Source organism: Sulfitobacter geojensis (assembly GCF_000622325.1).
In the GTDB taxonomy this organism is placed as follows: Bacteria; Pseudomonadota; Alphaproteobacteria; order Rhodobacterales; family Rhodobacteraceae; genus Sulfitobacter; species Sulfitobacter geojensis.
The window spans coordinates 1,254,368-2,177,113 of sequence record NZ_JASE01000005.1 but is presented as its reverse complement, the minus strand read 5'-3'; the positions used below and the strand labels follow the sequence as shown (position 1 = coordinate 2,177,113).

Below are 922,746 nucleotides of genomic sequence, written 5' to 3'. Positions count from 1 at the left end.
GGCGGCCCTTGAAGAGCAGCGCACCCAGTCTGATGCAAGCTATAGCCTGATCCGTCATCTGGATGTCCTGATCGCTATGGTCGCGGAGGCCCGGATCCTGCGCCGCGCGCAGGCCCCCGCGCAACCGCAGGCGCCCGCTGTCTTAGGTGTTGTTACATAAAGCTGTCAGGCTCGGCGCTCTTTTTCTGTGCGACAAAAGCGTCAAGCTTTTCGCGGATCGCGGGGTCAAGGGCCGGGGCCTGATAGTCCGCCAACATCTTTTCGACCCGCAGCGTTGCAAGCGCCTGCGTGTCCCGAGCCCCTTCATCTTCCCAGGTTTCAAAGGGCTTGTAGTCCAGCAAATCAGATTTCCAGAAGGCGGATTTGAAGTTATTCTGGGTATGTTCGCAGCCCAGATAGTGACCGCCCGGTCCAACCTCGCGGATCGCCCCCATGGCTTGGGCGTTTTCGTCAATTTCGACACCCCGCGCCAGATGGTGCAACGTGCCCAATTGATCCGCATCCATTACGAATTTTTCAAAACTGCTGACCAAACCGCCCTCAAGCCAGCCACAGGCGTGCAGCATAAAGTTTACACCGGACAATAGCCCCATGTTCAAACTGTTTGCGGTTTCGTAAGCCGCCTGCGCATCGGGCAGTTTCGATCCGCAGAATGATCCGGCCGACCGGTAGGGCAAGCCCAGGCGGCGGGCCAACTGCCCTGCCCCATATGTGATATGCGCAGCCTCCGGGGTGCCGAACGTCGGCGCCCCCGAATTCATGTCAATCGACGTCACGAACGCCCCCATGATCACCGGCGCACCAGGACGGATCAGCTGGGAATAGGCGATTCCAGCAAGGGTTTCCGCCAAGACTTGTGTTAACGTGCCCGCAACCGATACCGGTGCCATCGCCCCGCCGACGATGAAGGGCGAAATGATGCAGGCCTGATTGTTCTGCGCATAAACCTCCAGCGCGCCCATCATCACATCGTCAAATGTCATGGGCGAGTTGATGTTGATCAGCGACGTCATCACCGTGTTGTCGCGCACAAACTCCTCACCAAAGAGGATCTTGCACATATCAACCGAATCCTGCGCGCGGTTTGGCTCGGTCACCGAGCCCATAAACGGCTTATCGCTCAGCGTCATGTGGGCGTACAACATATCCAGATGGCGCTTGTTCACCGGAACATCTGTCGGTTCGCAGACGGTGCCGCCCGAATGGTGCAGCCATTTGGACATATAACCCAGTTTCACGAATTTGTTGAAATCATCCATCGTGGCATAGCGGCGCCCGCCCACAGCATCGCGCACAAACGGCGGGCCATAAACCGGTGCCAGCACCAGATTGTTACCCCCGACCACAACGTTGCGCGCGGGGTTGCGGGCATGTTGGGTATATTGTGACGGGGCGGTTGCACAAAGCTTGCGCACCAATCCACGCGGGATGCGCACCCGTTCGCCATCAATCTCGGCCCCCGCGTCGCGCCAACGCTGGATCGCTGCCGGATTATCAAGAAAGTTGACGCCCACCTCTTCCAACACGATCTCAGCGTTGGTTTCGATGATCTGCAAGGCTTCCTCGGTCAGGATCTCGAAATTCGGTATGTTGCGCTCGATATACTTGGCCGTCTCGAAAGACACCGCGCTGCGCTCCGCCCGCCGCGCGGCACCGCCGCCCCCACGTCCACGTCGTGCTGATTCCGCCATGTGATCACCTTCTCGCCCAATTTTTTCCTTCTGCTACCCTATTCAGGATCGCCGCCTTTCGCAGATACCGTCCTGTGCGGGTGAAAAGCGACATTGCCGGTTTCACATCTCGTTTTGGCACGAAATACTGCGGGGGTTTGGGGGCTGGCCCCCATTCGGGGACTTGCCAGCCGCGCAATCCCTCAATACTCAAGCGACATGAGCAAAACAGACGCCCCCACCGCCCCTAGCCCGCTGGACCATGACCGCCTGCTGATCATTGATTTCGGCTCTCAGGTCACCCAACTGATTGCCCGTCGCCTGCGCGAACTGCATGTGTTCTGCGAAATTCATCCGTTCAATACGGTGGACGATGCGTTTCTTGCGGATTTCGATCCCAAGGCGGTGATCCTGTCCGGCGGCCCTGCGTCGGTCTTTTCCGAAGGGGCACCGCGCCCGCCGGCAAAGGTTTTCGAACTGGACGTGCCGATCTTGGGCATCTGTTACGGCCAGCAAGTGATGATGGAAATGCTGGGCGGCAAGGTCGAGCGCGGCCATAACACTGCTGAATTCGGCCGCGCCTTCGTCACGCCAGAGGCTGAAAAGCTGGATTTGCTGCAAGGCTGGTTTACCACCGACAAAGAACAGGTCTGGATGAGCCACGGCGACCACGTCAGCAAAATCGCCCCCGGTTTCAAGGTCTTCGGCACCTCGCCCAACGCGCCTTTTGCGATCACCGCCGACACGACACGCAACTTCTATGCGGTTCAGTTCCATCCCGAAGTGCACCACACGCCCAATGGCGCGAAGCTTTACGAAAACTTCGTGCGTCTGGCGGGGTTCAAGGGCGACTGGACGATGAGCGCCTATCGCGAAGAGGCAATTGCTGCGATCCGTGCTCAGGTTGGCGATGAAAAGGTGATCTGTGGTTTGTCGGGGGGCGTTGATTCCTCTGTGGCGGCTGTCCTTATCCATGAGGCCATCGGCGATCAGCTGACTTGCGTCTTTGTCGACCACGGTCTGTTGCGCAAAGGCGAGGCTGAAGAGGTCGTGACCATGTTCCGCGACCATTACAACATGCCATTGATTCATGCGGACGAACAGGAATTGTTCCTTGGCGCGCTCGACGGTCAGGACGATCCGGAAACCAAGCGCAAGATTATCGGCAAACTCTTCATCGACGTGTTCCAGAAACACGCCAAAGAAGTCGGCGATGCAAAGTTCCTCGCCCAAGGCACGCTGTACCCTGATGTGATCGAATCGGTCAGCTTTTCCGGTGGCCCCTCGGTCACCATCAAAAGCCACCACAACGTGGGTGGCCTGCCCGAAAAGATGGGCCTGAAACTGGTCGAACCGTTGCGCGAACTGTTCAAGGATGAGGTCCGCGCATTGGGCGTTGAACTTGGCCTGCCGAAATCCTTTATCGGGCGCCACCCCTTCCCCGGTCCGGGTCTTGCGATCCGCTGCCCCGGTGAAATCACCCGCCCCAAGCTGGAGATCCTGCGCGAAGCGGATGCCGTCTATATCGACCAGATCCGCAAACACGGTCTCTATGATGAAATCTGGCAGGCCTTTGTCGCGATCCTGCCTGTGCGTACGGTCGGCGTGATGGGCGACGGGCGCACCTATGACTTTGCCTGCGCCTTGCGTGCGGTCACATCCGTCGACGGGATGACGGCGGATTACTATCCATTCACCCATGAATTCCTTGGTGAAACCGCGACCCGCATCATCAACGAGGTGCCGGGCATCAACCGTGTCACCTATGACATTACGTCCAAACCTCCGGGCACCATAGAATGGGAGTGACGCTTACGGGATATTTGCGCTGTGCGGATGAAACAGAAGCGGCCCGTGTGCGCGCGGCCTTGGACGATCATATTCGTCTGACGCGCGCCGAGGCCGGCTGCATCTCGTTTCATGTCACAGCGACCGGCGATCCTTTGGTCTGGCAGGTCTCGGAAGAGTTCACCACACCAGCGGCCTTTGAAGCACATCAGACGCGGGCCGCCGCGTCGGATTGGGCCCGCGAAACAAAGGGCATCGCGCGGGAATACGAGATCAAGGGCATGCCATGAACACCACGGTGCAAGCTGCGCTTTGGATGACGGGCGCGGTTGTCAGCTTTACCGCTATGGCCATTTCGGGGCGTGAGTTGAGCAGCGGCTTCGACACATTCGAGATCATGATGTACCGCTCGGCCTTCGGCTTTCTGGTCGTGTTGATCCTTGCCTTTGCCACGGGGAGCATCCGTCAGGTCGGCACCGGTGCGCTTCGGACCCATTTGATCCGCAATGTGTTTCATTTCACGGGCCAGAACCTTTGGTTCTTTGCCGTCATTTCGGTGCCCCTTGCGCAGGTTTTTGCGTTGGAGTTTACCTCCCCCCTTTGGGTAATTGTGCTTTCATTTCTGTTGCTTGGCGAACGGTTGACCAAAATTCGCGCCTTGGCAGGGGTCATGGGATTTATCGGTATTCTGATCGTCGCCCGCCCCAGTGTCGACGGCATGAGCGCAGGCATCCTTGCCGCCGCTTCCTGCGCCATTTTCTTTGCCCTTACCTATGTGTTTACCAAACGCCTGACCCGCACCGAAAGCATTACCGCGATCATGTTTTATCTTACCCTGATCCAGCTGGTTTTCGGGATTATTACTGCGGGTTACGATGGCGACATCGCTCTGCCGACCGCTGCTGCCTTGCCTTGGTTAATCCTTGTGGCCTGCTGCGGGTTGCTTGCGCATTTTTGCATCACCAAGGCGCTGACCATCGCCCCCGCTACCGTCGTGGCCCCCATCGACTTTGCGCGCCTGCCCTTGGTCGCCGTTGCTGCGATGCTGCTGTATAACGAAACCATTGATATCTGGGTCTTTGTCGGGGCGGTGATCATATTCGCGGGAAATTATCTAAACATCTGGTTCGAAACCCGCAATTCCGCATGAAACGGGTCGTGCCTGCCTGTGCCCCGCATTAGATCCTAGGCATGAGCACACAAAAATCGATATCATCGCGCGCATGGGCTGAAATGTTGTTACTGGCGGCGATCTGGGGCGCGTCCTTCTTGTCGATCCGCATCGCGCTGGACGAAGTCGGCCCGCTGACCGCCGTCGCGCATCGTGTCGGCTGGGCTGCATTGGCGCTTTGGGGGGTGGTCTGGCTGTTGCGCCTGCCGGGGCCGCGTGATCCGAAAATCTGGCTCGGTTTTCTCGGCATGGGCGTGCTGAACAATGTCATCCCCTTTGCCTTGATGTCTTGGGGGCAGCTTCACATCGAAACCGGTTTGACCTCCATCCTCAACGCAGCGACTGCAATCTTCGGCGTTATCATGGCCGCGCTGTTTTTCGCAGATGAACGCATCACCGCGCGCAAGGCCATTGGTGTTGGCCTCGGCTTTGCCGGTGTGGCCATGGCAATCGGTCTTGAAAACCTGCGCAGTTTTAATCTGCGTTCGCTGGCGCAACTGGCGGTGATTGGCGGCACGATCTCTTATGCGCTGGCCTCGGTCTGGGCGCGAAAACGGCTGGCCGGCCAACCGCCGCAGGTGGCCGCCGCCGGCATGGTGACCGGTTCGACCCTGATCATGCTGCCCTTGGCGTGGATGGTCGAGGGGCCGCTGACCCTAAACCTGCAAACCGACACGATGGTGGCCATCGGGTATTACGCGTTGATCGGGACGGCGTTGGCCTATCTGCTGTATTATCGCGTGTTAGCCATGGCGGGCAGCGGCAACCTGATGCTGGTTACCCTTCTGATCCCGCCATTCGCTATGGTGCTGGGCGGGCTGGTATTGCACGAAACCTTGCGCGCCTCTGCCTATGGCGGATTTGCACTTCTTGCGCTTGGACTTCTGGTGCTGGACGGGCGCGTCTGGCGTCTGTTGCCTGCGCGGGCTAGATAAAGGCAACGCCCTTAACCAACGGACCCCGCCAGATGCTTTACAACACCGCTCAAGAATGGCGCGACGCCCCGCGCCGCAAAGTTTTGGTCTTTGGCATGTCGGGTTTGGGCAAAACGCACCTGTCGGGCCTGCTCCGCGGATCCGGCGACTGGTTTCACTACTCCATCGATTACCGCATCGGGACGCGCTATCTGGGCGAAACCATACTCGACAATGCCAAAGCCGAAGCGATGAAAGTGCCGTTCCTGCGCGATCTGCTGCTGTCCGACAGCATCTATATCGCGTCTAACATCACTTTTGAAAACCTGTCGCCCGTTGCTACATGGCTGGGCAAACCGGGTGATCCGGCCAAAGGCGGATTGCCGATGGCCGAATATGCGCAACGGCAGGAGGCGTTCAAACAGGGCGAGATTGCCGCGCTGCTGGATACCGCCCATTTCGCGGATCGGGCGAAGACACTTTATGGCTATGAACATTTCATCTGTGACACAGGTGGATCGATCTGCGAATGGGTTAATGCGGATGATCCCGCGGATCCCCTGCTCAGCGCGCTGGCCGAAGAATGCCTGCTGGTCTGGATCAAAGGTGACGCGGCCCATACCCAAGAACTGGTGAAACGCTTTGACCGCGCGCCCAAACCGATGGCCTATCAACCCGAATTCCTGACCCGTGTGTGGCAGGAATACCTGGATGAAAACGACTGCGCGGAAGGTGATGTTGATCCAGATGCCTTTGTGCGCTGGACCTATGCGCAGGCCCTGTCGCATCGCCAGCCCCGTTATGAGGCCATGGCGAAATGGGGGGTGACCATCACCCCCGATCAAATCGGCACTCTGCAAACCGAAAGCGATTTTGTTGACCTCATCGCAAGCACTCTGGATGCATAACCCCCTCGCCAGATCGTGAGCACTGCTCCCTTGGCAGCACGGCAACGGCGCACTATCTAACCCCTTCACAAGACCGGACCTGATCCCATGCCTATCAAACTGCCCTCCACCCTGCCTGCCTTTGACGTGCTGACGCGCGAAGGCGTAATGGTACTGGACGAAGAGCTGGCGGCCTCGCAGGACATCCGCCCGTTACGTATTGCTTTGCTTAACCTGATGCCGAAAAAGATCCAGACGGAAAACCAGTTTGCACGGCTGATCGGGGCCACGCCCTTGCAAATCGAACTGACCCTTTTGCGCATGTCGGATCACCAGACCCGAAACACCGCTGCCGAACATATGGAAAGTTTTTATCGTCCTGTTTCAGAAGTCATGGACGAAAAATTTGACGGGCTGATTATCACGGGTGCGCCGATCGAACATATGGATTTCACGGATGTCGGGTATTGGGACGAGTTGACCCGTGTGATGGACTGGACCCAGACCCATGTGCATTCCACCTTTGGCGTGTGCTGGGGCGGCATGGCGATGATCAACTATTTTCACGGCGTCAAGAAACACATCCTTGAGCACAAGGCGTTCGGCTGTTTCAGACACCGCAACCTGCTGCCTGCTTCGCCCTATTTGCGCGGGTTTTCCGATGAATGTGTGATGCCCGTGTCGCGCTGGACCGAAATGCGCCAAGCCGAAGTCGATGCGCATGACGGCCTTATCACACTATTGGGCAGCGACGAAGTTGGCCCCTGTCTGGTCGAAGATCCCGCGCACCGGGCGCTTTATGTATTCAACCACTTTGAATACGACAGTGACACGCTAAAGCAGGAATATGACCGCGACGTAGCCGAGGGCACGCCGATCAATGTGCCGTGCAATTATTACCCCGACGATGATCCGTCACGCCCGCCGACCAACCGCTGGCGCAGCCATGCGCATTTGCTGTATGGCAACTGGATCAACGAGATATACCAATCCACGCCGTTTGATATGGCGGCCATCGGAAACCGGTGAAATGAGGCGCGGCGTGATAGTTCTAACGATCCTGATTGCCGCGTCGATTGTTGTGGTGCAATGGCGTGCCGGCGCACGTGAAGCACAGGCAGAAACCACTTCGCCGCCTGTCGGGCAGGTTTTGGATGTGGACGGTGTGCCGGTGCACGCGCTTGTCATGGGACAAGGGCCGGATCTGGTCATGTTGCACGGTGCCAGCGGAAACCTGAAGGATTTTACAATGGGGTTCGCGGACCGGTTGACCGACCGCTACCGCGTGATCCTGCTGGACCGCCCCGGTCTGGGCTGGACCGGCCGTCCCAAAGGCCATGGCGGCGCGTGGAACAACAACGAAGAATCACCGCGAGAACAGGCAGCCCTTTTGCAAAAAGCCGCCGATCAGCTTGGCGTGCAAAATCCTATTGTTCTGGGCCATTCCTTCGGCGGCATCGTCGCGCTTGCTTGGGGACTTGGCCGTCCTGATGACACGGCGGCGCTTGTGCTGGTCTCAGCCGTGTCGGAACCTTGGCCAGGTGAGCTGGGCTGGACCTATGGTGTTTTCGGCTCAAAACTTGGCGGGGCCTTGGTCGTGCCGCTGATCACCGCCTTTGTGCCGCAACGTTTTGTGTCGGACAGCATCACTTCCATCTTCGCCCCGCAAGAGGCACCGGCAGGCTACGCGGATCATATCAGCACAGGTCTGACGCTGCGCCGTGAAAGCACCCGGGCCAACGCCCAACAGGTCAACGCCTCGCGCCCGCATGTTGTTGAAATGCAAAAGAATTATGGCTCTCTGCGCATGCCCATCGAAGCGGTACATGGGGATGCTGACACGATTGTTCCGCTAAGCGTTCATGCTGAGGTGTTGATGGGCGACGTCCCAAACGGCAAGCTGACCGTGCTGGCAGGCGAAGGGCATATGCCCCAACACACCGCCCCTGACGCTGTTGAGGCCGCAATTGATCGCGCAGCGGCCCGTGCGGGTTTGCGTTAAGCCGATTAACATCCCATATAGAGTGTAACATTCTCTTCTGGAGGCCCCATGGACCTGCCCTTTGACGGCGCGATCAGCGCCTATTTCAACAATGACGCGCCCGACGACATCCGCGCAGCCATCAAACGTGCCGACAAGGGCGACATTTTGGCGCCCGATTACCCCCATTCCGAACGGATGGCGCGTAAGGTGTATGAGCGCGAAATGGCGCAGCTTCAGATCGAACTGGTCAAGTTGCAGGCTTGGGCGCAGGACACGGGCACCCGCATCGCTTGCGTCTTTGAGGGGCGCGATGCGGCCGGCAAAGGCGGCACGATCTCACGGTTTCGGGGCAATCTGAACCCGCGCTCCGCCCATGTGATTGCGCTTTCCAAACCGACCGAAACAGAAGCCGCCGAATGGTATTTCCAGCGTTATATCAAACACCTGCCCTCTGCCGGTGAAATGGTTTTCTTTGATCGGTCATGGTACAATCGCGGCGTTGTCGAACATGTTTTCGGATTTTGCACGCCCGAGCAACGCGAACATTTCTTTGCTCAAGTGACCCCGTTTGAGCAAATGCTAGTGGATGATGGCATCCACCTGTTCAAATTCTGGCTCAATGTCAGTCGCGGCGAACAATTGCGCCGTATGCTTGCGCGTGAAAGTGACCCGTTGAAACAGTGGAAACTTAGCGGCATCGACGTCAAAGGCCTGAGTAAATGGGACGCCTATTCTGATGCCATTCAGGAAACCCTGACGCGCAGCCATTCTGCACATGCGCCGTGGACTGTGGTGCGCTCCGATGACAAACGCCGCGCCCGTTTGAATGCCATCCGCACTGTGCTGCACACCTTTGATTATAAACGCAAAGACAAGAAATCCATCGGTCAGATCGATCACGGCGTCTGTGGTGGACCGGACATCTGGGATGGCTAAAAAGGGCTATCATCACGGCAATCTACGTCAGGCTTTGGTCGACGCTGCACTTGAATTAATCGAAGTGCGCGGGCCGATGGGTTTCACCCTGTCGGAAGCGGCCAAACAGGCAGGGGTCACACCGGCGGCGGTCTATCGCCATTTTGACGGGCGCGAGGCGCTGATTGCCGAAGCGGCTGAGCAGGGATATGCGATTTTCTCCGATCTGATGGATTATGCCTATCAGTCCGGCCAACCCTCTGCGCTTAAAGCGTTCGAGGCGACGGGCCGTGCTTATCTGGCCTTTGCCCGCAAGTATCCCGGCCATTACATCGCTATGTTTGAAAGCGGTATTTCGATCAACCGCACACCTGAACTGGCACAGGTCGCCAATCGCGCCAACGGGGTACTGGAGAAAGCCGCCACCGACCTCAGCCAGCACATACCCGAGGACAAACGCCCGCCCGCATCCATGTTCTCCGCCCATATCTGGGCGATGAGCCATGGCGTGGTCGAACTGTTCGCGCGCAACTCACCGGGCCGCGCCTCGCCCTTCCCACCCGAGGATCTGCTGGAAACCGGGATCGGCATTTATTTGCGTGGCTTGGGGTTGGTACAGCCGGACGATTAAACGGGCGCAGGTTCCAAATCAGGCATGATCTCTGCTGCGATCTGCAAGGATTTTTTGCGCGCGGCATGATCATGTATCTGGCTCGTCAAAATCACCTCATCCGGTTGATAACGCGTGATTAATTCGCGCAACTCTCCCCGTACTTTCTCGCGGCTTCCGGTTGCCGAAACCGACATCATCTGATCCACGGACCGGCGCACGCCCGCCCCAATCACCGCGTCGATGTCTTCAACGGGGCGCGGTAATTTCCCCCGTGTGCCGGTGCGCATCCGCGCAAACGCCTGTTGCATCGACGTGCGGAGATAGGCACCTTCTTCGTCAGTGTCTGCGGCAAAAACATTGGCCGCCAGCATGAAATGCGGTTTCGCCAAATGCACGGAGGGCCGAAATGTCCGACGATAAATCTCCGTCGCCTGCTCCAGAGCGTCGGGCGCAAAATGCGAAGCAAAGGCATAGGGCAAACCATAATGCGCCGCCAGCTTTGCCCCGTAAAGCGAGGACCCCAAGATCCAGACCGGCACATGGCTGCCTTCACCGGGTAAGGCCCGCACCGGTGCGCCCTCACGCGGATCGCCGAGATATCCAATCAATTCAGCAACATCACCGGGGAAATCATCACTGCCGGCACGGCGCAGCGCGTGATAGACCGCCTGATCGCCACCGGGTGCACGCCCCAACCCCAAATCAATACGATCTCCATGCAAGGCTGCCAAAGTCCCGAACTGTTCCGCAATCGTTAACGGCGCATGGTTGGGCAACATCACACCGCCAGCTCCGACACGGATCGATTTGGTATGGGCCGCGACATGCCCGATTAAAACGGCGGTCGCCGCGCTTGCGATCCCCGGCATGTTGTGGTGTTCGGCCAACCAGAACCGGTGATACCCCAACGTCTCGCAATGCTGCGCCAGATCGGTTGTGTTTTTCAACGCCTGCGCCACGTCGATACCTTCAGGCACCGGGGCCAGATCAAGAACAGAATACTGCATTAATTCACCTCGTCATTTTTCAATAACCTAAGCATTGGTTGGGGCAATCAAAACCCGCTGGCCCCGCTTTATCTTCATCTTGCCGAAAAACGCTGGCTGTTCGGGGGCGGCCACCGGCGCACGGCGAAATGCAGAGTTTGAAAAAGGGCACAAAATGCAAAAAGGGCCGCACCCAACGGTACGGCCCTCTTCGAAAAAATTTGGTGTAAAGCTTAACGTTTTGAGAACTGGAAGCTCTTACGCGCTTTGGCCTTACCGTATTTCTTACGTTCCACAACGCGGCTGTCGCGTGTCAGGAAGCCCGCGGCCTTCAAGGCACCGCGCAAAGAGGGATCATAAAGCTGGAGCGCTTTGGAAACACCGTGCTTTACCGCGCCGGCCTGACCAGACAAACCGCCACCTTTAACCGTGGCGAATACGTCAAACTGACCTTCTGTGCCAGTGATGCCGAATGGCTGGGCAAGGATCATCTGCAAAACGGGACGGGCAAAATATTCATTCTGCGGCTTGCCGTTTACGACAACTTTACCGGAACCGGGTTTGATCCAGACGCGGGCAACCGCATCTTTACGCTTACCAGTGGCATAAGAACGGCCCAGTTCGTCACGGACGGGCTCGCGTGGGGTCAATTCGACTTCGGGTGTCGCCGCAACGCCGGCAACCTGTGCGAGGTCTTCGAGTGTGTTGATTTCGTCGGACATGTTCATGCACTCCGCGTGTTTTTGGGGTTCATGGCCTTAACGTCCAGAACTTCGGGGTTTTGCGCCTCGTGACCATGCTCTGTGCCTGCATAAACGCGCAGGTTTGTCATGATCTGACGGCTCAAGCGGTTGCCGGGCAACATGCGCTTAACGGCAAGGGTCACAACACGCTCTGGGTGTGCGCCTTCAAGGATCTGCGCTTTTGTGCGCTCTTTGATCCCGCCGGGGTGGCCAGTGTGCCAGTAGAATTTTTCATCGCGCTTCTTGCCGGTCATCTGGACCTTTTCCGCATTGATGATGATGACGTTGTCACCACAATCCATGTGGGGCGTGAAAGAAGGCTTGTGCTTGCCGCGCAAGCGCATGGCAACGATTGACGCGAGACGACCCAGCACGACGCCTTCGGCGTCAATGATGATCCATTTCTTGTCAATGTCAGCCGGTGTTGCTGAGAAGGTTTTCATCGGACATTCCTAAATGTTGTGTGGCAAAAGGACCAAAGCCCGATGCCCAGTAGTGATGGGCGGGTTATAAACCTAAGATACGCACGGTCAAGCGCGGCACCGCTAAATTAACGACACAAAAACAATGGGTTACCAATTAGGTAATATAATACCCCACATCAAGATGCAAATTTTGCCCGCTGGTCAGGATTGCGGCCGATTTCAAAGCGCCTGCTATACCCCGATTTCCTCTGGCGGGTTATCAAGCAGACAGCGCAGCCGTTCCATCGCGGCTTCGAAGCTTTGCAAGGACACCCCCCCGTTCACGGCCATCCGCACTGCATGTGGGCTTTGCGCGTCACGGCCTGCGAATTCTTCGGCGGCCCGGATCTGCACACCTTCTTTTTCGGCGGCCTGACAAAAGGCGGAGGCGCGCCAGCCTTGCGGCAATTTCAGCCACACGAACGGCACATCCTGCCGCCAGCGCAAATCGAACCCGCCCAGTGTATTCACGGCAATCTTGACATAGCGCTCAACGCCAAGCCGTGACGCCTCCATGATATCCGGCAGTTGCGGATGACTTAACAAGGCGGCTGTGAGATCCAGCATCGGTGTTGCCAACCCGAAAAAGCCGTGTTCGGCAGAGCGGTGAAGCGCGCCTGACATGCCCTTGGGCCCGATCGCACAACCAATCCGCAAGGATGGTGTCACGGATTTTGACAGCGAACTGACGTACCAACCGCGTTCAGGGGCCAGTTGGCGATACCCCTCGCCTTCGGCACGGCCCATCCGGTAACAGTCATCCTCCAGTATCTGCAAATCAGCCTTACGGGCCACATCGACAAGCGCCAGACGGCGCTCCATCGGGGTAAAGCCGCAGGTGGGACTGTGTACTTCGGGTGATGTACATAAAACCTGTGCTTCGGGGTGGCGTTCGGCGGCGGCGGCCAAAGCGGCGGGAATGATGCCGTCTTTGTCACATTTGATTGGTACAATATCAGCGCGCAATAATTCTGCAGCGCGGCGAAAGCCCGGATAAGCCAGTTCTTCAACAAAAACCACAGGCCGCCTGCCCCGCAAAATGGTCTGAAACACTAGCAAAATTGCGTTCTGTCCCCCGTGTGACAGGACAATATCGTCCGGATCAATTTGTCCAATCGGTGCCCCGTGCAGCCATTTCGCCATCGCTTCCCGAGCTGGTCTCGCGCTGCGCCTTGAAGGGTAATGCATGATGCCTGACGGTGGATCTTGCGCGATTTCGCCAAGCAGACGGCGGATCAGCTTGGCCTGCCCCCCATTGGGCAAATGCGGGGAGAACAGGTTTACCGTGTTGATGTCGCCCCCAGAATTGTGGTGGACCACATCGATCTCAATCAGGTTCAACGGGAGTTCGCCGGCTTCTTTGTCGATAGTCGTACTCGGGTCGCTCACAAACGTGCCGCGCCCGACCTCGGCATGCAACACGCCGCTGTCGGTCAACACCGTATAAGCACGCGCGACCGTCCCCGGTGTAATCTGAAGTTGCCACGCCAATTCGCGCACCGGTGGCAGCTTTTCACCGACCGTCAGACCGCCAGACGCGATTTGGTCACGGATCATCGCCACAACAGCTTTGTACTTGGGTTTCGACTCTTGCAGTGTCTCCTTTGACCAAATTGTATCCATTACAATGTTTCCCTAGCGGCTTTGTATCAAAATTTGTATCACAACACTGTAGCAATTCGCTATATTGTGTCAATACAATTCAATTAAGGAGTTTCCCATGACACTCGCCAGACCGATACCGACCGATGCGTTCAGCACGCTTTCCCAGCACGGCACGCCGATTGCGGCGCGCGTTGCGGTCCGTTTTGCGGTTGTGGTGACGAAATGGGCCGCACGCCGGCGCACGCGCCTTGCGCTTTCACAGCTTGAACCGTGGCAGCTGAGTGATGTGGGACTAACACCTGACGACGTTCAAGGCGAGCTGCGTCGCGTGTTCTGGCGGGTGTAACATCCCCGTGACAACCGCCAGATCTCTTCCAACTGGGCCGGATTTCTCCGGCCCATTTTTCACGTAGTTTCGTTCTAACCCATTGATTTGGGGGGGATCGCATAGGTCAGACTGGCCCGCGCCACAGGTTTGTCCATCCCTTCCGAGAACAGCAGAACGTCAGAAACCGACAGCTGTTTGCCAAGTTTCAACAGCCGCGCCTTGGCAATCAACGGCACGCCCGCCTTGGGTTTGTGCATGAAATCAATGGAACAATTCGTCGTGACCGCCAGGGCTTTGGGTCCAATATGGGCCAACGTAACCACATAGGCCGCCACATCCGCCAAACCGAACATCGCAGGTCCTGAAATCGTGCCGCCCGGGCGCAGGTGTTTGTCCGACGTCAGCAAACGCATGGTGACGTTATCGCCGTCGACCTCATCCACGTGGAAATCATCTGCGACCTGTTCGAATACCTGTTCCAGAAATTCATTCAGTTGCTGCGCTGTCATAACCGCGGCCATGCTTGTTCTCCCCTCGCTATTGCCCCTAGAGTTGGCGCAGAAAAAGCGAGGGTGACAAGATGGCAATTCTGCAAGTGACGCAACGTGGTGCCGTGGCCAAGTTGGTTATGAACGCACCGGAGCGGCTGAACGCCCTGTCGGACGAAATGCTGGCGGCGTTGCAAACGACGTTGGATCGGTTGGCGGATGATCCGAAAACCCGCGTGATTACGCTTGCCGGCAGCGGCAAGGCGTTTTGCGCAGGCCATGATCTGCGCCAGATGACAGCGATGCGACAAGCCCCGGATGGTGGCGCTGCGGCGTTCAAGGATCTGTTTGACCGCTGCGCCACTGTCATGGCGCGAATCCAGTCGATGCCCCAGCCGGTGATCGCACAGGTTCACGGCATCGCCACTGCAGCCGGATGCCAGCTGGTTGCGACCTGCGACATGGCGGTTGCGGCACAGGGTACGCGGTTCGGCGTCAACGGTGTAAACATCGGTCTGTTCTGCTCGACACCGATGGTGGCCCTGTCGCGCAACATCCCGCGCAAACAGGCATTCGAGATGTTAACGACTGGTGCTTTCATCGACGCCGAACGCGCAGAAACGCTGGGGCTGGTCAACCGTGTGGTCGCGCCCGACGCCCTTGAGGCGGAAACCACACAACTGGCTGAACTTGTCGCTTCCAAACTGGGCGCGGCCGTCAAAATCGGAAAAGGCGCATTTTATGCGCAGATGGCGATGACCACCGCGGACGCCTATGCCTATACTGGCGAGGTCATGGTTCAAAACATGCTGCGTGAAGACACCGCCGAAGGCATCGACGCCTTCCTTGAAAAGCGCGATCCCGACTGGAACCAGTGACTGTTTCCAAAGCCGATTACAATTGTTGCGAAAACAGGGCTATCAATTGGGGCGCAATTGGGGCATGATTGTGACAGAGCGCAGATGCGCCTGACTATTTTGGGTCGCCGCCTTGCAGAAGGTCCCTCCAGATCAGCCTCTCACTGATCGACCATCCCTGCGGCGGCGACCCCAAAATCAGCCCCCTCCGAAAATCATCCCCTTACCGAAACGACTCAACGCAATGTTTTGGTGTGCCGCGCGGCATGCATTTAACGGCTGCGTCGCGTGAAGCTCTGAATGTTGTGCCTGACAGCCCATTGCACCTGTGCAGCCCCTGCCCTAAATCCACCTGATGGATAATACATTGCATATCATCGGCGGCGGAATGGCCGGATCAGAGGCTGCTTGGCAGGCTGCAAACGCAGGCATTCAGGTTGTCATCCACGAAATGCGCCCGCATGTCGGCACGTTTGCCCACCAAACCGGACTGCTGGGCGAAATGGTTTGTTCCAACTCCTTTCGCTCGGACGATTCGGAGCAGAACGCCGTCGGGCTACTGCATTGGGAAATGCGCGCGGCCAATGGCCTGATCATGGCCACGGCGGACAAGCACAAGCTGCCCGCAGGTGGCGCGCTGGCTGTGGACCGTGAACCCTTTGCCCAATCGGTAACCGACGCCTTGCTCGCACATCCGAATGTGACTGTTGAATATGGCGAAATCACAGAATTGCCGGATGAAGGGCAATGGATCATCGCGACCGGCCCCCTGACGTCCGGCGCTTTGGCCGAGGCGATAGCAGCAGAAACAGGCGCCGAGGCCCTTGCCTTTTTCGACGCCATCGCGCCGATCATCTATTTCGACAGCATCAACATGGACCGTGCATGGATGCAGTCCCGTTACGACAAGGGCGATACCGAAGAGGAGCGCACAGCCTACCTCAACTGTCCGATGTCGAAAGAACAATACGAAGCCTTTATCGACGCCCTGTTGGCGGCGGATAAGACCGAGTTTCGCGAAGGTGAAACCGCCGGTTATTTCGATGGTTGCTTGCCAATCGAGGTCATGGCCGAACGCGGTCGCGAGACCCTGCGCTTTGGGCCGATGAAACCTGTGGGCCTGACCAATGAACACCAACCCGACGTCAAAGCCTATGCCGTTGTGCAACTGCGCCGCGACAATAAACTGGGCACGCTTTATAATATGGTCGGCTTCCAGACCAAGATGAAGCACGGCGCGCAAGTTGATGTTTTCAAAATGATTCCCGGTCTTGAGGATGCGTCTTTTGCCCGGCTTGGCGGCATTCACCGCAATTCGTTTATCAATTCGCCAACCTTGCTGGACGATCAGATGCGCCTACGCTCTCGTCCCAATATCCGGTTTGCCGGACAGATCACGGGCGTCGAAGGTTACGTCGAAAGCGCGGCAATGGGGCTGCTTGCCGGTCGGATGGCCGCGGCTGAGCTGCGAGGGGGCGATGCGCCGACGCCGCCGAATACCACGGCGATGGGCGCGCTGATCACCCATATCACCGGCGGTGCCGAGGCGAAAACATTCCAGCCGATGAACGTAAACTTTGGGCTATTCCCCCCTGTTGAAGGGCTGAAATCAGGCCGTCGCGGGCGCAAGGATCGCTATAGAGCCTATACAGATCGCGCCAAGACCGACTGGCAGGCATGGCTGGACAGAAACGAAACGCCCGCCTAAACTGCTGGTATGACAGAAGTTTTTCTGAACAAGATCTACAGCGCTAACGGGACGGACGAGACCCGTGAAATTTACGACGCTTGGGCTAAGAGTTACGAAACCGAGCTTGGCGATAACGGGTACGCCACACCGGCCCGATGCGCCGCAGCGCTGGCGGGTGTCACCAAAGATCTGAACGCGCCTCTTCTTGATTTCGGCTGCGGCACAGGTCTGTCGGGTTTGGCGTTTAAAAATGCAGGGTTCACCACGATAGATGGCGTTGATGTATCAGCAAAAATGCTAGCGCAGGCCACGACCAAGGGCATCTACCGCACCACGGAACATATTGATGAAACAACGGCGATCAATGCCAATGTATATGCGAATATTGCTGCGATCGGGGTTATCGGCACAGGCGCGGCACCTATTTCTGTGCTCGACATGTTGATGAAGGCCCTGCCGCGCGAAGGGCGTTTCGTGTTCTCGTTCAATGATCACACGCTGGAGGATCCGGTGCATGAAGCGCGGATTAACGAATGGACAGACTGTGGGGCCGCACGGTTGCTATTTCGTGAACGCGGAGCGCATCTTCCGGGCATAAAAATGCAATCCACTGTATACATCCTTGAAAAAGCGTGACTTTTAGAACCCGCTTTGCCCCGTCGCCGACGGGTCCCTTGCATTTGGGCCACGCCTATTCTGCGATGCTGGCCCATGACATGGCCGTCGCACAGGGCGGGGAGTTCCTTTTACGGATTGAAGATATCGACCAAAGTCGCGCGCGCACCGTATGGGAGGCGCAAATCTATGACGACCTGAAATGGTTGGGTCTCACGTGGCCAGAACCTGTAATGCGCCAGTCAGACAGGCTTGGCACTTACGGCGCGACGCTCGATAGATTGTGGGAAAACAACCAGATATACACTTGTCGTTGTAGCAGAGCAGATATTAACGCGGCACTTTCCGCGCCGCAGGAGGGCGTCCCGACCCACGGACCCGACGGTCTGATCTACCCGGGAACCTGCAGGCCGAGGGCGATGCGCCCCACGACAGAACGCCCACAAGGCAACGTCGTTTTGCGCCTGAACATCGCGGCCGCCGTGCAAGATTCTGACAGGATGTTTCAATTCCACGAAACGGGTTCCGGACCACACGGCGAAACAGGATTGATTTCTTTCACGGGTCAGGACGTTGTCACAGAGGTCGGCGATATCGTCATCGCGCGGCGCGACATGGGCACGTCCTATCACCTTGCTGTGGTGTTGGACGATGCCGCGCAAGGGATCAGCCACGTGGTGCGCGGGGCGGATTTATTCGAGGCAACCAAAATCCATGTGGTCTTGCAAAACCTGCTCGGGCTGCCAGTACCGACCTATCATCATCACAGGCTGATCCGCGATGAAGCGGGCAAAAGACTGGCAAAGCGCGACGATGCCAAGGCACTTTCCCTCCTTCGAGTAAGTGGATTAACAGCCGAAGATATTCGTTCTTTATTATTACCTTAAGGATTAAAGCTGATGTTTTGGATCAACCGTCACAGGGCTAGATTCTCGATCACTTCGCCGTCCTTCACCGTTCTGTAGAAACAGTGTCGCCGGCCTGTGTGACAAGCCGCCCCCGTTTGGTTAACCAGAACCAGCAGGCAGTCCTGATCACAATCAAAGCGGAATTCGACCAGTTCTTGCGTGTGCCCGCTGGTCTCACCTTTAATCCAGAACGACTGCCGCGAACGGCTCCAATAGGTCACGCGCCCCGTCTTCAGCGTCTGTGCAATGCTTTCGGCATTCATCCACGCAAGCATCAAAACCTCACGGGTCTCGGCATCCTGTGCGATCGCAGGAATCAGCCCGGCATCGTTGTAAGTAAGATCGGCGGGATCAAATGGCATGCTGAGCCTTTCAAAAATTTTTGCATCTTCGGACGAGAGGGTTATGTAGGCATTAACGGACGAAGGAAATAGCCATGTCAGGCGAGACAGATCTAATCAAACTCTACTCGGGCCGCATATTGGCGTTGGCCGCGGACATTCCGCATCTGGGCCGATTGGACACACCGGACGCCACGGTAAAACGCCGCTCGCCCCTGTGCGGATCTGCCGTGACGGTTGATGTACAGGTGCATGACGGCAAGCTAAGCGCGCTTGGGCAGGACGTAAAAGCCTGCGCGTTGGGACAGGCCGCAGCTGCGGTCGCGGGTGGCGCAGCGCTGGGGGCGACCCTTGATGTGATTACCAAAGGGCGCGATCAGTTGCGCGCAATGCTCAAAGAAAACGGTCCCGTTCCTGACGCCCCCTTTGACGGTTTCGACGTACTTGCCCCCGCAGTGGATTATAAGAACCGCCACGCCTCGATCATGTTAAGCATGGAGGCGATTGCCGAGGCGATGGAAAACGCCGCAGCGACAGCCGACTAAGTCGCTCCAATCAAAAAAAACGCCGCACATCCAAAGGGATGGCGGCGCAAGGAAAGCGTTTCTTACGGGGACCCGATTTACCGTGGGGTGAGACCCCGCGCCGGTTAAGGACAGGCAGTACCAACCGGCAGCATCAATTTGGGACGGATGCAAAGGGGTAAATCGGCATAAGATCGCAGGCAGAAATCAAACAAAAACAGGCAGGTAAAGACCACCAACGAGCATCACAACAAGTGCTGCGGCACCAACCGCATCCTGCACGATCGTATCTTGAGACCGTGCGGCGATGGATTTGAGCGTTTTTAGCGTTGTCATCAGAACCTCCGTCTTTGTTGCCCCTTTGTTCTCATTTCCTTAACGCCTTGTAAAGAACTTTTTGAGAACATTTGCGAACAAAGTGCTATATAGGAGGTCAACCTACTGAAATTAAACGGATCGCATCATCCTGACGCATCAGCCATAGAAGCATCCGCGCCGCTTTACCCCGTGGAGTTGTTAGTTTGGGATCATCGGACAGCAGTTTACGTGCGTCTGACTGCGCGATTGCCATCAACCCCGCCTGCCGCTCGAGATCCGCAACCTTGAAACGCGGCACGCCTGATTGGGCGGTACCGATCAAATCACCGGTGCCCCGCATTTTCAGGTCGGTCTCAGCGATGACAAACCCGTCTTCGGTTTCGCGTAACACTTCAAGGCGTTGCCGACCGGTTTCGCCAAGCGGGTTCTGGTACATCAACAAACACGTTGACGCGCCCTTGCCCCGCCCGACACGACCACGAAGCTGGTGCAACTGGGCCAAGCCAAAGGTTTCGGCCCGCTCGATCACAATGATGGTGGCATTGGGCACGTCCACACCAACTTCGATCACGGTCGTCGCGACCAGCACCTGTGTTTCACCTTGCTGGAACGCACGCATCGCGGCATCCTTGTCGCTGGCCGGCATCTGGCCATGTACCAAGCCGACAACGCCCTCGCCAAGCACTGCACGCAAGCGTTTGAACCGCTCTTCAGCTGCGATCAGATCACTGACTTCGCTCTCTTCCACCAAGGGACAGACCCAGTAACATTGCCGCCCTTCCGCAACAGCGGCGCTTAAACGCGCCACCACTTGATCGAGCTTTTCGGTACTGATGAGGGCTGTGGTAATGGGCTGGCGACCGGGCGGTTTTTCGTCAAGCACCGAAACATCCATATCGCCATATTGCGCCAGCGCCAGCGAGCGCGGGATCGGTGTGGCCGTCATCACCAGAACGTCAGCGCGGTCGCCCTTTTCGCCCAATTCCAGACGCTGGCGCACCCCGAACCTGTGCTGCTCATCCACGACCGCTAACCGCAAATCCGCAAAACTCACATCAGCCTGAAATACCGCGTGGGTTCCAACAAGTACCTGAATCTTTCCCCCCGCCAAAGCCGCAAGCTTCGCCTGTCTCTCTGCGCCCTTGTCACGCCCCGTCAGGATTTCAAGCACCACGCCGGCATCTTCAGCCAAAGGACGCAGCCCTTGCAAATGTTGACGCGCGAGGATTTCCGTAGGTGCCATCAACACCCCCTGCCCGCCGGCTTCGACTGCAGCCAGCAAGGCCATAAAGGCCACCAGCGTTTTGCCAGCGCCCACATCCCCTTGCAACAGCCGGTTCATCCGCTGGGGCTGTGCCATGTCTGCGGTAATTTCGGAAATGGCCCGTGTTTGCGCCCGCGTCGGCGCATAGGGCAATCCCGCCATCACCCGCGCTTGCAAACCTCCGTCGCCCTTGCTCACGCGCCCCTTTTTGCGTCGCTCGTTCTGACGCGCCAAGGCCAAGGTGATTTGATGTGCGAAAAGCTCATCATAGGCCAGACGCTCTCGCGCTGGTGCGGTCGCCGACAAATCCGCCATGTTCTTGGGATCATGCGCCGCCCGCACCGCAGCATCAAAATCGGGCCAGGACGATTGGCTTTTCTGTTCTAAATCAACCCATTCCGCCATTTCTGGAAGCCGTTCCAGCGCACCGCGTGTGGCTTTGTACATCAGCTTTTGCGTCACACCGTGGGTCAGCGGGTAGACCGGTTCGAACGTGGGTATGGTCTGCGCCTCATCCTCTCGCACAGCAAAATCGGGGTGGACCATCTGGGCGACACCATCAAACAGCTCGACCCTGCCGGACACGATCACGCGGCTGCCCTCTGGCAACTGGCGGGCCAGATAATCACCGCGGGCATGAAAATACACCAGTTGGAAATCCGTTTGCGCGTCCTGAACGTGAATGCGATACGCGCCCCCCTTATTGCGCGCAGGCCGATGGGTGCCAATGGTGACAGCCACCGTCAGCGTCGCCGGTAAAATCGCATCTTTGACACTGTCACGCAGAGCACGGTCAATTCCAGAATAAGGCAGTGTAAACAAGAGGTCACGCGGCGCGAGCACCCCAAGTTGCACAAAATTCTGCGCAGTCTTGGGGCCGATGCCATCAAGAGTCTCAAGTCCGGCAAATAGCGGGAAAAGGGGTTCGGGCCGCTGGCTCATAATGCAGCGATCAGGCGCAACCACGTGTCCTCGTCCATGGTTTGAATGCCGAGTTCTGCCGCCTTTTTCGCTTTGGACCCGGCACCGGGACCGGCGATAAGAATATCGGTCTTAGCACTGACAGAACCGGAAACCTTGGCACCCAACCGCTCAGCGCGTGCCTTGGCTTCGGCGCGGGTCATCTTTTCAAGCGTTCCGGTGAAGACCACTGTTTTTCCCGTGACGGGACTGCCCGATGTGTCGGCGCGTTTGACCGGTTGCACGTCAAGCTGCGCGATCAATCGGTCGATCGATTCCCGCTCGCGGGTTTGCGCGAATGTGCTGACCAGCGATCCAGCCATAACGCTGCCCACGCCATCAACGCCAATCAGATCCTCCCAAACCGGACCCTCTTGCGACGCGGCCTTATCCATCGCAGCCTCAAACGCAGACCAATCACCATAATGCAAAGCGATCAGGTTCGACGCAGCTTCGCCAAGATGCCTGATCCCCAATGCAAAAAGCACGCGGTTCAGGGGGATTTTTCTTTTATCCTCGATCGCCTGAAACAGATTGTTGGCCGATTTCTCGCCCCACCCTTCTCGGTTTTTAAGTTGCTGCATCCCCTCGCCAAAGCGTTCCCGAAGGGTGAAGATGTCCGCAGGTTCCGCGATCCATCCGTCGGTATAGAATTGCTCAACCTGCTTTGCCCCTAGACCTTCAATATCGAAACCGCCGCGGGCGACAAAGTGCTTTAGCTTTTCAACGGCCTGCGCTGGACAAATCAATCCGCCAAGACATCTGCGCACGGCATCACCTGTTTCTCGCAGAGCTTCTGAACCACATTCAGGGCAAACGGACGGAAAAACAAAGGGATGTGAGTCCGGCGGTCGTTTCGTCAGGTCCACATCCGCAACTTTGGGAATAACGTCACCGGCGCGATAAACCTGTACCCAATCGCCAACACGAATATCTTTACCTCCGCGGATTTCGCCGCCTTTGCTGTCCAACCCCTTGATGTAATCCTCGTTATGCAGGGTCGCGTTTGACACAACGACGCCGCCGACAGTCACCGGTTGTAGCCGGGCGACAGGTGACAATGCGCCGGTCCGCCCCACTTGAATGTCAATTGCGGTCAGCCATGTCCATGCAAGTTCGGCGGCAAATTTATGGGCAATCGCCCAACGCGGCGTGGTCGAGCGAAAGCCAAGACGGTCTTGCAAGCCAAGATCGTTCACCTTGTACACAACACCGTCGATGTCATAGCCGAGGGTCGCGCGCTGTCTTTCGATTTCATTGTAGTGTGTTACCAATTCGCTCGGGCCGGAACAGAGGGCCGTCAGCGGATTTGTTACAAAGCCAAGCGAACTCAATCTGTCGATGGCACCCTGCTGTGTCGCCGCCAGGGGCGCGGACAGTTCACCCCAAGCATATGCGAAAAACTTCAACGGGCGGGATTTGGTGATCTCGCTATCAAGCTGGCGCAAGGAACCGGCAGCCGCATTGCGCGGATTTGCAAACGGTTTTCCTCCGGCCGCCTCTTGACGTGCATTCAAAGCCTCGAAATCCGCGTGGCTCATGTATACTTCGCCCCGCACCTCAAGAATGGCAGGCGCACCCGACAGTGTTTGAGGAATATCCGCAATCGTTCGGGCATTCGCCGTGACGTTTTCCCCTACCGATCCATCGCCGCGCGTCGCCGCTTGCGTTAGCACCCCATCGACATAGCGCAGCGACAGGGACAACCCGTCAATCTTTGGTTCCGCTGTATACTCAATCCGTTCTTCGGCCTTGATCCCAAGGTACTTACGGATGCGACCATCAAATTCCTGAACGTCTTCGGCATCAAACGCATTTGACAGCGACAACATCGAAACCGCATGGGTAATCTTTGAAAACCCTTCGCCAACAGGGGCACCAACCTGCTCGGACGGGCTGTCAGCACGTTTAAGTGTGGGAAACCGCGCTTCAATCTCGGCATTACGCAGTTTCAGTTGGTCATATGTTCCATCATCAAGCTTTGGATCATCCGCAGTGTGATAGTCCTGATTGGCACGCAGCAGGATATCCGCCAGGCGCGCCAATTCCTCAGCCGCCTGATCCTGCGTCAACTCATCTACCGCAATCTGTGCTGTCATCGCCCCGCTTTGCCCTTCCTACTGGCATCTTTGCCAAACAGATAGGTCGGGAGGTGAAGCAGGTCTAGCGCGATTTCACCTTAGGGCGTCAGGCCGATGCGGCCATATCCATCTGTGCAGGTTCGGGATCACGCAAGACATAACCGCGCCCCCAAACCGTTTCGATATAATTTTCGCCACCCGTGACCGTGCTCAATTTCTTGCGCAGCTTACAGATAAACACATCAATAATCTTGAGTTCAGGTTCGTCCATACCGCCGTAAAGATGGTTCAGGAACATTTCCTTGGTCAGCGTCGTGCCCTTACGCAAGGACAGCAGTTCAAGCATCTGATATTCTTTACCTGTCAGATGCACGGTTTGATTGTCCACGGCCACTGTTTTTGCGTCCAGGTTCACCGCTATTTGACCGGTTTCGATCACCGATTGCGAATGCCCTTTTGAGCGGCGGATAATGGCATGGATCCGCGCCACCAGTTCTTCGCGATGAAAGGGTTTGGTCAGATAATCATCTGCTCCGAAACCGAAGCCCTTGATCTTGTTTTCAGTATCATCGGAACCGGACAGGATCAGGATCGGTGTCTCGATCCGGCTCATCCGCAATTGGCGCAGGACCTCGTGACCGTTCATGTCTGGCAGATCGAGGTCCAGAAGGATCAGGTCATAATCATATAGCTTGGCCAGATCGATCCCCTCTTCACCCAGATCCGTTGCATAGACGTTCAGGTTGGCATGGGTCAGCATCAATTCGATGCTACGTGATGTGGTGGGATCGTCTTCGACAAGCAGTACACGCATTCAAGTTCTCCGTTTGGACGTATTCGCCGTTGGATTGGGCCCTTTGGTAGAAACTGAACAAAAAAGGTTAACCACCCGTTACCGATGAGTGGAAAATACATAATCAACCTAAAGTTGTCTATACTTTTGTAACGATGTCGCCTTCAATGCAGCCTCGCCATGTTCTGTGACGGCGCGCACCCATTCCAGAAACTCCTCTTCGCTGATCTGATAGCGATCCAGCGCTTCTGCCTGACTGAGCAAGCCATAAACCACCCCGCGTACCACCGCCGCCTTGCGCGACGCGACCCATCGGCGGGTATTGGCACTTGGCAAATCCGCCTGGCTCATCACACTGCCGTCTGCCAGCGTCACCGACCGCGGACCATCGACTTTTTTAAGGTACATCAGGACTATCCATTCATTCGCAACAGATGGACAATGGCCGCAACGCCCTTAACGCTGCATGAAGTCCCCCCCTTGTGAGTAGTTAGGATTTTCCTATATTCCACCCTAACACCTTCCGGAGAACACCATGCCGCTTGATCAGAACCCGCCGCTGAATTCTTTGGGCTTTGCCAAAGCCCCTGCCGATACCCGTGTCGTGGTCGCCATGTCGGGCGGTGTCGACAGCTCTGTTGTGGCCGCGATGCTCGCCGAAGAAGGCTATGATGTGGTCGGTGTCACATTGCAGCTCTATGATCACGGGGCCGCACTGGCGAAAAAAGGGGCCTGTTGCGCAGGCATCGACATTCACGATGCCCGCCGCGTGGCCGAGGACATGGGTTTTCCGCATTACGTGCTGGATTATGAAAACGTGTTTCAAGACGCGGTCATCGACGAATTCGCCGACAGCTATCTGGGCGGGGCCACCCCTGTGCCCTGCATCCGCTGCAATGAACGTGTGAAATTCAAGGACCTTCTGGAAACCGCTAAGGACCTCGAGGCGGACTGTATGGCTACCGGTCACTACATCCAGCGCAAAATGGGTGCAGACGGGGCCGAACTGCACAGCGCGGCGGACGCAAGCCGTGACCAAAGCTACTTCCTGTTCTCCACCACGCCCGAACAGCTGGATTATCTGCGTTTTCCTTTGGGCCATTTGCCGTCCAAGGATGATACCCGCGCATTGGCCGCGAAATACGGGCTTAGCGTGGCGATGAAACCCGACAGTCAGGACATCTGCTTTGTCCCCAACGGCGATTACGCCTCCGTGATCCTGAAATTACGCCCCGAAGCGGCGGATCCCGGCAATATCGTGGATACAGAGGGCACCGTTCTTGCCCGCCACGAAGGCATCATCAACTACACCGTCGGCCAACGGCGCGGCCTCGGCATCGGCGGGCTCGCTGATCCGCTTTATGTGGTGAAACTGGATGCAGACCGCAAAGAAGTGGTCGTCGGTCCGAAATCCATGTTGGCGACCCGTACCATCCCTGTGCGCGAAATCAACTGGCTGGGCGCGGCACCTCTGATGTCACGCACCGAATGGCCCATCGCGGTCAAGGTTCGCTCGACGCGCCCGCCGACCGACGCCATCCTGCGCCCGCTCAGCGATACCACAGCCGAGGTTGAACTGCTAACCCCCGAACAAGGGGTCTCCCCGGGTCAGGCCTGCGTCTTTTACGATCCCGACAGCTCGCGGATCTTTGGCGGTGGATGGATCCACGCCGGCTAAACCTCGGGGCTATGTTTTCGCGTTAGGCCCTGCGACAAACCGCTGTCCCTGCGTGCCCATTCCCTTCTCTTTTTGGCCTTAAATGCTGCGGGAGTTTGAGGGCAGAGCCCTCATCCAAAATAATCATGTCGCGCCTCGGCGCGTCAATTCCGCGTTATGCCATCAAGCACCGCCTTCGCGGCGCGCAACCCCGGTGCCTCCCCCCCTTGCCCCAAACGCTGCATGGCCAAAGCCATTGCCGCCTCCTGCGCCTCAGGCGTTTCCAGTACCTTTACCACCGCTTGCGCAATCGGGCCGGGCCGACAGTTCGCACCGATATACTCAGGTACAGCTCGCGTTTCGGACACCAGATTGACCAGCGTCACCGTATCCACCTTGACCATCCGGCCGATGACCTGCCGGCTGACCCAGTTCATGTCATAGGCGATTACCATTGGCGTCTCGCTTGCCGCCAACTCCAGCGAAACCGTCCCCGAGGCCGCCAAGGCCACATCCGCCGCGCGAAACGCGGCGCGTTTTTCTGCCAGCGGATCCGCCACATCGCTATCAAGCGGGTTCAAAACCACTGGTGGCACGCTCCAGTTCTGCACCAAACGCCTGACAGCGCCCACAACAGGCGCCGCTGCGGGGATAACCACCCTTAGCTCCGGTTTATCACGCACAAGACGTTCCACCACCTGCTGGAACACCGGCCCCAGACGCGCGACCTCGCTTTGACGCGATCCCGGCAGCACGAGAAGAAGCGGCGCTTCACCGAGGCTGTGACGCGCGCGAAACGCCAGCGCCTCGGCCTGCGTCGCCACAGGCTCCGCGACAACCGGATGGCCGACAAAGTCACAGCGCATGCCGGCAGCTTCCATATAGGGCGGCTCAAACGGCAAAAGCGCCAGCACCTGATCAATGAACCGCGCCATCTTTTCCGCGCGACCGGGGCGCCAGGCCCAAACCGTTGGAGCCACGTAATGTACACATCTGACGTTGCTTTTCGCCTTCACCTGCCGGGCAACGCGCAGCGAAAAATCGGGGCTGTCAATGGTGATCAAAACATCGGGCTGCATCTCGACCACTGCGGCAGCGGTCTGGTTGATCCGGGCTTTCAACGCGCGATACTTCGGCAATATCTCGGCCAGCCCCATGACGCTCAACTCTGACATATCAAAGCGGCTTTCCAGCCCCTCATCTGCCATCATCGGGCCGCCGATCCCCTCAAAGGTAACATCCGGGTTCAGCGCCTTCAGGCCCGCCATCAAAGCCCCGCCCAGCTTGTCCCCCGAAGGTTCGCCGGCAAGGATAAAGACTCTCACTCCGCCCCCCCGCGGCGCGCCCAAAGCACCAGACCGTATTTATCAGCCAGCTCCGTACACCGCGCGGCGTCAAGAATGATCACATCGCCTTCATCCACCACAACACCTGCCAGGCCCGCCTTATGCGCGGCCTCAATCGTGGCTGGTCCGATTGTGGGCAGGTCAATCTCTCTGATCTGGCCGATCTTCGGCCCCTTGCACAAGATTGCCCGCATGCCCGCAGTTTTTGCCGGCAAGGTCGCCAAAAGGTGGTCAGTGCCTCCCATGGTTTCAACGCCCAGCACCTGCTCTGCGCCGATCACACAGGCCTGCCCGATATCCAAGGGGGCAAGCCCCGCCAGCACGGTTTCGCCACGTGCTGCGTCGCGGCGCATCTGCGCGTCGGGCCATGCCTCTGACAACATGCCCTGTTCGGCGACCAGATCAGGTAACAGCGTATCGGCACCCACCACCGCGAAACCGGTTTGCTCGAATATCTGTTTCAGCACTTGCAGCGCACCGTTGTCGCCCGCCGCCAGTGCTTTTTGAAACAGCGGAACAAGCGGCATCGTTTCACTGTCCAACCGAGCGGGATCAAGATCTGGCCGATCAATTGCGCCGCAGAAACATACCCGCGTCACGCCGCGTTCGCCAAGGGCAACCAAGAGCGTGCCCAGCGTTTCAAGCCGGAACGTCAGATCGACCGCCAAAGCATCCGGTGCCATGCCCTCATAGGCGCAGACCAGCGGCGGGATATCCTGTGCCCCTGCCACCTCAGCAGGCAAACGCCCGCGCCCTGTGATCAACGCCAGCGTCATTTCGGCGTCAGGAAATGGCGGCCGGTGTCTGCCGTGACAAATTCGACGATCTCGCGCACATAATCGCTTTCGGTTTCCTCGCCCATCCGCAAGGCGCGGTCGTGAAACGTACCCTCGCCCTGTGCCAGCATCTGGAACGCCGCCCGCAACGCTGTGATGTCGCTGCGCGCGACACCGCGCCGTTTCAATCCGACAAGGTTCAGCCCGTCCAGATCGCCGCGCGGTCCTTGCACCAGCCCATAAGGGATCACATCATTGGTGACCATGGTCACCGCGCCAATGATCGCGCCCTTGCCGATGCGCACGAATTGGTGGATTCCAGACAGTCCGCCAATGATAACGTCGTCTTCGATGATGCAATGCCCCGCCACAGCGACCGAGTTCACCACGATCACGCGATCCCCAAGAATGGCGTCATGCGCAATGTGACAGCCTGCCATAAACAGGCAGTCATCGCCGACCTGCGTCACGCCGCCCCCGCCTTCGGTCCCACAATTCATGGTAACGTGTTCGCGGATGCGATTGCGCTTGCCAATCACCAACCGGCTGGCTTCGCCCTTGAATTTCAAATCCTGCGGAATCTCGCCGATCACGGCGAAAGAGAATATGACCGTGCCTTCCCCCACTTCGGTATGGCCGGTCACAACCACATGGCTTTTCAGTTCGACACCGGCATGTAGCACCACATCGGCACCGACCACACAAAACGGGCCAACCTTGGCAGAGGCGTCAATTTGCGCGCCCGCTTCAATGACCGCCGAAGCGTGGATATTGCTCATTTCGGCAGATCCAGCATCGCCATGAACTCGGCTTCTGCGGCCATTTCGCCCTCTACGGTGGCCACGCCCGAGAATTTCCAGATCTTGCCCCCCGGTTTGCCGCGCACCGTCTTAAGGTCCATGCGCAAAACGTCACCCGGCACGACTTTGCGGCGGAATTTACAGTTGTCGATGGACATGAAGTAAATCAACATTTCCTTGTCCATCTGCTCAAGTGCAACCCCGACCATCACACCGGCCGTCTGCGCCATGGCTTCGACAATCGTCACCCCGGGCATAATCGGCGTGCCGGGGAAATGCCCCTGAAAATGCGGCTCGTTCATGGTAACATTCTTATAGCCAACCGAGGATTGCGTGCCGTTGATCTCTTCGACCTTGTCAACCAGAAGGAACGGATAGCGGTGCGGCAGGATGCGTTGGATCATCTGGATGTCAGCGCGCAAAAGGGTGTCGCTTGTGGTCTCGCTCATGTCATGTCCTTTGGTGTCGTGAGGCATTTTCTAGAGCTATCAACTTCGCCCCAGTCGGGCAAGCAGTGGCTCACTGCGCACCGCTGCCCAATGTTTCATTCAGCAACGATATGGCATCATCGGTGATCTCGATCGCCGAAGCGCTGACAAACACCGCGCGCAGATCAAGGATCACCGCCGCATCTGCGCTGCGCATCAAACGTTCCAATACCGGCGCTGCGGCGCGTTCAAAAACTTCGCGTTCCTGATCAAGCAGCGCGTTCAGCGCACGCCCCTTGGTGGCCTGAACCTGTCGGGTCTGTTGAACCTTCTCGTCGAATTCATTGGCGAGGGTACGGAATTCTTCCGGCGACATGGTCGCTCGCACTGTTGTCAGGCGTTTCTCTTCGGCTTCAAGATCCGCTTCGATCTTGCGGTTTTCAGTGGCCAGAACAGCGCCCTTCGCTTCGACCTCGGCGACAACGCGCTTGCCGAAATCACTGTCCAGAAACAGACGGTCGGAATCGATTGTCAGCACCGCACTGACGATACTGCCCCGATCCAGCCCAGTGTCACCGCCGGCCCGTTGGGCCTGCACCGCCTGCCCTGACACGATCTGCGCCGGCCCGATCAGAGCCAGCGCAAAAGCCACACTTCGCGCAAAGCGCCGCATCCTTTAGAACTGGGTGCGCAGCGTGATCTCGAAAGATTGCTCTTCGTCAAAATCTTCGCTTTGAAGCGCTTTGGAGAAGTTGAACTGCAACGGCCCGACCGGCGTGGTCCAGAAAAGGGACACACCGACAACGTGGCGGAAGGATCCGGCCTCGCCCTGGATATTGCCGCCGTTCAGGTTCACATCATCCAGATCCCATAGGTTGGCAACGTCATAAAACACGCCGCCTGAAATGCCGTATTCTTCCGGCAGACCCAGCGGGAATTCCGCCTCAAAGCGGGCCGCGACATAAAGGTTACCACCCAACGGGTCATTCGACGTGCCGCTCGTGTCACGCGGACCAATACCGCCCGGTTCAAAGCCGCGAATGATGGACGGGCCCAACAGGAAACGGTCAACCACACGGTTGGTGCCATCCTGCCACGCCAACGCGCCCCCTTCGAGGGTCGCGCGCAGCGTCACGTCTTCGTTAAAGACGCGCTTTTCACCGGTAACCTTGGCAACCGTTTTGATGTATTTGCTGTCGCCGCCCAGACCGGCAAAGTCCTGACTGAACTGGAACAGCACGCCTGACGTCGGATCCAGCCCGCTGCGCCGGGTGTCATAGGTATATTCGTACCCGATGGAGGATGAAATCTGCGGGTCCGCCGCAATATCACCGGCAATGGTCAGACCGTTTTCAATCGGATCACGTTCCAACAGATCAATCTGCTCTGCCGTGTAACGCAGCGACAAGCGGCCGTTTTCACTGACCGGGAAGGTCAAGGACGGCTGGATGATCAACCGTTCAGTGTCATAGCTGGCATAGCTGGAATTGGTTTCCGCATAATCAATGTTCAGGCCAAAGGCCAGATCACGCCCCAGAAGCGCAGGTTCGACAAAGTTGATGCCGTAGCGTGTCGCGTCTTCGGCGGTGGAGATGGAAAGCGACAGTTTCTGCCCCCGTCCAAGGAAGTTTTCCTCGGCGAAGCTGACCGCGACACCGATGCCGTCATTGTTCGAAAACGAGCCACCAAAGTTCAACGCGCCCGTTGGCTTTTCCACCACATCCACGTCGACAACGACTTGCTCGCCGCTTGATCCCTCGCGGGCGTTCACTTCCGCCGTTTCAAAATAGTTCAACGCGCGGATGCGCTCGGCCGCCTGACGGATTTCGCGCGGATTGAACGGATCCCCTTCGACACTGTCGAACTGGCGGCGGATGACACGGTCCAGCGTTGTTGTGTTACCTTCGATGTCAATCCGCTCGACAAAAACACGCTGTCCGCGGCTGATGACATAGGACACATCAAGCGTCAGATCACGATCATTACGGGTGACCTGCGGTTCAACCCGCATGAAATCAACCCCATCGCGGATCGCCTGCCGTTCCAAGCGGGCGATGTCGGCTTCGACCAAGGTCGGCGAATAGATGACACCGGGGCGGATTTTAACAATCTTACGGTAGGCTTCGGCGTCGACACCGGGCATTTCCGATACCACCGAGACCTCACCGAACTTGAACTGCTGCCCTTCGGTGATGTTGTAAGAGACAAAGAAACCGTCGCGTTCCTCGGTCAATTCGCCGTTCACCGCGGAGGTGCGCATGTCGACATAACCGCGCGAGAGGTAAAAATCGCGCAACAATTGCTTGTCCACGTCGACCTGCCCCTCGCGGAAGGTGTCACGCTTGACCAGACGGCGGAAAAAACCGGCCTGTTTGGTACCAAGGACACGGCGCAGACGGCGGTCGGAGTATTTGCGGTTGCCGACAAAGCTCAACCGTTCGATTTCGACGTTATCCCCTTCGAAAATCTCAAACACCAGATCGACGCGGTTCTGGTCGCGTCGGATGATGCGCGGCTGAACGCGGGCCGCGATCCGCCCTTCGGAATTATAGGCTTCGGCAATGGCAGCGGCATCCGCTTCGGCTTGCGAGGGATTGAACACCCGCCGCTCCGTGGATCCGATCAATTGCTCAAGCGCTTCATCCTTGATCCGCTTGTTGCCCTCAAAGCGCACGCGGTTCAATGTCGGCAGCTCGACAACGGAAATCACCAGCGTGCCGCCGCGTGGCTCGATCTCTACGCTTTCGAACAGGCCCGAGTTCTGTAATTTCTGATAGGCGTCATTCAGCTGACCGCCGGAGATCGTCTGCCCGCGACTGATTCCTGCACTGCGCAGGATGGCCGCGTCGCCGATCCGGTCGTTGCCATTAATCTGGACTGAATTGAACTGGTATTGCTGGGCCTGCGCCGGCACCGATGATGCAACCCAAGCCACTGATAACAATGCGCAAACCGAAGCACTGCGTGCCAGCTTGCCAAGTGTCGATGTTTTTACCTGATAGAAAGGCACTGCGCCCCACGTGCTCAGTCTCATGGTTTCAACCCAATCTTTAGACTTCATTAGGCTTCTGACTACGTCAGGATGGCCGGTTTGTCAAAACCCGCAAAGCCGAAAAGGCACTACATCAAGCAGTGCCAATCAAAGCCGAAACATCATGCAGTGGGTCGTGGAAAGCCTAAAGCGTTCCCAGAAAGGCACCTGCTGCCAAGGCAACACAGATCGTGCCAACATAGAGCACACGATCCCAGTTGAGATCCATCAAAAGGCTAAGGCCGCGATAAGAGCTTTGAATGGTTTGCATGGCGAAAATCCTTTAAGTTGGATTTTTCCTAGCAAAGGATTTGGGCACGATTTTGACGAAATGTGGCGAAACTGTGGCCAATTGAAATAAATAGAAATCAATTGGCCACAGCAAATAGTTTTGGCCCTGCCCTTACGGACAGAAAAGATCATTCCCGAGGGCAAAGACCATCAGCGACAGCACCATCGTCAGGCCGATCGTCATCAGGACTCTCAGTGCCTTGTCGCTGGGCGGCTTGCCGGTCACGGCCTCGTAGGCGAAAAACACCAGATGTCCGCCATCCAGCGCGGGGATCGGGAACAGGTTCAACAGGCCCACCGCCGTGCTGAGCACCGCAATGAAGTAGATGAACGATTGTGCTCCCTGACTGGCCATCGCCCCCGAGGTCTGGGCAATGCCAACCGGCCCGCTCAGATTACAGGTGCTTATGTTGCCGACGATCATTTCGCGCAGACCGGACAGGGATCCCGTGATGATGCGCCATGTGTTCTGCACGCCGCCGGACAAGGCTTCGCCGACGCCTGGTGTGTCTGTGGCCGCTTCAAACGCCATGCCGCCGGCAATGCCGATGCGCAACGCCCGCTGGAATGATCCGTCCGCTTGCGGTTCGTCCACCACCTTTGGTGTCAGTGTGACGTCCAGCGTGTCACCATCGCGCCAAACCTTCAGGGCAAGCGGCGCACCATCCGAACTTTCTACGGCATCTTTTAACTGGCTGAAGGCGCTGACCGGTGCATCGTCAATACCGGTGATCACATCGCCCGATTGCAACCCGGCGGCAATGGCCGCTGACTGCGGCATCACCTGCAAGACCACGGGCGGCAACAAATATGGCCCGTCCACAGATATGTCGCGGCCGTCGCGGCGCACATCGTATGTCAAGGTCGGCGTTTTAGGCAAAGCATCGACAAAGTTGCTATATGCGGGGTCTTCTTTCGGGATTGCGCCGCCCTCTACGGCGACGATCTCGTCCCCTACCTGCAATTCCCCTGCGCCCTGTGGCAAAGCGCGGATGTCCCCGACTGTCAGTGGATCCCGTGCAACACCCGTGCTGAAAGCAACTGCGAAAAAGATCAGGATCGACATCGCAAAGTTGAACACCGGACCTGCGGCAACCGTCAGCGTGCGTGCCCACAAGGGGGCACCGTGCATCGTGTGACGGGCCGCTTTGGGATCGTCGGCCACTGCTGCCATCGCCGCATCATCCTTACCGGACGCCGCATTGGCATCGCCCGCGAACTTGACATAACCGCCAAACGGCAACGCAGCGATCTGCCAGATCGTGCCATGTTTGTCCGTGCCCGACCATAGCACCGGACCAAAGCCCAGCGAAAACACATCTGCCTTGATCCCGCACCAACGGCCCACGATATAGTGGCCGTATTCGTGGATGGCGACAATCACAGACAAGGCAACCACAAACGCCAACAACGTCCAGATCAACCCGCCAAATTGCGGTATCAGCCCAACAATATCCAATTCTCTACCCTGCTCTTTTGTGAATGGCGTCCCATGCCGCCTTGCGTGCGAGATGGTCTATTTGCAGCACGTTATCAAGGGTCATGGTGGCATCAATATGGCCGCTCGACGCATCGAAGGCGGTTAAGGTATCCTCGACCACTTCGGCCATTTGCACAAAATTGATCTGTCCCGCGATGAACCCGTCCAGCGCGGCTTCCTTGGCTGCGTTGAACACCGCGCCCATCATGCCCCCCGCGCGCATGGTGTCACGCGCAAGGCGCAGCGCCGGCCAGCGGGTCTCGTCCGGTTTGTGAAACTCGAAGGTGCCGATCGCCGCAAGATCAAGGCGTTCCACCGGCAGTTTGCGCCGCTGCGGATGATGGAGCGCAAACCCGATGGCGTGGCGCATATCGGGCGGGCCCACATGAGCCATTAGCGCACCATCGTTGAACCCAACCAACGCGTGAACCATAGATTGAGGGTGCACAAGAACTTCGATTTGGTCCGGTGGAAACGAAAAATATTCATGCGTTTCAATCACTTCCATCGCCTTATTAAACATCGACGCGGAATCGATGGTAATCCGCTGACCCATGGCCCAGTTCGGATGTTGCGAGGCTTGTTCCAGCGTCGCCTCTGCCAGCTTTTCAATCGGCCAGTCGCGAAACGCACCCCCACTTGCCGTGATGATGATCCGTTCAACCGCACCAATATCTTCGCCGATCATCGCCTGAAAAATGGCTGAATGCTCCGAGTCGACAGGCATGATATGTGCACCATGATCGCGCGCGGTGTTCAGCACCAACGCGCCAGCGCAAACCAGCGATTCCTTGTTGGCCAGCGCCAGATTGGTGCCTTGTTGCAGCGCCGCAAGGCCAGGTGCCAGCCCCGCAGCACCGACAATCGCGGACATGACCCAATCGGCCGGACGGCTCGCGGCTTCGGTGATCGCCGCAGCGCCCGCCGCGGCCTTTACATTCGACCCGCGCAGGGCATCGCGCAGATCACCCAGCAGGTGATCATGTGCAGTGACCGCGATTTCAGCGTCCAGCGCAATGGCATCCTTGGCCAATCTTGCAATATTGCCAGCACCGGTCAGCGCAACCACATCATACGCACCGGGGTCGCGCAAAATCAGATCAATCGTATTCTGCCCGATCGAGCCTGTGGCCCCTAAAATACTGACACGCCGCATAGATCAGTTCAGGCCCGCGGGAAAACCGACAAACGGGCTAAGCACCAGCAGGAACAGCGCGGCCCCCAACATCCCGTCAAACCGGTCCATCAGACCACCATGACCCGGGATCAGGGTTGAGCTGTCCTTCACCCCCATTTTGCGTTTCAGCGCAGACTCCGCGATATCACCCATCTGCGACGCAAGCGCGATGAGCATGGAAACAATCACCAGCTGGAACCCCACGCCGGTGTTGATTGAAAATACCAGACCAACAAGGGCCGCGCCAATCCAGCCCGCCACCGTGCCAGACCATGTCTTTTTGGGGCTGATCGCCGGCCAGAATTTCGGCCCCCCGAACATACGCCCCGCAAAATATCCTGCGATATCCGTAACAACCACAACCAGCACCAGCCAGATTTCCCAGCCGAAACCGTAAAAGTCGCGCAAATGCATCAAGGACATTCCCGCCAAAAGGATCATTCCTGCAAAGGCCGCGAATAACCGCCGGTTGATGCGAAACTGGCTGATACCAAATGCGACAAAAGCCATGAAAATCAGTAAAGCCAGCCAAACAGGCAAATAGGGCGCAATGAATACCGCCGCCCCTGCCAGCACACCCAGCTGCAGCTGAAGATGCAAAACGCCGGGGCGGATCATGCCGACAAGTTCCCAAACCATCAATCCGCAGATCACGCCGACGAGCAGGTGAAACAAATGCCCCCCGAATGCGATGCCGACCAATCCGATCACAACCATGGCGATTCCCGCCCCGACGCGGGCTTTCAGATCAGTCCAGTTTTTCACAGATTTATCCATTCTTGCCGCTCATGTCTTAACCGCGCCAAAGCGGCGGTCGCGTCCGCCATATGACGCACAGAGTGCGCCGAATTCTTCGCGACTGAAATCAGGCCACAGCGTGTCGATGAATTCATACTCCGCATAAGCCGATTGCCAGAGCAGAAAGTTCGATATCCGCGCCTCGCCGCTCGTGCGGATCACAAGGTCCGGGTCCGGTAAAACACAAGTATCCAAATACCTTGGCAGCGTTTCTTCATCCACATCAGCAGGGTCAAGCCGCCCCTCAGCCACGTCTTGGGCCAGACGTTGTGTGGCGCGGGCGACCTCGTCGCGCCCGCCGTAGTTGATGGCGATGGTCAGGTTGACCTTTTCATTCCCTGCCGTTGCGTCTTCCAGCTCATTCATCAGCCGGATCAGCTTGTCATCCAGCCGCAGCCGGTCGCCGATGAACCGCACACGCACCCCTTGTTCACTCAGATGACGGGTCTCTTTGGTGATATAGCGGCGAAACAGGCTCATCAGGCCGGCAACTTCGACCTGCGTGCGCTTCCAGTTCTCTGTCGAGAACGCAAACACTGTCAGATACTTGACGCCGAAATCGGGACAAGCCTGCACGATCTCACGCACCCGTTTCGCACCGGCGTGATGCCCGAACAGACGCGGACGCCCGCGCTGGGTGGCCCAGCGACCGTTGCCATCCATAATAATCGCCACGTGGCGCGGGCAGCCGTCAACCGTTTCGGGCGAAGTATACGCGGTAGGTTCGGTATCCGTCGAAGGGTCGGAGGCAGAGTGCGCCATTGGCGGTTGTTCCTTTGTGTCCATCCGGGGCTCCGCCCATTAACCAAGCAAAACCTTCCGCTGGACGGTTTTCAAGATGCTGGCTTAGACCTGCATGATCTCGGCTTGTTTGGTCTCAAGCTGTTCATCTACCATCTTGGTAAATTTATTGGTCATTTCTTGCATCTCGGCTTCCCAGATTTTCTGGTCATCCTCGGACATTCCGTCGGCCTTGGCTTTCTTGATCTGGTCCATGCCATCACGCCGGATGTTGCGCATGGAAACGCGCGCATTTTCAGCATAGGTGCCGGCGACTTTCGTCAGCTGCGTGCGGCGTTCTTCGTTCAACTCGGGGATCGGCAGCATGATGATCGTGCCGTTCAGCTGCGGGTTGATGCCCAGACCGCTTTCGCGAATGGCTTTTTCAACCTTACCAACCAGACCCTTGTCCCACACATTGATTGTCACCATCCGTGGTTCTGGAACGTTCACGGTCCCGACCTGATTGATCGGCGTCATCGTGCCGTAGGCGTCTACCATTACCGGCTCAAGCATCGAGGCCGACGCCCGCCCTGTGCGCAATGACGCAAATTCTGTTCTGAGTGACGCGATGGCCCCGTTCATCCGGCGCTCAAGGTCGTCGGTATCCAGCATAAAATCTTCTGACATGTATATTGCCCGTCTTGTTGGTTCGCCCTGTTGCTTTCTAGCCCCCACAGCCGCGTTCCACAACTGTCGATAGGTTTGGCGCCTTGCGTTACGCCAAACCCGATCCGCAGATGCTGTGGCACATGGACCGCGGGCATATTCCAGAACGGCAAAAGTGCGCAGATTAAAGGAGAAGTCGCCCTGCAGTGCAAGGACGACCGATGCGCTATATGTTTAGCCCTGAACCCGTGTATACGTCCCCTCGCCCGCAAGGATGCCGCGGAAACCGCCCGGTTCGTCCAGGGAAAATACGATAATCGGCAGGTTGTTGTCCCGCGCCAGCGCAATGGCCGAGGCATCCATGACCCCCAGACGCTTTTGCAACACATCGTCATAGCTGACCGTGTCATAGCGTTTGGCGTCATCGAATTTCGCCGGATCCTTGTCGTAGACACCGTCGACTTTGGTGCCTTTGAAAATCGCGCTGCACGACATTTCGTTGGCACGCAGGGTCGCGGCGGTATCCGTGGTGAAATAGGGGTTGCCGGTGCCGGCAGCAAAAATGCAAACGCGCTTTTTCTCAAGATGGCGCACAGCGCGGCGGCGGATATAGGGTTCTGCGACTTCGTTCATGGTGATCGCGGAAATCACGCGGGTGTGGATGCCCAGCCCTTCCAACGATGACTGCATGGCCAAGGCGTTCATCACGGTGGCGAGCATGCCCATATAGTCGGCTGTCGTCCGCTCCATCCCTTGCGCACTGCCTTGCAAGCCGCGAAAGATATTGCCGCCGCCGATAACCATACAGATTTCAACACCTAGCTCATGTACGCTTTGCACTTCGCGTGCGATGCGTTCAACCGTCGGCGGATGCAGGCCAAAGCCCTGATCTCCCATCAGCGCCTCCCCTGAGATTTTTAGCATCACACGGTCAAAGCTCGCTTCGGAGGGGGCTGCGGTCATGGGGCGGGCGCCTTTCGGGAAGGGGTGTTTCAATTTCGGGCAAACTGTCTCAAATAGGAGGCAGATTCAATGCGCACTGACAGGGGTTGGATAAGAAATGCAAGTACCCGCCGATCTTTCTAACCCATTACGCGATATTTCACCAGAAAAACACGTCTTGATTGCAGGGCCAACGGCCAGCGGCAAATCGGCATTGGCTTTGGAAATCGCCGCCGCCCAAGGCGGGGTAATCGTGAATGCCGACGCGTCGCAGGTCTATGATTGTTGGCGCATCATCACGGCCCGCCCCAGTCCGGCGGAAGAAGCCCAAGCGCCCCATCTGCTATATGGTCATATTGGCGCACACGACACATATTCTACGGGGCATTGGCTGCGCGAAGTGACGGCACTTCTCGGATCGGGCCAGCGCTTGATCATCACGGGCGGTACGGGTCTGTATTTCGCCGCTTTGACACAAGGCCTGGCCGAAATTCCGCAAACGCCATCAGAAATCCGCGCCAAAGGCGACGACATGCCCTTGTCTGCATTGCTGGCTGCGCTGGACGGGGAAACACTGGCGCGGATCGACACGCAAAACCGTGCAAGGGCGCAACGCGCATGGGAAGTGCAGACCGCCACCGGCAAAGGTCTGGCTTCGTGGCAGGATGCGACTGGCCCTGCGGCCCTGCCCTTGGCAGCCTGTCACCCCATCGTTTTTGATGTGGACAAGGATTGGTTGAACGCACGGATCGCCAAACGGTTTGACATGATGATCGACCAAGGAGCGCTGGCCGAGGCGGAGGCCGTGCGTCCTCACTATGCGCCGAACCTGCCCGCCCATCGCGCCATCGGTGTACCCGAATTGATGGCCTATCTTGACGGGCAGATCACGCTGGAAGAGGCCAAAGAGCAAGCGGTCATCGCCACCCGTCGTTTTGCCAAAAGGCAACGCACATGGATGCGCAACAAAATGGCGGACTGGCAAAAACTATCACCCTGATCGCTTGCCTTTTATCAACCCAAATCGTCACAAATTTGCAGTTTACCCCATCGCAAATTGTGGTTATGCAATATTTTCATGATAACCACTTCTTCAGACATCCAGTTTCAGACCCTTGCGCATTTCAGTCAGGGCGGCGATTGGCGCAGGCAGTTGGTGCATGATCAAGACGCGCATGTGCTGGTCTGGATCACGCGCGGACAAGGGCGCGGATTGCTGGACGGCATCCGGCGTGGCATTGGCGCGCATAACGCCCTGTTCGTGCCTGCCGGATCAACGTTTGCGTTGGATCTTGGACGCCAAAGCATCGGGCATGTAGTGATGTTACCCGCGGATTGCGATCTGCGTTTGCCCGAGATGCCCCGTCATCTGCGCATCCGCGAAGTGCAGGTGCAATCGGAACTAACAAGCCTGATTGAAGCGGGGCTACGCGAAGATCAAGGCACGCGGCCTCTACGCAATGATGCGCTTGAAGGACATGCCGCGCTGATTTCGGTCTGGTTGCGCCGCCAGACGATGGAGGAGGCCCATGCCCCCGCCCGCCGGACAGCAGCGCAGCGGTTGAGCGCGCGGTTCTGCGCGTTGCTCGCGCAGCGCTTTCGTACCGGCGCGCCGATGTCGGATTATGCCGCCGCCCTTGACGTAACGCCAACCCACCTGACCCGCGCAGTCAAGGCGGCGACAGGTAAAACCGCCGCAGATTTGCTCACCGAACGTGTAGTGCATGAAGCGCGCATGCTGTTGGCGCAAACACCTTACCCCGCGCGACAGATTGCAGGCTCCCTCGGTTTCGGCTCAGCTGCCTATTTTACCCGCTTTATTCAACAACATACCGGACTTCCCCCGAGCAAGCTGCGCAACCACTCTTGACCCGACGATCGCAATGGGCACAGCAAAAAGTGTCGTTTTTAACATCCCAAGATGTCGCAAAAAACCTTTGAACGGGCGGTGGTGGACATTGACCTTCCCCGCAAACCTGTGCCTCATGCCCACAGGGGATCGAAGATGCTGCGCATACTGGCCGGACCAAACGGCACGGCGGCGTCTGGAAATTGGGGGAACGTCCAAAACCGGCTTTGATCCTGCCGCTAGGGTCTTTCGACCTTTGCAAACAATAATAGGCCGACCGGCCAAACAATAATACGGACGGGGACAACCCTGTCTGGCCACCAACAGGGGCACCACATGGGAATATTCATCTTGCGCAGGCTGGGCGTGATGTTGCTGACGGCGCTCTGCCTGACGTTCATCGTGTTCTGGCTGACCAATCTATATCCGAACCTCGAAAAACTCGCGAAGACCCAAGGCAACTTTCGGATGTCCGACGAGGCGGTAACCTCATATCTCGGCGACCGTGGGTATCTACAGCCCCTGCCCGTCAAATTCGGCCAGTGGCTGGGCGTGATGCCCGGTTGGGTAACTGAAAAAGAGGATGGCAAGACATTCGGCCGCTGTTTTGACGCGGAAACACCCGAAGCCGAACGCGCCACACGATGCGGTGTAATTCAGGGGGATTGGGGGTTCTCGACCGTCTTTAAAGAAGAGGTCGGATCGACAGTCGCAACAAGACTGGCACTGACGGGCAAATTGATGCTGTGTGTTTTGTTGCTGATGGTGCCCTCGGCACTGATCGTCGGCGTGTTGGCCGGGATGCGCGAGGGATCAAAGCTGGACCGGTCGCTATCGACCTTTTCGATCGCGACGACAGCCACGCCTGAATATGTATCCGGTGTGATTTTCATTGCGTTGCTGGCCTCCTCCAAATTCGGCCTTTCGCCGATACTGGCAGACTGGGGCTGGATCGACGGCAAAACCCTGTTTCTCGGCTCAGCCACATCGGCCATGAAGGACGCGACCTTCTGGAATTTCTTTCTACCGGTGTTGACGATCTCGCTTTACGGCATGGGGTATATCGCGCGCATGACCCGCGCCTCTATGGCCGAGGTCATGACAGCGCAATACATCCGTACGGCGCGCCTTAAGGGGGTCAAGTTTTCAGATATTGTTCTGAAACACGCGCTGCGCAATGCGCTGATCGCCCCATTTACGGTAATCATGTTGCAAATTCCGTGGTTGCTGAACGGCGTGGTCATTGTCGAAACCCTGTTTAACTACAAAGGTTTCGGATGGCTGTTGGTACAGGCAGCAGGCAACAACGATATCGAACTGCTGCTGGCGGTTTCGGTTGTTTCGGTCGCGGTCGTTCTGGTGACACAGCTGATTTCCGATATCGGCTATGTTTACCTTAACCCGCGCATTCGTATCTCTTAAAGGAGGGCACAGACATGGAACCTTTGACATGGACGGGCTCCCTTTCAGGGCTCAACTTCATTTTCTACGGCGTGGTCGGATTACTGATCCTGTCTATCGCAATTTCAACACTTGGCAGTCTGGTGCCTACCTCGGGCAGCCGCGCAGTCAGTGCGGATGGCAGTCTGGCCGCCGATAAAGGCGCATCCGGGTTCATCAATATGATCACCGGTTACCTGTTCCTGGCCACTGTTGCACTGGTACTGGTTTATCTGGTCGGGGGCGTGATCATGGGCACAGGAGCCGGCATTTTTGGCGGGATGTCGCGTCAGTTTTTGCCGGTCTGGATCGCGCTGATCGTCACATTTGTGGTTTCCATCACCTACAAACGCAAGCTTGGCCTTTATGGCAAGCTGTTTGACAGCACTGTCGGGATGATCGGGTTCGGCATCGTCATGTTCTGGGTGTTCACCGGCATTATGGGCGGTCTGTTTGATATGTTGATCACCCATGACAGCCTAAGTCAGGTGTCTGGCATGAAAAACAAATTGCCCGGCACACCGCTGCGCGGCGCCGAAGAAGGCGATTACCAGTGGTTCTTGCTGGGTGGTGACAATCTGGCACGCGATGTGTTCAGCCGCTTGATCAAAGGGTCATGGGTGGTCGTTCAGATTGCGCCAATGGCCACGATCTTTGCCTTTATGGTCGGGATCACGCTGGGGCTACCCGCGGGCTATTACGGCGGCAAACTGGACACGGTCCTGTCCTTTCTCGCCAACCTGATCCTCGCCTTTCCGGTTATCTTGTTGTTCTATCTGCTGGTCACGCCGGAAATCGTGCTGACAGGCATCCCCAACTATATGGCGATATTCCTGTTTGTCTTTCCCCTGATCTTTGTGGCGATCCTGCTGAATTCGCGGTTTTACACGCAACCCTCGTTCCGCACGCCCTTGTTGATCGTCGTGCTGGGCATTTTGGGCTGGCTCTATCTGTCGCTGATCTCAACTGATGGCTATGCGGTGCCGGATAAAATCTGGGGTCTGCCTGCGTTTCTCGACGGGTTTGACATCGACGACGGTGTTCTAGTGGTGTTCGTCGCGGTGGTCTTTGTGAACTCGCCTACGGTGTTTCGCATTGTGCGCGGCCTCGCGCTGGACATCAAAACGCGCGACTATGTTGCTGCGGCGCAAACCCGTGGTGAGGGACCGTGGTACATCATGTTGTGGGAAATCCTGCCCAACGCCCGTGGCCCGCTGATCGTCGATTTCTGTTTGCGCATCGGCTACACCACAATCCTTTTGGGGACGCTCGGTTTCTTCGGATTGGGACTGGAAAGTGAAAGCCCGGACTGGGGCAGCACGATCAACGCAGGACGGCGTTTGCTGGCCTTGTACCCCCATGCGGCAATCGCGCCGGCCCTGTCCTTGTTGAGCCTCGTTTTGGGTCTGAACCTGCTGGCGGACGGTCTTCGCGAGGAGTCACTGCGCGACTGATGTCGGAACAGTTCGGGGCCCCGCCCCGGACCCCGAAATTTATAGGCAAGATGAACCGCACCCAGTTGCGACCTTGCCGAAAGGGAGTAGACGATGGTTAAAGAAGCATATGACGGACCGATCCTTGAGATCGACAAACTGTCCATTTCATTTTTCACACGGTTGCGCGAAATCCCCGCGGTGATGGATTTCTCGGCCTCGGTGATGCCGGGCGAAGCCTTGGGGTTGGTAGGTGAATCGGGCTGCGGCAAATCAACGGTTGCGCTGGGCGTGATGCAGGATCTGGGCAAGAACGGGCGCATCGTGGGCGGCTCGATCAAGTTCAAGGGACGCGATCTGGGCGAGATGTCGGATGACGAATTGCGCGATATTCGTGGCTCTGAAATTGCGATGATCTATCAGGAACCCATGGCATCGCTGAACCCTGCCATGAAGATCGGCAAGCAGTTGATGGAAGTGCCGATGATCCATGCCGGCATGTCCGAAAAGGACGCTTATGACCGCGCCCTGATGGTGGTGACGGATGTGAAACTGCCGGACCCCAAGCGCATTCTGAACTCCTTTCCACACCAGCTTTCGGGCGGGCAACAACAGCGCATTGTGATTGCCATGGCATTGATGTCAGAGCCGTCGCTGTTGATTTTGGACGAGCCGACAACGGCACTGGATGTGACCGTGGAAGCGGCCGTGGTCGAGCTGGTCAAAGACCTTGGCAAGAAATACGGCACCTCGATGCTGTTTATTTCGCATAACCTTGGGCTGGTCTTGGAAACCTGCGACCGGATTTGTGTGATGTATTCGGGTGAAGCGGTGGAGCGCGGGTCGATCGAAGATGTGTTTGACGAGATGCAGCATCCTTATACACAGGCCCTATTCCGGTCGATCCCGCTGCCCGGTGCCGACAAGAACGCGCGCCCGTTGATCGCCATTCCCGGTAATTTCCCCCTGCCCCACGAACGTCCGCCGGGTTGTAACTTTGGCCCGCGGTGTGACTATTTCGAAGCGGGACGTTGCGATCAGGCGGCCATTCCGATGGAATCGATCAAGGGCAACGACCGTCATCACACGCGCTGTTTGAAGTTTGACGAAATTGACTGGAATGCACCGCCGGAACTGGCCGAGGTCAAAACCAAGGGCGCGGTTGGTGACGTTGTTCTCAAGATCGACAAGCTGAAAAAATACTACGAGGTTGCGGCGAACGCGATGTTCGGCGGGGGCAGCACCAAAGTGGTCAAGGCCAACGAAGAGTTGAGTTTTGAAGCACGCGAAAGCGAAACATTGGCGATTGTGGGGGAATCCGGCTGCGGTAAATCCACCTTTGCCAAAGTTTTGATGGGGCTCGAAACCGCGACCGAGGGGCAGGTATTGCTCGATGGTCAGGACATCGGCGATGTTGCAATCGAGGATCGCAGCACCCAGAACGTCGCCGATGTGCAGATGGTTTTTCAAAACCCCTTTGACACATTGAACCCGTCGATGACGGTGGGGCGCCAGATTGTGCGCGCGCTTGAAATCTTCAAAATCGGCAAAAATGAAAAAGAACGCTGGCAGCGCATGCTGGAACTTTTGGATCTGGTGAAACTGCCGCGTGAATTTGCCAATCGCATGCCGCGCCAGCTGTCCGGCGGGCAGAAACAGCGTGTCGGCATTGCCCGCGCCTTTGCCGGTGATGCCCGTATTGTGGTGGCGGATGAACCGGTTTCCGCGTTGGATGTGTCAGTGCAGGCCGCGGTGACCGATCTGTTGATGGAAATCCAACGCGAACAGAAAACCACGCTGTTGTTCATTTCGCATGACCTGTCGATCGTGCGCTACCTCAGTGACCGCGTGATGGTGATGTATCTGGGGCATGTGGTCGAATTGGGAACAACGGATCAGGTCTTCAGCCCGCCCTATCACCCCTACACCGAAGCGCTGCTATCAGCCGTGCCGATTGCCGACACCAGCGTCAAGAAAAAGCACATCGTGCTGGAAGGCGACATACCGTCAGCGATGAACCCGCCGACCGGTTGCCCGTTCCAGACCCGTTGCCGGTGGAAATCGGAAGTCCCCGGCGGCCTGTGCGAAAAAGAAGTGCCCCCCATCCGCATGATTGCCGAGGGGCATCAGGTGAAATGCCACCTCTCGGAGGACAAGCTCGCCGAGATGGAGCCGGTGATCGAAGTTGCCGTCGCAGCAGAATAAAAAACGCGGCCCCCATCAGGGGACCGCGTATCATCGTTAATAGTAGTACTGGTTAATTAGAAATTTTGCCGCCAGCTTCGTTGACGGTGCCGTATTGCTCGGCCACGTTCAGGGCGAAACCTTCGACCATCGCGTTGTAAAAATCCTCGGTTGAGGGCGCGATGCCGATATACCCTTCAGGCACGGCATTCAGGTCCGTCGCGGCCAAAATATTGACCTTGAAGCTTTGACCGCCTTCACCGGTGTTGGTGTCAATCGCTACGACACCTTCAAGCTGGTTGAATTCGGCGGAGTCAGGCAGCATCGTATCACCGTCAAGCGCGACTTTGCGCAGGTCGACGCGAATGATCGGATCGGCGGCATTGTTGCTACTCGGGATCAGTTTCGCGATGGCTACCTGTACGTCGGTTGCGATTTCGGGGAAATGCTCGGCTGCGTTGGAATCTTGTGCTGCATCATAAGATGTCGAAACACGGATTTCCGAAACGCCGTCCATGTCGGCGGCAAGGGCAGCACCCGTCAGGGCCATTACGCTTACTGTGGTCGCGAGGGTCAGCTTTTTCATCGTTACAAACATTTTGTCGTCCTTACTCATTTTCTTCCGGCGGTGCAGATGTTCTGCGGTGCGGTATGACGGAGTAACGGACAGCTAGCCCTAAAGGTTCCGAAAATTATCGGAGCCCGTTTCGAGGACATTCAATTTGTATGGGCCAGCGGGTCAGTTGCCGCCAATAATCCGCACGTAATTGCGGGTTTCTTTATACGGTGGGACGCCACCATATTTTTTGACCGCGCCGGGGCCCGCGTTATAAGCGGCCAGCGCCAGTTTCCATGACCCGAAGGTCTTGTACTGCTGTTTGAGATAACGCGCGCCACCCTCAAGGTTTTGTTTGGGGTCTGACGGGTCGACCCGCAACAGGCGTGCGGTGCCCGGCATCAATTGCGCCAACCCGATTGCTCCTGCATGGCTGACGGCGGCCGCGTTCCAGTTGCTTTCCTGCTGGACCAGCCGCAAGAACAGATCAACCGGCACCCCGTGACGGGATGCGGCGGATTTGGCCATGTTCAGAAACTGGCCTTTGTATTTGCCACGGTATTTCGGCACTGCCGCGACGTCCCATTTGGTCGGCGTGGTTACCGTTGGCGGCTTAAGCCGGACCGAGGCGGAGTATTGTTTGGATGCACGGTTGTCGAGCAGTTTGGATTGCGACTTGAAGATCGACGTGCGGTTCTTGGAAGACAGGACTTCGGCCTGCACAGCACCGCCTGCCAGCGCGATAGAAAGCGATGCGATCATCGCCAAAACACCCGAAAGTCGCATTGCAAAGATACCCGTACCCGTTTCCTCGCGCTGCTTATACCAGATATAGCTTTTGCCGCCAGTGTTAGATTGCCGCTGCCGTGGCAGCAACCTGCGCTAATCTGCATAAACCGATGGTCCGGCGCCGGTAGGGCGGATATAACACCCCGACACCTGACAGCTTGGCGGATTCGCAAAGCTTTACTTACAGACGGACGAGGGAAAACATGGCTGGCTCAGTAAACAAAGTGATCTTGATCGGCAATCTGGGGCGCGATCCCGAGGTGCGGTCGTTCCAGAATGGCGGCAAGGTCTGCAACCTGCGGATTGCCACCTCGGAAACGTGGAAAGACCGCAACACCGGTGAACGCCGCGAAAAGACCGAATGGCATTCAGTGGCGATCTTTCAGGAAGGTCTGGTGCGGATCGCAGAGCAATACCTGAAAAAGGGCTCGAAAGTTTACATTGAGGGCCAGTTGCAAACGCGCAAATGGCAGGACCAATCGGGCGCTGACAAATATTCGACCGAAGTGGTGTTGCAAGGGTTTGGCGGCACACTGACTATGCTTGACGGTCGCGACGGCGGCGGTGGTGGTGGCGGCGGTTATGGCGGCGGCCAAAGCGGCGGCGGCGGTGATTACGGCGGCGGTGGCGGCGGTTACGGTGGCGGCCAAGGCGGCGGTGGCGGTTATGACAGCGGCCCCTCTCAAGGTGGCGGCGGCGGTGGCTCCCGCGATCTGGACGACGAAATCCCGTTCTGATGGAAAACAGGGCTTTCCGGCGATTGACTCCTTCGGATGCGGATCAGGCCCTGATCCTTTACAATGAACTTACAGTAGGCCCGCCGGCGCAAAGCACGGCGGGTTTTTCCGTTGTGCTGGACCATCCCGGCACGCAGGTTTTCGGGGTGTTCGACGGGCGGGAGCTGGCGGCAATGGTGACACTGCACCTGCTGCCCAATGTTTTATGGGACGGGCGTCCCTACGGGTTGATCGAAAATGTGGTGACCCGCGCCAGCCACCAACGGCGCGGTTATGGCCGGTTGGTCATGCAGGGTGCCATTGATGCGGCTTGGGACGCTGACGCTTATAAGCTGATGCTGATGACGGGCACGGGGCGCGGCGCGACAGGGTTTTACGAAGCCCTTGGATTTTCATCAAAAGACAAATTCGCGATGGTGATGCGGCGCGACTGATGCGCGACGGCCGGCGGTTGCTTGCCTAGCGGTCTTTCAGCGCATCCTGCAATACGCCCAGAACCACATCGCGCGGCACATCGGAGGTGACAAAGGCCTGCCCGATTCCGCGCGCCAGAATAAAGCGCAACTGACCATCCACGACCTTTTTATCCTGTGACATCAAGGCCAGCAGCCCCTCGGAATCAGGCAGATCGCCGGCAATATCGGCAATGTCTGTTTTCATGCCCATGGTGCGCAGATGCGCGCGCACGCGGCTCGGCGTTTCCTGCGCACAAAGCCCCAACCGCGACGACAGTTCAAACGCCAGCGCACAGCCGATCGCCACACCTTCACCGTGCAACAAGCGATCCGAATAGCCCGTCGCCGTCTCAAGCGCGTGGCAGAATGTATGACCAAGGTTCAACAGGGCGCGGTCCCCCTGCTCCGTTTCGTCACGCACCACAATTTCGGCTTTCATTTCAACCGAGCGGCGCACGGCCTTGATCCGTGCGTCCATGTCACCGGCAGCCATCGCCGGGGCGTTCTTCTCAAGCCATTCGAAAAAAACCGCATCCCCGAGCATGCCGTATTTCACGACCTCGCCGTAACCGGCCAGAAAATCCCGCGCCGTAAGCGTGCCCAGCACAGCCGTATCCGCCAACACCAGACTGGGCTGGTGGAACGCGCCGATCAGGTTTTTGCCCTGCGTCGCATTGATCCCCGTTTTGCCCCCCACCGAACTGTCGACCTGCGCCAGCAACGACGTGGGGATCTGCACAAACCGCACCCCACGGCGCAGGATGGCCGCGGCAAATCCGACAAGATCACCAATCACGCCGCCGCCAAATGCAATCACCACATCGCTGCGCTCGACCTGTTGGGTCAGCAACCAATCGACACAATGCTCAAGCTGGGACCAGTTCTTGGTGGCTTCACCGGGCGGCAGACTAAGCGATTGCATCGCAATACCAGATCTCGCCAAGCCCGCCTTGAGGGTTTCGAGATGAAGCGCGCCAACATGATCATCAGTGATCACAGTCACCTTGGGCCGATGCAAGATCGGCCCGACATAGACATCGGCCTGCGCCAACAAATCAGGGCCAATGACAACATCATAGGCGCGGCCCGGCAAATCCACACGAACGGTTTCAACCATCAATACGCTCCAATACATCGGGCCGGTCGGCCAAAGCTTCGATCACGCGCAGGGCCATCGCGTCAATGCTAAGCGCCGGATCACAGGTCACGGCAATATCGGCTTGGCTGTAAAGTGGGACGCGCGCTTCGTACAACGCTCTCAGCGTCGCCTTCGGATCACGGGTCCGCAGCAAGGGGCGCGTGTCCTTGTGCCGTACGCGGTTCCACAACAGATCAAGTTCGGCGTTCAGCCAGACCGATACACCCCGCTTGGAAATCACCTCGCGGTTGCCCTGCGCCAGAAACGCACCGCCCCCTGTCGACAGGATGCAGCGCGCCGTGTCCAGCAGTCGCGCGATCACTTCGGATTCGCGTTTGCGAAAAAACGCCTCGCCGTCGCGGGTGAATATTTCAGGCACGCTCAGGTTCGCCGCCGCCTCGATCTCGGCGTCGCTGTCCAGAAACGGTGCCCCCAGTTTGGCAGCCACCGCACGGCCTACCGCCGTCTTGCCAGCCCCCATCATCCCCACCAAGACAATCGTCTTTTTCAGGATGAAACGGGCGGGTGCCCCACCGTCATCGGCTATGGTTTGCTCAATTCCGCTCATTTTTATCTGAATGACGTGATCTTGCCGAAAAGGCCATATATAGATTGCATAACTCAGGTTTAAAAAAACAGGCACTCAACATGGGCAAACTAATTAAGCTGCTGATTTTCCTTATCGTTGTGGGGTTTGCAGCACTTGTCGGCTTTGCCTATCTGGGACCGTTTTTCGGGGCGGAATTTGCTCCCGCACAGGTGGAAATCCGCCAACCCGTGACTCTGGGGGCTGATTAAGTGGCACCGACCGGCGCAGCGCAGTGGCGCACCCGGTTCACTTTTGGCGCCCTTGTCGCGCTGTTGGCATCGCCGCTCGCCGCACAGGCGCAAGGCCCATTGTCAGTCATTGACTGGCTGGGCACCCAAGCGCCCCCTGAACAAGCCCGCCCTGCCGCCAAGCCGGAAATCGATGAACCGGCCGTGGCGAAAAACGCACTTGCGCCCAGCGTCGCCGTGCAGCCCCTAACCCTTGGTGGCGCGCGTGAAATCGGGCTGGTCCCCACGCGGATCACCGGTTTGCCTGCGAACCTGTGGTCGGGCAGCGACATTGCCAAACTGCAAAGTAAAATCGACAAACTGCCTGACCTCAACCTGCCTGCCGCCCAAGCACTGCTTTATACTGTTTTGCTGAGCGAAGCGCAGGCACCGGGCAACAATCCAACGGCCGGTGACACGCTGGCGCTAGCGCGGGCGCAAAAGCTGATGCAGCGCGGCGCGCTGGATCCGGCTTTGTCCCTGATCGAACAGGCGGGCGTAACGACATCGCCGGCGCATTTTGATTTGTGGATGCAAATCAGCCTGTTAACGGGCACCGAAGACCGCGCGTGTGACCGGCTTGCCGCCGCGCCGCATCTGACACAAAATTACGGCACACGCATTTTCTGTGATGCGCGCGCGCGCCGATGGGATAACGCGGCGCTGACCCTTGGCACGGCCAAAGCGCTCAAGCTCCTGCCGGATGACCAGCTGGCCCTGCTGGAGCGGTTTCTGGACCCTGAAGGGTTTGAAGATATGCCGCCGCCCGTCTTGCCCCGCCAAATGGACCCGCTTACTTTCCGCCTTTTCGAAACCATCGGTGAACCCGTCAATACGGCCAACTTGCCCCGCGCCTACGCGGTGGCTGATCTGCGCGATGTCGCCGGTTGGAAAGCCCAGCTGGAAGCTGCCGAACGCCTGACCCGCGCCGGTGCTCTGCCTGACAACCGCTTGCTGGGGCTTTACTCGGAACGCAAGGCCGCCGCGTCAGGGGGGGTGTGGGACCGGGTCCTTGCCCTGCAGCGGTTTGAAACCGCTTTGTCCTCCGGTAGTGTGGATGCCGTCACTAAAACCCTGCCCACTGTCTGGCGCGCCATGCACGGTGCCGGCCTGGCGGTTGCTTTTAGCGAACTTTTTGCCGAACAGCTTTCGCGGTTTGCGCTTGACGGCAAGGCCGCGCGCATGGCCCGCGAGGTTATGTTACTGTCTCCAGCCTATGAAGCCACTGCCGCACAGGGGGATGGCGCTGATCTGGCCGCTCAAATTGCCATGGGCGAGGTGAAACCGGGCCGGCCTGCCGATATTATCCAAGGCGCGGTCTATGATGCCTTTGCCGGTGCAGCCCCGCGCGCCGATCTGTTGGCCATGGTGAAACAGGGACGTTTAGGCGAAAGCATCCTTGAAGTGCTGAGCCTGCTGCACACCGGCACCCGCGGCAATGACAAGGCGTTGCGCGACGCGCTCGCCACCTTGCGCGCGCTGGGCCTCGAAGACACCGCGCGACGTGCGGCGCTCCAGACCTTGCTGTTGGAGCAATAACAGATGCAAAGCGCGACATTTCACTGGATTTCCACCTTTCTTGAAGCGCAGGCAGCCGAATTGGGCGCCGCGACCAACACGCAGCTGGCCTATGGCCGCGACCTAAAGGATTTCGATACCTTTCTGGCTCGTAAATCGCTGGACTTTGCCAGTGCAAGCCGCGACGACGTGGAAAGCTATCTGGTTTTTTGCGACGCACAGGGGCTTGCCAAATCCACCCGCGCGCGGCGCTTGTCAGCGATCAAACAGCTTTATCGCTTTGCTTTTGAGGAAGGTTTACGCAGCGAAAACCCCGCCATCCAGATTTCCGGTCCCGGTCAGGACAAACGCCTGCCCAAAATTCTGACGGAGGAAGAGGTTGACCGCCTGCTGGACGCCGCCCGTGCGTCAGGGCGCAGCCCACGGGACCGCTTGCGCAACACCTGTCTGATGGAACTGCTTTACGCCACCGGTATGCGGGTGACCGAACTGGTCGGCCTGCCGATTTCGGCCACACGCGGCGATCCGCGCCTGTTGTTGATCATGGGCAAAGGCGGCAAGGAACGGATGGTGCCGCTGTCCCCCCCTGCCCGCATGGCCCTTGCCGCATGGCTGGTGGATCGTGATGTGCAGGACGAGGAGGACCGGCTGAAACGCAAACCCGCCTCGCGGTTCCTGTTTCCGTCACGGGGCAAGTCCGGTTACCTTACCCGCCACCGGTTTTATCTGTTGATCAAGGAATTTGCGGTTGCCGCCGGCGTCGATCCGGCCAAGGTCACGCCCCATACCCTGCGCCACGCATTTGCCACGCATCTGCTGGCCAACGGGGCCGATCTTCGGGCGATCCAGACAATGCTGGGCCACGCCGATATCGCCACCACCGAGATTTATACCCATGTGCTTGAGGAACGCCTGTCAGAACTGGTGCTGGAACGTCATCCTCTGGCCGAGGGCGGCACACGCAAATCTTCAGGCAACACGTCTTCGGACGGCCAATAGCCGCTGAGCAGACCGTCGCGATACCCCTGCGGCAGACCGGCCTGCGCCATATCGTCTGCGGCCCCTTGCGCGTCATAAGCTAGGTTTTCGATCCGAACCTCACCGCCTTGAAGCACTGCAAACCGTGTGTCCTGCTGCCCGTCATGGGGCGGCATCCCTATTACGCCGGCGTTGATCCAGCGCCCTTGTGGCGTGGGCGTGACAAAGGGCACACCGGCATGACCTGCAATGATGTGATCCACCGGTCCAATCGCCTGTTCGACGGCAGCCCATTCCTGCGCAAAAACCTCCGCCCCGCTTGTCGGCCAGATAAACCGCGCCACATCGGTCAAACCGCCGTGGATCACCGCATATCGCGCACCCTGATGTTGGAAACTGATCACATCCGGCAGGTCCGCCATCCACGCCTTATCTGCCACGTTCAAGACACCCGATGCAAACCCGTACCACCCCACGCTTAATAGATCGCAGGCGCTGCCATCTTCGAAACCGCAGCCGCAGTCCGCTGCGCCGGTGCCCAGCTGGATTTCACAATTGCCCGCCACGACCGCACAGCCCAAGGCACGCATCTGCGCCACGCTGCGCGCTGGCGCGCCGCAATAGGCCACCACATCACCGGTACAGATCATCTGGCCGCTTTGTACCCCGATATCCTGCGCTGCTCTGATCAATGCGGCCAAAGCTTGCGCATTGGAATAGGGCCCGCCGAACAGCACCAAAGGGCCGTCGAGAACACCCAAATCCAAATGTCTGATCCCCGCCATGATATGCCTCCGGTAAATGGCGCTCTTGAACGCAGCGCCCTGCGGCCCCATAACAGCCAAAGACCTTATCACATGGACATCATCACGAATGGAACCCTCTTCCGCGCTCCTTGAAACCACGCTGATTGACGGCGCATTCTGGTTCAGCGCCGGCGTCATCTTTTTGCTGTTGATCCTGTCTGGCTTTTTCTCGGGTTCCGAAACAGCGCTAACTGCCGCGTCGCGCGGCAAATTGCGCACACAGGCCGACAAGGGATCAAGAGGTGCCGAACGCGCCCTAAGGATCACAGAAGACAACGAACGCCTGATCGGGTCGGTGTTGTTGGGCAACAACCTTGTGAACATCCTTGCGACATCGCTGGCAACCACATTGTTCCTGCGCCTGTTCGGGGAAAGCGGCGTGGCCTATGCGACCCTTGCGATGACCCTTCTTGTGCTGGTCTTTGCCGAAGTCCTGCCGAAAACCTATGCGATTACCAATTCCGAACGGGCCGCTGCGCTGGTGTCTGGGCCGATTTCTATCGTGGTGCGCATCTTTTCCCCCATCGTGACCGCTGTGCGCCTTTTGGTGCGCGGTATTCTCAGCATCATGGGGGTTACGGTGGACCCTGACAGCAACATTCTGGCCGTACGCGAGGAAATCGTCGGGGCCTTGCAACTGGGCCACTCCGAAGGGGTGGTGGAAAAGGAAGACCGCGACCGCATCCTTGGCGCGCTTGATCTGGCGGAACGCGCGGTCGAAGAAATCATGCTGCACCGTTCCGGCATCGAGATGATCGACGCGGATGCCGATCCTTCCGATATTCTGGATCAATGCCTGCAATCCAACCACACCCGTCTGCCGGTGTTTCGCGACGACCCAGAAAACATCATCGGGGTGATCCATGCCAAAGACCTGTTGCGCGCCATGTATAAACTTATTGGCGGGCCGGACGGCGACGCCTCTGCGCTCAAGAAGTTCGATGTTTCTTCTGTGGCGATGAAACCCTATTTCGTGCCGGATACATCGACCCTGGATGAACAGATGCGCCAGTTCCTGCGCCGGCGCACGCATTTTGCGCTGGTGGTGGATGAATACGGATCGCTTCAGGGATTGATTACGCTTGAAGACATCCTTGAAGAAATTGTCGGCGAGATCACCGATGAGTTCGATCCCGACGCTGACCAGCAACTGTCGCCCGGCGAAGACGGTCATTATTACGTGGACGGTGCCATGACGATCCGCGATTTGAACCGTGCGACGGATTGGTCCCTGCCCGATGAAGAAGCCAACACCTTAGCAGGCCTTGTCATTCACGAAGCCCAAATGATCCCGACAGCCGGCCAGGTCTTTAGCTTTCATGGCTTCCGTTTCGAGGTCACTGCGCGCGATGGCAACCGGATCACACAGCTGAAAATCCGTCCGCTTTAAACTGCGCCGTCGCGTCAGGGGCACCATCCGTAACCCACCGTTAAGGTTCATCAAGCATACCTGCCTAAAGCCGCATTTTCGACGGTCCCAAGGTGTGTATGTGCAGGTTTCGAACCTTAACAGCTGTATGTTTGCTCTGGCTCTGCTCCGGTATTGCCGCTCTCGCTGATTGTGATCGCCTCTTGTCTGTGGTGGAGCTTGTGCAACACGGCTTTGCCAATGGCACGCAGGCAGACAAACCCACCCTTATTCAGATTAATAACTTGATCAGTGAACTGGATAACGATGCGCTGCTTGCCGTGTTGCGCCAGTCCGGTCAGGGCAATAAATTTGGGTCGTTGCGGCATTTCCTGACTGTGATGAAGTTCATTACGCACCGTCCTGAAATGCCCGGCACTCTTCCGCTGACATTCTCTGATGATCTCGCACAAGCCTCCAGCATCGTTTCAAAAGTTTGCAGCGACAGGTCTTCATTGGCAGTGATTGGTGGCGGACAACAGGGGGGCGGGCAATCGACGCTCGGCACCCGGTCAGGATCTTGGCAGCAGCGCTCAGGCTGGATCAGGGACATCAACGCAGAAATTGAAAGACACCGTGATCAGTTGCGGGTGTTAGGCTATGTTGTGATCTGGCTTGTTCTCGCGCTGTTATTCGCCGTCGCGGGGCATTACACGGTGATGGCACTGCGGATCGTGTATCGCGGGCGGTCGGTCTGTGACGTTCCCGTGACGCTGGATGTCATGGGAGATCGGTTTGACGGGCGCATCACAGTCATTGGCAAACTCGGGTGTCAGGTGTTCCTCAGCCCCATTTATGACGCTCAGGATTTACCGGACATCTCGCGCGGCACCTATCTGAATGTCGTGATCGACGGCCAGACCCAGAACGCGAAAACACTCATGGAATCCACCGATGTTTACCGCCTGTTGTTTTCAACCCCGCTCACGCGCAAAAAGCTGAAACAGATACTGGCAACCTCGATTGGACCGGTCCGATATGATCTGAAGTTGTTGAACCTGAAGATGCTGGATGGCTATTATGTCGGGACCGGTTAGGTGCCAAATCCGTGAGCGCGGTTAACCACGCAATTTGATACCTTCTGGGTCGAACGGCGGTTCAGCAAGAACGGTTGCCCGATGGGCCCGTCCCAACAGCATAACATCCACGCTATCCCCCGCCTGCACATTTTTAACAAAAGCCAGGGCCAGCGACTGCCCCACCGCATATCCGTAAGCCCCTGAAGTCACACGCCCAATGCCGGCACCATCTTTGAAAACCGGTTCTCCGCCTGAGGCATCCGCGTTGCTGGCATCGGTTTGTGCCGCGTCCAACGCCAACACCACAAGATGCTCCCGCGCAGGTTTCGCCAGCGTTTCCGCAACGGCTGCCTTGTTGAGGAAATCCTTGTCCATCTTGCACAACCGGTCCAACCCGACCTCTTGCGGCCAGTATTCGGGCGAATATTCACGGCTCCATGAACCGTACCCTTTTTCGATCCGCAGCGACATCAGTGCGCGCGATCCGACGGGTCCAGCACCGAAAGGCCCAGCTTGCGCGATAAGTGCTGAAAAAAGCTGCGCCTGATCTTCGACCGCACAGTGTAATTCCCACCCAAGATCGCCAGTGAAACTGACCCGTAAGGCCAGACACCGCACGCCTGCCAACTCGATCCAGCCAGATCGCATAAAGCCAAAGTCAGCAGTCGCCAGCGAGGTATTTGTCATCCGTTGCAACAACTCGCGCGATTTTGGTCCCGCAACGTTAAACCCGCACATCGTCTCGGTCCGGCTTTCAAAAAGGGTTCCCTCAGGCAACGGCACTTGGCTAAAAAACCGCTGGTGATAACGCTCTGCCATGCCGGAGCCAATGACCCAGAATTCTTCTTCGCCGGTACGCGTGACCGTGAAATCCCCGGCAATCCCGCCGCGCGTGCCGATTAACGGCGTCAAACACGACCGGCCAACAACTTTCGGCATTCTGTTGGCAAACACTGCGTTTAGCCACCCTTCGGCACCCGCCCCCGCACAGCGGTATTTTGCAAAGTTGGAGATGTCGATAATCCCTGCGTGTTCGCGCAACATGCGACATTCGCGGCCCACCTGATCCCACCACCCTTGGCGGGTGAATCCTTCGGTAACATCTTGCGAACCGGGGGGTTGGCCGTAATACAGTGGATGTTCCCAGCCGTAGTTCAGGCCGAAAACCGCGCCCAGATCGCGCTGGGCGTCATAGGCCGGGCGTTTGCGCATCGGCCTGCCTGCGCTGCGTTCTTCGTTCGGAAAATGGATCTTGAACCGGTTGGCATATTGATCGCCCACCCGCGCCTTGGTGAACGCCGCATCCGCCCAATCCCCGAACCGCGCCACGTCCCATGCAAACATATCATAGCGGCTTTCGCCGGTCACAATCCAGTCCGCAGCAAGCAACCCCATACCGCCAGATTGCGAGAATCCCGGAATAATACCGTTACAACAGAAGTAATTGGACAGCTCCGGCAGCGGACCAAACAACACGTTACTGTCAGGGGACCAAATCATCGGCCCGTTGATCACCCGCTTGATCCCAGCTGTCCCAACCGCCGGCACACGTTCGATGGCGCGCATCATGTTATCTTCGATCCGCTCCAGATCATCCGCGAACAATTCATGTCCAAACCCCTGCGGCGTGCCGCCTTCGGCCCAGAACCGCATGTCTTTTTCATAGGCTCCGACGAGCAATCCCTTGCCTTCCTGACGCAGGTAATATTCGCCATCCCGATCCGCCACCGAGGGCAACCGCCGGTCCAACCCGTCAATTTCCGCAATGGTTTCGGTCACAAAATACTGATGTTCTGTCGGCTGTAGCGGCAGGGTCACCCCTGCCAGTGCCGCCACTTCGCGCCCCCACAGACCGGCAGCATTCACGATCCACTGGGTCGCGATATCCCCTTTTTGGGTGCGCACGATCCAGCTGCCATCGGCCTGTTGTTCGGTCCCTGTCACCGGACAGAACCGGATGATCTCTGCCCCGTTCTGGCGTGCGCCCGCTGCATAGGCATTGGTCACACCAGAGGGGTCAACATTGCCGCCGTTCTCTTCAAACATGATGCACCGGATGCCGTCATAGTTGACCAACGGGTGCAGCGCCTCTGCCTCTTCACGCGATACTTCACGAAACGGCATGTCGTAATATTTCGCCTTTGCGGCCTGCAATCGCAGTTGGTGTTCGCGCGCCTCGGTCTGGGCCAGATACAGGCTGCCGGGCTGGAACACGCCGCAGGACTGGCCTGTCTCGGCCTCAAGCCTATTATACAAATCCATCGTGTAATTCTGGATGCGGGTGATGTTGTTATTGTCATGCAGCCCGTGAATATTGGCCGCCGCATGCCAGGTTGACCCGCTGGTCAACTCGTCGCGCTCCAGCAGGACCACATCGCGCCAGCCCAATTTGGTAAGGTGGTACAGGATCGAACAGCCGATCACGCCGCCTCCGATCACGACAGCTTGGGCATGGGTGCGCATGGTGCAGGGTCCTGACATTTCGATTGCTTGCCCCACCATTTGACCCCAGCCATTTTCATCCGATTGCCGGTTCACGACATCTTCTGTCGGAAAACTACATGCGACCGTCTTCGCCAGCTTTCACGCTTGGTCCGAACAACATCGGAGTCCCGACATGCAAACATCCACCCGCGTTCTGATCATTGGCGGCGGCGTCGTCGGCGCTTCGGTTTTGTATCACCTGACCAAACTGGGCTGGTCGGATGTGATGTTGGTTGAACGTTCCGAGTTGACTTCGGGGTCGACATGGCATGCGGCGGGCGGGTTTCACACCTTGAACGGCGACACCAATATGGCGGCACTTCAGGGCTATACCATTCGTCTTTACAAGGAGTTAGAAGAAATCACCGGCATGTCCTGCGGGTTGCATCACGTAGGCGGTGTAACCTTGGCTGATAATCAGGACCGGTTCGACATGCTACTGGCGGAACGTGCCAAACACCGGTTTATGGGGTTGGACACGGAAATTGTCAGCCCCGAAGAGATCAGGAAAATCGCCCCCGTCACAAACATCGACGGCATCATCGGCGGGCTTTATGATCCGCTTGACGGGCATCTTGATCCCTCCGGCACCACCCATGCCTATGCCCGCGCGGCCAAAATGGGCGGCGCGACCATCGAAACCCACTGCATGGTGCAAGAGACGAACCAGCGCGCGGATGGCACGTGGGATGTGATCACCGACAAGGGCAATATCCACGCGGAACATATCGTAAATGCCGGTGGCTTGTGGGCGCGTGAAGTTGGCGCGATGGCCGGCGTTTATTTCCCGCTACATCCGATGGAACATCAGTATCTGGTAACCGAAGACGTGCCGATGATCGTCGAGATGATGAAAGACGGCATCGAGCATCCCCATGTGATGGACCCTGCGGGGGAATCCTACCTGCGCCAGGAGGGCAAGGGGCTATGTATCGGTTTTTACGAACAAACCTGTCGCCCTTGGGCGGTTGATGGCACGTCCTGGTCCTTTGGTCAGGACCTTCTGCAAGATGATTTTGACAAGATCGAGGACAGCATCGCCTTTGCCTACAAACGCTTTCCCGATCTGGAACGCGCGGGGGTAAAAAATGTGATCCACGGGCCATTCACCTTTGCACCCGATGGCAATCCGCTTGTTGGTCCTGTGCCGGGCATGCGCAATTATTGGTCCGCGTGCGGCGTGATGGCCGGTTTCTCCCAAGGCGGCGGCGTCGGCCTGACCCTTGCGCAATGGATGATCGAGGGCGAACCGGAGCGCGACGTTATGGCGATGGATGTGGCGCGTTTCGGTGATTGGATCACACCGGGGTATACGCTGCCAAAGGTGATCGAGAATTACCAAAAACGGTTTTCAGTCTCCTACCCTAACGAAGAACTGCCCGCTGCGCGGCCCCATCGCACAACGCCGATGTACGATATTTTCACGGATCTCGGTGCGGTTTGGGGCCAGCAATTCGGCCTTGAAGTTGCGAATTACTTTGCCACGGGGGACGAGCCCACATTTGAAACGCCATCGTTCCGGCGCTCGGATGCCTTTGACGCGACCGACCGCGAGGTCAAAGCGGTGCGCAATGGCGTCGGCATCAACGAAGTGCAGAACTTTGGCAAATTTCTGGTGAAGGGCCCCAATGCCCGCAGCTGGCTCGACCGGATCATGGCAGGGCGTGTGCCCGCAAAGGGGCGGCTGTCGCTGACGCCGATGCTGTCTGAAATGGGCAAGCTGATTGGTGATTTCACCATATCCTGTCTGGCCGAGGACCTGTTCCAGTTGACCGCATCCTATGGATCGCAGTCCTATCATTTCCGCTGGTTTCTCAGCCACTTGGAAGAGGGTGTTGAAGTCGAAAACATCTCTGACCGGCGGACGGGATTTCAAATTGCGGGGCCCAAAGCCCGCGACGTCCTACAAGCCTGCACCCGCACAGACGTCACCGACATGAAGTTCCTTGATGTTTGGGAAATGACGGTTGGTCAAAGCAGCTGCATCGTGCAACGCGTCAGCTATACGGGCGATCTGGGGTTTGAGATTTATTGCGATCCGATGGACCAGCGCAGCCTTTGGGGTCACCTTTGGGCTGCGGGACAGCCCCACGGGATCACCCCTTTCGGGATGCGCGCGATGATGTCGTTGCGGCTCGACAAGTTCTTTGGGTCGTGGATGGCCGAATTTTCACCGGATTATACCGCGGCGGAAACGGGATTGGACCGGTTTATCAGCTTCAAGAAAAATACCGCGTTCATCGGACGCGCAGCCGCTGAAGCCGAACGCGCGACGCCGCCCGAACGGCAGTTGGTATCCTTCAAGGTCGCAGCGCAGGATGCTGATGTGCAAGGCTACGAACCGATCTGGCTGGAGGGAGCCGTGGTCGGGTTTTGCACCTCGGGCGGGTATTCGCACTTCTCGGGCACCTCGGTGGCGCTGGGGTTTGTGCCCCGCGGGCGGGCAGTCGAGGGGCTGGAAGTCGAGATCGAGATCCTCGGCCAGATGCGCCCTGCAACGTTGATCACGACACCCCTGTTTGACCCTGAGGGAACAGCGATGCGCGGCTGAAAATGATCCGTTTCACGGTATTACCTTCGGCACGCGCAGCGCCTAGACTGTCCGCATGACTTGCCATCACCTGCCCATCATCATCCTTGCCGCCGGTGCGTCCAGCCGGATGCGCGGGCGTGACAAACTGCTGGAAATTGTGGAAGGCGCGCCGTTGCTGCGACAACAGGCGTTAAAGGCGCGTGCTGCCACGACGGGTCCGGTACTGATCGCCCTGCCCGACTTTCCGCATCCCAGATATCAGGCGCTGGATGGTTTGGAAGTGCTGCTATTTGCAGTGCCCGATGCGGATGAGGGCATGAACGCCAGCCTGCGCCGCGCCTTTGCGGCCCTGCCAGCGGAAGCACCTTGTGCCATGGTATTGCTGGGCGATTTACCAGATGTGACAGCCGATGATCTGGCGAAAGTGGCCGGTGCCGTCGATCTTGACAGCGACCAGTTGATCTGGCGCGGGGCTACGCAAGACGGTGCACCGGGCCACCCGATCGTCTTTCACGCCGCGCTGTTTGACGCTTTTGCAACGCTCATCGGAGATAGCGGCGGACGCGAAGTGGTCACGCAAGCCAAGGGACGTGTGACCTTGGTACCTTTGCAAGGATCGCGCGCGCGCCGTGATTTAGATACGCCGGAAGAGTGGGCCGAATGGCGCAAGGAGCAGATGAGCTCCCCCTCCTAGCGCCCTGATTAGTTTGGCTTTTCCAGCATCAGCAAATGCGCCTCATGTGCCTTCAGCAAACGGCGCGCAGCTTCGTAGTTCCGCAATCCCCGCATGTCGACCAACTCGGGGAAGAGATCCAGAATTTCCTGCTTCTGGTCGCTTTTGATCCCTGCCATGGCCTGCTGACCGGGCAAAAAGCTTTCGGCCCACGTGCCATCGGCCAAAACCACCTCATGCGCGTCGAACATCATATGGATGTAGCTGACCTTGCTGACGGGCGCAGTTTCCACACCGTCAAGGCTGACCAGATGCTTCGCGGCCACCAGTACTTCGCTTTCGCCGAACATCACTTCGGCCAGTTCCGATGTGATCAACATCCGGTGGTTCGGGCTGACCATCATATCGCGTTGCGGCACCCCATCGCCCAAGGCACCAGCGCGGATCAGGATCGGGAAATACTGCGGCATCTGGTTGAGTTCGTGGCGATTCAGATTGCGCCGGCCAATCCAGCGCAATTCTTGCGGGCCATTGTCGCGGGTAAAGACCCGATCGCCAACCTTGAGTTGCTGCACAGGCTTTTCGCCGCGCTTCGTCGCAATCAAGGTACCGGGTGTGAAGCAGATGATGACCTCTTCGATTTCGGCATAGTTTGTGCGGCCAATGACATTGCCACCGCCGTCCAGAAATTCGATCCGGCCCTCTTCGGGCAGCCCCCGGATCAACCGGTAGGTCGAGCGGTCAATGCCCGTCAGATCAATGCGATCCACGTCCAAACCATCGGCATCTTCACCACCCAGAATTTGATGGTTACCGGCCCCATCGAATGTGAACAAATCGCTGTCATTGCCGCCGCGCACTTGATCGCCGCCAAGACCGGACACGATGGTGTCCTCGCCATCGCCCCCCAAAAGCGTGTCGTCGCCTGCGCCACCGTTCATCACATCATTGCCGGCACCGCCAAGCAGGGCATCCTGCCCCTGTCCCCCCAAAAGCGTATCGTCGCCTTCGCCGCCTTCGATGCTGTCATCCCCGTCTTCGCCAAGTAGGCTGTCGTCCCCGCCCTGACCAAAGATCACGTCCTGACCGGAGCCACCGAGAATGGTGTCATTGCCCGCTTCGATCGGGGTCACAACGGCGTCGTCGATCAAATCACCGGACAGGGTAAAACCCGACGGTGTAGATCGGGTTTCAAGCTCAAATTCGATGAATTCGCGGTTCTCGAATTGGGCAGAGAACCAGGCATCCTGATCGGCAGGCGAATTGCCTTCGGTGCCAGCTGCATTCGCCACGCCGCCGCCCTGTGTAACGTTCAATGACGTGTCTGCCGATGTGGCAAACGCGGTAAAGCTATCGGCATCCACGGTGACGGATTCCTGATCACCGACGCTGTTACGGTCCAGATCGTTGAAAGTAGCGGTGGAATTCAGGGCAACAGGATCACCGGTGACAGGGTCGAAAAACTCTAACCGGAAACGCGCGGTTTCGCCGACATAGCTGCGCGAGGCCCCGCGCCCGCTGTTCATCAGGATCTCAAAACCGTCGCCGCCGGTCAGATCAATCGGCATGTTTTCATCCGAAGTACTCACCAGTACCAGACGTCCCCAAACCGACGTGCCGTCCTCCAGCATTGCAACGTCACGGTAGACTGCGGAATCGCCGGGGTCTGCGCTGTTGCCTGTGTTGGCCTGACGGCTGTCATAGTCCAGTGTCACCGCGGAGGCGTCATTGCCCGGTGCCGTCCCAACGCCGGCATCGCCATAAAGCGTATCGTCGCCGCCCCCGCCCGAGACAAGATCATCGCCGCCTTCACCCGAAACAAGATCCTGACCACCGCCCGCGGTAATCTGGTCATCCTCAAAGGTGCCTTGCAGCGTGTCGTTATTTGACGTCCCGTTGATAATGGCCATGGCAGTAGCCCCCTTTTTCAGACGTGAGATTGCTCAGCTGCCAAAGCGGTCAGCGAAACAATTAACCAAGTTTTAGCCATGATTTCGTCAGAGTTTAAGGGGGAAATCCGTTTTGAAAGTCGCATTCGACGGATACTTAGACACAGAAATGTGAAACGCCGCGAAATTGTGCGCGCCTTAGAAACAGTGATCAGGCGCGGGGAAATTTTGGTTTTGTAAACGCAAATGAGCGGGGCAGTTTCCCGCCCCGCTCTGGTTGCTTGTCTAGGGTGATACGTCCCGGACAAAGCTGCTGCATATTCCTGACGCGCGATAGGCCCGCACGCCGTTATGTAATATCAGGGGGCCCCCGCCCCGTGCCAAATCTGTTTAGTCGGTGATCAGCTTGGCTTCGTGTTTTTTCAGCGCGCGGCGGGCAGATGCATAGCCCTCGACACCGGCTTTGGTTGCCAATTCCGGGAAGAGTTCCAGAATTTCCTGACGCTGCGCATTGCCGATTCCAGCCAGTGACATGTCACCGGGCTGGAAGCTTTCGGTCCACGCACCGTCCGACAGGATCACCTCGTGCTGGTCAAACATGACATGAATATACGTTGTGTGCGACACATCCACGATGTCCACGCCTTCCAGACCGGTCAGGTGTTTGGCCGCGACCAGAACCTCACGCTCTTCAAAATAAAGCGCGGTTTTGTCGTTGGCCACCAAGACGCGGTGGTTGGGTGACACCATCATGTCACGCTCGGGCAGATCGTTGCCCAAAGCCCCCTGACGGATCAGAACCGGTTTTAGATGTGCCGATTTATCCAGTTCGGCACCGGACATATCACGGGCCCCCACCCATCGGATGTCCTGAATGCCGTTGTCACGGGTGATCACACGGTCGCCAACTTCCAGTTCCTCGACCAGACGCTCGCCTTTCGGCGTGGCGATCTTGGTGCCCGGTGTGAAACAAGGGATAACAGTTTCGATTTCCTCAAACACCAAGCGGCCTGCGTCTGCGCCGTCGACGTCAAAGAAGTTGACCACCCCGTCTTCACGATCGTCAGAGGTATAGGTCACCTCAAGACGACCACCGTCAGGCGCGGATCCGCGTAGGTCCAGCGTGTCGTTATCAATAGGGCCGGAACCACCGTCAACGTTGTCACCTGCGCTTAAGTCTTCAAAGACGTCCTGACCGGCACCACCGTCCAAGATGTCATCACCGGTGCCACCGCGCAGGGTATCGTCACCCTGACCGCCTTGCAGGTTGTCGTCGCCGTCGCCGCCGTCCATCACGTCGTTCTCGCCGCCGCCGTCCAGCACATCGTCGCCGGTGCCGCCCATCAGCACATCATCATTGCGGTTGCCGCGCAGGGTGTCATCGCCGATGCCGCCTTCAAGCGTGTCTTCACCGGTGCCACTGTCAATCGTGTCATTGCCCTGACCGCCCAACAGTGAGTCATCGCCCGACTCGCCGCGGATGGTGTCGTCGTCGATCTGACCATCGATGGTGTCATTACCTGACCCACCGGACAGGCTGTCACCGTCATCAGCCCCAAAGATCACATCGTCGCCCGCGCCGCCATTAACCACGTCGCGGCCGTTGTCGGGGTTGCGATCCGGTGAGAAACCACCGGTGTCTTCATCCGTTATGTCCAGCAAATCGCCAACACCATCGGGATCGTTTCCGGCATAGATGGTATCATCGCCGCCGCCGCCAAATATGGTGTCGTTGCCTTCACCACCAACGATACGGTCGTCATCAAGTCCACTGTCCACAAAGTCGTCGTCGATGCCTGCGTCGATCACATCCTCGCCGATGCCACCTATGATGGTGTCACGGTCGTCGCCCGTTGTGATGGTGTCGTTGCCCGCACCGCCGATCACGGAATCGCGGTCGTTTTCCGGATCATCATCCCCGTCAAAGCCCAACGCATCTGTTGGCGCATCGGGATACCCCCGATCAGGGGCCAGATCGGGACCGGAGGTGTTGATCACATCGTCGCCTTCACCGCCGACAACGGTATCGTTGCCGTCTTCGCCAAGGATGCTGTCGTCGCCCGTTCCACCGTCGATATAGTCATCGCCGAGCCCGGCTTCGACTGTGTCACTGCCGTCGCCCGCGCGGATAATGTCATCGTTGGGTTCCTGACCCGGGATGATTGCATCTTCGTTGTCGACAAGGTCGCCGTCAGGATCGCCCAGATAATCAGGATCAATGAGGTCATCCCCAGTCGTACCATCAACGATACCGTCACGACCGCCCGGGGCGGCCACATTCACGATCAGCGTGCCTTCGTCGGTCAGCGCTTCGGGGTCGCCTTCGGGGCGGTCCGAAATCGTATAAGTGATTTCGGCCGGTCCGGTGAACCCGTCGGTTGGCGTGAAGGTCAGCGTGCCATCATCATTGATGATGACATCGCCGTCAGGCGTGGTCGCGGTGACAACACGCAGCGGATCTTCGTCCACATCCGTGTCATTGGCCAGAACCAGAATATCCTCGATCGGCGTGTTGTACGGCGTGCCTATCACATCGTCGCCCGCAACCGGTGCATCGTTCACTGGCGTGACGTCGATCACATGCTCTGCACTATCCGCACCGCCATTGCCATCGGAAATCGAATAGCTGATCGTCGCAGGACCTGTGAAATCGGTGGCGGGTGTGAAGGTGACCGTGCCGTCGCCATTGTCCAGCAGCGTACCTTGATCAGCAGGCACCGATGCCCCGACAACCGTTAACGTGTCGCCATCCACGTCACTGTCGTTATCAAGCAGATCGACCGTGATCGGTGTTTCCTCGGCCGTTGTGTCGGTGTCATCGTTTGCCACGGGCGCGTCGTTGACCGGCGTCACATCAACGACATGAACGGCGGTTGCTTCCGCGCCATCGGGGTCCGCAATTGTGTAGGTCACTGTCGCTTCGCCGTTGAAATCAAGCGCTGGCGTAAAGGTTGCAGTGCCGTCGTCGTTATTCACCACAGTGCCCTGTTCCGCAGGCACAGAAACGGCCGTCACCGTCAATAGGACGCCATCCGGATCACTGTCGTTGTCGACAAGATCCAGCACAACGGCTGTGTCTTCGTCGGTTGTGGCTGCGTCGTCGACGGCGATCGGTGCATTGTTCGCGGGGGTTCCTGAAACGGTGACGGTATGTTCAGCGCTGTCCTGCAAACCTTCTTCGTCTTCAATGGTGTAGCTGACTGTCGCCACGCCGGTAAAACCATCCGCAGGGGTAAATGTGACAACACCATCAACCGGCGCGCTCACAGTGCCCTGATCAACCGGCACAGTTGCGCTGACCACTGTCAGCGCATCGCCATCCACATCGCTGTCATTGGCCAGCAGGTCCACATCTATCGCTGTATTCAGGTCGGTTTCATCGCTGTCGTCTACAGCATCCGGTGCATCGTTGACCGGGTTCACGGTAACCGTCACCGTGCCGGGTGTTTCGGCGCCGGATGGGTCAGCAGCGGTATAGGTGATCGTAGTTTCACCGTTGAAATCAGGATTCGGCGTAAAAATCAGTTCGTTGTCAGCGGTGATTTCAACCGTGCCGTCCGGGCTGGTCGCTTCGGTCACTTGCAGCGTATCACCATCAGGATCGCTGTCGTTGTCCAACACGTCGATGGGATCAGACGCGGTGTCCTCATCGGTTTCCGCTGTATCGGGGGCCGTGACCGGCGCGCTGTTGCCCGCGTCATCAGCGACCGTCACAACATGTTCAGCACTGTCAGACAGTCCGGCGGCGTCTTCGATGGTGTAGCTGATGGTCGCATCCCCCGTGAATCCATCCGCAGGGGTGATCAGCGCAGTGCCGTCACCATTGTTCAAAACCGTGCCTTGGTCGACCGGAACAGAAACCGACGTGACCGTCAGAATATCACCTTCGGGCAGATCAACATCGGTATCGTTCGCCAGCAGATCAACAGTGACCGGCGTGTTGAAATCGGTGGTATCCACATCGTCAACCGCGTCAGGCGCATCATTGACGGGGTTTACAAGCACGGTCACTTCGCCGGTGTCGGAATTGCCGGCAGGGTCCGTCACGGAATAGGTAAACGTCGTCTCGCCATTGAAGTCCGGGTTCGGCAAGAAGGAAACCGTACCGTCCCCCAAATCCGTGACAGTGCCATCCGCGCTGACAAAGTCGCCGATCACCAGATCGTCGCGCAGGTCGTTCGGGTCGGTGTCATTACCCCGCAAGTCGATGATTACTGCGCTGTCCTCGTCTGTTTCGCCGCTGTCGTCCACCGCTGTCGGGCCTTCGTCAACAGGCAGTTTGTCATCAAAAACAAGGTTGTCCACTGCGCCGGATCCTTCAAAGCGGACCTCCAGACGCGATACGTCGTCAACGCCTAAACCAACGGTGCGTTCGCCGCCATCTTCGGTCGGCTGTACGAAATGTTCGTCGATGACCCCGCCGTCCGCGTCGTAAAAGATCATCGAGGTACCGTCGCCGCTGGTCTCTTCGATGTCCTTGAACGTCAGAGACTTGATAAATGACGGTTCGTTAAAATCGAAAAAGAGGCTGCCACCGGCGTCATTGTCGTCTGGGTCACTGCTGTCGCCGTCTTCGGAAATGATCAGCACGCCGTCTAATGTGTCAGAGGCCAGATCCGTATCATCCCCCGTCGGGTTGTTGGTGTCGAACAACATCGCCTGCCCCGAACCGCCCGTCGCGGAAACGGTCACGCCCTGCGTGGTCGCATATTCGTCGTCAATAACTGTACCGGCTGCGAAAGCGTTGAAATCAAGTGTACGGATCATTGAGGGGTCTCCTGGGCGTTGTTGCGCGCGGCGCGCAACGCGGCCGATCTGGAAGTTGGTGCGGAAAGGTTCGGTGCGATGATGGAGGAACGCGACCGAATGACGGTCACTTTGGTGCTCGATTGTCTTGGCACAAGGATCATTTTCACTCCATTCAAACTCAAAATCGCTTGAGGACACTGCGCACAGGTTCAGGCAACACACACAAAACACGCCAAACTATTGGCACACCAAACTACACGGGGAGTACTGCATAAGGCAGCGCACAGCCGGACACAGGATGTCCGGCAGCTACATTAATACGAACGCGCAAAGCGCGGCGTACACATGTCTCCCGCATCAGCAGCGATGCGTGATCGTGTGGCCGCCCCAGACCTAAAAACAATGCCCCCCAGTTGGGCAAGACCATAGTTACCTGTCTCAAATGGTCCAACAAAGGGAAAAATGTCGGGAAAATGTCAGGGACGTGAATTGTCGCCCCAAATGTCCACTGTGTTAACGCATTTGGTGAAGGCCGCGAAGCAAGCGATTGTTTCCAAATTGAATTTAACGAAATTGAGGATTACCCATATAAATAGGTATCTTGGTTACTCTACTACCGAAACAATTAAATTAAAAAATGGTTAACTGTTCAGAAAACCGGAACAATGGGACGGATCAATGAGGCGAAATATCCCCGCCCTATTAACGCCATGATTGTGGGCGGTCTGTTGCGCTATAGGAACCAATCCGCCTAAATCCGTCAGACTGATGCCGGTATGCCTGAGCAAAAGTCGAAATTAAATCGAATCGCCCTGAAGTTGTTTACCGTCTGAATTCGCGAATTTGCGGCCTTCCCAAAGCGGCATTTTGGGGTCGGCAACACCGCCGCGCCGATGCCCTCCATCACGACAATCATCTACCCGCCGGTAGGGTTACGGCCTGAAAGTCATAACAAACAAAATATCAGCAAAAACACAGCGCCTTGAAAAACGAGTACCGCAACGATCTACCAAGGGTGCGTAAAAACTGGCGTTTCAAAAATCGGTGTCTGGTTTTTTGAACCAGTTGGTACCCGTGGCCGGACTTGAACCGGCACGCATTGCTGCATCAGATTTTGAATCTGACGTGTCTACCATTCCACCACACGGGCACTGTTCGGACCTGCTACAAAGGGTTGCGCGATTCGACAAGGGCTAACGTAGATCACGGTGAGTTAAGTGGATTTCACGGGTCTTGGCCGCAGCAGGGTTAGCAGCCTTGTGATGCCTGCCCGCGTGCGAGTTCTTCTTTGTCGACATAGAGTGCGCCGGGTACTTTAGGTTGCCGATGGGTGCGGATGATCGCGGATTTATTGGCAAAGCACCTGCAGTTCACGGCGTCAGGCTGTTTGCGACAGAACGCCAGCTCCTCGCTTAAGGCGGCGTTGAATTCTGCCTCGTTCAGGCCAGACGACCCGCTGTTCCCGCCGGATGTGAGCGGCGGCAACTGAAAAACACCAAACACCACGACTGCGCCCGCAATGATCATGAAAAACAGAATACGAAAGTTATATTGCATCCAAGTTGCCCTTTGTTGGGCGAGCCATAACAGGCAAGTATTAAGGTGCTATTGAGCGCCGCAATTGCGATCGGCCCTGCTGATACGCGCGCAGCGTTGCGCATTTACCGCAGGCCCTGCCCCGGCTGCCTGAACACGCACACTTGACCCCGCTGGTCCGGTATGGTGTTGCAGGACAACTTGAGTGAGCAGCACAGATGTTAAAACGCCTCTACGACTGGACCCTTGGCCTTGCGCAACACCCCCACGCCCTTTGGGCGTTGGCGATTGTCGCGTTTGTGGAAAGTTCGTTCTTTCCGATCCCGCCTGACATCATCATGATCCCGATGATCATCGCGCGGCCTAACCGCGCCTTTGTGATCGCCGGTGTGGCGCTGGTGGCATCTGTGCTGGGCGGCTTGCTTGGCTATGCGATCGGGGCCTTTGCCTATGAAACGATCGGTCAACCGATGCTGGCCTCCCTGGGTAAGGCCGACGCAATGGAAGCATTCGCTGCGCGTTTTAATGGCGTGGGCTTTTGGGCGGTGCTGGCGGCGGGTGTGACGCCCTTTCCCTACAAGGTCATCACCATCATGTCGGGCTGGACGGCAATGCCACTGGGCACCTTTATCGTGACGTCGATCCTTGCGCGGGGGTTACGGTTCTTTATCGTCGCCTTGTTGTTGTGGAAATTTGGCGCACCAATCCGTGATTTCATCGAAAAGCGTCTGGGCCTGATGTTCACCCTGTTTGTACTTCTGCTGATTGCAGGGTTTGCTGTGGTAAAACTGATATGACTCGCAAAACATTGATATTGCTCGCGACCTTTGGGTCCGCCGCCCTGCTTTTGGGGGCATTCGGTTTCCAACACATCGGCGGGCTGGCACCCTGCAAGATGTGCCTGTGGCAACGCTGGCCGCATGCGGCGGCGATCCTGATCGGGGGGGCGGCCCTCATGGGCGGGCCGCGTATGCTGGCGTGGTTGGGGGCCTTGGCCACGGCAACAACCGGCGCAATCGGGGTGTATCATGCCGGCGTCGAATGGGGCTGGTGGCCTGGTCCGACGTCTTGCAGTGGCGGCGGTGCCGACCTTGGTGCGATGGACGGCGGTGCGCTGCTGGCGCTCGACACGCCGACCGGCGTTGTCATGTGTGATGAAATCGTCTGGCAGCTGTTGGGCCTGTCGATGGCGGGCTGGAACGCCGTTATCGCCTTCGGGCTTACGGCCCTTTGGATCATGGCGGCGCGGCGCGGCTAAACCGCCTTTCGGGTCTTGAGCAGCAGGTTGGTTTCGCTGGCCACGATCCCGTCAAGTCGCCGGATGCGCGTCAACACCTCGTCAAATGCCTCGAGTGTCGCTGTGCCGATCTCGACGATGACATCCCAACGACCGTTGGTCGAATGCACCGCCCGCACCTCTGCGAAACCACTTAACTGACGGGTGATACGTTCCGTCCCGCGCCCTTCAATCCCGATCATCATCAATCCGCGGACCGGATCACGCATCACATCGGCGCGGGTCAATACCGTAAACCCGACAATTTCGCCCCGCTCCTGAAGCCGCGCAATCCGCGCGCGCAAGGTCGTGCGCGAGGTATCGAGCACATGGGCCAGATCCGAAAGCGGCATGCGCGCGTCATGACGCAAGGCGGCAATAATGCGGTTATCCAAATCGTCCAAAATATACTCCAATACGATCAATTTACCCCCAATACGGCCAAATCACCCGATTGTCGATTGTCATTACCGCCAGTTAAACCAAATCAACCATAGATAAAGGAATCTTCCCATGTCCCAATCCCCCTGCATTCTGATCGGCTGCCCCATGGACAGCGGCAAGCGCCGGCAAGGGTGTTTGATGGGTCCTGACGCCTATCGCACAGCGGGTCTTGTGCAGGCGCTACGCGATCTGGGCCATCCGGTTGAGGACCGCGGCAACGTCACACCCGCGCCTTTCACCGCAAAGGATCACCCGAAAATCGTAGCGCTTGAAGAAACCATCGCCTGGACAACGGCCCTTGCCGAAGCATCGCAGATGGCCATGCCCGACGGCGTCCCGATCTTTATGGGTGGGGATCACGCGCTGTCGCTCGGTACCGTTCTGGGCGTCGCGCGTCATGCCAAATCCGTAGACCGCCCGCTGTTTGTTCTGTGGCTGGATGCGCACACAGATTTTCATACGCCACAAACCACCGACAGCGGCAATTTGCACGGCACACCGCTGGGTTATGTCACCGGGCGCGACGGGTTTGACGGGTTTCCTGTCGTCGACACCCCCGTTCCGCAGGAAAACATCGCCATCATCGGATTGCGTTCGGTCGACGCTGCCGAACGCGCGGCGCTGCAAGACACGGATGTCACCTATGTCGACATGCGCGAGATCGACGAAAGCGGCATTGCAAAACCCTTGTCTGCGTTCCTTGCCAAGGTCGCGGCGGCCAACGGGTTGCTGCATGTTTCACTGGATGTGGATTTCCTTGACCCTTCCGTTGCGCCCGCCGTCGGGACCACTGTGCCGGGCGGGGCCACCGTCCGCGAGGGGCATCTGGTGATGGAAATGCTGCACGATTCAGGTCTCATGACCTCCCTTGATCTGGTCGAGCTTAATCCGTTTCTGGATGAACGTGGCCGCACTGCAACCCTGATGGTCGACCTGACTGCATCGGCCTTTGGCCGCCGCGTTTTCGATCGCCCAACCCGCGCATACTAAAGGATATTCTTATGACAAACCTCAAACCGTCGTCCAAGGCGCTGGTGCCTTTTGTCTCTGTCGATCACATGATGAAACTGGTGCATCACGTTGGAATCGAAGAGATGTTGCGCGGCATCGCTGACTATATCGAAACCGATTTCAAACGCTGGGAACTGTTTGACAAGACACCGCGCGTGGCCAGTCATTCCGAGAGCGGCGTGATCGAATTGATGCCGACCTCGGACGGCGATGTTTACGGGTTCAAATATGTGAACGGCCATCCTTCCAACACGGCGGACGGCCTGCAAACGGTCACGGCCTTTGGCCTGCTGGCGGATGTGGCGTCCGGCTATCCTGTCCTGTTGAGTGAAATGACCCTGCTGACGGCGCTGCGCACGGCGGCGACATCTGCCTTGGTTGCGCGGGTGCTTGCCCCGAAAAACGCCAAGGTCATGGCGATGATCGGCAATGGCACGCAGTCGGAATTTCAAAGTCTCGCCATGAAAACCATCGTCGGCATCGAGGAAGTGCGTCTTTATGACATCGACCCTGCGGCAACTGCGAAATGCGCCGCGAACCTTGCAGGGCTAGGTCTGCGCGTGACCTCCTGCGAAAGCGCACAAGACGCGATGGAAGGCGCGCAGATCATCACCACCTGCACCGCGGACAAGCAGTATGCCACCATCCTGACCGACAATATGGTCGGCGCAGGCGTGCACATCAATGCCATCGGCGGGGATTGCCCCGGCAAGACGGAACTGGCACCTGCGATCCTGCGCCGCGCTGAAATCTTTGTGGAATACCCTGAACAGACGCGGATAGAGGGCGAGATCCAGCAGATGGATGCCGATCACCCCGTCACGGAATTCTGGGAAGTGCTGACCGGTGCCGCCAAGGGGCGCACGGACGACAAACAGATCACCTTGTTTGACAGTGTCGGCTTTGCAATCGAGGATTTTTCGGCGCTGCGCTATGTGCGCGACCGCATTGCCGATACGGGGCTGTTTCACCCGCTTGATCTGCTGGCTGATCCCGACGATCCGCGCGATCTGTTCGGCATGGTGCAGCGGGCAAAACCCTAGGGTTTACGGGGGCGTGTGACGTCATGGCCATAGAGCCAGTTGAACGCCCCCAACATCTTTGACGGCGCAAGGCGACTGCCGAGTTTGAGACCGAGATGGGCAAGGCTTCGCATCGGTCCGGCACGCATGTGATAGCGCTGCGCGTTCTTTTCCGCCGCGCCGATCACCCGCCGGACCCGCGCCTCGCGGCGCTGTTGATAGCCGGCTAGCCAGTCACCCTGCCCGTGCATGGCCTGATCCGCGAGGACCCACGCATCTTCCAAGGCCATATTCGCCCCTTGGGCCAAAAACGGAAGTGTCGGATGGGCGGCGTCCCCCAGCAAAGCCACGCCTTGCTGCTGCCAGACGGACGCCACCGGATGCAAATGCAACCCCCAAAGCGTCACATGCTTAACGGCATTGATCATCCGCGCCGCATCGCCGCCAAAACCCGAAAAGGCGTTTTTTACATTGGACGGATCATCCGCATGGTGCCAACCTTCGGCCGCCCAACCGTCGCGTTCTTCTACCGCCACCAGATTAATCAACCGGCCTCCCCGCAAGGGATAGCTGACCAGATGCCGGCCCGCGCCCATATGCACCTGCGCCGCGGGCGGATGGTTGATTTCATTGGGCACCACAGCGCGCCACGCCACCTGACCGGAAAACACCGCCCTATCGGGTCCATTCAATGCGGGCCGCGCCACTGAATGAATCCCATCCGCGGCCACCACAAGTTCGGCGCGGCGTGTGCTGCCATCGGTCATCTGGACCTGCGGCACCTTACCGGGGCGAATGCTGGCAACCTGCGCGCCCATTTCAAAGGTCACGTTGGCCCGTTTCGCGGCCCCCGCCAGAAGGTCAATCAAATCAGTCCGATGCACAAAATAGTAGCGTTGTGTCTTTGGCAACCGGTCCAACGGCAACCGTGCCACCTCTGCGCCATTTGCAAAATCACGCAACACCACGGCCTGCCCCTGCACGGCCTCTTTGGTGCGCAGCCCGGCTTCCAGTCCAAGGGCCCGCAGAACCGCAAGGCCATTCGGGCTGACCTGCAACCCTGCCCCCACTTCGCGCAGGGCGTTGGCCTGTTCCAACACGGTGACGGCAACCCCGCCGCGCGCCAATGCCGCCGCGACCGCCAGCCCACCGATCCCGCCGCCCACGACAACTGCGTTTGAAATATTCATGCAAGCCCCTTCACACAGAAACGCCGGAGACGAAGCTCCGGCGTTTTCTTATTCGACACATCAGGAAAGTGATCAATCGTCGCGATGCACCTTTTCGCGCCGCTCGTGTTTTTCCTGCGCTTCAAGGCTCATTGTCGCAATCGGACGGGCGTCCAGACGCTTGAGCGAAATCGGATCCCCTGTCACAGAGCAATAGCCGAACTCACCTTCGTCGATGCGGCGCAACGCAGCGTCGATCTTGGACACCAGTTTGCGCGCCCGGTCGCGGGTCCGCAATTCCAGCGCGCGGTCGGTTTCTTCTGAAGAACGGTCGATCACGTCAGGAATATTGCGGGTACCATCCTGCAAAGATTCGATAGTGTCGCGACTGCCCTCCATTAATTCGGTCTTCCAGTTCATCAATTTACGTCTGAAATATTCAAGCTGACGGTCGTTCATGAAAGGTTCATCTTCGGCCGGTGAATAATTATCAGGCAGGAAAACTTCCTGTTTCATATCATACCCCTCAACTGTTTTCGTTTCTGGCATACGAGACCTCTCTCCCCGAGATCGCCCCCAATGACGCTGCGTCTATCTTAGCCTCTTAGAATTGTCACTACACAATCACTTTGATTTTTGGTTAAAGGCATTTGTCCACGTCCATAATCAGAAGGTTGAAAAGTAACATGAAATTCCAAGGCACCGCTGATTATGTCGCAACCGACGATCTGACAATTGCTGTGAACGCCGCTGTCACGCTGGAACGCCCGCTGCTGGTCAAGGGCGAGCCCGGCACCGGCAAGACCGAACTGGCCAAGCAGGTTTCCGCAGCCTTGGGTTTGCGGATGATCGAGTGGAACATCAAATCCACGACCCGCGCGCAGCAGGGTCTTTATGAATATGATGCCGTCAGCCGGTTGCGCGACAGCCAGCTGGGTGAAGAGCGGGTGCACGACGTGGCCAACTATATCCGCAAGGGCAAGCTTTGGGAGGCTTTCGAGGCCGATGAAAAGGTTGTTCTGCTGATTGATGAAATCGACAAGGCAGATATCGAGTTCCCTAACGATCTTCTTCAAGAGCTTGATAAGATGGAGTTTTTCGTCTACGAAACAGGCGAGATGGTCAAGGCCGCAAACCGCCCGATCGTGATCATCACCTCCAACAATGAAAAAGAATTGCCCGACGCCTTTTTGCGCCGCTGCTTTTTCCACTACATCCAGTTCCCCGATATGGACACGCTGAAAAAGATCGTCGAGGTGCATCACCCGAAGATCAAAGAAAGCCTGCTGACCACGGCATTGACGCAGTTTTACGAAATCCGCGACCAACAAGGTCTTAAGAAAAAACCGTCAACCTCCGAAGTATTGGATTGGCTTAAACTGTTGTTGGCCGAAGATATGGATGCCGCTGATCTAAAGAAAGACGGCGCTTCGGCCCTGCCGAAACTGCACGGTGCCCTGCTGAAAAACGAGCAGGACGTGCATTTGTTCGAGCGGCTGGCCTTCATGGCCCGTGGCGGGCGCTGATCCGTCAAAAGCAACGCAGTATCGACAATGAGATGCAAAACACCGCCATCTGTGGGGTGTTTGCAACTCACCCGCGCGCTATCGGGTTTGGCGTTCAGCTCTGAATACCGCCTAACCATCTAGAATTGCGGCGTTATTTTGACACCGCCCGAAATTCTCGTTTAAATTGAATTCACGCTGCCCTATTTCGCCCTATTTGCCCCAAATTTGCCTTAATTGCTCCCTACTAAGGTCCTGATGGAAGGCGAAAAGACTGGAAATCCAAACGTCCAAAAAGGACAGGCAGGCAGTTATGATGATCAGTTCGGCACCTTGCGTGCGCTATAATGGTGTGCGTTCTGCACGTCGCTTTCCGGTAAAACCCTCTGTTGTCGGTTTTTTTCTGTGAGAGCGCGCACAGTACTGCCGCTGGTCCTGCTGTTGAATGCCTGTGTGCCCGCCTCGCAGCATGACGTTGCTACCCGCGCAAATTTCGCCGACAGCTCGCTGCCTCCGATGAAAAGCTTTGCCTCAAGCGTGCCGAGTGCACCTGTGCGTTCAAACAACGATCTGGCGCTGGATTTCATCGAACTGTCTTTCCAGATGGAAAGCGGTCGCAGATTGCCCGTTCTGACGCGATTTGAAACGCCGATCACCGTGCGCGTCACTGGCAACCCGACATCGACCCTCGGGCCTGATTTGAGCCGCCTGATCTCGCGACTGCGCAGTGAGGCGCGGATTGATATTAGCCAGACAACTGCACCTGATGCCAACATCACCATTCAGGCCGTCAGCCGCGCTGAAATCCGCAACGTGCTCCCGCAGGCCGCCTGTTTTGTCGCGCCCAACGTGTCGTCACTTGCCGAATACAGCAAAGCCCGCCGCAAGCCGCAAACCAACTGGACCCTGCTGCAAAAACGCGAACGCCTGTCGATTTTCCTGCCCAATGATTCAAGCCCGCAAGAAGTCCGCGATTGTTTGCACGAAGAACTGGCGCAGGCGCTTGGCCCGCTGAATGACCTTTATCGCTTGCCCGACAGTGTGTTCAATGATGACAACGTGCATACCGTTCTGACCGGTTTCGATATGCTGATCCTGCGCACCTATTACGATCCGGCACTGCGCTCGGGCATGTCCCGTGGACAGGTTGCCGCCGCCCTGCCCGGCATTCTGGCGCGCACCAACCCGCGCGGCGTGAACAAGCCCGCCCGGTACGCCACGCGCACCCCGCGTGAATGGAGCAAAGCGGTACAAACCGCCCTTGGCCGGTCGATTTCTTTTGAAGGGCGCACCGCCTCCGCAAATGAGGCCATTCGGATCGCCACGGCTATGGGCTGGCAGGACCACCGTCGCGCATTTGCGCATTACGCCATGGGCCGTGTCATGCAAACCACCGATCCAGCGCTGGCGCATCGCCACTATATCGAGGCCGAGCGCTATTACGCCAACACCCCCGGCACCACATTGCACCGTGCCTATGTCGCCACACAGCTGTCAGCCTATGCGATTACGCGCGGCGATGGCGGCACAGCCCTGCGGCTGATCGCCCCACATATCAACACCGCAAAAGCCAGTGAAAACGCGGCCTTGCTCTCTACCTTGCTGTTGTTGCGCTCCGAAGCGCTGGAACTGGAAAACCGCCACGCAGAAGCGCGTAGCGTCAGACTGGACAGCATCGGCTGGGCGCGATACGGCTTTGGTCCAGACTGGGCAGTGCGGGCCAAGCTGCGCGAGATTGCATCGCTGAACCCGCTTAAAGGATAAGCTGCCCGAAGGGCAAAGCGGGGTCACGCATGATCGTCATCATTCTAGGTATCATCGGCGCAGTTCTGGGCGGTTTCACTGCCCGCAAACGCGGCGGCAATCGCAAGGATATCGCGCAATATGCTGCCGGTTACGCCATGGCGTTCATGATCGTCGGCATGGTGTTGACGGTTGTTGTGGACCGCTTTTTGTTGGCCGCCTGATGTTTTTACCCTTCTTCGATCAGCTGCGTGCACACAAAGTTCCCGTTTCCATGCGCGAATTTCTGGCGTTTCTTGACGGTATGGCGGCGGGCATCGCAACCTATGACGTCGAGGCGTTCTATTACCTTGCCCGCGTTGCGATGGTCAAAGACGAACGCAACATCGACAAGTTTGATCAGGCTTTTGCTGCCGCCTTTAAAGGCTTGGAAAACATCAGCTTGGACGACGTTCTTGAAGCGGTTGAAATCCCGAAAGACTGGCTTGAAAAGATGGCTGAAAAGCATCTTTCGCCCGAAGAGAAGGCCGAGATAGAGGCCGCTGGCGGTTTTGACAAGCTGATGGAGACGCTGAAGAAACGGCTAGAAGAACAAAAGGGCCGTCATCAGGGCGGCAACAAATGGGTCGGCACAGCCGGCACATCGCCGTTCGGTGCCTACGGTTACAACCCCGAAGGGGTTCGGATCGGTCAGGATGAATCGCGCCACCAGCGGGCCGTGAAGGTCTGGGACAAGCGTGAATTCAAGAACTTGGACGACACCGTTGAACTGGGCACGCGCAACATCAAGGTCGCCCTGAAACGTTTGCGCCGTTGGGCGCGTGACGGGGCGGATGAAGAGCTGGACCTAGGCGGCACCATTCGCGCAACGGCCGAACATGGCTATCTTGACGTGAAAACCCGCCCTGAGCGGCGCAATGCCGTTAAGGTGTTGTTGTTTCTTGATATTGGCGGGTCAATGGACCCGCATGTGAAGGTCGTCGAAGAACTGTTTTCGGCTGCTAAATCCGAATTCAAACACATGGAACACTTCTATTTTCACAACTGCCTTTACGAAGGTGTGTGGAAAGACAACCGCCGCCGCTGGGACCAGCAGATGGAAACCCATGAGGTGCTGCGCACCTACGGCCCAGATTACAAATGTATTTTTGTGGGGGATGCGTCGATGTCCCCTTACGAGGTGGCCTACCCCGGTGGCGCGAACGAACATTGGAACGCCGAAGCGGGATCCACGTGGTTGGCCCGTGCACGCGATCAATGGACAAGCAACCTGTGGATCAATCCGGTTCCCGAGAAATATTGGCCCTACACCCAATCCATCGCAATGATCCAAGAGATATTCGGCCCTCAAGCGATGGTGCCAATGACCCTTGAAGGGCTGTCGCGTGGGATCAAAGAGCTGACGCGCTGAGCGGCGTGTATCTTGTGGGGGCATATATCACGGCGCTTGCCTATCGCGCGACCGTGCCCATATTGATCTTATGATCCGTATTCTGCCTATCCTGCTTGCCCTTGCGTATGGCCTTGCGATGTATCGCTTTTCCGCGTGGCGCACCGCGCGTGAACTCGATGCACGTTCGACCGTTCTGGCCGATCCGGCACTGAAAGACATGAGCGACAGATTGGCCCGTGCGCTGGACCTTCCCAGGATCAAGGTTCACATCTATGAAATCGAACCCGTGAACGGGTTGGCGGCACCAGACGGGCGCATTTTCATCACCCGCGGGTTTTATAACAAGTTTCACAAGGGCGAAGTCAGCGCCGAAGAACTGGCCAGCGTGATCGCGCATGAGCTGGGGCATGTCGCCTTGGGCCATTCCCGCCGCCGGATGATTGATTTTTCAGGTCAAAACGCGATCCGCACTGTGTTGGCGATGGTGCTGGGCCGTTTCATTCCTTTCGCTGGCGTGTGGATTGCAAATATGCTCACCACGCTGCTGGCTGCGCGTCTGTCACGCGGTGACGAATACGAGGCGGACGCCTATGCTGCTGCGCTGTTGACCAAGGCCGGTATTGGCGTGGCCCCCCAGATTTCCCTGTTCAAAAAACTGGAGGCGCTGACCCAGTCCAACTCAGGCAGCGCGCCTGCATGGTTGCTGAGCCATCCTAAAACGGAAGAACGCGTCAAAGCATTGCAAATGCTCCAGAAACGTTGGAACAGCTAGGCCGGTAGGTCAGGATTGACGCGGTGGGGACAACGCCTTGGCCAAGCGCGGCAGACGCGCCTTTTTAAGCAAGGCGCGCAATTCCCAATGCTTGCCGGACAGGGTGCGGGCCGTTTCCAATACATCATTTGCTGCTTGCGCAATCACCTGCGGGTGGTCCTGCCAAAGCTGGTGCAGATAGCTGTCGGGATCGACACGGATCAAATCCTGTTCGGCCAGAATATCGCGGGGAAAATCCTTGGCGTTCAAGGTCATGATCATGTCGGCACTGGCATCCACTGCCACCGCCAGCACATGTATATCGTTCTCATCAGGCAGCCATAAACGTTGTCCGATTTGCGGCGCGGCGGGGCGTTCAGCATCGGGCCACGCCGCGCGCAGCATGGCGATTTCGCTGCGCGCCTGCATTTCGCCCATCGGGCCAAGCTTGATCGCCGCGCGCGCCCATTCTTCCAGTATCCGTTCGGACCAGACCGGCCGGAACAGCCCTGCTTTGGCCGCCCCCATCACCACTTCGCGCATCACTGTCGGATACAATACGCAAGCGTCGATCAGGATGCGCGGCCCCATCAAAGGCGGAAGAACAGCGATTTGAGATAGCCGCTTTCGGCCAGTTGCGGCAGCTGCGGATGGTCGGCGCCTGCAAAGCCCGTGTGCAGCAGAATACCGCGCCGCCCTGCCCGTCCGATGCCGCGCACGGATGCAGTGCGAAACGCCGTCAGATCGGCCGCATGGGAACAGGAACACAGACCCAAAATCCCGTTTTCAGCCACCAAAGGTGCGGCCAAGCGTGCAATGCGTTCATAGGCACGCAATCCGGCTTCGAGCGCTTTTTTGGACGGCGCAAAGGAAGGTGGATCGCAAATCACCACATCGAACTCCGCACCTTCGCTGCGCAGAGCAGCCAATGTGTCAAAGGCATCGCCGTGCCGCACACTGAACTTGTCCTGCATCGACATGGCGGCTGCCCCTTGGGCGGCGAGGTCCAGCGCCGGTGCAGAACCGTCGACGGCCATAGCGCTTTGCGCCCCCGCGGCCAATGCCGCCAGAGAAAACCCGCCAACATGGGAAAACACATCCAGTACACGCAAGCCGCGCGTCATATTCGCGGCAAAGGCATGGTTGGGGCGTTGATCGTAAAACAGACCGGTTTTCTGGCCGCCTGTAAGGTCCGCCATATAGGTCGCGCCATTCATCGGCACAGGCAACGGGCCGTCAGGCACGGCACCGGCCGTCACGCCTGAAACATCGTCCAGACCTTCAAGGGTGCGCGTGCGCCCGCCTGCGTTTTTCAACACGTTGGCGACGCCAGTCACCGCGACAAGCGCCGCACTCAACATCTCCATCCGCGCATCAGCCCATGCTGCATTGGGTTGCACCACACAGGTATCCCCGAAACGGTCGATGATCACACCGGGCAGACCATCCGCTTCGGCGTGGATCAGGCGGTAATACGGGGCGTCAAAAAGCTGCGAACGCAGGGCAAGCGCGCGGGAGATCTTGTCTTCGAACCATGCCTGATCAATCACGGTTTCGGGATCCGCGTCCAGCATCCGGCCAATGATCTTGGAGTTGGGGTTCATCGCAACCAACCCCAAGGGCTGGCGTTCTGCATCTTCCAGACGGGCCAGCGTACCGGGGGCAAGGTTCTTGGTGCGCCGGTCCACGACCATCTCGTTGGCATAGACCCAAGGCGCGCCGAAGCGGATGGCACGGGCGTTGGCCTTGGGCATCATCCGAACGGTCGGCAGGGCGGCAGGTGCCGTGGCAGTTGCGGGATCGTCGTTTGCGGGTGGGGTGTGGGGCGCTGTCATAGCGCCCCTTTAGTCGGTAAAACGCCTTTGGGAAAGCGTTGATTCCGTCAAACTGCGCTTAGGCCGAGACAAACCGCGCCAATTCATGGCGGATCGCTTGGGACAAATAGCCGGTGACCCGCACTTTCTGGGTTTGGCCGTTGCGGTCCGCTTCGATTGCGGCGCGTCCGCCCAAGGCGGGCAGGTTCGCCTCTACCAGACGGGTTGGCGCAAGGGCTGCCCCCGTCGACGCACGGCGCACTGTCAGCTTGAACACCATATTATGCACCCCGCCCACGGAATAGCGGGTCTTTTCGGTGACGGAATGGAAACGCACAACTTCAACGTCCAAAATCACGCCTGTCGCGCCGGACATATCGGCAGTACCGGCGTGAAAGGCCGTGTCGAAGATCTGTGCAACCTGCGCGTGGCGGTCGCCAATCGGATCGCCCCGCCAAACGATATCGCCGTTGGGGTAATATGTATTTGCTTCCGATACCGACAGGGCGCGCGGCACAGTGACGTTGATTGCGGTGACTGTCATCGGCAGTTGCGCCGCAGCGGCGGTCGCGGGCTGATCCTGTGCAACAGTGGCGGGCGTCAGCACACTGGCGGGCGCAACGGACTCGAACGGGGCATTGCGGCTGGCGAGATCGGGCATGTTGCTACAGGCGGCAAGCGTGCTGCCAAGCATCAGAGCGGCGGCAATTTTACCGCAGCGTTGTGCATCGAAATTCAAAGTCACCATGTCTACCTCGCTTGGGGATGCTTTTGCGATCCCGCTTTATCTGCGCATAAGGTGCAGGTAAATTGAGGCCGTTTTACGGCTATTTTCGATGGATTTCAGGGGTTTTAACAGGCATCGCACGGTATTATCCGCGTGAACGACAGGGCTGGTACTGCGGATCGCACCCTAGTTGCGGGTGCGCTTGCGCCAACCGCCGCGACGGCGCGGGGCGGCCATGGAGTGCAGCCCCTCGTTTAGCACCTCGGTCATGGGGTGATCCGGTTGATCGGGCTGGTATTGCGCAAGCAGCTTTCCAATGGTGGTACTTGTGTTTTGCTCCAGCGGCAGACTAAGCGCCCAATCCAGAAAGATCGTGCGGCATTCCGGTTTGGTGATGCCCTCGATCCGATAGCTTTCAAAGATCAGCCCCTTGGGGTCTTGTGCGTCACCTTTTTTCATTCTGCCGTTCCTTGAGGGGCTGCCAATGCAGCGCCGATTACACCCGCGGCAGCCTGACATTTCTGTTCCATATGCGCCTCTACTTCGGCCAAAGTGTCGCATCCAAGTGCACGCGCAAGAAATGCCGCCCCCGCTTGCCCCAATGCCCTGGTATCAAGCGCGTCCGGCGACAAAAGCTTGCCCGCGCATTGCAACTGCCAACAGGCATCATAGGCCGCGCGCAGGGTTTGCATGCCGTGATCGTCAATCAGCCCCCCGGCCTTGGCCGCGGTGATGCCATCGGCAATCCGGTGCGCCTCACGGCCCGCAATCAAGGCACCTGATTGTGCAAAGAGCTCGATGTCCTGCAACCGGCCGGGGCCAATCTTGGCGTCCCATGGTCCGCCCACCGCTTTGCTGGCCGCGATCCGCACGCGCATCTGCGCGACTTCGGCAACCACCTGTTCGGGCGGGCTGGGCAACGCCAGCACTTGCGCGCACATCCGGTCGACATCGTCCCCCAATGCGCGCGGCCCTGCAACAACACTTGCACGGGTCAAGGCCAGATGCTCCCAAACCCAGGCTTGGGTTTTCTGATAGCTTTCAAAGCTCGCCAGACTGGTCGCCACCGGCCCCTGATTGCCCGATGGACGCAACCGCATGTCGATTTCATAAAGCTTGCCCTGCGACATGGGAGCCGTCATCGCAGTGATCATGGCCTGCGTCAGCCGCGCATAATAAGTGCGCGAGGGCAGCGACCGTTTGCCGTCCGATGCGTCTTGATCCAGCGGATCGTAAATCACCAGAAGGTCCAGATCAGAGGTCGCGTTCAACCGCCCTGCCCCAAGCGAGCCCATGCCCAATAACACAGCACCTCGTCCCGGTGGCGGCCCGTAGCGGGTGGCAAATTCATCCGCCACCACCGGCCAAAGCGCCCCAAGGACCGCGCGGGCCAGATCGGCATATTGCAGCCCGGCCGTTTCCGCATTGGTCAAGCCGCGCAGCAAATGCACCCCGATGCGGAAATGCCATTCACGCGCCCACCGACGGGTGCCGTCAAGCTGGGCCTCATAACTGGGTTCGCGGGCTAATACGGTGCTTAACGCGTCGCGCAGTTCCGCTTCGCCGGGCCAGTCGCTAAAGAAATCACCACCAATCACCGCATCAAACACTGCGGCATTGCGCGACAGGTGTTTCGCCAGCGCCGGCGAGGTGCTGACCACGTCGATCAACAGATCCGCCAGTTGCGGATTGGCATTGAGAAGCGAGAATAACTGTACCCCTGCGGGCAAGCGTTCGAGGAACCCGTCAAAGGCCAGCAAGGCTTCGTCCGGTTTGGCCGCGCGGGCAAGTCGTGCCAGAAGATCGGGCTTGAGCCGCTCGAAAATCTCGGCCCCGCGTTCGGAACGGAACGCAGGGTAGCTGTGCCAGCGGTCCAACACCTGCGCGTCGAACCGGTGCGTTTCGTGAACTTCTGTCTCTTGTACCGGCGTCCCTTTGGCCTGTGTGCCCGCAAAAAACCCTTCGGTGGTTTCATGGACTTCCGATAAACGGCGGTGCAGGTCTGCCTCGAGATCGGGCACTTCCATATCCATCATTGCGGCCAGCCGGGCAAAACCGGTGTCGGACTGTGGCAAATCATGCGTCTGTGCGTCACGGACCATTTGCAACCGGTGTTCGACGGTGCGGTGCGCGCGGTAATGATCTGTCAGGGTTTCGGCAACGTCGGTCGGGACCCAGTTTTTCTGTGCGAGTTTGGCAAGGTTTTCGCATGTGCCCCGCCCGCGCAGTTCGGGATCACGCCCGCCCGCGATCAACTGACGTGTCTGGGTGAAAAATTCGATTTCGCGAATGCCACCACGCCCTAGTTTCATATTGTGACCGGGCAAGGTGATCGGCCCGCCCAGCCCTTTGTGTTCGCGGATCGCAAGGCGCATATCATGGGCGTCCTGGATCGCGGCGAAATCCAGATGGCGCCGCCAGATGAACGGACGCAGTGTTTTGATGAACCGCCCGCCAGCGTCCAGATCGCCCGCACAAGGCCGCGCCTTGATATAGGCCGCACGTTCCCATGTGCGCCCCAAGCTTTCGTAATAGCGCTCTGCCGCCTCCATCGCCATGCAGACCGGCGTCACACCGGGGTCGGGGCGCAGGCGCAAGTCGGTGCGAAACACATACCCCTCGCCGGTGAGATCGCTGAGTGTGGCGCTCATTGATCGGGTGGCCCGTACGAACGCCGTGCGGGCGTTATGGAAATCGCCGCTGTCAAAGCGCGTTTCGTCAAACAGACAAATCAGGTCGATGTCGGACGAATAGTTCAGCTCGTGCGCGCCCATCTTGCCCATGGCCAACACCACCATGCCGCCGGCATCCGCCAGATCGTCCGCAGTCATGCCGGGCAGTTTCCCGCGCTCGATCTGCGGGGCCAGACCGGCACGCAATGCCGCTGCACATGCGGCGTCGGCATAGTTGGTCAATGCGCCCGTCACCTGTTCAAGCGCCCATGCACCGCCCAGATCACAAAGCGCCGTCATCAATGCAACGCGCCGTTTACCGGCACGTAACCCGTCGCTGACCTGCGCATACGGAAGGGTCGCGGCGCTGTCGATCACGGCTTGCACCGCCGCCTGCGGATTGGTGACAGCCTGCACCAGCCATGCCGTTTCCTTTTCCAGCAAACCAAGGAGATAGGGCGCACAGGACGCCGCCCCCGCCACCAGTTCACGCACCTCTGGCGGGGCGTCGTCGATCAAGGCCAAAGCGTCGCGGGCGCGGTCTTGATGAAAGATGCGCGGCGTGCGGGTGATCTGTGAGGCGAGCGTGGTTGTCATGCTTCGATCTTTGCGCCAGACTGCGACCATGAGCAAGAGCCTGAAACGTGTGCGCGCCCTGTTGGACAGCCATACCGCCCCCACCGAGATCAAGGAAACCGCCCTCGCGCGCACAGCACTCGACGCCGCATTGGCGCTTGATTGCGAGGTCGACCAGATTGCCAAGTCAATCGTGCTGCGCGGCGAAACCACTGGTGAGGCGGTGTTGTTCATCACCGCAGGCGGACAGCAGGTCGATCTTGAACGCGCCTCTGCCCTTGCGGGCGAACCGTTGGGAAAGGCAGACGCCGCGCTGATCCGCGCCCAGACCGGTTTTGCAATTGGCGGTGTGTCACCGGTGGCCCATCTCAATCCCTGCCGCAAATGGTTCGACACGACGCTGCTTGGTTTTGACAAAATCTGGGCTGCTGCCGGCACCCCACACCATGTTTTCGGTATGATCCCACAGCAGATGATGGAAATATCCGATGCGCAACCCGCTGAATTCATTCAGAATTCAAAATAAATGTAAATAACATTCACATTTTCACTTGCAAGCTGCGCAACAATCCCCATTTTGAGTAATGTAAAAGGCATTCACATAAGACCTTTTAAGAAGCTAGGCCGCAGTCAGGCCTACATATTCGAAAGGCCCGACCATGAACACACTCGCATCCGAGCAGACCTACACACCGCGTCCCAACTGGTTTGCACGCACTGAAAACTGGCTTGATGAAAAAGGCAAAGGCGCGTGGATCGCGGCAATGGTCCTTGGCTTCATCTTTTTCTGGCCTGTCGGCCTCGCCCTTCTTGCATATATGATCTGGAGTAAACGTATGTTTTCTGGCAAATCCTGCGCCAACCGCCGCAACCGCAGCGTCATGTCCACCCGCAGCACCGGCAATGCGGCATTTGATGCCTATAAAGCCGACACATTGCGCCGTCTGGAAGAAGAGCAAGGCCATTTTGAAGCCTTCCTTGAACGACTGCGCGAAGCCAAAGACAAGGCGGAATTCGACCAGTTCATGGACGATCGCGCCAAACGTGAAGATGCAGGCAGCAACGCCTGATCACCCCGCCCTCCGGCACTGACCGGAGGGCAACATCCCTTTAACGAACGAGACACCGATGACCCCTGATCCCGATACCCAACCACAGTTTTATGATGCCGTGCCAACCAAACGGCTTGTGGCATGGATCCTTGATATGATCCTGATTGCGGTGCTTTGCCTGATCATTGTGCCCTTCACAGCGTTCACCGGTTTGTTCTTCTTCCCCTTTCTGATGCTGGTTGTCGGTTTCCTCTATCGCGTCGCAACCCTGGCCGGCGGGTCGGCCACGTGGGGGATGCGCCTGATGTCGCTGGAAATCCGCCGGGGCGACGACCGCCCGCTTGATGGCACCACAGCGTTTCTGCACACGCTTGGTTATTCCGTGTCCTTCGCCATCCCTGTGTTGCAGCTGATATCGATCGTGTTGATGCTGACCTCCGCACGTCGTCAGGGGCTGACGGATATGGTGCTGGGCACCGTCGCATTGAATAAACGCAGGTAAAAGCGTCACCTGAAAGCGCTAGTTACAGCGTATTTTAGTAAAAACACCGCTTGGCGGCGTGCTGGCACAAGGCTACACTTCTTCCGACAGAGATCGGAACCTATGCGCCATACACTACCACTGACACCGCAATTCTATGTAACCGCACCACAGCCCTGCCCCTATCTTGAGGGGCGGATGGAGCGGAAATTGTTCACGGCCCTGCAAGGTGAAAATGCAGGCGCATTGAATGACAGCCTTTCCGCGCAAGGCTTTCGCCGATCGCAGAATGTGCTTTACCGCCCGTCCTGCGCCGATTGCGCCTCCTGCTTATCCGCGCGCATTGATGTCGCCGCCTTTACGGCCAGCCGCAGCCAGCGCCGCACCATCGCTCGCAACACTGGTCTGGAACGTCGCGCGACTTCGCCTTGGGCAACAGAAGATCAATACGAATTGTTCCGCCGCTATCTGGACAGCCGCCATGCGGATGGTGGCATGGCGGATATGGACGTCTTTGAGTTTGCTGCCATGGTCGAGGAAACCCCGATCCGCAGCCGTGTGATCGAATACGTCGACACCGAAAGCCGCGATCTGGTGGGCGTGTGCCTGACAGATGTGCTCGGCGACGGGCTTAGCATGGTGTACTCGTTTTACACCCCCGACCGGCCCAAGGACGGGTTGGGCAACTATATCATCCTTGATCACATTGAAATCGCCCGCAATGCTGGCCTGCCCTATGTGTATCTGGGCTATTGGGTGCCGGGCAGCCAGAAAATGGGCTATAAGGCAAAGTTCTCGGGGTTGGAAATCTACATGGGCGGTCAGTGGCAAAAGCTGCAAGATCCCGACCAGTTCGAACCGGCGCAACACCCGCTTAGCAATGATCCCATCGCGGAACAGGTCGCCAATATTGCCCTGCCCGATATGGCGCATAAACGCCGCTGAACCGCCCCTCCTCTTTTTGGCCTTAAATACTGCTGCGCACCGGTCAAACAGGGGCGACGCCTGTTTTGCACGTGCGCCTTGCACCATATACCAAACCCCAAAACGGAATGAGGCCGCCTTTTTCAGGCGGCCTCTCCTTTGAATCAAGCGTGGGATGAACCCTTAGGGGATCAGATCCGGTACAATGGTCACAATCGCCGGGAAGAACCACAAGATTGCCAGCCCCGCCACCTGAATAAGCACAAAGGGCACAATACCGCGATAGATATGGCGCGTCGTCACGCTCGCCGGTGCCACCCCGCGCAGGTAGAACAGCGCAAAGCCGAACGGCGGTGTCAGGAAGGATGTTTGCAGGTTCACTGCAATCATGATCGTCACCCATTTGGGATCAAACGTGCCGCCGTAAATCACGGGCCCGACAATCGGCACAACGATGTAAATGATCTCAAGGAAATCAAGTACAAAGCCCAGTACGAACAGCACCAACATCACCAGCAAGAAGACCGTGAGTTCGTTATCAAACGACTTGAGAAACTGCTGAATGTAGTGTTCGCCGCCAAAGCTGATCACCACAAGGTTCAGCAACTGCGAGCCGATAAGGATGGTAAAGACCATCGAGGTGACCTTGGCCGTTTCGCGCACAACAGGTGTCAGAACCCCGTGCGTGAAAAGGATGTAGCAGGAAAACAGCAAACCGAAGACCGCATAAAGGTAGGCACCATAGGCGACAAAGAAGGCGACCCAGCTTTCAAAAGAAACGCCTTCCTGATTGATCCGCAGGTCAAAGTTAACACCAACCAGAATGCACAGGATGATCGCCAGCGTGGACCAGATGATCACCTTTGGCGAACGGTCTTCATCGCGCAGTTTGCGGTAGGCGGCCAACATGATCGCCCCCCCTGCCCCAAGCGCTGCAGCCGGTGTCGGGTTGGTGATACCACCCAGGATCGACCCCAGAACCGCGACGATCAGCATCAGCGGTGGAAAGACCACGCGGATCAATTCGTTCGCTGCGCAAAGCTTGGTCGCGTAAACCACACCGTAAAAGATCAACGCAAAGGGGATTGCCATCAGCACAACCGTCGCCCCGGAGGAGGTGGTTGGCCCCAACAGCAGGATATCCACCAGCACGGCCAGCACCACACCAACCCCGCCAATGATCAGCGGTCGGGTTTCGGAAGACGGCGACACGCCACGCCCTGTGGTCAGGAACAGTGACAACAGCACCAGCAGGATCGCAATGCCGGTCCCGATGGGCGCCGCATCGGCAATCTTCGCCGCTTGCTTGGCCGCAAAGTCCTCGTCGCTCAGCTTTTCGGATTGGGCAAGCCCACCGGCCTCCTCAATCACCTGCTGTTCGGCAAGGGCCTTGTCCCAAGCTTCCTGACCGTGCAATTCGATCATCGACGCCTGGCACTCCTCACCCACATTCGTGCGCAAGCTGGCCGCGTCGCCAATGTCGGAGAAGCTTGAAACGGTCACAGACTGGCTGCCGACAACCCCAACGTTGCCAAGGAAAATCGTCCCCACAATCAGCAAGACCGGTGCGCCAAGGAACCATGTGAAGGCTTCGTTCTTGGTGATCACCTCGGAATTGGTGGACCCCATGGTAACCGCAGGTGCCTTGTCGGGATTAAGCAGCGCATAGCCGAAGGCATAGAGCGCATAGAGCAATGCCAGCATGATGCCGGGCAACAGGGCCGCCTGAAACAGCGTGCCGACAGACACAACCGCTGGCTCACCCAAGAAGGTCAGCGCATCGGTACAACCTGCAACCTGCGCACGGGCCTCTTGGGCTGCGGAATAAAGATCCCCCGCCAAGGTGCCCAACAGAACGATCACGATCGAGGGCGGAATGATCTGCCCCAACGTACCCGACGCCGCGATCACGCCCGTTGCGATTTCGGGCGAATAATTGTTGCGCAGCATGGTCGGCAAGGCGAGCAGACCCATGGTCACAACCGTCGCCCCAACGATGCCGGTAGAAGCCGCCAGAAACGCGCCAACAACCACAACAGATACGGCCAGACCACCGGGCAACGGTCCGAAAACCTTGGCCATCGTGGTCAGCAGATCGTCCGCAATCTTGGAGCGTTCCAATGTGATGCCCATCAGGACAAACATCAAAACCGCCAGCAGCGTCTCGATAGACTGACCCGCGAGAACACGTTCGTTCATCCGGTTGACGATAAAGGACACGTTGCGATCCAGCGCGGTTTCCCAACCCTGCGGGAAAACCGACACTGCCACCCGCGGCAGGTCCGGATATCGGAAGAGCGATACCGTATCCTCCTTGATGCCGGAATTGACCAAAGCGCGGTAAGCATCCGATGAGGTATCAATCGCCTGATGGATCAGCAAACCTGCCGAATCCAGCGCCGCGATGATGGCAAAGGAGATGATGCCCGCACCACCGATGGCAAAGGCCACCGGAAAACCGGACAGAATGCCGCCGAACAGGCAGAAAAATACGATAATCAGGCCGACTTCGACCCCGTCGAGACCAAAAAACATCAGTGTGTTCCCTCATATGCTTCTTCGCCTTCGCCAAGGGTATCCTTGTCGAGATATTTACCCTCTGAGGCGGGGCCTTCCTTGAATTCACACCAGCTGCGGTAGAACACGGCGATGGCTTGCAAAATCACCATGGCGCAGAACAGGCAGAGCAGAATTTTGAAGATAAAGTAGCCGTTAAATCCGTTGGGCGAGAAACCGATGGTTTCCACGTTCCATTTCAGCACCCGCGCTTTGCGCAACAGCAATTCCAGTGAATCCGATGCTGACGGGTTCGGCGTAACCAGATGGCGCCACAGGAAGAACCAGCCGTAAAGCCAGGTCACCACGGCAAAAGGGATCATAAAGAACAGGGCCCCGAACATGTCGACGATTTTCTTCGTGCGGAATTTTGCGCCGGCGTAAAACAGATCGACGCGAACGTGGCCGCCCTGCACAAAGGTGTAGGACACACAAAGACAGACCACCAAGGCATTGAAAAGTTTCAATTCTTCCGCGAACCACGAGATGTCGAATTGCAACGGGATGCCGAAACCGATGGAGATATCGGGGCGGGTAAAGATCCGCTGCATGAAAACAATGATGATTTGTTGCACCACCATAATCAGGCCTGCCCATGCGAACAGACGGCCCACGCTGTTGCCCAGCCATTCCAGCCCGCGCACCATAGACCACATCACCTCGCGACGGCGCATGCCAATGGCAGTGATGATCAACAGCCCCAGAACCAGAACAAAGAACAGCTCGGTCGACGCACCATAGTAAATGAACCGCATCATTGCTTGCGGGTCAGTCCAATTCAACCAGAGCGCCGGTTGGAACAGTGCCGCAAAAAGGTTGTAGGGTGCCTCGACAAAATTGCCCAGAATGTACTGGAGCGTGCCTGAATCTTGGAATTTATCAAGACAGCTGAGCTTTGCGCCCTCAGCTGCTCGGAAAAATCCCGAACATACCACATCATCGGCCATAGATGTCCCCTCCCCGGAGCGCACATCGGGGTTCACCCCGTTTCATGCGTATCGGACGTTTGCGCCCGTCGTTTAAATTGCATCAAGGGCCGCAGCGAATTGCGCGGCCCTTAAGTGTTTTACGAAAAAGGCTTAGCCCTTGTTACGTACGCGCTCACGCTGCTCGACGTAGAAGGCGTCGGACTTGGACAGCCATTCCGCAGAAGAGGTCAGCGAGGCTTCAAAGCTTTCGCGTGTACGTGCGAACAGTTCGTCACCCATGTTTTCGTCCATGACTTCGGAAGACGCTGCACCGAATGCATCCCAGACATCGTCGGAGAACTGCATGGTTTTTACACCCTGCTGCTGCAAACGCGCGAGTGCGGCACCGTTGTTTGCCAGCGTTTCGGCCAGCTGCAGGTGCGTTGTCGCCATTGTTGCGTAGGTGATGATCTTCTGGTGGGCCGGTGACAGCTCGTTAAAGACATCGAGGTTCACAGCGGCTGACAGACCGGAGCCTGGCTCGTGGAAGCCCGCAGTGTAGTACACTTTCGCAACTTCCTGGAAGCCGGCGCGTTCGTCCGCGAACGGGCCAACCCACTCAAGACCGTCAAGAGCACCGGAAGACAGCGCCTGATACAGTTCACCACCCGGGATGTTCTGAACAGATGCGCCCAGTTTACCGAGAACCTTGCCACCAAGGCCCGGCATACGGAACTTCAAACCGTTGAAGTCTGCGGCAGAACCGATTTCCTTGCGGAACCAGCCACCGGACTGTGAACCGGAGTTACCCGCCTGGAAGGACTTCAGGTTGAAGATCTCGCCCAGTTCGTTGTGCAGGTCGTGGCCGCCACCGTGGTAGTACCAGTTTGTCAGCTCTTGCGCTGTGCCGCCAAATGGAACGGCTGTGTAATACGCATATGCAGGGTGCTGGCCGATGAAATAGTAATCAGCGGAGTGGTACATGTCGGCCTGACCGGAAGAAACCGCGTCAAACACTTCGAAGGCACCAACCAGTTCGCCGGGGGCTTTTTTGTCGATGGTCAGTGTGCCGTCAGACATCTCGTTGACCATGTTGTTCAGATAGGATGCCGCATCGTCCAACACGGCGAAACCGCGCGGCCATGATGTGACCATTGTCAGTGTCTTTTTGCCTTGTGCGTAAACCGGCGCGGCAAGTGTTGTTGCGGCGGCGGCGGTACCACCGAGGGCAGATGTCTTCAGAAATGAACGACGATCCATAGGGTTACTCCTCCCGAGTAGAATGCCCGCGTCGCGCAGTGTCGCACGCGCAGGTCGTTTCAAGTGCGCATACCCTAACGACGGATGCGCGAAGGGGAATACCTAGTTCTACGTAGGCAGGTCCGTATTTTGGGTGAAATCGCTGTTTTTCCTATGCATTTCGCAAGGAACGCACAGTCGATAGGCGAAAGTTTTTGCCATTCGGCCCGCCTGCCCTTTGATTCGCCCCCGATTCGGCGTATCGAATCATCTATGCGCAGGCTCCTTCCCCCCTTCGTTTTCAGCTACGCCCAAAAGCTCACGCTTCTGGCGGCGATCCCCTTGATCGTGGCAGTTGCCGCAATTGCAATGATTGTGGCGTTGCAAGCGCGGGCATTGGCCGAACGCGAGATTTTCACGCTGGAGGCGCAGTTGATCGAGGCCAAAAAGGCCGAGCTGCGCAATTACGTGACGCAGGCGCGCAACGGGTTCTACTTCATCTACGGCAATGCGGCCCCCGATGATGATGTTGCCAAGCGGCGCGTCGCCCAGATCCTGTCCGCCATGATCTACGGGGATGAGGGCCAGTTCTTTGTTTATGATTACGAAGGCAATCAGCTGGTCAGTCCACGACAGACAGAACGGATCAACCTGAACTGGAGCGGCCAGACCGATAGCGAAGGCACGGAAATTGTAGACGAAATCATCAGCATCGCGCGCAAAGGGGCCGGGTTTCACAGCTATCTCTGGCCGAAACCCAGCACCGGCAAAGAGGCGCGGATGATCACCTATGTGACCTCTTTCCCGTCATGGCAGTGGGCCGTGGGGACCGGTGTGTTTATTGATGATGTGCTGGCCTCTGTGGCCACGGCACGGGCAGATGTCGAAGCGCGGGTGCAGCGCACCTTTATCTATATCGGGGGGATCACGGCGGCCGCATTGTTTGTGGTGTTTGCCACGGGCATGGGCGTAAACCTGCACGAACGCCGGCTTGCGGATGCCAAGTTGAAGAAACTGACCGAACGGGTTTTTGACGCGCAGGAAGAGGAACGCGGCCGCGTGGCGCGCGAGTTGCATGACGGGATCAGCCAGCTGTTGGTCGGGGTGCGCTATGCGCTGGATAACGCCCGCCGCCGGTTGGAACGCGGAGATGCCAAAGCCGCTGAACCTTTGGCAAAGGGCATCGACAGTCTGGCCGAGGCGATCATCGAGGTGCGCCGCATCAGCCGCGACTTGCGCCCCGGTGTGCTGGACGATTTGGGTCTTGGCCCCGCAATCAAGACGTTGGTGGAGGATTTCGAGGCCCGTACCGGTATCACCAGCCAGTTTGAAACGGTCGTCTTTCGCAACCGTCTGGACGACGAGGCCAAGATCGCGCTTTACCGCATCGCCCAAGAGGCGCTGACCAATGTGGAACGCCACGCGGGTGCAGCGCAGATCAACGTCAGCCTGCGCGGGCATCGCCACGGCGCCACCCTTCTTATTCAGGACAACGGGCGCGGGCTTGTGACCAACCGCTCATCTGCCGCCTCGGGATTGGGGTTGCGCAATATGCAAGAACGCATGGAGCAATTGGGCGGCACTTTGGTTGTGCGCAACGGCAAGGCCGGCGGGACGAGTATTGAAGCCACCGTGCCGTTAAGTCATATGCTACCGCCGCAGGACTCAGAACACCCTAAGGTTGCCGCAGAATGACAAACCAAGTGCGCGTTGTAATTGTTGACGATCATCCAATGGTCGCCGAGGGCATCCAGTCTATTCTCGAAAGCTATGACGACATCAGCGTGATTGCGACCCTCAGCAACGGGCGTGCGGTGATCGACGAGCTGGACCAGCTTGATCCCGATGTCATCCTGATGGACCTGAACATGCCTGACATCGGCGGGCTGACCGCCACCGAAATCGTGCTGGAACGACGCCCCGAAACCCGCGTTGTCATCCTGACCATGCACGACAACCCCGAATACATCGCCAGCGCCCTAAGCCATGGCGCAAAGGGTTATCTGCTGAAAGATGTGCCCACCGACGAAATCAAACAGGCCATTGATGTGGTGATGAAAGGCGAGCGGTATCTTTGTACGGGCGCGCAAGGATCCATTGCGCCCAAAGATGACGGCCGGCGCGAGGCGCTGACAGAACGCGAACAGACAATCCTGTTGCAACTGGCGTCGGGCAAGTCGAACAAGGAAGTTGCTGGCGTGCTTGATATCTCGGTGCGCACCGTCGAAACGCACCGCAAGAACATCAAGCGCAAGCTGGGCATTTCCAGCACGGCGGGGCTGACGCGCTATGCGATGGAACACGGCGTGTTACAGGGCACTGGTGTACGCTTGTGACTGTTACGCGGATGGGATGACCGGCTGCGCCTAACCACCGGATCCACGGCCCATAGGTTTAAATCCGCCCGCTGTGGGAAACCGCGCAAAGGGTTGGCGGCAGTGTTTACGTCAAAACCAGTCAAAACCGCAAATTGGTTGTCTATGCTGAAGGGTCGGGATGCGAGAGCCGGTTTCTGCCCGATCCAGCGCGCCACCAGCACCCTTAAGCGATAGCTTTTGCGACGCGCAGGCGCTGATTTACCTGTCTTTGGCACAGTCGACGCCTCAAACGGCGGTCGTCCACCGTGTTTCAGGCCCCACCCGTCGCCGATTTCACCACCTAATCGCGCCCGAGACAACACATATTTGCGTTATCTTTCTTTCCCAATCCACTTTGCGAAACATAATTGCGAAAAATTCACCCGCGCGGACATATTTTTCGCATCATTGCCGGTTGACGCCCCGTGAAACCCCTCATAATGTCCCCAAACGCAATAAGGAGCCTTTGGGCATGACCGATCTAGTCGTCATTCTAGGACACACGCGCATGGGCCGGTAACGGTAAACCATATTCGACCCCATGCGCCCCCGACATCCTCGGGGGCTTTTTTATGCGACACAGAAAATAAACGCCTCACGGAGCAAGACCATGACACGCAAAATGACCGGAGCCAAAATGATCGTCCAAGCCTTGATTGATCAAGGTGTGGACACTGTATTCGGATATCCCGGCGGCGCTGTCCTACCTATCTATGACGAGGTGTTTCAGCAAAACTCGATCAAGCATATTCTGGTGCGTCACGAACAAGGTGCTGTGCATGCCGCCGAAGGATATGCGCGCTCCACCGGCAAGCCCGGTGTGGTTCTGGTAACATCGGGACCGGGTGCGACGAACGCCGTGACCGGGTTGACCGATGCGCTGCTGGATTCAATTCCGCTGATCGTTTTGACGGGTCAGGTGCCCACCTTCATGATTGGCTCTGACGCCTTTCAGGAGGCCGATACCGTTGGCATCACCCGCCCCTGCACGAAACACAACTGGTTGGTGAAAGAGACCGACAAACTGTCTGGTGTTCTGCACGAGGCCTTTCATGTTGCCACCTCGGGCCGTCCGGGTCCGGTTCTGGTAGACATTCCCAAGGATGTCCAATTTGCAACCGGCACCTATACGCCCAAGGCTCCGTCGGTGTCCCACTACCAACCGAAACTCAAGGGCGATCTGGAAGAGATCACCGAACTGGTTGCCGCCATCGAAAAAGCCAAACGTCCGGTGTTTTACACCGGCGGCGGGGTCATCAATTCCGGCCCGGCGGCGTCGCAGTTGTTGCGCGAACTGGTTGAGGCGACAGGTTTTCCGATCACCTCGACCTTGATGGGGCTGGGATGCTATCCGGCCTCCGGTGACAAATGGCTGGGCATGCTGGGGATGCACGGGCTTTATGAAGCCAACATGGCGATGCATGACTGCGATCTGATGATCAACATCGGCGCACGGTTTGACGACCGGATCACCGGTGTGGTCGATCTGTTCAGCCCGAAATCCAAAAAGGCGCATATCGACATTGACGCCTCTTCGATCAACAAGGTCATCCGCGTGGACATTCCGATTTTGGGCGATGTCGGTCACGTTTTGGAAGACCTGTTGAAGATCTGGAAATCCCGCGGACGCAAGACCAATTCCGAAGCTGTCGCCAAGTGGTGGAAACAGATCGAGGAATGGCGTGCGGTTGATTGCCTGAAGTTCGAACAGAAGGGCAAGGTCATCAAACCGCAATACGCCCTGTCCCGCCTTGAAGCGCTGACCAAAGACCACGACCGCTATATCACGACCGAAGTCGGCCAGCACCAGATGTGGGCCGCCCAATACCTTGACTTTGAAGATCCGAACCGCTGGATGACGTCCGGTGGATTGGGCACGATGGGCTATGGTTTTCCAGCTTCGATTGGTGTGCAGATGGCCCATCCCGACAGCCTTGTTGTGAATGTCGCAGGCGAGGCATCATGGCTCATGAATATGCAGGAAATGGGTACGGCGATGCAATATAATCTGCCGGTCAAGCAGTTCATCCTGAACAACGAACGCCTTGGCATGGTGCGCCAGTGGCAAGAGTTGCTGCACGGCGAACGCTATTCGCAAAGCTGGTCGGAATCCCTGCCCGATTTTGTGAAACTGGCAGAGGCATTTGGGGCCAAGGGTATTTTGTGCTCGGATCCTGACGATCTGGACGACGCGATCATGGAAATGATCAACCATGACGGGCCGGTGATTTTTGACTGTCTGGTTGAAAAGCATGAGAATTGTTTCCCGATGATCCCGTCGGGCAAGGCCCATAACGAAATGCTGATGGGTGATGCGGATACGCAGAATGCAATTGACGCAAAAGGATCGGTTCTCGTCTGAGACGTTTTCTTTGAAAGAAAACGGTCGGAAACTTCGAAAGTTTCCGGCACCTCCAATTGAAGGAAACGGAATATGTCAGCTCTAAAAATCAAAAAAGGTGCCACGTCGCACTCTGCCTACAACCTACGCCCCAATTTTTCTGACGTGGTCGAGCGTCACACCTTGGCCGTCTTGGTCGAAAACGAACCCGGCGTGCTGGCCCGTGTCATCGGGCTGTTTTCCGGACGCGGCTATAACATCGACAGCCTGACCGTGGCCGAAGTGGATCACACAGGTCACCTGAGCCGCATCACCATCGTCACCTCAGGTACGCCGCAAGTTATTGAACAGATCAAAGCACAACTGGGGCGGATCGTCTCCGTTCATGACGTGCATGATCTGACCGTCGAAGGCCAAAGCGTCGAACGCGAATTGGCGATGTTCAAAGTGACCGGCAAGGGCGAACACCGTGTCGAAGCCCTGCGTCTGGCCGATATTTTCCGCGCCAATGTTGTGGACAGCACGCTGGAAAGCTTTGTGTTCGAAATCACCGGCGCGCCGGAAAAGATCGACGCGTTTGCGGATTTGATGCGCCCCCTTGGTCTGACAGAAGTGGCCAGAACCGGCGTGGCGGCCTTGGCGCGCGGCGATTAAATCCTGACTTCCGAAAAACCGCAGTCTCTGGTAGCTAAAGGCCAGCCAGAGACTGCGGTGTAGCCATTCAATTCGCGTTCAGCCGGTGTCGCGCGTTCCAAAATTTTCGCTTCGGTCTGCATTTCGTCGAAATGCAATGACCTTGCCCGATGACCCATAGGGTGCCGCGCCGGTGTCGTTCTTTTCGGCACAACTGCGCAACCCTTCCATTAACCCGTTGCAAACATTGCTTTGCACAATCTGCGGATTGTGGGCACGTCTTGTTTTGCGTTCGATAGAGACATCGAATTGCACCATGTCCCCCGGTTGAAATACGTCGTCCCTACCCCTTAAACCAGTTGCCGCATCATAATAAGCAAGATCACCGTGGTCTTCGCACCAAAACACAGCTTTCTCGTCACTTACATCACTCCAAAGTACAACGCCTATCATGTATTCGCTCTGCCCTCTCGTTTCTGCCATCAAAAAACCTTCTATTAATACTATAGATCTAAGCAGGTTCAGAGCACGGAGCCATTTGTGTCTAAATCTGGCCGGCTTGCATCAAAACAGCGTCACCATTGTTGCTAATTAGCGTCAAATGGGTTATGGTCTTACCAAGCTGCCCGTTTGGTTTCCTCTTTCGACCCTCCCTGCAAGGAGATGTTCTGATGCCTTCGCTAAAGCAATCTCCCGCAGAGCTGCGCAACATGTTTGGCGAAAATCTGCGCCAACTTTCCAGCTCTTATGCGTCCATATCGGATCTTTCGCGCCAGCTGGGGATAAACCGGACGCAGTTTAACCGATACCTGTCCGGCGAAAGCTTTCCGCGCCCTGATGTGCTTGCGCGTATCTGTAGCTTTTTCAAAGTGGACGCCCGCGTATTGCTGGAACCGGTGAACGAGATCGGTGCGGGGCAAGATCCAATTCTGAACACCTACATGCGTGATTTCGTTGGCGTTGGCGCTTCGAACATACCTAACGACATTTTTCCCAGCGGTTTTTACCGGTTTTCCCGCCGCACCTATCACGACAAGGAGATCTTTATCGTTGGATTGGTATTTGTACGCCGCGAGGGGACGAACACCTTTATGCGCGGATACGAAACCAAGGACGCGATGGTATTGCAGGGGTTGCCCACAAACGCACGTGCCCGCGAATTTCGCGGGCTGGTTATGCAGCAGGAAGACGGAATTGGCGTGCTGGTTTCGCGGCGCAATTCAATGACGTCGTCGTTTAACTACCTGTATCGGGTGGCTTCGTTCGAAAACAATTACTGGGTCGGCTATATCACCCGCACAGTGCCCGAAGAAGTCGGCAAACCACGTGCTGTGCGCATGGTGTATGAATATCTGGGGACCAAGGTGGCCAATGCCCTGCCCGTGGCACGCAAGACCGGTTTTCACACCATCAACGAACTGCCCCCCTTTCACCGTCGTCTACTGCGGCCGGACACGCCTCTCTCCTGACCGGCCCACTGCCGTTGTGTCGCCCCTGATAAAATCACGTCGCAGACAGCAAGGCCGCCCGCCTGCCCTGATCTATAGTTTCAGGGAGCAACAGGAGAGCGCAGATGTCCCCATTCCATTCCGATCTGAGCAACGTCCGCAACCCTATCGCACAGGCGAACGGTTTGCCCAACGCCCATTACACTGACCCCGCCGTTTTCACCGAAGAGCGTCAGGCCGTGTTATTCGACAATTGGGCTGGTCTGGGCGTCGGTGCGGATGTCCCCGAAATTGGCGATGCTGTGCCTCTGACCTTCATGGGGATGCCGCTGCTGATGCTGCGTGACAAACAGGGCGAGGTGCGGGTATTCCAGAACATCTGCCGCCACCGTGGGATGATCCTTGTCGATGCCCCCTGCAAGATCGAAGGGGCAATCCGCTGCCCCTATCACAGCTGGTGTTACGCCACTGATGGACGTCTTGTCAGCACGCCGCATGTGGGCGGACCGGGGCAGAACACGCATGAGGGGATCGACCGTGATCTCCTTGGCCTGATTGAAGTGCGCAGCCACATCTGGATGGATGTCGTTTTTATCAACATCTCCGGTTCGGCCGCCCCGTTCAAGGAAGCCCACGCGGATCTGATCACCCGTTGGGCCGAATTCGACAAACCCCTGTTTCATGGCGGTGCCGACAGCCGCTTTACACTTGAAGTCGCGTGCAACTGGAAGCTCGCGGTCGAAAACTACTGCGAAAGCTACCACCTGCCTTGGGTGCATCCCGCGCTGAACACCTATTCCAAGCTGGAGGATCACTATCACATCGAAGCTGCGGGCAAATTCTCGGGCCAGGGCACGTGGGTTTACCGCCAGCTTACGGACGATGATGGCACGGTGTTTCCCGATTTTGACGCTTTGGATTCCAAATGGGACACGGCGGCAGAATACATCACCGTCTATCCCAACGTCTTGCTGGGCGTGCACCGCGATCACACTTTCGCAATTGTGCTGGTGCCACATGGATTGGATCGCACCGTTGAACATATCCATCTTTATTACGCCGCAAAAGAAACGCCAGACGGCCTGCGCTTGCGCAATACGTTGCAATGGAAAGAGGTCTTTGCCGAAGATGTCTTTGTCGTCGAGGGCATGCAGCGCGGGCGTCATGCAACCGGTTTTGACGGGGGCCGCTTTTCACCGGTGATGGACGGACCGACACATATGTTCCATGACTGGGTCGCCGCGCAGATGGAGCGTCATCGCTGCGCTCCCGCCCCTCTCACACCGGCACAGGCGGCAGAATGAGCCGCATTGACGCAGCACTCCTCGCGGCACATGCGACGGGGGATGGCACGACAATGATGCGGCTCTATACACAGGCCGCCGCGCAGGCAAAGTCACCAGAGGCCACGGCCTTTTATCTCACCCATGCATATGTATTTGCTTTGGAAACGGGCCATGCGAATGCCGCCGCCCTGCACCAACGTTTGATTGATGCCGGATGCGAACATCCCGCAGGCCCGCCGCGACCGCCGAAACGCTGATCAGACAGCCATCGCACGGGCGCGCGGCCAATCTGTCGCCTGATGCCACTGCTGTGCGAGTTGTAGCAAAGCGGCGTCGCTGCCATGCCGCCCGATCAATTGCAGCCCGCCGGGCAAGCCATTTTCGCCAAATCCCGCAGGAATATTCACAACGGGCAAACCGATCAAACTCGCCGGGATCACAACCTGCATCCAGCGGTGGTAAGTATCCATCGCGACACCGGCGATCTCTGTCGGGTATACGGTATCCACCTCGAATGGCCAACATTGTGCCGACGGCAGAACCAGAACATCCACCTGCTCGAACAGGGCATTTACCGCCCGCAACCAGTCGGAACGCGCCATGCTGGCGTGATTTACGTCCATCGCCGACAGGGACAGCCCGCGCTCGATTTCCCAAACGGCCTCTGGCTTCAACAACTTGCGTTGCTCGGGATCAGTATAAAGCGCGTGGTTGGCGCCGGAAACCGCGAAGGATCGCAGTGTGATCCAGCTCTCCCACATGCGATCTGCGTCAAAGGGTGCGGCAATGTCGGACACCTTGTGTCCAAGGCCCGCCATCTGTTCCAGCGCGTCGCTGATCAGCTGGGAAATACCGCTTTCATAAGGAAACGCCCCGCCCCAATCGCCCAGATACCCGATGCGCTGCACGCCGAGGGGCGTGGACAGAAACGGCAAGGTCGGATCGGGGGATTTGCTGTGCGGCTGGCCTGAATCCGCGCCGGTCAGTGTGTCGAGCAAAGCCGCCAGATCAGCGGGACAGCGCGCCATCGGCCCCAAGGTCGACAGCTGGTGCAAATACACATCCCCCGCAGGTTCACCCGGCACTGTTCCCCATGTCGGGCGCATGCCATAGACGTTATTCCATCCCGCCGGATTGCGCAGCGACCCCATCATGTCGGACCCGTCGGCGACCGTCAGCATCCGCGCCGCCAATGCCGCCGCCGCCCCGCCTGACGATCCCCCGACACTGCGCCCCCGATCATAAGGATTACGGGTCGCCCCGTGAACGGGATTGAACGTATGGCTGCCCAGCCCGAATTCGGGTGTATTTGTCTTACCGATGATCAGTGCGCCAGCCGCGCGCAGGCGGGCCACAACCAGATCGTCCATTTCCGCGATCACCCCGTCATAGAGAGGCGATCCCATTGATGTGGGCAGATCTTTGGCGTTGGACAGATCCTTGATCGCGATCGGAATGCCGTGCAGCCAGCCCTTGCGCGGCGCAGCATCGGCGGCACGCGCCTCTGCCAGCAGGGCATCGCCGTCACGCAGCGAAACAATCGCGTTTATGTCTGCGTTAACGGCCGCAATGCGATCCAGCGTCGCCTGCATTACATCAACGGCGCTGACCTCCCCGCTTTCAAGGGAGGCAGACAGGTTCAAGGCGGTTTGGTGCAGAATACTCATTGTCGGACCTAAGCAACCAAACAGGGAAGGTTCAAGGCCCCATTGGCGGGACCGGCGTTAACCGCCCTGCGCTTCCGCACGGCTTTTGCCGCTGACCGCAAGGGCCAGTGTGGCCCCCATCAACCCGTCCAGATCGCCGTCCAACACCCCCTTGGTATCGGAGGTTTCAAAGTTGGTGCGCAAATCCTTAACCATTTGATAGGGTTGCAAGACATACGACCGGATCTGGTTGCCCCAGCCCGCATCGCCCGCACTTTCATGCACCTCGTTGACCAGTGCCGAACGCTTGTCCAACTCCATCTGGTACAGCCGGCTTTTCAAGGCTTTCATCGCAATATCGCGGTTCTGGTGCTGGGATTTCTCGGAAGAGGTCACAACAATGCCGGTCGGATGGTGGGTGATACGCACAGCGGAATCAGTGGTGTTTACGTGCTGCCCGCCTGCCCCGCTGGAGCGATAGGTATCGATGCGAATATCGCTGGGGTTTACTTCGATCTCGATGTTGTCATCGACCACCGGATAGACTTTGACGGAGGTAAAAGAGGTGTGGCGCTTGGCGGCGGAATCAAACGGGCTGATGCGCACCAGCCGGTGCACGCCGCTTTCCGATTTCAGCCAACCATAGGCATTGTGACCCGCGATCTTATAGGTCGCGGATTTAATCCCCGCCTCTTCGCCAGCGCTTTCGGCCTGCAATTCAACCTTATAGCCCTTTTTCTCGGCCCAGCGGACGTACATCCGCGCCAGCATGCTGGCCCAATCGCAGCTTTCTGTACCGCCCGCGCCTGAGTTAATCTCAAGAAAGCTGTCGTTGCCGTCGGCCTCCCCGTCCAGCAGGGCTTCCAGCTCTTTTTGCGCGGCAGTCACGGCCAGCGTTTTCAACGCGGCCTCGGCTTCGGAAATGACTTCTTCGTCCTCTTCCATCTCGCCCATTTCGATCAGGTCGACGTTATCGGCCAACTCCTGTTTGATGCCTTCATAGGTGGCGATTGAATCGACCAAAGCCTGCCGGTCGCGCATCAGTTTTTGCGCCGCATCCGCATCATCCCACAAGTTCGGATCTTCGACGCGGGCGTTAAATTCCTCAAGCCGGTGTTGGGCTGTCTCAACCCCAAGCCGTTGTCCCAGCAATTCCAATGACTTGGAAATCTGTTCTGCGGTATTTTGTGCCTCTGCGCGCATCGGGTTCAAGCCTTTTTTCTATGCTCTATCGACATAGACCAGCGCATCCGCACCTTCAAGCCGTAGGGCGGGGTTAACCCCGCCCCTGATTAGTACAAACCGCCCGAAGACAAGGTGCCAAAGCTGGCCTTTGGTCCGACAATCGCTTTTTTGCCGGTCGAGGTTGTGACCTGTTTGGCGACGCGGTCGACTTCTTCCACCAGTGGCAGGTCCGAGCCCATCGCGAAGCCGCCATCAAAGGTGATGCCAAAGATCGGCTCTTCGCCGGTGCGGAAACATTCTGACACGACATTCGGGCCAGAAGCGCCGGAACTCAGCCGCGCACCAGAAAAGCGGTCGATCTTGATGAACTCGCAGGCTTCGGGCACGCTGAAATCACCGCCGCCATATTTCTTGACCGCTTCGCGCATGAACCGCTGGAACACAGGGCCACACATGCCCCCGCCCGTAGCACCACGCCCCATCGCTCTGGGCTGGTCATAACCGATATAACAACCGGCAACGATATTGCTGGTAAAGCCGACAAACCACACGTCTTTTGCATCATTGGTGGTACCCGTTTTACCGGCTGTCGGCACACCAAGGTTCACCGCCTTGCGCGCTGTACCGCGTTCGACAACGCCGCGCATCATCGACGTGAGCTGATAGGCTGTCACCGGATCCATGACCCGATCGCGGTTGGAAATCACACGCGGCGCAAGACCGGGTTCAAGGCTTGCCAACTGGCAGTCATTACAGATGCGTTCGTCGTGTTTATAAACGGTTTTACCGTAGCGGTCCTGCACACGGTCCACGAGCGTCGGCTGTACCCGTTCGCCCCCGTTTGCAAACATCGCATAGGCGCTGACCATCTTGAACAGCGTGGTTTCCTGCGAGCCAAGCGCGTTCGCCAGAACAGGGGCCAGATTGTCATAAACACCAAAGCGTTCGGCGTAGCTGCCGACAACGCTCATGCCGACCTCTTGTGCCAGACGGATCGTCATCAGGTTACGCGATTGTTCAATACCCGTACGCAGCGGCGTCGGTCCGTAAAACCGGTTTGACGAGTTTTTGGGACGCCAGACCCCTTGCGGCGTGTTGATTTCGATCGGGGCATCCACAACGATGGTGGCGGGGGAATAGCCGCTGTCGAGTGCGGAGGCATAGACGAATGGCTTAAAGCTGGAGCCCGGCTGGCGTTGCGCCTGTGTGGCACGGTTGAATACTGACGCCTGATAGGAAAAACCGCCCTGCATCGCGATCACGCGCCCGGTGTCGACGTCCATAGCGACAAATGCACCCTGCACTTCAGGCACCTGGCGCAAGGTCCAGCGGATGAAACTGCCGTCACTATCCGCTGTCATCCGGCGTACCAGCACCACGTCGCCAACCTCCAAAAGATCACCGGCGACCCGCGCCTTGCGGCCCAATTTGCCGTCTTCCAGAAGTTTACGGGCCCATTGGACGTCTTTGGCAGGGACGAAATGACCATCCGCATCTTCGTCCACGCCTTCAATACCGATGCGGGCATCTGTTTCGCCAATACTCAGCACAACCGCCGGGTACCACTGGTTTTCCAGATCAATGTCGCGCGGCACGCGCAATTCGGCCAAAGCGCTGCGCCAGCTTTCTTCGGTTTCCAACAGCGCGACCGGTATTTTCTGCCCCGTCCCGCGCCAGACACCACGGCCACGGTCGTATTGTTCCAACTGCAGGCGCAGGGAATTTGCCGCTATCGGCTGCATTTCATTGTCGATGGTGGCCCGCACCGTCAGACCACCGGTAAAAAACTCGCCCTCGCCAAAGTTTTCAGACAGCTGCCGGCGGATTTCGTCGGTAAAGTAGTCGCGCGGCGGCAGATCTTTCTTGAAGCTGTCGAAATCACCGTTCTGCACCGAGCGCAGCGGTTGTGCGCGTTCGGTCGCATAGACCTCATCGGAGATATAGCCGTTCTCGTTCATCTCACGCAGCACGAAATTGCGCCGCTGAAGCAGGCGTTCCTTGCGGCGCACCGGATGATAATCCGACGGCGCTTTGGGCAGGGAGGCAAGGAAAGCTGCCTCATGCGGGGCCAGTTCAGCCAGTGTTTTGTTAAAATACGTCTGCGAAGCGGCAGCCACACCATAGGAATTCTGGCCCAGAAAAATCTCGTTCAGGTAGAGTTCCAGAATTTTCTCTTTGTCCAACGCCTCTTCAACGCGGGCGGCAAGGATGATTTCCTTGATCTTGCGCTCCGCACGCCGGTCACCAGATAGCAAAAAGTTCTTCATCACCTGCTGGGTGATCGTCGAGGCCCCGCGCACATCGCGCCCGCGTGTGCGCACCGCATCAAACGCCGCGGCCCCGATCCCGCGCAGATCATAGCCGTCGTGTTCGTAAAAATTCTTGTCCTCAGCCGAAATAAACGCCTGTTTGATCATCGGCGGGATAGTATCGGCCGGCGCAAACAACCGGCGTTCTTTCGCGAATTCGTCGATCAGACGGCCCTGCCCCGAATAAATCCGGCTGATCGTCGGCGGGGTGTATTGCGCAAGACTTTCGTGGCTGGGCAGGTCGCGCCCGTACATCCAAAAGATCGCACCAATGGTCAAGGCCACCATGCCGATGCTCATTGTGACGGTCGTAAAGATACCGCCCAGAAAAGAAAGGATAAATCGGAACACCTGTGCAGACCCTTAAAAATGGCTGTCGTTGCATTTGCTTATAGGGGAACGGCGCGGGATCGTCAAAACCCGGACATGGCGGCAATCGGCTGTTTTTAGCGCAAATTCTTGATTATTGCCGCACCAGCGGCGCGCGGGCTGCGTCATTGTCACGCCAGGTTAGAATCGCCTGTGCGATGCCGTTCACCATCGTGTTGCGCCAGACCGGATCACGCAGGTTCTTCAAATCACGATCCGAGCTCAGAAATCCGACTTCGACCAGTACCGATGGAATGTCTGCGGATTTAAGAACCGAGAACCCCGCTTTGCGCAACGGGCGGCGGTTCATTGGCCCGCCCGCCTGCGCCATGCCGTCGGCCAGCACTCTGGCAAGGGCAAGCGAACGTGGTTCGGTTTCCTGCCGCGCCAGGTCCAGCAAGATACCAGCAACCTGATCATCAGATCCGGTCAAATCCGCCCCCGCGATTATGTCCGATCTGTCATGGCGCGCCGCCAGATGGGCGGTCGCCGCATCGCTCGCCTCTTGGGAGAGCGTATAAACGGTCGCCCCTTTTGCCCCGCCTTGGCGCAAACTGTCCGCGTGCAGGGAAATAAAGATGTCGGCGCGCGCTTGATGGGCGATGGCAACACGCGTTTCAAGCGCGACGAATACGTCTTCGTCACGGATCATCACCACATCCACGTCGTTGCGCAACAGCACCTCGCGCAGGGTGCGGGCAAAGGACAACATCAGGTCTTTTTCAAGCACATCGCCCCGCTCTGCACCGGGGTCGATGCCCCCGTGGCCCGCATCAAGCGCAACAGTAAATCGTTTTTCTTTAAGGCCTTGCGTCTCTGGCGCTTTGGTCAAGGCCTCGGGCCATGCGGGATCAACCGGCGCGCCTGCCTGTGCAGTAAATTCCTCAGGGCTGGCGGTTTTTAGTGCTATTTCCAGCACCGCCTGCCCGCTTGCCGCATCCACCGGCATCCCGACTTCGACGGGCACCATAGGTTCGGACAGGTCAGCCACCAACCGCGACCAGCCCGGACGAAAGGCACCGAAACGCACCGCAGAAATCCGCCCTGCTTGCGGCAGGATCATATCGGGGCGCACCGTGGCCCAGTCCGCTTCCTTGAAATCGACCACCAGCCGCGCGGGGTTCTCCAGCAAAAACACCCGGAACGGCACCCCCTGACTGAGACCGATCTTGATCTCGGTCTTACCGAACCAACCGTCAGATACGCTGGATTTCGCTGGGTCAACACGGGCCAGCGCGCTCAGGTCTTGGGCGGTTGCGGCACTTGCCCACACTCCCAGAAACATTGCCAGATAGAAGAATGCCCGCATCTTTCACCGCTTTGGCTTGTGCCATTTCGCCACCCTTAACACGCCAGATCAGGCCCGCCCAGTCTTTGCATTCCTCCAGATGCCGCGATCCTTCGGTTTTCACAAAAAGGTGCGAAGGTCACAGAAACCGCCCGTTGCGGCCGCATTCCTAACGTCTTTGTCTGAAAAGGTGGCGCAAGGCAGGCACCGAAGAAAGGGCGCTTCGCGTGAACACTTTGACAAAAATTTCCCGTCTGGGGCGTGCGCTACAGTGGTTCACCCCGTTTTGGGTCGCACAATTGCTGCTTTGGGCGGCCTATGTCTGGCTGTTCAACTTCGCCGAGGCGGATGGGCAATCTTTCACCGCGATCTTTTTGTATTTGCTGAAATCATACGGCTGGATCCCCTTTGCTGCGGGGCTTTGCCTGCGTGCTCTGTGCGCCCCCTGGATCGAAACCGCAGGGGGACGAAGCAACGAACCACAACCGGGCGGCACATATTAATCAGCGTGTTCTCGCGGCCATAAAGGTCTTGAGCCGCGCAAGACCTTCGGCGATGTCGGCCGTGCTGCGGGCATAGGAAAACCGCAATGTGGTGGCCCCCCGCTGCGGGTCGAAATCCAAACCCGGTGTTACGGAAACCTGTGCTTTCTCAAGTATTTCTGCAGCAAAGCTCAAGCTGTCCGACGTATGTTCACTGACGTCCGCATAGACATAGAACGCACCGTCAGGTGGTGCGAAACTGGTGAATCCCGCCTCTTTCAACCCGCTTAACATCAAGGCGCGATTGGCACGGTACACATCCATATTGGCCTGAAGTTCGTCGTCACAATCCATCGCCGCAAGGGCAGCGACCTGACTGGCGTGGGGCGCGCAGATGAACATGTTCTGGGCAATCCGTTCCACCACTCGCACGTGATCTTCGGGCACGACCATCCAGCCCACCCGCCAGCCTGTCATCGAAAAATATTTGGAAAACGAATTGATGACATAGCAGTCGTCGGTGACCTCCAGCGCGGTCACGGCTTTTTGATCGTACTCCACGCCGTGATAGATTTCGTCGGAAATGAAGGACGCGCCCTGCGCGGCACAGGCGTCGATCAAGGCCTTCATGGCCGCGTGATCCAACATCGTGCCGGTGGGATTGGCCGGCGAGGCGACCATCAAACCGGCCAGGTCCATATCGGCAAAATCCGCAGGCACCGGTTGCAAACGGTTCTCTAGCGACGTTTGCAAATCGACGGGTGTCAGCGCAAGCGCCCTGAGAATCTGGCGATAACTGGGATAGCCCGGTGCGCCGATACCAACCCGATCGCCGGTGTCGAAAAGTGATGTAAAAGCAAGGATAAAGCCCCCCGAAGACCCCGATGTGACCACCACACGGTTGGGGTCCAGATCGACGTTGTACCATTCGCCATACATCCGCGCGATGCGCGCACGCAGGGCGGGCAGCCCCAAGGCTACGGTATAGCCCAAGGCCCCGTCATCCATCGCGTATTTCAACGCGTCCACCGCGCCCTTCGGGGCGCCTGTTCCCGGTTGGCCGACTTCCATATGGATGATGTGCTGGCCTTCGGCTTCGGCCTTGGCCGCCGCTTGCATCACATCCATCACGATAAAGGGATCAACGGCGGACCGGGTTGAGTTGCGCATGGTCTTGCTCCTGTGTCTGGCCCGTGTTTACTGTGCCTGTGTTTCACTGTGAATGCGTCAAACGTCAAGTTGACGCCGCACTTGCTTAGAAAGGTATCGTGTCATGATGCTTCGTTTTGCCGCCCCGATCGTTGCGGCAGCCCTCGCCCTGCCTGCCACTGCTATGGATTTGACGGAACTGTCAGACGCAGAACGCGCCCAGTTCCGCGCCGAGGTGCGGGCCTATCTGATGGAAAATCCCGAAGTGATCATGGAAGCCGTAGATGCGCTGCGCGAAAAAGAAGCCAACGCACAGGCGCAGGCTGATGTGGATCTGGTCAGCGTCAATGCAGATGCGATTTTCGACGATGGGTATTCTTGGGTCGGTGGCAATCCTGACGGTGACATCACCTTGGTCGAATTTCTGGATTACCGCTGTGGCTATTGCAAAAAGGCCCATGACGAAGTGGCCAAACTGCTGGAGAAAGACGGCAACATCCGCCTGATCGTCAAGGAATTCCCGATATTGGGGGATCAATCCGTGCTGGCATCGCGCTTTGCTGTGGCGGTGAAGCAGGTGGCGGGCGATGATAGCTATAAGGCGATGAACGATGCGCTGATGGCGTTTCGCGGTGACGTAACCCTTGCCTCTCTGCGCCGTATGGCCAGCACATTCGGGCTGGACATGGACGCCATCGAAGCGGTGATGGACAGCGATGCCGTCACGCAGGAAATCGCCGAAACCCGTGCCTTGGCCCAGCGGTTGCAGATTACGGGCACCCCGACTTTTGTCATGAAAGACGAGCTGCTGCGCGGCTATTTGCCTTACGACCAGATGCAAGCCTTGCTGGACGAAAAGCGCGGCTAAGCCGTTTTAAAGAAACGTTTTATGATATTTCACGAGGCGCTGGAAATGCGCCTCGAGCGAGCGTTTCAGGTGGGCGGCATCCTTGACGGTCAGGATGTAATCCACCAGCAGGTTATACTGCTGGATCTGGCGTGGCAGACGTTGTGCGGGATCTAGGCGCAGCTTGCGGTCCGCTTCCTCGATCACCTGAACCTGCTGTTTCTCTGGCCAGACAATGTTTTCGGCCGACCCGCTCAGGCTTTTGCCATTCATCAACCGCTGTTCAGCATCGAAATGCTGAAACACCGCGTCTTCCAACGGTTGCACCTGCGTCACATCCGCTACCGGCCATGCCCAGACATAGGCGATTTCCCAGACATCAATCTGCCGGTTCGCAATCACATCGGAGCGGGCCGAGGTTAAATGGCGACGCACGCGGGTGCGAATGCCATCCACCGATTGCCCGACATAAATCGGCTGCCCGTCCAGATCGCACAGGGCATAAACGCCGATTTCGTTGGTCAAAGCCCCCAGCGCTTTGGAGCGGTATGCCTGCGCGGTGCTCACGCGACATCGCGGCGCAAGGCGGCGTTCAGCAAAGGCTGAAACAGGCTGCGATCAAGATAGCTGACGATGGGCACGGCCACCCCGTCCCCCGCCACCTGATAGGCCTGATTATAGCGTTCGGGCATCTTGAAACGGTCGCTTAACCCCATCAGCCGCGCGACTTCCTTGCTGGACAGCAAGCGTGCGCGGGTTTCATTGCCCTTGATAAACATGATCGTCTGACGCGATGACCCACCCGCAGGGGTGCGCAGACAGCCCGCCAGCCCGTCAAACCGCACCTCGGCGCGTTGCCGGTTCATCCCGCTGACATCAGGGCGGCCGCGTTTATAGAGCATCCCGATTTCGGTCTTGCCAGTGGCGCGCGCTTTCAACACACGCGCCTGACTGGGCTCTGACATCATCGCCAACAGCCGCGAGACCTCTGTTTCCGCCAGCCAAGCGGTATTGGGCGTTTCATCCACGATCTTGCGCAACGACGTGCGGCGCGGCGCGGGCGCATCATGGTGCCACCACACCCAATGCTGGGCAATTTTCTTGGGCAGTTTCGCCACGAAGGACGTCACCTTGTCCGTGTGGAAAACACCACTGGCGGACTTGGTCGTCAGCCCGTCGATCAACACGTCCTGACGCACGCCGATGATAAACAATCGCGGCCTGCTTTGCGGCAGGAATTTTGCCGCATCAATCTCAAGCGCGCCCACGCGATAACCCAACGAAATCAGCATTTCGAGAACCGCGCGCAGGTCGCGCCCGCCATTGCGTGTCATCAATCCGGTAACGTTTTCAAAGGCAATGATACGCGGTGCAAATCCCCGCGCGCCCGCCTGCCCGATCAGCCGTGCCCACTCCATGAACATGCCCGAGCGCGCCCCGTTCAACCCGCGCCCCTTACCCGCAAGCGAGAAGTCCTGACACGGGCTGGAGGCCCAGTAAAGATCAATAAGTTGGGCAAGCGGTTCGACATCAAGCGCAGCAATATCGCCTTCTATCAGATGCTTGGCACCCCAGTTTTGCGCATATGTCGCGCATTTCATCGCGTCGATGTCATTGGCAAGCGCACAGTCCCACGCCTTGCCCAGCCCCGCACGGACCATGCCTGCACCGCAGAAAAACTCGGCATACTTGGGGGGATTTTCGACAGAACCTACCATATCTATGTCTAAACCCGCCCCCTTTGGGTGTCGACTGAAAAACGGCCGGTTTACTCTGCGGCTTGCGCCTTCTGCGCGTCAATTTCTGCTGCGCGCTTTTCGACTTGATCGACGATATGTTCGATCATGTCGGCGTTGTCCTGTTTATGGCTTTGCTTACCTGCCAGATAGACCATTCCCGAACCGGCCCCGCCGCCGGTAAAGCCAACATCGGTCATCAAGGCTTCGCCCGGACCATTCACCACACAGCCGATGATGCTGAGGCTCATCGGGGTTTTGATATGCTCCAGCCGCTGCTCCAGAACTTCGACGGTTTTAATAACGTCAAAGCCCTGACGCGCACAGGAAGGGCAGGAAATAATATTAACGCCGCGATGACGCAGGCCCAGAGATTTCAGGATCTCGAACCCCATCTTCACCTCTTCCACCGGATCGGCGGAAAGGGAGACGCGGATCGTGTCGCCAATGCCCATCCACAACAGGTTGCCCATACCGATGGCCGATTTTACGGTACCGCTGATCAGCCCGCCGGCTTCGGTGATGCCAAGGTGGATCGGCGCATCCGTCGCCTCAGCCAGTTGCTGATAGGCCGCCGCAGCCATAAAGACATCGGAGGCTTTGCAGCTGATCTTGAATTCGTGAAAATCATTGTCTTGCAGGATCTTGATGTGATCCAGACCGCTTTCCACCATCGCATCGGGGCAAGGTTCGCCGTATTTATCCAGCAAGTGCTTTTCAAGGCTGCCGGCATTCACGCCAATACGGATGGAACAATTGTTGTCCCGCGCGGCCTTGATCACTTCTTTAACGCGCTTTTCGTCGCCGATATTGCCGGGATTGATCCGCAAGCAGGCCGCCCCTGCCTCTGCCGCCTCTATCCCGCGTTTGTAGTGGAAATGGATGTCGGCGACGATGGGCACCGACACTTCTGGCACAATCAGTTTCAGCGCCTTGGAGGATGCTTCGTCCGGTACAGAAATCCGCACAATATCTGCACCGGCATCTGCTGCGGCCTGCACCTGTGCAATTGTACCTTTGACGTCTGTAGTCAAAGTGTTGGTCATGGTCTGCACGGTGATCGGCGCATCGCCCCCCACCGGTACATTACCCACCATGATCTGGCGCGATTTTCGACGGTAGATGTTGCGCCACGGACGGATGGAATTAAGCGACATGAAAGCAGCCTTTTAGCAAAGAGCGTTGCTTAGCATCTATCTATTCAAGGGTGTTTTCGCAATGGAGGTCGAGCGCAAAGACTAGTTTGTCTGGCAGGGAATTGCCGCAAGGGTTGCCGGATCAAGGTCGGACTTTGCAAGATCTGCAAACATCCGCGTCAGGGAGGTGTCCACATTGGGGTCAACCGGTTCGTACAATGCAACAAGTGCCTGATTGTCCAAGGGCAGGTTTGACGTGATGCTGCCGCGCGCACCGACAGGTCCGTAACACCCGTCTGCCATCGCGAAATACAGCGCACCGGATTCGCCCGTGCGCAGCATTGGCGGTTCTTCGGTCGCGGGGACATCCCATGTGTCACCCTTGTCCATCACACCCTCAAAGATGACAGTGCCATCCGCCGCGCGCACACGCACCCAGGACGGAAACGCAGCAACCATACGCACCGCAGCTGCGGGACCTTCAACGACCTGCGGCACCGCCGGATTGTCGATGCCTGCTGGCAGGTTTTCGACAGTCAACGCCGCGGTTTGCGGCGCAAGTTCAGGTGCCGCGAAATTGCCCAGTGAACGCGGATCAATTGTTGCAATCGGTGCGTCACGGGCCACCATCAAAGGCACATCAAGCGCCTGAGGACGATACAACCGGTCAAGCGCTTCAACCCGCGGGGTTTCCATCGCGCTTGGCGCATCGGAGGCCACGCTGTTGTCAGGCGTTGCGGTCAATGCCCCCTGAAGCGGATCAAGGTCGGACAGCACCACAGGTGTCTGGTCAACCGGTGCAACCTGCACCCGCTGCACTTCTTGCAAAACGGTATAGCCGCCAAAGCCGATCGCACCGATCAGCGCAACCAGAACCAACATGGACCCGACGGCCCCGGGTTCAATCCGGCTGAACAGGCTGTCGCCAACGGGCGTGAAAGGGGTATTGGGACGCGCAAACAGATCAGCCTCAAGCGGACGGTTCTTGCGCCCTTGCAGATCAGGCTTTTTGATCACGGAGGCATCGGCGGACATGCCGTGCGCCACAGTAAATCCGGATTCAGCACAGAAGGTTGCAAATGCCTTGTCGGGGTTCATGTTCAGGTAGCGCGCATAAGAACGCACATAGCCCGCGATGAAACCAGGTGTGTCGAATGCGTCGGGGTCGGCGTTTTCGATGGCCGCGATATAGGAAGCTTTGATCCGCAGTTCACGTTGAACATCCAGCAACGATTTACCCATCGTCGCCCGCTCACCTCGCATCACGTCGCCGAGACGTAATTCGAAAGCATCAAACCCTTTGGGTTCAGCGAGTTCTTCGTTTTTCGCCTTAGAGGACCAACGCCCGATCATCCCATCGCCCCATCGTTAACTTGCCTGTCACCATTTGCCTGAATCATATTCTTGATTCGGGATATGGTCTGTTCTTTCGTTATCGATAGCACAGTGCAACGCGAAATACGAATTTTACACGCTTAGCCAGCAGCTTCGGCACGATTCAGCGCACAATGCGACCACAAACCGTCCATTGCGCGCACCAGCGCGTCAATTTCGCCAAACTCATGCACCGGCGACGGGGTAAAGCGCAGGCGCTCGGTGCCGCGCGGCACGGTTGGAAAGTTGATCGGCTGGACATAGATGCCGTGATCTTTCAGCAGCATGTCGCTCAACATCTGGGTATGAACCGGATTTCCGACCATTACCGGCACAATATGTGACCCGTGATCGATGATCGGCAGACCCAGCCCCTTGAGCCGGAGTTTCAGCACTTTGGCTTGTTGCTGGTGTTTTTCGCGCAGCTCTGGCGCAGTCTTAAGAAACGCCACAGAAGCCGCCGCCCCCGCCGCAACAGCGGGTGGCAAAGACGTGGTAAAGATGAAGCCCGGCGCATAGGAACGCACTGCGTCACACATCTTGGCCGAGGCGGCGATATAGCCCCCCATCACACCGTATGCTTTGGCAAGCGTGCCATTAATAATGTCGAGCCGGTCCATCAGCCCGTCACGTTCCGCAACCCCTGCCCCGCGTGGGCCGTACATGCCAACGGCATGCACTTCGTCGATATAGGTGAGCGCGCCAAATTCATCCGCCAGATCACACAATGCTTCGATCGGACCGAAATCACCGTCCATGGAATAGATCGATTCAAAGGCAATCACCTTGGGTGCTGCCGGATCGTCCGCTTCCAGCAGTTCGCGCAGATGGGCCACGTCATTATGGCGGAAAATACGTTTCGCGCCGCCGTTACGACGCACCCCTTCGATCATCGACGCATGGTTCAATGCATCGGAATAAATGATCAGACCGGGAAACAGTTTGGGCAGCGTCGAAAGGGTCGCGTCATTGGCGATATAGGCGGATGTAAACAGCAGCGCCTCTTCCTTACCGTGTAAATCGGCCAATTCGGCTTCAAGTCGTTTGTGATACACGGTTGTGCCGGAAATATTGCGGGTGCCACCGGACCCTGCGCCGGTGTTTTGCAGTGCTTCTTCCATCGCTTGCAGCACAACAGGGTTTTGCCCCATGCCAAGATAGTCGTTGCCACACCAGACAGTGATGTCCTGTTCTGAGCCATCGGGGCGCGTCCACACCGCGTGAGGGAATTGGCCGTTGCGCCGCTCGATGTCGATAAAGGTCCGGTAACGGCCCTCTTCGTGCAAGCGCGCAATCGCCTCGTCCAGTTTCGCGGTATAGTCCATGCGCATCTCCGATCAGCAGCTTTGGGCAGACGTCTTGATTGCCACAACATATTGTAAGAGACGAATATAGAAAATCCTCTCTCAGTTCAATGTCATATAGATGCACGGTTTGTCGCAGCTTTGATCTATGTCAAACGCAGGTTCCTGCAGTGACGGGCAAGGCCACTGGACACCCAAGTTTTGCCTGATACGGTCCCCCAGAAACATGAGATACAGGAGTCCCCCATGTCCCTAGACGACGTTCTGTCCCGGATCGACGACGATCTGCCCGAAGCCACCGACCGCCTGCTTGATCTGCTGCGAATCCCGTCTATTTCGACCGATCCGGCCTATAAAGCGGACTGCGATCGTGCCGCTGACTGGCTGGTGCGCGAACTGTCCGAAATGGGGGTGGACACCAGCAAACGTGCGACACCGGGCCATCCGATGGTTGTCGGTCATCTGGGCGACAGCGGTCCGCATCTCTTGTTTTACGGTCACTATGACGTGCAGCCGGTCGATCCGCTGGACCTGTGGGACAATGATCCTTTTGATCCGCAAATCGAGGACACCGCCAAAGGCAAAGTTATTCGCGGGCGCGGATCGTCCGATGACAAGGGTCAGTTGATGACCTTTATCGAAGCGTTGCGGGCATGGAAAACCGTCAAAGGCGACTGGCCCTGCCGCATCACTTTTTTCCTTGAAGGGGAAGAAGAATCCGGTTCGCCATCATTGGTGCCTTTCATGAAGGAAAACGCAGACGAGTTGAAAACCGACATCGCGCTGATCTGCGACACGGGACTGTTCGAATCAAAAACCCCTGCCATCGTCACCATGTTGCGCGGTTTACTGGGCGAAGAGCTGACCATCACTGCGCCGTCACTTGATCTGCATTCGGGCATGTATGGCGGCATTGCGATGAACCCCGTGCGCGTCCTGTCCAAAGTGATCGCCGCCTTGCACGATGACACCGGTCGCATCACCATCCCCAATTTTTATGACGGTGTGCCGGAGCTTTCCGACGATCTGGAAGCGCAGTGGCAGGGCTTGGCCTTTGACCACCAGAAATTCCTGAGCGATGTCGGGCTGTCGACGCCAGCGGGCGAACAGGACCGCACCCCGCTTGAAATGATCTGGTCGCGCCCGACTTGCGAGGTGAACGGCATCTGGGGCGGCTATACCGGCGACGGGTTCAAAACTGTGCTGCCCTCCAAAGCGAGCGCGAAGATCAGTTTCCGCCTTGTCGGCACGCAAGATCCGTTGGCGATCCGCGAGAATTTCCGTGCGATGGTGACCGACATGCTGCCGCCGGATTGCGAGGTCAGTTTCAGTGGGCATGGTGCCAGTGCTGCCTCGGGTGCGGATTTCTCCGGCCCGATGTTCGAACAGGCGCGCAAGGCCCTGACCGACGAATGGCAAGTGCCTGCGGCCTATGTCGGTTGTGGCGGGTCCATCCCGATTGCAGGTCACTTCCAGAAAATTCTGGGCACCGAACCCATGTTGATCGGCTTTGGCAAGGATGACGATGCCCTGCACTCCCCCAACGAAAAATATGACATGGAAAGCTTCCACAAGGGCATCCGGTCCTGGGCGCGGATACTTGAGGCGCTGACGTGATCCGCAACATCTGTCAGGGGAGATAGATAAGACATGCCGGTGCGACGCGCCATTCTGGCCCTGACGGCCGCGGCTGTCCTTGGTTCGGGGGCGGCACCGGTTGCACTGGCATGTGCCTTTCACGGCTATACCCCTGATCCGACGCTGGTTGATGTCCTGTTGGCCACCGAAGAGGTCGTGATTGCCCGCGTAGAACAAGGCGGGCGCGCATTCGCGCCGGCAGAGACACTTGCCGGTCCGCAAGTGACACAGATTGCCCTGCGCCCCTCCGCGCAAACCCGTATTGCTGCACAGCATAATGCGGATCTGTTGGTGCTGCTAGCGCGCGATGGCAGTTACGGGCCATGGCAGGAAGTGACACCGCTTGAAGGGGCGATGGGCGGGGTCATGCGCGCCGTCCTGTCCCGGCACGCGGCATGGCAAAGCGGGGATCTGCGCCCACGCGTCGCCTTCTTTGCGCGCCATCTCAATGCATCTGCTCCTGCTCTGCGCCGTCTTGCCCTGCGCGAAATGGACCGCGCGGATTACGCAACGCTGCGCAAATCCTCCTTGCCGCGTGTCGCAGGTCTTCGACAGGATTTGAGACAGGACGACGACGCGCTCCGCCCCATCCGCATCCTGCTGGCCGGCCTATCCGGCGACCGCAGCTTTGTGCCGCTGCTGTCTGAAGCGCTCGCCAAGGGGGTTGAAACGGGCAAACCCTATTTGGGAGCTTACGCCACAGCCTTGATTGAACTGGATGGCGCTCGCGGCGTCGAACACATCGTTGCGCGCTACCTATCCGATCCGGACCTTGCCTTTGATCAACGGGAAAAGCTGGTGCAGGCTTTGGCTCTGCAATACCGCGTCGCCCCTGCCGGCGTGCGGCGCAGCATCGCACGCGATGTCGCCCGTCTGTCCCGTCAGGATGCCGGTTTCGCGCAAAGCGCCACACGCCAGTTCGGCAGTGCGAACCGCTTTAACCCGTCTCCTGCTGTTGGCGGTGCCACCGACCGGTAAGGTCCGTTTCAGGCGGGGCGGTTCACCTTGATTCGTCCCTCGCGCAGAAAGATATAGACGCCCGACGCAATGACGATGGCAGCGCCTGCCAGTACTGTCGTTGCGGGCCATTCGCCAAAAATCGTCCAGCCCCAGAACAGAGAGAAAATCAGCAGAATATATTCGAACGGGGCCACCACCGATGCGTGGCTCAGCCTGTAGGCCTGTGTCATCAGGTACCCAACGATGGCAGAAAGCACTCCAAGGCCGAGAATCGGCAGAACATCGGCGCTTGCGGGCCAGACCCAGGCGCGCAGCAGGAACTGCACCGACGGGTTGCTGTCAGGCGTCACAAAACGCCCGTCACCCGCGACCAGATAGACCACAGCACTGACCGAGATGAATGCAAGCTGCATGTGCAGCGCCAATGCCGATGCACGGCTGGTCTGCCCCAGTTTACGCGTCAGCACCGACATCCCCGCATAGAAAGCGGCCGCGACGACCGGCAGAACGACAACCCAGCCATAGCCCCCCTCGCCCGCCATCATTTGGGGGGCCATCATGACCATGACCCCGACAAACCCCACGCCAATCGCCGCAAACCTGCGCGGTCCAACGATTTCGCCCAAAACCGGAATCGACAGAAGCGTCACAAACAGAGGCGCGACAAAGTAGATGGCCGTAGCAGTAGCCAGTGGAAGCGACGCGATTGCAGCATATAGCGCGGTATTGGCAATCAGAATGAACACTGCGCGGGTGGCATGCAGCACCCAGCGCCCCGTGTTTAAAAGCTTAAAACCGCCCTCCGCCATCAGCAAGGCCACGGTGAAACCGATCGCCACAACCGACCGCAGCATGATGAGCTGGTGCAGCGGATACCCCCCTGAAAGGGATTTCACCAACATATCGTTAACCGAAATGAAAAACATCCCGCCTAACATGCAAAAGATACCAAGGCGGGTCGGGCTGATGGAGGATATACTCATGCCCCCTCATACGCCCATGTTGCGGGCAATGTCAGGGCTGATTTCACCTTCGGAAAATGACCGGAGCTTCCGGCGCTGTAAAACGAAAAAAGGGCCCTCAAAGAGGACCCTTATTCGGCAGCGGTGGCGCGGTTGACGGGACTCGAACCCGCGACCCCCGGCGTGACAGGCCGGTACTCTAACCAACTGAGCTACAACCGCCCGCTGCGAACTTCGAAGTTACCTACGAAGCGTTTGGACGTCATATGGCCGTGCTGCGCAGCCGTCAAGAGCTTGTCCCCGCAGTAAATGAATGAAATGCAAAATTTGTGAGACTGTCGCCAGAATCTAGTGGATTACCGGAAGGCACAGCGCAGCATTTCAGTAGGCAAAGACCTGATTCGCCACGCGCCAAACCCACCGAAAGATCGGTAGGTAAGGCGCAGATTTTATTGATAAATCTAGCAGCGGTGGCGCGGTTGACGGGACTCGAACCCGCGACCCCCGGCGTGACAGGCCGGTACTCTAACCAACTGAGCTACAACCGCCCACTGCAAGCTTCGAAGTTACCCTCAAAGCGTTTGGACGTCATATGGGCGACGGTCCCAAGCGTCAAGACAGAAATACGCGCGAAGTGCGGAAAAACGAATTCCGCCCCTTTCATGTCGAGAGGTGCGCGTTATCAGCGGTCCGGCATCGGTATCTTGTAGGGCCGTTTTGATGAGTCCTAGGTGCAAATGGGATCCGTACGTCACGATGACAGTTTGCATGTCGTCGGCGGCCTAAAGGAATCACTTTGAGCGATCGCCTCCGCGTAGCGGCCCCGGTTGCGGGCCAATCTAACAGACAAAGATCACGCAGCCTCAACCCAAGAGCGAAGAATCCGGCAGCAAACACACCTCAAAAGAATATCAAAATGAGTATATCAACCCCGAGTAGATCGGACGCCATTATCCAGCGGATACCTGTTCAAAAAGGCTAGTTTGGTAAATGAAACTGCATTAAATTTCGAGCATTACACAGCGCTACAATTTCGACCTCAACTATTTTTATCAAAACCGCGGGTGCACTATGCTACGCATTTTATGTCTGTTCGGCATTCACTTCCGACAAGAAGATCGGGATTCCCCTAATATGATCTGCAAAACCTGCGGTCATAAGAAGCCGCTTTGGAACGAGGGCAGCAAACCCAAACGGACCGCCCGCTAGACCTTAGCTGCGGAATTGGTGAACCATTCGCTAATACCGGCAAAATCCCAAATCTATCCCCTACACACCACGTAGCTCATGATGGACCTATAAACGAAAATGACGCCGACAGTTTAAGCCGCCGCAACAAACTTCAAACGGGAGAATATGGTGGGTCGTGAGAGGCTCGAACTCCCGACATCTTCGGTGTAAACGAAGCGCTCTACCAACTGAGCTAACGACCCGCCGTGCGCGTCTCTTAGCCCAAGGAGCACGGGAGCTTCAAGCCCCTAAGTGAGCCTTTTTTGCTCTGCGTCGTTTAAAAAGAAAACAACGCCCTGCCCGCCTTCAATTTCACGCAATGCACCAAGGGGTCTGCCCGTTATAATCAGGCGCAACATGCGCGATGTGATGCCATGGGTGATCAAAACCGACGGCTGTTTAAGGCTTTTCAGGAATCGCAGGCAACGGGCATTCAGCGCGGCGAATCCCTCTCCCTCGGGGGCGCGTTCATAAAGGTCGAAACCGTCACGCGCACCAGATTCGGCCATAACCTCACTTCGGACCCGCCCGGCCCATGCACCAAGACCGATTTCGCTAAGTGCGGGATCGGTTGTAATCGGTGAAAGCTGTCCCGCAACCGCGATTCTAGCCGTTTCATAAGCCCTGCCCTGCGGGCTGCTGATCGCAGCAAAGCGATGCAAATCCTGCGATCTCAGAATGCGGTTCTGCGCCTGCGCTTGTTGGCGGCCCAGTTCGGTCAGCTTAGAATCAAACCGTCCCTGCAAGCGCCCTGCCGCATTCCACTCGGTTTCCCCATGACGCAGAATATATAAAGGTGGAAAGGCGCTCATTGCCGAGCGTCCAGCAAAGTTTCGTACCCGTTCTCAAGCACATAAACGCAACCCTGATCGTTGGATAGATGCCCGGCAGTTTCCATATCCAGCCCGCGCACCTGGGCCCGCATCACCTGCCCCCAAAGCCCGTGCGCCACGACGACCGTCGGCCCCGTCAGGTCATCCAGAAAAGACTGGATACGGGCCAGAAATGCAGCCAGCCCCTCGCCCCCGACGGCTTTCTCGTAGATTGCCAAAGCGCTGGGACGCTGCTGTGCCCAATCACCACTCTCCGCAAGGATGTCTTCTCGTAGCCGCCCTTGCCAATCGCCGGCGTGAATTTCCATCAACCGGTCATCATAACTGCAAGCGGCACCCGCCAAAGCGATCTGTGCCGTCTGGCGTGTTCGCCCCAGCGGTGAAACGTAAATATCAGGTTTCTGCGCCAACACAGGTGCGATTATAGCCGCCTGCCGGTGGGCATCCGCAATGCCCTGTTCGGTAAGCGGCGAATCCAACTGGCCCTGCAAGCGATAGGCCTTGTTCCATTCCGTTTGCCCGTGCCGCAGAAACCAGATTTTCGGGTAATTTGCCATCGCGACCGCTCCTGTTAGATCAACCCGCAATACCCCAACCCCATGCCCTTGGTGAAGAGCGCGCGTGCAAAATCCATTTCGCCGCCGTTCAGGTTCACCGCGGCTGACAAACCGTGCCGCGATCGGACCATTGGGGATTTACACAAGGTGGTGGGTGATAAGAGATTTGAACTCCTGACATCTTCGATGTGAACGAAGCGCTCTACCACTGAGCTAATCACCCGTTCGGCAGGGGTTAGCCGTTGGCGCAGCACCTTGCAAGGGGTGCTGCGCATTTCCGAATGTCTAAATGTCGGATTGGTCGGTGGCGTCTTGCGAGGTGGATTGTTGCGGTGGAGTCGACTGGCGGATCTTGGCCACGACAATCCGTCCGTTCGACAGTTTTTTCTCGCGCCGGATTTTCATCCGCCCCATCGGCGGCAGGTTCAATTCGCGATTATCACCAATGGCTTCGCCCAGAACGCTAAGCATCATTTCAACGACCGGTTTGACGTCTTTCTTCTTCATACCTGAGCGTTCGACAACAGTGTCGATCAGTTCTTTCTTGCGCATCATCGGCCCGACAATCACCGGCTGTGGCGCATCCACGACACGGGGTTCTGCCTGTTTTGCGGGGGCCGGTGCGGACCCGTCCAGCGCAGAGGTCGGTGCGCCAGAAGATGCCGCAGGTTTTGCAACAGAGGTTTCAGGAACTGCGGCTTCGGTTACTGCGGGTTTAGCTGTTGCGGCCTTGGTCTTGGCGGCGGCCTTTGGCGTTTTCGACGCTTTGGCGGCACTGGCCGGCTTTGCTGGTTTACTCGATGCAGTACTCACGAAAATCTCACTCTTGATTGTTTCTTGCCTGCGAACAGTCTAGCCCGTCTTGCCAGAATTATCTAGCGTTCCTTGGCGCGCGTGGCGGTTTGCGTTTGAAATCAACTGGTTGTGCCTAAGTTTACAGCCTCCCGGCCCGTTGTCCTTTTCACAACGAAAAACGCCCCGGACGAACCGGGGCGTTTTGATCTTTCCTGTCACAGAAAACCGCTTAATGCGCGGTCGGCGCTGCGCCGGCTGCGGTGCGCGCGGCAAGGGCTGCCGCTGCCGCCGCATCTTCCGCGGCCTGATCCCATTCGATGGGTTCGGGCTTGGACACAAGCGCATGTTCCAACACTTCCGACACATGCTCGACCGGGATAATCTTGAGCCCCTGCTTCACGTTGTCGGGGATATCCGCCAGATCCTTTTCGTTCTCTTTCGGGATCAAAACGGTGGTGATCCCACCGCGCAACGCTGCCAGCAGTTTCTCTTTCAAACCACCAATCGGCATCGCATTGCCGCGCAGCGACACTTCGCCCGTCATTGCGATGTCCTTGCGCACAGGGATGCGCGTCAGCACCGAAACAATCGACGTCACCATTGCCAGACCGGCTGACGGACCGTCCTTTGGCGTGGCACCATCAGGCACGTGAACGTGAATGTCCAACGTGTCAAAGCTTGGCGGTTTCACACCGATCTGAGGCGATATAGAACGCACGTAGCTAGAGGCGGCGTCGATGCTTTCTTTCATCACATCGCCCAGCTTACCTGTGGTCTTCATTCGGCCCTTGCCCGGCAGGCGCAGCGCCTCGATGTGCAGCAATTCGCCGCCGACCGACGTGTAGGCCAAACCAGTGACAACACCGATCTGGTTTTCCTCTTCGGCCAACCCATAGCGGTGTTTGCGCACCCCAAGAAAATCATCAAGGTTGTCGCCGGTTACTGTGACGCTTTCGGCCTCTTTCTTGACGATCTTGGTCAGCGATTTGCGGGTGACCTTGGCGATCTCGCGCTCAAGGTTACGCACACCGGCCTCGCGGGTGTAATAGCGGATCATGCCCTGCAACGCAGAATCCTCGATCTTGAATTCTTTCGACTTCAAGCCGTGGTTCTTGATCTGCTTGGACACCAGATGCTGTTTCGCGATCTCCAGCTTTTCATCCTCGGTGTAGCCGGACAGCGGAATAATCTCCATCCGGTCCAAAAGTGGCCCCGGCATGTTATAGCTGTTCGACGTGGTCAGGAACATCACGTTGCTAAGATCGTATTCGACCTCAAGATAGTGATCCACAAAGGTGGAGTTTTGTTCCGGATCAAGCACTTCGAGCATCGCAGATGCGGGATCCCCACGGAAATCCTGACCCATCTTGTCGATCTCGTCGAGCAGGATCAGCGGGTTCGTGGTTTTCGCCTTTTTCAGCGCTTGAATGATCTTACCGGGCATAGACCCGATATAGGTCCGGCGGTGACCGCGGATCTCGGATTCATCACGTACCCCACCCAGCGAGATGCGGATAAATTCGCGTCCCGTTGCCTTGGCCACTGATTTCCCAAGCGACGTTTTACCCACACCGGGAGGGCCGACCAAGCACATGATCGGGCCTTTCATCTTGGAGGACCGCTGCTGCACCGCAAGATACTCGACAATCCGCTCTTTGACCTTTTCCAAGCCATAGTGATCGCCGTCCAGCACCTCTTGGGCTTTGCCAAGATTCTTTTTCACGCGCGACTTTACGCCCCACGGGATCGACAACATCCAATCCAGATAATTGCGCACCACAGTTGCTTCAGCAGACATCGGGCTCATGTTCTTGAGCTTTTTGATCTCAGCATCCGCTTTTTCGCGGGCTTCCTTGCTCAGCTTGGTCGCGGCGATTTTCTCTTCAAGTTCGGCAACTTCGTTCTTGCCGTCCTCGCCGTCGCCCAACTCTTGCTGGATCGCTTTCATCTGTTCGTTCAGATAATACTCGCGCTGCGTCCGCTCCATCTGGGTTTTTACCCGCGTCTTGATCTTTTTCTCGACCTGCAACACGGACATTTCGCCCTGCATCAGACCGTAAACTTTCTCAAGCCGCTCGGAGACACTGAGGGTCTCAAGCAGGTCTTGCTTTTGTTCGACTTCGATACCCAGATGCCCCGCGACCAGATCGGCCAAACGTGCCGGTTCGGCAGTTTCGCCCACGGCCGTCAGCGCCTCGTCGGGTACGTTTTTCTTGACCTTGGCATAGCGTTCAAATTCGTCGCCCACAGAACGCAAAAGCGCTTCGGTTGTGGCGGCGTCGCCGGGCATTTCGGTCAGATATTCTGCCCGCGCTTCAAAGAAGCTGTCGTTTTCAAGATATTCGGTGATGCGCACGCGCGCCTGTCCTTCGACCAGCACTTTTACCGTGCCATCGGGCAGTTTCAGCAGCTGCAGCACATTGGCCAGCACGCCCGCTTTAAAGATGCCATCGGCCTGCGGGTCGTCTTCGCCCGGGTCGATCTGGCTGGACAGCAGGATCTGCTTGTCATCCGCCATCACCTCTTCCAAGGCGCGTACGGATTTTTCACGGCCGACAAAGAGCGGCACAATCATATGGGGAAACACCACGATATCGCGCAGTGGCAACACCGGATAAGAGGCGTTCAATGGGTCTAACATGCTCAATTCCTTATATAGCAAGACAGTTCCGGTCCCTTTAAAAGGCAACCAATGCCGTCTCCCGTTCTGGACCGATATGTAGATGCGGTCCGCTTGTTTCAATCCCCGTTACCTGGGGTTCGCTGCATAATCACCTGCAAAAGCCAGAGGTGCAACCGTGGTTTGCGCCTCAATTAAGGGAAATTAAGCCGGTGCAGCAGCTGTGCCTGCCGCTGTCACGGCAAGCCCAATTTTATCGCGATCCGAGGTCTAGCTGTCCAAGGTGGGATAATCGGTGAAGCCTTCACGTCCCCCACCATAATAGGTTTTGCTATCGCCCTCGTTCAGCGGCGCATCCTGTTTGAAACGCGCGACCAGATCGGGGTTGGCAATATACGGACGTCCGATTGCAATCATATCCGCATGCCCGCTTTGCGCCGCGTCCAGCGCCATATCGCGGTCGTAGCCGTTGTTAACCATATAGGCCCCGTCAAACAGCGCCCGCAGCGCTTGCAGGTCCTCGCCTTCGGCCAGCGTGCGCGTCCCGCCTGTCGTGCCCTCCACGAGATGCAGATAGGCCAGCCCGAACCGGTTCAGCCCTTTAATCACATATTCAAAGGTTTCTTGCGCGTTGGCATCCGTGATCCCGTTCACCGGAGAGAACGGCGACAGGCGAATGCCGGTGCGCTGTGCACCGATGGCATCGGTCACACCGGCCATCACTTCCATCAACAGACGCGCACGGTTCTCAAGGCTTCCGCCGTATGCATCCTCGCGCTTGTTCGCGCCGGTCTTCAGGAACTGGTCCAGCAAGTATCCGTTGGCGGCGTGCACTTCGACACCGTCAAACCCCGCGCGCATCGCCATCTCGGCGGCATGGGCATAATCGTAAACGATCCGCTCCATTTCAGCGACATCCAGCGCACGCGGTGTCGATGTCGCCTCAAACCCGTTGGTTGTAAAGGTTTTCACGTCTGCGTTCAGGGCCGAGGGCGCAACAGGCGCCTGCCCGTTCGGCTGCAGGGACGTGTGGCTGATCCGCCCCACATGCCACAGCTGGATTACGATCTTGCCGCCCTTTGCATGCACAGCATCCGTCACCTTGCGCCATGCAGCGACCTGGCCGTCTGTGTAGATACCCGGCGTCTGGAAGTATCCCTTGCCTTCTGCGCTGATCTGCGCGGCTTCGGTAATCAGCAAGCCGGCGCTGGCGCGTTGACTGTAATAATCAACGTGCATGTCGCTGACTTCGCCGGTGTCATTATCTGCACGGTTGCGCGTCAGCGGCGCCATGGCGATGCGGTTTGCTGCCTCAATTGCGCCCAGCGTGACCGGGGTGAACAGTTTCTCTGTCATGGTCTAGATGCTTTCTTATTCATTGCGGTTGGACCTGACCTAATCGCCTGCCCTCGCCAGACAAGCCCCAGAACCGCAGGTCTTAACATTCCGTCGCCGGTTGCAAACGATGGTTTTCAAACACATAACCCGATTTCGCCGCTGCGTTGGAACAGCCGTTCCGGTACGCGCCATGAATAGGGTCGCCGCAAACCGCAATTCGCGCCCCCTACGAGAGACAGCGTTCTTTTTTACGCCTGATACAAGTGATGACGCATCAGAGCGGATCGATGTCCCCTTGCGCGCGCCCCGCGTGAAAGTCCCGTTCCCAAGCCTCAAACGTCCCTGCCGCAATCGCTGTGCGCATACCGTCCATGATGTCCTGAAAGTAGCGCAGATTGTGCCATGTCAGCAGCATCCCCGAGATCATTTCCTGACTGCGGAACACATGGTGGAGATAGGCCCGCGAATATTTCGTGCAGGCCGGACAGGCGCAGTTTTCGTCCAAGGGGCGCGGATCATCCGCATGCCGTGCGTTCTTGATGTTCAATACACCTGCCCGCGTGAACACCTGCCCGGTACGTCCCGAACGCGATGGCAGGACGCAATCCATCATGTCGATGCCGCGTTTCACAGCCCCCACAATATCATCGGGCTTGCCCACGCCCATCAGATAGCGCGGCTTGTCCTCGGGCAGTTGGTCCGGCGCGTAATCCAGACAGCCAAACATGGCTTCCTGCCCTTCGCCCACGGCCAGACCACCCACTGCGTAGCCGTCAAAACCGATCTCACGCAGCGCTTCTGCCGATTGTCCGCGCAAATCCTGTTCTAACCCGCCCTGCTGGATGCCAAAAAGCGCGTGGCCGGGACGATCGCCAAACGCTTCTTTGGACCGCTTGGCCCACCGCATCGACAATTCCATGCTGGTGGCAATGCGATCGCGATCCGCAGGCAGCGCCGGACATTCGTCGAAACACATCACGATGTCAGAGCCCAGCAATGCCTGTATCTCCATCGACCGTTCCGGCGTGATCTCGTGCTTGGACCCGTCGATATGGCTTTTGAAGGTAACACCCCGTTCCGTCAGCTTGCGCAAATCCGCCAGCGACATCACCTGAAACCCGCCTGAATCCGTCAGGATCGGCTTGTCCCAGTTCATGAATTTATGCAGCCCGCCCAAACGCGCAATCCGTTCAGCCGTGGGCCGCAACATCAGGTGATAGGTATTGCCCAGCAGGATATCTGCCCCTGTCGCCGCAACGCTTTCGGGCATCATCGCCTTGACCGTCGCCGCTGTGCCCACGGGCATGAACGCAGGTGTGCGGATGTCGCCACGTGTGGTGTGGATCACGCCAGTGCGTGCCTTGCCGTCTTGGGCGTGTTTTTCAAAGGTGATGCGGGACATTTCGGGCTACTCCTTGTCGCTGGTGCAGGGGGTAAACCACCACAGTAAAACTTGCAATCAGCCCCGATTATCCCCACATATAGCGTAGCATTTCGTGAAAAAGGATAGTGATTGTGGATATTGAAGCGCTGATCATCGGCATTCTGGAAAACAACCTTGCGTGGCTGTTGCTGGCAGCCCTTGTTGTGATCTTGATTGTGAAATCGGTCAAGATTGTTCCGCAGTCAGAACAGCACGTTGTGGAACGCTTTGGCCGCCTGCGCGCCGTGCTTGGGCCGGGCATCAACATGATCGTGCCATTCATCGACCGCATCGCACATAAAATCTCCATCCTTGAACGCCAACTCCCCACTGCATCCCAAGACGCGATTACCCGCGACAACGTACTCACACAGGTCGATACTTCAGTGTTCTACCGCATCACCGAACCGGAAAAGACTGTTTACCGTATCCGTGACGTCGATAGCGCCATCTCGACGACCGTCGCAGGTATCGTGCGCGCCGAGATCGGCAAAATGGATCTGGATGAGGTTCAGGCGAACCGCAATTCGCTGATCGACACGATCAAGGCGACTGTGGAACAGGCGGTAGACGACTGGGGCATCGAAGTGACCCGCGCCGAAATTCTGGACGTGAACCTTGATGCCGCGACCCGCGCCGCGATGATGCAGCAGCTCAACGCGGAACGTGCGCGCCGTGCGCAGGTGACGGAGGCCGAAGGCTCCAAACGTGCGGTTGAACTGGCGGCTGACGCAGAACTTTACGCGTCCGAGCAAACCGCCAAGGCGCGCCGCGTTCTGGCCGAAGCCGAAGCTTACGCCACACAAGTGGTCGCCGTTGCCATCAACGAAAACGGGATTGAAGCGGCGCAATACCAGATTGCCCTGAAACAGGTCGAAGCCGTTGGCGCGATGAGCAGCGGTGACGGCAACCAGACGGTGATCGTTCCGGCCGAAGCGGTTGCCGCCTTTGGCGATGCCTTCAAATTGCTGAAAGGGCGCGGATGATGGCCGATTATCTCACGCTGTGGTGGGTCTGGATCTGTATCGCCCTTGCGCTTGGGGTGGTTGAACTGCTGGCCCCCGGTTTCATTTTCCTGGGCTTTGCCATTGGCGCTGTGATCATGGCGGGCATCGTCGCGTTGATCAGCCTTAGCAACATCCCGGCCCTTCTGGCCCTGTTTGCTGTGCTGTCCCTGATCGCGTGGATTGCCCTTAAGGCGGCGTTCCGCCGACAGTCCAGCGGTGCCCGCATCGTCACCCGCGATATCAACGAAAACTAACGCCGGTTAACTGTTGCATTGACCCTCCGACAGGCCAGTCTTTGGTTGAGATCATACCGGTTGGCTGTTAGGTCCGGCACTTGAACACAAAGGGTGCTGCACATGGAAAATCTCGCTTTTGGTTGGGAAGAATGGGTGGCTTTGCCAGGGCTTGGCTTGCCCGCGATCAAAGCCAAAGTGGATACAGGCGCGCGCACCTCTGCCCTGCATGCCCATGACATCGAAACCTTCGGGTCTGCCGCCCACCCCAAGGTGCGCTTTAACGTGCATCCTATTGCGGGCCGCGAAGACATCGTGATCACCTGTTCGGCCCCCCTTGTGGACCGGCGCGAGGTGACCTCTTCCAACGGCGAATCCGAACAGCGCTATGTGATTGAAACCAAGCTGGAAGTCGGCGGGCAAAGCTGGCCGATCGAGGTGACCTTGACCAACCGCGCTGGACTGACCAGCCGGATGTTGCTGGGCCGTCAGGCGCTGAACGACCACATCACGATTTCCGCGACCGAGCGGCGTTTGCAACCGGATCTGAGCTATGACGTCTACCATACGGCAGCCGTGCGCAAAACCGCCCCCAAGCGCGCGTTGCGCATCGCGGTGTTAAGCCGCGAGGATAATTATTCCACCCGCCGTCTGGTCGACGTGGGCGAAGAGCGCGGTCATACCGTCGAAGTCATCGACACAACGCGGTGCTATATGGCGATCAATGCCATGGCACCGGAAGTGCACTATGACGGCAAACGCCTGCCCCGCTATGATGCGGTGATCCCGCGCATCGGCGCGTCGATCACGCCGTATGGCACCGCCGTGATCCGCCAGTTCGAAACCATCGGCACCTACTGTGTGAACGGTTCCGCAGGCATTACCGCCAGCCGCGACAAGCTGCATGCGCATCAGGTTTTGGCGTCCAAGAAAATCGGCATGCCGACAACCGCATTTGCTGCGTCTCCCAAGGACACGTCAAACCTGATGGGGTTGGTCGGCACGGCCCCCCTGATTGTGAAACTGCTGGAATCGACGCAGGGCAAAGGTGTTGTTCTGGCCGAAACCAAAAAGGCTGCAGAATCCGTGATCGACGCCTTTCGCGGCCTAAAGGCAAACTTCCTTGTTCAGGACTTCGTCAAGGAAGCGGCCGGCGAGGACATCCGTTGTCTGGTGATCGCAGGCAAAGTGGTTGCTGCGATGAAACGTACCGGTGCGGATGGGGATTTCCGTTCAAACCTGCACCGCGGCGGGTCGGCCAAGGTGGTGCGCATATCGAAAGAGGAACGCGATACCGCTCTGCGTGCCGCCCGTGCTTTTGGTTTGGGCAAGGCGGGTGTGGATTTGCTGCGCTCGGAGTCCGGCCCCAAGGTGTTGGAAGTCAACTCCTCCCCCGGTTTTGAAGGCATCGAAAAGGCTACTGGCAAGGACATTGTCGGCAAGCTTTATGACGAAATCGAAGCGCGGGTAAAACCGCAGCCCGTTAGAAAGCGCAAGGGCGGCTAGCGCGGCCCCTCCTTTTTCGGATCCGCTTTCTTTTCGGCCGCTTCGATGTGCTTTTTCAAATCTTTGGCCCAGCTTTTTTCGAACTTATCGTTCTTCTTTTTACCATTCACGCGGGTTTGGGTCGCATATTCCACCATGCAGGCAATGACCTCCGCGTCACTGCGCTTGGGGCGGGAATCCGGCAGTTCCAGGTGATAGGCATCCCCCTCCCCATAGCCATCTTTGCCTTTATAGTTTTTGAACCCCTGCTTCTTCATTTCAGCGGCCCATTCACTTTTGAACGTTTCCCACTTCCAGACAAATTCGGGCCCGTCACCGAAACAGCTTTTGGGCTTGTCCTGATAAGACTTTTTGTCAAACCCGCCTTTATCGCCCTTTTTCGGGATCTCTGACGAAATATTAACATGGCGCGCCTTATCGGCCATGTGGTTAGAAGCACAGGTCCAGCTTTTCCCCGACAGGACCGATTTTGCCTGCTCTTTGCCGGTGCGCTTTTTCGTGACTTTGGACGTAGCCACCACAAAGTTCAGCTTGACCACACGGTCCTCCGGTTTCGTCTTGGGGATCGGCCCGCCGTCCTTCATACACATGCCGCGTTTTTCGCCTTCGGCGTTGGCTTTCTTCTTTTTCTCATCAGAGGCTTTGCAGGCAGCAACACATTTCACCCGTGCGGCCGCATAGCGTTTATTCATTCCCGCCGCAAAATCCGCGGCCTTTTTGTTAACATCAACTGTCATCCGAGGCTCCTAGCGTCTGGTTGCTGTGCAAGGGTAATTACCCTCGCCTAACCTCAACCTATGAGGGAGGGTTACCTTACGTCAAGAATGTCATGCGGCAGTGACCGACTTTACGGTCCGAGAAATACAGCGGATCGACCCGAGCCTGCCCATCCCACACCGCAAGTTTCGGACTAACCCGTCACCTCCAATGCACAACCATCCCGCCCAAGCCGCTTCTCGCCCTAGACGTTGCAGGTGACAATCCCTATATAAACACTCAAGATATAAACGAGGGCCCGATGACCGATCAAACACAACCCATGGAAGGCACGCCGCTGATTGCGCCGTCGACCACTGATCATCCAATGTACGAACAGGTCGTCGAGGCCTGCCGAAGTGTCTATGACCCTGAAATCCCGGTGAATATTTATGAACTGGGATTGATCTACACCATCGACATCGACGCGGAAAACGCGGTCGACATCAAGATGTCGCTCACCGCTCCCGGCTGTCCAGTGGCGGGCGAAATGCCCGGTTGGGTCGCCGACGCGGTCGAACCCCTGCCCGGCATCAAGCAGGTCAATGTTGAGCTGGTTTGGGAACCACCATGGGGCATGGACATGATGTCTGACGAAGCCCGCCTTGAGCTGGGTTTTATGTAACCCCACCTTGAGAACATAAGCGCCTCTGCCTATCTTTGGTGCAACAGGAGAAGAGACATGTTCGGTATCCCAGGCAAACAGGCCGTCACCATTACCCCCAAAGCGGCGGCGCAGATCACCAAGCTGATGGCGTCTGCGGGTCATGCAGGTCTGCGGATCGGCATCAAAAAAGGCGGCTGCGCGGGCATGGAATACACCATGGAATACGTGGATGCCGCTGATCCGAATGATGAGGTGGTCAATCAGGACGGTGCCTGTGTGATGATCGCCCCGATGGCGCAGATGTTTCTGTTCGGGACCGAAATCGACTATGAAACAACGCTGCTGGAATCCGGCTTCAAATTCAACAACCCCAACGTGACCGAAGCCTGCGGCTGTGGGGAGTCGATCAAGTTCGACGACGCACTCGCCGTTAAATGAGCCTCGCGGCGGCAGACATCGCCTTTGCCACCGACCTGTTCAGCGACATCCCCAATCTGACGACCCGCAAGATGTTCGGCGGCCTCGGCATATACGCCGACGGGGTGATCTTCGCACTGATGCGCTCTGACGGGCAGCTGCTGCTTAAAGCGCAGGAGCCCGAGTTTACCGCCAAGCTGGCCGCAGCGGGCAGCACCCAATGGACCTACACCCGCAAAAACGGTGCCGCCTCCTCCATGCCTTATTGGACCTTACCGGACGCCGCCCTTGATGATCCGGCATCCGCCACCACACTGGCGCGTGAGGCGCTGGCACTGCTGCGCTGAGCGGCGCGCGGCCGATTGCCTTGAAAAGGCGTAGCTGTTAGGCAAAGGCAACATTCCCAACACCATAGGACAGACATGCGCCGCAAAATCGCCGCCGGAAACTGGAAGATGAACGGGACAAGCAATGCCTTGGCCGAACTGGAACACCTTACCGCGTCCTTGCCCGCGAACGCGCCCACCGTGGTCATATGCCCGCCCTCAACACTGCTGTTTCGCGCCTGTGAAACAGCCCGCAATATCGCCATCGGCGCGCAGGACTGTCACATGCAAACCTCCGGTGCCTATACCGGCGATATCTCGGCAGAAATGATTGCCGATAGTGGCGCGCGCTATGTGATCGTCGGCCATTCCGAACGCCGCGACGCCCATGAGGAAACCAATACCATGGTCCGCGACAAAGCCGAAGCTGCGTGGGCCGCAGGTCTGACCCCGATCCTGTGTATCGGTGAAGCGCTTGAAGACCGTGAAGCCGACAATACCCTCAACATTATCGGCGGCCAGCTGGCCGGTTCGCTGCCCAGCGACGTGAGCGCGGAAAACACCGTGATCGCCTATGAACCGATCTGGGCCATTGGGACGGGCAAGGTCCCGACCCTTGAACAGATCATAGAGGTGCATGATTTCATCCGCACCCGTCTGATCGCACGCTTTGGCGATGACATCGGCAATGCCATTCCGCTGCTCTATGGCGGTTCCGTAAAACCCGACAACGCGGCCACCATTTTCAAAGCCGAAAACGTTGACGGTGCTCTCGTTGGGGGGGCCTCGCTTAAGGCCAGCGATTTTGCCCCGATTATCGCGGCCCTCGCCGCCGCCTGATCTGCAACTCGCCCACAGGCGGTCATCACCAAGCACTCTTACTTGGTGATGATCTCCGGCCCCATCATCAGCTCTGGCAGCCAGGTGCTGAGCGCGGGGATATAGGTCACCATGATCAAGAAGACGAACAGCACTGCGAGAAACGGCAGCGCGGCGCGTACGACATTCATCATCGGCATATTGGCCACGCCCGAAGTGACGAACAGGTTCAACCCTACCGGCGGGGTGATCATCCCGATTTCCATGTTCACAACCATGATAATGCCCAGATGAATCGGGTCGATCCCCAGTTCAATGGCAATCGGAAACACCAGCGGGGCCACAATTACCAGCAGGCCCGAGGGTTCCATAAACTGCCCGCCGATCAGCAGGATCACGTTCACGATGATCAAAAACACAATCGGCCCGAAACCCGCGCTTAACATCGCGGCAGATATTTGCTGCGGGATCTGCTCGTCGGTCAAAACATGTTTCAGGATCAACGCGTTCGCGATGATGAACATCAGGGTCACCGTCAGCTTGCCAGCCTCGAACAGAGTGTCACGGGTGTCGCGGTGAAAGAACACGGTGATCGCCGACCACGGCTTGCTGAGGAACGAAATATTCGCCCCCTCACCTTCCACATGCAGCGGCCCCATATCGCGGTACACAAAGGACGCGATAAAGAAGGCATAGACCGCCGCCACCGCCGCGGCCTCCGTCGGCGTAAAGATTCCGCCGTAGATGCCGCCCAGAATGATCACGATCAGAAACAGACCCCATCCCGCTTCGATGCCGGACCGGCGCACTTCGCCCCAGCCCTTCCAGTCGCCCTTGGGCAGGTTCTTCACCCGCGCCATGATGTAGATGGTCATCATCAACATCATACCGGCCAGAAGTCCGGGAATAACCCCGGCCAGAAACATCCGGCCCACAGAAACATCCGTAGCAGAGGCATAGACCACCATCACAATCGACGGCGGGATCAGGATGCCCAAGGTACCAGCGACGGCGATGACACCGGCGGCGAAGTCTTTGGTATAGCCGACCTCCCGCATGCCGACGATGACGATCGACCCGATCGCGACCACCGTAGCGGGCGATGAGCCGCTGAGCGCGGCAAAGAGCATACAGGCGAAGACACCCGCAATCGCCAAACCGCCCGGAAGATGCCCGACCAGCGCAATCGAAAACCGGATGATCCGGCGTGCCACTCCACCCGTCGACATGAACGACGATGCCAGAATGAAAAACGGGATCGCCAGCAGTGTGTAATGCCCTGCCATGGCTTGAAAAAACGTCTGGGCAATCGAAGCCATCGACGTGTCCGATAGCGCCAGCAAAAAGATGATAGAGGACAGGCCAAGCGAGACCGCAATCGGCACGCCAACCAGCATCAGGCCCACAACCATGGTGAAAAGAATGACAACTTCCATGTGCTTAGCCCTCCGCGTTCATATGTTTTACGTCTTCGACCGCATCCTCGGCTTCGTGACTGACGATCAATGATTTCTGCCGTCCAGCGACGACTTTGACGGTGGCCTGCACAAAGCGCAGCAGCAACAGCGCCGCGCCAAAGGGCAACATGGCATAGGGAATGAACCGCGGAATTTTCTCATAGGCTTCGCCCTCGTTCATGATCGGCTCGATAAAGCGCAACCATTCAGGGATCGGCGTGTCGATCACCTCGTACCATGCCTGATCGCGGCTGTTTTCAAATCCGGTGGGGAACCAGCGTCCCGTGGTGGCATCGAGCCCCGCAAAAGGTGCCCAATAATCCCATGCGCCTTTCATCAACAGACCGGCATAGATCACACAGATCACACCGGCGAGGATGGCGAGCACCTTGCGCGGCCCCTCGTCGAACAGGTTGATTACCGCGTCCACGCCCAGATGCGCCGTTACCTTAACCGCATAGGACATGCCGAACAGCACCAGCCATGCGAACAGGAATGTCACCACCTCAAGGCCCCAGATGATGCCGGTGTTGAACCCGTAGCGCAGGACCACGTTAATAAATGTGATGAGTGTCATTAAGCCGAGGATCAGCGCAATCGCCGTCTCCTCGATCTCGCTTACGATACGCGCAAGCCCGGTTTGCGTCGACGAATGGCCAGACATGCCGCACCCCCTGTCCAGAATAAACGTGCAAATGTATTGGGTTACAGCCGGCCCTGTGGAACACGGGCCGGCTGCGTTTAACGCTTAGTGCTTGGCGTTGATTGCCTGCGCTGCGTCAATATTCTCTTGGCCGACATCGCCTTTGAACTCTTCCCAGACCGGTTTCATCGTCGCAACCCATGCATCGCGCTGTGTCGCGTCCAATTCACGCACAACACCACCTGCATCCAGAATTGCCTGCTTGGCATTGGCATTCACGGTGGTTGATTCCGAATTGCGCGCTTCGGTCACTTCGCTCACGATGGTCATCAGCTGGTCACGCACATCTGCGTCCAGTGAATCAAGCCAGTCTGTGGAGGTCACCAGCAAATAGTCGATGATGCCGTGGTTGGTTTCGGTCACACCGTCCTGCACTTCAAAGAACTTTTTGCCATAGATGTTGGACCAAGTGTTTTCCTGACCGTCGACAACGCCGGTTTGCAAAGCACCGTAAACTTCGGAAAAGGCCATCGGCTGGGGTGAACCACCCATCGCCGCCATCTGCGCCTTAAGCACGTCAGAGTTCTGCACGCGGAATTTGAGGCCCGCCGCATCTGTTGGCAGGTTCAGCGGCTTGTTCGCCGACATCTGCTTCATGCCGTTGTGCCAGAACGCCAGCCCCATCAGACCACGGCGCGACATGCTCGCTTTCATCGCCTGACCGGTTTCGGACAGCTGGAATTCGTCAACCGCGTCGATGTTTTTGAACATGAAGGGCAGATCGAAAATGCGGAACTGTTTGGTGAACTGCTCGAACTTCGACAGGGATGGTGCCGCCAGTTGAACGTCGCCTTGCAGCAGGGCTTCAAGCACCTGATCATCGTTATAAAGCGTTGAGTTCGGGAAAACCTCCATACAGGCCTTGCCGTTCATCTCGTCGTTGACGCGCTGTTCCAGCAGGGACGCGGCGATGCCTTTGGGGTGTTTGTCGGTATTGGTCACGTGGCTGAATTTGATAACGACTTCGCCATCATCACAAGCAGCAGCAACAGCGCCAGCGGATACGGTCATGGCCAATGCGGCCATTGTCAAAAATTTCATGGTGGTCTCCTCCCAGAGTGCAGAATCAGTGTCTCGCAAGCTTTAACCTGCGCTGGGGATATAAGACGCCGCGTGAGGGCCACTCACAAGGATGTGTTTAGCGCGGGAGGTTGAAATGATATTATATCAATAACTCAAATACTTAAGACAAATACCTCATCCGTCGCATGAGCAATACCTCCGCAATTTGTGCGGTTATCCGCACAGCGCTACAGGGACCTGTGCGGAAATCCGCACAGGTTTAAGCCCCGCTTAGGGGCGAAAATCCTCGGCGCGAATGCTGTAGCGTGCAAGTTTGTCATAGAAGGTCTTGCGCGGCAGTTTCAGCGCCGCCGCTGCGGCTGACGCCTGACCGCCGGTGCGCCGCAAGGCCGTTTCCAGCAGCGAGCGTTCAATAATCGACATCTGTTCGACCAGTCCCAGCGTGGTGTCCGGCACCACATCCTCCGGCACCCCCATCACAAACCGCATCGCCACCGACATCAAGGACCGCGCATTCCCGGGCCAGTCCCGCGCCATCAGGCTAGCGATGACCTCGGGGGTGATTTCCGGTGCCCGCAACCCCGCTTGTTCCGAGGCTTGGGCCACATAGCGGCGAAACATTTCAGGGATATCTTCGGGGCGTTCGGCCAAGGACGGGATGCGCACGCTTAACGCCTCAAGCCGGTAATAGAGATCCGCGTTAAACCGCCCGGCCTGCATTTCCGCCGTCAGATCGCGCGTGTTGCCCGCCATCAGGCACACCCCTTGCGGGCTTTCGCTGAGCACCAGTTGCAATTGCGCGGGCAAATATGAAATTTCGTCGATGAACAGGCTGCCGCCCTCGGCCTCCTGCAAAGCTGCGCGCAGGGTGTCGGATGTCATGCCGGCGGCGGCACGTTTGACAAAGGGCGCTTTGGAGCGGGCAGAACTCAGGTGGATCACCTCTGCCACTTTCGAAATCCCCGACCCCGGCGCACCGGTGATCAACCCGTCCCCTTCAGCCTGAGCGACCAGCCGCGCCTGACAGCGCAGCGCTTCGGCCAGATCGGACGTGCCAAACAACATCCGCGCCGCAGGATCGCCGGTTTCAACCAATTGGCGCAGCCGGCGGTTGTCCAGAACCAGCGCGCGGGTGTGCAAGGCCCGTTCCAGCACCGCGATCAATTCCGCAGGGGCACAGGGTTTTTCAAGAAAGCCGAAGGCACCTTGCGCCATGGCCGCCACCGCCATGGGAATGTCCCCTTCGCCCGTCAGCAGGATCACCGGCAGGTCCGGGTCCTGCGCGCGGGCGTATTCCAGCAGGTGAAAACCGTCCCGCCCCGGCATCCGCATGTCCGACAGGATCACCCCGTCGAAACCGGCGGTCATCCGGTCTTTGGCGGCAACAAAAGAACCGGCAGTGATCGTGTTGATCTCGGCCAATTCCAACGTCTGCGCCAGCGCTTCGCGCACCGCGGCGTCGTCATCCACCAATAGAACCGTTCCCGTCATGCCGCCTGCTCCTTGGCCGCACCCGCCTCAAGTATCACCGTAAACACAGCCCCTCCGCCGTCCTGATTTGCTCCCCGTATCTGTCCTCCAAAGCTCTGCACAATGCCATAGCTGATCGACAGGCCCAGCCCCATGCCGCTGCTCTGGTCCACCGCTTTCGTGGTGTAAAACGGATCGAACACCTTGTCCGGCATTTCGATCCCCGGACCGGTGTCACGGAAAGTAACGCTCACCTGATCCCCGTCACACTGCGCATCAACCCTTAATTCGCGCATCGGGCTTTCAGCCATCGCATCCACGGCATTGGTGATAAGGTTTACAAACACCTGTCCCAACCGCACCTCGCCGCCGCGCACCTGTATGTCGCGGGGCCTGGCGTCCCAGTGCAGTGTAACACCCGCGGCTTCGCGATGGCCTGCCGTCAGGTCCAGTGCAGCGTGCAATACCTTGTGCAGATCAATGCAGTCCTGTGCGATATCTTCCTGCCGCGCAAAGGCCCGCAAGTTCTGGATGATCCGCGCCATCCGTTGGCTCATCTCGGAAATCCGTGTCAGGTTTTCGCCCGCCCGCTCGGGTTTGCCACGTTCTATGAACTGTACCGCATTTTCGGCAAAGGACCGGATCGCCATCAAGGGCTGGTTCAACTCGTGACTGATCCCCGCTGACATCTGGCCCAGGGCGCTTAGCTTGCCTGCCTGCACCAGATCGTCCTGTGCCTGACGCAAGGCCACCTGCGCCGCTTCACGAACGGACGCCTCTTCCACCAGTTTTTCGTTGGTGTCGCGCAAGGCCACGGTGCGTTTCGCCACCCGCGCTTCCAACTGGACATTCGCCGCCGCCAATGTGCGCCGCCGCTCGGATGCGAGAAACAACAGCGATCCAAAAGCCAGACACAAGGCCGCCACCGCAGCCGCCTGTGCAAAGGCCAGCGCACGGGTTTGCGTCACATCCAGCAACACTTCGCCTGTCATCCCGATCACAGGCAAGGCCTGCGTCAGATGCAGGGCTTCTCCGGGCAGATAGGGCCCCCACCCCAACTGCCAAATCTCGTGGGGGCCCACCCTTTGTGCGCTGAACGCCGGCGGCACACCCGTAGGCGGGATCAATCCAGCGGCCCCCTCCGCCCGTGTCCAGAACAACAGCTCGGTGCGGTTCGCGATGTAAACCTCGCCTGCCTTATCCGTGAAAAACGCCGCCGGATTGGTCCCGCGCCAGTTATAGTCAATGCCGTTCAAATCCGTGACGACAACCACGGCACCCTGCACCTTGCCTGCATCATTGAAAACCGGTGCCGCATGGAAAAACGCCCGTTGGGTCAACGGCTCCGCCGGTCCGTGCCCCCAGCCCAACGCACCGCGTAAGGCCCTTTTAACAAAGGGATATCCCCCCAGATCCATCGGCGCATTTCCCGAAACCGACGCCATGACCTGCCCCTGCGCTGACAATACCAATACATCCAGCGCCGCCGTTTTATCCGCAGCGCCCACGAGCACATCACGGGTGCCATCCGTCACACCATAACGCGCGGCAATGCTGATCACCGGATGATCCGCCATCAGCACCGCCAGATCGCGGTAGCGCTGCAATTGACCGACCAACCGGTCCCCCGCCAGCGCCAGATCCGCCTGCCCCCGCGCCGCCAGCTGGTCCAGCCCCTGATCATAGGCATAGCGCCACACCCCTATCGCAAGGGCCAAAACGATCCCCGAAAATGCCAGCACTGCTAGCACGCGTTGTCCAATTCCATCTCTCATAACGTCAGTTTGCACATGCCCCCTTGCAAAGACCAGTCCCCTGCGATTTGGATGCGCCATGCACACCCTCTCCCTCTCCCCGCTTAATCCCGATTTCGTCCAGGATCCCTACACCGCCTATGACCGCGCACGCGTCGCAGGTCCGGTGGTGTTCTGGAAAGAGTACGACATGTATGCCGCCTTTGACGCGGCCACCGTTCAGGCCCTGCTGCGCGACCGCCGATTGGGACGCGAAAAGCCGCCACATCTGGTGCAGCCGACGGCCGATCATCTGCGCGATTGGGACAGGGTCGAAGCAACATCAATGCTGGATATGGAGCCGCCCCGCCACACCCGCCTGCGGTCGCTGGTGTTGCGCGCCTTCACCTCGCGCCGCATCCGTGACCTGTCCCCCGATATCGAAGCCGTTAGCGCAGAATTGCTCGCCCGCCTTCCGCGGGACAGCTTTGATCTCATCCCCGCCTTTTGTACGCAGCTTCCCGTGCGCATCATTGCGCGGCTGCTGGGCGTTCCCGAAGAAATGTCGGACGACCTGCTGCGTTGGTCGAACGCGATGGTGGCGATGTATCAGGCGGGCCGTACGCGCGACATCGAAGAGGCCGCCAATCAGGCCAGCGCCGATTTCACGGACTTTCTCACCAGTTACATCAACAAACGCCGCAATGATCCGCGCGACGACCTGATCACCCAGTTGATCGCAGCCGAAGAGAACGGTGAAAAACTGTCAACGGAAGAACTGATCGGCACCTGCATCCTGCTGTTGAACGCAGGTCACGAAGCAACGGTACACAGCCTTGGCAACGCCGTGAAATGCCTGCTGGAACATAAGACTCCAACCGCTGCTCTGGCCCCCGATGCCATTGCCGCCACGGTTGAGGAACTGCTGCGCTTTGATCCGCCCCTGCATATGTTCACGCGCTTCGCCTATGAGGACATCCAGCTGGGCGGCATCACCCTGCCCAAAGATGCGCAAATCGCGCTGATTCTCGGAGCCGCAGGCCGTGACCCCGCCCTTTATGACACTCCCGACCGTTTCGATCCCGCGCGCCGCGCCAAACCGCATGCCGCCTTTGGCGGTGGGCTACACTTCTGTGTCGGTGCCCCGCTTGCACGCCTTGAACTCCAGATTGCGCTGCCCGCCCTGTTTGCACATATGCCGAACATGCAGCTGGCAGAACAACCGCTCTACGCAAACGCTTATCATTTTCACAAACTCGACCGGCTGATGATCAACCCGCGATTCTGATCGGGGTCAAGGATCGCGCAAGCGACCGCGCCTGCGCGGCTTGTCCTTGAGGCCGGTCGGAATCGTATCCACCCTCGCAACAGGTCGTTTAGGACGCATCGCGCCCTAAACACCTTCTCAGCGTATGCCAAAACCTTCCAGCATGCATGAAACCCTGCCGCGATTGACATGCCTTGCCACACGCACCCCGAACAAAGTCGCGCGTCAATGCACCGGTCAGATCACAAGGGCAGCACAACTGTCGACTTGATTTCCTCCATCGACAAAAGCGCGGTCACATTATGCACCCGCACCTCGGAAATCAGCGCCTGATAAAATACGTCATAAGCGCGTGCATTCTTCACCCGCACCTTCAGGATATAATCGATATCTCCTGCAAGACGATGCGCCTCCTGCACCTCCGGCCGGTCTTTGAGCGCTTTTAAAAAACGCGCCTGCCACTCGGCATCATGTTCCGACGTGCGGATCAATACAAAGAAACAAGCCTCAAACCCCAGCGCCTCGGCATCCAGCATCACGGTCTGTTGTCCGATCACACCCGCCTCTTTCAACTTGCGAATCCGGTTCCACACAGGCGTCTTTGATGACCCGACATTTTTGGCAATATCATCCAATGACTGGCTCGCATCGCGTTGCAGCTCTGCCAAAATCTTCCGATCCGTCTCGTCTATTCGAACGCTCATTCCGATATCCTTCCGGTTCAGGGCCAAATGTTCCTTTGCGCAGATCATTCAGAACGAACGTCCTTATCCACGCCAGTGTCTAGCGCAATATCGGGAATATTTCCTATATTGCAATGCAGAAAACAACGAACGGCAGGCACCAATGGATCACTTCCCAATCTTCCTCGCGACCACAGGCCGTCGCATTGTCCTGTCGGGCGGTGGTGACGCCGCGCTCGCCAAGTTGCGCCTGCTGATGAAATCCACAGCACGGCTGACCGTCTTTGCCCCCGCACCCGCCGCCGAAATTGTGACCTGGGCCGCGAGCGGCAAACTGACCCTGATCCGGCGGGCGTTCGATCATGGCGATACGATTTGCGCCGCGCTGTTTTACGCAGCCAACGAAGACGCCGCAGAAGACAAACGCACGGCCGCTATTGCACGCGCCGAAGGGGCGTTGGTCAATATCGTTGATAATCTTGAGGACAGCGCTTTTATCACGCCCGCCATCGTCGACCGTGATCCTGTCACAATCGCCATCGGGACCGAAGGCGCAGCACCTGTGCTGGCCCGCGCGATCAAGGCTGATCTCGAAGAACGCCTGCCCGCAAGCCTCGGCACGCTTGCCCGCATCGGCAAGGCTTTTCGCGCCGCGTCTTATGCGCTGCCGTTTGGCCGTGCGCGGCGTGATTTCTGGCGCGACTATTATTTCAACACCGGCCCAAAGGCGATGAACGAGAGTGAAGAGCAAGTTCAGCCGGCGCTTGACGCGTTGCTTGAAACCCATCTGAACAAAACCGCCCGTGCGGGGCATGTGGCTTTTGTCGGTGGGGGTCCGGGCGATCCCGAGCTGCTGACCCTGAAAGCACGCCGCGCCCTCGATGAAGCCGATGTGGTAATCTACGACCGGCTGATCTCTCCCGAGATCCTCGAACTTGCGCGGCGCGAAGCTGTGATGATCGATGTGGGCAAGGAAGGGTTCGGCCCGTCTACCTCGCAAGAGACAATCAACGATTTGCTGGTCGAACACGCGTCAACCGGTGCGCAGGTCGTTCGCCTGAAGTCCGGCGATGCCACTGTTTTCGGGCGTCTGGACGAAGAAATCGACGCAGTCGATGCCCATCAGATCGGCTGGCATATCGTGCCGGGGATCACCTCGGCCTCTGCTGCTGTCGCCTCCATCGGGCAAAGCCTGACGCGGCGCGGGCGCAATGCCTCTGTCCGGTTCCTGACGGGCCATGACATGAAGGGTTTTGCCGATCACGACTGGGCGCAGCTTGCCCGCAAGAACGAAGTCGCGGCGATCTACATGGGCAAGAAATCTGCCCGTTTCGTGCAAGGCCGCCTGCTGATGCACGGCGCGGACCGTGCCACCCCCGTCACAGTGATCGAAAACGCATCGCGCGCGGATCAGCGTATTCTGGAAACCACGCTGGATCGCATGGCGGATGACATTTCATCCGCCGCCATGTCCGGCCCCGCCCTTACCTTTTACGGCCTTGCGCCACGCGCTGCTGCCGCCGCCGCAACCGATATCAAACTTGAGGAGATGGCATAATGCCAAAGCCCTTCACCCCCAAAGTCATCACCGCCAATGCCCTGCTTGAAGGGGATGTGATCTATCTTGCCGACGATGGCTGGACCCGTCAGTTGGCGCAGGCCGAAGTCTTTACAGACGAAGCCCACGCCGACCTGCGCATGATCGAGGCCGCCGCCCAGACGGGCGATGTGGTTGGCGTCTACCTTGCGGATGTCACGCTTGAGGGCAACACGCCTGTCCCGACCCATTTTCGCGAAGATTTCCGCGCCCGTGGCCCTTCCAACTATGCCCACGGCAAACAGGAGCAATTCTGATGTACCATTACACTGATTTCGACGACGCCTTTCTCAAGGAACGCAACGCCCAGTTTCGTGCACAGGTCGAACGCCGCATTGACGGATCCCTGACCGAGGATGAATTCAAGCCCCTGCGCCTGATGAACGGTCTGTATCTGCAGCTGCATGCCTACATGCTGCGCGTCGCGATCCCCTATGGCACGCTGAACAGCCGCCAGATGGACACGCTGGCGATGATCGCGGACAAGTGGGACAAGGGCTATGGCCATTTCACCACGCGCCAGAACATCCAGTACAACTGGCCTGAGCTGCGCGATGTGCCGGATATGCTCGACGCCTTGGCGGCGGTGAACATGCATGCCATCCAGACCTCGGGCAACACCATTCGCAACGTGACGGCGGATCATTTCGCCGGTGCTGCCGCGGATGAGGTCGCAGACCCGCGCCCGGTTGCCGAACTTATTCGCCAATGGTCCACCGACCACCCCGAGTTCCAGTTCCTGCCGCGCAAGTTCAAGGTGGCCGTGACCGGTGCCGAGGCCGACCGTGCGGTGATCAAAGCCCATGACATCGGGCTTCAAATCGTCCGTCAAAACGATGAGATCGGGTATAAGGTCATTATCGGCGGCGGGCTTGGCCGCACCCCGATGATCGGCAAGGTGCTTTATGACTTCGTATCCGCCGAAGACCTTCTGCCAACGCTCGAAGCCATCGTTTCGGTCTATAACCTGTTGGGACGGCGCGATAATAAATACAAAGCGCGGATCAAGATCACCGTGCACGAGAACGGCATCGAAGACATCCGCGCCCGCGTTGACGCGCGATATGCGCTGATCCGTGCGCAGTTCACCGGCGTTGACCAGCAAATGCTGGCCCGTATCGAAAGCGACTTTGCGCTGCCGACGTTTAAGACAGCCGACACCTCCCCTTTCGACAACGCCTATCACTATGATGCGGTGTTCCGGTCCTGGGCCGATACCAATCTGGCCGATCATCGTAACCCCGATTATGCCATTGTCTCGATCTCGCTCAAGGCGCATGGCAAGACACCCGGGGATGCGACGTCACGCCAGATGCGTCTGATGGCCGCTTTGGCCAAACGCTATGGCCATGACGAGCTGCGCATCAGCCACGAACAGAACGTGATCCTGCCGCATGTGCACAAGGGTGATTTGCCGTCAGTCTATTACGCGCTGAAAGCCGAAGGGCTGGGGACTGCGAACATCGGGTTGATTTCCGACATCATCGCCTGCCCCGGCATGGATTATTGCGCCCTTGCAACGGCGCGTTCGATCCCGATCGCACAGGAAATCGCCACCCGTTTTGACGAATTGAAGCTGGAGCATGAAGTTGGCCCGCTCAAGATCAAAATCTCGGGCTGCATCAACGCCTGTGGTCACCACCATGTGGGCCACATCGGCATCCTCGGACTGGATCGCGCAGGCGTGGAAAACTACCAGATCACGCTCGGCGGTGACGGCACCGAGGACGCAACAATTGGCGAACGGGCCGGTCCGGGTTTTTCTGCGGATGAAATCATTCCAGCGGTGGAGCGCATCGTTCTGGCCTATCTCGATCTGCGCAACGACCCGGCGGAGGAGTTCCTGCAAACCTATCGACGGCTTGGCCTCGCTCCGTTCAAGGCGGCGCTTTACCCAGAGGCTCAGGTTCAGAAAGTCCGCGAAAATGCCGCTTGATGATCCCCACCACCCCCCTGCGCCGGATGCGCAGGTCGCCCGCCTGAACGTCCAGATGCGCCATCACGCGGCGCATGACGTGATGCGGGCGGCGGTGGAGTCGGTGCCCAATCTTGCGTTGGTCTCCAGCTTTGGCGCGGAATCGGTGGCGTTGCTGCATCTGGCATCGCGTGTGAAAAAGGATCTGCCGATTCTTTTCATCGACACGGAAATGCTGTTCCCCGAAACGTTGGCTTATCAGCGCGAAGTGGCGGTTAAGTTGGGGCTGACACGGATTACCGTGATCAAAGCTGACGATATTGCCACGCTTGATCCCGGCGGGCAGCTGCACAAAACCGATACCGATGCCTGCTGTGCGCTGCGCAAAACCGTTCCGCTGCAAAAGGCGCTAGATGGGTTCGATGGCTGGATCACAGGCCGCAAACGTTTCCAATCCGGCACCCGTGCCCAACTGCCGCACTTCGAAACCGAAGCAACGCAGAACGGCGCAGGTACGCGGATCAAGGTAAACCCGCTGGCCTTCTGGGCCGCCGAGGACGTGCAGCATTACATCGAAGAAAACAACCTGCCGCGTCATCCGCTGGTGGCGCAGGGCTATCCGTCTATCGGCTGTGCGCCCTGCACCTCGCCCGTGGCGGCGGGCGAAGACCCCCGCGCCGGCCGGTGGCGCGATCAATCCAAAGACGAATGCGGCATTCATTTCGTAGATGGCAAAGCCGTCCGCATAGGAGCATCCACATGACACAACTGATCAACGATACCGGCTTTGTTGCCGATGACTGGACCCACGGGTTTTGCGCAGCCGGAGCGGCCAATGATTGCCGCGCCCTTGACCTGCCATCAGATGCACAGCCCGAAGACGTGGAATTGCAGCCCAGCATCGACATGATCCGCATTGATTTTCCGTCTGCGGCGGACGGGCGCGGCTTTACCATCGCACGCGCGTTGCGTCTGCGCGGTTATACCGGCCGGCTGCGTGCCAAGGGGCATGTGATTGCCGATCAATACGCTATGGCACGCCGGTCCGGCTTTGACGAAGTCGAGGTCACCGATGAAATCGCCGCCCGCCAGCCGGCCGATCAATGGCAATTCCGCGCCAACTGGCAGGAGCACAATTATCAGTCGCGCCTGCGCGGCTGACGTGTCGCACCTGTAAACGTTGCCCCCACCCCTTTTCTGATCTAAGAGAGGAGTACACATTTTCATGTGTGTACTAATGAATATGACCGAGCATTCCCCCGTGAACACACAAACCGCCAAAGCCGTACCCACCCTGCCTGACGCGCAGACTGTCACCGCTGTCACCCATTGGACAGACCGGTTGTTCTCTTTCCGTGTCACCCGTCCCGCCTCCATGCGCTTTCGTTCCGGCGAATTCGTGATGATCGGCCTGATGGGTGATCCACACCCCGAAACCGGCAAGCAAAAGCCGCTGTTGCGGGCCTATTCCATCGCCTCCCCCGCTTGGGATGACGAGCTGGAGTTCTATTCGATCAAGGTACAGGACGGCCCGCTGACCTCGAAATTGCAGCACATTCAGGTGGGGGATGAGATCATCCTGCGCCCGAAACCTGTCGGCACGCTGGTGCACGATGCGCTGCTGCCCGGTAAACGGATCTGGTTCTTTGCCACCGGTACGGGGTTCGCGCCTTTCGCATCGCTGCTGCGTGAACCGGAAACCTATGAAAATTATGACGAGGTGATCGTCACACACACTTGCCGGGACGTGAACGAATTGGAATACGGCCGCAAGTTGATCGAAGATCTGCAAGCTGACGAGATGATGCAGGAATTGATCGGCGTCGAAAACCTTGCGAAGATCCGTTATTACCCGACTACCACACGCGAAGAGAGCCCGAAAATGGGGCGCATCACCACGCTACTGCAAGATGGCACAGTGTTCCGCGATCTGGGCATTGACCCGATCAATGTGGAAACCGACCGCGCGATGGTTTGTGGCAGCCTTGATTTCAACAAGGATATTCTGGCGATCCTCGAAGGGTTCGGCCTGGAAGAAGGGGCAAATTCAGACCCCAAGCATTTCGTGATCGAGAAAGCTTTCGTCGGATAAACATCCGATCGGAAAAGAAAAAAACCCGCGTTCGATATCTCGAACGCGGGTTTCTTTTTGCCATGTGGGGCGCGATTACATGCCCAGAGCTTCGCGGATTTTCTCCAAAGCAACCTGCAGCAATTCAGGATTGTCCTGCGCTGATTTCAGACCTTTGGTCAGCACGGTTTTCTGCAAAGCGCCCAGTTCGGACTCTTCAACCATCGCCGTTACTTTCTCCAGATCGAAACCGTCAACACTTAGCAACTGCTCCACCAGCGACGCTTCGGCAGGTGTTTCAGTGCCTTCGGCCACGGCCTGAGCAGCGTCTTCAATCTCCTGCGTCGTGGCCGCTTCAACATCCGCAGCCGCATCCGCTGTAGCGTCGGCAGTCTCTGTTGCAACCTCTGTCGCTGATTCCGCTGTTGCATCAGCAGCTTGCGCGGTGGTGTCGGCAGCATCCGTTGCCGCCTCTGCGGTCGCGTTTGCGGCATCTGTTGCAGCTTCGGTTGTGGCTGTAGCAGCATCTGTCGCTGCTTCAGCCGTTGCGTCGGCAGCATCCGTTGCAGCTTCAGCCGTCGCATCAGCAGCATCTGTCGCCGCTTCAGCCGTGGCCTCTGCGGCTTCGGTCGTCGCTTGTGCCGCTTCACTTGCAGTTTCGCCGGCGGTCGTCGCGGTCTGCTCAACTGCATCTGTGGCGGCTTCAGTCGCAGTCGCAGCGTCTTGCGTCACTGATGTCACAGCTTCGGCCGCTGCATCGCCAGATGTCTCTGCCGTGCCGGTAACGGCCTCGACCGCATCATCTGCCGCTTCGGCAATTGCCTTGCCTGCGGCATCCGCTGTTTCGCCTGCGGCCTCAACCGCACCTTCTGTCGCGTCAGCAACTGCAGCCGCCGCATCGCTCGCAGCTTCGCTCGTCGCCGCAACAGCATCACTTGCCGCTTCGCTTGTTGCTTCGGCTGCGTCTTCTGTCGCCTCAACAGCGTCAGCAACGGTTTCCTTGGCCGCGTCAGCGACTTCACCGACCGCTTCTGATGCCGCTTCCAATGCCGCAGGCGCGTTTACCGCGTCAGAGGCTTCACTCACCATCTCGGTCGGTGTTTTGCCAGAAAACAACATATAGCCAACGCCGGCGACGATGGCTGCAACGACAATCCAAACCAGATTCTTCATATTTTTATCCCCAAGTTTCAGAATGCTGCCCGCCGTCAATGGACATTGGGCCGCTTGATGGTCAAATGCGCAACTGCGCCGCGAGGCGCAAGGGGGAATAAATCGGCAAAGCCCCCCCAGATGAAATTTAGCGGCTTGAAGATACCGCCTGTCACAGCTACTTTATGGCCTCGATAGATCGTGAATAATCAAAGGACCACCACCATCGCTCGCAGACCACATAATGCGCCGCCGCAACGTGACACCGGCCCGCGCGTCAATGATAACATCCGTTCAAATGAAATTCGCCTGATTGGCGCTGATGGCGAGAATGTCGGCGTTGTTACGCCTGCGCGCGCTATGGAAATGGCCGAAGAGGCCGGGCTTGATCTGGTGGAAATTTCGCCAAACGCCAATCCGCCCGTCTGCAAGATCATGGATTTCGGCAAATTCAAATACGAAACGCAGAAACGCGAAGCCGAAGCCCGCAAGAAGCAGAAGATCATCGAGATCAAAGAGGTCAAGTTCCGTCCGAACACGGATACGAACGACTATGAAGTCAAGATGCGCAATGTATTCAAGTTTCTTGAGAACGGCGACAAGGTCAAAATCACCCTGCGTTTCCGGGGCCGCGAGATGGCGCACCAGAACTTGGGCCGCGAGCTGTTGGAACGTGTCGCCGAAGACACCAAAGACGCAGGCCGCGTGGAAAACTTCCCCAAGATGGAAGGCCGCCAGATGGTCATGCTGATCGGGCCGCTGCCGAAATAAGGCCGCACCGTTCAAAACAAGAATACCAAAAAGCCCCCGCCGGAACATTTCCGCGGGGGCTTTTCATTTGTTTCGTGAGCGCAGAGTTTAGCGCAGGAGGTTGGTAATGTTGCGCACAACAGCGCGGCGGTTCTTGACCTCGTCAGCAAGGGTCAGCACCTTTAGCGCACTTTCCCCGTAGCCTTGCGTGACCATATTTTCCGGCGGCACGTCGAAATATTCGGTCAATGCCAATGCCACCGTTTCGGCCCGACGGTCAGACAGGGCAAGGTTATAGGTCGCGCTGCCCACCGCGTCCGTGTGCCCTTCTACAAGGATCACCGTGCGTGGATCAGCTGCTACCAATTCGCTTAGCGTCCGGCCAATTTTGGCAAGGCTGCGGGCCTGTTCGGGCCGGATTGCAGCAGAACCGGTTTCAAAGCGGACCGCGTCCAACTCCAACTCCGGTGCCAAAGCACGCACCTGCTTGATGTCGCGCACCTGCCGCAGTGAAAAGCGGCGGTCCTGTCCGGCGTTCATCTCGGCCTCAAGCGCGGCGCGCAATGCGGCCTCGTCCTGTGTGCCTACTGCCGCAAAGCTTTGTTTAACCGGCGGCAATTCAGTGACCACAACCTGTTCCTCTTGGGCCAGATCGTCGAACAACACATATTCGTTGCCCTGCGCGTCAATGTTTACGCGGCGCAACACCGTGCCGTCCCGGCCCCGCACAGTGATGATTTTCGAACCGTCCGGCTTGGTCACGATGGAGCGTGACGAACCGTCATCGAATGTTTCCGTCGCGACCTGATCACCAGCCCGGCGGATCAGCGCGTCATCGTCTTTCAACACGCGCAGGTCGCCGTTGGGGTCCTCTACCACCACACGATCACCAGAGCGGCTGAGAACCTTGTCGCCGTTTTTCAGGACCGCACCGACAGCCACAGCGCCCAGCCCCAACAAAAGAGCCTTTTCGAACTTGCTAAGCCCGCTGTCATCATCACTGCCGGCCTCTGCGCCGTCGCCGGTCACGGCAGTTTCGAATTCCTCGCTGGAAGAACGCAATTGACCTTCGGCGATTTCCTCTGTCACCACCTCGCCATTGCTTTGCCCCTCGGCTGCTGCGGCGGCGGCTGCTGCGGCGGCGTCCAGTTCCGCTTGTCGTGCGGCGGCGCGTTCTTCACGCAGCGCGGCGCGGTCGGCTTCGGCCTGCGCCTGCTCTGCCGCCAAACGCTCCGCTTCCGCTTGCGCTGCGGCGTCAGCGTCGGCTTGAGCTTGCGCGGCTGCCGCCGCATCCGCATCGGCCTGTGCCTGATTTGCAGCCTCGGCGTCCGCCTCGGCCTGCGCGGCCGCATCCGCTTCGGCTCGCGCCGCTTCTATCGCTGCCGCATCCGCTTCAGCTTGCGCCTTTGCTGCAGCAACAGCCTCCGCTTGCGCTGCGGCCTCAGCTTCTGCCTCAGCTGCGGCATCAGCCTCTGCTTGCGCTGCGGCATCAGCCTCTGCTTGCGCTTGCGCTGCTGCTGCGGCCTCAGCATCTTTGCGGGCTTGTTCGTCTTGCGCGTCAACATTACCGCGTTCTACGGCCACGCTATCTTGTTGCTGTACCTGCGGCACCTCCGTCTCGGCAACGATTTTGCTCAGCTCTTCAGCACTGCGGATCACAGTGCCCTCAACCGTGCAAGGAAACAGCGGGATTTCTGCCGTTACATCACAAGTATCAAGATCTTGCGCGAAACCGGTCGCAGGCCATGCGAGGGCCAAACTCATGCCAAGGGCGGTTGTGGATCGGAATAGCTTTTTCATTGTTGTGTCCTCACTGGGAATCTATCGCCAGTTTTACTGGCCTTGGTCGGACAACCGATATCGGGGCAAGAGGTTCCGCTATTCAATATCAACAGCAAAAAGCCGCGCACCCAACGGCGCGCGGCTTTGTCTCGTCAAACGGTTTCGGGATCAGGAAATGGCGGCGACGGCCCGTTTGGTCATTACACCAACCAGATGCGCGCGATAGGCACCTGTCCCGTGCAAATCACTGATCATCTCGGACCCGTCGGCCTTCAACTCCGCGACCGCGTCGGCAGAGAAATTCGCGCTCAGTGCTTCTTCGGCTTCGGTCCAGCGGAACACGCCATTGTTGGACGCCCCTGTCACCGCAACGCGCACGCCGTCTGCGAATTTTGCCACAAAGACCGCAACCAACGGGAAGCGCGACGCGGGCTGGATCATTTTTTCGTAATGCGCGGCCGTCGGGATCGGAAAGTTCACCGCTGTTACAATCTCACCTTCTTCAAGGGCTGTTTCGAACATACCCAGAAAGTAGTCGTCCGCCGCAATCTCGCGTTGGTTGGTGACAACAGTCGCCCCGCTGCCCAACACAGCCGCCGGATAGCAGGCCGAAGGGTCATTGTTTGCAACGGACCCGCCAATGGTGCCCCGGTTACGCACCGCCGGATCGCCGATCCGCGCCGCAAGGCCAGCCAATGCGGGATAATGCGCCGCCGCCTCGCGCGCGACTGTCGCATGGGTGGTGCCGCCGCCCACGGACAGCTGACTGCCCGACATCGACACACCCTTCATTTCCTCGATCCCGCCCAGCGACACCAGAACCGACGGGGCTGCAAGCCGTGCTTTCAATGTCGGGATCAAAGTTTGCCCCCCAGACATGGGTTGCGCTTCTTCACGCCCCAGCGCACCGACCGCTTCCGCGACTGTTGCGGGCCGCTCTACATCAAAATCATACATTCTCTTCTACCTTTCCACCGGGGCGACGCTGCATGTGCCACGCACCCCCTGCTTCATCTTGCCTTTAAACTCGTCTCGCGCTTGCACGACACGAACATTCCATCAAACAGCACCGGTGCGACGACCCACGGCCCCCGCACCGTGCGCCTTACCCGTTCATCGCTGCCCAAACACGGCTGGGTGACACAGGCATATCAATGTGTTTTACATCATGCCCGCCGGACCGCATCGCGTTGATCACAGCATTCACCACGGCTGGCGGCGATCCAATCGCCCCCGCTTCACCGCAGCCCTTTACCCCCAAGGGGTTATGCGTACACGGCGTCTGGCACGAATGATCCACATCATAGAATGGCAAATCACTGGCCCGTGGCATCGCGTAATCCATGTAGGATGCACTCAACAACTGGCCGTCTTCGTCATAGGCGCAATTTTCAAGCAGCGCCTGACCGACACCCTGCGCGATCCCGCCATGTACCTGACCGGTCACAATCATCGGGTTGATGATATTGCCGAAATCATCCGCTGCCGCAAAGCTTTCGATGGTGACCTGACCCGTTTCGGGGTCCAGCTCCACCTCACAGGCATATGCGCCCGACGGATAGGTAAAGTTTGACGGGTCATAAAACGCCGTCTCTTCCAGACCCGGTTCGATGTCATCCAGCGGATAGTTATGCGGCACATATGCAGCCAGTGTCACATCGCCCCAAGCGACGGATTTATCCGTGCCCGCAACGCTGAACGCACCGTCTTTCAACTCGATATCCCCTTCGGAGGCTTCGAGCAGGTGCGACGCGATCTTCTTGGCCTTGGCGATGATTTTCTCCGTCGCGCGGACCATGGCCGATCCGCCTACGGCGATCGAACGGGAACCATAGGTCCCCATGCCCATCGGCACTTTGGAGGTATCGCCGTGCACAATATCAATCATGCTTTCGTCAATGCCGATCATCTCGGCCACCACTTGCGCAAAGGACGTCTCGTGCCCCTGCCCGTGGCTGTGCGAACCGGTCATCACGACCAAACCACCGGTCGCGTTAACGCGTACCGTAGCGGATTCGTATAGACCCGCACGCGCGCCCAGCTGACCCACAAGGTTTGACGGCGCGATGCCGCAGGCCTCGATGTAGCAATTCACACCAAAACCGCGCAGCTTGCCCTTGGCCTCTGACGCCTTGCGCCGCGCCTCAAAGCCGGACATGTCCGTCATTTCCTCAAGCTTGTCCATCGTCGCGTTGTAATCGCCGGTGTCATATTCCACCGCGACGGGCGTGGCATAAGGGAACTCGGTGATAAAGTTCTGACGGCGCAGGGCAATCGGATCGACGCCCAGCTCATGCGCGGCCATATCGACCAAGCGCTCAAGCTGATAGGTTGCTTCGGGACGGCCCGCACCGCGATACGCATCCACCGGCACCGTATTGGTAAACACTGCCTTCACGTTCACATAGATAAGCGGCGTCTTGTAGTTGCCTGCCATCAGCGTGCCATGCAGCCACGTCGGCACAGAGGGCGCGAAGGTCGACAGATACGCGCCCATGTTGGCGTAAGTATCAGTGCGTAGCGCGGTAAAGTTGTTGTCTGCATCCAGCGCCAATTCGATCTTGGTCACATGGTCGCGGCCATGGGCATCCGATACAAATGCCTCGGAACGGGTTGAGGTCCATTTGACCGGACGGTTTACGGCCTTTGCCGCAAAGGTACAGAATGCTTCTTCCTGATAATGGAAAATCTTGGTGCCAAAACCACCGCCCACATCCGGCGCAACCACACGCAGCTTGTGTTCAGGAATGCCCAACACAAACGCGCCCATCAGCAGACGGATGACATGCGGGTTCTGCGAGGTGGTATAAAGCGTGTGCTCCCCATCAGAGCGGTCGTAATCGCCCACGGCCACACGGGGTTCCATCGGGTTCGCGACCAGACGGTTGTTGGTCAACTCAAGCGTGGTGACATGGGCCGCGTTCTTGAACGCCTCGTCAACCGCGCCTTTGTTCTCTTCAACAAAACCCCAGTCATAACAAAGGTTTCCGGGCAGATCGTCGTGCACCTTGGGTGCACCATCCTTGACTGCATCTTTCATATTCACCACGGCGGGCAGTTCTGCGATGTCGACCTCAATGGCTTCCGCTGCATCACGGGCCTGCGCCAGCGTCTCGGCGACAACAGCGGCAATCGGTTCGCCGACATGGCGCACTTTGCCGTGGGCGAGCACAGGGTGTTTGGGTTCCTGCATCGGGTCGCCATGTTTGTCAGTGACCTGCCAGCCGCAGGGCATACCGCCGATTTCTGCAAAATCTTCACCGGTAAAAATCTGTACCACACCGGGCATCGCGGCTGCGGCCGACGTGTCGACTTTGGTCAGCGTGCCATGAGCCACATCAGAGCGCAGGAAATGCACATAGGCCTGCCCCCGCATGTTGATATCATCAGTATACTTGCCATTTCCGGTCAAAAACCGGACGTCTTCGCGCCGCTTGCTGCTGGCACCAACTCCGCCGTCCTTAGGCATAATATTTCCTCCCTAGATTGGTGCAGAATATGCACCTTGCGTTTGGTGGGGTCTGACATTGGCACACATCACGCACGCCCCGCGCCCCTAATTCTGATGCAAACCGAACCGCACGCCGCGCGGATCAGTGCAGGTGGCAAAGCTGCCAAAACCGGGGGCATCCGCGATCTCTCCCATCAAGGTGCCCCCCGCCCATGCTTTCCCGAGTCCAGCCCATGACGTTGTGAAAGAACGCCGCTGTGGCGTCCCTGTCGTCTGTGCCGGTCTCGATGAAATCAGGGCCCGTCACTTATTCAGCTGCTATCGCGCTGACATCCTGACCGGATGCGGCCATGATCGCCTTGACGATGTTGTGATAGCCGGTGCAACGGCAGATGTTGCCGTCAAGATAGTGGCGCACATCCGCTTCGGTGGGCTTGGGGTTCTCTTTCAGCAAGGCCGCCGCCGACATCACCATGCCCGGCGTGCAGAAACCGCATTGCAACCCGTGGTGGTCCTGAAACGCCTGCTGGATCACGTTAAGCGTGCCGTCCGCTGCTGCCTGCCCTTCGATCGTGTCAACCACAGCGCCTTCGGCCTCGACGGCCAGCATGGTGCAGGATTTGACCGCCTCGCCATTTACATGGACCACGCAGGCCCCGCACTGGCTGGTATCACACCCGATGTGTGTGCCTGTAAGCCCTTGATCATCACGCAAAAACTGCGCCAACAGCGTGCGGCCTTCGACCTCGCCAGTCGCCGTCTTGCCGTTCACGGTCATTTTGACCTGTGTCATAATATCCTCCCTTGGTGTTCGTGTTTGAGGGGAGTTAACCACGGGCAAGCGCAGTTGAGAATAACAAATTCAATAGTTTTTGCGATATGACGGAATAATCGGAAAAACCCCGCGTCCTTCCCGTCCGGTTGCCGGTCCAGACAGCACAGCCGCCGCACGCCTGTTTGCCTCCCGCTTAGGGCTTGGCCCCGCGCCGCGGTTGCGGACGGGTCGGGATTTCCTTAAGCAATCCGCCCACCCCCATGCCCGCAATATCCCGCGCGGTGACAGGCACACCGCAGACAATCCGCGATAGCACCCAATCCGCACCGTTCAGCGCCGGCGCGCGCGCGCATCCGGGCAAACCTATCACCGGGCGCCCCAAAAGGTCGCCGGTGAACAACAGGTTACCCGGATCAACCGGCATGCCAAAGCGTTCCACCTGCCCGCCTGCGGCACGCAAGGCAGACGGTCCAACGTCCTGCGGATCCGACGTGGCAGAGCCCGTTAGCACCAGAACAAGATCACTTTGCGTGGCCGATAGGGCCGCCGCCAAAGCATCGCGTTCATGCGGCACCATCACCACGGCGTCCAGCGCAACATCAAGTGCCGCCAGCCGGTCCGCAATCGCCTTGCGCCCTTTGTCTCCTGCACCGCCGGGGATCTCTGTGATAATCAATGTTGCGGTATGCAGCACCGGTCGGGCCAGCGATATCGCGCCTTTGCCAGCGGCACCAACCGCCCGCTGCAACGCGCTGCCCGAAACAGCATAAGAGATGATTTTGATCGTCGCGGCCATGCCGCCATTGGCCAACTGGCCATGCGGGGGCACTGTCGCAATTGTGATCATCGGGTCCACCGCATTCACCGCTTCAAGTGCTGCGACATCCAACTGCACCACGCCGGCCCCTTGCGCCAGAAGGTTAACGCGACCTGTAAACGCGGGTGTTACGTCCAATCCCTGCCCGCTGCCAAGCACCGCTTTCGCAAGCGTGGTGGCAGCTTCATTTTCGCCCACGTCCCCCGCCTCAAGTCGGGCGACGATTACCATGTCGATCTGCGCCTCTGCCAAAGCGGCGATGTCGGCGCGGCCAAGCACGCGGCCTTTGCGCAGGCGCCGCTGACGCACCGCGACCGAATGCGCCAGCACGGCACCTTCGGCTTCACGCAAGGGAACAGGGCCAAAGATCATGTGCGGCGCAACGTCTGGATGATCTGGGCCATGATCGACACGGCAATCTCGGCCGGTCCTGCCGCACCGATGTTCAACCCGACGGGTCCGTTGATCCGCGCAATTTGTTCCGCGTCAAACCCCGCCTCCTGCAAGCGCGTCACCCTTGCCGCGTGGGTACGCGAACTGCCCAAGGCCCCGATGTAAAACGCCGCCGATTTCAGCCCCACATGGAGCGCGGGGTCGTCGAGTTTGGGATCATGAGTGAGCAGCACCAGCGCGGTGCGGGCATCGCCGCCGATCTCGTCGAGCGCCTCGTCCGGCCAGTCATTGACGATCTTCGCGTCGGGAAAACGCGCGACCGAGCCGAAGGCTTCACGCGGATCCACAACAATTGGGTCAAATCCGGCGGCCTGTGCCATGCTCACCAGCGTTTGCGCGATATGGACCGCCCCCACGACCACCAGTCGTAACGGCGGATTGTGGATCGCGACGAAGCTTCCCCCGTCTTCGCTGACCCCCGAGCGGTCCATCCTGAACCGCGCCGCGTGGCCGTCCTCGCGCAGCGCACGTTCGGAGCCATCCAGCGCAACCTCATAGGCGATTGCCTTGCGATTGGCGCGCGCCGCCACCAGTTGTTCCAGCATTTCAACGGGCATACCGTCCGCACCTACGGGTTCGACCATGATGCGAATGTTACCGCCGCAGGCCAGCCCGACCGCAAAAGCATCGCCGTCGCTGACACCGTATTCCAACAGACGGGTACCGCCCTTTTCCAATACGTCCATGGCCTCCAACACCACGGCCCCTTCGACGCAGCCGCCGGAAACGGATCCCTCCATCTCGCCCTCGCCGGAGATCACCAACTGTGATCCCACACGGCGGGGCGCCGACCCCCAGGTTTCGATCACGGTGGCCAGAACAGCGCCCTTGCCCGCCCGCACCCAGTCCAGCGCCTGCTCCGGTGCTCTTTCGCTTTGCTGCATGTCGCCCCTCCGTCAAAATCCTGTGGCACCTTCGCAAAAACGCGCCCACCCCCAAACACCTAATGTGCCACCCTGCCGCGCTCAATGGGATAGTGCATCCCCCGATTATTACAGCCCATTCGCTTGCACAGCTCCCTTGTGACGACTACATCTGGCCCACAACGATAAACACACCAATACCCATACAGCCGGAGCCCCGACCATGCCCATGCAAGCCCAAGAGATCGAAGAGCTGATCCGCGCGTCCTTCCCCGATGCCGAGATCACTGTAGAGGGCAATGATGGCGTGCACATGGCCGCGATGGTGGTAGATGCCTCTTTCAAGGGCAAGAACCGGGTGCAGCAACAACGCGCGGTTTATGCGGCCCTAAAGGGTAAAATGGACGGGCCAAACGGTGATCTGCATGCACTGGCGCTGACCACCAAAGCGCCGGATTAACGCCATGTGGGTTTGGATGCTTGTTCTGGTTTTGCTCGGGGTCGGTATCACCGGTCTGGTGCAATACCGTGCACAGCGTTCAACCTATCGCCCGCTTGCCGGTCGCCAGCCGCCGCGCCGCGTCCGTGACGTGCCGTTGGGTATGGAAGCGACCGATCTCGACGCCGTGTCCCGCACAAACCGGCGCAACGAAAGCCTTGAGCGGGGGCAGACCAACTGGTTGTCCGCCAAAGGCGTGTTCGGACGCGCCGATGCGGATGTACCGCCGCTGGCCGACGATGAAACCTATGCTGCGCGTTACCACGACGCGTTTCACACCTCTCAATCCAATACCACGAAATCAAAGGATTAATTCCATGAGCGATGCAGCCACCCGTATCAAATCAACCATCACCGAAAACAACGTCGTCCTGTTTATGAAGGGCACCAAAGAAATGCCGCAATGCGGGTTCTCTTCCCGCGTGGCCGGTGTGCTAAACTACATGGGGATCGATTATTCCGATGTGAACGTGCTGGCGGACGAAGACATCCGCGCCGGTATCAAGGATTTTTCCGACTGGCCGACCATCCCGCAGCTTTACGTCAAAGGCGAGTTTGTCGGCGGCTGTGACATCATAACCGAAATGACCCTGTCGGGCGAACTCGACACCCTGTTCGAGGAAAACGGCGTCGCGTACGACAAGGAAGCCGCTGACAAGATCCGCGAAGCCAACGGGTAATATACACCCGCAGGTAACTCTCTACTTGCGTACGAGAAAAAAAGCGTTCCATCAGTGATGATGGAACGCTTTTTTATGTCCGACACATTCAATTACGTCAGACATTTATTTCTGTTGGTCAGCTTAGCCTAACAGACAGCCGGACAATCGGACCTAGCTTGCTTTTTCTTCTATCGCGGCGGCCAGTGCTTCTGCCTGCGCTGCGACCTCGGCCAAAGTATCGGTGACCTGCTGCGGCACAACGGGCACCTCGATGCGTTCGGGTTCAACAACCGCATTACGCAATCCGGCCAATTCGGCCTCGCGCTCGGCCAGCTCTGCGCGCACTTCCTTGATCTTGTCCTCGACGCTGGCGGTTTTATCGGCCAGCAACAGACCCGCCATCAACAGCATGCGCGCTTCGGGCATCCGGCCGACCTGATCGGACAGCACCTGTGCCTCGTCGTCCAGCATTTTGGCGGCGGAATGCAGATAGGTTTCCTCGCCCTCCTGACAGGCCACTTCGAACTGACGGCCGCCAATGGTGATTTTCGTTTCTGGCATCAGGCTGTCTCCTCGTCTGTAGCGTTCTCGAGCAAAGGCGTCAGTGCAGAGATGATGGCGCTGGTTTCAGCCACGTCAGCAGCCCGCGCCGCGCGCAGCCCTTCCAGTTCGGCCAGCATCGCCTTGTTGATCAGATGCGGGTCGCCCACCCCTTCGGCATTTGCCTGTTGCAAGGCTTCGCAGGCCTCTGACAGTTGTGCGTTGGCGCGGCGGACCCGCTGCAAATCGCTGTCCAGCTGCGCCATGCGGGCGGCACCTTCCTCGACCTTGGCACGCAATTGCGCCAGCTCGTCCTCAGAGCGCGCCTTGAGGGTGCGTACCCGCTCTGTCAGCTGGGCATTGGCGGTGCGCTCGTCTTCAAGCGCCTGCATCATTTCGGGGTCCGGTCCGGCAGGGGCGCTGCCGATCTTGTCCAGCCCGCTTGCAACCCGATCCATCGCCATAGTGATGCGGCGTTGCAGCTCGTCGATGTTACTCATGTTCCTGCGGTCCCCCGTAAGCTTTCGTTCATTCTTGTCGCCCCGTGTGCAATGTAAGGCGCGAATCGCCCTGAAACAACATTTCGTCAATCCTACCCAAAGAAATCACCAAATGCGCCCCCCCGTTTGAGATCAGCCACTTGAGCGGCGAAGTTCACCCCAACCGCGCCATGGCGCGCCTTTGGCTTGAACTTTGCGGGCGCGCTGGTATGCACGGGCGCAACTGAATTGCTCACCCATAAGGAAGCCTCCCTTGGATCTGAACGCCCTGCGCACCGCAAACCCTGACCACTGGTCCAAAGCCACCGCCATCCGCGCGCTGACACTGGACGCCGTCGCCGCTGCCAACTCCGGCCACTCCGGCATGCCGATGGGCATGGCCGACGTCGCCACGGTGCTGTTTGAAAACCACCTGAAGTTTGATGCTGCCAACCCACTGTGGCCTGACCGCGACCGTTTCATCCTGTCCGCCGGTCACGGGTCGATGTTGATCTATTCCCTGCTGCATCTGGTCGGTGATGCGCAATTCCCGATCGAAGAGATCAAGAACTTCCGCCAGATGGGCGCACGCACTGCGGGCCACCCCGAGAATTTCCTTGCCGATGCGATCGAAACCACCACCGGTCCGCTGGGTCAGGGCATTGCCAACTCCGTGGGTTTCGCCATGGCGGAAGAAATCCAGCGCGCGACTTATGGCAGCAAAGTAGTAGACCACTTCACCTATGTCATCGCCGGCGACGGCTGCCTGATGGAAGGTGTATCGCAAGAGGCGATCACATTGGCCGGCCGCCACCAACTGTCCAAGCTGATTGTGATGTGGGACAACAACAACATCACCATCGACGGTCCCGTCACCCTGTCGGACCGCACCGATCAAGTGACCCGCTTTGAAGCTGCCGGTTGGCATGTGATTGAAATCGACGGCCATAACCCTTCCGAGATTGACGCCGCTTTGACCGAAGCGCGCAAATCCGACAAACCCTCGATGATCGCCTGCAAAACCCACATCGCATTGGGCCACGCAGCACAGGACACATCAAAAGGCCACGGTGCCCTGACCGACCCCGACCAGATGGCCGCTGCCAAAGCCGCCTATGGTTGGACCACAGCGCCCTTTGAAGTACCCGCAGATGTGAAATCGGCATGGGAAGAAATCGGCAAACGCGGCGCGGCGGAACGTGCGGCATGGGAAGAACGGTTTGACAAAATGCCACGCGCCAAGCGCGAGACCTTTAACCGCGCCCTCGCTGGTGATGCGCCCAAGAAACTGAGCGCCACGATCAAAGCCTTCAAAAAGCAGATGTCGGAAACCGCGCCAAAACTTGCCACGCGTGCCTCCTCCGAAAAGACGCTTGAAGTGATCAACCCGATCATGCCCGAAACCGTTGGTGGTTCTGCGGACCTGACCGGATCGAACAACACCAAGACATCCGATCTTGGGGTTTTCGACACGGATAACCGCGCGGGCCGCTATGTGTACTGGGGCATCCGCGAACACGGCATGTCAAGCGCGATGAATGGTATGGCGCTGCACGGCGGCGTACGCCCCTATGGCGGCACATTCATGTGTTTCACCGATTACGCCCGCCCCGCCATGCGTCTGGCGGCACTGATGCAGGTGCCTAGCGTTTTCGTGATGACCCATGATTCCATCGGTCTTGGCGAAGATGGGCCGACACACCAGCCGGTCGAGCATCTGGCAATTTCGCGGTCCACGCCAAACACCTATGTCTTCCGCCCTGCCGATACCGTGGAAACGGCAGAAGCGTGGGAAATCGCGCTGACGGCCAAGAAAACGCCGTCAGTTCTGTCGTTGACCCGCCAAGGGCTGCCGACCGTGCGCCTTGAACACAAGAACAACAATCTGGTCGAAAAAGGTGCCTATGTGCTGGCGGATTCCGAAGGCAAACGTCAGGTCATCCTGATCGCCACCGGCTCCGAAGTGCATCTGGCAATGCAGGCCCGCGAGATGTTGCAGGCCGAGGGCATCGGCACCCGCGTGGTGTCCATGCCCTGCATGGAGCTGTTCGCAGCGCAGGACGAAGCCTATCGCAAACGTATCCTGCCGGGCGGCGCGGTCCGCGTTGGTGTTGAGGCTGGCGTACAGATGGGTTGGGACCGCTGGTTGTTTGGCGAGCGCGGCAAATCGAACAAGGCGGCCTTTGTTGGCATGGACCGCTTCGGTGCCTCCGCCCCTGCCGAAGAGCTGTTCGAGAAGTTTGGAATCACCGCGCAGGGTGTTGCGGACGCGGCCAAGGCATTGCTTTAAACCAAGCTTCACAACCAGAAGATTATTGAAGGCCCTGTCCGTTTTGGACGGGGCTTTTTGCATTTCGACAATGCGACAAGCGGAAATTCGCATGTATATAGCGGGATAATGCCGATATCCGCCGGAATGAGGTATTTCCTAGATCGGGAAATCAACCTAACCTATGGTTGATCGCAGAACGATTCATACTTTCTTAGGCTTCACCGCCGTACCATCGGGTGAAGCCCAACCGTCAAAAGGGGATCACATGCCTGTCGTATTTATGATCGCAGCACTTTGTGCCGGTTTGACCTGCGCCGCTGTCTGGCTTGCCTTGGGCGGTTCCGGTCTTATGGCCTTTGTCGTGTATGTTTTGAGCGGACAACTGGTTATCGCAGCGCTTCTTGGCCGCGCTGCAATTCGCGAGCTACGCTAACCCCAAGAAAGATCGCATGCGGGGTGTTTAAGTCGCGCGATGAAACACCGCCCGCCACAGTGGCGTGATGATCTTTTCGCCTAATGGGATCAACAACAGGCCCAAGCCCAATCCGAACACGCCGTCCATTGCCGCCTTGCTGAACCATTCCGTTGCACCCTCTATCGCCGGGGGCACCATGTGGCCAACTGCGTATGCCGCGTCGTGTATCCAGTGACCCAATGTGGTGAACCCCAGTTCTTCCATCCCGTGAACGATGATGGACCCGCCGACCCAAAGCATCGCGGCCGTGCCCACAACGGTCAGCGCCTTCAGGAACCCCGGCATGCCCCGAACCAATCCGCGCCCGAGACTGCGCGTGAGGCCAAGCCGGCCCTTGTTGGCCATCAGCAATCCCAGATCGTCCATTTTCACAATCACGGCCACGGCACCGTAAACCGCCACCGTAATCATCACTGCGACGGCGGCCAGTGTTGCCGCCTCCATCCAGAAATTGCTCGGCGGTATCGCGGCCAAGGCTATGGTCATGATTTCGGCGGACAGGATGAAATCGGTCTTGATGGCCCCTGCCGCTTTTTGTTCTTCCAGCGACGCGGGATCCTCAACGACCTTATCCTTGTCGGGGTAATCTTCATGGCCGTGACTAAGCCCTAGGGCGTGGGCGACTTTCTCCGCCCCCTCGAAACACAAATAAGCACCGCCCAACATCAGCAAAGGCGCAATCGCCCAGGATGCAAAAGCCGACAGCGCAAGCCCCGCCGGCAGCAGGAACAACAGCTTGTTGCGCAGACTGCCCTTTGTGATCCGCCAGATGACCGGCAATTCGCGGCTGGCCTCAAAGCCCTGAACATATTTCGGCGATACGGCAGCATCATCAATCACCGCGCCTGCGGCTTTGGTACCGGCCTTGGCCGCCTGCCCGATCACGTCATCAATCGACGAAGCTGCGACTTTGGCAATGGCTGCGACATCGTCCAACAGGGCTATCAATCCGCTCATCAGGCATCCTTTCACACGTTAAAATCAAAACTAGCGTGATCGCGCGCCGCTGCAAGCCCCCACCTTTACCGCTAACACAAAAATTTAGCGCTAACAGGCACTTATCCCCTGCCTTTAGCCCTTTCACCTTGGGTACAGGGGCAGTTATAGAGCGCGCAATCCCTCTGCCTAAAGGACGCATTTCATGACCATCAAAGTCGGTATTAACGGATTTGGCCGCATTGGCCGTTGCACGCTAAGCCACATCGCCGCTTCCGGGCGCGACGACATTCAGGTGGTCAAATTGAATGCCACCGGCCCGCTGGCCACGGCGGCCCATCTGCTGAAATACGATTCCGTGCACGGACGTTTCCCCGGTCAGGTCACAGTCGAGGATGGCTATCTGAACCTTGGGCAGAACGACATCGAAGTGATGTCGAGCTACCATCTGGAAGAACTGGACTGGACCGGCTGTGATGTCGTGCTGGAATGTACCGGCCAGTTCAACGACGGCAACAAGGCGAACGTCCACCTCGAACAAGGCGCGAAACGCGTGCTGCTATCGGCCCCGGGTAAGAACGTTGACCGCACAGTTGTGTACGGCGTGAACCACGATTCGATGGTCAAGTCGGACAAGATGATCTCAAACGGGTCCTGCACCACCAACTGCCTCGCCCCGCTTGCCAAGGTGATGCACGAAGCCATCGGCATCGAAAGCGGTTTGATGACCACGATCCACAGCTATACCGGCGACCAGCCGACATTGGACCGGCGCCATTCGGACCTGTATCGCGCCCGCGCGGCTGCCATGGCGCTGATCCCAACTTCAACCGGTGCTGCCAAGGCATTGGGCGAAGTTTACCCCGCGATGAAGGGCAAGCTCGACGGCACTGCGATGCGCGTGCCCACACCAAACGTTAGCGCCGTTGACCTGACATTTACCGCCTCGCGCGATGTGACGGTCGAAGAAGTGAACGCCGCCGCCAAAGCCGCGGCCAAGGGACCGATGAAGGGCGTGCTGGGGTATGATCCCGAGCAGAAGGTCAGCATCGACTTCAACCACACCGAAGAAAGCTGCATCTTTGCCCCGGACCAGACCATTGTGGTCGCGGGCCGCACTGTGCGCGTGCTGGCGTGGTACGACAACGAATGGGCGTTTTCCGTGCGGATGGCGGATGTTGCCGTGGCCATGGGCGAATTGGGCTAACCCTTGCGCGACCGGTCTGCCCCTGTCATATCGGGGCGGACCAGAGCGGAGCTGAGCCACGTGACCAACCCTATCGCCATCGTTTTGGGCATCCTCATCACCGTTGCTATTGTCGTCGACGTGATGTTGTTCGGCACAGATCATATGATCTTTCTCGGCAAGAAGTTTTTCGAGCTGATCGAATGGATCGCCTTTTGGCGCTAGTCCCCGCGCCGCACTTTTACGAAAATTGTATCGGTACTTGTTTCCCGCCCTGCCCCCCGTTGACATGTGGCGCGCGGTGTCGCTTTTTGGCGCAAGAATTTGATCAAAAGGTAACGCCATGACTGTAAAACTGGCCATCAACGGCTTCGGGCGGATCGGGCGCAACGTGTTGCGGGCCTTGATCGAACGCGGGATGGGCGATTTCGAAGTCGTCGCCATCAACGACCTTGCTCCGCTTGAAACCATTGCGCATCTTTTCGAATTTGACTCGGTACACGGCCGCTATGGCAAGCCCGTCACACTGGGTGACAACACAATGGATGTGGGTTTCGGCCCGATGCGCGTGACTGCGGAACGCGCACCGGACATGCTGCCCTGGGGGGACGTGGACATCGTGCTGGAATGCACAGGGTTCTTTCGCAGCCCCGACACCGCTGCGTTGCATCTGGCAAATGGATCCAAGCGCGTGCTGATCTCGGCGCCCGCCACCGGAGACCTGAAAACAGTGGTTTACGGCGTGAACCACCAGATCATCACAGCGGATGACCAGATCATCAGCAATGCATCCTGCACGACGAACTGTCTTGTCCCTGTGGCGCATGTGTTGCACGAATCCTTTGGTATCTTGCGCGGACATATGACCACCGTGCACAGCTATACCGGCACGCAACCGGTGCATGATCGTGCCCACAAAGACCTTTATCGCGCGCGCGCTGCGGCCCTGTCGATGATCCCGACAACAACGGGTGCCGCCGAGACCCTAGGCGTGGTGCTACCCCATCTTGACGGGGTGATTACCGGCACGGCAATCCGCGTGCCGACGCCAAATGTGTCCTGCTGTGATCTGGTGGTGGAGCTGTCAAAGAACGCGGATGCTGCGCAGATCAACCAAGCCATGCAGGACGCCGCCGCCGGAGCGCTGAACGGGGTGCTGGATGTGACCGACCGCAAGCTGGTCTCAACGGATTTCAACCATGATCCGGCCAGCGCAATTTTCGCCAGCGATCAGACTTCGGTACAGAAGGGAAATCTGGCCCGCGTTCTGGTCTGGTATGACAATGAATGGGCCTTTTCGAACCGGATGCTGGACACCGCCGGCGTGATGGCCCAGTTCCTTTAAACTGCGAACTTGGCCAACACGCGGGCTTCAACGCGGGGGGTGACAAACTTGCTGATGTCCCCCTCCAGCCGCGCGATTTCCTTGACCAGCTTGCTGGCAATCGCCTGATGCTGCGCTTCGGCCATCAGGAACACAGTCTCGATCGAATCATCCAACTGACGGTTCATGCCAACCATTTGATATTCATATTCGAAATCCGCAACCGCACGCAGGCCGCGCACGATCATCTGAGCCCCGACATCGCGGGCGCAATTGATCAACAGATTCTCGAACGGATGTACGACGATTTCAATGCCGGTCTGTTTGGCAAGTGCTGCACATTCCGCTTCGATCATCGACACGCGTTCTTCAAGATTGAACAAGGGCCCCTTGTCACGGTTGATCGCAACACCGATCACCAGCTTGTCCACCAAGGTGGCAGCGCGACGGATGATGTCGATATGCCCCAGCGTGATGGGGTCAAAAGTACCGGGATAAAGGCCAATGCGCATGCCGTGTCCTGACTGTCAGTTCGATTTGGATAGCTCAATTTCTCGCGCAAGCAACCACGCCACGCCGACAGGTGCAAGCAGGTTAATGCCCCATGATCATCCCTTCAAGCGCGTCCTTCTCCATCGCCAGTTCGGACAGGCGTGCCTTGACCACATCGCCAAGGCTGATCAGGCCGACCAACTTGCCCTCGTCGAGCACCGGCATGTGGCGAAACCGCCCCTCTGTCATCTTTTTCAGGATCTCGTCGGCACGGTCATCGCGCCCGCAGGTCACCAATTTGGTGGTCATCAATTTGTCTACGGTCAGGGGCAGACATTGCGCGCCCTGCCGTCCCAGTTCACGCACGATGTCGCGTTCAGATAGAATACCGTCAGGGGTTTGCCCGTCGGATGAAATCACCAAGGTCCCGATCCGCTTTTCCGACAGCAGTTTTGCAGCTTCGGAGATCAGCATCGACGGAAGGGATGTCACCACCGCATCATCCGATTTCGACTTCAGAATTTGTGAGACAAGCATGGTTGTTTCTCCTGTTTGACCACCCACGGTATCCAAAGGTCCGCCAAAAACCCCTTGCGTGTCAAGCTTTTGCCTCCAGCAAAAGCACTTCATTGCGTAAAGCACTACTCAAGATATCCCCAAAGCGGCTCAGCCTGTGGTTCTTTTGATCATCGACGTGGCGGATCAGATAAAACGCCCGCTTCAACGATACTTCTTTCGTTAGGATACGCTGCACACCGGGCAAAAACGGCAACGCAAAATCATGCACTACCCCGACGCCTCCGCCCTGCTGGATCATATGCCCCTGCACCGACACCGAATTCGACCCCAAGGCGACCTGCCCCAGCCCTAGGTCCGCCAGATAGTCCAACTCGCGGTCAAAAATCATATCCGCAATATAGCCGACGATCCTGTGCTCTTTCAGGGCCGCGACGCTTTCGATTGGTCCATGTGCGGCAAGATACGCCCCCGACGCCGCGAGATGCAGATGATAGTCGCTGATCTTCTGTACGGTCAAACGCCCCGCCTCCGGTGCACTGACTGCGATTGCCATATCCGCCTCGCGCCGCGACAGGTTGAACACCCGCGGCAAGGCAACGATCTGGATATCCAATCCCGGATGGTCACCGGCAATGCGGGCACAAACCTGTGGCAACAGAAAATTCGCGCTGCCATCCGGTGCTCCGATGCGGATCTGCCCCGTCAACTGGTCGCTTTGCCCCCCCACATCCGCAGTCGCTTTGCGCATGGCTTGCTCGGCGAGTTCAGCCCGCTCCAACAGCTGCGCACCGGCTTCGGTCAAGGCATAGCCCTGCGGCGATTTCACAAACAACACCACCTCCAAGGCCTTTTCCAACCGCGCCACGCGTCTCCCCAACGTTGCCGGATCAAGGCGCACGAGCTTGCCCGCCCCCGACAGGCTTTGTTCGCGTGCGACGGCTAAAAACAACCGCAGATCGTCCCAATTATGCGCCATACTTTACCTTCATCTTGCCCCTAAACTCATCCATCGACACCGCGCAAATCCATTTTGCAAAAATGCAAGGCCACTTTGTCAAACTGCCCCTTCCCCGAACCTTTTTGCAAGACTACAGTAACGCCAACCCAGGAGGAAATCCCATGCAAGAACTGACCCACTACATCAATGGTGCCCATGTCAAAGGCACCTCAGGCCGTTTTGCCGACGTGATGAACCCCGCGACCGGCGAAGTGCAGGCGAAATGCCCGCTCGCCTCCAAGGAAGAGCTGGAACAGGCCGTTGCCGTTGCTGCAGCTGCACAGCCTGCGTGGGCTGCCACCAACCCGCAACGCCGCGCACGGGTGCTGATGAAGCTTGTTTCTCTGTTGAACCGCGACATGGACAAACTCGCCGAAGCCTTGTCCCGCGAGCACGGCAAAACCCTGCCCGACGCCGCCGGTGACGTACAGCGCGGCCTTGAAGTTGTGGAATATTGCATCGGTGCACCACAGCTTCTGAAAGGTGAATACACCGACAGCGCCGGTCCCGGCATCGACATGTACTCCATGCGTCAGGCGCTTGGCGTTACCGCAGGCATCACGCCGTTCAACTTCCCCGCTATGATCCCGATGTGGATGTTTGCCCCCGCCATCGCGTGTGGCAACGCCTTTATTCTCAAGCCGTCCGAACGTGATCCTTCCGTGCCTTTGATGCTGGCCGAACTGGCCGAAGAAGCGGGCCTGCCCAAGGGTATTTTGCAAGTCGTTAACGGCGACAAAGAAGCGGTTGATGCGATCCTGTACAATGACACGATCCAGTCGGTCGGTTTTGTCGGTTCTACCCCCATCGCCGAATATATCTACGGCACAGGCTGTGCGCAGGGCAAACGCGTACAGTGTTTCGGTGGCGCGAAAAACCACATGATCATCATGCCCGACGCCGACATGGCGCAGGCCGCTGACGCCTTGATCGGCGCAGGTTACGGTGCTGCGGGCGAACGCTGTATGGCGATTTCGGTGGCCGTCCCTGTGGGCGATGAGACAGCTGACAAGCTGATCAAAGAGCTGGTTCCACGCATCGAAAACCTGAAAGTCGGCCCATATACCTCCGGCAATGACGTGGATTACGGCCCCGTTGTCACCGCAGCGGCCAAGGCCAATATCGAACGTCTGGTGCAAACCGGCATTGATCAAGGCGCCGAACTGGTGGTCGACGGACGTGACTTCAAACTGCAAGGCTATGAAGACGGCTATTTCATCGGGCCGCACCTGTTTGACCGCGCAACCAAGGACATGGACATCTACAAACACGAGATCTTCGGTCCCGTTTTGACCTGTGTACGTGCCCAAAGCTATGAAGAAGCGATCGGCCTTGCGATGGACCATGAATACGGCAACGGCACCGCAATCTTTACCCGTGACGGCGATGCGGCCCGTGATTTCGCCAACCGGATCAACGTGGGCATGGTCGGGATCAACGTTCCGATCCCTGTGCCGCTGGCATATCACACCTTTGGCGGTTGGAAGAAATCGGTGTTTGGCGATTTGAACCAGCACGGACCGGATTCTTTCAAGTTCTATACCCGTACCAAGACTGTGACTGCACGCTGGCCCTCGGGCATCAAAGAAGGCGGCGAATTCTCAATTCCGGTCATGGAATAAGAATCGTGGGGTGGGTTTGTCGCCCACCCTTCCTTCACCTCACCGATGTTGCAGAATGCGTAAAATGCGGGACCGGTTTTATTCGAAAGATGAAACCAAATTCGCGCAGTTCTGCCCCTCTTGCAAAACTTCTGCAAACATTGGAATTTAACACTCGTTCATTAAACCAGCGGAGCGCATCATGGATTTTGCACTGAGTGACGAACAAACCGCGATTTTTGACATGGCCTATGCTTTTGGCCAGGAAAACATCGCCCCTTTTGCCCAGCAGTGGGAAAAGGATGAAACCATTCCCAAAGATCTGTGGCCGCAGATTGCAGAACTGGGTTTCGGCGGGCTTTATGTTTCCGAAGAATCCGGCGGTTCCGATCTCAGCAGGCTTGATGCGACATTGGTGTTCGAAGCACTTTCTATGGCCTGCCCCTCCGTTGCGGCGTTTCTGTCCATTCACAACATGTGCGCCAAGATGTTGGACAGTTTCGCGGATGACGCATTGAAATCGCGCATCATGGCGGATGTCCTGTCGATGAAGACCGTGCTGAGCTATTGCCTGACCGAACCTGGTTCCGGCTCCGATGCTGCCGCATTGAAGGCAAAGGCCACGCGCACGAATGAAGGTTACACGCTCAACGGGACCAAAGCCTTTATCTCGGGGGGCGGATATTCGGACGCCTATGTCTGCATGGTGCGCACCTCGGATGACGGGGCCGCGGGTGTTTCCACAGTCTACGTCGAAGACGGCACCGAGGGTCTGTCCTTTGGTGGGTTAGAGGATAAAATGGGCTGGCGCAGTCAACCGACGGCTCAAGTGCAGTTTGACAATTGCAACATTTCGGCCGGAAATCTGGTTGGTGAAGAAGGCAAAGGTTTCAAATATGCGATGATGGGCCTTGATGGCGGGCGTTTGAACATTTCTGCCTGTTCCTTGGGGGCCGCGCAGACCGCTTTGAATAAAACACTGGAATACATGGGCGAGCGCAAGGCCTTTGGCAAACCAATTGACCAGTTTCAGGGGCTGCAGTTCCGCCTTGCGGACATGGAAATCGAACTTCAGGCGGCGCGTACATTCCTGCGCCACGCAGCGTGGAAACTGGATACCGGTGCACCGGATGCGACCAAATTCTGCGCCATGGCCAAAAAGTTCGTTACCGAAACCGGCAGCAAGGTTGTGGATCAATGCCTGCAATTGCACGGCGGCTATGGCTATCTTGCGGATTACGGCATCGAAAAACTGGTGCGTGATTTGCGGGTACATCAGATCCTCGAAGGCACCAATGAAATCATGCGCGTTATCGTGTCTCGTGACATGCTGAAAAACAGATGAGCGATATTGATATCCGCATTGAAGGGCGCGCGGGGCGGATCACCTTGAACCGCCCCAAAGCCTTGAACGCATTGACCTATGACATGTGTCTCGCCATGGAAGCGGCTTTTGATCGCTGGCGCGAGGATGATGCGGTTCATCTGATCATTTTGGACGCGATCGGCGAGCGCGCATTTTGTGCGGGCGGCGATATCGCGGACCTTTATCAACAGGGCATCGAAGGCAATTTTGCCTACGGACAGAAATTCTGGGCCGATGAATACCGGTTGAACCACAAGATTTTCACCTATCCCAAACCGGTGGTGTCATTCTTGCAAGGGTTCACCATGGGCGGCGGCGTTGGCGTGGGATGTCATGGATCGCACCGCATCGTCGGGGACAGCAGCCAGATTGCCATGCCCGAATGTGGTATCGGCCTTGTGCCCGATGTCGGCGGGTCTTTGATGCTGGCATTGGCACCGGGGCGCTTGGGCGAATACCTGGGCATAACAGCTGCGCGCATGGGGCCGGCAGACGCAATTTTCGCAGGTTTTGCAGACCATTACATGCCGGAGCTCAACTGGCCGGACATGATCGGACAACTGGCGCAAACCGGTGACCCCGATGTCATTACAAAGGCGGCACAGACGGCAAGTGGCGGCACGTTGGACAGCCAGCTTGATGAAATCAACGCGCTGTTCGCCGGTGAAAGCCTTTCTGATATCCTGATCACATTGCGCCACGCCTCCAGCACTTTTGCCAAAGAGGCGCTCAAGATGATCACGCGCACCTCGCCCCTTTCTGCGGCCTGTACTGTTGAAATGATGCACCGACTGCGCGGGTCCGCTTTGAGCATGGAAAAGGCGCTGGATCTGGAGTATCGTTTTACCTATCGCGCCTCCGAGCATGGTGATTTCCTTGAAGGAATCCGTGCCGCAATCATCGACAAAGACCGCGCGCCGAAATGGCAATATGCGGATGCGGACGTGCCCCTCGCGGCCGTCGCGAAAATGCTGCAACCCTTAGGGGCGCAGGCCCTCAAACTCTAGGAGATCCCCATGACCCCTCTTAAAATCGGATTTATCGGACTGGGCAATATGGGTGCCCCCATGGCCTGCAATCTGGCCGCAGCAGGCCACAGCGTTACCGGCTTTGACGTGGCGGGCACCACTGCCAAGGATGTCACCGTCGCCGCTGATATCTCCGGCGCTGTGCGCGATGCGGATGTTGTCATCACCATGTTGCCGAACGGGTCGATTTTACGACAAGTCGCCGCGCAGGCTTTCACCGATATGCAGGAGGGGGCACTGTTCATCGACTGCTCCACGGTGGATGTAGAAAGCGCGCGAAACACCGCAGAAGCCGCGGAAAAGGCAGGGCTTTTTGCTGTGGACGCCCCAGTCTCGGGTGGCATCGGCGGGGCATCGGGGGGCACTTTGACCTTTATGGCCGGCGGGACGGTCGACGGTTTTGCCAAGGCGTCCCCGCTGTTTGACATTATGGGCCAGAAGGCCGTCCACTGCGGCGAAGCCGGTGCCGGCCAAGCGGCAAAAATCTGCAACAACATGATCCTTGGGGCCACCATGATTGCCACCTGCGAAGCTTTCGCTCTGGCGGACAAGCTGGGCTTGGAGCGGCAGAAAATGTTTGATGTCGTCAGCACCTCGTCGGGGTATTCATGGTCCATGAACGCTTATTGCCCTGCCCCGGGTGTTGGCCCGACATCGCCTGCCGACAATAACTATACCCCGGGGTTCGCCGCGGAATTGATGCTGAAAGATCTTGGGCTGAGCCAGCAAGCCGCAGAAGCCGCCAATGCCGATACCCCGATGGGCGCGCTGGCGCTCGCGCTTTATCGACAGTTTGTGGAAGACGAAGATGGTAAGGGTCGCGACTTTTCCGCAATGTTGCCCCGCCTCGCTGCGCGCAATCGCGAAAGCTAAGCCGAAAATCACTATTTTGACGGAGGGTGGTGGGGCGGATCCGTTAGACGCACCGCCCCCTGCCAGGCGTGTTCCTGTCGGATTTGCCACACCGTTTGGCGAAGTCATCAAGCTGTGAAGGCGGATGATGATCTCTATTCATCACCCGACTTAGCCCGTCATTTCGCTGCGACTGCGTGATCAGAGCCGACCACATTCTCTGCCTTGCGGGCAAGCATTTCACCGCATGCGATTCCCCGCGACCGACTATTCGGCGGCGACTTTCGCGGCTTTTTCGAGCATCGGCTTAAGGTATCTGCCGGTATAGCTTTCGTCGACCGTGGCCACCTCTTCCGGCGTGCCCGTCGCAACAACGCGTCCCCCGCCGTCGCCGCCTTCGGGACCGATATCGATGATGTGATCTGCGGTTTTCACGACATCAAGATTATGCTCGATCACGATGACCGAATTGCCCTGATCCACCAATTCATGGAGCACTTCCAACAACTTGCGCACATCTTCGAAATGCAGACCGGTGGTCGGTTCATCCAGAATATACAAGGTGCGCCCCGTGGAGCGTTTGCTCAGCTCCTTGGACAGTTTTACCCGCTGCGCCTCACCGCCAGATAGGGTTGTCGCCTGCTGGCCGACCTTGATATACCCAAGCCCCACCCGCATCAGCGCGTCCATCTTTTCGCGGATCGACGGAACAGCGATAAAGAAGGTTTGCGCGTCCTCGACCGTCATGTCCAAGACATCGGCAATGGATTTACCTTTGAACCTGATTTCAAGGGTTTCGCGGTTGTAACGCGCACCTTTACAGGTTTCGCATTCCACATAAACATCCGGCAAAAAGTGCATTTCAATCTTGATCACACCGTCGCCCTGACAGGCCTCACAACGCCCGCCCTTGACGTTGAAACTGAACCGGCCCGGCTTGTACCCGCGCGCCTTCGCCTCGGGAAGGCCAGCAAACCAGTCGCGGATCGGCGTAAAGGCACCGGTATAGGTCGCGGGGTTCGAACGGGGCGTGCGCCCGATCGGGCGCTGGTCGATGTCGATGACCTTGTCTAGATGCTCAAGACCCTTGATCGTTTCACAAGGGGCCGGTGTCTGGCGCGCGCCGTTCAGGTTCATCGAGGCGGTCTTGAACAGCGTTTCGATGGTTAACGTCGATTTCCCGCCGCCGGAAACCCCTGTGACACAGACAAATTTGCCCAAGGGAAAATCCGCCGTCACGTTCTGCAGGTTGTTTCCTGTGGCTTTAACCACCTGAATTTTCTTCTTGTTTCCCTTGCGGCGCGTAGCAGGGATCGCAATTTCGCGCGCGCCAGTCAAATACTGACCGGTGATAGAATTCGGATCCGCCGCGATGGCGGCCGGCACCCCGTGGCTGACCACCTGGCCGCCATGAACACCCGCGCCTGGTCCGATGTCGAAAACATAATCCGCTTCGCGGATCGCTTCTTCGTCATGTTCGACCACAATCACGGTATTGCCCTGATCGCGCAGGTTCTTAAGCGTCAGCAAAAGGCGGTCATTGTCACGCTGATGCAGTCCGATGGACGGTTCATCGAGCACATACAGAACACCCGTCAAACCGGACCCGATTTGCGAGGCCAGCCTGATCCGCTGGCTTTCGCCGCCACTTAATGTACCACTTGAACGGGCCAGTGTAAGATATTCTAATCCAACGTTATTTAAAAATCCAAGGCGCTCGCGAATTTCCTTGAGAATAGCTTTGGCAATTTCGTTTTTCTGTTGCGTCAACTCGGCCGGAACACTTTCACACCACGCCAGTGCGTCGCGGATTGACATCTGCACAACCTGACCCGCATGCAGCCCCGCAATCTTGACGGCCAAGGCTTCGGGACGCAAACGGTAACCTTCGCAGGTGCCGCAAGGACGGTTGTTCTGATAGCGTTCGAATTCTTCGCGGATCCAGTTGCTGTCGGTCTCGCGATAGCGTCGTTCCATATTCGGAATGACGCCTTCGAACACGCGGCTGACTTCATAGACCCGCCCGCCCTCGTCGTAGCGGAACTGAATTTCTTCCTTGCCCGAACCGCGCAAGAAAACTTTTTGAACCTTCGGGTCCAGATCTTTCCATTTGGTGTTCTGGTTGAACCCGTAATGTTTGGCAATCGCTTCGATGGTCTGTTTGAAGTAAGGGCTTTTCCCCTTGCGCCACGGCGCCAGCGCACCATCATAAACCTTCAGGTTCTGATCCGGCACAACCAGACGTTCATCAAAAAACAGCTCTTTGCCCAAGCCGTCACAGGACGGGCATGCCCCGAAAGGCGCATTGAACGAGAACAGGCGTGGCTCGATCTCGGGAATGGTGAAACCACTGACCGGACAGGCAAATTTCTCTGAAAAGGTGGTGCGCTCGGGTTCGCCATCGGACGGTGCAGTTTCAAGAATGGCAATACCATCCGCAAGATCAAGGGCTGTGCGCAAACTGTCCGCCAGCCGCGTTTCCAGTCCCTCACGCACAACAATCCGGTCCACCACAACGTCGATGTCATGGCGAAACTTCTTGTCCAGCGTCGGCGGCTCGTCCAGCTCGTAGAATGCGCCGTTGACCTTCACCCGCTGAAAACCGGTTTTGCGCAGCTCAAGAAACTCCTTGCGGTATTCACCTTTACGGTCCCGCACAATCGGGGCCAGCAGATAGGCGCGCGTCCCCTCCTCCATCGTCATGATCCGGTCGACCATGTCTTGCACCTGCTGCGCCTCGATCGGCTTGCCGGTGGCTGGCGAATAGGGCGTGCCGACACGGGCAAACAGCAGGCGCATGTAGTCGTAAATTTCGGTAACAGTACCAACGGTAGAGCGCGGATTTTTCGAAGTGGTCTTTTGTTCGATCGAAATCGCCGGTGACAGGCCGGAAATATGGTCGACATCCGGTTTCTGCATCATGTCAAGAAATTGCCGCGCATAGGCGCTGAGCGATTCGACATAGCGACGCTGCCCTTCGGCATAGATCGTATCAAAGGCGAGCGACGATTTACCTGAGCCGGAAAGCCCTGTAATAACAACAAGTTGATCACGCGGAATGTCCACGTCTATGTTTTTCAGATTATGTTCGCGCGCGCCGCGCACTTCGATATTCTTTAGCTCAGCCATGACACACCCCTGTTAACACTCCAGACATAGGGGGCCGTGCATGATATTCCAATGGAAAAAAGAGAACTAAAGGAGAACGCGCTGTGATCGGCGCAGAAACCCGAGCAGCAGGTGGATACCAAAGCCCATGCCAAGCACAACTGCCACAAGTAGCGGTAGCGCCTGATAGCCTGCGCTGGCAATCGCCATGGCAATCACCGGCGTCCCCAGCGTATTGCCGATGTTTCCCATTTGCGCCATGGCACCGTTGGCCCGCGCTTGTGTCGCCGCGGTGCTGTTCAATTGTGGAACTGCGGCGAAACTGGCCCCCTGTACCAGCCCCAATCCCGCAGCGAGTGCGATACAGGCCAATGGCAACGCAGGCATCGCCCAAAGCCAGATCATGCACAAAGCGCTCAGGGCAAACCCGAGTTCAACAACCCGCACTGCTGGCACAACACGCAACAGGGCAACGCCAACGGTCATGGAAATCGCAATGCTGGTCAGCGGCATTGCCGTCATTACCAACGCACGGATCGCCGGATCAAGAAAAGGCGGCAGCAGCGTCAGCACTGACACAAAGCTGAAAGTGTAAAACAGCCAACCGGCAGCTGGGGCCGCGATAAAAGGCGAACGGTAAATTGTCACGTGATCGCGCAGGATTTGCGACAAGGACAACACCGGTTGTGGCCCCTCATCCGGCAAGGCACGCAGTCGTATACGCAGCAGGATCGCAAAAATCGCCATATAAACGGCATGGACCACAAACAGCGCTGGCACCCCCCAATGATGGGCCAGCGGATGACCGGCAAAGGCCAGAACCGCAAAGGCCACTCCAAAAAACGTACCCCATAAGGTCAAAGCCAGCCCGCGGTCCTGAGGTGCACAAAGCTGCGCGATCAACGTCGGGGCCGCGACAACAATGGCAAGGTGCGACGCACCCTCGACAACACGGCTTAGTAACATCCAAGGCAAAGGCGGCAGGCTCGCCTGAAATAGCGATACCGCTGCCCCGATCCAAAGCGCAGTAAGCATCGCGCGGCGATACCTGATGCGGGCAACCACCACCCCCGCGACCACCCCAAACAGAATCCCGACGCAGCCAACCAGCGACACGACCCAGCCAAGCGCCGGACCCGCGTCTGGATAGATCTGCGGCAAAAGATCAAAGATCACAGAAATCTTGCCATATTGCGCGGCTGCGCCCAGCCCCGCGCCCCACAGCAACAGGATCAACGGCCAAGAGCTGCGCTCAGCCATACTGCACAGAATGAAGCAGCTTATCACACATCAGATTTTCTGCGCCAAAGCCCATGCACAAACCGGCATGTCGGGATCATTCTTGATATCATCCGTCTCAGGATCATGCACCGGCGGCCAGATCTCCTCCAGGTTGCGCCGTGCCACATGCCGGTTGCCCCATTGCTCTGCATGAATGGCATCTTCATCGAACCCGCCCTCAACCAGCAGGTTTTTCAGCCCCCGCGCCGACCAACGCGAACAATCCTGCGGTGCAGCATGCAGCGGCGCAAAGAACGGCACAGCCACCCAAAAATATCCTCCCGGACGCAACATCGCATAAACATTGCGGGTGGCCGCATAAGGCCGGTCAAGATGCTCCCAGACCTGGTTGGCAAGGATCAAATCAAACTGAACCGGCGCGCCGGTGACCTCATCAACAAAGGGCGCGGCACAGACATCATATTTGGGATAGCGGAATTGCGCATAACTCTTGAATGCAAACCGCTGCCCCCATTTTCCAGAAATCTCTGCTACATCAAGACCTTGTGGACCAAGGGCATTGATCATTCGGCGGCTTGACGGCTGCATGACGACGCGATTGAGACTAACCATATCGCATCTATGACAGCGCTTCATCTGCCGGTCCAGCGCGTTATGCCCCCGCGATTCTGATCGGGGTCAAGGATCGCGCAGCGACCAATCTTTGATTGGCCCGTCCTTGACGCCGTTCAGACTCGCATCACCTTGGCACAGGCGCGTTCAGGGCAAACCTGCCCCTGAACCGCTTCTCAGCATTAGGATAAACCCATCGACACACCGCGACATCCGGAAATCTGCGATCTCCTTGCCGCATGGTTCCAAAAAAATAGCGTCGCGGCACAGCCGCGTCTGCCGGACCACGGTTACATATGGATCACGCGATCATAGGCATCGAGCACCGATTCATGCATCATCTCGCTCAAGGTCGGATGCGGGAAGACGGTGTTCATCAGGTCTTCTTCCGTGGTTTCCAACTGACGCCCGACAACATAGCCCTGAATGAGCTCCGTCACTTCCGCGCCGATCATATGCGCTCCCAGCAACTCGCCCGTCTTGGCGTCAAAGATCGTTTTGATCAGGCCGTTTTCTTCGCCCAAAGCGATAGCCTTGCCATTTCCGATGAAAGGAAAGCGCCCGACCTTAATCTCATAGCCAAGCTCCTTGGCCTTCGCCTCGGTATAACCGACACTCGCAACTTGCGGATGGCAATAGGTACAACCCGCAATGCTTTCGGGTTTAACCGGATGCGCATGTTTACCTGCGATCAAATCGGCAACCATCACCCCTTCGTGGCTGGCCTTATGAGCAAGCCAGGGTGCCCCTGCGATATCACCAATCGCATACAATCCATCCACGCCCGTACGGCAATATTCATCCGTGATCACATGGGTGCGGTCGATTTTCACGCCCAGCTCCTCAAGGCCGAGCCCCTCGACATTGCCAACGATCCCCACGGCGGAAATCACCGTGTCGAAATCCATGGTTTCGACCTTGCCGCCCACGTCGATATGCGCCGTCACAGTGTCGCCCTTGCGGTCCAGCTTTTTGACCATGGCCTTCTGCATGATCTTCATGCCCTGCTTCTCAAAAGATTTTTTGGCAAAGGCCGAAATCTCGGCGTCTTCAACAGGCAACACGCGGTCCATGACCTCGACGACAGTCGTATCCGCCCCCAGCGTATTGTAGAAACTGGCAAACTCGATTCCGATGGCACCGGACCCGATGACCAGCAGTTTCTTGGGCATATGTGCGGGTTGCAGTGCGTGTTTGTACGTCCAGACCAGCTTACCATCAGCTTCAAGGCCGGGCAGTTCGCGCGCACGCGCACCTGTGGCCAGCACGATGTTCTTTGCCGTCAGCTCTTCACCGCCCTTGTCCGTTTTGACCGACACCTTACCCTTGGCAGGGATAGTCGCTTCGCCCATGAACACGGTGACCTTGTTCTTTTTCATCAGATGGCCAATGCCCCCCGACAGTTGCCCCGCCACTTTGCGCGACCGTTTGACAACCGCATCAAGGTCATAGCCGATGCCGTCCGCCTTCAGGCCGAATTCCTTGGCACGGTGCATCAGGTGGAAAACTTCCGAAGAGCGCAACATCGCTTTGGTGGGGATACAGCCCCAGTTCAGGCAGATGCCCCCCAGATGTTCGCGTTCCACGATGGCGACCTTCATGCCCAATTGCGCGGCGCGGATCGCTGCAACATAGCCCCCCGGCCCCGCACCAATTACGATCAGATCAAAGGATTTCGCAGCCATGGTCGACACCTCGCAGGATGAGCGTTAACAATATAGTTTACCATTAAACTACATTCGCTCCTCCCACAACCGCGAGAATGACCACGCCCCATCTCTGGACAATCTGCGGCTAGGCGGCCTCTCGCTTGGCCTGAAGCGCGCGCACGGTGGCCCCATATCCGCCCTCGCCCACATAGGTCTGCTCGGCTGTTGTGCTGGTGCGCGACAATGCGTCATTGCGATAGGGAAAGCGGCCAAACAGGCGGATCACTTCGCGGTGGGCGCGCGCGTGCAACAGATTGCTTGCGCCCTCCTGCGGCATGCGTTCGCACATCAGCCGGACACATCGATCCTGATCACACAGGTTTTCGGAATGCATCAAAGGCAGGTAAAAAAACTGGCGCGCCGGTTCGTCAATCGACATGTCCCAGCTCCGCTCGATCGCCGATTTCGCAACTGCCAGCGACGCGCGGTCCGTCGCAAAGGCACGCCCCTGTCCGCGGAACATATTGCGCGGAAACTGGTCGGTCAGAATGATATAAGCCAAAGCCCCCGACGGGTAGGTCAACCAAAGCGAGAATTTCCCGTCGTTGGCGTCTTGCCATGCGCTCAGGAAGCGGTCGCGGATTTTTGCATCCAATGCATCGCTGGCTTCATACCAGCCCTTCGGGCCGATTTCGTCGAGCCAGAATTCAAGGATATCTTGTGGCGTTGTCATATCGCGTTCCTTTGACCTGATTGGTCCAACCTGTTCATCCTAATGGCAATTTTGCGCTACTGCCCATTCACAAATTGTATCAAACCCGACATCTTCCCCGCCATCACGGGGAATTTTCAGGTTCTTGCTCCGCTTCGATGGCAATTTCTTGCGCATATTCAACGGCAACGACCGTCGCCGAGGCGGTCAGGGCCACAAAATCACCGGTGTCTTCCACCGCGATCCCTGCCCGCTGGGTGGATCGGTAGGTCGCGTAAAACGCGAGGGCGATGAACAGCACCGCTGTGAAAAGATAGAACCCGCCTGGGCCAAGGGCCGTGCCCATCATCCAACCGGTGATCACCGGCCCCAGGATCGCGCCCAAGCCGTTGATAAACACCATTCCCCCAGATGCAGCGGCCATATCTTCATGTTCAAGAAAGTCGTTGGTATGCGCAATCAACAAGGAATACAGCGGGTTGGACATCCCCCCCACCACAAAGGCAGAGGCCAGCAGGATCGGAAAGATGTGGCCCAGAAACATGCCCACAAAAGACCCCAACGCCCCGACGACAGAAACAATCGCGATCAATGTACGCCGGTTCATCCGGTCGGAAATCCACCCGATGGGGTATTGCAGAACGACAGACCCCACAAAGAAGGTGGCCACAAACATCGAAATCTGCGCCACGCTCAGCCCCGCCTCGGCACCGTAAACCGACGCCATGCCGAATTGCGCCGAGAACACACCGCCCAACAGGAACATACCGACACAGCCCAAAGGCGAGAAATTGACCAGCTCGCGCAGGCTCATCGGTTTGGTGGTGTCAAAGGCCGGTGTCGGGCTGATCGACAAAAGGATCGGTGTAACCGCGATGCTCACCAGAACCGACGGGATCACAAACAGGATAAAGCCCGACGGGTCCGCCGTCAGCAACAGCGCTTGTGCAATCACAATGCCCAAAGTCTGTACAATCATGTAAAGCGACAGTGCCTGTCCGCGATTGGAATTGTCCGCCGCATTGTTCAGCCAGCTTTCCGCCGTCACATAAACCGCCGAGAAACAGAAACCGATCAGGATGCGGCCCAGTGACCAGATCACGATGTTGGGGAATGTCGGATAAAGGATCATCACCGCAGAAATCAGGGAGGCGAGTGCCGCAAAAACCCGAACGTGGCCCACCCGGCGGATCATACCGGGTGCCATGCGCGACCCGCCCAGAAACCCCACGAAATAACATGACATCACGATCGACATCTCAAACGTGGAAAACCCTTCGAGCGCGCCGCGAATACCCAGCAACGTGCCTTGCATGCCGTTGCCGACCATCAACAGGCCCATACCAAGTAGCAGCGCCCACGCGCTTGAGAGAACCTGTATCATGTTGAACGAACTTTCCTGTTACGAGGCCTCACTGAACGCCGAGGTCCTGCGGGGCACTTCTATCTGCGACACGAAATGCCGCAATCGCGGCTTTGCCACATTAAAGTTAAGGCTTTGGCGGTAACAAAAGCGAGGCATCGCCGTAAGAAAAGAACCTGTAGCCCTGTGTTACCGCATGGGCATAGATCGTTTTGATCTGTTCCGTGCCCATCAGTGCCGAGACCAACATCATCAATGTTGATTTCGGCAAGTGGAAATTTGTCATCAGGGCATCCGCCACATTGAAGGTGAACCCCGGCGTAATGAAAATATCGGTATCGCCCTCCCACGCTGTGATCCGGCCCGCACGTCCAGCCGTTTCAATCAGACGCAAAGCAGTGGTGCCAACCGGTATGACCCGCCCGCCCGCCGCTTTGGTTTCAGCGATCTCATCTGCTGCCGCCGCGCTCACACTGCCCCATTCGGCGTGCATTTTATGCTCGGCAATATCGTCGACCTTGACCGGCAGAAAGGTACCCGCCCCGACGTGCAACGTGACATAGGTAAAGGTAACGCCCATGTCCTGCAGCTGCGCCAAAAGCGCTTCGTCGAAATGCAAGGACGCCGTCGGCGCGGCCACCGCCCCCGCGTGTTTGGCCCAAACCGTTTGATAATCGGTCTTGTCCTGCGCATCTGCTGGCCGCTTGGCTGCGATATAGGGTGGCAGGGGCATGGCGCCGGCGGCGTTCAGGGCCGCATCGAAATCAGGGCCTGTGCAATTGAACTGCAAATGGCCCTGCCCGTCCTGTGTGTCTTGCAATGTCGCGCTTAAATCGGGGCTAAAGGTGACCACCTCACCGATTTTCAATTTGCGCAGCGGTTTGATCAACGCCGACCATGTGCCATCGCCGCGCGGCTCCAGCAGGGTCACCTCGATCTTGGCTTCAACGCGGCCCTGCGAACTGTCGCGCACGCGGACCCCGAAAAGCCGCGCAGGAATGACGCGTGTGTCATTCAACACCAACCGGTCCCCAGCCCGCAGCCATGTGGTGAGATCAGTGACCCGCTGGTCATGGATCGCGTCACCTTCTGCCACCAACAAACGCGCCGATGTGCGCGGCACCGCAGGGCGGGTCGCGATCAGCGTTTCGGGCAGGTCAAAATCAAAATCAGACAGTTTCATGGCCGCGCCTTATCGCCCTTCGAAGCGACGATCAACGGGTCTTTGTTGTGTGGGTGCGGGTGGTGGCAATGTGCTGCCTGTCCCCCCCTCAACGGCAGGTAAATCGGGTGCCGGTGCGCGAAAGATCTCGCGAAACATTGCCGGCGTCAGGGCAGACAGCGGATTCACACCGACCTTGGGGTCTTTCGCCGATCCGCTAAGCGTATAATTGAACCCGATCAGACCCTCGCCTTTGCGGGTGAACAGCGACCCGATGCCATTCAGCAAATACACTGGCGAAATCACCCCCTGCATCGCAATCTGCCCGGTATCCAACGCATATGTACCATCCATGGACAGACCCATCGACGCGCCCACGGCGCTGGCTTCGGTCAGGGTCAGGCGGTTGGGCGTCAGGCGGAAACTGCCCTCGACATCCTCAAAATAAATACCGTCACCGTTCAATTCATTGACCAACCCCACAACCGAAACGGCGTTCAGCAGCGCGGCAATCCCCGGCGCATCCTTGATGGCGACCCCGCCGATTTCCAGCTTGCCGTCAAAAGCACCGCCCGATCCCACCGGCAACAGCACCAGCGACAGGGAGCCGCCGACGACCTGTTTCAACAATCCAGCCGCGCGCAGCACCCGCCCCGCATCCGCCGAAAGCAGGCGTACCGCGCTGCGCCCCGCCTGCGGCACCAAGCGCCCTTCGACCGGCGCATCGCCGTTGAGCAAAGCCTTGAACGCACCATCCAGCCCCTTGCGCGTATCGAACCGCCCTTGCAGGCCGGTCAATGCGATGGTGTCGGTGATTTGCAACCGGTCCAACCCCACTTCCATCGGCGGGGCGGCAGGATCAGGCGGGGCGGATCCGAAGGTCGCGCGGCGCAGATCGAGCGTCCCCCCGCGCAACACCACTTGAACCGGACGTCCGGCCCCGCGCCCGACCAGATCCAGCGGGACATCCAGCCAGTTCCCCACCTTGAGCCGGTCAAACTGCACACGCTCAAGCGAGCGGTCACTGTTAAAACGCACCCCACCCGAGGCCGACAGTCCCGGCGCTGAAATCTCAAGCGTTTCCACCACCGGCACGGGGGAAAGTGTCACGGCCACGTCCAGCTTGCCCGCTTGGGACGCGGGTTTGCGCCACGACACTTGCGGCACCGCGACCCCCAGCCCCACCAGATTTGACTGCAAACGCAACTTGGGCGCGCTGCCACGCTTCAAGGTCACTTCAATCTTGCCCACACCGCGGCCGGTCACCGATCCATCCGGCAGTTTGACACCGAATGCATCCAGGGCCTTGGGCGTCAGGGCGATGTCACCGGTCAAAAGGGCCGGTGCTGCGTCCGGCCCTACCGGTTGTCTAAGCACCGCGTCAAAAGGAACCCCGTCCATCTGCCCCTTGCCCGTCAGGGAAAACCCGTCGTTCTGCGCAAAAAGCGTGAGCTTTGGTGCGGTAATCGTACGGTCCTTGACCAGAACCTGTGAGCGCATGTCGAAAAGATCGCCCTGCACGTGATAGCTGACCTTGGGTCGGGAGCCCCGTTTCAACGACAGTGCCAAAGTGCCCGTCAGCGCCGCCCGACCCTCCGCCAGCTTGACCGGCAATTTGGCTTTGTCCATCACCGACAGGGGCGGCATGTTCAGCAACGACAAGGCCGCCGTGATGCTGGAGCGCGCGTCAATCCGCACGATAGACGGGGTGCCGTCCTTGGCCAGAATATCGGGGATGATAAAGGACGATCCGGTCATGCTGATCGCCCCGCCTTCCGGCGGCATCAGCGTGCCAGCGTCCAACGACACTACGAGCCGGTTGTCTGCCAGTGTCACATGGCCGCGCCCGTCGTTGACCATGGGCAGGGTTTTAGCAAAGCGCACGGTAGCATCCGCATAATCGAACGCCAGATAGGTATGCGGCGTTGATTGCGGCGCGCGGCGCACGGCCACGTCGATATTGCTAAGCGACCCGGACCGCAGATTATCCGCCAGCCACTTGCGGGTCCCTGCCGCCGCGCGCTCGGGCCAAAGCGCCAGCAAGCGGTCCGGCTCCAACCCGTCCATGCGCGCATCCAGCGCAACCTGCCAGCCATCCTCTTGCGCAGATATGCTGCCGTCTACCAATGCCGTCTTGCCCTGATCCGTGATCTGCGCGCGGCCCAGTGTCATGCGAAACGGATCAAGCTCCAGCCGGAAATCAAGGTCAACGCCGGCCAGCGCGACCGGAGTTTCATACAGATCGCTGGGATTGGCCCGCAGGCCGCTGAGCCGGATTTGGCCCACCAGATCGTCCAACGCCCCGCTGTCACCATCAAGGTTAAGCGCAGCGGTCCCGGTGGCCTGACCGGTGATCCATTTGCTGCGCACGGATAATTCATCAAAACGCAGCAGCTTTTCGTCGGGGTTATAGCTGAAATAGCTGCGCGCGCCGTCAAAGGGGATCGGGTCGGTCCCTTCGTTGGGCTGCACCACGCCCGCCCCGATTTGCAAGGTTGCGGCCCATGGGGTGAAGCGGCCATCGGCGTTCAAACCCGCCCGCACCGATCCCGAAATCGGCGCCTTGAGCACGCCAAGCCAGGCAAGTGCGGGATCCTGAACCGCGATGTCCTGTGCGCCGACCCCGTCAAAGGCGACACCGAATTCGGCTGCGGTTTCTCCGATGCGGCTGGTATAATTCGCCTCAAGCGTGGCCACCCCGGTGCCGCCGGTCAGCACCGCGAGATCCGCGTTCAACCGCATTGTGTCACCGTCCCGTCCAAGACGCAGTCGCCCCCCGTCCATGGTCCAGACGCGCCCCGATCGCGCATCCTCGAACCGCAGGGTTAGCGCGCGCAGATCAACATCGCGGAGGTTTCTTAATGCAGGGCTCAGCAGCACGTCATCTACCTGCCCGATCAGTTCCGGCAAGGTCGCCGCCTGTCGCTCGGCCCCGAAGCCACTTAGGCCGGTCTGCACCGAAACGCGGCCGTCCTTGTCTCGGCGCAAGCGGGCGACGATACCGCTTAAAGCGATGTCTTTCGGGTAGGCCTGTCCCCTGATCAACCGGCGGGTGGAAAAGGTGGCTTTAAATTCATGAAAGCGGATCAACTCTTCGCCGGTGACCGCATAGACCGCGACGTTGCGCAACCGCACACGCGGTCGCCAGCCCTGATCCATCAGGAAGGCCATCTCCCCGAAACGCACACGGGTTTGCGGCAGGACCTCGGCGATCCGCGCCTCGATCATGGTGCGCGCCCAAACCGGCGCGGTCACCGGATTGCTTTTAAGGTACAACACCACCCCGCCCGCCGCCAGAACCACAACCGTTACGAGCCCGAGCGTCCAGTTCAACAGCCACATTACCCCGCGGCCCAACAGGCGCTTGCGGGGTTTTGCAACAAATGGGGTGGCAGGTTCGCTCATCGGTGTCCGATTTCTGGGTCGCGGGCTTGGCACTGGCGCGTATCGCACTACTATGTCAGGCCACCGAAGCGCTTCCAAGTGAAAGAGACACAGCATGCCAGATATCGCCGATACAGCCCCCGATTTTACCCTGCCCGTCACCGGCGGCGACACTGTGACGCTGAGCGCCCTGCAAGGTGCGCCGGTGGTGTTGTTCTTTTATCCGCGCGACGACACGCCGGGGTGCACCACCGAAAGCATCGGCTTTTCCCAGAGCCTTGCAGAATTCGAAGCTGCGGGCGCGAAAGTGTTCGGTATTTCGCGTGATACCATGGCCAAACATGACAAATTCACAGCCAAACACGATCTGACCGTGCCGCTGTTGTCAGATGAAGACGGCGTCGTGACAGAAGCCTATGGCGTTTGGGTCGAAAAAAACATGTACGGCAAGAAATCCATGGGCATTGAACGCGCGACTTATCTGATCGGAGCGGATGGCAAGATCGCACAGGTCTGGCGCAAGGTCAAAGTGGCCGGACATGTGGATGCGGTGCTGGACGCGGTGCGCGCCCTATGATGCCGCTGGCCCAGATGGCGGAAAGCGTTCTGCGATGTGCGGACGGGCGCGAAAAGACAGCCCTTTCGCGGCGACTGTCCGCGGAATGGAAGGCCGCGCGCGCGGCCGGCGAACGCCCCGAGATCGGCCACGCTGATCCCCCGATGCACCCTGCCCGTCCTGCCAAACCCGAACTGTTGGAACCGCGCGATGTGCCAAGCCGCAAACCCGGCACGCCCGAAGGGCGGATCGCCTTGCTGCATGCCGTCGCGCATATCGAATTGAATGCGGTGGATTTGCATTGGGACATCATTGCGCGGTTTACCGACGTTGAAATGCCGATGGGTTTCTATGACGACTGGGTCAAGTCGGCCGACGAAGAATCCAAACATTTCAACCTGATGGCCGATTGTCTTGAAGAAGCGGGCAGTTACTACGGCGCGCTGCCGGCCCATGCTGGCATGTGGCGCGCGGCCGAAGATACCGCAACCGATTTCATGGGACGTCTGGCCGTGGTGCCGATGGTGCTGGAGGCGCGCGGGCTGGATGTTACGCCGAATATGATCAAGCTGTTCAAGCAGGCCAAAGCGCAAAGTGCGGTGGAAGCGCTTGAAACCATCTATGCCGAAGAAGTCGCGCATGTGGCCTATGGCAGCAAGTGGTTTCACTTCCTGTGCGGACGTCACAACGAAGACCCTAAAGAGCGGTTTCACGCTTTGGTACGGACCTATTTCCACGGCCACCTCAAGCCGCCATTCAATGAGGAAAAGCGTGCCGAAGCAGGCATTCCACCGGACTTTTACTGGCCCCTGACAGCCTGAACCGCGCCTAGGGGTAGCGTGAACCACGCAACACAAGTCACTGGTATCGGCGGATTTTTGCCAATTCGCATCAATCCGCCGCTTTGACGCGGCGACAAATGTCAACAGACTTGCCCCATCTGCTTTCACTCCTTATTGAACCCCTAACAAAAGACGGGCCGACCCTACGGCACCGCAACTGGGATGCTGAAAGGTTACATAAAGTGCGCACACGGATCGCGATCAAAATCCATTCCATTCTGGAAGCCTATTTCCCTGAACGCCGCGTCTTTTTGAAGTCCGACAACGATACCCGATTTATCCGTTTGCGCCCCGGCACCCAGTTGGTTGCTTTTGCCGGCAGTGCGCTGTTGGTGGCTTGGGCCATCGTCGCGACCGCCGTGATCCTGATGGACAGCATCGGGTCGGGCAATTTTCGCGAACAGGCAAAACGGGATCAACGCACCTATCAGGCACGTTTGAACGATCTGTCGTCGCAGCGCGACGGGCGTGCCACCGAAGCTTTGGCCGCACAAGAGCGGTTCAACGTGGCACTGAAACAGATTTCCGTGATGCAATCCGAGCTGCTGCAATCGGAAACCCGCAGACGTGAGCTGGAAACCGGCATCGACGTGATCCAAAGCACCCTGCGCCAGACCATGCAGGACCGCGAAGCCGCGCGCGCGCAGCTGGCGCAACTTGAGGGTAGTTTGGAAGACGGCGGCACCGGCACAGTGCGCACAGCATCAAATGCCGCCCCTTTGGGATTTATGGCAGAGGCGCTTGAGCAGACGGCAAAAGAACGCGACAAGGTTGTTGCCGATGCGCAGGAGGCGTTGTTGGAAGCGGACCGCATGAGCCAGCAGATTGCCCTGATGCGCGACCAGAACGATGCTATTTTCCGCCAGCTGGAACAGGCGATGAGCGTTTCCGTCGCCCCGCTGGACAAGATGTTCCGCAGCGCGGGCATGCCCACAGACCGCATTCTGGAAACCGTGCGCCGCGGCTATTCCGGTCAGGGCGGACCAATGACGCCGTTGACCTTTTCGACCCGCGGTGAAGAACCCAGCGTTGACACATTGCGCGCCAACCGTTTGTTGAACCAGATGGACCGCTTGAACCTTTACCGGATCGCGGCAGAAAAAGCGCCCTTCGCGAATCCCGTTAAGAATGCTTTCCGTTTCACCAGCAAGTTCGGCTACCGTCGTGATCCCAAAACCGGCGGCCGTCGCATGCATTCCGGCGTTGATTTCGCCGCCAGCAGCGGCACGCCTCTTTATGCCACAGCGGACGGTGTTGTGACCCATGCCGGTTGGCAGTCAGGATATGGTAGGCTTGTCAAAATCCAGCATGAGTTTGGCATCGAAACCCGCTATGCGCACCAATCCCGCATCCGCGTAAAAGTTGGACAAAGGGTCTCGCGCGGGCAACATATCGGTGATATGGGAGCTTCTGGACGAGTAACCGGCGTTCACCTGCATTACGAAGTGCGTGTGGGTGGCAAGGCTGTAAACCCGATGATCTATATCAAGGCAGCAAACGATGTTTTCTAAAAGCAAAATCAACGATCCCGCCCCAAGCAAAGACGCCGAAGCGTCCAGTTCAGCGGCACCATCCGCACCGGCACCACAGGCCACTGCACAAAGCAAGCCAAGCGAATTCAAGGCCAGCGCCCCTAAAGCCAAGCCGCCTGCCTCGCTGTTGTCTGCGGACCTTCACGTGACCGGCAATATGAAAACAACCGGCGATATTCAGGTTGAGGGTACAGTCGAAGGCGACATTCGCGCCCATCTGTTGACCATCGGCGAAAGCGCGACGATCAAAGGCGAAGTGATTGCGGATGACGTTGTGATCAACGGCCGGATCGTGGGCCGTGTGCGCGGCCTGAAGGTCCGTTTGACATCCACTGCGCGGGTTGAGGGTGACATCATCCACAAGACGATCGCGATTGAATCCGGTGCCCATTTCGAAGGTTCCGTTCAGCGTCAGGACGACCCGCTGAACCCTGGCGCGAAATCATCGCCCGTGCCGAAAGGCAACCCGGCCGCGTAAGCCGCCACACCGTTGAATTTACAAAGGGCATCGTCAGTCTGACGGTGCCCTTTTTGTTTGTCGCGGTGAACCAACGGCTTCCCCACCTCGCCCCAACTCCATGCGAAATGTGCAACGCGCCGAGCACGAAAAAAGGGCGCCCCCTGTGGCGCGCCCTTTAACGGTCAGCATCTGTCTTTAACGCTTACTCAATAACGGTTACGGATTTCATCACATCCGGTGCGCCGACCATGGCACCATTGCCACCGGTGCCCAGTTTGATGGCGTCCACAACGTCCTGTCCTTCGGTTACGCGGCCAACGACCGTGTATTGACCGTTCAGGAAATGACCCGCGTCGAACATGATGAAGAACTGGCTGTTCGCAGAGTTCAGGTTCTGGGACCGCGCCATACCAACGACACCTTTGTCAAACGGCAGATCCGAGAATTCTGCCGCCACATTCGGCATCTCGGAACCGCCCATGCCGGCGCGACGGGTGTCACCCCCCTCTTTACCGAACTGCACATCGCCGGTCTGGGCCATGAAGCCTTCGATCACGCGGTGAAAGACAACGCCGTCGTATGCGCCGTCTGCCGCCAGTGTGGTGATCCGCTCCACATGGTTCGGGGCGACATCTTCAAGCAGATCAATGATAATCGTGCCGTTCGCCTCGCCCGCCACCTCGATCTTGATCCCCGTAGCCGACGCGGCTGTGCCGATGAAGGCTGCCAAAAGGCTGCCGGTCAGAACCGATTTAAACATCTGCCGCGACCTTGACGCTGATCATGCGGTCAGGCTGCGCCGGTGGCTCGCCGCGTGTGATGGCATCGACATGTTCCATGCCCGAAATCACCTGACCGTACACGGTGTATTGGCCGTTCAGGAAATCATTGTCGGAGAAGTTGATGAAGAACTGGCTGTTGGCCGAGTCAGGATTGGCCGAGCGCGCAGCGCCGATGGAGCCGCGTGCGTGGGGCACTTTGGAGAATTCCGCAGGCACATTGCCAAGATCAGAGCCGCCGGTGCCCGCGCTGCGCAGGTTGAATCCGTCTTCCATGTTGCCGTGCTGAACATCGCCCGTCTGGGCCATGAAACCGTCAATCACACGGTGAAAGCAGACATTGTCATATTTACCGGCGCGGGCCAGTTCTTTCATGCGCTCGACATGCTTTGGTGCCAGATTTGGCATCAGTTCGATAGTGACGGTGCCGTCCTTCAGTTCCATCAGGATGGTGTTTTCCGGGTCTTTGATCTCGGCCATTGGGCGCTCCTTTAACTCATTTACCCCTAACTAGGCATGATCTGCCCGATTGCCAAGCGAGTGCATTGACCATTCGGCCCAGAAAGGCAAAACCATAAGGTAAATATGCACAAAGGGACGAATTTGATGGGCTGGAAATCGCTGGACGATCTGGAATTGGCAGGCAAACGCGTGTTGGTGCGGGTAGATATTAACGTACCGGTTGAAGAGGGCCGCGTTACCGACGCTACGCGGATCGAACGGATTGTGCCAACGGTCCGCGACATTCTTGCCAAGGGCGGTAAGCCGATGTTGCTGGCGCATTTCGGTCGCCCCAAGGGCAAGGTCAACGCAGAAATGAGCCTTGCACAGGTATTGCCCACCTTGGAACAGGCGCTGGGGTCAAAGGTTGTTCTGCTTGAAACGCTGGAAGCGGCGGAAACACTGGGTGGTGATGCCGAAACTGCAGATGTTCTGCTGCTTGAAAATATCCGGTTTTATCCCGGCGAAGAGGCCAATGATGCCGCCTTTGCGCAGCGGCTGGCCGGTTTGGGCGATGTATTTTGCAATGATGCCTTTTCGGCGGCGCACCGTGCGCATGCTTCCACCAGCGGCATCGCGCAACATTTGCCGTCTTGTGCAGGACGCCTGATGCAAGCCGAACTGCGCGCGCTGGAGGCCGCTTTGTCTAAACCTGAACGCCCCGTCGGGGCGGTGGTGGGCGGTGCGAAAGTATCCACCAAGATCGCGCTTTTGGAAAATCTGGTGAACCGTCTGGACACGTTGATCATCGGCGGGGGCATGGCCAATACCTTCCTCGGTGCGATGGGCGCTGATATGGGAGCCTCCCTGCAAGAGCCTGATTTTTATGACACGGCCCGCGATATTCTGGCACAAGCCGAACGCGCCGGATGCCGCGTGATCCTGCCGCAGGATGGTTTGGTCGCCCGCGAATTTGCCGCCGGTGCCGCCCATGAGGTGGCGCAACTGGGCGCGGACACCAAACTTGGCAGCGACCAGATGGTGCTGGATGCCGGCCCTAAAAGCATCGAAGTTGTACGCGTAGCGTTCGAGGGGTTGAAAACACTGATCTGGAACGGTCCGCTCGGGGCGTTCGAAATTGCGCCCTTTGACACGGCCACGGTTGGTGCCGCACAGATTGCAGCCAAACAGACCAAGGACGGTACGCTGGTGTCGGTCGCGGGGGGGGGTGACACGGTTGCCGCTTTGAACAAGGCCGGTGTGGCAGATGATTTCACCTATATTTCCACGGCGGGCGGCGCATTTCTGGAATGGATGGAGGGCAAAACGCTGCCCGGCGTTGCCGCGCTTGAAGGGCGTCCCGTATAATCGCGCAAAAATGTGCCTAAACCCCCGAAAACACGGGGTTTAGGTGCAATAGGGATTCACAAAACGAATCACCTGTGGCATAGTGCTCTGACACGTCCATCAAGAGACGCATCAAGGCAGACCCGTATGAACCGCACATCCCGCCCCGCGTTTGGCACATTGTTTTTCTTTGCAATCGCCTTTGCGCTTAGTCTTTATTTCACCTTTGCCGCCGTGCAGGGTGACTTTGGCCTGTTCCGCCGGGCGGAGATCGTCGCCGAAAGCGAGGACCTGCGCCACAAGCTGACACAGGTTGAAAACGACGTGGCGCGGATGGAAAACCTGACCAAGCGGATGTCGGACGATTACCTTGATCTTGACCTGCTGGACGAACAGGCCCGCCGCGTATTGGGAATGGTGCGCAGCGACGAGATCGTGATCCGCTAAACCAGGCGGCGCGAAAACGGTCAGATTGATGCCGCAGACCGCATCGTTTTCAAAACCCTCTACCCATTCGCCGGCGAATCCGATAAGATATAGTTTAACGCTAAACTATTTTAGCGCGCGCACCTGTATTTCGGGAGGATACGCCCCATGGCGGCAAGAAAAACCACCAAGAAACCAAATGTCTCGGCTGAAGAACTCAAGGCCTATTACAAAGACATGTTGCTGATCCGACGGTTCGAGGAAAAGGCGGGCCAGTTATATGGCATGGGATTGATTGGCGGGTTTTGCCATCTCTATATCGGGCAGGAAGCTGTCGTTGTCGGGCTTGAAGCCGCCGCTGAAGAGGGTGACAAGCGCATCACGTCTTATCGCGATCACGGCCACATGCTGGCCTGCGGCATGGACCCGAACGGCGTTATGGCAGAACTGACAGGCCGCGAGGGGGGATACTCCAAGGGTAAGGGCGGATCGATGCACATGTTCTCGAAAGAGAAGCATTTTTACGGCGGTCACGGCATCGTGGCGGCGCAGGTGCCCTTGGGGGCTGGTCTGGCCTTTGCCGATAAATACAAGGACAACGGGCGCGTGACATTCACCTATTTCGGGGATGGTGCCGCGAACCAGGGACAGGTTTACGAAACCTTTAACATGGCCGCCCTTTGGGCGCTGCCGTGCATTTTTGTCATTGAGAACAACCAGTACGCTATGGGCACCTCCCAACAGCGTTCGACATCAAGCGCAGAGATCTGGGAACGCGGCAAGGCTTTTGGCATTCCGGGCGAAGCGGTGGACGGCATGGATGTGCTGGCTGTGAAAGCCGCCGGTGAAACTGCGGTGGCGCACTGCCGTTCCGGCAAAGGCCCCTATATTCTGGAAATCAAAACCTATCGCTATCGCGGCCATTCCATGTCTGATCCGGCAAAATACCGCACCCGCGAAGAAGTCCAGAAAATGCGCGACGAGCGGGATCCAATCGAAGCGGTACGCAGCCTGCTGTTGACCGGCAAACATGCCACCGAGGACGATCTGAAAGCCATCGACAAGGACATCAAAAAGATCGTCAACGAAAGCGCCGATTTCGCCAAGGAAAGCCCCGAGCCGCATCTCGACGAGCTCTGGACCGATATTTATGCAACCGAAGTTCCGCAGGAGGCTGTATAATGGCTGTTGAAATTCTGATGCCCGCCCTGAGCCCGACAATGGAAGAAGGCACATTGGCCAAATGGCTGGTCAAGGAAGGCGACACCGTGTCCTCCGGTGACATCATGGCCGAGATCGAAACCGACAAGGCGACGATGGAATTCGAGGCCGTCGACGAAGGGGTGATCGGCAAGATCCTGATCGAGGAAGGCACCGAGGGCGTGAAAGTGAACACTGCAATCGCCGTTCTGCTGGAAGACGGTGAAAGCGCGGATGACATCGACACGGCCAAACCGGAGAAGGCCAGCGCCCCCGTCCCTGCCGACAAGGCGCAATCATCCGAAGATGCCCCTGCGGCCGCGATGAGCCACCCCGAGCCAAAGGTAGACACGTCGCCCGATTGGCCCGAAGGCACCACGTTGAAACAGCAAACGGTGCGCGAAGCCTTGCGTGACGGTATGGCCGAAGAGATGCGCCGCGACGAAGATGTGTTCCTGATGGGTGAAGAGGTGGCCGAATATCAAGGTGCCTACAAGATTTCCCAAGGGATGCTGGACGAATTTGGTGCCAAGCGGGTGATCGACACCCCGATCACCGAACACGGGTTCGCCGGTATTGCCACCGGTGCAGCCTTTGGCGGATTGCGCCCGATTGTTGAATTCATGACCTTTAACTTCGCGATGCAGGCGATCGACCACATCATCAACTCTGCAGCCAAGACGCTGTATATGTCCGGTGGTCAGATGGGGGCGCCGATGGTGTTCCGCGGCCCGAACGGTGCCGCCGCCCGCGTTGGCGCGCAGCACTCGCAAGATTACGCGGCGTGGTACATGCAGATCCCCGGTCTTAAGGTTGCGATGCCCTATTCAGCGTCCGATTATAAAGGCCTGATGAAGACAGCGATCCGTGATCCCAACCCGGTGATTTTCCTTGAAAACGAAATTCTCTACGGGCGCAGTTTCGACGTGCCGGAGCTGGATGATTACACCGTCCCCTTTGGCAAGGCCCGCATCTGGCGCGAGGGAGATGACGTGACAATCGTCAGCTTCGGCATCGGGATGAGCTATGCATTGGAAGCGGCTGACAAGCTTGCCGAGGAAGGCATCAACGCCGAAGTCATCGACCTGCGTACTCTGCGCCCGATGGACACGCCCGCGATCCTGAAATCAGTCATGAAAACAAACCGACTGGTGACCGTCGAAGAAGGCTGGCCGCAAGGCTCGGTTGGCAATTATATCTCTAGCGTTGTGATGCAGGAGGCCTTTGATTACCTTGATGCGCCGGTGATCAATTGCACCGGCAAGGACGTGCCGATGCCCTATGCGGCGAACCTGGAAAAGCACGCGCTGCTGACCACCGACGAGGTCATCGCGGCGGTCAAAAAAGTCACATATAAATAAGGAGCGGACACGATGCCCATAGAAATTCTCATGCCCGCCCTGTCGCCCACGATGGAAGAAGGCACGCTGGCAAAGTGGCTGGTCAAGGAGGGCGACACCGTGTCCTCCGGCGACGTCATGTGCGAAATCGAAACCGACAAGGCCACGATGGAATTTGAAGCCGTCGACGAAGGCGTAATCGGTAAAATTCTGATAGCCGACGGCAGCGAAGGCGTGAAAGTGAATACCGCGATTGCGGTGTTGCTGGAAGACGGCGAAAGCGCGGATGATATCGGGCAAGCGCCGGCACCTGCTGCCGCGCCCAAGGAAGTGGAGGCCGAAGCCGCTACTGCGCCGGTTGAAAATAGCGCCCCTACCCCCGCAGCACCGGCTGCCGCTGACGGGTCCCGGGTTTTCGCATCCCCCCTTGCGCGGCGGATTGCAGCGGACAAAGGTCTTGATCTGGCGAGCATCAAAGGGTCCGGCCCGCGTGGCCGGATCGTTAAAGCCGATGTTGAGGGCCTTTCGAAATCGGATGCGCCAAAGCCGACAGCCGCGCCCGAGGCCGCAGGCAAACCAGCGCCAATGGCCGCTGGCCCCGACGCGGACGCTGTCCTCAAGATCTACGCCGACCGCGCGTTCGAGGAAGTCAAACTGGACGGCATGCGCAAAACCATCGCCGCGCGTCTGACCGAAGCCAAGCAAACCGTGCCGCATTTCTATCTGCGTCGCGATATCCAGCTGGATGCGTTGATGGCCTTCCGCGCGCAGTTGAACAAGCAACTTGAGCCGCGCGGCGTCAAGCTGTCAGTCAACGATTTCATCATCAAGGCCTGTGCCTTGGCGCTGCAACAGGTGCCGGATGCCAATTCTGTCTGGGCCGGTGATCGGACGCTTAAGTTAAAGCCGTCCGACGTAGCCGTGGCCGTTGCGATTGAGGGTGGGCTGTTCACACCTGTGCTGAAAGATGCCGAGATGAAATCGCTTTCTGCCCTCTCTGCTGAGATGAAAGACCTCGCCACCCGCGCGCGCGACCGCAAGCTCGCCCCGCATGAATATCAGGGCGGCAGTTTTGCAATTTCGAATCTGGGTATGATGGGGATCGACAACTTTGATGCAGTGATTAATCCGCCGCACGGTGCGATTTTGGCGGTTGGCGCGGGTGTTAAAAAGCCGGTCGTGGGTGCGGACGGCGAACTTGCCATAGCGACAGTTATGTCCGTCACCCTGTCGGTGGATCACCGTGTGATTGACGGTGCACTGGGTGCCGAGTTGTTGAATGCGATCAAAGACAACCTTGAAGCGCCGATGACGATGTTGGCCTAAGCGCCCAATTCAAACGCAAAAAGGCCGGAGAAAACTCCGGCCTTTTTTACATCTGACGCCTGTTTATTTGTCTTTCGGACCAAACATATGGTTCATTGAAATTGACGGCTGTTCACACCCCGCCTCACCGACGATCCGCGCAGGAATCCCTGCCACTGTTTTGCAAGGCGGCACCTCTTCCAACACAACCGATCCTGCGGCAATGCGGCTACAATGCCCGACCTTAATATTGCCCAGTACCTTGGCACCTGCACCAATCAGCACCCCGTCACCGATCTTTGGATGGCGATCTTCTTCCTCTTTGCCGGTCCCGCCCAATGTCACGGAATGCAGCATCGAAACATTATCCCCGACCACTGCGGTTTCGCCGATCACGATAGAATGGGCATGATCGATCATAACCCCCTTACCGATCCGTGCGCCGGGGTGGATGTCGACACCAAAGATTTCACTGACCCGCATCTGCACAAAATAGGCCAAATCAATCCGCCCTTTGGTCCACAGATGATGCCCGACGCGATACGCCTGAACCGCCTGATATCCTTTGAAATAAAGGATAGGCTGTGCCAAACGATGGCAGGCCGGATCACGTTCATAAATAGCCATCAAATCGGCTCGCGCAGATTCAATCAGTTCCGGATCTTCCGCAAATGCTTCTTCAACCATTTCGCGCACAACGACCATGGACATTTCGTTGGAGGCCAGTTTGGCCGCGATACGATACGATAGTGCCTTGTCGATGGACTTGTGGTGCAAGATGCACGCGTGAACAAACCCGCCAATCAGCGGCTCGTCCTGAACGGCCTGCTGCGCCTCGCGCGTGATTTGATCCCAAACCGGATCAAGCGCGGTGACGTGTCTTTGTGGTTCTGCCATGGGTCACATCCTTGTTGCTTCCCATGTACCTAGCGCATTCAAGGTTGAGTTTCAAAACGCAAACCTGTGATGGTGAATATTTCTGTTGTTGATATGTCAGCTGCACTTACAGTCTGTTTTTGCTGGCGCGTCATGCAATATGGAGAGAACCTGCTGGAAACAGGCGCAATATTCCGGGTCACTAAAGCTCGGTTCGCGGCACAACCGCCTGCGCCGTGCTGCCGCCTGCAAGGTGCCATTTCCCCATTTCGGATGCAACTTACCTAGCCGCCGCACAAACCTGTCGGCAAACTCCGCCCCTCGGATCATGCGCTGACAGACCTGCTCGCGAATGGCGGGCGGCGTGGCCAACATGACCCGCGCCGCTGCCGAAACATCGCAATAGCGTACTGTTCGCATCACCCTAACCTGACCTGATCGAACAACCCGGTTCCATATGTGGCAGAAACCTGTGCTACCGCCACGTAGAACGGGCCAATCACCCCATCCGCAACCTTCATGGCCGCTGTATATTGCCAGGACGGCGTGCTCACCAACGTTTCACGCACCACTGCAGCGCCTTGACCAATACGGACAAGATAGCTCTCACTTTCTTCTCCCAAGGGCACCTCCGGCGCGTCCCACCCGTCGCCATCTAGCCGCGTGCGTCTGATCCAGCTGAGCGCATAGTCGCCACTGTGCAGCTTCTCGCCGCGCAGATGGCATGGGCTGTACGGGCGCAACCCGTTCCCGTCGAAGGCCTGCACCAGGTGGCGATAGGACGGATCATCATTGCTGCGTTTTGCAGGCCCGATGCGAAAGTTCTGCGCCACACGCCGCAGATTCGGGCTCAACTCGATTTGCTCTGGTATGCCATCGAGCAATACAAATTTCGACCCTGCCGGCCAGACCCCCGGCATCAAGCCGTCCGATCCCGCCTGCCCCCGCAACCGTGTCTTCAACCAATATCTGCGCGGGCCGATCAACTCGGCTTCAGCGAATTGGAAGATCTCCCATTGATCCGAACTGCCATCGCCAATCGCCGCCATATTGGCCCCGGATAGCAACGCCTCTTCGCTTACGGATGACAAATTACCGCTGATCAATTCGACGTCCAACACCGCGCCACGATCGAAAACACCCGTGCTCGAAAAAGTCATCGGCGTATGCGTGACGCCCATCGTCGAACGTGAGCCGATGATCTTGCTTAACTGATAATTTGCGTCCGTACTGGATTGATACAGGGCCACCGGACCAGGCCAGGGTTGTGCAGTTGCCGCAATATGCGGGGCATGTGGTACCTCGTCACCGCGCAGCAGCGGTATGTCCAGAAAATGCGACACAACAGGTGTCGGTGCTACGAACTGACGGGCCTTGACCAGCTCGTCAAAGATATCTGCGACATCATAAACCTGCGGCTCGATCCGCACCCCCTCGATCAACTGGACGTCGGATTGTTCAACGCGGTCAATGCGGTACAGGGCCGGTCGCTCGTCTTTTTCGCCGGGCAGTTCAAACACGTCACCCGCCCCAAGCGCCAGTTGCGACGGCGGTAAGGCAAGGCGCACCGTGTCGCGTGATACCCGCGCTTCGGTAAGCCAACGTTCTGCAACCTGTCGCCCTTCACCACGGGTCAATGCCATGTTCACCTCTGAGCCGGCAACGGCATGTGTCGCCTCATCCGCTAGTACCGCTTCCTCTGCGATCACCTCGAAATCCGCGTCCGCCTGTAAAAACCGCAGCCTCATCCGGCCAGATACTTCCGCCTCCGCTTCTCGGACCTGTTCGGCTGTTCCGTCAAGCTCGTCACTGACGGCCAATCGCTCCGGGTCAAGCTGCACCGGCTGCAACCCATCCCGCATCCGAAACTGCAAAATCCCGTCACGTTCGATCGCATCAAATCCGTAACGGATCATTAAAGGTTGCAAGGCGGTACGCGCATCCGTCACCTGTTCAACAGCATAGCCGCGCACAAACCCATAAAGACCGTCGGTACTGAAGGCCTCTAACCCTGCCCGCTTGCAAATCTCGCTGACGACAGATGCCAGGGAACGCCCTGCAGTACGCCCGTTAATCCAATGACCGCGCGTGTAATTGTCTCCGTCACTCCACTTCTCGATGTTATTGGGGAAAAACGGATAGGGACGTGTGTCAAAAGCCCAGACATAGGCGCGGCTCATGTCCAGCATCCGGCCTTCATACTCAGTTGATTGCGGATTGTGCGCAGGATCATCCCAATAAGAAACCATCGCCCGCAGATATTGCATCTGCATCAACTCGTCGCGTGCACCGGTCGAATAATGCGGCAGTTTGCTTTCGGAACTCTTGCGGTCTAGAAATTTATTCGGCTGATTGGCCCCTTTGTTGATCGCAGCGCACCCATATTCGGTAAACCAAATCGGTTTGGACATCGGTTCCCAACCCGTCGGTGACGCTTGGCGCACGCCGTTAATCCGCTCGTGATGGAAATTCTCCCACCAGCCCCGAATGTCCTTATAACGGTACACCCAAGGCTCAAGATGGTCACCGTCCGAAATCTCGGTACGGATTTGCGCATCGCGTGCCTCGGTTGAATGATAATACCAATCAAATCCCTCCCCGCCCTCAATGTTGCTCTTGAGGTACTCGAGGTTGTAAATCGCGTCCCACGCCTGCCCGTCCAGATGATCAGGCGTGTCCCGCCAATCCGAAAGAGGCATGTAATTGTCGATGCCGATAAAATCGATATTCGGGTCGGCCCAAAGTGGATCAAGGTGAAAATACCGATCTCCTGATCCGTCCTGCGGTTGATACCCGAAATACTCGGACCAATCCGCCGCATAGCTAATCTTGGTATTTGGCCCAAGGATGAGACGTACCTCGGCCGCCAATGAAATCAGATGCTGAACTGCCACAAAAACGCCACCCGCACCGCGAATTTGCGTCAGTCCCCGCATTTCCGAGCCAATGCAAAATGCTTCTACTCCCCCGGCGAGCGAACACAGCATCGCGTTGTGCAAAATAAATCGGGAAAACGACCAACTTGCCGGATTGTCTTCGTAAGCGACCGCTTCTTCCTCACCCTCTTCACCGCCACTCTGCTCCTCACCTTCGCCACCGGTTTCTTCCTCATCTTCCTCAATAAAAACGATTTCGCCTTCAACAACGTCAAAGCTTTCGGCAGTCGCCGTTCCAAAGAATGCCGCGACCTGCTCATCTGCCAGTAACGTCCCGTCCGGGCTATCCGGCTGACCGGGGGCTTTCGACAATGTGATCCTGCCACGCCAAGGCAAATCCGGTTGGCTATCCGCATCGCTGTAAGGGTCGGGCAACCCATTATCCACGAATTGGTCCATCAAGATGAAGGGATAAAACATCACCTCAGTGCCAACCGCTTTCAATGCCTGTATCGCCTCGACAACGGAAGCATCCGTAGGCGTTCCACCATAAATCGGACGCCCGTTGTCATCTTGTACAATCACCTGCGCATTCTCGCGCGACAGGCCGGAGGAAAACCACGGCATGTTATCCGCTTCTTGCTGCGTGCTTTCGACCTTGGGGCGGATTGTACATTCACCACATCGCAGATCATCCCCGAACCAAGACACGACCAATGACGCGGCTTTCAGGTTTGGCAGTTCCTCGACCATCGCTTCTGTCGCCACGGCAAAATCCGGCTTGCCGGCGGGCGTCGAAACATTCGCACTTTTGAACGCTCCCGTCCCCGTCTCGAAATTCACCGGCGTCGTGGCAAGCGCATATTCCCCTGTGCCTGGAATAAGTGCTGCTCCCTCAATCCCGAAAGCCGGCGTATATTCCCACCCTTGCGCGTTTGGCTGTTCCGGGCGCAGCACCTCGAATGAAAATTGCGGAATACGATTGCCAAACGGTGCGAGACTGATGCTTTCCATCACAACGTACGCCGTCCCACGATACGCTGGTACTTTGCCCGCCCCTTCGATTGCTTCGATCAACGGATCAGGCAGTTGATCAGGCGCGCCGATATATACCCGCATGTTCAGATCGTCTCGCGCGACTTCTTCGCCATCCGCCCAAACCCGACCAACCCTTGTGATCTCCCCTTCACACAGCGCAATTGCGACGCTCACGGAATAACTGTACTCCGTGGTGCTGGGCTGGGACCGGCTGCCCTTACCACCGCCGGAAGTTGCCGTTGTCTCTTCGAAATCGGATGCCCAGATCACATGCCCGCCCAATCGCATTCGCCCGTACAGCTGCGCAATCGGGTCACCTTCACCCGCGCTGGTGATCCTGAAACGATCTACCTTACCCGTTTCTATTGCCTGTCCACCCTGCCCCAACAGACGCTGGTCAACGAGACGCCCCATCGTTGCGCCGACCGCGCGCCCGATTGCCACCGACGACAACCCCGCAAGGGTTCCCCCGACCGAACCACCAATAGCCGCGCCTGCGACCGAGAATAGGACCGTTGCCATCAGTTGCTCTCCTTGGGAAATTCAAATCTCGCGACAATGCGCCGCCGCCATGGTGCGCTGAGTGGGCTTTCGACAACGCCGTGGCCGGTATAAGCGTGAATGAAACTGGCCTGCACACCAACACGTGCCTGCACGCCCAGATGTTTAGCGACCCCCTGATCCCGCATGCGAAACAGGACAACGTCGCCTTCTGCTTCGTTCTTGCGTTCTTTTGCAATCAGATGTCGCGCCGCAGCTGCCCAAAGCCGCTCATCGCCCTGCGGTTCCGACCAATCCATTGAATAGGCCGGAATGCCTTCGGGCTCCGTTCCCCTCAGTTCCCGCCAGACACCGCGCAGCAGTCCCAAACAATCACACCCGGCTGCGCGCGTTGAACTCTGATGGACATAGGGGGTACCAATCCAGCCCCGTGCTGCCGTCACAACCTGTGCGCCCTTCACCGCAAGGACCCGCCCGAGTTGGTACCGCTGGATTTAGGCACAGCAATAACCCAGTCTTCGCCAGGCAAATCAGGAAACCCTTGGAAGTTTAGCGCGTTATTGAATTTCAACCGACAGGTTTCGAACTGCTTGTTGCACCCCGCAATCAGCTTGACCTGCGTACCCGCGCGTACGTCCCCTTTTATCGGCTCCCACAGATCAATGATGCGTTTTTTGCCCTTCACGCGATCATGTTTGATAAGCCCGAACAGACCCTTCGCAGGCCCGTCCACCACATCCAGACGCCCGCGAATAAAGAACTGCTCGTCAAAGCCCGGCAAACTGTCCCAGATGAACCGCCGCCCGTCTTCTTCGATATCGACCGGCAAGGTCAACGAATAGCCGGGCAACTCCAGGTCAAAGCGGCATTGTTTGTCCCCTAACACAGCCGTGCAGGGCTTTTGATAGACGCGCCCCAATGTGCGGTTCAACGCTTCGGTCAATCCGCGCAGCTCTGCGCGAAACGCACCGTCCACGCGCCGCATTTCGCCAATCGTGCCGCGAAATTGCAGCCAGCGCTGATCCACATCCGCCCAATTGACCAGCCAAGCGACGACATCGGCACTGTCAAAGCGACCTTGCTCTATCTCGTCCTCCCGAATTGACGCGTCACTTAACGCACCAATCGCTTCGGTGTTGTCGACTGACAGACCTGTGGTCTGCGCAATCGCCTTGGCTGTCAGCCCCGCATCCGCGCGAAACTCACAGCCGTCGAAACGCAATGGCAAATCATGATCCGTAAAGGCAAAGACGACCCCGTCCTTGCGTGTGATTTTCCAGGCATGACATACCGTCGTCAGCCCCCCCTCAAGATGCGCCTGCAGCGCAGGATCCAGCCCGCCGCTCATAACCGCACCTCGATCACTGGCACAGATGGCACCTGTCCTGCCTGAAAGCTCTCTACGCTGGTCAGGATACGATCCGTGTCAAACCGCACCGGCACGTCAAACTCGTATCCCGCATAGATTTCCATATTCGGATCAGGGGGATGCGCAAAAGTGATGATGCCCGTGTTGGCATTCACCTCATAACCCAGCCCCTCTTGCAGTTCGTCCTGCTCAACCCCCACCTTAACCGACCCAGCGACAGGTTTCTTGATCGGACGACGGTACATCTGTTCGCCCGATCGATAGGTCTTCATGATCTGGAAATCACGGGTTTCACCATCCCCGTAACCGATGCTCTGATCATCAAACACGGGGTCAAGCGTTGCACGGCCAGACTTATAATCCGCCCAATCCTTCCAGCGGAATGCGTGCATCTGCCCCATCCGCGCCTCGAAAAAACCAATCAACACCTGCAAGTCGTCAATCGACCGCATGCCAAGCCCGGCATCATAACTGCGCCTTGAATGCGCCCAGGGCGTGTTGCGCTCTTCAAAACCGTTGGCCAGCGTCACCACATCCGTACGCCTCTGCGGTCCCCCCAACGAGCCGAAACTCAACGTTGCGGGAAATCTTACCTCATGAAAAGCCATTGACCTGCTCCTGACATCAATTCTGTTTCGACGGGCGCGCCCGCTTCACCGGTTACGGTTGCCCGAACTCAAAGCGCGGCTCATCTGTGCCGCGATCTGGCTCTGCGAACGCTGAAAACCTGCCACGTCCGGGGTTGTGATGTGCATCACCAACGACGGACCGCCCCCACCGCCGCCGCGCACCCCCAGCTTCCCGTCCGGGCCACGTGCAAGCGGCATAATCGCTTCCGGTCCGGCCTCGCCCATCAGCCCCGTACCACCGCGCATCGGAAACGTCGTCGCACCGCTGACCACACCTCCCTGCGCGAAAGGCATCACTTTTCCCTGCGAAAACGCCGCCCCGTCAGCAAAGGGCAATATCCCCTGCACAAGCGATCCAACGCCCTGCGATATCAACCCGCCGAAATGGTCCGTCACCGGTTTCATCGCCGCGTTGTAGGTTGTGTTGGCCAACGATTGCGCCACGGTCTTCAGCGCGTCAGACATCTTCATGCCGTCAAACACCACACCGTCAAATGCACGGCGCAATCCTTTGCTCAGACCCTTCTCGAGGGTCTGAACGTCCTTGCCAGTCGCCGCAAGAGACCCACTCATCCGGCGCAACTCACCGTCAAACCCCGCCACCAGCGCACCTGTACTCGCCAAGGTCGCATTCAGATCTTCGGCATTGCTCTCAAGCCCGCCAAATTCGTCAAACTCACCCATCTTTCGCCCCCTGTTCCGTGTCGGGATAGGCGGCCATCAACGCCGCCAACCCATCATTCAGCATCGGTTTTTTCTGCTGCGATGTACCCAGCATCATCTGCAACTCCACGGGCGTCAGTGCCCAGAACACAGCAGGTGCCAACCCCAAACCATGCAGCCCGACCCCCATCAACGCCGGCCAGTCCAAGCCCTTCGTACAGCCACTCACTCCGGCACCACAAACGCCCGCGCCAATAACTCGGCCGCGGCTTTGGCCGCAGCCATCGGCCCGCCTTTGACCTGCGCCCGCGCAAGCGCCTCATCCGTGATCTCGCGGCCACCGCCCCGCAATCCTGCGCCCAGCAATGCCACCACATCGCGGCTGGTAAACCGGCTCGATTCGAACCGCTCCACCAAGCCCACAAGCGAGGTCTCGCCCAACCCCTCCTCCAGCTCGGCCAACGCGCCAAGGGTCAGCCGCGCAATGCAAGGCTCGCCGTCAACCACAAGCGCCACATCGCCTCTCCAGCGGTTCGCCACGCTCAAGCTGCCAAATCCGGTGTGAAAATCAGAATCCCCGCAGATTGCAGGCTCAGCTCATATGTTGCCTCACCGTTCAACTGCCCTGCATACTCAAGCGCGGTAACTTGAAACGGGCCCTCGACCACCCCGAAAGCAGGGATCACGATTTGAAAATCCGGAGTCAGCCCGTCAAAAAACAACTGGCGTGCACGTTCATCCGTACCCTCATCGCGAAACACGCCCGACCCGCTGATTGCAGCCGACCGCACCCCCGCGCCCGCTAGCAACTCACGCCAACCGCCTTCGCTGTCCAAGGTCGTCACGTCCACCGCCTCGGCGTTGAAACTCACCCGTGTGGCCCGCAACCCTGCAATGGTCTCAAACTGCCCGTCACTTGTCATATCCACTTTGACCAAAAGGTCTTTACCTGCCTGAACAGCCATCGCTTATCTCCTGTAAATTCAAAAACTCAGTCGTCCTGCACACGTGCCGCAAAGCGCAAATCAATCTGGCGCGTGGCAGCGGCCTCGACCCTTGACGCTTTTGCGCGCTCGAACCGCAGGCTCACAAGCCGTCCGCGGCTCAACGTGAAATTGCCGTTGTGCAATGTGTCGCTGATCGCAGCAGCGGCCTCTTTCGCCTGCGCAAACCCGGGGCTTGAGGTGATCACCGATACCGTGAACCGATGGACCGCCCCCGCGCCGCTGCCGTCGGAGGCATCCTTGACCTCTTCACTGCCAAGTCGCACGTAAATCGCGGGCAAAATTCCTGTGGGCACAGCATCATAGATCGCACTGCCCACAATCATCCCCAACACGGAATCCGCGCTCAACGCATCATAAACGGCCCTTTGCAGCGGCCCTGACATCGCAAAACTCATACCACGACCTCCTCTTCGGCAAAGCAGGTCAGATAGCGGCACGCGGCATCATAATCGGCGACGGCCTGAATGCTGAAGACCCGCGTGCCCGTACGAAATCTTTGCTGCGGTTTGGGGCGTTGGACCGACCCCAAGGGCGCACTGCGCACAATAATTTTGTACCCGACGCGGCTGACCGGCGTACCGCGACTTGCTGTTTCGCGGCCTGATCTCGCAACCAGTTGCGCCCAATGGGTGCCCAGCACGACCCAGTTTTCGGTAAAGCCACCGGCACCGTCACTGACCCTTTCAGGTGCCTCGAGTTCCAGCTGATGCATCAACCGCGGCGCGCTCATCGCATCACCCCTGCACCCATACGCAACCCCTTGTACCGTTCGATCAGGCTCGACACCCCGAACGGCATACATCCGTTGCTGAGGCCCGTATCATGTCGATATTCGTAATAATGCGCCGCCAGCATCAACACGGCCTGACGCAAGTCCGCCGGCACGCCCTCCCAATTGTCCGCAAAACCAGCAACGAAATGGACCACTGCGGACCCCGCCTGCGCAATACGCGGCAAGGCAGCACCAGCCGGGCGCAGCTTCGGACCATGACCGTCCCGTTCCAGCCAATAGGCCGCCGGATCGACATCCACCCTCACCCCCTGATGATCAACCAATTCTACGCGGCTCACCTGCCCGACCGGCGCAACCTGCAATACATGCCCATCTATGCGACGCCACGCAGTCACTGTTTGCTGGAACTCACGTTCCAGCAGCACCTTGCCCGTCCGCCCCTCAACAGCGGCAATCGCAGCCCGCAAAAATGACAGCAAAACCACGTCCTGTACGTCATCAGGACCAAAGCCACTGCCCAATCGCAGATGTGCCTTGAACGCCTCCACCGGCAAGGCCGCGTCAGGAATGGGTGTTTCTTCGATCAACATCATGGAAGTCTCCAAATTTCGGCCCCCGGCCTCTGGGTCAGTCAAACCCGGACGCGCGACCACCTGCCCTGCTCGGTCGGAGGGGAGCAGCTAGGCAAAGCAAGCATCACGATCGCGCGTCCGAACCGGGGTCAGATGCCCCGGTCCGCTCTCGGTGCGCCTTAGGCCACGCCGAATTTCAACAATTTGATCGCGGCAAAGTCGCTCACGTCCCCGCCCACACGCTTGGTCGCATAGAACAGCACATGTGGCTTCGCGCTGAACGGATCGCGCAGAATGCGTAGATCAGGCCGTTCGGCCACTGTGTAACCGGCGCGGAAATCACCAAACGCGATGGAAAAACTGTCACTTCCCGCATCCGGCATGTCCTCGGCCACAAGCACAGGATAGCCCATCAGCTGCGCAGGTTCGCCCGCCGCCAGACCGTCCGACCACAGGAAACGCCCGTCCGCATCGGTCAGCTTGCGCACGCGGCCCGCTGTTTTGGAGTTCATGACGAACGCACCATTGGCGCGGTACTGCGCCCCAAGCGAATACACCAACTCGACAATCGCATCCGGCGTGACTTCGCCATCAACTTCCGTCGGCACATACCCGAGATTGCCCCAGGTCCAGACGTCATTGTCGACAGCCGTGTGGGTCAGGAAACCTTTAGGCTTGTCCACCCCATCGCCGTTCACAAAGGCCGCCGCCTCGGCGCGCGCAAACTTGTCCGCGATCCGCCCCGCCAGCCAGCCTTCGATGTCAAAGGCCGCGTCATCCAGCAGACGCTGCGACGCTTTGGGCAACGCACTCAACTCGTGCAACCCAATCGTGATGCGATCAATCTGCGGCGTATCCGTCTCGGCCTGTGGGCCGGCCTCGGTGGCCCATCCCGCCCCCACGTCCGTGTGATCCACCAGCACGTCATACGACGTCGCTTCAACCTGCACGACACTCGCGATTGCACGGACCGACGCAGTGGCATTCAACACCGACTGCACTGTCGCACTCGTTTGCGGATCAACCAGATAGCCACCGTCCGAATTCACCGCCGTGGACAGTGATTTGCCCTCCAGCTCCAGCCCGCGCAACCCGTCATCATCGCCATTGCGCAGATAGGCATTAAAGGCCTTTTGATGTGGCGCACCGGCATCAGTCGTGCCGCCCAAAGGTGTACGCGCAGGCAGTGTCATTTTTCGATCCAGCATGGTCATCCGCTCTTCTGTTTGTTGAAGTTTTGTCTCAATTTCAGCCTGAAAGCCCTTGAAGTCAGTGACAAATCCCGTCACCGCCGCGCGCACTTCTTCAGCCGGGGACGCATGCCCCAGTTCCGTCTTGCTCATCCGTCACTCCCGAATTTGCCTCGCCTGTGACGCAGGCTACCGCCGCGCCATCTCTGCCCGCGCCCCCTCAAAGGACGCCGCCATGTCACGCAGAATGTCACCGACAGCGATCACATCGCCCTTCGCCGCCACCCGCGCACTGGGCAGCATTGGGAATGTCACCAATGACACCTCCCAAAGCTCCAGTTCCGCCAAAAGCCGCTGGCCCTTGGTGTTCTTTGTCGCCTTCACCGTGCGATAGCCGATCGAAAGCCCGTCAATTGCCCCCGCAGCAATCAACGCAGCCGCCTCGCGCCCCTTTTCCACAGAGTCCAGAATGCGCCCCTTGACGAACAACCCCTTGGCGTCCTCGCGCACCACGTCCCAAACACCAATCGGTTGCGCCGGATCGTGCTGCCAAAGCATCTTGATGTTGCGACCGGCCTTCGCCACTGCCTTCAACGAAACGCCATAAGCCCCTGCCTCGACCACATCACCGCCCTGGTCCACTGCCCCGAATAGGCTGGCATAGCCGCTGATCTCGGTCCCGCCCTCAACCTTGGCCACGTCCTGAAACGCCATAAACTTGCGTTCCAAAAGTGGCATTCCTGCAGACACATCTTTCCCGCTCTCCGGCCCAAAGCCGAAGTTTCCCACGTCATATCCCATGACAACTCCTCTTGAATTTCAGCCGCTTACGGGGTCACCGCCAGCACGCTTTGCACGGCTTGCGCCAGCATCACTGCGACCACACCGTAAACCGTCAACCACAACCGCCGCTCCATGCGCTCCATCATTTCCTCCAGACGGTCCATGCGTTTGGCCAGATTCTCCTGCTGGATTGCCGTCAACCGCTCGTGGGCCTGCAACTTCAATCCCGGCGCACAATCAAACCGCTCATACATTGCCGGATCACTCATCCGTCGCCACCGCCGGCAGGCCTAACAGGCTGCGTTTTTCCGGCTCGGTCAGAAAATCTGCCTGCGCCACGCGCGCCCATTGTGCGTCCCGCTCCGCCGCCAGGGCAGGCACCTGATCCAGATCAGGTTTCACCTCAACCGCCTCGCCGGTAAAGCCCGCCAACCAATGCGCAAGTGCCGCCGTCACCCGTGTTGCCAATGGCAAAACTGTCAGTCGGTAAAACGCCCGATGCGCTTCCTGATAGTTTGCATAGGTCGCATCCCCCTGAATGCCCAACAACATCGGCGGCACACCATACGCCAATGCAATCTCGCGCGCGGCGGCCTCCTTGGTCTTGTGAAATTCCATGTCGGAGGGCGAAAATCCCATCGGTTTCCAGTCAAGCCCGCCTTCCAACAACATCGGTCGACCCGCATTGCGTGCACCCTGATGCATGCTCTCCATCTCGGACACCAACCGCTCGTACTGCTCTGTACTCAGGTGCCCCTGTCCCTCTACCCCCTTATAAACCATCGCGCCTGATGGTCTTGCCGCGTTGTCCAACAAGGCTTTGGACCACCGCGAGGCCGAATTATGCACATCCAGCGCCATCGCGGCCGCTTGCATCGGGGCGAAGCCGTAATGATCATCCTGTGGATGAAAGCTCTTGATATGACAGACCGCTTTCACCTCGCCCGATACATCAAACCGGTGCTTGCGGCCACCAACCGCGTACTCATAGGCCACCGGCCAGCCATCTGAACCGGGCACCACCGACATCCGGTCAGACCGCAAAACATGCAGCTCTTGCGGCATTCCCTCGCCCACGGCCTCGACATAACCGTTCCCGCTTAACAACACCTGCGCATATAGTGCTTCCAGCAGCTCTGCCCGCCCCTGTGCGCCGTTCGGCTTTGCCAACAGCGCCACGACCGGGTGTGCCTCATAACGACGCTCGCTATCCTGCACCACCAAAGGCAACGCCGCCGCTGCTTCGGCAATCAATTTGACCGATCGAAACCCCACCGGATTGCCGCAAAACCCGACCTTGGTCAGCGTCACGGTATCGCGCGGCGTCCATGCCACCCTCCCCGATGTCTGATAGACCGCAACCTTACCCGTCGCCGATGCTTTCTGCGCAAACATACTTGCGGGTGCCGGGGACGTCCCGTTCACGTCCGGTACACTCGCCGCCGCCGTCCCGCGTCGCAGAAAATCAAACACCATGTCTCGCTCCTCTTGCCTATCCACCCCGATCCCTGAACCGGCGATCACCGGCCCACCCCAATCGGCTTGAAAACATTTTGACTTAAAGAACTTAATTCCACGCGACCCCACCGAACGCAGGGTCGCGCAACACTTTAAAACACCAGTCTTTAGAGGCTACGCAGCGCAGGCCGGCGCCATTTCGCTGCCGGTTCGATCATCAGCTCGTGCAGGGCCCAGACAAGTGCGTCCACGCGGTCCGGGCTGCCGCCCCCCTCAAACCCGTGCGCCGTCATCCGGCACATTTGATCCTCCAACGTATCCAGCCCCCGCACATGGCTGACCCGCCCCTGTTCATACAAGGCCGCCACCGGCTCTGCCCGCGCCACCTTGCCTCTTGACGCATGCACCGATTTCAACGGCACCAAAGGATCAATCTGGCGCAAGACCTCGCCCACCATTGCCCCCCCCTGATTGACCTCGGCGACCAATTTGTCCGCGCCGAACTGTTCCATCGCAGCAATGGCCGCCTTGGCCCAACCACTTGGCGTCGCGCCCTGTATGGTACAATCGGCCAGAACCACGGCCCGCCAATCCTGCACCGGCCCTTGGGTCACCGCCCCGACAACAACGATACCGCATTCATCCGCGCCCATCCCCGCCGATGCCGCAGGGTCCAGCCCCACCACAATGCGGTCAAACGCAGGGGCCTCTTCAATGCGCTGCTCTTCCAACGCCGCTGATGTCCACAACGCCCCCTCTGCATCGGCCAACAACACCCCGTCCAGTTCCTGACGGCCCAACCTTGTTCCCTTGTACCGCGCCTTGACTTCGTCAAGAAACGAGGACGCCAGATTGGCCGCATTTGCCTCCGTAGGTGCATGGGTCTGCACAGTCGATGGCGATGCCAACAGCCGCTTTAACACATCCACATTGCGCGGGGTGGTCGTGACACAAACCCGCGGGTCATCGCCAAGGCGCAGTGCGAATTGCAACTGGTCCCACGCCTCCTGCCCGCGCTTCCACTTGGCCAACTCGTCGACCCAAGCCGCGTCAAACTGCGGCCCGCGCAACCCTTCGGGATCATGGGCCGTATGCACTGTTGCAACCGCCCCGTTCGGCCAGACCAGCCGCTTGCGTCCCGCCTCCCAGTCTGGACGCCGATCCTCGGGCGAACAGGCAAGGATCCCGCTGTCGCCAAAAATCATCACCTCGCGCACCTGCTCGATGGTTTCGCCCACCAGCGCGACCCTGCGACATGCGCCTTCATCAAAGGGGCGCGCCCCTTCGACGACGGACCGCACCCATTCCGCGCCCGCGCGGGTTTTCCCCGCACCCCGGCCGCCCATCACAACCCATGTGCGCCACGCGCCTTCGGGGGGTAATTGGTGATCCATTGCCCAGAATTCGAACAGATAGGGCAACGCCAGCAGCTCTTCCTTTTCCAGGTCATCAAGGAACTGCTCTTGGACGACCGCATCTGCGGAGGCGATCCAGTTTGCACCCGATCTCAACCCGCGCTCTGTCAAGATCAAGGGCGTATCCTCCCTTTGCAATTCCAGCCTGTTTGCTTTTGCACTCATTGAGATAGTTCTCCGCTTTGGCACATTGCGTCACAAGTTCCCTGAGCTTCCCCAACGATTGTTTTGCTGCCGTTTCATCTATGGTGTTTTCGGACTGCCTCTGCTGGGCCAGCCCCTCGATCTCTTGCCGTAGATCGGTAATCGCATCGTGCAAGGAAGCGAGCAGTTCACTTCCCCGCGCAACGTCTTGATTTTGGTCTTGGTCTTGGGTGTCTTTTGCCATCGTCGCCCCTACCTCTCACAGATCCCCCGACCGATCAGGCATGAAAAAAGCGGCCTTCGGGATCAGTCCCGAAGCCGCTTACCCACGTCCTCTAGCATGTCAGAAGTTGTACTTCAGAGCGTTCGCAAAGTCAAGAAAAAGAGGGTTACCAAAACCCTGTAACACAGTGCGATCATTGGTAAATTTTGGATTAAGATGGCACCCTCTGCCAGCACAACTTCGCGCTGGCAGAGTTGTAAACTGCAACCTTAGTTGCCGCTGCTGCCTGATGCATCTTCGCTTGCAGCGGCTGCGCGTTCCGCTTCGATCTGGCGCCAGCGTGCGACGTTTGCGTTATGCTCGGCCAGTGTCTCGGCAAAGGCATGGCCGCCCGTGCCATCCGCCACGAAAAAGATGAAATCGCTTTCATCCGGCTGCGCCGCAGCCATCAGGCTGGCGCGTCCGGGGTTCGCAATGGGTGTGGGCGGCAAACCATTGATAACATAGGTGTTCCACGGCGTTTCGGCTCGCAACTCCGACCGGCGCAAACCACGGCCCAGAACACCCTCGCCCTTGGTGATCCCATAGATGACGGTCGGGTCGGTCTGCAAACGCATGCCCTGATTTAACCGGTTCACGAACACCGCAGCAACCTGTCGGCGCTCCGCTGCCACGCCGGTTTCCTTTTCAACAATCGACGCCAGCGTCAGCAGTTCTTCGGGGCTGTTGATTGGCAATTCGGGGTCCCGCGCTTCCCAGGCTTCGGCAATGCGCGCCTGTTGCGCCGCTTCCATCCGGTCCAGCACCGACGCGCGCCCGTCACCGGGGCGCACCTCATAGCTGTCAGGGGCCAAAGACCCCTCCGCCGGTACTTCGCCGGCATCGCCCTCCAGCACATCCATCGACTGCATCGCGTTCACGACCTGCCAGCTGGTCACCCCTTCTGCCAGCGCAATACGAAACCGTGTATCCGCCTGCGCCTTGGTTTCTGCATAAACCTCTGGCACCTCGTCCGTCCCGGGCACAAACTCCGCGCGTTCCTCAAAACGGTTGGTTGCCGGATCCAGTTCACGCACCTGTATCGAAACGCGGTTCACCCCGATGCGGTACACCACTTCGGTACCGCACGTGCTTGCGCCGCCTTTGGTGACCGTCTCGACAATGTCCGCCATCGACGTGCCCGCTTCGACCAGAAAACTCCCCGCCTTCAACTGGCTGGTTTTTTCCTCGTAATCCGCACCCATGCGGAAAATCGCGGCCGAACTGACGGCACCCTCTTTCGCCAGATCCTGCGAGACCCGCCGCATGTTGGACCCCGGCTTTACCTGCAAACAGATCGCATTCTCCAACGGGCCCTCAGCCGTATAGCTCGACTGCCCCCAGATGATGACCCCGCCCAGCAGGAAAAGGATCACGACCAGAAAACTGAACGCGTTAGAGGCAACGTTGCGCCACATGTATCAGACCTTTCCGAACAGAACGCTGGCGTTGGTGCCACCGAACCCGAAGGAATTGCTCAACGCGACATTGATCTCGCGCTTAACGGCTTTGTTCGCCGCCAGATCAATCTTGGTCTCGACCGCAGGGTTATCAAGGTTGATCGTCGGCGGTGCCACCTGATCGCGGATCGCAAGGATCGAAAAGATTGCCTCGATCGCGCCCGCAGCCCCCAAAAGGTGACCGGTGGCGGATTTGGTCGAGGACATGGTCACCTTCGACGCATGTTCCCCCAGCATTCGCTCAACGGCCCCCAATTCGATGGTATCCGCCATCGTCGATGTGCCGTGCGCGTTGATGTAATCGATATCCTTGGGCTCTTTGCCTGCGCCGCGCAATGCCGCGCGCATGGACCGCTCGCCACCTTCACCATCTTCGGAAGGGGCCGTGATGTGATAGGCATCACCTGACAGGCCATAACCGATCACTTCGGCGTAAATCTTGGCACCACGTGCCTTGGCGTGCTCATATTCTTCCAACACCACAATGCCGGCACCTTCGCCCATGACGAACCCGTCACGGTCAGCGTCATACGGGCGCGATGCCTTTTGTGGATCATCGCCCCGCTTGGTGCTCAGCGCCTTACAGGCGTTGAAACCGGCGATCCCGATTTCACAAATCGCAGCTTCCGCACCACCGGCAACCATCACATCCGCATCCCCATGCTGGATCAAACGGGACGCATCGCCAATCGCATGTGCACCGGTGGAACAGGCCGTTACCACAGAATGGTTCGGCCCGCGAAACCCGTACTTGATCGACACCTGACCGGAGATCAGGTTTATCAAGGCACCGGGCACAAAGAACGGGCTGACGCGGCGCGGGCCCTTTTCTTTCATCATCACAGCCGTATTCGCGATGGAATTCAGGCCCCCGATGCCGGAGCCGATCAAAACGCCTGTGCGCTCAAGATCTTCGCGACCTTCGGGCATCCAGCCGGAATCCTCGACCGCCTGCTGGGCGGCGGCCATGCCGAACAGAATAAAAGTATCAACCTTGCGCTGCTCTTTCGGGGCCATGTATTTATCAGCGTTGAACGTCCCGTCCGTTCCATCGCCCAATGGCACTTCGCAAGCGTATTGCGTGACCAGCGCCGACGCATCAAAACCGGTGATCGGTCCGCCGCCGGACTTCCCGTCCAGAATACGGCTCCAGCTTTCTTCGACCCCGTCGGCCAAAGGTGTTACCAGCCCCAACCCTGTTACAACTACTCTGCGCATATGACTGCCCCTTAATTCGCTTTGTTCCGGCTATACCTTGCTGGGGGGCAAGTATTCAAGACTTCTGGTGCTTTGCGCTCATTCAAACCGGCGGCCCTTTGCGCGTCATCAGACACAGGGGTTCCCCGTCACTCTCGACTTCGCGCATGAAAGCATACCCAAGGGCGTCTGCAATCCTTAACGAGGCGGTGTTTTCCGGCGTGATCATACACACCGTGCGCCCCGCAATTACCCGGTCAAACCAGTCGTGTGCAGCCTGCACCGCGTCCAGCCCCAACCCTTTGCCCTGTGCTTCTGGCGACAACACCCATCCCGCCTCGGGAAAGGGGTCAAAATCATCCCCCAGCCCGCGTGAACCAAAGAAGAAACCGCACTGTCCCGCCATCTGCGCCACACCATGTGGCTGCACCGCCCATTGACCGAAACCGCTGATCTGCCAATGTCCCGCGTTGCGCAAAAACGCGTCCCACGACTGCGGCTTGCTGCGCGGCTTACCGGAAATATGGGTGACAACTTCGGGAATGGCCCAAATCTCGGCAAAACGGGTAAAGTCCTCGGCCCGCATGGCCCTAAGTGTCACACGTGACGTGTTGATGGTGGGGATGGTTCGCGACATTGCTCAATCTGCCTTTACGCTTTCTGTGGCGTTTGACCTACTGTGCGAAGCGCATGCGAAATGAGCAACCCCCGTTGCCCGTGCTGCAAATGAAAACGGCGTCATTCCGCTTGGAACAACGCCGTTTCAAATGATTTTTGCCGATGCCGCCTAACAGGCGGCAATCCGGTCTTAGGAAGCTTCGGAGATGAATTTCACCGCGTCGCCAAACGTCTGGATGTTCTCGGCCGCGTCATCAGGGATTTCGATGCCGAATTCTTCTTCAAACGCCATCACCAACTCAACAGTGTCAAGGCTGTCAGCGCCCAGATCGTCGATGAACGACGCATTCTCGACAACTTTGTCCTCTTCAACACCAAGGTGTTCTACAACGATCTTTTTAACGCGGTCTGCGACGTCGCTCATAATAAAGTCCTCATTCTTCCGGACCAGCTGGCCCATATTATATCCGCACGCCCTGTTAGGCAGTTGGAGGATGCCCCCGAAGACCGGAGGCGGCTCTTACCCTGCTTGCACAGGACTGGGGCGACACACCGGCCTCCCCGTTTTCGATTCTGCGCCCCCTTTAGCACATGGCACGCCATGCGCAAACGGTTACAGATCCGCTTTACAACATGGCCATGCCGCCGTTGACATGCAAGGTCGCACCGGTGACATACCCTGCTTCCTCACTGGCCAGATAGACAACAGCACCTGCAATTTCCGCCGGATCGCCCATTCGTCCTGCAGGAATTTGTCCCATAATACCAGTCTTTTGATCATCCGTCAGCTTGTCCGTCATCGCCGTCGCAATGAACCCCGGTGCCACTGCATTCACCGTGATGCCACGGCTCGCCACCTCATAGGCCAGCGATTTCGACATGCCGATCATGCCCGCCTTGCTCGCCGCATAGTTCGCCTGTCCAGGATTGCCCGTGGCCCCCACAATGCTTGAGATGTTCACGATCCGGCCCCAGCGCGCTTTCATCATGCCGCGCATCACGCCTTTGCACAGCTTGAACGTAGCGGTCATGTTGACGTTGATCACCGCGTCCCATTCGTCGTCCGACATGCGCATAAACAGATTGTCGCGGGTGATCCCGGCGTTGTTCACCAGAATATCCACCGATCCCATCGCTTCGATTGCCTGTTTGGGCAGCGCCGTAACCGCGTCCATGTCACTCAGGTTGCAAGGCAGCACATGCGCGCGTTCGCCGAGTTCCGCCGCCAATGCCTCCAGCGGTTCAACCCGCGTGCCTGACAGCCCGACAACCGCGCCCTGTGCATGCAATTTGCGTGCGATATCTGCACCGATGCCGCCCGATGCGCCTGTCACCAGCGCATTTTTCCCTGTCAGATCAAACATATTCTGTTCCCTTTACTTTCATTCCGTCACCAACCCGAAATCTGCAATCTCGGCCTGCGTTAAAACATGTATCCCGTCGGACGGGGCCGCCTGCAAGGTAAACCAGTAAAACGCGTCACTGCCCAGCATCTCGCGGGTATACGCGACATTGCCCTGATGCTCACGCGCCTTGCGCGGATAGCTGCTGCCCTCGCCGAACCCGTCCGCCCAAGAATGCACACCCAATATGGCGCCCTGTTCGATCGTGCGCCGGTTGCCCGCCAGAAACAGGTTCACCGCCCCTGAATAGATCTCGCTTTGCCCTGTTAAATGTGTGTCCAACCCGCGCGTGCGGATCGCATCCCCCATCCGGTACACCGCCATTTCATCCACGGAACCGGCCATGTCGAAAGGTACGATCACCTCCACCTGCGGGTTCTCATTCAAGGCCGCGATAAAATGCGCCGGCGTCCGGCTGGTGATCTCTCCGCTCAGTACCATCCGCGGCCCATCCAGCTGCACGGTCATGCGGTCTACCGCATTATCAGCAACCGCACAGCCGACCAGCAGCGCAAGGGCCACCCAAAGGACAGCCCCCCGACGCATCACGCGTCCTTCAACGCCACCACATCATCGGGCGTGCCAATCGCGCGCATGGTGCTTTCCTTGGCAATCCGCCGGATCATGCCCGACAGCGCCTTGCCTGCACCGATCTCCCAAAATTCACCCACGCCCTGCGCCGCCATCCATTCAACCGAAGACCGCCAGCGCACCCGCCCGGTGACCTGCTCGACCAGCAAGGCCTTGATCCGTGTTGCATCGGATTCTGCATCCGCCAGAACGTTTGCCACCAAAGGCACCGCAGGGTTGTCGAACTGCACCCCTTCTAACGCTTTGGCCATTTCGTCTGCCGCCGGTTGCATCAAGGCACAGTGGAACGGCGCTGATACTGGCAAGGGCAACGCGCGCTTGGCACCGGCCTCTTTCGCCAGCACAACAGCGCGTTCAATGGCTGCCTTGCTGCCCGACAAAACATTTTGCGTGGGGTCGTTTTCATTGGCCAGCTGGCACACATCCCCTTGTGCCGCGTCTTCCGCCACCTTGGCGGCTGTTTCTGCGTCCAACCCCAGAACCGCCGCCATCGCGCCCTGACCCACGGGCACTGCCGCCTGCATCGCACGCCCGCGAATGCGCAACAAACGCGCCGTATCCGCCAGCGACACCGCCCCTGCCGCGCAAAGCGCTGAGTATTCGCCCAGCGAATGCCCCGCAACAAAACTGGCCCGCTCCAGACCGATGCCTTCGGCCTTCATCGCCGCCAGCGCCGCCATAGATGTCGCCATCAACGCGGGCTGCGCGTTTTCGGTCAGGGTCAATGTCTCGATTTCGCCAGTCCAGATGAGCTCCGACAGTTTTTCCCCCAAAGCGTCGTCGACTTCGTCGAAAACCGCGCGCGCTGCCGGATAGGCCTCGGCCAGCGCCTGCCCCATGCCGATGGTTTGGGCCCCTTGACCCGGAAAAACAAATGCGATGCTCATGAATGGCCCTTTCACTGATTTGGCTCTTGGTCTAGCCCGCCGTGATTGAGGGAACAAGAGCGCAGAGCTTCTGTGCACAAACATCAGATTGCCCCCGCGCGCCACTGCGATATCTATGCCGCAGACACAGCAGGAGCACCCTATGGCCATTTCCAACACTGAAACCCGCTACGGCGGTGTGAGCAAAAGCTTTCACTGGCTGACCGCCCTGCTGATCCTCACGCTGATCCCGCTGGGCCTCATCGCCAACTGGCTACCCTATGAAACCGATGCGCAGCTCGCCCAAAAAGCATGGCTGTTCTCGCTGCATAAGACCCTTGGTGTCACGGCCTTTTTCGTTGCTTTGCTGCGCATTCTCTGGGCCATCTCACAACCCAAACCCGGATTGTTGAATGCGGACAAACCAGCCGAAAGCTTTGCCGCTGAACTGGTGCACTGGATGCTTTACGCGGCCCTTGTCATTGTGCCCCTGTCGGGTTGGATTTCCCATGCGGCTGCCTCCGGTTTTGCGCCAATCTGGTGGCCCTTCGGTCAGAACCTGCCGTTGGTGCCAAAATCCACCGGTATCGAACATATCTTCGGATCGTTGCATTGGGTGGCCACCAAAGTGCTGGCCCTGTCAGTCCTGTTGCACATCGCAGGGGCACTTAAACATCACGTGATCGACCGCGACGCCACGCTGCGCCGCATGTTGCCGGGTGAACCGGTTATCGGCCCACTGCCCCCCCAACACCACAGCAAAACACCGGTCTTTGCCCCCGCGGCCGTCTGGGCGCTGGTGATCGCGATCGGCACGGCGATGGGATCAGGTGGTCAGACGACAGGCACAACCGACACCGCGCTGGATCAAGTCGCCTCTGACTGGATCGTGCAGGACGGCAGCATTGCAATCACCGTCGTGCAGTTCGGCAATGAAGTCTCCGGCAGCTTTGCCGACTGGACCGCTGCGATCAGCTTTGATGAGACAATCCCAAGCGGCACCGTTGGTCACGTCACCACAACGATCTCCATCCCGTCCCTCACCTTGGGATCCGTGACCCAGCAGGCCATGGGGGCCGATTTTTTCGACGCGGACACCTATGCGACTGCGGTCTATGACGCGGATATCCGCCACGGCGTCGACGGGTATGAGGCGGCAGGCACGCTGACAATCAAGGACCGCGCTGTGCCGTTGGTGATGCCGTTCAATCTGGCGCTGAACGGGGATGATGCCGAAATGCGGGCCGACCTGACGCTGGACCGGCGCGACTTTGGCATTGGCGATAATATGGGGGACGAAAGCAGCCTTGCCTTTGCGGTCAAGGTGGCGATCAAGCTGACAGCCCTGCGCGGCCCCGCACAGTAGACACGAAAAAGCCCGCCGGTTGAACGGCGGGCTTTCCCTGATCGAATGGCGGGGGCGATTACTCGGCCTTCATCGCCTCGATAGAAATATTCAGCGCAACTTCGTCACTGACTGCAGGCGCAAATGCCCCAAGACCAAAGTCCGACCGCACCAAAGTTGTCGTGGCATCGAAACCCATCCACGGCTTGCCGGCCATCGGATGATCGCCCGACTTGTTCAGTTTTGCATCCAGAACAACGGATTTCGTAACATCGTTCATCGTCAAATCACCGGTGATCTTGGCTGTGTCTTCACCCGTTACCTCGATGCCTGTTGAGGTAAAGGTGACCATGTCACCCTCGGCTGCGCCGAAGAAATCATCGGACATGAAGTGGCCGGTGCGCTGTTCCCAACCGGTCAACATCGACATCACTGGCATGCTGACGTTAACAGATGAATTTGCAGGTGCGTCAGCGTCGAACATGATCTCGCCTTCGAAACCGGAAAACATCCCGTAAGTTGTTGAAAACCCAAGGTGGCTATAGCTGAACAGAACCTGACTGTGGCTGGCGTCCAGAACATATTTATCAGCAGCGAATGCGCTGTTTGCACCTAAAGCAAGGGCGGCGGCAAGGATCAGTGATTTCATTTGGTATTCTCCGGTTGTTGGCTGTCTGTATCTCTACTTCGGTTTCAGACAGCTGTTTTACAACCCTCTACCTCTCAACAGCACTTGCGCATCAACGCACAGCACCTTGGCGAATTCGTGCCCGCAAACATAAAAACGCACTGAACCGGTTCAGTGCGCATTCCTTTAATCGGGGTATACCCCATTTTCAAACCGGATCGTTCAGGCCAGTTTGCCCACATCGCGCAGTCCGGCGACGAGGCTCGACAGGGCTTTGCGGTCTGTCAGGCTGACTTCGGCAAGAAAGATGCCCGCCTGATCCCACAAGAACACGCTGTTGCCATCCTGCTCTGCGCGGCTCAGTTTTGCAAAACCACAGCTTTGCAAAACCTGATCGTCACCGTCCCGCTGGCGGCGCACAAGGCGAACTTCGCGGCGGATGGTATCGATCTGGATTTCAGGGGCGCGCGGCGCGGTGCTTGCCCCCATCAGACCAAGACCGGCAATCACCGCCGTCAGCGACAGGATCAGCTTGAACAACATTACATCGCTTTCCCATGAGGCGCCGGGTGCCAACCACAGGCCAAGCGCCGCAAGCGTCATGGAAACGCCAAGCAAACGTTGCGCACCGCGCACAATCATACGCCCTGCGCCTGCCATACGCACAGGTTCAATCGCGTCAGGCTGCGTGTTCATAAACTCCGCTGATGCAGTCATTGTCTCGTCCCTTGGTCTTCTTTTGTTGTTGGTTAAGCTTTGCTTTGGGAAAAAGGCGCAAATGCGGCACCGGCGCGGCGGGTGCGCGTCGATCTCGGGGTTTTACCGTGCCGTTGCCTGAAAGAAGCGCGGTCAAACAGGGTTGCCTTGTAAGCCCAGAAGGCGTATCGCCTTTGCTCATGGTTCGGCCACCAGCCGCTCGCAGGTTTATCCTCGGTGAAGTGTCGATAACATTACGTCTGACCTTTGACTTATGTTTCCGCCGGTCGGCAATGCGAGCACCTCCTTACATGCGGAACATCTGAAAAGAGGTTCACGTTGCCCTACTCCAACTCCTACACCCATGGCCCGCTTGGGCCGATCTTTGCGAAAACCGCCCTGCCGATCATCTTTGTGATGGGCATGAACGGGATATTGACCGTGGTCGATGCCATTTTTCTGGGGCGCTATGTCGGACCAGAAGCCCTCAGCGCTGTCACCCTGATCTTTCCCATTTACATGCTGATTGTTGCCTTGGCGACCCTGGTATCAGGCGGCATGTCCAGCATCCTTGCCCGACAATTGGGTGCCGCCGATCTAGACGGTGCCCGTGCCACCTTCGCGGCCGCACATGGCTTTGCCCTCTTCGTCAGTGTCGGGCTTATTCTTGGCTATCTGTTGTTCGGGCGGATGCTGAGCCTTGCGCTCGCCTCCGGTTCTGAACCACTAGCGGATATGGCACAGACCTATCTGGCGATTACCGCTTTCGTCTCTCCACTGGCGTTTCTGCTGTCTGTGAATTCGGATGCCCTGCGCAACGAAGGACGCATCGGCTTCATGGCCGCGATGAGCTTGCTCGTCTCGATTTCCAACATCGGGTTCAATTATGTGCTGATCGCGCTGATGGGCCTTGGTGTCGCGGGATCGGCCTATGGCACTGCGCTGGCGCAACTGCTGGCCTTTGCGATCATCATCGCGTACCGCATGGCGGGGCGTGCCGATTTGCACCCTAACATGTTGTTGCATACCTCCCTTGTCCACGGGTGGTCACGTATCCTTGCCCTAGGGGCACCGCAAAGCCTGAATTTCATTGGCATCGCCCTTGGGTCTGCGGCCGTCATCACTGCGCTACAAATGTTCAATGTCGCGCAATACGAAGTCTCCGTATCCGCTTTCGGGATCGTAACCCGCGTGATGACATTTCTGTTCCTCCCACTGTTGGGACTGACCTTTGCCTTGCAATCTATTGTCGGCAACAACTACGGCGCAAAGGAATGGCATCGCTCGGACAAAAGTCTGCGACTGGGGATTTGGATCGCATTCATCTACTGCACGACATTCCAGATCCTGCTGATGATCTTTCCTGAAACCATCGCCGCGGCTTTTGTTGACGATCCAGCGGTGATTGCAGCCTTCGGCCATATCATGTCGCTGACCGTTGCCATGTTGTGGCTTTCCGGCCCGTTGATCATCATCGCCAGCTATTTCCAGGCCATCGGCAATGCTACGCGCGCTGCGATCCTCGGCCTTAGCAAACCCTACGTATTTGCCTTGCCACTTACGTTTGCCCTGCCCGTTCTGTTGGGCGAACCGGGTATCTGGCTTGCGGGTCCGCTGGCCGAAATACTGATGGCGGTGCTGACAATCGGCGTGCTGCATCAAACCGCGCGTGCACTGAACCTGCGGCGCGGGCTTTTCGCGGGCGCATCAAGTTAGCGGCTCGGCGGGCAGAGCCCCTTGCCCTGCCCGCCCAACCGTGTATATGGGCACTTCCTTTGCAAGACGATTGAACCGCGCAGTCTCTCGTGGTGGGGCCGCAAAGGATACTGCCCTGCCTATGAAATGCGCCTTGATATAAATAGGAGTGCACATGCCACTATACGAGCATGTTATGATTGCGCGTCAGGACCTGTCCAACACGCAAGCCGAAGGCCTTATCGAACACTTTGGTGCCGTCCTTGCCGACAATGGCGGGAAACTCGTGGATAGCGAGTATTGGGGCGTCAAAACGATGGCCTATAAGATCAACAAAAACCGCAAGGGCCACTACGCCTTCCTGCGTTCGGATGCACCTGCACCGGCCGTTCAGGAAATGGAGCGTCTGATGCGCCTGCACGACGACGTAATGCGCGTTTTGACCATCAAAATGGACGAGCACAAAGAGCTGCCATCCGTTCAGATGCAAAAGCGTGACGAGCGTCCCGAGCGCGGCGAACGCCGCGAGCGCCGTTGATCACAAGCTTGAAGAAAAGGACCTAAACCATGGCTGCAAAACCATTTTTCCGCCGTCGCAAAGTCTGCCCTTTCTCGGGCGACAATGCACCTGCGATCGATTACAAAGACACACGTCTGCTGCAACGCTACATCTCTGAGCGCGGCAAAATCGTTCCTTCCCGTATCACAGCCGTATCGGCGAAAAAGCAGCGTGAACTGGCCCGTGCCATCAAACGCGCCCGCTTCCTCGCCCTGCTGCCATACGCTGTTAAGTAAGGAGAACCATCATGCAAGTTATCCTTCTCCAACGTGTGGCCAAGCTGGGCCAGATGGGCGACGTCGTAGACGTCAAGCCGGGCTTCGCGCGCAACTTCCTGTTGCCACAGGGCAAGGCGCTGTCCGCGTCCAAAGCCAACATCGAAGCATTCGAAGGCCGCAAAGCCCAGCTTGAAGCACAGAACCTCGAGACCAAAGCAGAAGCAGAAGCAATGTCTGCCAAGCTTAACGGTCAGCAGTTCATCGTGATTCGTTCTGCGTCTGACGCCGGTGCGCTTTACGGCTCCGTCACCACGCGTGACGCGGCTGATGCGGCAACTGCCGAAGGCTTTACCGTAGATCGCAAACAGGTTGTCCTGTCCGCGCCGATCAAAGAACTGGGCCTGCACGACGTTTCCGTTGTTCTGCACCCCGAAGTCGAAGCCACCATTCAGCTGAACGTTGCACGTTCTGTTGAAGAGGCCGAGCTTCAGGCATCCGGCAAGTCCATTCAGGAACTCGCCGCTGAAGAAGAAGCCGCAGCAGACTTTGAAATTGCTGAATTGTTCGACGATATCGGCTCTGCCGCGTCCGACGACGATGATCTGGTCCCTACCCCTGAAGATGCAGCAGCATCCGACGATCAGGACGACACAGCAAACAGCTAAACCTTAGGGTTTAAGCCAAGACATCGAAACGCCGCGCAGGTTCTGCGCGGCGTTTTGCGTTCTGTCGCAAGGGTCAAAGGGCGAACCCTTAAAATCCCTGTTCCTGCCGGAAAAACATGGCCACGGCCGTTGTTATTCACCTTGCCGCTGCCCACACATGCGAAAGGCCCGCCATCTCTGGCCGGCCCCTGCTTGGATATTCAAGTGCTCGGGTGTTCGGGCCGGTAATTGGCCTGCCTCAAAAGCGCACGAACCCCGCGCGGCTTCAGCCGCCAAACAGCCGACGTAAAAACGACCGTGGCTTCTCGGGGGCATGGGGTGCATCAGCTGGCGCGATGTGTGGAAGGCTTCCAGCCTTATTCATCGTCGGATTCTCTCCAGTACCGCGCGCATGAACCGGTTGTTGAAGCGGGCTGCGAACAGATGGAACTGTCGGCTCCGTCGGTTCTGCTTGTGCCCCTTGTACTGGTTCCCGAGCGCTGCTTTTCAGCTCATCCATATTGGTGCCCTCTTCGGCGAGCAACTCGGCAATTGATTTCATCGTCAATGCAGTTTTCTCGTAACCATTTTCGCCGGAAATCGGCTTAATCCGTCCATATTCCATTCGTACTACCTCCAAAATAAGCGCCCAAGATCCCGAAATTTATGCGATCTCTTCTGGGGCCAATTAATAGCGGCAGATTGTGGTTACTTTGGGGAAAGCTTCGGGCATTTAGTCGAAACCGCCGTGTATTTCCAGTCAAAAAACACCAATAACGGGTATTTGAGGCAATAAAAAAGGCCACGTCTTGCAACGCGGCCTCTTCCTTAAACGTTAAAACGTTACCTCATTCGGCGTCTTCGAGCGCCTCAACAGCTTTCTGCAGATCTTCCTTCGAAACAGTTTTCTCGGTCACGGTCGCACCTTCGGCGATGTGATCAACAACCTTGTCTTCAAACAAAGGTGCGCGCAGCTGCTGCTGCATCTGCTGGTTCTGCTGAACGAATTCAAAGAACTGGCGTTCCTGACCCGGGTACTGACGCGCCTGGTTCATGATCGCTTGTGTCATCTCGGCGTCTGTCACTTCGACTTCGGCTTTCTGACCCAGCTCGGCCAACAACAGGCCCAAACGCACGCGGCGTGTGGCCAGTGTGGTGTGCTCGTCGGTGGTTTCGATTTCCGGGTGGTCGTGGCCCTGAACGTCAGGGTTGTCCTCGTGCCACAGCTGATGCGCGATCTGGCCCGCTTCAGCCTCAACGAGGGACGGTGGCAATTCGAAATCGACCATCTTGTCCAGTTCGTCCAACAGGCCACGCTTCATGACAGCGCGGGATGCGCCGGCATATTCTGCTTCCAGACGCTCGGCGATTTGCGTTTTCAATGCGGCCAGATCTTCGGCACCGAATTTTGTCGCCATCTCGTCATTGATTTCTGCGGCAACCGGTTCTTTGACTTCTTTGATCGTGCATTCAAAGGTCGCTTCTTTGCCCTTCAAGTGCTCGGCCTGATAATCATCAGGGAAGCTGACAGTCACCAGCTTCTCTTCTTCGGCTTTCACGCCAACCAGCTGCTCTTCGAAACCGGGGATAAAGTTGCCCGAGCCCAGAACCAGCGGGAAATCTTCGGCCGCGCCACCTTCGAAAGCTTCGCCGTCAACCTTGCCAAGGAAATCCATGACAACCTGATCGCCGTCTTTGGCTTTCGAACCCTTTTTGCGGGCTTTGAAATCCTGTGCGGTCTCGGCCAGATTGGCCAGCGCTTCTTCGATGGCCGCATCGTCTGCTTTCACGACCAGCTTTTCGAGCTTGATCTTGGACATGTCCAGCTCAGGAATTTCGGGCAGCGCCTCGTAAGTCATGTCGACGTTGACGTCGTCGCCCTCTTTCCAGTCTTCGTTGGTCATTTTGACTTCTGGCTGCATCGCAGGACGGTCGCCGGATTTTTCAAAATGCTCGGCCATGGCACCATCAATGCTTTCCTGCATTGCTTCGCCCATAACACGCTGGCCAAACTGCTTTTTCAGCAACGCCATCGGCACCTTGCCTTTGCGGAAACCCTTCATCTCGACGTCAGGCTGCGCTTCGGTCAGCTTTTCGTTAACCTTGGCTTCCAGCTCCGCGGCGGTAACCACGATGGAATATCCGCGTTTCAGACCTTCGTTCAGCGTCTCATTGACCTGCATGTGTGCTCCATAGAAATAAGCCGCGCGAGGCCCGCGCGGGGTAAAATTTGCATCCTTCTATTGGGGTGCGTGCCAAGGTGCAAGGCCCGTTTGGCACCACCCCGACCGGCTACATACCCAAGGCTTCTTTATACATCTCCATCACGGCCTCTTCTTCGGCGATGTCGTCCTTGTCGCGCTTGCGCAACGCGATCACCTTGCGCAGCACTTTGGTGTCGTAACCGCGGGACTTCGCTTCGGCCATGACCTCTTTTTGCTGCTCGGCAAGGTCCTTCTTTTCGGAATCCAACCGTTCGATCCGCTCGACAAACTGGCGCAGTTCGTTGGCGGTAACACGGTAAGTCGCATCGCCCTGCGCCTCGACAACATCGGATTGCGGGGCGGGATTGGTGGAAAAATCGCTCATTGATTGGTGTCCTGCGGTTGGGGAGGGTCAGTACTCCTTGTCTGACTACCGCCCTCACCTGCGGGCTGCAAGCCGCCCTTGCCCTGCCAAATCATTTGTCGTAGCCAAGCGCGCATGGAAACCAAAGCAACCTCTGTTTTTGATATCATCATCTGGTCTGGTGCCGGATTGTCGCTGTTAGGCCTCTTGGGTCTGGTTTGGTGCATCATCCGCGTCAGCCGCGCCAAACGCGCCAAGCTGGACGATGACGCGATGCGCGCGGTGATCCAGTCGGCCATGCCGTTGAATCTGGGCGCGCTGTGCCTGTCTGTCATCGGGTTGATGATGGTCATCATCGGCATCTTTCTGGCGTAACGCAGAGGGGCGCGCAGGCATCGCTTGGCGCAATGCGCAATAGCCGCTACCTTGTCACAAACACAAGGAGAGGTCCGCCCATGTCACTGTCCCTTCCCGTCCCTAATGTCACCGCCTTCTTTGACGACGCGACGAATACCGTCAGCTATGTTGTGCAAGATCCGCAAGGGTCGGCCTGCGCGATCGTTGATTCCGTGTTGGATTTCGACCATGCCGCAGGGCGTACCGATACACGTTCAGCAGACCGGATTGTCGCGTTCATCAGGGAAAAGTCCCTGAACCTGCAATGGATTTTGGAAAGTCATGTGCATGCGGACCACCTGTCCGCCGCCCCCTACGTTCAGGAAAAGCTCGGCGGCAAGATCGGCATCGGCAACCAGATCCGCGTCGTGCAGGACACTTTTGGCAAGGTGTTCAACGAAGGCACGGAATTCCAGCGTGACGGCAGCCAATTCGACGCGCTTTTCGACGACGGGGACAGTTTTCACATCGGCCAGATGCGGGCAGACGTCATGCACACGCCGGGCCATACGCCGGCCTGCCTGACCTATGTGATCGGCGATGCCGCCTTTGTTGGGGACACGTTGTTCATGCCGGATTTCGGCACGGCGCGCTGTGATTTTCCGGGGGGATCTGCGCATGATCTGTACCAGTCAATCCAGCGGATTCTGTCTCTGCCGGATGAAACGCGTATTTTTGTCGGGCACGATTACAAGGCACCGGGGCGCTATGAATTTGCATGGGAAACCACCGTCGCCGCGCAAAAGGCGGCCAATGTGCATGTGGGCGGCGGCACGGATGAGAACAGTTTTGTTGATCTGCGCGAAACCCGCGATGCGCAGCTGGCGATGCCCAAGCTGATTGTGCCATCTTTGCAAGTCAACATGCGTGCAGGCCACATGCCCCCTGCCGAAGAAGATGGCACTGTGATGCTGAAACTGCCGATCAACCGGCTCTGAGCGTATCGGCTCTGGACAGGTTGGACCGGCTTTCGTACATCTGCCTCATGGATATACGACAGTTGACCCCCCGCTATTTCGTGAGCCCGCAGATTGCAGCCGATGATATGGCCGCGCTGGCCGAGGCCGGCATTACACGCATTCTGTGCAACCGCCCGGATGCAGAAGTGCCGCCAAGCCATAGCGCCGCCGCCATCCGCGCAGCAGCCGAGGCCGCGGGTCTGTCGTTCAGCGAACAACCGCTGACGCATCAAACAATGGTGCCCGACGTGATTGCGAACAACCGCGCACTTGGGGTTGAAACCGGTGACGTGGTGCTGGCCTATTGCGCATCGGGCACCCGTTCAACCATCGCTTGGGCTTTGGGACAAGCGGGTGACATGGACGCCGACGAGATTGTGCAAACGGCACAGGCAGGCGGCTATGATCTGGCAGGCATGCGGCAAGCGTTGGCGCAGCGCTTCTGCTAGGCTGGCGCTAACCGACATTCAGTTCGGGCAGGTCCGGTAGATCAGGCAGGTCCGGCAGATCAAGCGGCGCGTCAATTTCAGGCAAGTCAGACATATCCGGTAGATCAGGTAGATCGGGCAAACTGTGCGCAGCGGCCATCTCTTCCTCGTTCTCAAGTCTTGGCATTTCCGACGTGTCGGGCAAGTCAGGCAGATCCGGCATGTGTCTCACTGCCGGCAAACCAAGTTGGTCGCGCCGGTCATTTCCTTCGGGAGGCTGGGCAGAAATATCGGGCAACCCCATGTGATCGCGATCCGACGCCCGTCGTTGCAGGTTCAGCGCACCCGTGTGGGTCGATTGCACTTGAACTGCTCGTGCTCCTTCAATCTGGCCAAGCGTGCCTTGGCCCACGGCTTTACCCGCAAAGGTCTGAACCCGCACCTTGGCAAAGCTTGCGGCCCCGAGATCCAGAATGTCGCCTGTCGCGAGATGACCCAAGTCACGCAGGGGCATGCGCAAACGGGCAAGGCTTATGCGCAAATCCACCGCCAGCATCATCACCGTATCCGACAGGGTCACCGGCTGGCGCGGGGCACTTTCGCCTTGCAACGCCCCGCTTGCACCATCCGGCAACGGCTCGGTGATCGTGTCATGCCCCCGCGGCATGCATAAAACGATCCGTCCCTGCCGGACGCCACCAGAAATATCCACGTCGATATGCACCAGTTGATACTCCGGTGCATCCAGCGACATGCTCAAGATCCGCGCATCCTCTACCCAAGCGCCGAAGCGGAAACCGGAAATCAGCTTTCGCTCGACCGGATCTTCGGGCACCGGCCCGGCCCGCGTAAACAAGGCATCGAGGAAAGGCGCGGCAATCGCGGCATCTGTCGGGGTCATCGGACGCTCTGCGCCCTCAAGCACGGGCAGGACCTTGCCCATGGTCTGTTGCTGGATCAACGCCCCGACCATCGCGGGATCAACCATTACCGCCGCGCGGCTTTGCCCCGGACCGTCAAAAAGCATCAATAAAGCAGCTTCTTTCAGTTCTTTTTCGATGTCATCGCCGGGACAGAACTGGCTGCGCACGCTGATCGCGGCCATGGACACCTCGAACAGATCTTCCGCCACTTTGGCAAGTGTCAGGCGCAACGCTTTGGCCAGCGACATCGCCCGCGCCTGATGCTCGGCCTGTCCCGCTTGCACCTTGCGATGCAAGGTCGTGTCCGTAGGTGCAGCGCCCTCTTGAGCGGTGCTTGCCGACCCTGCCATATCCTGTTTTGATCCCATACACTTCACCCGCGATTGCGGCTCTAGGTCAGAGATATAGCTGACGAAGTGTTACCAGAGCCTTTAGGCGGGTGGCGTAACTTTGGAAGTTGCGGCAGTTTGCCCGGCCATTGCCGCATGGGGCAGCGTCACCCGAAATGCCCCCCCGGTGCTACCTTCAAGATAGCGGACCCGTCCGCCCAAGCGTTCCATGATCTCTTGGCAAATGGCCAGCCCCAGCCCCGCACCATCGCCTTGCGATCCGCCCACGCGATAGAACTTTTCGAAAACAACAGCCTGTTCATCTCCGGCGATTCCCTTGCCGTTATCGACAAAATCTATCGCCAGCCCCGTCGGTGTCAGCTGTGGTGTGATGGTCAGTGCGGGTGCGTCGGCTTGACAATACTTCTGGGCATTGCTGATCAGATTAATGAACACCTGCACCAACCGGTCCAAGTCAGTGTTCAACACCACGTCTTCTTCCTGCGGTGCAATATGAACATGCAACCGCCCGTCGCCCCCCGAAACCACAGTGGTCACCGCACGCGCCAGAACGCTGTGCAAAGGTTCTTGTCCCAGATGCAGTGAAACCTGACCGTTTTCCAATACTGACAGGTCCAAAAGATCATCCAGCAGGCGCGTCAGGCGGATCGTTTCGGCATGGATGATCGAGGCATAACGCGTCTTGTCTTCTTCACTCAGACTGCCGGTATCGCGCAGGATTTCCGAAAACGACCGGATCGAGGTCATCGGCGTGCGCAATTCATGGCTGATCTGGCTCAGGAACCCGTCTTTTTGCAACGAGAGCTGCGTCAGCTTTTCGTTGGCTGCGCGCAACTGGGCTGCTGTTTCGGTCAATTGGCGCGATTTCTGTTCCAGCTGGCTGGAATACTCCAGCATCTGGGCGGATTCATCGGCCACCGCCAGAAGGTCCTGCACCGAAATCGCGCTGCCGCCGACAATCTGGCTGACCATCGCATGCGCCGTGGCGGCACCGACAGAAGCGGCAAGTTCCCGTTCAAGCGCGTCGATAAAGGCCGGCGTCGGTTCGGGCAGATGTCCCGACAACCCTTGCGCCTTGGTCTGTTTGTGAAAGAAAATCTGTGCCTCGGTCGCGCCCATGATACGCTGGCTCATAATCATCAGATCTTCGCTGCCTGCGACCGATGCGGTCCAGACCCGTGAAGGGCCGGAATGATCCAACACATTGACGAATTGCGCGCCCTGTAACCGCTCAATGGGTTCGGGGAAAGAAAACACCGAAACCACGGTAAAGGCCAATGTATTCAGTGACATGCTCCAGACAACGGCGTGCACGGTCGGGTCCAGCCCGTCGATGCCGAACAGCGCCTGCGGCCGCAGCCAGTTGATCCCCAAGAGCCCCTGTTCAAAGGTGTCTTTCGACAGGGCGACATCCACGCCGAAACTTGGCAGTAACATGGTAAATATCCATAACGCAAAACCGGTGCCCAAGCCGCAAAATGCCCCAGCCCGCGTGGCACCGCGCCAGAAAATTCCGCCTAACAGCGCCGGCAAAAACTGTGCCACTCCGCCAAAACTGATCGTACCGATCGCCGCCAAAGCACCGCTGCCCCCGGAGGCGCGGTAATAAAAGAACCCCAAGGCGATGATCAGCAAAATACACATCCGCCGCGCAAGGATGATGACTCCGCGCACATCGCCCGATTGCGTGGCCCCGCCCTGCCTCAGCGCCAGCCACACGGGCATGACGATGTGATTGCTGACCATTGTACTAAGCGCCAGTGTGGCCACGATGACCATCGACGTCGCGGACGAAAACCCGCCAAGGAAAGACAGGGTGGCAAGCCCGTTCTGGTTCTGGCTCAGCGGCAGGCTCAGGACAAACAGGTCGGGGTTTGATCCGGCGGGCAACAGATCAAGTCCGACAACCGCGATGGGCACCACAAACAGGCTCATCAACATCACATAGGCGGGAAAGGCCCAGGATGCGATTTGCAAATGGCGTTCATCGTCATTTTCGACAACCATCACCTGAAACATCCGCGGCAGGCACAAAAACGCCGCCGCTGACAGAAAGGTCAGCGCGGTCCAGCGGCTGCCCTGCACTTCCCACTCCCCGATATCGGAGGCGTCTATGCGCGCCAGCGTTTCGCCCAATCCACCTGCCAGCCCCCAGACCACAAAAATGCCGACCGCCAGCAGGGCCACCAGTTTGACCACCGCCTCCACCGCAACGGCGATGACGATGCCGTGGTGGCGTTCGTTGACGTTCAGGTTACGGGTCCCGAACAGCACGGTGAACAGTGCCAGCCCCGTAGCCACCCAGAAAGCCGCCGGCGTGGCGTTGAAGGCTTGCCCACCAGCGGCCTCTGCCTTTGCGAAAATCGAAAGAGACAGGACAACCGATTGTAATTGCAATGCAATATAGGGCGTCACCCCGATCACGGCCATCAATGTCACAACAATCGCCAGCGCGTTCGATTTGCCATAGCGCGACGAAATCAGGTCGGCAATCGACGTCACCCGCTGGCTGCGCCCGATGCTGACCAGTCGGCGCAAGATCCACCACCAGCCAATCATCACCAGTGAGGGTCCCAGATAGATCGTCACATACTCCAACCCCGAGCGCGCCGCGTATCCGACCGCGCCGTAGAACGTCCATGCGGTGCAATAGATCGACAAGGACAAGGTATAGATCACCGGTGATCGCAGAATCGCGCCGAACCGGCCCTGCGCCGAAGCGCGCTCTGCAAGGAAGGCCACCGCGAACAGGATCACCACATAAGCCAGACAGACAAAGACAAGCTGGTTGATGCCGACGGTCATTCAGCCGTGTCCAACCCAGGCGCATCCTGCACGCGGGTCTTGCGCCACAAAATCAGGCGCATCACCACCAGCATCAGCCAGACTCCGAACAGATACTGCAGCGCGGTGCTCATCGCGATGCCGCCACCCTCTGCCTCGGGCAAGGGCCACATCAGCGGCACCATCCACAGCGCAGCACCCAATAGCGGCAACAGGCGCACCGCATCCATCAAACGGCGCATCCGGTAGGTTTGACGTTCCAGAAATACGGGACCGTTTGGCATAGGTCTGGCCTTTACTTAGCTGGTCAGCTCGCGCACCGCGTCCAGCATGTCCGAATTCGAAAACGGCTTGGTCATAAATCTGCTAACCCCTGCTTTTTCGGCCATCTCACGGTCACGCGCCTGACCGCGGGCGGTCAGCATCAGAATTGGCAAGGCCTCGAAAACCGGATCGGCCCGCAGATCATGCAATATCTCGAACCCCGACTTGCCCGGTAACATAACGTCCAGCATCACCAAATCTGGCGCGGCTTTTCGGATTACGTCCACAGCGGTCGTGCCATTGGCCAAAGTTTCGACTCGCCAGCCCTCGTTCGATAGCAAAAAACGGATCGCTTCCGCGATGTTCAATTCGTCCTCGACCAGCACAACATGTTTACCCATGTGCGTCGCCCCCTCCCCTAATCCCGCAAGCACCCCGTCTGTCGCGGAATGTCATGCAGTAGCGACCAGCATGCACTGGACATGGGGGGCTGTCAAAAGGTGATCTGATCTGCCCTGCTGCGAACGGTCTAAATACCGCCGCTCATCACGGACGGAGCGCGCCGGGCGCGGCAGTGTTCTTGCGGGCATACCCGACAGGTCGACCCCACAGGAACCGCCGGACCGACACCCGCCTCTGCGGGCAGCAACAGCATCACGGCCTGACGCAACGGGGCCATGTTATAGCCGGTATTCGCGATATTTTCGGCCGCGGCGAAGCCGTCAAATGGTGCGTCCGCGCGCCCCGGTTGGGTGATGCGCGCATGGGTGACGCTGCCCGGTTGGCCCAATGCTGCAAACAGGGGCCATAGCGGACAGCATGCCCCGTGACGCGGCACGGTGAAGCCTTCGACCGATTTGCGAAAAATCACGGTACCCGAGCGGTCGCACACCACCAACCCTGCCCCCAATTCGGGCAACGCGGCCATCCGGCGCAACAAACACGCCAAAGGGCAGCGCAGGTGGTTGGCCAACATCAAAGGGTCCGTGCCGACCTGCGCGATCGCGATGCGCAGGTCCGGCAGCGTCAGCACCTTGGCATCATCGTCCACCTGCCGCAGCACCATTGCAGCAATGTATTTTGACGCCTGCGACGTCAGCTGTGGTGCGTCTTGTACCATGGCATCAATCAACGCCGTATTGTCGACCCCCTGTTCAAGGGCGGCGAAACTGAACTCTTGCGCAGACAGGTACAGCTCAACCTCTTCTTGTGGCGAACTGGCCGCATCAGCGGCCTGCGCATCAGCATCCAGATAGGCGACAATCGCCTCGGCGCTGTTGGAAAGGCGGCGGCTGTCCTCGTCAATATTGGCGTGAAACCGGTTGCGCCATTCGGGCTGTAGCGCCTCGTTCTCGGCAAGGATCGCGGCGGTTGACCGGATTGCCGCAGCGGTCGACAACAGCTCATGCATTGACGCGGCCAGATGCGGATCGTGGGCCAAACGGTCATTCAATGCTTCAACAGTCTGCTCAAGTGCAGTGGCGCGTTTGGCGGTGCCTGCCAGCACATCCGCCCAACCTGGAAAGCGGCCTGCAAATTCGTCGGCGCGGGTCACTTCATCACCACTCAGCCCCGCAGCATCCGCCGCTTCGCGCAGCGTGGCGATCAACGCCGCCTCCGCCCCGTCGGTCAGCGCCTGCGCCTCTACGCCCAAGGCCCCTGCGATGTTCAGCAACAACTTGCCGCCGATTCTGCGCCGGTTGTGTTCGATCAAATTCAGGTAGCTGGGCGAAATCCCCGCCAAACGCGCGAGATCGGCCTGCTTCATCCCCGCCATTACCCGTCGTTCGCGGATGCGGCTGCCGGTCAATGCTTCTCGTGCCATCACATTCAGCCTTTGATAAATGCGCCAATATCACGCAATTTCAATACGTTTCTGCGCTGCGACATTAACAAATTCTGCGCTGCAACATTATAAACTTTACAGTATTTCAATCTTCACTGCTAAGATATTTACAAAAATAACGTGATGTTCAAGGGGCTTATTGATCCGTTTTCCCACATTCGGCGATAGTGCCTTTGCACAATTGTGCCGCACTGTCCGGGAGCAAGGGACAGGCGATTTACAAATCCGGGAGGAATTCATGTCATTTTCGAACCCCACACGTCGTGGTCTGATTAAAACGGGTGCTGTCGCAAGCGCCGGTCTGGCGCTGCCCACCTATCTGCGTGCCGACGGCCATGCCGGTTTCACCAACGCGCCGCAAGGCAGCACGGTCACGCTGGGCTTTAACGTCCCACAATCCGGCCCCTACGCAGACGAGGGTGCCGACGAATTGCGCGCCTACGAGCTGGCAGTCGAGCACCTGAACGGTGGCGGCGACGGCGGCCTGATGAACACCTTCAGCTCCAAAGCGTTGCAGGGTAACGGGATCCTCGGCAAGAAGGTCGAGTACGTCACAGGCGACACGCAAACCAAATCAGACGCTGCGCGCGCTTCTGCCAAGTCGATGATCGAAAAAGACGGTGCCGTGATGGTAACCGGCGGATCCTCTTCCGGTGTGGCCGTTGCTGTTCAGGCGCTGTGCCAAGAGGCCGGCGTTATCTTTATGGCGGGTCTGACCCACTCCAACGACACCACGGGCAAAGACAAGCGGGCCAACGGTTTCCGCCACTTCTTTAACTCATACATGTCCGGTGCCGCCCTCGCGCCTGTTCTGGCCGCCAACTACGGCAAAGACCGCAAGGCATATCACCTGACCGCCGACTATAACTGGGGTTACACCACAGAAGAAGCCGTGCGTTCTTCTACCGAAGCCATGGGTTGGGAAACTGTTGCGGCTGTTAAGACACCGCTGACACAAACCGACTTCTCTGCTTATATCGCGCCTGTTCTGCAGTCCGGTGCCGACGTTCTGGTTCTGAACCACTACGGCGGGAACATGGTCAACTCGCTGACCAACGCGGTTCAGTTCGGTCTGCGCGACAAGCTTGTGAACGACAAGAACTTCGAAATCGTTGTTCCGCTTTACTCCCGCCTGATGGCGAAGGGTGCGGGTGCCAACGTTAAGGGCATCTTCGGTTCTACAAACTGGCACTGGTCCCTGACCGACGAAGGCTCCAAAGCCTTCGTTAAATCCTTCGGCACCAAATATGGCTTCCCGCCCTCACAGGCTGCGCACACATGTTATGTTCAGGCGCTGCTTTATGCAGATGCGGTTGAACGTGCTGGGTCCTTCAACCCATGTGCGGTTGTCGAAGCGCTGGAAGACTTTGAATTCGACGGCATGGGCAACGGCAAGACGCTGTACCGCGGCGACGATCACCAGTGCTTTAAGGACGTGTTGGTTGTGAAGGGTAAGGAGAACCCGACCTCCGAATTCGACCTTCTGGAAATCGTGGAAGTCACACCTGTTGAGCAGGTGACGTACGACCCCGATCACCCACAGATGGCCGGTGGTTCTTTGGGCTCCTGTAACCCGGGCGCATAAGCGACACCAAACGATCTAACTAGCTTACATTACTGAACTTTCAGGGCGAGGATATTCTTCGCCCTGACCTTGGCCCATATGGGCTGACCGCGCTTGGAGGTGGGGCACCATGGACGCAATTATCCTGCAAATTCTCAACGGTCTGGACAAAGGATCTGCCTATGCGCTGATCGCTTTGGGTCTGACGTTGATCTTCGGCACGCTGGGTGTGGTGAATTTCGCCCACGGCGCGCTGTTTATGATCGGTGCTTTCTGCGCGGTGACCTTCAGCAAAATGCTGTCGTTCAGCCATACGATTATCGACGAAACGCAAAAGGACTTTCTTGGCAATCCGCTGAAAGTCGAGGTGCCCTATATCCATGACATTTTCGGTGTAGCGACGGGGGATGCTATTATCGACTGGGCCGTGCCCTTGTCGATCCTGTTCACCATTCCCGTGATGATCGCCATTGGCTTCATCATGGAGCGCGGGTTGATCAAACACTTCTACAAACGTCCCCACGCCGACCAGATCCTTGTGACCTTCGGTCTGGCAATCGTGTTGCAGGAAGTGATCAAGTATTTCTACGGTGCCAACCCCATTCCAACGCCCGCGCCTGCGGCCTTTGCCGGATCGTTTGATTTCGGCGCGATGATGGGTTTCGACGCCAACACGATCATCTACCCCTACTGGCGCCTGGTCTATTTCGCTTTCTCGGCCGTGATCATCGGCGCAGTCTTTGCCTTTTTGCAATTCACCACCTTCGGGATGGTTGTGCGCGCCGGCATGGCGGATCGTGAAACGGTCGGGCTTTTGGGCATCAATATCGACAAGCGCTTTACCATCATGTTCGGCATTGCTGCCGCGGTGGCGGGGCTTGCCGGCGTGATGTACGCGCCGATCAATTCGCCCAACTATCACATGGGTATGGATTTTCTGGTGCTCAGCTTCGTGGTTGTGGTTGTCGGCGGCATGGGCTCCCTGCCCGGTGCGGTGCTGGCGGGTTTCCTTTTGGGCATCCTTGAAAGCTTTGCTTCGATGGCGGCGGTGCTGGAATTCATTCCGGGCATCAACCAGATCATCATCTACCTTGTCGCAATCATCATTTTGCTGACCCGGCCACGCGGCCTGATGGGGCGCAAAGGCGTGATGGAGGAATAAGAACATGTTCGGACTTAATAAAAAAGACGCAGGCCTCCTGCTGGTGGTGGCTTTCCTTGCCCTCGCCGCCCCCTTCATCCTGAACCCCTTTCCAGAAGGGTCTGCGATGGCACAGTTCAACGCGGGCTATCCCGACCTGATGCAACGCCTCGTGATTTTTGGCATCTTCGCCATCGGGTTCAACATTCTTTTCGGCCTCACCGGCTATCTCAGCTTTGGTCATGCTGCCTTTCTGGGTGTGGGATCTTATGCCGCCATCTGGATGATGAAGCTGCTGACCATGAATGTGGTGCCTGCCATCATCGTTTCGATCCTGATTGCCGGTGTTTTCTCGCTGCTGGTCGGCTGGATTTCACTGCGCCGCTCGGGCATCTACTTTTCCATTCTGACACTGGCCTTTGCGCAGATGTCCTATGCGCTGGCCTATTCGGTGCTGACCCCGATTACGGGCGGTGAAACCGGCTTGCAGCCGAAATATGACGACCCGCGTATCCTTGACGGCGCCCTGGAAGCGGGCAAATCGCCCCGTGCCAACCTGTTCGGTCTGGAAATGAACGACGGGTTCGAACTGTCCATGGGCAATTGGGTGTTCACTTTTAACGCCGGCTATTACATCGCGGCCATTGTCATGCTGATTGCCTTCTACCTGTCGATCCGCATCTTCCGTTCGCCCTTCGGCATGATGCTGCGGGCGGTTAAATCGAACCAGCAGCGGATGAACTATACCGGTCTGAACACCAAACCTTATACATTGGCGGCCTTCGTGATCTCTGGCATGTATGCCGGTCTGGCAGGTGGCTTGCTGGTGGCGATGGACACGCAGGTGGGCGCGGAACGCATGTTCTGGACTGCATCGGGCGAAGTTGTTCTGATGACCATCCTTGGCGGTGCCGGCACGTTGATCGGGCCTGTCCTTGGGGCCGGTTTCATCAAATATATGGAAAACATCGTATCCAAGATCAACAAATCGGTTCTGGAACAGTGGTTTGCCTTTATGCCCGACGGCATCGAGGATGTGATGATCGCGCTGGTCTATCCCTTTGTGGGCAAAGGCTGGCACCTGACGCTGGGCCTGTTGTTCATGCTGGTTGTGATCTTCCTGCCCGGTGGTCTGGTCGAAGGCGGCCAACGCATCGCCAAATTGTTCCGCGGCAAGAACGCCTCGGACGATACCACTGACGCCACCAAAACCCCCGCAGAATAAGGAAAGACATCATGGCTATTCTTGAAGTTAAAAATGTGGGCAAGCGGTTTGGCGGCCTTCAGGCGCTTGGCGACGTGAACCTCAACATCGCGGAAAAATCCTGCCACGCGATCATCGGGCCCAACGGCGCGGGCAAATCCACCCTGCTGAACTGTCTGGTGGGCAAGCTGATCCCCGACACCGGATCGGTGATGTTTGACGGGCAATCCGTGCTGGGACGCAAACCCTATGAGATCAACCAGATGGGCATCTCACGGGTGTTCCAGACGCCGGAAATCTTTGGCGATCTGAACGTCATGGAAAACATGATGATCCCCTGTTTCGCCAAACGCGACGGCGCGTTCCGCATGCACGCGCTGGAAAGCATCGGACAGGAACGCGACATCATCGCCAAGGCCGAAGAAATGCTGGTGGATATGAAACTGATCGACAAACGCGAGATGATGGCCTCCTCCATGTCGCGCGGTGACAAACGCCGGCTTGAAATCGCCATGTGTCTGGCACAGGACCCGCGCCTGTTGCTGTTGGATGAACCCACCGCCGGTATGGCGCGGGCCGATACCAACAACACCATCGACCTGTTGAAACAGATCAAGGAAGAACGCGACATCACCATCGCGATCATCGAACATGACATGCATGTGGTCTTTTCACTCGCCGACCGGATCACCGTTCTGGCGCAAGGCACACCGCTGGTCGAAGACACGCCGGACAAGATCAAGGGCCATCCCAAAGTACGCGAAGCCTATCTGGGCGAAGTGCAGGAAGCCGCTTAACATCTGGGGGCGTTCTGCCCTCGTTCCCCCTACCCCTCTGTGGCCCCGTAAGGTGGGCATTGCCCCACCCCGCCGTCAAAAAGGATCAAGACAATGACCACCCAAACGCGTGAGAAAAACGCCAACCATGCGGCCACGGCCCCCGCCTTTCTGTCGGTCTGGAACCTTGAGGCCTATTACGGTGAAAGCTACATCGTACAGGGCATCAGCTTTAACGTGCATGAGGGCGAGATCCTTGCACTCTTGGGGCGCAACGGGGCGGGCAAGACCTCGACCTTGCGGGCGATGGCGCGGATGTCCTCGCCCGAAGTGCACAAGGGTGAAATCTGGCTCGACCATCAGGCCCTGCACAACATGCAGTCGTTCGAGGCGTCTCAGGCAGGACTGGGATTGGTCCCCGAGGACCGTTCCATCATCCCCGGCTTGACGGTTGAGGAAAACCTGAAGCTGGCACAAATCGCCCCCCCTATCGGCTGGTCACTGGAACGCATCTACGATCTGTTCCCACGTCTGGGCGAGCGCAAATCCCAGGACGGCATCACCTTGTCGGGCGGCGAGCAGCAGATGTTGGCGATCGCCCGCGCCCTGGCGCGCGACATCAAGGTGTTGTTGCTGGACGAACCTTACGAAGGTCTGGCACCGGTCATCGTCGATGAAATCGAAAAGACGCTGGGCATCATCAAGGAACAGGGCATCACAACGATTCTGGTGGAACAGAATGCGGTGCGGGCGCTGAAACTGGCCGACCGTGCGGTGATTTTGGACACCGGCGGGATCGTCTTTGACGGCACTGCCCAAGAAGTGCTCGACGATGCCGAGCTGCGCGCGGAATACCTCGCGATCTAAGCGCAACGGTTTGGCGGGCGGGCTTGGATTTCTAAATATCTCTCAAATGCGCAACAGGTGCTTGCGGCGTTCCCCATTGGAAAGGCCGCAGCGGCCAGCTTGGCTGCTCCCCGCCGCAGGTAAATTCCGAATTCGGTTTTCCGGATAGGCAAAATCTACTGATAATCCGTCGGCCCGCTCTCTTGGCCACTCTCTACTTGCCTGTTGCGAACCAGCGTTTCTGCTACACTTGCGCTTTTGATCTGTATGATCAAAAAACCCAACTTCGCGCATGAATTACAGTATAAAACCCGCTATCAGCGACGAGCAGGGTCTAAACCCCCGCGGGAATGTGATTACTGTGAGGGGTAAATAAGGTGATGAAGCGAACGACCTTCGGGTTTGTCGATCCGAAAAAAATTCCGCGATATGCTGCGATCACATTTTTGATAAGCGGCGTTATATTGCTGGTCATCGTGTTTGCGATAAAGTCCTACCAGGCCCGCGCATTAGCCGACAGCATTGCACTTCCTGCCGAAGTTATCCGTATCGATTCCCGCACACAAGGCAAGCGCAAGAATAAAACAGTTTCGGCCCGTCGACGTCTGCAATACCGCCCCGTTTTTCGTACAACGGCCCCGTCAGGCGAAGTGGTCGTTTATGAAAGTCAAAGTTGGCGGCTTTCGCCCTTATATGATGTGGGTGACCGCGTAACCGGACTGTACCGTGCCGAAACCGGCGTCATCAGCACCGCCGAAATACGTAAAGGCCAGGCTTTCTTAAGCAATATGCTTTTCGGGATGTCAGCCATATTTATCGCCCTTGGCATCGCCATACTCAAGGCGTTTAAAACGCGGTAGTCTCCAAAGCTCTAAGGAGTTTGCCCCATTTGTCGAAAGACGACATTAAACCGCCCCCTTGACGTCAACGAAACATTTACCGCTGCGCAAGCAAATCGCGCAGTTCGGTTTTCAGAACCTTGCCGTAGTTGTTCTTGGGCAGCTCATCCAGCCTGATATACCGCTTTGGCCGTTTGAACCGCGCGATATGATCAAGACAAAGCGCATCCAGCTCCGCCTCTGCCGCGTCGCCGACGATAAACGCGACGACCTCTTCGCCCCATTCGCCCTGCGCCTGCCCCACAACCGAAACCTCGCGCAACTGTTCGTGCATCAACAAAACCTCTTCGACCTCACGCGGATAAACGTTTGAACCGCCCGTGATGATCACATCCTTGCTGCGGTCGCGCAGCGTCAGATAGCCCGCAGCGTCCAGCACGCCCACATCCCCCGTCAAAAGCCAGCCATCGTGCAGCGCCGCCGCCGTGGCAGCCGGATTGCGCCAGTACCCTGCCATCACTGTCGCCCCGCGCACCATGATTTCGCCTTCCGTGCCTGTTGGGACCGGCGCGCCGGTGGGATCACAAATCTGGACCTCCATCCCTGTTTGCGCCCGCCCGACAGAGCCCAGCCGGCTGCGCCATTCGGGGTGGTCGCGGTCCATGACATCGTCGCGCGATAATGCTGTGATCCCCATCGGGCATTCGCCCTGCCCGTAGATTTGTACGAACACGGGGCCGAACCATTCGGATGCTTCAATGATATCAGCAAGATACATCGGTCCGCCGGCATAAACGACAGTGCGCAGCCCCGTGCCCCGCGCGCCAATCTCCGTGGCCCGTTGCGTCAGGCGCTTCACCATTGTGGGTGCCGCGAACATATGCACCGATCCGAAATGCGCGGCCAACTCCAGAATCTCCTCCGGCTCGAAACCACCGGAGGCAGGGCAGACATGACGCGCGCCCGCCTGCACATGCATCACCGCATAAAGCCCGGCCCCATGGCTGAGCGGCGCTGCGTAAAGCGCCGTATCGGTCGCGCTGACCTGATCCACATCCGCCTCATAGCTCTGTGTCATCGACGCCAGCATGCCGTGTGTGATGATCACGCCCTTGGGCTGTCCTGTGGTGCCAGAGGTATAAAACAGCCACGCCATATCATCGGCCCCGCGCGACACGATACCGGTTTGTGCAGGCGCCGTCAGAACCGCGTCACGAAACACATCCGCCGCCACATCAAGCACGCGGGCCTGCGGCGCGTGGGTGCGCAGGGTCGCAGCCTGTACACCGCTCGCGAACACCAGCTTTGCGTCAGCGTCCTGCACGATAAATGCGGCCTCGCGCCCGTGCAGCTTTGCGTTGATCGGTACTGCCGCCGCCCCCGCACTCCAGATGCCATAGAGCACTACCAGAAATTCGGTCATGTTTTTCATGAAAATCGCCACGCGGTCACCGGGTGCCACCCCCTGCGCGGCCAACCATCCCGCCACTTTTTGCGCCTGATCGGCAAATCCGGCGTAATCCGCGACCATCTGCGTCCCTGTAAACAGCGCAGGCGCGGTGGGGGTGCGTTCAGCGGCGCTGATCAGCCAATGGGAAAGATTCATTCGTTTTCTCCTTGCATGCGCAACATGCATGCCAACCATTGGACACACAACTGGCGGGTTTTCACGCAGAACACATTGGCCTATAAGCTACTCTGACGTCACGGCGCGAAATGCCGCCGGACAAGGGACAAGTCGAGGATAATATGACTAAAAATACCCATGACGCGGATGTGGCTTTCATCCGGGCGCTCGCCGAGTTGTTGAATGAAAACGACCTGACCGAATTGCAGGTCAAGCGCGACTATGCCGAAGACGACAGCCTGAATGTGCGCGTGAGCCGTAAACCGCCACAGCAAATCATGGCCGCACCGCAGGTGCAGGCTGCTGCCGCGCCACAGGCTGTTACCGCTTCAGCCGCCGCGCCAGCGCTCGCGGCCCCCACGGCCGCAGAGGACGCAACAGATCCCGCCAGCCACCCCGGTGCGGTGACGTCGCCGATGGTTGGCACGGTTTATATGCAGGCCGAACCGGGCGCACCTGCCTTTATTTCTGTTGGTGCCGCGATCAGCGAAGGCGACACGCTGTTGATCGTTGAAGCCATGAAAACCATGAACCACATCCCCGCCCCCCGCTCTGGCACGGTCAAGCGGATTCTGGTCGGCGACGGCGATGCGGTTGAGTTTGGCGCACCGCTGGTCATCATCGAATAGGGTGGTCGCAAATGTTTAACAAAATCCTTATCGCCAATCGGGGTGAGATTGCCCTGCGTGTGATCCGCGCCGCCCGCGAGATGGGTATCGGGACTGTCGCGGTGCATTCCACTGCCGACAGCGACGCGATGCATGTGCGCATGGCGGATGAATCGGTATGCGTGGGCCCGCCTTCTTCGATGCAGTCCTATCTGTCGATCCCCGCGATCATCGCAGCCTGCGAAATCACCGGCGCCGAGGCGATCCACCCCGGTTATGGCTTCCTGTCCGAAAACGCGAACTTCGTTCAAATCGTGCAGGATCACGGGCTGACGTTTATCGGCCCCACCGCTGAACATATCCGTGTGATGGGCGACAAGATCACCGCCAAGGATACCATGAAAAAGCTGGGTGTGCCCTGTGTACCCGGATCTGCGGGCGGCGTCGCGACACTGGAAGAAGCCAAAGCACTGGGTGCCGAAATGGGCTATCCGGTGATCATCAAAGCCACAGCTGGCGGTGGTGGTAAGGGCATGAAAGTCGCCGAAACCGCGAATGACATGGAACGCGCGTTCCAGACGGCACGTGCCGAAGGTAAATCGAACTTCGGCAATGACGAAGTCTATATCGAAAAATACCTGACCACGCCGCGCCACATCGAAATTCAGGTGTTCGGCGATGGCAAAGGCCGCGCGGTTCATCTGGGTGAACGCGACTGTTCACTGCAACGCCGCCACCAAAAGGTGTTCGAGGAAGCCCCCGGCCCCGCGATTTCACCCGAAGAACGCGCGCGCATCGGCAAGGTTTGTGCGGATGCGATGGCCGACATCAACTATATCGGCGCAGGCACAATCGAGTTTCTTTATGAGAAAGGCGAGTTCTATTTCATCGAAATGAACACCCGTTTGCAGGTCGAACATCCGGTTACCGAAGCGATCTTTGGCGTTGATCTGGTGCGCGAGCAAATTCGTGTGGCGTCGGGCATGGACATGTCTTTCCAGCAAGAAGACCTTCAGATCAACGGTCATTCCATCGAGGTCCGCATCAACGCGGAAAAGCTGCCCAACTTCTCACCCTGTCCGGGCCGGATTACGCAGTATCATGCGCCGGGTGGTTTGGGCGTGCGGATGGATTCGGCACTCTATGACGGCTATTCGATCCCGCCTTATTACGACAGCCTCATCGGGAAACTGATTGTGCACGGCCGCGACCGCCCCGAAGCGTTGGCGCGTTTGCACCGGGCTTTGGGCGAATTGATCGTCGACGGTGTTGATACCACCGTCCCGCTGTTCCACGCGCTTTTGGCCGAACCCGATGTCCTTTCGGGGGATTACAACATCCACTGGCTGGAACACTGGCTTGAAACCAATCTCGGCAATGCCTGATCGGCAATGTCGAACCTGACGCCGGACCTGTTGTTACATGGCTATGCTGTCGGGATTTTCCCGATGGCAGAGCACCGCGACGATCCAGAGATTTTCTGGGTCGATCCCGAGCGGCGCGGTGTTTTGCCGCTTGATGGCTTTCACATCTCGCGCTCGCTGGCCCGTGCCATGCGCCGCAGTACGTTCGACGTACGGATCAACAGTGATTTCGCGGGCGTGGTTGCGGGGTGCGCCGATCGCGCAGACACTTGGATCAATTCCGAAATTTCTGGGCTTTACAGTGCGTTACACGCCAAGGGCAAAGCCCATTCTATCGAGTTATGGGAAGGTGATTCATTGGTCGGCGGGGTTTACGGTGTTACCTTGGGGGCTGCGTTTTTTGGTGAAAGCATGTTCTCGCGCCGGACCAATGCGTCAAAAATGGCCTTGGCGGCTTTGGTCGACCACCTGAACCGTGCGGGGTTCCTGTTGTTTGATACGCAATTCCTCACGCCGCACCTTGCCTCCTTGGGCGCGCAGGAAATCACGCGCCGCGCCTATCATGCGCGTCTGCAGCACGCGACTGCGCAGCAGGCAAATTTTACATCGGTGGGGGTTTCACAGCTTTACGATGTGGTGCAACGGATGACCCAAACATCATAGCGCTGATGCTCAAGCGCTGACAATGCCGGGGCGGATGCAATCATCCAGCCGGAAAACAACACACCTTCTTTACCGTTCTCGGAAATCTCCAGCGCGGCATAGGCATTGCCAGACGGATTTCCCGCAGGGTAGCGGCATTCTTTCATGACGATCTGCAAAGACCCCATGCGAAATGCCTGACCCGCACGCATTTCAAAATCGGTGGTCTGTCCAGAAGTCTTGTCCAGCGCGCGTAAAACGCCGCCCGTCGCATTACTTGCCTGTTGCGCAGCAAGCGGTGTTGCCAACGCAAGCGCGACCAATGCGGCAGATACGGAACGCATCGGCGTGATCACTCGGGGCTCCATGCCTCGTAGTCTGAGCGGTCCTTTGGCGACAGCTGACGCAACGACCCCGCCGGCGCATAGGCCTGCATGGTACCGGTCAGGTTTTCAACATGCGGCTTTTCCCATGTCTTATGCACCATCGGTTTGTCTGTAGGTGGTTCGTCCCACGTATGATGCAGCCAGCCGTGCCAATCCGGTGACACGCGGCTTGCCTCCATCTCGCCGTTGAACATGACCCAACGGCGGGTGTTATCTGCGTTACGAAAATAGGTGTTGCCCTGTTCGTCTTCGCCCACTTTTACGCCTTTGCGCCAGCTCCAAAGCTGTGTGTTCAGAGTATTGCCGTGCCACCACGTCAGTCCCCGGAAAATAGTGTTCAGAATGCCCATGATGCTCTCCGCGCTCAACTTGAACCGGTTATGCACCAGTGCGCGCGCCGCGTCCAGCAGACCTGTACAAGTGTTGCGGCAAAGACTCGTGTGAGGTGCGCAAATTTTGCATATTTCCCAAAGTCATTGGCCCTGATTGCCTGCAAAGCTATTGTTCCCAAAACGGAGACAATCGTAATGCCTGCCAAAACCGCCAAACCCGAAACAGCGCTCGCAAAAAAGGCGACTGCCAAACATGTGGCCGAATGCCACGGGGTCAAAGTGCCGGACAGCCCGATGTTGACGCCGGTGCGGATCGAACGGATCAATGCCGCGCGGTATGAGGGACAGGAAATCGCAGGTGCGCTGCAAGTGGTGCAGGCGGGCGACAAGGTGCTGGAAATGGGATCGGGCATCGGCCTTGTCGGGGCGATTGTGGCCAAGAACGGCAAACCCAGCAGAGTCGTGTCATTTGAGGCGAATCCAAACCTCATCGAACACATCACAGCCCTTTATAAGCTGAACCGGCTCTCCAAAACCATCGAGGTGCGCAACGAGGTGTTGGTCAGCGCGCCGGATGCGCCCGAAACGATGGCGTTTCACATTCGCAATTCCTACCTTGGATCATCGCTGATTGATTCCGACAGCCGTGCGACCACCCGCGTTGACGTGCCGACCGCGGATTATGCAGAGGTACACAAAGACCTCGCGCCCGATGTCCTGTTGATGGACATCGAAGGGGGCGAGCTTGAATTCCTGCGCCATGCCTCGCTTGACGGCATCCGCGCCATTGTCATCGAATTCCACCCTGATGCATACGGGCGCGAAGGGATGCGCGAATGCAAATCCATCCTCGAACACGCTGGTTTTGCCAAAGTGCCCGACCATTGCACGCGGCAGGTCTGGACCTGTGTGCGCGACGCGAAACTCCAAGGGCCATTGCCGGATGCCGCTTGGACCGCGCAAACCACCACGTTGGAAAATGCGATTCTGGTGCCCCCTTCTGAGCAGGAGTTCGTCCAAAAAGCCGGTGTGCTGACCGCCGACGGAAAATACCACGCCGAAGGGGCGCTGTGGCGCAACGGGCGGGCGTTGACCGTCGCACCTGATATGCCCGACGGCACATTGAAAACCCGCAAAGGCACGTGGCTATGGGGCGGCGTTTTATGGATGCACTTCGGCCATTTTCTGGTCGAAAGCACAGCGCGGCTTTGGGCGCTGGCCCATCTTGATGAAAAGATCGACGGTATTCTGTTTGTGCCCAAACGCCCGCGCAACGGCGATGAAGTGCTGCAATTTCAAAAGGATCTTATCGGCCTAATGGGCACGGATGTGCCAGTGATTTGCGTGCCCGAAGCAGAACAGGTCGAGCGGTTGATTGTGCCCGGACAAGGGTTTGGACTGGGCCCGATGATCACCGGCACGCAAACCTTCCGCGACGCCTTTGCCAATAATTTTGCGAATGACATTCAGGCGGACGGACCTGAAAAACTCTATGTGAGCCGCAGCAAACTACCATCCGGGCGGGGCAACCTGATTGGCGAAGCAGAGCTGGAAGAGCATCTGAGCGCTGAAGGCTACGTGATTTATCACCCTGAAAAATACGATATTCACCACCAGATCGCGACCTATAAAGCCGCCAAACAGATCATCGCGGCCGAGGGATCCACCTTGCATATGTTGGCCATGGTTGCCGACCCCGCCACAGAAATCGCGATGATCGTGCGCCGCCCCTCCGGTGCGACCCGCAATCTGGAACGTCATCTGGAGGCCTTCACCGGCCGCGCACCCGTGAGCATCACTCATTTGCTGCGCTCGTGGAAACCACGCGGGGCGGCGAAGCCGCGCATGTGGATGGGCGAATTGGACATGCCCGCGTTACAAAACACGTTAGCAGAGTCCGGTTTCATCGCCAAAGGCGGCACGCCTTGGGTGTCGCTTGATCCCAAAGACGTGCAGGAACGGCTTGGCAACCGGTACGAAGAGGTCGTTTAATCCGGCAGCACCGCGGTTAATTCTATTTCGATCCGGTATTTCGGGTCGATCAATCCGCATTCGATCATCGTTGCCGCGGGCGGGTTGGCCCCGAAAGCTTCTGATAAGACGGGCCAGCAGGGTTCAAATTCGGCCCGATCCGGCAACATGTAGGTCACGCGCACCGCATCGGCAAAGCTCGCGCCTGCTTCCTCTAGCGCCTTGCCGATCACTTCCAGCGCGTGGCGGCATTGGCTGACCACATCGTCCCCCTGCCCCACGGTGCCAGCCACATGCACAAAGCCGCCCGCGACAACCGCGCGGCAATAGCCGATCTTCGCTTCGAATTCCCCACCTGAGTGTATTCGTTTCATCATCACGTCCCTTGTGTCCTACGCTATCAAAACAGCGCCAATTTCAACGCTGCAAAACAAAAGGGCGCGTCCGAAGACACGCCCTTTCTAAAACTTACCTGCACAGTGCAGATCACGGTACCCTAGCCTGCGGTCGCCGGCTCTTTTTCGGGTTCACCGTGGATCATCAAAGGCGCGGCATCGGAATTCACCGACTCTTCGTTCACCACGACTTCGTTGACCGAATCCAGTCCCGGCAGATCGAACATCGTATCCAGCAGGATATCCTCAAGAATGGAGCGCAATCCACGTGCGCCCGTCTTGCGTTCAATGGCCCGTTTCGCGATGGCAGACAGCGCATCATCGGTAAAGTTCAGCTGGGTATCTTCCAGCTCGAACAGGCGCTGATACTGCTTGACCAAAGCGTTTTTGGGCTGCGTCAGGATCGTCACCAGCGCGTCCTCGTCCAGATCTTCCAGCGTTGCCAAAACCGGCAGACGACCGACGAATTCCGGGATCAAACCGAATTTCAACAGGTCTTCGGGCTCAAGATCGGTGAAAATCTCGCCGATGCCACGGGCGTCATTGTCGCGGACGTCCGCGCCAAAACCCATCGCCGACCCCTTGCCGCGGGCGGCAATGATCTTGTCCAGACCGGCAAAAGCCCCACCACAGATGAACAGGATGTTCGTGGTGTCGACCTGCAGGAATTCCTGCTGCGGATGTTTGCGCCCGCCCTGCGGCGGCACAGAAGCAACGGTGCCTTCCATCAACTTCAGCAAGGCCTGCTGCACGCCCTCGCCCGACACGTCGCGGGTGATTGAGGGGTTTTCGGATTTGCGCGTGATCTTGTCCACTTCGTCGATGTAGACAATGCCGCGCTGTGCGCGTTCGACGTTATATTCGGAGGCCTGCAAAAGCTTCAGAATGATGTTCTCTACATCTTCGCCCACATAACCGGCTTCGGTCAGTGTGGTCGCATCTGCCATAGTAAACGGCACATCCAGAATCCGCGCCAGCGTTTGCGCGAGCAGCGTCTTACCGCAACCGGTTGGACCGATCAGCAGAATGTTGGATTTCGCCAGTTCGATATCGCCACCCTTCTGGGCGTGATTCAGACGTTTGTAGTGGTTGTGCACCGCCACCGACAGAACCCGTTTGGCCGTTGCCTGACCGATCACATAATCGTCCAGAACCTCGCAGATGTCTTTGGGGGTGGGCACACCATCGGTGGCTTTCAGGCCGGATGCCTTGGTCTCTTCGCGGATGATATCCATACACAATTCAACGCATTCATCACAGATGAACACCGTTGGCCCCGCAATAAGCTTGCGCACCTCATGCTGGCTCTTGCCGCAGAAGCTACAGTAGAGGGTGTTTTTGCTATCACCGCTGGAATTATTCGCCATGTCAGCCCTTTCAGGTCTGTCGTGAATTTTGCGCGCCATCGCTCGACGCGCGGTCCTTGCCGCAAACACTATGCCAGTGCCTTGGGCGCTACAATCGCAAAATCGCAGCGCCTAAAGGTCTGGCTTATTTGTCGCCTTTGCCCTTCTTGGGCTTGGGTTTGGGCGCGTCGCCGTCATCTTCCTTGCCGCGGTTCGCGACGATTTCGTCGATATGGCCCCATGCCAGCGCTTCGTCCGGTGTCATCCACAGGTCGCGATCCAGCGCTTTTTGAACGGTTTCATAGTCCTGACCGGAGTGCTTCATATAGAGCTGGTACATCCGTTCGCGCGTCTGTTCGATGTGGCGTGCGGAGATCAGAATATCTGTCGCCTTACCCTGTGACCCACCGGAGGGCTGGTGCACCATCACTTCGGCATTGGGCAGTGCGAAACGCATCCCCTTTTCACCACCGATTGCAATGACCGACCCCATGGATGCCGCCATGCCACAGATCAGCGTCGATACTTTCGGGCGAATGTACTGCATCGTGTCATAGATCGACAGGCCGGCAGATACTTCGCCACCCGGTGAATTGATGTACATGCTGATTTCCTTGGACGGGTTTTCCGCCTCAAGATGCAGCAGCTGCGCCACGATCAGATGGCTCATTCCGCTGTGAATCGGGCCATTGATGAAAATGATCCGTTCTTTCAACAAACGCGAGAAAATATCGTAAGCCCGTTCGCCGCGGCTCGTCTGTTCGACGACCATCGGGACAAGGTTCATGTAGGTTTCATAGGGATCATTCATCTGTACTTGCCTGTATCTGCGTCTGAGGGACCATACCCGCAGAACCGTTGCTAACAGATTAGTCGCGGGCAGAGGGACCTTCAAGGGGGGGCACCGCGATGGGGGACCGTTACCTGCACCCTATTTGCCTTACCCGAGCTTATTTAGGAATTCGTTAACACTGCTTTCACAAAGGCGGGCGCAAGCGGCACAGGGTTTTGCGGCGGCTGACCGGTTCGCGCCCCTTTGGCGGCGCAACACATAAAATTGTTCGCAATTGCTGAAATGGGATGCAACCTGCGGGGCTTCGCCCGCTAGCGGTTAAGCCAAGCCCGCCCCGGCCGCGGGGCGGGCAAAATGCGCCCGCAAAGGCGCTGTGAATAGGAAATGATCGTGCGCGACCTTAGGGGGCGAGACAATCAGCGATGGCCCCGCCAAGCACCAACATCAAATCCGGGTAAAGGTCGGGTCCCAAAGGCAGGGAGACCCCCAAGGGATCAAGCGTCGCGAGTTTTGTGCTTTGTCCCTCAAGCACGGTTTGCAACAGCGATGTGTTCATCTGCGGCTCGGCAAAAGCGCAGACCGGCGCGGCACTTTCGATTTTTGTGCGCAACTCGGACACCCGCGCAGGCCCCGGCGTAGCGGCATCACCGGCACTGACCGCCGCGACGGCCTCAACGTCGAAACGCGCTTCGAAATAATGGAACGCGTCGTGGAACACTATAAAGGAGCGGCCCTTGGCACCTTGGAGGCGCTGCGCGATCTGTTTGCTCAAAATCTCCATCTCCGCACGCCCGTCTTGGGCGTTTTCGCGATAGATTGCCGCATTTTCGGGGTCCAAATCGGCCAACGCCTGTGCAATTGCCGAAAGAGAGGCGGCGGCATTTTCAGGGTCCAGCCAGATATGTGGGTCACGAGCCTCTGCGCCACCGCCGTGGGCGTGCCCCTCGTGGCCATCATGCTCTTCGTGATCTTCGTGTTCTGCATGATCTTCGTGATTTTCGTGCCCCTCATGATCGTCGTGATCTTCATGCCCATCGTGATCGTCGTGATCTTCATGCCCATCGTGATCTTCGTGACCCACATGATCGGCGTGATCTTCGTGGCCCTCATGGTCGCCATCATGCGCGTGACCTTCGTGACCGTCATCCTTGTGCGCGTGTTCCTCATGACCTTCTGCTGCGTGATCATGACCATCATGCGCATCATCGTCATGGTGCTCATCGTCATGGGCCGCGTGATCGTGATCATGCCCCCCTTCAAAACCGACCCCTTCGCGGAACGCCAGCAACGACACGCCTTCCGCTTCCATCAGTGCCAGCTTGCGCGCATTCGGTGCCAAAGCGTCAAGCGGTTCAGCCAGCCACGGTGTCAATCCGGCTCCTACCCAGACCACGAGATCTGCCTTGCTCAGGCTGCGCGCTTCGGAGGGGCGCATCGCGTAACCATGCGGCGACGCACCGGGGGGAATCACCAGATCAGGCGTGCCGACCCCCTGCATCACGCGGGCAATAAGGCTGTGTACCGGCGCAATATCGACAGCAACAACAGGCACTTCGGCCCGCGCCATGGCAGGCAGAAAGAGCAAGGCAAAGGGGAGTAGACGCATGGGATATCTCCATATGAAATTTGAAGGCTTGCTAGCGTGTATGTTATAACATATCAATACCCGACATCAGGAGAACGGACATGAGCACCATCGGTTTTGCCCCGCACGACCATCACAGCTGCGTCGCGGACACGTTGCAAAAGGCGGACAGCCACTGCGCCGACAAGGGCCTGCGTTTGACGCCGGTACGCCGCCGCGCGCTGGAAATCCTGTTGGCGGATCACCGCGCTTTGGGGGCCTATGATTTGCTGGCTGTGCTGGCGACCGAAGGCATGGGCACGCAACCCCCCGTCGCCTACCGCGCGCTGGACTTTTTGGTGAAGGCCGGATTTGCTCATAAAATCGAGGCGCTTAACGCCTATATTGCCTGTGCGCATTTGGGGGAATGCACAATGCCCGCCTTTCTGATTTGTCGGGCCTGCAAATCCGTGGCCGAAGCAGACACTGCCGTCGCGAAGGGCCGGCTGGATGACGCGGCCGTTGCGGCAGGGTTTCAGATCGAACGCACAGTTGTCGAAGCCGAAGGGCTTTGCCCCGCTTGTCAGGATATTGCCGCATGAGCCTGATCGAGACCCGAAACCTGACCCTTGGATATCGCGGTACGCCGGTATTGCGCGACGTAAGCTTTTCGATTGAACGGGGCGAGATTGTCACCATCGTCGGCCCCAACGGATCGGGTAAATCCAGTCTGCTGCGGGCGTTGATCGGGGCTTTGGCACCGGTGTCGGGCAGTGTCACACGGGCCCGCGGTTTGCGCATCGGCTATGTGCCGCAAAAACTGCACATCGATGCGACCCTGCCGCTGACCGTGCACAGGTTTCTGAACCTGCCCCACCGGCAAAAATCCGATGACATCATGGCCGCCCTGTCCCGCGCCGGTGTGCCGGAGTTGCGCGACGCGCAGATGGCGGCCTTGTCCGGCGGTCAGTTCCAGCGGGTTTTGCTTGCGCGCGCCTTGTTGGGCCGGCCCGATATCCTGATCCTGGACGAGGCGACACAAGGGCTGGATCAACCCGGTGCCGCCGCATTCTATCGCCAGATCGAACAGGTCCGCCGCGAGCTGAACCTTGCAGTGTTGATGGTCAGCCACGATTTGCATGTGGTGATGGCGGCGTCGGACCGTGTGCTGTGCCTGAGCGGTCATATCTGTTGCGAAGGCACCCCCGAAACCGTGGCGGACGCACCCGAATACCGCGCGTTGTTTGGCGACGGGACACAGGGCACGCTGGCGCTGTATCGTCACCAGCACGATCACGCGCATCACCACGACCACGATCATGACCACAGCCACGAGCATACACACTGATGGACGATTTTATCTTACGCGCGGCCCTTGCCGGTCTTGGTGTCGCACTTGCCGCCGCCCCTCTGGGGTGCTTTGTGATCTGGCGGCGCATGGCCTATTTCGGCGATGCCACCAGCCATGCCTCCTTGCTGGGCGTCGCGCTGGCGCTGGCAATGGATTTGCCGGTGATTGCGGGCGTGCTGGTGGTTGCCCTTGCCATGGCCCTGATCGTCAGCAGCCTGTCCGAACGTCACATCAGCACCGATGCCCTGCTTGGCGTTCTGGCCCATGCCGGACTGGCGCTTGGGCTGGTCGCGGTGTCCTTGGTGCCGGGACAACGGGTCGATCTTTCGGCTTATCTGTTCGGGGATATTCTGGCGGTGACCCAACGCGATGTCATCCTGATCTGGAGCGGTGCCATCCTTGTCGCGCTGTTGCTTTTGTGGCGTTGGCAGGCGTTGCTGACCGCCACCCTGAACCCCGACCTCGCCACGGCATCGGGGGGTAAACCACGCCGTGAACAGCTGATCCTGACGCTGGCTTTGGCACTTACCGTGGCGGTGGCGCTTAAGGTCGTCGGGGCGCTGTTAATCGCCGCCATGCTGGTGATCCCTGCGGCCGCTGCCCGCCCCTTCGCGCGCACGCCCGAAATGATGGCGCTTTGTGCGATGATGCTGGGTGCGGTTGCCGTTGGGGCGGGTCTGCTGGCGTCGTTCCGCTTTGATACGCCAACCGGTCCCAGCATTGTCACAGCCGCCGCAGTGCTGTTCGCGATCTCGACCAGCCTGTCGCCGCTGCTGCGCGCCCGCTAGGGCTCAGGTCACGCGACCACGCACCTTGTATTTGGGATCGTCCCACAGGGCGTTGGTCATCACATCCTTGATCACAGCCACGGCCGCCGTCACATCGGCCGCATCCAGATAAAGCGGTGTAAAGCCAAAGCGCATGATGTCGGGCGCGCGGAAATCGCCGATCACACCGCGATCAATCACCGCCTGCATCGCCGCATAGCCGTGTTCGAACCTGAAAGACACTTGCGAACCGCGCGCTTGCGGATCGCGCGGGCTCGCCAATTCCAGCTGTGGCACCGCCTGCTCGACTTCTTTGATAAACTGTTCTTGCAGATCAAGAGAGGCGCGGCGCACATCCGCCATATCCACCCCGTCCCAAACCTTCATCGCCTCTTCAAGGGCTGCCATCTGTAACACCGGCGGTGTGCCAACCCGCATCCGCTCGATCCCCTTGCCGGGGGTGTAATGCAGGTCAAAATCAAACGGGTTCGCATGCCCCAGCCACCCGCTTAACGCCGGTTCTGCCGTGTCGGCCAGATCAGGGCGCACATAGATAAATGCGGGCGCACCCGGGCCGCCATTAAGATATTTGTAGGTACAGCCGACGGCAAATTCGCAATTGGATGCCGCCAGATCCACCGGAATGGCCCCCGCCGAATGCGCCAGATCCCAAACCATCACCGCACCCGCGTCATGGGCCAACTTGGTCAGCGCCTTCATGTCATGCATCCGGCCCGTACGGTAATCCACTTCGGTCAACATCACCACGGCGATCTCGTCTGTGATGGACGTCGCAACATCCTCGGGTGCCACAGTGCGCAACTCGTACCCCTGCCCCAGCAACCCGACCAGACCTTCGGCCATATACAGATCGCTCGGAAAATTGCCCTTGTCGCTCAGGATCACACGGCGCTCCGGGCGCATCTTAACGCCAGCGGCAAGCGCCTGATAGACTTTGACCGACAGGGTATCGCCCATCACAACCGATCCGGCAGCTGCCCCGATCAGCCGCCCGATGGAGGTGCCCACGTTGGTCGGTTGCGCCATCCAGCCGGCCTTGTTCCAGCCGCCGATCAACATCTGCGCCCATTCGTCGTTCATCACACCCGAAAGCCGCGCAGGCACGTTTTTCGGCATCGGTCCCAAAGAGTTGCCATCCAGATAGATCACCCCTTCGGGCAAGATAAACTGTTCTTTTCTCAGCACATTCGCCACTTACAAGACTCCTCTGACTTGCCACAATTCGGGAAACAATTCGACCTCAAGCATGCTGCGCAAATAGGCCACGCCCGATGTCCCGCCCGTGCCGCGTTTAAACCCGATGATCCGCTCAACCGTCGTTACGTGATTGAAACGCCAGCGGCGGAAATAATCCTCAAGATCGACCAGTTTTTCGGCCAGTTCATACAGCTCCCAATGGGCCTTGGGGTCTTGGTAAACCTTTTGCCACATGTCCTGTACCGCTGGCACCGCCTGCCAGTCGCTGTCGCTGGGCGCACCGGCCATAGGGGTCATGCCCATCCGGTCACAGGTTACATCAATTGCCACCTGATACAGGCTCGGCTGCGCCAGTTCGTCACTCAACGCCTCAAAAGCCACAGGTTTATGCTTGTGCAACGCCATCAACGCCCCGATGCGGTTGCCCAACAAGTATTCGACCAGCCGGTATTGATGAGACTGGAACCCCGATGAATTCCCCAAAGAGGGGCGGAACGCCGTGTATTCACTGGGCGTCATCGTACGCAGCACATCCCACGCCGAATTCAATTGTTCAAAGATCCGCGCAACACGGGTCAACATCTTGAAGGCCGGTTTCAACTCCCCCGACAACATCACCCGGCGCGCTTCTTGCAATTCGTGGATCGCCAGACGCATCCATAACTCGGAAGTCTGATGCTGCACGATAAACAACATTTCGTCATGCGCATCACTTAACGGATGCTGCGCGGTCAGGATCGCATCAAGCCCCAGATAATCGCCATAGGACATGTCCTTGGCAAAATCCATCTTGGCGCCTTTGGCAGCCTTGTCAAAATCGCTCATTTAGGATCCCTCAGGGCAAAACGCTGGATTTTGCCGGTCGCTGTTTTTGGCAACGCCTCTATAAACCGGACGTCGCGGGGGTATTTAAACGGCGCGATGGTTGCCTTGACGTGGTCCTGTAACGCCTTGACCAATGCCGCATCCCCCGTAAACCCATCAACCAGAACGACATGCGCCTGCACGATGGATCCGCGCGCCTCGTCATCGGCAGCGACCACACCGCATTCACTGACTGCGGGATGGCTCAGCAATGCGGCCTCCACTTCGGGGCCTGCAATGTTATAACCCGCGCTGATGATCATGTCGTCGTTACGCGCGGCGAAATACAGGTAACCCTCTGCATCCATTGAAAAACTGTCGCCGGTAATGTTCCAGCCGTCTTGCACGTAAACGCCCTGCCGGTCATCCGCGAGGTAACGACACCCCGTAGGTCCACGCACAGCCAAGCGCCCGACCTCGCCGCGCGGCACTTCGTTTCCGTAGGCGTCAATCACCTTGGCTTCATAGCCGGTGACAGGTTTGCCGGTGCAGGCCGCTTTATGATCGTCAAACCGGTTGGAAATAAAGATGTGCAACATCTCTGTCGCGCCGATGCCATCCAGCATCGGCTTGCCGGTCTTGGCCTGCCAATCGTGATAGACCGGGGCGGGCAGAGTTTCGCCCGCACTGACCGCAGCGCGCAGGGAGGACAAATCTGCGCCTTCCTCCATCGCCTGCAACATAGCGCGATAGGCGGTGGGTGCCGTGAAACATACGGTTGCTTTGAATTTTTCGATGATCTCGATCATATTGGGCGGGCTTGCGGTTTCCAGCAGCGTCGCGGCCGCGCCAAACCGCAGTGGGAAAATCGCCAGACCGCCCAGACCGAAGGTAAAGGCCAATGGCGGTGAACCGACAAAGACATCGTCGGGCGTGACCTGCAACACCTCGCGCCCGTAACCGTCCGCAATAATTAACAAATCCCGATGAAAGTGCATCGTCGCCTTCGGACTTCCAGTGGTGCCCGAGGTGAAACCCAAAAGCGCCACATCGTCCTGCGCCGTGTCCACCGCATCAAACTGCACCGGCTTTTCCAAAGCCAGACGGTCGAGCTCCGCATCATGGTTGCTGGTCCCGTCGAAACCTACCACGGCTTTGAGGAATTTCGACGTTTTGGCGCAGCCCGTCATCTCGTCCATCAGACGCGTGTCACACAGCGCGTGGCTGATTTCGCCCTTGTCGACAATCGCGCTCAACTCGCCCGCTCGCAGCATCGGCATGGTGTTCACAACCACCGCCCCCGCCTTGGTCGCCGCCAACCAACAGGCAACCATCGCCGGGTTGTTCGCCGACCGGATCAGCACCCGATTTCCCGGTTTGATGCCAATGTTCTCGACCATCGCAGCGGCCAGTTTGTTGGTCCAGTCAGACAGTTCCTTATAGGTCCGCCGCCGGCCGTTCCCGATCAGGGCGGTACGGTCACCGAACCCTTTTTCTACCATCTTATCCGTCAGTTCGACGCCGATGTTCAATCGCTCGGGATAGGCAAATCCATCCAAAAGCAGATCAGGCCAAGCCGCCACATCCGGCAGATTGTCCCGTGCAAAGTGATCCACATGCCCCGAGCGTCCCAACATCTTAACGTCCTCCCAAAGTCTGGCGCGCAATCACCACCCGCTGCACGTCCGATGCCCCTTCGTAAATACGCAAAGCCCGAATTTCACGATACAGGCTTTCCACCATCTGGCCTTGCCGCACACCGTCACCACCATGCAATTGGACCGCTTTATCGATAACCTGCTGGGCGTGATCCGTGGCAAACAGTTTCGCCATCGCCGCCTCCCGCGTGACCCTTGGCGCGCCGGAATCCTTGGCCCAAGCCGCGCGGTAGATCAGCAAGGCCGATGCATCCACATCCACCGCCATATCCGCAATATGCCCCTGTACCATCTGCAAATCAGACAACGGCGCGCCTTGCACATGGCGTGCCGTCACGCGATCAATCGCCTCGTCCAAGGCCCTGCGCGCAAACCCCAAAGCCGCCGCAGCCACGGTCGAGCGGAACACATCCAGCACCGACATGGCGATGCCAAATCCCTTGCCCGTCTCCCCGATCAAGGCCGACCCCGGCACCTTCACCCCGTCAAAATGCAAGGTCGCCAGCGGATGCGGTGCGATCACCTCCAGCCGCTCTTCAACCTTCAAGCCGGGCGTGTCCGCAGGGACAACAAAAGCCGACAACCCCTTGGCCCCCGGTCCTTCGCCAGTGCGCGCAAATACGGTGTAGACATCTGCAATGCCGCCATTGGAAATCCACGTCTTGCGCCCGTCCAGCACAAATCCGTTGCCATCCGCGGTGGCTGTCATCGTGGAACTTGCCACATCCGACCCCGATTGCGGTTCGGTCAGGGCAAAGGCCGAAATCGCCGCCCCTTCGCGCGTCTTTGGCAACCACTCCGCCTGCTGCTCCGGCGTGCCGAACAGCGAAATTGCGCCGGTTCCAAGCCCCTGCATGGCAAAGGCAAAATCGGCCAAGCCGTCATGGCGGGCCAGCGTCTCGCGGATCAGACAAAGCGAACGTACATCCAGTTTTTCATCGCCCTGCGCACCCGAATGACGCAACCAGCCGCCTGCGCCCATCATCGACACCAAGGACCGGCAGGCCGCGTCCGTGTCGCTGTGATCGACGTCCGCCAAATTGGCCGACGCCCAAGCGTCCAGCGCATCCGCCAGCTCGCGATGGCGCTCTTCAAAAAACGGCCAAGTCAAAAAACTCCGGTCAGACATGGATCGTGCCCCCCAGCTTCATCTTGCCCCTAAACTCAATCCCGCAGTCTGCCACGCTTAATCCCCCTCAAAAACCGGACGCTCTTTTGCTACAAATGCTTTATACGCCCGCTCGAAATCACCGGTCTGCATGCAGATTGCTTGCGCCTGCGCTTCTGCTTCGATGGCCTGTTCAATCGACATCGACCATTCCTGCGCCAACATCGTTTTCGTCATCATATGGGCGAAGTTCGGTCCGGCCTGAATTTGCTTGGCCAGTTTGACAGCATCGGCGTCCAGTTCGTCTGATGAAACCAACCGGTTGAAAAAGCCCCAGCGTTCGCCCTCATCCGCCGACATCGACCGCCCCGTGTAGAGCAGTTCCGCGGCGCGGGTTTGACCAATGATGCGCGGCAGGATCGCACAGGCCCCCATGTCACAACCCGCCAATCCCACGCGGGTGAACAAAAACGCCGTCTTAGCCTCGGGTGTGGCGATGCGCAAATCCGACGCCATGGCGATGATCGCACCGGCGCCAACGCAAATCCCGTCCACGGCGGCAATCACCGGCTTGCCGCAGTTCACGATCGCCTTGACCAGATCGCCAGTCATCCGGGTAAAGCGCAGCAGTTCCTTCATGTTCATTTTGGTCAAAGGACCAATGATATCATGTACATCGCCGCCAGAGCTAAAGTTGCCCCCGTTCGATCCAAACACCACCACGTCGACGTCATCGGCGTAGACAAGGTCGCGAAACCAGTCGCGCATTTCGGCGTAGCTTTCAAAGGTTAGCGGGTTCTTGCGGTCCGGCCGGTCCAGCCGCACTGTGGCAATCCCGTCTTCGATCTCGCATAAAAAGTGTTTCACATCACTGCGCATGGTCGTCTTCCTTTTTGCTGCTCTCGGAGGCTTCGGCAAACGCCTGAAGCCGCGCGGCCATCGCGCGCGCCTCTTCGGGGCTCACCCCGCTCAGCCTTTCGTTAATCCAGTTCTCGTGGGCCTGCGCCTGGGTCTCGAATTCGCTTATCCCCGCCGCTGTCAGCCGCAAAACGATGGCGCGCCGGTCGCCCGGCACCGCCACACGTTCCACTAGCCCTTCGTCGCTCAACCGGTCCGCGATGCCCGTGACATTGCCGTTAGACACCCGCAGAACCCCGCTGAGCTGGCTCATTTTCAACCCGTCGGGGTGGCGCGACAGGGCGGACATCACGTCAAATCGCGGCAGCGTGGTGTTGTGGTCACGCCGCAGGTTTTCGCGCAGATCACTTTCGATCCCGCGCACGACTTTCAGCAGCCGAAGCCACAGCCGCACGCGGTCCTTCGCCTGTGTCATATCTCGCCGCCGGACACGACCAGATCGTGACCGTTGATCATTGACGCCTCTGGCGACGCCAGAAAACGCACCGCGGCAGTCACTTCCTCGACGTTGATCATCCGGCGCATGGGGTTGTTGGCCACCAGCATTTTTTCAGCAGAGCCTTGGTCAATCTCCATCCGCTTCATCACATTCTTGACCGCGCCTGCCGCCATTTCCGTGTCAACGAACCCCGGGCAAACCGCGTTACAGGTGATGCCGGATTTGGCGACCTCGATCGCCACCGACCGCACAAGTCCCAGAACGCCGTGCTTTGCCGCTGAATAGGCCGCCAATCCACCCCCGCCTTTCAGGCTGGCAATCGACGCCATCGCAATCAGCCGCCCGCCTGCAGGCATGTCGGCCAGCGCTTCGCGGAAGGTCATAAAAACGCCGGTCAAATTGACCGCAAGCGTGTCGGTAAACAGCTGCGTTGGCATGTCTTTGACCAACATGCCATGCCCTGCGCCCGCATTGGCAACGACAACGTCATAAGGCCGGTCGAACATGGATTTGACAGAAGCTTCATCGGTAATATCAACGGACAGGCACCGCATTTTACCGCCCGAGGTTTCTTCCAGCGCGTCCAAACGGCGCCCTGCGATTGTCACCTCGTCGCCGCGTGCCAGAAAGTCCCGTGCCACGTCGCGCCCGATGCCCGAACCACCGCCTGTTACCAATACCTGTCTCATACTTTCTCCATTTCTGCGGCCTTGTCGGCCAATCGCCACATCTGATCGCGCCCTGCCGCATAGGGCAAGGGCCATTTGCCTTGGCGGTCACCGATCTGGCTGCCTTCACGCAGCGTCCAGTAAGGGTCGGTCAGGTGCGGACGCGCCAGACACACAAGATCCGCACGCCCCGCCATCAGGATCGAATTCACGTGATCCGCTTCATAGATGTTACCCACGGCCATTGTCTTGATCCCCGCCTCGTTGCGGATGCGATCCGAAAACGGCGTCTGGAACATGCGACCATAGACCGGCTGCCCTTCGGTCGAGGTCTGGCCTGCGGAAACGTCGATGATATCGGCGCCTGCCGCCTCGAACATCTGCGCAATCTTGACCGCCTCCTGTGGGGTGACGCCGTCTTCGCCCACCCAGTCGTTTGCGGAAATGCGCACTGACATCGGCTTGCCTTCGGGCCAGACGGCGCGCATCGCGGTGAACACCTCCAGCGGATAGCGCATCCGGTTTTCAAGGCTCCCGCCATATTCATCGCTGCGTGTGTTCGACAGTGGCGAGATAAACGACGAGATGAAATATCCATGCGCCGCGTGCAGTTCGATCATGTCGAACCCTGCACGTTCAGCCATCTGCGCCGATGCGACAAAGGCGTCGCGAATTTGATCCATATCGGTGCGGGTGGCTGCAATAGGCACCACGTTTTCATCGGACCACGGGATGGCGGAGGCTGAATAAATCGGCCAGTTGCCATCGCTCAGCGGCTTGTCCATGCCCTCCCAGCCAATCCGCGTCGATCCTTTGCGGCCCGCATGACCGATCTGACAACAGATTTTCGCATCCGTTTCCTGATGCACGAAACCCGTCAACCGCTGCCACGCCGCTTCGTGTTCGGGGGCGTAAAGCCCCGGACAGCCCGGCGTGATCCGCCCATCGTCAGACACACAGGTCATTTCCGTATAAACCAGCCCTGCGCCGCCCTTGGCGCGTTCGCCGTAGTGGATGAGATGCCAATCGGTCGGGGTGCCATCAACCGCCTTGTACTGCGCCATGGGCGAAACAACGATGCGGTTTTCCAACGTCATATCGCGCAACTTGAATGGAGCGAACATCGGGGTGCGCACCGGCTCATCTGTGCTGCCACCGGCCTGCTCCATGAACCATTTCTCGGCACCGGCCAGCCATTCGGGGTCACGTTCGCGCAGGTTCTCGTGGCTGATCCGTTGCGAGCGTGTCAGCATGGAATAATTCAGCTGGACCGGATCAAGGTCGAGATACCGCTCCACATCCTCGAACCATTCAAGCGAATTGCGTGCTGCTGACTGCAGACGCAGCACTTCAAGCCGGCGTGCTGCTTCGTATTTCTCGGCGGCAATGGCAATATCGGGTTCCGCCACAACTTGATCCGCCAAGGATATTGCCGATTCCAGCGCCAGCTTTGATCCCGACCCGATGGAGAAATGCGCCGTCGCCGCCGCATCGCCCAGCAACACGACATTTTCGTGGTGCCATGTCTCGCAAAGCACCCGCGGGAACTGTATCCATGCAGAGCCGCGGATATGATTAGCGTTTGTCATCAACGCGTTACCGTCCAGATGTTCCCTGAACACCTCTTCGCAGATTGCGATGGTTTCCTGTTGGGTCAGATCGCCGAAACCGTAGTTGTCAAAGGTTTGCTGGCTGCATTCGACAATGAATGTCGCCGTGTCATCATCAAATTGATAGGCATGCACCCAAAGCCAGCCCTTGTCGGTTTCCTCGAAGATAAAGGTAAAGGCGTCGTTGAATTTCTGATGGGTGCCGAGCCAAATAAACTGGCACTTGCGCACATCAATGTCGGGCTTGAACGTGTCCTGAAATTCCAGCCGGGTTTTGGAATTCAACCCGTCACAGGCGACCACCAGATCGTAGGCGTCCTGATAGGTCGAGGCCGCCTCCACCTCGGTTTCAAATTGCAGGATCACCCCCAGTTCGCTGGCACGGGCTTGCAGGATTTGCAGAAGCTTCTTGCGCCCGATGCCACAGAACCCGTGGCCGCTGCTCACGGTTTTCTGCCCTTTATAAATCAGGGCCATGTCGTCCCAATAGGCAAAGTTCTTGCGAATCTCGGCGGCTGAAACGGGATCGTTGGCTTGCAGGTTTTCCAGCGTTTCATCGGACAGCACAACGCCCCAGCCAAAGGTGTCGTCCGGCCTGTTCCGCTCAAGCACCGTGACCTCGGCAGAGGGGTCACGCAGCTTCATGGAAATCCCGAAATATAGGCCCGCAGGCCCGCCGCCCAGACAAATCGCACGCATACCAGTCCCCTAAATCCGCTGTGTTACAGGGACGCTAGGACGAAAACGTTTATGCTTCAAGCGGAAATATTTTATATCTAAAGGAAGTGACCCGCCGCTCCGCGCCCCTACCTGATCCGCAGCTCCGTGGCTGCATCAAAGACCATCGCGCGCCGCTGTTCGAAACTGATGTCGACAATATCACCCTCGCGCGCACGCTCGTCGCCGCGTTCCTCGGCGATGATGCGCTCCTCGGTATGGGTCGCAAGGTGCAAATAGCTGACACCGCCCAGCGCTTCGGAAAGGTCCGCGCTTAGCCCCCCTTGCCCGCGCTGCACCTCGATATGTTCGGGGCGGATGCCAAGGATCACATCAGTCCCCACTGCGGGCAAACGCACGTCAACGGTCACATCGCGGCCCAGCGCAGGTACGGCAATGCCGCCGTCTGTGACAGTCCCTTTCAGAAAATTCATCGCGGGCGACCCGATGAACCCCGCGACAAAGCGGTTGTCAGGATCACGGTAAAGGTCCAGCGGCGCGCCAACCTGTTCGATATGACCCGCCCGCAGCACCACGATCTTGTCTGCCAGCGTCATCGCCTCGACCTGATCATGGGTGACGTAAATCATCGTCGCGCCGATTTCTTTGTGCAGTCGGGCGATTTCAACGCGCATCTCGAAGCGCAGCTCTGCGTCCAGGTTCGACAGGGGTTCGTCAAACAGGAACACTTCGGGTCCGCGTACAATGGCACGGCCAATTGCCACACGCTGGCGTTGCCCCCCTGACAGGTTGGCAGGTTTGCGTTTCAGATATTCATCAAGCTTCAGAATGTCGGAAGCGGATTTCACCTTTGCCGCAACTTCCGCCTTGGGCACGCCGTTCATCTTCAGGCCGAAGCCCATGTTCTGCTCGACCGTCATGTGCGGATAAAGCGCATAGGTCTGGAACACCATCGCCACGCCGCGCTCGGCGGGGTCGGCGCGGGTCACGTCGCGCGCTCCGATGCGGATCGTCCCTTCGCTGGTTTCTTCAAGCCCTGCAATCATCCGCAACAACGTGGACTTGCCACACCCCGAGGGCCCGACAAAAACGCAGAATTCGCCGTCTTCTACCTGCAGATCAATGCCATGGATAACCTGAACCTCGCCGTAGCGTTTGATCGCGCCTTGCAGTGTCACACCTGTCATGGGGTTAAGCCTTCTGTTTCTCGAGGGGTGGTGTTTGGGTCAAATGCACCGGAAAACGCCATGCCTCCGCATCCGCGGCAATGGCCGATGCGGTTGCGGTCAGGTCGGGAACCAGTGCATCCAGTTTCGTGTAATCGGTCTGGCGCGTGGCTCCGGTGATCGACAGCCCGCCCAGCACCTGCCCTCTGGAGGACAGGATCGGTACGGCGATGCAAATGATACCGGGTTCATGTTCTTCGCGATCATAGGCATGCCCGCGCGCGACGATGTTCCTCAACTCGTCGCCCAGCGCCTGCGGTGTATCCAGCGTGGTCGCGGTAAAGCGATGGAAACTCTGCTGATCCATCACACGCGCCTGTTCGACCGGCGGCAGGTGCGCCAGTATCGCCTTACCCACGCCGGTGCAATAAGCCGGCCCGATCTTGCCCGCCTCCGAAAACATCTCGACCGGCTGGGCCGCGTTGCGTTTGTCGATATACAGCACCTGCCCGTGATCAAGCTGGGCCAGATGCACGGTAAGCCCGATCTTATGGCTCAGCGCATCAAGGTGTGCCCGCGCAAGCGGTGCAAGGCTGGTCTGCCTCCACGCCGCATGGGCCAGCCGAACAAGGCGCACCCCGACGGAATAGGTCTGCAACTCCGCGTCATAGGCCAGCAGCCGCTGGTTGGTCAGCGTTTGCAGGAACCGGTAAAGCGTCGCCTTGGGAAAGGGGCTATCCTCTAGCAAGGTGCCAAAGCGGACGGGGCGGCCGAACGCGGCCACCTGATCCAGAACATCCATTGCTTTGCCAACTGTACCGTCGCCGGACATGGCTCTCCCCCCTTGTGGTCTTGTAACTGCCAGCGCCACACTGATGACCTGCATGACCACTTGACAAAGGTTGCATGGTGCGGTGTAGTTTTCAATATATAAAACTTGGTTTCAAATAATGGAACCAATTTGCGATCTCGGGAGGATCCTCATGACGTCATTCACATCCAAGGCGCTTGCGCTATTTGCAGGCACGACCATGCTGGCCGGTGCCGCCTTTGCCGACGGGCACGCGAAACTGTCCGGCGATCTGGTCATTTTCTCTGATATGTCCAACCCTGCCCCTCGGGCAGTGATGGAAGGCATGGTGGCGCGCTTTGGCGAACAGCACCCTGATCTGGACATCGCGCTGACAGTGATTGACCGCGAGGCCTATAAAACCCAGATCCGCAACTTTCTGACCGCCGATGCGCCCGATGTGGCCAACTGGTACGCCGCCAACCGCATGCGTCCTTACGTGGATGCGGGCCTGTTCGAAGATGTATCGGACGTTTGGGAAGGCACGCTGAGCGAAGAGCTGGCGTCCACCAAGGGCGCGATGACGCTGGATGGCAAGCAGTGGGGCGTGCCCTACACCTACTACCAGTGGGGCGTATACTACCGCAAAGACATCTATGAAGAGCTGGGCCTGTCCGAGCCGACAAACTGGGAAGAGTTCAAAGCCAACTGTCAGGCGGTCCTCGATTCGGGCAAAAAGTGCTTTACCCTCGGGTCCAAATTCCTGTGGACCGCTGCGGGCTGGTTTGACTACCTCAACATGCGCACCAACGGCTATCAGTTCCACGCCGATCTCACAGCGGGCAAGGTTGAATGGACCGACGAGCGTGTGAAAGCGACATTTGCCAACTGGAAAGAGCTGGTAGACATGGGCGCGTTCATTGACGACCACACCGCCTACAGCTGGCAGGAATCGCTGCCCTTCATGACCAATGGCGACGCCGCCGCGATCCTGAAAGGCAACTTTGCCGTCGCTCCCCTACGCGAAGCGGGTCTGGATGACAGCAAGCTGGACTTCCACCAGTTCCCTGCCATCAACGGCGATGTCGAATTGGCCGAAGATGCGCCAACGGACACCTTCCACATTCCCGCCAATGCCAAGAACAAGGACAACGCGCGTGCGTTCCTCAAGTTCGTGGCCTCCGCCGAGAACCAGACCCTGATCAACGCAGGTGACGCCCTTGGTCAGCTGCCAGTGAACAACAAATCCTCGGTGGATGACGACAAGTTCCTCAAGGAAGGTTTCGAGATGCTGTCAAACAACGCCACCGGCGGTGTTGCGCAGTTCTTTGACCGGGATGCCCCTGCCGAAATGGCAAAGGTCGCGATGGAAGGTTTTCAGGAATTCATGGTCAAGCCGGACGAGCTCGACCGTATCTTGAGCAAGCTTGAGCGCGCGCGCGGTCGCATCTACCGCTAACCCAACAGACGGGCGCGTCCGAACGGCGCGCCCGTCCCTTTGGTGCCTTCCCCGCAAGCACCTGCCCTGCCGTCCCCCTCGTAAGGTGCCGTTTCAAAGCACCCTGCCGCAAGGATCAACATGTCAGACCCGACCGTCCAGCGCAGTTTTTGGCACCGTAACCAGCAAACGCTGGCCCCGTGGTTGTTCCTGACCCCCGCAATCCTGTTTTTCGTCTTTTACGTGGTCTACCCCGTTTTCCAATCCTTCAACCTGTCCCTTTATGAATGGGATGGTTTGGGGGCGAAGGAATACGTGGGTCTGCGCAACTACGAAGACCTCTATTACGAATTCATCGACCGCGATGCGTTTTACACCAGCTTGAAAAACAACGTCATCTGGCTGGTGCTCTACCTTTTGGCGATCCCTGCGGGGCTGTTCATCGCGCTATTCCTGAACCAGACAGTCACCGGCATCCGGCTCTATAAGTCGCTGTTCTTTTTCCCCTTCGTGATCTCCCAAGTCGTCGTCGGCCTTGTCTTTACGTGGTTCTATGATCCCGCATTCGGCTTTCTGAACGTCTTTCTGGGCTGGTTTGGTGCAGGTCCAATCAACATGCTGGGCGATGAGAAATACGTGACCTACGGCGTGATCATCGCGGGCCTCTGGCCACAGACCGCCTATTGCATGATCCTGTACCTCACGGGCCTCAACGCCGTGAACCCCGAACAGATCGAAGCGGGCCGACTTGACGGTGCCAAGGGGTTGCGGATGCTGTGGCACGTGGTGCTGCCGCAACTGCGCCCTGCCACGTTCATCGCCTTTGTCGTCACCATTATCGGCGCGCTGCGCTCGTTCGATCTGATCTCGATCATGACCAGTGGCGGGCCCTTCGGATCATCCCGCGTGCTGGCCTATTATATGTTCGAGGTCGCGCTGTCGGAATATGGTTTCCGCATGGGCTACGGTGCGGCCATCGCCGTGGTGCTGTTCGCGATCATGCTGATTTTCATCGCCTACTTCCTGTGGTCCATGTACCGCGAGGAGAAGCGATAATGTTCCCGACCCCGCTTGAAAAACGCCCCGCCGCTGCGAAAACCATGTACCAAGCCGTGCTGCCGCTGGCGTTGATCGTCTGGCTGTTACCGCTGCTGGCTGTTGCCATCTTCTCGATCAAACCCGGCGCGGATTTCACCAATGCGAATTATTGGGGTGTGCCGTCCTCCTTTGATTTTGCGGAAAACTACGGTCAGGTGTTCTTTAACTCGGATATGCCGCGATATCTGTTGAATTCTTTCCTGATCACCCTGCCGACAGTGATCGGTGCTGTCGCACTATCGGCGATGGCAGGCTTTGCGCTGGGAATATACCGGTTCAAAGCGAACATCTGGGTGTTCTTCATGTTCGTGGCGGGCAACTTTGTGCCGTTCCAGATCCTGATGGTGCCGGTGCGCGACCTGACCCTTGATATGGGTCTTTATAACACCAAGACCGGTCTTGTGCTGTTTCACATCGCGTTTCAAACCGGATTTTGCACCCTGTTCATGCGCAATTTTATTCGCGCCCTGCCGTTCGAGTTGATCGAAGCGGCCCGTGTTGAAGGCATCTCAGAAATCCAGATCTTCTGGCATGTGGTGCTGCCTTTGATGAAACCGGCGCTTGCGGCCCTTGCGGTGCTGATCTTTACCTTCATCTGGAATGATTACTTCTGGGCCGTGGTCCTGACCCAAGGGCCGGAAAGCCAACCCGTTACCGCAGGCATCACCGCCTTCAATTCCGAGTTCCGCGCCATGTACCATCTCATGTCCGCAGGCAGCATTGTCGCGGCCCTCCCCCCCGTCGCGATGTTCTTTTTGATGCAGAAACACTTTATCGCGGGCCTCACACTGGGGGCGGTCAAGTAATGAAAACATGGCGGTTAGACGGGCCAAGCCAAACGCTGGCTTTTGGATCGATGGCGGATGGCTGTCCGGCGGTGATCTATTGGGGCGCGCCCCTTCCACAGGACGAAGATCTGGTCGCGCTTGCGGGTGCCACGCAGCTGGACGTGACCGGCGGCATGTTGGATGCCACCCCCGCGCTGTCGCTCAGCCCCGAAGCCAGCCGCAGTTTTCCGGGCCAAGCGGGCATGGTTTTGCGGGCGGCGGATGGAACGCCCGTCCTGCCCAAACTCACCTTAAGCGACGTCGAGCAGGATCAGGACCGGTTGCTTTTCACCTGTACGGACGGCGCGCAGGGTCTGACCTATATCGCGCAGGTTGCTTTGGATGTCACAACGCAGATGCTAACCTTGACGGCCAGCCTGCACTCGGAATTACCCGTCCATCTGCAATGGCTCGCCGCGCCTGTTCTGCCCGCACCGCAAGCGGCAAGCGAAATGCTAGATTTCGCCGGCCGCTGGTGTGGCGAGTTTCAACAGCAGCGCACCCCATGGTCCGCCGGCATCCGCCAGCGCGAAAGCCGCACCGGGCGCACAGGGCACGAACACTTTCCCGCGTTGGTCGTCCCCTGCACCGGCACCGCAAATACCCACGGCGACGCCTATGCATTTCACTACGGCTGGTCCGGCGGGCACCGCATGATCGCGGAAGAACTGCCCGACGGGCGTCGCCAGATCCAGTTCGGCAATGCGTCGGACACCGAAGTGGCCCCTGCCACCCGTTTCGACACCGCGCCGCTATATGCAACCTTTTCGGCCGAGGGGTTGAACGGTTGCGCTGCGGCTTTCCAACGCCACTTGCGCGACCGCATCATCACTTGGGCGAAACCCCAAACCCCGCGTCCTGTGCATTACAACTGCTGGGAAGCTGTCTATTTCGACCATGACATCCCAAAACTTCAGGACATTGCGACCCGCGCTGCCGCTCTTGGGGCGGAACGCTTTGTGCTGGATGACGGCTGGTTCGGCAAACGCGATGACGACACGACATCGTTGGGCGACTGGACGGTGGATCTGCGCAAATACCCGCAAGGGCTTGGCCCGTTGATCGACCACGTCCACGCCAGCGGCATGACCTTCGGCATCTGGTTCGAACCCGAAATGATCAATCCCGACAGCGATCTTTACCGCGCCCATCCCGGTTGGGTCTTGGGGGATAGGGATCAGATTTTGGGCCGCCAGCAAAAGGTGCTGAACATGGCGCTGCCCGCCGTGCGCGACTATCTTTTCGACGCGATTGCCGCGATCCTTGCCGCCTATGCCGTCGATTATTTCAAATGGGACCACAACCGCGTGCTGCCCACACCCGACGCGGCGCAGACACGCGGCACCTATGATTTGCTCTCCCGGCTGAGCGCAGCCTTTCCACAGGTGGAGATCGAAAGCTGTGCCTCGGGCGGCGGGCGCATCGACTTTGGCATTCTGGAACACACACAGCGGGTTTGGCTGTCCGACAGCAACGATGCGCTGGAACGGCTGAAAATCCAGCACAACGCGGCGCTGTTTTTGCCCCTCGCTGTCACCGGAAGCCATGTCGGCCCGCGCAAGTGCCACACTTCGGGTCGCACACTCGACATCGAATTGCGCGCATGGGTCGCGGCACAGCGGCACATGGGGTTCGAAATGGACCCGCGCGAGCTCGACAGCCGCGAACAGCAGGTCCTGCGCGATGTCACCACATGGTGGAAAGCCAACCGCGACTGGATGGAACGCGCCGACATCCTGCGACTGGATGCAGCGGATCCTGCGGTAATTGCCGAACAGCAACTGGCCGAAGATGGCAGCCGCTTTGTGGTCTTTGCCGGTCAAACCACACCTTCCACCCAGATCGCACCGCGCCCCTTGCGGCTGACGCGACTGGACCCGACGGCGCGTTATCAAATCAGCCTGCGCAACCGCGCTTCTGCATCCCATCTATCGCGCGCGGCGCACCTGTTGAAAGACGGCCCTGTCACCCTTAGTGGTAGCGCCCTGATGCAAAGTGGCGTGACCCTGCCGTGGCGCTTTCCCGAAACCATGTGGGTGCTGGAAGGCACCCGCCTGTGACACCAAAAGGACACCCGAGCATGACCCAGAACGCCACATTTCACGACCTCAAGGGCAAGTCGGTTTTCATCACCGGCGGCGGCTCGGGCATCGGTGCGGCCCTGACGGACGGTTTCATGGCGCAGGGCGCGCAGGTGGCCTTTATCGGGCGCTCGGATGCCAGCACCTTTGTGGCGGAAATGACCGAAAAGCACGGCACTGCCCCGCTGTTCTTGCAAGGCGACATCACTGATACCGCGCGATTGAATGAAACCATCACTCAGGCCGCAGCTGCCCATGGGCCGATTGATGTTCTGGTCAACAACGCCGCCAATGACGCGCGTCACAGCACCGCCGAGTTGACACCCGACGACTGGGACAGATTGCAGGCGATCAACCTCAAGGCATATTTCTTTGCCGCTCAGGCGGTGACACCGCAGATGCAGGCCAAGGGGGCGGGATCAATCGTGAACTTCAGCTCGATCAGCTATATGATGGGGCAAGCGGGTTATCCTGCCTATATGGCGGCAAACGGCGGCATCACCGCACTAAGCCGCGGATTGGCGCGCGAATTCGGCGTGGATGGGATACGGGTGAACGCGCTGGCACCGGGTTGGGTGCTCACCGAAAAGCAGCTTGATAAATGGGCAACCCCCGACGGGCTGGCTGCACATCTGGAAAAACAATGCCTCAAGACGCATCTGGCACCGCAGGATGTTGTCGATGCCGTACTGTTCCTTGCCTCTGACACCAGCCGCATGATGACCGGCCAGTGCATGGTCGTGGACGGTGGCGTGGTGGTGACAGGATGAGCGTGACACCGGATTGGATCGCGCTGGATTGGGGCACCAGCAACCTGCGGGCTTGGGCCATGAAGGACGGGCGCGCCGCAGCCAATGTGTCCTCCTCCGATGGCATGGGCGGGCTAGCGCGTGACGGGTTCGAACCTGCGCTCGCCGCGTTGGTTGACGTTTGGGACGTGCCGGCACAGACACCGGTCATCGCCTGCGGCATGGTCGGGTCGCGTCAGGGCTGGGTCGAGGCCCCTTATAACGTCGTGCCCTGTGCCCCCCTGGCGCAAAGTACGGTGCGCGCCCCCTCCGATCGCTTCAATGTTCAGGTGATCGCAGGTCTGCGCCAATCCACACCGTCGGACGTGATGCGCGGCGAAGAAACCCAGATTGCCGGTTTCCTTGCGCTGAACCCTGATTGGGACGGGGTGATATGCCTGCCCGGCACCCATACGAAATGGGTCCAGATTTCAGCCGGCGAGGTGATCAGTTTCCAAACCTACATGAGCGGCGAATTATTTGCGCTTCTTTCAAGACAATCGGTGCTGCGCCACTCGGTCAACGCCGAACATTGGGATCAGGCCACTTTTGATGTCACCATCGAAGACGCCCTGAGCAAACCCGAAAAACTCGCCGCCCGCCTGTTTGCGATCCGTGCCGATGATCTGCTGGAGGGTGCCACCGCCGACGTCGGACGGGCGCGGTTGTCGGGGTTGTTGATCGGGGCCGAACTGGCCGCCGCCCGCCCCTACTGGCTTGGCACGAACATCGCCATCATCGGTGCGGATGGCACCGCAACCCCCTATGCCCGCGCCCTGCAAACCCAAGGCGCGTCTGCCACCATCGCGGACGCCGAACGCATGACACTGGCGGGGCTTACCGCCGCCTATCGCCGTTGGAAGGACACCCTATGACCCTGCCCCTGATCGCCATCCTGCGCGGTGTAACCCCCGCCGAAGCGCCCGCCATTGGCGAAGCTTTGATCGACGCTGGCATCACCACGATCGAAGTGCCGCTGAACTCCCCCGACCCGTTGCAAAGCATAACGGCGCTGGCCCGCCATCTGGGCGACGCTGCCACAGTCGGCGCAGGCACGGTTTTATCGGTCGAGCACGTAAACGCGGTGGCGCAGGCCGGGGGGCAGATCATCGTGTCCCCCAATTGCAATGTCGACGTGATCCAAGCGAGCAAAGCGCGCGGTCTGCAAAGCTGGCCAGGCATTTTCACCCCGACCGAAGCTTTCGCAGCGCTTGATGCCGGGGCGGACGGGCTGAAACTTTTCCCCGGTGCGATGGCTGGCACATCCGGCCTTTCCGCGATGCGCGCAATCTTGCCTACCGGCACTTTGGTCTATGCAGTGGGCGGTGCGGGCCCCGAGAATTTCGGCGACTGGATCGCGGCATCTGCGGATGGTTTCGGCCTTGGTTCGGCGCTTTATAAACCGGGGTTCAGCGCGGCAGAAGTCGGCACGCGCGCACGCGCGATTGTCGCGGCATATCAGGACGCCACCGCATGAGTGTTTTCGATCCTCACGCGTGTACCTTGGGTGAAGGGCCGCTGTGGCATCCTGAACGCAACACGCTGTTCTGGTTTGATATTCTGGGAAAACGCCTGTTTTCACGTCAAGGTGATACGGTCAATTCGTGGGATTTCGATGCGCATTTCTCTGCGGCGGGCTGGGTGGATAAAGACACGCTGGTGTTGGCTTCGGAAACGGCGCTGTGGCGGTTTGACATTCCGTCGGGCGACAAAACCCAGATTTGCGCATTGGAAGCTGACAATCCGGTCACCCGATCCAATGACGGGCGCGCCGACCCTTGGGGCGGCTTCTGGATTGGCACCATGGGCAAAGAAGCGCAAAAGCAGGCAGGCGCGATTTACCGCTATTACCGCGGGGAACTGCGCAAGCTGGTCAGCGATATCACAATCACCAACGCCATCTGCTTTGCCCCTGATCGAAGCTGTGCCTATTACACCGATACCGTCACACAAAAGATAATGCGCCAGCCATTGAACGCCGGTGACGGCTGGCCTGTCGGTGCGCCAGAAGTGTTTATCGATCTTAGTGCCAAAGGGTTGAACCCTGACGGTGCGGTGACAGATGCCGATGGTACGCTTTGGGTTGCAATCTGGGGCAGCTCTTGCGTCATCGCCTTTGGCCACGACGGGACAGAACAGCGCCGCCTGGATGTGCCAGCCCGTCAACCCACCTGCCCTGCCTTTGGCGGCGAAGACCTGCGCGATCTTTATGTGACCTCCGCCGATGAAGGTCTGCCCCAAGATGCAGTGAACGGTGCGACATATCTTTTCGCAGATATGGCCCAAGGTCTGCCAGAGCCGAAAGTGATCCTGTGAAACGGACACTTGGCGTTTGCTATTACCCCGAACACTGGCCGCAAGAAGACTGGGCGCAGGATGCCGCGCGCATGGTCGCGGCGGGTATCACATGGGTGCGGATCGGTGAATTCGCGTGGTCGCGGCTGGAACCGCAGGCTGGCGCGTTTGATTTCGACTGGCTGGATCTTGCGATAGAAACGCTTGCGCAGGCGGGATTGAAGATCGTGCTCGGCACGCCGTCGGCCACGCCGCCGCGCTGGATGCTGGACCGCTTCCCCGATATGCTGGCGCTTGATGCCGCAGGTCAGCCTCGCAAATTCGGGTCGCGCCGGCACTACTGTCACAGCCACGCCGGATACCGGCAGGCAGCGGCGCAAATGGCGACCGTTTTGGGCAAACGCTATGGCCGCGATACACGCATTGCGGCGTGGCAAATCGACAATGAATACGGCTGTCATGATACCGTCCTCAGCTATTCTGACGCCGCGCGGCACGCATTTCGCGACTGGCTTGCCCAACACTATCAAAGCGTTGGTGCGCTTAATCGGGCGTGGGGTAATGTTTTCTGGTCGATGGAATATGATGATTTCGATCAGATCGACCTGCCCAACCTTACGGTGACCCAAGCCAACCCTGCGCATGAAATGGCGTTTCGCCGATTTGCCAGCGATCAGGTGGTCGACTGGAATGCCGCACAGGTGGCCGCGCTGCGCCCGTTGACTGACGCGCCGCTCATTCACAACTACATGGGCCGCGTTCTTGAATTCGACCATTTTGCCGTCGCGCGCGATCTGGATATCGCGTCATGGGACAGCTATCCCATCGGCTTTCTATCAGACAGGTTGGAAGGGGACGCCGCGCATAAGGCGCAGTACCTGCAACAGGGTGATCCCGACATGCAGGCCTTTCACCACGATCTGTACCGCGCGATGAACAAGGGTCGCTGGTGGGTGATGGAACAGCAACCCGGTCCGGTGAACTGGGCCCCCTATAACCCCGCCCCCCTGCCCGGCATGGTGCGCCTGTGGTCGTGGGAAGCCTTTGCACATGGGGCCGAGGTGGTCAGCTATTTCCGCTGGCGTCAGGCCCCGTTTGCGCAGGAACAGATGCACGCCGGATTGATGCGCCCCGATGACCAGCCCGCCGCGGGGCTTGGTGAAGCCGCTGCTGTGGCAGAGGAACTCAGACGGATGCCCGATGTCGCGCATGCACAGGCACCGGTTGCACTGGTGTTTGATTACGCCTCCGATTGGGCGTGGAAGGTTCTGCCGCAGGGCGCTGATTTCGATTATTTTCGTTTGGTTTTTGATGCTTACAAGGCGCTACGCCGTCAGGGCCTGTCGGTCGATATCCTGCCGCCTGATGCAACAGGCGACGATTTGGCAGGTTACAAGGCGGTTTTCGCGCCCGGATTGGCTACCTTGTCCGCCCCGCTGTTGGCGGCCCTTGCCACGACACAGATTCCCTGCCTGATCGGACCACGCAGCAATCTGATGACATCCGAACTTTCGACGGCCTTGCCGCTTGGCCCCAACCTGCCGGATCTCGACATCGCTGTTACGCGGGTCGAAAGCCTGCCGCCTGCCACAACGCGCCGCGTCGCGGGCGGCGGTGCCGTGCTGCATTGGGTGGAGACCCTTGAGGGTAGCGCACCCGCTGTGATCACTGGTGAGGATGGCGCAAAACTGCTCGTGACAAATGGCACGCTGCATTATTTGGCGGGCTGGCCCGATACGGCCCTGTGGGACAGGCTTGTGGACCTGATCTGTGCGAATATCGCACGGTCCCGCCTGCCGCACGGGTTGCGGCTGCGCGATACGGCAACGCATCGTTTTGCGTTCAACTATGCCCCCAAAGCGCAAGACTGGAACGGTCAGAAAATCCCCGCTGCCGGTGTCGCATGGTGGCCGTTAGACGCGTAAACCCGAACCGGTTAAGGGGCGATCATCCGCACCCCGTCGAGCTGCTGGACCGTCAGCATATCTTCGTCATAAAGATCGGTCAGCTCGTCCACGAGTTCATCGGTCCAGTCCGGCATGTCGAGTTCTTCCTCGATCTCGTCTTCAAGTGCGAACTTATCGAGGAAGGCCGTAATCACCCGGCGTTTCTGGATTTCGCTAATATCCTGATGCAGGTGCATATAGCTGCGTAGCCGCTCCATCCCCTCCTTGGACATGATGCTCGCCAAAAGATCAAAACCACCGGCGATCTTTTCGTGAGGTTCTAACCCGCCCAGTTCGCGAATGATTTGCGACCAGATGACCGGCGTGTCCTCGCTGCACCAAACGGTGATCGGCACATTTGGCGCCGCCTCGCGGATATCGGCGATGGTATCGGACCAGCGCAAATCCTGTGGATTGCGTCCCCCCCAAAAGGCATCATCCGATTGATCAATGGCCGTGCCATAAACGATTGGAATAAAGGTGGCCGGATTACGCATCGCCAGAAAAATTTCGACCTCGTCGTCGGGAAAAAGCGCGGCCATATGCGCCATGCGCCCTGCTGCGGCAGGATAAAGAATCCCCTCCTGAATCGCCGTGCCTGCGGTACGAAAGAAATTTGCATCCGACAGGATCAACCGCTCGGCAGGTGTTCCATCCAGCATGACATCCAGCAAAACCTCGCGGGCTTGCGGGGACGCCGGTGTTTTGCGCATGGCATTCAACGTCTCGCGCACCAACCCGCGATAGCTGTTTGGCCCCGGCACAACAATGCCCCGTTGGGCAAAAGATTCCTTGTTGCGCAAGACCGATTTGATCAGTCTTTCCTGCTCGGTAAAGTGAGCGCCTGTCTGTAAAACCAGCTGCATAAATCCAGTCTCGGTACGTGTTGGGATGGTGCTTTGGATACAGGCTCGGGGTGCTCGTGTAAAACATCTAAATCGCATTCGACGCTGCGCAAAAATCCGAATGAAAAAATGATGCATTTTTGGTGCTTAGAGTGCTTGCATCCCAAAACATGATCTACTAAAGAACGCGCACACCTTAGGCGGATGCAAGTCAGTCGGAAGGTCGAGACGTCCTCAGGACGCCTGCCCCTATAGCTCAGCTGGTAGAGCAATTGATTTGTAATCAATAGGTCCGCGGTTCGAGTCCGTGTGGGGGCACCATTAAATCCTAAATTGTTGATAATTATCAGTCGGTTAGGACCTTTGTGCTTCCCTCAAGGTACCACACAAGGTAACACACATGTCCGTTGTATTGCTTGAGGCAGGGGCGTTAATCGTTTTGGCAAAGTACATCTTCAAGAAGAAGAACAGTAAGGTCTGGTACTTTCGTAGACGGATTCCAGAAGATGTGCTGGGACACTATCCAAGCAAACAGGCTAAGGATTTGGTCTTCTCACTTCAGACCACAGACGAAGGTAAAGCTGCAGGGTTGGCCCATAAGAAGGCTACGGAACAAGATGCACTATGGCATAGCTTCAGAACGGGTGAAGTTGCCGAAGGTCCTGATCTCGTCAACGTAGCACTCGCTATACTGTCCAAGTTTGGCCTCAAACCAGACCAATCCAAAGCGTATGCGAAACATGACTTAGAGCCTGACGAATTTCTTGATGAGCTTCGATATCAAGCCGATGCAAGAGAACCCGAAGGCAACCAGAAAGATTGGGGAGCTAGGCTTCCAAGCGAATACCAACTTGCAGCTGAAATGTACTATGGGAAGAAAAAGCCGATCTTTCTCTCAGAAGCTTTGAAAGAATTTCTCGAACTGAAGGGCGAATCTCCTGACCATGGTGCTGGCAGGGACCGTAACAGGGTTGTGTCTGAGTTCATTTCGAAATTCAGCGATTTGCCGATTGATCAGTATAGCAGAGAAACAGCAAACGAGTTCGTTACACACCTGAGGAGCAAGGGCAACAAAACCGAGACCATCAAGCGTCGCATTAACTCCATTAGGCCCATCTTTAGGACGATTTCACGCGAACACGCATTGATTGATAGGGAAATATTCCAAGCTATCCAGATACCTAGCTTCGGTGATGATGCCAAAGCCCGCCTTCCCTACACATTGTCTGAACTGAATATGATTCAGAAAGAGTGTTTAGCGAAAGACGATGATATCAAATGGATCATTGCGCTCCTTTCGGACAGTGGCATACGCCTTAGCGAAGCAACGGGCCTCATGACTGAAGATGTGTATCTTGATGCCGATGTTCCCTACATAGCGGTAAGGCCAAACGAGGCTAGAGGGCTGAAAACTAAAGGCTCGAACCGGAATGTACCCCTTGTAGGGGCGTCGTTATGGGCTTTAGAAAGGGCTCTACCTCATTCCGAGTACGGCTACATCTTTCCCCGATACATTGATGCAAGCAAATCTTCTAAGGTTAACAAAGGTACTCACGCATCAAATACGTTAGCTAAGTGGCTGAGAACGCTAGACATCGAAGACAAAAGCCAAAAAGCTACCCATTCATTTCGGCATAGTGTTCAAGATAGGCTGCGAGAAGTGCAGACACCTGAAGAGGTCAGGAATGCGATCTGTGGTTGGTCCAACGCCGGAATAGGGGCCGGATATGGGAAGGGCTTCAGTTTGACAGTTCTGAGTGAGCATATGGAAAAGATCGTGTTGCGAGATTGGGGACCTCACTTATAGCTCACATAAAAAGCGATAATTTCAATCTGGAAACATAGGTTTACTGGACGATCCAAAGACCGTTAAGCCTAACCGCTGATGTTTATTGAGTAGATGTGTCTGGGTAGCCATGATCATTCTTCCCATTGTTCTCGCCGCATTAAGGTTTCCCCCAAGAACAGCGTGTAGCACTCAAAGGCTACTTACGGATGGCTCCCCAATTGATGCAAACCTAGGCTAAAACCAAAGTCTTCTTTATATATGGTGACGACGGTTTGCTAGCGAGTCCATCAAGTGTTGCCCCAAGGAATATTGCGCTATGCCTAACGGGTGTCACCAAAGTTACGTAGCTTTCAAAGACGAGTTCACCTGTTTCTGGTTCGGGCGCAATACCCTTTACGACATCAATGACTCCTGCATTCCAAAACTTTCTACAATAGCTATTTGCACATTTCACGATGTTTGGGTAGGCGCGGCATTGACGCCAGAACAAGCGCATCTGTTCGGGCCCTGCCCCAAGAATATACTTGTTGGTCAAAATTTCCCTGAGGTCACTATTTCCAGATCGGGCCTCATCGATAAGGCCCTTTATATAACCTAGCCTTTCGCTTGGCTTCATGCTGTAGAGCTTCTCAGTCATAAGCATTGTGCGATCAAACAATATTCTATTGTCGTACCTCTTTGTCGGACTACCCCATGAATTCTTCGGATTGACCGCGCGATCTCTGCGTTGATAGTTGGCTTTACGGCAATTGTCTGAGCAATATTTTTGGTTTGAACGTCTAGGTGTGAACTCGGATTTACATGTAGGGCAAATTGAATTTGTTTTTGTCACTGTTTTCTTCCTTTTCAGCATTCTGGGACCGGTTGGTTCCCTCATGTTGAGGCCGAAGAATGACCAGCCAACGTTTTTGAGCTCAAGAATATGCCTTAAGCACGGATTTCGACCAAGAAAATAGTCGATAACATACTTACCTTACAATATGTTACGCCTAATCGTGGCTGTGCTCTGAATCAGTCCAAAGGAGCGACCATAGGTGGCCACCTGTTGAGGCTAGCCGAAAACACCACTCCACCACTCATACAGCGCCCTCTTATGGAATCCCTACCTAACCTAGCCTGATCTTGCAGGAAGGATTCTGACGCCCCCTCAAGGGGCCTAGGAGGGCGTCACTGAGTTTAGCTAGGGTGGCCCCTCCACGTCACGCCCTGACCCAGTATGGGGTGGCCTTACAGCAGAATTAATTACAGGTTTTTAGGTGATACGTTGAGAGGTCTATGCAGTACCGAAGGCTACCTCAGTTTGTCTTACTCACTGCTAAATTACGTCACCCTAAGCTGGCCTAGTTGGCCTCTGAATAACTATATATGTTAAGGCCTGTCTCCAAATGCTCAGGGAATGTGTCTATTGCCTCAATGAATGCGCTTGTGCCCTTTTAATAGACGGGAAACCTTCTCCTTTAAATCACTATACTCATATGGTTTACTTAGGAGTGCGGTTGTTAGGCCATCCAGACGAATATCGGTAGCGAGTTCTGTCGGAAATCCTGTCACTATCAGTATTGGCATTGAACGAACTTTGTAATCCTCACTTTCACGCAACCAACTTATTATCTTGTCTCCATACAAATCTGGCAACTGAAGGTCGATTATACAGAAGTCATAGTCAAATATTGAAGTGGTGAATTTGCTCAAAAAACTACTGGCCTCCCCTGCGCTTTCGACACAACCACCCATTTTCTCAAGCTGCTTGGTGAGGACCGTTCTAAATTCCGCATTGTCATCGACTACGAGTACGCGAAAAACTCTATTTAAATCATAAGAGCTAATAATCTGCATTGATATCTCGGCAATCAAACACTTTTGTAGAAAGATAACACGTGAGCTTGGTTAGCGCTAACAAAACATATTCATTAAAATTGATAGCTTAAGGCCGCTCGAGGCAAACTGCGCTTGTAGCAGCAGCCGTTGAGCCGGAAGTTTGGGATAGCTTGAGACCGCCTACGGGGATCTTGGCTACGTCATTTAGCACTGCTTTTGATTCTACATCGATTAGTCGCCATCCCTTCGCTCAGACATGACAACAGGCAGTCTACCGCCCAAGAAATGGCCTGTGGATTGCCGTTCCAAAAAGTATCGATAAAGAAGGGTATATTCCAACGCAAGGTCGCCAGACATGTCACACTATACACGCCGTTTGCTCTTGGCATTCCTGTGCGCCTCTACCGTCATGGCCTGTAGCAGTTCGCCCGAACAGAAGTCTCTTCCAACTGACCCGCCGCTTTATCCAAACGAGACGCCCCAGCTGCGCGTCAAGATCAACCACTGGGCAGATTTTTACGACCTACCCCGCACGTTAGTACACAGCGTTGCAATCCGCGAAAGTACTCATAACCCGAAAGCTCGCAACGGACCGTATTACGGCTTGATGCAGATTTTGCCTTCCACGGCACGCGTTATGGGATTTAGGGGCCACAACAACGATTTATTGGATGCAGATACCAATCTGGAGTTCGCGCTCAAGTATCTTCGTGGCGCATGGCTTCTCTCGGATGGAGACCAAGCAAACGCAGTCAAGTGGTATTCAAGAGGCTACTATTACGAAGCTAAGCGACGCGGGATGTTGGTGGAAACCGGCCTTAGGCCATCCTAGGTTTGTCTTTTCTCACAGTCAATTTACGTCATCCCAAACTGACCTAGTTATCCTCGGCATAACTATATACGCTAAGCATTGGCACCTAATTTTTCTCAGATCTCGCCAGTGAGTTGAACTCCGTATTGCTTTGCTCTGAATCGGTCCAAAGGAAATGCCTAGTCCCCCTTGCATCTGTGACGTCACCCGAAATCCGAAATGCAGCATTTTAGGATTCATACAGCGCCATCTCGGGCAATACCCGACCTACCTAGCTCAATCCTACAGGAAGGACACTGACGGCCCTCTCCGTGAGTCCTAAGGCCCACAATGGGGCCGTATTGCGACTGCCCGTCGTGATCACTCCCAGACCCAGTGAAAGCTGCCCTGTCAGCGTGGTTAATTTACGATTCTAAGGTGATACATCGAGGGGTCTAGGCCATAGCTAAGGATACCTAGATTATCTTCTTTTACCGCTGTGTTTAGGTAGCCTTCATGACTATCCAGTTATCCTCTGCATAACTATATACGCTAAGGATTGGCCCCGATTGTTTGCCAAACATACAACAGGCACAACGTACCTCGGCTTTGCACTGGATCGGTCCAATGAGAGCTTTGGGTCGTCCCTGCCCCCTAAGTCAACGCACCACTGAATTTGCAAACAAGGAATCCATACAGCGTCATCGTTGCCAATGCCTGCCCAGCCCACCTCAAACCTGTAAGGTGAGCTCTAGCGGCCCTCCAGTTGGCTCCCAGCCCTACCGTAAAGAGGGCGTTGCGCTGAGCAGGCGTGGCAAGTGGTAAAGCAAGTCATGTCCTAGGAATTCTAACAGTAAGGGCGGGAAGCAAACCTTCGCTGCGGCGGGCACATCGCGTAGCTTTTAACTCGTTAGCAATCATTCGACTGAGAAACTAGCTATATAGAATGATGATGCTGAGGCTGGTGATATCCTGCAAGGTGTGCAACTGTGGATTGAACGCAATTACCCAGTCTAATTTTGAGAAATACAGATTTGAATATTGAAGAATTCGTCCCAAAGACGGGAACAAGCATCGACAACCTTGGTTTTCTGTTTGGCGCGGGTACGTCATTTGAGTCAGGGTATCCGCTAGTCACAGGACTCACAAAATCTGTAGTTAGCGCGCTAACTGGCAAGGATCGCGCCGCGATGGATGAAGTACTTTATGCCTCTGACTTGACCTATGATGGCGTAAACGGACTACCCAACATCGAAGAAATTTCAGATCTGGTGATTGCCTATCATGCGAACAACCCTCTCCAAAAATATCAGCTGCTTAAAGAGAAAATACGAGAGTTAGTCCGAGAAGTAATTCTGGGCGTAACGAAGCCTGACATTTCCAATCAAGTAGCGCTCCTGCAACGGCTGAAATCGAGGGCTTTTGAGCGCCCAACTAACGTATGGTTCTTTACGACGAACTACGACCTGTTGATAGAGGATGCCTGTTCTGAAGTTGGCTTGAAGTTGGTGAATGGTTTTGTCGGAGCGACAACACGGCATTTTTCGGAACAAGAGTTCTCAATGGTATCCGGCGAGACATCGGGCTCAACCTTCAAGCCTGAAAACAGCTTAACGATTCGTCTGATAAAGCTTCATGGATCGGTGTCTTGGTACAAACGAGGAGAAAGAATTTTCGAAGCAGCTCCAAGCGCTATCGTCGACCAAGATGCCAGATGCATGGTTCTTCCGAGGCGCACCAAAGTGATAGAGACCTTGTCGCGCCCATATGATCGCCTCTTTCATGTATCAAGCTCGATCTTAAGTAGCCGCTGTAAGTACCTTATCTCATCGGGTTTTAGCTTTGGCGACAGCCATATCAATGACAGCTTGATGACTCCCCATATTTCATCTGGAGGCATATCACTCTCCAACTTCTGCGAAGTCGAACCGCAAGGCCTTAGTGAATTACGCGCTAGGCCTAATGTACTCCACGTTTGCAAGGACAAAAAAGTGATTGGTGGGCGTGAGCATGCCGAGAGCAGTGATGCGTGGAAATTCAGTAAGTTTGTTGAACTTTTTTAGGGGATAGAATTTGAAACATCAGATCGGAAAAGTGATTGAGGTCAAAGGCGATACTATTGCCGTCGCACTAATGGATTTCGATGGTGATAATAACGTTGGTGTACCCGAAGAAATGGCCGTTGATGTCGCAACACCTGACGGTCCAGTTAATATCTTAATAGGCCAACCTGGCTCGTTTGTAGAATTGTCTTTGCCCAACGGTACTTTGCTTTGCTTGGTTACCGAAACTCGAATGAGGGAGGCCAATGTTGGAGCGGTTGAAGTGAAAGCAACAATTGCGGCAGGAGATTTTGTGGTGGATCAGGTCTTGAGGCAACTCGTAACAATCCCGATTGGAACTGTGGATACCACTGGAGCATTTGAACGAGGAACCAATGTATTACCAACGGTAAACGCGCCAGTTTTCGCGGTGCTGCCATCAACAATCAACAACATCTATACCAGTTTTGCAGAGGGCGATTTCTCATTGGGAAAGCTCTCCCTCCTTCCAGAGCAAGATGCAAAAATGAACCTTGACTCATTCCTTAGCCGTCATGCAGCAATACTTGGTCAAACCGGTGGCGGAAAATCTTGGACGGTTGCGTCGGTACTGCAAAAGATCGCAGCTTTTCCTCAATCCACAGTCCTACTCCTAGATCTACATGGTGAGTATGCTCAGGCGTTTGGTGATGAAGCCGAAGTCATTTCGGCCGCTGATATTGAAATGCCATATTGGTTGATGAACGCTGAAGAAATCCTTTCTCTAATGATAGATCGGGCTGAGTCCAGCGCTCCAAACCAGAACGCAAAGTTTAAGGAACTATTGCAGGCGGCAAAGGAAAATCATCCGGAGAATGCCGCTCTTGGATTGGAAAAGGTGACCATCGACACACCAGTGTACTTCGACCTCACGGAAATTATCGACGAATTCACACGTCTTGATATCGAGATGGTTCAAGGTTCTACTAAAAAAGTTAAAGGCCCGCTTCACGGGCAGTTTACTCGCCTTCTTATGCGGCTAGATTCACGCTTAAACGACCGACGTTACGACCTTATTTTCAAACCTCAGACATATAACACCAGCGCCTCAATGGATGACCTATTCCGCAAGCTGCTTGGTGAAGAAAGTTCAAATCGTAAGAAGATTGTCGTTCTTGATCTCAGCCCAGTGCCTTTCGACGTTAGAGGCTCTTTGATTTCATTAACATTGAGGTGCTTGTTCGATTTCTCTTACTGGCATAGTCGCCTCAAAGGTTCGCGCTTTCCGATCTCGATTTTTGCAGATGAGGCTCATATCTACTTGAGCGACTCTGCATCAAATCAAGCACCTAGAGAATCCGCTGAAAGGATTGCTAAGGAGGGGCGAAAATACGGCATTAGCCTGACGGTGATTAGCCAGCGGCCCAGAGAGATGTCGTCTACGATCTTGTCGCAGTGTGGAAGCTTTCTGTGCTTAAGGATTTCCAACCCAGATGACCAATCGTATGTTCGCAATCTGCTACCAGACTCGGTGCGAGGAATTACATCGATGTTCTCTTCCTTGAGACGTGGTGAAGCGATCCTCATTGGCGACTCTATGATTATGCCCACACGCATCAAAGTTGACAAACCTAACCCCACTCCTGACAGCGCTGATGCATCATTCACCGCCCTGTGGAGTGAAGAACCTGCAGAGCTAGATGTTGCGGGGGTGTTGACGACTTGGCGAAATCAAAAGGTCCCTAGCTAAAGTTGGAGCGTCGAGGAACGGAATTTAAGTTTTTGGTTGAGTTTTTGTGCTATTTCGGAGGGACATAGTGTTTGCATTTTTCAAAAAAATTTTAGGTGGTCACAAAGCTATTGGAGCAGTGAAAAGCGACACGCCGTCCGTGAACGTTAGCGTTGAACGCGAGCCTTTCGCTGAGGGTTTCAACCTAGAAGATATCGAGCAAGAGAGCAGAAGCAGACTAGAAGCCATGTCCGTCCAGATGCCTGGAGGCGACTACTTCTCTTTGCTTGAAAAGTTGCAAAGCGCAATCTCAGAGAAAAGGTACTCCGACGCCGCAGAAGCTGCCCACTTGAGTATCACTCCGCTCCGAGATTGGTTGAGTGACCCAAGAGGGCATGGGGAGCGCCTACACCTCCGTATTCCGGCGCTGCAACAAGGCGGTACAATGATGGCGCTGACTGGTGACACTGAAGGGCTTTCAAAGGTGATCGATCTTACACGAAAATTCGATCACCTAGAGCCATATAGGTCTGATGCTGAGAAGCATATAAAGTCTGTTGAGCTTTTTGAGCGTATTCGACAACTCGTCATGTCAAAACCTGGTGTGCTGCAAAACAAGGTCAAGGCGGAACTCGACGAGCAAGATGGTCGTCATATAGGGAACCTGATCTCCTGGCTGGTAAAAGCTGGAGAGATATCTAGAGTGCAAAGCGGAAAGACATATGCGTTAAGCATGGCCGAATTTCCATCAAATTCGGTCGAAACTGACCTTATCGAACAGGGTGCGCCTTCGCCGAGTCCCGCACTTCCTAAAAGAGATACCTCACCCGATTTGCAGAGGTTTTTGAACCAAACGTATCGATTTGTGGCCCTAGACGTCGAAACAGCAAATCGGCAACATAGCAGCATATGCCAAGTCGGATTGGCAATGGTTGCCACCAATGGTGACATCGAAACCATCAGCATCCTTGTTGACCCTGAGCAAGGCTTTGAGAGTTTTAATGTCAATCTGCACGGCATTGACGAAACAACAGTAAAGGGCGCTCCTTCATTCGAGGAAGTCCTTCAACTCTTGCGGCCGTTTTTGGAGCGACACGTACTTGTACAACACAGTAATTTTGACAAGCAGGCGTTCAACGCTGCCGGTAAATATTATGGCGTTCCAGAGCTGCGAGCGACTTGGGTAGATAGCGTTCAAATAGCACGTAAGGCCTGGCCAGAACTGAAAGGCAATGGCGGTCACGGCTTGGCTAGCTTGAAGACTCACCTAGATCTTAAGTTTGAGCATCACGACGCTGAAGAGGATGCTCGTGCTGCTGCCGAAGTTGTTCTTTTGGCGGAAACAGTAACAGGTGAAGACTTCTCAGAACTGGCAAAGCCTAGAAAGCAGAAATACCAAACTTCAGTAGCTGTTTCAGGCAATCAAAATGGTCCGCTTTACGGTCATGTTGCGTGTTTTACGGGGCAACTGGCAATGTCGCGTGTGGAAGCAGCTACTTTTGCTGCCGGAGCTGGGATCACAATCAAAACAGGCGTTTCTAAGAAGGTAACGCTGCTGATCGTCGGTGACCAAGATATCTCGACGTTAGCAGGACATGATAAAAGCAGTAAGCATCGACGTGCGGAAGAACTGCAGCGTGAGGGTCATGAAATTAGAATTTTGGGAGAAACGGAGTTTCTTATGCTGATCGCAATCGACTGAAAATCAGCTTACGAAAAGCTGCATCGCAGCGTCCTGAATGTCGGTCAACGGCAGGTATGGGCCGTTCGCTTCTTCAGCCATACACAGACCTGTTTGATCCGGTCCAAATTATGCCAATAACAATAGCAGCAATAACCCCTGTTTTTTGAAGTCACCTCCTCAGACCCCCTACCCCTTCTAGGAAAAGCTGCAAATCCTCCTTGCCTCCTCTCGACTTCAGTCTCTGCCATTAGGCCATGGTCTTATGTCAGCCCACAATGGTGGCGCTTTGTGCTGCCTTTGGAGTGGGTATCAGCTTTTGGCAGACAGTTTGCCACCACTCCTTAGACCCTAATGTCAGACAAGGAGTACATGACAATGATGATTGGATACGCAAGAACATCGACACTTGAACAGAAGGCATCCCTAGAGGCCCAGAGCGAGTCACTGAAGGCCATGGGGTGTGACAGGTTGTACGAGGAGCAAATCAGCTCTGTTGCGCCCAGAGAGGCCCTTAAGGCTGCTTTAAGCTATGCCAGAGATGGCGACACACTTGTCGTGACCAAGCTGGATAGATTGGCCAGATCCGTTAGGCACCTAGGCCAGATCGTAGAAGACCTAGAAAAGAAGGGAGTTGGCCTTAGGGTTCTCGACCTTGGCCTTGATACGTCAAATGCAACAGGTAAGCTTATGCTGAACGTCCTTGGGTCGGTGGCCCAGTTTGAACGTGAGATGATGTTGGAAAGACAGCTTGAAGGCATCGCCAAAGCCAAGGCGCTGGGCAAGTACAAGGGAAGGAAACCCAAGGCACAGCTTCAGGCAGACCAGATCCGAACTTTGGTGGCCCAAGGGCTGTCCAAAAGAGCCGTAGCTGAAGAACTGGATTTGTCTGAGAGGTCTGTGTATCGGGTGCTTGCAAACGCATGAGCATTTCTTGGAGGTTCCGCCACTTTGATAGCAGGGTATCGTGGGACCTCAATTCGCTTGCTTTAGTTAAAATTCCCCTTGGTCGTCAGTTGGAAACGAAACCGAGGTAACACAAACGGTCACACACGAATAAATCGACAGCTTGAAACCGCTCTAAAAACAAGGGTAATGTGAGTCCATAAACCGTAACCACACACCGTGTGGGGGCACCATTAAATCCTAAATTATTGATAATTATCAGTCGGTTAGTACCTTTGTGCTTCCCTCAAGGTAACACACATGTCCGTTGTATTGCTTGAGGCAGGGGCGTTAATCGTTTTGGCAAAGTACATCTTCAAGAAGAAGAACAGTAAGGTCTGGTACTTTCGTAGACGAATTCCAGAAGATGTGCTGGGACACTATCCAAGCAAACAGGCTAAGGATTTGGTCTTCTCACTTCAGACCACAGACGAAGGTAAAGCTGCAGGGTTGGCCCATAAGAAGGCTACGGAACAAGATGCACTATGGCATAGCTTCAGAACGGGTGAAGTTGCCGAAGGTCCTGATCTCGTCAACGTAGCACTCGCTACACCGTCCAAGTTTGGCCTCAAACCAGACCAATCCAAAACATGACTTATGGGCGGTCGTATTCCGATCCCGAACCTCCAGCTGTTCTTGCTTCATGCTCCTGAACAATTGCAGTTGGCCGACCGTTAACGGGTATCGATCAGCTACCGTTTTGGTTAGCTGACCGTTCTTTCGGAGCTTTCGAAATGCGAACGGGTATTAAAACTCTGCCGCATAGCAACCACCGCGTATTACAACGCGACCTCTTGGAGTGGCGTATAAAAGGTGAAGGCTGTCGTTCCATTGCTGCAACTCACGTCGATCTGACCACCGTGCGCCAGGGCGATCGACGAAGCAATGTAGAGACCAAGCCCCAAGCCCTCGCCTCGCGTATCAGCGCCACGTTTGAACGGATGGTACAAGTTTTCGCGCAAATCGTCGGGCACCGGATCGCCCTGATTTATCACAGTTATCTCGACACCTTTACCGCCAATTACGCCTTTAACCCTTATGGGCGTGCTTTCCGCCGCATGGCGCACTGCGTTAGACAATAAATTTGATACAGCCTGTGCGACGCGCGGTGCGTCGCAGTAAATGGGTTGTTCGAAGGACAGATCGAGATGAACGTCAGTATCAGGTGCCCCCGCACGTACCTCTTCAACAATTTGGGTAATCGCCTCTGCTAAGGGTGCGTCGGCTGTCCTTGAAATGCGAATACCTCCGCCCAGTCTGGCCTTGGCGTGCATCATCATATTATCAACGAGTTCATTCATACGATATACGGTGGATCGCATCATCGGCACGATCTCAGCAGCCGAGCCGGTTAACTGCTCGCTGGCCAGTAACTGGACACCGGAATTGAGCGCCGCCACCGGATTGCGTAGATCATGCCCAAGAACGGCGATAAACTCTTCCTGAGCGCGGGCCATCTCGCGCTCCTTGGCGACAAGTTGTTCTTGCGCTTCCAGTTTTTCCTCGGTTTCAAGGCCCTGCCCGATGAGATCCGCAAACATCTCTAACATCGCCACTGCGCGTGGATGCTTCACATCGCGCGGCTCTGTGTCGATGGCACAAAGCGTGCCAAAGAAACTGCCATCGCTGCGATGGATCGGTATTGAAGCATAGCTGACAATTCCGAATTTTGCCGCGATAGGGTGGTTCCCATATACTTCATCGGTAGCGACGTCGTTGAATAGGACCTTTTGCGAAGACAGGCGAACCGATTGGCAGAACGTTGACTGAATTTCAATCTCGTCGCCTTCGGCCAGGCCGAAGTTGACTTCGTCGACGGTTCGGCAGGCAACCCAGCGATCCTCCGTAACCCTGGCAACCGCCGCAAAACGCATATTCGTGGCAAGCATCACCGTTTCGAGAATTGTCGTGATCAGGGCACTGCCCGCAATCATTTGGATATCAGACTGAAAATCGTGCTTTCCAAGTAGGAAAGCCGAATGGTCTTGGATGACTGCCTGCCTGCTTGCTATTTCTGTCATGTTTGTCCCCGATGATACTGAACCAAGGTAATATCCCCGAGGGGGATCACCGATTTCATCTTCTAGGTAAATAGCGAATAGCGACACCTTTAGGCAATGCACATAAGTATGTTCGACCCGTCGCGCTTTGCTCGGACAGTCACAGTGACCTGCTCCCCATTGTGTCCCCTACTCTAGGTGCGCACGGTGCGGGTTTTGGTCTTTTTCTGTTCGCTTAGCGTATTCCCAGACGAAGGTATGAGACACGCCAGCACCCTAGCTGACCAATCGGACCGCGTGAATTCACAACGGGGTATGGCACTGCTCACCTGCCCCCTAGAACGCAAGCGCGCTGAAAGCGCCGCCGCACGAAGCGCGGATAGCGCAAGGCAAGCATGATCAGGCGCATATCAACGCAACGTTCAAGGTCATCGGAAAGCCGCAAATCCACGCAGATCAGATCGTAATGTCACGCCCTTGTGCTTCGGCCAACTCTTGCTGAAGCCGTGCTTCGTTCTGCGCCTGAGGTGTCGAAAACCGTGCGAGCAAGGCATATGCAACCGGCGTCAGGTAGAGGGTGAACAAGGTCGCCAAGCCCAGACCGCCGACAATCACCCAACCCAAGGCCTCGCGCGCTTCGGCACCTGCACCGGAGGACAGGACTAGGGGCACACCACCCAGAACCGTTGATGTCATCGTCATCATCACGGGCCGCAGGCGGATGGTGGATGCGTCGATGATCGCAGCCTGCACATCCTGTCCTTTGTCGCGCAGCTGGTTGGCAAATTCGACGATCAGAATGCCATTCTTGGCCATGATGCCGATCAGGATCACCAGTCCGATCTGGCTGTACACGTTCAGGCTTTGCCCCGACAAGAGCAGCGCAAACACCGCACAGGCCAAGCCCAGCGGCACCGTTGCCATGACAACAACCGCCGACACAAAGCTTTCGAATTGCGCCGACAGCACCAGAAACACGATCAGGATGGCAAAGCCGAAGGTCAGCAAGATGCCCGAGTTGGTCTGATCCAGCGTCGCAGCTTCGGCCAGTGGCACGATGCGGTTTTCATCGGCAAGGATCTCGTCGCCGATGGCCTGCACCTGCGCAAACGCATCCCCCAGCGAAAGCTGCGGCGTCAACCCCGCGGACAATTCGACCGACCGGTTCTGCCCTTCGCGGTCAAGCTCCGGTGCAACGGCGCGCTCTTCGAGTGTGACGAAGCTCGACATGGGCACCATCTGTCCGTTCGCGGATTGCACGAAGATGTTCTCAAGGTCGCCGGGGTCGTTAATGGGGTTCGAAGTCGACAACATTTGCACATCAAAGCTTTTGTCCTTGATGAACACCGACGCCACCTTGCGCCCGTCCAGCAATGCCTGAAGCGCCTGACCAAGGCCCGTGATGTCGATCTGAAGATCTGCGGCCAAAGCGCGGTCGATCTGCACAAACAGCTGCGGTTGGGTGCGTTCGTATTCCAGCCGGACCTGCCCCATGCCGGGGGTCTCGTTCAGCCGATCGACCATGGTTTCGGCCACTTCGGCCAGCTGGTCATAGCTGTCACCAGTGATGCCAAAGGCCAGCCCGCGCCCTGCCCCGCGAATGCCCAGCGAATTGGGCTGGATCGCAAAGGCCCGCACGCCGATCACGCCGCGCAGCTTGCCGTTGATTTCGCCGACGATTTCTTGCTGGCTGCGCGCGCGGTCCTGCCATTTCGCCAAGGTAAAGACCATAAAGCCGCGGTTATCAGCCCCGAAACCACTGATCGAGAAGATGTTGGTCACCTCCCCCGCGTCTTGCAACGGCTCAACAAGATCCTCGATCTGGCGCATTTTACCTTGTGTATATTCCAGCGAAACACCCTGCGGCGCGGTGATGCTAAGCAGCGCAAGGGCGCGGTCCTCCGGTGGGGTCAGTTCTTGGCGAATGGTGCTTGCCATCAGGATCGCCGTCACCAAAACAAACCCCGATGCAAGAACGATCACAAAAGGAACGGCCAGGGCCGCGCGCAGGGTCATGGCGTAGAATTCCTGCATCTTGTTGCCGAGCCAGATCATTGGGCCGCGCGGGTTCTCTTTGACAGGTGCCGTTAGCAAACGGCTGGCCAGCACGGGGCATAAGCTAAGGGCGACAACCGAGGACAGCAAAACCGCCATCGCCAAGGTAAAACCGAATTCCCGAAACAAGCCGCCCGCCTGCCCCGGTAAAAACGACAGCGGCACAAACACAGCCGCCAGCGTGGCGGTTGTGGTCACCACGGCGAAAAACACCTGTGCGGTTCCATTCACGGCAGCGGCGCGCGGCCCCATGCCGGCGGCGCGTTGGCGCACGATGTTTTCAAGCACCACGATTGCATCATCCACCACCATGCCCGTCGCCAGAACCAGCGCCAGCAAGGTCAGGATATTGATGGAAAACCCCGCCATGTAAATCGCCGCCAGCGTGCCGATCAGGGCCACCGGCAAGGTTAGCGTGGGGATCAGGGTCGCACGTATGTTGCGCAGGAACAGAAAGATCACGGCGACAACGATGGCGATGGCAAACCCCAGCGACTTGATCACCTCTTCGATAGAGCCGGAAATGAACGTCGCATCATCGGAGGTGACGAAGATGTTAATGTCCTCGGGCAAGGTCTCGCTCAGCTGCGCAACGACGGCACGCACGTTGGTGGAGATTTCCAGCGTATTCGATGTGGCTTGCCGGATGATGCCAATGCCCAGCCCCTGCCGCCCGTTCGCCCGCAGCGCCGTTTCGCCGTTGGCCGGCCCAAGCGTGACGCGCGCCACATCGCCGACCAATACGTCCGGCTTGATCTCAAGCGCCTCAAACGCGGCGGCGGTCGCGACGCTGGCGGTGGTGCGCACATTGATCGACTGGCGGTTGCCAGCCAGGTCACCGGCCGGCGCATCAAAGGCCACGCTGGACAAGGCGCGTTGCATGTCCCCCAAGGACAAGCCCCGGCTGGCAAGTTCAAGCTGGTTGATATCCACACGGAAAATCGGTTCGCGATCACCGTAAATTTGCAGATCCGCCACCCCCTCGACCGAAATCAACCGGTCCTCGACACGGTCCTGCACGATCTGTGTCAGCTCTTGCGGGGATCGGCTGTTTGAGGTCACAGCGATCCGCATGACCGGTTGCGCATTGGCGTCGGCCTTGACGATTTCGGGTTGATCGGCGTCTTCGGGCAATTGGTTGACGATGCGCGCAACAGCGTCGCGGATATCGGTTGCCGCAACATCAATATCAACGTTGTCGTTGAATTCGACGGTGACACGGCTGCGCCCGAAGCGTGAATTCGACGAAATGCCCCGCACGCCAGAAACGCGCCCCACCGCCCCTTCGATCCGGCCGGTCAGCTCCTGATCTACAGATTCAGGCGAGGCACCGGCAAACGGGGTGGTGATGGTCACAACCGGCCGGTCCACATTCGGCAGTTCGCGGATTTCAGCGCCAAACAGGGCGGCGATGCCCGCAAGAACGATCAGCGCATTCAAGACAAACGCAAGGATCGGGCGGCGCACAAATACGGCTGTGCCCGGTGCCGCGGGGGCGCTCACTGGCTGTCTCGCGCAACAGACGCGGATCGAACGGGCGGCGCGATTTTCACTTCGGCCCCTTCGCGCAATGTTTGCACGCCTTCGGTGACGACCTGATCGCCCGCGCTCAAGCCCTCAGCCGCCACCAGAACCTCGCCACTGTTGCGCTGCACGATGTCGACCGTCACGCGCACCACCTTATTGTCCCGCACGACCCAGACAAAGGGGCCGTCGCTAGACCACTGCACCGCCAAAGGCGCGATCGAAAGCAACGTGTCCCCGGGAAAGGTCAAATTGACCGAAAACGCCATGCCAGCGCGCAGCATATCGGCATCATTGGCAACGCGCCCCTGCACCAGCAACGTGCGGCTGGCACGATCAACAACGGAGTCAATGGCGCTGATTTCACCCGTCAGACGTTCCTCGCTGACGCCGAGGGGTGTTACCTCGAACACCTGCCCCACCTTGATGTTGCGCACCGCCCGTTCCGGCACGCGAAAATCTATCAGGATTTCGGAACGATCGGTAAGGGTCACAATGACATCCTGCGCGTTGACGCGGTCGCCTTCCTCCAGATCAATGATCCCGACCCAACCGGAAATTGGTGCCGCGATCTGGCGTTGGGACAGGTCGAACTCTGCTTGGCGCACGGCCAGTTCCGCGCTGCGCAAGGCCAGTTCCGTTTCACGCAGGCGGACTTCTGTGGTTGCCCCCGAAGCCTGCAAGCGTTTGATACGGACCTCTTCCGCGCGGGCATCCTCTAGCTGGATGCGGGCCTGTTCCAGCGCGATGGTTTCTTCCTCGTTTTGCAGCTTAACGATCACCGCGCCGCTTTCGACATAGCCACCGGCGGCCAAGGAGAGATCCGTGATCACCCCGACAGCGTTCGACCGCACTGTCACAGACCGGCGCGCGCGCCCGTCACCGATGGCTGTAATGCGATCCTCACGGACCATTTCACCCACGGTTTCGGTGATCACAACCGCCGCCCCCCGCGACGGGCGGCCCGATCTGCCCTGCCCCGCCGCGTCGTTCTGTGCGGCTTCCACGCCCAAAAGATCAAGAAGGCCGGCGCGTTCCAAAAGCGGGCGCGCCGCAGGCACATAGGTGATCCAGATATAAAGGCCGCCAGCAAGGACCGCGAGTGACAGGACGAGTTGGCGTAAAGCTTTCATGGGGCGGACTTTGTGCTGTTTGCGGATTGGGCTACCATCTAGCGGATGAGACGAAATTGCACATTAAAAGTTTGTGATAGTGGGCGACAGCACAGCATTGCGCTGCCCCTGCGTAAAATCGCCTTAAACAAGGGCGCATTTTAAAAGGTGAAAGGGCCCTGACGGGATCGTCAGGGCCCCACATCAATCTTGATGAGTTGGAATTTATCCAACCGGCGCGTTGTCATCACGTTTGATCGCGATGATGCTTGAACGCGCCAGCTTGCCCTCGCCATCGGGGAACGGGGCCTTGGGGTGCTGGATGCCGACAAACATCGTGCGGCGATCGGCGGACCACGTCAGCCCCGTCACTTCGGAACCATATGGGCCGGTCATGAAGCGTTCGATGCGCCCCGTCACCGGATCGCCTGCAAGCATCTGGTTGTTGCCCATGCCGGCAAAGTCACCTTCGTTTTTGAAATCGCCATCTGTCTGGATCCACAGCAGGCCCGTGCTGTCAAACATCATCCCGTCGGGTGAATTGAACAGGTTGCCGGAATTGATGTTTTCGGATCCTGCCTTGGCACCTTCATGCACGTCAGGATTGCCCGCCATCACATAAAGATCCCATGTGAATTCGGTGGCTGCATGATCATCGTCCGCCGGACGCCAGCGCACGATCTGGCCGTATTTGTTGGCCTCGCGCGGGTTCGGGCCACCGACCGGCGTTTCATCCCCGCCGGCGTTCGTCTTGATCCCGCGATTTTTGTTGTTGGTAAGCGCACAGTAGCATTCGACCGCAACCGGATTTACCGCAACCCATTCGGGACGATCCATCGTTGTCGCGCCGACCTTTGAACCTGCTTGACGGGTATAGATAGCGATTTCCGCAGCCGTCATGCCTGTGGCTTCCGGCGTCAAGGCGACCCAGGAACCGGTCAGATCATCATTGAATTTAGCGACATAAAGCTGGCCGTCATCCAGCAGGGTGCTTGTATCGCCGCCCGGTGTGTAAACCCCGTTCGAGACATATTTATACATGAACTCACCGCGCTCATCGTCTCCCATATAGACGACCACCTGACCGTTCGGGGCAAGCGTTGCCGCCGCGTTTTCGTGTTTGAAACGCCCCAGCGCTGTGCGTTTGACCGGTGTCGACGTCGGATCGGACGGATCAATTTCTACGATATATCCGAAACGGTTCGGCTCATTGGGGTTTTTCGCAACATCAAAACGCGCATCAAAGTTTTCGTAAGCGTACCGCCCTTTCAACCCGATCCCGTAACGCGCGTATTCTGCTGGCGTTTCAAAGCTTTGATCGGGTGAGCCGAAATAGCCGTTAAAGTTTTCTTCACAGGTCAGATACGTCCCCCAAGGCGTCTTGCCGGCCCCGCAGTTGTTCATCGTGCCCAATACGGTGCGCCCTGTCGGATCGGCTTCGGTCATCAACAGGGCATGACCCGCTGCCGGTCCGGTCAGCTCCATCGGTGTGTTCTGCGTGATGCGCCGGTTGAGCGTGCTGTCAACGACGATATCCCAGCCGTCTTCGCCTTCGGCCACTTCCATCACCGTAACGCCCTGAAGGTTTTGCAATTTTTCGACATCCTGCGCGCTGGCGGGTGTGCCGCCGTCATTTTGGGGCAGGTTCAGTTTCGGGTTCACGTATTCGTGGTTTACGGCGATGACTTGACGATGTCCCACCGAAAAGATCTCCATGCCGTCTGTATTCTCGCCAAAAACGCGGTCGGAGGACGCCAGATCCCCGCCCGTCTGGTGATCAAGCTCGGGCGCGTCGGAAAACAACGGCTGGCCCCACTTTGCAACCGGATGCCAGCTGTACCCGTCGGGCACATGGATGGTGGCATCGGTGGCGATTGGAACAGGTGTGAAACCGATACGGCTGGTGGTTTGTGCCACGGCGGCGCTTGAGTTCAGCAAACCGGTGCCCATTACGGAGGCCCCTGAACCAAACGCCACCGCACGGCCCAAAAACCCGCGACGGCTCATGGCGTTATCTACAATGCCATCGAAATCGGTGACGTCGGGACGGGGGCTTTGCAGTTCGTCCCATTCGTCCCAAGACAGATGTGAGGTATCGTTGGTCATTGTTCCGGCTCCATGCGCGCATTTCATACTAGCGTGGCAGTAGGCCAGATTTGATGCAACCAAATGAAAGTTTTGTAAGACATTTGTAACATGCCCCTGTGCAATCTTCCTGCGGGTCTGACGCCACGCACACCGCCCAAATCCACGAACCGGATCGCAAAAGCGCAGGCGAACACTGGCGTCACATGGCAACAATGCCATTAGTTGTCTAATATTGTGCCACAATTTGACCTAATTAGCAGATCATGAACACGCCAATGACAGGCGACGCAATCGGCCTGACGCGTGAAGCGCCTTTCGATGGCGGGCAAGTAAGTGGCAAGTTCAGTATGACCTATGATGTTAAAGCTAAATGGATCCAAAAGATCGTTCTGGTCTTTTGCCTGGGCTTGTCTTTCCTGTGTTTTCAAATTGTTCACAACATTGCCGAACGCCGTTCCAACGAAAGCTTTAACGTCCTTGTAGATCAAGGCAGCGCGGCGCTAAACAGACGGGGCGAAGACCTAAATCGCACGTTGGACGGGGTCGCCGGACTTATTCTTGCCTCCTACTCGGTATCTGCCGCCGAAATGGCGCGATATGCGCAGGCATTGAAAGTCGTTGAAAATGTGCCGACCCTTGATGCGATCGGCTTTGCCACGTTTGACAAGTCTGTTCCGCGCCTCGGCACCGCCAAAAATAGCGGTTGGACCATCGACGACCATAACGCCACGATCACCGTTACCGAGAGCGACCCGACCAGCGATCATCTTTCCATTCGCGTGATGGAGCCAAGCGCGCCCAACATGCGGTTCTTAGATGCAGACTTTGGCAGCAACCCGCAAATTCTGGCTGCGGCAAAAACGGCCTTTGAAACGCGTGAAACGCAGTCAACCGGCGTGCTGCCGCCCGCTTTCTCCAGTGCTGCGCATCCTCAGGCGTTTTTGCTTAAACCTGTTTTCAAACCCTCACAGAACCCGACACGAACCGATGCGCAACAGGGCGAATTCCTTGGGTTCGCTTTTGTGGTGGTCAATGTCCCGCAGGTTTTCCAAGACCTTACAGTTTCGCAGGGAAAACTGCTGGACTTAAGCATTGTCTTCGACGGCAATGAAACCGAAGTACTGGAAGCGGATCAACAAAGCGCGCCCGGTGCCACTTCGCCGGAGTACAGCGTTCTTCGGTCCGCCCACCGGTTCGGCAAATCCATTTCATTACGGTGGGACAGCAGACCGGAGTTCGAAGCCGAGCAACCCTTCCGCGCAAGGTGGTTTGTCTTGGGTCTGGGGTTCCTGGTCACAGCATTGGTCGGGGTAAACTCCAGCATCCTGATTAAACGAAATCGTACCGTTTCAGAACTGGTACGACGTAAATCGCGCGAGATTGCAACGCGCACCATGGAGAAACGTGCCATCCTTGGTAACGCGATGCTGGCAATCGTATCGGTCACGCAATCGGGGCGGATCATTCATGCCAACGAGGCTTCCAGAAAATTTCTGTCCTTGACTGCGCCGGACGCCGATTGGAATGGAACAAATCTTGCCGAGCTTTTACCGGGGTTTGACATCACATCTGCGGATGGCTGGACAAAACTTACCGTCCCTGCCCCGCATGCCAATGCTGGCCCGCTGATCCTCGAGGTTGAGAAAAAGACATGGCAAACGGCAGATGGCGAAACACGGATCACGCTGCTGTTGCGCGACATTACTGCCAACGAAAGGCTTGCGCAGGAAGTTGCTGAAACCGAACAACGTCTGAACCTTGCCCTGATCGGGGCGGAAATCGGCGTATTCGATGTAAACCTTAAGCAAAACACGTCGGTTGTTTCCGAAACGTGGTGCAAAAGCCTGCACATTGCCGCGGAACCCGCGCGCCGGAACCCTTATGTGGAACAATTCAGCCGCATGCACCCGGATGATCTTGCGGTGCTGCAAAAAGCGGAAGCCACCTGCATCGCCGGCCTGTCCGACCGCGCCGAAGCCCGCTTCCGCATCCGGGGGGAAAACGGCGAATGGCGCTGGATCAAATCCGAAGCGGTGATTGCCGAACGCGCCAAAGACGGCACAGCCTTACGTATGCTCGGTATCCAGACGGACATCACCGAAAGCTACAAGCTTGAGCAAATGAAACGTGATTTCGTCGCGACAGTCAGCCATGAATTGCGCACGCCGCTGACATCAGTCAACGGGGCGCTGGCCCTGATGCAAGCCCAACAACAAGGTAAGGAGCCCGACGGCTCTGCGCGGTTGATCGAAATCGGGATCAAGAACTGTGACCGCCTTCTGAGCCTTGTAAACGACATTCTGGACATGGAAAAAATCAACACCGGCAACATGCGCCATGACACCCAACCCGAAGATGTTGCCGATATTTTACGTCTCGCCACCGAACAGTTGGAAACCTATGCGTCGCAATGGAATGTGAATGTCGAAGTGAACGCCCCCGCTTTCGCGCAATGCATCCGCACCGACAAAAAGCGCGTTATGCAGGTTTTAACCAACCTTTTGTCCAACGCCTGCAAGTTCGCCTATAGCGGCACGACAGTCTGTCTTAGCGCGGAACACATGTCCGATTGCACAAAGATTTCTGTGCGTAATGTCGGGCCGAGCATCCCCGAAGATTTCCGCGACAAGATCTTCCAGCCGTTTTCGCAGGCCGACAACTCCAACACCCGCGAACGTGGTGGCACGGGTCTGGGGCTGAACATATCGCGGCATCTGGTCGAAGCGATGGGCGGCACCATCGGATTTGAAAGCGGTGAGAATGACGAAACCGTGTTCTGGTTTACGTGCCCAAGGGCGATGGATGCGCCCCTGCCAGAAAAACAGGATCCGCTGGTCCATGAACACCAGAACGCCGCCTAAGAGGCCGCCGTGCCGCCCCTTCAGCGCGACGGTCGCCGTGCTTACTCTTCCCGGTTTGCGGCCTGTGTTTCCAGACTGCTGATCAGGTCCTTCATCGTATCGACAAAGGCCGTGTATCGGTCGTCGCCGATGGCATCATAGAGCGCTTGCAAGTGGCCGACCGCTTTGGCTTCCATCTGCGCTTGCAGCTCGATCCCGGCTTGGGTTGCGGTGCTGAGATAAATACGCCGGTCCGCGTCCGAACGTAGCCGCGTGATGAACCCTTCGTCCTCCATCCAGCGCAACGCTTTGGTGACGCTGGATTTGTCCCGCGCAGAGGCGGCACCGATCTGGGTCTGACTGATGCGCGGATTGCGCACAATCAGGGTCAGGATCGTGAAATACCCCGGATGCAGGGCATCCCCCCCCAACCGCGCGCGGAAATCCTCATAGGCCACCTCATAGGCGCGCCGCAGGTACATGCCGATAAATTCGTGCAGGATGCCGTGATCCAGTGTCGCACTGTCCGGCGCTTGGGCGGTTTCGAAAGACAAAGCAGTGCCGGGTGTTTCGTCCTTGGGGTCGGGAAGGTTTTCATCAGCCATTATCAGCGCGCCATCAATGGCAGGACCATGACGATCCAAGGGAAGGCTATGATGATAACGATCCGGACGATATCGGCAAGAACGAAAGGTAAAATACCACGATACATGTCCCCCACTGACAGATCCTTGATTACTGATTTGATCACGAACAGGTTCAATCCGACAGGCGGGGTAATCAGGGAAAGTTCCGTCACCATAACGGCAAAGATGCCAAACCAGACCGGGTCAAACCCGAGCTGCGTCACAATGGGAAAGAAAATCGGAACGGTCAGCAGGATCATCGACAGGCTTTCCATAAACATGCCGAGAAACAGATAGATCACGAGGATCATCAGGATCACGGCTGTTGGCCCAAGCCCCTGCGCAAGGATCAGCTCGGACAAAGCTGAGGGAAGGCCGATCAGGTTCATGAAGTTGGAAAAGACCAAAGCCCCGATCAAGACCAGAAACAGGCTGGCCGTTGTCAGGACCGTTTCAACCAATGATCCTACCAGCCCTTCCCACGACAAGGCGCGCCGCCACAGCGCAAAGGCCAATGCGCCGGTGGCCCCGACACCCCCCGCTTCGGTGGGGGTGAACACGCCTTTATAAAGCCCGCCGATGATGCCGATGAACAACAGCAGGATGGGCCCAACACTGCGCAGATACCGCGCCCGTTCATGCCAGTCCGCACGCGGTGCAGCGGGCGCGCAGCTTGGGTCGATCTGGGCGGTGATGCGGATGGCAACCAGATAAAGAAGGATTGCCAAACCGCCCGGCAAAATGCCGGCGATGAACAGCGAACCAATGTCAGTGCCCGTGGCAATGCCATAGAGCACCAGAATAACGGAAGGCGGGATGAGGATACCCAAGGTACCACCCGCCGCAACCGCAGAGGCGGCAAAACCGTCGGCATAGCCATAGCGGCGCATTTCGGGCACGGCGACCTTTGCCATCGTTGCCGCCGTGGCCAGTGATGACCCGCTGAGCGCCGAAAAACCGCCGCACGCAAGGATCGTCGCCGCCGCGAGCCCACCGCGCATATGGCCCACGAAACCATGACACAGCCGGTACAGGTCTTCGGACATACGCGCGCGCGTCACGAAGACGCCCATCAGGATAAACATCGGCAGCACAGACAGTTCATATGACATCGTGGCATTGATTGGCAGTTGGCCGATCATGCCCATCGCCTTGCGCTCGGATATGTTGATCCAGATGCCGGACAGGCCAACCAACAACATCGCGATCGCAATCGGCATGCCGCCCATCATCATGACAAAGACACCGCCAAAAGCGATGGCAGAGATTTCCCAAACGCCCATCAGATGTCCCCTGCCGCTGTGGTCTTATCCGCCGGATCGCGCCTGAAGGCTTCAAGCGCACATAAAAAGAACGCCAGCGCGGCAAATACCAGCAACACGGCCATGCTTTGCGCGATCAGCCCTTTGGGCACACGCAATTCCATCGTCACCTCGTTATAGGTCAGCAGGCGTTCACCCTGAAGCCACACCCGCCATGCGATGAACCCCATCAGGGTACCGCCCACAAGATCAGACATCAAACCGGTAATCTGGCGCAGTTTCACCGGAAACCTATCGGTAAGGATCGTCACAGAGATATTGCCACGATGGCGGATCATCAGCGGCAAGGCCGTAAAGACAATCAGCCCCATGCCGATCTCGATCATTTCAAACCCGCCCATCAGCGGTTTGCGCAACCCGTATCGCATGACGACACCGGTAAAGGTGACGGCCATCACGAAAAACGCGATCAGGCCGGACAGCCATGCCAGCAGCAGGGAAATCCTGTCGAGAATGGAAATAGCGGATGTCATGGGGGCCTCGCTGGCGTTTTGACGCATATCAAGGGGAATGGCGGCACCGTCAACCGGTGCCGCCGCCGCAGTTACTTGACCACGTTCACCGATTTATCGGCGCGGTAGTTTTCGACCATGTCGCGGGCGTATTGCAGGATTGCCTCGCCATCGTATCCCCGATCGCCGGCTTGCGCCAACCACTCGGTTTCAAGCGGTTTCAGCTTTTCACGCGCTGCGGCCACGTCCGCTTCCGGCAAGGTGATGAACTCGACGCCCTGCGCGTTCAGCTTTTCCTCGCCATATGTGTCGCCATTGGTCCAGGCGAAACCGGAAAGCATCGCGATGGCCATACCGGAATGTTTCTCGACCGCGGCGCGTTCGCCGTCCGACAGCCCGTCCCAGCTGTCCTGATTGAACGCGACCCAGAAGGTATCGGTATAGAGACCACCTGGAATGCGCGTGATCGAGGAAATCACCGGCGTAATGCCGAAAAAGTCGATGGATTCCGACGGAAAGGTAATCCCGTCAGCCACGCCGCGCGACATGGCTGTTTGCGCCTCTGTCGGGGGCAGTTGCACCGGCGATGCGCCCAGTTCCGACATCATCCGACCGGTAACGTTGCCGCCAACGCGGATCGTCTTGCCCTCAAGATCGGCAAGCGTTTCGATGCGCCCTTTGGCCATGTTGATGTTGGGGTTGGAGTGGGTAAACAAGCCGACAACATGCGCGCCATCATGTTCGCCATACTCTGCCCCGAACTTTTGATAGGTCAGCCATGATGCGGCAGAACCGGCCCATGGATCGGGCGACATAAAGGGCAAATCCATCACCTGCGTCATAGTGAAACGCCCCGCATTGTGACCCGAAACGCCGTACCCAACGTCGAAAGCCTGATCCAACAACAGATCGAATTGCGCAGGGGGCGGCCCCAGTGAAGAAGTCATGATTTCGAATTTCAGCGAGCTACCGGTCTCGTTTTCAATCGCAGCGGCCCAAGGTTCGAGAATACCGGATACAATCAGATGATGTGGGGGCAACCAAGATCCCACTCTCAGCGTCTTTACCTCTTGTGCAGCAGCCGAAAATGCTGTGGCCCCAAGTGCGGCAGCCATGGCCAACGTCGTAAATATCTTCATTTCGTTATCTCCCTCTGGTTCATCGGTAAAACAGCCTGTTCGTTATCCTGCTCGGCGCGGTGACGCTTAAAGCGCACTGGCACCACTCAACTTGAAAATCTCCAAAGCATCCGCCTCGTTTCCGCCGCGTGCGCTCAACAGCCTGAACTGCTCTGCTGCCATGGCGGTAAAGGGCACCGCTGAGGTGCAGGACCGCGCAAGATCGGTGACAGAATCCAGATCCTTCAACATGGTATAAACGTGGCCCAATGGCGGTTCGTGCTGCGCGTTGACCATACGGGGCAGGAAGATTTGCAAGGGCTTGCTGTCCGCAAACCCGCCCTCCAGCGCTTCGGGCAACCTTGTGGCGTCAACGCCCGCATTGGTGGCAAGACGCGCCGCTTCCGCCAGCACCGCCATCGTGCAGCCGACGATCACCTGATTGCACAGCTTCGTTGTCTGCCCCGCACCAGACGCCCCCATAAGCGTGAACTTTGCTGCCATTTTCAAAACCACGGTTTCGACTTTTGCAAAGGCCGCAGCATCACCGCCCGCCATGATGGCAAGCGTGCCCGCTTCGGCACCGGGCACGCCACCGGACACCGGCGCGTCGATCCACGCCATGCCGGTTTCGGCGAGTAGCCGCGCAGACATTTCGCGCGTCGCTTCGGGCTGGATCGACGAGAAATCGACCAGCACCGCCCCCTTGCGCGCACCCTGTGCCACCCCGTTTTCACCAAACACGGCTTCTTGCACGGCTTTGGTGTCGGTCAGGCACATGAACACAATGTCGGATTTTGCCGCCACATCAGACGGATTGTCGCCAAGGGCAGCCCCCTTTTCGACCAGCGGCTCTGCCTTGGCCGCCGTGCGGTTCCACACAGTCAGAGCAAAACCTGCATCCAACAGGCGTGCCGACATGGGCGCACCCATCAGGCCGGTACCGATGTAGCCTAGCGTTGGGGTATCGGTCATTTATCTGTTCCTCTTGTGCGGGGTTCGGGCCATTGCGCGTTGCCGGCATGGGTGACTGCGCCCTCATGCGCCTGCCCCACGGTTGCTGCGTATTTCGACAACAACCCGGCCCGGTGGCGCGTTTCGGGCGCGGTCCAGTTTGTGCGGCGCTTGGCCAGTTCTTCATCCGGGACGTCCAGTGTAATGGTCGCCGCCTTGCCGTCGATCGTGATCACATCGCCGTTTTGCACCAATCCCATCGGCCCGCCGGTCGCGGCCTCGGGAGCCGCGTGGCCGATGCACATGCCCCGCGTCGCACCGGAAAAGCGGCCATCCGTCAGCAGGGCCACTTTTTCGCCCATGCCCTGCCCGTAGATCAACGCCGTAAGTCCCAACATTTCGCGCATGCCCGGGCCGCCGACCGGGCCTTCGTTGCGCACAATCAGAACCTCGCCTTCCTTGTAATCACGTGTATGTACCGCCTCGACGGCGTCATCCTCGCTTTCGAAAACCCGCGCTGTGCCGGTGAAGGTCAGGGATTGTAGCCCCGCCACCTTTAACAAAGCGCCGTCGGGGCAAAGGTTGCCCTTCAACACCACAACACCGCCCGACGCCATGATCGCATCGGACACCGGCCGGATGATTTCGCCATCCGGCGCGGGGGCATCAGCCACTTCTTCGGCCAGCGTGCGTCCTGTCACCGTCAACGTGTCACCATGCATAAAGCCGTTGGCGATCAACTCCTTGATCACGACATGCGCGCCACCGATTTCGTAAACATCTTTGGCGTGGTATTTGCCACCGGGGCGCAGATTGCCGATGAACGGGGTGCGCTGAAGCACCTCGGCGACGTCATCCGCGGTGAACTTGATACCCGCCTCATGGGCGATGGCCGGAATATGCAGCGCTGTATTTGTCGAGCCACCTGTCGCGGCGACAATGGCACAGGCGTTTTCCAACGCCTTGCGGGTCACGATATCGCGCGGCAAGGGACCACCGTTTTCGATCAAATCCATCACCAATGCGCCGGCGCGCTGCCCCACCCCTTTGCGTTCTGAATATACCCCGGGGATCATGGAAGAATTGGGCACCGTCAGCCCCAAAGCCTCTGACACCATCGCCATCGTGTTTGCGGTAAACTGACCCGCGCAGGCCCCAATGGTCGGCTTGCAGGCTTCTTCCAGCTGGGTCAGTTCGTCATGGCTCATGGTGCCCGCTTGCACGGCGCCGACGGCCTCGTAAGTGTCCAGAACGCTGACGTCACGTCCCTGAAAGCGACCCGGCAAGGCAGAACCGCCATAAACAAAAACCGACGGCACGTTACAGCGCACCATGCCCATGATCACACCGGGCAATGTTTTGTCACAGCCGCCATACCCAACGATTCCGTCATAGGCGTGGCCGTGGATCACCGCTTCGATGCTGTCGGCGATGATCTCGCGACTGACAAGGCTGAACTTCATGCCTTCGTGGTTCATTCCGACCCCGTCAGACACCGAAATGGTGGTGAATTCGCGCGGTGTCCCGCCCGCCATGCTGATCCCGTCCTTGGCGTATTCGACCTGCGCGTAGTGGGTCATGTTACAAGGGGTCGTTTCCCCTTTCTGGCTGACCACGCCCACCATCGGCTTGGCGATGGCAGCATCATCCAGCCCCATCGCATGCATGAACGCGCGGTGCGGGCTGCGGTCGATCCCATCGGTTGTAATACGCGAACGCAACGGCATTTTGGTCGTTTCGGCCATAAAGGCACCCCCAAAGAAAGTTTCTTAGTAGAATGTTTCTGCTTGAACCAAATCACTTTATGCCGTTTTCTGTCAACGATGAATTTGAGGGGCCGCAGATGCACTTGATCGCCAACCTGTCGATGATGTTTCAAGAAGTCCCCATGCCGCAGCGTGTGCAGGCCGCACGGGATGCCGGTTTTGCGGGTGTGGAAATTCAATTCCCCGAAACCGGCGCACTTGAAGAGATCAAGGCCGCGTCTCTGCGATGCGATATGCCCGTCACGCTGATTAACGTACCGCGCGGTACCGGCGATGCGGTCGGCTTGGCCTGCCTGCCCGATCAGGAAGACGCTTACCACGCTGCCGTAGCAATCTGCCGCGCCAATGCGCGGGCTTTGGGCGTACAAAAGATCAACGTCCTGTCGGGGCGCCCTGCCAAGGGCACGCCGCACGCGGACAGTCTTGCGACGCTGGAACGCAACTTGATCTACACCGCAGAAGTCATGGCCGACATCGACGTTCAGGTGATGCTGGAACCCGTCAACCGCGTCGACGTTCCTGGATTTTTCGTATCGGGACTGGATGAGGGTTTGGCCGTCTTGCATGCCGTGGATCATCCCAACCTCGCCTTGCAATTCGACCTATATCACATGGCTCTGACCGAACCCGATTTGCCGGCCGCGATCCGGCGTGCGGGCGCGCGCATCGGCCATGTTCAATTCGCCGACACGCGCGGGCGCCATGAACCCGGCACCGGGACAATCAACTTTGCCGCTGCTTTCGAAGCACTGCGCGACACAGGGTATGACGGTGCGGTTTCCGCGGAATATATCCCCCTCAAAACGACAGCCGAAGGCTTGGGCTGGATCAAAGATTTCAAAAGGATGCTGACATGACGAATGCTGCGGAAGTTGCCAAAAGGATCGTACAGGACTTGAAAACCGGCGCACCGTTCAACGGCTATGGCACCACGCCTGCGCGCAGCGTTGAACAAGCCTATGAAATACAGGACATCGTAACATCCGGCTTGCTCTACGCGGGCAACTTAGGCGCGGTCGGGGGCTGGAAGATCGCGGCAAACTCTGCCGCCTTGATGGAGCGGTTCAAGTTGGATGAACCCGCCACCGGCCGCGTTTTCAGTGCCCAGCGCCACAGCGACACGGCCTCCCTGCGCGCTGATGATTATATCGAATTTGCCTTCGAACCCGAAATCGCAGCGCTGATCAAGACCACACTTGATCCGGCAGATGCCCCCTTTTCGGCTGAAGTGGTGGCAAGCGCGATTGACGGCTTCGTTGCGGGGATCGAACTTTTGGACATGCGCAAAACCGACATGCCCAACACCCATATCCCGGACGCCATCGCACAGAATATTTCAAATGTTGGCGCCGTCTGCGGCACTGACGGCGTTGCGCCGGACCAGCTTGATGCCAGCACAGTGCACACGGTTGTCACGATCGACGGTGAGGTGCGCCACGATGTAACCGGCGGTGCGCCGCAAGATCCGCTGGCTGCGGTCACGTGGATCGCGAACCATCTTGCTGCGCGTGGTCTGACGCTTGCGGCTGGTCAGGTGGTGCTTTGCGGTACGCACAGCCCAATCCTGTTCAAGCAAGGTGCAGGCGAAATCGTGGTCGAAATGTCAGGCCTTGGAAAGGTAACGGTCAACCTGACCGCCTGACCCCGCGCGGTTGGCCGCAGAGCACCTGTTGCCAGCCCTCACAAATCCAGTGTATTCTTCCCAGACCTCATAGCGCTGCGTCTTAATGATTGACTACTCATAAACGGCACTCACGATGGGTAAGGTCAAAAGAAGATGGTACTGATTTGGAAATCTTGAAAAGCAAACCCCGTTGGGATCTGAAAAACGACAGGGCAATTGCGCAGGCAGTGCGCCATGCCCGCATTCCACTTTGCATTTCCGATCCGAACGTCGCTGACAATCCGATCGTATTTGCGAATGACGCATTCATGGCCCTGACCGGTTATTCCAAAGACGAGGTCATCGGCAAGAACTGTCGTTTTCTACAAGGAACCGGCACCACAGCAGAAAGCGTCAACGCCGTGCGCCGCGCCATCGATGCGCAACAGGTCGAAACCGTCGAGATCGTGAACTACCGCAAGGACGGATCCAGTTTTCTGAACGCCCTGCAAATTGGCCCGATCATGGATGATGACGGCAAGGTTATGTACTTTTTCGGCTCGCAACTGGATGTCAGCGAGAAACGCGAAGCTGAAAAGCGCGCGCGGGCGCTGGCCGATGCAGAGCTGATCCACCGGCTGCGCAATATTGTGAATGTCATGGCCGTGGTAATCGAAATGACGGCGCGTGAAGAGGATGACACGAGAACTTTAAGCGGAGTTGTGGTTGAACGGCTGCGCGCCCTAAGCGATGCGCATCTGCAAACCGTGGGCCAGCTTGACGAGATGGCGAATGTCGAGATGGCCGAGTTGGGCACCACTATTCTGGCCGCTTATGCGCCGAAGGGAAAAGCGCAATTCAGTCTTGAAGGGGAGCAGGTTGTGTTGCCCTCGCAATTGCTGTCCTGCATTGCGCTTGGCCTACACGAGCTGGCGACAAACTCGATCAAACACGGTGCTTTGGGCGTTGCGACAGGCACGGTCCAACTGACGTGGGACGTCGCACTTGACGATGAGGATCAGATGCTGCGCCTGACGTGGCAGGAAAATGACGGCCCCCCTGTCGTGGAACCGGAACGGCAAAGCGGATCAAGGATCATCAATGACCTGATCGAAGCGGTAGGCGGTGCGCTGACACTGGAATGGAACGCGGCAGGGCTTATCGCCCGCGCACATTTCCCGCTTTAACGCAAAGCAGTCGGAACATTTCGCGCCTTTGCGGGTTGAACCGTTACTTTTGGGTTTCTCATGCCTTTTTGAACGGGCCGCCCCCGCTCCTTGGCGTGCGGGTCGGGCGTATCCGTGCACGCGCTTTGATATTTAGGATCACACAATGCCGTCACCTTCTATCCCGCAGTGTCGTTTGGCCGTGATCGGGTTCGGTCCACGTGGCCTTGGTGCACTTGAGGCGCTGCTGATCGAAGCCCAACGAAAGAACGCAGACGTCACAATCGACATTTTTGATCCCTTCGAATGGCCTGCGGCCGGCCCGAATTTCGATCCAGACCAATCGCCCCATTGCATATTGAACATCCCCATCCGCGCATTGGATATCGACCCGCCGGGCATCCTTTCGGATCGGATCAAACCCTTTGATGAATGGTCGTCGACGTCCTACCAGCCCGAAGACTACCCACCGCGCTCAGACCTTGGGGCCTATCTGAATGCCCGCTTCAAAGCGCTGTGCGAGGCCGGTAAGGGAAAATTTACTATCACCACCACAGATACCTTGATCACCGGCGCAGCGCAGAGCGCGACAGGGTGGTGGCTACAAGCGGGTGACAAACGACATGGTCCCTATGACGAGGTGTTGCTTACGCAAGGGCAGCCGCAAACCGAACCAGACCCGCAACTTGCGCGTTGGACCGATTTTGCCACTGCGCAGGGGGTCGCGTTAACCTCGGCCTATCCGGCAAACCGGCTGATCGAACGCGCCGCTGACTGGGCGGGACAAACCGTGGCCATCCGCGGGCTGGGGCTTTCGACGCTTGATGTCTTGCGCATGTTGACTTGGGGGCTTGGCGGTCGGTTCGAAAACGGCAGTTATATTGCATCCGGTAAAGAACCGCACAGGATCCTGCCCTTTTCGTTGGACGGCTTCCCGCCCGCGGCCAAGCCTGCGACAGCAAAAGTGGATGCACAATACGATCCGACCCCCGAAGAAACCCGCGCGTTCACCACAGCGTTGAAAGATACGCTTGATCTTGAACCACGTGACGCACTTGCCCGGCTCTGTCAGGCGCTCATCGCGCCCGCGACGCGCATTTTGGGATCACTCGACAGCTCGGCAACACAACGCGATGTCGAGGATTGGCTGGAGGTCGAATGCGACACACCCGGTGCTCAGGAAACATCCGTGGCGCTTGATGCGCTCAGGTCTAGTGTAGAAATGGCGCAGGCCCGCGTCCCACCGTCGATTGGCTATGCAATCGGACAACTCTGGCGCAAATGGCAAAACGAACTGCGCAGGGGTGTTAACGCGGTACGTCACAAAACGCCCACGGCTGCAGCGCTGGTGGGCTTTGACGAAGGGTTAAAACGCTACAGCTATGGCCCCCCTGTGTCGGCGGCGCAGGAATTGTTGATCCTGATCGACATGGGCATGGTCAGCCTGTGCACGGTCGCGGACCCTGCCGTCCTGCTGACCTCAAAAGGCTGGCACCTGATTGAAGGCGATGACGGCATGCTGGCATCCGTGATGGTGGACGCGGTTCTTCCAAGTCCCGACCTTGCTCAGGTCAGTGACCCCTTGGTGCGTGGCTGCGTTGAGGCGGGAATGATCCACCCCATCGCCGAGGGTCTGGGTGCACATACCCTGCCGGAAGGGCAATTGCTTGATCGTGACCATGCCCCGCAGGGCGGTTTTTCAATGTTGGGCCGGCTTGCCTTGGGCAGTGTGATTGCAGCGGATTCTCTGCACGATTGTTTCGGTGCCTCCACCAACAGATGGGCCGCTGGTGTGGCAGACAGATGTTTTCGCAGCGCACCGCGCAGCCAGTAGCACCGCCCGCCCCTGCCCGGCGACCGGGCGCCCCGATGGTTTCGCAAGCGGTGCGCGCAGAAAACCGCCAATCTGTTCCGGCTAGTCCTTGGAAGTTTCTGGGTGAGAACATATAGTGAACGTATGGTTCAGAAAACTTTAAATCAAAAACTTGCGATTCTCAGTGACGCTGCAAAATATGACGCTTCCTGCGCCTCTTCGGGGTCCAGCAAACGGGACTCACGTGATGGCAAAGGGTTGGGGTCCAACGACGGATCGGGGATATGCCACGCCTATGCCCCCGACGGGCGGTGCATCAGCCTGCTGAAAATCCTGATGACCAATTTCTGCATTTACGATTGCAGCTATTGCATCAATCGGGTGTCTTCGAATGTCAGCCGTGCACGGTTCAGTGTGGACGAGGTGGTCAAGCTGACCATCGAATTCTACCGGCGCAACTACATTGAGGGGCTGTTCCTGTCGTCCGGCGTGATCCGTTCGCCCGATGACACCATGTCGGATATGGTCCAGATCGCCAGAAAGCTGCGCGAACAGGAACATTTTCGCGGCTATATCCACCTTAAAACCATCCCCGATGCCGCCCCTGAACTGATCGAACAGGCAGGACTGTTGGCGGACCGGTTGTCGATCAATGTGGAACTGCCCACAGATGCCGCTGTCCAGCAATATGCCCCTGAAAAGAAGCCGGAACAGATCCGTCGGGCAATGGCGGACGTGCGGCTGCGCAAGGAGGCGGCGAAGGACACATCATTCAGCGGCAAACGGCCCCCACGGTTTGCCCCCGCCGGCCAGTCCACGCAGATGATCATCGGGGCGGACGGGTCGAACGATGCTGCGGTGTTGGGGCAATCGACGCGGCTTTATTCCAGCTATAAACTCAAGCGGGTGTATTATTCGGCCTTCTCGCCGATCCCCGACAGTTCCTCCAAACTGCCCCTAATCCGCCCGCCGCTGGAACGCGAACACCGTTTGTATCAAGCGGACTGGTTATTGCGGTTTTATGACTTTCAGCTTGATGAAATCACATCCGTCACCACTGACGGGAACCTTGACCTTGAAGTTGATCCCAAGCTGGCATGGGCGCTTGCGAACCGCGGCCTGTTCCCGCTTGATGTTAACCGCGCCAGCAAAGAACTGTTGTTGCGCGTGCCCGGTTTCGGGGTGAAAACCGTGAACCGTATTCTATCGACGCGTCGTCACCGCGCATTGCGCTACGAAGATCTTGCGCGGATGGGCGGGTCCATGAAAAAGGCGCGCGCCTTTATCGTGGCGGGCGGATGGTCACCGGGGGTCCTCACCGACAGCGCGGACCTGCGCGCCCGTTTCACGCCCCCGCCCCAACAGCTTGCCCTGTTCTGATGCACCATGTCGTGGTGCCCGATATCAATGCCGCAATGCACTGGCGCGACAAGGCACGCGGGTTTCTGGCATCTGGCGTTCCGCCCAGCCGGATCATCTGGGGCGATACAACCCGCGAAGCGGATCTGTTCGCAACCGATGATGCGGCCTCGCAAAAAGGGACAATTACCGTTCCGCGCAGTTTTATCGCGATGGCAAACACGGTGGTCTGGCACAGCGACCCTGAACGTTTTGCCCGCCTCTACGCTTTCTTGTGGCGGTTGCGCGATGCCCCCCATCTGATGGAGGATCGCGGTGATGGCGATCTGACGCGGTTGCGGCAAATGGAAAAGAACGTGCGCCGCTGTCAGCACAAGATGAAAGCCTTTGTCCGTTTTCGCGAAATCACGGCGGCTGGCGCGAACCGGCGGTCGTTCGCCGCTTGGTTTGAACCTACACATAACACGGTGGAACCCACCGCCGATTTCTTTGTGCGCCGTTTTGCCGATATGGATTGGCGCATCCTAACACCCAAAACCAGCGCCATGTTCAAAGACGGCCAGCTTGCGATCGAAGGCGGGCAAGCCAAACCCGACCTGCCCGCGGATGCCAGCGAAGAATTATGGGTCACCTATTTTCGCAACATCTTTAACCCTGCGCGTCTAAAGGTGCAGGCCATGCAATCGGAGATGCCCAAAAAATATTGGAAAAACATGCCGGAGGCCGCAGCGATCCCCGACTTGATTGCCAACGCCCCTGCCCGCGCGCGGGCAATGGCACTTGCTGCGCCGTCATTGCCGCCACGCCATATGGCGAAAGCGCAGGCCCAACTGGCCGGTCACGCCTCTGCATGGGAGGGGTCGGAGGCTGCGCTGCCCGCCGCGATCACCGCCTGTACCCGATGCCCGCTGCACTGCAATGCGACGCAGGCGGTTCTTGGCGAGGGGCCGCTGAACGCTGACTTGATGATCGTGGGCGAACAACCGGGGGATCACGAAGACCTGCAAGGGCGACCTTTTGTCGGACCGGCAGGGCAGTTATTTGACAAGCTGGCAATCGATGCAGCGCTGGACCGTCAAAGCGCATATGTCACCAACGCCGTGAAGCATTTCAAGTTCCGCCCGAAGGGCAAACGCCGCATTCACCAACGGCCCGATATTTCGGAGATCGAACAATGTAAATGGTGGCTAGATGCCGAGCTTGCGCAGGTGAAACCCAAACTGATCCTTGCGATGGGTGCCACCGCTGCGCACGTTTTGACAGGTAAAGGCACCGCAATCATGGCGCGGCGCGGCACAGTCGAGACCAGCCCTGCCGGCCCGCCTGTATTGATTACCCTGCATCCGTCTTATGTGCTGCGCCAAACAGATCCCGAGGCCCGCTCAACTGCGCAAAACCTGCTGCGACTGGATCTGGCGGCCGCGGTTGCTTTTGTCCGGTAAGACGTTCAGCGCCTCGCCTCTTAGCAGTATCGTGCCTGTCCGGTCTGATCCGAGGATTCGTCTCGAACCGCCGTAAATTGACGCGCGCGCGAAGCGCCGCTGCTGCGCGTGGCGGCGACGTTGCAGCCCGCTAAATCCGGCCTGAAGCAACGTAATGCAATTTTTGTGGACCATTGTTCCGCTATGCGAAACTACTGACCTGTTTGGACGATATATTTTGTTGAGCTCCCTGTGAAGTCACGGCAGTGTGGTGGCACGAGAAACGGTTTCGGGAGGGGAACCTGCGAGCCGTTGGCGCATCACGAAACTGCTGCGCCGCATGATTTTCAAATGGGAGGAATACATGAGTAATTCGCACATTAACCGTCGCTCCGTACTGCGCGGTGCCGCTGTCGCTGCGGTCGCGTCACCTGCGCTTGTTGGCAAGGCTCTGGCAGCGGGCGAAGTCACCTGGCGCGTTCAGGCCCACTGGCCAAAAGCGTCCAGCTCTTTCACCGACAGCCTTCAGGTGATCGCAACCCTGCTGGAGGAAAAAACCGAAGGCGCGTTTAAACTGGAACTTCTGGGCGCGGGCGAATTCGCCAAGGGCCCTGACATTTATAACATCGTGCGCAAGGGCGTTGTACCGATGGGTACGATCAGCCCGTCCTACATCAGCGATAACGCGCAGGCCGCGACATTTGTCTACGGCATCCCCGGCACGCTGCGTCAGGCTTGGGAAATGGAACACGCGATGAAGAACCTCGGTGTCGAGGATCTGGTGAACAAAGAGTTGAACGAAGACGGCGTGCATCTGATGTGCGAAAAGGTTCTTCCCACCGAAATGACCGTATCGAAAAAGATCGAATCTGCGGCTGATTTCCAAGGGCTGAAAATCCGCTCATCGGGTGCGATGCTTGACTATCTGGCCGCTGCCGGTGCCGCCCCACAGTATATTCCGGGTTCGGAATTGTATCAGTCGCTGAGCTCTGGCGTGGTGGACGGTGCACATTGGGGTGCAGCCATCGGCGCGCAATCCATGTCGCTGTGGGAAGTGTGCAAATATCACTACAAGCCCGTGCTGGCCCAGACCACCGATGCCTTCATCATGAACATCGACGCTGTCGAAGCACTGCCCGATGATCTGCGCGGCGCACTGGAAGAAATCATCACGACACGTTTCTTCCTGCGTTCGGCAGAGTATCAGCACAAAGAAGCGATCGCGATCACCGAAGGTGTGGCCAAAGATGGCATCGAAGTCATGCAATTGCCTGACGACGTGCTGGAAATGCTGGCCGCTGCATCTGCAAAAATCCTCGAGACCGAGGGGCAGAAAGGCGAGCACGCTGCGAAAGCCGCGGATGTTTACCGCACGTTGATGAAGGATATGGGGTACGCTTGATCCCCGCCTTTAATGACGGGCGGCCGGTACCCGGTCGCCCGTCTTTTTATTCGTGACCCGAATTTTCATTCGTGAAAGGAGTTCTGCGACATGTGGCAGTTGGCCCGCGTGATCACACGCATTAATCGTTTTATCGGCCGGTGGGTGTCTCTCGCTGTTCTGGTGATCTTTGCTCTTTTGCTGGCCGATGTGGTGATGCGCTATCTGGTGGGCACGCCGACGATCTGGACCGCTGAACTGGCGACCCTGATCTTTGGCGGCTATGCCGTCATCGGGGGCGGCTATCTGCTGGCCGAGCGGGGCCATGTGAACGTTGACATCTTTTATGGCCGGATGCGCCGCAAACAGCGGTCTCTGCTGGATGTGGTGACATGGCCGCTGTTCTTGTTGTTCGTGGGCGTTCTGCTGTGGCAGGGCTGGGATATCGCGTCCGATGCCATTGCCGATTTCGAGCGCTCCAACTCCGTGTGGAAAGCGCCTCTTTGGCCGACCAAACTGTTGATCCCCGTCGCCGCGATTTTGCTTTTGTTGCAGGGTTTTGTGCGGCTTTGGGCCGACATTCGCGTGTTGCGCGGATTGCCGGTGCCCGATGACGTATTCGGCAAACCCAGTGCCCTTTCCCCCAATGAAGATGACGCAGAGGAGATGCCCCGATGAGTGTCGAAATTTTAACGGTTCTGTTTTTCGGCAGCCTTCTGGTTTTCCTGATGCTGGGCACGCCGCTCGCCTTTGTATTGGGTGGCGTTTCGGTCGTGTTCTTGTACTTCGAAATGGGCCCCATCGGGTTCTATCTGCTGGCCTCGAAAATGTGGGAAACGATGCAATCGCCCACGCTTATGGCGATCCCCTTGTTTGTGTATATGGCGATCCTGCTGGAGAAATCGGGGGTTGCGAACGACCTTTACGACATGATGCACCAGTGGTGGGGCGGCTTGCGCGGCGGGCTTGCCATTGGCACGGTGCTGATCTGCGTGATCTTTGCAGCGATGTCGGGGATTTCCGGTGCCGCTGTGGTCACGATGGGCACCATCGCCCTGCCAAAGATGCTGGAACGTGGCTATGACAAAAAGCTGGCGCTTGGCGCGATCAATGCCGGTGGTGGCTGGGGCATCCTGATCCCGCCGTCCATTTTAATGGTGCTTTATGCGCTGCTGACCGAAGTATCCGTTGGCCGTCTGTTTGCGGCGGGTGTTGGTCCGGGTCTGACCCTGTTTGTGCTGGTGTCGATCTACATCGGCGGGCGCTGCTGGTTGCAACCCGAACTGGGCCCTGCCCTGCCAATTGAAGAACGCGCCAGCTGGGGGGATAAATTTCGCTCGCTCAAGGCAGTAATCCTGCCGATCATGATCGTAACCATCGTGCTGGGCGCGATCTTTGGCGGCTTTGCCACCCCGACCGAGGCCGCCGCCATCGGCGTGTTCGGTGCCATGGTGGCAACCGGTATCAACGGTCAGCTTAGCCGCACAGTCATCCACAGCGCCGCCATCGACACGTTGAAACTGACGGCGCTTGTCATGTGGATCCTGTTCGCTGCGCACGCGTTTTCAACCGCTTACACAGCGCTCGGGGCGCAAAGCCTGATCTCCAACGTAATGACGGTCATTCCCGGCGGACGCTGGGGCGCGCTGTTCTTTATGTTGATGGTGCTGTTCTTTCTGGGGATGGTGCTTGATCCGGTTGGCATCATGCTGATCACCTTGCCGGTCTTCTTGCCGGTGGTGCGCGATGCAGGGTTTGATCCGATCTGGTTCGGCATCCTGTTCATCATCATGATGGAGGTCGGCTATATGACACCGCCGTTCGGGTTCAACCTGTTCTACCTCAAAGGGGTGGCACCACCTGATGTCACCATGGGCGACATCTATGCGTCAGTTTTCCCTTATGTGGTGGTGACGTTGATCGGTGTTATTCTGATCATCCTGTTCCCTGCCATCGCTTTGTTCCTGCCGCAGTATTTCTATGGCTAGCGGGTCAGCGCAGGGCCATCGCACGGCCTTGGTGAGACCCTGAACAAACTCAACCGCGCAGCATCCGTGAAAAGGTGCTGCGCGGTTTCTCGTTTCTATGAGATTGGTGGCAAGCCTGCATCGACAATGCAGACAGATTTGTAGTGCAAGGGCATAAAGCGCCCTGCTCTCTCTACCCCGTCAGACCGACACGATGGACAGGACGCCCTCGCGGGTGACATCGCCCTTGCGCGCATTCTCGATCACCTTGCCACGGCGCAAAACCACGATCTGATCCGCCAGTTCAAAGGCGAAATCAAAGTACTGTTCAACCAGCACAATCGCCATATCGCCACGATCGCGCAGCAGGCTGATGACCTTGCCGATATGTTGGATGATATTGGGCTGGATGCCCTCCGTCGGTTCATCTAACAACAGAAGCTTCGGCTTGGTGATCAGCGCGCGCGCAATCGCCAGCTGTTGTTGTTGTCCGCCGGAAAGATCCCCGCCGCGCCGGTGGGCCATCTCGTGCAGCACCGGAAAGAGTTCGAATATATCGTCAGGGATGAAATGCTCGGATTTGGGCAGACAGGAAAAACCGGTTTGCAGATTTTCGCGCACCGTAAGCAACGGGAAGATATCGCGCCCTTGGGGCACATAGGCCACGCCAAGCTGCGCCATCTTATGCGCGCCCGCACGTTCCACATCCTTGCCATCAAATTTTATCGCGCCGCCCGAGCGCGCATGGGTGCCGGAAATCGCCCGCAGCAGGCTGGTTTTGCCAACGCCATTGGTGCCCATCACACATGTCACCTCGCCCAGTTTGGCCTGCATCGAGATGTCATAAAGGATTTGTGAGTTGCCGTAATGCAGGGTCAGGTCTTGAACATCCAACATATCTTAACGCCCCAGATAGACGTCGATGACGTCTTGGTTTTTGGTCACATGATCCAGACTGCCTTCGGCCAGAACTGCCCCCTCGTGCAGCACCGTGACCTTACAATTCAGACGGCGCACAAACTCCATATCGTGCTCCACCACCACCACCGCGCGGGTCTTGGCCGCTTCGACAAGGATCGCCGTGGTTTTTTCCCGCTCCGCAGGCGTCATGCCCGCCGCAGGTTCGTCAACCAGCAGCAATTGCGGTTCTTGCGCCAGCAACATGCCGATCTCCAGCCATTGCTTTTGGCCGTGGCTTAACTCGCCGGACACCCGCAACAGCGCATCACTAAGGCTAATCTGTTCAGCCAGTTCTTCGACACGGGCGAAATCGGATTTTGACGGGTTAAAGAACAGCACCGCAAGCGGCGCGCGGTCCTTGCGCAGGGCCATCATCAGGTTCTCCTGCACGGTTTGTTCCTCGAAAACCGTCGGTTTCTGGAATTTACGCCCGATGCCGGCCTGGGCAATCTTAGCCTCTGACATGCCGATCAACGACAGGCTTTTGTCCCCCCACAGAATGTGGCCCGTATCCGGCCGTGTCTTGCCCGTCACGATGTCCATAAACGTCGTCTTGCCGGCGCCATTCGGCCCGATCACCGCCCGCAATTCCGCCTGCGCGATCTGGAACGACAGATTGTTGATGGCGCGAAACCCGTCAAAGCTGACCGTGACGCCCGAAACCTCGAGTAGCGTGTTCATTGATCTGCCTCCATGCGCTTGCGTTTCAACAAATCAACCAGACCGCCGATGCCGTTTGGCGCATAAAGCGTGACCATCACAAAGCTGAGCCCCAGCAAAACCAGCCACCAATCGACCCATTTCACGGTGTAAAACCCAACCGGCACATCGGGGGCCTGACCACCGGTGAACCAGCTGGACACAAGGCTGACAAAGGCCGTGCCGATCACCGCGCCGTATAGTCTGCCGCGCCCGCCAATCGCCACCCAGACCGCCAGATAGATCGACGCAATCGGTGCCACTTCGGCAGGGTTGATGATGCCGGCCTGCGGGTAATACAGCGCGCCCGCGATGCCGGAAATGCAGGCCGTCAGCGTAAAAACCGCCAGTTTGTAGGTTTCTACAGAATAGCCCAGAAACCGCACCCGCGCTTCGTTGTCACGGATGCCGCGAATGACCGAACCGAATTTGCCGGAAACGACCCAAGCAACCAGCAGATACCCAAGCGCCAGCGCCAATGCCGAGGCCCAAAAGAACCACAGCGACACAACCGATTGCGGGGCCGTGACGCCCGGCAGGTTCTGCAACCCTGACAGCCCGTTATTGCCACGCAACCCGCTGGCATTCTGGAACAGGTACAGCGACAGGCCCAGCGTCATGGCCTGGGTCAGGATCGACAGGTAAACACCGGTCACGCGGCTGCGAAAGGCCAGCCAGCCAAAGACCAGCGCAAGGATGCCGGGGATCAGGACCACAAAGGCCAGTTGCAGAACCAGACTGTCCGCAAAGGCCCAGATCAGCGGAAAATCACTGCTGCCCACAACGCCGAAAATCTGGTTGCCGATACCGGCGCTAATTTCTTCGGGGGTTGGCGGCAGCACCCCTTCGGACAGGGAGTTGACGACAATCTGGCGGGTGCGTTCATACATCAGCCACATGCCGATCATATATCCCCCCAGCCCGAAAAATGCGAAGTGGCCCAGCGACAGGATTCCCGTGTACCCCCAGATCAGATCCATCGCGATGGCGATCAGGCACAGGCACAGCGTCTTGCCCAAAACTTTGACAAAGCTGGTTGAAATCAGGCCGACGCCAAAACCTTCCGACAAGACCGTGACCACCAGCGTAAACAGGGCGAGGATCGACAGGAAGATCAGGACCGATGGATTGCGTGCAATAAATGAACGGTTCATGGTCTCAATCCCCCGCCGCGCGGCCTTTGAGGGCGATGATGCCCCTTGGCCGGAATTGAATAAAGATGATGATAAAGATGATCATATAGGTCTGCGCCGCCAAAGTGTTGGACGGGTTCAGGAATTCGACACCTTTCTGGAAACCGCCGATCATCGCCGCCCCTGCCAGCGTGCCCCAGATGTTGCCAACGCCACCGACAACCACGGTCATAAAGCTTTGCACGATGTAATCGCTGCCCATTTCGGACGTCACCTTGGCGAACAGCCCGATGGCGACACCTGCGATGCCCGCGATGCCTGAGCCAAGCCCGAAGGTCAGCATGTTCACACGATCGGGGTTGATGCCCATACTGGCCGCCATCGCAGGGTTCTGCGTGACCGCGCGGGTCTCCAGACCCAACCGCGTACGTTTCATGATGAACAGGAACAGGCCCAGAAACAGCAAGGCAAGGATAAAGATGGCAATGCGAATAAAGCTGATCGAAACCACATCATTGATGACCCACGCCCCGTCCAGCCATGCCGGCGCAGTCAACGGGCGCGCCTGCGTGCCAAAAATGTTCTTGGCCAGTTGTTGCAGGGCAATCGACACACCGAAGGTTGCCAGCAGTGTTTCAAGCGGGCGGTGATAAAGCCAGCGCACGACAAGCCGTTCCAACGCAACGCCGGCGGCAAAGGTCACGGCAAAGGCCAGCGGCACCGCGATCAGGATCGACGCGGTGTGATTGGGGACAAACTGCTGCACGACATAGCCCGTATAGGCACCCATCATGATAAATTCGCCATGCGCCATGTTGATCACGCCCATTACGCCAAAAGTGATGGCAAGGCCAATTGCCGCAAGGAAATAGATCGACGCAAGCGACAAGGCGTCGAGCCCAAGATCCGCCGCCTGACTGACCGCAACACGGGTTTGTGACGCGGCCAATGCGGCCTCCGCCGCCTGCGTGACATCGGCAGAAGGCTCCGCATAGACATCGTAGAAACGGTAGGCTTCAAGGCGCGCATCCACATCATCGACGCTCACCCGCGGCGTTGCCAAGCCTTGCGTCACCAGCCGGTCATAGGTTTCATCCCGCGCTGTTTCACTCGACAATTGTGCCACCGGCACGCCCGCCACGCGGCCCCCTTCCACATTGGCTTCCAGTGCGGCATCACGAGCGTCTTGGGAAACTTTCGCAGGTGCGTCCCCTGCTGCGACCAACAACTCATAGGCCGCCGCGCGGGTCAATTTCGCGCTGCCGGGGGTCAGCTCTTGCGCAACATTTCCATCCGGCATTTCGCCCGCTGGCATCACCACCCGCTCGGTGCTGAGGATGGGGTTCAGTGTTGCACGGAAATCGACGCTTAAATCACCCGACATATCATTAATCGCGCCAACACGTGTCGGCACATCGCTGTCATAGGCCATGCTCATCAACCGTTCGAGCCGGATCTTACGGGCTAGGATATCTGCATCCGTCTCCCCGTCGATCGATGCGCGCAGCGGCGCAAGCAAAGATGCCTCGGGATCCCTCGCAATCGAATCCAGCGCCCCTGCGCGCTTGGTCTTGTCGGGATCGGAAAGCTGGAATTGCACCAGTGCGGTCGCAATCATCGCGCGCACACCGCTGTTGGGTTTGAGCTGTTTAAGATCGCTAGAAGCAGCGGTGCCTACCTCTGCGCCCTCTTGGAAATCGAGCAACGTATAGCTGCCGTCGGCATTTTTGGTCGCAGCGAAAAACAAGCCATCCGCGCGGCGCTGCCACATCTCTTTGGCTTGCCAAACCTCAAGCACGTTCTGCATCTGCGGTAAACCGCTGGCCACCAGCACGTCAATCGCGGGGCCGATGGTGCGACGGGAACTTTTTTCAATAAGCGCCCGCTGGCTTTGCAGGACATCCTGAACGCTTGGGGTCTGTGCAACAACCCAATGGGAAAGCGACAAGGCAAAGCACACCGCCAGCAGCAAGGTTTTCATGTCAAAAATTCCGGGAAATCAGGGGTGGAGGGCAGGTCGAAACCTGCCCTCGCGGATGGGTTAGTAGTTGGACAAGGTCTGAACACAGGTTTTGGTTTCTGTGTTGTACATGCCGCAATCGAGATCCTTCCAATCCGACGTCAGCTTGGCGGATTCCGGCAGGAAATCGGTCCATGCGTCACCAGGCACCTCGGCGGTCTGGCTGATGATGTCGAACTGGCCGTCTTCGGTGATTTCACCGATCAGCACAGGCTTGGACAGGTGGTGGTTGGGCAACATGACGGCTGTACCGCCGGTCAGGTTCGGGAATTCCTGCCCGTACATCGCCGTACGTACCGCGTCGACTTCGGCGCTGCCCGCCGCTTCGACTGCGTTCACCCACATGTTAAAGCCGATGTAATGCGCTTCCATCGGGTCGTTCGTTACGCGTTCTTCACCCATGCGCTCTTTCCACGCGGCGATCCATTCGGTGTTGGCTGGCGTATCGGCTGACTGGAAATAGTTCCACGCGGCAAGGTGCCCGACAAGGTTGCTTGTATCCAGACCGGACAGTTCTTCCTCACCGACAGAAAACGCCACAACCGGGATATCATCCGCCGAAATACCTGCCGCGGACAGTTCTTTGTAGAACCCGATGTTCGCATCGCCGTTGATGGTCGAGATCACGCCGACCTTTTTGCCGTCTGCACCCAATGCCACCACATCGGCGACAATCTTGGACCAGTCGGAATGGCCGAACGGCGTGTAGTTCACAAAGATATCATCGTCGGCGATGTCTTTGGATTTCAGATAGGCTTCGAGAATGTTGTTTGTGGTACGCGGATAGACATAATCCGTGCCCAGCAGCGCAAATTTTTCGATGCCCAGCTCGTCAAGGAAGTAATCCGTCGCAGGGATCGCCTGCTGGTTGGGGGCGGCACCGGTGTAGAACACGTTTTTAGAGCTTTCTTCGCCCTCGTATTGCACTGGGTAGAACAACAAACCGTTCAACTCTTCGATCACAGGCAATACGGATTTGCGCGATACAGACGTCCAGTTGCCAAAGATCACATCGACCTCTTGCACAGTCAGCAATTCGCGCGCTTTTTCAGCAAACAGCGGCCAGTCAGAGGCCGGATCAACCACCACGGCTTCCAACTCACAGCCCAGGACGCCGCCTTTGGCGTTTTGCTGGTCGATCAGCGTCAGCATCGTGTCTTTCAATGTGGTTTCGGAAATCGCCATCGTACCGGAAAGCGAATGCAGCACACCCACCTTGATCGGGCAATCGGCAGCAAAAGCAGGCAAGGCGGTGAAGGCCGCAAGGGCGGTGGCAAGAGCAGTTGTCGTTTTCACGTGATATCTCCCTGCAGGGAGGCCAGCGGCATCTTGTTCTTACAAGACATGCGCATTAGCTACCCCCTGCAACTTAATTGTTGCAATCCGTGTGGCGGCTGGTCTGAGGTCCAATTCATCCGGTCGTCACACACCCGATCTTAAATCGTCTAGGCAAGACAATCGGGATGAGGGATCGTTGCCGCACCGCATCGGCAGGGCAATTCCCTGCGGCCGCATTTCAGACAAAACATTTGATTTGTTTAAAATTCAGGCAAATCAGCACAGCTGCGCACAATTTTTAGCCAATCGAACCACGGTGTGATGCAATTTGTGGCCAACATCTGCCATAAGCGCCCTGAATATGATCTTCAAATAAAGCACTGACGCATTTGGAGAAAGCCGATCAACCACCCTGCCCCCATAAATTTGCGCGGCGAAACCGCTGCTCAACCGCGCGCCAAGGGGGCGGCGGTCCTGTCGGTTTATGGCGATACTACGGGTGTCACGCGCCTGCGCGATCTACGCCAGTCGGGATCGCTTAAGCTGGTGTTCCCGCAGACCCACAGGAAACAAGCCGAAGCGGTTTTTGTGAACACGGCCGGTGGCATCACGGGCGGGGATCGCTTTGCGCTTGATGTCGACGTGCAGACCGGCGCAGCGCTTGCGATGACCACCCAAGCCGCGGAACGCGCGTATCGTGCGCAAACCGGTGAGATCGGGAAGGTGACGACGCGACTGACCGTGCAGAACGACGCCACCCTGCACTGGCTGCCACAGGAGTTGATCCTGTTTGATCACTGCGCGTTGAAGCGCCGCCTTGACATCCGGCTTGCTGCCCGTGCGCGATTTTTGATGGTCGAACCCGTCGTTTTTGGCCGCGCTGCCATGCCCGAGGTTCTAAGCAATGTGACCTTTCAGGACCGCATCAGCATCACCCGCGACGACCGCCCGCTTTACATCGACGGGATGGACCTGTGCGGCGATGCCACCGCGCATCTGGCCCGCCCGACGATCGCGAATGGTGCGGGGGCCATGGCCAGCGTTGTCTTGGTCGACCCTGCCGCACAACGCCACCTTAACGCGATACGGGCCCTGCTGCCGCCCACCGCCGGTGCCAGTATGATGGGCGACGATATCTTGGTGATCCGCCAGCTTGCCCGCGACAGTTTCGAACTGCGCCGCAGCTTGATCCCGGTTCTTAACCACCTGACACAGAACACTTTACCCACCGCCTGGAGGCTGTAACCCATGCAACTGACCCCCCGCGAAAAAGACAAACTGTTGATTGCCATGGCCGCCGAAGTCGCGCGCAAGCGTCTGGCGCGTGGCGTGAAACTGAACCACCCCGAGGCCATCGCGCTGATCACCGATACGGTCGTCGAAGGCGCGCGTGATGGCCGGTCCGTCGCCGATATGATGGAAGCCGGCGGCCATGTCGTCACCCGCGATCAATGCATGCAGGGCATCGCCGAAATGATCCCCGAAGTGCAGGTCGAAGCCACGTTTCCCGACGGCACCAAACTGGTCACCGTCCACAACCCCATTCGTTGAACACCGCAAGGAGATCCTGAAATGACTTATATTCTGCGCAGCCTGCCTTTGATCGTTCTGGCCACCGCATCCGGTGCGCATGAGGCCGGACATCTACACCAACATGTGACAGATCCCAACTGGATGCCGTTGATCGGTGGCTTATTGGTGATCAGCCTTGCCGCGCTCATCGCATGGAGCCGCCGATGATCCCCGGCGAAGTCATCCCCGCCGACGGCGTGTTGATCCTGAACGCCGATGCGCAGGCCGTCACGCTGATGGTGGCCAATACGGGTGACCGCCCCGTGCAGGTCGGCAGTCATTACCATTTTGCCGAAACCAACCCGGCGCTGGATTTTGACCGCGATGCCGCGCGCGGTTTACGGCTAGATATCGCCTCTGGCACGGCGGTGCGTTTTGAACCCGGCCAACGTCGCGAAGTGCAGCTGATCCCGATTGGCGGTGCGCGGCGTGTCTTTGGTTTCAACAGCCACGTGATGGGAGACCTTTAGATGCCTGTAGAAATTCCCCGCGCCCAATATGCAGCAATGTACGGTCCCACAACGGGCGACCGCTTGCGCCTTGCCGATACCGATCTGGTGATCGAGGTCGAACGCGATTTAACCACCTACGGCGAAGAAGTGAAATTCGGGGGCGGCAAAACCATACGTGACGGTATGGGACAATCCCAAGTCACCCGCGCAGGCGGTGCGGTGGATACCGTGATCACCAATGCGCTGATCGTTGATCACGCCGGCATCTACAAAGCGGATGTTGCGCTGAAAGACGGGTTGATCCACGCCATCGGCAAAGCGGGCAACCCGGATACGCAGACGGGTGTAGATATCATTGTCGGGCCGGGCACCGAAGTCATTGCTGGCGAAGGACGTATCCTTACCGCGGGCGGCATGGACAGCCACATTCACTTTATCTGCCCGCAACAGATGGAGGATTCCTTGCACTCCGGCGTCACCACCTGTTTCGGCGGCGGCACCGGTCCTGCACATGGCACGCTGGCCACAACCTGTACGCCGGGGCCCTGGCATATCGGGCGGATGTTGCAATCTTTCGATGGCATCCCGATGAACATCGGCCTGTCGGGCAAGGGCAACGCGAGCCAGCCGGACGCCTTGGTTGAAATGGTGAATGGCGGCGCTTGCGCGTTGAAACTGCATGAGGATTGGGGCACCACGCCGGCGGCAATTGATTGCTGTTTGTCCGTGGCCGATGACATGGATGTGCAGGTGATGATCCACACCGATACCCTGAACGAGAGCGGTTTTGTCGAACATACCGTCGGCGCGATGAAGGGGCGCACGATCCACGCCTTCCACACCGAAGGCGCAGGCGGCGGGCACGCACCGGACATCATCAAGATTTGCGGCGATGCGAACGTTTTGCCGTCCTCTACCAACCCCACACGCCCCTTCACGGTGAACACATTGGAAGAGCATCTGGACATGCTCATGGTCTGCCACCACCTTGATAAATCCATCCCCGAAGACATCGCCTTTGCCGAAAGCCGCATCCGGCGCGAAACCATTGCCGCCGAGGATATCCTGCATGACATGGGGGCCTTTTCGATCATTGCATCGGATTCTCAAGCCATGGGCCGCGTCGGAGAAGTTTTGATCCGTACATGGCAGACGGCGGATAAGATGAAGAAGCAGCGTGGCGCATTGCCGGAGGAAACCGGTGACAACGACAACATGCGCGTGCGCCGCTATATCGCGAAATATACCATAAACCCCGCGATTGCCCAAGGGGTGAGCCATGTCATTGGCGACATTTCGGTCGGCAAACGCGCTGATCTTGTGCTTTGGAACCCTGCGTTTTTTGGCGTGAAACCGGAAATGGTATTGATGGCGGGCACAATCGTGGTGGCGCAAATGGGTGATCCCAACGCATCAATCCCGACACCGCAACCGGTTTACACCCGTCCGATGTTCGGCGCGTTTGGGTCGGCCTTGCGCCACACCTCCGTCAGCTTTGTATCGGGCGCAGCGCAGGCCGCTGGCATTGGCGACACGCTTGGCCTCAGCAAACAGACCATTGCTGTCAAGAACACCCGCACCATCGGCAAGACCGACATGGTGCTGAATGACGCCCTGCCCCACATCGACGTGCATCCCGAAACCTACGAGGTGCGCGCGGACGGCGTTCTGCTGACCTGCCAACCCGCTGAGATACTCCCGATGGCGCAACGCTATTTCATGTTTTAAGGGACTGTTATGACTGATCTTCCCATCGCCCAGACCCTGCACCGCAAGGGGCATTGGTCCGGGCCTGCCGACCCGTGCGAACTGGATTACACCGAACGGTTCTTGCGGCGCAAAAAGCTGACCACCACCTCGGGCCAGAGTTTCATTCTTGATCTGCCCCAGACCACGTCGCTGGATCACGGCGACGCGGTGGAACTCGACACAGGTGCAATTGTCACGATCACCGCCGCGAACGAAGCGCTGTACAGGATTTCCGGCCCCGACCTTGTGCGACTGGCGTGGCATGTGGGCAACCGTCATACCCCCTGTCAGATCAACGCCGATCATTTGTTGATACAGGCCGATCCCGTTATCGGACATATGCTTGAACATCTCGGCGCGGAGGTCACGCCGGTGACCGCCCCCTTCACACCCGAGGGCGGCGCATACGGGCATGGACGCACCCATTCCCACGAACATGTGGCCACCGCGCATGAGCACTAACGCCGATGTGCTGACCCTTGCGCAATGGCTGTCGCCATCTTTTCCGGTGGGCGCTTTCGCCTATTCACACGGGGTGGAAACGGCCATCACGAACGAAACGATTGCGACGGCGGATGACCTGCAAGGCTGGCTGGCGGATGTGCTGGCACATGGCAGCGGGCGCAACGACTGCATCCTGCTGCGTGCGGCCCATGCCTGCGCGGATGATGCGGCTTTGGCCATGCTCAACGAAACCGCTGTCGCGGTCTGCGCGTGCGGCGAACGGATCCTTGAAACGCAGCTTCAGGGTGATGCCTTTGCACGAACAACCGCTGCGATCACCGGCAGCAGCGACAAAGCCCTGTGCTATCCTGTTGCGGTCGGGTCTGCCGCCGCGCAGGCGCGGCTGGACCTTGATCTGACGGCGGCACTTTATCTTCATGCTTTCGCCAGCAATCTGGTGTCTGCGGCGGTACGCGCGGTGCCGTTGGGCCAGACAGAAGGGCAAAAAGTGCTCGCCGCGTTGACCCCTTTGTGCGACCGCATTGCCCGCGATACCCGACACGATACGCTGGACGATCTTTCCAGCACCGCCTTTCTTTCCGACATCGCCGCGATGCACCATGAAACGCTTCAACCAAGGATCTTCCGCTCATGACTGACCTTAACGGCCCTTTGCGCATCGGGATCGGTGGCCCTGTGGGCGCGGGTAAAACCACCCTTACCGCCTGTCTTGCCCGCGCGTTAAGCCCCGATTTTTCGATCGGGGTGATCACCAACGACATTTACACCCAAGAAGATGCCGAAGCGCTGATGCGCATGCAGATCCTGCCGCAGGACCGCATTATCGGCGTCGAAACAGGCGGTTGCCCGCATACCGCGATCCGCGAGGATGCCTCCATCAACCTGGCGGCCATCGCCCATATGCGAGACCGTCATAGCGATCTTGATATCGTTTTGATCGAAAGCGGCGGCGACAACCTGTCCGCGACCTTCAGTCCCGAACTGGCCGATGTGACGATCTATGTGATTGATGTGGCCGCGGGCGAGGATATTCCTCGCAAAGGCGGCCCTGCCCTGACGAAATCGGATGTTCTGGTCATCAACAAACGCGATCTGGCCCCCCATGTGGGCGCGTCGCTGGACGTCATGAATGCCGATTGCGAAAAGATGCGCGGCGGGCGGCCTTACGTGTTTTGCGCGCTGCGCGAGGACGCGGGCACCCAAGACGTCCTGTCGCATATTCTGGACATCGGCGGGCTGGCCAATCCCGCCGCAAGCTAAGCCGCGGGCGCCGCAGGGCATACGGCCCTGCGCTGGCATCCGCGCAGTTTAAAACGGCTTCGCCCGCTTATCCGCTTTCACATGACCCCCAAAGGCACTAGGCGTCGTTCACCTTGCAAGCACGGGAAAAACCATGGCGCAGAAAGCCACGATCTACAAAGTTGAACTGTCCGTTTCAGACATGGACCGTCACTATTACGAAACCCACAAACTGACCGTGGCCAAACATCCCTCGGAAACCGACGAGCGGATGATGGTGCGCCTGCTTGCTTTTGCGCTGAATGCCAACGAACAGTTGGAAATGACCAAAGGCCTGTCGACGGATGACGAACCTGACATCTGGCAGAAAAGCCTGAGTGACGAGCTGGAGCTTTGGGTGGCTTTGGGTCTGCCAAGTGAAAAGATCATGCGCCAGTCCAGCGGCAAATCCGGCAAGGTCATTGTCTACTGCTATGGCGGGCGCACCGCTGAAACCTGGTGGGACAAGGTCAAGAACAGCACGACGCGGTTCGACAATCTTCAAGTGATCAACTTGCCCGAAAAAGATACCAACGCCTTGGCCGAACTGGCCAGTCGGTCGATGAAGTTGCAAGTGAACATTCAGGACGGTGAAGTCATGGTAAGTGCCGATGACAGCATGATTTATGTCACGCCGGTTGAATGGAAAGCGGCCAAGGCCTGAGCGGTTTTCGCCGCCGGTGAAACGCACGGCGGCGAAACCGTTCAACAGATTGCGACGGGCGGGATTACCTAGATAAATTCTGGGCTTGGCCTGCCTGGGTTCCGGCGTTATCACAACGATCCGCAGACTATTGGAGAGCCCCCATGGACGCCGTCGCAAACCGCATTGCCCGTCAAATCGCCACCGACATTGACGCCCGCCCCGAACAGGTAAGCGCGACAGTCGCGTTGCTGGATGGCGGGGACACCGTGCCGTTTGTCGCCCGTTATCGCAAGGAAGTCACCGGTGGTCTGGACGACACGCAACTGCGCCATCTTGCCGAACGTCTGGGTTATCTGCGCGAACTGGAAAAGCGCCGCGCCAGTATTCTGGGCGAAATCACCCAGCAAGGCAAAATGACCGACGCCCTTGCCGATGCGATTGGCAAGGCGGACACCAAAGCGGTGCTTGAGGACCTTTACAAACCGTTCAAACCCAAACGGCGCACCAAGGCGATGATTGCCCGCGAAAACGGGTTGGAGCCCCTGCTGCGCGCCATTTTGCAACAGCGCAATGCCGATCCGGCGGAACTGGCCCGCGCCTATCTGTCTGAAACGGTTGAAACGACCAAAGACGCGCTGAACGGCGCGCGCGATATTCTGGCCGAAGAACTTGGCGAGAATGCTGCATTGCTGGGCCGCTTGCGACAGATGATGCAACAAGAAGCCCATGTGATCGCCCGCGTGAACAAGGGCAAGGAAGAGGTCGGGGCCAAGTTTTCTGACTATTTCGACCATAGCGAAAAATGGGCCACCATCCCCTCTCATCGTGCGCTTGCGATCCTGCGGGCCTCGAAAGAGGAAATCGTCGCGGTTGATATCGGCCCCGCAGACGAGGACGCAGCGGCGCGCATCACCCATATTATTGAATCCGAAATCGGCATTACCGGAAACGGTGCGGGCGATAAATGGCTGCGCGATGCCGCCGGTTGGACATGGCGCATCAAGCTGAGCCTGACGATGTTCATGGATTTGCTGACCGATCTGCGCCGCCGCGCCCATGCCACCGCAATCGAGGTGTTTGCCCGCAACCTGCGCGACCTGTTGCTTGCGGCACCGGCCGGTGCGCGCACGACGCTGGGACTTGATCCGGGGATCAGAACGGGGTGCAAGATTGCGGTCGTGGACGAGACCGGCAAACTGCTTGATACCGCCACGATCTATCCGTTCCAGCCGCGCAACGATCTGCGCGGGGCCGAAGAAACCCTGCTGCATCTGATCCGCAAACATCAGGTCGGTTTGATCGCGGTGGGTAATGGTACGGCCAGCCGCGAATCCGAACGTCTGGTTAAGGACACGCTCAAGCGCTTGCCCAGCGGCGTTGCGCGCCCGACCCCTGTGATTGTCTCCGAAGCTGGCGCATCGGTTTACTCAGCGTCCGAACTGGCAGCACAGGAATTCCCCGACATCGACGTGTCGATCCGCGGCGCGGTCTCTATCGCGCGGCGGTTGCAGGATCCGCTGGCAGAACTGGTTAAGATCGAACCCCAGGCCATCGGCGTCGGGCAATATCAGCATGACGTTGATCAACGCCAGCTTGCCCAATCCCTCGCCGCCGTTGTCGAAGATGCGGTGAACGCTGTTGGTGTCGATTTGAACATGGCCTCCGCCCCGCTGCTGTCCCATATCGCGGGGCTTGGCCCGTCGCTGGCGGAAAATATCGTCGCGCACCGTGACGCGAACGGGGCGTTTGCCAGCCGCAAAGCCCTGTTGAAAGTCGCGGGTCTCGGGCCGAAAGCCTTTGAGCAATGTGCAGGGTTTTTGCGCATCAATGAGGGTACCGAACCGCTTGACGCCTCATCCGTCCACCCCGAAGCTTACGGCGTGGCGCGCAAGATTGTACAGGCCTGCGGGCGGGACGTGCGCGCGATTATGGGCGATGGCGCCGCATTGGCCGGGTTGCGGGCTGAAGAATTTGTGGATGACAGTTTTGGCCTGCCCACCGTGCGCGATATCCTGTCGGAACTTGAAAAACCCGGTCGCGATCCGCGCCCCGAATTCAAGACCGCAACATTCTCTGACGGTATCGACAGCATCACCGATTTGAAATCTGGCATGTCGCTTGAAGGCACGGTAACGAATGTCGCCGCCTTCGGCGCATTCGTCGATATCGGGGTGCATCAGGACGGGCTGGTCCACGTCAGCCAGCTTGCCGACCGCTTTGTCAAAGACCCGCATGAGGTTGTCAAAGCGGGCGATGTGGTGCGGGTGCGCGTGACGGAAGTTGACGTGGCGCGCAAACGGATCGGTCTGACCATGCGCAAGGACAATAGTGCCGAGACCGCGAAACCGGCACGCGGCTCTGCCAGTTCGAAACCAAATCACCGGTCAAAAAGTGGCGGTAAGACAATGACCAGCGCAGCACCACAATCTAGCGCGGCTGGCGACGGGGCCATGGGCTCTGCCCTCGCCGAGGCATTGAAACGCCAACTTGATCCGAAATCGTGAAGACTAGGCAAGAAAGACGTATCATTTGAACGCAGGGGGCTGCGCGGCCCCCCCGCGTTCACTCGTTCTTGTGGTGCGTAGCTGTTACTCACCCAAGCGTGCGACGATGCTTTGGGCGGTCACAACGCCCAGAACCGCATCCCCGTCCATCACCTGCAACGCCTCAGTGTCGCCGGTCAATTGCTGGATCAGGTCGGCCACGGGGGTTTCCGCCGCGACCTCATCAGCGGTTTCACCATTGGCAGGGTCCATGACATCGCGGGCGGTCAGGACGCCCAAGGGGTTCATATTGGACACGAAATCAGCCACATAGTCGGACGCAGGGTTGGAAAAGATCTCGCGCGGGGTGCCCAGTTGCACGATGCGCCCGCCCTCCATGATCGCGATGCGCCCGCCCAGTTTGAACGCTTCGTCCAGATCGTGGCTCACGAAAATGATCGTGCGTTTCAGGTCGCGTTGCAGTTCCAACAGCTCGTCTTGCAAACGGGTACGGATCAGGGGATCGAGCGCCGAAAACGGTTCGTCCATCAACAAGATCGGCGCTTCGGTGACAAACGCGCGGGCAAGGCCGACGCGCTGCTGCATCCCCCCTGAAAGGTCACCCACCTTGCGGTCGGCCCAATCGGACAACCCCACCAGCGCAAGCTGCTTTTCCGCGCGGGCGTTGCGTTCGGATTTGGCGATGTCGGAGAATTCCAGCGCCATCGCCACATTGTCGCGCACCGTGCGCCACGGCAGCAGGCCGAATTGTTGAAACACCATCGACACACATTCACGCCGCACCTTGCGCAGGTCCGCAGGCGAACATCCCTGAACATTGGCCGACCACGCGCCATCGTTGACCTCGACATGGCCGCGCACCACAGGGTTCAGCCCGTTCACAGCGCGCAACAAGGTGGACTTGCCAGAGCCCGACAGCCCCATAAGCACAAGAATTTCGCCTTCGGCCACCTCTAGCGAGCAATTGTGCACACCAAGCACCTGACCGGTCGCCGCCTCGATTTCAGGGCGGTTCTGGCCCTGATCCATTAGCTCAAGCGCTGCGTGAGGTTTCTCGCCAAATACGATGGAAACGTTATCGAATTTTACTGCCGTGTTCATTTTTGACCCACCCGCAACATCCGGTCCAGCATGATGGCAACAACCACGATGATCAGACCGCTTTCAAAACCCAATCCGGTGTTGACCGAATTCAGTGCCCGCACCACCGGCACGCCCAACCCGTCCGCACCGACAAGGGCTGCAATCACCACCATCGACAGGGACAGCATGATCGTCTGGTTCAACCCCGTCATGATCTGGGGCAGCGCATAGGGCAATTCGATTTTCCACAAGGTCTGACTTGGCGTGGCCCCAAACGCCTGCGCCGCTTCCAGCAGGGATTTGGGCGTCGAGGAGATGCCAAGCTGCGTCAGGCGGATTGGCGCTGGCAGCACAAAGATCACAGTGGCGATCAGGCCGGGCACCATGCCGATGCCGAAAAATACAATGGCTGGAATGAGATAGACAAAGGTTGGCAAAGTCTGCATCAGATCAAGCACAGGACGCATAAAGCGGTAAAGCTTGGGGCGATGGGCCGCTGCGATGCCGATGGGCACACCGACGCCCATACAGACCACACAGGCGGACAGCACCAGCGTCAGGCTTTCAGTGGTTTCTTCCCAATAATCCTGGTTGAGAATGAACAGGAAGCCGATCACGATAAAAACCACGGTTTTCCAATTGCGCTGGATGCCCCATGTCAGGGCGGCAAATGCGGCGATGACAATCAGCGGATGCGGGGTTTGCAACACCCATAGGATGACATCGATCAGCCACTCCATCACCAATGCAAGACCGTCAAAGAACCACTCGCCCTTGATCTGCAGCCAATCGAACGCCGCCTCGGCGATGTCATCAATCGGAATCTTGTTTTCTGTCAGCCAGTTCATCCTGTCCCCCAAAACACGATGCCCGCCCCAAGGATCAGGGCGGGCATCTTTTACAATATATCGCGGTTACTTGAGTGCTGCGGCCGCAGACATTGCATCACCACCGTCTTTGGTGGTCACACCGTCAAGCCATCCACCCAAAACGTCCGAATTCGCTTTGATCCACATGGCTGCCGCTTCTTCAGGGTCGTTGCCATCGTCAAGGATCGAGCCCATGATTTCGTTTTCCATGGCCAGCGTGAATTCCATATTGTTCAGCAACTTGCCGACATTTGGGCATTCATCGACATAACCGGCGCGGGTGTTGGTGTGCACCGTGGCACCGCCCAGATCAGGGCCAAAGAAATCATCGCCGCCTTCAAGGTAGGTCAGTTCAAAGTTGGCGTTCATCGGGTGCGGTTCCCACCCGAGGAAGACAATCGGATCTCCTTTGCGGCTGAGGCGTTTCACCTGAGCCAGCATGCCCTGCTCGGAGGATTCGACCACTTCGAAATCCTTAAGGTCAAAAGCATTGTCGTCGATCATCGACTGGATCAGACGGTTGCCGTCATTGCCCGGTTCAATGCCATAGATTTTGCCGTCCAGCGCATCCGCCTTGGCCGCGATGGCAGCAAAAGACGTGATGCCCATGTCAGCCGCGGCTTTGTTCACGGCAAGCGTGTATTTCGCGCCCTGCAAATTCGCACGCACGGTATCCACGGTGCCCGCCTCGCGATAAGGCGCGATATCGGCTTCCATTGTTGGCATCCAGTTGCCAAGGAAAACGTCAATGTCGCCCGCCGCCATGGAGGTATAGGTAACCGGAACGGACAGGATCTTGGTCTCTGTCTCATAGCCCAGCGCGTCAAGCACGACGGATGCGGCGGCCGTTGTCGCGGTGATGTCGGTCCAGCCCACATCGGAAAAAGTCACCTTGTCGCATCCAGCTGCGGACAATGATGTGGCAAAGCCGAGGGCAACAGCAGTGGTGGCCAAAAGATGTTTCATAAAGTACTCCCAGATTTTTTGTTGATCGTTGCGTCAATAACAAGCGATTGCGCCGGTCAATGCAACCAGTAACATGCCAAACCGGATCAACCAGCCCCTGAAATGGCCGATTTCGCGAGTGATTACGCCCTCAACCGCGGGTTCCGCCAGCCACAACATTGGTCATAACACCTGATTGAGTTTTCCATTTTGGATGATAAACTTAGCACCGAACGAACCTGAAAGACGCAGCACATGAATCTGGCCCGAACCAGCAGCAATTTTGCATCTTGTGCGGATTGCAATATCAGAAACCGCGCCGTATGCGCGACCTGTGATTCAGACGAACTGAGCCGCCTGGAAGATATCAAGTATTACCGCACCTTTGATGCCGGCCAGCAGATCATGTTTCAGGGCGACGAGATGCATTTTGTGGCCTCCGTGGTGACCGGTGCTGCCAAGTTGTCGCGCACCCTGCCCGACGGACGTATCCAGATGCTGGGCCTGCTGTTGCCATCCGATTTCATCGGGCGACCGGGGCGCGAACATGTGGCCTATGATGTTGAAGCAATTCAGGACGTTACCCTGTGCTGTTTCCGGCGCAAACCTTTCGAGGCGCTGATCGACGTGACACCCCATATTGGCCAACGCCTGCTGGTAATGTCACTTGACGAGCTGGAAGTTGCGCGCGAATGGATGATGCTGTTGGGGCGCAAGACCGCGCGTGAAAAGATCAGTTGCCTTTTGTCCCTGATCGGGCGGCGCACGGCATCGCTGCATTTGCAGCATGTGGGTGACGGCCTGTCCTTCGAGATGCCCATGTCGCGTGAAGCGATGGGGGAATATCTGGGCCTGACCATCGAAACTGTCAGCCGCCAGATGACCGCCCTGCGCAAGGACGGCGTCATCGAAATGACCGGCAGCCGCACCATTGCGATTCCCGACCTTACTATTTTAATGGCAGAAACCGGTGATGATACCGATGGCGGTGTTTTGTACTGAAACGCTGCGGTTGAAATCTGCTTTTCGCTCAATTCAGGGTCTTTGGGTAGGCAAATGATACCCGCTGCAGATGTCTTAAGGGCATGTAAACGGGACGAATGTGCTGGCCATGCCTTCGTTCATCGTCATCACCGTCAGCAAATTGGCCATCTCGAACTCGGCAGGGCTGCGGGGGCAAACGGGGGTGCGTTCGGTGCATCCTTTGGCAATGAAAACATCATTCTGTGCCAAGAATGTCTGACTGACGCCACTTTGACCCACAGATTGCAAAGCCGCGTCCCACGCCCGCTGGTATAGCACACATTTGCGTTCGGGCCATGTGAGGGTCTGCGCATCCGGTTGTTGGACCATGGCCAATACCGGTGCGATGTTCAGGACGACACACACCAATGACACTGCCGGCCAACCCATCGCAAGCACCCTTTTGATCTGCCTAAGTTGGTTCTAACCGAACCGATAGGAACGCTTCAAGGTGCCGGTGCCGACCTATGCGGTGCCGTTCGCCATTGCCCAAGACGGGGGCGCATAGGACAGTCTCACATAAGACGGGGCAGCCCCTCCCCGAAGCGCCCCGTCCCCTTTTTTCGAAAGATCTCCCGTTCTTTCGAAAACTCTTTGCCCGACCGGTTAGTGCGCCATAAACACCGGCAAGGTTGCATCTGAAAGGATGCTGCGGGTCGTGCCGCCAAAAATCGCCTGACGCAGACGAGAATGACCGTATGCGCCCATCACGATCATGCCGCAGTCCAATTCGGTTGCGCGCCGGTCCAACGTGCTCGCAATGCTACCACCGATCTGGTTGCAAACGGAAAGTTCACATTTGATCCCCTGTCGCGACAGATATTGCGCGAAGGCCCCGCCGGGGTCCGAACGGTCCGGCGCGTCTTTGGGCGGATCGACCATAACCACATGCACATAGGACGCTTTGGCCAGTAACGGCAGCGCTTGTCGCACGGCACGCAACGCGGTCGGGCTTTCGTCCCACGACAACAGAATTTTATCGGGCGGTGCCACCATTTGCATGTCTTGCGGCAACAACAGCAACGGAACGCCTGCATCGAACAGAACGGCTTCAGCCAACTGGCTGGTGCCACCATGCGTCTCGCTTCGGTGCTGCACCACCAGATCGCTGAACCGCGTATGGCGGATGATTTCCGTCGCATCGCTGGCCCCGGTGCCGACAACGGTTTCCACGTTCCAGCGGATGTCTTCGTCCTTCAGGCGCGCATTGGCCTGATCGCCCAGCGCCTTGGCCCGCGCAATGCTGTCCTCTACCCCAAGCCTGACCGGCACTGGATCAAGTGCCGCGCCCATCATCGCCATCTGATCAAACCCTGTCGCAAGGGCGAGCACATGCAAATGCGCATCCAACGCCCGCGCCGTGCCGATTGCGGCCTGTAGCTGTGATGCAGCCTGATCGCTTTCCGTGAGAATCGTGGTGACAGTCTGAATAGACATAAGGTGTCCTCCTGTTTCAACTCTAACGACAGAATACGGTGGTTTTCCAGCACCCTCCTTGACCTCGACCAAGTAAATTAAGCTGCTTGATTGACTCAGATCAAAGATTGCTCCGCGCGACTTTGGGACAAGGCCTCATAGGAATGAACGCTCTGGCTTGTGAATGTGGCCAAGGGTGAAAGAAGGGGCACAACTATGACGTCTGACTATTTCAAGCTGATCCTGCTGGCGGGGATTACGCTTTTTGCCGCAATTGCCGCCAGTTGGGGCCGCGATCTGGCTTATCAGGTGCATGCGTTCCTGATTATGGTCATTTCTGCGGGTATGTTCATCTGGGTGTTGCGTAACACTGACGAAGAACCACGCCCGCAGACCGACACCAACGGGTATATGGATGACGTGATCCGCGCCGGTGTGATCGCAACCGCCTTTTGGGGTGTTGTTGGGTTCCTTGCAGGCACGTTCATCGCGTTCCAGCTCGCCTTTCCGGCGCTGAATTTTGAGTGGGCGCAACCCTATGCGAACTTCGGACGACTTCGTCCCCTTCATACGTCAGCGGTGATTTTTGCCTTTGGTGGCAACGCGTTGATCATGTCGTCGTTTTATATTGTGCAACGCACCTGCGGGACGCGCCTTTGGGGCGGCAACCTGCGGTGGTTCGTGTTCTGGGGCTATCAGCTTTTCATCGTGCTGGCCGCAACCGGCTATGTCCTGGGGTCGACCCAGTCAAAAGAATATGCCGAACCCGAATGGTATATCGACATCTGGCTGACCATCATCTGGGTTTCCTATCTTGCGATCTATATGGGCACGCTGATCAACCGGCGCGAAAAGCATATCTATGTGGCGAACTGGTTCTTTCTGGCGTTCATCGTCACCGTTGCCATGCTGCATCTGGTGAACAACCTGTCCCTGCCGGTCTCGATCTGGGGGTCCAACTCGATCCAGCTGTTCTCCGGTGTGCAAGACGCCATGACGCAGTGGTGGTATGGTCACAACGCCGTGGGCTTCTTCCTGACTGCGGGCTTCCTTGGCATGATGTACTATTTCGTGCCAAAGCAAGCCGAGCGTCCTGTGTTCAGCTACAAACTGTCGATCATCCACTTCTGGGCGCTGATCTTTCTGTACATCTGGGCGGGTCCGCACCACTTGCACTATACCGCCCTGCCCGATTGGGCGGCGACCCTTGGCATGGTGTTCTCCATCATCCTGTGGATGCCTTCATGGGGGGGTATGATCAACGGTCTGATGACGCTGAACGGCGCATGGGACAAGCTGCGTACCGATCCGATTATCCGCATGATGGTGATCTCACTCGCGTTCTACGGCATGTCGACCTTTGAAGGTCCGATGATGTCGATCCGCGCGGTGAACTCTCTGTCACACTACACTGACTGGACCATCGGCCACGTACACTCCGGCGTCTTGGGCTGGAACGGCATGATTACCTTTGCCGCTTTGTACTTCCTGACACCTAAACTTTGGGGGCGTGCGCAAATGTACTCCATGTCTGCAATCAACTGGCACTTCTGGCTCGCGACCATCGGCATCGTACTTTATGCCGCAAGCATGTGGGTCACCGGCATCATGGAAGGTTTGATGTGGCGTGAAGTCGACAGCCAGGGCTTCCTCGTGAACTCCTTTGCCGACACCGTGGCCGCCAAATTCCCGATGTACATCGTGCGCGGCTTGGGCGGGGTCATGTATCTGTCCGGTTCGCTGATCATGGTCTGGAACCTGTGGATGACAATCCGTGGCGGAGCGCGCGTTGTCGCCCCCGTCGGTGTGCCGGCCGAGTAAGGAAAAACAAATGTCTGATACTGAAAAAACACCCCCGCAAAAGGGCTTCCTTGCAAAACACGCGATGATCGAACGTTCGGCAACCTTGCTGATGGTTCTGTCACTGGTCGTCGTCTCGATTGGCGGGATTGTGGAAATCGCGCCCCTCTTCTACCTCGAAAACACGATCGAGGACGTAGACGGGATGCGCCCCTACACCCCGCTGGAACTGACGGGTCGCGAAATCTATGTGCGCGAGGGCTGCTATGTCTGCCATTCCCAGATGATCCGTCCGATGCGCGACGAGGTTGACCGTTACGGTCACTACTCGCTGGCAGCCGAAAGCATGTATGACCACCCGCATCAGTGGGGGTCAAAACGCACCGGTCCCGACGTCGCGCGGGTTGGCGGGCGCTATTCCAACACATGGCATGTGGATCACCTGTCCGATCCGCAATCCGTAGTGCCGGAATCGATCATGCCGAAATACGCCTTTCTCGCCCGTACCAGAATCGAGGACGCACATATCGAGGATCTGGTCAAAACACACCGCGCCGTTGGTGTGCCCTACACAGACGAGATGGTCGAAAACGCCCGCGCCGATTTCAGGGCGCAGGCCGATCCCGACAGCGACTATGACGGGTTGATCGAACGCTATGGCGAAACGGCGAATGTCAGCAACTTTGACGGCCAGCCGGAACTGACCGAAATGGATGCGATGATCGCTTATCTGCAAATGCTGGGTACGCTGGTCGATTTCTCGACCTTCACACCCGACGCAAGCCGCTAGGAGGCACGGATATGGAAACCTATTCATGGATGCGCCAGTTCGCCGACAGCTGGATGTTGCTGGCAATGACCCTCTTCTTTCTAGGGGTCATCCTCTGGGCCTTTCGCCCGGGCAGCAAAGCCACCCACGCCGATACGGCCAATATTCCGTTTCGCAACGAACAATCGCCCGATAGCCTCAAGAACGGAGACCCGTCATGAGCGACCCAACCGACAAGAAACCCGTCGATGAACTGACCGGCACCGAAACCACCGGCCACGTTTGGGACGGCATCGAAGAACTGAACAACCCGCTGCCGCGCTGGTGGCTGTGGTGCCTGTACCTGACCATCATCTGGGGCATCGGCTATGTGATTGCCTATCCGGCTTGGCCAATGCTGACCAAAGCGACGCCGGGATTGCTGGGCTTTTCCACCCGTGGCGAAGTGGCCCGCGACATTGACACCTTCCGCGAGGCAAGTGCCGCGCGGGATGCGCAGCTGGCCAGCGCCGACCTGAGCACATTGGCCGACAATGTCGAGTTGAACCGCTACGCGGTTTCCTCGGGGGCGGCCGTCTTTCGCAACAATTGTTCGCAGTGCCACGGTTCCGGTGCTGCCGGTGCGAAAGGCTATCCCAACCTCTTGGATGATGACTGGCTTTGGGGCGGTGATCATGCCTCCATCGCCTATACCGTGCGCCACGGCATCCGTAACGAGGCCGACGAAGATGCACGCTATTCCGAAATGCCCGCCTTTGGCGAGCTGCTGGAAGACGGCGAAATTCCGGCACTTGTCGAATATGTCCGCCAATTGGCGGGGGAGGAACACGACGCGGCGCTCGCCGGTACAGGTGAACCGCTGTTTGCCGACAATTGTTCGGCCTGTCACGGGGACACCGGCATGGGGGACCGCGAACAGGGTGCGCCCAACCTGACCGATGCCATCTGGCTATACGGGGGCGACCGCGAGAGCCTGACACAGACCATCACCTATTCGCGCTTTGGCGTCATGCCGCCATGGGGCACCCGCCTGACGGAGGCACAGGTGCAAGCCGTCGCCGCCTATGTTTATCAACTGGGTGGTGGCGAGGCCGATACGCCCAGCAACTAGGGGTCATACCCGACGAAAACGGCAAGGGCACTTTTTGCGGTGCCCTTCGCCAAAAAAGCACTTTTGGTTGACCCAGATCAAAGCCGCTGACCGCCCCGGCCTGCATATCCGACGGGCGACCTCAAACAGGAGCCTGTGATGGCTGATACTCCCCCCTCCCTTTATGCCGCGCGCGAACCGATTTTTCCGCGCCGCGTCACCGGTTTTTTCCGCAGCTTCAAATGGTGGATTATGGGGCTGACGCTGGGCATCTATTATCTGCTGCCTTGGGTGCGCTGGGATCGCGGTCCCAATCTGCCGAACCAGGCGGTGCTCGCCGATCTTGAACACCGGCGCTTTTTCTTCTTCTGGATCGAAATCTGGCCGCACGAATTCTACTTTGTCGCAGGCCTTTTGATCATGGCGGGGCTGGGGCTGTTTCTGTTTACCTCGGCGCTGGGTCGCGTCTGGTGCGGCTATGCCTGCCCTCAAACCGTATGGACCGATTTGTTTTTGCTGGTCGAGCGCTGGGTCGAAGGCGACCGCAACGCGCAATTGCGGCTGCACAAATCCAAATGGAACCTTAAAAAATTGCGCCTTCGGGTGTCCAAATGGCTGATCTGGCTGGCCATTTCCGTCGCCACCGGCGGCGCATGGGTGTTTTATTATACCGACGCCCCCACGCTGGCGGTTAATCTGGTCAACCTGTCAGCCCCGCCTGTCGCCTATATCTCCATCGCGATCCTAACCGCGACAACCTTTATATTTGGCGGCTTCATGCGCGAACAGGTTTGCATTTACATGTGCCCTTGGCCGCGCATCCAAGCTGCAATGATGGACGAAGGCACGCTGACCGTAGGCTATCGCGAATGGCGCGGCGAACCACGCGGCAAGAACCGCAAAGGGGCCAAAGCCACCGCCGCCGCACAGGCCGCGACCGTTTATGATTACGCCAACTTGCCAGAAGCGGACCAGGGCACCGGCGATTGCATCGACTGCATGGCCTGCGTCAACGTCTGCCCGATGGGCATAGACATCCGCGACGGGCAGCAGATGGAGTGTATCACCTGCGCCCTTTGCATCGACGCCTGTGACGATATCATGGATAAAATTGGCAAACCGCGCGGTTTGATTGATTATCTTGCACTTGAGGACGTGCCACCGGCGCCGGACTCACCTGAACGCGCCACATGGAAACCCCGCCCGATCTGGCGTCATGTGCTGAAACCGCGTACGATCCTTTACACCGCGTTGTGGTCCGCTATCGGGGCCGGTCTAGTGTTCGCCCTGTTCGTCCGTTCGGATATCGAATTGACCGTATCCCCCGTGCGCAACCCGACCTATGTGATGCAAAGCGACGGGTCGATCCGCAACATCTATGACGTGCGCCTGCGCAACAAATCCGGCGATGACCGGCTGTTCCACCTGTCGCTCACCTCTGACGACACCCTGCGGATCGCGCTGGAAGGCACTGAAACACTTAGCGTTCTGGTGCCCGCCAACCAGACCCTGTTGCAACGCGTTTATGTTACTGCGCGGCGCAATGATCCGGCGGCGTCAACGGATCGAACCGATCTGCGCCTTTGGGTCGAAGACCTGAGCACCCAGACCCGCACCAGCGCGGCGACCATTTTTAACGGAAAGGAAGAGTAACATGCAACGTACCCTCACCGGCTGGCATGTCTTCGCAATATTCGTTGGCTGTTTCAGCGTGATCATCACCGTCAATCTGACGCTTGCCTTTCAGGCCGTGAATACCTTTCCCGGCTTGGTCACCAAAAACTCCTATATCGCGAGCCAGAGCTTTGACGCGGATCGCGCCGCACAGGACGGGCTGGGCTGGACGCTGGACACCGGCCTGCGGGACGGGGCGCTGACCTTGGCCATCACGGATCGCGCCGGCGTTGCTGTGCACCCCAAAGTGATCAAGGCCACGCTGGGCCGTGCCACACATGTTGCCGAAGATATGGTGCCGCAATTCACATGGAACGGAACCGCCCTGACCGCTCCTGCCCCCGTGCAAGAGGGGTATTGGACACTCTGGCTTGAGCTGGAGGCCGCTGACGGCACCCCGTTCCGCCGCCGCATTCCGTTGCACGTAGATGAGCCCGCGTCATGAGCCTTGCCGAAAACCCCGGTTTTGCGGCTTGTCCGGGGTGTGTGGCCCTGCCTGCCGCGCGCGGAGCGACCAGTTCCGATCGTGCGGGCGAAACACTGCACCTGTCCTTGCCCGCGATTCATTGCGCTGGATGTATCGCCACGGTCGAGCGCGGGCTGCTTGCGCGCGATGATGTTTACGCTGCCCGTGTGAATCTTAACCGCAAGCAAGTGGAAATCACCCATTCCCCGCTGACGCCACCGGAAGCGCTGATTGAGCTGCTGACCGATCTGGGGATCGAGGCGCGGCTGCTGGATCGTGACGCCTTGGGCGATACGCGCGATGTTCAGGGGCGTGCCTTGTTGTTGCGCATCGCGATTGCCGGTTTCGCGATGATGAACGTGATGTTGATGTCTGTGGCGATCTGGTCCGGCGCGGGCGACGCGACGCGTACCTTGTTCCACTGGCTGTCCGCGGCGATCTCCCTGCCCGCCGTTCTTTTCGCGGCGCAACCGTTTTTCCGCAACGCGTGGACGGCCCTGCGGGTCGGACGGTTGAACATGGATGTGCCGATTTCACTGGCCTTGATCCTTGCCTCCGGCATGTCACTCTTTGAAACAGCCGCCGGTGGGCATGAGGCCTATTTCGACGCGGCCTTGTCGCTGACTTTCTTCCTGCTGTGCGGCCGTTATCTGGATCACCGATGCCGCAGCACCGCGCGTTCTGCAGCCCGCGAACTGGCCGCCTTGGAAGTCCCGCGGGTGATACGCGAAACGCCGCAAGGCCGCGAGACTGTGAAATTGAGCGAGGCGCAGATCGGCGATCACATCGTCGTCCTGGCCGGTGCCCGCGCGCCCGTTGACGGTACGGTGATCGACGGGCAAAGCACGCTGGACCGCGCAATCCTGACCGGTGAAAGCCTGCCGGTCGCTGCCACACCCGGCAGTGCGGTCAACGCCGGTGAGTTAAACCTGAGCGGCCCATTGGTTCTGCGGGCCACTGCGGTAGGTGCTGACACCAGTCTGCGCCGTATGGTCACCATGATCGACGCCGCTGAATCCGCGCGCAACCGCTACACCGCGCTGGCAGATCGTGCCGCGCAGGTCTATGCGCCTGTTGTGCATCTGTTGTCTTTCGCCGCTTTTGCCGGATGGTTCTTTGCCACAGGTGATGCACGGTTTTCGCTGAACATCGCCATTGCAACACTGATCATCACCTGCCCCTGCGCTTTGGGTCTGGCTGTACCGGCGGTATCGACCGCGGCGGCGGGCAAGCTGTTTCGCGCAGGATTGCTGGTGAAAAACGGTACTGCTCTTGAACGTATTGCCGAAACCGACGTGGTGGTCTTTGATAAAACCGGCACGCTGACCGAAGGCCAGCTTGAGGTCGCCGCGCTGGAAACGCTGGATGACACGGCAAAATCTGTGGCGCTTGCCCTTGCGCAAAACTCGACCCATCCGGTCGCACAGGCGCTCGCCATCGGGTTGGACAAAGCCGCCATAACACCCGCCCCGCTCACCGACATTGTTGAAATTGCGGGCAATGGGTTACGCGCAAACTTTGGAGGTCAGGAGGTTCTGCTGGGCTCCGCGACATTCACACAAGCAACGCCGACCCAAGCCCCCGGCGCATGGCTGTGTATTGCGCAATCTGCGCCCGTCCACCTGACCCTTACCGCCAGCCTACGGGACGGCGCGGTGGAGGTGGTTGAAACGCTGCAAGCGAAAGGCACTGACATTCACCTGATTTCGGGCGACACCCCTGCTGCGACCCAAGCCGTCGCAAACGCCTTAGGGATCACACGATTTCAGGGCGAACAAAGCCCGGCAGACAAGGTCGCTTACCTTGATGCGCTGGCCGCGCAGGGGCGCAAGGTCCTGATGGTCGGCGACGGGTTGAACGACACCGGTGCCTTGGCCAGTGCCTACGCCTCTGTCGCACCTGCGGCAGCGGCAGATGCGGCGCGCGCGGCGTCTGATGTGGTGCTGCTGGGGCGCAGCCTGTCGCCCCTGCCCGATCTGATCCACACATCGCGCAGCGCCAAACGCCGGATCCTCGAAAACTTCGCCATTGCTGCGGGATATAACGCGATCGTCATTCCGCTGGCAGTTGCCGGATTTGTGACACCTTTGCTGGCCGCGATTGCGATGTCGAGTTCGTCCATCACCGTCTTGTTGAACGCGATGCGGGTTACGCGTGGAGCTAAATCATGAACATTCTCGCGATCCTCATTCCGGTGTCGCTGACCCTTGGCGGGTTGGGGTTGCTTGCCTTCTTATGGAGCCTGCGTTCGGATCAATATGACGATCTGGACGGGGCTGCATGGCGCATTCTTTTGGACGACGAAACACCACCAGTTGATGTCGATCAAAGACCGGAAACCGATCATCCCTCAGGATCGTGATATGATGAATTTTGATACCCTCAAGGCACGCGGATTGTTTGACGAACGCCTGCCCCGTTACACCAGCTACCCCCCTGCGCCCGCTTTTTCGGCCGACATCGGCCATGCGTTTCAAGCCGAAGCGCTTGCTGCGCTTGACCCGAACGCGCCAATCTCGCTGTATCTGCATATCCCGTTTTGCGAACGTCTGTGCTGGTTCTGCGCCTGTCGCACCCAGGGCGTGCGCAGCTTGACGCCGGTGCAGGCCTATCTGGAAACCTTGCGACGTGAACTGGCGTTGATCGCGACCCACCAACCGCGCAAACTGCGCGTAAAGCAGATGCATTGGGGCGGTGGCACGCCGACAATCTTGCCGCCAGCACTGATCCGCGAGGTATCCGACATGCTGGGCGAGGTCTTCGTTTTAGACACGGACACTACGTTTTCCGTCGAGATTGACCCAACCCTGGTGGACGCTGACAAGATTGCAGCCTTGAAAGACGCAGGGATGACGCGCGCCAGTATCGGGGTGCAGGATTTTGCCCCGCTTGTGCAAAAGTGTATTGGCCGGCTGCAAAGCTATGAACAAACGCTTGAGGCGGTCGAAATGCTGCGCGCTGCGCAGGTGGCCTCGCTGAACGTTGATCTGGTCTATGGCCTGCCGTTCCAATCGACCGAAGGATTTGCCCAGACATTGCATCAGGTTAACACCCTGCGGCCGGACCGTGTGGCTTTGTTCGGTTATGCCCATGTGCCCCATATGGCAAAACGCCAAAGCCTGATCCCCGAAGCGTCCCTGCCCGGTGATCGCGCCCGTTTCACCCTGTTTAACAAAGCGACTGAATTGCTATGCGCCGACGGAATGGAGGCCATCGGGATTGACCATTTCGCCCGCCCCGACGACAGCATGGCGCGCGCTGCGCGCGATGGCACGCTGCGCCGGAATTTTCAGGGGTATACCGTGGATGGCTGTGACACGTTGCTGGGGCTTGGGGCCTCCTCGATCTCGAGGTTCAAGGAAGGGTTTGTGCAGAATGCAGCACAGACCGGCGATTATACACGGCAAATCAACTCCGGCGAATTGGCGGGTGTGCGTGGCTATCGCCTGACGTCGGAAGACCGGTTAAGGGGGCGCATCATTGAGATGCTAATGTGTGATTTCGCCATTGATTTCAAAGAACTGAACATGAATGACGTAGACCGTGCGCGCATCAAGCCCGCAGTTGACGCGTTGCGACGCGAATGTGACGGGATGATCGTGGAAACACAGGACCGCCTGAGCCTGAGCCCGCAAGCGCGCCCTTTGGTACGCCGCCTGGCGCATTTCTTTGACGCCTCCAACCCAGCACATGCGGGGTATTCGCGGGTGTCATAAAGCGCCCTTTATCCGGATCCGGCTGGCGCTGTACTGCCGACGGGCGCTATGATCGGGCAAATCTGTCCTGTTCAAGAAAGCCGCCTGATGCATCTGCGTTCTAATCACGACTACCCCTCGCGCCGCTCTGCGGTATTGGCTGACAATATGGTCGTGACCTCGCACCCGCTTGCCGCGCAGGCCGGTTTGTCGATGCTGGCACAGGCTGGCAATGCGGTAGATGCCGCCTTGGCAACAGCGATCGCGCTGACGGTGTTGGAACCTACCGGCAACGGCATCGGATCGGACGCTTTCGCGATCCTGTGGGACGGGAGTGAACTTCACGGGCTGAACGCTTCCGGCCGGGCACCCGCGGCGTGGAATGCCGCACGGTTTGCAGGTCTTGACGAAATGCCGTTTCGCGGATGGGAATCGGTAACTGTGCCCGGCGCGGTATCTTCTTGGGTGGCTTTGTCAGACCGGTTTGGCAAACTTCCTTTTGAGACATTATTCGCCCCCGCGATCCGCTATGCCACCGATGGCTTTCCCGTCACCCCGATTATTGCCGCCTTGTGGCAACGCGCAGCGCTTGATCTGGGGGATCAACCCGGTTTTGCTGAAACCTTCATGCCACAAGGCCGCGCGCCGCAGGCAGGTGAGTATTTCGCCAGCCCCGGCCATGCCCGCACCCTGCGCCTGATCGCGCAGACCAAGGGGCGCGCCTTTTACGAAGGGGAGATTGCAGAAGAAATCGCAGATTTCGCCGCCAAACACGGGGCCGCGCTTAGCCTTGAGGACTTGGCGCGCCATCAACCCGACTGGTGCGGCACCATCAGCAAACAGTTCGACGGTGTGACCTTGCATGAAATTCCGCCGAACGGTCAGGGAATCGCCGCCTTGATGGGGCTTGGTATCCTTGGCCAAACCAACATTCGTGATCTGGCTGCCGATGACCCCGCCGCCCTGCACCTACAGATCGAGGCGATGAAACTTGCCTTGCGCGACGCCGAAACCTATGTCGCCGATCCCGCCGCGATGACGGGTGTCAGCGCGGACGATTTGCTTGACGACGACTATCTTGCCGCCCGTGCGCGGCTGATTGATCCGAGCAAAGCACAGGATTTCGGTGCCGGTGCGCCCAAAAACGGCGGCACGGTTTACCTAAGCGCGGCGGATGCTTCCGGCATGATGGTGTCCTTTATCCAGTCCAACTATGCCGGATTCGGTTCCGGTGTTGTGGTGCCGGGCACCGGCGTGGCGCTGCAAAATCGCGGCGCGGGGTTTTCGCTTGACCCGAAACACCAGAACATCGTCGACGGGAGCAAACGTCCGTTTCAGACAATCATTCCGGGCTTTTTGATGCAGGGCGACCAACCGCTCATGAGCTTTGGCGTAATGGGCGGCCCAATGCAGGCACAAGGGCATGTGCAAATGGTATTGCGCACGCAATTGTGGGGCCAAGATGTCCAGATGGCCGCAGATGCGCCGCGCTGGCGGGTGACCGAAGGCTTGGGCGTGGCCTGTGAGACCACCATACCGGATACAACACTCGACGTGTTGCGCCGCATGGGGCATGTAATTTCGCTTGAAGCACCGGACAACGCTTTTGGCTTTGGCGGTGCGCAACTTATTCATCGGTTGGGACCGCGCGGATATGCTGGGGGATCCGACCCGCGCAAAGACGGCGCAGCGATGGGATATTGAACGCGATAAGGTGCCCCTGAAGAAACAAAGCCTAGCCGCGCTTGCGGAAAGGTGACCAGGCGGAAGAACAGGGTTGGTCCCGCCCAGCCTGCTCTACCATCGGCACGCTATTGTCCGTGCTTTTGCACGTGGCTCACCTTTTCAGATATCACATAAGCCCATTCGGCATTCTGGTCTGCCAGCTTTTTCATCTCCTCCGCGACCACGGCAAACCCGCGCCCTGCATCACCGCTGCGGGCAGCTTCGATTCTGGCGTTGATTGACAACATGGTCAGCTGGCGGATCGAACCGGTGATCTTGCCGGTCAGGCCAATGATCTCCGAATTGGACTCGCGGCTTTGCTGAAGGATGGTTTCCAACTCCGTACGCAGTGACATTTCTTCGGTCGCGCTGACGATCAATCCCTGAAGATGGGTCAATGTACCCTTTTCAAACACCGCGGCCCCCCGTTCGCGCACCCACACATACGACCCGTCTTCATGCAACAATCTGTATGCAAGGTCCCATGGCCCGCGCTTTTCTACGGCAAGATCAACCGCTTCGAACAGGCGCTGCTTGTCTTCGGGATGGGCAAGATCGCCGAAAGCATGCAGACGGTTGCCGATCAAATCCGCAGCGTCATAGCCCAGCAATTCTTTTACCCCCCCTTCAATAACCTGAAGGGTGTGATCGCTGTCATGCAAACACCGATAACCAAACGCCTCAATGTTGGAAAAAAGACTATCCAAGACATCACTCATCACACGCCCTTTCGCCTGCCATCTTATCTGCAACGACCTAGCAAACGGATATTAACAAAGCTCTACCATCTGGAGGGCAGGATCGCTGCCTGACGAAATGTTTCGAAAACGGCACGACACGGCAGCGGCATCAATTGTAGAGGGAGCCCAAATTGCCAAGGCCAAAAAATAGTTATAAGATATAATGAGTTAATGCGAAGCGTGATGGATCCGTCGATAGTTGAGACGGTCATTGAAGCAATGCGGATGTTCCTGTCCAGCATTGGAAGAGGATATATCATGAAACGAACCGCCCACATCCCGAGGATCGGGTAACACCATGCAATATCATCTTAACGGCTTTCGCACGGGCGATCCCTCTGTCCAACCGCAGGGTTACGTTCAGGATGCGGTCGATGTTCTGATTGTCGGGTGCGGTCCTGCGGGATTGACCCTTGCGGCGCAGCTAGCCGCGTTTCCCGAAATTTCCACCCGCATCGTTGAACGTAAATCGGGGCCGCTGGAGGTTGGGCAGGCAGACGGCATCGCCTGTCGTTCGATCGAGATGTTTCAGGCCTTCGGCTTTGCTGAAAAGGTGCTGAAGGAAGCCTATTGGGTGAACGAGGTCGCTTTCTGGCGCCCCCGACCGGACGGCGACGTCCTGCACCGCGCCGAGCGCATCCAGGATGTGGAGGACGACCTGTCCGAAATGCCCCATGTGATTCTAAGCCAGGCGCGGATTCATGATTTTTATCTTGAGGTTATGCGCGACTCTCCACACCGGATGGCACCGCAATACAATCGCGAACTGATCGATTTGAACACCGTTGACGGCGACGCATATCCGGTTACTGCGACGCTTAAATGTCTGGATAAAAACGATAAAACAGAAACCGTCCGTGCCCGCTATGTCGTGGGATGTGACGGGGCCCGCAGCGGGGTGCGTCGCGCCCTCGGGCAGGAGTTGAAAGGCGAAGCCGCCCGCCAGCTTTGGGGAGTGATCGACGTTCTCGCTGTAACCGATTTCCCGGATATCAGACTGAAATGCGCGATCCAGTCCGCGCAACACGGCAGTATCCTGATCATCCCGCGCGAGGGCGGTTATCTGGTGCGCATGTACATTGAGCTGGACGCATTGCAGGGCGATGAACGCGCAGCGGACCGCGAGGTGACCTCTGACATGCTGATCGCCAAGGCCCGCGCCATTCTGGCCCCCTACACACTCGACGTGAAAGAGGTGGCGTGGTGGTCTGCCTATGAAATCGGTCAGCGGGTGTGTGACGTCTTTGACGATGTGCCCGACGATCTGCGCGATCACAAAACGCCGCGCATTTTCATTGCCGGTGACGCCTGCCACACCCACAGCCCCAAGGCCGGTCAGGGTATGAATGTGTCGATGGCCGATACCTTTAATCTGGGTTGGAAACTGGCGGCAGTGCTGCGCGGTCAGTCGTCTCCTGCGCTGTTGCACAGCTATTCGCTGGAACGTCAGGCAAAGGCGAAAGAGCTGATCGAATTCGACCGCGATATGGCGCGGCTGTTTAGCGCCAAACCCAAGAACGCCGAAGAGGCCGCACAATTCCAGAGCTATTTCAAGAAACACGGGCGGTACACGGCGGGTGTCGAAACGCGCTACGACCCCTCTGTGATTGTCGGAAAGGACACCCATCAGGCGTTAGCGACGGGGCAAAGGATCGGGATGCGGTTCCACTCCGCCCCTGTTGTGCGCTTGGGCGACGGCAAGCAAATGCAACTGGGTCACGTGCTGCGTGCGGACGGACGCTGGCGGCTGTTGGCCTTTGGTGGTGCGGGCGATACGGGGCAAACGGGGAGCGCCATCGCGCAACTCTGCGACCATCTGGCCACCGATCCCTCCAGTCCCATCCTGCGCTATACGCCGCAAGCTGCCGACGTCGACGCCGTGATCGACCTGCGCGCCGTGTTTCAAAGACCTCATCGCGACATGCGGCTGGATGAATTGCCCGATGCGTTGCTGCCGCACAAAGGGCGCTTTGGGTTGATTGACTATGAAAAAGTGTTCTGTGCCGATCCGCGCGAGGGTGCCGACATATTCGATCTGCGCGGCATTGACCGACAGCGCGGCGCGGTTCTGATCCTGCGACCGGATCAATTTGTCGCCGATGTGCGGCCGCTGTCAGATGCGCCAGGGATCGCGGAATTCTTTGACGGTTTTATGCTCCGGCGCTAGATCCAATTCTTTCTGAACGAGCGCGGCTTACCGATTTTGTTCGATTGAAGTCACCCGACAGCCTTCCAATAACTGCGATGTGCGAAGCCAAGGGGGGCGTCAAACGCCATATCGTCAATCTTATTGGGTAACCTGAACCCGACCATGCAGTTACAATCTCTGCTAACGGACTTGCCATATCACTTTCAATTAGAGGTCTTTGAAAAGCCAACATTGCAGCATCTTCTCCTCTGCAACCGCGCAGCAGTTTCGCTGCGTTGGTTCTGAGATGTTGATGCGTTGTTGTAGGACCAAAGCGAATGAGAAATATCATCTTGGCACTTGGTGCAATTGCCCTGTCATTATCCGCGACCTTTGCGATGTCACAAACCGCTGAACATCCGAACTTTCCTGTCGTGGTGCTCGATCGACAAGAGGGCATAATCGCAATTGTGGGCAGGATTGATTTTCGAACGCCGTTAGCTTTCGAGAAAACGCTCAGTGAAGTACCCAACGTCTCGGCCTTGGTTCTAGACAGCCCGGGAGGCGGGGTTCACAGCGCACTTTCAATCGCCAACAGAGTTAGGGGCTTAGGCCTCACTACTGTTATCGGAACGGACAGTCAGTGCATGTCCGCCTGCGCGTTTATTTTTCTTGCGGGAACAGCAAGATTGGCCTGGGGCGAACTCGGCGTGCATCAGATCAGCGGATCAGATGGTGACGGTAATCTGGTAGATGGCCAATTTGCATTGGCAGAAATAATCGAAGCCTTGAACGAATTTGACGCCCCTACGGAGCTGATCGGCTTGATGTTGAGAACACCACCCGAAAATATGTACACACTTTCATCCCAGGAAAAGCGCCAGTTCGGTTTTCTTGCCAATGAAAAAGAACCAGCCACAGCCCCCCAAACGCCGACACCCCGGGTCGACCTCGCAGATCCAGAGACATGGCGGGGGAAAGTTGTGACCGGTGAATTGGTATCCAGTGGCAAAAGATGGTTCGCAGCGTTGAACTTGGACGGCACAACTGTATTCGAGTTTACGAGCGGACAGCGTTCTGCCGGTCGCTACATCGTTTCTGATGGTAACGTTTGTTTTAAGCTTGATAATAATAACCATTTTGACTGTCGCAGACCTGTGTCCAGTCCAACAGGCATTCGCTGGTACGATGAAAAGGGCAACTTTCAGTCCCTTATCATTGGCGTTGAGAATAGCAAAATTGCGGTTACCGAAAAGACAATAAATGTGCCAGCCGGTGTGTCCGACTACATCCGTCCCGGTGAGTGTGCGCTGATAGTCGCGTCGAGACCAACGGTGATTGAGGCGCGCAATTACGTTTTTGCAAACGTCTCTGACCGTCGCTTTTTGAAAGCGTTCCGAAGTAAAAACGGATGGATTGCGATATCAATAGGGACCCTGAAGCCTCATGAGGTGGATACTGTCCTTACCGAATGGAAACAGGCTGGCCGGATTCCATTGGACAATTATTGCTCCACAGGAAGAGCCTATCAGGGGATTGTAAATCTTGGCATCAACTAATGGTCAAAGTGTGGACCACGCCTGACGCGATTACGTTAAGCGACTGATATATCAGGAATTAGCGTCGAAAAATTGGTGCAGTTGAGAGGACGAACCTAGAACCCGAACAGCTGCCTTCGATCCTTGAAGAATTAGAGGAATGGGGCGCGTATCTCAAGCATCAGCCAGAGGTTATCCACAAACTCCGTGAGTTTGAAAACGCGGCATCGAACAAAGAACCTCCTGAACCTGTTGAAGCACCACGCCCTGTCCGTACGCGGGGGCCATCGCTATGAATATTGCCCGCGAACACTTTCACCATGCTTCAGATCAAGACGCATCAAAGCGCTCCGAACGACCTCGACATAAAACCACCCGCGACTGCCCGCGCGTTACTTTACGGCTATCTGTGGAAGATCATGAACGCCTTATGGCCATGGCAGACGGTATGGCACTCAGCACCTTCATTCGGGCGAAGGCGCTAGGTGAGGCCCTGCCACGCCGAAAACCACGCTCGACGGCTTCCGTCGTCGACAAGCAGGCATTGGCGCAAATACTCGGGCTGCTGGGCCAATCGCGCATCGCAAACAATCTCAATCAGCTTGCCTATCACGCCAACATCGGATCGCTCGCTGTCGAGGCCCGGACTGAGGAAGAGATTACCGAAGCCTATGAGCATGTTCTTTTTCTGCGCCATACACTGCTGAAAGCGCTTGGAATGCGAGCATGATCCTGAAAGGTAACCAACGCGCTAACGGTCGTGAACTGGCACTGCATTTGCTGAATGTTGACGATAATGAACACGCTGTTGTTCACGAACTGCGTGGCTTTCTATCTGATGATCTGATCGACGCATTCAGGGAGACAGAAGCAATATCGCTTGGCACCAAATGCCAGCAATATCTGTTCTCTCTGAGCCTCAATCCGCCTACCTCGGCAACCGTTTCAATAGATGAATTTGAGCGTGCCATTGCTGAAATCGAGCGTCGACTTGGACTGACTGGCCAGCCTCGCGCCGTTGTATTTCATGAAAAGCATGGCCGTCGCCATGCTCACTGCGTCTGGTCACGTATTGATGTGGATCGGATGCGAGCAATCAACCTGCCGCATTTCAAGCGGCGTTTGATGGATATATCGCGCGAGCTCTATCTGGAACATGACTGGGATATGCCTGCGGGGCTACGCCACGCTGAAGATCGTGATCCGTCGAATTTCTCAGGCGCTGAGGCCTCGCAGGCAAAACGAACGAAACGCTCCCCCGCCGAGTTGAAGAAACTGTTTAAGACATGCTGGGAGATGTCAGATTCCCGCATCGCGTTTGCTGCGGCACTCCATGACAAAGGCTTTTGTCTCGCGCGGGGTGATCGACGCGGCTTTGTTGCCGTTGATGTCGATGGTGAAGTCTATTCACTGTCCCGGTGGTGCGAGGTAAAAGCGAAAGACCTGCGCAACCGCCTAGGCAATTGGGATGATCTGCCTGACGTTGAAACGGCTATCGACCAACTTACGGCCAAACCTTCACCCACAGATGATCAGTCAGCCAATTTTCAACGAGAACGACAAGCCCAACAAGATGCGCATGAACGAAAGCGAACCGAACTGGTGGCAGTTCAGCGTGAAGCCCGGTTGGCTCTGCAAACTTCTCAGGAACAGCGGCGGCGCGACGAAATACTGGAACGCCAAGCTTTACTGCCAACAGGTCTCAAAGCCGCATGGGCGCGTTTAAGCGGGCAGTATCATCGTCTATGCGAAGAGCTGGCCACGAAGGCCAATGGCTGCCAAGCGCGTGATCGTGCTGAAATGCAAAGCCTTATCAATCGTCATCTGGCAGAACGCCGTGATCTTGATCGGGAATGGGCATTCCGTGAAGCTCAGTTCGCAATGCAGCAAGAGCTCCATCGCGCTTTTTCAGTTGAACCTACGCGAATCTACTCCCTTGATCCGCGTCAGCCTCTGCAGCTTCCGCGTGAAGATGCATTATTCACCCGCGACCAACTCGCCGCCCGTCCTGATTTGATCCTCGCGCATATCAACGACAAAAAAGCACGTTTCAACCGCACTGATATTTTGCGTGGTTTGTCAGAGTACATCAGTGATCCGTTAGATTTGCGCCTGGCGTCTGATCAAGTTTTAGCCTCGTCAAAACTGGTCCGTGTCGATGGTGGGACAAGTGAAGAATTTACAACGCAGGATTTTCTGGAGGTAGAGCAAGGCCTTGCGATCTGCACTGCCGAGATGGCCAGATCAGGCGGGTTCCAAGTTAAGCCCTCAAATACTAAGCGCGCCATCAAGCGTGAGAACACAAAATTGCAGGCGCGCATCGGAGCAGAACTCAGCAACGAACAGATTACGGCTATCCATCATATCCTTTCGCCCAACCAACTATGTAGCATCGTCGGTCTAGCTGGCGCGGGTAAAAGCACGTTACTGTCTGTTGCCCGCGAGGCTTGGGAGCGCCAAGGTTATCGCGTCCATGGCGCTGCCCTGGCAGGAAAGGCCGCCGATAGCCTTCAATCTGCATCAGGCATTTCATCCCGCACACTGGCCTCGTTAGAGGCCAGCTGGAAGAGCGGCTATGAACCTGTGGCCTGTGGTGATGTGGTTGTGATTGACGAAGCGGGAATGGTTGGCACCCGCCAATTGGCACGTGTTGCAGAACAGTTGAGAAGCCGTGGCTGCAAACTGGTTCTTGTGGGTGATCCTGATCAGCTGCAACCTATTCAGGCAGGTACGCCGTTTCGCGACATCACTGAAAATATTGGTGCCGCCCTCCTCACTGAAATCCGCAGGCAGACATCAGAATGGCAACGCAAGGCTTCGCAAGACTTGGCGCGTGGTCAGGCGAGCGCCGCTTTGCAGACCTATGCTGATCACGGCGCGGTTCATGAGGCGCAAGATATAGATCATGCAATTACTGCACTGGTCGACAGTTATGTGGCCGATTGGCGGATAAATGGGCATGCAACATCGCGATTGGCTCTCGCTCATCGTCGCGTCGATGTCCATGCGATCAACCAAGCCATCAAAGCAGCTCGCTCAGTACAGGACGACGAAACAGCTGAAATCTTGATCAAAACCGACCATGGCCCGCGTGCATTTTCCGAAGACGACCGAATTTTGTTCACGCGCAACGACGCAACGTTGGGTGTGCGGAATGGCATGCTAGGAACCGTAAAAAAGATTGGAGATAGACAGTTAGTCGTTGATCTTGATCCTGACGAGAGTGGCCAGAGCCGTAAGCTGGCCTTCTCGCCTAGGGAGTTTCCATCCATCGACCACGGCTTTGCCGTCAGTATCCACCGTTCGCAAGGTTGTACGGTTGACCGCAGCTTCGTCCTATCCAGCACCACACTGGATAAAAACCTGACCTATGTTGCCCTGACACGGCACAAGGAAGAGACTGGGTTCTATGTTGCACCTGAGATTGCGCCAAGGCGTCAGATTGCCTTGCCAGCACCCACAAACACACGAAGAACAAGACCCCGTGGGCCGTCGATGTCGCGCTAGATTTGGCGCTTTGGAGAGCATCTAAATGACACTGAACGCGGGCAAAACAAACTGGCCGTGCAAGCGGCCAAACACAAGGCAATATTGAAGTTTCCATTTTGCGTTAAGGTATGATATTGTTAGATAAATTACACATTCTCAACCGGCCATTAAAGCGGCCAATTTAGAGGCAAAAATGACGATTAGAGATGACGGCGAGACACTTGGCCTTTTTGAGCCGTTGATGGTCTCAGAAGGAATGCCCAACCGCGCACAGTTGAACGACCTTGCATTGTCTTTGGCTGAAAAATCGGCTGCGTTTTCAGCGTCTTTGCCTCAGCCAATCGCCTTGGCGCTGTCTGATCTGGTGCGTGCGATGAACTGTTATTACAGCAACCTGATTGAAGGCCACAACACCCATCCGGTCGATATCGAGCGCGCAATGAACAACGACTATAGCGCGGACGGAAAGAAGCGCGATCTTCAACTTGAAGCCCGCGCTCATATCACCGTGCAAAAGTGGATTGATGACGGTGGGCTTGATGGTGATGCCATTGCCCCAGATGCGGTGATAGAAATTCACAAGCGGTTCTGTGATCTCCTACCTGCTGATCTTCTCTTCGTTGAAAATCCTGAGACAGGCGAGCGACTGCCAGTTGTTCCAGGCGAACTTCGTACCCGCGACGTTAAGGTAGGCGATCACGTCGCAATAAGTCCTGGCGCTGTGCCAAGGTTTCTTGAAAGGCTCCATTCCGCATACCGACCAGCTGGGCGAATTACCCGTATTTTGAGTGCCGCCTGCGGCCATCATCGCTTGCTTTGGATTCACCCGTTTTTGGATGGAAATGGGCGTGTCGCAAGACTGGTTTCATATTCAATGCTGCGCAACGCATTAGAAACTCAAGGACTTTGGTCTATCGCGCGCGGCCTTGCCCGCCGCGAGACTACCTATAAGGCCCATTTGCAAGCATGCGACGGCCCCCGCCGTGGTGATCGCGACGGGCGCGGCACTTTGAGCGAACAAGCGCTGGCGTCCTTCGCCGAATTTTTTTTGGAAGTCTGTATCGATCAAGTCGACTTCATGAGCGGTCTGATGCAACCTGACAAACTAAGGGATCGCATCTTGGTGTGGGCTGCGGAAGAAATACGCGGTGGTGTCTTGCCGCCTAAATCGGACATCGTGCTTCGCGCGGTGCTTTATCAGGGTGAATTGCCGCGTGGTGAGGTTGCCAGTTTAACTGGCCAAAGTGACCGAGCCGCGCGCCGAATTACTGCAGCTCTGGTTGAGACTGGCATTCTAACTTCAGAAAGCACACGCGCACCCTTGCGGCTGGCCTTCCCCGTAAAACTGGCAATGCGATTTTTGCCAGGTCTTTTTCCACATGACTGAGGAAACTTTTGCGCGCAGGCCCTTAAGACAAAAGATGTAAAAGGTGACTGCAAATTTTCAATGGGCATCAATTTCGGCGAAAATTCAGAATAGTCTCTAATTTTCAAACGTTGGGATTTTGTAGTTTGGATCGAGTAATCTTACATCCTCCAACATTTGGTTTGCTAAGACGGTGTTTCCTAACCCAAGACTACACTCTCGATCATTACCACTATATTCAAGCTGAGCCATGGAGGACAGGAAGTAGTAATTAAACTCACTGGCCACATGATCTTCTAATTTGGAAATCTCCATAAAGCCGAGGTAACCATCTTCTGCCTTGAAACTATCTACCCTACCCAAAATGCCATACATAATATCTGAAAATCTCAATATATTTAGTGAGTAAGGGGCTGAACTCCCATCAGTAAAAGCACATTCGCCGTAACCTCCTTGAACGAGAGTATCCAGCGTAAGTTTGGCAACACCCGCATCCAACAACACTTTCTGAAACGCTTCCCCTCTTAACTCTCCAAGAAGAGATAATACGTTCTGAGATCTTTTCTGTTCAATAAAAGCCAAAGCAAGATGCATCAGAACCCTTTTTTCCTCAACTGTTTGTAACGGCAAATTGTGAACGTCATTAGTATTTACAGAGAGATTAGGGAGAGTAATGTAGTGAGGAGCAATTTTCTGAGAATCTAAAGATGCAGAGCCAATTTCACCTAAAGATATCTTTTTCTCAAAAATCGACTGAGCTACAGGCGTTAATTCATAGTGAGCGAATCCTGAAGAGTTCATTACAAACCTTGTAACTCCAATTCTACTCAAGAATTCATGATAGTCATAGTCTTTTTGAGCCAGCCATACCGCATAATTTGTGCCAGGCTGTCGCGAGAAAACGGCATGATCCATGGCATTAGGCTGAGGAATATAGCTAATGTGATCTTCATAAAGAACTGCAATTTTCTCCAGAGACAACGATGGTCCATTAAAAAAGTCCGCAGAAACATCTCCAATTTGAGGGAACGAATATCTCTCTTGCAGTGACTCTACTTCACCAATTATTTTCTCAAACTTGCTGAAAAATATGGCCACCGCCAACGGAGACTGGGAACGCATCTTCTTAGACAACGCCTCTATGTTATCTACAACGGACTGCATATTCTGCACATGTCCAGTTTGCCCATGCAAGCCTTCTTCCAAAGGAAGAAACTCAACAGCCCGTTTATACTCCGGAATTAGCCGTCTCGTAATCAAAGATGGAGAAACAATTTTGGCAATCTTGTCACTACTAATGTTATCACTACTGAAGACAGGCAGAATGATATCGCCATTTTTGTCTCGGTGGGCCGTTGCTGCATAATGCTTCCCATGTGTAGCCACATCCTGGCCCAAGGTTCCCGGCTCGATAGATTGGTCCAGTTCAGTGGTCGCTGATAGCTGTAAGTTATACTGAGCTTCCAACCACTCAAACATGCTCTCCAACATAACACCCAGTCTATCGTCAACGTCAGTTTGAAGAGTAAAGTGATCGATTTCTGCCTTAGAAATAAAATCACCAATTCCTCTTTTATCACTGAGAAACGGCTTTAATGGCAAGTCCTCACTTACTAGATTATAGATCTGATATACATGTTCAACTATTTCCCCAATTCTTTTCATCGCATCATCTGTACAACTCGCAGTGATCTGCAGGCATTCAAGATATTCTGATCTGAGGCGCCCAGTGTGAACTGGGTGGTTAGGTAGAATGGCACCTATTATCCCGTCCAAAGGTCTGGTTGTTAGATCAATTGATAGATCCGTAAAAGACGCCCTCAGCGTCTGATTAAGTCTTTCACTATTTTTCAAAATAACTTCACGGAGCTCTTCAAACCTAGCTTGATTGCCTTCCTCCAATGCCATGACGCTCTCGATCAACTCATCAAGCTGAACGCTTTGACTTAGCTGGGTTTGCCTTAACTCCTGAAGCGAATCCTGTATTTCACCCAACATCTCCAATATTTTCTCATCAGCTGTTGGACCTGAATTTCCTAGCGTTGAAAGCATGTTCAGACCTGATACGAAAAGACCAACACCACCTGTTGTAATGCCACTAATTGCCATACCCCCAAGAGCATCATACAATTTCGTTCCTGCAGAGAAGACTTTGACTGCTTTTTGCGCTCCAGGATCATTGGGGAATAGTAGTTGACCGGTCTCTCGCAGAAGAAACTCCGTATCTTTGAGCGTAGAAACAGTATTCTTATGGTCTTGCAAATCTCGAAGCCGCTTCTGCTCCTCTAAAACCATCTTATAGGCCTCAAGCGCTTGCTTTCGTTCGTCGTCGACATCATCGCTGTCTAGTAGTACTTTTGTTCCCTCAATCACCTTATTAACGACCACGTTGTTCGTCTGGGTATAACTGAACTTAAACGTACTATTATTTTCGATGTACTGCGTGAATTTCTCTGGATTAGGGTCATTACTTTCAAGCAATGCAAGGACATCCGACGGCATAGAGGTCGTCCGAATAAGTTCCTCGCGGTTCATGGGGCCCTGCGGCAAGTCGAATCTATTTTTTCGGATATGATCGAGCATTGCCATCTCTGCTTGCTCGGCATTAGTTAACGGCCTAGTGCTGTACTCTAGCTGACTGTAACGCTCAGCAACCCTCTCCAGCTCTTCTGGGTTTCTTGCGATTTCCTGTGACAGAAGTAACTTTCGTTTTTGCTCATGCCTATTGATTTTGTAGAGTTCGTCTTCTGCGCTTTGTAATTTGGATATCTCGGCATATGTGGCCCTGAAGCCAGGTCCAGGTAATGGTGTTTCAATTTCGGAAGCCGTCTCAAGGTATTGCGTCCGAGTTCTGCGCGCAGCCTCCCTAGCCCGCTGTCGTTCCAGCTCAGAATTGATGTACATCTCCCTTCTTCTTTGAGTAGGCTCTTGGTATATACCAGTCAACGCATCGTACCCGTCTGGGTCATTTGTCATGCTTAGTATAAATCTTGCTTTCCAGACCTTGCGGTCTTCTTCTTGATTAGTGGAGGTTTGCACAGCTTGGTCTTGCTGATTATCAACAGTAATATAATCCCGACCTAAAGCGTTTGTCGAAACGCTGGCAAGGAAGGCTGTCGCGAAAATTGTTTTCTTTATCATAAATCTGGCCAATTAATAAAATATTTATGAAAATGTGTGATATTTTCTATTATATGTCAATACTTAGCTGCCTTTAGATGAAAACAGATAACCGCATTCATTCAATAATTTTGGATGAAATCTTGCTGAAGTTTCCACTTCTACTCCCTCAAATTCGTCATCGATGCTCAGTTGATTCTGTGACATGCCGTTAAGAAGCATTATTGATTTCAATCCCGCGCCATGCGGCGCGGGTCACAACATAGCGATCGGAACGTTTAACGGCAGGCGTAGACATAGCGGCCTCCTGCTACTGTTGCTTCACTAAATTCAACGCTTAGATCCCGAGCGATGGCATCAAAATCGATATAGTACTGCAGGCTTTCAGGGATTTCGCCGTAGAGACCTTCATCAACAAACTGCTCGGCCAGTTTGCGCAAAGTATCGACCGCATAGATATCAATACCTAGCTGGTCGGAGCTCTCGTCGGGATCGAAATTATACCCGCATTCCCCAACCGCGATAATAACGTTTACTTTTTCATGCGCCTCCCATGCATCGGCACATTTCAAAAAGTTGCCAAAATTTGCTTGGTTGATGCCAATGGCCTTTGCCAAATCACAGTCTATGGCTTCGCCGTCGATAAACTGAATTTCATACTCTTCGACCAGCTGGCCGTAATCGTTGCGGTTGGCTTTGGCCTTCGCGTCAAATTCTTCAACACTTTCAAAGTAAAATCCTGTGGCTGATAGGTCATAGGGTTGTGCATGTAATTGGGTCATTTTCTTCTCTCCTTAATGGGGTTGGGTTTCGCGTATGAAACCTTGCCCTTCGGCGAGAATGGGGGTGCAAACGGAGGGAAAAACCGGCGAAAGAAAATTGCCTTGTTGGGGGAAACCTTTAGGGGGAACCGACAAGGAAATTTTCTGTTCGATCTGTTTTTATCGAAGTGCGCCAGGGGCAAGGCCCCAAGTCTTACGCGAGGGATGGAAGCCGCATGGCCGAGACTTCAGGCTCGGTTCACGACAGCCCGACCCGTAGGGTGCGTTAAGAGTCTAATGTATCGAAAGAAAATAAGCTTTCTGAGTCCCTTAAGACGAAAGCAATGAACTGAGCGTCGGAATAGCTCTCAACTTTTCAACGACTTCCGCACTTGGTCGTGCCAAATCTATGGTGACGAAGCGAACACGGTGATTTTGAATAAGTGCAGTCTCATCTATTTCAACATCAATAGAGGGATAAAGCAGAATACCATCTGAACAGAGAGACATCGGATCATCAGAACGCTCCTGACTGCGAAGATACGCATAGAGCTGATAGATGTGCCCCGTTTTGAAGCGCTCGCCACCATATTGGGACTTTGTTAGGACATCGGTGAATTTCGTATCAATAATGACGCGCCGTTCTTCCTGAATATTCTCAAGAATGATGTCTGTTTCCATCGTAGGGAGGTATGAACTGATGCCAGACGAACTGGATACAACTGGCCATTTGAATTTCTTGCCGGGAAAGACACGCCATCCATCTTCGCGCTTGAGTTCTGCCGCAAAAAAGTTGGCAACTGCCTTCTCAAAGAGTTTTCGGAACTCGGTTTCGTCACGTTGGGACTTGAGCAATGTGCGCGTACCTACTTGCTCAGTCGGCAGCACGAGGTCAAATACGGCCTTTGCCAGTGATATCATCAAACGGTCGTCGCCCTCATGGCGTGCAATCTGGTCAGCAGCGATTTCAGTTCGCGAAGGCATAACGCTGCTCACACCTGCCCGACCAAGAGCATGGACGAGAGTTCGGCACCGATGGGCCAGCACAGCGTCCTCAAGACAACTGGGTAATCGCTCTAACGCCGCAAGAACCAGCCGGTTGCGCGGAGTATCCAAAGTCAGCTCGTCAAATCTGCATGCGACCTCGCCCCGCCGAAAAAGATCACGCGAAACACTCTCCAAGATATCGATACGCCCCCGCACTCGACGAAGTACGTCATGACGTCGCTGGTATCCAAAGCTCAGATTGCGTCTGAGACGCTTTTCAGTCGCATAGCAAAGAAGACGTGCAACCAGGGACTTAAAATCTGGGGACTCCTCAATTTCAGCTTCGAATCTGTCTTGAAATTGCGCAAGACCAGACGCGTACAGAAATAGTAGCCAGACATTGCGGAGAGGAATCTTGTCATAGGCAAGTTGCGCATCCAGCCCAGCAATCTGTTCTGCCTGCAAGGCTTCCATCAGTAGCCCTCTAGAAGCTTCCTAGTCGAACTTGCCGCTTTGTCGGGGTTGTCGAACCAATACTCTTCTAGAAGAGGGCCAATTTCCGTTTCGACGATCTGACGGAACCATTCAGCGGGATCACTGATTTTCTCGCCTAAAGCAGGCGTTACATAGCTGTGACCGATGCGGAATTGCGCACCAAGGGATCGGTCGGTCGCAATCTCCTCATTCAATTCATTCATCAAGTCTCGGATCTTCGTGACTGTGAGCTTTTCTAAGCCAGCCTGCTGCGCACACCAATTCATCCAGGAATCATTAAGCATTGTCTCTAACGTCACAAAGGCGAAACGTCTGCGCAACGCCAGATCGACCAACGCGAGGGAACGGTCTGCGATGTTCATAGTCCCGATGACATAGAGATTATCAGGAATATAGATGCGTTCACCGGCTTCATTGCGGTAGGCTAGTTCAATTGCCTCATCTTCGCGACGTTTGTCTTTCTCGAGAAGCGTGAGCATCTCACCGAAAATTTGTGCAGGATTGCCGCGATTGATCTCTTCGATGATGACGACAAAGGGGCGATCACGCTCTGCGCGGGCAGCCTCTACTGCTTCAAGAAAGACGCCATCTGTTAGCTTAAGCTGGCCATTCCCATCAGGTCGCCAACCGCGAACAAAATCCTCATAGGAAAGTGATGGATGAAACTGGATCACTCGCATCCGCTTGCGCGTAAGTTTTCGATCCTGGGTCCCAATCAGAGCATAGGCCAAGCGCTTCGCAAGCCAAGTTTTTCCAGTGCCAGGAGGGCCTTGCAGGATCAAATTCTTTTTTGACGAAAGCCTTGCTAACGCATCTTTTAGGTTTGCCTCAGGTAAGAAGCATCCATCCCCAATGATGTTGGCGACGTTGTAGGTTTCAAAGGTCGTTTCCTCGATATCCGCTTCGGCTTCTTCGTCGTCGATCTGCAAATCAGTGACCGTATCAGCGGCCTTTTGATATTTTTTCGCCCAGTATGGTTGGCGTAGAAAGAAATTATAGTCTTGCTTACTGTCACCGAACGCAAATTGGATTAAGCGACGAGCAAGGCTGTCAGACGCATCGGCCTCCACTAATGTGGTCCGGTAGGTGTAGAAATACCATTCCTTTGCTTCTTCGAGTCTTGTCCAGTCGACCTTGACGGTCTGTCCATCCTCTGTCGCTTCAATGATCGTTCCAATGGCTTTTATGCGCATGCAGGAAACTGGCTTATCCAGATTTTCGAATGGAAGGCCATATTTTTTCACAAATGAAGCTTTGATAGCGATGCGGTCACCAGCCTTCATTTGGGCCACGTTCTCCGCAAACTTTTCCTCATACCCGTTTTTCCAGACGCCTTCTTTTAGGAAACGCTCAGTCTGATCGCCATCATCACCCCAGGATGCGCCGACAAACCAGAAACGCCGCTCAGGATCATCGAACAACTCCGAGCTGATGTCCTGTAAGACTTCAGGTGCCGCTTCCTCATCGTCGATGGCTGAATCACGATAGCGGGCGTGAACGTCTTTGAAGAGCGCGACAGCACTTACATGGTCGAGGTAAGTTTCCCGTCCTTCCGGCGTTAAGATCCAGAAACCGCGTTTTTTGCTGTCAACCAATCCTGCCTTCGCTAGATAAAAGCGGGCCCATCCGACCTTGTTTTCGTATTTGGATTGGCCGTTCTTGTTCGTCTCTCTCAGTTCTGCTTCTGTGACATCTGCAAGCTCAACAACCTTTTCCATCACTTGGCGGGCTTCCGCTGATCCACCAAAATCACGAAGAGCGTCTAATACTGGCCCAAAGAACTGCACAAACTTTGGCCCTACGGAAGCAACTACCGTCTCTTCGTGGGTGTCGGGCAAGCCTAGGTTCTCTGGTGCGTCCGGAGCCCATTCAAACATTGCTTTTTGCTGTTTTTCGACGAAAGCCGCAGGATCATCAACCTCAAAGCCGAACTCTTTGGCCGCCGTGACAAACCCTTCTCGCGCCGTGCCATCTAACTTGCCGGTTTTCAAGTTTTTCTGATTAACGACTATAGCGCTAGGCATTGGCCAGCCACGTTTTGCCGCCAGTTGAACGAGATCACCCAAGTGTGTATTCATCTTGTAACGGACGTTCTGCCAAGCTGCGCCATTGGCCTTCGCCAAGTCGCCGTAGCTTATGAAACGGTGTTCACGTGCAGCTTCTAGGATAGCGCTATAAGTTGTCTGTAAATCTAGATTCTCTGTCATAATGCCTACAATAACGAATTCAAATGTGAGTTAGTAGTTTTCTCGAAGACTTATCAAGAAGTTATGACTGCGCTAAAAATCAAATATAATGAGACTTAAAATTCTTCCTCACGACTTCCAAAATTGGGCGTGTCAAATCATCCGCGTGAAGCAAAAAGAAGCGTTCTTTCAGCAAAATCAGTAAGCTCAGCATCATTGATCGCAGCTGTCTGCCAAGCAGGGTTGGTATCATGGTGAAACTGGTTTGCGTACGCGAGCAAAGCTCTCAGCTCAGTGATATCATTAGCGCCGAGAATTTGGCTATTCGTACCAAGTCTTTGTTCACATTTGCTGATGAATTTGCCGAGAAGCTGCCCTGGCGGGAAGTGCTCTGGACAAGCAACCCGCATGAATGCTTCCAATATATGGCGTAGGGCTGCTGCAACCTCACGCTCCCTTGCCGGATCGGCTGCGGTTAAATAGCCCCTAGCAAGTTCATGTCGCTTGTCGTTTTCTGACACGCTGTCATTCCGAACATCCCATACGGCAAGTTCAGAGCCGACCGCAGCCCTGTTCACGCGGAACGCCGTTGAGCCGTTTCTATCCGCTTGTTCCCAAAGACGGCAAAGAAAGGGTTTCGAATGCGAAAGCACGATTACCTGCTGAACGCGTTGAGATATTGCGAAAATTTCCTCGCGTGTGCGAAGAGTACGATGCTCATCAAGGCTGGTCATCGGGTCATCAATCACGACAATTTTATTAGCTAAATCAGGGTCTTGTTCCAGAGAGGTAAAAAAGAACGCGAGCGCCAACGTGTTTCGATCGCCTGCGCTGAGTGTATTCCTGAAAGATGGCCCTGTATCAGCACTAACGTTCACGTTCTGCTGATTTATCACAACGGAGTACGAGGCCGATGATCCAGAACGAGTGTTGACCGACTGTACTTCACCGAGCCGAAAAGATGCCGCGAACCGCCGAAGATAATCATTGATAGTCGCTTCGTAGGTTGGAAAAATTTGCTCGCGATAATGGTCAAGGGCTGCGCGGGCTTGCGTGCGCAGCCCCTCGGTTACGGTCTTTTCTGCCTTTTCGATCAGATAGGCATTGCAGTGTGGCACAACAGCGGGTTCGAAACGAGCCTTCTGCGCTTTGAATTTTACAAGGTCGTCAGTCAATGCTGCAAGGTCATCGGCTTGTGCCTGCTCCTTTACAATTTCGAGTTTCGCATTCGCGGATACCAAGCGTCCTGACAGCGCCACCACTTCCTCGATCCTCGCACGAAAATCGACGATCGCCTGGCGCGCTTCAGGGGTGAGCGCCATGGGCTCAAGCGGCGCTGAGGCTTTTGCGCGCAACTGTTCGAGAACGGCCTCACGGGCGGCGTTCCATTGCCGTGCAATAGCTGCTGTGTCGATGTCGACTTGGGGCAGTTCGGCAAAGTCTTTCCAGAATTCATGTACCTGAACCGCCGTGCGAATATCGCGCTCAAAGGCAGAGGAGATGTCACCACCATGGGCATCGCGCACGGATAGGCCCGTTTCCCGAATAGCAGCCTTCAGATCCTCATATGCTTGGGAGAAATAGGCGCGGTAATGCTCGATGAGTTGCGAACCGCCTAGATCTTGCGCGCAAAAAGGACAAATTTCAGCTGCCGGATCGGCGGACACTTGTTCGATGCGGGGCATGCCTTCAGATATCCAAGTCTCACCACCGCGACCAAGCTTTGCGAGGTGCGCCCGAACGCGTTCACCCGCTTCAGCTTCAAGGTTAGGCAAGCCGCGACTGAGAACAGCATCAATGGCTTCGATGTCAAAATCAGGAAGCAAAAAATCCTGAAATCCGGGTCGTTGCCGTATCGCGTCTGTAGAACGCGCGGCTGCCAGGCGTCGCTCGGCATCCTGTATCTTGGTATCGATATCTTCATCAGCTGCAAGACTGCAGAACGCATCCACATTGTACGAACCGCGAGCGTTTGCAGGTATGGCATCGCCAAGATCACGGAGTGCTGTATTGTGCTCTTCGATGCGGCGCACGTGCCCTTGTAGAGTGTTGTTGAGAGCAACGCCCTGAGCGCCAAGGATCAGCTCATGCAGCCCTTGCCGATGTGCCGATTGGACTTCGATCCCCGAGCAGACATTCGCAGAGACAAAAGCATCGTCAAAAATTGCGATATTTGTGAGGGGCTGAGTCCAAGCGCCATTCTGAAATATTGATTGTCCGGCTGTATGGCCGATGACGACATGTGGAGGGTGTTGTGAGCCAAGCCGCTGCCTTTCCTGGACTAAGGCAGGGTCACTGATCGCCAGTGATCGCAGTATGGCAGCAATAGTAGTCTTGCCGCGCCCATTCTCGCCATAGATCAGCGAAAAAGGTGTGAACGTAATCTGCTGGGGCGGGCTGACATTATCGAATTGCCCAATATTTCTTAACAGCTGTATGCGATCAATCATTGTCTAACCTTAAAAAAGGAATTTGAGAGGATGGCGTTTCGAGCAAAGTTTATGCCCCTCGCTTTGTTAGTTTTGCCCCTTGCGGATCATACCTGTAGCCTGAAATCGTGCCGTCCTTGATCCGTTCGACCGCTTCCTTGATCACAAAAAGCGGCACGAGAAACCATTCACGGGGCACGACAGGCCGTCCAAAACGATCCATGATTTCGATCTCAAGCCGTGCAGGTTCAAAGACGCGATGGATCAGGTTTTCTAGCTTGGTCCGATTGATGTTGTAGAGCTCGTAGGTCGCAACGATCTCGACATTGGCCATCAAGAACGTGGGTTGAAGTTGCGCCCCCGCGATGCGCTTTTCCACGCTCATGTTGGTCACACCAATCTTATGCACGAGCTCTCGATTATCCGCGACAAGGGGATGATCGGCCTTGCTGCGCAACACATAGATGGTGCCGCTTGCCTCGTCCCCGTCGATCGTCTGATCAGAAAATAGGGGCCCGGCGGTCGGCTCAGTGATCCGTCGCCCTGCTTCGTCCTTGTTCAAGGCGCGTTGCAACGAGCGCATCAGCATGTTGCTCTCGGTTCCATTGTCGAAGATCACTCGCAAGCGAGCGTCCGTGTGCCCTTTCTCATTAGAAAATTTTTCACCCATTTCCGCCACGTATGCTTTCTGGCCACCCACTATGAAAAACCGCCCAGGTTCAATTTCTGCTTTTAATTCGAAGCGGCGCGTTTCACGCAGGCTACTGCTCAGCTCCTTCTGCACCTGCTCGAAGAGTGGCTTGAAGGTCTCGAAGTCCTCGCATCTGTCACGGCTTGCAATTTCTTCAGCAGCCTTCTTCTCTGCCGTTGAGCGAACGTGCTTCAGCTCCGTGATCGGGGGGGCTTCGACCTCAATCCCAAGCTCGGCCAGGAGCGCATCATCATCAAGCTCTTCCGCGTCAGCCAATGGCACTTTTGCAGCACCAGTCAAAAGTCCTGTCTCATCCAAAGGCTCGACCAGCTCGCGGCATTCCTGAAGCTCACGAATGCGATCCAGCCGAACGGCGTAAAGGCGTTCGAAGATGTCACGCTCTTCGCTATGTTGCGGCTCGCGCTCGTGTTCCTCCGCAAAGCGCTTAATCTCTTCAAATCCTGCGATGATGCGTTCTTCGCGGGGTGTGCGCATGACGGCTTTCTTCGTCTCGACCTCGACGCCAAGCTCGGCCAGAAGCGCGTCATCTTCGTCAGTGAACTCTTTAACCATTGGCGGCCTCCTGCTTCATCCGCACAAGGTAAGCCACACCCTCAGCCATCTTTTTCTCCCAAGCATCAGAGGACGTAATATCTGGCAGGCGTCCGCGCTCCTGCTTGAACTTTGCAGCGCGTCGCGCCAGGTCTCGCGCCTCTTCAGGGGAGAGCTGTACTTTCTTAGCCGAAATCACGGCCGCAACCTGCTTGAGGCTTTCCTCGCTCATGGTCTTGGCCAGGATCGCATAGGCTTCACCGAAGGGATTGATCCGGTCGATCAGATCAATGTCGAGCTCTCGCACGTCCATCGCAAACTTACGCACACCGTCGATCAGCGCCGTGTTGCCGCTCACCTGGGCATCATCGGACGCAGCAAGCGCGACCTCTTTGGCTTTCTGCGTCAGGTTCAAGGCTGCGACAGCATGCTGGCGCACGGCCTCTTGATCCTCGGCATCGAGCTCGGGAAACTTCGCGCCAACGATCTTGCCCATGCGAACCTGCGTCAGCTCTTCAGGAACAAGCTCTTCATCGAACAGCCCGCGCTCGATCGTTGTCTTGTCCTGAACAAAGGCGGTGATCACCTCGTTCAAATCCTCTTGGCAAATGCGTGTGGCCTCTTTGCTCTTTGGCTCTGCCAGTCCCTTAATCTCGATCTGGAACTGGCCACTTTCTTCATTGAACCCAACGTTCTCTTTCTTGGGATCGTAACCGCCCTCGCCGTAGTCAAAGCCTTCGACCGGCCCGCTCTTGGGGCTCTTCGGTGTGAAGTTGAAACGCGGGGCAAGCACCTGTTCCATAAGCAAGCTGGCGGCGATCGCTTTCAGCGTATCGTTCACGGCCTCAGTGACCGCTGCTTCGGCTGCATCGGGCTCAGCGATTAGATTGGTGAAACGGGCGCGTGATTTGCCAATCGCATCGCGTGTCGCACGCCCAATGATCTGCACGATTTCGGTCAGGCTTGCCCGATAACCGACCGTCAACGCATGCTCGCACCAAATCCAGTCAAAGCCCTCTTTGGCCATCCCTAGGGCGATAATGATGTCCACGTGATCGCGGTTGTTCTTCTGCGCGGGGTCTTTCAGCGCGGCTGAAACCTTGTCCCGCTTGACCGCCTCATCATCCACCAGATCGGCAATCTTCAGAATTCGCCCCTCGGGCGTCTTCACAAGCTGAAAGCCGGTCTTAGGGTCTGAACCTTGCCAGTCGCCCAATGCGTCGATGATATGCTCGACCTCGCGGTGCTTGTCCTTCGTGCTTTCGCGCGAATTCACATTCGGGATGTGCAGGATCGTCTTCTCGGTCGGATCGAGCACCTTCAGGATGTCGTCGGCATAGGAGCCTGAGTAGAAGAAATACCCGATATCGAGCGTTTTCAGGTATTTATAGCCGTTCAACTGCTCGTAGTAAGTGTAGGTTATGGTGTCGAACTTGGCCTCATTCTCGGGCAACAAGATCGGGGCAGCATCACCGCGAAAATAGCTGCCGGTCATCGCAACGACATGCACGCGGTCACGAGATATGAATTCATTGAGCTGCTTGCCCAGAATATTATCATCACTAGCTGAGACGTGGTGGAACTCGTCCACGGCAATCAGCCGATCGTCGAACGCCTCGACCCCAAGCTTTTCCACGGCAAAGCGGAAGGTCGCATGGGTGCAAACAAGTATCTGATCGCCGCTCTCAAGAAATGCTGTGACTGATTTTACCTTCCCGCCGTCCGTTCCAGGCGAGTTGCAAAGGTTCCATTTTGGCGCAACCTGCCAATCATGGAAAAATCCAAACTTGCTCAGCGGTTCGTCATTGAAGCTCGCGCCAATCGACTTTTCCGGCACCACCACGATTGCCTGCTTGATCCCTTGGTTGGCCAGCTTGTCGAGCGCGATGAACATTAGCGCGCGGCTCTTACCAGAGGCAGGCGGTGACTTGATCAGAAGATACTGCTCGCCCCGCTTTTCAAACGCGCGCTCCTGCATCGCCCGCATGCCAAGCTCGTTCGATTTGGTCGAGCCGCCGTTTTGGGCGTAGGTCACGGAAACTGAGGGAACGCTTTTGATACTGGTCATCGGGCTATGCTTTCATTCTCGAATTGGTCTTGGTCAAATCCTTGGTGGTCATCTTGGTGTAGAGCTCAAAAAGCTTTTCTAGCCGCTCGGTGTCGTTGCGGAAGCGGCGACCGATATAGATGCGTTCAAGCGTCTCGTCGTTGCGGTCATGTGCGGCGCGCAGGTCGGCGGGCATCTTCTCGGGATCATAAAGATCAGCAATGGTCGCGGGAAAATGTGCTTCTCGCACCACAAGGATATCTTCAGCGCAGCGAGATAGGTCTTCCTTGTTCTTCTCGGTAAGCGGAGGCAGCGGGTATGTGTTCCATCCAAGCGTATTGGAATATGAGTAGTCTGTTCGTAACCTTCCACAAATCGTGTCTATCCAGGCCAAATGCAGCTTCGATGAAATAATGGCTAAAGCCCAAAGAGGCCCTTCGGGGATGTAAAATGCTTTATTTGTAGGAATGACGGTACGGTCGGCTAATCCGGCGGGGAAGTATTCACGGTTTTCAGAGGAAACAATCGGGACAAAAATCTTGGAGGCATCATCGCCCTTTCGCTCACGAAACTGATGCGGCTTGGCGGCGAGCTTATTAACAGCAGCGTCATTTGTTTCGAGCCTATCGCATCGAACGCTTTCAATCCGCTCTCGGACAACTGGATACTGGCTGACCTCATCAACTTCGTCATCAGATATCCAGAGACAGAAACGCTCCTTTCCGTTGATGTATTCAGTAGAGCCTAGGAAGCGCTTCACAAAACGCAAAGGAACACCGGTCTGCACGAGTAGGTCTTTATCTTCAGAATCGAGGATCAAACCCGCTGACTTTGAGTAATAGACACCATATTCCATGGGAATTTTAGTAAATAGCGGCTTCTTTTGCGCTGGCACTACGTTAATATCATGCTCAGTAAGATAGGGGTTTATGTTGGCAACTTCTCGTCTGTTGTCACCAGAATAAATCGATCTTGTTCCACCCTGTTCACGATCAACACCTGTCACCACCACGGTGACGCCAGCCTTGTTGGCAGCAAGATTTGCCCATTTGAACGAGGTATGGGCAAACCTGATCCTGAAGCCTCGCTGCTGAAGTAAGCCCCATGTGATTGGAACCTGTTGACCCTGACAAAGACTATTGGTGGAAACAAAGGCAAAAGGCGCATCACAAGCATCGTTGTACAAAGCTGCCTTCATCAACCATGCTCCAACATAGTCAACGTTTTTCCACTTGTTGGTTAATCCCGAGAACACATTTTGAAGGTCTTCCTTCTCTTGGGCTTCTTGCTTCCGAGCCCCTTTGAACGGAGGATTCCCGCAGATGTATGTTTCCCCGCCTTCATTATCAAAGTCGATCTGAGCCTGATCAAGTGGTGAAGCGAATAAATCATCAGCTTGATGTTTGACACCTGTTCCAGTGGGCGGGCAGACGCTCAGCCAATCAAGTTGCAAGGCGTTGCCGCAGGTGATCCAGTTCATTGCATCAAGCGGCAGAAACTCTGCCAAGGCTTCCTTCTGGCCGCGATAGGTCACGTCGCACTGATACTCGGCGATGATTAGCGCCAGCCGCGCGATTTCGGCAGGGAAATCGCGCAGCTCAATTCCACGAAAATTGGTGATCGGGATTTCCGTGCGCCGATCGGCTTCGTCCCTCAGTTCGTTGATTTCGGCCTCAATGGCGCGCATTTCCTTGTAGGCAATGACAAGGAAATTGCCCGATCCACAGGCCGGATCGAAAACCCTGATTTTGGCCATGCGGTTGCGCAGGTTTAGCAGCTTGCGAGGATTGTCCCCTGCCTCTTCCAGCTTCTCTCGCAGATCATCAAGAAAGAGCGGATTGAGCACCTTCAGGATGTTCGGCACGGATGTGTAGTGCATGCCAAGCGCGCCGCGCTCTTCATCATCCGCCACGGCCTGGATCATCGATCCAAAGATATCGGGGTTGATCTTTGTCCAGTCGAGGCTGCCGATATGGATCAGGTAAGACCGCGCTATCTTGGAAAAACGCGGCACGTCCGTGCTGCCCGAAAACAGCCCGCCGTTCACGTATGGAAAGACATTCGCCCAACGGGCAATACCTGCCGCCATGCGATCGTCGGCCTTGGTGTTCATGGCACGGAAAAGCTCGCTGATCACCTCATCGGTGTTCGAGCTATCCCTCTCGCTCATTCGCTCGATCGTTCCCGTGAACTGATCGGGTTCGGTGAAGATGTCAGTGTCTTCGGCAAAGAAACAGAAGATCAGCCGCGCCATGAAGTGGTTCATGTCATGGCGGCGCGCGGCCGTGCCCCATTCGGGGTTGTCCTTCAACAGCTCGACATAGAGCCGGTTGAGACGGCCGGTTGCCTTGATGTCAAAGGCGCTCTCTCGGATTTGCTTGACGGTGCTGATCCCTGCCAAGGGCAGGAAGAAGCCAAAGTAATCGGGAAAGTCAGTGTAGGCGCAAGCGATCGTCTCGCCCGTGGTCAGGTCTTCGGCCTCAAGATCGGTGCCATCGGTGGCCAGCACGAATTTCGCCTTGGCCTTTGTGGTAGCAGGGCTGGCCTTGAGCTGCGCTAGTGTCGTTGTGACTTCACCTTCAGCGCAAACCTTTAGGTGGATGTTGTTGGTCTGAAGTATGCCGCCCTGGTCGGACTTGTTAGATGATCCGCTTTGCAGGCGTTTGATTGTCGTGGCCTTGTTGCCAAATGCCAGCAGGAACGCAAAGGGGAACTCAGTTGCGTCAAATGGCTGTTCGGCAAGTGCGGAAATCGCTTCTTCGATCTCAACTGCATTCATGCTGCTCTGCGCCCCCTAACGCCTCAAATTGGTTGTCTTCTTTTTTACAACCATAACAGGCGGCCTGATGGCCTGCATCAGCAAATCTAACCATAAGCGATCTATCCACAGCCATCAGCGTATCTAGCGATGTTTGTGTTCGACCGGCCAAACGGTTGCTTCCATGGAATGGTCATAGGGTTTCAAGGGGCGGCTATACGCCCTTTCTCCAATGAGTGCAGGCAGAGTAAAATCTCCCTGTGAGGGGGTAGCTGTTGATACGGTCTGATGGTTGGGATGGGCTTAAGGTCCTGATCTGGCCACCTGCAAGAGGGATGCAACGGGAGAGCGCTAGCGTCTCCCTTGCCAAGTGGTGGGGTCTGCCCCCACACATCTTGCCTTACCTCACCTTTCCTTCGCACTAGGTTTTGGTACGCCTTTGGAAGCCACGCAATACAGTAAAAGGCGTTCGCAAGTCTTTATCTAAGGAGCCAAATTGAGCTTCCAGTCGCTGGACTGCTTTCGGATAGTCATTGGATTACTTCTTGTATTGACTGATATCTACGGCAAGATTGCTTGTTACCGCAGTCTCATGCAACTGCCGGGGAGAAAGTGTTGGATCATCAGTCAATCTTGTTAGAAAACTTCGCAAGGACGAGGCTCGGAACAAGCGTCTTTCAACCAGATGCCGATGACCCTAATACACACATTTTCCAAGTGTCTTTAGAGAGCGCCTTCGAGCAATTTAGATGGACATCAGAGGCGACCAAAGGCGCGAACGAAAGTTTCAAGATTAACGCTGGGTTCCTTGATACCTTCTCGCCCAACGCCCTCGCTGACCGCTTCGAAGAAGAGTATTTTCTCGGCATCCACGTTGCGCTCTTCGTCGCCATTAACGAATTTGCCATGTTCTGCTTTGCTCAGCAGGAATTCTTCCCCGATCTAGGTGACGCGTCTAAAGAATCGTCGCCCAAACCTTGGAACGAACAGCTTCCCGGCATCTGGTTATTGGACAACACGCTGAAGGGTGGCGGTGTTGATTATGAGCATAGCAAACATCTGATCCCAACAGACCCACAACGCTATATTTCGTCGCAACTTCTCGCCTTCTTGATGACACGGTTTGTGTGGCTGCATGAACTGGCGCATTGCTTCAATGGTCATGTCGATTTGGTGCAGAATCTCGATATTGCTTTGCGCCTTCACGAATTGCCTCAAGAACTAAGCCTAGCAGGCAAATCAAAAGATCAAGCGCGGTCGCTTACTGACGAACAGAAGCAAATCCTTCGTTGCTTGGAACTAGATGCCGACGAGTCGGCCTTTTTCGCAAGTTGCGCTGTCCAGATGCGGAACATGGAGAACATTGAGGGAATCCGCGAACTCGAACCAGATGTAGCGCTCCGCCTCACTGTTTTCGCCTCATATGCAATGGTTTGGTTGTTTGATGCGTTTCAGGACTACGCCAAGACTGCCTTGGGCGACACTCATCCTGCGCCGTCATTGCGCCTGCAAAACCTCCTGCAAACAGCCCAAAACAGGCTATTCGCCGAAAGCAACGACTTTGAGCAATTTCACGGCAAGGCGCTGCAGGAATTCGACCCGATCAAGAAGGCGATACCGGGAATGTTTGAGTTCGGGACACTACGAGAGATGGCCCATTCTGATGAATTGGCGACGGAACTTGAGCAGCTTGAACCCAAACGCGCTGAAGTGTCATCAATGCTACGCCCCTATGAGTTCAGCGTCAAACGCTGACGGGATTGATGAACTCGACGTCAAAGCGCATGACGTGAACATCAGTTTCTGGCGTTTCTTGAACGAACTGGGCCAAGAGCGATATCTCTGATCTGCTGAGCGGAACTTCATCCATCAAGGATTTGGCAAACACCGACGGAAACTGGCGGGTAGACTGAAACGCAAAAAACTGGCTTACGCCATCATCTGAGCTTTCATCAAGACTTCCAAAATCACCCGCTTCGGTCATTCCAGGCATGTGAATCAGGCCTCTGTCAGCAGACCAGTCCGCCTCGATACATCCCCATCCTTGTGGAGATTTCTGGATGCCAAGCAGATACCTCCCCTGATGCTGAGACGTGAACTCCAAGCGAAAGCTTTGCCCAAGTGGAAATTTGCAATGAGCTTTCCTGCTCGGACGGTTGGCAACAACCAACCCTAATCCAAAGATATTAACGGGAATCAGCCTGCCAGATTTCATATCCGTGCGGCCACATAGAGTTTTTCTCAATGCGCGGTGCTCTCCAAGGCGCATTGCGTCTTCGAGATCAGCGAGCGGTCCTTTCAGAAGAACCTCAATATCGCTGTTGCTTTGGTTGGGTAGTGTTTCGGCGAACAGTGACAGAAGCTTATCAATACGTTTGGGTGGAATCGTTCCTGCGTCCTGACCGGCTGTCTCCTTTGACCAAAAACGGACAGCGTCCTCTGAAATATCGAACTCACCTGCAATATCGGCCAAGTTTTCAAACCTGCCGTAGCTATTGAGTAGCTTTAGTTTCGCCAACAACTGTGGAACAATAAACGTTGACACCTGTACCAAGCTTTCTACCAGAATCCGAATTCTCTGGGAGTGAAGGTAAAGGATAAATGGGCCATCCGAGAAGGGGTTAATCCCCTTCAAAGGAAAATCCCATGTCTACAAATTCGAACTCTCCTGATCACCTGCCTGATTTGGAAAAACCTGGCTACATCCGCCATGCGATGGCGGGCATACCTTTGCTCGCCACTCTGATGCTGGCAGTCGGCCTTTATCAACTTGGCATCGCTGACGGCGGGGCTCTCGGCCTTGCCAAAATCGCCGTGATTTCCATCGCCGCATTTATCGTCAGCTATACCCTCTATCGCCTGGCAATAGAAAAAGGGGCGACGCTGTCCTCACGCGGTTACAAAGGCGCTACGGCGTTGAGCGGCATGACAACCCTGCTTGTCGGTCTCGTGTTCTTTCTCACCACGACGGTTGGTCTGATTATTCAGGCCTGCGAAGAGTTGCGCCTACAAGACCACCAGACTGAACTCGTACAATATGTCGATGACAGAAGTGCCAGTGCGGCTCAAACTACACGCGCGGTTCCAGTCGTCGCAGCAATCAAGTCAGATTTGGGTTCAAAAGCCCAATGCGAAATCCAATCGTCTTGCGTTTCGTCAAAGGGATCTGGTGGCTATGGCTCAACGGCCCGGATGCTCCAAACGCTGGAATCGCGTGCGGCGACAATCAGCGATGCCGCAGGCGAAGGTCTCACAAGTCGTGATGCAATTCTCACGGCACTGGACGACCACATCATCAAGATGGATGAGATACTGGCCGATGAAGGCACAAGCATCTGGTCCCGCCGCGTTGCTTTGCGGAAAGCTGATGGCGAACTGGGTGGTTTACTGAATGAGCTTGATGAAGCCGTTCCAGTCTCACTCATGGCTGCCTATGCTGGCGAATTGCGTTCTGGCGTTTCAATGCCCCAAAGCCCAGATGTCGGCGAAACCATCAATGGCATTCTGAGAGGCTATGCCAGCAATTTGGACGCGGTCGGACTTGATGTTCAAAAAACGTCAGCAGAACGGCCCGAATTCCCGGCCAGAACCGGTGCGTTGCAAACGTTCGGCTATGCGGCTGACTTTGCCCCTATCGTCCTGCTGGCGTTTCTCATCGACTTGGTGCTGCCCCTATCTTTGTGGGCTTATACACTGATGGGTCTGGATTGGCTGGCATTCCAGCGCAACCCTTCACGTAAGAAGGCGCAAAGGGATCGCAGTGACTTTGATGATCTAACCGAGTTGCAGGTGTTGGACGTGCCCAAGCGTGTGAACGGCCATGCTGAACCACGCTCTTCACACCGCACATCATCTACGCACCGCAAGAGCAATTGAGGAGATCATGATGTTTGACCTCAACTCCTCGGCCATTCCCGGCGGCGTGGTCGTCGCCGGGGTTTTCGTGGCGGTAGTTTTTGGCGCAGGCCTTGGGCCATTGATCGCTGACAGAACCATCGCCGCCTCTGGCTGGCCTGTGATCTGCGAAACTCGTCTACGAGAAGGTCAGGTGTCGCAATCGCACGGCACCTCGTCAGCCCCAGACATTTCCTGCGGCGACATCACGGATGCCATCGGCAACGGCAGTGAAGCCCTATGCAATCTTGGCGGTGATCTCCTGATCGATTTGATGAAACTTGGCACGAAACTTGACCCTCAAACTGCCATTCGTGAACGTGCGGCAAACCGTGCCTCGCGTATCGCTGAACTTGCCCCAACCAAGTGCGCCTGCGCCGCCAAGACCGTTGCATCCGACAGATGGGGTTGGGGTCTTTACGCAGCCACAGGTCGCCTCATGGGCGGCCCTGATGATCTCAACGCCGACCTGACACAAGCGCTGCACGGCTCAGCTTGCGCCATGAAACTGGAGGATTGAGTGATGATTATCGGCTCATATGACATTTATCCAGGCCTGCTGGAGACGCACAACGACAGCTACACGTTATCACGTGGCACGCACGTGTCGGCGCGGCGTCCGTTCGTTGCAGGTGGCGTGATGTTGTCCATCCTGTTGGGTGGTTTTGGAATGGCCTTTCATGACCTGCTTTACGTTCATGAGTGGGGTGTTCTGGCTGCGTCTATCGCTGCGTTCCTGACCGCAGGGTTGAACGTCGGGCAATTGACTTTGGTGAACCGCGAATTGCGCGGGTCTGACCTTTCGACTGCGCTCTGGGGCACATACGGCCATCTCAACCTCATCCGCCGTGAAATCGCCACTGCGATCATGGAAAGTGATGGGAGGGTGACACAATGACCCCCACAGGACCTGGCCTCCGTACCATCATCCGCATCAATCTCAATTTCTTCTTCGGAACAGTTTTGTGTGCCGTCGCCTGGCTCGCCTGGCCAGATACCAAGGAAGCTTGGCGCATGGGGCTGATCGCCATCATCTATGGCCTTGGCGGCGTCTGTATGATCCTCAAAAGCTTCATCGAAATTATCCAGTATCTGTTCCGCGACCGCGCCGTGAACAAGTTTCAGCGCCAAGGTCGCGCCCCTCAAGCGGATCGATTGGCGGACAACGACGCTCTGCGCAAATCAGGGATGATCAAATGAGTTTTCCGTTTTTCAAAGGCCTGCGCAAAGAGCATCTTGAAACTGGCCAAGGACGCCTAATCGGAGAAACCTTCGATGGCTCTCCGATCTGGGCACCCAAAGGCCATTCATTGCTTCTAAGCGCAAATGGCGGTGGCAAATCGACCTGTGGTGCTTTGCCTTGGCTCTATTCGATGATCGCTTCCAATCCGACAAAAGCCGTCGCTGTCTTTGACAGTAAGAACGGAGAAATCGCGGCACAGACGGCGAAGATGATCGCCGGATATGGGCGCAAGGTTTCCATCATCGACGACATGGGCGTTATGGGCGCGGACAATCCGTATCGCGTGTCGCTGAACCCGCTGGGCGCGGTGGTAGCGTCTTTTCAACGGCAAGAGGGCGATCTGGTTTTCTCCAGTGAGAACGCGAACGTTGCCCTAGTGCCCGAACCTGAGCGGGACGAACGCAATGCCTATTGGCGTCAGGAACCGCGCACACTGATCGAGTTTGCCACTTACGTGCTGATGAAGCGCAACCCGCGTCTTGCGATCCCCGGCGGGGTCTGGGCGCTACTTGGCAACCCAAAGATGTTGCGCAAGTTCGCTGAGATCGAGGTCAGCGAAGGCGACGAAATGCTCAAGGTGCTGGCGATGAACGTGCTCGAGATGTCCAGCCACGAACACTTTGCACAGCACCGCTCATCTGCCTTGAAATCCCTGCGCATCTTTGCCGCTGGTACGCGGTTGAATCTGGCGGGGTCAGGCGCAAGGCTGACCCATGCCGACCTGATCCAGCAAGGATATATAATCTTTATCGTGGGTCCACAGGCCTATATGAGCCGACTTGGTGCCTATTATGCGCTCCATATCTTGGCTTTCAATGAAGCGCTTTATCAAGGTGCAGGTGGTCTCTTTCAAATTCTGGACGAGTTCACAAATGCGCCTCTAAAGCCGCTGGTGGAATCTCTCACCACGCTGCGGGCGTTTGGTGCTGAATGCCACATGATCGCGCAATCGCGTTCAGAGATTGAGCGACGGTTTGGCAAACTCGAAGTCGAGACCATCGAAGAAAACGCCATCGTTAAGCAGTGGTTCGGGTTTAGCTCTTTTGCTGAGGCAGAACGCATCTCAAAAGCCATCGGCGAAGAGTTCGTTATCAATTCCAGCCTCGGCTCGGACAACAAGGACCTACGCCTGCAATTCAACTATCAGACTGGCAAGGAACGCCAACTCACGCCCAACCGCCTGATGGCGATGCCATCAGATGAACAACTCATCCATGTCAAAGGCATCGGGTTCATTCATGCCAAAAAAATCGGCCAGCAGAATATTGCGCCCTTTTGTTTTGATGTCTCCCCAAACCCGCTGGAAGGCGGGGTGCTGCCGCCTGATCCGCGCATCACGTTGACCGTTCCAAAGGCGGGTGACGCGTGACCCGCCTGTTGAGATATCTCAGTCTGTTCATCTGGCTGGGTGGGGCTTCAGCGCTCTACGGCGTCTATGCCACGAAAGGCCTCCCCCACATGATCTGGCGGTATGAATTCCGCGATAATGGCGACCGCTACAATCCTTATGCCTACCGATATTACACGTCCTGCACCTTCTGGGGGCCTTATGGGATGTTCACGCGGCAAGCGGAGAATGGCCGCTGTGGTTGGGTCCAACTCTTTAATGAGAGATCGGATCAATGAAGGGATTGCGCACCCTGAACTGCATGCGTTTCGTAAAGGCGCAGCTGCAAGTTAAAGCGCGAGCGCAGTCCGTCGTAAGCAATGTGCTTGAGACCTTTGAGGATCGTTTCCTGGCGCACTTTCCCTCCTGCAATCAGCCCATCGCAATGATCGCGATCTGCGATGCTGAAGATGTTGTAGGGCGCAATCGCTTCCCAGAACGCGATGTAATCCATCGGGTCGAGCCATTCATCCACATCCGTCAAATCTTCGAAAACTACCATCACACAAGTTTACCACAGCGCTGTTTTGTAACGCAATTTTTCTCTGAAAGGAGTTCACAGCATGACCTCTGATATCACACTCGGCATGGCTGAGATGTTCCGCGACGCGAACAGGGAAAGCGTCACCTTAGAACTGCGTACCCCCCAGGACTGGGATCGCTTCAACGAAATCAAAGATATGGCAAAACAGCACGAGCGGGAGGAAACCGAGTTTTTCCAACGCGAAAAGCCCCTGCTGCTGGCCGAGGCCCGTAAAGAGCTCATCGATAAAGCGGGTTCACTGACTCTGGAACATCCATCCCCCTTTGGAACAGACAGGTTCAACAAGGATACGATTGAACGCCAAGCGCATATGCAGGTGGGAAACGACCATCAGGCGCGATTGTTGGGAATCAAAGCGCGAGAATCCGACGGCTATGCCGAGCTCCGCGAAGACATCCAGGCCCGTGAAGGTGTGCGAGATCACGCAAGAGAGGCCTTTGCGCGTTCAACAGATCGACGCGATGGGCAAGACCGGCGCATGCCGTCACGGGATCGCTGATCTTATGCAAAACCAGTGCCCTCAGATGACCATCCCGGTGCGCCAAAACGAACAACTAAGACAGGCATTGTGACTTAAATCGAAACCAATGAAAGGAAAAGACAATGGACGATTCAAACTTAAACAAGCCCGTGACAGATGAGGCTCGCGAAAGCTTCACTGGAAAAACCCTCACAGATGCACAGTTTGACGAAAGCTGGGCCATCGCCGAAATCATGCATCGCAGCAATAAACGGTCTGGCAGTTTCAACGAAAAGCTCAAACATTACTCGGAGGCTTTCGCGAAAGCGGAAAAGTTCGATCAGATGAGAGCCGAGACGATTATCCGCGATCAGTTCAAATCCCGATACGGCGAAACGATGAACCAGATGCGTGAAGGTTTGGCCGACCGCGAGGCGGGTCTGTCCCGCGATGACCGCGATGAAGCCTTTGACTATGCTCAGATGATCGTTCCCCTGATCAGCGTTGGCGACACCATGCCCTTCTATCGCGCCTTTGACGTTGCGGGCGGTGGTTTGGCTGAAAAGCTCAACATCACTGAGGTTGGTGCCAGAAAGCTGATGAAAGAAGCGTTCCAGGAAGCTGAGGGGCGCGATCTTTATGAAGTCGGGAAAGCTGTTGAGAAAGAGCATCACCTGCCGAAACGTGACGCTGAGCGCACGACTAAGCGTGCCGCGACGAAAGATCGCTCAATGAGCATGCAACGCTAAGCAAATGGGTGCAGCCAGAAAGTGCTTAAATATCTTGCACTTATAGGAATATATGTCTATCTTGTTCTGCCTATGTTCGCATGATGCGAGCAAATGACAAGGAGACAATGCAGAAACGGAGACAGGCATGACAAAGGAAATCATCGGACAGACAGAGAGCGTGGCAACGCCCGCCAAACCCGGCCTTAAGGTCGATTGGGAGCTTTACGGGGAATACCTCGAAGCTTCCGATCTCAGCGAGGCGGAAAAGCGGGAATTCATCGAAACGCTCTGGTCCATCGTTGTCAGCTTTGTCGATCTCGGTTTTGGGCTGCATCCGACCCAACAAACTTGTGGAGAATTCATCGATCTCACCGCCTTACTAGGCGGTGACGTGGTAGGATCACAGGGTCCCAAATCCACATTCAATGCCGCAGGCGATGCCAGCCTGCCTGCAAAAGGAGGTCGCTCATGAGCGCAGAAACCCGTCCCGCTGTTATCTATTGCCGCGTCTCCTCTAAATCCCAAGAAACCGATGGTCACGGCCTTGAGTCGCAAGAAACCCGATGTCGTGAATATGCTGCGTCCAAAGGATATGAGGTCGAAGCCGTTTTTCCCGATACCTTCACAGGTGGTGGTGACTTCATGAAGCGCCCCGGAATGGTGGCGCTGCTCAGTTATCTGGATGCGATGCCGGACCAATCCTACGTTGTCATCTTCGATGATCTGAAGCGCTTTGCTCGTGACACGCGGTTCCACCTCGACTTGCGCGACGCCTTCCGCAGCCGTGATGCCCTGATCGAATGCCTGAACTTCAAGTTTGACGACACCCCTGAGGGCGAGTTCATCGAAACCATCATGGCGGCCCAAGGTGCGCTTGAGCGTAAGCAGAATGGTCGTCAGGTCTCCCAGAAAATGAAAGCCCGGATGCAAAGCGGATACTGGACACATTCCGCACCTATTGGCTTTAAATACGTGACCGTCAAAGGCCGTGGTAAAATGCTGGAGCCGAACGAACCATTAGCGTCAGTTATTCAGGAAGCCTTTGAGGGCTTCGCCTCGGGCCGTTATGAAACCCATTCCGAAGTGAAGCGACTGTTCGAAAGCAGTCTCGACTTCCCGCGCAACAGCAAAGGCAAAATCCCGTTCCAGCGCGTTACTGACATCCTGACCCACCCGATTTACGCTGGCTACATTTGCAGTGAGACCTATGGCATCCATTGGCTCAAGGGGCAGCATGAACCGCTGATCTCATTGGATACCTTCGAAAAAGTGCAGGAACGCCGCAAAGGCCCTGTCACTGCGCCAACACGACAAAACATTGGCGATGACTTCTCTCTGCGCGGCTTTGTCGCCTGTGGCGACTGCAGCGTTCCTCTGCGCAGTTGCTGGACCAAGGGCAAATACAAGCGCTACCCGTACTATCTTTGCCAGAACAAGGGCTGTGACAGCTACGGCAAGTCCATCGCCCGCGACAAGCTGGAAGGCGATGTCGGGCAACTGATCAAGACGCTACAGCCCAGTGAGACATTGTTCGCGATGGTGCGCGTCATGTTCCGCCAGGCTTGGGATATGCGCTCTGCACAAGCGCAAGAAGCGTCTGCGTCCATAAAGGCGCAACTCGCGACTGGCGAGAAAAAGGTTGAAACGCTGTTGGCCCGTATCATGGACGCGGAGAGCACGACTGTTATCCGTGCCTATGAGGGCAAGATCGCCGAAATAGAAAGAAACAAGCTCAAATTGCACGATCAAATGATCCATCGCAGCCAACCTAAAGGCAAGTTTGACGATGTACTAGAACTCTCGCTCCAATTCCTCGCAAACCCTTGGAAACTATGGGAATCAGGTCACATCACCCTGCGCAGAACCGTCCTCCGACTGGCCTTCACAGAGCGTCTGCAATACCAGCGAAAAACAGGTGCTAGAACACCCAAAACAGCCTTGGTATTCAAGGCGTTAGGGGGTCAATTGAGTAGTGAAATTGAAAGTGGTGCGGTCGGAGAGACTCGAACTCTCACGGGTGTTACCCCACAGCGACCTCAACGCTGCGCGTCTACCATTCCGCCACGACCGCAAGCCATGGTATGGGCGGGGTGTAGCGGGGAATTTGCAGGTTGTGAAGAGGAAAAAGTCACGAAAAACCCCCGCTGCTTCTTAGCAACGGGGGAAAGGGCAAAAGCCGGTCTAAAACAGGCTACTCGCTGATCGAAAATGTCGGCAATCCGGTGCTGGACGCGGCCTGCGGCTGCGGAAAGCTGGGCACTGCCGGTGCGCCGTTCATGCGTTGGGAGGCGACGCGGATCAGCTCCGTGCGTTCGGGTTGACCGGGCACGAACACCGCTGCGGCACCGGAATCAGCAGCCGCCAGCCCCGCCTGATACCAATCTACCGCCTTGTCCGCCCGTTTGGCTGTCCCGAATCCCTGGCTTAGGTGGTGGCCCATCAATTCGCCGTAAACCCCCTCGCCCATCGTGTAGAGCAACAAGGCCGAGCCGACCGCGACTTCCATGTTATCCGTGCGATAACCGACCCCCATGCAAATCCGTGCAGTACCTGCCAGCTGTGCAGGTGACATGCCTGTGGTCAGCACAAAAGACGACACATCAGCAACCACCGCATCGCGGGATTTAAGCGAAAGGGATGACACATGGTCTTTCATCGCAGGCCCGAAACCGGCGCATTGCGCGGCGACCTGATCTGGTGTGAACCCCTGAATCTGGCCGACCAGTTCTTCGGATTTGGCGATGGCATAGGTGCGCGCCAGACAGAACTGTTCGTTGATGGCGACATTCGGGTCGGACATGCTGGCCAGTGTCGTAAAGCCGCCGTTGGTATTGGTGATCAGTGAAACCGTGTTGCAATGCGAGGCCAAGGAGGCCTGCGAGGCGGCCCCCATAAAGCTGGGCAGGCTGGTCGCGGGGGCCACGGCGGCGGCAAGGCCCGACGCAATTGGCGCAGCCGCGGCAACTGTGGTTGTCGGGGCCGGTTGCGGCGCGACCTGCGGGGCCACTACAATCGTCGTCTGGCCCTGATTGCCCGCCGGTGACTGGCCGGCCATTTCCGCACGGTAGGCTTTCAACAGCCCACGGGTGCCATCCGGCGTCGCGGCAACCTGTTGCTGCACGGCGTATCCGCCAGCCTGCGCGCGGTTATAGCTTGAAACCAGCAGATTGTTTTCAAAGGCCGAAAGCTGGCCGGTGACGGGATACCCGAGATAGGCCTGATACTGCGACACCGCATTGCGGGTCTTTTGCCCCAACTGACCGTCAACCGTTCCCGCATTGAAGCCGAAGTAGTTCAGCGAGGCCTGAATATTGCGCCCTTCCTGTGTGGACGGAAGGCCGGGGCGATAAGTCTTCTTTTTGTAGGTTTTCTTTCTGTAGGTTTTTGTGCGCTGCTTTTTGGCGTTGGCTCCCACAATCCCGCCAATGATTGCGCCCGCGATGAAGTCGCCCGCATCGGCCTGGGCTGTGTCAGCGGGAATAAAGGCGACGGAGGCACCAAGGAGGGCACCGGTAAGCGTTTTGAATTTCATTTTGAATGCTCCGAAATAAATGACTCGTTTTATGGCTGAATTTCTAACACATCTGCCTTTAACGCCAAAGGTTGTTTGCCAAATTCTTTACAACCGGCGGGAGAACGCACCTTGAAACAGGTGAAAAGACCCTCAAGTTGATGTAAAATGCCAAAAGAAAGAGAGTGATATGATTGAGACACCACAAAACCCCGATGGACCTGTGGTTCAGGTCGATATCGTGTCCGACGTTATGTGCCCGTGGTGTATTGTCGGGTACAAGCAACTGGAGCAGGCATTGGGCATGGTCGGCGTCGGCGCCTATGTGCGCTGGCATCCCTTTGAGCTGAACCCCGCGATGCCACCCGAAGGGCAGAACCTGACGGAGCATATAACCGAGAAATACGGCAGCACGCCCGAGCAATCCGCGCAGAACCGCGCGCATCTGCAACAGCTCGGTCAAGATCTTGGGTTTACCTTTAACTTTGGTCCCGACAGCAAGATCGTAAACACCTTTGTCGCGCATCAGCTGCTCGGGTGGGCGCAGGAACACGGCTTGCAGCATCCGTTGAAAATGGCCCTGTTCTCTGCGCATTTCACCGATGGCAAAGATGTGTCAGACACCGATACCCTGTTGGATATCGCCGCATCAATCGGTCTGGATCGTGCCGCCGCCAAGGAGGTTCTGGACAACCAGAGCAAAGCCGAGGAAACCCGCGCGCACCAACAGTTCTGGACCGAACGGGGTGTCTCCGGCGTGCCGTCCATGATTTTTGACGGGCGTTACCTGCTGACCGGTGCGCAGGGGGCAGAAACCTATGCGCAGATGTTGCGAAAGGTTGTGAGCGAGAAAGAAGCCGCCTGAGCCAATCCGCCACCTGTATGTAGCACTACCGTTTTTACTTCACGCCCCTGTCCGTTACTTCGGACAGGGGTTTTCCATCTATGACGCCAAAGCAATTGCCCGGCTTTTGTCACAACCAGTCGCGCGGCGATCCTGTGCAATCGGTCTTTCCCAGCGACTGCCCCCTTCACGCGGAGGGCCCGATTGGATAGACCGCCCCACATGGTAGAATGGATCACAACCGACGGCTTGACCGATTACCGCGCGGCCGAAGCGTGGATGGAAGACCGTGTCGCGGCCATTGCGCAAGGACGGGCCGCGGAATGCATCTGGCTGGTCGAACACCCCCCTTTATATACTGCAGGCACCTCGGCCAAACCGGCGGACCTTGTCGATCCCGATCGCTTTCCCGTTTACGAGACCAAGCGCGGGGGGCAATACACCTATCACGGTCCAGGCCAGCGGGTGGCCTATGTGCTGCTGGATGTGGGCAAACGCGGGCGCGATGTGCGGTGTTTCGTGCGCGACCTCGAAGCTTGGGTCATCGACACGCTCGACCAGTTTAATCTGCGCGGTGAAATCCGTGACGGGCGGGTCGGCGTCTGGGTGCAGCGCCCCGAAAAGCCCCGCCAAGCAGATGGTTCCCCCGCAGAAGACAAGATCGCCGCCATCGGCATCCGCCTGCGCAAATGGATCAGTTTTCACGGCATCAGCATCAACGTGGAGCCTGATCTGGACCATTTCACCGGCATCGTGCCCTGCGGGATCAGTGATCACGGGGTTACCTCGCTGGTTGATCTCGGCTTGCCTGTCACGATGGACGATCTGGATGTTGTACTGCGGGACAGTTTTACAAAGGTTTTCGGCGATATGCCGGTCTCAGGTTCGGCGTAACGAACGCCCCCCGCCCGCCAACACAGAATCGTTGTCGCGGGGTTGAGGATCGAAAGTAATTCGCGCCCCTACACGGTCCAAGCGGCCCGTTTGATTGAACCTTTCACGAAGACTGTGAAGAGTTTTCGTAAAAATGCCCGCCGATATGGGACAAGTTGGCGCAGCAGAGCCACATTTTAGCGCAGTTTTCCTGTCCTGCGACGATCCCGCCCATTGCCCCTGTGCTGTGACAAGACTAGAACCAATCTATATATCGCTTCGCGCTAAACCAACAGGCGTGGGGCACCTAAATTCCATAGCGAGGAGGCACCGCATGGCAGACGCAGCCATCAACGGGCACGATCACGAAGACGAACGGGGCTTCTTTACCCGTTGGTTCATGTCCACAAACCACAAAGACATCGGTATTTTGTACCTGATCGTCTCCGCTCTTGTCGGGTTCATCTCCGTTCTCTTTACCGTGTACATGCGGTTGGAGCTGATGAACCCCGGCGTTCAGTACATGTGTATGGAAGGTGCGCGTTTCATCGCGGACAGCTCCACAGTATGTACGCCTAACGGTCACCTCTGGAACGTTCTGATTACCGGTCACGGTATCCTGATGATGTTCTTTGTTGTTATCCCTGCCCTTTTCGGCGGTTTTGGCAACTATTTCATGCCCTTGCAGATCGGCGCGCCCGATATGGCGTTCCCGCGGATGAACAACCTGTCGTTCTGGCTTTATGTGGCCGGTACAACATTGGCTGTCTGCTCTGTCCTTGCCCCGGGTGGTAACGGTCAGGCCGGTTCCGGCGTGGGCTGGGTGCTGTATCCACCGCTTTCCGTGAAAGAAGGCGGCATGTCGATGGACCTCGCCATCTTCGCGGTTCACGTTTCGGGTGCCTCTTCGATCCTTGGTGCGATCAACATGATCACCACCTTCCTGAACATGCGCACACCGGGGATGACCCTGTTCAAAGTGCCGCTGTTCTCATGGTCGATCTTCGTCACAAGCTGGCTGATCCTTTTGTCCCTGCCCGTTCTGGCCGGCGCGATCACGATGCTTTTGATGGATCGCAACTTTGGCTTTGCCTTCTTTGATCCGGCAGGCGGCGGTGATCCGGTTCTGTACCAGCACATCCTTTGGTTCTTCGGTCACCCGGAAGTGTACATCATCATTCTGCCCGGTTTCGGTATCATCAGCCACGTCATCGCGACATTCTCGCGCAAGCCGATCTTTGGCTACCTGCCAATGGTCTGGGCGATCATCGCAATCGGTGCATTGGGCTTCGTCGTTTGGGCGCACCACATGTACACCGTTGGGATGACACTGAACCAGCAGGCTTACTTCATGCTGGCCACAATGGTCATCGCGGTGCCAACTGGGGTCAAGGTTTTCTCCTGGATCGCGACCATGTGGGGCGGTTCGGTTGAAATGAAGACGCCAATGCTCTGGGCGTTCGGCTTCCTGTTCCTCTTCACCGTTGGTGGTGTAACAGGTATCGTTCTGTCGCAAGCTGCGGTGGACCGTTATTATCACGACACTTACTACGTTGTGGCGCACTTCCACTACGTGATGTCGCTGGGTGCAGTCTTTGCCATCTTCGCGGGGGTCTACTTCTACTTCCCCAAGATGACCGGCAAAATGTACTCTGAATGGGCGGGTAAACTGCACTTCTGGGCGATGTTCATCGGTGCAAACCTGACCTTCTTCCCACAGCACTTCCTGGGTCGTCAGGGCATGCCACGCCGCTACATCGACTATCCTGAGGCATTCGCCTACTGGAACCAGTGGTCAAGCTGGGGTGCTTTCTTGAGCTTTGCCTCCTTTGTCTTCTTCTTCGGGGTCATCGCCTATTCGCTGCTGCGCGGCGCGAAGGTGACACAGAACAACCCGTGGAACGAATATGCCGATACGCTGGAATGGACACTGCCATCCCCACCGCCAGAGCATACCTTTGAGATCCTGCCAAAGCAGGAAGAATGGGACAAACAGCCCGGCCACTAGGGACTAGTCATCACATGATCAGTAAAGGCTCCAACTTAGGTTGGGGCCTTTTTCTTTTGCGCCCCCTGATTGGTTCATCTTTTGACATTCCCGACCGTACCCTGTCCAATCAGGAACCGCCCGCAAGGGGACCGCATTTAGAAGGAAGTACAATGTCCGTCGCTATCACCCCGATCTACGCCGCCCTGACTGCATTCATTTTTCTGGCGCTCAGTTGGCGCGTTATCAGCTACCGACGCGCCAACCTGATTTCACTCGGAGATAAGGGCGACAAAAACCTCCTGAAGCGTATGCGCGCGCAGGCCAATTACGCCGAATACGCGCCGTTTGCTGTGCTTATATTGCTGCTGGTTGAACTGTCCGGTGCCCCTGCCCTTGCCACCCATCTGCTGGGGATCTCCCTTGTTGCAGGGCGCGCCCTGCATGCCTACGGCTTCGCCTCGACGCCGCAGAAGATCATCCTGCGCCAACTCGGGATGCTACTCACCCTTCTGGTGATTGCTTTGGGGGCGATTGGGGTGCTGGCTCACGCTGTGGTTTAACGCTCCGCAAAGCTACGCCAGCTCACGCCATGGGTGCCCCGCGCCTCGGGGAGCGCATGCAGTGCCAGTCGTGCGCGTTCCCCTGTAATAGCGCAAACATTTCCCTTCCCTTGCGGAAGCCGGAACAGCAGTTTCCCCCTATTTAACAGGCCAAAAACCCGTTCAACAAATAAGATCGCAAAAAAATCGCAATGGGGTGAATTTCCCTCTTGCAGCCCCCCCTCAGGATGGGTATTCGGTCCACACCAAACGGATGCGGGCGTAGCTCAGGGGTAGAGCATAACCTTGCCAAGGTTAGGGTCGGGCGTTCGAATCGCCTCGCCCGCTCCAATTGGGCCACACTACCCATGTGGCAAACAGCAAGGTCGCCTTCGGGCGGCCTTTGTTGTTTCTGGGGTATCATGGTGGTGATTGCTGGACCTTAGCTTTGCAGCACCCAATCCCATGAATAAGCAAACACGTGAAAAAGGTCCGTTGCGACAAAAACCAGGTGATCAAGCCGGTGTGATATACCGTGAATGGTTCTGTCACGGAGCGGATTGCCCGCAAATCGACGGTTGACGCCTTGCCCTAGGTTGGACCCCAACCATCGCATCGGTCAGAGGTCAGAGGTCAGAATCTGCAAGCAAAGCGCTCCGCTCTGCAAAGCCTGTTTTTCAGGGCGGGCTGGCACCTTAAGCAGCAGCCAAACCTACCCGCCCATTTTCGGAAATTTTAAAGCGACGGGTCAGTTGTTGCAATTCATCCGCGCCATTCGCCAGATTCGTGCAAGCCGCGTTTGTCTCCTCGAACATCGCTGCATTTCTCTGCGTCACCCCGCCCATCTCTGAAATGGATTTGTTGATCGTGGTAATGCGTTTGCTTTGCTCTTGCGTGCTTGACGAAATTTCACCCATTTTCGATGTGATATCAACAATCGCGACTTCCACTGCCTCAAGCGACGAAACCGTATCGGAGATCTTTTTTGATCCGTCGTTCACTTGTCCGGTCGACCTTTCGATCAAGGCGCGGATGCTTACCACGCTTTCAGAAGACCTTTGCGCCAAGGCACGCACTTCAGAGGCGACAACAGCAAACCCGCGCCCTGCGTCGCCTGCCCGTGCCGCTTCGACGCCGGCGTTCAATGCCAGCAAGTTCGTTTGAAACGAAATCCCTTCAATCAGCGTGACGATTTTTGCAATTTCTTCTGCTTCTGTCTTGATTGCCCTCATCGCGGTAGAGGCTTCGGAAACGACCACACCGCTGGTTTGCGCGCTGGACTTTGCCTGACTGGAGTTGCCATTTGCTTGATCGACATTCTTTGCATTCAGCAAGACGCTTTGCGTTAACTCATCAAGTTCTTCTGATGTGATCTGAAGATTCGCAGCCTGTGATTCAGTGCGGTGCGCCAAATCATTTGTAGCACTGGAGATGTCGCGGATTTCGCCCCCCATCTGTTCAGAATGGTAAAGAACTTCGGCAACCAAATCATCCAGCGACTGGACCGCGCTGTTAAAACCATCGGCAAGCGCCTGATATTCCTCTGGAAACGCTTGCGTAATGCGTGTCGAAAGGTCGCCTCCCTCAAGCTCGATCAGCGCAACACGCAAAGTATCGACAACGAGCATCTGCGCCTTCTGTTGTTTGTTCTCAACGTCGCGCTTCTCTTGATCCAGCTTACTCTGCCGGGCCTCTGCCTCTTCGCGGAGTGCTGTGGCTTCTTTTACTTTCGACAATGCCGCTTCCGCTTCGCGTTGTGCACTCTCGGCTTGGGCACGCGACGCTTCGGCTTCGGATTTTGACGCTATTGCGCTTTGCTTTGCTTTATCTGCATCATCAAGGCTGGATCGCAGCGTGCCTGTTTGTGCGCGCATTTTGCTGTGCATCTGGTTGAGATTGTGAACCGTCGCCAACAACGCGGATGTTTCCAAGACAACGATCACGGCATGCAGAGCGATGCGGCCGAAATTTTCGACAAGACCACCGCTGGGATAGATCAACGCAGGCATGAATGCCGCGAGCGACAGATGGTGCAATGCGATTACAATGGCACCCACCAGCAACGCGGAAAGGCTTCGCATCGAAACCAGACATGCAAGAAGTGCAAAGAACAGCATGTGGCTGTCAATTTGCCACGGGTGCCCTTCAAATGCAGCCGTCAACGCAATTGCTTGCCCGATCAAGGCGACGGCGGGACCAATTGACGCAAGTGTGGGCTGGTTCCGCGCCATCAATGCGCCCAACGCGAGGAAGCTTACCGAGATCCCAGTTGTCACGATGAAATTCGCTCCAACGAACGCGGCAACGACTGCGACAATCGGAACAAAAAGCGTGGCGAGGGCAAAGATCATCCGCTCTGGTGTTTGAGTAACGACTGCATGCATATCAAGTCTTCCTAGGTAGGGGGATTTGCGGATCTGTTTGGACCCCGCATAGGGCGGCGAGTGCGCCGACGGGGAGCAGAAGGTAACCGGCCAAGACCAGTTCTGACCTTGCCGCGGCCGACGCGTTGATCATGACCGCGAGGGGGGCATTTTGCGGGCCGACCTCGCTGACATCCGGGAATGCCAGAACCTCGTTTCGATCAATGGCCATCACGAGATACAGGTCGGCAGGATCAACAGTGTTCGTTTTCGTTGCCAAAAACGCCAAAGGTCCGGCTAAAGCCGCAAATGAAAATGTCGCTATGATCCAGAATACGTTTTCGTTCATTCAGACAGAGTAACGCAGAAAGTATGAACTGATTTCTAACAGCTATCCGTGCGCGGCCCCTATCCGCCGACAATTTTAGCTTCCTGATTGTATGACACCGGCCCTGATCGCAACCCGCCGCCTATCGCGCCCGTCCGCGTGCTGATGAAAAAGGTTCACTGCAACAGTGCACCCGCGGTCTATGGCGCACACTGCACTGACAGGAATAAACCGACTTGGAATAGGGTTTTTCCCCGCCACGACGCGTGGTCAAACCTCATAAAAGCGCGCGGTTCAATTGATCGGAAACTGGCGCAGGCAACGCGCCGCGTTTTTGCGGTAGTCATCCAATGTGTCGGGTATATTGCGCCGGTCGCGCATCACTTCCAACGCGCGCTTCTTTTGCTGCCACGTCCCGTCCACGTGCCGGTCCAGAATGCGAATTGTGATGCCAAGCATCACTTCTTTCTCTACATCGGTAATCAACCCTGCACGCGACAAGGCAACCGCCGTCAGTGCCAGCGTATTCGAACACCGCAGCGCGGCTGCTTCTTGCCCCTCATAGATGCGTTTGGCTTGTGCGTCTGATGCGAAACCTGCGGCAAGGCTCACGACCAGCCCGACCAGCAGAACGCGCATCAAAAGACTTTGAACGTCATGGTGGTCAGCGACCGTTCAATCCCGACAATATCCAGCAGGTTGTCATTGATATAAACGCCGACATCCGCGCCTTTGGGCACATAAAGTTTCATCAGCAAATCGAAATCACCGGAGGTCGAATACAGTTCGGAATGGATCTCGCGCAGGGCGATTTCTTCGGCGACACGATAGGTGGTGCCAGGTTTGCAACGGATCTGGATGAAAACGCAGGTGCTCATTTGGGGGCCTCGATGTTGGGTTGCGCCGAATCTCGCACGAAGGATCGCGCCCCGCAATGGTTGATCTTCGGCTGATCCGGTCCATCTGTTGCGATCCACCTTGGCCTGCCCGCCCTGCCTGTTATAAGGAGCCCGAGCCACCGCACCGGAGACCGCCCATGCGTACCACCAGCCTGACCCGCACCACCGCCGAAACCGATGTGAGCGTTGAGATTAATCTCGATGGCACAGGGGTTTACGACAACCAGACTGGCGTGGGGTTCTTTGACCATATGCTGGACCAACTCGCGCGGCATTCGTTGATCGACATGACCATCCGCGCCAAAGGCGATTTGCACATTGATGATCACCACACGGTCGAAGACGTGGGCATCACTTTGGGGCAGGCACTTGCAACAGCGCTAGGTGACAAACGCGGCATCCGTCGCTACGGCTCCTGTCTATTGGCAATGGACGATGCGCAGCTGCGTACCGCTCTTGATCTCTCTGCCCGTCCCTTCCTGATCTGGAACGTTGATCTGCCCACGGCCAAGATTGGCACATTCGACACAGAACTCGTGCGCGAGTTCTTTCAAGCGCTCAGCACCCATGGCGGCATCACACTGCACGTGGATCAGCTGCACGGGGTGAACAGCCACCACATCGCCGAAGCTGCGTTTAAATCCGTCGCCCGCGCCCTGCGCGAAGCGGTGGAGGTTGACCCGCGCAAGGCCGATGCGATCCCTTCTACCAAAGGCGCGCTGTAAGCCGCCAAACTTCTGGAAGAGCTGCCCATGCTGACCGCAATTATTGATTACGAATCAGGCAACCTGCATTCGGCTCACAAGGCCTTTGAACGGATGGCACGCGAGGTCGACGCGGGCGATGTAGTCGTCACCGCAGACGCTGATGTTGTGGCCAAGGCCGATCGCATAGTGCTGCCCGGGGATGGCGCATTTCCGGCCTGTATGGCCGCGCTGAAAGGTGCTGGCGGGCTTTATGATGCGATGGTCGAAGCGGTCGAGGTCAAGGCACGCCCCTTCCTTGGTATCTGTGTCGGAATGCAGCTGATGGCCAGTCTGGGGCGCGAATATGAAGACACTGCAGGATTGGGCTGGATCGACGGTGAAGTGACCAAAATCACCCCCACCGACCCTGCGTTGAAAGTGCCCCATATGGGATGGAACGATCTGGTTCTGGATCACCCGCATGCGGTGTTTGAGGGGCTGAAAACCGGCGATCACTGTTATTTCGTGCATTCCTATCACATGGCCGTTGCGCAGGATGCACAGCGCCTGGCCCATGTGGATTACGCAGGCGATGTGACTGCCATCATCGGGCGCGACACCATGCTGGGCATGCAGTTCCACCCCGAAAAAAGCCAGACCACCGGCCTGCGCCTGATCGCAAACTTTCTAACGTGGAAGCCCTAGCGAAAACCGGCAGCGCCTAGCGCGCCGGTCCTACCCCATGGCGATCTGGGTGTGCGTTTGCCCGCTTTCGTGTCCTACTGAACCAAAGTCCAAATGGTTTCGCTACAGGTGGTCTGGTCACAGGCCCGCAGGCGCAGCTTGCGCCCGAACACCTCTACCCGGCTTTGCAGAAACCGCCGTGCGCGGGCATCGCGATACTCGCCATAAAAACTGCCGTCCGGCTGCGGTCGCATCGCCCAAAAAGCTTTTTGTCCAACCGCATTCGAGGGCGCGTCATATCCCGCACGGTTTTTAGCCCGCTCCACGCGGGCACAAAGGGCCGACCCGCACCTACGGGTGCGCACCAGCAAAAGCACACCCAGAGAATCAGGTTCCGTCTGCCACAGCCCGCGCGGCACTTCGGTCTGCCCGCCCTCTTGGGCGGCCACGCCCGTCGCAAACCCCAAAAACACCAGTACAGCACAATGTCGTAAGATTTTCATTCGTTCCAGCCCGACGCCCTTATACGCGCGTCAGTCTAGAAAACCGGCAACATCTGATCAAGCCGCCGCTTATGTAAATGCGCGCATGCGGGATCGGCCTACTTCAACCGTTTCCATGTCTGCTTTGAACAGATCAAACCACCTGCCACACAGCCCGAAAGCTTCAATGATGCACCGGATACCGACATCTTGCCGATGTATATCTTGCCATTGGACGGACGCCAGACATTTCCCTTATAGCTTCCGTCGCCGGACGGCTTCATATCAATGACCAGCTTTTTGCCAAGGTTCTTTGACTTATATTCACCGTCGCTGTTGAACGTCCGCGCGATTGTACCGCAAACCGCACCACCGCAGGGGGCCATTTTGACATGGGCATATGCGCCGTCATCCACCTGCGTCTGCCAAGTCCCAACGGCAGGATCCGCGGCCCATGCCGCACCCGCCCCCATCACCCCCGCGAAAACCGCAGCCATCATCATTTTCATCTTAAATCCTCCCAAATTCGCAATCACTGTGATCACCCGCCCCCTTTGTGGCAAGCATAACCTCGGGTCGCGTTGCAAATCACCACGCTCCATGCAAAACCCTGACACAAGCAAAACCAAGGGCCCGTGACATGATCCTCTACCCCGCAATTGACCTAAAAGACGGCAATGCCGTGCGCCTCGTTCATGGTGACATGGACCGCTCGACAGTGTTCAACGACGATCCTGCCGCCCAAGCGCTTGAATTCGTGAACGCAGGGTGCACATGGCTGCATCTGGTCGATCTAAACGGTGCCTTTGCCGGCACCCCCGTCAACGCAGCCCCCGTTGAGGCGATCCTCAAAGCCTGCAAGGTGCCCGCCCAGCTGGGCGGCGGCATCCGCGATATGGCCACCATCGAACGCTGGCTCGACAAAGGTCTTGCACGGGTGATCCTCGGGACCGTTGCTGTCGAAAATCCTGATCTGGTGCGCGAAGCGGCGCGCGCCTTCCCCAATCAGGTCGCTGTTGGCATTGATGCGCGAAACGGCAAGGTCGCAACCAAAGGTTGGGCCACAGAAACCGACGTGATGGTGACAGACCTCGCCAAATCATTCGAAGACGCCGGTGTCGCGGCAATTATCTACACCGACATCCTGCGCGACGGGGCCATGGGCGGGCCCAACATTGACGCCACAGCGGCCCTCGCCCGCGCGGTCAGCATCCCCGTCATTGCTTCGGGCGGCGTCTCCTCCCTCACCGACCTCACCGCCCTCAAAGCCACCAACGTCATCGAAGGTGCAATCTCCGGTCGCGCGCTCTATGACGGTGCCATCGACCTGAAACAGGCACTCGCCGCGCTGCAAGACTGACCCCCTCTCGCGTTACCTGCACTACAGCGGCCCCACGTATAACACCGGATAGAATGCTCCTATGCTCAAAACCCGCATCATCCCCTGCCTCGACGTGGCTAACGGCCGTGTCGTCAAAGGCGTGAATTTCGTCGGCCTTCGCGACGCGGGCGATCCCGTCGACGCCGCCATCGCCTATGACGCGGCAGGTGCCGACGAACTCTGCTTTCTCGACATCCACGCCACCCATGAAAACCGTGGCACAATGTTTGATCTGGTGCGCCGCACCGCAGAACATTGCTACATCCCGCTTACGGTCGGGGGCGGTGTGCGCACATCGGCAGACGTGCGCGCGCTCCTGCTTGCAGGTGCCGACAAGGTCAGCTTTAACTCCGCCGCTGTGGCCGATCCCGATGTGATTGCCAAAGCCGCCGACCAGTTCGGCAGCCAATGCATCGTTTGCGCCATCGACGCTAAAACCGTCTCCCCGGGTAAATGGGAAATCTTTACCCATGGCGGGCGCAATCCCACCGGCATTGACGCGGTCGAATTTGCGAAAACGGTCACGGCCAAAGGGGCCGGTGAAATTCTGCTCACCTCAATGGACCGGGACGGCACCAAACAAGGGTTCAACCTCCCCCTCACCCGCGCCATTTCCGATACTGTTTCCGTCCCGGTGATCGCATCAGGCGGCGTTGGGACGCTCGATCACCTTGTTGACGGCGTCACGCAGGGCGGTGCCTCTGCCGTGCTTGCCGCGTCGATTTTCCATTTTGGTGAATTCACCATCGCACAGGCCAAATCACACATGGCCGCCGCCGGCATCCCCATGAGGCTGACATGACCCTGAACGACCTCTACGCCACCATCCTCGCGCGCAAAAACGCGGATCCCAACAGCAGCTGGACCGCGCAACTCCTCGCCAAAGGCCCTGAAAAATGCGCCGAAAAATTCGGCGAGGAAGCCGTTGAAGCCATCATTGAAGCCGTCAAGGACGACAAATCCGCCCTCACCAACGAGGCCGCGGATGTCCTCTACCACCTTCTGGTCATGCTCGCCGCCCGCGACGTGCCCTTCACCGATGTCCTTGACGTGCTGGCACAACGTCAATCGAAATCCGGCATCGCGGAAAAAGCCGGACGCTGATCCCGGCTTTCTTCTCTTTTTGGCCTTAAATCCTGCGGGAGTTTGAGGGCAGCGCCCTCATCGAATTTTCCTCTTCTGGAAAATTCAAAAACTCGAATGCGGGCTTGCCCGCTCCGTTCCGCCAGTTCCCGCAGGCCCTCACAGCTTGCTGGAAATAACCCCGGTCGCAAAGCCGCCCTTGCGCAGCTCGCCAAACAACCGCTGGTATTCGATCTTGGGACAGCGATCCTGAATGACCGTCACGCCCCGTGCCTCTGCCAAAGCCGCGGCCGCGGGGTGTTCCACACCGATCTGCATCCAGATGGTTTGCAGATCAGGAAAAACCGCCAATGCCTCTTCGACAATTTCGGGCACCGCCTCGGAACGGCGAAAGATGTCGACAATATCTATCCCCCCTTCCACATCGGACAGGCTGGCGACAATTGTTTTTCCAAACAGTACCTTACCCGCATACACGGGATTAACCGGCACCACGTCAAATCCGCGCAACCCCAGATAACGCGCTACGAAGTAACTCGCACGCACCGGATTCATCGACACGCCAACCACCGCCACACGCTTCGCTCGGGTCAGTACATCGCGCAAAAGAGCATCTGAATAATCCATACGCGACACCTACCCCAAAGACACCGCGAAAAAAAGCGCCCTCAAGACAAAGTTGAGGGCGCGAAAGTGTGGAACGAGGGACAATTAAAAGACGACCGGCGTTCCAGACCGGTGCGTCACAAGACAGAGGTATGATGCTCCCTTGCCTGTTAAAAGGGGTAGCGTGAACTTGTGAACAAGATGTTAAACATCACGGCGGAACCTTGCCGAAACCGGCCGATCCGGCGCGGATTATCCTAGTCGAAAATATCCTCGACGAAATCAAACACGTCTTCTGCGACATCCTTCAACCAGCCAATGCGCTTTTTCTTTTTACGCGCCTTGGTCTTTTTATTGGCTACCGCCTTGGGTGTTTCCGCAAAACGGCGCGCCTGCGTTTGATGACTGACCGCGGGACGCGCATCAGCCGGCACCGGCAGCGCTTTAAAATCGCGCAAAGGGGCACCGCAACTGGCGCAGGCCAGCACGTGTTGCCGCTTGTCCAGCCTAAGCGCCGCCTTGCTGCCGCAGTGACAACAGGTGGCGATTTTAACGGGATGCCCCATGCGTTTCAGACCTTATGCGTTGCGTCTTGCAGCATATAAGGCGATTGCGGCCGCGTTCGAGACGTTGAGCGATCCGAATGCGCCTTCTGCGTCAATCCGTACCAAGGCATCCACGGTTTCGCGGGTTTTCTCGCGCAGGCCCGGCCCTTCGGCGCCCAGCACCAGTGCCACGGGCCGGTCGCGTTTGCCCTCGACGGCTGTTTCAATCGACAACTCGGCTTCGCCGTCCAACCCCAACACCAGATACCCCATGTCCTGCAACGCACGAATCGCATCCGCCAGATTGCGCACCCTGAGGTAGGGCTGGCGTTCCAGCGCACCGGAGGCGGTTTTCGCCAAGGCACCTGTTTCAGGTGCCGAATGATGCCGCGTGCCAATCACCGCAGACGCCCCCAACACCTCGGCAGAGCGCAAAATTGCCCCAACGTTATGCGGGTCGGTCACACGATCCAGCAACATCACACGCGGTGCAGCGTCACCGATACAAACATCCTCAAGCCGCCCCCAGTTGAGCGGCTTGACCTCAAGCACGGCCCCCTGATGCACCGAGCCCTGATCCAACGGGGGCTTGAATTTACGCGGATCAACCACCTCGGGTGTGATTCCGGCAGCAGCAATCGCTTCTTCCAGCTTCGCCTGTGCATTAGGCGTGACCATCAACCTCAGTTTCTCGCGACCGGGGTTCATCAGCGCGTCACGCACCGCGTGTAAACCAAACAGCCAGACCGTCAGATTCGCTTCGGCTTTCTTGTCTTGTTCTTTCTGAACGACCCACTTGGGTTTCTTCATCTTTTTGTCCTCATTTGCGGTCTGTGCAAAAGGCTACGGTTTTTGCCTTGACGACCCTTAGGGCCGCTTGTAATCACGCCCTCACGTTCAGCGCAATGCGAAGGACGTAGTGGGCGACAGGCCGCAAGGTGTGGCAGGGGACTGTAACTCCCTCGCGGAGACGCACGCCTGGTTCGATTCCAGGGTCGCCCACCACTAAACAATTTCGCCGCAAGCAATTGTTTAGGGGTGGATAGTTATTCTGCGCAGCAAAATGACAATCCCTCACTCTCCACTGATCAAGCACCAAGAACAGCGCGATTGATTCCCCAGACCCATCCTGTTTGCCAAATCCCTAGAAGGGAAAACCTGCTGCGCTCAAACCACTTTACCTAAGGTTCACGGAATAAGCACATCGCCCCGCGCAAAGCTGGCAACGTCCAAGCTTAGGTCGTCATAAACGATCTGGAGGGTGATGCTTTGCACGGAACCAAGGCGCAAAGTCAGGTAAGGCGCGCCATCCTCCGGTAGAACCGCGTTGGGCGTCGCAAACTGATCGTGACATGGCGGCAGCGGCCAGTTCTGCATGGTCTCCCCGTTCACCGAGATCGCCATCGCCTTAAGCCCGCAGCGCCATGACCACAAGTGCGTTACGTAAAGCAAATCTTGTCCGTCAAATTCCCGCACAGCGACCCAATTCCCTTTGGTGGCATTGAGAATCGGTTTTACTTCGGCTGCGGTGGTGAATTTGCCGCTTGGTGTCTGCGGTTCTGCAACCAAACCCGCGGGCACCACGGCCATGTTGAACCCTTGCGCCGTGCCGGACGACGGTGCCACAGCCGGCGGCGCAGGTGTCGGGGTTGCCGCGGTCGGTGGGGCGGGAGGCGTTGCAGGGGCCGGCACACCCTGAACAACCGTGCCCTGCCCGATCACCACGCTGTTGGCCTGCGCCTGAAGCGTGGCCGTTGCCATGGCTTGTGATGACGCCTGTGGTGCCGGTGCACCGTTCATCGTCGCCGCTAACATCGCAAAGAATATCTCTAACATGGCCCGTCTCCCTTTCCGCTGCGTAATTGCTGCCTTTTGTGCAAACACATTCGCGCCTATAGTTCACAAAAAACAAGGCGCAGCAGAACTATGGCACGTGAACAGGCAAGCCCGCAAACATCCGGTCAAACCTTCAATGTGGTGATTGTCGGCCAACACGGGCGGCTGGCCTATGAGGCGTTGATCTTTGCTGCCTCGCTGCGCCATTCCTGCCCCGATTTCAAAGGCCGTTTGATTGTTGCAGAACCGCAGGCCGGCGTGTTGTGGAAAAACGATCCCTCGATCAAGAACGCAGAGGTCCGCGCAGCACTTGAAGCTTTAGGTGCCGAGATCGTTCCCTTCGAGAACAAACACTTCGGCGAAGCTTACCCCTATGGCAACAAGATCGAAATGCTCAAGGTCCTGCCCAAAGGCGAGCCGTTTGTGTTTTTCGACACCGATACGCTGATCACCGGCGATCTGATGTCGGTGCCGTTTGATTTCGACCTCCCCAGCGCGTCGATGCGGCGCGAAGGCACTTGGCCGATCCCGCAAATCTACGGGCCGGGCTACACCGGCTTGTGGAAATCGCTTTACGATAAATTCGGGCTGGATTTCGACAGCAGTCTCGATCTGAGCCAGCCGGATGAATACTGGCGGCGGTATCTCTATTTCAACGCGGGTTTTTTTTACTACCGCTGTCCGCGCGAATTCGGAGCGAAGTTCCTGCATTATGCCTTGGCCATCCGCGATACGCCCCCGGTCGAACTATGTGCCCAGACGTTTGATCCGTGGCTTGATCAGGTCGCCCTGCCCTTGGTGATCCACGCCCTTGGCGGCGGGCGCGACACCCTGCCCGAGGGGTATCTCGACGGTGAGGTCAGCTGTCACTACCGCTTTCTGCCGTTGCTTTATGCCCGTGAAACCGACCGCACGATCGAGGTCCTGGAAACCGTCACCGCCCCGAACAAGCTCAAGAAAGTGCTAAAAGGATCGAACGCGATCAAGCGCACGATCTATCAGGGTCGCGGTCATAAGGTGCGGGCCTTGTTTGATCAGGACAACATGCCAAGACGCGAACAGATGATCCGCAACCGGATCAAAAAGAACGGTTTCTGGATCAGGTGAGCGCCGCGCCCGGGCCAAACATCCGTTTCGCCAGGCAGCGGTCCAGAAGAACCCTTGTTCCTAGAACGGGCCGCTCTCTTGTGTGGGCAATGCCCATCCGCTAACCATTTGCTAAACCCCACAAGGAGATCCCCATGTCCGACCCAACATACGGCTTTGACACGCTGCAAATTCACGCGGGCGCACGCCCTGATCCGGCAACCGGTGCCCGCCAGACGCCGATCTATCAGACAACCGCGTATGTGTTTCGCGATGCGGATCACGCTGCAGCATTGTTTAACCTGCAAGAAGTCGGATACATCTATTCCCGCCTGACCAACCCCACCGTCGCGGTTTTGCAAGAACGCATCGCCACGCTTGAAGGCGGTGTTGGCGCGGTTTGCTGTTCCTCGGGTCACGCTGCACAGATCATGGCGCTGTTCCCGCTGATGGGTCCGGGCAAGAATATCATCGCCTCCACCCGCCTGTACGGCGGCACGGTCACACAGTTCAGCCACACGATCAAACGCTTCGGTTGGGAATGCAAATTTGTCGATTTCGACGATCTGGAGGCGGTAAAAGCGGCGGTTGACGACAACACGCGCGCGATTTTCGGCGAAGCCATCGCAAACCCCGGCGGCTATATCATGGATGTCCGTGCGATTGCCGACATCGCGGATGCGGCGGAAATCCCGTTGATCATCGACAACACCACAGCCACGCCCTACCTGTGCCGCCCGATTGAGCATGGCGCGACGCTGGTGGTGCACTCCACTACGAAATACCTCACCGGCAATGGTACGGTCACCGGCGGCTGTGTCGTCGATTCGGGTAAATTCGACTGGTCCGCCAATGACAAATTCCCGTCCCTCAGTGCGCCAGAACCGGCGTATCACGGGCTTAAGTTTCACGAGACTTTCGGCAACCTCGCCTTCACCTTCCACGGCATTGCCATCGGTCTGCGCGATCTGGGCATGACGATGAACCCGCAGGCCGCCCATTACACGCTAATGGGCACAGAAACCCTGTCCCTGCGCATGGAACGCCATGTAGAGAACGCGCAAAAAGTCGCAAACTGGCTGGAAAAAGACGACCGCATCGAAAAGGTCACATATGCCGGTCTGGAATCCTCGCCCTATTTCGAGCGCGCCAAAATCGTTTGCCCCAAAGGGGCCGGTGCCCTGTTCACGATTTCGGTCAAGGGCGGATATGACGCCTGTATCAAGCTGGTGAATGCGCTGGAAATTTTCAGCCATGTGGCAAACCTTGGGGACACACGCAGCCTGGTGATCCATTCGGCATCCACCACGCACCGCCAATTGTCTCCCGAGCAGCAAGAAGCCGCCGGTGCTGGCCAAAGCGTAGTGCGCATTTCGATTGGGACAGAAGACGCCAACGACCTGATTGCAGACCTTGATCAGGCACTTAGCAAAGCGTCAAGCTAGGTAAGGTGCACCCTTTCTAGGGTGCCCGTCAGACCCCGAAGGCCCGCGGTGGGCACAGACCTGCCGCTGGCCTTTTCATACGCTTCCTTACGCGCTATCCTTTTCCTAAGTTGCGGTTAACTTGATGCCGGTATCCCTTGTGTAAAAGTCAGTAGTGATGAAGCCCAATTTTGCCCTATCCCTTTCAGTCGACGGCATTCGCCTGCTGCACCGTGCAGCCGGAGGGTGGCGCAGCGTCGGGGATGTGGCGCTTGATGCCGACGATATGGCGGGCGAACTGGCCGTACTGCGCAAGACGGCCAGCGACCTTGAACCCGGTGCCCTGCACAGCAAGCTCTTGCTGCCCAACGAACAAATCAAATATCTGACCATTGATACGCCCGGTTTCGACATGGCCGCGCGCCGTGCGGCCGCTGTGTTGGCGCTGGACGGGGCCACCCCCTATGCGGTGGATGATCTGGTCTTTGATTGCAGCGTTGCGGGCGATCAAACCCATATCGCCGCCGTGGCCAAGGAAACGCTGGAAGAAGCTGAAAGCTTCGCCCGCGATCACCGTTTCAACCCCGTTAGTTTTGCGGCCATCCCGGATGATCAATCGTATGTGGGGGAGCCCTTTTTCGGCCAGACCTCGGACGCTGCCACGCTTTTGGACGCGGGCGAGGTCGTCAAGCCGGACACGACAGCCGTCAAGATCGTCGGTTCCGCCACTGTGCCCGCCGGTCCTGTGGCAAGTGCACAGAAGCCCGATGAAACTGTAGCGCAACCGGACCAGCCCGAACCGCCGCAGCCTGAAACACAAAAGCCCGCCGCTGACACCGCCGCGCCTACGGTCCCGCCCGCGCCTGCTGCTGAAACGGACGAACAGCCTGCGCCGAAAAACGAACCGGTCAAAGCACCGCAACCTGTTGCAGAACCCGCGACACCAGTGGATGCCACGCCCGCCCCTGCCAAGACACCAACACAACCCGTACTGACAGTTGAAAACGTGGCGGACGCCGCGCCCGTTGCGCAAGCACCAGCCGCGCCCGCGCCGTCAGTTGCTGTGCTAACCGCGCCGGACGTGCCGCCTGCGTCCCCCTCCATCGGATTCGCGAGCCGGCGTGCGCCCGAAGCTGCATCCGCGACACCCAAACTCGACGGCGTTCACCGTGACAGTGTTTCTGTGCCCGAAGGGGGGGTGACCGCCGGCCATATCGACATCGAACCCGAGCGCGTCGCGCCCGCAGGTATCATCGCCGCCGACGCCATTGCGCCCCCCGTGGCCGAAGCAAAAACCGGTTTCCTCAGCCGCCGGTCGCCCAAGACATCCCCCCGCAAACCCGAACCGGCCCCAACGGCGACGTCGCCTACTTCCGATACACCGGAAGCAGAGCGGATGACCGTTTTCGGCGCGCGCAAATCGCAAGTGCGCGGCAAACCACGTTTTCTGGGCCTGATCCTGACCGCAGCCTTGCTGGTATTTCTGGCGGGTGTTGCGGCGTGGGCGTCGGTTTTTCTGGATAATGGCATTGGCCTGTCGCGACTGTTTGGTGAACGTGCCAAACCGGAAGTTGCCGAAGCGGCCCCCGCAGTTGACGCCCCCGTCGCCGAGACCAACACCGGCGTCCAGCTGGCAGCACTCGAAACCGGCCTTAGCGAAGAAGACGCTGCCGTATTGGATGCGCTGCGCGAAGAGGTGCAACCCGTCGCCGAAGCCCCCCCGAGCGAGGCCGAGATTGCGGCCAATTACGCCACTTCGGGCATCTGGCCCCTTGCGCCGCAGGTGCCACCGGAACCCGCGGGATTGATCAACATTGATGATTTGTACCTCACCAGTATTGATCCGGTCAGCACCACAACGGATGCTGTTGCACTGCCCGACGTCGCCAGTTTTGGCACCGACGCTGTGCTGGCCGCGCTGTCCTCGCCTGCTGCTGCGGGCACGGCGTTTGCGCTTGATGACACGGGGTTGGTGATTGCCACCGCTGCTGGCGCGCTCAGCCCTGATGGGTATACCGTTTATCTGGGCAAGCCGCCTTTGGTGCCGCCCGTAACGCCAACGCGATTCCAATCCACCCCCGAAGATACCGCTGTGCGGAATGTTCTGGCCGCCGCGCGCCCCAAACCGCGCCCTGCTGATCTGGTTGAAAACACCGAACGTGCGCAGCTTGACGGTTTGACGCGCAGCGAACTGGCCGGTTACCGCCCTGCCCTGCGCCCCGCTTCGCTGCAACAACAAGCCGCCGCTGCGGCCGCGCCTGAAGACAAGCCAATGGTCACAGATGGCGCGGTGGCGCTGGCCCTTGCCGCGCCCAACCCCATCGAAAACGCCACACGGCTGGCCGTGCGCGCCTCCGTGCGGCCGGACGTGCGTCCACGCAATTTTTCGCGGATCGTGAAACGCGCCCAAAGGGCCAAACCACAAGAACCTGTGCGGGTTGCCAGTGCTGCAAGCATCGCGCCGCGCAGTGTTGTCCCCAAGGTCCCGTCAAGCGCCTCTGTCGCAAAACAGGCCACGGTCAAAAACGCGTTGAACCTGCGTAAAGTGAACCTGATCGGTGTATACGGCAAACCTTCCAGCCGCCGTGCATTGGTGCGGCTGGGCAACGGGCGCTACAAAAAAGTTGTGGTGGGGGACAGGATCGACGGCGGGCGGGTGTCCGCGATTGGCGAAAGCGAATTGCGCTACAAGAAAAGCGGCCGCAATCTGGTCCTGAAGATGCCGAGATAGGGCAGCAGCACGCCGCCCTATCCGTAGCTTTACCTGTCAGGAAGCGTCTTCCAACTCGCCGTTATCAATCTGCTCCTGCTCGATGCTTTCGAACAGCGCCTTGAAATTCCCCTCGCCAAAGCCGTCGTCGCCCTTGCGTTCGATGAATTCAAAGAAGATCGGCCCAATCACCGTTTTCGAGAATATTTGCAGCAGGATACGCGTTTCGCCGCCATCAATGACCCCTTCACCGTCAATCAGAATGCCGTGCTTTTGCATCCGGTCGAGTGGCTCTTCGTGGTCTTTCACGCGGTCCTTGCTCATCTGGTAATAGGTGGCCGGTGGGCCGGGCATGAATTGCACACCCTTTTGCGAAATCGCATCGGTGGCGTCATAGATGTCGCGCGCGCCCACTGCGATATGCTGGATGCCTTCCCCTTTGTATTTCTTGAGATAGGCGACAATCTGCCCCTTCTCATCGCGGTCTTCGTTGATCGGAATGCGGATGCGCCCGCAGGGCGATGTCAGCGCGCGCGAGGTCAGGCCGGTAAATTTGCCCTCGATATCAAAGAACCGGATTTCGCGGAAGTTGAACAGATCGCCGTAGAACTTGAACCAGACGTCCATGTTTCCTTTGAAAACGTTATGGGTCAGATGGTCGAGGTAGTAGAACCCGACCCCTTCGGGTTTCGATTGTGTAATCCAGTCGTATTCCCAGTTGTAAGGCGACGTGTCGTAATACTGGTCGACGAAATAAATCAGTGACCCGCCGATCCCCATGATCGCGGGCACATCCAGTACCTTACCCTCACCGGTGTATTCCTCGGCCCCTTTGGAAACCGCGTGGGCCAACGCCTTTTGCGCATCAACAACCCGCCACCCCATCGAAGGCGCGCAAGGTCCATGTTCGGCGACAAACTTGGCGGCGAAACTGTCGGCTTCGGCGTTCAGCACATAGGTGATATCGCCCTGCTGCCACAGCTCGATGGCCTTGGTCTTGTGATTGGCGACATGGGCATATCCCATCCGCGTGAACAGATCGCGCAATTCCTGCGGTTCGGCGCTTGCAAATTCAACAAATTCAAAGCCATCCGTTCCGGCAGGATTTTCCGCCGAGATGATGGATTTCGGGGCGTCATGCGGGAAAGGACCCATGTAAAGTCTCCTTGGATGGGGGAATGGCGTTACCGACTATTGTATAAGCAACGTTCCGCCAAGTTTCCGCATTATGTCGCTTTTGACTGGCCATTTACGGGCACATCACGCAGGAAGATCGAAAATCATGCGAGAAACCCGCACCATGCTGGACGACATCGACACCCGCCTTTTGGCCGCCTTGCAAAAGGATGCGCATCTGACCGCGCAAGAGCTGAGCGAGCGGCTTAATCTTTCGGCCTCGCAGGCCGGGCGGCGGCGTCAACGGCTGGAGGCCGAAGGCTATATCCAAAGCTATACCGCGCGGCTTGACCCCTTACGGCTGGGCCTGAATGTGCAAGGTTTTGTACAGGTCCACCTTAGTACCCACGGGCCGGAACATTCCCGCAGTTTTGGCCAGCTGATGGCAGCACGTGCCGAAATTGTGAGCGTCTGGACCATGACGGGGGATGCGGATTATCTGCTGCGCGTCTATTGTGCGGATCTGCCGAGCCTGAACCGGCTTATTCACGAGGTGCTGCTGCCCCATCCTGCCGTGGCGCGCGTGCATAGCCAGATTGTGATGGATCAGCTGAAACCCGACGGGCCTTTGCCGACCTAAAACCGCCCCCGCAACGGCGATATTATGCTATCTGTTCGATCAGAACACTCTATTCCTTGAAAGGACCGACATGGAAGGTTTCCTGTTCCAAGCGACCATCTACCTTGCTGCTGCTGTCATCGCCGTACCGATTGCCGCGCGGCTTGGGCTGGGATCCGTGCTTGGATATCTCGCTGCCGGCATCCTGATTGGTCCTGTGTTGGGGCTGGTCGGCTCCGAAACCAAGGATTTGCAGCACTTCGCTGAATTCGGCGTGGTGATGATGCTGTTCCTGATCGGACTGGAACTGGAACCGCGGGCACTATGGGACATGCGTCACCGGCTGCTGGGGCTTGGCGGGTTGCAAGTGGTGCTGTCGACCGCCGCGTTGATGGGCATCGCCATGGCCTATGACCAACCGTGGAATGTCGCGCTGGCGATCGGTTTGACGCTGGCCTTGTCGTCCACAGCTATTGTGCTGCAAACCCTGTCGGAAAAGAACCTGATGCAAACCGGTGGCGGGCGTTCGGTGTTTTCCGTGCTGCTGACGCAGGACATTGCGGTGATCCCGATCCTTGCCTTTCTGCCGCTGCTGGCGATTTCGACCGTGGCGGGCGTCATGCCGGACGGGTCCATTTCCATCAACGTCGAAAAGGTAGACGAAGCGCACGAAGCCGCCGAAGCCAGCCACCTTGGCCCTGCTGCCGCCGAGGCGGCATTTTCCTTTGTGCACAGCCTGCCCGGCTGGGGCGTCACCCTTGTGACCCTCGGGGCTGTTGCCTCTATCATTATTGTGGGCGTGTTTTTCACGCGTCCGGTGTTCCGCTATATCCATTCTGCCAACCTGCGCGAAATGTATACGGCCATCGCCCTGCTGATCATCACGGGGATCTCGTTTCTGATGATGCTGGTCGGGCTCTCCCCCGCTTTGGGCGCGTTTCTGGCCGGTGTGGTTCTGGCCAGTTCCGAATTCCGCCACGAGTTGGAAACCGACCTCGAACCTTTCAAAGGTTTGTTGCTGGGGCTGTTTTTCATCACTGTCGGCGCGGGCATCAACTTTGAGCTGTTGTTCGCGGATACAGTGATCATCGTCGGCATGGCGCTTTTGGTGATCATCGTCAAAGGTGTGATCCTTTATGGTCTGGGCCGGTTGTTCAAACTGCGCGGTCGCGACAAATGGCTGTTTGCGTTGGGGCTGGCGCAGGCTGGTGAATTCGGTTTCGTACTGGTCAGCTTTTCGGTTACCACCGGGGCCATGCCCAATGTCGTTGCCGAAACGCTGCTGCTGGTGATTGCCCTGTCGATGCTGATCACGCCCCTGCTGTTCATCGTCTACGACGTGATTCACAAACGGATGGAAGAGACCGGCGGCACAGTCGAACCCGATGACATCGAAGACGACGGCCCCGTTATCATCGCCGGCATCGGGCGCTTTGGCCAAATTGTGAACCGGTTGGTTCAGGCCAGCGGTTTTCAGACTGTGGTGCTGGATCACAACCCCGAAACCATTGCTGTGATGCGCCGCTTCGGCTTCAAGGCTTATCTGGGCGATCCGACCCGCCCCGACATTCTGCGCAAGGCAGGTCTTAAGGACGCGCGGGTTTTGATGGTCGCGCTGGATGACCCCAAGGCCGCGCTGGCGTTGATCGCCTATGCGCGCAAGGAACGTCCCGATCTGCACATCATCGCCCGCGCACGCGACCGCACCGAGGTGTATCGCCAGTATCAGGCAGGTGCCAATGACATCGTGCGCGAGATGTTCGACGGCTCCCTGCGTGCAGGTCGGTATGTGTTGGAAAACATGGGCCTGTCAGAATTTGAAGCCCATGAAGCAGAGCGGATGTTCTATGACCATGACCGGATGTCGGTGCGGGAACTGGCGTCATTGTGGCGTGCGGATGTCGAACCCTCGGCCAACAAGGAATATGTGGCCCGTGCCAAAGAACTGCAAAAAGATCTGGAAACCGCGTTTCTGAATCGCAGCGACGAAACCGAAAAGAAAAGCGCCTGAGCCTCGCGTCGGGTAAACGGGCTGAAACGCCCGCTTTACCCGACAGTTGCCGCTTTAGCTGTCGCTGACACCCGCTTGCGCAAAGGTTGCCATGCTCGCGTGGCAGGCCATCGCGCCCTTCAACACACCAATCGCCAATGCGGCACCTGATGCTTCGCCCAAGCGCAGGCCAAGATGCAGCAGCGGTGCTTTGCCCAACGCCTCCAGCAGACGGGCATGCCCGCCCTCGGCACTTTGGTGCCCTGCAACGGCATGATCCAGCGCGCCCTCCTGGGTTTTCGCCAGACAAAGCGCCGCCGCGCAGCAGATGAACCCGTCAAGAATGACCGGAATGCGCAGGCAGCGCGCCCGCACCATCGCGCCCGCCATCGCGGCCAGCTCACGCCCACCCAAGCGGCGCAGGGTTTCAAGCCCGTCCCCCTGCCCGCCGTGCAGCGCCACGCCCTCGGCCACGACCTGCGTTTTCACGCTTAGCCCCGCATCATCCACACCGGTCCCGCGCCCTGTCCAATCGGACGCCGCGCCCCCCAGCAGCGCACAGGCCAGCGCCGCGGCAGACGTGGTGTTGGCGATGCCCATCTCTCCAACCACCAGCAGATCGGCAGTCGCATCCACCGCCTGCCACCCCGCCTGCAAGGCCGCGACAAATTCGTCTTCGGACATTGCGGGGCCTTGGGTGAAATCTTGGGTCGGCTGGTCGAGATCAAGGGCGACAACGTCCAATGTGGCCCCGTTAACCCGCGCAATCTGGTTGATCGCCGCCCCGCCATGTTGAAAATTCATCACCATTTGCGCCGTCACTTCGGCGGGAAACGCCGACACGCCCCGTGCGGCGACACCGTGGTTTCCTGCGAAAACAATGGCTTGCGGTGCGGAAATCTCGGCGTTGTCGCCTCCGCGCCAGCTGCGATACCACAGCGCCAGATCTTCGAGCTGCCCCAAAGCGCCGGGCGGTTTGGTCAATTGCATATTGTGTTCACTGGCGGCAGCAAACATATCGGCATCAGCAAGGGCCGCCCCCGCAAGGAGCGCGCGGAAATCGGACAGGGTTGCAAATTCATTGGTCATGGGCATGCTCTGGCTTTCAGTTGCGTTCCCCCTGTCTATCCACCGCGCCGCGTCACTGAAAGAGGCCGAGAGGCAGAAAAATGACTGGAAACGACATCGCCGACTTTCGCCCCCGCCTTGCCGATCTCACCACCGCTCTGGGGTTGTTGACGCGGCTGCCCCTGCCTCTGTCCGCTTTCACCAAGGATCAGACGCGCGCACCCGCGCACGCCGCATGGGCTTATCCGCTGGTCGGTTTGGTCATTGCCAGCCTTTCCGCCCTTGCTGGCTGGCTTGCTCTGTCATTCGGCCTGCCGTCCACCGCAGCCGCACTTTTTGTGCTGCTGGCCAGCATTGCGAGCACCGGCGCCATGCACGAAGACGGGTTGGCCGATTGCGCCGACGGTTTCTGGGGCGGCTGGACGCGGGATCGCCGGCTTGAAATCATGAAAGACAGCCAGATCGGCACTTATGGCGTGGTCGCCTTGGTACTTTCACTTGGACTGCGGTTTGTTGCGCTTGCTGCGCTCATTGCCTCGGGCGGCTACCTGATGGCGCTGGTTTGTGCCGCTGTGGTGTCCCGCGCGGCGATGGTGGCGGTCATGTACGCCCTGCCCACAGCCCGCCCTGCCGGCCTGTCCGGTGCCACAGGCCGCCCGCCCAAACACGCGATGGCGTTGGCGATGCTTTTCGGGGTTGTCCTCGTCGGATGGGTGTTGCCGATGGCGCTGATCGCTGTGCTTGCCGTCACCTTTTGTGTCGCACTTGTTGCCCGGGCAAAGATTGGCGGACAAACCGGTGACGTTCTGGGCGCAACCCAACAGATCACAGAAATTACAGTACTGCTGACCGCGCTGGCAGCCTTGCAATAGAAAACGCCGCCCCGGCGAGGGAGCGGCGTTTCTGATCGTCTCGGCAACTATTTAGGCTGCGATGCGGCTTTCAAGAACGTCACCGATCTGCTTGGCGGCCGCGACTTCGTCACCGCCACCAACGGCACCGACTTCGCGGGTCAAACGTTCAAGCGCCGCTTCATAAAGCTGACGCTCGGAATAGCTTTGCTCGCGCTGATCGTCGGTACGGTGCAGGTCGCGCACGACTTCTGCGATCGCGATCAGATCACCCGAGTTGATTTTCTGTTCATATTCCTGCGCACGGCGCGACCACATGGCGCGTTTCACTTTGGCCTTGCCCTTAAGCGTCTTCATCGCATGGGCAATGACGTCGGGCGAAGACAGCGCGCGCATACCGATTTCTGTCGCCTTATGCGTGGGAACACGCAGGGTCATTTTGTCTTTTTCAAACGCAATCACGAACAGCTCCAGCGTGATGCCGGCGACTTCCTGCTCCTCAACGGATACGACCTGCCCGACGCCATGCGCAGGGTAGACGACAAACTCATTAGGGCGGAAATCAAGCTTTTTCGATTTAGACATGTAGTGGCTCCTGTGGCGCGGGCGGACCCGCAGAAAATGGTTAGGCTGTGGCAGACACGAAATAACGCATCCAACCGCGGCCAATTGGCCCGCGATGGGGTGCGTTAAAGTCGGAATTGTTGGTCAGCGGTGGCAGCAGTTTTGCAAAATAAAATGGCGCATTGATGACCGTTCGTCTGTTTGAGCTTTAAGCAACCATACCATAAAATGGGCGGTTCCGAAAGTTCGCCCGATCAGGCGCAATTTCCCTTTAAAACATGGCCGCGCAGGCAAACCCTTGCCGCGCGCGTGCGAATCAGCCGCCCTCGCCCGGTGCCTCGGAAAAGTACTTTTCCAGCTTGCCGGTCTCGCCGTCCCGCTCTTCCGCTTCGGGCAGTTGATCTTTCTTCGTGATGATCACCGGCCACAGCTCGGAGTACTTGCGGTTGAACTCCACCCATTTCTCCGCGTCCGGCTCCGTGTCGGGACGGATCGCATCGGCAGGGCATTCCGGTTCACAAACACCGCAGTCAATGCATTCATCAGGGTGAATCACCAGCATGTTTTCGCCTTCGTAAAAGCAGTCCACCGGACAGACTTCGACACAGTCGGTGTATTTGCAGGCGATGCAGGCGTCGTTCACGATGTAGGTCATGGGAGGATCTCTGTCAGGAATGCTTTGGCGTCAAGTAAATCAGGGCGCGCCATCATTCAAGGTAGCGGGCCTTAGAAAGATCAAGGGTGCGGCGATCCTTCTTACTCGGGCGCCCTTTCCCGTCAAAGCCTGGATTCTCGGGTGGTTTGTTCTGCGCCTTGGGCTCCGGTGGGGACAGATCGGTGTAAAGCGCCTGCGCCTCGGGGGCCGGACCGCGCCGAATGCCAAGGGCATCAATCTGGATCACGCGAATATGATCCCCCTGCGCAAAGGTCAGCACATCTGCCGTAGTGACAGTGCTAGCCGGTTTCTTTGTGACAGTACCGTTGATGCGGACGACACCGGACTTGACCTGCGTTGCGGCCAAGGTCCGTGTCTTGAAAAACCGCGCGTGCCACAGCCATTTATCCACGCGCAGTTTTTCAACCGTTTCCGACACTTATTTACCGTCCTTCAACCCCATCAAAGCAGCGGCGAAGGGGTTATCGGGGTCGATCGCCTTTTCCTTCTTGGGCGGACGGGCAGAGAAGTTTTGCGCCTTATTGCCCATATCCCCCTTTGCGCCGCCCTTACGGCCCTTGCCTTGGGGCGGTTTGCCTTTGCCGCGCGGCTTGTCGTTGCCACGGCGCGTGTTCTGGTTGTTGCGCCCGGGGCGACCCCAAGTGAAGGTGTAAAACACCTCCATCTCGACCGCTGCGATATCCGCATCCGGTGCCGTACCGGGCAGGATTTCCTCTGCCGGTGTTTCGGGAATTGCGGCCTCGACTTCCGGTGTCTCTACGGGAATTTCCGCGATGGGGGCAACGCCCTCATCAGCAATTTCGGCGCTTTCATCGGGGTTTGGCGATGCGATAATCCCGCCCTCCGGGGCAGCATTGGCATCCATCACAGGTGTGTCCGGTTTGACCTCGCCCGCTTCCGGCATCACCTCGGTCACAGGCTTTGCTTTAACCCGCTCTGCCTTTTCGGCGTTATAGCCCAGACCGCCCATCAGATCGGCAAACTGTTCAAGGGTCATGCCAGTGATCGACAACATATCTGCCTTGGCTTCAAACCCGCTGCGCGAATTTTCGCCGCGTAGCATATCGGCAAGCCTTTCCAGCATATCAATGCGGATCGCGCGCGTGCCCGCGTCACGATATCCTGACATATTGGCCGCACCCTCTGGCGCGCCGGCGTCGACAGGAATGGTCACAAGACCCGGAGGCGGCGCTTCGGGGAATTCTGACAAACCTTTGGAAAGCGACCACAAAACCAGACGCAGACGGGTCGGTGCGGGTTTCAGCAACAGCGGCATAAAGATCGTGAACTGGCCAAAGCGGATGCCATGTTTGCGCAATGCACCGCGGGCGTCCTGATCTAGCGATTTGACGTCTTCGGCCACCTGCGCACGGGGGATAATGCCGAAATTTTCGACCATCTGGAACGCAAATCCGCGGGCCAGCCCGTTCAAAGCCTCGTCCTTGGAAAGCGCCAGAAGCGGTTCGAAAAGTGCCGCGACCTTGCGATCAATAAAGTGCTGCAAACGGCGTTGTACCTTTTGCACAACCTCGGGTCCCGCAACATCATCAACAAAAACTTCGACCTGCGGCTCAAGCGCATCTTGTCCCGCGACCAATTTTCCGACCGCAGAAGAGCCCCACATCAGGCCGCCCTGTTCGGTAAAATCAATTTCAGTGTCGGGTGCATTGTAAAACCGGTCCGCGCGCAGATGGAACTGCGGGGCCAGCGCCTGAAGCGCTGCGGTCTTGATTGTCTTTTCCTCTGCACCGCCTGCCCCTTTGTCGGCGCGGAAACGGAAACCGTCCAGCTTGCCTACAAATTCGCCTTCGACGGTCACTTCACCGGTATCGCTTACTTCGGCCACCATGGCTTCCTTCTGTCCTAGCCGGCGCAAAAGCACGGATGTGCGCCGGTCTACAAATCTTTGTGTCAGACGCTCGTGCAGGGCGTCCGATAGGCGATCTTCTACGACACGAGTAGCCCCGCGCCAATGGCTTTCGTCTCTTGTCCAGCCCTTGCGTTGTGCCACATAGGTCCAGGTACGGATAAAAGCCAGTCGTTTGGACAAAGCATCAATGTCTCCATCCGTCCGGTCGATGCGTTTGACCTGCCTTGCGAGCCAATCTTCGGAAATCTCGCCGCGTTGGTGCAAGTCAATGAAAATGCTTTCTAAAAGGGCGGCGTGTTCGGCTGTACTGATGCCACGGAAATCAGGGATGCGGCAGACATCCCACAACAGTTTTACCGCAGGGCCATTGGTGCAACGGGCATAAATTTCGTCGACCTGACCGAGTGTTTTCAGCGCTTTCAGGTCGTCCGCCTCGCGGGAACGCACCAGTCTTTCCGCCTCGGGCTTTACCTCCAAGGTTGAAATTAGACGGTCAATCGAGCCAAATTGCAAGGCATGGTTGCGCCAGTTCAGTTTGTTTTGCGGCGTGAAATTATGGTCCATGATGGCCTGCGCAACGCCATCATCCAGCGCGGGCGCATCGCCCGTTGTCCCGAAGGTTCCGCTTTTAAAACCTCGCCCTGCCCGTCCGGCAATCTGCGCCAGCTCGTTAGGTGCCAGCGGACGCATCCGCCGTCCGTCAAATTTGCTGAGCGCGGAAAACGCCACGTGATCCACATCAAGGTTAAGCCCCATCCCGATGGCATCTGTCGCCACCAGATAGTCAACTTCGCCGTTTTGATACATCTCCACCTGTGCATTGCGCGTGCGCGGGCTTAGCGCGCCCATCACAACCGCCGCGCCGCCCTTCTGGCGGCGGATCAGCTCGGCAATGGCATATACATTCTCAACCGAAAATCCGACGATGGCACTGCGGGGCTTCATCCGGCTTATCTTTTTCTGACCTACGTAGGTCAATTCGGACATCCGCTCGCGGCTGACAAAATGCACTTCTGGCACCAACGCGGCGATGCTGCCCCGCATGGTGTTTGCGCCCAGAAACAGGGTTTCATGCAGGCCGCGATACCGTAGCAGACGATCGGTGAAAACATGGCCACGCTCGGGGTCGGCACACAGCTGGATTTCGTCGATCGCGACGCAATCCGCCCCCATGCCTTCCGGCATCGCCTCTACCGTACACACCCAATATTGCGTGCGCGGTGGCACGATGCGTTCCTCGCCCGTGACCAGTGCCACAACAGACGGGCCGCGTATCGCAACAATCCGGTCATAGACCTCGCGCGCCAGCAGACGCAACGGCAACCCGATGATGCCGGTGCGATGCCCCAGCATCCGCTCGATGGCATAGGTGGTTTTGCCCGTGTTGGTCGGGCCCAAAACGGCCACAACCTTTCCATTACCTGACACTGCTTATCCGATCAGAGTTCGCGGCCAATGCCGTCACGTTTCAACCGGCTTAATGCCTCGATAGAATTCTTGTGGCTAGGGTATATCGCCAGAACCTGACGATATAACTGCGCCGCTTTGCGCAGATCGCCAAATTCTTGCAACATCACCGCCAGACCGAACATCGCCTCATAATGCACGGGATTCAAAGCCAGCGTAGTTTCCAGATCGTCCAGCGCTGGACCGTAAAGGTTGGCACGAAAATAGGCTTCCGCACGGGCGTGAAACCCTTCTGCAAATTCTGGTGCATGATCGGTCAGCGCGGTCAGATGCTCGATCGCCAAGGAATATTCACCTTCTGACAAGGCTTCCCTGCCGCGCCGCAACAACAAATCCATCGCGGCGGAACCGGATTTCGACCATTCCAGTTCGATTTCCTTGGCTACACGCGGGGCTTCCGTCTCGGTGGCAGATTTCAACCTATCCAAGAGTTCCGGTGCCACAGGCTCCGCAAAACCTGTGCTGTACAGCAACACAAAGGCAGGGAGTGCCGCAAGGTGACGTTTGAGGTTGACGGGTAAGTTGCGCATAACAACAGTGAATGTAACAGGCTGCCGCCACAAATCCAGACGTGACCGGCACCATTTTGCCAAAAAGGGCTAACGATGAGCGATATTGTTAACGAAGCGGTCACAGTACTGAACGGAAAACTGGAAGGTGCCGATTTTGACGGCACTGCAAAGTTCGACATCGAGGGCGAAGGCGCCGTGATGATCGACGGTACCGGCGCGCGTGCGGCGGACGAAGATGCCGATGTGACGCTGAGCGCGGATGCCGACACATTCAAGGAAATCCTCGCCGGTGAAACCAACCCGACGTCGGCCTTTATGACCGGCAAGCTGAAGGTTGACGGCGACATGGGTATGGCCATGAAATTGGCGTCTGTCCTCGGCTGATGGACCTTACGCCGGCGCCCCTGTTCACCGATGTGTATCCCGGCCCCGAGGGCGGGGTTGCGCATTGGGCTGTCACGTCTGACGGCAAACGGATCAGGGTCGCCCACTGGCCGCTTACCGGTGCAAAAGGCACGGTGCTGATGTTTCCGGGGCGTACTGAATACATTGAAAAATATGGCCAAACCGCCCGCGACCTCGCCGCACGCGGATTGGCAAGCATGTGCATCGACTGGCGCGGCCAGGGTCTGGCGGACAGGTTGCTTGATGATCCGCTTGTCGGTCACGTCGACAGCTTTCCCGACTACCAGAAAGACGTCGCGACCCTGATGCGCGCGGCACGGGCCCTTGCGCTACCACGTCCTTATTTCCTGCTGGCCCATTCGATGGGCGGCTGCATAGGCCTGCGCGCCGTTATGGAAGGGATGAGCGTCCAGGCCGCCGCCTTTACCGGTCCGATGTGGGGCATCTACCTGAAACCGCATCTGCGCGGCGCTGCGCAATTCCTTGCAAATGTGATGCCACGTTTTGGCAAGGGACACCTCATGCCGCCGGGAACGACAATGGATCCCTATGTGCTGAGCGCACCGTTTGACGACAACCTGCTGACCACCGATACAGAAATGTACGACATGATGCGCGACCAGCTTGCCGCGCACCCTGAGCTGGCTTTGGGCGGTCCAAGCTACGTGTGGTTGCGCGAGGCGCTAGCCGAAACCCGCCATCTGGCCGAACGCGCCGCCCCGAACCTACCCGCCGTTACATGGCTTGGCACCAATGAGCGCATCGTCGATGTGCCGCCCATTCATCAGCGGATGGAACAATGGGTCGGGGGCCGTCTGGAACTGGTGGAGGGCGGTGAACACGAAATCCTGATGGAATTGCCCGCGATCCGCAATGCGGCGATGGACGGCATCGAAAAGCTGTTTCTCGGCACCGTCACTACCTAAAGCACCCCGTCCCTTTGCGCATTTAAGTGTCTTGAAAACCCGCCACTTGCGCTAGCTTAGGGACATGACACGCGCACCAATCCTTACCTTCACAGACAAAGGCATCTATTGCGCCGCGGGCGATTTCTATATCGATCCGTGGCGGCCGGTCGCGCGTGCCCTGATCACCCACGCCCATGCCGATCACGCGCGATCCGGCATGGGGACATATTTGGCCACTGATGGCACATTGCCAATCATTCGCCACCGGCTTGGGGATATCTCGGCCAGTTCGATCGCATATGGACAGGTGCTTCGCATCGGGGATGCCGACGTTTCGTTCCATCCTGCAGGCCATGTACCGGGTTCTGCCCAAATCAAGGTAGAGGTCGACGGCGAGGTTTGGGTGGCTTCGGGGGATTATAAAACCACCGATGACGGGCTTTCCGAACCGTTCGAGCCGGTAAAATGCCATCACTTCATCACCGAAAGCACCTTTGGCCTGCCGATATTTCGCTGGGCCGAGCAAAGCGTCGTCGCAGCAGAGATCAACACCTGGTGGGCCGCTTGCGCTGCAGCTGGAAAGACTGCGTTTCTAGGGGCTTATTCCTTGGGCAAGGCACAACGGTTGCTGTCGATGCTGGACCCGGATATTGGCCCGATCCTGACCCATACTGCTGTCGAGAATACGAACAAGGTCCTGCGCGATCAGGGATATGTTCTGCCCGACACGACCCTCGCCAACGCCGATCTGAACCCCAAAGATCACAAGGGGGCCATTGTGATCTGCCCGCCCGCCGCGATGGGCAGTGCATGGTCGCGCAAGTTCGGCCCACAGGAAACCGGTTTCGCCTCCGGCTGGATGGCCGTGCGGGGCATCAGAAGGCGGCGTGCAGGTGATCGTGGGTTTATCATATCGGATCACGCGGGCTGGAACGGACTGTTAGATGCCATCAAATTGACAGAAGCCGAAAATATATATGTAACACATGGTTACACGGATATCTTCAACCAATACCTTAATGAAAATGGATGGCGTTCCCAGGTGGTTCCGACCCGTTTCGAGGGCGAAAGTCTTGACGCGAAGGAGGAGGCATGAAGCGGTTCGCCACCTTGTTTAATGCCATCGACCAAAGCACCAAAACCACGGTCAAGGTTGCGGCCCTCGCTGACTATTTCGCCCAAGCCGATGACCTCGACAGGCTGTGGACTGTCGCGCTTTTTTCGGGGCGTCGCCCGAAACGCGCGGTGACGACCACCCGTTTGCGGGAATGGGCCGCCGAAGTCGCAGATCTGCCGCTTTGGCTGGTTGAAGAAAGCTATGCGATTGTCGGGGATCTGGCCGAAACCATTTCCTTGATCCTGCCGGCAGTGCATTCCAGCGACAATCGCCCGCTTTCCCATTGGATCAATGCGTTACGTGATCTTTCTAATGTTGATGAACCTGAACGGAAGGCTTTCGTTCTCAATGCGTGGCAACGGTTGGGCGGCACGGAAAGGTTTGTCTTTAACAAGCTGATCACCGGCGGGTTTCGCATGGGCGTCAGCCAGAAACTGATGACCCGCGCCTTGGCCAAAGCCACTGGCAAACCGGAGGCTGAGCTGGCCCATCGCCTGATGGGAAACTGGCATCCCGATACCGATACATGGCGCAGCCTGATCGAGGCGGAAGACGCCAGCGCCGATGCGTCACGCCCCTATCCCTTTTATTTGGCCTATGGTCTGGAGCAGGAGCCCGACGACTTGGGTAGCCCTGACGACTGGCGGGCGGAATGGAAATGGGACGGGATTCGCGGCCAGCTGATCTTGCGCGACGGTGCCTATTTCGTCTGGTCGCGCGGCGAAGAGCTGATGACGGACCGCTTTCCCGAACTGGCCCGTGCCATCGACCACCTGCCCGCCGGTACGGTGTTGGACGGTGAACTATTGGTCTGGCTCGGGGGCGCGGATAAACCATCATCCTTCAACACCCTACAACCACGCATCGGACGCAAGACGGTGCCGAAAAAGCTGCTGACGGATGCACCTGTGGTGCTGCACGCCTATGACCTGCTGGAGTGGCAAGGCAACGATATCCGCCACCTGCCATTTGCAGAGCGCCGTGCGCTGCTGGAAACCGCATGTGCCGACATGCCCCCCGATGCGCCGGTAAAACTGTCGCCCCAGCTAAAGTTCACTGATTGGGACACGCTGGCCGATTACCGCAGTAATGCGCGCGCGGCGCATGCCGAAGGATTGATGCTGAAGCGCGCCGACAGCCCATATCTTGCCGGTCGCAAAAAGGGCGATTGGTGGAAGTGGAAACTCGACCCGCTGACGATTGATGCCGTGATGATTTATGCGCAGTCGGGTTCTGGACGGCGGGCAAACCTGTTCACCGATTTCACCTTTGCGGTGCGCAACGGTGACGATCTTGTCCCTTTTACCAAGGCGTATTCGGGTCTGACGGACGCCGAATTTCGCCAGATCACCGCTTGGGTGCGCAAGAATACGTTGCAAAAATTTGGCCCCGTGCGGCAGGTCACGCCGCATCATGTGTTCGAAATTGCCTTTGAGGGCATTCAGCCCAGCACCCGCCACAAATCCGGCGTCGCCCTGCGCTTTCCGCGCATGAAACGCTGGCGCAAGGACAAGCCGCTGGCCGAGGCGAACACGCTGGACGATCTGAACGAAATGCTGCGCATTTATGGCTGACGCAGCGCTTGTCCCCCTGCCTTGGCGCGCTTAGGTAGGTTGAAACAGATGAGGTATCCGATGTTCCAACTCCCCTTCCCGCTTCGCGATGTAAATGCCGGTCATGGCGACAAAAATCTGGGCGACCTGCCCGAATGGGATCTGAATGATCTCTATACCGGCGAAGATGCGCCGGAATTGAAACGCGATCTCGACTGGCTGGAGCAAGCCTGCGCCAGTTTCGCAACAGATTACGAGGGGAACCTTGAAGGGCTGGACGCCGCGGGCTTGCTGGACTGCGTGCTGCGCAATGAAAAGATCAACCAGATCGCCGGTCGCATCATGTCCTTTGCCGGTTTGCGTTATTATCAACTGACCACGGACGCGGGTCGGGCGAAATTCATGTCCGACATGCAGGAAAAAATCACCAATTTCACCACGCCCTTGGTCTTTTTCACGCTTGAATTGAACAAACTGCCTGATGATCACATGGGCAAACTGCTGGCCCAAAACGCCGATCTGGCGCGCTACAAGCCTATTTTCGACCGTATCCGCGCGATGAAGCCTTACCAGCTGTCAGACGAGCTTGAAAAATTCATGCACGATCTGGGCGTCGTTGGTGATGCATGGGAGCGGATGTTCGATGAAACCATCGCCGGTCTGGAATTCGAAGTGGACGGCGAACAGCTTGGGATCGAGGGCACGTTGAACCTGCTGACCGATCCGATCCGCGAAAAACGCGAGGCCGGTGCGCGTGAATTGGCAGATGTTTTGGGGAGCAATATCAAAACCTTTGCCCGTGTGCACAATACGCAGGCCAAGGAAAAAGAGATCATCGACCGTTGGCGCGGGATGGAAACGGCGCAGACGGGTCGTCACCTCAGCAATCAAGTGGAACCCGAAGTGGTCGACGCGCTGCGCAATGCGGTTGTCGCCGCCTACCCCAAGCTGAGCCACCGCTATTACGAGTTGAAACGCAAATGGTTGGGCTTGGATAAAATGCAGGTCTGGGACCGCAATGCGCCCCTGCCGATGGAAGACCCCACTGTCGTTGATTGGGCCGCCGCCGAGAAAACCGTGATGGACGCCTATACCGCTTTTGACCCGCGCATGGGCGAATTGGCTGCCCCCTTCTTTACCAAGGGTTGGATCGATGCGGCGGTGAAACCGGGCAAGGCACCGGGTGCATTTGCGCATCCCACCGTCACAGATGTACACCCCTATGTGATGCTGAACTATCTGGGAAAACCCCGTGATGTCATGACCTTGGCGCATGAGTTGGGCCACGGCGTGCATCAGGTGCTGGCCGCCGGTCAGGGTGAGATGCTGTCTTCAACCCCGCTGACTTTGGCCGAAACGGCAAGTGTGTTCGGCGAGATGCTGACCTTCCGCAAAATGCTGGACGGGGCCAAGACGCAAGCCGAACGCAAGGTGCTGCTCGCGGGCAAGGTAGAGGACATGATCAACACCGTTGTCCGGCAAATCGCCTTTTACGACTTTGAATGCAAACTGCATGCCGCGCGGCGGGGGGGCGAGCTTACCCCTTATGACATCGACGCGCTTTGGATGTCCGTGCAGGGTGAATCGCTTGGACCAGCCTTTGAATTCATGGACGGCTACCAGCACTTCTGGGCCTACATTCCGCATTTCGTTCATTCGCCTTTCTATGTCTATGCCTATGCCTTTGGTGATGGTCTCGTGAACGCGCTTTACGCGGTCTACGCAGAGGGTGAGGAAGGCTTTGAAGAGAAATACTTCGACATGCTCAAGGCCGGTGGATCTAAGCACCACAAAGAGTTACTGGCCCCCTTCGGTCTGGACGCCAGCGATCCGGCGTTCTGGGACAAGGGCCTGTCGATGATTTCAGGCTTCATCGACGAATTAGAAGCGATGGAAGATTAATCGCGCCACGCATAGCATCCTGCGCCGTCCCTTTTCAGGGGACGGCTGAAGGGCACCGCATAATCCACCTGTGTGTTCCATTGACCAAAATCAGGGGTGCGCGGGTTGACGGTATTGAAATCAAACTGAAAATCCCCACCGGTGCCGAATTTCCACCCGTTGCAGACGGTGGTCAACTCCTGCCGCATCACCCATTTCTGCGAGGCCTCAAAGGTTTCGTAGCCCGCCAGCCCCTTGGACTGCGACAACCAGCAATATTCCACCATTCCCGATGACAGCAGGTGCTCACAGACCAGCCCGCCGCCATAGCCGCCAATCTCGTAACGGATGCCGGTCTGGTTGCCAAAATTGGTGAATATCGTCTGGATGTCCCGGAAATACGTGTCGATATAGGGCAGGATATCGCGCGGCCCGTGTTTGCCGGCCGTGCCCCCGAACAGCGTGACCGCTTCTTCGCGATAGATATCATAGAAGGCCTGATGCTTGCGGAACGATCCGGCCCCCATGCTGGATTGCAACGTCGCTTGGCGGGCTTGCGAAATCTCGTTACCGCCACTTTTGGCAAATTCATAATTCGCCGATTGTATCGCCCCGTCCACCCCATCGACCCCGAAGTAAATCGCAGAACCGCTGGGTTGCCCGTTGGCCAGCGCCAGTTCAATGGCACGTTGCGCGTCCAACGTGCCGCGCCCCGGCGTGACAAATGTCATCGGATTGTCATTGTTGTGCTGAAAAACCGCCAGCACGCTGAACCCCGCTTGCAAAATTGCGCGGGTTTCTTCGGGCACCAGTGTCTTGCAGGGCAGGGTTTCCGCGACATTGTCGTAATAACGGATGATCGTTTCCACACCCAGATCGCGGATCGCTGCCATCGCAGGTCTGCCGTCGCGCGGCATGATGTCGGTAAGGGGGTGAGAGGCATCAATAACACTAAAGCCCGGATGCGCCTTGCAGGCCGGCCCCGCCACGGACATCGTCGCCAAGCTGATGAAAACAAAAGTGGAATAGAGCAATCGGATCAGCATCTGGCCGCCTTGAAATGCAGCGTTGTGGTTCAGAGACATGCGCCGGAGCCTAGAGGGAATATCCCCTACCTTAGCATAAATCGTCGTTCTGCGCTACTTTAACTGACTGTCCTTTGATCCCCGCCGGTTGATGCCGCCACGGGTTTGAAATGCAGCGTCCCGTTCACGCACGCAATCAATACAAAGCTTCACGCCGGGCAAGGCCGCACGCCGCGCTTCGGGGATCGGCTCCTCGCATTCGGCACAATGTGTCAGGCTTTCGCCCACCGGCGCTTTGCGCGCTTTCAATCGCGCCAGTTCATCGTTGATGGAGGCTTCGATCTGCTCTGAAACCGCGCCGTCCTTTGCCCATCCTCCAGCCATATCCTGTCCTTTCCATGAAAAAACCCTACCCCGCAATGTGGGTAGGGTTTCGATTTCGTCAAGTCAGTGGGCGGTCAGGCCCGGCCTAAGCCGATGCAAGCATACCCTTTTCCTTTGCCAGTTCGCGCATCCGCTTTTGCAGCTTTTCAAAGGCCCGCACCTCAATCTGGCGGATCCGTTCACGGCTCACGTCATATTTGCTGCTCAGGTCTTCCAACGTTATCGTCTGGTCACTCAACCGGCGCTGGGACAGGATATCGCGCTCACGTTCGTTCAGCACATCCATCGCCTCCGCCAACATCTCGCGGCGCGTTTCCAGCTCGTCCCGCTCGGCATAATCACCGGCTTGGTCGGCATTATCGTCCTCCAGCCAGTCCTGCCATTGCATGGTGCCCTCACCTTCGGAACCGACCTGCGCATTCAGCGAAGCATCGCCGCCCGACATACGCCGGTTCATTGAGATCACCTCGGCCTCGGTCACGCCCAGTTGGGTCGCAATGGTTGCAACGTTTTCCGGGCGCAGATCGCCCTCTTCCAACGCACCGATCTTGTTCTTTGCCTTTCGCAGGTTAAAGAACAATTTCTTCTGACCGGAGGTCGTACCGAGCTTGACCAAGGACCACGAGCGCAGGATGTATTCCTGAATCGACGCCCTGATCCACCACATCGCATAGGTGGCCAGACGGAACCCTTTTTCGGGGTCAAAGCGTTTCACCGCCTGCATCAGACCGACATTTGCCTCCGAAATCACTTCCGCCTGCGGCAGGCCGTAGCCACGATACCCCATCGCAATCTTCGCGGCCAACCGCAGGTGCGAGGTCACCATCCGGTGCGCGGCTTCGGTATCTTCTTTCTCCACCCAGGCCTTGGCCAGCATGTATTCTTCTTCCGGCTCAAGCAGCGGGAATTTACGAATCTCCTGCATGTAGCGGTTCAAACCGCCTTCCGGTGTGGGTGCCGGCAGATTTGCATAATTGGCCATAACTGGTCCCTTTCCCTGAAGATCCCGTGTTTTAAACAGTGATGTTTACGGGCTTAACATGAATATGGGCGGTACCTTTCCTTTTACAAGGTCCGGCAGGCCGCTTTTGTTCATATTGCCATAAGAAAGGTGAACAGACAGTTATGATGTCGTCAGCTCACGCAGCTGTGCACATCATGTCAGACGGCAAGCCGCACGGATTGCAACAAATCATCCATATCCTGTGGCAGCGGCGCTTCAAACCGCATCATCTGCCCGCTGACCGGATGTTCAAACCCCAGAACCGCCGCATGCAATGCCTGACGCGGAAAGGCTTTTACCATCTCTGCAACGATCTCGGGCAAGGCCGCTTTGGGCAGTTTGCGCCGCCCGCCATAGGTTGGATCCCCGACCAGCGAATGTCCGGCATGGGCCATATGTACCCGGATCTGGTGGGTGCGCCCCGTCTCCAGCCAGCATTCCATCAATGCCAATACCGGCGGCGTGCCAAAGCTTTCGACCGTACGCGCCCGCGTCACCGCATGACGCCCGCCATTGAACAGCACCGCTTGCCGTTGCCGGTCGGTTTTGTGACGCGCCAGTTGTGTGGTCAGTTTCAAGATATTCCCCGTCTCGAACGACGCCCCTTTGATGCCGCGCAACCGCGGATCATTCGCATCGGGCACGCCGTAAACCAGCGCCATATAATACCGTTCAACTGTGTGCTTTTCGAACTGTTTTGCCAACCCGTGATGCGCTGCATCCGATTTCGCCACCACCAGCAAGCCACTGGTTTCCTTATCAATCCGATGCACAATGCCCGGCCGCTTCATGCCGCCGACACCGGACAGGTTATCGCCGCAATGCGCCATCAAGGCATTCACCAAGGTCCCCGATGGCGACCCCGGTGCCGGATGCACTACCATGCCCGCGGGCTTGTTAATGACGATCAGATCATCGTCCTCGTGGATCACCTCAAGCGGAATATCCTCGGCTTGAATATGGCTCTCTTCGGCCTCTTCGACGCCAATTTCTACCACCTGCCCTTCGGCGACGCGGGCGCGCGGGTCGCGCACGACCTCGCCCGCCACCATAACCGCCCCTTGTTCGATCAACTTGCCTAACCTTGTGCGCGACAGGTTCGCATCCTCTGGCACATCCCGCGCCAGCGCTTTATCAAGTCGGGACGGCGGGCTTGCGCGCAGGATAAATGAAATACGGCGGTGAATTGACATGGATGATCCGATTGAGCCTGCAAACCTGCGGTTCTTAAGGCGGTTGGTGACGGTGTTGACCGTGGTGATGATTGCGGGCGTCATAGTCGTGATTGGGCTGCTTGTCACGCGATTGAACCGCAAGGCCCCTGCTTTGCCTGATCAGATCACCCTGCCCGCCGGAAAAACCGCCCATGCCTTTACCCAAGGCCCCGATTGGTACGCCATCGTCACATCAGACAATGAAATCCTGATCTACGACCGCCTCACCGGTAGTTTACGACAGACCCTCCAGATCGACTAATCCCCCCTCTTTTTGGCCTTAAATCCTGCGGGGAATCGATCTTTGATCGATGGGGCAGCGCCCCAGCGACGGTTGCGGCAAGTGGTAAGTCATCCAGAATAGCAACCGAACCGCGGCTCTTCTGCGAAAAGCCTCTCGCCCGACACTTCCAACGATATAATATTTTGTTGAAAGTGGTACCGCCTCCCCGGCTCGAACGGGGGACCCCTGGTTCCACAAACCAGTGCTCTAACCAACTGAGCTAAGGCGGCACGTGGGGCCGATTTAGCGGCCCCTCACAGAGATTGCAAGACCAAAGCCCGTCCTTAAAGAAGGATTTCCCAGTGCTGTTCAATCAAGGGCTGGCCAAAGGACACCACAGGCTGTGAAGACATCAGTTGCCAGCCGTTTTTGGCATAAAGCGCCCCTGCCGCGCGGTGGGATTCATGGGTCCACAGCTTCATCTGGCGATACCCCTGAGAGCGGGCGAATCCCATGCAGTGATCCAACATCCGCTGGCCCAACCCCTTGCCGCGCGCCTTTTCAGTCAACAAAAACAGTCGCAACTTCGCTGTTTCGTCATCAATCCGCACACAAAAAATACTGCCTAATCGCTGACCTTGCTGACATGCAATCCACCCTGCTTCATGCTCGGGGTGATGATCGCGCAGGAACTCATCCAGAATACCGGCGACCAGCACGCCAAAACTGTCATCAAACCCTTCGGCCTGCGCATAGGCGTCCCGATGCTCGGCGACCAGCCAGTCACGGTCCTGCGCGCAAAATTTGCGAATCTCTATATCATCCATCGAATCACCCTTGCCCTCTCGCCCTTGCCTTTCGCGCCGACCCGCGATAGCGATGCAGCCCAATTCCCGACACATCCCGGAGACACCAATGGGCATTAACACCGAACGCGATATCGAAGCCAACCTTCAGATCGGCCCAACAGATGCCGGCATGGTGCGCCTGTTCGTTGAGGGCAACGGCATCGAGATCCCGATGGATTTCACGCCCGAAGAAGCCTATGAAATCGCAGAAGAAATCATGGCAGCAGCCAACCGGGTCAGTGGCAGCAAAGCGAACCGCTAATCTCGTTTTCGTCAATCCCTTTGCGGATGCATATCCGGGTCGCGCAACAGATGTAGCCGGCGTGCGGCATGAAACGCAAATTTCTGCACCATGACTTTGCGCCGCGCAGGGGCCAGCCTGCTTTCCGGTCCCATGCGAATAATTTCGCCGCCATAGCCATCCGCGATGATCAAACCGGTGTCGTCGGGCAACAACTCGGTCGGAAAATCACTGTCCACCGCCCAGAAAAACCGGTCCGCCCATTCCAGATAGCCCTGCCATTTGCTGTCCGATGTGTAATCCGCCCGCGATGATTTACACTCCACCACCCAGATCTCCCCTTTCGGGCCAAGCGCCATCACGTCCACCCGCAAACCACGGGTCGGCACCAGTTCCTCAACGCAGGCAAAACCGTGGCTGACCAAATGCCGCGCCACGCCGCGCGCCAACAACTGGCCAGGCTGCAGGAGAGTTGGCTGTTCAGAGGGGGCGGTATAAGACATGCAACAAACATGAACATTTAGTGAACATTTGCAAGTCTTCTCTCAAGAAATCCCGCAATAATCGGCAGTGCTCCCTGCAGGCCATACAACAGCGCGCAGGGCACCACGGGCGAAACTGCATTTCTACGCCATTGACCCTTGCGCGCAAGCTACCCGCGCCCTACCTAAAGGCTGTGGCGGGTTCTGCCCTGTTCGTGAGACGTTACATTCCAGTGGCCTTAAGCAAATCCTAGGGAGCTGGCTCTGTTCGAGCCCTGGTTCGTTTATCTGGCGCCCACCTGTACATACAGGTCCCCGGGAATACAAAACCGACCGGCAATGGTGGTCCCGTCACACTGACCCCATTTAAATTCTGAAATCAATCACTTGCGCGGCTGTGCGGCCTTTACCGGCGCGGGTGTCAACGCAACGGGCGACCCGCCTTTCGGCCCTGCGTCATCGTCGCCTTCTTCGCTCATCAGCATTATGGCCACGCCGGTTTGAACGCCGGCAAACACGATCCCGTTCAGCACCCAGAACACCACCAACGCCATCAATCCGATGTCAGAGGTGCTGATAAGGTGCCACAGGTTTGCAACGTTCAACCACAAAAGTCCCGCGATAAAAATCGCAGACAAGGCAAAACCAATCACACAATGTTTAATGTAGAATCGAAAGATAACCGGCATGACGCGACTCCTTTAGGCTAAGATAGCCCAAAAGCCGTCGCTTTCAAAATTGGTCAAAACGCCTCGGGGCGTGCCTCCCGGGCCATGTGATCCAGTACGGCGTTCACAAAGCTGGCTTCTTTCCCTTCAGGGAAAAAGGCGCGGGCAATGTCGACATATTCAGAGATCACCACCTTGGGCGGTGTGCCCGTATCGCGCAATTCGGCCCCTGCCGCGCGAAACAGCGCTCGCAATGTCGGGTCAATCCGCGCAATCGCCCATTTGGCGACCAAGCCGCGATCGGTCAGCTGGTCAATCGGGGCCTGATAATTCACAGCATCTTCTAGCACTTGCGAGAAATGCGCGATATCGCCATCCTGCAATTCGACGCCATCCAGCGTCGCACCAAAACGGTGCTCCAGAAACTCGGTGCGCACCTTTTCCACGGTCAGCGACGAATGCTCCATCTGGAACAGCGCCTGCACAGCATAAAGCCGTGCGGCGGATTTCATCTTGCGTTTCTGATTACCCGACAGGCCAGTCGTCATGCGATATTACTTCCATCTGTGTCGCCAGCCATCAGCGTATCCTCGCCCCGTGGTTTGAAGCCGATACCCTTGCTGGTGTGCGCCCACTTACGGGCCAGTGCAATCAGATGCAAGGCCGCTGCTGCAGCGCCACCGCCCTTGTTCTGCCCTTCGGGATTGGCGCGCACATCGGCCTGCGCCTTGTTCTCAACCGTCAGGATGCCGTTGCCAATGCACAGCCCTTGCAAACCCAACAATTGCAGGGCGCGGCTGCTGTCATTGCAGACAGTTTCATAATGGGTGGTTTCCCCGCGAATGACGCAGCCCAATGCAACATAGCCGTCAAAATTGCTGCGCCGGTCGCTGATGCCGATTGCCGTGGGAATTTCCAGCGCGCCGGGCATTTCCACCACTTCGAAATCCGCACCTGCAGCGGCAAGTTCGGCCTTGGCGCCGGTCAGCAACCCATGGGCAATATCACTGTAATAGGGCGACACGACGATTAATACCTTCACAGGTTTGTCGAATACGGGCCGCGCAAGGACGGTGTGTTCTTCGGAGGATGCCATGTCTTAACCTTCCGCAATCGGGCGGGTGCCCACGATTTCAATGTTGTAAGCGTCCAACCCTAAATATCGCGTTTCGGGATTGTCGGTCAGCAGGACCAGTTTGTTCAATCCCAGCGTCGACAGGATCTGCGCGCCCAGTCCGGTGTTCTTGACCGTGCGCGGGCCCTCGTCTTCGTCATCAAGGCGCAGCTTCGGGAAGGGATCGCGAAACAACACGACCGCGCCGCGGCCCTCATCGGCGATAATCTGCATCGCACGGGGCAACTCGTCGGCCGGGCTGGGACCCAGCCCCAAGATATCTTCCAACGCGTTGATCGCATGGGTGCGTACCAAAACAGGGGCATCGGTCGAAATATCGCCTTTGCTCAACACCACATGATCCGTGCCGGTGATCTGGTCGGCAAAGACCCGCATCTGCCATTCCCCGCCATAGGCCGAGGTCACCTTGCGCGTGTCACGCTCGACCAGCAGGTTGTCGTGCGCGTGGCGATAGGCAATCAAATCGCTGATCGTGCCGATTTTCAGACCGTGTGCCGCGCCAAAGGCCACCAGATCCGGCAGCCGCGCCATGGTGCCGTCCTCTTTCATGATCTCGCAAATCACGCCCGAGGGATGCAACCCCGCCAAACGGCTGATATCGACCGCCGCTTCGGTATGGCCCGCACGCACCAGCACCCCGCCATCGCGCGCGCGCAACGGGAACACATGGCCCGGCGTGGCAATATCCGCCGCACCATTCGCCTCGTCAATCGCCACAGCCACGGTCAAGGCCCGATCCGCTGCTGAAATCCCCGTGGTGACCCCTTCGCGGGCCTCGATGCTGACGGTAAACGCAGTCTCGTGGCGCGAGGAGTTATGCATCGCCATCATCGGCAGCTCCAACGTCCCGATCCGTTCTGCCGTCATCGGCAGACAGATCAAGCCACGCCCGTGGGTCGCCATAAAGTTGATCGCATCCGCGTCGGCAAACTGCGCCGGAATGACCAGATCGCCTTCGTTCTCGCGGTCCTCATGGTCCACCAGAATGAACATCCGCCCTGCCCGCGCGTCTTCGATAATTTCTTCAATAGGAGAGATGGCCGCTGACAGCCCCTCTTCCACGGGTCCGGGTGTTTCAAAGTTCATGGCATTTCCTCGCGACATTGCCCCGCTGATACCGCAGCACAACCGTCTTGACCAGAGCCGCAAGACGGGGTGGCGGCATCCACTACGCCCCCCCTGCAGGCACACGCCCGCACCGCCCTTCATCTTGCGCGTAAACGCGATTCTGCCCCGGATCACATGGGCCGCCGGCAGCGTTTAACCGGCAGCCAAACCAGCCTTCATCGCTGTGCTTTCAGGAAAATACCGCGCCGTCTCAAGATAGCCGGCCGCCTGTGCGGCCGTGCTCCAGTCGCGCTCGATCCCCGTGTCGCCAATAACCAGCACCTGATCACGGCTCAGACGTTGCCCTGTGATGACACCGCCCAGATGGTCACGCATGTCCGACCAGCTGTCGGTGAACTTGGGGGCCATCGCCACATGATCCAGCACCGGATTCGCACCGCCGACCGCATCCGCGTTCAACGGCGCGTGCACCAGCGCTAGCTTGCGCGCGCCTTGCACCGCGCTCAACACCTCGCTGCGTGCCACTGGAACCGCAGGCGCTTCGGCCCGCACAATCCGCAAGGCGTTGGAGGAAAACAGCAGCCCCATAATGTCGCGCCCTGTCGCTTTGCGTACCGCCGCATAGGTCGGGTAATCCAGCCCAAGCGCACGGGCACGCGCCACGTGCATTTTGACGACCATCAACGGCATCGCTTTGGGCATCGCCGCATCGCGGGCCTTTTGCCACTGAAACGCGCGGTACTTGCCGCCCCGCTCCATCGTGGGACCTTGGTTATGCCCGATGCCCGCGATCATGACATTTCCGCCAAGCGGGCCACGTAACGGGCCAATGTGTCGATCTCCAGATTGATCCGGTCGCCGACCTTCACATCACCCCAGGTTGTCACTTCTTTGGTGTGGGGGATGAAATTGATACCGAAATCGCAATCCTCCACTTCGTTCACGGTCAAGGAGGTGCCATTCAGCGCGACCGATCCCTTGGGCGCAATGAACCGCGCCAGATCTTTCGGCGCACGCAGGGTGACGCGGGTGCTGTCGCCCTCGTCAACCATGGCGACCACTTCGGCCACACCGTCCACATGGCCCGACACAATATGTCCGCCCAATTCGTCGCCCACCTTCAGCGCGCGCTCCAGATTAACCCGCCGCCCCTCGACCCAATCGCCAAGGCTGGTCTTGCTGACGGTTTCGGCGCTGATCTGCACCTCGTACCAATCCGGCCCCAAAGCGACGACAGTCAGGCAAACGCCGTCGCTGGCAATCGACGCGCCCATATCAATGCCCGCCGTGTCATAACCGGTGGTGATCCGCGCCCGCAGATCGCCGTCTTGATGCAACGCTGCAATTTTACCAACGTCGGTAATTATCCCCGTGAACATGGCGGCCCTTTCTTATAAATCTTCTCTTGACGTATCGCCCGTAAGCTACGCTGACAAGAGCCGCGCGGGTCGCAGATGCAGTTGCCACATTTTCGCCCCCATTTAGTGTAGAAATAGAACGAACGTGACCAAAACGAGGCATTGATGAGCGCGCCATCCCCCGACAAGCGGGTTTTCCTCTTCCTGCAAGGGCCGCACGGCCCTTTCTTTCACCGGCTCGGCAAAATGCTGCGGCTGGCGGGGGCGGACGTTTGGCGTGTGGGGTTCAATGCCGGCGATCGTGCCTTCTGGTTTCACGCCGCAAGCTACATCCCCTTTCGGGGCACCACTGGTGAATGGGGTGACACTTTCGCCGCTCTCTTGAGCGAAAAGAACGTCACCGACATCGTGCTTTATGGCGATACCCGCCCGATCCATTCCGAAGCCGTCGCCGAAGCCAAACGGCGCGGAATCACGGTCCATGTCTTTGAAGAAGGCTACATGCGCCCCTATTGGGTCAGCTATGAACGCGGTGGATCCAACGGCAATTCACGTCTGATGGATATGAGCATCGCCCAGATGCAAGCCGCGCTGGCGCAATCGGACATGGAAGCGCCCCTGCCGCCGGGGCATTGGGGCGACATGCGCCAACACATTTTTTACGGCGCGCTGTATCATTGGTTCGTGATGTTCAGGAACAGCGATTACCGCAATTTCCGCCCCCACCGCAGCCTGCCCGTCACCAAGGAATTCGCGCTTTACGTCAAGCGCTTGCTCTTGATGCCGTTTCTGGCTGCCGACCGCTTGATTGCAACCATGCGCATCCGTTTGGGCGGGTTCCCGTATCATCTGGCGCTTTTGCAATTGGAACACGACAGCTCGTTCCAGAAACATTCGCCGTTCGAAACCATGTCGGATTTTCTTGAACTGGTGATCAAAGGGTTCGCCGAAGGGTCACCGAAACATCATCACCTTGTCGTCAAGGCACACCCGCTGGAAGACGGCCGCGTGCCGGTGCGCCGTGACCTCAAACGCCTTGCCCTTGCGCATGGCGTTGCAGATCGCGTGCATTTTGTCCGTGGCGGCAAGCTGGCGCAACTGTTGAATGACGCACGCACCGCCGTCACCGTCAATTCGACCGCCGGTCAACAGGTACTGTGGCGCGGCATTCCCCTCAAGGTCTTTGGCCGCGCGGTCTATGCCCAGCCCGAATTCGTGTCAGATCAACCGCTGGCTGAATTCTTTGCCTCTGCGGCGCGCCCCGACAACAAGGCCTATAAAGATTACCGCCGCTATCTCCTTGAAACCTCGCAGGTTCCCGGCGGATTCTATTCTGCGCGGGGGCGTCGTCAATTGTTGCGTCAGGTGGTCGACATGATGTTGTCAGGCGAAGATCCCTATGACGCCCTGCAATCGGGCACCGCGGCCCCACGGCAACAGTTGCGGGTTGTCACCTGACATAACAGCCTTGTCACACTGGATTTTCAAATCTCCCTAGGGTAGCGTTCAATCAATTACGTCGAAACAATCGACGAATTTTGAGGCAGAGTTGAACAGGTCGAGGAGACCGGGCAGTGAAATCCGTATATTTACGGTGGGCGCGTCCCATCGCAACCGTCGCGGCGTTGGCCGTTATTTCGTCATGTGGTCTGCCGCAGGTTGGCCCCAACAAACGTCAAATCTATTCCGGTTCAGTTCAGAAAGACGGCGACGCATTCGTCGTGTCCGTGAACGACCGTGTGACCCGCGCCACCGCTGTGGTCCCCGCTTTGGGGTTCTCCGAAGCCTTCAAGAATGCCTCACAGCTTGGCTCTGACACGATCCGCGCTGGCGACGTGTTGGGCATTACCGTTTATGAAAACGTCGACGACCCGCTGTTAGGCGTCGAAGGATCCCCCGCAACCATCCTTGAAGAAGTGCAGGTGGACGGGGCCGGTTTCATTTTTATTCCCTACGCCGGCCGGATCAAAGCCGCAGGCAATACGCCCGACGCAATCCGCCGCATCATCACCAACAAGCTGGGCGAACAGACGCCTGATCCACAGGTCGAAGTGCGCCGCGCCGCGGGCGACGGGTCAACCGTGTCGCTGATCGGCTCCATCGGCGGTCAGGGCGTGTATCCGATTGAACGCCCGACGCGCACCCTTGGCACCATGTTGGCGCGTGCCGGTGGCGTGACGATCGAACCTGCGATTGCGCAGGTCACCGTGATCCGCGGCAAACAGCGCGGTAAAATCTGGTTCGAAGACCTGTATGACCACCCCGAGCTGGATATCGCCCTGCGCGCTGGCGATCGTATTCTGGTCGAGGAAGACACCCGTTCTTTCACCGCCCTTGGTGCAACCGGCGGGCAAGCACAGGTCCCCTTTGAATCCCAGACGCTTTCTGCGCTTGAAGGGATTGCACAGGTTGGCGGGCTGAACGCCGCAACCGCAGACCCGACAGGCGTCTTTGTCTTCCGCAACGAACCGGCCGAAGTCGCGGCACAGGTGTTGGGCCGCAACGATCTGACCGGCGCACAGCGTATGGTTTACGTCCTCGACCTCACCAAACCCAACGGCATGTTCATGGCCCGCGACTTTGTGATCCGTGACGGTGACACGCTTTATGTCACCGAAGCGCCGTTCACCCAATGGAACAAAGTCATTTCGGCGATCACCGGCACGGCAACATCTGCCGCTGGTCTGACCACCCTTTCGGGCGGCTGATCCGCGTGGCTCTCGGGCCCGAGACATATGACACACCAGCCGCCGGCCCTGCAAAGGACCGGCGGCTTTTTGTGTATAACGGCGGTTTTCTGACCCAGCGGCGGGTGCGGCGCATTCTTCAACTTTCAGGCTATGCGTTGCACCTTGGTCTGCCCCGCGACGGCGACGGCGTGGCGATCTGGGGGAACTCCCCCACCGCCCACCGTGGCCTGCGCGTGGCTGAAAAATATGCCGCTCCGATTGTGCGGGTCGAAGACGCGCTTTTACGCTCGCTCCATCCGGGCCGCGCGGGCGAACCCCCTCTGGGGTTGATGATCGACACCAAGGGCGTGCATTTTGATCCGGCGGTCCCAAGTGATCTGGAAGAATTGCTGGCCACCCATCCGCTTGATGATACTGCACTGCTGAACCGCGCCCGTGGGGCCATTGCGCGGCTGGCCGAAACGCACCTTACGAAATACACCGCATTTAACCTCGACACCCCCGCCCCTGATCCGGGGTATGTCCTTGTGATTGATCAAACTTTCGGGGACGCCTCGGTGACCGCCTGCGGTGCGGACCGTGGCCGGTTTATGGAAATGCTGGTCTTCGCTCAGGAAGAACACCCCGGCGCGCGCGTGATCATCAAGACCCATCCCGAAACGCTGGCCGGTTATCGCAAAGGGTACTTCAGCCCCGAGGATGCCAACAGCCGCATCACCCTGATGGCCGACCAGATCAGCCCATGGAAGCTGTTTGAAGGGGCCGTCGGGGTTTACACCGTGTCCTCGCAAATGGGGTTCGAAGCGATCTTTGCCGGTCACAAACCCCGCGTTTTTGGCCAGCCGTTTTACGCCGGATGGGGCCTTACTTCGGACGAATTTCCCGTTCCGCGCCGCCAACGCAGCCTGACCCGACCGCAGCTTTTTGCCGCCGCGATGATCCTTTATCCGAAATGGTACGACCCGTTTCGCGACCGCCTTGGCACTCTGGAAGACGCCATCGAAGCGTTTGCCGCACAGACCCGCAGCTGGCGCGAAGATCACGCAGGCTGGACGGCATCGGCCATGCGCATGTGGAAACGCAAACCGCTGCAAGGGTTCTTTGGCCAGTACAAACCTGTAACCTTTGAAGATGACCCCGCCAAAGCCCGTCAAACCGGCACACCGTGGATGGTCTGGGCCGGCAAAGCCCAAGTCGGCCACGCGGATGCGATATCGGTCGAAGACGGCTTTCTGCGCTCCAACGGTTTGGGCGCCGAACTGGTTCCCCCGCTGTCGCTCGTCTGCGACGATCTCGGCATCTACTATGATCCCAGCCGCCCCAGCCGACTTGAGAAATGGATCGAACAGCGCGCCACCCTGCGTCTCGATCAGCAAATCCGTGCGCGCAAACTGATCGAACGGCTGACCGAGGAAGGCCTCAGCAAATATAACCTCGCCGCCGCCGCCGTGCCGGACCTTTCCGGCTTGCCCGAAGGCCGCCGTATCCTTGTGCCCGGTCAGGTGGAGGATGACGCATCCATCCGCACCGGCACCGATCACGTGCAAACCAACCGCGCGCTGCTGGAAGCCGTGCGCGCCGCAAATCCCGATGCGTTGATCCTTTATAAACCCCACCCCGATGTCGAAGCGGGCCTGCGCACAGGCACCACCGATGCTGACGCGCTGGCCGATCTGACACTTACGCAGGTCGACCCGATTGCGCTTTTGGCCCATGTGGACGAGGTGTGGACCATGACGTCCCTTCTGGGGTTCGAGGCGCTGTTGCGCGGCCTGCCCGTTACCACGTTGGGCGCGCCCTTTTATGCGGGCTGGGGCCTAACCGCCGACAAAGGGGACGTGCCACCCCGCCGCCGCGCAGAACCCACTCTTGAAGGGCTGGTGCATGCGTCCTTGATTGATTATCCGCGCTACCGCGATCCGGTCAGCGGCTTGCCCTGCCCTGTCGAAGTTATCGTGCAACGGCTGGCCACCGGCACTGTGCCGCGCCCCGGTCCGGCGAACCGCTTGCTCTCGAAATTACAAGGTGTCTTTGCCACGCAAGCGCATCTGTGGCGCCGGTCCTAGCCGTTGATATCCTGACCGCGCGTCCAGACCTGCAACACATCCGGCCCGACCACACGGCTTTCGCGCAGCACAAAACGCGGGGCCTCGCTAAGCCGTGCCAGCCCCATTGCGCCAATCCCCGGCAGACCTTCGGCACCGATCACGACACCGGCGGTAAAGCCGACCAGATCATCCACCAGATCGCTCTCCAGCAGGGACGCGGCCAGCGCCCCGCCGCCTTCGCAGAACACACGGGTCAACCCGTGGCTGCCCAGTTGCTGCAACACATCACCGGGATCAAGCTGCGACCCCGTCGCGCGACACGCCAGCAACGTAGCCCCCAGATCGCGCCATGTCTGTACCAGCATGCTGTCCGCATCCATCCCGTGACACAGGATCAACGGCACCTCCTTGGCCGTGCGTGCCAGCTGCCCCATCAAGGGCAGATCAAGCCTGCGCGAGACGACAACACGTGCGGGTTGATGTGCGATGCCCAGATCGCGCACTGTCAGGCTGGGATCATCCTTGCGGGCCGTGCCGCCGCCCACCATCACCGCATCATGACGGCTGCGCATGGCGTGGACCTCCCGCCGTGCTTGCGCACCGGTTATCCACTGGCTTTCGCCTGTGCCGGTGGCAATACGCCCGTCGAATGAATTGGCCAGTTTCAGCGTCAGAAACGGACGCCCAAGTTCGGTACGCGCGAAAAATCCCGCGTGATCGCGCGAGGCTTCTTGCGCCCCTTCGCCCAGATCTACCGTGATCCCCGCGTCGCGCAGCATGGCAATGCCCTTGCCATCAACACGCGCGTCGCTGTCGGTGATGGCAACCACCACCCGCGCCACACCCGCCGCGATAAGCGCCTCTGCGCAGGGCGGGGTTTTGCCGTGATGTGAACAGGGCTCCAGCGTGACATAGGCCGTGGCCCCGCGCGCCGCCGCCCCCGCCTGTGCCAGCGCTTCGGTTTCGCCATGTGGCCTGCCGCCGTCCTGCGTCCAGCCGCGCCCGATAATGCGCCCCGCCTTGACGATGACACAGCCCACAGCGGGGTTGGGCCAGACACGGCCCATCCCCCGACGCCCCAAACTCAGGGCCAACCCCATGAAACGGGCGTCGCTCGTGGTGGCGTTGTTCACTCTTCTGGCGAATGATCGGGGCGCAATTCCTGAACGAACTTGTCGAAATCATCCGCCGCCTGAAAGTTTTTGTACACACTGGCAAAGCGCACATAGGCCACGGTATCAATCCGCGCCAAGGCTTCCATCACGATCTCGCCAATCTGTTTCGACCCGATGTCGGTCTCGCCCATGCTCTCCAACCGGCGCACGATGCCGCTGATCATCTGGTCGATCCGTTCCGGATCAATCGGACGTTTCTGCATGGAAATGCGGATCGAACGCTCCAGCTTGTCGCGGTCGAAATCTTCGCGTTTGCCCGAGGTCTTGATCACGATAAGATCACGCAACTGAACCCGCTCGTATGTGGTGAACCGTCCGCCACAAGCAGGACAAAACCGCCTGCGCCGGATCGACACATGATCCTCTGCCGGCCGGCTGTCTTTTACCTGAGTGTCAATGTTTCCGCAAAACGGGCAGCGCATGGGCCGTCCCCCTTCTATTCTTTTACAACCGCACTTGTGGGGAGTTTTACCCCTTTCCCTATAGGTATAGGCGAGCCGCGAGGTTTTGGGTAGGGGCGAATTGTTACGCAACATCTTGCGGTGACAGGCGAGTCTTGCGGGCAACGGTGAGCCTGTTCCCGCCCGCCTGCCTGTCTATCCGCCAGCCCGTCAATCAGGCGCGAAATGCGCCGCTACACTCCGCCCATGCGCAGCATCCCGATGTTCAAACAGGAAAATACCCTGCCAAGTGCCCAGGCGCATCTGCCCCGATGTCACAGGAATGGACAGGCTGACAGGCAACATCGCCGCTTTGATATGGGCCGGCATATCGTCGGGCCCTTCATAGGTGTGGGTCAGATAACGCATGGACGGATCAGTGGTAGGCGGCACAAGCCGCTGGAAATAAGCCAAAAGATCGGTCTGCACCTCCGGATCTGCATTTTCCTGTATCAACAGCGACGCGGAGGTGTGACGGACCATCAACGTCAGCAGCCCGTCGCCCTGCCCCCGCACCCAGCCCGCGACGTCACCGGTAAATTCATAAAGCCCCTGCCCCGAGGTCGCGATTTGAAAAGTGGTTTGCATCAAGCGGCCTATTTGGTCGAGCGGGTGAAAGCATCGCGGCAGTACCGGCGTGCCACTGCTGATTTGCGCATCACGCCCGCCTTGCGAACCGACAGGGTTAATCCGTTGCGGACCTGCGCCAGCCCCTTTGGCGCGGTGGTAAAGATTACACTTTTGCGGCCCGGCACTGTCACGCTGGGCCCAAACGGTGTCTTCACATAGATCCTTGTCGTTTCGGGCCGCCCCGACCGACGTTCGATAAAGGTTGCCGCCCCACACCAGTATTCCGCTGCACCGAAATTTGTGCCCTGAACCACTTCGAAGTCACTGTCAGAGATTGGCGTGATGACAATCCTGTCCTCTTCACCGTCAGTATTGGCGAAGCCGGCAAAGGGGACCGACGCCAGTACCAGACCCAATCCCGCCATTCTCATCGATTGATCACCCGCGCATCTGCACAAAACTGATAGGCATGATCCACCGACAGGGACGCGCCGGCCCTGCGCAACGACGCGCCAACAATGAACACCGGCGACGGGTCCAGTCCCGTGGGATCAAGGGTAAACCGCACCGGTGCCCGTTGCCCCAGCCCCGGCGTGCGCCCCTCTGCAATAAACATCCGCGCATTCCCCCGCGCCCCCAATATGGTGCGGGCGTAATCCGCGGCCGCGCACCACATACCGCGCGCGCCGTATCCACCACCATTCACCACCTCGAAACCTTCGGCGACACCGGTGACCGTCACACGGTTTTCCGCTGTGAATTCCTGCGCATAAAGCGGCGTGGAAATCCCCATCACAAAGGAGGCAACCAGCAGCTTGCAGCGCATCTTCACTGATCCGCCCTCCTCAGCAGGATGTCCTCCAGCTCGATCTGGTAGTCTTTGCAAAACTGATAGGCATGCGCCAGCGGAAGCCCCAGGCCGGCCGTTCTGACGCTGACCGAATAGGATTGTTTCGGCCCGTCCGGCAAACTGCTGGCATCCGTGGTGAACACCGCCCCTTTGCGGCCCGCCACGGTGACCGAGGGCCCGCGCGGCGATTGCACATACAGACGCGGGTTTCCCGATTGCCGCTGGCCGTTCAACACATAATCCGCGGCTGCGCACCACATGCCCCGCGCGCCCTCTCCGCGCCCTTCGATCACTTCAAAAGAGGTGGCGCTGATCGGCACAACATTCAGCCGGTTCACCGCCAGATAGGATTGCGCCAGTGCAGGCAACGGCAGGACGGCACAGATCAGGGAAAAGCATAGACGTCGCATAAGGAAACTCCTTCAGGTTCGCTGTCTAACTTAGGGCATCGTGACGAAAGGGCAAAGTCACGAGCCCGTGCGCATGGAACGAAAAAGGGCCGCCCCATCGGGCGACCCTCAATTCTGTCAAACTGCTGTTCAGCTTACTGATCCAGAAACGACCGCAGCTTGCGCGACCGGCTTGGATGCTTGAGCTTGCGCAGCGCTTTTGCCTCAATCTGGCGGATACGTTCGCGTGTCACGCTGAACTGCTGCCCCACTTCTTCAAGCGTGTGATCGGTGTTCATGCCGATGCCGAAACGCATCCGCAACACACGTTCCTCACGCGGCGTGAGCGAGGCCAGAACCCGTGTTGTCGTTTCCTTGAGGTTTTCCTGAATGGCGCTGTCCAAAGGCAGCACAGCATTCTTGTCCTCGATGAAATCGCCCAACTGGCTGTCTTCTTCGTCGCCGATTGGCGTTTCCAGTGAAATCGGTTCCTTGGCGATCTTCATCACCTTGCGGACCTTTTCCAAAGGCATCTGCAGCTTTTCGGCCAATTCTTCCGGCGTCGGCTCGCGGCCGATTTCGTGAAGCATTTGACGGCCCGTGCGCACCAGCTTGTTGATCGTTTCGATCATATGCACCGGAATACGGATCGTGCGCGCCTGATCTGCAATCGAACGGGTGATCGCCTGACGGATCCACCACGTCGCATAGGTCGAGAACTTATAACCGCGGCGGTATTCGAATTTATCGACCGCTTTCATCAGGCCGATGTTACCTTCCTGAATAAGATCAAGGAATTGCAGGCCACGGTTGGTGTACTTCTTGGCAATCGAGATCACCAAACGCAGGTTCGCTTCGACCATTTCTTTCTTGGCCTGACGGGCTTCTTTCTCGCCCTTCTGGACCTGCTGCACGATACGGCGGAATTCGGGGATATCCAGACCAACGTACTGACCAACCTGTGCCATATCGGCGCGCAATTCTTCGACCTTGTCGGTGGATTTCTCGATGAACATCTGCCAGCCGCGGCCGGGCTTTTCGGCCATCCGCTCCATCCAGTTCGGGTCCAGCTCGTAGCCGCGATAGGCGTCGACGAATTCCTTACGGTTGATGCGCGCCTGATCCGCCAGTTTCACCATCGCAGAGTCGATCTGCATGATACGGCGGTTGATGCCATACAGCTGGTCGATCAAGGCTTCGATACGGTTGTTGTGCAGGTGCAGATCATTGACCAGCAACACAATTTCCGACCGCAACTTCTGATACTTGTCTTCTTGCTTTTTCGTGAACGAATTGTCTTCGTTCAATGTCGCAGAAATCCGGCTATCCTGCATTTCGCTCAGCTTGACGTAATCGTCAGCAATGATGTCCAGCGCTTCCAGCACCTGTGGCTTCAGCGCGGCTTCCATTGCGGCCAGCGACATGTTGGCCTGTTCGTCATCATCGTCGTCGTCATCATCACTGGCGATCGGGTTGCCGTCCGCGTCAAGCTCTTGCTTTTGCTCTTCGGTCTTGGTTTCTGCCACGCCGCCGACCGCAGGAACAACCGGTGTTGTCTCCCCGTCTTCGCCCAGCTGGTCGCCAAAGGTCGCTTCAAGGTCAATCACATCGCGCAGCAAAATATCTTCGGACAAAAGTTCGTCGCGCCAGATCGTAATCGCCTGAAAGGTGAGCGGGCTTTCGCACAGCCCTGCGATCATCGTGTTGCGCCCCGCCTCAATGCGTTTGGCAATCGCGATCTCGCCTTCGCGGCTCAGCAATTCAACCGACCCCATTTCGCGCAGGTACATGCGAACCGGATCATCGGTGCGGTCCAGTTTTTCAGCCGTGCCGGAGGACAGCGTGACCTCTTTGTTGCTGTCCGTGGTGACGACATCGGTGCCGCTCTTGGCTTCTTCCTCTTCGGCGTCCTCGTCTTCGATGATATTGATGCCCATCTCGGACAACATCGACATCACGTCTTCGATTTGCTCTGATCCGACCTGATCGGGCGGCAGCACCGTGTTCAGCTGGCCATAGGTGATATAACCCTTCTCGCGCGCCTCCGAGATCATCTTTTTGACGGCGGCCTGGCTCATATCCAGGGAATGACCGTTGTCGCCCTCTTCGCGCTTGGTGTCTTCGTTGGTGTCTTTAGCGGCCATGTAAGTCCCTCCAGCGCAAACGCGCGAATCAGTGTCCGGTGATTCGTTAATGCCGAATCATGCGGGTTTCGGCGTGATTCTTAAACCCGATATCCTGCTTTTTCCTAAAGTACCTGCCAAAAGATCACGCTGCACCGTTTCGGGTCTCAACTTTGATCCTTGGATTTACTAAAAATGATCTTCTCCATCAGCGTATCCCACGCGCTACGCTCGTCTTTGTCGATGCGCGCACCATTGTCGCCCACCAGATATTCTGCCGATTCCTGCTGGCCCGACCGGGTCGCTTCATCAGCCGCACGTGCGGCCTCCGACAGACGCCATGTCACACCTTCGTCTGCCACACCGTTCAGGTCTTCAACCGCTTCGGCAATCTCCGCATCCAGCCCCCGCGCCGCTTCCAGCTTGGCCAGTTCTTCGGCCACCGTCAGGCTGGCCATTTCCGTATCACCGGGCTTTCGAATGCAGGGCGTGATCGCTACGTGGCGCTGGGACAGCAGGTTTTCAAGGGTATCCTCCCCCAGTGCGGTCGAAATTTTTTCGCGCAACACCTCGGGCCCCTCATGCGCAAACCGCAACATCACATCGCGCAAACTGCGGTGTGTGGCGTCCAGACAGGCCATGCCCTCCAGCCCGCTTTCGAACTTTTCGATGATCTCGGGCGTGGTGGCCAGGGCGGCCAGCACCACCGCCTCGCGCAGATGCTCTGTCATGCGGGCATCCGTCGCCGCCACCAGAACCGATGACTTCGCCGTGTGGCTCGCTTTATAGGGCGGCTCCTTGCCCCATTTGCCCTTGCCCGCCCATTTGCCATCGCCTGCGGCCACGGCGGCACGCCCGCCCGATTGCGGGCGAAACAGCTTCCAGCGCAGGTCTTTGATTTCCTGCCCGTAATGGCTGCGGATTGACGGGTCCTGAATAAGTTTGATCTTTTCGCGCAGCGCCTTGTCCAGCGCCGCCTTGCGTTCGGGGCTGTCAAAAACGCGGCCTTCGGTTTCCCGCTGCCACAGCAGTTGGACCATCGGCACCGCCCCGTCGATCAGTTTTTGAAACGCACCCTTACCAGCAGATTTCAACAGATCATCCGGGTCCTGCCCTTCCGGCATCATCGCAAAGCGCAGGGATTTGCCGGCCTCGATCAGCGGCAGTGCCAGATCAATCAGGCGCAGCGCCGCGCGTTGCCCGGCCGTATCTCCGTCCAGCGTGATTACCGGTTCGGGATCAATCCGCCACAGCATCGCCAACTGGTTTTCGGTGATCGCCGTACCCAAGGGGGCCACCGCCGCCTCGAATCCCGCCTGTTGCAGCGCGATCACGTCCATATACCCTTCGGCTACCAACAAGGGCTGCCCCTTGCCCGCCGCCGTGCGCGCCTCTTTCACATTATAAAGACTGCGCCCCTTGTCGAACAATTCCGTCTCTGGCGAGTTCAGGTATTTCGCATTGTCATTCGGGTCCATCGCCCGCCCGCCAAAGGCAATCGCCCGCCCCCGCGCATCGCGGATCGGGAACATGATCCGCCCGCGAAACGTGTCATAGGGCTTACCGCCCTTGCTCGACGGCTTGGCCAGCCCCGCACCAAGGATCAGCTTGTCGTCAATGTCCTTGCCCTTCAGCGCGTCCCACAGCCCTTGCCATGTGTCGGGCGCGAATCCGATTTCCCAGCGTTCCAACGCGGCATCATTCAGGCCCCGCTTGTCCAGATAAGCCCGCGCATCCGCGCCCGCATTGGTCTTGAGCTGCAACCGGAACCAGCGCACCGCCAGCTCCATCACATCGGCCAGCTCAGTGCGTTTGTCGGCCTTCTCCTGCGCCCTCGGGTCCTGTTTGGGCACCGGCATGCCGGCCTCGCGCGCCAGAATCTCGACCGCTTCCATAAACCCTACGTTTTCAGTCTCGCGGATAAAGGAAATTGCATCACCCTTGGCATGACAGCCAAAGCAATAGTAAAAACCTTTGCGGTCATCGACATGAAAACTGGCGGATTTTTCCTGATGGAACGGGCATGGGGCCCACATGTCGCCCTTGCCCTGATTGGACTTGCGGGCATCCCACATGACTTTTCGCCCGACAACCTGCGACAGGCTCGATCTCGTGCGTAACTCGTCTAAAAATCCGGGTGGAAGGCTCATGCGTCTTTATATCGGACGGCCAAGGTCGAAGTCCATATGGCGCGCCGCTTATTGCTGCAAACACAGCTCCGTCCAGGCTTCAGCCAAGTTCTGGTTACGGATGTCGCGCATCTTCATCTCGTATACCCATGGCGTCAGCAGCGGAATCGCCGTGTTGAAATTCTCGGGCCATGTGGCATTTGCCAACACATGCGCCTGCACCTTGCGTTCCTTGACGCGGTCCAGACGCGCCTGCTGGATTGCTGCGACAACCGTCGCCTGATGGCCACAGCTTTCAACCTTCGCCGCGTCCTGCGCCCAAAGGGGCTGTGCCAAAGCTGATGCCGCGACAGCGGCCAATACCAATACACGTGTCATTCCTGAAACCACCCCGTCAGATTCGAATTTGGCCAAAGGTTAACCGCGTGACGCAACCGCCGCCATAGCCTGTTTCAGATCGTGCAATAAGGTGCCGGCCATCGACCGGAACACCATAATCTGAAAAGCCTCCGCCCCGGTGCGCGTGATAGAGGCATTCATATGCCCCAGCTGGCTGCGCGCCGTATGGCCGCGCTTGAACGTCGCGGCCCGCAGGTCCAGCGGCACCAGCCGCGCCAGCACATCCACCGCGCCCGCACCGCTCACGCTCACCACCGCCCAGGCGTCCGATTGATCCACCACCGCCGCGTGATTGGCCAGCGTTTTGTCCGGTGCTGCGCCGATTAACATCACCTCGTCGCGCCCGAACCAAATGCAGCGCACACCGCCTTTGCCCGTGCTGCGCCCTGCGGCCGGCAATTTCACGCCATGCGCCAGCTCTAACGCACCCGACAGGTCCGATGCGTCGCCGAAGGCAGACAAAGAGGTCATCGACGCAGGCGCGACTTCCTCAACCGTGACAGTTCCCATGACAAGGGGCACCAGCCCCGCACAGGCACTTCGTTCCGTCAACTCAACCACGCACCCGCTCCCCCGCTTCGTCCACAAACACCGGCTTGCAAATCTCGACCTCGGTTTCGATGCCGCGCATGTGATCCACCATACGCACCACCTCGCCCAGCCTTTCCGGCCCGCGCCGCAAAAACGCAAGCCCGATCATCCGCCCGCACTCCGGCGAATATCCGACCGATGACACATGCCCCTGATGGTTCACACGCACGGCCTCTGCCCCACGATCAAACAGGAACGCGCCGCCGCTCAGCGTGCCGTCGGCCGCGACCGGCTTTACCCCCACCAACTGTGGCCGGTTCTCGTCCACCAGCCCGTCACGGGCCGCCATGACCTTGCCGACACAGTCCTTCTTGGCCGAGATCATCCGCCCCATGCCAATATCAAACGCCGTCGTGCGCCCTTCGATTTCCGCATGGGTGATGAACCCCTTTTCAATCCGCAATACATTCAGCGCTTCCATCCCGTAGGGCCCGCCGCCCAGCGCCTCTGACGCCTTAACCAGCACATCAAACAGGCTGGCCCCGAACCGCGCTGGCACCGCCAATTCATAAGCATGCTCGCCAGAAAAGGAGATCCGGAACAGCCGCCCCCGAACCCCGCCGAGGCCTACGTCACCACAGGCCATAAACGGCCAGCGCTCGCCATCGATCGGCGCATCCAATACCCCGTTCAACAGCTCTCGCGCCTTGGGACCGGCAATTGCAAACTGCGCCCATTGCTCGGTAACCGATGTAAACGCCACCTCCCATTCGGGGTGCAAACACTGTGTCACAAACTCCAGATGTCGCATGACATTGCCTGCCGCCGCCGTCGTTGTGGTCATGACAAAATGCTGTTCGCCCAAGCGCGCGCAGGTGCCGTCATCCATGACATGCCCGTCCTCACGCAGCATCAAGCCATAGCGCACCCGCCCAACCTTCAGCGTCGAAAACATATTGGTATAGACGAAATCCAACAGCCTGGCGGCATCGCGCCCCTGAATGTCGATCTTACCCAGTGTCGACACATCACAAACCCCGACCGCGCCCCGCACATATCCGACCTCGCGATCACAGGCCTCGCGCCATGTCGCCTCGCCCGCCTTCGGAAAATAGCTAGGCCTGTACCACAGACCCGCCTCGATCATCGGCGCGCCGCGCTCAACAGAGGCCAGATGCGAGGTCGTCCAGCGTTCGGGCGCAAACCCGTGCCCCTGTGCCCCTGCCCCCATCGCAGCAATGCTGACCGGCGTATAGGGCGGGCGAAAGGTAGTCGTACCCGTTTCCGGTATCCCACGCCCTGTGGCATCCGCCAGAACCGCCAAAGCCGCGACATTCGAATTCTTCCCCTGATCCGTCGCCATGCCCTGCGTCGTATACCGCTTCATATGCTCGACAGATTTAAAATTCTCGACCGCCGCCTGCTTGATATCCTTGACCGACACATCGTTCTGGAAATCAAGCCACGCGCGGCCCTTGCCCGCCACCGCCCACAGCGGTTCCATGCGATAGGCCGCATCCTCGGCCGCCGGCACCTCCACATCAACAGGCTTGCGGCCCAGCGCCTTCACTGCCGCAGCCCCCGCCGCCGCGCCGCTTTCCAGACAGCCCAGCGTCGAAAACACACCATTGCACGCCCCTGCAACAGTCATATGCGCCACCGCCCCTTCACTTGGAACAAAGGCTTGAATGTCATCGCGCCAGCGCGGCCGCCCGCCTGTGTGACAGGTCAGGTTCACCGTCGGGTTCCACCCGCCCGACATGGCCAGACAATCCACCTGCAAGGCTTCTTCCTTACCATTCGCCAAACGCACCGTCACGCTCTCCAGCGCCTTGCGTCCGCCGGAGTTACACACCTGCGCACCGCTGAACAGACGACACTTCAGCCCTTCGGGCTCCACCCCTGCGCGGCTGTCGATCAAGGCCACCACATGCACTCCGGCTTTCTCAAGATCCCGTGCCGTGCGGTGGGCATCATCGTTGTTACCGAAAACAGCCACCCGCTTGCCGGGGGCCACGCCCCAACGGTTCAGATAGGCGCGCACCGCCCCCGCTGTCATAATACCGGGGCGGTCATTGTTCTGAAACGCCACCGGCCGCTCAATCGCCCCTGCCGCCAGCACCGATTGCTTGGCCGCAATCCGCCAGAAACACTCAAGCGGTGCCCCGCCGGTGCGCTGCCCGGTATGCTGGTTCACCCGTTCAAGCGCCCCGTACATCCCCCCGTCATACACACCTGTCACCGTTGTGCGCGACATCAGGCGCACGTTCTCCATCGCGGCGAGCTCCGCCACAGCCTGCGCTGCCCATGCCGCCCCGGCCTGATGCCCCACAGCATCACTTTCCGCGTTTAACCGCCCGCCCATCAGGCTGTCTTCATCGGCAAGGATCACGTCCAGACCACTGCGCCCCGCGCTCAGCGCCGCCATCAACCCCGCAGGCCCCGCGCCAATCACCAAAAGGTCACAGAATGCAAAAGCCTTCTCGTAAGCATCCGGATTGCTCTGCCCGCTCAAGGCTCCCAATCCTGCCGCCTTGCGAATGACCGGCTCGTAAATCGCCTCCCAAAACTTCTTGGGCCACATGAAGGTCTTGTAATAAAAACCGGCACCAAGAAACGGGGCCGCCAGATCATTCACCGCCATCACGTCAAAACCCAACGCCGGCCAGGCATTCTGGCTCTTCGCCACCAAGCCCTCATAAATCTCCACCTGTGTGGCGCGCAGGTTCGGCTCGGCATTTGCCCCCTTGCCCACCGTAATCAGGGCATTGGGCTCTTCGCTGCCTGCACTCAACACGCCGCGCGGGCGGTGATACTTGAACGAACGCCCCATCAGGGTCACACCATTGGCCAACAGGGCAGAGGCCACCGTATCCCCGACAAACCCGTCAAACCCCACACCGTCAAAGGTGAAGCGCAGCTTCCGGCCGCGATCCACGACACCTTTCCCCGCAACCCTCATGATGCCACTCCCATGGCCCGCGTTACATCCGCTGCCAACTCTACCTTTGAAATCTCATGCGTACGCGTGTCACGCGCCACCACCAGCCAGCTCCCACAGCCCGCTTCATGCTGCCACAACTCTTGCGTCACGCCCGCCGGATTGTCGCGCAAATGCAAATACCCGTCCCAGTCCTCTGCTGACGCATCCGGCCCGGGGCGCGCCAACATCACCGCCGCCCCCTGATAATAAAACTCACGCCGGTCCCGATCTCCACACAACGGACATTCAATTCTCACGCGATCCCTCCAAACAAAGCACCCACTTGCCCCTCTTTTTGGCCCTATATACTGTCCGCATTCTCACCCCGCGCTAGTGCAGGTTATGCTGCGCACCCGTTGCCTCTTCATCCATCAACCCTGCACCCGTACGAAACCGGTCCAACCTGTATTTCGCGGCCGCGTCGTGCCGCTCCCCCGTCGCCATTAAATGCGCAAACGCATCACCGGACGCCGGCACCGCCTTGAACCCTCCGTAACACCAGCCGCAATTCAGGAACAAACCCTCCGTCTCGGTCTTGTCGATGATGGGCGATCCATCCGGCGTCATGTCCATGATTCCCCCCCAAGAGCGCAGCACCTTTGCCTTGCCGATCATCGGCATCAGGGTCATCCCCGCCTCCATCACATGCTCCATCATCGGCATATTGCCGCGCTGCGCATAAGACGCGTAAAAATCCAGATCCCCGCCAAAGACCAAACCGCCCTTGTCGGACTGGCTGATATAAAAATGGCCCATGCCGAAACTGATCACGTGATCAATCACCGGCTTCAGCCCCTCTGTGACAAAGGCCTGCAACACATGGCTCTCTACGGGCAAACGCATCCCCGCCATCGCCGCCACTTGGGAGGAGCGGCCAGCGACGACCACCCCCACCTTTTTCGCACGGATCGCCCCGCGCGTGGTTTGCACACCTTTGACAACACCGTTTTCAATGTCGATCCCGGTCACTTCGCATTGCTGGATCAGATCCACGCCGCGCTGGTCTGCGCCGCGCGCAAACCCCCAAGCCACCGCATCATGGCGCGCAGTACCGCCGCGCCGGTGCAGCAATCCGCCATAAATCGGGAACCGCGTGTTGTCGAAATCCAGATAGGGCAGCATATGGCGCACCGCATCAGCGCTCAGCAATTCCGCATCATCGCCCTGTGACGCCATCATATTGCCGCGCCGCGCAAAGGCATCGCGTTGCCCATCAGAATGGCACAGCATCAAAACACCGCGCTGCGACATCATCGCATTATAGTTCAGGTCCTGCTCCAGCCCTTCCCACAGTTTTAACGAATGGGAATAAAACTGCGAATTGCCCTCAAGCCCGTAATTCGCCCGCACAATCGTCGTATTGCGCCCGACGTTGCCCCCGCCAAGATACCCCTTCTCCAGCACAGCGATATTCGTCATGCCGTGGTTCTTGGCCAGATAATAGGCGGTGCTTAACCCGTGTCCGCCGCCACCGATGATCACCGCATCATATTCGGCCTTGGGTTCGGGATCACGCCAATGGGGCCCCCAGCCCTTGTTGCCGCTCAACCCCTCGCGCAAAACGCGCAATCCCGAAAACCGCATAATGAAACCCCTCTTGGCCTTTGCGCCATAAAGGCAGCACCAGCCCAAGGGTACAACGGCTTTTTTCGCCGACTAGCCCATCAGCGACATTAAACTGCCGCCGCTGCGCCAAGTGCCTTCATCATAGCCAAATAGGGGGCCGGTCCGTGACTGATCCGCGCCACCCCTGCTTGTGCCAGTGTGGCGATCGACGGGTCATCCGCCATGCGCATCACATTCACCGGCAGGTCCTGCGCCGCGCAAAACTGCGCAATTTGCCCGACATCCGTGAGCCCGGGCACAAATATCCCGTCCGCCCCCGCTTCGCCATAGGCGATGGCCCGCGCAACAGCCCGTGCCATCAACTCTGCCGTTGGCGCTGTATCGCCGCAGAAAAACACATCCGTTCGCGCATTGATGAAAAACGCAGGGCCCACCGCGGCCCTTATCGCGGCAATCCGCGCCGCCTGATCCTCAAGGGCATGCAACCCCTTACCGGCAACAATGCGATCCTCGAAATTCATACCAATTGCACCGGCCTCGCGCAGCAACACAGCATTCACCGCCACATCGGTAGGCGTAAGCGCATACCCGCCTTCGAAATCCACACTTACCGGTACATCAACCGCACCTGCCACTTCCGACGCCACCCGCAGGGAGGCGGCCATCGGCAATGCCTCGCCGTCCGCAAATCCTTGTGCAGCGGCCACCGCCCAACTGCCAGTCGCTATCGCTTTGGCTCCGGCATCCGCCACCGCCCTGGCCGATCCCGCATCCCATATGTTGTGCAACACAAGCGGTGTGCCTTTCACATGCAACGCTTTGAACGCTGCCGCTTTCTGCGTACTGTTCATCACGTCTCTGCAGACCCCTGCGCGAACCCGCGCTCCATTTCGATCAATGCCTGCTTGCGCCATAACCCGCCGCCATATCCGGTCAATGCCCCATCCGCGCCGATCACGCGGTGGCACGGGATGACAATCGCAATCGGGTTCGCCCCGTTGGCCCTTGCTACAGCCCGTGTCGCGTCGGGGCGCCCCATGGCCTTGGCCACTGCCCCGTAGGACCGCGTTTGTCCTGCCGGAATATCCCGCAGCGCGCGCCAGACCTCTTGCGTGAACGGCGTGCCTAACGGAGCCAGACGCGTTTGAAAATCCGCGCATCGCCCTTGCATGAAGGCGGCCATTTCGCGTTCAATCTGATCGGTCGGCGCGAACCGTCCAAACCCCAGCGATCCTTTGGCAAAGGCATAAAGCCGCTTTAACTCCGCCGGCAGCGCCTTGCGTTCGGCAAACTCCAACAAATGCAGCGCATGTTGATCACTGACCGCAATCATGGGGCCCAGTTTTGTTTCGATCCAATCCGCCCTTAACCGCGCGTCCTGCACAAATTTCGACGGGGGCAACCCCAGAAATTTCGCGAAAGCACTGCGAAACGCGGCGGGGCTGTCGTATGAGGCCTCCATTTGCGCATCAATCACACGGCCCCCTTCGGGCAACACAGCAGCCCCCGTGCGCAACCTTGTCAGCCGCGCCATTTCAAGGAAGGTCATATCGAAATGCCGATTGAAACTGCGCCGCACCGTCGACGGGTCCAATCCCATTGCCTGCACGTCGCGTTCCAGCCAGCGCCGCGCCGGATCATCGCGCAGGGCGGCCAGCAAACGTGCAACCGCCGGATCCCCCTCTGCCGCCGGTGCCATCGGATGGCAGCGTTTGCAGGCGCGAAACCCCGCTTCGATGCAGGCCCCCATCGTTTCAAAGAAAACGCAGTTCTCGCGTTTGGGTTTGCGGGCGGGACAGGTCAGGCGGCAAAACACACCGGTCGAAGTCACGCCGACATAAGCCCGCCCGTCGAAACCCGCATCCCGTGCCAACAAAGCCGCATAAAGCGCCGTGTCATCTGGTAAATCAAACATCATGAAACATGCTTAGCGCCCGCAGCGCAGCCTGTCCGCCCAAGATCGGGCGTCTATTCAAAAAAGGCGCGGCAGGTCAGAAAAAGCGCCGCACATCCAAAAGCGCGTAGCATAAGAAACACGGCAGGGTGTTCGTCCACCCCGCCGTGCCTTTGATCAAAGACCTTTGGCGCGGTAGCTCGCCGCCACCTTGGTGATCGACACCAGATAGGCCGCCGTGCGCAAGTCTTTGACGTCATCGCGCCCGTGCCAGACATCCGCCATCGACTGATAGGCCGTCGACATGGTGTCGTCCAATCCCGACCGCACCAGTTCCAGCTCGCCCGCTCCGCGCAGATACTTTTCCTTGAAATCAGGGCTCAGCTGCCATCCGATGCCACTGTCCGCAGACAGGCGCTCCAACTCGTCGACAACCAACTGGTGGCGCGATTCTTCTTGTCGGCGCTGCATACGGCCAAAGCGGATGTGGCTCAGGTTTTTGACCCACTCGAAGTAGGACACCGTCACACCGCCCGCGTTGGCATACATATCCGGCACAATGACACAGCCCTTGTCGCGCAGGATCTCGTCCGCGCCAGCTGTCACAGGACCATTCGCCGCCTCGATGATCAGCGCCGCCTTGATCCGGTCCGCGTTGCTTAGGTTGATCACCCCTTCCAACGCCGCCGGAATCAGGATGTCGCAGTCCAGCTCCAACAATTTGGCACCGTCCTTTTCGAGCTTGCTGTTGGGGTAACCTGTGATGGTGCCGTGTTTGCCGATCCAGTCATAGACCGCCTGAACATCCAGCCCGCCCTCATCATGCAAGGCCCCGTCCCGTTCGATGATCGCGGTGATCTTGCACCCGTCTTCCTCGCTCAGGAACTTGGCCGCGTGATAGCCCACATTGCCCAACCCCTGCACCACAATCCGCTTGTCTTTCAGCTTGCCGCTCAGTCCGGCCTTTTCCAGCCCCTGCGGATCGCGGAAAAACGCATGCAAGGCATATTGCACGCCGCGCCCTGTCGCTTCGGTGCGGCCCTGAATGCCGCCTGCATTGGTCGGCTTGCCGGTCACACAGGCCACGCCGTTGATGTCGGTCGTGTTCATGCGTTTGTACTGATCCGCAATCCACGCCATTTCGCGTTCGCCGGTGCCCATGTCGGGGGCTGGCACGTTCTGGGCGGGGTTGATCATGTCGCGTTTGATCAGCTCATAGGCAAAGCGGCGGGTGATCAACTCAAGCTCGTGATCGTCATACTCGCGCGGATCAATGCACAAGCCACCCTTGGAGCCACCAAACGGGGCCTCGACCAGCGAACACTTATAGGTCATCAGCGCGGCCAGCGCCTCCACCTCGTTCTGGTTCACGCCAAGGCTGTAGCGAATGCCGCCCTTGACCGGTTCCATATGTTCGGAATGCACCGAACGATATCCGGTAAAGGTCTGGATCTTACCGCGCAGGCGCACGCCGAAACGCACCGTATAGGTCGCGTTACAGACGCGGATCTTCTCCTCAAGCCCCGGTGGCAGGTCCATCAATGCGACGGCGCGGTTAAACATGATATCCACGCTCTCGCGAAAACTCGGCTCGTTAGATGACTGCATCGGTCTCTCCTGTCCTTAGTTCGGGGGCCTGTGCGCGGTGACGTGACGTATCAGTGCGACTCAGCGCCGCACAGGGTGCCCCGCGGCAACCCTACCCCCAGCTTTTGCAAGGTGCGACTTTATTCATCGTTAACAGGCCACCATTTTTTCGCGCGACGAATCGGCCCCTTTTCAGGTGACTGTTCACAGCTGCGAAACAGCCATGCATTAATCACCGCACAGTTGAGTAAAATGCACTTAAAATGCCTATATTCGCCAATGATTTGCCCCATTTCCGCCACGTTCGAAGACGACAAAGGTCGCAAGAAAAAGTCCGCCCATATGTTCTGGGATGCCCTCGACGGGTTTGGCTGGAAAGGTTAACAACGATGACACAAGTTGCACATAAAAAGCGCAGTGCCCTGCGCAACTCGGCTGCATTCTATCGCACATTTGCGAAAGAAGAGGACGGGGTTGCCACGATGTTCGCCATTTTCATGGTCTTCATGATGGTGCTGATCGGTGGCATCGGCGTCGATATGATGCGTCACGAAATGGAACGCACCCGCATTCAGGCGGTTGCCGACCGTGCGGTGCTGGCCGCGGCCGACCTTGACCAGACACTCGACCCCGAAGCCGTTGTGCGCGACTACTTCGCCAAATCAGGTATGGCCGATTTCGTGTCCGAGGTCACCGTGGATCAGGGGATCAACTTTCGCACTGTGACCGTTGACGCCACCACCACGATCAACACCCAATTTATGGATTTCCTCGGGCGGGATACGCTTCAGGTACCGGGCATCTCGACCGCCGAAGAAAAGGTGAACAAGGTCGAGATCTCTATGGTGCTCGACATCTCCGGTTCGATGCGGACCAACAACAAGATGGAAAACCTGCATGACGCCGCGGGGGCCTTTCTTGATGCGGTTCTCAAAGAGGAAAACGAAGACCTGATTTCGGTTTCCGTCGTTCCCTACACCGCGCAGGTGAACGCGGGCGAAGATATCTTTGATCTGATGGATGTCGATCGGACCCACCGTTACTCATACTGTATCGACTTTACCGATGCCGATTTCGACAACCGTGCAATCTATGCAGGTCATGTCGCCGGCAGCGAACCTTACGAGCATATGCAGCACTTTGATGCCAGCTACAGCTGGAACGGTGACCGTTCGGAGGATTCGATCCCGAATCCCGGCTGCCCCAAGCAACCCTATGAGGAAATCACCGCATTTTCTCAGGACAAGGAAGCGCTGAAAGCACAGATCAACCAGTTTGTTCCGCGTGCCAACACAGCCATCCATCTGGGGATGAAATGGGGTGTCGGCATGCTTGATCCCGAATGGCGCAACTTCAACGTCGCCCTTGGTGTAGACCCGGCCTTTACCGACCGTCCTGCCAATTATGCCGACCCGGACACGCCCGGTTCAAACGAAACGCTGAAAACCATCATTCTGATGACCGACGGTGAAAACGTCAGCACCCAGCGCATCGTCAAGAACTACGTCTACGCACGGGACAGCCACTGGTTGCACTGGAGTAAATATCCGCTGAACTATTACCTGAACCGGCACGTCCGCTCACGCGATCACTGGCGCTGGAAATACACCAAATACACACCCAGCTACGCAGATTCCTTGCTGAACAACATCTGCGATGCCGCCAAGGAAAAGAACATCGTGATCTGGTCGATCGGCTTTGAAGTTACCGACCATGGTGCCGACGTGATGCGCGACTGTGCCTCCTCTCCCAGCCACTTCTTCCGGGTGGAAGGCATCGAGATCACCGAAGCGTTCGAATCTATCGCCCGTCAGATTAACCAGTTGAGGCTCACACAATGATACAGCCCGTACATTCCCTCTTGCGGCGGTTCCGCCGCGACGAGGACGGCTCAGCGATGCTCATGGAATTCGCGATCTTCGTCCCTCTTCTGTTCGGTGCCTTCCTGATGGCTGTCGAAATGGGGGTCTATTCGATGCGGCAAATGTATCTGGATCGCGGGCTTGATGTTGCGGTGCGCTATATCCGCCTCAATACCCACCAGACGTTTACCCACAACGACATCAAAGAGATGATCTGTAACAATACCGGCTGGCTGGAAAACTGCGATGAAACGCTGCGCCTTGAAATGACCTCGGTAGATCCGCGCCAGTTTGCCAGTTTCGATCAGGAAGTCGACTGCGTTGACACCTCCCTGCCCGTAAAACCGGTGCGCGGTTTCACCCTCGGGAAGTCCAACGAGATGATGATGCTGCGCGCCTGCATCCGCTTCAAACCGGTCTATCCGACCAGCGGTCTGGGTCATGCATTTGAAAAAGACGGCACCGGCAGAGCCAAAATGGTTTCGATCGCCGCCTTCGTACAGGAGCCTTAAAGATGTGGATTGCACGTATCAAAACCCGTCTGCGCGACTTTGGGCGCAATGACGACGGTACCATCGCGGTCGAAGCAACAATCATCCTGCCGATGATGTTCTGGACCTTCCTGTCGGTATTCTCGATCTTCCACGCGTTCCGGACCTACAGCATCAACCACAAGGCCGCGTTTTCCATCGGTGATTCAATCTCCCGTGAAACCGCACCTCTGGATCAGGCATACATCGACGGCTCCTTGCAGCTGTTCGAATACCTGTCCAACAGCCAAAACCTGTCTTCGCTGCGGGTCACCTCGCTGTATTACGACGCCGAAAATGACCGGTTCTACCGCGACTGGTCCAAAACCAGCGGCGGCCGGCCCGAACTCAGCAACGGTGACGTCGCCGATTGGACGTCCAGACTGCCGGTGATGCCGGACAATGAACGTGTCATGCTGGTCGAAACATGGAGCACCTACGAACCGCCCTTCAGAACCGGACTTGAAGAACGCGAGATCAAGAACTTCGTCTTTACCCGTCCGCGTTTTGCACCACGGGTCTGCTGGCAGGAATGTAACTAGGGCGCAATGCCCCGCCGTGCCGGAATTTGCGCGGTCCGCCCTATGGGCGCGGGCCGCGTGTTGCCATCATCGCCGATAAAACTTCGGACATGAATTTGGTCTGGTTGCCCGGTGTCATCCCGCCGATGCCAATGCGCCGCCCCGTGCGCCACCACAATCCTGGACGCCATGCAGCCGGCGCAGGCGCGGTGGTCTTGAGCAAGAAACCGTTCGATGGTTTGAACGCAAAAACACCCCTGTCCATGGTCTGGATATCCTCGACACGTGCAATCACTGTGCCATCGCCGTCACGCAATTCGGTTGGCGTCAACTCCACACAGCTCGCGGTGGATTTGCGCATCTTGTCCGTGAACCACAGCGACGCGGCCCCCAGCACGATCAGAAAGACCTGCCATCCGATCGACGGCGGGCGCGTGAACGCGATATAAATCAGCAAGATCCCCAGCAGCCCAAGGGACGTAAGCCCCAGAATGCGTCGCCCCATCGAGGCACGCGCCACGGCGATAACTTCGTTTTCGTCTTTGAATTCCACTGCCGCTGCTCCGCGTTGATCCAAGGCTCCCTACCCCGCGCGACGGCTATGGGCAAGCAACCGCGCGCTCAGGGGCGTTTGGGCCCCTTGAACTTGCGCCGCATCAACTGTTCTTCCAGCCGGTCCGCCACCTCTTTGCGTTCCTGCGCCGACATGCCGCTGACCAGCTCCAGCCACGCCGCTTGCGCCATGCCCGACAGCTGCGCCGCCACGCCTGTCTGCTCTGCAAACAACCGCTTGATCGCATCTGCATCGAAATCTTCGGCCCGCAACACATCAATCATCTGCTGTTGCGACAACCGCCGCTCTTCGCGGTCCGGCAATCCGGCAGAACGCTCTTTCAAGGCGCGGCGCAACGCACGTTTGTCTTCCTGCGACAACGCCCGCACAAAGGGTGCACCGGAACTGCGCGACATTTCGGGTTTGCGATCCCAGCCGCGCTTGTCACCGGCGTGACGCAGGGCAGCGCCTGCGAAAATCCCCACGAAAACAAGGTTCAAGGCAAGGGACACCCCGAAAGCCCATTTCACTGCACGCCGTGTTCCGCGCTTTGGCACCTGCGTCTCTGTCATCCTAGCTTTCCTCAATGTCCCAGCCAAAGGCACTATATGTCCCGCTGCCGATATCTTCTTCATACGTGCTTTCAACACCCAGCACCGTCCCCGCCAGATCCGGTAGCCCGCTTGGCGGAGCCACGCCCAGCCAAAACCCCAGACAGCTTGCCGTGACCAAACCGCCCATGCCGGGCAATCCGCCCAAGGCCGCGATCCATGCCCGCCACCCGCCGTGCGCCGCGCGCGGTGCCGGTTGCAGCGCCTCCGCGTCCGCCAGAACCCGCGCCATCAATCCTTCCGGCATCTGCGGCGGGGTTGCACGGGCCTGTTGAAACAAGGCCTCAAGCTCGGTGTCGTTCACTCTATCATCCGTCATTGTCATACCCCAAAGCATCACGTTGCCCTGCCAACGCAAGGGCCAATGCCCGTTTTCCCCGTGCGGTCAGGCTTTCCACCGCTTCCACGCCCGTGTCCAGAATGACCGCAATCTCGGGGTTCGCCAAACCGTCGATATGGCGCAACACCACGGCCTGTCTCTGCCGGTCCGGCAGGCTGTCCAAGGCTTGCTGCAAGGCATCTGCCCGTGCTGCATCCTGCATCCTTTGCTCCACACTGGCGCTCGGGTCCGCAGGTTCGTCTATGTCGTCCAAGCCGGTACTGCGCCGCTTGCGCAACCGGTCTGTGCACAGGTTGGCCACCACACGGTACATCCATGTGCTTACCTTGGCCTCGCCACTGCGCCAGTCCGGCGCGATCTTCCACAGGCGCAACAAGGCCTCCTGCGCCACATCTTCGGCCTCGGCCGTGTCGCCCAGCACCCGCAGCGCATGCCCGTAAAGCCGCGGCGTCAGCGCCGTTGCCAGCATCCGTGCCGCCGCATCCTCCCCCGCCGCATAGCGCCGCAGCAAGGCCGCCTCGGCGTCATCGCCGGTGGTCGAAGGGGAATTGGACATATCCATCATGGCTAAGCATCCCGGGGGCGCAAATCAAGCGCCCCCGGGAAACGCATCTTAGTCTGCTTTGCGCTTGTGGTCTTTACCGTGGCCCTTGCCATGGTGCTTGCGCGCCTTCTCGAACTCTTCCGCGCTCAACGACCCGTCTTCGTTGGTGTCCAGCTTGGCAAACATCTTGGCCGGATCGCGCCGTGCGTTCAGCTCCTCAAACGACAGCTTGCCGTCGCCATTGGCATCGACCCGTTCCATCATCTTGGCGCCACGCTTGCCCTGACGACCCTCGGAAGCGGCCTCCAGCTCGGCAGCGTCCAGCTTGCCATCCTTGTTGGTGTCATGCCGCTTGAGCATCTTTTCGGCGCGTTTGCCGCCGCGTTCGCTGGCCCGCTCGGCCCGCTGGGCCTGCATTTCTTCAGGCGTCAGAAAACCGTCCTTATTTGCGTCGGCCTTGTCGAAACGGGCCTGCGCATGGGCGTTCAGTTCTGCTGCGGTAACGGCACCGTTGCCGTCTGCGTCGATCTGCTCGAACATCGCTCCGGCGTCTTTATCGCCGCTCTTGGCCTGTGCCGCGCCGCCAACTGCAATAAGTCCCGCCAGCAAGGCAATCTTCATATGTGTCGCGTTGATCATTGGGTTACTCCATTTGTGATCTTGGGGCCCGTCTTTTCGGGTCCGGTGATCATCAAACGGGCAGCGGGGCGGTTTCCGTCGCAGATTTTTCAATTTTTCCGGAAAAACTTGCGACATCGCGCCGCAACACCTGCCTCTGCCCTTTATTTCCTGTAGGATGAGGCGCAAATAAAGGTCATCAAAAGGAACCGTTATGACCGAGCACGCGCATACCGCAGACAGCCCTGCCGACCTTGCCGCATCAGAAAACGAACGCCCGCGCTGGGGTTCAATGCTGCGCGGTTGGCGCGGGAAATGCCCCAAGTGCGGCTCCGGTCCACTGTTGCACGGATACCTCAAGGTCAACGATCACTGCACCGTTTGCCGTCAGGAATTCCACCACCACCGTGCGGATGACGGGCCTGCATATCTGACGATTCTGATCGTTGGCCACCTTTTGGCACCGCTTTTGCATATCGTTTTTGTGACATGGCGCCCCGAACCTTTGACGTTGTTCAGCATTTTTGCGGTTGGATGTGTCGGATTGTCGCTCTACCTTCTGCCCAGACTGAAAGGCGCAATGATCGGCTTTCAATGGGCCAAGGGCATGGGCGGTTTCGGTGACGAAACCTGACATCCCTTGAAAAGGGACAAAGGCATGAGCATCGACAAAAGCCAAATACGCAACGCATCTACCGTGATCGTGCTGCGTGACAGATTTGAATCACCGCGTATCCTGATGGGGCAGCGCGGGGCCAAAGCCGTGTTTATGCCCAATAAATTCGTGTTTCCCGGCGGCGCTGTGGATGCCGGTGATGCGGATATCCCGCTGGCAAGCCCCCTGCCCGACCTTTGCGCTGCGCGCCTTAGCGAAGATGCCGACGCGACACTGGCCCATGCCATTGCCGTTGCTGCCGTGCGCGAACTATGGGAGGAAACCGGCCTGATCCTTGGCACCAAGGGCGACTGGGACACCCCGCCACCGCCCGACTGGGAAACCTTCGCTGCGACCGGCCATTTGCCTGCGGCCTCTGCCCTGCAATTCAGTTTTCGCGCCCTAACCCCACCGGGGCGTCCGCGCCGGTTTGATGCACGTTTCTTTCTGGTCGACGCTGATGACATCGCCTCCGATCTGGATGATTTCGATGCCGCCTGCGACGAACTCAGCCACCTGCAATGGGTGCCGCTCAGCGAAGCGCGGTCTTTCGACATGCCGTTCATCACCGAAGTTGTCATGGCCGAGGTCGAAGCCCGCGCCAAAGATCGCAGCCCGCCGCAATCCGTCCCCTTCTTCAAGAACAACGATGAAGAAAGCCTGTTCCTGCGCCTGCACGGCACACCGATGAAGGGATAGCCCGCTTTCGCCGCCGCTCTGCCGACCGGAGCAGCGGCGCGCGTGCCTTACTGAAAACTGACGCGCAAGACCGTGCCTTGCGGCACCGCTTCATATTCAAGCTGCCCGTCAAGCTGGCTGGCCGCCGATTCCATCAACATCGCGCCTAGGCCGCTGTCGGCATGCGCATGCGCGTCGGCATCGTCTTGCTTGCCAACCCCGTCGTCCTGACAGCTCAGCACCCAACCCGCCACCTCGGATTGCGTCAGCGCGATTTCAACCGTGCCATCGCGCCCATCGGGAAAGGCATGTTTGATTGAATTCGCGACAAATTCGCTGACAATCATCCCGATCGCAGACGCCTGTCGTGCGCCGACCACGGCATCCACCGCCTGCAATTCGATTTTGACATTGTCAGGAGCCACGTCTTTCAACAGCTTTACGACACGCTCCAGATAGGGCTGCGTATCGACCGACTCCTTGCCCTCGCTGCCCATCAACTCGCTGTGCAAGGACGCAACCGCCCCCAACCGCCGTTCGACAAGCTCCAGCACCTCAACCGCCTCGGGGTCCGAAATACTGCGCGCGGCGACCCGCATGACCGAAGCAATCGTCTGCAACGAATTGCGCACGCGGTGGTCCATTTCACTGCGCAGCGCCTCTTCTTCCAGCAGCCGCTTGCGCAACTCCAACTGCGTCATAACCTGACGTGCCAAAACGCCCAGCGCCTGCCGCTGGAAATCGCTCAATTCGCGCGGCTTGTCATCCAGCACGCACAAGGTGCCAATCGGCAAGCCGTTCGGCGCGACAATGTTCATGCCCGCGTAAAACTGCACTCCGTCCTCTGCGACATGCAGCGGATTATCAACCGTGCGCTCATCCGCAGACATGTCGGAAATCTCAAGGAAATCATCCTCAAGAATGGCATGCGAACAGACCGATTCAGCCAATGTGGTCTCTTCGGGGTCGAAACCGACACGCGCCTTGAACCACTGGCGGTCATGATCCACCAGACTGATCAAAGACACAGGCACATCACAGATTTGCGAGGCCAGTGCGACAATATCATCGAACTCGGATTCCGCTTCGGTATCCAGAATGTCATAGGCCGCAAGGGTCTCTAGACGCTGCGCCTGCTTTGGGTGTTCATCAGCTAGAATTGTCTCATTCCTTGATCGCTTCAAATCCAGAAACCGACCATATCAGCATGCACAACCAGCTGCTATCCACAAAACCACCTTGTCTGGCGTGTTCCCAACACAAGACCGTCATCGCCTTAGACCGCTAGAACCAGCGCTAAAATTGACACGACCAGAATGGCCATGCCCGCCCATTCCCGCGCCGATATCTTTTCGCGGAAAAACATGACAGAGGCGGCAATGCTGAAAATAATCTCGACCTGCCCCACGGCTTTGACATAGGCCGCATTCTGCAAGGCAAAGGCGATGAACCAGCACAGCGATCCCCCCATCGATGTCAGCCCGATCCAGATAGCAACCTTGCGCGCGCTCCAAACCGCGCCAATCTGTCCCGGTTCGCGCAGCCGCAGCCATACAAGCATAATGGCTGTCTGCATCGCCACCACCACCGCCAGCGTGATCCCCGCCCGCAAAAACGGATCGTCAGCGACCACCGCAAGGGTCGCCCCGCGATAGCTTACGGCAGAAAACGCGAATAAAACCCCTGACGCGATGCCCAGCGCCGACGCCCGGTTTCCCAGATCCCGCAGCTTGAAGCCCGATGCGTTGGGCACGGCTGACAACAGCAACAACCCGACGATTCCGATGGCAATTGCTACGAACCCGATGGCCGAAACCCCTTCGCCCAGTAATAACCAGCCAACCAGCACGGTCTGGATCACCTCTGTCTTGGTAAAGGTCATGCCGACCGCAAAGTTGCGCTGCTTGAACAACATCACCGCACAAACCGTGGCGATAATCTGTGAACAGGCCCCCAGCAGGCCAAAACCCCAGAACGACACCCCCACTTCCGGCAGTGGCACGCGCACGGTGACAAGATAAGCCACCAGCAGCGACACGATGAACGGCAGCGAATAAAAGAACCGCGAAAACGTGGCACCGGCCGCCGTCAAGGTCGCCGTCGCCAGATGCTTTTGCAGCATGAAACGCACGGTCTGAAACACGGCCGCCGTTAGGGAAATAATGATCCAGAGATCAGGCAGGAAAGATTTCATGCCCCCCTATAGGCTCAATCGTCTTTGGGCTGCCAGAGCGGATGTGCCACAGGGTCTTTCGCGCGCAGGAAATACTGAACAATGATTTGGGCGTAAGAGCGATAGACATAGTCCTGATTGCCCAGCAAAAACTTATCCCTGCCGCTGTGATAAAGCGCCGGCAGATGATACCACGCCACCTGCGGATGCGCATGATGAACCGCGTGAAAGTTATTGTTTAGAAACAGAAACGCCAGAATGCCGCGGTCCTCGATCACCACAGAGCGGCCCGCACTGCGTTCATGGGCGCGATGTTCCAGAAAGGTGCGGATGCGCAGCACCGACATCGCCCCGTAACAGGCCGACAGGTAAAGCCACAAAGGCACCGATGACATCGAAACCAGCCACAGCGTGATTACCACGCCGGGCAGATGTGCCAGCCAATGCAGCGTCACATCGGTCTGCCCCTTGGCGATACGGCGCAGATCACCGCGCAGGAAATCCGCCATCCCGATCACCGGCCCCACAGTGACCCGCCCCAATAACGTGTTGTTGAACCTCAACACCATGCGCGCCAGAACCGGCAACCGCTCCCAGACCCTCGGGTCCAGATAGGCGCTTTCGGGGTCATCATAGGGGTCCGTCAAATCAGCGTCCTGATGGTGTGCCAGATGCAAGGCCCGAAACCGCAGATAGGGCACGAAGAGCCCCGGTTGAAACGCCCCCAACCACCCGTTCGCCCGCGTGCTGCGAAAGAACCCGCCGTGCAATATCTCGTGGCTCAGCGAAGAATGCAAGGTCAGCGCGAACACCAGCATCCCCCATTGCACCGCCCCCCAACCAAAGGGCAGGACCAACGCCCCCCCCCATACAAGACCGGCAAGCGCAAAAGCCCCGTAGGTCGGCCAGCGCACGCCCGCCAGCTCACGGTTCAGAATGTCGATCTGCGGTTCTATCAGATGAGAGGTATGCATGGTGCTCCAAAGCTGGTGTGATCCCCTAGCCATGCTGCACAGGTTGCGTTTCGCCCATTCCGATAATGATTAACAATCTCCTGAATGGGTGATATAAATCACCACATGTCCAGAATGCCCACCAAACTGACCCGCGCACAGGAGTTCCGCCTACGGCTCGCACAGGCGCTTAAGGACTCCGGCATCACCCAAAGCGCCCTCGCCCGTGGCATCGGCGCGGATCGTTCCACCCTGTCCCAAGCCCTCAGCGACACCGGCACCCGCCTGCCCGGCGCGCATGTGATCGGGGCCTGCGCCAGCGTGCTCGGGGTTTCCTCGGATTGGCTGCTGGGCCTGTCCGACCGGCCCGAAACCGCCGCTGATCTCTTGTCCAACAGCTTTGAGGTCAGCCATGCGCCGCGGGCCCTTGTCGATGAGCAGATCTTTGAGTGGCACCGTGAAGCGGCGGGATATAAAATCCGCCACGTGCCCGCCACCCTGCCGGACATGCTTAAAACCGAAGAGATGCTAACATGGGAATACGGCCCCCATCTGGGCCGTACCGCGAAACAGGCCATCAACGCGTCACAGGACCGGCTGAACTGGATGCGAGAGGCCGGTTCGGAGTATGAAATCGCCCTACCGCTTTATGAAATCGACTGTTTCATTCGCGCCACCGGCTATTACGCGGGCCTGCCTGTCGCCATTCGCCGCGCCCAAACCGACCAGCTTATCGCCTTGACCGAACAGCTTTATCCGCGGCTGCGCATCTATCAGTTCGACGCCCGCCGCCTGTATTCTGCGCCTGTTACCATCTTTGGTCCGCTGCTTGCGGTGTTTTATACCGGCGGCCACTATATGGCCTTTCGAGACCGCCGCCGGATCGAAACCTTTACCAGCGACTTTGACACGCTGGTCCGCGAAGCACGCTACACCGCCCGCGAATTTCCCACGCTCCTCACCGAGATGCGCCAGATGATCCGCTAAAGTGATATGTCACGCGCCGTCGCCTACCGCGCAGCGCCAATCGCACGCCCCAACCCGTCGGGCCGCGCCAGTTCTGCATGGCCTTTGGCAATCCGCACCAGTGCCGCTTCAATCGCGGGTGATGGCGGGCTCGGCTTGCGGGTCTCAAGGCTCACGTGCAGCAGGAAATGCTCCCCCGTCGCCAACAATCTTTCGCCGTCGCGCATCTCGTGGAACAAGTGCATCTTCTTGCCCTCGCCCAGAATCACCTGCGTTGTAATCTCGATCACCGCCCCCGCATGCACCTCGTCCAGATGCCGGATATGTGTCTCGGCCGTGAAATAACTTCCGCCCTTGGAAATATACGCCGCGTCACAGCCGATCATTTCCATAAACCGGTCCGTTGCATCGGCAAAGGCCTGCAAATAGCGGCTTTCGGTCATGTGGCCGTTGTAGTCCGTCCAATCCAACGGCACCGTGCGGCGCGCCGTCAACACCGGCTGGTCCGCCGGCACGTCATCCGCATGTGCGCCCAGCGCCGTGCCTTCGCGCATCATCTTTTCCTGCGCGTTGATCAACGCCCCCGCGCCCCAGTTCTGCGCTTTCAGCCCGCGCATCATGGTCACCAGATTGTTGTCCCTGATCCGCTCCAGCTCGCGAATACTATGCATCCCTGATTGCGCATCCGACTGCCCCGCGATCAGATCAACCAACTCATCTGTGAACTCCGGCACATCCATCAACTTGGTCCATGGCCATTTCAACGCCGGTCCGAATTGCGCCATGAAGTGCTTCATGCCGGCCTCGCCCCCGGCTACGCGATAGGTTTCGAACAACCCCATCTGCGCCCAGCGGATGCCAAACCCGTAACGGATCGCATCGTCAATCTCTTCCGTTGTCGCGATCCCGTCCTTGACCAACCACAAGGCTTCGCGCCACACCGCCTCCAGAAAGCGGTCCGCCACATGCGCATCAATCTCTTTCTTCAAATGCAACGCATGCATCCCCAGCGAAGAAAGCACGGCCTTGGCCTGCTCGATGAGCGCCGCATCCCCTGCCTCCCCCGGCACCAACTCGATCAGCGGCAGCAGGTAAACCGGATTGAACGGATGGGCGACCATGATCTGACCGGGCCGTGCGGCACCTTCTTGCAATTCGCTCGGCTTGAAGCCCGAGGTCGACGAGCCAATCACCGCATCCTTTGAACACGCCGCCTGCACCTCGGCAAAGGTCGCATGCTTGATCTCCAACCGCTCCGGCACACTTTCCTGAATCCACTCGGCCCCCGCGACCGCCTCGGCGATCGAGCCGTGAAAACTCAATTGCCCCTCCTCGGGCAGCGCCACATCCGTCAGCCCCGGCAAGGACCGTCGCGCGTTCGCCATCACTTCGCCGATCTTGCGCTCGGCCTGTGGATCAGGGTCGAACACCCGCACATTCCAGCCGTTCAACACAAACCGCGCGGCCCAGCCGCCGCCAATCACACCACCGCCGATAATCGCTGCCGTTTTCGTCATTTCACCACCCGCAATTTGCTGACATCCCAGCCGTTAAAATCCAAAATCTCTGTTGCTGCCTTGATCCGGTCGCGCGCCGGTTCGCGGTTGCGGTTCAGGATCGCTGCCCAGCGCCCGTCCGCATCGCCAATCGCCGCTGTACGAAACCCCTCGTCGACCCACATCACCACCAGCCTGTCGTCGCCGCCCATCTCGCGCAACACACCGGGCGCGGAAATCAGAAACGGTGTTTCCACATCTCCCGTGCGGCGCAGATAGACACCTTCCGTCGCCTGCACATAGCGCTCCGATCTGACACAGCTTCCCAGACAGGCCACCGTCTCCCAGGCACCGGCAAAACGCCCGGCTGAAAAGCGGCTGGTGCCCCCAAACGCCACCGTAGGGTTGCGCAATCCGATCACCAATTCTGGTGCTGGCGGCTCCGCCGCGCAGCCCGCCAGCACAGCCGCAATCGCAAATGCTGCAATGCGGCGGTGCACAGGGGGTGCACAGGGGGCGCACGCCAGGTGCCCCCCGTTTTTCACAGTGTTTTCTGCACGTGCACTCACTTCGGAGCCTGTTTTGTCAGCCCCAGCTTTTTGCGCACATCCTCCGGTCCGATGACCCGCGCGCCCATGTTCTCGATGATGTTGCGGGCGCGTTCTACCAGTTGCCAGTTCTCGGCCAGAACCCCCTTGTCCAGCCACAGATTGTCCTCCAATCCGACCCGCACATTGCCCCCTGCCAGCACACTGGCGGCGACATAAGCCATCTGGTTGCGCCCCAACCCAAAGCCCGAAAAGGTCCAGTCGTCGGGCACGTTATTGACCATCGCCATGAAGGTATTCAGGTCATCCGGCGCGCCCCACGGCACCCCCATGCACAGCTGCACCAAGGCGGGGCTGTCCAGCACACCATCGGCAACCAGTTGTTTTGCATACCATAAATGACCGGTATCAAAGGCTTCGATCTCGGGCTTCACGCCCAGCTTGGTCATCATGCCCCCCATCGCCGTCAACATGCCCGGCGTGTTGGTCATCACGTAATCGGCTTCGGCGAAGTTCATCGTGCCGCAATCCAGCGTGCAAATTTCCGGCAGACATTCCGCGATATGGGTAACCCTTTCGCTGGCTCCCACCATGTCGGTGCCTTCGCGCGTCGGAAACGGATTTTCCACATCGCCAAATACAATGTCGCCGCCCATGCCGGCGGTCAGGTTCAACACCACATCCGTGTCACTGTCGCGAATGCGCTCGGTCACTTCACGATATAGCGCAAGATCACGGCTAGGTTTGCCGGTCTCGGGGTCACGCACATGGCAATGCACCACCGCCGCCCCCGCCTTTGCCGCTGCGATTGCACTGTCGGCAATCTGCTGCGGCGAACGGGGCACATGCGGGCTTCGGTCTTGGGTCGCGCCGGAACCTGTTACGGCACAGGTGACGAACACCTCGCGGTTCATGGTGAGTGGCATGGGGAATGCTCCTTAGGTCTGGGGTTAGGGATACGCGCCAAGACATGGCTTATGAATGGCTTTGACGCCATGCTGAATACGACAGGTCAGACCATCGGGAACGACCCACTGCAATGCGCCCGAAAATGCGCGGCTTAATAGGGCATGGGATGCGCTTTGTTGACCTCGTCGAGCGCGACCAAAACCTCGTCACTTAGCGTGACATCAGCGGCACCCAGTGCCGTTTCCAGTTGATCCATGCGCGTCGCGCCAAAGATGACAGAGCCCATGAACGGCCGCTGGCAACACCACGCCAACGCCATATGAACAGGATCCAGCCCGTGGTTTTTGGCGACCTCTAGATAGGCATCTACCGCCTCAAAAGCACGTACGCTTTTGCGTCCGCCCAGATCATCGTTCAGCGACAGGCGCGACCCTTCGGGCACTTTGCCGCCCTGATACTTGCCGGTCAAAAGCCCTGTGGCCAACGGCGAAAATGAAAACATATCAATGCGTTCGTTGATGCATGCCTCGGCCACATCAGTGTCCGCCATCCGGCACATCAGTGAATATTCGTTCTGGACGGAAATCGGTTTCGGCCCGCCCGTGCGCTTGGCTGCTTCCGCCCATTGCGCCATGCCCCAGGCGCTTTCGTTACTTAGGCCGAAGTGGCGGATCGTACCGCGCTTGACCTCTGCCTGAAGCGCGCCCAGCGTGTCCTCCATATGCGCCATTGTATCGGCGCGGTCCTGTCCTGACGGATCGTAGGTCCAGTTCTTGCGAAACATATAGCTGCCGCGATTGGGCCAGTGGAATTGATACAGATCGATCCAGTCCGTCTTGAGTCGGCGCAGCGATCCTTCGATCGTTTCCGAAATTGTTTCAGACGAAATCGGCGCACCCTCGCGGATATGCGCAACGCCGGCACCCGAATGTTTTGTCGCCAGCACCACGTCATTGCGCCGCCCGTCCCGTTCGTTCCACAGACCAATAATACGTTCGGTGCGTCCGGTCGTTTCGGCGCTGATCGGATTGACCGGATACATTTCAGCCGTGTCGATAAAATTGATACCCGCGTCCAATGCGCGGTCAATCTGCTCATGCGCTTCATCCGCCGTGTTCTGCGTGCCCCATGTCATCGAGCCCAAACACAGTTCCGATACCATCAGGCCGCTGCCACCAAGGTCATTCTTTTTCATCGCCGTTCCTCATTTTTCGCCGCCACCCTAAGCCACTGAATGATGCCTTCAAGGTCAAAACCCACCTGCGTCCTGCCACAATCATCTAAACAAATGATGGTAGGTCGGGAAACGACGTCGATTGTCGACTTTCTGCTTGGGCTAGCGGAGCAAAAATGCGTTAAAGCCGTCATGCGTTTGCTCATTTCCTTTGCCGCCCTTTTCCTGTCCGTCATTCTGCTCCAGCTTTCCTCGGGCGGTGTTGGCCCGATTGATGTGCTTTCGGGCACGGCCCTTGGTTTTTCGCGTCAGGAAATCGGCCTGTTGGGCTCCGCGCATTTTCTGGGCTTCTTTGTCGGCTGCTGGTGGTCGCCCCGCCTGATGGGATCTGTCGGGCACAGCCGCGCCTTTGCCGCCTTCACTGCCATGGGGGCCATCGGATTGATGGCACATATGTTGGTGATCGATGCCTATGCATGGGCCATCATGCGTGTCGCTTCAGGGATTTGTGTGGCAGGGTGTTATACGGTGATCGAGGCGTGGTTGCAGGCTAAGGTCACCAATGAAACACGCGGGCGCACCATGGGCATCTACCGGGTTGTCGACATGACGGGCAGCCTCGGGGCGCAGATGATTGTCGGCATCCTCGCACCCGCCTCGTATGTCTCTTACAACCTGCTCGCCATCGGGTGTTGCGCGGCACTTCTCCCGCTGACGCTGACCACGATCAAACCGCCCGAAACCCCGGCGTCGCCGCGTCTGCGTCCCCGCCTTGCCTTCACCCGCTCGCCGCTTGCCGCTGCGGGTGTGGTGGTTGCTGCCCTATCCAGCGCGTCCTTTCGCATGGTGGGGCCGATCTACGGCCAGGAAGTCGGGTTGAGTGCGGGCCAGATCGCATGGTTCCTGTCCGCCTTTGTGCTGGGCGGCGCTTTGGCGCAATTTCCGGTGGGTTGGCTCGCGGACAAATACGACCGGCGCTGGGTGCTGATCTGGCTTTCCGCTGCCGCGATCCTCAGCTGTGGCATTACCATGATGTCGAGCGGGCTGGGCACCACGGGCATCATGCTATCGGCGGGGCTGTTCGGTCTTACCACATTTCCGATCTATTCGGTCGCCGCCGCCCATGCCCACGACTTTGCCAGCGATGACGAACGCGTCGAACTCTCTGCGGCGCTGATGTTCTGGTTTGCCTCCGGCGCGATCTTTGCGCCCTATGTTGCCTCTGTGCTGATCGAAAGCTATGGCCCTGCGGCGCTTTTCACCATGATCTCCATTGGTCACGCGCTGCTGGTTATCTTTGGACTGGTGCGCATGCGCGCCCGCCCTGCCCAGATGGAGCGGACCCCCTATATCTATGCCCCGCGCACCTCTTTCACCATTGGACGTCTCCTGCGCAAGGACCGCAACAAACGATAACGATGTGCCGCAGGGTGCAGCACCGATTGATCAAAGAGACGGCGCAGTCTATGTCAGGCGGACCCGCGTAAAGGAACAGACATGGCCCGCCACCTCATCACCTCCGCCATTCCCTATATCAATGGCATCAAACATCTTGGAAATCTGGTCGGCAGCCAACTGCCTGCGGACCTTTATGCGCGGTATCTGCGTGCGCGCGGTGACGAGGTGCTGTTCCTTTGCGCAACCGACGAACATGGCACACCTGCCGAACTGGCCGCGACCAAGGCAGGCAAACCTGTGGCCGACTATTGCAAGGAAATGCATGCAGTTCAGGAACGTATCGCAAACGATTTCGGCCTGTCCTTTGATCACTTCGGCCGTTCCTCCTCGCCGCAGAACCGTGCGCTGACCCAGCATTTCGCAGGGGTTCTGGCCGATCAGGGCATGATCGAGGAAGTCACCGAAAAGCAGGTCTATTCCAACGCGGATGAACGCTTTCTGCCGGATCGCTACATCGAAGGCACCTGCCCCAACTGCGGTTTCGACTCAGCCCGCGGTGATCAATGTGACAATTGCACCAAACAACTTGATCCCGTTGACCTGATTGATCCGCGCAGCACCATTTCCGGCTCTACCGATCTGGAAATGCGCGACACCAAACATCTGTTCCTGCGTCAAAGCCAGATGAAAGACCAGCTGGACACATGGATCTCCGAGAAAACCGACTGGCCGGTCCTTACCACGTCGATTGCCAAGAAGTGGCTGCACGACGGCGACGGTCTGCGCGATCGCGGCATCACCCGCGACCTTAACTGGGGCGTGCCGGTGAAACGCGGTGACGCTGATTGGCCCGGCATGGAAGGCAAGGTGTTTTACGTCTGGTTCGATGCGCCGATTGAATACATTGCCTGCGGTGCCGAATGGGTCGAGGCGGGAAAAGGTACCGACTGGGAACGCTGGTGGCGCACCGACAAGGGGGCCGAAGATGTGCGCTATACGCAGTTCATGGGCAAGGACAACGTGCCCTTTCACACGCTGAGCTTTCCGGCCACAATCATGGGGTCTGGCGAACCTTGGAAGCTGGTCGACTACATCAAATCGTTCAACTACCTGACCTATGATGGTGGGCAGTTCTCCACCTCGCGCGGGCGCGGTGTATTCATGGATCAGGCGCTTGAAATTCTGCCCGCCGATTACTGGCGTTGGTGGCTGCTTAGCCATGCGCCGGAAACCTCGGATGCCGAATTCACATGGGAGAATTTCCAAAGCTCTGCCAACAAAGACCTGGCGGACGTTCTGGGGAACTTCATCAGCCGCATCACCAAATTCTGTCGCTCGAAGTTCGGTGAAGCTGTGCCGGAGGCCGGCAGTTACGGCGCACCGGAAAAGGCGCTGATCGCCGACATCACCGCACGTGTGGCGCGCTATCAGGAACATATGGACGCCATTGAAGTGCGCAAAGCCGCGCAGGAATTGCGGGCAATCTGGGCTGCCGGCAATGAATACCTTCAAGCCGAAGCGCCCTGGACGACCTTCAAAACAGATCCTGACAAAGCCGCCGCGCAGGTGCGTCTGGCGCTTAATCTGATCCCGCTTTACGCAACTTTGTCAGCACCGTTCATCCCGAGCGCCGCCGCGTCGATGCTGGAGGCGATGAAGGTGGAAGACGCGGGTTGGCCGGACGATGTGCCCGCCGCCTTGGCGCGTCTCGCCCCCGGGCACGCGTTTGAGGTGCCCGAAGTGTTGTTCGCCAAGATCACTGACGACAATGTCGCAGAGTGGAGCGAACGGTTTGCGGGCACACGGGATTGAGCGCCGGCAACGCTGCTTAAAACTCTTCCCAGCCTTCCGCCGCGAGGTCTGCGCTCACCTCCACGTCTAGCGCGGCGTTACCATGCGCAACCGGCCGTGCGGCCACTGGTGCTGTCGGAACTGGCTCTGCCAGCGGCACCATGCGCGGCGCTTCGCGGTTAATGCCCAGCTTGAACCGCGAGACCGCCTGAACCAATGCGTCCGCCTCTGAGGTCAAGGCGTGGCTTGCGGCGGTGGTTTCTTCGAACATCGCTGCGTTTTGCTGGGTTACGTGATCCAGCTCGTTCACCGCCGTGTTGATCTCGGCCAATCCGCTGGATTGTTCTCGGGCGGAGGCCGCAATGTTCGAAACGCGGCTTGAAATTTCAGCAACCGAGGTCACGATCGACGCCAAAGCTTTGCCCGTACTGTCGACCAGTTCGACCCCTTGCTGGACCTGATCCCCGCTAGAATTGATCAACGCGTTGATTTCCCGCGCCGCGTCGGAGGAACGTTGCGCAAGCGCGCGCACTTCGGTCGCGACCACCGCAAAACCGCGTCCTGCTTCCCCTGCCCGCGCCGCCTCGACCCCTGCGTTCAGTGCCAAAAGATTGGTCTGAAAAGCAATATCGTCAATCACGCTGGTGATCTTGGAAATCTCCTGCGAGGAGTTCTTGATCCCGTCCATCGCGGTCACCGCTTGACGCGCAACTTCCCCGCCTTGTTCAGCGTTGCGCTGTGCGTCTGTCGACATTTTGCTGGCGTGATCGGCCCCCTCCGCAGCCGAGCGTACGGAAACCGTCAACTCATCCAGTGCGGCGGCGGTTTCTTCCAAAGTTGCCGCCTGTTTTTCAGTCCGACGGGCCAGGTCATCGGCTGCCGATGTGATTTCGCTGGTTTCATTGCGGATCGAATCCGAATTGTGCATCACCGCCGAAATCGCATCCCGCAGGGATTTGACCGTTGCGTTGAAATCGCTTCTCAGCTGCAGATAAACTTCGGGTACTTCTTCCTCAATATCACACTCAAGGTCACCATCCGAAAGCTTATTCAGACCAACACCAAGGATATGAACAACCTTGCCTTGTTCCTCCGCCGCCATAAGCCGCTCGGCTTCCGCCGCCTTGATCGCGCGATCCTGATCTGTCACATCGGTGCCGATGAAGGTCACCCGATCAGATCCACCGTCCTCGTTTTTGGTCACGGCAAAGCTGCCATCGACGGTAAAGTGCTTGTCTGCGAATATGCTGTAAGCGCTAAAACGCCCCTGCTGGATCTCTTCGCTCAGGACCTTGCGGGCGAATTCCTCTCCGGTCGTATCGTCCGGCAGGTTCCCTTTGAAAATACTGGACAGACTGCACACGTCGGTATCCTTGAATTCGCCATTGATCATCGCCAAAAAGATTTTGTTCGCATCAACAACCTTACCTGCCTTGTTAAACACAATGCGGGCTTGTGCTGCATCGATCGCCTGGACCAAAGCCGCGTTTTGTGCGGCGTTGGTTCGGTCGACCCATTCGACCACGCATCCAAACAGCTGGCCTTGCGCATCATGGACGGGGTTTACGTTCAGGCGTAAAATCCGAGGGCCAGCGCGCAGGTTGACTACGCGTTCGTCCTTGGCGAGCGAGACAGCCGGGTCGGTAACCTTGACCAGCATTGTTCTAAGTTCCGCCAGTTCACCCAAATCTACACCAATCAGGTTCTGCGGCGTCATCTCAGGCCATATATCTTTGATATCCGGCAGCAAATCCTGCATCAGCTGGGCACATGCTGGATTCACAAAGGTGATTTTGAAAGACATATCAAGGATCATCATCGCAGCGGCGGAGCCTTCCAACGCGGCGCTTTTGAACAGGTTTTCGAATTCCTGTTCGCGGGCCTCCCCCAGTTTTGCCCGAAACTGATCAAGCCGGCCTGCCATAACACCAATTTCGTCGCGACGGTCGGCATATGGCACTTCTGTATCGTATTTTCCTTGCGCCACCGCCCCCATAGCCAGACCGAGTTTTCCCAATGGCCGCGATAGACGCATGCGGAGGAAAAAAATGGCAACGATCAACGAAGTCAGAAAAACACCAAGGCCGAAAATCACCGCATTTTTTTCTTCCTGAACCAGCGCCCCAACGGCGGTTTCGATTGTCCAGGCCGTGACCATAACGCCAACAACTTCGTTCTCTCCGCCAAATCGGCTGGGAACTGCGGCAACCAAACCATCGGCGGAAAAGACTTCCTTGCCCGATTCCAAGGACTGTCGGCCAAGTTCATTCATTTGCGCCGAGAGGGTTTCCGACACGACGTCCTCCGTCTGGTAAATGACCACAGCCCCCGAATCGAGCACGATCCCCCCTAAAGCATCCGCACCGGAATTCCCGAGGACCCCGCTTACAATCTGCGCCAAAGCATCAACGTTGGTAAACTTGATCGCGCCCCCCATCTGCATCGCCAGCAGCTCGGTGACTTCTTGCGCCCTGATCGCTGTTGTTTGAACCGTCTTATCGTACATGGCAGAATGGTTTTTGTATTCGATTGCCGCCACAACCAACGCAACACAAACCACCAGCATCGCGGTGGTTTGAAAGAAAAGACTTTTGAGAAAAGGGACGCGGTTTTCCGCAACGGCAGTTTCAGGCATGTTGCATTTCCTTCACACGACGAGCGGCCTACGCGGACCGGTTTCGACGTTTTAGGCAGACAAGTGTTTCCAGCGCATTAACGCCTGACTTGTGCCCGTCCTGCGCAAGATCGAACGACCTCACCGACACCGGAAAATGCTTCGGCTAATGGGTTGGATTTTCGCCAAATCATCCCGACTGTGCGCCCCGGTTGAGGGCCCGCAAAGGTCGTGCAACTGACATTCGCCGAGCGGGTTTCGACCTCCACCGCCATCTGCGGGATCATCGTTACCCCGATGCCTGCGCCGACCATTTGTACCAGCGTCGACAAGGAGCTGCCGTCCAGCCCGTCGCGCGCCGTTGCGGCTGGCGTGTTGCAAAACCCCAGTGTCTGGTCACGAAAACAATGGCCTTCTTCCAGCAATAACAATCTCATGTTGCGCAAGTCTTCGCCGCGCGGTGCCGGTTGGGCTGCATCAGAACGGGGCCGCACCAGCAGGAAACTCTCCTCGAAAAGGGCCATTTCCGCCAAAGCCGGTTCAAGAACCGGTAGCGCCACGATTGCCGTATCCAACTGGCCTTGCAGGACTTCCTGCACCAATCGCGGCGTCAGGGTTTCACGCACGTGCAAATCAAGCGCCGGATGGCTCTGGTTCAGTTTGCCAATCAGACCGGGCAGAAGATAAGGCGCGATTGTCGGAATCACCCCCAGACGAAAGCGCCCCGCCAGCTGCCCTTGTGCGGCGCGGGCGAAATCACCCAGCTCGTCGACAGACCGCAGAATCGCCGCGACCCGCGCCAGCAAAGCTTCGCCAAACGAGGTCAGTTGCACCTGACGCGCGGACCGCTCAACCAGTTGCGTCCCCAGGTTTTGCTCCAACTCCTTGATCTGTACGGATAACGCTGGTTGCGAAATCGAACAGGCCTCCGCCGCGCGGCCGAAATGGCGGTGCTGCGCGAGCGCTTCAAAATAGCGCAGCTGTCTGATTGTGAAGTTTGTCATAATTAAAAGTTATCATACCCATCAGATAATCCAACTTATAACTACCGCCCCGCTTTGGTATAGCTCGGCCAAATCATCTGAAAGGGAGAGACCGATGGACGGCAATGATTACGAAGCGGGCGGCAAGTGCCCTGTAATGCACGGCAGCACCAAGCACGTGACACATGATGCACGCACCAATAAGGACTGGTGGCCAAACCAGCTTAACCTCAAGATTTTACATCAGAATACCCCCCTCGGCGATCCGATGGGCGAAGATTTCGACTATGCCGCAGAATTCCAGAAACTGGATCTGGATGCGGTAAAAAAGGACCTCGCGGCCTTGATGACAGATTCGCAAGACTGGTGGCCTGCGGATTACGGCCACTATGGCCCGTTCTTCGTGCGCATGGCCTGGCATTCGGCGGGCACTTACCGTTCGGGCGATGGCCGCGGCGGTGCTGGTTCGGGATCACAGCGTTTTGCGCCGCTGAACTCCTGGCCCGACAACGGCAATCTGGATAAAGCCCGCCGTCTGCTCTGGCCCATCAAACAGAAATACGGGCGCCAGATTTCCTGGGCCGACCTGTTTGTCCTGACCGGCAATGTCGCCATGGAAACCATGGGCTTTGAGTGTTTCGGTTTTGCCGGTGGCCGCGTCGACATCTGGGAACCCGAAGAAGACATTTATTGGGGCACAGAAGAAGAGTGGCTGGAACCCTCGGGTGGCGAAAACAGCCGGTATTCCGGTGAGCGCGATCTTGAAAACCCGCTGGCCGCGGTGCAGATGGGCCTGATTTATGTGAACCCTGAAGGCCCGGACGGGAACCCCGATCCAAAAGCCTCCGCATTCGACATTCGCGACACCTTTGGCCGTATGGCGATGAACGACGAAGAAACTGTTGCGCTGGTGGCGGGCGGTCACACCTTTGGCAAGGCACATGGTGCCGGTGATCCGACGCTTGTGGGTGCTGAACCCGAAGCGGCCGGTATCGAGGCCATGGGTTTTGGCTGGGCGAATACATTCGAAAGCGGACTGGGTGCACATACCACCACATCCGGTATCGAAGGCGCGTGGACGCCGACGCCGATCACGTGGGACATGTCCTATTTCGACACGCTTTTGGGCAATGAATGGGAGCTGACCAAAAGCCCCGCAGGGGCGAACCAGTGGAAGCCCAAGGGCGACGCGATGGCAAACACAGTGCCAGACGCTGCGACCGGCAAACCAGCCCACCAGCCAATGATGACGACGGCGGATATGGCGCTGCGCACTGATCCTGAATATCTGCGAATTTCCAAACACTTCCACGCCAACCCCGATGTGTTTGCAGATGCATACGCCCGCGCATGGTTCAAACTGACCCACCGCGATATGGGCCCCAAAGTACGCTATCTGGGCAAGGAAGTTCCCGCAGAAGATCTGATCTGGCAGGATCCATTGCCTGCGGTTGATCACCCGTTGATCGACGATCAGGATGTTGCCGATCTCAAGAACAAGATCCTTGCGACCGGTTTGAGTGTTTCTGAACTTGTCTCGGTGGCTTGGGCCTCTGCTTCTACCTATCGCGGGTCCGATCACCGTGGGGGTGCGAATGGCGCACGCATTCGCCTTGCCCCGCAGAAGGATTGGGAAGTCAACGAACCGGCAAAGCTGGCCAAGGTTTTGGCGGCGTTGGAAGGGGTGCAAACCGCGTTCAACGACACCGCTTCGGGTGGCAAAAAAGTCTCCCTTGCCGATCTGATCGTTCTGGGCGGCAACGCCGGTGTCGAACAGGCTGCAAAAGCTGCGGGCCATGACGTGGACGTTCCGTTTGCGCCGGGTCGCACCGATGCAACCGCCGAACAGACCGACGCCGAAAGCTTTGAGCCGCTTGAGCCCAAGGCGGATGGGTTCCGCAACTATCTGGCGGTAGACTTTGCCGTGCCGACCGAAAAACTGCTGGTCGATCGCGCGCAATTGCTGACGCTGACGGCACCGGAAATGACCGTGCTGCTTGGCGGCTTGCGGGTGATCGGTGCGAACTATGCCGGTCAGGAACACGGTGTCTTTACCGACGCTCCCGGCAGCCTGAGCAACGACTTCTTCAAGACCATTCTGGATATGAATGTCACATGGCATGCTATTGAAGGTGATGAAGTATTCGAAGCGCGGGACCGCAAAACCGGCAAGGCCGTGCGCACCGGCACACGCACTGACCTGATCTTTGGGTCAAACTCGCAACTGCGCGCGTTGTCCGAAGCTTACGGCAGCGACGATGCAAACACCCGCTTTGTCGCGGATTTTGTGAAAGCGTGGAACAAGGTGATGAACGCGGACCGTTTCGATCTCGCGTAAGCCGCACGGCACTTAAATCCCTAAAATCCGGCCCTTCCGAGCAATCGGGAGGGCCTTTCGTTTGCTCCGTTAAGGGGCCACCCACGTCCCCTGCCAACCATTCTGCGCCTCGAACAGCGCGCGGCGATGGCGCGCGTCCAGATGCACCAGATCCATCTGCGTCAACTCACATTTAAGAACCGCAAACCGGCTCCGCTCGGCGGGTTTTTCGTAGGCATAGACATCAGCGATTGGTGTGCCGGGTGTTGGTTTGGTGCCATAAGACACGCGCGAACCGGCGGGTACTTTCGCCCATGCCTCATCGACTTGAGAACCGGTCAGAACCGTCACCCGCGCCGTCAGGCGGATTTGCAAATTCGCCTCGGGCAACCAGATGTGCAAGGCCGCCATTGGCATCTGCCTTAGGGCAGCGACCTTGTCTGTTTCCACATCTGTATGCACTTCAACCGATGCGGCGCCGCGGTCCGCGCCGCGCAGGGCCACCGTGCGCGCCTGTGGCACGCCGTCTTGCCCCACCGTGGCAAATGTCACAAAGCGTGCTGGCGAGGCGCTATGCGCAACGCCGCGCTCCAGATGCTCCCACGCCGCGTCCAGAAATGTGACTAGATCATTTGGATCACTCATAACCTGTCATCTCCAGATATCCTTTGCCGTTGTGGCTGCCTTGAACCGTTACCGGCCCTTCCCAATATGGGATCGACAGGGCCATCCACGCATTCCGGTTCAACGCCGAAACGGTTACATCGACCCCGCGTTCGGGCAGGCTCACCTGCCATTCAACGGGCACTTCACGCCCGGCAACCTTATGAGCCTGCAACGGTTTTGCCACAAACGCACCTGCGGGCATGGTGCGTGTCGTGCCGTCCGGCGCAATCCATGTGGACGCGCTGTAGCCCGCGCCATCAGATTGGCGCAGCTGGAACCCCATCAACTTCGCGCCGCCCTCAAATGACAATGAAAACCAGTCCCAACCGGTTTGGGTTTCGCCCAAAGGCTGCGAGGACCACTCCCGATCCAGCCACGCGGAACCGGTCACCGCCACATCGCCTTCGGGCAATTTCAGAGTGCCGGAGATGTCGAAAAACGGTTGCGAATAATAGTAACTCGCCTGCCCTTGTTGTGACTTGACGGAATAACCATCGGCCCCGTGAAACACCAATGGTCCCTGCGCGCTCAACGTCATGTCATAGGCGAAATCAGGGCCACTTGCCGTCACGGTCATTGCCTCGAAATCCGCCCCCTCAAGGGCCCATTCATCAATCCACGCCTCAAACGGCGCGACGCGCACCCCCGCCTGTCCGATCCCGCCACGGGCGAAACGTTCGGTGGCAAAATGGGCGTCGGGCGTGGTGATCGCCGCATGGGCGAACCATACCTGCGGCGAGCGCCAGCCGGCGTCCTCTCCCGGTGCAAGGGCTGTACGAAACAACGTCCATTGCAAACCATAAGGCGTGCCATCCGCGCCTTGCAGGTTGGCCGTAAGGTACCACCATTCGATGCGATACTCGGGATGCGCGCCATGATCCTCGGGAAAGGTAAAAACCGGATCCGGCTGCGGTGTGGCGAACCCGTTTACATCCGCACCAAGGCCGGAAAAACCCTGCGCCCACAGCGTAACGGGAAACAGGCAAAGAAAAATGATCACCCTAACGTTCATTGGCAAAAACCTTGAGCAAATCCGACGGCGGTTTGCGCATCAGGCGCAAAGCCGGCCAAAGGGCCGCCAGCACGGCGGCGAACAGCGCGTAACTTCCGAGCGACAGATATTCCATCGGGAACAAAAACATGGGCAGTTTCCAGCCAAAGGCATCGACGTTGATCACGCTAAGCAGAACCCAGGCAAGCGCGAGCCCAAGAGGCACGGCACAAAGGAACACCAGCGCGGCCAATGCCACCGCGCGCAGCACCTCGAGCCAGCCCAATCTGCGCCGGGTCATCCCCAAGGCCCAGACCGGTGCCAGCTGCGGCACGCGCAGATCGGCCAATGTCAGCAGGCTCATCAAAATCGCGAAACCCGCGACCAGCAACGTCAAGGCGTTCAGCGCGGCGGTGACGGTGAACGTCCGCTCAAACACCTGCATCGACAGAGCTTTAATCGCTGCTTGATCGGTGATCGCGTTGGGCACGATGCCCAGCTGCGTTGTCAGTTTCTGGCGCAGGGCAGCCGGATCCGCGCTGCGGATGCCAAACCGCAACGGCACCATCGACGGCTGCAATTTTTCAAACAGCGATTGCGTTATCACGACCTGCCCGTTCGGATTGCCATAATCCCCGACAACTGCGGCGATGGGCAGGGTCAGCTCTGCATCGATTTCGACATCATCGCCAACCCATAGCCCCGCACGACGGGCCAGTTGTTCGTTCACAACAACGCCCTGCCCCGCCTCGACCGCGTTCCATGGGCGTTCAATGGCGTCCAGAAAAACCCAATTCTCGCGGTAGGTCGGACCGACGCGCAGGCTGTAAAGCTCGGTCGGGCGACCGGTGATGCGCATTTGCACCGACATCAACGGCAAGACTTCAATGTTTTGTTGATCGAGATAGGACAGCAAGGCAGCACTTTCCTCGGCTGTTTCAAGCTGCACAAACAACTCCGGCGCAAGCCGTTGATCCAGGAAGCCTATAAAGGTCAGGCGGAAACTCGACACCATCGTCGACACGCCGATATTGGCCGACACCGCCAGCAGCAGCGCCATCAGCGCGAGGCTAAGCCCCGGCAATTGCTGGCGCGTATCGGCCCAGAACCATTGCCACAACGGGGCGCGGGCGCGGCGTTCGCAAAGGGAAAGGACCAAGGACACGACAAGTGGCAAGGCAAGGGCCGCGCCAATCAACAAGCAGGCCAGCAGAGCAAAGCCGGCAATCAACCCCGTACCAAAAAGCGCCAAGCCCAGCGCGGCGACCAGCAGCCCCGCCGCGACCTGTGTTTGCAACCGGAACCGCGCGGCAGAGGCCATGACCCAAGCACGCGGCCGCACGCTGGCCAACAGCGGCATATGGCTGATCTGCCAGATCCGTCCTGTCAATGCGGCGGCTGTCCCAAGCAGCGCGATCAACAAACCCGACAACCACCATTCAGCACGGATATTCAATGTCCCGGAAATCTCTGCGCCATAAAGCCCGCGCAAAGTGGCCGCTACATCGGGCAGTAAAAACGCCGCGATCAGATAGCCCGCGACAACCCCCAATGCCGCGCCAATGGCGGCCAGTGTCATCATTTCAAACGCGATTACTTTTACCAGCAAGCGCAACGGCACCCCCAAGGACCGCAAGGTACGGACCATCCCGCGCCGCTGTTCAAACGCGAGGCCGATGGTGCTGTGCACGATGAAAAGACCCACGGCAAAACTAAGCAAACCAAAGGCGGTCAGGTTCAAATGAAAACTGTCGGTCAGCTGCCCGATGTCCGCCCCTTGCTGCGCCGGTTGCAGGCGCAATTCGGGGGCGATGGTCGACAGGTCCGGTCTGCCAACCGGCTGATCGGGCAGGACGATCAGCCGGGACAGATCGTTGCGGCCCAGTAACTCTTGCGCCCTTGCGATATCCGCAATGCCGAGGCCGGGTGCGATGCCGGTGTCAATCGTGACAGGCAGACCATCCTGCACCTTCTGTGCGGTCTGCGGGTTCACAAACACCCTCTGTGTCGCGTCGGCACCCGGCGTCAACAACCGCTCCGGCTGCACGCCGCCAAGCCCGCCAGGCGCGGTCACGGGATCAACGCCGACAAGGCGCAGGCCATCGATCTGCCCCTCGATCACAGGCGAAACCAACCATCCCGCCCGTCTGAGCGTGATGTAAAGGTCTTGCGCGACCCTGTTGCCCTGTCGTGGCAGCAATTGGTCAAATCGCCCCTCGCCCAAAGTCGCGGCTGCATTATCATAGCTGGCGCGCGCTTCTGCGTTAATGGCCTGCACGCCGGACCAAAGGGCGGTCGCCAGCGCCAAACCTGCAAGATAGGCGAACAGCTGGATCGGGTTGCGTCGCCAATGGGACACAAGCGCCGTTAGGCAGACCCCGATCATGCAAGCAGACCGTTTTTCAAATGCAGCCGGCGTTGCATGCGCGCCGCGATGGCGGGTGAATGGGTGACCAGCATCAGCCCCGCACCAGTCTGCGTGACAAGATCCAGCATCTGTTCCAGCACCTCTTCGGCTGTGCCTTCGTCCAGATTGCCGGTGGGTTCATCCGCCAGCAAAAGCTTCGGTTTGGCCGCCAATGCGCGGGCGATGGCGACGCGTTGTTGTTGACCACCAGAAAGGGTTTCAGGGTATTTGGCCAGATAATCCGACAACCCCAAGGCCGCGCTGACAGTTGCGATATGGTCCGCGTCATCGCGCCCTGCAAGGCGCGCCTGAAACGCGATGTTCGCCGCCACGCTAAGCGAGGGGATCAAGTTAAATTGCTGGAAAACCAAAGCAATATCATTGCGGCGCAGGGCAGCGCGGGCAGCATCATCTAACTGCCCAAGCGGCTGACCCGCGACCTTGACCGTTCCACCGTCAAACCCTTCCAAACCAGCGGCCACATGCAAAAGCGTGCTTTTACCGCTACCGGATTCACCGGTAAGCGCAAGCGTTTGCCCTGTGGCCAGATCGAAACTGATGCCGCGCAAAACCGGCACAGGACCCTCACTTGTCGGAAACGATTTCTCAACCTTATCGAACTCTAGCAGCATGGTTTTCCCCTGTCCTGCCTAGACCTAGCCGATCATGCAGGAATTGACAGCATATCGGTTCAATTTGGCCAAAGTGACGCGGGGCTGCGGCGTTAGAACGTTGGCGGTGTGCAGGCGCTGATGATTTTGCACGGCGCATCGCTGATGTTGCGGAACCGGTGCGGCAAACGACTGTCAAAAAGATACCCCTCGCCTGTCTTCAACACTTTGACCTGATCTGCGACGGTGATTTCAATTTCGCCCGAAATGACGATCCCCGCCTCTTCGCCGGTATGGGACAGGGACTGCGGGCCGGTATCGGCCAGCGGCGGGTAGGTTTCATCAAGGATTTGCAAGGCATGGGTGCTGGCATTGCCAAGCTGGCGCAAAGAGACTGCGGGACCGTCCGATTGCGGCGCGATTTCGATGAATTCATCCGCTTTGTAGAAATAGGTCGGCTGTGGTTCTTCCTCCAGATTTGCGAAAAACTCGGCAATGCTCATGGGAATCGCATCCAGCAGGCTTTTCAGGGAGGCCACCGAAGGGCTCGTCTTGTTTTGCTCGATGAGCGAAATCGTGCCGTTGGTCAAACCGGCCCGCGCCGCAAGCTCGCGTTGCGACAGCCCGTGCGCCTTGCGCAGCTCCTGCAATCTTTTCCCAATGTTCACAACGCGTTCCCTCATTGGCCTTGATGTGTCGGTTCTGGCCATCCCCTAACGCATCTTGGGATTTATCAAAAGCCAAATGGGTCGCCTGACAGAAGACGCTGAAATCACAGCGCCTGCGCAACGCAGTTCGGCATTGACAGCTATAATAAACGCACTATGAGAATTTTAAACACCGCCCCCATCGGAATCATCCTTTGGGTTTATCATGTTCAGCTGCCGCAGGAGCATCGCCATGTCGAACACAGTGAAAAAGAAGACCCGCAAAACCACTGCCAAGGCTAAGGCCAAGCCGGTGATGTCCGTGGTGCCCGATGTTGCCGTGACTGCGACAACCGGCAAAACCAACGCCGAACTGGTTTCCCGCCGCGAGGCCGCCGTTGCACGCGGTGTTGCCTCTGCCGCGCCGGTCTTTGCCGATCGCGCCGAGAACGCCGAACTGTGGGACGTTGAAGGCAACCGTTATGTTGATTTCGCAGGCGGTATCGCGGTGCTGAACACCGGCCACCGTCACCCCAAAGTGATTGCCGCTGCCAAAGCGCAGGAAGATCTTTATACACACACCAGCTTTCAGGTTGTGCCCTACGAGCCCTATGTCGCGCTGGCTGAAAAGCTGAACGCGCTGGCACCGGGGGATCACCCAAAGAAATCGCTGCTGGTAACCACCGGCGCGGAAGCTGTTGAGAACGCTGTTAAAATCGCACGTGCCGCGACGGGTCGCCCCGGTGTGATCGCCTTTACCGGTGGGTATCACGGCCGCACGCTGTTGACGCTGGGTATGACCGGCAAAGTGTCGCCTTACAAAAAGGACGTCGGCCCCTTCCCGTCCGATATCTTCCGCGCGCCTTTCCCGTCACAGCGCGACGGGATCACGGTTCAGGACGCATTGACCGGCCTGCAAAACCTGTTCCTGACCGATGCACAGCCCGAGCGGATCGCCTGTATCATCATCGAGCCTGTTCTGGGCGAAGGCGGCTATACACCGGTGCCTTTCGAAATGATGCAAGCGCTGCGCGACATCTGTGACCAGCACGGTATCATGTTGATTGCAGACGAAATTCAGGCGGGCTTTGGCCGGACCGGCACGTGGTTTGCGGTTGAACATTCCGGCGTTGTGCCAGACCTGATCACAGTCGCAAAATCCATGGCCGGTGGGTATCCGATTGCTGGTGTGATCGGCCGTGCCGACGTGATGGACGCGGTCATTCCGGGCGGTTTGGGCGGCACCTATGGCGGCAACCCTGTTGCTTGTGCTGCGGCGCTGGCTGCGATCGAAGCCATCGAAGAAGAGGGTCTGCTGGCCCGTTCGACCGCTTTGGGCGAAGCATTCCGTGCCCGCTTTGCAGAAATCGGCGCGCGGGTTGCGCCCTTCCGCATGTGGGATATTCGCGGACTTGGCGCGATGCTGGCCATCGAGTTCGTGACCGACTTTGATACCGCCACACCGGATGCAGAGCTGACCAAATCGGTCGTGGCCCATGCGCTGAAACGTGGTTTGATCCTGCTGTCATGTGGCATGCACGGCAACGCCCTGCGCATCATGGTGCCGTTGACCGCATCCGATGCGATCATCGAAGAAGGGATCACAATCTTTGAAGCGGCCCTCGCTGCAGCGATTGCCGAACAAAGCGCATAAGCCAAACCATATTGGCGGTTGAAGGGGCGGGCCGATTTGGTCCGCCCTTTTTGTATGCACCTCGCTGCCCCTTCGTAACCGCGAACGCCAAGCACTGGAAAACCTTATCTATTTTCTCGCGCGCGGGCTGATTCTCGCGACAGGTGCATCTTGTTTCGCTCGATAACCCCTGTGTCTTGACCGAAATTTTCCGCAAAAACCTACGATTTGATAATAATATTAAACACTTTTGCGGAAATTTGATGTTTCCGGTTGCAAGCGCGCCGCTGAGTCGTCAGGCTTCCTAAAAGCCGCTGCTTTCTGGTGCTGGCAGCTTGACCGTCACAAAGAGGACGGATGCGTTGTTGTCAAAACACGCCCACCAGACTGTCACGCGGCAAAAGTTTGCCAATGCGGGGCGACGTCTCGCAACCATTTGTAAAGGCACGGAAACGGGGGGACAATCGCGGTGCTAGCATCACTTAAAATGAGCGGGACGCGCAGATTTCCGCACGCTTTGACTGCTGGCGATACGCGGCGCAGATCACCTGTTTCCGTTCCGGTCGTAAGGGCATAAAGGATGCGTAACGCAGAGATATTGACGGCCCCTCAGGGACGCCTCTGCTTTTACGGAGATTCTGGAAAATGACCCCTTTCGCTATTGCCGGCGTACAGATGTACGTCCACGCCCTTCACCCCAATGTTGAAGGCATGTTGCAGCGCCTAGATGTGCTGATGATGCGCTTTCCCTGGACACAGATGGTCCTGTTCAGCGAACTGGCACCATTCGGTCCGCTCGAGCAATTCAAACTGCCGCCTGAGAACGAGATCATCGACAAGTTCTGCGAAGCGGCGCGACGTCATAAAATCTGGCTGATCCCCGGTTCGATGTTTCTGACCAGCCCTGACGACGGTCTGGTGCGCAACACCTCGCTGGTGATTAATCCCGATGGTGACGTCATCCGCCGTTACGCCAAGATGTTCCCCTTCCTGCCTTATGAAGCAGGCGTAGCACCCGGCGATGATTTCTGTGTGTTCGATGTGCCGGAAGTCGGCCGTTTCGGCCTGTCGATCTGCTATGACATGTGGTTCCCCGAAACCACCCGCCAGCTGACGTCGCAGGGCGTCGAGGTGCTGTTGCACCCTGTGTTGACCGGAACCACCGACCGCGACGCCGAACTGGCAATTGCCCGCGCGACGGCGGCGCAGTTCCAGTGCTACGTCATTGATGTCAACGGCTTGGGCGCTGGCGGTGTGGGCCGGTCCTGCATCGTTGATCCCACGTCGCTGGTGCTGCACCAATCGCAGGGACAAGAAGACATGTTCCCGATTGAAATTGATCTGTCGATGGTGCGCCGCCAGCGCGAAACCGGCATGAAAGGTCTGGGTCAGGTACTCAAATCCTTCCGCGACCGCCCGGCAGATTTTTCAGTTTATGATCGAAATAGCGGTGTCGACAGCTATCTGAATACGCTGGGCCCGCTGGAAGTGCCCCAACAAGGATCGCGCGCCGGCCTACATGTGGACCTGCCTGCCACGGCAGAAGCCGACATTAATGATCGCGAACCCAAACTGGGGATCGGGATTTCGCCCGTCATGGGCAAGACAACAGGAAGCTGATCCAGAGGATTGGTAGCATAAGCTACGGACCATCTGTTTCGGCTCACAAAGGGAGTACGACAGATGGATTCCGTCAGCGACTATTATTCCGCGACACAATTGCGAGCTGACAGGTGGAGCGCGTTACGCGAAAGCGTGACGTCGCTGTGCCGCGAAACGCACGCCAAAAAGGCGGCGGCGTTGAAAGCGCGGATTGACGAGCTGTTCGCCTCGCTTGCCTTGATCGAACCCTATTGGGCGTTTCCCGGCATGACGGCCTTTGATCATATGCGCCGCCAGTTCGAGCACGGCAATTACGAGGATCTGGCTTTTACCACCAACCGCGTCAAACGGGCGTTGACCACCGGCGCTTACCGACGCCGTTCCATTCCGCTTGACCGCGAAACCTCCGATGACGAAGAACACAACGACGAGGCCATGCTGTCCCCTGAGGCCCGCGCGATGGCCCGCCCCTATTTCGAGGTGTTGATCGTCGACAATGTGAATGACCAGCAGGAACGCTGGCTCAAAAGCAATGTCGCCCGCATGCGCCGCCCCGAAGATCCCTTTCATTACGAAGCGGTTGTTGTGCCCAGCTTGGAGGACGCGCTGATCGCCGTGCTGTTCAACCACAACATCCAAGCGATTGTTGTACGCCCCGGGCTGGTGTTGAAATCTAACAACGACAACGAAATCCTGGCAAAATACATCCGCAATGCCAGTGACGGCGACGACATCAACACGATGCTGCCCGAAGACTATGGCCCCGAGTTGTGCCGCCTGATTGCCCGCGTGCGCCCCGAACTGGACGCCTATCTGGTCACCGAACGTTCAGTCGAGGATATTGCCGGTCTTGATCTGGGAATTTGCCGGCGAGTTTTCTATAATCAAGAAGACTTTATGGAGCTGCACCTCAACATCCTGCGCGGGGTGGCTGCACGCAACAAGACGCCGTTTTTTACCGCCTTGGTCGAATACTCCAAACAGCCCACCGGCGTTTTCCACGCCATGCCGATCAGCCGCGGCAAATCGATTACGCGCTCGCACTGGATTCAGGACATGGGCGCGTTTTACGGGCCGAACATCTTTCTGGCCGAAACCTCTGCCACGTCCGGCGGTTTGGACAGTCTGCTGGAACCTCAGGGGCCAATCAAAGAGGCGCAGGAACTGGCCAGCCGTGCGTTCGGATCGAAACAGACCTTTTTTGCCACCAACGGCACCTCGACCTGTAACAAGATCGTCGTTCAGGCCGTCGTGCGCCCCGGTGACATCGTTCTGGTGGACCGTGATTGTCACAAATCGCACCACTACGGCATGGTATTGGCGGGGGCCGAAGTCGTGTACCTCGACAGCTATCCGTTGAATGAATATTCGATGTACGGCGCGGTGCCGCTCAAGGAAATCAAGCACCAGCTTCTGGCGCTGAAAGCTGCCGGAAAACTGGACCGCGTGCGCATGCTGCTGCTGACCAACTGCACCTTTGACGGGCTGGTGTATAACGTCGAACGGGTGATGGAGGAATGCCTGGCGATCAAGCCGGACCTGGTTTTCCTGTGGGACGAGGCATGGTTTGCCTTTGCGCGCTTCAGCCCCACGTACCGTCAGCGCACCGGAATGCGTACCGCCAACAACCTGCGCAAACGCCTGCGGACCGAAGACCACAAACGCGACTATGAACTACAGCAGCTTGAACTCGAGGGTGCCTCGGACGAGACGCTGGTCAATACCCGCCTGATCGCCCCCCCCGACGCGCGGATCAGGGTCTATGCGACGCAATCCACCCACAAGACCCTGACATCGCTCAGGCAAGGGTCGATGATCCATGTGAACGATCAGGACTTCAAGGGCGAGGTCGAACAGTCCTTCCACGAAGCGTACATGACGCATACGTCAACCTCGCCCAACTATCAGATCATTGCATCGCTGGATGTGGGCCGCCGGCAGGTCGAACTGGAAGGGTTCGAATTTGTGCAGCGCCAGATCGAAGCGGCGATGTCGATGCGCAAGGCGATCAGCAGTCACCCGATGCTGCAAAAGTATTTCAAGGTGCTCACCGCGGGCGACATGATCCCCGAACATCACCGTCAAAGCGGGGTGTCGAGTTATTTCGACAATGACCAAGGCTGGACCGATATCTGGGATTGTTGGGAACAGGACGATTTTGTGCTCGACGCGACCCGTGTCACGCTTGCGGTTGGCGGGACCGGCTGGGACGGCGATACCTTTAAGACCCAGATTTTGATGGATAAATACGGCATCCAGATCAACAAGACCTCGCGCAATACGGTCCTGTTCATGACCAACATCGGCACCACACGGTCGTCGGTCGCCTACCTGATCGAAGTGCTGGTTGAAATCGCGAATGAACTGGACGATCTGCTGGATGATGCATCCCAAATGGAGCGGCGCTCGTTTGACCGTCGGGTCAAGAACCTCACGGAAAACTATCCGCCGCTGCCAGACTTCAGCCGCTTTCATGATGCGTTCAGACCCGACAATATTACGCCGGAAGGCGATATTCGCACCGCTTATTATCTAAGTTACAAGGAATCTAACTGCGACTACCTCGAGCTGGACGGATCCTTGCAAGAGGCGCTGGATGCCGGTGACGAAGTCGTTTCGGCAGGGTTCATCATCCCCTACCCGCCCGGCTTTCCGATCCTTGTCCCCGGACAAGTGGTCAGCAAGGAAATCTTGTCTTTCATGCGGGCATTGGATGTGAGTGAAATCCACGGCTACCGCGCCGATCTGGGGCTGCGTGTCTTTACCGCCGACGCGTTGGACAGTCTGCAAAACCCGCAAAAACTTAAACCTGCCGCCGAATAAGAAAAGGAATACACATGCCAACAGTTCTCAAAAATATCTCGGAAATCCGCCGGTTTTTTCACCGTAACGAAGATCCGGTTTACTTCATCTCGGCGACTAACTTTAACCTTTTGGGCCTCGATGAATGGGTAAAGAACTTTAAATACATCTGCTATATCGACTGTTACGGCGGCAAACACCCGAACGTGTTCTGCCCCTCTGAACAACCGCATGCGGAGTTCCAGTCCATTGAAGACATCAATAATTACCTGCTGCAGCACAAGGAAGTCATCGACTTTATCAAGCGTCGTGGCGGCAAGCCGAAGTTTGTGTTCCTGATGTTTGACGAAGAAACCGAACGCCTGTCCAAAGAGTTGGGCGCGGATGTCTGGTTCCCGAAGGCCAAACTGCGCACCAAAATGGACAACAAGATTGAAACCGTGCGCATCGGCAACAAAGCGGGCGTGCCGTCCGTGCCAAATGTGTTGGCGGAGGTGAAATCCTACGAAGACCTGCAGAAAACCTGCGAAAAGGCCGGCATCGGCCATGATCTGGTGCTGCAATCCGCCTTTGGCGATTCAGGGCACACGACGTTCTTTATCAAATCCGAAGCAGACTTCCGCCGCCACGAGCATGAAATCGTCGGCGAAGGCGAGATCAAGATCATGAAACGCATTGATTGTCGCGGTTCCGCGATCGAGGCTTGCGCGACCAAGGAAGGCACAATTGTTGGCCCGCTGATGACCGAACTTGTCGGTTTCAAGGAACTGACCCCCTATCGCGGTGGTTGGTGTGGCAATGAAATCCTGTCTACCGCCTTTCCGCCCAAGGTCCGCCAGAAGGCACGTGAACTGACCTTCAAGTTCGGGGAACAGCTGCGCAAGGAAGGGTATCGCGGGTACTTTGAACTGGACTTTCTGATCGACAAAAAGACCGGTGACATCTGGCTTGGCGAACTCAACCCCCGCATCACCGGTGCGTCGTCCATGACCAACCACGCCGCTTTTGCCCATGCGGATGCACCGTTGTTCCTGTTCCACCTGCTGGAATTCTCCAAGAAGAAGTTCCAGTTGGATGTTGATGAACTTAACGCCCGCTGGGCTGATTCAGCCAATATCGACAGCTGGTCGCAGATGGTGATCAAACATACCGATGACAGCGTGGATATTTGTACCGAAGCCCCCGAAACCGGCATCTATAAAATGCTGGAAGACGGCAGCGTTGTATTTGACCGTTTTGATTATCACCGCCGTGCTGTAGAATCCGAAAACGAGGCCTTCTTTCTACGCATCCTGCAACCGGGTGATTACCGGTATGAAGGGGCCGACATCGGCATTTTGGTGACGCGCGGGCGTTCAATGACGAAATCTTTCCAGTTGAACGAACGGGCGAAAAAGTGGATTCACGGCATCAAGAAAACCGTAGAAGGCAAACCCTTGCCTGCGGCTAATGCGGGACCGGTGCTGGCTGATCCCGCCTTCAAGATCCTGTAAGGAGGAGCCATGCACTGGCGCGCCCTCAGCGAAGATACGCCCGGTCCCAAGTGGGCCGGGCTTTTCGCCGAATACTGGCCGGACTATAAACGGTGGTGGCTGAAAGAGGGCGACTCTGCGCGTGCCAGCTATCTGGTCAGCCGGCGGGCGCTTGAAGACCACATGCCCGAAATTGTGCCGCTGTATGACAAGCTCTGCGAGCTTGCCGGTGGCGGCGATCAGGCGGCGCGGTTCCTTAGCTTTTATTGCCCTCCGCCGTATCTTGCGGGGTGCAGTCAGGCGATCTGGACCGGCGAAGAACCGGTTCTGGTGCGCAATTACGATTACAACGCCAATGCCTTTGACAGCCTTGTGCTGCGCACCAACTGGCAGGGGCGGCGCGTGGTCGGCACCTCTGACGGGTTGTGGGGGCTGGTGGACGGGATGAATGACGCAGGCCTTGCGATTTCCCTGACTTTCGGCGGGCGGCGCATTGTTGGCACCGGTTTCGGTGTGCCGCTGATCCTGCGCTATGTTTTGCAAACCTGCACCACCGCAGAGGAAGCCGGCGCAGTACTGGCCCGCGTACCGACCCACATGAGTTATAATGTGACTGTGCTGGACGCTAATCGCAACTATTTAACTGCGATGATGGCGCCGGACCGGCCTGCCATCATTACCCATGCCGCCGTTGCGACCAACCATCAGGAAAACGTGGAATGGATCAGCCATGCACGGTTTACCGCAACCGTTGAACGCGAACGGTTCCTGTTGCAGCGCCTAACCCTGCACCGCGATCCAGAGGACAAATTCATCGGTGCGTTTCTGCGCCCACCGCTTTATTCTACGGCTTTCAGCGCCGGTTTTGGTACGCTTTACACGGCTGTCTACCGGCCACGGCTCGGCGAGATGGAAGTCAGATGGCCCGGCACGGTCTGGTGCCTCGGGCTTGACGCATTTCAGGAAGGGGGCCGCCGGGTCCAAATACCGGGGGCGGCTTGACCCCTGCCCGGCCAAGCCACCACCCCGTTCGGATACGCCGCATCTACCGTCCCATCAGCCCCGGCAACCACGTGCCAAGTTCCGGTAAAACGACAATAAGGCCAAGCACAAATAGCTTGATCAACAGGAACGGCGAAACCGCCGCATAGATGTCGCGCATGCGGATGTCAGGCGGTGCTACACCGCGCATCACAAAGAGCAAAAGACCAAAGGGCGGCGTCAGCAATCCGATTTCCATCGTCAAAAGATAGACGACACCCAGGACCAACTCGTTGATCTCCATCGCTTTAGCCAAGGGCACAAACACCGGCACGGTCACCATCAGCATCGACACCTGATCAATGAAGCACCCCAGAAACAACAGGATCGCGATGATGCCCAGCAAGACGATAAGCGGCGTGGGCTCAAAACTGTTGATCATGTTGATCAGCCCGTTCGTCGCCCCTGAAAAGGACAGAACCTGCGCAAAGGTCTGACTGGCCGCGATGATAAACAGGATCATCACCGACAGTTTCAGCGTTTCCATCAGGGCAGCCCCCAGTTTGGCCCAGCTTAGCGAACGATAGGCGGCCCCGATCAGAACAGCCGTCAGGCTGCCCAAGGCCGCGCTTTCGGTGGGGGTCGCGAAGCCCAACAAAAGCGATCCGATCACCACTGCAAAAAGCGCTGACAGCGGCAGAACGTAGATTACAAAAGGCGTCCAGCGTTCCCTGAGCGTCATTTGTTCCAGTGTGTCGGGTGGCGCCACAGAGGGGTCCAGCATGCTGCGCCCAACGACATAGGCGACAAACAGGAACGCCAGCAACAGCGCGGGGATCACGCCGGCGACCAACAAACCGGCAATCGAAATGCCTGCCAGTGAACCGACCAACACTGCCAGTGCCGAGGGCGGGATTAACATCGCAATGGCACCGGATGCCATAATCGGCCCCATCGCCATGGACGGGTGATAGCCCTTTTTTAACATGCCCGGCAAAAGCGTGCTGCCCAACATTGCGGTATTCGCGATCGTCGATCCGGACAGCGCTGCGAATATCGTGCCCCCGAAAATGGTCACCACCGACATCCGGCCCGGAATGCGTGTCACCACCCGCTCAATTGCGTCGATCGCACGATGCGCTACGCCGGTCTGAAACAGGATCTCCCCCATCAGGATGAACAAAGGTATTGGCGCAAGCTGGAAATTCGCCACCGATTGCGTCGCATTGCGCGCAAGTTGCAGGATGCCCCGTTCGCCCCCCAGCACGAAATAGGCACCAACGGTGGTGACAACGATAAAGGCGAAAGCCACCGGCAGACCGATCAGCAAAAGCACGGCCAATCCGCCCAGCATGACAGTAAGAATAAGACCCCAATCCATAGCGTTATAACCCGTTCGGTGTGGCATCGGCCACGTCGGGCTGCACGATCTTGCGCAGGAAAACGATCACGCACAGGATCAGCGACGCAGGCACGAAGGACAGCATCCACCATTCAGGGATAACGAAAGAGGTACGGATCATCGATCCGCGGGCCGCAGACGCAAGGGCGGCCTGCACGCCGTACCAGCCCAACACCGCGGCCGAAGCGGCACCGATAAGGTTGGTGAGACAGCTTAATCGAGAACGCGCTACGGGCGCAAGCGATGCGGTCAGCAGATCGACTTTGACGTGACCGCCTTTGGCTAATACCCAAGGTGCGCCCATGAATGTGGCGATCATCAGCGCATATTGTATTGCATCCAGCGCGCCGTATATCACCGGCAGGCCAAGGTTTCGCAGCACCACGTTGATGGCGATGATCACCGCAATCACCCCCAGAATGCCCGCCGACAGCGCGGCAAGCATCCAGAGCGACCGGTCAAAGAATACTCCGATCATGTCCGGTTATTTGCTCAGACAGGCGCGCAGTTCCTGTGCAAGCGGCGTGTCCACGGCCTCGACCGCGGCCCAGCCTGCATCACGTGCAGTGGTCAGCCATTTTTCAGCGCCAGCCGCGTCGAACGTGATGGTTTCAATCCCCGCTTCGGCCTGTTTTGCATATTCGGCGGTGTTGATTTCGGCGTTGTTCGCGTTCAGCGCCTCCATCCATGCCGCACCTTCCTCAAGTTTGGCGCGCTGCGCATCGGTCAACCCGTTCCAGACATCGAGGTTGACCAAGAGGTTCACGTCAACATTGTAAAAGCTTGGATCAACGCGGTATTTCGTTTGCTCGTCCCAACCAAGGTCCAAAACCCCTTGCGACGGCCAACCGTAACCATCAATCGCCCCGCGCTCCAGCGCACTATAAACTTCGCCCGGTGCGGTGCGCACAAGGTTCGCGCCCAGTGCCGAAAACATCGCCTGATACACCGGCGTTGTCCGAATGGTCAGCCCGCTCAGGTCCGGCCCCTCGACAGGTTTTGTGAGATACAAATGAAACCCGATACCATCGCCTGCATGGGCCAGATATTTCACGTTCATCTGTTCTTGGTGAATCCGGTCAATCACCGCGTAACAGCCATTCTCGCGTTGTTCCTGCACGGTGTTTTCCGCAAGGTGAATGGCGTCCCCTGTTGGCACAAGGTTCGGATAGAAGGCCGCGGTGTTATTGGCCAAATCCACGACACCCGATTGCACGGCATTGCCCAACTCAAAAGGCGGTACCGCCTCGGGCCCGCCGATCAGGTCGATCTGAACTGTGCCTTTGCCGTTTTCGTTGATCCAGCCGACAAAAGCCTGAAACTCACGACTGAATGTCGTATCCAGATTAAAGGCCGAAACGGCCCGCAAGGTGACTTCTTGGGCAGATGCCTGCGAGGTGAACGCGGTAGCAACAAGTAAGCCAGCGGCCAATGTAGATTTGAATTTCAAGTTATTTCTCCCGGTTGGATCGAGACCCCGAATCTTGTGTTCAGGTGTCAATTTATATGAATACGCATATATTTATTAACGAAGTTTCGTCCGCTCGTCAATTTCTGATACCTGTGCGGGGCAGATGGCTCGGGGCGAAATGGCGCGAACTCGCAAGCCTTCGCGGGCCAATATTACAGTGGGTTTAGAAGGCGATGGCGCAAAAATGGCACCAGCCCGCGGGCAAGCCAAGACGCTTGGCCAAGCAAAAGCGCGTGTACGCTTGCTGATTATTTCTGGAATAAAAATTTGCTGGCGGAGGCTCAGGGATTCGAACCCTGGGGACGCTCTCACGCCCGTCGGTTTTCAAGACCGGTGCATTCGACCACTCTGCCAAACCTCCGCTGCCCGCTCCTCCTAATGTGCAAAAATTGATTCGGCAAACCACAATCCGCAGCGCAACATCACTGCCGTATCTGGGGAAATTCGCCGATCCGTGTCTTGCGGCCTTTTCAGGTGTGGCGTTGCAGGCTAATGTGCGCGCAAGATCCTCTGCAAGGGGGCGTGAAACTGCGCCGTTTACAACGGCAAAACGAGGTCCGAAGTGGCCCACAGGCAAGGACGATACCGAATGAGCAGGCCCATGGATACCACGCGCAAACCACGGCACGCTGCGCGATTGACCGTCACGGCTGCTGTCGCATTGTCCCTGCTTGCGGGCTGCGACGAGAACGGGCAATTCGCCCTGCCGATGCCAAATGGCAAATCCGTTGCCACCACCGCGGGCAGTACGAAATCGACAAAACTGGTCGAACGTGACGTTGAGGCACCCGAGATTTTCTCGGCGACCGATCAGGGTTTGTGGGACGGGCGGCCCTCACTCGGCGGGGTCTGGGTTGCACATCCCGATGTTACTGAGCCCGAGCGCGTGATTATCCGCAACGAGGCAAACGGCAAGTTTGTCATCGGTGCGCTGTTTCGCAAAGAACGTGACCTGCCCGGTCCCAAGCTGCAAATCTCTTCTGATGCAGCAGCCGCGCTCAGCATTCTGGCCGGTGCCCCTGCTCCGTTAAATGTGACCGCCTTGCGCCGTGAAGAAACCGAAGAGGCCGCACCAATTGACGAAAGCGCAACAAGCACTGTCGATGCACCGGCACAGGTTTCAGAAACCGCGCTTGATCCGATTGCGGCCGCTGGTGCCGCGATCGACGCCGCTGCGGCGACGCCGGTTACGCCTCCTGCCCCGAAACCCGAAACACCCCGCCAGACATCTTCGCTGGCTAAGCCATTCGTGCAACTTGGTATTTTCTCGATCGAAGGGAATGCGAACAGGGTTGCCAAACAGATGCGCGGTGCCGGTATGGTGCCGGTGATCAAACAGTCCGAAATCAATGGCAAGCCGTTCTGGCGTGTTCTTGTCGGTCCTGCGGGGTCAAAATCCGAACTTAACAACCTCATCAAGGCGATCAAAGCCGAAGGCTTTTCCGACGCCTATGCGGTCACCAATTAACGGGAGCCTGCCCACTCATGTTGCGCAATCTCACTGCCCGAATCCTTGCAACCAGCCTAACGCTCGCGCTGTCCACATCGGCGGCTTTCGCCTTTGAAACCAAAGCGACCGCGGCCTATGTGATCGACCAGACAACCGGCACTGTGCTTTTGGCGAAAGATGCCGACACGCCCCTGCCGCCGGCGTCCATGTCAAAGTTGATGACGCTTTACATGGCATTCGAAGCCGTCGCTTCAGGCCGCTTGGAGCTGGACCAGAAACTGCCGGTTTCCGCAGATGCGGCAGCTTACAGCGGGTCGACGATGTTCTTGCAAGAAGGCGAACGCGTCACGGTCGAGGACTTGTTGCGCGGCATCATCGTTCTGTCGGGCAATGATGCCTGCGTTGTCATCGCCGAAGCATTATCCGGCACCGAAAGCCGCTTTGCCCGCGACATGACCATGCGCGCGCAGCAGTTGGGCATGACCAATTCGACCTTTATGAACTCTAACGGCTGGCCCAAACCCGGCCACCGCATGTCGATGCGTGATCTGGGGCTTTTGGCGAACCGTCTGATTTCGGACTATCCGCAGTTCTATCCGATGTTTGCCGAGCGTGAATTCATGTTCGACGCGAACGAAAGCGCCAATCGCTTCAACCGCAACCCATTGTTACAACTGGATATCGGTGCTGACGGGCTTAAAACGGGTCACACCTCCGAAGCCGGATATGGTCTTGTCGGCAGCGCGAAACAGGGCGACCGGCGGGTGATCTTTGTGATCTCGGGTCTGGACAGCGCGGCGGGACGGGCGCGCGAATCTGAATCCATCGTCAACTGGGCCTTCCGCCAGTTCAGCCAGCAAACCCTTGGCACTGCCGGCACGCAACTGGCCGAGGCACCTGTCGCCATGGGCGATCAACCAACAGTTGGTCTGGAACTGGCCGAAGACCTGTCCGTGCTTACGCCGATTTCCGCAAGTGGCGGTTTGAGTGGCGAGGTCGTGTTTACCGGTCCTTTCCGCGCGCCGATCCTGAAAGGCGATGCCATCGCCGAATTGATCCTGACCCGCGAGGACCTGCCTGACGTCACCGTGCCGCTGGTCGCCGCGCAGACCGTGCAACCGGGCGGGTTCATGGTCAAAATGACGGCTGCAGCGAAACATCTTCTGGCGCGTCTTAACGCAGGGCCGCAGGACGCTTCGTGAGCGACACAGGTCTGTTTATCAGCTTTGAGGGGATCGACGGGTCTGGCAAGTCAACGCAGGCGCGTTTGCTGGCGGACCACCTGCGCGATCTTGGCCATGACGTTGTACTGACGCGCGAACCGGGCGGATCGCCGGGGGCGGAGGAAATCCGCGCCTTGGTGTTGCAGGGCGATCCCGACCGTTGGTCTGCGCGCACCGAAATCCTGTTGTTTACCGCAGCGCGGCGCGATCATCTGGAACGCACGATCCAGCCGGCGCTGGACGCGGGCAAGATTGTGATCTGCGACCGCTTTGCCGATTCCACACGAATGTATCAGGGCCTGTCGCGCGGCGATCTGCGCGGGATCGTGGATGAATTGCACCGTTTGATGATCGGGGTGGAACCGGACCTGACGGTGCTGATCGACATGGACCCGACCCAGGGTTTGTCGCGGGCTCTTGCGCGCCAGACCGTCGAGGAACGGTTCGAGGATTTTGGCGAAGAGTTGCAACGCGCCATGCGCAAAGGGTTTCTGGATCTTGCTCAGGAATATGCACAAAGGTTCGTCACCATTGATGGCGCGCGTGGCATTGACGACGTCGCCGCAGATGTCCAACAGGTTGTCGCGGCACGTTTACCGTCCTGAGCCTTCCCTCCCCCGTCAAACCTGCTAGACCCAAATCATGAGTGATGACGCCCCCCAACCCGACCGTGTAAGCGGTGCCTTGCATCCCCGCGACACGCCCCGCTTGATCGGGCAAAGCGCGGCCGAAGCGGCATTTCTGGATGCTTTCAATTCGGGCAAGCTGCATCACGCCTGGATGTTGACCGGCCCGCGTGGTGTGGGCAAGGCCACTCTGGCATGGCGCATCGCACGGTTCCTGCTGGCGACGCCCGACGATGACGGCGGCATGTTCGCAGCGCCCACACCTGACACGCTTGATGTTGATCCTGATCACCCCGTTGCGCGGCGCATTGCGGCCAGCGGCGAAGGGGCGCTACGCGCCGTCACCCGTTCGGTCAACCCCGACACCAAAAAGCTGCGCAAACAGATTGTGGTGGATGACATCCGCACGCTCAACGGATTCTTCCAGATGTCGGCCGCAGATGGCGGGCGTCGGGTTGTCATCATTGATGACGCCGACGAAATGAACCCCAATGCCGCGAATGCCCTGCTCAAGATGCTCGAAGAACCGCCCGAACGTGCGGTGCTTTTGCTGCTCAGTCATCAGCCGTCCAGCTTGCTTCCCACGATCCGCTCGCGCTGTCGCACGTTGCGGCTGGCACCGCTGGATCCTGTCGATATGGAAGCTGCTTTGGCCGCATCCGGTGTCGCATTGCAGGGCGATCCGACAGCACTTGCCGCGCTTTCGGGCGGTTCTGTTGGCGGTGCCTTGCGCCTATCACTAATGGGCGGTTTGCAGATTTATGCCGAGCTGACGGGGTTAATGGCGTCCCTGCCCCGGATGGACCGCGCCCGCGCGATCAAACTCGCCGAAGCCGCAGCGCAACGCGGGGCGGAGGAAAAATTGATCCTTCTGTTTTCATTGGTCAATCTGCTGCTGGCCCGACTGGCGCGCACCGGTGCCACCGGCATGCCGCCCCCGACCGAAGCCACACCGGGCGAGACCGAGCTGCTGCAACGTCTATCCCCCACCCCGCATCAGGGGCGCAAATGGGCCGATCTGGCGCAAGAGGTATCGGCGCGGGTGCAACACGGCATGGCAGTGAACCTTGACCCTGCCGCGCTGGTCCTAGATACCCTGCAAAAGATAAGCGACTGTGCCCCTAGGTAGAATGACGGACCGCATGACCGACAGCTCCCAAACGACCCCAATGCCGCACATCACGGACAGCCATTGCCACCTTGATTTCCCCGATTTCAAGGACCAGCTGCCCGAAGCCATTGCCCGCGCAGCTGCGGCTGGCGTGACGCGGATGGTCACAATCTGCACCAAGCTGCGTCAGGTTGATACAGTGCGCGCCATTGCCGAGGCGCACGCGCCGGTGTTCTTTGCAGCGGGCACCCATCCGATGTCCGTCGCCGCGGAACCGATGGTCAGCGTGGATGAATTGATCGCCCTCACAGCACACCCCAAGATGGTCGGAATCGGCGAAACCGGACTGGATTACCACTATACAGCGGAAAGTATGGAGGTGCAGCAGACCTCCCTGCGGATCCACATCGACGCGGCGCGCCAGACGGGTTTACCCCTGATCATCCATGCCCGTGACGCTGACGCTGACATGGCCCGCATATTGACCGAAGAATATCGCAATGGTGAATATCGCTGCGTCATGCACTGCTTTTCTTCTTCTCCGGAACTGGCCCGCGCAGCGCTTGATCTGGGGTTTTACCTAAGCATGTCAGGCATCACTGCCTTTCCCAAATCCAGCGATCTGCGCGACATTTTTGCCGCCGCCCCGCTTGACCGGATTGTTGTGGAAACCGACGCCCCCTATCTTGCGCCCCCGCCCCATCGCGGCAAACGCAACGAACCTGCATTCGTCGCACATACGGCGCAGCGGGCGGCTGAAACATTTGGCATGCCATACCCTGATTTTGCAGCGCAAACGCAACTGAATTTCGACCGGCTTTTCTCGAAGGTCGCCGCATTTGAGGCGGCGCACTGATGGCCGAGATGCGCACCACCATTCTGGGCTGCGGCTCTTCCGGCGGTGTGCCGCGCCTTGGCGGCCATTGGGGGGCTTGCGATCCAACCGAGCCGAAAAACACCCGCCGCCGCTGTTCCATCCTTGTCGAGCGTGTAACGGCAGAAGGCACCACATCCGTACTGATCGACACCTCTCCCGATATGCGCAGCCAGCTTCTGGATGCCGGTGTCGGGCGCTTGGACGGGGTGCTTTATACCCATGCGCATGCCGATCATGTCCATGGCATTGATGACCTGCGCATGATCGTGATCAATATGCGCGCCCGCCTGCCCGTTTGGGCCGACGCGCCGACCAAAGCGGCCCTGCTGGAACGGTTCGGCTATGCCTTTATCCAGCCCAAAGGGTCGATGTATCCGCCGATCCTGGATCTGAATGATATCAACGGGGATACGACCATTGACGGGCCCGGAGGCGCGCTGACGTTTACGCCGTTTCTGGTCAATCACGGCGGTATGGACGCGCTGGGTTTCCGTGTAAACGATGTCGCCTATCTGCCGGATGTCGCAAAAATCCCCGATGCGGTCTGGCCCCATCTTGAGGGGCTGACTTGTTGGATCGTCGATGCCCTGCGCCGCGATCCCCACCCCACGCATAGCCATCTTGATCAAACACTTGGCTGGATCAGGGATATGGCACCGAAACGTGCCGTGCTGACCAACATGCACAATGATCTGGACTATCAGACCATCGCCGCCGAAACCCCCGACCATATTGATCCGGCCTTTGACGGCATGGAGCTGGTTTTCCCGCTGGGCTGATACCGCCCCGCACTCCATACTCAAGGCCCGCCTGTGCAAACCCTTCTCGACGTCATCCTGCCCGTCTTTCTGGTCATCGGTTTTGGCTATGTCGCAGTCTGGCGGGGAGTGTTTCCAACGGCGGGCATCGACGGGGTGCTGCGCTTCGCCCAGAATTTCGCGGTACCCTGCCTGCTGTTTCAGGCGATTTCCAAGATCGACATCGCCGCTTCGTTCGATCCACGGCTTCTGATCAGCTTTTATACAGGTGCTGCGGCCTGTTTCGCATTGGGTATCATCGGCGCGCGCGTATTCTTCAAACGCGATTGGGAAGACTGCATTGCCATCGGGTTCTGCTGCCTGTTTTCCAATTCGGTCCTGCTGGGTCTGCCCATCGCGGAACGGGCCTATGGTCCTGATGCGCTGACCGGCAATTTCGCCATCATCGCTTTCCACTCGCCGTTTTGCTACGGGCTGGGCATCACCGTCATGGAGATCGTGCGCGGACGCGGGCAATCGGCCGTGCAATTGTTCCGCTCTGTCACCCGCGCGATGTTCCGCAACGCGTTGGTGTTGGGCATTCTGGCGGGGTTCGCCGTGAACCTGTCCGGTCTTATGCTGCCCGGTGTTGTCGATGATGCCCTGTCGCTGATTGCGCGGGCGGCATTGCCAGCGGCCCTGTTTGCGCTTGGCGGTGTGTTGATCCAATACAAACCCGAAGGCGACATGAAAGCCATCGCCATGGTCTGTGGCCTGTCCCTGCTTGTGCATCCGGCCATCGCGTGGAGCATGGGCAGCGTCCTTGCGTTGGACAAGGAACAGTTCCGCGCGGCAGTGTTGACCGGTGCGATGGCACCGGGGTTCAACGCCTATATCTTCGCCAATATGTATGGGCGCGCACGCCGTATCGCAGCCTCCGCCGTGCTGATCGCAACCGGCAGTTCGATCCTGAGTGTCTGGTTCTGGTTGTCGGTGCTGGCCTAAGGCCAAGCCGGAAAGACACGGCTATTTACATGCCCGTATTGCAATGCCTACAGTCGTTTATCGGTTCGGGGGTCGCTCTGAACCTCATAAATCGGCTCGCCGCACATTTGCGGTCAATTCCGCCGAAATAAAGGGAGAATACCATGACGTTTTCATTCAAGGGTCTGAAGTCCGCCGCCATTGGCGCGGTCTTGGTGACCGGTCTGGCAACTGCCGCCGCCGCGCAGGAGCTCAAGTTCTTTACCATCGGCACGGGCGGCACCGCCTATACCTACTATCCCGTTGGCGGCGTGATCGCCAATGCGATCTCGAAACCACCGGGCTCGCGCGAATGCGATGCAGGCGGGTCTTGCGGTGTCGAGGGGCTGATCGCCTCTGCCGTTTCATCGCGCGGGTCGGTCGACAACGTAAACGCAATCATCTCGGGCCTGCGCAACTCGGGCTTTGCCCAGTCCGACGTGGCCTATTGGGCCTATACCGGCACCGGCACGATGGAAGGCAAAGAACCAGCCAAGGATCTGCGCACCATCGCCGCCCTGTTCGAAGAGCACATCCATCTGGTGGCTTTGGCCGACAGCGGCATCAATTCGGTTGCCGACCTGAAGGGCAAGCGCGTGTCGCTGGATGAACCCGGTTCAGGCACTTATGTCGACGCAAACCTGATCCTTGAGGCCAATGGCTTGGCTGTTGAAGATGTCACAGCAGAAGCCTTGAAAGGCAACGCCGCTTCCGAAGCTTTGCGCAACGGTAAAATCGACGCGTTTTTCGTGGTGGCGGGCTATCCGACCGGATCACTTGTTGAACTCGCCTCCGCTGCGGACATCAAGCTGGTGCCGATCGACGGCGACGGTGCCGCAGCTCTGACCGAGAAATACGGCTTTTTCGCAGCCTCCGACATCCCGGAAGGCGCGTATGAGGGCGTTGCCACCACCACAACTGTGGCAGTGGGCGCGCAGTGGTTCACGTCGGCCAATGAAGATGAAGAGCTGATCTATAACATCACCAAAGCTTTGTGGAACGAACAGTCCCGCAAACTGCTGGATGTGGGCCACGCGAAGGGTAAAACCATCACGCCCGATTCCGCGTTGAACGGTGTGGGTGTGCCATTGCACGCTGGCGCGGAGCGGTTTTACAAAGAAGCCGGTTTGCTGAAGTAAGCCCGTTTTTGACTGATTTGGCCCGAACGCCCTGCGGCGTTTGGGCCTTATTTTATTTCACGATTACAGACGGATAGCATCATGGCTGCTGACAACGCACCCGAATTGACCCCCGAACAACTGGCAGAGATCGAGCGCAAATTTGATCCTGAAACCGCCTTTCGCCCGACGGGGCGCATGTTGGGGCATTTCATCGCGGCTGTTCTGGTGGCCATGTCGATCTATCACTTCTATGCCTCGGGCTTTGGGCTGATCCGCGAATTGTTGCACCGTGGGATCCATTTGTCTTTCGTGCTTGGGCTGGTATTTTTGCTGTTTGGCCTGCGCAAATCCGACCCTGCCATTGGCGTGCCAAAAGCGTGGTATCGGTTCGACGGGGTGCCGGTCATCGACATCATGCTTGCGGTGCTTGCTGTGGGCGCGGCGATGTACCTGCCGTTGCTGCCGCCCGAAATCGTATCCGAACGTGTTGGCAACCCCTCGCAGTTTGACGTTTTTATGGGCAGCGCGCTGTTGCTGCTAACGCTTGAGGCGACGCGCCGTTCCGTTGGCCCGACCCTGCCGATTATCGCGATCCTGTTCCTTGTCTTTGCCTATTTCGGACCGTGGATGCCGGGCGCATTAAAACATGGCGGGGCAAGCTGGCTGGGGATCATCAACCATCTTTATATGACGAACCAAGGCATCTATGGCATCGCCATCGGTGTCATGGCGCAATATGTGTTCCTGTTCATCCTGTTCGGCGTACTGGCCACGCGCATTGGGTTGGGGCAGTTGTTCATCGACCTCGCCATGGTCATTGCCGGGCGTTATTCCGGTGGCCCTGCCAAGGTTGCGATTTTCTCCTCCGCGTTTATGGGCACGATTTCAGGGTCTTCCATCGCCAACACGGTGACCACCGGCGCGCTGACCATTCCGGCGATGAAACGCGTGGGCTACCCCGCCCATTTCGCGGGCGCTGTCGAAGCGACGGCATCAACCGGCGGGCAGATCACGCCGCCGATCCTGGGTGCCGCGGCGTTTATTATGGTCGAATACCTTGAAATTCCCTTGCGCGACGTGCTGGCGGCGGCGTTGTTTCCGGCCTTGCTGCATTATTTCGGCATCTTCATCATGGTGCATCTGGAGGCGAAAAAGCTTGGCCTGCGCGGCTTGCGCGCCGAAGAACTGCCCAAGGTCGGTGTCGTCCTGAAGGACCACTGGCTGTCAATCATCCCGCTGGCCATTCTGGTCTATCTGATCCTGTCCGGCAAAACCCCCGATTACGCAGCGGTTTACGGCATTATCGCTTGTGTGGTCGTGGGGTTCCTGAACCCGAGACACCGGCTGACCCTGCTCGATCTGTGGAATGCGCTAGCGTCGGGTGCGAAAAACACATTGGCTGTGGGGGCCGCTGCGGCAACCGTCGGGGTTGTCGTCGGGGTTGTGACCCTGACCGGCGTCGGCTTCCGTCTGGGCTATGTTGTGGTGCAGACTGCAACGGACATCGGCGGGTTCCTGAGCACCCTGCCCCTTCTGTCCTATTTCACCGTGACGCAATGGGCGCTGTTCGTATCACTGATCCTGATCGCGATTTCCTGTATCATCATGGGCGCGGGCATCCCGACCACCGCGACCTATATCATCCTCGTCGCCGTGGCCGCACCCGCCCTTGCGCAGTTGCAGGTCGAACCGCTCGTTTCACACTTCTTTGTGTTTTATTACGGTGTGTTGGCAGACATTACGCCTCCGGTTGCACTGGCGGCCTATGCCGCGGCCGGCATTGCGGGATCAAACCCGTTCAAGACGGGCAACACCGCCTTCCGCCTTGGCATTGCCAAAGCGCTTGTACCTTTCGTGTTTGTCTATTCACCCGCGCTGTTGCTGGTGGCTGACGGGTTCACATGGTGGCTGTTCACGATCACATTATCCGGTGCGATGCTGGGTATCGCGTCCCTTGGTGTCGCCTTCAGCGGGTTCCTGTTCGCACCCTTGGCCAAATGGGAACGCTGGTGGGTCGCGCTGGTGTCTTTTCTGTTCATAGCCCCGGGGGTGCTGACGATGGTGATCGGTTTGGTCCTTATGGCACCGATTGTCATCCGGCAGGTGCTGGCACGGCGGCACGCCCACGCCGCATGATACCTGCCCCCCCAATCACGAGGGGGGCCCTTCGCGATATCCATTATACCCTTGATCGCAAATATTAGGACACCGCTATGACACTGCTACAAATTGCATCGTTGCTGATCGTCCTTGCGGGTGTGTTCGGTGCCATCAACTATCTGTTTCTGAAACTGCCTTCGGCGATTGGTATCCTTGTCGTCGCGCTGTTTGCCTCGTTGATGGTGATTGTCACCGACGCCCTGTTCCCGGCCCTTACGGTCGAGGAAAGCATCCGCGCGCAGGTACTGGAACTGGAGTTCTCCGAAGCGCTGCTTGAAGGTATGCTGGGCCTGTTGCTGTTCGCCGGTGCGCTGCATGTGAAACTTTCTGATTTGCGCAAGGCATGGTTGCTGATCCTGCTGATGGCAACGATGGGTATTGCTGTGTCGACCCTCATTGTCGGCGTGGCGTTCAGCTGGATCACCGGCATGCCTATAATGATTGCGTTGATATTCGGCGCGCTGATCTCGCCCACGGATCCGGTGGCTGTCCTGGGTGTGTTGCGCGACGCGGATTTGCCCAAATCACTGGAAACAAAGATCGCTGGCGAAAGCCTGTTCAACGACGGGGTCGGTTATGTGGTGTTTCTTGTGCTCGTGGGCCTCGCCTTTCCCAGCGGGGATGCCCATGGCGCGGGTCTTTCAGGTGCGGCAACGCTGTTTGTCCAAGAAGCCCTTGGTGGTGCGGTCCTTGGGATCGTGCTGGGCTGGCTGACGTTCAGGGTGATGCGTCTGATTGATGATTATGCGCTGGAGGTGCTGATCACATTGGGTCTTGCATTCGGCGGCTATGAGCTGGCCGTCTGGCTGCATGTTTCGGCCCCCATCATGGCGGTCTGCGCGGGGCTGTTTATCGGCGACATCGGGGCCAAACACGGCATGTCCGAAGAGACCCGCCAATATGTCGATGCGTTCTGGAAACTGGTAGACGAGATCCTGAACGCGGTGCTGTTCCTGATGATCGGATTTGAAGTCTTCGCCGTGGCATTCAAAACCGATTTTGCCCTCGCCGGTTTGATGGCCATTGTCGTTTCGCTGGTCGCGCGACTGGCGGCTGTATCGATCCCCGTACTGATGCTGCGCCCGTTCCAGTCGTTCAGCACAGGGGTCATACCGATCATGACATGGGGCGGCTTGAAAGGCGGGATTTCCGTGGCGCTGGCCCTGTCCTTGCCGGAAAACGAATGGAAACCGCTGATCCTGACCGCAACCTATATCGTTGTCATCTTTTCGATAATTGTTCAGGGGTTGACCATCACGCGGCTTGCCGATCGCGTCGGACCTACCCCCGAGCTGCCGCATGACTAAAGACCCAGCAGGCGACATTGACCGCCTCGACGTTTGCAGGTGCCCATTGGTGGTAAGATATTGGAAAAATGATGTCTGTGCCGTCACGTCGCACCGTCCACACCCCACTTAACGGTTGCTCATGAAATTAAGTTCGCATACGAATTAATTAGTTCATATGCGAATGAAGTCATGTCCAAAAGCCTCAAAGTTTTCCATCAGCTACAGATCGCGCATTCCGCGCTCTTCCGGGCTGCCGATCACCGCACCCGTCATCAGACGGGCCTGAGCACAACGCAGCTTGCTGTGCTGTTCATTCTGTCACGAAAGGACGGTCAGCCCATCAGCGAAATCTCCAAAACACTTGCGATGGGCAAGTCCAGCCTTACGGGATTGGTGGACCGGATGTGCGCAAAGGGGTTGGTGCGGCGCTCTCCCTCGCAAGCGGATGGCCGTGTCATCAACATATATCTCGAACAATTGGGACGCGACGCGCTGGAAGAAGGCGCGCGTGAGACAAAAAAGTTCAACGCGGCGCTTCTGGCACCGTTTTCCGATGCCGAACAAGACATCATCGGCCGGTTTTTGACCCATTTGGCGGAGAATGCGGATGACATTATCAACGGCCCGGCCCCATCTGCGAACGGCGGTGCCAAAAATGACTAAGGGCGTCTCAACCAAAACCATACGCATCACGGCCAGCGATGGGTGGGAGCTGGAAGCAGACATCCATACGTCGACCGAGCCGACGGTCGCCATCCTGATCTCTGCCGGCACAGGATTCCCGCGCCAGTTCTACAACAGTATTGCAACCTATCTGGCCGCACGCGGGGCCATCGTTCTGACCTACGACTACAGGGGCATTGGCGGATCAGCGGGCGATGACCTTGCCACGTCCGGTATTGAATATTCGGACTGGGGGCGCTTTGATGCGGCAGCCGCGCTTGACGCTTTGGAAGACGCCGCACCTGGTTTGCCCCTTACGCATCTGTGCCATAGTGTCGGCGGGCATTTCATTGGCCTTATGGCGAACCATTCAAAAATCACGCGCCACGCTTTTGTCTCTGTCGGCACTGGTTTTTTCGGCGGCCACCATTTGCGCAACATTCCATCCGAGCTCTATTTCTGGTGGGGGCTTGGGCCTTATTCGCTTCTGCGCTACGGCTATATCAAAGCTGTGGGCGGCTGGCAGGGAGAACCACTGCCGCCCAAACTCTTCAAGACATGGCGCCGTTGGAGCCATCGTCGCAGTTATTTCCGGCCCGATCTGGCAAGATCGCTGGCCCCGCACCAGTATGACAAAGTGACTGCACCTATCCGGTCATGGATTTTTCCCGATGACCCTATCGCCACGCCCTCGACCGCCGCTGATTTGCTGGAGTGCTACCCCGCGGCCCCGCATGAGGTGATCCTTAGAAAACCCTCGGACGTTGGAGTAAAACGCATCGGGCATGAGGGTGCATTGCGCAAAGGCCGCGAAGTTTTGTGGGCCGAGTTCTGGGAGTGGCTTTCGACCAGTCCGCAGACGGTGCCCGCCAAAAATTGACAATTCCCCCACTCAAAGCGACAGGAGCCAAAATGGCCGAAAATATCACCCTACAAACCGTTGAACGGGTCACAACCATGACCATCGCACGTCCGGCAAAACGCAATGCAATCACGCAAGATATGTATGGTGCTATGGCAGACGCCCTGGAGGACTATGCCCGCTCCGATGACAGTCGCGCGTTTGTCATCACTGGTGCCGAGGACTATTTTACTTCCGGGAATGACTTGCAGGATTTTGTGATGGGCCCGCGCGGTGACGGGGTGCCCCCTGTCATACGGTTTCTGACTGCCGTTTCCACTTGCCCCAAACCACTGATCGCTGCGGTCAATGGCCCCGCGATTGGTGTCGGGGTAACGATGCTGTTGCACTGCGATCTGATCATCGCCTCGGACACAGCCACGTTCAGCACGCCCTTTGTAAAGCTCGGGCTGGTGCCAGAGGCTGCTTCCTCTCTGCTTCTGCCAGCAACGGTCGGGATGGCCGTGGCGAATGACATGTTTTTGGCAAACCGCGTTCTGGACGCAGCCGAAGCGGTTCGCTTCGGGTTAGCTTCACGCGTCTTCCCGTTCGCCGATCTCATGGTGGAAACGGCCAAAATTGCCGCGCAACTAGCGGATTCTGCACCGACATCCATGCTCAAAACCAAATCCTTGATCCGGCATGGTCAGGCGCAAATGACCGCCCAGATGGAAAAAGAATCCGTTCTGTTTGCCGAGCAGCTGAAGTCGCCTGAATTCGCAGAAGTTGTGGCGGCCAAGATGCAGAAACGGATGCCGGTCTTTAAATAATCAACAAACGTCAACGGATCCTGTTTCGGGTCAGAACCTGCAAAAAAGGTGTCAATCATGGTGCTTCCAGCGTCTGCCAGCACAACGCCCCCTGATCCCGCATCACGCGCGCGGGCCACGCGGACAAAAGCTCTGCTTGAAGCGCCTATCGGTATTACACTGGCGACGCTTGCGGCCCCCAATATTCTGGCAATGTTTGTGCAAGCAATGCAAAGCATCGCCGAAGCGTATTTCGCCAGTGTTCTCGGCGTCACGACGCTGGCCGGCCTTGCATTGGTATTCCCGCTGGTCATGCTTACGCAGATGCTGTCCGCTGGTGCTATGGGCGGTGCAATTTCGGCCTCCATTGCCCGCGCACTGGGAAGTGGGAGCCCACAGCGTGCAGCGTCTTTGACACTCGTCGCCTGGATGATTGCAACAGGTCTGGCTGTTTGCATGGCCGTGTTCATCGGCGTGTTCGGACAAATGATTTTCGGAGCGTTGAGTGACAGCCCGGAAGCGATCCGAGCAGCATCAACCTATGCCATTGTTTTCTTTCCTGGATCCGTTGCTGTTTGGCTGTGCAATTGCTCACTCAGCGTCATTCGCGGGACGGGTGAGATGCAGATCCCTTCCCTATTGCTGCTGTTGGTATCCCTGATATCCATTCCACTGGCGGGCGGGTTGGCGCTTGGCTGGTGGGGGCTGCCACGGCTCGGTATAGCGGGGCTGCCGTTGGGATTGGTCGTGGCCTATGGCTTTGGCGCTTTGGTCGCAATCGGCTACATTCTATCCGGACGCACCGGATTGGTGTTTGCAGGTGCTTTCGCGCGGATCAACCTTGGCATGTTCACGGATATCCTGAAAGTAGGTGCAATGGCATCCATCAACGCGGTACTCACGGTACTGACAATTGTGTTGATGGTTGGATTGGTCGGCCAATATGGCGAAGCGGCTCTCGCGGGATACGGCCTTGGCGCGCGGCTCGAATTCTTAATGATCCCTGTCATCTTTGGGATTGGTGCAGCAATGACCTCCATGGTCGGGGCAAATATTGGTGCGAAAAATAGAACCCGCGCCCTGCGCATTGCGTGGATCGGTTCATTTTCTGCGGCACTGATCGTCGGATCAATTGGGTTTCTATTGGCGGTATATCCCGATCTATGGCTTGGCATGTTCCTGGACCCCTCGGATGCAGCGGCCCTGGAGGTCGGTCGCGCCTACTTCAGAATTGTCGCGCCGTTGTATCCGTTTTTCGGCTTGGGTCTGGCGCTTTACTTTGCAAGTCAGGGTGCCGGCATCATGCTTTGGCCTGTCATCGGAAGTTTAAGCCGCATCGCAGTCGCAGTTGGATGCACAGCGGCACTTGGGGCCGCGACATCCCTGGGAATTAACGGCGTCTTTGTTGCGATAGCACTCGCGATGTTTGTGTACGGCGTCGTGATTGCCATCGCCATCAAAGTGACCGGTTGGAAATCAAGGACATCGCTCTCGCCACGGTCATGACGTCCCGAGCGTTTCTGCTTGTCGTTTCGGGTCGCCGTTGCAGGTAAGATCGACCCTTCGGCCATGCGCCATTTGGGCTGCACTGCAGCATTACTGGGGGCGGCTATTGAAAACCAAAATGATAGCAGACCGCAAGCTAATTGCCTGATTTAGTAAGTAAAATTTTACTCCACCCAATGATTTAGCAAGTGCAAAAAGCCGCTGATCTTGAATTGACTGGAAATTTTGGTGCGGGTGAAGGGACTCGAACCCCCACGCCATAGGCGCCAGAACCTAAATCTGGTGCGTCTACCAATTCCGCCACACCCGCACGCGTCGCCGGATAACGCCGGCAACTGCGGTTCTCTAGCAAAGTGTGAAACCTTTGGCGAGACCAAAAAAGAGCAAGACATTAACAAGATTTTGTCATATAGTTCACATAACCAGAGCAGGTTATAAAAATAAGAAAGAGACGCCCATGGAACCGAAAACGGTCGGGCGCGTTGGCGGCAATGACCGTCATGCGGGCCAATACTCCCCCTATGCCGTCCTGGATACAGGACTGGTGGCAGGTGCCATGCTGTTAACGCTTGATGGCGAAATGCCGGTGGAGTTTCTATCGGTTGGGGACAAGCTGATCACACGCGATACCGGCATTTCCAAGGTGATGCACATCCAGCGGACCACACGTAAAGTACATACAATTGCGCTTTCTGCAGGATCGCTTGGGCATACACGTCCTGAACGTGATGCTGTCCTTGCAGGCGACCAGATGGTGCTGATCCGCGACTGGCGGGCACGCGCCTTGTTCAGCTCCGAACGCGCGCTGGTGGCGGCACGCACCTTGGTGGATGGGGAATTCATTACCGATCTGGGGATGCAGGAAACCACGTTGTATCAGGTGTTCTGCGACGGGCCTCATATCCTGTATTGCGACGGGCTTGAGCTGAGCACAGCCGATGGTGCACGCGCGCGCGGCGCGGTTTTGCACGCGGCATAAAAGCGGGTCAGGCGCTTTAGCGCAGGTCGACGAAAACCACAGATCAGCACGCAACGCGTTGAATGCGCCGGATCGCGACCGATTTACGTGCAGGGAACTTCACGTAAATCGCTATAACCCCAAATCACGGAAAACTTTCGGCAACTCTTCGGGCAGATCTTCGGCGATCAGGCCGGGGCCGAACCGGCGTGCGGCTTCAACGTGCAGATAGGCGGCAAGTTCTGCGACGCAGAACAGGCTGGCGCTGTTGAACGGAGCCGCCAAACCGGCAATGAGACCGGCCAATACATCGCCCGCCCCTGCTGTTGCCAACCAAGGGGCTTCGCGGCCGTAGCTGGCGGCATGCACCGCTGCACCGCCCTGCGGGTCAGCGATCACGGTATCGCCCCCCTTCAGCAAAACGATACAGCCCGCACGTGCAGCGGCACGGCGTACCGCGTCAACCTTGGACATTTTCGTACGCGCAGCACCGGACAGGTCAGGAAACAGGCGTTCAAACTCCCCTTCATGAGGCGTCAGGATCACGCGGGGGTGCGTCCGGTCGAACAGGCGCTGCGGGTCGTGCGCGAAACTGCCCAAGGCGTCGGCATCCAGTACCACCACGGGATCGTCAAGGTCGTGATCCCCGGCCCGCCGCGCCAGCACCTCGCCGACCAATGCGCGTGTGCGGTCTGACACCCCCATGCCCGGCCCAAGGCAGAATGCGCTGACACGGTGGTCGGCAACATCGCTGAGCGGTTGATCAGGCTTCAAAGCGCGCAGCATGATTGCGTTAAGCTGGCAGGCGTTTTCGATCAACGCCGCAGGCGGGCAGATTACCGTCACCAGCCCCGCGCCAGAACGCAATGCCGCCCGCGCCGCTAACCGGCCCGCGCCCCCGCGCCCCACGCCACCGGCAAAAACCGCAACATGGCCAAAGTTGAATTTATGCCCTGTCAGGTTGGGTTTGCCCACTGCGGACCGCAGCCAAAGGCGCGTGACATCACGCCCACAGAACTTCGGTTCCGCCAACCGCACCCGCTGCGGGTCGGGATCATGACCCACCATATGCTTTTCGCGTGCCGCGCCGTGCAATCCGATATCAACGACCCTGAGCTCACCACATAAGGTCGGGCCAAGCGCCAGATAGTGCCCCAACTTGGGCGCATGAAACGTGACCGTCAGATGCGCTGTGTTCAGGGTCGCGAGCCATGCGCTGCCCGCCTTTTCCACTGCGCCCATGTCTGTGGGGATCAGCCCCGTGTCCAGATCAAGGCCCGACGGGCAATCCACCGCGACACGTTTGATTTCATGCGATGATTTCCACGCCTTCATCCCAGCAACGTTCAACACCTGCGCCACAGCATCCGGCAGCGGGCGCGACAAACCAATGCCGAAAACCGCATCGATAAACAGCGCCGGTCGGGGGCCGGTGAAAACGCTCTCAGGGTCAAGCGGCAGAACCTTATCCGCCTCACTCCAACGGTCAAAATTGACCTTGGCATCCGGTGGCAAATCCGCGGGGTCGCCCCATAGATGGACCCTGACCGCCCACCCCGCATCGCGCAGCAGGCAGGCAATGACGAAACCGTCCCCGCCATTGTTCCCCGGCCCGCACAGCACCAACGCCTGCTGCGCGCCCTCACTTAACGCAGGCCAATGCGCCAAAATGGTATCAACTACGCCTTGCCCTGCCCGCTCCATCAGGTCCAGTCCCGTGACCGCCCCCTGCGCAATCGCGGCCTTTTCAAACGCCCGCATTTGGTCCGAACTCAGCAATTCCGTCATCTTGGCCCCTTAAAGTTTCAATACCGCCTAAAATTTAATCGCTGCGGTGCAAAATTACGCAGCCCCCAAGGATTCACAGGCCTTGGGCCACTGATTAACACCACCTTTATGGATTCCCGTGGCGCAAAATGAAATGACCCGCAGAGCGACTGAAATCTTGGGAGGACCACGACATGAAAAAGATCGAAGCGATCATCAAACCGTTCAAACTGGATGAAGTCAAAGAGGCCCTGCAGGACGTTGGCGTTCAAGGACTTTCTGTGATCGAGGTCAAGGGATTTGGCCGCCAGAAAGGTCACACCGAACTGTACCGCGGTGCCGAATATGTCGTCGATTTCCTGCCCAAGGTTAAAGTCGAGGTCGTGCTGGACGATGATCAGGTCGATGCTGCCATCGAAGCTATCGTAGATGCTGCCAAAACGGAAAAGATCGGAGACGGCAAAATTTTCGTCTCCCCCGTCGAACAAACAATCCGCATCCGCACCGGCGAAACCGGTTCGGACGCGCTGTAACCCTATTTTTCTAAACAATCAGAAAGGAACATCCCTGATGAGCACCCAGGAATTTCTGCAACGTATCAAAGACGAAGAGATCGAATACGTCGACATTCGCTTCACCGACCCGCGCGGCAAGTTGCAGCATGTGACAGTCGTTAACGATCTGGTTGACGAAGACTTCCTTGAAGAAGGTTTCATGTTTGACGGGTCTTCCATTGCCGGTTGGAAAAGCATTGAAGCCTCTGACATGAAGCTGATGCCCGACGTAAGCAGTGCCTATGTCGATCCCTTCTATGCAGAAAAAACAATCTGCGTGCATTGTTCCGTTGTAGAGCCCGATACCGGCGAAGCATATGACCGCGACCCGCGCGGCACGGCACAAAAAGCCGAAGCTTACCTGAAGTCCTCCGGCATCGGTGATGTGGCCTATATGGGCCCAGAGGCAGAATTCTTCCTGTTTGATGATGTGCGTTTTTCCAACTCCATCAACAAAGTGTCTTACGAAGTAGACGCGTCTGACGCGTCATGGAACACAGACACCGAGTACGAAATGGGCAACATGGGCCACCGCCCCGGTCTTAAAGGCGGCTACTTCCCTGTGAACCCAACAGACGAAGCACATGATCTGCGCGCAGAAATGCTGAGCACGATGAAGCGTCTGGGCATGAAGGTCGACAAGCATCACCACGAAGTGGCGTCCTGCCAGCACGAGCTGGGCCTGATCTTTGGCTCCCTGACAGAGCAAGCCGACGAACTGCAGAAGTACAAGTATGTGATCCACAACGTGGCACACGCGTACGGCAAGTCCGCGACATTCATGCCGAAGCCGGTTTACGGCGACAACGGTTCCGGCATGCACGTGAACATGTCCATCTGGAAAGACGGCAAGCCATTGTTCGCAGGCGACAAATACGCTGATCTGTCACAGGAAGCCCTGTGGTTCATCGGCGGCATCCTTGGCCACGCCAAGGCGCTGAACGCATTTACGAACCCTGCGACCAACAGCTACAAGCGTTTGATCCCGGGCTTCGAAGCACCTGTTCTGCGCGCGTACTCTGCACGTAACCGTTCGGGTTGCGTTCGTATCCCATGGACTGAAAGCCCCAAAGCCAAGCGCGTTGAGGCCCGTTTCCCCGATCCGGCAGCAAACCCCTACCTGTGTTTCGCAGCCCTCCTGATGGCCGGCCTTGACGGCATCAAGAACAAGATCGATCCGGGTGAGGCGATGGACAAGAACCTCTACGACCTGCCCGCAGAAGAGCTGGCCGATATCCCGACAGTATGTGGCTCCCTGCGCGAAGCGCTGGAAGAACTGCAGTCCGACATGGACTTCCTTTTGCAGGGCGACGTGTTCACCCGCGACCAGATCGAAGGCTATATCGAGCTGAAGATGGAAGAGGTGCACAACTACGAGCACACACCACACCCTGTCGAATTCGGCATGTACTACAGCTGCTAAGCGGCACTATATTATGATCGAAGGGGCGTTCCTGCGGGAGCGCCCTTTCTTATTGATGTCCCGATGAAGCCCCGACCTTGCCCCCTGCCTGCCCCAATTTAGCCCGAAAGCCTAAGCATTAGTAAACGCAGAGGAACAAGGGAGACCATCATGGCCATTTCGAGCACAACATTTGAAGAACGTCTTGCGCGTATCAACAATGGTCAAACCGTCGATCAAGCCGCGATCCTTGGCACCTCTAAAACCCGCCGCTCCTTCCGTGCCCGTTGCCTGACCTTTCCGTTTATGGTCGGTGTCGGCATTCTGACCGGTGGTACCGCTTACGCTTTTGCCACGTCACCTGCCGATATGCAGTGGGTCATGGCCCTGGCGGGCTAATCCCGCCCTTCGCCAAGCACCTCACCAACCTGACGGATATGTTAGGCGGTTGCCCTTTGAACCCCGCACAAACCTCGGTAAGCTGTCCGCGACAGTTTAAGAGGTATCCCCATGCGTCATCTTCAATCATTCATTCTGGGCTCCGCACTTAGCCTTGCCTTGGCCGCACCCGCACTCGCCGCGCAATGCGGCAATAACGCCGGCGGTTTCGGACAGTGGAAAGCATCCTTTGCCGGTGAAGCGAAAGCCGCAGGTGTCGGACAACGCGGGCTTGCGGCCTTGGCGAACGCGTCCTATGCGACGGGCACAATCAAGGCAGACCGGAACCAGAAATCGTTCAAATACTCCCTTCCCAAGTTCATGCAAATTCGCGGTGCCGACACGATTGTCGCACAGGGCCGCAAGCGCAAAGCGCGCAACGCCGGTTTTTACCAGTCGCTTGAACAGCGCTACGGCGTGCCTGCTGGCGTGGTTTTGGCGATCCACGGCATGGAAACCGGTTTTGGCGGGTTCATGGGCAAAAGCGCTGTTGTATCCGCCATCACCACATTGGCCTATGACTGCCGACGCTCTGCGTTTTTCGTGCCCCATGCCATCGGCGCGCTGAAGCTGGTGGATCAAGGGGCAATCACCCCTGCAACCAAAGGCGCGAAACATGGCGAATTGGGGCATACGCAATTCCTGCCGGGCAATGCCCTGAAATACGGCGTAGATGCCGATGGCAACGGCCGTGTCGATTTCTACAACCAGACGGATGCTTTGGCGTCGACCGCGAATTTCCTGCGCAAAAAGGGCTGGAAACCGGGCCAAGGCTATCAGGAAGGCCAACCGAACTTCAAAGTCATCAAGCAGTGGAATGCGGCAACGGTCTATCAACAGGCCATCGCGATCATGGGTGCCAAGATCGACGGCTGACCAAAAAAGCACAGTTTTGCCAAGGTCTGCCTGTCGTAAGACGGCAGGCCTTGCGCGTTTCAGGGCGGCCTCCTATATGCCGCTCAAGGGTCAGGCCCCTGCCGTCCGCATTTCGGTGAAGTCCTGTGTATATGAACAAACTCTCAATCTCGCTGATTGATAGGCAACGCGGACCCCTTTCTCATGTGCGAGCAGGAGTGTTTGATATGAACAATACAATACAAATCCCGTCGCGTGACGTGCTGAAAGCGCAAGCGAAACGGTTGCGTAGCGATCTGGCGGCCAAGGGCCAGACCATGAGCCATGCACAGGCGTTAGAAACGATCGCCCATCAGTGGGGCGCGCGCGACTGGAACACGCTGTCTGCAAAGGCCAGCAACATCCACCCCGGATGGTCCCCCGGCCAGCGTGTTGCGGGCCGGTATCTGGGCCATCCCTTTGACGGGGAGATCAAGGCCGCGCGCCAACAGGCGAACGGGTTCTGGTCGCTCACCTTGCGTTTTGACGAAGCTGTGGATGTGGTCACCTCGCCGCTGTTCAGCTCGTTTCGCAGACAGGTGAATACAACCCTTAACGCCGAGGGGCATTCACCGCAAAAAACCTCGGACGGGCAACCGCATATGGTGCTTTATCCCGCGTGATCATGACAGGGGCCGCCGCGCAACTTGGCGGCCCCTGTTCATCCCGCTTTTATCACAACATAGGTGTGGATTGTGAAAACAACTGCATCGGTTTTTGGCAATCGCAGGATGCACTGACGCTCGGATCTGGTGAAACGTTCAACCATTCCAGTGGCTTTGCGGAAAGGTTGGTGCAGGTCGGCGTCGACATAGCTCAGCCGGTTAAAGCGCCGAAGCGGACGCCCCGCCCGCACGCCGTTGAACAAGCGTTGCACGCGACGGGCAAGATTATCGTCATATTCATCAACCGGCTCATGGATTGCCCCTAAGGGCCGCCCGACCTTATCCGCCAGCCGCCAATTGGCCGGAAAGCACAATACCGCGCCTGTCAGCACATGCTCGGCCCCGCGCTTTTCCAGCAGACAGATGTCCTGCTGAACTAAGTGCCCCAACGAATAAAACGGATCGTCCCAATTCAGCGCGACGACACGCCCATCGGGGCAGATCACATCATACCCCTGCCGTGTGAACCCCAGCGCCGGCAAGATGCCCAAGGCCTCCTCAAGCATCTCTTGCGCGGCAGGCAAAGCTTCCGGTGCCATCCATAAAACCGCATCAGGCTGCCGCGCAATCAGGGCCATTCGGTACGCCATCTGCGCGGCATATACTTCGTCCACGCGCAGCCAATCATCCGGCGCGCAGGGCGCCACACCGGGCAAAGAATGAGGCACCCGCAATGCGTCAGGCAAGGCGTTATGTAAGATCACGGTCATCGTGCCAACCTAACTGACGCTTGCCGGATGTCTTGCGAAAACGACATGCAAACGCGTCGCTGGTGACCATTCCTGCGCCCCGGAACCTGTCAAGCTGCGCCTTAGTCACATCTCGAAAGGCGCGCCATGACCCCGCATTACCGCGACACCCGCAAGATTGACCCCAACAAGGGCAGCCACCTGCCGGACGGTTCCCCCAATGATGCCAATCGTGTCGAAATCGGCCCCACCCTGCTGGCTTTTCGCGAATGGGAAGCGGCGGGGTTGGTGTTGCCCGATCTAGCTGCGATGCGACATTTCAGATGGGAACGGTTGACACAACACATCGTTGCACGCGGCTATGGCGGTTTGCTGATGTTTGACCCGCTGAACATTCGCTATGCGACCGACAGCACCAATATGCAACTGTGGAACACCCATAATCCGTTCCGCGCCGTGCTGCTTTGTGCCGATGGCTATATGGTGATCTGGGATTACAAGAACTCTCCCTTCCTCAGTCAATTCAATCCCTTGGTACGCGAACAACGCACCGGTGCCGATCTGTTTTACTTTGATCGCGGTGACAAGGTCGATGTGGCGGCAGATGCCTTTAGCAATGAGGTGCGCCAGTTGGTCAGCGCGCATACCGGTGGTAATAACCGTCTGGCGGTGGACAAGATTATGCTGCACGGGCTGCGCGCCCTCGAAGCACAGGGGTTCGAAATTCTGGAAGGTGAAGAAGTCACCGAAAAATGCCGCGCGGTGAAAGGGCCGGACGAAATCCGCGCCATGCGCTGTGCCTCTCACGCCTGCGAAACTGCCGTGAAAAAGATGGAGGACTTTGCCCGCAGCGAGGTTCCCAAAGGGCAAACCAGTGAAGATGATATTTGGGCCGTGATGCATTCCGAAAACATCAAACGCGGCGGTGAGTGGATTGAAACCCGCCTGCTGACGTCTGGCCCGCGCACCAATCCATGGTTTCAGGAATGCGGACCGCGCATCGTTCAGAACAACGAAATCGTCGCGTTTGACACCGATCTGGTGGGCAGCTACGGCATCTGTGTCGACATTTCACGCACATGGTGGGTCGGGGATCAGAAGCCCCGCGCCGACATGATCTATGCGATGCAACATGCGGTCGAACACATTCAAAGCAACAAACAGATGCTAAAAGCCGGCGTGATGATCCCAGAATTGTCCGCCGGCACGCATGTGCTGGACGCGCAGTTTCAGTCGGGCAAATACGGCTGCCTGATGCACGGGGTGGGTTTGTGTGATGAATGGCCCCTTGTCGCCTATCCCGAAAAGGCGGTCGCGGGCGCATATGACTATCCGCTGGAGGCCGGCATGGTGTTGTGTGTCGAGGCGCTGGTCCAGACCAAAGGCGGCGATTTCGCGATCAAGCTGGAAGATCAGGTGCTGGTCACCGAAGAGGGGTTCGAGGATCTAACGACATATGAATTCGATCCGGCGTTGATGGGCGCGCCGTAAGGAAGGGGGCTGTTTGCCCCCGACCCTTTGCTCACTGGCCCAACGCCTGCCCCAGATCAGCGATCAAATCATCCGCATCTTCAATCCCGACGGAAAGCCGCAGCAACCCTTCGGGAATGCCTGTGTGCGGCTCGATGGTGTGGCGGTGTTCAACCAGACTTTCGACCCCGCCCAAAGAGGTCGCACGGTGAAACAATTGCAAGCGGCCAACCGCATGCAGGGCCGCCTCTGCGCCGCCGGTCACAACAAAGGACAACAGCCCGCCAAATCCGCCGCTCATCTGCCGCCGGGCGATTTCGTGCCCCGGATGATCCGGTAAACCGGGATACAGTACGGTTTCCACCTTCGGGTGATCCACTAAAAACTCGGCCAAACGCATGGCATTGCGCGACATTTCCCGCATACGCAGCGGCAATGTACGCATACCGCGCGTCAGCAACCACGCCTCCATCGGGCCTAAAACGGCCCCCGCCATGTCCCGATCCGCACGGATCTCTTGCCACATCGCGCTGTCAACATCGCTCACCGAAAGCGATCCCGCCAACACATCGGAATGCCCGTTGATACCCTTGGTCGCAGAATGCATCACGATGTCCGCGCCCAACGCCAAAGGTTGGCTCAACACCGGAGAGGCCGCCGTGCTGTCCACCACCAGCGCCGCACCGGCGTCATGGGCAATCTGCGCCGCACCGGCGACATCGGTGATCCGCAACCACGGGTTGGACGGCGTTTCCACCCAGACCAACGCGGGGCGATGTTGCGCGCAAACAGCGGCCAGCGCTTCTGCATCCGAGGCTTCCACCTCGTGCAGCGCAATCTGGCGTCTGGCGCAGAACTCCCTGATCCACGCCGTGGTGCCCCAATAAATCTGGCTTTGCACCACCACCGCGCCACCGGTCGGGACCGTGCGAAAGACGGCGGCGACCGCCGCCATGCCGGAAGGAAACAACAAGGTATCCGCGGCCCCTTCCAGGGCCGACAACAACCGCTCCGCCACCCGCGTGTTTTCGTTATGTGACCGCAAATAGATGTTTTCCGCATTCATCGGCGCATATTCAGCGTCCCGCATAAAGGTCGTCGCCATATGAATGGCCGGCACGACACCTGCAGTTTCAGTGTCAATCGCACCGGCGGCTTGCGCGGCAATGGTGGCAGGGTGCATCGGGGGCTTCGGGATATCGGCCAAGGGGCGCTTCCTCGTGATTACAACAACGCTTTGTTGCTACACCTGCCCCGCACGACAGGCAATCGCTGTCACGGCATGTGCCATCACGTCACGCCCGCGTGATGGAGCTGACACAGGGCTTGCGTCATGGCGCGCGATTGCCCACCTTCACGACATCCCATCGGAGAAACACATGGCCCCTCAACGCATCACCTTTCCCGGCCATGACGGCAATATGCTGGCCGCCCGTCTTGATCTGCCCGATGGTCCGCATCTGGCTACCGCGCTGTTTGCGCATTGCTTTACCTGCGGCAAGGATATTCCGGCCGCCCGCAGAATTGCGGCGCGACTAGCGGGCATGGGCATCGCCGTTTTGCGGTTCGATTTCACCGGTCTGGGCCATTCCGAAGGGGAGTTCGCCAATACCTCTTTTACCTCTAACGTCGATGATCTGATCGCCGGTTGTAGCTATCTGCAAAGCAAGGGCATGCCGCCCTCGCTGATGATCGGCCACTCGCTGGGCGGTGCTGCTGTGCTCAAGGCCGCGGCGCAACTGGACCAGATCAAAGCAGTTGCCACCCTCGGTGCCCCGTTTGATCCCGCCCATGTCACCCACAACTTCGCCCAAGCGCTCCCCGAAATTGCGCAAAAAGGTTCTGCCGAAGTCTCCCTCGGCGGACGCCCCTTCACGATTGGCAAAACCTTCGTCGATGATGTCGCCCAGGAAAGCCTTTCCCCGGCGATCGCCAGCCTGAATGCCGCCTTGCTGCTCCTGCATGCACCGCGCGACGCCATCGTTAGCATCGACAATGCGGGCCAGATTTTCACGGCGGCCAAACACCCCAAAAGCTTTGTCACTCTGGACGACGCCGACCATCTGATCACCCGCGCCACCGATGCGGAATATGCCGCCGATGTCATTGCCACTTGGGCGACCCGCTATCTCACACTTGCCCAGCCAGCCCCGCCTCCCGGTGCGCCGGAAGGGATCGTGCGTGTCTCCGAAGCAGATGCCGAAGGCTTCTTGCAAGACGTCAACGCCGGCCCCACCCATCACGTGCTGGCCGATGAACCGCTGGCCTATGGCGGCACCAACCGCGGCATGTCACCCTACGGGTTCCTGTCTGCCGGTCTCGGGGCCTGCACCTCTATGACCATCCGCATGTATGCCCGCCGCAAGGGCTGGCCCTTGGAGCACGTCAGCGTGGATGTCTGCCACAACAAAGTCCACGCACAGGACGCTGAACCCGGCAGTGGCGACAAGATCGACACGTGGCGCCGTCGTATCAAATTGACCGGCCCCCTTGATGCAGACCAACGCCAACGCCTTCTGGAAATCGCCGACAAATGTCCCGTGCATCGCACCTTGGAAAAATCCTCGAAGGTACTCACCGAACTTCTCGCCTGACCCTCTCCTCTTTTTGGCCTTATATACTGTCCGCACTCTCCACACGCGCCCCCCGCCTGCGATTCCCACAACAACCCGCCGCTGCCACCTTGTCCTCACGCCCCCGTCAGTCTATGCCGCCCGTGACCCTGAAAACCGTCACAAAAAGGTGTGCCCCACATGATCCTGCGCTATTCCCGTCCTGAAATGGTCGACATCTGGTCCGCCGCTACGAAATTCCGCATCTGGTACGAGATCGAAGCCCACGCCTGCGATGCCATGGCCGATCTTGGTGTGATCCCGCGCGAAAACGCCGACGCCGTGTGGAAAGCCAAAGACGTCGAATTCGATGTGGCACGGATTGATGAAATCGAGGCCGTAACCAAACATGACGTCATCGCCTTTCTGACCCATCTGGCCGAACACATCGGCAGTGACGAGGCGCGGTTTGTGCACCAGGGCATGACAAGCTCTGACGTACTTGATACATGTTTCAATGTTCAACTGACCCGCGCCGCCGACATTCTGATTGCAGACGTCGAGGCGCTGCTTGCCGCTCTGAAACGCCGCGCGATCGAACACAAGGAAACAATCCGCATCGGTCGTTCGCATGGCATCCACGCCGAACCCACAACAATGGGCCTGACCTTTGCCCGCTTTTACGCCGAAATGGACCGCAACCTTGCACGTCTGCGCACCGCCCGCGATGAGATTGCCACAGGCGCAATTTCCGGTGCGGTCGGAACATTCGCCAACATCGACCCCGCCATCGAAGAGCATGTTTGCGAAAAGCTCGGCCTCAAGCCCGAACCGATTTCAACACAGGTCATCCCGCGCGACCGCCACGCGGCGTTTTTCGCCTGTCTCGGCGTCGTGGGCTCCTCCATCGAAAACATCGCGACTGAAATTCGCCACATGCAGCGCACCGAAGTCTTGGAGGCCGAAGAATTCTTCTCCGCCGGGCAAAAAGGTTCAAGTGCGATGCCGCACAAACGCAACCCCGTGCTGACCGAAAACCTGACCGGTCTGGCGCGCCTGTGCCGCATGGCCGTGGTACCCGCTATGGAAAACGTCGCCCTGTGGCACGAGCGGGACATTTCGCACAGCTCGGTCGAACGCAACATCGGCCCGGACACCACAGTGACGCTGGATTTCGCCCTGTCGCGCCTGACCGGCGTGATCGACAAGCTGGTGATCTATCCCGACAACATGCTGGCGAACATGAATAAATTCCGCGGCCTCGTCATGTCACAGCGCGTCTTGCTCGCCCTGACCCAAGCCGGTGTTTCGCGCGAGGATTCCTACAAACTGGTCCAGCGCAACGCGATGAAAGTCTGGGAAGAAGGCAAGGATTTCAAAACCGAACTTCTGGCCGACGAATACGTGCTGAAATCCCTGAGCGCCGAAGAGATCGAAGAGAAATTCGATCTGGGCTATCACACCAAACACGTCGATACGATTTTCAAACGCGTTTTCGGCGACTGAGACCGCGCCACACCGGCAGGTTTTCGCAGTAATTGATGGATCGCGCTGCTGAACCTTTGAAAAAATTGCGCAAACCGTGTAGGTTTGCGCAATCAAAACAAAGGAGACGGACGATGAAGATCAAAACACTTGTGCTCAGCCTCGCCTTGACCGCCGCCCCCGCACTGGCATTTGCCGAAGGCTGCAATCACGCCAAAGAAAAACAGGCCATGTCCTGTGCTGCGGGCACATCCTATGACAGCGGCACGCAAAGCTGTTTGCCGGTTAGCACGTAAACTCCCCGGTTCCGTCAGGAACAGAACGATGCCGTGACGCCGGTGCGGCCCCTCTTGGGCCGCGCGCTCTAGCTGTCCTTTGTTGATGCCCGTTCACCGCGCGGGTCACACAAGCGTGTATGTCGCAGGAAACCCTTGGCAAGTTTAACCGATAGGCTACATTCCTAGAAACACATTTTCAGGAGCGCCTTATGAAACACTTTATTCTTGCGACCGCTTTCTCACTGCCTTTCGCTGCAACCGGAGCTTGGGCAGCGGGCGGCGGTGAAGAAACCGCACCAAGCAAGCCGAAATGCGAAACCGGTCAGATTTACGACAAGAAGACAAAATCTTGCGTTGCCGCCGAGGAAAGCAATCTGGACGTTGACAGCCTTTATGAAAATTTGCGCGAATTGGCCTATGCCGGCCGGTATGCCGATGCGCAGGTCGTTCTGGCACAGATGCCCGCACAGGATGACCGCACCTTGACCTATCAGGGTTTCACCAACCGCAAGATGGGCAATATGGATGCAGCGATGACCTATTACGCACAGGCCTTACGGGTGAACCCTGCCAATGTGCTGGCACGCTCGTACATGGGGCAGGCTTTGGTCGAACAGGGGCGCACCGCCGATGCCCTGACCCAGCTGCGCGAAATCCGTGTTCACGGCGGCACCGGCACCTGGGCCGAAGCATCCTTGCGCACAGCAATCTCAACGGGAAAGACCTTCGATTACTAAGTTTCCGTCAGGGTCGACTTCAAGGTTTCTTCATCTTTCGCCGCCATAACCCCCTTAATTCATGGGGTTTGTGACAGATGAACGACATCGTAGCGATGAACAACTTTGCGCCGCTGCCCGGCTTTCCGGGGGGCGGCGCGTCTGCATCTCTCAGCCGTCGCGCAAAGGCCGCGATTGTGGTGCGCCTGTTACTCAACGAGGGTGCGGAAATCCCGCTCGAGGAATTGCCGGACGAGGCGCAGGTGGCTCTGACGCAGCAAATGGGCGCGATGCGCACGGTGGATCGCGATACCTTGACCGCCGTGGTCGACGAATTTGCCGCCGAGCTCGATAAAATCGGCTTGTCCTTTCCCGCCGGGATGGCGGGGGCGCTCGACGCGCTTGATGGCAAAATCAGCGCCCATACCGCGGCGCGCCTGCGCAAGGAAGCCGGCGTGCGCCAGTTCGGTGATCCGTGGGGCCGGTTGCGCGAATTGGGACCGGATCGCTTACTGCCGGTCCTGCAGAATGAAAGCATCGAAGTTGCCGCCGTGATGCTGTCAAAGCTTCCCGTATCAATGGCGGCCGAATTACTGGGCCGGATACCGGGGCCTCAGGCGCGCAAAATTACCTATGCTGTGTCTTTGACCAATGCCGTCACGCCCGACGCGGTTGACCGGATCGGATTATCGCTTGCCATGCAGCTTGATGCCCAACCGGCCCGCGCCTTTGACGAGGATCCCGTGGAACGGGTGAGCGCAATTCTGAACTCCTCCACCACGCTGACCCGCGATGACGTGCTGACCGGACTTGATGAAACAGATCAGGGCTTTGCCAATGCCGTGCGCAAGGCAATCTTTACCTTCGGCAATATTCCAAGCCGCATCGCCACACGCGACATCCCCCGCGTCCTGCGCGAGGTCGATCAGGCCAAGCTGGTGATCGCCCTTGCAGGTGCCGAAGCTGCCGGATTTGCCGCATCTCGCGACTTTGTGCTTGAAAACATGTCCGGGCGCATGGCCGATCAGCTGCGTGAAGACATGGAAAGCGCAGGCAAGGTCAAACCCGCAGATGCAGAGGCCGCGATGTCCGATGTGGTGGACGTCATTCGCCAAATGGAAGCGGCTGGCGATTTGCTGTTGACTGTGGAGGAGGACGAAGAAGACTAAGACACGGCAGGACCGCGCCGCGCATAGGCACAAAGCCGACTTGTTGCGCAGGGGTCTGCGGGCTATGTCTGGCGGACCTGCCCCAAATGTCAAAGCCATATGTCAGACCAAACCAGCCCAACTGATCCACATGCGCAACCAGCCCAAAGGGTTGGCGATTACCTAAGCAATGCGCTGATCGTGGGGGTCATCCGTCTGGCTCTTGCCCTGCCCTATGCCACCCGTGTCCGGTTTGTCGGTTGGTTGGTGGAGCGGGTGATCGGTCCCCTTGCCGGATATCGTAAACGCGCATTGGACAACCTTTCGCTGATATGGCCGGACCTGCCCGAGGCGCGCCGCAGTGAAATCGCCAGCCGCTGTCTGAATAATGTTGGCCGTTCCTTTATCGAGAATTACTCGGCCAAAGATTTTCCCACCCGCATGGCCCAAAACACCCCGCAAGGCCCCGGGGCCGCAGCCCTTGAGGCGGCGGTCAAGGCGGAGCGTCCTGTGATCCTCGTGAGTGGTCATTTTGGCAATTATGAAGCGACCCGGGCCGCCCTCGTGGCGCGTGGCTATGATATCGGCGGTCTTTACCGCGACATGAAGAACCCCTACTTCAACGCCCATTACGTCAAAACGATGGAAGCCTTTGGCGGGCCGGTTTTTCCACAAGGGCGCAAAGGCACTGCTGGATTTGTGCGTCACCTCAAGGGCGGCGGACAGCTGGTGTTGCTGTTTGACCAACATGTGCTTTTTGCACCGGTCCTTGATTTTATGGGCGAACCGGCCCGCACCGCCCTGTCAGCCGCCGAACTGGCGCTGCGCTATGATGCGCTGTTGATCCCGTTTTACGGCATACGGCAAGCCGACGGTCTAAGTTTTGAAACAGTGTTAGAGGCCCCTGTCCCGCATTCCGATCCTGTCACTATGACGCAGGCACTGAACGACAGCTTGTCCGACAGGATCCGGCAGGCACCCGAACAATGGTTTTGGGTACACCGCAGATGGCGTGCGGACGAGGTGTGATCGGAGGGCCCAAGGCTTTTGCAAAAGCCTAGCCGCTTTCCTTGTAAGGAAAGCCCGCCTACCGCAGCCGCGCGGCGGCGACAATCGGACCGACCTCTGCCTCTTGCAGGATGATCACAGCCGGCTTGTCGCCTGAAATGGATGTGCTCATCGACAAGGGATCAACACCATCCCATGTGCCCAATACGGTCCAACCCTCGACAATATTGGCGTTTTCCAAGGTCTTGCCCCGGTTTTCGCCCCGCTTGATCTCGGTTGTCCGGCTCGGGGTATAGCGCAGCATATGCACCGTCAACGGCCCATCAATCCGGTCCAAAGCAGTGGCATCGATCCTCAGGGTGTCGCCTGAGCGCACCAGATTCACGGCCACCTGCGCCGGCGCGCTGGCATGTTCGGCGATTGCTTTGGACAGTTTCATCGGCTTTGCCCCGACGATATCCGTCACCCCGCCGACAACCATCTCCGGCGTATAGACAGACCTGCGGTTGCCCGCCGCTGCATAGGCCCGTTGACGCGCCGCATGGGCCGGGTCGCCAAACGGGTCTTTCCATCCGATATAGTCCCAGTAATCCACATGCAGCGCCAGCGCGATTACATCATCGCGGCCGGCAAGTTCATGCAGAATCGCATCGGCCGGCGGACAGCTGGAACAGCCTTGCGAGGTGTAAAGCTCAACCACCACAGGATTGTCCTGCGCAAGAACGGGGGCGGCCAAAGCAAACATCGCGGCAAGAAAGGCAGGGACGATCGGTTTCATGTGATTCCGGTGTTAAGAAGGGACGGTAGAACCATAGTTAAACGCCAACAGGTGAAATAACCAATCAAGGTTTCTTGAAAAGCCTGTCACGATTGCCGTGAATTTATTCATTTTTTGTACACCATGGTATACAAATATACCCAAACCCCATGAATAGTGGTTGATTAGCCTGCCAGAGAGTGGCATTTAGGCCCCAACATCCCATAGCCAGCAGCCCAGAAAGGGACCGTTCCATGACCATTCAAGTCGGACAGGACACAGCCAAGACACGTAAAACGATCACCGCCGGTGACCAGACAATCGCCTATTACTCCATTCCCGCCGCTCAGGAAGCCGGGCTTGGCGATTTCTCGAAACTGCCTGCCGCGTTGAAAGTCGTGTTGGAAAACATGTTGCGCTTTGAGGACGGCAAAACCGTTACCGTCGATGACATTAAGGCGTTTGCCGAATGGGGTGCCAAGGGCGGCCAGAACCCGCGCGAGATTGCGTATCGCCCTGCCCGCGTTCTGATGCAGGATTTCACCGGTGTTCCAGCCGTTGTTGACCTCGCCGCGATGCGCGACGGTCTGGTGGCGTTGGGCGGCGACGCGGAAAAGATCAACCCGCTGAACCCTGTCGATCTGGTCATCGACCACTCTGTTATGATCGATGAATTCGGCAATCCGCGTGCCTTCCAGATGAACGTCGACCGCGAATATGAACGCAACATGGAACGCTACACCTTCCTCAAGTGGGGCCAGAAAGCGTTTAACAACTTCCGCGTTGTGCCCCCCGGCACCGGCATTTGTCACCAGGTAAACCTTGAGTATTTGGCACAAACAGTCTGGACCGACAAAGACCAGAACGGCGAAGACGTGGCATACCCTGATACGCTGGTCGGCACCGACAGCCACACCACCATGGTCAACGGCATGGCCGTTCTGGGCTGGGGCGTTGGCGGTATCGAAGCCGAAGCCGCGATGCTGGGACAGCCGATTTCAATGCTGATCCCCGAAGTCGTCGGCTTCGAGCTGACAGGCCGCATGATGGAAGGCACCACAGGTACCGACCTTGTGCTGAAAGTTGTTGAAATGCTGCGTGAAAAAGGCGTGGTCAGCAAGTTCGTCGAATTCTACGGTGAGGGTCTTGACCACCTGCCACTGGCGGACCGCGCAACCATCGCCAACATGGCACCGGAATACGGCGCGACCTGTGGCTTCTTCCCGATCGACGGCGAAACCCTGCGCTACATGCGCACCACGGGCCGGGACGAAGACCGGATTGCACTGGTTGAAGCCTACGCCAAGGAAAACGGCATGTGGCGTGATGCGGATTACGCACCGATCTATACCGATACGTTGTCCCTAGACATGGGCACTATCGTGCCTGCGATCTCCGGTCCGAAGCGTCCGCAAGACTACATCGCGCTGACATCCGCGCACACCGCATTTGCCGAATACGTCAAAGGCGTGCGCGAAGGCAAAGACGCCACCGTCAAAGAGGAAATCCGTTGGGAAGGTGAAGGCGGTCAGCCCGAGCCACAGGACATCCCCGGTGACGAAGGCCACCACAACCGTGGCTACGTGATGACCGACGATGGCCACTACCAGCTGCACGACGGCTCTATCGTGATTGCGTCGATCACATCCTGCACCAACACATCCAACCCCTATGTGATGATCGGTGCCGGTCTGGTGGCCCGCAAAGCCCGCGCATTGGGTCTGACTCGCAAGCCTTGGGTCAAGACGTCGCTGGCACCGGGCTCGCAGGTTGTGAGCGCCTATCTTGAGGCCGCCAACCTGCAAGAAGACCTTGATGCGATTGGTTTCAACCTCGTCGGTTACGGTTGTACGACTTGTATCGGCAACTCCGGCCCGCTGGAGCCTGCGATCAGCAAGGCGATCAACGATTATGACCTGATCGGCACCTCGATCCTGTCCGGCAACCGCAACTTTGAGGGCCGCATCTCACCTGATGTGCGTGCAAACTACCTCGCGTCGCCTCCGCTGGTTGTGGCCTATGCGCTGGTCGGTGATCTGAACCACGATCTGGCCAACAGCCCGCTGGGTCAGGACAAAGACGGCAATGACGTTTACCTGCGCGACATCTGGCCAACAACGCAAGAAGTTGCCGAGCTGGTTGAACAGACCGTTACGCGCGAAGCGTTCCAGACCAAGTACGCAGACGTCTTTAAGGGTGACGAAAAGTGGCAGGGCGTCGAGATCACGGATGCCAAAACCTACGATTGGCCACCAGCCTCCACTTACGTCCAGAACCCGCCTTACTTCCAGGGCATGTCACCAGAGCCGGGCGTGATCACCAACATCGAAGGCGCGAAAGTACTGGCTGTTTTGGGCGATATGATCACCACCGACCACATCTCCCCTGCCGGTTCCTTTAAGGAAGAAACGCCAGCCGGTAAGTACCTGACCGACCGTCAGGTTTCCCCGCGCGAATTCAACTCCTACGGTTCGCGCCGTGGTAACCATGAGGTTATGATGCGTGGCACATTCGCCAACATCCGCATCAAGAACGAGATGCTGGACGGTGTCGAGGGTGGCTATACCAAAGGCCCGGATGGCGCACAGACCTCTATCTATGACGCGGCCATGGCGCATCAGGCAGCGGGCACACCGCTGGTGATCTTCGGCGGTGAGCAGTATGGCGCGGGTTCTTCCCGTGACTGGGCGGCCAAAGGTACAGCGTTGCTGGGTGTGAAGGCGGTTATCGCCGAGAGCTTTGAGCGTATTCACCGCTCCAACCTCGTTGGCATGGGCGTCATTCCGTTCGAATTCACCAATGGTGATACGCGCAAGAGCCTTGGCCTGACAGGCGAAGAGACTGTTTCTATTTCCGGTCTCGACACCATCAAGCCACTTCAGGAAGTGCCTTGCACCATCACAATGGCGGACGGCACCGTGAAAGAGATCACTCTGAAATGCCGCATCGATACTGCGATTGAGATCGAATACATCGAGCACGGCGGCGTGTTGCACTACGTTCTGCGCGATCTGGCCAAGGGCGACGCGATCGCAGCTGAATAAGCCACGGTACTGACACAGGATAAAGGCCCCCGCTGCGCATTGTAGCGGGGGCCTTTTTCGTTATCCTGACAGGCGAACCCGATGCCGAAAGGACTGTGGATGAAACCTGTCGCCCTGATCACCGGCGGTGCCCGTGGCATCGGCCGTGCCATCGCTGCCGAACTGGCCCCCGATCACACCGTTGCTGTCACTTATCACAGCACACCGCCGGATGCGCTGCTGCGCGATTGCCCCGATGTCCTCGCCTTGCCTGCGGACCTATCGCAGCCCGATGTTGCAACGGATGTTGTTCAACAGGTCGTCACGCGGCTGGGCCGTTTGGATGTCCTCATTAACAACGCCGGCGACATCGCCATGGATGATGATGATCCGATGCGTACTTTTGCCGTGAACCTTACTGCCCCCATGAAACTGCTTGATGCCGCCCTGCCTCACCTGCACAGCGGCGCAAGTGTGATCAATATTTCATCGGTGAACGCAGAACTGCCCGCGATGGGTGCCGTGGGGTATTCCGCCAGCAAAGCGGCGGTGAACACATGGACACGCGGCATGGCTAAAACGCTCGGTCCCAAAGGCATCCGCGTCAACGCCATCGCCCCCGGTGCCATCGAACGCAGCGAGGCCCCCCGCCCCCCTGAGCTGGTCAAAGCCTTTGTCGACATGACCGCGCTGGGGCGATCCGGCGTTCCGCAAGACATCGCTAATGTTGCGCGCTTCCTTGCTTCTGACGCTGCCGGATTTATCACTGGCGAAGTTATCACCGTATCGGGAGGCTACAGACTTTAACGTCCGAACGTCATCTTGCCGATAAACTCACGCAGGTGACTTCAACAGCAAGCCGGTACGCGTTAGTCCGCCATCGCCGCTTCCAACGCCGGTAAAAAACGCTGTTCATAATCGCTGCCGATCAAGGGTCCGGCAAATCGGAACAGAACCGTACCATCGCCGTCCAGAATGAAGGTTTCAGGCGGGGCGGTCACACCCCAGTTAATCGCGGTACGCCCTTTGGGATCAAAGCCGATACCGGCAAACGGATTGTCATCTTCGGTCAGGTATTTGGTCGCATTTGCAGCCGTGTCTTTGAAATTAATACCGATGATCGGCAGGCCCTGCGCTTCCATCTCCAGCAGCTTGGGGTGTTCGGCGCGGCACGGCGGGCACCAGCTGGCCCAGAAATTCACCAGTGTCACCTCGCCCGACGCAACCATATCGGGGGTCGCAAAGGCAAAGCCCGGCAAGGGGTCGGCGGGCAGTTCAGGTGCCGCCCGCCCCACCAATGTGGATGGCAAACCTTGTGGATCGTCGCGGTACATGCCCACCGCGGCCAAGGCGACGAAGCCTGCAAATATCACCGGCGGCGCCAGCATAAGCGGTGAAAACCTAGCCATTTTTTACTGCCTCGCGATTTGCATCCGCTTCAACCTGTGCCAGTTCCGCGCGCGCCTTGCGACCACGGCGCACTGTCATGCCAAGCAGGACGGCGAGCAAGATCAGCGATGCGCCATAGGCCGATACAACTTCGACCGCGTATTTTCCAAGATCCGGCATCATAGTTCCCGCTCCTGCCGGCTGCGCAGCGCTTGGGCGCGCCGCAACCTGATTTCTGTGCCTGTGCGATACAAGACAAGGGCGACAAACAATAAGCCAAAACCGATCATCGAGATCATCAAGGGCACGAAAAAGACATCCGATACCGTACGTCCGCCTGTCGCCATCGGCACCGATGTGCCCTGATGCAGCCCTTGGTTCCAGAACTGCACCGCATAGCGCGACAACACCGCAAAGACAGATCCAACCAGACACAGCACTGACGTCAGATCCGCCGCCGTGTCCGGGTCTTCCACCGCTTCCCAAAGGGCGATGTAGCCTAGATAGAACAGGAACAAGATCAAAAATGATGTCAGTCGCGGATCCCACGCCCACCACGTGCCCCACATCGGCTGGCCCCAGATTGCCCCTGTAATCAACGCGATAAGAGTCATTACAAGGCCGACAGGTGCAGCCGCCTTGGCCGCCAGTGCGCTGACGTGATGCCGGCGCACCAGCCAGATCAGCGAGGTGAGCAACATCATGAACCACGCGTTAATCGCCATCAGCGCGGACGGCACATGCAGGTAAATGATTTTGACTGTGGACCCCTGACGATAATCATCAGGCGTGCCGAAGAACCCCCAAATCAAGCCTGTGCAGATACAGAATGCCGCCGCCGCCCAAAGGTAGGGTTGCAGTTTCGCGCTAAGGGCCAAGAACTTGACCGGATTTGCATAAGACCAGATCGACATAGCGCTTATCTATTCTTCCCGTTTGGCACCCTCAATGGGCAAATGATCGCAGTGTCGTGAGCCATCTATCGCAGCCCCATCCGCAACACCGCAGCACTGGCAAAGGGCATCAAGGCGATGGTGCCCAAAGTGATCCCTGCCAGCATCAGCAAGGGCGTCGACGGGTCAAGCCCCATCGAACCGCGCCGCGCCGCCTCCGCCCCGAAAATCAGCGTTGGCACGTAAAGCGGCAACACCAGCAAGGACAACAACAACCCCCCGCGTTTGATACCGACAGTCAGCGCGGCCCCAAAGGTGCCAATGACCGACAGGGCCGGCGTGCCAAGGGCCAGCGACAGAACCAGCCAGCCATATCCCGATGCGGGCAGATTCAGCAAAACACCCAGCACCGGTGCGGCCAAGACCAAGGGCAGCCCCGTGGTCAACCAATGCGCGAGGGCTTTGACGCTGACGGCTGCCTCCAGCGGCAAAGGGGCCGTCAGCAGCAGGTCGAGCGTGCCATCCTCGTAATCCAGCGCCAAAAGGCGATCAAGCGACAGCAAACAGGCCAGCAGTGCCCCGAGCCACAACACACCCGGCGCGATACTGCCCAGCAAAGCCGATGTGGGCCCGACACTGAATGGAACCAAGGTTGTGACGATCAGGAAAAACGCGAGACCAAGACCAAAACCGCCACCAGCCCGAAAGGCGAGCCGCAGGTCACGCAGCAACAGGGCAATCACAGGAAGGCCTCGTCGCTGGCACCGGAAAAGTGATCAGGTTTGGCGCGAAAGGGTGTGATATCAAGCACTTCGGCTTCAAGGCCAAGATCAATATGAGTGGCGATCAGGGCCGCGCCACCCGATGCCAGATGGGCCCGAACGGCACTCGCAAACATCGCAACGGCGTCAACGTCCAAGGACACAGTAGGTTCATCGAGCACCCAGACCGGACAGCCCGTCACCAACAGGCGCGACAAACCCAACCGGCGTTTCTGGCCCGCCGATAAAGTGCCAGCCAGACGATCCGCCAACGGGTGCAGTGCATAGGCATCAAGCGCCGCATCAATCGCGCCCCCGCCAAAAACCTGCGCCCAGAATTGAAGGTTTTCACGCACGCTTAGCATCGCTTTGATCCCGTCGGCGTGGCCAGCATAGGCTATGGCGTCGTCCGCGCCCGAAATGGTGCCGCTGACCGGCGCTTGCAGCCCTGCGATGGTGCGAAGCAAGGTCGTTTTACCCGCCCCGTTCGGACCGCGCAGGATCAAGGCCTGCCCGGCCGCCAGCGCAAAATCCAGCCCTGCAATGACCGGCACACCGCCACGCGCAAGGGTCAGGTTCTGGGCGCTCAACATCATTGGGGATCAGACCGGGATCAAAGCCAGCGCAACCCGGCGCCCTTCGCTCAGCAGCACATTATAGGTTCGGCACGCGGCGGGGGAGGACATGGCCTCAACGCCCAAACCGACCTCTTGCAGCGCGTCCAGCACGTCATCGGGTAAATGCGCAACATCCGCACCAGTACCGACAAACAGAACGTCCACCAGATCCTTGAGCGCAATCAAAGCGTCGGTATCACCAAGACCTGCCCAGCTGTGCGTACCAAGCGGACCGGTAATTACCGGTCCGTTAATCAAATTTCCGCCGATGCGGAAAAATCCGGGGCCATAGCCGTCTATCGGTGCCGAATCATTATAAGAGATCTCGTTCAGGCGCATGGGTTTCCCTTTTCAACGCGGCACCACGATCTTAGCCGAAACCGGACCTGCGAAACAGACCGGCCGCAGAAATAGCTTTGGGTCAGGATGATCCGCCGGTTTCATTCTAGCAAATCCCCCGATGTTTCGGACGCTTTAGCGCGCCCTATCAAGCATCGATATTGGCGTATTGGTTGCCGGCATTCGCATCAGGCTTGGACCAGTCACGTTTCACACCAAGGTACAGCAGGATCGCTGAGGCCACGAAGATCGACGAATATGTACCAACAATCACGCCCCAGATCATCGCAAAGACGAACCCGCGGATCACGTCACCGCCCAGCACAAACAACGCAATCAACGCGATCAATGTCGTGAAAGACGTCATGAAAGTACGCGCCATGGTTTCGTTGATCGACAGGTTCAACACATCCTTAAGATCGCGTTTCTTGTATTTGCGCAGGTTCTCGCGAACGCGGTCAAAGACCACAACCGTATCGTTCAACGAATAGCCCACAATGGTCAAAAGCGCGGCAATAATGGCCAGATCAAAGCGGATTTGCAGTTCCGAAAAGATGCCGATTGTCAGGATCACATCATGCACAAGCGCCAGTACAGCCCCCGCCGCAAACTGCCATTCGAAGCGCAGCCAGATATAGATCAGCACCGCACCAATGGCCAAAACCACCGCGATTACAGCCGTCTGGATCAATTCGCCCGAGACTTTCGGCCCGACCGATTCGACCGAGGTAAACTTGATATCGGGGCGCACGGATTGTAGCGCGCCCTCGACCGCTTCGATTACATCGGTGGTTACCGCCTCTTGGCCGTCTTGCGCCTGAATGCGGATCATCGCCACGTTCTGATCGTCGCGAAACGAGGGGTCGAAAACTTCGGTGATGCTGACATCACCAAGCCCCAATGCGTCAATGGCACCGCGGTATTCGGCAATGTCCACAGCCATCGGGCTTTCGGAACGGATGGTCGTGCCGCCGCGGAAGTCGATACCATAGTTCAGCCCTTGCATCAGGAACGACCCGAAGGCGACGATCATCATCAAGCCGGAAATGCCCAGCCAGATCTTCCAGCGGCTAAAGAAATCAAAATTCGGTGCTTCGTTGAACAGACGCAGACGCATGTCTTAAACCTCAATCGTTTTGGGACGTGCCCGTTCAAACCAGATCACCACCAACAGGCGGGTGACAAAGATCGCTGTAAAGACCGAGGTGATGATGCCAAAGCCAAGCGTGATCGCAAAACCGCGCACCGGCCCGGACCCCATGACAAACAGGATCACAGCGGTGATTAGCGTGGTGATGTTCGCGTCAATGATCGCGGACAAGGCTTTCTCATACCCCAGCGAGATCGCGCGCGCCGGCCCTTTTGCTGTTTTAAGCTCTTCGCGGATACGCTCAAAGATCAACACGTTGGCGTCCACCGCCATACCCACCGTCAAAACGATGCCCGCGATCCCCGGCAGGGTCAGCGTGGCCCCCACAAGGCTGAGCAGGCCAAAGATCATCGCGACGTTGATGATCAGGGCGATATTGGCGAAGACACCGAACAGGCCGTAGCTGACGAACATGAAAAACAACACGGCAACAAAGGCCACGATCGTCGCGATCTTGCCCGCGTCGATGCTGTCTTGTCCCAGTTCCGGCCCGACGGTGCGTTCCTCAAGGAAATCAAGCCCCGCAGGCAAGGCCCCTGCCCGCAGCAGGATTGCAAGATTGGTCGAGGTTTCGACATCGAAGTTGCCGGTGATAATGCCCGAACCGCCGGGAATATGGCTTTGGATGGTTGGGGCGCTGATTACTTCGTCATCCAGCACAATCGCAAAAGGCGATCCGATATTCGCCGCTGTGTAATCGCCAAATTTGCGCGCGCCAGATGTGTTAAACCGGAAGGACACGGCAGGCCGGCCGTTCTGGTCAAAGCTGGGTTGCGCATCGACCAGTTCTTCGCCGGTTACGACCGGCGCAGTTTCAACGACGTAATACGCACCCGGTTCGTCGACTGAGGGGATCAGTTTGTTCCCGATACCGGGGTTGGCATTGGCGTCAGATCCGCGGCTGACCACAGGGCTGAACGTCAGCTGTGCCGTCGTGCCGATGATCTCTTTCAACTCGGCAGCAGACCCGATGCCCGGCACCTGAATCAGGATACGTTCGGCCCCCTGACGCTGGATCGTGGGTTCGCGGGTGCCAACCTCGTCGATCCGGCGGCGGATAATCTCAAGTGATTGCTGCATTGTGCGTTCGTTGGTCGCCTGCTTTTCAGCCTCCGACAGGGTCACGATGATCACACCCGCATCGCCGCGCACGTCAATATCCGTACCGCCCGCGCCCGTTAGCGTAGCCACCGGTCGCGCCAGACCGCGCACGATTTCCATCGCTTCGGCCATCTTGGTTTCATCATTCAGGCGCACCCGCAATTCATCCGCCGGCGATTGCTGCCGGCGCACAGGGGTCAAACTGCGCAGCGCGTCACGCACTTCGGGCCATTGTGCGGCCATCCGGTTTGCGTAAACTTCTTCAACACGCACTTCGGCCAGCAAATGTGCACCACCGCGCAGGTCCAGCCCGAGGTTGACCAACTGCGAGGGCATCCATTCCGGCCAAAGCGCCTTTTGCGCTTCCAAGGCTTCTGTGCTGCCCGAAAGCTCGATCTCGGCAACCGCGTCGTTATGTTGCTCGACCGGCGCATAAAACGCATTCGGCAAAGCCAGCCAAATTCCAAGCGCACAGGTAAGCGCGATCAAAATCCGTTTCCACAGATCTATCTGAAGCATATCAGCGCCCTCTCTCAAGCTGGCGGTTTTGGCGTGGGGGGTGGATTATTTCGCGGGTTCGGTCTTGGAAATAACCGTCGCGATGGTGGACTGGATCACGCGGATTTTCACGCCATCGGCCACTTCAACTTCCAGTTCGCCGTCATCTTTCACCTTGACGACCTTGCCGATGATGCCGCCTTGCGTCACCACCTGATCGCCGCGGCGCAGCGCCGCAACCATCGCCGCGTGTTCCTTGACCTTCTTTTGCTGCGGACGGATCAGCAGGAAATACATGATCGCGAAGATCAGAATAAGGGGGATGAATTGCTCGATACCGGCCATCGTTTAGTCCTTTTATACGCAGAAGGAGGCAGAAATCCGCTGCCTCTCGAAGTTTGCCAGAACCTAAGCGCGGTGTGGGGTGTGTGCAAGGTGCAAAGGGGGAATTGGGTGGACAGTTTTGCAAGGGCCGCAAAGGCGCAAGACGTCTACCACCTGCGCGCGGTTTAGGGCATAACGCGCCTAATACGACTCAAACCCAAGGACTGCCCCCATGCACGACATCCGCGCCATCCGCGACACGCCCGAAGCCTTTGACGCCGCCCTTGCGCGGCGCGGGGATGCGCCCATGTCGGGCGCGATCCTGAAACTTGACACGGCACGACGCGAAAAAATCGGCGCGGCAGAGGCGGCACAGGCCGAGCAGAACAAGGCGTCCAAACTGGTGGGTGCCGCCAAGGCCAAAGGCGACGAAGCCGAGTTCGAGCGGCTGCGTGCGCTGGTCGGCGAAAAGAAAGAAGAAGTCGCCGCGATGCAGGCCGAGGCCAAGGCGCTGGACGCCGAGTTGACCGACATGCTGGCCCGCATCCCCAACAGCCCCGCCGAAGATGTGCCCCAAGGCGCGGATGAAAATGACAACGCCGAAGTCAAGAAATGGGGTGATATCCCTGCATTTGATTTCAAACCGGTTGAGCATTTTGAGATCAAGGGCGTCGCGCCCTCGATGGATTTTGAAACCGCTGCCAAGATTTCCGGCAGCCGGTTTGTTTTGCTGTCCGGTGCTGTGGCCCGCATCCACCGCGCACTGGCGCAGTTCATGCTGGATACCCATGTCGATGAAAATGGCCTGACCGAAGTGAACCCGCCCGTGCTGGTGGGCGATGATGCCATGTATGGCACTGATAAACTGCCGAAATTTGGCGAAGACAGCTATCAAACCTCCGAGGGCATGTGGCTGGTGCCGACCTCTGAAGTGCCGTTGACCTATACGGTCGCGGGCGATGTGGTCGAGGAAGCAAGCCTGCCCCGCCGCTATACGGCACATACGCTGTGTTTCCGCTCCGAAGCGGGGTCGGCGGGCCGCGACACGTCCGGCATGTTGCGCCAGCACCAGTTCGAAAAGGTCGAAATGGTCAGCGTCACGATGCCCGAAGAAAGCGATAACGAGCAAAAGCGCATGCTGCGTTGTGCAGAGGATATTCTGGAACGATTGGGCATTCCGTACCGCACGGTTCTGCTGTGCACGGGTGACATGGGGTTTGGCGCGCGCCGCACCTTTGACATCGAAGCTTGGGTCCCGGGACAAAATACCTACCGCGAGATTTCTTCGGTTTCGACAACGGGTGATTTTCAGGCACGTCGGATGAACGCGCGGTTCAAACCCAAGGATGGCGGCAAACCGCAATTCGTACATACGCTGAACGGGTCGGGTTTGGCCGTAGGGCGGTGCCTGATTGCAGTGCTGGAAAACGGCCAGCAGGCCGATGGCTCGGTTGCCTTGCCGGCAGTGCTTGCGCCCTATCTGGGCGGCAAGACCACGCTGACCGCCGAAGGGAACCTGGCCTAAAAACGGTCAGGCAAGATTTGCATTTATGTCCTGACGGTCTAGGTTTGATTGCGAAACCGGACCGAAAGGACATGACATGGCCAACGCCCGTTTTGTTTTCGCCCTTGGCTGCTTTTTGCTGAGCTTGCTTTTTGCTGCATCGCCGCTTTTTGTGGAGAGTTTTGCGGGGTTTGACCCGAACCAGTTCCCTGTGCCGCAGGACAATCCGCCTGTGCAGCCTGCCGGATATGCTTTCGCCATCTGGGGGGTTATCTATGGCTGGTTGATCATCGGCTTGGGCTGGGGACTGGTTAAAGCGTATCAGGACGGGCAATGGCACGACATGCGCAAACCTTTGGCTTTATCCCTGCTTATCGGGTCCGCATGGCTGGCCGTGGCCGTCGCCAGCCCGATATGGGCCAGCGTGTTGATCTGGGTGATGTTGCTCAGCGCCTTGGCCGCTCTTTTCCTCGCGCCGGTCAATGATCAGACTTGGGCCGCGTGGCCTGTCGGGCTTTACGCGGGCTGGCTGTCTGCGGCTTCATGCGTATCACTGGGATTGCTGGCGGCAGGGTACGGGTTTCTGGATCAAACGACCGCTGCGTTGGTCTTTGTCGGGCTTGCGATCGTCATCGGGTGCTTCGTGCAAAGCGCTCTGGGGCGCGCGCCGACCTATGGGATCGCAGTGATCTGGGCATTGGTCGCCGTGATCGTTCAGAATCTCGAAACCACACCGCTCGTGGCCTATGTGGCGGGCGGCGGGGCACTGGTGATGTTGGTGCCCACGCTCAAGGCATTTCGCGCAATGTAAAGCGCTGTGCGCTTTCTTTCACAGAAAGCGGCCGGAAACTTTGAAAGTTTCCGCGCGCCCTAATCCTTGCGACGCCCGTCGGTATGTTTGCGCAGCTTGCTTGGCGGTGCTTTCTTGCGGCCCTTATAGGGATTCGCATCGTTCTGACCGCGCATCCACAACCGAATCGGCGTGCCCGGCATGTCGAAATCGATCCGAAGGTTATTCACCAGATAGCGGCTGTAGCTGTCAGGCACCTTGTCAGGATGGCTGCACATCACCACAAATCCCGGCGGACGGGTCTTGGCCTGTGTCATATAACGCAGCTTGATGCGCTTGCCTTGTGGCGCGGGGGGCGGATGCGCCTCCATCATGCCGGCAAGCCAGCGGTTCAACTGGGCTGTGGTCACGCGGCGGTTCCATGTTTCATAGGCCCGCATGATGGCTTCGTGCAGGCGGTCCAGCCCCCTGCCCGTTTTGGCACTGACCGTGATCAGCGGCGCGCCGCGCAGCTGTGGCAGCAAACGTTCAAAGCTTTCCTTGAGGCCTTTCAACTTGGCCTGACGGTCCTCTTCGATGTCCCATTTGTTCACCGCGATGATCACCGCGCGGCCCTCGCGTTCGGCCAGATCGGCGATGCGCAAATCCTGCTGTTCAAACGGGATTTCAGCATCCAGCAAAACTACAACAACCTCGGCGAATTTCACTGCGCGCAGACCGTCGGAGACGCTGAGTTTCTCCAGTTTTTCCTGCACTTTGGCCTTTTTGCGCATGCCTGCGGTATCAAAGATACGCATCGGCACGCCATTCCATTCCTTGCGCAGGGAAATCGCATCGCGGGTGATCCCCGCTTCGGGGCCGGTCAGCAGGCGATCCTCGCCCAAAATCTGGTTGATCAGCGTCGATTTACCCGCATTCGGGCGCCCGACAACCGCGACCTGCAAAGGTTTGGCATTTGTCGGCACCGGCACCGCATCACCGTCGTCTTCGTCTTCTTCGCTCAAATCGACATCGGTTTCTGGGGCATCGTCCATTGCGCGCTCGGCATGCGCATCGGCCAGCGGCACGAGCATCGAATAAAGGTCGTTCAACCCTTCACCATGCTCGGCGGACAGGCTGATCGGCTCTCCCAGACCCAGCGAATAGGCCTCAAGTGCGCCCGCTTCGCCGGCTTTGCCTTCGGCCTTGTTGGCAGCCAGAATCACATGGGCGGAGCGTTTGCGCAGGATGTCTGCAAAGACCAGATCGGATGGCGTGATACCGACGCGCGCATCCACCATGAACAAACAAACGTCGGCCATATCCACCGCGCGTTCCGTCAGACGGCGCATGCGGCCCTGCAGGCTGTCGTCGGTGACTTCCTCCAGTCCGGCGGTATCAATGACTGTAAAACGCAGATCGGCCAGCCGCGCGGCACCTTCGCGCAGATCGCGCGTTACGCCGGGCTGGTCGTCGACGAGGGCAAGCCGTTTGCCGACAAGGCGGTTGAACAATGTGGATTTGCCCACATTCGGGCGGCCCACGATGGCAAGGGTAAAGGACATTTCATAGCTCCATCGGCCCGAAATACATCGCGCAGGGCCGGATCAAGCTTGGCCTTTAGACCATTTCGCGCTCAACGGAAAGCAAGCAATTGGCCTTTGCGCGAAACCACATACAGGGTGCCACCGGCAACGACCGGCGCGGTTGTTGCCCCACCGGGGATTTCGACACTGCCGCTTAATGCACCGTTAACAGGGTCAAAGCTGCGCAACACACCGTCGTTGGAGGCGACGATCACGCGACCACCGGCCACAACCGGACCATGATGGGCAAACACTGTTGCCTGACGTTTTGGCCGCGATTTCACAAAGTTCGGCAAAGCAGTGCCCCAGATCCGGCTGCCGTCAGACGCATCAAGACGCAGAAGTTCGTTCAAATCGGAGATGACAAACACGCTGCCGCCAGCCGGCCAGACCGGCGCAATTGCACCGTCGCGGGCGGTCCAGATTTTATCGCCACTGCCAAGGCTTAGCGCGGACAGGCGGCCGGACTGGTTGCCGACAAACAGGCGGTCTCCTGAAACCACAGGTGCAGACGTGACGTCGGAAATTGACGACAGCGCACGACCGGGGCGTTTGCCAAGTACCGAAGACGTCCAGCGGGACAAGCCCCCCTGCCGGAATACAGCCTGAATTTCACCCGAGCCGTAAGAAAAGATTGCCAGCTGATCGGTCAGCGCCGGTGCAGGTGTGCCCAACACGTTGTTCACGCTGGTGCTGCCGTTGGTCTGCCATTCGATGCGGCCGTCGGTTTTGTTTACGGCCCAGCCTGTGTCATCGCCAGCGGTCAAATAAACCAGATCACCGTAAACCGTGGGCGCACCGGAACCGGACGCATCAAGGTCTTGCGTCCAGCGCACCCCACCTGTGGCAACGTCCAGCGCTGCCAACACGCCATATCCGATCGAGACGTAAAGCGTGTCGCCCTGAACGGCCATCCCGCCGCCGGAGCCCTGCCCCTGCTTGTCGCTGGCAGGCGTCAAATCGCGGCTCCACAATGTGGCCCCCGAAGTTGATGTTGCCGTGACGGTCGCCCCTGCATCCAGCGTAAAGACGCGGCCGGCATCTACAACCGGATCGGCCGTAATGCGGAATTTGCGGCTGTCACCGTCCCCGATATCCGCGGACCATGCCAGTTGCACTGCCCCGCGCAGCGCTGGATGGGACGGACGGTATTTGGCTGTGCCGGTGGTGTGGGTCCAGCTGGTGTTGGATTTCGGCGCGCCGAGAGAAATCGGACGGCTGGTGTTTTCCGCAACACCGGTGTTTTCAACCGGTGCGCCCAGCGCAGGGTTTTGCAATACGGCGCTGACATCCTCGCGCGGACCAGGCAGATAATCCTCACGCTCGTCACAGGCCCCCAGCATCAAGGTGGCGGCCAAAAGTGGTGCCCCCCAGAGTTTTGCCCCAAACGAAACCGTCCCGAACGACGTCGAATATGTCATGGCCCTGCTCACTTTATGCTTACTCGCTCTCTTGCCCGGCTGGCCTTGACCGCGGGACCCGTCGATTAATTGCCCTGAAGTACGTCACCGGCTTGGGTAAAATCAGCTGAATTTGGTACCACCGGCTCGCCTCCCAAGGCCACAATTACCTGTAGGGCGCGTTGTTGCAAGTCTGTGCTCACCTCTGCGTCGTCGACAATTGCCTGATACCCGCTGATCGCTGTGTCGATATCACCGGTTTCAATATCGATAAGCGCCAGCTGTTCCTCTGCCAAAAGGCGCAGCACATTGCCCGGCTGTGCCATGGCTTCAAACGCCTGACGTCGATCTGCCACCGGCATGTCCGTGCCTTGCAGGGTCACTGCTTTGAACGCAGCAATCTGGCGGTAGATTTCCGGCGCATCGCCGTCAACTGCCAGCGTATTCAGTGTGTCCGCCGCCGCCTGCGTGTCGCCGGCTTCGGCCTGCTCTGCCGCTGTCATCATGCGCAACACCGCAGCCGAGGTAGGCGTCGCGGCGTCAATGGCTGCCAAAGCCTCAGCACGTTCACTGCGATCGTCAATCGACAGGGCCGCCAACATCGCATCGCCCAACCCTTCAGCCTGCGCCCGATTCTGCGCTTTGGTGTACTCGGAAAACGCAGCCCCACCGACAATTGCCAGAATCGCCACAACCGCAATCCAGCCATAACGGCGCAGCAGGCCATACAGCCGGTCGCGACGGACCTCTTCGTTTACCTCTTCGACAAACCCGTCAGTATTGCTCATGAAACGCGCCCCGTACCCCAGTGTTTGGCCCCTCTTACCGTGCGGCGGCGGGCAAGCCAAGTGCCGGTAACATTCCTGTTGGGATGCCACTTACCGCAGCTGCCGTCACCGGCGGCACAAAAACGGAGGGATTATGTGCAAAAAAACGCACATCTAAACTAGTTAGTTCACTTATCTTACACTACATAGCACCTAATTACGTCGGGCAACGGGTCCGGCACATCAGCCCCCGGGGATGCTCTATGCGTATTTTCTCAATTCTGGCCGCGATAGCGCTCACTGTCATATTGGCGATGTCAATTCTCGCACGGCCACAGCTTTCCGCCTTTTTCGGAAGTTCCGAAGCCGCGACACCCCCGGCGGACGCCCTGCCTGCCAGCGAAACGGTCCAAACGGCGGATGCAGACGCTCCGCCCCGAAAACTGGTGAAAGTCATGGTGCGCAAGGTTCAGGGCCGACAGGTCGACAGCGCGGTCATCCTGCGCGGCGAAACAGAAGCGGCGCGACAGGTTGATGTGCGCTCTGAAACTTCGGCGATTGTGACCTCTGCCCCCTTGCGCAAAGGCACGCAGGTGGCCGCGGGGGATGCAATGTGTGTGCTGGATGCAGGCACCCGTGGTGCGGCATTGGACGAAGCCCGCGCCAGATTGTCCGAAGCCCAATCGCGCGTGCCCGAAGCCGAAGCCCGTGTTGAAGAGGCCCGCGCACGCCTGCAAGAAGCAGAGATCAACCAGAACGCCGCCGCGCGTCTAGGCGAAGGCGGCTTTGCCTCGCAGACCCGCGTTGCAGGTGCGGATGCTGCCACGGCCGCCGCCAAAGCAGGTGTTTCAAGTGCAACCTCCGGCCTGTCAGCTGCCCGTTCCGGGATCGAGGCCGCAACCGCAGAGGTTGCCAAAGCGGAAAAGGAGATCGACCGTCTGGTGATTTCGGCACCCTTTAGCGGGCTGTTGGAAAGCGACACCGCAGAACTGGGCAGCCTTTTGCAGCCCGGTGCCCTTTGTGCCACGATTATCCAGCTCGACCCGATCAAACTGGTCGGCTTTGTCCCCGAAACCGAAGTGAACCACGTCACCCTTGGCGCGCAAGCCGCCGCGCGGCTGGCAGCGGGCGGGCGTGAAGTTGTCGGCAAGGTGACCTTTCTGTCGCGCTCGGCTGATCCGCAAACCCGCACATTCCGCACCGAAATCGACGTGCCAAATGCTGACCAAAGCATCCGCGACGGGCAAACCGTCGAAATCACCATCGCCGCTGAAGGGGTCAAGGCACATCTGATCCCGCAATCCGCGCTGACCCTGAATGACGAAGGGAACCTCGGCGTGCGGCTGGTTGACGGCGATGCTGTTGTGGCCTTTGCCCCCGTTGATATCATGCGCGACACCTCCAAGGGGGTCTGGGTTACCGGCCTGCCTGATACGGCGGATGTGATTGTGCTGGGGCAGGAATACGTCACCGCTGGCGTCACTGTTGACCCGACATGGGAAGAGGTATCGCAATGACCGGTATTGTCGATTGGGCTGCTGAACGGGCCCGAATGGTCGTTGCCTTTATCCTGCTCAGCCTTGTGGTTGGCGGATATGCCTATTCGACCCTGCCCAAAGAGGGTGAACCGGACATTGAAATTCCGGCGCTCTTTGTCTCTGTGCAATTCCCCGGCATTTCGGCAGCGGACAGTGAAACGCTGCTGGTCAAACCGATGGAAACTGAATTGTCCGATCTGGACGGGTTGAAACAGATGTCCGGCACGGCGGCAGAAAACTATGCCGGTGTGGCGCTGGAATTCGAATTCGGCTGGGACAAGACCAAGATCATGGCCGATGTGCGCGACGCCATGTCGACGGCTGAAAACCTGTTTCCAGACGGGTATGAAAAATACAGCATCAACGAAATCAACTTTTCCGAGTTTCCGATCATCATCGTTAACCTGACGGGTCCCGTTCCCGAACGCACAATGGCGCGGGTGGCGCGTGATTTACAGGACGACCTTGAAGGGCTGGACGCAGTTCTTGAGGCCGGCCTTGCCGGGGATCGCGATGAGATGCTTGAGGTGATCATCGACCCCTTGCGGCTGGAAGCCTATAACGTCACGGCGGGCGAATTGATCAATGTGGTGCAGAACAACAACCAGTTGATCGCAGCCGGCGAGATCGAGAATTCCCAAGGGGCGTTTTCGGTCAAAATTCCATCTTCCTTTGACGAGCCACGCGATGTCTACGCCCTGCCCGTCAAAACCAACGGCGACCGCGTTGTGACCCTTGGCGATCTGGCGCAGATCAACCTGACGTTCGAGGACCGCAAAGGCACCGCGCGTTTCAATGGTGAAAAGACGCTGGCGCTACAGGTCGTGAAGCGCAAGGGTTACAACCTGATCGACACCTCGAAGATGGTAAAACAGATCGTCGAAGAACGCTCTGCCAACTGGCCGGACGGGGTGCAGGCAGCCGTGACCGTCGGCACGTCGAACGATCAAAGCCGCGTGGTCGACTCCATGGTGCAACAGCTTCTGGGGTCTGTGTTCACTGCGATTGCATTGGTGATGATCGTCGTTTTGGCCGCGCTGGGGATCCGCGCCGCGCTGCTGGTGGGTTTTGCAATTCCGACCTCCTTCCTTTTGTGTTTCGCCTTCCTCGCGCTGATGGGCATTTCCGTGTCCAATATCGTGATGTTCGGTTTGATTCTGGCCGTTGGTATGTTGGTGGATGGCGCCATTGTAGTGGTTGAATACGCCGATGCGCGTCAGCAGCAGGGCGATGGCCCCATGCAGGCCTATACCGAAGCGGCCAAGCGCATGTTCTGGCCCATTATTTCCTCCACCGCGACCACGCTTTGCGCGTTTTTGCCGATGCTGTTCTGGCCGGGTGTGCCGGGGCAATTCATGGGGATGTTGCCGGTCACGTTGATCTTCGTGCTTTCGGCGTCATTGGTGGTGGCGCTGATCTACCTGCCGGTTATGGGCGGTGTGACGGGGCGGCTTGAACGCTGGATGGCTGACAACATGGAAGCCATCGCCGGCCTGCGCTGGTTCTTGCATTTGCTGCTGTTCCCGCTGGCCATTGCGATGATTATGCTGCCGATGTCCCTGATGTCGCCCCTGTTTGGCGTGATATCTGCGCAATTCGCGGCGATGGATGGGTTGAATGTGCTGGGTTCGGTCATTCCGACTTTTGCGGCCGTCTTCCTCTGCATCGTAGCGCTCAGCGCATTGGTTGCCATTGGATTGGCCGGTGCCATGATGGCCTTGCTCGCCTTCTTTGGTGTGTTCACACGTGCAGGGCGCGGCGGGCGCTGGGTCACGTCGAAACTGTTCCGCACGGCGCCCGATCGCATCGAAGCAGGGTATCGCCGGAACGGGTTTGGCCGGTTGATGGCCGCCCTTGTCGGCAATCCGGCGATGCCCCTGGTCACCGCTGGTGTGGTATTTGTCTTTGTCGGCACCGTGATGATCTTTTTCGGGAATAACTCCAAAGGAGTTGAGTTCTTTGTCGAATCCGAACCGGAACAGGCCATCGTTTATGTCCTCGCACGCGGAAACCTGTCGCTGGACGAAAAGGACGATCTGCTGGAAAAGGCCGAAGCCATCGTGCTGAAACACCCCGGCGTTCAGACGGCCTTTGCTTTTGCGGGCGAAGGAGGGCTGGACAGCAACACAGGCGGCGCACAAGCCCCCAAAGACAGCATCGGGCAGATCCAACTTGAGACGATCCCCTGGGAGGACCGCCCCAACAAGGTTGATAAACTGTTTACCGTTCCGTTTTTCGGTTTCGACGTGAACCGCGAAACGCAGGATCCGGCCTATGACGGGGACGTGATCATTGCGGAGCTCACCGAAGAACTGTCCAACATTCCCGGGATTCAAATCGAAATTCTGGCGCAGGCGCGCGGCCCCGCCTCTGGCAAACCGGTGCATCTGCGTCTCAAAGCGGACAGTTTTTCCGATCTGATGACCGCCGCTGCGCTGGCACGTGCGCAATATGAAAACACCCCCGGCCTGACCCTGATCGAGGACACCCGCCCCCTGCCCGGCATCGACTGGCAGATTGACGTGGATGTCGAGAAAGCGGGGCGCTACGGCGCGGATGTGGTGACTGTGGGCGCGATGGTGCAACTGGTCACGCGCGGCCTGCTTCTGGACACCATGCGGGTGGACAGTTCGGACGAGGAAATCGAAATCCGCGTCCGCCTGCCCGAGGATGATCGTGTGCTTAGCACGCTGGACACGTTGAAGGTGCGCACGCTGGACGGTCTGATCCCGCTGAGCAACTTTATCACGCGCACGCCGGTCCCCAAACTGGCGGAGATCAACCGCGTCGATCAGAAACGCTATCTGGATGTCAAAGCCGATGTAGCACCGGGCTTGATGAAAGTGGTCAAGACTACCCGCGTCGAGGATCAGGATGTGAATACGACACTCGCAACCCTGCGTCCGGCGGGCAATGACGCCGATTTCACCGCCACGGACGGCACGCCGTTCAAGATCAGCGCACGCACGGAGGCGGCCCGCGATGTAGATCTGGTGGCAGGGATCACGGATGGGTCGCTTCGGATGGTGCCGATCAACGCGAACGAACGCATCGCAGAGATCACCAAATGGCTGGATGAAAAACCGCTGCCCTTTGGTGTGACCACGGAATGGACCGGCGATCAGGAAGATCAGGCGGAATCGCAAGCCTTCCTCAGCTCGGCCTTCACAGCAGCGCTGGGGCTCATGTTCATCATCCTGCTGGCGCAGTTCAACTCGTTCTATAACGCTATTCTGGTGCTGCTGGCGGTGGTCTTGTCGACGACCGGCGTGCTGATCGGGATGCTGGTGATGGATCAGACCTTTTCCATCATCATGACCGGTACGGGGATTGTGGCCCTTGCCGGCATTGTGGTGAACAACAATATCATCTTGATCGACACTTATCAGGAATATGAACGCTATATGCCGCGGATCGAAGCGATTGTCCGCACCGCGCAGGCCCGTATCCGGCCGGTGTTGCTGACCACGATCACCACGATGGCGGGCCTTGCGCCGATGATGTTCGGCCTTAGCCTCGACTTTGCCCAAGGCGGTTATACCATCGACAGCCCCACGGCCCTGTGGTGGAAACAGCTCGCGACAGCGGTGGTGTTCGGTCTTGGCATTGCAACGGTGCTGACGCTGCTGGTCACGCCGTCCATGCTGGCGATCCGCGTCTGGGCCACCACTTATGTGCGCTGGATTGCGCGCCTGCTGGCCAGAATGTCGATGGGGCGCGCCAGCAAAGCTGCCCGTGATTGGGCCTTGCACCGCGACACCAAGCGCAGACTCGCTGATGAACTGATCTGGCAGGCCGACCCGTTCGAGGCCCCGAAACCCGCGCCTGCGCCTGTGCCTGCTGCGACGACAGCACAAGTTCCGGCGGCCGAATAATGCTGATCAAGCAGATGTGAGCGGTTCCCCCCTCACATCTGCCCCTGATCTGGCTAGGTTTGGGTAGATTCATCAAAGGAACCTGCCATGATCCGTAAATCCCTGATCGCCGCTGTCACAACTGCGGCACTCACCCTCCCCGCCCAAGCCGGTGAGCTGATCGACAAGGTCAGCCCGCATTCCGTGACGCAAACCATGGACCGTCTCGCAGCAGCCGTTGACGCAGCAGGGGCCACCGTCTTTGCCCGTGTTGATCACGCGGCAGGTGCGGCCAAGGTGGATATGGATCTGCGGCCAACGGAACTGCTGATCTTCGGAAATCCAAAACTTGGCACGCCGGCCATGCTGGACGGGCAGACCGCCGGGCTTGATCTGCCACTGCGCGTGCTCGCCTATGCAGATGGTGAAGGGGTGGTCCATGTCACCTATCATGCCCCCGCCACATTGGCCGAAACCCACGGACTGCCAGCAGAAGCCAAATATATCCAGATGATGACCGGTGCCTTGGACAAACTGACATCAAAGGCAATTGCGCAGGACTAGGCCGCACTTGCCACCACAGGCAAGATCGGGGGCACCGCACCCTTTTCACCTTGCCTTTAGACTTAACAACGGTGCCGACAAATGCGTCATTCGCGTTTGTCGGCACCGGTAGATAGCCTTAAGCTGGTGCCTGATCCTCGGATTGTTGACGATGCCAAAGCTGCGCGTAACGCCCGTCCTTTGCCAGCAGGTCATCATGGGTTCCCTGCTCGACAATCTCGCCCTTTTCCAACACGACGATCCGGTCGGCTTCGGCAATCGTGCTAAGGCGGTGGGCGATGGTCAGCACTGTGCGCCCCTGACCTGCACGGTTCAAGGCGTCCTGAATTTCGTGCTCTGTCTCGCTGTCCAGCGCCGATGTTGCCTCGTCCAGCAACAAGATCGGCGGGTCTTTCAGCAGGGTGCGTGCAATGCCCACGCGCTGCTTCTCACCGCCTGACAGTTTCAACCCCCGCTCCCCCACCGTCGTGTCATACCCGTCAGGCAAGCCGGTGATAAAGTCGTGGATTTGCGCATCGCGCGCGGCCGCTTCGATCTGGGCCTGTGTCGCGCCCTCGCGGCCATAGCCGATGTTATACCCGATGGTATCGTTGAACAGCACTGTGTCCTGCGGCACCACACCAATTGCACGGTGCAGACTTAGCTGCGTCACGTCGCGCAGGTCCTGTCCGTCGATCTTTAACGCACCCGCACCGACATCATAAAACCGGAACAACAACCGACCGATGGTCGATTTCCCGGACCCGGTCGAGCCGACAATCGCCACGGTTTCACCCGGCAAGGCCTCTAGCGTGACCCCGTTCAGAATGCTGCGTTCGGGGTCATAGCCGAAATGCACATTCTCAAGCGTGACTTTTCCGCCAGTGACGTCAAGATCCTTGGCCCCGGCTTTGTCGGAAATCTCTGCCGGCTGGTCAAGCAGACCAAACATCTGGCCCATATCCACCAGCGCCTGGCGAATTTCGCGGTAAACAGTGCCCAGAAAGTTCAATGGTACGGTGATCTGCACCATATAGGCGTTGACCATAACAAAATCACCAACGCTCAAAGTGCCGTTTTGTACCCCGATCGCGGCCATCACCATGACCCCGACCAGACCGGCCGTAATGATCAGCGACTGGCCAAAGTTCAAAAATGCCAGTGACAGGCTGGTCTTGATGGCCGCCTCTTCATAGCCGGCCATCGCGCTGTCATAGCGTGCCGCCTCGCGGGCCTCTGCACCGAAGTATTTCACGGTTTCATAGTTGAGCAGACTATCAACGGCCTTTTGGTTGGCATCTGTATCCGCTGCGTTCATCTGGCGGCGCTGACGCACGCGCCATTCTGTAATCGCAAAGGTGAACCAAACGTAAAAGCCGATGGTCACAGCCACGACCAAAAGATAAGTCCAGTCAAACAGATAGGTCAGTACCGCCCCGATCATCAACAATTCCAGGATCAGCGGTCCGATGTTGAACAGCAGGAATCGCAGCAGGAATTCGACCCCTTTCACACCGCGTTCGATGATGCGGCTTAAACCGCCAGTCTTGCGGGTGATGTGATAGCGCATCGACAGGCGATGGATATGCTCGAAGGTTTCAAGCGCCAACATGCGCAGGGCGCGTTGACCGACGCGGGCAAACACCGCATCGCGCAGTTGCTGGAACCCCACCGTCATCAGACGGGCCATCCCGTACGCCACCGTCAGGCCAATCGCCCCGAGGGCCACCATAGGCACGCCTTCCCCCGCAAGCGCGTCTACCGCGTCGCGGTAAAACAGAGGCGTCACCACGGACACAAGTTTGGAGACAAACAACGCCAACATCGCCCATAGCACCCGCCGTTTGACCCACGGCATATCCGCAGGCCAGAGATAGGGCGCAACCTTGCGCAGCACGAGAAAACCGGACTGGCGTTCCTCGGCGTCGATATCGGGGGTCTGGTGGGGCGGTTTAGGTGTCGCGTGTTGTGCGGCTTGGCTCGTATCGCTGGGCATGCAGGTTCCTGTCTCTTTGAACGCTACATAGTCCTGCAGGGTGCCGGTTGCCAGTCGCTAAGGATGATTCCCTTAGCCAGCATCAGCCATCTGCTGGATTTGCCCTAATCCGGCAGGTCGAAAACCTGTCCCGGATAGATCAGATCAGGGTCGCGGATTGCGTTGTTGTTGGCCTCGAACACGCGCACATAAAGCGCGCCATCGCCATACCGTTCACGCGCAATCGCCCAAAGGGTCGCGCCCTCCTGAACCGTGATCGCGGAAATCGGGCCGTCCTGTTCTGCTGCGGCAGCCTCCAGCACGGCGCTGGCCTCGCGTTTAAACGGGGTCTCGACGCGGCTGGTCACCTTGCCGCTACTCGAAACTTCATCAACCCGCAGCGTATAGATCCCTTCGTCCACATCCGGCAATTCACCGCGCCAGCGGCCCTCAGCGTCGACAGGCAGGCTTATCACCGAATTATTGTCCAGATAAACCCGCACCGATGCTGTATCTGATTGTGCGCGTCCGGCCAGTTCAACCTCGCCCACCTCGGAATAGCTGATGGTATCAAGCGCCACATTTGTCATCGCTTTAGGGCTGGGAGTGTTCAACAATTCCACACCGGTGGCGGTGGATTTTAGAACGGCAACCTGCTCCGGCGCGTTGGCTTGCGGCACCGCAGGCGCGTCCGTGGCCGTGCTGCTTGGCTGTTCAGTAACCGGCGCGGCGGCGGCATTCTGCGTCTCCTGCGGGGCGCTGTTTTGCGTTCTCAAAGGCTCCGCATCGTTCTTGCTTGCGGGCTTTTCTACGCGTGTCGCCTCTTGCGCTGGCGCGGCTGTGACTGCGGCGGTCTCCATCGAAGTTTCGGGTGCCGCGTCAGGTGCCATTGCTGTCGCTTCTGTTTCAATCGCACCCTCCGCTATCTCGGCGGGCGATTCCTCTGCTTGCGTCAGTTCAGTATCGGTTACAGCGATCTCGTCTTGGGGGACCGCGTCCTGCGCGACGTCTTGGGCCGTGGCATTTTCATCCACCGGTGCGGATGCATCCGGTGCTTGTTCCGCCACTGCCGCAACAGCGACGGGGGCCATCGGGGCCAGAATAATCTCATCTTCGGATGCCGTCTCGCCAGCCTCCCCCTGTTGCAGCAAGCTTAGCACATGCGGCTTGCCGTCCGGCGCGATCAGCGCAAGGGTCGCGAATTTGCCGGATCCGTCTGCCTTTGCCTGCGCTACAACCTTGCCGTCTTGCAATACACTGACCTGCGTTCCCGGGGCCGCGCGGCCCGCAATCACCGTGACGCCATCCGCCTCTCTGCGCACCTCGTCAAAGGAAGGTGCCGGATCGGGTGTGCTGGCCTCGACCACCGGTTCAGGCTGTTCGGGTGCTGCACTTGCATCGGGTCCAGCGTCGGCTTGGGTCTGGGGTTTCGCAGCTGTTTCAGTGCTGTCGGGTTCGCGTGCCGCTGCGTCGTCCGCTTGCGCGTCGTTCGCTGCTTGCGTGGGGGCGACAAGTGCTGCGCGTTCGGGTGCATCAACCGCCCCCCGCCCCGATTGCACGTAATAGCCCGCCGCCAGCAGCACCAAACATACAGCCGCAGCCGCAAAGGCACCGGAGCCATTCCCAAATCCAGCAAAGAAATTGCGCATTTTACACCATCCCGAAAGGTTGAGCCTTATTAGCAAGCAGGCTAACAGGGGTCAAAACACCTCCCGCGTCGCTGCACAATTTATTAACGAAAAGGCCCGCGTTATGTCGCAAAAATCTGTCTGTGTTTTCTGTGGCTCGCGTCCCGGCAATGACCCCGCATACACCCGTGATGCCGAAGCGTTGGGGGCTGGCATTGCGCAGGCTGGGCTGCGGCTGGTCTATGGCGCGGGGGATGTCGGGTTGATGGGCACCGTCGCACGCAGCGTTCAAACGGCGGGCGGCACAACCTTTGGCGTGATCCCCCAGCACCTTGTGGATTGGGAAGTCGGCAAAACCGATCTGACCAGCTATGTGGTGACGGAAACCATGCACGAACGCAAGAAAGTCATGTTCATGAACTGCGATGCGGTGGTGGTTCTCCCCGGCGGTGCGGGGTCACTGGACGAGTTGTTCGAGGTGCTGACATGGCGCCAGCTGGGGCTGCATAAAAAGCCTATTTATATCGTGAATACAAATGATTACTGGTCGAAACTGACGGCTCTGATGGACCATGTTGTGGACAGCGGTTTTGCCGATGCGTCACTGCTGGAATTCGCGACTGTCGTGCCTGATGCCGCGGCGACGCTGACCGCGTTGAAAGCCGATTTTTCCTGAGCCATTGGTTCGAAAAACCCGATTGTTTTCGGTTTTCTAAAAGTAAAATTGCAGCGCAAGCCAGCAGCTAGCCGCAATCCGGCAGTGCTGCGCAGTTGTGTTAAACCGACGCACATCCTATTCGTTCGATCCGTCTTTGCAGGGATCAATACGCAAAGATGCCCTTGCGTCTCTGGGGCCGCTTCTTGCCAGTAATTACTAACTAAAAGGCAAATTTTTATCGTGCCAAGCGCAGGGCGCTGTGGCAATTTAACCACAGCGCCCCCGATCACTTGCGCGTCGAAACGGACTTGCGGCCCTAGGCGGCCTGCAATTCCTTCACCACGATCTTCTCGATATCGTCGAGCGCGTGGTTGGTCAGCGTTTTGTCGATCTCGCCAATCACTTTGTTCGACACCTCTTGATGCATCTGATGGCGCAATTCACCCAGCGTACCGGGCGGTGCCACCAGAACGATCTGCTCGAAAGCACCGGCATGCGCTTTCTGATATAGGATGTCCGCAAGCTCCCCCGCGAAGCGGTCCTTGGCCAATTGGTGCCAGTCGGTATCATCTACTGCCGAGCGGTGCACAGACGGGCCGTCGTTAAACCGACCGCGCCGGTTCGCCGCCTGATCGCGGTTGGGTGGGTTTTCCTGTTCTTCTTCGCGGAACACTTCCAGAAACGGGTCTTCCCCGTCGGTCTGGTTTTCCAAGAACAGGGCTTTTTCGCCGTCCGCGATGATAACCCATGTGCCGTTCTTCAACTTTGTCATGATGGTCCTCCTTATCAGGTTTTCTATCACCAGCGACCCGATCTGCGGCTTGTGCGGATTTTGTCGGTCCCATCTAAGCGCTGCGGGATGTAATCCCCACCCCATTCAGAAACCCCTTCCGCCTGCGACACGGTTTTGCTGTACGCGGCGGTAGTAACCTTCACCGTTCGGTCGTTGGCATCGTCACTAAGAAAACCCAGACAAGGCGCGGTGGTTCCAAAGAAAAACCCCGCAGCGGCAAAGCTGCGGGGCAAATCGTTTTCAACACTGGTCTGGTAAACGGCGCGGCCCTTACAGGCGGGAGGCGACATTTTCCCAGTTCACAAGGTTGTCGAGGAAGTTCGACAGGTAGTCAGGGCGCGCGTTGCGGAAATCGATGTAATAGGAGTGTTCCCAAACATCACAGCCCAGCAGCGCGGTCTGGCCGAAGCAAACGGGGTTCACGCCGTTTTCGGTTTTCGTGACTTTCAGACCGCCGTCTGTGTCCTTGACCAGCCAGGCCCAGCCGGAACCGAACTGTCCGGCACCCGCCGCTTTGAATTCGCTCATCATTTTGTCGACAGAGCCAAAGCTCTCGACGATGGCTTTTTCCAGCTCGCTTGGCATCGCATTGTCGCCCGGCCCCATCATTTCCCAGAACTGGTTGTGGTTCCACAGCTGGCTGATGTTGTTGAAAATACCGTTCTGCGCCACGGCGGAGGGATCATAAGTGCCTTTGATGATCTCTTCGAGCGATTTGCCGGCCCATTCAGTGCCCTCGATCGCCTTGTTGCCGTTGGTCACATAAGCGTTGTGATGCTTGTCGTGGTGAAACTCCAGCGTTTCCGCACTCATGCCTTTGGAAGCAAGCGCGTCGTGGGCGTAGGGAAGATCGGGAAGTTCAAAAGCCATTTTCTGGGCCTCCTTGGTGTTTCAGAAATCTCTACACCAAATGGAGTGCGCACGCATGCTTCGTCAAGGGTGCCTGAGCCAAATCACGCGCAAGCCGCCATTAAATGGGAAATGTCGCGGGTCACTTGCGCAAATCCGCCCCCTGAGCGCTTTGCGCGGCATGCACCGCGCTCGATGCCGCGCCCCATGCCAGCGGTAATCTGGATCAACGGGATTGACGAAAGAAGACGCGCAGCGCGCCCAGCGCTGTAATTGCGCAGCCTTCGGGCCAAAACGCGCGGTGCATCAAGCTTCGCCAAAATACCCGACTTCGGACCCTGCCTGCGCCGCCATGTTCAGTACGTCGAACACATATTGCGCGACCGAGCGGAAACAAATGATCTGCACCGTCTGCTCATCCGGCATCCAGAACGCGGCAGGCACCTGCGCGATCCGCGTGCGGCGGAACATTGTGCCGGTGAACTGGTCCGGGTGCATGTCGACGGGGGAAAGTTTCGCCATCACATCGCGCACATGCGGGCCGGTAATCTGGAACATCGCGCGCGCATCCGATACATTGACCGCCAAGGCGTGATGTTTGGCGAGCTTGCCCTGCAGGTCCGCGAGACGGTCCAGCACCGTGTCGTAATCGCACAGGATTAGCAATTCGTCCGGCGACATCCATGCCATCCCGCCGCTGCCTTCGGTGGCACAATGGCCCCGTTCGGGCAACGTGACGCCGCCCGCGGCCACGGCAGCCTTGACGATAGGTTTCGCAGACATGTCGCCGCGCAGGGTGATCATGCCGCGCGGTCCCAGTTCGGTTACCGTGGCGATACCGGTGGTATCGCTGACCCCGTTCAGGGCGGTCATTGGCTCAGACATTCTGCTTCTCCCCATCCGCATCATAAAACACCGGGTTCACAATTTTGGCTTCATAATCCTTGCCATCCGTACCGGGGAAGGTCAGCACCTCGCCCATGCGGTCGGGTCCGTTCAGGACCAGCCCCATCGCAATGCCTTTGCCCAAGGTCGGCGAATGGTAAGTCGAGGTCACGCGCCCCTGCGTTACACGCTGGCCGTTTTCGTTCGTGCCTTCTGCCACCGCATAGGCCCCGTCCGGTAAGGTTGACCCATCTACCGTTTCCAGCCCCACCAGTTTCCAGCGGGACGGGTCGGTCATATGGCTGCGCGCTTGGGCGCGTTTGCCAAGGTAGTCTTCTTTCTTCTTTGATATTGCCCAACCCAGCCCCAGATCCTGCGGGATCACGGTGCCGTCGGTTTCGTCCCCGATCATGATAAAGCCCTTTTCGGCCCGCAGAATATGCAGACATTCGGTGCCATAAGGCATCGCGCCAAGGTCCGCGCCGACAACCATCAAGGCGTCCCAATAGGCCCGCCCCTGGCTGGCATCCACCGCAATTTCATAGCTGAGCTCCCCGGAGAACGAGATCCGGTAAACCCGTACCGCGAACCCGCCAAGCGTCCCGTCCGCCCATTCCATAAAGCCAAGCGTCTCTTTGGAGACATCCATGCCGCCGAGCTTTTCCAGTGCCTTACGTGCGTTTGGCCCGACAACAGCAACCTGCGCATATTGTTCGGTGACATTGGCGACATAGACCTGCCAGTCCCACCATTCGGTTTGCAGCCATTCTTCCATATGCGCGTGGATGGTTTCCGCCCCGCCCGTGGTCGTGTGGCACAGCCATGTATCGTCATCAATGCGCGCCACAACCCCGTCGTCGATCAGAAAGCCGTTTTCACTGCACATCAAACCATAGCGGCATTTGCCCGGTTTCAGCGTCGACATCATGTTGGTGTACATCATATCGAGGAACTTGCCCGCGTCCGGCCCTTTCACGATGATCTTGCCCAAGGTCGAAGCATCGAGCAGCCCCAGCTTCTCGCGGGTGTTCTTGACCTCGCGCATCACAGCATCATGGGAGGTTTCCGCGCCGCGTTTAAAGGCATAGGGCCTGCGCCACTGGCCGACCGGTTCGTATTCCGCGCCATTGGCATCGTGCCAGTCCTGCAACGGTGTGCGGCGGATCGGCTGGAACACATGGTCCTTCGCCTCGCCCGCAATCGAAGCCAGTGAAATCGGGTGATAGGGCGGACGGAAAGTGGTGGTGCCGACAGACGGGATGTCCTTGTCCAAGGCACCGGCCAGCGTGGCCAGACCGTTGATGTTGCTTAACTTGCCCTGATCCGTCGCCATGCCCAATGTGGTATACCGTTTGGCGTGTTCGACGCTGACAAAACCTTCCTGCGCGGCCAACCGGACGTCTGATACTTTGACGTCGTTCTGATAGTCCAGCCAGGTCTTTTCGCGCAGCTTGGCGCTTGCGCCCTGCGGCATCATCCAGACCGGAGCCATCGGCGATTCCTCGCGGCGTTCGGCGACGGGTGCCACTGCATCTTTGGGCAGCTTCATGTCCAAACAGGTGACCACCCCTTCGGCTGCCGCATGGGCATCATGCAGCACATCGTCCAACGCGAACATGCCAGACGCGGCACCCGCAGGGGTTACAAACCCCATACCATCCGCCCCTTTAGGCGGGTTATCCACATCCGGCGAGAAACAGGCGTGGGCCGTATCCCAGCGCAATTTGCCGCCACAATGGGACCATAAGTGCACCACCGGCGACCAACCACCGGACATGGCGACAGCGTCACATGCGATCTCTTCCAGAACCGCGCCTTCGCCCGCTTGTGCGCAGATGCTGACACCGGTGACGCGCTTGCCACCTTTGACCGAAGAAATCGCGTGGCCCATCAACACGCGGATGCCCAGTGCCTTGGCCTGTTCGACAAGCCCGCGATCATCCGGCAGAACCCGCGCGTCAAGGATGACGGGCACGTCAAGACCGGCGTGTTTCAGCGCAATTGCCGTTAGGTAAGCGTTATCATTGTTGGTAACGACCACTGTGCGGTCCCCAACGGAAACCCCGTAGTTCACCACGTAATCGCGCAGCGCAGAGGCAAGCATGACACCCGGAATATCATTGCCCGCAAAGCTGAGCGGGCGTTCGATCGCACCAGTCGCGGTGATGATCTGGGCCGCCCGGACGCGCCACAAACGGTGGCGCGGACCCGCCGTTTCCGGTGCGTGATCGGTCAGGCGTTCATAGCCCAACGCATACCCGTGGTCATAGACACCCGCCCCCATGGTGCGCAGGCGCAGTTGCACATTTTCCATTTTTGCCAGGGCGGCAAGGGTTTCGTCCACGTATTTGTCCACAGGGCCGCCGTTGATGACGCCGCCATCCACAGGCGCGCGCCCGCCCCAATGGTCGCTTTGCTCAAACAGGATCACACGGGCACCGGCCCGCCCTGCGGTCAGGGCCGCCTGCAATCCGGCAACACCACCGCCGACCACCAGAACATCGCAAAAGGCGTAAAAGTGTTCGTAAGTGTCTTCGTCCCGCGCTTTGGGCGCATTGCCCAACCCGGCTGAGTGGCGGATCACCGGTTCGTAGACGTGTTTCCAGAAGGCGCGCGGATACATGAACATCTTGTAGTAGAAACCCGAGGGTAAAAAGCGGCTGAGATGCTTGTTGATCGCGCCCACGTCGAATTCGAGGGTCGGCCAATGGTTCTGACTCGCGGCCTTCAGTCCTTCGAACAATTCTGTCGTGGTGACGCGTTGGTTGGGTTCAAACCGGCCCTCATCGCCGAGATTGACCAGCGCGTTGGGCTCTTCGGGGCCGGAGGCCACGATCCCGCGCGGGCGGTGGTATTTGAAGGACCGGCCCACAAGCATCTGGTCGTTGGCAAGAAGCGCAGAGGCGAGCGTGTCCCCCGCATAACCGCGCATGTTTTTGCCGTTGAAGGTAAAGTTCAACGGTTTGCTGTGATCGGTCAGACGACCGGGAGTGGCGAGACGTGTACTCATGTTAGCGGCCCCTTGCGTGTGAGGAGAGTGCGGACAGTATATAAGGCCAAAAAGAGGGGATAGTTCATGGTGCGATTGTTTCTGCTGACCAGTCGGGACGGCGGCGTTGGATTTCGTCTATGATCTCTTGCGGGGGGGCGTAGGTTTGCGCGGAATAGCTGCCGAAGACTTCGAGGGTCACGGTGCAGCGGGCAACATGGAACCATTTTCCGCAGCCGTTCTGATGGCGCCAGCGTTCGAAATGCACCCCTTTGGGGTTCTTGCGCATAAAGAGGTAGGACTCGAATTCGGCGTCGTTTGAGCCGGGGCCGAAGCGTTTCAGATGTGCCTCGCCGTGGGCGTGGAATTCGGTTTCCTCAGCGGTGATGCCGCAGTTCGGGCAATGGATGTTCAGCATGTGGAAGCTCCGCTGGCAGGAGAGAAGAGATGGCGTTTGATAAAGCACTGCGCAGACGCAAAAGGGCTGGCCCCCGCGAGGAAGCCAGCCCGATGGTCGTCAGATTTAGTGTTGGTGTTATTCGCTTGGTGTTGCGGCGTCTCCGACCGCAGCGGCAGCACCTTCGACAGCATCGCCAGCGCCTTCGATCGTGACGCTAACGTCACTTGCACCGTTCGACGCGCCACTGTCGCCACCAAGGACGAAATAGGCGAGAACCGCAACGACGACGACAAGCGCACCCACGATGATGCCCATACCAGCGCCGCCGGATGTGGTCGTGGTAGTGGTTGTGTTACGTTCAGATACTGTGTTGTCAGGGTGTGACATTGAATTGTTCCTTTGAGCATTCCATTTGAATACTCAACGGCGCGCGCCCTGATTTGGTTCCAAGAAATCTTCGGACGGCTGATACCGGCGCGGGTCAATGTGCCACCCCCGCCGCAACACTTTCGTCGATAAAGCGTCCTTCGACAAACCGTTCCAAGCCGAAGGCATCCGTCAGCGGTGAGCGGCCTTTGGCCATCAATTCGGCCATGGCCCAGCCGGACCCCGGGATCGCTTTGAAGCCCCCCGTCCCCCAGCCGCAGTTGATAAAGATATTGTCGACCGGCGTCTTTGACAGGATCGGGGAGCGGTCGCCGGTGACGTCCACGATCCCGCCCCACTGGCGCAGCATTTTGAGGCGCGACAGCATCGGGAAGGTTTCGATCAGCGCGCGCACGGTTTCTTCGATATGATGGAAGGAGCCGCGCTGGGTGTAATTGTTATAGCCGTCCGTGCCGCCGCCAATGACCATTTCACCCTTGTCCGATTGCGACAGATAGCCATGCACGGTATTGGCCATCACCACGATGTCCATCGCCGGTTTGATCGGCTCGGACACCAGCGCTTGCAGGGCAACGGATTCAATCGGCAGACGGAACCCCGCCATATCGGCAAGATGACCGGAGTGCCCTGCCACGACCATGCCGAGTTTATCGCAGGCGATGTCGCCCTTGGTTGTGCTCACACCGGTGACTTTGCCACCCGACTTCTGGATGCCGGTGACTTCGCATTGCTGGATGACATCCATACCCATGTCCGAACAGGCGCGCGCATACCCCCATGCAACCGCATCGTGACGCGCGGTGCCGCCGCGGGCCTGCCACAGACCGCCCAGCACCGGATAGCGCGGACCGTCGATGTTCATGATCGGGCAAAGCTCTTTGACCCGCGCCGGTGTGATCCATTCCGTCGGCACCCCTTGCAGCGCGTTGGCGTGGGCGGTGCGCTTGTAACCGCGCACCTCGTGTTCGGTCTGGGCCAGCATGATCACGCCACGCGGGCTGAACATGACGTTATAGTTCAAATCCTGGCTCATGGTTTCATAAAGCGAACGGGATTTTTCGTAGATCGCAGCGGACGGGTCTTGCAGGTAATTCGAGCGGATGATCGTAGTGTTGCGCCCCGTGTTGCCGCCCCCGAGCCAGCCCTTTTCAAGGATCGCGACATTTGTGATGCCAAAATTCTTGCCCAGATAATACGCCGTCGCCAGCCCGTGGCCCCCTGCCCCGATGATGATCACGTCGTATTTCGCTTTGGGTTGTGCATCGCGCCACGCGCGGTCCCAGCCGGTGTGATGGCGCATGGCCTCGCGGGCGACGGCAAAGACGGAGTATTTTTTCATGTCACAAATCCCTGAAAGCAGCGCGATGGCCGGACGGCGTGCAGCAGCGCCCCCATGCCCCTGTTCTGGCGGGACCAGCGGAAAAAAGGATACTGGCCACGGCGTTTATTATCAATTTTGCGACATCCGCTGCAATAGGCGACGCGTGTTGTGGCCTGTATCGCGGGGTGCGGTCCATTTGTCCCCTTTTGTCGCGGGGGTTCAGCGCATAGACACAAGGCTAGAGAGTAAACACCAGTTGGCTGAAACGGACGTGACATGATTTTTTGGATGATCTGCGGCACCATGTCGGTACTTGTTGTGGCTTTGCTGGCCCGTGCCCTGCTGCGACAGCAAGACGCAGCAGAGCCGGATGCAGTGGAATATGATCTAAGGGTTTACCGCGATCAGCTGGCCGGTGTGGAACGTGACGTTGCGCGCGGTGTATTGGGGGCAGAGGATGCCGAGCGTGCCCACACGGAAATTTCACGTCGCATTCTGGCCGCCGACGCCGGCCCCCGCGCCGCGACACCAAAGGCGGCAGCGCCCGCGCGGATGATCCTTGTGCTGGTGGCACTGGGCATGGTGGGTGGATCGCTGGCACTTTATGCGTGGCTGGGACAGCCCGGCTATGGCGATCTGGCGTTGGCCGATCGTATCGAATTTGCCGAGCGTATGCGTGAAAACCGGCCTGATCAGAAAACGGCGGTGGACAGCCTGCCCCCGTTCACACCGCTTCAGGAAGTGACGGATGAATTTCGCAACCTGATGGCGCAACTGCGCAGCACGGTTGCGGACCGGCCCAACGATATTCAGGGCAATACGCTGCTGGCCGAAAACGAAGCGCGCATCGGGAACTTTACAGCCGCAGCAGCGGCACAAGAGCGGGTGTTGCGCATCAAAGGCGAAGCGGCCACCGCGCAGGATGTAAGCGATTACGGAGAATTGCTGGTTCTGGCCGCAGGCGGCTATGTCTCGCCAGAGGCGGAAGTTGCCTTTCGCGCCGCCTTGGCGCGTGAAGAGACGGAAGAACGTGCGCGCTATTACCTTGGCTTGATGATGGTACAAACGGGGCGGCCCGATATCGGGTTTCGTTTGTGGGACGCCCTGCTGCGGCGCGGCCCCGAAGACGCGGCATGGATCGCCCCCATCCTGTCGCAAATCGAAGATGTCGCTTATCTGGCGGGGGTGAATTATACCGTTCCCGCGATTGGCGCAGGTGCGGCGCGCGGCCCGTCGGTGGACGACATCGAAGCGGCCTCGGAAATGAGCGCGGAGGAACGCATGGAGATGATCGGCGGCATGGTCGACGGCCTGTCAAACCGGCTGGCCACCGAAGGCGGGCCACCACAAGACTGGGCACGTTTGATCACATCCTTGGCGGTGATGGGCAATCCGGATCAGGCCTTGGCCATCTTTAACAATGCGATAGAAGTGTTTGCTGGCAATGCTGCCGCATTGGATGTGATCCGCGCCGCCGGATCGCAGGCAGGAGTAGCGGAATGATCATCGAAGATATGGCGGAATTCGCGGGCGCACTGCCTTCCATGCGCGCACTTATCGGGCTTGATCTGGGGGAAAAGACAATTGGCGTGGCAGTCTCCGACGGGTTTCTCAGCGTGGCCACCCCGTTGGAAACCGTGCGGCGCAAAAAGTTCGGCGTTGATGCGGCCCGTCTGGCCGAAATCATCACGGAACGCAACATCGGCGGTCTGGTGCTGGGATTGCCGCGCAATATGGACGGGTCGGAAGGACCGCGTTGCCAATCGACCCGCGCTTTCGCGCGTAACTTTGACAAGCTGACACCGCTGCCCATCACCTTTTGGGATGAACGCCTGTCGACTGTCGCCGCAGAGCGCGCCTTGCTTGAGGCGGATACATCACGCAAACGTCGTGCGGAGGTCATTGATCACGTCGCGGCGGGGTATATCTTGCAAGGGGTGCTGGACCGGTTGGCATTCCTGCGCAGGGAGGAAAATGCAAGATGAGTGATCAGATCTGGACGCGCGACGAGGTCGAAAGCCCCTGCATCAAAATCTGCGTGGTACATCCAGAAGCACGGCTGTGCACCGGATGTTTGCGTTCCATCGACGAAATTGGCCGGTGGTCCCGCATGTCCTCCGAAGAACGCCGCGAAATCATGGCAGAGTTGCCCGATAGGGCCGGTCAGATCAGCAAGCGTCGCGGCGGACGCGCGGCACGGCTGGCCCGAAAGTAACGCTTAACGCGCGCCCGCGATCCTAAAAAGGAAATCAACACCCGCGTCCCATGAATCAGCCCAGTCAAGGTTTGACGGTGCGTGATTGCTATTGGCGGAAAATGCGCTCAGGCTTGCAAAGCGTGTCAGATCAGCACGTTGAAAGATGCCTTTGACGTCGAACGCCCGTTTTGTCATCGGGCCGGATGTTGCGTCCCAATAGGCAATATTGCCTGCCGCGCCTGTCATTACTGCTGCCATTTTACTTGGTCCTGTTTTATCGCTTTTGTTGGGATCAGTATCGTTGCGCAGATGGCAACAATGGGGCAGCACAGCGGTCTTTGTAGGGAAAGCGCAGATTTTTAGTCTGCCGCCAGCCAGCTTTTCGCGCTGGACTGAGGGCGGAAATAGGCGATCATCCGGCCCTCTGGCGGGGCTGTTGCCGTCGCGGTCCAAGGGGCAACGCCATGCAGTAAATGGCGGTGTAGCAGAATGGACGCGCCGGGTTTTGCAAGAACCGGCTGCGGCGCAATGGTTGCAAATACGTGGCGGCGGGCCATTTGATAACCTTCTGTCAGGTCCACCGTGGACGGATCCCGATTGCCAATCAGGTCGCGAAATGCCGCGCCCATGATGCGGTGACTGCCCGGCCAGACCATCAACGGTGCAGCGTTTGACAGGTTCAGCGGCAGCCCCAGAATGAAGGCATGCGGTTCAAGCAAAAACCGGCGGCGCGCGGGACCGACAGGCAGCAACCCGTCTACATGTGCTGCATAGCGTGTGATGCGGTAGCGGTGGTTGGCGTCACTTTCGCCCACGTCCTGCTTTGGGTATCCGGGATAAACGATGGACAGCTGCGCGGGATGCCAGCTTGCAGGTGCGGCGATGTGATCGTGCCACGGGCCAGTTAGGGGGACACCCGCGATGCTGCCGTCAGGCCCGTTTGGCAAGGCATCGACGCCGACAAACCAGGTCTCGCCGTGACGCAGGTTTGCGGCTTTAACAGCGGGGTCGGCAGCGATGTCGCGCGCCTGTTGTTCTGCGGCCCGCGCCCATGCCGTGACCTGTGGGTCACTGTCAAAAACGGCAAAGCCGCCGTGCATCACATCAACGCTTTGCGCAGCATGTTCAACGCGACCAGGATCAGAAAGACCGCAAACACCCGTTTCAACGGTTTCGGATCCATCATATGGGCAATTTTCACGCCAATCGGGGCTGTCATCAGTGTCATCGCGATGATGATGCCAAAGGCCGGCAAGTTCACCAACCCTAGCGTATAGGGCGGCACCGTGCCTTGCATCGGCACAAACAGGAAACCAATCACGGCAGGTACGGCAATCAGCATGCCAAAACCCGCGGCAGTGGCCACGGCGCGGTGCATCGGTGTGTTATAAAGCGTCATCACCGGCACACCGAAACTGCCCCCGCCGATCCCCAAAAGCACCGATAAAAAGCCCAACACCGGCGACATCGCCGCCCGCAGCTTGCCCACCGGCATCTGCTGTCCCAGCCGCCATTCGGATCGCCCAAAGCCCAAGTACAAACCGATCGTCAGCCCCAGCACACCAAACACCATTTGCAAGGTGGTCGAGCGCAATTGCGCCACCATCAACACGCCCAAGCTGGCCCCGATGACAATCCCGGGTGCCCACCCGCGCAGGATGTCCCAATCAACAGCCCCTTTTTTATTGTGGCTGAGAACCGAGCGCAGAGAGGTTACAACAATTGTCGCCAATGACGTCGCAAGACACATCTGCATCAACTGCGGTCCGTCAAATCCAAGCGCTTGGAAAGAATAGAAAAACGCGGGCACCAGAACGATGCCGCCGCCAACCCCCAGCAAGCCGGCGAGCACACCGGCGAAGGCCCCGATCACCAATAAGAACACGGTCATCTGGATCAGTAACATGGTTTCCGGCATGGGGAGGCTCCGCTATTGTTTCCTGACTGTTACAGGGCTTCTTGCGCAGCTGCCAGTGTTTCGATGCTTGCCAGTGCTTCCAGAACCAGTTCTGGTCCAGCCCCCGGTTTTGACGCGTTTTCCGACAGCATCCGCCGCCAGATGCGCGCGCCCGGGCGGCCCGTAAACAGACCCATCATATGACGGGTGATCTGGTTCAACCGGCCCCCCGCACTAAGATGCGCTTCGATATAGGGCAACATGGCGCGCACCGCCTCTTCGGCTGTGGTGTCTTCGCCCTGCCCGTAAATCCGCCTGTCGGCTGTGCTAAGGATATCGCCTGCCTGATGATAGGCCGCGCGTCCGATCATCACACCGTCCAACCCGCTGTCGAGCAGCGCAACCGCCTGATCCAGCGAAGTAATACCGCCGTTGATCGAGATATGAAGGTTCGGGAAATATTGTTTCATCCGCTGGACCAGTGGATAATCGAGCGGCGGGATATCGCGGTTTTCTTTGGGGGACAGCCCCTTGAGCCACGCCTTGCGCGCATGGATTTGCACACGGGTACAGCCAGTCGCGATGACTTGCGCCAGAAATTCGGGCAACACCTCTTCGGGGTCTTGATCGTCCACACCGATGCGACATTTTACGGTGACGTCGACATTCACCGCCGCGCGCATTTCGGCCACGCATTCCGCCACCAACGCAGGGCGCTCCATCAGTACCGCGCCAAAAAAGCCCGACTGCACCCGATCCGACGGGCAGCCCACATTCAGATTGATTTCGTCATATCCCGCATCCGCACCCAGTTTGGCAGCTTTGGCCAGTTCAACGGGATCCGAACCGCCCAGTTGCAACGCGACGGGATGTTCGGATACATCGTGATCCAACAAATGCAATGCCCCGCCCCGCACCAATGCGGGCGAAGTCACCATCTCCGTATAAAGCAGCGTATTGCGGCTGAGCAGCCGGTGCAGATAGCGGCAATGGCGGTCGGTCCAGTCCATCATCGGGGCGACGGAAAGCCGTGCGTGTTGATCAAGCAGCATGTCGGGTCTTTGCAAAAGGGCGTGTTTGACGCTCCCTTTACGCCACCAGCCGCCGTTCCACAATCCGCGCCATGATCGAAGCACCCACCGGCAGCACCTCGGGATCCAGGAAAAAGCTGGGATTGTGCAGGCCGGTCGTACCGGAATGACCGACGCGGCAATAGGCACCTGGGATCACCTTGAGCATATCAGCGAAATCTTCGGATCCGGTGGCAGGCTGGTCGGTGTCGCTGATGTTTTCGCGGCCCACGATATCGGCGGCGGCGTCCATATAAGCATCAGACAGGTCGTGATCATTCATCAGCACATCAAAAACGTTGCGCACGTCAACGTTGATGGTCACGCCGTAAGCCACCGCAAAACCGGCGCAAAGTTCGCGCATCCGGGTTTCGGCCAGCGCGCTGACCTCGTCCTTGAAATAGCGGATTGTCCCCGCAAGCATCGCCGTATCCGGCACCACATTATAGGCGGCACCGGCGTGCAATTGCGTCACGGACAGGACGCAGGTGTCCAGCGGGGCCACGTTGCGCGACAGAATGGTTTGCAAGCTGCCCACAAGGTTGGAGGCAATGACCAACGGGTCGCGGGACTGATGTGGAGCTGCGGCATGGCTGCCTTTGCCCTGCACAGTGATGTCAAAGAACGACGCTCCCGCCATCGCCGCGCCTTTGCAGATGCCCACGGTTCCGGCCGCCCCGTTGGGGGAATTGTGCATGCCATAGACCTCGTCACAGGGGAAGCGGTCGAACAGCCCGTCTTTGATCATGCCACGCGCACCGCCCAGCCCCTCTTCTGCCGGTTGAAAGATCATCACCGCGGTGCCTGCGAAATCGCGGGTCGCGGCCAGATGTTTCGCCGCGCCCAGCAACATGGTGGTGTGTCCGTCATGTCCGCAGGCATGCATCACACCAGGGTTGGTTGAAGCATAGGCAAGGTTGGTTTCCTCGGTGATCGGCAGCGCATCCATATCTGCACGCACCCCGATCCGGCGCGCCCCCTCGCGATTGCCCCTGATGATGCCAACAACGCCGGTCTGGCCAATGCCCACATGCACCTCGTCGACGCCATAGGCGCGCAGCTTGTCCGCAACGATGCCCGCAGTACGGGTTTCGGTGAACCCGATTTCGGGATGCGCATGCAGATCCTTGAAGATCTCCGTCAACTCATCCGTACTGGCGTCGATGATGGGCAGAACCGCCATGATATGTCTCCTGTCGTTACCGAATTAGCCGACCAATGACGGCAACCACAAAACGATGCTTGGGAAAGCGACCAACAGTCCGATGGTTACAGCATCGGCCAGAAAGAACGGTGTCACCCCTTTGAACACGTCCTGAACGGTCAGGTCATCGCGCACACCGGCAACCACGAAACAGTTCAGACCAATCGGCGGCGTGATCAAGCAGAACTCGGCCATTTTCACCACCAGAATACCGAACCAGATGGCGCACATTTGACCCGACATGCTAAAGGCAGAGTCCGCTGCCAACACGTTTTCCCCGCCGTTCAGCGCCATCACGGCCGGATACACGACAGGCAGTGTCAGCAACAGCATGCCAATGGCGTCCATAAACATGCCCAAAACCGCATAGGCCAGCAGGATACAGATCAGGATGGTCAGCGGTGCCATATCAAGCGAGGTGATCCAGCTTGCAAAAGCATCCGGCAATTCAGCAAAGCCCAAGAAACGCACGTAAATCAAGACGCCCCAAATGATGGTGAAAATCATCACCGTCAGTTTGGCCGTGTCCAGCAGGGCCTCGCGCAACTGGTTCCAGCGCATGCCTTTCCACAGGGCCATCAGGAAGACGATGAATGCGCCCACGGCACCACCTTCGGTCGGGGTGCCCCATGCATCGCCGAACGGGTTGTAGACAAAGAAGATGATAATGATCACGACCGCGAAAATGGGCGATGCGGGCGGGATGGATTCAAACCGTTGCCGCCATGTATATCCGGTCACCGGCGGGCCGACGTTTTTCCATGCCATCGCAATGCCGATGATCAGCGCAGCGTACACAATCGCGGAAAATGCACCGGGTATAAAGCCCGCAAGCAGCAGTTTGCCCACGTCCTGCTCCACGATGATCGCATAGATCACAAGGATCGCAGAGGGCGGAATGAGCGAGGCAAGTGTGCCCCCTGCCGCCACCACACCGGCGGCGAATTGTTTATTATACCCGATCTTAAGCATTTCGGGGATGGCAATGCGGGCGAAAACCGCGGCCGTGGCGACAGATGCGCCTGAAACCGCGGCAAAGCCGGCAGTGGCAAAAACCGTCGATACCGCAAGCCCGCCGGGCACCCAGGCAAACCAGCGTTTGCACGCCTCGAACAGGGCGGTGGTCAGTTTGGCGTAATAGGCCAGATAACCGATCATGATAAAGACAGGGATCAGCGACAACACCTGCGCCGACACTTTGGAATGCGGCGTAAGACCGGCAATTTTTACGCTGATTGTGACAGCTTTCCAGAACCGGTCGGGGTCATAATCGAACCCGTTCCAGCGCAGCCAGACCAGTCCGACAAACCCTGCCATCGCGGCGGCAAAAGCCACGCGCATGCCAAGCACCACAAACACGAGCATCCCTGCGGACACCCATATGCCAATTTCAATCGGTTCCATCAGTCAGCCCCTTCCAGCGCCTTGGCCTCTAGCATGGCCTGTTCTGCAACGGTCAGGTTCAGCGGCACGGCCACCGGACTTTCCAGACCCAGCACCAGCGCGCGGCCATACCCCCAAGTTTGCAACAACAAGCGCAGCACCAGAACGGCAAAGGCAATCGGCACCACCAGCTTGCTGGGCCAGATCGGCAGGCCGACGTCAATAGAACTATCGCGGCTGCACAGAGGGCGGGCGCAATCAAAGGAGCGGTCGAAGTGTTCCCAAGCACCATAGGTCAACGCCACGATCAGGATCAGGATCATCACGACAGAGATCAGTTCAAACAACCACAGCATGCGGCCCTTGAGCGCTGAAACCAGCATATCCATGCGGATATGGGTGCCGTCCCGCTGGACATAAGACACGCCCATGATGGCAATGATCGGCATCGCGGCTTCGATATAGTCGACGTAGCCCATCATGGGCGCGCCAAAGAATTTCCGCGCCGTCACCGAATAGGCGGCAAGAAACATCAAGGAAAATATCGCAAGACCGGACAGCAGCGCACAAAAGCGCTCTATCGGCAGCAACATACGGTCAAGTTTACTGAGGAGGCTGGAATCTTCCAGCACAGCGGCCGAGCCTGCCATGGCGATATCCTTTGTTAGGGGGGTGGCGGGGACAACCCCGCCCTACGGCATTCGCACCGTAGGACGGCATTGATCCCGCCGGTCACGTCACCGGTTTAGTTGCCAGCTTTGGTGTCTGCCAAGGTCTTGACCACCAGATCATAAAGCTCCTGACCCGGCAGGCCCTGTGCTTCCATGTCTGCGATCCATGCATCCCGTGCAGGTGCCGCAGCGGCGGCGCGGAACTCTTCGATCACTTCGGGTGCGATCTCGACTTTCTTCACGCCCTTCTCTTCCAGAACCGCGTCCCACTTTTTCAAAAGCTCGCCGTAGTTGGCCAGATAGTGGTCCAGTGATTCCTCAACAGATGAATCCAGTGCTTCACGCTCTTTGTCAGACAGGGATTCATAGGCGTCGATGTTCACCACAACCGGGCAGTTCACTGTGCCGGGGTTCAGGTTGGCCGTCCACCACTCCGCCTGATTGATCGTGCCGAAGGACAGATGCGCATGCTGGGCAAAAGCCACCGTATCAACAACACCGGATTCCATCGCCTGATAGGCTTCGGTCGCAGTTACGGACGTCGGCACAGCGCCAACCGCTTCAAACGCGCGGCCCAGACCGCCCGTCGCACGCACACGCATGCCTTTGAAGTCTTCCAGTGTCATGCGCGGGTTACCCGTGCCAACAAGGTTGTACTGCGGCATCGGCGAGGTCATCAGCAGTTTCGCGTTCCACTGCGCCATTTCATCCGCGGCTGCAGGGTGTGAATAAACCGCCTTGGAAACAGCGCGCTCCTGCTCAAGGTTCTCGACCCCGAGGAATGGCAGTTCAAGCACTGTCACAACGCGGTTTTTGTCAGCGTGATAGCCGGCACAGAACTGCGCCATCTCGAAGGCACCGATCGAAATGCCGTCAAGGTTTTCGCGGTTCTTTGACAGGCCGCCATAGCTGACGTTCATCGTGAATTCGCCGCCAGTCTTTTCGCTGACCAGCTCGGCCAGTTTTTCAACATGTTCTGTGAAGGCGCGGCGCTTGCCCCAGACAGATACGTTCCACTCGGTGGCCGCAGCCTGTGATGCGAACGCAAAAGAGATGGCGCAGACAGCGGCGCCGCTCAAAAACTTGGTCATTGGTTTTCTCCCGTTAATGCGCACCCTCCTCGGCGCGCTTGCGCAGAAGGTATCGCGCGGCAGAGGCGCTGCCAACCCCCGCCGAACCAACCAAGAGCCCGTTGCCAAAGTTTCCTGCGTCACCCCAGAGGGAAGAATGGAATTCACACCTATAGCGCGAATAAGCCGTCCTAAACATGTCCGTCGTTCGCAACTTTCGGGTTGGACTTTGGGCGCAAACAGACTTTCCATCACATCAGGAACGACCGCAACGATTGACAAAAATATGCCCTAAACCCTCTAAGGCAGGCGGGCTTCTCCCGAAAAATTTACACAAGCTAAGATTTTCGGGAAAAACCTTTACAAGGAAACCTCTCCTTTCCAGTTACTTATTCCCTTCCGTTCACAGCCCGCTATGATCGCGGCGAGGAGCGGGCGAGCGACATGACCGAGTTCATGCACTGGCCTGAAAGACTGCCAAGGGAGGGACCTACAATGTCTGATACAGCTGAAAAAACCTATCCGCCGTCGGATGCCATGGCCGCAGGCGCGCATGTGGACGCCGATGCCTACACCCGCATGTATGATGCTTCGATCAGCGATCCTGACGGGTTCTGGCGTGAACAGGGGGCCCGTGTCGACTGGATCAAGCCGTTCAGCACAGTCAAAGACGTCGATTTCACCTTGGGCAATGTTCATATCAACTGGTACGCCGATGGCGAATTGAACGTATCGGCCAATTGTATTGACCGTCACCTCGCAACACGCGGCGATCAGACAGCGATCATCTGGGAACCCGACAGCCCCGAAGACGGCGCGCTGCACATCACATATAACGACCTTCACACCAATACCTGCAAGATGGCGAACATCCTGCGCGACATGGGTGTGGGCAAAGGCGACCGCGTCATCATCTATCTGCCGATGATCCCCGAAGCGGCCTATGCCATGCTGGCTTGTGCGCGCATCGGCGCGATCCACTCGATCGTTTTTGCGGGATTTTCGCCCGATGCTTTAGCCGCGCGTGTTAACGGGTCGGAAGCCAAGGTTGTCATCACCGCAGACCAAGCGCCCCGTGGCGGTCGCAACACCGCGCTGAAAACAAACGCAGATCAGGCCTTGCTGCACTGCAAGGACACCGTGAAATGTCTGGTGGTCAAGCGGACCGGCGGGCAGACCACATGGGTCGACGGGCGCGATTATGATTACAACGCGCTGGCGGCTGAAGCTTCCGCGACGTGCGAGCCCGAAGTCATGAACGCCGAAGATCCGCTGTTCATTCTGTACACCTCTGGCTCTACCGGCATGCCCAAAGGTGTGGTGCACACAACCGGCGGCTATCTTGTCTATGCGGCAATGACCCATGAAATCACTTTCGATTACCACGACGGCGACATCTACTGGTGTACGGCGGACGTGGGTTGGGTCACCGGTCACAGCTATATCGTTTACGGACCGCTGGCGAATGGTGCCACCACGCTGATGTTCGAAGGGGTACCGACCTATCCCGATGCAAGCCGTTTCTGGCAGGTGTGTGAAAAGCACAAAGTGAACCAGTTCTATACTGCCCCCACGGCCCTGCGGGCGTTGATGGGCAAGGGGGATGATTTTGTGAAAGGTGCCGATCTGAGCAGCCTCAAGGTGCTGGGCACCGTGGGCGAGCCGATCAATCCCGAAGCGTGGAAATGGTATAACGAAGTCATCGGCGGCGGGCGCTGTCCTATCGTTGACACGTGGTGGCAAACCGAAACAGGCGGTCACCTGATGACCCCCCTGCCCGGTGCCCATGCGATGAAACCGGGTGCCGCGATGAAACCGTTCTTTGGCGTGAAACCTGTTGTGCTGGAACCGACCTCCGCCGAAGTGTTGCAAGGCGACCCCGTCGAGGGCGTGCTATGCATCGCCGACAGCTGGCCCGGTCAGATGCGCACGATCTGGGGCGATCATGAACGCTTCGAGAAAACCTATTTCTCTGACTATCCGGGATATTACTTCACCGGTGACGGCTGCAAACGCGACGAAGGCGGCGATTACTGGATCACCGGACGGGTCGATGACGTGATCAATGTCTCCGGCCACCGCATGGGCACCGCCGAAGTCGAAAGCGCCTTGGTCGCGCATGGCAAGGTCGCCGAAGCGGCCGTCGTCGGCTACCCGCATGACATCAAGGGACAGGGCATTTATTGCTACGTGACTTTGATGGGGGGCGAAGAACCTTCAGAGGAGTTGCGCGTTGAATTGCGTAACTGGGTGCGCACGGAAATTGGTCCCATTGCATCCCCCGATCTGATCCAATGGGCCCCCGGCCTGCCCAAAACCCGCTCCGGCAAGATTATGCGCCGTATTCTGCGCAAAATTGCCGAGGATGACTTTGGCGCATTGGGCGACACCTCGACCCTGGCGGAACCCGCTGTCGTTGACGATCTGATCGAAAACCGGATGAATCGCAGCTGATCCGGCGCAAATCAGCACAAAATCGCCGCGTTCCGGGCCTGTTCTGGTCCGGGTCGCGGCCTATATGTGATCCAGCGCGCAATTCGCGCGACGAAAAAGGATCATGCGATGGGCATCACTGGACAAATGATTTCTGCCGTGGCACCGCAGGCCGCGATGGATACTGACATGACACCTTTCGCCCCGACCGACGGGAAAGCCCTGCGCCACGCGTTTGGCCGTTTCGGGACCGGTGTGACCGTGATCACCACCCGCACAGCCCAAGGACCGTTAGGCATGACCGCCAACTCCTTTTCGTCAGTGTCGCTCGACCCGCCGCTTGTTCTGTGGTCTGCGGCCTTGCGCTCGAAACGTCACGACGCTTTCGCGCAGGCGGAACAGTTTTGCATCCATATCCTAAGCACGGAGCAGCAGGCGCTCGCGACCCATTTTGCCGGTCAGGGCCATGATTTCACCGGTTTCGACTGGGACGACGGTCCCACGGGTGCCCCCCAGATCGCCGGATGTCTCGCGGCCTTCCACTGCACCCGGTTCGACGTGCACGCCGCCGGTGACCATTCGATCATTCTGGGCCAGATCTCCCACGCCGCCGCTTGCGCCGGTCAGGGTGCAGGGTTGCTTTTCGATCAGGGTCGTTTTGGTGCCTTTGCGGCCAAAGACTGATCCCCTCAGTAGTCCTTTTCAAAGAAGATACCGATACTGGAATTGCCGTCCGATCCCAAGGTCGCCTTGCCCTTGAGGTGCGAGGTGATGTCGAGGTTCAGGGATACTTCGCCCGTGCCATCGGAAGCTGCGGTCACATCGGTATAGACGTTTTCCGAAATATATTTGCCAGCCCGTACCGCCGTCGCCCCGCTGTCGGTCGTGCTAACGTCAAGATCGTCCAGCCCGAACCCTGTGCGCAGGCTGGTGATCACCCCTGTCCCACCACGACCCGCAAGGGTCGCCACGGCATTGGCAAGTTGCAGCGCCTGAATGGGCGATATCTCTGTCAGGTTGCGACCAAACAGCAGCTGCGCCAACACCTCGTCCTGTGGCGCTTCGGGCGTCGCTTCAAACGTCACCTCGGGCGCGTCGGCGCGACCTTGTACAACCACACGCACTTCGCCCGTATCCGTCGAGGTGGCGGAAACAAAGCGGATATAGGGCACCAGATCGCCCTGAAACTGGATCGACCCTTCGACCAGATCAAACCGCTTGCCCAGAATATCCAAGCGCCCGCGCAACAGATCGAACCGGCCGGCCGAGATAACGCGGTTGGTCGTGCCCGTCACGGTCAGTGCCCCGCCCAGTTCCGCATCCAGCCCACGTCCGCGCACGAAAATACGGTTGGGGGCGTTCACCCGCACGTTCAATCCAAAACCCGCGCCACTGCTGGTGACTGGATCCGCACCGGCTTGGGCATTTTCGATGCCTGCCTTGCGCCGCGTGGCGATGACCGGACGGGTCGCGCCAATGTGGTTGATCGGTGGAATGTCCCCGATGCTGGTCAGCCCCGTTGAGGGCACGCTGATCTCGGTTTCGCCGACATCGACCTGCCCCGAAATCTGCGCGCCACCCGTTAACGGCCCCGCCAGTCGCAAAGCACCGCTGACGGAGCTGCGGTAAAGATTGGGATCGACCAGCACGATGTTTTGCAAACCAATGGCCAGATCAGCGGGCAAAGCACCGGTCAGCACGACACTGCCACCGACCGTCAAATTGCCGCCGTTTGCCGCCTGCCCCGTCACATCAATCTGGGCGCGGTTGTTCCCAAGCCGGATATCCGCCGCAATGTCCTGCACCCCGACACGCAGGTTAGGCGCGTTGAACGTCGCGTTTGTCGTCTGAATGCTGCCCGACACCGACGACAAGGCAGGACGCCCGTTCACGGTCAGATCAAACCGCGCCTGCCCTTGCAGATCGCGTGGTGCCAGAAACGGCCGGCTCAGCCCCAAAGGCGCGTTGCCGGTAACATCCATGTTCAACGTCCCGTCGGAATTCACCCGCCCCGCCAGACGCGCCTGCGTCCCCGCCGGTCCTGTGGCATCGGTTTCAACGGCCCATGCCGTGCCTTGTTTGCGCGCAGAGCCTTGCAGGTTCAGCGGCCCGTTGATCTTATCCACCAGCGGGCCAATATCGGGCATCGACAGACTGAAATCAACGTTAGCATCCGGCCCTGTCACCGTACCTCGCGCGGATGCGCGCGCGGCGTAAGGGCCAGTCGCCTGGGTATCCACCACGATGCCACCTGCCGTCTGGCGCAACGTGCCGTTGGCAGCCAATGGCCCGCTGATACCCGGCGCAAGCGGCGCGACATTGGGAACGGACAGATCGAAAGTCAGGGCCATATCAGGCCCCGTTGCCAAACCCTCCACCGCGGCTTTCGCTCCGTATGGGCCGCTGGCCCGCGTATCGACAAAAAAGCCGTTGTCGGTCTGGCGCAATTGACCGGTCGCGTTGAGCGGGCCGGAGACCTGCGGCACCAAGGGCTGAACATCCGGCAGAGATACATCAAAGTTCAGATCGATTGCCGGTGTCACCAGCCCGTCAAGACGCGCGCGGCTTTGATAGGGGCCGGTCGCATCGGTTTCGACGGTCCAGCCCTCAGACGAATTGCGCAGGGTGCCGCTGGCGGTGACCGGACCGTCGATCTGCTCTGCGAACTTGCTTACGTCAGGCACGTCGGCAGTGAATTCCAATGCAGCATTCGGGCCGGTCGCCAACCCCTTGGCCGTCAATGCCGCGCCGTAGGGACCATCGGTTTTTGCATCAACTGACCAGCCGCGGGTGTCCTGACGGGCTGTTGCGCTGACCTTCACCGGTCCTTGGTATTGTGGCACCAACAGCGAAATATCATTGAGCGTGAAATCCGCCTGTGCGCTGCTATCATCAGTGCGCAAGACCGCGCCCCCCGTCAGGCTGATCGCGGCGTTCTCAAGCACGAGATCGCGCAGGACCGTGCCGGTTTCGTTGCGGCGGGCCGTGACATTAAGGGTTGTGCGCCCTGCCATCACCGCATCGGCCTGTTCGATACCAACGGCCAGATCGGTGGTGCTGCCCGTAGCGTCCAAATCGAATTGCCCGCTCAACAGACCGACGCTGCCCTTTAACGCCAGTTCCGTTTGCCCGTCCAACTCGCGCCCCGCAAGTGCGGAAAACCGGCTGAGGTCATTGGCCTTCAGCTGCGCATCCAGCTGCGTGTTTAGGCCGGATTCTAGGCCCGCAATTTCTGCATCTCCGGTTAGACCGTAATCCGCGCCCGTCAGGGTCAGCCCCGAAATGCGCAGCGGCTGGTCTTCGACAAAGCTGATCGTAGCGCGCCCCTGAACCGCACGGCCCAGCGCCTCTGCCAAAGCTGTGTCGCGCGGCGTCAGACCCGCCATGTCGAACGCGACGTCCCCGTCAAACTGCCCCACGCGTCCCGCATCCCCCAGCAAAGTGCCGTCCAGCGACAACTGGGTCTGGTCAATCGTAATCTGCGCAAGCGACAGGTCGCTCATGTCAAAGCGGGCGGTGATCGCGTCGCCCTGTTCCGCGTCATAATTCACGCGCAAATCAACGGTGTTAACGGTGGTGCCCTCACCGCCGACAGGCAACAGGATCGGGGTGCCATCAGGGTTGGCAACCTGCCCGGAAATGTCGATCAACGTCGGCCATTTTTCAGCGTTCAAGGTGACCTTACCCGCCAGATTTGCGGCCTCTGCCTCCAGCGCGAAGTCGGAGATTTCAACCGCACCGGTGCTCTCCAACAGGGCATCAATCTTTAGCGCGACATCTTCGCCGAAAAATGCCCGATACCGCGGGGCCAGCAATGCGGTAATGTCGCCGCCGATGTCCGCCTGAATGCGCCGGTCCGGCGTGGCGCTGGCGCGGCGCGGGGCCTGAGCACTTAAAATGATCTCGCCCGCAAGCCGTTCCTGATCGTCGGTGGTCACGTTAACGTCTGCGGAAAAATCGTCCAACGGTCCCGAACCGGCAACGCTCAGATCAACCGAGGGCTGGCCGGGAATGTTCAGCAGTTTGGCCGCAATGCCTTCTTCGCCTTCACTCAATTTGAGCAGAAGATCGAGAAGTCCCTCGTCGCGGCTGAAATCCGCTTTGATTTCAAAGGCACCGCGTTTCGCATCTGTGCGGCTGGCTTGCAAATCAACCTTGCCCAGATCGTCGTTCAGCACCGCAGATGCGGTGACTGACAGCTCTGCCGCTTCACCCAGAATCGGTGCGCCCAGACTGATCCGCTCTATCGCAAAGGTTTCCAGCAGGATCGACACCGGCAGGTCCGGCAAAGTGAATGGCGCAGCTTCCGCGTCTGGCAATGCATCGTCTTCAGCAACAGGCAAGCGCGGCAAATCCAGCCGTGCGGCAGTTAGCTTTTCGACTTCAAGACGTCCGCGCAGCAGGGCGGATCGGTTCCACTCCAGAACGACCTCTTCAAGGGTCAGCCAGATGCCGTCCTTATCGGCAATGGTCATCCGGTCAAAAGACGCCTCCGAACTGAGCGCGCCGCGAAACCCGTCTATGTTGACGGTGCGCCCGCTGCCGCTAAGCGCGTCCTGGATCGTGCGCGTCAGAAAACCCTTGTCGTCCTCCTGCGCAGAGGCTGGTGCAAAGGTCGCAATGACCAGCAATGATGAAAGGAGGAGAGACCAAAGATACCGCATCAGAAGGATTGCCCGATGCCGATGTAAATCTGAAAATCATCCTCGGTTTCCGGTCCCGAGGTCGGCACGGCGACATCCACACGCAGGGGACCGATGCCTGTATTATACCGCAGACCAAGCCCCGCACCCGAGTGCCACTCGCCGGAACCGTCATAGAATTCTTCGGCCCCCACATAACCACCGTCAACAAACCCGACAACGGCGATGCTGTCCGTCACAGCGACCCGTGCTTCGGCGGAAACGGCCAGAAAACTGCGCCCACCGGTGACGTTATCGCCATCGCCGCCCAGATCCACGCCCAGCGCTTGATAGGGTTGCCCGCGCACGGTGCCGCCGCCGCCCGAATAGAACAGGTAATCCGCCGGCGCTTCGCTAAGGTCAGGCCCATAAACCGATCCAAGTTGCCCGCGCAGTGCAAAGGTCACGGGGCGCGTGGTGCCAAACGTACGATAAGCGCGGGCATCGAGCGAAGTGCGCAAACCGTTGTCCGACCCGCTCACCGCCAGAAACGGGGTAACGCCGGCCTTGAGATAATAGCCGCTGGTGGCATTCAGCGGGTCATCGCGGTAATCAAATTCGGCACCTAGCGGTAGGGTCAACAAGGTATACTGGTTTTCGCCAAAGGCATCGCGGGTCTGGGCGCGGCGCAGCCCAAGGCCCAGCGTATAGGTGCGCTCTTCGGAGGCGATCCGCTCGATCCCTGCTTCCAGATCTAGCTGGCGGGAAAAAAAGTTCACTTCGTCAAGCTGTTCGATTTTGGCCAGCGCGTAAAAATCCGTGTCCTCGTTAAAGGTTGCAGGCCGCTCGAACCGCGCGGACAGGGAATAATCCTCGCCACCGGAATCCCCGCCGATGCCGGATATCTCGCCCTCTATGCGCAGCCGTTCAGCCCCGCCCAACAGGTTGCGGTGCAACCAGAACGCACTAAGCGTCAGCCCCTCAAGCGAGCCGAGTTCCGCCCCGTAACCAAAGCGTCGCGGCAGGCTTTCGGTAACTTGTGCCGTGATCGGCAGGGTGTCGTTGGGGCCGATGTTGTCTGCTTCGATCAGGGCGACGGCATTGAAAGCACCGGTCCGGCGCAACCTGTTGGCGGCAAGGCGCAATTCGTCTGGGGAATACACCTCCCCTGCGGGTAGGCCCGCAATGTCGATGATCCGCTCGCGGCGCACAGCCTTGTTGCCGCTGACCTGCAAATCGCCGAACCGCAGCTTCGGTCCCGGTGCAAGCCGCAGCGTAGCGTTGACCGTCCGGTCGGTGTGACGTGCGGACAGGTCTTGCGCGGCCAGCGCGGCCTTGGCGTGTCCCTGCGCCCGCCAGCCGTCGACACCCGCCGCGACCGCATCTTTCAACACGCTTAAGCTGGCGGTTTGACCGCTTGCGAACCCCTCGGGAATTTCGGTGGTTGCGGCCACGGGACTCATTTTCGCCGTGCCAAAGCGGAACTGCGGGCCGGTATCGACGCTGATAACGGCCTGCGAGATCTGGCGCGGGGCCTGCACGGCGGGAATGGCCGCGGCGTCGGTCCCATCCAGTGTGATGGTGATCGCTGGGCCAAAATAGCCCTGATCGTAAAGCACTGCCAAAAGCCGCCCGTAATCTGCCTGCGCGGCGGCGACGACTTCCTGACTGGTCGGGTTTTGCTCGGCGCCGGATTGCTCGATCAGCAACGATCCCCCCGCAAGGGTTTGGTAGAGATCGCTACCTGCTGGAATTCCCGTGAGGGTGACGTCGGCCGCAGACACAAAACTGGCCGCAGAGATCATAATCCCCGCTGCCCCTGCCCTGACACTGGATTTCAGATGCATTTGCTCAACCACATTTACCACACCGCATGCCCGTTGTTTTCATCCCACGGCTGCAGCAAGGCACAGGTCCGTATTGACGTTTGGGTCTATTGCTTATGCATCAAGCTGTAGCGTGAAGCGGCGGTCAAGGGCAAATGCTCAATCCGTGATCGGCGGGTTTCCGACCTTGGTCACGATCATTGCCTCTCCGGTCTGCTATAACGCTAAGCGTTATGGGCCAAGACGTTCAACAGTTTCCCGGCCGGGTCGTAGAGATAGAACCGGCGCACGCCCCAAGGTTCGTCTGTCAGGGGATAGAATATGGCATGGCCTGCTTTTTGGGCGCGGGCGTATACCGCATCCACGTCGTCCACCTCGATTGACATGTCAGGCACCGGCGTGCCGGACCCGCCTTCGCTGGCGAAACTGATCTGAACGGGCGCGTTTTCGCCCGACGCCAATGTCGCGATCCATCCCATGTCCATCACCACATCCAGATCGAACACGTCGGTGTAGAAGCTTTGCAGCTCTTGCACGGAGCTTGTCGCGATGTTGGCGACGATACGCTTTACGGTCATGGCGAAATCTCCCTTGATGTCGATTTATGCAGTGTTCAGACCGATCATAGCAATCCCGAAGGACATCAACACGGCCGCCGCCAATCGCCGCTTCAGGTTGCCCTCCTTCAGCACAAAATACCCGATCAGCGTGGCAAAGATCACCGAGGTTTCGCGCAAGGCCGATACCGCCCCGAGGGGGGCAAAGTTTTTGGCATAAAGAACAAGACCATAGGCAATCATCGATACAATCCCGCCGGTGATCCCGACGGCCCAGACCCTAACGGGAATATCCGCCAGCACATTACGGCGCTTTAAACCTGCGAAGCCCGCGATGAACAGATGCAGAAATGCTCCCCACGCCCAATAAGAAAGAGTATCACCCGACAAGCGCACACCGATCCCGTCGACCACAGAATAGGCTGATATGCAAAGGCCGGTGCCGAACGACAATGCCAAAGCGGTCCCCCCGACACCGGTTCTTAACGCGCGCCAGTTGCTCAGCAAAATGCCCGTCACGATCAGGGCGATCCCCAGCCAGACCGCAACCGGCAGCACTTCGCCCAGCAGCAAAAATGCCCAAAGGGAAACCAAAGCCGGCACCACACCGCGGGCAATCGGATAGACGACGCCCAATTCACCATGCGCATATGCGCGGCCCAGAAAAATGTAATATCCCCAATGCACTACGGTCGACATCGCAATGTAGGGCAGGCTTGCCGTATTGGGCAAAGGCAAAAGCACGATCATCACCGTTGCCGGAATGACATGCCCCAATGCGACCAACCCCAGCATGCTCGTCCGGTCCGCTGCGGTTTTGACGATGGCGTTCCATACTGCATGCAACAGCGCGGCACTTAGGATGATGGCAACGATGGCCGCGGACATATGCGCCTTTCAGGGGTTGGGCCCGTGAAGGGCGGGGTGTGCCCTTCCCTGTTTAGGCTGATTGCGCGGTCCCGTCATCACGCCATCTGCCGTGCGCCGTGGGTTTATTGCCCTCACGCTTTGCACCACGCCTGATTTAGGCGTTAGCTGAGCGAACGTGATCAAAGAGGATTCGCACCATGCCCCGCCAGAAAAACGTGCTGTTCATCGTCATCGACCAGCTGCGCGCGGATTGCATTTTCGGCGATCTGGCACAACACGTGCAGACGCCGAACCTAACGGCGCTGATGGCGGATGCGGTGACCTTCCAGCGCCATTTTTCCGTGGTAAACCCCTGCGGCCCCTCGCGGGCCTCCTTGCTGACGGGGCAATATGCGATGAACCACCGGTCAGTGCGCAATGGCACCCCGTTGCGCCATGATATCCCCAATGTCGCAACGGAAATGCGCAAAGCGGGTTATCTGCCGATGCTCTTTGGCTATACCGATACTTCACAGGATCCGCGCGCCTTTCACCCAGATGATCCAGCCCTGCGCACCTACGAACACCCGATGAACGGCTTTGAAGAGATCGTTGAGATGCGGTTTGAAATGTCGTTCCCTTGGCGGTCACATCTGATCAACCAAGGCTATGATTTTGACGCCTACCAAGATGTCTATCGCCCCGTTCCCGCCAAGGGCCATGCGCCCAAAATCAACGATCCCGCCCTCTACCGTGCAGAGGACAGCGACACCGCGTTTCTGACCGACAGGTTTCTGGACATCATGCCCGCCTATCGCGAAACCAGCTGGTTTGCGCATCTGACCTATATCCGGCCACATCCCCCTTTGGTCGCGCCTGCCCCCTATAATAATATGTATGACCCGACCACCCTGCCCCTGCCCGCGCGGCTTGCCACACCTGCGGCGGAACGGGCGAACCATCCGTTCTTTGGCCCGACAATCGCGTCGAAATCTCCCGCCGGAAATGTGGTGGGGTTTCCCGATCTGGAAGTAACGGACGAAAACACGCAAACCCTGCGGTCGATTTATCTGGGGCTGATCACCGAAGTGGATGTGCACATCGGGCGGGTTGTCCAGTTTCTTAAAGACACAGGCCAATACGACAATACCTTACTGATCGTCACGGCGGATCATGGCGAAATGTTGGGCGACCGGCATTGTTGGAGCAAGTTCACAGTGCATGACGCGGCCTATCACACGCCGCTGATCATCCGCCAACCTGACAATGAAGCGCGCGCTGGCGCGACGGTAAATGTGCCTGTTGAAACGATCGACATCACCCCGACGATCCTTGACTGGGTGGGCCAAGCCGTGCCCAATTCGATGGATGGCCGGTCGTTGCTGCCCTTGCTGGCGGGCGAAATGCCGCAAGACTGGCGCAGCTATTCCTTCTCCGAGCTCGACTTTGGCGAACCTTTGGCCCCAACCGTTTGGCAGCAGGCCCTAGGTACCGGCTGCGCGGACTCATCCCTGTCGATCCTAAGGGAAGAGCGGTTTACCCTAATCGAATTTGCCGCCGAATTGGCACCGATCCTTTATGATCATGAAAGTGACGGCGAAGCGGCAAATGTTGCGGAGCGCCCTGAATACCAGTCAGAGCTTGCCCGCCTTGGCCGCAAGATGCTGCGCCACCGGATGCGAAACGCGGATCAGACCCTGTCACTGACCAGTATTACAGCAGATGGCCCGAAAGACGTGGAAAGGCATCCGCGCAGATCGGGCCGAAACTAGAATTTGTTGACTCAGAGAAGTTAATATTCACTACTGACCGGATCGACTGGGGAAATTTATATCAATTTGTTGCACGCGTGGCCCGGCAGGGCCGCATTGGATGCATAAACCGCAGGCCTGCTGCGGCACGGAACGCTGTGCGACCGGACCACGGTTCTGTCTTTAATGCGTTACAAAACCATTACATCCCCAAGCTACCTGCAGATTGCCATTCCCGCTGGGGGGATGATGCACAAGGGCACGAAGCCCAACGATCCAATCACGCAAACAACGTGAAAACCAACAAGGAGATACCGATGAGGAAGATACTTTTATCCAGCGCCGCGCTGATGGCGCTGGGCGGCACCGCGATGGCGTCCTGCCCTGCCGTCACAGTGGCCGACCCGATGGGCGTGGCCGCAGGTGCCTATCCACAACAATACGAGCTGGCCGAGTTCCAAACAGCGGCCAATTGCACAATGGAGATGTCCGAGAACCCCGACATCGCCGCGATGAACGCCAAAATCCGTGGCAACCCCGACATGCCCGCCTTGGCAGACCGCTTGCCAAGTGAACCGCTGGTAGTGGCCCCTTACGAGATGATCGGCAAGTACGGCGGCATGTTTAACGCCCTGTCCAATGCGACAGAGGCCGGCACGTCGGACTTTATGTCCGTGCGCCACGTGAACCTTGTGCGTTATGCCGACGACCTGACCACCATCGTGCCAAACGTCGCGAAAAGCTGGTCGTGGAATGACGACTTTACGCAGCTGACATTTGTGTTGCGCGAAGGGCATAAATGGTCCGACGGCCAACCCTTTACCGCCGAAGATGTCGAGTTCTGGTATGAAAACCTTGCCCTTGACCCCAAGGTGATCGAAAGCCCCAAGGATTACGTGCTGGCCGGCGGCGAAGCGATGACGGTTGACGTAATTGACCCGCTGACCGTGCGGTTCAACATGCCTGTGCCCAAGCCCGGTTTCCTTGCGCATTTCGCCAACCACTACGCCCAGGGCTTCCAGCCCAAGCATTTCCTTGGCCAGTATCACCCAGCCATCAACCCCGATGCGGACACACTCGCGCAATCGCTGGGTTTTGATGACGGTTATGCACTGGTCAAAGCCTATTACGGCTCATCCGACTGGATGGACACACCAACACCGATGCTGGCACATCCGGACAAGGTGGCGAACCTGCCCCTTGATGCGGCCCCCACTCTGGAAAGCCATATCGTCACGTCTGAGACCACTGAAGGGCGCACATTCGTTGCGAACCCCTATTACTTCAAGGTCGACACGGCCGGCAATCAATTGCCTTACATCAACGAGATGGACGAGATCTTTGTTGGTGAAAGCGAAGTGCGTCTGTTGAAACTGGTCAACGGCGAAGTGGATTACAAAGCACAGGCGCTGCAAATCGACTATGTGCCGCTGCTGATGGAAAATCAGGAAAAGGGCGGTTTTGTTGTCGATTTGAAACCTGACATCACGATGCCTACGATCGCGTTCAACGTCACCTCCGAAGACCTTGAGAAACGTAAGGTTTTCGGCGATCTCAAGTTCCGTCAAGCCATGTCTGTGGCCATGAACCGCGACGAGATCAACGAGGTGGCGATGTTTGGTCTGGGCACCCCCCAACAATATGTCGGCTTCTCGCCGACGCCTGATTTTGTGGACCCGAAATGGGAACAGCATTTCGCGCAGTATGATCCGGAAATGGCGAAATCCTTGCTCGACGAAATCGGTGTGGTCGACAAAGATGGCGACGGCATGCGCGAATTGCCAAATGGCGATCCGCTGGTGCTGAACCTGCAGGTTGCAACGCAAGGCATCTCGATCAAGATCGTTGAACTGGTTGGCCAGACATGGCGCGACGTAGGCATCAACAACACGGTTAAAGAGGTGACCTCGGATGAATACCGGTCGTCGCAATCTTCCAACCAGTTGGACGTGACCCTGTGGGAAAAATCCGTGCCGCTGGCGGTTGTCCTTGGCAATGGTGAAATCTTCATCCCGCCTTATGACAACTATTTCAACATGCGCACGGCGATGCTGTGGGGCGAATGGGTGGACAGCAACGGCGCATCCGGCGTGGAACCACCGGAATATGCCAAGCAGATGATGGAAGACATCAAGGTGTTCCAGGCGGCCCAAGTCGGCACGCTGGAATCCGATGCCGCCGGTCGCAAACTGGTCGAAACCATGACCAGCAACCTGTTGTTTATCGGCACCGTGAAAGAGCAAAAGCCGATCTATCGCAACGCTGCGATGAAGAACGTGCCGGAGTTCAAAACCGCGTCCTACGCCTATTACCGGACCTACCCTTACCGTCCGGCACAGTGGTTCCTGGACGAATAAGAACTGCTTAGGTTGATAAAAATACGTTGCGGGCCGAAGGGTTGGCCCGCGACACACCAATAATAAGCGTGCCCGAAACGGGCCGCATCTGCTGCGGGGGCGCGAAAACGGATGGTACAGTTTTTACGATTTGCGGGCATTCGCGCCGTCCTTGCCTTTTTCACGCTTTGCCTTGTTTCTTTCATCGTCTTTTCCCTGATGGAGCTGGTGCCCGGCGATTGCGCCGAACGCTATCTCGCCTTCAAAAACTCACAAGGCGCGCAAATCTCTGTCGCGGATATCGAAGCCGAGCGCATCCGCCTTGGCCTTGACCGCCCGTTCTTTGAACGTTGGGTGAAATGGATATTCGGTGCCTTTCAGGGTGAATTTGGTGACAGTTGTATCCTGCGCCTGAATATCAACCAGCTGCTGGGCCAGAAGGTCTGGCTCAGCATCGGGATCTGCCTTGGCTCCCTGCTGTTGGCCTATCTTATTGCGATCCCTGTGGGCATCATCGCGGCGACTTCGCGCAACCCGTTTTTGAACAACGGCCTGCGTCTGGTCAGCTATCTTGGTCTGGCCTTGCCGAACTTTCTGCTCGCGCTGATGATCATGCTGTTTTCCACGGTCTTTTTTGGCAACAGCCTGACCGGTCTCTTCTCCCCCGAATTCCGCGATGCCCCTTGGGACTGGCCCAAGATCAAGGATTTCCTCAGTCACGTCTGGCTGCCGGTGTTTATCCTTGGCTGGTCGGCCACTGCTTTTGCCATCCAGACAGTGCGCGCGTTGATGTCGGACGAGATCAGCAAACTCTATGTCACTGCGGCCGCCGCACGCGGGGTTTCGGGGCACCGCCTGCTGATGCGCTATCCAGCGCGCCATGCGCTAAGCCCGATCATCAATTCGCTGGGGTTCGATTTAAACCGCATCTTTAACGAACTGCCCATCGTGGCCCTGATCCTGACCTTGACCGAAGCGGGTTCCCTGCTGATCGAGGCGCTCGCCCGTTCTAACGACCAGCAACTTGCAGGCGCGATTATCTTTTTCCTAACCGGTAGTATCGTGGCGATCAACTTTATCACGGACATCACGCTGGCCCTTGTCGACCCGCGCATCCGTCGCAGCATTTTGGGATAAAGACATGACCGAGACAAATATCTACGACGCTGCCGTCGACCAGACCGCCAAAGATGCCTATTTCACCGCCGGTCAGGGACAGCTGATCTGGGCCCGTTTCAAGAAACAAAAGGCCGCGATGGTAGGCGCTTGGGTGTTGGTGATCCTGATACTGTCGGGCATTTTCGCGTCCTTCCTGACGCCATACGATCCGACGATCGCAGGGCGGGACAAGGATTACCTGAACGGGGCCCCGACCATTCCGCAGTTTTGCGATGACAACGGATGTTCCTTGCGCCCGTTTGTCTATGCGCTGGAAAGGGAACGTTCTGCGAAAACCAATTTTCGCTGGGTCACCACCGTCAACACGGACAAGCGCCAGTACATCCAGTTCTTCGTTGAAGGGTCTGAGTACAAGCTGTTTTTCATGACCTTTGACACGCATCTGTTCGGCTTGGATGAAGGGTATGTTCATCTGTTCGGCACAGATTCCACCGGCAAGGATATCTTTTCGCGCACGTTCCACGCCATCAACACTTCGCTGGCCGTGGGCACCATTGGCGTACTGATTGCCTTTGTGCTGGCGCTGATCATCGGCGGGATATCCGGGTTCTATGGCGGCTGGATCGACTCGTTCATACAGATGGTCACGGACGCCGTGCGTACCATTCCGGCGATCCCCCTGTTCATGGCCTTGGCCGCCTTCATCCCCGACACATGGAGCGCGGAGGAAAGGTTCTTTTTCATCTCGGTCATCCTCGGTTTTATCGGCTGGCCCACGCTTGCAAGGCGCGTGCGCACGCATTTGCTGACCGAACGCAATCAGGAATATGTGCTTGCCGCACAGCTTTGCGGTGCCTCCTCCGGCCATGTGATCCGTAAACATCTGCTGCCTAGTTTCACCAGCTATATCATCGTCGATCTGGTGATTTCCTTCCCCTATATGGTGCTGTCTGAAACCGCGCTCAGTTTTATCGGGCTGGGGTTGAAAGATCCGGTGAATTCCCTTGGTGTCATGCTGCAAAACGTGACCAGCGCGGATGTTTTGCTGAATTATCAATGGTATTTTATTCCCGTGATCTTTTTCATTGTGCTGGTCATGGCCTTTGTTTTTGTCGGCGACGGGCTGCGCGACGCGGCTGACCCTTACGGAGACACCAAGAAATGAGCCGGCTGATTGACGTTGAAAACCTGACCTTGCAATTTGACACCGACGAGGGGCGCATCACGGCGGTGGATGACGTGTCTTTCAGCCTTGAGGCGGGCGAGGTGATGGGGCTGGTTGGCGAAAGCGGTTCCGGCAAATCCGTGACCGCGAAGTCGTTGATGAAGCTGAACCCGCGCAATGCGGTGTATGGACCGGATACTAAAATCACCCTGCATCTGGACGAGGGGCCGGTGGATGTGATGTCCCTGCAAAACGATACCGAAATGAAGATTGTGCGCGGCGGGGCGATCTCGTTGATCTTTCAGGAACCGATGGCCAGTTTTGCACCGGCGATTTCCATCGGGGATCAGATGGTCGAACAACTGATGATCCATACCGATTTCTCCAAAGCGCAGGCCAAAGAGCTATCCATCGAAATGCTGGATCGTGTCGGCATTTCCGATGCCGGCACGCGTTTTGGCCAATATGCGTTCGAGCTTTCAGGCGGCATGCGCCAACGGGCAATGATCGCCATGGCCCTGTCGACCAAACCGAAATTGTTGATCGCGGATGAACCGACCACGGCGCTGGATGTCACGATTCAGGCGCAGGTGATCGACCTGATGAAAGACCTCGTAAACGAATTTGGCATGGGCATCATTTTCATCACACACGACCTGGGCGTGATCGCGCAAACCGCTGATAAAGTTGCCGTTATGTATCTGGGCAAGCTGGTTGAACAGGGCACTGTGCGCGATGTCATCCGCCGCCCTGCCCATCCCTACACCCGCGGGTTGCTGGCAGCGCTGCCGACGCTCGATGATATTGATGCCCCGCTGACGCCGATTCCGGGTGACATCCCCTCGCCACTCGAACGTCCGTCGGGCTGCGTCTATCATACCCGTTGCCAAGAGGTGCTGGGCCCGCGCTGTTCCACGGAAATTCCCAAGTTCAGCCGCGTGGATACGGACCACGCTGCCGCCTGCCATTTGCACGATCCAAAAGGGGATGCATCATGAGCGACAAACCCCTGATTACCGCTCAAAACCTGTCCGTGCATTACCCCCTGCGCGGCAGCATCCTTGGGCCGAAACCCTATGTCGGCGCGGTTGAAAACGTCACGATCGACATCGCGCCGGGCAGTTTCTTTGGCCTTGTTGGTGAAAGCGGTTCCGGCAAGACCACGCTGGGGCGCGCCATGCTCAAGGCTGCGCCGATCACCAAGGGTGATGTGTTGTTTGACGATGGCGAGGTGTCTTATGCGCTGAAAAATTTGGGCAAACAGGAGTTGAAAGACTACCGCACCCGCGCGCAGCTGATCTTTCAGGACCCCTACGCCGCCCTTAGCCCGCGCATGACAGTACGCGATATTATTGCCGAACCGCTCGAAGTGATGGGGCTAACCAAATCACGTGCAGAAACGGATGAGCGCGTGCGCGAAATCGCCGCGAAATGTCGCCTTAACGTGGAACACCTGCGCCGCTTTCCCCATGCGTTTTCCGGCGGCCAGCGCCAGCGCATTTCTATCGCCCGCGCCCTTGTGTCGGCACCAAAATTTATCGTCGCGGATGAAAGTGTTGCCGCCCTTGATGTGTCCATTCAGGCGGACGTGCTGAACCTGCTCAAGGCCATTCAACAAGATATGGGCCTGACCTTTTTGTTCATCAGCCATGATCTGAGTGTGGTGGCCCATGTCTGCGACCATGTGGCGGTGATGTATCTGGGCCGGTTGGTTGAAACCGCCCCCACCCGCAAGCTGTTTGCCACGCCGCGCCATCCGTATACGCAGGCCTTGCTATCCGCGATCCCCTCGCTTGATCCTGATGATCGGGGCCGCGCGCAAAAATTGGAGGGGGAAATCCCCTCGCCCACCAATCCGCCGCCGGGATGTAAATTCCAGACACGTTGCCCCATGGCGATTGAGCGCTGCCGTGTCGAGGAACCCTTGTTAGAGACCGCCGGGCCAGGGCATAACGTCGCCTGTCATCGCTGGAAGGAACTCGCCATCTGAGCAGACCGGCGATGACCGGCCTTGCAGTTGTACCGCTGTTTCCCGCATATCAGGTCACATGCAAAAAAACCTTTCTGACCTGCCGCAAATACAGACCCTTCTGGGGTCGCCCAGCATCGCCGACGTCATCGCGCGCTTCAGCCATGCCGAAACCGCCGATGCATTACGCGAGATCATCGCCGGGCTGCGCGCGGATTTGCGGGCGGGGCGCGCGCCCCTGTTCCCCGATTTCCAAAGCATAGAATTCGCCGACGCCCTGTCAGCACGAATTGAAGCCGCCCGCGCGCCCTCCCTTACGCCGGTGATCAATGCCACAGGCATTTTGATCCACACCAATCTGGGCCGTGCCCGTATGGCCCCCCAAGCGATTGCCGCGATGCAGGCCACAGGTGCGGCAGCCTCAAACCTTGAATTTGATCTGGCCACCGGCAAACGCGGATCCCGCCACAGCCACGTCGAACACTTGATCTGTACTTTGACCGGCGCAGAGGCGGCGGTGGTGGTGAACAACTGCGCAGCCGCTGTGCTGCTGGGCCTGATGGGCACGGCAAACGGGCGCAGCGTGGTGGCGTCGCGCGGTGAGTTGATCGAGATCGGCGGGTCGTTTCGCCTGCCCGATGTCATCGCGCAAAGCGGTGCGACCCTGCGCGAAGTGGGCACGACGAACAAAACGCGGTTAGACGATTATGCCCGCGCCATCGACGCGGATACGGCGGTTTTGTTGAAAAGTCACACCAGTAACTTCAAGATCGTCGGCTTTACGGCGGCCCCGGACCGGCGCGATCTTGCCCGGCTGGCCGCGAAAAATGACGTGATCCTGATGGAGGACCTTGGCAGCGGCGTTTTGATTGACCTGTCGCCCTACGGGCTGCCGGATGAACCTGTTGTCGCGGATATTCTGAAATCCGGCGTTGATCTGGTGATGTTCTCGGGGGACAAATTACTGGGCGGACCGCAGGCCGGTATCATCGCAGGACGGGCGGATATTGTCGCCGATTTAAAAGCGCATCCCCTGATGCGGGCGTTGCGCGTGGATAAATCGTCGCTTGCAGCGCTTGAGGCCACATTGCGGCTATATCTGCCGCCGTTTGATCCGGTGCAGACCATCCCCGTGTTGCAGATGCTATCGGCACCGCTGGCGCAGGTAGAAAGCCGTGCGATATCATTGACCAATGCGTTGACAGCCAGAGGCGTCAGCGGCGTCGCGCTGCATGAAAGCGCCGCCTATGTCGGAGGGGGCAGCCTGCCCGATCAGGCACTGCCCAGTTTCGCCGTGTCGCTGCGCATGCCGGATGTGTCTGCGCAAAAACTGACGGCCGCTTTGCGCGCGCAGAAAACACCGGTGATCGGGCGCATAGAGCGCGATCAGGTGATGCTGGACATGCGCACGGTCTGGGACGCGGAACTGCCGGCAATTGTCGCCGCGGTGGAACAGATAAACCGGCGATGAATACCTGCTGTATCGTTGTGATCGGTCATGTTGATCACGGAAAAACCGCGCTTGTGAAAGCACTTACGGGAGTAGAAACCGACCGGTTGGCCGAGGAAAAGGCGCGCGGCCTTTCCATCAAAACAGGCTTTGCCCATCACAGCTATCCTACCGGCGTCGCTGATTTTGTCGATGCACCGGGGCATGAGGATTTCATTCAGGCGATGATCACTGGCGCAACCGGCGCACGGGCTGTGTTGATGGTGATTTCGGCGGTGGAAGGCATTGCCGCGCAAACACTGGAACATCTGAAGATCGCCGGTTTGCTGGGGATAAACAAGGGCGTCATCGCCGTGACGAAATCGGATTTACTGCCCCCCGACGAACAGGCCGCGCGACTGGCTGATATCCGTCAGGCTTTGGTGCGCACGCCGCTGGCAGATGCGCCATTGGTTTTGTGTTCGGCGTACTCGGGCGCGGGCATCGACGGCCTGCACACGCAGATCGCGGCGTTGCTGTCCGATCCGCCAGAGGTCGCAGCCCCCTTGCACGGTTTCCTGCCAGTGGATCGGGTTTTCACCCTTGAGGGGCGCGGCACGGTTGTCACCGGTACATTGCTGGGCGGCGATCTCGCCCTTGGCGACGCCCTTGTCTTGCAGCCCACCGGACAGCCCGTCACCCTGCGCAGCTTGCAAAGCCGCGGTGAAACGCGCGCGGATATTCAAGCGGGCGAGCGCATGGCCGCAAATCTGCGCGGCTTGGCCGTTGCGGATATTCCCAAAGGGGCAGTGCTGTGTCGCGGTGAAGAAATCGAACCGTCATCCTGCATCGACGTCGTACTGGACCTGCCATCCGATACCGCCCGTCCCTTAAAACACATGCAAGACCTGCGCGTGTTCTTTGGCACCACTAACGCGGTTGCGAGCCTGCGCCTGTTCGGTGGCGGGCAGCTGGGGGCCGGTCAGACCGGTTTCGCGCAGCTTAGATTTAAGACGCCGGTCGTCGGCTTTGCCGGTCAACACGCGATCTTACGACAGCTTTCCCCCGCTGAGACGGTTGGCGGCGCAGTGTTTCTAGACCCGCAAGCCACGCCGGTGAAATCCCGCGACAGCGCACGGATCGACGTCTTGCAAGCCACCCGGAAGGGACATGTGAAAGATATCGCGAACGCCTTAAGCGTCGCGGGCAGAGGTATTTGCGACGCCAAAGATGTCGCGCGTCTTGCACGCCTGCCGCGCGACGCTGTGGCGTGTGAATTGGGCAGTCGTTTTACCTTTCTGACGGATACCGAAATTGCGCCGCACGATGGCATAGCGGCCGCTGAAACGCAGATCCAATCGGCGCTGGCCGCCTACCATGCACAATTTCCGGTGCGCCCTTTTGCCCCTCGAAATCTCATTATTCCTGCTGCGATGGCACCGGTTCTGTCGCAACACGTGCAAACCATCATGCGCGCAGACGGGCGGTTGCGCACAAAGAACGGTATGCTAGCAGCTTTCGATCATGACCCTGTTGCGCGGCTGGATCGGGATCAGCGGGCAAGGATGGCCGAGATCGAAACACACTTCCGCGACGCCGGTCTTGACGCAACACGTGCCCCCGGGGACGAGAAGGCGGACTCGGATCTTTTGGCGCTGCTGATCGACGCGGGTGCTGTTCTGGCCTTACAAAACGTAGCACTAAACCAAACCCTGCTGTTACACGCCGACATCCTGACCGCCGCCGCCGAAATCCTGAATAGGAAGTTCCCCGCCCCGCAAGAATTCACCACCAGTGCAGCGCGTCGCGCGCTTGATACCAGCCGCAGGGTTATCGTGCCGGTGTTGGAACATTTCGACAGCCTTGGCATCACAGCCCGCACCGGTAATTCGCGCCGTATGACTGCAAATGAGGTTTCCCCGCCCGCTGCACAAGGATAGGTTCGCGCCAGCTGGAGGTGACTGGAGTCTGGTGGCTTCCCTGGTCTTCAACACCATGGACGCGCCTTTGCGGCGTGTGGTGGGTTCGATTCCCATCCACCTCCGCCACCTGCACGCTCTGGACATTGCGCGCCATTCATTACCACAATGGCAAAAAATGCGAGGGGGCAAAAATGCGCGACACAGGTTTGAGTTTTTCATTGAATGATTTGACAGGGACACCGCACAGCCTGCCCGCCGGACAGGCCAGCCTGATCTGCTTTGTTAAAGAGGATTGCGGAACCTGCAACACCGCCGCCCCCGTGCTTGAAGCCTTCCACAAAGCCTATGGCGATAAGATTAACGTTACATTGATCGCCCAGTCCGGCGCGGCCAACGCCACCTTTGCCGAGCGCCACAGCCTGTCAATGCCAGTGCTGGATGACACTGCTTGTAAGACTGCGTTCGAATGGGACATCGAAAGCGTGCCCTCGGTATTCTGGATCGACGATGAGGGCACCGTGCAACGCCAGTTTGAAGGGTTCATCCGAACCGATTGGGAAACACTGAGCGCAGAGATAAGCGGTAAAACCGCCCTTCCTGCAGCCCAGATCGATTGGGAAAGCCTGCCTGCATGGCGTCCGGGGTGCGGTTCGAAACACCTTGATCCCGCAGTGTTCGACAAACTGCGCGCCGAGGCAGAGGGCAGCCCGATCCGGGCGCGCAAGATCGAGGTAGCCAGCAGCGACGACGTGGCGGAGTTCATGTTCGATCAGGGGTTTTCGGACGGTTTGCCGCTGGTGCCGCCAACGCCGGAGCGGGTGATGCGGATGTTGTCCGGCACCCACCGCGATGCGCAGGAAGTGGTCGCGACCGTGGCCCCCAACATGGGCGAAGCAACGATTGAGAAAATCGCGATCAACGCAGTAATGGCGGGATGCAAGCCCGAATATCTGCCCGTGGTTATCACCGCTGTCGAGGCGATTTGCACCGACGCTTTTAACATTCATGGCGTCACGGCCACGACGATGGGGGCCGCCCCTGTGATCGTGGTCAACGGGCCGATCCGTGACAAAATCGGAATGAATATGAAACTTGGTGCCTTGGGTGCCGGGAACCGCGCGAATGCTACGATCGGGCGCGCAGTCCGCTTGGTGGTGCGCAATGTCGGCGGGGCGTCAACCGGTGGTGTCGAACGTTCGACCCTTGGGAACCCGATGAAATTTACCATGTGTTTCGCCGAATACGAAGAACGCACACCCTGGCCTGCGCTGCACGTCGAACGCGGATTTCAGCCAGAGGATTCCGTTGTGACCGTCTTTGCCATGACAGGCGGCCCCATGCACATCGTTGACCAGACCTCGCGTGAGCCTGATCAGATCGCGGGGTCTCTTGGCCTCGGGTTGGAGGGCGTGTTTTCTCCTAAGATGAAGAACCTGCCGGTGGATGCCCTGCTTGTAGTTTGTCCCGAACACCTTGATACGCTTATGCGCGAGGGCCCCTACTCAAAGGAGCGTTTACGCCAGCGTATTCAGGAGGTTACGGCCACTCCAGCCGCCAGTTCGCGCAGTGATGATACATTGAAAGCGCCGCAACCCAGCGCCGGTTCGACGACCGTTTCGAAATTTGCCAGCACCGACTTTATCCACGTGGTCGTTGCCGGATCAAACGCGGGCAAGTTTTCGTCTGCGTTTCACGGTTGGGCAAGCGGTGCCGTCGGTTCGACACCGGTTTCCAAGAAGATCGACCTCGGATAAGCTAACGTCGAGAGGAGGAGGAAAATGACAACAATTCTTGACCCGACAGACGAACGCACACCAGTTGAACGCCAGATCACCCCACGATCCGGCACGCTTTCCGGTGTCATCGGCCTGTTGGATATCAGCAAGCCGCGCGGCAATGTAATGCTGGACGAGCTTGAAAAACTGCTGGCTGAAAAGGCCCCTGATGTAACGGTACGCCGCTACAAAAAGCCGACCTTTGCAAAGCCTTGCCCAGACGACCTGCGCCACGAAATGCGTGACGCCTGTGATCTGGTGCTAGAGGCATTGGCCGACTGAGGTTCCTGTACGACGTGCAGTATGCACGATACAGTCTGGTTTGAAATCCAGGGAATCCCATCGGTTTTTGTCGCCTCTAGCGAGTTTGGCGAAGCCGCCGAAGCGCAAAAGGCTGCGCTTGGCATGAACGGCGCGCGCTATGTCTTGGTGCCGCATCCCATTCAGGATGCCACTGACGACGAAATGCGCACCAAAGCACAGAACGCGCTGGCACAGATCGTCAGCGCATTGACTGAAAACTAAGATACGGGCGCGGCTGTCGCACAGGAACAGCCGCGCCCCGATTTATTGGCTTTCACAGTCTGACCCTTTGCTAAATCACACCCCTACCCTTCCCGGAATTTCATAATTTTCCGTAAATTCATTTGCCGTTTTTGTTGCGAAATTCGAAAGCCGAAGTTTTAGAACGAAAATAGAACAAATTGCAGTGCCGCTTAACTTACAATTAGGGTAGCGGCCTTATGGATTCCCCAGCTCGACCGCCAAAACGGGTGAAGACGAGCGGCACATAGCAAGGGGATTCTCATGCCGGGAAAGGCGCTTTTTATTGGTCACAGTTTGGTCGGGCCAGTGATGCCCGACATGTTCAACAGCTTCATGGCCGATCAGGGTTTTGCCATGCGGGCTGATTATCAGGTCATCAATGGTGCCCCGCTAAAGTGGAACTGGAACAACGGTCATAGTGCCGAGGGTGTGAATGCACGCGATGTCCTGCCAAGTGGTTCTTATGACGCTGTGATTGTGACAGAAGGCATTCCACTGGATGACCAGATCATGTGGAATGACAGCCAAGGCTACGCAAAACGCTATTTCGACCTTGCTCACGATGCCAACCCAGATACGCAGTTTTACCTTTACGAAACATGGCATGAAATTGGTGCAAGTACCGCAACTTGGCGGGCGCAAATCGCCAATGATCTGTCCAAATGGGAAGGGATTATCGACCATGTAAACGCCAATGCCCCCAGTGGCGCGGCCGAGGCTTTGCTTGTGCCTGCGGGGCAGGCCATGGCCAAGCTGCATGACGCAATCGAAGCCGGTCGGGTTCCGGGTTTGACCAGCATTCGCGATCTCTTTAACGACAACATTCACCTCAACGAAACCGGCATTTGGTTTGTCGCCGCTCTGCAGGCAGAGGTCATCGCCGGTGCAGATGCCGCGAGCCTGCCGCAGCAGACAGTTTCGATATGGGGAACCCCCTACGGCGGTCCAAGCCCCGCGATTTCTCAAGCAATGAGTGATGTAATTGACGAGACGTTGGCGGCTTATGATCGCGATGGGACTGACGGGAATGGCAGCAATACCCCTCCCCCGCAACCTGCGCCACAACCGGAACCGGAACCCGCCCCCACGCCGCAGCCTGAGCCCGAACCAGAACCGGCCCCGCAACCTCAACCTCAGCCAACACCGCCTCCCCAGCCGCCTACAAATGGCGGCGGGTCGGACACCGGCATCCCTATCGGTCTAGGCTTTGGCCTGAGCCATATTGCCGATTATGCCCCGGCATCGCCATTCCTGGACGTCTTTAAATCCTCACGCCCCTTCTTTGGTCACCAAAGCGGCCGGTGGGGAGGGGTAGAAAACGAAGACCTATTGGCGCAGGGCATTCTGGACAGCAACGGCTGGCCGGCCGAAATCCCGGCCGGTGTCGACAGTATCGCGACGCTCATCCTCACAGAATTTCCAGCAGAGATGACAGATGCAGCAGGACGTTATCGCGTTACCTGGGAAGGCAACGGTGAACTTCAGATCGGCCTCGCGGGCTATGACGTAACTTACGGGCAGAACGAAGCGTGGTTTTCATATGCGCCGGACGGGCGCGGCCTTGTCAGCATCGATATCCTTTCAACGGACCCTGCGGGTAACGGAAGTTATATTCGAGATATATCTGTTGTGCACCAACAGCATACCGCAGCTTTTGACGCGGGCAAGATGTTCAATCCGAAATGGATCGATATCATCGAGGACGCTCATTCGCTGCGCTTTATGGACTGGATGAACACCAATAATTCAACAGTAACATCTCAACGCGACATGCCCCAAACGCAAGATGCTTCATGGGCCGAAAATGGCGCACCGCTTGAGGTGATGATCCGTCTTGCCAATGAAACGGGGACCGCCCCCTGGTTCACCCTGCCCCATCTCGCCACGCCCCAATACATCCGCGCCTTCGTCCGCGAGGTTCATGAAACGTTGGATGCCGGCCTGACGCCCTATTTTGAATTTTCCAATGAGGTCTGGAACTGGCAATTCGAACAGGCGCGTGCGGCTGATCTGGAAGGGCAGGAACGCTTCCCTGGAGTTGGCTCCGCTTGGGTGCAGAACTATGCGGGTGATGCCGTGACAATGGCGGAGATCATCGACGAAATCTACGGCGTGAACAATCCGAATGTGATCAAAGTAATTACCACCCAAACCGGATGGTTAGGTCTTGAGGATGCTATCCTCGACGCGCCCGACTGGGTCGCGGAAAACCCTGCGGCGCGCGCGGCACCTTCCACCTATTTTGACGCCTATGCGATCACCGGATATTTTGACGGCGGCCTTGGACGGGGTGAAAAGGGAAATATGGTGCTCGCGTGGCTGGATGAAAGCCGGACCCTTGCCGAGGAAAATGCGACCGCCCTTGGTTTAACCGGCCAGTCCAGAGAGGCCTATTTGGCCGAACATCGGTATGATCTCGCCACCGAGCGCGCCATCCTTGAGTTGCGAGACGGCTCTGTCAGTGGGGATCCACAAGGGTCGCTGGCAGACCTCGCACAGCTTTTCGCCTATCACAAAGACCAGGCCGACGCGGCTGGTCTTGAACTCGTCATGTACGAAGGTGGTACGCATATTGTCGGTGTCGGCGAGTGGCAAGGAAATGCGACTTTGACCGACTTCTTTTCGCATCTGAATTATACCGCGGGTATGGGTTCAATATATCAAGAGTTGCTTCAAACCTGGGTCGATGCGGGGGGCACACTCTTCAACGCCTATACAGCCGTTGATCGCCCGACAGTTCATGGGAGCTGGGGGCACCTTCGCCACCTCGATGATGAAAATCCACGGATGGCGGCCGTTCAGGATTTCCTTCAGGCCTTTGCCAAAGGCGAAAGAGCCAGTCAGGATTACCTGCCAATACGTCCGGACTTCCAGACGCCGGAGACATTGATTGGCGATGAATCAGATAACACATTGCACGGTACCGAAACTGTTGATGAGATTTTCGGTTTGTCAGGTGATGACAATCTGCGCGGCGGCGCGGGGGATGATATGCTTGATGGTGGCCGCGGTTGGGATAGTGCCCATTTCTCCGGTGGGCAGGAAAATTATACCCTCGCCCTCACTGCGACGGGTATCGAGATCGAAGACCGCCGCGTCGGCGGGGACGGAACCGATCAACTGATGAATATCGAACAATTGCATTTTACGGACCCGTCACAAAACAACCGCGTCACCCGCTTTGACCTTTCGGAGTTCACCGGCACCCAGAATCTGAGCACAGCCGAGATGGAAAGCTTCATCGAGCTCTACATCGCATATTTTAACCGCGCACCAGACGCTGTTGGCCTGAATTTTTGGGGAACAGCATTTGCCAACGGGACAAGCCTGCAGCAGATCGCCGCCTTGTTTATCGAGCAACAGGAAACCCGCCAGACCTATCCAGACAGCATGAGTACTGACGATTTTGCAACTGCAGTTTACAGCAACGTGCTGGGGCGGCGCGCAGATCAAGACGGGTTTGATTTCTGGACACAGGCTTTGGAAACCGGTGCAGTCGCGCGCGACCAGTTCATCCTCGCTGTTCTGGAAGGCGCAAAAACGCCACCACAGGGGCAAATGTCGAACAGCTTTCTCGCCCAACAAATGGCGGACAGGCAGTATCTTGCGGATAAGACAGATATTGGCGCATATTTTTCTGTGCATAGGGGCATGTCCGACGTGTCAAACGCACAATCCGCTATGTCGTTGTTTGATGGAACAGCATCCAGTTTTGATCGTTCAATCGGCTTGGTAGACGATCTTGCCCGTGACGGGACAGGTGAATTTCTGATGCCCTTGGTCGGCGTATTGGAGGAACCTGCATGGTGGTAACATGCCAACCCAACGGCCTATCAAAATGAACGATTGACGTGGCGTATCCTGCAGAATTCGGACCAACCCTCTTCTGACCACTTTACTTTCAGAAAGCGGGTAGCGTTTCATGAGCCGGCAGTCGAAAGGAACACCATGTCGGATACAGTTGTCGCGGATTTTGACCAACAGCTTTCTCGGGAAATGCTGGAAGTGCAAGCAGCCAAGGGGGCAAGCGCCCTTACGGCAATTGGGGCGGGCGTGGATGTGCCCGTGGCCGTGATCATGCGGAATGATCTGGTCCAACTTGAAATCATGCGTGCTGCAGCGCGAGCGGGAACAGTCATCGTCGCATTGAACTGGCACGGTCAGACGGACGAAGTCGCGGCCATCTGTGCCGATAGCGGAGCCCAGATTGTGATCATCCACCGCGATCTGATTGATGCACTACGACCGGCGCTGAAGGGGCGCAAGGTGATTGGGGTAACACCTGGCCCCGCACTTTGTGCGGCCTATGGCATTGACGAAGCGGCCGCCAATACGGATTTGGACTGTCCGGAATGGAGTGCATTGGTGGCGGCGCAAGCTCCCCTGGCACAGCGCGAAATGATGCGCCCGCTCATGCGTTATACGTCTGGATCAACAGGCCGGCCGAAAGGGGTGCGGCGTACCGGTTCAGGACCGCGCAAGGACTTCGAAGCGGTTCTTGCCCGTGTAGGCGCCGAAATGATGCGCTTCAAACCGGGGTCGCGATATTTTACGGCAGCTCCGATTTACCATTCCGCACCGTCAACCCTGACCAGTTCCGCGCTCGTCTCGGAAGGTGTGTCGACGTTCATCGCGCCGAAATTCGAGCCCGAAGCGTTCCTTGCCACGATCGAGGCGCAGCGGATCACCCACATCTACCTTGTACCCACCATGATGAGCAGGTTGCTGAAACTGCCTGATGATGTAAAAGCGCGCTACGACCTATCGTCGATCGAGTTTTGCGTTTCGACAGGTTCGCCCTGGCCACACGACCTGAAGGTCGCGATGATCGACTGGTGGGGGCCGGTATTTTGGGAAAGCTACGGGGCGACCGAAATCGGGTTTATGACGATGGTGTCTTCGGCCGATGCTTTAGCCAAACCGGGGACCGCAGGGCAGATGCAAATGGGCTGTACCGTCTTAATCCTTGATGAAGACGGAAACATCTTGCCGGCCGGTGAGGTTGGCGAAATCCATGCGAAAATGGATGCCTTTGGCGGGTTTGATTATTCAAACGATCCCGAAAGCAGGCGCGCGGCGGAAAAGCACGGTCATTGTTCGATTGGCGATCTTGGCTGGCTTGATGAAGACGGCTTTCTGTTCATTACCGACCGCAAAAAGGACATGATCATTTCCGGCGGCGCGAATATTTTTCCGGCCGAGATTGAGGCCGTTCTGATGCGCGCGCCCTTCATTCGCGACGTCGCGGTCTTTGGCGCGCCGGACCCCGAATTTGGCGAACGGATTGTCGCCGCGATTGAACCGTCGGACGGTTGGGCACCTGATGAGGCGGAAGTGATGGCATTTCTCGATGGCAAACTTGCACGTTTTAAACAGCCGAGGATCATTGATTTTCACACCGCCCTGCCCCGCGAGGACAGTGGCAAGATTTTCAAGCCGCGCTTGCGTGCGCCCTATTGGGACGGGGCGGGCCGGAAAATCTAATCTACGGTAGCCTTTGACTGGCGCTCTCTAAGAGCGATGAAAAAGCCTGAGGCAAAGATTAATCCGGCCCCGATCAAAGTGTAGATGTCTGGAATTTCGGCAAAGAACCATGCACCGATCAACGCGGTCCAGATCAGCTTGAGAAAGTCGAAAGGCATCAGGGCCGTCGGGTCGGTTTCCTTAAGCGACTGGCTCAGCGCCATTTGGGCGAGCGTGCCGAACAGGCCGATCATCACAAGCCAGCCCAAGGTCTGCAGCCCGAATGGCTGCCAGACCCAAAGGGCGGGAAGGATCGAAAAGCCGCCCAGAAAAATGCCCATATAGGCGACAATCGTCAGGCTGGATTCAGTGCGCGACAGGATTTTGATCAGGATCATCGCAACGGCCCAGAACACCGCCGATCCCGTCACCAACACTGCGCCCAAGTCGATGGCGATGATGCCAGGGCGCAGGATGATCAGCATGCCGACAAAGCCGGACAGGATCGCAAGCCAGCGGTAAATGCGAAATCTTTCGCCCAGAACGAGAACAGCAAGAACCGCCATAAAGATGGGAGCGGCAAAGCTGAGGGCGGTGACCTTGGCAATTGGTGATATCGATAAGGCCGTGAAAAACATCAGCATGGCCGCAATATTGACGACGCCGCGTAGCGCATGCAGGCCAAGCCGGTTGGTGCGCAGCATCGAAAAGCGCGACCGGATCAGCAATGGCAGGAGAAATGCGATGCCGAACAGATTGCGGAAAAATGCGATTTGAAAAGGCGGCAGCACTTCGGAGACAAAGCGCACAAGCCCGTGCATGATCGAAAACGCGACGGTGGACGCACACATAAGTATGATCCCGCGCACTGCTGGCGTCATTGTCTGCCAAAATGTGCCGTAGACGCGAAGCCGTGCGTGCAGCGTATTCATCGTCCTTCACTCCAATCCGGTGCGTTTGGAAAACTGTCATGCCCAGTGTCAGAGCCCATCAAGTTTCGCCCATCGGTCGGGCAAGCCCTTGGGCGTGATACCCCCGTTGCAATTGGGGCGCGATGGCATGTGCGGCATCCAGAATAAACGGCAACGCCTCTTCCTGAATGCGCGTGGCAGGCCAAAGTCGGGAGGGGAAAGAGCATTGCACCGCTGCAAACGCCACCCCGTCAGGACCTGTGATCGGTGCGGAGATGCCGGTTTGCCCGAGGATCGCCTGATTCTGCGTCTCGGCATATCCCTGCCGAGATGCGGTTTCGATGGCACGGCCGATCTCTGTGCGGTCCAGAGTTGTTTTCGCGGTCATCTGGTTCACACTCCATGTGGCGATAGCCTCCGCGCATTCCGATGCTGACCACGTCGACAGAATCGCCCGTCCCGCCGCGGTACAAAGTGCGGGCAAACGGCGCCCGATGATCGTGCTGGAAAAATGGCTGCTTTTGCCCGGAATCCGGCTAACGTATAAAATATGGTCACCCGATATCTCTGCCAGATTGGCCGTCGCCCCAAGGTGTTGCGAAAGCTCGATCAATCGCGGCATCGCCAGCTGCACCAAAGGGTCCGACCAGAAGTAGGCATAGGCCATGCGCAGCCAGGCATGGGAAGGCCGAAAACGTTTTGTTTTCATATCCTTGTCCAGCATCCCTTCAACGTGCAGCGTGTTCGTCAAACGCTGTGTCGCGCTTTTATCCAAACCGGTGCGCGCGGCGATTTCGCTTAGCGACATTTCGGTCGCTGTCTCATCAAAAGCCCGCAAAATTTTTAGGCCCTTCGCGAGCGATCCGACGTAAAGGGTATTTTGTTTCTCGCTCAACACCTGCCCCCTTCCCTGTTTCTTAAAATTTGGCTTGACTCTTACGGCCCGAATTCAGCTAACTTTATTATAAAGCAGTCTCAAGTATTATATAATAATACAACAAAAAAGTGATTAAACGTCCAACAGGGACAGAACGGGAGAACGCATGAAACTTGCACTGATAAAATCTTCGGTCGCAGCGCTGGCACTTACAATTGGCGGCGCGGCCTATGCCGACAAGGCGAACGATACGCTGGCGGTCGGGTTCACCAAGGAGCTGGAAAACGTCGACAGCTACTTTAACTCGTCACGCGAAGGTGTGGTGTTGCAGCGGGCAATCTGGGACGGTTTGATTTACCGCGACCCCGCGACCAATGAATACATAGGCAATCTTGCGACCTCCTGGGAATGGATTGACGATGTCACGCTTGAATTCAAACTGCGCGAAGGGGTGACCTTTCACAACGGGGAGGCCTTTACGGCGGACGATGTGGTTTACACGGTCAATTTCGTGTCCGTGAAGGAAAATGGTGTCAAAACACAGCGCAACGTCAACTGGATGAAATCGGCCGACAAGATCGACGACTACACCGTGCGCATCAACCTTAAGGACCCGTTTCCAGCCGCGATCGAATTTCTGTCCGGTCCGGTGTCGATGTATCCCAACGAATATTACGCCGAAGTGGGCCCCTCTGGCATGGGGCTGAACCCTGTGGGGACCGGTCCGTATAAGGCCACATCGGTGACGCCGGGCCAGCATTTTGTATTGGAAAAGAACGAAAACTATCATGACAGCCCGAAAGGCCAGCCGACAATTGGCAAGATTGATATCCGCACAATCCCCGATGTGAACACGCAATTGGCCGAAATGTTTACCGGCACGCTGGATCTGATCTGGCAGGTTCCCACGGATCAGGCTGAAAAGCTGGGCCAGATGGAGCAGTTCAATGTGGTAAACGAAAGCACCATGCGGATCGGGTATATGACGCTGGATGCGGCGGGCCGCACTGGCGCGGATAATCCGTTCACAAAGCTTAAGGTCCGTCAGGCGGTCGCGCATGCGATTGACAGCCAGACTTTGGTTGATGCGCTGCTGAAAGGCAAAAGCAAGGTTGTGCGTTCGGCCTGTTTCCCCAGCCAGTTCGGGTGTGAACAGGATATCAAAGCCTATGAGTACGATCCCGAAAAGGCCAAGGCGCTTTTGGCCGAAGCGGGCTATCCTGATGGTTTCACAACAGAATTCTACGCTTACCGCGACCGTGATTATGCCGAAGCGATTTCGAGCTACATGAACGCGGTCGGCATCAAGACCGAATTCAACATGCTCAAATACTCCGCATTGCGTGAATTGCGCGCGACCAAGGGCGTGCCGGTGTCGTTCCAGACTTGGGGATCCTATTCGATCAACGACACATCTGCGATCACCAGCCAGTTCTTCAAATTCGGCGATCTGGACGACGCGCGGGATGAACAGGTGCGCGACTGGTTGGATATCGCGGACAGTTCGACCGACAGCGACACCCGCAAGGAAAACTATTCAAAAGCGCTCAAGCGGATCGCGGATGAAGCGTTCTGGGTGCCGATGTTCTCGTACAACACCAACTATGTGTTCGGGAACGAAGTGGCCTATACCCCGACACCGGACGAGGTTCTGCGCTTTACCACGATGACGTGGAACTAAACAAAACGATTGGGTCGGGCACCGCGCTGTGCCCGATCTCTTTGCCTGATCCGTCCCCCGCGCCCTGAATAAAAAGAGAAACGCAACTTGCTCAAATTTATCGTAAAACGGCTGGGCCTCGCGATCCTCGTGGCGCTCACTGTGTCCTTCATCAGCTTTATCCTGCTGTATTTATCGGGCGATCCTGCGGCAGCTTTGGCAGGGGAAGGGGCCACAGACGAGGACGTGCATGCGATCCGCGAACTTTACGGTTTTGACCGGCCTGTTCTGGTCCAATACGTAAGCTGGCTGCTGAACGCCTTGTCCGGCGATTTCGGCGAAAGCTATTATTTCAAACTCCCTGTCGCCAGCCTGCTGGCGGAACGCCTTTCCGTCACCATGTTGCTGGGCCTCTGCGGGATCAGCTTTGCCTTGCTGACGGCTGTGCCGTTGGGCGTGATGGCGGCAATCCGGCCTAATTCCCTGATTGACCGGATTGCCCTGTTCCTGTCCGTCGCCGGTCAGGCGCTGCCGTCTTTCTGGTTCGGGCTGATCCTGATCGTCGTCTTTGCGATCAAGCTGCAATGGCTGCCGGTTTCGGGTTCAGGAAGCTGGCAACATTTCATCATGCCCACCATTGTGCTGGGCTATTATGCGATGCCGGCAATCATGCGGTTGACCCGCGCCGGCATGCTGGAGGTGCTCTCGTCGGATTATATTCGCACCGCCCGTGCGAAAGGCGCACCCGAAGGGGTGGTGATGTTCAAACATGCCCTGCGCAATGCGATTATTCCGGTGGTCAGCCTTGCCGCCGTTCAGATGGGGTTCATGCTGGGCGGGTCGATTGTGGTTGAATCCATCTTTGCGCTGCACGGGGCCGGATACCTTGCCTGGGAAAGCATATCACGCAACGATTTGCCGACGGTGCAGGCGCTGATCCTTGTGTTTTCGATGTTTTACATCGTGTTCACCTTTCTGGCGGATGTGCTGAACGCATGGCTTGATCCGCGTATGAGAAGCAGTTGAGGCCGCCATGAATAACTTGACCAACTCCCCCGACGCCCTGCTGCAAGAAATCATCGGCCCGACACCGGGCCAGCGGCTGCGCGCCCGTGTGTTCGGGCACAAAGGCCTGTTGTTTGGCGCCGCCGTTCTGGGACTACTGCTGATCATTGCGATCCTTGCGCCGATTCTGGCACCGCATGATCCTTACGCCCAACAGTTGATGGCCCGTATGAAACCCCCGGTCTTTCTGGGCGGCACGTGGGAACACCCCTTGGGCACCGACCATTTAGGGCGGGATTATCTGTCGCGGCTGATCTACGGCGCGCGGGTTTCCCTGCTGATCGGCGGGATCGCAGCGCTGATTTCCGGTGTCATCGGCACGGCGATGGGCGTGGCTGCCGGATACTTTGGCGGGCGTGTTGATGCCGTCGTGACCTTTTTGATCAACGTACGCTTGGCCATGCCTGTGGTACTGGTCGCATTGGCGGTGGTTGCCATCATGGGCGGCTCACTTCAGGTGGTGATTGTCGTGCTGGGTCTGTTGCTGTGGGACAGGTTTGCGGTTGTGATGCGCGCCTCGACGTTACAGGTGCGGGGGCGTGATTATGTGACGGCGGCGCGCGCCATCGGGGCGTCGACGCCGCGCATCCTGATGTCGGAAATCATGCCTAATATCGCCAACAACCTGATCGTTGTGGTCACCCTTGAGATGGCCCATGCCATCCTGCTTGAGGCGGTGTTGTCTTTCCTTGGGCTTGGGGTGCAACCACCGACCCCCTCTTGGGGGCTGATGGTTTCCGAGGGAAAGAATATGATGCTGTTTGAACCTTGGTTGGTGATGATCCCCGGTGCCGTATTGTTTGTACTGGTGCTGGCGATCAACCTGATGGGCGACGGATTGCGCGATGTGACAGCACCGGAAGGACGCAATTGATGACACAAGCCCCTGCAATTCTGACGGTGGAAAACCTAAGCATCGACATTCCGACCGAAACCGGAACGCTGCATGCCGTGCGCGGCATCGGGTTTGATCTGAAACCGGGCGAAACCCTGTGCATTGTAGGGGAAAGCGGATCGGGCAAATCATTGACGTCGCTGGCGTTGATGGGGTTGCTGGGCGGATCGATCAAAACAACTGCCGACAAAATGGAATTCGACGGCGTCGACCTGACCCGCGCCGGAAAACGCCAGATGCGCAGCCTGCGCGGCGCGCGCATGTCGATGATTTTTCAGGAACCCATGACCTCGCTCAACCCCGCCTTCACCATTGGCGACCAATTGATCGAGGCGATGACCCTGCATGTAAACGGCCCCAAAGCGGAGGCGCGCAACCGTGCGATTGATCTGTTGCAAAAGGTCGGCATTACCTCGGCAGAAAGCCGGATGTCACAGTATCCTCATCAGCTTTCGGGTGGTTTGCGCCAACGGGTGATGATCGCCATGGCCCTGATGTGCGGCCCTGACCTGATCATCGCGGATGAGCCGACAACGGCGCTGGACGTGACCATTCAGGCGCAGATCCTGCGTTTGCTGAAAGACCTGCAAAAGGAATTCGGCATGGCGATGATCCTGATCACCCATGACCTTGGGGTGGTGGCGCGGGTCGCAGATCAGGTCGCGGTGATGTACGCCGGTGAACTTGTCGAAACCGGCCCCACATCCGAGATTTTCGCGGCCCCGTCGCACCCTTACACCCGTGGTTTGCTGCGGTGCATCCCCCTGCCCGGCAAGTCCGATCGCGACGCGCGGTTGGGCACCATTCCAGGCATCGTGCCCTCATTGGTCGGAGAGGTTAGCGGCTGCGCCTTTCGCACCCGCTGCCCTCATGCCCGCGACACCTGTCGCAGCGACATCCCCGAACAGACGGCAACGGGGCACAACCATTCTTTCCGCTGCATTGATGCGAACGGCTTTGCCGGTGTGGACGAAACCGAGGGGGCAAACACATGAGCGATACCGATACCCCGTTCCTTGAACTGCGCAATGTCACCAAGACCTACAAGATCAAGCAGGGGCTTTTTGGTGAAACCAAATCCCTGACCGCGCTCAAGGATCTGTCTTTGAAGCTCAATAAGGGGGACGTGCTGGGCCTTGTCGGCGAAAGCGGTTGCGGCAAATCCACCTTGGCCAAGATCCTGCTGGGGTTGGAAGCCCCGACCTCCGGTCAGGTACTTGTGGACGGCACGCCGATTGGCGGGCACGACCGTTTGGCACTGGCGCGGCGCATCCAGCCGATCTTTCAGGATCCATATTCCTCGCTCAACCCACGCAAGACCATTCAGGATCTGATCGCCCTGCCCCTGCGGGTCCATAATGTAGGTGACGAGGCGAGCCGCACGAAAGCGGTGCGTGAAATTCTGGATGTTGTCGGCCTGCCATCGCGGGTGTTAACCAACTACCCCAGCCAGATGTCGGGCGGCCAGCGCCAGCGGGTTGCCATCGCCCGCGCTTTGGTGATGCGACCGCAAATCGTGATCTGCGACGAACCGACCTCGGCGCTTGATGTATCCGTGCAAAGCCAGATCTTGAACCTGCTGGGGGATTTACGCAGCGAATTCGGCCTGACCTATCTGTTCATCAGTCATGATCTCGCGGTCGTCGAACATCTGGCGACACAGGTGGCGGTCATGTACCTTGGCCGGATCGTCGAAGAAACCGGCGCGGCGGCCTTGTTCGATCACGCCCGCCACCCCTATTCGCAGGCTTTGCTGAAATCTGTTCTGACACCCGATCCCGAATTGGAAGTTCCAGACACGCAACTGGGCATGGCCTATCCCAACCCGATCGAGCCGCCGTCGGGCTGTCATTTCCACCCGCGGTGCCCCATGGCGACATCGCAATGCTCGGCAATCGTGCCGCGCCCGATCACGGACGATCTCGGGCTGGTCGAATGCCATTTGCACGACCCCGATGTCGATATGTCGCGTAACCTACAGGAAGCCTCGTCATGAGCCGGAATCTCTCGTCCTCCATGAACATCACCAAGACGGTGATCGAAACCGAACAGGGCGTCGTTGCTGCCCAGCACCGCGGTGCCGCCGAAGCTGGCGCTGCGGTCTTGGCCGCTGGCGGCGATGCGGTGGATGCCGCGATTGCCACCTCTTTTGCGATCGGTGTGGTAGAGCCTTGGATGAGTGGCCCTGCCGGCGGCGGCGGTTTGATGTTGTGGCGCGCGGACGAGGGGCGCGCCTATGCGTTGAACTACGGAATGCGCTCGCCAGCGGGGCTTGATCCGGCGGATTACCCGCTGAACAAAGGCGGTAAATCTGACGATCTGTTCCCGTGGGACACGGTTGAGGGCGAACGCAATGTCCACGGTGCCACGGCGGTGGCGGTGCCCGGGCTTGTGGACGGCATGGGCAAAATGCACGAACGGTTCGGCACAATGCCATGGGCCGAGCTGCTGGCCCCCGCCATCGCGATGGCGAATGAGGGCTTGCTGGTCGATTGGTTCGCCGCCCTTAACATCGCATCCTCGACACGGTCTTTGGCCAAAGACCCCGATGCGGCGGCCCTGTTCCTTGAAGACGGCCAATGGCCCACGGTATCGGGCTGGACGGCGCTTGCCGAAAAGCGTCTGGATATGTCCGGCATGGCGCGCAGCCTGCAGGAAATCGCGGATCAGGGCGCGCGCGCGCTTTATGATGGTGACCTTGCGCAGATGCTGGCCCGCGATGTTCAGGCCAAGGGCGGCGCGCTATCGGCAGATGATTTACACAACTATCACGCCTTTTTCTGCGATCCCTTGTCGTTTGACTATCGCGGCACACAGTTTGACGTTCTGCCCGGTTTGACAGCGGGCCCAACGATGCGCGAAGCGATGCAGGTGATGGCGGAGCGTGAACTTGGCGCGGCGCCGGACAGCAAAGCCTATAGCGCCTATGCCGACGGGCTGAACCAATCCTATGCCACCCGTCTTGCCAGCATGGGCCATGATGGTGAAACCCATGGCCATGAGGGGTGCACGACCCATTTCTCGGTGGTCGACAAACACGGCAATATGGTCAGCCAGACCCAGACCCTGCTGTCGATTTTCGGCAGCCGCGTGGTGTCCCCGTCAACGGGTTTCCTGCTGAACAACGGAATTATGTGGTTTGATCCCGTGCAAGAGCGGCCCAATTCACTGGCCCCTGACAAACCCTGTCTGATGAACATCTGCCCCGCGTTGGGATCGAAAGGTGAAAACCGTTTTGCCTTTGGCGCGTCGGGCGGGCGCAAGATCGTATCGGCAGTGACCCAGCTTTCCAGCTTTGTGGCGGACTTCGACATGGATCTGGCCGCGACCTTCCATCAGCCCCGCATTGACGTTTCGGGCGGTGAAACCATCGTCGCAGATGAGGCGCTGGACGATGCAACCCTTGAAGCCTTGCGTGCCACGCGATCCGTCACCACAACCAAACGCACGCTTTTCCCCTATGCTTTCGCCTGCCCCGCAGGGGTAATGCGCAGGAACGGCAAGAATTCAGGCTGCACTGAAATAATGTCGCCGTGGGGCGATGCCATTGCCGAAGACAAGGGAACAATATGAACCGACAGGATGCCATCGAACACGCGACCGCCTATTTCGAAACTGGCCAGCTGCAGACCGATCTGGGCCGGCTGGTCGCCTTTGAAACCGAAAGCCAGAACCCCGAAAAGATGCCGGAGCTGCGCCGCTATCTGGACGCCGCAATTGCACCGCGCCTCAGCGCACTGGGATTTGACTGCAAGGTTCACGACAACCCCGATCCTACCGGCGGCCCGCTGTTGGTTGGTACACGGATCGAAGACCCCGCATTGAAAACCGTTCTGACTTACGGGCACGGCGATGTGATCCGCGCCCAGACCGATGCATGGCGCGCGGGGCTTGCGCCCTTCACTTTGGTCGAGGAAGGCGAACGGCTTTACGGGCGGGGCACGGCGGACAACAAGGTCCAGCATATGATCAATATCGCGGCACTTGAAAGCGTCGTGGCAACGCGCGGAACGCTGGGGTTCAACGTCAAGATCGTGATCGAAACCAGCGAGGAAATCGGCTCGCCCGGGTTGGCAACCTTTATGGAAATCAACAAGGACATGCTGGCCGCAGACGTGCTGATTGCGTCCGACGGACCGCGCCTGCGCCCCGAAAGGGCCACGATGTTCATGGGCGCCCGCGGCGGGATGTCCTTTGATTTGGTGGTTGATTTGCGTGAGGGCGCGCATCATTCCGGCAATTTCGGCGGTTTGCTGGCTGATCCGGCGATCATCCTGTCACATGCGCTTGCCAGCATCACCGATGCACGCGGTCAAATCCAGATCCCCGAATGGCGCCCGGACAGCCTGACCCCATCCGTGCAAGAGGCGCTTGCGGCGCTGCCTGTCACGCAAGGCAGTTCCCCAAAAGTCGACGAAGACTGGGGCGAGGAAAGCCTGACACCGGCGGAACGCACCTACGGGTGGAACTCCTTTGCTGTTCTGGCCATGAAAAGCGGCGTGCCGGAGGCGCCGGTCAACGCGATTTCCGGCCATGCACGGGCGACCTGCCAGCTGCGCTATGTGGTGGGCACCGACCCCGACGGGATCATTCCCGCCTTGCGCCGCCATCTTGATGCGCTGGGGTTTCATGCCGTCAGCATCGAACAACATGAGCGCGGTTTTTTCCCCGCCACGCGCCTTGACCCCAGTGATCCATGGGTCACCTACGTCAAGAATTCATTGACCGAAACCACCGGCGAAACGCCGCATATCCTGCCCAACCTTGCAGGCTCCCTGCCCAACGAATGTTTTGCGGACATCCTTGGCTTGCCCACAGTCTGGGTGCCGCACAGCTATCTGGGGTGCAGCCAGCATGCGCCGGATGAACATGTTCTGAAATCGGTTTGCGCAAGCGCCATGGCGATTATGGCGGGCCTGTTCTGGGACATCGGATCGGGAAAACAGGTCCCGTAGAGCATCGGCGCTTTCGTTCTGCATACTACAGTATACTATCGACCTTACCCCTTGTGTGCGCTATGGACGGCACAATTGTTCTTCACGGCATACTCAAGGGGTTTACCATGTCAGATATCATCTACACCAAAGTCGACGAAGCACCGGAACTCGCCTCGGCGTCATTCCTGCCGATCATCCAGAAATTCGCAGCTGCTGCAGGTGTGTCCGTAGGGACCAAAGACATCAGCCTTGCGGGCCGTATCTTGGCGACATTCCCCGAGCACCTGAAAGAAGATCAGCGTCAGTCTGATGATCTGGCCGAGCTGGGCCGTCTGGTCAAAACCGCAGATGCAAACGTCATCAAACTGCCCAACATCTCGGCCTCCGTGCCGCAGTTGGTTGCCGCCATCAAGGAACTGCAATCACAAGGATACGCCCTGCCCGATTACCCCGAAGCACCCGGCACAGACGCGGAAAAAGCCGTGCGTGCAAAATATGACGGCATCAAAGGGTCGGCGGTGAACCCTGTTTTGCGCGAAGGAAACTCTGACCGTCGCGCGGCCAAAGCGGTGAAAAGCTTTGCACAGAACAACCCGCACCGCATGGGCGACTGGGTTGCGGACAGCAAAACCCGTGTGTCTTCCATGTCGGGGGGTGATTTCTTTTCCAACGAAACTTCTGCCACTCTGGACACCGAAGCCACGGCCAAGATCGTGCTGGTTACCGACGCAGGCGAAACCGTGTTGAAAGAGGGCATCACCTATCCGGCGGGCACCGTGGTGGATGCGACCTTCATGAGCGCGGCAGCGTTGCAAAACTTTCTGGCCGAGCAAATCGAACAGACCAAAGCCGACGGCACGCTGTTTTCACTGCACATGAAAGCCACGATGATGAAGGTCTCCGACCCGATCATCTTTGGCCATGCGGTCAAGGCCTTCCTTGCACCAGTGTTTGAAAAGCACGGTGACGCGATGGCCGATCTGGGTGTGAACCCGAACTCCGGCCTTGGCGATTTGCTGGCCCGTGTGAAGGACAACGCCGAAATCATGGCAGATATCGATGCTTGCATGGCCGCGCGCCCACCGATGTATATGGTCGATTCCGACAAGGGCATCACCAACCTGCACGTGTCATCCGACGTCATCATCGACGCGTCCATGCCCGCGCTGATCCGCGCAGGCGGCAAAGGTTGGGGACCGTCGGGCGAGGAATCAGACGCCAATTGTGTGATCCCCGACAACTCTTATGCGCCGGTTTATGATGAGACGATCAAGTTTTTCAAAGAAAACGGAAAAATGAACCCCGCCACGGCTGGCACAGTTCAGAACATCGGTCTGATGGCGCAAAAAGCCGAGGAATACGGCTCGCACCCCACCACATTCGAGATTGCTGAAGCGGGCACCGTCAAGATGATCCTTGACGATGGCACGGTGTTGCACAGCCATGAGGTCGAGGCCGGCGACATCTGGCGCTCTGCCTCTGCGCGCAAGGCCCCGATCGAAGACTGGGTGAACCTTGCCATCGACCGCCAAAAGGCCGAAGGCTGCCGCGCGATCTTCTGGCTTGATGCCGACCGCGCCCATGACGCCGAGCTGATCAAATACGTCAAACCGATCCTTGAAGCCAAAGGTGTGGCCGACAAATTCGAAATCATGGCCCCGCGCGAAGCAACACGCGCGTCCTTTGAAACCATCACCGAGGGCAAGAACACCATCGCCATCACCGGCAACGTGTTGCGCGACTACCTGACCGATCTGTTCCCGATCCTTGAACTGGCCACATCGGCCAAGATGCTGTCGATTGTGAAACTGATGAACGGTGGCGGTTTGTTTGAAACCGGTGCCGGTGGTTCGGCCCCCAAGCATGTTCAGCAGTTGCAGGAAGAAAACCACTTGCGTTGGGACAGCCTTGGCGAATTCTGCGCCTTGGGTGAAAGCCTGACCTTCCTCGCCGATGCCAAAGGCAATGAAAAGGCCCGCGTCTTGGGTCAGGCGGTGGATGCCGCAACGCAAGGCATCCTTGATCACGGTCATTCCCCGTCGCGCAAAGTGGGCGAGCCGGACAACCGCAACAGCCACTACTGGTTTGCGCGCTACTGGGCCGAAGCCTTGGCGCGCCAGAACAGCGACGCGGAACTTGCCGCGCATTTCGCCCCCATCGCCGAAGCACTGGCAAGTGGCGAAGAGAAGATCCTGTCAGAGCTGGCAGCGGCGCAGGGTCCGGCGGTTGACCTGGGTGGGTATTACCACGGGGATGCGGCCAAAACCGCCGCCGTGATGCGCCCCTCGGAAACGCTGAACGCGATCATCGGGTAAACCCCGCCGCACGACAAAAAAGGGCCGCGCTTTGGTGTCAAAGCGCGGCCCTTTTTCCGTTCTAGCCTAAGCATCAAACCGGCGGCGGTTGCCGTCTGCGCACGCTGATCAACAACCCGATCGTCAGCAACACGATGGCAAGAATGCTGATCCAGCTCAGGCTCTCGCCGAGGATCAACGCGCCCAAAATACCGCCGCCCCCCGGCACCGCCGCCAAGATCGACGAAGTATTCGCCGTGCCAATGCTGCGCGAGGCATGGGCAATGAACAACAGCCCGATCAGGTTTGGCACGAACCCCTGATAGACCGCTTGCAACAGCAATGGCCCCATCGGTGCGTCAGCCAACCCCGACGGCAACCACAGCGCCCAAACCGGCAGATACAGCACCGCATTCACCACCGTTCCGCAAAAGATGATCTGCATCGCCGTCAGCTGCCAGCGTTCGGACAGGATCATGTAAATTGCGAAAAACACCGCGCCGGTCACGAACAACAAATCCCCGATCCACGCACCCTGTGCACTGGTGCCTGATCCGTCCCACGCCAGTACAATTGCCGAAACAAGGATCAAACCGGCCCCCAAAAGTTGACGCAGGGAAGGGTTGGCCCGAAACAGGATAACCCCGAAAATGATGCTGATCAGCGGCAGGATACCGTTCATAAAGATGCCGCCATGGGCCGCTGGTGCGAATTGGAAACCGGTGAAAACACACAGGATATAAACCGGTCCCAAGATGAACGAGAGCACCGCGATTTGCATTAAACGCAATCCGCGCCACGGCTTGTAATAAAGGCAAAGCGGCACGGCAACCAGCGACGCCAGACCATAGCGCATCGCGGCCAGATCATAGACGGTCAACCCGCTGCCATTGGCGACGCGGCTGACGATCAGCCAGAAGGACCAGACAAAAACAATGGACCACGCCGCGGCAAAACCCGTGATCTGGGAGGTGGGTCTGCTGGACATAAAGAAATGCTAAACCTGAAAAATGGGGAAGTTCCCGTGGCTAAGCAGTAGAAGTCACCCGGCAGACTGACAAGAGGCGGCGGGCAGAAAAGGAGACATAGGGGTTTTTCCCGCTGACGGGACGAAACGATACGCATTGGCGTGCATCTGCGCTATGCCCCCACCAGACGCAGCAATTCAGAGAGACATATCATGGCCATTCGTACAGCAATCATCGGGTTGGGGATCATGGGCCGGCGCATGGCGGAACATATGACGCTACACACCGACTTTACTGTAGATGCCATCTGGGATCCCGATCCCGCCGCCTGCGCATTGGCCCGCGCCATGGCCCCCGATGCGACGGTTGCCGCCACTGCCGAAGCGGCGATTGCAGCGGCTGATCTGATCTATCTCGCCTGCCCGCCCGTGCCACGCAAAGCTTACGCGCTCGCAGCCGCGGCGGCGGGCAAAGCGGTGTTTCTGGAAAAGCCGTTGGGCGTTGATATTGACGAAAGCCGCGCATTGGTCGACGCACTTGCGGCCTCTGGCGTGCCAGCGGCAGTGAATTTCACCCAAGCGGCAGGCGATGCCCTGAACGAAGTCAGCAGCGCAGCGCAATCGGGGGCCTTGGGCACGCTCATGGGCGCGGACATCGTGGTCAGCTATGCGCAGTGGCCGCGCGCGTGGCAAGAAGCGGCAGACTGGCTGCGGTTTCATGCCGAAGGGGGGATGACCCGCGAAGTGATTTCACACTTCCTGTTTTTCTCGGAACGTATTCTCGGGCCGCTTGAACTGGTTTGGGCACAAGCGGATTATCCCGCGCAAAGTGACCTGTGCGAAACCCATGTGGCGGCGCGGCTGATTTCTGCGACTGGCATGCCGGTGACGATTATGGGCAGCGTCGGCGGCGCGCAACCGGACCGCCAAGAGGTGACCATCAAGGGCAGCACTGAAAGTCGCCGCATCTCGGACTTCTATCGCAATGCAGCATCAAACGGCGGACCTTTTACGCAGCTTCACGACGAATACGACGACCCGCGTGCCGCCAGCCTTAAGGCGCAGTTGGACGACCTATCCCTGATGATTGCGGGCAAGCCAAACCGGCTTGCCAAACCTGAAGAAGCCCTGCGTGTTCAAGTGTTGGTTGAGAGCATCCTCGCCCCTAACCGTTGAAATGCAGGCGGTGTCCCGCGTCAGGCCATCGGGTGTGATAAAGACATCCCGTGCCTGACGCGGTGATCCACGCATCGCGCATATCTTCCCCGCCAAAGCAGATGTTGGTGATATAGGGATCGCCCGGCACTTCGAAAAACGTCACCGGTCCGTCCCCCACCGGCACTGTACTGATCCCGCCGCGCATCAACGTAGCGACACAGATTTTTCCGTCCGCCTGTACGGCCAGACTGTCCAGCAATTGATAATCGGGAAGCGTCGCTTCCAGCCGTCCGGGCATGTCAAACGGCAAGGGCGCGATTTTACCGGGGGCAATCAGATCAAAGCTCCAGACGCGCCCGGTGCGGGTTTCGGCCACATGCACAGTCTTGTCGTCAGGCGACAGGCCGATACCGTTTGGCGTAATCATCGGGGCATGGACACGGGTGATCCGGCTGCCGTCGGCCTTTGCGTAATAAAACGCACCGTGGTGCACAAATTCGGCATTGGATTTACCCAGATCAGTGAAATAAAATCCGCCCTCTGCGTCGAATACAATATCATTGGGGCCGCGCAGCGGTATCCCGTCACAACTGTCATAAATCGTTTCGAACGCACCTGTCTCGGGATCGACGCGCTGGATCGACCCTGTGACGTAATCCTCTGGTGTCCCTATGGGCCGCGTGATGCCGCCCTCTTGGGTCCAAATAAACCCGCCGTTATTGCAAACATAAACCATCCCGTCCGGCCCGATGGCCGCACCGTTTGGTCCGCCGCCCAATTCAGCAATTACCGTGATCGTGCCATCCGGCAAAACACGCGACAGGGTCTGGCGACGGATTTCGACCAGAATGACAGACCCGTCTGCCATTGCAATCGGCCCCTCTGGAAAATCCAATCCTTCGCACACCTTGGTGAGTGTCATATTCAATTCCTTTTCTGCACAATTTATGGACAAGCCGCCAATTCTATGAGTTCCTGCGCCGTAAGACAGCACAGATCGGGAGGGGACGATATGAAAAACTTAACGGGGAAAGTTGCGTGGGTCACTGGTGCGGGAGGCGGCATTGGCGAAGCATCTGCCGTCGCTCTGGCAACCAGCGGGGCGCATGTTGTGCTGTCCGGTAGACGCGTCGAAGAGCTGGAACGTGTGCTTGCGCAGATTAACGTAGCAGGCGGCGATGCCGAGATTGCCGCGCTTGATGTCGTTGATGCCGAAGCGACCCAAACGATTGCGGATGATTTGACCAAGCGGTGGGGCGGCGTCGATATTTTCATGGCGAACGCAGGGATGAACGTGCCCAACCGCGCGGTGAGCGCGGTCACAGCCGCCGATTTCGCACGTGTTGTTGACGTCAATCTGAACGGGGTGATGAACGGCGTGCTCGCGGTGTTGCCCCAGATGCGGCTCAAGAAAGCGGGCACGTTGATCCTGACCTCGTCGTGGGCGGGGCGCCACCCGTCCCGCTTGACCGGTCCCGCCTATAGCGCATCGAAACATGCGGTCGTTGCGTTGAGCCATTCGATCAATCAGGACGAAGGGGTCAATGGCATCCGTTGCACCGCCTTGATGCCTGGCGAAGTTGCGACACCCATCATGCAATCGCGGCCCAAGCCACCCTCGCCCGAAGACCTTGGGAAAATGCTGCAAGCCGATGATCTAGGAGCGATGGTGCGCTATATCGCCGAAGCGCCGCCGCACGTCTGCATTAACGAGGTTCTGATCAGCCCGACATGGAACCGCAGCTTCACCGGCGTGGCCGAACTGGGCGGGATCAAGCTTTGACCGCCTGAATGGGGCACGTCCCGTCAACGCCTTGATCATCGGGGCCTGCGGCGCTGCGACGTCTATCGCAAGACGCCCTGCCCCTTGCTCCTGAAAGACATATAGAAAGCTACCGAAATGAAGATATCTGCCGAAAACCTGACCACACTGGCGACCTCCATCCTGACCCATGCAGGCGGTACCGAAGACGCTGCGCGCAGGATTGCGACCCGACTGGTGGATGCCAACCTGACAGGTCACGACAGCCACGGCGTCGGTATGATCCCCGCCTATGTCGAGGGGGTACTGGCCGGCCAGTTGATCCCTGACGCCAATGCCGAGGTGGTGCAGGACAAGGGGCCGTTTCTGCTGGTTGATGGCCAGCAGGGGTTTGGCCATATCGTTGCGGAACAGGCAATGACGCTGGCCATCGAACGGGCCAAAGCCAGTCACTTTGCGGTGCTTTCCCTGCGGCGCAGCTTTCACCTCGGGCGGCTTGGCGACTGGGGCGCGATGGCGGCCGAGGCAGGGTTCATCTGCATACTATACGCCAACGTACAGTCATCACGCCCCATCGTGGCACCCTTTGGCGGCAGTGACGCGCGCTTTGTCACCAACCCCTATTGCACCGCCATTCCCGCCACAGACAAACACCCTATGTTCCTGTTGGATATGGCCACCAGCACCATTGCTATGGGCAAGGTACGGGTCGCTGATCTAAGCGGCAAACAGGTGCCGGAAGGCTGCGTGACTGACGCGGCGGGAAACCAGACGACCGACCCGTCCGTGATGTTCAACGAGCCACTCGGGGCGCTGACGACCTTCGGGCAACACAAGGGGTTCGGACTGGCCCTGTTAGGTGATATCCTTGGCGGATCCTTCAGCGGTGGCGGGGCCTATCTGCCCGAACGCGAAGTAGAGGCGCAGATCCTGAACAACATGATGGCGATCCTGATTGACCCGGATGTGTTCGGCACTGCGGATGCCTTTGGCATGGATGTTGACGCCTATACCGATTGGATCAAATCATCGCCCCCTGCCCCCGGTTTCGATGCCGTACAACTGCCCGGAGACCCCGAACGCAGCAGCGCCAAGGACCGGCGCGCCAATGGCATTTTTCTGGACAACGGCACCGCCGCACAACTGGCGGAAGCGGCAAAATCTGTCGACGTTCCTCAACGCGAGATTGACGTTTTTCGCAACAGTGCGTGATCTTTGAAAGGCTTGGTGTCTTGCCACCGGCCCGGCCCAAGTTAGGATGCTCGCAAAACTTGAACACAAGCGAGACCACATGCGCCCGGAAACACTAGACAATCTGCACCGTATTCTTGGCGATAAGGGGATCGTCACCGGTGCGGATGTTCACGAAGGCTATTACACGGACCCGCGCGGATTGGGTGACGTGCGCCCGAACGTGGTGATGCGCCCTGCCTCGACGGCGGAGTTGTCGCAAATCATGAAGATTTGCCACGACGCAGCGCAACCCGTTGTTGTGCAAGGCGGGTTGACGGGTCTGGTCACAGGTGCACGCCCCCAACACAGCGAAGTGGTCATCACCATGGAGCGGATGAACGGCATCGAAAGCATCGACACCAAGGCCGGCACAATCACAGTTCTGGCGGGCACGCCCCTGCAAGTTGTTCAGGAAGCGGCGGACGCTGCCGGTATGGTTTATCCGCTTGATCTGGGCGCGCGCGGATCCTGTACCATTGGCGGCAACCTGTCGACAAATGCGGGGGGCAACCGCGTCATCCGCTATGGCATGACACGTGATCTGACGCTGGGGGTCGAGGCGGTTCTAGCGGACGGCACGGTGATCAACAGCCTGAACGGATTTATGAAAAACAACACCGGGTATGATCTGAAACAGATGTTTATCGGCAGCGAGGGTACGCTGGGCCTGATCACCCGTGCGACCCTGCGCCTGTATCCGAAACCTAAAACGCAAGTCGTGGCCTTTTGCGCCGCTGACAGTTTCGACGCTGTCGCTGATCTTATGGCCCATATGCGGACAGGCCTCGGGGCAGATCTAAGCGCGTTCGAAGTGCTTTGGGCAAAAACCTACGCCGCCGTATTGTCTGACGTTACTGGGATCAAAGCCCCGATCCCCGAAGGGCACGCATTTTATGTTCTGGTCGAAATGATGGGATCAGACGCGGCACATGACACCGAAAAATTCGAGACCTGTCTGGGTCAGGCGCTGGAGAACGAGCTAATTGTCGACGCGGTCCTCTCACGCTCGAACGCCGAGATTGATGCGCTGTGGGACGTGCGCGACGGGATGGCGCATGCCATGGGCAAACAGCAGCCGTCCGTCGGATTTGATATCAGCCTGTCGGTTGCGGATATGAAGGTGATTGAAAGCGAATTGCTGAGCCGGCTGCAGGCTGCGTTGGGCGACGTGCGGTTGTTCATCGGCGGCCACCTTGCCGATGGCAATCTGCATCTGGTGGCAAAGTCACTGAAGGAAGGGCCGCAACCGAGAGATACAATTCAGGAAATCATCTATGGCTGGGTCGGTGAAGTTGGCGGCTCCATCTCGGCGGAACATGGCATCGGATTGTTGAAACGGGATTATCTGGCGCAAAGCCGCAGCCCCGCAGAGCTGGCGCTGATGCGCGCGCTCAAACAGACGATGGACCCAAAGAACCTGCTAAATCCGGGGCGCGTATTTGATCTGGGCACCGCACCGATGGCCGACAATGCACAGGCCCCCACCCCATAAGATGCGCGGCTGCTTCCGATTTCCCGGGCGATTTGCCGGACCTTGAGATCCCCCTTCCTGCCGAGACGTTTTTCGGAGGCCTCAAGGATCAGCCCGCGATTCGCAGCAGGACATAATTTGTCGCCGCGCAATCAGCGGGCTGGCGCGTATTTCGGATTTCACACCGAGCTGAAACCCCGCACCCTGAGCAGGGCGCAGGCAGCACACAGCCCGACGTTCCCGCGTTACACGCTCTGTTCCGGCAATATGGAAGTGGTGCGGGCGGGGGGACTTGAACCCCCACGGGCACAAGGCCCAACAGATTTTAAGTCTGGTATGTCTACCATTCCATCACGCCCGCAGCAGGTGCAATTAAGCCCAAGCGGGGGGTGGTGTAAATGGTCAGAGTTCTTTGTTTGCACGTCCCAATGGTGCGCCATCGGCCAGCAATGCAGCTTCGGACAACCACGGATTGTTTTCCACCGCCAACAACATCTGCGCGCGGGCCTCTGCGATGCGGCCAAGATTCATCAGGGTCAGGGCACGGCCCGACTGCGCCGCGACATGATAGGGCTGCAATGACAAGGCCACGTCCAGATCTACCAATGCCTTTTCATGATTGCCGTTTAGAAAATGGATATAGGCACGCTGGTTGAACCCCTCCGCGTAATGCGGGCAATAGGCCGCCAAGCGATCGAATTCGCGGATCGCGCCAGCGAAATCAAATACCTCACGGCGGCGCATTCCGGCGTCCAGCGCCGCTTGGGCCGCTTCATCAGGGGCGCGCAGCCAGACTTGCCACATCTGATTGGAAATACGCTGTCCCTGCGTCGCGTTTTCCGCACCCTGCGCGCGGGCGATCAGGTTCAGCAATTCATTGCTGGTGTCCGCCGGTGCGGGACAATCGGCCCACGCCATTGCGCCCGAACCAAATGCAGTGACGCAAAGGGTCAACAGTAACTTTCGCATGCCCCAATCAAAGACACGACAGCGTGCTGCGTCAAGTGCCGTCTGCCAGCATCGTTTCTTTCACCGCTTCCATCGCCACATAGGTCGAGGTGTTGGAGACATGCGGCAAAGAGGATATCGTTTCGCCCAGAAAACGGCGATAGGCGGACATGTCGCGCGTCCGTACCTTTAGCAGATAATCGAAATGGCTCGCGATCATATGGGCTTGCTCGATTTCGGGCACCTTGGCGACTGCGGCGTTGAACTCTCGCAGTGCCTTTTCGCGGGTGTCGTTCAGCCGCACTTCGACAAAGGCGACGTGATCAAGGCCCAAACGGATGGGATCCAGCATGGCGCGGTAGCCAAGGATCACGCCGTTCTCCTCCAACCGGCGCAGCCGCGCCTGAGTGGGGGATTTTGACAGGCCGATGCGCTTGGCAAGTTCGGTAATACTGATGCGCCCGTCTTCGGCCAATACGGAGAGAATCGCGTTATCGAAACGATCCAGCGCGAATTGAGCATTTTGCATTACATTTCCCCCCGAAAGTTTGCTTTTTATCTGCAAGTTTCGCCAATCTAAGGCAAACCGCCTTTCAAAGATAGTGTATTATCAACGAAACGCCTTATGGAGAGAACCATGGCCAATCATACACTGCAAACGCTACGCCACCAGATTGATGCCGGCATGTATGCCGATCCTGATACGGTATTGGACCGCCTGGTTTCTGCCGCCAACCTGCCCGCAACCGAACGCGCCGAAATTTCGGCACAGGCGGCTGATCTGGTGCGCGCCATTCGCAGCAGCACCCAACCCGGGCTGATGGAGGTCTTTCTGGCCGAATATGGTCTGTCAACAGATGAGGGCGTTGCCCTGATGTGTCTGGCCGAAGCCCTGTTGCGGGTGCCTGATGCCGATACGATCGACGCGCTGATCGAAGATAAAATCGCCCCCTCCGATTGGGGCCGCCACATGGGGCACTCCACGTCGTCGCTGGTCAATGCCTCCACTTGGGCGCTGATGCTAACGGGACGGGTTCTGGATGATGAACAACCCGGCCCCGTGCGCCACCTGCGCGCCGCGATTAAACGTTTGGGTGAACCGGTGATCCGCACCGCCGTGTCCCGCGCGATGAAGGAAATGGGCCGCCAGTTTGTGCTGGGCGAAGATATCGATGCGGCCATGAAACGCGCCGCTGGTATGGAGAAAAAAGGGTTTACCTACAGCTATGACATGCTGGGCGAAGCGGCCCGCACCGAAAGCGATGCCAAGCGCTATCACCTGAGCTATTCGCGGGCGATCAGCGCCATTGCGACCGCTTGTACCGACAGCGACATCCGCAAAAATCCCGGCATCTCGGTGAAACTTTCCGCACTGCATCCGCGCTATGAGGTTTCGCAGGAAGAGGCCGTGATGACCGATCTGGTACCGCGCCTGCGCGCGCTCTGTCTGCTCGCGAAATCTGCCGGCATGGGCCTGAACGTCGACGCGGAGGAAGCCGACCGCCTTGGCCTCTCGCTTGAAGTGATCGACCGTGTGATGAGCGAACCGGCGCTGGCCGGTTGGGACGGATTCGGCATCGTGGTACAGGCCTTCGGCCCGCGCGCCGCCACGGTGATTGACGCGCTTTATGACATGGCCAAACGCCATGACCGCAAAATCATGGTGCGTCTGGTTAAAGGTGCCTACTGGGACACGGAAATCAAACGCGCACAGGTCGAAGGCATCGACGGCTTTCCCGTCTTCACCCAGAAAGCCGCCACCGACGTCAGCTATATTTCCAACGCCCGCAAGCTGCTGGGAATGACAGACCGGATTTATCCGCAATTCGCCACGCATAACGCCCATACGGTTGCTGCGGTACTGCACATGGGGGCCGATCAAAAGGACGCCTTCGAATTCCAGCGCCTGCATGGCATGGGCGAAACCCTGCATACTTTGGTGATGAAAGATCACGGATCACGCTGCCGCATTTACGCGCCTGTTGGGGCACATAAGGACCTGTTGGCCTATCTGGTGCGCCGTCTGCTCGAGAACGGTGCGAATTCCAGCTTTGTGAACCAGATCGTGGATGAGGACGTTCCGCCAGAGGTTGTCGCGGCGGACCCGTTTGAGCAATTGGGCTTGCCCACCAACCTGATCATCGCCAAAGGGCCGGAGGTATTCGCCCCCCTGCGCGGCAATGCCCGCGGATTTGACCTGACCCACACGCAAACACTCGATGAAATCGAACAGGCCCGTGCCCCGTTCCTGAACAAATCATGGGACGCCGCACCGCTGCTCGCCGGCAAGGCGGCACCGCAACCCGCTGTGGCTGTCACCAACCCGACGAACCCCGAAACCTCCCCCGGCACAGTGCGCAACGCCTCGCTTGCCGATGTGGCCACAGCCTTGGACAAGGCAGTGGCTTGGGCTGCGCCCCTGTCGGAACGGCGCATTGTTTTGCTTAAGGCCGCGGATCTGATCGAGGACAATTTCGGCGAAATTTTTGCCCTCTTGGCCCGCGAAGCCGGAAAAGGCCTGCCTGATTGTGTGGCCGAACTGCGCGAAGGCGTCGATTTTCTGCGCTATTACGCCGGTCAAGCCACGGGTGAACCGCCCGCGGGCATTTTCACTTGCATCAGCCCGTGGAACTTTCCGATGGCAATTTTTGTCGGGCAAATCTCTGCCGCATTGGCGGCGGGCAATGCTGTTCTGGCCAAACCGGCCGAACAGACGCCGCTGGTCGCCCATCTGACCGTGTCACTACTGCATCAGGCGGGCGTGCCGAAAACCGCCCTGCAACTGCTGCCCGGGGGTGGAGACATCGGGGCCGCGCTGACCGGTGACAAACGCGTCAACGGCGTGGCCTTCACCGGCTCTACCACGACGGCCCAACGCATTCGTGCCAACATGGCCGAGCATTGCGCACCCGGCACCCCGTTGATTGCCGAAACCGGCGGGCTGAACGCCATGATCGTGGACAGTACCGCCCTGCCCGAACAGGCCGTGCAGGCAATTGTTGAATCCGCGTTCCAGTCGGCAGGCCAACGCTGCTCCGCGCTGCGCTGTCTGTATGTGCAGGAAGATATCGCCGAAGACCTGACCAAGATGCTGATCGGCGCGATGGAAGCGCTGAACATAGGCGATCCGTGGGACCTGAGCACGGATGTCGGACCCGTGATCGACGAACTTGCGCGCAAGGGCATCCTTGATCACGTTGAAACCGCACGATCACAGGGGCGTCTGGTCGCCGAACTCGACGCGCCTGAAACAGGGACCTTTGTTGCCCCTACCATTCTGCGGGTAAGCGGCATTGGTGATCTGGAGCGCGAGATTTTCGGTCCGATCCTGCATATAGCAACGTTCAAATCGCACGAACTTGACGCGGTGATAGACGCGATCAATGCCACCGGTTACGGACTGACCTTTGGCTTGCACACCCGTATCGACGACCGCGTTCAATATGTGTCCGAACGCATCGAGGCGGGTAACATTTACATCAACCGCAACCAGATCGGTGCAATTGTTGGCAGCCAGCCCTTTGGCGGTGAAGGCCTGTCAGGCACCGGCCCCAAGGCGGGCGGCCCGAACTATCTGCCGCGTTTCGGCGCGCCGGATGTGCAGCAGGTCAGCGACACATGGGAAAAGGCGCAGAACAACCTGCCCGCCCTGCCCCAACATGCGCCCAGCGCGCCAATCGAAACCCTGTCGATGCCGGGGCCGACGGGTGAATCCAACCGGCTAAGCACCCTGCCGCGCGCGGCATTGTTGTGCATGGGACCGGGGGCCGAGGCAAGTGCCGCGCAGGCGCGCGCGGTCGAAGCTTTGGGCGGCATCGCCCTGCGCACAACCGGCCAGATCGATCCCGAGCATTTGATCACGGGGCCGGATTTCGGGGGCATCCTGTGGTGGGGGGACGCGGACACCGGACGGCGGATCGAACAGGCGCTGGCCAAACGCACAGGTCCGATTTTGCCCCTGATCCCGGGCTTGCCCGATCCCGCAAGGGTGCGTGCCGAACGTCATGTTTGCGTCGATACCACCGCATCTGGGGGCAATGCCGCCCTGCTAGGTGCCGCCAGCTAACACGCATCGCCAATTTGACGGGCGCGGCCACTTGACCCCGCCCGTCCAATCGCCCAGCTTGGCGCAATGTTTCCCATTCGCGATCATAATCCGTCCGGCCGTGTGCCCTATGTCACCTATGTGCTGATGGCGCTGAATGTCGGCATATTCCTGAGCTATGTGCCGATCCTGAACGATGATCGCGCCCTTTACGCGCTGTACAACGCCTATGCCCTTGTGCCGGTGCGTGTCAGCGACGGTTACGGTTTCGAAGGGCTGTTTACCTCCCAATTTCTGCATGGCGGCTGGATGCATCTGGCAGGTAACATGCTGTTTTTATGGATCTATGGCGACAACATCGAAGAAAAGATGGGGCATTTCGCCTATCTCGCCTTCTATCTGGCTGCCGGTGTCGCGGCGGGGCTGACGCAGGTAGCTTTCGAACCTTCTTCTGCCGTGCCCATGGTAGGGGCTTCCGGCGCAATCGCCGGTGTGATGGGCGCCTACCTTCTGTTGTTCCCAAAGGCCAAGGTGGACATCCTGATCATCTTTGTGGTGTTCTTCCGCATCTTTCCGATCCCCGCATGGATCATCCTGATCCTGTGGTTCGGCATGCAGTTTGTGGGCGGAATTGGCGCGGATCCCAACACCGGCGGCACCGCCTTTTGGGCACATGCGGGGGGCTTTGTCGCGGGTATTCTTGGCGCGCTGCCGGTCTGGCTGAAACGCGGGGGTGTGGCATTTTGGAACCGGACAGACGGCCATCCGCCCCACCCAGAGGCGAAATATCCACAGATCAACAACAGCCGCATCCCAAAGGTCAAACGAAGATGACCGCCCCCCGCGACATCAAGGCAAGCTGCCACTGCGGCGCAGTCACACTGACCGCGACATTGCCATATGGCTTTACCGATGCTGCGCGCTGTACGTGTTCGTTCTGCGCGCGCAGACAGGCGGCGGCGGTTACAGCAACCACCGCTTCGGTGACCGTCACCAAAGGTGCCGATGACCTGTCAGTCTATTCTTGGAATACCCACACCGCGCGCCATTACTTTTGCAAGATTTGTGGCATATACACTCACCACCAACGCAGGTCAGACCCTGCGCAATGCGGCATCAATCTGGGATGTATCGACGGAGCCCGCCCGTGGGATCACGATCCGATCCAGTGGACGGACGGCATAAACCACCCGTCAGACGCAAACTGATCAGCCGCGCACGGCTTTGGCAAAGCTCGAGAACACCGGTTCGTTCGCACAGATGATCTGACCGTGGCCGACAATGTCGCGCCCCTCATCAAGCGGTTCGACCAGACCACCGGCCTCGCGCACGATCAGCGATCCCGCCGCCAGATCCCATGCGTGCAAGCGCCGTTCCCAGAAACCGTCGTACCGCCCCGCGGCGACATAGGCCAAATCAAGCGATGCCGCGCCCCAGCGACGCACCCCAGCACAAACCGGCATCAACCGCGCCAGTTCCTGCAAGGTTTGCGGCAAATCCGAACGGCCGCCAAACGGCAGACCGGTGGCAAAAATACTCTCGATCATGCGATGACGGCCGGAGGCACGGATGCGGCTTTCGTTCATCCAGGCACCGGCACCTTTTTCGGCAAAGAACAGCTCGTCTTTGGTTGGGTCAAACACCACGCCCGCAACGATCTGGCCCTTGTGTTCCAACGCGATGGATACCGCCCAATGCGGCAGGCCGTGCAGAAAGTTCGTGGTCCCGTCCAGCGGATCGACAATCCAGCGGCGCGTCGGGTCGACGCCCTCTTCCTCGCCGCCCTCTTCGGCCAGCCAGCCATAGGTCGGACGCGCGTTCATAAGTTCGCTTTTGATGATCTGCTCGGCCGCGATATCAGCCTTGGACACAAAATCGCCCGCGCCCTTAACGGAGACCTGCAATTGCTCGACCTCACGGAAATCCTTGGTCAGGGCGCGCCCCGCTTTGCGCGCCGCTTTGATCATGATGTTAAGATTCGCACTGCCAACCATTGAAAGACGCCTTTTTGCCGCGATAAGATGCACCCTTTAGGCCGATGGGGCCTGTTTGCCAAGGGTGGCTGGCCTTTCAAGGCTATGATTCTGCCGCGATAGGCAGACAAATCACAAACGCGCCACTTGTTTCACCCTGCAAACCGCATCGTCACGTCACAATCTGTCCCCTCTTGTCATTGCGCACCAGCACGTCAGGGTGGCGGCAAAGCAAACCACATAGGGAGAGAGACCATGAGCACGCAAATGAAACAGATCGTACTGGCAAGCCGGCCGGACGGAGCGCCGACACCGGAGAATTTCCGCCTTGAAAGCGCCGATATGCCAACACCGGGCGAAGGTGAGGTTCTGGTCGAAGTCCATTACATGTCGCTCGACCCGTACATGCGCGGGCGCATGGATGACGCAAAATCCTATGCAGCCCCAGTCCCGATTGGCGGCAAGATGGAAGGCGGCAGCGCGGGCAAGGTCATCGCCTCGAATTCTGCGCATCTCAAAGAAGGCGACATGGTTTTCGGGCCCTTCGGCTGGGCCACACATGCGGTTGCGGATGCCAAGATGTGCCGCAAGCTTGACCCCGAACAGGCATCCATCACCACATCTCTGGGCGTGCTCGGCATGCCCGGTCTGACCGGCTGGCACGGGTTGATGGCCTATGGCAAACCCAAGGCCGGCGAAACACTGGTCGTTGCCGCCGCCACGGGACCGGTTGGGTCAATGGTTGGTCAGGTTGCAAAATCACTGGGGCTGCGTGTTGTCGGCATCGCGGGCGGCGCGGATAAATGCAAAACAGCTGTGGAACATTTCGGCTTTGACGCCTGTCTTGACCACCGCGCCTATGACGATGCAAAGGCGCTGAATGCGGCCCTGAAGGCGGAATGCCCTAAAGGGATCGATATCTATTTCGAAAATGTCGGCGGCAAGGTTCTTGAGGCGGTACTCCCGCTAATGAACCAATTTGGACGCATCCCGATTTGCGGCATGATTTCGTGGTACAACGCCGGTGGCCTTGGCGAAAAGGCCGGCGGCGCAGGTCTGACCGCCCCAAAACTGTGGCGCACCATTCTGGTCAATTTCCTCAGCGTGAACGGGTTTATCATCTCGAACCATTGGGACCGCTTCCCCGAGTTCGTTACGGAAATGGCCCCCAAAGTCGCCAGCGGCGAGATTGCCGTGCAAGAGGACATCACCGAAGGGCTGGAGAACGCGCCGCAGGCCTTTATCAATCTGCTGACGGGCGGGAACGTTGGCAAAGCGATCGTGAAGGTTTCCTGATTAAAGTCTGGGCGGGGATAACCCCGCCCTACTCCTTGCATCGAAGCACGACGTGAAATGCGCAGCTTCGGTAGCTCTTGAGTTTAAGGGCAAGATGAAGCGGAAGGGTGCGCTTTCGCTTTGCCCCTAAACTCAAATCACATGTCGGCACGCACGCAACCGCCCGCGTTGGCGCGCCAGCTTAAACCGCCTGTAATTTTCGTGCCTCGTCCCCTGCCAGTTTCAGCAGTTGATCCATAAACGGTTTACCCAGATCATCGGTGCGCACCGCCGCATATAGGCGGCGCGTCACACCATCCTTCGTCAAAGGGCGCGTGACATAGTCGGAGGAATATTTCACCTCGCGCACCACCCAATCGGGCAGCACCGACACGCCCCTGTTCGATGCCACCAGCAACAGGATCACGGCGGTAAGTTCGACCTGCCGGATCGCAGCCGGTTCCACTTTGGCGGGGATCAATAGCTGGCTGAACACATCCAGTCGCGTGCGCTCGACCGGATAGGTGATCAGCGTTTCACCGCGAAAATCCGCGGCATCGACAAACGGCTTCGCCGCCAGGGGATGGGTGCTGGCCGCCACAAAAACCGCTTTGTAATCAAAAAGTTCAACAAAGGTCACGCCGGCAAGATCCTCGGGGTCCGAGGACACGACCAAATCCACCTCTTCGCGCAGCAACGCCGGCAGCGCATCGAACGCCAGACCGGGACGGATGTCGACATCCACGTCCGGCCAGCTGCGACGGAACTGTTCCAAAACGGGAAACAGCCACTCGAAACAGGCATGGCATTCGATCGCGATATGCATCCGCCCGGTACTGCCCGCACGCAGGCCGGTAAATTCATCTTGCAAGGCCTGTACTTGCGGCAAAACCTGCTGTGCCAGTTTTAACAGGCGCAATCCTGCCGGCGACAGCTTTAACGGCTTGGACCGGCGGACAAACAGCTCGACTCCGGCCTGATCTTCCAGCCCCTTCACCTGATGGCTCAGCGCGGATTGGGTGATGTTCATCTGTTCGGCCGCGCGGGCCAGACCGCCAGCTTCGTGGATGGCCTGAATGGTGCGCAGATGCCGGAACTCGATATGCATGTGAGGCGATCCTCATGTTCAAGATGAAAGTTATGAATTTGTTTCACGACGCGCAGTGCAGTACAAGGGTGCTCAGAGCATAAAAGGACGATCCAGATGACCAGCCCTCGCGTTTCCTTCGAAGTTTTCCCGCCCCGCAATGTCGATGCGGGCTTCAACCTTTGGGACACCGCGCAGATGTTGGCCCCTCTTGAGCCGCGGTTTTTCTCCGTCACCTATGGTGCGGGTGGCACAACCCGCGATTTGACCCATGACGCCGCACATGTGCTGCGTCGCACTTCCGGTTTACCTGTTGCCGCACATCTAACCTGTGTCGGGGCCAGCAAGGCGGAAACGCTGGAAGTCGCTGATACTTTTGCGAAAATCGGCGTTACGGATATTGTTGCCCTGCGTGGTGATCCGCAGGACGGTGCCAAAACATTCACACCGCATCCCGAAGGGTTTGCCGACAGCTGCGCACTGATCGAGGCGCTGGCCGGTAAGGGCACGTTCAACATTCGCGTCGGGGCCTATCCCGACAGCCACCCCGAGGCCGCCGATATGGATGCCAACGTCCAATGGCTCAAGCGCAAGTTCGAGGCGGGCGCGGACGAGGCGATCACCCAGTTCTTCTTTGAAACCGACAGTTTCCTGCGTTTCCGTGATGCCTGCGCCAAAGCCGGGATCGACAAACCGATCACGCCGGGCATCCTGCCGGTCCTGAACTGGAAGTCTGCGCGCAACTTTGCAAAGCGTTGCGGCACGCCAGTGCCTGCATGGCTGGATGATGCTTTTGAGGCAGCCATCCGTGACGACCGCCACGATCTGTTGGCGACCGCGCTGTGCACCGAAATGTGCAGCACGCTTGTCGACGAAGGCGTCGAGGATTTGCATTTCTATACGTTGAACCGTGCCGAGTTGACCCGCAACGTTTGCCGCGCGCTTGGCGTGACACCGCAGGTCTCGGTTCGGGACGTGGCGTAACCGCTTGGCTTCGGGGGGCTTTGCGCCCTAGCATCAGCCGATACCCGAAGCCAAAGGAACCCGTCCATGCCCCGCCTTGCCACAAAACCCGAAGATCTGTTGAGCCAGTCAGAAGCGTTAAAGCTTTCAGGCCTTGAGTTCATGCAGGCGATCCTTGATGGCACCAACCCCGGCCCGCCCATCGGGGGGACCATGGGCTATTCGTTGCATGCGATCGAAGCAGGACGCGCGGTGTTTCGCGGCGCGCCGGAATTCAACGTAACCAACCCGATGGGCACGGTGCACGGCGGCTGGTACGGGACATTGCTGGACAGCGCGATGGCCTGTGCCGTGATGACACAAGTGCCGCGCGGGTCGATCTATACCACATTGGAATACAAGATTAATATTTTGCGCGGCATTCCATTGGGCATGCAGGTTGATTGCACCGGCGTCACCGATCACGTGGGCCGCTCAACCGGTGTTGCCCATGGTGAAATCCGCGGGGTCGAGGATGGCAAACTATATGCCACGGGCTCAACGACCTGCATCGTGATGAAGATCGCCTGAACGCGCGTTCCGCCTCACCGTTTTAAGTATCGCGCGCATCCGCCGCCCGCGCGGGTGTTTCGGGGTCAACCAAACTGCCCTGACGCAGCGCAATACTCTCATGCAGCCGCTCTGACGGGTCGTATCCGATGATCCGTTTCTTGCGTGACATCAATATCTTGCCATGCCCGCGCCAGGTGCCGCGCGCAGGTGCCATTGCATCCTGTGTAAAGCGCCCCCGCCAACCGGTTGGCAACGGCAAGTCGCAGCTTTCCGCCTGCTCCAGCATCCAGACCAGAGGGATATTCGCAAGGGGGCGTGCCGCCTCGAACCCGCCGAGCTGCCCGCCGACATCGCCGTGGGCACCGGGGAACCAGACCTGTTCCACCCGCCCCGAAAACCCCGCATGTGATTGCCATAGCACCGGTTTATAAGCCACGCGGTTTTCATCATGGGCCAGCGCGTGAAACCCGTTGCGCACAACGCCGCTAAGGTCGTGATTGTGAAAGGCGTGCAGATGTTCTGACAGGCGCCACAGCACAGGCGCATTGATCCCCAGCGACTTCACCGTATCCCAAACGCCGATCATCTCGATTTCGGCCGCGTCGTGGCAATGCGCCGCGCGAAAGGCCTGCCGCGTCGTCTGTTCGGGGCTGCATTCGTAATGGCGATAGGCCATGCGGATGTTGCGTGTGGTTGCATGTTCGGCCCGCAGCAGCCCGACCATATCAATCACGCCAGCCAACGAGCGTACCGCATAGGCCCCGCGCGAATAGCCAAACAGGAAAATCCTGTCACCGGGGCGATAGCGCGAAGCGAGCCAGCCATAGGCCCGCCGGATCAACCGGTTGATCCCTTTGCCTGACGCCACATCCAACACGGAACGCCATTTGTCCCACTGCAACCCCGCCTCATAGTAAAGCGAAACCGCCGCGCCCTGTTCCTTGAGCAACATATAGGTGCGCGCGGCGTTGGTCTGGTGCAGCGGCTCCAGCGACGACAGGGTGCCGTCGAGCACGATCACATGGGTGGCAGCGGCCCGAGGTGCCGTTTGCGCGTAAAGGGTCTGGTCGCCCTTGGGGTTACTCTGCCGCGATCCGGCCCTCATTCAACAACTCCCAGACACGATGCGGCGTGAACGGCATATCTGCCTGCCGCACCCCTTGATCCCACAGCGCATCCTGCACCGCATTCGCGAGGGCCGCCATGGCCCCCACGGTTCCCGCTTCGCCGCAGCCTTTCATGCCCATGATGTTCGCCGTCGAGGGTACAGGCTCAGACGTAAAGGAAATGTAAGGAAGGTCTGTCGCACGGGGCATGGCATAGTCCATAAACGATGCCGTGAGCAGTTGACCGTCCTCGTCGTAAACCACCCGTTCCTGCACCGCTTGTCCGACCCCTTGGGCGACCCCGCCGTGCACCTGACCTTCGGCCAGCATCGGGTTGATAAGGTTGCCGAAATCATCAACGACGGTATAGCGATCGGTTGTTACAACGCCAGTTTCGGGATCAATCACGACCTCTGCAACATGGGCCCCGTTGGGGAAACTGCGCGCTGGCAAGGTCGCACGTTCGTGATGGCTGAGCAGTTCGTCACGGCCTTTTTCGCGGGCCATTTCGGCGACCTCCAGCATGGTCGGCGTCAGGTTCGATCCCTCGGCGCGGAAACGTTCATCGTCAAAGCTGATCTCGCTCGCTGGTACGCCCATTTCATCGGCCAGAAATGCGGTGAAGCTTTCTGTCATCGCCGCAACAGTCGCCAAGGTCGCGTTGTTCTGTGTGGTTACAGATCGCGAACCGCCTGTGCCACCGCCCTTTGCAATTAGATCCGAATCGCCCTGAACTACGCGGATGCGGTCCGCAGGAATGCCGGTTTGGTCGGCTAGAAATTGGGCGTAAACCGTTTCATGCCCCTGCCCGTTTGACTGGGTGCCGACGTAGATTGTGACGCTGCCGTCTTCCTCGAATTCGACTTTGGCACCCTCGCTGGGATCGCCCAAGATGCTTTCGATGTAGTAACACAGCCCTTGACCGCGCAGCAGCCCCCGCTTGGCATCGGCTTCCTTGCGCGCTTCAAACCCGTCAAGGTCCGCCTCGCCTGCGATGCGGGTCAGCAACCGGTTGAAATCACCGACATCATAGGTTTCGCCCGTTGCCGCCTTGTACGGAAACTGATCCGGTTTGATAAAGTTGATCCGCCGCAACTCCCACGGATCGACACCCAATTCGCGCGCCGCGCGGTCCATCAGGCGTTCAAGCACATAAATCGCTTCAGGCCGACCGGCCCCGCGATAGGCATCCACTGGCACGGTGTTGGTGTAATAGCCGTCGACCTGCAACCAAGAGGTTTGCACATCATAGACACCGGTCAAGACACGGCTGAACAGCTGGGTCTGGATGAACTGGGCAAACTGCGAGTTATAAGCGCCAAGGTTGCATTTGCTGGTAACGCGGTAGGCGGTGATCCGGTTGTCCGCATCAAAGGCGAATTCGGCCAAGGACGTCAGATCGCGCCCGCCATTGTCGCTGAGCATTGCTTCGGTGCGTTCGGACATCCAGCGCACCGGCTTGCCCACCGCGCGTGCGGCTTGCGCCACGCAGAAATATTCATTGTAGGTCATCGATTTCATCCCGAAACCGCCACCGGTGTCGGGATTGGTCACACGCACTTTGTCTTCGTCCAGTCCGAATGCCTTGGCGATATAGCCCTTGTGAACCCAAACACCTTGTCCGTTGTTGGCGACATGCACGCGGCCATCGGACCATTCGGCGAAACAGCCGCGCGGCTCCATCGAATTGACGATGATGCGGTTGTCATCGACATCCAGCGCTACGGTTTTCGCGGCCGCCTTGAACGCCGCTTCGGTCGCGGCCTCGTCACCCATGCCCCAATCCATTGCCTTGTTGTCAGGCGCTTCGGCATGCAGGGTCTCGCCCCCTGCCGTCACATCGATCTTGGCGGGCAGGTCATCCACATCAAACATGATCAGTTCCGCCGCATCGCGCGCCTGCGCGATCGTGTCGGCGATGATCACCGCAACCGGTTCCCCCACATAGCGCACACGGTCCTTGGCCAGCATGGGGCGCAGCGGCCCTGCGCCTTTGGTCCCGTCACGATTGGGAATTTGCGCACCGGCCATGGCAATATCCATGCCCGCCGCTTCCAGATCGGCACAGGTCAGCACAAGATGCACACCGTCGGACTCTTTCGCATCCGACACATCCAGCTCGGTAATCATCCCATGCGCCACGGTCGAGCGAAAGAAATAGGCATGCAGCGCCACTTTCGGCGCGATGTCATCGACATATCGGCCCTCGCCGGTCAGAAACCGCACATCTTCGGTCCGAATGGTCGATTGGCTTTTCCCGAATTTATCCATGATGCGCTGCCCTTTGCTGAGGATGATTTCCCTACAAAGACATACCCGCCTGACGCCTCTTGTCCAGCCCGCCCTTTCCCTTCGCCGCAACGTTCGTTAGATCATCGGTCAAACCTGTTTGAGGATGCAAAATCATGGCTCTGGAAAAGAATTTTGACTCTGGCGAGGCCGAAGCCCGCCTTTACGCCGCCTGGGAAAAGGCCGGTGCCTTCAAGGCGGGTGCAAACGCCTCGCGCGATGAGACGTTTTCGATCATGATCCCGCCGCCCAATGTCACCGGCGTTTTGCACATGGGCCATGCGTTCAATAACACCTTGCAGGACATTCTGACGCGCTGGCACCGGATGCGCGGGTTCGACACGTTGTGGCAGCCGGGTCAGGACCACGCAGGCATTGCGACGCAAATGGTTGTGGAACGCCAGCTTGCGGCTGATGGCAAACCGCCCCGCCGCGAATGGTCACGCGATGATTTCACTGCCGAGATCTGGAAGTGGAAAGCCAAATCCGGCGGCACGATCATCGACCAGCTGAAGCGCCTTGGCGCGTCCTGTGATTGGGATCGCAACGCGTTCACCATGTCCGGCGCCCCGAACGCCCCCGCCGGCGAAGAAGGCAATTTTCACGACGCGGTGATCAAAGTCTTTGTCGACATGTATAACAAGGGCCTGATTTATCGCGGCAAACGGTTGGTGAACTGGGATCCGCATTTTGAGACCGCAATCTCGGACCTTGAGGTAGAGAGCACAGAAGTTGACGGCCACATGTGGCACTTCAAATACCCGCTCGCGGGCGGTTCCACCTATACCTATGTCGAGAAAGACGAAGACGGCAACGTCACCCTTTCCGAAGAACGCGACTATATCTCCATCGCCACCACGCGCCCTGAAACCATGCTGGGCGACGGCGCGGTTGCGGTCCACCCAAGCGATGAACGCTATACCTCCATTATCGGGCAACTCTGCGAAATTCCGGTGGGCCCAAAGGAACACCGCCGCCTGATCCCGATCATCACCGATGAATACCCCGATCCTGATTTCGGGTCCGGTGCCGTGAAGATCACCGGTGCCCATGACTTCAACGACTACGAAGTCGCCAAGCGCAACAATATCCCGCTTTACGCGCTGATGGACACGCGCGGTGCGATGCGTGCCGACGGATTGCCCTACGATCAGGCTGCCGCCCGCGCGCAGGCCATCGCCAATGGCACCGAGGAAGCGCCGTTCGACGCGACCGAAATCAACCTTGTGCCCGAAGACTACCGCGGTCTTGACCGCTTCGACGCGCGTGCAAAAGTCATCGCCGACATTACAGCCGAAGGTCTGGCCGTAATGACAGCCCATGACGATCCGCGTCTGGGCAAGCCGGCCAAGAAGAAGAAAAAGGGCGAAGACGAGGTAGAGCCGCAGGATGAGTCCCCCGTCCCGCTGGTCGAGGCCAAAAAGATCATGCAGCCCTTCGGCGACCGCTCCAAGGTTGTGATCGAACCGGCGCTGACGGATCAATGGTTCGTCGCCACCGACAAGATCGTGCAGCCCGCGATTGACGCGGTGCGCAATGATGAGGTCCGCATCCTGCCCGAGCAGGACAAGAAGGTGTATTTCCACTGGCTGGAAAACATCGAGCCGTGGTGTATCTCGCGCCAGTTGTGGTGGGGGCACCAAATCCCGGTGTGGTACGGGCTTGACCTGAAAGGGCGCGGCTTTACCGATGATGAGGGCGACGGCGCATTGGACATGGTCGAATTGTCCCGCCTTTTGTTGCAGCAATCCCTACCGGAAAGCAGCGATCACCATCACTGCGCCGCCGATTTCGATGCGGTCAACGACAGCTTTGCCGATGTGTTGGTCAAGCTGCCAACGCCATTGAACCATGCCCGCGTCGTCGAAGTCGGTTCGCGCAGCGAAGCCATGCATGTTCTGGCCGAAAGCCTTGCAGTTTATACCGGCAGTCAGGATCCGACCGATATCGTTTATCCGGTCTGGCGCGACCCTGACGTGCTGGACACTTGGTTCTCCTCCGGCCTCTGGCCCATCGGCACGCTTGGCTGGCCCGAACAGACGGAAGCCTTGGAAAAATACTTCCCCACCTCTGTTTTGATCACAGGTTTTGACATCATCTTCTTCTGGGTCGCCCGCATGATGATGATGCAATACGCCGTGGTCGATCAAAAGCCCTTCGATACCGTCTACGTCCACGCCCTGGTGCGCGACGAGAAGGGCAAGAAGATGTCGAAATCCCTCGGCAACGTGCTTGATCCGTTGGAGCTGATCGACGAGTTCGGCGCGGACGCGGTACGCTTTACCGTGACGTCGATGGCGGCGATGGGGCGCGATTTGAAGCTGTCGACCGCGCGCATCACCGGCTACCGCAATTTCGGCACGAAACTGTGGAACGCCCACCGTTTCGCCGAAATGAACGGGGTTTTCACCGGCACGCCGCGCACGATGCCGACACCCGCTGCGACCCTGAACAAATGGATCATCGGTGAAACCGCCCGTGTGCGTGAAGAGGTGGATGCCGCCCTAACCAACTACCGGTTCAACGATGCCGCCAACACGCTTTACGCCTTTGTCTGGGGCAAGGTCTGTGACTGGTATGTAGAACTGTCCAAACCCCTGTTGCAAGACGGCGCGGCGGAAGCCGAAGAAACCCGCCAGACGCTGGGCTGGGTGCTGGATCAATGTCTGGTGCTGCTGCACCCGATCATGCCGTTCATCACCGAAGAGCTGTGGCAGTCCACCGCGACCCGCGCCAAGATGTTGGTTCACGCGGATTGGCCAACCTACACCACCGCCGATTTGCTGGACGCGGAAGCGGACCGCGAATTGAACTGGGTGATTGGTCTGATCGAAGCGATCCGTTCCGCGCGCGCGCAGATGCATGTGCCTGCGGGTCTGAAAGTGCCGATGATCGTGACCGAAATGGACGATGCCGCCAAAGGTGCATGGGCGCGCAACGAGACCATGATCAAACGCCTTGCCCGGGTGGAAAGCCTTGAACGCGCTGACGTATTTCCGAAAGGGACTGTGTCGATCGGCGCCCCCGGCGCAACCTTTGGTCTGCCGCTGGCCGGTCTGATCGACATTGCCGAGGAAAAGGCGCGTTTACAGAAATCGCTGGACAAGCTGGGCAAGGAGATTGGGGGTTTGAAAGGCCGGTTGAACAACCCGAAATTCGCAGCTTCAGCCCCCGAAGAGGTCGTCGCGGAAGCGCAGGCCAATCTGGATGCACGTCAGGAAGAGGCGGACCAGTTGCAGGCCGCTTTGGATCGTCTGGCAGAGATGGAGTAACCTATGCCGCGTCCGCTGTCGGGCGCGGAATCGAGTTTAGGGGCAAGATGAAGTCCGGATGCGGCACGTCATAACTGGCGTGCCGCATTTGTTTTGGCGGGCTATTTGAAAACCGCGGGCCGTTTGCCCATTTCAGCGGCAATCACCTCCATCTGATGCGGTTTGCCGATGAGTTCGGCCTGAATGCTGGATTCAGCCGCGAGGACCGTTGCCGCGTCTTGGCATTCTGCAATTGTAATCAGCCGTTTGGCCGCACGGATGGCGGAGGGGCTTTTGCCTGCGATTGTTGTTGCCAACGCAGTCGCGGCGGCCAGAGGGTCATCGGCGATTTCAGTGATCAGGCCCCAGTCTGCGGCCTGCGCCGCGCTTACCTGTTCCGCCGTATAGGTCAGACGCCGCAGCACGTCGGAACGGACCAGTCTGGGCAGCAGGACCATGCCACCCATGTCCGGCACGATGCCCCATTTCATTTCCATCACCGCAAAACGGGTATCAGGTGCGGCGATGCGGATGTCAGCGCCCAGCGCCAATTGCATGCCTGCGCCAAAACACACGCCGTGGATGGCGGCGATCACCGGAATCTCCATCCGCGACCAAACCATTGAGACTTCTTGCCACTGGTTCGTGGTACCTTCACCATGGGTACGCGGATTGATCACCTCGGCGGGATCTTTGCCCATCATCGAGGACAGGCCGGTGATGTCGATGCCGGCGCAAAAGGCGCGCCCCTCCCCCGACAGCACGACCGCGCGCGCGTCAGAGGCGGCAACCTCTTGTCCTGCCGCATTAATTCCGTCGATCATTTGTTGATCAACCGCGTTCATCTTGTCCGCACGTGTCAGGCGGACAAAGGCGATGTGATTTTCGTAAGTGACGGTGGCGCGGGTCATGGGTTCCTCCGGTTTGGGTTGGAGGGAGTACAGCGCATCGGCTGCAGCCACGCCAGCAGAACGTGGCGGAAGATCAGGGGACCAGACGGTCGACCGCGCGCATCATCCCAAGGCTTTTGTCATAGACCAGCGTGAGAATGCGACGTGCGGGCGGTTTTGTAAGGACCACCGGTACACTGCGCACAGCGCCAGCGGCAACAGTGGCGGCGATAAAGCCGCGGCGGGTGAGTTTTGCCATTGGTCTGGCCTTCCGATTACTTGCGAACCATTCTCATATAGGAACTGCAGGGCGGATTTCCAACCCTTGCCCCGCTGGCCGTTGCCGCCTATCACCAGTCGCATGACAGAATATCGCCTTACCCCGCTTGCCAAATCCCTGCCCGCAACTGTGCCTTTTGTCGGCCCCGAAACGCAGGAACGCGCCATGGGGCGACCGTTCGAGGCGCGTCTGGGAGCGAATGAAAACGTTTTTGGCCCCTCGCCCCATGCGATCAAAGCCATGGCTGAAGCCGGACATTGGATGTACGGCGATCCCGAAAGCCACGACTTGCGCACAGCGCTTGCAGCGCATCACGGTACGACGTTGGATCACATTATCGTGGGCGAAGGCATTGACGGGCTGCTCGGCTATGTTGTGCGTTTGTTCGTTGCACAGGGCGATGCGGTGGTGACCTCTGACGGGGCTTATCCGACGTTCAATTACCACGTGGCGGGCTATGGCGGTACGCTGCACAAAGTGCCCTACCGCGAGGATCACGAAGACCCGGCAGCGCTTTTTGCAAAGGCTGGCGAAGTCGACGCCAAGCTGGTCTATCTGGCCAATCCCGACAATCCGATGGGGTCATGGCATAGAGGCGAAGACATCGCAGCAGCGATGGACGCACTGCCCGCGCACAGCCTGCTGGTGCTGGATGAAGCCTATGTTGAAACGGCCCCGGAAGGAACTGCCCTGCCTTTGGCATGGGGTGATCCGCGCGTGATACGGATGCGCACCTTTTCAAAAGCTTACGGGATGGCTGGGGCGCGGGTCGGCTATGCGATTGCAGCGCCTGAATTGATCACGGCCTTCCATAAGGTGCGCAACCACTTCGGCATGAACCGCAGCGCCCAAGCCGGTGCCTTGGCCGCGCTGGCGGATCAGGTGTGGCTGACGGAGGTGAAGGACCGCGTTGCACAGGCGCGCACGCGTATTGCGCAGATCGCACAGGAAAACGGGCTGCTCCCCCTGCCCTCGGCCACCAACTTTGTAACGCTGGATTGCGGCCGCGACGGAGCGTTTGCCAAGGCGGTTCTGGATGGTCTGGTGACGCGTGGCATCTTTGTGCGCATGCCGTTTGTTGCCCCGCAAAACCGGTGTATTCGCATCAGTTGTGGCACCGATGACGATCTGAATGCGCTTGCCGCCGCTTTGCCGGACGCCATCGCCGCAGCAAAAAAAGGCTGACGTAAAGAAATTTCAGCGTAATGTTCTGGCGGAACAAAACCGGACGCCCCTAATGCGCAACACCAATGACCGCCCCGCCGCCCCGAATTTCACACAGGCCTGCATCGTGATGTTTGGCGTCAACCTGACGTGGATCCTGATGGTAATCTGGGTGGTCTGGGGGCTGCTTGCCGTGGCGGCGACCGGTTGGCTGGTCAATCACGTCATCAACCGGATCGCGTTGGCGCGGGGTTAACCGCCGCCGATCACTTCAGCCGCCGCATCCAACGCACCTGTGCCATGTTCGATTTTCAGCGCGCGCATGCCCGCTTCGATGCCGCCCAGCATCCCCATGATCATCTGCCCGTTGACATGCCCCATATGGCCGAGCCGGAAAAACCCGTGCCACGCCGGATCGCCCGGTGTTGCCATGCCTAGACCAATGCCCAGTGTCAGGCCCAGCTGCTGTTCCACCCAGTCGCGCAGGGCGGTGGCGTCCGGCGATTGAAGACGCAAAGAGGTGACAGCATTGCTGCGATAGGCGGGATCGTTGACATTCATCGCAAAGCTGCCTGTTGTACTCCAGACGTCACAGGCGGCCCAAACAGCGCGGGCAAGAACACGATGACGCGCCCAGACATTTTCGATGCCTTCAGCGTGGATCAAATCAAGCGCGGTACGCAGCCCATAAAGGTGATGCGTTGGGGCGGTCCCTGCGTGGTATTGAAAGAACTCCTCGGCATGGGCCCGAGGGGTCCAGTCCCAATACCAGCTGACGCGGGGCATCTTGGCGCGAACCGCTTCGGCCTTGTCGTTGAAAAACACAAATGACATGCCGGGCGGCACCATCAGCCCCTTTTGACATCCGGTGACCATAATATCGACGCCCCATGCGTCCATCTCGAAGCGGTCGCAGCCCAATGAAGCAATACAATCGGCCATCAGCAGTGCTGGATGGCCAACGCTATCGAGCGTCTTGCGCAAGGCGGCGATGTCATTGCGGATCGAGGTCGACGTATCCACATGCACGGCCAACACCGCTTTGATCTCATGCGATTTATCCGCGCGCAGTACCTCTTCGATGCGGGCCATGTCCATCGGGGATTGTTTGCCGAAATCTATCGTTTCAACCTCAGCCCCCAGCAATCTGGCGGTTTCCCCCCAGCCGATGCCGAAACGCCCGGTCGCGGGGACCAGCACCTTGTCACCGGGTTGGATGATATTGGCAAGGGACGCCTCCCACGCCGCGTGACCGTTGCCCGTATACATGGCCACATGATGCTTTGTGCGGGCCACCCGTTTCAGATCAGCCACCAGATCAGGCATCATGTTCACCAGCTCGCCGGCATAAATGTTCGGTGCCGCGCGATGCATGGCCTGCAAAACGGCATCGGGCATCACGGAGGGTCCGGGAATGGCAAGATAGGAGCGACCATGCGCGAGGTTCGGTGGGGTAGACATTTAGGGGGGCCTTTATCAAAGCAGTGTTCGCGGCGAGACTATGCTCCCTGAAAGCCGCGTCAACCGCAGAACGCGTCCAGCCCCCCTGCCTTGCCCAACTTGGACGGTACGCTTAGATGTTACGCCAGTTTCCAAGCAGAATGGCACCTCCCGATGAATGACCAGACCTATACGTCCAAAGAGCTGCTGGGATGGCTTTGGCAGGATTATTTGAAAAAACATCTGGGACTGATGCTGCTGGCCCTGTTGTTCATGGTGATCGAGGGGGCCAGCCTGGGCGCTTTGGCGCGCCTGATGGAGCCGATGTTTGATAAGGTCTTTGTCGCTGGACAGGAGGATGCCTTGATCTGGGTCGGGCTTACCCTGATCGGCATCTTTGTGATGCGCGCGATTGCTGGTGTCAGCCAGAAAGTGCTGTTGACCAAGGTTGCACAGGGCACGGCGGCTGATCTGCGCATTGATCTGCTGGAACGGATGATGCAGCAGGACGGCGCCTTTCACCAAAGCCATCCACCGGGGTTTCTGATCCAGCGGGTGCAATCGGATGTAAATGCCGTGGGCGACGTCTGGCGCGCGGTGATCACCGGTGCGGGGCGTGATTTCATCGGCTTACTTGTGCTTTTGGGGGTCGCCGTGTCGATTGATCCCGTTTGGGCCTTGATGGCGTGTATCGGCATTCCCGTGATGGTGCTGCCTGCCGCCATGGCGCAACGGTTTGTGCGCAAACGTGCACGCGAGGCACGGGATTTGGGCGCTGATCTGGCGACACGGTTGGACGAGGTGTTTCACGGCATCGTACAGGTAAAGCTTAACGCGCTTGAAGCCTATCAAACCCGCCAGTACCGCAGCCTGACAGGCCGGTTCGTCGACACAGAGGTTCGCGCGGCCTTTGGAAACGCCGCGATACCGGGCATGGTCGATATCCTGTCGGGCATCGGGTTCATGGCAGTGATCCTTTACGGCGGATCGGAAATTATATCCGGCGACAAAACCATCGGTCAGTTCATGACGTTTTTCACCGCCATGGGCTTTGCCTTTAGTCCGCTGCGCCGCTTGGGCGGGATCGCCGGCCTGTGGCAGATCGCGGCGGCCGCTCTTGAACGCATCCGCGAATTGCTGGACGCGCCCGTCCGTTTGAAAGATCCCGCGACACCGGTTGCCGCACCACAGGGCACGCCGGAAATCGTGCTTGATAACGTCGGGCTGGCCTATGGGGACGCCAAGGTGCTCAACCAGCTAAGCTTTACCGCAAAAGCGGGGGAGACAACGGCACTGGTCGGCGCATCAGGGGCGGGGAAATCCACTGTGTTCAACGTGCTAACGCGGTTAATTGATCCCCAAAGCGGTCAGGCCACGTTGGGCGGGGTTGCCACAACAGACCTCAAACTGACCGACCTGCGCAACCTCTTTTCCGTGGTGACGCAAGAGGCCTTGTTGTTCGACGCCAATCTGCGCGAAAACATCGTGCTGGACCGGAAAAGCGTGACAGAGGCCCGCCTGCAAGAGGTTCTGGAAGCGGCCCATGTCGCGGATTTTCTGCCCAATCTGGAAAACGGCCTTGATACGTTGGTGGGCCCGCGCGGTTCTGCCCTGTCGGGCGGGCAGCGCCAGCGCGTGGTGATCGCCCGCGCCTTGCTGCGCGATACGCCGATCCTGTTGCTGGACGAAGCCACCAGCGCGCTCGATGCGCAATCCGAACAGGTGGTGCAGGCCGCCCTTGACCGCCTTTCCAAGGGCCGCACCACTCTTGTGATCGCGCATCGTCTTGCGACGATCCGCAATGCGCAAAACATCGTGGTGCTGGATAAGGGCCGCGCCGTCGACGCTGGCACCCATGACGCGTTGCTTGAACGTGGCGGTCTGTACGCCGACCTTTACCGGTTGCAATTCAAAAACGGGCGGCAGGTTTCGGAGCCACGTGCGAAACACCACCGCAAAACCCGCAAAAAATCCGCCCAGACGTCCAAAACCGGTTTTTGGCGTCGGCTGTTCGGTTAACGCCGATAGCGTGCTGCAAGTGCTGTGACATCGGCACCGGCGAAATAACGGATCAGGGTTGAAAGGTTGCGCAGGCCCCGTCTGATCCACCCTTGCCGGACATATTTTTCGGCGCTGGTCTGCGCCACAGCGTCCAGTTCAACCAACTTGCCTTTGAGGGAGCGCGCGATGCTCACGTCCTCCATCAAAGGCTGGTCAGGATAGCCACCTACTTGCGTATAAAGAGGCGTGGCGATCAACAAAGCCTGATCGCCGTAAGGCAGTCCAAAGCGGCTGCGCAGGTTCGCCCAGCCCGCGACGGTGCGCGCGGCAAGGCCCTTGCGGTCGAATGACAGGCGAAAATAGGCAGCCCGATCAGGATGGGCCAAATGTGCCTGCACCTGAGCAGCCCATCCTTTTTGCAAAACGGTATCGCTGTGCAGCACCAGTAACCAATCGCCTGCGGCCTGTGCGCAGCCGCGTTTCAATTGCCCCCCGCGCGAGGCTTCGCCGTGGAATACCTCGGCTCCCCACGCCTGCGCAATCGCGCCGGTTGCATCATCCGAGCCGCCATCGCTGACGATCAACTCGCGGATCAGCCCCGCTTCGACACCCTCCATCAACCCGCCCAGACATCTGGGCAGGCCATGTTCTGAATTCAAAGTTGGAATGATGACCGAGATCGGTGCGCGCATGCTTGCCCCTTTTGATGTGACGTGGGAACACTATATCGCATCTGCACCTAGAAAGGACAGAACCCATGACCAACCGCCGCATCCTGCGCCTGAGTGGGACCGATACACATGATTTCCTGCAAGGGCTTGTGACCAATGATGTGACCAAACTGAAGAACGGTATGGTCTATGCCGCATTGCTCACGCCGCAGGGAAAGTATCTGGCAGATTTCTTTATGGTGCCGGACGGCGACGCGGTGCTTTTGGACGTGGCCGAAAGTCTGGGTGATATGCTGACCCAACGGCTGACAATGTATAAGTTGCGTGCAGCCGTCACCATTGAAACCGCCGGCCTGCATCTGCATCGGGGTTTGGGTGCGGTACCTGATGACGGGTTTGCCGACCCGCGTGTGCCGGAACTCGGCTGGCGGGCGTATCGCAGCCCGCCCCAGCAAGAAGATACTGTCGACTGGGATGCCCTGCGCGTGACGCATATCCTGCCCGAAACCATGATCGAGCTGACACCGGATACCTTTATTCTGGAAGCCGGTTTCGAACGGCTAAATGGGGTTGATTTCCGCAAAGGGTGTTACGTCGGCCAAGAGGTGACGGCGCGGATGAAACACAAGACCGAATTGCGAAAAGGGTTGGCGCAGGTGACCGTCGACGGACAGGCGCCGCAGGGCACGGAGCTGACGGCGAACGGCAAGACGGCGGGCACCCTGTTCACTCAATCAGACGGGAAAGGCATCGCATATCTGCGATTTGACCGCGCCACCGCCCCGATGGAGGCCGGATCAGCACAGGTCACTTGGGAGAATCCATCCGAAAATAAGTAAAATCCAAACAAAAGCCCCGCTGCGGGAGGCGCAGGCGGGGCTTTTCAAAACTTAACAGAATATTACGTCGCGTAAAGAAATCGGTGCCACACGGCCCGTTTCACGCCCGTTCGACGTATTCCATTGTCTCGGTATTCACCACGATATCTTCGTCCTGACCAACGAATGGCGGCACTGAAACCTTAACACCGTTGTCCAAAACGGCCGGTTTGAAAGAATTTGCGGCCGTCTGACCTTTAACAACCGGCTCCGTTTCAGCAATCTTGCAGATCACTTTCTGCGGCAAGGACGCGTTCAGCGCCTCGTCTTCGTGGTACTCCACGACGACCATCATCCCATCTTGCAAGAAGGGGCGGCGTTCGCCCAAAAGCTCGGATGGCAACTGGACCTGATCGTAGGTGTCCGTGTCCATCAAAACCAGCATCCCACTGTCTTCATAGAGAAATTGTTGATCTTTTTGTTCCAGACGCACTTTTTCAACCTTGTCGGCAGAGCGAAAGCGTTCGTTCAATTTTGACCCGTTACGCAAGTTGCGCATCTCGACCTGGGCAAAAGCGCCGCCCTTTCCGGGCTTGACGTGGTCGACTTTAACCGCAGCCCAAAGGCCGCCGTTATGCTCCAGAACGTTTCCGGGGCGAATCTCGTTTCCGTTAATTTTAGGCATGAGGCAAAACCAAGGCAAAAGGTTGATGAATGTATAACGCACCCTATATCTCGCGTAGTGGCACCCTGCAAGCGCACGATATATCGCGGTCGAAAACCCGACGTTATGCGCCTGTGGCATGGCTGCTATGTGAATAAGATGTATCCGAATCGTTGAAGATGATCCATAAGAACCGACAAGCCTGAATGACAAGAGCAAGAATAATCGAAAGGACGACGAGTTGAGAGATTTCGTTGACGGCACCGCTTTCAATAACGAGCAAGGCAACCGCGCCCGCAAACTCTTTGCAGCGGTAGTACTTGCTGCGTTGGACGATGCAATTGCAGATGACAAGAAATACGGCAATGGCCCGGAACAGATCGCCCGCTGGGCGCGTTCGCGCGATGGCCGCGAAGTGCTGAGCTGTGCGGGCATTGACCCGAACGAGCGCGTTGTAACCGGATTGATGGACTTTGTTGGCAAGGGTGTGCGCACCTCTGTCGCTTTGTCCCGCGAAGAATCCGAGCGTCGCCACGCCGCACAACAGGCCGAAGCCGCCTGATCATATATCCCGTTTTCGGGACGATGGACGCAGCCTTCGGGCTGCGTTTTTTTGTGGGCAGATGGCAGCGCAGTTCTTGCGCAAAACGGACCGCAACTGCCCCCTTTCACACCGCAGAAAACTACGCCAGTTTGCACTGAAACCAGACAGGTGCGCCCCATGACCAAAGCTATCATGATTCAAGGCACCGGCAGTAATGTCGGCAAGTCGATGATCGTCGCAGGAATTCTGCGCGCCTGTTCGCGGCGCGGGATGGACGTGCGCCCCTTCAAGCCACAGAACATGTCGAACAATGCTGCGGTGACATCGGATGGCGGCGAAATCGGTCGCGCCCAAGCTTTGCAAGCTCGCGCATCCGGCGTTGAACCCCATACCGATATGAACCCGATCCTGTTAAAGCCGCAGTCCACCACAGGGGCGCAGGTGATTGTGCAGGGGCAGATTGCCGGCCATCAGGACGCGGCAGCCTTTGGAAAGAACAAAGCCGCGTTGATGCCTGCCGTGCTAGAGTCGTTTCAGCGCTTGGCGGCGCAATGCGACCTGATCGTTGTCGAGGGCGCAGGCAGCCCCGCCGAAACCAATCTGCGCGAAGGGGATATCGCCAACATGGGGTTCGCGACGGCGGCCAATGTGCCGGTAGTCCTGATGGGTGATATTGATCGGGGCGGTGTGATTGCCCAGATCGTCGGCACGCAAGCCGTGATGAATGCCGCCGACAACGCCATGGTGCGCGGCTTTGCAGTTAACAAATTTCGCGGTGACCGCAGCCTGTTTGACGCAGGCCGCGATGATATCGCGCGGCGCACCGGCTGGCCCAGCCTTGGGGTGATCCCATGGTTCGATGCGGCGCACAAGTTGCCCGCAGAGGATGTGATGGACCTGCCTTCACGCTCCCGTTCAAGCGGCACAGGGTGCGTGATTGCCGTGCCCAGATTGCCGCGCATCTCGAACTTTGACGATCTTGATCCGCTTGCCGCTGAGCCGGGTGTCGATTTGCGCATCATCATGCCGGGATCGCCCCTGCCCGCAGATGCCGATTTGGTGCTTTTGGTCGGGAGCAAAGCGACCATTGCTGATCTTGCCGCCCTGCGGACCGAAGGCTGGGACATTGATATTGCGGCACATATTCGCAGGGGCGGGCGTGTCTTGGGGTTGTGTGGTGGCTATCAAATGTTGGGGAAAAGCATCGCAGATCCCCTTGGGATCGAAGGGGCACCGGCCACAGTGTCCGGATTGGGACATCTGAATGTCGCGACAGAGATGGCCCCAATCAAACACCTGTCCCTCAAGCAAGGGCACCATCCCACCAGCGGAACAAATCTGTCCGGCTATGAGATCCACATCGGTGAAACCACCGGCGCGGATACCGATCGCGCGTGGCTGCAGTTTGACGGCAAGGATGAAGGAGCGGCAAGCCCGAACGGAAAGGTGCAAGGTTGTTACATGCACGGGCTGTTCAACGCCGACAGTTTTCGCCGTGCGTTTTTGTCAGAGTTGGGGGTGCATTCCACGCTCGACTTTGACGAGGGCGTCGAGGAAACGCTGGACGCCCTCGCCGATCATGTTGAAAAGTTCTTTGATATTGATCGGCTGCTGGATATCGCCAGCGCGGTTTAACTCCGCCTACCGGCTGCCAACCTATTCCAGATCCTGCGCGGCCAATGCGCGATGGATTTCGCGACGTACCAGTTTGCGCACGTTGCGGGTGATACGCTCGCCCAGGGCTCCTTGAAGCTCGGCGCGCACGATGTCCGACACCAGATCACGAAGGACTTCTTCGTCGATCAGCTGCTCTTCAGCGGGGAATTCAAACGCGTCCTTGTCCTGAAATGCTGAGGTCTTTTCAGTGTGTGACGCTTCTTCAGCGGCGGGAGGCTCCACCGCGGTCTCGGCGGTGTCCTTGCTGGTTTCGGACTTTGCGAAAAACTCTTCCAGCTGCGATTCCATTACCTCAAGAGATTCGGTCTCTTCGGATGGCTCCGCCTTGTTTTGCTGTTCCTTGCCGAAAGCCAGCGATTTTGACAGGATTGGCTGTTCAGGGGCGTCATCCTCCCATGCCATGGCTTCACCTTCGCTGCCGGCATAGTCGCTTTCGCCTGCGTCATCAGGTTCCCACGTTTCTGAAATTTGCCCAATCGCGGTTTCCAAAGCAGCAATTTTCGCCGTCAATGCAATGGATTTATCTGACGCCATGGACGTGCCCATGCCCTGCCCCTTCGGCGGTGCCGGTTTGGCATCCGCGCGGGGCGCGTCCTGCTCGTCCTGCTGCGGTTCTTGCGGTTGCATCAGAATGGCTGTTTCGGAGATTTCGGTGGCGTCATCTTCGCCAGTATCGTGAGGAATTTCTTCTGTTACAGATGCTTGCGATCTACCGCCATCCTGCGCGTGGCCCTCGCCATCATCGTCCGTTTCATCGTCGAAATTATACGGATCGGTCGAATAATCATGGGCCGGATCGTCAAACAGCTCTTCCTCGGGCACATCATCAAAGACGAGTATATCAGCATCGTCTTGCGGCGGCTCAGGCATCGCCACCGCACGCGGGGCAAAGACATCAAGCGGCGTATCGTCCGCGACCAGCTTGTTAATGTCGACGTCTGAACCCGTATCCGCATCGGCGGATGCCTTTGCACTTGGTGCCTCTGTCACGCGCAGCGCAGGTGTCAGAACCAAACGATCTGGTTTAGGTTCTGACGGCGCCGCTTCGGCGTGGCGGAACACAGCCGTCTTGGGTTCGGATTTTGCTACCTGAACAGGACGTTTGTCTTCCGAAACCAGACGTCGGATCGATGACAGAACATCCTCTACCTCAGCGTTTGTGACCGGGTCGGACATTGAATTTACCACTCTTTTCTCGTGCGCAGGCTAACCCCAGATAGAGTTTCGCACAATGGGTCGTAGAAAATTGTCAGTCTTTTTGCAGCGCCCGCAACACACGGTCCAGCTTTTGCCCCTGTTTGGAGCGTTTCGCCGGGCTGTCCTTGACCAGATTATAATATTCGACGGGATCATACATCTGAACCGGCAGGCGCAAATCCTTGGCGGTAAGCCGCCCTGTCGAAACCAAAATGCCGTAGGCCGCGACGTAAACACTTACCCGCGCCGACACCTGTAAGGACCGCGCATCCAGCAGTGATTGTTCTGCATCCAATACGTCCAGCGTCGTGCGAGAGCCCAAAGCGGCCTCTTCGCGGATTCCGCGAAAGGCGATGCTGGCCGCGCGCACCTGACGTTCGGACGCCGCAAGCTGTGCCTGCACTGTGGTCAGCTGCGCGTAAGCGTCGCCCACATTCTGCTGCACATCGTGGCGCACCACATGTAGGTTGCCGCGCTGCGCATCGGCGCGCGCTTTGGCCTGACGGTTGGTCGCGGACAATGCCCCACCCTGATAAATGGTTTGCCCCGCTTCAATGCCGACAGAACCACCGCGATTGAATTCGCTGGTGCCCAGGTTTTCGGTCACACTCAACCGGCCGGTCAGACTGAACTGCGGCTTCATATCGGCCTCGGTTGCCCGCACCAGCAGATCCGCTGCGGCGACCTGATGTTGTGCGCCCAACAAGGACGGGTGGCGACGCACGGCAATGGCCTTGGCCTTCTCCACACTTGATTCGAGCTTTGGCAGGCTTGATGGCTGGCGCAGATTGCCCGGTTTGCGGCCGACCACGTTGCGATATTCCTCTACAGCTGAAACCAGCGCGCCCTGAGCGGCGGCCAGCCCGCTGCGGGCCTGTGCCAGCTGTGCCTGCGCCAAAGCCACATCAGTGCGGGTCACTTCCCCCACTTCAAAGCGGTCTTGAGCGGCGCGCAATTCCTGCGTCAGCAAACGCACGTTGTTTTGACGCAAAGCGACAACTTCGTTCGCTTCGACCACGCCCATATAGGCACGCACTGCGCGAAACAGCACCTGCTGTTCGATGTCGACCAAGGCCTCGCGGGTGGCCAGAACGGTTTCCTTGGCCGCGTCGACGCGCAATTGACGCGATCCGAAGTCATAGAGCACCAGCTCAGCAGCAAGACTAACAGCTGCGGTCAAATCATCGTTGTCGATGATAAGGGAGCTTGATCCCGTGCGCACCCGACCAAAAGTTTGCGACAGGCTGGTGGACCAGCGCAAGACAGGTTTGAGAGTGGCAACAGCGCTGGCGACATCTTCGTCAGCGGCCCGCAACAAGGCGCGGTTCTGATCCAGCAGGCCGGAGTGGGTATAGGCCCCGACCAACGCATCGGCCAGAGTTTCCGCAGTCGACGCGCGTGGCGACATGACGGCCAGACCAAGCGCAAACGCGCCCAGAGTACAGGTTTTGGCCAGCAGGCGCATTCCGATAGGCATTTTGTCGATCCGCATGGGTCTCGTGACCTCTTTGTTGTTACACCACCGCCTGCCTTTGGCAGACCTCGTTATTGCTGTGTCGCTTCAGAACTGGAATGCTGGCGCGGATTTGAAACCATCCAACACCGGTGCGGCAGCATTGAAAGCCATGCGCCAGCTGATCTGTCCGCCGCGTTTATGACCGATACGTACTTCGCCCAATGCGTCTTCCATAAAGAGCGCCGCAATGCGACCACCTTCCTTGAGCTGTTCAAGGATCGCAGGCGGTACATCGCTTACGCCGCCCTCGATAATAACGACGTCATAAGGACCGTGACCGGCAGCGCCCTCGGCCAATGCACCGGTATGGACGACAACGTTGTCCGCGCCTTCCTGCATCAATGCCTCGACCGCTTCTTGCGCCATGGATTCGTCTTCCTCCACGGCAACCACAGCTTCGGCCATATGGGCGATCACCGCCGCCGAATATCCCATCCCGCAGCCGATATCGAGTACCAGCTCCGCATTGGAAATCGCCAGCGCATCCAGCATTTTCGCCAAAGTCCGCGGCTCAAGCAGGACACGCCCCTGCCCCAACGCGAGGTTTTCGCCCATGTAGGCCGCTTCGCGACTGGCCGCAGGCACGAAGGATTCGCGCGGAATGCTGAGCATCGCGTCAATGATCGGGAACTTCGTCACATCCGAAGGGCGTACTTGTGTATCGACCATCATAATGCGTCGTGCGGTGAAATCACTCATCGGGTAAACTCATCCGTTCAGATTCTATCGTCCCCAGATGTGCCACATCCCGCAGCGCTCAGCAACGCCCACTTGGTTCACTTTCGAGCATCATACGTCTTGCGGCCGCAAAGCTGATCGGATAGCAAGCAAAAACCACCGGTCGGCGAGTTGGCGGAGTGGTTACGCAGCGGATTGCAAATCCGTGTACACCGGTTCGATTCCGGTACTCGCCTCCATTGACCTCTTAATCCCCATATTGTCTTATTTATAGGGGCTTACCCAGCAGGGTACGCACTACGGAAGACATTATTTGTGACATTACGGAGGTGTGTGTGAAGGCTTTAGAGTGGCATCCCGCAACGCTGGTTCAACGGAAAAGAGGCGGAAATTGGCAGGTCCAGATGACTGTGCCGCAGTGGGCTAGAAATGCGTTCGGTCGGAATCAACATCGCAAGTCCGCCGGGACAACCGACAAACGTATAGCGGAAGCACGGCAGCACGACGTTGAAGCGCAGATGCGTCAGGAGATCATGCGCAAGTTTGAGTCCTCTACCTTATGGGAACCCGGTAGCCCCTATCGCAAAGCCGTCGAATCCCTATGTCTGGAGGACACGTTCTACCGTGGGGAATGGGTCGATGACGTCAACGACATTGTAGAAATCCCTCTCAGCCAGCCACCGAAAGACGTTGGTGAGAAGCGGCAGGCATTTGAAGCCATCTACAATGCCGCAAGGCGGGTGCAGGCCAATGCCCACACAGTACAGGCGGTAAGCCTTGCGGATTTGGAACTCATCCGTCGTAACCGTGGCACTAGGCTCTCAGAAGAAGACGTTGAACAGCACCTGAGGGGCCTGAGGAAGGTGCTGTTGAATGACCAGCCGAATGGCCAACAGACTATCGAGGATGTGCTATTAGAGTTTGAGAAGCATCTGCGGGGTCGCGTTCAGAACGATGGTCTTAGACAGAAAACAATGGATGAGTGGCTTACCTTTGTACCCCAGTTCGTCAAAACGGTGGGTAATCTTCCTCTCAGGGATATTCAACAGAAACACGGACGCGAGTTTGCCAAAGCTTTGGCCGCGCAAGGAAAAGCCGAAAAGACAATAAAGAGCCGACTGACAGGAGTCTCTAGGCTTCTCCAATTCGCCACAGAGGAAGGTCTATTGGATCAGAACCCGCTATTCGGTCTGAAGCTGAGGGACGTCGGAACGAAGAGCCGCCACTACAGGCCGTTAAATGATGCGCAGCTGGCAGCTCTATTCAGGGTCGTTGGTTTGCCAGAGAATGTACGCATACTCTGGGCAATTTTGATTACTACGGGCATGAGAACAGACGAGGCTGCCCTATTAAGGCAGGATCAGGTTCGGCTAGAAGACAACCCTCCTTATTTTGACCTGCGGGTAGCGGTGGTGAAGACTGACAGCTCAAAGCGGCAGGTGCCTATTCCAGAAGTCATCCTCCCCACGATCAAACGGTTGATGGACCGCCCCCTAGGCAAAAATGGAAGGCTGTTCGACTTTGCCGTAAAGAACAACGGGAAGAGCCGCGCATCAGAGGTCTGTGGATATTGGTTACGCAAAGTGAACCTCTATGGAATGGCCCCCGTAGGTCCGGGACGATTTACCAGTCACTCCATGCGAGGATCACTGAAGGATAAGCTCATAGAAGCCAATGTGCAGGCCAACGTAAGCAACGATCTTTTCGGTCACGACAGAGGGAAGGTCGCGGGAGCGTACGGCTACGGGACATCCCTCCGAAAGTTAAAAGAGGCTGTTGATAAGATCGAACACCCCTACCTGAAGGGTCTAGAGAGATGATGGATATCATAACCCCTGAAGAGACACGGGATTTGGCAGAAGCTCTTTGGGAAGCCGCAGAAAGAGAGGAGCAGCTTCATTTGCCCTATGAGGTTTCCCAATTAGGCAGCACCTAAGTGGCTATGCCCGTGGAGGCTGGCGATAGCTATGAGGACTGCGTTGTAAAGGTGGCAAGGCAGGGGGTGAGTTGGTTTACAGAAACATGTCAAACCACCCCAGATCGCAAACGGCTAGATTTGAGTTGACGGGTTGTATTGACGACCTCCTAAGGCGACACGAATAGGATAGCGTAGCCCCTATCCCCAACGGAAAAGCCGCACCCGTGAGTAACGGGATACGGCTCTGGAGATGGGTTGACGGATTTGGAATTTAAAGGGTGACAGCGCCGCTGTGCATTAAATCAACTGGTGATATTTGAGCTTCCGGTAGTAGGTCATGTGGGGAAGGCCTAGAAATTCCTCCTGATCTTTTCGACGGGGGAAGCGGGTGATTGCCTCCTCAATGAGTTTGCGTTCGTGGGCGTTCATACGCTGGCGGAGTGTTGGTGTTTGCTGGCACATACGGAATCCTTTCAGATAGGGCGGTGAAGGGTTTGAAAAGGGTCAGGGGGATGAGGAAAGTCTTCTTCCTAGCGACGGTTCTTTGATGAAGGCGGGTTGCTTTGAGGTCTTCAGCGTCAACCCACAGCCACTCCGCTACGGAACCATCGGTATTTGCTGCGTCCGGTAGATGAATGACGAACAGAAGATCAAAGTAGTCGGCAGCACGGTTCAGGCGGTGAAGCTCTTTCTCATCTAGGTAAATGAACGGTTCGTCAGAGGGGCCGTAGACCTTCTTCCGTTTCACCTGAGCCTGTGTTGTGAAGCCTTTGGGGTAGTGAGGGAGGTAAAACACGAAGTCGGGGGAAACAGAGTAACGGGGGCCAGCGTCGTCGATTATACTGGGGTGGGCAAACTTAGGGGCATTGCCTTCCTCCAGAGAGATTGTGGACTGTGCTGCACCACCAAACTCCTCAGCGATCTTCTCCATAAAAAGGTATTCAGTTTCATCTCCTGTGAGTTTTCGTTTGGGGAACTGTGGGTCGTAACTCATACGCATTAACCGTTGTTGTGGTGGTTTTGGGGGTTGGAGGGTTGGTCTTAGGTAGCACCCGACACCCGACTCTTGTCAGACGAACACCTCCCAGAGAGAAGCACGGCTTGAGCAAGGATCGATTTTGTCAGGGACAACTCTGGCACGGTCATAGCCGTGACTGTCTGAAGGCCTTTATACCCGATTGTCCGTGTTGTTACGGCAGCGGACCAAACCTGCCTCGTTCCGGGGTTATCACAGCGTCCCACCTTTATCGCGGGAGCCGACAGCTGCCGGGTGTCAGGGCAGCGGCGTTCAGATCAGAGGTAAGACCAAAAAGTAGGCATCGCATTGGACGCCATAAAGGCAGCTGGAAACCAGTGCCTTATTTTCCCATCGTATCGGGCCGGGATCGGATAGCGATTTCAGGGAAAAGACACATCTACCGTGTCTGTTACCATTATATCGAAGATGAGCGTCGAGTGCAAGAACATTATGCGAACACGCTGTATTTTTGCGGTGTGGGTTTACAACACCAGAACCCTATCCGGTGGAGAGTTTGTATATGGTAACGGTGGGTACCCGGCATGGCGCTTCCCCCCCACCCCTCAGACCGAAGAAAGGGGATTCACAGGGATTCCAGAGAGTGTTACGCTGCATCAAACCAACGATTGATGGAACGTAACAATGACGGATGTAAAGTATGTCTCTTACTTGAGAGTCTCTACGGGAAAGCAGGGACGCTCTGGATTAGGCTTAGAAGCACAACGCCATGCAGTCGAAGCCCATCTGAATGGCGGACACTGGGAGGTGGTAGAGGAGTTTGTTGAGGTTGAGAGCGGAAAGAGCAACGGCAGGCCCATGCTTACCGAAGCCATAGAACTCTGCCACGCTATCGGCGCAACTCTGATCGTGGCGAAGATTGATCGGCTTACACGGGATGCGGCCTTCCTACTCTCACTGAAAGACGCTGGCGTGGAGTTCGTTGCTGCGGACATGCCGAACGCAAACCGTCTGACCGTGGGCATTATGGCTTTAGTGGCCGAACAGGAAAGTGAAGCGACCAGCAAACGGACACGAGAAGCCCTTCAGGCAGCGAAGGTGAGGGGCGTCCAATTAGGCGCGTACAGAGACGGTGTCTTCGTTGGCAGGGTAGGAACTGCCGAGGACGCCAAACGCGCCTCTATCGCCCGCTCAGAGAAGTACAGAGCTAGTGCCGCGAAAAAGGCTGCAATTTTGGGCAAGGTCGATCCTGAAAGAACACTGTCACTTCGCCAGATAGCGCAGCGTCTGAATTCTTTAGGTGTCCCTACGGTTTCGGGCAGAGGGTTGTGGTCAGCAAATTCTGTCCGTCGCCTCCAATCGGTCGCAAAACCCCTTGCGAAATGAAGACGTTAGGCAATTGCCATCATCAAAGTCGTATCCTCTTCTTTCGACTTCCTCTGACCGTTAGTATTCGCCTCCATTTGTTGTTGTGCATACAATCCTCTAAGGTTTCCAAAACACTAAGGATAGTGAGGCTCTAAGGTGCTGGAAACCGCTCTAAAAATTTATCATAAGAAAATCGCTACGGCATCATTTGCGCTTCTGGAGAAGACCCGCTCTGATTGCATGGGCTTACAAGCCGAGATGGCAAAAAACGGCATGTACCGTTCGGGACGCACCGTAGTTTCACTGGAGGAAATCATAAAAGGGGCAGAAGCGGTTCTTGCTGAAACTGCTCTTAGGACTTTAATTGAGTGCTATACCGCGGCTGGCGTCAAAATTACAGGAGAAAACTCTGAACACGTCGCCCAGCAAGTCTATGAGACGATGACCTCCTACTCAGAAGACTTTCGTCAAGTTATGTACGACTTACCCCTGTTCAGGGCTGAGAAACCACTAGTCGATATTGCGGAAAGCCGGAGTAGATTAAACGCGGCTCAGGAGAGGGCATTCCAAAACGTGCAATCCGCAATTGACCTCCTCGCACTGAAGAACGAAGGCCCTCAAGAAACTCCGGTCAATTCGCAACCTCAAATGGTGTTCAATGCGCCAGTTCAACAGGTAATCTCCGGGACGGGAAATTCTGGAACCGTTTATGTCGAAGATTCCTCCAAGCAAGAACTCATTAGAGCTTTGAGAAAAGTAATCGAAGCTCTGCAGTCTGGGGCCGTTGACGGGGCAGATGAAGCTCTGGCGGAGGTAGCCAAAGAAGCAGTCGTTGAGCTAGAAAAACCGGCCCCTAACCGCTTTAAGCTTAGCGGCCTGCTGTCCGGCCTCGACAAAGGTATATCAATTATTCCGAAAGCCCGGACCGCGTATGAAGTACTCAAACCTATCATCCAGTGGCTAGGGTCGACAACACCCCCCTAGAAGCAAAAGTTGCTAGCCGTGACATTATCCACGACATTACGAGCGGATCAACATTCAATAAAAATCATTTTATTGCAAGAACTTACCAAAATAATCTTGAGAAGGGGGCCAATCCGGTACTCGCCTCCAAACTCAACACCCCCACTGCTGCTTAAGACAAGTCGACCTAAAACTCCGGACAGGGTCAAATCGCAGCGGTAGTGTCAAAAACCGGCGAATAGACTGGCCTTAAACGCAACAGCTTTCAAAGCAGCTACAGATCAGAACATATCTTCCGGGTCGACGATATCTGCCCATTCTTCATCCGTCATTGCAACGAATTTCAAATCCGCCTCAGATCCGAGAACGCTGATTTCCTCGTCCGGCCAGATTTTCAGAAACGCATAGGCGAATAAGCGGCGCAATTCCTCTTCCGAAAAGGGATAGACGTAATCCGCAAACAACTTGATGCGCCCGGCCGGATTCGCCACCAGCGCGTCAAGCGACAGGCGCAGCCAGTCCAGATTGCCGTCCCGCTTTGCTTCTGCCGCCATGCTCAGAATATCGCGGTCGAAGTTTGACAAATCCGCCATGGGGTCTTCTTCGGTGACACCTATGCCAGAGGTCAGATGCGTTGTATAACGCTTGATCATTTCGCGGTGCATTCTCATCTAGGCGACCTCTTCGTCTCTCAAAACATATGTCTGCAATTCCTGATCCCACCCATCACATTCGGGGAATTGCTGCATCATCACCCAGCGCCCTTCGATGTCCACAGGCGCGGCACCGGCATTGGCGGCTTTGTATTTGTTGATATAATCCGCGACGCTGCTTGGCTTGGCACCGGCAATCTTCTTGAATTCCCATGTAAAGTTCACCCGCGCCTTGGAAATGCCGGTCAGCGCCTCATAGGTTTCATAGGTGCGTTCTTCTTTGATTTCACCTGTGTCGGCACTGTAGGAAACATTCTTTTTGCGCCCGATAAATGCCTCGTCGATAGGCCTGCCATGATCGATTACAAACTTTTGCGCCACCGGTTCGATGAATGCGCCAGTGTCGGGATCTTTGCCCAGCTTTAACGCCCCGACGTCAACGCCGTTCTTTTCCTTCGCAAGGGCTGCGCCCATTTCACGGCCCGCAAGCCAGTCTTCCATCGATTTGAACTTCGAAGACGCCCCCGTGAAAGACAGTTTCTTACCGGGAGACCAATCTGCCGCCTTACCGGATTTCAACCGTTCGATCAGTTGCCCGTCTGTCAGCTGTGGCCCATGACGCCCGATGGAATGGCCCGCGTTACAGTCGTCGGCCGCATCGGCAAGTTCATAGTAATTTACAGCCTGTGCCGTCATACTCTGACAGTCCGCCATCAGCGCGGCGTAACTTTTTTGCGCGCTGTCAAATTGCGCGCGCTTGGCCTTCTCATCGGCACTGTCAAAAGCGGTCTGGATTTCGGAAAGCAGTTTGCCCCCTGCGAACAAGTCCGCTTCGTCTTGGCCGCTTTGCGCAACGGCGCGTGCCAAGGCATTTTTGATACCCTTGGCCTGTCGACGGGTGGTGGCATAGTGCATCGCCGTGACCAGCAGCGCGGAATGATCGTTTAACTTGTCAAACGCCTCGTCGAATTTGAAGGCGGGGAACGCCAGCGCTTTGGCGGCATCCAGCAACTCTTCCAGCTTGGCCTTGGGGGCCGCCAACTCCATAAACTTCAGCACCTTGGCCTGCTGACGGTCCACCTTTTCCGCGCGGCGACCGAAATCGGCAATCTCGAGGGACAGACCTTCATAATCCGTCCCGCTGAGTGTGGTATTTAGGTCGGCCAGTGCGGTCGCCGGATCGCCCTTTTGCGCTTTGATATCGGCCGCATCAAGTGCTGCGGTTAGCGTGCTGCGCAGTTCAGGCGGGTCGTCGGGTAAAGCCAAGAGCAAACTGCGGGCGTGTTCACGACGGGAAATATATTCGGCCAAGACCGGCAGCAAAAGCAAGACGCGTTCAATCTCCGCCTTGGCTTGGATGTATTCACCCGCCCTACCAAATGCGCGGTATTGCTCGAGGTATTTGTAATCTTTGATCTTGTGCGTCTTGTCGGACAGCTTTTTCTCCTGTGCCCGTAACGCCAAAAGGTCCTCGAGAACAAAGAGTTTGCGCAATTCAACCAAAGCCGCTTTGGCCGTATCAACTGCGCCCGCGCTCACTGCATCCGTGTGTTTTGTCCATGCAGCCTTCAGCGCTTCGCGCTCCGGCTTTGGCAGGCTTTTTGACAAAGCGGTGTACCGCTTCTCCATGGTTTTGTCATAGGTCAAGCTGGCGGATTGCGCCGCAAGCGCCGCGTCGTCACCAATTTCCTTAAGCTTGGCCAATGCGCCGTCCCAGTCCCCCTGCCCTCGCAGTGCCTCCATATCGGCGATGATCTGACGGAACGCCGGTGATGACTTCATGCCCTGCTGGTGTTTGCTGATCTCTTTTGCAAGCGGCAGGTTTCCTTTGACCCAAGCCTCTAACGTGTCCAACTTGGCGCTTTGCCCTGCATAGTCCGGCGTATTTAATGCGGCCTTGCGGATGGTTTTGAACGCGTTATCCTTTTCACTTGAGTTCTTCAGCCAGCTCGCGCTGATAACCGCCAGATCCTTGCTACATTTCGCTTCGCATGCGGCGAGTTTTGCCAGAAAGTCGCTGATGTTTTTCGCATCCGTCGAAGCGGCAACACCTACGGGCGCAAAGGCACGCAAAGCGGTTTCCGCGCCCTTAAAGTCCCCGATTTGCGAAAAAGCGATTGCTGCATCCAGGGCGGCGCGGCGGTCACTTATCGCGTCGTCGCGGTGAACCTCGGCCACGGAGGTACCGATCAGCGCGACCGATGTGTCGAACCAGTTTGTATAAAAACGTCCGAAAGTCTCCGCTTTTTCTGCCAGCGCGACGAAATCATCCGCCTTGGTTTTCACAGTTTTAAAGGCCGCCTCTGATCCGGATTGGTGCCAAATGCCGACAAGTGCCGCGTATTGCGCCTCCAGATGAACGAAACCACCCCGATCCAAATCTCCTGCGACTCCGTCAAATTTCGCGCGCGCATCCGCGACCGCCTGATCGGCCGCCGCACGGGCCGTCACCACACCGGCCTGATCGCCTACGGCTTTGGCGAGGGTCGCAATCTCTACATCAAGTGTGTCAAATGCCCCCTTATCGGTCGCCCCCTCGATGCGGGCCGCAATCGCTTTTTTCTCTGCAGCGAAGGCGCGGCGCTTGTCTGGCAGAAACGCTGCCGAAATCATAATAGCCATGAGCGACTGACGGGCCTGCGCCTTGCGGGCAAGCGGATCGAAGGGGGCTGGTGGCACGGTGCCGGCAGCCCGTTGCACGGCGGCCTCAAAGGCGACAACGCCGTCTGTCGCATTGGCCAAGGACAGCGGAGAAGACACCGCATCGACCTCTTCATCAAGCGCGCCGCGCGTTTCCCCCAATCCTGCCGATTGTAGGCTGCCATCGGCAGGGATGATCAAGGCCGCCGCCGCGATCCGGTCTTTCAACGATTGCTTGTCTACATCCAGATCTTCCAGCACTTCATCGGGGACGCCCTGCTGCATTTCTTGCAACGCCCAGCCCATTTCGGCAAAAAACAACCCGACCCAATCCATGATTGACCGATCGTTGCGCCAGCTGTCCGGATCGTCGCTCATCGCGGTTTCCCCCTAACCGAAGCCCCAAATTCATTCAGGCATGCCCCAGCTTGCGTCGGTTCGCGGCAATTTTCAAGTTTTCCCTCCCGCAGAGCGTGCAGCCATCCGACACGGCTCTGCTTTGGCGACTTTCAATCATGGGGGGACGGCAGCTTTACGGGTCAGGGGTACCGGTATCGTTTCCATTTATATCGGCAAGTGAGTCGCGCATTCGTATTTTACTTTGCAGCGGGGGAAAGGGCCCAATGTTGTCGGTTTCCACCATATCAATCAACGCATTGGCCGCCGCCCGCCCCATTTTGCGATGCGGCACATGCACGGTCGTCAGGGGTGGCGAAACAATGCGCGCCAGTTCGATATCGTCAAAGCCGGTGATCGACACATCACGCGGCACGTCAAGCTTCATCAGGTGCGCGCGCCGCACGGCCCCGACTGCCAAAACGTCATTGCCGCACATTACGACGCTTGGCCGCATATCCCCCGCCATCAGTTTGGCAAAGGCGATGCCGCCGTTTTTAACGCCATAAGGGGTTTCGATCACCTTTAAGGCCTCGGGCGGAAGCCCGTTTTGCGCAAAGACATCGCGCAGCCCTTCAAGGCGGCGCCGCGCACGATCATTGCCTTGTGTCGTGCCCGAAATGACGCCGATCCGGCGATGCCCGTGATCCCAAACCAGCTGCGCAAGCGCCTGCATCGAGGCGCGGTTGTCAAACCCCACGGCAGGCTGGGCGTTTTCCTTGTCATAGGCCCAAGCAATCAAAGTCGGCACACTGCGCGAGGCGAGGTATTCATAAATCGCGGCATCACGATCATAGCCGATCAAGAGCACCCCATCGGCCCCGCGCGACACGAGGGTGCGCACCTGTTCCTCTTCAAATTCCGGACGGTAAGACGTGCTGGACACCAACAAGGTATAGCCGCGTTCATGCAATTGCTCCTGAAACGCTTGCAGCCCCCTTGCAAAGATCGCGTTGTCCATCGTCGGAATAATCGCGCCAACGGTGAAGGTGCGCTTTGCCGCCATCGCCCGTGCCCCGAAATTGGGAGTATACCCCAGGCGCGCGACCTCTGCCAAAACACGATCCTTGGTCGCCTTGACCACGCGATCCGGCGCATTCAGACAGCGCGACACCGTCGCCGTCGAAACGCCCGCGGCTTTGGCCACATCATCAAGGGTCGGCAGCTTTGGTTTCGCGGGCATCGTCGGTTTTCGATCACTTTTTTCGGCAGCTTTGGTGCCGCAACGCTCTGCGCGACAATGAAAGGTTTATCGCAAAATGTAAGCGCTTGCAAGGAGGGCTGTAAGCGCTTACATTCCGAGTCGCCAAGACATAGGATCTCAAAGATATGAAACGCGAATATCTCAAGAAGGCCACGCTTACCGCTAAATCGGATGCGTCCCAAACCCATGATACGGTAAAGGCCATTCTGGATGATATCGAAAGCGGCGGCGACGCAAAGGCGCTGGAATACGCTGCAAAGTTTGACCGCTACGAGGGCAATGTGATCCTAAGCGCCGAAGAGATTGAAGCTGCCTGCGCCCTTGTGCCAGAACAGCTAAAGGCCGATATCCGCTTTGCCCATGACAACGTGCGCCGATTTGCCGAGATCCAGAAATCCACCCTGACCAATGTCGAGATGGAGATCGAGCCGGGTTTCGTCGCCGGCCAAAAAGCGATCCCCGTTGATGCAGCAGGGTGTTACGTACCCGGCGGGCGCTACAGCCACATTGCATCGGCGATCATGACAGTGACCACCGCCAAGGTCGCGGGCTGTCGCCACATCGCGGCCTGTTCGCCGCCGCGCCCCGGCGTTGGTGTCGCCCCTGCCATCGTTTACGCGGCACATATTTGTGGTGCAGACAAAATTCTGGCGATGGGCGGTGTACAGGCCGTTGCGGCAATGACATTCGGGTTGTTTGATCTGCCAAAGGCGAACATCCTTGTCGGACCCGGCAACCAGTTTGTCGCCGAAGCCAAACGGATCTTGTTTGGCCGTGTGGGCATTGACATGATTGCAGGTCCGACCGACAGTTTGATCCTCGCCGACAGGGACGCAGATGCGCATATCGTCGCGACCGACCTCGTGTCACAGGCTGAACACGGTTATAACTCCCCCGTCTGGCTGGTCACGGACGACCGCGCCATGGCGGAAAAGGTCATGGAACTGGTCCCCGGTCTGATCGACGATCTGCCGGAGGTGAACCGCGAAAACGCCTTTGCCGCATGGCGCGACTACGCGGAGGTGATCCTGTGCGCCGACCGCGAAGAAATGGCCGCCTGCTCGGACGATTACGCCCCCGAACATCTGACGGTTCAAGCCGCAGACCCCGATTGGTGGCTGGACCGGTTGACCTGTTATGGCTCTCTGTTTCTGGGCGAAGAGACCACGGTTTCTTATGGCGACAAGGCATCGGGCACGAACCACGTGCTGCCGACATCCGGTGCGGCGGGATATACCGGTGGGCTGTCGGTTCATAAATACATGAAGATCGTGACCTGGCAGCGCAGCACGCGCGACGCCTCCAAACGCGTCGCCGAAGCCACCGCCCGTATCTCGCGGCTCGAAGGGATGGAAGGGCATGCCCGCGCAGCGGATGTGCGTCTGGCCAAATACTTCCCGGACGAAACCTTTGATCTATCCGTGCACGAACAGTGAGTGATCCGCGCGCCCTTTTTGATCTGACGGGCCGCGTGGCTTGTGTGACCGGTGCCAGTTCGGGGTTGGGACGGCGCGCCGCCATCACGCTTGCCCGCGCCGGTGCCAAGGTTGTGGGCGTGGCGCGCCGCCCTGAACCCTTGCGCTCACTGACGCAGGAAATCGGCGCGGATGCCGCCAGCGTCACCGCAGACATCGCCAACCGCGACGCTGTCTCTGCGCTCTGCACCAGCATCGCAGCCCCCTTTGGCCCGCCCGACATCATCGTACATGCGGCCGGCGTGAACACCCGTCAGGCCGCTGATGACGTGACCCCTGATGGATGGGATCAGACGCTAGCGCTGAACCTCACGGCACCTTTCTTCCTGTCCCAGGCCCTGATGCCCGCAATGCGCTTGAAAGGCTGGGGCAGGATTGTGAACTTTGCTTCCCTGCAAACCACCCGCGCCTTTCCCGGCGGCATCGCGTATGGGGCGAGCAAAGCCGCCATCGGCCAATTGACCCGCGCCATGGCAGAGGCATGGTCGCCCCATGGCATCACCGCCAACGCCATCGGACCGGGCTTCTTTCCGACCGAACTCACGCAAGCCGTATTCGAGGACCCCGACCGCGCGGCCCGCAATGCGGCGCAAACCTGTGCAGGGCGCAACGGCACGCTGGAGGATATGGACGGCCCCCTGCTGTTCCTGTGCTCAGATGCCTCAAATTATGTGACAGGTCAGGTACTGATGGTCGACGGGGGGTTCACCGCGAAATGAAAGCATTGGTATATGACGGTGTTGAAACGCTTGGGTTTCGCGACATGCCCGACCCTGTGCGCCACGGTGAGGATGCGCTGGTGCGCGTCGAAGCCGTTGGGATTTGCGGATCTGACATGCATGCCTATCTGGGTCATGATGCGCGACGCCCTGCCCCGCTGATCCTTGGTCATGAAGCCGCGGGCGTCATCGAGGGCGGACCTGAAAACGGCACGCGCGTAACAATCAACCCCTTGGTCCATTGCGGCAGTTGCGCCGCCTGCCTTGCCGGGCGCGAAAACCTGTGCCCCTCCCGCCAGATCATTTCGATGCCCCCGCGTGAAGGCGCGTTTGCGCAATATATCACCATGCCGCAAAGCAATCTGGTGCCGGTCCCCGATCACGTCCCACTGGACAAAGCTGCGCTGGCCGAACCCCTGGCCGTCAGCTGGCATGCCGTCCGCCTGGCGCTTGCCGCGTTGCATCCGCAGGCAGAACGCCGCGCTTTGGTGATCGGCGGGGGGGCCATCGGGTTGGCTGCATCCCTCGCGTTTAAAGCGCAGGGTGTGACACAGGTAAGCATGGTGGAACCGAACGCGCAGCGCCGCGCATTTCTGCGCGAAACCTGCGGTGAAACCGTGCTCTCCGGGGCCGAAGGCAGCTATCCGTTGGTTGTCGATGCGGTCGGATACGCCGCGACCCGCGCGACAGCCTCCGCCCATGCCACGCCCGGCGGGGTCATTGCCCACGTGGGTTTGGGCGAAGACAGCGGGGGCCTTGATATCCGCCGAATGACCTTGCAGGAAATCAGCTTTATCGGCACTTATACCTACACAGCGCAGGATTTCCGCGATACCGCCGGGGCCATCTTTGACGGACGCTTGGGGGCTTTGGACTGGTGTCAGAACCGCCCGCTTTCGCAGGGTGCACAGGCCTTTGACGACCTTCGTAACGGGCGCGTTGCCGAACCCAAGATCATGCTTGCCCCTTGGTCATAAGAACACACCGAAATCCGCATTAACGCCAATCAGGAAAGGCATTCCAACATGAACATCGACAAGAAGATCACCGATGATCTTGTCGCCAACGATATTTCTTTTGTCACCACTGTGCCCTGCAAACAGCTGGCCGGTGTGATCGATGAAATCGACGCGCGCGACGAAATTTTCCACATACCGTCCAACAAGGAAGACGAAGGCATGGGCCTGTGCGCCGGTGCTTTCATGGGGGGCAAACGCCCGGCGATCATCATGCAGAACACCGCGATTGGTGTCACGATCAATACATTGGCGACGCTGATCCAGTACTACCGCATGCCACTGCCGATGCTCATTTCCTATCGTGGTGAATTGCGCGAACCGGTGGCCTGTCAGGTGGAAATGGCCGTCCATACCAAGGCGCTGTTGGCCGAGATGAAAATTCCGACCTACCACTTCCACCACCAGTCCGATGTGGAAGAGCTGGATGCGATTTTGAAATACACCTTCATGTGCAACAAACCGGTCGCCATCCTGACCGACGCCAATTTTTGGGGAGGCTATGGCGACCAATGATCAGATCTGAAATCCTGCGCGACATCGCGCCCATCCTCCGCGACCAACTTGTTGTGTGTAACATCGGTTTGCCCAGCCAAGAGCTGCACATGATCGACGACCAGCCCACTAATTTTTATATGTTGGGCACCATGGGCCTGTCCTCCTCCATCGGTCTTGGGTTGGCATTGTCGCAAGACAAGACCGTCATTTCCATCGACGGTGACGGGTCCGTGCTGACCAACCTCGGCACCCTGCCGACCATCGCCAACAATGTCGCCGACAATTACATCTTGTTGATCATCGACAACGGATCATACGGATCGACCGGCGATCAACCGACCTATGCGGGCAAAAAGACATCGCTGACGGCGGTCGCCAAGGCCTGCGGTTGTGAGAATGTGATCGAGGTGCAGGACAAGGACCTCGGGCCTGTTTTGCAAGGCGCAATTGACAGCAAAAAGATGACGGTGATCGTCTGTAAATGCGACAGCGGCAACATCAAGTTGCCGGTCATCACAATGGACCCTGTGGTCATTCGCGACCGGTTCATGAAAGCTGTCGCAGGCTGATGTCTGCCCGTGCCATCCACGCGGCAGAGGACGCGCGGCGCATTGCCAAACGTCGCCTGCCCTGGATGGTATTCGACTATATTGACGGGGCCGCAGGGCGTGAAACGGGGGCGGCGCGCAACCGCGCGGCCCTTGATGCCATGACCCTACGGTCCCGTATCCTGAAAGACGTGCATCACCGCTCGTTATCTGTTGATCTCTTCGGCGCATCTGTTGAACGCCCTTTTGGCATTGCCCCTATGGGCATGTGCAATCTGTCTGCACCCGGTGCCGATCTGATGTTGGCGCGATTGGCCGCGCGATACAAAATACCGCATGGGGTTTCCACCGTGGCCTCCACCCCCCTAGAGCAAATCATTGATGTCGCTCAGGGGCATGCATGGTTCCAGATTTACTTTAGCGGGAATGGTGTGGGGACTTTCAAACTGATCGACCGCGCCCGCGATGCCGGATACCAGACGTTGGTGTTGACTGCGGATGTGCCCGAAGTGGGCCGCCGCCCGCGCGAACTGCGCCATGGTTTCAAGATGCCGTTTCGCATGGGCCCGAAACAATTCATCGACTTTGCGCTGCACCCGCGCTGGTCGCTGAACACGCTATTGCACGGCAAACCCGAGATGGCGAATTTTCAGATGGAGGGCTATCGTTTCGACCGGACTGAAAGCCGCGCACGCGCTGATTGGGACACGCTAAAGCAGATGCGCGACCGCTGGCAGGGCAAACTCGTCGTCAAGGGGGTGCTGGATGTCGAGGACGCTGTGATGCTAAAACAGGCCGGTGTCGACGCGATACAGGTTTCCAGCCACGGTGCGCGCCAGTTGGATAGCGCGCCTGCCCCGTTCAAGGTGCTGCCCGCGATACGCAAGGCCGTTGGTCCCGATATCCCTTTGTTTTTCGACAGCGGGCTTCGCTCGGGCGAAGACGTGCTGAAGTCGCTGCATGCGGGCGCCGATTTCACCTTTTTCGGGCGCATCTTGCAATTTGCCATCGCAGCGGGCGGTGAGGACGGGCTGAACGCCTTGTGGCAGGTCCTGAGTGACGAATTGAGCATCGCCATGGCGCAGACCGGCCTTACCGGTTTGAACGATCTGGAAAGCCAGACCTGATTGAAGAAACCTGTTGTTGGTTACAAAAGTAACTACTAACCAGTTATCGACTGGCATTTGAATGCTGCAAGATAAAATCGACGGGGAACAATATGGTTGCGTCACGTTACGAAACCGCCTTCAAACTCTATCCATACGCCAAAGTTCCAGCGCAAAGCGATGATGCGCCGCAACGCCATCCTGTTGTCATTGTAGGGGGCGGCCCTGTGGGCCTGTCGCTCGCCCTTGATCTGGGAAAAAAGGGCACGCCGGTTCTGCTGTTGGACGATCACGACGGTGCCGGACTGGGAAGCAAGGCAATCTGTTTTGCCAAACGCACGCTCGACATCGCCCACCGGCTCGGGGCCGCGGCACCGATGGTCGACAAGGGCGTCGTGTGGAATGTGGGCCGTGTGTTTCGCGGCGACGGACAGTTGTTCGGCTTTGATCTGCTGCCCGAAGACGGCCATCGCAACCCCGCCTTTATCAACTTGCAACAGCCTGAATTTGAACGCTTTCTTGTCGATGCCATCCGTGCGGCCCAAGGCGATGGTGCCCCGATCGAATTGCGCGGACGCAACCGCGTGAGCGGCCTGCACAACCATGATACCCATGTGACGCTGGACGTCGACACACCGGACGGCCCCTACCAGCTTGAGGCCGATTATCTGGTCGCTTGTGACGGCGCGCGGTCGGCACTGCGTGATATGATGGGCCTGTCCTTTGACGGGCGGGTGTTCGAGGATAATTTCCTGATTGCAGACGTGCGAATGAAAGCGGATTTTCCGACCGAACGCTGGTTCTGGTTTGAACCACCCTTTGAGGGCGCCGGCCAATCCGCGCTTTTGCACAAACAGCCCGACGATATCTGGCGGATTGATTTTCAATTGGGCTGGGACATTGATCGCGCCAAAGAGCTGGATCAGGCTAATATCCGCGCCCGCGTCGACGCCATGCTGTCCAGCCAGACAGGGACGGTGCCGGAATATGAACTGGTCTGGACTTCTATCTACACTTTCCAATGCCGCCGCATGCAACAGTTCCGCCACGGGCCAGTGTTCTTTGCCGGTGACAGCGCGCATCAGGTATCACCCTTTGGCGCGCGTGGTGCAAATTCAGGGGTGCAGGACGCCGAAAATCTGGCGTGGAAACTGGACATGGTGCTGAAAGGATACGCCGATGCGCGTCTGCTGGAGAGTTACGCAAGCGAACGGGAATTCGGTGCGGATGAGAACATCCTCAACTCTTCTCGCGCGACGGATTTCATGACCCCCAAGTCAAAGATCAGTAAAACCTTTCGCAATGCTGTCCTGGATCTGGCCGGAAAACACAGTTTTGCGCGCCCATTCGTCAATTCGGGGCGGTTATCGTTACCCTGCGTCTACGATGGTTTCGCGCTTTTCGGTCCCGACGGGCTGGACGGTCCTGCGATCACACGGCCCGGCGCGGCCTGCGTCGATGCGCCGGTTGGCGACGGGTTTCTATTGGACCATCTAAACGGGTTCACCCTGCTCGCCATCGGCGGGCCCGTCCCCGCGCCTGTTACAGCGCAGGGTGTCACACCGAAAATTGTGCATATCCCCGTCCCGTCCCCCCTGCTGACGCAACGGTATCTCGGCACAGCCGAAAAGGCGCTTTATCTGATCCGGCCTGACCAACACATCGTCGCACGCTGGTCCGGTTTTGACGCAGCGGCTGTACAGGCCGCCCTGACCACTTCACTTGCAAAGGGTTGAACATGACCTTGAACCTTACGCCGAACATCCCTGACCCAGACGGGTTTTATGATGAACTTTTGCAGGCCCATACCGGATTGAGCGATGATGAAAGTGACGCGTTCAACGCGCGACTGATCCTGATCTTGGCCAACCACATCGGGGACCGTGACGTTTTGCGCGCCGCAGTGAAGGCGGCAAAGTAGCACGTCAGGTTTGATGCTGCGCCTTCACATATTCCATCACATCCGCGCGTACAGACATCTCGCCACGTTCACGCGCGGCGTTGATAACCTCGCGGACATCTTCAAGATTGCAACGCCGCAGCAGGCTTTTAACCGGACCGATTGACGCGGGCCGCATGGACAGGCTGCGAAAACCGATGGCGGCAAAGCACAACGCCTCAACCGGACGGCCCGCATCTTCGCCACAAAATGACAGATCGGTGTTGGTGCGCGCGCAGCGTTCGACGATCCCTTCGAGAAAGGTCAGAAAGCTGACGTTCAACGTGTCATAGCGTTTGCGGACACGTTCGTTTTCACGATCCGCGGCAAAGAAAAACTGTTTAAGATCGTTCCCGCCAACCGACAGAAACTTGACCTCTTCAAAGAATTTCTCGGGTGCGAATGCAAGGCTGGGCGTTTCAAGCATGGCCCCGACTTCGATCTTGCTTGGCAACACATGACCCAGCTTTTCCTCGCGCGCGATGGCCTTGTCGACCTCACGACGCGCTGCGCGAAACTCCTCGAACTGGGCAACAAAAGGAAACATCACCGTCAAGGGTCGCCCGTTTGCCGCACGGATCAACGCTTGCAATTGCATCCGCATGACACCGGGCTTGTCCAAGCCCACCCGAATGGCCCGCCACCCCAATGCGGGGTTCGGTTCGTCATTGGGTTTCATATAGGGCAGCACTTTGTCCGACCCGATATCAAGCGTGCGAAACACCACCCGCTTGCCACCCGCCGCATCCAGTACCCGCGCATAAAGCGCCGATAACTCGGAACGTTTCGGCATCTGGTTACGCACGAGAAACTGTAATTCAGTGCGGAACAGCCCGACACCTTCAGCACCGGAACTGACCAGCGACGGCAGATCCGCCATCAACCCCGCGTTCATATCCAGTTTGACCACCGCACCACATTTCGCCTGCGCAGGTTCATCCAAAATCGCTGAATAACGTTCCTGTGCCGCCGCCTGCATCGCGATTTTATCGCGGAAAGCCGTGGCAACCATATCATCGGGGCGCAGGTGGATAATGCCCTGTTCGCCGTCCACCATGATGTGATCGCCGTTCAACGCATCATTGGTGATCCGTCCGGCATGGACGATCAACGGAATCGCCAATGCCCGCGCCACAATTGCGGCATGCGACCCGACAGAGCCGCCTTCAAGGACAATTCCGCGCAGGCTGCGCCCGTACTCCAGCAATTCCGCCGGACCGATGTTGCGCGCCACCAGAATCGGATCGGCAGGCATTTCCGCGCCGGTATCGGCCCCCTGCCCGGTCAGAATGCGCAGCAACCGATTGGAAAGGTCATCCAGATCGCTCAGACGCTCCCGCAAGTAAGCGTCGGTCGATTGGCTCATCCGGGCGCGCGCCAGCGATTGCTCCTTTTCGACAGCAGCCTCTGCGGACAACCCGCTTTGAATGTCTTCCGACATCCGACGCATCCACCCTTTGGAATTGGCGAACATCCGGTAGGTTTCCAACACCTGCTGCTGGTCCTTGTCGCCGTTAGCGGCCATTGACAGCATCTGGTCCACGCCGACACGCAGGGTATCCACCGCTTCGGTCAAACGCTCTGTTTCACGCACCGGATCATCGGCGATGACGTTGGACACGACAACACGCGGTTCGTGCAACCAGACATGACCCTCGGCCACGCCTTCCTGTGCAACGGTGCCACGCAGCAAAACCGGCTGTGAATGGCGCGCCGACATGGCAGCGCCCTCGCCCACAAAGGCACCCAACTCGGTCATCTCGGCCAGAACCATCGCAACAACTTCAAGCGCATAAACTTCATCGGCAGAAAATTCGCGCGCAGTTTTTGACTGAACCACAAGGACGCCCAGCGTTTCGCCCAGCCGCTGCACGGGCACGCCCAGAAAGCTCGAGTAAATCTCTTCACCCGTTTCGGGCATGAAACGGAAACCGACCGCTTGCGGTGCATCCGGTGTGTTAATCACACGGCGGTATTTTGCGACCCGCCCGACCAGACCTTCGCCCAGTTTCATACGGGTTTCATGCACCGCCTGCGCATTCAGACCCTCGGTCGCGCAAAGTTCCAGCGTGTCATCGTCGCGGAACAAATAGATCGAACAGACCTCGCACCCCATTGAAGTCGCAATCAGATGGGTGATCTTGTCCAAACGCTCCTGACCGGCGTGATCGCCAGCCATCGCATCGCGCAGCCTGCCTAACAGCTTGCGGCTTTCTGTCTCTGTACGCTCGGCCATACTGGCGCGTCCTTCCGGTTCAACCCAGATCAGCTTACACCACAGGCCACGCAAAAGCGAAATGGCCGATTTAGGTCGAGAGGTACAATTCTTGGTTGCAACGCGGCAATGCGCTGAAAATCAACGCCGCAGGGCGGCGCAACAATTCGCCATCCCCGCGCCCCAGATCAGGCGGCCTTGTCCAGTTCAAAGGCGTCATGCAGCGCCTGCACGGCCAGTTCCATGTATTTACGGTTGATCAGCACAGAAATCTTGATCTCTGATGTGGTGATAACCTGAATGTTGATGCCCTCATTGGACAGCACCTGAAACATCTTGGCGGCAACGCCGGTATGGCTGCGCATGCCGATGCCGACGACCGACACCTTCGCAACCTCCTGATCGGCCAACAATTCGCTGTAGTTGATCACGCCACTGGATTTCGCATCCGCCATCGCCTGTTCGGCGCGTTTGACCTGATCCACCGGACAGGACCACGTCATGTCTGTGCGCCCCTCTTCGGAGATGTTCTGCACGATCATATCCACGTTCACACCGGCATCCGACAAGGCGGAAAAGATCAACGCCGCAATGCCCGGCCGGTCCGCAACCGACACCAGCGTCATCTTGGCCTCTTCGCGGCTGAACGCCACTCCTGCAACCACATTGCTTTCCATAATTTCCTCCTCATCACAGACAAGCGTTCCGGCATCGTCCGATTGTTCTTCAAAACTCGACAGTACCCGCAGTTTCACCTTGTAGCGCATCGCCAGTTCAACCGACCGGGTCTGCAAAACCTTGGCCCCAAGCGACGCCAGTTCCAACATCTCTTCAAACGATATCTTGTCGAGCTTGCGCGCCTTGGCTTCAACCCTTGGGTCTGTGGTGTAAACCCCGTCCACATCCGTATAAATATCGCAACGCTCAGCCTCGAATGCCGCCGCAAACGCCACCGCAGTTGTGTCCGATCCACCGCGCCCCAATGTTGTGATCCGCCCCTCGGGGCTCACCCCTTGAAATCCAGCGACAACCGCAACCTTCATGCCCTCGGCAAACTTGCCCATGATGTTGGCCGGCGGAATATCCTCGATCCGCGCCGCGGAATGGGCACTGGTGGTCTGCACCGGCACCTGCCAGCCTTGCCAGGACCGCGCCGGCACATCCATCTCTTGCAATGTCAGCGCCATCAAACCAGCGGTCACATTCTCGCCCGATGACACAACCGCATCATATTCACGCGCGTCATACATCGGAGACGTCTCGTTAACCCAGCCGACCAGCTCGTTGGTTTTGCCGGACATGGCAGATACAATGACAATCACGTCATAGCCCTTGGCCACTTCAACACCCACACGTTTCGCCGCGCGGCGGATCCGGTCCAGCGTGGCCACAGAGGTGCCACCGAATTTCATCACTAGAACAGGCATTTTCCCTCGCCTCTTAAGTCCAGCGCCGTTTACGCCAGCACACCCGCAAGAGCAAGCAGGACAACGCCAAAACCCTGCCTTCCTCTTTTTGGCTCTAAATCCTGCGGAGTTTGAGGCAGCGCCTCAACGAATTTGCCCTATGCAAATTCAATAAAAGACTCGTCGCACCGCGCTACGTCAAAACGCGTGGGGGCGGCCATCCCAATTTTCAAAACATCCCGTCGTTTCAATGCTTAACGCATCAAATCGCGCCGCCAGCCCCGCAACGGCCTCATCCGTCGTAATCGCGGCCGCCTCGCCGCCCATGTCGGTCTGCACCCAGCCGGGATGGTATATCCCGACGGCAATACCGTCCGCTTTCAAATCATTGGCTAAATTCAATCCAAGGTTAAGTGCCGCCGCTTTGGAAGCACGGTAAATATAACTGCCGCTGCCGCCGCCTTCTTTTGCGCGGGCATCTGATCCCATCTGCGATGAGATGATGGCAATCTTCGAAGAGCGCGCGCGGCGCAAATGAGGCAACAAGGCCTGAATACTCATGAAAACGCCCGTCACATTCGTCGCAAAACTCTGGGCCCAAAGGTCCGCACCGTATCCTGTGTCCAGATCATCGCCTTTGTCCAGATAGACCCCCGCATTGCACACCAAAAGGTCGATCGCATGGCCTTCCAGGGTTTCGGCCATCTCCTTGTGGCTGGCGGGGCGGGTCACATCAAGTTGCAACTGAGAGGCCACAGAACGTCCCGTTCCGACAACCTCATGCCCCAACGCGCGGTAGTGTTCTGCCAGCCCTGCGCCAATACCGCGGCTGGCTCCCGTAATCACAATATTCATCGGACGTCCTTATAAACTCAGGTCAATTTCTGTTTGGGCCGGAACGGTAGCGGCATCAAGGGCACGCCTTCCTCAATCAGTTCTTTCGCCTGATCCAATCGCGCCTCGCCATAAATCGAACGTTCCGGCGCGTCGCCGATATGCATCGCGCGCGCCTCTTTGACGAAACGGTCACCAACGTAGTCCGAACTCTCTTCCACCTTCTTGCGAAACGCCTCCAGCGCCTGTTCCTTTTCGCCTGCAGGCTCGGACAAAACTGGTACTTTGGTGGTGGTCTCTTCAGAAACACGCACGCGCGGCGCCATCAGCGCCTTGGTAATCTTGCTGCTGCCGCAGGTTGCACAGCTCAGATGTCCCGCTTTTTCCAAGGCATCATAAGCAGCAGCCGATTGAAACCAGCTTTCGACGTGGTGGTCCTGGTCGCATTTAAGAGTGTATTGGATCATTTTGCTCTGTAACTCCTGCACCAGACATGGGTGCCGTCGGGCCTTTGGTCAAGAACGTTTGCGAGTGCCAGCGGGTTCAAAACTCAGGATCAACCGGGCCAGCCCCTCTTCATCAACCTTTTTCGCCGCTTTCTTGCGGGACACCCATTTGCGCCGCCGCTGTCCGCTTTCGGGAAAACTTTTTGCCAGTGATTTCACCAAGACCGGATAAAGCATCACAACACAGGACAGATCCCCACCCCAAGCGGTAGTCTTGCCGTAAGTATAGGCCCCCAGCGCTGTTTCTCCAACCTTTCCGCGCACGCCCGCTTCTTCCCATGCTTCCTGCGCCGCAGACGCCGCGGGGGTCTTACCCTCCATCGGCCAGCCCTTCGGCACAATCCAGCGTTTTGACCGCCGCGAGGTGATCACCAGAATCTGCACCTTGCCGCGGCGCACGCGATAACACAGCGCACCGAATTGCGTGCGCAGTTCGCCTTTTCGGGCACCTTGAAGTGAAAGAGGAGGCTGATCAGCCATAAAACGCCTGTTGGATTTTCGCAAAACCAGACATGAGGCGCCGCGCCGCTGATCGCAAGGACCTAGATTGCCCCATTACGCTTGTAGGGCACATCGGCTTCGCAGATAATAGAGACAATGTTACGAATTGCCGCTCTTTTGATGACCCTGTGCTTGCCCGTTGCGGCAGCAGCCCAGCAGATCACCGTTTTTGCGGCTGCCAGCTTGCGCGGCACGCTTGAAGAGATTGCGCAACAGGCACCGTCTGATCTGCGCCTGTCCTTTGGCGGATCTGGCAGCATGGCGCGGCAAGTGGCGGCCGGTGCGCCTGCCGATGTGGTCATTCTGGCCAATACGCATTGGATGGACTGGTTAACGAACCAGGGCCTGCGCACCCTTTCTACACCCACCGCGATTGCAGGCAACACGCTGGTTCTGATCACCGCGAAAGATGCCGCCCCGCTTGCCTCACTTGATGAAATCGCTGCGCGTCTTGGCAATGGCCGTCTGGCCATGGGTCAACGCGACGCAGTGCCCGCCGGCAGCTATGCGCGCCAGTGGTTACAGCACGCAGGCGTTTGGGACGCTCTCACCACGCGATTGGCCGAAATCGACAACGTGCGCGCGGCCCTTGCGCTGGTTGCACGGGGTGAAACGCCATTGGGCATTGTCTACTCCAGCGACGCCATCGCCGAACCGCAGGTGCAGGCCTTGCTGCGCGCACCGTCCGACGCCCATGATCCAATCACATATCTTGCCGCCAGCCTGTCCCCCGCTGGCGACACCTACATCGCCAATCTGCGCACCGCCGCCTCCGCCGAGATCTTCGCCAGACACGGATTTGCACCGGTGCCCGAATGAGCGCGGATGCCGCCGCTTGGGACGCCTTGCGCCTGTCGCTTTGGGTGTCGCTCTGGGCGACCCTGCTGGCCATTCCGCTGGCGCTGTGGGTGGCGTGGTTACTGGCGCGGCGCGACTTCTGGGGCAAAGCCCTGCTCAGCGCTCTTGTTCATTTACCCCTTGTGCTGCCCCCGATTGTCACCGGCTATCTGCTGCTGCTCGGTTTTGGGCGTACCGCCCCTTTGGGCCGTGCCCTTGACAGTATTGGCATCACGCTGGCGTTTCACTGGTCCGGGGCGGTGCTGGCCGCCATCATCATGGGATTTCCGTTAATGGTGCGTGCCATGCGCCTTGCCATCGAAGCCGTTGATCCCAAACTCGAAGAAGCTGCCGCAACCTTGGGTGCACCGCGCTGGTCCGTCTTTGGTCGCGTCACCCTGCCCCTGATCGCCCCGGGGATCCTGGCGGGGGCTGTCATGGGTTTTGCAAAAGCGATGGGTGAATTCGGGGCCACCATCACCTTTGTCGCCAACATCCCCGGCCAGACACAAACCTTGCCCAGCGCGATCTGGACTGCGCTGCAAATTCCGGGCGGCGAAGGACAAGCCGTCGCCATGGTCTTGATGGCCTGCGCGGTGGCCATGACGGCTGTACTCATCTCGGAATTTCTTTCCCGCCGTGTCGCCGCAAGGATCGCGGGCGCATGACACTGGACGTGGACATCACCCACCGGTTCGGGGATTTCACCCTGAATGTCGCCTTCGAGGCAAAGGCAGGCATCACCGCCGTATTCGGGCGCTCCGGCGCAGGTAAAACGACGGTGATCAACGCCGTTGCCGGACTGTTGAAACCGGACGCGGGGCGCATCGTGGCGGATGGCGTGACTCTGTTTGATCGCACCACCTTTATCTCCCCCGCTGCGCGACGATTGGGCTATGTCTTTCAGGATGCACGTCTTTTCCCTCACTTGACGGTCCGTGAGAACCTGAATTTCGGCGCACGCTACGCCCCGGCGGATGCCTCTGGTCCCGAATTTGACGATGTTACTGGTTTGCTGGGCCTCGCCCCCCTGCTTGCGCGTCGCCCTGCCAAGCTGTCGGGGGGGGAAAAGCAACGTGTGGCCCTTGGCCGTGCCCTTCTCAGCAAGCCGCGCATGTTGCTGATGGATGAACCGCTGGCCAGTCTTGACGGACCGCGCAAACAGGACATCCTGCCCTATCTTGAACGGCTGCGCGACGGGCCGCTGGGCTTGCCGATCCTTTATGTCAGCCACTCGGTCGACGAGGTCGCGCGACTGGCCGATACGCTGGTGTTGTTAAAGGACGGCCTGGTGGCGCGGGCCGGCCCGATCAGGGAGGTGCTGGCCGACCCTGCCGCCGTGCCCTTGCTTGGCGTGCGCGAGGCCGGTGCGGTGATCGAGGCAGAGGTGGTAGAACACGCGCCCGACGGGCTTAGCCATTTGCGTATCAGCGCAGGCGTGTTGCATCTGCCCGGAGTGCAGGCAGCACTTGGCACAAAGCTGCGGGTGCGGGTGCTGGCGCAAGACGTGATGCTGTCCACGCAACGTCCCGCCGGATTGTCAGCGCAAAATGTCCTGCCGGTAACAATCGAGGGGATCCAGATCGGCGATGGCCCCGGTGCGGCGGTCAGCCTGCGCGCAGGTCACGACCGTCTGCTTGCACGCATCACTGGACGGGCCGTGACCGAGTTGGATCTACATACAGGCATGACATGTTTCGCCGTGCTCAAGGCTACAAGCGTCGCACCAATCAGCATCGGGCATTAGGCGGTGACTTTGGGCTTGGCCATTTTCACTTCCAGTTGCGCGAGTAGGTCACCATGCGGCACGTCCGCGTCGATCGCGAGTTTGCGCAGGCCGAAATGCACATGCGCCACGTCCTCATAATAGCTTGTGTAGGCGTAATTCGTCGCCGCCCCTGCCACAGCCCCCAGAACCGGTACCGTTTGTGCGGCCAGTTTTTGCCCCAGAACCACGGCAAGTTTCGGCGCGATTTTGGCGATGACCGCCTGCATCGCCTTGCCCGACAACGCAAGACGGGCCGACAGGAATCCCAAGTCCGCCCCGTCATCCCCCGACAAGGGACCAGCGGCGGCAAAAACCTGTACGCAATCAAACTGAACAGACTCGGCTTCGGGATCAAACCCGTGCTCTACCGCGACGCCTTGGATCACGCGCAACAACAGCGTTGTGGTAACCGGCAGCTCCGCTAAAGCGGTCGGCAGCCCGCCCGCGCCGCCCGCAGCGCCCATCGCCGTAGAAACGGCTTGGTTCAGCCAACTTGCCTGATCGGGCACAACCGACCGGCTGGAATGGGCGGCTTTCATCGCTTGGTTCAGCGCGGTAATCGTGGCGCTTTCCAGATTGCGCCGGATCCCTTCGGGCAGCCGCTCGATCAGATTGTCCGCAGATCCGCCAATAAGGTTCAGGACATTGATCCCCAAACCACCGGCTGATTTGTACCGGCGGGCGAGTTTTTCAATCTCGGCCTCTACATCTATCGGCGTGGGCAAACTGGATTCTATCTGCATGCGAACTCCCCTTTGCCCTGTTATGTGGGGCGTCAAGGACCGGATTTCAATCCAGCCAGCGGCGCACCTTGCCGCTCACCCCGTCCCATGCGCCCGGCGCAATGGCCCGCCCCAAGACCCGCGCAGGGTTGGTCGGCGGCGGCATTTCCACATTGTTCAACACTTCAAAACCGAAGCGCCCGTAATAGGGCGCATCCCCGACCAGCATCACACGGTCCCACCCCAACGGCGCGGCATGACGCAGGCTTTCTTCGATCAAGGCGCGCCCCAACCCCTCGCCCTGTCGGGTCGGGTGTACGGCGACCGGCCCCAGCAGCAACGCCGCAACATCGCCAATGCGCACGGGCCAATACCGGATCGCACCACCCAGAATGCCGCCCGCATCGCGCGCGACATGGCTTAACCCCGTGACCGACGGTACGCCGTCGCGCAGACGATAGGACGACAACGCCTCGCGCCCCGGCGCAAAACAGGTGTCATAAAGAGCCTCGACCTCCCAATAATCCTGCGGTGTCTCCGGTGTTAACTGATACAAGTTGCGTCGCTCTTTTGAATTGCAGTGGCGTCCGCCCTAGCATGGGGGTAGCCATAGGCGCAAACCACCAAAAGGAATTCCGATGTTCTATAAGCCAAGTGAAGGTCACGGCCTGCCTCACAATCCCTTCAACGCCGTTGTAACCCCGCGCCCCATCGGCTGGATCTCGACCCGTGACAAGGATGGCAATGACAATCTTGCCCCCTACTCCTTTTTCAACGCCGTCGCCTATGTGCCGCCACAGGTCATGTTTGCCTCGACCGGTGTGAAGGATGATGTGGATGGCACCAAGGACTCGGTCGCCAACATCCGCGAGACCGGTGTTTTTTGCGCAAACATCGTCGAATACGGCGCGCGCGATGCGATGAACCTGTCCTCCGCCACCCTGCCCCACGGCGTGGATGAATTCGCCCACGCCGGCATTGATAAGCAGGAATGTGACACCATCAATTGCGCGCGTGTCGGCGGCGCGCCGGCGGCACTGGAATGCCGTATGACGCAGATTTTGCAGATCGAAGGGGCCGCGAACTATGTGGTGTTCGGCGAAGTCATCGGCGTGCATATGCGCGATGATTGCATGGTCGACGGACGATTTGACGTCACGCGCTTTGAACCGCTGTCGCGCCTTGGCTATCGCGACTATTCCGTGGTGCGCGAAGTTTTCGAAATTGTCCGGCCCGACGATTGATTTCGACATGGCGCTTTGCCCTACATCAGGGCAAAGCGCCATGCATTCAGATCAGTGACCGCCCAGAACGCCCGTGCGCACGGAGTAATCCACCGCCAGTTCGTAATCGGGGTCATCATCGCTATCGACCATCAGGTGGCCCGCTTTGGTCAGAAGGCGATGACAATCGCGGCTCAGATGTCGCAGCATGACGTGCTTGCCTGTGGTTTCGTACTTCGACGCAATCGCCTCGATCGCCTGTAGCGCGGATTGATCCACCACTCGGCTGTCGGCGAAATCAATGATCACTTTTTCAGGGTCCTCTGCCACGGTGAACAGTTCGGCAAATCCGTCGGAAGAGCCAAAGAACAGGGGCCCGTGGATCTCATATACCTTGGCCCCTTTTTCCGTATGGGATTCGCGTGTTGTCGCGTGGATGCGGCGCGCGTTGTTCCATGCATAGGCCAGCGCGGATACGATCACACCAACGACCACGGCAACGGCAAGGTCTTCATAAACCGTGACAACCGTGACCAGCAGGATCACAAAGGCATCCGTCAGGGGCACCTTGCGCAGGATCGTCAGGGAATTCCACGCGAAGGTGCCGATCACCACCATGAACATGACACCGACCAATGCGGCCAGCGGGATCTGTTCGATCAGCGACGAACCCACAAGAATGAAGAGCAACAGGAAAATCGCAGCGGCGATGCCCGCCACTCGCGTGCGTCCGCCGGATTTCACGTTGATCATCGACTGACCGATCATCGCACAACCGCCCATGCCACCAAAGAAACCGGTCACTGTGTTCGCGATGCCTTGGGCGACACACTCCTGTGACGCGCCCCCGCGGGTGTTGGTCATGTCGCCGACAAGGTTCAGCGTCAGCAATGATTCAATCAGGCCAATCGCGGCAAGGATCACCGCATATGGCGCAATGATATAAAGGGTTTCCAGCGTGAATGGCGCAAGTGCCGTACCATACAGTCCAAGCCCTTCACCAAAGGGCATATGTGGCATCGGCAATCCCCCTTCGATCGAGGCAAGGTCACCAACGCGCGGGACATCCATACCCGTAAAGATCACAACGGCGGCCACAATACCGATACCCGCAAGCGGTGCGGGGATCAGTTTGGTGATGCGCGGCATGATCCAGATGATCGCCATGGTCGCCGCGACAAGCGCGAGCATCAGATAAAGCGGCTGACCGGACAACCATTCACCGCCGCCCATGCCGTGACCGGTGTCAACCATCGTGCCGGGCACTTTGAACTGGCCCATCTGCGCAAGGAAAATCACAATCGCAAGGCCGTTCACAAACCCCAGCATCACCGGATGCGGCACCAGCCGGATGAATTTGCCCCATTGCATCACGCCCGCGAATATCTGCAACAAGCCCATTAAAACAACGGTCGCGAACAGATACTCAACGCCGTGCTGGGCGACCAGCGCCACCATCACAACGGCCAAAGCGCCTGTGGCACCCGAAATCATGCCGGGCCGTCCCCCGATCAAGGCCGTGATCAGACCGACCAGAAACGCCGCATACAAACCGACCAACGGATGCACACCGGCGACAAAGGCAAAGGCAACCGCTTCGGGTACAAGTGCCAGCGCGACAGTCAGTCCCGACAGCAGTTCGATGCGCAATCGGCCAACGGAGAACCCGTCTTCGGGCATCCATCGCAGGTCGGTAACTTCGAGGTTTTTGGTAAAGGCGTGAAACGTGGAACGCACCATCGGGCTTCCTTTTATGACTCTTGTGGGAAATAAGCCGCGAGGCTGTTCGTGCCGCTCGCTATACCAGAACGTACAGGATTCCAAGACCGCAGGCGCAATCCGCGCAGCCCCGTGCAATTCAACCCTGCGTGTGCCGCGCAAAGAGGGGTTGAAATCGCGGCCTCGCTCTGACTTCCTGACCAAAACGGTGCCCCTGTCGGGCAGAATACTGGGGGTCAGAATGACACAGACGAAAATTGCGGTGATTGGTGGCTCCGGCCTTTACGATATCGACGGTTTGACGGGCGCGGATTGGGTTACCGTCGAAACGCCGTGGGGCAAGCCATCTGACGCGATCCTGACAGGGACGCTGGACGGGGTCGAGATGGCCTTTCTGCCACGTCACGGGCGAGGTCATGTGCACAGCCCCTCTTCGGTGCCATATCGCGCAAACATCGACGCCTTGAAACGTCTGGGCTGTACCGATGTGATCAGCGTTTCGGCCTGTGGATCGTTCCGCGAGGAAATGGCACCGGGTGATTTTGTCATTGTCGATCAGTTTATTGACCGCACATTCGCCCGCGAAAAGTCGTTTTTCGGTTCTGGCTGTGTGGCCCATGTCAGCGTCGCCCACCCCACCTGTCCACGTCTTGGCGACGCTTGTGAAACCGCCGCACGGGATGCCGGGATCACGGTGCACAAAGGTGGTACTTATCTGGCGATGGAGGGGCCGCAATTCTCCACCTTGGCGGAAAGCAAAATGTACCGCGAAAGCTGGGGCGCGGATGTGATTGGCATGACCAACATGCCCGAAGCGAAACTGGCCCGCGAGGCAGAGCTTTGTTACGCCTCGGTCGCGATGATCACCGACTATGACAGCTGGCATCCCGATCACGGCGAGGTGGATGTCACGGCAATCATCGCCACCTTGATGGGCAATGCTGACAAGGGCCGTGATCTTGTGGCGCGTTTGCCTGCGTTACTGGGGGCCGAACGCGCGCCCTGCCCGCATGGCTGTGATCGTGCGCTCGAGTTTGCGATTCTAACGCAACCTGACGCCCGTGATCCCGCGTTGATGGCGAAACTGGACGCGGTGGCCGGCAGAATGCTGTAACCCCTTGTGTTCAGGGGGCGTTGCTGTCTTTCGTGATACGATAACTTTCAGGAGTCCCGATGCCTTTTGACCTTTGGCTTACATTCGTCGCCGCGTCTATCGTCCTGTTGCTGATCCCCGGCCCCACAGTTTTACTGGTGCTGAGCTACGCGCTGAGCAAGGGGCGTTCCGTCGCCGTTGCCTCCGCCGCCGGTGTCGCCTTGGGGGATCTGGTGGCTATGACAGCATCACTCGCCGGTCTAGGCGCGTTGGTCCTGACGTCGGCCACACTGTTCACTGCGTTGAAATGGGTCGGTGCCGTCTATCTCGTCTGGCTGGGGATCAAACAGCTGCGCTCTGCCCCGTCCGGTAGCATGTCCCTGCCGCAAAGCACTGACATCACAGGCAGACACGTCTTTGGCCATGCCGCCGCAGTTACCGCATTGAACCCGAAATCCATCGCCTTTTTCATCGCCTTTGTGCCGCAGTTCCTGTCGCCCAATGCGCCGCTATTGCCGCAATTTGCCATTCTGATCGCCACCTTCGTCAGCCTTGCCGCGCTGAACGCTTTGGCTTATGCGCTGCTCGCGGACCGTTTGCGCCGCATCATCGACCGCCCGATCGTCATCACATGGATCACCCGCGCAGGCGGGGCGGCCCTGGTCACTATGGGCATCCTGACCGCCACCCTACGCCGGAGCACCACATGAAAAAGATCGAAGATTACATCCGTACCATTGTTGATTTCCCGCACGAAGGAATCATGTTTCGCGATGTCACCACGCTGTTCGCTGATCCGCGCGGGTTTCGTATGGCGATTGATCTGATGTTGCACCCCTATGCTGGCATCGAAATCGACAAGGTTGTAGGCCTCGAGGCGCGCGGTTTCATCCTTGGCGGAGCGATCGCGCACCAACTTTCCGTCGGGTTCGTGCCCATCCGCAAAAAGGGCAAGCTGCCCGGTGCGGTTATTTCCGAAGCCTATACGCTGGAGTATGGTGAGGCGATTGTAGAAATCCACGACGACGCCATCCAACCGGGTGAGAAAATTCTGGTGGTTGACGACCTGCTAGCCACCGGAGGCACGGCCGCGGCTGGCATCAAACTGGTCGAACGTCTGGGCGGCGAAATCGTTTCGACGTCCTTTATCATTGACCTGCCAGAACTTGGCGGCCGCAAAAAGTTGGAAGCCATGGGGATGGAAGTCAACGTATTGTGCGAATTCGACGGGCTCTAGCCGTTTAGCACGGCACCCGGGTTCATGATGCCGGCGGGGTCCAGTGCAGATTTGATGGCCCGCATCGCGGAGAGTTTTGCCACATCACCGTAGGTTTCAAGATCCCCGCGTTTCAGGCGCCCGATACCATGCTCGGCGCTAAAGGAACCGCCCATCTCTTGAACCAGATCATGCACAGCAGTCTTGATTGCGGTCCTTTGGGGCTCGTAATCAAGGCGGGATTTTCCTTTGACCGGAAAGACATTGTAATGCAGGTTCCCATCCCCCACATGGCCGAAACAATTGATGCGGAAATCACCGATACGGGCCAGCGTTTCACCAGCCTTGCGAATGAAATCGGGAATGGCGCCAAGCGGGACAGAGATATCGTGGCTGGATACGGAACCGATAAGGCGGTTCGCCTCCGGGATCATTTCGCGGATGTTCCAGAAATCCACTGACTGCGCTTCGTTCTGCGCGATCAACCCGTCGTCGACCAGCCCCGCCTCATGCGCTGCGGCAAATAGGGTTTCCAATGCCTCTGACGGGTCAAGATCCCCGCTGAGGCCGACATCGATCAAAACACACCATTCCGGTGCCGTCGCGAAAGGATGGCGCACCTCGGGCAGGGTTTCCGTCAGGAATTCAAAGCCCTGCCTGTGGATCAGTTCGAATGCGCTGATCATCTCGCCCAGCTGCGCTTTGGCCAAAGACAGCAGATCAAGAGCTGCGCGCGGGCTTTGCACGACCATCAGCGCTGTACCGGAGCGGGCAGGTTTCGGAAACAGTTTCAACGCCGCTGCTGTGATCACGCCCAATGTCCCCTCGGCCCCGATCAACAGATGGCGCAGATCATAACCCGTGTTATTCTTGCGCAAACGCGTCAGCCCGTTCCAGATTTGACCGTCCGGCCATACCGCCTCAAGCCCCAGACACAGATCGCGCGCATTGCCATACCGCAACACGCCTGTGCCCCCTGCGTTTGTCGCCAGATTGCCACCAATCCGCGCGGAGCCTTCCGCTGCCAGGGACAGCGGAAACAAGCGCTCGACCGCTTCTGCCGCAGCCTGAACATCCGCCAGAATGACGCCGGCTTCGGCAACCAGCACGTTTTCGTCGGGAAGGACATCGCGTACGCTGTTCATCCGCTCAAGCGACAGGATCAGCGGTGCGGGCCCGTCCGGGGCCACCTGCCCGCCGACCAACCCCGTGCCCCCGCCATAGGGCACGACACCAACCCGGGCGTCCTGTGCGTGTCGGATCAGGGTAGATACCTCTTGAGCGGTGCGCGGCAAGGCCAGCAAAGCCTGCTGGCCTGCGTATCGTCCACGGGGTTCTTCCAGATAACGTGCGTCAGCTGCGCGAAAGATGTCATCCGGCAGGACGCCAGCAAGGCGGTCACGAAAGGCGGTGTCAGCGGAATTTAATGTCATATCTCTTGATCATGCGAGATCCCAAAAGATGCAAGTCCTTAGCGGGCAACATTAATATATTCGGGTCGCAGTACCATGATCGTCGGGCGCGACGGCAGATTGTGCAAGGACACCGTCAGGGACGGACCGCCGACCTCAACCACGGAAAAGTCGCCCTGCATACCAGTCAGAAAATCATCCAGCGCGAAACCGGAAAACCAGTGCATCGGGATCACGATCGAGGATTTGAGCCGTTTTAAGACAGTGATCATGGTGGCTTGGTCCAGCGTATAGCCCCCATCAACAGGGGCCATCACCACATCGAGCCGCCCCAGTGCTGCATATTGCGCAGCATCGGGCGCGTGATGCAAATGGCCCAGATGTCCGATACACAACCCCGCCATTTCGAACACAAATATCGAATTGCCCTTTTTCTCTATCCCGGAAAACTGCGAGCGAATGTCGGTCGAGACATTGCGGACCAACACCTCGCCCAGATCAAGACGATGGGTGATGCCAACGCCGAATTCCCCCCACCCTTGCAGGGCATGCGGGATCGCGGGATCGGGAAAGGCTGTCCAATGGGTGTCATGGGCGTGGTTCATTGTGACCACATCAGGGGTGAACGGCAGGGTGCCGGTGAAGCCGGTGAAATCTGTCACCATATTCAATCCGCCATGACTGCGTATCAGGAATGATGCGTGGTTAATGTAATGCAGATAAACGTTTTCGCGGGCGACTTCGGGAAGGCTGGCAGGAACGACATAGTCAATGCCATCCGTAGCCTGTGCCAAGGCGATGCAATGGCTTGGCGTACGGTCCTGCGCCCATAGGGTTGCGGGGAAGAACAAGAGCAGCAATAAAACTGAACGGATCATCGGGACACCTCCTGTTCATGAGGCTACCACAAGATCGCATCAGGTCACGCGTTGAGTTCACACGTCGGGGAGAGCCTGCTCAGCCGACATCCGTTTTGCCGCGCCGGTCACTGCGCAGCGCCGCATAAAGGACATGGGTCCGCCAGCGCCCGTCGATCTGCAGATAGCTTTGCGCGACACCTTCATATTTGAAACCGGTCTTTTCCAACAACCCGCGCGACGCGGCGTTTTCGGGCAGGCAGGCGGCCTCGATCCTGCTCAGGTCCATTCGCGTGAACGCCTGATGCACCACCGCATGGATCGCCTCGCGCATATACCCTTGGCGCGCAAAGGGTTCGCCCGTCCAATACCCCAAAGAACCCGATTGCGCCGGTCCGCGCCGGATATTGTCCAGCGTAATCGCGCCCATCAAGGTGTTGTCCTTGCGGCGGACCAGAAACAGAGGCAACGCCGTGCCACTGCTGACCGACCGCTGCGCCCAGTAGACCCGATTGGTGAACGCTTTGCGTGACAGATGATCGTTAGCCCAAACCGGTTCCCATTTGGTCAGAAAGGCCCGGCTGTGGGACCGCAATGCAGTCCAGCTGCGAAAGTCGGAATGAACCGGCGGCCGCAGCGTGAGCCGCTCTGTTTCGATCCTGAGTTTGCGTTTGAGCAGCAGCATCAGGCGGCGCGGCGCTCCTGTAGGGCAAGCAGCCCCGGTGCCGCGTCGACAGGACCATAAAGCGCAAGGGCCGCAGGCGCATCCGCAGCCATACGCTGCGCGAGATCGCGCACATCCCCCGTTGTCACCGCGTCGATCTTTTCAATGGTTTCCTTAAGCGACGGAATGCGGTCCCAAATCTGGATCAACCGTGCCAGACGTTCCGCGCGGTTTGACGGGCTTTCCAATCCCATCAACAGGCCTGCTTTCATCTGCGCGCGCGCGCGGGCGACTTCGGCGGGTGACATATCGGTGGCCGCCCGCTTCATCTCGTCGATGGTGATATTCGCAAGTTCGGGCAGTTGTTCCGCCGACGTCCCCGCATAGATCGTCATCATACCGGTATCGGCATGTGCGCCCGCTTGGGCAAAAATCGTATAACACAGCCCGCGGTTTTCGCGGATCTCCTGAAACAGGCGCGAAGACATGCCGCCGCCAAGGGCGGATGCGTAAATCTGCGCCACATAGATGTCATCTGCGCGATACCCCGGCGATTCAAAACCAAGCGCGAAATGCGCCTGTTCCAACGCCTTGTTCTGGCGCACTTCACCCCCCTTGAAGGAGGCGACATCCATCTGGAACAGCGGCTTGGCAGGCATGTCACCAAACAGTTCTTCGGCCAGTTTCACGATCTCGTCGTGATCCACCGCCCCTGCGGCAGACAGGATCATTTGTTCGGGACCGTAGTGATCTTTGATAAAGCCCTGCAAATCGCTGCGGTCAAAATTCGACACCCGTTCCGAAGGCCCAAGAATGGTACGCCCCAAAGGTTGACCGGGATAGGCCTGTTCCTGAAGCCAGTCAAAAATCACATCATCCGGTGTATCCAGCGCCTGACCGATTTCTTGTAGGATAACGCCGCGTTCAACTTCGATCTCGTTCGGGTCCAACACAGGATTGCGCAGAATATCCGCGATCACATCCAGCCCAAGCGCCACATCGTTTTCCAGCACCCGCACGTAATAGGCCGTCACTTCGCGGCTGGTATAGGCGTTGATATACCCGCCCACATCCTCGATCGCTTCGGCGATTTGCAGGGAGGTCCGTTTCGCCGTCCCTTTGAACGCCATGTGTTCGAGAAAATGCGCGATACCGTTTTGTTGCGGCGTTTCGTGACGCCCCCCGGCAGAGACCCAAACCCCGATAGAGGCAGAGGCAAGCCCCGGCATATGTTCGGTTACAATGCGAAAGCCGTTCGAGAGGCGGTGTTCGTTCAGGCTCATAGACCAAGCGCCCCTTTGATATGTGATTTTAATGCGTCAAGATCGTTGGCCACGCGGGTGACACGTTCGTCGCGTTCAAACAGATCGGCCATGCGGGGCGGCAAGGGCGGGCGGATGCCGCTGGCGGCTTCGACCGCGTCGGGGAACTTCGCCGGATGCGCGGTGGCGAGGGTAATCATCGGGGTGGCCTTTTCGCGCTGCTCATCGGCCACTTTCACCCCGACCGCTGAATGCGGGCACAAGAGTTCGCCACTGGTTTTCAAGGCGCGGGTTATCGTCGCGCTGGTTTCCGCTTCGGTCGCGCGCCCTGAGGTATAGATATCCTGCAACGCCTGCATCGCCCCTTGGCTGATGTCAAACCCGCCCTGCCCCAACTCGTCCATCAACTGCGCAACCGCATTGCCATCGCGCCCGTAAGCGTCGAACAAGGCGCGTTCGAAGTTGGAGCTGACCTGAATATCCATCGACGGGCTGATCGAGGGTTCGACAGTGCCCTTGTGATAGCCCTGCCCTTTCAGGCAGCGATCCAGAATGTCGTTCTGGTTCGTCGCGACCACCAGATCCTTGATCGGCAAGCCCATGCGTTTCGCTATGTAGCCCGCGAAGATATCGCCGAAGTTGCCGGTCGGCACGGTAAAGCTGACCTCGCGCGCGGGCGCACCAAGCGACACGGCGGAAGAGAAATAATAGACGACCTGCGCCAGAACGCGGCCCCAGTTGATCGAGTTCACCCCCGCAAGTTTCACGCTATCGCGGAAATCGAAGTCGTTGAACATATCCTTGAGACGCGCCTGACAGTCGTCAAAATCACCGTCGATCGCGAGGGCATGCACGTTTGATTCTGTTGGTGTCGTCATCTGGCGGCGCTGCACATCGCTGACGCGGCCATGCGGATACAGGATAAAGACGTCAACATTATCAAGGCCGCGAAACGCCTCGATCGCGGCAGAACCGGTGTCACCGGAGGTCGCGCCGACGATGGTCACCCGTGCATCTTTGCGCCCCAGCGCTTTCTGAAACATCTGGCCGATCAGCTGCATGGCGAAATCTTTGAACGCCAAAGTGGGTCCGTGGAACAGCTCCAGCAGGAAATGATTGGGCGCAAGTTGCACCAAGGGGGCGCGTGCCGCATGACCGAAGCCACCATAGGCATCGGCGATCAATTCGCGAAATTCGGCATCCGTAAAAGTATCGCCAATGAAAGGGCGCATGACTGTAAAGGCGGTTTCTTCGTAAGACTGCCCTGCCATCGCTGCGATCTGGTCGCGTGTCAGCGTCGGAATTTCTTCGGGAACATATAGACCGCCATCACGGGCAAGGCCGGTCAACATGGTGTCTTCGAAACTTAGTGCGGGGGCTTTGCCGCGGGTGGAGATATAGCGCATTTCGGTCAGCTTTCGGATAGGTTGGCGCGACGGCGGCGCAAGAAAAGGGCGGACATGGCGAACCAGATGGCGGCCAGTGAGAACCAGGTGATTGCATATTGCAAGTGGTCGTTGGGGATGCGGCTGGTGTCGACAGGAAACGGTGCAACGGCCGGATCTGATGGTGTCAGTTTACGCGCCACAATCAATAGCGGTTCAGCGTTCAGCGCAGCCGCCATCGCGGGCACGTCGCGGGCAAACCAGATGTTGTTTTCGGTATCAGGCGCGGGCGTGAAACCATCGGTTTCCTGTGGCCATTGCAGATTGCCGGTGACGGTGATGTCTGCGTTCGGTGTTTCAACATTGCCTGCATCAACAGCGATAAACCCGCGATCAACCAGCACCCGACGCCCTTCGCTTTCAAAGGCTGTGATCAACCGGTAACCCGCCCCTTTGGTTTTCTGCGAAACCAGCACGCGCAATGTGTCACCGATCAGCCTGCCATCGGCAGTGACCGGCAAGTATGCGTCAACATTCGCATCGGGCAGTTTTGGCAGGGCGACAGGGGTGGCATGAATACGTGCGTCGATCTGTGCGATCACACCCTGTTTCCAGGCCAGACGCTGCACCTGCCACAGGCCTAAAGCGCAGAGTATGGCAACGCCCCCAAGGCCGATAATGATAAGAAACAAGGCGCGGTTCATAGACACTCGAGCATACGAAAAAGCACGCGAAGCGAATGCTGCGCGTGCTTTGGGTTTTCAAGGATCAGGGGTGCAGATGCAACCCCACTTCTGCGGCTCTTAGGAAGGGACGCCCCAGATGTAGACGGCAAAGAAAAGGAACAGCCATACCACGTCAACAAAGTGCCAGTACCATGCTGCCGCCTCAAAGCCGACGTGCTTTTCAGGTGTGAAGTCGCCGCGCATGGCACGGATCAGACAGACCGCCAGAAAGATTGTCCCGATCAGAACGTGCATCCCGTGGAACCCCGTAGCCATGAAGAAGGCCGAGAAGAAGGCGTCGCCGCCAAAGGTCCAGTCGTGGTGCAACAGCAGTTCAGCGTATTCATAAGCCTGCAGCGCGGTGAAAAAGATACCAAGCACAATAGAGATGGCCAAACCGCTGATCAGATCCTTGCGGTTGTTTTCATGCACCAAAGCGTGGTGCGCCCATGTCACGGCACAGCCTGACAGCAGCAGGACCAAGGTGTTGATCAACGGCAGGTGGAACGCGTTTACAGCGTCAAAAACCGGCGGCACGTATTCCGAACCGGCGTATTCGTTCATCGGATAGATTGCTTGTTTGAAGAAGGTCCAGAACCACGCGACGAAGAACATAACTTCGGACATGATAAACAGGACGAAACCATAGCGCAGGCCGATGCGCACAACCGGTGTGTGATCGCCGATACGGCTTTCAATCACAACTTCGCGCCACCAGCCAAACATCACGTAAAGCGTTGCGACGAAACCGCCGAGGAACAGGAATGGCGTGACGTCGTGCATCCACAACACGGCGCCAAACAGCATGACAAAACCTGCCAATGAGCCCAGCAGGGGCCATGAGGACGGCGCGAGAATGTGGTAATCGTGGTTCTTTGCATGGGCCATGGCTGGCGGTCCTTCTTTGGTCAAGGCTGGTTGGCTTAGTTCACGTCGGTTTGGCGATCCGTGTCGAGGGCTGCATAGCCCTCGGGCAGATCAATTTCATAGAATGTATAGGAAAGAGTTATGGTGTGTACATACTTGCCATCGTCATCTTTGACGATTTCGGGATCAACAAAAAAGCTGACGGGCATTTGCACGCGCTCACCGGGGGCAAGCACCTGTTCGGTAAAGCAGAAGCAGTCGATTTTATCGAAAAAGGCACCGGCGGCGTAAGGCGTCACGTTATAGCTGGCCTGTCCGGCAATCGGGCGGCTCGTTGGATTGTAAGCCTCATAAAAAGCCAGCCCAGTTTCACCGATGCGCAGTTCCATTTCGCGCTGAACCGGTTTGAACTCCCAACCCATGTTGTTGTTCAATGTGCCGTCAAAGCGCACTTTGATGGTTTGTTCCAGAATATCATCGGACGCGACATCCACCTGCCCCGGCACGCCGCCAAAACCGGTAACACGACAGAACCAGTCGTAAAACGGGACAGATGCCCATGCCATCGCGCCCATGAACACCACAAGGGATACGGTTTGCGCGACTGTTTTGGCGGGACCGGAAAGAGCCATCAGTTGTTACCCTCAGCTGTTGTACCGCTGGCCGGCCCAACAGCGCCGGGAGCAGTCGCAAAATCAATCTGGGTGATTTTCACAAAGGTTAGCACCATGACGAGAACGACAAACGCCCCCAACATCAGACCAACACCCACGTTACGGCCCTTACGACGGCCGTGAATTTCATGTTCAACACGCAAGGACATTACCAACCTCCCAATCCGTAGGGGCGCAGGGTCGCTTCGATCAGAATCGCACCGAAGTGCAGGAAGAGGTAGAACAGCGAGAGACGGAAAAACTTGCGCTCTACCGCGTAATTGTCAGCTTCTGCCATCTCCTCGTCGCGCTGCCAGATCCGGTAGGCTCCGATCAGGAACAGGACGTTCAATACGATTGCAAAACTAAGGTAGATATAGCCGCCAATCGCGGTAAACCCGGTGGCAATGGCAAAGAACGCCAGCAAAACGGTGTAACCAAGGATGTGCCGGCGCGTCGCGGGGCGGCCGTGGGTCACGGTCAGCATCGGCACATTAGCGTCGTCATAATCCGAGCGCATAAACAGGGCCAGCGCCCAGAAATGCGGTGGTGTCCAGATAAAGATCAGCGCGAACATCAGCCACGCCTCGACCGAGAAACTACCGGTGGCGATGATCCAGCCGATGACCGGCGGGAAGGCCCCCGCGGCACCGCCGATGACGATATTTTGGGGCGTCGCACGTTTCAGCCACATGGTGTAAAACACGGCGTAAAACAGAATGGTGAACAGCAGCATGCCCGCAGCCAGCAGGTTTGCACTGAGCGCCAGCATCATCACGGCCATCCCTGAAAGCGCCACGCCCAGCGCAAGTGCTTCGCGCGGCTGGACTTTGCCTGCGGGAATCGGCCGGTTGACGGTGCGTTTCATCACCGCATCAATATCCGCATCCCACCACATGTTCAGCGCGCCCGAGGCCCCTGCCCCGATGGCAACAAAAAGAATGGAGGCAAAGCCGATCACCGGATGCACAGACACCGGTGCTGCAAGCATGCCCACCACGGCCGTAAAGACGACAAGCTGCATCACGCGCGGCTTGAGCAGGGCGAAATAATCGCCCAATTGCGTCTCGTATTCAGCGGTTGGTGTATTGGTGATATCCGTCATCCGGCACCTTTAATCAGGAGTTGCAGGCGAAAAGCCCACTTTAGGTAGCAGTGCGGCAATGAAGGTCAAATGCCCGCATTGCCGGCGTGCGACGGGCCAGCGGCCCGCCGTTACCAATCAGTTCGACGCGATTTGGATCGTCGATGGAATACCTGCGTATTCCTCTTTCGCTTTGCTGATCCAGTCGGCGTATGCCGCTTCGGACACAACTTTTACCGTGATCGGCATATAAGCATGTGCCTGACCGCAAAGTTCGGAACACTGACCAAAGTAGGTGCCCTCTTTCTCGGCACTGAACCAAAGCTCGGCCAGACGGCCCGGTACTGCGTCCTGTTTGACGCCAAAGGCCGGGATCGTCCAAGAGTGGATCACGTCGGAACCGGTAACCTGCATCACGACAGTTTTGCCCACAGGCACAACAACCGCAGTATCAGTCGCCAGCAGCCATTCGGCGCGTGAATACCCTGCTTCTTCCAGTTTTGTGATCATCACATCGTTCAGCATGTTAGGCACAGCGCCGGCAGCTTCTTCTTCGGATGTCAGCGTGGCTGGTGCCCCGATCATGTAGCTGTCAAAGCCGAAACCGTCGTCCACATATTCATAGGACCAGTACCACTGGTTCCCGATCGCCTTGATCGTGATGTCGGCTTGCGGGATTTCCTGCTGGCGGAACAGAATCGGCAGCGAAAAGGCACCAATCAGCACGAGAATCAGAATCGGGCCAACAGTCCATGCAATTTCCACCGGCGTATGGTGGGTAAAGGAGGCCGGCGTCGGGTTCCGCTTGGCGTTAAACCGCAGGATCACCCAGGCCATAAGGCCCGTCACGAACAAAGTGATGATCGTGATGATAACGAGAATCAGATAATCCAGATCGTGGATGTCCTGAGCGAGGCGCGTCACGGCGGGCTGAAAGCCCATCAAACCGTCAACCGGCGCGCCGATCACCTCAAGCCCGTCGATCCGCAAGGCATCCTGCGCCATTGCTGGTAAGGCCGAAAAGCCGGCCATGAGCGCACTCAAAGAAAAAAGATGTTTCATGTGTCGTCCTGATCTTGTGACCAAAATTGGCTACGGTTTCGCGCGAGAGCGCTTGGTCCGCGCCCCTGCCGTTGTCTTCTTGACGCTTACAATCATATTCTATCCTCAAGATAAAGTCTTTCGATTGCGTCAAACGGACGCGAAGGCGCAAAACGCGTTTCAAATACAGGATAGTTTCATGACCCATACGCCCTTTTCGCCGTTTAAAGACGATCTGGACCGCGACACCGCCCTTTCCGTGCTGCGCAACGCCACGCAAGGTGCAGATGACGGCGAGTTGTTTTTCGAACGCCGCCGTTCCGAAGCGCTGATGTTTGATGACGGGCGGCTTAAAACCGCCAGCTATGATGCCTCAGAGGGGTTCGGCCTGCGGGCGGTGCGCGGTGAAGTTGCAGGATATGCCCATTCGACAGAAATCTCTGAACAGGCTTTGCGCCGCGCGGCAGAGACGGCGCGACTGGCCGTAGGGGACGGGGGCGGCACATGGGCAGATGCACCGGAAGGCACGAACAAAAAGCTGTATACAGATGCGGATCCAATCGAAGGTGCGGCATTCCCAGTAAAAGTAGAGACACTTCGCGAGATTGACGATTTTGCCCGCAGCCTTGATGCCCGTGTCGTGCAAGTGAGCGCGAGCATCGCCGCCAGCCTGCAAGAGGTAGAGATTTTGCGCCCCGAGGGCACATCGGTGCGCGATATTCGCCCTATGACGCGTGTGAACGTGTCGATTATTGTGGAACAGGATGGGCGGCGTGAAAGTGGCACGGCAGGCGGCGGCGGGCGCATTGGTCTAGATGGCATGCTGGCACCGGCCGACTGGCAGGCCAAAACCCGCGAAGCCTTGCGGATCGCTGTCGTGAACCTTGCAGCGGTGCCCGCCCCTGCCGGTGTGATGGACGTGGTCCTTGGCCCCGGCTGGCCCGGTATTTTGCTGCATGAAGCGATTGGTCACGGCTTGGAAGGCGATTTCAACCGCAAGGGCAGCTCGGCTTTTGCCGGCCTGATGGGCCAGCAGATTGCAGCCAAAGGGGTAACGGTTCTGGACGACGGCACGATTCCCGACCGGCGTGGGTCAATCTCTGTCGACGACGAGGGCACGCCCAGCGCCAAAAATGTGTTGATCGAAGACGGCAAACTGGTTGGCTATATGCAAGACCGTCAGAACGCGCGGCTGATGGGCGTGCGCAGCACCGGCAACGGGCGGCGGCAGTCCTATGCGCATATCCCTATGCCAAGGATGACCAACACCTATATGTTGGGCGGAGATACGGCGCCGGGTGACATCGTGGCGGATTTGAAAGACGGGATTTACGCCGTAGGATTCGGCGGTGGTCAGGTCGATATCACCAATGGCAAATTCGTTTTTTCCTGCACCGAAGCCTACCGTGTCGAAAACGGTGTGGTCGGTGCCCCTGTCAAAGGGGCGACACTGATTGGCGACGGAGCAACTGCGCTGAAACAAATCCGCGCCATCGGCAATGATCCGGCCCTTGATCCCGGGATGGGCAATTGCGGCAAACAGGGGCAATGGGTACCGGTGGGCGTCGGCCAGCCGACATTGATGATTGGCGGGCTGACAGTGGGGGGATCTGCGGCATGAAGATCATGCTTAACCGAACCGCGCCAAGCTAAGGGAGATTGGGCATAGTTTGTTCATGCCCTGTTAACCACCGCGATTTATACCTGATTCTAGCAACAGACGGAGACGCGGGATGACTGACAAGGAGCACTATCCTTCTTCCACTCACCCCCCACTCCCACCCACCCCGGAAGACGAACAGTTTGCCCGTCTCCGTCTGTTGCGCTCCCGCCGGGTTGGCATTGCAACGTATAAACGACTGCTGATTGAACACGGCACTGCGCAGAACGCGCTGGCCGCGCTACCTGAGGTAGCGCGTGCCGCGGGCGTTTCTGACTATACGATTTGTCCAGAAGCTGTGGTTCAGGCTGAATTGCGCAACGGCCGTGCGGCTGGTGCACGACTTGTCGCCTTTGGCGATCACCACTATCCCTCAACCCTTTCTGAAATTGACGATGCGCCGCCGTTTCTTTGGGTGCTGGGGGATTGCGCTTTGCTTGCCCGGCCCATGGTGTCGCTGGTCGGTGCGCGAAATGCATCATCGCTCGGCACACGGATGGCGAAATCCCTGGCCCGTGATCTGGGCGCTGCGGGATATGTTGTGGTGTCGGGGCTTGCTCGCGGTATTGACGCTGCCGCCCATAACGCGGCCCTGCCCACCGGCACAATCGCAGTTCAGGCCGGCGGCGTTGATGTCATGTATCCGGCCGAAAACACCGATCTTGCCCATGCAATTGCAAAATCCGGCCTGCGCCTGTCCGAACAACCCATGGGGTTGCAACCCTTTGCGCGGCACTTTCCCAGCCGCAACCGGATTATCTCCGGTCTTGCGCGGGCCACGGTTGTGGTAGAGGCCGCCGCAAAATCCGGCAGTCTGATCACCGCGCGCGATGCGCTTGATCAGGGGCGTGATGTTCTGGCCGTGCCCGGCCACCCCTTTGACGCACGCGCGTCCGGCTGCAATATGTTGTTGCGCGACGGGGCCACACTGATCCGCTCTGCCGCTGACGTGCTTGAGGTGCTCGGCACGCCGTCGCAACCGGAAGTGCCGCTTGCGCCCATCGCCGCCTCTGTAAAAAAACGCAGCCTGCAAGAACACGCAGCACTCCATTCCCAAATCCTGGCCCGCCTTGGCCCCTCCCCCATTGCGGAGGATCAGTTGATCCGTGACTTGCGTGCACCCGCCGCAGCGGTGGCACCGGTTTTGGTGGATCTTGAACTTGACGGCCAGATTGCCCGACAGGCAGGCGGGTTATTGTGCAAGGTCGATTGAGCCGGGAAAATCGCGCTGCACCGGCACCGACAAAACTGCTGCGCGACCTGTTTTAGCGCCCGAAATCGCGCCCCATTTCCGGTGATATCGGTAATGCACACACAGCTCGCGCATTGACAATACCCCCCGCCATCCCACATGTGACAGCGCAAAGACCGCCACAAATTCTCACGTAAGGTGCTTAAATCTATGCCCGTAGTTGTTGTCGAATCCCCGGCTAAGGCCAAAACGATCAACAAATATCTTGGCGATAATTATACTGTACTCGCCTCATACGGGCATGTGCGCGACCTGCCCCCGAAAGACGGATCTGTCGATACCGACAACGATTTCGACATGAAGTGGGAAGTCGCAAGCACCAGCAAAAAACACGTCAAAGCCATTGCCGACGCACTTGCCGGTGACAACGAACTGATTCTCGCAACCGACCCCGACCGCGAGGGCGAGGCGATCAGCTGGCACCTGCAAGAGGCGCTGACCAAGCGCAAATCCATCAAGAAAGACACCCCCGTTAGCCGCGTGGTGTTCAACCAGATCACCAAAAAGGCGGTGACCGAAGCCATGGCGAACCCGCGTGAGGTCGACATGCCGCTGGTCGAAGCCTACCTCGCCCGCCGTGCGCTCGATTATCTGGTTGGGTTCAACCTTTCGCCTGTGTTGTGGCGTAAACTGCCCGGTGCGAAATCCGCAGGGCGCGTGCAATCAGTGACCCTGCGCATCATTGTAGAGCGCGAGATGGAGATCGAGGTTTTCCGCGCCCGCGAGTACTGGACCGTCAAGGCGATCCTGTCGACACCGCGCGGTCAGGAGTTCGAGGCACGGCTGACCACGCTGGCTGGCAAAAAGCTGGATAAATTCGATCTGTCCGACAGTACGCAGGCCGAAATGGCGGTGCAGGCAATCAACAGCCGCGATCTGAGCGTGACAAGCGTTGAGGCGAAACCCACCACACGCAACCCCTCAGCGCCGTTTATGACCTCCACCTTGCAACAGGAAGCGAGCCGCAAATTCGGTATGGGGGCCAAGGCCACAATGTCGACCGCGCAGCGCTTGTACGAAGCAGGCCACATTACCTATATGCGGACGGATGGCATCGACATGGCACCTGAGGCCGTGGAAATGGCGCGCGACGCGATCAAGTCGCGTTACGGCGCGGAATATGTGCCCAGCGCCCCGCGTATTTATAAAAACAAAGCCAAGAACGCGCAGGAAGCCCACGAATGTGTGCGCCCGACGGACATGGCCAAGGACGCGCCCTCGCTGAAACTGGAATCCGATCAGGCGAAACTTTATGATCTGATCTGGAAACGGACATTGGCCTGTCAGATGGAATCTGCGCGCATGGAGCGTACCACTGTCGACATCGGCAGCAAGGACGAGCAAGTCGGCCTGCGCGCCACGGGTCAGGTTGTGCTGTTTGACGGTTTCTTGCGCGTTTACGAAGAAGGTCGCGATGACGTGGTCGTGGATGACGACGACAAACGCCTGCCCCAGATCGCCCAAGGGGATAAAACCGCCAAAAGCAGCATCACGCCGGAACAGCATTTCACCCAGCCGCCGCCACGCTACACCGAAGCGACGCTGGTGAAACGTATGGAAGAACTGGGCATCGGGCGCCCCTCAACCTATGCCAGCATCGTCACGACGATTCAGGACCGCGGCTATGTGCGCCGCGAGGGCCAGCGGTTGATCCCCGAGGACAAGGGGCGACTGGTCACAGCCTTCCTGGAAAACTATTTCCGCAAATACATCGGGTATGATTTCACCGCCGACCTTGAGGACCAGCTGGATAAGGTGTCCGCAAACGACGCGGATTATAAGGACGTGTTGACCCGTTTCTGGCGTGATTTTTCTGCGGCCATTGCCGAAACCGCTGACCTGCGCATCACGGAAGTGCTGGAAAAAATTAACGAGGTGCTTGAACCGCATCTGTTCCCGCCTTTGGAAGACGGCGGCGACCCACGGCTCTGCCCAAATTGCGGCAACGGGCGTTTGTCGATGCGCACCGCACGTTCCGGCGGGGCGTTTATCGGCTGCTCCGCGTACCCGGAATGTCGCTACACCCGTCCGTTCGGCCCGCCAAACCCGGAGGCCGAAGCCTCCGCAATTCCGCCGGAAGGGAAATTGCTGGGCTCGGATGATGGCGATGAAATTCGCGTGTTCAAGGGGCGCTTCGGTCCTTATGTCCAGCGCGGCGAAGTGACAGAAGAGAACAAGAAACCGCCACGCCAGTCGGTGCCAAAGGAATGGCCACCAGAAGAGCTGGAGTTGGAGCGCGCGCTGATGCTCTTGTCCCTGCCTCGTGAAATCGGGCCACACCCCGAAGACGGGATCATGGTCTGGTCCAACATCGGGCGCTACGGTCCCTACCTTAAACACGCGCCCAGCACCTCTGATCGCGGGGGCACCAACGCCAACCTCGGCGATATTGACGAGGTATTTACCGTTGGCATGAACCGCGCCGTCCAATTGCTGGCTGAAAAGGTTGCCAGCCGCGGCGGGCGCGGTGCAGCCGCAAAACCGCTGCGCGAATTGGGTGAACATCCGGCAGCCGGTGGTCCGGTCAATGTGATGAAGGGCAAGTACGGCCCATATGTGAAATGGGAAAAGATCAACGCAACGATCCCCGACACCATTGATCCTGAAGAACTGACCATGGATCAGGCGGTGCACTTGATCGACGAGCGGGCAGAAAAGGCGGGAAAAAAGAAACCTGCAGCCAAGAAAAAGGCGCCGGCAAAGAAAAAAGCCGCGCCCAAAAAGGCGACCGCCAAGACGACAGCTGCGAAAAAGCCGGCTGCAAAAAAGCCAGCAGCCAAGAAACCTGCTGCTAAGAAAGAAGCAACGGCCAAAAAAGACGACGAGGCCTAAGACAGGGGCGGTTGTTGCCGCCCGCCTCATCTCTTTGTGATTTGATCCTGCCAGCCGGCAATGCGACACCGTCAAAAAACGACGAAAGGCAGAGCAATGGCAGGATCACCCTTTACGCGACGTGCGCTTATCGCAAGCGGCACCGCGGCCCTTTTCACCCCTTCATTTGTCAGAGCGCAAACCGATGACGCCGCAGGTGTCCGGCGCAACGCCACAAGCTTTGTGGCGCAGGACTGGCGCGATCATTTTGACACATTGGGCAAATCGGCCATTGTTGCGGACACCAGTTCACGTGCGCTGCATTACTGGAACAGTGATGCCAGCGATTACCGCGTCTATCCCACCTCTGTTCCCGCGACCGAAGAGCTGACCAAGCGCGGTTACACCAAGATCATGCGCAAGAAAGTCGGCCCCGACTGGACCCCGACCGCATCGATGATGGAGCGGTTTCCCGACTACAAATATATGCCCCCCGGCCCGGACAACCCGTTGGGCACCCATGCGATGTATCTGGGATGGCCTGCCTACATCATCCACGGCACGCAGGACACGCGCAAAATCGGGCGGCGGTCCTCGGACGGCTGTATCGGGCTTTATAACTACCAGATCGAAGAACTCTTTGCGCTCTGTCCTGTTGGCACGCAGGTTCGCATTATCTGACCGATTTCCTCTTGTGACCATTTGACACCGCCGCGTCGCAGCGTCACAAACAGGTTAATTAACTTTGACCTGCGAAGAGGGAACACCGATGAAAAAAGTCTATGGCTCGGCTGCTGAAGCACTGGATGGTGTCCTTTCGGACGGGATGCTGATTGCTTCGGGCGGTTTCGGCCTTTGCGGCATTCCTGAACTGCTGCTGCAGGCGATCAAGGAAAACGGCGCGAAAAATCTGACGTTTGCATCAAACAATGCAGGCGTCGACGATTTTGGCATCGGCATTCTGTTGCAGACCAAGCAGGTCAAAAAGATGATCAGCTCTTATGTGGGCGAGAACGCAGAGTTCATGCGCCAGTATCTGTCCGGCGAACTGGAGCTTGAATTCAACCCGCAGGGCACATTGGCCGAACGGATGCGGGCGGGCGGCTGTGGTATTCCCGGGTTTTACACCAAGACCGGCGTGGGCACCGTGATTGCCGAGGGCAAAGAGGTCAAGAATTTCAACGGTCAGGACTATATCCTTGAAGAAGGTATCGTGGCCGATCTGTCCATCGTGAAAGCGTGGAAAGCGGATGAAACCGGCAATCTGGTGTTTCGCAAAACAGCACGCAACTTTAATCCGCCGGCTGCCATGTGCGGCAAGGTTTGCGTTGTCGAGGTTGAAGAGATCGTTCCGACAGGGTCGCTGGACCCCGATATGATCCACCTGCCCGGCATCTATGTGCACCGCATTATTCAGGGTGATCACGAAAAACGGATCGAACAGCGCACCGTCCGGCAAAGGGCGTAAACCGGCATCATGGCCAAGAAACCTGCATCCGCCACGCCCGTCAGCCCCTATCAGGGGTTGGAGGACCGCGCGTTCTGGCGCGCCGGTGTGGTCGAAGCCGGTTCATATCCGCCGCCCGATATTTACCGGCCCAAATACACCATCGACAAGCAGTTGCCGATTTTCACGGCAGGCAGTTGTTTCGCCCAACATGTCGGGCGCACCCTTGCGCAGGCCGGATATAACGTGCTCGACACGGAACCCTTGCCGGCTTTCGTCCCTGCCGATCTGGCGCAGAAACACGGTTACCGGCTGTATTCGGCGCGGTTTGGCAACATCTATACCGTGCGACAATTCTTACAGCTGCTGCAAGAAGCCTTTGGAAAATTCCATCCTGCCGATCCGATTTGGGAAAAGGACGGGATGTTTTATGATGCCATGCGCCCGGGCGTTACGCCTGGCGGTCTGGCCACGGCTGAATATGTGCGCGAGGCCCGCGAGCATCACTTGCGCGCAATTCAGGAAGCGGTGGCCAGCACCGGCATGGTCGTTTTTACCCTTGGTCTGACCGAGACATGGCAGCACACGCCAAGCGGCACGATCTATCCAACCGCCCCCGGCACGATTGCGGGAGAAATTGACCCTGAAGTGCACAGCTTTGTAAACTTTCGCGCCGCTGAAATCCGCAAGGATTTTCTGATGGTGCGCAAGATTTTTCAGGCCGCGAATCCGAATGTGAAGTTTTTGCTGACAGTAAGCCCCGTGCCCTTGACCGCAACAGCCAGCGGCGCACATGTCCTGCCTGCCACAACCTATTCCAAATCCGTCCTGCGCACGGTCGCGGGTGAACTGGCCGAGGACTTTGACGACATCGACTATTTCCCCAGCTTTGAAATCGTGTCCTCGCATCCTTCAGCTGGCAAGTTTTTCGAGCGCAACATGCGCAGCGTCAAACCCTATGGCGTGCGGCAGGTGATGAAAGCGTTCCTAACAGCGCATAGCGGCGAGGCCAAAAAGACACCCAAGGAAATCCGCCAACAGCGTCGCGCGGCGCGCCGCCAACAGGCCGAGAGCGAGACCCCAGCAACGCAGGACGATCTGATCTGCGAAGAAGAACTGCTGGACGCGTTTCGCAAATGAGCAAGCTGATGATCATAGGGTCCAGCCATGTCGGCGCGTATAAAAACGCGGCCGAAGATTTTGCGCGCGCCTATCCTGATATCGATGTCAGTTTTTTCGCCATGCGCGGCCCCTTGTTTCTAATGGGGTCGATGGACGATGCCGGCACCTTTACCCCCAGCTTTCGCAACGACAAGGATCGTGCCTTTGTGCGCGAAACAAACGGTGCTGAACTGGCCCATACCGACGGTATCGACCATCTGCTGTTGGTGGGACATCGCTTTGCCTTCGGTAACCTGACATCGCTCCTTCAAGATCATGACGTTCTTGAAGGGGTGCGCACCGGCCGCGCCAAGCTGATTTCAGAAGGGTTGCTGAAAGAGATCATCGAGAACGTTGCCGTCACGTCGGTTGGCGAAGCGCTTGCCCAGCTCAATGGTTATGAAAAACCCGTCACCTTTGCCATGGCCCCCTACCCTGCCAGCAGTATCGTCGTTCGCGCCAAAAATTATGAAATGGCCCGCCTGTTGGAACTGTTCTGGGGACGGCCGGACGCCGCATGGGTGTTCGAACTTTGGCTGGATCACGTGCGCCAAGCCTTGACCGATAAGGGTCACGCGCTTTTGGTGCAGCCTGATGCGGTGAACGCGGGGCCTTTCGCGACCAAACCCGAATTCGCAAATCGCGCCGCGAACGTCGATGGCGACACATTGAACAACACGGATCACCGCCACATGAACGCTGACTTCGGTCTGGCCATGTTGCACGCCTATGCTGAAAACCACCTTGGCCTTGCACCGCAGGAAACAGCCAAGGCCACGCTTAACGAGAGGATTGCCTGATGTCTTGGGACAGAAACCAAATGGCCGCACGTGCGGCACAAGAGCTGGAAGACGGCATGTATGTGAACCTTGGCATCGGCATTCCGACGCTTGTGGCGAACTATGTCGGGGACAAGGACATTACCTTGCAGTCCGAAAACGGCATGTTGGGCATGGGCCCTTTCCCGTTTGATGGCGAAGAAGACGCTGACCTGATCAACGCGGGCAAACAGACCATCACTGAATTGAACCGCACGGCCTACTTCGATTCAGCGACGTCTTTCGGGATGATCCGTGGGGGCAAGATTGCCGCGGCGATCCTTGGCGCGATGGAAGTTGCTGAAAACGGCGATCTGGCAAACTGGATGATTCCGGGCAAGCTGGTCAAAGGTATGGGCGGCGCGATGGATCTGGTGGCCGGTGTCGGGCGCGTGATCGTCGTAATGGATCACGCCAACAAACACGGCGAAAGCAAAGTGCTGAAGGAATGTACCCTGCCGCTGACCGGCAAAGGTGTGGTGGACCGGATCATCACAGACCTTGGTGTGCTGGACGTGGTCGAGGGCGGTTTGCGCATCGTCGAATGTGCCGATGGCGTCACCGAAGAAGAGTTGCGTGCCGCCACACAGGCCACAGTGGTTTGAAACAGGGGTGGGCAAATTGCCCCCCCTCCCCCAATCACGCGCGTCTTTAGCGTAGTGATGAGCTTTCTGACGCAGCCAAGCGCAGCTGCGTCAGTTTAACGCCGCAAAGACGCATCCATCAGTGATCAATTCCGGCGGTGTCTGGCACAGCCCCTTTGCCACCTGAAAGGCGGCCAGCACCTTGGGCACATAATCGCGTGTTTCGGCGAACGGCGGCACGCCTTCATGTTTGCGCACCGATCCCTCCCCCGCATTATACCCCGCCAGCACAAGAATCGGATCGTTTTCGAATTCGCCCATCAGCCAGTCGAGGTATTTAACCCCGCCGCGGATGTTCTGGGTTGCCAACAAACTGTCCTCGACACCAAAGCGGGCGGCGGTGGCGGGCATCAACTGCATCAGCCCCTGCGCCCCTGCGCTGCTTTCTGCATCCACCTTGCCTGCAGACTCCACCGTTATCACAGCCAAGACCAAAGCGGGGGACACCTGCGTGCCAACAGTAGAGCGCAAAATATCAATGCCATTGCTGCGCGCAATGTCCTGCATGTGCTGCAAACGCGGTGCGGGCACCTTGCTGGTGGCACCGGCCAGAACAGTGATCGCGGTTTGCAGTCGTCCCGGACCGGCCTTGGCTGCCTCCGGCGAGACCTTGTCCCAGAACCAGTCATACTGCCCCGGTGTTTCCCGCGTCACCGCGCCAGAAGGTGCCAAAGCCACTTCGGCCTGTGGGGCGTCGACCTGTGCGGCCGGGTCAATCTGGATTGTAATGCGATTCTTGCTGCCCGACTTTGGCGGCTTCACCCGTTTGGCGCTGAAGTCTGCAAAGGGTTTCGGCCCCTCTGCATGGGCACTACCCAAGCAAATGCCCCCCGCCAGAAGCGATGAAGTGATAATTCGGAACATGCCTGCCTGCTTTTGTTATGCTTGTCGGCTCGATTTAGCGGAAATATTCCACAAAACAGTCTTTCAAACCAGCCAAACGTGGCACAGAACGTGGCGATTTCGCCATATTTCGCCGCGATAGGGGAACTAATCAACTAAATCGACGCGGTAAACACATTATTAATCTCATTATTACAGCAACTTAGCAGATCACCTGCGATATTTATCCCTGTAAACGAAAAAGTCACATTTGCTGCCAAATTGGTGCCCCATTCTGGGGGCTATATAGCGTCATACCAAGTCGGACAGGCAGCCAACTGAGAGAAACGGTTGCCACAACGGACGGCAGGGTTGGAACTTAAAACCTACATGATCCTTGGAGGGACATACCATGATGAACTTTATCAAAAACTTCCGTGCAGACGAAGACGGCGCCGTAACAGTTGACTGGGTTGTTTTGACAGCCGCCGTTGTTGGCCTGGCCGTTGCAGCATACTCATCCATCGAATCCGGCGCGTCCAACCTGACAGCGAACACCGGCACATTCCTTGACGGCCGTGACCCTAACCTGGTTACCCCATAAGCTACCTACGCGGTTAGCTAAGAAAGTCTGAATAAGACTTTAAGGAGGGAGGCACGTTCTGGCACTAGAGCGCGCCTCCCTTTTCTTGCCGAATGCAGGAACCCATTTCACTCGTAAGAGGGTTATTCGATGTTTAAGAAATTACAAACGTTTTCAAAATCCGAAGACGGTGCAGTCACAGTCGACTGGGTCGTGCTTACTGCCGCAGTTGTGGGGTTGGCAGTGGTCGCTATCTTCGCGATCCAAGGTCCGACCGACGATGTCGGTGACGGCGTAGGCACCTGGCTCGACGCTTACGAACCCGGTAGCAGCTAAGCGATTGAAGCAGCGTACAACCGATCCGATGGGTCGGTTTTACCGGTTTGTACCCCCCCCGTGAAGCCGAGCGGGCAAACGCCGCATCCCTTTCACCACCCCGGCAAAAAATAGCCACATTCATGTGGCACGTTCAAAAAACGAAATAGGCGTCGGGCTAAACCCGACTCGCACAGTAACAAGAGGTAAGAGACATGCGCATGGTATTCGGATTGGTTCTTTTGGTGGGCATCGCGCTTGCTGGCGGAGCTGTATACCTGGCCAAGGATCGGATCGCGCAATACCAGTACGCGAACGCTCAGGCCCAGGCGGCATTGGCAAAGATTGTACCCACCCAGACTGTTTATGTTGCAACGGGTACGCTCAAATACGGACAACGCCTGACAAAAGAAAACGTAAGGGCCGTAAACTGGCCCGAGAATGCGATCCCCGAAGGATCGTTTGTCGATATGGCCACCCTCTTTCCCGAAAACACCGACGAATTGCGCGTGGTTTTGCGGGCGATTGAAAAAGACGAGGCGATTATGGCCCTCAAGGTGACCGAACCCGGCGAAGACACCGGTCTGACTTCGCGCCTTGAACGTGGGCAACGCGCCTTTACCGTCAAGGTTGACGTTTCCAGCGGCGTCTCCGGTTTCTTGCGCCCCGGTGACAAGGTAGACGTCTATTGGACAGGTCGCACAACCGGCACGCGCAGTGAATCGCGTGAAGTAACAAAATTGATCGAAGCTGCAGTCAAATTGATCGCCATCGACCAGAGCGCTGGTGGGACACATGACGAGCCGACGATCGCACGCACTGTAACCGTGTCCGTCAGCCCCCAACAAGTGGCCGCACTTGCGCAGGCACAATCAACCGGTTCGCTGTCCCTCTCCCTTGTCGGGGCCGAAGACGACACAATCGCCTCCGCCATCGAAGTTGACCAACGTTCCCTGTTGGGCATCGAAGCCGAAACTGTGAAAGCGGAAGTGGCGGCAGAGAAGGTTTGTACGATCCGCACACGCCGCGGTGCCGAAGTGGTCGAGATCCCGATCCCCTGCACCAACTAAGCCAGACACGTACCAAGCTGGAAACTCTGGCAAAACCAATTGCTTGAAACAGCGCCGCATCCCCGCGGCGCTGTTGTCATTTTCGGTTATGTTGCCATTTACCCACATAAGCTGTTCCCGCGAACACCTTGATTCTTGCAATAAAAATGAATTTGGCGCAGAGTGATCCAAACGACGGGCGAAAAGACCCTACTTTGAGGCGTGATCAAAAAGGCAGGTCACATGAAAATTGATAGATTTATGAAAGCAGCCCTTGTCGGGCTGTCCTTAAGTGTCATGCCACTGGCAATCTCCGCTCCGGCTCCGGCCTTTGCGGAAACGCTGCGTGTCGTGAAAAAGGGCACGAATTCCACACTTGATGTTCCGATGAACCGGGCCGTTGTTGTGGAAAGTGATATTCCTTTTGCAGAACTCAGCATCGCCAACCCCGGCATCGCGGACATCTCGTCCCTGTCGGACCGCACGATTTACGTTTTGGGCAAAGCGCCCGGTTTGACCACACTGACCCTGTTGGACGCCAGCGGCCAGTTGATCACCAACGTGAACGTAAGGGTCGCTGCAGACGTTTCCGAATTTAAAGAGCGACTGCGCCAGATCCTTCCGGGCGAAAAAATCGAAGTACGCACTGCCAATGATGGTATTGTGTTGTCGGGCGTTGTTTCCTCGACGCAGCGCTTGCAGCGCGCGCTGGATCTTGCCCAGCGGTATGCGCCTGAACGTGTTTCAAACCTGATGAGCGTCGGTGGCGTGCAACAGGTGATGATGAAGGTCCGTTTTGCTGAAATGCAGCGCAACGTGTCGAAATCACTAAGCTCTTCCTTGTCCTTGAACGGGGCCGTTGGCGGCACCGGCATCAATGGCGGTTCCGGCGTGACCAACAACTCGGGCGGCGTTGCGACCTCACTGGGCGGCAACATCCCTGCATCCAACCAGAACGCCGGCGCGATCTTGTTCGGCTTTAACGCAGGATCGACCCAAGTGGGCATCCTGCTGGAAGCCTTGGAGCAAAAAGGCGTCGTGCGCTTTCTGGCGGAACCCAACCTTGTCGCACTATCCGGTCAAGAAGCGAAATTCCTTGCCGGTGGTGAATATCCCGTCCCCGTGGCACAGCTGAACGGCCGGATTTCGGTGAAATTCAAGCCCTACGGTGTTGAACTGGCCTTTATCCCCCGTGTGGTGGACAAGGATGTCATCAACCTGGAAATGCGGGCCGCGGTTTCCGCGATTGACCCGACCAACAGCATCGCTTTGGGCAACGGCATCGAAATCTCGGCCTTTACACGGCGCGAGACGTCTTCGACGGTAGAACTGCGCGACGGCGAAAGCTTTGCCATTGCCGGCCTGCTGACAGATGACTTTGTTGATAACTCAAGCCAGCTGCCCTGGATCGGCGACGTTCCAATTCTGGGGGCACTTTTCCGCTCGGCAGATTATCAGCGCAGCCAGACCGAATTGGTGATCATCGTCACTGCACATCTGGTCACCCCAACACGGGGCGAGGCGCTTGCGCTTCCCACCGACCGGATCAAACCACCTACTGAAAAGGACCTGTTCCTCTTTGGTCGCGCCTCCGAAGATACGCGCGCCCCGACAACGGGTGCCGCTGGAGAGGTTGCCAAACAAGACTTTGGTGGGTCATATGGGTATGTACTGGATTAAACCAATGAAAACCCACATGCGCAAAAAATTCAAGATTGCAGGGATCACCGCTGTACTGGCAACAGTTCTAGGCTGTGGGCAAAGCTCTGATCCCGTGTACACGCAGTTTTATCGCGAAGCGGGCGCGTTGACCGACACGGGTAACTTTGGCAATGCGACGCTGAACAACCGCTTGGTCATGACCGGCGAACGGCAGTACACCTTTGATCTTGCGAACAGATTTGCATCCGAAGTGGATTCAACGGTCACGTTTGAATTCAACTCGGCGCTCCTTGATGGCAGGGCACAGGCGATCCTGCGTCAGCAGGCCAGCTGGATCAGACAGTTCCCCGAAATCCGTTTCCGTGTTTACGGCCATACGGATGCCGTCGGATCAAACGGCTTTAACAAGGCACTTGGTAAACGTCGCGCCGATGCGGTTGTCAGTTTCCTAAGCACGTTGGGCGTCAGCCGCAGCCGTTTGGAAGCTGTAGTGTCCTTCGGGGAAACCCAGCCATTGATCGTGACGCAGGGCCGTGAGCGCCGCAACCGCCGTACCGTGACCGAAGTAAACGGTTTTGTGGATCGTCATCCGACAGTGCTGGACGGCAAATATGCCGAAATCATCTATCGTGATTACGTCGCCAGCGCGGTACCGCCAACGCAGCTGAGCGAAGGTGCCCTGGCCGTCGATTAATTCGCCGCTGCCGTTTAAGACCGCCTTTTAAAAATGCTGCCCGGTCCCCTTTTCGCGAGGGGACGGGCATTTGATCTCGCCGCACCAATCCACGGCCGCAGGCAGGATCGTTTCAAGATACCCAACAATCGAAACTTTTTGGCCCCAATCTCGCCCCAGTTGCCTGCGATATCACGCTCTATAGGACAAATGTGTCTGCGTAAAATGCCAGACATGGGTGACCGCAAGGGGTGACAATCTGCACATCAGAAGCAGGATAAGCCTTTGCCAAGCCCTTGCGAGCAAAGGATATAAATGATGAGCAGTGTTATGCCACAACCCCAAACAGCGCCTATCGTGGCCTGTACCGTCAGCCGCGACGTACAAAACTTTGATCTGTTGATCGAAGACATGGAAGACGCGCTGGGGGAAAGCTGGGGTGATCTGGGATTTGCCGAAGCACTGGCGTTTTTTGGTCAGCCTGAAGCCGAGCAGATGGAGTTCATTGCCTTGGCGATGGACGAAACTGACGAAGACAATCTGGTGCTGATGAGCGAGATCATCACACAGGCCAAAGCGCGTGACATCAAAGTGATCCTGATCGCCGAAGACATGACGACCGCCGCTTTGCATTCGCTGCTGCGCAAGGGCGCTGATGAATTTGTACCCTACCCCCTGCCCGAAGGCGAATTGGCCCAAGCCATTGCGCGCGTCAGCAAGGAAGAAGAGGCCCCTGCCCCCGAGCCGGCGAATGCCCCGACCCTAAAGGCCGGCGCGCAAAAAGATGGCGCATTGATTGTTGTGCATGGTCTTGCCGGTGGCACCGGATCGACCACCATGGCGGTGAACCTTGCGTGGGAGCTGGCCAATGTGGACAAGAAAAATCCGCCCTCGGTCTGCTTGTTGGATCTGGACCTGCAATTCGGTGCAGTCGCCACGTTCCTTGACCTGCCACGCCGCGAAGTCGTTTACGAAATGCTGTCCGAAACCGACAACATGGACGAAGAGATTTTTGGTCAGGCCCTGCTGACTTATGAAGACCGCTTGCAGGTGCTAACCGCACCTACAGATATGCTGCCGCTCGACCTGATCAATTCCGAAGATGTGACGCGCGTCCTGGATATGGCGCGCAATCAGTTCGATTACGTGATTGTCGACATGCCTTCGACGCTAGTTCAGTGGTCCGAAGCGGTTTTGAACATGGCGCATATCTATTTCGCGATGATCGAACTCGACATGCGTTGTGCGCAGAACACGCTGCGGTTCAAACGCGCGCTGCAATCCGAAGAGCTGCCGGTTGAAAAACTGCGCTATGTGATGAACCGCGCGCCAAAGTTCACCGATCTGAACGCCAAGAGCCGCGTCAAACGCATGGCGGAATCGCTTTCAATCTCGATTGACGTGCAACTGCCCGACGGCGGCAAGCCGATCACGCAAGCCAACGATCACGGCATGCCACTGGCCGCCTCTGCGCCCAAAAGCCCGCTGCGCAAAGAGCTGATGAAGCTGGCCGCGTCGATCCATGACCTTAAAAATGATCAGGCCGAAGCCGCTTAACCCTGACGGAAAGAAACAATATGTTTTCCAAGTACAAAAAGCCCGGCGCAAAAGCCTCCGCTAAACAGCCGGTCGAGGTTATTGACAACGTTACGCCGATCGAAGCGCCAAAAGCGGCCAAAACGATGCGCAAGGCGCTGGCCCCTGCCGCCGCCGCACCGGTTGATAAAGAGGTCAAGCGCAAGCAGCGCATGTCCGAGATCAAGCTTGAACTGCACCGCGCGCTTCTCGACAACCTGAACCTGTCCGCCCTCGAACACGCGAGCGAAGCGGATTTGCGTCAGGAGATCAACGAGATCGCCGTCGAAATCCTCGCAGAGAAAAGCATCGTTTTGAACCGCGAAGACCGCATGACGCTCAACTCCGAGCTTTATGACGAAGTTACGGGCCTTGGCCCCCTTGAGACATTGCTCAAGGACGAGACGGTCAACGATATTCTGGTAAACGGTCCGCAACAGATTTTCGTCGAACGCGACGGCAAACTCGAACTGACGGAAATCACGTTCAAGGACGAACGCCACCTGCTGCGCATCATCGACAAGATCGTGTCGGCCGTGGGGCGTCGTGTGGATGAAAGCAACCCATATGTGGATGCCCGTTTGCAGGACGGTTCGCGTTTCAACGCAATGGTGCCGCCGGTTGCGGTTGACGGCTCGCTCGTCTCCATTCGTAAGTTTAAAAAGGACAAACTGGGCATTGATGATCTGGTGAACTTCGGTGCCTTCACCGAAGAAATGGCCGCCTATCTGCAAGCCGCCGTTGCCACCCGTCTGAATGTCATCGTGTCCGGTGGTACGGGTTCCGGTAAAACGACAACCCTTAACGCCTTGTCATCCTTCATCGACAACGCCGAACGTATCCTGACGATCGAGGATACGGCGGAACTTCAACTGCAACAGACCCACGTGGGCCGGATGGAAAGCCGTCCGCCAAACGTTGAGGGCAAAGGTGAAGTTTCCCCGCGCGACTGTTTGAAAAACGCCCTGCGGATGCGTCCTGACCGGATCATCGTTGGTGAAACGCGTGGCGAAGAAGTTATCGACATGTTGCAGGCGATGAACACAGGTCACGATGGATCAATGACCACGATCCACGCGAACTCCGCGCGCGATGGTGTGTCACGTTTGGAAAACATGATCGCGATGGCCGGTATCGAGATGCCCCTGAAAGCGGTGCGCTCCCAGATATCATCGGCTGTGAACCTGATTGTGCAGGCTTCGCGTTTGCAAGACGGCTCGCGCCGCATGACCTCGATCACAGAGATTACCGGCATGGAAGGTGACGTCATCTCTATGCAGGAAATCTTTCGCTACCAGCGTGTAGGTCTGACCCCTGACAACAAAATTATCGGCCATTTCACGGCCACCGGCGTGCGCAGCCACTATGCGGAACGGTTCCGCATGTGGGGCTATGACCTGCCGTCTTCTATCTACGAACCCGTTGCGGCCCAGTGACCCATTTGATGCGCAACCGGCGCAATAAGGAATAATGCAATGAGTGCAGAACCTATTATCTATGCCCTGATTTTTGTCGGCGTGCTGGTGCTTGTCGAGGGCCTGTATCTTGTGGTCTTTGGCAAATCCATCAGCCTGAACAGCCGCGTGAACCGCCGGCTTGAAATGCTGGAAAAAGGCACGCGCCGCGAAGAAGTGTTGGAAAAGCTCCGAAAGGAGATGGAACAGCACATGAATTCCAAGTCGATTCCGCTGTATTCGCTATTGTCGGAAAAGGCACAGCGCGCGGCCATCGCATTTAGCCCGCAGCAGTTGATCATGTTGATGGGCGGCGTGGCTGTTGTCGCCTTTCTGGGGCTGACCATCGGTACGGAAACCGAAGCGCCCGTGCGCGCCTTGATTTCGGTTGGGATCGGGATCGGCGCGATCTATTTCTGGGTCTCGTCAAAAGCGAACAAGCGGATGGGCATGATCGAAGAACAACTGCCCGATGCTGTTGAACTGATGGTGCGTTCCTTGCGTGTGGGTCATCCGTTTTCCAGTGCCATTTCCATTGTGGCCAAAGAGGTGCAGGACCCGCTGGCGTCTGAATTCGGCGTCATCGCGGATGAAGCCGCTTATGGTCGTGACGTAGGCGAGGCGCTCAAGGATATGGCCGAACGGCTGGACATGCAGGATTTGCGTTTTCTCGCGGTTGCTGTGACGATCCAGCAGCAATCAGGTGGTAACCTTGCCGAAATCCTTGCCGGTCTGGCCAAGGTGATCCGCGCACGTTTCCGTCTGTTCCGCCGCGTGAAAGCCATCACCGCCGAGGCGAAATGGTCCGGTAAATTCCTGTCCGCCTTTCCCATTGTCGCGCTGATCGTGATCAACGTGTCCGATCCGCATTACTATGACGAGGTTATGGACAACCCGATGTTCATTCCGGCCTGTTTCCTTGTCGGCATCTTCTTGTGCGCCAACCTGTTCGTGATGCGCATTCTTACAGACATCAAAGTGTAACCGGGGGGTATTTTCAAAATGCTGACAGCAATCAACAATCAAATCACCACCCTGCTCGGGCCGATGGGGTTGATCATCATTGTCGGTGCGCTGGGGGTGATCCTTGTGGCATTGACCGTCGTTATGATGGTGAAACAACCAGAGGACCCGCTGGAAAAACTGAAACGCGCCTCAAACCGGGGAGTACAGGCGGGCGACGGCAAGACCCAGCTGCGACAGGCCGATGGCAACCAGCAGCTGCAAAAGTTCGCCAAGTTTCTGGAACCTGAAGATGTGGCGGAACTGTCCGCGCGTCAGTTACAACTGCGTCAGGCCGGTTATCAGGGCCGTGATGCCGTGCGCATGTTCTACTTTGCCCAGATGGCTCTTGCTCTGGTCGGGCTGCTTGCCGGTGTGGTCTACATCAACTTTATGGGCGGCGGTGAAGGCCTAAGCACACAAAAAACGATCATCTATACCATCGGACCGGGTGCGATCGGGTATTATCTGCCGAAATATTGGGTGACCCGTCGCGTGGAAGCGCGCAAGGAAGAGATCACCGCCGGTTTCCCCGACTCCCTTGACATGATGCTGGTTTGCGTCGAAGCGGGCCAGTCTCTGGATCAGTGTATTGTCCGCGTGGCGAGAGAATTGAAAGCCTCCTATCCCGCTCTTTCAGAAGAGTTTGAAGTGGTCGCCTATGAGATGAAAGCCGGTAAGGATAAGGTCACGGTTCTGAACGATATGGGCGAACGCTGTGGTGTTCAGGATGTCTCGTCTTTTGTAACCGTGCTGGTGCAATCGGCCGCCTTTGGTACATCCATCTCGGACGCCTTGCGGGTCTATGCGGGTGAAATGCGTGACAAACGTGTGATGCGCGCCGAAGAAGCTGCAAACAAGTTGCCAACCAAGATGACACTTGCCACTATGATGTTAACCGTACCGCCGTTGCTGATCATTCTGGTCGGACCTTCGGTGCATGGCATCACACAGTTGGGCAACATGTCAGGACCCGGACAATAAGACACGCATCCTTCGGGCGCTTCATTTGCGGCGCTCTGGCCTCGCTTTCACTTCTCGGATTGGCCGCCTGTTCAACGGGCGGCTTTTCTGCGGCTGGTGAACAGGTCTATGCGCCCGGCGTGAACCAACGCGCCGTTGCCGAAGACGGGATCGAGGTGGGGCACCGCCTGATTGCCGCAGGTCAGTACGAACTGGCGATCAAATCCTTTAATCGCGCGGCACTGGAGCACGGGCTGGACGTTGACGTTCTGTCAGGGCTGGGCAGTGCAAACCTTGGGCTGGGACGTCTGGGGCAAGCCGAAAGCCTGCTACGCAAGGCGGTGAAAAAGGACACCACCCAACCCGAAGTCTGGAATAATCTGGGCGTTGTGCTGATGGAACGCGGCAAAACTCTCGAAGCGGAACAGATCCTGCGCCGCGCCTATGCAATGGACAATGGCGAAAGTGACGCAATCCGGGACAATTTGCGCTTAGCGCTCGCAAAATCCGAAAATTCTGATACTGTTGGGGTTGACGACGATAATTATAAATTGGTGCGAAGAGGCTCAGGCGATTACCTGATCAGCTCGACACTATAATAGTCGGGGCCGAAAAGGCCTAAGGCAGAGCAGTAAAAGGACGCTAAAATGCGCCACCCTATTCTAATGGCCCTCTGCGTTGCAGGGGTTACCGCAGTTGCAGGCTGTGGTCAAAAAGACGCAAACGCCACGGTGGAACGTGCCTTTCAGGACGTTGATGCACTTGATGGCAACGACATTTCCGAAGTGATGCTGACAGTGGCCGACCCGAACGAGGCGATCACCTATTTCCAGCGCGCCACCACAACCAACCCTGACCGGATTGACCATCAACGCGGGCTTGCCGCGTCGCTGGTGCGTGCCAAGCGGGCAACCGAAGGTGCCGCCGCGTGGAAAAAGGTCACCGAAATGCCCGAGGCCAATGCCGACGACAGTGTTGAACTGGCTGACGCCTTGATCCGCTCGGGCGATTGGGCCGGCGCAGAACGCGTATTGGATGCAGTGCCGCCGACCCACGAAACCTTTAAACGCTACCGCCTTGAAGCGATCGTCGCGGACAGCAACAAGGAATGGAAAAAAGCGGACAGCTTTTATCAAACCGCTGTTGGCCTGACGACAACACCCGGTTCGGTGATGAACAACTGGGGTTACTCCAAACTGACGCGCGGCGATTATCCTGCGGCAGAGCGGCTGTTTTCCGATGCGATCCGTCAGGATGGGTCTTCCTTTACCGCCAAGAACAACCTCATTCTGGCCCGCGCCGCGCAACGTGATTACACGCTGCCCGTGATCCCGATGGACCAGTCAGAGCGCGCTCAGCTGTTGCACACCATGGCCTTGTCAGCGGTGAAACAGGGCGATGTCGAAACCGGCAAAGGCCTGCTGCGTGAAGCCATCGACACCCACCCGCAACACTTCGAGGCGGCGGTTCGGTCCCTTCGCGCCCTAGAGAACGGCTGAGCCCGTGGCGATTGATGCCACAGATGCGATGTGGTTTTTGCCTTTCGTCCTGCCGATCTGTCTTTATGTCGCCTTCACCGATATGGCGCGGATGAAAATCACAAACCCGGCGGTCATTGCACTGACGCTGGTTTTTGTAATTGTTGGCTTCTTCTTGATGCCGTTCACCGACTACCTCTGGCGCCTTGCTGCCTTGGTGATCGTGCTGGTGGTTGGCATTGTGCTGAACGCGGCCGGTGCCTTTGGCGCGGGCGACGCGAAATTTGCCGCCGCCGCTGCCCCCTTTATCGCGCTTGGCGATCTGCGCCTGCTGATGGCACTTTTTGCAGCGACACTTTTAGCTGCTGCAGTTGCACATAAGGGCGTGAAATTCACGCCCCTGCGCCGACTTGCACCGCACTGGACCAGCTGGGAACAAGGCAAAAAATTCCCGATGGGCCTCGCGCTTGGCCCCGCCTTGGCGATTTATCTCATTCTCGGGGCGCTCTATGGCAGTTAATCGCGCCCCTCACCCTAAAAATGTCTCAAATTCAGGGCATACCGCTGTAAACGCCATCTTCAGCCCTGTTCCCGCATATAACGCGCAACCCTGATCACCGGAGCCGCACCATGAACATGCAAACAAACACCGTCATGGCCCCGCCCCCGCCCAAGCGGCTGGAGGAAATGAAACTCCCCCTTGTGATGATGCGCGATATTATCCTCAAGACGATCTTTCGAAAAAACGTCGAGATGGTGAGCGAACTGGCCGCCGCCGTATGCCTGCCGGTCCCTGTCACGCAAGAACTTGTCGATATGGCCCGCACCCAACGCCTGCTTGAGGCGACGGGTACGCTGAATGCCAATAACAGCAACGAAATGGGCTATCAGTTGACCGATGCCGGTAAGGCACGGGCGCTCGATGCCTTGGCACAATCGGAATATTTCGGGCCGATGCCGGTGCCACTGGATGTTTATTATGAACAGGTCAAACGCCAATCCGTACGCAACATTCAGGTCACCCGCGACCAGTTAACCGGTGCGATGGGGCATCTGGTGCTGCCTGACAGCTTGCTGGACCACCTTGGGCCCGCGGTTTCCGCCGGCCGTTCGATCCTGATGTACGGCCCGCCCGGCAATGGTAAATCTTCCATCTCCAACGGTATTCGGGATGCTTTGGGCGATAAAATCTATGTGCCTTACGCCATCGAATACGCCTCTCAGGTCATTACCGTTTATGACCCGATTGTGCACACCAAAGCCGGCGAAAATATCGAAGATCCCAATGCCCTGCGCCGCGTCACCCGTTTTGACAGCAGGTACGTTTGTTGCGAACGCCCGACCGTTATTACCGGCGGTGAATTGACCACTGAAATGCTTGATCTGGTCTATAATCCGACCGCCAAAACCTATCAGGCCCCGCTTCAGCTGAAATCAACCGGCGGGATTTTCATCGTCGATGACCTTGGTCGACAGAAAGAACCACCGCAAAGCATCGTCAACCGCTGGATTGTTCCACTGGAAGAAGCCAAAGACATCCTTGCCCTGCAATCGGGCGAGAAATTCGAGGTGCCTTTCGATACGCTGGTGATCTTTTCCACCAACTTCCACCCGAATGAAATCTTTGACCAAGCGGCCTTGCGGCGGATCTTTTTCAAGATCAAAATCGGCGGACCCAATCAAGAAAACTTTCTGAAAATCTTTGCAATGGTGGCCCGCAAACGCAAAATGCCACTGGACGAAGCGACCTTGGTGCACCTGCTCAAAGTCAAATTCCCGACGATCGACAACATCTACGCCAACTATCAACCGATCTTCCTGATCGACCAGATGATCGCTATCTGCGAGTTCGAGGGCATCCCCTATCAAATGTCCCCTGACCTGATCGACCGCGCATGGGCCAATATGTTTGTGAAAGACGAACATATCGTCAAATAACACTCTTCTCCCATGGTACACGGTCGTCACAGCACGCGCCTTTCCATCTTGCCAATATCCTAAGGCGGCAGCTCTACTGACGGGGGCTGGCCCCCGCGCCTGCGCGTGCTATCTACTCTGTCATGCACGCTCTCCCCCCCACTTTTCAAAACTGGTTTGCCAGCAAAGGCTGGTCTATTCACCCCCACCAGCAGGACATGCTGGATCGTGCAGATGCCCCTGCGCTGTTGTTGATCGCCCCGACGGGGGGCGGCAAAACCCTTTCGGGTTTTCTGCCCACGTTGATCGACCTTGCGGACGGCACACACGAGGGCATGCACACGCTCTATATCTCGCCCTTGAAAGCCCTTGCGGCTGATATCAAACGCAACCTGACAGCACCGGTTGCAGAAATGAACCTGCCTGTCACCATTGATGACCGTACCGGCGACACCCCCCAATCGCGGCGCAAACGTCAACGTGCCGATCCGCCCAATATCTTCCTGACGACCCCGGAAAGCCTTGCCCTGCTGACCAGCTACGACGATGCACACCGCATGTTCAAAGGTCTGAAACGGGTGGTGATCGACGAAATTCACGCATTGGCCGAAAGCAAACGCGGTGACCAGATGATGCTCGCGCTGGCGCGGCTGCAAACGCTTTGCCCCGATCTCAAACGCGTCGGGCTCTCCGCCACTGTCGAAGATCCCACCGCCATCGCCCATCTAATGGCACGCCATCCTGACCCCTGCGAAATCCTGCTGGCCGACCCCGGCCCCGCGCCGGACATCCAGATGCCACGCACCGATGCTGCTCCGCCTTGGGCGGGGGGCGGCGCGGCCTATGCCATTCCTGCGGTGCTTGAGCAGATCAAACAACATAAGACCACGCTGATCTTCCACAACACACGCGCGCAGGCCGAGATATTCTTTCACAATCTGTGGCTGGCGAATGACGAAAGCCTGCCCATCGGCATCCATCACGGCTCGCTCGACCGCGACCAACGCACCCGGGTCGAGGCCGCGATGGTACGCGGCGATTTACGCGCGATTGTCTGTACCGGCAGCCTTGATCTGGGGATCGACTGGGGTGACGTTGACCTTGTGATCCAGATCGGTGCGCCCAAAAACGTGAAACGTCTGGTGCAACGCATCGGCCGTGCCAATCACCGCTATAACGCCCCGTCCAAGGCATTGCTCGTGCCGGCCAACCGGTTCGAAGTTGTCGAATGTGTCGCCGCCCTTGATGCGGTGCTTGCCGGCGAACTGGACGGCGAACCGCGCGGCGCCGGCCCGCGTGATGTGTTGTGCCAGCACATTTTGATCACCGCCTGTGCCGGACCTTTCGATGCTGACGCGCTTTACGCCGAGTTCACCACTGCCGGTGCCTACAGCACGCTGTCACGGGAAGAATTCGATGCCTGCCTGTCGTTTTGCGCAACGGGGGGCTACGCGTTGCGGGCCTATGACCGCTGGCAACGGTTGCTTCAACTGCCCGATGGCCGTTGGCAATTGCGCGACCCGCGCGCCGCGCGCAACATCCGCATGAACATCGGTACCATTCAGGATACCGACACGCTTAAGGTGCGGATGAAACGCAACCGTGGTGGCAAACCGCTGGGAGAGATCGAGGAAGGTTTCGCCGCGACCCTGAGCAACGGTGATACCTTTCTGATCGGCGGCCAGATCGTCAAATACGAGGGTCTGCGCGAAATGACCGTAGAAGTCAGCCGCGACGCTGCCAAAAAGCCCAAGGTGGCCACTTTTGGGGGCACTAAATTCGCCACATCCACGCAGCTGTCAGCCCGGGTGCAACACATGTTCACCCAAGAAAACTGGCCCGAACTGCCGGCCCACACCGCGCAGTGGTTGCATCTGCAACGCGAGGTCAGCCAATTGCCCCAGCCCGGTCGTTTGCTGATCGAAAGCTTCCCCCATGACGGGCGCGAACAGACGGTGATTTACGGGTTCGCGGGGCGCAACGGGATGCAGACCCTTGGGCTTTTGCTGACCAAACGCATGGAAGAACTGGGGCTGTCGCCGCTTGGATTTGTCGCCACCGATTATGCGACACTGATCTGGGGGCTGGACGCCGTTGAGGATCCTGCGCCGCTGTTCGACCCTCACGCGCTGCACAACGGGCTGGACGTCTGGCTTGCGGGTAACGCGGTGATGAAACGCACGTTTCGCGCCTCCGCGACCATCGCGGGGTTGATCGAACGCAACAGCCCGCGCGCCCGCACCTCGGGGCGGCAAGCGACGTTTTCCAGTGATATCCTGTATGACACTTTGCAGAAATACGACCCCAACCACCTGATGTTGCAAATCACCCGCGAAGAGGCCCTGCGCGGATTGGTTGATTTCGGCCGGATCGAAGAGATGCTAAACCGCGTAGAAGGCCGGATCGACCATCGTCGCCTGACCCGCGTCACCCCGCTTGCCGCGCCCCTGTTCCTTGAAATGGGCCGCGTACCCGTGAAAGGCGAGGCCGAAGAACGGCTGTTGGCGGATGAGGCACGGCGGTTGATGGAAGCCTCGGGTCTTGCGAAAATAGACCTTGATCCAAGCAGGGCCAATTGATGAATACATACGACTTTACCCTCGCCGGTGCGCAGCTCAAGGCATTGAACACCGGTGCGCTGTGGTGGCCCGACGAACAGCTGCTGTGCGTCAGCGATTTGCATCTGGGTAAATCCGAACGCATTGCGCGGCGCGGTGGCACCTCCCTACCGCCCTATGAAACCCGTGATACGCTCACCCGTCTGGCGGCTGATCTGGCTTTGACCCATGCCCGCACGGTGGTTTGTCTGGGCGACAGTTTTGATGATCTCGGGGCCGCCCTTGCCCTTCCCGTGGAAGAGCGGCTTTGGATCACCCGTCTGCAAACGGGCCGGCGCTGGGTTTGGATCGAAGGCAATCATGATCCCGGCCCTGTCGATCTTGGCGGCAGCCACCTGGCCGAACTGCCTCTTGCGCCGCTGACCTTTCGCCACATAGCCGAAGCGGGCGCCAGCGGCGAAGTGTCGGGGCATTATCATCCCAAGGCCAGCGTTGCCTTGGGCGGGCGCACCGTCACCCGACCGGCGTTTATATATGACAGTGACCGGCTGATCCTACCCGCTTACGGCACCTATACCGGCGGGTTGAACACCCGCGATAATGCGTTTCGCGCCTTGATGCGCGCCGAAGCATGCGCCGTGTTGACCGGCAAAACCCCAATTGCCATTCCAATGCCAAGGACCCCGACATGAACGAAGAAGCACGCGCCCGCATAGATCATAGCTTTGCCGCACAAAGCATGATGCAAACGCTTGGAGCCGAATTGATTGAGGTGGCGGAAGGGCTGGTGCGTATCGCATCACCGATCCTTCCCGGCAGCCGTCAGCAGCAAGGGTTCGGCCACGCCGGTCTGACGTTTTCCATCGGCGATTCCGCTGCGGGTTATGCCGCGCTGACCCTGTTACCGATGGATATGGAGGTCGTGACCGCTGAGATCAAAATCAACCTGTTGGCACCTGCCCGTGGCGATCGTCTGGTGGCGACAGGGCGTGTAGTGAAACCCGGCAAACGTCTGTGTGTTGTCACCTCCGAAGTACATGCGGAAGCGGACGGGAAAAGCACTCTGATTGCAATTCTCCAAGGGACAATGGTGCCCGTTCCCCTCTGAGGCTCAGAACAAGCCCACCTCCTTGGCCGCAGCGCGGTAGGTGCGGCTGACCGGCACCTCTGATCCGTCTGACAGGGTCAGAACATCGCGGCCCTTTTCGCGCCGGTGTGCGGTGACTGCATCAAGCGCAATCCAGTGGGAGCGATGCACAAGCAGTCCGTTCGCACCTGACAGCTCTTGCGCCGCGTCCCCTAACCGCATCAGGATCATCGCCGACCCTTTGGTCGTCACGACATTCAGGTAGTGATCCTGTGCCTCAAGCCGGATCAGCGGACCGCGCTGCGCCAGTGGCAGGCGTTGCATGAATTGCGACACGGTATCGGGCCTTGGCGGTGCCACCACTTCCGGCACCGGCCGCGCGATTTCGATCAGCCAGAACGCAGCGTGCACCGCGACAACCGATGTCCTGACAGTAAACAGAAGATAGCCCAGTTGTCCGAAAGCCAGCCATGCGTCGAACAGAAGGATGTTGAGGCCCTAGATCATGACGCTCAGAACAAGTGTGAACAGTGCCCAGAGGCCAAGGCGGAGCGGCGAAGGCAAATTGTCTGCGCGCATCAACAGAATGCTGCCCAAAACTGAAACCGCCGCGATGATGCCCCAATAGCCGAACCGTTCCGCCCACCCCAGCGCGTCTATCGTGCCGAAGGGTCCGGCGATGGTGCAAATGACTGTGACCAATAACCAGATGCCCACGGGCACTCTGGCTTTGCGCCATTCACGAAGCGTGAAATGCGACATGTATCTGCGCGTAACCATTCACGTATTCCCTGCGTCACTCACGTAAACCCCGTCGCGGCTTAGCATTCTCTGCCTCTATTCCCAAGGCAGCTTATGTTTAAGGAGACCATCGATGAATTTTGCACCCCTCACGAATGCCTCAATCGCCGTCCAAATCCACGCCTGCCTTGCGTTCTTTGCTGTTGCACTGACCATCGCGATTTTTAGTATTCCAAGGGGCAGCCGCCTGCACCGGTGGCTCGGATGGACGTGGGTTTTGATGATGGCAGGGGTTGCGCTCAGCAGCTTCTGGATATTCGAGATACGCTTGATCGGACCATTCAGCCCGATACATCTGCTGTCTGCCTATGTTCTGGTGCAGCTTGTCTTTGCCGTGCGCGCCGCCCGTGCGGGGCGCATTCAGGAACACCGCAAATCCATGAAGGGCATGGTTTTTGGCGCACTGGTCGTGGCCGGAACGTTCACATTCCTCCCCGGCCGCGTGATGTATCAAGTGGTCTTAGGCGGTTAACCCTTCCGGCTCTGCCAAGCCGTTGGCACGGCAGCAGGCGGTCACGGTGTTGGCCAGCAGACAGGCGATCGTCATAGGGCCAACACCGCCGGGCACAGGCGTGATCGCACCGGCACGTGCCGCACAGCTTTCAAAGTGTACATCGCCGACAAGCTTGGTTTTTACTGTGCCGTCTTCCTTCAGGCCTTTTTCGGGCGCATCCAGACGGTTGATGCCAACGTCAATCACGGTGGCCCCCTCCTTGATCCAGTCACCGGGCACCATTTCGGGGCGACCCACCGCCGCCACGACGATATCGGCGCGGCGCACAACTTCGGCCAGATCCTTGGTGCGGCTATGCGCGATGGTCACAGTCGCGCTGTCATTCAACAGCAGTTGCGCCATTGGTTTCCCCACGATGTTGGAGCGGCCAATCACAACCGCATCCATGCCGGAAATGGACCCGTGGTGATCGCGCAGCATCATCAGGCAGCCCAGCGGCGTACAAGGCACCATGGATTTCTGACCCGTTCCCAGCAGGCCAACGTTGGAAATGTGAAAGCCGTCGACATCCTTGGCCGGAGAGATCGAATTGATGATCAGGTCTTCGTTCAGATGATCGGGCAAAGGCAGTTGGCATAAAATTCCGTGGATTTCGGGATCGTTGTTCAGCTCTTCGATCACGGCCAGCAGATCGGCCTCTGACGTGTCGGCATCCATCCGGCGCTCGACCGACTTCATGCCAACCTCAACCGTCATCTTGCCTTTGGAACGCACATAAACCTGTGATGCAGGATCTTCGCCCACCAACACCACTGCCAAACCCGGCGTAATGCCGTGATCGTTTTTCAAACGCGTGACATGCTCACCAACCTGGCCCCGTACGCGGGCGGCAAATTCCTTGCCGTCGATAATCTTTGCTGTCATTTTTCTTCCCCTATCAATGCGTAAGGCGGGGAGAACCCCGCCCTACTCCAGTCCGTAGGGCGGGATTAATCCCGCCCCCCGTTTAGAACAATCCTTCAACTTCGCCTGCGTCATTCAACCCGATGCTTTCAGCGGAAGGCACGCGTGGCAGACCCGGCATGGTCATGATCTCACCACAGATGGCGACGACGAAACCGGCACCGGCACTCAGACGCACTTCACGCACCGGAATGTCGAACCCCGTAGGCGCGCCGCGTTCGTTTGGATCGGTGGTAAAGCTGTACTGCGTTTTCGCCATACAGACCGGCAGATTGCCATAGCCCTGCTCTTCCCAGTCTTTCAACTGGTTGAGGATCTTCTGATCCATCTGAGCTGAGTCAGCACGGTAGATTTTCGTGGCAATCATATTGATCTTGTCGGCCAAAGACATGTCATCGGGATAGATCGGCGCAAAGTTGCTTTCACCCTTCTCGATTGTCTCGACCACTTTGGTTGCCAGATCGGCAGACCCTTCGGAGCCAAGCTCCCAGTGGCGCGACAGGACAGCTTCGGAGCCTTGGGTGGCCACGTAGTCCTTAACCGCCTGCACTTCGGCATCGGTGTCAGTGACAAAGTGGTTGATCGCGACGACAACCGGCACGCCGAAAGATTTCATGTTTTCGATGTGACGGCCAAGGTTCGCACAGCCGTTCTTGACCGCGTCCACGTTTTCCTCGCCCAGATCGGCCTTGGCCACGCCGCCGTTCATCTTCATTGCGCGGACCGTCGCCACAACCACAACCGCTGAAGGGGCAAGCCCCGCTTTGCGGCATTTGATGTTGAGGAACTTCTCGGCACCCAAGTCGGCACCGAAGCCTGCTTCGGTCACAACGTAGTCAGCCAGTTTCAGCGCCGTTGTGGTCGCAATGACGGAGTTACAGCCGTGGGCGATGTTCGCGAAAGGACCGCCATGCACAAAGGCCGGATTGTTCTCAAGCGTCTGAACGATGTTGGGCTGCATCGCGTCTTTCAGCAGAACAGTCATCGCGCCGTGCGCTTTGATGTCGCGTGCAAAGACCGGCGTTTTGTCGCGGCGGTAGGCCACAATCATCGCACCCAGACGTTCCTGCAAATCGGCAAGGTCTTTGGCCAGACAAAGGATCGCCATCACTTCGGAGGCAACGGTGATGTCAAAACCAGCCTCACGCGGGAAGCCGTTGGCCACGCCGCCCAAAGATGCTGTGATCTGGCGCAGCGCGCGGTCGTTCATATCGACGACACGGCGCCAGACAACGCGGCGTGTGTCGATCTCAAGGCTGTTGCCCCAATAGATGTGGTTGTCGATCATCGCCGACAACAAAGAGTGCGCCGACGTGATCGCGTGAAAGTCGCCCGTGAAGTGCAGGTTCATTTCTTCCATCGGAACGATCTGCGCGTAGCCACCGCCAGCCGCGCCACCCTTCATCCCGAAGTTCGGGCCAAGCGACGCTTCACGGATGCAGACCGCGGCCTTTTTGCCGATGCGGTTAAGGCCATCGCCCAAACCAACAGTTGTGGTTGTCTTACCTTCGCCCGCAGGTGTCGGGTTGATCGCGGTTACAAGGATCAGTTTGCCGTTTTCATTGCCCTGAACAGAGTTGATGAACGACTGGCTTACCTTGGCCTTATCGTGACCGTATGGCAGCAAATCGTCACTGCCGATCCCCAGCTTCGCGCCGATTTCCTGAATGGGGCGTTTGCTCGCCTCACGTGCGATTTGGATGTCGGTTTTGTAAGCCATCTAAGAATCCCCTTCTGCCGTAAGGCGCTGTTGTTTCGCCAGTCATACAGGGGGAGCCGTGCAAAGTGAGGGCGCTTTTCCGACATTTTCACCCTCCGACGCGGCAGAGCGACGTGCATCCGTTTCGTTTCGGAAACGGATGTGCCTCAGAGGTGCTTCCAGACGCGCTGTCCGGGGATATGCAAACGCAGGGTGTCGCCGACCTTAAGCTGCCCCTCGCGCTCGACCCAGGCGCAAACCCCGCGCCGGTCCTTGGCCGCTGCTTTGAACCCTTTGCCGTGGCCGGGTGCATTTTTTTCAATCTCGCGTGCAGGAAGGTTACAGGGGCCGTTCTGCATGTCGACCACGATCGTCGTACCGTTGGCCGCCTGCAGCCGCGCGTTTGGCGGCACATGGGTGAAGTCGTCAATGCCCTCAACAACTATGGATGCCCCGAGCAAAACAGGATCAAGGGTTTCCAAACCGATCACCGCCGCAATCGCGGCCAGTTCTTCAGCCGAAACGATGGAGAACTGCCGCACATTGCGGATTTCCGTGCCCTCGGGATGCTGCGATTTTACACGCACGCAGGATTTGCGCGTCAGGCCCGCGTGATAATCCCCCTCAAAACCGGCATAGCTGGCAAAGGCATCTTGAACGGCTTGCGAACGAATGTCGGGTCGGTCCTGCGGGACTTTTCCCATCCAGACAATTTTGGCGTAATGGTCCGTGGGGAGTAATTCGGGCATTGCGTTATCCTTTAGTTCAAGAGCGTTCTCGCGCTGCAAGCGGCAGACGCCGCACCGCGGCCATCACGCACAGGGATGCCGCGAGTTCAGCGGACTCCTCAGCGATTTGGGCAATCTGTATGGTTTTGGTCGATACTTCAATGCCGACGCCCCACAGCTTGCGTGCCAACCCGTCAAGCGATTTGCCAAAGACCGTGAGGCAGAGGGCCGCCAGGATCAAAAGCTGCCCACGCTCCTCCGTCTTTATTCCGTGCAAGAAGGGACCGGAGCCTTTGACGAGCAGCAAGATGCCAGAGGTCAACAGACCAAGAACAACGGCTGCACCGACCAATTTTTGCCAAAGCGGCGCCGCGCCTGAATAATGTCTCAGGCTAAGAATACCGGAGTCAAAAAACGCTTTGTCCAGATCAAGTTCACGCGCGAACAATGCGGCGAGAAGTGCAGTGCCGTACCAATATCTGGTGACGGCGTTTCTGCGATAAGTGGCGACAAAAAACAGCAGGGCACAGAACCACGCATAGGCGGACATCAGTTCTATGCCGCCTGCTTCGGTTTCGACCGCGCGCATCCCCTGCATTGCCACAGTCACCACGCAGACAAACAGAACGTAAATCAGCAAAAGGGATGTCCGACTTTTTACCATGTGCACCACCAACCAAATCAACAGAATGAAAAAGGCCCCCGCATAACCAGGGGCCTTTGTCTTTACCTCGAAACGAAAAACGAGGACTTGTCATACTTTAAAGCAAAGTCAGGTTGACGGCTCCGGCTCCAAACCGCCTTCTGCGGGGGGTGACTTTTTGCCTTTGCCCTTGGCCTTTGGAATGGCTGTCAGGCTCGGCGTGTCGCCCTTGTCGCTGTCGTCATCGTCGCTTTCCGCAACGGGCGGCAAACCGTCCATAACCCGCTGGATTTCGCCCCCTGTCAGGGTTTCATATTCCAACAGACCTTGCGCCAGACGCTCGAACTTCTCTTCGTTTTCCTTGATCAGTTTGGCCGCCCATTCATAGCCTTCCTGAATGAACTTCTGCACTTCCTTTTCAACGAGCTCTTTGGTGCTCGCGGAAACAGAAAAGCCACCTGTGCTGCCCTGATACCCTTGGGCTGCTTCGGAATAGTCAATGTTGCCGACCTTGTCGGACATGCCCCATTGCAAAACCATCGCACGCGCCAAGGCCGACGCCTGCTGGATGTCACCAGCCGGACCATTTGAAACGGCTTCTTCGCCATACTTGTGGATCTCAGCCGCCTTACCCGCCATGGTCATGGCAAGTCGCTGGTGGCATTCATCCTTGAACATGTTCAGCCGGTCCATTTCAGGCAGGCTCATCACCATACCCAATGCGCCACCGCGTGGAATGATCGTGGCCTTATAAACCGGATCACACTTTGGCAGCAGCATCCCGATCAGCGCATGACCCGCCTCGTGATAAGCGGTCATTTCCTTTTGCGCGGCCGTCATCACCATGGAACGGCGTTCGGCACCCATCATGATCTTATCCTTGGCCGCCTCGAAATCTATCATCGTCACGAAACGACGGCCCAGACGTGCAGCGCCAAGCGCGGCCTCGTTCACGAGGTTCGCCAGATCAGCACCGGAAAAACCCGGCGTGCCACGCGCGATGATGCGCAAATCAACATCAGGGCCCAACGGTGTCTTGCGGGCGTGTACCCCAAGAATTTTCTCGCGACCTTTAATGTCGGGATTGCCCACCGTGACCTGACGGTCAAAACGACCCGGGCGCAAAAGTGCTGGGTCCAGCACGTCCTTGCGGTTGGTCGCGGCGATGATGATCACCCCTTCGTTGGCCTCAAAACCGTCCATTTCGACCAGCAGTTGGTTCAACGTCTGTTCGCGTTCGTCGTTACCACCGCCGTAACCGGCACCCCGCGAACGGCCCACGGCATCGATTTCGTCGATGAACACGATGCACGGCGCATTTTTCTTGGCCTGTTCGAACATGTCGCGCACACGGCTCGCGCCCACACCGACAAACATTTCAACAAAGTCGGAACCGGAGATGGTGAAGAAAGGCACACCCGCTTCGCCCGCGATCGCACGCGCCAGCAGTGTTTTACCTGTACCCGGAGGGCCCTCAAGCAGGGCTCCTTTGGGAATTTTGCCGCCCAAGCGGCTGAATTTTTGCGGATTGCGCAGGAATTCGACGATTTCCTCAAGCTCTTCTTTCGCCTCGTCAATGCCGGCCACGTCGTCAAAGGTCACACGACCGTGCTTTTCCGTCAGCATCTTGGCCTTGGATTTGCCAAAGCCCATGGCACCGCCTTTGCCGCCCCCCTGCATCCGGTTCATGAAGAAGATCCAGACCCCGATCAGCAGGACAATCGGCAGCAGCGACATCAGAAATGTCTGAAAGCCGGACTGTTGCTGCGGGCGCGCCTGCACCGGCACGTTATTGTCGATCAACAGCGTGGTCACTTCGGCGTCGGCAGGTTTGATCACCACGTAATCTGTACCGTCCGTCTTGCGGAACCGCACCTGTTCCCCGTCAAGCGTGGCATTACGGATTTCACCGCCTTCAACCGCGCTGACGAATTCGGAATAGCTGACCTCGTTGCTTTGCAGATTGCCGTTCGAACCGCTGAACAGATTGAACAACGCCAGCACGAGCAGCATCAACACCACCCAAAACGCAAGATTGCGAACATTTCCCAAGGGAGTTCTCCTAAATACTCGTGGCCCGCCACACGCAGCAGGCCGTTTGGCACACATAAGGTGCGCCGCTTACCTCTAAGATAGACTGGATACGGTCAGGTTCAATGCGATAATAGACTCGCAAAAAAGGTATCTTGGTCTTCTACCAGTTCTGCGTGCCAATTCTGTGCACAACCGGCCAGGGGTGCCGCAACCAGCGTATCCCCCCGCCAGACGCCCGGCGTCGATTGCAACATCACATGCGGACGCCCCGTGATCCGCCAGTCCGTGCATTGCTCAAGCCCTTCAAGGCCCAAGGCCCGAACGCGCAGATCGGCGTCCTGCGCGTTCGGGTGATGCGCCGTCAGCGACCATCGGCCATCCCACAGCCCGCCCGTTGCAGTGTCGAGATTGCGCACGGCGTTAAGTTCCCGAAACACCCAGATTCTTGAGCCTATCCGCCGGATGTGGCAGCCGTTCATCGTCGCGGCCTGCCCGTCGGACAGCGCAGCCCAGAGATTGGCAAGCGCGCCGCGACGCGGCGCGTAATAGCCTTGTGTCACCCAGTTGATCGCCTTGATCATCAACCGGCGCTGCACCTCGACGGGTTGTAAATTCAGCTCTGCCTCGTTGAACAGCACAGCGCCCGCATCCAGAGTGACCAGATGTTTCGCGGCCAGAAACGTGTGCCACTCCAGTGCCCTGCGGGCCGTTTCCATATTTTCGGCCACTTCGCCCAAGGCCTCGGCATCGATGCCGAGCGGTGCCAGATGTTCCATCGCGTTGCGGGCTTTGATCCTGTCGTACCGGGCATCTTTGTTGCTCGGATCCTCAACCCAATGGATGCCCCTATGGGTCAGGTAGCTGCGCAAAACCTCGCGGCGGGTTCGCAACAAGGGGCGCACCCAAGTGATCCCGTCGCGCAATGTGCGCCCGCTCATCGCAGAAAGCCCGTCGACACCGGACCGGCGCGCCAGTCGCATCAACACGGTCTCGGCCTGATCATCCGCCGTGTGCCCCGTTGCAATGGTATCAATGCCGCGCTCTTTCGCCCAGCTGGCCATCGCCTGATACCGGCCATGGCGGGCGGCGTTCTGTAGATTCCCCTCGCCCCGCCAGGCGTCCCAAACCAATGTGTCATGGGGAACGCCGATGTTGGCGCATACCTGCGCGACATGTGCGGCCTCCCCCGCCGCTTCGGGGCGCAGGCAGTGATCTACGGTGACGGCCTGTAGCCGGATGTGTTTTGCCGCACAAAATTCGCAAAGCAAATGCAGCAGCGCCATTGAATCACTGCCGCCCGATACTGCCACGCCCATCGCCGCGGGGGGATGAGGTAAAAACGCCTCTGACAAACAGTTGGGCAGGCGTTCGGGCATGGCTTTAGCCGCAGCCGATGTTCGTGCGCTGGTCCTGAGCTTTTGCGACAACGGGGCTGTCGGGAAACCTGATCGCCACTTCACCAAGCGTCACACAGGCCTCTTGGGTTTGCCCCAACGCACCCAAAGCACGGCCCAACTCGAAAAGTGCCTGTGGGGCCATCGGCCCTTGGGGGTCCGTGCTGAAGCTCGCCAGATAAGCGCGGGCGGCCTCGCGGGTGTCGCCCAGTTTGTCCAGTGATTCACCACGGCGCAGATCCGCCTCTGCGGCTAGCGGACCACCCGGGTAGGTCTGATTGAAGGTCTCAAAGAAGTCTGCGGCGGCGCGAAAGTCACCGGATGCGAGCGCCTCCTGCGCCCGCTTGAAGTCTGCCTCTTCCCCAACCGCGAGGGAGGCGGATTGGGTTGGCGTGGAGGGTGCAGTCAATGGCGCGGCGGTGGCGGTTTGCCCCTCGCCGCCCAAAGTTGTGGTTTGCCCGAGGGTGGAAATGTCACCGCCCTCCAACTCGACCAGCCGGAATTCAAGATCGCCGATCCGCGCGGTACCATCCGCGACAATCCGGTTGATCCGGTTTTCCAGCTCTTCGGTTTTGGACGTAAGACGCTGCAGTTCGCTTTCCATCGTGCCGACGCGTTCCAGCACGGAATTACCGCCGGTATTCACGCCACCGGTGCCGGATGTCGACAGTTCGCGGCGCAGTTTTTGCACTTCGGTATAAAGGATCGTCAACTCCTGACGCACATCCGCCAAGGTCTGGGAATCCTGCGCCACAAGCGTCACCGGGGACAACATCAGCCCCAAGACCAGTGTTGCGGTTAATTGCAGTTTCATCGTCTTGCTTGTCCTTCGATTGGTCACGGTTGCCAATGGTGCCCTAGCTGCTCAAACCACCCGCAAGAACGGTCACAGCGCGGCGGTTTTTGGCATAGCATGCTTCGTTCGAGCAGATCTCGATCGGGCGTTCCTTACCATAGCTCACAACCCGCAAACGCGAGGCTGGCACGCCTTTTGACAGCAGATATTCCTGCGCCGCATTCGCACGACGCGCGCCAAGGGCAAGGTTGTATTCACGGGTGCCCTGTTCATCGGCGTGGCCTTCGATCACGGCCTGATAGTCGTTGTTGGTCATCAGCCAGTTGGCTTGGCCGTCCAGCGTGCTGCGCCCCAGCGCCGTCAGCGTGGATTGGTCGACCTCGAACAACACGCGATCGCCAACAGTTTGCTGGAAAAATGCGGTGGAGGTCGGATCATTTGCGCTACCCGGGATGATGCCCCCATTTGTGCCTGCCCCGGCAGTTGCGCCAGTGCCGGCACCCTCTGCGCCAAAGCGGTCGGGGTTGGTGCAGGCACCTACAGCAAGAGCGGCAATCAACAGGCCGCTGGTCAGAAGTCGTTTCATTTTATCTCTGCCTCATATTCGTTGAATTTTGTTACCATATTTTCAGGGAAGGGGGAATTGCCTCAATCCGCCCCTGCCCTGTTCTAATTTTGCAGCGGCGACCAGGAAGGGTCAGAACCGCCAGAGGGCGTGCTGACGGGGCGCAGGTTCCGTCCCGAAATGTCCACCGAATATAACGTCGAGGAGCCGCCTGCCCCTTGGGTTTCACGTGCGAACATGATCACGCGGCCATTGGGTGCCCATGTCGGGCCCTCATCCAGAAACGATGCTGTCAGCAACCGTTCCTGTGTGCCGTCGAGCCGCATCACGCCAATGTGGAACCGCCCCTTGTTCTGTTTGGTAAAGGCGACCAGATCGCCGCGCGGTGACCAGACAGGCGTGCCGTAACGCCCTTCGCCAAAGGAAATGCGCTGTGCTTCGCCGCCCGTGGCAGGCATGACATAAAGTTGCTGCGTGCCGGATCGGTCGCTTTCAAACACGATACGGCTGCCATCCGGCGAATAGCTCGGCGCGGTTTCGATTGCGGGGGTATTGGTCAAACGCTGCGACTGCCCCGACGCGATATCCATGGTGTAAATGTCGGTATTGCCGCCTTGGGTGAGGGAATATACCACCGTTTGACCAGAGGGCGAGAAGCGCGGCGCGAAACTCATCGTGCCGTCAGCACTTTCCAGAACACGGCGGGACACCGACCCGATGTCGAGCACATAGATACGCGGAAATCCGCTTTCGTAGCTGGTATAAAGCACCCGATCTCCGCTTGGAGAGAAACGCGGAGCCAGCACAATCGAGCCGGAATCAGTCAAATACTGAACATTGGCCCCGTCGTAATCCATAATCGCCAAGCGCTTCTTGCGGTTGTCCTTGGGGCCAGTTTCCGAAACATAAACCACACGGCTGTCGAAATAGGGCCCTTCGCCGGTGATCCGCGCATAAACTGCGTCGGACACTTTATGTGCCATGCGCCGCCAGCCGTCGACCGTGCCGGAAAACTGCAAACCGCTGCCCAGTTCCGCGCCCGAAAACACATCATACAGCCGGAATTTCACATTCAGCGTGTTGCCCTGAACATTTACCGCGCCGGTGACCAGCGCCTGTGCATTGATCGCTTTCCAATCTGCAAACTGGATCGACGCGTTAAAATCGCTGATCGTAGAGATATAGGCAGATGACGGAATTTCACGGAACAGGCCGGTGCCGGTCAGGTCCGCCGCCACGACGCGGGCCAGATCTGCCGCCATCTGTCCGGCTTCGGCGCTTTCCGCCTGAAAGGCCGGAACCGCAACAGGCAGCGGTTCGATGATCGCTTCGTCAATAATAATGCGCAGAGGTTCCTGCGCCTGTGCAGGTGTCGAAAACAGCGTGGCACCTGCAAGGGTCACACCCAATGCTGCCGAAATGCTCAAAAACAAGTGCTTCATAGGATGTGCATCCTTTCTGGAAAATATTTGTTGCCTAGAGGTTAACCCGCTGCAAGTGTGACGGTTCCCTGTCATGGCTATCAGGGGAATTCTGTTTGCTTTACCCCCTACGTCGGCCTGCTGACGGTCGCGTCTCATTCAAAACCCCATCTTGCTGGGATCAAAGGTCATCTCGATGTTCTGCCATTGGCTGTATTTATCCGCCGGCAACTCATACCCGCGCGACCCGCACAGGATAATCGCGCGCCGCGCGCTGTCATAAACCCGCCGCGCAGAGGCGTCAGACCCGCCAGAGGCGCTGATCATGCGGATGCTGTCGTTCACCGGCGTGGCGTCGCTGTTCATCTTAACGCCGATGACAACCGTTGTGCCCAAAGCTTCGGTGGACAGCGACCCGATGTTCCAGCATTTGGCAATTTGCGCGCGCAGGGCATCCTTTTCGCCGGCAGACAGCGGCGGGCCACTTGGCGCGGAAACCGCTTCCTGCGCTGCGGCAAGGGCGGCAAGCACATCGTCGTTGTTCACCGAACCGCTGTCCGTTGACTGCGCCTCAGGCGCAGGTGTGGGTGCAGGCGTTTCAACCGCCGGTGCCTCAGCGACCTGAGGTGCGGGTGCCGCCGGACGGCGCCCCGGTGGCCGGGTCGAGGCCGCGGGCGCGCTTGTCGCTTCGGTTACGATCTCAGCAACCGCTTCTTCGGGAGCGGCGGCTTCTTGAGCTTCCTGCTCCGGTGCTTCGCCTACGGCGTCCGGTGCCACCGCTTCGCGGGTTTCGGTGTCCGGCTGCGCCTCCGGTTCGGGCTGAGCGACGGGTTCAGGTGCCACCCGTTCCACAGGCCGCGGTGCCGCTTCGGGCGCCGTTTGCGGAGCTAGCACCGCGATATCACCAACTGGTTCAGCGGGATCCTGCGGCGGTTCCTCAACCGGTGCTTCAGCGGGCAGTTCGTCGGTTTGGGGCGGCGTGTCGTCGGGGGGCGTTTCAACCTGCACCGGTGCAGGTTGCTCGATCGCGGTGTCCGGCGCGGTACTGACCTCCGGCACGTCGGTGCTTGCCTCCGGCGTCGCCGGCTGCGCCACTTCTGTCGTCGATTGGGGGGCCTGCTGCGCCGCCATCATTGCCTCAAAATCAGCACCTGAAATGACGGAAACTTCGGTCATCTCGAAGGGTTCGGGCTTGTCCGCAAACAGCCCGCCCAAAAGCAACCAGGCAATGAGGCCCAGATGCCCCGCCCCCGAAATATATTGACCGGTGTGCACGGATCAATTCCCCGACGGATCGCTGCCGTCCAGCGCAGGCCCGCCGATGTCAGTCACCAGACCGATGTTGGAAAAGCCGCCCGCGTTCAACGCGCCCATAACTTCCATCACAGCCTGATAGGGCACTGCCCCGTCAGCCCGCAGGAAAACACGATCACTGGCGCGTTCGGTCGCGATGCCACGCAGCCGCGTGATCAACTGCCCACGTTCAACCGGTGTGGTCTGGATCTGGATGTCCCCTTCGGCGGTGACAGTCACCGTCAGCGGTTCTTCCTGTTCTGTCGGCAAGGCACCGGCAGCGGTTTTTGGCAGTTCGACCGGCACACCGACCGTCAGCAAAGGTGCCGCAACCATGAAAATGATCAGCAACACCAGCATGACATCCACAAAAGGTGTCACGTTGATCTCAGCCATCGGCTGCGCGCGGCCCCTACGCCGTCCGCGCCCGCCGCCGCCCTGTTTTTTGATCGCGCCCGCCCCCACGGTTCAGGCGTCCAACTGGCGGCTGAGGATCGTAGCGAACTCGTCGGCAAAGGCTTCGTGATTGCCGATGATACGCTCACTGTCCGCATTCAGCTTGTTATAAAAGATAACCGCCGGAATCGCCGCCAACAGCCCCAGTCCTGTCGCCAAAAGCGCCTCGGCAATACCGGGTGCCACAACGGCAAGGTTGGTGTTCTGCTGCTCTGCAATTTCGATAAAGGCGTTCATGATCCCCATCACGGTCCCGAACAACCCGATGAAGGGCGTAGACGAGCCAACCGTCGCCAACACCGTCAAACCCTTTTGCAAACGGTCCGCTTCTTTGGCGATCGCCACGTCCATGCTGCGATCAATCCGCGCTGTGGCTCCGGGGATCAAACCGCCATCCTCGCGGTGCGAACGGCGCCATTCCGTCATGCCCGCGGCAAATACCTTTTCTGACGCGCCGTCAGGGTCCGGCCCGATCTGTTCGTAAAGCCCGTCCAGCGGCTCACCCGACCAGAAAGCCTGATCAAAGGATTCGTTGCCAGCGCGTGCCTTGCGGTACTGGATGGTTTTTTGAATGATGATCGACCAGGACCAAAAGGAGGCGAGGATCAGCATGACCATCACAAGTTTGACCGTAAATGTCGCCCGCGCGAACAACCCCCACATGGAGAAATCAATCTCCTGCGCCAATGCCAGCGTCTCTGCTTCCATGATACCTGCTCTTTTTATACACCGCTTGCGCAGCTACTGCCTTACGGCCCCGTTTTCGAGGCTCATTTGTGCAGAATCTAGCGAAGTACAAGAGCGAAAGCCAGAAGAATGGCGCTATTGCGCTGGCAACGGCAATACTGAGCGGAGTTTTGCTGGCAGACGGATGGGTTTTCCGGCTGTTGTCATGCAAACGGCCGTGACTTTGGCGCGGAAAAGCACCTCGTCCCCGCGCAACACATCCTGATCGAACATCCAGCGCACAGCCCCTTTGGCGTAATGCGTTGTGCGTACTTCCAGCCGGTCCCCGAACCGCGCCGCGCTGAGGTAATCGGCTTCGACCCGCGTGATCACGAAAACAACATCTTCCTCACGCATCGCGCGTTGATCCACCCCTAACTGTTCAACGATATCAGAGCGCGCCCGTTCGATGTATTTCAGGTAGTTGGCATAATAGACGATGCCAGCCATGTCGGTGTCTTCGTAGAAAATTCGCACGGGGAACGAATGGCTCATTGCTGCACCTCAATCAAGGCTTGCACTCTTGCGGACAACCTAAGCGCGTGACTTTTGTCCTGTGCCACCACCGGCAGCACAGGATCATAGGACGCGCGGATCAGCGCGGCGATGTCCGGCCGCAGGACGGTTGCATCTTGCGCGACCATCAGTGGCGAACGGTCTTGAAATGCGCTGTCCGACCACAGCAGGATCGACTGTACGATCTGGCTGAGCGCAAGGGTCTTTGCGGGCACATCGTTCAAGTGCTGGTCCATGCGCAAAAACACGAAACAGGCTTTGATCGCGCCACGTTCGTCAAAGCGGAAAAACCGGTACTGATTGGCCTCCACACTTTGCAGGCGCGCGACCAAAGGGGCAAGGTCCGGCACCAGCCGATCCATCCCCGGCACCTCCAGCAATTCGGCCCAATCGGTGAAAAAGAACATCATCAGGTTCGACCCCAATTCCGCATCCATTTCGCCCATCTCATGCCCGGCAAGATTGCAGACCGCGTCGATCGCGCCCTTCACAACACCCAGCGTCGCATCATCCACACCAAAGACCACCGGACAAACCGGCCGCCCCCACCGTGCAAATGCAAAACTACCATCCGAGCGGGTAAAAAGCCCCTCAATCTGCGCAACATCCATCTTCATTTTGCCCTTAAACTCACAACCAACAGATCATCCGAACAAATCGCTCTGCGACTTTGGCGGGGTCATGCCCAAATGGGTCCATGCCTTCTGTGCCAACATCCGCCCGCGCGGGGTGCGCTGGATCAACCCCTGCTGCAGCAGGAACGGCTCGATGACTTCCTCTAACGCATCACGCGATTCACTCAAAGCTGCAGACATGGTTTCAATCCCGACCGGTCCGCCCTGATAATTCTCTGCGATCAGACGCAGGTACCGCCGGTCCGCACCATCCAGCCCCAGATGATCCACCCCCAGACGCGTCAGCGCCATATCCGCCAGTTCGCGGGTCACGTGCCCGTTGCCCTCAACAACGGCAAAATCCACCACACGGCGCAACAGCCGTCCGGCAATCCGCGGCGTGCCGCGCGCCCGCTTGGCGATCTCGCGCGCACCACCCTCATCGGCAGGGGCACCCAGTTTGCGCGCGTTCCGGTCCACGATGATGAACAACTCGTCTTCGGTGTAAAACTGCAACCTTGTCGGAATGCCGAAGCGGTCGCGCAACGGCGTCGTCAAAAGGCCCATGCGGGTGGTGGCACCAACCAGTGTAAAGGGCTGCAATTCAATGCGCACGGTGCGTGCGGCAGGCCCCTCGCCGATTACCAGATCCAGCTCAAAATCTTCCAGCGCCGGATACAGCACCTCTTCCACCGCTGGATTCAACCGGTGAATTTCGTCGATGAACAACACATCGCGCGCTTCGAGATTTGTCAGGATCGCCGCCAGATCGCCTGCCTTGGCCAGCACGGGGCCGGAGGTCATGCGAAACCCCACCCCCAATTCGCGCGACATGATCTGCGCCAAAGTCGTTTTCCCCAAACCGGGGGGGCCGTGAAACAAAGTATGGTCCATCGCTTCGCCGCGCTGCTTGGCGGATTGGATGAACACGGCCAGATTTGATCGCGCCTCGGCTTGCCCGACGAATTCGGACAGCAATTGCGGTCGCAATGCGCGGTCAAAGTCTTCCGGCATCGGGTCAGGCCGCACGGTGGGGTCAATTTCGGTCACGATTATCCTTTAGGCGAAGAAAACCCGTCAGGGCTTGATGAGCGCACCCTACCCTTTGGGAGCCAGTAGTTTCAACGCGGCGCGAATAAGTGCGGGGGTTTCTGCATCTGGCGCCTCGCCTGCCGCCTGTGCCACCGCGGCCGCCGCGTCACCGGGACTGTAGCCCAGATTGCCCAGCGCCGACATGGCTTCCGCCTGCGCTGACGCGTTCGGTGCGGATGCTGCGCGTTTCACCGGTGTGATCGGCTCCAGCACTTCGGCCTCGACCTCTCCTTGCGCCTCGACCAAAGTGCCAGACATGGCCATCACACTTGGTGCCTTGTCTTTCAAGTCAAGCACAACCCGCTGCGCAATCTTCGGACCTACACCTTTGGCCGCCTTCACCGCGTTCCAGTCCCCCAGCGCAATTGCGCGGCTGACACCGTCCGGTCCAAGTGCGCCCAGGATTGCCAAGGATGCCTTGGCCCCGATCCCCTGCACCGAGGTCAGCAAGCGGTGCCATTCTTTCTCAACCAAGGTCTGGAAACCGAAAAGTTGCATCAGATCTTCACGCACCACCAGATCCGTATAAAGCGCGGTCACCTCGCCCACAGCGGGAAGTGCCGCAAGCGTGCGCTCCGAACAATACACCAGATACCCGACACCGCGCACGTCAATCAGCAGATGATCCAATGCACGATACTCGATCCGTCCGGTAATCTTTCCAATCATGCGCTTGCCCTCGCTACTGCTGCCGCCAGTGAACTGGCCCCGCCGTGATGCGCATGACAGATGGCAATGGCCAAAGCGTCTGTTGCGTCCGGTCCGTTCAACACGACACCGGGCAATTGCACTTTAACCATATGCGCAACCTGCTGTTTGTCCGCATGGCCCGCGCCGACGACCGTTTTCTTGATTTTGTTGGGGGCATATTCCCCCACAGGCAACCCCGCCTGTGCGGGCACCAGCATCGCAATGCCGCGCGCCTGCCCCAGTTTTAGCGTTCCTGCCCCGTCCTTGTTCACAAAGGTCTGTTCAATCGCTGCCGATACCGGTTGATAGGTCGCGAAAACCTGTGTCAGCTGCTGATGCAGATCAAGCAGACGTTGCGCCAGCGGTTCATCTCCTTGGGACTGGCATACGCCATTGGCAACATGGCTGAGTCGGTTGCCATCCACATCAATCACCCCCCAGCCAAGGTTACGTAACCCCGGATCAATGCCGATTATTCGCATCATCGCCCTGCTCTCGATCTTTTTTGTTGCTTTTTTGATGCATTAGCACGAAACGCGAACATCCGCCAAGCCCTAGTCGCAATGCCTGTTTGCGACACGCACCTTGTCGCAACCGGACATCGGTGACGCTTTTCGCCCTCTTCCGTGCCAAAAGCGACATGAGACGGGTCGCAATTTTTCCTTAATTTTACGCGGGTTAACCTTAATTTCCACCTATGCACCAGACGCAGATCACACATGCAGCTACGGGCATTGTACGGTTTTTATTTACCGCCTATTTGCCGCTCATACCGCTGAGAAAATCAGCATAACATACTCACAAAAGGACGGCTCACATGGCAGCTTTCGACACATCCCGCCCCGTATACGGCTCCACATCAGCCGTTTCATCCTTCATCACACGCAGCATTTCTGCTGTTGTCGCATGGAATGACTCCCGCGTTACACGCAGCGCCCTGTCTTCCCTGTCCGACCGCGAGCTGGACGATATTGGTCTGGTCCGTGGCGACATCGACGCCGTCGCACAGACAAACTTCTTCCGCTAAACCAGCCCCGCGGCAGAGCTGATCTGCCGCGTTGCGCTGACGCCGTTCCGATGATGTTGGAATATGGACAACCAAAAGCCGCGCTCTGACCCTCAGAAGCGCGGCTTTTTTATGCTTTCAAGAAAGCAAACCCGGGTGATGTACCGGTCAGCATCCGCATGCAGACCGGTTTGAATTCTTAACGCAGCGTCGGGCCGACAGAACCGGCAATTACTTCGGTCACTGGATCAATGGCAAGCGCCTTGGCACCGACCTGTTCAATCACTGTACCGCCTTCAAGCTTGGCCAGACGTTCATTGTAGGTCACCGGACCGACAGAAACCAATGCAAAGGCTTTGAACCCGATCAGGCCGATTACCGCCAGCGCAACCAGCTTGATTGCCCCGCCGCCCCGCGCAGGACGACGTTTCGGTTTCACAACGATCAAGCCATCCTTGCCGACCTTTGTCGTGTAACCATGTGTCATTTTCTGATGCTTACGCCCAAGTGAAGTCAGGCGATTTACAAAGTGGTCGTGGTTCTCAACCCGCATGGCAGCAGTCTCTCATTTAACAATCGGCCCCCACCGTTGTTAAGAAAGTATTAGCCAAAGAATGTGGCGAAATCTGGGCAACTGCCTCAAATAGACCTTAAAAACCCCTCAATTTAGGTCTTTTTTTGAAGCGTGAGCGTCGTCCAGTCAACAATGCTTTCACGGTGCATAAGATTGACGCCGGATCGTGCATAAACCTCAATCACCTCGTCAGCCTGTTCATTTAAAATACCGGACAGAATCGCATAGCCCCCGGGCTGCAATGCTGCGGCCATATCCGGTGCCAAAGCGATCAATGGCCCCTTGAGGATATTCGCGAACACCAGATCAAACGGGGCCGCTGCTGCAAGTTGCGTATGATCAAAGCCTGCCGCCTCGACACATTCAACCCGTCCGTCCAACCCGTTGGCTGTGACATTGGCTTGTGCAACCTCTACTGCGACCTCGTCGATATCGCTGGCCAGCACGGTTTCGGGCCAGATCCGCGCCGCCGCCATCGCCAGCACGGCGGTACCGCAACCCACGTCAACCACATGCTTGCCGGCAAACCCGTCTGTCGCCAGCCGGTCCAAAGCGCGCAAGCAACCCAGCGTCGTGCCATGATGCCCCGTACCGAATGCCATCGCGGCCTCGATCAACAAGGGTTCGCAATCGTCGGGCACCTTATCCGCGTCATGCGACCCATAGACAAAGAAACGTCCCGCCTCGACCGGTGCCAGTTCACGGCGCACATGCGCAACCCAATCGGTTTCCGGTAATTGTGACACAACAAAAGGCTTTGCGCCCATTGCTGCGGACAGGACCGCCAGTGCGGTCTCGTCCGGCGCGTCCTCGAAATAGCCGCCGACTTCCCACAGGCCCGACCCGTCTTCCATCTCGAAAACGCCCACGCCTGTGGGTTCCGGCGTCAACCGCTCCATCGCGTCGCCCAGCGCATATGCGGAGTCGCGGCCCTCAAGTGTGGTCAGTGCGGTAAATGTGGTCATTATCGTCTCCGGTGTTTGTCTGGGTTCGGGTAGGCGCGTGGCGGCACAGGGTCAAGGGCCGGACTGTCCGGGTTGTGCAGCCCTTTTACATAGAACCAGCCCCATGTCGCGGCGATAACGCCCATCACACCGCCCGCAAGCGCCTGTCCGTAGATCACCCCGGTGGCGCCGAACATGCCCGTCAGCGCCGCCGCTGCAGGATAACTTAGCACGCCGTCTTTGGTCCAGTTGACCAAGGTCGAGCGCGAGGGCCGCCCCAGATTGTTGAAGGCTGCGTTCGATACAAATAGCGCCCCGATGAACACGAACCCACCGACGCCAACCAGGGTAAAGGATCGCAACACATCAACCCCCACCCCAGTCAGGCCAAAGGCGGTAATGATATAAGGCGTCGCCAAAAGCATCAGCGCCCAAGCGACCAGCGTGTATATAAAGCAAAAGATCAACGCATCACGGTAGGTACTGCGCACACGCGCCATTTGGCCGGCACCGTAGTTCTGTCCAAAGATTCCGCCAATGGCCCCGGACAAGGCAAAAACACCGCCAAAGACCACAACCGTCAGCCGCCCGATCACTGCCCAGGCCGCCATCGCGGCATCGCCAAATTGCGCCATTACGATCGTAAGCAGGTAATTCCCCGCAGGTGTCGACATCTGGGTCGCAATCGCCGGTCCCGCAACCATCAAAAACGGCCCCGCAATGTTGCGCAATGTCTGACACGTCGGGCGGTCGACCAGCTTCATCTGGATTACCGCAAAGAACACAGCCAGCCCCAGCAAGCAAAAGCGAAACAGCACCAGCCCGATGGCCGCCCCGTCCAGCTCCAAACCCATCCAGAAGATCAGAACCGGATCAATCAGCATCAACACCACACCGGAAAACAGTGTGATATACATGGCCTTGGCCCCATAACCATCAGCGCGCAAGGCACCTGACAACACCAGCGCTGCGGACATGGGAATAAGCGAAGGAATGGTGATCGACAGATACCGCGCCGCCAACCGCGCGGTTTCTCCCTCGGCCCCCGCGAACCCTATAAGTTGATGCCTAAAGCCGACAATCAGCGCGATTACGCAGGTCAGGATAGTGACGGAAATCACACCCCCCGCGCCCGCTTGCCGGCGCGCTTGATCCCGATTTCCCATGCCGATGCTGCGCGAAATCACCGCAGTGGCGGCAATCATCAACCCCACCGCGATGGAGACCGAAAAGAACTGCACGGCATAGGCAAACCCGATGGCCGCAACCAGTTGCGGATCGCCCAGCTGGCTGATCCAGAACAGGTTCGCCGCATCAACAAGAAAAACAAAAGTAATACCCATGGCACCGGTGGCCGTCATCCGCACCACATGCCCCATGGTGCCACCGCTCAAAAAGCGGCCCGGCTCCATGTTACTGCGCCGCCTGCGGCAAGCCCGCGCTGAATATCGTCTCGTTGCCCCGTGTCGGATGGCGCGGGATCAGCATCGCAAGCGCAAAAGAAACCGCCGCCATCCCTGCCGCCAGAAAAAACACTGCCGCCGGCGAAACCAACCAAAGCAGGCCCAATCCCACAGGCAAAAACACCGCTGCGATGTGATTGATGGTAAAGGCAACAGCCGCCGTCGGTGCAATATCCGCCGGGTCCGCAATCTTTTGAAAGTAGGTTTTCTGCGCCATCGCCAGCCCGAAAAACATATGATCCAGCACATAGAGCATCGCAGCGACCACAACGCCCCAGCCCAGATAATACACCCCGCCATAGCTGAGAAACACCAGCACCAGCCCGATATATTCAAATCCCAGCGTGCGGCGCTCGCCAAAATACCCCACCGCGCGGCCCATCAGGGGCGCAATAAAAATGTTGGCCACAAGGTTGATCAGATAAAGCGTGGTGATTTCATGCACTTCATAGCCGAACCGCTCGACCATCATAAAACCCGCGAAAACCACGAAAATCTGTCGCCGCGCGCCCCCCATGAATTGCAATGCGTAATAAAGCCAATAGCGGCGTCTCAGCACCATGGTTTTATTCTGCGGCGTGGGGGCCTCGAACTGCGGATAGGCCACCATGGCAAAAAGCGCGATAACCACCGTAACGCCACCGCCAGCCAGATAGACAATATTATAAGATAGACTCAAGGTCTCCCAAAGCGCCATAATCGCCAGATAAGCAAGCAGCGTAGCAAAAGACCCCGTCGCCAAAAGCCAGCCCAACATGCGCGGTGCGTCTTCAATCTTGAGCCATTGCAGCTGCAAGGATTGATTCACCGTTTCATAGTAATGAAACCCGATTGAGCTGAGCATGGTGATCGTCAAAATACCGCCCATTGATGGAAACCATGCAGTAACAGCCGTCGCGGCCCCAAGCAGCACCAGCGCGACCAAGCCCAAAACCTGTTCACGAACAAAGATGATAATTGCAATCACCCCAACGGCCAGAAACCCAGGTATTTCACGCACCGTGTGCAACAACCCGATGTCGGCCCCGTCAAAATCCGCGACCTCGATCACGAAGTTATTCAACAAAGCAGACCAGGTGTTAAAGGCGATCGGCATCGCCAGCGCCATCAGAAACAGCAGTGAAACAGGCCTACGCCAGAACGGAAGGGCTTTCGCCTCCTCAAGGGAAATATACTGTGTCATCCTTCCCCCTTACGCCCGTCACAGCAGAATGACGATACAGAAAACCACCGCCACATCACCGCCCTGCGCACAGGCGGCCCCAAAACGCCGCACCAACTGCCCCTCTTTTTGGCCTTATATACTGTCCGCACGCCCTGCGCGCGCCGCCCGCCAGCGTTTGCCCCTGCACCGCGCTCACAAAATCGCAGCGGCAATATTTTCCAAGCGACCTCAGTAAAAACTCTGCGGGTCGATATCCACGGCCAAACGCAAATCCCCCTTCAGCCGCACCTGCGCCACCCAAACCGCCAAGGCCTCTTGCAACGGTGCCGACTTTTCGGCCTTCACCAGCAACCTGACCCGATGCCGCCCGCGCACCCGTGCGATCGGGGCCGGTGCCGGTCCGAACACCTGCGCGCCGATCCGTCGCAAGGCCCCGTCATTGCGCGCCAGCAGATTGCCCGCCTCAAATACCGCCGCCACGTCTGGCCCGCTCAGAATAATCCCCGCCATGCGCCCGTAGGGCGGCACGCCCGCTTGCTTGCGCTCTGCCGCCTCCGCCGCCCAGAATGTTTCCTCATCCCCTGCAAGAATGGCGCGGATTACAGGATGCTCGGGCTGGTAGGTCTGCAAAAGAGCCGCACCGGGCGCTTCTGCCCGACCCGCGCGCCCCGCCACCTGCCGCATCAGCTGAAAGGTCCGCTCGGCCGCACGCAAATCCGACCCCTGCAATCCGAGGTCGGCGTCGATGACACCAACGAGGGTCAGGTTTGGAAAGTTATGCCCTTTGGCCACCAGTTGCGTGCCAATCACAATATCTGCGGCTCCTTGCGCAATCCCTGCGATTTCGGCCTTCAACGCCCGCGCCGATCCGTACATGTCCGAACTCAACGTCGCGATTTTTGCATCCGGCCAGATCTCGGCCGCTTCTTCGCCCAATCGCTCCACCCCCGGCCCGACAGGGGCCAGCTTGCCCTCGACTTCGCAATTGGGACAGGCCTCCGGCATCGGTTTGCTTTCGCCGCACTGATGACAGACCAGCCGTTTTAGAAAACGATGTTCTACCATCCGCGCATCACAATCGTCACAGCCGATCTGATGGCCGCACGCCCGACACAAGGTAATCGGCGCATAGCCACGGCGGTTGATGAACAGCATCGCCTGTTCTCCCCGCTCCAAACGCTTGTTCACCTCACCCTGTAGGGTGGGAGAAACCCACCGGTCGCTTTTCAACCCCTCCGCCCGCATGTCAATCGCGCCCATCTGCGGCATCACCGCCGGACCAAACCGCGATGTCAGATCAAGCCGGCGATACTTCCCCGCCTCCACGTTCGCCCAGGATTCCAGCGAAGGCGTCGCACTGGCCAGAACCACCTGCGCGCCACAGATCGCTGCGCGCAAAACGGCCATATCGCGGGCGTTGTACAGCACGCCCTCTTCCTGCTTGTAAGAGCTGTCATGTTCCTCATCGACCACAATCAGGCCCAAATTCTGATAGGGCAAAAACAGGGCCGACCGCGCCCCGATCACAACTTGGCACTGACCTTGTCCCACCATGCGCCAGATCCTGCGACGTTCGGTCATCGTTGCACCGGAATGCCATTCAGCGGGTTTGGCACCGAACCGTTCCTGCACCCGTTCCAGAAACTGCTCGGTCAGCGCAATCTCCGGCAGCAAGACCAGAGCCTGCCGCCCTGCGCGCAAGGCGGCGGCCACAGCTTCCAGATAGACTTCGGTTTTGCCTGATCCGGTCACCCCGCGCAGCAGCGTCGTGCCGTATTTGCCCGAACGCACCCCTTCGTCCATAACCGCAGCTGCCGCAGCCTGATCTTGCGTCAACTCTTTGCTGGGCAGCTCGGGGTCCATGCGCAGGAACGGCACATCGCGCGGTGATTCCTCTTCGCGCACAGCGTCTTGGGCCACCAGCCCTTTCACAACGGACGCAGTCACCCCCGCCATATCCGCCAACTCTTTCAACGTGAAAGACAGGTCGCCATATTCATCCAGCGTGTCCAGCACCCGCCGTCTGGCATCGGTCATTTTATTGGGTTCCGCCGTCCCGCGGCGGTAAACTTTGCGCATCGACGGCGTATCCCCCAAACCCGGTGCGCGTGTGGCAAGGCGCAGCATCGCGGGCATTGGCGTCAATGTGTAGGCCGCTGCACGTTCCAGAAAGCTGCGCATCTCGCCGCGCATTGGTGCGGCATCCAGAACGCGGATCACATGGCGGATTTTCGCCAGATCATAATCGCCTTTGCCCGGCCCCCAAACCACGCCTAAAACCTTGCGCGGCCCCAGCGGCACCTCGACAAACGCGCCCAGATGGCAGCCCCCTTCGGGCGCTTTGTAATCCAGTGCACGGCCAAGGGGTTGCGTGCTCATCACCGCAACCAGTTCACCGTGGTTAAAGAATTCTGGGCTGCTCACAGGCGCTCCATCGCTACAAAAGAGGGTTTCAGGTCCGCGTGGCTTACGCTAGACCCAAGATCAATGCATCCCCCTCCAACCGCAAGGACCGCACATGAAATTCTTTGTAGATACCGCCGAAATCGACGCCATTGCCGAACTGAACGATCTGGGCATGGTCGACGGGGTCACCACCAACCCCTCGCTGATCCTGAAATCAGGCCGTGACATCATGGAAGTCACCAAGGAAATCTGTTCCATTGTTTCCGGTCCCGTCAGCGCCGAAGTGGTCGCCATGGAAGCCGACGCCATGATCGCCGAGGGCCGCAAGCTGGCGGAAATCGCTGACAATATCGCCATCAAACTGCCGCTGACATGGGACGGGTTGAAGGCCTGTAAAACGCTGTCGGGCGAAGGCCGTATGGTCAATGTCACCCTGTGTTTCTCTGCCAATCAGGCGCTGCTGGCTGCCAAAGCCGGTGCGACGTTCATTTCGCCCTTCATCGGCCGTTTGGACGACATCAACGTCGACGGCATGGACCTTATTCAGGACATCCGCACGGTTTATGACAACTACGGTTTTGAAACCAACATCCTTGCCGCGTCGATCCGTTCGGTTGCGCATGTGCAGGACTGCGCCCTGATCGGTGCCGACGTGATGACCGCGCCGCCAGAGGTGATCAAGAAGCTGGCGACACACCCGCTGACCAATGCAGGGCTGGAGCAGTTCATGAAAGACTGGGCCAAGACCGGTCAGAACATCTTGTAAATCCGGTGGGCGGGTCACTGACCTGCCTCTCGTATCTCCGGCGGGCGGCGCATCTGCGCCTGTCGCACCTCTGACGCCAATGCGCCACAGGTAACCATTTGCACAACTTGGGGGCAGATTTTTTTCCTGCCCCCTGATATAAGATGCGAAATCAAAAAGAGACGACCATGAGCAGCAACCCCAAGATAGATGACGTCCTGCGCGAGGCGATCATTTCGCAACCAGACGTGATTCTTGATGACAGTGATGTCATGCAGGCGTTGATTGCAGCGAATGAAAAGGCGATGGGCGGCAATATCGTCGATCTGCGCGGCATCGCGATGGAGCGGCTTGAGGCGCGGCTGGACCGGCTGGAAGACACCCACCGCAGCGTGATCGCCGCCGCATATGAAAACCTAGCCGGCACCAACCAGATCCACCGTGCGATCCTGCGCATGCTTGATCCGGTCGAATTTGAATCCTTCCTGCGCGATCTGGGCGGCGAAGTGGCCGATATCCTGCGGGTCGATGCGGTCAAGTTGGTGCTGGAAACAGTACAAAACGACGAAGACCCTGCGGTGCAACGACTTGGGGATGTGTTAAGTGTCGCCGAACCCGGTTTCATCGATGATTACCTGACCCACGGACGCGGCGGCATTGCGCGTCAGGTGACACTGCGCGGGGTGCAGGACGCGTCCGAACATGTCTATGATGGCAAAGCCGACTGGGTCCGTTCCGAGGCGTGCTTGAAACTTGACTTCGGCGCGGGCCGTCTGCCCGGTTTGCTGGTGCTGGGGTCTGAGGATCCGCATATGTTCGGCCCGCAGCAAGGCACTGATCTGCTGACGTTTTTCACCGGCGTATTTGAACGCGCGATGCGCCGCTGGCTGTCTTGAGCCGGGCGCAACAGGCCACCGACATCGGGCTGATCAGCCCTGCCGCACGGGATGCGCTGCAAACCTGGCTGGAACATCAACGCGCCCTGAAAGGGGCTGCCGAAAACACGATCACCGCCTATCAAGGTGATGTTGCCGATTTTCTCGCGTTCATGACCGCCCATAAGGCCCAAGCGCAAGGCTTGGGTGCTTTGGCAGAGATCAAAATCACCGACATGCGGGCATGGATGGCGCGCACGCGCGGACCGGATGTGGGGCCGCGTTCGATGGCGCGTAAACTGTCAGCGGTCAAAGCGTTTTATCGCTGGTTGGCCGAACGCGAAGGGTTTGAACCCACCGCAGTGCTTTCCACCCGCGCCCCGAAGTATCAAAAGAAGCTCCCCCGCCCGCTGGCCGTTGATGCCGCCAAGGCGATGATTGACTGCGTCGAAATCCAATCAGACCGCCCTTGGGTTTCCGCCCGCGATGTTGCGGTGCTGACGTTGCTGTGGGGCTGCGGTTTGCGGATTTCCGAAGCCTTGGGTTTGCTGGCACGGGATGCGCCCTTGCCCGAAACGCTGCGGATTATCGGGAAGGGCGGCAAAGAACGTGTAGTGCCGGTTTTGCCGGCGGCGCGGGATGCCGTGGATGCCTATCTGCGGCTGTGCCCCCATCCGTTGACCCCGGACGCCCCCTTGTTTCGCGCCATTCGCGGCGGTGCCTTGTCGGCCCGTTCGATTGCCAAGGTAATGGCGGATGCGCGCATGCAGCTCGGTTTGCCCGCGACGGCAACGCCCCATGCGATGCGCCACAGCTTTGCGACCCATCTGCTGGACGCAGGAGGGGATTTGCGTGCGATTCAGGAATTGTTAGGGCATGCGTCCTTGTCCACGACACAGGCCTATACGGCGGTGGATACCGCGCGTTTGATGGAAGTTTACAATCGGGCGCACCCCAAGGCAGGGTGAGCGTTTTCTTTGAAATAAGACGGCCGGAAACTTCGAAAGTTTCCGCGCGCGGTCGCTAACGCCCCAATCCTTCAACAAAGCTTTGCGCGGCGGCGGAAGGGTCTACATCGCCCTCTGCTACCTTATCGCCCAACGCCGCCAAAGCCGCCCGCGCCTCTGCCCCTTGCAGCTGCGCCAACAAGCGTTGCTTCACATCTTCCTCGAACCAGTACCGCGCCTGCGCTGCCCGTGTTTTGTCCCAGAACCCTTCATCACGGCGCCAGTTGACCAAAGCGGTCATGCTTTCCCAGGCTTCCGCTAACCCGTTCTCCTGCAAGGCAGAAACCGCCATTGCCAAGGGGTAGCCGTCGGGATCTTGCGGCCGTTTGCGCAACAGGCGCAGCGCACCGGCATAATCCGCCTGCGTGCGTACCGCCGCCGGTTTCAGATCGCCATCCGCCTTGTTCACCAGAATAATATCCGCCATTTCCATGATGCCGCGTTTGACGCCCTGCAATTCGTCGCCCCCCGCAGGGGCCAGCAGCAGCAAGAACAGGTCCGACATTTCCGCAACCACGGTTTCGGATTGGCCAACGCCCACAGTTTCAATCAACACCACGTCAAAGCCCGCAGCCTCGCACAGCCGCACCGCTTCGCGGCTGCGCCGCGCCACACCACCCAGATGGGTCTGGCTGGGCGAAGGCCGGATAAAGGCGTCCGCCTCGCGGCTCAGCAGATCCATCCGCGTCTTGTCGCCCAGAATAGAGCCGCCCGAACGTGATGAGGACGGATCAACCGCCAGCACAGCAACGCGCAAGCCTTGGCGGATCAGCATCATGCCGAAACTTTCAATGAACGTCGATTTGCCCACCCCCGGCGTGCCCGACAACCCGATGCGCAGCGCCTGACGGTCTTGCGGCAGGGCAGCCAGCAGTTGCCCCGCCAGAACCCGATGGTCCGCGCGCCCTGATTCAACCAATGTAATCGCGCGCGCCAAGGCACGCCGTTCGCCTGCGCTAACGCGCTGTGCAATGTCCGTGATATCCATAGCGCATCTTTTGCGGCCCCCGCCAGATTTGTCCAGACCCAAGACCCTTGGCCTTTGCCGCGCTTTGACCGATAACCGCCCCATGTCCGACACCTTGCCCATTGATGCCGTCCTGCCGCAGGTCATTACCGCCCTGCGCACGCACAAACGTGTGGTCCTGCAAGCCCCGCCCGGTGCGGGGAAAACCACCCGTGTGCCTTTGGCGATGCTGGATGGCGAACTGACGCAAGGGCGCATCCTGATGCTCGAACCCCGCCGCCTTGCCGCGCGGGCCGCCGCCGAACGCATGGCGCAGACACGGGATGAAAAGGTCGGGGAAACAGTAGGATATCGTGTGCGCGGTGCCTCTGCGATCAGCAAGGACACCCGTATCGAGGTGGTGACCGAGGGCATCCTGACGCGGATGTTGCAAGACGACCCCGAATTGCGCGGCGTCGGCGCGGTCGTGTTTGACGAATTTCACGAACGCTCGCTTAACGCCGATCTGGGGTTGGCGCTGTGTCTGGAAGTCGCCGGTGCCTTGCGCGACGATCTGATGCTGGTGGTGATGTCCGCGACGCTAGATGCCGCACCGGTCGCAGACTTGATCGAAGCGCCCGTAGTCACATCCGAGGGACGTAGTTTCGAGGTCACGCCAGTCTGGTTGGACCGCCCCGTCGGAAAGCAGCGGCTTGAGCAGGCAACCGCCGATCTGGTGTTGAAAGCGTTGTCAGAATCCGCCGGATCGGCGTTGGTGTTCCTGCCCGGCGAGGCGGAGATCAGACGTGTCGAAACCCTGTTGAAATCGCAACTCCCTGCGGATTGCACGCTGGCCTCGCTGTTTGGTGCAATGGATTTCAAAGCCCAACGCGCCGCGATCGCCCCTGCAGAAAAAGGGCGCAAAGTGGTGCTGGCGACCTCCATTGCGGAGACCTCGCTGACCATTGAAGGCATTCGTATTGTTGTGGATGCAGGACGGGCGCGGCGCGCGCGGTTTGATCCCGCATCCGGCATGTCACAACTTGTCACTGAAAAAGTCAGCCGCGCCGAGGCGACCCAGCGCGCAGGTCGCGCGGGGCGCATGTCGACCGGCGTGGCCTATAAGCTGTGGACCAAAGGCGAGGAAGGGGCGCTTGCCGCCTTTCCACCAGCAGAAATCGAAGTCGGGGATCTGAGCGGCTTTGCGCTGGAACTGGCAGTTTGGGGGGCGGACGCGTCGGAACTGACCTTTGTCACCCCGCCACATGAGGGACGTCTGGCAGAGGCACGGGCGGTCTTGCAAATGCTCGGCGCTCTGGATGACGCGGGCCGGATCACGCCGCATGGCCGTACCCTGTCGACGCTGCCCTTGCATCCGCGTCTTGCACATATGGTCGGTCAGGGCGGGCCGCGGGGCGCCACCCTTGCCGCTTTATTGGCAGAGCGTGATCCTTTGCGCGGCGCAGGCGTTGATCTTTCCCTGCGGATGGATGTGATTGAGGGACGGCAAAGCCGCGCCGATGCGCATGCCCCCACCATTGCGCGCATCCGGCAAGAAGCGAAACGGTTGAAGCGAGGGCAGAACGCCGACGGGCCTGATGCCCTTGGCCCCTTGGCAGCGCTCGCCTATCCCGACCGGATCGGGTTGCGCCGCAAGGGAGACGCGCCGCGCTATGTGCTTTCGGGGGGCAAGGGGGCGCTGATTGGTGACGGCGATGCGCTGGCCGGTGAACGGCTGATCGTTGCGACCGATCTAGACGGCAATCCGCGCGAAGCCAAAGTGCGACAGGCCGCGCGGTTAAGCGAGGCTGAGTTGCGCAGCCTGTTCAGCGCGCAAATCGCGTGGCATGACGTTTGCCTGTGGTCGCGCCGCGAAGGGCGGGTGTTAACACGCCGGCACGAACGCTTTGGCGCTTTGGTTCTGGATGATCGCATTTGGCCGGACGCGCCGGAGGCTGATGTGGCCCGTGCCATGTTGGACGGCGTGCGCCAGCTGGGGCTGAACCCCGCCCCGCCTGCCGCGCGGTTTCTGGCGCGCGCACGGCTGATGCCAGACGGCTTTCCCGATTTCAGCGAAGCGCTTTTGCTGGAAGAGCTGGAGGAATGGCTGCTGCCCCACCTGACGGGCCTGCGCACTGCCGCTCAGTGGAAGGGGTTTGATCTGTTGCCCGCCCTGCGCGCGCGTCTGGATTGGGACCAGCAACAAGCGCTGGACCGCGCAGCACCTGCGCATTTTGTCACGCCACTGGGCCGTAAGGTGCCAATTGATTACGACGGTGAAGCCCCGCAAATTGCTTTGCGCCTGCAAGAGCTTTTCGGGGTCACACAGCACCCGCAAGTGGCGGGAAATCCGTTAAAAATTACGCTTCTTTCCCCCGGTCAACGCCCCGTTCAGGTGACGATGGATTTGCCGGGGTTTTGGGTCAGTTCCTATGCAGATGTGCGCAAGGACATGCGCGGCCGCTATCCGCGCCACCCGTGGCCCGAAGATCCGACACAGGCTGATCCCACCGTGCGGGCTAAGCGGCGCGGCACCTAGTCGTTATCACTTAACCCCGCACCCGCGCCGGACAGGCGCGAGGCGTCGGTTTCAGGCACCAGCATGCGCGCGGCATAGGTTTGAAGAAGGGTGACAAGGCTATTTGGAATGAACACGCGATGGGAAATATGCGTGGCCTTGGGTTTGTCGAGAAACAGTGTCACCCGCGCGCTATCTCCAGATTTTTCCATCAACGTTTCATAGGGCTGGGCATCAAGATAGCTTTGCGCCAGCCCCCCGCATTCAGCGCGCAAAAATTCACCTCTGGCGACATCGTCCCGCGTGTTCTCCGCAATCCGCAAAAGCTGTAAAGGCAGCAAAAGAATGGGACCGGTTGGCAAATGTTCCAAGGCATCGGTCAAGTTCTGCACCTCCCGCCCCGCCTGCAAATGGCGCAGCGCCGCGGTTCCGAAATCTGCCGCCTGCGCGGGCGGGGCCCCTGCCCCGCGTGCGGCCTTGGCAGCGAGTGTCATCACTTCGTTTGCAGAACATTTCATGGCGCGAACACCGGCAACCACCAATCGTCACATTCCTGCGCCAGATCAGCGGCCAACGGCGCGCCTTGGCATAGGGTGATGCGGGTCCAGCGGTCGGATTTGGGGTCAAACTTGGACGCGCCGAAAAAGGATAATTTGCAGCGCAGCATATCAATGGGCAAACAGGTCGATGCAATCAGGTTGTCGCGGATTTCAGCGTATGGGTATTGCGCGGCCATTTGCACACGCGCAAGTGCCAAAGCATGATCCGGACGGGACTGCAACAAGTCCGACGTGGCCACAGTATTCTCCGGCAAATCGCGATAAAGCGATTTGATCCGGCGGCCGATATCCAACGGCGTTTCACGGTCGGCCCCGCTTTCCTTGAACCTCTGGCCAAGACGGGGTTCCTGTTTTGCTTCGGACACATACCAGAACTGGCCGCAGCACGCGGGATCGTCATAATCAGGCGCAAGCGCCCATGCGAAATTGCGTTCGATTGCGCGGCGCAGCGCATCTGTGTCGCGTGGCATCGGGCCATGACCAAAGGCAGGATCGGCCATGCACGCGGCCAAATCGTCGACTATTTCGCCGAAGGGTTCGATCATCAAAGCAGCGGTCAGTTCCTGAACGTCAGCGGAGTGGCTTTTCACGCTATTCATCGCCCTGTCTAACGGGCGTCGGCCGGTGAAATCGAACTTTTCGCACAGAGCGCCCCAATCCTCGCGCAGCGTATTGATCCGCGACTGATGTAGGGTATCGGGCACGTTCCATTCGGCCAGATGCTGCGCCGCGCGCATGGCAAGTGCCTTTAGGCGGGTTTGTTCGGTCATGCCGAGCGTTTCAATCGCGCGGACCCGTGCCAGCGCCGTTTCGCGCGCCTGCATCCAGTTGTTCAGCAAAACAGGGTGCGTCACCAGAAACGGTGCCATGCCCAAGCCCGTAGAATTGCCAATGCCCAGATGCCGTTTCAACGACGCATCCAAAACGCCCTGCCCCACATGTTCCACCAGATCATGGGTGAAGTGGCGGATCAGCCAAACGGTCAGCATTTCCGCAGCGAAAGGCCCCTCAAGTCCGGGGCGTGTGTCAATCAAGGCGCGATCGGCGATGCCGAATTTACCATTGCCGTACACCGCCGTTGTCCGCATCAGGTAACCGACATCGCGCACCATGGCGGCGTCGGGCTGGCGGCCGGCGCGCAATGCTGCGACCACATGGGCAAACAGGCGCACAGATTTATTGGCACGGCTCAGGATCAGGTCGCGTTCGGTGAAACGGGCGGCTTCCTGTTTGGGCGCGGCGGCGCGAATACGGGTGATTTCAGCCGCATCCGGCACCCCGTCATAAAGCACATACGCGCTGTCCCACGCGGTGGCGATGACGCGATCCGTGCGCATTTCGGGCGGCAGATCGGTGGACACGGCGACAAGGGAATAGGTGTGAGAACCAAGGCGCAGCGAATAAACAGCATGGCCAAAACCGTCCTTGCACATGTCCCAAACGGGGCGCGAAACGGTGACCTTTTCAGCGGCCAGCCGGCGGATCAGGGTGCGCAAAAACGATAGGCGCGTGGGAAACATCGCCCCCATCCGCGACAGACGCATCACCTCATCCGGCGGGCGTAGCGCGACCTGTGGCGGGGCGGTTCCCTGTGTCACAGCGGCCCGAAACTGCTGTCATAAAACCGCATCCAGTTACCCCCCATGATGCCGTCAATCTCATCCGCCACCATTCCTGCGGCGTATAAACCGCTGCGGATATTTCCGAAATCACGGTTGTCGTTGAACCAGACCGGCATCGGCGGAAAGCCTGCATTGCTGGCTGAGCCCTCACCGTAATCAATGCCCTTGGTCCAGCGTCCGACACGCATCCATTCGACGATGCTGTCAGGCTGATCCTGACAAAGATCCGTGCCAATCCCGAGGTTTTGCGCGCCGTAGCGCGCGGCAGCTTCGGCGATCATCGTGCAGAACCCCTCAAGGGTGCAGTCTGATCCGCCTGCCAGATGGTGCGGGTAAACAGAGAACCCCAACATGCCGCCCGCATCGGTCAGCGCCTTGAGAACCGCATCGGATTTATTGCGCAGCGCCGCATGCCACCAATGCGGATTGGCATGGGTGATGGCGATGGGACGGGTGGAGTGCGCGATGGCGTCCAAGGTGGAGCGTTCGCCGGAATGGCTCATGTCGATCACCATGCCGACGCGGTTCATTTCCTCCACCACGGCGCGTCCCATGCGGGTCAGACCTGTGTCGTCATCCTCGTAACAGCCCGTGGCCAGAAGACTTTGATTGTTATAAGTCAGCTGCATGAAACGCACGCCGAGCTGGTGACAGATTTCGACCAAACCGATGTCGTCCTCGATCGGGCTGGGGTTTTGGAAACCGAAAAAGATCGCCGTGCGATTGCTGTCCTGCGCCCGCGTGACGTCGGCCGCGCAGGTGCCTTTAAAAATCAGATCACTGTGGTCCTCGAACCAGCGGTTCCAGCGTTCGAGGTTCAGCACCATTTCACGAAAACTTTCGTGATAGGCGATGGTGACATGCACAGCGTCAACGCCCCCTGCGCGCATCTGTTCAAAGATTTTCGGCGAGAAATTGGCGTATTGCAGGTTGTCGATCAGAGGTGTTTTCATGCCGTCAGCATGGACCGGACCTTGCCGCCACTCAACATCGAAAACGACATGGTTTGTGACGGTTCGGACCTATACGGCCCATGTCACAGCGCGCTGATCACACCTGCGGCGCGGATATCGCCGCTTGGCACGCCGCGCGGCGCACCGCCCACCGGTTCGTCGGTTATGGCCAGCGTGATCGACGCGATCTGATCCGCCATTGCGCGCGGTAACGGAACGCGCGCGGTTTCACCTTCGGGCAGCACGCCCAGTGACACCGGTGCCTGATCCGGCAGGATCGCCCAAAGTTCCAGAACACGGCCCGCAGGTGCAGCCCCTGCAAGGCGGCGCAAAGCGATGCTGTTCTTCGTGTCCACCACAGCCAATACTTGCAGGTCGAAATCGGTACTGGTCATCTGGGTCGCAAAGACATCGCGCGGCACATCGGTACTGTCAGGTTGCAACAGCGGGGTGGCAAGATATGCGGCCAGCACCAGCGCGCAAACAGCGATGCCCTGCCAGATCCAGAGCCGCTGCAACAGCGGTACGGAGACCTTGGGGAAAAGTGTTTTCAACAGCTTGCGCTTGAGCTTTTTTGGCGGGTTAACCGGTTTGATGCTGTCGGTCAGGGTGACCAGCCGTTCCTGCCACGACGCAACCCGCTGGGCGAACGCCGCGTCATGAGCGGCGCGGGTCTGTGCCTGTTCAAGCACGTCATCCGACGCCAGACCCAGCACATATTCAGCAGCCTGCGCATCTTCCGCATCGCGGGGGGAGAGGTCTTCGTCGCTCATGCGCTCATGCAATCGCGCAGCGCGATCAATCCGCGGCGCAACCACGTGCGCATGGTGTTTAAAGGCACGTCGAATTTAGCCGCCAGATCGGCATAGGTCAGCCCTTCAAGGTAAGCGCCGCGAATGGCCGATCCGCGGTCCTCTGCCAGTTGGTCAAGACATCCGGTCAACCGGTTCGCTTCGGAAGCCGCGATTGCGGCCTGTTCCGGCGAAGGACCGGGGGCGATCAGGTTCAGCCCCGGCGTGTCAATATCCTGCTGGCCCTTCTTGCGCGCCCGCAGCCGGTCGATCGATGTATTGCGCGCAATCGTGATCAGCCATGTCATCGGCGATAAACCGTTCGCACGGTAGCGATCTGCGTTGTTCCAGATTTTTACAAATGTGTCCTGCATCGCATCCTCGGCCGCTGCCCGTTTGGACAAGACACGCAAGCAAACCCCAAAGAGTTTCGCACTGACCCGATCGTAAAGCATCTCGAATGCGGCACGGTCCTTAAGGGCCACGCGCGCGATCAGCTCTTCAATCTCCTCGCGGTCTGTCACGTCGCGATGCCTCCGCCCTTGCGCGATACAGTCTGGCGTTAAACTTGAGGCAGTATAGTGCGAAGTCAATGCCCTTTCACCGCCGGCGCTTGCCTGTTTAGATGCTGCCAATCAGAAAGGACTGACATGCAAACATCAAAAACCATTGAGTATTTCTACTCAGCCCATTCGGCCTATGCTTATCTCGGTGCATGGGAACTGGACCGGATCGCGACCCGAACTGGCGCGAAGATCATTCACCGGCCTTTCGATTTCGCGCCGGTCATGGCGGCGGCAGGTGGCCGCGGGTTCAAGGAGCGGACACAGGCGCATATCGACTATTTCTTTGGCCGCGAGATGGTGCGTTGGGCGCAGCTTCGCGATTTGCCAATGGTGCGGCACCGTCCGACGTTTCATGATAATCCGCTGACACTGGCCAATGGTGCGATCATCGCTGCAGGTGCAGATGCCAGCGCGCTCAGTCGCGCGATCTTGCAGGCCCATTGGCGCGACGATGCGGATATTGCCGATGCTGCCGTATTGACGGAACTGGCCCGCGAAACAGGTCTGGACGGTGCCGCGCTGTTGCAGGCGGCCAAAAGCGAAGAGATACAGGCACAGCATCGCGCCAACACCGAAGAAGCAATCGCGCGTTCGGTCTTCGGTTCTCCGACCTATTTCGTTGAGGGCGATATGTTTTACGGCCAAGATCGGTTGTTCATGGTCGAACATGCGCTGAACACCCCATTTGATCCCTGAGCGTTCACAGAGCTTTACGCAGATCGCATCGCCGCGATAGACCGTTCTGGACAGGAATTAGAATCAAGGGGGATTCATGGGAAACGCCGCACATAAAAACTATGACGTTGTGATCATTGGCGGGGCTATTTATGGCTCCTCTGTCGCGTGGTGGCTGACCCAGATGCAGGGGTTTGACGGGCGTATACTGGTAGTCGAACGCGATCCGACCTATGAATTTGCCTCGACCAGCCACACGAATTCCTGCATCCGGCAGCAGTTTTCCAACCGGTTGAATATCCAGATTTCGCGTTTTGGTGCTGAATTCATCAAAGGCTTTCGTGGCTTTATGGGGGATGACCCCGAGGTGCCCGAACTTGTGTTGCAGAGCTATGGGTATCTTTATCTGGCAGACACGCCCGAATTTGCACAAACTTTGCGCGAAAGTCAGGCGATACAAGCGGCCGAGGGGGCCCATACCCGCCACATGACGCCTGCTGAAATCGCTGCAGAATATCCATTTTACCAATTGGACGATGTGCTGGCCGCCAACCACAACCTTGTCGACGAAGGATATTTTGACGGGGGCACAATGTTTGACTGGTTCAAACGCATGGCCCGGCGCAACGGTGTGGAATATATCCACGACGAAGTGACGGGCATGACCCTGAATGCGGCCGGCACAGGGGTGGACAGTGTCACCCTGAAATCGGGTGACACGATTTCTTGCGGGAGCGTGGTCAATGCCTCAGGTCCGCGGGCGGTAGCGACTGCGCGGATGGCGGGGATCGACCTGCCGGTGCGGCCGCGCAAACGCTATACATTTATCTTTGACGCCGCCAACCCGCTGGACCGCGACCTGCCGCTGACAATTGATCCGTCAGGGGTGCATATGCGTTCGGAAGGCAAATACTATCTGGCCGGTTGCCCGCCGGATGAAGACCCCGATGTGGCCCCCGATGATTTCGGATTTGATCACAGCCTCTGGCAGGAAAAGGTCTGGCCTATCATCGCAACCCGCGTGCCCGCCTTTGAGCAGGTCAAGGTGATCAACGAATGGGTCGGTCATTACGCCTATAACACATTTGACCAGAACGCGGTGATCGGGCGACATACAAAGGTCAGCAACTTTGTCTTTGCCAACGGTTTTTCGGGACATGGCCTGCAACAATCCCCCGCCATGGGGCGCGGCATTGCCGAACAAATTGCGCATGGCGAATACCGTACGCTGGACCTTGCCCCCTTTGGCTATGACCGCATAGAAAACCAACAAAAATTCATGGAAAAAGCCGTGATCTGATCGCGCTAATTGAGGAATGATAGGATGAAACTGAAGAAACTTGTATTGACGGGTGCCGCAGGACGGCTTGGGTCTTACCTGCGTGAACCGCTGAGCAAGATGTGTGACGAACTGGTCAGCACCGACATCGTGGATGACATCGGCACGCTTTACCCCGGCGAGCGCTTTGTTCAGGCGGATGTCGCCAAATTCGACGAGGTTCACGCGATCCTTGAAGGCGCGGATATGGTTGTGCACTTCGGTGCCATCGTAGACGAACGCCCCTTCGAGGAAATGTTGGGGCCAAATTTTGTCGGCAGCTATAATATCTGGGAAGCCGGTTTTCAGCACGGCGTGAAACGGGTGGTCTATGCCAGCTCGATCCACGCGGTCGGCATGTACCCCAAGACTGAATTCATCGACACCGAAGTCGCCCACCGCCCTGACACGTTTTACGGTCTGGCCAAATGTTTCACCGAAGATTTGGGCCGGATGTACTGGGAAAAGCGCCAGATGGAATCCGTTCACCTGCGCATCCTTTCTGCCGCTCAGGTCACCAATCCGCGCGCTTTGGGGTCATGGTTGTCCTATGACGACCTGATCCAGTTGGTCAGCCGCGCAATTGATACACCTGTCGTCGGGTTCAGCGTGGTCTATGGCGTGTCCAACAATGACCGTGCACCGGTGGACAATCACAAAGCTTCGTTTCTGGGGTATCGCCCGAAAGACAACGCCGAACAATTTGCCGAGGCAATTCTGGCCGAAGCCGGCGCCGCCGATCCAACCGATCCCGGCACCATGTTGCAGGGCGGCCCCTTTGCCGCATTCGAGCTGGGGCAAAGCGATATGTCTTTGATGAAGATCGTGGATGATCGCAAGAAAACCTGACGTGAGGGGCCACAGAGCGGTGCGTGACGCGCCGGCCTGTGGCCCCCGCTTACGGCAAGCCGCAAGCAGCATTGCAGTTCAAAACCAACCTGTTACCTTGCACGCCATGCGGGGGCGCGGCCAAGATGCTGCTTTTGCAAAAGAACATTGCGGATAGGGCGCGCGTGCCATCGGTACAGGACGCCGTGATCAATCTGGGAGGATAGCATGATCAACTTTAACAGACGCCACACATTGGGCCTGATCGGCGCGGCGGCGGCCACGGGGCTTGCAGCCCCTGCGATTGCGCAAAACAAAAAGATCGTTGTTGGCGCACTGCGCTTTACGTCGCATTCCGGCAGTTTCATCGCCGTAGAACGCAACTATTTCGCAGAGGCCGGTCTTGATGTCGAATTGCGCTTTTTCCAAGCAGCGCAACCGATGGCGGTCGCGATTGCCTCGGGTGATGTGGATTACGCGGTAACGGCGATTTCCGGCGGACTTGTGTCGCTGGCCGACAAGGGCGCGATCAAAGTCATCGGCGGCGCGTTGAGCGAAGAACCGGGCATCGACGGGCAAAAAATTCTCGCCTCTGATGCTGCATTCAAGGCGGGCGTCACAACGCCGGCCGGTCTGGCGGGCAAATCTTTCGGAATTTCCACTGCCGGTTCGTCCTTTCATTACATGGGGTCCAAGGTGGCACAGGCCGAAGGCATCGAGATGTCATTCAAGCCGCTGCAAAAAGTGGGTGCGATCATTGGTGCGCTGAAAACCGGCCAGATTGATGCATGGTCCATCGTCCCCCATATCGCCAAGCCGCTGGCAGGATCCGGTGCGGTGCATATCATCGGTAACGTCTCTGACTACCTGCCGAACTATCAGGTCACCACCGTCTTTACCTCGGCCAAGAATGCCGCAGATGAACGCGATCAAACCGCGGCCTTCCTGAGTGGTTTTGGCAAAGGGGTCAGCGATTACAATTCGGCGATGATCGACAAATCCGGCGGCGAGGATGGCGTGAATGCCATGGTCGATCTGATCCACAAATATGTCTACACTGACCGTCCGCGCGAAAAGGCGGCCCCCTCGATCATCAACGGCACAATGCGCCTGAACGAAGGTGCCAAGATGAACGTGGCATCGGTTCAGGATCAGCTTGGCTGGTTTCAGTCCGAAGGTCTGGTCGATGAAAGCATCACGCTCGATACGCTTGTCGATACCAGCTACGTGGACACTTTCGAAGCATAAGAGCGTCTCAATGGCTGGCCGCCCGTTATGCGTGGCCAGCCTGTTTCAAGACGAGAATAGGTCAGCTGCATTATGGATATCCGTCTGGACGGGATCAGCCACTTCTATGGCGACACCGAAGTTCTGCGCGACATTTCTCTGGATATTCCCGCAGGGCAGATTGTCTGTCTGGTCGGGCCGTCCGGTTGCGGGAAATCCACACTTTTGCGGCTGATCGGCGGGCTGGAACGACCCGCCTCGGGGCGTATTTTGCAGCTTGGAACGCCGCCAGCTGATTGCCTGAACCCGCTCACCTATATTTTTCAGGACTTTGCCCTGCTGCCGTGGCGCTCCGTGCGGGGCAATATTTCGCTGGTGCTTGAAGATCACGGGATCAGGGGCGCAGATGCGGATGCGATCATTTCCGATGTTCTGGCCCGCACCAAGCTCAGCGATTTTCGCGACGCCTTGCCGCGTCAGCTGTCCGGCGGAATGAAACAACGGGTCGCAATTGCGCGGGCCCTGGCGGTGAACCCTGCGGTGATGTTGATGGATGAACCCCTGTCCGCACTGGACAGCCAGACCCGCGAATTGCTGATGGACGATCTGATCGCCCTGTGGACGCGCCAACCTTTCACCGCCGCTTATGTCACCCATAATCTGGCAGAGGCCGTGCGCCTTGGGCATCGTATCGTTGTGCTATCCCGCAGACCCGGCCAGATCCGCGAGGTTGTCGAGATTGACATGCCTCTGGCCGAGCGCAGCCACGGGGACCCCCGCCTTGAACAGACCCAGAAACACCTGTGGGAGTTGATGCGCGAAGAAGCCCGCGCAGCGGATGAGGAATTGCTGGATGTCTGATATGTCGACCGAGCACACGGCCCGCGAGGTCCGGTTTCGCGGCGGCGGATTTGCCCCGAAGCCGCGGCGTTTTGCCGGCGTGGCGGTGTTTGTCGTGCTGATTGTCCTCGCGGAATGGGGGACACGCAGTGGATGGATCACCGCGCTGACCCTGCCCCGCCCGTCAGATGTGCTTGCGACCTTCGGGGAGCTTTGGCAAAGCGGGCTATTGTTCAAACACCTCGTTCCGTCCTTGACGCGACTGGCCGTTGGCGCGGCCATCGGGGCGTCTCTGGGCATTGTCGTTGGCGTGATGATCGGCTTGTTCTCTTATGTGCGCGCCGGATTGATCCCTTTGGTCGCGGCCATTTTTCCAATTCCAAAAATCGCCCTGTTGCCCTTGTTTGTAATCTGGTTCGGCATTGACGAGGCATCCAAATATGCGCTGATTGCCTTTGGCACTTTCACCCCCACTGTCGTCGCGACCTATGGCGCGGTGGATAACGTTGATCGGTCGCTGATCCGCATGGGTCAAAGTTTCGGCCTGTCGTGGTTCTCGATCGTGCGCAAAATCGTTTTGCCCGGGGCCATGCCCGGCATCCTGTCGGGTCTGCGCATTTCGCTGTCGATCGCGATTATCCTTTTGGTCGCCGCCGAGATGCTGGGCGCAGAATACGGGATCGGGGCCTACATACTGGAGGCCGGATCGCTGTACGATCTGGAACGGCTGTTTGCCGGCGTTGCCATTCTTTCGGTGCTTGGTGTCGCGTTGAGCATGGCCATCGGGCAAATCGAAAAGCGCCTGTTGGGCTGGCGGTCCTAACGTCGCACTCAACCGCCGTACAAGCGATCTTGCAGGCGCGACAGATCGGGGCGGGCGACACCGCTTTGCAACAGATAATCCGCGGCGCTGCCGTATTGCTCCCGAATATGGGACAGCATTTTCGCCATTGTATCTGCGGGGCTTTGCAGCAGGGTTGCGTAGCGTTCAACATCGCCGCCATTGGCCCGCGAGATCGACAGGAATTCCGCGACCAGATCGGGGATCATCTGTTCGGTCAGCACGTAATCCTCGATGATTTCTGCCTCTGACACACCGGCCACCCCCAACAGCAGGGCCGCGATGATCCCCGTGCGGTCCTTGCCTGCGGTGCAGTTGAACAACACCGCCCCGTCGGAAACCCGCGCAATATGCGTGACGATATCGCGAACGGCACCACTGCGTGTATCCAGTGCCCTGATATAAAACGGCACCAACGGGTGCAGATCTGCGGCCCCCGCATCAGCAAGGGCGGTCGGGGACAGATCGTCAAACAGCGGCAGGTTGACGTAATCAACCCCCGTGAGCCCGTCAAAAAGGCTGGGTGCATTCGCCACTTCGCTGCCGGTACGCAAATCAATCACACAGCGCAGCCCCTCCCCAACAAGGTGGTCGGTCCCGCCCGGTTCAAGGCGGTGCAGGCAATCGGCGCGCAAAAACCGGCGTGGCGGGATGGGCGTCCCGCGCGCGGTAACATATCCGCCTAGATCACGGATGTTATAGCTGCCCTGAAGGGCGATATGGCGTGGCATGTCCATCATGTGAAGGCCAGTAATCGGGCGCGATCAATTGTGCCCAGATCCTGCTGCGCCGGGCTGAGCGGCACAAAGCTGACCGACAGACCGGAAGCGCGGTGTTCGCAAATCGCCATTGTGGTGCCTTCAAGCAGGCGCAGATCACGGCGCTCCAACAGGTCGATGGTGTAATCCAAACCGGAGTTGATGCAGATCGGGATGCCATGCCAATGATGAATTTGGTTGATGTGGATATGACCCGACAGAATACCCGCGATTTCATGCCCCTTCAGCGCTTCGGCCAACCGGTGCGTCGAGTCCAGATCAATTGTCCCCCACGGCAGCCCTGCGTCATCGACACGCGGCGGGTGGTGCATCACGATCAGCTTGGGCACATCTGCGTGGCGTTGCAAAGCCTCGTCCAGAAAAGAAAATTGCGTCTCACAAATCGCCCCTGCCACCCGTTCGGGCACCTTGGTGTCCAGCGTGATAACGTGCAGCCCACCGTGCAGCGTGTCGTGAAAATAGGGCGCATCCCCTTCATCCCCGCCAAAGACGGCGCGGAACCCGGCCCGCAAATCGTGATTGCCCATGGCCATTACAAGCGGCGCTTTCAAAGGCGCAAGCAGGTCGCGCACCAACCCGTAACTCGCCACGTCCCCCATATTCGTCAAATCGCCGCTGGCCACCACAAATTCCGGCTGCGGATCCATTGCGTTAATGATCCCGACCACACGTTGCAGGGCTGCGCGGCTGGTACCCTTGTCCTTGGGGTCGTTCGCGTCTGGGTGCGAAATATGCAAATCGGTAAGATGGATAAAACGGGTCAATGCGTGTCTCCGGCGGCAGTGATGAGGGATCGGGTATAGGCGTGGCTTGGGGTGTTGAGAATATCAGCGGCAGGCCCGTATTCCAGTGCCCGCCCGCGCTGCATCACCAATAACGTGTCGCAGATCGACGCCACAACCGCCAGGTCGTGACTGATGAACAAGATGCCAAGGCCCAGCGTGTCCTGCAAATCCATCAACAGATTAAGGATTTGCGCCTGCACCGAGACATCCAGCGCCGATACTGCTTCATCCGCGATAAGCAGCTTGGGGCGGGTGATGATGGCGCGCGCAATCGCGATGCGCTGGCGTTGGCCACCGGAAAATTCGTGCGGGTATTTACCCGCGTCAGCAGGATGCAAACCGACTTGTTCAAAGGCTTCGGCCACGCGTTCGGGCGCCGTGATGCCCATGGCACGCAGGGGTTCCGCGATGGACCATCCGACCTTGCGGCGCGGGTCAAGCGAGCTGAACGGGTCTTGGAAAATCATCTGGAAATCGGGGCGCAAACGGCGCAAATCGCCAGCCCCGAGCGCATGAATATCTTGCCCCTCAAACAGGATCTGGCCCGCATCCGGTGCCTCGAACGCCATCGCCGTCTTAGCCAGTGTGGATTTTCCTGATCCGCTTTCACCAACCACGCCAAGGGTTTGACCGGCGACAATGTCAAAGCTGATGTCGTCCACAGCGGTCAATACCGGTGGTGCCCCGAACAGCGTCGTGCGGGGAAGTTTATAGCGGCGCGTAAGGCCACGGGCCTGCAGCAAACTCATGGGGTATCTCGCAGAACGGCATGACAGGTTGCAAGACGCGGGCCGGCTGGCATCGGTTTGATGCTGGCGCACTCACTGCGTTGCACCGCGCAACGCCCCGCAAAACGACACCCTTGCGGCATGGCCGTCAAAGGCGGCACCGTGCCGGGGATCGTGGGCAAGCGACGGCGACGGCCATCGGCATCGCGCGGTATGGCACGCGGATCAGGGCGGGCAGCGAGCAACCCTTGGGTATAGGGATGTGCGGGGTCGGCCAGCACCTCGGCCGTCTTTCCGCGCTCGACAATATCGCCGCCATACATCACCGCGATATCGGTGGTGGCGCGGGCCACGGCGGCAAGGTCGTGACTGATGAACACCAGCGCCATATTGCGCGACTGGCTCAGGTGCACCAACAAATCGGTGATCTTGAGCGCGACATTGGCGTCCAGCGCGGTGGTAGGTTCGTCCGCAATCAAAAGTTCCGGGTCACAGGCCAGCGCGAGCGCGATCAGCACACGCTGGCGCTGGCCGCCGGATAATTCGTGCGGAAACATCCGCAAGCGGGCGGCGGGATCGGGGATGCCGACCTCCTCGAACAACGTGATGACCCGCGCGCGCGCTTGCGTTTTGGTAAGCCCCAGATGAACCCGCATGGGTTCGGCCACTGTGTCGCCGACGCGGCGTAGCGGGTTCAGTGCCGACATAGGTTCCTGAAAAATCATCGCCGCACGCCGCGCGCGGATGGTTTGCCATGTTTCTTCTGTCGCGTGGGTCATGTCGGTGCCGTCAATCGTCAATGACCCGCTCAGTTCAGCGCTTTCAGGCACCATACCCATCAAACAAGCTGCCAGCATGGATTTGCCAGAACCACTTTCGCCGACGATGCCGATCCGGTCGCCCGCAGCGATCCGCAGGGAGGCGTCGCGCAGGGCTTCGCCGACAGCAAAGCGCACGGTCATATTGTGCATCTCGAACATATCAGCGCGCCCTCGCCAGTCGCGGATCGGTAATGTCGCGCAGCCCGTCCCCCAGCAGACCGAACCCCAACACCGCAGTCACGATGCAAAGTCCGGGATAGATCGCCAGTTCCGGCGCGAGATACATCAGGGTCTGCGCCTCTGACAGCATTCGCCCCCAGCTTGACGCGGGCGGCTGCGCGCCCAGCCCCAGATAGGACAGCGCCGCTTCGGCCAGAATGGCGACGGCAAATTCAATGGTGGCCTGAACAATCACAGCGGCGGCGATGTTGGGCAGGATATGATCGCAGGTGATCACCAGCTTGTTCATCCCGGCAGCGCGGGCGGCCAATACGTATTCCCGGGTCCAGACCTGATTGGCAGAGGCTCGCGCAACACGGGCAAAAATCGGGATGTTGATAAAGGCGATTGCCAGCACCGCATTGGTCAGGGACGGGCCAAAGACCGCCGCCAACATGATCGCAAACAAGAGCGCGGGAAAGGCAAAGCCAAGATCGGCCAGCCGCATCACGATGTCTTCGACCCAGCCCCCGATGGCCGAGGCCAGGAGCCCCAGTGCAACGCCGATGGACCCGCCCAGCAGCACCGCGACAAGGGCGACGGTCATCGAATTGCGCGCCGCTGCCATCAGCTGGCTGATGATATCGCGGCCCAGCTGGTCGGTACCAAGCCAGTTCACAGTGGTCGGCGGGCCGAACTTGCCACGAATGTTCAGGTCACTCGGATCATGGGGTGTCCAGATCAGCGACAGGGCCGCCACCCCGACAACCAGCGCCACAAGCACCGCACCGATGATGAAATTTGCCGGTAGCCGTTTCATGTGCGGGCCTTCAGGCGCGGGTCGATCAGTACGTACAACAGATCAACGATAAAGTTCGCTGTGACCACGATGACCGCGAACAGCATCACCAATGCCTGCACTGTCGGCAGGTCGCGGTTGGCGATGGATTGAAAAATCAACCGCCCCAGACCGGGCAGGTAAAAGACGTTTTCGATGACGATTGTACCCGTGACAAGGGCCGCGAACTGCATCCCCACGATCGTGACAATCGGCACCAAAGCATTTGGCAAGACATGCCGCCACAGAATGCGCCGCTGGGACAGCCCTGACGCCCGCGCCGTGCGGGTGAAATCCTGACGCATGACTTCCAGTGCGGAGGAACGTGTGACCCGTGCCAGTACCGCAGATTGCACGAGCGCCAGCGCAACGGTGGGCAGGATCAGCGACCGGATCGCAGCAACAGGATCAGACCAGCCGGCAAAGCCACCGGGCGGCAGCCACCGCAGTTTCACGGCAAACAGCAGCACCAGCAGGATCGACAACCAGAACGCTGGAACTGCGATGCCCAGCTGGCTCAGGAACATGGTGGCCCAATCCCCCGCCTTGCCATGGTGGGACGCCGCATAGATGCCGACGCTCAGCGCAATCACCAAGGTTACGATCATACCCGCGACGGCCAAGGAGATGGTCATTGGCAGGCGTTCCGCAATCAGTTCTGAAACAGGCACGCGGAAGGAATGGCTGATGCCCAGATCACCGACCAACGCGCCGCTTACCCACGCGAAATAGCGGGTCAGCAGCGGATCGTTCAGACCAAGATCTTCGCGCAGGGCGGCCAGCGCATCATCCGTCGCATCGAGCCCGAGAATCGTCAGTGCGGGATCGCCTGGCAGCACATTCATCACAGCAAACACAACAATCGACACAGCGATCAACGTCGCCAGAAAGCCGATTGTCCGGCGCAAAAGGAAATAACTCATACGGGGTATCGCCTAGCGGGAGGGCGGGCTGCCCCCTCCCCTATTCGGTGGCGTTTCAACCTTTGGACACACCTTTCAGCGGTGTGTAAAGAACCGGTGCCGAGGACCAGTACCCTTTAACTTCGGTACGGAACACGCCCAGCAGCGGCAGCTGGAACAAAAAGCCATGCACCGCCTGATCGGACAGATACTGCTGGCCTTCTTTCAGCAACATATCGCGCTTGTCCGCATCCGCTTCGGTGGAAATGTTTTCCCACAGGGCGGTCATTTTCGGGTCGTCATAGCCGTAGAAATATTTCGGGCCACGGGCAAAGTTGCCCATGTCGTTAGGGCTGGTATGGGCGATGATCGTCATGTCGTAATTCTGTTTCTTATAGATCTCGTCGATCCAGAACCCCCATTCGACGTTCTCGACCTTGGCGTCGATGCCCGCATCCGCAAGTTGTGCCTGAATGATTTCGGCCGAACGTGTGGCATAGGGAAACGGCGGTACGCGCAGGGTCATTGTGCTGCCTGCAACGCCAGCGGCCTCGAACATCTCTTTGGCCTTGGCGGTGTCGGTCGGGTAGGCACCGGTGAGATCAACATAGGCTTTGCCGTGTGGGGGATAAAAGCTGCCGATGGGGGTCGCCTTGCCATACATCGCACCGTCAATGATTTCATCGCGGTTGATCGCCGTCGAAACGGCGCGGCGCACCTCGATGTTATCAAACGGGGGCTTGGCGTTGTTCATCGCCAGAATGACCTCGCCTTCGGTGCTGCCCAGATTGACGCGGAACCGTGGATCAGCCTCGAATTGCTCCAGCAGCTCGGGGGCGGGGAAGCCTGGGAAAGCGTCCAGTTCTTCAGCCATCATCGCCGCGGTTGCAGCGGCGGGGTCGGAAATGAAGCGGTAGGTCACCTTGTCCAGCGCCACAGACGCCGCATCACGGTGGTCAGGGTTTTTCACCAGCGTCAACCGGTCGCCGCGTGTCCAGCTGTCAAACTTGAAAGGGCCGGTGCCGACCGGCGTGGCATTGTTGGTATCCACCGATTCTGACGCGACGATGGCGCTGTCACCCTGCCCCATGTTGAACAAGAAAAACGCATCCTTGTTCTTGAGCTTGATCTGCACAGTGCGCGCATCCGGTGCCGTGACATTTTCGATAGGTTTGAAAATGCCTTTGGACGGGTTCACACTGTCTTCCGCCATGGCGCGGTTGAAAGAAAACAGCACGTCCTCGGAATCAAAGGCGGTACCGTCATGGAATTGCGCCGCATCCGTCAGCGTGAACGTGTAGGTCAGACCGTCTTCGGACACATCCCATGCGGTGGCCAGATTTGGCCCGACTTCACCGTTTTCAGAAACGATGGTCAGTGATTCATAAACGTTCTGGGTCATCATGCCGTCAATGGACGCGGTGGCATCTGATGTCGGATCAAGCGACGTTGGCTCCTGCTGCATTCCGATCACAAGGTCCGCGGCGGCAGCAGCGGTCACGCTAAATCCGAGCGCCATGGCGAAAGCGGTAAATTGAAGTGATTTCTGAATGTGCATCATGTGGAACCCCCAGGTCGAATGCGTGAATGAACAGGCGCAGCCCTACGCATGCTTTGTAACAAGCTAGAAACAGACTGGGCGTCGGGTCAACAATTATCGAAATTTTAATAATTTAGAGGGCGCAGAGCCACCGCCGCGTCGCAAACAGCGCTTTTTACTGAGGCATTGGGGAGGATTTCGTTAGCGGGAAAACCCTATAGCAACGGGCATTCTTGAAAAATTACAGACTCTCACAGCTGCGTGAAACCGCGTGAGGCATAGCGAGAAAACAACCTAACCAATTGTTTAAATTGTAATAATTCGGAATACCCTGTACAACCGCCCCCCATTTTTCGCTCTCCTGCAAAGAAACCGGAACTTTTCGCGAAACCAATTTCAGTTTCGGTCGGTTGAGTGCTCAGACAGCGAGACGGACACAGCGTCCTTCTTCGCAAATGGAAACTGGAAGGATACGACAATGAAACTTTTTATCACAACCGCAGCCGCCGCTTTGATCAGCACCGCAGCATTCGCAGACAACTCCGATCGTTATAACGATTTGCGTCTGGACACATCGAAAACTGCAAATCAGGTGTTTTCTGACGAAACACGCCCGACTGACCTTGACGCAGCCCAGCGCGGTGCAAGCCAGCAGCGCTCGACAGCAGACAACACAAAGAATGACGACGTGTCCATTTCGACACGCAGCGCGATCAAATCGCAGGGCGAAGGCTACATCTATGGTGGCTTTGGCGAAGGCAACGACAGCCGCTAAACCTGTCACACCTTTAAACGGCAAAGGCCCGGACATCTGTCCGGGCCTTTGTTGTATCTGGCAGGAGAAATGCCATTCCCGTTTCGCAACGGGGCCAGCCGATCCTTACGTATTAAACAGGCCTTAAGTGTTGAACAGAAAGTGCAACACATCCCCGTCTTTTACCACGTAACTTTTGCCCTCAGCGCGCATTTTTCCCGCTTCCTTGGCCGGCCCCTCGCCGCCCAGTGAAACAAAGTCATCATAGGCAATCGTTTCCGCGCGGATGAATCCTTTTTCAAAATCGCCGTGGATCACGCCGGCCGCTTTGGGAGCGGAAGTCCCCGCTTTGATGGTCCAGGCGCGGGCCTCTTTCGGGCCAACGGTAAAGTAAGTTTCAAGATGCAAAAGCTCGTAGCCGGCACGGATCAGACGGTCGAGCCCCGCTTCGGCCAACCCCATCTCCTCAAGAAACATTTCTGCTTCCTCGTCTTCAAGCTGACTGATCTCTTCCTCGATCTGCGCCGAGATAATAACATGTGAATTGCCTTGCGCGGCAGCCATCTCACCAACTTTTGCGGAGAACTGGTTGCCCTCTGCGGCTTCGCTTTCGCCCACGTTACAAACATACAGAACCGGCTTGGTCGTCAGCAATTGCAACATACGCCACGCTTTGGCGTCATCTTCGTCAATTTCGACGGTACGCGCAGGCTTGCCCGCTTCGATCGCGTCTTGCGCAAGACCCAGCAGACGGTCCTGTTGTACCGCGTCCTTGTCGTTGCCCTTGAGCTTGCGCACCAATCCGGCGCGACGCTTTTCGATGCTTTCAAGATCGGCCAGCATCAATTCGGTATCAATTGTTTCCGCATCCGCCACCGGATCGACGCGCCCCTCAACGTGGGTCACATCACCATCCTCGAAACAGCGCAGTACATGGGCGATGGCATCGGTTTCGCGGATGTTGGCGAGGAACTGGTTGCCCAGCCCTTCACCCTTGGAGGCACCTTTGACCAATCCTGCGATATCAACAAATGTCATCCGCGTCGGAATGATCGATTTCGACGTTGCGATGGCGGCAAGTTTGTCCAACCGCGCGTCCGGAACAGCAACTTCACCCACGTTGGGTTCAATCGTACAGAAGGGGAAGTTCGCGGCCTGCGCGGCGGCGGTGCGGGTGAGCGCGTTAAACAAGGTCGACTTGCCGACGTTCGGCAGACCCACGATACCCATTTTGAAACCCATGATCTTGATCCTTGCGACAGCAGATTTTGCGCTGTCCTATGGCCTGATAAGGGGCGGTGCAAGGGTTTGGACCCGCTCCGCCGGTCTCGGACGCGGAAAATTTCGATTTTCCGGACCGGAATTTTGCAAAATTCCGCCCCCCGCAGCGCAGGTCGCACATTGATTTCCGGCGCAAGGTTCGCCATTGAACGGGGATACAAACGCAAAGGCCCGCCCAAATGACCCGTATCGACGCCAAATTCGCAGACCTGAAAGCCCAAGGCAAAAAGGCTTTTGTTTCTTATATCATGGCGGGTGATCCTGATATGGAGACGTCACTGGAAATCATGCGCGGCTTGCCTGCTGCCGGTGTCGATGTGATCGAACTGGGTCTGCCCTTTACCGATCCGATGGCGGATGGTCCTACCATCCAGTTGGCCGGACAGCGCGCCCTTGAAGGCGGCATGACCCTGCTCAAGACGCTGCAAATGGCCGCGGCCTTTCGCAAAGACGACGACTCCACGCCGATTGTTTTGATGGGGTATTACAACCCGATCTATTCCATGGGTGTCGAAACCTTCCTGAAAGCGGCCAAAGAAGCGGGCATCGACGGGTTGATCATTGTCGATTTGCCACCCGAAGAAGACAGTGAATTGTGCCTGCCCGCTCAAGAGGCCGGATTGAACTTTATCCGCCTGGCAACGCCGACAACCGACGACAATCGCCTGCCCCGTGTTGTGCAGAACACCTCGGGCTTTGTATATTACGTTTCGATCACCGGCATCACCGGTTCGGCCGAAGCCGATGCCGGCGATGTCGCGCCAGAGGTTGTGCGCATCCGCGACGCCAGCGGACTGCCGGTCATTGTCGGATTTGGTGTGAACACACCGGCAAAGTCCCAAGCCATTGCAGAAGTCGCAGACGGGGTTGTTGTCGGCTCCGCCATTGTCGCGCGGATCGCGGCAGGGGATTCGGTGGCGGACGTCTTGGGCTTTGTGAAATCCCTTGCGGATGGGGCCCACGCCGCCTGACTTACAATAAATCCGCGAATTGACCGACGCGCACCGGATTGGTAAGTAAAGATGACCAATGTGGAGCACCCGTATGCCTGTCATCACCAATATCGGCGACCTTAAGCGGATTTACGAACGTCGCGTCCCGCGCATGTTTTATGACTATTGCGAATCCGGCAGCTGGACAGAGCAGACATTCCGCGAGAACACCTCTGATTTCGACAAGCTACGTCTGCGTCAGCGCGTTGCCGTTGATATGTCGGGGCGCAGCACAGCGGGGCAGATGATCGGACAGGATGTGGCGATGCCAGTGGCGCTGGCCCCTGTCGGGTTGACCGGCATGCAGCATGCGGATGGCGAGATCAAGGCAGCGAAAGCGGCCAAGGCCTTTGGCGTTCCCTTCACCCTGTCGACGATGTCCATCAACTCCATCGAAGATGTGGCAGAGGCGACAAATGCGCCATTCTGGTTCCAGCTTTATACGATGAAAGACGACGATTATATCAAGCGGCTGATCCAGCGGGCCAAGGATGCGAATTGTTCCGCACTGGTGATCACGCTTGATCTGCAAATACTGGGGCAGCGGCACAAGGATCTGAAAAACGGCCTGTCCGCCCCGCCGAAACTTACCCCGAAAACCATCCTGAACCTCGCAACCAAATGGGCGTGGGGCATTGAAATGCTGCAAGCCAAGCGGCGCGAATTCGGCAATATCGTCGGGCATGTGCACGGCATTTCCGATGCCTCCAGTCTCGGGGCATGGACGGCGGAACAGTTTGATTTGACGCTCGATTGGGCCAAGATTGCCAAGCTCAAGGAACAATGGGGCGGCAAGGTGATCCTCAAGGGCATTCTGGACGCCGAGGACGCTAAAATGGCGCTAAAGGTGGGCGCAGACGCGATTGTTGTCTCTAATCACGGCGGGCGGCAATTGGACGGGGCGGTCAGCTCGATCTCTGCTCTGCCCTCCATTCTGGACGCGGTCGGGGATCAGGTCGAGGTACATCTTGATAGCGGCATCCGCTCTGGTCAGGACGTGTTGAAGGCGCTTGCCATGGGGGCCAAAGGTACCATGATCGGGCGTGCCTTTGTCTATGGTTTGGGCGCAATGGGGCAAAAGGGTGTGCAGACCGCCCTTGAGGTGATTCACAAAGAACTGGACACCACCATGGCGCTGTGCGGCGAAACCAATGTTGCAAATCTGGGGCGGCACAACCTGCTGATCCCTGAAGATTTCGGCGGGCGCTGGCAGAAAACCTGAGGCTGGGATAGGTCTGGCAGCATGCTTGTATTCCTGCGCCATAAGATCACGTTCCTTGCCACCCCCAAGACCGGCACGACCGCTGTGGAAATGGCGTTAAAGCCGCGCGCCGAAATTGTGTTTTCGAAGAACCGCAAACACATTACGGCGGTGCGCTATGCCAATAAAATCGCGCCCTTCCTTGAGGATACGTTCGGGGTGCGCCCCGCGTCAGTCGCCGTGATGCGCGAACCCGTCGACCAGATCCGCAGCTGGTACAAATACCGCAGTCAAAAGCGGCTGGATGGCACCAAGCAAAGCACCAAGGGGATCAGTTTTGACCAATTCGTGCGCGAAGTTGTGTCGGACAAACCGCCCGAGCGGGCGCAGATCGGGCGACAGTTTAGTTTTCTGACCGATGGCAAGACACGGGTGATGGCAGATCATGTGTTTGCCTATGAACACCAAGAAGCGTTTTTGATGTTCCTGTCAGAACACCTTCAGCATCCGGTTGAAATTACACCCAAAAACGTTTCTCCCTTGATCGACGCCCCTTTGGGTGATGAAACATTGGCGCTTTTGCGTGAGGCGCGGGCGGAAGATTTCATGCTTTATGATGCGGTGATGGAGGCAAAGGGCCATCTGGTCACGCCCCAAGCTTAGTCCGCGCGCCGCGCCAGGGCGGGGATCAACATGATCGCGGTCATCCCCAACAGCGCTGCGACCGTGATAAAAGCGATGCGCAGACCGAACCCTTCAGCCACCAGCCCCATCAACGGAGGGCCGAAAAAGAACGCGCCATAGCCGATGACGGACACGCGGCTGATTGCGATCAACCGCTGTGCGTGTGGCACCACGCGACCGACCAGCGCCATGACCAGCGGCACCACAACCGAAATTCCCAGACCCGCAATTGCGAACCCTGCAAGGGCCATCATCACGGTCGGTGCAAGCCCCGCAATCGCAACACCGCCGGCAGAAACCAGCGTGGCGATCATCATCAACGTGGTATCGCGCACCCGCCCTGCCAGCGCATGACCACCCAACCGGCCCATTCCCATCATCAGCCCCAGCGCGGCGGGTCCCAAGGCACCCTGCCCCGGCCCGCCCCCCAGCGTGCGTTCCAGATGGAGGGCAGACCAACCTTCGGTTGAAGCTTCCGTCAGGAAGGCCATCAGAACGATGCCGCCCGCCAACAGCACAACCGTCAGCGGTGCCGTGCCGGTGTCGCCCTGCGCTTCCGGTTCTGCGGTCGGTGCCGTGTCACGTGCGCCCCATGCGAGCAGCAGCAAGATGGCCAGCAGCACGGCAAATACCACGGACGGCCCAAAGCCTGCATGTCGCATTGCGCCGGTGGCCAATGCGCCTGCGGCATACGCAAAAGCGTAAAGCGCGTGATTAAGGTTCATCAGAGCCCGCCCGCTGGTTTCCTCGATCTCGGACACGCGCGCATTGACCAAAACATCCACCACACCCGATCCGGTGGAGGCCAGCATCATCGCCGCAGTCAAAGCCACAAGAGTGGTCGACGCCCCCGCGGCCAACATCCCAACGGCAATGAAACCGATCCCCAAAGGCACGGCATACCCGCCGGCGACGCGACGACATGCCGGTGCCAGCCACATCGCGGCAATTGCCCCGAAGGCGGCCATGAGCAAAGCCACACCATACTGCCCGTCGGTTGCGCCGACCTGTGCCTTGATCACCGGCATCTGCGCAAAATACGTCGCCCATGCCGCGCCGATTGCCATGAAACCGGCCAAGGGTTTGCGCGAGAGGAAAAAATCATGTTTCAGTGACATCAACCGGACTTTGCACAGCGCAAATGCAATGCCAAGCAGGCTTGGACCTTTTTGCCCTTTTCTCAGAGCCAAAAACCGTCTATGCGCACGGCTTCACGCGGGGATACAGCCTTGGAGGATTCCCGCCCTAACATATTGGAGAATACAAATGGCCGGAGAGATTCCAGATCTTATCGCCCAGGAACGGACGGGGACAGGCAAGGGCGCCGCTCGTCAGGCACGTCGTGATGGCTTGGTACCAGGCATTGTTTTTGGTGGCGATGTTGACCCGCTGCCGATCACCCTTGATTTCAACAAGCTGCTGACCATGCTGCGCAAGGGCCGATTCAAATCCACCCTGTTCAACATGAAAGTCGAAGGCCACGATGACGTGCGCGTTATCTGCCGCGACGTTCAGCGCCATGTTGTTAAAGACCTGCCAACGCACGTCGACTTCATGCGCCTCAAGCGTACAACAAAGATCAACCTGTTCATCAACGTTGAAGTTCAGGGTGAAGAAGAATGTGTTGGCCTGAAAAAGGGCGGGACATTGAACCTGGTCCGTCCAGAAGTTGAACTGGTTGTGACTGCGGCTGACATTCCTGAAAGCCTTGTCATCGACATCACCAACCTCGAAATCGGCGACAACCTGACAATTTCCGATGTGAAGTTGCCCGAGGGTGCCAAGCCGACAATCGACCGTGATTTCGTGATCGCACAGGTGTCCGCGCCTTCCGGTCTGGCCTCTGCTGACGACGACGATGATGTTGATGCAGACGAAGTGCCAACGACAGAAATGGGTCCACCAGACGGTGAATAAGCCATAGCCTCTCTCACAAGAGGAACTGAAACGGGGTCGCATTTGCGGCCCCGTTTTGCATTTACCGGGTCTGCATCGCAGGCATTTAGCTTCGGGCGCGCGCCTGCTAGTATGTGCAAAAAGCGAACGGAGCATTCTCATGAAACTGATCGTCGGTCTTGGCAATCCGGGGGCCAAATACGCCCGCAACCGTCACAACATCGGATTTATGGCATTGGACCGGATCGCGTCGGATCACGGATTTGGCCCGTGGAAAGGCAAACATCAGGGCAGCATCAGCGAGGGGCGCTTTGGCTCGGATCGCGCTGTGCTGCTGAAACCCGAAACATTTATGAACCTGTCAGGGCAATCGGTGCAGGCCGCAATGCGTTTTTACAAGCTGGAACCGTCGGATGTGATCGTCTTGCACGACGAAATTGATCTCGCCCCCGCCAAGGTCAAATGCAAAACCGGTGGCGGTCACGCAGGGCACAACGGTTTGCGTTCGATCCACGCGCATATCGGGCCGGAGTATGACCGCGTACGGCTGGGCGTGGGCCACCCCGGGCACAAAGATGCCGTACCCAGTTTCGTATTGCGTGATTTCCCCAAGGCCGACGAGGTCTGGCTGGACGATGTACTGCGCGGTATCAGCGACGGGGCTGCCGATCTGGCAGCGGGCGACACCTCCAAGTTTTTGAACGCCGTGGCGATGCGGGTGAACCCGCCCCGCTCAAGCACCGGCACCAAACGCCCCAAGCCTGTTGAAAAACCCGCCCCACCTGAACAGGCACCCGCGGCCGAGGCCGCCAAATCGCCCATGCAAAAACTGATGGAGCGCTTCAAATGAGCCTCTCCGAGGCTTTCGCCGCTCAGGCCGACACCTGCACGCGGATGGACTCGCCTTTCATGGGGCAACTGTTGACGATTCTTGCCGCTGACTGGCCGACGGACAGCGCGCTTGGCCGCAAGTTTGCGGGGTTTACCGGTGATATCGGACCTGCCGGTCATTCCCTTCCCCTGCGGATCGCCGGCGGGTTGCACGCGCTGGTCCTGAGCAATGCAGCACCGGAACTGGCCCGGCTTTACCCGCCCCATCGTGCAACGGATGCCGCCCTGCGGACCGGCGTGCTTGCCGCTTTGGAAACGCATCAGGATTTCCTGCTCGACTGGGTAAGCAGCCCGCCCCAAACAAACGAAGTGCGCAGGTCAGGCGCGTTGATTGCCGGCGCCCATGTGGCATTGCAGCATTTCGATTTGCCGATCCACCTGTCCGAACTGGGGGCAAGCGGTGGATTGAACCTGATGTGGGATCAATACGCGCTAGACGTCGACGGAACCCGGTTTGGACCCGAAATGCCGGCGGTCCTGCTGTCCCCTGAATGGACCGGTGCGCCGCCGCCAAAGGCCAGCCCGGACATCGCGGATCGCGCAGGCGTGGATCTGAACCCGCTGGACCCAACCCGCGCGGACCATCTGCTACGCCTGACCGCCTATCTGTGGGCCGATCAGCCGGACCGCCTGCGCATGACCCGCGCGGCCGCATCGGTCGCCACCACGTCCCCCGAACAGGGCGACGCGATCGACTGGCTCGGCCCGCGTCTTGCAAGCGCGCCGCAAGGCCGGTTGCACCTGATCCAGCACACGGTTGCATGGCAGTATTTCCCCGCTGCGGTGCAAGCCAGAGGCACAGCATTGATCGAAGCCGCCGGCGCGCAAGCCACGGCGCATCGCCCGCTGGCATGGCTGTCGATGGAAACCGACGGCGATACAACCGGCAAGGTCGGTGCAGCCCTGACATTGCGGCTTTGGCCCGGTGATCTGACCCTTGATCTTGGCCGCGCGGATTTCCACGGACGCTGGGTCAAATGGGCCTATGCTAGCTAAGCGGGTTCACCTGTGATTGAGTGATCCTTAAAGCAACGCAGGAGTGACAGATGCGCAAATTCGGGAAATGGCTGGGGCGGATCCTGCTGGTGCTGGTGTTGGTCGCTGCGGCCGTCGGCCTGTGGAAACGCGAGGAAATCACCCGTTTGCTGGCGGTGAATTCGCTGTTTTCGCAGGACAAGATTGTTCACAATTTCAGCAATATGAATACCGCCTTCCTGAACACACCTGTGGATCGCGGCGCGGGGCCGACCAGCACATTGACTTATGGCGACGCATACACCCCGCCAGCTGCTGTCGACACATGGGTCAAAGAGCGTAACGTCACGGCGCTTGTGATACTGAAAGACGGCGCAATCACGTATGAGAACTATTTTCATGGCACCCAACCGGAGGATCGGCGGATCAGTTGGTCCGTCGCCAAAAGCTATCTTTCTGCATTGGTGGGCATCCTGATTGATGAGGGCACGATCACATCCATCGACGACCCTGTCACCAAATATGCACCCCGTCTCAAGGGCACGGCCTATGACGGGGCCAGCCTGCGCCATGTGCTGAACATGGCCAGCGGCGTGACCTTTGACGAGGACTATCTGGACAAGAACTCCGATATCAACCGCATGGGTCGCATTCTGGCACTTGGCGGCAAAATGGACGATTTCACTGCCGAGCTGACGGATACCTTTGCCGCCCCCGGCGCGGAATGGAAATATGTGTCAATCGACACCCATGTGGTCGGCATGGTCGTGCGCGGGGCAACTGGCCGTTCCATCGCGGACCTGCTTGGCGAAAAAGTAATCACACCGCTGGGGCTTGAACACGAGCCCTATTATCTGACCGACGGTGTCGGCACGGCCTTCGTGCTGGGCGGTCTGAACATCACAACCCGCGACTATGCGCGGTTCGGCCAGATGTTTCTTCAGGGCGGGCAATGGCAGGGTCAACAAATCGTACCGGCCGACTGGGTCAACGCCTCCACCGTGCCCAGCGCTCCGACCAAGACGGGCGAAATCGGCTATGGCTATCAATGGTGGATCCCCGCAGGGGCGGCAGCAGGCGAATACATGGCGCGGGGTATTTATGGCCAATACATTTATATCGATACGGCACGAAACGTCGTCATTGCGACCAATGCCGCAGACCGCAAGTTCCGCGAGGAAGGTGTTGCACAGCAAAACATCGACATGTTCCGCCAGATTGCCAAAACCCAAAAAGGTAAATGACCGAGAAAAATTATGAACCCTGATGAAAGCATAAATGTTCTGGGCGGCCAGCTCGTGATTTGTGGCACCGATCCTGTTACCGGTTTCTTCCGTGATGGCATGTGCAATACCTGTGACGCAGACCAAGGCAGCCATACCGTCTGCGCCGTCATGACCGCTGAATTCCTCGCCTATTCAAAATATGTCGGCAATGACCTTAGCACGCCACGCCCCGAATTCGGTTTTGCCGGACTAAAGCCAGGCGATCCCTGGTGCCTCTGTGCCGGCCGGTTCCTGCAAGCCGCCGACGAGGGGTGCGGCCCTGATGTCCACCTTGAAGCAACCCACCAACGCGCGTTGGAAATCGTGCCGCTGGAGATCTTGCAGAAACACGCTCTAACCGGTCGCTGAACAAGACAAAGGGCGCAGGTTTCCCCCCGCGCCCTTCCTCTTTTTGGCCCTATATACTGTAGTGCAGCATTAGCCGGAAAACCTGCCAGCGGTTTTAACCCAGCCCCTAGTCAAACAGTCCAGCCGCGGGTCAGGCAAACTCACCCATCTCGAAACCAAGCGCCTTTGCCACGGTAAAGATGTCCTTGTCACCGCGCCCGCACATGTTCATGCAGATGATGTGATCCTTGGGCAGTTCCGGCGCAATCTTCATCACATGGGCCAAGGCATGGGACGGTTCGAGCGCTGGAATAATCCCCTCCAACTCACAGGACACCTGAAACGCTTCCAAGGCTTCCTTATCCGTGATCGACACATATTTAGCGCGGCCGATTTCGTGTAACCACGCGTGTTCTGGCCCGATGCCCGGATAATCAAGACCGGCCGAAATACTGAACCCTTCCAGAATTTGCCCGTCATCATCCTGCAACAGATAGGTCCGGTTGCCGTGCAACACGCCCGGACGCCCGCCCGTGAGCGATGCGCAATGCTCCATCTTCGCGTTCACGCCTTTGCCGCCCGCCTCGACACCGATGATGCCCACTTCCTTGTCATCAAGGAACGGATAGAACAGCCCCATCGCGTTGGACCCGCCGCCAATCGCAGCAATCACTGTGTCAGGCAGACGCCCCTCTGCGGCCGTCATCTGTTCGCGGACTTCCTTGCCGATAATGCTTTGGAAATCACGCACCATCGCCGGATAGGGGTGCGGCCCCGCAACCGTACCAATGCAATAGAAGGTATCGCGCACGTTGGTGACCCAATCGCGCAGCGCATCGTTCATCGCGTCTTTCAACGTGCCACGCCCAGACGTGACGGGAACAATTTCTGCGCCCAACAGACGCATACGGAATACATTGGGGGCCTGACGCTCGACGTCATGCGCGCCCATATAGACCACGCATTTCAACCCGAACTTGGCACAAACCGTCGCCGTGGCAACGCCGTGCTGGCCGGCACCTGTTTCGGCGATGATGCGCTTTTTGCCCATCCGGCGCGCCAGAATGATCTGGCCCAGAACGTTGTTGATCTTATGCGCGCCCGTGTGGTTCAACTCGTCGCGCTTCATATAGACCTTGGCACCGCCCAGCTTTTCCGTAAGCCTTTCGGCAAAATAAAGCGGGCTGGGGCGGCCAACATAATGCGTCCACAGATCGTGCATTTCTGCCCAGAAGCTTTCGTCCGTCTTGGCGATCTCGTATTGCTTTTCCAGCTCAAGGATCAGAGGCATCAGTGTCTCGGAGACGAAACGCCCCCCGAAGTCACCAAAGCGGCCTTTTTCGTCGGGACCGGTCATGAAACTGTTGAAAAGATCGTTGGCCATGGGGCGTCTCCTGTCGCGCGTTCAGGGCAGACATCTAACGCAGCCTTACCCCATGCGAAACCCCAAGACTTTTGCAAAAGTCCTGCCCCATTTCCTTTCAGGGAAATGGCCTACTCGATCAACCGCAAATCTTTATGATTGCAGAACACCACATGCATTGTCCCGTTTCGCACCGCACGGCCCCCGCGCCGGCGCACATCGGCCTCAAACGCCGGACATCCAACGATCCTGTCCCCATCTGCCACCTTACGTCGCACTCCCCCCCATCCAGCGCAGATTTGGATCCGTAAAGCTGGCGCAGCCATAATTCGGGCGTCGTATTGGCGGGCAGGAAACGCGTGCCGCAATCTCCCAAATCAAAGTAGACGCAGGATTAACGCCTAATCGAAAATCTTGAACAACTCTTTCTTCAACTTGTCCTCAAGCCTGTCTTTCACGGCATCCTCGACCGATTGACCATCCTGTCGCGTCAGCCCCAGCTCCTCTTCCAGTTTTTGCTCAATTTTCTGCTTCGCTTTCTCTTCGGCACGGTCGACCTCTTCGCGAAAATTCAGATCAATGACCGCCTTCACGTCCGCACTAATTTTTGGATCACTCCAAGGCCCCGATATCCGCACAGGCACAGCCAAACCGCGGTCTTTGTTTACCCGCAACGCTTTGGGCGTGACGGTGTAATCAAGCGTTTGCGCCCCGAGGTTCACCAACCCGGCACCCGTTGCCTCAAAGTTCGGCAGCAACATTTTGAGGTCCGTGTTGTTCACCACCCCTTTGTCGATCACATACGTACCTGTGAGCGCATCAAAAACGGTCGTGCCCCCTTGCACATCGAATGACCCCAGCAGGTCATCCAGATCAATCCCTTCGATCGACCCACGGCCCAGATTGATTGCGCCTTTGCCGGACAAGGACCGCATGATCGCATCAAGGGTTTGCCCCACCCCAAGGAAAGACACCTCCGCGTCGCCCAGTCCTGTAAACCGCGTCAATCCAGCCAGATCGTTTAACAGATCGCGTATCTGCACATCATCCGCCCGCAGTTTGCCGCCAACCGACAGGCCGCTGCGGTTGTTCATGACAAATTCACCGGTAAACAAACCGCTATAGGCCTGCACTTCGCGCAGCTCAAATACCATCCGCGACCGGTCATTGGTGAGCAGGCTGCGCGTTTTACCCAGTTTCAGCGTGCCCAGATCAATGCTGTCCGCGTTCAACGCAATCGCTCCGTTAAACGCCGACAACCCCGCCGCAACAATAGGTGTGCGCGACCATCCATCCGCTGCTGCACCGCCGCTTTCCCCGCCACCGGATGCCAGCACCGCAAGGTTCAATTCCCCCGCTTGCAATTGCGCATTGATCTGCGGTGTGCCGTCCAGTTCGATATCCGCAGCACCGCGCAGGGTATTGCCACCCAGATCGGACACCAGATTGCGCAGAGCCAAGCGGCGGTCCGGTGTCAGGGTAATGTCGGCGCGGGTTTGCATGCTTTGGCCCAAACCTTTGGGTAACTCCACGCCGCCCGCCCCCAAGGCTCCCAGAAACGCGCCCGTATCCGAGGTTTCAAGGGCAAGTGCCCCCGCAACCGCACCGGCAAGCGAGGCACGCCCCTTGAGCGTCAGCCCGCCGCCTGCAGCATTCAGCGCAAGGGTGACCGGCTGTACTTGTCCATCAAGAAAACCGGCAAACTGGTCGATTGTCGCGTCAAGCTTGACCACCTGCCCGGCCGGGCGCAACGCCGCCCCGATTTGCGCCGCACCGTCTTTCTCCGGCCAGTCCAGCGTCAGATCAACACCGGCGTAAGACACCAGATCCGCCCCTTCCGCATCATAGATCAGTGCCGCATCACGGATCACCAGCCGTTCAATGGTCAACGGTGTGGCGGGTTTGGACGGGGTATTTTCCGTCTCGATCTGTGCAGCACCGTCAGCATCGGTAAAGACCCAGTTGGCCCTTCCGTCCTTGCGGCTTTGCAAACGGATCGTCGGGCTGGTGGCTTCGACATTGGTGATCCTGATTTCACCGCGCAGCAACGCGCTGGCATCCACGCCAATCGCCGCCTGCGCTGTCGAAAACATCGCGCCCTCTTTGGCCCAATCGGCATTACCGACCTCCAGCCCACCCGCACTGACCCCCAGCACCGGCCAAAAGGTCATGGACACATCGCCGCTGATTGTCACAGAGCGCCCCGTCAGCCGCGTCAACTGATCCGATGCGATCCGCGCGATCCGCTCCGCCGGCAACATCAGCACACCCACCACCGCAATCACGGCAATCAGTGCCAGAACGCCCAGCCCTCTTATGATCCATTTCATCGCGCTTCCCTCTTGCACCCTTGGGCTTTCCCAGCCGCTTTGCATCGACTATAGCCACATTCATGAGCACAAACCCACCCAATCTGCGCCCTGATCTGGCCCCCAAAGCCAAAATCAGCAATCCCTCCCGCCCGGGCCAGCCGTCCATCGGCATGGTATCCTTGGGCTGCCCCAAAGCTTTGGTCGACAGCGAACGTATTCTGACGCGCCTGCGGGCCGAAGGGTATGGCGTGTCGCCCGATTATTCCGGTGCGGATGCGGTGATTGTGAATACCTGCGGGTTTCTCGATTCAGCCAAGGCAGAATCCCTTGATGCCATCGGTGAAGCGCTGAACGAAAACGGGCGGGTGATTGTGACGGGATGTCTGGGGGCCGAACCTGACTACATCCGCGAACATCACCCCAAGATCCTTGCCGTGACCGGGCCACATCAATACGAACAGGTGCTGGATGCCGTGCACAGCGCCGTGCCACCGTCGCCCGACCCCTTTATCGATCTGTTGCCTGCGCAACAGGTCTCCCTCACGCCGCGCCACTACAGCTATCTCAAAATTTCCGAAGGCTGTAACCACAAGTGCAAGTTTTGCATCATCCCCGACATGCGCGGGCGGTTGCAATCGCGTCCTGCCCATGCCGTGCTGCGCGAGGCCGAACGGTTGGTCGATAACGGCGTCAAGGAATTGCTGGTGATCAGCCAGGACACCTCTGCCTACGGGGTCGATATCAAACATGCCGAGGACCGCGGCCACCGCGCGCATATCACCGATCTGGCGCGTGATCTGGGCTCTTTGGGCGCTTGGGTGCGGCTGCACTATGTCTATCCCTACCCGCATGTGCGCCAGTTGATCCCGCTGATGGCCGAAGGGCTGGTGCTGCCCTATATGGATATCCCGTTCCAGCACGCGCACCCCGATGTCCTTAGACGCATGGCCCGCCCTGCGGCAGCGGCCAAAACACTGGACGAAATCGCCGCCTGGCGCGACACCTGCCCCGATATCACGCTGCGCTCCACCTTCATCGTCGGCTATCCGGGCGAGACAGAGGCAGAGTTCCAGACCCTGCTGGATTGGCTGGACGAGGCACAGTTGGACCGTGTGGGTTGCTTTCAATACGAAAACGTCGAAGGCGCACGTTCAAACGCCCTGCCCGATCATGTGGATACCGACGTGAAACAGGACCGCTGGAACCGCTTTATGGAAAAGGCGCAGGCAATTTCGGAAGCCAAGCTGGAAGCAAAGGTCGGTCGCCGGATTGATGTGATCGTTGACGAGATCGACGACGAGGCCGCAACTTGCCGGACAAAGGCGGATGCACCCGAGATCGACGGCAACCTGTTTATTGACGAGGGGTTTAATGCCCTGTCGGTGGGGGATATCGTGACGGTCGAGGTCGAGGAAGCAGGCGAGTATGATTTGTGGGGGCGGGTTGTTTGAGGGAGGTCCTTGGCCATTTTACGTAACACGGACCAACCAGTGCCCAAGACACATCCGAACTAGGGTTGTTCCGCTTCGGCGTGCATTAAATCTCTCAGCGTTTTTCGCCCTTTGTGCTGGCTCGCTGTCCTAAAGAGGACCTAGCGACCTTGCAGTGCCAAGCTGCAACTTCACCACTGCCCCACCGCCTTTATAAACTACCAGATCGATAGCCCAGATGCGCCACCCCGCGGTCTGCCACTGCACGGCACGCGCTGTTTCGGCTCGCCGCAAAACCAGCACAAATCGAGAACACTTGAATTTGTTCCACTTATGTTCTATACCTTAACCAACGTTAAGAAGAGGAGCATACGATGTCTTTTCAACCAACATTTCCCGGTCTGTTCTCTCCTTCCCAAGGGGCGACGCCCGTGCAGCCCAACGCCGAGCAAGCGGCCGCGCCGTTGCCGGCGACGCAGAAACAGCTGGCCTATGCCAAAACGCTAGCGGCAAAGTCGAAACAACCGCTGCCGGGTAACATCGCCGCAGACCGTGCGGCCCTGTCCAAGTGGATCGACGCGCATAAGCCCCCCGCCCCGCAAGGGCGGTTTTCGGAATATCCTTCCTCCAAACAAGTGGGGTTTGCCGAACGTATTGCGCGGCTGAAACGCAGTGAGGTGCCGCCGGAGTGTTTTCGCGACCGCACCCTGATGTCACGCTGGATCGACAGTAACAAACCGCGCTAAGGGCATCGTACCCGCACAGATACGCTAAATTTGAAAACATACCCCGCCCGCTGACACCATAAGATGTTTACGCAAGGGTGATAGGCCCGTGTCATGGCCTATCCTTATTCCAAACCAGAAACGCTCGCGGATGGGGCGGTACATGCGGCGGGTCTGCTGTTGGCGATACCGGCCTGCATGGTCCTGATGGGACGCGCGGCAGAGAAATCATCGGCTGAACTCGCCGCGACGGCGCTTTATGCCGCCTGTCTGATCCTCGCCTTCGGCGCATCGGCGCTGTATCACATGTGCCCGCTGGACCGCATGCGCCCGATGTTGCACCGGATTGACCACGCGGCGATCTATCTTAAAATCGCGGGGTCCTATACGCCCATCGTGGTCGTGATCGGATCCAGCTTTGCCTATGGGGTGCTGGGGCTTGTCTGGGCGCTGGCCGCCTTGGGGGCCATTGCAAAGCTGTCATTCTGGCCCACTGATGCAAAGGGATCGCTGGCGCTATATTTGCTGATGGGCTGGCTGTCAGCGCTGTTGATCTGGCCGATGTGGCAGCATCTGGATGGCATGGTTGTGGCGCTGGTGGTGATCGGCGGGCTAACCTATTCTGCGGGCACACGCGTCTATGCGCATCCCGGCATGCCCTATCAGAACGCGATCTGGCACAGCTTTGTGCTGGTCGCCTCAACCTGTCTGTTTGGCGCCATCGCGATCAGCATTTGCAGCATGGGCGTCTAGATAGGCGCTGACACAGGTTTGTACGTGGCGGAACCGGTCGCCGCCCAAATGTTTCCCGCCATACCAACGGGTCACGATGATCACATGGCCGTGCAGCGCTTCGCGCTCCAGCATCCGCAGGATCACCATGCCGGCACCGGACTCCCCGTCATCGCCTTTTAGCGGTACGCCGTCCGGCAACAGTACGCCCCATGTATTATGGGTTGCCTTGGCATAGGCCTTGTCCCGTTTGAGGGATTTCAGCACCGCATCGACATCGCTACGATCAAGCACAGCCGCCCCCGACACCGCGTATTTGGAACCGCGATCGGTCAGGATATTGCCCAGTTTAATCAACTTAACCATCGGTTTCAGCAGTTATCCTTGAAACACAACATAGCGGCGCTGCACGTCAAAGCCCCGCAGCAGTCCGCCGCACCACGTCGATCCGCGAGGCATTCGGCGGATGTGTGCCAAGAAATTTGTCACCGGGATCGGGGATGCGGGTAAAGAACTCGGCCCCGCGCAGGGGGTCATATCCGGCGCGTTTGGTGATAATCGTGCCCAGCGCATCCGCCTCCAGCTCAAAGTCTTTTGAATAGCTGCGCGCGCCCACTTCGGCCCCCAGCTTTTGCGCACTTCGCACAGCTTCGGCACCGCCACCGGACAGGGTCGCGAGGCCCGCAAATATCACCGCCCCTGCCACAGCGTTTTGCTGCTGCCGCGCGATGTGGCCGCCAATATGGTGGGCCGCTTCATGGCCCAAGACAAAGGCCAATTCGTCCTCGTTACGGGCATCCGCGATCAGTGCCAATGTAAACGCCACAACAGGCCGCCCGTTTTTATCCAGCGTTTGAAATGCGTTAGCAGGCTGACCGGGGCGATCATCGACCACGATGTTGAAATCGCAATTCACCCCGGATGTGCGCGCGCGGCATTCACGCTCTGCCACAGGTTCAAGCGTTTGCACAACGCGCACGAAACTGCGAGCCGCCTGATTTGCCGACATTGCAGGGGTCGTGGACGGTGAAGGCACAGGCGCTGTCGGGGCCTGCCCAACCGGTGCCACGTCGCAGCCAGCAAGCAAAGCGGCGGCGGCAAGGGCCATGAGCGTCTGTTTGATCATCAGTCCGTCCTTTTTCACAGTCGTGCGATATACCATGTTAGCATGGCAGCTGCGGGGGACCAGCCCGAACGTATATCTTTGCAAAGCGACCTTGCAATGATCCGCCGAAAAGCACAGTTTCCCAACATGTTTACAATAGAACACGAATTTGATGCCTCGGTCATCACGCTTGTCGATGAAGGCGGTACACCTTTGCGCGAGGACGTGACGGTGCAGGCCTTTGCAAGCCAGATCACATTTGAACAATGGGATCCACGCACCGATACAATATCAAAGATCACCCTTTCCCCCGAGCAACTGCGCGACCTGACAGCGGCATTGAACCTGCCCGAAGGCATCTACCGCAGCGCCCCCGACTGACCAGCAAGGATCGAACATGGCAACCGGCACCAATATCAAAACCTATTACGACGGCGCATGGCATGATGGTGACCGCATGGTCATCAACGCCGCTGATCACGGGGCATGGCTTGGCACCACCGTCTTTGACGGGGCGCGGCTGTTTGACGGTCTGTCGCCTGATCTTGAAAAACACTGCGCACGGATCAACCGTTCAGCCGAAGCGTTGATGATCACACCGACCGTCAGTACCGAAGATATGGTGGCAACGGTGCGCGAAGGTTTGGCCAGCTATGCGCGAAACCAACCGGTTTATATCCGTCCGATGTATTGGGCGCTGGCGGGCGATGAACTGGGCATTGTGCCCCGCGCCGGCGCGACAGGCTTCGCGATTTCACTCGAAGAAATCCCGATGGCCCCGCCGGAGGCGGCAACGACCCTGACCCGCACGCGGTTCCGCCGTCCCGTGCTTGAAGACAATGTGGTCAACGCCAAAGCGGGCTGTCTTTACCCCAACAACGCGCGGATGATGGTCGAAGCACGTGCAAAGGGCTTCGGCAATGCACTGGTGGCGGATGCGATTGGAAATGTTGCAGAAACCGCGTCCGCGAATGTATTTATGGTCAAGGACGGCGAAGTTTTCACCCCCGTGCCAAACGGTACTTTTCTAGCGGGCATTACCCGCGAACGTCATATGATCAACATGCGGGCAGACGGCATGCAGGTGCATGAGGCGGTGCTGTCGTTTAACGATTTCCACGACGCCGACGAGGTGTTCCTGTCGGGGAATATGATGAAAGTTACCCCCGTCGCGGCATTTGACGATACGGTTTACGAAGTGGGCGCGAATGCAAACCCCGTGACCCGCCGTGTACGCGAGATGTATTGGGACTGGGCTGCCTCGGAACGCTAGGACCAAAGCGACGACAACAACAGGGCCAGAAACAGAATACGATTGCGCGGACCCTGCGCAATTGCGATGATCCGTGTCCAAGGAGAAATACAATGCGTAAGTTCCTCGTTGTGCTGGATGACAGCACCGAATGTCTGAATGCGATGCGCTTTGCAGCACTCAGAGCCAATCACACCGGCGGTGGCGTCGAGGTTTTGTCGGTGATCCCGCCGGATGAGTTCAACCACTGGATCGGAGTGGGCGACATCATGCGCGAAGAGGCCCGCGAGCGGATCGAAGTTCATTTCGAGGTGTTTGCCAAATGGATGCGCGACAAACAGGGCGTCGACCCCGAACTGGTCATCCGCGAGGGTGAACCGGCAGATGAAATCATCGCACAAATTGCGGATGACCCCGAAATCGGGGTGCTGGTGCTGGGGGCCTCCTCGGACAAGAAAAAGGGGCCCGGCCCTTTGGTTACCCAGCTGACCCGCTCGGCTGGCACCTTGCCTGTGCCGATCACCATTGTGCCCGGCGATCTCAGCAAGGAGCGGCTTGAGGCGATTACCTGAACTCTGGACCCTGCATCACAATGGGTTTAGAATGATTCCAAGACTTGAAAATGCGAGGTCTGATCCGCATATCAGCCCCAGACATCCAAAGGACGCGCAGCATGTTTATCCAGACCGAATCCACTCCGAACCCCGCCACGTTGAAGTTCCTGCCGGGACAATCCGTGCTTGAAGTCGGTACCGCCGATTTCCCAACGGCGGATACGGCGGGCGGCTCGCCACTCGCGCTGCGCTTGTTTGCCATTGATGGTGTCACCGGCGTTTTCTTTGGCACCGATTTTGTCACCGTGACAAAGGCCGATTCGATTGAATGGGACCACATCAAACCTGCGCTGTTGGGTGCGATCATGGAACATTACCAATCCGGCCAGCCGGTGATGGGCGAGGATCACCAAGCGACCTCAGGCCATGCAGAACACACCGGTGACGACGGCGAGATTGTCGGCCAGATCAAGGAGTTGCTGGACAGCCGTGTGCGTCCTGCGGTGGCTCAGGACGGCGGCGACATCACGTTCCACGGGTTCGAACGCGGCGTTGTTTATCTGCATATGCAAGGGGCCTGCGCCGGCTGCCCGTCATCTACGCTGACCTTGAAAATGGGCATCGAAAACTTGCTGCGCCACTACATTCCCGAAGTGACCGAAGTACGCCCCGTCGCCTGAGCGTCCTTATGTCCCCTCTGATACTGGCTTTCGACACCTCGGCTGCGCATTGCGCGGCCGCTGTGCTGTCTGGCGATGAAGTGCTGCAAAGCGCTCAAGAGCCGATGGCCAAGGGTCAGGCGGAACGGCTTTTGGGGCTATGTCAGGACCTGCTTGCGCAAGCGGGGGTAGAATTCCGCGCATTGGATGCCATCGGCGTTGGCATTGGCCCCGGGAATTTCACAGGCATCCGCATTTCGGTGTCTGCCGCGCGCGGACTGGCCTTGGGCCTTGGCATCGAAGCCGTCGGTGTCTCTGCGTTTGACGCGTTGCAGTTCGGCCAGACCGGTCCTTGCGCCTGCGCTGTGGATGGGCGGCGCGATCAGGTTTTTTTCAAAACCTATGGCCAACCCACACAGACCGCGCCGGCGTTGAAAGATCTTGCCGCTTTGCCCGCCTTTACCGGTCCGCTGATCGGCCATGGTGGCGATGCCCCGGCCTATCCTGTCGCGCAGGCCATCGCGCGGATCACGGCGACGCGTTTCACCACCGAAACTGCCCGCCCTGCGCCGCTTTATCTGCGCCCCGCGGACGCAGCGCCCGCCCGAGACAAAGCGCCGGCGATTCTGACGTGACCCCGCAGCACCTGTCGGCGCTGCATCACGCTGCCTTTAAAACCGAACGACCATGGGCGGCCTGCGAATTCGAATCTCTTTTAACCAGCGCCTATGTCGCGCTTTATGCGGTGCCGCAGGGGTTTGCCCTTGCGCGCACCATTGCCGGCGAATCCGAGCTTTTGACCCTTGCCGTTGATCCAGCCCACCAGCGCCAAGGGATCGGGCGTACCCTGACAATGGAGTGGCTGGCCGCAATCGCTCCGGTTGCCGATACCGCATTTCTGGAGGTTACCGCGGATAACAATGCCGCCCACGCGCTGTATTTATCCTTGGGTTTCAGCGAAATCGCCCGCCGCAGTGCGTATTATGCGCGTAAAAATGCAGCGCCGGCTGATGCGATTGTCCTGCGCCGCGACATAACCTCGGGTGATTCAAGTCTTCACATGCCAGAAAGCGGTTGACCCTGCCCCCCCGCTGCGCCCTAAATTACCCCTGATCGACTGATCTCGGGCAAGGGGCCGCTGCTGGCCCTGCCCCAACATTGAAAAACTGGGAGACATAACATGAGCCTTATGACCAAATTCATGGGTGCCGCGGCCGCAATGGCATTGAGCGCCGGTGCAGCATTGGCCGAACCTGCGCTGATTTTCGACCTTGGCGGCAAATTCGACAAATCCTTCAACGAAGCCGCGTTTGCCGGTGCCACACGTTGGGCCGAAGAAACCGGCGGCACGTTCCGCGACATCGAATTGCAATCCGAAGCACAGCGCGAGCAGGCTCTGCGCCGTTTCGCCGAAGCAGGTGCTAACCCGATCGTAATGACCGGTTTCGCGTTTGCAGACGCCTTGAGCCAAGTCGCACCTGACTATCCAGACACCAAGTTTGCGGTTGTCGATGTGAACTGGCTCGACCTGCCCAACGTACGTGGCATCGGTTTTGCGGAACATGAAGGCTCCTACCTTGTTGGCATGCTGGCCGCGCAAGCGTCCAAAACCGGCACCGTTAGCTTTATCGGTGGCATGGACATCCCGCTGATCCGCAAATTCGCCTGCGGCTTTGCCCAAGGTGCAGTGGCGGCGAATGCAGACGTCAAAGTCATCGCCAACATGACAGGCACAACGCCTGCCGCTTGGAACGACCCCGTTAAAGGCTCCGAACTGACCAAAGCGCAGATTTCCCAAGGCTCCGACGTCGTCTTTGCCGCGGCTGGCGGTACAGGTGTCGGCGTTCTGCAAACCGCAGCTGACGAGGGCATCCTGTCCATCGGCGTGGACAGCAACCAGAACCACCTGCACTCCGGCAAAGTTCTGACTTCCATGCTCAAGCGCGTGGACAATGCAGTCTTTGACGCGATGTCGCAGGGCACCGACCTTGAGACCGGTAACTTCACCATGACCCTCGCCAACGGTGGCGTCGGCTATGCGATGGACGAGCATAACAAAGACCTCGTAAGCGCGGACATGCAGTCGGCTGTTGATGCGGCTGCTGCGAAAATCGCGGATGGGTCGCTGGCTGTGCATGACTACAGCTCCGACGATACCTGCCCAGCACTGAGCTTCTAAGTGAGCGACCAAACTACAGCGAAGCGGCAGGCAACTGCCGCTTCCACTGCTCCCGCGATCGAGCTCAAAGGCATTTCCAAAGCCTTTGGTCCGGTTCAGGCCAACAAAGATATTTCGATCCGCGTCATGCCCGGCACGATCCACGGGATCATCGGGGAAAACGGCGCGGGGAAATCGACGCTGATGTCGATCCTTTACGGCTTTTACAAAGCTGACAAAGGCGAGGTTTGGATCAACGGGTCCAAGACCGCAATCACCGACAGTCAGGCGGCCATTGCCGCGGGCATCGGGATGGTGTTCCAGCACTTTAAACTGGTTGAAAATTTCACGGTGCTCGAAAATATTATTCTGGGTGCCGAAGACGGGCGGTTGTTGAAACCGTCACTGGCCAAAGCGCGCCGTTCGCTGGTGGAACTGGCCAATGACTACGGATTGAACGTTGATCCTGATGCGCTGATCCAGGACATCGGCGTTGGCATGCAGCAGCGGGTCGAGATCCTGAAGGCGCTGTATCGACAGGCCGACATCCTGATTCTGGACGAACCCACCGGCGTGCTCACCCCCGCCGAGGCGGACCAGTTGTTTCGCATTCTCGACCGGCTGAAATCCGAAGGCAAAACAATCATTCTGATCACCCACAAGCTGCGCGAGATCATGGAAACCACGGATACGGTTTCGGTCATGCGGCGCGGTGAAATGACCGCAACGGTTAAAACGTCAGAGACCTCTCCGGCGGAACTTGCCGAGCTGATGGTCGGGCGTAAGGTATTGTTACGGGTGGATAAAGTACCCGCAACGCCGGGCGACGTCGTGCTTGATGTCAAGGGCCTTAGGGTGATTGACGATAAGGGTGTCGAGCGTCTGCGCGGTATTGATCTACAGGTGCGCGCCGGCGAGGTGCTGGGCATTGCGGGTGTCGCGGGCAACGGGCAATCGGAACTGCTTGAGGTGTTGGGCGGCTATGCCGATGGCACCGGCGAAGTAACGCTGAACGGCGTTGCGCTGGACCTCACGGGCCGTTTGTCGGACGGGCAATCGCGACGTGCCCGCGGCATCGCCCATGTGCCGGAAGACCGCCAGCGCGAAGGGCTGATCATGGAATACCAGGCCTGGGAAAACACTGCGTTTGGCTATCACCATGACGCGGATTACCGCACGGGCCTGTTAATGAACAATGCCGCAATCCGCGAAGACACAGCCGAAAAGATGGAGCGTTTCGACGTGCGCCCGCCAAATCCGAAACTGGCGGCCAAGAATTTCTCGGGCGGCAATCAGCAAAAAATCGTACTGGCGCGGGAAATCGAACGAAACCCTGATCTGCTGCTCATCGGACAACCGACACGCGGCGTCGACATTGGTGCGATTGAATTCATCCACCAGCAAATCGTCGCCCTGCGCGATCAAGGCAAAGCGATCCTTCTGGTTTCAGTCGAGCTGGAAGAAATCCTTGCCCTCAGCGACCGGATTGCAGTGATGTTTGATGGTCAGGTGATGGGTGAACGGCTGCCGGATCAAACCGACGAGAAAGAACTGGGGCTGCTGATGGCTGGCATCACCGATACGGATGCGGCAAAAGCTGCAAAGGGGACATAGCATGGATGTGATGCCAAAATGGGCCGAAGTTGTCCTTGTGCCGCTGATTTCGCTTTTGCTTGCCGGCATCATCTCGGCGCTTGTGGTTTTGGCCATCGGTGAAGATCCGGTTGCGGCTGCAAAATTGATGGTGACCGGTGCGCTTGGTTCGACCTACGGTTGGGGCTATACCCTGTATTACGCGACGAATTTTATGTTCACGGGGTTGGCCGTCGCCATCGCTTTTCACGCGCGGCTGTTCAATATCGGGGGCGAAGGTCAGGCAATGTTGGGGGGCTTGGGCGTGGCTTTGGCCTGTCTCTATATTCCTTGGCCCCATTGGTCGCTGGCGCTGATCGGTGCCGCGGTGATGGCGGGGTTGTTCGGCGCAATCTGGGCCGCGATCCCTGCATGGTTGCAGGCCAAACGCGGCAGTCACATCGTCATCACAACGATCATGTTCAACTTTATCGCGGCCGCTTTGCTGAATTACGCACTGGTCAACATGTTGCGTCCCAAGGGCAGCATGGATCCGGCCACGGCCCGTTTTCCCGAGGCGACCAACCTGCCAACACTGCACGATTTGCTGGCCCCCTTGGGGATCGAGTTTTCCAAAGCCGCGCCCGCAAACGTGTCGCTGCTGGTCGCAATCGCCGCCTGTGTCGCGCTTTGGGTGCTGATCTGGCGCACGCGGCTGGGCTACGAAATCCGCGCCTACGGGCATTCTGAATCCGCCGCAAAATACGCGGGCATCTCGCCGGTGAAAATCACCATGATCGCCATGATCATTTCCGGTGCGCTGGCCGGTTTGATGGCAACCAACAACGTTATGGGCGAAGCCGAACGGCTGGTCCTGAACTCCACCGAGGGGGCCGGATTTATCGGTATTGCGGTCGCGTTGATGGGGCGTTCGCATCCTGTTGGTGTCTTTATCGCGGCGATCCTGTTCGGGTTTCTCTATCAAGGCGGGGCAGAACTAGCGCTGTGGACGTCAATCCCGCGTGAATTGATCGTGGTCATTCAGGCCCTTGTGATCCTGTTCACCGGCGCGCTCGACAACATGGTGCGCATGCCGCTTGAAAAGGTCTTTCTTGCCTTGCGAAATGCGCGCATGGCCAAAACGGGAGGCGTGGAATAATGGATTACCTCACGCTTATCCAATTGCTGGATTCAACCGTGCGCCTTGCGACGCCCCTGCTGCTGGCCTGTCTGGCTGGATTGTTCAGTGAACGTGCCGGTATTTTCGACATCGGTCTTGAGGGCAAGATGCTGGCGGCGGCGTTCTTTTCTGCCGCGGTCGCTTCGCTGACCGGCAATGTCTGGATCGGTCTTCTTGCCGGTGTCGGCGCATCGCTTGCGCTTGCGGCCCTGCATGGGATCGCGTCAATCACCTTTCGCGGCAACCAGTTGATCTCGGGTGTGGCGATCAACTTTCTCGCGGCAGGTATGACCGTGCTTATCGCGCAGGACTGGTTCCGCCAGGGCGGGCGCACCCCGTCTTTGGTGGGCGGTGCCCGCTTCGAGGGGATTACCCTGCCCGGTGCAGAGGCCATCGCAGATGTCCCCCTTATCGGGCCGCTTTATGCGGAATTGATTTCGGGCCATTCGATCCTTGTTTACATGGCGTTCGCCGCCGTGCCGTTGACATGGTGGCTGCTTTATCGCACCCGCTTTGGTCTGCGTCTGCGGGCCGTGGGCGAAAACCCCGCCTCGGTAGATACCGCTGGGATCTCCGTTGTTGGATTGCGCTATGCCGCTGTTGCCATTTGTGGCGTGCTTTGCGGGATTGCGGGTGCCTATCTTAGCACCGCGTTGCAGGCGGGTTTTGTCAAAGACATGTCAGCAGGGCGCGGATTTATCGCATTGGCCGCACTGATCTTTGCCAAATGGCGGCCATGGTATGCGCTTTGGGCGACGCTGTTGTTTGGTCTGTTCGGCGCGCTTGAAACCCGTCCCGATGTGATCGAAGCGGTGATCGGCATGAAGGTACAGGGCCAGTTGCTTGGGGCGCTGCCCTATATCATGACGGTGGTTATTCTGGCAGGGTTCGTTGGCAAAGCGATCCCGCCAAGAGCAGGCGGAGAGCCATATGTGAAAGAGCGCTAAACCGGCCGCGATAAGGCCAGTTTGCGCGACCCATAGGTCCTTTGCGGTGACGCACCGTAAGGACCGTTGATTTGATACAACCATCGCGCTAAGGGGACTCATGCAAATCTATCTTCCTATCGCCGAAGTATCGGTCAACGCCTTCCTCTTGCTGGGGCTGGGCGGACTGGTGGGGGTCCTTTCGGGTATGTTCGGCGTCGGCGGCGGTTTCTTGATGACGCCGCTTTTGTTTTTCATCGGCATCCCGCCAGCGGTGGCCGTGGCAACCGAAGCAAACCAGATCGTTGCATCCTCCTTCTCCGGCGTTTTAGCGCATTTCAAGCGAAAGACGGTGGATCTCAGGATGGGCACCGTGCTGCTGATCGGCGGTTTGGTCGGTGCGGCACTGGGGGTACTGGTTTTTAACTACCTCAAAGCGCAGGGTCAGGTCGATCTGCTGGTCAAGCTTTGTTACGTGGTTTTCCTTGGTGTCATCGGCGGATTGATGTTTCTGGAATCGCTCAATGCGATCCGAAATACCAAAAAGGGCAAAGCCCCGCCGCGCAAGAAACATAACTGGATCCACGGCCTGCCTTTCAAAATGCGATTTCGCGTTTCAGGTTTGTATATTTCCGTTATTCCCCCGCTGCTTGTCGGCGTTGCCGTTGGTATTCTGGCCGCGATCATGGGTGTTGGCGGCGGATTCATTATGGTGCCGGCGATGATTTATCTCTTGGGCATGCCGACCAAAGTGGTTGTCGGAACGTCGCTGTTCCAGATTATATTCGTGACCGCGTTCACGACCATGCTGCACGCCACCACCAACTATACCGTTGATATTGTGCTGGCTGTCCTTTTGCTCGTGGGTGGTGTGATCGGCGCGCAAATTGGCGCAAGGATCGGCGTCAAGATGAAAGCCGAACAGCTGCGCATTCTATTGGCGATGATGGTTCTGGGCGTTTGCGGCAAGCTGGCGATGGACCTGCTGTTGCAGCCTTCAGAACTCTATTCCCTTGGCGCGGCGGGCGGACACTGATGCGCGGTTTGGTTCTTGCATTCGCCCTGCTCCTCGCGCTGCCTGCCTGGGCAGAAGATATCGTGCTGGGGCTCAGCAGCGATCAGGTGTCGATCAACACCAACTTTGACGGGTCCGAAATCCTTATTTTCGGCGCGGTGAAACGGGACGCCCCTGCCCCCGACGAGCCACGTTTGCAAGTGATTGTCACAGTTGCCGGCCCGTCCGAACCGGTGACGGTACGGCGCAAGGAAAAGCGGTTTGGCATCTGGGTTAATGTCGACGCCGTCGAGGTGGATCACGCCCCCAGCTTTTATGCCGTATCGACCAGCACAGTGCTGGGGCTGGCCCTTTCCGAAACCGAGGACCAGCGTCACAGCGTTTCGATTCCCCGCGCGATCCGGTCTGTGGGCGCGCCGATGAATATCACCGACAGCGAAAGCTTTTCCCAAGCGCTGATCCGTATCAAGTCGGCATCAAACCAATATCAGCTTAACGAAGGTACGGTCAGCGTTGATGAACAAACGCTGTTTCGCACGGCGATCAAATTGCCCGCGGCCCTGACCGAAGGCGATTATAAAACACGCATCTTTCTGACGCGGGGTGGCGACGTCATTTCCAAATACGAAACCAGCATTTTCGTGCGCAAGGTCGGCATGGAGCGTTGGCTGTTTCGTATGTCACGCGAAAGCGCATTTTTATACGGGTTGATGTCACTGGCAATTGCCATTGCCGCCGGTTGGGGCGCGTCAGCCGTATTTTCCGCTTTCCGCCGCTGATCGAACAAAACCGTTTGTCTGTGATCTAAAGAAACTGTTCCGGTTCCGGCGCGTCCAGTGTCAACGGGGCCGCTGGAACCGATTTAAGGTCATCCACCACCAAAGGTCCGCTGGGCTTGGACAAGCGGTTGCGCACAACCCAGATCAGACGTTCCTGCGCACGTGTGATGGCAACATAGGCCAGTCGTTTCCACAGTGGCTGTCCCGCCTCCATCCGGCCCATTCGGGCGGCAGCATATAGATCCGGTGCAAATACCTGTACGTTTTCCCACTGGCTACCCTGCGCCTTGTGAATGGTCACGGCCGCGCCATGCAAAAAGGTGGCCCCCATACGGGCTGCAAATGGAATAAACGGTTCCTCCTCGTCAGGCTTTTCGATTTTCACAATCGACGCGGCGCTGACCTGCGGGTCTTCCGCGCCCATCACATGCAACCGGCTGAACCCCGGTTTGCGCCCGTCACCAAGCCAGATCACCTGCGCCCCTTTGATCAACCCGCGCGCTTCGAGGTCCAGCCGTTTCTTACGGTGTTTCAAGGGCAGTTCGATGCCATCACAGATCAGCGGCTCACCGGCCAGCAGCGCATCCTCGGGCGCGCTATGCACCGACCGGAAAGCATTGATCAGACGGATGCGCGTCGCGTTGCGCCACACCAGCACCGGTGAACGCGCCATCAGATCCACTTCGACCCGTTGTCCCCAAACGACGCGGTCATCTTTCTTGGACGCCTCTTCGATCATGCGTTCGAACTGTTCAAACCCCAAATCGGGATCGGCCAGCGCATGGGCCAGATCAAGGATCGGGTTGCCCGCATCCTGCCGGAAAATCCGGTTCAGGTTCATCACGCGCTCTTCTGGCAATTTCTCAAAGACCATGGTGCCGGACTGGTTCACAGGGGCCAATTGTGCCGGATCGCCGAACAGCAAGAGTGTTGGAAAGATCTCCTTAAGGTCTTCGAACTGCTTGTCATCCAACATTGAGGATTCATCCACAAAACCGATGTCCAAAGGTTCCTCGCGCCGTTTCCAGCCGGTGATGAAATCCGACCCGCGCAGACCGGCAGCGGCCAAGGCACCGGGGATAGATTTGTTATTCGCATAAAACGCCGCGGCGCGGTCGAGCGATATCTCGGTCAGCCCTTCAATTTCGGGGCGTTCGCCGTTCCCCGCCAGCCATTCGGCGATGCGTTCATATTCGGGGTCATAAACAGGGGTATAAAGAATGCGGTGAATGGTTGTTGCAGGCACGCCGCGCAACCGCAGAACACTGGCGGCCTTGTTGGTCGGTGCAAGAATGGCGAGCGTGCGCTTGTCCTTGCGCTTCTTGCTTTCGTAATCGCCCGAGATGACCTCAACGCCTGCGGCTTCCAAAGCCCTATACAGTTCAGCCAACAACAGCGTCTTGCCCGACCCCGCCTTGCCGGTCACGGCCATCACCTGTTCGGCCCCGCCGGCCGGCGGCATCAACAGGCTGTCGTCCAGATCAATGCCCGCATGGCGCAGCATCTCTGCCACAGCGTCAAAGGCGGCGGCCTGATCGTCGGAATAGGTAAGTTCGGTGCTCATGCCCCCTGTCTACGCAAGGCGGACAGGGGGGGCCAGCAGGATTGCACAGCCTCAGGCGGTTTTCGCCCAAGGGTGGCGGCGCTGATTGCCCATGGCCTGATCAAACCAGAACCGTGACTGTTCCGGCGGGACACCGGCACGGGCACTGACAAGCGCCTGAGCCTGTGCACAGAAATCCCACAACCCGACCGAAATTTTCGCAGCGCCTTCGCCCTCGCTGCCCAATACTTCGGGCGAGGATCCAATCATCCTGTAAATCCGCACCATACGTGCATCAAACACCCCGACGAAGTGCTTGATGCCAAAGCCTTGCATGATTTCCCCACCGCCCAGCATCAAAGCGGCGGCAACATGCCCGCCCGCCCCACGTTTCAGGCAGAACCGTGTGCATTCCCAAATCAGCGGACTGGTGACCGGCCCTTCAATGAGATGACCGAAATGTTCGTTTACCATCACCGGACCCGTAGTCGGCAAAAATCGCATAGAGCCGCCGTGGCTGCCGTCGGGCTCTTCCCAGATCACATAGAGCGGGTTCAACGCGTCATACGCATCGCGTTCTTCGCCTTGCGCGTCTACGTCCACCTCCCAGCCCAACCGCTTTTTGAACTGGTCCGCACGATCCAGAAACATGGATTTTGCAAGGCGCGGATGGTGGTGCAATTCGTCAGCATAAAGGTAACGCAGCATAGGGATCTCCGGTCAAACTGGTTTATGACCAAAGAGTTACCCCAACGCCCGTTAACGTGGCAGCAAGGGAGCGTGCGCACCTACGGCGCATTGTGCAACAGTGTCGGCAGGCAGCATCACACGACGATCAATCCACGGCTTAGCGCGCGCGCCACTGCATGGGTGGTGTTGAGCGCGCCCAGCTTGAACCGCGCGCTTTCGATGTAGACACGCAGCGTGTGTTCCGAAATCGACAGTGAATTGGCGACCTGTGCGCGGTTATATCCGATGGCCAGCAAGGTCATTGCATCCACTTCGCGCGGACTAAGCGCTTGTCCAACATCCGGCGTCCGGCCCGGTTCAAACTCCAGCGCCTTTTCATTCAGGAAATGGGCAATCAGGATCAATTCGCGCCGGTGTTTTTGGGTAAAAATCGCCCATGCATCATCGTCACAGCTGTGGTTGATCGTAAACAAGGCGAATTGCCCGTTCGGTCCGCGCACCGGGATCGAATACCCCTGATTGCCCAGACCATATTCTATCGCCTCAAGCTGGAAGGCGCGCACGGCCTTGGAAGACCAATCGAGCTGTTTCCAGTCGACGGGGTGAAACCTTTGGAAACACCCGATAACGACAGGGTCGATCCGCAGGTAGTTCTGATCAATGTATCGTTGCTGCCATGCGACTGAATACGTTCCGCACCCGTATTGATCGCCGGCGGAATCCACCCAATGATAGGCGATATGATCCACTTCCAGATTTTGCTGTAAGGCTTCCGTCGCCTCTTGGAGGCCAACAAGCGTGTCAGCTTGTTCCAAACTCTCCAGTATGAACTCCAATTGCGGTGTCTTGCCCATGCGTATGCGCTTGCGTCCTCTCTTCAAGCGACGCGATCTCAGCCAAAGCCACAATTGCAGTGTCGTCCAACTGTTCCGCCAAGGCGGGTAATTCGACCGACAATGCGAAAGTTTTCAAATCAGCCAGAACGTCTAAAATCCAGTCATTTCGCATATGTAGACTCGCCTCCAATTGGTTAACAGATCGTTAACACAACCCTAGCATGTGTTCATAATTGAAAGATATTCACTGGTTTCCACTCCCCAGATATGGCGAGGCGGCGTTTTCCAAGTCTTTGATCCATTTAACACTCGCCTAAAACAGCAAAAGGCCCGCGAACCACCAAAGCGATTCGCGGGCCAGTGTTTCCAATCAGGAAACAATCAGAGGTTAACCACGGGCGTCCAGTGCGTCTTCCAGCGTACGCAAGCCCGTCTTCGGCGATTGCACCAGCACTGACATGTTGCCGGGCTTATGCTCGTTGCGCAGCATTTTCATGTGCGCTTCGGGCAGATCATTCCACGTAAACACTTCGGACATGCAAGGATCAAGCCGGCGCTCAAGCATCAGCTTGTTGGCGGAAGATGCCTGTTTGAGGTGGGCAAAGTGGCTGCCTTGCAGGCGCTTCTGGTGCATCCACATATAGCGTACGTCGAAGGTCAGGTTAAAACCGGAGGTCCCCGCACAGATAACGACCATGCCGCCCTTTTTCACAACAAATGTGGACACAGGGAAGGTCGCCTCGCCGGGGTGTTCAAACACCATATCGACGTTCACACCTTTGCCGGTGATGTCCCAGATCGCTTTGCCGAACTTGCGCGCCTCTTTGAACCACTCGGCGTATTCAGGCGTGTTCACTGTGGGCAGTTGGCCCCAGCAGTTAAAGTCCTTGCGGTTCAGAACGCCTTTGGCCCCGAGATCCATCACAAAATCGCGTTTGCTTTCGTCTGAAATCACACCGATCGCGTTGGCCCCTGCTGTATTGATCAGCTGGATTGCATAGGAGCCCAAACCGCCCGACGCGCCCCAGACCAGTACGTTTTGGCCGGGCTTCAGGTCATGTGGTTCGTGGCCGAACAACATGCGGTACGCGGTGGCAAGGGTCAGTGTGTAGCAAGCCGCCTCTTCCCATGTCAGGTGCTTGGGGCGCGGCATCAACTGCTGCGCTTGCACGTTGGTGAACTGCGCGAAAGACCCGTCCGGTGTTTCGTAGCCCCAGATACGCTGTGACGGCGAATACATCGGATCACCGCCGTTGCATTCCTCGTCATCGCCATCATCCTGGTTACAGTGGATCACCACTTCGTCACCGACTTTCCAGCGCTTGACCTTGTCACCCACAGCCCAAACGATGCCTGATGCATCGGAGCCCGCAATGTGGAACGGCTGTTTGTGACCGTCAAACGGGCTGATCGGCTCCCCCAGTGACGCCCAAACGCCGTTATAATTCACACCGGCGGCCATCACGAGGACAAGCACATCGTGGCTGTCGAGCTCGGGCACATCCACAATCTCTTGCAGCATCGCTTTGTCAGGTTCGCCGTGACGTTCGCGGCGGATTGTCCATGCATACATCTGTTTCGGGACATGACCCATCGGGGGCATTTCACCAACCTCATAGAGGTCCTTTTCAGGTGCGTCATATTGCGCGACGTTTGAATCGAGTGCCATGGGCGGCCTCCTGTGGGTAAATCAACTGAATTGCCGCGATGCAGAATCGCGTCGGTGTAGGAATGGGATATGAGGCACCGCGCAACAATGCAACACCTGAACTGCTGATTTTGTAACTTTATGACCCCGCAGTCGCAGAAAAATCCTTTGCGGCCGCAGCATCGCTCTTGAAAAAATGGGCAATCGAGTTGGCGTAGAAATTCAACAGCGGCTGTTTTCCGGCGACGATATACCAGTTGCCGTCGCGTTGCTCGATCAATTTGCGGCTCGCGAGCCCCTCGATCCCTCTGGAGATTTCGAGCGCCCTGCCCTCAGCGTCCACGCTGCGGTTTCCCTGCGGGACCGCATCAAACAGCGCCGCAGCCTGTTCGCGCAATGCCGCGTCACCGATACCATCCCGTCCCAGCAACACATGGCACACCGCCGGAACCGCCAGAACAGGCATCACCCCCGAAATCCGCGACATCAACTCTTTGGATAACTCCCGCACTTCCATCTCGGACCCCGCCGCACGCAGCGACAGAGGGGGGCCGAAGGCGACAGCGGCAGTGCCAAAACGGGTCTCCTGAAAGGTCATCCGTTGCCAGAGCTTGCGCAGGATAAACCCCACAACGACGGAGATGCGCGCGCCAAAGCGCCGGTCGCCGCGTTCGTGTGCCGCGATCAGCACGACATCTTCCAGCACACGGTCATAATTGATCGCGACCGGCACAAACACCACATCGCGCGCGCCTTCGGGGTCGAACCCTTCAACAAGATAGGACATCAACCCCAATTTCGGTGGTTGCAATTTGCCTGTCAGGCTTAAACCGCCTTCGGGGTAAAACGCCTGATTGACCCCGCCTTCGGTTGCCATCTGCACGTAACGGGCCAGCACCTTGCGATAAAGCGCACCACGTGAGCGGCGTCGGATAAAGTAAGCCCCCAGTGATTTGATGAGCCAGCTGAGCGGCCAGACCCGCGCCCATTCCCCTACCGCATAAGACAGGGCGGAATCGCGGGCAGCCAAATAGGTCACCAGCACGTAATCCATATTGCTGCGGTGGTTCATGACAAAGACCACTGTGGCGTCTTTCGGGATCTCGTTGAATATCTCGTTGTTCGTTTCCGAACTTTCGATCCTGTAAACGAAATTCGCCAAAAGGCGGGTCAGCCGGATCGCAAAACTGAAATAGGCAAAGGCTGAAAAGCTCGGCACGATTTCACGCGCATAGACCCGCGCTTTTTCAAAGGCGACGTTTTCGGGCACTTTGTGTTCACGGGCATAATTCACAATCTCGCGCGTCACTTCGGGATCGTAGATCAGGCGTTGGATCATGTCATAGCGCCGCGCCAGCTTGAAAGGTTCGATCGGGCGCTTCAAACGGGTGTTCAGCCGCTTCACCGCCCTTTCCAAACGTCGTCGGAAAAACCAGCGTACCGAAGGCAACAGAAAATGGCTAAGCGCGGTGACCGCTGCGAACAGCATGATCAGCACGAAGAGCCAGAGAGGAAGTTGCACGGTCTGAGTCATGGCCGCACCCTTGCAGTGTCGCAGGCCAAGAACAATATATGATCTAGGTTGCATGGGGGCCGGCACGTGGATTTCACGATCACTAAAGGATTTTTACAACAGGAACGCGCAGAGGTGGCCGTGCTGTATTGGGAGGCTTTCGCGCAAAAGTTGCACTATGTCCTTGGCCCACGCCATAAGGCACTGCACTTTATCGCGGCTCAATTACAGCCGGATTTCGCGCTGGTCGCGCGCGGAGCAAAGGGGACCATCCTTGGCGTTGCCGGTTTCAAAACATCAAAGGGTGCCTTGATTGGCGGTGAATTGCCCGACATCGCACGCACCTATGGCTGGTTGTCGACCTGCTGGCGCGCGCCCCTGTTGTTGATGGTTGAACGTGATCTGGCCGACGGTATTTTGTTGATGGATGGTATTTGCGTCTCCGCGCAGGCGCGGGGCATGGGGCTGGGCACCGCCCTTTTGGGCGCGATCAAAAACGAGGCTGCCGCGCAGGGGCTGAGCGCTGTCCGGCTTGACGTGATTGACAGTAACCCGCGCGCCCGCGCACTTTATGAACGCGAGGGGTTTGAGCCCATCGGACAAGAAAACCTTGGCCTGCTTCAACACGTATTCGGGTTCAAAAGCAGCACGAAAATGCTGTGCCCTATTGCCGCTTGAATGGTTCCCAAACCCACTGGGTATTGGATACCTAGAATTCGCTTAAACACAGGGGGCAATCTGGCGTCGCTGTAACGACGCGTCCCGGCCTTGCCTCGTTTTTCAAAGGCGCATCTGCCTCGCCCCCCGCACCACCGACGCACAGCGGTATCGAAATAATAGACTTCACTTCTTTTGGTCCCGTCACAGTATTCATCGACAGGATGCCGCGCCAGCTATCCCTATGCTTGCCTTGCGTCATTTCCCGTCGCATCATGCCGCAACGCAGCGAATTGACATTGGTATAAAATGTCTCGTAAACAGCAATTCACGCAAGATTATTGCCAACCCGATTCAAGGAGCCTTCCATGTCCGAGCAAACCAAAGACCGTCCATGGCTGATCCGTACTTATGCGGGCCACTCTACCGCTGAGGCATCGAATGCCCTGTATCGTGCGAACCTGGCCAAGGGGCAGACCGGCCTGTCCGTCGCCTTCGACCTGCCGACACAAACCGGCTATGACAGCGATCATATCCTGTCGCGCGGCGAGGTCGGTAAGGTCGGTGTGCCCGTCAGCCATCTAGGTGATATGCGGATGCTTTTCCGCGACATTCCTCTCGACCAGATGAACACGTCGATGACAATCAATGCGACCGCACCTTGGTTGCTGGCCCTCTATATCGCTGTGGCAGAGGAACAGGGTGCAGATATTTCAGCCCTGAATGGCACCGTTCAAAACGATCTGATCAAAGAATACCTGTCACGCGGCACTTATATCTGCCCGCCTGCCCCTTCGCTCAAAATGATCGCGGATGTGGCAGAGTATTGTTATACAAATGTCCCGAAATGGAACCCGATGAACGTGTGTTCCTATCACCTGCAAGAAGCCGGTGCGACGCCCGAACAGGAATTGGCATTCGCTTTGGCCACCGCCACCGCCGTTCTTGATCAATTGCGCCCGCGTGTGGATGAAAAGGACTTTCCGGCTTTGGTCGGGCGTATTTCATTCTTTGTGAATGCCGGTATTCGTTTCGTCACTGAAATGTGCAAGATGCGTGCCTTTGTCGACCTTTGGGACGAAATCTGTCTTGAACGATATGGCGTTGAAGAAGCGAAATACCGTCGTTTCCGCTATGGGGTGCAGGTCAATTCGCTTGGCCTTACGGAACAGCAGCCGGAGAATAACGTCTACCGTATTCTTATCGAAATGCTGGCGGTGACCCTGTCGAAAAAGGCACGTGCCCGCGCTGTGCAATTGCCTGCCTGGAACGAAGCACTTGGCCTGCCGCGCCCGTGGGATCAACAATGGTCCATGCGGATGCAGCAAATTCTAGCGTATGAAACCGACCTTCTGGAATTCGACGATCTGTTCGACGGCAACCCTGCGGTCGACAAAAAGGTCGAGGAATTGAAAGCCGGTGCGCGTGCGGAACTGGCGCTGCTGGACGGTATGGGCGGCGCAATCGACGCCATCGACTATATGAAAGGCCGACTGGTCGAGAGTAATTCGGACCGTTTGGGCCGCATTGAAGCTGGGGAAACAGTGGTTGTCGGCGTGAACAAATGGCAGCAGGGCGAACCATCGCCCCTGATGACAGGAGATGGCGGGATCATGGTTGTCGATCCGGCCGTTGAAGCGGAACAAATTGGCCGCCTGAATGCGTGGCGGGCCGAACGCAACGAGGGTGAGGTCAAAGCCGCACTGGCCGACCTGCGTGCCGCAGCCGCCGAAGGACGCAATGTCATGCCAGCATCTGTCGCTGCGGCAAAGGCGGGGGTAACTACCGGCGAATGGGCCGCGCAAATGCGCACCGTTCATGGTGAATACCGCGGGCCCACCGGCGTTGCCAAAGGACAATCCAACAAAACCGAAGGGCTGGATGATCTGCGCGCTGCTGTCGATGCCGTGAGCGACAAACTGGGACGTCGATTGAAATTCCTTGTCGGGAAACCCGGCCTTGACGGGCATTCGAACGGTGCGGAACAAATTGCCGTGCGGGCCCGTGATTGCGGCATGGATATCGCGTACGAAGGTATCCGTCTGACCCCGTCAGAGATCGTCGCAGCCGCCCGCAAGGACGACGCCCATGTCGTTGGTTTGTCGATACTTTCGGGGTCGCATATTCCCTTGGTTGAAGATCTGGTTGCCCAAATGCGCGCGGCAGGTTTGGGGCATATCCCTGTAATTGTCGGCGGGATTATCCCCGATGATGATGCCGCACGTCTGAAAGCAATGGGCGTTGCACGGGTATATACGCCCAAAGACTTCGAATTGAATACAATTATGCAGGACATCGTCACCCTAGCCGATCCAAAGGCAACAGCAGCCGAATAGGCCTGCCACAAAACAATCCTTTATTTCGGTTAGGAGTTGGTTAATCACGTTTGAAATAGACTGCGTAAAAAGGGGATTAATCCTATGTCTTTCGACCTGAAATCAATGACCCGTAAAGAGCTGGAAAAACATCTTAAGGATGTAAAGAAAGCTTTGGCCAGCGCGCAGGCACGTGACCGACGCGAGGCCAAAAAAGCCGCAGAAAAAGCCGCCGCCGAATTCGGCTTTTCGCTGGATGAATTGTCTGAAAACGCACCGGCCCCTCGCAAGGTAGTGAAAAGCAAAGCCAAGAAAACAAAGGTTAAATCGAAACCTATGTACGCCAACCCGGCTGACCCCGACCAAACATGGACGGGCAAAGGACGACAACCAAATTGGTTTCGTGAAGCCGTTGCAAATGGCACAAATCCAGACGCGATGAAGATCTAAACCATATCCCGCTGTGATTGAAGGCGCGCCACCGATCACCGGCCGCGCGCCTTCGCAGGCGGCGCATTTCAGCATAACAAACTGATTCGAATAGGTAATTCACCCGCAGATTGAATATTCCCGCCATAGGAACAAGCGATTGACGTTACGCACGTCTTGCGTGATTTCATCTCTTCCCTATTGCCCCTCCCGCCAGTAGGTGCACTCTGCGTATCCAGAAAAAAGGAGTTTTCTATGACCGTCCATATCGGTGCCGCCCCCGGAGAAATTGCCCCAACCGTTTTGATGCCGGGCGATCCCTATCGTGCGAAATGGGCAGCTGAAACGTTTCTGAAAGATGCCAAGCTGGTTAATGAAGTGCGCGGTATGCTGGGTTTCACCGGCACGTGGAACGGCAATCCTGTGACAATTCAGGGGTCGGGCATGGGAATGCCATCGCTTTCGATCTATGCGAATGAGCTGATCAGCGAATATGACGTGCAAACCCTTATCCGCATCGGGTCTTGTGGCGGGATGCAGGCGCATGTCGGCATTCGCGATGTCATCATCGCGATGACGGCCAGCACAATTACTTCCCCTTCTTCTGCTATTTTCCGTGAATTCAATTTCGCGCCGACGGCCGATTGGTCCTTGTTGCGCGCCGCCGTTGCCGCGGCAGAAACACGGGATACGAAAACGCATGTCGGCGGCATCTATTCATCCGATGTGTTCTACGCCGAACGCCCCGATCTGGATGAACAAATGGTGCGCCACGGTATTCTCGGTGTTGAGATGGAAGCGGCGGAGCTTTACACGCTCGCCGCCCGTCACGGGCGGCGCGCATTGGCTGTGCTCACCGTATCGGACCATTTGCAAACCGGGGAGGCATTGCCCTCCGAAGATCGCGAAAAGACCTTTGGCGATATGGTCGAAATCGCGCTTGAGGCGGCGTTTGCCTAAAGCTTACAGCCCGTGTGTGCGATCATAGCCATTCGCATGGTTGTCCGCACGGGCCTTTAACACATCTGTTTTCGGGGCAAACACCTCGACCAGCAAGGGATGGCATCTGGCCACATCCGATGAATGCTCTGCCGAACAATCCCCGCCCGGGCAGGCACTGAGCGCCCCTAACAGATCGACCTCCGCGAAAAACTCAAGGTAATCACCGGGACGCACGGGGCTGGCTTTCATAAAGTACTGGCCGGTGTCGCGCGTAAAGCCGGTGCACATAAACACGTTCAAAACATCATGCACATGGGGCTCAGCCTCTGCCAATGGAACATCCAGATGCGCTGCCAGTGCCCGCGTCAAATTGGAGTGGCAACAATGGTGGTATTGCCCGCCTTTCAACAGATGGTGCGTATAAGGATCACAGCGCGTGCCGATCACATCATGCACCGATCCACCGAAATCGTCGATGCCGTACCAGTCCAAAGTATCGTGGGTGATCGTCGCCAAAGGACGCAAATGCGGAAAGCTGGACCACATCTGCTGGCCTGTGGTGATATGGGTGCCATGCAATGCGCGGGTTTTACCGGAATAAAACCGCTCGCTTAGGTCGTTGGCATTCCACAGGTTCAAATCCCCGACCTGCGATCCCTCAACAGAGGAGATGCGAAAGAAATGGCCAGCTGGCACGCTAAAGCTTTTTGCGTCACGCGGCGGCACCAACACTTCGTCTGTTTTGCGCAAATCGCCGCGCGCTTGCGTATAAAGCGTCATGTCTGGATGCGGCAAAGTTTCGACCGGATAGCAAATCACCGGCTTGATCGCGCGGCGTGCATCCGCGTCGTCTGGTTGGTTGTGTGTCATGCATTTTTCCCTGCGATGATAATCCCAGCTTCAAAGCTGTTCATGTATCCTTCCCGCTTCAGAGAAGGTTCGTGTCTGGCATGTCCGATTGTCGAGATAGACGCAAAGTCACAGCTTTGGCGTTCTAAGTCTGGCCAGACATTCCCGCGGCGCGCCATTGCTGCGATAGGCCTCTTGGCCACACGTGATGCAGTTATACCGGATTAACGCCCCCTTGCTTTCCTGAGTGTTGCGCCGCCACCGGCACCGGCGACGGTCCTTATTGCGGTTGGCATATATCGCCACCGCAATCACGACGATGATCAGGAAAGGAAGGAAAAGCACCGGCAGTCTTTATCTTGATCCGGCAATCGCAGCGTGACCGCCGGATTGCCGGAAATATATAAGTATCGTCAGATCAAACTGTGCGTTCGACCATCAGTTTCTTGATCTTGGAAATCGCCAATGCAGGGTTCAAACCCTTGGGACAAGTTTTGGCGCAGTTCATGATCGTGTGGCAGCGGTACAGCTTGAACGGATCCTCAAGCTCATCCAACCGTTCGCCCGTGGCTTCATCGCGGCTGTCAATGATCCAGCGGTACGCGTGCAGCAAAGCAGCTGGTCCAAGGTAGCGATCGCCATTCCACCAGTAGCTGGGGCAGGATGTCGAACAGCAGGCGCACATGATACATTCATACAGGCCATCCAGTTTGGCGCGGTCATCCACCGACTGTTTCCACTCCTTCACAGGGGCGGGTGTCTCAGTCTCCAGCCAAGGCTGGATGCTGGCGTGCTGGGCATAGAAATGCGTCAGATCGGGGATCAAATCCTTGACCACTGGCATATGCGGCAGCGGATAGACTTTTACCGCGCCGTTCACTTCTTCGACGCCATAGGTACAAGCCAGCGTGTTGATGCCGTCGATGTTCATGGCGCAGGACCCGCAAATGCCCTCGCGGCAAGAGCGGCGGAAGGTGAGCGTTGGATCAATCTCGTTCTTGATTTTGATCAGCGCGTCCAGAATCATCGGCCCGCAGGTGTCCATATCAACGAAATAGGTATCCACCGCCGGGTTTTTACCGTCATCAGGGTTCCAACGGTAAATGTGGAATTCCTTGATGTTGCTCGCCCCTGACGGCTTCGGCCAGGTCTTGCCCGTCGTCATCCGCGAGTTCTTGGGGAGTGTCAGCTGAACCATGTCGCGTCTCCATCTTTCTGGGCAGGCTTGCCCGTTTCATCCGTTTTGCCGCATAGGGCAGTGATTATTCAGGCTGCATCCTTGCGGATGAACAGCGTATTTTGTTCGGCTTGAAGGGTGATTTCATACCCAAGCCCTGTAATTTTCTCGACCAGATCAACGGACCATTCATCCGCATGGGCCGTTTCGACCAACATCGCGTCGGGCAGCCATCCGGCAGCGTCAAGCAGCGGACCAAGGGCCGCCACTTCAGCACCTTCAACATCGATTTTCAGCACTGAAACATCGTAACTTTCGGCGTCCTCGATGAAATCAAGTAAAGGCCGCACAGGAACGATTGTCGCACCGTCACTCATTGCCGCCTTTATGGGCATGAGTGATGCCTGACCAAAATTCTGAGTTCGAAAATTCAACAGGGCCTCGCCGCTTTCAGCCGCTAATGCACATCCTTCGATGCGCACCACTTGGCCCAGATGGTTCAGACGCACATTGTGCCCCAACCGGCCGATCATCGCGGGATTGGGCTCAAACGCGATCACGCGGCTGCCCGGTCCGGCGGCAACCCCCAAAGGGATCGTAAACGCGCCGGAGTTCGCACCGATATCAAGTACCAGCGCTTTGCGGTCTTCGACGATTTCGGTCAATGCCATAAGCGATTGTATCTCGGGCGGATGCCCGTCACGCCAGATCATGCGATCGGTGTAATTGTCGCGCGGGTCCACATACATCCGTACGCCCGCAAATTCGATGACCTCGGGCGGGAGGATCGGTACCATCTGCCTACGGGTTTTTTTATCTGCCCCCCGAAAAACCGACCGCAGCGCGGCCGCAGAGCGGGCCGCATCAATCGGGTTAAACGTTGGGTTGGCCAGCGCGTTCATGGCTTAAATAATCCCGCTGCGCAGTGCAGTCGTTTGCAGACATTGCACCGTTTCGGGCCGCGCAAGCACCGCGCGAACTGTGGCCACGGTTTGATCATCCACACCAAGCACCGCGGCTTTGGCAAAATCGCGGATTTCCAGTGCGGACGAATTGTCGATGATGCAGTCGGTGAAAGGCGTGATCAATTCCTTGGGCACCTGCGGAAAGCGGGTGGCCAATGTTTCGGTCACGACCCCCTTGGCCCCTTGGCGCGCAGTGGTATCGACCGCCTGCTGCACTGGTGCGCAGGCTGTCAGAACCAACAATAATGCGGCGGCAATTGCCCTCATGTTACTGTGCTACCATCACTCGATCGGGCGGCCGTCGACACAGTAAAGCGTGCCGCGATACATGCCGTTGAAACCCGGCGGACAGCCCGGAACCGTGTAGCGGACAGTGCTGCGCACCCGCTTGGGTTGGCTGCCGTTGCTACGATCTTTCGAGTAATACTGTCGAGTTGGTCGCGCGTCGACCTTACCAACATATCCCTTTGATCCGGCATAGATGTCGCTATGCCCGTCGGCCTGCACAGCCATGGGCAAGGATGACACCAGCCCGACTGTGACCGCCAACAGCTGTGTTTTCAGCATCATACGCATTAATACACCCTCGCTTTTGGTGCGATCTTTTTCATGTCGATCCCGCCCTCTTGCTCGGTTGTCAGCGGCTTCAGCTGCACGCCACGGAAACCAAGTGTCGCTTCGTTGCCCTTGAACCACGTCAAGGAATGCTTGCGCCAGTTCTTGTCATCACGGTCAGGGTAATCTTCGTGGGCATGGGCACCACGGCTTTCCTTGCGCGCGGCGGCGGCGGTGATTGTCGCCGTTGCGTTGGGCATGAGGTTGGTCAGTTCCAGCGTTTCCATTAGGTCGGAGTTCCAGACCAGTGATTTGTCGGTGACGTTCAAGTCGTCGAGCTTGGCCGCGACGCTCTTCATTTTTTCCTCACCCTCGGCCAGCGTCTTGTCGGTGCGGAAAACAGCGGCGTCGGCCTGCATGGTTTTCTGCATCTCAAGGCGCAATTCGGCGGTCGGGATCTGACCCTTGGCATAGCGCAGCCCGTCAAACCGGTCGAACGCGGCTTCGACAGAAGCCTTGTTCGGTGTCGGCACGGCGGTTTTCGGATCTACGATTTCGGCAGCGCGGATCGCCGCGGCGCGGCCAAAGACCACAAGGTCGATCAGGCTGTTGGACCCAAGGCGGTTCGCACCATGCACAGAAGCGCAGCCCGCTTCGCCCACGGCCATTAGGCCCGGTGACACTTTGTCCGGGTCATCATCCGTCGGGGCCAGAACCTCGCCCCAATAGTTCGTCGGAATACCGCCCATGTTGTAGTGAACAGTCGGCAGGACCGGAATGGGTTCTTTAGTCAGATCGACACCGGCGAAGATGCGCGCACTTTCAGAGATCCCCGGCAAGCGCAGATCCAGCGTTTCCGGCGGCAGGTGGTTGAGATGCAGGTGGATGTGATCCTTGTTCTCGCCCACACCGCGTCCTTCGCGGATTTCCATTGTCATGCAACGGCTTACCACGTCACGTGACGCCAGATCCTTATAGGTCGGCGCATAGCGTTCCATGAACCGCTCACCCTCGGAGTTGGTCAGGTATCCACCCTCGCCGCGCGCCCCTTCGGTGATCAGACAGCCCGCACCGTAAATGCCGGTGGGATGGAACTGAACGAACTCCATGTCTTGCAACGGCAGGCCCGCACGTGCGGTCATACCGCCGCCATCGCCGGTGCAGGTGTGGGCCGAAGTGGCGCTGAAATAGGCGCGGCCATAACCGCCCGTGGCCAGCACAACCATCTTGGCGCTGAACAGGTGCATGGTGCCATCGTCAAGTTTCCAGCACAGGACACCCTGACAAACGCCATCATCGGACATGATCAGATCAATCGCGAAATATTCGATGTAAAATTCCGCGTTGTTCTTCAGCGATTGGCCGTAAAGCGTGTGCAGAATGGCGTGGCCGGTGCGGTCCGCCGCGGCGCAGGTGCGCTGCACGGGGGGGCCTTCGCCGAATTCGGTTGTGTGACCGCCAAAGGGACGCTGGTAAATCTTGCCTTGCTCTGTACGTGAAAACGGCACGCCGTAGTGCTCAAGTTCATACACCGCCTTTGGGGCTTCGCGCGCAAGGTATTCCATCGCGTCGGTGTCGCCCAGCCAGTCGGACCCCTTGACCGTGTCATACATGTGCCACTGCCAGTTGTCGGGCCCCATGTTGCTAAGCGATGCAGCAATGCCGCCCTGCGCGGCAACGGTGTGCGAGCGTGTCGGGAACACTTTGGAGACACAGGCGGTACGCAACCCCTGCTCTGCCATCCCCAATGTTGCGCGCAGGCCAGCCCCGCCAGCGCCCACAACAACCACGTCATATTCGTGGGTTTCATACTCATATGCGGCCATATTGGTCTTCCTTCGGGAATGTTTTGGTCAGAGCGCCGGAATTACAGTGCAAGACGGGCAATGGCGAAAATGCCAACTGCCGCTGCGCCGTAGCTAAGGCAGGTCACCAGAATTAATACGACTTTCTGTGCCGTGCCATGAACGTAGTCTTCGATCATGGTTTGGGCACCGTCGTTGAAATGTTTGAAGCCCACAGCCAGCGTCAGCGCCGCGATGATCGCGGGGAAGGGACGGCTGTAATAGGCGATGATTTCCTCGTAAGTGCCGCCAAGCGCTGCACCAAAGGTAAAGACAAACAACGGGATCAGGATCAACAACGCAACCGCGCTGACCTTCATCGACCAGAAATGTGCGGTGCCGCTTTTCGCAGAGCCCAGACCCTGTGCGCGTTTACGATCTGTCAAATATGCCATGTGAATGCTCCCTTACACGATCAAAGCGGTCAGGATGGTCAAAACCACCGATCCGCCCAGACAGGCCCAGCCCAGTTTTTCCGCCGTCGGGATGTCCATCGCGTGTCCATTGTCCCAGATCAGATGCCGGATGCCGGCAAGCGTGTGATACCACAGGCCCAGCAGCGAAAAGAACATGATCAGATCGCCAAACCAGCTGGTGACAAAACCGTTTGCGATTGCGAAATATTCTGCGGAGCTGGCCGCGGCCAGAAACCACCACACGATCATCAGCGCCGCGACGAGCATCGCATTGCCCGTGATCCGCGTCAGGATCGAGGTCATCGAAGTAAGTTGCGGACGGTAGATCGTCAAATGTGGCGACAGGGGACGATTGCCCCGGTTTACATCGGCCATGGCACGGGTCCTTTGAGGTGGCTACAAAAAGAGTGGCTGCGTATTTCTATTCATCCCCACGATACATAGCGGTTTTTAGGGCAGTGTCACGGGGGTCGATGCATTTGTGCCGTGGTTTCCCAGACAATTGCGGGCAAAATCAGGGCAATACCCTAACATTGCCTGTTTTGTGATCACGCCAGAAAGCGGTGTGATCACATTTCAATGCGGGAGCAGCCGACTCAGTTGTTTCGTTGTTTCACGCTGCAACTTGCGCCGGATTTGGGCCGGATAGTCCTGAAACCCGTTGGCTGTGATGACAAACGCCCCTTCTCCGTCGATCAGGTTTTCGTAAAAATATGCGGTCAGGTCCTCGCCTTCCTCTTCGATGGCCAGGGCGTTCACATTGATCGCGGCCCGGCGCAGGGCCTGTCGCATGCTTTGTGGTGACGGCCCTTCGTTCGAAACCCCGTCGCCCGAAACGTCAATCACCCTTCGATCGCATGCAGTGGTTTTCTCAAGGTCCTCAAAGGCTGCGATCGCAAGGGCCAGCGCTTCGCCAATGGCAGTGGAATAGTTGCGCCACCTGCGCGGCGCAGCCTCAATCGCATCAGCCAAACGGTAGACGTCCACGACGCGCGTCAATTGGGTCCAAGGTACCGACACTTCCTGTCGCGAGGAACCGGACCACTGGATCAGGCTGACCTGCGCCCCTTGATCAATCAGCGCATCGACGACAATCCCGTCCCGCAGGGCTTCGGCCAAGCCGTCCATTTGGATCCGGTATTCCCGTTGATCGACAGACCCCGACACATCAACAGCCAGCACCAAGGCCAATCCGCAAGCAGCGGCGGGTAAGGGCAAGATCGTCAGGATCAAGGGCAGCAAGAGGCGCATGGCGTAAGCTTAGGTCAGTGCCCTTATTCTTGCACCTCTCTTTTGCGCGAGCTCCCCTGCCCGCTCCGCAAAAGAAAAACGCGCCCCAAAGGGACGCGTTTCACTGTCTTACATGTATCTGATGTTTAGCTCAGGCTATCGTCGATGCCTTTGCACGCGTCGACCAAACCTTTTACGGCGTTGACAGAGTTGTCGAACATGGACTGCTCGTCCTTGTTCATTTCAATCTCGACAACACGCTCGACGCCGCCTGCACCGATCACGGTTGGCACACCAACATAGAACCCGTCCAGACCATAAGCGCCGTCAACATAGGCGGCGCAAGGCAGCACGCGCTTTTGGTCTTTCAAATAGCTTTCAGCCATTTCAATCGCGGAAGTCGCCGGCGCATAGAAGGCCGAACCGGTTTTCAGCAGGCCAACAATTTCGGCACCGCCGTCACGGGTACGCTGAACGATGGCATCCAGTTTCTCTTGCGAGGTCCAGCCCATTTTCACCAGATCAGGCAACGGGATACCGGCAACTGTGGAATAACGCACTAGCGGCACCATCGTGTCACCGTGGCCACCCAGAACGAATGCAGTAACGTCCTTCATGGACACTTTGAATTCGTCAGCAAGGAAGTGACGGAAACGTGCGGAGTCGAGAACACCCGCCATACCGCAAACTTTTTCATGTGGCAGGCCGGAGAATTCGCGCAGTGCCCAAACCATCGCGTCAAGCGGGTTCGTGATACAGATCACGAAAGCGTTCGGCGCATGGGCTGCGATGCCCTCACCAACGGATTTCATAACCTTGAGGTTGATGCCCAAAAGATCATCACGGCTCATGCCCGGTTTACGGGCCACACCGGCCGTTACGATGCATACGTCCGCACCTGCGATATCGGCGTAATCCTGTGTGCCGGACATGTTGGCGTCGAACTTGGCAGAAGGACCTGATTCGGCGATATCGAGCGCTTTGCCCTGGGGTACGCCGTCGGCGATGTCGAACATCACAACGTCGCCCAGTTCCTTGATGGCTGCGAGATGCGCAAGCGTGCCACCGATTTGCCCGGCGCCGATTAGCGCGATTTTGGCTCTGGCCATGATAAGTCTCCGTGAGGGTTAATTTGCCGCCGAGATAACGAAATGCGCAGCAGCCTGCAAGTTGCGTGGTTTTCCTACCTTTGCTTACTGCGCCTGACATACCGCAAAAGCCCTGCGGTAGAAACGTCAAAGGCCGCCTAAAAAGGCGGCCTTTGGTTAGAATTGGAAGGAAACGAGCGCTTAGTCTTCGTATTCTGGCAGCGCTTCCAGTTTTTCCTGAGTGCTGTCGATGTAGAAGCGGTAGTCGTCGCCATCAACGCCTTTCAGGATCTGGATTTTCTCAAAGCTAACGGCGACAGGTTTTTCGCCCAAGCCAAGGAAACCGCCCACGTTGATCACGGCCTGCGATACCTTGCCGTCGTCATTCATCAGCAGGCTGCCGATTTCGCCGACGGTTTCGTCGTTCTCACCGTAAACGTACGACCCTTGAATTTTTTCCGCCGTCAGTTGCTCGACTTCTACCGGTTCGATTTCGGCATAACCGTCGCGCTCCATCATCGGACGTACCAGAGCTGAGTCGTTGGACATGGCTGTTGTGTCATCCACCTTTGACTCTGCCATGTCTTTCTCTACGGCGTCGTCCTTGGCCATGTTATCGTTGTTTTCGGCCATGTCGTCGTCCATGTCTGCTTCAAACACTGGCGCGTTTTCCAAAATTTCCTTGGACGTGGTCACGACCAGAAAGCGATCATCGGCGTCGTCTTTTTCCTGTACGACCTTGATTGCGTCCATTGAAACAGTCACGTCACGTTCGCCGAGGCCCAAAAAGCCACCAACACCCAATACGACTGCACGAATTTCGCCATCTTTGCTTACGATGATGTCGTTGATTTCACCGATGTCATCCCATTCGGTTTCGCCACCGTCGTTGATCGTGTACCCGTCTTCGATCTGGCTCTCGCTGTTGTAGATCCGCATGCCGATCAGGTCGGACGCAAAGAAGTCATCCTGTTCGAATTGTACGGTGCCAAAGTTCGATGCGTGGGCGTCCGCGAATGCCGCGCCGGAGAATGCCAAAAGGACTGCAGTTGTGCTCAGAAAGCGTTTCATATCTAGTACTCCTTTAGTGTCTTGGATGATAATCATCCGTCTGACTTAACAACGGCGCTGCTCAATTTTCGTTCCGCGAAAACTTAACAAAAAGAACGGCTTTAATTGACGACATGCTAAATCTTGATCTGTTCTTTTTCTGCGTCGCCGGTCCGGCAGTCATCTTTGCGGGCGTCTCAAAGGCCGGTTTTGGATCAGGGGCCGCCTTTGCATCAGCATCGATCCTTGCCTTGGTTGTGCCTCCCGAACTGGCACTTGGAATCATGCTGCCGTTACTGATGCTGATCGACGTCTCATCGCTGAAACCCTACTGGGGGAAATGGAGCGTGGCGGACGCAAAATTACTGATCCTTGGCGGATTGCCGGGCATCGTGGCGGGCATCCTTTTGTACCGCGTGGCGTCACCGGATTTACTGCGCCTTTTGATTGGCAGTGTGTCGGTCGCGTTCGTGTTGTGGCAGGTGGCGTTGGCGACGGGCATTGTGCGAATGGCCAAGACACGAATGCCGGATGGTGCCGGTTTTTTCTTTGGCACTTTGACGGGGTTCACCACCTTTATCAGCCATGCGGGTGGACCGCCGGCTGCGTTCTTTTTGCTCAGCCGCGGTCTAAGCAAAACCCAGTTTCAGGCGACCACGGTGATCGTGTTCTGGGTGCTCAACATTTTAAAATTCCTGCCTTATGCTGTGCTCGGCATGTTCACCACGCAGACTTTTCTGGCCAATATCGTTCTCGCCCCCTTCGCGATTTTCGGCACGTGGCTGGGGGTACGGGCCCATGTCCTTGTGCCGGAGCGGCTGTTTTTCACGCTGACTTATGTTTTGCTGATGGCAACCGGCGGCAAGCTGATTTGGGACGGGCTGACCTGAGAGAGACAAAAAAACGGGCCAACCGGCCCGCCCCTTAAACATCCATTTGTTCAATTGTTCGTTGTCGTCAGGCGTCATTCCCCTTCGCGGGCAGGACATCGGCGACAGTTTCAAATGATTGCCCCGAGGCCACCAAACAGGTCAGCCCGCCGGGTGAGGTCACCGTGATCGTCCAGCTGCCCGTTTCCAAAGAGGCGTATACCTCCACCATGGCATTGTTGGACCCGAGTCCGATGGATTGTCGTGTTTCGCCATAATTCTCAGCCAGCCGATCCATCACAGCCTCGCGCGGCGCGCAATTTCGCCCGTTTTGTGCCGCGACATCCGTCGTCGTTGCCAGATACAAAGCCGCCGCAGCCGTTAATCCGCCCAGCTTGAGTACTTTCCCAATTTTATTCATCCTATGTGCCTTCATTCGAAAGACCGCACCCGAAGGTCCTCGGACCAACCCCGGATTTTTCCGGCGGGACCCGGGTGGCCCAGGTTATGATATCTGATCACGCGCCCTTGCCGCTTATGTCCGACGGTCTTGCCGGAACGGCTCTCCCCAGTGGGTGCGATGGCAGACACTTTGCGTAACAGGACTGAAGTAATGGTTAATCAAGCGTCCGCAGCGCAGGTCGAACACGCAAAATTTGATCATTGCTGCATTGCGGCACAATTGAGCTTGAACTATTCCGAAAAAAATGGCCCTTTGCGCGCAACATTATGACCCAACCGGAGTTCACCCATGTCCAAGATCACCCGCCCGCTGCGCTCTGTGCTGTATATTCCCGCCTCCAAAGAGCGCGCACTCGACAAGGCGCGCGGTCTTTCCTGCGACGCGATCATATTTGATCTCGAAGACGCGGTAACACCTGATGAAAAGCCAGCCGCCCGCGCAACGCTTGCTGCCGCGCTTGAAACCGGCGGCTACGGCAACCGCTTCAAAGTGATCCGCATCAACGGTCTTGATACCCCTTGGGGCGCGGAGGACGCTGCCGCGGCCGCGACAATGGGTGCCGATGCGATTCTGCTACCCAAGGTCGGCAGCCCTGCGGATCTGGATGCATTGGCGAAAATAGTGGGCGACATCCCGCTTTGGGCGATGATGGAAACGCCCGGTGCAATGCTGAACGCAGCCGCGATTGCCGCACATGGGCAGTTGCAAGCCATGGTAATGGGCACCAACGATCTGGCCAAAGACCTGCAAACGCGGTTCCGCGCTGACCGCCTGCCCATGATGGCCGGTTTGGGTCTGTGCCTGCTGGCCGCCAAAGCGCATGACTGCGCGATCATCGACGGTGTTTATAACGCGTTCAAAGACGACGAAGGCCACAAGGCTGAGTGTGATCAGGGACGCGACATGGGGTTTGACGGCAAAACCCTGATCCACCCTGCGCAGCTGGATGTTGCCAACGCCGCATTTTCCCCCTCGGAAGCAGAAGTCGATCTGGCCCGCCGTCAAATCGCCGCTTTGGAAGAGATCGAAGCCTCCGGCCAGGGCGTTGCCGTGGTGGATGGCAAGATCGTCGAAAACCTTCATGTTGCCACCGCCCGTGAAACTCTGGCAAAACTGGATGCAATTGCAGCCCTGAACGCGGAGTGAACATATGATCCTGTTGATCATCGGCCTGATCCTTTGGACCGGCGCACATTGGTTTAAGCGCCTGAAACCCGATGCGCGCGCCGCTTTGGGCATGCCGGGCAAGGGGATGATCGCAGTGGCGATCCTTGCATCGGTTGTACTGATGATCATCGGTTACCGGATGGCGGCGTTCATTCCCGTCTGGCATCCGCCGATGTTCCTGAAACACCTCAATAACCTTGCGATGGTGCTGGCCCTCTGGGTCTATGGTTCGTCGGCAGCCAAAGGGGCCAAGGCGTGGCCGGCGTACAAACTGCGCCATCCGCAACTGACGGCCGTGAAAATCTGGGCCGCAGCGCATTTGCTGGTAAACGGTGATCTGGCTTCGGTGATCCTGTTCGGCGGTCTGCTGGCTTGGGCCGTGGGCAGTGTAATCCTGATCAACCGCGCCGAACCCGACTGGACGCCCCCTGCCCCCGCCGGCCGTCCCACCTATATCCGCCTTTCAGTGATCACGCTGGTGATGTTCATCGTTATCGCCGCAATTCATCTGTGGCTCGGCGTCTCGCCGTTCTCGAGCTAAGGAAACAACCATGAAACTCTACCGCTTCCTGTCAGAAGAAGACACGTCCGCCTTTTGTCACAAGGTGACAGAGGCATTGAACAAGGGCTGGGAACTTTACGGCTCTCCAACCCAGACATGGGACCACAAGGCCGGCCTGATGCGTTGTGGCCAGTCGGTCGTAAAAGAAGTCGAAGGCACCTATACGCCCGACACCAAATTAGGGGCGCATTGATGGCCAAGACAAATTCCGGGCGCTTTTTCGAAGACTACACCGTTGGCGAAACCCTGCATCACGCGGTCCCGCGGACTGTAAAAATGGGCGAGCGCGCGCTTTATCACATGCTCTATCCGGCGCGGCATGCCCTGTATTCATCCGACCAGTTTGCCCAATCCAGTGGCCTGCCCTTCAGCCCGCTGGATGATCTGATCGCGTTTCACATCGTTTTTGGCAAAACCGTGCCGGATGTATCGCTGAATGCTGTGGCCAATCTGGGATATGCGCAGGGCCGCTGGCTGGCCCCCGTCTGGCCCGGTGACACCCTGCGCAGCCAATCCGAAGTGATTGGTTTGAAACAGAACTCCAACGGCAAAACCGGTGTGGTCTATGTGCGCACGACCGGTTTGAACCAACATGACGAACCGGTGCTGGAATATGTGCGCTGGGTGATGGTGCGCAAACGCAATGTCGATGCCCCCGCCCCTGAAACCGTCGTCCCCGATCTGCCAAAAGCGTTGAGTGCGGATCAGCTGGTGATCCCCAAGGGCCTTGATTTCACCAACTATGATTTCACCTTGGCGGGCGAAGCGCACCGGCTGTCAGATTACGAAATTGGCGAACAAATCGACCACGTTGACGGGGTGACCGTCGAGGAGGCCGAACATATGATGGCGACCCGCCTCTGGCAAAACACGGCCAAAGTGCATTTCGACACGTCTGCACGTCCCGATGGCACCCGCCTGATTTATGGCGGCCACGTCATTTCCATGGCCCGCGCGTTGTCATTCAACGGTCTGGCAAATGCGCAGATGATCGTGGGCCTGAACGGCGGCGCACATGCGAACCCCTGTCTTGCGGGCGATACGATCCGCGCGTGGTCCGAAGTGATCGACAAGGCCGAAACCGACGCACCGGGCGTTGGCGCGATCCGCCTGCGGCTGGTGGCGACTAAAGGCGGCGATCCCTTTGCCCTGCGGGGGGAAGACGGCAAATACCTGCCCGATGTTCTGCTTGACCTGGACTACTGGGCCTTGATGCCCTTGTAATTGACGACGGTGGCACCGGGGAAGACCGGTTGTCACCGTCACTCTCTGATGCACCGTTTTTGCGGTCGGAAAAGTGATGACGAGAAAGCGATTCCTCGGCAGCTACTTTAGTACCGGTGCCCGTTTTGGCCATAAGGGGCAGGTATTTCCTTGCCATCCCCTTAATTTGCGCAGCTTTGTGATCACACGTTTTTCAAGTGTGATCACAAATGTCGCTTTCTGCTGGCAATGCGACAAAAAGTACTCAAGGCTGGATAGGAACCATAAGACTCACTGGCGAGCCTGCCTGTGACTTGAACAAAAACGGGACCGTTTTTCATGAACATCCACGAATATCAGGCGAAAGCCCTCTTGCGCAGCTATGGCGCACCTGTCTCCGATGGCCGCGTCGTCCTCAAGGCCGAAGACGCGAAAACTGCGGCGGGCGAAATGGACGGCCCGCTTTGGGTTGTCAAAGCGCAGATCCACGCAGGTGGCCGCGGCAAGGGCAAATTCAAGGAAGCGGATGCAGGCGAAGCAGGCGGTGTGCGCCTTGCCAAATCGGTTGAAGAAGCAGCCGAGGAAGCCAAAAAGATGCTTGGCCGTACCTTGGTCACGCACCAGACCGGCCCCGCCGGCAAGCAAGTGAACCGCATCTACATCGAAGACGGTTCCGGCATTGAAACCGAACTTTACCTCGCTTTGCTGGTAGATCGCCAGACCTCGCGCGTTTCGTTCGTCTGCTCCACCGAAGGTGGCATGGACATCGAAGAAGTCGCAGAGAACACGCCGGACAAGATCCTGAGCTTTTCTGTGGATCCGGCTACCGGTTATCAGGCATTCCACGGCCGTCGCATCGCATTTGCATTGGGTCTGGAAGGCAAACAGGTCAAGCAATGTGTCGGCCTGATGGGTCTGCTGTATAAAGCATTCCTTGAAAAGGACATGGAGATGCTGGAAATCAACCCGCTGATCGTTTCCGACAGCGGTGACCTCAAAGTACTGGATGCCAAGGTCGCATTTGACGGCAATGCCATCTATCGCCACGCCGATATTAACGAATTGCGCGACGAAACCGAAGAAGACGCCAAAGAGCTTGAGGCGTCCAAATACGACCTGAACTACATCACGCTTGACGGTGAAATCGGCTGCATGGTGAACGGTGCGGGTCTGGCCATGGCGACCATGGACATCATCAAACTCTACGGTTCCGAGCCTGCCAACTTCCTCGACGTAGGCGGCGGTGCGACCAAAGAAAAAGTGACCGAAGCGTTCAAGATCATCACCTCCGACCCAAAGGTCAAAGGCATTCTGGTCAACATCTTCGGCGGCATTATGCGCTGTGACGTCATCGCCGAAGGCGTTGTCGCTGCGGTAAAAGAAGTCGGCCTGAAAGTGCCACTGGTTGTCCGTCTTGAAGGCACAAACGTGCAGCAGGGCAAAGACATTATCAACAATTCGGGCCTTGATGTGATTGCAGCGGAAGACCTGAAGGACGGCGCACAAAAGATCGTAGCCGCGGTAAAGGGATAGGTTCGGAACAAGGAACGCAAGGATGCCTTCGGCCCTGACAGCCGCTCATGCGCTTAGCCTGACTGCCCTTTTGGGGGCGGCGGGCGACGCTATGGCTGATCCGGCCCGACATGCGATCAATGTGTTCAACAGCTGGTGTTTCAAGGCCGGACAAACAGAAGCGGAGGCGCGCAAGAACATGAACGTCGACGCTGCCCTGTTTTATCTGACCTTCTGGGACGACAGCCTTGAACCGCGCCCAGCCGAGGCACCCGAAGGGGTGGAACGGCGCTGTGAGGTCGCGTTTGACGGCAACCATACCGCCCGGGCGATTACCGCGTTGCGCAAGCAAATGCAGACGCCGCCAGTGTTTGGTCGCAAGGTCCCCCTGCCTGACACCCATCAGTCCCAAGACGGCACAGCGCTGATCGAAGGGCGTAAATTGCTGCGCGGGCGTGTTGCGGTGGTCCATATTGGCACCCGTAACGATGATGCGCGCACCTTTATGGCCGTTGACCGCCTGTATGACGGGCTTGGGCTGGGGGCCTCGCAATGACAATTCCTTACGTTCCGCTTTCCGCCACACCTATCCACAATCTCAGAAGGACCGCCTCATGAACGCTTTTTCCGGTATCAATCGCTTTTCCTTTGCACGGACAGGCGTTGTGCTTGGCCTCGCTGGTTTTCTTGCGGCCTGCGGTGGCGGCGAAATGACGGTACGTGACGGCCCGCAAGCCGTGCATCCGAGCGGTTCCTTCCTTGCAAATGGCACCTATGTCGCGCTGCAGGGCGATAACACCGCCCCCGCAGTCAGCTGCCATCACCATACCCACAAATGCCACGCTTCAAGCGGGCACCACTATACGTCCAGCGTAAATGACGGTTCGACCCCTATCATCGACTGAGCCTGTCGCGCGCTGGCCCATCGCAACATATTGACCCAATACCCAAAGGAGACGCCTCAATGGCCGTACTCGTAGACGAAAATACCAAAGTTATCTGTCAGGGCCTGACCGGCTCGCAAGGCACGTTCCACACCGAGCAGGCCATCGCATATGGCACCAAAATGGTTGGCGGTGTGACCCCCGGCAAAGGCGGCCAAAAGCATCTGGACCTGCCCGTGTACAACTCCGTGCACGAGGCCATGCACATGACCGAAGCGAATGCTTCGGTGATTTACGTGCCTCCCCCCTTCGCGGCGGATTCCATCCTTGAAGCGATCGACGCGGAAATGCCGCTGATCGTCTGCATCACCGAAGGTATTCCTGTACTGGACATGATGCGCGTGCAGCGCGCACTTGAGGGTTCCAAATCCCGTCTGATCGGCCCGAACTGCCCCGGCGTGATCACCCCTGACGCCTGCAAAATCGGCATCATGCCCGGTCACATCCACAAACGCGGCTCCTGCGGCGTGGTCTCGCGTTCCGGTACATTGACCTATGAAGCGGTCAAGCAGACCTCCGATCTAGGCTACGGCCAATCTTCGGCGGTTGGCATCGGCGGCGACCCGATCAAAGGCACCGAACACATTGACGTTTTGGAAATGTTTCTCGCCGATGACGAAACCCAGTCTATCATCATGATTGGCGAAATCGGCGGGTCCGCCGAAGAAGAAGCAGCGCAGTTCCTTGCCGATGAAAAGAAAAAGGGCCGTTGGAAACCAACTGCCGGCTTCATCGCAGGCCGCACCGCCCCTCCCGGACGTCGCATGGGCCACGCTGGCGCGATCGTTGCAGGCGGTAAAGGTGGTGCCGAAGACAAGATCGAAGCCATGAAATCCGCAGGTATTGTGGTGGCCGACAGCCCGGCAACATTGGGTGAAGCGGTCAAAGAAGCGATCGAAAAAGGCTAAAGGCCTTTGGTCGGGCGGATATCCTGCCCGACCGAAACACACCAATCGGGAGAGCAAAATGACAATGAACTTCCCCACAGCAGTACGCACCTGCCTGACAGAAAAATACGCCACATTTTCGGGCCGCGCCTCGCGCTCTGAATATTGGTGGTTTGTCCTTGCGGTTATCATCGGCTCCATCATCACCCAGCTGATTTGGTGGCCTCTGGGGATGATCTTTTCACTTGCGGTCCTTTGTCCTGGCCTCGCCGCGGGGTTTCGCCGCTTGCAAGATACCGGTCGTCCGGGCTGGTACATTGCAATCCCCTTTGGCATCAGCCTGCTGAACACGCTGCTCGCCCCCGCGATGCCCACTGAAGAGGCGATGATGGCGGGTGAAATGCCGAATATGGGCGCGATGGCCCTTTCCGGCATACTGGCGATCGCCAGCCTTGTGATCTTTATCCTCTACATCTGGTGGCTGACCCGCCCCAGCCAGCCCGAAACCAACACCTACGGGCCACCGCCCGTGTCCGCCTCCTGATCAAAGTCCCGCACAGCCATAAGGTGACGCAATGACCGAACAACCTGCCAACGACCATTTCCACGCGTCCTCTTTTATGGAGGGCGATAACGCGGCCTATCTGGAACAGCTCTATGCGCGATACGCGGCGGACCCTGCGTCGGTCGATGAGGCGTGGCATGTGTTTTTTCAGGCCATGGGCGACGAGCGCAAAGCGGTCGAGGCCGAAGCCTCCGGTCCGTCCTGGGCGCGCAATGACTGGCCCCCCGCCCCTGCCGGCGACACCATGGGTGCCCTGACAGGCATTTGGCCTGAACCCGCCGAAGCAAAATCCGCCGGTGACAAAATCAAGGCCAAGGCCACGGAAAAGGGCGTTTCGGTCAGCGATGACCAGATCAAGACAGCGGTGCTGGATTCTATCCGCGCGCTGATGCTGATCCGTGCCTACCGGATCCGCGGTCATCTGGCGGCCGACCTTGATCCGTTGAACATGCGTGACATGGGGGACCACCCCGAGCTCGATCCCAAGGCCTACGGCTTTAGCGATGCCGACATGGACCGCCCGATCTTTATCGACAACGTGCTGGGCCTTGAAGTGGCCACGATGAAGCAGATTGTTGCCATCGTGAAATCCACCTATTGTGGGACTTTTGCTCTGCAATATATGCACATCTCCAACCCCGAAGAAGCCGGTTGGCTGAAAGAGCGGATCGAGGGCTATGGCAAGGAAATCGCGTTTACCAAGAACGGGCGTAAAGCGATCCTGAGCAAGCTGGTCGAGGCCGAAGGTTTCGAAAAGTTCCTGCATGTTAAATACATGGGCACCAAACGGTTTGGTCTGGACGGCGGCGAAAGCCTTGTTCCTGCGATGGAGCAGATCATCAAACGGGGCGGCCAGTTGGGCGTCAAAGACATCGTCATCGGTATGCCACACCGGGGCCGCCTTTCGGTCCTCGCCAACGTGATGCAAAAACCTTACCGGGCGATTTTCAACGAGTTTCAGGGCGGTAGCTTTAAACCCGAAGATGTCGATGGGTCTGGTGACGTGAAATACCACCTCGGTGCGTCTTCCGACCGTGAATTTGACGACAATTCGGTGCACCTGTCGCTGACGGCGAACCCCTCCCACCTTGAGGCGGTGAACCCTGTGGTCATCGGCAAGGTCCGCGCCAAGCAGGACCAGTTGGGCGATCACGACCGGACTGCAGTCATGCCGATCCTTCTGCACGGCGATGCGGCTTTTGCCGGTCAGGGTGTTGTGGCAGAGTGTTTCGCCCTGTCCGGCCTGCGCGGTCACAAGACCGGCGGCACTATGCATATCGTCGTGAACAACCAGATCGGTTTCACCACGGCGCCACATTTCTCGCGCTCTTCGCCCTATCCCACTGACAACGCTTTGGTGGTCGAAGCGCCGATTTTCCACGTCAACGGGGATGATCCCGAAGCCGTGGTACATGCGGCCCGCGTCGCAACGGAGTTCCGCCAGAAGTTCCACAAGGACGTGGTGATCGACCTTATTTGTTACCGCCGCTTTGGTCACAACGAAGGCGACGAGCCGATGTTCACCAACCCGGTGATGTACAAAAAGATCAAAGGCCACAAAACCACCCTCAGCCTCTATGCCGAACGTCTGGTCAAAGACGGGTTGGTCCCCGAGGGCGAGATCGAGGATATGAAGGCCGATTTCCAGAAACTGATGAACGACGAGTTCGAAGCGGGCAAAGAGTTCCGCCCAAACAAGGCGGATTGGCTGGACGGCAAGTGGTCACATCTGGACAAGCGCGGCAAGAAATACCAGCGCGGCAAGACGGCGATCAAAAAGGAAACCCTTGCCGAGGTCGGGAAATCCCTGACCACGGCACCTGACGGTTTCCCGCTGCACAAAACCGTTGGTCGCCTGTTGGACACCAAAGCCGAGATGTTCAAATCCGGCAAGGGCTTTGACTGGGCCACGGCAGAAGCATTGGCTTTCGGGTCGTTGCTTACCGAAGGCTACAAAGTACGCCTGTCCGGTCAGGATTCGACCCGTGGGACATTCAGCCAACGCCATTCCGGTCTGATCAATCAGGAAAACGAAGAACGCTATTACCCGCTGAATCACATCCGCGAGGGTCAGGCCGAATACGAAGTGATCGACTCGATGCTGTCCGAATATGCGGTGCTCGGTTTTGAATACGGCTACTCTCTGGCCGAACCCAATGCGCTGACGCTTTGGGAGGCACAATTCGGCGATTTCGCCAACGGCGCGCAAATCATGTTCGACCAGTTCATCAGTTCCGGCGAAAGCAAATGGCTACGCATGTCCGGCCTCGTCTGCCTGATGCCGCATGGATATGAGGGGCAAGGCCCCGAACACTCCAGCGCGCGTCTGGAGCGGTTCCTGACCATGTGCGGCGGCGACAACTGGATCGTGGCGAATTGCACCACACCTGCAAACTACTTCCACATCCTGCGTCGCCAGTTGCACCGCAGCTATCGCAAGCCTTTGATGTTGATGACACCAAAATCCCTGCTGCGTCACAAGATGGCCGTCAGCACGGCAGATGAATTCACCACGGGTTCGTCGTTCCACCGCGTATTGTGGGATGACGCACAGCACGGTAATTCCGACACGACGCTGGTGGCGGACGACAAGATCAAGCGCGTCGTCATGTGTTCCGGCAAGGTCTATTACGACCTGCTGGAAGAGCGCGACGCGCGGGGCATCGACGATGTCTACCTGCTGCGTTTCGAACAATTCTATCCCTTCCCCGCGCAATCCGCGGTCAAGGAACTGGAGCGGTTTAAGAACGCCGATATGGTCTGGTGTCAGGAAGAGCCCAAGAACCAGGGCGCATGGTCCTTCATCGAACCGAATATCGAATGGGTTCTGACCCGTATCAACGCCAAACAATCGCGCCCCACCTATGCCGGTCGCGCCGCTGCTGCGTCACCCGCGACGGGTCTGGCCAGCATGCATAAATCACAGCAAGCCGCCCTCATCGACGAGGCGCTGACACTTGAAGGATCAAAGAAATGACCGAAGTACGCGTACCCACGCTGGGCGAATCCGTAACCGAAGCAACCGTTGCGACATGGTTCAAGAAACCCGGTGATACCGTCGCCGTTGATGAAATGCTCTGTGAGCTGGAAACCGACAAGGTAACCGTCGAAGTGCCCAGCCCCGTTGCCGGCACCCTGTCCGAAGTGGTTGCCGCCGAGGGGGAAACAGTTGGTGTTGACGCGCTTTTGGCTAATATCTCCGAAGGGGACGCGGGAACGGATGCCGCCCCCAAAACGAAAGAGGCCGCCAAAGCCGATGACACCGCCAGCCAGTCCCCCCGCGAAGAAGGTGGTGCATCTGTTGATGTGATGGTGCCGACCCTTGGCGAGAGCGTAACCGAAGCGACCGTGAGCACCTGGTTCAAGAAAGTCGGCGACACTGTCGCGCAGGACGAGATGCTATGCGAATTGGAAACCGACAAGGTCAGCGTTGAAGTGCCGGCACCGGCGGCTGGCGTACTGAGCGAAATTCTTGCCGAAGAAGGCAGCACAGTCGAGGCATCCGCCAAACTCGCGGTGATTTCCTCCGGTGCGGGCGCAGCCGCATCTGCCCCCGCGCAGGAAAACGCACCAGCGCCCGCAGCGGCAAGCACCGGTACGGGCAAGGATGTCGAGGATGCGCCGTCGGCGAAAAAGGCGATGGCAGAGGCCGGCATCAACCGCGATGCGGTCACGGGCACTGGCCGCGACGGGCGCGTGATGAAAGAAGACGTGGCCAAAGCAATCGCGGCGGGCACGACTGCCGCTGCCCCAGCGGCCGCTGCAAAACCACGTGCACCCTCTGCCGCCGATGACGCCGCGCGCGAGGAACGGGTGAAAATGACCCGCCTGAAACAGACCATGGCGCGCCGTTTGAAAGAAGCCCAAAACACCGCCGCGATCCTTACCACCTTCAACGAGGTCGACATGACCGAGGTGATGGCAATCCGGAACACCTACAAGGCCGATTTTGAAAAGAAACACGGCGTGCGCATGGGCTTCATGTCTTTCTTCACCAAAGCCTGCTGCCACGCGCTGAAAGAAATTCCCGAGGTCAACGCAGAGATCGACGGTACCGATGTGATCTACAAGAACTACGTCCACATGGGTGTTGCCGCAGGCACGCCAACGGGCCTTGTGGTGCCGGTAATCCGCGACGTGGATACGATGTCTTTTGCCGGTATCGAAAAGGCGATTGGCGACATGGGTAAGAAGGCCCGTGACGGCAAGCTGACCATGGCGGATATGACCGGCGGCACCTTCACCATCTCCAACGGCGGTGTTTACGGCTCATTGATGACAGCGCCGATCCTGAACCCGCCACAGTCCGGTATCCTTGGCATGGCGAAAATTCAGGACCGCGCGATGGTCATTGGCGGTGAAATCGTGATCCGCCCCATGATGTATATCTCGCTGTCCTATGACCACCGGATCATTGACGGCAAAGGGGCTGTGACTTTCCTTGTGCGCGTCAAGGAGATGTTGGAAGATCCACGCCGCCTGTTGATGGATTTGTGACGTAACTGGCGGGGAAACCTCCGCCCTACGGATCGACTGTAGGGCGGGGGTCTCCCCGCCCTTGACGAAAGTCCGATACCCTGCGTTCGCGTTCACAGCGAAAGGACATCTGATGACCCCAGAACTCACCGTCCTGACCCTTGCAGCCATCCTGCAGATCGTGCAATTCGCGCTATATGCTGTGCCGGCGAATAAGGAACTGGGCATGGGGTATACCATGTCACCCCGTGACCGTGATCCCAGCCGCCAGATGTCGGAACAAACCGCGCGTCTCGGCCGTGCGTTCGACAATCACTTTCAGGGCCTAATCCTGTTTACAATCGCAGTCGGCGTTATTCAGATGTCCGGCCAGAATTCCGGTTTCACTGCATTTTGCGCATGGGTTTATCTGATTGCCCGCGCTGCCTATATTCCTGCCTATGCGAAGGGGCTTGTTCCTACCCGTTCTTATATCTGGGTTGCAGGCCTTCTTGCCACCACACTTATGCTGCTTGCAGCGCTCATCTAACTCCCAAGGAGAACCCCCATGTCCAGCTATGATGTCATCGTGATCGGCTCCGGCCCCGGCGGCTATGTTGCCGCCATCCGCTGTGCGCAACTGGGTCTGAAAACCGCCTGCGTCGAGGGCCGCGAGACATTGGGCGGCACCTGCCTGAACGTCGGCTGTATCCCATCCAAGGCGTTGCTGCATGCATCGCACATGCTGCACGAAGCGGAACATAATTTCGCCGAAATGGGCCTTAAGGGCAAAAGCCCTTCCGTCGATTGGAAACAGATGCTGACCTACAAGCAATCCACCGTCGACTCAAACACCAAAGGCATCGAATTTCTGTTCAAAAAGAACAAGATCGACTGGCTGAAAGGGTGGGGATCTGTCCCCGAAGCAGGCAAAGTAAAAGTCGGCGACGAGGTTCACGAGGCCAAGAACATCATCATCGCAACCGGTTCCGAGCCTTCGTCCCTGCCCGGCGTCGAAGTTGACGAAAAGGTTGTTGTGACCTCCACCGGCGCGCTGGAACTGGGCAAGGTACCCAAGAAACTGGTCGTCATCGGTGCCGGTGTGATCGGGCTGGAACTGGGCAGCGTTTATGCGCGTCTGGGCAGCGAAGTCACCGTGGTTGAATTCCTTGACGCGGTCACACCCGGTATGGACCCAGAGGTGCAAAAGGTCTTTCAGCGGATGTTGAAGAAACAGGGCCTTGAATTCATCATGGGTGCCGCCGTCCAGAAGACCGAGGCGAGCAAAACCAAAGCCAAGGTGCATTATAAACTGCGCAAAGACGACAGCGAGCATGTGCTGGACGCGGATGTTGTACTGGTCGCGACGGGTCGCAAACCGGTGCATGACGGTCTGGGGATTGATGCCCTTGGCGTCGAGTTGACCAAGCGGGGCCAAATCGCTGTCGACAAGAACTGGCAGACCTCGGCAAAAGGCATCTATGCCATCGGCGACGTAATCGAGGGGCCGATGCTGGCACATAAAGCCGAAGACGAAGGCATGGCCGTCGCCGAAGTGATCGCTGGCAAACATGGCCACGTAAACTACGGCGTGATCCCCGGCGTGATCTATACCCACCCCGAAGTTGCGAACGTCGGCGAAACCGAAGCAACGCTGAAAGAAGCGGGCCGCGCCTATAAGGTCGGCAAGTTCAGCTTTATGGGGAATGCGCGCGCCAAGGCCGTTTTCGCCGGTGACGGGTTTGTCAAAATTCTTGCAGACAAGGAAACGGATCGCATTCTGGGGGCCCACATCATCGGACCGGGTGCCGGGGATTTGATCCACGAGGTCTGTGTCGCGATGGAATTTGGCGCGTCAGCCCAGGATCTTGCAATGACCTGCCATGCCCACCCGACCTATTCCGAAGCTGTGCGCGAAGCGGCTTTGGCCTGTGGCGACGGTCCGATCCACATGTAACCCGATCGGGTGGGCGACAAGCCCACCCGATTTTACCACCCCCGACAGTTTACCACATCGTGTCGGCCGCTCTCGCCCCCCAAGCGGCATCGTAGGGCGCACCGCCCTCTTCACCACTTGTCATTTCGGCCAGTATCTCTCCGACACTGGGCAAATCACCGCTTTCATCAATGCCGGCCCAAATGCCCGACCGTATCAGGGCACGCGCGCATTGAGTGTAAATTTCGGCAATCTCAATGACGATCACTGTGGCTGGCAGGCGGCCATTTTTGTCGAACCGCGCCCGTAGCGCGGCGTCATCTGTCAGGAACGCCGTCCCGTTTACCCGTACAACATTGGCCGATCCGGCAACGATGAACATCAAGGACACGCGCCCGTCATCAACGATATTGCGCAATGAATCCAGCCGGTTGTTGCCCCGCCAATCGGGCATCGCGAGGGTCTGCGCGTCCACTTCCATCACGACAGGGCCGTCGTCGCCGCGAGGACTACCGTCAGTGCCCTGCGGCCCAACGGTGCTAAGCACACAAAGCCGCGATGCCATGATCCACTTGCGATAAAGCGGTGTCATTTGCGTCGCGACCTTGCGCAGCGCCGGTGCACCGGGTTTGCCATACAACGCTGCAAGAGCGTCGATATCGCGGATCTTACGCATCCGGTCGCCAGCCCCCTTCGTGCAGCAAGGCATTCGAGGCCGTCTCAACAGTTTGTTCCAACTGCTTCATAAAGGCATCTTTGGTCAGGCCCGGCGCAATGGGTGGCAAAAACTCGACCACGGCCAACCCCGGCCTGCGGAACAGCCCCCGCCGTGGCCAGAAATAGCCGGCATTTGTTGCCACCGGAATGCAAGGTTGCTCAAGCTGGCCGTAAAGAACCGCCGTCCCCACCTTATACCCCACATGTGCCCCCGGTGCGACGCGGGTGCCTTGTGGATAGATGACGATCTGTCCCGGTTCGATCCGGCCGGCGTTCACATCTTCCATCATCTTGGAAATGGCTTTGCCGCGCTTGCCCCGGTCAACGGCGATCATCTGCATGCGTTTGGTGTATTGGCCAATCACAGGCGTCCAGAGAATTTCGCGTTTCATGATGAACTTTGCCCGTGGCAGAGCGTGGAAAATCATCATAATGTCCAGAAAGGACTGGTGCTTTGCGGCGACCAACACTTCGCCCTGCGGCACCTCCCCGCGCACTTCGCAACGCAGACCAATCAGCCAACGCGCGGACCACATGCACCATGCCGCATAGGTTTTGCAGGCCGTATAGGCACCGGTTTTCGAAAACATCGCCCAAGGCGCAAACACCAGACCGATCACCGGCATGGCGATGGTCGCCTGAAGGATGTATACCAACGATCGGATCCATTGTAGCATCAGGCAAGCTCCCTCAATGTGCGGCGGGCCGCTGCGCGGGTGGCGGCAAAGGCGACAAGACCCGCCAGAATTGGAATGCAAATCGGCCAGAGCCAATGCGCGCCCTTGAACCCGAGACCCGTCAAAAAGCCGCCCGTTTCCGACGCCGATGGCAACAGCAGAACCGCGATCATCCCTAGTGCAGCGCCCCCAGCGGCACCCGATAGGGCACGCAGCGTAAAGCGACGGATGAAGGCCAGCGCAATATATTCATCGGTTGCGCCAACCAGCCGCAGAACTGCAATCACCTGCGCATTGGCTGCTAACGCAGCGTTGGCCGCCAGCGTGATCATTGCCGCGACCGTGGCCGCGATCAGGATGATCGATACCCACCCCAGCAACCGCAAGCGCGAGGCCGCCTGAACCAGCGGGGCACGCCAACGGCTGTGATCATCAAGCACGGCGCCGGGCACTTCAGCCGCAAGGCGCAGGCGCAGGCCGGCGGGATCCATACCGTCACCATCCTCGATCACCTCGATCAGACGGGGCACCGGCAGCGCATCCAGCGCCAGATCAGGGCCGAACCACGGGGCCAGCAAGGTCTGTTGTTCAGCGTCACTCAAAGCACGGGCAGACGCGACACCCTTGGTGGTTTCCAGAATGCGCAGCGCGGCATCGGTTTGCGCAGTACGCTGGTCTTGCGGCGCAACGATGCGGATTGTTGCGGAGCGCGCCAGTTCTTCGCCCCAGCGTTCCGCCAGACGGCCCGCGGCCAAGGAAAGCGCAAGCGCAAACACCGCAAGAAAGGCCATCGCAGCGGCAGCAAAAACAGTCAGCTGCGCGGTAAACCCGGAGGGCGGCACCACGCGATCCGCGTGATGGTCCCCCGCGATAAGCGCGCGCAATGTGGCCAGATCAAACTTCACAAATCCGCCCCCGCCAGTTGAATACGCCGGTTGGCGATGCGCAACACGCGCGCTTGAACATGGGCTTTGGTCGCGCGGATCAAGCTGAGGTCATGGGTGGCAATCAGCACCGTTTTACCCATTTTGTTCAATTCAATCAGCAGCCGCAGCAGGCGTTGTGACATTTCCCAATCGACGTTGCCCGTCGGTTCGTCTGCCAGCACCACGTCCGGCGAAACGATAACGGCGCGCGCAAGGGCCGCCCGCTGGCGTTCGCCGCCAGACAATTCCGGCGGCATGGCGTCGGCACGGTTGGTCAACCCGACCCATGACATCAATTCGTCCAGATCACCGCCTTTCGCTTCGGTGTGGCGCCCCGAAACGGTCAAGGGGAGCGCGATGTTTTCCGTCACATTCAAATGATTGAGAAACTGCACGTCCTGATGCACCACACCGACACGTCGGCGCACCACCGCAATGTCATCGCGGCTTAGCCCACGGGCATCCGCCCCGAACAGGCGCACATGTCCTGCCGTCGGGAGCAACGCGCCGTAGCACAAGCGCATCAAAGTTGTTTTGCCCGCCCCCGATGGACCCGTCAAAAAATGAAAGGATCCGGGCGCAAGTTTTAGCGAAATATCAGACAGTAGTTCCCCACCGCCATAGCTGTACGCCACATTTTCCAGCTCGATCACATGAGTATCCTTGCCATCCGCACCTGTTGTGCCTCAGCACCGCTGGGGATTCAATGCGTCCGTTCTGGACTTTGGCAACAGTTAGCGCTTTTACTAAGGAATTGTTGATCATATGCTGGTGAAAAGTGCATATGTATTGTTATCAGTGAGTAGCGGAACACCAGATGAGGTTGACCTGTCCAAATTGTGACGCCCAATACGAGGTGCCTGACGAGGTTGTTCCAACCGTCGGTCGGGATGTCCAATGTTCCAATTGCGGCAAAACCTGGTTTCAGCATCACCCGGATCACATGCCCGCTGAGGAAGACGAGGCACCGCTGGGTGTCGATGCGCCCGAACCGGACGAGGAAGTTTCCCCGCCACCGCCGCCTGTTTCCCCCGGCCCGAAAGAACCGGTGCGCAAACAGCTAGATCCGGCAGTGGCCGATATTTTGCGTCAGGAGGCCGAAGCCGAATTCGAGGCCCGCAAACAACGCCAGTCCACCAATCTGGAAAGCCAGCCCGATCTGGGGCTGGACGGGGGCAGCGCACCACCCGCTCCGCCCGAGTTGGATCAAGACAGCGAAGAACGCCGTGCGATGGAAGCAAAACGGCGGATGGCGCGTTTGCGTGGCGAGGCCGAACCGGTGGCAGAGGCCGCTGCAACCGCGGCTGCGATTTCATCGCGCCGTGAACTGCTGCCCGATATCGAAGAGATCAATTCAACCCTGCGCCATGACCAGACGCCTAGTGGCGTCGATCCGGACACGCGCGAAGAGTTGGGTGCCGGTGGCGCGCGCAAGCAGTCGCGTGGTTTCAGGCGCGGATTTCTTAGCATGCTGGTGCTGTTCGCACTGCTTGTGCTGCTTTACGTTTATGCGGAGCAGATCGCAGCGACGGTACCTGCCCTTGCAGGGATCCTTGCCAACTATGTGGCTGGCGTGGACCATTTGCGCTTGCTGCTGGATGGGCAGATCACGGCGCTGCTCAGCTGGTTGGACATGGTGGCAACAGAATCTGCCAACTAACCGCGCAGAGAGGTGTTAGAAGCGGTCAAGCAACCGGTTCAGATAGTCACGCTCCACATCAGGGCGCGCGGTTTCTCCTGATCTGCGACGGATCTCGTCCAGCAATTCGCGCGCACGTTTTCCGCCATCACCCTGCCCCAGATTAAGCGGCCCGTCTGAACTGCTTTCGCCGCTGTTGCTTTGATCCCGCCCCAGCGGATCACGGTTGTCGGCACGGCGGTCTGATTCAGCCTGCCCTTGCCCGGGCTGCTGGTTCTGTTGTTCCTGCGCCATGGCTTCGCCCAATGACCGCATCCCCTCGCGCAAGGCTTCCATAGCTTGGGCCTGATTGTCGATGGCCTCTGCCAGATCGCGGTTGCGCAGGGCCTGTTCGGCCTCATCCATTGCGCGCCCGGCCCGGTCCAGCGCATCACGTGCAGCGTCCCCTTCGGGTGTGCCTTGTCCAGGCAGACGCCCCTTTTGGCGGTTCAATTCATCACGCAGCGCCTGTTGCCGTTCGGCCAGACCTTCCTCGCCCTTGCCGAAACCGGGGCCCTCTTCACCGCCTTCGCCGGTCTGGCCCTGTTGCTCGCCGTTGCCTTCGCCCTGACCGTTTTGGCCTTCATGGCTTTGCCCGCGCCCCTGGCCGCCATTGCGCCCTTCATTGCCATCGTTTTCACCGGCCTGCGCGTTCGGATTGAAGTGCTCTTGCAGGTCGCGGAACGCCTGATCGCTCAACCCTTGCTGTTCGTTCAAGGTCTCGGCGAGCCCCTCCATTGCTTGCTCGCCCTCGGATTTACCGCCCTGACCGGGTTGGCCTTCGGTGACACGCATGTTTTCCATCATCTCTTGCAGCTGTTGCAGCGCTTCGGCCGCTTCCGCCATGCGGCCTTCCTCCATCAGCTCCTGAATGCGGTCCATCATGCGTTGCAGATCGTCCTGCGTCATTTGCATGTTTTCGCCTTGCTGCTGCTGGCCGTCTTCACCCTGCTGGCCGTCCTGCGCCTGCTGGCGTTGAAGCTGCTGCATGTATTCTTCGGTAGCGCGGCGCAGCTCGTCCATCAGCTCCGCGATTTCTTCGTCCGAGGCTCCGTTTTTCATCGCCTCTTGCAGACGCTCCTGCGCACGGCGCAACCGCTCCAGCGCATCGGCAAGCACGCCTTCTTCCAGTTCCAGCGCCAAGCCCCAAAGGTCTTCGGCCAGCTCATCCGTTATGTCATTGTCCAGACCAAACCGCGTGCGCAGCTCCAGTTTCTCAATCACCCGCTTGAGCTTTAGTGCCGTGGTCGCACCGCTGAACACGTCCTTGGGACGATAGGACACAGCGCGCAAAACCTGTGCAGCACGCGGCGCATTCGATGTCGCCCAAAGCAGGTCGCGGCGCATTTCGATCAGGGCAGCCGCCGTAGGGTTAAAGAACCGCCGCCCCGGCAAGATCATATCTTGCGGGGGGGTGTCACCCTGTTGTTCTGCTGCATCAAGAACGCTCAATGTCACTTTCACCGGCAGGTTCGCCCATGGATGTTTGGAAAAATCCTCGATCAGGTTTTCCTCGAAAGCTGCACGATTTCCCGCAATCGGCGTGGGCAGTGAAACGACAATCTGTTCGCGCGGGTCGGGATCGGTGCGCAATCCGTAACGCCGTTCAACCGCCGCCAGATCAAGAATAACCCGCGCCTCGCCCGCCTCTACGCCGTAGTCATCACTCGCCCCGAACGGCAGACGCATTTCGCCCAGAGCTGCCACTTGCGGCTCGCCCAGCAATTCGATTTGCGGCGGTGCATCCGGGCGCACGGTCACGTCCCATGTCCGCCCGCCCGGTCCCTCGACCGAAATCGCACCTTCCTGAACAACGGCAAAATCCTGCGCCGGATCAGAGGCCGCAGGCAGACCGGTCTTGCGCCCCGATACGGTTTCCGCCAGCGTCAGCGCACCGACATCGCCGTAAAACCGCAAAGTGATCAGCGTGCCCTTGGGCAGATCAAGCGCCCCTTCGGGCAGGTCGTTCAAATAAAGTGTCGGCCGCCCCGTATAACGCGGCGGCTCTGCCCAGCCTTCCCAGACCGGACCATTGGCCAACCCCGCGGTGCTCGGCGCCATTCCCGCCACGGACCCGACGCGCCAGACCGAGCCGAACAGCACCGCAACGGCAAAAGCCAGAACCGCAACATACCGCAGCGCGTATGGGTCGCGGTCAGACAGGCGTAGGTTCGCAGGCACCGGATCAGCGGCAGCGGCGCGTGCCGCCATGCGCGCCTTATGCGCGCGCCACACCGCCATTGATGCCTCGTCCTCGCCCCCAATCGCGGCATCATCCAGCATCGCCTGAATCGGCCGCCCCGGCAGGCTGGCATCGAGCCGCTCAACTGCGGCCGCTTTCGACGGTATCCGAAACCGGCGCAGCGCATAGACAAGCGCCCAAAGGGCGGCACCGACCGCCGCCACAGCAATCGCCCAGACCACCTCAAGCTGCACAGAATCTTGTAGACCCAACATCAACGCGGCAAGGACCAGCAAAACGACAGTCATCAAGGGCCAAACCGCGCGCACAAATGCTTCGGCAAACATACCGGCCCATGTCAGACGCAGCGGCCAGCGCAGTTTCGCCAAACCGCGCCGCATGTCGTTGGGGGTAAAACTGCTCATCGCATTGGCTCCCTTATGGCGCAGGGCAGGATTTCCCTAAAGCCATTCAGGTATGGTATCGCGATTTATCATTTCGTCAAAGGTCGGACGTGCGCGAATAACCGCAAATTGATCGCCATGCACCAAAACCTCGGGGATCAGCGGGCGTGAATTATATTCGCTGCTCATCACCGCACCATATGCACCGGCAGAGCGGAACGCGACCAGATCACCGGCTGCCAGCGGCGGCATAAGGCGCTGCTTGGCAAAGGTGTCACCGGATTCGCAAACCGGGCCGACGATATCTATTGGCTGCGGCTCCACTCCGGCAACAGGTTCAACCACCGGAATAATATCGTGATATGCCTCGTACATGGCAGGACGGATCAGGTCGTTCATCGCGCCATCAAGGATCAGAAACTGCCGCCCCTCGCCTTCTTTGACATAGATTACTTCGCTGACCATCACGCCGGCATTGCCCGCAATCAACCGGCCCGGTTCAATTTCGATCTCGCATCCCAGATGGCCCAAGGTCCGCTTGACCAAGGCACCGTAATCGGAGGGCAAAGGCGGGTCGGCGTTGCTCCGCTCATAGGGAATGCCAAGCCCCCCGCCCAGATCCAGACGCGTTATCTTATGCCCGTCGGCGCGCAAGGTTTCGGTCAACTCCGCGACTTTTTGATAGGCCAGTTCATAGGGGGCCAAATCAGTCAGCTGCGATCCGATATGCACGTCGATCCCGATCACATCGAGGCCGGACATCGCCGCCGCCATCGCATAGACCTCGCGTGCCTTCGCAATCGGAATACCGAATTTATTCTCTGATTTTCCGGTCGCGATCTTGGCATGGGTTTTGGCGTCCACATCCGGGTTCACCCGAATGGTGATGGGTGCCACGACCCCCAACTCACGCGCAACAGTGTCAAGCACAACCATCTCCGGCTCGCTTTCGACGTTGAACTGGCGGATGCCACCTTCCAACGCCAAACGGATTTCATCACGGGTCTTGCCGACACCCGAAAAAACAATCCTGTCCCCCGGGACACCAGCCGCACGTGCGCGCCGGTACTCGCCGCCAGATACGACATCCATCCCTGCACCGGCCTGCGCCAGTGTCTTTAGAACGGCCTGATTGGAATTTGCTTTCATGGCGTAACACACCAGATGCTCCATCCCGTCCAAAGCCTCGTCAAACAGACGAAAATGGCGCAACAGCGTCGCCGTCGAATAAACGTAAAACGGTGTGCCAACCGCCGCCGCGATTTCGGCAACAGCGACATCTTCAGCGTAAAGCGCGCCGTCACGATACAGAAAATGGTCCATGCTTCATCTTGCCCTTAAACTCGACTACGCCCTATTTTACAGGCGCTGTCCTTAGAAATAGATAGAGCGGCAAGCCGCAACTTACCCCGATACAGAACGTCGCCGGAATAGCGATCAACGCCCGCCAGTTGCGCCGCACGGCCACCTCGGCCAATATCCAAACGGTCAGGGTGATGGCGGCAATTGTCAGATCCCAAACCAACCCGCTGGCCGCGGCATTGGCGTGCCATGCGTCGACCATCCCCATGATGTCAAACCCGTTTTCTCGGAACCAATCGATAAAATAATACATCGGATGGACCGCGCCCCATGCAGCAAGGGCCAGGTAAACCATGCGCAGTGGTGACATGTTAGATCCCCTTTGCGACACCGACCGTCACGTGCCCGGACACATGAACGCCGGGGGTGTAGTTGCTGTGCTGCTGACGCGTATCGGACAGATTGTTGTGGTGATGACGTGTCGGCTGTACCGGCTCGCCGTCCGCACCACAGCCCGCGATCAAAGCGCCAAGCATCAATGCCGCAACCCACTTCATGCCAAAAGCTCCTGCCAACGCGCAACCTGCGCCCGTACCTGCGCGGGGGCGGTCCCGCCATACGACATCCGTGAATTCACCGAATTCTCAACGGTCAGCACGTCGAACACGCCTTCGCTTATGCCGTCGTGCACCGTTTGCATCTGCGCCAGCGTCAGGTCGGGCAGATCACAGCCTTGCTTTTCTGCCATGCCAACCAATGCACCCGTAACGTGATGTGCATCGCGAAATGGCAGGCCAAGGACACGCACCAACCAATCGGCCAGATCGGTCGCTGTGGAAAAACCACTGCCCGCTGCGGCGGCCAGTTCGGTCCGGTTGCCGGTCATGTCGCGCACCATGCCTTCCATCGCGGCCAAGGCCAGCATAAGGTTGTCGGCGGCGTCGAAGACTTGCTCTTTGTCTTCCTGCATATCTTTTGAATAGGCCAGCGGCAGGCCCTTCATCACCATCATCAATGCGGTGTTTGCCCCGAAAATCCGCCCCACCTTGGCACGGATCAATTCCGCAGCATCGGGGTTTTTCTTTTGCGGCATGATCGAGGATCCGGTTGAAAAGCGGTCCGACAGGGTGACAAACCGGAATTGCGCCGAGGACCAGATCACCAGTTCTTCTGCAAATCGGCTAAGGTGCATAGCGCAGATGCTCGCCGTGCTCAGAAACTCCAGTGCGAAATCGCGATCAGACACGGCATCAAGCGAATTCGCCGCCGGCCGGTCAAAGCCCAAGGCCTTGGCCGTCATGTCACGGTCAATCGGGAAAGACGTGCCCGCAAGTGCTGCCGCGCCCAAGGGGCTTTCGTTCATCCGCGCCCGTGCATCGCGCACCCGCGACAGATCACGGCCGAACATCTCGACATAGGCCATCATGTGATGGCCCCATGTGACGGGTTGGGCGGTTTGCAAATGGGTAAACCCCGGCATGACCCAATCCGCGCCCGCCTCGGCCTGTCCAAGAAGCGCTTGAATAAGGGCGATGAGCCCGCCCTCAAATGCGTCAAGCTGATCGCGCACCCAGAGTTTGAAATCCGTCGCCACCTGATCATTGCGCGACCGGCCCGTGTGCAACCGCCCTGCCGGTTCACCGATCACTTCTTTCAAACGCGCCTCCACATTCATGTGGATGTCTTCCAGCGCTGTCGAATATTCAAACGTTCCGCCCTCGATCTCTGACAAGATCGTGAGAAGCCCTTCCCGAATTGCGGCAGCATCGTTATCGGTAATGATACCTGTTGCGGCCAACATCGCAGCATGGGCCCGTGAGCCTGCGATATCCTGTGCGGCCATCCGCTTGTCAAAGCCGATGGACGCGTTAATTGCCTCCATGATGGCATCGGGACCAGCGGCAAAGCGGCCGCCCCACATTTTGTTGGAGCTGTTATCAGTCATGGCAAAACCCTCGGAGGGACAAATGAGAAAACTAGTGTTCGGCCTCGTGTATACGGCCCTTTTGACAGGTGCAAATGCTGCATGGGCAGCGGGCCCCGACATTTTGTTGATGCGCACGGGCGATATGAAAAAACTTGTGGTGCATGAAACGCCGCAGGCGGTTTCGGATGCGGCGTTTATTCTGGCTGATGACGAAGGGACGGCGTCGCTTTCCGATTACCGCGAAAAATACCTGTTGGTGAATTTCTGGGCCACTTGGTGCGCGCCCTGCCGCAAGGAAATGCCGCAGCTGAACGCCCTGCAAAAAGAATTCGGGGGCGAGCATTTCGAGGTGCTGACCATTGCAACGGGGCGCAATTCGCCCGCAGGCATTACCAAGTTTTTTGAGGAGGCCGGCATCGACAGCCTGCCGCGCCATCAGGACCCGAAACAGGCGCTCGCGTCCCAGATGGGAATATTCGGCTTGCCTATTACGGTTTTAATTGATCCGGAAGGCCGCGAGATCGCCCGTTTGCGCGGAGACGCCGAGTGGGACAGCGACAGTGCGAAAGAGATCATCAAGACGCTGATTGCGTCCCAAACAGAAGAGTGACAGGCGGCGGACCTTTGTAAAAGTCCGCCCCGTTTTCTTGGACGAAAACAATCAGGCCGCGTGGGCCAGAATCGCCGCTTCGGACGCCGACAGGTTGCGGCGCGCGAAGCTGCCATAGGTATGCGGATCGAACTCAAGTTCTGGATGGGTTGCCAACAGGCGTGCCCGATCACCGTCATCCAATGTGCTAAGAGCTGCAGATGCGGGATGGAAGCTTTCGGTTTCGACGCCATTGGCCCACATCACCTGATGGCGGTCAAACAGCAGATGTACATAGGTCACCTCGCGCAATTTGAGATCTACGGTGATCGAATCGCCGTTGATCAGATCCTTGGCCGCGACCAGAACTTCGGGTGTGTTGAACAGATCTTGCGCCACCGCGCCCTTCACCAAAATCCGGTGCTGCGGCGAGACGATCAGATCCTCATCCGGCTCGCCATCGCCAAAAACGCCGGCGTTGATCCGAACGGGGCGCAGTTTCGGCATGGCAAACAGGCGCGCGCCACTCATCCGGCGGCTTCCGATCCAGCGGATAGACTGCGCACCGTTATCCTTCGTCTGGACCTGATCGCCTTCACGCAGATCTTCGATACGGATCAGACCTTCGGGTGTCGCAATTTTGGTGCCCAGCGTAAAGCAAATGACACCGCCGCTGCCCTGCCCATCGGAGTCATTGGGCGTTGAACCCAAGGTGTGATGCACGATCCAAAGGTCACAATCCCGCGGCGGGATCTCGTCCATGAACATCAACAAGGGCTGGCTGCCGCCGCCGACCTCAATCAAGGTCACCGTGTAGCTTTTGCCGCCATCGGTCACGACAAAGCTGTTGTCCATTAATGGCGTTGTCTCAAGCGCTTCTTTTTCGCGATCCGAAAGGGTTGGCACATCCTTTTTCTCAAGTGCCGCACCGACCAAACGGTGCACCATCCGCGCTGCTCTTTTTCTTAATTTTTCTGCACCGTCTGCCTGATCCAGTCGCAAAACGTCATTCGGCCCATCCACCCGGATGGCATCCCCGCGCCACGCCCATGCTGCCCCTACTGTGAGCGATTGCACCGGTGCGGCGTCAAGGCCGTCGATTTCTGTTTGCGACCAGCTGATGACAAACGTGCCACGAAAGCCCGTTTTCATTACTCGTACTACCTGCCTCAGTTTTTTTATTAACAAGAGGTTAACAAAAAACGAATCGGCAAGGAAGTTTGTTTTTTGTGTCAGAATGCAGGGTGTTGCGAATATACGGAGCCACGAGGTTCTCGCATAGCGGGAAGGGTGGATATAGCGGATTAAAGTACGCGCGACACAACATATTGATTTCACAAAACACGCGGGCTGACGCTACGTTAGCGACTTCTCGTGCATTCACCTTTTGCGAACACAATCAGGACCTGCCCTCCCTCCCCTTTGATCCAATCCAGAATTGAACGTGACATTTCATACGCCCAGCACACGCTTGCAATTCACAGGCATATTGTTAGCGTTCAAGACCCCTACACCGCGAGGCCATATGTCCAACACTTCAAAACCATTACCCGAACGGCGCATCGTTTCCTCCCGTCATCTGGCCGAAGGAGAAGGCTGGGAGGCGTCCGAACTCGAATTCGGCATGATCATCGCCTTCAACGCTTTCACCAGATGGACAACACGCTGCATGGCGGCTGCGGGCAATGCGGATCTGACGCCGCTGGAAATCCTTGTCTTGCATAACGTCAATCATCGCGGGCGTGAAAAGCGGCTGACCGACGTTTGCTTTCTGCTCAACATCGAAGACACCCACACCGTCAACTACGCATTGCGCAAGCTTTTGAAATCAGAGCTTTTGGAAACCGACAAGCGCGGTAAAGAAGTATTTTACCGCGCTTCGGAAACCGGAATCGCACTTTGCGAGGCATACCGCGCAATTCGCAAAAGCTGTTTTCTGGACGGCTTGTCGCGGCTGGAGACCGACGGAGACGACCTGCGCGAAATCGCAGCAGGTCTGCGGGCAATGTCGGGGCAATACGATCAGGCAAGCCGGGCGGCGGCCTCCCTTTAAGGCGAACAATACCACTAGGCTTTGATGCCGGCGCTGTTTATTAGGGAACCATGAACACTTTGACCCCAAATGTAATTGTCGCAGCGGATGGCGGCGGCAGCGGTTGCCGCGCGGCGGCGGGCACTGTTGAACAGGGCATTCTTGGACAGGCAAGTGCGGGTCCCGGCAATGTCCATAACGATTTTGAAACCGCAGTGAGCAATCTTACCGCGGCCATCGGGCAAGCCCTTGATCACGCCGGCTTGGGAAACACACCGCTTGATCAGGTCACGGCGCATCTGGGGGTGGCCGGGGCGCATTCGCAAGTCGAAGAACAGGCCTTAAGCAACGCCTTGCCCTACGGGCGCGTGACGGTTTCGGGGGATCGTGCCACCTCCGTGCGCGGCGCATTGGGCACTGCGGACGGGTTTGTCGTGGCCTTGGGAACCGGTACAATTGTGGCCCGTCAACAGGATTTGCAAATGACCACCGTTGGCGGTTGGGGTTTTAATCTTTCGGATCAGGCATCAGGCGCATGGCTAGGGCGGCGGTTGTTGGAAGAAATCATTCTTGCCGAAGACGGTCTGCGCGAGCACAGCGATCTGAGCCGGACGGTTAGTGCTGCAAACGGTGGGCTGATGGGACTTGTGCAGTTCAGCAGCGCCGCAACCCCTTCACAGTTCGCGAAATTCGCGCGGGAGTTGATCACGGCGGCCTCTGCCGGTGATCCGCTTGGACAAGCATTGATGGCTGAAGGCGCTGTTTATCTTGAAATTGCCCTGACAAAACTGGGGTTTCAATCGGGCGATATACTCGCCCTTGCCGGTGGCGTTGGTCCCCATTATGCACCCTACCTGCCCGCAGCGCTTTGCGGCAACATCCAACCTCCGAAAGGCGCCGCGCTGGAGGGGGCTTTTGCGATGGCCGCAATGGCCGCACAAGCGCCCTGATGACCGACAACGCCAAGGCGCAGGCTTTTGTCGGGGCCGATATTTTTGACGGTGTACGCCTTCTGAACGATCACGCTGTGCTGGTGGAAAACGGCCAGCCCGTCATTATCGAACGTACTGCCATGCCCGATGGCACTGCCATAAGGCGGCTCGAACGCGGCGTCCTGACGCCTGGCTTTGTTGATCTTCAGGTAAACGGCGGCGGCGGCGTGATGTTTAACGACGCCCCCGTTGTATCAACCCTTCGCATCATCGCGCAGGCCCACGCGACCCTTGGCACCCGTGCGTTTCTGCCCACATTGATCACAGATACGCCCGCGCAAACCACCGCCGCGATCAAGGCCGTCACCACAGCAATCGCGGATGGCGTACAAGGCATTCTAGGGCTGCATTTAGAAGGCCCGCATCTGAGTGTGGCGCGCAAAGGTGCCCATGATCCCGCATTGATCCGCCCGATGTCCGATGCCGATTGCGCAGAGCTGGTTGAAGCTGCCGCCCTCCTGCCCAACCTCTTGGTGACCATCGCCCCCGAAAGCGTCAGCCCTGCCCAGATTAGTGCGCTGACCCACGCCGGCGTCATCGTGTTTCTCGGCCATAGCGATGCGAATTACGCAACGGCTTGCGCGGCCTTCGCTGCCGGTGCCCGTGGCAGCACCCATCTGTTCAACGCCATGAGCCAGCTGACAAACCGCGAACCGGGACTGGTCGGCGCGACACTGGCCACGCCGGGTGCGTCCAGCGGTTTAATCGCGGATGGGATCCACGTGCATCCCGCCACGATCCGCGCCGCGCTTGCGGCCAACACAGGCCCCGCCGAGGTGTTTCTTGTCACTGACGCGATGGCCTGCGCGGGCTCTGATATCACCAGTTTCACGTTGGGTGGGCGTCAGATACTGCGCGCAAACGGTCGACTGACGTTGGCGGATGGCACACTTGCCGGTGCTGATCTGTCAATGGCCCAAGCACTGCGTGTGATGATCAAAGAGGTCGGCGACCCCGCCGAACGCGCCTTTGCCCGCGCAACGTCCCTGCCCGCAGACGTCTTGCACGATGCCCAAGGTGCCGGACAGTGGCCGACGACACTTGAAGGGTTGATATATATCACCCCCGAGTTTGAGGTGCTCTGCCCCCGCACGATGATCAAGGAACGCTAACGCTTTCGCCTGCCATTGTACGGCCTTGCTGGCCGCCGTTTTCGAAGCGCCGTTGACAAAAAGCTGCCAGAACGCACCTAGCTTGGCGCGGTTGTGAACCAGTTGTTCCGACGCCCGATGTGTTCGATCAGAAAATCCATAAACACGCGTACTTTGGCGGAAACCACATTGCTTTTCGGGTAGATCAGCCAAAGCGCCGGTTTGCTTGCGGTTTCGAAATTGGGCAGCACACGGATCAACTGTCCGCTCGACAGTTCTTTATGCACAGCCCAAAGGGAGTTGATCGAGATGCCGGCACCATCAAGCGTGAGCTGTTTCTGGGTCAGGCCGTCATTGAGGACCAGACAGTGCGCTGCGTGCTTTGGGTCGAAAACCACGCGTGTTCCGTCCGGCGCGACCAGCCCTCGTGCCTCGGCATCCCTGAACGCGATCAGGCGATGCTTGCCCAGATCATCGGGTTCTACCGGTGCGCCGAAGCGATCGAGATAAGCGGGCGCGGCGCACAGGATACGCGTATCGTCAGCCAGTTTGCGCGCGGTGAGGGTGCTGTCTTCCAGAACCGAATTGCGCAGGGCGAGGTCATAGCTGCCTTCGATCAAATCGAACTGGGAGTCGGACAGATGCAAATCCAACCTGAGGTCGGGATATTTGTCCATAAACGCGGGCAACAGGGGCGCGATGTAAAGCTGTGCAAACGAACTGGGGGCAGCAAAGCGCAGGGTGCCGTTGATCTTTGTGCGCCCACTGCCAAGGGCGGCAAGTGCGGCTTCTTCCTGCGCAATCATTTCACGTGCGTAGGGCAGAAATGCCTGCCCGTCCAAGGACAAGGATACCTTGCGCGTTGACCTGTGCAAAAGGTCCGCCCCTACCCTGCGTTCGAGTTTGGCGATCCGCGTGCTTGCCACGGCGGGGGCCATGCCTAGGGTGCGACCCGCGGCGCTGATGTTCAGTGTCTCGCTCGCGAGTACAAAAAGGCGAAGGCTTTGCGTGTCCATATCATCTATCTTTTCGAAATACTGAAATCGAAATTAGCGGCTTTATATAGCATACGAAAGTTCTATCTCTGTTTTCAACACAGGGACAGGAGGTTCGTATGACCCGACGCGCAACAGTAAATTATCACGTTCACAAAACTGAAAGACAGGCGTTCGAGATTGATGCAGGTGGGATCAAGGGCAAACTGATATCTCCCGAGCTTGCGCCGACGCAGGTTGACGTCACCGATGTGCGCGAACATCATGGTGCCCTGCCGTTCACGGAAAATTCGGTTGGCTTTGCCTCTGCAGTCACCGGTATCCGGTCCTTTGACGAGCAGTCGAATTGGCAACACACATATGACGCCGAACTGGCGCAACTGCTGGCCGTCGAAATCGGTGCTGCCGAAACAGTAGTGTTTGATCACACGGTTCGCGTCGACGACCCCGATGCAAGCCGCAAACCCGCCCGCAATGTGCACAGTGATTACAGTCCGCAGGGTGCCGAACAGCGGCTGATCGACATCTTGGGAAAAGACAAGGCCACCGATTGGTCCACTGGTCACCATGCGTTTATCAACGTCTGGCGTCCCATTGCCGCCCCGATCAATTCCGCGCCTCTTGGGTTTATCCGACCGTCAAGCATCGCTGCGCAGGATTGGATCCTGCTTGATCTCATCTATCCTGACCGCACCGGTCAGATCATGGGATTGGCGGCCAACCCGAACCACGAATGGGTGTACCTTTCCAGAATGACACCGGATGAGGTCGCTTATTTCAACATCTACGACAACCGCGGCTTACCTTCTGTCGGGCACAGTGCCTTGGACATGACCGAAGACCCAAACATCAACACAGTAAGGCGCAGCATCGAAAGCCGGACCCTAGTGCGGTACGCAGCCTGAGCTTCCCCGAAAATCAAACCGGAAAGAGATACAAATGACCAAGACAATCCTGATCACTGGCGCAACCGACGGCATCGGCCTTTTGACCGCTCAAAACCTCGCGGCAGAGGGGCATACCGTTCTTTTGCACGGCCGCAACCCTGACAAACTGAAAGCAGCGGCAGCAAAGGTTGGTGGCACAACGGAACAATTCATTGCCGACCTCACAGACCTTGGTGATGTACGCGGGATGGCGGCCGCCATTCGTGAGAAACACAGCCAGATCGATGTGCTGCTGAACAACGCCGGTATCCTAAAGGCGCCGAAGGCTATTACAAAAGACGGGTATGACATCCGGTTCATGGTCAACACCATTGCGCCCTATGTGCTGACCAAAGAGCTGTTGCCGATCATCGCCAAGGAGGGCCGCATCGTGAACCTGTCGTCCGCCGCGCAGGCAAAAATCGATCTGGACGCATTGCGGGGAGAACGCCAGCTAAGCGACATGGACGCCTATGCGCAAAGCAAACTGGCAATTACGATCTGGTCCCGCGAATTGGCCAAAGATCTGCCTAATGGCCCTGCCGTGATCGCGGTTAACCCCGGGTCGTTGCTTGCATCGAAGATGGTCAAGGAAGGGTTTGGCGTCGCGGGCAATGACCTTGGCATCGGTGCCGGCATCCTGCGCGAGGCGGCATTAGGGAACGATTTCGGAGAGGCCAGCGGCAAATACTTCGACAACGACAGCGGCCAATTTGCACAGCCAAACGCCGCAGCGCTGAACCAATCGCACAGTGAAGATGTGATGCAAACCCTTCAAGAGATCGCCGCAAAACTGTCCTGATCTAACGGCGTTTGCCCCTTTCATAGGGGCACCGCCGCATCTGAAAATATGGATTTATTATATTCAAATTCGGATAACTGAACTTGCAATCACGTCAATTTACCGCGTTCCGGAATAATATATCTAAGCTAATGAAAGCAACAAGAAGGAACCGCGCCATGAAAGCCATGACAATCACCGCCTACGGAGAGAATGCAAAATTCGATGCCGCAGAGCTGCCCAAGCCGACCGTCACACCCGGTCACGTTGTCATCCGCATTGCGGCCAGCAGCGTAAACACAGTTGATACGATGATCCGGTCTATGGGGTCAGATTTGCCATTGTCGCCTGCCCTGCCCGCGGTACTGGGTATGGATTTCGCCGGTGTCGTAGACGCGGTCGGCGAAGGCGTCACCAAATTCGCCGTCGGTGACGAAGTCTACGGATGCGCGGGGGGCCTCGCCGATCTTCAGGGCGCTTTGGCCGAATATATGCTCGCCGATGCCGCGTTGATTGCACATAAGCCCAAGTCGATTTCCATGCGCGAAGCGGCGGCGATGCCACTGGTTGGCATCACAGCGTACGAGGGTCTGGAACGCGCAGGCGTCGCGGCTGGCCAAAAGGTTCTGGTTCAGGGTGGCGCAGGTGGCGTTGGTCACCTTGCCGTGCAGCTGGCCAAACATTTCGGTGCAGATGTCTATGGAACGGGCACGGGCGAAAACCAGATGGACATCATCAAGGGTTACGGCGCGACCCCGATCGATTTTGCCGTCGAAAAGGTCGCCGATTACGTCGCCGCGCACACGGGCGGCGCGGGCTTTGATCTGATTTTTGACACGGTTGGCGGTGCCAATATGACAAATTCCTTCGAGGCTGCGAAACTGAATGCCCATATCGCATCGACCGTCGCGCTGGTTGAGCTGGACCTGTCACCTGCGCATTTCAAAGGCCTGTCGCTGCACATCATTTTCATGTTGCTGCCGATGCTCAGTGGCCAAGGCCGCGAAAAGCATGGCGAGATATTGGCGAAGCTGGCCGATATCGTCGACGCCGGTGCAATGAAACCGCTGCTGGACCCACAGACCTTTGACCTTGAAAACGTCAGCAGCGCCTATGACCGCCTGGCGAGTGGCAAGGCAATCGGCAAAGTCGTTGTAGACGTCTAATCGCGCCGAAACGAGCGGCTGTCGACGTCTTGAATTGGCGTCGACAGCCATTTTTTTTAGCGGTGCGGACCATTGCGATGTCCAACTCAGGGCATTGCACCGCTGGAAGTTGACAAACGGCGCGGCACGTTGGGCCCCGTCAACCGCGATTTCCGTTCACGCCCCCCTGCCGCAAGGCAAGGCTGAAAATCTGCCTGAACTGTTCGGCTGAAATCACCGGATTGGACGCCAGATTATAGTCGGCAACAGATGCGGGGCGCCTGCCCTGAATGGAGACCGATTGCAGATCAGGAGAGAACCGAACGCATTTGTTTTCAGCGCAAAAGTGACCCGATTGCACCCGAACAGTTCCAGTTGAAATCTGTTGTGCGGCAGCGCCACTTGTCCAGACGACAAACGCACAGGCCGCGATTACACCCAGTTTCGTCATATTGCGTCTCCTTTTCGAATAAGACAGTTTTTATCGCCCTATCAAAACGGTGCATCGGCGCGCAGGTGTCGTAAACCGGCCTCACGCAGGTTTTACTGCAACCCGCACAGTCAAAAACCGGCACGTCGATCGACGTCACCCCGGTCTGAAAAACCATGCATATGAGTGTGTCTGGCGGGGCCCAAGCCCCGCGTCACGGCGATAACGACGAATATGCGTTCGCTGGTATGACTGGCGGTCTTGCGTTTATGACGCCATCGTCGCCGATTTCGAAAGCGGACAAATCAGGTTCTGCGAGTTGACCAAAGGAAATCAGGTCTCTCAGGACCATGATCGCCGCAGGCGAGGTCATGGGGACCAGATGATCCAAGTTCGATCCGTCAGACAGCGCCGTGAAATCAAAAAGAGTGACATTCAATCCAGCCACATCTTCCGCCTGGCTTAGATCACCAACCTTATGACGGCCGATGTTAAGAATTGCCGAGAAGTTCAGTGCGCGATCTCCTCTACTGGACATGATGATAAAGGGATCGGGCAGACGACCAATGGCATGCGCCTGCGCACGAAAGATATCCGGGTCAATATCCGGTGCCAGTAACACCACGGTGCCAATGTCGCGTAGAACGCTGCGCTGGCCCGTGAGGGCAAGTTGGCGCATAACCTCCATCGCCAGATGCCCGCCCATCGAATGTGCGATCAGAGTGATTTTTTTGTCCGTGTGCTGGCTGATCGCCGTCAAAAGCTGCGCAAGCGGGTCACGCGAGAATAATACACTGTCACGATCATAGACATATCCAGTGGCGGTCCCGGCAGAGGGCCACGCGAAAAGCACGCGCGGTTCTTCGATCCGGAAATCGTGGCCAATCTGCGCAAACCGATACAGCGCTTCTGATGGGGTATTGTTGTAGCCGTGCAAAAACACAACGACTTCATCGCCTTTCTGGGCCTTGATCGCAGCGATCATTCTCGCGCTGGATCGCAGGTCCTCAACGCCGGTAACAGCAAAATCAGACCGCAGATCAACCACGCCTTTGGGCCATTCGATCTGTCCCAGAACATGGGTGGGCGGGATCGACACCTCGTATTTGGCGAATTTTACCGCCGCACTGCGATCCTGCTTGATGTCGACATCCGTAGCACTGGGCAAACGGCCGGTGGAGACAAAAATTTCCTGAACTGCTCCAACCGGTGCGGCATTGGAAAAGGCGATGTGATCCTCAAGGACAGCACAGCCCGAGGTCAGACAAACCAGTGCCAAACCGACGAGCTTGGTAATACCCCTTGCCCTTCGCACAGTACCCTGCGTTTCCTTTTGGTGTGGGATCACCACATCCTACGCCCCCGCATTTTTTAATCCTGTGTGACCCCGAACAAAATCATATCCTGCGCGGGCATACATGTCGATGCAGGCATCGTTATGCCGTGCCAGTTGCGGCATCGGAAATGAGTGTTTCATTCCAAGCCACAGACGCCGCCGAAAAAAAGGAGCGGCAAACTTCCAGACATGCGGTTTTGCGATGTAGCGAAAGGAGACTTCTGCGGTTTCCTTAGACGGCGACCAAAGAGAAAGGAGGCGTTCATTGGGAACGTGACGTAACACCCGCTTTTCAACATGAGATATATCGTGGAAACAGATGTTGTCGTAAAAACGGAATAATATTCTGATTCCGAAAGCGAGTCGCATTGGGAGGTGCAAACGTGGACATATTAATATCGGTGGTGCTGCCACTTGGGCTGGCCTTTATCATGTTTTCACTTGGGGTCGGGCTGACCGGCGCGGATTTTCTGCGTGTCGGACAAAGACCTGTCGCGTTTCTGATCGGTGCCATGCATCAGATTATTCTGCTGCCGGTCGCGGCATACTTTGTCATGAGGGCCTTTGGGATTTCCGGCGAACTGGCGGTCGGCTTTATGATCCTCGCCGCCTGCCCTGGCGGTGTCACGAGCAACATCATCTCGCGCTTGGCAAAGGGTGATGTTGCGCTGTCGGTTTCCCTGACCGCTGTTATCAGCCTGGCGAGCGTTGTGACGGTGCCAATCATCATTAGCTTTGCGCTTATGACATTTCTAGGGGCAGACGCGCCGGATCTCGACATTGCCTCGACTGCGTTCACGATGTTTCTGCTGACTGTGGTGCCCATTCTCCTGGCGCTGGGGGTTCGCCGCTTGGCACCTGATACGATGACGCGGATCGAACCGACGCTGACACGGATTGCGACGGTGCTATTCATCATCATCATCTTCGCAGCCTTGGCATCAAACTGGGATGCTTTCGTCGCTAACCTGCCAGCGCTAGGGCCAGCGTCATTGGTACTTGTGGTGGTTCTCACCACGATCGGGTTCTTTGTGCCCCGTTTGCTTGGCCGGAGCCTGAACGAATGCAAAACTGTCTCGATCGAGACCGGCATTCAGAACGGCACCTTGGGCATTGCGATTGCCGCGATCATTATCGGCGGCGCGGAAGGCTTTGGCCCCTATTCGTTACCGTCGGCTGTGTATAGCATCTTGATGTACGTGATCCTGATACCGGTCATTTTTATCTATCGTCGCTTGGACTAAGCAGGAGAAATTCAATGGAAACCTCTGATGTCATCATTGTGGGCGGCGGGCTGGCCGGTTTGGTCGCCGCTGCAGAACTGGCTGATCGCGGGAAATCGGTCACGATTATTGATCAGGAACCCGAGGGTTTTCTGGGCGGACAAGCCTTTTGGTCGCTCGGCGGATTGTGTCTGATTGATACCCCCGAACAACGCCGCATGGGCGTGTGCGATTCACGTGAGTTGGCCCTGCAAGACTGGATGGGCAGCGCACAGTTTGATCGCCCAGAAGATATGTGGCCGCGCAAATGGGCAGAGGCCTATGTTGACTTTGCCGCAGGCGAAATGCGCCCTTGGCTATATGAACAGGGCATGCGTTGGTTCCCCATTGTGGGTTGGGCTGAACGCGGCGGCAGTTTTGGGTCAGGTCACGGCAATTCGGTGCCGCGGTTCCATCTGACGTGGGGCGTGGGCCCCGGCACGCAAGAACCGTTTGAAAGACGCGTACGTGAGCACGAAGCGGCCGGACGTATCGCCCTGAAATTCCGGCACCGCTGCTCCAACATCATCATGGAAAATGGTGCCGCCAAAGGTGTCGCAGGTGAAATTCTGGCCCCTGACACAGCGCAACGCGGTCAAAAGACCAACCGCGACATCGTAGGAGATTTCGAGTTACGCGCCGCGTCGGTGATTGTGACGTCCGGCGGGATCGGCGGCGATTTTGATCTGGTACGCAAAAGCTGGCCGGTGGATCGGTTAGGCCAGCCGCCAAAGGAAATGGTGGCCGGCGTGCCGGCACATGTTGACGGACGTATGGTTTCAATCAGTCAGGCGGCGGGGGGCAACCTGATCAACGCGGACCGCATGTGGCACTATTGCGAGGGCGTTAAAAACTGGGACCCGATCTGGCCAAACCATGGCATTCGCATTTTGCCAGGGCCGTCGTCGATGTGGTTTGATGCCAACGGAAATCGCTTCCCGCCCCCCGGATTGCCCGGCTTTGACAGCCTTGGCACATTGAAGATGATCCAAGATACGGGTTTTGATTATTCATGGTTCATCACGACACAGAAGATCGTCAAAAAAGAATTCGCCCTTTCGGGCTCCGAGCAGAACCCCGACTTCCGTGATAAATCATGGAAGGAAGTCCTGAAGCAGCGCATCTTCAACAAGGCTGCGACCCCCGCTGTCGAGGCGTTCAAAGAGCATGGGGAAAACTTTGTTGTGGCGGATACGCTGCGCGAACTGATTGCAAAGATGAACGGCCTGACCCCGGGCGATTTGTTGTCGCTCGACAAGATCGAAGCCGAAATTCGCGCACGCGATGCGCAGGTAGATAACCCGTTCACGAAAGACGTGCAGATGATGGCGATCCACGCCGCGCGCAATTACAAAGGTGACCGTTATCAGCGGACGGCAAAGCCGCATAAAATCCTTGATCCGGCGAATGGTCCATTGATCGGTGTGAAACTCAACATCATCACGCGCAAAACGCTTGGCGGTCTGCAAACCGACCTCAACAGTCAGATGTTGGATACATCGGGTGCTGTGATTCCGGGTCTATTTGCAGCGGGCGAAGTCGCGGGGTTTGGCGGTGGCGGTTATCACGGCTACAACGCGCTTGAAGGGACGTTCTTGGGCGGATGCATCTTCTCGGGACGGCAGGCCGGCCGCGCGGACACAATTGCCTAATCGTCGGTCAGGTAGTGCGCGAGATATCCCTCAAGCATGGTGAAAAGTTCGGCTGAATAGGGCCGCGATGTATCGCGGTCCGGCTGGGCCGCGATCAGATCTTCCATGGCAAGCGCAACTTGTACGGTCGTATTTGCGACAACGGCTGGATCGCCACCGTGAAACCCGTCCCCTCCTTGCGCCCAGCGGGCCTGCAAGAATACCACCAGCTCATCGTGGTCGTCATCTTCGACAGCGATCGTCTCCCGATTGGCCATGAAGCGCATCAGCAGGGGGCGATAATAAGGATGCCGCGCAATATATTTGCGTTGCGTGGTCAAAACGGCACCAAGCCTGTCGCGCCACCCCGGATAGGTCTGTTCGTCCGCAAAGATTGTAAAAAGCGCCTCGCGCAGTTCTGTTGCCGATTGCAGATAGAGTTCCCGCAAAAGGTCGTCGAGGCTGGGAAAGTACCGATAGATCGAACTGACAGGAATGCCGGCACGTTTCGCAATAACTGTCGTCGACAAATCTTGCAGCTTGTCCGTCGCCAGATAGTCGGCCGTTGCCCGCAGAATATCATGAACCCGGCGTATGGCGCGTTCTTGCTGCGGTGTATCACGGCTACGCAATGGTCCAAAAGAAAGTGCGCTCACACTCCAACCTCCCGTAACACCCTCTAAGACGCAATCGTCCCTGCATATTCACAAACTTCTAGCACTTTCACAAGCCGAGCCACTTCATTGAAAGCGTTGACGACCAGGATCGTGTCACGCTCTGATGGCCAGACAACGCTGGCCCGGACGCGCGCACCGCCAAGCGTGTCAGCCACGCTATCGAGTAACCCTGTCTTCCCCGCACCTGGCTCGGCGTGCGCGGGATACTTTGCTGAAACTTCGCTTGTTTCACTCAATTCAGCTGCAAGGAACCCTCAGAATTTGAGATGGACGCGACTTGGCGGTCAAATGGCCATCGGCTCGGGTCCGCTGGCCAACTATTGATGGTCGCGTTGGGTCGGAATATGGATTTCACGCAATTTCTGGATCAACGCAGCGGGGTTGGATGTATCGTCCATGACCTTGCCTTGCGCCAGCAGAGCCCAAAGCCAGTAAGGAGAGAGACGTGAAAGCATGTCAGTTGCCTTTCGTGGGGCGCGGCTGTGCGCGCTTGATCAGGGTTTCGTCGTTGAACGGGTCTGTGCGCAGTTTCCTTCGCGTTCAGGCTGTCAGCGAGGTAAAATAGTTGTCCCACGATTGATGTGGACGCCCGGTGACAGCGGCATAATCGCCGGAGCGGTCGTAGACGCCTTTATGGATGCCTTCGTAGATGCCGCCGATGATCGGGCCGATAAAGTCGCCCAATTCAGCGCTGCGATCGGCGACGAAATCCTCGGCCGTCATCTCGCGGTAGCTGAGGTTGGTGCCGAAGGCGCTGTTCAGATAGCTTACCAGCGTTTCCTGCGTGATCGGCGTACCGTTAAGGTCGAATGTGCCGCCGTTCAGGTCATCCTTTGTCAGCAGCGCGGCATAGGCATGGGCCAGTTCCGAGCGCGTGGTGTATCCGCATTTGCCGCTCCCCGCACTGTTGGCGATCTCGCCGCGCGCGTTGTAGCTCTCGATATACTCAACGTCCGGCTCGATATAGATCCCGTTGCGCCCGATGGCCCACTCCAGACCGCTGGCCTTGATATCCTCTTCGGTCTGGCGGTTACTTTGAACCACCGGCGAAAACCGCGTGCCCTCTTCGGGGCCGACGATGCTGGTGTAGACCAGCTTTTGCACGCCCGCCACGCGGGCAGCGTTGATCACGTTGCGGTGCTGCTGGATGCGGTCTTCGGGCGGGGCCATGCCGGAGACGATCACCAGCGCATCGACACCCTTGAGCGAGGTTTCCAACTGTGCGGGCTCGTCATAATCGCCCGGGCGCACTTTGATCGCCAGATCGGTGACATTCCCGGGCGTGCGGGCAAGCCCGATCACGGGTACATCGCCCGCCAGGTCGATAAGCATGCGGGCGATCTCGCGGCCAAGCTGGCCGGATACGGCGGTTACAGCATATGTCGTCATGATAAGTCCTCACTACTCGGAATGAAGACAGAGCCTCGGGCGGCTCTGCCACAGGGTTTTCGTTTAGCCGTGATAGGCGCGGCTCACCGCAAAGCTGTCCTCGAACCAATGCCACAGCACGACCTGACCATCGCGGACCTTGGAGCGCAGGGCAAAGTTGAATTCACCGATCTCTTTGCCTGAATGAGGCGTGACGCCGTTCATCTTGCCAAAGACGGCCACCGTGTCACCCGAGGCGAAGGCATCCGTGTTTTCCCAAAGCGTTGTTTGCAGGTTCTCGGAGAACACGCCGAGAAACGCGAAGATGTTTTCTTTGCCTTCCGCGCCGCCGATCCATGGCAGGGAGGCGTCGCCTTCGTTGTGCCAGACCATATCATCGGCCATCAGCTTACCCATGGTCTCCATGTCACCCGATCCCATAGCGCCCATAAAGGCCATGACGGTATCAAAGCTGGCTTGTGTCTGTTCGTCCATTGTCTGTGCTCCTGCGTGTTGTCCAAGAATGATCGCGAGCGATGCGCCCAGCGAGGTTTTCAGTAGTATTCTGCGGTTCATCTCGTGCTCCTTTGATGCCTCCTTTTGTCTGACGTCAGCACCCGTGGGACAGATTTGAGGATTTGAATAACGGAGGATTTCTGGTTCATCTTATCGATTAGGAGATCAAGATGACGAAGAAGCCCCAGACATCGAAAGACGCCGCCGACAAGGTGGTTAAGAACATCCGCCGCAAGACGCGGCAAACCTATTCAGCTGAAGTGAAAATCCGCATCGTCTTGGCGGGCCTGCGTGGCGAGGAAAGCATCTCGGTGCTGTGTCGCCGGGAAGGTATCGCTGAGAGCCTATATTACAGCTGGTCGAAGGAATTTCTGGAAGCTGGCAAGCGCCGGTTATCTGGTGATACGGCACGACAGGCTACGTCGCCCGAAGTGAAGGAGCTGCGCTCGGAGTCGCTAGCATTAAAGGAATGCGTTGCCGATCTCACCCTTGAGAACCGTCTGCTCAAAAAAAGCATGACAGGGGCTGGGGAGTTCGAGGAATGAGATACCCTGCGTCCGAGAAACTGGAGATCATCCGCACCGTTGAGGGATCACACTTGCCGGTGAAACAAACCCTCGACATGCTGGGCATCCCGCGCACGACGATTCTATCGATGGTATGATCTCTATATTGACGGCGGCCTGGATGGACTGGCAGACCGATCCCCACGTCCAGGATCGGTCTGGAACCGCATCCCTGATGCCCGTCGTGATGACCTGATCGAGTTCGCGCTGGAACATGAAGCGCTGACCACGCGGGAACTGGCCGTCAAATACACTGATGAGAAACGGTATTTTGTTTCTGAATCATCAGCTTATCCACTGCCCGACAGGGTTATGCGCAGCATGACCCCGAGAGGGGCATTCTCAAAGCAGCGGACCTGATAACAGCACCTGACTATGTGGTCATTAAAGCGGCCGAGGAGTTCAAAGACAAAACCACGACCATCAACGAGATGTGGCAAACAGACTTCACCTACTTCAAGATCATTGGCTGGGGTTGGTATTATCTGAGCACGATCCTCGATGATTACAGCCGCTACATCATTGCGTGGAAGCTTTGCACCAACATGCGTGCCGAGGACATGACAGACACGATCGAACTGGCGCTGACGGCGTCTGGTTGCGACCAGGCGGTTGTGCGTCACAAGCCACGCCTGCTCAGCGACAACGGTTCATGCTACATCTCCGGCGATCTGGCCAAGTGGTTGGAGGATCAAAAAATGACGCATGTTCGGGGCGCACCATTCCATCCGCAGACCCAAGGCAAGATCGAACGCTGGCACCAGACCATGAAGAACCGGGTTCTGCTCGAAAACTACTACTTGCCCGGCGATCTTGAGCGCCAGATCGGTGCCTTCGTCGAATATTATAACAACCAACGTTACCACGAGAGCCTGAACAACGTCACACCAGCCGACGTCTACTTCGGCCGCGACAAGGCCATTCTCAGAGAAAGGGAAAAGATTAAGAAACAGACAATCCGCCAACGCCGCTTGCAACATCTAAAACAAGCCGCATAATCAATCACACATACGAGCCAGAGCCTCTAGTGTTCAAACCGCTCTGATGTCCCATTTTATATGACGACGGACAGTCTGCGGTTTCGAGGTATCTCGGCGCGCCCGTCTCGGGATTGCGCGCAAGGAACTGAGCTTCCTGGAGAATTGTACGTACGGCGGTTGTTTTGCCTCCCCCGGGTTCCTCAATCAAAATGACCCCGCCGGTTTCTGACCTGCAGTGTAGCGACAAGGCTGTGCTGTTTGCTGTCCCTCACTATCGACTTCGAACAGGCGGTAGATGTGCTGCTTGAGCTGATGGTCGCGTTCTGTGGGGATATGGATTTTGCGCAGTTTCTGGATCTGCGCAGCGGGGGTTGTCGTATCTTCCATGGCTTGTGCTCCTGAAAACTGGGGTGAGATCAATGGGCTGTTGCGCGCAGCGTGGTTTTCACGTGTCATTCTGAGGTTCTCCGAAAAGAAAAAGTTGCTGTTGACCGGAGGCCGTTTCAGAGGCCTGTAACCGGCTCGTATTCGGAATGTGCGTTCGATGTTCTCACTGCGGAAACGCGCCATACCCGGCGGCATAGAATTTTTTGCGGCTCGCAGGTAGGAAAATGCTGAAATTGCCCGCCACAGCGATCAATAGAGAAATAAAATCAATTACTTACATACACACCGCAGCAAATCTCAGAAACTCATCTGCATTTGCAAAATTGTGAGGTTTTCCGATTTTGCCACCTTCACACCAGCCGCATTCCGGCTTCAACGAGAACATTGGCCAGTTTCCAAAAGCACGAAGAAGAAAATGTGACGAGGCTGAGTTTTATCTTGGGGCACGTGTACTGGTCAGAAGAATACTGGTCGGTAGGGTCTGCAACAGCTGCTCCAAAAGTCACAACAACCTCAGTAGCGGGTTTCATCATTCAACTGACGAGGCGGTGACTCGCAAACAATGCTCGTTGTAAGGTTAAGTGGCGACGAAAGGGCTACGTAGCTAACGACCCAGAGCCGACATTGCCGCAACCTTGCGCTGCCGCAAAGTGACTTCAATATCATGGTCATTCAATAAATTAGGTAAAGCAATTGACGAACTTTGGCCGCCGCAGCAGGTTCTCAGGACAAATTGGCTGCGTTATTAACTAATGAACGATGGATATCATGTTACCGCAAGCAAGATGTCAGGATACCAGACAACACACCACCCACTCGGAGGAGTTCGACTTCATGTCGAGTTTCCACGGCGGCGCGACACAAAATACTCTGCACTGATCCATTTGGTTTATGACGTCGAACAGTCACCTTTTGCTGGACGCCTATTCTCGCAATCGGCGCATCGATTTCCATGTTGTCCAACGCTGAAACGCCAGCAGATTGCGGGACAAAATCGTCGGCAATTTGTAGTGGTAAAATTCCCATACCGATCAGGTTAGTACGGTGGATACGCTCAAAGCTTCGTGCGATGACGGCTCTGACCCCCAAAAGCGCCACCCCTTTGGCCGCCCAATCGCGACTCGATCCCGTACCATACCGCTCCCCCGCGAGCAGCACTGCATCTTGCCCGAGCTGTGCCATCGCCTCCGCAGCTTCAAACACCCGCATAACACGTCCATCTTCGAGGACGGTATCGTCAGGGGCCAACCCATCCTGTAGATAGTTGCGCACCAGTTTGTTGGTGAACAATCCCCTAAGCATCACCTCCCAATTGCCGCGGTAGGCTGCGTAAACATTCAAGTCATCACGCTTGGCACCGTGAGAGACCAACCACTTGCCCGCGGCGCTATCCGCAGAGATCGCCCCCGCCGGAGAGATATGGTCAGTCGTGATGTCGTCGCCCAACACCATCAGTGGCTTTGCCTGGTAATGACCCAGACGCGATTGTTGCACGGCTGATGCGAATTTCGGGGGCCTGAGGTAGCGCGAAGCCGCGTTCCACGGAAATTGGCTCTGTCTTGGCGCATCTATCTTGTTCCAGGCCGCACTTTGGCTTGCACCGGCAAAGGCGCGGGGCACATCATCTGCACTTTGCGCCTTGGCCACAGCCACGGCTATATCCTCTGCATCAGGCCAGATGTCGGCCAAAAAGACGTCCTCCCCGTCCGTTCCAACCCCTAATGAATCCCTCGCAATATCCCCTTTCAAATCGCCTTTCACGGCATAGGCCACGACCAAGGGCGGAGACGCAAGAAATCCAAGATCAAGCTTGGGGTGCACCCGGCCGGGGAAGTTACGGTTGCCCGACAGAACAGCGGAAACCGCCTTTCCGTCATTTAGCGCAAGCTCGATTGCGTCCGGCAGCGGGCCTGAGTTTCCGATACATGTGGTGCAGCCAAAACCGACGACATCAAACCCAAGCGCTGACAGATCATCGGCCAGACCGGCCCGTTGCAATAACGCCCGCGCTGAGGGCGAACCGGGGGCGAGGGATGTTTTGACCCATGGCGCCGAAGTCAGTCCTCTTTCCCGTGCATTTCGTGCCAGAATGCCAGCAGCAACAAGAAGCGATGGATCAGACGTATTGGTGCAGCTGGTGATCGCAGCAATCGCCACTGCGCCGTCGGGGGGGCAGCTTTCATCCCTGCCGATGTGTCCAAGAGGTCGCCCGATTGCATTCTCTATCCGCGCTTGGGCATCGCGGGGCGCGCATCGGTCTTGGGGCCGACGTGGGCCGGCGATGATCGGCGCAATGGTCGATAGATCGATCTCTACCACCCTGTCGAAATCCGGTGCGGCATCCGGATCGAACCAAAGGCCCATGGCACGAAACGCGGGCTCGATGAGCGCATAACGGTCCGCACCCCGGCCTGTTCGTGCAAGATAATCGACCGTTGATTTGTCCACCGGAAAATATCCGGTTGATGCGCCGTATTCCGGCGCCATGTTTGCGACAACCGCGCGCGCATCGGCACTTAGGGTCGCAACCCCGGGGCCAAAAAACTCGACGAATTCGCCAGTCACCCCAATTTCACGAAGCCTGTGCGTCACTTCCAGCGCAAGGTCAGTTGCGAAGCTTCCGGCGGGCAGGCACCCGATCAATCGCACGCCGACTGTTTTCGGCACAGCGAGCGATACCGGCTGGCCGAACATGACGCTTTCGGCTTCAAGACCGCCGACACCCCATGCCATGATCCCGATGCCATTGATCATCGGCGTGTGGCTGTCTGTTCCCAATAACATGTCGGGATGCGCAACACCGTCTTTGCCAACCTCCAACACGGTGGCAAGCTGTTCGAGATTGATTGTGTGCATGATCCCGGTCCCGGGCGGATGCACCCGCACCCCCTCCATGCTTTCAGACGCCCATTTCATAAAAGCATAGCGCTCGGCATTGCGGGTATACTCGTTCTTGGCATTTGTCTGGAAAGCGCCTGCGCTCGCATATTGATCTACGGCAAGCGAATGATCCACCGATACATCAACGGGCAAAGTCGGGCTCAATATAGCGGGGTTACCACCAGCGGCGGCGACCGCATCGCGCATCGCCGCGATATCCGCTAGCGCCGGTGTGCAGGTCGTGTCATGCATCAATAACCGATTGGGCAGAAAGGAAAACTCGAACCCCCTGTTGCTCGGATTACGCATCGCTTCCAGCATCGGCTCAACCGCGCCACCCTTCCTTACGTGGTTCTCGCACAACAGCCTCAACACCATTGGTAAATTCACCAGCGCCTCGCCCAGAATTCCGGGCAGATCTATGACCTGCAGGCCTGAATCCCCTGCATCGACTGATACATTCTTCATTATCCACCCTCAGACTTTTTGATGATCCATGACAGCAAAAGAGGGGCCAATACCAAGGCAAGCATGACCCGAAAAATGTGGTGGACCCCAACGAAGGCAACGTCGCCTCCGATGCTAAGCGCGATGATCGACATTTCCGCCAACCCGCCCGGCGAATACGCAAGTACCAGACCGACAGGATTCACCCCGACTGTGCCCGCGACCAGCAACGCCCCGCCAAAAGCGATCCCAATTTGCAATGTGACAACCAGAATAGCCGCACCAAGTGCTGCCATCAGACTCTTCACAGAAACCCCTGCAAACCGCCCACCAACATTGATCCCGATGAATACCTGAATGACGATGGTGATCGTTGGGGGAACGTCGAATGCCGTCAAACCGCTAAGGTGCAGCACTGCGCTGACCAGCATCGGTACAATCACAATCGGCGCTGGAATCCGCACCCTGCCCCGCGCCAAAAGACCCGCAAGGATACAGATTGCGATCCAAAACCCGTCCGTCAAACTTAGCCCGGTAGACTTGGTCGAAGCCCCCGCCGCTGGCTCAACCGTGGCGATCAGGCCAATCAGCAGCGGGATCACCAAAATCGCCAGCGAAATGCGCAGCGCGTGGACAATGGCCACCTGTGCCTGGTCTGCGCCTTCACGCTCTGAAAGCAGGACCATCTCTGCGATACCACCCGGCATGGCGCAGAGGGCGGCCGTCACCGGGGCGAAACGCGCAACGCGGCGAAGGGCAAAAAAACCGACACCGAACATAACCCCGAGCAACAGTATCAGGAAAAGTAGGGTCACCCACCATGCGCCTAACGACGCAAACAGTTCATGCGTGAAGGCCGCGCCCAGCATCAATCCGATGGCAGCACGGACCACGTCCAGCAAAAGCACAGGCTTGCGTATCGGCAGCTGCATCAATGATGCACTGGCGGTCACGATCATAGAGCCGATCATCCACCCCAAAGGTATGCCCGTCAGAGAAACGAGCCACCCGCCGGCACCTGCCAGAATAACGGTCGCCAAGATCGCGCCGAATGAACCAAGATGCGACTTCAAACCAGTTTCTTTTTACTGAAAAGCACCCCGTCGGCGTCCCCATAAACCCAGTCATCAGGCTCAAAGGCGACGCCACCAAAACTGATCTTCGTGCCTACCTTGCCCCAGCCTTCCTTGGCGCTTTTGACAGGGGACGTTCCAAGGGCGAAAACCAGTGTGTCCATCGTGTTGATATCCGCGCTATCACGAATTGCGGCGTTCAGTATCAGGCCCGCCCAACCGTTTTTGATCGCGAGCTCCGCCAGCATATCCCCCAACAAAGCAATCCGGGTCGAACCGCCCCCGTCAATCACAAGAACGCGGCCCCTGCCTGGAGTTTCCAACTGCGCACGCACTTCGGTGTTGTCCTCAAAACATTTGACCGTCTGTATCTGCCCCGCGAAATGACTGCGGGTGCCAAATTGGCGGAACGGCAAATGAACCAAGGTTAAATCGGCGGCGTGATCATCGATCAGATCAGCAGTTTTCATATGCACTATAGTCCTTTGAATGTGTTGTTAAGCTCGGTCACCTGATCGGGTGTCAAAAGGCGCGTTTTACGCCCTTCCAGTGCGATCAGAAGTTTGGCGGTTTCTTCTAACTCTTCTGCCGCACAAACGGCTGAAAACAGATCTTTACCGCTGACGACAGGGCCGTGATTGGCAAGCAAGGCTGCGGAAAAATCACCCTTCAGATCACGGATCATATCCCCCATTTTGGGATCCCCCGGTTTGACATATGGCAATAGTTTCACCCGCCCTACACGCATCACAACATAGGGTGTCAGGGGCGGGATACAGTCATCAGGATCGGTATCCGCAAGACATGACAGCGCCGTCGCCCATGTGGAATGCAAATGCACAACCGCCCCAGCCTGCGGCCGCGTTTCATAGAACGCCTGGTGCAAGAAGACTTCCTTTGAAGGACGATCCCCAGACACATGCTTGCCAGAGGTATCAACCTTTGAAATCCGGTCGGCCTCAAGCGATCCAAGCGTCGAATTGGTTGGCGTCATAAGGATGCCATCTGGCAGTTTGGCAGACACATTGCCTGCACTGCCTACCGAAAATCCCCTGTCGAACAACGACTTACAAAGGCGCACCATCTGATGCCGAAGTTCTGTTTCCTGCTCGGTCATGATCGCCCCTCCATCATCCGTAGGGCCTTGGCAAAGAAATCCGCTGCCCCGAAGTTGCCCGACTTGAGCGCCAACACCACAGATGGTCCATCCCCCAAGGTCAGGATCGGAACGCCGGGGTCGATCTCTGCCCCGACCGTCATTGCCGCTGTGCCCAGAGCGTCGGTGACCGCTTGGGCGACCGCACCGGATGTTTCTCCACCCGCGACAACAATGCGCCGGTATCCTTTTGAAACAAGCGCCTTAGCGGTATCGGCAAAGAGGTTATCCAGTTTTTCAGCAACGGCTTCGCGCCCATACCGCGACTGGAGCGCGAGGACCTCATCAGGTGAGCCGGAGGAATAGGCCAATGGTGCCCGCCCCTGATTTGCATCGTAGAACGCCACCAATGTTTCGACCGTAACACGGTCCTCCATCACCCCGGGGACATCAATGGCCAGGGTCGGATGCGCCTGCGCGTGCAGATCAACCTGACCACGGGTTGCGCCAGAACATGACCCGGCCAGAATGGCCTCCGGCCCACTCACATGGGCCGCATCTGCCGCCCGTGCGTTCGACTTTCTGCTCTCAATCAGGTTGCGAGGAAGCCCCAAGGCAATTCCCGATCCACCGGTAATCAACTTGGCATCAGCAAGGGCCGCCCCGAGCGTCAACAAATCTGCGTCGCTGACAGCGTCCGCGACAACATAGCGATCCGTCGCGCCATTGATCGCGTCGCGGGTGGGTTCAACACCTTGGGAAACGATCGAAAGCGGGATGTGCCCGACGCGAGACTTCGTCTGAAGGCGCAAGAAACGCCGCAAGTCCGGGTCCGTCATCGGGGTGAGCGGATGGTGCTGCATACCCGACTCGCTGAGCAGCGTGTCGCCGACAAACAAATGTCCTTGGTAAACGGTTCGCCCCGTGGTCGGGAAAGCCGGGCACACCACGACCCCGGTCGCGTCAAGCGCTTCGGCCAATGCATCAGCCACCGGCCCTATGTTGCCCGCAGGTGTTGAATCAAACGTTGAGCAATATTTGAAGATGATCTGTTTGCAGCCCTGCGCCTTAAGCCAATTCAGCGCATCCAGACTTTCACGCACCGCCTCTTGCACAGGCGCCGAGCGGCTCTTGAGCGAGACAACGCCCACTTCGATTTGCGGATCCGCCGGACCATTAGGCACACCTGGATATTGCGCGGTGCGCAACCCACCTTCGGGCTGCACGCCTTTGGCAAGGGTGTTGGCGATGTCACTCGCCCCCGTGAAGTCGTCTGCAATAACGCCAATCAGCATCATTTGTCCTCTCTATTTCGCGGCAATGCGACGGCGCATTTCCTGAATCGCCGACTCTGGACTGGTGAGCACAGGAAGGGTGACAGATTGCCGAACTGCCTCTGCGGCACCCGCCATAGAAAACTGCGCCAGCAAGATGACATCAGCCCCCTCGATAACGGCAGCAGTCTGGGCGATCAGCTGATTATGCCGGTCATTGTCGCCTGCCCGTTTTGCATCCAGCGCGCCGTCGCAAAAATATGATGTGATGCGGGCGGCAATCCCTCGTGCCGCGGCCGTTTCTCGAAACTCTTCTTCCATACCGTCTGCGGCCGGTTGGAAAGTATAGATCATCGCAACGCGCTGCCCTTGCGCCAGCGCGGCATCAAACATCGCTTCGTTTGGGTTCATCACTGGTATATCGCTTTGCGCATTTGCTTGGGCAATCGCAGGCCCGAAGGCCGAGCAGGTAAACAGAATCCCGTCAGCATGGATTGCTTGTGCATATTGGCTAAGCGCCTTGATGCGCTCTGACAACTCCGTCGAAAGCGACAGGGCTTTTGCACGGTCAACCGAAAGCCCCTCCTCCAGAATTGATATCGTTTCTGCCTCCGGCCAAATGGATGCTGCTGCCGCCTCAATTGGTTCGATCGCGACCCGCGTGGCATGGATCAGGGCAATGCGTGGTGAAGGTGTCATCATTTTCTGCTTGCAAAGGGTGGTGGCGTCGCATGATGCAACGCCACCAGTTGGTGCGGGTCTTCAACCCGCGGGGAGGATCCTTAGGCCGCGATGGTTGCGCCCACGAGTTGTTGCGCCACAAGAGAGCCAAACGCGTCACAGTTCACGTTCCCGCCAAGGTCGCGTGTCCGCTTGGATGGATCGTCGATGGTTGCGTCGACGGCCTCGGATATGGCTTGCCCCGCGTCCATGAGTTTCTGAACACCGCGCTGTTCGCCCAGCCAGCTCAGCATCATCGCCGCCGAAAGGATCAACGAGGTCGGGTTCGCGACATTTTTGCCTTGGATGTCCGGCGCTGAACCGTGTTGCGCTTGGGCACAGCACAGGCCTGTTTCAGCATTGGCATTGATCGAACCCGCCAGTCCGAGTGACCCAGACAACTCTGATGCCAAATCGGACAGGATATCGCCATAAAAGTTCGTCGCGACGACCACATCATAGGCTTCGGGCTTGCGCACCAGCAGTGCTGCATAGGCATCGACGATGATCTCTTCGGTCTCAACCTCGGGGAAGTCTTTGGCGACTTCGCGGAAGCATTCCAAAAACAACCCGTCCGTCATCAAGAAGGAGTTGGCCTTGTGTATCGCGGCGACCTTTTTTTTGCGTTGCATAGCCAGCTTGAAAGCTTCACGGCAGATCCGCATCGACCCGTGACGGGTAATTTTGCGCACCGACAGCGCCATATCAGGGTCAGGCATCATTTCACCGACCCCTTTGAACATGTTGCGATCGGGATAAAAACCTTCGGTCGCTTCGCGCATAATCACCAGATCCATGCCCGGTGCCTTGTTCGGGATGAAATCGCGGGTCCGCGCCGGACGGACGTTGGCATAAAGGTCCAGCCCGATCCGGAACCCGGCAGAGACGTTGCGCCCCCCTTCGGCCAAGGCTGGGTAGTCCATGTGCGATTGCGTACCAAGGATTACACCGTCAAATTCATTGCGTGCGCGGTCCAGCACGCTTTCTTGCAGGGTAATCCCGTGCTTCTTTAGGCTGTCAAAACCCGAAATCACCTCTTCAAAAGTTAGCCCCAAATCAAACCGCGTGTTGGCGGCCTCGACGACTTCAAGTGTCGCTGCCATGATTTCAGGGCCAATGCCATCACAGGGCAGTGTCATAATACGCATCTTTAGTCTCCTTAGATCGGCACTGTGGCCGTTGTCATTTACAAGCCGGCTTAGTCGCCGACGAATTCTTCTTCGTTGCGTGCAGCTTCCATGCGCTTTTTCATCCGGCGGCCCATCAGCATGGGCAGGACGAAACCGGTAATCGCGACGCCCCAAAGGATGATGGCAAGCGGACTGCCAACAAGGATCAACCAGTCGCCATCCGAGATTGTCATGGCACGACGCAGGTTCACTTCCATCTGGTTGCCCAGCAGGATCCCGAGGATCACCGGAACAAGTGAGACATCAAGCTTGCGCAAGACCCAGCCCATGATGCCGAAGCCAACCATCAACATCACATCAAAGCTGGAGCCCGTGATGCTGTAGATGCCAACGAACGAGATCATCGCGACGATGGGCATCAGGATGCGCGTTGGCACCATCAATACACGGGTAAAGATGCCAACCAGTGGAATGTTCATCGCCAATAGGATAAAGTTAGCGATGAACAGCGACGCGATAAGCCCCCAGACAACATCCGGATTTTTCTGGAAAAGCAGCGGCCCGGGCGTGATGTTCAGTTGCAACAAGACGGCAAGCAGAACGGCTGTGGTGCCGGAACCTGGCACGCCAAGGGCAAGCATGGGAACAAGTGCTCCGCCCGAGGCTGCGTTGTTACCCGCCTCTGGTGCGGCAACGCCGCGCGGGTCGCCTTTGCCAAAGGTCTTGCCATCCCGATCGACGGTCTGCTTTTCGAGGGAATAGGCCAGGAATGATCCCAAGGACGCACCCGCACCCGGTAGGACGCCAGAGAAGAAACCAATGCCCGTGCCCCGCGCCATCGAGGGTATACAACGCTTGATCATAGCAAAGTCAGGCATGATCCGGCCAACCTTTGTGGCCTTGGCCGAACCAACAGCCCCACCGCGGTGATGCTCAAGGAAGATGAACACCTCACTAAGGGCAAACAGGCCCACGATGGCGATCAGGAAATCGATACCGTCATATAGATGGATATGATCAAAGGTGAACCGTTGCGACCCTGTCTGCGAGTCGCTGCCGATCATTGCAATCCCAAGGCCAAGAGCTGCCGCAAAAGCCGACTTTGCCTGATTTGTCGATGAGATGCCGCCAAGCGTCGCAAAGGCGACAGTAAAGAGTACGAAATATTCGGCTGGGCCAAACAGCAGGGCGACCTTGACCAGCTGCGGTGCAAGAATAACCAACCCACATGTGGCAAAGAACGCGCCGACAAAGGATGCAACACCGGACAGGGACAGTGCCTCTCCCGCTTTGCCTTGCAGGGCCATCGGATAGCCGTCCAGACAGGTCATCATGGCCGGTTCATCGCCGGGAATGTTCAGCAAGATCGAGCTGATCCGGCCACCATACATCGCGCCATAGTAAACACTGACCAATAGGATCAACGACGCAACAGGCCCCAGACCCAGTGAAAATGCGATCGGGATAAGGATGGCCACACCGTTCGCGGGGCCAAGCCCCGGAAGCGCGCCCATAAGCGTGCCAAGAAAACACCCCATGACTGCAAGGAACAGATTTTGCGGGGTTAGGGCGATGGCAAAGCCATCGGCGAGAAGTGCTAAGGTATCCATGCGCTGACCTCCTCAGAAACCAAGTGGACCTTTGGCCAACGCGAGGCCGAGGATCAGGTGAAATACGACGTAAATGCCAACAGATGTGCCCAAGCCAACGACAAGCGACCAAAGCGGTGCGGTCCCCAAACGCCAGGTCAGGTAGGCCGTAGCAAAGATCGTGGAGATCACGAAACCAAGCTCTGGCAATGCAAAGCAGTAGGCGAACATCACCGCCGCAGCGAAAACGATTTCCGTGAATTCTCGCATGTGTGGCCAGTCGGGTTCGTCATCGGGGCGCAGGATAAAATACAGCGAACACAGCGCGATGATTGTGCCAACGATATAGGGAAACGCTCGCGGCCCCACCACATCGACCATAAAGCTGTCTTTGATTATTGATGCGGCCCAGATGTAGAAAATGGCCAAGGCCAATCCAAAGCCGCCGAATATGCGATCACTCATGCTTGCCTCCCCAAGATGTGAGATTGGCCCGAACTGCCAAAGCCGTCCGGGCCGGATTTTTCAGATTTTATTCGATGATGCCGATCTCACGGGACAGCTTTTCGATATCGGCAATGCTTCCTGCAACGAAGTTGTGCATGTCATCGCCAAAATTGTTGAAGGGCGCGATTGCAGCCTCTTCCAATGTGGCCTGAAACCCAGGATCTTCCGCCATTGTCTGGATCGCATTTGACCAGAACTCTTTGGCCTCATCCGATGCACCCGCCGGCATGTAAAGACCACGCCAGTTTGCACCCACGACATCATAACCTTGCTCGCGTGCTGTCGGGATATCGGGAAAGTTCTCAAGGCGTTCGGGGGCCATGATGCCGATGATGCGGATATCACCAGATTCCAGAAAACCGAGCATCTCGGAGAAGTCACCCGAAAGCGCCTCAACAGAACCCGAAAGCAGCCCCGTCATTGCCTCGCCACCGCCATCGAACGAGACGTATTTCATCTGGGTCACATCTTCCAAGCCGGCCTCACGCGCGACAAGCATCGGCTTGATGTGGTCAAAGCTACCAACAGAGGAACCGCCTGCAATGCCAACGGAGCGCGGGTCTGCGAGGATCGCGTCCATCATTTGCGTCAATGTCTCGAATTCGGAGTCAGCACGAACAGCAATCGCGCCATATTCCGCGCCGAACGTAGCAAGGAAGTGAACGTCGTCCTGGGTCGCACCCTCATAAATGCCCTGCGCGATACGGGCGCTGGTGCTCATAGAGGCGGCGACAATCAGGTTATTGTCTTCGTTGCGCTCTTTGGTGACATGCGCAAAGGCTACGCCGCCTCCGCCACCGGACATGTTTGTGACCTGCATGGAATCTTCGATAACGCCAAGATCAAACAAGTAGCGTGCCGTAGTGCGGCAGATAAAATCCCAACCCCCACCCGGGTTGGATGGTGCGATGCACTGGGGGCTTTCCGGTTGAAAATCCTGTGCTGTAGACGCTGTTGCAGCAGAAAAAGTCACTGCCAAAGCGACGGCGCCAATACGAGTGTATTTTGCGAACATCTTGTGTCCTCCCATGTTTTGTCCTCCGTAGTGCGAATCTCGCACTGGGGTTATGATTGCTTATTTGCACACAAAAAGCCAAATGAAATTTGCTCTTTTGATGCCAAAAAGCCAAATTCTGGTATCCACAACTCAGCAAGGGCACCTAATACGTTGAAATACATAGAGATTCGTAAACCCATGGGATTCATGCTGCCGTTCTCGACGCCAAGACGCCCACGAAACCGGCCCGAGAGAGCCGTAGCGGACTCAAATACTTGGCGAAAACAACCCATCTTCGGCCACCTTTCGGTTTTTACCATGTGCAAAACCAAAAAATTGGACTTATACTTAAGCACCGATACAATCTGCAAAACAGCTACGACCGGCACTGGAGATCATGATGGCAGCACGAAGCAGCGAGCTTTCCAAGAATATATCCAATCGGTTGTTGCACGACATCGTCTCTGGAACCCTGTCTGGGGGTCAACATATCAGCGCCCAGAATATCGCAGATCGTTATGGTGTATCGCGCACCCCCGTAAGAGAGGCACTTGAAAGCCTGGCGATCCAAGACGTTTTAATCCGACAGCCCAACCGAGGTTACTTTGTCGCAGACAGTCTTCCGGCTTCGTATCAGGACGGATTGGCAGATTCGGCACCAACAGATACGGACGACTATCAAACATTTGCGAATGACTGGCTGACGAACCAGATCCCCGAAGAGGTAGCTGAACATTTCCTACGGCAGCGATACGGCTGGACCAAAGCCAAAGCCGCAGATCTGCTGGTCAGGGCCGTTCGCGAAGGTTGGGCAGAACGCAAAGAGGGATACGGGTGGCGCCTTCTGCCCGTGGCCAAGACACCAGAGGCATTCGACGAAATTTACAGATTTAGAATGGCTATCGAACCCACGGCCATGCTGGAGCCTTCTTTTCAGCTTGATCACAAGATCCTTGATGAACAGCGACGCATTCAGGAAGGCATGCTAAACATGGATTTAAGCAGCACACCTGGCGAAGCTCTTCTTCAAAACGGTGCGCTCTTCCACGAGGAACTTATCAAACTATCGGGAAATCCCTTTTTCTACATGGCCCTTCAAAGGGTGAACCGGATGCGCCGTTTAATGGAGTATCGCGCCGAAGTGAACTGCGAGCGTCTGATTGAGCAATGCACCGAGCACTTGGAGATCCTGTCATATCTGGAATCAGGCAATGTCGCAGATGCGTCTTACAGGATGCGACAACACCTGAGTGGTGCCCTCAAGCGCAAATCCCCACTGGCACGGAACTGGGCACACGATACGGAGCGAAACGATGAACATCTCTGAAACACGGGATGTGAATTTTCGATCAATCGCCTTGGTCGCCCACGATCTGAAAAAAGACACCATGATCGAGTGGGCACGCTCTCACAGATCGACATTGGCTGTATTCGATCTTTACGGCACGGGAACCACCGGAGGACGGCTTGCCCGCGAAGTGGATTTGGACGTTACCTGCCTTAAAAGCGGGCCTCTCGGCGGGGACGCACAAATTGGGGCGATGATAGCCGAGAGGCGCCTCGATGCTCTGTTCTTCTTCATCGACCCACTCTCGGCTATGCCCCACGACGTCGACGTTAAGTCCTTGCTAAGAATTGCAACTCTTTACAACACGATCCTGGCGATCAACGAAGCGACCGCATCTCGCATTATCGCTCAGTTTCACCACGGGCCTTAATCAGAACATCCGGGGAATGGGGGTCAGACCTACGTTCGGCGGATCAGTCAGTACCTGGCCGGAACGGCTCAAGCACTTCGACATCGACGGTCAGGATACGCGCAAACCGTTCAGTGTCGTCGTTGTTCACGGTCCAGTTATGCCGCGTCTTCGCCACCAGCTCGCTTCCATCGGGCAAGATGCCGGCCCAATCGAAATCAACAGTCATTTCATACGTGCCGTCAGCATTTTCCATAACTGAAAATTCGCTGATAACATGCGTGCTGGCCGCAACTTGCGACCCAGGACCTGCAAGCCAGGCTTCAAATCCCGCAAAGTCGGTGATTGCGCCAGACGAGAAGTTAAGAGCAAATCCATCCGCCAAAATTTCACGAACGGGTTCAGGGTTGCGGGACGGATCTTCGATCAGCGCTAACCAATAGTGTACCAGACTACGCAGGCGATTCTCGGCATAGGCATCGACGAATTCATCAGCTGTACCATCCGAGTTTTGCGCGATTGTAATCTCGGTAAATTTGGGCAGCACACTATCGGTAGGGGCCAGTGCCATTGTGTAGGTCAGGTCAGCCGTCCGAATGCCGCCATCCTCCAGAAGGCCCGCGTTAAGGTATGTGATATCTGCGGTCAGGGCCATTGACCCGTCATCATTGATGCTGACCTGAACATCGCGGACGTGGTGTGCATTTTGCCAGCTTTGTGGAAGCTGGCTTACCCTCTGCGCATATTGCTCATGCCCGTTTGCAACCCCCAAACCCGAGGTCACAACGACGTCTTCGGCAAGGATATCCAATGCATTGTCGATCCCGCCTTCAGCGCGTTCATAGACCTGATACCAACGGTGATATTGCGCCAGCGCGCCGTGTTCCAAATAGCCGTTTTTGATCTGTGTCGCTGTCATGTCATCTGCCAATGCCGTTGTTGCGGTGGTAAATCCGAGAACCGTCGCGAGCGCGAGGGAGGTTAGAGTGTTCTTCATGTCTTACGTCCTTTTTGAACTGTCAGTCGGGTAAGTTTCCAAAGAAAGGCTTTGCCGCGACCGACAGCCAAACACGCTCGAACACCAGTCCAAGCGTTTCTTCAGAAGGTTGTTCACTGGCCAAAACGCCTGCGCGGGCCAATTGCATTGCCGGGGCAATCAGCAGCGTCGTAACCGTCGAGACGGGCATGCCCACGATCGCGCCCTCATCTATGCCACGCTGGATCAGTGCTGCGATTTCAACCTGCATATCCGCTACTTTTCGCGCCTGTTTTTTGCTCAGGATCTGCGCCGCGCCTGCATATTCGACGAACATAAAGTCCATCGGATGGGCCGCCACAAATCCGAACAGATCAAACCACATTTTGCGGATCATGGATTTGGCGTCAGGGTCGCCCGCCGAAGACATCATAAGGGTATGAATTTCGGCCTTGATTTTAAGAAAGACCTTCCGAAGCATATCTTCTTTATTCTCGAAGTGCAGGTAGATCGTTCCAGCGGACATGCCAGCGCGTTTGGCAACGGCCCCGACCGAGGTTGCACCGATCCCCTGTTTCGCAACCTCCTCAACAAGTGCAGTGCGTATTTTTGCCTGTGTGGCTTCGGGCGTTAGGCGTTTCAAATCGGAACCATTGGAGTAATGAATATTCATTTCCCATTTGCCTGAGTGCGATGGGTCATGTCAAGGCAGCACCCCGACTTTCGGCGGGGCCCGATGCCTGACAGCTACTTTTCATAAAATTCGCCCATGCCCGTTTTGCGTATGCACCTAAACACGACGGGATGCTTGCATAGCCTTCCCTCTTTCATGTGCTCTCAATTTCGTGACTTGCGCAATCTGCCTACCTACTGATAGGTCAAGACATGAAACTCAGGAGAACATACCCATGAAGATTTACGACATCGAAGGATTTCCAAACCCGGCCCGCGTGCGCATCGCGCTTGCCGAGAAAGGCGTTTCCGATCACGCGGAGTTCATCGCCGTAGACGTCATGAACGGCGAGCACCGCACCGACGCGTTCAAAGCAATGAACCCCGATGCGACTGTTCCCTGCCTCGAACTGGACGACGGGTCCCACATCGCGCAGTGCAATGCGATTATCGAATATATCGACGGCGCCTATGACGGCCCTTCCCTGACCGGCACAACGCCGAAGCAACGCGCGCATATTTCAATGATGAACGCCCGCGCCGAGGCTGGCTTGCTGAACGCTGTCGGGGCCTATTTCCATCATGCGACACCAGGGTTGGGTGCCGAGTTGGAGACATACCAATGCGCTGAATGGGGAAATAAGCAAAAAGAGGTCGCAGCCACGACGATGGCTTACCTCGATGGCGTTTTGGCCGATAATGACTATGTTGCGGGTGATCGTTTTTCGTCGGCAGACATAACGGCGTTTGCGGGGCTGGCCTTTGCGGATTTTGCCAAAGTAGACATTCCGCAATCTCTAAAACACCTTCAGGCTTGGCGCGCAAAAGTCGCCAAGCGGCCATCCATCGCGGGTTAAACGCGCGCCTTCACGACAAGGAATTGATCAATGAACTTGAATGCAGATTTCGACAGTCCCGTAATTGTCCACTCTGACCAGTTGGAATGGCAGGCCTCGCCCATGAAGGGCGTGGACCGGCGTATGCTGGACCGTATCGGCGGCGAGGTGGCACGCGCCACCACCATCGTCCGTTATGCCCCCGGCAGCGCATTTTCGGCGCACACACATACGGGCGGTGAAGAGTTCATCGTGCTGGAAGGTGTGTTTCAGGATGAGCATGGCGATTTCCCCGCCGGCACCTATGTGCGCAATCCCCCCACCACATCCCACACCCCCAGTTCGGCCGAGGGCTGCACGATCTTCGTCAAACTGTGGCAGTTCGATATGGACGACCGCACGCAGTTTCGCAAAACAATGGCGGAAGAACTGGCCGCACCCGTTAATGGCGTGGCCACTGCAATCCTGCATAAGGATGACCGCGAGGTCGTCACCTACAGTCACATTGATGCGGAGGCGACGCTGACATCCCAAGCACAGGGCGGCATTGAGGTGCTGGTTATTGACGGCAGCATCACTGTCGGCGGCGACGTGCTGCACAAGAACGACTGGCTGCGCATGCCGGATGGGGAAACCCTGTCGGCGGTCGGCGGACCCGAGGGTACCAAATTGTGGATCAAAACGGGCCACCTGCCCTTTGCAAAGGCGCCGCAGGCGTAAAGGATGCACACCGATACCCTTATCATCGGGGGCGGGCTTGCAGGGCTCTCCCTTGCAAGCCGCCTGACGGATCTCGGCCACAGCTATATCTTGGCCGAGGCCCGAGACCGTCTTGGCGGGCGGATCGCGGCAATCCGGCATGAAGGTGCCACTTTCGATACGGGGCCCACGTGGTTCTGGCCCGGTCAGCCGCGCATCGCAAAACTGATCCGTGATCTGGGGCTGACGCGGTTTGATCAATACGCCCAAGGCGATCTGATGTTTGAGAACGCGCAGGGGCAGCCCCAACGTGGTCAGGGGTTTGCCTCGATGGAAGGCTCCTTTCGTCTTGAGGGCGGATTGATCCGGCTGATTGACGGCCTGTCCGCCAAGGTAGACGCAAACAATCTGCATCTATCCGCCCCGATCACGACGCTGACCCGCGCGGACGGCATCATCACCGCGACCTATCGCGATGGCCGTACCGTGAGGGCCAGCCGCGTGGTGCTGGCGCTGCCCCCGCGGCTGGCGGCACAGATCACCTACACCCCCGCCCTGCCCGACCAAGCGCTTCAGGCGATGCAAAATATCGCCACATGGATGGCAGGTCATGCCAAGGCCGTCGCGATCTACGACCGCCCCTTCTGGCGCGAAGCCGGATTGTCGGGCGATGCCATGAGCCGCTTTGGTCCTCTGGCAGAAATCCACGATGCATCACCCCCGCAAGGCGGCCCCTTTGCGCTGTTCGGTTTTCTTGGCGTGCCCTCTCAGGCGCGAAAGGATCAAGAGTGGCTGCGCCAGCAAATTACGGCACAACTGATACGTATTTTCGGACCGGATGCAGGCGCGCCGCAGCGCCTGGCGATCAAGGATTGGGCCTATGATCCCTTTACCGCCACCGCGCTGGATCAAAGGCCCCTCTACGCCCATCCGCATTACGGCCTGCCGACAACACTCAGCGGGTTATGGGACGGTAAACTGATCTTTGGCGGTACAGAAGTCGCGCCGGAATTTGGCGGCTACCTTGAAGGGGCTTTGGAAGCCGCCGAAAATGCGTTAACCCAATTGAACAGGCCTTAAAGGTAGAACCAAACGTGCAACCCGATACCAAAACAACACTGCTGGATATCGCTGAAAAAGCAGCGCGTAGTCGCGGCTTCGACGGGTTCAGCTACGGCGATCTGGCGCAAGCTGCCGGCATCCGCAAGGCATCCATCCATTACCACTTTGCCACCAAGGCGGTGCTTTCCGCCGCGCTGATGGATCGCTATCACGCATCGGTCGAACAGGTCTGTACTGAGATAGAGGCAACGCACCAAAACGCCGCCGACAGGTTGGCCGCTTTAGTGGCGTTCTATCGCAATGCCTTGGGCGGCGGCGAAACATTATGTCTTTGCGTGGCTTTCACCATCAGCCGTGATAGCCTTGCGGATGAGGTGAAAGACAAGATCGTCGCCTTTCGCGCCATGATGACCACATGGATCACAGCCCTGTTTGAGCTGGGCAAACAAGATGGCACAATTTCAGCGATAAGCGCCCCTGAAGCGGAAGCACACGCAACCCTCGCCACGCTCGAAGGAGCACATCTCGCCGCGCATGCAGAGCAAAACCTCACCGCGTTTGACAAGGCGACAGAGGTGCTTCTGGCCCGCTGACGTCAGGCAGGCCCACACCTGTCAGAAAAACTATTTTGACCTGCTGCCCTGAATAACGCGCGATGGTTGATAATGCTCGGATGACGGCCAGGCCCCGTTCGGCCCAGAACTGAACAAGCGGTCCATAGCCGTCCTTGGACGGGATGTAGTTCGAGGGACCGAAGCCATGCGACAGGATCACGATGGGCAGGTCCTTCCCGGCAGCAGGTGCTGTCAGGCGCAGCTCAAGCGGCTGACGGCCGGGCATCGGCAGAACGATCGGCGTATAGGCGACGGTGATCTCAGGCTCTGGTGTCGGCAGGGAGCCGGAGAGAGTGATCAGTCTGTTCATGGGTGTTTTTCGTTCGAGAGGGATATCAGCATCGGACGCGTTACGCCGTGGCGAGTCCGGCTTCGCGGAACCAGGTTTCTGCGTCCGCGCCCGCAGGCAGCTTCATGGGCGCGGTCTCGTCCGTGACGGCACGCCAGACAGCCTGAGCGACATCCTGCGCCTCGGTCTTCTCGGTCGCGGACTGAAGGCTCTGAGAATAGGCCTGCACGAAGGGGCCGTAGGCCTCGGGCACATCCATGCCCATTCGCGCCACTGCATTGCGTCCGAAGGATGTCGACGGCGCACTGCCGGGCAGGACCAGCCGGGCACGTATGCCGAATTCAGCGGCCTCAAGCGCGAAGCTTTCGGTAAAGGCATTCAGCGCGGCCTTACTGGCGCTGTAGATCGACAGCGCAGGCAATGGGCGCAGCGTCACGCTGGAACTGACGTTGACGATAACGCCACTGCGCCGCGCGCGCATGGCGGGCATCACGGCGCGGGTCATGGCCATGGCACCCAGCACGTTGATCTCGAACAGCTCACGGGCCCGGGCGATGTCAGCGCCTTCCAGCACGTTGAGCATGCCGACACCAGCGTTGTTCACCAGCGCATCGATCTGGCCCGCGTCGGCAATCGCAGCCGCAATGCTTTCGGGGTCGGTGACGTCCAGGGCCATCACCTGCATGCGGTCGGACTCAGGCAGCCCTTCGACGGAGGGATTGCGCATCGTGGCGATGACCTCCCAGCCCTGATCGAGGAACTGCGCGGCGATGGCCTGACCGAAACCGGAGGAACAACCGGTGATGAGGATACGGGACATTTGAGGTCTCCTTGTCTTGTGTGACAGAGAGATAGACGGCAGCGTTCGGCCTTGGTATACATAGAAGTCCAAAATCATTAATAGATCGTCCGAACAGATGCTCGACAGCCCCTTAGATCCTCTTTCCAGTGTCGTCACCCTGCTCAAGCCTGCGGTCTCCATCTCCAAGATGGTCGAAGCCGGTGGCCAGTGGCTGGTGGAGCGTCACGACATGGTCAGCCCATTCTACTGCGCGATGGTCGAGGGGCGGTGCCGGCTGCACGTCGCCGGGCGCGATCCGGTCACGCTGAGGGCTGGTGATTTCGTGCTGATCCCCCATCTGCAGGGCTTTACCATGTCCAGCGAGGTGCCCCCGCCGCCCCACGTGCCCCGCCTGCCGCTTGAAACCGGTCCCGGACAGTTCCGGCTTGGCGCGACTGAGGCCCCGGTCGATATGCGCGCCCTCGTCGGGCATTGCCATTTTGACACGCCGGCCAGGAGCCTTCTGGTGTCACTGCTACCGCAGATGATCCATGTCTCTGATCAGAACCGCCTGACGACCCTGGTGCCCGTGATCCACGAGGAGACCCGCGCCGACCGTCCGGGGCGCGGATTGATCCTTGAGCGATTGCTGGAGGTCCTTCTGATCGAGGCCCTGCGCTCTGATCAGGCGACGACCCTGCCGCCCGGGCTACTGCGCGGCCTGTCGGATCCGCAGCTCTCGGGTGCGTTGCAACGCATCCACGCCGAGCCGGGCAGCCCGCTTTCCGTTTCAGAACTGGCGAAGGCCGCCGGCATGTCGCGCTCCGGCTTTTTCGAGCGGTTCCGCAGGCAGGTTGGCCGCGCGCCACTGCAATACGCCATCGAATGGCGCATGGCCCTGGCCAAGACCTTGCTCCGGCAGGGCGGGCTGACCATTTCGGAGATCGCCATGAAGGTCGGATACGGGTCCGCCAGCGCCTTCGGCCTGGCCTTTGTCCGTCACGAGGGCCTGTCGCCCGGCGCGTTTGCGAACAAGGGCAGCAGTTAAGCTGGATACCGCCCCCGACGCCTGTCACCAATCCTCAGGCACTGTCGAATTTGGGCTCACAGCCGCCATTAGATCAGTCGCAGCATTTGCGTCCAGCGGGTTGATCCGCCCCTGTAGGGAGCGGCCCAGAGCCGCCTTCCACCCGCCTCGCAGATGCAGCACCGCAGCTTCACCATACCAGCCGTTCGTGCGTCGCGCAGCATTTCCGGAAGGCGAGGGTCTGCTTTGCGGACTTTGCTGCCATTAGACAGCAGCGGCCTCTGTAGATCAGTATTCTTTCCGCCGCATCTCGGATGCAAGGGAGTAGGAGATCTTAGAACGTCAAACCGTCCAAGCTCCAGCACTTTCAGCCGCGAAACTCCGAAACGACCCCGGCGCAGTTCCAGTCAGCTGCACGACGCCAGCCGTCGTGCGATCTTCGGCCCCCGTGCGGATCGTCTTGTCCATATTCGCGAGCATTCGGGCGTAATCGGTCGGCAATCCCTGTGCCTCGAAACGATCGGCCAGCTCCTTGGTAGAGAGTGCGACATGACGGATCGTCCGGCCCGTCACGTCCGACATTATCCTGGCCGTATCCTCATAGCTCAGAACCCCGGGGCCCGTGAGAATTCGGTCGTCGTTGAGCGGCGTGGTGGAGGTCAGGCAGGCCACAGCGGCGGCCGCGATATCTTCGGCGTCGATGAAGCCGACACGGGCAGTGCCTGTGGCGCTGTAGATCGCATTTTCCTCGCGGACCGTGTGGGCGTGCGGCCCGTCCGAGAAGTTCTGCATGAACCAGGAAGGGCGCAGCACTGCCCATTCCGGGGCGGTATCGGCCAGCCAGGCATGAACGCCGCCCATCATTGGGCCACCACGGTCCAGCATAGATGAACTGAAAAGCACGAAGCGGCGCACCCCACGCTCCATCGCGCTTTCGAGGTTGGGACGCATGACGTCGAGGTGGTCGGTGCGATCCGTCGGTGCCACGAGATAGACTGCGGAACAGCCCTCGAACGACGCCGCGGAGGCCGCATCCGCCCAGTCGAAGAAACGATCCCGCGCCCCTGTAGGTGTGCGGGTGCCGACGGCGACCTCGGCCCCGCTGTCGGTCAGACGATCCACCACTCGCTGTCCCGTCTTACCCTTGCCGCCAATGACGAGAATGTCCTTACCCATTCGCTTTCTCCCCGGCATAGGCCATTGCTGCCGCCTGCGCGCCCCCGAGGGCGGAAAGCGCAACCAGCGGGTTCCAGTAGTCGCGATAGCGGCTAATGCGACCGTCGCGGAGGGTTACCACGGAAATGTAGTTTTGATCATAGGGCAACCCGGTGGAAATGCCGGATCCCTCACAGGAGAATTCGAGGATCACGGTGTCGCCCGACGGGTGAACCGCATGCAGCGTGAACTCGCTCAGCTTCAACATCGGCTCAAGCCGCATCAGATGATCGGCAAGGGCTGCCATGCCGTCCAATCGCCGGGGAAGCCCCTCCGGGGCATAGGGAAATTCAAAGACGACGTCCTGAGTAAAGAAATCCGCCATTTCTTGGCTGATTGTCAGGCGGGAGCCAAGGGCTCCCCGTAGAAGATCGGAAAAACTGTCAAACTTGTCGTTCATCGGAAAAGCCCCTATGGATGGAACGCTATCGTATCGACCATTTAGGAGTTCCACGGATGAAACGCAACCGTTCCGACGAAAAAATACGACGCGTTCCGTCTGGGGCGGCTGTCCCGCGTGCCGAACTGACAGAGGCGCTTTACCGCGCTTTCTTCGAAGAGTGGGCCGACCGCGGCTTCGCGGCCCTCAGTCTTGAACGGGTCGCTGCGCGCGCGGGCGCTGGCAAGGCAGCGATCTATCGACGGTTCTCGTCGCGCCTGGCTTTCGCCGAGGCGGCGGTTTCGACGCTTGGTCTGCGGATCACATTACCGGAAGTTGAGGGCGCCACGTTGCAAGAGGACATCCTTAATCTGCTAATACAGACGCGCGTGGTGCTTCGGCATCCTCTGGTCCGTAGGATCCTGCCGGATCTGCATGCCGAAGCCGCGCGATCGTCCGAGATGCGTGCAATCAACGACCGGGTGGCGCAAGCACGGCGGGAGCGGGCAGAGGCTCTTCTGGACCGCTGGGTGCACCGAAGTGAACTGCCTGAAGACCTTGACCGGGACCTCGCGCTCGATCTGCTCGTCGCTCCTCTGTACTGGAGGATGGTTGTCCGGGGTAAAACACCGACGATTGCGAACCTGGAGACGCAGAGCCGCGCGATCATAGCTGGCCTGACTGCCTTAGGAAGGACGGCCAGATTAGACTGAAGGTGTGATGACGGAAACTTCCGCTTGCAGGTAAGTACGGGCTCGAAGGTGCCTTGCGGCGCTGGAGCGCGCCGCGAAATCACCTTGATGGGGCTACATGGCGCCCGAACGGCCCATGGCGGACCTTGTCGGCTTCCGCATTGAAGGGCCGTTCTGTGTCCAACTTGTGGGAAGCAGAATGAATGCGACATAGTCGGTTCATGGATCGAAACAGCCTGTAGCAATAGGATTATGATCAAGAATGTGTCGCCATTTGGAGGCGTGTAGGGCACGACACCACATATGCGGACATTCATGCCGACCTTGGTTTCAAACGAGAAAAATCTCTCTGATCGCGGCAATTACATGCTGGACCCCGCGATTGTTCGATTGGCGTGTGTGGCTGGCCAGATGCAAGGGAAAGCCACTGACCTCAATCGGCGGAGCAAAGCTGGTCAAAAGCGGATGCGCGTTTTGATCAAACCCGTGTTTGGGCAACATCGCGATATGATCTGTGTGCGCCAACAGCGACGGGACAAGTTGGAAGGAGGGCACAACCGCACCGACACGGCGCGACCGCCCGATCGCCGCAAGCTGAGCATCTAAAGGGGATTGCGCGTCGCCTGTCCCGGACATCAGGACGTGCGGGTATGCCAGCCACGCATCAAGATCAAACGCCTGTGCGGCAGGATGATCGCGCCGCATCGCAACAACATATGTCTCATCAAACAGTGTGATCTGTTCGATGCCCTCAATCTGATCTGCAAAGACCGAGACGGCAATGTCTGTTTCGCCACTCAGCAAATCACGCGCCGCTGCCGTGCTGCCGTTCCAGGGTTGGAAAATGGGGGTCACCCCCGGAGCAGTGGATTGTAAGGCGGTCAGAAGCGGCCCTGCGATCAGGAAAGTCGGATCGTCTGCCATCGTGAGCCGCACGGTTTGATGCAAGCTATGCAAAGGCGTTTCCGGCGGATCAACGAGGTCATTCAACTCGCCCAGAACGGATTTAAGAGGCCCCCGCAGCGCTTCCGCGCGCGCGGTCCGCCGCATTGCGCCGCGTCCGCGTTCAAGCAACGGGTCGTCAAACAGATCACGGCACCTTTGCAGCGCATTCGATACGGCGGGTTGAGAGAGGTTCAACCGATGCGCCGCGCGGCTGACATGGGCCTCGTCCAAAAGCGCATCCAGCACCACGAGCAGGTTCAAGTCGATTGATCTTAAATTCATAATATCAATAATAGACTATATCTTATATCAGTTGGAGTTATTTGTTTTTCGGATCTACGTCTTGGTCAAACGAACGCAAAAGGACTGCGAGAATGACCAAGACTCTGCTACTTATGTTCCACCGCGATATTGGAAAATCTGTTGCCAATGCGGCTTTGTTTCGCGCGGCGCAAGGCATTGAAGGCGTGACCGCGATCGATGTGCAGGCACGCTATCCCGATGGGCATATCGAAATGTTCACGGATGCCGCGGCTGATGCCCAACTGCTGCTCGGGGCCGACCGCATTGTGCTACAGTTTCCTGTGCAATGGTATGCGACGCCGTCCATTTTGAAGGCTTGGCAAGACGCCGTGCTGACGCGGATGTATTACATTTTCCCTGAGACCGAAGGCGACCGTCTTGCAGGGACGCCGTTGATGGTGGCCGCGACTCTTGGCAACGTGGCCGAAGCCTATACGCGGTCAGGGCAAAATCATTATTCGGTCGACGAAATTTTCACCCCGTTGAAAGCGATGGCGCATCGCTGTGGCCTGCCATGGCATGCGCCACATCTGACGTTTTCAGCGGACAAGCTCGATGACGCCCCATTGGCAGCCGCAGCACAGAGCTACACCCGTGCGCTTCAAGCATTCATCGCGACCCCACGGGTTGCCCAGTCGGCAGAGGCTTGAGCCATGACCGCAGACACACACGATACCTTCGTCGCTCTCGACCGTGGCACGCCCGCCCTGTTTGTGTGGTCGGCCCGATTGCTTCCCGTCGCCCTCGCGGCTCAGTTCTTTCTCGCCGGACAGTCGCTCTTCGCAGACTTGCCGTGGTCCATACACGGCACGGTCGGCGGCTTGGCCGGTGTGCCAATCGTTGTCATAGCCACTATGGCGTTCGCCATTGGCTATCTGCGCGGGTTCGCATGGTGGGCTTTGGGCGCTCTGGCGCTCTACGGGGTTCAGATTACGCTGGCCGCGGGCAGCGCGACCATGCTTGCGCTGCACCCGTTCAACGCAAGCCTTTTGCTGATCACGGCCCTCGTTTTGCTGGCCAAGATCGAACGCCGACGCGCCTTAGGCACCTAACCCGCAATACCTGTGCGATTGCCGCCCTGCACGTTGCAGATTTCTCAACCCAAAGGATGCCAAATGACCAAACCAGACCCCGTATTCCCGTCAGGCCGCCAAGACCTGTATGAAACCAACCGCTATTCTGCGGCCATCCGATCAGGCGACTTATTGTTCGTTTCAGGCCAAGTGGGAAGCCGTGAAGATGGAACACCAGAGCCCGATTTCGCGGCACAAGTTCAGCGCGCCTTCGATAACTTGACCGAGGTGCTGCACGCCGCAGACTGCTCCCTCAGCGATATCATCGATGTCACAAGTTTTCATACAGATCCCGAGGCCCAGTTCGGTGATATCATGGAGGCGAAGGACCGCACTTTTCCTGAAAAGCCTTACCCGAACTGGACGGCCGTAGGTGTGAATTGGCTCGCCGGGTTTGACTTTGAAATCAAGGTGATCGCTCGAATTCCCGGCTGCGCTTAGGTCGTGATGCTATTAATGGATATAGCGTCAAGGAACCGGGTCGTGTGATTGGGCAATCAAGATGAATGTACAGAAACCGCATTAGGTACCGTGGTCTGAGGGCTGCCAATGATATCTGCACAGGCAAGGTCTGCGTTTCTCGACAGAAGACATCGGTACAAACCGCGGCGAAGGTCAGCTTTCCTCCTTTCAAAAGGCAATCTGGCCAGACACGCTGTAGCAGCAGCATCGTCTATCAGTCTGGCATTTGTTGGTGTTTGTTTTGGTTCGGCCTCACCGGAGTTTCCGGATCTTCGCGGGCTCAAAAGGGGGCCCGCGCAAGATCTGGAAATCAGGTGGGAAGGCAGCGATCAGAGTATATGAGGCATTTACGCTACAAAACTTGCAGCCATTTACCCCAGTCACTGCTGTTTACGGTACACTGACACGGCCATCTGCTCGATGCCCACTGCCTCTTGTCCCGCCAATTCACGCTTTTTAGGTCTGTTTTGGCCAAATTATCCATTCGGCCAAAACCATTTAGATTCAGTGCGTTAGGCACCTACGGCAAAACTAATCCCGTTTCGTGGCAAACAAAACCGGGGGTTTTGGCATAACTATGCCCGCATCGATAACAACAACGCTCACGCCCCATCACCCGCACTTGGAGTAACCGCAGGACCCACATGTCATGCACCCTTCAACCATGCGCAAATCAAATTGCCCGCAGCTCGAACACGCTTTTCCACGCGGCGCGTCCAAACCTACGACCTTCGCCTGAGGGTCTGTTTTCAACCCCATGCCCTCGCCCGCAATAAAGCCGGTGGCGATCAGATGCTGTTCGATCACACCGCCGATGGCGGCCAGAATGGAGGGGATGTATTTTCCACCCATCCAAGCGCCACCGCGCGGATCGAACACCGCTTTCAATTCTTCCACAACAAAGGAAACGTCACCGCCCCGGCGGAACACGGCGGAAATCATGCGGGTCAGGGCAACGGTCCAGGCAAAGTGCTCCATGTTTTTGGAGTTGATGAACACCTCGAAGGGGCGGCGGTGGCCGTTCAGCACAATGTCGTTAATCGTGATATAGATCGCGTGCTCGCTGTCGGGCCATTTCACCTTGTAGGTGTTGCCTTCCAGCTCTTCGGGACGGTCAAGGGGTTCGGACAAAAACACGACCTCACCGCCCTCTTCCACGGGTACGGGCTTGTCCGCCTTGGTGTCTTCGGACACGCTCAATACCGATCCTGTCACATCGTTGGGACGGTAGGTGGTACAGCCTTTGCACCCTGTGTCCCATGCTTCCATGTAGACCTCTTTGAAATCGCCAAAGCTGATGTCTTCGGGGCAGTTAATCGTCTTGGAAATGCTTGAATCCACCCACTTTTGTGCTGCGGCCTGCATTTTAACGTGCTCCAGCGGTGGCAGGGTCTGGGCGTTGACGAAATAGTCTGGCAAAGGCGCGTCACCGTTAAGTTCGCGCCACAGCTGTACCGCGTAATCGACAACTTCTTCCTCGGTGCGGCTGCCGTCTTTTTGCAGAACCTTACGGGTGTAAGCATAGGCAAAAACCGGCTCGATCCCCGAGCTGACATTGCCCGCATACAGGCTGATCGTGCCGGTGGGCGCGATGGAGGTCAACAGCGCGTTGCGGATGCCGTGTTCGCGGATCGCGTCGCGCACGTCGTCATCCATCTGCGCCATGGTGCCGGAGGCAAGGTAAGCTTCGGCGTCAAACAGGGGGAATGCGCCCTTTTCCTTGGCCAGTTCGACAGAGGCAAGGTAGGCCGCCCGCGCAATCGCCTTCATCCAGCTTTCGGTTTGCGCTGCCGCTTCATCAGATCCGTACCGCTGTCCGACCATCAGCAGGGCATCGGCAAGACCGGTCACACCAAGGCCGATGCGGCGTTTGGCCTGCGCTTCGCGTTCTTGCGCCGGCAGGGGGAATTTCGACACATCGACCACGTTGTCCATCATGCGCACGGCGGTAGCGACCAGATCTTGCAGGGCATCCTCGTCCAGATGCGCGTCTGCCTCAAACGGCTTGGCCACCATCCGCGCCATGTTGATTGAGCCGAGCAGGCAAGCACCATACGGCGGCAGCGGCTGTTCACCACATGGGTTCGTCGCGGCGATGGTTTCGCAATAGCTCAGATTGTTCGCTTCGTTGATCCGGTCGATAAAAATCACCCCCGGTTCGGCGTAGCTATAGGTCGCCTGCATGATCGTATCCCACAAGACGCGCGCTTGCACGGTGCGGTACACTTTGCCGTCAAACACCAGATCCCATGATGCATCCGCCTTAACGGCTTCCATAAAGGGATCGGTAATCAGCACGGACATGTTGAACATCCGCAGGCGCGCGGGGTCGGATTTGGCGGCGATGAAATCCTCAACATCAGGGTGATCGCAGCGCATGGTCGCCATCATCGCGCCACGACGCGACCCGGCCGACATGATCGTGCGGCACATGGCGTCCCATACATCCATAAACGACAAGGGACCGGAAGCGTCTGCCGACACGCCCAGAACATCCGCCCCTTTCGGACGGATGGTGGAGAAATCATAACCGATGCCGCCGCCCTGCTGCATGGTCAACGCCGCTTCTTTCAGCATGTCGAAAATACCGCCCATGCTATCTGGCACGGTGCCCATGACGAAGCAGTTGAACAGCGTCACACGGCGCGCGGTGCCGGCACCTGCCGTGATACGACCGGCAGGCAGGTATTTGAAATCTTCCAAAGCTTCAAAGAATTTGCCCTCCCAGTGATCGGGCTGATCCTCGACCTGTGCAAGATCGCGCGCGATACGGCGCCACGTGTCCTCCACCGTTGTGTCGCGCGGCGTGCCGTCGGCGTCTTTGAAGCGGTACTTCATATCCCAGATTTGTTCGGCGATGGGGGCGGCAAAGCGGGTCATGGGGCAGTCTTTCCAAGCTATGGGGCGGGCTGAGGCATTAGCATAGGCACGCGCAGGAGATTCGGGAACGGCAAAACGAGAAGATGTTGGGTGAGTAACAATTGATCCAATCCCGCTATATATTGTGGATTGGGCTCGATCAACCACAACATGCGGGAAAAATTCAATTTGTATCACTTGTGAACCTTCTCAGAAAATGCGACAGAAAGTAATGAGCAAAACTGTTAACCTGATCAAACTTTCCGTTGGCACCGAAAGCGTCGAAGGCCTGGCCGAATGGCATGCCAGCAAGCAGGCTCAAACGCCAGACGGGCTGCCCCGTCACGTGACACGAATGTGGCCAAAACGCGAGGCCGAAATTCTAAATGGCGGGTCGATTTATTGGGTCATAAAAGGATCGATCCAATGCCGTCAGGTCATCAAACGCCTAGACGAGGTGATCGGCAGCGATGGCATCCGCCGCTGCGCAATCGTGCTGGAACCCGAACTGATCCGCACGCAATCCAGTTTGAAACGCCCGTTTCAGGGCTGGCGTTACCTGACACCGCAGGATGCACCGATGGACCTGCCGGAAGGCCGCGAGGCAGAAGAGGCCCTGCCCGTCGAATTAAACCAGGCCCTTGCTGAAATCGGCGTGCTCTAGGCGACATCGGCCGCGTTAGGTCAGCCGTGCCAACAACGTCTCCAGCACGGCGCTTTCCTCTTTATCCGTATCGGCGGTGCGGCTGCGCCACAATGTCGCTTGCGATTGCAAAACCAAAGCATCCCCAAGCACCTTCAAGTGATTGGCGCGCAATGTCTCACCGCTTGAGGTGATATCGGCAATCGCTTCCGCAGTTTCATTAGCAACAGTGCCTTCGGTCGCACCCTGACTATCAACCAAGGCATAATCAGCAACACCGTGGGCCTGCAAAAACTCGCGCACCAGACGGTGGTATTTTGTCGCGATCCGCATCCGGTGACCGTGGTTCGCGCGAAACGCTGCTGCTGCGGCATCCAGATCGTCCAGCGTATCCACATCCACCCAGCAGTGTGGCACCGCAATGATCAGATCCGCATGGCCAAAGCCCAAAGGTTCGACCGGTTCGACCAGTTGTTCCCAAAGCGCCAGCTTTTCCTGAATCAAATCCGTGCCGGTCACGCCCAGATGAATACGACCCGCGGCCAGTTCGCGCGGAATTTCACCGGCTGACAGAAGGATCAGGTTTACACCGTCGATCCCGTCAACACGTCCGGCATATTCACGTTCCGATCCCGTGCGCTCCAGCGTAATGCCGCGCGCGCCGAACCATTCGAACGTCTTTTCCATCAGCCGCCCCTTGGACGGCACACCCAGTTTGAGCGTCATGTCGCGCCCTCCAGTTCCAGCATCAAATCGGGACGCATTACGCCACCCACCGCAGGGATCTCGCCGCCCTGCCCCAGCTGCCGTGTCAAAGCGTCATAGCGCCCACCGCTGGCGATGGCCGGCAGATCGGCGCGGCTGTCTGCGCGGAAACCAAAGACGAAACCGTCGTAATACTCCATCGACGCACGGCCAAAGCTGGCCTGAAACTGCAACGATTGCGTATCTACGCCACGGGCAGCCAATGCGGTTTCGCGTGCGGCAACACGATCCACCGCATCCGTAATCTGTGGCAGGTCCACACAAAGATCATAGAGCCGTTCCAAAGCGACAGGCATCGTCCCCTTGAGATCAAGCAGGACCCCGATCAAGTCAACTTCCTTCGCGGAAATTGGCGGAGCCTTGGCATCCGCCCGCAGCGCTGCGATCCGGTGCTGGATTTCTGTTTCCCTGCGTTTCCCGATGGAAGGCGCATCCGTTGTCGCCTTGCCCGCAAGCAAAGCCTTGCGGGAGGCAGGCACCGGTGCACGCCCCGCAAAACGATCAAGCAGTTGGCGAAACCGCTTGGGCCGCCAGATGTGGCGCATCAGTGCGTTCTTGCGCGCTTTGGTGGTTTTCAGCGCCGCCACAGCCGCCATCAACACCCCGATGTCACCGGTCACCGGCGTCACTGGCAAATCGCGCAGCGCTTCCGCGATCAGGGCAAACACCTCTGCATCTGCCGCCGCCGGTCCCTCGCGGTCAAACACCTCGTATCCGACCTGCACAAATTCGTTGGCGCGGCTGGCATTGCTTTCCTGACGGCGGAAAACTTCGCCAGCGTAGGTATAGCGTGCCGGTTCCGCCCCATGCGCCATGTGCATCTGCACCACGGGCACGGTGAAATCGGGCCGCAGCATTTGTTCACCACGCAGCGCGTCAGAGGTGACATAAGCCCGCCCGCGAATATCCTCGCCATAAAGGTCCAGCAACGTATCCGCCGGTTGCAGGATCGGTGGTTCAACCAAGGTGGCACCTTGCGCCTCGAACATCATGCGCAGTTCGGTGGCGCGGGCCAGTGTTTCAGAGCGTGTCGGCATCAGCTTTGCGAGTCCAGAATGGCGCGCACCTTGGCGACCAGTTGATCGCGCGGGACCTCGTATTGGCTGGGCAGTTCCTTGTATTCTTCCAAGGTCGCTCCCTCTGCCATCTTGGCGCCCAGGATCAGATCCTTGATCTGGATCACACCTTTTTCATGTTCGTCGCCGCCTTCGATCACGGCCACGGGCGATCCGCGTTTATCCGCGTATTTCAATTGGTTACCAAAGTTCTTGGGATTGCCAAGGTAGACTTCGGCGCGGATGCCAGCCTCGCGCAGCTCGGCAACCATTTTCTGGTAATCGGCCATGCGGGCCTTATCCATGACGGTGACGACAACCGGCCCATCCGCCGTTTTGTCCAAGCGCCCCTTGGCGTCCAATGCGGCCAGCAAGCGGTCCACCCCGATGGAAACACCGGTCGCTGGCACCTCCTGTCCGGTGAAGCGTTTGACCAGATCGTCATACCGCCCGCCCCCTGCGACAGAGCCGAAGTTGCGGGTGCGCCCCTTTTCGTCTTTGATCTCGAAGGTGAGTTCCGCCTCGAAAACGGGACCGGTGTAGTAGCCGAGGCCGCGCACAACAGAGGGGTCGATTTCGATGCGATCGGGTCCATACCCCGCAGCCGACATCAAATCCGAAATCAATTCGAGCTCATCGACACCTTCCGCGCCCACTGTGGAATCCGCAACCAATTTACGCAAACGCGTCACAGTTTCGGCCCCGCTGTCGCGTTTGGCCTGCATAAATCCCATGACAACATCCGCCTGAACGTCATCCAACCCAGCGCCCTTGGTGAAATCACCACTCTCGTCCTTGCGGCCCTCACCCAGCAGCGCACGAACGCCCTCAACGCCCAGCCGGTCCAGCTTATCAATCGCGCGCAGCACAATACCGCGCTCGGCCTCTTTGTCGTCACCCGACAGGCCGGCAACCTCCATCACGCCGTTCAACACCTTCCGGTTGTTGACCCGCACGATGTAATCGCCGCGCTCGATCCCGACTTCCTCCAAACAATCGGCCAGCATCGCGCAAATCTCGGCATCAGCCGCCACGCTCGACGCGCCAACCGTATCGGCATCACATTGATAAAACTGGCGGAACCGCCCCGGGCCGGGCTTTTCGTTGCGCCAGACCGGCCCCATCGCGAACCGGCGGTAAGGTTTAGGCAAATCATTCTGGTGTTGCGCATATACGCGCGCCAGCGGGGCCGTCAGATCATAGCGCAGGGCCAGCCAGTCGCCCGGCTTGTCGCTGTCGGCATCTTCCTGCCACGCAAACACACCTTCGTTGGGGCGGTCCACGTCGGGCAGAAACTTGCCCAACGCCTGCACAGTTTCCACGCCGGAACTTTCCAGCGCATCAAAACCATAGCGGTGATAGACGGCGGCGATCTTGGCCAACATCTCGGTGCGGTGGGTGACCTCTGCGCCGAAATAGTCGCGAAACCCTTTCGGGGTCTCTGCCTTGGGGCGGGGGGACTTTTTTTGCTTGGCCATTGGGCACCTCTGGGGGCAATCTGGAGTTGCTGCGCGTCTAGCCGATGGGGCCGCGCGGGGCAAGGTGCCGACCTGTCCCTGCCCCCTTACAGTGGCGCAAAACCCGTGCTAAAGGCCCCGACATGGAAAAACTTGAAGAACAGATTGCGCATCTGACCCGCGCGGTTGACGACCTAAGCGATATTGTGACCCGTCAGGAAGACGAAATCACGCATCTGAACCGCCGTGTCCACATGTTGATGCAGCGCGAAGGTGAACGCGAGGCGTCAACAGGCGGTGCAGTGGTGATGGGCGACGAACGCCCCCCGCATTACTAAGCAAACCATGGGCAACGGGCGTGGTTTCTTTCAAAGAAACCAATCGGAATTTTCACAAAATTCCGTCTCTGTCCTAGCCGCTTGATTTCATTTCACTTGCAACAACTGTGCCGTCATGGATCAGTTGTTCCGACCAGCGCTTGTTGTCACTCAGCCGTTCGTAGGCGTTGATGAACACCGCTTCACGCTCCAGCTTTTTCATCTTGGCCCCGCAAGGTTTGCCCTTGCGCACGCCACAAACGCTGCCCTTCACTTTTTCATAGGCTCTGTCTGTTTCACCAAAGGTCAGATGCTGGCCTGCAGGACCGTAATGCAGTTGTTCGTAAAAAGACGGCTCACCCAGCAGCACATGTGCGGCAGTCACCTGACGCGGACATCCGTCGTCAAAACCGGTGATATAAAAAATGCGCGTCCCCGAAGCCGCCGGATTGGAATCATATAACGTATATCCGCTGGCGCTCACCGCATCGACCTTGCGCCCCAGCGGCTGACGCTTTGCCGCACAACTGCGGGCCATCACGCCGTAAGGCAGCATCGTGCCATAATCGACTTCCGGCAGTTCGCTTTCGCTCGCCTTGGCCGCAGATTTCGACCCCAGACGCGCAAAGAATCCGCGCCGTTCGGGGGCGGACGCGGGGGCTTCCGGCTCCGGTGACACCGCGGCCAGCTGGGTTGCTGGTTCAGCGGCGACCGCCTCGGCACTCTTTGCCGCTTCAAAGGCATCAGCCGACAGGGTGTCCTCAGCACCGCCCGCAACAGGGCGTTGGGCAGGCACCGCGCGGCGCAGCAATCCGAACAGCCCGCCTTGGGGTGCCGGTTCACTTACGACAGGGGCGGCCCCTGTTGCGGTCTGTCCAAGTGTCGTGTCCGAAGATACCGTACCCTCAACCGGGTTGGCCGCCTGCGTTCCAAAGAACCCTTCACGGGCGACTTCTGCTTCACTCGGAAGAGCTTGGGCAGTTGGATCATTCTCGACAAGGTCCACGTCAGAGATCCGCATGACACCGCTCAGCGGATCGCCGCAGGCAGACAAAACCAACAAAAACCCCAGTGAAACACCAATTTTATGCACGATAACCCCATAGTTTTAACAGCCCACGCTGTTAACGGGTTGTTTACCTTATCCCGCTGGGTCCGTCCACGCATGATCAGAGGGCAAGCTGGTTCGTGCCTAAATCTCCTCGACCTCCAGCACGCCCCCCAAGGACCGGATCGCGCTTTTGATTTTAGGTGTCACAGGGAATTCGAGCCCCAGATCAACCTCCACTTCACCGGGCAATGCCGGGTCCATCAGACACAGCTGCACAGGTCCGCGCCCGCTTGATTTAGCCGCCTTACGCGCACCGTCCAGCACGTCAGCGACCGCTGAAATCGCTTCGGCGCCGTCAATGAACACGCGCAAGCCCATGCTGCCTGCATCTTCGACAGCAAGCTCCACCGATGACACGGAACGCCCCAACAGCTTAAGCTGGTCACTTTCCATCGTTGCCTCAACCGTGATCACAACCTTTGATCCGGTTTCCAGATGGTCGCGCGCAGCCTCCAGCGTATCCGAAAATAGCGTCACCTCATAGCCGCCCGTCGGATCGGACAGCTGCGCAAAGGCAAAGCGGTTGCCGCGTGCCGATTTGCGTTCCTGCCGTCCCGCAACGATCCCCGCCAGCCGCGCATTCATCGCGCCGCGGTCCGTGACCTTTTCCGTCAACTCGTCCAACGTCAGGAACGGCACGCCCGCGTCCCGCCCCCATTTGCGTTTCAACGCGGTCATGTAGTCATCCAGCGGATGACCGGAAAGGTAGAAACCCACCGCTTTGAATTCCTCGGTCAGCCGCTCCGCCGCCTCCCAATCATCACAGGGCAACATGCGCGGCTCTGGCAGGTCATCGCCCGCCTCGCCAAACAGGGACACCTGATTTGACGCTTTTTGTTCATGGATCGCTGCGGAATAGCTGACCAGAGGATCAAGTGAACGGAATACCCGCGCACGGTTATTGTCGAGCTGGTCAAACGCCCCGGAGCGCGCCAACATTTCCAAAGGTCGTTTACCCACCCGTTTCAAATCGACCCGCCGCGCCAGATCGAAAAGGGTTGCAAAAGGCTTGTCGACACCTTCGACCTTGCGTCCTTCGGTGATCAGCTTCATCGCTTCGACACCGACGTTTTTCAACGCGCCCAGCGCATAAACCAGCGCCCCATCCACAACCTTGAAGGTTGCATCCGACCGGTTCACACAAGGCGGGACCCACGGCAGTTCCAGCCGCTTGCGCACCTCTTCGAAATACACTGACAGCTTGTCGGTCAGATGGATATCGCAGTTCATCACGCCGGCCATGAATTCGACAGGATGGTTCGCCTTGAGCCACGCTGTTTGATAGCTGACCACCGCGTAGGCAGCGGCGTGGGATTTGTTGAAACCGTAGTTGGCGAATTTTTCCAGAAGGTCGAAAACCTCGGCGGCTTTCTTTTTGTCGACGCCATTGGCCATTGCGCCCTTTTCGAACTTGGGACGTTCCTTGGCCATTTCCTCGGCGATCTTTTTACCCATCGCACGGCGCAGCAGGTCGGCCCCGCCAAGGGAGTATCCCGCCATAACCTGCGCGATCTGCATCACCTGTTCCTGATAAACGATGATGCCTTGGGTTTCGGCCAGAAGATAATCAATCGACGGATGCACCGATTCAATCTCGCGCTGGCCATTCTTGACCTCGCAATAGGTCGGAATGTTCTCCATCGGACCGGGACGGTAGAGCGCCACCAAGGCCACGATGTCTTCGATACAGGTCGGCTTCATGCGCTTGAGCGCATCCATCATGCCGCTGGATTCCACCTGAAACACCGCAACCGTCTTGGCGCTGGCATAAAGCTTGTAAGATGCCTCATCATCCAGCGGTATGGTCGATATGTCGTCCAGCAGGCCCTCGGGCGGGGTGAACAATTCGGTGCCGTCCGCCGCGATATGCAGATGCCGCCCCGACGCTTTGATCTGGTCAACGGCGTTCTGGATCACGGTGAGCGTTTTCAGGCCAAGAAAGTCGAATTTCACCAGCCCCGCCTGTTCGACCCATTTCATGTTGAACTGGGTCGCGGGCATATCAGAGCGCGGATCTTGATAAAGGGGGACAAGCGCGTCCAGTGGACGGTCGCCGATCACCACACCCGCCGCGTGGGTCGATGCGTTGCGCAGCAAACCTTCAACCTGTTGGCCATAATTCAGCAGACGCGCCACGACTTCTTCGTTCTTGGCCTCTTCGCGCAAGCGGGGTTCGTCCGCCAACGCCTTTTCGATGCTTACAGGTTTCACGCCTTCGACAGGGATCATCTTGGACAGGCGGTCCACCTGACCATAGGGCATCTGCAACACGCGACCGATGTCACGTACCGCCGCTTTCGACAAAAGCGCACCGAAAGTGATGATCTGGCCCACACGGTCGCGCCCGTATTTCTGCTGAACGTACTGGATGACCTCCTCGCGCCGGTCCATGCAAAAGTCGATATCGAAATCGGGCATGGATACACGTTCGGGGTTCAAAAACCGCTCAAACAGCAGTGAATAGCGCAGCGGATCAAGATCGGTGATCAACAGAGCATAGGCCACCAAAGACCCCGCACCGGATCCCCGTCCCGGCCCGACCGGAATATTCTGATCCTTGGACCATTTGATGAAATCCGCAACAATCAGGAAGTAGCCGGGAAACCCCATGCCCTCGATGATGCCCAGCTCGAATTCCAGCCGTTTCTCGTATTCCTCGACAGTGGTGGCATGGGGGATAATCGCCAGCCGCGCCTTTAGGCCCTCCTGCGCCTGACGGCGCAATTCGGCAATCTCGTCATCGGCGAACTTCGGCAGGATCGGATCACGGCGATACGTCATAAACGCACAACGCCGCGCGATTTCGACAGTATTTTCCAGCGCCTCTGGCAAATCCGCAAACAGGGTGACCATCTCGGCTTCGGATTTGAAATAGTGCTGTGCGGTCAAGCGGCGCCGGTCGGCTTGTTGATCCACATAGGCCCCTTCGGAAATGCAGATCAATGCGTCATGCGCCTCGTACATTTCAGATTTAGGGAAATAGACGTCATTGGTCGCCACAAGCGGGATGTCCATGGCATAGGCCATTTCGACCAAACCCTGTTCGGTCAGCCGCTCAGCCTCGGGCTGGCCGTTTTCCCCCGGATGACGCTGCAACTCCACATACAACCGGTCCCCGAACGCTGCCTGTAACCGCGCCATCAAAGCCTCTGCGGCGGGGCGCTGGGCACTTTGCAACAGACGCCCGATCGGCCCGTCCGGCCCGCCGGTCAAACAGATCAGATCCCCCGAAAGCGCCTCCAGCTCCTCCAGCTTGACCGCAGGCAGGGCGCTCCCCTTGTCCAGATACAGACAGGAGTTCAGCTTCATCAGGTGTTCATATCCGGTTTCGGTTTGGGCCAGCAAAACGACGGGGGCCGGATCTTTCTCCCGCTCGCCCGGTTGCCCGACCACATAGGCCAGATCGACCTGACAGCCCATGATCGGCTGCACCCCCGCCCCTGCCATCGCGACGGAAAACTCCAATGCTGCGAACATATTGTTGGTGTCGGTCAGTGCCAACGCAGGCATGCCGGCGGCACGGCACATGTCGGGCAGCTTTTTCAGCCGCAACGCCCCTTCCAGCAAGGAATACTCGGAATGGGTGCGCAGGTGAATGAATCGGGGGGACTGGGTCATGCCCAAGGAATAGGCGACACGCACCGCCTCGGCCAGAGCCCGCGCGGCTTATGGCATCATTTTTCTTGCAACACACCACCTGCCCCGCATAGCTTGTAGCGATAAAGCCCGCGCACCCCGTTCTACGCCGCATCGAACGTCGCGCAACTTATTGGCAAATGGTACCGCGGCAGGTTGATCCCATGGACATCACGTTTTCCCTGAACGGAAACCCCGTGTCTCTTACAGACGTCCCCCCCACAACAACACTGCTGGACTGGCTGCGCGAAGACCGCCAGCTGACCGGCACCAAAGAAGGGTGCAACGAAGGGGACTGCGGTGCCTGCACGGTGATGGTCACTGATGAAAGCGGCACGCAGGCGCTGAACGGCTGTATCCTGTTCCTACCGCAGGTGAACGGCAAACATGTAACCACCGTGGAAGGGCTGTCCGCGCCCGACGGCACACTGCACCCCGCGCAAACGGCAATGATCGACGCACACGGCAGCCAATGTGGGTTCTGCACGCCGGGGTTTGTGGTCTCCATGGCCTCTGCACATTTGAACGGGTCTACCGATCACGACATCCAACTGGCCGGCAACCTGTGCCGCTGTACCGGCTATGCCCCCATCATCCGCGCCGCAGAGGCGATCACTGAACAACCGGTCCCCGATCATCTGCTCTTTTTGGCTAAAAATACTGAAGCGCGCCAGCCCGCCACAGCGCCCGCTAACGATGATACGCAGGTCCAACCCCATACCAGCGACGCCCTCGCCACGTGGTACGCGGCCAACCCTGACGCGACGCTGATTGCCGGTGCCACCGACGTTGGTCTTTGGGTCACAAAACAGTTCCGTGATCTGGGTAAAGTGGCCTTTTTAAACCGCTGTACCGATCTGCGCGGCGTTACGCATACCGAACAAGAAATCCGCATCGGCGCGATGACAACTCTCAGCGACCTTGAAACCGCCATCGCCCCGCATCACCCCAGTTTTGCCGCGATGATCCGCCGCTATGCTTCTGTGCAGGTGCGTAACGCCGCAACCATCGGCGGCAATATCGCCAACGGCTCGCCAATTGGGGATGGTCCGCCCGCGCTGATCGCCCTTGGTGCTACATTGCATTTACGACACGGTGACACCCGCCGCAGTCTCGCGCTTGAAGATTTCTTTATCGACTACGGCAAACAGGACCGCGCCGCCGGTGAATTTGTCGAAGCCATCACGATCCCCAAACAGACCGACACTTTGCGCTGTTACAAGCTTTCCAAACGGTTTGATCAGGACATCTCTGCCGTTTGCGGATGCCTGTCGATGACCCGCGAGGGCGATATGATCACTGCCGCTCGCCTCGCCTATGGCGGCATGGCAGGCACCCCCAAACGTGCCAGCACCGCTGAGGCGGCGTTGATCGGCAACCCGTTTACCGAAACCACCATGCAGCGCGCAATGGCAGCAATGGCACAGGATTCCCAACCGCTTAGCGACATGCGCGCCTCTGCCGGCTACCGCCTGCAAACTGCGCAGAATATGCTGCTGCGTTACCTGCACGAGGCCGAAGGCCGCGCCACAAATGTGTCGGAGGTGACACCATGAGCATCGCCAAACCGCTGCCCCATGACGCCGCACGCCTGCATGTGACCGGCGCTGCCCGCTATACCGACGACATTCCAACGCCCACTGGCACGCTGCACCTTGCATTTGGTACCAGTCGGGTCGCGGCAGGCGCAATCACCGCGATGCACCTGGAACAGGTAAAAAGCGCCCCCGGCGTGCTGCACGTCCTCACGGCAGATGATTTGCCGAATGACTGCGATGTTTCGCCGTCCAACCACGACGAACCGCTGCTCGCGACGGGCGCCGTACACTACGCTGGCCAGCCGCTGTTTATTGTCATTGCAACCTCGCATCTTGCCGCCCGCCGCGCCGCCGCGCTAGCCCGCATCGACATTGCAGAGACCAAGCCGATCCTCACCGTGCAGGATGCATTGACCGCCAATTCCCGTTTTGAAGATGGCCCGCGCATCTATCAGAAAGGGGACGCTGAAGCCGCGCTGTCCACCGCCGAAAACATCCTCGCGGGGCAGATCACCTTGGGCGGGCAGGAACATTTTTACCTTGAGGGACAGGCCGCCCTTGTTCTGCCATTGGAAGGTGGCGATATGCTGGTCCATTCCTCCACCCAGCATCCGACCGAAATCCAACATAAGGTGGCCCATGCCATCGGCAAACCCATGCACGCGGTGCGGGTCGAAACCCGCCGTATGGGTGGGGGGTTTGGCGGTAAGGAAAGTCAGGGCAATGCTTTGGCAGTCGCCTGCGCTGTCGCCGCGCAACTGACGCAAAAGCCCTGCAAAATGCGTTATGACCGTGACGACGACATGATCATCACTGGCAAACGCCATGACTTCCAGATCGACTATACCGTTGGATTTGACAGTTCAGGGCACATCACGGCGCTGGACGTGACCCATTACACCCGATGCGGCTGGGCGCAGGACCTATCCTTGCCGGTGGCGGATCGCGCGATGCTGCATGCGGACAATGCCTATCATCTCAACAATATCCGCATCACCTCGCATCGCTTGAAAACCAACATGCAATCGGCAACCGCCTTTCGCGGCTTCGGCGGACCGCAGGGTGTGGTGGGCATCGAAAAAATCATTGACCATGTCGCGCAACATCTGGGCCTTGATCCATTGACTGTCCGGCGCGCGAACTACTACGCCGACCGGATCGCGGATGTCGAACCACCCGCAGTCGCCCCTACTCAGGCCGCATCAAACCCCGATGCGGACAGCGCCTCTCGCGGTGCGGACAAGCCGCGCCCTTCCAGTGTCCCAACGCCCCCTGAAGATGTGCAAACCACGCCCTATGACCAACCTGTCACCGATTGCATCATCAATGCGCTGACCGATCAACTGGCGGAAAGTTGTGACTATGCCGAACGGCGCAAATCCATTGCGGCATGGAACGCGGACAACCCGATCCTGAAACGCGGCATCGCCCTGACACCCGTGAAATTCGGCATCTCGTTTACCTTGACCCATCTCAATCAGGCAGGTGCCTTGGTCCACGTCTATCAGGACGGTTCGATCCATCTGAACCATGGCGGCACCGAGATGGGCCAAGGACTGTTCCAGAAAATCGCCCAAGTGGCGGCCAGCCGGTTCGGCGTCCCGATTAAGGCGATCAAGATCACCGCAACCGATACCGCGAAAGTGCCCAACACCTCGGCCACCGCCGCGTCCTCCGGTACGGATCTGAACGGCATGGCGGTGCAGAATGCCTGCGATGAAATCCGCGAACGGATTGAGGCGCACCTCGCCGAGAAATACGAAACCGACGACATCACCTTTGCCGATGGCCACGTAAAAATAGGCAACGACGAAATCACCTTCGCCCAAGCCGCGACATCTGCTTATGAAAACCGCGTGTCCCTTTCCGCCACCGGATTTTACAAAACCCCTGACATTCAATGGGACCGTATCGCGGGCAAGGGCCGGCCGTTTTTCTATTTTGCCTATGGGGCCGCTTGCACCGAAGTTGTCATTGACACACTGACCGGTGAAAACCGCATCCTGCGCACCGATATCCTGCATGACGCCGGTGCATCCCTGAACCCCGCCATCGACATCGGCCAGATCGAGGGCGGCTATGTGCAAGGGGCTGGATGGCTCACCACTGAGGAACTGGTGTGGGACGATCACGGCCACCTGAAAACCCACGCGCCCTCTACCTACAAGATCCCCGCCTGTTCGGACCGGCCCGATATTTTCAATGTGGCCCTCTGGGACAAGCCCAATCCGGCACAAACGATCTATCGCTCCAAAGCGGTGGGCGAACCGCCGTTCATGCTGGGCATTTCCGCCTTTATGGCTTTAAGCGATGCGGTTGCCGCCTGCGGTCCTGCCTACGGCGACCTGCAAGCCCCCGCCACCGCCGAAGCCGTCCTGTACGCTGTTCAAAGAACCCGCGCATGACGGCGCTTTGGGTAGAAATCACCGCCACGCGCGGGTCAGCACCGCGTGATGCCGGCACCGCCATGCGGGTCACGCCACGGTCGATTTCAGGCACCATCGGGGGGGGAACGCTGGAACATCGCGCCATCGCAACCGCGCGCAAGATGTTGGAAAGCGGGCAGACGCGGCACAGTGAAACCTTGCCACTGGGCCCCAACCTTGGCCAATGCTGCGGCGGTGTTGTGACCCTTCAGTATACCGATGAACCCCGACAGACCGACGTTGTATCAGTGCCGGACTGGCCGCAGGTTCGCCTGTCGGATACCCGGCAAAAACTGTGGCTTTGGGGCGCGGGCCATGTCGGGCGGGCCGTGATGCGCGCCGCACCTTCACAGGCGTTCGAAATCACGTGGATCGACAGTGACCAGAACCGTTTCCCGTCGCATATCCCGGCCCACGCGACGGCCGTGCCAACCCATGATATGCCCCGTCTGGCAGGTCACGCACCGCAGGATGCCCACCACCTGATTTTCACCTATGCGCATGACATCGATCTTGCGCTCTGCGCTGCCTTGCTGAAGCGCGATGCGGCCAGCATCGGATTGATCGGATCGGCAACGAAATGGGCCCGCTTTCGCAAACGGCTGACGGCCTCGGGGCTTGACCCCGCGCCCGTCACCTGTCCCATTGGGGACAAAGCGCTTGGCAAATCACCCGACCAGATTGCAAAAGGTGTGATCAAAGCTCTGCTCGTTTCGACCCAACCCAAGGCCATCGCATGACCGACACACCGCTTCTTGACCTTTCCGGCCTGACCAAGGCCTATCCCGGTGTTGTCGCCAATGACAACGTGTCCTTGCGCATCGCACCCGGCGAAGTGCACGCGCTGCTGGGCGAAAACGGGGCCGGTAAATCGACCTTGGTTAAAATGATCTACGGGTTGGTGAAACCGGATGCGGGTACGATGCATATGTTTGGCGCGCCTTTCGCGCCATCTGAACCGCGCGCCGCACGTGCGGCCGGCGTCGGCATGGTGTTTCAACATTTCTCGTTGTTCGACGCATTAAGCGTTGCCGAAAATATCGCCTTGGGAATGGAAAACGCACCCAAGATGGGGGCACTGAGCCAGCAAATCCGCGATGTGTCCGATACCTATGGGTTGCCGTTGGCCCCGGATCGGATTGTCGGCGATTTATCTGCCGGAGAACGCCAACGGGTCGAAATCATCCGCTGTTTGTTGCAAGAACCCAAGCTGTTGATCATGGATGAACCCACATCGGTCCTGACCCCGCAAGAGGTTGAAATCCTGTTCAAAACCCTGCGCAAACTCAGCGCGGAGGGGACAGCGATCCTTTATATCTCGCACAAGCTCGAAGAAATTCGGTCTTTATGTGACAGCGCCACCATTCTGCGCCTTGGCAAGGTGGTGGGGCATTGCACACCGTCCGAAACATCCGCCCGCGATATGGCGGAAATGATGGTGGGCAAGCTTTTGCAAACGCCGACACGGGCGGGAAAGACACCGGGTGACGTTGTGCTGACGCTCCAAGGGCTTTCAGCCAAATCGCCCAGCGCCTTTGGCATGCCGTTACGCGATATTTCGGTTGAAGTACGCCGTGGCGAGGTTTTGGGCATCGGCGGCGTTGCCGGCAACGGGCAGGACGAATTACTGGCCGCGCTGTCGGGTGAAATGCTGACATCACCCGGTATGATCCGGTTTCAAGAACGCGAAGTTGGCCTGCTAGGGCCGACGCCACGCCGCGCGATGGGTATTCTGACCGCGCCAGAGGAACGTCTGGGCCATGCCGCCGCCCCCGATATGTCGCTGACCGAAAACGCCATGCTCACAGCGGCAGCGCGTGAGAAACTGGAAAGCGGCGGGATGTTGAACTGGGGCAAGGCGCGAACCTTTGCCGAAAAAATCATCGAAACCTTTGATGTGCGGACACCGGGTCCTGCGAATGCCGCGCGGTCGTTGTCGGGCGGGAATTTGCAGAAATTCGTGATAGGCCGTGAAGTATTGCAGCGCCCCGATCTTTTGGTCGTGAACCAACCCACATGGGGCGTGGATGCCTCTGCCGCGGCGGCAATCCGGCAAGCCTTGCTTGACCTTGCGGAGGGCGGCACGGCGTTGGTGGTGATTTCGCAGGATCTGGATGAGCTGATGGAAATATCGGACCGGTTTGCCGCGCTAAACGAGGGCCGCCTGTCAGAACCACGGCCCGCGCAAGGGTTAACGGTGGACGAAATCGGATTGATGATGGGCGGTGCTCACGGGATGGAGGTTGCGCATGTTTGAACAGATATGCCGTGCGTTTGAAAGTAAGAAAAAGCCGGGGGTCGGCGCTTGATCCGGTTAGAAAAACGCCCGCAGGCCAGCCGTGTCTTTTCGCTGGCGACGCCCCTGCTGGCGGTTGTGGCAACGATGTTTTTTGGCGGGCTGTTGTTCATGGCCTTGGGCAAAGAACCCCTGTTGGCGATCAAAACGATTTTCTGGGAACCGCTGTTTGGCGAGTTTTCATTTTTCTATCGCCCCCAGTTAATGATCAAAGGCGCGCCGTTGGTATTGATTGCCATCGGCCTGTCGCTGGGGTTCAAGGCGGGGATCTGGAACATCGGTGCAGAAGGTCAATACATCATGGGCGCGCTTTTTGGCGCCGGTGTCGGCCTCGCATTCTATCCGGTTGAGGGGTTTTATGTCTTTCCCCTGATGGTGCTAGCAGGCGCTTTAGGGGGCTGGGTTTGGGCCATGATACCCGCGCTTTTGAAGGTCAAATTCGGCACCAACGAAATCCTTGTCTCCTTGATGCTGGTCTATGTGGCCGAGCAATTTCTTGCCTCTATGTCATTGGGATTGATGAAAAACCCTGAAGGCTTCGGTTTTCCGGGGTCGCGCAATTTACAACAATACGAAAGCGCGTTTAATGCGGATCTGATCGAGGGATCGGGCATGCATTGGGGCGTCGTCGCCGCGATGATTGCGGTGATATTTGCCTATGTGTTGTTGACCAAACACCGCCTCGGCTTTGCCATTCGCGTCACGGGCGAAGCGCCGCGCGCTGCGAAATTTTCCGGCGTGAACCCGACGCGGCTGGTGTTGTTCTGTCTGGGCACATCGGGATTGCTGGCCGGACTTGCGGGCATGTTCGAGGTCTCCGGCCCCGCCGGTCAGGTCACGATTGATTTCAACGTGGGCTACGGATTTACCGCCATCATCGTCGCGTTTCTGGGGCGGCTGCATCCCATTGGTATCCTACTAGCGGGGCTTTTGATGGCACTGACCTATATCGGCGGGGACATCGCGCAAAGCCAACTGGGTCTGCCCGCCGCCGCCATTCAGGTGTTTCAGGGGATGCTTTTGTTCTTCCTGCTCGCACTGGATATGTTCACAAATTACCGGCTGCGCTTTGGCCGGACGGAGGTGGCGTGATGGACCTGTCCGCAATCAACCCGCTGCTGTTTATCGCCGGCTTTCTGGTCGCAGCGACCCCGCTCATCTTTGCCGCCATCGGCGAACTGGTGGTCGAAAAATCCGGCACGCTGAACCTTGGTGTCGAGGGGATGATGATCACCGGCGCAATTTGCGGTTTTGCCACGGCGGTAGAAACCGGATCACCGCTGCTTGGCTTTGCCGCTGCCGCTGTCGGGGGCGCACTCCTGAGCCTGCTGTTCGCTTTCCTCACCCAGATCACGCTGGCGAACCAAGTGGCCTCGGGTCTTGCGCTGACGCTGTTTGGTCTGGGGTTATCGGCGCTGCTGGGCCAGTCCTATGTCGGCATCAAACCACCGCGCCTGAACGATATCAACTTTGGCCCGCTGGCCGATATTCCGGTGATCGGGCCGATCCTGTTTACCCATGACATCATCCTTTATCTGGGCATCCTTCTGGTTGCCGCCACATGGGCGGTGCTGAAATTTACCCGTGCAGGACTGATCCTGCGCGCGGTGGGCGAAAGCCATGATGCCGCTCATGCGCTCGGCTATAAGGTCGTGCGCATCCGCACCCTGGCGATCATGTTTGGCGGTGCCTGTGCCGGTCTTGGCGGGGCTTACATCAGCCTGATCCGCGTGCCACAATGGACCGAAGGGATGACCGCCGGTGTCGGATGGATCGCCCTTGCGCTGGTCGTATTCGCCAGTTGGAAGCCGTGGCGTTTGTTGCTGGGTGCCTATCTTTTTGGCGGCATTACGCAATTGCAGCTGAATCTGCAGGGCGCAGGCGTTGCCATTCCGGTAGAGTATCTGGCAATGTCGCCTTATGTCATCACGATCATCGTTCTGGTGATCCTGTCACGTGACAAGTCGGCCGCTCCGGCCTGTCTTGGCCGTACTTTCCATGCCTCATCCTAGGGGCCAATCTGCAAACGCCCGCCAAGGGTGAAACAACTGGGGAATAAAATGAAACTCACCAAACTTCTGACAGGTGCCGCAATGGCGCTGGGTCTGGCCACGACCGCAATGGCCGAAGACAAAACCAAAGTCGGTTTTGTCTATGTCGGTCCCATCGGTGATGGCGGCTGGACACATGAACACGACAAGGGTCGCCTCGCTGTTGAAGCGGAATTTGGCGATAAGGTTGAAACCGTTTACGTTGAATCAGTGGCCGAGGGCCCGGATTCCGAACGTGTGATGACACAGATGGCACTCGACGGTGCCGACCTGATCTTTACCACATCCTTTGGCTATATGGACCCGACGATCAACGTCGCCAAGAAGTTCCCGAATGTGAAATTCGAGCACGCCACAGGTTATAAGCAGGCCGAGAACGTCGCGACCTATTCCGCACGTTTCTACGAAGGTCGCGCCATTCAAGGCCACATCGCGGGCTCCATGACCAAATCCAACATCATCGGTTACATCGGGTCCTATCCGATCCCCGAAGTGATCCGTGGCATCAACTCTGCGTTCATCCATGCGCGTAAAGTGAACCCTGACGTACAATTCAAAATCGTCTGGGCCTACACATGGTTTGACCCCGCGAAAGAAGCGGACGCCGCCAAGGTTCTGATCGAACAAGGCGCGGATGTTGTGTTGCAGCACACCGATTCCACCGCGCCACAGGCGGCGGCACAGGAAGCGGGCAACGTGATCACCTTTGGTCAGGCGTCGGACATGGCGCAATATGGCCCGATGCCACGTGTGTCCTCGATCATTGACGATTGGGCCCCCTACTACATCGCACGCACCAAGGCAGTGATGGACGGTACATGGACCTCCGGCAACACATGGGACGGCATCGGTGCCGGCATGGTTGGCATTGGCGAGATTTCCGATGCGGTTCCGGCAGAGGTTAAGGAACAGGCGCTGGCATTGAAAGCATCGCTCGCTGACGGATCCTACCACGCCTTTACCGGCCCCTTGAACAAGCAGGACGGCACCGAGTTTCTGGCCGATGGTGCAACCGCGGATGACGGCACACTGGCCGGCATGAACTTTTACGTCGAAGGTATCGAGGGCGATATCCCGCAGTAAGCCGGCATATCCTTACAATAGAAAGGGCCAGCATTTTGCTGGCCCTTTTTCGTTCCGACGCTGCGAAAGTACCCCTTAGGGAAATTTCTTGCGTAGGCTTTCCGGGATCGGCCAGACAAGACCGGTCTTGTCGTCAAAATGGTGGCATTTGATCCCTTCGGAATTGCCGTCCGTCTCGGCCAGATAACGCATGCACATGCCAAGGGCCTTGATGATCTTCTTGTCGGTGGAGGTTGAAATATCCACGGCCTGCCCTGTCATATGGCGCGAAACAGACCCCCATGGCGCTTTGTCCTTCATGCATTTGACAAAACCGGCCTTGTTCTTTGCCGCGTGAAAGTCATCCAGCTCTTTCCATAAATCCTGATATTTGGACTGACGGACAAACCAGTAGATGTCGCCGTTCTTGCCGTATTTATTCAGATGCTTGGCCCAGCCGTTGTACATCGCACTGGCCTGCCCCGCCTTGTTACGCAGACCCGACACGACCTTGATCGTCGTGCCTTCGTAGTGGGACGAAACCTCCGTCAGGATATCAATGATCTTCTTGTTGACGCCGGATGTCTTGCCCTCGACCCTACCGGGATACAGCGTGCCGCCGGTGTCGATCTTTTTCAGCTCTTTCTTGACGTCCGTCATCATCTCCTTAGTGCACATCTCGGAAATTTTGGGCGCGGCTTTGCTTGGCGCATCCCCTTTCTTCTGCGCAGAGGCGATATAGGTGTCATAAAAACTGTCGGCCTTCTTTTCGATGTCGCCCCAAAGGGTCTCCCACATGGTTGGCGGCACCTTTTGCGCCTTTGCCTCAGCCTCCATCTGCTTTTTCATTTTGACCTTCATCTGTTGACGCTGGTCTTCCTTAGCCTTCTCTTCCCTCTTCTCCTCAGCCTTCTTTTCCGATTTCGCTTTTGCGACACCGGCGTTTAATTTCTTGATGGTGTTCTTACCCGGATCAACCCGCCCGTCCGCACGGAATTTGCAGACACAGGTCTGAAAATCACCAATCGCCGCTTCCAGTTTCTTGGAATTGGCACCGTCTGTCTTGAGTTTCGCAAACCCGACCTCCCCCGCGAACGGGTTCAGAAGTTTCTGCACAATCGTCACATCTGCTGCGTTGTTCTTTCCGCCTTTTCCAACGGAACCACTTAGCTTTTCTGCCATGATAGAATTCCTTATGCGTAAAAATAACTTTTCATCCGGCACCAAAATACGCGCCTGAGGCAGATGTTGCCGCGTTTCGTAGATTCGAACAAGTCAGCTGTTCCAAAGCGACCAGCCCGCACCTGAGCAAAACCGCCGTGACGTAAATCTCGCGACCTCCATCACAGCCTTTCATTTCGCCAACCACCCGATAAACTGTGGCGAACGTCATTAGGAAAGCCCGCGTCATGATCCGTCTGCACCACCTGAACCGCTCGCGTTCACATCGTATTTTCTGGCTGCTGGAGGAAATCGGCCAGCCTTATGAAGTCGTGCGCTATGAACGCGATGCCACGACCAATCTGGCACCGCCGGAATTGCTGGCCGTGCACCCCTTGGGCAAATCGCCGATGATTGAATTGGACGGACGGTTGATCACCGAAAGTGGCGCGATTGTTGAAATCCTGTGCCAGAAATTTGCGCCACAGATGATCCCTGATGCCAATACAGATGCCTATTTCAGCCACCTTGAATTGATGCATTTCGCAGAAGGCTCTGCCATGACGCCGATCCTGTTGAACCTTTACGTCGGACGTCTAAAGGACGCAGGTGCACCGCTGCATCCGCGCATCAACGCGGAACTGGACAGCCATTTCAGCTATATGGAAAGCGTTCTGCGCCCGTCCGGGCATTTCGTGATGGACGATCTGTCCGCAGCCGACATCATGCTCAGCTTTCCCGCTGAAATTGCCGTACGCCTTGGGCGCGGTGCCGATTACCCTGCGCTGGCGCAATTTGTCGAAACCATCCAGAGCCGTCCGGCCTATAAGCGCGCAATGGAAAACGGCAATTCCTGAAATACGCCAAAGCGGCGCGGTTCTTGACACAAGCGCGCCGCGTTCCCTGTTACGGCGGCCGTGACAAAACAGTGTCGCGCGGCCAATTGCACTGTTGGCCAAGCCGTGCAACGAATTGGCGTATGAAACACACGCTCACCTCCCCCGATGGCACACCCGCCAGCCGCCTTGCCTTTGGCACCATGCAATTCGGCGGTCGCGCCGACGCGACCCAGTCGCGCGACATGTTCGATGCCTGTATTGATGCGGGCATTACCCATTTCGATACCGCCCATATCTATACAGACGGGGCGTCCGAAACGCTGCTTGGCCAATGTGTGCAAGACCAGCGCGATCGACTGATCATCGCGACCAAGGCCGCGTATACCGGTGGGGCAACCCGCGACAACATCCTCGCTTCGGCAGAGACCTCGCGCAAGCGGATGCAGATCGACACGCTGGACGTCCTATATTTACACCGGTTTGATCCCGATACGGATATGGCCGAGAGTTTTCAGGCTTTTGCCGATCTCAAGGCGCGCGGGCATATCCGCCACATCGGCCTGTCCAACTTTGCCGCGTGGCAGGTGGTCAAGGCTGCAAACATCGCCGCCCGCTTTGATCTGGATGTCGCGGTGATCCAGCCCATGTACAACCTTGTCAAACGACAAGCAGAGGTTGAAATCCTGCCCATGGCCGATGATCTTGGCATTCTTGTTGCTCCCTATTCTCCGCTCGGTGGTGGGTTGCTGACTGGCAAATATGCGCAAGGCGGCGGGGGACGCCTGACCGAAGACGACCGCTACGGGGCGCGCTACGGACAGGACGTGATGCACAAAGCGGCGCAAGGTCTTCATGATCTTGCTGCCACGCAAGGGGTACACCCCGCCACGCTGGCTGTTGCATGGACGGCCCATCATCCAACCGGTCCCAGCCCGATCATTTCGGCCCGTAACGTTGAACAATTGCAGCCCTCGCTGGACGCTTTGACGTTTAGCATGCCGGCCGATCTTTATGCCCAGATCGCGGCCCTGTCACCGCGCCCCGCACCAGCCACCGATCGCACTGAAGAACAAATATGAGCGACATTATCGTCATTGGCGGCGGCATCGCGGGACTCTCGGCCGCGGCCCGTTTGTCGGCTGATGCCCATGTGACGGTGCTCGAACAAGAAAGCAGCACCGGCTATCACGCCTCCGGCCGCTCCGCCGCGCTTTATGAGGAAAACTATGGTCTGCCCAGCACGGTCGCGTTGAATACGGCAAGCAAATCCTATCACTACGAGGCCAATGGCGGCTACCTGAGCCCGCGCGGTTTCCTGATCGTTGCACAAGCAGACGAACAAGAAGCCTATGAAGCGGACAGGGCGACATTGGGCCTCGACGCCGTTTCAATTGATCGCGCCTGTGCATTCGTGCCGATCTTGAACCGCGCAAATCTGGCCTTTGCCGGGTATCACCCGGACGCGCTGGACATCGACACAGACCGGTTGATGCAAGACTTTATCCGCATGCTGAAAACCAATGGCGGACGGGTGGTCACAAAATCCCCCGTCACCGCAGTCACACGCACAGCTGACGGATGGCGCGTGACTGCCGGTGGTGTGGATTATACCTGTGCCACCCTCGTAAATGCCGCCGGTGCTTGGGCAGACAGGATCGCGCAAATGGCCGGCATCCCCCCTTTGGGGATCACACCGCACCGCCGCTCCATGGCCCGCATTCCGGCGCCTTCCGGACAGGACGTAACGCAATGGCCGCTGTTCTTTGGCGTCGGTGAAACATGGTATGCGAAACCCGATGCAGGGGCGCTGATCGTCTCCCCCGCCGAAGAGGACCCCGTTGACCCACACGACGCTTGGGCCGACGACATGGTGCTCGCCGAAGGCATCGCGCGCTACGAGAATATGGTGAGCGCACCAGTGACGCGCCTTCTTTCATCTTGGGCGGGCTTGCGCAGTTTCGCGCCCGACAGGGCACTGGTGCTGGGGCCGGACCCGAATGACGCCACCTTTGTCTGGTGCGCGGGTCAGGGAGGGTACGGCTTTCAAACCGCGCCTGCCGCGTCGCAACTGGTGGCCGACCTTGTCATGGGGCGCAGTCTCGCACTTGCGCCTGAACTGGTTACACAATTGACCCCCGATAGGTTTCATCCATGACCCGCAACCTACCCCCCAGCGCCAGCGTTGCCACCCCGCTTGAGGATGCCAAACTGCATGCCCCGTCTGCCGCACGAAATGCGGACGCCATCGCCGCAGTCCTGCAAGACCACGCGCCCTCGCGCGGCAATGCGCTGGAGATCGCCAGCGGCACCGGCCAGCATGTCGTCACCTTTGCCGCTGTATTGCCCGACCTCAGCTGGCAACCGACCGACATTGATCCCCTGCGCCTGCGGAGCATCGACAGCTATGTGCGCAGCAGCGGCCTGCAAAACGTCAAACCCGCCTGCCTGTTGAACGCGGCGTCAGACGGCTGGGCCGCCGCCTATGCGGGGCAAGATCTGATCGTTCTGATCAACCTGCTGCATCTCATCCCCGCGCGCCATGCCCGCACGATCCTGATCCAGGCAGCGCAGGCACTTGCCCCCGCTGGCACCTTGCTGGTCTATGGCCCCTTCGCGCAGGACGGCGTGTTGAAAAGTGCGGCGGACCAACGCTTTGACGCTGAACTGCGCAGTGCCGATGCGGATATCGGTTATAAGGATACCCGCGACATGCAGCGTTGGTTTGTCGATGCCGGCCTTACCGCAGCGCCACAGGAAATGCCCGCCAACAACCTTGTCTTTATCGCCAGAAAGCCCGCTTTATGATTGCCCGTATCGTTGCCCTGTTTGTCCTGCTTACCCTCGCCGCCTGTGGCAGTGGCTCGGCACCGCCTGCCGCGCCGGGCGTGTTGTTCGCGCCTAATTTTCGCGATGCAAAACCTGTTGATTTCGCCCAACCCTCACCTGCCCGGTTTGCAGTTCATGGCATTGATGCTGCGCGCTTTCAGACCAGTATCAACTGGAACATTGCGCGGGCAAATGGCGTGAATTTCGCGTTTCTAAAAGCGACCGAAGGCGGCGATTTGCTGGACATCGAGTTCAAAAACCACTGGCGCAAAGCGGGCCGCGCCGGTGTGGTGCGCGGGGCCTATCATTTCTACTATTTCTGCACGACACCCGAGGTGCAGGCGCAATGGTTCATTCGTAACGTACCGCGCAGCCGCGGGGCCTTGCCGCCCGTGCTGGATATGGAATGGAACCCGTTTTCACCCACCTGCGCCAAGGTCCGCCCCCCCGCCGCAGAGGTCCAGCGCCAAATGCGGGTCTGGCTGCGGATTGTTGAAGCCCATTATGGTCAACGCCCGATCATCTATACCACGCCGCGGTTTTACGAAGAGAACAAGCTAAAGTCGTTTCGCGGCTATGAATACTGGTTGCGCACCACCGCCAAAACCCCGCGCGAGGCGTTTCCCGGTCAAAGCTGGCGGTTCTGGCAGTACAGTGCCACAGGAACCATTCACGGTATCAAGGGGGATGTCGATCTGAACGCCTTTTCCGGCAGCCGCGCGGAATGGAACGCGTGGCTTGCGCGGCGTGCGCAGTAGGGCTGTTTCGCGGTCTAAAACCGGACAGCGCGCAGCGTTTTAGTCACGTCGCGCACATCCGGCCAATCCCACACCGCATCGCGCAGATAAAACAATCTGCTGTTGGTGTGGGTCGAGATGCGCGTGTTCTCCATAACCAGTCGATAAGGTACAATCGCAGCCCGAAACACGCTATAATCACTGGCAAAAAGTACCCCTGCAAGAAAGTCGAAGGGCCGTTCCTGAAGGTTTCTTAGGGCGGATAATTGGCGAGATGTATTATGATCTGTCAGTCGACGGGACTTGATCTGGTATCGAATACCCTGCCCGTCGACGGCATCATATCCTTTGACCGACGCTGCCGCCATGTCCCAGCCGAATACCTTGCAAAACAGGGTTTCAGCGTAATCGCCTGCCGGATTGTTGGACGACCGCACAGCCCCGCTCGATTTCAACAAATCCGAAACTTCCGCATGTAACGCAAGAAGCTCGGAAACCGATCGTTCTTTCAGTAGGACATCCATTTGAACACCAAGTTTGGAAGGGTTTCTTAACCTTTCCAAAACTAGATTAACAAAACATGAATCCCTTAGCCGTCCATGCGGATCGTGGTATTCTTGGGATCATAGGGGCTGTCCTCGACAATCTCCGCGTCCCACAATTGATCAAACATCTTGACCTTCATTTTGGTCCCCACAACCGCATGTTCCGGCTTCACGTACCCCATGCCGATGGATTTGCCGAAGGCGACAGAATACCCGCCCGATGTCAGGCGGCCCGTGCGTTCGCCCTCAACATATAGCACCTCGCGGCCCCATGGGTCGGCATCTTCCGGTCCGTCGATCAACAGGGTCACACATTTGGCGTTGATCCCGTGAGCCTCCATCGCGGCCTTGCCGTGAAACTCTTTGGACAGGTCGACAAAACGTGGCAAATCGGCCTCAAGCGGCGTCGCATCGCGGCCCAGTTCCGTCCCGAACGCACGGTAAGATTTCTCCTGTCGCAACCAGTTCTGCGCCCGTGCGCCCACCAGTTTCATCCCATGCTTTTCGCCTGCTTTCTCAAGCTGGTCGAACAGGTAATTCTGCATTTCAATGGGATGGTGCAATTCCCAACCCAACTCGCCGGTATAGGCCACGCGGATCGCGCGCACCGGACACATGCCAAGTTCGATATTGCGCATGGTCAGCCACGGGAACCGCTTGTTGGACAGCACCGTTTCGGGATCACCATCCTTGACGATCTCGTTCAGCACATCGCGCGATTTCGGTCCGGCGATGGCAAAGACGCCCCATTGCGTGGTCACATCATGGCATTCGATATAGCCAAACTCCGGCGCCTTATCCTCGATCGCCTTGCGCAGATAATCGCTGTCATAGGCCGTCCAAGCCCCGGCGCTTACAAGGTAATATTCATCCTGTGCAATGCGCACGATGGTATATTCCGTGCGTGTGGTGCCCGCACCGGTCAGGGCATAGGTCAGGTTGATCCGCCCAACCGACGGCAGTTTGTTGCAGGTGAACCAGTCAAGGAACGCCGTCGCACCGGGGCCTTTGACCACATGTTTGGTGAATGCTGTCGCATCGATCAAGCCGACACCTTCGCGCACGGCTTTGGCTTCTTCAACGGCATATTGCCACCATCCGCCCCGGCGGAAGGACCGCGCGTCGTGATCGTTGAACCCTTCGGGCGCAAAATAGTTCGGCCGTTCCCAGCCGTTGACCCAACCAAACCGCGCGCCGCGTGCGGCCTGCCGGTCATAGGCCGGCGAGGTCCGCAAGGGACGGCAGGCGGGGCGTTCTTCGTCGGGGTGGTGCAGAATATAAACGTGTTCGTAACACTCTTCGTTTTTGCGCGCCGCAAACTCCGTCGTCATCCAGTCGCCGTATCGTTTGGGGTCAAGCGAGGCCATGTCGATCTCGGCCTCGCCCTTCACCATCAATTGCGCAAGGTAATAGCCGGTGCCGCCCGCCGCCGTGATGCCAAATGAAAATCCTTCGGCCAACCACATGTTGCGCAAACCGGGTGCAGGCCCGACCAGCGGATTGCCATCCGGCGTGTAACAAATCGGACCGTTGAAATCATCCTTCAGCCCGCTTTCCTCACAGGACGGAATGCGGTGGATCATCGCCTCATACTGGCTTTCAATCCGCTCAAGATCCAGCTGGAACAAATCTGCGCGGAAACTGTCGGGCACACCGTATTCGAACCGCGCGGGCGCGTGTTTTTCATAGACGCCCAAAATCCAGCCCCCACGTTCTTCGCGGACATAGGACTGCGCATCCGCGTCACGGATGACGGGATGTTCGGGGTTGCCAGCGTCCTTGCGGAAGGCGACCAATGCAGGGTCTTGATCCATGACGATGAACTGGTGCTCAACGGGGATCGCCGGCATTTTGATGCCCAGCATTTTCGCTGTGCGCTGCGCGTGGTTGCCGGATGCAGTTACGACATGTTCGGCGGTGATCAACATCTGCTCTTCGGAGGGCACAAGATTGCCGCCCTTTTCGACCATCTTGGTCACGGTCACTTCCCAATGCGTGCCATTCCAGTGAAACGCATCTGCCTGCCACTTGCGTTCAATCGCGACGCCGCGCTGGCGCGCGCCTTTGGCCATCGCCATGGTCACATCGGCGGGGTTAATATAGCCGTCGGTCTGGTGATACAGCGCCCCTTTCAAATCCTCTGTGCGGATCAGGGGCCATTTCGCTTTCACCTCATCCGGCGTCATGAACTCGTACGGCACACCGCAGGTTTCCGCCGTTGACGCATAGAGCATATATTCGTCCATGCGTTCATCTGTTTGCGCCATGCGCAGGTTGCCGACCACAGCGAAACCGGCGTTCAACCCTGTCTCTTCTTCCAGCGTTTTATAAAACCGGATGGAATAGTCATGAATATGCGTCGTGGCATAGGACATGTTGAAATATGGCAGCAAACCCGCCGCGTGCCATGTCGATCCCGACGTCAGCTCGTCGCGTTCCAGCAGCATGACATCGTCCCAACCGGCAGCCGCCAGATGATAGGCAATCGAGGTCCCCACGGCACCGCCGCCGACAACCAATGCTTTGACGTTCGTTTTCATATGCCGCGAATCCTTCTGACAGAGTTGCCCCTGTTTTACGCGGACTTGGCGAAATCACGGTGCACCAGCCGACCCAACATATCAAAAAACCGACCTTGTGATTGACGCAAAGCCATGCGCCTTGGGCCACCGCGCCTTTCGTCTTTGACCGGCGCGATCTTTCAAATCGTTTCAGCGGGGTGGTTCAGTCCCGCTTCTTTTTCCACTGAATGCTGCCACCCTGTTGAACCGTCTTTTTGCTGCGGTTCTTTTTGATCGAACTGCGGTGGCGGATTTGGTCAAGCATGCCCATCCGGTCGTATTCTTCCATTGATACGTCTTTGGGCTTTCCATCTGCCGTTGGCCGGTTGTGGATATCGCCAAGCCGCGGCTTGGTGCCCGCAGCGCCCTGAGCTTTATGGCGGATGCGGCCCCATTTCTCATCCCGCTGACGGGCGTCCAGCAGATCAACGTATTCTTTTACATGCGGATTGTGCTTTGCCATCTCGCGCAGCTCTTCCTCGCCCGTCATTCTTGAATAGTGTTTTTCCGCAGCGCCCGAGTTTGTGCTCTGTGGTAAGGACGCGCGGCGTTGATCTGCGCTGTTGGCCTGATCATAAGCAGCCCGCGCCGCCCGGTTTTCCCACTGCATCAATAGGTCCAACGCCGGATCGCTGCGGCTCGCCCCCGTTCCGGTATCCCCAATGGCCACCAGACCGGAACCCGCAGCCAATGTTACACCCAAAGCAAAGATGGCATATTTGATCATCGTTTCTTCCTAATCCTGCGGCTCCGCACCAGCGCCCACCATTTAATAAACCCTGCCGTCTTAGAAATCGTTGGCGGAAGCACTCATATTCTCGGCAGCAATTGCCGAAAAGCTTCGCGAAATTTCACCACGGTTGGCGTAGATTTCGGCGGCACTCATCCCTGACAAATCCGACGGTTGCAGGGTCGGTTTGTAATTGCGCGCGGCAGTGCGGGCTTTGATATCGCCCAGCCTGTTGCCCGCTGTCTTGTCCTTGCTGCTGAACTTCTGACGGACAGAGGTCCAGAACCCCTGATGAGCAGCAGCCTTGTCGGCGGCCAGCATCCGGCGCAGTTGCGGGCTGTCGGCGGTGAGATTGGCGATTTGTTCTGCGTTGCTCATGTCGGACCAGCCTTTGCCGGTCCACGTCTCGCGGATTTGCGGGATTGCAGTCGATACCTTTGCCGCATTGACCTGTGCCATCGCGGCCAGGCGTGCAGGCAATTGTGCGCTGTAGCGCTCAAGCGTCAGTTTACCGGACGGATCAGCCGCGTTCTGGGTCATGAAGTCATACCCGACGGCACCGGATCCGGTTGTCATCAAAAGCCCGAGGGAAAGTAAAAGTTTGTGCATCGCTCCGCCCCTTGTTGGGTCAGGCGCAACAGATCCGTATTTTCTGCAATTTCTAAGGCACGGCAGGGGCAAAGGCGTGGCATCCCAACCTCGCCCCAGCCAATTACGTTACATGAAAATCTTACCCGGGTTCATGATGTTGTCGGGGTCGAGCGCCTTTTTGATCGCGCCCATCACGGCCAAAGTCTCAGCCCCCAATTCGCGCACAAGATAGGGCCGCTTGCCTTGGCCGATGCCATGTTCACCGGTGCAGGTCCCTTCCATCCCGATGGCCATATCGTTGAGCCATGAAATGAATTCCTTCGCCTTGGCGACTTCTGCCGCGTCTTCCATGTTCACCAGAACAGTCGCATGAAAGTTGCCGTCTCCCGCGTGGCTTACCGTGGGGGCCACCAGCCCCATTTCGGTGGCTTTGGCTTCTGACTGCGTCAGCGCATCGGCCAGCCGTGAAATCGGCACACAAACATCAGAGGCCACCGCGTCACACCCGGGCCGCAGCTGGAGCATAGCCCAATAAGCATCATGGCGCGCCTGCCAAAGCTTGTTCCGTTCTTCCAGCGTCTTGGTGGCGGCATATCCCGTGCCGCCTTCCTCTTCGGCCAACATGCCAAAGGTTTCCGCCTGTTCCGCCACCCCTGCGTCCGATCCGTGAAACTCCAGCAACAGCATCGGCGACACCGGCAATTCCAGCTTGGAATAATTGTTCACCGCCCCGACCATCGACGCGTCCAACAGTTCGATCCGCGCCACGGGCAGCCCGTATTGGATCACCGCCATGACCGTTCTGGCCGCCGCTTCGACACTGGGAAAAGAACAGCGTGCGGCAGACATCGCTTCGGGAATACCCTGCAAACGCAGTGTGATTTCGGTGATGATGCCCAAAGTGCCCTCTGACCCAACCATCAACCGCGTCAAATCATACCCAGCCGAGGTCTTTTTCGCGCGGCGGGCCGTGCGGATGATCGACCCGTCCGCCATCACTGCCTCAACGTTGATCACGTTGTCCTTCATCGTGCCATAGCGCACCGCATTGGTGCCTGATGCCCGCGTCGCCGTCATCCCGCCAATCGACGCATTTGCACCCGGATCAATCGGAAAGAACAGGCCCTGATCGCGCAGATGTGTGTTCAATGCCTCACGCGTCACACCGGGTTGAACGCGGCAATCCAGATCACCTGCGTTCACCTCCAACACCTTGTCCATCTGGCTGACGTCAATGGAGATTCCGCCCAGCGGCGCGTTCACATGCCCCTCCAGCGAGGTGCCCGTGCCAAAGGCGATGATCGGCACCTTACGCGCCGCACAGGTTTTCACAATTTCCGATACTTCTTCGGTGGATTGCGCAAACACCACGCCGTCCGGCATCTGGTTCGCGATCCAGGTGGTGGTATGCCCGTGCTGCGCGCGAATGGCCTCCCCCGTCTGAAACCGCTCGCCGAACTGCTGCTTCAGCACGCCCAATACCGCGGCGATCCCGTCTTCATTGCGCATCTGCATGCCCCCATCCGCCATCTCGTGTTTCTCCCTACTGACCGTATGCGATGCCTTCGCGGCGCGGATCAGCACCGCCTTGCAAGGTATCACCAATCGCAATCACATGCAGGCCGCTCGTCAACCCGCGTGCGCCCACCTTGTATCCCATGGCTGTTAAACCGTCGCTCAATTCCACAGACGCCGTTTCTTCCTCAAGATCATATGTACCAAACCGGTTCACCGCATGCGGCACGCTGACCGCTTGCTGCACATCCATGCCCCAATCAATCACTGCTACAATCGCCTGCGCCACATATCCGATAATCCGCGACCCACCGGGCGATCCGACCGCCATCACAGGCTTGCCATCTTTCATCACAATCGTCGGTGCCATCGACGACCTTGGACGTTTGCCCGGTTCAATGCGGTTGGCAATCGGTACGCCGTCCTTATGCGAGCGAAACGAAAAATCGGTAAGCTCGTTATTCAACAGGAACCCGCCAACCATCAAACGCGATCCAAAACCGTTCTCGATTGTGGTCGTCATCGACGCCACATTTCCCACCGCATCCACAATCGAAATATGCGAGGTCGAGGGAAACTCGATGCTCTCGTCATCCGCCCGGTTCAGCGCGTGATCCCACGCAGGTTCCCCTGCGCTGACCTCTTGCAAAGCCATATCGCTGTCCAGCACCGCTGCGCGCTCGGCCATATAGGCAGGATCCAGCAACCCTGCCACCGGCACCGGCACATAATCGCTATCCGCCAGATACCGCCCGCGATCCGCAAACGCCAACCGCGCCGCATCCCCCATCAGCCGCCGCACAGTCAAATCTTGCGGCCCCGCGCTCAGGTCATACCCCTCCACCGCCCCCAAAATCTGGCCCACAGCCACAGCGCCGGATGATGGCGGCCCCATGCCACAGACCTCGTGGTCGCGATAAGGCGCACAGACGGCAGGCCGTTCCTTGACCTGATAAATCGCCAGATCCACCTCCGCCAGAACACCGGGATTGCCTTCGGCCCCCTGCACTGTCGCCACAATATCGCGCCCGATCTGCCCGCCATAAAACGCCCCTGCACCTTGCTTCGCAAAGCGGCGCAAAGTCTCGGCATAGGCGGGATTCTTAAGTGTTTCTCCCGCGACGATCCCCACACCTTCCGGCATGAAATAGGCCGATGTCACTGCGGCGCTGGCCAGCCGCTCCGCATCTCCTGCAACCAGCTGGGCCAGACGCGGCGATACGCTAAATCCGTTCTCGGCCATATCAACCGCCGGCATCAGCAGCGACGCCCAATCCTGCGTCCCCCAACGCCGATGCACCTCGGCCAGAAGCGCCGGCGTACCGGGTGTGCCCACAGAACGTCCCCCAACGACCGCATCAAAAAACTTCAACGGCTCGCCTGCTTCATCCTGAAACAGCCGCGGTGTGACCGCCAAAGGCGCGGTTTCCCGCCCGTCCAGCGTCGTGACCTCGCCCGTGGCAGCATCATACCAAACCAGAAACGCCCCGCCCCCCAAACCGGAAGATTGCGGTTCGACCAGCCCCAGGACAACCTGTACTGCGACCAAGGCATCCGCCGCCGTGCCGCCCGCCGCCAGAACATCCGCGCTGGCTTTCACCGCATGCGGGTTTGCCGCGGCAATCATCCAGTCGGACGCCACAACCGGAACTCCCGCCTGTTTCGCAGCCAGAGCCGTCGCAATTTCCGCCGGCATCCCCTCGAAAACACCCGCACCCGCGCTTTCAGGTTCCACAGCGTCCGCCGCTTGCTGCGCGCCGGCAGCTCCGGCAGCAACAACCGACAAGATACTCAAAACTCTCAACATAGCGGGTCTCCTTGTTTCTCTTTTTGGCCTTAAATGCTGCGGGAGTTTGAGGGCAGCGCCCTCATCAAATTTTCCCCTTGAGGAAAATTCATAAAATCACGTGCGGGCCTGCCCGCACCTTTCAACAGCTGCTACACTCACAACATTGATGGAACCACCTGATCCGGTGGCCGGTGACCATCGTCAAACGTCTTGATGTTGATGATCACCTTCTCGCCCATCTCCAGACGTCCTTCCAATGTCGCCGACCCCATATGCGGCAACAACACCACGTTATCCAACTCCCGCAAGCGCGGATTAACTGCGGTGCCGTGTTCATAAACATCCAGCCCCGCCCCTTTGATCTCGCCCGCGCGCAGCATCCGCGTCAGCGCGTTCTCGTCAATCACTTCCCCGCGCGATGTGTTCACAATCACCGCATCGGGCTTCATCAACTTCAGCCGCCGTGCGTTCATCAAATGGAACGTACTCGGAGTATGGGGGCAGTTCACGCTGATCACGTCCATGCGCGCCACCATCTGGTCAAGGCTCTCCCAATAGGTCGCCTCAAGACTGTCCTCGATGCTTTCGTGCAGCTTGCGCCGGTTGTGGTAATGCACCTGCATGCCAAAAGCCGCCGCGCGTTTGGCAACCGCCTGACCGATCCGGCCCATGCCCAGAATGCCCAATCGCCGCCCGCTGACCCGTCCGCCCAACAAGGCCGTCGGGGCCCAGCCGGACCATTCGCCCTTTTGCATCATCGCCATGCCTTCGGACATGCGCCGCGTCACGCCCAGAATCAGCGCCATGGTCATGTCCGCCGTATCTTCGGTCAGAACACCGGGCGTGTTGCTGACCAGAATACCACGCTGTCGGGCGGTTGCGACGTCGATATGATCGACACCCGCCCCGTAATTCGCAATCAGTTTCAACTGATCGCCCGCTTGCGCGATCAACGTGGCATCAATTTCATCGGTGACGGTGGGCACCAGAACATCCGCAGTTTTCATCGCCTGCGTCAGCTCGGCGCGGGTCATTGCCACATCTTCCTCGCGCAATGTCACGTCAAACAACTCTGACAGACGGGTCTCGACCGCATCCGGCAACCGTCGCGTGACTACAACACTCAAACGTTTCTTTGACATGTCTCTCTCCTGGGCCTTGGCGTTCACTGCTCTGAACGCCATGGTGTCCCATGCAAGCGCGAGGCACAAGAACCCCGCGCGGCAAAAGAGCAAACAAATCAAAGTGCAGGCAGCACCCATGTTCCGATCTATGCTGACGCGCGCCGTTCTGGCGCTGTTGCTGACGTTTCCGCTTGTCCCCGCTCCTGCATCCGCAGGCGAGGTGGGGCCCGTGACGAACCTGCCCTTGCCGCGCTTTGTTTCGATGAAAGCCGCCGAAGGCAATGTGCGGCGCGGACCCTCGCTGTCGCATCGCATCGACTGGGTTTTCAAACGCCGTGACATGCCGCTGCTGATCACCGCCGAACACGGCCATTGGCGCCGCGTTGAGGATCGCGACGGCATGGGCGGCTGGGTGCACTATTCACTGCTGTCCGGCACGCGCACCGTACTGATCGAACAGGATATGCTGCAACTGCACGCGCGTCCCGATCCGGGCGCGCCGGTTGCCGCGGCGCTGGAACTGGGTGTTGTGGCGCGACTGGGTGACTGCGACCTGGAGTGGTGCGAGCTGCGATCCGGCGGCTACAAAGGTTGGGCCCCGAAATCGCGGGTCTGGGGTGTCGGGGCACGTGAACTACGCGACTAGACGCGCCCACAACGCTTAACCTACTGTTAATAAATTATAATATGATGATTCTACGACCCGAATCCTGAATTGCCCTTGGGCAATCACGTTCATCGGGCTGTGCCGCCACGTGGCAATTGCAAGCGCCGCATCTTTGCGACAGGGTGCCCAAAACCCGATCTTTCAAACCTTTCCCACCTCAAAAGGACAGCCTCATGCGCGCGATCACCTATACCAAACTTGGCCCCGCCAAAGATGTATTACAGCAAAGCACCTTGGATGATGTGCCCCCTCAACCCGGTGAAGTCCGCGTCGCGTTGGCGTTTTCCGGCGTAAACCCATCCGATGTGAAATCGCGCAATGGCCGGCCCGGCATCACCGACCCCGCCTTTCCCGAGATCATTCCGCACAGCGACGGTGCCGGCGTGATCGAAGCCGTTGGCGCAGGCGTCGACCCTGCCCGCATCGGCGAGCGCGTCTGGATCTGGAACGGTCAATGGCAACGCCCCTATGGGACCGCGGCCAGTCATATCACCCTGCCAACCGCCATGGCCGTGCCGCTGCCAGACGACGTCAGCCTTGAAACCGGCGCAATCCTTGGCATCCCGGGGCTGACCGCCGCGCTGGCGGTTTTTGGCGGCAGTGACATCAAGGGGCAGACCATTCTCATTCAGGGTGGGGCCGGCACTGTTGGCCTGCTGGCCGTACAACTGGCCAAATGGGGCGGAGCGCGGGTAATCACCACCTGTAGCCCACGCGACAATGCCCGTGTGGAGTCCGCCGGCGCTGATGTCATCCTTGACTACAGCGCTCCTGACCTCGCCGCACAAATCCTTGCCGCCAATGACGGCGCGCTGATCCCCACGGTGATCGAGGTGGAATTCGGCCTGAACATCGCGCTCGACGCAGAGGTGATTGCCCCCAACGGCCGCCTTGCCGCTTACGGGTCTGCCAAAAGCATGGAACCCACCCTGCCCTTCCTGCCCTTGCTGTTCAAGGCGGTTACGATCGACATCCTGCTGATCTATCTGCTGCCCCAGCCGGAGCGGCACGAGATGATCGACAAGTTGCACGCCGCCCTCTCCGCAGGCGCGTTGAGTTGTCCGGTTGAACGCATTTATCCGCTGGAAGAAACGATCGCCACCCATCAGGCCGTCGAAGCAGGCGGCCGTACCGGCGCGATCCTGATCAAATGTGACGCCTGAACCGAGCCCGCCCCTACAGGCACCAAATCAAAGGGAATGAGGGGCCCGCGCCCCTCACCACCGACAATTGCAAAACCTCTTGCGCAACCCTAATCTGGCGGCATTCAAACCGACGGATTTTTCTTATGCGTTTTCTCGCCCTACTCATTTGCCTACTCCTGCCGTTTTCGGCCCTCGCCCAGACCGCAGAGCAGCCCACCGGCACCATCACCCTGACCGATGATGCCAGCGCCGATGCGGCCATCGCCAACCGGATCCGTGACATCCTTGGCGAACTCGATGGCTATGAGGACATCAGCGTCACGGTCTCCTCCGGCATTGTGACCCTGCGCGGCACCACGCTGGACCCGGGCAAGGCAACTCGCCTGAACGAGTTGACCAGCCGCGTCGAAGGGGTGGTGGCCATTGAAAATGCCGTTCAGGAAAGCACCGATGTGGTCGAGCGGCTTAACCCCGCGATGGAACGTTTTCGCATTCGCGCGGTCCAGTTGATCGCCTTCCTGCCGCTCGCGCTCGTCGCCCTGTCGGTCTTTGTTCTGGTGGTGATCTTCGGCTTTTGGCTGGCACGCCGCCAACAACCCTGGGAGCGCCTGTCGCCCAACGCTTTTATCGCCGATATTTACCGCCAGATCATCCGCCTGCTGTTTGTCATTGGTGCCTTGGTCATTGCGCTGGACATCGTCAATGCCACCGCCTTGCTCTCCGGTATCCTTGGCGCGGCCGGTATCGTCGGCCTTGCGATTGGTTTCGCGGTCCGTGACACGGTCGAAAACTTCATTGCTTCGATCATGTTGTCCATCCGCCAACCTTTTCGCCCCAACGACACCGTAGAAATCGAAGGCGACACCGGTAAAGTGATCCGCCTGACATCTCGCGCCACCATTCTTCTAAGCTTTGACGGTAACCACATCCGAATCCCCAACTCCACCGTATTCAAAAGCCGGATCGTTAACTATTCGCGCAATGCCGAACGCCGGTTTACCTTTTCACTCAGTGTGGCCTCGGATGCCGAACTGGATCACGCCCGCACGCGGGCCTTGCAGGTCCTGAACGATTTGCCTTTTGTTCTTCCGGTGCCCGAAGCCGCCGCTTGGGTTGAAACGGTGGGCGATTCTTGGGTCACCCTGTCGATGGCCGCTTGGATCAACCAGAACGAGACAAACATCACACTAGCCCGCTCAGAGGCTATCCGGCTGACGCAAGCGGCTTACGACGCGGACGGGATCGCGGCCCCTGTGCCAAGCTACCGGATCGAAAACCTGCCCACCAGCTTGCAACCTGCTGATAAAGCGCCAGTTTCAAAGGGGTCCGTTCAAACGCCCGTACCTGCGCCAGTGCAAGAAGTCAGCGCGACACAGGATCAAGAGCTGGAGAAAATCGTCGATCAGGAACGTGCAGAGACGTCCCGTCACGACCTGTTGAGCGAGACGGCGTCAGAAGAATAGAGATTTTTGCAAATTGGGGTCTTGCGCGTCGTTTTCTCTCGGACTATCTAGCGGCACGGATTGGGGTGTGGCCTAGTGGTAGGGCAACTGTTTTTGGTACAGGAGATCGTAGGTTCGAATCCTACCACCCCAGCCAAGTCTTTCAGATCATTGAAGTAAGAACCCGAGGCACCCCCGGTGACGGGAATGCCCCAGTTTTATGCCCCAGGTTTCGAGACTGCCCTCCAGTGCAAGCTATGCCACGGGCATAGGGCACTCCTCAGACCCATTGTCCTCCCTTGACCGCTGCTAACCGGGGCTAATGGTGAAGGGGGTTATAGGGGGAGAGGAATAGGTATAAGTAATGAAGAAGAGAGAGGGAAGAAGAGAGCCGTAAACACCTCCCCTTCCTAGCTGATAACCCACCCCTAGCCCCCGGTAAAAGAAGGGAAGCTAATGGCCCCGATAGAAGACCCTTGGCACTCCCGCCCCATCGACGTCCACCGCTGGTCCGATCATCCCGAGGTCGCGGGGCTGGCTGACACGGTTTGGGAGATTAGGCTTTTCTGATACCAAGCTGCTCTGAGCAAATATGAACAAACTTAAGGTCATCAAATTCTTGCCCCTTCACGCAATATTGCACGATTTCCTGCATTAGTTTGATTTGATCATCCCATTGTTTGTTATCTGATTTAGGCGAGCGATACTTATAAAGTCGGCAACCAATAAATTTCAGTATCTCTTCCCATGTGATTTGCAAAACAGCGGGAAAGTCACCAAGCAGTTTGCCATTCTTCTCCCGACCCACGGCAATCAACCGAAGGCGTTGCTTTCGTTCCTCATCTTCGAAGAGCCCGGTGGAATAAATCTCGGTTGCAACCTCATCAAGACGATCCGTTTCGAAGCAACCGATAGCAGCCAGCACACGTTGAACATTCTGGTTTTCTGGATTTGTCCAAGGACCATTGAGCGTGCAGCGTTCGATCCGTTTGACTTCCACGATGACGATCTCGGTCCAACCTTCCTCCAGGCTTAAGGTATCTTGATCATCCTGTATGGGATGTTCTGGCGTGTCGACGTACCGATCTGCTCTGAAGGGGAACCGAACACCAATTAAATCAGCATCGGTTCTTTGTCCGCCTCTCCGTCGTTCAGGATGTACGATGAAATTCTCCATCTGGAAAAATCCATTGAGGCGAAAGTACCAGTAAGCAACTCTTTCGGTGCTCAACATTTGCGCGTTTTCCAAATCAACTCCAGCCAGCAGTTTCACTCATCCCAAACGACTAAAATCACGGGTAGCGATAGGGCACGACCTCTCCCCGTTTTCTTTCATAGGTGTTGAATGTCATTGAGAACTGACCCGGTATTGTCACCGAGATTTGACCCGCCTTTATTGTTTATCAGCAGTTAGGTTTTGGTCAATGTTGGCGTCTCCTTTGTGGTTTTCTTTGCTGCCTCTGAACTGGCTTTGAAGCGGTAGCTATCGTTGCCTGTTTCGAGGATGTGGCAGCGGTGCGTGAGGCGATCGAGGAGCGCTGTTGTCATCTTTGCGTCGCCGAAGACCTGCGCCCATTCACTAAAGCTGAGATTGGTCGTGATGACGACGCTGGTGCGCTCATAGAGCTTGCTAAGAAGGTGGAACAGCAACGCACCGCCTGACGGGCTGAACGGCAGGTAACCGAGCTCGTCAAGGATGACTAAGTCGATTTTGGTGAGCATCTCAGCCATTTTCCCGGCCTTCCCGAGGGCCTTTTCTTGCTCCAACGCGTTGACGAGTTCGACGGTCGAGTAGAAGCGCACCTTGCGTCTGTGGTGCTCAATTGCTTGGACGCCGATTGCGGTGGCGACATGGCTTTTGCCAGTGCCAGGCCCACCAATCAGAACGACGTTTTCCGCGTTCTCTATGAACTCGCCGCGATGGAGCTGTCGAACCGTGGCTTCGTTGATGTCGCTCGATGCGAAGTCAAAGCCTGCGAGGTCCTTGTAGGATGGGAAGCGCGCAACTTTGGTATGATAGGCAATTGATCGCACTTCCCGTTCGGCCATTTCCGCCTTGAGCAGTTGGGACAACATAGGTGTGGCGGCTTCAAACGCGGGCGCACCTTGTGCAACCAAGTCATCGACCGCGTGCGCCATGCCGTGCAGCTTGAGACTGCGCAGCATGATGACGATGGAGGCTCCTGCAGGATCATGACGCATTGCGCTTTCCTCCTGCCTGTCTGAGGTCGTCGTAGCGATCCACATTTGCTTTTGGGGCCGTTTCTAAAGCGAGGGCATCTGGTGGATCGATCTCTGGGTGATCTGTCTGCTTTGGGTCAATCAGCCTGTGCAGCAGGTTCAAGATATGCGTCTTGGTTGGCACCCCGGCTTCCAGTGCCAGTTCAACTGCTCGCAAAACTGCGCTCTCATCGTGGTGCAAAACTAGGGACAGGATATCGACCATCTCGCGATCTCCACCTTCCTTACGCAGCATGTGGTTTTGCAATCGGCAGAAGATGTCCGGCATCTCTGTAAACGGCGCACCATTGCGGAGTGCTCCCGGTTTGCGTTGGATGACCGCCAGATAATGGCGCCAGTCGTAGATGACCTTGCCTGGCTTACGATGAGAACGATCTATAATCCGGTCATGGGTGCAAACAGTCTGACCCTCTGCAACAAGGACAAGCTGTTCTGGATAAACATGCAGGCTCACGCGCCGGTTCGCAAAACTGGCTGGGACGCTGTAGCGGTTGCGCTCGAAGGTGATCAAACAGGTCGGAGACACGCGCTTGCTGTGCTCAACAAAGCCATCGAAGGCTGGCGGCAGAGTCATCAACGTTGGCTTCTCTGCGGCCCAAGCATCAGCGACGGTGCCCGGTAACGCGCGATGCGCCGTCTCGGACCAAAGGGCTATACAACGGTCTTCAAGCCACTGGTTCAGTTCCTCCAGATCCTTGAAGACAGGCATGACCTGCCACAGCCGGTTCCGGGCATCGCGGACGTTCTTCTCAACTTGGCCCTTCTCCCAGCCCGCCGCCGGATTGCAGAACTCAGGTTCAAAGACGTAATGGCTGGCCATCGCTTTGAAGCGCGCATTGATGTCGCGCTGTTTCCCGCGACCGACACGATCTACGGCCGTCTTCATATTGTCATAGATGCCTCGTCCCGGAACGCCGCCGAACACGCGGAATGCATGCCAGTGGGCATCGAACAGCATCTCATGTGTCTGTAAAGGATAGGCCCGAACAATAAAGGCGCGGCTGTGTGAGAGCTTGGTGTGTGCCACTTGCAACTTGACGCGTTCGCCGCCGATCGTGGCCCAGTCTTCGCTCCAGTCGAACTGGAACGCCTCACCCGGTTGGAACATCAAAGGCACAAATGTCCCGCGCCCGGTCGTTTGTTCTGCGCGATGCCGATCAGCCCGCCATGCACGCGCAAAAGCGGCAACGCGCTCATAGGATCCATCGTACCCGAGCTTAACCAGATCTTCATACATCAGCTTAACGTTGCGCCGCTCTTTCCTAGATTTACGGGTCTGCGCCAAAAGCCATGCCGACAACCGATCCGCGTAAGGATCCAGCTTGCTTGGCCTCGACCGTGTCTTGAACGTCGGTTCGGCCGCGCCTTCACGCAGGTACTTCCGGATAGTGTTGCGAGACAAACCCGTGCGCCGCGCAATCTCTCGTATCGGCATTTTATCACGCAATGCCCAGCGTCGAATGACACTCAAAAATCCCATGTCGATCACTCCAAATCTCCCTGAACAAAAACGTCAGGGCCATGTGTTCACATGGGTCAATTCTCAGTGACAATTTATGGGGCTACCGGGTCAGTTCTCAGTGACATTCAACAGTGATCACTGAAGGGCGCACCGCAGCGGAGGGGCAAGGGTGTGGGCATCGTGAACCGTCGCACCCGCACCCCTCCTAACTGCCCCGGTTAATGCCCCAGATT

The 922,746-nt window shown here is 57.9% G+C and carries 859 protein-coding genes, 16 tRNA genes, 1 other RNA gene and 2 pseudogenes (1 of these 878 running past the window's edge); 432 read left to right on the top strand and 446 right to left on the bottom strand.

From position 1 onward, the window contains the following. Window positions 1-160 carry the end of a DUF6477 family protein gene (locus Z947_RS0112585; protein WP_025044653.1) on the top strand. It extends 170 nt beyond the left edge of the window, so the window shows 160 of its 330 coding nt (coding positions 171-330); its start codon lies beyond the left edge, outside the window; it ends in the stop codon at window positions 158-160. On the opposite strand, the gene Z947_RS0112580 is transcribed toward Z947_RS0112585, so the two are convergent. Then, window positions 153-1,691 carry a trimethylamine methyltransferase family protein gene (locus Z947_RS0112580; RefSeq protein ID WP_025044652.1) on the bottom strand — a complete coding sequence of 513 codons (1,539 nt, stop codon included), beginning with the start codon at window positions 1,689-1,691 and terminating at the stop codon, window positions 153-155. The two genes, Z947_RS0112585 and Z947_RS0112580, sit on opposite strands and share 8 nt — an antisense overlap. A 198-nt stretch (window positions 1,692-1,889) precedes the next feature. On the opposite strand from Z947_RS0112580, the gene guaA reads away from it, so the two are divergent. The 9 genes from guaA (at window position 1,890) to Z947_RS0112535 (ending at window position 9,960) form a co-directional block, all read left to right on the top strand. Beyond that, the gene (gene guaA / locus Z947_RS0112575) at window positions 1,890-3,479 is read left to right on the top strand and encodes a glutamine-hydrolyzing GMP synthase (RefSeq protein WP_025044651.1); all 1,590 of its coding nucleotides are present in this window, start codon (window positions 1,890-1,892) and stop codon (window positions 3,477-3,479) included. Next, window positions 3,470-3,748 carry a putative quinol monooxygenase gene (locus Z947_RS0112570; RefSeq protein WP_025044650.1) on the top strand — a complete coding sequence of 93 codons (279 nt, stop codon included), beginning with the start codon at window positions 3,470-3,472 and terminating at the stop codon, window positions 3,746-3,748. The genes guaA and Z947_RS0112570 overlap by 10 nt, the downstream gene beginning before the upstream one ends. Further along, window positions 3,745-4,608: a DMT family transporter gene (locus tag Z947_RS0112565; protein WP_025044649.1), complete on the top strand. Its 864-nt coding sequence runs from the start codon at window positions 3,745-3,747 to the stop codon at window positions 4,606-4,608. Before Z947_RS0112570 ends, Z947_RS0112565 begins: the two co-directional genes overlap by 4 nt. Window positions 4,609-4,649: 41 nt before the next feature. After that, window positions 4,650-5,564 carry a DMT family transporter gene (locus Z947_RS0112560; protein ID WP_025044648.1) on the top strand — a complete coding sequence of 305 codons (915 nt, stop codon included), beginning with the start codon at window positions 4,650-4,652 and terminating at the stop codon, window positions 5,562-5,564. A gap of 32 nt (window positions 5,565-5,596) precedes the next feature. After that, window positions 5,597-6,451, top strand: a complete 855-nt coding sequence (locus Z947_RS0112555; RefSeq protein WP_025044647.1) for an ATPase — start codon at window positions 5,597-5,599, stop codon at window positions 6,449-6,451. A gap of 87 nt (window positions 6,452-6,538) precedes the next feature. After that, window positions 6,539-7,459: a homoserine O-acetyltransferase MetA gene (metA, locus tag Z947_RS0112550; RefSeq protein WP_025044646.1), complete on the top strand. Its 921-nt coding sequence runs from the start codon at window positions 6,539-6,541 to the stop codon at window positions 7,457-7,459. A gap of 1 nt (window position 7,460) precedes the next feature. Then, window positions 7,461-8,432: an alpha/beta fold hydrolase gene (locus tag Z947_RS0112545; RefSeq protein ID WP_037938893.1), complete on the top strand. Its 972-nt coding sequence runs from the start codon at window positions 7,461-7,463 to the stop codon at window positions 8,430-8,432. A 48-nt stretch (window positions 8,433-8,480) separates the two neighbouring features. After that, window positions 8,481-9,350: a polyphosphate kinase 2 gene (gene ppk2, locus Z947_RS0112540; RefSeq protein ID WP_025044644.1), complete on the top strand. Its 870-nt coding sequence runs from the start codon at window positions 8,481-8,483 to the stop codon at window positions 9,348-9,350. Next, a complete protein-coding gene (locus Z947_RS0112535; RefSeq protein WP_025044643.1) occupies window positions 9,343-9,960 on the top strand; it encodes a TetR/AcrR family transcriptional regulator in 618 nt (205 codons plus the stop codon). Before ppk2 ends, Z947_RS0112535 begins: the two co-directional genes overlap by 8 nt. Here the strand turns inward: Z947_RS0112535 and Z947_RS0112530 are convergent. From Z947_RS0112530 to Z947_RS0112515, 4 genes are all read right to left on the bottom strand, one after another. After that, window positions 9,957-10,949, bottom strand: a complete 993-nt coding sequence (locus Z947_RS0112530) for an LLM class flavin-dependent oxidoreductase (RefSeq protein WP_025044642.1) — start codon at window positions 10,947-10,949, stop codon at window positions 9,957-9,959. The genes Z947_RS0112535 and Z947_RS0112530 overlap by 4 nt on opposite strands. A 212-nt stretch (window positions 10,950-11,161) precedes the next feature. Further along, entirely contained in the window at window positions 11,162-11,650 is a 489-nt protein-coding gene (gene rpsI, locus Z947_RS21065; RefSeq protein ID WP_037939483.1) for a 30S ribosomal protein S9, read from the bottom strand. Between the two features lie 2 nt (window positions 11,651-11,652). Next, complete coding sequence (gene rplM / locus Z947_RS0112520) at window positions 11,653-12,114, bottom strand: 50S ribosomal protein L13 (RefSeq protein ID WP_025044640.1); 462 nt, start codon at window positions 12,112-12,114, stop codon at window positions 11,653-11,655. A gap of 213 nt (window positions 12,115-12,327) precedes the next feature. Next, window positions 12,328-13,758 (bottom strand): aminotransferase-like domain-containing protein, encoded by a 1,431-nt coding sequence (locus Z947_RS0112515; RefSeq protein WP_025044639.1) that lies wholly within the window; start codon window positions 13,756-13,758, stop codon window positions 12,328-12,330. Window positions 13,759-13,855: 97 nt separating this feature from the next. Here Z947_RS0112515 and Z947_RS0112510 point away from each other — a divergent pair, with 97 nt between their 5' ends. After that, window positions 13,856-14,086 carry a DUF1127 domain-containing protein gene (locus tag Z947_RS0112510; RefSeq protein ID WP_025044638.1) on the top strand — a complete coding sequence of 77 codons (231 nt, stop codon included), beginning with the start codon at window positions 13,856-13,858 and terminating at the stop codon, window positions 14,084-14,086. A 74-nt stretch (window positions 14,087-14,160) separates the two neighbouring features. On the opposite strand, the gene Z947_RS0112505 is transcribed toward Z947_RS0112510, so the two are convergent. Next, entirely contained in the window at window positions 14,161-14,589 is a 429-nt protein-coding gene (locus Z947_RS0112505) for a PaaI family thioesterase (protein WP_025044637.1), read from the bottom strand. A 59-nt stretch (window positions 14,590-14,648) separates the two neighbouring features. Between Z947_RS0112505 and Z947_RS0112500 the strand changes: the two genes are divergently transcribed. The 4 genes from Z947_RS0112500 (at window position 14,649) to gluQRS (ending at window position 18,605) form a co-directional block, all read left to right on the top strand. Next, window positions 14,649-15,434, top strand: coding sequence for an enoyl-CoA hydratase (locus Z947_RS0112500; RefSeq protein WP_025044636.1), 786 nt, complete (start codon window positions 14,649-14,651; stop codon window positions 15,432-15,434). Window positions 15,435-15,768: 334 nt separating this feature from the next. Then, window positions 15,769-17,121, top strand: a complete 1,353-nt coding sequence (gene trmFO, locus Z947_RS0112495) for a methylenetetrahydrofolate--tRNA-(uracil(54)-C(5))-methyltransferase (FADH(2)-oxidizing) TrmFO (protein ID WP_025044635.1) — start codon at window positions 15,769-15,771, stop codon at window positions 17,119-17,121. Between the two features lie 9 nt (window positions 17,122-17,130). Next, a complete protein-coding gene (locus tag Z947_RS0112490) occupies window positions 17,131-17,739 on the top strand; it encodes a class I SAM-dependent DNA methyltransferase (RefSeq protein WP_025044634.1) in 609 nt (202 codons plus the stop codon). Further along, window positions 17,736-18,605, top strand: coding sequence for a tRNA glutamyl-Q(34) synthetase GluQRS (gluQRS, locus tag Z947_RS21060; protein ID WP_037938888.1), 870 nt, complete (start codon window positions 17,736-17,738; stop codon window positions 18,603-18,605). Before Z947_RS0112490 ends, gluQRS begins: the two co-directional genes overlap by 4 nt. Window positions 18,606-18,634: 29 nt before the next feature. On the opposite strand, the gene hisI is transcribed toward gluQRS, so the two are convergent. Further along, complete coding sequence (gene hisI, locus Z947_RS0112480) at window positions 18,635-18,988, bottom strand: phosphoribosyl-AMP cyclohydrolase (protein WP_025044633.1); 354 nt, start codon at window positions 18,986-18,988, stop codon at window positions 18,635-18,637. A gap of 74 nt (window positions 18,989-19,062) precedes the next feature. Here hisI and Z947_RS0112475 point away from each other — a divergent pair, with 74 nt between their 5' ends. Beyond that, entirely contained in the window at window positions 19,063-19,512 is a 450-nt protein-coding gene (locus Z947_RS0112475; RefSeq protein WP_025044632.1) for an iron-sulfur cluster assembly scaffold protein, read from the top strand. 186 nt (window positions 19,513-19,698) lie between these two features. On the opposite strand, the gene Z947_RS22470 is transcribed toward Z947_RS0112475, so the two are convergent. The 5 genes from Z947_RS22470 to sciP all read right to left on the bottom strand — a co-directional run bounded on the left by Z947_RS22470 (window position 19,699) and on the right by sciP (window position 25,315). Continuing rightward, window positions 19,699-19,827, bottom strand: a complete 129-nt coding sequence (locus Z947_RS22470) for a hypothetical protein (RefSeq protein ID WP_268777949.1) — start codon at window positions 19,825-19,827, stop codon at window positions 19,699-19,701. Between the two features lie 97 nt (window positions 19,828-19,924). Further along, on the bottom strand, window positions 19,925-22,015 hold the full coding sequence (recG, locus tag Z947_RS0112465) for an ATP-dependent DNA helicase RecG (RefSeq protein ID WP_025044631.1): 2,091 nt from the start codon (window positions 22,013-22,015) through the stop codon (window positions 19,925-19,927). Further along, window positions 22,012-24,132, bottom strand: coding sequence for an NAD-dependent DNA ligase LigA (ligA, locus tag Z947_RS0112460; RefSeq protein WP_025044630.1), 2,121 nt, complete (start codon window positions 24,130-24,132; stop codon window positions 22,012-22,014). The genes recG and ligA overlap by 4 nt, the downstream gene beginning before the upstream one ends. 88 nt (window positions 24,133-24,220) lie before the next feature. After that, window positions 24,221-24,928, bottom strand: coding sequence for a response regulator transcription factor CtrA (gene ctrA / locus Z947_RS0112455; protein WP_025044629.1), 708 nt, complete (start codon window positions 24,926-24,928; stop codon window positions 24,221-24,223). 108 nt (window positions 24,929-25,036) lie between these two features. Beyond that, a complete protein-coding gene (gene sciP, locus Z947_RS0112450; protein ID WP_025044628.1) occupies window positions 25,037-25,315 on the bottom strand; it encodes a CtrA inhibitor SciP in 279 nt (92 codons plus the stop codon). A 127-nt stretch (window positions 25,316-25,442) separates the two neighbouring features. Here sciP and mnmA point away from each other — a divergent pair, with 127 nt between their 5' ends. Continuing rightward, window positions 25,443-26,585 (top strand): tRNA 2-thiouridine(34) synthase MnmA, encoded by a 1,143-nt coding sequence (mnmA, locus tag Z947_RS0112445; protein WP_025044627.1) that lies wholly within the window; start codon window positions 25,443-25,445, stop codon window positions 26,583-26,585. A 143-nt stretch (window positions 26,586-26,728) separates the two neighbouring features. Here the strand turns inward: mnmA and lpxB are convergent, their stop codons facing one another. From lpxB to pyrH, 13 genes are all read right to left on the bottom strand, one after another. Beyond that, window positions 26,729-27,889, bottom strand: a complete 1,161-nt coding sequence (gene lpxB, locus Z947_RS0112440) for a lipid-A-disaccharide synthase (protein WP_025044626.1) — start codon at window positions 27,887-27,889, stop codon at window positions 26,729-26,731. Next, window positions 27,886-28,686, bottom strand: a complete 801-nt coding sequence (locus Z947_RS0112435; RefSeq protein ID WP_025044625.1) for an LpxI family protein — start codon at window positions 28,684-28,686, stop codon at window positions 27,886-27,888. Before Z947_RS0112435 ends, lpxB begins: the two co-directional genes overlap by 4 nt. Then, window positions 28,683-29,465: an acyl-ACP--UDP-N-acetylglucosamine O-acyltransferase gene (gene lpxA, locus Z947_RS0112430; protein ID WP_025044624.1), complete on the bottom strand. Its 783-nt coding sequence runs from the start codon at window positions 29,463-29,465 to the stop codon at window positions 28,683-28,685. The genes Z947_RS0112435 and lpxA overlap by 4 nt, the downstream gene beginning before the upstream one ends. After that, complete coding sequence (gene fabZ / locus Z947_RS0112425) at window positions 29,462-29,935, bottom strand: 3-hydroxyacyl-ACP dehydratase FabZ (protein ID WP_025044623.1); 474 nt, start codon at window positions 29,933-29,935, stop codon at window positions 29,462-29,464. Before fabZ ends, lpxA begins: the two co-directional genes overlap by 4 nt. Before the next feature lie 70 nt (window positions 29,936-30,005). After that, a complete protein-coding gene (locus Z947_RS0112420) occupies window positions 30,006-30,566 on the bottom strand; it encodes an OmpH/Skp family outer membrane protein (RefSeq protein WP_240477534.1) in 561 nt (186 codons plus the stop codon). Window positions 30,567-30,590: 24 nt separating this feature from the next. Then, entirely contained in the window at window positions 30,591-32,948 is a 2,358-nt protein-coding gene (bamA, locus tag Z947_RS0112415) for an outer membrane protein assembly factor BamA (RefSeq protein ID WP_025044621.1), read from the bottom strand. A gap of 142 nt (window positions 32,949-33,090) precedes the next feature. Beyond that, window positions 33,091-33,216 (bottom strand): hypothetical protein, encoded by a 126-nt coding sequence (locus Z947_RS22465; RefSeq protein ID WP_268777948.1) that lies wholly within the window; start codon window positions 33,214-33,216, stop codon window positions 33,091-33,093. Window positions 33,217-33,348: 132 nt separating this feature from the next. Then, on the bottom strand, window positions 33,349-34,695 hold the full coding sequence (rseP, locus tag Z947_RS0112405; RefSeq protein ID WP_025044620.1) for an RIP metalloprotease RseP: 1,347 nt from the start codon (window positions 34,693-34,695) through the stop codon (window positions 33,349-33,351). A 4-nt stretch (window positions 34,696-34,699) separates the two neighbouring features. Continuing rightward, a complete protein-coding gene (gene dxr / locus Z947_RS0112400) occupies window positions 34,700-35,872 on the bottom strand; it encodes a 1-deoxy-D-xylulose-5-phosphate reductoisomerase (RefSeq protein ID WP_025044619.1) in 1,173 nt (390 codons plus the stop codon). A 3-nt stretch (window positions 35,873-35,875) separates the two neighbouring features. Beyond that, complete coding sequence (locus Z947_RS0112395; protein WP_025044618.1) at window positions 35,876-36,670, bottom strand: phosphatidate cytidylyltransferase; 795 nt, start codon at window positions 36,668-36,670, stop codon at window positions 35,876-35,878. A 9-nt stretch (window positions 36,671-36,679) separates the two neighbouring features. Next, on the bottom strand, window positions 36,680-37,453 hold the full coding sequence (uppS, locus tag Z947_RS0112390) for a polyprenyl diphosphate synthase (protein ID WP_025044617.1): 774 nt from the start codon (window positions 37,451-37,453) through the stop codon (window positions 36,680-36,682). An 84-nt stretch (window positions 37,454-37,537) separates the two neighbouring features. Continuing rightward, window positions 37,538-38,101 (bottom strand): ribosome recycling factor, encoded by a 564-nt coding sequence (frr, locus tag Z947_RS0112385; protein WP_025044616.1) that lies wholly within the window; start codon window positions 38,099-38,101, stop codon window positions 37,538-37,540. Window positions 38,102-38,314: 213 nt separating this feature from the next. Next, the gene (gene pyrH / locus Z947_RS0112380; protein ID WP_025044615.1) at window positions 38,315-39,043 is read right to left on the bottom strand and encodes a UMP kinase; all 729 of its coding nucleotides are present in this window, start codon (window positions 39,041-39,043) and stop codon (window positions 38,315-38,317) included. A gap of 97 nt (window positions 39,044-39,140) precedes the next feature. Here pyrH and miaA point away from each other — a divergent pair, with 97 nt between their 5' ends. The 5 genes from miaA (at window position 39,141) to Z947_RS0112355 (ending at window position 45,949) form a co-directional block, all read left to right on the top strand. Continuing rightward, on the top strand, window positions 39,141-40,022 hold the full coding sequence (gene miaA / locus Z947_RS0112375; RefSeq protein WP_025044614.1) for a tRNA (adenosine(37)-N6)-dimethylallyltransferase MiaA: 882 nt from the start codon (window positions 39,141-39,143) through the stop codon (window positions 40,020-40,022). A 78-nt stretch (window positions 40,023-40,100) separates the two neighbouring features. After that, window positions 40,101-40,892: an AraC family transcriptional regulator gene (locus tag Z947_RS0112370; protein WP_025044613.1), complete on the top strand. Its 792-nt coding sequence runs from the start codon at window positions 40,101-40,103 to the stop codon at window positions 40,890-40,892. A gap of 315 nt (window positions 40,893-41,207) precedes the next feature. Then, entirely contained in the window at window positions 41,208-42,293 is a 1,086-nt protein-coding gene (locus tag Z947_RS0112365; RefSeq protein WP_025044612.1) for an ABC transporter permease, read from the top strand. 14 nt (window positions 42,294-42,307) lie between these two features. Then, complete coding sequence (locus tag Z947_RS0112360) at window positions 42,308-43,765, top strand: ABC transporter permease (RefSeq protein ID WP_025044611.1); 1,458 nt, start codon at window positions 42,308-42,310, stop codon at window positions 43,763-43,765. Window positions 43,766-43,858: 93 nt separating this feature from the next. Beyond that, on the top strand, window positions 43,859-45,949 hold the full coding sequence (locus Z947_RS0112355) for a dipeptide ABC transporter ATP-binding protein (RefSeq protein ID WP_025044610.1): 2,091 nt from the start codon (window positions 43,859-43,861) through the stop codon (window positions 45,947-45,949). 52 nt (window positions 45,950-46,001) lie between these two features. Here Z947_RS0112355 and Z947_RS0112350 read toward each other — a convergent pair whose 3' ends face one another. Both Z947_RS0112350 and Z947_RS0112345 read right to left on the bottom strand, forming a co-directional pair. After that, window positions 46,002-46,526: a hypothetical protein gene (locus Z947_RS0112350; RefSeq protein ID WP_025044609.1), complete on the bottom strand. Its 525-nt coding sequence runs from the start codon at window positions 46,524-46,526 to the stop codon at window positions 46,002-46,004. Window positions 46,527-46,667: 141 nt separating this feature from the next. Then, on the bottom strand, window positions 46,668-47,270 hold the full coding sequence (locus Z947_RS0112345; RefSeq protein WP_037938887.1) for a lytic transglycosylase domain-containing protein: 603 nt from the start codon (window positions 47,268-47,270) through the stop codon (window positions 46,668-46,670). Window positions 47,271-47,476: 206 nt separating this feature from the next. On the opposite strand from Z947_RS0112345, the gene Z947_RS0112340 reads away from it, so the two are divergent. Both Z947_RS0112340 and Z947_RS0112335 read left to right on the top strand, forming a co-directional pair. Next, the gene (locus Z947_RS0112340; protein ID WP_025044607.1) at window positions 47,477-48,010 is read left to right on the top strand and encodes a single-stranded DNA-binding protein; all 534 of its coding nucleotides are present in this window, start codon (window positions 47,477-47,479) and stop codon (window positions 48,008-48,010) included. Window positions 48,011-48,033: 23 nt separating this feature from the next. Beyond that, window positions 48,034-48,444: a GNAT family N-acetyltransferase gene (locus Z947_RS0112335; RefSeq protein WP_162171872.1), complete on the top strand. Its 411-nt coding sequence runs from the start codon at window positions 48,034-48,036 to the stop codon at window positions 48,442-48,444. 25 nt (window positions 48,445-48,469) lie between these two features. On the opposite strand, the gene aroB is transcribed toward Z947_RS0112335, so the two are convergent. Together aroB and Z947_RS0112325 are read right to left on the bottom strand one after the other, a co-directional pair. Continuing rightward, window positions 48,470-49,582, bottom strand: coding sequence for a 3-dehydroquinate synthase (gene aroB, locus Z947_RS0112330; RefSeq protein WP_025044605.1), 1,113 nt, complete (start codon window positions 49,580-49,582; stop codon window positions 48,470-48,472). Continuing rightward, a complete protein-coding gene (locus tag Z947_RS0112325; RefSeq protein WP_025044604.1) occupies window positions 49,575-50,171 on the bottom strand; it encodes a shikimate kinase in 597 nt (198 codons plus the stop codon). Before Z947_RS0112325 ends, aroB begins: the two co-directional genes overlap by 8 nt. An 80-nt stretch (window positions 50,172-50,251) precedes the next feature. Here Z947_RS0112325 and Z947_RS22225 point away from each other — a divergent pair, with 80 nt between their 5' ends. Genes Z947_RS22225 through Z947_RS0112310 form a run of 3 tightly spaced genes read left to right on the top strand, consistent with a single transcriptional unit; the run spans window position 50,252 to window position 52,936 of the window. Next, window positions 50,252-50,401 carry a hypothetical protein gene (locus Z947_RS22225; protein ID WP_169737474.1) on the top strand — a complete coding sequence of 50 codons (150 nt, stop codon included), beginning with the start codon at window positions 50,252-50,254 and terminating at the stop codon, window positions 50,399-50,401. Continuing rightward, on the top strand, window positions 50,402-51,958 hold the full coding sequence (locus tag Z947_RS0112315) for a hypothetical protein (protein WP_025044603.1): 1,557 nt from the start codon (window positions 50,402-50,404) through the stop codon (window positions 51,956-51,958). It begins immediately after the preceding gene. Between the two features lie 3 nt (window positions 51,959-51,961). Beyond that, window positions 51,962-52,936, top strand: coding sequence for a site-specific tyrosine recombinase XerD (locus Z947_RS0112310; protein ID WP_025044602.1), 975 nt, complete (start codon window positions 51,962-51,964; stop codon window positions 52,934-52,936). Here the strand turns inward: Z947_RS0112310 and Z947_RS0112305 are convergent. Continuing rightward, complete coding sequence (locus tag Z947_RS0112305; protein ID WP_052880615.1) at window positions 52,873-53,700, bottom strand: metallophosphoesterase family protein; 828 nt, start codon at window positions 53,698-53,700, stop codon at window positions 52,873-52,875. The genes Z947_RS0112310 and Z947_RS0112305 overlap by 64 nt on opposite strands. An 88-nt stretch (window positions 53,701-53,788) precedes the next feature. Between Z947_RS0112305 and Z947_RS0112300 the strand changes: the two genes are divergently transcribed. Beyond that, entirely contained in the window at window positions 53,789-55,111 is a 1,323-nt protein-coding gene (locus tag Z947_RS0112300; RefSeq protein WP_025044600.1) for an HlyC/CorC family transporter, read from the top strand. A gap of 200 nt (window positions 55,112-55,311) precedes the next feature. Further along, window positions 55,312-56,166, top strand: coding sequence for a hypothetical protein (locus Z947_RS0112295; RefSeq protein ID WP_156026655.1), 855 nt, complete (start codon window positions 55,312-55,314; stop codon window positions 56,164-56,166). Window positions 56,167-56,187: 21 nt separating this feature from the next. Here the strand turns inward: Z947_RS0112295 and Z947_RS0112290 are convergent, their stop codons facing one another. Then, window positions 56,188-58,611 (bottom strand): GcvT family protein, encoded by a 2,424-nt coding sequence (locus tag Z947_RS0112290; RefSeq protein ID WP_025044598.1) that lies wholly within the window; start codon window positions 58,609-58,611, stop codon window positions 56,188-56,190. Window positions 58,612-58,765: 154 nt separating this feature from the next. Between Z947_RS0112290 and Z947_RS0112285 the strand changes: the two genes are divergently transcribed. Both Z947_RS0112285 and Z947_RS0112280 read left to right on the top strand, forming a co-directional pair. Further along, window positions 58,766-61,183 (top strand): GcvT family protein, encoded by a 2,418-nt coding sequence (locus tag Z947_RS0112285; protein ID WP_025044597.1) that lies wholly within the window; start codon window positions 58,766-58,768, stop codon window positions 61,181-61,183. Between the two features lie 55 nt (window positions 61,184-61,238). Then, a complete protein-coding gene (locus tag Z947_RS0112280) occupies window positions 61,239-61,859 on the top strand; it encodes a nucleotidyltransferase family protein (protein ID WP_025044596.1) in 621 nt (206 codons plus the stop codon). An 8-nt stretch (window positions 61,860-61,867) separates the two neighbouring features. Here the strand turns inward: Z947_RS0112280 and Z947_RS0112275 are convergent, their stop codons facing one another. From Z947_RS0112275 to Z947_RS0112255, 4 genes are all read right to left on the bottom strand, one after another. Continuing rightward, a complete protein-coding gene (locus Z947_RS0112275; RefSeq protein WP_025044595.1) occupies window positions 61,868-63,748 on the bottom strand; it encodes a Hint domain-containing protein in 1,881 nt (626 codons plus the stop codon). Window positions 63,749-64,117: 369 nt separating this feature from the next. Further along, window positions 64,118-68,494 carry a cadherin-like domain-containing protein gene (locus Z947_RS22175; protein ID WP_025044594.1) on the bottom strand — a complete coding sequence of 1,459 codons (4,377 nt, stop codon included), beginning with the start codon at window positions 68,492-68,494 and terminating at the stop codon, window positions 64,118-64,120. A 1,048-nt stretch (window positions 68,495-69,542) separates the two neighbouring features. Continuing rightward, window positions 69,543-69,626: transfer RNA gene (locus Z947_RS0112260), tRNA-Leu, on the bottom strand. A 98-nt stretch (window positions 69,627-69,724) separates the two neighbouring features. After that, window positions 69,725-70,033 (bottom strand): hypothetical protein, encoded by a 309-nt coding sequence (locus Z947_RS0112255; RefSeq protein WP_025044593.1) that lies wholly within the window; start codon window positions 70,031-70,033, stop codon window positions 69,725-69,727. Window positions 70,034-70,230: 197 nt separating this feature from the next. Here Z947_RS0112255 and Z947_RS0112250 point away from each other — a divergent pair, with 197 nt between their 5' ends. Then, complete coding sequence (locus Z947_RS0112250) at window positions 70,231-70,809, top strand: YqaA family protein (RefSeq protein ID WP_025044592.1); 579 nt, start codon at window positions 70,231-70,233, stop codon at window positions 70,807-70,809. Continuing rightward, complete coding sequence (locus Z947_RS0112245) at window positions 70,806-71,270, top strand: disulfide bond formation protein B (RefSeq protein ID WP_025044591.1); 465 nt, start codon at window positions 70,806-70,808, stop codon at window positions 71,268-71,270. Before Z947_RS0112250 ends, Z947_RS0112245 begins: the two co-directional genes overlap by 4 nt. Here the strand turns inward: Z947_RS0112245 and Z947_RS0112240 are convergent. Next, a complete protein-coding gene (locus Z947_RS0112240; RefSeq protein ID WP_025044590.1) occupies window positions 71,267-71,692 on the bottom strand; it encodes an Lrp/AsnC family transcriptional regulator in 426 nt (141 codons plus the stop codon). The two genes, Z947_RS0112245 and Z947_RS0112240, sit on opposite strands and share 4 nt — an antisense overlap. 109 nt (window positions 71,693-71,801) lie before the next feature. Here Z947_RS0112240 and rocF point away from each other — a divergent pair, with 109 nt between their 5' ends. Both rocF and Z947_RS0112230 read left to right on the top strand, forming a co-directional pair. Beyond that, entirely contained in the window at window positions 71,802-72,722 is a 921-nt protein-coding gene (gene rocF, locus Z947_RS0112235; protein ID WP_025044589.1) for an arginase, read from the top strand. A gap of 11 nt (window positions 72,723-72,733) precedes the next feature. After that, a complete protein-coding gene (locus Z947_RS0112230; RefSeq protein ID WP_025044588.1) occupies window positions 72,734-73,786 on the top strand; it encodes an ornithine cyclodeaminase in 1,053 nt (350 codons plus the stop codon). Here the strand turns inward: Z947_RS0112230 and Z947_RS0112225 are convergent. After that, window positions 73,783-74,955, bottom strand: coding sequence for an FAD-dependent monooxygenase (locus Z947_RS0112225; protein WP_025044587.1), 1,173 nt, complete (start codon window positions 74,953-74,955; stop codon window positions 73,783-73,785). The two genes, Z947_RS0112230 and Z947_RS0112225, sit on opposite strands and share 4 nt — an antisense overlap. A gap of 72 nt (window positions 74,956-75,027) precedes the next feature. Further along, window positions 75,028-75,483: an RNA polymerase-binding protein DksA gene (gene dksA, locus Z947_RS0112220; protein ID WP_025044586.1), complete on the bottom strand. Its 456-nt coding sequence runs from the start codon at window positions 75,481-75,483 to the stop codon at window positions 75,028-75,030. Window positions 75,484-75,620: 137 nt separating this feature from the next. Between dksA and Z947_RS0112215 the strand changes: the two genes are divergently transcribed. The 5 genes from Z947_RS0112215 (at window position 75,621) to Z947_RS0112190 (ending at window position 80,347) form a co-directional block, all read left to right on the top strand. Continuing rightward, the gene (locus Z947_RS0112215) at window positions 75,621-76,460 is read left to right on the top strand and encodes an AAA family ATPase (RefSeq protein WP_025044585.1); all 840 of its coding nucleotides are present in this window, start codon (window positions 75,621-75,623) and stop codon (window positions 76,458-76,460) included. Window positions 76,461-76,844: 384 nt separating this feature from the next. After that, on the top strand, window positions 76,845-78,203 hold the full coding sequence (locus Z947_RS0112205; RefSeq protein WP_025044584.1) for a DUF2927 domain-containing protein: 1,359 nt from the start codon (window positions 76,845-76,847) through the stop codon (window positions 78,201-78,203). A 29-nt stretch (window positions 78,204-78,232) separates the two neighbouring features. Further along, on the top strand, window positions 78,233-78,406 hold the full coding sequence (locus Z947_RS0112200) for a hypothetical protein (protein ID WP_025044583.1): 174 nt from the start codon (window positions 78,233-78,235) through the stop codon (window positions 78,404-78,406). Next, window positions 78,406-79,593 carry a vWA domain-containing protein gene (locus Z947_RS0112195; RefSeq protein WP_025044582.1) on the top strand — a complete coding sequence of 396 codons (1,188 nt, stop codon included), beginning with the start codon at window positions 78,406-78,408 and terminating at the stop codon, window positions 79,591-79,593. The genes Z947_RS0112200 and Z947_RS0112195 overlap by 1 nt, the downstream gene beginning before the upstream one ends. A 70-nt stretch (window positions 79,594-79,663) precedes the next feature. Further along, window positions 79,664-80,347: a M48 family metalloprotease gene (locus tag Z947_RS0112190; RefSeq protein ID WP_025044581.1), complete on the top strand. Its 684-nt coding sequence runs from the start codon at window positions 79,664-79,666 to the stop codon at window positions 80,345-80,347. Between the two features lie 9 nt (window positions 80,348-80,356). Here Z947_RS0112190 and Z947_RS0112185 read toward each other — a convergent pair whose 3' ends face one another. The 5 genes from Z947_RS0112185 to Z947_RS0112165 all read right to left on the bottom strand — a co-directional run bounded on the left by Z947_RS0112185 (window position 80,357) and on the right by Z947_RS0112165 (window position 86,136). Continuing rightward, window positions 80,357-80,917, bottom strand: coding sequence for an RSP_2648 family PIN domain-containing protein (locus Z947_RS0112185; protein ID WP_025044580.1), 561 nt, complete (start codon window positions 80,915-80,917; stop codon window positions 80,357-80,359). Continuing rightward, window positions 80,917-82,161: an RSP_2647 family RNA methyltransferase gene (locus Z947_RS0112180; RefSeq protein WP_025044579.1), complete on the bottom strand. Its 1,245-nt coding sequence runs from the start codon at window positions 82,159-82,161 to the stop codon at window positions 80,917-80,919. The genes Z947_RS0112185 and Z947_RS0112180 overlap by 1 nt, the downstream gene beginning before the upstream one ends. A gap of 58 nt (window positions 82,162-82,219) precedes the next feature. Beyond that, complete coding sequence (locus tag Z947_RS0112175; protein WP_025044578.1) at window positions 82,220-82,888, bottom strand: DUF6778 family protein; 669 nt, start codon at window positions 82,886-82,888, stop codon at window positions 82,220-82,222. 165 nt (window positions 82,889-83,053) lie between these two features. Continuing rightward, window positions 83,054-83,326 (bottom strand): hypothetical protein, encoded by a 273-nt coding sequence (locus Z947_RS0112170; protein ID WP_025044577.1) that lies wholly within the window; start codon window positions 83,324-83,326, stop codon window positions 83,054-83,056. Then, a complete protein-coding gene (locus Z947_RS0112165) occupies window positions 83,323-86,136 on the bottom strand; it encodes a bifunctional [glutamine synthetase] adenylyltransferase/[glutamine synthetase]-adenylyl-L-tyrosine phosphorylase (protein WP_025044576.1) in 2,814 nt (937 codons plus the stop codon). The genes Z947_RS0112170 and Z947_RS0112165 overlap by 4 nt, the downstream gene beginning before the upstream one ends. A 28-nt stretch (window positions 86,137-86,164) precedes the next feature. On the opposite strand from Z947_RS0112165, the gene Z947_RS0112160 reads away from it, so the two are divergent. From Z947_RS0112160 to Z947_RS0112145, 4 genes are all read left to right on the top strand, one after another. Then, window positions 86,165-86,641 carry a YbaK/EbsC family protein gene (locus Z947_RS0112160; protein WP_025044575.1) on the top strand — a complete coding sequence of 159 codons (477 nt, stop codon included), beginning with the start codon at window positions 86,165-86,167 and terminating at the stop codon, window positions 86,639-86,641. Window positions 86,642-86,774: 133 nt separating this feature from the next. Next, window positions 86,775-87,185 (top strand): DUF2852 domain-containing protein, encoded by a 411-nt coding sequence (locus Z947_RS0112155; RefSeq protein WP_025044574.1) that lies wholly within the window; start codon window positions 86,775-86,777, stop codon window positions 87,183-87,185. A gap of 58 nt (window positions 87,186-87,243) precedes the next feature. Continuing rightward, the gene (locus Z947_RS0112150) at window positions 87,244-87,669 is read left to right on the top strand and encodes an RDD family protein (RefSeq protein WP_025044573.1); all 426 of its coding nucleotides are present in this window, start codon (window positions 87,244-87,246) and stop codon (window positions 87,667-87,669) included. A gap of 102 nt (window positions 87,670-87,771) precedes the next feature. Beyond that, a complete protein-coding gene (locus Z947_RS0112145) occupies window positions 87,772-88,593 on the top strand; it encodes an arginyltransferase (protein ID WP_025044572.1) in 822 nt (273 codons plus the stop codon). Between the two features lie 162 nt (window positions 88,594-88,755). Here the strand turns inward: Z947_RS0112145 and Z947_RS0112140 are convergent, their stop codons facing one another. From Z947_RS0112140 to Z947_RS0112130, 3 genes are all read right to left on the bottom strand, one after another. Further along, on the bottom strand, window positions 88,756-91,107 hold the full coding sequence (locus tag Z947_RS0112140; RefSeq protein WP_025044571.1) for a TRAP transporter large permease: 2,352 nt from the start codon (window positions 91,105-91,107) through the stop codon (window positions 88,756-88,758). Further along, the gene (locus Z947_RS0112135; protein ID WP_025044570.1) at window positions 91,107-92,075 is read right to left on the bottom strand and encodes a TRAP transporter small permease subunit; all 969 of its coding nucleotides are present in this window, start codon (window positions 92,073-92,075) and stop codon (window positions 91,107-91,109) included. Before Z947_RS0112135 ends, Z947_RS0112140 begins: the two co-directional genes overlap by 1 nt. A 132-nt stretch (window positions 92,076-92,207) precedes the next feature. Next, entirely contained in the window at window positions 92,208-93,296 is a 1,089-nt protein-coding gene (locus Z947_RS0112130; protein ID WP_025044569.1) for a TRAP transporter substrate-binding protein, read from the bottom strand. A 252-nt stretch (window positions 93,297-93,548) separates the two neighbouring features. Here Z947_RS0112130 and Z947_RS0112125 point away from each other — a divergent pair, with 252 nt between their 5' ends. From Z947_RS0112125 to ilvN, 4 genes are all read left to right on the top strand, one after another. Further along, the gene (locus tag Z947_RS0112125) at window positions 93,549-94,970 is read left to right on the top strand and encodes a cache domain-containing protein (RefSeq protein WP_025044568.1); all 1,422 of its coding nucleotides are present in this window, start codon (window positions 93,549-93,551) and stop codon (window positions 94,968-94,970) included. Continuing rightward, the gene (locus Z947_RS0112120) at window positions 94,967-95,611 is read left to right on the top strand and encodes a response regulator transcription factor (RefSeq protein ID WP_025044567.1); all 645 of its coding nucleotides are present in this window, start codon (window positions 94,967-94,969) and stop codon (window positions 95,609-95,611) included. The genes Z947_RS0112125 and Z947_RS0112120 overlap by 4 nt, the downstream gene beginning before the upstream one ends. A 631-nt stretch (window positions 95,612-96,242) precedes the next feature. Beyond that, the gene (locus Z947_RS0112115) at window positions 96,243-97,994 is read left to right on the top strand and encodes an acetolactate synthase 3 large subunit (RefSeq protein WP_025044566.1); all 1,752 of its coding nucleotides are present in this window, start codon (window positions 96,243-96,245) and stop codon (window positions 97,992-97,994) included. Window positions 97,995-98,066: 72 nt separating this feature from the next. Next, window positions 98,067-98,627, top strand: a complete 561-nt coding sequence (gene ilvN / locus Z947_RS0112110) for an acetolactate synthase small subunit (RefSeq protein WP_025044565.1) — start codon at window positions 98,067-98,069, stop codon at window positions 98,625-98,627. Between the two features lie 78 nt (window positions 98,628-98,705). Here the strand turns inward: ilvN and Z947_RS22100 are convergent, their stop codons facing one another. Then, window positions 98,706-99,089 (bottom strand): hypothetical protein, encoded by a 384-nt coding sequence (locus tag Z947_RS22100; RefSeq protein ID WP_156026654.1) that lies wholly within the window; start codon window positions 99,087-99,089, stop codon window positions 98,706-98,708. A gap of 188 nt (window positions 99,090-99,277) precedes the next feature. On the opposite strand from Z947_RS22100, the gene Z947_RS0112100 reads away from it, so the two are divergent. The 3 genes from Z947_RS0112100 to Z947_RS0112090 all read left to right on the top strand — a co-directional run bounded on the left by Z947_RS0112100 (window position 99,278) and on the right by Z947_RS0112090 (window position 101,597). Further along, a complete protein-coding gene (locus Z947_RS0112100) occupies window positions 99,278-100,075 on the top strand; it encodes a helix-turn-helix domain-containing protein (RefSeq protein ID WP_025044563.1) in 798 nt (265 codons plus the stop codon). Between the two features lie 104 nt (window positions 100,076-100,179). After that, the gene (locus Z947_RS0112095; RefSeq protein WP_025044562.1) at window positions 100,180-101,358 is read left to right on the top strand and encodes an aromatic ring-hydroxylating oxygenase subunit alpha; all 1,179 of its coding nucleotides are present in this window, start codon (window positions 100,180-100,182) and stop codon (window positions 101,356-101,358) included. Next, on the top strand, window positions 101,355-101,597 hold the full coding sequence (locus Z947_RS0112090) for a hypothetical protein (RefSeq protein WP_025044561.1): 243 nt from the start codon (window positions 101,355-101,357) through the stop codon (window positions 101,595-101,597). Before Z947_RS0112095 ends, Z947_RS0112090 begins: the two co-directional genes overlap by 4 nt. On the opposite strand, the gene Z947_RS0112085 is transcribed toward Z947_RS0112090, so the two are convergent. From Z947_RS0112085 to Z947_RS0112070, 4 genes are all read right to left on the bottom strand, one after another. Then, entirely contained in the window at window positions 101,598-103,007 is a 1,410-nt protein-coding gene (locus tag Z947_RS0112085) for an amidase (protein ID WP_025044560.1), read from the bottom strand. A gap of 57 nt (window positions 103,008-103,064) precedes the next feature. Beyond that, window positions 103,065-104,189 (bottom strand): peptide chain release factor 2, encoded by a 1,125-nt coding sequence (prfB, locus tag Z947_RS0112080; RefSeq protein ID WP_025044559.1) that lies wholly within the window; start codon window positions 104,187-104,189, stop codon window positions 103,065-103,067. A gap of 89 nt (window positions 104,190-104,278) precedes the next feature. Next, window positions 104,279-106,831, bottom strand: a complete 2,553-nt coding sequence (locus Z947_RS0112075; RefSeq protein WP_025044558.1) for a penicillin-binding protein 1A — start codon at window positions 106,829-106,831, stop codon at window positions 104,279-104,281. A 112-nt stretch (window positions 106,832-106,943) separates the two neighbouring features. Next, entirely contained in the window at window positions 106,944-108,158 is a 1,215-nt protein-coding gene (locus tag Z947_RS0112070) for an N-acetylmuramoyl-L-alanine amidase (protein ID WP_025044557.1), read from the bottom strand. Between the two features lie 206 nt (window positions 108,159-108,364). Here Z947_RS0112070 and Z947_RS0112065 point away from each other — a divergent pair, with 206 nt between their 5' ends. Further along, window positions 108,365-108,640, top strand: a complete 276-nt coding sequence (locus Z947_RS0112065; protein WP_025044556.1) for a hypothetical protein — start codon at window positions 108,365-108,367, stop codon at window positions 108,638-108,640. On the opposite strand, the gene Z947_RS0112060 is transcribed toward Z947_RS0112065, so the two are convergent. After that, on the bottom strand, window positions 108,641-109,789 hold the full coding sequence (locus tag Z947_RS0112060) for a pyridoxal phosphate-dependent aminotransferase (protein WP_025044555.1): 1,149 nt from the start codon (window positions 109,787-109,789) through the stop codon (window positions 108,641-108,643). It lies immediately after the preceding gene. Window positions 109,790-109,892: 103 nt separating this feature from the next. On the opposite strand from Z947_RS0112060, the gene Z947_RS0112055 reads away from it, so the two are divergent. Then, entirely contained in the window at window positions 109,893-110,636 is a 744-nt protein-coding gene (locus tag Z947_RS0112055; RefSeq protein WP_025044554.1) for a DsbA family protein, read from the top strand. Between the two features lie 6 nt (window positions 110,637-110,642). On the opposite strand, the gene Z947_RS0112050 is transcribed toward Z947_RS0112055, so the two are convergent. The 5 genes from Z947_RS0112050 to hemA form a co-directional block, all read right to left on the bottom strand. Then, window positions 110,643-111,182, bottom strand: coding sequence for a GIY-YIG nuclease family protein (locus Z947_RS0112050; RefSeq protein WP_025044553.1), 540 nt, complete (start codon window positions 111,180-111,182; stop codon window positions 110,643-110,645). Next, window positions 111,179-112,333: a DNA cytosine methyltransferase gene (locus Z947_RS0112045; RefSeq protein WP_025044552.1), complete on the bottom strand. Its 1,155-nt coding sequence runs from the start codon at window positions 112,331-112,333 to the stop codon at window positions 111,179-111,181. The genes Z947_RS0112050 and Z947_RS0112045 overlap by 4 nt, the downstream gene beginning before the upstream one ends. Window positions 112,334-112,383: 50 nt before the next feature. After that, window positions 112,384-113,508: a flavodoxin-dependent (E)-4-hydroxy-3-methylbut-2-enyl-diphosphate synthase gene (ispG, locus tag Z947_RS0112040; RefSeq protein WP_025044551.1), complete on the bottom strand. Its 1,125-nt coding sequence runs from the start codon at window positions 113,506-113,508 to the stop codon at window positions 112,384-112,386. Between the two features lie 81 nt (window positions 113,509-113,589). Beyond that, a complete protein-coding gene (locus tag Z947_RS0112035) occupies window positions 113,590-114,840 on the bottom strand; it encodes a helix-turn-helix domain-containing protein (protein ID WP_025044550.1) in 1,251 nt (416 codons plus the stop codon). Window positions 114,841-114,962: 122 nt separating this feature from the next. Further along, a complete protein-coding gene (hemA, locus tag Z947_RS0112030; protein ID WP_025044549.1) occupies window positions 114,963-116,186 on the bottom strand; it encodes a 5-aminolevulinate synthase in 1,224 nt (407 codons plus the stop codon). Window positions 116,187-116,411: 225 nt separating this feature from the next. Here hemA and Z947_RS0112025 point away from each other — a divergent pair, with 225 nt between their 5' ends. Together Z947_RS0112025 and Z947_RS0112020 are read left to right on the top strand one after the other, a co-directional pair. Then, window positions 116,412-117,782, top strand: a complete 1,371-nt coding sequence (locus Z947_RS0112025) for a M20/M25/M40 family metallo-hydrolase (RefSeq protein WP_025044548.1) — start codon at window positions 116,412-116,414, stop codon at window positions 117,780-117,782. 33 nt (window positions 117,783-117,815) lie between these two features. Beyond that, entirely contained in the window at window positions 117,816-118,781 is a 966-nt protein-coding gene (locus Z947_RS0112020; protein WP_025044547.1) for a hypothetical protein, read from the top strand. Window positions 118,782-118,789: 8 nt separating this feature from the next. Here Z947_RS0112020 and Z947_RS0112015 read toward each other — a convergent pair whose 3' ends face one another. From Z947_RS0112015 to tgt, 11 genes are all read right to left on the bottom strand, one after another. Then, entirely contained in the window at window positions 118,790-119,746 is a 957-nt protein-coding gene (locus tag Z947_RS0112015; RefSeq protein ID WP_025044546.1) for a DMT family transporter, read from the bottom strand. A gap of 124 nt (window positions 119,747-119,870) precedes the next feature. Then, window positions 119,871-119,947: transfer RNA gene (locus tag Z947_RS0112010), tRNA-Asp, on the bottom strand. Between the two features lie 249 nt (window positions 119,948-120,196). Next, window positions 120,197-120,273, bottom strand: a tRNA-Asp gene (locus Z947_RS0112005). Window positions 120,274-121,082: 809 nt separating this feature from the next. After that, window positions 121,083-121,158, bottom strand: a tRNA-Val gene (locus Z947_RS0112000). 45 nt (window positions 121,159-121,203) lie between these two features. Beyond that, window positions 121,204-121,767 (bottom strand): histidine phosphatase family protein, encoded by a 564-nt coding sequence (locus tag Z947_RS0111995; protein WP_025044545.1) that lies wholly within the window; start codon window positions 121,765-121,767, stop codon window positions 121,204-121,206. Next, entirely contained in the window at window positions 121,764-122,345 is a 582-nt protein-coding gene (locus Z947_RS0111990) for a histidine phosphatase family protein (RefSeq protein WP_025044544.1), read from the bottom strand. Before Z947_RS0111990 ends, Z947_RS0111995 begins: the two co-directional genes overlap by 4 nt. Window positions 122,346-122,493: 148 nt before the next feature. Continuing rightward, window positions 122,494-122,568 (bottom strand) — tRNA-Val (locus Z947_RS0111980). A 62-nt stretch (window positions 122,569-122,630) separates the two neighbouring features. Beyond that, window positions 122,631-123,158 (bottom strand): HU family DNA-binding protein, encoded by a 528-nt coding sequence (locus tag Z947_RS22375; protein WP_240477533.1) that lies wholly within the window; start codon window positions 123,156-123,158, stop codon window positions 122,631-122,633. Window positions 123,159-123,369: 211 nt separating this feature from the next. Continuing rightward, on the bottom strand, window positions 123,370-125,781 hold the full coding sequence (lon, locus tag Z947_RS0111970; RefSeq protein ID WP_025044542.1) for an endopeptidase La: 2,412 nt from the start codon (window positions 125,779-125,781) through the stop codon (window positions 123,370-123,372). 249 nt (window positions 125,782-126,030) lie between these two features. Further along, the gene (locus Z947_RS21050; RefSeq protein WP_037938879.1) at window positions 126,031-127,116 is read right to left on the bottom strand and encodes an alkene reductase; all 1,086 of its coding nucleotides are present in this window, start codon (window positions 127,114-127,116) and stop codon (window positions 126,031-126,033) included. A 256-nt stretch (window positions 127,117-127,372) separates the two neighbouring features. After that, window positions 127,373-128,500 (bottom strand): tRNA guanosine(34) transglycosylase Tgt, encoded by a 1,128-nt coding sequence (tgt, locus tag Z947_RS0111960; protein WP_025044541.1) that lies wholly within the window; start codon window positions 128,498-128,500, stop codon window positions 127,373-127,375. A 113-nt stretch (window positions 128,501-128,613) separates the two neighbouring features. On the opposite strand from tgt, the gene Z947_RS0111955 reads away from it, so the two are divergent. The 3 genes from Z947_RS0111955 (at window position 128,614) to rimK (ending at window position 131,267) form a co-directional block, all read left to right on the top strand. Further along, window positions 128,614-129,507, top strand: coding sequence for an SPFH domain-containing protein (locus Z947_RS0111955; RefSeq protein ID WP_025044540.1), 894 nt, complete (start codon window positions 128,614-128,616; stop codon window positions 129,505-129,507). Beyond that, complete coding sequence (locus Z947_RS0111950) at window positions 129,507-129,782, top strand: NfeD family protein (RefSeq protein WP_025044539.1); 276 nt, start codon at window positions 129,507-129,509, stop codon at window positions 129,780-129,782. Before Z947_RS0111955 ends, Z947_RS0111950 begins: the two co-directional genes overlap by 1 nt. Before the next feature lie 102 nt (window positions 129,783-129,884). Further along, window positions 129,885-131,267 (top strand): 30S ribosomal protein S6--L-glutamate ligase, encoded by a 1,383-nt coding sequence (gene rimK, locus Z947_RS0111945; protein WP_025044538.1) that lies wholly within the window; start codon window positions 129,885-129,887, stop codon window positions 131,265-131,267. Here rimK and Z947_RS0111940 read toward each other — a convergent pair. Further along, on the bottom strand, window positions 131,264-132,004 hold the full coding sequence (locus Z947_RS0111940) for a hypothetical protein (RefSeq protein ID WP_025044537.1): 741 nt from the start codon (window positions 132,002-132,004) through the stop codon (window positions 131,264-131,266). The two genes, rimK and Z947_RS0111940, sit on opposite strands and share 4 nt — an antisense overlap. A 281-nt stretch (window positions 132,005-132,285) precedes the next feature. On the opposite strand from Z947_RS0111940, the gene Z947_RS0111935 reads away from it, so the two are divergent. From Z947_RS0111935 to tpiA, 4 genes are all read left to right on the top strand, one after another. Further along, a complete protein-coding gene (locus Z947_RS0111935) occupies window positions 132,286-132,648 on the top strand; it encodes an SUF system Fe-S cluster assembly protein (protein WP_025044536.1) in 363 nt (120 codons plus the stop codon). A gap of 57 nt (window positions 132,649-132,705) precedes the next feature. After that, window positions 132,706-133,068: a HesB/IscA family protein gene (locus Z947_RS0111930; RefSeq protein ID WP_025044535.1), complete on the top strand. Its 363-nt coding sequence runs from the start codon at window positions 132,706-132,708 to the stop codon at window positions 133,066-133,068. Next, on the top strand, window positions 133,065-133,394 hold the full coding sequence (locus tag Z947_RS0111925; protein WP_025044534.1) for a TfoX/Sxy family protein: 330 nt from the start codon (window positions 133,065-133,067) through the stop codon (window positions 133,392-133,394). Before Z947_RS0111930 ends, Z947_RS0111925 begins: the two co-directional genes overlap by 4 nt. Window positions 133,395-133,469: 75 nt before the next feature. Next, window positions 133,470-134,213: a triose-phosphate isomerase gene (gene tpiA, locus Z947_RS0111920; RefSeq protein ID WP_025044533.1), complete on the top strand. Its 744-nt coding sequence runs from the start codon at window positions 133,470-133,472 to the stop codon at window positions 134,211-134,213. Between the two features lie 38 nt (window positions 134,214-134,251). On the opposite strand, the gene Z947_RS0111915 is transcribed toward tpiA, so the two are convergent. From Z947_RS0111915 to Z947_RS0111895, 5 genes are all read right to left on the bottom strand, one after another. After that, on the bottom strand, window positions 134,252-135,628 hold the full coding sequence (locus tag Z947_RS0111915) for a TRAP transporter large permease (RefSeq protein ID WP_025044532.1): 1,377 nt from the start codon (window positions 135,626-135,628) through the stop codon (window positions 134,252-134,254). A 4-nt stretch (window positions 135,629-135,632) separates the two neighbouring features. Then, window positions 135,633-136,313: a TRAP transporter small permease gene (locus Z947_RS0111910; protein WP_025044531.1), complete on the bottom strand. Its 681-nt coding sequence runs from the start codon at window positions 136,311-136,313 to the stop codon at window positions 135,633-135,635. Between the two features lie 84 nt (window positions 136,314-136,397). Next, a complete protein-coding gene (locus Z947_RS0111905; protein WP_025044530.1) occupies window positions 136,398-137,393 on the bottom strand; it encodes a DctP family TRAP transporter solute-binding subunit in 996 nt (331 codons plus the stop codon). A 252-nt stretch (window positions 137,394-137,645) separates the two neighbouring features. Next, window positions 137,646-138,866 carry a sigma-54-dependent transcriptional regulator gene (locus Z947_RS0111900; protein WP_025044529.1) on the bottom strand — a complete coding sequence of 407 codons (1,221 nt, stop codon included), beginning with the start codon at window positions 138,864-138,866 and terminating at the stop codon, window positions 137,646-137,648. Next, window positions 138,863-140,620 carry a sensor histidine kinase gene (locus Z947_RS0111895; protein WP_156026653.1) on the bottom strand — a complete coding sequence of 586 codons (1,758 nt, stop codon included), beginning with the start codon at window positions 140,618-140,620 and terminating at the stop codon, window positions 138,863-138,865. The genes Z947_RS0111900 and Z947_RS0111895 overlap by 4 nt, the downstream gene beginning before the upstream one ends. Window positions 140,621-140,678: 58 nt before the next feature. Here Z947_RS0111895 and Z947_RS0111890 point away from each other — a divergent pair, with 58 nt between their 5' ends. Continuing rightward, a complete protein-coding gene (locus tag Z947_RS0111890) occupies window positions 140,679-141,866 on the top strand; it encodes a cytochrome P450 (RefSeq protein ID WP_025044527.1) in 1,188 nt (395 codons plus the stop codon). A 221-nt stretch (window positions 141,867-142,087) separates the two neighbouring features. On the opposite strand, the gene Z947_RS0111885 is transcribed toward Z947_RS0111890, so the two are convergent. Continuing rightward, a complete protein-coding gene (locus Z947_RS0111885) occupies window positions 142,088-142,549 on the bottom strand; it encodes an Lrp/AsnC family transcriptional regulator (protein WP_025044526.1) in 462 nt (153 codons plus the stop codon). A gap of 142 nt (window positions 142,550-142,691) precedes the next feature. Here Z947_RS0111885 and cysG point away from each other — a divergent pair, with 142 nt between their 5' ends. The 6 genes from cysG (at window position 142,692) to Z947_RS0111855 (ending at window position 148,132) form a co-directional block, all read left to right on the top strand. Continuing rightward, window positions 142,692-144,086 carry a siroheme synthase CysG gene (gene cysG / locus Z947_RS0111880; RefSeq protein ID WP_025044525.1) on the top strand — a complete coding sequence of 465 codons (1,395 nt, stop codon included), beginning with the start codon at window positions 142,692-142,694 and terminating at the stop codon, window positions 144,084-144,086. Next, window positions 144,086-144,382, top strand: a complete 297-nt coding sequence (locus Z947_RS0111875) for a DUF2849 domain-containing protein (RefSeq protein ID WP_025044524.1) — start codon at window positions 144,086-144,088, stop codon at window positions 144,380-144,382. The genes cysG and Z947_RS0111875 overlap by 1 nt, the downstream gene beginning before the upstream one ends. Continuing rightward, window positions 144,382-146,061: a nitrite/sulfite reductase gene (locus tag Z947_RS0111870; RefSeq protein ID WP_025044523.1), complete on the top strand. Its 1,680-nt coding sequence runs from the start codon at window positions 144,382-144,384 to the stop codon at window positions 146,059-146,061. The genes Z947_RS0111875 and Z947_RS0111870 overlap by 1 nt, the downstream gene beginning before the upstream one ends. Continuing rightward, on the top strand, window positions 146,051-146,803 hold the full coding sequence (locus tag Z947_RS0111865; protein ID WP_025044522.1) for a phosphoadenylyl-sulfate reductase: 753 nt from the start codon (window positions 146,051-146,053) through the stop codon (window positions 146,801-146,803). Before Z947_RS0111870 ends, Z947_RS0111865 begins: the two co-directional genes overlap by 11 nt. After that, a complete protein-coding gene (locus Z947_RS0111860; protein WP_025044521.1) occupies window positions 146,800-147,201 on the top strand; it encodes a DUF934 domain-containing protein in 402 nt (133 codons plus the stop codon). Before Z947_RS0111865 ends, Z947_RS0111860 begins: the two co-directional genes overlap by 4 nt. An 82-nt stretch (window positions 147,202-147,283) precedes the next feature. After that, window positions 147,284-148,132: a ferredoxin--NADP reductase gene (locus Z947_RS0111855; RefSeq protein ID WP_025044520.1), complete on the top strand. Its 849-nt coding sequence runs from the start codon at window positions 147,284-147,286 to the stop codon at window positions 148,130-148,132. 75 nt (window positions 148,133-148,207) lie between these two features. Here Z947_RS0111855 and Z947_RS0111850 read toward each other — a convergent pair whose 3' ends face one another. Then, window positions 148,208-149,284, bottom strand: a complete 1,077-nt coding sequence (locus Z947_RS0111850; RefSeq protein WP_037939470.1) for a hypothetical protein — start codon at window positions 149,282-149,284, stop codon at window positions 148,208-148,210. 180 nt (window positions 149,285-149,464) lie between these two features. Between Z947_RS0111850 and infC the strand changes: the two genes are divergently transcribed. Continuing rightward, complete coding sequence (infC, locus tag Z947_RS0111845; RefSeq protein ID WP_235602353.1) at window positions 149,465-150,034, top strand: translation initiation factor IF-3; 570 nt, start codon at window positions 149,465-149,467, stop codon at window positions 150,032-150,034. Window positions 150,035-150,121: 87 nt separating this feature from the next. On the opposite strand, the gene Z947_RS0111840 is transcribed toward infC, so the two are convergent. From Z947_RS0111840 to Z947_RS0111810, 6 genes are all read right to left on the bottom strand, one after another. Beyond that, window positions 150,122-151,813, bottom strand: coding sequence for an OmpA family protein (locus Z947_RS0111840; RefSeq protein WP_025044517.1), 1,692 nt, complete (start codon window positions 151,811-151,813; stop codon window positions 150,122-150,124). Window positions 151,814-151,963: 150 nt separating this feature from the next. Further along, entirely contained in the window at window positions 151,964-152,752 is a 789-nt protein-coding gene (locus Z947_RS0111835) for an FAD binding domain-containing protein (RefSeq protein WP_025044516.1), read from the bottom strand. Between the two features lie 148 nt (window positions 152,753-152,900). Continuing rightward, on the bottom strand, window positions 152,901-155,264 hold the full coding sequence (locus Z947_RS0111830; protein WP_025044515.1) for a xanthine dehydrogenase family protein molybdopterin-binding subunit: 2,364 nt from the start codon (window positions 155,262-155,264) through the stop codon (window positions 152,901-152,903). Window positions 155,265-155,553: 289 nt separating this feature from the next. Beyond that, a complete protein-coding gene (locus Z947_RS0111820) occupies window positions 155,554-156,039 on the bottom strand; it encodes a (2Fe-2S)-binding protein (RefSeq protein ID WP_025044514.1) in 486 nt (161 codons plus the stop codon). A 175-nt stretch (window positions 156,040-156,214) separates the two neighbouring features. Continuing rightward, window positions 156,215-157,210 carry a molybdopterin-binding protein gene (locus Z947_RS0111815; RefSeq protein WP_025044513.1) on the bottom strand — a complete coding sequence of 332 codons (996 nt, stop codon included), beginning with the start codon at window positions 157,208-157,210 and terminating at the stop codon, window positions 156,215-156,217. Then, the gene (locus tag Z947_RS0111810; RefSeq protein WP_025044512.1) at window positions 157,207-158,175 is read right to left on the bottom strand and encodes an XdhC family protein; all 969 of its coding nucleotides are present in this window, start codon (window positions 158,173-158,175) and stop codon (window positions 157,207-157,209) included. The genes Z947_RS0111815 and Z947_RS0111810 overlap by 4 nt, the downstream gene beginning before the upstream one ends. Before the next feature lie 202 nt (window positions 158,176-158,377). On the opposite strand from Z947_RS0111810, the gene Z947_RS0111805 reads away from it, so the two are divergent. Genes Z947_RS0111805 through grxD form a run of 3 tightly spaced genes read left to right on the top strand, consistent with a single transcriptional unit; the run spans window position 158,378 to window position 159,333 of the window. Further along, window positions 158,378-158,614 (top strand): BolA family protein, encoded by a 237-nt coding sequence (locus Z947_RS0111805; protein WP_025044511.1) that lies wholly within the window; start codon window positions 158,378-158,380, stop codon window positions 158,612-158,614. Window positions 158,615-158,618: 4 nt separating this feature from the next. Beyond that, window positions 158,619-158,966 carry a hypothetical protein gene (locus Z947_RS0111800; RefSeq protein WP_025044510.1) on the top strand — a complete coding sequence of 116 codons (348 nt, stop codon included), beginning with the start codon at window positions 158,619-158,621 and terminating at the stop codon, window positions 158,964-158,966. A gap of 4 nt (window positions 158,967-158,970) precedes the next feature. Then, complete coding sequence (gene grxD, locus Z947_RS0111795; protein WP_025044509.1) at window positions 158,971-159,333, top strand: Grx4 family monothiol glutaredoxin; 363 nt, start codon at window positions 158,971-158,973, stop codon at window positions 159,331-159,333. Window positions 159,334-159,486: 153 nt separating this feature from the next. On the opposite strand, the gene Z947_RS0111790 is transcribed toward grxD, so the two are convergent. Both Z947_RS0111790 and Z947_RS0111785 read right to left on the bottom strand, forming a co-directional pair. After that, window positions 159,487-159,876, bottom strand: coding sequence for a cell division protein ZapA (locus Z947_RS0111790; RefSeq protein ID WP_025044508.1), 390 nt, complete (start codon window positions 159,874-159,876; stop codon window positions 159,487-159,489). Beyond that, window positions 159,876-160,355 (bottom strand): hypothetical protein, encoded by a 480-nt coding sequence (locus Z947_RS0111785; RefSeq protein ID WP_025044507.1) that lies wholly within the window; start codon window positions 160,353-160,355, stop codon window positions 159,876-159,878. Before Z947_RS0111785 ends, Z947_RS0111790 begins: the two co-directional genes overlap by 1 nt. Window positions 160,356-160,608: 253 nt before the next feature. Between Z947_RS0111785 and tkt the strand changes: the two genes are divergently transcribed. Continuing rightward, on the top strand, window positions 160,609-162,624 hold the full coding sequence (gene tkt, locus Z947_RS0111780) for a transketolase (RefSeq protein WP_025044506.1): 2,016 nt from the start codon (window positions 160,609-160,611) through the stop codon (window positions 162,622-162,624). Window positions 162,625-162,871: 247 nt separating this feature from the next. After that, window positions 162,872-163,039 (top strand): hypothetical protein, encoded by a 168-nt coding sequence (locus Z947_RS22090; RefSeq protein WP_156026652.1) that lies wholly within the window; start codon window positions 162,872-162,874, stop codon window positions 163,037-163,039. A 27-nt stretch (window positions 163,040-163,066) separates the two neighbouring features. On the opposite strand, the gene Z947_RS0111770 is transcribed toward Z947_RS22090, so the two are convergent. Continuing rightward, complete coding sequence (locus tag Z947_RS0111770) at window positions 163,067-164,038, bottom strand: DUF808 domain-containing protein (protein ID WP_025044505.1); 972 nt, start codon at window positions 164,036-164,038, stop codon at window positions 163,067-163,069. Between the two features lie 184 nt (window positions 164,039-164,222). Between Z947_RS0111770 and gap (Z947_RS0111765) the strand changes: the two genes are divergently transcribed. The 3 genes from gap (Z947_RS0111765) (at window position 164,223) to gap (Z947_RS0111755) (ending at window position 166,548) form a co-directional block, all read left to right on the top strand. Next, window positions 164,223-165,224: a type I glyceraldehyde-3-phosphate dehydrogenase gene (gene gap, locus Z947_RS0111765; protein ID WP_025044504.1), complete on the top strand. Its 1,002-nt coding sequence runs from the start codon at window positions 164,223-164,225 to the stop codon at window positions 165,222-165,224. A gap of 60 nt (window positions 165,225-165,284) precedes the next feature. Beyond that, window positions 165,285-165,428 carry a hypothetical protein gene (locus Z947_RS22220; RefSeq protein ID WP_025044503.1) on the top strand — a complete coding sequence of 48 codons (144 nt, stop codon included), beginning with the start codon at window positions 165,285-165,287 and terminating at the stop codon, window positions 165,426-165,428. Window positions 165,429-165,546: 118 nt separating this feature from the next. Further along, entirely contained in the window at window positions 165,547-166,548 is a 1,002-nt protein-coding gene (gap, locus tag Z947_RS0111755) for a type I glyceraldehyde-3-phosphate dehydrogenase (protein WP_025044502.1), read from the top strand. Here gap (Z947_RS0111755) and coaD read toward each other — a convergent pair. The 3 genes from coaD to Z947_RS0111740 form a co-directional block, all read right to left on the bottom strand. Continuing rightward, entirely contained in the window at window positions 166,545-167,039 is a 495-nt protein-coding gene (gene coaD, locus Z947_RS0111750) for a pantetheine-phosphate adenylyltransferase (RefSeq protein WP_025044501.1), read from the bottom strand. The genes gap (Z947_RS0111755) and coaD overlap by 4 nt on opposite strands. An 82-nt stretch (window positions 167,040-167,121) precedes the next feature. Then, on the bottom strand, window positions 167,122-167,556 hold the full coding sequence (locus Z947_RS0111745; RefSeq protein ID WP_025044500.1) for a CBS domain-containing protein: 435 nt from the start codon (window positions 167,554-167,556) through the stop codon (window positions 167,122-167,124). Window positions 167,557-167,617: 61 nt separating this feature from the next. Further along, complete coding sequence (locus Z947_RS0111740; protein WP_025044499.1) at window positions 167,618-168,514, bottom strand: LysR family transcriptional regulator; 897 nt, start codon at window positions 168,512-168,514, stop codon at window positions 167,618-167,620. A gap of 143 nt (window positions 168,515-168,657) precedes the next feature. Between Z947_RS0111740 and Z947_RS0111735 the strand changes: the two genes are divergently transcribed. The 4 genes from Z947_RS0111735 to mmsB all read left to right on the top strand — a co-directional run bounded on the left by Z947_RS0111735 (window position 168,658) and on the right by mmsB (window position 173,403). Continuing rightward, window positions 168,658-170,157, top strand: a complete 1,500-nt coding sequence (locus Z947_RS0111735) for a CoA-acylating methylmalonate-semialdehyde dehydrogenase (protein ID WP_025044498.1) — start codon at window positions 168,658-168,660, stop codon at window positions 170,155-170,157. Window positions 170,158-170,338: 181 nt separating this feature from the next. Then, complete coding sequence (locus Z947_RS0111730) at window positions 170,339-171,481, top strand: acyl-CoA dehydrogenase family protein (RefSeq protein ID WP_025044497.1); 1,143 nt, start codon at window positions 170,339-170,341, stop codon at window positions 171,479-171,481. Then, window positions 171,478-172,509: an enoyl-CoA hydratase/isomerase family protein gene (locus Z947_RS22370; RefSeq protein ID WP_025044496.1), complete on the top strand. Its 1,032-nt coding sequence runs from the start codon at window positions 171,478-171,480 to the stop codon at window positions 172,507-172,509. The genes Z947_RS0111730 and Z947_RS22370 overlap by 4 nt, the downstream gene beginning before the upstream one ends. Before the next feature lie 9 nt (window positions 172,510-172,518). Then, window positions 172,519-173,403, top strand: a complete 885-nt coding sequence (mmsB, locus tag Z947_RS22365) for a 3-hydroxyisobutyrate dehydrogenase (RefSeq protein WP_025044495.1) — start codon at window positions 172,519-172,521, stop codon at window positions 173,401-173,403. A 246-nt stretch (window positions 173,404-173,649) separates the two neighbouring features. On the opposite strand, the gene uvrA is transcribed toward mmsB, so the two are convergent. The 8 genes from uvrA to Z947_RS0111680 form a co-directional block, all read right to left on the bottom strand. Further along, complete coding sequence (uvrA, locus tag Z947_RS0111715) at window positions 173,650-176,511, bottom strand: excinuclease ABC subunit UvrA (protein ID WP_025044494.1); 2,862 nt, start codon at window positions 176,509-176,511, stop codon at window positions 173,650-173,652. A 66-nt stretch (window positions 176,512-176,577) separates the two neighbouring features. Then, window positions 176,578-177,750 carry an MFS transporter gene (locus Z947_RS0111710; RefSeq protein WP_025044493.1) on the bottom strand — a complete coding sequence of 391 codons (1,173 nt, stop codon included), beginning with the start codon at window positions 177,748-177,750 and terminating at the stop codon, window positions 176,578-176,580. 30 nt (window positions 177,751-177,780) lie between these two features. After that, window positions 177,781-178,344, bottom strand: a complete 564-nt coding sequence (locus tag Z947_RS0111705; protein WP_025044492.1) for a class I SAM-dependent methyltransferase — start codon at window positions 178,342-178,344, stop codon at window positions 177,781-177,783. A 290-nt stretch (window positions 178,345-178,634) separates the two neighbouring features. Further along, a complete protein-coding gene (gene lpdA / locus Z947_RS0111700; RefSeq protein ID WP_025044491.1) occupies window positions 178,635-180,029 on the bottom strand; it encodes a dihydrolipoyl dehydrogenase in 1,395 nt (464 codons plus the stop codon). Window positions 180,030-180,138: 109 nt separating this feature from the next. Further along, entirely contained in the window at window positions 180,139-180,726 is a 588-nt protein-coding gene (locus Z947_RS0111695) for a DUF924 family protein (RefSeq protein ID WP_025044490.1), read from the bottom strand. 103 nt (window positions 180,727-180,829) lie between these two features. Then, complete coding sequence (locus Z947_RS0111690) at window positions 180,830-182,089, bottom strand: MFS transporter (protein WP_025044489.1); 1,260 nt, start codon at window positions 182,087-182,089, stop codon at window positions 180,830-180,832. A 106-nt stretch (window positions 182,090-182,195) separates the two neighbouring features. After that, window positions 182,196-183,251, bottom strand: a complete 1,056-nt coding sequence (gene queA, locus Z947_RS0111685) for a tRNA preQ1(34) S-adenosylmethionine ribosyltransferase-isomerase QueA (protein ID WP_025044488.1) — start codon at window positions 183,249-183,251, stop codon at window positions 182,196-182,198. A gap of 9 nt (window positions 183,252-183,260) precedes the next feature. Further along, on the bottom strand, window positions 183,261-186,635 hold the full coding sequence (locus Z947_RS0111680; RefSeq protein ID WP_025044487.1) for a YhdP family protein: 3,375 nt from the start codon (window positions 186,633-186,635) through the stop codon (window positions 183,261-183,263). Between the two features lie 94 nt (window positions 186,636-186,729). Here Z947_RS0111680 and Z947_RS0111675 point away from each other — a divergent pair, with 94 nt between their 5' ends. The 4 genes from Z947_RS0111675 (at window position 186,730) to Z947_RS0111660 (ending at window position 190,022) form a co-directional block, all read left to right on the top strand. Beyond that, a complete protein-coding gene (locus tag Z947_RS0111675) occupies window positions 186,730-187,191 on the top strand; it encodes a peroxiredoxin (protein WP_025044486.1) in 462 nt (153 codons plus the stop codon). After that, complete coding sequence (locus Z947_RS0111670; protein WP_025044485.1) at window positions 187,188-187,991, top strand: ferritin-like domain-containing protein; 804 nt, start codon at window positions 187,188-187,190, stop codon at window positions 187,989-187,991. Before Z947_RS0111675 ends, Z947_RS0111670 begins: the two co-directional genes overlap by 4 nt. Before the next feature lie 203 nt (window positions 187,992-188,194). Then, window positions 188,195-189,523: a DUF5930 domain-containing protein gene (locus Z947_RS0111665; RefSeq protein WP_025044484.1), complete on the top strand. Its 1,329-nt coding sequence runs from the start codon at window positions 188,195-188,197 to the stop codon at window positions 189,521-189,523. After that, window positions 189,513-190,022 carry a bactofilin family protein gene (locus tag Z947_RS0111660; protein ID WP_025044483.1) on the top strand — a complete coding sequence of 170 codons (510 nt, stop codon included), beginning with the start codon at window positions 189,513-189,515 and terminating at the stop codon, window positions 190,020-190,022. Before Z947_RS0111665 ends, Z947_RS0111660 begins: the two co-directional genes overlap by 11 nt. Window positions 190,023-190,206: 184 nt before the next feature. Here Z947_RS0111660 and Z947_RS0111655 read toward each other — a convergent pair whose 3' ends face one another. Continuing rightward, window positions 190,207-190,764, bottom strand: a complete 558-nt coding sequence (locus Z947_RS0111655; RefSeq protein ID WP_025044482.1) for a peptidylprolyl isomerase — start codon at window positions 190,762-190,764, stop codon at window positions 190,207-190,209. Next, on the bottom strand, window positions 190,757-191,263 hold the full coding sequence (locus tag Z947_RS0111650) for a peptidylprolyl isomerase (RefSeq protein WP_025044481.1): 507 nt from the start codon (window positions 191,261-191,263) through the stop codon (window positions 190,757-190,759). The genes Z947_RS0111655 and Z947_RS0111650 overlap by 8 nt, the downstream gene beginning before the upstream one ends. A 126-nt stretch (window positions 191,264-191,389) precedes the next feature. On the opposite strand from Z947_RS0111650, the gene Z947_RS0111645 reads away from it, so the two are divergent. From Z947_RS0111645 to Z947_RS0111625, 5 genes are all read left to right on the top strand, one after another. Further along, window positions 191,390-192,592: a phosphoglycerate kinase gene (locus Z947_RS0111645; RefSeq protein ID WP_025044480.1), complete on the top strand. Its 1,203-nt coding sequence runs from the start codon at window positions 191,390-191,392 to the stop codon at window positions 192,590-192,592. Between the two features lie 126 nt (window positions 192,593-192,718). Continuing rightward, window positions 192,719-193,018, top strand: a complete 300-nt coding sequence (locus Z947_RS0111640; protein ID WP_025044479.1) for an FtsB family cell division protein — start codon at window positions 192,719-192,721, stop codon at window positions 193,016-193,018. 147 nt (window positions 193,019-193,165) lie between these two features. Then, window positions 193,166-194,179, top strand: a complete 1,014-nt coding sequence (gene pdhA / locus Z947_RS0111635; RefSeq protein ID WP_025044478.1) for a pyruvate dehydrogenase (acetyl-transferring) E1 component subunit alpha — start codon at window positions 193,166-193,168, stop codon at window positions 194,177-194,179. Continuing rightward, window positions 194,179-195,558 (top strand): pyruvate dehydrogenase complex E1 component subunit beta, encoded by a 1,380-nt coding sequence (locus Z947_RS0111630; protein ID WP_025044477.1) that lies wholly within the window; start codon window positions 194,179-194,181, stop codon window positions 195,556-195,558. The genes pdhA and Z947_RS0111630 overlap by 1 nt, the downstream gene beginning before the upstream one ends. Window positions 195,559-195,570: 12 nt before the next feature. Beyond that, window positions 195,571-196,863 carry a pyruvate dehydrogenase complex dihydrolipoamide acetyltransferase gene (locus Z947_RS0111625; protein ID WP_025044476.1) on the top strand — a complete coding sequence of 431 codons (1,293 nt, stop codon included), beginning with the start codon at window positions 195,571-195,573 and terminating at the stop codon, window positions 196,861-196,863. A gap of 63 nt (window positions 196,864-196,926) precedes the next feature. Here the strand turns inward: Z947_RS0111625 and cysE are convergent, their stop codons facing one another. From cysE to fabD, 25 genes are all read right to left on the bottom strand, one after another. Beyond that, window positions 196,927-197,739, bottom strand: coding sequence for a serine O-acetyltransferase (cysE, locus tag Z947_RS0111620; RefSeq protein WP_025044475.1), 813 nt, complete (start codon window positions 197,737-197,739; stop codon window positions 196,927-196,929). Window positions 197,740-197,835: 96 nt separating this feature from the next. Next, window positions 197,836-198,138, bottom strand: coding sequence for a DUF7742 family protein (locus Z947_RS22575; RefSeq protein ID WP_081781146.1), 303 nt, complete (start codon window positions 198,136-198,138; stop codon window positions 197,836-197,838). Then, the gene (locus Z947_RS0111615) at window positions 198,138-202,154 is read right to left on the bottom strand and encodes a baseplate multidomain protein megatron (RefSeq protein ID WP_025044474.1); all 4,017 of its coding nucleotides are present in this window, start codon (window positions 202,152-202,154) and stop codon (window positions 198,138-198,140) included. Before Z947_RS0111615 ends, Z947_RS22575 begins: the two co-directional genes overlap by 1 nt. After that, window positions 202,154-202,594 (bottom strand): NlpC/P60 family protein, encoded by a 441-nt coding sequence (locus Z947_RS0111610; protein ID WP_025044473.1) that lies wholly within the window; start codon window positions 202,592-202,594, stop codon window positions 202,154-202,156. Before Z947_RS0111610 ends, Z947_RS0111615 begins: the two co-directional genes overlap by 1 nt. Next, window positions 202,591-203,481, bottom strand: coding sequence for a DUF2163 domain-containing protein (locus Z947_RS0111605; RefSeq protein ID WP_025044472.1), 891 nt, complete (start codon window positions 203,479-203,481; stop codon window positions 202,591-202,593). Before Z947_RS0111605 ends, Z947_RS0111610 begins: the two co-directional genes overlap by 4 nt. After that, complete coding sequence (locus tag Z947_RS0111600) at window positions 203,478-204,110, bottom strand: DUF2460 domain-containing protein (protein WP_025044471.1); 633 nt, start codon at window positions 204,108-204,110, stop codon at window positions 203,478-203,480. The genes Z947_RS0111605 and Z947_RS0111600 overlap by 4 nt, the downstream gene beginning before the upstream one ends. 45 nt (window positions 204,111-204,155) lie before the next feature. Further along, window positions 204,156-204,815 (bottom strand): phage tail tape measure protein, encoded by a 660-nt coding sequence (locus Z947_RS0111595; RefSeq protein ID WP_025044470.1) that lies wholly within the window; start codon window positions 204,813-204,815, stop codon window positions 204,156-204,158. After that, window positions 204,808-205,023, bottom strand: coding sequence for a rcc01693 family protein (locus Z947_RS21865; protein ID WP_276202374.1), 216 nt, complete (start codon window positions 205,021-205,023; stop codon window positions 204,808-204,810). The genes Z947_RS0111595 and Z947_RS21865 overlap by 8 nt, the downstream gene beginning before the upstream one ends. Then, on the bottom strand, window positions 205,020-205,334 hold the full coding sequence (locus Z947_RS0111585; protein ID WP_025044469.1) for a gene transfer agent family protein: 315 nt from the start codon (window positions 205,332-205,334) through the stop codon (window positions 205,020-205,022). The genes Z947_RS21865 and Z947_RS0111585 overlap by 4 nt, the downstream gene beginning before the upstream one ends. A gap of 2 nt (window positions 205,335-205,336) precedes the next feature. After that, window positions 205,337-205,759, bottom strand: a complete 423-nt coding sequence (locus Z947_RS0111580; RefSeq protein WP_025044468.1) for a phage major tail protein, TP901-1 family — start codon at window positions 205,757-205,759, stop codon at window positions 205,337-205,339. A 26-nt stretch (window positions 205,760-205,785) separates the two neighbouring features. Beyond that, window positions 205,786-206,196, bottom strand: a complete 411-nt coding sequence (locus Z947_RS0111575; protein ID WP_025044467.1) for a DUF3168 domain-containing protein — start codon at window positions 206,194-206,196, stop codon at window positions 205,786-205,788. Then, window positions 206,193-206,531 carry a head-tail adaptor protein gene (locus tag Z947_RS0111570; protein WP_025044466.1) on the bottom strand — a complete coding sequence of 113 codons (339 nt, stop codon included), beginning with the start codon at window positions 206,529-206,531 and terminating at the stop codon, window positions 206,193-206,195. The genes Z947_RS0111575 and Z947_RS0111570 overlap by 4 nt, the downstream gene beginning before the upstream one ends. Beyond that, on the bottom strand, window positions 206,528-207,127 hold the full coding sequence (locus Z947_RS0111565) for a head-tail connector protein (RefSeq protein WP_025044465.1): 600 nt from the start codon (window positions 207,125-207,127) through the stop codon (window positions 206,528-206,530). Before Z947_RS0111565 ends, Z947_RS0111570 begins: the two co-directional genes overlap by 4 nt. Before the next feature lie 158 nt (window positions 207,128-207,285). Beyond that, window positions 207,286-208,449, bottom strand: coding sequence for a phage major capsid protein (locus tag Z947_RS0111560; protein ID WP_025044464.1), 1,164 nt, complete (start codon window positions 208,447-208,449; stop codon window positions 207,286-207,288). Between the two features lie 36 nt (window positions 208,450-208,485). Beyond that, window positions 208,486-209,034, bottom strand: a complete 549-nt coding sequence (locus Z947_RS0111555; RefSeq protein WP_037939466.1) for an HK97 family phage prohead protease — start codon at window positions 209,032-209,034, stop codon at window positions 208,486-208,488. Between the two features lie 89 nt (window positions 209,035-209,123). After that, window positions 209,124-209,348, bottom strand: a complete 225-nt coding sequence (locus Z947_RS0111550) for a GTA head formation protein, RCAP_rcc01685 family (protein ID WP_025044462.1) — start codon at window positions 209,346-209,348, stop codon at window positions 209,124-209,126. Beyond that, a complete protein-coding gene (locus Z947_RS0111545) occupies window positions 209,341-210,555 on the bottom strand; it encodes a phage portal protein (RefSeq protein ID WP_025044461.1) in 1,215 nt (404 codons plus the stop codon). The genes Z947_RS0111550 and Z947_RS0111545 overlap by 8 nt, the downstream gene beginning before the upstream one ends. 149 nt (window positions 210,556-210,704) lie before the next feature. Beyond that, a complete protein-coding gene (locus tag Z947_RS0111540; RefSeq protein WP_179453274.1) occupies window positions 210,705-212,117 on the bottom strand; it encodes a DNA-packaging protein in 1,413 nt (470 codons plus the stop codon). Window positions 212,118-212,588: 471 nt separating this feature from the next. Then, complete coding sequence (mltG, locus tag Z947_RS0111535; protein ID WP_025044459.1) at window positions 212,589-213,776, bottom strand: endolytic transglycosylase MltG; 1,188 nt, start codon at window positions 213,774-213,776, stop codon at window positions 212,589-212,591. Between the two features lie 3 nt (window positions 213,777-213,779). Next, window positions 213,780-215,036: a beta-ketoacyl-ACP synthase II gene (gene fabF / locus Z947_RS0111530; protein WP_025044458.1), complete on the bottom strand. Its 1,257-nt coding sequence runs from the start codon at window positions 215,034-215,036 to the stop codon at window positions 213,780-213,782. Between the two features lie 82 nt (window positions 215,037-215,118). Next, window positions 215,119-215,652, bottom strand: a complete 534-nt coding sequence (locus Z947_RS0111525; RefSeq protein ID WP_025044457.1) for a GNAT family N-acetyltransferase — start codon at window positions 215,650-215,652, stop codon at window positions 215,119-215,121. Between the two features lie 171 nt (window positions 215,653-215,823). Then, window positions 215,824-216,057 (bottom strand): acyl carrier protein, encoded by a 234-nt coding sequence (locus tag Z947_RS0111520; protein ID WP_025044456.1) that lies wholly within the window; start codon window positions 216,055-216,057, stop codon window positions 215,824-215,826. Between the two features lie 202 nt (window positions 216,058-216,259). Next, window positions 216,260-216,997 carry a 3-oxoacyl-[acyl-carrier-protein] reductase gene (gene fabG / locus Z947_RS0111515; RefSeq protein WP_025044455.1) on the bottom strand — a complete coding sequence of 246 codons (738 nt, stop codon included), beginning with the start codon at window positions 216,995-216,997 and terminating at the stop codon, window positions 216,260-216,262. A gap of 18 nt (window positions 216,998-217,015) precedes the next feature. Further along, window positions 217,016-217,582, bottom strand: coding sequence for a COG3904 family protein (locus Z947_RS0111510; protein WP_025044454.1), 567 nt, complete (start codon window positions 217,580-217,582; stop codon window positions 217,016-217,018). Continuing rightward, on the bottom strand, window positions 217,582-218,514 hold the full coding sequence (gene fabD / locus Z947_RS0111505; RefSeq protein WP_025044453.1) for an ACP S-malonyltransferase: 933 nt from the start codon (window positions 218,512-218,514) through the stop codon (window positions 217,582-217,584). The genes Z947_RS0111510 and fabD overlap by 1 nt, the downstream gene beginning before the upstream one ends. A 142-nt stretch (window positions 218,515-218,656) precedes the next feature. On the opposite strand from fabD, the gene Z947_RS0111500 reads away from it, so the two are divergent. Further along, window positions 218,657-219,859: a cytochrome b/b6 domain-containing protein gene (locus Z947_RS0111500; RefSeq protein WP_025044452.1), complete on the top strand. Its 1,203-nt coding sequence runs from the start codon at window positions 218,657-218,659 to the stop codon at window positions 219,857-219,859. 58 nt (window positions 219,860-219,917) lie between these two features. Here Z947_RS0111500 and Z947_RS0111495 read toward each other — a convergent pair whose 3' ends face one another. Together Z947_RS0111495 and Z947_RS0111490 are read right to left on the bottom strand one after the other, a co-directional pair. Beyond that, the gene (locus tag Z947_RS0111495; RefSeq protein WP_025044451.1) at window positions 219,918-220,487 is read right to left on the bottom strand and encodes a YceI family protein; all 570 of its coding nucleotides are present in this window, start codon (window positions 220,485-220,487) and stop codon (window positions 219,918-219,920) included. A gap of 201 nt (window positions 220,488-220,688) precedes the next feature. After that, on the bottom strand, window positions 220,689-221,183 hold the full coding sequence (locus Z947_RS0111490) for a hypothetical protein (protein WP_025044450.1): 495 nt from the start codon (window positions 221,181-221,183) through the stop codon (window positions 220,689-220,691). 318 nt (window positions 221,184-221,501) lie between these two features. Between Z947_RS0111490 and Z947_RS0111485 the strand changes: the two genes are divergently transcribed. The 4 genes from Z947_RS0111485 (at window position 221,502) to rplI (ending at window position 224,299) form a co-directional block, all read left to right on the top strand. Next, window positions 221,502-222,878: an MATE family efflux transporter gene (locus tag Z947_RS0111485; RefSeq protein ID WP_025044449.1), complete on the top strand. Its 1,377-nt coding sequence runs from the start codon at window positions 221,502-221,504 to the stop codon at window positions 222,876-222,878. Window positions 222,879-223,032: 154 nt separating this feature from the next. Further along, on the top strand, window positions 223,033-223,395 hold the full coding sequence (gene rpsF / locus Z947_RS0111480) for a 30S ribosomal protein S6 (protein WP_025044448.1): 363 nt from the start codon (window positions 223,033-223,035) through the stop codon (window positions 223,393-223,395). Between the two features lie 29 nt (window positions 223,396-223,424). Continuing rightward, the gene (gene rpsR, locus Z947_RS0111475) at window positions 223,425-223,652 is read left to right on the top strand and encodes a 30S ribosomal protein S18 (protein ID WP_005852865.1); all 228 of its coding nucleotides are present in this window, start codon (window positions 223,425-223,427) and stop codon (window positions 223,650-223,652) included. An 11-nt stretch (window positions 223,653-223,663) separates the two neighbouring features. After that, complete coding sequence (rplI, locus tag Z947_RS0111470) at window positions 223,664-224,299, top strand: 50S ribosomal protein L9 (RefSeq protein WP_025044447.1); 636 nt, start codon at window positions 223,664-223,666, stop codon at window positions 224,297-224,299. A 265-nt stretch (window positions 224,300-224,564) separates the two neighbouring features. On the opposite strand, the gene Z947_RS22085 is transcribed toward rplI, so the two are convergent. From Z947_RS22085 to Z947_RS0111460, 3 genes are all read right to left on the bottom strand, one after another. Further along, window positions 224,565-224,903, bottom strand: a complete 339-nt coding sequence (locus tag Z947_RS22085; protein WP_156026651.1) for a hypothetical protein — start codon at window positions 224,901-224,903, stop codon at window positions 224,565-224,567. A 223-nt stretch (window positions 224,904-225,126) separates the two neighbouring features. Beyond that, entirely contained in the window at window positions 225,127-226,461 is a 1,335-nt protein-coding gene (tig, locus tag Z947_RS0111465; protein ID WP_025044446.1) for a trigger factor, read from the bottom strand. A gap of 109 nt (window positions 226,462-226,570) precedes the next feature. Beyond that, the gene (locus Z947_RS0111460) at window positions 226,571-226,867 is read right to left on the bottom strand and encodes a DUF2312 domain-containing protein (protein ID WP_025044445.1); all 297 of its coding nucleotides are present in this window, start codon (window positions 226,865-226,867) and stop codon (window positions 226,571-226,573) included. Window positions 226,868-226,981: 114 nt separating this feature from the next. On the opposite strand from Z947_RS0111460, the gene Z947_RS0111455 reads away from it, so the two are divergent. The 3 genes from Z947_RS0111455 (at window position 226,982) to Z947_RS0111445 (ending at window position 228,650) form a co-directional block, all read left to right on the top strand. Next, a complete protein-coding gene (locus Z947_RS0111455) occupies window positions 226,982-227,221 on the top strand; it encodes a hypothetical protein (protein ID WP_025044444.1) in 240 nt (79 codons plus the stop codon). 80 nt (window positions 227,222-227,301) lie between these two features. Beyond that, window positions 227,302-228,180, top strand: coding sequence for an MBL fold metallo-hydrolase (locus Z947_RS0111450; RefSeq protein WP_037938873.1), 879 nt, complete (start codon window positions 227,302-227,304; stop codon window positions 228,178-228,180). Between the two features lie 47 nt (window positions 228,181-228,227). Further along, a complete protein-coding gene (locus Z947_RS0111445) occupies window positions 228,228-228,650 on the top strand; it encodes a TIGR01244 family sulfur transferase (protein WP_025044442.1) in 423 nt (140 codons plus the stop codon). Between the two features lie 7 nt (window positions 228,651-228,657). Here the strand turns inward: Z947_RS0111445 and Z947_RS0111440 are convergent, their stop codons facing one another. The 5 genes from Z947_RS0111440 to Z947_RS0111420 all read right to left on the bottom strand — a co-directional run bounded on the left by Z947_RS0111440 (window position 228,658) and on the right by Z947_RS0111420 (window position 234,775). Continuing rightward, window positions 228,658-229,920: a FliM/FliN family flagellar motor switch protein gene (locus Z947_RS0111440; RefSeq protein WP_081781143.1), complete on the bottom strand. Its 1,263-nt coding sequence runs from the start codon at window positions 229,918-229,920 to the stop codon at window positions 228,658-228,660. A gap of 63 nt (window positions 229,921-229,983) precedes the next feature. Further along, window positions 229,984-232,707 carry an ATP-binding protein gene (locus Z947_RS0111435; protein ID WP_025044440.1) on the bottom strand — a complete coding sequence of 908 codons (2,724 nt, stop codon included), beginning with the start codon at window positions 232,705-232,707 and terminating at the stop codon, window positions 229,984-229,986. Next, on the bottom strand, window positions 232,704-232,970 hold the full coding sequence (locus tag Z947_RS21045; protein ID WP_037938871.1) for a hypothetical protein: 267 nt from the start codon (window positions 232,968-232,970) through the stop codon (window positions 232,704-232,706). Before Z947_RS21045 ends, Z947_RS0111435 begins: the two co-directional genes overlap by 4 nt. 15 nt (window positions 232,971-232,985) lie before the next feature. After that, window positions 232,986-233,351 carry a response regulator transcription factor gene (locus tag Z947_RS21040; RefSeq protein ID WP_037938869.1) on the bottom strand — a complete coding sequence of 122 codons (366 nt, stop codon included), beginning with the start codon at window positions 233,349-233,351 and terminating at the stop codon, window positions 232,986-232,988. A gap of 128 nt (window positions 233,352-233,479) precedes the next feature. Continuing rightward, window positions 233,480-234,775 (bottom strand): helix-turn-helix domain-containing protein, encoded by a 1,296-nt coding sequence (locus tag Z947_RS0111420; protein ID WP_025044439.1) that lies wholly within the window; start codon window positions 234,773-234,775, stop codon window positions 233,480-233,482. A 259-nt stretch (window positions 234,776-235,034) separates the two neighbouring features. On the opposite strand from Z947_RS0111420, the gene Z947_RS0111415 reads away from it, so the two are divergent. The 6 genes from Z947_RS0111415 (at window position 235,035) to Z947_RS0111390 (ending at window position 241,187) form a co-directional block, all read left to right on the top strand. Further along, the gene (locus tag Z947_RS0111415; RefSeq protein ID WP_025044438.1) at window positions 235,035-236,381 is read left to right on the top strand and encodes a substrate-binding protein; all 1,347 of its coding nucleotides are present in this window, start codon (window positions 235,035-235,037) and stop codon (window positions 236,379-236,381) included. Window positions 236,382-236,490: 109 nt separating this feature from the next. Beyond that, complete coding sequence (locus tag Z947_RS0111410) at window positions 236,491-237,522, top strand: branched-chain amino acid ABC transporter permease (RefSeq protein ID WP_025044437.1); 1,032 nt, start codon at window positions 236,491-236,493, stop codon at window positions 237,520-237,522. A 4-nt stretch (window positions 237,523-237,526) separates the two neighbouring features. Continuing rightward, entirely contained in the window at window positions 237,527-238,726 is a 1,200-nt protein-coding gene (locus Z947_RS0111405; RefSeq protein ID WP_025044436.1) for a branched-chain amino acid ABC transporter permease, read from the top strand. Window positions 238,727-238,737: 11 nt separating this feature from the next. Continuing rightward, complete coding sequence (locus tag Z947_RS0111400; protein ID WP_025044435.1) at window positions 238,738-239,502, top strand: ABC transporter ATP-binding protein; 765 nt, start codon at window positions 238,738-238,740, stop codon at window positions 239,500-239,502. A gap of 93 nt (window positions 239,503-239,595) precedes the next feature. Next, window positions 239,596-240,348 carry an ABC transporter ATP-binding protein gene (locus Z947_RS0111395; RefSeq protein ID WP_025044434.1) on the top strand — a complete coding sequence of 251 codons (753 nt, stop codon included), beginning with the start codon at window positions 239,596-239,598 and terminating at the stop codon, window positions 240,346-240,348. 359 nt (window positions 240,349-240,707) lie between these two features. After that, a complete protein-coding gene (locus Z947_RS0111390) occupies window positions 240,708-241,187 on the top strand; it encodes a DUF3592 domain-containing protein (RefSeq protein ID WP_025044433.1) in 480 nt (159 codons plus the stop codon). A 76-nt stretch (window positions 241,188-241,263) separates the two neighbouring features. Here Z947_RS0111390 and Z947_RS0111385 read toward each other — a convergent pair whose 3' ends face one another. Next, window positions 241,264-242,772 carry an AMP-binding protein gene (locus Z947_RS0111385; RefSeq protein WP_025044432.1) on the bottom strand — a complete coding sequence of 503 codons (1,509 nt, stop codon included), beginning with the start codon at window positions 242,770-242,772 and terminating at the stop codon, window positions 241,264-241,266. 143 nt (window positions 242,773-242,915) lie between these two features. On the opposite strand from Z947_RS0111385, the gene accB reads away from it, so the two are divergent. Genes accB through aat form a run of 3 tightly spaced genes read left to right on the top strand, consistent with a single transcriptional unit; the run spans window position 242,916 to window position 245,428 of the window. Continuing rightward, window positions 242,916-243,422 (top strand): acetyl-CoA carboxylase biotin carboxyl carrier protein, encoded by a 507-nt coding sequence (accB, locus tag Z947_RS0111380; protein WP_025044431.1) that lies wholly within the window; start codon window positions 242,916-242,918, stop codon window positions 243,420-243,422. 11 nt (window positions 243,423-243,433) lie between these two features. Further along, window positions 243,434-244,786, top strand: a complete 1,353-nt coding sequence (gene accC, locus Z947_RS0111375) for an acetyl-CoA carboxylase biotin carboxylase subunit (protein ID WP_025044430.1) — start codon at window positions 243,434-243,436, stop codon at window positions 244,784-244,786. A 6-nt stretch (window positions 244,787-244,792) separates the two neighbouring features. After that, window positions 244,793-245,428: a leucyl/phenylalanyl-tRNA--protein transferase gene (gene aat, locus Z947_RS0111370; protein WP_025044429.1), complete on the top strand. Its 636-nt coding sequence runs from the start codon at window positions 244,793-244,795 to the stop codon at window positions 245,426-245,428. Here aat and Z947_RS0111365 read toward each other — a convergent pair. Then, window positions 245,392-245,763 (bottom strand): DUF2155 domain-containing protein, encoded by a 372-nt coding sequence (locus Z947_RS0111365; protein WP_338057823.1) that lies wholly within the window; start codon window positions 245,761-245,763, stop codon window positions 245,392-245,394. The genes aat and Z947_RS0111365 overlap by 37 nt on opposite strands. Beyond that, window positions 245,760-246,143 (bottom strand): NADH:ubiquinone oxidoreductase subunit NDUFA12, encoded by a 384-nt coding sequence (locus Z947_RS0111360; protein WP_025044427.1) that lies wholly within the window; start codon window positions 246,141-246,143, stop codon window positions 245,760-245,762. The genes Z947_RS0111365 and Z947_RS0111360 overlap by 4 nt, the downstream gene beginning before the upstream one ends. 177 nt (window positions 246,144-246,320) lie before the next feature. Between Z947_RS0111360 and Z947_RS21035 the strand changes: the two genes are divergently transcribed. Further along, the gene (locus Z947_RS21035; RefSeq protein WP_081781142.1) at window positions 246,321-248,117 is read left to right on the top strand and encodes an FkbM family methyltransferase; all 1,797 of its coding nucleotides are present in this window, start codon (window positions 246,321-246,323) and stop codon (window positions 248,115-248,117) included. Here the strand turns inward: Z947_RS21035 and Z947_RS0111345 are convergent. The 4 genes from Z947_RS0111345 to Z947_RS0111330 form a co-directional block, all read right to left on the bottom strand. Further along, window positions 248,114-248,473, bottom strand: coding sequence for a RidA family protein (locus Z947_RS0111345; protein ID WP_025044426.1), 360 nt, complete (start codon window positions 248,471-248,473; stop codon window positions 248,114-248,116). The genes Z947_RS21035 and Z947_RS0111345 overlap by 4 nt on opposite strands. 119 nt (window positions 248,474-248,592) lie before the next feature. Continuing rightward, window positions 248,593-249,858 (bottom strand): ATP-dependent Clp protease ATP-binding subunit ClpX, encoded by a 1,266-nt coding sequence (gene clpX / locus Z947_RS0111340; RefSeq protein ID WP_025044425.1) that lies wholly within the window; start codon window positions 249,856-249,858, stop codon window positions 248,593-248,595. A 124-nt stretch (window positions 249,859-249,982) separates the two neighbouring features. Then, on the bottom strand, window positions 249,983-250,648 hold the full coding sequence (locus Z947_RS0111335) for an ATP-dependent Clp protease proteolytic subunit (protein WP_025044424.1): 666 nt from the start codon (window positions 250,646-250,648) through the stop codon (window positions 249,983-249,985). A 382-nt stretch (window positions 250,649-251,030) separates the two neighbouring features. Next, window positions 251,031-252,236 carry a zinc ABC transporter substrate-binding protein gene (locus Z947_RS0111330; protein ID WP_025044423.1) on the bottom strand — a complete coding sequence of 402 codons (1,206 nt, stop codon included), beginning with the start codon at window positions 252,234-252,236 and terminating at the stop codon, window positions 251,031-251,033. A gap of 80 nt (window positions 252,237-252,316) precedes the next feature. Between Z947_RS0111330 and Z947_RS0111325 the strand changes: the two genes are divergently transcribed. The 3 genes from Z947_RS0111325 to Z947_RS0111315 are packed head-to-tail and all read left to right on the top strand — an operon-like array spanning window position 252,317 to window position 254,333. After that, entirely contained in the window at window positions 252,317-252,796 is a 480-nt protein-coding gene (locus Z947_RS0111325; RefSeq protein WP_025044422.1) for a helix-turn-helix domain-containing protein, read from the top strand. Next, window positions 252,793-253,542 carry an ATP-binding cassette domain-containing protein gene (locus Z947_RS0111320; protein WP_025044421.1) on the top strand — a complete coding sequence of 250 codons (750 nt, stop codon included), beginning with the start codon at window positions 252,793-252,795 and terminating at the stop codon, window positions 253,540-253,542. The genes Z947_RS0111325 and Z947_RS0111320 overlap by 4 nt, the downstream gene beginning before the upstream one ends. After that, the gene (locus tag Z947_RS0111315; RefSeq protein ID WP_025044420.1) at window positions 253,539-254,333 is read left to right on the top strand and encodes a metal ABC transporter permease; all 795 of its coding nucleotides are present in this window, start codon (window positions 253,539-253,541) and stop codon (window positions 254,331-254,333) included. Before Z947_RS0111320 ends, Z947_RS0111315 begins: the two co-directional genes overlap by 4 nt. Before the next feature lie 3 nt (window positions 254,334-254,336). On the opposite strand, the gene kynU is transcribed toward Z947_RS0111315, so the two are convergent. From kynU to Z947_RS0111265, 10 genes are all read right to left on the bottom strand, one after another. Beyond that, window positions 254,337-255,527: a kynureninase gene (gene kynU, locus Z947_RS0111310; protein ID WP_025044419.1), complete on the bottom strand. Its 1,191-nt coding sequence runs from the start codon at window positions 255,525-255,527 to the stop codon at window positions 254,337-254,339. Further along, window positions 255,528-256,355, bottom strand: a complete 828-nt coding sequence (locus Z947_RS0111305) for a tryptophan 2,3-dioxygenase (RefSeq protein WP_025044418.1) — start codon at window positions 256,353-256,355, stop codon at window positions 255,528-255,530. It abuts the gene before it with no gap. Further along, entirely contained in the window at window positions 256,352-257,971 is a 1,620-nt protein-coding gene (locus tag Z947_RS0111300; protein ID WP_025044417.1) for an AMP-binding protein, read from the bottom strand. The genes Z947_RS0111305 and Z947_RS0111300 overlap by 4 nt, the downstream gene beginning before the upstream one ends. A 1-nt stretch (window position 257,972) precedes the next feature. Next, window positions 257,973-259,121 carry an acyl-CoA dehydrogenase family protein gene (locus tag Z947_RS0111295; RefSeq protein WP_025044416.1) on the bottom strand — a complete coding sequence of 383 codons (1,149 nt, stop codon included), beginning with the start codon at window positions 259,119-259,121 and terminating at the stop codon, window positions 257,973-257,975. Window positions 259,122-259,178: 57 nt separating this feature from the next. After that, window positions 259,179-259,979, bottom strand: coding sequence for an enoyl-CoA hydratase family protein (locus Z947_RS0111290; protein ID WP_025044415.1), 801 nt, complete (start codon window positions 259,977-259,979; stop codon window positions 259,179-259,181). Next, complete coding sequence (locus tag Z947_RS0111285; RefSeq protein WP_025044414.1) at window positions 259,969-260,433, bottom strand: MarR family winged helix-turn-helix transcriptional regulator; 465 nt, start codon at window positions 260,431-260,433, stop codon at window positions 259,969-259,971. Before Z947_RS0111285 ends, Z947_RS0111290 begins: the two co-directional genes overlap by 11 nt. Continuing rightward, complete coding sequence (locus tag Z947_RS0111280) at window positions 260,430-261,146, bottom strand: SDR family NAD(P)-dependent oxidoreductase (RefSeq protein ID WP_025044413.1); 717 nt, start codon at window positions 261,144-261,146, stop codon at window positions 260,430-260,432. Before Z947_RS0111280 ends, Z947_RS0111285 begins: the two co-directional genes overlap by 4 nt. Beyond that, a complete protein-coding gene (locus tag Z947_RS0111275; protein ID WP_025044412.1) occupies window positions 261,143-263,434 on the bottom strand; it encodes a bifunctional salicylyl-CoA 5-hydroxylase/oxidoreductase in 2,292 nt (763 codons plus the stop codon). Before Z947_RS0111275 ends, Z947_RS0111280 begins: the two co-directional genes overlap by 4 nt. A 107-nt stretch (window positions 263,435-263,541) precedes the next feature. Continuing rightward, window positions 263,542-264,600, bottom strand: a complete 1,059-nt coding sequence (locus Z947_RS0111270; RefSeq protein WP_025044411.1) for an ABC transporter ATP-binding protein — start codon at window positions 264,598-264,600, stop codon at window positions 263,542-263,544. A 4-nt stretch (window positions 264,601-264,604) separates the two neighbouring features. After that, the gene (locus Z947_RS0111265) at window positions 264,605-265,411 is read right to left on the bottom strand and encodes an IclR family transcriptional regulator (RefSeq protein WP_025044410.1); all 807 of its coding nucleotides are present in this window, start codon (window positions 265,409-265,411) and stop codon (window positions 264,605-264,607) included. Window positions 265,412-265,562: 151 nt separating this feature from the next. Here Z947_RS0111265 and Z947_RS0111260 point away from each other — a divergent pair, with 151 nt between their 5' ends. The 9 genes from Z947_RS0111260 (at window position 265,563) to Z947_RS0111215 (ending at window position 275,821) form a co-directional block, all read left to right on the top strand. Next, a complete protein-coding gene (locus tag Z947_RS0111260) occupies window positions 265,563-266,828 on the top strand; it encodes an ABC transporter substrate-binding protein (protein WP_025044409.1) in 1,266 nt (421 codons plus the stop codon). Window positions 266,829-266,948: 120 nt separating this feature from the next. Then, window positions 266,949-267,863, top strand: a complete 915-nt coding sequence (locus Z947_RS0111250) for a carbohydrate ABC transporter permease (protein WP_025044408.1) — start codon at window positions 266,949-266,951, stop codon at window positions 267,861-267,863. Next, window positions 267,863-268,711: a carbohydrate ABC transporter permease gene (locus Z947_RS0111245; protein WP_025044407.1), complete on the top strand. Its 849-nt coding sequence runs from the start codon at window positions 267,863-267,865 to the stop codon at window positions 268,709-268,711. The genes Z947_RS0111250 and Z947_RS0111245 overlap by 1 nt, the downstream gene beginning before the upstream one ends. Further along, entirely contained in the window at window positions 268,711-270,792 is a 2,082-nt protein-coding gene (locus Z947_RS0111240) for an alpha-galactosidase (protein ID WP_025044406.1), read from the top strand. The genes Z947_RS0111245 and Z947_RS0111240 overlap by 1 nt, the downstream gene beginning before the upstream one ends. Window positions 270,793-270,812: 20 nt before the next feature. After that, a complete protein-coding gene (locus tag Z947_RS0111235; RefSeq protein WP_025044405.1) occupies window positions 270,813-271,583 on the top strand; it encodes an SDR family NAD(P)-dependent oxidoreductase in 771 nt (256 codons plus the stop codon). After that, a complete protein-coding gene (locus Z947_RS0111230) occupies window positions 271,580-272,476 on the top strand; it encodes a 2-dehydro-3-deoxygalactonokinase (RefSeq protein WP_025044404.1) in 897 nt (298 codons plus the stop codon). The genes Z947_RS0111235 and Z947_RS0111230 overlap by 4 nt, the downstream gene beginning before the upstream one ends. Then, a complete protein-coding gene (locus Z947_RS0111225) occupies window positions 272,473-273,078 on the top strand; it encodes a 2-dehydro-3-deoxy-6-phosphogalactonate aldolase (protein ID WP_025044403.1) in 606 nt (201 codons plus the stop codon). Before Z947_RS0111230 ends, Z947_RS0111225 begins: the two co-directional genes overlap by 4 nt. Next, window positions 273,075-273,917, top strand: coding sequence for an SMP-30/gluconolactonase/LRE family protein (locus Z947_RS0111220; RefSeq protein WP_025044402.1), 843 nt, complete (start codon window positions 273,075-273,077; stop codon window positions 273,915-273,917). The genes Z947_RS0111225 and Z947_RS0111220 overlap by 4 nt, the downstream gene beginning before the upstream one ends. Then, on the top strand, window positions 273,914-275,821 hold the full coding sequence (locus Z947_RS0111215; RefSeq protein WP_025044401.1) for a beta-galactosidase: 1,908 nt from the start codon (window positions 273,914-273,916) through the stop codon (window positions 275,819-275,821). The genes Z947_RS0111220 and Z947_RS0111215 overlap by 4 nt, the downstream gene beginning before the upstream one ends. A gap of 11 nt (window positions 275,822-275,832) precedes the next feature. On the opposite strand, the gene Z947_RS0111210 is transcribed toward Z947_RS0111215, so the two are convergent. After that, window positions 275,833-276,708 carry a hypothetical protein gene (locus tag Z947_RS0111210; RefSeq protein WP_025044400.1) on the bottom strand — a complete coding sequence of 292 codons (876 nt, stop codon included), beginning with the start codon at window positions 276,706-276,708 and terminating at the stop codon, window positions 275,833-275,835. A 224-nt stretch (window positions 276,709-276,932) separates the two neighbouring features. Between Z947_RS0111210 and Z947_RS0111205 the strand changes: the two genes are divergently transcribed. Both Z947_RS0111205 and Z947_RS0111200 read left to right on the top strand, forming a co-directional pair. Beyond that, a tRNA-Thr gene (locus Z947_RS0111205) sits at window positions 276,933-277,008 on the top strand. 79 nt (window positions 277,009-277,087) lie between these two features. Next, window positions 277,088-278,494 carry a DUF6538 domain-containing protein gene (locus Z947_RS0111200; protein ID WP_025044399.1) on the top strand — a complete coding sequence of 469 codons (1,407 nt, stop codon included), beginning with the start codon at window positions 277,088-277,090 and terminating at the stop codon, window positions 278,492-278,494. A 1,392-nt stretch (window positions 278,495-279,886) separates the two neighbouring features. Here the strand turns inward: Z947_RS0111200 and Z947_RS21030 are convergent. Beyond that, on the bottom strand, window positions 279,887-280,312 hold the full coding sequence (locus Z947_RS21030) for a response regulator (protein ID WP_025044397.1): 426 nt from the start codon (window positions 280,310-280,312) through the stop codon (window positions 279,887-279,889). 391 nt (window positions 280,313-280,703) lie between these two features. Here Z947_RS21030 and Z947_RS0111185 point away from each other — a divergent pair, with 391 nt between their 5' ends. The 6 genes from Z947_RS0111185 to Z947_RS0111160 all read left to right on the top strand — a co-directional run bounded on the left by Z947_RS0111185 (window position 280,704) and on the right by Z947_RS0111160 (window position 288,054). Further along, window positions 280,704-281,126 (top strand): transglycosylase SLT domain-containing protein, encoded by a 423-nt coding sequence (locus Z947_RS0111185; RefSeq protein ID WP_420804511.1) that lies wholly within the window; start codon window positions 280,704-280,706, stop codon window positions 281,124-281,126. A gap of 992 nt (window positions 281,127-282,118) precedes the next feature. Next, entirely contained in the window at window positions 282,119-283,147 is a 1,029-nt protein-coding gene (locus Z947_RS0111180; RefSeq protein ID WP_156026650.1) for an SIR2 family protein, read from the top strand. 10 nt (window positions 283,148-283,157) lie between these two features. After that, window positions 283,158-284,855, top strand: coding sequence for an ATP-binding protein (locus tag Z947_RS21025; RefSeq protein ID WP_025044394.1), 1,698 nt, complete (start codon window positions 283,158-283,160; stop codon window positions 284,853-284,855). Between the two features lie 67 nt (window positions 284,856-284,922). Further along, window positions 284,923-286,536, top strand: a complete 1,614-nt coding sequence (locus tag Z947_RS22360; protein ID WP_240477532.1) for an exonuclease domain-containing protein — start codon at window positions 284,923-284,925, stop codon at window positions 286,534-286,536. A 357-nt stretch (window positions 286,537-286,893) separates the two neighbouring features. Further along, the gene (locus Z947_RS0111165) at window positions 286,894-287,442 is read left to right on the top strand and encodes a recombinase family protein (RefSeq protein WP_025044392.1); all 549 of its coding nucleotides are present in this window, start codon (window positions 286,894-286,896) and stop codon (window positions 287,440-287,442) included. A gap of 279 nt (window positions 287,443-287,721) precedes the next feature. Next, window positions 287,722-288,054 carry a DUF6538 domain-containing protein gene (locus Z947_RS0111160; protein ID WP_025044391.1) on the top strand — a complete coding sequence of 111 codons (333 nt, stop codon included), beginning with the start codon at window positions 287,722-287,724 and terminating at the stop codon, window positions 288,052-288,054. Window positions 288,055-288,239: 185 nt separating this feature from the next. On the opposite strand, the gene Z947_RS0111155 is transcribed toward Z947_RS0111160, so the two are convergent. The 4 genes from Z947_RS0111155 to Z947_RS0111135 form a co-directional block, all read right to left on the bottom strand. Next, entirely contained in the window at window positions 288,240-289,481 is a 1,242-nt protein-coding gene (locus tag Z947_RS0111155; protein WP_025044390.1) for a GAF domain-containing sensor histidine kinase, read from the bottom strand. 435 nt (window positions 289,482-289,916) lie between these two features. Then, on the bottom strand, window positions 289,917-293,018 hold the full coding sequence (locus Z947_RS0111145) for an efflux RND transporter permease subunit (RefSeq protein ID WP_025044389.1): 3,102 nt from the start codon (window positions 293,016-293,018) through the stop codon (window positions 289,917-289,919). Beyond that, window positions 293,015-294,172: an efflux RND transporter periplasmic adaptor subunit gene (locus Z947_RS0111140; RefSeq protein ID WP_025044388.1), complete on the bottom strand. Its 1,158-nt coding sequence runs from the start codon at window positions 294,170-294,172 to the stop codon at window positions 293,015-293,017. Before Z947_RS0111140 ends, Z947_RS0111145 begins: the two co-directional genes overlap by 4 nt. Window positions 294,173-294,376: 204 nt before the next feature. Further along, entirely contained in the window at window positions 294,377-296,257 is a 1,881-nt protein-coding gene (locus tag Z947_RS0111135; protein ID WP_025044387.1) for a PhoX family protein, read from the bottom strand. 257 nt (window positions 296,258-296,514) lie between these two features. Here Z947_RS0111135 and Z947_RS0111130 point away from each other — a divergent pair, with 257 nt between their 5' ends. Continuing rightward, window positions 296,515-299,100 (top strand): ATP-binding protein, encoded by a 2,586-nt coding sequence (locus Z947_RS0111130; protein WP_025044386.1) that lies wholly within the window; start codon window positions 296,515-296,517, stop codon window positions 299,098-299,100. Window positions 299,101-299,141: 41 nt separating this feature from the next. Here the strand turns inward: Z947_RS0111130 and Z947_RS0111125 are convergent, their stop codons facing one another. The 6 genes from Z947_RS0111125 to ilvD all read right to left on the bottom strand — a co-directional run bounded on the left by Z947_RS0111125 (window position 299,142) and on the right by ilvD (window position 305,296). Further along, window positions 299,142-299,684: a MarR family winged helix-turn-helix transcriptional regulator gene (locus Z947_RS0111125; RefSeq protein ID WP_025044385.1), complete on the bottom strand. Its 543-nt coding sequence runs from the start codon at window positions 299,682-299,684 to the stop codon at window positions 299,142-299,144. Window positions 299,685-299,686: 2 nt separating this feature from the next. Then, window positions 299,687-300,988 carry a TRAP transporter large permease gene (locus Z947_RS0111120; RefSeq protein ID WP_037938863.1) on the bottom strand — a complete coding sequence of 434 codons (1,302 nt, stop codon included), beginning with the start codon at window positions 300,986-300,988 and terminating at the stop codon, window positions 299,687-299,689. Next, a complete protein-coding gene (locus Z947_RS0111115) occupies window positions 300,988-301,500 on the bottom strand; it encodes a TRAP transporter small permease (protein ID WP_037938861.1) in 513 nt (170 codons plus the stop codon). Before Z947_RS0111115 ends, Z947_RS0111120 begins: the two co-directional genes overlap by 1 nt. 71 nt (window positions 301,501-301,571) lie before the next feature. After that, window positions 301,572-302,618 (bottom strand): TRAP transporter substrate-binding protein, encoded by a 1,047-nt coding sequence (locus Z947_RS0111110; RefSeq protein WP_025044382.1) that lies wholly within the window; start codon window positions 302,616-302,618, stop codon window positions 301,572-301,574. Window positions 302,619-302,684: 66 nt separating this feature from the next. After that, window positions 302,685-303,572, bottom strand: a complete 888-nt coding sequence (locus Z947_RS0111105) for an NAD(P)-dependent oxidoreductase (RefSeq protein ID WP_025044381.1) — start codon at window positions 303,570-303,572, stop codon at window positions 302,685-302,687. Continuing rightward, complete coding sequence (gene ilvD, locus Z947_RS0111100; RefSeq protein WP_205623828.1) at window positions 303,569-305,296, bottom strand: dihydroxy-acid dehydratase; 1,728 nt, start codon at window positions 305,294-305,296, stop codon at window positions 303,569-303,571. Before ilvD ends, Z947_RS0111105 begins: the two co-directional genes overlap by 4 nt. A 98-nt stretch (window positions 305,297-305,394) precedes the next feature. Between ilvD and Z947_RS0111095 the strand changes: the two genes are divergently transcribed. The 9 genes from Z947_RS0111095 to Z947_RS0111055 all read left to right on the top strand — a co-directional run bounded on the left by Z947_RS0111095 (window position 305,395) and on the right by Z947_RS0111055 (window position 316,048). After that, window positions 305,395-306,174, top strand: a complete 780-nt coding sequence (locus Z947_RS0111095) for a hydroxypyruvate isomerase family protein (RefSeq protein ID WP_025044379.1) — start codon at window positions 305,395-305,397, stop codon at window positions 306,172-306,174. Further along, window positions 306,171-306,959 (top strand): 2-keto-4-pentenoate hydratase, encoded by a 789-nt coding sequence (locus tag Z947_RS0111090; protein ID WP_025044378.1) that lies wholly within the window; start codon window positions 306,171-306,173, stop codon window positions 306,957-306,959. The genes Z947_RS0111095 and Z947_RS0111090 overlap by 4 nt, the downstream gene beginning before the upstream one ends. A gap of 146 nt (window positions 306,960-307,105) precedes the next feature. Then, window positions 307,106-308,107: a PAS domain-containing protein gene (locus tag Z947_RS0111085; RefSeq protein WP_025044377.1), complete on the top strand. Its 1,002-nt coding sequence runs from the start codon at window positions 307,106-307,108 to the stop codon at window positions 308,105-308,107. Window positions 308,108-308,252: 145 nt separating this feature from the next. Then, window positions 308,253-309,920, top strand: a complete 1,668-nt coding sequence (locus tag Z947_RS0111080) for an FAD/NAD(P)-binding protein (protein WP_025044376.1) — start codon at window positions 308,253-308,255, stop codon at window positions 309,918-309,920. Between the two features lie 123 nt (window positions 309,921-310,043). Further along, entirely contained in the window at window positions 310,044-311,279 is a 1,236-nt protein-coding gene (locus Z947_RS0111075; protein ID WP_025044375.1) for a putative DNA modification/repair radical SAM protein, read from the top strand. Then, the gene (locus Z947_RS0111070; protein WP_025044374.1) at window positions 311,279-312,700 is read left to right on the top strand and encodes a UdgX family uracil-DNA binding protein; all 1,422 of its coding nucleotides are present in this window, start codon (window positions 311,279-311,281) and stop codon (window positions 312,698-312,700) included. Before Z947_RS0111075 ends, Z947_RS0111070 begins: the two co-directional genes overlap by 1 nt. Window positions 312,701-313,043: 343 nt before the next feature. Then, entirely contained in the window at window positions 313,044-314,081 is a 1,038-nt protein-coding gene (dctP, locus tag Z947_RS0111065) for a TRAP transporter substrate-binding protein DctP (RefSeq protein ID WP_025044373.1), read from the top strand. Window positions 314,082-314,171: 90 nt separating this feature from the next. Continuing rightward, a complete protein-coding gene (locus Z947_RS0111060; RefSeq protein ID WP_025044372.1) occupies window positions 314,172-314,738 on the top strand; it encodes a TRAP transporter small permease subunit in 567 nt (188 codons plus the stop codon). Beyond that, a complete protein-coding gene (locus Z947_RS0111055; RefSeq protein WP_025044371.1) occupies window positions 314,735-316,048 on the top strand; it encodes a TRAP transporter large permease in 1,314 nt (437 codons plus the stop codon). Before Z947_RS0111060 ends, Z947_RS0111055 begins: the two co-directional genes overlap by 4 nt. Before the next feature lie 180 nt (window positions 316,049-316,228). Here Z947_RS0111055 and urtE read toward each other — a convergent pair whose 3' ends face one another. From urtE to urtA, 5 genes are read right to left on the bottom strand one after another with little or no spacing between them, the layout of a single operon-like run. Continuing rightward, complete coding sequence (urtE, locus tag Z947_RS0111050; protein WP_025044370.1) at window positions 316,229-316,924, bottom strand: urea ABC transporter ATP-binding subunit UrtE; 696 nt, start codon at window positions 316,922-316,924, stop codon at window positions 316,229-316,231. 3 nt (window positions 316,925-316,927) lie between these two features. Continuing rightward, the gene (gene urtD / locus Z947_RS0111045) at window positions 316,928-317,668 is read right to left on the bottom strand and encodes an urea ABC transporter ATP-binding protein UrtD (protein WP_025044369.1); all 741 of its coding nucleotides are present in this window, start codon (window positions 317,666-317,668) and stop codon (window positions 316,928-316,930) included. Further along, window positions 317,665-318,840 carry an urea ABC transporter permease subunit UrtC gene (urtC, locus tag Z947_RS0111040; protein WP_025044368.1) on the bottom strand — a complete coding sequence of 392 codons (1,176 nt, stop codon included), beginning with the start codon at window positions 318,838-318,840 and terminating at the stop codon, window positions 317,665-317,667. The genes urtD and urtC overlap by 4 nt, the downstream gene beginning before the upstream one ends. A gap of 4 nt (window positions 318,841-318,844) precedes the next feature. Further along, complete coding sequence (gene urtB / locus Z947_RS0111035) at window positions 318,845-320,800, bottom strand: urea ABC transporter permease subunit UrtB (RefSeq protein ID WP_025044367.1); 1,956 nt, start codon at window positions 320,798-320,800, stop codon at window positions 318,845-318,847. Between the two features lie 60 nt (window positions 320,801-320,860). Continuing rightward, window positions 320,861-322,135 (bottom strand): urea ABC transporter substrate-binding protein, encoded by a 1,275-nt coding sequence (urtA, locus tag Z947_RS0111030; protein ID WP_025044366.1) that lies wholly within the window; start codon window positions 322,133-322,135, stop codon window positions 320,861-320,863. A gap of 408 nt (window positions 322,136-322,543) precedes the next feature. Between urtA and Z947_RS0111025 the strand changes: the two genes are divergently transcribed. The 10 genes from Z947_RS0111025 (at window position 322,544) to Z947_RS0110980 (ending at window position 330,783) form a co-directional block, all read left to right on the top strand. Then, window positions 322,544-323,362, top strand: coding sequence for an urease accessory protein UreD (locus Z947_RS0111025; protein ID WP_025044365.1), 819 nt, complete (start codon window positions 322,544-322,546; stop codon window positions 323,360-323,362). 3 nt (window positions 323,363-323,365) lie between these two features. Further along, window positions 323,366-323,668, top strand: a complete 303-nt coding sequence (locus tag Z947_RS0111020; RefSeq protein WP_025044364.1) for an urease subunit gamma — start codon at window positions 323,366-323,368, stop codon at window positions 323,666-323,668. A gap of 21 nt (window positions 323,669-323,689) precedes the next feature. Then, window positions 323,690-323,857 carry a hypothetical protein gene (locus Z947_RS22080; protein WP_156026649.1) on the top strand — a complete coding sequence of 56 codons (168 nt, stop codon included), beginning with the start codon at window positions 323,690-323,692 and terminating at the stop codon, window positions 323,855-323,857. After that, window positions 323,854-324,159 carry an urease subunit beta gene (locus Z947_RS22270; RefSeq protein WP_025044363.1) on the top strand — a complete coding sequence of 102 codons (306 nt, stop codon included), beginning with the start codon at window positions 323,854-323,856 and terminating at the stop codon, window positions 324,157-324,159. Before Z947_RS22080 ends, Z947_RS22270 begins: the two co-directional genes overlap by 4 nt. Beyond that, window positions 324,160-325,869, top strand: a complete 1,710-nt coding sequence (gene ureC / locus Z947_RS0111005) for an urease subunit alpha (protein ID WP_025044362.1) — start codon at window positions 324,160-324,162, stop codon at window positions 325,867-325,869. It begins immediately after the preceding gene. Window positions 325,870-325,878: 9 nt separating this feature from the next. Beyond that, window positions 325,879-326,352: an urease accessory protein UreE gene (locus tag Z947_RS0111000; RefSeq protein WP_025044361.1), complete on the top strand. Its 474-nt coding sequence runs from the start codon at window positions 325,879-325,881 to the stop codon at window positions 326,350-326,352. Further along, window positions 326,342-326,989, top strand: coding sequence for an urease accessory protein UreF (locus tag Z947_RS0110995; protein WP_025044360.1), 648 nt, complete (start codon window positions 326,342-326,344; stop codon window positions 326,987-326,989). Before Z947_RS0111000 ends, Z947_RS0110995 begins: the two co-directional genes overlap by 11 nt. Then, the gene (ureG, locus tag Z947_RS0110990) at window positions 326,986-327,615 is read left to right on the top strand and encodes an urease accessory protein UreG (protein ID WP_025044359.1); all 630 of its coding nucleotides are present in this window, start codon (window positions 326,986-326,988) and stop codon (window positions 327,613-327,615) included. Before Z947_RS0110995 ends, ureG begins: the two co-directional genes overlap by 4 nt. Before the next feature lie 133 nt (window positions 327,616-327,748). Next, window positions 327,749-328,297 (top strand): YaeQ family protein, encoded by a 549-nt coding sequence (locus tag Z947_RS0110985; protein WP_025044358.1) that lies wholly within the window; start codon window positions 327,749-327,751, stop codon window positions 328,295-328,297. Window positions 328,298-328,440: 143 nt separating this feature from the next. Continuing rightward, window positions 328,441-330,783, top strand: coding sequence for a Tex family protein (locus Z947_RS0110980; protein WP_025044357.1), 2,343 nt, complete (start codon window positions 328,441-328,443; stop codon window positions 330,781-330,783). Between the two features lie 84 nt (window positions 330,784-330,867). Here Z947_RS0110980 and choV read toward each other — a convergent pair whose 3' ends face one another. The 3 genes from choV to choX all read right to left on the bottom strand — a co-directional run bounded on the left by choV (window position 330,868) and on the right by choX (window position 333,701). Beyond that, a complete protein-coding gene (choV, locus tag Z947_RS0110975; protein WP_025044356.1) occupies window positions 330,868-331,884 on the bottom strand; it encodes a choline ABC transporter ATP-binding protein in 1,017 nt (338 codons plus the stop codon). Further along, window positions 331,881-332,714, bottom strand: coding sequence for a choline ABC transporter permease subunit (gene choW, locus Z947_RS0110970; RefSeq protein ID WP_025044355.1), 834 nt, complete (start codon window positions 332,712-332,714; stop codon window positions 331,881-331,883). Before choW ends, choV begins: the two co-directional genes overlap by 4 nt. A 66-nt stretch (window positions 332,715-332,780) precedes the next feature. Then, window positions 332,781-333,701 (bottom strand): choline ABC transporter substrate-binding protein, encoded by a 921-nt coding sequence (gene choX / locus Z947_RS0110965; protein WP_025044354.1) that lies wholly within the window; start codon window positions 333,699-333,701, stop codon window positions 332,781-332,783. Window positions 333,702-333,935: 234 nt separating this feature from the next. Here choX and fnrL point away from each other — a divergent pair, with 234 nt between their 5' ends. After that, entirely contained in the window at window positions 333,936-334,682 is a 747-nt protein-coding gene (gene fnrL, locus Z947_RS0110955) for a transcriptional regulator FnrL (protein ID WP_037938857.1), read from the top strand. A 75-nt stretch (window positions 334,683-334,757) separates the two neighbouring features. Here fnrL and Z947_RS0110950 read toward each other — a convergent pair whose 3' ends face one another. Both Z947_RS0110950 and Z947_RS0110945 read right to left on the bottom strand, forming a co-directional pair. After that, complete coding sequence (locus Z947_RS0110950; protein WP_025044352.1) at window positions 334,758-335,093, bottom strand: hypothetical protein; 336 nt, start codon at window positions 335,091-335,093, stop codon at window positions 334,758-334,760. Window positions 335,094-335,309: 216 nt separating this feature from the next. Continuing rightward, the gene (locus tag Z947_RS0110945; RefSeq protein ID WP_025044351.1) at window positions 335,310-336,140 is read right to left on the bottom strand and encodes a universal stress protein; all 831 of its coding nucleotides are present in this window, start codon (window positions 336,138-336,140) and stop codon (window positions 335,310-335,312) included. Window positions 336,141-336,335: 195 nt separating this feature from the next. Between Z947_RS0110945 and ccoN the strand changes: the two genes are divergently transcribed. From ccoN to Z947_RS0110895, 10 genes are all read left to right on the top strand, one after another. Then, window positions 336,336-337,940, top strand: a complete 1,605-nt coding sequence (gene ccoN, locus Z947_RS0110940; protein WP_025044350.1) for a cytochrome-c oxidase, cbb3-type subunit I — start codon at window positions 336,336-336,338, stop codon at window positions 337,938-337,940. 10 nt (window positions 337,941-337,950) lie between these two features. Beyond that, window positions 337,951-338,709 carry a cytochrome-c oxidase, cbb3-type subunit II gene (gene ccoO, locus Z947_RS0110935; RefSeq protein WP_025044349.1) on the top strand — a complete coding sequence of 253 codons (759 nt, stop codon included), beginning with the start codon at window positions 337,951-337,953 and terminating at the stop codon, window positions 338,707-338,709. Between the two features lie 11 nt (window positions 338,710-338,720). After that, a complete protein-coding gene (locus Z947_RS0110930) occupies window positions 338,721-338,909 on the top strand; it encodes a CcoQ/FixQ family Cbb3-type cytochrome c oxidase assembly chaperone (protein WP_025044348.1) in 189 nt (62 codons plus the stop codon). Continuing rightward, window positions 338,906-339,799: a cytochrome-c oxidase, cbb3-type subunit III gene (ccoP, locus tag Z947_RS0110925; RefSeq protein WP_025044347.1), complete on the top strand. Its 894-nt coding sequence runs from the start codon at window positions 338,906-338,908 to the stop codon at window positions 339,797-339,799. Before Z947_RS0110930 ends, ccoP begins: the two co-directional genes overlap by 4 nt. A 138-nt stretch (window positions 339,800-339,937) precedes the next feature. Then, window positions 339,938-341,431, top strand: coding sequence for a cytochrome c oxidase accessory protein CcoG (gene ccoG / locus Z947_RS0110920; protein ID WP_025044346.1), 1,494 nt, complete (start codon window positions 339,938-339,940; stop codon window positions 341,429-341,431). 1 nt (window position 341,432) lies between these two features. Further along, complete coding sequence (locus tag Z947_RS0110915) at window positions 341,433-341,897, top strand: FixH family protein (protein WP_025044345.1); 465 nt, start codon at window positions 341,433-341,435, stop codon at window positions 341,895-341,897. Then, a complete protein-coding gene (locus Z947_RS0110910; RefSeq protein ID WP_025044344.1) occupies window positions 341,894-344,089 on the top strand; it encodes a heavy metal translocating P-type ATPase in 2,196 nt (731 codons plus the stop codon). Before Z947_RS0110915 ends, Z947_RS0110910 begins: the two co-directional genes overlap by 4 nt. After that, complete coding sequence (gene ccoS / locus Z947_RS0110905) at window positions 344,086-344,280, top strand: cbb3-type cytochrome oxidase assembly protein CcoS (RefSeq protein WP_025044343.1); 195 nt, start codon at window positions 344,086-344,088, stop codon at window positions 344,278-344,280. Before Z947_RS0110910 ends, ccoS begins: the two co-directional genes overlap by 4 nt. Window position 344,281: 1 nt before the next feature. Then, complete coding sequence (gene hemN / locus Z947_RS0110900) at window positions 344,282-345,634, top strand: oxygen-independent coproporphyrinogen III oxidase (protein WP_025044342.1); 1,353 nt, start codon at window positions 344,282-344,284, stop codon at window positions 345,632-345,634. An 87-nt stretch (window positions 345,635-345,721) separates the two neighbouring features. Further along, on the top strand, window positions 345,722-347,317 hold the full coding sequence (locus tag Z947_RS0110895) for a gamma-glutamyltransferase family protein (protein ID WP_025044341.1): 1,596 nt from the start codon (window positions 345,722-345,724) through the stop codon (window positions 347,315-347,317). A gap of 107 nt (window positions 347,318-347,424) precedes the next feature. On the opposite strand, the gene Z947_RS22505 is transcribed toward Z947_RS0110895, so the two are convergent. Beyond that, a complete protein-coding gene (locus Z947_RS22505; RefSeq protein WP_025044340.1) occupies window positions 347,425-348,057 on the bottom strand; it encodes a methyl-accepting chemotaxis protein in 633 nt (210 codons plus the stop codon). Window positions 348,058-348,376: 319 nt separating this feature from the next. Here Z947_RS22505 and Z947_RS0110885 point away from each other — a divergent pair, with 319 nt between their 5' ends. The 5 genes from Z947_RS0110885 (at window position 348,377) to Z947_RS0110865 (ending at window position 356,620) form a co-directional block, all read left to right on the top strand. Further along, a complete protein-coding gene (locus tag Z947_RS0110885) occupies window positions 348,377-350,245 on the top strand; it encodes an FAD-dependent monooxygenase (RefSeq protein WP_025044339.1) in 1,869 nt (622 codons plus the stop codon). 299 nt (window positions 350,246-350,544) lie between these two features. Then, window positions 350,545-351,765: a COG3904 family protein gene (locus tag Z947_RS21530; protein WP_156026648.1), complete on the top strand. Its 1,221-nt coding sequence runs from the start codon at window positions 350,545-350,547 to the stop codon at window positions 351,763-351,765. Between the two features lie 271 nt (window positions 351,766-352,036). Then, window positions 352,037-352,474, top strand: a complete 438-nt coding sequence (locus tag Z947_RS0110875) for a MobC domain-containing protein (protein WP_156026647.1) — start codon at window positions 352,037-352,039, stop codon at window positions 352,472-352,474. Then, entirely contained in the window at window positions 352,471-355,251 is a 2,781-nt protein-coding gene (locus Z947_RS21525; protein WP_025044336.1) for an AAA family ATPase, read from the top strand. The genes Z947_RS0110875 and Z947_RS21525 overlap by 4 nt, the downstream gene beginning before the upstream one ends. A 175-nt stretch (window positions 355,252-355,426) precedes the next feature. Continuing rightward, on the top strand, window positions 355,427-356,620 hold the full coding sequence (locus Z947_RS0110865; protein WP_025044335.1) for a Fic family protein: 1,194 nt from the start codon (window positions 355,427-355,429) through the stop codon (window positions 356,618-356,620). Window positions 356,621-356,716: 96 nt separating this feature from the next. On the opposite strand, the gene Z947_RS0110860 is transcribed toward Z947_RS0110865, so the two are convergent. The 8 genes from Z947_RS0110860 to Z947_RS0110825 form a co-directional block, all read right to left on the bottom strand. After that, window positions 356,717-359,740 (bottom strand): hypothetical protein, encoded by a 3,024-nt coding sequence (locus tag Z947_RS0110860; protein WP_025044334.1) that lies wholly within the window; start codon window positions 359,738-359,740, stop codon window positions 356,717-356,719. 257 nt (window positions 359,741-359,997) lie between these two features. Further along, the gene (locus Z947_RS0110855; RefSeq protein WP_025044333.1) at window positions 359,998-360,501 is read right to left on the bottom strand and encodes an antirestriction protein ArdA; all 504 of its coding nucleotides are present in this window, start codon (window positions 360,499-360,501) and stop codon (window positions 359,998-360,000) included. A gap of 309 nt (window positions 360,502-360,810) precedes the next feature. Further along, complete coding sequence (mcrC, locus tag Z947_RS0110850; RefSeq protein WP_025044332.1) at window positions 360,811-361,941, bottom strand: 5-methylcytosine-specific restriction endonuclease system specificity protein McrC; 1,131 nt, start codon at window positions 361,939-361,941, stop codon at window positions 360,811-360,813. After that, window positions 361,941-364,169, bottom strand: coding sequence for an AAA family ATPase (locus tag Z947_RS21000; protein ID WP_025044331.1), 2,229 nt, complete (start codon window positions 364,167-364,169; stop codon window positions 361,941-361,943). Before Z947_RS21000 ends, mcrC begins: the two co-directional genes overlap by 1 nt. A gap of 137 nt (window positions 364,170-364,306) precedes the next feature. Further along, window positions 364,307-366,598 (bottom strand): AAA family ATPase, encoded by a 2,292-nt coding sequence (locus tag Z947_RS0110840; RefSeq protein ID WP_025044330.1) that lies wholly within the window; start codon window positions 366,596-366,598, stop codon window positions 364,307-364,309. A gap of 49 nt (window positions 366,599-366,647) precedes the next feature. Continuing rightward, entirely contained in the window at window positions 366,648-367,841 is a 1,194-nt protein-coding gene (locus Z947_RS0110835) for a GIY-YIG nuclease family protein (protein ID WP_025044329.1), read from the bottom strand. After that, window positions 367,834-369,888 carry a DEAD/DEAH box helicase gene (locus Z947_RS0110830; RefSeq protein ID WP_025044328.1) on the bottom strand — a complete coding sequence of 685 codons (2,055 nt, stop codon included), beginning with the start codon at window positions 369,886-369,888 and terminating at the stop codon, window positions 367,834-367,836. Before Z947_RS0110830 ends, Z947_RS0110835 begins: the two co-directional genes overlap by 8 nt. Before the next feature lie 4 nt (window positions 369,889-369,892). Beyond that, on the bottom strand, window positions 369,893-372,646 hold the full coding sequence (locus Z947_RS0110825; protein ID WP_025044327.1) for a class I SAM-dependent DNA methyltransferase: 2,754 nt from the start codon (window positions 372,644-372,646) through the stop codon (window positions 369,893-369,895). A 594-nt stretch (window positions 372,647-373,240) separates the two neighbouring features. Between Z947_RS0110825 and Z947_RS0110820 the strand changes: the two genes are divergently transcribed. Continuing rightward, window positions 373,241-374,380: a hypothetical protein gene (locus tag Z947_RS0110820; protein ID WP_156026646.1), complete on the top strand. Its 1,140-nt coding sequence runs from the start codon at window positions 373,241-373,243 to the stop codon at window positions 374,378-374,380. Here the strand turns inward: Z947_RS0110820 and Z947_RS0110815 are convergent. Next, window positions 374,370-375,170 (bottom strand): hypothetical protein, encoded by an 801-nt coding sequence (locus Z947_RS0110815; protein ID WP_205623827.1) that lies wholly within the window; start codon window positions 375,168-375,170, stop codon window positions 374,370-374,372. The two genes, Z947_RS0110820 and Z947_RS0110815, sit on opposite strands and share 11 nt — an antisense overlap. 101 nt (window positions 375,171-375,271) lie before the next feature. On the opposite strand from Z947_RS0110815, the gene Z947_RS0110810 reads away from it, so the two are divergent. From Z947_RS0110810 to Z947_RS0110790, 5 genes are read left to right on the top strand one after another with little or no spacing between them, the layout of a single operon-like run. Further along, a complete protein-coding gene (locus tag Z947_RS0110810) occupies window positions 375,272-376,501 on the top strand; it encodes a hypothetical protein (protein ID WP_025044324.1) in 1,230 nt (409 codons plus the stop codon). 10 nt (window positions 376,502-376,511) lie between these two features. Beyond that, window positions 376,512-377,039, top strand: a complete 528-nt coding sequence (locus Z947_RS0110805) for a hypothetical protein (protein WP_025044323.1) — start codon at window positions 376,512-376,514, stop codon at window positions 377,037-377,039. A 3-nt stretch (window positions 377,040-377,042) separates the two neighbouring features. Next, a complete protein-coding gene (locus Z947_RS0110800) occupies window positions 377,043-377,417 on the top strand; it encodes a hypothetical protein (RefSeq protein ID WP_025044322.1) in 375 nt (124 codons plus the stop codon). Next, on the top strand, window positions 377,414-377,719 hold the full coding sequence (locus Z947_RS0110795) for a hypothetical protein (protein WP_025044321.1): 306 nt from the start codon (window positions 377,414-377,416) through the stop codon (window positions 377,717-377,719). Before Z947_RS0110800 ends, Z947_RS0110795 begins: the two co-directional genes overlap by 4 nt. Beyond that, a complete protein-coding gene (locus tag Z947_RS0110790; RefSeq protein ID WP_025044320.1) occupies window positions 377,716-379,131 on the top strand; it encodes a type IV secretory system conjugative DNA transfer family protein in 1,416 nt (471 codons plus the stop codon). Before Z947_RS0110795 ends, Z947_RS0110790 begins: the two co-directional genes overlap by 4 nt. Window positions 379,132-379,381: 250 nt before the next feature. On the opposite strand, the gene Z947_RS0110780 is transcribed toward Z947_RS0110790, so the two are convergent. Next, window positions 379,382-379,651, bottom strand: coding sequence for a hypothetical protein (locus Z947_RS0110780; protein ID WP_025044318.1), 270 nt, complete (start codon window positions 379,649-379,651; stop codon window positions 379,382-379,384). 61 nt (window positions 379,652-379,712) lie between these two features. Between Z947_RS0110780 and Z947_RS0110775 the strand changes: the two genes are divergently transcribed. The 4 genes and pseudogenes from Z947_RS0110775 to Z947_RS22345 all read left to right on the top strand — a co-directional run. Further along, window positions 379,713-380,192 (top strand): hypothetical protein, encoded by a 480-nt coding sequence (locus tag Z947_RS0110775; protein ID WP_025044317.1) that lies wholly within the window; start codon window positions 379,713-379,715, stop codon window positions 380,190-380,192. 104 nt (window positions 380,193-380,296) lie between these two features. After that, a complete protein-coding gene (locus tag Z947_RS0110770) occupies window positions 380,297-380,902 on the top strand; it encodes a hypothetical protein (RefSeq protein WP_025044316.1) in 606 nt (201 codons plus the stop codon). A gap of 127 nt (window positions 380,903-381,029) precedes the next feature. Next, window positions 381,030-381,356, top strand: a complete 327-nt coding sequence (locus Z947_RS0110765; RefSeq protein ID WP_025044315.1) for a hypothetical protein — start codon at window positions 381,030-381,032, stop codon at window positions 381,354-381,356. Next, window positions 381,353-382,363, top strand: a pseudogene (locus Z947_RS22345) (recombinase family protein); the annotation flags it as partial. The gene Z947_RS0110765 and the pseudogene Z947_RS22345, both read left to right, overlap by 4 nt. Before the next feature lie 506 nt (window positions 382,364-382,869). On the opposite strand, the gene Z947_RS0110745 reads toward Z947_RS22345, so the two are convergent. Further along, a tRNA-Leu gene (locus Z947_RS0110745) sits at window positions 382,870-382,955 on the bottom strand. A 120-nt stretch (window positions 382,956-383,075) separates the two neighbouring features. Next, the gene (locus Z947_RS0110740) at window positions 383,076-384,416 is read right to left on the bottom strand and encodes a peptidoglycan-binding domain-containing protein (RefSeq protein ID WP_025044311.1); all 1,341 of its coding nucleotides are present in this window, start codon (window positions 384,414-384,416) and stop codon (window positions 383,076-383,078) included. Window positions 384,417-384,585: 169 nt separating this feature from the next. On the opposite strand from Z947_RS0110740, the gene Z947_RS0110735 reads away from it, so the two are divergent. The 5 genes from Z947_RS0110735 to Z947_RS0110715 all read left to right on the top strand — a co-directional run bounded on the left by Z947_RS0110735 (window position 384,586) and on the right by Z947_RS0110715 (window position 388,992). Continuing rightward, complete coding sequence (locus Z947_RS0110735; protein WP_025044310.1) at window positions 384,586-385,260, top strand: DsbA family oxidoreductase; 675 nt, start codon at window positions 384,586-384,588, stop codon at window positions 385,258-385,260. A 201-nt stretch (window positions 385,261-385,461) separates the two neighbouring features. Then, the gene (lipB, locus tag Z947_RS0110730) at window positions 385,462-386,133 is read left to right on the top strand and encodes a lipoyl(octanoyl) transferase LipB (RefSeq protein WP_025044309.1); all 672 of its coding nucleotides are present in this window, start codon (window positions 385,462-385,464) and stop codon (window positions 386,131-386,133) included. Between the two features lie 313 nt (window positions 386,134-386,446). Beyond that, window positions 386,447-388,120, top strand: coding sequence for a cytochrome c oxidase subunit I (ctaD, locus tag Z947_RS0110725; RefSeq protein ID WP_025044308.1), 1,674 nt, complete (start codon window positions 386,447-386,449; stop codon window positions 388,118-388,120). Between the two features lie 14 nt (window positions 388,121-388,134). Beyond that, a complete protein-coding gene (locus Z947_RS0110720; protein WP_240477531.1) occupies window positions 388,135-388,662 on the top strand; it encodes an MAPEG family protein in 528 nt (175 codons plus the stop codon). Between the two features lie 255 nt (window positions 388,663-388,917). Then, window positions 388,918-388,992 (top strand) — tRNA-Gly (locus Z947_RS0110715). Between the two features lie 344 nt (window positions 388,993-389,336). Here Z947_RS0110715 and Z947_RS0110710 read toward each other — a convergent pair. The 3 genes from Z947_RS0110710 to Z947_RS0110695 form a co-directional block, all read right to left on the bottom strand. Continuing rightward, the gene (locus tag Z947_RS0110710) at window positions 389,337-391,025 is read right to left on the bottom strand and encodes a methyl-accepting chemotaxis protein (protein ID WP_081781139.1); all 1,689 of its coding nucleotides are present in this window, start codon (window positions 391,023-391,025) and stop codon (window positions 389,337-389,339) included. A gap of 601 nt (window positions 391,026-391,626) precedes the next feature. After that, complete coding sequence (locus tag Z947_RS0110700; RefSeq protein WP_025044304.1) at window positions 391,627-391,971, bottom strand: hypothetical protein; 345 nt, start codon at window positions 391,969-391,971, stop codon at window positions 391,627-391,629. Continuing rightward, the gene (locus Z947_RS0110695) at window positions 391,971-392,210 is read right to left on the bottom strand and encodes an Lrp/AsnC ligand binding domain-containing protein (protein ID WP_025044303.1); all 240 of its coding nucleotides are present in this window, start codon (window positions 392,208-392,210) and stop codon (window positions 391,971-391,973) included. Before Z947_RS0110695 ends, Z947_RS0110700 begins: the two co-directional genes overlap by 1 nt. Before the next feature lie 158 nt (window positions 392,211-392,368). Between Z947_RS0110695 and hisB the strand changes: the two genes are divergently transcribed. Together hisB and hisH are read left to right on the top strand one after the other, a co-directional pair. Then, entirely contained in the window at window positions 392,369-392,956 is a 588-nt protein-coding gene (gene hisB, locus Z947_RS0110690; RefSeq protein ID WP_025044302.1) for an imidazoleglycerol-phosphate dehydratase HisB, read from the top strand. Between the two features lie 27 nt (window positions 392,957-392,983). Next, a complete protein-coding gene (gene hisH / locus Z947_RS0110685) occupies window positions 392,984-393,622 on the top strand; it encodes an imidazole glycerol phosphate synthase subunit HisH (RefSeq protein WP_025044301.1) in 639 nt (212 codons plus the stop codon). A 74-nt stretch (window positions 393,623-393,696) separates the two neighbouring features. Here the strand turns inward: hisH and Z947_RS20995 are convergent, their stop codons facing one another. Further along, window positions 393,697-394,104 carry a DUF2147 domain-containing protein gene (locus tag Z947_RS20995; RefSeq protein ID WP_025044300.1) on the bottom strand — a complete coding sequence of 136 codons (408 nt, stop codon included), beginning with the start codon at window positions 394,102-394,104 and terminating at the stop codon, window positions 393,697-393,699. A 98-nt stretch (window positions 394,105-394,202) separates the two neighbouring features. Next, a complete protein-coding gene (locus Z947_RS0110675) occupies window positions 394,203-394,592 on the bottom strand; it encodes a DUF2147 domain-containing protein (RefSeq protein ID WP_025044299.1) in 390 nt (129 codons plus the stop codon). 131 nt (window positions 394,593-394,723) lie between these two features. Between Z947_RS0110675 and hisA the strand changes: the two genes are divergently transcribed. The 3 genes from hisA to Z947_RS0110660 all read left to right on the top strand — a co-directional run bounded on the left by hisA (window position 394,724) and on the right by Z947_RS0110660 (window position 396,568). After that, complete coding sequence (gene hisA, locus Z947_RS0110670) at window positions 394,724-395,443, top strand: 1-(5-phosphoribosyl)-5-[(5-phosphoribosylamino)methylideneamino]imidazole-4-carboxamide isomerase (RefSeq protein ID WP_025044298.1); 720 nt, start codon at window positions 394,724-394,726, stop codon at window positions 395,441-395,443. Window positions 395,444-395,504: 61 nt separating this feature from the next. Continuing rightward, window positions 395,505-396,266 (top strand): imidazole glycerol phosphate synthase subunit HisF, encoded by a 762-nt coding sequence (gene hisF / locus Z947_RS0110665; protein WP_025044297.1) that lies wholly within the window; start codon window positions 395,505-395,507, stop codon window positions 396,264-396,266. Next, a complete protein-coding gene (locus Z947_RS0110660; RefSeq protein ID WP_025044296.1) occupies window positions 396,263-396,568 on the top strand; it encodes a phosphoribosyl-ATP diphosphatase in 306 nt (101 codons plus the stop codon). The genes hisF and Z947_RS0110660 overlap by 4 nt, the downstream gene beginning before the upstream one ends. A 138-nt stretch (window positions 396,569-396,706) precedes the next feature. On the opposite strand, the gene Z947_RS0110655 is transcribed toward Z947_RS0110660, so the two are convergent. The 3 genes from Z947_RS0110655 to rlmB form a co-directional block, all read right to left on the bottom strand. Further along, window positions 396,707-397,174, bottom strand: coding sequence for a CoA-binding protein (locus Z947_RS0110655; RefSeq protein ID WP_025044295.1), 468 nt, complete (start codon window positions 397,172-397,174; stop codon window positions 396,707-396,709). Window positions 397,175-397,410: 236 nt separating this feature from the next. Continuing rightward, a complete protein-coding gene (locus Z947_RS0110650) occupies window positions 397,411-397,719 on the bottom strand; it encodes a hypothetical protein (protein WP_025044294.1) in 309 nt (102 codons plus the stop codon). 12 nt (window positions 397,720-397,731) lie between these two features. Continuing rightward, window positions 397,732-398,508, bottom strand: coding sequence for a 23S rRNA (guanosine(2251)-2'-O)-methyltransferase RlmB (gene rlmB, locus Z947_RS0110645; RefSeq protein WP_025044293.1), 777 nt, complete (start codon window positions 398,506-398,508; stop codon window positions 397,732-397,734). A gap of 111 nt (window positions 398,509-398,619) precedes the next feature. On the opposite strand from rlmB, the gene Z947_RS22075 reads away from it, so the two are divergent. Beyond that, window positions 398,620-398,703: transfer RNA gene (locus Z947_RS22075), tRNA-Tyr, on the top strand. Window positions 398,704-398,886: 183 nt separating this feature from the next. On the opposite strand, the gene Z947_RS22340 is transcribed toward Z947_RS22075, so the two are convergent. After that, window positions 398,887-399,534, bottom strand: coding sequence for a hypothetical protein (locus tag Z947_RS22340; protein ID WP_025044292.1), 648 nt, complete (start codon window positions 399,532-399,534; stop codon window positions 398,887-398,889). Between the two features lie 90 nt (window positions 399,535-399,624). Here Z947_RS22340 and Z947_RS0110635 point away from each other — a divergent pair, with 90 nt between their 5' ends. The 3 genes from Z947_RS0110635 to Z947_RS0110625 all read left to right on the top strand — a co-directional run bounded on the left by Z947_RS0110635 (window position 399,625) and on the right by Z947_RS0110625 (window position 404,775). Further along, complete coding sequence (locus Z947_RS0110635) at window positions 399,625-400,641, top strand: hypothetical protein (protein WP_025044291.1); 1,017 nt, start codon at window positions 399,625-399,627, stop codon at window positions 400,639-400,641. Window positions 400,642-400,775: 134 nt separating this feature from the next. Continuing rightward, entirely contained in the window at window positions 400,776-402,065 is a 1,290-nt protein-coding gene (locus Z947_RS0110630) for an O-acetylhomoserine aminocarboxypropyltransferase/cysteine synthase family protein (protein WP_025044290.1), read from the top strand. A gap of 157 nt (window positions 402,066-402,222) precedes the next feature. Next, window positions 402,223-404,775 carry a hypothetical protein gene (locus Z947_RS0110625; protein WP_025044289.1) on the top strand — a complete coding sequence of 851 codons (2,553 nt, stop codon included), beginning with the start codon at window positions 402,223-402,225 and terminating at the stop codon, window positions 404,773-404,775. 36 nt (window positions 404,776-404,811) lie between these two features. Here Z947_RS0110625 and hppD read toward each other — a convergent pair whose 3' ends face one another. Beyond that, on the bottom strand, window positions 404,812-405,909 hold the full coding sequence (gene hppD / locus Z947_RS0110620; RefSeq protein WP_025044288.1) for a 4-hydroxyphenylpyruvate dioxygenase: 1,098 nt from the start codon (window positions 405,907-405,909) through the stop codon (window positions 404,812-404,814). A 145-nt stretch (window positions 405,910-406,054) separates the two neighbouring features. Here hppD and Z947_RS0110615 point away from each other — a divergent pair, with 145 nt between their 5' ends. Continuing rightward, a complete protein-coding gene (locus tag Z947_RS0110615) occupies window positions 406,055-406,510 on the top strand; it encodes an Lrp/AsnC family transcriptional regulator (protein WP_025044287.1) in 456 nt (151 codons plus the stop codon). Window positions 406,511-406,580: 70 nt separating this feature from the next. Next, window positions 406,581-408,500: a cation:proton antiporter domain-containing protein gene (locus Z947_RS0110610; RefSeq protein ID WP_025044286.1), complete on the top strand. Its 1,920-nt coding sequence runs from the start codon at window positions 406,581-406,583 to the stop codon at window positions 408,498-408,500. 54 nt (window positions 408,501-408,554) lie between these two features. Here the strand turns inward: Z947_RS0110610 and cobT are convergent, their stop codons facing one another. After that, a complete protein-coding gene (cobT, locus tag Z947_RS0110605) occupies window positions 408,555-409,568 on the bottom strand; it encodes a nicotinate-nucleotide--dimethylbenzimidazole phosphoribosyltransferase (protein ID WP_025044285.1) in 1,014 nt (337 codons plus the stop codon). 80 nt (window positions 409,569-409,648) lie between these two features. Here cobT and cobS point away from each other — a divergent pair, with 80 nt between their 5' ends. Further along, window positions 409,649-410,419, top strand: a complete 771-nt coding sequence (gene cobS, locus Z947_RS0110600) for an adenosylcobinamide-GDP ribazoletransferase (RefSeq protein WP_025044284.1) — start codon at window positions 409,649-409,651, stop codon at window positions 410,417-410,419. Between the two features lie 51 nt (window positions 410,420-410,470). Here the strand turns inward: cobS and Z947_RS0110595 are convergent, their stop codons facing one another. The 5 genes from Z947_RS0110595 to Z947_RS0110575 form a co-directional block, all read right to left on the bottom strand. After that, entirely contained in the window at window positions 410,471-410,983 is a 513-nt protein-coding gene (locus Z947_RS0110595) for a CarD family transcriptional regulator (RefSeq protein WP_025044283.1), read from the bottom strand. Between the two features lie 295 nt (window positions 410,984-411,278). Next, window positions 411,279-411,617, bottom strand: coding sequence for a ferredoxin FdxA (gene fdxA, locus Z947_RS0110590; RefSeq protein WP_025044282.1), 339 nt, complete (start codon window positions 411,615-411,617; stop codon window positions 411,279-411,281). A gap of 52 nt (window positions 411,618-411,669) precedes the next feature. Next, window positions 411,670-412,056 (bottom strand): RNA-binding S4 domain-containing protein, encoded by a 387-nt coding sequence (locus tag Z947_RS0110585; RefSeq protein ID WP_025044281.1) that lies wholly within the window; start codon window positions 412,054-412,056, stop codon window positions 411,670-411,672. After that, window positions 412,057-414,915 (bottom strand): helicase-related protein, encoded by a 2,859-nt coding sequence (locus Z947_RS0110580; RefSeq protein ID WP_052880611.1) that lies wholly within the window; start codon window positions 414,913-414,915, stop codon window positions 412,057-412,059. It abuts the gene before it with no gap. 32 nt (window positions 414,916-414,947) lie between these two features. Beyond that, a complete protein-coding gene (locus Z947_RS0110575; protein WP_025044279.1) occupies window positions 414,948-415,505 on the bottom strand; it encodes a tetratricopeptide repeat protein in 558 nt (185 codons plus the stop codon). A 75-nt stretch (window positions 415,506-415,580) separates the two neighbouring features. On the opposite strand from Z947_RS0110575, the gene Z947_RS0110570 reads away from it, so the two are divergent. The 5 genes from Z947_RS0110570 to Z947_RS0110550 all read left to right on the top strand — a co-directional run bounded on the left by Z947_RS0110570 (window position 415,581) and on the right by Z947_RS0110550 (window position 421,372). Further along, a complete protein-coding gene (locus Z947_RS0110570) occupies window positions 415,581-415,871 on the top strand; it encodes an SCP2 sterol-binding domain-containing protein (RefSeq protein WP_025044278.1) in 291 nt (96 codons plus the stop codon). Further along, window positions 415,871-416,818, top strand: a complete 948-nt coding sequence (locus Z947_RS0110565) for an alpha/beta fold hydrolase (protein ID WP_025044277.1) — start codon at window positions 415,871-415,873, stop codon at window positions 416,816-416,818. The genes Z947_RS0110570 and Z947_RS0110565 overlap by 1 nt, the downstream gene beginning before the upstream one ends. Window positions 416,819-416,882: 64 nt before the next feature. Then, a complete protein-coding gene (locus Z947_RS0110560) occupies window positions 416,883-417,896 on the top strand; it encodes a ligase-associated DNA damage response exonuclease (protein ID WP_025044276.1) in 1,014 nt (337 codons plus the stop codon). Continuing rightward, complete coding sequence (locus tag Z947_RS0110555) at window positions 417,893-419,491, top strand: ATP-dependent DNA ligase (protein ID WP_025044275.1); 1,599 nt, start codon at window positions 417,893-417,895, stop codon at window positions 419,489-419,491. Before Z947_RS0110560 ends, Z947_RS0110555 begins: the two co-directional genes overlap by 4 nt. Before the next feature lie 60 nt (window positions 419,492-419,551). Then, the gene (locus Z947_RS0110550) at window positions 419,552-421,372 is read left to right on the top strand and encodes a M3 family oligoendopeptidase (RefSeq protein ID WP_025044274.1); all 1,821 of its coding nucleotides are present in this window, start codon (window positions 419,552-419,554) and stop codon (window positions 421,370-421,372) included. On the opposite strand, the gene Z947_RS21520 is transcribed toward Z947_RS0110550, so the two are convergent. The 4 genes from Z947_RS21520 to Z947_RS0110530 all read right to left on the bottom strand — a co-directional run bounded on the left by Z947_RS21520 (window position 421,369) and on the right by Z947_RS0110530 (window position 424,956). Beyond that, window positions 421,369-422,436 (bottom strand): glycoside hydrolase domain-containing protein, encoded by a 1,068-nt coding sequence (locus tag Z947_RS21520; RefSeq protein ID WP_025044273.1) that lies wholly within the window; start codon window positions 422,434-422,436, stop codon window positions 421,369-421,371. The two genes, Z947_RS0110550 and Z947_RS21520, sit on opposite strands and share 4 nt — an antisense overlap. 54 nt (window positions 422,437-422,490) lie before the next feature. Further along, window positions 422,491-422,760: a DksA/TraR family C4-type zinc finger protein gene (locus Z947_RS0110540; RefSeq protein ID WP_025044272.1), complete on the bottom strand. Its 270-nt coding sequence runs from the start codon at window positions 422,758-422,760 to the stop codon at window positions 422,491-422,493. Window positions 422,761-422,845: 85 nt separating this feature from the next. Further along, window positions 422,846-423,742 carry an RNA polymerase sigma factor RpoH gene (gene rpoH, locus Z947_RS0110535; RefSeq protein WP_025044271.1) on the bottom strand — a complete coding sequence of 299 codons (897 nt, stop codon included), beginning with the start codon at window positions 423,740-423,742 and terminating at the stop codon, window positions 422,846-422,848. Window positions 423,743-423,921: 179 nt separating this feature from the next. Continuing rightward, window positions 423,922-424,956, bottom strand: coding sequence for an RluA family pseudouridine synthase (locus tag Z947_RS0110530; protein ID WP_025044270.1), 1,035 nt, complete (start codon window positions 424,954-424,956; stop codon window positions 423,922-423,924). Between Z947_RS0110530 and Z947_RS0110525 the strand changes: the two genes are divergently transcribed. Then, window positions 424,955-425,239, top strand: coding sequence for a DUF6476 family protein (locus Z947_RS0110525; RefSeq protein WP_025044269.1), 285 nt, complete (start codon window positions 424,955-424,957; stop codon window positions 425,237-425,239). The two genes, Z947_RS0110530 and Z947_RS0110525, sit on opposite strands and share 2 nt — an antisense overlap. 174 nt (window positions 425,240-425,413) lie before the next feature. Here Z947_RS0110525 and Z947_RS0110520 read toward each other — a convergent pair. Next, window positions 425,414-425,490: transfer RNA gene (locus tag Z947_RS0110520), tRNA-His, on the bottom strand. A gap of 54 nt (window positions 425,491-425,544) precedes the next feature. Then, window positions 425,545-426,027 (bottom strand): GNAT family N-acetyltransferase, encoded by a 483-nt coding sequence (locus Z947_RS0110515; RefSeq protein WP_025044268.1) that lies wholly within the window; start codon window positions 426,025-426,027, stop codon window positions 425,545-425,547. 88 nt (window positions 426,028-426,115) lie between these two features. Here Z947_RS0110515 and Z947_RS0110510 point away from each other — a divergent pair, with 88 nt between their 5' ends. After that, window positions 426,116-426,310 carry a DUF6324 family protein gene (locus Z947_RS0110510; protein WP_025044267.1) on the top strand — a complete coding sequence of 65 codons (195 nt, stop codon included), beginning with the start codon at window positions 426,116-426,118 and terminating at the stop codon, window positions 426,308-426,310. An 11-nt stretch (window positions 426,311-426,321) separates the two neighbouring features. Here the strand turns inward: Z947_RS0110510 and Z947_RS0110505 are convergent, their stop codons facing one another. Then, window positions 426,322-426,792: an MmcB family DNA repair protein gene (locus tag Z947_RS0110505; RefSeq protein WP_025044266.1), complete on the bottom strand. Its 471-nt coding sequence runs from the start codon at window positions 426,790-426,792 to the stop codon at window positions 426,322-426,324. Between the two features lie 177 nt (window positions 426,793-426,969). Between Z947_RS0110505 and ssrS the strand changes: the two genes are divergently transcribed. Then, window positions 426,970-427,124: non-coding RNA, 6S RNA (gene ssrS, locus Z947_RS22570), on the top strand. Window positions 427,125-427,154: 30 nt separating this feature from the next. On the opposite strand, the gene Z947_RS0110500 is transcribed toward ssrS, so the two are convergent. The 6 genes from Z947_RS0110500 to Z947_RS0110475 form a co-directional block, all read right to left on the bottom strand. After that, window positions 427,155-427,460: a hypothetical protein gene (locus tag Z947_RS0110500; RefSeq protein ID WP_025044265.1), complete on the bottom strand. Its 306-nt coding sequence runs from the start codon at window positions 427,458-427,460 to the stop codon at window positions 427,155-427,157. Between the two features lie 53 nt (window positions 427,461-427,513). Then, the gene (nusB, locus tag Z947_RS0110495) at window positions 427,514-427,987 is read right to left on the bottom strand and encodes a transcription antitermination factor NusB (RefSeq protein ID WP_025044264.1); all 474 of its coding nucleotides are present in this window, start codon (window positions 427,985-427,987) and stop codon (window positions 427,514-427,516) included. Continuing rightward, complete coding sequence (locus tag Z947_RS0110490; protein ID WP_025044263.1) at window positions 427,984-428,535, bottom strand: 6,7-dimethyl-8-ribityllumazine synthase; 552 nt, start codon at window positions 428,533-428,535, stop codon at window positions 427,984-427,986. Before Z947_RS0110490 ends, nusB begins: the two co-directional genes overlap by 4 nt. Window positions 428,536-428,538: 3 nt before the next feature. Further along, the gene (gene ribB, locus Z947_RS0110485) at window positions 428,539-429,660 is read right to left on the bottom strand and encodes a 3,4-dihydroxy-2-butanone-4-phosphate synthase (protein ID WP_025044262.1); all 1,122 of its coding nucleotides are present in this window, start codon (window positions 429,658-429,660) and stop codon (window positions 428,539-428,541) included. A gap of 174 nt (window positions 429,661-429,834) precedes the next feature. Further along, window positions 429,835-430,437, bottom strand: a complete 603-nt coding sequence (locus tag Z947_RS0110480; protein WP_025044261.1) for a hypothetical protein — start codon at window positions 430,435-430,437, stop codon at window positions 429,835-429,837. Next, complete coding sequence (locus Z947_RS0110475) at window positions 430,434-431,021, bottom strand: riboflavin synthase (protein ID WP_025044260.1); 588 nt, start codon at window positions 431,019-431,021, stop codon at window positions 430,434-430,436. The genes Z947_RS0110480 and Z947_RS0110475 overlap by 4 nt, the downstream gene beginning before the upstream one ends. Before the next feature lie 144 nt (window positions 431,022-431,165). On the opposite strand from Z947_RS0110475, the gene Z947_RS0110470 reads away from it, so the two are divergent. The 3 genes from Z947_RS0110470 (at window position 431,166) to Z947_RS0110460 (ending at window position 435,756) form a co-directional block, all read left to right on the top strand. After that, window positions 431,166-432,458, top strand: coding sequence for a capsule biosynthesis protein (locus Z947_RS0110470; RefSeq protein ID WP_025044259.1), 1,293 nt, complete (start codon window positions 431,166-431,168; stop codon window positions 432,456-432,458). A 116-nt stretch (window positions 432,459-432,574) separates the two neighbouring features. Further along, window positions 432,575-433,708 carry a polysaccharide biosynthesis/export family protein gene (locus tag Z947_RS0110465; protein ID WP_025044258.1) on the top strand — a complete coding sequence of 378 codons (1,134 nt, stop codon included), beginning with the start codon at window positions 432,575-432,577 and terminating at the stop codon, window positions 433,706-433,708. Further along, on the top strand, window positions 433,633-435,756 hold the full coding sequence (locus Z947_RS0110460; RefSeq protein WP_081781138.1) for a capsular polysaccharide biosynthesis protein: 2,124 nt from the start codon (window positions 433,633-433,635) through the stop codon (window positions 435,754-435,756). The genes Z947_RS0110465 and Z947_RS0110460 overlap by 76 nt, the downstream gene beginning before the upstream one ends. Here the strand turns inward: Z947_RS0110460 and ribD are convergent. From ribD to Z947_RS0110375, 16 genes are all read right to left on the bottom strand, one after another. Then, window positions 435,753-436,871: a bifunctional diaminohydroxyphosphoribosylaminopyrimidine deaminase/5-amino-6-(5-phosphoribosylamino)uracil reductase RibD gene (ribD, locus tag Z947_RS0110455; protein ID WP_276202373.1), complete on the bottom strand. Its 1,119-nt coding sequence runs from the start codon at window positions 436,869-436,871 to the stop codon at window positions 435,753-435,755. The two genes, Z947_RS0110460 and ribD, sit on opposite strands and share 4 nt — an antisense overlap. After that, complete coding sequence (nrdR, locus tag Z947_RS0110450; RefSeq protein ID WP_025044255.1) at window positions 436,868-437,335, bottom strand: transcriptional regulator NrdR; 468 nt, start codon at window positions 437,333-437,335, stop codon at window positions 436,868-436,870. The genes ribD and nrdR overlap by 4 nt, the downstream gene beginning before the upstream one ends. A 189-nt stretch (window positions 437,336-437,524) precedes the next feature. Next, window positions 437,525-437,941, bottom strand: a complete 417-nt coding sequence (locus Z947_RS0110445) for a secondary thiamine-phosphate synthase enzyme YjbQ (RefSeq protein WP_025044254.1) — start codon at window positions 437,939-437,941, stop codon at window positions 437,525-437,527. Window positions 437,942-437,949: 8 nt separating this feature from the next. After that, entirely contained in the window at window positions 437,950-438,354 is a 405-nt protein-coding gene (locus Z947_RS0110440; protein ID WP_156026644.1) for a hypothetical protein, read from the bottom strand. Then, on the bottom strand, window positions 438,351-438,755 hold the full coding sequence (locus Z947_RS0110435; RefSeq protein WP_025044252.1) for a hypothetical protein: 405 nt from the start codon (window positions 438,753-438,755) through the stop codon (window positions 438,351-438,353). Before Z947_RS0110435 ends, Z947_RS0110440 begins: the two co-directional genes overlap by 4 nt. Next, window positions 438,752-439,183 carry a hypothetical protein gene (locus tag Z947_RS0110430; protein ID WP_025044251.1) on the bottom strand — a complete coding sequence of 144 codons (432 nt, stop codon included), beginning with the start codon at window positions 439,181-439,183 and terminating at the stop codon, window positions 438,752-438,754. The genes Z947_RS0110435 and Z947_RS0110430 overlap by 4 nt, the downstream gene beginning before the upstream one ends. A gap of 134 nt (window positions 439,184-439,317) precedes the next feature. Continuing rightward, entirely contained in the window at window positions 439,318-441,306 is a 1,989-nt protein-coding gene (gene rpoD, locus Z947_RS0110425; protein ID WP_025044250.1) for an RNA polymerase sigma factor RpoD, read from the bottom strand. A 146-nt stretch (window positions 441,307-441,452) separates the two neighbouring features. Further along, the gene (dnaG, locus tag Z947_RS0110420) at window positions 441,453-443,435 is read right to left on the bottom strand and encodes a DNA primase (RefSeq protein WP_025044249.1); all 1,983 of its coding nucleotides are present in this window, start codon (window positions 443,433-443,435) and stop codon (window positions 441,453-441,455) included. Window positions 443,436-443,483: 48 nt separating this feature from the next. Further along, window positions 443,484-443,792, bottom strand: coding sequence for a hypothetical protein (locus Z947_RS0110415; RefSeq protein ID WP_025044248.1), 309 nt, complete (start codon window positions 443,790-443,792; stop codon window positions 443,484-443,486). A 39-nt stretch (window positions 443,793-443,831) separates the two neighbouring features. Beyond that, a complete protein-coding gene (locus Z947_RS0110410; RefSeq protein WP_025044247.1) occupies window positions 443,832-444,374 on the bottom strand; it encodes a sarcosine oxidase subunit gamma in 543 nt (180 codons plus the stop codon). Further along, window positions 444,367-447,306 carry a sarcosine oxidase subunit alpha family protein gene (locus Z947_RS0110405; protein WP_025044246.1) on the bottom strand — a complete coding sequence of 980 codons (2,940 nt, stop codon included), beginning with the start codon at window positions 447,304-447,306 and terminating at the stop codon, window positions 444,367-444,369. Before Z947_RS0110405 ends, Z947_RS0110410 begins: the two co-directional genes overlap by 8 nt. Further along, entirely contained in the window at window positions 447,303-447,584 is a 282-nt protein-coding gene (locus Z947_RS0110400; RefSeq protein WP_025044245.1) for a sarcosine oxidase subunit delta, read from the bottom strand. The genes Z947_RS0110405 and Z947_RS0110400 overlap by 4 nt, the downstream gene beginning before the upstream one ends. 73 nt (window positions 447,585-447,657) lie before the next feature. Beyond that, window positions 447,658-448,911: a sarcosine oxidase subunit beta family protein gene (locus Z947_RS0110395; protein ID WP_025044244.1), complete on the bottom strand. Its 1,254-nt coding sequence runs from the start codon at window positions 448,909-448,911 to the stop codon at window positions 447,658-447,660. Window positions 448,912-449,000: 89 nt separating this feature from the next. Beyond that, the gene (locus tag Z947_RS0110390) at window positions 449,001-449,744 is read right to left on the bottom strand and encodes an isocitrate lyase/PEP mutase family protein (protein ID WP_025044243.1); all 744 of its coding nucleotides are present in this window, start codon (window positions 449,742-449,744) and stop codon (window positions 449,001-449,003) included. Next, on the bottom strand, window positions 449,744-450,811 hold the full coding sequence (locus Z947_RS0110385; protein ID WP_025044242.1) for a bifunctional transcriptional activator/DNA repair enzyme AdaA: 1,068 nt from the start codon (window positions 450,809-450,811) through the stop codon (window positions 449,744-449,746). Before Z947_RS0110385 ends, Z947_RS0110390 begins: the two co-directional genes overlap by 1 nt. A gap of 153 nt (window positions 450,812-450,964) precedes the next feature. Beyond that, on the bottom strand, window positions 450,965-452,395 hold the full coding sequence (locus tag Z947_RS0110375; protein ID WP_025044241.1) for a Glu/Leu/Phe/Val family dehydrogenase: 1,431 nt from the start codon (window positions 452,393-452,395) through the stop codon (window positions 450,965-450,967). A 368-nt stretch (window positions 452,396-452,763) separates the two neighbouring features. Between Z947_RS0110375 and Z947_RS0110370 the strand changes: the two genes are divergently transcribed. Genes Z947_RS0110370 through Z947_RS0110360 form a run of 3 tightly spaced genes read left to right on the top strand, consistent with a single transcriptional unit; the run spans window position 452,764 to window position 455,308 of the window. After that, the gene (locus Z947_RS0110370; RefSeq protein ID WP_052880610.1) at window positions 452,764-454,215 is read left to right on the top strand and encodes a Tad domain-containing protein; all 1,452 of its coding nucleotides are present in this window, start codon (window positions 452,764-452,766) and stop codon (window positions 454,213-454,215) included. Then, window positions 454,212-454,748 (top strand): TadE/TadG family type IV pilus assembly protein, encoded by a 537-nt coding sequence (locus Z947_RS0110365; protein ID WP_025044239.1) that lies wholly within the window; start codon window positions 454,212-454,214, stop codon window positions 454,746-454,748. The genes Z947_RS0110370 and Z947_RS0110365 overlap by 4 nt, the downstream gene beginning before the upstream one ends. A 2-nt stretch (window positions 454,749-454,750) precedes the next feature. Next, a complete protein-coding gene (locus Z947_RS0110360) occupies window positions 454,751-455,308 on the top strand; it encodes a TadE/TadG family type IV pilus assembly protein (protein WP_037938847.1) in 558 nt (185 codons plus the stop codon). Between the two features lie 40 nt (window positions 455,309-455,348). On the opposite strand, the gene Z947_RS0110355 is transcribed toward Z947_RS0110360, so the two are convergent. From Z947_RS0110355 to Z947_RS0110335, 5 genes are all read right to left on the bottom strand, one after another. After that, window positions 455,349-455,792 (bottom strand): hypothetical protein, encoded by a 444-nt coding sequence (locus tag Z947_RS0110355; RefSeq protein ID WP_052880654.1) that lies wholly within the window; start codon window positions 455,790-455,792, stop codon window positions 455,349-455,351. A 116-nt stretch (window positions 455,793-455,908) separates the two neighbouring features. After that, window positions 455,909-456,412, bottom strand: coding sequence for a periplasmic heavy metal sensor (locus tag Z947_RS0110350; RefSeq protein ID WP_025044236.1), 504 nt, complete (start codon window positions 456,410-456,412; stop codon window positions 455,909-455,911). Between the two features lies 1 nt (window position 456,413). Next, window positions 456,414-456,770 carry a hypothetical protein gene (locus Z947_RS0110345; protein ID WP_025044235.1) on the bottom strand — a complete coding sequence of 119 codons (357 nt, stop codon included), beginning with the start codon at window positions 456,768-456,770 and terminating at the stop codon, window positions 456,414-456,416. Next, window positions 456,760-457,356, bottom strand: coding sequence for an RNA polymerase sigma factor (locus Z947_RS0110340; RefSeq protein ID WP_338057822.1), 597 nt, complete (start codon window positions 457,354-457,356; stop codon window positions 456,760-456,762). The genes Z947_RS0110345 and Z947_RS0110340 overlap by 11 nt, the downstream gene beginning before the upstream one ends. A 48-nt stretch (window positions 457,357-457,404) precedes the next feature. After that, a complete protein-coding gene (locus Z947_RS0110335; protein WP_025044233.1) occupies window positions 457,405-457,974 on the bottom strand; it encodes an EF-hand domain-containing protein in 570 nt (189 codons plus the stop codon). Window positions 457,975-458,245: 271 nt separating this feature from the next. On the opposite strand from Z947_RS0110335, the gene Z947_RS0110325 reads away from it, so the two are divergent. Both Z947_RS0110325 and Z947_RS0110320 read left to right on the top strand, forming a co-directional pair. Beyond that, window positions 458,246-458,587 (top strand): DUF983 domain-containing protein, encoded by a 342-nt coding sequence (locus Z947_RS0110325; protein ID WP_235602347.1) that lies wholly within the window; start codon window positions 458,246-458,248, stop codon window positions 458,585-458,587. A gap of 24 nt (window positions 458,588-458,611) precedes the next feature. Further along, window positions 458,612-459,307, top strand: coding sequence for an NUDIX hydrolase (locus tag Z947_RS0110320; protein ID WP_025044231.1), 696 nt, complete (start codon window positions 458,612-458,614; stop codon window positions 459,305-459,307). Between the two features lie 47 nt (window positions 459,308-459,354). Here Z947_RS0110320 and Z947_RS0110315 read toward each other — a convergent pair whose 3' ends face one another. From Z947_RS0110315 to Z947_RS0110305, 3 genes are all read right to left on the bottom strand, one after another. After that, complete coding sequence (locus Z947_RS0110315; protein WP_081781136.1) at window positions 459,355-460,470, bottom strand: sensor histidine kinase; 1,116 nt, start codon at window positions 460,468-460,470, stop codon at window positions 459,355-459,357. Between the two features lie 92 nt (window positions 460,471-460,562). Beyond that, window positions 460,563-461,480 (bottom strand): DMT family transporter, encoded by a 918-nt coding sequence (locus Z947_RS0110310; protein WP_037938845.1) that lies wholly within the window; start codon window positions 461,478-461,480, stop codon window positions 460,563-460,565. A gap of 14 nt (window positions 461,481-461,494) precedes the next feature. Then, complete coding sequence (locus Z947_RS0110305; protein ID WP_025044228.1) at window positions 461,495-462,433, bottom strand: fatty acid desaturase; 939 nt, start codon at window positions 462,431-462,433, stop codon at window positions 461,495-461,497. 105 nt (window positions 462,434-462,538) lie between these two features. Between Z947_RS0110305 and Z947_RS0110300 the strand changes: the two genes are divergently transcribed. Next, window positions 462,539-463,399, top strand: coding sequence for a helix-turn-helix domain-containing protein (locus Z947_RS0110300; protein WP_025044227.1), 861 nt, complete (start codon window positions 462,539-462,541; stop codon window positions 463,397-463,399). Between the two features lie 23 nt (window positions 463,400-463,422). Here the strand turns inward: Z947_RS0110300 and Z947_RS0110295 are convergent, their stop codons facing one another. The 4 genes from Z947_RS0110295 to Z947_RS0110280 all read right to left on the bottom strand — a co-directional run bounded on the left by Z947_RS0110295 (window position 463,423) and on the right by Z947_RS0110280 (window position 467,526). Further along, window positions 463,423-464,895 (bottom strand): carnitine 3-dehydrogenase, encoded by a 1,473-nt coding sequence (locus Z947_RS0110295; RefSeq protein WP_025044226.1) that lies wholly within the window; start codon window positions 464,893-464,895, stop codon window positions 463,423-463,425. Then, the gene (locus tag Z947_RS21515) at window positions 464,892-465,374 is read right to left on the bottom strand and encodes a hypothetical protein (protein ID WP_156026643.1); all 483 of its coding nucleotides are present in this window, start codon (window positions 465,372-465,374) and stop codon (window positions 464,892-464,894) included. The genes Z947_RS0110295 and Z947_RS21515 overlap by 4 nt, the downstream gene beginning before the upstream one ends. Before the next feature lie 65 nt (window positions 465,375-465,439). Continuing rightward, window positions 465,440-466,348, bottom strand: a complete 909-nt coding sequence (gene bcoG / locus Z947_RS0110285; RefSeq protein WP_025044224.1) for a 3-dehydrocarnitine:acetyl-CoA trimethylamine transferase BcoG — start codon at window positions 466,346-466,348, stop codon at window positions 465,440-465,442. Window positions 466,349-466,482: 134 nt separating this feature from the next. Next, window positions 466,483-467,526 (bottom strand): aldo/keto reductase, encoded by a 1,044-nt coding sequence (locus Z947_RS0110280; RefSeq protein ID WP_025044223.1) that lies wholly within the window; start codon window positions 467,524-467,526, stop codon window positions 466,483-466,485. Window positions 467,527-467,697: 171 nt separating this feature from the next. On the opposite strand from Z947_RS0110280, the gene Z947_RS0110275 reads away from it, so the two are divergent. Next, the gene (locus Z947_RS0110275; RefSeq protein WP_025044222.1) at window positions 467,698-468,921 is read left to right on the top strand and encodes an MFS transporter; all 1,224 of its coding nucleotides are present in this window, start codon (window positions 467,698-467,700) and stop codon (window positions 468,919-468,921) included. 81 nt (window positions 468,922-469,002) lie between these two features. Continuing rightward, on the top strand, window positions 469,003-470,715 hold the full coding sequence (metG, locus tag Z947_RS0110270; RefSeq protein WP_025044221.1) for a methionine--tRNA ligase: 1,713 nt from the start codon (window positions 469,003-469,005) through the stop codon (window positions 470,713-470,715). A gap of 16 nt (window positions 470,716-470,731) precedes the next feature. Here the strand turns inward: metG and Z947_RS22460 are convergent, their stop codons facing one another. Together Z947_RS22460 and Z947_RS0110260 are read right to left on the bottom strand one after the other, a co-directional pair. After that, a complete protein-coding gene (locus Z947_RS22460) occupies window positions 470,732-473,329 on the bottom strand; it encodes a methyl-accepting chemotaxis protein (RefSeq protein ID WP_025044220.1) in 2,598 nt (865 codons plus the stop codon). Between the two features lie 77 nt (window positions 473,330-473,406). Continuing rightward, a complete protein-coding gene (locus tag Z947_RS0110260) occupies window positions 473,407-474,312 on the bottom strand; it encodes a hydrogen peroxide-inducible genes activator (RefSeq protein ID WP_025044219.1) in 906 nt (301 codons plus the stop codon). Between the two features lie 94 nt (window positions 474,313-474,406). Here Z947_RS0110260 and katG point away from each other — a divergent pair, with 94 nt between their 5' ends. Beyond that, a complete protein-coding gene (gene katG / locus Z947_RS0110255) occupies window positions 474,407-476,629 on the top strand; it encodes a catalase/peroxidase HPI (protein WP_025044218.1) in 2,223 nt (740 codons plus the stop codon). Window positions 476,630-476,698: 69 nt separating this feature from the next. Here katG and Z947_RS0110250 read toward each other — a convergent pair whose 3' ends face one another. From Z947_RS0110250 to Z947_RS0110230, 5 genes are all read right to left on the bottom strand, one after another. After that, window positions 476,699-477,253 carry a pyridoxamine 5'-phosphate oxidase family protein gene (locus Z947_RS0110250; RefSeq protein WP_025044217.1) on the bottom strand — a complete coding sequence of 185 codons (555 nt, stop codon included), beginning with the start codon at window positions 477,251-477,253 and terminating at the stop codon, window positions 476,699-476,701. Next, window positions 477,246-478,286 (bottom strand): lipocalin-like domain-containing protein, encoded by a 1,041-nt coding sequence (locus Z947_RS0110245; protein ID WP_025044216.1) that lies wholly within the window; start codon window positions 478,284-478,286, stop codon window positions 477,246-477,248. The genes Z947_RS0110250 and Z947_RS0110245 overlap by 8 nt, the downstream gene beginning before the upstream one ends. Beyond that, window positions 478,276-480,651 (bottom strand): FtsX-like permease family protein, encoded by a 2,376-nt coding sequence (locus tag Z947_RS0110240; protein ID WP_025044215.1) that lies wholly within the window; start codon window positions 480,649-480,651, stop codon window positions 478,276-478,278. Before Z947_RS0110240 ends, Z947_RS0110245 begins: the two co-directional genes overlap by 11 nt. Beyond that, complete coding sequence (locus Z947_RS0110235; RefSeq protein WP_025044214.1) at window positions 480,648-481,304, bottom strand: ABC transporter ATP-binding protein; 657 nt, start codon at window positions 481,302-481,304, stop codon at window positions 480,648-480,650. The genes Z947_RS0110240 and Z947_RS0110235 overlap by 4 nt, the downstream gene beginning before the upstream one ends. 92 nt (window positions 481,305-481,396) lie before the next feature. Next, window positions 481,397-481,951, bottom strand: a complete 555-nt coding sequence (locus Z947_RS0110230) for a cupin domain-containing protein (RefSeq protein WP_025044213.1) — start codon at window positions 481,949-481,951, stop codon at window positions 481,397-481,399. Between the two features lie 232 nt (window positions 481,952-482,183). Between Z947_RS0110230 and gabT the strand changes: the two genes are divergently transcribed. The 5 genes from gabT (at window position 482,184) to Z947_RS0110205 (ending at window position 490,441) form a co-directional block, all read left to right on the top strand. After that, window positions 482,184-483,584: a 4-aminobutyrate--2-oxoglutarate transaminase gene (gene gabT / locus Z947_RS0110225; RefSeq protein ID WP_025044212.1), complete on the top strand. Its 1,401-nt coding sequence runs from the start codon at window positions 482,184-482,186 to the stop codon at window positions 483,582-483,584. Between the two features lie 624 nt (window positions 483,585-484,208). Further along, the gene (locus Z947_RS0110220; protein WP_025044211.1) at window positions 484,209-485,183 is read left to right on the top strand and encodes a carbon-nitrogen hydrolase family protein; all 975 of its coding nucleotides are present in this window, start codon (window positions 484,209-484,211) and stop codon (window positions 485,181-485,183) included. A gap of 63 nt (window positions 485,184-485,246) precedes the next feature. Then, window positions 485,247-487,988, top strand: coding sequence for an aminotransferase class I/II-fold pyridoxal phosphate-dependent enzyme (locus Z947_RS0110215; protein ID WP_025044210.1), 2,742 nt, complete (start codon window positions 485,247-485,249; stop codon window positions 487,986-487,988). 14 nt (window positions 487,989-488,002) lie between these two features. Next, on the top strand, window positions 488,003-489,460 hold the full coding sequence (locus Z947_RS0110210) for a biotin carboxylase (protein ID WP_025044209.1): 1,458 nt from the start codon (window positions 488,003-488,005) through the stop codon (window positions 489,458-489,460). Between the two features lie 9 nt (window positions 489,461-489,469). Then, window positions 489,470-490,441, top strand: coding sequence for a C45 family autoproteolytic acyltransferase/hydrolase (locus Z947_RS0110205; protein ID WP_025044208.1), 972 nt, complete (start codon window positions 489,470-489,472; stop codon window positions 490,439-490,441). Window positions 490,442-490,484: 43 nt separating this feature from the next. On the opposite strand, the gene Z947_RS0110200 is transcribed toward Z947_RS0110205, so the two are convergent. The 4 genes from Z947_RS0110200 to Z947_RS0110185 all read right to left on the bottom strand — a co-directional run bounded on the left by Z947_RS0110200 (window position 490,485) and on the right by Z947_RS0110185 (window position 493,654). Continuing rightward, window positions 490,485-491,801: a TRAP transporter large permease gene (locus Z947_RS0110200; protein WP_025044207.1), complete on the bottom strand. Its 1,317-nt coding sequence runs from the start codon at window positions 491,799-491,801 to the stop codon at window positions 490,485-490,487. Window positions 491,802-491,805: 4 nt separating this feature from the next. Further along, window positions 491,806-492,300, bottom strand: a complete 495-nt coding sequence (locus tag Z947_RS0110195) for a TRAP transporter small permease (RefSeq protein WP_025044206.1) — start codon at window positions 492,298-492,300, stop codon at window positions 491,806-491,808. Between the two features lie 6 nt (window positions 492,301-492,306). Beyond that, on the bottom strand, window positions 492,307-493,272 hold the full coding sequence (dctP, locus tag Z947_RS0110190) for a TRAP transporter substrate-binding protein DctP (protein ID WP_025044205.1): 966 nt from the start codon (window positions 493,270-493,272) through the stop codon (window positions 492,307-492,309). Window positions 493,273-493,564: 292 nt separating this feature from the next. Next, window positions 493,565-493,654, bottom strand: a tRNA-Ser gene (locus Z947_RS0110185). 228 nt (window positions 493,655-493,882) lie between these two features. Between Z947_RS0110185 and Z947_RS0110180 the strand changes: the two genes are divergently transcribed. From Z947_RS0110180 to Z947_RS0110115, 14 genes are all read left to right on the top strand, one after another. Next, the gene (locus Z947_RS0110180; RefSeq protein WP_037938842.1) at window positions 493,883-494,761 is read left to right on the top strand and encodes an SPOR domain-containing protein; all 879 of its coding nucleotides are present in this window, start codon (window positions 493,883-493,885) and stop codon (window positions 494,759-494,761) included. A 17-nt stretch (window positions 494,762-494,778) separates the two neighbouring features. Further along, on the top strand, window positions 494,779-495,945 hold the full coding sequence (locus Z947_RS0110175) for a D-alanyl-D-alanine carboxypeptidase family protein (RefSeq protein ID WP_025044203.1): 1,167 nt from the start codon (window positions 494,779-494,781) through the stop codon (window positions 495,943-495,945). Continuing rightward, window positions 495,942-496,571 carry a dTMP kinase gene (tmk, locus tag Z947_RS0110170; RefSeq protein WP_025044202.1) on the top strand — a complete coding sequence of 210 codons (630 nt, stop codon included), beginning with the start codon at window positions 495,942-495,944 and terminating at the stop codon, window positions 496,569-496,571. Before Z947_RS0110175 ends, tmk begins: the two co-directional genes overlap by 4 nt. A gap of 37 nt (window positions 496,572-496,608) precedes the next feature. Continuing rightward, window positions 496,609-497,721: a DNA polymerase III subunit delta' gene (locus tag Z947_RS0110165; protein WP_025044201.1), complete on the top strand. Its 1,113-nt coding sequence runs from the start codon at window positions 496,609-496,611 to the stop codon at window positions 497,719-497,721. A 13-nt stretch (window positions 497,722-497,734) separates the two neighbouring features. Continuing rightward, a complete protein-coding gene (locus Z947_RS0110160; RefSeq protein ID WP_025044200.1) occupies window positions 497,735-498,559 on the top strand; it encodes a TatD family hydrolase in 825 nt (274 codons plus the stop codon). Then, window positions 498,559-499,359 carry an MBL fold metallo-hydrolase gene (locus tag Z947_RS0110155; protein WP_025044199.1) on the top strand — a complete coding sequence of 267 codons (801 nt, stop codon included), beginning with the start codon at window positions 498,559-498,561 and terminating at the stop codon, window positions 499,357-499,359. The genes Z947_RS0110160 and Z947_RS0110155 overlap by 1 nt, the downstream gene beginning before the upstream one ends. Window positions 499,360-499,392: 33 nt before the next feature. Continuing rightward, window positions 499,393-500,322 carry an AEC family transporter gene (locus tag Z947_RS0110150; RefSeq protein WP_025044198.1) on the top strand — a complete coding sequence of 310 codons (930 nt, stop codon included), beginning with the start codon at window positions 499,393-499,395 and terminating at the stop codon, window positions 500,320-500,322. 143 nt (window positions 500,323-500,465) lie between these two features. Then, window positions 500,466-501,479: a TAXI family TRAP transporter solute-binding subunit gene (locus tag Z947_RS0110145; protein ID WP_025044197.1), complete on the top strand. Its 1,014-nt coding sequence runs from the start codon at window positions 500,466-500,468 to the stop codon at window positions 501,477-501,479. An 81-nt stretch (window positions 501,480-501,560) separates the two neighbouring features. Then, window positions 501,561-503,597, top strand: a complete 2,037-nt coding sequence (locus Z947_RS0110140) for a TRAP transporter permease (RefSeq protein WP_025044196.1) — start codon at window positions 501,561-501,563, stop codon at window positions 503,595-503,597. Window positions 503,598-503,674: 77 nt separating this feature from the next. Continuing rightward, window positions 503,675-504,928, top strand: coding sequence for a cation:proton antiporter (locus Z947_RS0110135; protein ID WP_025044195.1), 1,254 nt, complete (start codon window positions 503,675-503,677; stop codon window positions 504,926-504,928). A 171-nt stretch (window positions 504,929-505,099) separates the two neighbouring features. Beyond that, window positions 505,100-505,573, top strand: coding sequence for a MarR family winged helix-turn-helix transcriptional regulator (locus Z947_RS0110130; protein ID WP_025044194.1), 474 nt, complete (start codon window positions 505,100-505,102; stop codon window positions 505,571-505,573). Next, complete coding sequence (locus tag Z947_RS0110125; RefSeq protein WP_025044193.1) at window positions 505,566-506,453, top strand: alpha/beta hydrolase family protein; 888 nt, start codon at window positions 505,566-505,568, stop codon at window positions 506,451-506,453. The genes Z947_RS0110130 and Z947_RS0110125 overlap by 8 nt, the downstream gene beginning before the upstream one ends. A 32-nt stretch (window positions 506,454-506,485) precedes the next feature. After that, window positions 506,486-507,244, top strand: coding sequence for an enoyl-CoA hydratase (locus Z947_RS0110120; RefSeq protein ID WP_025044192.1), 759 nt, complete (start codon window positions 506,486-506,488; stop codon window positions 507,242-507,244). 57 nt (window positions 507,245-507,301) lie between these two features. Then, window positions 507,302-508,729: an MATE family efflux transporter gene (locus Z947_RS0110115; protein WP_025044191.1), complete on the top strand. Its 1,428-nt coding sequence runs from the start codon at window positions 507,302-507,304 to the stop codon at window positions 508,727-508,729. 226 nt (window positions 508,730-508,955) lie between these two features. Here Z947_RS0110115 and Z947_RS0110110 read toward each other — a convergent pair. Further along, a tRNA-Leu gene (locus Z947_RS0110110) sits at window positions 508,956-509,039 on the bottom strand. 147 nt (window positions 509,040-509,186) lie between these two features. On the opposite strand from Z947_RS0110110, the gene Z947_RS0110105 reads away from it, so the two are divergent. Continuing rightward, a complete protein-coding gene (locus Z947_RS0110105) occupies window positions 509,187-509,708 on the top strand; it encodes a Hint domain-containing protein (RefSeq protein ID WP_025044190.1) in 522 nt (173 codons plus the stop codon). A gap of 111 nt (window positions 509,709-509,819) precedes the next feature. On the opposite strand, the gene Z947_RS0110100 is transcribed toward Z947_RS0110105, so the two are convergent. Further along, the gene (locus Z947_RS0110100) at window positions 509,820-511,475 is read right to left on the bottom strand and encodes a bifunctional ADP-dependent NAD(P)H-hydrate dehydratase/NAD(P)H-hydrate epimerase (protein WP_025044189.1); all 1,656 of its coding nucleotides are present in this window, start codon (window positions 511,473-511,475) and stop codon (window positions 509,820-509,822) included. 173 nt (window positions 511,476-511,648) lie between these two features. Between Z947_RS0110100 and Z947_RS0110095 the strand changes: the two genes are divergently transcribed. The 5 genes from Z947_RS0110095 to Z947_RS0110075 all read left to right on the top strand — a co-directional run bounded on the left by Z947_RS0110095 (window position 511,649) and on the right by Z947_RS0110075 (window position 515,365). After that, window positions 511,649-511,987 carry a P-II family nitrogen regulator gene (locus Z947_RS0110095; protein ID WP_025044188.1) on the top strand — a complete coding sequence of 113 codons (339 nt, stop codon included), beginning with the start codon at window positions 511,649-511,651 and terminating at the stop codon, window positions 511,985-511,987. Between the two features lie 37 nt (window positions 511,988-512,024). Next, window positions 512,025-513,431 carry a type I glutamate--ammonia ligase gene (gene glnA / locus Z947_RS0110090; protein WP_025044187.1) on the top strand — a complete coding sequence of 469 codons (1,407 nt, stop codon included), beginning with the start codon at window positions 512,025-512,027 and terminating at the stop codon, window positions 513,429-513,431. Window positions 513,432-513,581: 150 nt separating this feature from the next. Then, on the top strand, window positions 513,582-513,809 hold the full coding sequence (locus Z947_RS0110085; protein ID WP_025044186.1) for a hypothetical protein: 228 nt from the start codon (window positions 513,582-513,584) through the stop codon (window positions 513,807-513,809). 111 nt (window positions 513,810-513,920) lie between these two features. Beyond that, window positions 513,921-514,724: a lytic murein transglycosylase gene (locus Z947_RS0110080; RefSeq protein WP_025044185.1), complete on the top strand. Its 804-nt coding sequence runs from the start codon at window positions 513,921-513,923 to the stop codon at window positions 514,722-514,724. Window positions 514,725-514,930: 206 nt separating this feature from the next. Then, the gene (locus tag Z947_RS0110075) at window positions 514,931-515,365 is read left to right on the top strand and encodes a glyoxalase superfamily protein (protein ID WP_025044184.1); all 435 of its coding nucleotides are present in this window, start codon (window positions 514,931-514,933) and stop codon (window positions 515,363-515,365) included. Window positions 515,366-515,403: 38 nt separating this feature from the next. On the opposite strand, the gene Z947_RS0110070 is transcribed toward Z947_RS0110075, so the two are convergent. Continuing rightward, window positions 515,404-516,117, bottom strand: a complete 714-nt coding sequence (locus Z947_RS0110070) for a heme-dependent oxidative N-demethylase family protein (protein WP_025044183.1) — start codon at window positions 516,115-516,117, stop codon at window positions 515,404-515,406. 126 nt (window positions 516,118-516,243) lie between these two features. Here Z947_RS0110070 and dddP point away from each other — a divergent pair, with 126 nt between their 5' ends. Then, window positions 516,244-517,587 (top strand): dimethylsulfonioproprionate lyase DddP, encoded by a 1,344-nt coding sequence (gene dddP, locus Z947_RS0110065; RefSeq protein WP_025044182.1) that lies wholly within the window; start codon window positions 516,244-516,246, stop codon window positions 517,585-517,587. 31 nt (window positions 517,588-517,618) lie between these two features. Here the strand turns inward: dddP and Z947_RS0110060 are convergent, their stop codons facing one another. Beyond that, window positions 517,619-518,749, bottom strand: coding sequence for a trans-sulfuration enzyme family protein (locus Z947_RS0110060; RefSeq protein ID WP_037939387.1), 1,131 nt, complete (start codon window positions 518,747-518,749; stop codon window positions 517,619-517,621). 196 nt (window positions 518,750-518,945) lie between these two features. Here Z947_RS0110060 and Z947_RS0110055 point away from each other — a divergent pair, with 196 nt between their 5' ends. The 6 genes from Z947_RS0110055 (at window position 518,946) to Z947_RS0110030 (ending at window position 524,774) form a co-directional block, all read left to right on the top strand. Next, window positions 518,946-520,160 (top strand): bifunctional alpha/beta hydrolase/OsmC family protein, encoded by a 1,215-nt coding sequence (locus Z947_RS0110055; protein WP_025044180.1) that lies wholly within the window; start codon window positions 518,946-518,948, stop codon window positions 520,158-520,160. Window positions 520,161-520,319: 159 nt separating this feature from the next. After that, a complete protein-coding gene (gene purB / locus Z947_RS0110050; protein ID WP_025044179.1) occupies window positions 520,320-521,624 on the top strand; it encodes an adenylosuccinate lyase in 1,305 nt (434 codons plus the stop codon). A 113-nt stretch (window positions 521,625-521,737) separates the two neighbouring features. Beyond that, window positions 521,738-521,899, top strand: coding sequence for a hypothetical protein (locus Z947_RS22070; protein WP_156026642.1), 162 nt, complete (start codon window positions 521,738-521,740; stop codon window positions 521,897-521,899). A 191-nt stretch (window positions 521,900-522,090) separates the two neighbouring features. Beyond that, window positions 522,091-522,618 carry a tetratricopeptide repeat protein gene (locus Z947_RS0110040; protein ID WP_025044178.1) on the top strand — a complete coding sequence of 176 codons (528 nt, stop codon included), beginning with the start codon at window positions 522,091-522,093 and terminating at the stop codon, window positions 522,616-522,618. A gap of 77 nt (window positions 522,619-522,695) precedes the next feature. Beyond that, window positions 522,696-523,766, top strand: a complete 1,071-nt coding sequence (locus Z947_RS0110035; protein WP_037938840.1) for a flagellar motor switch protein FliG — start codon at window positions 522,696-522,698, stop codon at window positions 523,764-523,766. A 99-nt stretch (window positions 523,767-523,865) separates the two neighbouring features. Beyond that, the gene (locus Z947_RS0110030) at window positions 523,866-524,774 is read left to right on the top strand and encodes a lysophospholipid acyltransferase family protein (RefSeq protein ID WP_025044176.1); all 909 of its coding nucleotides are present in this window, start codon (window positions 523,866-523,868) and stop codon (window positions 524,772-524,774) included. A 58-nt stretch (window positions 524,775-524,832) separates the two neighbouring features. Here the strand turns inward: Z947_RS0110030 and Z947_RS0110025 are convergent, their stop codons facing one another. Beyond that, on the bottom strand, window positions 524,833-525,531 hold the full coding sequence (locus Z947_RS0110025) for a DUF1223 domain-containing protein (protein WP_025044175.1): 699 nt from the start codon (window positions 525,529-525,531) through the stop codon (window positions 524,833-524,835). A 233-nt stretch (window positions 525,532-525,764) separates the two neighbouring features. On the opposite strand from Z947_RS0110025, the gene acnA (Z947_RS0110020) reads away from it, so the two are divergent. Next, window positions 525,765-528,554, top strand: a complete 2,790-nt coding sequence (acnA, locus tag Z947_RS0110020) for an aconitate hydratase AcnA (RefSeq protein ID WP_025044174.1) — start codon at window positions 525,765-525,767, stop codon at window positions 528,552-528,554. Window positions 528,555-528,653: 99 nt separating this feature from the next. After that, entirely contained in the window at window positions 528,654-529,340 is a 687-nt protein-coding gene (locus tag Z947_RS0110015) for an SDR family NAD(P)-dependent oxidoreductase (RefSeq protein WP_025044173.1), read from the top strand. A gap of 62 nt (window positions 529,341-529,402) precedes the next feature. On the opposite strand, the gene Z947_RS0110010 is transcribed toward Z947_RS0110015, so the two are convergent. From Z947_RS0110010 to yajC, 9 genes are all read right to left on the bottom strand, one after another. Continuing rightward, the gene (locus Z947_RS0110010) at window positions 529,403-529,942 is read right to left on the bottom strand and encodes a DsbE family thiol:disulfide interchange protein (protein WP_037938838.1); all 540 of its coding nucleotides are present in this window, start codon (window positions 529,940-529,942) and stop codon (window positions 529,403-529,405) included. Next, window positions 529,935-530,105, bottom strand: coding sequence for a heme exporter protein CcmD (gene ccmD / locus Z947_RS0110005; protein ID WP_037938836.1), 171 nt, complete (start codon window positions 530,103-530,105; stop codon window positions 529,935-529,937). Before ccmD ends, Z947_RS0110010 begins: the two co-directional genes overlap by 8 nt. Next, window positions 530,102-530,836 (bottom strand): heme ABC transporter permease, encoded by a 735-nt coding sequence (locus tag Z947_RS0110000; protein WP_025044170.1) that lies wholly within the window; start codon window positions 530,834-530,836, stop codon window positions 530,102-530,104. The genes ccmD and Z947_RS0110000 overlap by 4 nt, the downstream gene beginning before the upstream one ends. Before the next feature lie 65 nt (window positions 530,837-530,901). Continuing rightward, the gene (gene ccmB / locus Z947_RS0109995; RefSeq protein ID WP_025044169.1) at window positions 530,902-531,558 is read right to left on the bottom strand and encodes a heme exporter protein CcmB; all 657 of its coding nucleotides are present in this window, start codon (window positions 531,556-531,558) and stop codon (window positions 530,902-530,904) included. Then, window positions 531,555-532,172 (bottom strand): heme ABC exporter ATP-binding protein CcmA, encoded by a 618-nt coding sequence (ccmA, locus tag Z947_RS0109990; RefSeq protein ID WP_025044168.1) that lies wholly within the window; start codon window positions 532,170-532,172, stop codon window positions 531,555-531,557. The genes ccmB and ccmA overlap by 4 nt, the downstream gene beginning before the upstream one ends. A 6-nt stretch (window positions 532,173-532,178) precedes the next feature. Beyond that, on the bottom strand, window positions 532,179-532,532 hold the full coding sequence (locus tag Z947_RS0109985) for an Mth938-like domain-containing protein (protein ID WP_025044167.1): 354 nt from the start codon (window positions 532,530-532,532) through the stop codon (window positions 532,179-532,181). A gap of 148 nt (window positions 532,533-532,680) precedes the next feature. Further along, on the bottom strand, window positions 532,681-533,649 hold the full coding sequence (gene secF / locus Z947_RS0109980; RefSeq protein ID WP_025044166.1) for a protein translocase subunit SecF: 969 nt from the start codon (window positions 533,647-533,649) through the stop codon (window positions 532,681-532,683). Window positions 533,650-533,652: 3 nt separating this feature from the next. Then, complete coding sequence (gene secD, locus Z947_RS0109975; protein ID WP_025044165.1) at window positions 533,653-535,302, bottom strand: protein translocase subunit SecD; 1,650 nt, start codon at window positions 535,300-535,302, stop codon at window positions 533,653-533,655. Between the two features lie 45 nt (window positions 535,303-535,347). Continuing rightward, on the bottom strand, window positions 535,348-535,626 hold the full coding sequence (yajC, locus tag Z947_RS0109970; protein ID WP_025044164.1) for a preprotein translocase subunit YajC: 279 nt from the start codon (window positions 535,624-535,626) through the stop codon (window positions 535,348-535,350). Between the two features lie 211 nt (window positions 535,627-535,837). Between yajC and serS the strand changes: the two genes are divergently transcribed. Both serS and Z947_RS0109960 read left to right on the top strand, forming a co-directional pair. Continuing rightward, window positions 535,838-537,130 carry a serine--tRNA ligase gene (serS, locus tag Z947_RS0109965; protein WP_025044163.1) on the top strand — a complete coding sequence of 431 codons (1,293 nt, stop codon included), beginning with the start codon at window positions 535,838-535,840 and terminating at the stop codon, window positions 537,128-537,130. Window positions 537,131-537,206: 76 nt separating this feature from the next. Continuing rightward, complete coding sequence (locus tag Z947_RS0109960) at window positions 537,207-537,920, top strand: tryptophan-rich sensory protein (RefSeq protein ID WP_025044162.1); 714 nt, start codon at window positions 537,207-537,209, stop codon at window positions 537,918-537,920. 59 nt (window positions 537,921-537,979) lie between these two features. Here Z947_RS0109960 and der read toward each other — a convergent pair whose 3' ends face one another. From der to Z947_RS0109945, 3 genes are all read right to left on the bottom strand, one after another. Further along, window positions 537,980-539,443, bottom strand: a complete 1,464-nt coding sequence (der, locus tag Z947_RS0109955) for a ribosome biogenesis GTPase Der (RefSeq protein ID WP_025044161.1) — start codon at window positions 539,441-539,443, stop codon at window positions 537,980-537,982. Window positions 539,444-539,514: 71 nt separating this feature from the next. After that, entirely contained in the window at window positions 539,515-540,885 is a 1,371-nt protein-coding gene (locus tag Z947_RS0109950; RefSeq protein WP_025044160.1) for a PQQ-like beta-propeller repeat protein, read from the bottom strand. A 65-nt stretch (window positions 540,886-540,950) separates the two neighbouring features. After that, window positions 540,951-541,652 (bottom strand): hypothetical protein, encoded by a 702-nt coding sequence (locus Z947_RS0109945; protein ID WP_025044159.1) that lies wholly within the window; start codon window positions 541,650-541,652, stop codon window positions 540,951-540,953. Window positions 541,653-541,894: 242 nt separating this feature from the next. Between Z947_RS0109945 and Z947_RS0109940 the strand changes: the two genes are divergently transcribed. The 3 genes from Z947_RS0109940 (at window position 541,895) to Z947_RS0109930 (ending at window position 547,587) form a co-directional block, all read left to right on the top strand. Beyond that, window positions 541,895-543,148, top strand: coding sequence for an efflux RND transporter periplasmic adaptor subunit (locus Z947_RS0109940; RefSeq protein WP_025044158.1), 1,254 nt, complete (start codon window positions 541,895-541,897; stop codon window positions 543,146-543,148). Continuing rightward, window positions 543,145-547,044, top strand: a complete 3,900-nt coding sequence (locus Z947_RS0109935) for an efflux RND transporter permease subunit (protein ID WP_025044157.1) — start codon at window positions 543,145-543,147, stop codon at window positions 547,042-547,044. The genes Z947_RS0109940 and Z947_RS0109935 overlap by 4 nt, the downstream gene beginning before the upstream one ends. Before the next feature lie 87 nt (window positions 547,045-547,131). Then, window positions 547,132-547,587, top strand: coding sequence for a DUF302 domain-containing protein (locus Z947_RS0109930; RefSeq protein ID WP_025044156.1), 456 nt, complete (start codon window positions 547,132-547,134; stop codon window positions 547,585-547,587). A gap of 118 nt (window positions 547,588-547,705) precedes the next feature. Here Z947_RS0109930 and Z947_RS0109925 read toward each other — a convergent pair whose 3' ends face one another. After that, entirely contained in the window at window positions 547,706-549,562 is a 1,857-nt protein-coding gene (locus tag Z947_RS0109925) for an ABCB family ABC transporter ATP-binding protein/permease (protein ID WP_025044155.1), read from the bottom strand. Window positions 549,563-549,666: 104 nt separating this feature from the next. After that, window positions 549,667-551,190, bottom strand: coding sequence for a LysM peptidoglycan-binding domain-containing protein (locus Z947_RS20970; protein WP_025044154.1), 1,524 nt, complete (start codon window positions 551,188-551,190; stop codon window positions 549,667-549,669). A gap of 103 nt (window positions 551,191-551,293) precedes the next feature. Here Z947_RS20970 and Z947_RS0109915 point away from each other — a divergent pair, with 103 nt between their 5' ends. Further along, entirely contained in the window at window positions 551,294-551,845 is a 552-nt protein-coding gene (locus tag Z947_RS0109915) for an LOG family protein (protein WP_025044153.1), read from the top strand. A 298-nt stretch (window positions 551,846-552,143) separates the two neighbouring features. On the opposite strand, the gene Z947_RS0109910 is transcribed toward Z947_RS0109915, so the two are convergent. The 7 genes from Z947_RS0109910 to Z947_RS0109870 form a co-directional block, all read right to left on the bottom strand. Then, window positions 552,144-552,599, bottom strand: coding sequence for a host attachment family protein (locus Z947_RS0109910; protein ID WP_025044152.1), 456 nt, complete (start codon window positions 552,597-552,599; stop codon window positions 552,144-552,146). Window positions 552,600-552,890: 291 nt separating this feature from the next. After that, the gene (locus Z947_RS0109900) at window positions 552,891-553,490 is read right to left on the bottom strand and encodes a superoxide dismutase (protein WP_025044150.1); all 600 of its coding nucleotides are present in this window, start codon (window positions 553,488-553,490) and stop codon (window positions 552,891-552,893) included. Between the two features lie 285 nt (window positions 553,491-553,775). Then, entirely contained in the window at window positions 553,776-554,354 is a 579-nt protein-coding gene (locus Z947_RS0109890) for a sarcosine oxidase subunit gamma (RefSeq protein WP_025044148.1), read from the bottom strand. Continuing rightward, the gene (locus Z947_RS0109885) at window positions 554,347-557,364 is read right to left on the bottom strand and encodes a sarcosine oxidase subunit alpha family protein (protein WP_025044147.1); all 3,018 of its coding nucleotides are present in this window, start codon (window positions 557,362-557,364) and stop codon (window positions 554,347-554,349) included. Before Z947_RS0109885 ends, Z947_RS0109890 begins: the two co-directional genes overlap by 8 nt. 64 nt (window positions 557,365-557,428) lie before the next feature. Then, on the bottom strand, window positions 557,429-557,761 hold the full coding sequence (locus Z947_RS0109880) for a sarcosine oxidase subunit delta (protein ID WP_025044146.1): 333 nt from the start codon (window positions 557,759-557,761) through the stop codon (window positions 557,429-557,431). Window positions 557,762-557,878: 117 nt separating this feature from the next. After that, on the bottom strand, window positions 557,879-558,130 hold the full coding sequence (locus Z947_RS0109875; RefSeq protein ID WP_025044145.1) for a hypothetical protein: 252 nt from the start codon (window positions 558,128-558,130) through the stop codon (window positions 557,879-557,881). Between the two features lie 94 nt (window positions 558,131-558,224). Then, window positions 558,225-559,469, bottom strand: coding sequence for a sarcosine oxidase subunit beta family protein (locus Z947_RS0109870; protein WP_025044144.1), 1,245 nt, complete (start codon window positions 559,467-559,469; stop codon window positions 558,225-558,227). 258 nt (window positions 559,470-559,727) lie between these two features. Here Z947_RS0109870 and ccmI point away from each other — a divergent pair, with 258 nt between their 5' ends. The 3 genes from ccmI to Z947_RS0109855 are packed head-to-tail and all read left to right on the top strand — an operon-like array spanning window position 559,728 to window position 561,666. Beyond that, the gene (gene ccmI, locus Z947_RS0109865) at window positions 559,728-560,954 is read left to right on the top strand and encodes a c-type cytochrome biogenesis protein CcmI (RefSeq protein ID WP_025044143.1); all 1,227 of its coding nucleotides are present in this window, start codon (window positions 559,728-559,730) and stop codon (window positions 560,952-560,954) included. After that, the gene (gene ruvX / locus Z947_RS0109860; protein WP_025044142.1) at window positions 560,951-561,436 is read left to right on the top strand and encodes a Holliday junction resolvase RuvX; all 486 of its coding nucleotides are present in this window, start codon (window positions 560,951-560,953) and stop codon (window positions 561,434-561,436) included. The genes ccmI and ruvX overlap by 4 nt, the downstream gene beginning before the upstream one ends. After that, on the top strand, window positions 561,433-561,666 hold the full coding sequence (locus tag Z947_RS0109855; protein WP_025044141.1) for a DUF1289 domain-containing protein: 234 nt from the start codon (window positions 561,433-561,435) through the stop codon (window positions 561,664-561,666). The genes ruvX and Z947_RS0109855 overlap by 4 nt, the downstream gene beginning before the upstream one ends. Before the next feature lie 3 nt (window positions 561,667-561,669). Here Z947_RS0109855 and Z947_RS0109850 read toward each other — a convergent pair whose 3' ends face one another. The 8 genes from Z947_RS0109850 to Z947_RS0109815 form a co-directional block, all read right to left on the bottom strand. Next, window positions 561,670-561,906, bottom strand: a complete 237-nt coding sequence (locus tag Z947_RS0109850; RefSeq protein ID WP_025044140.1) for a hypothetical protein — start codon at window positions 561,904-561,906, stop codon at window positions 561,670-561,672. Window positions 561,907-562,007: 101 nt separating this feature from the next. Next, window positions 562,008-562,748, bottom strand: a complete 741-nt coding sequence (locus Z947_RS0109845; protein ID WP_025044139.1) for a hypothetical protein — start codon at window positions 562,746-562,748, stop codon at window positions 562,008-562,010. Beyond that, window positions 562,748-563,566 (bottom strand): sulfite exporter TauE/SafE family protein, encoded by an 819-nt coding sequence (locus tag Z947_RS0109840; RefSeq protein ID WP_025044138.1) that lies wholly within the window; start codon window positions 563,564-563,566, stop codon window positions 562,748-562,750. The genes Z947_RS0109845 and Z947_RS0109840 overlap by 1 nt, the downstream gene beginning before the upstream one ends. 29 nt (window positions 563,567-563,595) lie before the next feature. Beyond that, entirely contained in the window at window positions 563,596-564,597 is a 1,002-nt protein-coding gene (gene dusA, locus Z947_RS0109835) for a tRNA dihydrouridine(20/20a) synthase DusA (protein ID WP_025044137.1), read from the bottom strand. A 37-nt stretch (window positions 564,598-564,634) separates the two neighbouring features. Further along, entirely contained in the window at window positions 564,635-565,798 is a 1,164-nt protein-coding gene (locus Z947_RS0109830; protein ID WP_025044136.1) for a M20 aminoacylase family protein, read from the bottom strand. A 24-nt stretch (window positions 565,799-565,822) separates the two neighbouring features. Beyond that, window positions 565,823-567,223: a TRAP transporter large permease gene (locus Z947_RS0109825; protein ID WP_025044135.1), complete on the bottom strand. Its 1,401-nt coding sequence runs from the start codon at window positions 567,221-567,223 to the stop codon at window positions 565,823-565,825. Further along, complete coding sequence (locus Z947_RS0109820; protein ID WP_025044134.1) at window positions 567,223-567,852, bottom strand: TRAP transporter small permease subunit; 630 nt, start codon at window positions 567,850-567,852, stop codon at window positions 567,223-567,225. Before Z947_RS0109820 ends, Z947_RS0109825 begins: the two co-directional genes overlap by 1 nt. A 95-nt stretch (window positions 567,853-567,947) precedes the next feature. Then, window positions 567,948-568,964 (bottom strand): C4-dicarboxylate TRAP transporter substrate-binding protein, encoded by a 1,017-nt coding sequence (locus Z947_RS0109815; protein WP_025044133.1) that lies wholly within the window; start codon window positions 568,962-568,964, stop codon window positions 567,948-567,950. Between the two features lie 474 nt (window positions 568,965-569,438). On the opposite strand from Z947_RS0109815, the gene acs reads away from it, so the two are divergent. Then, window positions 569,439-571,397 carry an acetate--CoA ligase gene (gene acs / locus Z947_RS0109810; RefSeq protein ID WP_025044132.1) on the top strand — a complete coding sequence of 653 codons (1,959 nt, stop codon included), beginning with the start codon at window positions 569,439-569,441 and terminating at the stop codon, window positions 571,395-571,397. A 108-nt stretch (window positions 571,398-571,505) separates the two neighbouring features. Then, window positions 571,506-572,060, top strand: coding sequence for a flavin reductase family protein (locus Z947_RS0109805; protein WP_338057821.1), 555 nt, complete (start codon window positions 571,506-571,508; stop codon window positions 572,058-572,060). A gap of 5 nt (window positions 572,061-572,065) precedes the next feature. Here Z947_RS0109805 and Z947_RS0109800 read toward each other — a convergent pair whose 3' ends face one another. The 4 genes from Z947_RS0109800 to Z947_RS0109785 all read right to left on the bottom strand — a co-directional run bounded on the left by Z947_RS0109800 (window position 572,066) and on the right by Z947_RS0109785 (window position 579,269). Next, window positions 572,066-576,040 carry a translocation/assembly module TamB domain-containing protein gene (locus Z947_RS0109800; protein WP_037938833.1) on the bottom strand — a complete coding sequence of 1,325 codons (3,975 nt, stop codon included), beginning with the start codon at window positions 576,038-576,040 and terminating at the stop codon, window positions 572,066-572,068. Then, window positions 576,040-577,803 carry an autotransporter assembly complex protein TamA gene (locus tag Z947_RS0109795; protein ID WP_247879370.1) on the bottom strand — a complete coding sequence of 588 codons (1,764 nt, stop codon included), beginning with the start codon at window positions 577,801-577,803 and terminating at the stop codon, window positions 576,040-576,042. The genes Z947_RS0109800 and Z947_RS0109795 overlap by 1 nt, the downstream gene beginning before the upstream one ends. Before the next feature lie 245 nt (window positions 577,804-578,048). After that, the gene (locus tag Z947_RS0109790; RefSeq protein WP_025044128.1) at window positions 578,049-578,402 is read right to left on the bottom strand and encodes a VOC family protein; all 354 of its coding nucleotides are present in this window, start codon (window positions 578,400-578,402) and stop codon (window positions 578,049-578,051) included. Window positions 578,403-578,426: 24 nt separating this feature from the next. Further along, window positions 578,427-579,269: a DMT family transporter gene (locus Z947_RS0109785; RefSeq protein WP_025044127.1), complete on the bottom strand. Its 843-nt coding sequence runs from the start codon at window positions 579,267-579,269 to the stop codon at window positions 578,427-578,429. A gap of 179 nt (window positions 579,270-579,448) precedes the next feature. On the opposite strand from Z947_RS0109785, the gene Z947_RS0109780 reads away from it, so the two are divergent. The 13 genes from Z947_RS0109780 to Z947_RS0109715 all read left to right on the top strand — a co-directional run bounded on the left by Z947_RS0109780 (window position 579,449) and on the right by Z947_RS0109715 (window position 598,726). Beyond that, the gene (locus Z947_RS0109780) at window positions 579,449-581,002 is read left to right on the top strand and encodes an alkaline phosphatase family protein (RefSeq protein ID WP_025044126.1); all 1,554 of its coding nucleotides are present in this window, start codon (window positions 579,449-579,451) and stop codon (window positions 581,000-581,002) included. A gap of 296 nt (window positions 581,003-581,298) precedes the next feature. After that, the gene (locus tag Z947_RS0109775) at window positions 581,299-583,338 is read left to right on the top strand and encodes an ABC transporter substrate-binding protein (protein WP_025044125.1); all 2,040 of its coding nucleotides are present in this window, start codon (window positions 581,299-581,301) and stop codon (window positions 583,336-583,338) included. 111 nt (window positions 583,339-583,449) lie between these two features. Further along, window positions 583,450-584,454, top strand: coding sequence for an ABC transporter permease (locus Z947_RS0109770; RefSeq protein ID WP_025044124.1), 1,005 nt, complete (start codon window positions 583,450-583,452; stop codon window positions 584,452-584,454). A 4-nt stretch (window positions 584,455-584,458) separates the two neighbouring features. Then, window positions 584,459-585,601, top strand: coding sequence for an ABC transporter permease (locus Z947_RS0109765; RefSeq protein ID WP_025044123.1), 1,143 nt, complete (start codon window positions 584,459-584,461; stop codon window positions 585,599-585,601). Next, window positions 585,598-586,599 (top strand): ABC transporter ATP-binding protein, encoded by a 1,002-nt coding sequence (locus Z947_RS0109760; RefSeq protein ID WP_025044122.1) that lies wholly within the window; start codon window positions 585,598-585,600, stop codon window positions 586,597-586,599. The genes Z947_RS0109765 and Z947_RS0109760 overlap by 4 nt, the downstream gene beginning before the upstream one ends. Continuing rightward, entirely contained in the window at window positions 586,596-587,591 is a 996-nt protein-coding gene (locus Z947_RS0109755; RefSeq protein WP_025044121.1) for an ABC transporter ATP-binding protein, read from the top strand. Before Z947_RS0109760 ends, Z947_RS0109755 begins: the two co-directional genes overlap by 4 nt. A gap of 58 nt (window positions 587,592-587,649) precedes the next feature. Continuing rightward, window positions 587,650-589,041, top strand: a complete 1,392-nt coding sequence (gene selA, locus Z947_RS0109750; RefSeq protein WP_025044120.1) for an L-seryl-tRNA(Sec) selenium transferase — start codon at window positions 587,650-587,652, stop codon at window positions 589,039-589,041. After that, a complete protein-coding gene (gene selB / locus Z947_RS0109745) occupies window positions 589,038-590,939 on the top strand; it encodes a selenocysteine-specific translation elongation factor (protein WP_025044119.1) in 1,902 nt (633 codons plus the stop codon). Before selA ends, selB begins: the two co-directional genes overlap by 4 nt. A gap of 13 nt (window positions 590,940-590,952) precedes the next feature. Then, a tRNA-Sec gene (locus Z947_RS0109740) sits at window positions 590,953-591,047 on the top strand. Between the two features lie 65 nt (window positions 591,048-591,112). Further along, complete coding sequence (locus Z947_RS0109735; RefSeq protein WP_025044118.1) at window positions 591,113-592,675, top strand: peroxiredoxin family protein; 1,563 nt, start codon at window positions 591,113-591,115, stop codon at window positions 592,673-592,675. Between the two features lie 24 nt (window positions 592,676-592,699). Beyond that, on the top strand, window positions 592,700-593,221 hold the full coding sequence (locus Z947_RS22455; protein WP_276202372.1) for a UGSC family (seleno)protein: 522 nt from the start codon (window positions 592,700-592,702) through the stop codon (window positions 593,219-593,221). 282 nt (window positions 593,222-593,503) lie between these two features. Then, window positions 593,504-597,055: a DUF4214 domain-containing protein gene (locus Z947_RS20965; RefSeq protein WP_025044115.1), complete on the top strand. Its 3,552-nt coding sequence runs from the start codon at window positions 593,504-593,506 to the stop codon at window positions 597,053-597,055. A gap of 135 nt (window positions 597,056-597,190) precedes the next feature. Next, on the top strand, window positions 597,191-598,726 hold the full coding sequence (locus Z947_RS0109715; protein WP_025044114.1) for an AMP-binding protein: 1,536 nt from the start codon (window positions 597,191-597,193) through the stop codon (window positions 598,724-598,726). Here the strand turns inward: Z947_RS0109715 and Z947_RS0109710 are convergent. Both Z947_RS0109710 and Z947_RS0109705 read right to left on the bottom strand, forming a co-directional pair. After that, complete coding sequence (locus tag Z947_RS0109710; protein WP_025044113.1) at window positions 598,723-599,637, bottom strand: DMT family transporter; 915 nt, start codon at window positions 599,635-599,637, stop codon at window positions 598,723-598,725. The genes Z947_RS0109715 and Z947_RS0109710 overlap by 4 nt on opposite strands. 58 nt (window positions 599,638-599,695) lie before the next feature. Beyond that, window positions 599,696-600,511, bottom strand: a complete 816-nt coding sequence (locus tag Z947_RS0109705; RefSeq protein WP_025044112.1) for an IclR family transcriptional regulator — start codon at window positions 600,509-600,511, stop codon at window positions 599,696-599,698. A gap of 148 nt (window positions 600,512-600,659) precedes the next feature. On the opposite strand from Z947_RS0109705, the gene Z947_RS0109700 reads away from it, so the two are divergent. The 8 genes from Z947_RS0109700 to Z947_RS0109665 all read left to right on the top strand — a co-directional run bounded on the left by Z947_RS0109700 (window position 600,660) and on the right by Z947_RS0109665 (window position 611,365). After that, window positions 600,660-602,174: an ABC transporter substrate-binding protein gene (locus Z947_RS0109700; RefSeq protein ID WP_025044111.1), complete on the top strand. Its 1,515-nt coding sequence runs from the start codon at window positions 600,660-600,662 to the stop codon at window positions 602,172-602,174. Between the two features lie 87 nt (window positions 602,175-602,261). Further along, a complete protein-coding gene (locus Z947_RS0109695) occupies window positions 602,262-603,179 on the top strand; it encodes an ABC transporter permease (protein ID WP_025044110.1) in 918 nt (305 codons plus the stop codon). 7 nt (window positions 603,180-603,186) lie between these two features. Further along, complete coding sequence (locus tag Z947_RS0109690; protein ID WP_179453272.1) at window positions 603,187-604,092, top strand: ABC transporter permease; 906 nt, start codon at window positions 603,187-603,189, stop codon at window positions 604,090-604,092. Continuing rightward, window positions 604,092-605,108 (top strand): ABC transporter ATP-binding protein, encoded by a 1,017-nt coding sequence (locus Z947_RS0109685; RefSeq protein ID WP_025044108.1) that lies wholly within the window; start codon window positions 604,092-604,094, stop codon window positions 605,106-605,108. Before Z947_RS0109690 ends, Z947_RS0109685 begins: the two co-directional genes overlap by 1 nt. After that, window positions 605,105-606,109, top strand: a complete 1,005-nt coding sequence (locus tag Z947_RS0109680) for an ABC transporter ATP-binding protein (RefSeq protein ID WP_025044107.1) — start codon at window positions 605,105-605,107, stop codon at window positions 606,107-606,109. Before Z947_RS0109685 ends, Z947_RS0109680 begins: the two co-directional genes overlap by 4 nt. Next, window positions 606,106-607,686: a gamma-glutamyltransferase gene (locus Z947_RS0109675; protein ID WP_025044106.1), complete on the top strand. Its 1,581-nt coding sequence runs from the start codon at window positions 606,106-606,108 to the stop codon at window positions 607,684-607,686. The genes Z947_RS0109680 and Z947_RS0109675 overlap by 4 nt, the downstream gene beginning before the upstream one ends. Next, complete coding sequence (locus tag Z947_RS0109670; RefSeq protein WP_025044105.1) at window positions 607,683-609,068, top strand: M20 family metallopeptidase; 1,386 nt, start codon at window positions 607,683-607,685, stop codon at window positions 609,066-609,068. Before Z947_RS0109675 ends, Z947_RS0109670 begins: the two co-directional genes overlap by 4 nt. 107 nt (window positions 609,069-609,175) lie before the next feature. Continuing rightward, on the top strand, window positions 609,176-611,365 hold the full coding sequence (locus tag Z947_RS0109665; protein ID WP_025044104.1) for an NADP-dependent isocitrate dehydrogenase: 2,190 nt from the start codon (window positions 609,176-609,178) through the stop codon (window positions 611,363-611,365). A 73-nt stretch (window positions 611,366-611,438) separates the two neighbouring features. On the opposite strand, the gene Z947_RS0109660 is transcribed toward Z947_RS0109665, so the two are convergent. Then, window positions 611,439-612,332, bottom strand: coding sequence for a DMT family transporter (locus tag Z947_RS0109660; RefSeq protein WP_025044103.1), 894 nt, complete (start codon window positions 612,330-612,332; stop codon window positions 611,439-611,441). A gap of 192 nt (window positions 612,333-612,524) precedes the next feature. Here Z947_RS0109660 and Z947_RS0109655 point away from each other — a divergent pair, with 192 nt between their 5' ends. Next, window positions 612,525-613,487: a Gfo/Idh/MocA family oxidoreductase gene (locus tag Z947_RS0109655; protein WP_025044102.1), complete on the top strand. Its 963-nt coding sequence runs from the start codon at window positions 612,525-612,527 to the stop codon at window positions 613,485-613,487. On the opposite strand, the gene Z947_RS0109650 is transcribed toward Z947_RS0109655, so the two are convergent. Next, window positions 613,477-614,391, bottom strand: a complete 915-nt coding sequence (locus Z947_RS0109650) for an SMP-30/gluconolactonase/LRE family protein (RefSeq protein ID WP_025044101.1) — start codon at window positions 614,389-614,391, stop codon at window positions 613,477-613,479. The two genes, Z947_RS0109655 and Z947_RS0109650, sit on opposite strands and share 11 nt — an antisense overlap. Before the next feature lie 90 nt (window positions 614,392-614,481). Here Z947_RS0109650 and Z947_RS0109645 point away from each other — a divergent pair, with 90 nt between their 5' ends. The 3 genes from Z947_RS0109645 to Z947_RS0109635 all read left to right on the top strand — a co-directional run bounded on the left by Z947_RS0109645 (window position 614,482) and on the right by Z947_RS0109635 (window position 617,956). Then, on the top strand, window positions 614,482-615,252 hold the full coding sequence (locus tag Z947_RS0109645; RefSeq protein WP_025044100.1) for an SDR family oxidoreductase: 771 nt from the start codon (window positions 614,482-614,484) through the stop codon (window positions 615,250-615,252). A 117-nt stretch (window positions 615,253-615,369) separates the two neighbouring features. Continuing rightward, on the top strand, window positions 615,370-616,443 hold the full coding sequence (locus tag Z947_RS0109640) for a malate/lactate/ureidoglycolate dehydrogenase (RefSeq protein ID WP_025044099.1): 1,074 nt from the start codon (window positions 615,370-615,372) through the stop codon (window positions 616,441-616,443). Between the two features lie 79 nt (window positions 616,444-616,522). Next, complete coding sequence (locus Z947_RS0109635; RefSeq protein ID WP_025044098.1) at window positions 616,523-617,956, top strand: FAD-binding oxidoreductase; 1,434 nt, start codon at window positions 616,523-616,525, stop codon at window positions 617,954-617,956. Window positions 617,957-618,209: 253 nt separating this feature from the next. Here the strand turns inward: Z947_RS0109635 and Z947_RS0109630 are convergent. The 3 genes from Z947_RS0109630 to Z947_RS0109620 form a co-directional block, all read right to left on the bottom strand. Next, window positions 618,210-618,296: transfer RNA gene (locus Z947_RS0109630), tRNA-Leu, on the bottom strand. Between the two features lie 41 nt (window positions 618,297-618,337). After that, on the bottom strand, window positions 618,338-618,904 hold the full coding sequence (locus tag Z947_RS0109625) for a tetratricopeptide repeat protein (protein WP_025044097.1): 567 nt from the start codon (window positions 618,902-618,904) through the stop codon (window positions 618,338-618,340). A gap of 31 nt (window positions 618,905-618,935) precedes the next feature. After that, complete coding sequence (locus Z947_RS0109620) at window positions 618,936-619,412, bottom strand: Lrp/AsnC ligand binding domain-containing protein (RefSeq protein ID WP_025044096.1); 477 nt, start codon at window positions 619,410-619,412, stop codon at window positions 618,936-618,938. Window positions 619,413-619,520: 108 nt separating this feature from the next. Between Z947_RS0109620 and putA the strand changes: the two genes are divergently transcribed. From putA to Z947_RS21840, 3 genes are all read left to right on the top strand, one after another. Then, window positions 619,521-622,949, top strand: a complete 3,429-nt coding sequence (gene putA, locus Z947_RS0109615) for a bifunctional proline dehydrogenase/L-glutamate gamma-semialdehyde dehydrogenase PutA (RefSeq protein WP_025044095.1) — start codon at window positions 619,521-619,523, stop codon at window positions 622,947-622,949. A 66-nt stretch (window positions 622,950-623,015) separates the two neighbouring features. Next, window positions 623,016-623,762, top strand: a complete 747-nt coding sequence (locus Z947_RS0109610) for a rhomboid family intramembrane serine protease (RefSeq protein WP_025044094.1) — start codon at window positions 623,016-623,018, stop codon at window positions 623,760-623,762. After that, the gene (locus Z947_RS21840; protein WP_081781133.1) at window positions 623,759-624,136 is read left to right on the top strand and encodes a GFA family protein; all 378 of its coding nucleotides are present in this window, start codon (window positions 623,759-623,761) and stop codon (window positions 624,134-624,136) included. Before Z947_RS0109610 ends, Z947_RS21840 begins: the two co-directional genes overlap by 4 nt. Here the strand turns inward: Z947_RS21840 and Z947_RS0109600 are convergent, their stop codons facing one another. Further along, a complete protein-coding gene (locus Z947_RS0109600; protein ID WP_025044093.1) occupies window positions 624,137-624,922 on the bottom strand; it encodes an inositol monophosphatase family protein in 786 nt (261 codons plus the stop codon). Between the two features lie 234 nt (window positions 624,923-625,156). Between Z947_RS0109600 and Z947_RS0109595 the strand changes: the two genes are divergently transcribed. Next, window positions 625,157-626,197 carry an NADP-dependent oxidoreductase gene (locus tag Z947_RS0109595; protein WP_025044092.1) on the top strand — a complete coding sequence of 347 codons (1,041 nt, stop codon included), beginning with the start codon at window positions 625,157-625,159 and terminating at the stop codon, window positions 626,195-626,197. 181 nt (window positions 626,198-626,378) lie between these two features. On the opposite strand, the gene Z947_RS0109590 is transcribed toward Z947_RS0109595, so the two are convergent. Further along, on the bottom strand, window positions 626,379-627,284 hold the full coding sequence (locus tag Z947_RS0109590) for a LysR family transcriptional regulator (RefSeq protein WP_025044091.1): 906 nt from the start codon (window positions 627,282-627,284) through the stop codon (window positions 626,379-626,381). A gap of 96 nt (window positions 627,285-627,380) precedes the next feature. Here Z947_RS0109590 and metF point away from each other — a divergent pair, with 96 nt between their 5' ends. Both metF and Z947_RS0109580 read left to right on the top strand, forming a co-directional pair. Beyond that, a complete protein-coding gene (gene metF, locus Z947_RS0109585; RefSeq protein ID WP_025044090.1) occupies window positions 627,381-628,247 on the top strand; it encodes a methylenetetrahydrofolate reductase [NAD(P)H] in 867 nt (288 codons plus the stop codon). Between the two features lie 66 nt (window positions 628,248-628,313). Further along, window positions 628,314-628,796, top strand: a complete 483-nt coding sequence (locus Z947_RS0109580; RefSeq protein WP_025044089.1) for a PaaI family thioesterase — start codon at window positions 628,314-628,316, stop codon at window positions 628,794-628,796. Window positions 628,797-628,818: 22 nt separating this feature from the next. Here the strand turns inward: Z947_RS0109580 and Z947_RS0109575 are convergent, their stop codons facing one another. Both Z947_RS0109575 and Z947_RS0109570 read right to left on the bottom strand, forming a co-directional pair. Continuing rightward, on the bottom strand, window positions 628,819-629,883 hold the full coding sequence (locus Z947_RS0109575) for a DUF2235 domain-containing protein (RefSeq protein ID WP_025044088.1): 1,065 nt from the start codon (window positions 629,881-629,883) through the stop codon (window positions 628,819-628,821). Continuing rightward, window positions 629,858-632,155: a xanthine dehydrogenase family protein molybdopterin-binding subunit gene (locus Z947_RS0109570; protein WP_025044087.1), complete on the bottom strand. Its 2,298-nt coding sequence runs from the start codon at window positions 632,153-632,155 to the stop codon at window positions 629,858-629,860. Before Z947_RS0109570 ends, Z947_RS0109575 begins: the two co-directional genes overlap by 26 nt. A gap of 134 nt (window positions 632,156-632,289) precedes the next feature. On the opposite strand from Z947_RS0109570, the gene Z947_RS0109565 reads away from it, so the two are divergent. Continuing rightward, entirely contained in the window at window positions 632,290-635,445 is a 3,156-nt protein-coding gene (locus Z947_RS0109565; RefSeq protein WP_025044086.1) for a valine--tRNA ligase, read from the top strand. A 101-nt stretch (window positions 635,446-635,546) separates the two neighbouring features. On the opposite strand, the gene Z947_RS0109560 is transcribed toward Z947_RS0109565, so the two are convergent. Together Z947_RS0109560 and Z947_RS0109555 are read right to left on the bottom strand one after the other, a co-directional pair. Beyond that, window positions 635,547-636,335, bottom strand: coding sequence for a crotonase/enoyl-CoA hydratase family protein (locus Z947_RS0109560; RefSeq protein WP_025044085.1), 789 nt, complete (start codon window positions 636,333-636,335; stop codon window positions 635,547-635,549). Window positions 636,336-636,408: 73 nt separating this feature from the next. Further along, window positions 636,409-636,573, bottom strand: a complete 165-nt coding sequence (locus tag Z947_RS0109555; protein ID WP_025044084.1) for a hypothetical protein — start codon at window positions 636,571-636,573, stop codon at window positions 636,409-636,411. 102 nt (window positions 636,574-636,675) lie between these two features. Between Z947_RS0109555 and Z947_RS0109550 the strand changes: the two genes are divergently transcribed. Further along, complete coding sequence (locus Z947_RS0109550; RefSeq protein WP_025044083.1) at window positions 636,676-637,779, top strand: pyridoxal phosphate-dependent aminotransferase; 1,104 nt, start codon at window positions 636,676-636,678, stop codon at window positions 637,777-637,779. Between the two features lie 52 nt (window positions 637,780-637,831). Next, window positions 637,832-638,014 (top strand): hypothetical protein, encoded by a 183-nt coding sequence (locus Z947_RS0109545; protein ID WP_025044082.1) that lies wholly within the window; start codon window positions 637,832-637,834, stop codon window positions 638,012-638,014. Here Z947_RS0109545 and Z947_RS0109540 read toward each other — a convergent pair. Then, on the bottom strand, window positions 638,011-639,219 hold the full coding sequence (locus Z947_RS0109540; RefSeq protein ID WP_025044081.1) for a pyridoxal-phosphate-dependent aminotransferase family protein: 1,209 nt from the start codon (window positions 639,217-639,219) through the stop codon (window positions 638,011-638,013). The two genes, Z947_RS0109545 and Z947_RS0109540, sit on opposite strands and share 4 nt — an antisense overlap. 153 nt (window positions 639,220-639,372) lie before the next feature. On the opposite strand from Z947_RS0109540, the gene Z947_RS0109535 reads away from it, so the two are divergent. Beyond that, window positions 639,373-641,217, top strand: coding sequence for an ABC transporter ATP-binding protein (locus Z947_RS0109535; protein WP_025044080.1), 1,845 nt, complete (start codon window positions 639,373-639,375; stop codon window positions 641,215-641,217). Here the strand turns inward: Z947_RS0109535 and Z947_RS0109530 are convergent. Then, complete coding sequence (locus Z947_RS0109530; protein WP_025044079.1) at window positions 641,214-641,891, bottom strand: TIGR04283 family arsenosugar biosynthesis glycosyltransferase; 678 nt, start codon at window positions 641,889-641,891, stop codon at window positions 641,214-641,216. The genes Z947_RS0109535 and Z947_RS0109530 overlap by 4 nt on opposite strands. Window positions 641,892-641,956: 65 nt before the next feature. On the opposite strand from Z947_RS0109530, the gene ygfZ reads away from it, so the two are divergent. Further along, window positions 641,957-642,709, top strand: a complete 753-nt coding sequence (ygfZ, locus tag Z947_RS0109525) for a CAF17-like 4Fe-4S cluster assembly/insertion protein YgfZ (protein WP_025044078.1) — start codon at window positions 641,957-641,959, stop codon at window positions 642,707-642,709. A gap of 100 nt (window positions 642,710-642,809) precedes the next feature. Here ygfZ and efp read toward each other — a convergent pair whose 3' ends face one another. Next, window positions 642,810-643,373: an elongation factor P gene (efp, locus tag Z947_RS0109520; RefSeq protein ID WP_025044077.1), complete on the bottom strand. Its 564-nt coding sequence runs from the start codon at window positions 643,371-643,373 to the stop codon at window positions 642,810-642,812. 220 nt (window positions 643,374-643,593) lie between these two features. Here efp and Z947_RS0109515 point away from each other — a divergent pair, with 220 nt between their 5' ends. Beyond that, window positions 643,594-643,914 (top strand): DUF6280 family protein, encoded by a 321-nt coding sequence (locus Z947_RS0109515; RefSeq protein ID WP_025044076.1) that lies wholly within the window; start codon window positions 643,594-643,596, stop codon window positions 643,912-643,914. Between the two features lie 159 nt (window positions 643,915-644,073). Next, window positions 644,074-645,531 (top strand): cobyric acid synthase, encoded by a 1,458-nt coding sequence (locus Z947_RS0109510; protein WP_025044075.1) that lies wholly within the window; start codon window positions 644,074-644,076, stop codon window positions 645,529-645,531. Window positions 645,532-645,552: 21 nt separating this feature from the next. Here Z947_RS0109510 and Z947_RS21505 read toward each other — a convergent pair whose 3' ends face one another. The 3 genes from Z947_RS21505 to Z947_RS0109490 all read right to left on the bottom strand — a co-directional run bounded on the left by Z947_RS21505 (window position 645,553) and on the right by Z947_RS0109490 (window position 648,985). Further along, window positions 645,553-646,749: a hypothetical protein gene (locus Z947_RS21505; protein WP_052880608.1), complete on the bottom strand. Its 1,197-nt coding sequence runs from the start codon at window positions 646,747-646,749 to the stop codon at window positions 645,553-645,555. A gap of 73 nt (window positions 646,750-646,822) precedes the next feature. Then, window positions 646,823-648,262: a TolC family outer membrane protein gene (locus Z947_RS0109495; RefSeq protein ID WP_025044072.1), complete on the bottom strand. Its 1,440-nt coding sequence runs from the start codon at window positions 648,260-648,262 to the stop codon at window positions 646,823-646,825. Between the two features lie 69 nt (window positions 648,263-648,331). After that, the gene (locus tag Z947_RS0109490) at window positions 648,332-648,985 is read right to left on the bottom strand and encodes a protein-L-isoaspartate O-methyltransferase family protein (protein WP_025044071.1); all 654 of its coding nucleotides are present in this window, start codon (window positions 648,983-648,985) and stop codon (window positions 648,332-648,334) included. A 144-nt stretch (window positions 648,986-649,129) separates the two neighbouring features. Between Z947_RS0109490 and Z947_RS0109485 the strand changes: the two genes are divergently transcribed. Together Z947_RS0109485 and Z947_RS0109480 are read left to right on the top strand one after the other, a co-directional pair. Then, a tRNA-Cys gene (locus Z947_RS0109485) sits at window positions 649,130-649,203 on the top strand. A 96-nt stretch (window positions 649,204-649,299) separates the two neighbouring features. Further along, window positions 649,300-650,784: a tyrosine-type recombinase/integrase gene (locus Z947_RS0109480; RefSeq protein WP_156026640.1), complete on the top strand. Its 1,485-nt coding sequence runs from the start codon at window positions 649,300-649,302 to the stop codon at window positions 650,782-650,784. Between the two features lie 498 nt (window positions 650,785-651,282). Here Z947_RS0109480 and Z947_RS0109470 read toward each other — a convergent pair whose 3' ends face one another. Beyond that, window positions 651,283-651,876, bottom strand: coding sequence for a hypothetical protein (locus tag Z947_RS0109470; protein WP_025044069.1), 594 nt, complete (start codon window positions 651,874-651,876; stop codon window positions 651,283-651,285). A gap of 666 nt (window positions 651,877-652,542) precedes the next feature. On the opposite strand from Z947_RS0109470, the gene Z947_RS0109465 reads away from it, so the two are divergent. Both Z947_RS0109465 and Z947_RS0109460 read left to right on the top strand, forming a co-directional pair. Next, complete coding sequence (locus tag Z947_RS0109465; RefSeq protein WP_025044068.1) at window positions 652,543-653,244, top strand: recombinase family protein; 702 nt, start codon at window positions 652,543-652,545, stop codon at window positions 653,242-653,244. A 138-nt stretch (window positions 653,245-653,382) separates the two neighbouring features. Further along, window positions 653,383-654,210 (top strand): hypothetical protein, encoded by an 828-nt coding sequence (locus Z947_RS0109460; RefSeq protein ID WP_025044067.1) that lies wholly within the window; start codon window positions 653,383-653,385, stop codon window positions 654,208-654,210. A gap of 260 nt (window positions 654,211-654,470) precedes the next feature. Here the strand turns inward: Z947_RS0109460 and Z947_RS0109455 are convergent, their stop codons facing one another. The 3 genes from Z947_RS0109455 to Z947_RS0109445 all read right to left on the bottom strand — a co-directional run bounded on the left by Z947_RS0109455 (window position 654,471) and on the right by Z947_RS0109445 (window position 659,061). Continuing rightward, window positions 654,471-654,860, bottom strand: coding sequence for a hypothetical protein (locus Z947_RS0109455; RefSeq protein WP_025044066.1), 390 nt, complete (start codon window positions 654,858-654,860; stop codon window positions 654,471-654,473). Beyond that, the gene (locus tag Z947_RS0109450) at window positions 654,861-657,860 is read right to left on the bottom strand and encodes a hypothetical protein (RefSeq protein ID WP_025044065.1); all 3,000 of its coding nucleotides are present in this window, start codon (window positions 657,858-657,860) and stop codon (window positions 654,861-654,863) included. It lies immediately after the preceding gene. A gap of 154 nt (window positions 657,861-658,014) precedes the next feature. Further along, window positions 658,015-659,061 (bottom strand): LacI family DNA-binding transcriptional regulator, encoded by a 1,047-nt coding sequence (locus Z947_RS0109445; RefSeq protein WP_025044064.1) that lies wholly within the window; start codon window positions 659,059-659,061, stop codon window positions 658,015-658,017. 146 nt (window positions 659,062-659,207) lie between these two features. Between Z947_RS0109445 and hisD the strand changes: the two genes are divergently transcribed. The 8 genes from hisD to Z947_RS0109405 all read left to right on the top strand — a co-directional run bounded on the left by hisD (window position 659,208) and on the right by Z947_RS0109405 (window position 666,365). After that, complete coding sequence (hisD, locus tag Z947_RS0109440) at window positions 659,208-660,518, top strand: histidinol dehydrogenase (RefSeq protein WP_025044063.1); 1,311 nt, start codon at window positions 659,208-659,210, stop codon at window positions 660,516-660,518. Then, window positions 660,515-661,276: an SDR family NAD(P)-dependent oxidoreductase gene (locus Z947_RS0109435; protein ID WP_025044062.1), complete on the top strand. Its 762-nt coding sequence runs from the start codon at window positions 660,515-660,517 to the stop codon at window positions 661,274-661,276. The genes hisD and Z947_RS0109435 overlap by 4 nt, the downstream gene beginning before the upstream one ends. Beyond that, window positions 661,273-662,253 (top strand): zinc-dependent alcohol dehydrogenase, encoded by a 981-nt coding sequence (locus Z947_RS0109430; protein ID WP_025044061.1) that lies wholly within the window; start codon window positions 661,273-661,275, stop codon window positions 662,251-662,253. Before Z947_RS0109435 ends, Z947_RS0109430 begins: the two co-directional genes overlap by 4 nt. Before the next feature lie 48 nt (window positions 662,254-662,301). Then, window positions 662,302-662,808, top strand: coding sequence for a decarboxylase (locus Z947_RS0109425; protein ID WP_025044060.1), 507 nt, complete (start codon window positions 662,302-662,304; stop codon window positions 662,806-662,808). Next, window positions 662,805-663,359: a sulfopyruvate decarboxylase subunit beta gene (gene comE / locus Z947_RS0109420; RefSeq protein ID WP_025044059.1), complete on the top strand. Its 555-nt coding sequence runs from the start codon at window positions 662,805-662,807 to the stop codon at window positions 663,357-663,359. Before Z947_RS0109425 ends, comE begins: the two co-directional genes overlap by 4 nt. Further along, entirely contained in the window at window positions 663,359-664,465 is a 1,107-nt protein-coding gene (locus Z947_RS0109415) for an alpha-hydroxy acid oxidase (RefSeq protein WP_025044058.1), read from the top strand. Before comE ends, Z947_RS0109415 begins: the two co-directional genes overlap by 1 nt. A 92-nt stretch (window positions 664,466-664,557) precedes the next feature. Beyond that, window positions 664,558-666,180, top strand: coding sequence for an FAD-dependent oxidoreductase (locus tag Z947_RS0109410; RefSeq protein WP_025044057.1), 1,623 nt, complete (start codon window positions 664,558-664,560; stop codon window positions 666,178-666,180). 2 nt (window positions 666,181-666,182) lie between these two features. After that, window positions 666,183-666,365: a DUF2783 domain-containing protein gene (locus tag Z947_RS0109405; protein WP_025044056.1), complete on the top strand. Its 183-nt coding sequence runs from the start codon at window positions 666,183-666,185 to the stop codon at window positions 666,363-666,365. A gap of 4 nt (window positions 666,366-666,369) precedes the next feature. Here Z947_RS0109405 and ptsP read toward each other — a convergent pair whose 3' ends face one another. The 5 genes from ptsP to Z947_RS0109380 all read right to left on the bottom strand — a co-directional run bounded on the left by ptsP (window position 666,370) and on the right by Z947_RS0109380 (window position 671,824). Then, on the bottom strand, window positions 666,370-668,619 hold the full coding sequence (gene ptsP, locus Z947_RS0109400) for a phosphoenolpyruvate--protein phosphotransferase (RefSeq protein WP_025044055.1): 2,250 nt from the start codon (window positions 668,617-668,619) through the stop codon (window positions 666,370-666,372). A 167-nt stretch (window positions 668,620-668,786) separates the two neighbouring features. Continuing rightward, window positions 668,787-670,025, bottom strand: coding sequence for an aspartate kinase (locus Z947_RS0109395; RefSeq protein ID WP_025044054.1), 1,239 nt, complete (start codon window positions 670,023-670,025; stop codon window positions 668,787-668,789). 177 nt (window positions 670,026-670,202) lie between these two features. Then, on the bottom strand, window positions 670,203-670,859 hold the full coding sequence (locus Z947_RS0109390) for an SDR family NAD(P)-dependent oxidoreductase (protein WP_025044053.1): 657 nt from the start codon (window positions 670,857-670,859) through the stop codon (window positions 670,203-670,205). Between the two features lie 17 nt (window positions 670,860-670,876). Continuing rightward, window positions 670,877-671,305: a DUF1178 family protein gene (locus tag Z947_RS0109385; RefSeq protein ID WP_025044052.1), complete on the bottom strand. Its 429-nt coding sequence runs from the start codon at window positions 671,303-671,305 to the stop codon at window positions 670,877-670,879. 48 nt (window positions 671,306-671,353) lie between these two features. After that, the gene (locus Z947_RS0109380; RefSeq protein ID WP_025044051.1) at window positions 671,354-671,824 is read right to left on the bottom strand and encodes an NUDIX hydrolase; all 471 of its coding nucleotides are present in this window, start codon (window positions 671,822-671,824) and stop codon (window positions 671,354-671,356) included. Window positions 671,825-671,941: 117 nt separating this feature from the next. Between Z947_RS0109380 and modA the strand changes: the two genes are divergently transcribed. Genes modA through modC form a run of 3 tightly spaced genes read left to right on the top strand, consistent with a single transcriptional unit; the run spans window position 671,942 to window position 674,429 of the window. After that, on the top strand, window positions 671,942-672,664 hold the full coding sequence (gene modA, locus Z947_RS0109375) for a molybdate ABC transporter substrate-binding protein (protein WP_025044050.1): 723 nt from the start codon (window positions 671,942-671,944) through the stop codon (window positions 672,662-672,664). After that, a complete protein-coding gene (gene modB, locus Z947_RS0109370; RefSeq protein WP_025044049.1) occupies window positions 672,661-673,350 on the top strand; it encodes a molybdate ABC transporter permease subunit in 690 nt (229 codons plus the stop codon). Before modA ends, modB begins: the two co-directional genes overlap by 4 nt. Beyond that, window positions 673,347-674,429 (top strand): molybdenum ABC transporter ATP-binding protein, encoded by a 1,083-nt coding sequence (gene modC / locus Z947_RS0109365; RefSeq protein WP_025044048.1) that lies wholly within the window; start codon window positions 673,347-673,349, stop codon window positions 674,427-674,429. Before modB ends, modC begins: the two co-directional genes overlap by 4 nt. On the opposite strand, the gene Z947_RS0109360 is transcribed toward modC, so the two are convergent. Together Z947_RS0109360 and Z947_RS0109355 are read right to left on the bottom strand one after the other, a co-directional pair. After that, window positions 674,426-675,193, bottom strand: coding sequence for an EcsC family protein (locus tag Z947_RS0109360; RefSeq protein WP_025044047.1), 768 nt, complete (start codon window positions 675,191-675,193; stop codon window positions 674,426-674,428). The genes modC and Z947_RS0109360 overlap by 4 nt on opposite strands. Before the next feature lie 46 nt (window positions 675,194-675,239). Beyond that, on the bottom strand, window positions 675,240-675,728 hold the full coding sequence (locus tag Z947_RS0109355; protein WP_025044046.1) for a GNAT family N-acetyltransferase: 489 nt from the start codon (window positions 675,726-675,728) through the stop codon (window positions 675,240-675,242). An 82-nt stretch (window positions 675,729-675,810) separates the two neighbouring features. Here Z947_RS0109355 and Z947_RS0109350 point away from each other — a divergent pair, with 82 nt between their 5' ends. Further along, window positions 675,811-676,416: a flavin reductase family protein gene (locus Z947_RS0109350; protein WP_025044045.1), complete on the top strand. Its 606-nt coding sequence runs from the start codon at window positions 675,811-675,813 to the stop codon at window positions 676,414-676,416. A gap of 51 nt (window positions 676,417-676,467) precedes the next feature. Here Z947_RS0109350 and Z947_RS0109345 read toward each other — a convergent pair whose 3' ends face one another. Further along, window positions 676,468-678,135, bottom strand: coding sequence for a SulP family inorganic anion transporter (locus Z947_RS0109345; protein WP_025044044.1), 1,668 nt, complete (start codon window positions 678,133-678,135; stop codon window positions 676,468-676,470). 220 nt (window positions 678,136-678,355) lie between these two features. Here Z947_RS0109345 and Z947_RS0109340 point away from each other — a divergent pair, with 220 nt between their 5' ends. Genes Z947_RS0109340 through Z947_RS0109330 form a run of 3 tightly spaced genes read left to right on the top strand, consistent with a single transcriptional unit; the run spans window position 678,356 to window position 680,444 of the window. After that, the gene (locus Z947_RS0109340) at window positions 678,356-679,228 is read left to right on the top strand and encodes an S-methyl-5'-thioadenosine phosphorylase (RefSeq protein ID WP_025044043.1); all 873 of its coding nucleotides are present in this window, start codon (window positions 678,356-678,358) and stop codon (window positions 679,226-679,228) included. Window positions 679,229-679,287: 59 nt separating this feature from the next. Continuing rightward, a complete protein-coding gene (locus Z947_RS0109335; RefSeq protein ID WP_025044042.1) occupies window positions 679,288-679,917 on the top strand; it encodes a LysE family translocator in 630 nt (209 codons plus the stop codon). Further along, window positions 679,914-680,444 (top strand): adenine phosphoribosyltransferase, encoded by a 531-nt coding sequence (locus Z947_RS0109330; RefSeq protein ID WP_025044041.1) that lies wholly within the window; start codon window positions 679,914-679,916, stop codon window positions 680,442-680,444. The genes Z947_RS0109335 and Z947_RS0109330 overlap by 4 nt, the downstream gene beginning before the upstream one ends. Here Z947_RS0109330 and Z947_RS0109325 read toward each other — a convergent pair. From Z947_RS0109325 to coxB, 11 genes are all read right to left on the bottom strand, one after another. Then, window positions 680,441-681,856: an FAD-binding oxidoreductase gene (locus Z947_RS0109325; RefSeq protein WP_025044040.1), complete on the bottom strand. Its 1,416-nt coding sequence runs from the start codon at window positions 681,854-681,856 to the stop codon at window positions 680,441-680,443. The two genes, Z947_RS0109330 and Z947_RS0109325, sit on opposite strands and share 4 nt — an antisense overlap. Window positions 681,857-681,894: 38 nt before the next feature. Beyond that, window positions 681,895-682,713 (bottom strand): MBL fold metallo-hydrolase, encoded by an 819-nt coding sequence (locus Z947_RS0109320; RefSeq protein ID WP_025044039.1) that lies wholly within the window; start codon window positions 682,711-682,713, stop codon window positions 681,895-681,897. 79 nt (window positions 682,714-682,792) lie between these two features. Next, window positions 682,793-683,377, bottom strand: coding sequence for a GNAT family N-acetyltransferase (locus Z947_RS0109315; RefSeq protein ID WP_025044038.1), 585 nt, complete (start codon window positions 683,375-683,377; stop codon window positions 682,793-682,795). Beyond that, on the bottom strand, window positions 683,377-684,639 hold the full coding sequence (locus Z947_RS0109310) for a M16 family metallopeptidase (RefSeq protein ID WP_025044037.1): 1,263 nt from the start codon (window positions 684,637-684,639) through the stop codon (window positions 683,377-683,379). Before Z947_RS0109310 ends, Z947_RS0109315 begins: the two co-directional genes overlap by 1 nt. After that, window positions 684,636-686,024 (bottom strand): threonine synthase, encoded by a 1,389-nt coding sequence (thrC, locus tag Z947_RS0109305; protein ID WP_025044036.1) that lies wholly within the window; start codon window positions 686,022-686,024, stop codon window positions 684,636-684,638. Before thrC ends, Z947_RS0109310 begins: the two co-directional genes overlap by 4 nt. 5 nt (window positions 686,025-686,029) lie before the next feature. Continuing rightward, complete coding sequence (locus Z947_RS0109300; protein ID WP_420804503.1) at window positions 686,030-686,695, bottom strand: SURF1 family protein; 666 nt, start codon at window positions 686,693-686,695, stop codon at window positions 686,030-686,032. Window positions 686,696-686,806: 111 nt separating this feature from the next. After that, a complete protein-coding gene (locus tag Z947_RS0109295; protein ID WP_025044034.1) occupies window positions 686,807-687,616 on the bottom strand; it encodes a cytochrome c oxidase subunit 3 in 810 nt (269 codons plus the stop codon). Window positions 687,617-687,651: 35 nt separating this feature from the next. Then, a complete protein-coding gene (locus tag Z947_RS0109290) occupies window positions 687,652-688,227 on the bottom strand; it encodes a cytochrome c oxidase assembly protein (protein ID WP_025044033.1) in 576 nt (191 codons plus the stop codon). Continuing rightward, window positions 688,227-688,418, bottom strand: a complete 192-nt coding sequence (locus Z947_RS0109285; protein WP_025044032.1) for a hypothetical protein — start codon at window positions 688,416-688,418, stop codon at window positions 688,227-688,229. Before Z947_RS0109285 ends, Z947_RS0109290 begins: the two co-directional genes overlap by 1 nt. Beyond that, window positions 688,418-689,353, bottom strand: coding sequence for a heme o synthase (locus Z947_RS0109280; RefSeq protein ID WP_025044031.1), 936 nt, complete (start codon window positions 689,351-689,353; stop codon window positions 688,418-688,420). The genes Z947_RS0109285 and Z947_RS0109280 overlap by 1 nt, the downstream gene beginning before the upstream one ends. A gap of 117 nt (window positions 689,354-689,470) precedes the next feature. Further along, entirely contained in the window at window positions 689,471-690,394 is a 924-nt protein-coding gene (gene coxB, locus Z947_RS0109275; RefSeq protein WP_025044030.1) for a cytochrome c oxidase subunit II, read from the bottom strand. A gap of 178 nt (window positions 690,395-690,572) precedes the next feature. On the opposite strand from coxB, the gene tldD reads away from it, so the two are divergent. The 8 genes from tldD to Z947_RS0109235 all read left to right on the top strand — a co-directional run bounded on the left by tldD (window position 690,573) and on the right by Z947_RS0109235 (window position 700,127). Beyond that, the gene (tldD, locus tag Z947_RS0109270; RefSeq protein WP_025044029.1) at window positions 690,573-691,994 is read left to right on the top strand and encodes a metalloprotease TldD; all 1,422 of its coding nucleotides are present in this window, start codon (window positions 690,573-690,575) and stop codon (window positions 691,992-691,994) included. A gap of 112 nt (window positions 691,995-692,106) precedes the next feature. Next, a complete protein-coding gene (dprA, locus tag Z947_RS0109265) occupies window positions 692,107-693,246 on the top strand; it encodes a DNA-processing protein DprA (RefSeq protein WP_025044028.1) in 1,140 nt (379 codons plus the stop codon). A gap of 189 nt (window positions 693,247-693,435) precedes the next feature. Beyond that, window positions 693,436-696,117: a type I DNA topoisomerase gene (gene topA / locus Z947_RS0109260; RefSeq protein ID WP_025044027.1), complete on the top strand. Its 2,682-nt coding sequence runs from the start codon at window positions 693,436-693,438 to the stop codon at window positions 696,115-696,117. Window positions 696,118-696,213: 96 nt separating this feature from the next. Continuing rightward, on the top strand, window positions 696,214-696,777 hold the full coding sequence (locus Z947_RS0109255; RefSeq protein WP_025044026.1) for a L,D-transpeptidase: 564 nt from the start codon (window positions 696,214-696,216) through the stop codon (window positions 696,775-696,777). Between the two features lie 88 nt (window positions 696,778-696,865). Further along, window positions 696,866-697,564 carry a CoA transferase subunit A gene (locus Z947_RS0109250; RefSeq protein ID WP_025044025.1) on the top strand — a complete coding sequence of 233 codons (699 nt, stop codon included), beginning with the start codon at window positions 696,866-696,868 and terminating at the stop codon, window positions 697,562-697,564. Between the two features lie 9 nt (window positions 697,565-697,573). Then, the gene (locus Z947_RS0109245; protein WP_025044024.1) at window positions 697,574-698,683 is read left to right on the top strand and encodes a GSCFA domain-containing protein; all 1,110 of its coding nucleotides are present in this window, start codon (window positions 697,574-697,576) and stop codon (window positions 698,681-698,683) included. Between the two features lie 8 nt (window positions 698,684-698,691). Beyond that, the gene (locus tag Z947_RS0109240) at window positions 698,692-699,504 is read left to right on the top strand and encodes a hypothetical protein (protein ID WP_156026639.1); all 813 of its coding nucleotides are present in this window, start codon (window positions 698,692-698,694) and stop codon (window positions 699,502-699,504) included. Beyond that, entirely contained in the window at window positions 699,504-700,127 is a 624-nt protein-coding gene (locus Z947_RS0109235; RefSeq protein ID WP_025044022.1) for a 3-oxoacid CoA-transferase subunit B, read from the top strand. The genes Z947_RS0109240 and Z947_RS0109235 overlap by 1 nt, the downstream gene beginning before the upstream one ends. Window positions 700,128-700,217: 90 nt before the next feature. Here Z947_RS0109235 and Z947_RS0109230 read toward each other — a convergent pair whose 3' ends face one another. After that, a complete protein-coding gene (locus Z947_RS0109230; protein WP_025044021.1) occupies window positions 700,218-701,030 on the bottom strand; it encodes a lytic transglycosylase domain-containing protein in 813 nt (270 codons plus the stop codon). A gap of 370 nt (window positions 701,031-701,400) precedes the next feature. Here Z947_RS0109230 and Z947_RS0109225 point away from each other — a divergent pair, with 370 nt between their 5' ends. The 16 genes from Z947_RS0109225 (at window position 701,401) to Z947_RS0109150 (ending at window position 717,325) form a co-directional block, all read left to right on the top strand. Then, a complete protein-coding gene (locus Z947_RS0109225) occupies window positions 701,401-701,592 on the top strand; it encodes a hypothetical protein (RefSeq protein WP_025044020.1) in 192 nt (63 codons plus the stop codon). Window positions 701,593-701,721: 129 nt separating this feature from the next. Beyond that, window positions 701,722-701,907 (top strand): hypothetical protein, encoded by a 186-nt coding sequence (locus Z947_RS0109220; protein ID WP_025044019.1) that lies wholly within the window; start codon window positions 701,722-701,724, stop codon window positions 701,905-701,907. 194 nt (window positions 701,908-702,101) lie between these two features. Beyond that, window positions 702,102-702,956: a Flp pilus assembly protein CpaB gene (gene cpaB, locus Z947_RS0109215; protein WP_025044018.1), complete on the top strand. Its 855-nt coding sequence runs from the start codon at window positions 702,102-702,104 to the stop codon at window positions 702,954-702,956. Between the two features lie 222 nt (window positions 702,957-703,178). Beyond that, window positions 703,179-704,615, top strand: a complete 1,437-nt coding sequence (locus Z947_RS0109210; RefSeq protein WP_025044017.1) for a type II and III secretion system protein family protein — start codon at window positions 703,179-703,181, stop codon at window positions 704,613-704,615. Beyond that, entirely contained in the window at window positions 704,602-705,291 is a 690-nt protein-coding gene (locus tag Z947_RS0109205; RefSeq protein WP_025044016.1) for an OmpA family protein, read from the top strand. The genes Z947_RS0109210 and Z947_RS0109205 overlap by 14 nt, the downstream gene beginning before the upstream one ends. A gap of 297 nt (window positions 705,292-705,588) precedes the next feature. Then, window positions 705,589-706,827, top strand: a complete 1,239-nt coding sequence (locus tag Z947_RS0109200; protein ID WP_025044015.1) for a CpaE/TadZ family protein — start codon at window positions 705,589-705,591, stop codon at window positions 706,825-706,827. Between the two features lie 20 nt (window positions 706,828-706,847). Beyond that, window positions 706,848-708,281, top strand: a complete 1,434-nt coding sequence (locus Z947_RS0109195) for a TadA family conjugal transfer-associated ATPase (RefSeq protein WP_025044014.1) — start codon at window positions 706,848-706,850, stop codon at window positions 708,279-708,281. 39 nt (window positions 708,282-708,320) lie between these two features. Then, a complete protein-coding gene (locus Z947_RS0109190) occupies window positions 708,321-709,283 on the top strand; it encodes a type II secretion system F family protein (RefSeq protein ID WP_025044013.1) in 963 nt (320 codons plus the stop codon). An 18-nt stretch (window positions 709,284-709,301) separates the two neighbouring features. Continuing rightward, complete coding sequence (locus tag Z947_RS0109185) at window positions 709,302-710,285, top strand: type II secretion system F family protein (protein WP_169737473.1); 984 nt, start codon at window positions 709,302-709,304, stop codon at window positions 710,283-710,285. A gap of 23 nt (window positions 710,286-710,308) precedes the next feature. Then, window positions 710,309-710,863, top strand: a complete 555-nt coding sequence (locus Z947_RS0109180) for a tetratricopeptide repeat protein (protein ID WP_179453277.1) — start codon at window positions 710,309-710,311, stop codon at window positions 710,861-710,863. Window positions 710,864-710,911: 48 nt separating this feature from the next. Continuing rightward, window positions 710,912-711,763, top strand: a complete 852-nt coding sequence (locus tag Z947_RS0109175) for a tetratricopeptide repeat protein (protein WP_025044010.1) — start codon at window positions 710,912-710,914, stop codon at window positions 711,761-711,763. A 28-nt stretch (window positions 711,764-711,791) separates the two neighbouring features. Then, window positions 711,792-712,262, top strand: coding sequence for a prepilin peptidase (locus Z947_RS0109170; RefSeq protein WP_179453276.1), 471 nt, complete (start codon window positions 711,792-711,794; stop codon window positions 712,260-712,262). A 110-nt stretch (window positions 712,263-712,372) separates the two neighbouring features. Beyond that, window positions 712,373-713,680 (top strand): ATPase, encoded by a 1,308-nt coding sequence (locus tag Z947_RS0109165; RefSeq protein WP_025044008.1) that lies wholly within the window; start codon window positions 712,373-712,375, stop codon window positions 713,678-713,680. Window positions 713,681-713,802: 122 nt separating this feature from the next. Beyond that, window positions 713,803-716,238, top strand: coding sequence for a ligase-associated DNA damage response DEXH box helicase (locus Z947_RS0109160; RefSeq protein ID WP_025044007.1), 2,436 nt, complete (start codon window positions 713,803-713,805; stop codon window positions 716,236-716,238). Then, window positions 716,238-716,909, top strand: a complete 672-nt coding sequence (gene pdeM / locus Z947_RS0109155; RefSeq protein WP_025044006.1) for a ligase-associated DNA damage response endonuclease PdeM — start codon at window positions 716,238-716,240, stop codon at window positions 716,907-716,909. Before Z947_RS0109160 ends, pdeM begins: the two co-directional genes overlap by 1 nt. After that, complete coding sequence (locus tag Z947_RS0109150; RefSeq protein ID WP_025044005.1) at window positions 716,906-717,325, top strand: PaaI family thioesterase; 420 nt, start codon at window positions 716,906-716,908, stop codon at window positions 717,323-717,325. The genes pdeM and Z947_RS0109150 overlap by 4 nt, the downstream gene beginning before the upstream one ends. A 3-nt stretch (window positions 717,326-717,328) precedes the next feature. Here Z947_RS0109150 and Z947_RS0109145 read toward each other — a convergent pair whose 3' ends face one another. Both Z947_RS0109145 and Z947_RS0109140 read right to left on the bottom strand, forming a co-directional pair. Beyond that, window positions 717,329-717,715 carry a LytTR family DNA-binding domain-containing protein gene (locus Z947_RS0109145; RefSeq protein ID WP_025044004.1) on the bottom strand — a complete coding sequence of 129 codons (387 nt, stop codon included), beginning with the start codon at window positions 717,713-717,715 and terminating at the stop codon, window positions 717,329-717,331. Window positions 717,716-717,802: 87 nt separating this feature from the next. Beyond that, the gene (locus Z947_RS0109140; RefSeq protein WP_025044003.1) at window positions 717,803-718,084 is read right to left on the bottom strand and encodes a hypothetical protein; all 282 of its coding nucleotides are present in this window, start codon (window positions 718,082-718,084) and stop codon (window positions 717,803-717,805) included. Between the two features lie 94 nt (window positions 718,085-718,178). Here Z947_RS0109140 and Z947_RS0109135 point away from each other — a divergent pair, with 94 nt between their 5' ends. Continuing rightward, a complete protein-coding gene (locus tag Z947_RS0109135; RefSeq protein ID WP_025044002.1) occupies window positions 718,179-718,577 on the top strand; it encodes a DUF2306 domain-containing protein in 399 nt (132 codons plus the stop codon). On the opposite strand, the gene folD is transcribed toward Z947_RS0109135, so the two are convergent. The 17 genes from folD to ruvC form a co-directional block, all read right to left on the bottom strand. After that, complete coding sequence (gene folD, locus Z947_RS0109130) at window positions 718,566-719,483, bottom strand: bifunctional methylenetetrahydrofolate dehydrogenase/methenyltetrahydrofolate cyclohydrolase FolD (RefSeq protein ID WP_025044001.1); 918 nt, start codon at window positions 719,481-719,483, stop codon at window positions 718,566-718,568. The two genes, Z947_RS0109135 and folD, sit on opposite strands and share 12 nt — an antisense overlap. An 82-nt stretch (window positions 719,484-719,565) precedes the next feature. Continuing rightward, window positions 719,566-721,242: a formate--tetrahydrofolate ligase gene (locus Z947_RS0109125; protein ID WP_025044000.1), complete on the bottom strand. Its 1,677-nt coding sequence runs from the start codon at window positions 721,240-721,242 to the stop codon at window positions 719,566-719,568. Between the two features lie 146 nt (window positions 721,243-721,388). Then, the gene (locus tag Z947_RS0109120) at window positions 721,389-721,970 is read right to left on the bottom strand and encodes an MOSC domain-containing protein (RefSeq protein ID WP_025043999.1); all 582 of its coding nucleotides are present in this window, start codon (window positions 721,968-721,970) and stop codon (window positions 721,389-721,391) included. A 16-nt stretch (window positions 721,971-721,986) separates the two neighbouring features. Next, complete coding sequence (locus Z947_RS20960) at window positions 721,987-722,613, bottom strand: hypothetical protein (RefSeq protein ID WP_156026638.1); 627 nt, start codon at window positions 722,611-722,613, stop codon at window positions 721,987-721,989. A 108-nt stretch (window positions 722,614-722,721) separates the two neighbouring features. Then, entirely contained in the window at window positions 722,722-724,644 is a 1,923-nt protein-coding gene (gene ftsH / locus Z947_RS0109110; RefSeq protein ID WP_025043997.1) for an ATP-dependent zinc metalloprotease FtsH, read from the bottom strand. Window positions 724,645-724,745: 101 nt separating this feature from the next. Next, a complete protein-coding gene (gene tilS, locus Z947_RS0109105) occupies window positions 724,746-726,002 on the bottom strand; it encodes a tRNA lysidine(34) synthetase TilS (protein WP_025043996.1) in 1,257 nt (418 codons plus the stop codon). A 4-nt stretch (window positions 726,003-726,006) separates the two neighbouring features. Beyond that, complete coding sequence (gene ybgF / locus Z947_RS0109100; RefSeq protein WP_025043995.1) at window positions 726,007-726,834, bottom strand: tol-pal system protein YbgF; 828 nt, start codon at window positions 726,832-726,834, stop codon at window positions 726,007-726,009. 43 nt (window positions 726,835-726,877) lie between these two features. Then, on the bottom strand, window positions 726,878-727,402 hold the full coding sequence (gene pal / locus Z947_RS0109095) for a peptidoglycan-associated lipoprotein Pal (RefSeq protein ID WP_025043994.1): 525 nt from the start codon (window positions 727,400-727,402) through the stop codon (window positions 726,878-726,880). A gap of 83 nt (window positions 727,403-727,485) precedes the next feature. Then, window positions 727,486-728,823 carry a Tol-Pal system beta propeller repeat protein TolB gene (gene tolB / locus Z947_RS0109090; RefSeq protein ID WP_025043993.1) on the bottom strand — a complete coding sequence of 446 codons (1,338 nt, stop codon included), beginning with the start codon at window positions 728,821-728,823 and terminating at the stop codon, window positions 727,486-727,488. A gap of 138 nt (window positions 728,824-728,961) precedes the next feature. Continuing rightward, complete coding sequence (locus Z947_RS0109085) at window positions 728,962-730,077, bottom strand: hypothetical protein (RefSeq protein ID WP_025043992.1); 1,116 nt, start codon at window positions 730,075-730,077, stop codon at window positions 728,962-728,964. A 3-nt stretch (window positions 730,078-730,080) separates the two neighbouring features. Continuing rightward, on the bottom strand, window positions 730,081-730,491 hold the full coding sequence (gene tolR / locus Z947_RS0109080; RefSeq protein WP_211100949.1) for a protein TolR: 411 nt from the start codon (window positions 730,489-730,491) through the stop codon (window positions 730,081-730,083). A gap of 72 nt (window positions 730,492-730,563) precedes the next feature. Further along, the gene (gene tolQ, locus Z947_RS0109075; RefSeq protein ID WP_025043990.1) at window positions 730,564-731,259 is read right to left on the bottom strand and encodes a protein TolQ; all 696 of its coding nucleotides are present in this window, start codon (window positions 731,257-731,259) and stop codon (window positions 730,564-730,566) included. A 114-nt stretch (window positions 731,260-731,373) separates the two neighbouring features. After that, on the bottom strand, window positions 731,374-731,772 hold the full coding sequence (locus tag Z947_RS0109070; RefSeq protein ID WP_025043989.1) for a YbgC/FadM family acyl-CoA thioesterase: 399 nt from the start codon (window positions 731,770-731,772) through the stop codon (window positions 731,374-731,376). Continuing rightward, entirely contained in the window at window positions 731,769-732,404 is a 636-nt protein-coding gene (locus Z947_RS0109065; protein ID WP_025043988.1) for a hypothetical protein, read from the bottom strand. The genes Z947_RS0109070 and Z947_RS0109065 overlap by 4 nt, the downstream gene beginning before the upstream one ends. 33 nt (window positions 732,405-732,437) lie before the next feature. Further along, complete coding sequence (gene ruvB / locus Z947_RS0109060; RefSeq protein WP_025043987.1) at window positions 732,438-733,457, bottom strand: Holliday junction branch migration DNA helicase RuvB; 1,020 nt, start codon at window positions 733,455-733,457, stop codon at window positions 732,438-732,440. Between the two features lie 48 nt (window positions 733,458-733,505). Continuing rightward, window positions 733,506-734,168, bottom strand: a complete 663-nt coding sequence (gene ruvA / locus Z947_RS0109055) for a Holliday junction branch migration protein RuvA (RefSeq protein ID WP_025043986.1) — start codon at window positions 734,166-734,168, stop codon at window positions 733,506-733,508. Continuing rightward, window positions 734,165-734,674 (bottom strand): crossover junction endodeoxyribonuclease RuvC, encoded by a 510-nt coding sequence (gene ruvC, locus Z947_RS0109050; protein WP_025043985.1) that lies wholly within the window; start codon window positions 734,672-734,674, stop codon window positions 734,165-734,167. Before ruvC ends, ruvA begins: the two co-directional genes overlap by 4 nt. A 332-nt stretch (window positions 734,675-735,006) precedes the next feature. Here ruvC and Z947_RS0109045 point away from each other — a divergent pair, with 332 nt between their 5' ends. After that, on the top strand, window positions 735,007-735,216 hold the full coding sequence (locus Z947_RS0109045; protein ID WP_025043984.1) for a DUF1127 domain-containing protein: 210 nt from the start codon (window positions 735,007-735,009) through the stop codon (window positions 735,214-735,216). A 178-nt stretch (window positions 735,217-735,394) separates the two neighbouring features. On the opposite strand, the gene Z947_RS0109040 is transcribed toward Z947_RS0109045, so the two are convergent. The 5 genes from Z947_RS0109040 to Z947_RS0109020 all read right to left on the bottom strand — a co-directional run bounded on the left by Z947_RS0109040 (window position 735,395) and on the right by Z947_RS0109020 (window position 741,765). Further along, entirely contained in the window at window positions 735,395-735,682 is a 288-nt protein-coding gene (locus Z947_RS0109040) for a hypothetical protein (RefSeq protein ID WP_138058579.1), read from the bottom strand. A gap of 179 nt (window positions 735,683-735,861) precedes the next feature. Beyond that, the gene (locus Z947_RS0109035) at window positions 735,862-736,734 is read right to left on the bottom strand and encodes a 50S ribosomal protein L11 methyltransferase (RefSeq protein ID WP_025043982.1); all 873 of its coding nucleotides are present in this window, start codon (window positions 736,732-736,734) and stop codon (window positions 735,862-735,864) included. Then, on the bottom strand, window positions 736,734-738,107 hold the full coding sequence (locus Z947_RS0109030) for an MATE family efflux transporter (RefSeq protein ID WP_240477529.1): 1,374 nt from the start codon (window positions 738,105-738,107) through the stop codon (window positions 736,734-736,736). Before Z947_RS0109030 ends, Z947_RS0109035 begins: the two co-directional genes overlap by 1 nt. A gap of 19 nt (window positions 738,108-738,126) precedes the next feature. Then, window positions 738,127-739,359, bottom strand: coding sequence for an MFS transporter (locus Z947_RS0109025; protein ID WP_025043980.1), 1,233 nt, complete (start codon window positions 739,357-739,359; stop codon window positions 738,127-738,129). A gap of 210 nt (window positions 739,360-739,569) precedes the next feature. Continuing rightward, on the bottom strand, window positions 739,570-741,765 hold the full coding sequence (locus Z947_RS0109020) for a primosomal protein N' (RefSeq protein WP_025043979.1): 2,196 nt from the start codon (window positions 741,763-741,765) through the stop codon (window positions 739,570-739,572). Between the two features lie 94 nt (window positions 741,766-741,859). Between Z947_RS0109020 and fsa the strand changes: the two genes are divergently transcribed. The 3 genes from fsa to Z947_RS0109005 all read left to right on the top strand — a co-directional run bounded on the left by fsa (window position 741,860) and on the right by Z947_RS0109005 (window position 744,335). After that, window positions 741,860-742,513, top strand: a complete 654-nt coding sequence (gene fsa, locus Z947_RS0109015) for a fructose-6-phosphate aldolase (protein WP_025043978.1) — start codon at window positions 741,860-741,862, stop codon at window positions 742,511-742,513. Window positions 742,514-742,680: 167 nt separating this feature from the next. Next, a complete protein-coding gene (locus Z947_RS0109010; RefSeq protein ID WP_025043977.1) occupies window positions 742,681-743,388 on the top strand; it encodes a DUF484 family protein in 708 nt (235 codons plus the stop codon). 23 nt (window positions 743,389-743,411) lie between these two features. Continuing rightward, window positions 743,412-744,335 (top strand): tyrosine recombinase XerC, encoded by a 924-nt coding sequence (locus Z947_RS0109005; RefSeq protein ID WP_025043976.1) that lies wholly within the window; start codon window positions 743,412-743,414, stop codon window positions 744,333-744,335. Window positions 744,336-744,390: 55 nt separating this feature from the next. On the opposite strand, the gene meaB is transcribed toward Z947_RS0109005, so the two are convergent. Further along, window positions 744,391-745,362 carry a methylmalonyl Co-A mutase-associated GTPase MeaB gene (gene meaB / locus Z947_RS0109000; RefSeq protein ID WP_025043975.1) on the bottom strand — a complete coding sequence of 324 codons (972 nt, stop codon included), beginning with the start codon at window positions 745,360-745,362 and terminating at the stop codon, window positions 744,391-744,393. An 82-nt stretch (window positions 745,363-745,444) separates the two neighbouring features. Between meaB and hrpB the strand changes: the two genes are divergently transcribed. After that, entirely contained in the window at window positions 745,445-747,859 is a 2,415-nt protein-coding gene (hrpB, locus tag Z947_RS0108995) for an ATP-dependent helicase HrpB (RefSeq protein ID WP_025043974.1), read from the top strand. Here hrpB and Z947_RS22265 read toward each other — a convergent pair. The 5 genes from Z947_RS22265 to Z947_RS0108970 form a co-directional block, all read right to left on the bottom strand. After that, window positions 747,856-748,356 carry a hypothetical protein gene (locus tag Z947_RS22265; protein ID WP_037938821.1) on the bottom strand — a complete coding sequence of 167 codons (501 nt, stop codon included), beginning with the start codon at window positions 748,354-748,356 and terminating at the stop codon, window positions 747,856-747,858. The two genes, hrpB and Z947_RS22265, sit on opposite strands and share 4 nt — an antisense overlap. Then, window positions 748,353-749,942 carry a hypothetical protein gene (locus tag Z947_RS0108985; RefSeq protein WP_052880650.1) on the bottom strand — a complete coding sequence of 530 codons (1,590 nt, stop codon included), beginning with the start codon at window positions 749,940-749,942 and terminating at the stop codon, window positions 748,353-748,355. Before Z947_RS0108985 ends, Z947_RS22265 begins: the two co-directional genes overlap by 4 nt. A gap of 50 nt (window positions 749,943-749,992) precedes the next feature. After that, entirely contained in the window at window positions 749,993-750,973 is a 981-nt protein-coding gene (locus Z947_RS0108980) for a membrane dipeptidase (protein ID WP_025043971.1), read from the bottom strand. A gap of 83 nt (window positions 750,974-751,056) precedes the next feature. After that, window positions 751,057-751,746 (bottom strand): anti-sigma factor, encoded by a 690-nt coding sequence (locus tag Z947_RS0108975; protein WP_025043970.1) that lies wholly within the window; start codon window positions 751,744-751,746, stop codon window positions 751,057-751,059. After that, window positions 751,743-752,288, bottom strand: coding sequence for a sigma-70 family RNA polymerase sigma factor (locus tag Z947_RS0108970; protein WP_025043969.1), 546 nt, complete (start codon window positions 752,286-752,288; stop codon window positions 751,743-751,745). The genes Z947_RS0108975 and Z947_RS0108970 overlap by 4 nt, the downstream gene beginning before the upstream one ends. A 126-nt stretch (window positions 752,289-752,414) precedes the next feature. On the opposite strand from Z947_RS0108970, the gene Z947_RS0108965 reads away from it, so the two are divergent. The 6 genes from Z947_RS0108965 to Z947_RS0108935 all read left to right on the top strand — a co-directional run bounded on the left by Z947_RS0108965 (window position 752,415) and on the right by Z947_RS0108935 (window position 758,041). Next, window positions 752,415-753,026 (top strand): 2-hydroxychromene-2-carboxylate isomerase, encoded by a 612-nt coding sequence (locus Z947_RS0108965; RefSeq protein WP_025043968.1) that lies wholly within the window; start codon window positions 752,415-752,417, stop codon window positions 753,024-753,026. Window positions 753,027-753,102: 76 nt separating this feature from the next. Then, complete coding sequence (locus tag Z947_RS0108960) at window positions 753,103-754,305, top strand: NAD(P)/FAD-dependent oxidoreductase (RefSeq protein ID WP_025043967.1); 1,203 nt, start codon at window positions 753,103-753,105, stop codon at window positions 754,303-754,305. A gap of 24 nt (window positions 754,306-754,329) precedes the next feature. Next, window positions 754,330-755,172: an NAD-dependent epimerase/dehydratase family protein gene (locus Z947_RS0108955; protein WP_037938819.1), complete on the top strand. Its 843-nt coding sequence runs from the start codon at window positions 754,330-754,332 to the stop codon at window positions 755,170-755,172. 207 nt (window positions 755,173-755,379) lie between these two features. Further along, window positions 755,380-756,399: an ABC transporter substrate-binding protein gene (locus tag Z947_RS0108945; protein ID WP_025043964.1), complete on the top strand. Its 1,020-nt coding sequence runs from the start codon at window positions 755,380-755,382 to the stop codon at window positions 756,397-756,399. Between the two features lie 72 nt (window positions 756,400-756,471). Then, on the top strand, window positions 756,472-757,239 hold the full coding sequence (locus Z947_RS0108940; RefSeq protein ID WP_025043963.1) for an ABC transporter ATP-binding protein: 768 nt from the start codon (window positions 756,472-756,474) through the stop codon (window positions 757,237-757,239). Then, the gene (locus tag Z947_RS0108935) at window positions 757,232-758,041 is read left to right on the top strand and encodes an ABC transporter permease (RefSeq protein ID WP_025043962.1); all 810 of its coding nucleotides are present in this window, start codon (window positions 757,232-757,234) and stop codon (window positions 758,039-758,041) included. The genes Z947_RS0108940 and Z947_RS0108935 overlap by 8 nt, the downstream gene beginning before the upstream one ends. Window positions 758,042-758,049: 8 nt before the next feature. On the opposite strand, the gene Z947_RS0108930 is transcribed toward Z947_RS0108935, so the two are convergent. The 7 genes from Z947_RS0108930 to Z947_RS0108900 are packed head-to-tail and all read right to left on the bottom strand — an operon-like array spanning window position 758,050 to window position 764,632. Further along, complete coding sequence (locus Z947_RS0108930) at window positions 758,050-758,799, bottom strand: tyrosine-protein phosphatase (RefSeq protein ID WP_025043961.1); 750 nt, start codon at window positions 758,797-758,799, stop codon at window positions 758,050-758,052. Continuing rightward, complete coding sequence (locus tag Z947_RS0108925; protein ID WP_025043960.1) at window positions 758,796-759,602, bottom strand: metallophosphoesterase family protein; 807 nt, start codon at window positions 759,600-759,602, stop codon at window positions 758,796-758,798. Before Z947_RS0108925 ends, Z947_RS0108930 begins: the two co-directional genes overlap by 4 nt. Beyond that, on the bottom strand, window positions 759,599-760,372 hold the full coding sequence (locus Z947_RS0108920; RefSeq protein WP_025043959.1) for an ATP-binding cassette domain-containing protein: 774 nt from the start codon (window positions 760,370-760,372) through the stop codon (window positions 759,599-759,601). Before Z947_RS0108920 ends, Z947_RS0108925 begins: the two co-directional genes overlap by 4 nt. Beyond that, the gene (locus tag Z947_RS0108915; RefSeq protein ID WP_025043958.1) at window positions 760,369-761,331 is read right to left on the bottom strand and encodes an ABC transporter ATP-binding protein; all 963 of its coding nucleotides are present in this window, start codon (window positions 761,329-761,331) and stop codon (window positions 760,369-760,371) included. Before Z947_RS0108915 ends, Z947_RS0108920 begins: the two co-directional genes overlap by 4 nt. A gap of 1 nt (window position 761,332) precedes the next feature. Next, window positions 761,333-762,151 (bottom strand): ABC transporter permease, encoded by an 819-nt coding sequence (locus tag Z947_RS0108910; RefSeq protein WP_025043957.1) that lies wholly within the window; start codon window positions 762,149-762,151, stop codon window positions 761,333-761,335. Then, window positions 762,148-763,092: an ABC transporter permease gene (locus Z947_RS0108905; RefSeq protein WP_025043956.1), complete on the bottom strand. Its 945-nt coding sequence runs from the start codon at window positions 763,090-763,092 to the stop codon at window positions 762,148-762,150. Before Z947_RS0108905 ends, Z947_RS0108910 begins: the two co-directional genes overlap by 4 nt. Before the next feature lie 55 nt (window positions 763,093-763,147). Next, complete coding sequence (locus Z947_RS0108900) at window positions 763,148-764,632, bottom strand: ABC transporter substrate-binding protein (protein WP_179453271.1); 1,485 nt, start codon at window positions 764,630-764,632, stop codon at window positions 763,148-763,150. A gap of 457 nt (window positions 764,633-765,089) precedes the next feature. On the opposite strand from Z947_RS0108900, the gene Z947_RS0108895 reads away from it, so the two are divergent. Then, complete coding sequence (locus Z947_RS0108895) at window positions 765,090-765,386, top strand: hypothetical protein (RefSeq protein WP_025043954.1); 297 nt, start codon at window positions 765,090-765,092, stop codon at window positions 765,384-765,386. A 123-nt stretch (window positions 765,387-765,509) separates the two neighbouring features. Here Z947_RS0108895 and ychF read toward each other — a convergent pair whose 3' ends face one another. Next, the gene (ychF, locus tag Z947_RS0108890; RefSeq protein ID WP_025043953.1) at window positions 765,510-766,607 is read right to left on the bottom strand and encodes a redox-regulated ATPase YchF; all 1,098 of its coding nucleotides are present in this window, start codon (window positions 766,605-766,607) and stop codon (window positions 765,510-765,512) included. A gap of 218 nt (window positions 766,608-766,825) precedes the next feature. Between ychF and trpA the strand changes: the two genes are divergently transcribed. The 3 genes from trpA to Z947_RS0108875 all read left to right on the top strand — a co-directional run bounded on the left by trpA (window position 766,826) and on the right by Z947_RS0108875 (window position 769,502). Further along, window positions 766,826-767,617, top strand: a complete 792-nt coding sequence (trpA, locus tag Z947_RS0108885; protein ID WP_025043952.1) for a tryptophan synthase subunit alpha — start codon at window positions 766,826-766,828, stop codon at window positions 767,615-767,617. 73 nt (window positions 767,618-767,690) lie between these two features. After that, on the top strand, window positions 767,691-768,860 hold the full coding sequence (locus tag Z947_RS0108880; protein ID WP_025043951.1) for an alpha-hydroxy acid oxidase: 1,170 nt from the start codon (window positions 767,691-767,693) through the stop codon (window positions 768,858-768,860). A gap of 21 nt (window positions 768,861-768,881) precedes the next feature. Continuing rightward, on the top strand, window positions 768,882-769,502 hold the full coding sequence (locus Z947_RS0108875) for a hypothetical protein (protein WP_025043950.1): 621 nt from the start codon (window positions 768,882-768,884) through the stop codon (window positions 769,500-769,502). On the opposite strand, the gene Z947_RS0108870 is transcribed toward Z947_RS0108875, so the two are convergent. Next, a complete protein-coding gene (locus Z947_RS0108870; RefSeq protein ID WP_025043949.1) occupies window positions 769,499-770,641 on the bottom strand; it encodes an MFS transporter in 1,143 nt (380 codons plus the stop codon). The two genes, Z947_RS0108875 and Z947_RS0108870, sit on opposite strands and share 4 nt — an antisense overlap. Before the next feature lie 148 nt (window positions 770,642-770,789). Here Z947_RS0108870 and Z947_RS0108865 point away from each other — a divergent pair, with 148 nt between their 5' ends. The 5 genes from Z947_RS0108865 to Z947_RS0108845 all read left to right on the top strand — a co-directional run bounded on the left by Z947_RS0108865 (window position 770,790) and on the right by Z947_RS0108845 (window position 774,919). Next, on the top strand, window positions 770,790-771,440 hold the full coding sequence (locus tag Z947_RS0108865; RefSeq protein ID WP_025043948.1) for a 50S ribosomal protein L25/general stress protein Ctc: 651 nt from the start codon (window positions 770,790-770,792) through the stop codon (window positions 771,438-771,440). A gap of 139 nt (window positions 771,441-771,579) precedes the next feature. Continuing rightward, complete coding sequence (pth, locus tag Z947_RS0108860) at window positions 771,580-772,269, top strand: aminoacyl-tRNA hydrolase (RefSeq protein WP_025043947.1); 690 nt, start codon at window positions 771,580-771,582, stop codon at window positions 772,267-772,269. Beyond that, on the top strand, window positions 772,266-773,306 hold the full coding sequence (locus Z947_RS0108855) for a DUF2332 domain-containing protein (protein WP_025043946.1): 1,041 nt from the start codon (window positions 772,266-772,268) through the stop codon (window positions 773,304-773,306). Before pth ends, Z947_RS0108855 begins: the two co-directional genes overlap by 4 nt. Before the next feature lie 50 nt (window positions 773,307-773,356). Beyond that, entirely contained in the window at window positions 773,357-774,529 is a 1,173-nt protein-coding gene (locus Z947_RS0108850) for a serine hydrolase domain-containing protein (RefSeq protein WP_025043945.1), read from the top strand. A gap of 12 nt (window positions 774,530-774,541) precedes the next feature. Beyond that, window positions 774,542-774,919, top strand: a complete 378-nt coding sequence (locus Z947_RS0108845) for a DUF2237 family protein (protein WP_025043944.1) — start codon at window positions 774,542-774,544, stop codon at window positions 774,917-774,919. 130 nt (window positions 774,920-775,049) lie between these two features. Here Z947_RS0108845 and trpB read toward each other — a convergent pair whose 3' ends face one another. After that, entirely contained in the window at window positions 775,050-776,282 is a 1,233-nt protein-coding gene (gene trpB, locus Z947_RS0108840; RefSeq protein WP_025043943.1) for a tryptophan synthase subunit beta, read from the bottom strand. 380 nt (window positions 776,283-776,662) lie between these two features. Beyond that, entirely contained in the window at window positions 776,663-778,591 is a 1,929-nt protein-coding gene (locus Z947_RS0108835; protein ID WP_025043942.1) for an AsmA family protein, read from the bottom strand. Window positions 778,592-778,653: 62 nt separating this feature from the next. On the opposite strand from Z947_RS0108835, the gene rimO reads away from it, so the two are divergent. The 3 genes from rimO (at window position 778,654) to trhA (ending at window position 781,481) form a co-directional block, all read left to right on the top strand. Further along, window positions 778,654-780,024, top strand: a complete 1,371-nt coding sequence (gene rimO, locus Z947_RS0108830; protein ID WP_025043941.1) for a 30S ribosomal protein S12 methylthiotransferase RimO — start codon at window positions 778,654-778,656, stop codon at window positions 780,022-780,024. 353 nt (window positions 780,025-780,377) lie between these two features. Further along, entirely contained in the window at window positions 780,378-780,749 is a 372-nt protein-coding gene (locus Z947_RS0108825) for a hypothetical protein (protein WP_025043940.1), read from the top strand. 93 nt (window positions 780,750-780,842) lie between these two features. Beyond that, window positions 780,843-781,481: a PAQR family membrane homeostasis protein TrhA gene (trhA, locus tag Z947_RS0108820; RefSeq protein WP_025043939.1), complete on the top strand. Its 639-nt coding sequence runs from the start codon at window positions 780,843-780,845 to the stop codon at window positions 781,479-781,481. Here trhA and Z947_RS0108815 read toward each other — a convergent pair. Continuing rightward, complete coding sequence (locus tag Z947_RS0108815; protein ID WP_179453270.1) at window positions 781,428-781,826, bottom strand: YigZ family protein; 399 nt, start codon at window positions 781,824-781,826, stop codon at window positions 781,428-781,430. The genes trhA and Z947_RS0108815 overlap by 54 nt on opposite strands. Window positions 781,827-781,872: 46 nt before the next feature. After that, window positions 781,873-782,586: a M48 family metallopeptidase gene (locus tag Z947_RS0108810; protein ID WP_025043937.1), complete on the bottom strand. Its 714-nt coding sequence runs from the start codon at window positions 782,584-782,586 to the stop codon at window positions 781,873-781,875. A gap of 126 nt (window positions 782,587-782,712) precedes the next feature. Between Z947_RS0108810 and Z947_RS0108805 the strand changes: the two genes are divergently transcribed. The 12 genes from Z947_RS0108805 (at window position 782,713) to Z947_RS0108750 (ending at window position 792,660) form a co-directional block, all read left to right on the top strand. Beyond that, the gene (locus Z947_RS0108805) at window positions 782,713-782,946 is read left to right on the top strand and encodes a hypothetical protein (protein ID WP_025043936.1); all 234 of its coding nucleotides are present in this window, start codon (window positions 782,713-782,715) and stop codon (window positions 782,944-782,946) included. A gap of 16 nt (window positions 782,947-782,962) precedes the next feature. Then, window positions 782,963-783,838 (top strand): branched-chain amino acid aminotransferase, encoded by an 876-nt coding sequence (locus Z947_RS0108800; RefSeq protein WP_025043935.1) that lies wholly within the window; start codon window positions 782,963-782,965, stop codon window positions 783,836-783,838. A gap of 92 nt (window positions 783,839-783,930) precedes the next feature. Beyond that, entirely contained in the window at window positions 783,931-784,389 is a 459-nt protein-coding gene (locus tag Z947_RS0108795; protein WP_025043934.1) for a universal stress protein, read from the top strand. 101 nt (window positions 784,390-784,490) lie between these two features. After that, on the top strand, window positions 784,491-785,051 hold the full coding sequence (locus Z947_RS0108790; RefSeq protein WP_025043933.1) for a NifU family protein: 561 nt from the start codon (window positions 784,491-784,493) through the stop codon (window positions 785,049-785,051). 8 nt (window positions 785,052-785,059) lie between these two features. Then, a complete protein-coding gene (gene tsaB / locus Z947_RS0108785) occupies window positions 785,060-785,665 on the top strand; it encodes a tRNA (adenosine(37)-N6)-threonylcarbamoyltransferase complex dimerization subunit type 1 TsaB (RefSeq protein WP_025043932.1) in 606 nt (201 codons plus the stop codon). Continuing rightward, on the top strand, window positions 785,662-786,108 hold the full coding sequence (locus Z947_RS0108780; protein WP_025043931.1) for a GNAT family N-acetyltransferase: 447 nt from the start codon (window positions 785,662-785,664) through the stop codon (window positions 786,106-786,108). Before tsaB ends, Z947_RS0108780 begins: the two co-directional genes overlap by 4 nt. Before the next feature lie 102 nt (window positions 786,109-786,210). Continuing rightward, the gene (locus Z947_RS0108775) at window positions 786,211-787,209 is read left to right on the top strand and encodes a BMP family lipoprotein (RefSeq protein ID WP_025043930.1); all 999 of its coding nucleotides are present in this window, start codon (window positions 786,211-786,213) and stop codon (window positions 787,207-787,209) included. Beyond that, window positions 787,210-788,802, top strand: coding sequence for an ABC transporter ATP-binding protein (locus tag Z947_RS0108770; RefSeq protein ID WP_025043929.1), 1,593 nt, complete (start codon window positions 787,210-787,212; stop codon window positions 788,800-788,802). A 1-nt stretch (window position 788,803) separates the two neighbouring features. Continuing rightward, window positions 788,804-789,919, top strand: a complete 1,116-nt coding sequence (locus Z947_RS0108765) for an ABC transporter permease (protein ID WP_025043928.1) — start codon at window positions 788,804-788,806, stop codon at window positions 789,917-789,919. Further along, entirely contained in the window at window positions 789,919-790,887 is a 969-nt protein-coding gene (locus Z947_RS0108760; RefSeq protein ID WP_025043927.1) for an ABC transporter permease, read from the top strand. Before Z947_RS0108765 ends, Z947_RS0108760 begins: the two co-directional genes overlap by 1 nt. A gap of 100 nt (window positions 790,888-790,987) precedes the next feature. Further along, window positions 790,988-791,902 (top strand): sulfite exporter TauE/SafE family protein, encoded by a 915-nt coding sequence (locus Z947_RS0108755; RefSeq protein WP_025043926.1) that lies wholly within the window; start codon window positions 790,988-790,990, stop codon window positions 791,900-791,902. Next, window positions 791,902-792,660, top strand: coding sequence for a TIGR02186 family protein (locus Z947_RS0108750; protein ID WP_037938815.1), 759 nt, complete (start codon window positions 791,902-791,904; stop codon window positions 792,658-792,660). Before Z947_RS0108755 ends, Z947_RS0108750 begins: the two co-directional genes overlap by 1 nt. Window positions 792,661-792,685: 25 nt before the next feature. Here Z947_RS0108750 and Z947_RS0108745 read toward each other — a convergent pair whose 3' ends face one another. The 5 genes from Z947_RS0108745 to Z947_RS0108725 all read right to left on the bottom strand — a co-directional run bounded on the left by Z947_RS0108745 (window position 792,686) and on the right by Z947_RS0108725 (window position 798,911). Next, window positions 792,686-794,224 carry an ATP-dependent DNA helicase gene (locus Z947_RS0108745; RefSeq protein WP_025043924.1) on the bottom strand — a complete coding sequence of 513 codons (1,539 nt, stop codon included), beginning with the start codon at window positions 794,222-794,224 and terminating at the stop codon, window positions 792,686-792,688. A gap of 51 nt (window positions 794,225-794,275) precedes the next feature. Then, a complete protein-coding gene (locus tag Z947_RS0108740) occupies window positions 794,276-794,911 on the bottom strand; it encodes an acyl-homoserine-lactone synthase (RefSeq protein ID WP_025043923.1) in 636 nt (211 codons plus the stop codon). A 116-nt stretch (window positions 794,912-795,027) separates the two neighbouring features. Beyond that, a complete protein-coding gene (locus Z947_RS0108735) occupies window positions 795,028-795,747 on the bottom strand; it encodes a helix-turn-helix transcriptional regulator (RefSeq protein ID WP_025043922.1) in 720 nt (239 codons plus the stop codon). A 370-nt stretch (window positions 795,748-796,117) separates the two neighbouring features. Next, window positions 796,118-797,398: a crotonyl-CoA carboxylase/reductase gene (ccrA, locus tag Z947_RS0108730; protein WP_025043921.1), complete on the bottom strand. Its 1,281-nt coding sequence runs from the start codon at window positions 797,396-797,398 to the stop codon at window positions 796,118-796,120. Window positions 797,399-797,516: 118 nt separating this feature from the next. Beyond that, entirely contained in the window at window positions 797,517-798,911 is a 1,395-nt protein-coding gene (locus Z947_RS0108725) for a 1-acyl-sn-glycerol-3-phosphate acyltransferase (RefSeq protein ID WP_025043920.1), read from the bottom strand. A 66-nt stretch (window positions 798,912-798,977) separates the two neighbouring features. Here Z947_RS0108725 and Z947_RS0108720 point away from each other — a divergent pair, with 66 nt between their 5' ends. The 4 genes from Z947_RS0108720 to deoD all read left to right on the top strand — a co-directional run bounded on the left by Z947_RS0108720 (window position 798,978) and on the right by deoD (window position 803,251). Beyond that, entirely contained in the window at window positions 798,978-799,568 is a 591-nt protein-coding gene (locus Z947_RS0108720) for a GNAT family N-acetyltransferase (RefSeq protein ID WP_037938813.1), read from the top strand. Between the two features lie 347 nt (window positions 799,569-799,915). Further along, on the top strand, window positions 799,916-801,883 hold the full coding sequence (locus tag Z947_RS0108715) for a protein meaA (protein WP_025043918.1): 1,968 nt from the start codon (window positions 799,916-799,918) through the stop codon (window positions 801,881-801,883). A gap of 153 nt (window positions 801,884-802,036) precedes the next feature. Further along, window positions 802,037-802,312 (top strand): H-NS histone family protein, encoded by a 276-nt coding sequence (locus Z947_RS0108710; RefSeq protein ID WP_420804502.1) that lies wholly within the window; start codon window positions 802,037-802,039, stop codon window positions 802,310-802,312. A 234-nt stretch (window positions 802,313-802,546) separates the two neighbouring features. Further along, entirely contained in the window at window positions 802,547-803,251 is a 705-nt protein-coding gene (gene deoD / locus Z947_RS0108705) for a purine-nucleoside phosphorylase (RefSeq protein WP_025043916.1), read from the top strand. Between the two features lie 3 nt (window positions 803,252-803,254). Here the strand turns inward: deoD and Z947_RS0108700 are convergent, their stop codons facing one another. The 11 genes from Z947_RS0108700 to Z947_RS0108650 all read right to left on the bottom strand — a co-directional run bounded on the left by Z947_RS0108700 (window position 803,255) and on the right by Z947_RS0108650 (window position 812,428). Further along, window positions 803,255-804,103, bottom strand: a complete 849-nt coding sequence (locus Z947_RS0108700) for an urea carboxylase-associated family protein (RefSeq protein WP_025043915.1) — start codon at window positions 804,101-804,103, stop codon at window positions 803,255-803,257. A gap of 397 nt (window positions 804,104-804,500) precedes the next feature. Next, window positions 804,501-805,280 (bottom strand): succinate dehydrogenase iron-sulfur subunit, encoded by a 780-nt coding sequence (locus tag Z947_RS0108695; protein WP_025043914.1) that lies wholly within the window; start codon window positions 805,278-805,280, stop codon window positions 804,501-804,503. 68 nt (window positions 805,281-805,348) lie between these two features. Further along, entirely contained in the window at window positions 805,349-806,161 is an 813-nt protein-coding gene (locus tag Z947_RS0108690; RefSeq protein ID WP_025043913.1) for an FkbM family methyltransferase, read from the bottom strand. 3 nt (window positions 806,162-806,164) lie between these two features. Further along, window positions 806,165-806,491, bottom strand: a complete 327-nt coding sequence (locus Z947_RS0108685) for a hypothetical protein (protein ID WP_025043912.1) — start codon at window positions 806,489-806,491, stop codon at window positions 806,165-806,167. A 15-nt stretch (window positions 806,492-806,506) separates the two neighbouring features. After that, window positions 806,507-806,800 carry a hypothetical protein gene (locus tag Z947_RS0108680; RefSeq protein WP_025043911.1) on the bottom strand — a complete coding sequence of 98 codons (294 nt, stop codon included), beginning with the start codon at window positions 806,798-806,800 and terminating at the stop codon, window positions 806,507-806,509. After that, the gene (gene sdhA / locus Z947_RS0108675; RefSeq protein ID WP_025043910.1) at window positions 806,800-808,605 is read right to left on the bottom strand and encodes a succinate dehydrogenase flavoprotein subunit; all 1,806 of its coding nucleotides are present in this window, start codon (window positions 808,603-808,605) and stop codon (window positions 806,800-806,802) included. Before sdhA ends, Z947_RS0108680 begins: the two co-directional genes overlap by 1 nt. Before the next feature lie 41 nt (window positions 808,606-808,646). Further along, window positions 808,647-809,018, bottom strand: a complete 372-nt coding sequence (sdhD, locus tag Z947_RS0108670) for a succinate dehydrogenase, hydrophobic membrane anchor protein (protein ID WP_025043909.1) — start codon at window positions 809,016-809,018, stop codon at window positions 808,647-808,649. A gap of 12 nt (window positions 809,019-809,030) precedes the next feature. Next, window positions 809,031-809,414: a succinate dehydrogenase, cytochrome b556 subunit gene (gene sdhC / locus Z947_RS0108665; protein ID WP_025043908.1), complete on the bottom strand. Its 384-nt coding sequence runs from the start codon at window positions 809,412-809,414 to the stop codon at window positions 809,031-809,033. A gap of 201 nt (window positions 809,415-809,615) precedes the next feature. Next, entirely contained in the window at window positions 809,616-810,290 is a 675-nt protein-coding gene (locus tag Z947_RS0108660) for a DUF1194 domain-containing protein (protein ID WP_025043907.1), read from the bottom strand. Window positions 810,291-810,415: 125 nt separating this feature from the next. Continuing rightward, window positions 810,416-811,378, bottom strand: a complete 963-nt coding sequence (gene mdh, locus Z947_RS0108655; RefSeq protein WP_025043906.1) for a malate dehydrogenase — start codon at window positions 811,376-811,378, stop codon at window positions 810,416-810,418. Window positions 811,379-811,558: 180 nt separating this feature from the next. Next, window positions 811,559-812,428, bottom strand: a complete 870-nt coding sequence (locus Z947_RS0108650) for a PRC-barrel domain-containing protein (protein WP_025043905.1) — start codon at window positions 812,426-812,428, stop codon at window positions 811,559-811,561. Window positions 812,429-812,541: 113 nt separating this feature from the next. Here Z947_RS0108650 and Z947_RS0108645 point away from each other — a divergent pair, with 113 nt between their 5' ends. Then, entirely contained in the window at window positions 812,542-813,297 is a 756-nt protein-coding gene (locus Z947_RS0108645) for a sulfite exporter TauE/SafE family protein (RefSeq protein WP_025043904.1), read from the top strand. A gap of 67 nt (window positions 813,298-813,364) precedes the next feature. Here the strand turns inward: Z947_RS0108645 and Z947_RS0108640 are convergent, their stop codons facing one another. Continuing rightward, entirely contained in the window at window positions 813,365-813,697 is a 333-nt protein-coding gene (locus Z947_RS0108640) for a hypothetical protein (protein WP_025043903.1), read from the bottom strand. A gap of 330 nt (window positions 813,698-814,027) precedes the next feature. Here Z947_RS0108640 and Z947_RS0108630 point away from each other — a divergent pair, with 330 nt between their 5' ends. The 13 genes from Z947_RS0108630 (at window position 814,028) to lpdA (Z947_RS0108570) (ending at window position 826,991) form a co-directional block, all read left to right on the top strand. After that, entirely contained in the window at window positions 814,028-814,885 is an 858-nt protein-coding gene (locus Z947_RS0108630; RefSeq protein ID WP_025043902.1) for an HpcH/HpaI aldolase/citrate lyase family protein, read from the top strand. A 4-nt stretch (window positions 814,886-814,889) separates the two neighbouring features. Continuing rightward, window positions 814,890-815,447, top strand: a complete 558-nt coding sequence (locus tag Z947_RS0108625; protein WP_025043901.1) for an NnrU family protein — start codon at window positions 814,890-814,892, stop codon at window positions 815,445-815,447. Window positions 815,448-815,457: 10 nt separating this feature from the next. Then, window positions 815,458-815,661: a DUF1737 domain-containing protein gene (locus Z947_RS0108620; protein WP_025043900.1), complete on the top strand. Its 204-nt coding sequence runs from the start codon at window positions 815,458-815,460 to the stop codon at window positions 815,659-815,661. Continuing rightward, window positions 815,661-816,692, top strand: a complete 1,032-nt coding sequence (locus tag Z947_RS0108615; RefSeq protein WP_025043899.1) for a MaoC family dehydratase — start codon at window positions 815,661-815,663, stop codon at window positions 816,690-816,692. The genes Z947_RS0108620 and Z947_RS0108615 overlap by 1 nt, the downstream gene beginning before the upstream one ends. A gap of 318 nt (window positions 816,693-817,010) precedes the next feature. Beyond that, the gene (sucC, locus tag Z947_RS0108610) at window positions 817,011-818,204 is read left to right on the top strand and encodes an ADP-forming succinate--CoA ligase subunit beta (protein WP_025043898.1); all 1,194 of its coding nucleotides are present in this window, start codon (window positions 817,011-817,013) and stop codon (window positions 818,202-818,204) included. Between the two features lie 22 nt (window positions 818,205-818,226). Further along, on the top strand, window positions 818,227-818,739 hold the full coding sequence (locus Z947_RS0108605; RefSeq protein ID WP_025043897.1) for a hypothetical protein: 513 nt from the start codon (window positions 818,227-818,229) through the stop codon (window positions 818,737-818,739). A gap of 58 nt (window positions 818,740-818,797) precedes the next feature. After that, complete coding sequence (locus tag Z947_RS0108600) at window positions 818,798-819,088, top strand: hypothetical protein (protein WP_025043896.1); 291 nt, start codon at window positions 818,798-818,800, stop codon at window positions 819,086-819,088. Between the two features lie 59 nt (window positions 819,089-819,147). After that, the gene (gene sucD, locus Z947_RS0108595) at window positions 819,148-820,035 is read left to right on the top strand and encodes a succinate--CoA ligase subunit alpha (protein ID WP_025043895.1); all 888 of its coding nucleotides are present in this window, start codon (window positions 819,148-819,150) and stop codon (window positions 820,033-820,035) included. A gap of 58 nt (window positions 820,036-820,093) precedes the next feature. Further along, the gene (locus Z947_RS0108590; RefSeq protein ID WP_240477528.1) at window positions 820,094-820,558 is read left to right on the top strand and encodes a DUF805 domain-containing protein; all 465 of its coding nucleotides are present in this window, start codon (window positions 820,094-820,096) and stop codon (window positions 820,556-820,558) included. A 31-nt stretch (window positions 820,559-820,589) separates the two neighbouring features. Continuing rightward, window positions 820,590-823,556 (top strand): 2-oxoglutarate dehydrogenase E1 component, encoded by a 2,967-nt coding sequence (locus Z947_RS0108585; RefSeq protein ID WP_025043893.1) that lies wholly within the window; start codon window positions 820,590-820,592, stop codon window positions 823,554-823,556. After that, window positions 823,553-825,076, top strand: coding sequence for a 2-oxoglutarate dehydrogenase complex dihydrolipoyllysine-residue succinyltransferase (odhB, locus tag Z947_RS0108580; RefSeq protein WP_025043892.1), 1,524 nt, complete (start codon window positions 823,553-823,555; stop codon window positions 825,074-825,076). The genes Z947_RS0108585 and odhB overlap by 4 nt, the downstream gene beginning before the upstream one ends. 112 nt (window positions 825,077-825,188) lie before the next feature. Then, window positions 825,189-825,584, top strand: a complete 396-nt coding sequence (locus Z947_RS0108575) for an MAPEG family protein (RefSeq protein WP_025043891.1) — start codon at window positions 825,189-825,191, stop codon at window positions 825,582-825,584. 18 nt (window positions 825,585-825,602) lie between these two features. Continuing rightward, window positions 825,603-826,991: a dihydrolipoyl dehydrogenase gene (gene lpdA / locus Z947_RS0108570; RefSeq protein ID WP_025043890.1), complete on the top strand. Its 1,389-nt coding sequence runs from the start codon at window positions 825,603-825,605 to the stop codon at window positions 826,989-826,991. 49 nt (window positions 826,992-827,040) lie between these two features. On the opposite strand, the gene Z947_RS0108565 is transcribed toward lpdA (Z947_RS0108570), so the two are convergent. From Z947_RS0108565 to Z947_RS0108550, 4 genes are read right to left on the bottom strand one after another with little or no spacing between them, the layout of a single operon-like run. Then, window positions 827,041-827,646: a pyridoxamine 5'-phosphate oxidase family protein gene (locus tag Z947_RS0108565; protein ID WP_025043889.1), complete on the bottom strand. Its 606-nt coding sequence runs from the start codon at window positions 827,644-827,646 to the stop codon at window positions 827,041-827,043. Then, a complete protein-coding gene (locus tag Z947_RS0108560; protein WP_025043888.1) occupies window positions 827,639-828,364 on the bottom strand; it encodes a lysophospholipid acyltransferase family protein in 726 nt (241 codons plus the stop codon). Before Z947_RS0108560 ends, Z947_RS0108565 begins: the two co-directional genes overlap by 8 nt. Continuing rightward, on the bottom strand, window positions 828,364-829,269 hold the full coding sequence (locus tag Z947_RS0108555) for a cell division protein FtsX (protein ID WP_025043887.1): 906 nt from the start codon (window positions 829,267-829,269) through the stop codon (window positions 828,364-828,366). Before Z947_RS0108555 ends, Z947_RS0108560 begins: the two co-directional genes overlap by 1 nt. Further along, window positions 829,266-829,943, bottom strand: a complete 678-nt coding sequence (locus tag Z947_RS0108550; RefSeq protein ID WP_025043886.1) for a cell division ATP-binding protein FtsE — start codon at window positions 829,941-829,943, stop codon at window positions 829,266-829,268. The genes Z947_RS0108555 and Z947_RS0108550 overlap by 4 nt, the downstream gene beginning before the upstream one ends. Before the next feature lie 164 nt (window positions 829,944-830,107). On the opposite strand from Z947_RS0108550, the gene Z947_RS0108545 reads away from it, so the two are divergent. Further along, the gene (locus Z947_RS0108545; protein ID WP_025043885.1) at window positions 830,108-830,950 is read left to right on the top strand and encodes a zinc-ribbon domain-containing protein; all 843 of its coding nucleotides are present in this window, start codon (window positions 830,108-830,110) and stop codon (window positions 830,948-830,950) included. Window positions 830,951-830,965: 15 nt separating this feature from the next. On the opposite strand, the gene Z947_RS0108540 is transcribed toward Z947_RS0108545, so the two are convergent. From Z947_RS0108540 to argH, 5 genes are read right to left on the bottom strand one after another with little or no spacing between them, the layout of a single operon-like run. Beyond that, window positions 830,966-833,575 carry a TIGR02302 family protein gene (locus Z947_RS0108540; protein ID WP_025043884.1) on the bottom strand — a complete coding sequence of 870 codons (2,610 nt, stop codon included), beginning with the start codon at window positions 833,573-833,575 and terminating at the stop codon, window positions 830,966-830,968. Window positions 833,576-833,611: 36 nt separating this feature from the next. Next, the gene (gene lysA, locus Z947_RS0108535) at window positions 833,612-834,877 is read right to left on the bottom strand and encodes a diaminopimelate decarboxylase (RefSeq protein ID WP_025043883.1); all 1,266 of its coding nucleotides are present in this window, start codon (window positions 834,875-834,877) and stop codon (window positions 833,612-833,614) included. A 31-nt stretch (window positions 834,878-834,908) separates the two neighbouring features. Continuing rightward, complete coding sequence (locus Z947_RS0108530) at window positions 834,909-835,226, bottom strand: DUF2834 domain-containing protein (protein WP_025043882.1); 318 nt, start codon at window positions 835,224-835,226, stop codon at window positions 834,909-834,911. A 1-nt stretch (window position 835,227) separates the two neighbouring features. Further along, complete coding sequence (locus Z947_RS0108525; protein WP_025043881.1) at window positions 835,228-835,413, bottom strand: hypothetical protein; 186 nt, start codon at window positions 835,411-835,413, stop codon at window positions 835,228-835,230. Next, window positions 835,410-836,801 (bottom strand): argininosuccinate lyase, encoded by a 1,392-nt coding sequence (gene argH, locus Z947_RS0108520; RefSeq protein ID WP_025043880.1) that lies wholly within the window; start codon window positions 836,799-836,801, stop codon window positions 835,410-835,412. The genes Z947_RS0108525 and argH overlap by 4 nt, the downstream gene beginning before the upstream one ends. 22 nt (window positions 836,802-836,823) lie before the next feature. On the opposite strand from argH, the gene Z947_RS0108515 reads away from it, so the two are divergent. Then, complete coding sequence (locus Z947_RS0108515) at window positions 836,824-837,393, top strand: TlpA family protein disulfide reductase (protein WP_025043879.1); 570 nt, start codon at window positions 836,824-836,826, stop codon at window positions 837,391-837,393. 51 nt (window positions 837,394-837,444) lie between these two features. Here the strand turns inward: Z947_RS0108515 and Z947_RS0108510 are convergent, their stop codons facing one another. Continuing rightward, window positions 837,445-838,524, bottom strand: a complete 1,080-nt coding sequence (locus tag Z947_RS0108510; RefSeq protein ID WP_025043878.1) for a Hint domain-containing protein — start codon at window positions 838,522-838,524, stop codon at window positions 837,445-837,447. A 373-nt stretch (window positions 838,525-838,897) separates the two neighbouring features. Between Z947_RS0108510 and Z947_RS0108505 the strand changes: the two genes are divergently transcribed. The 3 genes from Z947_RS0108505 to nagA are packed head-to-tail and all read left to right on the top strand — an operon-like array spanning window position 838,898 to window position 841,508. Continuing rightward, complete coding sequence (locus Z947_RS0108505; RefSeq protein ID WP_025043877.1) at window positions 838,898-839,425, top strand: winged helix DNA-binding protein; 528 nt, start codon at window positions 838,898-838,900, stop codon at window positions 839,423-839,425. A gap of 50 nt (window positions 839,426-839,475) precedes the next feature. Beyond that, window positions 839,476-840,354 (top strand): glucosamine kinase nucleotide-binding domain-containing protein, encoded by an 879-nt coding sequence (locus Z947_RS0108500; protein WP_025043876.1) that lies wholly within the window; start codon window positions 839,476-839,478, stop codon window positions 840,352-840,354. Further along, window positions 840,354-841,508 (top strand): N-acetylglucosamine-6-phosphate deacetylase, encoded by a 1,155-nt coding sequence (gene nagA, locus Z947_RS0108495; protein WP_025043875.1) that lies wholly within the window; start codon window positions 840,354-840,356, stop codon window positions 841,506-841,508. The genes Z947_RS0108500 and nagA overlap by 1 nt, the downstream gene beginning before the upstream one ends. Window positions 841,509-841,585: 77 nt before the next feature. On the opposite strand, the gene Z947_RS0108490 is transcribed toward nagA, so the two are convergent. Then, on the bottom strand, window positions 841,586-842,503 hold the full coding sequence (locus Z947_RS0108490) for a LysR family transcriptional regulator (protein WP_025043874.1): 918 nt from the start codon (window positions 842,501-842,503) through the stop codon (window positions 841,586-841,588). Window positions 842,504-842,601: 98 nt separating this feature from the next. On the opposite strand from Z947_RS0108490, the gene Z947_RS0108485 reads away from it, so the two are divergent. From Z947_RS0108485 to Z947_RS0108475, 3 genes are all read left to right on the top strand, one after another. After that, on the top strand, window positions 842,602-843,387 hold the full coding sequence (locus Z947_RS0108485) for a CmcJ/NvfI family oxidoreductase (RefSeq protein ID WP_025043873.1): 786 nt from the start codon (window positions 842,602-842,604) through the stop codon (window positions 843,385-843,387). Window positions 843,388-843,421: 34 nt separating this feature from the next. Then, window positions 843,422-844,210 carry an SDR family NAD(P)-dependent oxidoreductase gene (locus Z947_RS0108480; protein WP_025043872.1) on the top strand — a complete coding sequence of 263 codons (789 nt, stop codon included), beginning with the start codon at window positions 843,422-843,424 and terminating at the stop codon, window positions 844,208-844,210. A gap of 158 nt (window positions 844,211-844,368) precedes the next feature. Beyond that, entirely contained in the window at window positions 844,369-845,355 is a 987-nt protein-coding gene (locus Z947_RS0108475; protein WP_025043871.1) for a zinc-dependent alcohol dehydrogenase family protein, read from the top strand. 139 nt (window positions 845,356-845,494) lie between these two features. Here Z947_RS0108475 and Z947_RS0108470 read toward each other — a convergent pair whose 3' ends face one another. Both Z947_RS0108470 and Z947_RS20955 read right to left on the bottom strand, forming a co-directional pair. After that, a complete protein-coding gene (locus Z947_RS0108470) occupies window positions 845,495-845,785 on the bottom strand; it encodes a hypothetical protein (RefSeq protein ID WP_025043870.1) in 291 nt (96 codons plus the stop codon). A 193-nt stretch (window positions 845,786-845,978) separates the two neighbouring features. After that, window positions 845,979-847,043: an alpha/beta hydrolase gene (locus tag Z947_RS20955; RefSeq protein WP_025043869.1), complete on the bottom strand. Its 1,065-nt coding sequence runs from the start codon at window positions 847,041-847,043 to the stop codon at window positions 845,979-845,981. A gap of 440 nt (window positions 847,044-847,483) precedes the next feature. On the opposite strand from Z947_RS20955, the gene Z947_RS0108460 reads away from it, so the two are divergent. Together Z947_RS0108460 and Z947_RS0108455 are read left to right on the top strand one after the other, a co-directional pair. Beyond that, the gene (locus Z947_RS0108460) at window positions 847,484-848,344 is read left to right on the top strand and encodes a bile acid:sodium symporter family protein (RefSeq protein WP_025043868.1); all 861 of its coding nucleotides are present in this window, start codon (window positions 847,484-847,486) and stop codon (window positions 848,342-848,344) included. A gap of 14 nt (window positions 848,345-848,358) precedes the next feature. Beyond that, window positions 848,359-850,014, top strand: coding sequence for an FAD-binding dehydrogenase (locus Z947_RS0108455; RefSeq protein ID WP_025043867.1), 1,656 nt, complete (start codon window positions 848,359-848,361; stop codon window positions 850,012-850,014). Here the strand turns inward: Z947_RS0108455 and Z947_RS0108450 are convergent. From Z947_RS0108450 to Z947_RS20950, 4 genes are all read right to left on the bottom strand, one after another. After that, window positions 850,011-850,649 carry a TetR/AcrR family transcriptional regulator gene (locus Z947_RS0108450; protein ID WP_025043866.1) on the bottom strand — a complete coding sequence of 213 codons (639 nt, stop codon included), beginning with the start codon at window positions 850,647-850,649 and terminating at the stop codon, window positions 850,011-850,013. The genes Z947_RS0108455 and Z947_RS0108450 overlap by 4 nt on opposite strands. A 338-nt stretch (window positions 850,650-850,987) precedes the next feature. Further along, window positions 850,988-851,125, bottom strand: a complete 138-nt coding sequence (locus Z947_RS22060; protein WP_156026637.1) for a hypothetical protein — start codon at window positions 851,123-851,125, stop codon at window positions 850,988-850,990. Between the two features lie 85 nt (window positions 851,126-851,210). Further along, on the bottom strand, window positions 851,211-852,059 hold the full coding sequence (locus Z947_RS0108440; protein ID WP_025043865.1) for an NAD(P)H-binding protein: 849 nt from the start codon (window positions 852,057-852,059) through the stop codon (window positions 851,211-851,213). 63 nt (window positions 852,060-852,122) lie between these two features. Beyond that, window positions 852,123-852,614, bottom strand: coding sequence for a nuclear transport factor 2 family protein (locus Z947_RS20950; protein ID WP_025043864.1), 492 nt, complete (start codon window positions 852,612-852,614; stop codon window positions 852,123-852,125). A 110-nt stretch (window positions 852,615-852,724) separates the two neighbouring features. Between Z947_RS20950 and Z947_RS20945 the strand changes: the two are divergent. Then, window positions 852,725-854,118 (top strand): annotated as a pseudogene (locus Z947_RS20945) (IS3 family transposase). 186 nt (window positions 854,119-854,304) lie between these two features. Here Z947_RS20945 and Z947_RS0108420 read toward each other — a convergent pair. The 11 genes from Z947_RS0108420 to Z947_RS0108370 all read right to left on the bottom strand — a co-directional run bounded on the left by Z947_RS0108420 (window position 854,305) and on the right by Z947_RS0108370 (window position 866,053). Continuing rightward, window positions 854,305-854,487, bottom strand: a complete 183-nt coding sequence (locus tag Z947_RS0108420; protein ID WP_025043863.1) for a hypothetical protein — start codon at window positions 854,485-854,487, stop codon at window positions 854,305-854,307. A gap of 771 nt (window positions 854,488-855,258) precedes the next feature. Beyond that, window positions 855,259-857,835: an aconitate hydratase AcnA gene (gene acnA / locus Z947_RS0108415; RefSeq protein WP_025043862.1), complete on the bottom strand. Its 2,577-nt coding sequence runs from the start codon at window positions 857,833-857,835 to the stop codon at window positions 855,259-855,261. Continuing rightward, the gene (locus Z947_RS0108410) at window positions 857,835-858,887 is read right to left on the bottom strand and encodes an AbrB family transcriptional regulator (RefSeq protein ID WP_025043861.1); all 1,053 of its coding nucleotides are present in this window, start codon (window positions 858,885-858,887) and stop codon (window positions 857,835-857,837) included. Before Z947_RS0108410 ends, acnA (Z947_RS0108415) begins: the two co-directional genes overlap by 1 nt. Further along, entirely contained in the window at window positions 858,884-859,357 is a 474-nt protein-coding gene (gene rraA / locus Z947_RS0108405) for a ribonuclease E activity regulator RraA (RefSeq protein ID WP_037938809.1), read from the bottom strand. The genes Z947_RS0108410 and rraA overlap by 4 nt, the downstream gene beginning before the upstream one ends. Before the next feature lie 5 nt (window positions 859,358-859,362). Next, a complete protein-coding gene (otnC, locus tag Z947_RS0108400) occupies window positions 859,363-860,004 on the bottom strand; it encodes a 3-oxo-tetronate 4-phosphate decarboxylase (RefSeq protein WP_025043859.1) in 642 nt (213 codons plus the stop codon). After that, entirely contained in the window at window positions 860,001-861,281 is a 1,281-nt protein-coding gene (gene otnK / locus Z947_RS0108395) for a 3-oxo-tetronate kinase (protein ID WP_338057820.1), read from the bottom strand. The genes otnC and otnK overlap by 4 nt, the downstream gene beginning before the upstream one ends. Window positions 861,282-861,290: 9 nt before the next feature. Beyond that, on the bottom strand, window positions 861,291-861,956 hold the full coding sequence (locus tag Z947_RS0108390) for an aspartate/glutamate racemase family protein (RefSeq protein ID WP_025043857.1): 666 nt from the start codon (window positions 861,954-861,956) through the stop codon (window positions 861,291-861,293). Between the two features lie 83 nt (window positions 861,957-862,039). Continuing rightward, window positions 862,040-863,125 carry an isocitrate/isopropylmalate dehydrogenase family protein gene (locus Z947_RS0108385; RefSeq protein WP_025043856.1) on the bottom strand — a complete coding sequence of 362 codons (1,086 nt, stop codon included), beginning with the start codon at window positions 863,123-863,125 and terminating at the stop codon, window positions 862,040-862,042. Between the two features lie 50 nt (window positions 863,126-863,175). Beyond that, window positions 863,176-864,717, bottom strand: coding sequence for a tripartite tricarboxylate transporter permease (locus tag Z947_RS0108380; RefSeq protein WP_025043855.1), 1,542 nt, complete (start codon window positions 864,715-864,717; stop codon window positions 863,176-863,178). 12 nt (window positions 864,718-864,729) lie between these two features. Then, on the bottom strand, window positions 864,730-865,161 hold the full coding sequence (locus Z947_RS0108375; protein WP_025043854.1) for a tripartite tricarboxylate transporter TctB family protein: 432 nt from the start codon (window positions 865,159-865,161) through the stop codon (window positions 864,730-864,732). 67 nt (window positions 865,162-865,228) lie between these two features. Next, the gene (locus Z947_RS0108370; RefSeq protein WP_240477527.1) at window positions 865,229-866,053 is read right to left on the bottom strand and encodes a tripartite tricarboxylate transporter substrate binding protein; all 825 of its coding nucleotides are present in this window, start codon (window positions 866,051-866,053) and stop codon (window positions 865,229-865,231) included. A gap of 547 nt (window positions 866,054-866,600) precedes the next feature. Here Z947_RS0108370 and Z947_RS0108365 point away from each other — a divergent pair. Both Z947_RS0108365 and Z947_RS0108360 read left to right on the top strand, forming a co-directional pair. Continuing rightward, on the top strand, window positions 866,601-867,527 hold the full coding sequence (locus tag Z947_RS0108365) for a GntR family transcriptional regulator (RefSeq protein WP_037939323.1): 927 nt from the start codon (window positions 866,601-866,603) through the stop codon (window positions 867,525-867,527). Beyond that, window positions 867,514-867,918, top strand: coding sequence for a methylglyoxal synthase (locus tag Z947_RS0108360; RefSeq protein WP_025043851.1), 405 nt, complete (start codon window positions 867,514-867,516; stop codon window positions 867,916-867,918). Before Z947_RS0108365 ends, Z947_RS0108360 begins: the two co-directional genes overlap by 14 nt. A 43-nt stretch (window positions 867,919-867,961) precedes the next feature. On the opposite strand, the gene Z947_RS21500 is transcribed toward Z947_RS0108360, so the two are convergent. Further along, window positions 867,962-868,894 (bottom strand): hypothetical protein, encoded by a 933-nt coding sequence (locus Z947_RS21500; RefSeq protein ID WP_025043850.1) that lies wholly within the window; start codon window positions 868,892-868,894, stop codon window positions 867,962-867,964. Between the two features lie 22 nt (window positions 868,895-868,916). Further along, complete coding sequence (locus tag Z947_RS0108350) at window positions 868,917-869,546, bottom strand: TetR/AcrR family transcriptional regulator (protein WP_025043849.1); 630 nt, start codon at window positions 869,544-869,546, stop codon at window positions 868,917-868,919. A 235-nt stretch (window positions 869,547-869,781) separates the two neighbouring features. On the opposite strand from Z947_RS0108350, the gene Z947_RS0108345 reads away from it, so the two are divergent. Genes Z947_RS0108345 through Z947_RS20935 form a run of 4 tightly spaced genes read left to right on the top strand, consistent with a single transcriptional unit; the run spans window position 869,782 to window position 872,735 of the window. Further along, window positions 869,782-870,402, top strand: a complete 621-nt coding sequence (locus Z947_RS0108345; protein ID WP_025043848.1) for a glutathione S-transferase family protein — start codon at window positions 869,782-869,784, stop codon at window positions 870,400-870,402. A 30-nt stretch (window positions 870,403-870,432) separates the two neighbouring features. After that, window positions 870,433-871,101 (top strand): cupin domain-containing protein, encoded by a 669-nt coding sequence (locus Z947_RS0108340; protein WP_025043847.1) that lies wholly within the window; start codon window positions 870,433-870,435, stop codon window positions 871,099-871,101. A gap of 3 nt (window positions 871,102-871,104) precedes the next feature. Beyond that, window positions 871,105-872,160 (top strand): flavin monoamine oxidase family protein, encoded by a 1,056-nt coding sequence (locus Z947_RS0108335; protein WP_025043846.1) that lies wholly within the window; start codon window positions 871,105-871,107, stop codon window positions 872,158-872,160. A gap of 14 nt (window positions 872,161-872,174) precedes the next feature. Then, window positions 872,175-872,735, top strand: coding sequence for a TetR/AcrR family transcriptional regulator (locus Z947_RS20935; protein ID WP_037938808.1), 561 nt, complete (start codon window positions 872,175-872,177; stop codon window positions 872,733-872,735). Here the strand turns inward: Z947_RS20935 and Z947_RS20930 are convergent. Both Z947_RS20930 and Z947_RS0108325 read right to left on the bottom strand, forming a co-directional pair. Beyond that, window positions 872,692-873,066 (bottom strand): alpha/beta hydrolase, encoded by a 375-nt coding sequence (locus tag Z947_RS20930; RefSeq protein WP_037938805.1) that lies wholly within the window; start codon window positions 873,064-873,066, stop codon window positions 872,692-872,694. The two genes, Z947_RS20935 and Z947_RS20930, sit on opposite strands and share 44 nt — an antisense overlap. 40 nt (window positions 873,067-873,106) lie before the next feature. Beyond that, a complete protein-coding gene (locus Z947_RS0108325; RefSeq protein ID WP_025043845.1) occupies window positions 873,107-873,865 on the bottom strand; it encodes an SDR family oxidoreductase in 759 nt (252 codons plus the stop codon). Between the two features lie 97 nt (window positions 873,866-873,962). Between Z947_RS0108325 and Z947_RS0108320 the strand changes: the two genes are divergently transcribed. Continuing rightward, entirely contained in the window at window positions 873,963-874,874 is a 912-nt protein-coding gene (locus Z947_RS0108320) for an AraC family transcriptional regulator (RefSeq protein ID WP_025043844.1), read from the top strand. Between the two features lie 321 nt (window positions 874,875-875,195). Here the strand turns inward: Z947_RS0108320 and Z947_RS0108315 are convergent, their stop codons facing one another. Together Z947_RS0108315 and Z947_RS0108310 are read right to left on the bottom strand one after the other, a co-directional pair. Continuing rightward, window positions 875,196-876,029, bottom strand: a complete 834-nt coding sequence (locus Z947_RS0108315) for an NAD(P)H-binding protein (protein ID WP_025043843.1) — start codon at window positions 876,027-876,029, stop codon at window positions 875,196-875,198. Continuing rightward, complete coding sequence (locus Z947_RS0108310) at window positions 876,022-876,468, bottom strand: nuclear transport factor 2 family protein (RefSeq protein ID WP_025043842.1); 447 nt, start codon at window positions 876,466-876,468, stop codon at window positions 876,022-876,024. The genes Z947_RS0108315 and Z947_RS0108310 overlap by 8 nt, the downstream gene beginning before the upstream one ends. A 56-nt stretch (window positions 876,469-876,524) precedes the next feature. On the opposite strand from Z947_RS0108310, the gene Z947_RS0108305 reads away from it, so the two are divergent. Continuing rightward, the gene (locus Z947_RS0108305) at window positions 876,525-877,160 is read left to right on the top strand and encodes a TetR-like C-terminal domain-containing protein (RefSeq protein WP_025043841.1); all 636 of its coding nucleotides are present in this window, start codon (window positions 876,525-876,527) and stop codon (window positions 877,158-877,160) included. A gap of 309 nt (window positions 877,161-877,469) precedes the next feature. Here Z947_RS0108305 and Z947_RS0108300 read toward each other — a convergent pair whose 3' ends face one another. After that, window positions 877,470-878,345, bottom strand: a complete 876-nt coding sequence (locus tag Z947_RS0108300; RefSeq protein ID WP_240477526.1) for a LysR substrate-binding domain-containing protein — start codon at window positions 878,343-878,345, stop codon at window positions 877,470-877,472. A 113-nt stretch (window positions 878,346-878,458) separates the two neighbouring features. Between Z947_RS0108300 and Z947_RS0108295 the strand changes: the two genes are divergently transcribed. The 3 genes from Z947_RS0108295 to Z947_RS0108285 all read left to right on the top strand — a co-directional run bounded on the left by Z947_RS0108295 (window position 878,459) and on the right by Z947_RS0108285 (window position 879,901). Further along, window positions 878,459-879,037 (top strand): NAD(P)H-dependent oxidoreductase, encoded by a 579-nt coding sequence (locus Z947_RS0108295; protein WP_025043839.1) that lies wholly within the window; start codon window positions 878,459-878,461, stop codon window positions 879,035-879,037. A 3-nt stretch (window positions 879,038-879,040) separates the two neighbouring features. After that, a complete protein-coding gene (locus Z947_RS0108290) occupies window positions 879,041-879,439 on the top strand; it encodes a DUF6220 domain-containing protein (protein WP_025043838.1) in 399 nt (132 codons plus the stop codon). Window positions 879,440-879,502: 63 nt separating this feature from the next. Further along, window positions 879,503-879,901, top strand: coding sequence for a RidA family protein (locus Z947_RS0108285; RefSeq protein WP_025043837.1), 399 nt, complete (start codon window positions 879,503-879,505; stop codon window positions 879,899-879,901). A 633-nt stretch (window positions 879,902-880,534) separates the two neighbouring features. On the opposite strand, the gene Z947_RS0108280 is transcribed toward Z947_RS0108285, so the two are convergent. Then, on the bottom strand, window positions 880,535-882,802 hold the full coding sequence (locus tag Z947_RS0108280; RefSeq protein WP_025043836.1) for an adenosylcobalamin-dependent ribonucleoside-diphosphate reductase: 2,268 nt from the start codon (window positions 882,800-882,802) through the stop codon (window positions 880,535-880,537). Between the two features lie 211 nt (window positions 882,803-883,013). Between Z947_RS0108280 and Z947_RS0108275 the strand changes: the two genes are divergently transcribed. Beyond that, window positions 883,014-883,445 carry a DUF1489 family protein gene (locus Z947_RS0108275; protein WP_025043835.1) on the top strand — a complete coding sequence of 144 codons (432 nt, stop codon included), beginning with the start codon at window positions 883,014-883,016 and terminating at the stop codon, window positions 883,443-883,445. A gap of 15 nt (window positions 883,446-883,460) precedes the next feature. On the opposite strand, the gene hisG is transcribed toward Z947_RS0108275, so the two are convergent. Genes hisG through hisS form a run of 3 tightly spaced genes read right to left on the bottom strand, consistent with a single transcriptional unit; the run spans window position 883,461 to window position 886,722 of the window. Beyond that, a complete protein-coding gene (gene hisG, locus Z947_RS0108270; protein WP_025043834.1) occupies window positions 883,461-884,150 on the bottom strand; it encodes an ATP phosphoribosyltransferase in 690 nt (229 codons plus the stop codon). Then, the gene (locus Z947_RS0108265; RefSeq protein WP_025043833.1) at window positions 884,147-885,226 is read right to left on the bottom strand and encodes an ATP phosphoribosyltransferase regulatory subunit; all 1,080 of its coding nucleotides are present in this window, start codon (window positions 885,224-885,226) and stop codon (window positions 884,147-884,149) included. The genes hisG and Z947_RS0108265 overlap by 4 nt, the downstream gene beginning before the upstream one ends. Beyond that, complete coding sequence (gene hisS / locus Z947_RS0108260) at window positions 885,226-886,722, bottom strand: histidine--tRNA ligase (RefSeq protein ID WP_025043832.1); 1,497 nt, start codon at window positions 886,720-886,722, stop codon at window positions 885,226-885,228. Before hisS ends, Z947_RS0108265 begins: the two co-directional genes overlap by 1 nt. A 122-nt stretch (window positions 886,723-886,844) precedes the next feature. Between hisS and Z947_RS0108255 the strand changes: the two genes are divergently transcribed. Beyond that, on the top strand, window positions 886,845-887,039 hold the full coding sequence (locus tag Z947_RS0108255) for a SlyX family protein (protein WP_025043831.1): 195 nt from the start codon (window positions 886,845-886,847) through the stop codon (window positions 887,037-887,039). Between the two features lie 73 nt (window positions 887,040-887,112). Here Z947_RS0108255 and Z947_RS0108250 read toward each other — a convergent pair whose 3' ends face one another. Then, window positions 887,113-888,111, bottom strand: a complete 999-nt coding sequence (locus Z947_RS0108250; protein WP_025043830.1) for a hypothetical protein — start codon at window positions 888,109-888,111, stop codon at window positions 887,113-887,115. A 99-nt stretch (window positions 888,112-888,210) separates the two neighbouring features. Then, a complete protein-coding gene (gene dnaE / locus Z947_RS0108245) occupies window positions 888,211-891,747 on the bottom strand; it encodes a DNA polymerase III subunit alpha (RefSeq protein WP_025043829.1) in 3,537 nt (1,178 codons plus the stop codon). 182 nt (window positions 891,748-891,929) lie between these two features. Between dnaE and xdhA the strand changes: the two genes are divergently transcribed. From xdhA to Z947_RS0108210, 7 genes are read left to right on the top strand one after another with little or no spacing between them, the layout of a single operon-like run. Then, entirely contained in the window at window positions 891,930-893,321 is a 1,392-nt protein-coding gene (xdhA, locus tag Z947_RS0108240; RefSeq protein WP_025043828.1) for a xanthine dehydrogenase small subunit, read from the top strand. Then, complete coding sequence (gene xdhB, locus Z947_RS0108235; protein ID WP_025043827.1) at window positions 893,318-895,708, top strand: xanthine dehydrogenase molybdopterin binding subunit; 2,391 nt, start codon at window positions 893,318-893,320, stop codon at window positions 895,706-895,708. The genes xdhA and xdhB overlap by 4 nt, the downstream gene beginning before the upstream one ends. Beyond that, window positions 895,705-896,469: a xanthine dehydrogenase accessory protein XdhC gene (gene xdhC, locus Z947_RS0108230; RefSeq protein ID WP_025043826.1), complete on the top strand. Its 765-nt coding sequence runs from the start codon at window positions 895,705-895,707 to the stop codon at window positions 896,467-896,469. Before xdhB ends, xdhC begins: the two co-directional genes overlap by 4 nt. Further along, complete coding sequence (locus Z947_RS0108225; protein WP_025043825.1) at window positions 896,466-897,986, top strand: ABC transporter ATP-binding protein; 1,521 nt, start codon at window positions 896,466-896,468, stop codon at window positions 897,984-897,986. The genes xdhC and Z947_RS0108225 overlap by 4 nt, the downstream gene beginning before the upstream one ends. Window positions 897,987-898,034: 48 nt before the next feature. After that, window positions 898,035-899,117: an ABC transporter permease gene (locus Z947_RS0108220; protein ID WP_025043824.1), complete on the top strand. Its 1,083-nt coding sequence runs from the start codon at window positions 898,035-898,037 to the stop codon at window positions 899,115-899,117. Further along, complete coding sequence (locus tag Z947_RS0108215) at window positions 899,117-900,037, top strand: ABC transporter permease (protein WP_025043823.1); 921 nt, start codon at window positions 899,117-899,119, stop codon at window positions 900,035-900,037. The genes Z947_RS0108220 and Z947_RS0108215 overlap by 1 nt, the downstream gene beginning before the upstream one ends. A 48-nt stretch (window positions 900,038-900,085) precedes the next feature. Then, window positions 900,086-901,159, top strand: coding sequence for a BMP family ABC transporter substrate-binding protein (locus Z947_RS0108210; RefSeq protein ID WP_025043822.1), 1,074 nt, complete (start codon window positions 900,086-900,088; stop codon window positions 901,157-901,159). Window positions 901,160-901,234: 75 nt separating this feature from the next. On the opposite strand, the gene Z947_RS21495 is transcribed toward Z947_RS0108210, so the two are convergent. Then, window positions 901,235-902,320 (bottom strand): peptidoglycan-binding domain-containing protein, encoded by a 1,086-nt coding sequence (locus tag Z947_RS21495; RefSeq protein WP_025043821.1) that lies wholly within the window; start codon window positions 902,318-902,320, stop codon window positions 901,235-901,237. A 227-nt stretch (window positions 902,321-902,547) separates the two neighbouring features. On the opposite strand from Z947_RS21495, the gene Z947_RS0108200 reads away from it, so the two are divergent. The 5 genes from Z947_RS0108200 to Z947_RS0108180 all read left to right on the top strand — a co-directional run bounded on the left by Z947_RS0108200 (window position 902,548) and on the right by Z947_RS0108180 (window position 906,722). Next, a complete protein-coding gene (locus Z947_RS0108200; protein ID WP_025043820.1) occupies window positions 902,548-903,156 on the top strand; it encodes a glutathione S-transferase family protein in 609 nt (202 codons plus the stop codon). A gap of 122 nt (window positions 903,157-903,278) precedes the next feature. Beyond that, window positions 903,279-904,217 (top strand): aldo/keto reductase, encoded by a 939-nt coding sequence (locus tag Z947_RS0108195; RefSeq protein ID WP_025043819.1) that lies wholly within the window; start codon window positions 903,279-903,281, stop codon window positions 904,215-904,217. Continuing rightward, window positions 904,214-905,293, top strand: a complete 1,080-nt coding sequence (locus Z947_RS0108190) for an NAD(P)/FAD-dependent oxidoreductase (RefSeq protein WP_025043818.1) — start codon at window positions 904,214-904,216, stop codon at window positions 905,291-905,293. The genes Z947_RS0108195 and Z947_RS0108190 overlap by 4 nt, the downstream gene beginning before the upstream one ends. Further along, complete coding sequence (locus tag Z947_RS0108185) at window positions 905,290-905,943, top strand: DUF938 domain-containing protein (protein ID WP_025043817.1); 654 nt, start codon at window positions 905,290-905,292, stop codon at window positions 905,941-905,943. The genes Z947_RS0108190 and Z947_RS0108185 overlap by 4 nt, the downstream gene beginning before the upstream one ends. Then, a complete protein-coding gene (locus Z947_RS0108180) occupies window positions 905,940-906,722 on the top strand; it encodes a glycoside hydrolase family 25 protein (RefSeq protein ID WP_025043816.1) in 783 nt (260 codons plus the stop codon). Before Z947_RS0108185 ends, Z947_RS0108180 begins: the two co-directional genes overlap by 4 nt. Window positions 906,723-906,736: 14 nt before the next feature. Here the strand turns inward: Z947_RS0108180 and Z947_RS0108175 are convergent, their stop codons facing one another. From Z947_RS0108175 to Z947_RS0108140, 7 genes are all read right to left on the bottom strand, one after another. Next, a complete protein-coding gene (locus Z947_RS0108175) occupies window positions 906,737-907,225 on the bottom strand; it encodes a hypothetical protein (RefSeq protein WP_025043815.1) in 489 nt (162 codons plus the stop codon). A 65-nt stretch (window positions 907,226-907,290) separates the two neighbouring features. Then, window positions 907,291-909,786, bottom strand: a complete 2,496-nt coding sequence (locus tag Z947_RS0108170) for a GcvT family protein (RefSeq protein WP_025043814.1) — start codon at window positions 909,784-909,786, stop codon at window positions 907,291-907,293. A 184-nt stretch (window positions 909,787-909,970) separates the two neighbouring features. Beyond that, the gene (locus tag Z947_RS0108160; RefSeq protein WP_025043813.1) at window positions 909,971-910,534 is read right to left on the bottom strand and encodes a hypothetical protein; all 564 of its coding nucleotides are present in this window, start codon (window positions 910,532-910,534) and stop codon (window positions 909,971-909,973) included. Between the two features lie 60 nt (window positions 910,535-910,594). Continuing rightward, complete coding sequence (locus Z947_RS0108155) at window positions 910,595-911,146, bottom strand: hypothetical protein (protein ID WP_025043812.1); 552 nt, start codon at window positions 911,144-911,146, stop codon at window positions 910,595-910,597. Window positions 911,147-911,254: 108 nt separating this feature from the next. Beyond that, on the bottom strand, window positions 911,255-912,658 hold the full coding sequence (locus Z947_RS0108150) for an FAD-binding oxidoreductase (protein WP_025043811.1): 1,404 nt from the start codon (window positions 912,656-912,658) through the stop codon (window positions 911,255-911,257). A gap of 13 nt (window positions 912,659-912,671) precedes the next feature. Next, entirely contained in the window at window positions 912,672-914,450 is a 1,779-nt protein-coding gene (gene ggt / locus Z947_RS0108145) for a gamma-glutamyltransferase (RefSeq protein WP_025043810.1), read from the bottom strand. Window positions 914,451-914,587: 137 nt separating this feature from the next. Further along, window positions 914,588-915,574 carry a 2-hydroxyacid dehydrogenase gene (locus Z947_RS0108140; protein WP_025043809.1) on the bottom strand — a complete coding sequence of 329 codons (987 nt, stop codon included), beginning with the start codon at window positions 915,572-915,574 and terminating at the stop codon, window positions 914,588-914,590. A 118-nt stretch (window positions 915,575-915,692) separates the two neighbouring features. Between Z947_RS0108140 and Z947_RS0108135 the strand changes: the two genes are divergently transcribed. The 4 genes from Z947_RS0108135 to Z947_RS0108120 all read left to right on the top strand — a co-directional run bounded on the left by Z947_RS0108135 (window position 915,693) and on the right by Z947_RS0108120 (window position 918,967). Then, a complete protein-coding gene (locus tag Z947_RS0108135; RefSeq protein ID WP_240477525.1) occupies window positions 915,693-916,202 on the top strand; it encodes an SH3 domain-containing protein in 510 nt (169 codons plus the stop codon). Between the two features lie 194 nt (window positions 916,203-916,396). Next, window positions 916,397-917,386, top strand: coding sequence for an NADPH:quinone reductase (locus tag Z947_RS0108130; RefSeq protein WP_025043807.1), 990 nt, complete (start codon window positions 916,397-916,399; stop codon window positions 917,384-917,386). A gap of 125 nt (window positions 917,387-917,511) precedes the next feature. Further along, window positions 917,512-918,831: a mechanosensitive ion channel family protein gene (locus Z947_RS0108125; protein WP_025043806.1), complete on the top strand. Its 1,320-nt coding sequence runs from the start codon at window positions 917,512-917,514 to the stop codon at window positions 918,829-918,831. A 61-nt stretch (window positions 918,832-918,892) separates the two neighbouring features. Beyond that, window positions 918,893-918,967: transfer RNA gene (locus tag Z947_RS0108120), tRNA-Gln, on the top strand. 399 nt (window positions 918,968-919,366) lie between these two features. On the opposite strand, the gene Z947_RS0108110 is transcribed toward Z947_RS0108120, so the two are convergent. The 3 genes from Z947_RS0108110 to istA form a co-directional block, all read right to left on the bottom strand. Continuing rightward, window positions 919,367-920,083 (bottom strand): hypothetical protein, encoded by a 717-nt coding sequence (locus tag Z947_RS0108110; protein ID WP_156026636.1) that lies wholly within the window; start codon window positions 920,081-920,083, stop codon window positions 919,367-919,369. Between the two features lie 137 nt (window positions 920,084-920,220). Further along, the gene (gene istB, locus Z947_RS0108105; RefSeq protein WP_025043753.1) at window positions 920,221-921,012 is read right to left on the bottom strand and encodes an IS21-like element helper ATPase IstB; all 792 of its coding nucleotides are present in this window, start codon (window positions 921,010-921,012) and stop codon (window positions 920,221-920,223) included. Next, the gene (gene istA / locus Z947_RS0108100) at window positions 921,002-922,531 is read right to left on the bottom strand and encodes an IS21 family transposase (protein WP_025043752.1); all 1,530 of its coding nucleotides are present in this window, start codon (window positions 922,529-922,531) and stop codon (window positions 921,002-921,004) included. Before istA ends, istB begins: the two co-directional genes overlap by 11 nt. Window positions 922,532-922,746 lie beyond the last annotated feature (215 nt).

Bases quoted from the DNA above. Each gene is read 5' to 3' on its own strand.
- Z947_RS0111140 (WP_025044388.1), bottom strand. From the start codon at position 294,172: ATGAAAGCTTTACGCCAACTCGTCCTGTCACTCGCGGTCCTTGCTGGC.
- Z947_RS0111520 (WP_025044456.1), bottom strand. From the start codon at position 216,057: ATGAGCGACGTCGCAGACCGCGTTAAAAAGATCGTTGTAGAACACCTT.
- Z947_RS0110115 (WP_025044191.1), top strand. From the start codon at position 507,302: ATGGTGCTTCCAGCGTCTGCCAGCACAACGCCCCCTGATCCCGCATCA.
- Z947_RS0112490 (WP_025044634.1), top strand. From the start codon at position 17,131: ATGACAGAAGTTTTTCTGAACAAGATCTACAGCGCTAACGGGACGGAC.
- gabT (WP_025044212.1), top strand. From the start codon at position 482,184: ATGTCGAACACAGTGAAAAAGAAGACCCGCAAAACCACTGCCAAGGCT.
- Z947_RS0111300 (WP_025044417.1), bottom strand. From the start codon at position 257,971: ATGTTGGGACGCTCGGGGCATGTGGATCACTTTGCACGGGACAATCTG.
- Z947_RS0108790 (WP_025043933.1), top strand. From the start codon at position 784,491: ATGTTTATCCAGACCGAATCCACTCCGAACCCCGCCACGTTGAAGTTC.
- Z947_RS0109410 (WP_025044057.1), top strand. From the start codon at position 664,558: ATGGTTGCGTCACGTTACGAAACCGCCTTCAAACTCTATCCATACGCC.
- pyrH (WP_025044615.1), bottom strand. From the start codon at position 39,043: ATGACCGCAGCCCCCTCCGAAGCGAGCTTTGACCGTGTGATGCTAAAA.
- Z947_RS0108945 (WP_025043964.1), top strand. From the start codon at position 755,380: ATGATCAACTTTAACAGACGCCACACATTGGGCCTGATCGGCGCGGCG.
- Z947_RS0111695 (WP_025044490.1), bottom strand. From the start codon at position 180,726: ATGACAACGCCACAAGATATCCTTGAATTCTGGCTCGACGAAATCGGC.
- Z947_RS0111440 (WP_081781143.1), bottom strand. From the start codon at position 229,920: ATGGGATCAAAACAGGATATGGCAGGGTCGGCAAGCACCGCTCAAGAG.
- Z947_RS0112140 (WP_025044571.1), bottom strand. From the start codon at position 91,107: ATGTTTTTTGGTCTCGACGGGGTCGAAGTCGGCCTGATTATCGTATTT.
- Z947_RS0108150 (WP_025043811.1), bottom strand. From the start codon at position 912,658: ATGGCGGATGGGGGCATGCAGATGCGCAATGAAGACGGGATCGCCGCG.
- Z947_RS0108975 (WP_025043970.1), bottom strand. From the start codon at position 751,746: ATGAGCGACGAAGACCTCTCCCCCCGCGATGCGGAAGATGCGCAGGCT.
- Z947_RS0109940 (WP_025044158.1), top strand. From the start codon at position 541,895: ATGCGTATTTTCTCAATTCTGGCCGCGATAGCGCTCACTGTCATATTG.
- Z947_RS0111605 (WP_025044472.1), bottom strand. From the start codon at position 203,481: ATGAGCGGCGGGCTGGATCCTGCGCTGCAGGCGCATCTTGAGGGGGGG.
- ispG (WP_025044551.1), bottom strand. From the start codon at position 113,508: ATGTCGCTTAATTCCATCCGTCCGTGGCGCAACATCTACCGTCGAAAA.
- ureC (WP_025044362.1), top strand. From the start codon at position 324,160: ATGCCTGTAGAAATTCCCCGCGCCCAATATGCAGCAATGTACGGTCCC.
- prfB (WP_025044559.1), bottom strand. From the start codon at position 104,189: ATGCGCGCAGAGGCACAAAATACCGCAGAACAGATTTCCAAGTCATTG.
- pth (WP_025043947.1), top strand. From the start codon at position 771,580: ATGAAACTGATCGTCGGTCTTGGCAATCCGGGGGCCAAATACGCCCGC.
- urtD (WP_025044369.1), bottom strand. From the start codon at position 317,668: ATGAACACGCTACTCGAGGTTTCGGGCGTCACGGTCAGCTTTGACGGG.
- Z947_RS0110440 (WP_156026644.1), bottom strand. From the start codon at position 438,354: ATGAGAATGGCGGGATTGGGTCTGGTACTGGCGTCGGTCCCCTTTGCC.
- Z947_RS0108935 (WP_025043962.1), top strand. From the start codon at position 757,232: ATGTCTGATATGTCGACCGAGCACACGGCCCGCGAGGTCCGGTTTCGC.
- Z947_RS0110660 (WP_025044296.1), top strand. From the start codon at position 396,263: ATGACCCTGAACGACCTCTACGCCACCATCCTCGCGCGCAAAAACGCG.
- Z947_RS0111815 (WP_025044513.1), bottom strand. From the start codon at position 157,210: ATGATCTTTGGCCCTGTTCCCTTGCGTGAAGCCGAAGGTGCCGTGCTG.
- Z947_RS0110740 (WP_025044311.1), bottom strand. From the start codon at position 384,416: ATGAAATTCAAAACGCTTACCGGTGCCCTCCTTGGTGCCTCCGTCGCC.
- xdhC (WP_025043826.1), top strand. From the start codon at position 895,705: ATGACGGCGCTTTGGGTAGAAATCACCGCCACGCGCGGGTCAGCACCG.
- gap (WP_025044502.1), top strand. From the start codon at position 165,547: ATGACTGTAAAACTGGCCATCAACGGCTTCGGGCGGATCGGGCGCAAC.
- Z947_RS0110125 (WP_025044193.1), top strand. From the start codon at position 505,566: ATGACTAAGGGCGTCTCAACCAAAACCATACGCATCACGGCCAGCGAT.
- putA (WP_025044095.1), top strand. From the start codon at position 619,521: ATGGCCAATCATACACTGCAAACGCTACGCCACCAGATTGATGCCGGC.
- Z947_RS0108625 (WP_025043901.1), top strand. From the start codon at position 814,890: ATGATCCTGTTGATCATCGGCCTGATCCTTTGGACCGGCGCACATTGG.
- Z947_RS0111745 (WP_025044500.1), bottom strand. From the start codon at position 167,556: ATGCTTGTCTCACAAATTCTGAAGTCGAAATCGGATGATGCGGTGGTG.
- Z947_RS0108275 (WP_025043835.1), top strand. From the start codon at position 883,014: ATGAGCAAAACTGTTAACCTGATCAAACTTTCCGTTGGCACCGAAAGC.
- argH (WP_025043880.1), bottom strand. From the start codon at position 836,801: ATGACTGATAACAGCTCCAACAAAATGTGGGGCGGCCGCTTTGCCGCT.
- Z947_RS0109800 (WP_037938833.1), bottom strand. From the start codon at position 576,040: ATGCGGTATCTTTGGTCTCTCCTCCTTTCATCATTGCTGGTCATTGCG.
- Z947_RS0112130 (WP_025044569.1), bottom strand. From the start codon at position 93,296: ATGGATCGTCGTTCATTTCTGAAGACATCTGCCCTCGGTGGTACCGCC.
- Z947_RS0109960 (WP_025044162.1), top strand. From the start codon at position 537,207: ATGGCCAACGCCCGTTTTGTTTTCGCCCTTGGCTGCTTTTTGCTGAGC.
- Z947_RS0111500 (WP_025044452.1), top strand. From the start codon at position 218,657: ATGGCCATTTCCAACACTGAAACCCGCTACGGCGGTGTGAGCAAAAGC.
- Z947_RS0108530 (WP_025043882.1), bottom strand. From the start codon at position 835,226: ATGTCACCACTGCGCATGGTTTACCTGGCCCTTGCTGCATGGGGCGCG.
- Z947_RS0109195 (WP_025044014.1), top strand. From the start codon at position 706,848: ATGTTTTCCAAGTACAAAAAGCCCGGCGCAAAAGCCTCCGCTAAACAG.
- ctrA (WP_025044629.1), bottom strand. From the start codon at position 24,928: ATGCGTGTACTGCTTGTCGAAGACGATCCCACCACATCACGTAGCATC.
- Z947_RS0111390 (WP_025044433.1), top strand. From the start codon at position 240,708: ATGAAGCGAACGACCTTCGGGTTTGTCGATCCGAAAAAAATTCCGCGA.
- ccrA (WP_025043921.1), bottom strand. From the start codon at position 797,398: ATGGCACTCGATTCAAACGTCGCGCAATATGACGCACCTGAAAAGGAC.
- Z947_RS0109655 (WP_025044102.1), top strand. From the start codon at position 612,525: ATGGCCATTCGTACAGCAATCATCGGGTTGGGGATCATGGGCCGGCGC.
- Z947_RS0110945 (WP_025044351.1), bottom strand. From the start codon at position 336,140: ATGTCTATTCAGACTGTCACCACGATTCTCACGGAAAGCGATCAGGCT.
- Z947_RS0111000 (WP_025044361.1), top strand. From the start codon at position 325,879: ATGACTGATCTTCCCATCGCCCAGACCCTGCACCGCAAGGGGCATTGG.
- Z947_RS0111125 (WP_025044385.1), bottom strand. From the start codon at position 299,684: ATGGCTGATGAAAACCTTCCCGACCCCAAGGACGAAACACCCGGCACT.
- Z947_RS0108310 (WP_025043842.1), bottom strand. From the start codon at position 876,468: ATGAACGACAAGTTTGACAGTTTTTCCGATCTTCTACGGGGAGCCCTT.
- katG (WP_025044218.1), top strand. From the start codon at position 474,407: ATGGACGGCAATGATTACGAAGCGGGCGGCAAGTGCCCTGTAATGCAC.
- urtE (WP_025044370.1), bottom strand. From the start codon at position 316,924: ATGTTGGATGTTCAAGACCTGACCCTGCATTACGGCAACTCACAAATC.
- Z947_RS0109320 (WP_025044039.1), bottom strand. From the start codon at position 682,713: ATGATCCGTTCAGTTTTATTGCTGCTCTTGTTCTTCCCCGCAACCCTA.
- Z947_RS0111580 (WP_025044468.1), bottom strand. From the start codon at position 205,759: ATGGCTGTTCAGGCAGGTAAAGACCTTTTGGTCAAAGTGGATATGACA.
- Z947_RS0109160 (WP_025044007.1), top strand. From the start codon at position 713,803: ATGCACGCTCTCCCCCCCACTTTTCAAAACTGGTTTGCCAGCAAAGGC.
- Z947_RS0109235 (WP_025044022.1), top strand. From the start codon at position 699,504: ATGTCTTGGGACAGAAACCAAATGGCCGCACGTGCGGCACAAGAGCTG.
- Z947_RS0109620 (WP_025044096.1), bottom strand. From the start codon at position 619,412: ATGCAAAATGCTCAATTCGCGCTGGATCGTTTCGATAACGCGATTCTC.
- Z947_RS0111740 (WP_025044499.1), bottom strand. From the start codon at position 168,514: ATGGCGCATAATTGGGACGATCTGCGGTTGTTTTTAGCCGTCGCACGC.
- Z947_RS0111860 (WP_025044521.1), top strand. From the start codon at position 146,800: ATGACACAACTGATCAACGATACCGGCTTTGTTGCCGATGACTGGACC.
- Z947_RS0109650 (WP_025044101.1), bottom strand. From the start codon at position 614,391: ATGACACTCACCAAGGTGTGCGAAGGATTGGATTTTCCAGAGGGGCCG.
- Z947_RS0110385 (WP_025044242.1), bottom strand. From the start codon at position 450,811: ATGATGTTTGATTTACCAGATGACACGGCGCTTTATGCGGCTTTGTTG.
- Z947_RS0111345 (WP_025044426.1), bottom strand. From the start codon at position 248,473: ATGATGAAACGAATACACTCAGGTGGGGAATTCGAAGCGAAGATCGGC.
- Z947_RS0109985 (WP_025044167.1), bottom strand. From the start codon at position 532,532: ATGCGCCTGAACGAGATCTCTTATAATGATTCGGCACCGATAGACGGC.
- Z947_RS0111200 (WP_025044399.1), top strand. From the start codon at position 277,088: ATGTCCGTTGTATTGCTTGAGGCAGGGGCGTTAATCGTTTTGGCAAAG.
- Z947_RS0112340 (WP_025044607.1), top strand. From the start codon at position 47,477: ATGGCTGGCTCAGTAAACAAAGTGATCTTGATCGGCAATCTGGGGCGC.
- Z947_RS0112360 (WP_025044611.1), top strand. From the start codon at position 42,308: ATGGAACCTTTGACATGGACGGGCTCCCTTTCAGGGCTCAACTTCATT.
- Z947_RS0108280 (WP_025043836.1), bottom strand. From the start codon at position 882,802: ATGACCCGCTTTGCCGCCCCCATCGCCGAACAAATCTGGGATATGAAG.
- Z947_RS0110395 (WP_025044244.1), bottom strand. From the start codon at position 448,911: ATGCGGTTTTCGGGATTGCGCGTTTTGCGCGAGGGGTTGAGCGGCAAC.
- cysG (WP_025044525.1), top strand. From the start codon at position 142,692: ATGGATCACTTCCCAATCTTCCTCGCGACCACAGGCCGTCGCATTGTC.
- Z947_RS0110350 (WP_025044236.1), bottom strand. From the start codon at position 456,412: ATGACAGAGACGCAGGTGCCAAAGCGCGGAACACGGCGTGCAGTGAAA.
- Z947_RS0111870 (WP_025044523.1), top strand. From the start codon at position 144,382: ATGTACCATTACACTGATTTCGACGACGCCTTTCTCAAGGAACGCAAC.
- Z947_RS0110060 (WP_037939387.1), bottom strand. From the start codon at position 518,749: ATGCACCCTGCCACCATTGCCGCGCAAGCCGCCGGTGCGATTGACACT.
- Z947_RS21000 (WP_025044331.1), bottom strand. From the start codon at position 364,169: ATGACAGAGAATCTAGATTTACAGACAACTTATAGCGCTATCCTAGAA.
- Z947_RS0111165 (WP_025044392.1), top strand. From the start codon at position 286,894: ATGATGATTGGATACGCAAGAACATCGACACTTGAACAGAAGGCATCC.
- Z947_RS0109850 (WP_025044140.1), bottom strand. From the start codon at position 561,906: ATGGCAGCAGTAATGACAGGCGCGGCAGGCAATATTGCCTATTGGGAC.
- rpsF (WP_025044448.1), top strand. From the start codon at position 223,033: ATGCCACTATACGAGCATGTTATGATTGCGCGTCAGGACCTGTCCAAC.
- Z947_RS0111160 (WP_025044391.1), top strand. From the start codon at position 287,722: ATGTCCGTTGTATTGCTTGAGGCAGGGGCGTTAATCGTTTTGGCAAAG.
- rocF (WP_025044589.1), top strand. From the start codon at position 71,802: ATGTCCCAATCCCCCTGCATTCTGATCGGCTGCCCCATGGACAGCGGC.
- Z947_RS0110540 (WP_025044272.1), bottom strand. From the start codon at position 422,760: ATGGCTGGAGGATGGGCAAAGGACGGCGCGGTTTCAGAGCAGATCGAA.
- Z947_RS0110950 (WP_025044352.1), bottom strand. From the start codon at position 335,093: ATGGGTTGGCCGGCAGTGTCATTGGTGTGTGTCGTCCTGAACATCGCA.
- efp (WP_025044077.1), bottom strand. From the start codon at position 643,373: ATGCCTAAAATTAACGGAAACGAGATTCGCCCCGGAAACGTTCTGGAG.
- Z947_RS0110505 (WP_025044266.1), bottom strand. From the start codon at position 426,792: ATGTCTTATACCGCCCCCTCTGAACAGCCAACTCTCCTGCAGCCTGGC.
- Z947_RS0111905 (WP_025044530.1), bottom strand. From the start codon at position 137,393: ATGAAATTTTTGACAATGGCCGCATTGGCCATGACCGTATCCGCTGGC.
- Z947_RS0110180 (WP_037938842.1), top strand. From the start codon at position 493,883: ATGAGCAGGCCCATGGATACCACGCGCAAACCACGGCACGCTGCGCGA.
- Z947_RS0108335 (WP_025043846.1), top strand. From the start codon at position 871,105: ATGCACACCGATACCCTTATCATCGGGGGCGGGCTTGCAGGGCTCTCC.
- Z947_RS0108825 (WP_025043940.1), top strand. From the start codon at position 780,378: ATGTCTTTTCAACCAACATTTCCCGGTCTGTTCTCTCCTTCCCAAGGG.
- Z947_RS0108725 (WP_025043920.1), bottom strand. From the start codon at position 798,911: ATGACTCAGACCGTGCAACTTCCTCTCTGGCTCTTCGTGCTGATCATG.
- metF (WP_025044090.1), top strand. From the start codon at position 627,381: ATGACCAGCCCTCGCGTTTCCTTCGAAGTTTTCCCGCCCCGCAATGTC.
- Z947_RS0111360 (WP_025044427.1), bottom strand. From the start codon at position 246,143: ATGGGCATTCTGAACACTATTTTCCGGGGACTGACGTGGTGGCACGGC.
- Z947_RS0112560 (WP_025044648.1), top strand. From the start codon at position 4,650: ATGAGCACACAAAAATCGATATCATCGCGCGCATGGGCTGAAATGTTG.
- Z947_RS0111785 (WP_025044507.1), bottom strand. From the start codon at position 160,355: ATGAGTAACATCGACGAGCTGCAACGCCGCATCACTATGGCGATGGAT.
- Z947_RS0110490 (WP_025044263.1), bottom strand. From the start codon at position 428,535: ATGGCATCCTCCGAAGAACACACCGTCCTTGCGCGGCCCGTATTCGAC.
- Z947_RS21030 (WP_025044397.1), bottom strand. From the start codon at position 280,312: ATGCAGATTATTAGCTCTTATGATTTAAATAGAGTTTTTCGCGTACTC.
- Z947_RS0108690 (WP_025043913.1), bottom strand. From the start codon at position 806,161: ATGAACGCGCTGGCCAACCCAACGTTTAACCCGATTGATGCGGCCCGC.
- Z947_RS0108510 (WP_025043878.1), bottom strand. From the start codon at position 838,524: ATGAAAACGGGCTTTCGTGGCACGTTTGTCATCAGCTGGTCGCAAACA.
- Z947_RS0109830 (WP_025044136.1), bottom strand. From the start codon at position 565,798: ATGGCGGTTCTGCCCATCATCGACGCCAGTACGGATGAGTTGACGGAG.
- Z947_RS0109490 (WP_025044071.1), bottom strand. From the start codon at position 648,985: ATGAGTGATTTCACCGCACGACGCATTATGATGGTCGATACACAAGTA.
- Z947_RS20995 (WP_025044300.1), bottom strand. From the start codon at position 394,104: ATGAAAATCTTACGACATTGTGCTGTACTGGTGTTTTTGGGGTTTGCG.
- Z947_RS0111460 (WP_025044445.1), bottom strand. From the start codon at position 226,867: ATGAGCGATTTTTCCACCAATCCCGCCCCGCAATCCGATGTTGTCGAG.
- Z947_RS0109350 (WP_025044045.1), top strand. From the start codon at position 675,811: ATGTTCTATAAGCCAAGTGAAGGTCACGGCCTGCCTCACAATCCCTTC.
- istB (WP_025043753.1), bottom strand. From the start codon at position 921,012: ATGCGTCATGATCCTGCAGGAGCCTCCATCGTCATCATGCTGCGCAGT.
- Z947_RS0108620 (WP_025043900.1), top strand. From the start codon at position 815,458: ATGAAACTCTACCGCTTCCTGTCAGAAGAAGACACGTCCGCCTTTTGT.
- Z947_RS0111855 (WP_025044520.1), top strand. From the start codon at position 147,284: ATGACCGAGCATTCCCCCGTGAACACACAAACCGCCAAAGCCGTACCC.
- Z947_RS0108315 (WP_025043843.1), bottom strand. From the start codon at position 876,029: ATGGGTAAGGACATTCTCGTCATTGGCGGCAAGGGTAAGACGGGACAG.
- Z947_RS0110790 (WP_025044320.1), top strand. From the start codon at position 377,716: ATGAGTTTTCCGTTTTTCAAAGGCCTGCGCAAAGAGCATCTTGAAACT.
- Z947_RS0112195 (WP_025044582.1), top strand. From the start codon at position 78,406: ATGTTTTTACCCTTCTTCGATCAGCTGCGTGCACACAAAGTTCCCGTT.
- Z947_RS0112535 (WP_025044643.1), top strand. From the start codon at position 9,343: ATGGCTAAAAAGGGCTATCATCACGGCAATCTACGTCAGGCTTTGGTC.
- sdhA (WP_025043910.1), bottom strand. From the start codon at position 808,605: ATGGCCGCATATGAGTATGAAACCCACGAATATGACGTGGTTGTTGTG.
- Z947_RS0110130 (WP_025044194.1), top strand. From the start codon at position 505,100: ATGTCCAAAAGCCTCAAAGTTTTCCATCAGCTACAGATCGCGCATTCC.
- Z947_RS0109700 (WP_025044111.1), top strand. From the start codon at position 600,660: ATGAAACTTGCACTGATAAAATCTTCGGTCGCAGCGCTGGCACTTACA.
- Z947_RS0111510 (WP_025044454.1), bottom strand. From the start codon at position 217,582: ATGCGTCGGGGGGCTGTCCTTTGGGTGGCCCTTGCGCTGCTGGTCGGC.
- Z947_RS0110825 (WP_025044327.1), bottom strand. From the start codon at position 372,646: ATGAATGCAGTTGAGATCGAAGAAGCGATTTCCGCACTTGCCGAACAG.
- ruvA (WP_025043986.1), bottom strand. From the start codon at position 734,168: ATGATTGGAAAGATTACCGGACGGATCGAGTATCGTGCATTGGATCAT.
- Z947_RS0110355 (WP_052880654.1), bottom strand. From the start codon at position 455,792: ATGGGGCGACGCATTCTGGGGCTTACGTCCCTTGGGCTGCTGGGGATC.
- Z947_RS0111410 (WP_025044437.1), top strand. From the start codon at position 236,491: ATGGACGCAATTATCCTGCAAATTCTCAACGGTCTGGACAAAGGATCT.
- hisA (WP_025044298.1), top strand. From the start codon at position 394,724: ATGATCCTCTACCCCGCAATTGACCTAAAAGACGGCAATGCCGTGCGC.
- Z947_RS0111910 (WP_025044531.1), bottom strand. From the start codon at position 136,313: ATGTCTGGCCATTCGTCGACGCAAACCGGGCTTGCGCGTATCGTAAGC.
- Z947_RS0111450 (WP_037938873.1), top strand. From the start codon at position 227,302: ATGTCACTGTCCCTTCCCGTCCCTAATGTCACCGCCTTCTTTGACGAC.
- Z947_RS0109840 (WP_025044138.1), bottom strand. From the start codon at position 563,566: ATGCCGGAAACCATGTTACTGATCCAGATGACCGTGTTCTTATTGGTG.
- hisH (WP_025044301.1), top strand. From the start codon at position 392,984: ATGCTGACCGCAATTATTGATTACGAATCAGGCAACCTGCATTCGGCT.
- lpxA (WP_025044624.1), bottom strand. From the start codon at position 29,465: ATGAGCAATATCCACGCTTCGGCGGTCATTGAAGCGGGCGCGCAAATT.
- sdhC (WP_025043908.1), bottom strand. From the start codon at position 809,414: ATGGCCGATGTAAACCGGGGCAATCGTCCCCTGTCGCCACATTTGACG.
- Z947_RS0110240 (WP_025044215.1), bottom strand. From the start codon at position 480,651: ATGATCGGGGTCTGCCTAACGGCGCTTGTGTCCCATTGGCGACGCAAC.
- Z947_RS0111625 (WP_025044476.1), top strand. From the start codon at position 195,571: ATGCCCATAGAAATTCTCATGCCCGCCCTGTCGCCCACGATGGAAGAA.
- Z947_RS0109415 (WP_025044058.1), top strand. From the start codon at position 663,359: ATGTCTGCCCGTGCCATCCACGCGGCAGAGGACGCGCGGCGCATTGCC.
- Z947_RS0109225 (WP_025044020.1), top strand. From the start codon at position 701,401: ATGATGAACTTTATCAAAAACTTCCGTGCAGACGAAGACGGCGCCGTA.
- Z947_RS0109755 (WP_025044121.1), top strand. From the start codon at position 586,596: ATGAGCGACAAACCCCTGATTACCGCTCAAAACCTGTCCGTGCATTAC.
- Z947_RS0110710 (WP_081781139.1), bottom strand. From the start codon at position 391,025: ATGCATGCAGTCGTTACTCAAACACCAGAGCGGATGATCTTTGCCCTC.
- Z947_RS0108130 (WP_025043807.1), top strand. From the start codon at position 916,397: ATGCGCGCGATCACCTATACCAAACTTGGCCCCGCCAAAGATGTATTA.
- Z947_RS0111185 (WP_420804511.1), top strand. From the start codon at position 280,704: ATGGCCTGTAGCAGTTCGCCCGAACAGAAGTCTCTTCCAACTGACCCG.
- hisG (WP_025043834.1), bottom strand. From the start codon at position 884,150: ATGACGCTCAAACTGGGTGTGCCGTCCAAGGGGCGGCTGATGGAAAAG.
- choV (WP_025044356.1), bottom strand. From the start codon at position 331,884: ATGAACACGGCAGTAAAATTCGATAACGTTTCCATCGTATTTGGCGAG.
- Z947_RS0111690 (WP_025044489.1), bottom strand. From the start codon at position 182,089: ATGATACAGGTTCTCTCAAGCGCGTGGGCGCTGCTACTTGGTATGGGC.
- Z947_RS0112015 (WP_025044546.1), bottom strand. From the start codon at position 119,746: ATGAGTATATCCTCCATCAGCCCGACCCGCCTTGGTATCTTTTGCATG.
- Z947_RS0111560 (WP_025044464.1), bottom strand. From the start codon at position 208,449: ATGAGCAAGACGGAACTGGGGCATGCGTCCCCGGCTGAAGAAGTGCGC.
- Z947_RS0108360 (WP_025043851.1), top strand. From the start codon at position 867,514: ATGAACATCTCTGAAACACGGGATGTGAATTTTCGATCAATCGCCTTG.
- Z947_RS0109780 (WP_025044126.1), top strand. From the start codon at position 579,449: ATGCCCCGCCAGAAAAACGTGCTGTTCATCGTCATCGACCAGCTGCGC.
- Z947_RS22370 (WP_025044496.1), top strand. From the start codon at position 171,478: ATGAGCGATATTGATATCCGCATTGAAGGGCGCGCGGGGCGGATCACC.
- Z947_RS0111445 (WP_025044442.1), top strand. From the start codon at position 228,228: ATGGATATACGACAGTTGACCCCCCGCTATTTCGTGAGCCCGCAGATT.
- Z947_RS0111130 (WP_025044386.1), top strand. From the start codon at position 296,515: ATGACAGGCGACGCAATCGGCCTGACGCGTGAAGCGCCTTTCGATGGC.
- Z947_RS0110120 (WP_025044192.1), top strand. From the start codon at position 506,486: ATGGCCGAAAATATCACCCTACAAACCGTTGAACGGGTCACAACCATG.
- Z947_RS0111420 (WP_025044439.1), bottom strand. From the start codon at position 234,775: ATGGCACGAGAAGCATTGACCGGCAGCCGCATCCGCGAACGACGGGTA.
- Z947_RS0110525 (WP_025044269.1), top strand. From the start codon at position 424,955: ATGGATGATCCGATTGAGCCTGCAAACCTGCGGTTCTTAAGGCGGTTG.
- Z947_RS0110650 (WP_025044294.1), bottom strand. From the start codon at position 397,719: ATGGGGCATCCCGTTAAAATCGCCACCTGTTGTCACTGCGGCAGCAAG.
- Z947_RS0111320 (WP_025044421.1), top strand. From the start codon at position 252,793: ATGAGCCTGATCGAGACCCGAAACCTGACCCTTGGATATCGCGGTACG.
- Z947_RS0109530 (WP_025044079.1), bottom strand. From the start codon at position 641,891: ATGCGCGCACCGATCTCGGTCATCATTCCAACTTTGAATTCAGAACAT.
- urtB (WP_025044367.1), bottom strand. From the start codon at position 320,800: ATGAAAACCTTGCTGCTGGCGGTGTGCTTTGCCTTGTCGCTTTCCCAT.
- Z947_RS0108195 (WP_025043819.1), top strand. From the start codon at position 903,279: ATGAAACACACGCTCACCTCCCCCGATGGCACACCCGCCAGCCGCCTT.
- fnrL (WP_037938857.1), top strand. From the start codon at position 333,936: ATGAATCTGGCCCGAACCAGCAGCAATTTTGCATCTTGTGCGGATTGC.
- mdh (WP_025043906.1), bottom strand. From the start codon at position 811,378: ATGGCCAGAGCCAAAATCGCGCTAATCGGCGCCGGGCAAATCGGTGGC.
- Z947_RS0109540 (WP_025044081.1), bottom strand. From the start codon at position 639,219: ATGTCTACCCCACCGAACCTCGCGCATGGTCGCTCCTATCTTGCCATT.
- Z947_RS0109870 (WP_025044144.1), bottom strand. From the start codon at position 559,469: ATGAAAAAATACTCCGTCTTTGCCGTCGCCCGCGAGGCCATGCGCCAT.
- Z947_RS0112095 (WP_025044562.1), top strand. From the start codon at position 100,180: ATGTCCCCATTCCATTCCGATCTGAGCAACGTCCGCAACCCTATCGCA.
- Z947_RS0111270 (WP_025044411.1), bottom strand. From the start codon at position 264,600: ATGACAGGTGTGACACTGCAAGGCGCGATCAAACGCTACGGCGAGGTT.
- Z947_RS0108155 (WP_025043812.1), bottom strand. From the start codon at position 911,146: ATGCACAAACTTTTACTTTCCCTCGGGCTTTTGATGACAACCGGATCC.
- gap (WP_025044504.1), top strand. From the start codon at position 164,223: ATGACCATCAAAGTCGGTATTAACGGATTTGGCCGCATTGGCCGTTGC.
- Z947_RS0112155 (WP_025044574.1), top strand. From the start codon at position 86,775: ATGAACACACTCGCATCCGAGCAGACCTACACACCGCGTCCCAACTGG.
- tilS (WP_025043996.1), bottom strand. From the start codon at position 726,002: ATGCCCGAACGCCTGCCCAACTGTTTGTCAGAGGCGTTTTTACCTCAT.
- Z947_RS0108505 (WP_025043877.1), top strand. From the start codon at position 838,898: ATGTCCAACACTTCAAAACCATTACCCGAACGGCGCATCGTTTCCTCC.
- Z947_RS0109875 (WP_025044145.1), bottom strand. From the start codon at position 558,130: ATGTCACACCCTGACAACACAGTATCTGAACGTAACACAACCACTACC.
- Z947_RS0108420 (WP_025043863.1), bottom strand. From the start codon at position 854,487: ATGGAAGATACGACAACCCCCGCTGCGCAGATCCAGAAACTGCGCAAA.
- Z947_RS0111235 (WP_025044405.1), top strand. From the start codon at position 270,813: ATGACCCAGAACGCCACATTTCACGACCTCAAGGGCAAGTCGGTTTTC.
- Z947_RS0110000 (WP_025044170.1), bottom strand. From the start codon at position 530,836: ATGTCGATCTGGTCTTATGCAAATCCGGTCAAGTTCTTGGCCCTTAGC.
- ccoG (WP_025044346.1), top strand. From the start codon at position 339,938: ATGGCTGATACTCCCCCCTCCCTTTATGCCGCGCGCGAACCGATTTTT.
- Z947_RS0111210 (WP_025044400.1), bottom strand. From the start codon at position 276,708: ATGCAGCTGGTTTTACAGACAGGCGCTCACTTTACCGAGCAGGAAAGA.
- Z947_RS0112165 (WP_025044576.1), bottom strand. From the start codon at position 86,136: ATGACAACCACGCTCGCCTCACAGATCACCCGCACGCCGCGCATCTTT.
- Z947_RS0112145 (WP_025044572.1), top strand. From the start codon at position 87,772: ATGCGCCATACACTACCACTGACACCGCAATTCTATGTAACCGCACCA.
- Z947_RS0111925 (WP_025044534.1), top strand. From the start codon at position 133,065: ATGAGCCTCGCGGCGGCAGACATCGCCTTTGCCACCGACCTGTTCAGC.
- Z947_RS0109790 (WP_025044128.1), bottom strand. From the start codon at position 578,402: ATGACCGTAAAGCGTATCGTCGCCAACATCGCGACAAGCTCCGTGCAA.
- Z947_RS0110430 (WP_025044251.1), bottom strand. From the start codon at position 439,183: ATGCGACGTCTATGCTTTTCCCTGATCTGTGCCGTCCTGCCGTTGCCT.
- hemA (WP_025044549.1), bottom strand. From the start codon at position 116,186: ATGGACTATACCGCGAAACTGGACGAGGCGATTGCGCGCTTGCACGAA.
- Z947_RS0108870 (WP_025043949.1), bottom strand. From the start codon at position 770,641: ATGTCACTGAAACATGATTTTTTCCTCTCGCGCAAACCCTTGGCCGGT.
- Z947_RS0108920 (WP_025043959.1), bottom strand. From the start codon at position 760,372: ATGAGTTTGCTGCAGGCCCGTGGCCTTACGCGCCGCTATAAACTTCCC.
- Z947_RS0108200 (WP_025043820.1), top strand. From the start codon at position 902,548: ATGATCCGTCTGCACCACCTGAACCGCTCGCGTTCACATCGTATTTTC.
- Z947_RS0111110 (WP_025044382.1), bottom strand. From the start codon at position 302,618: ATGAAGATATTTACGACGTTGGCCATGGCTGCCGCACTTGGGGCCACA.
- Z947_RS0109925 (WP_025044155.1), bottom strand. From the start codon at position 549,562: ATGCCCAGCGATACGAGCCAAGCCGCACAACACGCGACACCTAAACCG.
- Z947_RS0108900 (WP_179453271.1), bottom strand. From the start codon at position 764,632: ATGATGCACATTCAGAAATCACTTCAATTTACCGCTTTCGCCATGGCG.
- ccoS (WP_025044343.1), top strand. From the start codon at position 344,086: ATGAACATTCTCGCGATCCTCATTCCGGTGTCGCTGACCCTTGGCGGG.
- Z947_RS0109330 (WP_025044041.1), top strand. From the start codon at position 679,914: ATGAAAAAGATCGAAGATTACATCCGTACCATTGTTGATTTCCCGCAC.
- Z947_RS0108755 (WP_025043926.1), top strand. From the start codon at position 790,988: ATGCAAATCTATCTTCCTATCGCCGAAGTATCGGTCAACGCCTTCCTC.
- frr (WP_025044616.1), bottom strand. From the start codon at position 38,101: ATGTCAGAAGATTTTATGCTGGATACCGACGACCTTGAGCGCCGGATG.
- Z947_RS0108135 (WP_240477525.1), top strand. From the start codon at position 915,693: ATGTTCCGATCTATGCTGACGCGCGCCGTTCTGGCGCTGTTGCTGACG.
- trpA (WP_025043952.1), top strand. From the start codon at position 766,826: ATGACCCGTATCGACGCCAAATTCGCAGACCTGAAAGCCCAAGGCAAA.
- Z947_RS0109450 (WP_025044065.1), bottom strand. From the start codon at position 657,860: ATGAGCGACGATCCGGACAGCTGGCGCAACGATCGGTCAATCATGGAT.
- trpB (WP_025043943.1), bottom strand. From the start codon at position 776,282: ATGGCCAACGATCTTTTCAACAGTTTCATGACCGGTCCCGACGAAAAA.
- rpsI (WP_037939483.1), bottom strand. From the start codon at position 11,650: ATGTCCGACGAAATCAACACACTCGAAGACCTCGCACAGGTTGCCGGC.
- Z947_RS0109255 (WP_025044026.1), top strand. From the start codon at position 696,214: ATGGCAGGATCACCCTTTACGCGACGTGCGCTTATCGCAAGCGGCACC.
- dprA (WP_025044028.1), top strand. From the start codon at position 692,107: ATGACTGACAAGGAGCACTATCCTTCTTCCACTCACCCCCCACTCCCA.
- Z947_RS0111525 (WP_025044457.1), bottom strand. From the start codon at position 215,652: ATGTCGCGAACCATCCCCACCATCAACACGTCACGTGTGACACTTAGG.
- Z947_RS0109805 (WP_338057821.1), top strand. From the start codon at position 571,506: ATGGGCATCACTGGACAAATGATTTCTGCCGTGGCACCGCAGGCCGCG.
- folD (WP_025044001.1), bottom strand. From the start codon at position 719,483: ATGACAGCAAAGATTATCGACGGCAAGGAATTTGCCGCCCGCGTACGG.
- lon (WP_025044542.1), bottom strand. From the start codon at position 125,781: ATGTTAGACCCATTGAACGCCTCTTATCCGGTGTTGCCACTGCGCGAT.
- Z947_RS0110855 (WP_025044333.1), bottom strand. From the start codon at position 360,501: ATGACCCAATTACATGCACAACCCTATGACCTATCAGCCACAGGATTT.
- Z947_RS0111930 (WP_025044535.1), top strand. From the start codon at position 132,706: ATGTTCGGTATCCCAGGCAAACAGGCCGTCACCATTACCCCCAAAGCG.
- Z947_RS0109465 (WP_025044068.1), top strand. From the start codon at position 652,543: ATGACGGATGTAAAGTATGTCTCTTACTTGAGAGTCTCTACGGGAAAG.
- fabZ (WP_025044623.1), bottom strand. From the start codon at position 29,935: ATGAGCGAGACCACAAGCGACACCCTTTTGCGCGCTGACATCCAGATG.
- pdhA (WP_025044478.1), top strand. From the start codon at position 193,166: ATGGCGGCAAGAAAAACCACCAAGAAACCAAATGTCTCGGCTGAAGAA.
- Z947_RS0108515 (WP_025043879.1), top strand. From the start codon at position 836,824: ATGAGAAAACTAGTGTTCGGCCTCGTGTATACGGCCCTTTTGACAGGT.
- tolR (WP_211100949.1), bottom strand. From the start codon at position 730,491: ATGGCTGAGATCAACGTGACACCTTTTGTGGATGTCATGCTGGTGTTG.
- Z947_RS0110875 (WP_156026647.1), top strand. From the start codon at position 352,037: ATGAATATTGCCCGCGAACACTTTCACCATGCTTCAGATCAAGACGCA.
- Z947_RS0110810 (WP_025044324.1), top strand. From the start codon at position 375,272: ATGTCTACAAATTCGAACTCTCCTGATCACCTGCCTGATTTGGAAAAA.
- Z947_RS0109125 (WP_025044000.1), bottom strand. From the start codon at position 721,242: ATGGCTTACAAAACCGACATCCAAATCGCACGTGAGGCGAGCAAACGC.
- Z947_RS0109635 (WP_025044098.1), top strand. From the start codon at position 616,523: ATGCGCCCGGAAACACTAGACAATCTGCACCGTATTCTTGGCGATAAG.
- Z947_RS0110260 (WP_025044219.1), bottom strand. From the start codon at position 474,312: ATGACAAACTTCACAATCAGACAGCTGCGCTATTTTGAAGCGCTCGCG.
- Z947_RS0109380 (WP_025044051.1), bottom strand. From the start codon at position 671,824: ATGGCTGATCAGCCTCCTCTTTCACTTCAAGGTGCCCGAAAAGGCGAA.
- Z947_RS0111400 (WP_025044435.1), top strand. From the start codon at position 238,738: ATGGCTATTCTTGAAGTTAAAAATGTGGGCAAGCGGTTTGGCGGCCTT.
- Z947_RS0109680 (WP_025044107.1), top strand. From the start codon at position 605,105: ATGAGCGATACCGATACCCCGTTCCTTGAACTGCGCAATGTCACCAAG.
- Z947_RS0110295 (WP_025044226.1), bottom strand. From the start codon at position 464,895: ATGACGAAAACGGCAGCGATTATCGGCGGTGGTGTGATTGGCGGCGGC.
- Z947_RS0112515 (WP_025044639.1), bottom strand. From the start codon at position 13,758: ATGGATACAATTTGGTCAAAGGAGACACTGCAAGAGTCGAAACCCAAG.
- modB (WP_025044049.1), top strand. From the start codon at position 672,661: ATGAGCGCGGATGCCGCCGCTTGGGACGCCTTGCGCCTGTCGCTTTGG.
- Z947_RS0111630 (WP_025044477.1), top strand. From the start codon at position 194,179: ATGGCTGTTGAAATTCTGATGCCCGCCCTGAGCCCGACAATGGAAGAA.
- bamA (WP_025044621.1), bottom strand. From the start codon at position 32,948: ATGAGACTGAGCACGTGGGGCGCAGTGCCTTTCTATCAGGTAAAAACA.
- Z947_RS0111090 (WP_025044378.1), top strand. From the start codon at position 306,171: ATGACGAATGCTGCGGAAGTTGCCAAAAGGATCGTACAGGACTTGAAA.
- Z947_RS0110720 (WP_240477531.1), top strand. From the start codon at position 388,135: ATGATCAGTAAAGGCTCCAACTTAGGTTGGGGCCTTTTTCTTTTGCGC.
- acnA (WP_025044174.1), top strand. From the start codon at position 525,765: ATGACCATTCAAGTCGGACAGGACACAGCCAAGACACGTAAAACGATC.
- Z947_RS22575 (WP_081781146.1), bottom strand. From the start codon at position 198,138: ATGCGAACAGTACGCTATTGCGATGTTTCGGCAGCGGCGCGGGTCATG.
- Z947_RS22265 (WP_037938821.1), bottom strand. From the start codon at position 748,356: ATGAAATGTTCTGCAAACGAAGTGATGACACTCGCTGCCAAGGCCGCA.
- Z947_RS0109310 (WP_025044037.1), bottom strand. From the start codon at position 684,639: ATGAGCCTGAACGAACACCGCCTCTCGAACGGCTTTCGCATTGTAACC.
- hisB (WP_025044302.1), top strand. From the start codon at position 392,369: ATGCGTACCACCAGCCTGACCCGCACCACCGCCGAAACCGATGTGAGC.
- Z947_RS0110325 (WP_235602347.1), top strand. From the start codon at position 458,246: ATGCTGCGCGGTTGGCGCGGGAAATGCCCCAAGTGCGGCTCCGGTCCA.
- Z947_RS0111915 (WP_025044532.1), bottom strand. From the start codon at position 135,628: ATGGAAGTTGTCATTCTTTTCACCATGGTTGTGGGCCTGATGCTGGTT.
- Z947_RS0108910 (WP_025043957.1), bottom strand. From the start codon at position 762,151: ATGAAACGGCTACCGGCAAATTTCATCATCGGTGCGGTGCTTGTGGCG.
- selB (WP_025044119.1), top strand. From the start codon at position 589,038: ATGAATACCTGCTGTATCGTTGTGATCGGTCATGTTGATCACGGAAAA.
- Z947_RS22270 (WP_025044363.1), top strand. From the start codon at position 323,854: ATGATCCCCGGCGAAGTCATCCCCGCCGACGGCGTGTTGATCCTGAAC.
- Z947_RS0109295 (WP_025044034.1), bottom strand. From the start codon at position 687,616: ATGGCCCATGCAAAGAACCACGATTACCACATTCTCGCGCCGTCCTCA.
- fabD (WP_025044453.1), bottom strand. From the start codon at position 218,514: ATGAGCATCGCATTTGTTTTTCCGGGTCAAGGGGCCCAAACCATCGGC.
- rplI (WP_025044447.1), top strand. From the start codon at position 223,664: ATGCAAGTTATCCTTCTCCAACGTGTGGCCAAGCTGGGCCAGATGGGC.
- Z947_RS0110895 (WP_025044341.1), top strand. From the start codon at position 345,722: ATGCATCTGCGTTCTAATCACGACTACCCCTCGCGCCGCTCTGCGGTA.
- Z947_RS0112115 (WP_025044566.1), top strand. From the start codon at position 96,243: ATGACACGCAAAATGACCGGAGCCAAAATGATCGTCCAAGCCTTGATT.
- Z947_RS0112355 (WP_025044610.1), top strand. From the start codon at position 43,859: ATGGTTAAAGAAGCATATGACGGACCGATCCTTGAGATCGACAAACTG.
- Z947_RS20950 (WP_025043864.1), bottom strand. From the start codon at position 852,614: ATGAACCGCAGAATACTACTGAAAACCTCGCTGGGCGCATCGCTCGCG.
- Z947_RS0112325 (WP_025044604.1), bottom strand. From the start codon at position 50,171: ATGAGCGGAATTGAGCAAACCATAGCCGATGACGGTGGGGCACCCGCC.
- Z947_RS0110205 (WP_025044208.1), top strand. From the start codon at position 489,470: ATGCACTGGCGCGCCCTCAGCGAAGATACGCCCGGTCCCAAGTGGGCC.
- Z947_RS0110100 (WP_025044189.1), bottom strand. From the start codon at position 511,475: ATGACGGAATTGCTGAGTTCGGACCAAATGCGGGCGTTTGAAAAGGCC.
- Z947_RS0109035 (WP_025043982.1), bottom strand. From the start codon at position 736,734: ATGACCACATTTACCGCACTGACCACACTTGAGGGCCGCGACTCCGCA.
- Z947_RS0110105 (WP_025044190.1), top strand. From the start codon at position 509,187: ATGGAACCGAAAACGGTCGGGCGCGTTGGCGGCAATGACCGTCATGCG.
- Z947_RS0108865 (WP_025043948.1), top strand. From the start codon at position 770,790: ATGGCCGGAGAGATTCCAGATCTTATCGCCCAGGAACGGACGGGGACA.
- otnC (WP_025043859.1), bottom strand. From the start codon at position 860,004: ATGACCGAGCAGGAAACAGAACTTCGGCATCAGATGGTGCGCCTTTGT.
- Z947_RS0109550 (WP_025044083.1), top strand. From the start codon at position 636,676: ATGACAGAATATCGCCTTACCCCGCTTGCCAAATCCCTGCCCGCAACT.
- Z947_RS0108915 (WP_025043958.1), bottom strand. From the start codon at position 761,331: ATGTTCGAGATGCACAATATGACCGTGCGCTTTGCTGTCGGCGAAGCC.
- Z947_RS0109715 (WP_025044114.1), top strand. From the start codon at position 597,191: ATGTCGGATACAGTTGTCGCGGATTTTGACCAACAGCTTTCTCGGGAA.
- Z947_RS0108815 (WP_179453270.1), bottom strand. From the start codon at position 781,826: ATGGTTAAGTTGATTAAACTGGGCAATATCCTGACCGATCGCGGTTCC.
- Z947_RS0108695 (WP_025043914.1), bottom strand. From the start codon at position 805,280: ATGGTTCAGCTGACACTCCCCAAGAACTCGCGGATGACGACGGGCAAG.
- Z947_RS0110475 (WP_025044260.1), bottom strand. From the start codon at position 431,021: ATGTTCACGGGGATAATTACCGACGTTGGTAAAATTGCAGCGTTGCAT.
- Z947_RS0111075 (WP_025044375.1), top strand. From the start codon at position 310,044: ATGGTTCAGAAAACTTTAAATCAAAAACTTGCGATTCTCAGTGACGCT.
- Z947_RS0109445 (WP_025044064.1), bottom strand. From the start codon at position 659,061: ATGCCCGCGAAACCAAAGCTGCCGACCCTTGATGATGTGGCCAAAGCC.
- Z947_RS0109070 (WP_025043989.1), bottom strand. From the start codon at position 731,772: ATGAGCCATTCGTTCCCCGTGCGAATTTTCTACGAAGACACCGACATG.
- ccmI (WP_025044143.1), top strand. From the start codon at position 559,728: ATGATTTTTTGGATGATCTGCGGCACCATGTCGGTACTTGTTGTGGCT.
- Z947_RS0111285 (WP_025044414.1), bottom strand. From the start codon at position 260,433: ATGACACAGGCGAAGGACCGCGTGCGGCTGTGGCTTCGGCTGCTGAAA.
- Z947_RS0112180 (WP_025044579.1), bottom strand. From the start codon at position 82,161: ATGACAGCGCCCCACACCCCACCCGCAAACGACGATCCCGCAACTGCC.
- Z947_RS0109760 (WP_025044122.1), top strand. From the start codon at position 585,598: ATGAGCCGGCTGATTGACGTTGAAAACCTGACCTTGCAATTTGACACC.
- Z947_RS0111950 (WP_025044539.1), top strand. From the start codon at position 129,507: ATGGCCGATTATCTCACGCTGTGGTGGGTCTGGATCTGTATCGCCCTT.
- Z947_RS0109945 (WP_025044159.1), bottom strand. From the start codon at position 541,652: ATGAGCAATACTGACGGGTTTGTCGAAGAGGTAAACGAAGAGGTCCGT.
- tig (WP_025044446.1), bottom strand. From the start codon at position 226,461: ATGCAGGTCAATGAGACGCTGAACGAAGGTCTGAAACGCGGATATTCC.
- tolQ (WP_025043990.1), bottom strand. From the start codon at position 731,259: ATGGAAGCAGAGACGCTGGCATTGGCGCAGGAGATTGATTTCTCCATG.
- Z947_RS0110610 (WP_025044286.1), top strand. From the start codon at position 406,581: ATGGAAGGTTTCCTGTTCCAAGCGACCATCTACCTTGCTGCTGCTGTC.
- Z947_RS0110075 (WP_025044184.1), top strand. From the start codon at position 514,931: ATGAACAATACAATACAAATCCCGTCGCGTGACGTGCTGAAAGCGCAA.
- Z947_RS0109040 (WP_138058579.1), bottom strand. From the start codon at position 735,682: ATGACACATGGTTACACGACAAAGGTCGGCAAGGATGGCTTGATCGTT.
- Z947_RS0110345 (WP_025044235.1), bottom strand. From the start codon at position 456,770: ATGACGGATGATAGAGTGAACGACACCGAGCTTGAGGCCTTGTTTCAA.
- Z947_RS0108685 (WP_025043912.1), bottom strand. From the start codon at position 806,491: ATGAGGGCAATTGCCGCCGCATTATTGTTGGTTCTGACAGCCTGCGCA.
- Z947_RS0110695 (WP_025044303.1), bottom strand. From the start codon at position 392,210: ATGAGCACCTGCGTTTTCATCCAGATCCGTTGCAAACCTGGCACCACC.
- meaB (WP_025043975.1), bottom strand. From the start codon at position 745,362: ATGGATATCACGGACATTGCACAGCGCGTTAGCGCAGGCGAACGGCGT.
- Z947_RS0108590 (WP_240477528.1), top strand. From the start codon at position 820,094: ATGACAATGAACTTCCCCACAGCAGTACGCACCTGCCTGACAGAAAAA.
- ychF (WP_025043953.1), bottom strand. From the start codon at position 766,607: ATGGGTTTCAAAATGGGTATCGTGGGTCTGCCGAACGTCGGCAAGTCG.
- Z947_RS0111020 (WP_025044364.1), top strand. From the start codon at position 323,366: ATGCAACTGACCCCCCGCGAAAAAGACAAACTGTTGATTGCCATGGCC.
- nagA (WP_025043875.1), top strand. From the start codon at position 840,354: ATGACCGACAACGCCAAGGCGCAGGCTTTTGTCGGGGCCGATATTTTT.
- aat (WP_025044429.1), top strand. From the start codon at position 244,793: ATGTCGAACCTGACGCCGGACCTGTTGTTACATGGCTATGCTGTCGGG.
- Z947_RS0109710 (WP_025044113.1), bottom strand. From the start codon at position 599,637: ATGAATACGCTGCACGCACGGCTTCGCGTCTACGGCACATTTTGGCAG.
- comE (WP_025044059.1), top strand. From the start codon at position 662,805: ATGATCAGATCTGAAATCCTGCGCGACATCGCGCCCATCCTCCGCGAC.
- Z947_RS0111220 (WP_025044402.1), top strand. From the start codon at position 273,075: ATGAGTGTTTTCGATCCTCACGCGTGTACCTTGGGTGAAGGGCCGCTG.
- Z947_RS0109645 (WP_025044100.1), top strand. From the start codon at position 614,482: ATGAAAAACTTAACGGGGAAAGTTGCGTGGGTCACTGGTGCGGGAGGC.
- Z947_RS0110655 (WP_025044295.1), bottom strand. From the start codon at position 397,174: ATGGATTATTCAGATGCTCTTTTGCGCGATGTACTGACCCGAGCGAAG.
- Z947_RS0108585 (WP_025043893.1), top strand. From the start codon at position 820,590: ATGACCGAACAACCTGCCAACGACCATTTCCACGCGTCCTCTTTTATG.
- glnA (WP_025044187.1), top strand. From the start codon at position 512,025: ATGAGCACCCAGGAATTTCTGCAACGTATCAAAGACGAAGAGATCGAA.
- Z947_RS0110560 (WP_025044276.1), top strand. From the start codon at position 416,883: ATGACACGCGCACCAATCCTTACCTTCACAGACAAAGGCATCTATTGC.
- ccoO (WP_025044349.1), top strand. From the start codon at position 337,951: ATGTCTGATACTGAAAAAACACCCCCGCAAAAGGGCTTCCTTGCAAAA.
- Z947_RS0111495 (WP_025044451.1), bottom strand. From the start codon at position 220,487: ATGAAATCACTGATCCTTGCCGCCGCCCTTGCTTTAGGTGCAAACAGC.
- Z947_RS0108215 (WP_025043823.1), top strand. From the start codon at position 899,117: ATGGACCTGTCCGCAATCAACCCGCTGCTGTTTATCGCCGGCTTTCTG.
- pdeM (WP_025044006.1), top strand. From the start codon at position 716,238: ATGAATACATACGACTTTACCCTCGCCGGTGCGCAGCTCAAGGCATTG.
- acnA (WP_025043862.1), bottom strand. From the start codon at position 857,835: ATGAAGAATGTATCAGTCGATGCAGGGGATTCAGGCCTGCAGGTCATA.
- Z947_RS0111545 (WP_025044461.1), bottom strand. From the start codon at position 210,555: ATGGTGTTTGATTTTCTGCGACGCGGGACGGCGGCGGCGAGTGTACCG.
- odhB (WP_025043892.1), top strand. From the start codon at position 823,553: ATGACCGAAGTACGCGTACCCACGCTGGGCGAATCCGTAACCGAAGCA.
- Z947_RS0108320 (WP_025043844.1), top strand. From the start codon at position 873,963: ATGCTCGACAGCCCCTTAGATCCTCTTTCCAGTGTCGTCACCCTGCTC.
- Z947_RS0108190 (WP_025043818.1), top strand. From the start codon at position 904,214: ATGAGCGACATTATCGTCATTGGCGGCGGCATCGCGGGACTCTCGGCC.
- dctP (WP_025044373.1), top strand. From the start codon at position 313,044: ATGAGTAATTCGCACATTAACCGTCGCTCCGTACTGCGCGGTGCCGCT.
- Z947_RS0110885 (WP_025044339.1), top strand. From the start codon at position 348,377: ATGCAATATCATCTTAACGGCTTTCGCACGGGCGATCCCTCTGTCCAA.
- Z947_RS0108805 (WP_025043936.1), top strand. From the start codon at position 782,713: ATGTTTACAATAGAACACGAATTTGATGCCTCGGTCATCACGCTTGTC.
- Z947_RS0112100 (WP_025044563.1), top strand. From the start codon at position 99,278: ATGCCTTCGCTAAAGCAATCTCCCGCAGAGCTGCGCAACATGTTTGGC.
- Z947_RS21045 (WP_037938871.1), bottom strand. From the start codon at position 232,970: ATGCCAAACGGTCCCGTATTTCTGGAACGTCAAACCTACCGGATGCGC.
- lpdA (WP_025044491.1), bottom strand. From the start codon at position 180,029: ATGGCTGCGAAATCCTTTGATCTGATCGTAATTGGTGCGGGGCCGGGG.
- Z947_RS0111550 (WP_025044462.1), bottom strand. From the start codon at position 209,348: ATGAGTGATCCGGCAATGTATGAGCGGTTTGATTGTGCGCCGGGATTG.
- Z947_RS0109205 (WP_025044016.1), top strand. From the start codon at position 704,602: ATGTACTGGATTAAACCAATGAAAACCCACATGCGCAAAAAATTCAAG.
- Z947_RS0109685 (WP_025044108.1), top strand. From the start codon at position 604,092: ATGACACAAGCCCCTGCAATTCTGACGGTGGAAAACCTAAGCATCGAC.
- rimK (WP_025044538.1), top strand. From the start codon at position 129,885: ATGGAAAATCTCGCTTTTGGTTGGGAAGAATGGGTGGCTTTGCCAGGG.
- rraA (WP_037938809.1), bottom strand. From the start codon at position 859,357: ATGAAAACTGCTGATCTGATCGATGATCACGCCGCCGATTTAACCTTG.
- Z947_RS0108745 (WP_025043924.1), bottom strand. From the start codon at position 794,224: ATGAGCACCGAACTTACCTATTCCGACGATCAGGCCGCCGCCTTTGAC.
- urtC (WP_025044368.1), bottom strand. From the start codon at position 318,840: ATGAACCGTTCATTTATTGCACGCAATCCATCGGTCCTGATCTTCCTG.
- otnK (WP_338057820.1), bottom strand. From the start codon at position 861,281: ATGATGCTGATTGGCGTTATTGCAGACGACTTCACGGGGGCGAGTGAC.
- Z947_RS0109815 (WP_025044133.1), bottom strand. From the start codon at position 568,964: ATGACCAAGTTTTTGAGCGGCGCCGCTGTCTGCGCCATCTCTTTTGCG.
- Z947_RS0109170 (WP_179453276.1), top strand. From the start codon at position 711,792: ATGTGGTTTTTGCCTTTCGTCCTGCCGATCTGTCTTTATGTCGCCTTC.
- acs (WP_025044132.1), top strand. From the start codon at position 569,439: ATGTCTGATACAGCTGAAAAAACCTATCCGCCGTCGGATGCCATGGCC.
- Z947_RS0108140 (WP_025043809.1), bottom strand. From the start codon at position 915,574: ATGTCAAAGAAACGTTTGAGTGTTGTAGTCACGCGACGGTTGCCGGAT.
- Z947_RS21525 (WP_025044336.1), top strand. From the start codon at position 352,471: ATGATCCTGAAAGGTAACCAACGCGCTAACGGTCGTGAACTGGCACTG.
- Z947_RS0108365 (WP_037939323.1), top strand. From the start codon at position 866,601: ATGGCAGCACGAAGCAGCGAGCTTTCCAAGAATATATCCAATCGGTTG.
- Z947_RS0108845 (WP_025043944.1), top strand. From the start codon at position 774,542: ATGAACCCTGATGAAAGCATAAATGTTCTGGGCGGCCAGCTCGTGATT.
- Z947_RS0110830 (WP_025044328.1), bottom strand. From the start codon at position 369,888: ATGACCAGTATCAAAAGCGTTCCCTCAGTTTCCGTGACCTACGCCCAA.
- Z947_RS0109165 (WP_025044008.1), top strand. From the start codon at position 712,373: ATGAACATGCAAACAAACACCGTCATGGCCCCGCCCCCGCCCAAGCGG.
- Z947_RS0111385 (WP_025044432.1), bottom strand. From the start codon at position 242,772: ATGAATCTTTCCCATTGGCTGATCAGCGCCGCTGAACGCACCCCCACC.
- Z947_RS22505 (WP_025044340.1), bottom strand. From the start codon at position 348,057: ATGAGTGATGTCTTGGATAGTCTTTTTTCCAACATTGAGGCGTTTGGT.
- Z947_RS0110860 (WP_025044334.1), bottom strand. From the start codon at position 359,740: ATGATAAAGAAAACAATTTTCGCGACAGCCTTCCTTGCCAGCGTTTCG.
- mnmA (WP_025044627.1), top strand. From the start codon at position 25,443: ATGCCGCTTGATCAGAACCCGCCGCTGAATTCTTTGGGCTTTGCCAAA.
- Z947_RS0111895 (WP_156026653.1), bottom strand. From the start codon at position 140,620: ATGAGAGATGGAATTGGACAACGCGTGCTAGCAGTGCTGGCATTTTCG.
- Z947_RS0110030 (WP_025044176.1), top strand. From the start codon at position 523,866: ATGTCAGACCAAACCAGCCCAACTGATCCACATGCGCAACCAGCCCAA.
- Z947_RS0110140 (WP_025044196.1), top strand. From the start codon at position 501,561: ATGGCTGCTGACAACGCACCCGAATTGACCCCCGAACAACTGGCAGAG.
- Z947_RS0109340 (WP_025044043.1), top strand. From the start codon at position 678,356: ATGACACAGACGAAAATTGCGGTGATTGGTGGCTCCGGCCTTTACGAT.
- rplM (WP_025044640.1), bottom strand. From the start codon at position 12,114: ATGAAAACCTTCTCAGCAACACCGGCTGACATTGACAAGAAATGGATC.
- Z947_RS0112175 (WP_025044578.1), bottom strand. From the start codon at position 82,888: ATGGTGACTTTGAATTTCGATGCACAACGCTGCGGTAAAATTGCCGCC.
- Z947_RS0108985 (WP_052880650.1), bottom strand. From the start codon at position 749,942: ATGCGTCTGTCGCGGATGGGGGCGATGTTTCCCACGCGCCTATCGTTT.
- Z947_RS0109900 (WP_025044150.1), bottom strand. From the start codon at position 553,490: ATGGCTTTTGAACTTCCCGATCTTCCCTACGCCCACGACGCGCTTGCT.
- Z947_RS0110615 (WP_025044287.1), top strand. From the start codon at position 406,055: ATGCTGGACGACATCGACACCCGCCTTTTGGCCGCCTTGCAAAAGGAT.
- Z947_RS0110210 (WP_025044209.1), top strand. From the start codon at position 488,003: ATGCCAACAGTTCTCAAAAATATCTCGGAAATCCGCCGGTTTTTTCAC.
- lysA (WP_025043883.1), bottom strand. From the start codon at position 834,877: ATGGACCATTTTCTGTATCGTGACGGCGCGCTTTACGCTGAAGATGTC.
- Z947_RS0110370 (WP_052880610.1), top strand. From the start codon at position 452,764: ATGACACAAGTTGCACATAAAAAGCGCAGTGCCCTGCGCAACTCGGCT.
- accB (WP_025044431.1), top strand. From the start codon at position 242,916: ATGACTAAAAATACCCATGACGCGGATGTGGCTTTCATCCGGGCGCTC.
- Z947_RS0111735 (WP_025044498.1), top strand. From the start codon at position 168,658: ATGCAAGAACTGACCCACTACATCAATGGTGCCCATGTCAAAGGCACC.
- Z947_RS0110570 (WP_025044278.1), top strand. From the start codon at position 415,581: ATGAGCGATATTGTTAACGAAGCGGTCACAGTACTGAACGGAAAACTG.
- Z947_RS0112230 (WP_025044588.1), top strand. From the start codon at position 72,734: ATGACAAACCTCAAACCGTCGTCCAAGGCGCTGGTGCCTTTTGTCTCT.
- Z947_RS0109625 (WP_025044097.1), bottom strand. From the start codon at position 618,904: ATGCGAAAGTTACTGTTGACCCTTTGCGTCACTGCATTTGGTTCGGGC.
- yajC (WP_025044164.1), bottom strand. From the start codon at position 535,626: ATGGCCGGTATCGAGCAATTCATCCCCCTTATTCTGATCTTCGCGATC.
- ctaD (WP_025044308.1), top strand. From the start codon at position 386,447: ATGGCAGACGCAGCCATCAACGGGCACGATCACGAAGACGAACGGGGC.
- ruvX (WP_025044142.1), top strand. From the start codon at position 560,951: ATGATCATCGAAGATATGGCGGAATTCGCGGGCGCACTGCCTTCCATG.
- Z947_RS0112300 (WP_025044600.1), top strand. From the start codon at position 53,789: ATGGAACCCTCTTCCGCGCTCCTTGAAACCACGCTGATTGACGGCGCA.
- Z947_RS0109185 (WP_169737473.1), top strand. From the start codon at position 709,302: ATGCTGACAGCAATCAACAATCAAATCACCACCCTGCTCGGGCCGATG.
- Z947_RS0110510 (WP_025044267.1), top strand. From the start codon at position 426,116: ATGGGCATTAACACCGAACGCGATATCGAAGCCAACCTTCAGATCGGC.
- Z947_RS0111655 (WP_025044482.1), bottom strand. From the start codon at position 190,764: ATGTTTAAATCGGTTCTGACCGGCAGCCTTTTGGCAGCCTTCATCGGC.
- Z947_RS0108835 (WP_025043942.1), bottom strand. From the start codon at position 778,591: ATGAAATGGATCATAAGAGGGCTGGGCGTTCTGGCACTGATTGCCGTG.
- Z947_RS0111330 (WP_025044423.1), bottom strand. From the start codon at position 252,236: ATGCGTCTACTCCCCTTTGCCTTGCTCTTTCTGCCTGCCATGGCGCGG.
- Z947_RS0111640 (WP_025044479.1), top strand. From the start codon at position 192,719: ATGAACCGCACATCCCGCCCCGCGTTTGGCACATTGTTTTTCTTTGCA.
- ribB (WP_025044262.1), bottom strand. From the start codon at position 429,660: ATGAACTTTGAAACACCCGGACCCGTGGAAGAGGGGCTGTCAGCGGCC.
- Z947_RS0112055 (WP_025044554.1), top strand. From the start codon at position 109,893: ATGATGCTTCGTTTTGCCGCCCCGATCGTTGCGGCAGCCCTCGCCCTG.
- Z947_RS0111800 (WP_025044510.1), top strand. From the start codon at position 158,619: ATGTGGGTTTGGATGCTTGTTCTGGTTTTGCTCGGGGTCGGTATCACC.
- ilvD (WP_205623828.1), bottom strand. From the start codon at position 305,296: ATGGCCGAAACGACCAAAATGCCGTTGCGTTCGCGTATTACAACCGAT.
- Z947_RS0109045 (WP_025043984.1), top strand. From the start codon at position 735,007: ATGGCAGCTTTCGACACATCCCGCCCCGTATACGGCTCCACATCAGCC.
- Z947_RS0112505 (WP_025044637.1), bottom strand. From the start codon at position 14,589: ATGGCCGCGGTTATGACAGCGCAGCAACTGAATGAATTTCTGGAACAG.
- Z947_RS0109595 (WP_025044092.1), top strand. From the start codon at position 625,157: ATGAGCACGCAAATGAAACAGATCGTACTGGCAAGCCGGCCGGACGGA.
- ruvC (WP_025043985.1), bottom strand. From the start codon at position 734,674: ATGATGCGAATAATCGGCATTGATCCGGGGTTACGTAACCTTGGCTGG.
- Z947_RS0111095 (WP_025044379.1), top strand. From the start codon at position 305,395: ATGCACTTGATCGCCAACCTGTCGATGATGTTTCAAGAAGTCCCCATG.
- Z947_RS0108850 (WP_025043945.1), top strand. From the start codon at position 773,357: ATGCGCAAATTCGGGAAATGGCTGGGGCGGATCCTGCTGGTGCTGGTG.
- mcrC (WP_025044332.1), bottom strand. From the start codon at position 361,941: ATGGAAGCCTTGCAGGCAGAACAGATTGCTGGGCTGGATGCGCAACTT.
- Z947_RS21495 (WP_025043821.1), bottom strand. From the start codon at position 902,320: ATGGCAGAAAAGCTAAGTGGTTCCGTTGGAAAAGGCGGAAAGAACAAC.
- Z947_RS22060 (WP_156026637.1), bottom strand. From the start codon at position 851,125: ATGCTTTCACGTCTCTCTCCTTACTGGCTTTGGGCTCTGCTGGCGCAA.
- Z947_RS0109690 (WP_179453272.1), top strand. From the start codon at position 603,187: ATGAATAACTTGACCAACTCCCCCGACGCCCTGCTGCAAGAAATCATC.
- Z947_RS0109220 (WP_025044019.1), top strand. From the start codon at position 701,722: ATGTTTAAGAAATTACAAACGTTTTCAAAATCCGAAGACGGTGCAGTC.
- Z947_RS0108160 (WP_025043813.1), bottom strand. From the start codon at position 910,534: ATGATCAAATATGCCATCTTTGCTTTGGGTGTAACATTGGCTGCGGGT.
- choW (WP_025044355.1), bottom strand. From the start codon at position 332,714: ATGAACTGGCTGACAGAAAACAAGATTCCGATTGATGACATCGCCGAG.
- Z947_RS0110500 (WP_025044265.1), bottom strand. From the start codon at position 427,460: ATGCCGGTTATCTTTCGATTCTACATTAAACATTGTGTGATTGGTTTT.
- Z947_RS0109135 (WP_025044002.1), top strand. From the start codon at position 718,179: ATGAATTTTGCACCCCTCACGAATGCCTCAATCGCCGTCCAAATCCAC.
- Z947_RS0110040 (WP_025044178.1), top strand. From the start codon at position 522,091: ATGAAACACTTTATTCTTGCGACCGCTTTCTCACTGCCTTTCGCTGCA.
- Z947_RS0111335 (WP_025044424.1), bottom strand. From the start codon at position 250,648: ATGAATGATCCCTATGAAACCTACATGAACCTTGTCCCGATGGTCGTC.
- Z947_RS0111710 (WP_025044493.1), bottom strand. From the start codon at position 177,750: ATGGCTGAGCGCAGCTCTTGGCCGTTGATCCTGTTGCTGTGGGGCGCG.
- Z947_RS0111055 (WP_025044371.1), top strand. From the start codon at position 314,735: ATGAGTGTCGAAATTTTAACGGTTCTGTTTTTCGGCAGCCTTCTGGTT.
- Z947_RS0108490 (WP_025043874.1), bottom strand. From the start codon at position 842,503: ATGGACACGCAAAGCCTTCGCCTTTTTGTACTCGCGAGCGAGACACTG.
- Z947_RS0109425 (WP_025044060.1), top strand. From the start codon at position 662,302: ATGAACATCGACAAGAAGATCACCGATGATCTTGTCGCCAACGATATT.
- Z947_RS0112200 (WP_025044583.1), top strand. From the start codon at position 78,233: ATGATCGTCATCATTCTAGGTATCATCGGCGCAGTTCTGGGCGGTTTC.
- modC (WP_025044048.1), top strand. From the start codon at position 673,347: ATGACACTGGACGTGGACATCACCCACCGGTTCGGGGATTTCACCCTG.
- Z947_RS0110155 (WP_025044199.1), top strand. From the start codon at position 498,559: ATGGCCGAGATGCGCACCACCATTCTGGGCTGCGGCTCTTCCGGCGGT.
- Z947_RS0108640 (WP_025043903.1), bottom strand. From the start codon at position 813,697: ATGAATAAAATTGGGAAAGTACTCAAGCTGGGCGGATTAACGGCTGCG.
- tgt (WP_025044541.1), bottom strand. From the start codon at position 128,500: ATGTCCCGCATCACCTTTGAAAAACACGCCCAAGACGGCAAGGCACGC.
- ligA (WP_025044630.1), bottom strand. From the start codon at position 24,132: ATGACAGCACAGATTGCGGTAGATGAGTTGACGCAGGATCAGGCGGCT.
- cpaB (WP_025044018.1), top strand. From the start codon at position 702,102: ATGCGCATGGTATTCGGATTGGTTCTTTTGGTGGGCATCGCGCTTGCT.
- Z947_RS0109775 (WP_025044125.1), top strand. From the start codon at position 581,299: ATGAGGAAGATACTTTTATCCAGCGCCGCGCTGATGGCGCTGGGCGGC.
- Z947_RS20970 (WP_025044154.1), bottom strand. From the start codon at position 551,190: ATGCGCAATTTCTTTGCTGGATTTGGGAATGGCTCCGGTGCCTTTGCG.
- Z947_RS0110245 (WP_025044216.1), bottom strand. From the start codon at position 478,286: ATGAACGTTAGGGTGATCATTTTTCTTTGCCTGTTTCCCGTTACGCTG.
- Z947_RS0110415 (WP_025044248.1), bottom strand. From the start codon at position 443,792: ATGACACGTGTATTGGTATTGGCCGCTGTCGCGGCATCAGCTTTGGCA.
- Z947_RS0111280 (WP_025044413.1), bottom strand. From the start codon at position 261,146: ATGAGACAGGTATTGGTAACAGGCGGTGGTTCGGGCATCGGGCGCGAC.
- Z947_RS0109390 (WP_025044053.1), bottom strand. From the start codon at position 670,859: ATGAATATTGTGATTACGGGAGCCAGCCGCGGTATTGGCGCAGGGCTG.
- Z947_RS0110795 (WP_025044321.1), top strand. From the start codon at position 377,414: ATGACCCCCACAGGACCTGGCCTCCGTACCATCATCCGCATCAATCTC.
- Z947_RS0109670 (WP_025044105.1), top strand. From the start codon at position 607,683: ATGAACCGACAGGATGCCATCGAACACGCGACCGCCTATTTCGAAACT.
- Z947_RS0108905 (WP_025043956.1), bottom strand. From the start codon at position 763,092: ATGAGTTATTTCCTTTTGCGCCGGACAATCGGCTTTCTGGCGACGTTG.
- Z947_RS0108630 (WP_025043902.1), top strand. From the start codon at position 814,028: ATGTCCAAGATCACCCGCCCGCTGCGCTCTGTGCTGTATATTCCCGCC.
- Z947_RS0111540 (WP_179453274.1), bottom strand. From the start codon at position 212,117: ATGAGTGCAAAAGCAAACAGGCTGGAATTGCAAAGGGAGGATACGCCC.
- Z947_RS0111275 (WP_025044412.1), bottom strand. From the start codon at position 263,434: ATGCGTGCGATTTGTCTGGGCGGCGGGCCTGCGGGCCTATATTTCGGG.
- Z947_RS0110915 (WP_025044345.1), top strand. From the start codon at position 341,433: ATGCAACGTACCCTCACCGGCTGGCATGTCTTCGCAATATTCGTTGGC.
- Z947_RS0110595 (WP_025044283.1), bottom strand. From the start codon at position 410,983: ATGTCTAAATCGAAAAAGCTTGATTTCCGCCCTAATGAGTTTGTCGTC.
- Z947_RS0112250 (WP_025044592.1), top strand. From the start codon at position 70,231: ATGTTAAAACGCCTCTACGACTGGACCCTTGGCCTTGCGCAACACCCC.
- Z947_RS0110175 (WP_025044203.1), top strand. From the start codon at position 494,779: ATGTTGCGCAATCTCACTGCCCGAATCCTTGCAACCAGCCTAACGCTC.
- Z947_RS0110080 (WP_025044185.1), top strand. From the start codon at position 513,921: ATGCGTCATCTTCAATCATTCATTCTGGGCTCCGCACTTAGCCTTGCC.
- Z947_RS0108305 (WP_025043841.1), top strand. From the start codon at position 876,525: ATGAAACGCAACCGTTCCGACGAAAAAATACGACGCGTTCCGTCTGGG.
- Z947_RS0110275 (WP_025044222.1), top strand. From the start codon at position 467,698: ATGCGTTTGCTCATTTCCTTTGCCGCCCTTTTCCTGTCCGTCATTCTG.
- Z947_RS0112225 (WP_025044587.1), bottom strand. From the start codon at position 74,955: ATGAATATTTCAAACGCAGTTGTCGTGGGCGGCGGGATCGGTGGGCTG.
- Z947_RS0108735 (WP_025043922.1), bottom strand. From the start codon at position 795,747: ATGGGCAAGACACCGCAATTGGAGTTCATACTGGAGAGTTTGGAACAA.
- Z947_RS0108480 (WP_025043872.1), top strand. From the start codon at position 843,422: ATGACCAAGACAATCCTGATCACTGGCGCAACCGACGGCATCGGCCTT.
- Z947_RS0110555 (WP_025044275.1), top strand. From the start codon at position 417,893: ATGAAGCGGTTCGCCACCTTGTTTAATGCCATCGACCAAAGCACCAAA.
- deoD (WP_025043916.1), top strand. From the start codon at position 802,547: ATGACCGTCCATATCGGTGCCGCCCCCGGAGAAATTGCCCCAACCGTT.
- Z947_RS0109025 (WP_025043980.1), bottom strand. From the start codon at position 739,359: ATGACACAGTATATTTCCCTTGAGGAGGCGAAAGCCCTTCCGTTCTGG.
- Z947_RS0111830 (WP_025044515.1), bottom strand. From the start codon at position 155,264: ATGCCTAAGGACGGCGGAGTTGGTGCCAGCAGCAAGCGGCGCGAAGAC.
- Z947_RS0112160 (WP_025044575.1), top strand. From the start codon at position 86,165: ATGAGCAAGAGCCTGAAACGTGTGCGCGCCCTGTTGGACAGCCATACC.
- Z947_RS0110340 (WP_338057822.1), bottom strand. From the start codon at position 457,356: ATGATGGATATGTCCAATTCCCCTTCGACCACCGGCGATGACGCCGAG.
- Z947_RS0108440 (WP_025043865.1), bottom strand. From the start codon at position 852,059: ATGACGACATATGCTGTAACCGCCGTATCCGGCCAGCTTGGCCGCGAG.
- Z947_RS0110675 (WP_025044299.1), bottom strand. From the start codon at position 394,592: ATGAAAATGATGATGGCTGCGGTTTTCGCGGGGGTGATGGGGGCGGGT.
- Z947_RS0110800 (WP_025044322.1), top strand. From the start codon at position 377,043: ATGATTATCGGCTCATATGACATTTATCCAGGCCTGCTGGAGACGCAC.
- Z947_RS0109545 (WP_025044082.1), top strand. From the start codon at position 637,832: ATGCGCAACACCAATGACCGCCCCGCCGCCCCGAATTTCACACAGGCC.
- Z947_RS0111565 (WP_025044465.1), bottom strand. From the start codon at position 207,127: ATGATGTTGATCGAAGAAACACCCATTCCTGACGCGGCCTTGCCGGTG.
- Z947_RS0109640 (WP_025044099.1), top strand. From the start codon at position 615,370: ATGAAGATATCTGCCGAAAACCTGACCACACTGGCGACCTCCATCCTG.
- Z947_RS22460 (WP_025044220.1), bottom strand. From the start codon at position 473,329: ATGCCTGAAACTGCCGTTGCGGAAAACCGCGTCCCTTTTCTCAAAAGT.
- nrdR (WP_025044255.1), bottom strand. From the start codon at position 437,335: ATGCGCTGCCCGTTTTGCGGAAACATTGACACTCAGGTAAAAGACAGC.
- Z947_RS0112090 (WP_025044561.1), top strand. From the start codon at position 101,355: ATGAGCCGCATTGACGCAGCACTCCTCGCGGCACATGCGACGGGGGAT.
- Z947_RS0109200 (WP_025044015.1), top strand. From the start codon at position 705,589: ATGAGCAGTGTTATGCCACAACCCCAAACAGCGCCTATCGTGGCCTGT.
- Z947_RS0111810 (WP_025044512.1), bottom strand. From the start codon at position 158,175: ATGCAGCAAAGCGAAAGAGCACCGGAGCAGGCGCTGGACTGGGTGCGG.
- Z947_RS22225 (WP_169737474.1), top strand. From the start codon at position 50,252: ATGGGCAAACTAATTAAGCTGCTGATTTTCCTTATCGTTGTGGGGTTT.
- Z947_RS0111490 (WP_025044450.1), bottom strand. From the start codon at position 221,183: ATGACTGCATCAGCGGAGTTTATGAACACGCAGCCTGACGCGATTGAA.
- Z947_RS0112500 (WP_025044636.1), top strand. From the start codon at position 14,649: ATGGCAATTCTGCAAGTGACGCAACGTGGTGCCGTGGCCAAGTTGGTT.
- Z947_RS0112150 (WP_025044573.1), top strand. From the start codon at position 87,244: ATGACCCCTGATCCCGATACCCAACCACAGTTTTATGATGCCGTGCCA.
- Z947_RS0110220 (WP_025044211.1), top strand. From the start codon at position 484,209: ATGACCCCTTTCGCTATTGCCGGCGTACAGATGTACGTCCACGCCCTT.
- Z947_RS0109150 (WP_025044005.1), top strand. From the start codon at position 716,906: ATGAACGAAGAAGCACGCGCCCGCATAGATCATAGCTTTGCCGCACAA.
- tolB (WP_025043993.1), bottom strand. From the start codon at position 728,823: ATGAAGCACTTGTTTTTGAGCATTTCGGCAGCATTGGGTGTGACCCTT.
- Z947_RS0111885 (WP_025044526.1), bottom strand. From the start codon at position 142,549: ATGAGCGTTCGAATAGACGAGACGGATCGGAAGATTTTGGCAGAGCTG.
- Z947_RS0112215 (WP_025044585.1), top strand. From the start codon at position 75,621: ATGAAATTCCAAGGCACCGCTGATTATGTCGCAACCGACGATCTGACA.
- miaA (WP_025044614.1), top strand. From the start codon at position 39,141: ATGCAAGTACCCGCCGATCTTTCTAACCCATTACGCGATATTTCACCA.
- Z947_RS0112125 (WP_025044568.1), top strand. From the start codon at position 93,549: ATGCGCAGGCTCCTTCCCCCCTTCGTTTTCAGCTACGCCCAAAAGCTC.
- Z947_RS0109290 (WP_025044033.1), bottom strand. From the start codon at position 688,227: ATGGCTCTTTCCGGTCCCGCCAAAACAGTCGCGCAAACCGTATCCCTT.
- trmFO (WP_025044635.1), top strand. From the start codon at position 15,769: ATGGATAATACATTGCATATCATCGGCGGCGGAATGGCCGGATCAGAG.
- uvrA (WP_025044494.1), bottom strand. From the start codon at position 176,511: ATGGCTGAGCTAAAGAATATCGAAGTGCGCGGCGCGCGCGAACATAAT.
- Z947_RS0108740 (WP_025043923.1), bottom strand. From the start codon at position 794,911: ATGCTGCGTTACCTTTATGCTGACGAATTGCACCACCATCCGCGCCTT.
- Z947_RS0109765 (WP_025044123.1), top strand. From the start codon at position 584,459: ATGACCGAGACAAATATCTACGACGCTGCCGTCGACCAGACCGCCAAA.
- Z947_RS22100 (WP_156026654.1), bottom strand. From the start codon at position 99,089: ATGGCAGAAACGAGAGGGCAGAGCGAATACATGATAGGCGTTGTACTT.
- Z947_RS0110805 (WP_025044323.1), top strand. From the start codon at position 376,512: ATGTTTGACCTCAACTCCTCGGCCATTCCCGGCGGCGTGGTCGTCGCC.
- Z947_RS22080 (WP_156026649.1), top strand. From the start codon at position 323,690: ATGACTTATATTCTGCGCAGCCTGCCTTTGATCGTTCTGGCCACCGCA.
- ptsP (WP_025044055.1), bottom strand. From the start codon at position 668,619: ATGGCCGAGCGTACAGAGACAGAAAGCCGCAAGCTGTTAGGCAGGCTG.
- Z947_RS0109885 (WP_025044147.1), bottom strand. From the start codon at position 557,364: ATGAGTACACGTCTCGCCACTCCCGGTCGTCTGACCGATCACAGCAAA.
- Z947_RS0110135 (WP_025044195.1), top strand. From the start codon at position 503,675: ATGACACTGCTACAAATTGCATCGTTGCTGATCGTCCTTGCGGGTGTG.
- Z947_RS0108175 (WP_025043815.1), bottom strand. From the start codon at position 907,225: ATGGATGTCCTACTGAAAGAACGATCGGTTTCCGAGCTTCTTGCGTTA.
- Z947_RS0111875 (WP_025044524.1), top strand. From the start codon at position 144,086: ATGCCAAAGCCCTTCACCCCCAAAGTCATCACCGCCAATGCCCTGCTT.
- Z947_RS0111790 (WP_025044508.1), bottom strand. From the start codon at position 159,876: ATGCCAGAAACGAAAATCACCATTGGCGGCCGTCAGTTCGAAGTGGCC.
- Z947_RS0110375 (WP_025044241.1), bottom strand. From the start codon at position 452,395: ATGCAGTCATCTAACGAGCCGAGTTTTCGCGAGAGCGTGGATATCATG.
- ygfZ (WP_025044078.1), top strand. From the start codon at position 641,957: ATGACCAACCGCCGCATCCTGCGCCTGAGTGGGACCGATACACATGAT.
- Z947_RS0108325 (WP_025043845.1), bottom strand. From the start codon at position 873,865: ATGTCCCGTATCCTCATCACCGGTTGTTCCTCCGGTTTCGGTCAGGCC.
- dxr (WP_025044619.1), bottom strand. From the start codon at position 35,872: ATGCGGCGTGTCAGTATTTTAGGGGCCACAGGCTCGATCGGGCAGAAT.
- Z947_RS0108185 (WP_025043817.1), top strand. From the start codon at position 905,290: ATGACCCGCAACCTACCCCCCAGCGCCAGCGTTGCCACCCCGCTTGAG.
- Z947_RS0108545 (WP_025043885.1), top strand. From the start codon at position 830,108: ATGAGGTTGACCTGTCCAAATTGTGACGCCCAATACGAGGTGCCTGAC.
- Z947_RS0109770 (WP_025044124.1), top strand. From the start codon at position 583,450: ATGGTACAGTTTTTACGATTTGCGGGCATTCGCGCCGTCCTTGCCTTT.
- secF (WP_025044166.1), bottom strand. From the start codon at position 533,649: ATGCGTCTGCGTCTGTTCAACGAAGCACCGAATTTTGATTTCTTTAGC.
- Z947_RS0109915 (WP_025044153.1), top strand. From the start codon at position 551,294: ATGTCGCAAAAATCTGTCTGTGTTTTCTGTGGCTCGCGTCCCGGCAAT.
- Z947_RS0109385 (WP_025044052.1), bottom strand. From the start codon at position 671,305: ATGATCCAATACACTCTTAAATGCGACCAGGACCACCACGTCGAAAGC.
- Z947_RS0110445 (WP_025044254.1), bottom strand. From the start codon at position 437,941: ATGCAAACCACTTTTCAAATCGCGACCTCGGGGCAGGGGCTTTATGAA.
- Z947_RS0111295 (WP_025044416.1), bottom strand. From the start codon at position 259,121: ATGTCTGACCGGAGTTTTTTGACTTGGCCGTTTTTTGAAGAGCGCCAT.
- Z947_RS0109590 (WP_025044091.1), bottom strand. From the start codon at position 627,284: ATGCATATCGAGTTCCGGCATCTGCGCACCATTCAGGCCATCCACGAA.
- Z947_RS22175 (WP_025044594.1), bottom strand. From the start codon at position 68,494: ATGATCCGTACACTTGATTTCAACGCTTTCGCAGCCGGTACAGTTATT.
- Z947_RS0109890 (WP_025044148.1), bottom strand. From the start codon at position 554,354: ATGTCTGAGCCAATGACCGCCCTGAACGGGGTCAGCGATACCACCGGT.
- Z947_RS22085 (WP_156026651.1), bottom strand. From the start codon at position 224,903: ATGGAATATGGACGGATTAAGCCGATTTCCGGCGAAAATGGTTACGAG.
- Z947_RS0111405 (WP_025044436.1), top strand. From the start codon at position 237,527: ATGTTCGGACTTAATAAAAAAGACGCAGGCCTCCTGCTGGTGGTGGCT.
- Z947_RS0111660 (WP_025044483.1), top strand. From the start codon at position 189,513: ATGTTTTCTAAAAGCAAAATCAACGATCCCGCCCCAAGCAAAGACGCC.
- Z947_RS0111900 (WP_025044529.1), bottom strand. From the start codon at position 138,866: ATGACGGGAACGGTTCTATTGGTGGATGACGACGCCGCGGTGCGCGAA.
- ccoP (WP_025044347.1), top strand. From the start codon at position 338,906: ATGAGCGACCCAACCGACAAGAAACCCGTCGATGAACTGACCGGCACC.
- Z947_RS0108980 (WP_025043971.1), bottom strand. From the start codon at position 750,973: ATGAAAACACCTCTGATCGACAACCTGCAATACGCCAATTTCTCGCCG.
- Z947_RS0111835 (WP_025044516.1), bottom strand. From the start codon at position 152,752: ATGTATGATTTTGATGTAGAGCGGCCCGCAACAGTCGCGGAAGCGGTC.
- Z947_RS0111265 (WP_025044410.1), bottom strand. From the start codon at position 265,411: ATGTCCGGCGACGGTACAGTTGGCAAAGCAATGGATGTTCTGGATCAG.
- Z947_RS0109210 (WP_025044017.1), top strand. From the start codon at position 703,179: ATGAAAATTGATAGATTTATGAAAGCAGCCCTTGTCGGGCTGTCCTTA.
- coaD (WP_025044501.1), bottom strand. From the start codon at position 167,039: ATGCGCATTGGCCTTTATCCCGGTACTTTTGACCCCATCACGCTGGGG.
- Z947_RS0109575 (WP_025044088.1), bottom strand. From the start codon at position 629,883: ATGAGGGCCGGATCGCGGCAGAGTAACCCCAAGGGCGACCAGACCCTT.
- cobS (WP_025044284.1), top strand. From the start codon at position 409,649: ATGACTGGAAACGACATCGCCGACTTTCGCCCCCGCCTTGCCGATCTC.
- Z947_RS0108660 (WP_025043907.1), bottom strand. From the start codon at position 810,290: ATGCGCCTCTTGCTGCCCTTGATCCTGACGATCTTGCCCTTACCCGCC.
- modA (WP_025044050.1), top strand. From the start codon at position 671,942: ATGTTACGAATTGCCGCTCTTTTGATGACCCTGTGCTTGCCCGTTGCG.
- bcoG (WP_025044224.1), bottom strand. From the start codon at position 466,348: ATGCCACTCACCATGAACCGCGAGGTGTTCGTCACCTGTGCCGTAACA.
- Z947_RS0111060 (WP_025044372.1), top strand. From the start codon at position 314,172: ATGTGGCAGTTGGCCCGCGTGATCACACGCATTAATCGTTTTATCGGC.
- Z947_RS0110085 (WP_025044186.1), top strand. From the start codon at position 513,582: ATGGCCATTTCGAGCACAACATTTGAAGAACGTCTTGCGCGTATCAAC.
- Z947_RS0111105 (WP_025044381.1), bottom strand. From the start codon at position 303,572: ATGACCGATACCCCAACGCTAGGCTACATCGGTACCGGCCTGATGGGT.
- Z947_RS0110735 (WP_025044310.1), top strand. From the start codon at position 384,586: ATGATTGAGACACCACAAAACCCCGATGGACCTGTGGTTCAGGTCGAT.
- Z947_RS0108455 (WP_025043867.1), top strand. From the start codon at position 848,359: ATGGAAACCTCTGATGTCATCATTGTGGGCGGCGGGCTGGCCGGTTTG.
- Z947_RS0108500 (WP_025043876.1), top strand. From the start codon at position 839,476: ATGAACACTTTGACCCCAAATGTAATTGTCGCAGCGGATGGCGGCGGC.
- metA (WP_025044646.1), top strand. From the start codon at position 6,539: ATGCCTATCAAACTGCCCTCCACCCTGCCTGCCTTTGACGTGCTGACG.
- Z947_RS22340 (WP_025044292.1), bottom strand. From the start codon at position 399,534: ATGTTAGAGATATTCTTTGCGATGTTAGCGGCGACGATGAACGGTGCA.
- grxD (WP_025044509.1), top strand. From the start codon at position 158,971: ATGAGCGATGCAGCCACCCGTATCAAATCAACCATCACCGAAAACAAC.
- Z947_RS0110195 (WP_025044206.1), bottom strand. From the start codon at position 492,300: ATGATCGGAGTATTCTTTGACCGGTCGCTCTGGATGCTTGCCGCGCTG.
- Z947_RS0109405 (WP_025044056.1), top strand. From the start codon at position 666,183: ATGACCTTGAACCTTACGCCGAACATCCCTGACCCAGACGGGTTTTAT.
- Z947_RS0108485 (WP_025043873.1), top strand. From the start codon at position 842,602: ATGACCCGACGCGCAACAGTAAATTATCACGTTCACAAAACTGAAAGA.
- Z947_RS0109335 (WP_025044042.1), top strand. From the start codon at position 679,288: ATGCCTTTTGACCTTTGGCTTACATTCGTCGCCGCGTCTATCGTCCTG.
- Z947_RS0108765 (WP_025043928.1), top strand. From the start codon at position 788,804: ATGGATGTGATGCCAAAATGGGCCGAAGTTGTCCTTGTGCCGCTGATT.
- Z947_RS0111395 (WP_025044434.1), top strand. From the start codon at position 239,596: ATGACCACCCAAACGCGTGAGAAAAACGCCAACCATGCGGCCACGGCC.
- Z947_RS0110310 (WP_037938845.1), bottom strand. From the start codon at position 461,480: ATGAAATCTTTCCTGCCTGATCTCTGGATCATTATTTCCCTAACGGCG.
- Z947_RS0108575 (WP_025043891.1), top strand. From the start codon at position 825,189: ATGACCCCAGAACTCACCGTCCTGACCCTTGCAGCCATCCTGCAGATC.
- Z947_RS0108700 (WP_025043915.1), bottom strand. From the start codon at position 804,103: ATGACACACAACCAACCAGACGACGCGGATGCACGCCGCGCGATCAAG.
- Z947_RS0109280 (WP_025044031.1), bottom strand. From the start codon at position 689,353: ATGACGGATATCACCAATACACCAACCGCTGAATACGAGACGCAATTG.
- Z947_RS0108180 (WP_025043816.1), top strand. From the start codon at position 905,940: ATGATTGCCCGTATCGTTGCCCTGTTTGTCCTGCTTACCCTCGCCGCC.
- Z947_RS0109245 (WP_025044024.1), top strand. From the start codon at position 697,574: ATGGCCAAGAAACCTGCATCCGCCACGCCCGTCAGCCCCTATCAGGGG.
- Z947_RS0111995 (WP_025044545.1), bottom strand. From the start codon at position 121,767: ATGAGCGCCTTTCCACCTTTATATATTCTGCGTCATGGGGAAACCGAG.
- Z947_RS0108255 (WP_025043831.1), top strand. From the start codon at position 886,845: ATGGAAAAACTTGAAGAACAGATTGCGCATCTGACCCGCGCGGTTGAC.
- Z947_RS0111080 (WP_025044376.1), top strand. From the start codon at position 308,253: ATGCCGTCACCTTCTATCCCGCAGTGTCGTTTGGCCGTGATCGGGTTC.
- Z947_RS21520 (WP_025044273.1), bottom strand. From the start codon at position 422,436: ATGTCTCTGAACCACAACGCTGCATTTCAAGGCGGCCAGATGCTGATC.
- selA (WP_025044120.1), top strand. From the start codon at position 587,650: ATGCAAAAAAACCTTTCTGACCTGCCGCAAATACAGACCCTTCTGGGG.
- Z947_RS0111670 (WP_025044485.1), top strand. From the start codon at position 187,188: ATGATGCCGCTGGCCCAGATGGCGGAAAGCGTTCTGCGATGTGCGGAC.
- Z947_RS0110250 (WP_025044217.1), bottom strand. From the start codon at position 477,253: ATGAGTGATCCAAATGATCTAGTCACATTTCTGGACGCGGCGTGGGAG.
- Z947_RS0110365 (WP_025044239.1), top strand. From the start codon at position 454,212: ATGATACAGCCCGTACATTCCCTCTTGCGGCGGTTCCGCCGCGACGAG.
- choX (WP_025044354.1), bottom strand. From the start codon at position 333,701: ATGAAACATCTTTTGGCCACCACTGCTGTTGCCCTCGGCTTTGCCACA.
- Z947_RS0110775 (WP_025044317.1), top strand. From the start codon at position 379,713: ATGACCTCTGATATCACACTCGGCATGGCTGAGATGTTCCGCGACGCG.
- Z947_RS0111570 (WP_025044466.1), bottom strand. From the start codon at position 206,531: ATGAGCGCGCCGCGGTTGATGCATCAGCTGGAACTCGAGGCACCTGAA.
- Z947_RS0111730 (WP_025044497.1), top strand. From the start codon at position 170,339: ATGGATTTTGCACTGAGTGACGAACAAACCGCGATTTTTGACATGGCC.
- Z947_RS0110320 (WP_025044231.1), top strand. From the start codon at position 458,612: ATGAGCATCGACAAAAGCCAAATACGCAACGCATCTACCGTGATCGTG.
- Z947_RS0109470 (WP_025044069.1), bottom strand. From the start codon at position 651,876: ATGAGTTACGACCCACAGTTCCCCAAACGAAAACTCACAGGAGATGAA.
- Z947_RS0108125 (WP_025043806.1), top strand. From the start codon at position 917,512: ATGCGTTTTCTCGCCCTACTCATTTGCCTACTCCTGCCGTTTTCGGCC.
- Z947_RS0110390 (WP_025044243.1), bottom strand. From the start codon at position 449,744: ATGAACAGTACGCAGAAAGCGGCAGCGTTCAAAGCGTTGCATGTGAAA.
- sciP (WP_025044628.1), bottom strand. From the start codon at position 25,315: ATGTACCTTAAAAAAGTCGATGGTCCGCGGTCGGTGACGCTGGCAGAC.
- Z947_RS0111250 (WP_025044408.1), top strand. From the start codon at position 266,949: ATGTCAGACCCGACCGTCCAGCGCAGTTTTTGGCACCGTAACCAGCAA.
- Z947_RS0111705 (WP_025044492.1), bottom strand. From the start codon at position 178,344: ATGGTTAGTCTCAATCGCGTCGTCATGCAGCCGTCAAGCCGCCGAATG.
- Z947_RS0109250 (WP_025044025.1), top strand. From the start codon at position 696,866: ATGAAAAAAGTCTATGGCTCGGCTGCTGAAGCACTGGATGGTGTCCTT.
- Z947_RS0112045 (WP_025044552.1), bottom strand. From the start codon at position 112,333: ATGGTAGGTTCTGTCGAAAATCCCCCCAAGTATGCCGAGTTTTTCTGC.
- Z947_RS0110780 (WP_025044318.1), bottom strand. From the start codon at position 379,651: ATGGTAGTTTTCGAAGATTTGACGGATGTGGATGAATGGCTCGACCCG.
- dddP (WP_025044182.1), top strand. From the start codon at position 516,244: ATGACCCCGCATTACCGCGACACCCGCAAGATTGACCCCAACAAGGGC.
- trhA (WP_025043939.1), top strand. From the start codon at position 780,843: ATGGCCTATCCTTATTCCAAACCAGAAACGCTCGCGGATGGGGCGGTA.
- Z947_RS21530 (WP_156026648.1), top strand. From the start codon at position 350,545: ATGAGAAATATCATCTTGGCACTTGGTGCAATTGCCCTGTCATTATCC.
- istA (WP_025043752.1), bottom strand. From the start codon at position 922,531: ATGGGATTTTTGAGTGTCATTCGACGCTGGGCATTGCGTGATAAAATG.
- Z947_RS0109555 (WP_025044084.1), bottom strand. From the start codon at position 636,573: ATGGCAAAACTCACCCGCCGCGGCTTTATCGCCGCCACTGTTGCCGCT.
- nusB (WP_025044264.1), bottom strand. From the start codon at position 427,987: ATGACGACTGGCCTGTCGGGTAATCAGAAACGCAAGATGAAATCCGCC.
- Z947_RS0111135 (WP_025044387.1), bottom strand. From the start codon at position 296,257: ATGACCAACGATACCTCACATCTGTCTTGGGACGAATGGGACGAACTG.
- Z947_RS0111305 (WP_025044418.1), bottom strand. From the start codon at position 256,355: ATGAGCGATTTTGACAAGGCTGCCAAAGGCGCCAAGATGGATTTTGCC.
- cobT (WP_025044285.1), bottom strand. From the start codon at position 409,568: ATGACCAATGAATTTGCAACCCTGTCCGATTTCCGCGCGCTCCTTGCG.
- Z947_RS0109535 (WP_025044080.1), top strand. From the start codon at position 639,373: ATGAATGACCAGACCTATACGTCCAAAGAGCTGCTGGGATGGCTTTGG.
- Z947_RS0112255 (WP_025044593.1), bottom strand. From the start codon at position 70,033: ATGCAATATAACTTTCGTATTCTGTTTTTCATGATCATTGCGGGCGCA.
- Z947_RS0110470 (WP_025044259.1), top strand. From the start codon at position 431,166: ATGAGCGCGCCATCCCCCGACAAGCGGGTTTTCCTCTTCCTGCAAGGG.
- Z947_RS0109140 (WP_025044003.1), bottom strand. From the start codon at position 718,084: ATGGTTACGCGCAGATACATGTCGCATTTCACGCTTCGTGAATGGCGC.
- Z947_RS0110575 (WP_025044279.1), bottom strand. From the start codon at position 415,505: ATGCGCAACTTACCCGTCAACCTCAAACGTCACCTTGCGGCACTCCCT.
- hppD (WP_025044288.1), bottom strand. From the start codon at position 405,909: ATGGGTCCTTTCCCGCATGACGCCCCGAAATCCATCATCTCGGCGGAA.
- Z947_RS0110515 (WP_025044268.1), bottom strand. From the start codon at position 426,027: ATGGATGATATAGAGATTCGCAAATTTTGCGCGCAGGACCGTGACTGG.
- Z947_RS0109610 (WP_025044094.1), top strand. From the start codon at position 623,016: ATGTTTCCCATTCGCGATCATAATCCGTCCGGCCGTGTGCCCTATGTC.
- Z947_RS22465 (WP_268777948.1), bottom strand. From the start codon at position 33,216: ATGCAAACCATTCAAAGCTCTTATCGCGGCCTTAGCCTTTTGATGGAT.
- Z947_RS0111435 (WP_025044440.1), bottom strand. From the start codon at position 232,707: ATGACCGTCGGCATCAACCAGCTTGTCTTTGTCTGTCTGGCTTATGTG.
- Z947_RS0110835 (WP_025044329.1), bottom strand. From the start codon at position 367,841: ATGGTTAAAGAGTTCACTGACGAAGATGACGCGCTTCTGGCCGAGCTT.
- Z947_RS0110550 (WP_025044274.1), top strand. From the start codon at position 419,552: ATGTTCCAACTCCCCTTCCCGCTTCGCGATGTAAATGCCGGTCATGGC.
- Z947_RS0110335 (WP_025044233.1), bottom strand. From the start codon at position 457,974: ATGATCAACGCGACACATATGAAGATTGCCTTGCTGGCGGGACTTATT.
- Z947_RS0112070 (WP_025044557.1), bottom strand. From the start codon at position 108,158: ATGCGGGCATTCTTCTATCTGGCAATGTTTCTGGGAGTGTGGGCAAGT.
- Z947_RS0112510 (WP_025044638.1), top strand. From the start codon at position 13,856: ATGACACTCGCCAGACCGATACCGACCGATGCGTTCAGCACGCTTTCC.
- Z947_RS0108290 (WP_025043838.1), top strand. From the start codon at position 879,041: ATGACCGCAGACACACACGATACCTTCGTCGCTCTCGACCGTGGCACG.
- metG (WP_025044221.1), top strand. From the start codon at position 469,003: ATGGCCCGCCACCTCATCACCTCCGCCATTCCCTATATCAATGGCATC.
- purB (WP_025044179.1), top strand. From the start codon at position 520,320: ATGATCCTGCGCTATTCCCGTCCTGAAATGGTCGACATCTGGTCCGCC.
- Z947_RS0109785 (WP_025044127.1), bottom strand. From the start codon at position 579,269: ATGTCCGCGGCCATCGTTGCCATCATCCTAAGTGCCGCGCTGTTGCAT.
- Z947_RS0111595 (WP_025044470.1), bottom strand. From the start codon at position 204,815: ATGGGTGAGTTTGACGAATTTGGCGGGCTTGAGAGCAATGCCGAAGAT.
- Z947_RS0110625 (WP_025044289.1), top strand. From the start codon at position 402,223: ATGAAGCCCAATTTTGCCCTATCCCTTTCAGTCGACGGCATTCGCCTG.
- Z947_RS0109565 (WP_025044086.1), top strand. From the start codon at position 632,290: ATGGCTCTGGAAAAGAATTTTGACTCTGGCGAGGCCGAAGCCCGCCTT.
- Z947_RS0108390 (WP_025043857.1), bottom strand. From the start codon at position 861,956: ATGACACCTTCACCACGCATTGCCCTGATCCATGCCACGCGGGTCGCG.
- Z947_RS0108380 (WP_025043855.1), bottom strand. From the start codon at position 864,717: ATGGATACCTTAGCACTTCTCGCCGATGGCTTTGCCATCGCCCTAACC.
- ccmA (WP_025044168.1), bottom strand. From the start codon at position 532,172: ATGATGTTGAGCGCCCAGAACCTGACCCTTGCGCGTGGCGGTGTGCCG.
- Z947_RS0108750 (WP_037938815.1), top strand. From the start codon at position 791,902: ATGCGCGGTTTGGTTCTTGCATTCGCCCTGCTCCTCGCGCTGCCTGCC.
- Z947_RS0109560 (WP_025044085.1), bottom strand. From the start codon at position 636,335: ATGACCCGCGCCACCGTCACTTACGAAAATCACATCGCCTTTGTCCGC.
- Z947_RS0110980 (WP_025044357.1), top strand. From the start codon at position 328,441: ATGGACGCCGTCGCAAACCGCATTGCCCGTCAAATCGCCACCGACATT.
- Z947_RS0111680 (WP_025044487.1), bottom strand. From the start codon at position 186,635: ATGAGCGAACCTGCCACCCCATTTGTTGCAAAACCCCGCAAGCGCCTG.
- Z947_RS0112025 (WP_025044548.1), top strand. From the start codon at position 116,412: ATGTCCCTAGACGACGTTCTGTCCCGGATCGACGACGATCTGCCCGAA.
- Z947_RS22470 (WP_268777949.1), bottom strand. From the start codon at position 19,827: ATGACAACGCTAAAAACGCTCAAATCCATCGCCGCACGGTCTCAAGAT.
- Z947_RS0111555 (WP_037939466.1), bottom strand. From the start codon at position 209,034: ATGCCACTTTTGGAACGCAAGTTTATGGCGTTTCAGGACGTGGCCAAG.
- dnaG (WP_025044249.1), bottom strand. From the start codon at position 443,435: ATGAGCCTTCCACCCGGATTTTTAGACGAGTTACGCACGAGATCGAGC.
- Z947_RS0109580 (WP_025044089.1), top strand. From the start codon at position 628,314: ATGCCCCGCCTTGCCACAAAACCCGAAGATCTGTTGAGCCAGTCAGAA.
- Z947_RS0111675 (WP_025044486.1), top strand. From the start codon at position 186,730: ATGCCAGATATCGCCGATACAGCCCCCGATTTTACCCTGCCCGTCACC.
- Z947_RS0112580 (WP_025044652.1), bottom strand. From the start codon at position 1,691: ATGGCGGAATCAGCACGACGTGGACGTGGGGGCGGCGGTGCCGCGCGG.
- Z947_RS0112185 (WP_025044580.1), bottom strand. From the start codon at position 80,917: ATGGGGCCGCGCATCCTGATCGACGCTTGCGTATTGTATCCGACAGTG.
- Z947_RS0110165 (WP_025044201.1), top strand. From the start codon at position 496,609: ATGAGTGATGACGCCCCCCAACCCGACCGTGTAAGCGGTGCCTTGCAT.
- Z947_RS0110765 (WP_025044315.1), top strand. From the start codon at position 381,030: ATGACAAAGGAAATCATCGGACAGACAGAGAGCGTGGCAACGCCCGCC.
- Z947_RS0108265 (WP_025043833.1), bottom strand. From the start codon at position 885,226: ATGCCGACACGCTCTGAAACACTGGCCCGCGCCACCGAACTGCGCATG.
- Z947_RS0108295 (WP_025043839.1), top strand. From the start codon at position 878,459: ATGACCAAGACTCTGCTACTTATGTTCCACCGCGATATTGGAAAATCT.
- ccmD (WP_037938836.1), bottom strand. From the start codon at position 530,105: ATGATGCCGGATCTTGGAAAATACGCGGTCGAAGTTGTATCGGCCTAT.
- Z947_RS0109010 (WP_025043977.1), top strand. From the start codon at position 742,681: ATGAGCAGCAACCCCAAGATAGATGACGTCCTGCGCGAGGCGATCATT.
- ccoN (WP_025044350.1), top strand. From the start codon at position 336,336: ATGACGTCTGACTATTTCAAGCTGATCCTGCTGGCGGGGATTACGCTT.
- Z947_RS0110305 (WP_025044228.1), bottom strand. From the start codon at position 462,433: ATGCATACCTCTCATCTGATAGAACCGCAGATCGACATTCTGAACCGT.
- Z947_RS0111575 (WP_025044467.1), bottom strand. From the start codon at position 206,196: ATGAGTTTTGCGATGTCAGGGCCGCTGCAAAGGGCCGTTTATGATGCG.
- Z947_RS0109495 (WP_025044072.1), bottom strand. From the start codon at position 648,262: ATGCGGATCGACAAAATGCCTATCGGAATGCGCCTGCTGGCCAAAACC.
- Z947_RS20960 (WP_156026638.1), bottom strand. From the start codon at position 722,613: ATGGTAAAAAGTCGGACATCCCTTTTGCTGATTTACGTTCTGTTTGTC.
- Z947_RS21040 (WP_037938869.1), bottom strand. From the start codon at position 233,351: ATGGGTAAACATGTTGTGCTGGTCGAGGACGAATTGAACATCGCGGAA.
- Z947_RS0111230 (WP_025044404.1), top strand. From the start codon at position 271,580: ATGAGCGTGACACCGGATTGGATCGCGCTGGATTGGGGCACCAGCAAC.
- Z947_RS0111615 (WP_025044474.1), bottom strand. From the start codon at position 202,154: ATGGCAACGGTCCTATTCTCGGTCGCAGGCGCGGCTATTGGTGGTTCG.
- Z947_RS0110360 (WP_037938847.1), top strand. From the start codon at position 454,751: ATGTGGATTGCACGTATCAAAACCCGTCTGCGCGACTTTGGGCGCAAT.
- fdxA (WP_025044282.1), bottom strand. From the start codon at position 411,617: ATGACCTACATCGTGAACGACGCCTGCATCGCCTGCAAATACACCGAC.
- thrC (WP_025044036.1), bottom strand. From the start codon at position 686,024: ATGCGCTATATCTCCACCCGCGGCAAAGCCCCCGCACTAAGTTTCGAA.
- Z947_RS0109825 (WP_025044135.1), bottom strand. From the start codon at position 567,223: ATGGAACCGATTGAAATTGGCATATGGGTGTCCGCAGGGATGCTCGTG.
- Z947_RS0109510 (WP_025044075.1), top strand. From the start codon at position 644,074: ATGACCAAAGCTATCATGATTCAAGGCACCGGCAGTAATGTCGGCAAG.
- Z947_RS0108715 (WP_025043918.1), top strand. From the start codon at position 799,916: ATGTCCGAGCAAACCAAAGACCGTCCATGGCTGATCCGTACTTATGCG.
- hrpB (WP_025043974.1), top strand. From the start codon at position 745,445: ATGTCCGACACCTTGCCCATTGATGCCGTCCTGCCGCAGGTCATTACC.
- lpdA (WP_025043890.1), top strand. From the start codon at position 825,603: ATGTCCAGCTATGATGTCATCGTGATCGGCTCCGGCCCCGGCGGCTAT.
- Z947_RS0108600 (WP_025043896.1), top strand. From the start codon at position 818,798: ATGAACGCTTTTTCCGGTATCAATCGCTTTTCCTTTGCACGGACAGGC.
- Z947_RS0111840 (WP_025044517.1), bottom strand. From the start codon at position 151,813: ATGAAAAAGCTATTCCGATCCACAACCGCCCTTGGCATGAGTTTGGCC.
- Z947_RS0111865 (WP_025044522.1), top strand. From the start codon at position 146,051: ATGCCGCTTGATGATCCCCACCACCCCCCTGCGCCGGATGCGCAGGTC.
- Z947_RS0109230 (WP_025044021.1), bottom strand. From the start codon at position 701,030: ATGTTCCGAATTATCACTTCATCGCTTCTGGCGGGGGGCATTTGCTTG.
- Z947_RS0112035 (WP_025044550.1), bottom strand. From the start codon at position 114,840: ATGATCGGGCGTTGGTCCTCTAAGGCGAAAAACGAAGAACTCGCTGAA.
- Z947_RS0109240 (WP_156026639.1), top strand. From the start codon at position 698,692: ATGATCATAGGGTCCAGCCATGTCGGCGCGTATAAAAACGCGGCCGAA.
- Z947_RS21500 (WP_025043850.1), bottom strand. From the start codon at position 868,894: ATGAAGAACACTCTAACCTCCCTCGCGCTCGCGACGGTTCTCGGATTT.
- Z947_RS0109820 (WP_025044134.1), bottom strand. From the start codon at position 567,852: ATGGCAGGCTCGGCCGCTGTGCTGGAAGATTCCAGCCTCCTCAGTAAA.
- Z947_RS0110055 (WP_025044180.1), top strand. From the start codon at position 518,946: ATGGCCCCTCAACGCATCACCTTTCCCGGCCATGACGGCAATATGCTG.
- Z947_RS0112275 (WP_025044595.1), bottom strand. From the start codon at position 63,748: ATGGCCATTATCAACGGGACGTCAAATAACGACACGCTGCAAGGCACC.
- Z947_RS0112120 (WP_025044567.1), top strand. From the start codon at position 94,967: ATGACAAACCAAGTGCGCGTTGTAATTGTTGACGATCATCCAATGGTC.
- rpoD (WP_025044250.1), bottom strand. From the start codon at position 441,306: ATGGCCGCTAAAGACACCAACGAAGACACCAAGCGCGAAGAGGGCGAC.
- Z947_RS0109795 (WP_247879370.1), bottom strand. From the start codon at position 577,803: ATGATCTCTGCGGCCAGTTTTGTGTCTGCGGCCGACGTCACCCTCACG.
- Z947_RS0110930 (WP_025044348.1), top strand. From the start codon at position 338,721: ATGGAAACCTATTCATGGATGCGCCAGTTCGCCGACAGCTGGATGTTG.
- Z947_RS0108470 (WP_025043870.1), bottom strand. From the start codon at position 845,785: ATGACGAAACTGGGTGTAATCGCGGCCTGTGCGTTTGTCGTCTGGACA.
- Z947_RS0110770 (WP_025044316.1), top strand. From the start codon at position 380,297: ATGGACGATTCAAACTTAAACAAGCCCGTGACAGATGAGGCTCGCGAA.
- Z947_RS0112060 (WP_025044555.1), bottom strand. From the start codon at position 109,789: ATGCGCAACTCAACCCGGTCCGCCGTTGATCCCTTTATCGTGATGGAT.
- rimO (WP_025043941.1), top strand. From the start codon at position 778,654: ATGAGCACAAACCCACCCAATCTGCGCCCTGATCTGGCCCCCAAAGCC.
- Z947_RS0109935 (WP_025044157.1), top strand. From the start codon at position 543,145: ATGACCGGTATTGTCGATTGGGCTGCTGAACGGGCCCGAATGGTCGTT.
- Z947_RS0110985 (WP_025044358.1), top strand. From the start codon at position 327,749: ATGGCGCAGAAAGCCACGATCTACAAAGTTGAACTGTCCGTTTCAGAC.
- recG (WP_025044631.1), bottom strand. From the start codon at position 22,015: ATGAGCCAGCGGCCCGAACCCCTTTTCCCGCTATTTGCCGGACTTGAG.
- der (WP_025044161.1), bottom strand. From the start codon at position 539,443: ATGTCCTTTACCCTTGCCATCGTGGGCCGCCCGAATGTGGGCAAATCC.
- Z947_RS0111990 (WP_025044544.1), bottom strand. From the start codon at position 122,345: ATGGCAAATTACCCGAAAATCTGGTTTCTGCGGCACGGGCAAACGGAA.
- Z947_RS0110635 (WP_025044291.1), top strand. From the start codon at position 399,625: ATGGCACGTGAACAGGCAAGCCCGCAAACATCCGGTCAAACCTTCAAT.
- Z947_RS0111290 (WP_025044415.1), bottom strand. From the start codon at position 259,979: ATGCGCAGTGATGTGAAACACTTTTTATGCGAGATCGAAGACGGGATT.
- Z947_RS0111325 (WP_025044422.1), top strand. From the start codon at position 252,317: ATGAGCACCATCGGTTTTGCCCCGCACGACCATCACAGCTGCGTCGCG.
- aroB (WP_025044605.1), bottom strand. From the start codon at position 49,582: ATGGTTGAAACCGTTCGTGTGGATTTGCCGGGCCGCGCCTATGATGTT.
- Z947_RS0112350 (WP_025044609.1), bottom strand. From the start codon at position 46,526: ATGTTTGTAACGATGAAAAAGCTGACCCTCGCGACCACAGTAAGCGTA.
- tsaB (WP_025043932.1), top strand. From the start codon at position 785,060: ATGTCCCCTCTGATACTGGCTTTCGACACCTCGGCTGCGCATTGCGCG.
- Z947_RS0108680 (WP_025043911.1), bottom strand. From the start codon at position 806,800: ATGCGTATGATGCTGAAAACACAGCTGTTGGCGGTCACAGTCGGGCTG.
- hisF (WP_025044297.1), top strand. From the start codon at position 395,505: ATGCTCAAAACCCGCATCATCCCCTGCCTCGACGTGGCTAACGGCCGT.
- Z947_RS0111155 (WP_025044390.1), bottom strand. From the start codon at position 289,481: ATGACAGAAATAGCAAGCAGGCAGGCAGTCATCCAAGACCATTCGGCT.
- Z947_RS0111935 (WP_025044536.1), top strand. From the start codon at position 132,286: ATGACCGATCAAACACAACCCATGGAAGGCACGCCGCTGATTGCGCCG.
- Z947_RS22070 (WP_156026642.1), top strand. From the start codon at position 521,738: ATGAAGATCAAAACACTTGTGCTCAGCCTCGCCTTGACCGCCGCCCCC.
- Z947_RS0108875 (WP_025043950.1), top strand. From the start codon at position 768,882: ATGCTTGTATTCCTGCGCCATAAGATCACGTTCCTTGCCACCCCCAAG.
- Z947_RS0111805 (WP_025044511.1), top strand. From the start codon at position 158,378: ATGCCCATGCAAGCCCAAGAGATCGAAGAGCTGATCCGCGCGTCCTTC.
- Z947_RS0111260 (WP_025044409.1), top strand. From the start codon at position 265,563: ATGACGTCATTCACATCCAAGGCGCTTGCGCTATTTGCAGGCACGACC.
- rpsR (WP_005852865.1), top strand. From the start codon at position 223,425: ATGGCTGCAAAACCATTTTTCCGCCGTCGCAAAGTCTGCCCTTTCTCG.
- Z947_RS0112190 (WP_025044581.1), top strand. From the start codon at position 79,664: ATGATCCGTATTCTGCCTATCCTGCTTGCCCTTGCGTATGGCCTTGCG.
- guaA (WP_025044651.1), top strand. From the start codon at position 1,890: ATGAGCAAAACAGACGCCCCCACCGCCCCTAGCCCGCTGGACCATGAC.
- Z947_RS0108800 (WP_025043935.1), top strand. From the start codon at position 782,963: ATGGCAACCGGCACCAATATCAAAACCTATTACGACGGCGCATGGCAT.
- Z947_RS0110235 (WP_025044214.1), bottom strand. From the start codon at position 481,304: ATGCTGCTAGAGTTCGATAAGGTTGAGAAATCGTTTCCGACAAGTGAG.
- mltG (WP_025044459.1), bottom strand. From the start codon at position 213,776: ATGTGGCGCAACGTTGCCTCTAACGCGTTCAGTTTTCTGGTCGTGATC.
- Z947_RS0112530 (WP_025044642.1), bottom strand. From the start codon at position 10,949: ATGCAGTATTCTGTTCTTGATCTGGCCCCGGTGCCTGAAGGTATCGAC.
- fabG (WP_025044455.1), bottom strand. From the start codon at position 216,997: ATGTTTGATCTGACAGGGAAAAATGCGCTGGTGACAGGCGCATCGGGC.
- Z947_RS0112285 (WP_025044597.1), top strand. From the start codon at position 58,766: ATGCAAACATCCACCCGCGTTCTGATCATTGGCGGCGGCGTCGTCGGC.
- Z947_RS22090 (WP_156026652.1), top strand. From the start codon at position 162,872: ATGCCTGTCGTATTTATGATCGCAGCACTTTGTGCCGGTTTGACCTGC.
- Z947_RS0110565 (WP_025044277.1), top strand. From the start codon at position 415,871: ATGGACCTTACGCCGGCGCCCCTGTTCACCGATGTGTATCCCGGCCCC.
- Z947_RS0108345 (WP_025043848.1), top strand. From the start codon at position 869,782: ATGAAGATTTACGACATCGAAGGATTTCCAAACCCGGCCCGCGTGCGC.
- Z947_RS20930 (WP_037938805.1), bottom strand. From the start codon at position 873,066: ATGAACAGACTGATCACTCTCTCCGGCTCCCTGCCGACACCAGAGCCT.
- Z947_RS0111600 (WP_025044471.1), bottom strand. From the start codon at position 204,110: ATGGCTTTTCATGAGGTAAGATTTCCCGCAACGTTGAGTTTCGGCTCG.
- Z947_RS0110015 (WP_025044173.1), top strand. From the start codon at position 528,654: ATGAAACCTGTCGCCCTGATCACCGGCGGTGCCCGTGGCATCGGCCGT.
- Z947_RS0110070 (WP_025044183.1), bottom strand. From the start codon at position 516,117: ATGACCGTGATCTTACATAACGCCTTGCCTGACGCATTGCGGGTGCCT.
- Z947_RS0110025 (WP_025044175.1), bottom strand. From the start codon at position 525,531: ATGAAACCGATCGTCCCTGCCTTTCTTGCCGCGATGTTTGCTTTGGCC.
- Z947_RS0108880 (WP_025043951.1), top strand. From the start codon at position 767,691: ATGCCTGTCATCACCAATATCGGCGACCTTAAGCGGATTTACGAACGT.
- Z947_RS0108170 (WP_025043814.1), bottom strand. From the start codon at position 909,786: ATGAAAACGAACGTCAAAGCATTGGTTGTCGGCGGCGGTGCCGTGGGG.
- ilvN (WP_025044565.1), top strand. From the start codon at position 98,067: ATGTCAGCTCTAAAAATCAAAAAAGGTGCCACGTCGCACTCTGCCTAC.
- Z947_RS0111070 (WP_025044374.1), top strand. From the start codon at position 311,279: ATGCACCATGTCGTGGTGCCCGATATCAATGCCGCAATGCACTGGCGC.
- Z947_RS0108525 (WP_025043881.1), bottom strand. From the start codon at position 835,413: ATGAAGTGGGTTGCGGCATTGATGCTTGGCGCTTTGATCGCGGGCTGT.
- hisD (WP_025044063.1), top strand. From the start codon at position 659,208: ATGAAACGCGAATATCTCAAGAAGGCCACGCTTACCGCTAAATCGGAT.
- Z947_RS0108385 (WP_025043856.1), bottom strand. From the start codon at position 863,125: ATGCGTATTATGACACTGCCCTGTGATGGCATTGGCCCTGAAATCATG.
- Z947_RS0109910 (WP_025044152.1), bottom strand. From the start codon at position 552,599: ATGACAAAGTTGAAGAACGGCACATGGGTTATCATCGCGGACGGCGAA.
- Z947_RS0109455 (WP_025044066.1), bottom strand. From the start codon at position 654,860: ATGAGAATGCACCGCGAAATGATCAAGCGTTATACAACGCATCTGACC.
- Z947_RS0109600 (WP_025044093.1), bottom strand. From the start codon at position 624,922: ATGGTTGGCAGTGCGAATCTTAACATCATGATCAAAGCGGCGCGCAAA.
- Z947_RS0111240 (WP_025044406.1), top strand. From the start codon at position 268,711: ATGAAAACATGGCGGTTAGACGGGCCAAGCCAAACGCTGGCTTTTGGA.
- Z947_RS0112020 (WP_025044547.1), top strand. From the start codon at position 117,816: ATGCCGGTGCGACGCGCCATTCTGGCCCTGACGGCCGCGGCTGTCCTT.
- Z947_RS0109325 (WP_025044040.1), bottom strand. From the start codon at position 681,856: ATGACATTAAATTCCGCTGACACCGCCTTTCGTGACCGCCTTGCTGGC.
- Z947_RS0112435 (WP_025044625.1), bottom strand. From the start codon at position 28,686: ATGACGCTGGCGTTGATCACAGGGCGCGGGCGTTTGCCTGCTGAGGTG.
- Z947_RS0108340 (WP_025043847.1), top strand. From the start codon at position 870,433: ATGAACTTGAATGCAGATTTCGACAGTCCCGTAATTGTCCACTCTGAC.
- Z947_RS21840 (WP_081781133.1), top strand. From the start codon at position 623,759: ATGACCGCCCCCCGCGACATCAAGGCAAGCTGCCACTGCGGCGCAGTC.
- Z947_RS0109930 (WP_025044156.1), top strand. From the start codon at position 547,132: ATGATCCGTAAATCCCTGATCGCCGCTGTCACAACTGCGGCACTCACC.
- Z947_RS0109735 (WP_025044118.1), top strand. From the start codon at position 591,113: ATGCGCGACACAGGTTTGAGTTTTTCATTGAATGATTTGACAGGGACA.
- Z947_RS0108965 (WP_025043968.1), top strand. From the start codon at position 752,415: ATGCAAACATCAAAAACCATTGAGTATTTCTACTCAGCCCATTCGGCC.
- Z947_RS20965 (WP_025044115.1), top strand. From the start codon at position 593,504: ATGCCGGGAAAGGCGCTTTTTATTGGTCACAGTTTGGTCGGGCCAGTG.
- queA (WP_025044488.1), bottom strand. From the start codon at position 183,251: ATGAAACTGTCTGATTTTGATTTTGACCTGCCCGAAACGCTGATCGCG.
- fsa (WP_025043978.1), top strand. From the start codon at position 741,860: ATGAAATTCTTTGTAGATACCGCCGAAATCGACGCCATTGCCGAACTG.
- Z947_RS0111650 (WP_025044481.1), bottom strand. From the start codon at position 191,263: ATGGCCGAGATCAAAGACCCGGAAAACACCATCCTGATGGAACTGAAG.
- Z947_RS0109345 (WP_025044044.1), bottom strand. From the start codon at position 678,135: ATGGTGCGTTCCACGTTTCACGCCTTTACCAAAAACCTCGAAGTTACC.
- lipB (WP_025044309.1), top strand. From the start codon at position 385,462: ATGGTAGAATGGATCACAACCGACGGCTTGACCGATTACCGCGCGGCC.
- hisS (WP_025043832.1), bottom strand. From the start codon at position 886,722: ATGGCCAAGCAAAAAAAGTCCCCCCGCCCCAAGGCAGAGACCCCGAAA.
- dnaE (WP_025043829.1), bottom strand. From the start codon at position 891,747: ATGACCCAGTCCCCCCGATTCATTCACCTGCGCACCCATTCCGAGTAT.
- Z947_RS0108855 (WP_025043946.1), top strand. From the start codon at position 772,266: ATGAGCCTCTCCGAGGCTTTCGCCGCTCAGGCCGACACCTGCACGCGG.
- Z947_RS0108615 (WP_025043899.1), top strand. From the start codon at position 815,661: ATGGCCAAGACAAATTCCGGGCGCTTTTTCGAAGACTACACCGTTGGC.
- Z947_RS0112085 (WP_025044560.1), bottom strand. From the start codon at position 103,007: ATGAGTATTCTGCACCAAACCGCCTTGAACCTGTCTGCCTCCCTTGAA.
- Z947_RS0109880 (WP_025044146.1), bottom strand. From the start codon at position 557,761: ATGCTGAACATCCATTGCCCGAACTGCGGCATCACCGCTGAGGAAACC.
- Z947_RS0111820 (WP_025044514.1), bottom strand. From the start codon at position 156,039: ATGACACAGGTCAAAATGACCGTGAACGGCAAGACGGCGACTGGCGAG.
- Z947_RS0108960 (WP_025043967.1), top strand. From the start codon at position 753,103: ATGGGAAACGCCGCACATAAAAACTATGACGTTGTGATCATTGGCGGG.
- Z947_RS0111770 (WP_025044505.1), bottom strand. From the start codon at position 164,038: ATGAGCGGATTGATAGCCCTGTTGGACGATGTCGCAGCCATTGCCAAA.
- Z947_RS0108810 (WP_025043937.1), bottom strand. From the start codon at position 782,586: ATGATCAAACAGACGCTCATGGCCCTTGCCGCCGCCGCTTTGCTTGCT.
- pal (WP_025043994.1), bottom strand. From the start codon at position 727,402: ATGAAACGACTTCTGACCAGCGGCCTGTTGATTGCCGCTCTTGCTGTA.
- Z947_RS0109285 (WP_025044032.1), bottom strand. From the start codon at position 688,418: ATGTCCTTGCGTGTTGAACATGAAATTCACGGCCGTCGTAAGGGCCGT.
- Z947_RS0108565 (WP_025043889.1), bottom strand. From the start codon at position 827,646: ATGCGTAAGATCCGCGATATCGACGCTCTTGCAGCGTTGTATGGCAAA.
- Z947_RS0109190 (WP_025044013.1), top strand. From the start codon at position 708,321: ATGAGTGCAGAACCTATTATCTATGCCCTGATTTTTGTCGGCGTGCTG.
- Z947_RS0112555 (WP_025044647.1), top strand. From the start codon at position 5,597: ATGCTTTACAACACCGCTCAAGAATGGCGCGACGCCCCGCGCCGCAAA.
- Z947_RS0112565 (WP_025044649.1), top strand. From the start codon at position 3,745: ATGAACACCACGGTGCAAGCTGCGCTTTGGATGACGGGCGCGGTTGTC.
- Z947_RS0111120 (WP_037938863.1), bottom strand. From the start codon at position 300,988: ATGGGCGTTTGGGAAATCTCTGCCATCGCTTTTGGCGGTGTCTTTGTC.
- Z947_RS0112570 (WP_025044650.1), top strand. From the start codon at position 3,470: ATGGGAGTGACGCTTACGGGATATTTGCGCTGTGCGGATGAAACAGAA.
- dusA (WP_025044137.1), bottom strand. From the start codon at position 564,597: ATGCTGCTTGATCAACACGCACGGCTTTCCGTCGCCCCGATGATGGAC.
- sucC (WP_025043898.1), top strand. From the start codon at position 817,011: ATGAACATCCACGAATATCAGGCGAAAGCCCTCTTGCGCAGCTATGGC.
- Z947_RS0110460 (WP_081781138.1), top strand. From the start codon at position 433,633: ATGGAACAAAGTCATTTCGGCGATCACCGGCACGGCAACATCTGCCGC.
- ggt (WP_025043810.1), bottom strand. From the start codon at position 914,450: ATGTTGAGAGTTTTGAGTATCTTGTCGGTTGTTGCTGCCGGAGCTGCC.
- Z947_RS0109845 (WP_025044139.1), bottom strand. From the start codon at position 562,748: ATGCACGGCGGCTTTGCCGTTTTTGACAGTGACCCACAGGTCACGGCA.
- Z947_RS0112475 (WP_025044632.1), top strand. From the start codon at position 19,063: ATGTCAGGCGAGACAGATCTAATCAAACTCTACTCGGGCCGCATATTG.
- Z947_RS0108560 (WP_025043888.1), bottom strand. From the start codon at position 828,364: ATGCTACAATGGATCCGATCGTTGGTATACATCCTTCAGGCGACCATC.
- hisI (WP_025044633.1), bottom strand. From the start codon at position 18,988: ATGCCATTTGATCCCGCCGATCTTACTTACAACGATGCCGGGCTGATT.
- Z947_RS0111890 (WP_025044527.1), top strand. From the start codon at position 140,679: ATGCACACCCTCTCCCTCTCCCCGCTTAATCCCGATTTCGTCCAGGAT.
- Z947_RS0110215 (WP_025044210.1), top strand. From the start codon at position 485,247: ATGGATTCCGTCAGCGACTATTATTCCGCGACACAATTGCGAGCTGAC.
- rpoH (WP_025044271.1), bottom strand. From the start codon at position 423,742: ATGGCCAATTATGCAAATCTGCCGGCACCCACACCGGAAGGCGGTTTG.
- clpX (WP_025044425.1), bottom strand. From the start codon at position 249,858: ATGGCGAATAATTCCAGCGGTGATAGCAAAAACACCCTCTACTGTAGC.
- Z947_RS0108285 (WP_025043837.1), top strand. From the start codon at position 879,503: ATGACCAAACCAGACCCCGTATTCCCGTCAGGCCGCCAAGACCTGTAT.
- Z947_RS0109950 (WP_025044160.1), bottom strand. From the start codon at position 540,885: ATGACATATTCGACGTCGTTCGGGACGGTTTCGTTTGGGGCAAAACTC.
- cysE (WP_025044475.1), bottom strand. From the start codon at position 197,739: ATGGCAGAACCACAAAGACACGTCACCGCGCTTGATCCGGTTTGGGAT.
- Z947_RS0110300 (WP_025044227.1), top strand. From the start codon at position 462,539: ATGTCCAGAATGCCCACCAAACTGACCCGCGCACAGGAGTTCCGCCTA.
- Z947_RS0109855 (WP_025044141.1), top strand. From the start codon at position 561,433: ATGAGTGATCAGATCTGGACGCGCGACGAGGTCGAAAGCCCCTGCATC.
- Z947_RS0110145 (WP_025044197.1), top strand. From the start codon at position 500,466: ATGACGTTTTCATTCAAGGGTCTGAAGTCCGCCGCCATTGGCGCGGTC.
- Z947_RS0110630 (WP_025044290.1), top strand. From the start codon at position 400,776: ATGTCCGACCCAACATACGGCTTTGACACGCTGCAAATTCACGCGGGC.
- Z947_RS0110405 (WP_025044246.1), bottom strand. From the start codon at position 447,306: ATGAGGGTTGCGGGGAAAGGTGTCGTGGATCGCGGCCGGAAGCTGCGC.
- Z947_RS0108475 (WP_025043871.1), top strand. From the start codon at position 844,369: ATGAAAGCCATGACAATCACCGCCTACGGAGAGAATGCAAAATTCGAT.
- Z947_RS0109120 (WP_025043999.1), bottom strand. From the start codon at position 721,970: ATGCCCGAATTACTCCCCACGGACCATTACGCCAAAATTGTCTGGATG.
- topA (WP_025044027.1), top strand. From the start codon at position 693,436: ATGCCCGTAGTTGTTGTCGAATCCCCGGCTAAGGCCAAAACGATCAAC.
- Z947_RS0110840 (WP_025044330.1), bottom strand. From the start codon at position 366,598: ATGATTGATCGCATACAGCTGTTAAGAAATATTGGGCAATTCGATAAT.
- Z947_RS0110160 (WP_025044200.1), top strand. From the start codon at position 497,735: ATGACCGACAGCTCCCAAACGACCCCAATGCCGCACATCACGGACAGC.
- Z947_RS0109395 (WP_025044054.1), bottom strand. From the start codon at position 670,025: ATGCCTGTTCTAGTGATGAAATTCGGTGGCACCTCTGTGGCCACGCTG.
- Z947_RS0111645 (WP_025044480.1), top strand. From the start codon at position 191,390: ATGGGCTGGAAATCGCTGGACGATCTGGAATTGGCAGGCAAACGCGTG.
- serS (WP_025044163.1), top strand. From the start codon at position 535,838: ATGCACGACATCCGCGCCATCCGCGACACGCCCGAAGCCTTTGACGCC.
- Z947_RS0108210 (WP_025043822.1), top strand. From the start codon at position 900,086: ATGAAACTCACCAAACTTCTGACAGGTGCCGCAATGGCGCTGGGTCTG.
- Z947_RS0110865 (WP_025044335.1), top strand. From the start codon at position 355,427: ATGACGATTAGAGATGACGGCGAGACACTTGGCCTTTTTGAGCCGTTG.
- Z947_RS0109675 (WP_025044106.1), top strand. From the start codon at position 606,106: ATGAGCCGGAATCTCTCGTCCTCCATGAACATCACCAAGACGGTGATC.
- sdhD (WP_025043909.1), bottom strand. From the start codon at position 809,018: ATGGCATATTTGACAGATCGTAAACGCGCACAGGGTCTGGGCTCTGCG.
- Z947_RS0111940 (WP_025044537.1), bottom strand. From the start codon at position 132,004: ATGACAGTTGATGTTAACAAAAAGGCCGCGGATTTTGCGGCGGGAATG.
- Z947_RS0110995 (WP_025044360.1), top strand. From the start codon at position 326,342: ATGAGCACTAACGCCGATGTGCTGACCCTTGCGCAATGGCTGTCGCCA.
- Z947_RS0110530 (WP_025044270.1), bottom strand. From the start codon at position 424,956: ATGTCAATTCACCGCCGTATTTCATTTATCCTGCGCGCAAGCCCGCCG.
- Z947_RS0108940 (WP_025043963.1), top strand. From the start codon at position 756,472: ATGGATATCCGTCTGGACGGGATCAGCCACTTCTATGGCGACACCGAA.
- Z947_RS0112245 (WP_025044591.1), top strand. From the start codon at position 70,806: ATGACTCGCAAAACATTGATATTGCTCGCGACCTTTGGGTCCGCCGCC.
- Z947_RS0111455 (WP_025044444.1), top strand. From the start codon at position 226,982: ATGGAAACCAAAGCAACCTCTGTTTTTGATATCATCATCTGGTCTGGT.
- Z947_RS0109175 (WP_025044010.1), top strand. From the start codon at position 710,912: ATGCGCCACCCTATTCTAATGGCCCTCTGCGTTGCAGGGGTTACCGCA.
- xdhB (WP_025043827.1), top strand. From the start codon at position 893,318: ATGAGCATCGCCAAACCGCTGCCCCATGACGCCGCACGCCTGCATGTG.
- Z947_RS0108795 (WP_025043934.1), top strand. From the start codon at position 783,931: ATGCGTAAGTTCCTCGTTGTGCTGGATGACAGCACCGAATGTCTGAAT.
- fabF (WP_025044458.1), bottom strand. From the start codon at position 215,036: ATGCGCAGAGTAGTTGTAACAGGGTTGGGGCTGGTAACACCTTTGGCC.
- sucD (WP_025043895.1), top strand. From the start codon at position 819,148: ATGGCCGTACTCGTAGACGAAAATACCAAAGTTATCTGTCAGGGCCTG.
- Z947_RS0108930 (WP_025043961.1), bottom strand. From the start codon at position 758,799: ATGATGGACATGCCACGCCATATCGCCCTTCAGGGCAGCTATAACATC.
- Z947_RS0109065 (WP_025043988.1), bottom strand. From the start codon at position 732,404: ATGGATGTTGCGCAGATTGAGGGGCTTTTTACCCGCTCGGATGGTAGT.
- Z947_RS0108760 (WP_025043927.1), top strand. From the start codon at position 789,919: ATGGATTACCTCACGCTTATCCAATTGCTGGATTCAACCGTGCGCCTT.
- dksA (WP_025044586.1), bottom strand. From the start codon at position 75,483: ATGCCAGAAACGAAAACAGTTGAGGGGTATGATATGAAACAGGAAGTT.
- Z947_RS21035 (WP_081781142.1), top strand. From the start codon at position 246,321: ATGCCTGCCAAAACCGCCAAACCCGAAACAGCGCTCGCAAAAAAGGCG.
- Z947_RS0112395 (WP_025044618.1), bottom strand. From the start codon at position 36,670: ATGGATAAATCTGTGAAAAACTGGACTGATCTGAAAGCCCGCGTCGGG.
- Z947_RS0110035 (WP_037938840.1), top strand. From the start codon at position 522,696: ATGAACGACATCGTAGCGATGAACAACTTTGCGCCGCTGCCCGGCTTT.
- Z947_RS0112305 (WP_052880615.1), bottom strand. From the start codon at position 53,700: ATGGCGGGGATCAGACATTTGGATTTGGGTGTTCTCGACGGCCCTTTG.
- Z947_RS0109570 (WP_025044087.1), bottom strand. From the start codon at position 632,155: ATGGATAAATTCGGGAAAAGCCAATCGACCATTCGGACCGAAGATGTG.
- Z947_RS0112280 (WP_025044596.1), top strand. From the start codon at position 61,239: ATGACTTGCCATCACCTGCCCATCATCATCCTTGCCGCCGGTGCGTCC.
- Z947_RS0108645 (WP_025043904.1), top strand. From the start codon at position 812,542: ATGCTAAATCTTGATCTGTTCTTTTTCTGCGTCGCCGGTCCGGCAGTC.
- Z947_RS0109660 (WP_025044103.1), bottom strand. From the start codon at position 612,332: ATGTCCAGCAGACCCACCTCCCAGATCACGGGTTTTGCCGCGGCGTGG.
- Z947_RS0111415 (WP_025044438.1), top strand. From the start codon at position 235,035: ATGTCATTTTCGAACCCCACACGTCGTGGTCTGATTAAAACGGGTGCT.
- Z947_RS0108225 (WP_025043825.1), top strand. From the start codon at position 896,466: ATGACCGACACACCGCTTCTTGACCTTTCCGGCCTGACCAAGGCCTAT.
- coxB (WP_025044030.1), bottom strand. From the start codon at position 690,394: ATGAAACATCTTTTTTCTTTGAGTGCGCTCATGGCCGGCTTTTCGGCC.
- Z947_RS0112545 (WP_037938893.1), top strand. From the start codon at position 7,461: ATGAGGCGCGGCGTGATAGTTCTAACGATCCTGATTGCCGCGTCGATT.
- Z947_RS0108775 (WP_025043930.1), top strand. From the start codon at position 786,211: ATGAGCCTTATGACCAAATTCATGGGTGCCGCGGCCGCAATGGCATTG.
- Z947_RS0112135 (WP_025044570.1), bottom strand. From the start codon at position 92,075: ATGGCCGATGATGTGGTATGTTCGGGATTTTTCCGAGCAGCTGAGGGC.
- Z947_RS0110280 (WP_025044223.1), bottom strand. From the start codon at position 467,526: ATGAAAAAGAATGACCTTGGTGGCAGCGGCCTGATGGTATCGGAACTG.
- Z947_RS0112290 (WP_025044598.1), bottom strand. From the start codon at position 58,611: ATGCGCACCCATGCCCAAGCTGTCGTGATCGGAGGCGGCGTGATCGGC.
- Z947_RS0111115 (WP_037938861.1), bottom strand. From the start codon at position 301,500: ATGACATCCGCTATTTCCATTCTCGACAGGATTTCCCTGCTGCTGGCA.
- Z947_RS0108605 (WP_025043897.1), top strand. From the start codon at position 818,227: ATGCCTTCGGCCCTGACAGCCGCTCATGCGCTTAGCCTGACTGCCCTT.
- uppS (WP_025044617.1), bottom strand. From the start codon at position 37,453: ATGGCGCACTCTGCCTCCGACCCTTCGACGGATACCGAACCTACCGCG.
- mmsB (WP_025044495.1), top strand. From the start codon at position 172,519: ATGACCCCTCTTAAAATCGGATTTATCGGACTGGGCAATATGGGTGCC.
- Z947_RS0108350 (WP_025043849.1), bottom strand. From the start codon at position 869,546: ATGAATATTCATTACTCCAATGGTTCCGATTTGAAACGCCTAACGCCC.
- Z947_RS0110010 (WP_037938838.1), bottom strand. From the start codon at position 529,942: ATGGCTAGGTTTTCACCGCTTATGCTGGCGCCGCCGGTGATATTTGCA.
- Z947_RS0111245 (WP_025044407.1), top strand. From the start codon at position 267,863: ATGTTCCCGACCCCGCTTGAAAAACGCCCCGCCGCTGCGAAAACCATG.
- Z947_RS0108650 (WP_025043905.1), bottom strand. From the start codon at position 812,428: ATGAAACGCTTTCTGAGCACAACTGCAGTCCTTTTGGCATTCTCCGGC.
- Z947_RS0112345 (WP_037938887.1), bottom strand. From the start codon at position 47,270: ATGCGACTTTCGGGTGTTTTGGCGATGATCGCATCGCTTTCTATCGCG.
- Z947_RS0108540 (WP_025043884.1), bottom strand. From the start codon at position 833,575: ATGAGCAGTTTTACCCCCAACGACATGCGGCGCGGTTTGGCGAAACTG.
- tpiA (WP_025044533.1), top strand. From the start codon at position 133,470: ATGCGCCGCAAAATCGCCGCCGGAAACTGGAAGATGAACGGGACAAGC.
- Z947_RS0108955 (WP_037938819.1), top strand. From the start codon at position 754,330: ATGAAACTGAAGAAACTTGTATTGACGGGTGCCGCAGGACGGCTTGGG.
- secD (WP_025044165.1), bottom strand. From the start codon at position 535,302: ATGCTTCAGATAGATCTGTGGAAACGGATTTTGATCGCGCTTACCTGT.
- Z947_RS0110910 (WP_025044344.1), top strand. From the start codon at position 341,894: ATGAGCCTTGCCGAAAACCCCGGTTTTGCGGCTTGTCCGGGGTGTGTG.
- Z947_RS21050 (WP_037938879.1), bottom strand. From the start codon at position 127,116: ATGACAGAGAAACTGTTCACCCCGGTCACGCTGGGCGCAATTGAGGCA.
- rlmB (WP_025044293.1), bottom strand. From the start codon at position 398,508: ATGAAGAAACCCAAGTGGGTCGTTCAGAAAGAACAAGACAAGAAAGCC.
- Z947_RS0112310 (WP_025044602.1), top strand. From the start codon at position 51,962: ATGCAAAGCGCGACATTTCACTGGATTTCCACCTTTCTTGAAGCGCAG.
- ybgF (WP_025043995.1), bottom strand. From the start codon at position 726,834: ATGAAACTGCAATTAACCGCAACACTGGTCTTGGGGCTGATGTTGTCC.
- Z947_RS0109360 (WP_025044047.1), bottom strand. From the start codon at position 675,193: ATGCAGATAGAATCCAGTTTGCCCACGCCGATAGATGTAGAGGCCGAG.
- Z947_RS0110095 (WP_025044188.1), top strand. From the start codon at position 511,649: ATGAAAAAGATCGAAGCGATCATCAAACCGTTCAAACTGGATGAAGTC.
- Z947_RS0112370 (WP_025044613.1), top strand. From the start codon at position 40,101: ATGATAACCACTTCTTCAGACATCCAGTTTCAGACCCTTGCGCATTTC.
- Z947_RS0108375 (WP_025043854.1), bottom strand. From the start codon at position 865,161: ATGAGTGATCGCATATTCGGCGGCTTTGGATTGGCCTTGGCCATTTTC.
- tldD (WP_025044029.1), top strand. From the start codon at position 690,573: ATGACCCATACGCCCTTTTCGCCGTTTAAAGACGATCTGGACCGCGAC.
- ppk2 (WP_025044644.1), top strand. From the start codon at position 8,481: ATGGACCTGCCCTTTGACGGCGCGATCAGCGCCTATTTCAACAATGAC.
- Z947_RS0112365 (WP_025044612.1), top strand. From the start codon at position 41,208: ATGGGAATATTCATCTTGCGCAGGCTGGGCGTGATGTTGCTGACGGCG.
- Z947_RS0110200 (WP_025044207.1), bottom strand. From the start codon at position 491,801: ATGGATTGGGGTCTTATTCTTACTGTCATGCTGGGCGGATTGGCCGTG.
- Z947_RS0109315 (WP_025044038.1), bottom strand. From the start codon at position 683,377: ATGCTGCTGCTCAAACGCAAACTCAGGATCGAAACAGAGCGGCTCACG.
- Z947_RS0111225 (WP_025044403.1), top strand. From the start codon at position 272,473: ATGACCCTGCCCCTGATCGCCATCCTGCGCGGTGTAACCCCCGCCGAA.
- Z947_RS0109430 (WP_025044061.1), top strand. From the start codon at position 661,273: ATGAAAGCATTGGTATATGACGGTGTTGAAACGCTTGGGTTTCGCGAC.
- accC (WP_025044430.1), top strand. From the start codon at position 243,434: ATGTTTAACAAAATCCTTATCGCCAATCGGGGTGAGATTGCCCTGCGT.
- Z947_RS0112170 (WP_025044577.1), bottom strand. From the start codon at position 83,326: ATGAAAAAAGGTGACGCACAAGACCCCAAGGGGCTGATCTTTGAAAGC.
- xdhA (WP_025043828.1), top strand. From the start codon at position 891,930: ATGGACATCACGTTTTCCCTGAACGGAAACCCCGTGTCTCTTACAGAC.
- Z947_RS0109665 (WP_025044104.1), top strand. From the start codon at position 609,176: ATGTCAGATATCATCTACACCAAAGTCGACGAAGCACCGGAACTCGCC.
- Z947_RS21505 (WP_052880608.1), bottom strand. From the start codon at position 646,749: ATGTCCGACCCGGTCACAAACGCTGAGGTAGAGGATGTTCTGTCATCG.
- Z947_RS0110700 (WP_025044304.1), bottom strand. From the start codon at position 391,971: ATGCGCGTTCTGCTGGTCGGGCTGGTCGTGAGCCTTGCCGCAGGTTTC.
- ureG (WP_025044359.1), top strand. From the start codon at position 326,986: ATGACTGACCTTAACGGCCCTTTGCGCATCGGGATCGGTGGCCCTGTG.
- Z947_RS0111850 (WP_037939470.1), bottom strand. From the start codon at position 149,284: ATGAAGAATCTGGTTTGGATTGTCGTTGCAGCCATCGTCGCCGGCGTT.
- Z947_RS0110480 (WP_025044261.1), bottom strand. From the start codon at position 430,437: ATGATCGCGGGCATCGGGCATAACCAAGGTCCCACGATGGAGCGGGGC.
- hemN (WP_025044342.1), top strand. From the start codon at position 344,282: ATGATGAATTTTGATACCCTCAAGGCACGCGGATTGTTTGACGAACGC.
- Z947_RS0108895 (WP_025043954.1), top strand. From the start codon at position 765,090: ATGAAACTTTTTATCACAACCGCAGCCGCCGCTTTGATCAGCACCGCA.